At 69.3% G+C, this 912,915-nt stretch carries 858 protein-coding genes, 11 tRNA genes, 3 rRNA genes and 6 pseudogenes (2 of these 878 running past the window's edge); 487 read left to right on the forward strand and 391 right to left on the reverse strand.

All coding sequences use genetic code 11. The annotated features are described in order from the left end of the window. Positions 1-364 carry the 5' portion of a hemerythrin domain-containing protein gene (locus C8D81_RS00860; RefSeq protein WP_094430041.1) on the reverse strand. 185 nt of this gene lie to the left of the window's left edge, so only the first 364 of its 549 coding nucleotides appear in the window; its start codon is at positions 362-364; the stop codon falls past the left edge of the window. Between the two features lie 140 nt (positions 365-504). On the opposite strand from C8D81_RS00860, the gene lepA reads away from it, so the two are divergent. The 3 genes from lepA (at position 505) to C8D81_RS00875 (ending at position 5,370) form a co-directional block, all read left to right on the forward strand. Beyond that, positions 505-2,358: a translation elongation factor 4 gene (lepA, locus tag C8D81_RS00865; RefSeq protein WP_094430040.1), complete on the forward strand. Its 1,854-nt coding sequence runs from the start codon at positions 505-507 to the stop codon at positions 2,356-2,358. A gap of 98 nt (positions 2,359-2,456) precedes the next feature. Next, on the forward strand, positions 2,457-4,775 hold the full coding sequence (locus C8D81_RS00870) for an alkaline phosphatase family protein (protein ID WP_208109064.1): 2,319 nt from the start codon (positions 2,457-2,459) through the stop codon (positions 4,773-4,775). 37 nt (positions 4,776-4,812) lie between these two features. Next, positions 4,813-5,370, forward strand: coding sequence for a nucleosidase (locus C8D81_RS00875; RefSeq protein ID WP_094430038.1), 558 nt, complete (start codon positions 4,813-4,815; stop codon positions 5,368-5,370). Here C8D81_RS00875 and C8D81_RS00880 read toward each other — a convergent pair. Beyond that, positions 5,326-6,306: a CPBP family intramembrane glutamic endopeptidase gene (locus tag C8D81_RS00880; RefSeq protein ID WP_094430037.1), complete on the reverse strand. Its 981-nt coding sequence runs from the start codon at positions 6,304-6,306 to the stop codon at positions 5,326-5,328. The two genes, C8D81_RS00875 and C8D81_RS00880, sit on opposite strands and share 45 nt — an antisense overlap. A 75-nt stretch (positions 6,307-6,381) precedes the next feature. Further along, positions 6,382-7,464: an inositol-3-phosphate synthase gene (locus C8D81_RS00885; RefSeq protein WP_094430036.1), complete on the reverse strand. Its 1,083-nt coding sequence runs from the start codon at positions 7,462-7,464 to the stop codon at positions 6,382-6,384. A 145-nt stretch (positions 7,465-7,609) separates the two neighbouring features. On the opposite strand from C8D81_RS00885, the gene hemW reads away from it, so the two are divergent. Together hemW and C8D81_RS00895 are read left to right on the forward strand one after the other, a co-directional pair. Beyond that, the gene (gene hemW, locus C8D81_RS00890; protein WP_133625379.1) at positions 7,610-8,821 is read left to right on the forward strand and encodes a radical SAM family heme chaperone HemW; all 1,212 of its coding nucleotides are present in this window, start codon (positions 7,610-7,612) and stop codon (positions 8,819-8,821) included. Positions 8,822-8,946: 125 nt separating this feature from the next. After that, a complete protein-coding gene (locus tag C8D81_RS00895; protein WP_094430034.1) occupies positions 8,947-9,807 on the forward strand; it encodes a DUF3097 domain-containing protein in 861 nt (286 codons plus the stop codon). A 134-nt stretch (positions 9,808-9,941) separates the two neighbouring features. Here the strand turns inward: C8D81_RS00895 and C8D81_RS00900 are convergent, their stop codons facing one another. Beyond that, a complete protein-coding gene (locus C8D81_RS00900) occupies positions 9,942-10,148 on the reverse strand; it encodes a hypothetical protein (protein ID WP_133625380.1) in 207 nt (68 codons plus the stop codon). Next, the gene (locus tag C8D81_RS00905; protein WP_166646623.1) at positions 10,148-11,188 is read right to left on the reverse strand and encodes a LacI family DNA-binding transcriptional regulator; all 1,041 of its coding nucleotides are present in this window, start codon (positions 11,186-11,188) and stop codon (positions 10,148-10,150) included. Before C8D81_RS00905 ends, C8D81_RS00900 begins: the two co-directional genes overlap by 1 nt. A gap of 122 nt (positions 11,189-11,310) precedes the next feature. Between C8D81_RS00905 and C8D81_RS00910 the strand changes: the two genes are divergently transcribed. Together C8D81_RS00910 and C8D81_RS00915 are read left to right on the forward strand one after the other, a co-directional pair. Continuing rightward, on the forward strand, positions 11,311-12,096 hold the full coding sequence (locus C8D81_RS00910) for an inositol monophosphatase family protein (protein ID WP_208109065.1): 786 nt from the start codon (positions 11,311-11,313) through the stop codon (positions 12,094-12,096). Further along, complete coding sequence (locus C8D81_RS00915) at positions 12,075-12,701, forward strand: hypothetical protein (RefSeq protein ID WP_094430031.1); 627 nt, start codon at positions 12,075-12,077, stop codon at positions 12,699-12,701. The genes C8D81_RS00910 and C8D81_RS00915 overlap by 22 nt, the downstream gene beginning before the upstream one ends. Position 12,702: 1 nt before the next feature. On the opposite strand, the gene C8D81_RS00920 is transcribed toward C8D81_RS00915, so the two are convergent. Then, the gene (locus C8D81_RS00920; protein ID WP_094430030.1) at positions 12,703-13,539 is read right to left on the reverse strand and encodes an MBL fold metallo-hydrolase; all 837 of its coding nucleotides are present in this window, start codon (positions 13,537-13,539) and stop codon (positions 12,703-12,705) included. Between the two features lie 84 nt (positions 13,540-13,623). On the opposite strand from C8D81_RS00920, the gene hrcA reads away from it, so the two are divergent. The 6 genes from hrcA (at position 13,624) to C8D81_RS00950 (ending at position 21,673) form a co-directional block, all read left to right on the forward strand. After that, on the forward strand, positions 13,624-14,637 hold the full coding sequence (gene hrcA, locus C8D81_RS00925; protein WP_094430058.1) for a heat-inducible transcriptional repressor HrcA: 1,014 nt from the start codon (positions 13,624-13,626) through the stop codon (positions 14,635-14,637). A gap of 15 nt (positions 14,638-14,652) precedes the next feature. Next, on the forward strand, positions 14,653-15,822 hold the full coding sequence (dnaJ, locus tag C8D81_RS00930) for a molecular chaperone DnaJ (RefSeq protein ID WP_094430029.1): 1,170 nt from the start codon (positions 14,653-14,655) through the stop codon (positions 15,820-15,822). Between the two features lies 1 nt (position 15,823). Further along, the gene (locus C8D81_RS00935) at positions 15,824-16,555 is read left to right on the forward strand and encodes a 16S rRNA (uracil(1498)-N(3))-methyltransferase (RefSeq protein ID WP_094430028.1); all 732 of its coding nucleotides are present in this window, start codon (positions 15,824-15,826) and stop codon (positions 16,553-16,555) included. Positions 16,556-16,660: 105 nt separating this feature from the next. Next, positions 16,661-17,893 carry a tRNA guanosine(34) transglycosylase Tgt gene (tgt, locus tag C8D81_RS00940; protein ID WP_229119482.1) on the forward strand — a complete coding sequence of 411 codons (1,233 nt, stop codon included), beginning with the start codon at positions 16,661-16,663 and terminating at the stop codon, positions 17,891-17,893. A gap of 91 nt (positions 17,894-17,984) precedes the next feature. After that, the gene (locus C8D81_RS00945; protein WP_229119481.1) at positions 17,985-19,811 is read left to right on the forward strand and encodes an ABC transporter ATP-binding protein; all 1,827 of its coding nucleotides are present in this window, start codon (positions 17,985-17,987) and stop codon (positions 19,809-19,811) included. Continuing rightward, the gene (locus C8D81_RS00950; RefSeq protein WP_208109066.1) at positions 19,808-21,673 is read left to right on the forward strand and encodes an ABC transporter ATP-binding protein; all 1,866 of its coding nucleotides are present in this window, start codon (positions 19,808-19,810) and stop codon (positions 21,671-21,673) included. Before C8D81_RS00945 ends, C8D81_RS00950 begins: the two co-directional genes overlap by 4 nt. A 136-nt stretch (positions 21,674-21,809) precedes the next feature. On the opposite strand, the gene C8D81_RS00955 is transcribed toward C8D81_RS00950, so the two are convergent. From C8D81_RS00955 to C8D81_RS00970, 4 genes are all read right to left on the reverse strand, one after another. Beyond that, positions 21,810-23,237, reverse strand: coding sequence for an aminomethyltransferase family protein (locus C8D81_RS00955; protein WP_094430027.1), 1,428 nt, complete (start codon positions 23,235-23,237; stop codon positions 21,810-21,812). 20 nt (positions 23,238-23,257) lie between these two features. Beyond that, on the reverse strand, positions 23,258-24,436 hold the full coding sequence (locus C8D81_RS00960) for an amidohydrolase family protein (RefSeq protein ID WP_094430026.1): 1,179 nt from the start codon (positions 24,434-24,436) through the stop codon (positions 23,258-23,260). Continuing rightward, the gene (locus C8D81_RS00965) at positions 24,433-25,506 is read right to left on the reverse strand and encodes a DODA-type extradiol aromatic ring-opening family dioxygenase (RefSeq protein WP_094360344.1); all 1,074 of its coding nucleotides are present in this window, start codon (positions 25,504-25,506) and stop codon (positions 24,433-24,435) included. Before C8D81_RS00965 ends, C8D81_RS00960 begins: the two co-directional genes overlap by 4 nt. A 102-nt stretch (positions 25,507-25,608) precedes the next feature. Beyond that, positions 25,609-26,379, reverse strand: a complete 771-nt coding sequence (locus tag C8D81_RS00970) for an IclR family transcriptional regulator (RefSeq protein WP_094430025.1) — start codon at positions 26,377-26,379, stop codon at positions 25,609-25,611. 368 nt (positions 26,380-26,747) lie between these two features. On the opposite strand from C8D81_RS00970, the gene C8D81_RS00975 reads away from it, so the two are divergent. Together C8D81_RS00975 and C8D81_RS00980 are read left to right on the forward strand one after the other, a co-directional pair. Then, positions 26,748-28,085 carry an MFS transporter gene (locus tag C8D81_RS00975; protein WP_094430024.1) on the forward strand — a complete coding sequence of 446 codons (1,338 nt, stop codon included), beginning with the start codon at positions 26,748-26,750 and terminating at the stop codon, positions 28,083-28,085. A gap of 226 nt (positions 28,086-28,311) precedes the next feature. After that, entirely contained in the window at positions 28,312-29,316 is a 1,005-nt protein-coding gene (locus tag C8D81_RS00980; protein ID WP_094430023.1) for a nucleoside hydrolase, read from the forward strand. On the opposite strand, the gene C8D81_RS00985 is transcribed toward C8D81_RS00980, so the two are convergent. Next, positions 29,273-29,974 carry a queuosine precursor transporter gene (locus C8D81_RS00985; protein ID WP_229119480.1) on the reverse strand — a complete coding sequence of 234 codons (702 nt, stop codon included), beginning with the start codon at positions 29,972-29,974 and terminating at the stop codon, positions 29,273-29,275. The two genes, C8D81_RS00980 and C8D81_RS00985, sit on opposite strands and share 44 nt — an antisense overlap. Positions 29,975-30,029: 55 nt before the next feature. On the opposite strand from C8D81_RS00985, the gene C8D81_RS00990 reads away from it, so the two are divergent. Next, positions 30,030-30,536, forward strand: a complete 507-nt coding sequence (locus C8D81_RS00990; protein WP_094430021.1) for a DUF5709 domain-containing protein — start codon at positions 30,030-30,032, stop codon at positions 30,534-30,536. A gap of 3 nt (positions 30,537-30,539) precedes the next feature. Here the strand turns inward: C8D81_RS00990 and C8D81_RS00995 are convergent, their stop codons facing one another. Then, entirely contained in the window at positions 30,540-30,893 is a 354-nt protein-coding gene (locus C8D81_RS00995) for a hypothetical protein (RefSeq protein ID WP_094404198.1), read from the reverse strand. A 181-nt stretch (positions 30,894-31,074) separates the two neighbouring features. Between C8D81_RS00995 and C8D81_RS01000 the strand changes: the two genes are divergently transcribed. The 3 genes from C8D81_RS01000 to C8D81_RS01010 are packed head-to-tail and all read left to right on the forward strand — an operon-like array spanning position 31,075 to position 33,844. Continuing rightward, the gene (locus C8D81_RS01000; protein WP_098477485.1) at positions 31,075-32,046 is read left to right on the forward strand and encodes a PhoH family protein; all 972 of its coding nucleotides are present in this window, start codon (positions 31,075-31,077) and stop codon (positions 32,044-32,046) included. After that, positions 32,043-32,504: an rRNA maturation RNase YbeY gene (gene ybeY / locus C8D81_RS01005; RefSeq protein WP_094360356.1), complete on the forward strand. Its 462-nt coding sequence runs from the start codon at positions 32,043-32,045 to the stop codon at positions 32,502-32,504. The genes C8D81_RS01000 and ybeY overlap by 4 nt, the downstream gene beginning before the upstream one ends. Further along, the gene (locus C8D81_RS01010; RefSeq protein WP_094360358.1) at positions 32,501-33,844 is read left to right on the forward strand and encodes a hemolysin family protein; all 1,344 of its coding nucleotides are present in this window, start codon (positions 32,501-32,503) and stop codon (positions 33,842-33,844) included. Before ybeY ends, C8D81_RS01010 begins: the two co-directional genes overlap by 4 nt. A 115-nt stretch (positions 33,845-33,959) precedes the next feature. Here C8D81_RS01010 and C8D81_RS01015 read toward each other — a convergent pair whose 3' ends face one another. Further along, positions 33,960-34,355, reverse strand: coding sequence for an SRPBCC family protein (locus C8D81_RS01015; RefSeq protein ID WP_094407297.1), 396 nt, complete (start codon positions 34,353-34,355; stop codon positions 33,960-33,962). Between the two features lie 124 nt (positions 34,356-34,479). On the opposite strand from C8D81_RS01015, the gene C8D81_RS01020 reads away from it, so the two are divergent. The 8 genes from C8D81_RS01020 (at position 34,480) to argG (ending at position 42,883) form a co-directional block, all read left to right on the forward strand. Beyond that, positions 34,480-35,022, forward strand: a complete 543-nt coding sequence (locus C8D81_RS01020) for a hypothetical protein (RefSeq protein ID WP_133625381.1) — start codon at positions 34,480-34,482, stop codon at positions 35,020-35,022. 4 nt (positions 35,023-35,026) lie between these two features. Next, positions 35,027-35,968 (forward strand): GTPase Era, encoded by a 942-nt coding sequence (gene era / locus C8D81_RS01025; protein ID WP_094360364.1) that lies wholly within the window; start codon positions 35,027-35,029, stop codon positions 35,966-35,968. 167 nt (positions 35,969-36,135) lie between these two features. Next, positions 36,136-37,368: an ABC transporter substrate-binding protein gene (locus C8D81_RS01030; RefSeq protein WP_094360366.1), complete on the forward strand. Its 1,233-nt coding sequence runs from the start codon at positions 36,136-36,138 to the stop codon at positions 37,366-37,368. Between the two features lie 86 nt (positions 37,369-37,454). Continuing rightward, positions 37,455-38,303, forward strand: a complete 849-nt coding sequence (locus tag C8D81_RS01035; RefSeq protein ID WP_229118935.1) for a carbohydrate ABC transporter permease — start codon at positions 37,455-37,457, stop codon at positions 38,301-38,303. Further along, entirely contained in the window at positions 38,296-39,177 is an 882-nt protein-coding gene (locus C8D81_RS01040; protein ID WP_229118181.1) for a carbohydrate ABC transporter permease, read from the forward strand. Before C8D81_RS01035 ends, C8D81_RS01040 begins: the two co-directional genes overlap by 8 nt. Before the next feature lie 9 nt (positions 39,178-39,186). After that, positions 39,187-40,200, forward strand: coding sequence for a LacI family DNA-binding transcriptional regulator (locus tag C8D81_RS01045; RefSeq protein WP_094404195.1), 1,014 nt, complete (start codon positions 39,187-39,189; stop codon positions 40,198-40,200). A 47-nt stretch (positions 40,201-40,247) separates the two neighbouring features. Beyond that, on the forward strand, positions 40,248-41,423 hold the full coding sequence (locus C8D81_RS01050; protein ID WP_133625382.1) for a Gfo/Idh/MocA family protein: 1,176 nt from the start codon (positions 40,248-40,250) through the stop codon (positions 41,421-41,423). 41 nt (positions 41,424-41,464) lie between these two features. Next, positions 41,465-42,883, forward strand: a complete 1,419-nt coding sequence (gene argG / locus C8D81_RS01055; protein ID WP_094404193.1) for an argininosuccinate synthase — start codon at positions 41,465-41,467, stop codon at positions 42,881-42,883. Between the two features lie 179 nt (positions 42,884-43,062). Here argG and C8D81_RS01060 read toward each other — a convergent pair whose 3' ends face one another. From C8D81_RS01060 to C8D81_RS01070, 3 genes are read right to left on the reverse strand one after another with little or no spacing between them, the layout of a single operon-like run. Then, entirely contained in the window at positions 43,063-43,722 is a 660-nt protein-coding gene (locus C8D81_RS01060) for a LutC/YkgG family protein (RefSeq protein ID WP_133625383.1), read from the reverse strand. Next, entirely contained in the window at positions 43,719-45,239 is a 1,521-nt protein-coding gene (locus tag C8D81_RS01065; RefSeq protein ID WP_133625384.1) for a LutB/LldF family L-lactate oxidation iron-sulfur protein, read from the reverse strand. Before C8D81_RS01065 ends, C8D81_RS01060 begins: the two co-directional genes overlap by 4 nt. Then, on the reverse strand, positions 45,236-46,021 hold the full coding sequence (locus C8D81_RS01070) for a (Fe-S)-binding protein (protein ID WP_094404190.1): 786 nt from the start codon (positions 46,019-46,021) through the stop codon (positions 45,236-45,238). The genes C8D81_RS01065 and C8D81_RS01070 overlap by 4 nt, the downstream gene beginning before the upstream one ends. A 106-nt stretch (positions 46,022-46,127) precedes the next feature. Between C8D81_RS01070 and C8D81_RS01075 the strand changes: the two genes are divergently transcribed. From C8D81_RS01075 to C8D81_RS01095, 5 genes are all read left to right on the forward strand, one after another. Further along, positions 46,128-46,862: a FadR/GntR family transcriptional regulator gene (locus tag C8D81_RS01075; protein WP_229118180.1), complete on the forward strand. Its 735-nt coding sequence runs from the start codon at positions 46,128-46,130 to the stop codon at positions 46,860-46,862. Positions 46,863-46,914: 52 nt separating this feature from the next. After that, positions 46,915-47,436, forward strand: coding sequence for a hypothetical protein (locus C8D81_RS01080; RefSeq protein ID WP_133625386.1), 522 nt, complete (start codon positions 46,915-46,917; stop codon positions 47,434-47,436). Between the two features lie 149 nt (positions 47,437-47,585). Further along, on the forward strand, positions 47,586-49,319 hold the full coding sequence (gene leuA / locus C8D81_RS01085; protein WP_133625387.1) for a 2-isopropylmalate synthase: 1,734 nt from the start codon (positions 47,586-47,588) through the stop codon (positions 49,317-49,319). A gap of 266 nt (positions 49,320-49,585) precedes the next feature. Beyond that, positions 49,586-51,112 carry a hypothetical protein gene (locus C8D81_RS01090; RefSeq protein ID WP_133625388.1) on the forward strand — a complete coding sequence of 509 codons (1,527 nt, stop codon included), beginning with the start codon at positions 49,586-49,588 and terminating at the stop codon, positions 51,110-51,112. An 11-nt stretch (positions 51,113-51,123) separates the two neighbouring features. Next, positions 51,124-51,525 carry a nuclear transport factor 2 family protein gene (locus C8D81_RS01095; protein WP_133625389.1) on the forward strand — a complete coding sequence of 134 codons (402 nt, stop codon included), beginning with the start codon at positions 51,124-51,126 and terminating at the stop codon, positions 51,523-51,525. Positions 51,526-51,544: 19 nt separating this feature from the next. Here the strand turns inward: C8D81_RS01095 and C8D81_RS01100 are convergent, their stop codons facing one another. Beyond that, on the reverse strand, positions 51,545-52,345 hold the full coding sequence (locus C8D81_RS01100) for an isoprenyl transferase (protein ID WP_094404185.1): 801 nt from the start codon (positions 52,343-52,345) through the stop codon (positions 51,545-51,547). Positions 52,346-52,408: 63 nt separating this feature from the next. Here C8D81_RS01100 and C8D81_RS01105 point away from each other — a divergent pair, with 63 nt between their 5' ends. Beyond that, positions 52,409-54,862, forward strand: coding sequence for a phosphoketolase family protein (locus C8D81_RS01105; RefSeq protein ID WP_133625390.1), 2,454 nt, complete (start codon positions 52,409-52,411; stop codon positions 54,860-54,862). Positions 54,863-54,885: 23 nt separating this feature from the next. Here the strand turns inward: C8D81_RS01105 and C8D81_RS01110 are convergent, their stop codons facing one another. Next, the gene (locus tag C8D81_RS01110) at positions 54,886-55,833 is read right to left on the reverse strand and encodes a hypothetical protein (RefSeq protein WP_133625391.1); all 948 of its coding nucleotides are present in this window, start codon (positions 55,831-55,833) and stop codon (positions 54,886-54,888) included. 195 nt (positions 55,834-56,028) lie between these two features. Here C8D81_RS01110 and recO point away from each other — a divergent pair, with 195 nt between their 5' ends. Continuing rightward, positions 56,029-56,769, forward strand: a complete 741-nt coding sequence (recO, locus tag C8D81_RS01115) for a DNA repair protein RecO (RefSeq protein WP_094404183.1) — start codon at positions 56,029-56,031, stop codon at positions 56,767-56,769. After that, complete coding sequence (locus C8D81_RS01120) at positions 56,756-58,336, forward strand: M1 family metallopeptidase (protein WP_133625392.1); 1,581 nt, start codon at positions 56,756-56,758, stop codon at positions 58,334-58,336. The genes recO and C8D81_RS01120 overlap by 14 nt, the downstream gene beginning before the upstream one ends. A gap of 7 nt (positions 58,337-58,343) precedes the next feature. Here the strand turns inward: C8D81_RS01120 and nadC are convergent, their stop codons facing one another. Genes nadC through nadA form a run of 3 tightly spaced genes read right to left on the reverse strand, consistent with a single transcriptional unit; the run spans position 58,344 to position 61,910 of the window. After that, on the reverse strand, positions 58,344-59,255 hold the full coding sequence (gene nadC / locus C8D81_RS01125; RefSeq protein ID WP_094407272.1) for a carboxylating nicotinate-nucleotide diphosphorylase: 912 nt from the start codon (positions 59,253-59,255) through the stop codon (positions 58,344-58,346). Next, positions 59,252-60,892, reverse strand: coding sequence for an L-aspartate oxidase (gene nadB, locus C8D81_RS01130; RefSeq protein ID WP_133625393.1), 1,641 nt, complete (start codon positions 60,890-60,892; stop codon positions 59,252-59,254). Before nadB ends, nadC begins: the two co-directional genes overlap by 4 nt. Before the next feature lie 7 nt (positions 60,893-60,899). Next, positions 60,900-61,910 carry a quinolinate synthase NadA gene (gene nadA, locus C8D81_RS01135; protein ID WP_133625394.1) on the reverse strand — a complete coding sequence of 337 codons (1,011 nt, stop codon included), beginning with the start codon at positions 61,908-61,910 and terminating at the stop codon, positions 60,900-60,902. A 79-nt stretch (positions 61,911-61,989) separates the two neighbouring features. On the opposite strand from nadA, the gene C8D81_RS01140 reads away from it, so the two are divergent. Continuing rightward, on the forward strand, positions 61,990-62,694 hold the full coding sequence (locus C8D81_RS01140; RefSeq protein ID WP_229237896.1) for an NUDIX hydrolase: 705 nt from the start codon (positions 61,990-61,992) through the stop codon (positions 62,692-62,694). A 71-nt stretch (positions 62,695-62,765) separates the two neighbouring features. Here C8D81_RS01140 and C8D81_RS01145 read toward each other — a convergent pair whose 3' ends face one another. Genes C8D81_RS01145 through C8D81_RS01160 form a run of 4 tightly spaced genes read right to left on the reverse strand, consistent with a single transcriptional unit; the run spans position 62,766 to position 65,861 of the window. Continuing rightward, positions 62,766-63,254, reverse strand: a complete 489-nt coding sequence (locus tag C8D81_RS01145; RefSeq protein ID WP_229237897.1) for a Fur family transcriptional regulator — start codon at positions 63,252-63,254, stop codon at positions 62,766-62,768. Beyond that, positions 63,251-64,132 carry a metal ABC transporter permease gene (locus C8D81_RS01150; RefSeq protein WP_208109149.1) on the reverse strand — a complete coding sequence of 294 codons (882 nt, stop codon included), beginning with the start codon at positions 64,130-64,132 and terminating at the stop codon, positions 63,251-63,253. Before C8D81_RS01150 ends, C8D81_RS01145 begins: the two co-directional genes overlap by 4 nt. After that, on the reverse strand, positions 64,129-64,905 hold the full coding sequence (locus C8D81_RS01155; RefSeq protein ID WP_133625395.1) for a metal ABC transporter ATP-binding protein: 777 nt from the start codon (positions 64,903-64,905) through the stop codon (positions 64,129-64,131). Before C8D81_RS01155 ends, C8D81_RS01150 begins: the two co-directional genes overlap by 4 nt. After that, on the reverse strand, positions 64,902-65,861 hold the full coding sequence (locus tag C8D81_RS01160) for a metal ABC transporter substrate-binding protein (protein ID WP_133625396.1): 960 nt from the start codon (positions 65,859-65,861) through the stop codon (positions 64,902-64,904). The genes C8D81_RS01155 and C8D81_RS01160 overlap by 4 nt, the downstream gene beginning before the upstream one ends. Before the next feature lie 185 nt (positions 65,862-66,046). Between C8D81_RS01160 and C8D81_RS01165 the strand changes: the two genes are divergently transcribed. The 3 genes from C8D81_RS01165 to C8D81_RS01175 all read left to right on the forward strand — a co-directional run bounded on the left by C8D81_RS01165 (position 66,047) and on the right by C8D81_RS01175 (position 68,568). Further along, positions 66,047-66,343 (forward strand): antibiotic biosynthesis monooxygenase family protein, encoded by a 297-nt coding sequence (locus C8D81_RS01165; protein WP_133625397.1) that lies wholly within the window; start codon positions 66,047-66,049, stop codon positions 66,341-66,343. A 118-nt stretch (positions 66,344-66,461) separates the two neighbouring features. After that, positions 66,462-67,853, forward strand: a complete 1,392-nt coding sequence (locus C8D81_RS01170) for a glycine--tRNA ligase (RefSeq protein ID WP_208109067.1) — start codon at positions 66,462-66,464, stop codon at positions 67,851-67,853. Between the two features lie 121 nt (positions 67,854-67,974). Beyond that, a complete protein-coding gene (locus tag C8D81_RS01175; RefSeq protein WP_133625399.1) occupies positions 67,975-68,568 on the forward strand; it encodes a hypothetical protein in 594 nt (197 codons plus the stop codon). A gap of 67 nt (positions 68,569-68,635) precedes the next feature. On the opposite strand, the gene C8D81_RS01180 is transcribed toward C8D81_RS01175, so the two are convergent. The 4 genes from C8D81_RS01180 to C8D81_RS01195 form a co-directional block, all read right to left on the reverse strand. Continuing rightward, positions 68,636-69,733, reverse strand: a complete 1,098-nt coding sequence (locus C8D81_RS01180) for an ABC transporter ATP-binding protein (RefSeq protein WP_094360413.1) — start codon at positions 69,731-69,733, stop codon at positions 68,636-68,638. Between the two features lie 79 nt (positions 69,734-69,812). Further along, positions 69,813-71,105: an ABC transporter substrate-binding protein gene (locus C8D81_RS01185; protein ID WP_133625400.1), complete on the reverse strand. Its 1,293-nt coding sequence runs from the start codon at positions 71,103-71,105 to the stop codon at positions 69,813-69,815. A gap of 56 nt (positions 71,106-71,161) precedes the next feature. Next, the gene (locus C8D81_RS01190) at positions 71,162-72,040 is read right to left on the reverse strand and encodes a carbohydrate ABC transporter permease (RefSeq protein ID WP_094360417.1); all 879 of its coding nucleotides are present in this window, start codon (positions 72,038-72,040) and stop codon (positions 71,162-71,164) included. A gap of 1 nt (position 72,041) precedes the next feature. After that, the gene (locus C8D81_RS01195) at positions 72,042-72,989 is read right to left on the reverse strand and encodes a carbohydrate ABC transporter permease (RefSeq protein ID WP_229119475.1); all 948 of its coding nucleotides are present in this window, start codon (positions 72,987-72,989) and stop codon (positions 72,042-72,044) included. A gap of 169 nt (positions 72,990-73,158) precedes the next feature. Between C8D81_RS01195 and dusB the strand changes: the two genes are divergently transcribed. The 8 genes from dusB to C8D81_RS01235 all read left to right on the forward strand — a co-directional run bounded on the left by dusB (position 73,159) and on the right by C8D81_RS01235 (position 80,296). Continuing rightward, positions 73,159-74,367 (forward strand): tRNA dihydrouridine synthase DusB, encoded by a 1,209-nt coding sequence (dusB, locus tag C8D81_RS01200; protein WP_094360421.1) that lies wholly within the window; start codon positions 73,159-73,161, stop codon positions 74,365-74,367. 95 nt (positions 74,368-74,462) lie between these two features. Then, positions 74,463-74,783: a 2Fe-2S iron-sulfur cluster-binding protein gene (locus C8D81_RS01205; RefSeq protein ID WP_208109068.1), complete on the forward strand. Its 321-nt coding sequence runs from the start codon at positions 74,463-74,465 to the stop codon at positions 74,781-74,783. Between the two features lie 30 nt (positions 74,784-74,813). Continuing rightward, positions 74,814-75,239 carry a GlcG/HbpS family heme-binding protein gene (locus C8D81_RS01210; protein WP_208109069.1) on the forward strand — a complete coding sequence of 142 codons (426 nt, stop codon included), beginning with the start codon at positions 74,814-74,816 and terminating at the stop codon, positions 75,237-75,239. A 229-nt stretch (positions 75,240-75,468) separates the two neighbouring features. Beyond that, on the forward strand, positions 75,469-76,245 hold the full coding sequence (locus C8D81_RS01215) for an IclR family transcriptional regulator (protein WP_094424681.1): 777 nt from the start codon (positions 75,469-75,471) through the stop codon (positions 76,243-76,245). 76 nt (positions 76,246-76,321) lie between these two features. Continuing rightward, the gene (locus tag C8D81_RS01220) at positions 76,322-77,128 is read left to right on the forward strand and encodes a 2-keto-4-pentenoate hydratase (protein WP_133625401.1); all 807 of its coding nucleotides are present in this window, start codon (positions 76,322-76,324) and stop codon (positions 77,126-77,128) included. Then, positions 77,128-77,382 (forward strand): tautomerase family protein, encoded by a 255-nt coding sequence (locus C8D81_RS01225; protein WP_133625402.1) that lies wholly within the window; start codon positions 77,128-77,130, stop codon positions 77,380-77,382. The genes C8D81_RS01220 and C8D81_RS01225 overlap by 1 nt, the downstream gene beginning before the upstream one ends. Further along, positions 77,379-78,851, forward strand: coding sequence for a 2-hydroxymuconic semialdehyde dehydrogenase (locus C8D81_RS01230; RefSeq protein WP_133625403.1), 1,473 nt, complete (start codon positions 77,379-77,381; stop codon positions 78,849-78,851). The genes C8D81_RS01225 and C8D81_RS01230 overlap by 4 nt, the downstream gene beginning before the upstream one ends. A 95-nt stretch (positions 78,852-78,946) precedes the next feature. After that, complete coding sequence (locus tag C8D81_RS01235) at positions 78,947-80,296, forward strand: phosphatidylserine decarboxylase (protein ID WP_133625404.1); 1,350 nt, start codon at positions 78,947-78,949, stop codon at positions 80,294-80,296. 239 nt (positions 80,297-80,535) lie between these two features. On the opposite strand, the gene C8D81_RS01240 is transcribed toward C8D81_RS01235, so the two are convergent. The 4 genes from C8D81_RS01240 to C8D81_RS01255 form a co-directional block, all read right to left on the reverse strand. After that, the gene (locus C8D81_RS01240; protein ID WP_133625405.1) at positions 80,536-81,855 is read right to left on the reverse strand and encodes a PQQ-binding-like beta-propeller repeat protein; all 1,320 of its coding nucleotides are present in this window, start codon (positions 81,853-81,855) and stop codon (positions 80,536-80,538) included. A 25-nt stretch (positions 81,856-81,880) separates the two neighbouring features. Continuing rightward, positions 81,881-83,239: a hypothetical protein gene (locus C8D81_RS01245; protein WP_133625406.1), complete on the reverse strand. Its 1,359-nt coding sequence runs from the start codon at positions 83,237-83,239 to the stop codon at positions 81,881-81,883. 17 nt (positions 83,240-83,256) lie between these two features. After that, positions 83,257-83,616, reverse strand: a complete 360-nt coding sequence (locus C8D81_RS01250; RefSeq protein WP_166646624.1) for a DUF2809 domain-containing protein — start codon at positions 83,614-83,616, stop codon at positions 83,257-83,259. 234 nt (positions 83,617-83,850) lie between these two features. Further along, positions 83,851-84,663: a CDP-alcohol phosphatidyltransferase family protein gene (locus tag C8D81_RS01255; protein WP_094360437.1), complete on the reverse strand. Its 813-nt coding sequence runs from the start codon at positions 84,661-84,663 to the stop codon at positions 83,851-83,853. A gap of 216 nt (positions 84,664-84,879) precedes the next feature. Here C8D81_RS01255 and C8D81_RS01260 point away from each other — a divergent pair, with 216 nt between their 5' ends. Further along, complete coding sequence (locus C8D81_RS01260; RefSeq protein ID WP_094360439.1) at positions 84,880-86,016, forward strand: HD domain-containing protein; 1,137 nt, start codon at positions 84,880-84,882, stop codon at positions 86,014-86,016. After that, positions 86,009-88,141, forward strand: coding sequence for an alpha-galactosidase (locus C8D81_RS01265; protein ID WP_133625408.1), 2,133 nt, complete (start codon positions 86,009-86,011; stop codon positions 88,139-88,141). The genes C8D81_RS01260 and C8D81_RS01265 overlap by 8 nt, the downstream gene beginning before the upstream one ends. A gap of 17 nt (positions 88,142-88,158) precedes the next feature. Here C8D81_RS01265 and C8D81_RS01270 read toward each other — a convergent pair whose 3' ends face one another. The 3 genes from C8D81_RS01270 to C8D81_RS01280 form a co-directional block, all read right to left on the reverse strand. Next, positions 88,159-88,881: an ABC transporter permease gene (locus C8D81_RS01270; RefSeq protein ID WP_094407395.1), complete on the reverse strand. Its 723-nt coding sequence runs from the start codon at positions 88,879-88,881 to the stop codon at positions 88,159-88,161. Positions 88,882-88,981: 100 nt separating this feature from the next. Further along, the gene (locus C8D81_RS01275) at positions 88,982-90,094 is read right to left on the reverse strand and encodes a peptidoglycan recognition protein family protein (RefSeq protein WP_208109070.1); all 1,113 of its coding nucleotides are present in this window, start codon (positions 90,092-90,094) and stop codon (positions 88,982-88,984) included. Between the two features lie 120 nt (positions 90,095-90,214). Then, positions 90,215-90,916 (reverse strand): peptidoglycan recognition protein family protein, encoded by a 702-nt coding sequence (locus C8D81_RS01280; RefSeq protein ID WP_094407245.1) that lies wholly within the window; start codon positions 90,914-90,916, stop codon positions 90,215-90,217. Positions 90,917-91,174: 258 nt separating this feature from the next. On the opposite strand from C8D81_RS01280, the gene C8D81_RS01285 reads away from it, so the two are divergent. The 7 genes from C8D81_RS01285 to C8D81_RS01315 all read left to right on the forward strand — a co-directional run bounded on the left by C8D81_RS01285 (position 91,175) and on the right by C8D81_RS01315 (position 96,464). Beyond that, positions 91,175-91,675 carry a GNAT family N-acetyltransferase gene (locus C8D81_RS01285; RefSeq protein ID WP_229118174.1) on the forward strand — a complete coding sequence of 167 codons (501 nt, stop codon included), beginning with the start codon at positions 91,175-91,177 and terminating at the stop codon, positions 91,673-91,675. 59 nt (positions 91,676-91,734) lie between these two features. Further along, positions 91,735-93,600, forward strand: coding sequence for a DNA primase (dnaG, locus tag C8D81_RS01290; protein WP_133625409.1), 1,866 nt, complete (start codon positions 91,735-91,737; stop codon positions 93,598-93,600). Between the two features lie 104 nt (positions 93,601-93,704). Beyond that, positions 93,705-94,541, forward strand: coding sequence for a sigma factor-like helix-turn-helix DNA-binding protein (locus C8D81_RS01295; protein WP_133625410.1), 837 nt, complete (start codon positions 93,705-93,707; stop codon positions 94,539-94,541). Between the two features lie 126 nt (positions 94,542-94,667). Further along, complete coding sequence (locus tag C8D81_RS01300; RefSeq protein ID WP_133625411.1) at positions 94,668-95,195, forward strand: hypothetical protein; 528 nt, start codon at positions 94,668-94,670, stop codon at positions 95,193-95,195. A gap of 37 nt (positions 95,196-95,232) precedes the next feature. Next, positions 95,233-95,305: transfer RNA gene (locus tag C8D81_RS01305), tRNA-Asn, on the forward strand. Positions 95,306-95,369: 64 nt separating this feature from the next. After that, positions 95,370-95,711: a non-heme iron oxygenase ferredoxin subunit gene (locus C8D81_RS01310; protein ID WP_094360451.1), complete on the forward strand. Its 342-nt coding sequence runs from the start codon at positions 95,370-95,372 to the stop codon at positions 95,709-95,711. Between the two features lie 84 nt (positions 95,712-95,795). Further along, positions 95,796-96,464, forward strand: coding sequence for a potassium channel family protein (locus tag C8D81_RS01315; protein ID WP_133625412.1), 669 nt, complete (start codon positions 95,796-95,798; stop codon positions 96,462-96,464). Positions 96,465-96,658: 194 nt separating this feature from the next. Here C8D81_RS01315 and C8D81_RS01320 read toward each other — a convergent pair whose 3' ends face one another. The 5 genes from C8D81_RS01320 to C8D81_RS01340 form a co-directional block, all read right to left on the reverse strand. Then, a complete protein-coding gene (locus tag C8D81_RS01320; RefSeq protein WP_094407215.1) occupies positions 96,659-97,447 on the reverse strand; it encodes an IclR family transcriptional regulator in 789 nt (262 codons plus the stop codon). Positions 97,448-97,525: 78 nt separating this feature from the next. Further along, entirely contained in the window at positions 97,526-98,602 is a 1,077-nt protein-coding gene (gene dmpG, locus C8D81_RS01325; RefSeq protein WP_094360457.1) for a 4-hydroxy-2-oxovalerate aldolase, read from the reverse strand. After that, on the reverse strand, positions 98,599-99,570 hold the full coding sequence (locus tag C8D81_RS01330; RefSeq protein WP_267489514.1) for an acetaldehyde dehydrogenase (acetylating): 972 nt from the start codon (positions 99,568-99,570) through the stop codon (positions 98,599-98,601). Before C8D81_RS01330 ends, dmpG begins: the two co-directional genes overlap by 4 nt. Before the next feature lie 27 nt (positions 99,571-99,597). Beyond that, positions 99,598-100,407 carry a 2-keto-4-pentenoate hydratase gene (locus C8D81_RS01335; RefSeq protein ID WP_094360459.1) on the reverse strand — a complete coding sequence of 270 codons (810 nt, stop codon included), beginning with the start codon at positions 100,405-100,407 and terminating at the stop codon, positions 99,598-99,600. 131 nt (positions 100,408-100,538) lie between these two features. Beyond that, positions 100,539-101,957: an alpha,alpha-trehalose-phosphate synthase (UDP-forming) gene (locus C8D81_RS01340; RefSeq protein ID WP_133625413.1), complete on the reverse strand. Its 1,419-nt coding sequence runs from the start codon at positions 101,955-101,957 to the stop codon at positions 100,539-100,541. 94 nt (positions 101,958-102,051) lie between these two features. Here C8D81_RS01340 and otsB point away from each other — a divergent pair, with 94 nt between their 5' ends. The 3 genes from otsB (at position 102,052) to C8D81_RS01355 (ending at position 105,587) form a co-directional block, all read left to right on the forward strand. Continuing rightward, complete coding sequence (gene otsB, locus C8D81_RS01345; RefSeq protein ID WP_094429347.1) at positions 102,052-102,894, forward strand: trehalose-phosphatase; 843 nt, start codon at positions 102,052-102,054, stop codon at positions 102,892-102,894. A 91-nt stretch (positions 102,895-102,985) separates the two neighbouring features. Further along, entirely contained in the window at positions 102,986-104,503 is a 1,518-nt protein-coding gene (locus C8D81_RS01350) for a polysaccharide deacetylase family protein (RefSeq protein WP_166646625.1), read from the forward strand. A 1-nt stretch (position 104,504) separates the two neighbouring features. After that, the gene (locus C8D81_RS01355) at positions 104,505-105,587 is read left to right on the forward strand and encodes a hypothetical protein (protein WP_133625415.1); all 1,083 of its coding nucleotides are present in this window, start codon (positions 104,505-104,507) and stop codon (positions 105,585-105,587) included. Between the two features lie 18 nt (positions 105,588-105,605). On the opposite strand, the gene C8D81_RS01360 is transcribed toward C8D81_RS01355, so the two are convergent. From C8D81_RS01360 to C8D81_RS01380, 5 genes are all read right to left on the reverse strand, one after another. Further along, a tRNA-Ile gene (locus tag C8D81_RS01360) sits at positions 105,606-105,682 on the reverse strand. Between the two features lie 86 nt (positions 105,683-105,768). Beyond that, complete coding sequence (locus C8D81_RS01365) at positions 105,769-107,091, reverse strand: glycosyltransferase family 87 protein (RefSeq protein ID WP_166646626.1); 1,323 nt, start codon at positions 107,089-107,091, stop codon at positions 105,769-105,771. Positions 107,092-107,205: 114 nt separating this feature from the next. Beyond that, complete coding sequence (locus C8D81_RS01370) at positions 107,206-108,612, reverse strand: glycosyltransferase family 87 protein (protein WP_166646627.1); 1,407 nt, start codon at positions 108,610-108,612, stop codon at positions 107,206-107,208. After that, positions 108,603-109,418: an HAD family hydrolase gene (locus C8D81_RS01375; protein WP_094407205.1), complete on the reverse strand. Its 816-nt coding sequence runs from the start codon at positions 109,416-109,418 to the stop codon at positions 108,603-108,605. The genes C8D81_RS01370 and C8D81_RS01375 overlap by 10 nt, the downstream gene beginning before the upstream one ends. Beyond that, complete coding sequence (locus C8D81_RS01380; RefSeq protein WP_094424717.1) at positions 109,415-110,398, reverse strand: hypothetical protein; 984 nt, start codon at positions 110,396-110,398, stop codon at positions 109,415-109,417. The genes C8D81_RS01375 and C8D81_RS01380 overlap by 4 nt, the downstream gene beginning before the upstream one ends. A 192-nt stretch (positions 110,399-110,590) precedes the next feature. Between C8D81_RS01380 and C8D81_RS01385 the strand changes: the two genes are divergently transcribed. The 6 genes from C8D81_RS01385 (at position 110,591) to C8D81_RS01410 (ending at position 116,181) form a co-directional block, all read left to right on the forward strand. Then, complete coding sequence (locus C8D81_RS01385) at positions 110,591-111,697, forward strand: AAA family ATPase (RefSeq protein WP_094424719.1); 1,107 nt, start codon at positions 110,591-110,593, stop codon at positions 111,695-111,697. A gap of 23 nt (positions 111,698-111,720) precedes the next feature. After that, complete coding sequence (locus C8D81_RS01390; protein WP_094360479.1) at positions 111,721-112,761, forward strand: DUF58 domain-containing protein; 1,041 nt, start codon at positions 111,721-111,723, stop codon at positions 112,759-112,761. Next, a complete protein-coding gene (locus tag C8D81_RS01395; protein ID WP_094360481.1) occupies positions 112,758-113,735 on the forward strand; it encodes a VWA domain-containing protein in 978 nt (325 codons plus the stop codon). The genes C8D81_RS01390 and C8D81_RS01395 overlap by 4 nt, the downstream gene beginning before the upstream one ends. Further along, positions 113,735-114,694 (forward strand): VWA domain-containing protein, encoded by a 960-nt coding sequence (locus tag C8D81_RS01400; RefSeq protein WP_229118172.1) that lies wholly within the window; start codon positions 113,735-113,737, stop codon positions 114,692-114,694. The genes C8D81_RS01395 and C8D81_RS01400 overlap by 1 nt, the downstream gene beginning before the upstream one ends. A gap of 69 nt (positions 114,695-114,763) precedes the next feature. Next, positions 114,764-115,483: a YggS family pyridoxal phosphate-dependent enzyme gene (locus tag C8D81_RS01405; protein WP_133625417.1), complete on the forward strand. Its 720-nt coding sequence runs from the start codon at positions 114,764-114,766 to the stop codon at positions 115,481-115,483. A 200-nt stretch (positions 115,484-115,683) separates the two neighbouring features. Then, entirely contained in the window at positions 115,684-116,181 is a 498-nt protein-coding gene (locus C8D81_RS01410; protein ID WP_094360486.1) for a DUF3145 domain-containing protein, read from the forward strand. Between the two features lie 295 nt (positions 116,182-116,476). Here the strand turns inward: C8D81_RS01410 and C8D81_RS01415 are convergent, their stop codons facing one another. The 5 genes from C8D81_RS01415 to C8D81_RS01435 all read right to left on the reverse strand — a co-directional run bounded on the left by C8D81_RS01415 (position 116,477) and on the right by C8D81_RS01435 (position 120,825). After that, positions 116,477-117,199: an aminoglycoside 3'-phosphotransferase gene (locus C8D81_RS01415; protein ID WP_133625418.1), complete on the reverse strand. Its 723-nt coding sequence runs from the start codon at positions 117,197-117,199 to the stop codon at positions 116,477-116,479. A 9-nt stretch (positions 117,200-117,208) separates the two neighbouring features. Further along, on the reverse strand, positions 117,209-118,468 hold the full coding sequence (locus tag C8D81_RS01420; RefSeq protein WP_094404150.1) for a beta-ketoacyl-[acyl-carrier-protein] synthase family protein: 1,260 nt from the start codon (positions 118,466-118,468) through the stop codon (positions 117,209-117,211). A 100-nt stretch (positions 118,469-118,568) separates the two neighbouring features. Next, complete coding sequence (locus C8D81_RS01425; protein ID WP_094360492.1) at positions 118,569-118,814, reverse strand: acyl carrier protein; 246 nt, start codon at positions 118,812-118,814, stop codon at positions 118,569-118,571. 55 nt (positions 118,815-118,869) lie between these two features. Then, entirely contained in the window at positions 118,870-119,880 is a 1,011-nt protein-coding gene (locus tag C8D81_RS01430) for a beta-ketoacyl-ACP synthase III (RefSeq protein WP_094360494.1), read from the reverse strand. Further along, complete coding sequence (locus C8D81_RS01435; RefSeq protein WP_133625419.1) at positions 119,881-120,825, reverse strand: ACP S-malonyltransferase; 945 nt, start codon at positions 120,823-120,825, stop codon at positions 119,881-119,883. Positions 120,826-121,077: 252 nt separating this feature from the next. Here C8D81_RS01435 and C8D81_RS01440 point away from each other — a divergent pair, with 252 nt between their 5' ends. Continuing rightward, a complete protein-coding gene (locus tag C8D81_RS01440) occupies positions 121,078-121,416 on the forward strand; it encodes a DUF6506 family protein (RefSeq protein WP_133625420.1) in 339 nt (112 codons plus the stop codon). Between the two features lie 47 nt (positions 121,417-121,463). After that, complete coding sequence (locus C8D81_RS01445; RefSeq protein ID WP_133625421.1) at positions 121,464-122,030, forward strand: hypothetical protein; 567 nt, start codon at positions 121,464-121,466, stop codon at positions 122,028-122,030. Here the strand turns inward: C8D81_RS01445 and C8D81_RS01450 are convergent. From C8D81_RS01450 to C8D81_RS01480, 7 genes are read right to left on the reverse strand one after another with little or no spacing between them, the layout of a single operon-like run. Then, a complete protein-coding gene (locus tag C8D81_RS01450) occupies positions 122,020-122,541 on the reverse strand; it encodes a hypothetical protein (protein WP_133625422.1) in 522 nt (173 codons plus the stop codon). The two genes, C8D81_RS01445 and C8D81_RS01450, sit on opposite strands and share 11 nt — an antisense overlap. Continuing rightward, positions 122,538-123,116: a hypothetical protein gene (locus C8D81_RS01455; protein WP_133625423.1), complete on the reverse strand. Its 579-nt coding sequence runs from the start codon at positions 123,114-123,116 to the stop codon at positions 122,538-122,540. The genes C8D81_RS01450 and C8D81_RS01455 overlap by 4 nt, the downstream gene beginning before the upstream one ends. Continuing rightward, a complete protein-coding gene (locus C8D81_RS01460) occupies positions 123,113-124,432 on the reverse strand; it encodes a hypothetical protein (protein WP_133625424.1) in 1,320 nt (439 codons plus the stop codon). Before C8D81_RS01460 ends, C8D81_RS01455 begins: the two co-directional genes overlap by 4 nt. Positions 124,433-124,457: 25 nt before the next feature. Continuing rightward, positions 124,458-124,997 carry a hypothetical protein gene (locus C8D81_RS01465; protein ID WP_094404144.1) on the reverse strand — a complete coding sequence of 180 codons (540 nt, stop codon included), beginning with the start codon at positions 124,995-124,997 and terminating at the stop codon, positions 124,458-124,460. Positions 124,998-125,014: 17 nt separating this feature from the next. Next, positions 125,015-125,488 carry a GNAT family N-acetyltransferase gene (locus C8D81_RS01470; protein ID WP_094360506.1) on the reverse strand — a complete coding sequence of 158 codons (474 nt, stop codon included), beginning with the start codon at positions 125,486-125,488 and terminating at the stop codon, positions 125,015-125,017. Then, complete coding sequence (locus C8D81_RS01475; protein WP_094360508.1) at positions 125,485-126,711, reverse strand: PucR family transcriptional regulator; 1,227 nt, start codon at positions 126,709-126,711, stop codon at positions 125,485-125,487. Before C8D81_RS01475 ends, C8D81_RS01470 begins: the two co-directional genes overlap by 4 nt. 10 nt (positions 126,712-126,721) lie before the next feature. Continuing rightward, positions 126,722-127,591, reverse strand: a complete 870-nt coding sequence (locus tag C8D81_RS01480) for a DMT family transporter (protein ID WP_133625425.1) — start codon at positions 127,589-127,591, stop codon at positions 126,722-126,724. Positions 127,592-127,655: 64 nt separating this feature from the next. Between C8D81_RS01480 and C8D81_RS01485 the strand changes: the two genes are divergently transcribed. The 9 genes from C8D81_RS01485 (at position 127,656) to C8D81_RS01525 (ending at position 137,815) form a co-directional block, all read left to right on the forward strand. Further along, a complete protein-coding gene (locus C8D81_RS01485) occupies positions 127,656-128,231 on the forward strand; it encodes a TetR/AcrR family transcriptional regulator (RefSeq protein WP_229118171.1) in 576 nt (191 codons plus the stop codon). Positions 128,232-128,254: 23 nt separating this feature from the next. Beyond that, positions 128,255-129,280, forward strand: coding sequence for a PHP domain-containing protein (locus C8D81_RS01490; RefSeq protein ID WP_133625426.1), 1,026 nt, complete (start codon positions 128,255-128,257; stop codon positions 129,278-129,280). A 400-nt stretch (positions 129,281-129,680) separates the two neighbouring features. Beyond that, on the forward strand, positions 129,681-130,697 hold the full coding sequence (locus C8D81_RS01495) for an amino acid ABC transporter permease (protein ID WP_094360514.1): 1,017 nt from the start codon (positions 129,681-129,683) through the stop codon (positions 130,695-130,697). Continuing rightward, positions 130,694-131,452, forward strand: coding sequence for an amino acid ABC transporter ATP-binding protein (locus C8D81_RS01500; protein ID WP_094360516.1), 759 nt, complete (start codon positions 130,694-130,696; stop codon positions 131,450-131,452). Before C8D81_RS01495 ends, C8D81_RS01500 begins: the two co-directional genes overlap by 4 nt. 47 nt (positions 131,453-131,499) lie before the next feature. After that, complete coding sequence (locus C8D81_RS01505) at positions 131,500-132,522, forward strand: ABC transporter substrate-binding protein (protein ID WP_133625427.1); 1,023 nt, start codon at positions 131,500-131,502, stop codon at positions 132,520-132,522. A gap of 38 nt (positions 132,523-132,560) precedes the next feature. Continuing rightward, complete coding sequence (gene ssuE / locus C8D81_RS01510) at positions 132,561-135,053, forward strand: NADPH-dependent FMN reductase (RefSeq protein ID WP_133625428.1); 2,493 nt, start codon at positions 132,561-132,563, stop codon at positions 135,051-135,053. Further along, positions 135,050-135,238, forward strand: a complete 189-nt coding sequence (locus C8D81_RS01515; protein WP_094360522.1) for a hypothetical protein — start codon at positions 135,050-135,052, stop codon at positions 135,236-135,238. Before ssuE ends, C8D81_RS01515 begins: the two co-directional genes overlap by 4 nt. Next, complete coding sequence (locus C8D81_RS01520) at positions 135,235-136,395, forward strand: LLM class flavin-dependent oxidoreductase (protein ID WP_133625429.1); 1,161 nt, start codon at positions 135,235-135,237, stop codon at positions 136,393-136,395. The genes C8D81_RS01515 and C8D81_RS01520 overlap by 4 nt, the downstream gene beginning before the upstream one ends. Positions 136,396-136,444: 49 nt before the next feature. Next, complete coding sequence (locus tag C8D81_RS01525; protein ID WP_133625430.1) at positions 136,445-137,815, forward strand: NtaA/DmoA family FMN-dependent monooxygenase; 1,371 nt, start codon at positions 136,445-136,447, stop codon at positions 137,813-137,815. A 34-nt stretch (positions 137,816-137,849) separates the two neighbouring features. Here the strand turns inward: C8D81_RS01525 and C8D81_RS01530 are convergent, their stop codons facing one another. After that, positions 137,850-138,218 (reverse strand): hypothetical protein, encoded by a 369-nt coding sequence (locus C8D81_RS01530; RefSeq protein ID WP_133625431.1) that lies wholly within the window; start codon positions 138,216-138,218, stop codon positions 137,850-137,852. 854 nt (positions 138,219-139,072) lie between these two features. Further along, positions 139,073-141,847, reverse strand: a complete 2,775-nt coding sequence (gene aceE, locus C8D81_RS01535; RefSeq protein WP_229118170.1) for a pyruvate dehydrogenase (acetyl-transferring), homodimeric type — start codon at positions 141,845-141,847, stop codon at positions 139,073-139,075. A gap of 269 nt (positions 141,848-142,116) precedes the next feature. Between aceE and C8D81_RS01540 the strand changes: the two genes are divergently transcribed. Continuing rightward, positions 142,117-142,476 carry a DUF3052 domain-containing protein gene (locus C8D81_RS01540; RefSeq protein ID WP_229118197.1) on the forward strand — a complete coding sequence of 120 codons (360 nt, stop codon included), beginning with the start codon at positions 142,117-142,119 and terminating at the stop codon, positions 142,474-142,476. Continuing rightward, on the forward strand, positions 142,473-142,934 hold the full coding sequence (locus tag C8D81_RS01545; protein WP_166646628.1) for a redoxin domain-containing protein: 462 nt from the start codon (positions 142,473-142,475) through the stop codon (positions 142,932-142,934). The genes C8D81_RS01540 and C8D81_RS01545 overlap by 4 nt, the downstream gene beginning before the upstream one ends. A gap of 144 nt (positions 142,935-143,078) precedes the next feature. Here C8D81_RS01545 and C8D81_RS01550 read toward each other — a convergent pair whose 3' ends face one another. The 6 genes from C8D81_RS01550 to C8D81_RS01575 all read right to left on the reverse strand — a co-directional run bounded on the left by C8D81_RS01550 (position 143,079) and on the right by C8D81_RS01575 (position 151,190). Next, the gene (locus C8D81_RS01550) at positions 143,079-144,860 is read right to left on the reverse strand and encodes a class I mannose-6-phosphate isomerase (RefSeq protein WP_133625433.1); all 1,782 of its coding nucleotides are present in this window, start codon (positions 144,858-144,860) and stop codon (positions 143,079-143,081) included. A gap of 36 nt (positions 144,861-144,896) precedes the next feature. Beyond that, positions 144,897-145,829, reverse strand: a complete 933-nt coding sequence (locus tag C8D81_RS01555; protein ID WP_133625434.1) for an ROK family protein — start codon at positions 145,827-145,829, stop codon at positions 144,897-144,899. Next, positions 145,826-147,217, reverse strand: a complete 1,392-nt coding sequence (locus tag C8D81_RS01560; RefSeq protein ID WP_133625435.1) for a sugar porter family MFS transporter — start codon at positions 147,215-147,217, stop codon at positions 145,826-145,828. Before C8D81_RS01560 ends, C8D81_RS01555 begins: the two co-directional genes overlap by 4 nt. Before the next feature lie 104 nt (positions 147,218-147,321). Beyond that, on the reverse strand, positions 147,322-148,317 hold the full coding sequence (locus C8D81_RS01565; RefSeq protein WP_133625436.1) for a LacI family DNA-binding transcriptional regulator: 996 nt from the start codon (positions 148,315-148,317) through the stop codon (positions 147,322-147,324). 31 nt (positions 148,318-148,348) lie between these two features. Beyond that, positions 148,349-149,665 carry a DUF2254 family protein gene (locus tag C8D81_RS01570; protein WP_133625437.1) on the reverse strand — a complete coding sequence of 439 codons (1,317 nt, stop codon included), beginning with the start codon at positions 149,663-149,665 and terminating at the stop codon, positions 148,349-148,351. 127 nt (positions 149,666-149,792) lie between these two features. Beyond that, positions 149,793-151,190 carry an MFS transporter gene (locus C8D81_RS01575; protein WP_133625438.1) on the reverse strand — a complete coding sequence of 466 codons (1,398 nt, stop codon included), beginning with the start codon at positions 151,188-151,190 and terminating at the stop codon, positions 149,793-149,795. A gap of 83 nt (positions 151,191-151,273) precedes the next feature. Here C8D81_RS01575 and C8D81_RS01580 point away from each other — a divergent pair, with 83 nt between their 5' ends. The 3 genes from C8D81_RS01580 to C8D81_RS01590 all read left to right on the forward strand — a co-directional run bounded on the left by C8D81_RS01580 (position 151,274) and on the right by C8D81_RS01590 (position 153,816). Continuing rightward, positions 151,274-151,867, forward strand: coding sequence for a TetR family transcriptional regulator (locus C8D81_RS01580; RefSeq protein ID WP_133625439.1), 594 nt, complete (start codon positions 151,274-151,276; stop codon positions 151,865-151,867). Between the two features lie 33 nt (positions 151,868-151,900). Further along, a complete protein-coding gene (locus tag C8D81_RS01585) occupies positions 151,901-152,284 on the forward strand; it encodes an ester cyclase (protein WP_094424755.1) in 384 nt (127 codons plus the stop codon). Between the two features lie 707 nt (positions 152,285-152,991). Continuing rightward, positions 152,992-153,816 (forward strand): hypothetical protein, encoded by an 825-nt coding sequence (locus C8D81_RS01590; RefSeq protein WP_133625440.1) that lies wholly within the window; start codon positions 152,992-152,994, stop codon positions 153,814-153,816. Between the two features lie 72 nt (positions 153,817-153,888). Here C8D81_RS01590 and C8D81_RS01595 read toward each other — a convergent pair whose 3' ends face one another. After that, positions 153,889-154,359 (reverse strand): MarR family winged helix-turn-helix transcriptional regulator, encoded by a 471-nt coding sequence (locus tag C8D81_RS01595; RefSeq protein WP_094424757.1) that lies wholly within the window; start codon positions 154,357-154,359, stop codon positions 153,889-153,891. A 435-nt stretch (positions 154,360-154,794) separates the two neighbouring features. Next, positions 154,795-154,868, reverse strand: a tRNA-Val gene (locus C8D81_RS01605). A gap of 59 nt (positions 154,869-154,927) precedes the next feature. Here C8D81_RS01605 and C8D81_RS01610 point away from each other — a divergent pair. Beyond that, positions 154,928-156,181: an alpha/beta fold hydrolase gene (locus C8D81_RS01610; RefSeq protein WP_133625441.1), complete on the forward strand. Its 1,254-nt coding sequence runs from the start codon at positions 154,928-154,930 to the stop codon at positions 156,179-156,181. Positions 156,182-156,193: 12 nt separating this feature from the next. On the opposite strand, the gene C8D81_RS01615 is transcribed toward C8D81_RS01610, so the two are convergent. Then, positions 156,194-157,477 carry a glycosyltransferase 87 family protein gene (locus tag C8D81_RS01615; protein WP_229237935.1) on the reverse strand — a complete coding sequence of 428 codons (1,284 nt, stop codon included), beginning with the start codon at positions 157,475-157,477 and terminating at the stop codon, positions 156,194-156,196. A gap of 207 nt (positions 157,478-157,684) precedes the next feature. Here C8D81_RS01615 and C8D81_RS01620 point away from each other — a divergent pair, with 207 nt between their 5' ends. The 13 genes from C8D81_RS01620 to C8D81_RS01680 all read left to right on the forward strand — a co-directional run bounded on the left by C8D81_RS01620 (position 157,685) and on the right by C8D81_RS01680 (position 168,510). Beyond that, a complete protein-coding gene (locus C8D81_RS01620) occupies positions 157,685-157,987 on the forward strand; it encodes an urease subunit gamma (protein WP_094360552.1) in 303 nt (100 codons plus the stop codon). A gap of 4 nt (positions 157,988-157,991) precedes the next feature. Beyond that, on the forward strand, positions 157,992-158,270 hold the full coding sequence (locus C8D81_RS01625; protein ID WP_133625443.1) for an urease subunit beta: 279 nt from the start codon (positions 157,992-157,994) through the stop codon (positions 158,268-158,270). After that, positions 158,267-159,979, forward strand: a complete 1,713-nt coding sequence (ureC, locus tag C8D81_RS01630; RefSeq protein WP_133625444.1) for an urease subunit alpha — start codon at positions 158,267-158,269, stop codon at positions 159,977-159,979. Before C8D81_RS01625 ends, ureC begins: the two co-directional genes overlap by 4 nt. A gap of 13 nt (positions 159,980-159,992) precedes the next feature. Then, positions 159,993-160,454 carry an urease accessory protein UreE gene (locus C8D81_RS01635; RefSeq protein ID WP_094424767.1) on the forward strand — a complete coding sequence of 154 codons (462 nt, stop codon included), beginning with the start codon at positions 159,993-159,995 and terminating at the stop codon, positions 160,452-160,454. Beyond that, positions 160,435-161,121, forward strand: coding sequence for an urease accessory protein UreF (locus C8D81_RS01640; RefSeq protein WP_133625445.1), 687 nt, complete (start codon positions 160,435-160,437; stop codon positions 161,119-161,121). The genes C8D81_RS01635 and C8D81_RS01640 overlap by 20 nt, the downstream gene beginning before the upstream one ends. Positions 161,122-161,146: 25 nt before the next feature. Continuing rightward, positions 161,147-161,800 (forward strand): urease accessory protein UreG, encoded by a 654-nt coding sequence (ureG, locus tag C8D81_RS01645; RefSeq protein ID WP_133625446.1) that lies wholly within the window; start codon positions 161,147-161,149, stop codon positions 161,798-161,800. Then, complete coding sequence (locus C8D81_RS01650) at positions 161,797-162,594, forward strand: urease accessory protein UreD (protein ID WP_166646630.1); 798 nt, start codon at positions 161,797-161,799, stop codon at positions 162,592-162,594. Before ureG ends, C8D81_RS01650 begins: the two co-directional genes overlap by 4 nt. Positions 162,595-162,948: 354 nt before the next feature. Beyond that, positions 162,949-164,211 (forward strand): urea ABC transporter substrate-binding protein, encoded by a 1,263-nt coding sequence (urtA, locus tag C8D81_RS01655; RefSeq protein ID WP_133625448.1) that lies wholly within the window; start codon positions 162,949-162,951, stop codon positions 164,209-164,211. A gap of 35 nt (positions 164,212-164,246) precedes the next feature. Continuing rightward, complete coding sequence (gene urtB / locus C8D81_RS01660) at positions 164,247-165,128, forward strand: urea ABC transporter permease subunit UrtB (protein ID WP_133625449.1); 882 nt, start codon at positions 164,247-164,249, stop codon at positions 165,126-165,128. Further along, positions 165,125-166,282: an urea ABC transporter permease subunit UrtC gene (gene urtC / locus C8D81_RS01665; protein ID WP_133625450.1), complete on the forward strand. Its 1,158-nt coding sequence runs from the start codon at positions 165,125-165,127 to the stop codon at positions 166,280-166,282. Before urtB ends, urtC begins: the two co-directional genes overlap by 4 nt. Next, the gene (gene urtD / locus C8D81_RS01670; RefSeq protein WP_133625451.1) at positions 166,279-167,070 is read left to right on the forward strand and encodes an urea ABC transporter ATP-binding protein UrtD; all 792 of its coding nucleotides are present in this window, start codon (positions 166,279-166,281) and stop codon (positions 167,068-167,070) included. The genes urtC and urtD overlap by 4 nt, the downstream gene beginning before the upstream one ends. Next, the gene (locus C8D81_RS01675) at positions 167,063-167,755 is read left to right on the forward strand and encodes an ATP-binding cassette domain-containing protein (protein ID WP_133625452.1); all 693 of its coding nucleotides are present in this window, start codon (positions 167,063-167,065) and stop codon (positions 167,753-167,755) included. Before urtD ends, C8D81_RS01675 begins: the two co-directional genes overlap by 8 nt. 14 nt (positions 167,756-167,769) lie before the next feature. Next, complete coding sequence (locus C8D81_RS01680; RefSeq protein ID WP_133625453.1) at positions 167,770-168,510, forward strand: glycerophosphodiester phosphodiesterase; 741 nt, start codon at positions 167,770-167,772, stop codon at positions 168,508-168,510. Positions 168,511-168,548: 38 nt separating this feature from the next. On the opposite strand, the gene C8D81_RS01685 is transcribed toward C8D81_RS01680, so the two are convergent. Together C8D81_RS01685 and C8D81_RS01690 are read right to left on the reverse strand one after the other, a co-directional pair. Then, a complete protein-coding gene (locus C8D81_RS01685) occupies positions 168,549-169,007 on the reverse strand; it encodes a GatB/YqeY domain-containing protein (RefSeq protein ID WP_094360576.1) in 459 nt (152 codons plus the stop codon). 54 nt (positions 169,008-169,061) lie between these two features. Beyond that, positions 169,062-170,006: an ROK family protein gene (locus C8D81_RS01690; RefSeq protein WP_229120147.1), complete on the reverse strand. Its 945-nt coding sequence runs from the start codon at positions 170,004-170,006 to the stop codon at positions 169,062-169,064. A gap of 157 nt (positions 170,007-170,163) precedes the next feature. Between C8D81_RS01690 and rpsO the strand changes: the two genes are divergently transcribed. The 3 genes from rpsO (at position 170,164) to C8D81_RS01705 (ending at position 172,664) form a co-directional block, all read left to right on the forward strand. Further along, complete coding sequence (rpsO, locus tag C8D81_RS01695; protein ID WP_133625454.1) at positions 170,164-170,427, forward strand: 30S ribosomal protein S15; 264 nt, start codon at positions 170,164-170,166, stop codon at positions 170,425-170,427. A gap of 153 nt (positions 170,428-170,580) precedes the next feature. Then, positions 170,581-171,579: a LacI family DNA-binding transcriptional regulator gene (locus C8D81_RS01700; protein WP_133625455.1), complete on the forward strand. Its 999-nt coding sequence runs from the start codon at positions 170,581-170,583 to the stop codon at positions 171,577-171,579. Then, positions 171,576-172,664, forward strand: a complete 1,089-nt coding sequence (locus tag C8D81_RS01705) for an alpha/beta hydrolase fold domain-containing protein (protein WP_133625456.1) — start codon at positions 171,576-171,578, stop codon at positions 172,662-172,664. Before C8D81_RS01700 ends, C8D81_RS01705 begins: the two co-directional genes overlap by 4 nt. A gap of 3 nt (positions 172,665-172,667) precedes the next feature. Here the strand turns inward: C8D81_RS01705 and C8D81_RS01710 are convergent, their stop codons facing one another. After that, positions 172,668-173,180, reverse strand: a complete 513-nt coding sequence (locus C8D81_RS01710) for a hypothetical protein (protein ID WP_094360584.1) — start codon at positions 173,178-173,180, stop codon at positions 172,668-172,670. 71 nt (positions 173,181-173,251) lie between these two features. Between C8D81_RS01710 and C8D81_RS01715 the strand changes: the two genes are divergently transcribed. The 11 genes from C8D81_RS01715 to C8D81_RS01760 all read left to right on the forward strand — a co-directional run bounded on the left by C8D81_RS01715 (position 173,252) and on the right by C8D81_RS01760 (position 184,995). Beyond that, positions 173,252-174,310 carry an asparaginase gene (locus tag C8D81_RS01715; protein WP_208109071.1) on the forward strand — a complete coding sequence of 353 codons (1,059 nt, stop codon included), beginning with the start codon at positions 173,252-173,254 and terminating at the stop codon, positions 174,308-174,310. Beyond that, positions 174,307-174,477: a hypothetical protein gene (locus C8D81_RS20790; protein WP_166646632.1), complete on the forward strand. Its 171-nt coding sequence runs from the start codon at positions 174,307-174,309 to the stop codon at positions 174,475-174,477. Before C8D81_RS01715 ends, C8D81_RS20790 begins: the two co-directional genes overlap by 4 nt. A 230-nt stretch (positions 174,478-174,707) precedes the next feature. After that, the gene (locus C8D81_RS01720) at positions 174,708-176,951 is read left to right on the forward strand and encodes a polyribonucleotide nucleotidyltransferase (protein WP_094404113.1); all 2,244 of its coding nucleotides are present in this window, start codon (positions 174,708-174,710) and stop codon (positions 176,949-176,951) included. Positions 176,952-176,953: 2 nt separating this feature from the next. Then, the gene (locus C8D81_RS01725) at positions 176,954-178,291 is read left to right on the forward strand and encodes a M16 family metallopeptidase (protein ID WP_208109072.1); all 1,338 of its coding nucleotides are present in this window, start codon (positions 176,954-176,956) and stop codon (positions 178,289-178,291) included. Positions 178,292-178,369: 78 nt separating this feature from the next. Further along, positions 178,370-179,125 carry a 4-hydroxy-tetrahydrodipicolinate reductase gene (gene dapB, locus C8D81_RS01730; protein ID WP_094360588.1) on the forward strand — a complete coding sequence of 252 codons (756 nt, stop codon included), beginning with the start codon at positions 178,370-178,372 and terminating at the stop codon, positions 179,123-179,125. Further along, on the forward strand, positions 179,122-179,874 hold the full coding sequence (locus C8D81_RS01735; RefSeq protein ID WP_133625457.1) for an LmeA family phospholipid-binding protein: 753 nt from the start codon (positions 179,122-179,124) through the stop codon (positions 179,872-179,874). The genes dapB and C8D81_RS01735 overlap by 4 nt, the downstream gene beginning before the upstream one ends. A gap of 190 nt (positions 179,875-180,064) precedes the next feature. After that, on the forward strand, positions 180,065-180,667 hold the full coding sequence (locus C8D81_RS01740) for a GNAT family N-acetyltransferase (protein ID WP_094360592.1): 603 nt from the start codon (positions 180,065-180,067) through the stop codon (positions 180,665-180,667). Positions 180,668-180,684: 17 nt separating this feature from the next. Beyond that, a complete protein-coding gene (locus C8D81_RS01745) occupies positions 180,685-181,146 on the forward strand; it encodes an acetyltransferase (RefSeq protein WP_094429425.1) in 462 nt (153 codons plus the stop codon). A 5-nt stretch (positions 181,147-181,151) separates the two neighbouring features. Then, entirely contained in the window at positions 181,152-182,837 is a 1,686-nt protein-coding gene (locus C8D81_RS01750; protein ID WP_094360596.1) for a ribonuclease J, read from the forward strand. Positions 182,838-183,049: 212 nt separating this feature from the next. Further along, entirely contained in the window at positions 183,050-184,363 is a 1,314-nt protein-coding gene (locus tag C8D81_RS01755) for a sensor histidine kinase (protein ID WP_094429426.1), read from the forward strand. Next, positions 184,351-184,995: a response regulator gene (locus C8D81_RS01760; protein ID WP_094424791.1), complete on the forward strand. Its 645-nt coding sequence runs from the start codon at positions 184,351-184,353 to the stop codon at positions 184,993-184,995. Before C8D81_RS01755 ends, C8D81_RS01760 begins: the two co-directional genes overlap by 13 nt. Positions 184,996-185,079: 84 nt before the next feature. On the opposite strand, the gene glpK is transcribed toward C8D81_RS01760, so the two are convergent. Next, the gene (glpK, locus tag C8D81_RS01765) at positions 185,080-186,591 is read right to left on the reverse strand and encodes a glycerol kinase GlpK (RefSeq protein ID WP_133625458.1); all 1,512 of its coding nucleotides are present in this window, start codon (positions 186,589-186,591) and stop codon (positions 185,080-185,082) included. 48 nt (positions 186,592-186,639) lie between these two features. Next, on the reverse strand, positions 186,640-187,377 hold the full coding sequence (locus C8D81_RS01770) for an MIP/aquaporin family protein (RefSeq protein WP_133625459.1): 738 nt from the start codon (positions 187,375-187,377) through the stop codon (positions 186,640-186,642). A gap of 227 nt (positions 187,378-187,604) precedes the next feature. On the opposite strand from C8D81_RS01770, the gene rpmB reads away from it, so the two are divergent. Next, positions 187,605-187,790 carry a 50S ribosomal protein L28 gene (rpmB, locus tag C8D81_RS01775; protein ID WP_094360604.1) on the forward strand — a complete coding sequence of 62 codons (186 nt, stop codon included), beginning with the start codon at positions 187,605-187,607 and terminating at the stop codon, positions 187,788-187,790. A gap of 106 nt (positions 187,791-187,896) precedes the next feature. Here the strand turns inward: rpmB and C8D81_RS01780 are convergent, their stop codons facing one another. Continuing rightward, positions 187,897-188,712 (reverse strand): uracil-DNA glycosylase, encoded by an 816-nt coding sequence (locus C8D81_RS01780; RefSeq protein ID WP_208109073.1) that lies wholly within the window; start codon positions 188,710-188,712, stop codon positions 187,897-187,899. Between the two features lie 52 nt (positions 188,713-188,764). Between C8D81_RS01780 and C8D81_RS01785 the strand changes: the two genes are divergently transcribed. Beyond that, positions 188,765-191,074 carry an ATP-dependent DNA helicase RecG gene (locus tag C8D81_RS01785; RefSeq protein ID WP_133625461.1) on the forward strand — a complete coding sequence of 770 codons (2,310 nt, stop codon included), beginning with the start codon at positions 188,765-188,767 and terminating at the stop codon, positions 191,072-191,074. A 339-nt stretch (positions 191,075-191,413) separates the two neighbouring features. Here the strand turns inward: C8D81_RS01785 and C8D81_RS01790 are convergent, their stop codons facing one another. Next, complete coding sequence (locus C8D81_RS01790) at positions 191,414-191,797, reverse strand: cupin domain-containing protein (RefSeq protein ID WP_133625462.1); 384 nt, start codon at positions 191,795-191,797, stop codon at positions 191,414-191,416. Further along, the gene (locus C8D81_RS01795) at positions 191,794-192,249 is read right to left on the reverse strand and encodes a ribose-5-phosphate isomerase (protein ID WP_133625463.1); all 456 of its coding nucleotides are present in this window, start codon (positions 192,247-192,249) and stop codon (positions 191,794-191,796) included. The genes C8D81_RS01790 and C8D81_RS01795 overlap by 4 nt, the downstream gene beginning before the upstream one ends. A 32-nt stretch (positions 192,250-192,281) precedes the next feature. Between C8D81_RS01795 and rsmD the strand changes: the two genes are divergently transcribed. The 4 genes from rsmD (at position 192,282) to C8D81_RS20795 (ending at position 194,960) form a co-directional block, all read left to right on the forward strand. Then, positions 192,282-192,896, forward strand: coding sequence for a 16S rRNA (guanine(966)-N(2))-methyltransferase RsmD (gene rsmD, locus C8D81_RS01800; protein WP_094404103.1), 615 nt, complete (start codon positions 192,282-192,284; stop codon positions 192,894-192,896). Continuing rightward, entirely contained in the window at positions 192,893-193,381 is a 489-nt protein-coding gene (gene coaD, locus C8D81_RS01805; protein ID WP_094360614.1) for a pantetheine-phosphate adenylyltransferase, read from the forward strand. The genes rsmD and coaD overlap by 4 nt, the downstream gene beginning before the upstream one ends. Next, a complete protein-coding gene (locus C8D81_RS01810; RefSeq protein ID WP_094360616.1) occupies positions 193,378-193,872 on the forward strand; it encodes an ATP synthase subunit B family protein in 495 nt (164 codons plus the stop codon). The genes coaD and C8D81_RS01810 overlap by 4 nt, the downstream gene beginning before the upstream one ends. Before the next feature lie 119 nt (positions 193,873-193,991). Next, positions 193,992-194,960, forward strand: a complete 969-nt coding sequence (locus C8D81_RS20795) for a hypothetical protein (RefSeq protein ID WP_094404101.1) — start codon at positions 193,992-193,994, stop codon at positions 194,958-194,960. Here C8D81_RS20795 and C8D81_RS01820 read toward each other — a convergent pair. Together C8D81_RS01820 and C8D81_RS01825 are read right to left on the reverse strand one after the other, a co-directional pair. Beyond that, the gene (locus C8D81_RS01820) at positions 194,945-195,598 is read right to left on the reverse strand and encodes a response regulator transcription factor (protein ID WP_094424801.1); all 654 of its coding nucleotides are present in this window, start codon (positions 195,596-195,598) and stop codon (positions 194,945-194,947) included. The genes C8D81_RS20795 and C8D81_RS01820 overlap by 16 nt on opposite strands. Further along, complete coding sequence (locus C8D81_RS01825; protein WP_094424803.1) at positions 195,595-197,088, reverse strand: sensor histidine kinase; 1,494 nt, start codon at positions 197,086-197,088, stop codon at positions 195,595-195,597. The genes C8D81_RS01820 and C8D81_RS01825 overlap by 4 nt, the downstream gene beginning before the upstream one ends. 120 nt (positions 197,089-197,208) lie before the next feature. On the opposite strand from C8D81_RS01825, the gene C8D81_RS01830 reads away from it, so the two are divergent. From C8D81_RS01830 to C8D81_RS01865, 8 genes are all read left to right on the forward strand, one after another. Then, entirely contained in the window at positions 197,209-197,769 is a 561-nt protein-coding gene (locus C8D81_RS01830) for a YceD family protein (RefSeq protein WP_094404099.1), read from the forward strand. A 72-nt stretch (positions 197,770-197,841) separates the two neighbouring features. Then, entirely contained in the window at positions 197,842-198,033 is a 192-nt protein-coding gene (gene rpmF / locus C8D81_RS01835; protein WP_094359049.1) for a 50S ribosomal protein L32, read from the forward strand. A gap of 96 nt (positions 198,034-198,129) precedes the next feature. Then, the gene (gene rnc / locus C8D81_RS01840) at positions 198,130-198,816 is read left to right on the forward strand and encodes a ribonuclease III (protein WP_229118922.1); all 687 of its coding nucleotides are present in this window, start codon (positions 198,130-198,132) and stop codon (positions 198,814-198,816) included. Between the two features lies 1 nt (position 198,817). Beyond that, positions 198,818-199,711: a bifunctional DNA-formamidopyrimidine glycosylase/DNA-(apurinic or apyrimidinic site) lyase gene (gene mutM, locus C8D81_RS01845; RefSeq protein ID WP_094406692.1), complete on the forward strand. Its 894-nt coding sequence runs from the start codon at positions 198,818-198,820 to the stop codon at positions 199,709-199,711. Beyond that, positions 199,708-200,400, forward strand: a complete 693-nt coding sequence (locus tag C8D81_RS01850) for a GtrA family protein (protein ID WP_094359055.1) — start codon at positions 199,708-199,710, stop codon at positions 200,398-200,400. The genes mutM and C8D81_RS01850 overlap by 4 nt, the downstream gene beginning before the upstream one ends. Positions 200,401-200,403: 3 nt before the next feature. After that, a complete protein-coding gene (gene smc / locus C8D81_RS01855; protein WP_098477105.1) occupies positions 200,404-203,958 on the forward strand; it encodes a chromosome segregation protein SMC in 3,555 nt (1,184 codons plus the stop codon). Between the two features lie 126 nt (positions 203,959-204,084). Further along, the gene (locus C8D81_RS01860; protein WP_094359059.1) at positions 204,085-204,276 is read left to right on the forward strand and encodes a hypothetical protein; all 192 of its coding nucleotides are present in this window, start codon (positions 204,085-204,087) and stop codon (positions 204,274-204,276) included. Beyond that, positions 204,276-204,986, forward strand: a complete 711-nt coding sequence (locus C8D81_RS01865; protein ID WP_094429436.1) for a VOC family protein — start codon at positions 204,276-204,278, stop codon at positions 204,984-204,986. The genes C8D81_RS01860 and C8D81_RS01865 overlap by 1 nt, the downstream gene beginning before the upstream one ends. Before the next feature lie 288 nt (positions 204,987-205,274). Here C8D81_RS01865 and C8D81_RS01870 read toward each other — a convergent pair whose 3' ends face one another. After that, a complete protein-coding gene (locus tag C8D81_RS01870; RefSeq protein ID WP_094424811.1) occupies positions 205,275-205,712 on the reverse strand; it encodes a nitroreductase family deazaflavin-dependent oxidoreductase in 438 nt (145 codons plus the stop codon). A 41-nt stretch (positions 205,713-205,753) separates the two neighbouring features. Further along, the gene (locus tag C8D81_RS01875) at positions 205,754-207,196 is read right to left on the reverse strand and encodes an MFS transporter (RefSeq protein WP_094424813.1); all 1,443 of its coding nucleotides are present in this window, start codon (positions 207,194-207,196) and stop codon (positions 205,754-205,756) included. Positions 207,197-207,375: 179 nt separating this feature from the next. Between C8D81_RS01875 and ftsY the strand changes: the two genes are divergently transcribed. The 7 genes from ftsY (at position 207,376) to C8D81_RS01910 (ending at position 216,124) form a co-directional block, all read left to right on the forward strand. Beyond that, a complete protein-coding gene (gene ftsY / locus C8D81_RS01880; protein WP_094424815.1) occupies positions 207,376-208,572 on the forward strand; it encodes a signal recognition particle-docking protein FtsY in 1,197 nt (398 codons plus the stop codon). A 39-nt stretch (positions 208,573-208,611) separates the two neighbouring features. Next, the gene (locus C8D81_RS01885; protein ID WP_133625464.1) at positions 208,612-209,793 is read left to right on the forward strand and encodes an alpha/beta hydrolase; all 1,182 of its coding nucleotides are present in this window, start codon (positions 208,612-208,614) and stop codon (positions 209,791-209,793) included. A gap of 95 nt (positions 209,794-209,888) precedes the next feature. Next, positions 209,889-211,538 carry a signal recognition particle protein gene (ffh, locus tag C8D81_RS01890; RefSeq protein WP_094429438.1) on the forward strand — a complete coding sequence of 550 codons (1,650 nt, stop codon included), beginning with the start codon at positions 209,889-209,891 and terminating at the stop codon, positions 211,536-211,538. A gap of 7 nt (positions 211,539-211,545) precedes the next feature. Continuing rightward, a complete protein-coding gene (locus C8D81_RS01895; protein WP_094400706.1) occupies positions 211,546-212,208 on the forward strand; it encodes a hypothetical protein in 663 nt (220 codons plus the stop codon). A gap of 48 nt (positions 212,209-212,256) precedes the next feature. After that, on the forward strand, positions 212,257-213,384 hold the full coding sequence (locus C8D81_RS01900; protein ID WP_133625465.1) for an amidohydrolase family protein: 1,128 nt from the start codon (positions 212,257-212,259) through the stop codon (positions 213,382-213,384). A 27-nt stretch (positions 213,385-213,411) separates the two neighbouring features. Further along, positions 213,412-215,451, forward strand: coding sequence for an NAD(+) synthase (locus tag C8D81_RS01905; RefSeq protein WP_094359077.1), 2,040 nt, complete (start codon positions 213,412-213,414; stop codon positions 215,449-215,451). Between the two features lie 4 nt (positions 215,452-215,455). Next, positions 215,456-216,124, forward strand: coding sequence for an RraA family protein (locus tag C8D81_RS01910; protein ID WP_094406679.1), 669 nt, complete (start codon positions 215,456-215,458; stop codon positions 216,122-216,124). Between the two features lie 22 nt (positions 216,125-216,146). On the opposite strand, the gene C8D81_RS01915 is transcribed toward C8D81_RS01910, so the two are convergent. Together C8D81_RS01915 and C8D81_RS01920 are read right to left on the reverse strand one after the other, a co-directional pair. Further along, positions 216,147-216,995 carry a DUF4253 domain-containing protein gene (locus C8D81_RS01915; RefSeq protein ID WP_094400716.1) on the reverse strand — a complete coding sequence of 283 codons (849 nt, stop codon included), beginning with the start codon at positions 216,993-216,995 and terminating at the stop codon, positions 216,147-216,149. Positions 216,996-217,023: 28 nt separating this feature from the next. After that, positions 217,024-217,425, reverse strand: a complete 402-nt coding sequence (locus C8D81_RS01920) for a VOC family protein (RefSeq protein WP_094424825.1) — start codon at positions 217,423-217,425, stop codon at positions 217,024-217,026. 75 nt (positions 217,426-217,500) lie between these two features. Here C8D81_RS01920 and C8D81_RS01925 point away from each other — a divergent pair, with 75 nt between their 5' ends. Beyond that, the gene (locus C8D81_RS01925) at positions 217,501-218,301 is read left to right on the forward strand and encodes a TetR/AcrR family transcriptional regulator (RefSeq protein ID WP_172421665.1); all 801 of its coding nucleotides are present in this window, start codon (positions 217,501-217,503) and stop codon (positions 218,299-218,301) included. 9 nt (positions 218,302-218,310) lie between these two features. Here the strand turns inward: C8D81_RS01925 and C8D81_RS01930 are convergent, their stop codons facing one another. From C8D81_RS01930 to C8D81_RS01940, 3 genes are read right to left on the reverse strand one after another with little or no spacing between them, the layout of a single operon-like run. Beyond that, complete coding sequence (locus C8D81_RS01930; RefSeq protein ID WP_166646633.1) at positions 218,311-218,952, reverse strand: ABC-2 transporter permease; 642 nt, start codon at positions 218,950-218,952, stop codon at positions 218,311-218,313. Between the two features lie 42 nt (positions 218,953-218,994). Then, positions 218,995-219,684 carry an ABC transporter ATP-binding protein gene (locus C8D81_RS01935; protein ID WP_094424831.1) on the reverse strand — a complete coding sequence of 230 codons (690 nt, stop codon included), beginning with the start codon at positions 219,682-219,684 and terminating at the stop codon, positions 218,995-218,997. Next, entirely contained in the window at positions 219,669-220,679 is a 1,011-nt protein-coding gene (locus C8D81_RS01940) for an alpha/beta fold hydrolase (protein WP_094400724.1), read from the reverse strand. The genes C8D81_RS01935 and C8D81_RS01940 overlap by 16 nt, the downstream gene beginning before the upstream one ends. Positions 220,680-220,728: 49 nt before the next feature. Between C8D81_RS01940 and C8D81_RS01945 the strand changes: the two genes are divergently transcribed. The 24 genes from C8D81_RS01945 (at position 220,729) to C8D81_RS02060 (ending at position 244,430) form a co-directional block, all read left to right on the forward strand. Continuing rightward, positions 220,729-221,328: a TetR/AcrR family transcriptional regulator gene (locus C8D81_RS01945; RefSeq protein ID WP_166646634.1), complete on the forward strand. Its 600-nt coding sequence runs from the start codon at positions 220,729-220,731 to the stop codon at positions 221,326-221,328. 206 nt (positions 221,329-221,534) lie between these two features. Continuing rightward, positions 221,535-221,993 (forward strand): 30S ribosomal protein S16, encoded by a 459-nt coding sequence (rpsP, locus tag C8D81_RS01950; protein ID WP_133625466.1) that lies wholly within the window; start codon positions 221,535-221,537, stop codon positions 221,991-221,993. Between the two features lies 1 nt (position 221,994). Then, a complete protein-coding gene (locus C8D81_RS01955; protein ID WP_094359095.1) occupies positions 221,995-222,252 on the forward strand; it encodes an RNA-binding protein in 258 nt (85 codons plus the stop codon). A 388-nt stretch (positions 222,253-222,640) separates the two neighbouring features. Further along, positions 222,641-224,239 (forward strand): ABC transporter substrate-binding protein, encoded by a 1,599-nt coding sequence (locus tag C8D81_RS01960; protein WP_166646635.1) that lies wholly within the window; start codon positions 222,641-222,643, stop codon positions 224,237-224,239. An 84-nt stretch (positions 224,240-224,323) separates the two neighbouring features. Beyond that, positions 224,324-225,280, forward strand: coding sequence for an ABC transporter permease (locus tag C8D81_RS01965; RefSeq protein ID WP_094424837.1), 957 nt, complete (start codon positions 224,324-224,326; stop codon positions 225,278-225,280). A 12-nt stretch (positions 225,281-225,292) separates the two neighbouring features. Further along, positions 225,293-226,225, forward strand: a complete 933-nt coding sequence (locus C8D81_RS01970) for an ABC transporter permease (RefSeq protein WP_094424839.1) — start codon at positions 225,293-225,295, stop codon at positions 226,223-226,225. Beyond that, positions 226,225-227,277, forward strand: a complete 1,053-nt coding sequence (locus C8D81_RS01975) for an ABC transporter ATP-binding protein (protein WP_094406663.1) — start codon at positions 226,225-226,227, stop codon at positions 227,275-227,277. The genes C8D81_RS01970 and C8D81_RS01975 overlap by 1 nt, the downstream gene beginning before the upstream one ends. Continuing rightward, positions 227,274-228,314 (forward strand): ABC transporter ATP-binding protein, encoded by a 1,041-nt coding sequence (locus tag C8D81_RS01980; protein WP_229119383.1) that lies wholly within the window; start codon positions 227,274-227,276, stop codon positions 228,312-228,314. Before C8D81_RS01975 ends, C8D81_RS01980 begins: the two co-directional genes overlap by 4 nt. Positions 228,315-228,445: 131 nt before the next feature. Continuing rightward, positions 228,446-229,000, forward strand: a complete 555-nt coding sequence (rimM, locus tag C8D81_RS01985; RefSeq protein ID WP_094406659.1) for a ribosome maturation factor RimM — start codon at positions 228,446-228,448, stop codon at positions 228,998-229,000. Further along, positions 228,993-229,715 carry a tRNA (guanosine(37)-N1)-methyltransferase TrmD gene (trmD, locus tag C8D81_RS01990; RefSeq protein ID WP_094406657.1) on the forward strand — a complete coding sequence of 241 codons (723 nt, stop codon included), beginning with the start codon at positions 228,993-228,995 and terminating at the stop codon, positions 229,713-229,715. The genes rimM and trmD overlap by 8 nt, the downstream gene beginning before the upstream one ends. A gap of 84 nt (positions 229,716-229,799) precedes the next feature. Beyond that, positions 229,800-231,392: an ABC transporter substrate-binding protein gene (locus C8D81_RS01995; RefSeq protein ID WP_094406655.1), complete on the forward strand. Its 1,593-nt coding sequence runs from the start codon at positions 229,800-229,802 to the stop codon at positions 231,390-231,392. A gap of 150 nt (positions 231,393-231,542) precedes the next feature. Beyond that, on the forward strand, positions 231,543-233,078 hold the full coding sequence (locus C8D81_RS02000; protein WP_133625467.1) for a polysaccharide deacetylase family protein: 1,536 nt from the start codon (positions 231,543-231,545) through the stop codon (positions 233,076-233,078). Positions 233,079-233,190: 112 nt separating this feature from the next. Next, entirely contained in the window at positions 233,191-233,892 is a 702-nt protein-coding gene (locus tag C8D81_RS02005) for a succinate dehydrogenase cytochrome b subunit (RefSeq protein WP_229237898.1), read from the forward strand. 68 nt (positions 233,893-233,960) lie between these two features. Continuing rightward, positions 233,961-235,985: a fumarate reductase/succinate dehydrogenase flavoprotein subunit gene (locus tag C8D81_RS02010; protein ID WP_094425578.1), complete on the forward strand. Its 2,025-nt coding sequence runs from the start codon at positions 233,961-233,963 to the stop codon at positions 235,983-235,985. After that, positions 235,982-236,737, forward strand: a complete 756-nt coding sequence (locus C8D81_RS02015; RefSeq protein ID WP_094424847.1) for a succinate dehydrogenase/fumarate reductase iron-sulfur subunit — start codon at positions 235,982-235,984, stop codon at positions 236,735-236,737. The genes C8D81_RS02010 and C8D81_RS02015 overlap by 4 nt, the downstream gene beginning before the upstream one ends. 125 nt (positions 236,738-236,862) lie before the next feature. Further along, on the forward strand, positions 236,863-237,570 hold the full coding sequence (locus tag C8D81_RS02020) for a hypothetical protein (protein ID WP_094429444.1): 708 nt from the start codon (positions 236,863-236,865) through the stop codon (positions 237,568-237,570). Between the two features lie 156 nt (positions 237,571-237,726). Further along, positions 237,727-238,074, forward strand: a complete 348-nt coding sequence (gene rplS, locus C8D81_RS02025) for a 50S ribosomal protein L19 (RefSeq protein WP_094359119.1) — start codon at positions 237,727-237,729, stop codon at positions 238,072-238,074. A gap of 121 nt (positions 238,075-238,195) precedes the next feature. Beyond that, positions 238,196-239,608 (forward strand): signal peptidase I, encoded by a 1,413-nt coding sequence (gene lepB / locus C8D81_RS21750; protein ID WP_267489518.1) that lies wholly within the window; start codon positions 238,196-238,198, stop codon positions 239,606-239,608. Further along, complete coding sequence (locus tag C8D81_RS02035) at positions 239,609-240,295, forward strand: ribonuclease HII (RefSeq protein ID WP_094356253.1); 687 nt, start codon at positions 239,609-239,611, stop codon at positions 240,293-240,295. Then, positions 240,292-240,600, forward strand: coding sequence for a DUF2469 domain-containing protein (locus C8D81_RS02040; protein ID WP_094356252.1), 309 nt, complete (start codon positions 240,292-240,294; stop codon positions 240,598-240,600). The genes C8D81_RS02035 and C8D81_RS02040 overlap by 4 nt, the downstream gene beginning before the upstream one ends. Before the next feature lie 118 nt (positions 240,601-240,718). Beyond that, positions 240,719-241,090: a YraN family protein gene (locus C8D81_RS02045; protein WP_094356251.1), complete on the forward strand. Its 372-nt coding sequence runs from the start codon at positions 240,719-240,721 to the stop codon at positions 241,088-241,090. Next, positions 241,090-242,619 (forward strand): YifB family Mg chelatase-like AAA ATPase, encoded by a 1,530-nt coding sequence (locus tag C8D81_RS02050; RefSeq protein WP_094424851.1) that lies wholly within the window; start codon positions 241,090-241,092, stop codon positions 242,617-242,619. Before C8D81_RS02045 ends, C8D81_RS02050 begins: the two co-directional genes overlap by 1 nt. After that, positions 242,619-243,785: a DNA-processing protein DprA gene (locus C8D81_RS02055; protein WP_094424853.1), complete on the forward strand. Its 1,167-nt coding sequence runs from the start codon at positions 242,619-242,621 to the stop codon at positions 243,783-243,785. The genes C8D81_RS02050 and C8D81_RS02055 overlap by 1 nt, the downstream gene beginning before the upstream one ends. A gap of 27 nt (positions 243,786-243,812) precedes the next feature. Further along, complete coding sequence (locus C8D81_RS02060) at positions 243,813-244,430, forward strand: hypothetical protein (RefSeq protein WP_094406643.1); 618 nt, start codon at positions 243,813-243,815, stop codon at positions 244,428-244,430. A gap of 7 nt (positions 244,431-244,437) precedes the next feature. On the opposite strand, the gene C8D81_RS02065 is transcribed toward C8D81_RS02060, so the two are convergent. From C8D81_RS02065 to C8D81_RS02090, 6 genes are all read right to left on the reverse strand, one after another. Continuing rightward, on the reverse strand, positions 244,438-244,713 hold the full coding sequence (locus tag C8D81_RS02065) for a GNAT family N-acetyltransferase (RefSeq protein ID WP_094356239.1): 276 nt from the start codon (positions 244,711-244,713) through the stop codon (positions 244,438-244,440). Positions 244,714-244,818: 105 nt separating this feature from the next. Beyond that, positions 244,819-246,648, reverse strand: coding sequence for an N-acetylmuramoyl-L-alanine amidase (locus C8D81_RS02070; RefSeq protein ID WP_133625468.1), 1,830 nt, complete (start codon positions 246,646-246,648; stop codon positions 244,819-244,821). A 461-nt stretch (positions 246,649-247,109) separates the two neighbouring features. Next, positions 247,110-248,393 carry an MFS transporter gene (locus tag C8D81_RS02075; RefSeq protein WP_094356237.1) on the reverse strand — a complete coding sequence of 428 codons (1,284 nt, stop codon included), beginning with the start codon at positions 248,391-248,393 and terminating at the stop codon, positions 247,110-247,112. Next, positions 248,390-248,794 (reverse strand): MarR family winged helix-turn-helix transcriptional regulator, encoded by a 405-nt coding sequence (locus C8D81_RS02080; RefSeq protein WP_166646636.1) that lies wholly within the window; start codon positions 248,792-248,794, stop codon positions 248,390-248,392. The genes C8D81_RS02075 and C8D81_RS02080 overlap by 4 nt, the downstream gene beginning before the upstream one ends. Before the next feature lie 192 nt (positions 248,795-248,986). After that, entirely contained in the window at positions 248,987-251,263 is a 2,277-nt protein-coding gene (locus C8D81_RS02085) for a glycoside hydrolase family 3 C-terminal domain-containing protein (RefSeq protein WP_094356235.1), read from the reverse strand. A 70-nt stretch (positions 251,264-251,333) separates the two neighbouring features. Continuing rightward, positions 251,334-251,729 carry a RidA family protein gene (locus C8D81_RS02090; RefSeq protein WP_094356234.1) on the reverse strand — a complete coding sequence of 132 codons (396 nt, stop codon included), beginning with the start codon at positions 251,727-251,729 and terminating at the stop codon, positions 251,334-251,336. Between the two features lie 94 nt (positions 251,730-251,823). On the opposite strand from C8D81_RS02090, the gene C8D81_RS02095 reads away from it, so the two are divergent. Further along, positions 251,824-252,783, forward strand: coding sequence for a helix-turn-helix transcriptional regulator (locus C8D81_RS02095; RefSeq protein ID WP_094356233.1), 960 nt, complete (start codon positions 251,824-251,826; stop codon positions 252,781-252,783). Positions 252,784-252,824: 41 nt separating this feature from the next. On the opposite strand, the gene C8D81_RS02100 is transcribed toward C8D81_RS02095, so the two are convergent. Next, the gene (locus C8D81_RS02100) at positions 252,825-253,994 is read right to left on the reverse strand and encodes a DUF418 domain-containing protein (protein WP_094356232.1); all 1,170 of its coding nucleotides are present in this window, start codon (positions 253,992-253,994) and stop codon (positions 252,825-252,827) included. 60 nt (positions 253,995-254,054) lie between these two features. Here C8D81_RS02100 and fumC point away from each other — a divergent pair, with 60 nt between their 5' ends. Then, complete coding sequence (gene fumC / locus C8D81_RS02105; RefSeq protein WP_094356231.1) at positions 254,055-255,458, forward strand: class II fumarate hydratase; 1,404 nt, start codon at positions 254,055-254,057, stop codon at positions 255,456-255,458. Between the two features lie 182 nt (positions 255,459-255,640). Here the strand turns inward: fumC and C8D81_RS02110 are convergent. Continuing rightward, a tRNA-Leu gene (locus C8D81_RS02110) sits at positions 255,641-255,729 on the reverse strand. Between the two features lie 93 nt (positions 255,730-255,822). Between C8D81_RS02110 and C8D81_RS02115 the strand changes: the two genes are divergently transcribed. Genes C8D81_RS02115 through C8D81_RS02125 form a run of 3 tightly spaced genes read left to right on the forward strand, consistent with a single transcriptional unit; the run spans position 255,823 to position 258,384 of the window. Beyond that, positions 255,823-256,833: a zinc-binding dehydrogenase gene (locus C8D81_RS02115; RefSeq protein ID WP_094424861.1), complete on the forward strand. Its 1,011-nt coding sequence runs from the start codon at positions 255,823-255,825 to the stop codon at positions 256,831-256,833. Between the two features lie 17 nt (positions 256,834-256,850). Beyond that, positions 256,851-258,170 (forward strand): M20/M25/M40 family metallo-hydrolase, encoded by a 1,320-nt coding sequence (locus C8D81_RS02120; protein WP_094424863.1) that lies wholly within the window; start codon positions 256,851-256,853, stop codon positions 258,168-258,170. 13 nt (positions 258,171-258,183) lie between these two features. After that, a complete protein-coding gene (locus C8D81_RS02125) occupies positions 258,184-258,384 on the forward strand; it encodes a DUF5703 family protein (RefSeq protein ID WP_094356228.1) in 201 nt (66 codons plus the stop codon). Here the strand turns inward: C8D81_RS02125 and C8D81_RS02130 are convergent. From C8D81_RS02130 to C8D81_RS02140, 3 genes are read right to left on the reverse strand one after another with little or no spacing between them, the layout of a single operon-like run. After that, complete coding sequence (locus C8D81_RS02130; protein WP_133625469.1) at positions 258,359-259,405, reverse strand: HoxN/HupN/NixA family nickel/cobalt transporter; 1,047 nt, start codon at positions 259,403-259,405, stop codon at positions 258,359-258,361. The two genes, C8D81_RS02125 and C8D81_RS02130, sit on opposite strands and share 26 nt — an antisense overlap. Then, on the reverse strand, positions 259,402-260,373 hold the full coding sequence (locus tag C8D81_RS02135) for an aldo/keto reductase (protein WP_094356226.1): 972 nt from the start codon (positions 260,371-260,373) through the stop codon (positions 259,402-259,404). Before C8D81_RS02135 ends, C8D81_RS02130 begins: the two co-directional genes overlap by 4 nt. 30 nt (positions 260,374-260,403) lie before the next feature. Further along, the gene (locus C8D81_RS02140) at positions 260,404-261,234 is read right to left on the reverse strand and encodes an undecaprenyl-diphosphate phosphatase (RefSeq protein ID WP_133625470.1); all 831 of its coding nucleotides are present in this window, start codon (positions 261,232-261,234) and stop codon (positions 260,404-260,406) included. 166 nt (positions 261,235-261,400) lie between these two features. Between C8D81_RS02140 and C8D81_RS02145 the strand changes: the two genes are divergently transcribed. The 11 genes from C8D81_RS02145 to C8D81_RS02195 all read left to right on the forward strand — a co-directional run bounded on the left by C8D81_RS02145 (position 261,401) and on the right by C8D81_RS02195 (position 269,857). Continuing rightward, positions 261,401-261,946: a flavin reductase family protein gene (locus C8D81_RS02145; RefSeq protein ID WP_133625471.1), complete on the forward strand. Its 546-nt coding sequence runs from the start codon at positions 261,401-261,403 to the stop codon at positions 261,944-261,946. Then, positions 261,943-262,668 (forward strand): histidine phosphatase family protein, encoded by a 726-nt coding sequence (locus tag C8D81_RS02150; protein WP_094400779.1) that lies wholly within the window; start codon positions 261,943-261,945, stop codon positions 262,666-262,668. Before C8D81_RS02145 ends, C8D81_RS02150 begins: the two co-directional genes overlap by 4 nt. A 9-nt stretch (positions 262,669-262,677) precedes the next feature. Beyond that, positions 262,678-263,271: a DUF3090 domain-containing protein gene (locus C8D81_RS02155; RefSeq protein WP_094356222.1), complete on the forward strand. Its 594-nt coding sequence runs from the start codon at positions 262,678-262,680 to the stop codon at positions 263,269-263,271. Further along, a complete protein-coding gene (locus C8D81_RS02160) occupies positions 263,246-264,040 on the forward strand; it encodes an SCO1664 family protein (protein ID WP_094400781.1) in 795 nt (264 codons plus the stop codon). Before C8D81_RS02155 ends, C8D81_RS02160 begins: the two co-directional genes overlap by 26 nt. Before the next feature lie 108 nt (positions 264,041-264,148). Beyond that, the gene (gene mshC, locus C8D81_RS02165) at positions 264,149-265,423 is read left to right on the forward strand and encodes a cysteine--1-D-myo-inosityl 2-amino-2-deoxy-alpha-D-glucopyranoside ligase (protein WP_094458751.1); all 1,275 of its coding nucleotides are present in this window, start codon (positions 264,149-264,151) and stop codon (positions 265,421-265,423) included. Continuing rightward, positions 265,420-266,634: an AI-2E family transporter gene (locus tag C8D81_RS02170; protein ID WP_133625472.1), complete on the forward strand. Its 1,215-nt coding sequence runs from the start codon at positions 265,420-265,422 to the stop codon at positions 266,632-266,634. The genes mshC and C8D81_RS02170 overlap by 4 nt, the downstream gene beginning before the upstream one ends. Next, positions 266,631-266,906 carry a phosphoribosyl-ATP diphosphatase gene (locus C8D81_RS02175; RefSeq protein ID WP_094356218.1) on the forward strand — a complete coding sequence of 92 codons (276 nt, stop codon included), beginning with the start codon at positions 266,631-266,633 and terminating at the stop codon, positions 266,904-266,906. The genes C8D81_RS02170 and C8D81_RS02175 overlap by 4 nt, the downstream gene beginning before the upstream one ends. Before the next feature lie 23 nt (positions 266,907-266,929). Next, a complete protein-coding gene (hisG, locus tag C8D81_RS02180; protein WP_267489519.1) occupies positions 266,930-267,805 on the forward strand; it encodes an ATP phosphoribosyltransferase in 876 nt (291 codons plus the stop codon). Then, the gene (locus tag C8D81_RS02185; RefSeq protein ID WP_133625473.1) at positions 267,802-268,296 is read left to right on the forward strand and encodes a PH domain-containing protein; all 495 of its coding nucleotides are present in this window, start codon (positions 267,802-267,804) and stop codon (positions 268,294-268,296) included. Before hisG ends, C8D81_RS02185 begins: the two co-directional genes overlap by 4 nt. 35 nt (positions 268,297-268,331) lie before the next feature. Then, the gene (locus tag C8D81_RS02190; RefSeq protein WP_133625474.1) at positions 268,332-268,796 is read left to right on the forward strand and encodes a DUF2871 domain-containing protein; all 465 of its coding nucleotides are present in this window, start codon (positions 268,332-268,334) and stop codon (positions 268,794-268,796) included. A 149-nt stretch (positions 268,797-268,945) separates the two neighbouring features. Next, the gene (locus C8D81_RS02195; RefSeq protein WP_094458748.1) at positions 268,946-269,857 is read left to right on the forward strand and encodes a type IV toxin-antitoxin system AbiEi family antitoxin domain-containing protein; all 912 of its coding nucleotides are present in this window, start codon (positions 268,946-268,948) and stop codon (positions 269,855-269,857) included. Between the two features lie 85 nt (positions 269,858-269,942). On the opposite strand, the gene C8D81_RS02200 is transcribed toward C8D81_RS02195, so the two are convergent. Beyond that, positions 269,943-270,503, reverse strand: a complete 561-nt coding sequence (locus tag C8D81_RS02200) for a hypothetical protein (protein ID WP_094424886.1) — start codon at positions 270,501-270,503, stop codon at positions 269,943-269,945. 185 nt (positions 270,504-270,688) lie between these two features. Between C8D81_RS02200 and C8D81_RS02205 the strand changes: the two genes are divergently transcribed. The 6 genes from C8D81_RS02205 to C8D81_RS02230 all read left to right on the forward strand — a co-directional run bounded on the left by C8D81_RS02205 (position 270,689) and on the right by C8D81_RS02230 (position 275,040). Then, positions 270,689-271,951 (forward strand): MFS transporter, encoded by a 1,263-nt coding sequence (locus C8D81_RS02205; RefSeq protein ID WP_094356213.1) that lies wholly within the window; start codon positions 270,689-270,691, stop codon positions 271,949-271,951. Positions 271,952-271,962: 11 nt separating this feature from the next. Further along, on the forward strand, positions 271,963-272,487 hold the full coding sequence (locus C8D81_RS02210; protein WP_229237899.1) for an SseB family protein: 525 nt from the start codon (positions 271,963-271,965) through the stop codon (positions 272,485-272,487). A 212-nt stretch (positions 272,488-272,699) separates the two neighbouring features. Beyond that, positions 272,700-273,434, forward strand: coding sequence for a translation initiation factor IF-3 (gene infC, locus C8D81_RS02215; RefSeq protein ID WP_094356268.1), 735 nt, complete (start codon positions 272,700-272,702; stop codon positions 273,432-273,434). 94 nt (positions 273,435-273,528) lie between these two features. Further along, positions 273,529-273,723 (forward strand): 50S ribosomal protein L35, encoded by a 195-nt coding sequence (rpmI, locus tag C8D81_RS02220; RefSeq protein WP_094356211.1) that lies wholly within the window; start codon positions 273,529-273,531, stop codon positions 273,721-273,723. Positions 273,724-273,824: 101 nt separating this feature from the next. Then, positions 273,825-274,196 carry a 50S ribosomal protein L20 gene (gene rplT / locus C8D81_RS02225; RefSeq protein WP_094356210.1) on the forward strand — a complete coding sequence of 124 codons (372 nt, stop codon included), beginning with the start codon at positions 273,825-273,827 and terminating at the stop codon, positions 274,194-274,196. Positions 274,197-274,233: 37 nt separating this feature from the next. Continuing rightward, complete coding sequence (locus C8D81_RS02230) at positions 274,234-275,040, forward strand: TrmH family RNA methyltransferase (RefSeq protein ID WP_094429706.1); 807 nt, start codon at positions 274,234-274,236, stop codon at positions 275,038-275,040. An 11-nt stretch (positions 275,041-275,051) separates the two neighbouring features. On the opposite strand, the gene C8D81_RS02235 is transcribed toward C8D81_RS02230, so the two are convergent. Continuing rightward, complete coding sequence (locus tag C8D81_RS02235) at positions 275,052-276,116, reverse strand: mechanosensitive ion channel family protein (RefSeq protein WP_094406611.1); 1,065 nt, start codon at positions 276,114-276,116, stop codon at positions 275,052-275,054. Between the two features lie 125 nt (positions 276,117-276,241). Here C8D81_RS02235 and C8D81_RS02240 point away from each other — a divergent pair, with 125 nt between their 5' ends. The 3 genes from C8D81_RS02240 (at position 276,242) to pheT (ending at position 281,343) form a co-directional block, all read left to right on the forward strand. Next, a complete protein-coding gene (locus C8D81_RS02240; RefSeq protein ID WP_094424890.1) occupies positions 276,242-277,624 on the forward strand; it encodes a protealysin inhibitor emfourin in 1,383 nt (460 codons plus the stop codon). A gap of 100 nt (positions 277,625-277,724) precedes the next feature. Further along, a complete protein-coding gene (gene pheS, locus C8D81_RS02245; protein WP_133625475.1) occupies positions 277,725-278,801 on the forward strand; it encodes a phenylalanine--tRNA ligase subunit alpha in 1,077 nt (358 codons plus the stop codon). Positions 278,802-278,847: 46 nt separating this feature from the next. Beyond that, a complete protein-coding gene (gene pheT / locus C8D81_RS02250) occupies positions 278,848-281,343 on the forward strand; it encodes a phenylalanine--tRNA ligase subunit beta (protein WP_133625476.1) in 2,496 nt (831 codons plus the stop codon). Positions 281,344-281,361: 18 nt separating this feature from the next. Here the strand turns inward: pheT and C8D81_RS02255 are convergent, their stop codons facing one another. Continuing rightward, a complete protein-coding gene (locus C8D81_RS02255) occupies positions 281,362-281,928 on the reverse strand; it encodes a Pr6Pr family membrane protein (RefSeq protein WP_166646638.1) in 567 nt (188 codons plus the stop codon). Next, on the reverse strand, positions 281,835-282,563 hold the full coding sequence (locus C8D81_RS02260; protein WP_133625478.1) for a hypothetical protein: 729 nt from the start codon (positions 282,561-282,563) through the stop codon (positions 281,835-281,837). The genes C8D81_RS02255 and C8D81_RS02260 overlap by 94 nt, the downstream gene beginning before the upstream one ends. A gap of 80 nt (positions 282,564-282,643) precedes the next feature. On the opposite strand from C8D81_RS02260, the gene argC reads away from it, so the two are divergent. The 29 genes and pseudogenes from argC (at position 282,644) to C8D81_RS02395 (ending at position 313,476) form a co-directional block, all read left to right on the forward strand. Continuing rightward, positions 282,644-283,678: an N-acetyl-gamma-glutamyl-phosphate reductase gene (argC, locus tag C8D81_RS02265; RefSeq protein WP_133625479.1), complete on the forward strand. Its 1,035-nt coding sequence runs from the start codon at positions 282,644-282,646 to the stop codon at positions 283,676-283,678. Beyond that, positions 283,675-284,829, forward strand: a complete 1,155-nt coding sequence (gene argJ, locus C8D81_RS02270) for a bifunctional glutamate N-acetyltransferase/amino-acid acetyltransferase ArgJ (RefSeq protein ID WP_166646639.1) — start codon at positions 283,675-283,677, stop codon at positions 284,827-284,829. The genes argC and argJ overlap by 4 nt, the downstream gene beginning before the upstream one ends. Continuing rightward, positions 284,826-285,788, forward strand: a complete 963-nt coding sequence (gene argB / locus C8D81_RS02275) for an acetylglutamate kinase (protein ID WP_094356204.1) — start codon at positions 284,826-284,828, stop codon at positions 285,786-285,788. The genes argJ and argB overlap by 4 nt, the downstream gene beginning before the upstream one ends. After that, positions 285,785-287,017, forward strand: coding sequence for an acetylornithine transaminase (locus tag C8D81_RS02280; protein ID WP_133625480.1), 1,233 nt, complete (start codon positions 285,785-285,787; stop codon positions 287,015-287,017). Before argB ends, C8D81_RS02280 begins: the two co-directional genes overlap by 4 nt. Beyond that, a complete protein-coding gene (argF, locus tag C8D81_RS02285) occupies positions 287,014-287,976 on the forward strand; it encodes an ornithine carbamoyltransferase (protein WP_094356202.1) in 963 nt (320 codons plus the stop codon). The genes C8D81_RS02280 and argF overlap by 4 nt, the downstream gene beginning before the upstream one ends. Then, positions 287,973-288,482, forward strand: coding sequence for an arginine repressor (locus C8D81_RS02290; protein ID WP_094406599.1), 510 nt, complete (start codon positions 287,973-287,975; stop codon positions 288,480-288,482). The genes argF and C8D81_RS02290 overlap by 4 nt, the downstream gene beginning before the upstream one ends. A 10-nt stretch (positions 288,483-288,492) precedes the next feature. Further along, positions 288,493-290,067 carry an argininosuccinate lyase gene (gene argH, locus C8D81_RS02295; protein WP_133625481.1) on the forward strand — a complete coding sequence of 525 codons (1,575 nt, stop codon included), beginning with the start codon at positions 288,493-288,495 and terminating at the stop codon, positions 290,065-290,067. A gap of 28 nt (positions 290,068-290,095) precedes the next feature. Next, a complete protein-coding gene (gene tyrS, locus C8D81_RS02300) occupies positions 290,096-291,361 on the forward strand; it encodes a tyrosine--tRNA ligase (RefSeq protein WP_094429455.1) in 1,266 nt (421 codons plus the stop codon). Between the two features lie 737 nt (positions 291,362-292,098). Then, positions 292,099-293,613: ribosomal RNA gene (locus C8D81_RS02305) — 16S ribosomal RNA — on the forward strand. 327 nt (positions 293,614-293,940) lie between these two features. Continuing rightward, positions 293,941-297,039, forward strand: a 23S ribosomal RNA gene (locus C8D81_RS02310). 103 nt (positions 297,040-297,142) lie between these two features. Beyond that, a 5S ribosomal RNA gene (gene rrf / locus C8D81_RS02315) occupies positions 297,143-297,259 on the forward strand. The 16S, 23S and 5S rRNA genes sit together here, the layout of an rRNA operon. A gap of 110 nt (positions 297,260-297,369) precedes the next feature. Further along, complete coding sequence (locus tag C8D81_RS21155) at positions 297,370-297,510, forward strand: hypothetical protein (RefSeq protein ID WP_172421667.1); 141 nt, start codon at positions 297,370-297,372, stop codon at positions 297,508-297,510. 78 nt (positions 297,511-297,588) lie between these two features. Further along, a complete protein-coding gene (locus C8D81_RS21160) occupies positions 297,589-298,008 on the forward strand; it encodes a hypothetical protein (protein WP_208109074.1) in 420 nt (139 codons plus the stop codon). After that, entirely contained in the window at positions 298,005-298,727 is a 723-nt protein-coding gene (locus C8D81_RS21165; protein ID WP_094356197.1) for a hypothetical protein, read from the forward strand. The genes C8D81_RS21160 and C8D81_RS21165 overlap by 4 nt, the downstream gene beginning before the upstream one ends. After that, complete coding sequence (locus C8D81_RS02325) at positions 298,724-299,719, forward strand: HAD-IIA family hydrolase (protein WP_094356196.1); 996 nt, start codon at positions 298,724-298,726, stop codon at positions 299,717-299,719. The genes C8D81_RS21165 and C8D81_RS02325 overlap by 4 nt, the downstream gene beginning before the upstream one ends. Before the next feature lie 20 nt (positions 299,720-299,739). Further along, complete coding sequence (locus C8D81_RS02330; protein ID WP_094356195.1) at positions 299,740-299,952, forward strand: hypothetical protein; 213 nt, start codon at positions 299,740-299,742, stop codon at positions 299,950-299,952. A 3-nt stretch (positions 299,953-299,955) separates the two neighbouring features. Beyond that, positions 299,956-300,717, forward strand: coding sequence for a TlyA family RNA methyltransferase (locus C8D81_RS02335; protein ID WP_094356194.1), 762 nt, complete (start codon positions 299,956-299,958; stop codon positions 300,715-300,717). Continuing rightward, positions 300,698-301,660, forward strand: a complete 963-nt coding sequence (locus tag C8D81_RS02340) for an NAD kinase (RefSeq protein ID WP_094356193.1) — start codon at positions 300,698-300,700, stop codon at positions 301,658-301,660. The genes C8D81_RS02335 and C8D81_RS02340 overlap by 20 nt, the downstream gene beginning before the upstream one ends. Next, positions 301,657-303,405, forward strand: a complete 1,749-nt coding sequence (gene recN, locus C8D81_RS02345; protein WP_094356192.1) for a DNA repair protein RecN — start codon at positions 301,657-301,659, stop codon at positions 303,403-303,405. The genes C8D81_RS02340 and recN overlap by 4 nt, the downstream gene beginning before the upstream one ends. Before the next feature lie 11 nt (positions 303,406-303,416). Next, the gene (locus C8D81_RS02350; RefSeq protein WP_094356191.1) at positions 303,417-305,174 is read left to right on the forward strand and encodes a CTP synthase; all 1,758 of its coding nucleotides are present in this window, start codon (positions 303,417-303,419) and stop codon (positions 305,172-305,174) included. Continuing rightward, positions 305,167-305,886: an NUDIX domain-containing protein gene (locus C8D81_RS02355; RefSeq protein ID WP_229119385.1), complete on the forward strand. Its 720-nt coding sequence runs from the start codon at positions 305,167-305,169 to the stop codon at positions 305,884-305,886. Before C8D81_RS02350 ends, C8D81_RS02355 begins: the two co-directional genes overlap by 8 nt. Beyond that, positions 305,867-306,814 (forward strand): site-specific tyrosine recombinase XerD, encoded by a 948-nt coding sequence (gene xerD, locus C8D81_RS02360; protein WP_094356190.1) that lies wholly within the window; start codon positions 305,867-305,869, stop codon positions 306,812-306,814. The genes C8D81_RS02355 and xerD overlap by 20 nt, the downstream gene beginning before the upstream one ends. Before the next feature lie 347 nt (positions 306,815-307,161). Then, a pseudogene (locus C8D81_RS02365) lies at positions 307,162-308,013 on the forward strand (ParA family protein); the annotation flags it as partial. A gap of 2 nt (positions 308,014-308,015) precedes the next feature. Further along, positions 308,016-308,348 (forward strand): hypothetical protein, encoded by a 333-nt coding sequence (locus tag C8D81_RS02370; protein ID WP_407644061.1) that lies wholly within the window; start codon positions 308,016-308,018, stop codon positions 308,346-308,348. After that, positions 308,345-309,238 (forward strand): segregation and condensation protein A, encoded by an 894-nt coding sequence (locus C8D81_RS02375; RefSeq protein WP_172421668.1) that lies wholly within the window; start codon positions 308,345-308,347, stop codon positions 309,236-309,238. Before C8D81_RS02370 ends, C8D81_RS02375 begins: the two co-directional genes overlap by 4 nt. Then, a complete protein-coding gene (gene scpB / locus C8D81_RS02380; RefSeq protein WP_094356187.1) occupies positions 309,231-309,980 on the forward strand; it encodes an SMC-Scp complex subunit ScpB in 750 nt (249 codons plus the stop codon). The genes C8D81_RS02375 and scpB overlap by 8 nt, the downstream gene beginning before the upstream one ends. Continuing rightward, positions 309,977-310,723: a pseudouridine synthase gene (locus C8D81_RS02385; RefSeq protein ID WP_094356186.1), complete on the forward strand. Its 747-nt coding sequence runs from the start codon at positions 309,977-309,979 to the stop codon at positions 310,721-310,723. The genes scpB and C8D81_RS02385 overlap by 4 nt, the downstream gene beginning before the upstream one ends. 124 nt (positions 310,724-310,847) lie before the next feature. Beyond that, the gene (gene pafA / locus C8D81_RS02390) at positions 310,848-312,290 is read left to right on the forward strand and encodes a Pup--protein ligase (protein ID WP_094356185.1); all 1,443 of its coding nucleotides are present in this window, start codon (positions 310,848-310,850) and stop codon (positions 312,288-312,290) included. Positions 312,291-312,408: 118 nt separating this feature from the next. Further along, on the forward strand, positions 312,409-313,476 hold the full coding sequence (locus tag C8D81_RS02395) for an FKBP-type peptidyl-prolyl cis-trans isomerase (RefSeq protein WP_094356184.1): 1,068 nt from the start codon (positions 312,409-312,411) through the stop codon (positions 313,474-313,476). Between the two features lie 38 nt (positions 313,477-313,514). On the opposite strand, the gene gluQRS is transcribed toward C8D81_RS02395, so the two are convergent. Then, positions 313,515-314,447: a tRNA glutamyl-Q(34) synthetase GluQRS gene (gluQRS, locus tag C8D81_RS02400; protein ID WP_094356262.1), complete on the reverse strand. Its 933-nt coding sequence runs from the start codon at positions 314,445-314,447 to the stop codon at positions 313,515-313,517. Between the two features lie 86 nt (positions 314,448-314,533). On the opposite strand from gluQRS, the gene C8D81_RS02405 reads away from it, so the two are divergent. Together C8D81_RS02405 and C8D81_RS02410 are read left to right on the forward strand one after the other, a co-directional pair. Beyond that, entirely contained in the window at positions 314,534-315,514 is a 981-nt protein-coding gene (locus C8D81_RS02405; protein WP_094356183.1) for a helix-turn-helix transcriptional regulator, read from the forward strand. Then, positions 315,511-316,503, forward strand: a complete 993-nt coding sequence (locus tag C8D81_RS02410) for a helix-turn-helix transcriptional regulator (protein WP_094356182.1) — start codon at positions 315,511-315,513, stop codon at positions 316,501-316,503. The genes C8D81_RS02405 and C8D81_RS02410 overlap by 4 nt, the downstream gene beginning before the upstream one ends. 229 nt (positions 316,504-316,732) lie before the next feature. On the opposite strand, the gene C8D81_RS02415 is transcribed toward C8D81_RS02410, so the two are convergent. Continuing rightward, on the reverse strand, positions 316,733-317,470 hold the full coding sequence (locus C8D81_RS02415) for a sulfite exporter TauE/SafE family protein (protein ID WP_094356181.1): 738 nt from the start codon (positions 317,468-317,470) through the stop codon (positions 316,733-316,735). A gap of 181 nt (positions 317,471-317,651) precedes the next feature. Between C8D81_RS02415 and tatA the strand changes: the two genes are divergently transcribed. From tatA to C8D81_RS02450, 7 genes are all read left to right on the forward strand, one after another. After that, complete coding sequence (tatA, locus tag C8D81_RS21895; RefSeq protein WP_407644062.1) at positions 317,652-317,969, forward strand: twin-arginine translocase TatA/TatE family subunit; 318 nt, start codon at positions 317,652-317,654, stop codon at positions 317,967-317,969. A 3-nt stretch (positions 317,970-317,972) separates the two neighbouring features. Then, a complete protein-coding gene (gene tatC, locus C8D81_RS02425; RefSeq protein ID WP_094356179.1) occupies positions 317,973-318,833 on the forward strand; it encodes a twin-arginine translocase subunit TatC in 861 nt (286 codons plus the stop codon). A 43-nt stretch (positions 318,834-318,876) separates the two neighbouring features. Beyond that, entirely contained in the window at positions 318,877-319,839 is a 963-nt protein-coding gene (locus tag C8D81_RS02430) for a diacylglycerol/lipid kinase family protein (protein WP_094356178.1), read from the forward strand. A gap of 22 nt (positions 319,840-319,861) precedes the next feature. After that, positions 319,862-320,416: a DUF1707 SHOCT-like domain-containing protein gene (locus tag C8D81_RS02435; RefSeq protein WP_094425586.1), complete on the forward strand. Its 555-nt coding sequence runs from the start codon at positions 319,862-319,864 to the stop codon at positions 320,414-320,416. Beyond that, complete coding sequence (locus C8D81_RS02440; RefSeq protein WP_166646640.1) at positions 320,413-321,624, forward strand: MFS transporter; 1,212 nt, start codon at positions 320,413-320,415, stop codon at positions 321,622-321,624. Before C8D81_RS02435 ends, C8D81_RS02440 begins: the two co-directional genes overlap by 4 nt. Positions 321,625-321,730: 106 nt before the next feature. Then, complete coding sequence (locus C8D81_RS02445) at positions 321,731-324,571, forward strand: DEAD/DEAH box helicase (RefSeq protein ID WP_208109152.1); 2,841 nt, start codon at positions 321,731-321,733, stop codon at positions 324,569-324,571. A gap of 141 nt (positions 324,572-324,712) precedes the next feature. Continuing rightward, complete coding sequence (locus tag C8D81_RS02450; protein ID WP_094356174.1) at positions 324,713-326,044, forward strand: MFS transporter; 1,332 nt, start codon at positions 324,713-324,715, stop codon at positions 326,042-326,044. 149 nt (positions 326,045-326,193) lie between these two features. Here the strand turns inward: C8D81_RS02450 and C8D81_RS02455 are convergent, their stop codons facing one another. The 3 genes from C8D81_RS02455 to C8D81_RS02465 all read right to left on the reverse strand — a co-directional run bounded on the left by C8D81_RS02455 (position 326,194) and on the right by C8D81_RS02465 (position 330,987). Beyond that, complete coding sequence (locus C8D81_RS02455) at positions 326,194-327,807, reverse strand: ATP-binding cassette domain-containing protein (RefSeq protein ID WP_133625485.1); 1,614 nt, start codon at positions 327,805-327,807, stop codon at positions 326,194-326,196. Between the two features lie 304 nt (positions 327,808-328,111). Continuing rightward, positions 328,112-329,491: a metallopeptidase TldD-related protein gene (locus C8D81_RS02460; protein WP_094356172.1), complete on the reverse strand. Its 1,380-nt coding sequence runs from the start codon at positions 329,489-329,491 to the stop codon at positions 328,112-328,114. Beyond that, entirely contained in the window at positions 329,488-330,987 is a 1,500-nt protein-coding gene (locus C8D81_RS02465; RefSeq protein WP_094400421.1) for a TldD/PmbA family protein, read from the reverse strand. Before C8D81_RS02465 ends, C8D81_RS02460 begins: the two co-directional genes overlap by 4 nt. 32 nt (positions 330,988-331,019) lie before the next feature. On the opposite strand from C8D81_RS02465, the gene hisF reads away from it, so the two are divergent. The 7 genes from hisF (at position 331,020) to ilvC (ending at position 339,892) form a co-directional block, all read left to right on the forward strand. Then, positions 331,020-331,796, forward strand: a complete 777-nt coding sequence (gene hisF, locus C8D81_RS02470; RefSeq protein ID WP_094406537.1) for an imidazole glycerol phosphate synthase subunit HisF — start codon at positions 331,020-331,022, stop codon at positions 331,794-331,796. Positions 331,797-331,827: 31 nt separating this feature from the next. Next, positions 331,828-332,757 carry a 2-hydroxyacid dehydrogenase gene (locus C8D81_RS02475; RefSeq protein WP_094356170.1) on the forward strand — a complete coding sequence of 310 codons (930 nt, stop codon included), beginning with the start codon at positions 331,828-331,830 and terminating at the stop codon, positions 332,755-332,757. Continuing rightward, positions 332,754-334,046: a glycosyltransferase 87 family protein gene (locus C8D81_RS02480; RefSeq protein WP_166646641.1), complete on the forward strand. Its 1,293-nt coding sequence runs from the start codon at positions 332,754-332,756 to the stop codon at positions 334,044-334,046. The genes C8D81_RS02475 and C8D81_RS02480 overlap by 4 nt, the downstream gene beginning before the upstream one ends. A gap of 84 nt (positions 334,047-334,130) precedes the next feature. Beyond that, positions 334,131-335,969: a dihydroxy-acid dehydratase gene (gene ilvD / locus C8D81_RS02485; protein ID WP_094356168.1), complete on the forward strand. Its 1,839-nt coding sequence runs from the start codon at positions 334,131-334,133 to the stop codon at positions 335,967-335,969. A 553-nt stretch (positions 335,970-336,522) separates the two neighbouring features. Then, complete coding sequence (locus C8D81_RS02490; RefSeq protein ID WP_229119426.1) at positions 336,523-338,241, forward strand: acetolactate synthase large subunit; 1,719 nt, start codon at positions 336,523-336,525, stop codon at positions 338,239-338,241. Continuing rightward, the gene (ilvN, locus tag C8D81_RS02495; protein WP_094356166.1) at positions 338,238-338,777 is read left to right on the forward strand and encodes an acetolactate synthase small subunit; all 540 of its coding nucleotides are present in this window, start codon (positions 338,238-338,240) and stop codon (positions 338,775-338,777) included. The genes C8D81_RS02490 and ilvN overlap by 4 nt, the downstream gene beginning before the upstream one ends. A gap of 83 nt (positions 338,778-338,860) precedes the next feature. Next, on the forward strand, positions 338,861-339,892 hold the full coding sequence (ilvC, locus tag C8D81_RS02500) for a ketol-acid reductoisomerase (protein ID WP_094356165.1): 1,032 nt from the start codon (positions 338,861-338,863) through the stop codon (positions 339,890-339,892). A 77-nt stretch (positions 339,893-339,969) separates the two neighbouring features. Here ilvC and C8D81_RS02505 read toward each other — a convergent pair whose 3' ends face one another. Genes C8D81_RS02505 through C8D81_RS02515 form a run of 3 tightly spaced genes read right to left on the reverse strand, consistent with a single transcriptional unit; the run spans position 339,970 to position 342,252 of the window. Further along, positions 339,970-340,539, reverse strand: coding sequence for a hypothetical protein (locus tag C8D81_RS02505; RefSeq protein ID WP_094356164.1), 570 nt, complete (start codon positions 340,537-340,539; stop codon positions 339,970-339,972). Positions 340,540-340,589: 50 nt separating this feature from the next. Next, the gene (locus tag C8D81_RS02510; protein ID WP_094356163.1) at positions 340,590-341,180 is read right to left on the reverse strand and encodes an O-methyltransferase; all 591 of its coding nucleotides are present in this window, start codon (positions 341,178-341,180) and stop codon (positions 340,590-340,592) included. Positions 341,181-341,187: 7 nt separating this feature from the next. Next, positions 341,188-342,252 (reverse strand): 3-isopropylmalate dehydrogenase, encoded by a 1,065-nt coding sequence (locus C8D81_RS02515; RefSeq protein WP_172421670.1) that lies wholly within the window; start codon positions 342,250-342,252, stop codon positions 341,188-341,190. Between the two features lie 102 nt (positions 342,253-342,354). Between C8D81_RS02515 and C8D81_RS02520 the strand changes: the two genes are divergently transcribed. Beyond that, a complete protein-coding gene (locus tag C8D81_RS02520; RefSeq protein WP_094356161.1) occupies positions 342,355-343,458 on the forward strand; it encodes a branched-chain amino acid aminotransferase in 1,104 nt (367 codons plus the stop codon). A 181-nt stretch (positions 343,459-343,639) separates the two neighbouring features. After that, complete coding sequence (gene cimA, locus C8D81_RS02525) at positions 343,640-345,214, forward strand: citramalate synthase (protein ID WP_094356160.1); 1,575 nt, start codon at positions 343,640-343,642, stop codon at positions 345,212-345,214. Here cimA and C8D81_RS02530 read toward each other — a convergent pair whose 3' ends face one another. After that, positions 345,215-346,504 (reverse strand): thymidine phosphorylase, encoded by a 1,290-nt coding sequence (locus C8D81_RS02530; protein ID WP_133625486.1) that lies wholly within the window; start codon positions 346,502-346,504, stop codon positions 345,215-345,217. A gap of 53 nt (positions 346,505-346,557) precedes the next feature. Here C8D81_RS02530 and C8D81_RS02535 point away from each other — a divergent pair, with 53 nt between their 5' ends. The 7 genes from C8D81_RS02535 (at position 346,558) to C8D81_RS02565 (ending at position 351,953) form a co-directional block, all read left to right on the forward strand. After that, the gene (locus tag C8D81_RS02535; RefSeq protein ID WP_133625487.1) at positions 346,558-347,403 is read left to right on the forward strand and encodes a fumarylacetoacetate hydrolase family protein; all 846 of its coding nucleotides are present in this window, start codon (positions 346,558-346,560) and stop codon (positions 347,401-347,403) included. Beyond that, positions 347,400-348,908: a glutamate--tRNA ligase gene (gene gltX / locus C8D81_RS02540; protein ID WP_208109077.1), complete on the forward strand. Its 1,509-nt coding sequence runs from the start codon at positions 347,400-347,402 to the stop codon at positions 348,906-348,908. The genes C8D81_RS02535 and gltX overlap by 4 nt, the downstream gene beginning before the upstream one ends. 4 nt (positions 348,909-348,912) lie before the next feature. Then, positions 348,913-349,869 carry a CPBP family intramembrane glutamic endopeptidase gene (locus C8D81_RS02545; RefSeq protein ID WP_094400435.1) on the forward strand — a complete coding sequence of 319 codons (957 nt, stop codon included), beginning with the start codon at positions 348,913-348,915 and terminating at the stop codon, positions 349,867-349,869. Between the two features lie 107 nt (positions 349,870-349,976). Beyond that, positions 349,977-350,048 (forward strand) — tRNA-Gln (locus tag C8D81_RS02550). Positions 350,049-350,100: 52 nt separating this feature from the next. Continuing rightward, a tRNA-Glu gene (locus C8D81_RS02555) sits at positions 350,101-350,173 on the forward strand. A gap of 127 nt (positions 350,174-350,300) precedes the next feature. Then, positions 350,301-350,825 carry a DUF4232 domain-containing protein gene (locus tag C8D81_RS02560; RefSeq protein WP_133625488.1) on the forward strand — a complete coding sequence of 175 codons (525 nt, stop codon included), beginning with the start codon at positions 350,301-350,303 and terminating at the stop codon, positions 350,823-350,825. 39 nt (positions 350,826-350,864) lie between these two features. Next, on the forward strand, positions 350,865-351,953 hold the full coding sequence (locus tag C8D81_RS02565) for a diaminopropionate ammonia-lyase (protein WP_133625489.1): 1,089 nt from the start codon (positions 350,865-350,867) through the stop codon (positions 351,951-351,953). On the opposite strand, the gene C8D81_RS02570 is transcribed toward C8D81_RS02565, so the two are convergent. From C8D81_RS02570 to C8D81_RS02590, 5 genes are all read right to left on the reverse strand, one after another. Next, a complete protein-coding gene (locus C8D81_RS02570; RefSeq protein WP_229237900.1) occupies positions 351,947-352,309 on the reverse strand; it encodes a DUF309 domain-containing protein in 363 nt (120 codons plus the stop codon). The genes C8D81_RS02565 and C8D81_RS02570 overlap by 7 nt on opposite strands. Positions 352,310-352,445: 136 nt before the next feature. Beyond that, positions 352,446-354,134, reverse strand: coding sequence for a glutamine--tRNA ligase/YqeY domain fusion protein (locus C8D81_RS02575; RefSeq protein WP_133625490.1), 1,689 nt, complete (start codon positions 354,132-354,134; stop codon positions 352,446-352,448). A gap of 5 nt (positions 354,135-354,139) precedes the next feature. Further along, positions 354,140-354,412 carry a VOC family protein gene (locus C8D81_RS02580; RefSeq protein WP_229119883.1) on the reverse strand — a complete coding sequence of 91 codons (273 nt, stop codon included), beginning with the start codon at positions 354,410-354,412 and terminating at the stop codon, positions 354,140-354,142. Between the two features lie 4 nt (positions 354,413-354,416). Further along, complete coding sequence (mptB, locus tag C8D81_RS02585; RefSeq protein ID WP_094356152.1) at positions 354,417-355,865, reverse strand: polyprenol phosphomannose-dependent alpha 1,6 mannosyltransferase MptB; 1,449 nt, start codon at positions 355,863-355,865, stop codon at positions 354,417-354,419. A gap of 59 nt (positions 355,866-355,924) precedes the next feature. Next, positions 355,925-356,650: an IclR family transcriptional regulator gene (locus C8D81_RS02590; protein ID WP_094356151.1), complete on the reverse strand. Its 726-nt coding sequence runs from the start codon at positions 356,648-356,650 to the stop codon at positions 355,925-355,927. 114 nt (positions 356,651-356,764) lie between these two features. Here C8D81_RS02590 and leuC point away from each other — a divergent pair, with 114 nt between their 5' ends. From leuC to C8D81_RS02605, 3 genes are all read left to right on the forward strand, one after another. Continuing rightward, positions 356,765-358,222, forward strand: coding sequence for a 3-isopropylmalate dehydratase large subunit (leuC, locus tag C8D81_RS02595; RefSeq protein ID WP_094356150.1), 1,458 nt, complete (start codon positions 356,765-356,767; stop codon positions 358,220-358,222). Beyond that, entirely contained in the window at positions 358,222-358,827 is a 606-nt protein-coding gene (gene leuD, locus C8D81_RS02600; RefSeq protein ID WP_094356149.1) for a 3-isopropylmalate dehydratase small subunit, read from the forward strand. Before leuC ends, leuD begins: the two co-directional genes overlap by 1 nt. Before the next feature lie 268 nt (positions 358,828-359,095). Next, positions 359,096-359,905 carry an HU family DNA-binding protein gene (locus tag C8D81_RS02605; protein WP_094356148.1) on the forward strand — a complete coding sequence of 270 codons (810 nt, stop codon included), beginning with the start codon at positions 359,096-359,098 and terminating at the stop codon, positions 359,903-359,905. A gap of 82 nt (positions 359,906-359,987) precedes the next feature. Here C8D81_RS02605 and cofC read toward each other — a convergent pair whose 3' ends face one another. After that, entirely contained in the window at positions 359,988-360,800 is an 813-nt protein-coding gene (gene cofC, locus C8D81_RS02610) for a 2-phospho-L-lactate guanylyltransferase (RefSeq protein ID WP_094356147.1), read from the reverse strand. A 111-nt stretch (positions 360,801-360,911) separates the two neighbouring features. Here cofC and C8D81_RS02615 point away from each other — a divergent pair, with 111 nt between their 5' ends. Genes C8D81_RS02615 through C8D81_RS02625 form a run of 3 tightly spaced genes read left to right on the forward strand, consistent with a single transcriptional unit; the run spans position 360,912 to position 363,836 of the window. Next, on the forward strand, positions 360,912-361,700 hold the full coding sequence (locus tag C8D81_RS02615) for a lysophospholipid acyltransferase family protein (RefSeq protein WP_094356146.1): 789 nt from the start codon (positions 360,912-360,914) through the stop codon (positions 361,698-361,700). Next, positions 361,697-362,686: an NAD(P)H-dependent glycerol-3-phosphate dehydrogenase gene (locus C8D81_RS02620; protein WP_094356145.1), complete on the forward strand. Its 990-nt coding sequence runs from the start codon at positions 361,697-361,699 to the stop codon at positions 362,684-362,686. The genes C8D81_RS02615 and C8D81_RS02620 overlap by 4 nt, the downstream gene beginning before the upstream one ends. A 10-nt stretch (positions 362,687-362,696) precedes the next feature. Beyond that, the gene (locus tag C8D81_RS02625) at positions 362,697-363,836 is read left to right on the forward strand and encodes a D-alanine--D-alanine ligase family protein (RefSeq protein ID WP_229119387.1); all 1,140 of its coding nucleotides are present in this window, start codon (positions 362,697-362,699) and stop codon (positions 363,834-363,836) included. A gap of 170 nt (positions 363,837-364,006) precedes the next feature. Here the strand turns inward: C8D81_RS02625 and C8D81_RS02630 are convergent, their stop codons facing one another. Then, the gene (locus C8D81_RS02630) at positions 364,007-364,474 is read right to left on the reverse strand and encodes a DUF3515 family protein (RefSeq protein ID WP_229119388.1); all 468 of its coding nucleotides are present in this window, start codon (positions 364,472-364,474) and stop codon (positions 364,007-364,009) included. A 1-nt stretch (position 364,475) separates the two neighbouring features. Next, entirely contained in the window at positions 364,476-364,712 is a 237-nt protein-coding gene (locus C8D81_RS02635; RefSeq protein ID WP_094356144.1) for an Lrp/AsnC family transcriptional regulator, read from the reverse strand. 140 nt (positions 364,713-364,852) lie between these two features. Here C8D81_RS02635 and C8D81_RS02640 point away from each other — a divergent pair, with 140 nt between their 5' ends. Continuing rightward, the gene (locus C8D81_RS02640) at positions 364,853-365,827 is read left to right on the forward strand and encodes a thiamine-phosphate kinase (protein ID WP_094356143.1); all 975 of its coding nucleotides are present in this window, start codon (positions 364,853-364,855) and stop codon (positions 365,825-365,827) included. A gap of 90 nt (positions 365,828-365,917) precedes the next feature. Continuing rightward, on the forward strand, positions 365,918-368,632 hold the full coding sequence (locus tag C8D81_RS02650) for an FtsK/SpoIIIE family DNA translocase (RefSeq protein WP_172421671.1): 2,715 nt from the start codon (positions 365,918-365,920) through the stop codon (positions 368,630-368,632). A 35-nt stretch (positions 368,633-368,667) separates the two neighbouring features. Here the strand turns inward: C8D81_RS02650 and C8D81_RS02655 are convergent, their stop codons facing one another. After that, positions 368,668-369,648: a helix-turn-helix transcriptional regulator gene (locus C8D81_RS02655; protein ID WP_133625492.1), complete on the reverse strand. Its 981-nt coding sequence runs from the start codon at positions 369,646-369,648 to the stop codon at positions 368,668-368,670. Positions 369,649-369,664: 16 nt separating this feature from the next. Then, the gene (locus C8D81_RS21170) at positions 369,665-370,711 is read right to left on the reverse strand and encodes a hypothetical protein (protein WP_208109078.1); all 1,047 of its coding nucleotides are present in this window, start codon (positions 370,709-370,711) and stop codon (positions 369,665-369,667) included. A 101-nt stretch (positions 370,712-370,812) separates the two neighbouring features. On the opposite strand from C8D81_RS21170, the gene C8D81_RS02665 reads away from it, so the two are divergent. The 5 genes from C8D81_RS02665 to C8D81_RS02685 all read left to right on the forward strand — a co-directional run bounded on the left by C8D81_RS02665 (position 370,813) and on the right by C8D81_RS02685 (position 374,418). Beyond that, complete coding sequence (locus C8D81_RS02665; protein WP_133625493.1) at positions 370,813-371,424, forward strand: TIGR03086 family metal-binding protein; 612 nt, start codon at positions 370,813-370,815, stop codon at positions 371,422-371,424. Positions 371,425-371,487: 63 nt separating this feature from the next. After that, positions 371,488-372,918: a 30S ribosomal protein S12 methylthiotransferase RimO gene (gene rimO / locus C8D81_RS02670; protein ID WP_133625494.1), complete on the forward strand. Its 1,431-nt coding sequence runs from the start codon at positions 371,488-371,490 to the stop codon at positions 372,916-372,918. Beyond that, positions 372,915-373,532: a CDP-diacylglycerol--glycerol-3-phosphate 3-phosphatidyltransferase gene (pgsA, locus tag C8D81_RS02675; RefSeq protein WP_094356139.1), complete on the forward strand. Its 618-nt coding sequence runs from the start codon at positions 372,915-372,917 to the stop codon at positions 373,530-373,532. Before rimO ends, pgsA (C8D81_RS02675) begins: the two co-directional genes overlap by 4 nt. Beyond that, positions 373,522-374,037, forward strand: coding sequence for a CinA family protein (locus C8D81_RS02680; RefSeq protein WP_094356138.1), 516 nt, complete (start codon positions 373,522-373,524; stop codon positions 374,035-374,037). Before pgsA (C8D81_RS02675) ends, C8D81_RS02680 begins: the two co-directional genes overlap by 11 nt. A gap of 84 nt (positions 374,038-374,121) precedes the next feature. Next, a complete protein-coding gene (locus C8D81_RS02685; RefSeq protein WP_179251222.1) occupies positions 374,122-374,418 on the forward strand; it encodes a helix-turn-helix domain-containing protein in 297 nt (98 codons plus the stop codon). Positions 374,419-374,424: 6 nt separating this feature from the next. Here C8D81_RS02685 and C8D81_RS02690 read toward each other — a convergent pair whose 3' ends face one another. Next, positions 374,425-378,912, reverse strand: coding sequence for an ATP-dependent helicase (locus C8D81_RS02690; RefSeq protein ID WP_094356137.1), 4,488 nt, complete (start codon positions 378,910-378,912; stop codon positions 374,425-374,427). Positions 378,913-378,977: 65 nt separating this feature from the next. Here C8D81_RS02690 and C8D81_RS02695 point away from each other — a divergent pair, with 65 nt between their 5' ends. The 4 genes from C8D81_RS02695 (at position 378,978) to C8D81_RS02710 (ending at position 382,508) form a co-directional block, all read left to right on the forward strand. Continuing rightward, a complete protein-coding gene (locus C8D81_RS02695) occupies positions 378,978-379,172 on the forward strand; it encodes a DUF3046 domain-containing protein (protein WP_094356136.1) in 195 nt (64 codons plus the stop codon). A gap of 205 nt (positions 379,173-379,377) precedes the next feature. Then, positions 379,378-380,424 carry a recombinase RecA gene (recA, locus tag C8D81_RS02700; protein WP_094356135.1) on the forward strand — a complete coding sequence of 349 codons (1,047 nt, stop codon included), beginning with the start codon at positions 379,378-379,380 and terminating at the stop codon, positions 380,422-380,424. Positions 380,425-380,486: 62 nt separating this feature from the next. After that, positions 380,487-380,951 (forward strand): regulatory protein RecX, encoded by a 465-nt coding sequence (locus tag C8D81_RS02705; protein WP_094406496.1) that lies wholly within the window; start codon positions 380,487-380,489, stop codon positions 380,949-380,951. 420 nt (positions 380,952-381,371) lie between these two features. Then, positions 381,372-382,508, forward strand: coding sequence for a type IV toxin-antitoxin system AbiEi family antitoxin domain-containing protein (locus C8D81_RS02710; protein WP_133625495.1), 1,137 nt, complete (start codon positions 381,372-381,374; stop codon positions 382,506-382,508). A 224-nt stretch (positions 382,509-382,732) separates the two neighbouring features. On the opposite strand, the gene C8D81_RS02715 is transcribed toward C8D81_RS02710, so the two are convergent. From C8D81_RS02715 to C8D81_RS02730, 4 genes are all read right to left on the reverse strand, one after another. After that, positions 382,733-383,539, reverse strand: a complete 807-nt coding sequence (locus C8D81_RS02715) for an amino acid ABC transporter permease (protein WP_208109079.1) — start codon at positions 383,537-383,539, stop codon at positions 382,733-382,735. A gap of 68 nt (positions 383,540-383,607) precedes the next feature. After that, positions 383,608-384,291, reverse strand: coding sequence for an amino acid ABC transporter permease (locus tag C8D81_RS02720; RefSeq protein ID WP_094356132.1), 684 nt, complete (start codon positions 384,289-384,291; stop codon positions 383,608-383,610). A gap of 88 nt (positions 384,292-384,379) precedes the next feature. Further along, positions 384,380-385,234, reverse strand: coding sequence for a glutamate ABC transporter substrate-binding protein (locus C8D81_RS02725; RefSeq protein WP_094356131.1), 855 nt, complete (start codon positions 385,232-385,234; stop codon positions 384,380-384,382). Positions 385,235-385,273: 39 nt separating this feature from the next. Then, positions 385,274-385,993, reverse strand: coding sequence for an amino acid ABC transporter ATP-binding protein (locus C8D81_RS02730; protein WP_094356256.1), 720 nt, complete (start codon positions 385,991-385,993; stop codon positions 385,274-385,276). 336 nt (positions 385,994-386,329) lie between these two features. Between C8D81_RS02730 and miaB the strand changes: the two genes are divergently transcribed. Then, positions 386,330-387,823 (forward strand): tRNA (N6-isopentenyl adenosine(37)-C2)-methylthiotransferase MiaB, encoded by a 1,494-nt coding sequence (gene miaB, locus C8D81_RS02735; RefSeq protein WP_094429463.1) that lies wholly within the window; start codon positions 386,330-386,332, stop codon positions 387,821-387,823. 12 nt (positions 387,824-387,835) lie between these two features. Here miaB and C8D81_RS02740 read toward each other — a convergent pair whose 3' ends face one another. From C8D81_RS02740 to C8D81_RS02760, 5 genes are all read right to left on the reverse strand, one after another. Next, the gene (locus tag C8D81_RS02740) at positions 387,836-388,183 is read right to left on the reverse strand and encodes an antitoxin (RefSeq protein ID WP_166646642.1); all 348 of its coding nucleotides are present in this window, start codon (positions 388,181-388,183) and stop codon (positions 387,836-387,838) included. Positions 388,184-388,332: 149 nt separating this feature from the next. Then, complete coding sequence (locus C8D81_RS20800) at positions 388,333-389,634, reverse strand: Ig-like domain-containing protein (RefSeq protein WP_166646643.1); 1,302 nt, start codon at positions 389,632-389,634, stop codon at positions 388,333-388,335. Between the two features lie 344 nt (positions 389,635-389,978). Further along, positions 389,979-390,392, reverse strand: coding sequence for an antitoxin (locus tag C8D81_RS21435; RefSeq protein WP_133625497.1), 414 nt, complete (start codon positions 390,390-390,392; stop codon positions 389,979-389,981). Positions 390,393-390,538: 146 nt separating this feature from the next. Beyond that, positions 390,539-391,192 (reverse strand): hypothetical protein, encoded by a 654-nt coding sequence (locus tag C8D81_RS02755; RefSeq protein WP_133625498.1) that lies wholly within the window; start codon positions 391,190-391,192, stop codon positions 390,539-390,541. After that, positions 391,189-392,205: an NAD-dependent epimerase/dehydratase family protein gene (locus C8D81_RS02760; RefSeq protein ID WP_133625499.1), complete on the reverse strand. Its 1,017-nt coding sequence runs from the start codon at positions 392,203-392,205 to the stop codon at positions 391,189-391,191. The genes C8D81_RS02755 and C8D81_RS02760 overlap by 4 nt, the downstream gene beginning before the upstream one ends. Positions 392,206-392,261: 56 nt before the next feature. Between C8D81_RS02760 and C8D81_RS21440 the strand changes: the two genes are divergently transcribed. The 7 genes from C8D81_RS21440 to C8D81_RS21830 all read left to right on the forward strand — a co-directional run bounded on the left by C8D81_RS21440 (position 392,262) and on the right by C8D81_RS21830 (position 400,033). Next, the gene (locus C8D81_RS21440) at positions 392,262-392,873 is read left to right on the forward strand and encodes a TetR/AcrR family transcriptional regulator (RefSeq protein WP_229237901.1); all 612 of its coding nucleotides are present in this window, start codon (positions 392,262-392,264) and stop codon (positions 392,871-392,873) included. Between the two features lie 29 nt (positions 392,874-392,902). After that, entirely contained in the window at positions 392,903-393,892 is a 990-nt protein-coding gene (gene miaA, locus C8D81_RS02770; RefSeq protein ID WP_229119881.1) for a tRNA (adenosine(37)-N6)-dimethylallyltransferase MiaA, read from the forward strand. Between the two features lie 2 nt (positions 393,893-393,894). Then, positions 393,895-394,716 (forward strand): diaminopimelate epimerase, encoded by an 822-nt coding sequence (gene dapF / locus C8D81_RS02775; protein ID WP_133625501.1) that lies wholly within the window; start codon positions 393,895-393,897, stop codon positions 394,714-394,716. A gap of 76 nt (positions 394,717-394,792) precedes the next feature. Then, a complete protein-coding gene (hflX, locus tag C8D81_RS02780) occupies positions 394,793-396,271 on the forward strand; it encodes a GTPase HflX (RefSeq protein ID WP_094399816.1) in 1,479 nt (492 codons plus the stop codon). A gap of 46 nt (positions 396,272-396,317) precedes the next feature. Beyond that, a complete protein-coding gene (locus C8D81_RS02785) occupies positions 396,318-397,097 on the forward strand; it encodes a ZIP family metal transporter (RefSeq protein ID WP_094356121.1) in 780 nt (259 codons plus the stop codon). 63 nt (positions 397,098-397,160) lie between these two features. Next, positions 397,161-397,649, forward strand: a complete 489-nt coding sequence (locus C8D81_RS02790) for a hypothetical protein (protein ID WP_133625502.1) — start codon at positions 397,161-397,163, stop codon at positions 397,647-397,649. A 344-nt stretch (positions 397,650-397,993) separates the two neighbouring features. Continuing rightward, a complete protein-coding gene (locus C8D81_RS21830; RefSeq protein WP_133625840.1) occupies positions 397,994-400,033 on the forward strand; it encodes an ATP-dependent DNA helicase in 2,040 nt (679 codons plus the stop codon). Between the two features lie 78 nt (positions 400,034-400,111). On the opposite strand, the gene lexA is transcribed toward C8D81_RS21830, so the two are convergent. Continuing rightward, a complete protein-coding gene (lexA, locus tag C8D81_RS02800) occupies positions 400,112-400,927 on the reverse strand; it encodes a transcriptional repressor LexA (protein WP_166646644.1) in 816 nt (271 codons plus the stop codon). Between the two features lie 225 nt (positions 400,928-401,152). Here lexA and C8D81_RS02805 point away from each other — a divergent pair, with 225 nt between their 5' ends. The 4 genes from C8D81_RS02805 (at position 401,153) to C8D81_RS02820 (ending at position 405,659) form a co-directional block, all read left to right on the forward strand. Further along, positions 401,153-401,581, forward strand: a complete 429-nt coding sequence (locus C8D81_RS02805) for a hypothetical protein (RefSeq protein WP_094399820.1) — start codon at positions 401,153-401,155, stop codon at positions 401,579-401,581. 35 nt (positions 401,582-401,616) lie between these two features. Beyond that, positions 401,617-402,045, forward strand: coding sequence for a DUF2752 domain-containing protein (locus C8D81_RS02810; RefSeq protein ID WP_094358027.1), 429 nt, complete (start codon positions 401,617-401,619; stop codon positions 402,043-402,045). Between the two features lie 188 nt (positions 402,046-402,233). Further along, positions 402,234-402,701 (forward strand): transcriptional regulator NrdR, encoded by a 468-nt coding sequence (nrdR, locus tag C8D81_RS02815; protein WP_094358743.1) that lies wholly within the window; start codon positions 402,234-402,236, stop codon positions 402,699-402,701. A gap of 84 nt (positions 402,702-402,785) precedes the next feature. After that, complete coding sequence (locus C8D81_RS02820; RefSeq protein WP_094399822.1) at positions 402,786-405,659, forward strand: vitamin B12-dependent ribonucleotide reductase; 2,874 nt, start codon at positions 402,786-402,788, stop codon at positions 405,657-405,659. A 200-nt stretch (positions 405,660-405,859) separates the two neighbouring features. Here C8D81_RS02820 and C8D81_RS02825 read toward each other — a convergent pair whose 3' ends face one another. Beyond that, a complete protein-coding gene (locus C8D81_RS02825) occupies positions 405,860-406,696 on the reverse strand; it encodes an alpha/beta fold hydrolase (protein ID WP_133625503.1) in 837 nt (278 codons plus the stop codon). Between the two features lie 22 nt (positions 406,697-406,718). Then, the gene (locus tag C8D81_RS21180) at positions 406,719-408,056 is read right to left on the reverse strand and encodes a hypothetical protein (protein WP_094399826.1); all 1,338 of its coding nucleotides are present in this window, start codon (positions 408,054-408,056) and stop codon (positions 406,719-406,721) included. Between the two features lie 95 nt (positions 408,057-408,151). Between C8D81_RS21180 and C8D81_RS02835 the strand changes: the two genes are divergently transcribed. The 4 genes from C8D81_RS02835 to C8D81_RS02850 all read left to right on the forward strand — a co-directional run bounded on the left by C8D81_RS02835 (position 408,152) and on the right by C8D81_RS02850 (position 411,496). Continuing rightward, on the forward strand, positions 408,152-409,093 hold the full coding sequence (locus C8D81_RS02835) for a hydroxymethylglutaryl-CoA lyase (protein WP_094399828.1): 942 nt from the start codon (positions 408,152-408,154) through the stop codon (positions 409,091-409,093). Positions 409,094-409,173: 80 nt separating this feature from the next. Next, complete coding sequence (locus C8D81_RS02840) at positions 409,174-410,127, forward strand: T3SS (YopN, CesT) and YbjN peptide-binding chaperone 1 (RefSeq protein WP_133625504.1); 954 nt, start codon at positions 409,174-409,176, stop codon at positions 410,125-410,127. Beyond that, positions 410,124-410,549 carry a pyridoxamine 5'-phosphate oxidase family protein gene (locus tag C8D81_RS02845; protein WP_094399830.1) on the forward strand — a complete coding sequence of 142 codons (426 nt, stop codon included), beginning with the start codon at positions 410,124-410,126 and terminating at the stop codon, positions 410,547-410,549. The genes C8D81_RS02840 and C8D81_RS02845 overlap by 4 nt, the downstream gene beginning before the upstream one ends. 53 nt (positions 410,550-410,602) lie before the next feature. After that, positions 410,603-411,496, forward strand: coding sequence for a universal stress protein (locus tag C8D81_RS02850; protein WP_094399832.1), 894 nt, complete (start codon positions 410,603-410,605; stop codon positions 411,494-411,496). A gap of 18 nt (positions 411,497-411,514) precedes the next feature. On the opposite strand, the gene C8D81_RS02855 is transcribed toward C8D81_RS02850, so the two are convergent. Both C8D81_RS02855 and C8D81_RS02860 read right to left on the reverse strand, forming a co-directional pair. Beyond that, the gene (locus C8D81_RS02855) at positions 411,515-413,083 is read right to left on the reverse strand and encodes an N-acyl-D-amino-acid deacylase family protein (RefSeq protein WP_133625505.1); all 1,569 of its coding nucleotides are present in this window, start codon (positions 413,081-413,083) and stop codon (positions 411,515-411,517) included. A 9-nt stretch (positions 413,084-413,092) separates the two neighbouring features. Beyond that, positions 413,093-414,520 carry a Na+/H+ antiporter NhaC family protein gene (locus tag C8D81_RS02860; RefSeq protein ID WP_133625506.1) on the reverse strand — a complete coding sequence of 476 codons (1,428 nt, stop codon included), beginning with the start codon at positions 414,518-414,520 and terminating at the stop codon, positions 413,093-413,095. 9 nt (positions 414,521-414,529) lie between these two features. Here C8D81_RS02860 and hrpA point away from each other — a divergent pair, with 9 nt between their 5' ends. Then, a complete protein-coding gene (gene hrpA, locus C8D81_RS02865; protein WP_133625507.1) occupies positions 414,530-418,429 on the forward strand; it encodes an ATP-dependent RNA helicase HrpA in 3,900 nt (1,299 codons plus the stop codon). Here hrpA and C8D81_RS02870 read toward each other — a convergent pair. Further along, positions 418,426-419,220, reverse strand: a complete 795-nt coding sequence (locus C8D81_RS02870) for an alpha/beta fold hydrolase (protein WP_133625508.1) — start codon at positions 419,218-419,220, stop codon at positions 418,426-418,428. The two genes, hrpA and C8D81_RS02870, sit on opposite strands and share 4 nt — an antisense overlap. Positions 419,221-419,290: 70 nt before the next feature. On the opposite strand from C8D81_RS02870, the gene C8D81_RS02875 reads away from it, so the two are divergent. From C8D81_RS02875 to C8D81_RS21755, 9 genes and pseudogenes are all read left to right on the forward strand, one after another. Then, positions 419,291-419,665 (forward strand): MerR family transcriptional regulator, encoded by a 375-nt coding sequence (locus C8D81_RS02875; protein WP_229237903.1) that lies wholly within the window; start codon positions 419,291-419,293, stop codon positions 419,663-419,665. A 92-nt stretch (positions 419,666-419,757) separates the two neighbouring features. Then, entirely contained in the window at positions 419,758-421,053 is a 1,296-nt protein-coding gene (locus tag C8D81_RS02880; protein WP_166646645.1) for an ABC transporter substrate-binding protein, read from the forward strand. Further along, positions 421,050-422,051, forward strand: a complete 1,002-nt coding sequence (locus C8D81_RS02885; protein ID WP_094358053.1) for a carbohydrate ABC transporter permease — start codon at positions 421,050-421,052, stop codon at positions 422,049-422,051. Before C8D81_RS02880 ends, C8D81_RS02885 begins: the two co-directional genes overlap by 4 nt. Before the next feature lie 83 nt (positions 422,052-422,134). Next, entirely contained in the window at positions 422,135-422,977 is an 843-nt protein-coding gene (locus tag C8D81_RS02890) for a carbohydrate ABC transporter permease (RefSeq protein ID WP_133625510.1), read from the forward strand. After that, entirely contained in the window at positions 422,964-423,899 is a 936-nt protein-coding gene (locus C8D81_RS02895) for a dihydrodipicolinate synthase family protein (protein WP_166646646.1), read from the forward strand. Before C8D81_RS02890 ends, C8D81_RS02895 begins: the two co-directional genes overlap by 14 nt. Next, positions 423,896-425,062, forward strand: coding sequence for an enolase C-terminal domain-like protein (locus C8D81_RS02900; protein ID WP_133625512.1), 1,167 nt, complete (start codon positions 423,896-423,898; stop codon positions 425,060-425,062). The genes C8D81_RS02895 and C8D81_RS02900 overlap by 4 nt, the downstream gene beginning before the upstream one ends. Beyond that, positions 425,059-425,808, forward strand: a complete 750-nt coding sequence (locus tag C8D81_RS02905; protein WP_166646647.1) for an SDR family NAD(P)-dependent oxidoreductase — start codon at positions 425,059-425,061, stop codon at positions 425,806-425,808. The genes C8D81_RS02900 and C8D81_RS02905 overlap by 4 nt, the downstream gene beginning before the upstream one ends. Before the next feature lie 32 nt (positions 425,809-425,840). After that, a pseudogene (locus C8D81_RS21900) lies at positions 425,841-426,164 on the forward strand (SMP-30/gluconolactonase/LRE family protein); the annotation flags it as partial. A 23-nt stretch (positions 426,165-426,187) separates the two neighbouring features. Next, positions 426,188-426,520, forward strand: a complete 333-nt coding sequence (locus tag C8D81_RS21755; protein ID WP_133625514.1) for an SMP-30/gluconolactonase/LRE family protein — start codon at positions 426,188-426,190, stop codon at positions 426,518-426,520. Between the two features lie 97 nt (positions 426,521-426,617). Here the strand turns inward: C8D81_RS21755 and C8D81_RS02920 are convergent, their stop codons facing one another. From C8D81_RS02920 to C8D81_RS02940, 5 genes are all read right to left on the reverse strand, one after another. After that, on the reverse strand, positions 426,618-427,469 hold the full coding sequence (locus tag C8D81_RS02920) for a CPBP family intramembrane glutamic endopeptidase (RefSeq protein ID WP_133625515.1): 852 nt from the start codon (positions 427,467-427,469) through the stop codon (positions 426,618-426,620). Next, on the reverse strand, positions 427,466-428,002 hold the full coding sequence (locus C8D81_RS02925; protein ID WP_094399862.1) for a PadR family transcriptional regulator: 537 nt from the start codon (positions 428,000-428,002) through the stop codon (positions 427,466-427,468). Before C8D81_RS02925 ends, C8D81_RS02920 begins: the two co-directional genes overlap by 4 nt. Positions 428,003-428,072: 70 nt before the next feature. After that, complete coding sequence (locus tag C8D81_RS02930; RefSeq protein ID WP_133625516.1) at positions 428,073-429,266, reverse strand: ROK family transcriptional regulator; 1,194 nt, start codon at positions 429,264-429,266, stop codon at positions 428,073-428,075. Between the two features lie 111 nt (positions 429,267-429,377). Continuing rightward, complete coding sequence (locus C8D81_RS02935) at positions 429,378-430,898, reverse strand: right-handed parallel beta-helix repeat-containing protein (protein WP_133625517.1); 1,521 nt, start codon at positions 430,896-430,898, stop codon at positions 429,378-429,380. A 197-nt stretch (positions 430,899-431,095) separates the two neighbouring features. Beyond that, positions 431,096-431,818 carry a VOC family protein gene (locus C8D81_RS02940; protein WP_133625518.1) on the reverse strand — a complete coding sequence of 241 codons (723 nt, stop codon included), beginning with the start codon at positions 431,816-431,818 and terminating at the stop codon, positions 431,096-431,098. Positions 431,819-431,903: 85 nt separating this feature from the next. Here C8D81_RS02940 and C8D81_RS02945 point away from each other — a divergent pair, with 85 nt between their 5' ends. Further along, positions 431,904-432,737 (forward strand): VOC family protein, encoded by an 834-nt coding sequence (locus tag C8D81_RS02945; RefSeq protein WP_133625519.1) that lies wholly within the window; start codon positions 431,904-431,906, stop codon positions 432,735-432,737. Here the strand turns inward: C8D81_RS02945 and C8D81_RS02950 are convergent. Beyond that, positions 432,706-433,686 carry a LysR family transcriptional regulator gene (locus tag C8D81_RS02950; RefSeq protein ID WP_166646648.1) on the reverse strand — a complete coding sequence of 327 codons (981 nt, stop codon included), beginning with the start codon at positions 433,684-433,686 and terminating at the stop codon, positions 432,706-432,708. The genes C8D81_RS02945 and C8D81_RS02950 overlap by 32 nt on opposite strands. Before the next feature lie 315 nt (positions 433,687-434,001). Here C8D81_RS02950 and C8D81_RS02955 point away from each other — a divergent pair, with 315 nt between their 5' ends. Beyond that, positions 434,002-434,244 (forward strand): hypothetical protein, encoded by a 243-nt coding sequence (locus C8D81_RS02955; RefSeq protein ID WP_133625521.1) that lies wholly within the window; start codon positions 434,002-434,004, stop codon positions 434,242-434,244. 42 nt (positions 434,245-434,286) lie between these two features. On the opposite strand, the gene C8D81_RS02960 is transcribed toward C8D81_RS02955, so the two are convergent. Beyond that, a complete protein-coding gene (locus tag C8D81_RS02960; protein WP_094458683.1) occupies positions 434,287-434,613 on the reverse strand; it encodes a hypothetical protein in 327 nt (108 codons plus the stop codon). A gap of 197 nt (positions 434,614-434,810) precedes the next feature. On the opposite strand from C8D81_RS02960, the gene C8D81_RS02965 reads away from it, so the two are divergent. The 5 genes from C8D81_RS02965 (at position 434,811) to C8D81_RS02985 (ending at position 440,915) form a co-directional block, all read left to right on the forward strand. After that, the gene (locus C8D81_RS02965) at positions 434,811-436,040 is read left to right on the forward strand and encodes an IS1096 element passenger TnpR family protein (RefSeq protein ID WP_133625522.1); all 1,230 of its coding nucleotides are present in this window, start codon (positions 434,811-434,813) and stop codon (positions 436,038-436,040) included. 140 nt (positions 436,041-436,180) lie between these two features. Beyond that, positions 436,181-437,083: a proteasome assembly chaperone family protein gene (locus tag C8D81_RS02970; protein WP_094399870.1), complete on the forward strand. Its 903-nt coding sequence runs from the start codon at positions 436,181-436,183 to the stop codon at positions 437,081-437,083. A gap of 24 nt (positions 437,084-437,107) precedes the next feature. Next, positions 437,108-437,998, forward strand: coding sequence for an acyl-CoA thioesterase (locus C8D81_RS02975; RefSeq protein ID WP_094399872.1), 891 nt, complete (start codon positions 437,108-437,110; stop codon positions 437,996-437,998). After that, positions 437,995-438,513, forward strand: coding sequence for a DinB family protein (locus tag C8D81_RS02980; protein WP_133625523.1), 519 nt, complete (start codon positions 437,995-437,997; stop codon positions 438,511-438,513). The genes C8D81_RS02975 and C8D81_RS02980 overlap by 4 nt, the downstream gene beginning before the upstream one ends. Positions 438,514-438,614: 101 nt before the next feature. Next, positions 438,615-440,915: a LamG-like jellyroll fold domain-containing protein gene (locus tag C8D81_RS02985; protein ID WP_133625524.1), complete on the forward strand. Its 2,301-nt coding sequence runs from the start codon at positions 438,615-438,617 to the stop codon at positions 440,913-440,915. Between the two features lie 248 nt (positions 440,916-441,163). Here C8D81_RS02985 and C8D81_RS02990 read toward each other — a convergent pair whose 3' ends face one another. The 5 genes from C8D81_RS02990 to C8D81_RS03010 form a co-directional block, all read right to left on the reverse strand. Beyond that, complete coding sequence (locus C8D81_RS02990; protein ID WP_094358093.1) at positions 441,164-442,141, reverse strand: sigma-70 family RNA polymerase sigma factor; 978 nt, start codon at positions 442,139-442,141, stop codon at positions 441,164-441,166. Positions 442,142-442,345: 204 nt separating this feature from the next. Beyond that, the gene (locus C8D81_RS02995) at positions 442,346-444,448 is read right to left on the reverse strand and encodes a S9 family peptidase (RefSeq protein WP_094429504.1); all 2,103 of its coding nucleotides are present in this window, start codon (positions 444,446-444,448) and stop codon (positions 442,346-442,348) included. 57 nt (positions 444,449-444,505) lie between these two features. Further along, a complete protein-coding gene (locus C8D81_RS03000) occupies positions 444,506-447,268 on the reverse strand; it encodes a hypothetical protein (protein WP_133625525.1) in 2,763 nt (920 codons plus the stop codon). Further along, positions 447,265-447,864 (reverse strand): hypothetical protein, encoded by a 600-nt coding sequence (locus C8D81_RS03005; protein ID WP_094429506.1) that lies wholly within the window; start codon positions 447,862-447,864, stop codon positions 447,265-447,267. The genes C8D81_RS03000 and C8D81_RS03005 overlap by 4 nt, the downstream gene beginning before the upstream one ends. A gap of 326 nt (positions 447,865-448,190) precedes the next feature. After that, a complete protein-coding gene (locus C8D81_RS03010; RefSeq protein ID WP_208109080.1) occupies positions 448,191-448,964 on the reverse strand; it encodes a thioesterase family protein in 774 nt (257 codons plus the stop codon). A 61-nt stretch (positions 448,965-449,025) separates the two neighbouring features. Here C8D81_RS03010 and C8D81_RS03015 point away from each other — a divergent pair, with 61 nt between their 5' ends. The 6 genes from C8D81_RS03015 (at position 449,026) to C8D81_RS03040 (ending at position 456,517) form a co-directional block, all read left to right on the forward strand. Then, positions 449,026-450,483: a glutamate-cysteine ligase family protein gene (locus tag C8D81_RS03015; protein ID WP_094399886.1), complete on the forward strand. Its 1,458-nt coding sequence runs from the start codon at positions 449,026-449,028 to the stop codon at positions 450,481-450,483. Positions 450,484-450,485: 2 nt separating this feature from the next. Further along, positions 450,486-450,860, forward strand: coding sequence for a universal stress protein (locus tag C8D81_RS03020; RefSeq protein WP_094358105.1), 375 nt, complete (start codon positions 450,486-450,488; stop codon positions 450,858-450,860). Positions 450,861-450,992: 132 nt separating this feature from the next. Further along, on the forward strand, positions 450,993-452,429 hold the full coding sequence (locus tag C8D81_RS03025) for an RNA polymerase sigma factor (protein ID WP_324252372.1): 1,437 nt from the start codon (positions 450,993-450,995) through the stop codon (positions 452,427-452,429). Between the two features lie 94 nt (positions 452,430-452,523). Beyond that, positions 452,524-454,371 carry a DUF2207 domain-containing protein gene (locus C8D81_RS03030; RefSeq protein ID WP_094399890.1) on the forward strand — a complete coding sequence of 616 codons (1,848 nt, stop codon included), beginning with the start codon at positions 452,524-452,526 and terminating at the stop codon, positions 454,369-454,371. A 35-nt stretch (positions 454,372-454,406) separates the two neighbouring features. After that, the gene (locus C8D81_RS03035; protein ID WP_133625527.1) at positions 454,407-455,447 is read left to right on the forward strand and encodes a DUF4185 domain-containing protein; all 1,041 of its coding nucleotides are present in this window, start codon (positions 454,407-454,409) and stop codon (positions 455,445-455,447) included. Between the two features lie 71 nt (positions 455,448-455,518). Further along, a complete protein-coding gene (locus C8D81_RS03040) occupies positions 455,519-456,517 on the forward strand; it encodes an LLM class flavin-dependent oxidoreductase (protein WP_133625528.1) in 999 nt (332 codons plus the stop codon). An 83-nt stretch (positions 456,518-456,600) separates the two neighbouring features. On the opposite strand, the gene C8D81_RS03045 is transcribed toward C8D81_RS03040, so the two are convergent. Further along, the gene (locus C8D81_RS03045; protein ID WP_094358115.1) at positions 456,601-456,795 is read right to left on the reverse strand and encodes a DUF7455 domain-containing protein; all 195 of its coding nucleotides are present in this window, start codon (positions 456,793-456,795) and stop codon (positions 456,601-456,603) included. 200 nt (positions 456,796-456,995) lie between these two features. Then, positions 456,996-457,877 (reverse strand): helix-turn-helix domain-containing protein, encoded by an 882-nt coding sequence (locus tag C8D81_RS03050; RefSeq protein WP_094458672.1) that lies wholly within the window; start codon positions 457,875-457,877, stop codon positions 456,996-456,998. 147 nt (positions 457,878-458,024) lie between these two features. Between C8D81_RS03050 and C8D81_RS03055 the strand changes: the two genes are divergently transcribed. Further along, positions 458,025-459,206, forward strand: a complete 1,182-nt coding sequence (locus C8D81_RS03055; RefSeq protein ID WP_094358119.1) for an MFS transporter — start codon at positions 458,025-458,027, stop codon at positions 459,204-459,206. Positions 459,207-459,263: 57 nt separating this feature from the next. After that, positions 459,264-461,363 (forward strand): DNA gyrase/topoisomerase IV subunit B, encoded by a 2,100-nt coding sequence (locus C8D81_RS03060; protein ID WP_094358121.1) that lies wholly within the window; start codon positions 459,264-459,266, stop codon positions 461,361-461,363. Positions 461,364-461,544: 181 nt separating this feature from the next. Here C8D81_RS03060 and C8D81_RS03065 read toward each other — a convergent pair whose 3' ends face one another. Both C8D81_RS03065 and C8D81_RS03070 read right to left on the reverse strand, forming a co-directional pair. Next, positions 461,545-462,864 (reverse strand): LssY C-terminal domain-containing protein, encoded by a 1,320-nt coding sequence (locus tag C8D81_RS03065; RefSeq protein WP_133625529.1) that lies wholly within the window; start codon positions 462,862-462,864, stop codon positions 461,545-461,547. A 50-nt stretch (positions 462,865-462,914) separates the two neighbouring features. Next, entirely contained in the window at positions 462,915-463,331 is a 417-nt protein-coding gene (locus C8D81_RS03070) for a VOC family protein (protein ID WP_133625530.1), read from the reverse strand. Positions 463,332-463,463: 132 nt separating this feature from the next. Here C8D81_RS03070 and C8D81_RS03075 point away from each other — a divergent pair, with 132 nt between their 5' ends. Beyond that, positions 463,464-464,759 carry an MFS transporter gene (locus tag C8D81_RS03075; protein ID WP_133625531.1) on the forward strand — a complete coding sequence of 432 codons (1,296 nt, stop codon included), beginning with the start codon at positions 463,464-463,466 and terminating at the stop codon, positions 464,757-464,759. Here C8D81_RS03075 and C8D81_RS03080 read toward each other — a convergent pair. The 6 genes from C8D81_RS03080 to C8D81_RS03105 form a co-directional block, all read right to left on the reverse strand. Next, a complete protein-coding gene (locus tag C8D81_RS03080) occupies positions 464,734-465,312 on the reverse strand; it encodes a PadR family transcriptional regulator (RefSeq protein ID WP_094358128.1) in 579 nt (192 codons plus the stop codon). The genes C8D81_RS03075 and C8D81_RS03080 overlap by 26 nt on opposite strands. Before the next feature lie 28 nt (positions 465,313-465,340). Then, positions 465,341-466,672 carry an MFS transporter gene (locus tag C8D81_RS03085; RefSeq protein WP_208109081.1) on the reverse strand — a complete coding sequence of 444 codons (1,332 nt, stop codon included), beginning with the start codon at positions 466,670-466,672 and terminating at the stop codon, positions 465,341-465,343. Further along, the gene (locus tag C8D81_RS03090; protein WP_094358130.1) at positions 466,669-467,547 is read right to left on the reverse strand and encodes a VOC family protein; all 879 of its coding nucleotides are present in this window, start codon (positions 467,545-467,547) and stop codon (positions 466,669-466,671) included. Before C8D81_RS03090 ends, C8D81_RS03085 begins: the two co-directional genes overlap by 4 nt. Next, complete coding sequence (locus tag C8D81_RS03095; protein ID WP_133625532.1) at positions 467,544-468,212, reverse strand: class II aldolase/adducin family protein; 669 nt, start codon at positions 468,210-468,212, stop codon at positions 467,544-467,546. Before C8D81_RS03095 ends, C8D81_RS03090 begins: the two co-directional genes overlap by 4 nt. Before the next feature lie 150 nt (positions 468,213-468,362). Further along, entirely contained in the window at positions 468,363-468,863 is a 501-nt protein-coding gene (locus C8D81_RS03100) for a beta-class carbonic anhydrase (RefSeq protein ID WP_094399904.1), read from the reverse strand. A 40-nt stretch (positions 468,864-468,903) separates the two neighbouring features. Next, the gene (locus C8D81_RS03105) at positions 468,904-469,410 is read right to left on the reverse strand and encodes a hypothetical protein (protein ID WP_094399906.1); all 507 of its coding nucleotides are present in this window, start codon (positions 469,408-469,410) and stop codon (positions 468,904-468,906) included. An 88-nt stretch (positions 469,411-469,498) separates the two neighbouring features. Here C8D81_RS03105 and C8D81_RS03110 point away from each other — a divergent pair, with 88 nt between their 5' ends. After that, positions 469,499-470,095, forward strand: a complete 597-nt coding sequence (locus C8D81_RS03110; RefSeq protein WP_133625533.1) for a hypothetical protein — start codon at positions 469,499-469,501, stop codon at positions 470,093-470,095. Then, entirely contained in the window at positions 470,079-470,693 is a 615-nt protein-coding gene (locus C8D81_RS03115; RefSeq protein WP_094406427.1) for an OmpA family protein, read from the forward strand. The genes C8D81_RS03110 and C8D81_RS03115 overlap by 17 nt, the downstream gene beginning before the upstream one ends. 93 nt (positions 470,694-470,786) lie before the next feature. On the opposite strand, the gene C8D81_RS03120 is transcribed toward C8D81_RS03115, so the two are convergent. The 4 genes from C8D81_RS03120 to C8D81_RS03135 form a co-directional block, all read right to left on the reverse strand. Next, entirely contained in the window at positions 470,787-471,008 is a 222-nt protein-coding gene (locus C8D81_RS03120) for a hypothetical protein (protein ID WP_094399911.1), read from the reverse strand. A 124-nt stretch (positions 471,009-471,132) separates the two neighbouring features. Continuing rightward, the gene (locus C8D81_RS03125; RefSeq protein WP_094399913.1) at positions 471,133-473,559 is read right to left on the reverse strand and encodes a DNA gyrase/topoisomerase IV subunit A; all 2,427 of its coding nucleotides are present in this window, start codon (positions 473,557-473,559) and stop codon (positions 471,133-471,135) included. A 104-nt stretch (positions 473,560-473,663) separates the two neighbouring features. Beyond that, positions 473,664-474,056, reverse strand: a complete 393-nt coding sequence (locus C8D81_RS03130; RefSeq protein ID WP_094399915.1) for a nitroreductase/quinone reductase family protein — start codon at positions 474,054-474,056, stop codon at positions 473,664-473,666. A gap of 17 nt (positions 474,057-474,073) precedes the next feature. Beyond that, the gene (locus C8D81_RS03135; protein ID WP_094399917.1) at positions 474,074-475,168 is read right to left on the reverse strand and encodes an FAD-dependent monooxygenase; all 1,095 of its coding nucleotides are present in this window, start codon (positions 475,166-475,168) and stop codon (positions 474,074-474,076) included. A 41-nt stretch (positions 475,169-475,209) separates the two neighbouring features. Between C8D81_RS03135 and C8D81_RS03140 the strand changes: the two genes are divergently transcribed. Beyond that, positions 475,210-475,806 (forward strand): TetR/AcrR family transcriptional regulator, encoded by a 597-nt coding sequence (locus tag C8D81_RS03140; protein WP_166646649.1) that lies wholly within the window; start codon positions 475,210-475,212, stop codon positions 475,804-475,806. 83 nt (positions 475,807-475,889) lie between these two features. Here the strand turns inward: C8D81_RS03140 and C8D81_RS03145 are convergent, their stop codons facing one another. Then, positions 475,890-476,948 carry a YeiH family protein gene (locus C8D81_RS03145; RefSeq protein ID WP_133625534.1) on the reverse strand — a complete coding sequence of 353 codons (1,059 nt, stop codon included), beginning with the start codon at positions 476,946-476,948 and terminating at the stop codon, positions 475,890-475,892. Positions 476,949-477,019: 71 nt separating this feature from the next. Between C8D81_RS03145 and C8D81_RS03150 the strand changes: the two genes are divergently transcribed. After that, a complete protein-coding gene (locus C8D81_RS03150; RefSeq protein ID WP_133625535.1) occupies positions 477,020-477,949 on the forward strand; it encodes a LysR family transcriptional regulator in 930 nt (309 codons plus the stop codon). Here the strand turns inward: C8D81_RS03150 and C8D81_RS03155 are convergent. Next, a complete protein-coding gene (locus tag C8D81_RS03155; protein ID WP_166646650.1) occupies positions 477,932-479,080 on the reverse strand; it encodes a PucR family transcriptional regulator in 1,149 nt (382 codons plus the stop codon). The two genes, C8D81_RS03150 and C8D81_RS03155, sit on opposite strands and share 18 nt — an antisense overlap. 136 nt (positions 479,081-479,216) lie before the next feature. Here C8D81_RS03155 and C8D81_RS03160 point away from each other — a divergent pair, with 136 nt between their 5' ends. Then, the gene (locus C8D81_RS03160) at positions 479,217-480,416 is read left to right on the forward strand and encodes an FAD-dependent monooxygenase (protein WP_166646651.1); all 1,200 of its coding nucleotides are present in this window, start codon (positions 479,217-479,219) and stop codon (positions 480,414-480,416) included. Positions 480,417-480,521: 105 nt separating this feature from the next. Here C8D81_RS03160 and C8D81_RS03165 read toward each other — a convergent pair whose 3' ends face one another. Then, positions 480,522-481,613 carry an App1 family protein gene (locus C8D81_RS03165; RefSeq protein ID WP_133625537.1) on the reverse strand — a complete coding sequence of 364 codons (1,092 nt, stop codon included), beginning with the start codon at positions 481,611-481,613 and terminating at the stop codon, positions 480,522-480,524. A gap of 89 nt (positions 481,614-481,702) precedes the next feature. On the opposite strand from C8D81_RS03165, the gene C8D81_RS03170 reads away from it, so the two are divergent. The 7 genes from C8D81_RS03170 to C8D81_RS03195 all read left to right on the forward strand — a co-directional run bounded on the left by C8D81_RS03170 (position 481,703) and on the right by C8D81_RS03195 (position 489,596). After that, a complete protein-coding gene (locus C8D81_RS03170) occupies positions 481,703-484,366 on the forward strand; it encodes a GNAT family N-acetyltransferase (protein WP_133625538.1) in 2,664 nt (887 codons plus the stop codon). A 30-nt stretch (positions 484,367-484,396) separates the two neighbouring features. After that, entirely contained in the window at positions 484,397-485,365 is a 969-nt protein-coding gene (locus tag C8D81_RS21455; protein ID WP_229237904.1) for an acetyl-CoA carboxylase carboxyltransferase subunit beta, read from the forward strand. Continuing rightward, positions 485,362-485,898 carry a carboxyl transferase domain-containing protein gene (locus C8D81_RS21460; protein ID WP_229237905.1) on the forward strand — a complete coding sequence of 179 codons (537 nt, stop codon included), beginning with the start codon at positions 485,362-485,364 and terminating at the stop codon, positions 485,896-485,898. Before C8D81_RS21455 ends, C8D81_RS21460 begins: the two co-directional genes overlap by 4 nt. Before the next feature lie 29 nt (positions 485,899-485,927). Continuing rightward, positions 485,928-486,542 (forward strand): DUF5998 family protein, encoded by a 615-nt coding sequence (locus tag C8D81_RS03180; RefSeq protein ID WP_208109082.1) that lies wholly within the window; start codon positions 485,928-485,930, stop codon positions 486,540-486,542. A gap of 2 nt (positions 486,543-486,544) precedes the next feature. Further along, positions 486,545-487,663, forward strand: a complete 1,119-nt coding sequence (locus tag C8D81_RS03185; protein WP_229237906.1) for an alkaline phosphatase family protein — start codon at positions 486,545-486,547, stop codon at positions 487,661-487,663. Between the two features lie 362 nt (positions 487,664-488,025). Continuing rightward, the gene (locus C8D81_RS03190; protein ID WP_094358162.1) at positions 488,026-488,730 is read left to right on the forward strand and encodes a thymidine kinase; all 705 of its coding nucleotides are present in this window, start codon (positions 488,026-488,028) and stop codon (positions 488,728-488,730) included. 32 nt (positions 488,731-488,762) lie between these two features. Further along, entirely contained in the window at positions 488,763-489,596 is an 834-nt protein-coding gene (locus tag C8D81_RS03195; RefSeq protein ID WP_208109083.1) for a sulfurtransferase, read from the forward strand. A gap of 40 nt (positions 489,597-489,636) precedes the next feature. Here C8D81_RS03195 and sepH read toward each other — a convergent pair whose 3' ends face one another. After that, positions 489,637-491,100, reverse strand: coding sequence for a septation protein SepH (gene sepH, locus C8D81_RS03200; RefSeq protein WP_133625539.1), 1,464 nt, complete (start codon positions 491,098-491,100; stop codon positions 489,637-489,639). A 136-nt stretch (positions 491,101-491,236) separates the two neighbouring features. On the opposite strand from sepH, the gene hemH reads away from it, so the two are divergent. Further along, the gene (hemH, locus tag C8D81_RS03205; RefSeq protein WP_133625540.1) at positions 491,237-492,421 is read left to right on the forward strand and encodes a ferrochelatase; all 1,185 of its coding nucleotides are present in this window, start codon (positions 491,237-491,239) and stop codon (positions 492,419-492,421) included. On the opposite strand, the gene C8D81_RS03210 is transcribed toward hemH, so the two are convergent. Then, positions 492,403-493,500 carry a glycerate kinase gene (locus C8D81_RS03210; protein ID WP_229237907.1) on the reverse strand — a complete coding sequence of 366 codons (1,098 nt, stop codon included), beginning with the start codon at positions 493,498-493,500 and terminating at the stop codon, positions 492,403-492,405. The genes hemH and C8D81_RS03210 overlap by 19 nt on opposite strands. Positions 493,501-493,715: 215 nt before the next feature. On the opposite strand from C8D81_RS03210, the gene C8D81_RS03215 reads away from it, so the two are divergent. Beyond that, a complete protein-coding gene (locus C8D81_RS03215; RefSeq protein ID WP_094358168.1) occupies positions 493,716-494,015 on the forward strand; it encodes a DUF4193 domain-containing protein in 300 nt (99 codons plus the stop codon). A 70-nt stretch (positions 494,016-494,085) separates the two neighbouring features. Here C8D81_RS03215 and C8D81_RS03220 read toward each other — a convergent pair whose 3' ends face one another. After that, positions 494,086-494,370, reverse strand: coding sequence for a DUF4235 domain-containing protein (locus C8D81_RS03220; RefSeq protein ID WP_166646652.1), 285 nt, complete (start codon positions 494,368-494,370; stop codon positions 494,086-494,088). Between the two features lie 144 nt (positions 494,371-494,514). Between C8D81_RS03220 and C8D81_RS03225 the strand changes: the two genes are divergently transcribed. The 4 genes from C8D81_RS03225 to C8D81_RS03240 all read left to right on the forward strand — a co-directional run bounded on the left by C8D81_RS03225 (position 494,515) and on the right by C8D81_RS03240 (position 496,921). Continuing rightward, a complete protein-coding gene (locus tag C8D81_RS03225) occupies positions 494,515-495,045 on the forward strand; it encodes a DUF3093 domain-containing protein (RefSeq protein WP_094406208.1) in 531 nt (176 codons plus the stop codon). A 10-nt stretch (positions 495,046-495,055) separates the two neighbouring features. Then, the gene (gene dut / locus C8D81_RS03230; RefSeq protein ID WP_172421684.1) at positions 495,056-495,499 is read left to right on the forward strand and encodes a dUTP diphosphatase; all 444 of its coding nucleotides are present in this window, start codon (positions 495,056-495,058) and stop codon (positions 495,497-495,499) included. An 89-nt stretch (positions 495,500-495,588) separates the two neighbouring features. Continuing rightward, positions 495,589-496,446 (forward strand): DUF3710 domain-containing protein, encoded by an 858-nt coding sequence (locus C8D81_RS03235; RefSeq protein ID WP_166646653.1) that lies wholly within the window; start codon positions 495,589-495,591, stop codon positions 496,444-496,446. A 67-nt stretch (positions 496,447-496,513) separates the two neighbouring features. After that, positions 496,514-496,921 carry an OB-fold nucleic acid binding domain-containing protein gene (locus C8D81_RS03240; RefSeq protein ID WP_229118041.1) on the forward strand — a complete coding sequence of 136 codons (408 nt, stop codon included), beginning with the start codon at positions 496,514-496,516 and terminating at the stop codon, positions 496,919-496,921. Here the strand turns inward: C8D81_RS03240 and C8D81_RS03245 are convergent. Together C8D81_RS03245 and C8D81_RS03250 are read right to left on the reverse strand one after the other, a co-directional pair. Further along, positions 496,891-497,613, reverse strand: a complete 723-nt coding sequence (locus C8D81_RS03245) for a potassium channel family protein (RefSeq protein WP_094358174.1) — start codon at positions 497,611-497,613, stop codon at positions 496,891-496,893. The two genes, C8D81_RS03240 and C8D81_RS03245, sit on opposite strands and share 31 nt — an antisense overlap. Before the next feature lie 21 nt (positions 497,614-497,634). Next, positions 497,635-498,312 (reverse strand): potassium channel family protein, encoded by a 678-nt coding sequence (locus tag C8D81_RS03250; RefSeq protein ID WP_407644067.1) that lies wholly within the window; start codon positions 498,310-498,312, stop codon positions 497,635-497,637. 121 nt (positions 498,313-498,433) lie between these two features. Here C8D81_RS03250 and C8D81_RS03255 point away from each other — a divergent pair, with 121 nt between their 5' ends. Both C8D81_RS03255 and C8D81_RS03260 read left to right on the forward strand, forming a co-directional pair. After that, positions 498,434-500,473 carry an APC family permease gene (locus tag C8D81_RS03255; protein WP_094399940.1) on the forward strand — a complete coding sequence of 680 codons (2,040 nt, stop codon included), beginning with the start codon at positions 498,434-498,436 and terminating at the stop codon, positions 500,471-500,473. Beyond that, on the forward strand, positions 500,466-501,656 hold the full coding sequence (locus C8D81_RS03260; protein ID WP_133625542.1) for a class I SAM-dependent RNA methyltransferase: 1,191 nt from the start codon (positions 500,466-500,468) through the stop codon (positions 501,654-501,656). The genes C8D81_RS03255 and C8D81_RS03260 overlap by 8 nt, the downstream gene beginning before the upstream one ends. Before the next feature lie 29 nt (positions 501,657-501,685). On the opposite strand, the gene C8D81_RS03265 is transcribed toward C8D81_RS03260, so the two are convergent. Genes C8D81_RS03265 through C8D81_RS03275 form a run of 3 tightly spaced genes read right to left on the reverse strand, consistent with a single transcriptional unit; the run spans position 501,686 to position 506,215 of the window. After that, positions 501,686-502,705, reverse strand: coding sequence for a D-2-hydroxyacid dehydrogenase (locus C8D81_RS03265; protein WP_094406211.1), 1,020 nt, complete (start codon positions 502,703-502,705; stop codon positions 501,686-501,688). Continuing rightward, entirely contained in the window at positions 502,702-503,919 is a 1,218-nt protein-coding gene (locus C8D81_RS03270) for a mandelate racemase/muconate lactonizing enzyme family protein (RefSeq protein WP_133625543.1), read from the reverse strand. The genes C8D81_RS03265 and C8D81_RS03270 overlap by 4 nt, the downstream gene beginning before the upstream one ends. Positions 503,920-503,926: 7 nt before the next feature. After that, positions 503,927-506,215: an exo-alpha-sialidase gene (locus C8D81_RS03275; protein ID WP_133625544.1), complete on the reverse strand. Its 2,289-nt coding sequence runs from the start codon at positions 506,213-506,215 to the stop codon at positions 503,927-503,929. Between the two features lie 272 nt (positions 506,216-506,487). Here C8D81_RS03275 and C8D81_RS03280 point away from each other — a divergent pair, with 272 nt between their 5' ends. Further along, the gene (locus tag C8D81_RS03280; protein ID WP_094358186.1) at positions 506,488-509,388 is read left to right on the forward strand and encodes an aconitate hydratase; all 2,901 of its coding nucleotides are present in this window, start codon (positions 506,488-506,490) and stop codon (positions 509,386-509,388) included. Between the two features lie 286 nt (positions 509,389-509,674). Then, positions 509,675-512,191, forward strand: a complete 2,517-nt coding sequence (locus tag C8D81_RS03285; RefSeq protein WP_208109084.1) for an ATP-dependent Clp protease ATP-binding subunit — start codon at positions 509,675-509,677, stop codon at positions 512,189-512,191. A gap of 112 nt (positions 512,192-512,303) precedes the next feature. Here C8D81_RS03285 and C8D81_RS03290 read toward each other — a convergent pair whose 3' ends face one another. Continuing rightward, positions 512,304-512,741, reverse strand: a complete 438-nt coding sequence (locus C8D81_RS03290) for an HIT family protein (RefSeq protein ID WP_094406217.1) — start codon at positions 512,739-512,741, stop codon at positions 512,304-512,306. Positions 512,742-512,825: 84 nt separating this feature from the next. On the opposite strand from C8D81_RS03290, the gene C8D81_RS03295 reads away from it, so the two are divergent. Beyond that, positions 512,826-513,200, forward strand: coding sequence for a hypothetical protein (locus C8D81_RS03295; protein ID WP_094358192.1), 375 nt, complete (start codon positions 512,826-512,828; stop codon positions 513,198-513,200). On the opposite strand, the gene C8D81_RS03300 is transcribed toward C8D81_RS03295, so the two are convergent. After that, on the reverse strand, positions 513,184-513,546 hold the full coding sequence (locus C8D81_RS03300; RefSeq protein ID WP_094399955.1) for a GatB/YqeY domain-containing protein: 363 nt from the start codon (positions 513,544-513,546) through the stop codon (positions 513,184-513,186). The genes C8D81_RS03295 and C8D81_RS03300 overlap by 17 nt on opposite strands. Before the next feature lie 178 nt (positions 513,547-513,724). Here C8D81_RS03300 and dxs point away from each other — a divergent pair, with 178 nt between their 5' ends. Beyond that, a complete protein-coding gene (dxs, locus tag C8D81_RS03305; RefSeq protein ID WP_133625545.1) occupies positions 513,725-515,638 on the forward strand; it encodes a 1-deoxy-D-xylulose-5-phosphate synthase in 1,914 nt (637 codons plus the stop codon). A gap of 131 nt (positions 515,639-515,769) precedes the next feature. Here dxs and C8D81_RS03310 read toward each other — a convergent pair whose 3' ends face one another. From C8D81_RS03310 to C8D81_RS03325, 4 genes are all read right to left on the reverse strand, one after another. After that, the gene (locus C8D81_RS03310; RefSeq protein WP_324614812.1) at positions 515,770-517,911 is read right to left on the reverse strand and encodes a 3-hydroxyacyl-CoA dehydrogenase NAD-binding domain-containing protein; all 2,142 of its coding nucleotides are present in this window, start codon (positions 517,909-517,911) and stop codon (positions 515,770-515,772) included. After that, a complete protein-coding gene (locus tag C8D81_RS03315; RefSeq protein WP_176455600.1) occupies positions 517,908-519,107 on the reverse strand; it encodes a thiolase family protein in 1,200 nt (399 codons plus the stop codon). Before C8D81_RS03315 ends, C8D81_RS03310 begins: the two co-directional genes overlap by 4 nt. A 217-nt stretch (positions 519,108-519,324) precedes the next feature. After that, positions 519,325-520,620 (reverse strand): HRDC domain-containing protein, encoded by a 1,296-nt coding sequence (locus C8D81_RS03320; RefSeq protein ID WP_229237908.1) that lies wholly within the window; start codon positions 520,618-520,620, stop codon positions 519,325-519,327. A 9-nt stretch (positions 520,621-520,629) separates the two neighbouring features. Next, positions 520,630-521,238 carry a DUF3000 domain-containing protein gene (locus C8D81_RS03325; RefSeq protein ID WP_094358198.1) on the reverse strand — a complete coding sequence of 203 codons (609 nt, stop codon included), beginning with the start codon at positions 521,236-521,238 and terminating at the stop codon, positions 520,630-520,632. A gap of 114 nt (positions 521,239-521,352) precedes the next feature. Between C8D81_RS03325 and hemE the strand changes: the two genes are divergently transcribed. The 4 genes from hemE (at position 521,353) to C8D81_RS03345 (ending at position 524,987) form a co-directional block, all read left to right on the forward strand. After that, complete coding sequence (gene hemE, locus C8D81_RS03330) at positions 521,353-522,459, forward strand: uroporphyrinogen decarboxylase (protein WP_133625546.1); 1,107 nt, start codon at positions 521,353-521,355, stop codon at positions 522,457-522,459. A gap of 26 nt (positions 522,460-522,485) precedes the next feature. Beyond that, on the forward strand, positions 522,486-523,184 hold the full coding sequence (hemQ, locus tag C8D81_RS03335) for a hydrogen peroxide-dependent heme synthase (protein ID WP_133625849.1): 699 nt from the start codon (positions 522,486-522,488) through the stop codon (positions 523,182-523,184). A 38-nt stretch (positions 523,185-523,222) separates the two neighbouring features. After that, entirely contained in the window at positions 523,223-524,167 is a 945-nt protein-coding gene (locus C8D81_RS03340; protein WP_094425078.1) for an NADP-dependent oxidoreductase, read from the forward strand. 355 nt (positions 524,168-524,522) lie between these two features. Further along, complete coding sequence (locus tag C8D81_RS03345) at positions 524,523-524,987, forward strand: DUF1203 domain-containing protein (RefSeq protein ID WP_094429524.1); 465 nt, start codon at positions 524,523-524,525, stop codon at positions 524,985-524,987. A gap of 4 nt (positions 524,988-524,991) precedes the next feature. On the opposite strand, the gene msrB is transcribed toward C8D81_RS03345, so the two are convergent. Next, positions 524,992-525,414 carry a peptide-methionine (R)-S-oxide reductase MsrB gene (gene msrB / locus C8D81_RS03350; protein WP_094399964.1) on the reverse strand — a complete coding sequence of 141 codons (423 nt, stop codon included), beginning with the start codon at positions 525,412-525,414 and terminating at the stop codon, positions 524,992-524,994. A 62-nt stretch (positions 525,415-525,476) separates the two neighbouring features. Between msrB and C8D81_RS03355 the strand changes: the two genes are divergently transcribed. Further along, entirely contained in the window at positions 525,477-526,559 is a 1,083-nt protein-coding gene (locus C8D81_RS03355) for a DNA polymerase domain-containing protein (protein ID WP_094425082.1), read from the forward strand. A gap of 262 nt (positions 526,560-526,821) precedes the next feature. Here C8D81_RS03355 and C8D81_RS03360 read toward each other — a convergent pair whose 3' ends face one another. Next, on the reverse strand, positions 526,822-528,930 hold the full coding sequence (locus C8D81_RS03360) for a heavy metal translocating P-type ATPase (protein ID WP_094429525.1): 2,109 nt from the start codon (positions 528,928-528,930) through the stop codon (positions 526,822-526,824). A 92-nt stretch (positions 528,931-529,022) separates the two neighbouring features. Between C8D81_RS03360 and C8D81_RS03365 the strand changes: the two genes are divergently transcribed. Then, positions 529,023-529,886: a polyphosphate kinase 2 family protein gene (locus tag C8D81_RS03365; RefSeq protein WP_133625548.1), complete on the forward strand. Its 864-nt coding sequence runs from the start codon at positions 529,023-529,025 to the stop codon at positions 529,884-529,886. A 175-nt stretch (positions 529,887-530,061) separates the two neighbouring features. Here the strand turns inward: C8D81_RS03365 and C8D81_RS03370 are convergent, their stop codons facing one another. From C8D81_RS03370 to C8D81_RS03390, 5 genes are all read right to left on the reverse strand, one after another. Then, positions 530,062-530,865 carry a sirohydrochlorin chelatase gene (locus C8D81_RS03370; protein ID WP_094399970.1) on the reverse strand — a complete coding sequence of 268 codons (804 nt, stop codon included), beginning with the start codon at positions 530,863-530,865 and terminating at the stop codon, positions 530,062-530,064. Positions 530,866-531,134: 269 nt separating this feature from the next. After that, positions 531,135-532,088 (reverse strand): YihY/virulence factor BrkB family protein, encoded by a 954-nt coding sequence (locus C8D81_RS03375; RefSeq protein WP_133625550.1) that lies wholly within the window; start codon positions 532,086-532,088, stop codon positions 531,135-531,137. A gap of 146 nt (positions 532,089-532,234) precedes the next feature. Continuing rightward, on the reverse strand, positions 532,235-532,663 hold the full coding sequence (locus C8D81_RS03380; RefSeq protein ID WP_094358220.1) for a CBS domain-containing protein: 429 nt from the start codon (positions 532,661-532,663) through the stop codon (positions 532,235-532,237). Between the two features lie 54 nt (positions 532,664-532,717). Further along, positions 532,718-533,680 carry a nucleoside hydrolase gene (locus tag C8D81_RS03385; RefSeq protein WP_166646655.1) on the reverse strand — a complete coding sequence of 321 codons (963 nt, stop codon included), beginning with the start codon at positions 533,678-533,680 and terminating at the stop codon, positions 532,718-532,720. 58 nt (positions 533,681-533,738) lie between these two features. Continuing rightward, positions 533,739-534,383, reverse strand: coding sequence for a YbhB/YbcL family Raf kinase inhibitor-like protein (locus C8D81_RS03390; RefSeq protein WP_208109085.1), 645 nt, complete (start codon positions 534,381-534,383; stop codon positions 533,739-533,741). A gap of 91 nt (positions 534,384-534,474) precedes the next feature. Here C8D81_RS03390 and C8D81_RS03395 point away from each other — a divergent pair, with 91 nt between their 5' ends. The 4 genes from C8D81_RS03395 (at position 534,475) to C8D81_RS03410 (ending at position 537,282) form a co-directional block, all read left to right on the forward strand. Continuing rightward, positions 534,475-536,832, forward strand: coding sequence for an ATP-binding cassette domain-containing protein (locus tag C8D81_RS03395; protein ID WP_094429528.1), 2,358 nt, complete (start codon positions 534,475-534,477; stop codon positions 536,830-536,832). 175 nt (positions 536,833-537,007) lie between these two features. Next, a tRNA-Gly gene (locus C8D81_RS03400) sits at positions 537,008-537,080 on the forward strand. Between the two features lie 54 nt (positions 537,081-537,134). Beyond that, positions 537,135-537,205: transfer RNA gene (locus tag C8D81_RS03405), tRNA-Cys, on the forward strand. 1 nt (position 537,206) lies between these two features. Further along, positions 537,207-537,282: transfer RNA gene (locus C8D81_RS03410), tRNA-Val, on the forward strand. Positions 537,283-538,293: 1,011 nt separating this feature from the next. On the opposite strand, the gene C8D81_RS03415 is transcribed toward C8D81_RS03410, so the two are convergent. Both C8D81_RS03415 and C8D81_RS21905 read right to left on the reverse strand, forming a co-directional pair. Continuing rightward, complete coding sequence (locus C8D81_RS03415) at positions 538,294-538,644, reverse strand: hypothetical protein (protein ID WP_133625552.1); 351 nt, start codon at positions 538,642-538,644, stop codon at positions 538,294-538,296. Beyond that, a pseudogene (locus C8D81_RS21905) lies at positions 538,527-539,000 on the reverse strand (LGFP repeat-containing protein); the annotation flags it as partial. The pseudogene C8D81_RS21905 and the gene C8D81_RS03415, both read right to left, overlap by 118 nt. A gap of 156 nt (positions 539,001-539,156) precedes the next feature. Here C8D81_RS21905 and C8D81_RS03425 point away from each other — a divergent pair. Then, entirely contained in the window at positions 539,157-539,993 is an 837-nt protein-coding gene (locus tag C8D81_RS03425) for an LLM class flavin-dependent oxidoreductase (protein ID WP_094429530.1), read from the forward strand. 74 nt (positions 539,994-540,067) lie between these two features. Here the strand turns inward: C8D81_RS03425 and C8D81_RS03430 are convergent, their stop codons facing one another. After that, positions 540,068-540,625 (reverse strand): hypothetical protein, encoded by a 558-nt coding sequence (locus C8D81_RS03430; RefSeq protein ID WP_094429531.1) that lies wholly within the window; start codon positions 540,623-540,625, stop codon positions 540,068-540,070. Between the two features lie 220 nt (positions 540,626-540,845). Between C8D81_RS03430 and C8D81_RS03435 the strand changes: the two genes are divergently transcribed. From C8D81_RS03435 to C8D81_RS21465, 6 genes are all read left to right on the forward strand, one after another. Next, positions 540,846-541,742 carry an oxygenase MpaB family protein gene (locus C8D81_RS03435; RefSeq protein ID WP_094429532.1) on the forward strand — a complete coding sequence of 299 codons (897 nt, stop codon included), beginning with the start codon at positions 540,846-540,848 and terminating at the stop codon, positions 541,740-541,742. Positions 541,743-541,746: 4 nt separating this feature from the next. Next, the gene (locus tag C8D81_RS03440; RefSeq protein WP_094406238.1) at positions 541,747-542,607 is read left to right on the forward strand and encodes an aminotransferase class IV; all 861 of its coding nucleotides are present in this window, start codon (positions 541,747-541,749) and stop codon (positions 542,605-542,607) included. Between the two features lie 76 nt (positions 542,608-542,683). After that, positions 542,684-542,759, forward strand: a tRNA-Val gene (locus C8D81_RS03445). A 136-nt stretch (positions 542,760-542,895) separates the two neighbouring features. Then, on the forward strand, positions 542,896-543,948 hold the full coding sequence (locus C8D81_RS03450) for a LacI family DNA-binding transcriptional regulator (RefSeq protein ID WP_166646656.1): 1,053 nt from the start codon (positions 542,896-542,898) through the stop codon (positions 543,946-543,948). Between the two features lie 31 nt (positions 543,949-543,979). Continuing rightward, positions 543,980-544,387: an RpiB/LacA/LacB family sugar-phosphate isomerase gene (locus C8D81_RS03455; RefSeq protein WP_229119395.1), complete on the forward strand. Its 408-nt coding sequence runs from the start codon at positions 543,980-543,982 to the stop codon at positions 544,385-544,387. 31 nt (positions 544,388-544,418) lie between these two features. After that, positions 544,419-545,942 carry an MFS transporter gene (locus tag C8D81_RS21465; RefSeq protein WP_229119396.1) on the forward strand — a complete coding sequence of 508 codons (1,524 nt, stop codon included), beginning with the start codon at positions 544,419-544,421 and terminating at the stop codon, positions 545,940-545,942. Here C8D81_RS21465 and C8D81_RS21835 read toward each other — a convergent pair. Further along, positions 545,890-546,348: pseudogene (locus tag C8D81_RS21835) on the reverse strand (helix-turn-helix domain-containing protein); the annotation flags it as partial. The gene C8D81_RS21465 and the pseudogene C8D81_RS21835 overlap by 53 nt on opposite strands. Positions 546,349-546,397: 49 nt before the next feature. On the opposite strand from C8D81_RS21835, the gene C8D81_RS03470 reads away from it, so the two are divergent. Further along, positions 546,398-547,558, forward strand: a complete 1,161-nt coding sequence (locus C8D81_RS03470) for a pyridoxal phosphate-dependent aminotransferase (protein ID WP_094429536.1) — start codon at positions 546,398-546,400, stop codon at positions 547,556-547,558. Here C8D81_RS03470 and C8D81_RS03475 read toward each other — a convergent pair whose 3' ends face one another. Then, positions 547,559-548,176 (reverse strand): hypothetical protein, encoded by a 618-nt coding sequence (locus C8D81_RS03475; RefSeq protein ID WP_133625553.1) that lies wholly within the window; start codon positions 548,174-548,176, stop codon positions 547,559-547,561. It abuts the gene before it with no gap. Between the two features lie 255 nt (positions 548,177-548,431). Here C8D81_RS03475 and C8D81_RS03480 point away from each other — a divergent pair, with 255 nt between their 5' ends. The 14 genes from C8D81_RS03480 to C8D81_RS03540 all read left to right on the forward strand — a co-directional run bounded on the left by C8D81_RS03480 (position 548,432) and on the right by C8D81_RS03540 (position 559,353). After that, positions 548,432-548,863 (forward strand): GtrA family protein, encoded by a 432-nt coding sequence (locus tag C8D81_RS03480; RefSeq protein WP_133625554.1) that lies wholly within the window; start codon positions 548,432-548,434, stop codon positions 548,861-548,863. Between the two features lie 62 nt (positions 548,864-548,925). Continuing rightward, positions 548,926-550,902, forward strand: a complete 1,977-nt coding sequence (gene thrS, locus C8D81_RS03485) for a threonine--tRNA ligase (protein ID WP_133625555.1) — start codon at positions 548,926-548,928, stop codon at positions 550,900-550,902. Positions 550,903-550,915: 13 nt separating this feature from the next. Beyond that, positions 550,916-551,488, forward strand: a complete 573-nt coding sequence (locus C8D81_RS03490) for an HIT family protein (protein ID WP_133625556.1) — start codon at positions 550,916-550,918, stop codon at positions 551,486-551,488. 10 nt (positions 551,489-551,498) lie between these two features. Continuing rightward, complete coding sequence (gene pgsA, locus C8D81_RS03495) at positions 551,499-552,149, forward strand: phosphatidylinositol phosphate synthase (RefSeq protein ID WP_133625557.1); 651 nt, start codon at positions 551,499-551,501, stop codon at positions 552,147-552,149. After that, positions 552,146-553,030, forward strand: a complete 885-nt coding sequence (locus C8D81_RS20805; RefSeq protein WP_166646657.1) for a phosphatidylinositol mannoside acyltransferase — start codon at positions 552,146-552,148, stop codon at positions 553,028-553,030. The genes pgsA (C8D81_RS03495) and C8D81_RS20805 overlap by 4 nt, the downstream gene beginning before the upstream one ends. Next, complete coding sequence (locus C8D81_RS03500; RefSeq protein WP_133625558.1) at positions 553,030-554,103, forward strand: glycosyltransferase family 4 protein; 1,074 nt, start codon at positions 553,030-553,032, stop codon at positions 554,101-554,103. Before C8D81_RS20805 ends, C8D81_RS03500 begins: the two co-directional genes overlap by 1 nt. A gap of 9 nt (positions 554,104-554,112) precedes the next feature. Next, positions 554,113-554,937, forward strand: a complete 825-nt coding sequence (locus C8D81_RS03505; protein ID WP_133625559.1) for a DUF881 domain-containing protein — start codon at positions 554,113-554,115, stop codon at positions 554,935-554,937. Then, a complete protein-coding gene (locus tag C8D81_RS03510; RefSeq protein WP_133625560.1) occupies positions 554,934-555,266 on the forward strand; it encodes a small basic family protein in 333 nt (110 codons plus the stop codon). The genes C8D81_RS03505 and C8D81_RS03510 overlap by 4 nt, the downstream gene beginning before the upstream one ends. Then, complete coding sequence (locus C8D81_RS03515; RefSeq protein WP_229237909.1) at positions 555,259-556,020, forward strand: DUF881 domain-containing protein; 762 nt, start codon at positions 555,259-555,261, stop codon at positions 556,018-556,020. The genes C8D81_RS03510 and C8D81_RS03515 overlap by 8 nt, the downstream gene beginning before the upstream one ends. Before the next feature lie 27 nt (positions 556,021-556,047). Beyond that, a complete protein-coding gene (gene gcvH, locus C8D81_RS03520; protein WP_133625562.1) occupies positions 556,048-556,434 on the forward strand; it encodes a glycine cleavage system protein GcvH in 387 nt (128 codons plus the stop codon). Between the two features lie 95 nt (positions 556,435-556,529). After that, on the forward strand, positions 556,530-557,063 hold the full coding sequence (locus C8D81_RS03525; RefSeq protein ID WP_133625563.1) for an FHA domain-containing protein: 534 nt from the start codon (positions 556,530-556,532) through the stop codon (positions 557,061-557,063). Further along, positions 557,063-557,785, forward strand: coding sequence for a transcriptional regulator FtsR (gene ftsR / locus C8D81_RS03530; protein ID WP_133625564.1), 723 nt, complete (start codon positions 557,063-557,065; stop codon positions 557,783-557,785). The genes C8D81_RS03525 and ftsR overlap by 1 nt, the downstream gene beginning before the upstream one ends. A 167-nt stretch (positions 557,786-557,952) precedes the next feature. After that, positions 557,953-558,438, forward strand: a complete 486-nt coding sequence (locus C8D81_RS03535) for a bifunctional nuclease family protein (protein ID WP_133625565.1) — start codon at positions 557,953-557,955, stop codon at positions 558,436-558,438. A 315-nt stretch (positions 558,439-558,753) separates the two neighbouring features. After that, positions 558,754-559,353: a MerR family transcriptional regulator gene (locus C8D81_RS03540; protein WP_133625566.1), complete on the forward strand. Its 600-nt coding sequence runs from the start codon at positions 558,754-558,756 to the stop codon at positions 559,351-559,353. A 3-nt stretch (positions 559,354-559,356) separates the two neighbouring features. On the opposite strand, the gene C8D81_RS03545 is transcribed toward C8D81_RS03540, so the two are convergent. The 3 genes from C8D81_RS03545 to C8D81_RS03555 are packed head-to-tail and all read right to left on the reverse strand — an operon-like array spanning position 559,357 to position 562,485. Continuing rightward, a complete protein-coding gene (locus tag C8D81_RS03545; protein WP_094429546.1) occupies positions 559,357-560,301 on the reverse strand; it encodes a carbohydrate ABC transporter permease in 945 nt (314 codons plus the stop codon). Continuing rightward, positions 560,298-561,200, reverse strand: a complete 903-nt coding sequence (locus C8D81_RS03550; RefSeq protein WP_166646658.1) for a carbohydrate ABC transporter permease — start codon at positions 561,198-561,200, stop codon at positions 560,298-560,300. Before C8D81_RS03550 ends, C8D81_RS03545 begins: the two co-directional genes overlap by 4 nt. After that, complete coding sequence (locus tag C8D81_RS03555; protein ID WP_094429548.1) at positions 561,193-562,485, reverse strand: extracellular solute-binding protein; 1,293 nt, start codon at positions 562,483-562,485, stop codon at positions 561,193-561,195. The genes C8D81_RS03550 and C8D81_RS03555 overlap by 8 nt, the downstream gene beginning before the upstream one ends. A gap of 195 nt (positions 562,486-562,680) precedes the next feature. Here C8D81_RS03555 and gcvP point away from each other — a divergent pair, with 195 nt between their 5' ends. Then, positions 562,681-565,548 (forward strand): aminomethyl-transferring glycine dehydrogenase, encoded by a 2,868-nt coding sequence (gcvP, locus tag C8D81_RS03560; protein WP_094429549.1) that lies wholly within the window; start codon positions 562,681-562,683, stop codon positions 565,546-565,548. A gap of 10 nt (positions 565,549-565,558) precedes the next feature. Here the strand turns inward: gcvP and C8D81_RS03565 are convergent, their stop codons facing one another. From C8D81_RS03565 to C8D81_RS03615, 11 genes are all read right to left on the reverse strand, one after another. After that, positions 565,559-567,019, reverse strand: a complete 1,461-nt coding sequence (locus C8D81_RS03565) for a M60 family metallopeptidase (RefSeq protein WP_094429550.1) — start codon at positions 567,017-567,019, stop codon at positions 565,559-565,561. Positions 567,020-567,232: 213 nt separating this feature from the next. Next, the gene (locus tag C8D81_RS03570; RefSeq protein ID WP_133625567.1) at positions 567,233-568,435 is read right to left on the reverse strand and encodes an endonuclease; all 1,203 of its coding nucleotides are present in this window, start codon (positions 568,433-568,435) and stop codon (positions 567,233-567,235) included. Between the two features lie 63 nt (positions 568,436-568,498). Next, positions 568,499-569,485: an alpha/beta hydrolase gene (locus tag C8D81_RS03575; protein ID WP_094429551.1), complete on the reverse strand. Its 987-nt coding sequence runs from the start codon at positions 569,483-569,485 to the stop codon at positions 568,499-568,501. Further along, positions 569,482-570,054, reverse strand: coding sequence for a TetR/AcrR family transcriptional regulator (locus tag C8D81_RS03580; protein WP_094429552.1), 573 nt, complete (start codon positions 570,052-570,054; stop codon positions 569,482-569,484). The genes C8D81_RS03575 and C8D81_RS03580 overlap by 4 nt, the downstream gene beginning before the upstream one ends. Before the next feature lie 59 nt (positions 570,055-570,113). Then, a complete protein-coding gene (locus tag C8D81_RS03585) occupies positions 570,114-570,497 on the reverse strand; it encodes a VOC family protein (RefSeq protein WP_094358322.1) in 384 nt (127 codons plus the stop codon). 65 nt (positions 570,498-570,562) lie between these two features. Next, entirely contained in the window at positions 570,563-572,212 is a 1,650-nt protein-coding gene (locus C8D81_RS03590; protein WP_133625568.1) for a dipeptide ABC transporter ATP-binding protein, read from the reverse strand. Continuing rightward, a complete protein-coding gene (locus C8D81_RS03595; protein WP_094429554.1) occupies positions 572,209-573,144 on the reverse strand; it encodes an ABC transporter permease in 936 nt (311 codons plus the stop codon). The genes C8D81_RS03590 and C8D81_RS03595 overlap by 4 nt, the downstream gene beginning before the upstream one ends. A 1-nt stretch (position 573,145) precedes the next feature. Continuing rightward, positions 573,146-574,099 (reverse strand): ABC transporter permease, encoded by a 954-nt coding sequence (locus tag C8D81_RS03600; protein ID WP_094358328.1) that lies wholly within the window; start codon positions 574,097-574,099, stop codon positions 573,146-573,148. Continuing rightward, positions 574,096-575,694, reverse strand: coding sequence for an ABC transporter substrate-binding protein (locus C8D81_RS03605; RefSeq protein ID WP_133625569.1), 1,599 nt, complete (start codon positions 575,692-575,694; stop codon positions 574,096-574,098). Before C8D81_RS03605 ends, C8D81_RS03600 begins: the two co-directional genes overlap by 4 nt. Before the next feature lie 29 nt (positions 575,695-575,723). Further along, entirely contained in the window at positions 575,724-576,671 is a 948-nt protein-coding gene (locus C8D81_RS03610; RefSeq protein WP_094429556.1) for a TauD/TfdA dioxygenase family protein, read from the reverse strand. A 482-nt stretch (positions 576,672-577,153) separates the two neighbouring features. After that, positions 577,154-578,182: an ABC transporter substrate-binding protein gene (locus C8D81_RS03615; protein ID WP_208109087.1), complete on the reverse strand. Its 1,029-nt coding sequence runs from the start codon at positions 578,180-578,182 to the stop codon at positions 577,154-577,156. Between the two features lie 78 nt (positions 578,183-578,260). On the opposite strand from C8D81_RS03615, the gene C8D81_RS03620 reads away from it, so the two are divergent. The 3 genes from C8D81_RS03620 to C8D81_RS03630 are packed head-to-tail and all read left to right on the forward strand — an operon-like array spanning position 578,261 to position 581,180. Then, positions 578,261-579,328 carry an iron chelate uptake ABC transporter family permease subunit gene (locus C8D81_RS03620; RefSeq protein WP_229119398.1) on the forward strand — a complete coding sequence of 356 codons (1,068 nt, stop codon included), beginning with the start codon at positions 578,261-578,263 and terminating at the stop codon, positions 579,326-579,328. Beyond that, positions 579,325-580,380: a FecCD family ABC transporter permease gene (locus tag C8D81_RS03625; RefSeq protein ID WP_229237910.1), complete on the forward strand. Its 1,056-nt coding sequence runs from the start codon at positions 579,325-579,327 to the stop codon at positions 580,378-580,380. Before C8D81_RS03620 ends, C8D81_RS03625 begins: the two co-directional genes overlap by 4 nt. Further along, positions 580,377-581,180, forward strand: coding sequence for an ABC transporter ATP-binding protein (locus tag C8D81_RS03630; RefSeq protein ID WP_094358336.1), 804 nt, complete (start codon positions 580,377-580,379; stop codon positions 581,178-581,180). The genes C8D81_RS03625 and C8D81_RS03630 overlap by 4 nt, the downstream gene beginning before the upstream one ends. A 7-nt stretch (positions 581,181-581,187) precedes the next feature. On the opposite strand, the gene C8D81_RS03635 is transcribed toward C8D81_RS03630, so the two are convergent. Then, the gene (locus tag C8D81_RS03635; RefSeq protein ID WP_094358338.1) at positions 581,188-581,481 is read right to left on the reverse strand and encodes a putative quinol monooxygenase; all 294 of its coding nucleotides are present in this window, start codon (positions 581,479-581,481) and stop codon (positions 581,188-581,190) included. A gap of 127 nt (positions 581,482-581,608) precedes the next feature. Between C8D81_RS03635 and C8D81_RS03640 the strand changes: the two genes are divergently transcribed. Next, complete coding sequence (locus tag C8D81_RS03640; RefSeq protein WP_094358340.1) at positions 581,609-582,934, forward strand: YhjD/YihY/BrkB family envelope integrity protein; 1,326 nt, start codon at positions 581,609-581,611, stop codon at positions 582,932-582,934. A gap of 18 nt (positions 582,935-582,952) precedes the next feature. Here the strand turns inward: C8D81_RS03640 and C8D81_RS03645 are convergent, their stop codons facing one another. Both C8D81_RS03645 and C8D81_RS03650 read right to left on the reverse strand, forming a co-directional pair. Next, a complete protein-coding gene (locus C8D81_RS03645; protein ID WP_094429558.1) occupies positions 582,953-583,462 on the reverse strand; it encodes a DUF3592 domain-containing protein in 510 nt (169 codons plus the stop codon). A 20-nt stretch (positions 583,463-583,482) separates the two neighbouring features. Next, positions 583,483-584,700, reverse strand: coding sequence for a pyrophosphate--fructose-6-phosphate 1-phosphotransferase (locus C8D81_RS03650; protein WP_094358344.1), 1,218 nt, complete (start codon positions 584,698-584,700; stop codon positions 583,483-583,485). Between the two features lie 129 nt (positions 584,701-584,829). Here C8D81_RS03650 and C8D81_RS03655 point away from each other — a divergent pair, with 129 nt between their 5' ends. Further along, a complete protein-coding gene (locus C8D81_RS03655; RefSeq protein ID WP_208109088.1) occupies positions 584,830-585,243 on the forward strand; it encodes a pilus assembly protein TadG-related protein in 414 nt (137 codons plus the stop codon). A gap of 15 nt (positions 585,244-585,258) precedes the next feature. Here the strand turns inward: C8D81_RS03655 and C8D81_RS03660 are convergent, their stop codons facing one another. Beyond that, on the reverse strand, positions 585,259-586,392 hold the full coding sequence (locus C8D81_RS03660; protein WP_229119399.1) for a MalY/PatB family protein: 1,134 nt from the start codon (positions 586,390-586,392) through the stop codon (positions 585,259-585,261). 57 nt (positions 586,393-586,449) lie between these two features. Here C8D81_RS03660 and C8D81_RS03665 point away from each other — a divergent pair, with 57 nt between their 5' ends. After that, the gene (locus C8D81_RS03665) at positions 586,450-587,073 is read left to right on the forward strand and encodes an L-threonylcarbamoyladenylate synthase (RefSeq protein WP_094358348.1); all 624 of its coding nucleotides are present in this window, start codon (positions 586,450-586,452) and stop codon (positions 587,071-587,073) included. A gap of 440 nt (positions 587,074-587,513) precedes the next feature. Here the strand turns inward: C8D81_RS03665 and C8D81_RS03670 are convergent, their stop codons facing one another. From C8D81_RS03670 to C8D81_RS03710, 9 genes are all read right to left on the reverse strand, one after another. Next, complete coding sequence (locus C8D81_RS03670; protein WP_094429559.1) at positions 587,514-588,293, reverse strand: IclR family transcriptional regulator; 780 nt, start codon at positions 588,291-588,293, stop codon at positions 587,514-587,516. 44 nt (positions 588,294-588,337) lie between these two features. Next, positions 588,338-589,258 carry a beta/alpha barrel domain-containing protein gene (locus tag C8D81_RS03675; protein ID WP_094358352.1) on the reverse strand — a complete coding sequence of 307 codons (921 nt, stop codon included), beginning with the start codon at positions 589,256-589,258 and terminating at the stop codon, positions 588,338-588,340. Beyond that, entirely contained in the window at positions 589,258-590,544 is a 1,287-nt protein-coding gene (locus tag C8D81_RS03680; protein ID WP_094406262.1) for a CaiB/BaiF CoA transferase family protein, read from the reverse strand. The genes C8D81_RS03675 and C8D81_RS03680 overlap by 1 nt, the downstream gene beginning before the upstream one ends. An 8-nt stretch (positions 590,545-590,552) precedes the next feature. After that, positions 590,553-591,608, reverse strand: a complete 1,056-nt coding sequence (locus C8D81_RS03685) for an ABC transporter substrate-binding protein (RefSeq protein ID WP_094358356.1) — start codon at positions 591,606-591,608, stop codon at positions 590,553-590,555. Between the two features lie 72 nt (positions 591,609-591,680). Next, complete coding sequence (locus tag C8D81_RS03690) at positions 591,681-592,544, reverse strand: ABC transporter permease (protein WP_208109089.1); 864 nt, start codon at positions 592,542-592,544, stop codon at positions 591,681-591,683. Next, complete coding sequence (locus C8D81_RS03695; RefSeq protein WP_094401416.1) at positions 592,541-593,362, reverse strand: ABC transporter ATP-binding protein; 822 nt, start codon at positions 593,360-593,362, stop codon at positions 592,541-592,543. Before C8D81_RS03695 ends, C8D81_RS03690 begins: the two co-directional genes overlap by 4 nt. 186 nt (positions 593,363-593,548) lie before the next feature. Continuing rightward, entirely contained in the window at positions 593,549-594,460 is a 912-nt protein-coding gene (locus C8D81_RS03700) for an HpcH/HpaI aldolase/citrate lyase family protein (protein WP_133625570.1), read from the reverse strand. Between the two features lie 101 nt (positions 594,461-594,561). Next, complete coding sequence (locus tag C8D81_RS03705; protein ID WP_094358362.1) at positions 594,562-594,753, reverse strand: YbdD/YjiX family protein; 192 nt, start codon at positions 594,751-594,753, stop codon at positions 594,562-594,564. After that, positions 594,750-597,059, reverse strand: a complete 2,310-nt coding sequence (locus tag C8D81_RS03710; RefSeq protein ID WP_094358364.1) for a carbon starvation CstA family protein — start codon at positions 597,057-597,059, stop codon at positions 594,750-594,752. Before C8D81_RS03710 ends, C8D81_RS03705 begins: the two co-directional genes overlap by 4 nt. 142 nt (positions 597,060-597,201) lie before the next feature. On the opposite strand from C8D81_RS03710, the gene C8D81_RS03715 reads away from it, so the two are divergent. Further along, entirely contained in the window at positions 597,202-597,657 is a 456-nt protein-coding gene (locus tag C8D81_RS03715; protein WP_094429563.1) for a GNAT family N-acetyltransferase, read from the forward strand. A 23-nt stretch (positions 597,658-597,680) separates the two neighbouring features. On the opposite strand, the gene C8D81_RS03720 is transcribed toward C8D81_RS03715, so the two are convergent. From C8D81_RS03720 to C8D81_RS03730, 3 genes are read right to left on the reverse strand one after another with little or no spacing between them, the layout of a single operon-like run. After that, positions 597,681-599,072 (reverse strand): aldehyde dehydrogenase family protein, encoded by a 1,392-nt coding sequence (locus C8D81_RS03720; protein ID WP_094429564.1) that lies wholly within the window; start codon positions 599,070-599,072, stop codon positions 597,681-597,683. 31 nt (positions 599,073-599,103) lie between these two features. Beyond that, positions 599,104-600,873 (reverse strand): signal peptide peptidase SppA, encoded by a 1,770-nt coding sequence (sppA, locus tag C8D81_RS03725; protein ID WP_094401410.1) that lies wholly within the window; start codon positions 600,871-600,873, stop codon positions 599,104-599,106. 25 nt (positions 600,874-600,898) lie between these two features. After that, on the reverse strand, positions 600,899-602,290 hold the full coding sequence (locus C8D81_RS03730) for an FUSC family protein (protein ID WP_094429565.1): 1,392 nt from the start codon (positions 602,288-602,290) through the stop codon (positions 600,899-600,901). 242 nt (positions 602,291-602,532) lie between these two features. Here C8D81_RS03730 and C8D81_RS03735 point away from each other — a divergent pair, with 242 nt between their 5' ends. The 9 genes from C8D81_RS03735 to tpx all read left to right on the forward strand — a co-directional run bounded on the left by C8D81_RS03735 (position 602,533) and on the right by tpx (position 611,525). Further along, positions 602,533-603,324: a hypothetical protein gene (locus tag C8D81_RS03735; RefSeq protein WP_094429566.1), complete on the forward strand. Its 792-nt coding sequence runs from the start codon at positions 602,533-602,535 to the stop codon at positions 603,322-603,324. Between the two features lie 285 nt (positions 603,325-603,609). Next, positions 603,610-605,295, forward strand: coding sequence for a nitrite/sulfite reductase (locus C8D81_RS03740; RefSeq protein ID WP_094429567.1), 1,686 nt, complete (start codon positions 603,610-603,612; stop codon positions 605,293-605,295). After that, positions 605,292-606,041: a phosphoadenylyl-sulfate reductase gene (locus C8D81_RS03745; protein ID WP_094429568.1), complete on the forward strand. Its 750-nt coding sequence runs from the start codon at positions 605,292-605,294 to the stop codon at positions 606,039-606,041. The genes C8D81_RS03740 and C8D81_RS03745 overlap by 4 nt, the downstream gene beginning before the upstream one ends. Then, a complete protein-coding gene (gene cysD / locus C8D81_RS03750; protein WP_094429569.1) occupies positions 606,023-607,018 on the forward strand; it encodes a sulfate adenylyltransferase subunit CysD in 996 nt (331 codons plus the stop codon). The genes C8D81_RS03745 and cysD overlap by 19 nt, the downstream gene beginning before the upstream one ends. Beyond that, positions 607,018-608,334: a sulfate adenylyltransferase subunit 1 gene (locus C8D81_RS03755; RefSeq protein WP_094429570.1), complete on the forward strand. Its 1,317-nt coding sequence runs from the start codon at positions 607,018-607,020 to the stop codon at positions 608,332-608,334. Before cysD ends, C8D81_RS03755 begins: the two co-directional genes overlap by 1 nt. Further along, the gene (cobA, locus tag C8D81_RS03760) at positions 608,334-609,581 is read left to right on the forward strand and encodes a uroporphyrinogen-III C-methyltransferase (protein WP_094429571.1); all 1,248 of its coding nucleotides are present in this window, start codon (positions 608,334-608,336) and stop codon (positions 609,579-609,581) included. The genes C8D81_RS03755 and cobA overlap by 1 nt, the downstream gene beginning before the upstream one ends. Further along, on the forward strand, positions 609,578-610,480 hold the full coding sequence (locus C8D81_RS03765; RefSeq protein WP_094429572.1) for a sulfite exporter TauE/SafE family protein: 903 nt from the start codon (positions 609,578-609,580) through the stop codon (positions 610,478-610,480). The genes cobA and C8D81_RS03765 overlap by 4 nt, the downstream gene beginning before the upstream one ends. A 220-nt stretch (positions 610,481-610,700) precedes the next feature. Beyond that, positions 610,701-610,967 (forward strand): DUF2277 domain-containing protein, encoded by a 267-nt coding sequence (locus tag C8D81_RS03770; RefSeq protein WP_094429573.1) that lies wholly within the window; start codon positions 610,701-610,703, stop codon positions 610,965-610,967. A 60-nt stretch (positions 610,968-611,027) separates the two neighbouring features. Beyond that, positions 611,028-611,525, forward strand: a complete 498-nt coding sequence (tpx, locus tag C8D81_RS03775) for a thiol peroxidase (protein ID WP_094358389.1) — start codon at positions 611,028-611,030, stop codon at positions 611,523-611,525. Positions 611,526-611,535: 10 nt separating this feature from the next. Here tpx and C8D81_RS03780 read toward each other — a convergent pair whose 3' ends face one another. After that, positions 611,536-612,828 (reverse strand): benzoate/H(+) symporter BenE family transporter, encoded by a 1,293-nt coding sequence (locus tag C8D81_RS03780; protein WP_208109090.1) that lies wholly within the window; start codon positions 612,826-612,828, stop codon positions 611,536-611,538. 109 nt (positions 612,829-612,937) lie between these two features. Here C8D81_RS03780 and C8D81_RS03785 point away from each other — a divergent pair, with 109 nt between their 5' ends. Next, positions 612,938-613,660 carry a maleylpyruvate isomerase family mycothiol-dependent enzyme gene (locus C8D81_RS03785; protein WP_094358391.1) on the forward strand — a complete coding sequence of 241 codons (723 nt, stop codon included), beginning with the start codon at positions 612,938-612,940 and terminating at the stop codon, positions 613,658-613,660. 51 nt (positions 613,661-613,711) lie between these two features. Then, the gene (locus C8D81_RS03790; protein WP_133625571.1) at positions 613,712-615,223 is read left to right on the forward strand and encodes an Hsp70 family protein; all 1,512 of its coding nucleotides are present in this window, start codon (positions 613,712-613,714) and stop codon (positions 615,221-615,223) included. 6 nt (positions 615,224-615,229) lie between these two features. Here the strand turns inward: C8D81_RS03790 and C8D81_RS03795 are convergent, their stop codons facing one another. Next, positions 615,230-617,383 carry a transglycosylase domain-containing protein gene (locus tag C8D81_RS03795; protein ID WP_166646660.1) on the reverse strand — a complete coding sequence of 718 codons (2,154 nt, stop codon included), beginning with the start codon at positions 617,381-617,383 and terminating at the stop codon, positions 615,230-615,232. An 88-nt stretch (positions 617,384-617,471) separates the two neighbouring features. Then, a complete protein-coding gene (locus tag C8D81_RS03800) occupies positions 617,472-619,178 on the reverse strand; it encodes a serine hydrolase (protein ID WP_133625573.1) in 1,707 nt (568 codons plus the stop codon). Positions 619,179-619,382: 204 nt separating this feature from the next. Between C8D81_RS03800 and C8D81_RS03805 the strand changes: the two genes are divergently transcribed. From C8D81_RS03805 to C8D81_RS03815, 3 genes are all read left to right on the forward strand, one after another. Next, positions 619,383-619,919 carry a hypothetical protein gene (locus tag C8D81_RS03805; protein WP_133625574.1) on the forward strand — a complete coding sequence of 179 codons (537 nt, stop codon included), beginning with the start codon at positions 619,383-619,385 and terminating at the stop codon, positions 619,917-619,919. A gap of 413 nt (positions 619,920-620,332) precedes the next feature. Further along, a complete protein-coding gene (locus tag C8D81_RS03810; protein WP_094358415.1) occupies positions 620,333-620,800 on the forward strand; it encodes a hypothetical protein in 468 nt (155 codons plus the stop codon). A gap of 306 nt (positions 620,801-621,106) precedes the next feature. Continuing rightward, a complete protein-coding gene (locus C8D81_RS03815) occupies positions 621,107-624,610 on the forward strand; it encodes an indolepyruvate ferredoxin oxidoreductase family protein (protein WP_133625575.1) in 3,504 nt (1,167 codons plus the stop codon). 2 nt (positions 624,611-624,612) lie between these two features. Here the strand turns inward: C8D81_RS03815 and C8D81_RS03820 are convergent, their stop codons facing one another. After that, positions 624,613-625,380: an SDR family NAD(P)-dependent oxidoreductase gene (locus C8D81_RS03820; RefSeq protein ID WP_208109091.1), complete on the reverse strand. Its 768-nt coding sequence runs from the start codon at positions 625,378-625,380 to the stop codon at positions 624,613-624,615. Positions 625,381-625,473: 93 nt separating this feature from the next. Between C8D81_RS03820 and C8D81_RS03825 the strand changes: the two genes are divergently transcribed. Genes C8D81_RS03825 through glpX form a run of 3 tightly spaced genes read left to right on the forward strand, consistent with a single transcriptional unit; the run spans position 625,474 to position 627,916 of the window. Continuing rightward, complete coding sequence (locus tag C8D81_RS03825) at positions 625,474-625,965, forward strand: DUF456 domain-containing protein (RefSeq protein ID WP_094358419.1); 492 nt, start codon at positions 625,474-625,476, stop codon at positions 625,963-625,965. A 6-nt stretch (positions 625,966-625,971) separates the two neighbouring features. Beyond that, positions 625,972-626,877 carry an AEC family transporter gene (locus C8D81_RS03830; protein ID WP_208109092.1) on the forward strand — a complete coding sequence of 302 codons (906 nt, stop codon included), beginning with the start codon at positions 625,972-625,974 and terminating at the stop codon, positions 626,875-626,877. Positions 626,878-626,893: 16 nt separating this feature from the next. Beyond that, positions 626,894-627,916: a class II fructose-bisphosphatase gene (gene glpX, locus C8D81_RS03835; protein ID WP_094401368.1), complete on the forward strand. Its 1,023-nt coding sequence runs from the start codon at positions 626,894-626,896 to the stop codon at positions 627,914-627,916. Between the two features lie 17 nt (positions 627,917-627,933). Here glpX and serB read toward each other — a convergent pair whose 3' ends face one another. Both serB and C8D81_RS03845 read right to left on the reverse strand, forming a co-directional pair. After that, entirely contained in the window at positions 627,934-628,839 is a 906-nt protein-coding gene (gene serB, locus C8D81_RS03840) for a phosphoserine phosphatase SerB (RefSeq protein WP_229237911.1), read from the reverse strand. 20 nt (positions 628,840-628,859) lie between these two features. Next, positions 628,860-629,075, reverse strand: coding sequence for a hypothetical protein (locus tag C8D81_RS03845; RefSeq protein WP_094358797.1), 216 nt, complete (start codon positions 629,073-629,075; stop codon positions 628,860-628,862). An 89-nt stretch (positions 629,076-629,164) separates the two neighbouring features. Here C8D81_RS03845 and C8D81_RS03850 point away from each other — a divergent pair, with 89 nt between their 5' ends. After that, entirely contained in the window at positions 629,165-629,581 is a 417-nt protein-coding gene (locus C8D81_RS03850; RefSeq protein ID WP_094429583.1) for a DUF423 domain-containing protein, read from the forward strand. Between the two features lie 62 nt (positions 629,582-629,643). Beyond that, positions 629,644-630,447 carry a DUF1206 domain-containing protein gene (locus C8D81_RS03855; RefSeq protein WP_166646661.1) on the forward strand — a complete coding sequence of 268 codons (804 nt, stop codon included), beginning with the start codon at positions 629,644-629,646 and terminating at the stop codon, positions 630,445-630,447. 167 nt (positions 630,448-630,614) lie between these two features. Here C8D81_RS03855 and C8D81_RS03860 read toward each other — a convergent pair whose 3' ends face one another. Further along, a complete protein-coding gene (locus C8D81_RS03860) occupies positions 630,615-631,862 on the reverse strand; it encodes an MFS transporter (protein WP_208109093.1) in 1,248 nt (415 codons plus the stop codon). Positions 631,863-632,057: 195 nt separating this feature from the next. Between C8D81_RS03860 and C8D81_RS03865 the strand changes: the two genes are divergently transcribed. The 4 genes from C8D81_RS03865 (at position 632,058) to C8D81_RS03880 (ending at position 634,912) form a co-directional block, all read left to right on the forward strand. Beyond that, the gene (locus C8D81_RS03865) at positions 632,058-632,393 is read left to right on the forward strand and encodes a hypothetical protein (RefSeq protein WP_133625578.1); all 336 of its coding nucleotides are present in this window, start codon (positions 632,058-632,060) and stop codon (positions 632,391-632,393) included. Between the two features lie 453 nt (positions 632,394-632,846). Continuing rightward, a complete protein-coding gene (locus C8D81_RS20810; RefSeq protein WP_166646662.1) occupies positions 632,847-633,047 on the forward strand; it encodes a hypothetical protein in 201 nt (66 codons plus the stop codon). Between the two features lie 60 nt (positions 633,048-633,107). Continuing rightward, positions 633,108-634,118, forward strand: coding sequence for an acetamidase/formamidase family protein (locus C8D81_RS03875; RefSeq protein WP_133625580.1), 1,011 nt, complete (start codon positions 633,108-633,110; stop codon positions 634,116-634,118). 35 nt (positions 634,119-634,153) lie between these two features. After that, positions 634,154-634,912 carry an SDR family NAD(P)-dependent oxidoreductase gene (locus tag C8D81_RS03880; RefSeq protein ID WP_094425203.1) on the forward strand — a complete coding sequence of 253 codons (759 nt, stop codon included), beginning with the start codon at positions 634,154-634,156 and terminating at the stop codon, positions 634,910-634,912. A gap of 67 nt (positions 634,913-634,979) precedes the next feature. Here the strand turns inward: C8D81_RS03880 and C8D81_RS03885 are convergent, their stop codons facing one another. The 3 genes from C8D81_RS03885 to C8D81_RS03895 are packed head-to-tail and all read right to left on the reverse strand — an operon-like array spanning position 634,980 to position 637,348. Continuing rightward, complete coding sequence (locus C8D81_RS03885; RefSeq protein WP_094358435.1) at positions 634,980-636,197, reverse strand: MFS transporter; 1,218 nt, start codon at positions 636,195-636,197, stop codon at positions 634,980-634,982. A 5-nt stretch (positions 636,198-636,202) separates the two neighbouring features. Beyond that, entirely contained in the window at positions 636,203-636,676 is a 474-nt protein-coding gene (locus tag C8D81_RS21185; RefSeq protein ID WP_208109094.1) for a MarR family winged helix-turn-helix transcriptional regulator, read from the reverse strand. A 54-nt stretch (positions 636,677-636,730) separates the two neighbouring features. Then, positions 636,731-637,348: a uridine kinase family protein gene (locus tag C8D81_RS03895; RefSeq protein ID WP_094406288.1), complete on the reverse strand. Its 618-nt coding sequence runs from the start codon at positions 637,346-637,348 to the stop codon at positions 636,731-636,733. 120 nt (positions 637,349-637,468) lie between these two features. Between C8D81_RS03895 and C8D81_RS03900 the strand changes: the two genes are divergently transcribed. From C8D81_RS03900 to C8D81_RS03930, 7 genes are all read left to right on the forward strand, one after another. Next, positions 637,469-638,632, forward strand: a complete 1,164-nt coding sequence (locus tag C8D81_RS03900; RefSeq protein ID WP_094358801.1) for an LLM class flavin-dependent oxidoreductase — start codon at positions 637,469-637,471, stop codon at positions 638,630-638,632. Continuing rightward, complete coding sequence (locus C8D81_RS03905) at positions 638,629-639,267, forward strand: FMN reductase (protein ID WP_094401357.1); 639 nt, start codon at positions 638,629-638,631, stop codon at positions 639,265-639,267. The genes C8D81_RS03900 and C8D81_RS03905 overlap by 4 nt, the downstream gene beginning before the upstream one ends. Before the next feature lie 93 nt (positions 639,268-639,360). Then, on the forward strand, positions 639,361-640,821 hold the full coding sequence (locus C8D81_RS03910) for a xylulokinase (RefSeq protein ID WP_166646663.1): 1,461 nt from the start codon (positions 639,361-639,363) through the stop codon (positions 640,819-640,821). Positions 640,822-640,858: 37 nt separating this feature from the next. After that, a complete protein-coding gene (locus C8D81_RS03915) occupies positions 640,859-641,791 on the forward strand; it encodes a carbon-nitrogen hydrolase family protein (RefSeq protein WP_133625582.1) in 933 nt (310 codons plus the stop codon). A 49-nt stretch (positions 641,792-641,840) separates the two neighbouring features. Further along, positions 641,841-642,389, forward strand: a complete 549-nt coding sequence (locus C8D81_RS03920; protein WP_208109095.1) for a TetR/AcrR family transcriptional regulator — start codon at positions 641,841-641,843, stop codon at positions 642,387-642,389. After that, a complete protein-coding gene (locus C8D81_RS03925; protein ID WP_094358447.1) occupies positions 642,386-642,724 on the forward strand; it encodes a DMT family transporter in 339 nt (112 codons plus the stop codon). The genes C8D81_RS03920 and C8D81_RS03925 overlap by 4 nt, the downstream gene beginning before the upstream one ends. Then, positions 642,721-643,041, forward strand: a complete 321-nt coding sequence (locus C8D81_RS03930; RefSeq protein ID WP_094358449.1) for a DMT family transporter — start codon at positions 642,721-642,723, stop codon at positions 643,039-643,041. The genes C8D81_RS03925 and C8D81_RS03930 overlap by 4 nt, the downstream gene beginning before the upstream one ends. Here C8D81_RS03930 and C8D81_RS03935 read toward each other — a convergent pair. Continuing rightward, a complete protein-coding gene (locus C8D81_RS03935; protein ID WP_133625583.1) occupies positions 643,035-644,219 on the reverse strand; it encodes an MFS transporter in 1,185 nt (394 codons plus the stop codon). The genes C8D81_RS03930 and C8D81_RS03935 overlap by 7 nt on opposite strands. Positions 644,220-644,284: 65 nt before the next feature. On the opposite strand from C8D81_RS03935, the gene C8D81_RS03940 reads away from it, so the two are divergent. After that, positions 644,285-645,037 (forward strand): ArsR/SmtB family transcription factor, encoded by a 753-nt coding sequence (locus C8D81_RS03940; protein ID WP_166646664.1) that lies wholly within the window; start codon positions 644,285-644,287, stop codon positions 645,035-645,037. Between the two features lie 35 nt (positions 645,038-645,072). After that, on the forward strand, positions 645,073-645,423 hold the full coding sequence (locus C8D81_RS03945; RefSeq protein WP_094358455.1) for a DUF2200 domain-containing protein: 351 nt from the start codon (positions 645,073-645,075) through the stop codon (positions 645,421-645,423). Positions 645,424-645,448: 25 nt separating this feature from the next. On the opposite strand, the gene C8D81_RS03950 is transcribed toward C8D81_RS03945, so the two are convergent. Both C8D81_RS03950 and C8D81_RS03955 read right to left on the reverse strand, forming a co-directional pair. Further along, entirely contained in the window at positions 645,449-645,892 is a 444-nt protein-coding gene (locus tag C8D81_RS03950) for a DUF2000 family protein (RefSeq protein ID WP_133625584.1), read from the reverse strand. 48 nt (positions 645,893-645,940) lie between these two features. Continuing rightward, positions 645,941-646,753 carry an AraC family transcriptional regulator gene (locus C8D81_RS03955; protein ID WP_133625585.1) on the reverse strand — a complete coding sequence of 271 codons (813 nt, stop codon included), beginning with the start codon at positions 646,751-646,753 and terminating at the stop codon, positions 645,941-645,943. A 119-nt stretch (positions 646,754-646,872) separates the two neighbouring features. On the opposite strand from C8D81_RS03955, the gene C8D81_RS03960 reads away from it, so the two are divergent. After that, on the forward strand, positions 646,873-647,982 hold the full coding sequence (locus C8D81_RS03960) for a peptidoglycan-binding protein (protein ID WP_133625586.1): 1,110 nt from the start codon (positions 646,873-646,875) through the stop codon (positions 647,980-647,982). Here C8D81_RS03960 and C8D81_RS03965 read toward each other — a convergent pair. Then, positions 647,972-648,760, reverse strand: a complete 789-nt coding sequence (locus tag C8D81_RS03965) for an IclR family transcriptional regulator (protein ID WP_094358461.1) — start codon at positions 648,758-648,760, stop codon at positions 647,972-647,974. The genes C8D81_RS03960 and C8D81_RS03965 overlap by 11 nt on opposite strands. A 67-nt stretch (positions 648,761-648,827) precedes the next feature. Here C8D81_RS03965 and C8D81_RS03970 point away from each other — a divergent pair, with 67 nt between their 5' ends. Beyond that, on the forward strand, positions 648,828-650,081 hold the full coding sequence (locus tag C8D81_RS03970; protein WP_208109096.1) for an FAD-dependent oxidoreductase: 1,254 nt from the start codon (positions 648,828-648,830) through the stop codon (positions 650,079-650,081). 135 nt (positions 650,082-650,216) lie between these two features. Here the strand turns inward: C8D81_RS03970 and C8D81_RS03975 are convergent, their stop codons facing one another. Together C8D81_RS03975 and C8D81_RS03980 are read right to left on the reverse strand one after the other, a co-directional pair. Beyond that, a complete protein-coding gene (locus C8D81_RS03975; protein ID WP_094401342.1) occupies positions 650,217-651,227 on the reverse strand; it encodes a lactonase family protein in 1,011 nt (336 codons plus the stop codon). Then, positions 651,227-651,979: an SDR family NAD(P)-dependent oxidoreductase gene (locus C8D81_RS03980; protein ID WP_133625587.1), complete on the reverse strand. Its 753-nt coding sequence runs from the start codon at positions 651,977-651,979 to the stop codon at positions 651,227-651,229. Before C8D81_RS03980 ends, C8D81_RS03975 begins: the two co-directional genes overlap by 1 nt. A gap of 59 nt (positions 651,980-652,038) precedes the next feature. On the opposite strand from C8D81_RS03980, the gene C8D81_RS03985 reads away from it, so the two are divergent. The 5 genes from C8D81_RS03985 to C8D81_RS04005 are packed head-to-tail and all read left to right on the forward strand — an operon-like array spanning position 652,039 to position 654,861. Continuing rightward, positions 652,039-652,497 carry a GNAT family N-acetyltransferase gene (locus C8D81_RS03985; RefSeq protein ID WP_133625588.1) on the forward strand — a complete coding sequence of 153 codons (459 nt, stop codon included), beginning with the start codon at positions 652,039-652,041 and terminating at the stop codon, positions 652,495-652,497. 39 nt (positions 652,498-652,536) lie between these two features. Then, positions 652,537-653,628, forward strand: a complete 1,092-nt coding sequence (locus C8D81_RS03990; RefSeq protein ID WP_208109097.1) for an iron-containing redox enzyme family protein — start codon at positions 652,537-652,539, stop codon at positions 653,626-653,628. Beyond that, positions 653,625-653,864 (forward strand): CDGSH iron-sulfur domain-containing protein, encoded by a 240-nt coding sequence (locus tag C8D81_RS03995; protein ID WP_094358469.1) that lies wholly within the window; start codon positions 653,625-653,627, stop codon positions 653,862-653,864. The genes C8D81_RS03990 and C8D81_RS03995 overlap by 4 nt, the downstream gene beginning before the upstream one ends. Positions 653,865-653,884: 20 nt before the next feature. After that, positions 653,885-654,304, forward strand: a complete 420-nt coding sequence (locus C8D81_RS04000; RefSeq protein WP_133625589.1) for an SRPBCC family protein — start codon at positions 653,885-653,887, stop codon at positions 654,302-654,304. Further along, positions 654,301-654,861: a TetR family transcriptional regulator gene (locus tag C8D81_RS04005; RefSeq protein WP_133625590.1), complete on the forward strand. Its 561-nt coding sequence runs from the start codon at positions 654,301-654,303 to the stop codon at positions 654,859-654,861. The genes C8D81_RS04000 and C8D81_RS04005 overlap by 4 nt, the downstream gene beginning before the upstream one ends. Positions 654,862-654,932: 71 nt before the next feature. On the opposite strand, the gene C8D81_RS04010 is transcribed toward C8D81_RS04005, so the two are convergent. Further along, positions 654,933-655,367, reverse strand: a complete 435-nt coding sequence (locus C8D81_RS04010) for a MarR family winged helix-turn-helix transcriptional regulator (RefSeq protein WP_094358475.1) — start codon at positions 655,365-655,367, stop codon at positions 654,933-654,935. An 81-nt stretch (positions 655,368-655,448) separates the two neighbouring features. On the opposite strand from C8D81_RS04010, the gene C8D81_RS04015 reads away from it, so the two are divergent. The 4 genes from C8D81_RS04015 (at position 655,449) to C8D81_RS04030 (ending at position 658,940) form a co-directional block, all read left to right on the forward strand. Beyond that, positions 655,449-656,537, forward strand: coding sequence for an alkene reductase (locus C8D81_RS04015; RefSeq protein ID WP_133625591.1), 1,089 nt, complete (start codon positions 655,449-655,451; stop codon positions 656,535-656,537). Beyond that, positions 656,534-657,403, forward strand: a complete 870-nt coding sequence (locus C8D81_RS04020) for a Rossmann-fold NAD(P)-binding domain-containing protein (RefSeq protein WP_133625592.1) — start codon at positions 656,534-656,536, stop codon at positions 657,401-657,403. The genes C8D81_RS04015 and C8D81_RS04020 overlap by 4 nt, the downstream gene beginning before the upstream one ends. Beyond that, on the forward strand, positions 657,400-658,320 hold the full coding sequence (locus tag C8D81_RS04025) for a zinc-binding dehydrogenase (RefSeq protein ID WP_133625593.1): 921 nt from the start codon (positions 657,400-657,402) through the stop codon (positions 658,318-658,320). Before C8D81_RS04020 ends, C8D81_RS04025 begins: the two co-directional genes overlap by 4 nt. Positions 658,321-658,529: 209 nt before the next feature. Continuing rightward, positions 658,530-658,940, forward strand: coding sequence for a DUF3995 domain-containing protein (locus C8D81_RS04030; protein WP_208109099.1), 411 nt, complete (start codon positions 658,530-658,532; stop codon positions 658,938-658,940). A gap of 16 nt (positions 658,941-658,956) precedes the next feature. Here the strand turns inward: C8D81_RS04030 and C8D81_RS04035 are convergent, their stop codons facing one another. Then, on the reverse strand, positions 658,957-659,391 hold the full coding sequence (locus C8D81_RS04035) for a hypothetical protein (protein WP_133625594.1): 435 nt from the start codon (positions 659,389-659,391) through the stop codon (positions 658,957-658,959). Between the two features lie 168 nt (positions 659,392-659,559). Here C8D81_RS04035 and C8D81_RS04040 point away from each other — a divergent pair, with 168 nt between their 5' ends. Continuing rightward, positions 659,560-660,033 carry a hypothetical protein gene (locus C8D81_RS04040; RefSeq protein ID WP_094406306.1) on the forward strand — a complete coding sequence of 158 codons (474 nt, stop codon included), beginning with the start codon at positions 659,560-659,562 and terminating at the stop codon, positions 660,031-660,033. Between the two features lie 139 nt (positions 660,034-660,172). On the opposite strand, the gene C8D81_RS04045 is transcribed toward C8D81_RS04040, so the two are convergent. Further along, the gene (locus tag C8D81_RS04045) at positions 660,173-661,462 is read right to left on the reverse strand and encodes an NADH:flavin oxidoreductase/NADH oxidase family protein (RefSeq protein WP_133625595.1); all 1,290 of its coding nucleotides are present in this window, start codon (positions 661,460-661,462) and stop codon (positions 660,173-660,175) included. Positions 661,463-661,522: 60 nt separating this feature from the next. Between C8D81_RS04045 and C8D81_RS04050 the strand changes: the two genes are divergently transcribed. Continuing rightward, positions 661,523-662,098 carry a TetR/AcrR family transcriptional regulator gene (locus C8D81_RS04050; RefSeq protein WP_133625596.1) on the forward strand — a complete coding sequence of 192 codons (576 nt, stop codon included), beginning with the start codon at positions 661,523-661,525 and terminating at the stop codon, positions 662,096-662,098. A 21-nt stretch (positions 662,099-662,119) separates the two neighbouring features. Here the strand turns inward: C8D81_RS04050 and C8D81_RS04055 are convergent, their stop codons facing one another. Genes C8D81_RS04055 through C8D81_RS04065 form a run of 3 tightly spaced genes read right to left on the reverse strand, consistent with a single transcriptional unit; the run spans position 662,120 to position 665,486 of the window. Further along, complete coding sequence (locus C8D81_RS04055) at positions 662,120-662,947, reverse strand: alpha/beta fold hydrolase (protein ID WP_094458508.1); 828 nt, start codon at positions 662,945-662,947, stop codon at positions 662,120-662,122. Next, on the reverse strand, positions 662,947-663,876 hold the full coding sequence (locus C8D81_RS04060) for a VOC family protein (RefSeq protein ID WP_094458506.1): 930 nt from the start codon (positions 663,874-663,876) through the stop codon (positions 662,947-662,949). Before C8D81_RS04060 ends, C8D81_RS04055 begins: the two co-directional genes overlap by 1 nt. Beyond that, positions 663,873-665,486, reverse strand: a complete 1,614-nt coding sequence (locus C8D81_RS04065) for a bifunctional 3-(3-hydroxy-phenyl)propionate/3-hydroxycinnamic acid hydroxylase (RefSeq protein WP_133625597.1) — start codon at positions 665,484-665,486, stop codon at positions 663,873-663,875. The genes C8D81_RS04060 and C8D81_RS04065 overlap by 4 nt, the downstream gene beginning before the upstream one ends. Before the next feature lie 131 nt (positions 665,487-665,617). On the opposite strand from C8D81_RS04065, the gene C8D81_RS04070 reads away from it, so the two are divergent. Next, on the forward strand, positions 665,618-666,256 hold the full coding sequence (locus C8D81_RS04070) for a TetR/AcrR family transcriptional regulator (RefSeq protein ID WP_208109101.1): 639 nt from the start codon (positions 665,618-665,620) through the stop codon (positions 666,254-666,256). Positions 666,257-666,274: 18 nt separating this feature from the next. On the opposite strand, the gene C8D81_RS04075 is transcribed toward C8D81_RS04070, so the two are convergent. Beyond that, positions 666,275-666,934, reverse strand: coding sequence for a hypothetical protein (locus tag C8D81_RS04075; protein ID WP_133625599.1), 660 nt, complete (start codon positions 666,932-666,934; stop codon positions 666,275-666,277). Between the two features lie 292 nt (positions 666,935-667,226). Here C8D81_RS04075 and C8D81_RS04080 point away from each other — a divergent pair, with 292 nt between their 5' ends. The 8 genes from C8D81_RS04080 to C8D81_RS04115 all read left to right on the forward strand — a co-directional run bounded on the left by C8D81_RS04080 (position 667,227) and on the right by C8D81_RS04115 (position 675,576). Beyond that, positions 667,227-668,699, forward strand: a complete 1,473-nt coding sequence (locus C8D81_RS04080) for an ABC transporter substrate-binding protein/permease (protein WP_166646665.1) — start codon at positions 667,227-667,229, stop codon at positions 668,697-668,699. After that, positions 668,699-669,493 carry an amino acid ABC transporter ATP-binding protein gene (locus tag C8D81_RS04085; RefSeq protein ID WP_456151926.1) on the forward strand — a complete coding sequence of 265 codons (795 nt, stop codon included), beginning with the start codon at positions 668,699-668,701 and terminating at the stop codon, positions 669,491-669,493. Before C8D81_RS04080 ends, C8D81_RS04085 begins: the two co-directional genes overlap by 1 nt. A gap of 39 nt (positions 669,494-669,532) precedes the next feature. Further along, a complete protein-coding gene (locus C8D81_RS04090; RefSeq protein ID WP_133625601.1) occupies positions 669,533-670,117 on the forward strand; it encodes a helix-turn-helix domain-containing protein in 585 nt (194 codons plus the stop codon). A gap of 119 nt (positions 670,118-670,236) precedes the next feature. Next, positions 670,237-671,778, forward strand: a complete 1,542-nt coding sequence (locus C8D81_RS04095; protein WP_133625602.1) for an ABC transporter substrate-binding protein — start codon at positions 670,237-670,239, stop codon at positions 671,776-671,778. 18 nt (positions 671,779-671,796) lie between these two features. After that, complete coding sequence (locus C8D81_RS04100; RefSeq protein WP_094358495.1) at positions 671,797-672,732, forward strand: ABC transporter permease; 936 nt, start codon at positions 671,797-671,799, stop codon at positions 672,730-672,732. Continuing rightward, positions 672,729-673,574 (forward strand): ABC transporter permease, encoded by an 846-nt coding sequence (locus C8D81_RS04105; RefSeq protein ID WP_229237912.1) that lies wholly within the window; start codon positions 672,729-672,731, stop codon positions 673,572-673,574. Before C8D81_RS04100 ends, C8D81_RS04105 begins: the two co-directional genes overlap by 4 nt. After that, a complete protein-coding gene (locus tag C8D81_RS04110) occupies positions 673,571-674,569 on the forward strand; it encodes an ABC transporter ATP-binding protein (protein ID WP_094429616.1) in 999 nt (332 codons plus the stop codon). Before C8D81_RS04105 ends, C8D81_RS04110 begins: the two co-directional genes overlap by 4 nt. Continuing rightward, a complete protein-coding gene (locus C8D81_RS04115) occupies positions 674,566-675,576 on the forward strand; it encodes an ABC transporter ATP-binding protein (protein WP_094425391.1) in 1,011 nt (336 codons plus the stop codon). Before C8D81_RS04110 ends, C8D81_RS04115 begins: the two co-directional genes overlap by 4 nt. Here the strand turns inward: C8D81_RS04115 and C8D81_RS04120 are convergent. Beyond that, on the reverse strand, positions 675,563-677,032 hold the full coding sequence (locus C8D81_RS04120) for an amino acid permease (RefSeq protein WP_094425394.1): 1,470 nt from the start codon (positions 677,030-677,032) through the stop codon (positions 675,563-675,565). The two genes, C8D81_RS04115 and C8D81_RS04120, sit on opposite strands and share 14 nt — an antisense overlap. A gap of 94 nt (positions 677,033-677,126) precedes the next feature. Between C8D81_RS04120 and C8D81_RS04125 the strand changes: the two genes are divergently transcribed. Both C8D81_RS04125 and C8D81_RS04130 read left to right on the forward strand, forming a co-directional pair. Next, positions 677,127-678,335, forward strand: a complete 1,209-nt coding sequence (locus C8D81_RS04125) for a MarP family serine protease (protein WP_166646666.1) — start codon at positions 677,127-677,129, stop codon at positions 678,333-678,335. Positions 678,336-678,471: 136 nt separating this feature from the next. Further along, positions 678,472-679,032 carry a hypothetical protein gene (locus C8D81_RS04130; protein ID WP_094358507.1) on the forward strand — a complete coding sequence of 187 codons (561 nt, stop codon included), beginning with the start codon at positions 678,472-678,474 and terminating at the stop codon, positions 679,030-679,032. 230 nt (positions 679,033-679,262) lie between these two features. Here the strand turns inward: C8D81_RS04130 and C8D81_RS04135 are convergent, their stop codons facing one another. From C8D81_RS04135 to lpdA, 6 genes are all read right to left on the reverse strand, one after another. Beyond that, entirely contained in the window at positions 679,263-680,531 is a 1,269-nt protein-coding gene (locus tag C8D81_RS04135; RefSeq protein ID WP_094429617.1) for a glutaminase, read from the reverse strand. A gap of 15 nt (positions 680,532-680,546) precedes the next feature. Continuing rightward, the gene (locus C8D81_RS04140; RefSeq protein WP_229119408.1) at positions 680,547-680,963 is read right to left on the reverse strand and encodes a (deoxy)nucleoside triphosphate pyrophosphohydrolase; all 417 of its coding nucleotides are present in this window, start codon (positions 680,961-680,963) and stop codon (positions 680,547-680,549) included. Continuing rightward, positions 680,960-681,565 carry an HhH-GPD-type base excision DNA repair protein gene (locus tag C8D81_RS04145; protein WP_094425402.1) on the reverse strand — a complete coding sequence of 202 codons (606 nt, stop codon included), beginning with the start codon at positions 681,563-681,565 and terminating at the stop codon, positions 680,960-680,962. Before C8D81_RS04145 ends, C8D81_RS04140 begins: the two co-directional genes overlap by 4 nt. Before the next feature lie 122 nt (positions 681,566-681,687). Next, complete coding sequence (locus tag C8D81_RS04150) at positions 681,688-683,943, reverse strand: heavy metal translocating P-type ATPase (protein ID WP_133625604.1); 2,256 nt, start codon at positions 683,941-683,943, stop codon at positions 681,688-681,690. Then, entirely contained in the window at positions 683,940-685,985 is a 2,046-nt protein-coding gene (locus tag C8D81_RS04155) for a cytochrome c oxidase assembly protein (RefSeq protein WP_094429619.1), read from the reverse strand. The genes C8D81_RS04150 and C8D81_RS04155 overlap by 4 nt, the downstream gene beginning before the upstream one ends. Before the next feature lie 28 nt (positions 685,986-686,013). Beyond that, positions 686,014-687,411 carry a dihydrolipoyl dehydrogenase gene (gene lpdA, locus C8D81_RS04160; protein WP_094358516.1) on the reverse strand — a complete coding sequence of 466 codons (1,398 nt, stop codon included), beginning with the start codon at positions 687,409-687,411 and terminating at the stop codon, positions 686,014-686,016. Positions 687,412-687,491: 80 nt separating this feature from the next. Between lpdA and C8D81_RS04165 the strand changes: the two genes are divergently transcribed. Further along, positions 687,492-689,039, forward strand: coding sequence for a helix-turn-helix domain-containing protein (locus C8D81_RS04165; RefSeq protein ID WP_094429620.1), 1,548 nt, complete (start codon positions 687,492-687,494; stop codon positions 689,037-689,039). A gap of 173 nt (positions 689,040-689,212) precedes the next feature. Here the strand turns inward: C8D81_RS04165 and pdxY are convergent, their stop codons facing one another. Beyond that, on the reverse strand, positions 689,213-690,067 hold the full coding sequence (pdxY, locus tag C8D81_RS04170; protein ID WP_094358520.1) for a pyridoxal kinase PdxY: 855 nt from the start codon (positions 690,065-690,067) through the stop codon (positions 689,213-689,215). 59 nt (positions 690,068-690,126) lie between these two features. Here pdxY and C8D81_RS04175 point away from each other — a divergent pair, with 59 nt between their 5' ends. Both C8D81_RS04175 and C8D81_RS04180 read left to right on the forward strand, forming a co-directional pair. Next, positions 690,127-690,639 (forward strand): PGPGW domain-containing protein, encoded by a 513-nt coding sequence (locus C8D81_RS04175; protein WP_094358522.1) that lies wholly within the window; start codon positions 690,127-690,129, stop codon positions 690,637-690,639. A 5-nt stretch (positions 690,640-690,644) separates the two neighbouring features. Next, on the forward strand, positions 690,645-691,436 hold the full coding sequence (locus tag C8D81_RS04180; protein WP_094358524.1) for a glycerophosphodiester phosphodiesterase: 792 nt from the start codon (positions 690,645-690,647) through the stop codon (positions 691,434-691,436). A gap of 1 nt (position 691,437) precedes the next feature. Here C8D81_RS04180 and C8D81_RS04185 read toward each other — a convergent pair whose 3' ends face one another. Genes C8D81_RS04185 through C8D81_RS04200 form a run of 5 tightly spaced genes read right to left on the reverse strand, consistent with a single transcriptional unit; the run spans position 691,438 to position 696,213 of the window. Beyond that, positions 691,438-692,154 (reverse strand): alpha/beta fold hydrolase, encoded by a 717-nt coding sequence (locus tag C8D81_RS04185; protein WP_133625606.1) that lies wholly within the window; start codon positions 692,152-692,154, stop codon positions 691,438-691,440. A 38-nt stretch (positions 692,155-692,192) separates the two neighbouring features. Next, positions 692,193-692,807 carry a carboxyl transferase domain-containing protein gene (locus C8D81_RS21470; protein WP_267873113.1) on the reverse strand — a complete coding sequence of 205 codons (615 nt, stop codon included), beginning with the start codon at positions 692,805-692,807 and terminating at the stop codon, positions 692,193-692,195. Between the two features lie 18 nt (positions 692,808-692,825). Next, entirely contained in the window at positions 692,826-693,665 is an 840-nt protein-coding gene (locus C8D81_RS21475) for an acetyl-CoA carboxylase carboxyltransferase subunit beta (RefSeq protein ID WP_229237913.1), read from the reverse strand. Next, the gene (locus C8D81_RS04195; protein WP_324614814.1) at positions 693,662-694,840 is read right to left on the reverse strand and encodes a CaiB/BaiF CoA transferase family protein; all 1,179 of its coding nucleotides are present in this window, start codon (positions 694,838-694,840) and stop codon (positions 693,662-693,664) included. Before C8D81_RS04195 ends, C8D81_RS21475 begins: the two co-directional genes overlap by 4 nt. Continuing rightward, positions 694,837-696,213: an SLC13 family permease gene (locus tag C8D81_RS04200; protein WP_133625607.1), complete on the reverse strand. Its 1,377-nt coding sequence runs from the start codon at positions 696,211-696,213 to the stop codon at positions 694,837-694,839. The genes C8D81_RS04195 and C8D81_RS04200 overlap by 4 nt, the downstream gene beginning before the upstream one ends. A 106-nt stretch (positions 696,214-696,319) precedes the next feature. On the opposite strand from C8D81_RS04200, the gene C8D81_RS04205 reads away from it, so the two are divergent. Then, complete coding sequence (locus C8D81_RS04205) at positions 696,320-697,018, forward strand: FadR/GntR family transcriptional regulator (protein WP_133625608.1); 699 nt, start codon at positions 696,320-696,322, stop codon at positions 697,016-697,018. A gap of 9 nt (positions 697,019-697,027) precedes the next feature. Here C8D81_RS04205 and C8D81_RS04210 read toward each other — a convergent pair whose 3' ends face one another. Beyond that, positions 697,028-697,888 (reverse strand): hypothetical protein, encoded by an 861-nt coding sequence (locus C8D81_RS04210; RefSeq protein WP_133625609.1) that lies wholly within the window; start codon positions 697,886-697,888, stop codon positions 697,028-697,030. A gap of 121 nt (positions 697,889-698,009) precedes the next feature. Between C8D81_RS04210 and C8D81_RS04215 the strand changes: the two genes are divergently transcribed. Next, on the forward strand, positions 698,010-698,342 hold the full coding sequence (locus tag C8D81_RS04215; protein WP_133625610.1) for an RNA polymerase-binding protein RbpA: 333 nt from the start codon (positions 698,010-698,012) through the stop codon (positions 698,340-698,342). 9 nt (positions 698,343-698,351) lie between these two features. Here C8D81_RS04215 and C8D81_RS04220 read toward each other — a convergent pair whose 3' ends face one another. Genes C8D81_RS04220 through C8D81_RS04240 form a run of 5 tightly spaced genes read right to left on the reverse strand, consistent with a single transcriptional unit; the run spans position 698,352 to position 703,565 of the window. Beyond that, positions 698,352-698,963: an FxsA family protein gene (locus C8D81_RS04220; protein WP_094429623.1), complete on the reverse strand. Its 612-nt coding sequence runs from the start codon at positions 698,961-698,963 to the stop codon at positions 698,352-698,354. Then, a complete protein-coding gene (locus tag C8D81_RS04225; RefSeq protein ID WP_094429624.1) occupies positions 698,963-699,790 on the reverse strand; it encodes a polyprenol monophosphomannose synthase in 828 nt (275 codons plus the stop codon). The genes C8D81_RS04220 and C8D81_RS04225 overlap by 1 nt, the downstream gene beginning before the upstream one ends. Before the next feature lie 56 nt (positions 699,791-699,846). Then, positions 699,847-701,508 carry an apolipoprotein N-acyltransferase gene (gene lnt, locus C8D81_RS04230; protein WP_094429625.1) on the reverse strand — a complete coding sequence of 554 codons (1,662 nt, stop codon included), beginning with the start codon at positions 701,506-701,508 and terminating at the stop codon, positions 699,847-699,849. Next, positions 701,505-703,094, reverse strand: coding sequence for an amidohydrolase (locus C8D81_RS04235; protein WP_094429626.1), 1,590 nt, complete (start codon positions 703,092-703,094; stop codon positions 701,505-701,507). Before C8D81_RS04235 ends, lnt begins: the two co-directional genes overlap by 4 nt. A 12-nt stretch (positions 703,095-703,106) precedes the next feature. Beyond that, positions 703,107-703,565 (reverse strand): Lrp/AsnC family transcriptional regulator, encoded by a 459-nt coding sequence (locus C8D81_RS04240; RefSeq protein ID WP_094358540.1) that lies wholly within the window; start codon positions 703,563-703,565, stop codon positions 703,107-703,109. 51 nt (positions 703,566-703,616) lie between these two features. Here C8D81_RS04240 and C8D81_RS04245 point away from each other — a divergent pair, with 51 nt between their 5' ends. Both C8D81_RS04245 and C8D81_RS04250 read left to right on the forward strand, forming a co-directional pair. Further along, positions 703,617-704,597 carry a 5'-3' exonuclease gene (locus tag C8D81_RS04245; RefSeq protein ID WP_229237914.1) on the forward strand — a complete coding sequence of 327 codons (981 nt, stop codon included), beginning with the start codon at positions 703,617-703,619 and terminating at the stop codon, positions 704,595-704,597. 471 nt (positions 704,598-705,068) lie between these two features. After that, on the forward strand, positions 705,069-705,509 hold the full coding sequence (locus C8D81_RS04250) for an HNH endonuclease (RefSeq protein ID WP_094358542.1): 441 nt from the start codon (positions 705,069-705,071) through the stop codon (positions 705,507-705,509). 134 nt (positions 705,510-705,643) lie between these two features. Here C8D81_RS04250 and metW read toward each other — a convergent pair whose 3' ends face one another. The 4 genes from metW to thpR form a co-directional block, all read right to left on the reverse strand. After that, positions 705,644-706,243, reverse strand: a complete 600-nt coding sequence (gene metW, locus C8D81_RS04255; RefSeq protein ID WP_094358544.1) for a methionine biosynthesis protein MetW — start codon at positions 706,241-706,243, stop codon at positions 705,644-705,646. Continuing rightward, positions 706,240-707,388, reverse strand: a complete 1,149-nt coding sequence (gene metX / locus C8D81_RS04260; RefSeq protein WP_094401290.1) for a homoserine O-acetyltransferase MetX — start codon at positions 707,386-707,388, stop codon at positions 706,240-706,242. Before metX ends, metW begins: the two co-directional genes overlap by 4 nt. Beyond that, positions 707,375-708,703 (reverse strand): O-acetylhomoserine aminocarboxypropyltransferase/cysteine synthase family protein, encoded by a 1,329-nt coding sequence (locus C8D81_RS04265; RefSeq protein WP_094401288.1) that lies wholly within the window; start codon positions 708,701-708,703, stop codon positions 707,375-707,377. The genes metX and C8D81_RS04265 overlap by 14 nt, the downstream gene beginning before the upstream one ends. Positions 708,704-708,768: 65 nt before the next feature. Then, entirely contained in the window at positions 708,769-709,359 is a 591-nt protein-coding gene (gene thpR, locus C8D81_RS04270) for an RNA 2',3'-cyclic phosphodiesterase (RefSeq protein ID WP_094401286.1), read from the reverse strand. Positions 709,360-709,392: 33 nt separating this feature from the next. On the opposite strand from thpR, the gene C8D81_RS04275 reads away from it, so the two are divergent. After that, positions 709,393-710,463 (forward strand): ATP-dependent DNA ligase, encoded by a 1,071-nt coding sequence (locus tag C8D81_RS04275; protein ID WP_094401284.1) that lies wholly within the window; start codon positions 709,393-709,395, stop codon positions 710,461-710,463. 122 nt (positions 710,464-710,585) lie between these two features. Here the strand turns inward: C8D81_RS04275 and C8D81_RS04280 are convergent, their stop codons facing one another. After that, a complete protein-coding gene (locus tag C8D81_RS04280) occupies positions 710,586-711,353 on the reverse strand; it encodes an IclR family transcriptional regulator (protein ID WP_094401282.1) in 768 nt (255 codons plus the stop codon). 124 nt (positions 711,354-711,477) lie between these two features. On the opposite strand from C8D81_RS04280, the gene C8D81_RS04285 reads away from it, so the two are divergent. From C8D81_RS04285 to C8D81_RS04295, 3 genes are read left to right on the forward strand one after another with little or no spacing between them, the layout of a single operon-like run. Beyond that, complete coding sequence (locus C8D81_RS04285) at positions 711,478-712,815, forward strand: MFS transporter (protein ID WP_133625611.1); 1,338 nt, start codon at positions 711,478-711,480, stop codon at positions 712,813-712,815. Then, positions 712,812-713,759, forward strand: a complete 948-nt coding sequence (locus tag C8D81_RS04290; RefSeq protein WP_094401278.1) for an NAD(P)-dependent oxidoreductase — start codon at positions 712,812-712,814, stop codon at positions 713,757-713,759. Before C8D81_RS04285 ends, C8D81_RS04290 begins: the two co-directional genes overlap by 4 nt. A gap of 10 nt (positions 713,760-713,769) precedes the next feature. Further along, positions 713,770-714,309 (forward strand): type 1 glutamine amidotransferase domain-containing protein, encoded by a 540-nt coding sequence (locus C8D81_RS04295; RefSeq protein ID WP_094358560.1) that lies wholly within the window; start codon positions 713,770-713,772, stop codon positions 714,307-714,309. 18 nt (positions 714,310-714,327) lie between these two features. Here C8D81_RS04295 and C8D81_RS04300 read toward each other — a convergent pair whose 3' ends face one another. Beyond that, a complete protein-coding gene (locus C8D81_RS04300; protein ID WP_166646667.1) occupies positions 714,328-714,867 on the reverse strand; it encodes a GtrA family protein in 540 nt (179 codons plus the stop codon). A 41-nt stretch (positions 714,868-714,908) separates the two neighbouring features. Further along, entirely contained in the window at positions 714,909-715,094 is a 186-nt protein-coding gene (locus tag C8D81_RS04305; protein WP_094358564.1) for a DUF6767 domain-containing protein, read from the reverse strand. A gap of 203 nt (positions 715,095-715,297) precedes the next feature. On the opposite strand from C8D81_RS04305, the gene C8D81_RS04310 reads away from it, so the two are divergent. The 6 genes from C8D81_RS04310 to soxR all read left to right on the forward strand — a co-directional run bounded on the left by C8D81_RS04310 (position 715,298) and on the right by soxR (position 722,213). After that, positions 715,298-716,728 (forward strand): sugar porter family MFS transporter, encoded by a 1,431-nt coding sequence (locus C8D81_RS04310; protein ID WP_094401276.1) that lies wholly within the window; start codon positions 715,298-715,300, stop codon positions 716,726-716,728. A 180-nt stretch (positions 716,729-716,908) separates the two neighbouring features. After that, on the forward strand, positions 716,909-718,138 hold the full coding sequence (locus tag C8D81_RS04315; RefSeq protein ID WP_144009256.1) for a cytochrome P450: 1,230 nt from the start codon (positions 716,909-716,911) through the stop codon (positions 718,136-718,138). 44 nt (positions 718,139-718,182) lie between these two features. Further along, positions 718,183-719,133: a PDR/VanB family oxidoreductase gene (locus C8D81_RS04320; protein ID WP_094401274.1), complete on the forward strand. Its 951-nt coding sequence runs from the start codon at positions 718,183-718,185 to the stop codon at positions 719,131-719,133. Between the two features lie 41 nt (positions 719,134-719,174). Continuing rightward, positions 719,175-720,158 carry a helix-turn-helix transcriptional regulator gene (locus C8D81_RS04325; RefSeq protein WP_094401272.1) on the forward strand — a complete coding sequence of 328 codons (984 nt, stop codon included), beginning with the start codon at positions 719,175-719,177 and terminating at the stop codon, positions 720,156-720,158. Positions 720,159-720,264: 106 nt separating this feature from the next. Beyond that, positions 720,265-721,755 (forward strand): MFS transporter, encoded by a 1,491-nt coding sequence (locus C8D81_RS04330; RefSeq protein WP_208109102.1) that lies wholly within the window; start codon positions 720,265-720,267, stop codon positions 721,753-721,755. After that, on the forward strand, positions 721,752-722,213 hold the full coding sequence (soxR, locus tag C8D81_RS04335; protein ID WP_229123755.1) for a redox-sensitive transcriptional activator SoxR: 462 nt from the start codon (positions 721,752-721,754) through the stop codon (positions 722,211-722,213). Before C8D81_RS04330 ends, soxR begins: the two co-directional genes overlap by 4 nt. A gap of 93 nt (positions 722,214-722,306) precedes the next feature. On the opposite strand, the gene C8D81_RS04340 is transcribed toward soxR, so the two are convergent. Next, a complete protein-coding gene (locus tag C8D81_RS04340) occupies positions 722,307-723,503 on the reverse strand; it encodes a DUF4041 domain-containing protein (protein WP_208109103.1) in 1,197 nt (398 codons plus the stop codon). Positions 723,504-723,676: 173 nt separating this feature from the next. Beyond that, positions 723,677-724,927: a hypothetical protein gene (locus C8D81_RS04345; RefSeq protein ID WP_208109104.1), complete on the reverse strand. Its 1,251-nt coding sequence runs from the start codon at positions 724,925-724,927 to the stop codon at positions 723,677-723,679. Between the two features lie 204 nt (positions 724,928-725,131). Between C8D81_RS04345 and C8D81_RS20820 the strand changes: the two genes are divergently transcribed. The 3 genes from C8D81_RS20820 (at position 725,132) to C8D81_RS04355 (ending at position 726,418) form a co-directional block, all read left to right on the forward strand. Further along, positions 725,132-725,302 carry a hypothetical protein gene (locus C8D81_RS20820; RefSeq protein ID WP_166646668.1) on the forward strand — a complete coding sequence of 57 codons (171 nt, stop codon included), beginning with the start codon at positions 725,132-725,134 and terminating at the stop codon, positions 725,300-725,302. A 27-nt stretch (positions 725,303-725,329) separates the two neighbouring features. Next, a complete protein-coding gene (locus C8D81_RS04350; protein ID WP_094401264.1) occupies positions 725,330-726,214 on the forward strand; it encodes a CPBP family intramembrane glutamic endopeptidase in 885 nt (294 codons plus the stop codon). A gap of 127 nt (positions 726,215-726,341) precedes the next feature. Continuing rightward, positions 726,342-726,418 (forward strand) — tRNA-Pro (locus C8D81_RS04355). Between the two features lie 15 nt (positions 726,419-726,433). Here C8D81_RS04355 and C8D81_RS04360 read toward each other — a convergent pair. The 3 genes from C8D81_RS04360 to C8D81_RS04370 form a co-directional block, all read right to left on the reverse strand. Next, positions 726,434-726,826: an ArdC family protein gene (locus C8D81_RS04360; RefSeq protein WP_229123754.1), complete on the reverse strand. Its 393-nt coding sequence runs from the start codon at positions 726,824-726,826 to the stop codon at positions 726,434-726,436. A gap of 453 nt (positions 726,827-727,279) precedes the next feature. Next, positions 727,280-729,403, reverse strand: coding sequence for a DEAD/DEAH box helicase (locus tag C8D81_RS04365; RefSeq protein WP_094401262.1), 2,124 nt, complete (start codon positions 729,401-729,403; stop codon positions 727,280-727,282). Continuing rightward, complete coding sequence (locus C8D81_RS04370) at positions 729,394-730,281, reverse strand: HamA C-terminal domain-containing protein (RefSeq protein WP_166646669.1); 888 nt, start codon at positions 730,279-730,281, stop codon at positions 729,394-729,396. The genes C8D81_RS04365 and C8D81_RS04370 overlap by 10 nt, the downstream gene beginning before the upstream one ends. Before the next feature lie 419 nt (positions 730,282-730,700). On the opposite strand from C8D81_RS04370, the gene C8D81_RS04375 reads away from it, so the two are divergent. Further along, entirely contained in the window at positions 730,701-730,844 is a 144-nt protein-coding gene (locus C8D81_RS04375; protein WP_094401258.1) for a DUF2188 domain-containing protein, read from the forward strand. 341 nt (positions 730,845-731,185) lie between these two features. Here the strand turns inward: C8D81_RS04375 and C8D81_RS04380 are convergent, their stop codons facing one another. The 13 genes from C8D81_RS04380 to dop all read right to left on the reverse strand — a co-directional run bounded on the left by C8D81_RS04380 (position 731,186) and on the right by dop (position 741,550). After that, positions 731,186-731,503, reverse strand: coding sequence for a hypothetical protein (locus C8D81_RS04380; protein ID WP_094401256.1), 318 nt, complete (start codon positions 731,501-731,503; stop codon positions 731,186-731,188). Positions 731,504-731,507: 4 nt separating this feature from the next. Beyond that, the gene (locus C8D81_RS04385; RefSeq protein WP_166646670.1) at positions 731,508-732,494 is read right to left on the reverse strand and encodes a DMT family transporter; all 987 of its coding nucleotides are present in this window, start codon (positions 732,492-732,494) and stop codon (positions 731,508-731,510) included. A 7-nt stretch (positions 732,495-732,501) separates the two neighbouring features. Beyond that, positions 732,502-733,833: a ribosome biogenesis GTPase Der gene (der, locus tag C8D81_RS04390; protein ID WP_094358582.1), complete on the reverse strand. Its 1,332-nt coding sequence runs from the start codon at positions 733,831-733,833 to the stop codon at positions 732,502-732,504. A gap of 87 nt (positions 733,834-733,920) precedes the next feature. After that, positions 733,921-734,664 carry a lysophospholipid acyltransferase family protein gene (locus tag C8D81_RS04395; RefSeq protein ID WP_229123753.1) on the reverse strand — a complete coding sequence of 248 codons (744 nt, stop codon included), beginning with the start codon at positions 734,662-734,664 and terminating at the stop codon, positions 733,921-733,923. A 10-nt stretch (positions 734,665-734,674) separates the two neighbouring features. Then, a complete protein-coding gene (gene cmk / locus C8D81_RS04400; protein WP_094401252.1) occupies positions 734,675-735,361 on the reverse strand; it encodes a (d)CMP kinase in 687 nt (228 codons plus the stop codon). Positions 735,362-735,428: 67 nt separating this feature from the next. Beyond that, positions 735,429-736,103: a DedA family protein gene (locus tag C8D81_RS04405; RefSeq protein WP_208109105.1), complete on the reverse strand. Its 675-nt coding sequence runs from the start codon at positions 736,101-736,103 to the stop codon at positions 735,429-735,431. An 87-nt stretch (positions 736,104-736,190) separates the two neighbouring features. After that, positions 736,191-736,742, reverse strand: a complete 552-nt coding sequence (locus C8D81_RS04410; RefSeq protein ID WP_094358586.1) for an SRPBCC domain-containing protein — start codon at positions 736,740-736,742, stop codon at positions 736,191-736,193. Further along, a complete protein-coding gene (locus tag C8D81_RS04415) occupies positions 736,739-737,068 on the reverse strand; it encodes an ArsR/SmtB family transcription factor (protein ID WP_094358588.1) in 330 nt (109 codons plus the stop codon). Before C8D81_RS04415 ends, C8D81_RS04410 begins: the two co-directional genes overlap by 4 nt. A 43-nt stretch (positions 737,069-737,111) precedes the next feature. Then, entirely contained in the window at positions 737,112-738,203 is a 1,092-nt protein-coding gene (locus tag C8D81_RS04420) for a prephenate dehydrogenase (protein WP_094401250.1), read from the reverse strand. Then, entirely contained in the window at positions 738,200-738,889 is a 690-nt protein-coding gene (prcA, locus tag C8D81_RS04425; protein ID WP_094358592.1) for a proteasome subunit alpha, read from the reverse strand. Before prcA ends, C8D81_RS04420 begins: the two co-directional genes overlap by 4 nt. 48 nt (positions 738,890-738,937) lie before the next feature. Beyond that, positions 738,938-739,777 (reverse strand): proteasome subunit beta, encoded by an 840-nt coding sequence (gene prcB / locus C8D81_RS04430; RefSeq protein ID WP_133625612.1) that lies wholly within the window; start codon positions 739,775-739,777, stop codon positions 738,938-738,940. Continuing rightward, positions 739,774-739,968 carry a ubiquitin-like protein Pup gene (locus tag C8D81_RS04435; protein WP_133625613.1) on the reverse strand — a complete coding sequence of 65 codons (195 nt, stop codon included), beginning with the start codon at positions 739,966-739,968 and terminating at the stop codon, positions 739,774-739,776. Before C8D81_RS04435 ends, prcB begins: the two co-directional genes overlap by 4 nt. A gap of 73 nt (positions 739,969-740,041) precedes the next feature. After that, on the reverse strand, positions 740,042-741,550 hold the full coding sequence (gene dop / locus C8D81_RS04440; RefSeq protein WP_133625614.1) for a depupylase/deamidase Dop: 1,509 nt from the start codon (positions 741,548-741,550) through the stop codon (positions 740,042-740,044). A gap of 22 nt (positions 741,551-741,572) precedes the next feature. Between dop and C8D81_RS04445 the strand changes: the two genes are divergently transcribed. Next, on the forward strand, positions 741,573-741,962 hold the full coding sequence (locus tag C8D81_RS04445) for a DUF3054 domain-containing protein (protein ID WP_229120036.1): 390 nt from the start codon (positions 741,573-741,575) through the stop codon (positions 741,960-741,962). A gap of 75 nt (positions 741,963-742,037) precedes the next feature. On the opposite strand, the gene arc is transcribed toward C8D81_RS04445, so the two are convergent. The 4 genes and pseudogenes from arc to C8D81_RS04465 all read right to left on the reverse strand — a co-directional run bounded on the left by arc (position 742,038) and on the right by C8D81_RS04465 (position 747,083). Further along, positions 742,038-743,792, reverse strand: coding sequence for a proteasome ATPase (gene arc / locus C8D81_RS04450; RefSeq protein ID WP_133625615.1), 1,755 nt, complete (start codon positions 743,790-743,792; stop codon positions 742,038-742,040). Between the two features lie 143 nt (positions 743,793-743,935). Then, a pseudogene (locus tag C8D81_RS21480) lies at positions 743,936-744,841 on the reverse strand (tRNA (adenine-N1)-methyltransferase); the annotation flags it as partial. A 59-nt stretch (positions 744,842-744,900) separates the two neighbouring features. Then, complete coding sequence (locus C8D81_RS21485; RefSeq protein WP_094358602.1) at positions 744,901-746,346, reverse strand: ABC transporter substrate-binding protein; 1,446 nt, start codon at positions 746,344-746,346, stop codon at positions 744,901-744,903. Continuing rightward, a complete protein-coding gene (locus C8D81_RS04465; protein WP_094401246.1) occupies positions 746,343-747,083 on the reverse strand; it encodes an HAD family hydrolase in 741 nt (246 codons plus the stop codon). Before C8D81_RS04465 ends, C8D81_RS21485 begins: the two co-directional genes overlap by 4 nt. Before the next feature lie 97 nt (positions 747,084-747,180). Here C8D81_RS04465 and C8D81_RS04470 point away from each other — a divergent pair, with 97 nt between their 5' ends. The 3 genes from C8D81_RS04470 to C8D81_RS04480 all read left to right on the forward strand — a co-directional run bounded on the left by C8D81_RS04470 (position 747,181) and on the right by C8D81_RS04480 (position 752,558). After that, positions 747,181-747,774 carry a hypothetical protein gene (locus C8D81_RS04470; RefSeq protein WP_094401244.1) on the forward strand — a complete coding sequence of 198 codons (594 nt, stop codon included), beginning with the start codon at positions 747,181-747,183 and terminating at the stop codon, positions 747,772-747,774. A gap of 91 nt (positions 747,775-747,865) precedes the next feature. Continuing rightward, positions 747,866-751,669, forward strand: a complete 3,804-nt coding sequence (metH, locus tag C8D81_RS04475; protein ID WP_267489962.1) for a methionine synthase — start codon at positions 747,866-747,868, stop codon at positions 751,667-751,669. Positions 751,670-751,706: 37 nt separating this feature from the next. Next, positions 751,707-752,558 carry a PAC2 family protein gene (locus C8D81_RS04480; RefSeq protein WP_094358833.1) on the forward strand — a complete coding sequence of 284 codons (852 nt, stop codon included), beginning with the start codon at positions 751,707-751,709 and terminating at the stop codon, positions 752,556-752,558. A 172-nt stretch (positions 752,559-752,730) separates the two neighbouring features. On the opposite strand, the gene rpe is transcribed toward C8D81_RS04480, so the two are convergent. Continuing rightward, the gene (gene rpe / locus C8D81_RS04485; protein WP_094358835.1) at positions 752,731-753,393 is read right to left on the reverse strand and encodes a ribulose-phosphate 3-epimerase; all 663 of its coding nucleotides are present in this window, start codon (positions 753,391-753,393) and stop codon (positions 752,731-752,733) included. Positions 753,394-753,495: 102 nt separating this feature from the next. Here rpe and fucP point away from each other — a divergent pair, with 102 nt between their 5' ends. Together fucP and rbsK are read left to right on the forward strand one after the other, a co-directional pair. Beyond that, entirely contained in the window at positions 753,496-754,836 is a 1,341-nt protein-coding gene (fucP, locus tag C8D81_RS04490; RefSeq protein ID WP_094358608.1) for an L-fucose:H+ symporter permease, read from the forward strand. Further along, positions 754,836-755,738: a ribokinase gene (gene rbsK, locus C8D81_RS04495; RefSeq protein WP_094401242.1), complete on the forward strand. Its 903-nt coding sequence runs from the start codon at positions 754,836-754,838 to the stop codon at positions 755,736-755,738. The genes fucP and rbsK overlap by 1 nt, the downstream gene beginning before the upstream one ends. A gap of 106 nt (positions 755,739-755,844) precedes the next feature. On the opposite strand, the gene C8D81_RS04500 is transcribed toward rbsK, so the two are convergent. Then, positions 755,845-756,390: a CGNR zinc finger domain-containing protein gene (locus C8D81_RS04500; RefSeq protein WP_094401240.1), complete on the reverse strand. Its 546-nt coding sequence runs from the start codon at positions 756,388-756,390 to the stop codon at positions 755,845-755,847. Positions 756,391-756,469: 79 nt separating this feature from the next. On the opposite strand from C8D81_RS04500, the gene C8D81_RS04505 reads away from it, so the two are divergent. Continuing rightward, positions 756,470-757,660, forward strand: coding sequence for an epoxide hydrolase family protein (locus C8D81_RS04505; protein WP_133625617.1), 1,191 nt, complete (start codon positions 756,470-756,472; stop codon positions 757,658-757,660). Positions 757,661-757,684: 24 nt separating this feature from the next. Here C8D81_RS04505 and C8D81_RS04510 read toward each other — a convergent pair whose 3' ends face one another. The 5 genes from C8D81_RS04510 to C8D81_RS04530 all read right to left on the reverse strand — a co-directional run bounded on the left by C8D81_RS04510 (position 757,685) and on the right by C8D81_RS04530 (position 762,959). After that, positions 757,685-757,915 (reverse strand): hypothetical protein, encoded by a 231-nt coding sequence (locus C8D81_RS04510; RefSeq protein ID WP_094358616.1) that lies wholly within the window; start codon positions 757,913-757,915, stop codon positions 757,685-757,687. Between the two features lie 10 nt (positions 757,916-757,925). Continuing rightward, a complete protein-coding gene (locus C8D81_RS04515; RefSeq protein ID WP_094401236.1) occupies positions 757,926-759,266 on the reverse strand; it encodes an RsmB/NOP family class I SAM-dependent RNA methyltransferase in 1,341 nt (446 codons plus the stop codon). After that, the gene (fmt, locus tag C8D81_RS04520; RefSeq protein WP_098477138.1) at positions 759,263-760,201 is read right to left on the reverse strand and encodes a methionyl-tRNA formyltransferase; all 939 of its coding nucleotides are present in this window, start codon (positions 760,199-760,201) and stop codon (positions 759,263-759,265) included. Before fmt ends, C8D81_RS04515 begins: the two co-directional genes overlap by 4 nt. A gap of 58 nt (positions 760,202-760,259) precedes the next feature. Beyond that, the gene (gene pyrE / locus C8D81_RS04525; RefSeq protein WP_094401232.1) at positions 760,260-760,790 is read right to left on the reverse strand and encodes an orotate phosphoribosyltransferase; all 531 of its coding nucleotides are present in this window, start codon (positions 760,788-760,790) and stop codon (positions 760,260-760,262) included. A gap of 180 nt (positions 760,791-760,970) precedes the next feature. Continuing rightward, complete coding sequence (locus C8D81_RS04530; protein ID WP_133625618.1) at positions 760,971-762,959, reverse strand: primosomal protein N'; 1,989 nt, start codon at positions 762,957-762,959, stop codon at positions 760,971-760,973. Positions 762,960-763,016: 57 nt separating this feature from the next. On the opposite strand from C8D81_RS04530, the gene C8D81_RS04535 reads away from it, so the two are divergent. Then, complete coding sequence (locus C8D81_RS04535; protein ID WP_166646671.1) at positions 763,017-763,466, forward strand: threonine/serine exporter family protein; 450 nt, start codon at positions 763,017-763,019, stop codon at positions 763,464-763,466. Here C8D81_RS04535 and C8D81_RS04540 read toward each other — a convergent pair. The 4 genes from C8D81_RS04540 to merA all read right to left on the reverse strand — a co-directional run bounded on the left by C8D81_RS04540 (position 763,459) and on the right by merA (position 768,045). After that, a complete protein-coding gene (locus C8D81_RS04540) occupies positions 763,459-764,277 on the reverse strand; it encodes an AAA family ATPase (RefSeq protein WP_065361617.1) in 819 nt (272 codons plus the stop codon). The genes C8D81_RS04535 and C8D81_RS04540 overlap by 8 nt on opposite strands. Continuing rightward, positions 764,274-765,728, reverse strand: a complete 1,455-nt coding sequence (locus C8D81_RS04545) for a Mu transposase C-terminal domain-containing protein (protein ID WP_229123192.1) — start codon at positions 765,726-765,728, stop codon at positions 764,274-764,276. Before C8D81_RS04545 ends, C8D81_RS04540 begins: the two co-directional genes overlap by 4 nt. Continuing rightward, positions 765,688-766,284 carry a recombinase family protein gene (locus C8D81_RS04550; RefSeq protein WP_065361615.1) on the reverse strand — a complete coding sequence of 199 codons (597 nt, stop codon included), beginning with the start codon at positions 766,282-766,284 and terminating at the stop codon, positions 765,688-765,690. The genes C8D81_RS04545 and C8D81_RS04550 overlap by 41 nt, the downstream gene beginning before the upstream one ends. 336 nt (positions 766,285-766,620) lie before the next feature. Then, positions 766,621-768,045 (reverse strand): mercury(II) reductase, encoded by a 1,425-nt coding sequence (merA, locus tag C8D81_RS04560; protein WP_094425453.1) that lies wholly within the window; start codon positions 768,043-768,045, stop codon positions 766,621-766,623. Positions 768,046-768,152: 107 nt separating this feature from the next. On the opposite strand from merA, the gene C8D81_RS04565 reads away from it, so the two are divergent. From C8D81_RS04565 to C8D81_RS04580, 4 genes are all read left to right on the forward strand, one after another. Continuing rightward, positions 768,153-768,542, forward strand: a complete 390-nt coding sequence (locus tag C8D81_RS04565; protein WP_019157843.1) for a heavy metal-responsive transcriptional regulator — start codon at positions 768,153-768,155, stop codon at positions 768,540-768,542. 282 nt (positions 768,543-768,824) lie between these two features. Beyond that, positions 768,825-769,184, forward strand: coding sequence for a Cd(II)/Pb(II)-sensing metalloregulatory transcriptional regulator CmtR (cmtR, locus tag C8D81_RS04570; RefSeq protein ID WP_006590980.1), 360 nt, complete (start codon positions 768,825-768,827; stop codon positions 769,182-769,184). After that, the gene (locus C8D81_RS04575) at positions 769,181-769,783 is read left to right on the forward strand and encodes a cadmium resistance transporter (protein WP_078919667.1); all 603 of its coding nucleotides are present in this window, start codon (positions 769,181-769,183) and stop codon (positions 769,781-769,783) included. The genes cmtR and C8D81_RS04575 overlap by 4 nt, the downstream gene beginning before the upstream one ends. A gap of 83 nt (positions 769,784-769,866) precedes the next feature. Beyond that, positions 769,867-770,832 carry a threonine/serine exporter family protein gene (locus C8D81_RS04580; protein WP_267489521.1) on the forward strand — a complete coding sequence of 322 codons (966 nt, stop codon included), beginning with the start codon at positions 769,867-769,869 and terminating at the stop codon, positions 770,830-770,832. Positions 770,833-770,835: 3 nt separating this feature from the next. Here C8D81_RS04580 and metK read toward each other — a convergent pair whose 3' ends face one another. The 11 genes from metK to carA form a co-directional block, all read right to left on the reverse strand. Next, positions 770,836-772,029, reverse strand: coding sequence for a methionine adenosyltransferase (gene metK, locus C8D81_RS04585; RefSeq protein ID WP_094425457.1), 1,194 nt, complete (start codon positions 772,027-772,029; stop codon positions 770,836-770,838). Positions 772,030-772,065: 36 nt separating this feature from the next. Further along, positions 772,066-773,310, reverse strand: a complete 1,245-nt coding sequence (gene coaBC, locus C8D81_RS04590) for a bifunctional phosphopantothenoylcysteine decarboxylase/phosphopantothenate--cysteine ligase CoaBC (RefSeq protein WP_094425459.1) — start codon at positions 773,308-773,310, stop codon at positions 772,066-772,068. A 58-nt stretch (positions 773,311-773,368) separates the two neighbouring features. Then, positions 773,369-773,680 carry a DNA-directed RNA polymerase subunit omega gene (rpoZ, locus tag C8D81_RS04595; RefSeq protein ID WP_094425461.1) on the reverse strand — a complete coding sequence of 104 codons (312 nt, stop codon included), beginning with the start codon at positions 773,678-773,680 and terminating at the stop codon, positions 773,369-773,371. Between the two features lie 70 nt (positions 773,681-773,750). After that, positions 773,751-774,299 carry a guanylate kinase gene (gene gmk / locus C8D81_RS04600; RefSeq protein ID WP_133625619.1) on the reverse strand — a complete coding sequence of 183 codons (549 nt, stop codon included), beginning with the start codon at positions 774,297-774,299 and terminating at the stop codon, positions 773,751-773,753. 14 nt (positions 774,300-774,313) lie between these two features. Continuing rightward, on the reverse strand, positions 774,314-774,649 hold the full coding sequence (gene mihF / locus C8D81_RS04605) for an integration host factor, actinobacterial type (RefSeq protein ID WP_094358634.1): 336 nt from the start codon (positions 774,647-774,649) through the stop codon (positions 774,314-774,316). Positions 774,650-774,731: 82 nt separating this feature from the next. Then, complete coding sequence (locus C8D81_RS04610) at positions 774,732-775,367, reverse strand: hypothetical protein (protein WP_094425465.1); 636 nt, start codon at positions 775,365-775,367, stop codon at positions 774,732-774,734. Between the two features lie 16 nt (positions 775,368-775,383). Further along, the gene (locus C8D81_RS04615; RefSeq protein ID WP_133625620.1) at positions 775,384-776,034 is read right to left on the reverse strand and encodes a hypothetical protein; all 651 of its coding nucleotides are present in this window, start codon (positions 776,032-776,034) and stop codon (positions 775,384-775,386) included. Between the two features lie 168 nt (positions 776,035-776,202). Beyond that, positions 776,203-777,018: an orotidine-5'-phosphate decarboxylase gene (gene pyrF, locus C8D81_RS04620; RefSeq protein ID WP_094425469.1), complete on the reverse strand. Its 816-nt coding sequence runs from the start codon at positions 777,016-777,018 to the stop codon at positions 776,203-776,205. Beyond that, entirely contained in the window at positions 777,015-778,262 is a 1,248-nt protein-coding gene (locus C8D81_RS04625) for a quinone-dependent dihydroorotate dehydrogenase (RefSeq protein WP_229237915.1), read from the reverse strand. The genes pyrF and C8D81_RS04625 overlap by 4 nt, the downstream gene beginning before the upstream one ends. Continuing rightward, complete coding sequence (carB, locus tag C8D81_RS04630) at positions 778,259-781,672, reverse strand: carbamoyl-phosphate synthase large subunit (RefSeq protein WP_133625621.1); 3,414 nt, start codon at positions 781,670-781,672, stop codon at positions 778,259-778,261. The genes C8D81_RS04625 and carB overlap by 4 nt, the downstream gene beginning before the upstream one ends. A 1-nt stretch (position 781,673) precedes the next feature. Then, positions 781,674-782,828 (reverse strand): glutamine-hydrolyzing carbamoyl-phosphate synthase small subunit, encoded by a 1,155-nt coding sequence (gene carA, locus C8D81_RS04635; protein WP_133625622.1) that lies wholly within the window; start codon positions 782,826-782,828, stop codon positions 781,674-781,676. Between the two features lie 168 nt (positions 782,829-782,996). On the opposite strand from carA, the gene C8D81_RS04640 reads away from it, so the two are divergent. Then, positions 782,997-783,800, forward strand: a complete 804-nt coding sequence (locus C8D81_RS04640; protein ID WP_133625623.1) for an NAD-dependent epimerase/dehydratase family protein — start codon at positions 782,997-782,999, stop codon at positions 783,798-783,800. 137 nt (positions 783,801-783,937) lie between these two features. Here C8D81_RS04640 and ggh read toward each other — a convergent pair whose 3' ends face one another. The 5 genes from ggh to C8D81_RS04665 are packed head-to-tail and all read right to left on the reverse strand — an operon-like array spanning position 783,938 to position 789,591. Beyond that, a complete protein-coding gene (gene ggh, locus C8D81_RS04645; RefSeq protein ID WP_229237916.1) occupies positions 783,938-785,278 on the reverse strand; it encodes a glucosylglycerate hydrolase in 1,341 nt (446 codons plus the stop codon). Further along, positions 785,275-786,417, reverse strand: coding sequence for an ABC transporter ATP-binding protein (locus C8D81_RS04650; protein ID WP_133625624.1), 1,143 nt, complete (start codon positions 786,415-786,417; stop codon positions 785,275-785,277). The genes ggh and C8D81_RS04650 overlap by 4 nt, the downstream gene beginning before the upstream one ends. Before the next feature lie 32 nt (positions 786,418-786,449). After that, positions 786,450-787,340, reverse strand: a complete 891-nt coding sequence (locus tag C8D81_RS04655; RefSeq protein ID WP_133625625.1) for a carbohydrate ABC transporter permease — start codon at positions 787,338-787,340, stop codon at positions 786,450-786,452. Beyond that, positions 787,337-788,245: a carbohydrate ABC transporter permease gene (locus C8D81_RS04660; RefSeq protein ID WP_094358651.1), complete on the reverse strand. Its 909-nt coding sequence runs from the start codon at positions 788,243-788,245 to the stop codon at positions 787,337-787,339. Before C8D81_RS04660 ends, C8D81_RS04655 begins: the two co-directional genes overlap by 4 nt. Continuing rightward, positions 788,245-789,591 carry an ABC transporter substrate-binding protein gene (locus C8D81_RS04665; RefSeq protein ID WP_133625626.1) on the reverse strand — a complete coding sequence of 449 codons (1,347 nt, stop codon included), beginning with the start codon at positions 789,589-789,591 and terminating at the stop codon, positions 788,245-788,247. Before C8D81_RS04665 ends, C8D81_RS04660 begins: the two co-directional genes overlap by 1 nt. Before the next feature lie 172 nt (positions 789,592-789,763). On the opposite strand from C8D81_RS04665, the gene C8D81_RS04670 reads away from it, so the two are divergent. The 4 genes from C8D81_RS04670 (at position 789,764) to C8D81_RS04685 (ending at position 794,385) form a co-directional block, all read left to right on the forward strand. Beyond that, positions 789,764-790,924 carry an ROK family transcriptional regulator gene (locus C8D81_RS04670; protein ID WP_133625627.1) on the forward strand — a complete coding sequence of 387 codons (1,161 nt, stop codon included), beginning with the start codon at positions 789,764-789,766 and terminating at the stop codon, positions 790,922-790,924. Between the two features lie 217 nt (positions 790,925-791,141). Continuing rightward, the gene (locus tag C8D81_RS04675; protein WP_133625628.1) at positions 791,142-792,515 is read left to right on the forward strand and encodes an HNH endonuclease signature motif containing protein; all 1,374 of its coding nucleotides are present in this window, start codon (positions 791,142-791,144) and stop codon (positions 792,513-792,515) included. Positions 792,516-792,749: 234 nt separating this feature from the next. Next, the gene (locus C8D81_RS04680) at positions 792,750-793,763 is read left to right on the forward strand and encodes a GlxA family transcriptional regulator (protein ID WP_133625629.1); all 1,014 of its coding nucleotides are present in this window, start codon (positions 792,750-792,752) and stop codon (positions 793,761-793,763) included. After that, a complete protein-coding gene (locus tag C8D81_RS04685) occupies positions 793,738-794,385 on the forward strand; it encodes a DJ-1/PfpI family protein (RefSeq protein ID WP_133625630.1) in 648 nt (215 codons plus the stop codon). Before C8D81_RS04680 ends, C8D81_RS04685 begins: the two co-directional genes overlap by 26 nt. Positions 794,386-794,436: 51 nt before the next feature. On the opposite strand, the gene C8D81_RS04690 is transcribed toward C8D81_RS04685, so the two are convergent. The 3 genes from C8D81_RS04690 to C8D81_RS04700 are packed head-to-tail and all read right to left on the reverse strand — an operon-like array spanning position 794,437 to position 797,164. Continuing rightward, entirely contained in the window at positions 794,437-795,255 is an 819-nt protein-coding gene (locus tag C8D81_RS04690) for an RCC1 domain-containing protein (protein WP_133625631.1), read from the reverse strand. Next, positions 795,252-796,514, reverse strand: a complete 1,263-nt coding sequence (locus tag C8D81_RS04695; RefSeq protein ID WP_166646672.1) for an MFS transporter — start codon at positions 796,512-796,514, stop codon at positions 795,252-795,254. Before C8D81_RS04695 ends, C8D81_RS04690 begins: the two co-directional genes overlap by 4 nt. Continuing rightward, positions 796,511-797,164, reverse strand: a complete 654-nt coding sequence (locus tag C8D81_RS04700) for a hypothetical protein (protein ID WP_208109108.1) — start codon at positions 797,162-797,164, stop codon at positions 796,511-796,513. The genes C8D81_RS04695 and C8D81_RS04700 overlap by 4 nt, the downstream gene beginning before the upstream one ends. 59 nt (positions 797,165-797,223) lie before the next feature. Between C8D81_RS04700 and C8D81_RS04705 the strand changes: the two genes are divergently transcribed. Continuing rightward, complete coding sequence (locus tag C8D81_RS04705) at positions 797,224-797,994, forward strand: DUF6585 family protein (protein ID WP_133625633.1); 771 nt, start codon at positions 797,224-797,226, stop codon at positions 797,992-797,994. Positions 797,995-798,009: 15 nt separating this feature from the next. Here C8D81_RS04705 and C8D81_RS04710 read toward each other — a convergent pair whose 3' ends face one another. Together C8D81_RS04710 and C8D81_RS04715 are read right to left on the reverse strand one after the other, a co-directional pair. Next, positions 798,010-799,101 carry an ATP-dependent DNA ligase gene (locus C8D81_RS04710; protein ID WP_208109109.1) on the reverse strand — a complete coding sequence of 364 codons (1,092 nt, stop codon included), beginning with the start codon at positions 799,099-799,101 and terminating at the stop codon, positions 798,010-798,012. A gap of 29 nt (positions 799,102-799,130) precedes the next feature. Next, a complete protein-coding gene (locus C8D81_RS04715; protein WP_094425493.1) occupies positions 799,131-800,246 on the reverse strand; it encodes an NAD(P)/FAD-dependent oxidoreductase in 1,116 nt (371 codons plus the stop codon). Here C8D81_RS04715 and C8D81_RS04720 point away from each other — a divergent pair. Continuing rightward, positions 800,200-801,195 carry a sigma-70 family RNA polymerase sigma factor gene (locus C8D81_RS04720; RefSeq protein WP_166646674.1) on the forward strand — a complete coding sequence of 332 codons (996 nt, stop codon included), beginning with the start codon at positions 800,200-800,202 and terminating at the stop codon, positions 801,193-801,195. The two genes, C8D81_RS04715 and C8D81_RS04720, sit on opposite strands and share 47 nt — an antisense overlap. Here C8D81_RS04720 and nusB read toward each other — a convergent pair. Together nusB and efp are read right to left on the reverse strand one after the other, a co-directional pair. After that, positions 801,176-801,685 (reverse strand): transcription antitermination factor NusB, encoded by a 510-nt coding sequence (gene nusB / locus C8D81_RS04725; protein WP_229118078.1) that lies wholly within the window; start codon positions 801,683-801,685, stop codon positions 801,176-801,178. The two genes, C8D81_RS04720 and nusB, sit on opposite strands and share 20 nt — an antisense overlap. Continuing rightward, on the reverse strand, positions 801,672-802,235 hold the full coding sequence (efp, locus tag C8D81_RS04730) for an elongation factor P (RefSeq protein ID WP_094358670.1): 564 nt from the start codon (positions 802,233-802,235) through the stop codon (positions 801,672-801,674). Before efp ends, nusB begins: the two co-directional genes overlap by 14 nt. A gap of 162 nt (positions 802,236-802,397) precedes the next feature. On the opposite strand from efp, the gene C8D81_RS04735 reads away from it, so the two are divergent. The 11 genes from C8D81_RS04735 (at position 802,398) to C8D81_RS04785 (ending at position 812,411) form a co-directional block, all read left to right on the forward strand. Next, positions 802,398-803,561: an aminotransferase class I/II-fold pyridoxal phosphate-dependent enzyme gene (locus tag C8D81_RS04735; protein WP_094429673.1), complete on the forward strand. Its 1,164-nt coding sequence runs from the start codon at positions 802,398-802,400 to the stop codon at positions 803,559-803,561. Then, positions 803,558-804,727, forward strand: coding sequence for a cystathionine gamma-synthase (gene metB, locus C8D81_RS04740; protein WP_133625634.1), 1,170 nt, complete (start codon positions 803,558-803,560; stop codon positions 804,725-804,727). Before C8D81_RS04735 ends, metB begins: the two co-directional genes overlap by 4 nt. Beyond that, positions 804,724-805,410, forward strand: a complete 687-nt coding sequence (locus C8D81_RS04745; RefSeq protein ID WP_094429675.1) for a pentapeptide repeat-containing protein — start codon at positions 804,724-804,726, stop codon at positions 805,408-805,410. The genes metB and C8D81_RS04745 overlap by 4 nt, the downstream gene beginning before the upstream one ends. A gap of 150 nt (positions 805,411-805,560) precedes the next feature. Further along, positions 805,561-806,505 (forward strand): siderophore ABC transporter substrate-binding protein, encoded by a 945-nt coding sequence (locus tag C8D81_RS04750; RefSeq protein ID WP_133625635.1) that lies wholly within the window; start codon positions 805,561-805,563, stop codon positions 806,503-806,505. Continuing rightward, positions 806,502-807,497: an ABC transporter permease gene (locus C8D81_RS04755; RefSeq protein ID WP_229119418.1), complete on the forward strand. Its 996-nt coding sequence runs from the start codon at positions 806,502-806,504 to the stop codon at positions 807,495-807,497. Before C8D81_RS04750 ends, C8D81_RS04755 begins: the two co-directional genes overlap by 4 nt. Then, positions 807,494-808,501 (forward strand): iron chelate uptake ABC transporter family permease subunit, encoded by a 1,008-nt coding sequence (locus C8D81_RS04760; RefSeq protein ID WP_094358680.1) that lies wholly within the window; start codon positions 807,494-807,496, stop codon positions 808,499-808,501. The genes C8D81_RS04755 and C8D81_RS04760 overlap by 4 nt, the downstream gene beginning before the upstream one ends. Then, positions 808,498-809,256: an iron ABC transporter ATP-binding protein gene (locus C8D81_RS04765; protein WP_094358682.1), complete on the forward strand. Its 759-nt coding sequence runs from the start codon at positions 808,498-808,500 to the stop codon at positions 809,254-809,256. The genes C8D81_RS04760 and C8D81_RS04765 overlap by 4 nt, the downstream gene beginning before the upstream one ends. A gap of 108 nt (positions 809,257-809,364) precedes the next feature. After that, on the forward strand, positions 809,365-810,102 hold the full coding sequence (locus tag C8D81_RS04770; protein WP_208109110.1) for a DsbA family protein: 738 nt from the start codon (positions 809,365-809,367) through the stop codon (positions 810,100-810,102). A gap of 69 nt (positions 810,103-810,171) precedes the next feature. Then, entirely contained in the window at positions 810,172-810,903 is a 732-nt protein-coding gene (locus C8D81_RS04775; protein ID WP_094358684.1) for a DsbA family protein, read from the forward strand. Then, a complete protein-coding gene (locus C8D81_RS04780; RefSeq protein WP_208109111.1) occupies positions 810,900-811,610 on the forward strand; it encodes a vitamin K epoxide reductase family protein in 711 nt (236 codons plus the stop codon). The genes C8D81_RS04775 and C8D81_RS04780 overlap by 4 nt, the downstream gene beginning before the upstream one ends. 66 nt (positions 811,611-811,676) lie before the next feature. Beyond that, entirely contained in the window at positions 811,677-812,411 is a 735-nt protein-coding gene (locus tag C8D81_RS04785) for an SDR family NAD(P)-dependent oxidoreductase (protein WP_094429676.1), read from the forward strand. Here C8D81_RS04785 and aroB read toward each other — a convergent pair. From aroB to aroC, 3 genes are read right to left on the reverse strand one after another with little or no spacing between them, the layout of a single operon-like run. Beyond that, positions 812,386-813,471: a 3-dehydroquinate synthase gene (gene aroB / locus C8D81_RS04790; protein WP_094429677.1), complete on the reverse strand. Its 1,086-nt coding sequence runs from the start codon at positions 813,469-813,471 to the stop codon at positions 812,386-812,388. The genes C8D81_RS04785 and aroB overlap by 26 nt on opposite strands. After that, on the reverse strand, positions 813,468-813,974 hold the full coding sequence (locus tag C8D81_RS04795) for a shikimate kinase (RefSeq protein WP_229119419.1): 507 nt from the start codon (positions 813,972-813,974) through the stop codon (positions 813,468-813,470). Before C8D81_RS04795 ends, aroB begins: the two co-directional genes overlap by 4 nt. A gap of 20 nt (positions 813,975-813,994) precedes the next feature. Beyond that, positions 813,995-815,191, reverse strand: a complete 1,197-nt coding sequence (aroC, locus tag C8D81_RS04800) for a chorismate synthase (protein ID WP_094358689.1) — start codon at positions 815,189-815,191, stop codon at positions 813,995-813,997. Positions 815,192-815,331: 140 nt separating this feature from the next. Here aroC and C8D81_RS04805 point away from each other — a divergent pair, with 140 nt between their 5' ends. Continuing rightward, positions 815,332-816,489 carry an MFS transporter gene (locus tag C8D81_RS04805; protein WP_133625636.1) on the forward strand — a complete coding sequence of 386 codons (1,158 nt, stop codon included), beginning with the start codon at positions 815,332-815,334 and terminating at the stop codon, positions 816,487-816,489. On the opposite strand, the gene C8D81_RS04810 is transcribed toward C8D81_RS04805, so the two are convergent. From C8D81_RS04810 to C8D81_RS04830, 5 genes are all read right to left on the reverse strand, one after another. Continuing rightward, on the reverse strand, positions 816,476-817,318 hold the full coding sequence (locus C8D81_RS04810; protein ID WP_094425673.1) for a shikimate dehydrogenase: 843 nt from the start codon (positions 817,316-817,318) through the stop codon (positions 816,476-816,478). The two genes, C8D81_RS04805 and C8D81_RS04810, sit on opposite strands and share 14 nt — an antisense overlap. Further along, on the reverse strand, positions 817,315-818,433 hold the full coding sequence (mltG, locus tag C8D81_RS04815) for an endolytic transglycosylase MltG (protein ID WP_133625637.1): 1,119 nt from the start codon (positions 818,431-818,433) through the stop codon (positions 817,315-817,317). The genes C8D81_RS04810 and mltG overlap by 4 nt, the downstream gene beginning before the upstream one ends. Continuing rightward, positions 818,430-818,906, reverse strand: a complete 477-nt coding sequence (gene ruvX / locus C8D81_RS04820) for a Holliday junction resolvase RuvX (RefSeq protein WP_094401180.1) — start codon at positions 818,904-818,906, stop codon at positions 818,430-818,432. The genes mltG and ruvX overlap by 4 nt, the downstream gene beginning before the upstream one ends. Next, positions 818,903-821,593, reverse strand: a complete 2,691-nt coding sequence (gene alaS / locus C8D81_RS04825) for an alanine--tRNA ligase (protein ID WP_133625638.1) — start codon at positions 821,591-821,593, stop codon at positions 818,903-818,905. The genes ruvX and alaS overlap by 4 nt, the downstream gene beginning before the upstream one ends. Positions 821,594-821,798: 205 nt before the next feature. Continuing rightward, positions 821,799-822,077 carry a hypothetical protein gene (locus C8D81_RS04830; protein WP_094358701.1) on the reverse strand — a complete coding sequence of 93 codons (279 nt, stop codon included), beginning with the start codon at positions 822,075-822,077 and terminating at the stop codon, positions 821,799-821,801. 151 nt (positions 822,078-822,228) lie between these two features. Between C8D81_RS04830 and C8D81_RS21840 the strand changes: the two genes are divergently transcribed. Genes C8D81_RS21840 through C8D81_RS04845 form a run of 3 tightly spaced genes read left to right on the forward strand, consistent with a single transcriptional unit; the run spans position 822,229 to position 823,492 of the window. Further along, entirely contained in the window at positions 822,229-822,552 is a 324-nt protein-coding gene (locus C8D81_RS21840) for a hypothetical protein (protein ID WP_094429736.1), read from the forward strand. Between the two features lie 14 nt (positions 822,553-822,566). After that, positions 822,567-823,181: a M23 family metallopeptidase gene (locus C8D81_RS04840; protein WP_094429682.1), complete on the forward strand. Its 615-nt coding sequence runs from the start codon at positions 822,567-822,569 to the stop codon at positions 823,179-823,181. A 32-nt stretch (positions 823,182-823,213) separates the two neighbouring features. Continuing rightward, complete coding sequence (locus C8D81_RS04845) at positions 823,214-823,492, forward strand: hypothetical protein (RefSeq protein ID WP_094429683.1); 279 nt, start codon at positions 823,214-823,216, stop codon at positions 823,490-823,492. A gap of 24 nt (positions 823,493-823,516) precedes the next feature. On the opposite strand, the gene C8D81_RS04850 is transcribed toward C8D81_RS04845, so the two are convergent. From C8D81_RS04850 to C8D81_RS04880, 7 genes are all read right to left on the reverse strand, one after another. Beyond that, positions 823,517-824,899, reverse strand: a complete 1,383-nt coding sequence (locus tag C8D81_RS04850) for a replication-associated recombination protein A (RefSeq protein ID WP_133625639.1) — start codon at positions 824,897-824,899, stop codon at positions 823,517-823,519. A gap of 118 nt (positions 824,900-825,017) precedes the next feature. Beyond that, complete coding sequence (gene nrdF, locus C8D81_RS04855) at positions 825,018-826,022, reverse strand: class 1b ribonucleoside-diphosphate reductase subunit beta (RefSeq protein WP_094425525.1); 1,005 nt, start codon at positions 826,020-826,022, stop codon at positions 825,018-825,020. A 110-nt stretch (positions 826,023-826,132) separates the two neighbouring features. Then, positions 826,133-828,316 carry a class 1b ribonucleoside-diphosphate reductase subunit alpha gene (gene nrdE / locus C8D81_RS04860; protein WP_094429685.1) on the reverse strand — a complete coding sequence of 728 codons (2,184 nt, stop codon included), beginning with the start codon at positions 828,314-828,316 and terminating at the stop codon, positions 826,133-826,135. Positions 828,317-828,327: 11 nt separating this feature from the next. Then, positions 828,328-828,783: a class Ib ribonucleoside-diphosphate reductase assembly flavoprotein NrdI gene (gene nrdI, locus C8D81_RS04865; RefSeq protein WP_094358715.1), complete on the reverse strand. Its 456-nt coding sequence runs from the start codon at positions 828,781-828,783 to the stop codon at positions 828,328-828,330. Positions 828,784-828,804: 21 nt separating this feature from the next. Continuing rightward, positions 828,805-829,038: a glutaredoxin-like protein NrdH gene (gene nrdH, locus C8D81_RS04870; protein ID WP_094358717.1), complete on the reverse strand. Its 234-nt coding sequence runs from the start codon at positions 829,036-829,038 to the stop codon at positions 828,805-828,807. Positions 829,039-829,585: 547 nt separating this feature from the next. Next, positions 829,586-831,064: a glutamate-cysteine ligase family protein gene (locus C8D81_RS04875; protein WP_094429686.1), complete on the reverse strand. Its 1,479-nt coding sequence runs from the start codon at positions 831,062-831,064 to the stop codon at positions 829,586-829,588. 39 nt (positions 831,065-831,103) lie between these two features. Beyond that, positions 831,104-831,808: a DUF4328 domain-containing protein gene (locus C8D81_RS04880; protein WP_094425527.1), complete on the reverse strand. Its 705-nt coding sequence runs from the start codon at positions 831,806-831,808 to the stop codon at positions 831,104-831,106. 121 nt (positions 831,809-831,929) lie between these two features. On the opposite strand from C8D81_RS04880, the gene C8D81_RS04885 reads away from it, so the two are divergent. Both C8D81_RS04885 and C8D81_RS04890 read left to right on the forward strand, forming a co-directional pair. Continuing rightward, complete coding sequence (locus C8D81_RS04885) at positions 831,930-832,460, forward strand: YbhB/YbcL family Raf kinase inhibitor-like protein (protein WP_094425529.1); 531 nt, start codon at positions 831,930-831,932, stop codon at positions 832,458-832,460. A 115-nt stretch (positions 832,461-832,575) separates the two neighbouring features. Beyond that, positions 832,576-833,730 carry a YdcF family protein gene (locus tag C8D81_RS04890; RefSeq protein ID WP_094425531.1) on the forward strand — a complete coding sequence of 385 codons (1,155 nt, stop codon included), beginning with the start codon at positions 832,576-832,578 and terminating at the stop codon, positions 833,728-833,730. Here C8D81_RS04890 and aspS read toward each other — a convergent pair. From aspS to C8D81_RS04910, 4 genes are all read right to left on the reverse strand, one after another. After that, complete coding sequence (gene aspS / locus C8D81_RS04895; RefSeq protein ID WP_094425533.1) at positions 833,707-835,545, reverse strand: aspartate--tRNA ligase; 1,839 nt, start codon at positions 835,543-835,545, stop codon at positions 833,707-833,709. The two genes, C8D81_RS04890 and aspS, sit on opposite strands and share 24 nt — an antisense overlap. Before the next feature lie 299 nt (positions 835,546-835,844). Further along, entirely contained in the window at positions 835,845-836,423 is a 579-nt protein-coding gene (locus C8D81_RS04900) for a hypothetical protein (RefSeq protein ID WP_133625640.1), read from the reverse strand. Further along, a complete protein-coding gene (hisS, locus tag C8D81_RS04905; protein ID WP_133625641.1) occupies positions 836,420-837,787 on the reverse strand; it encodes a histidine--tRNA ligase in 1,368 nt (455 codons plus the stop codon). Before hisS ends, C8D81_RS04900 begins: the two co-directional genes overlap by 4 nt. Beyond that, positions 837,784-838,509, reverse strand: coding sequence for an MBL fold metallo-hydrolase (locus C8D81_RS04910; protein ID WP_133625642.1), 726 nt, complete (start codon positions 838,507-838,509; stop codon positions 837,784-837,786). Before C8D81_RS04910 ends, hisS begins: the two co-directional genes overlap by 4 nt. A 102-nt stretch (positions 838,510-838,611) precedes the next feature. Between C8D81_RS04910 and C8D81_RS04915 the strand changes: the two genes are divergently transcribed. Together C8D81_RS04915 and C8D81_RS04920 are read left to right on the forward strand one after the other, a co-directional pair. Further along, positions 838,612-839,856, forward strand: coding sequence for a DUF349 domain-containing protein (locus C8D81_RS04915; RefSeq protein ID WP_094358735.1), 1,245 nt, complete (start codon positions 838,612-838,614; stop codon positions 839,854-839,856). A gap of 346 nt (positions 839,857-840,202) precedes the next feature. Next, positions 840,203-840,937: a helix-turn-helix domain-containing protein gene (locus tag C8D81_RS04920; protein WP_133625643.1), complete on the forward strand. Its 735-nt coding sequence runs from the start codon at positions 840,203-840,205 to the stop codon at positions 840,935-840,937. Between the two features lie 22 nt (positions 840,938-840,959). Here the strand turns inward: C8D81_RS04920 and C8D81_RS04925 are convergent, their stop codons facing one another. From C8D81_RS04925 to priA, 16 genes are all read right to left on the reverse strand, one after another. Then, positions 840,960-843,299: a RelA/SpoT family protein gene (locus C8D81_RS04925; RefSeq protein WP_094358739.1), complete on the reverse strand. Its 2,340-nt coding sequence runs from the start codon at positions 843,297-843,299 to the stop codon at positions 840,960-840,962. Positions 843,300-843,362: 63 nt separating this feature from the next. Next, on the reverse strand, positions 843,363-844,496 hold the full coding sequence (locus tag C8D81_RS04930; protein WP_407644063.1) for a potassium channel family protein: 1,134 nt from the start codon (positions 844,494-844,496) through the stop codon (positions 843,363-843,365). A gap of 10 nt (positions 844,497-844,506) precedes the next feature. Beyond that, positions 844,507-845,073: an adenine phosphoribosyltransferase gene (locus tag C8D81_RS04935; protein ID WP_094401579.1), complete on the reverse strand. Its 567-nt coding sequence runs from the start codon at positions 845,071-845,073 to the stop codon at positions 844,507-844,509. A gap of 5 nt (positions 845,074-845,078) precedes the next feature. Beyond that, entirely contained in the window at positions 845,079-846,416 is a 1,338-nt protein-coding gene (secF, locus tag C8D81_RS04940) for a protein translocase subunit SecF (protein ID WP_094405110.1), read from the reverse strand. Further along, the gene (gene secD / locus C8D81_RS04945) at positions 846,416-848,194 is read right to left on the reverse strand and encodes a protein translocase subunit SecD (RefSeq protein WP_094425539.1); all 1,779 of its coding nucleotides are present in this window, start codon (positions 848,192-848,194) and stop codon (positions 846,416-846,418) included. The genes secF and secD overlap by 1 nt, the downstream gene beginning before the upstream one ends. Before the next feature lie 9 nt (positions 848,195-848,203). After that, complete coding sequence (yajC, locus tag C8D81_RS04950; protein WP_094425541.1) at positions 848,204-848,665, reverse strand: preprotein translocase subunit YajC; 462 nt, start codon at positions 848,663-848,665, stop codon at positions 848,204-848,206. 101 nt (positions 848,666-848,766) lie between these two features. Then, the gene (gene ruvB / locus C8D81_RS04955) at positions 848,767-849,825 is read right to left on the reverse strand and encodes a Holliday junction branch migration DNA helicase RuvB (protein ID WP_094405112.1); all 1,059 of its coding nucleotides are present in this window, start codon (positions 849,823-849,825) and stop codon (positions 848,767-848,769) included. Positions 849,826-849,835: 10 nt separating this feature from the next. Then, positions 849,836-850,450: a Holliday junction branch migration protein RuvA gene (gene ruvA, locus C8D81_RS04960; RefSeq protein WP_094405113.1), complete on the reverse strand. Its 615-nt coding sequence runs from the start codon at positions 850,448-850,450 to the stop codon at positions 849,836-849,838. Next, positions 850,447-851,091, reverse strand: a complete 645-nt coding sequence (gene ruvC / locus C8D81_RS04965) for a crossover junction endodeoxyribonuclease RuvC (RefSeq protein WP_133625644.1) — start codon at positions 851,089-851,091, stop codon at positions 850,447-850,449. Before ruvC ends, ruvA begins: the two co-directional genes overlap by 4 nt. 156 nt (positions 851,092-851,247) lie before the next feature. Further along, the gene (locus C8D81_RS04970) at positions 851,248-857,877 is read right to left on the reverse strand and encodes a DUF4011 domain-containing protein (RefSeq protein WP_229237937.1); all 6,630 of its coding nucleotides are present in this window, start codon (positions 857,875-857,877) and stop codon (positions 851,248-851,250) included. A 277-nt stretch (positions 857,878-858,154) separates the two neighbouring features. Next, complete coding sequence (locus C8D81_RS04975; RefSeq protein ID WP_094359330.1) at positions 858,155-858,904, reverse strand: YebC/PmpR family DNA-binding transcriptional regulator; 750 nt, start codon at positions 858,902-858,904, stop codon at positions 858,155-858,157. After that, positions 858,901-859,929: a GNAT family N-acetyltransferase gene (locus tag C8D81_RS04980; protein WP_166646675.1), complete on the reverse strand. Its 1,029-nt coding sequence runs from the start codon at positions 859,927-859,929 to the stop codon at positions 858,901-858,903. The genes C8D81_RS04975 and C8D81_RS04980 overlap by 4 nt, the downstream gene beginning before the upstream one ends. A gap of 124 nt (positions 859,930-860,053) precedes the next feature. Next, a complete protein-coding gene (locus C8D81_RS04985; RefSeq protein WP_166646676.1) occupies positions 860,054-860,890 on the reverse strand; it encodes a lysophospholipid acyltransferase family protein in 837 nt (278 codons plus the stop codon). Next, positions 860,887-862,422: a lactate racemase domain-containing protein gene (locus tag C8D81_RS04990; protein WP_133625647.1), complete on the reverse strand. Its 1,536-nt coding sequence runs from the start codon at positions 862,420-862,422 to the stop codon at positions 860,887-860,889. The genes C8D81_RS04985 and C8D81_RS04990 overlap by 4 nt, the downstream gene beginning before the upstream one ends. Then, positions 862,422-864,812: an HAD-IB family hydrolase gene (locus tag C8D81_RS04995; protein WP_324614817.1), complete on the reverse strand. Its 2,391-nt coding sequence runs from the start codon at positions 864,810-864,812 to the stop codon at positions 862,422-862,424. The genes C8D81_RS04990 and C8D81_RS04995 overlap by 1 nt, the downstream gene beginning before the upstream one ends. Next, positions 864,809-865,606, reverse strand: a complete 798-nt coding sequence (gene priA / locus C8D81_RS05000; RefSeq protein WP_094357039.1) for a bifunctional 1-(5-phosphoribosyl)-5-((5-phosphoribosylamino)methylideneamino)imidazole-4-carboxamide isomerase/phosphoribosylanthranilate isomerase PriA — start codon at positions 865,604-865,606, stop codon at positions 864,809-864,811. The genes C8D81_RS04995 and priA overlap by 4 nt, the downstream gene beginning before the upstream one ends. Positions 865,607-865,694: 88 nt before the next feature. Between priA and C8D81_RS05005 the strand changes: the two genes are divergently transcribed. Continuing rightward, positions 865,695-867,266: a glycoside hydrolase family 10 protein gene (locus C8D81_RS05005; RefSeq protein ID WP_229237917.1), complete on the forward strand. Its 1,572-nt coding sequence runs from the start codon at positions 865,695-865,697 to the stop codon at positions 867,264-867,266. Here C8D81_RS05005 and C8D81_RS05010 read toward each other — a convergent pair. Both C8D81_RS05010 and C8D81_RS05015 read right to left on the reverse strand, forming a co-directional pair. Next, positions 867,256-867,735 (reverse strand): annotated as a pseudogene (locus C8D81_RS05010) (type II toxin-antitoxin system HipA family toxin); the annotation flags it as partial. The gene C8D81_RS05005 and the pseudogene C8D81_RS05010 overlap by 11 nt on opposite strands. A 96-nt stretch (positions 867,736-867,831) precedes the next feature. Continuing rightward, positions 867,832-868,044 carry a type II toxin-antitoxin system Y4mF family antitoxin gene (locus C8D81_RS05015; RefSeq protein WP_094357043.1) on the reverse strand — a complete coding sequence of 71 codons (213 nt, stop codon included), beginning with the start codon at positions 868,042-868,044 and terminating at the stop codon, positions 867,832-867,834. A gap of 186 nt (positions 868,045-868,230) precedes the next feature. On the opposite strand from C8D81_RS05015, the gene C8D81_RS05020 reads away from it, so the two are divergent. After that, a complete protein-coding gene (locus C8D81_RS05020) occupies positions 868,231-868,716 on the forward strand; it encodes a PaaI family thioesterase (protein WP_094428363.1) in 486 nt (161 codons plus the stop codon). 171 nt (positions 868,717-868,887) lie between these two features. Here the strand turns inward: C8D81_RS05020 and C8D81_RS05025 are convergent, their stop codons facing one another. Then, positions 868,888-869,862, reverse strand: a complete 975-nt coding sequence (locus C8D81_RS05025; protein WP_094428364.1) for a hypothetical protein — start codon at positions 869,860-869,862, stop codon at positions 868,888-868,890. Next, positions 869,859-870,746 carry an N-acetylneuraminate synthase family protein gene (locus C8D81_RS05030; RefSeq protein ID WP_094357049.1) on the reverse strand — a complete coding sequence of 296 codons (888 nt, stop codon included), beginning with the start codon at positions 870,744-870,746 and terminating at the stop codon, positions 869,859-869,861. Before C8D81_RS05030 ends, C8D81_RS05025 begins: the two co-directional genes overlap by 4 nt. A 124-nt stretch (positions 870,747-870,870) precedes the next feature. Here C8D81_RS05030 and C8D81_RS05035 point away from each other — a divergent pair, with 124 nt between their 5' ends. Genes C8D81_RS05035 through C8D81_RS05050 form a run of 4 tightly spaced genes read left to right on the forward strand, consistent with a single transcriptional unit; the run spans position 870,871 to position 874,837 of the window. After that, entirely contained in the window at positions 870,871-871,860 is a 990-nt protein-coding gene (locus C8D81_RS05035; protein WP_166646677.1) for a glycosyltransferase family 2 protein, read from the forward strand. Continuing rightward, positions 871,857-872,825 (forward strand): glycosyltransferase family 2 protein, encoded by a 969-nt coding sequence (locus C8D81_RS05040; RefSeq protein WP_094428367.1) that lies wholly within the window; start codon positions 871,857-871,859, stop codon positions 872,823-872,825. Before C8D81_RS05035 ends, C8D81_RS05040 begins: the two co-directional genes overlap by 4 nt. Beyond that, a complete protein-coding gene (locus C8D81_RS05045; protein WP_208109112.1) occupies positions 872,825-874,261 on the forward strand; it encodes a polysialyltransferase family glycosyltransferase in 1,437 nt (478 codons plus the stop codon). The genes C8D81_RS05040 and C8D81_RS05045 overlap by 1 nt, the downstream gene beginning before the upstream one ends. 21 nt (positions 874,262-874,282) lie before the next feature. Next, positions 874,283-874,837, forward strand: coding sequence for a hypothetical protein (locus C8D81_RS05050; RefSeq protein ID WP_094357053.1), 555 nt, complete (start codon positions 874,283-874,285; stop codon positions 874,835-874,837). A gap of 95 nt (positions 874,838-874,932) precedes the next feature. Here C8D81_RS05050 and C8D81_RS05055 read toward each other — a convergent pair whose 3' ends face one another. The 8 genes from C8D81_RS05055 to hisD form a co-directional block, all read right to left on the reverse strand. Further along, a complete protein-coding gene (locus C8D81_RS05055; protein ID WP_094428369.1) occupies positions 874,933-875,415 on the reverse strand; it encodes a type II toxin-antitoxin system RatA family toxin in 483 nt (160 codons plus the stop codon). 4 nt (positions 875,416-875,419) lie between these two features. Further along, entirely contained in the window at positions 875,420-877,234 is a 1,815-nt protein-coding gene (locus C8D81_RS05060; RefSeq protein ID WP_094428371.1) for an outer membrane protein assembly factor BamB family protein, read from the reverse strand. Between the two features lie 4 nt (positions 877,235-877,238). After that, positions 877,239-879,089 carry a chromosomal replication initiator protein DnaA gene (locus C8D81_RS05065; RefSeq protein WP_141212445.1) on the reverse strand — a complete coding sequence of 617 codons (1,851 nt, stop codon included), beginning with the start codon at positions 879,087-879,089 and terminating at the stop codon, positions 877,239-877,241. Positions 879,090-879,139: 50 nt separating this feature from the next. After that, positions 879,140-880,738: a hypothetical protein gene (locus C8D81_RS21760; RefSeq protein WP_133625651.1), complete on the reverse strand. Its 1,599-nt coding sequence runs from the start codon at positions 880,736-880,738 to the stop codon at positions 879,140-879,142. Between the two features lie 85 nt (positions 880,739-880,823). Then, complete coding sequence (hisH, locus tag C8D81_RS05080; protein ID WP_094428379.1) at positions 880,824-881,465, reverse strand: imidazole glycerol phosphate synthase subunit HisH; 642 nt, start codon at positions 881,463-881,465, stop codon at positions 880,824-880,826. Further along, positions 881,462-882,088 carry an imidazoleglycerol-phosphate dehydratase HisB gene (hisB, locus tag C8D81_RS05085; RefSeq protein ID WP_094357064.1) on the reverse strand — a complete coding sequence of 209 codons (627 nt, stop codon included), beginning with the start codon at positions 882,086-882,088 and terminating at the stop codon, positions 881,462-881,464. Before hisB ends, hisH begins: the two co-directional genes overlap by 4 nt. Beyond that, positions 882,088-883,173: a histidinol-phosphate transaminase gene (locus tag C8D81_RS05090; RefSeq protein WP_407644064.1), complete on the reverse strand. Its 1,086-nt coding sequence runs from the start codon at positions 883,171-883,173 to the stop codon at positions 882,088-882,090. The genes hisB and C8D81_RS05090 overlap by 1 nt, the downstream gene beginning before the upstream one ends. A gap of 74 nt (positions 883,174-883,247) precedes the next feature. Next, positions 883,248-884,549 carry a histidinol dehydrogenase gene (hisD, locus tag C8D81_RS05095; protein ID WP_229237939.1) on the reverse strand — a complete coding sequence of 434 codons (1,302 nt, stop codon included), beginning with the start codon at positions 884,547-884,549 and terminating at the stop codon, positions 883,248-883,250. Positions 884,550-884,693: 144 nt separating this feature from the next. Here hisD and C8D81_RS05100 point away from each other — a divergent pair, with 144 nt between their 5' ends. Both C8D81_RS05100 and C8D81_RS05105 read left to right on the forward strand, forming a co-directional pair. Beyond that, positions 884,694-885,548: an alpha/beta fold hydrolase gene (locus C8D81_RS05100; RefSeq protein ID WP_133625653.1), complete on the forward strand. Its 855-nt coding sequence runs from the start codon at positions 884,694-884,696 to the stop codon at positions 885,546-885,548. Positions 885,549-885,708: 160 nt separating this feature from the next. Continuing rightward, positions 885,709-886,170: a hypothetical protein gene (locus C8D81_RS05105; RefSeq protein WP_094431653.1), complete on the forward strand. Its 462-nt coding sequence runs from the start codon at positions 885,709-885,711 to the stop codon at positions 886,168-886,170. 6 nt (positions 886,171-886,176) lie between these two features. Here the strand turns inward: C8D81_RS05105 and C8D81_RS05110 are convergent, their stop codons facing one another. After that, on the reverse strand, positions 886,177-887,235 hold the full coding sequence (locus C8D81_RS05110; protein WP_094431655.1) for an NAD(P)-dependent alcohol dehydrogenase: 1,059 nt from the start codon (positions 887,233-887,235) through the stop codon (positions 886,177-886,179). 109 nt (positions 887,236-887,344) lie between these two features. On the opposite strand from C8D81_RS05110, the gene C8D81_RS05115 reads away from it, so the two are divergent. Further along, on the forward strand, positions 887,345-888,190 hold the full coding sequence (locus tag C8D81_RS05115) for a DUF554 domain-containing protein (protein WP_094431657.1): 846 nt from the start codon (positions 887,345-887,347) through the stop codon (positions 888,188-888,190). Further along, a complete protein-coding gene (gene ybaK, locus C8D81_RS05120; RefSeq protein WP_094431659.1) occupies positions 888,190-888,693 on the forward strand; it encodes a Cys-tRNA(Pro) deacylase in 504 nt (167 codons plus the stop codon). Before C8D81_RS05115 ends, ybaK begins: the two co-directional genes overlap by 1 nt. Before the next feature lie 75 nt (positions 888,694-888,768). Here ybaK and C8D81_RS05125 read toward each other — a convergent pair whose 3' ends face one another. The 7 genes from C8D81_RS05125 to C8D81_RS05155 form a co-directional block, all read right to left on the reverse strand. Beyond that, a complete protein-coding gene (locus tag C8D81_RS05125) occupies positions 888,769-889,380 on the reverse strand; it encodes a GNAT family N-acetyltransferase (RefSeq protein ID WP_133625654.1) in 612 nt (203 codons plus the stop codon). Next, a complete protein-coding gene (locus tag C8D81_RS05130) occupies positions 889,380-890,546 on the reverse strand; it encodes an ArsB/NhaD family transporter (RefSeq protein ID WP_094431663.1) in 1,167 nt (388 codons plus the stop codon). The genes C8D81_RS05125 and C8D81_RS05130 overlap by 1 nt, the downstream gene beginning before the upstream one ends. Continuing rightward, entirely contained in the window at positions 890,543-890,869 is a 327-nt protein-coding gene (locus C8D81_RS05135) for a putative quinol monooxygenase (protein WP_094357078.1), read from the reverse strand. The genes C8D81_RS05130 and C8D81_RS05135 overlap by 4 nt, the downstream gene beginning before the upstream one ends. Before the next feature lie 274 nt (positions 890,870-891,143). Beyond that, positions 891,144-891,788 (reverse strand): hypothetical protein, encoded by a 645-nt coding sequence (locus tag C8D81_RS05140; protein WP_094357080.1) that lies wholly within the window; start codon positions 891,786-891,788, stop codon positions 891,144-891,146. Positions 891,789-891,791: 3 nt separating this feature from the next. Continuing rightward, positions 891,792-895,322 carry a DNA polymerase III subunit alpha gene (gene dnaE / locus C8D81_RS05145; RefSeq protein ID WP_094357082.1) on the reverse strand — a complete coding sequence of 1,177 codons (3,531 nt, stop codon included), beginning with the start codon at positions 895,320-895,322 and terminating at the stop codon, positions 891,792-891,794. A gap of 272 nt (positions 895,323-895,594) precedes the next feature. Then, positions 895,595-896,173 (reverse strand): hypothetical protein, encoded by a 579-nt coding sequence (locus C8D81_RS05150; RefSeq protein ID WP_094431670.1) that lies wholly within the window; start codon positions 896,171-896,173, stop codon positions 895,595-895,597. Continuing rightward, the gene (locus C8D81_RS05155; RefSeq protein WP_229119239.1) at positions 896,170-896,721 is read right to left on the reverse strand and encodes a SigE family RNA polymerase sigma factor; all 552 of its coding nucleotides are present in this window, start codon (positions 896,719-896,721) and stop codon (positions 896,170-896,172) included. The genes C8D81_RS05150 and C8D81_RS05155 overlap by 4 nt, the downstream gene beginning before the upstream one ends. A gap of 91 nt (positions 896,722-896,812) precedes the next feature. On the opposite strand from C8D81_RS05155, the gene C8D81_RS05160 reads away from it, so the two are divergent. The 3 genes from C8D81_RS05160 to C8D81_RS05170 all read left to right on the forward strand — a co-directional run bounded on the left by C8D81_RS05160 (position 896,813) and on the right by C8D81_RS05170 (position 899,589). Further along, positions 896,813-897,280, forward strand: coding sequence for an SRPBCC family protein (locus C8D81_RS05160; protein WP_094357088.1), 468 nt, complete (start codon positions 896,813-896,815; stop codon positions 897,278-897,280). 18 nt (positions 897,281-897,298) lie between these two features. Next, positions 897,299-898,420, forward strand: a complete 1,122-nt coding sequence (locus C8D81_RS05165; protein WP_133625656.1) for a DNA glycosylase AlkZ-like family protein — start codon at positions 897,299-897,301, stop codon at positions 898,418-898,420. Between the two features lie 77 nt (positions 898,421-898,497). Further along, on the forward strand, positions 898,498-899,589 hold the full coding sequence (locus C8D81_RS05170) for a glycerophosphodiester phosphodiesterase family protein (protein WP_133625657.1): 1,092 nt from the start codon (positions 898,498-898,500) through the stop codon (positions 899,587-899,589). Here C8D81_RS05170 and C8D81_RS05175 read toward each other — a convergent pair. The 5 genes from C8D81_RS05175 to C8D81_RS05195 all read right to left on the reverse strand — a co-directional run bounded on the left by C8D81_RS05175 (position 899,510) and on the right by C8D81_RS05195 (position 902,327). Continuing rightward, positions 899,510-899,983 (reverse strand): SgcJ/EcaC family oxidoreductase, encoded by a 474-nt coding sequence (locus C8D81_RS05175; protein ID WP_094357094.1) that lies wholly within the window; start codon positions 899,981-899,983, stop codon positions 899,510-899,512. The two genes, C8D81_RS05170 and C8D81_RS05175, sit on opposite strands and share 80 nt — an antisense overlap. Continuing rightward, positions 899,980-900,594 (reverse strand): PadR family transcriptional regulator, encoded by a 615-nt coding sequence (locus C8D81_RS05180; RefSeq protein ID WP_133625658.1) that lies wholly within the window; start codon positions 900,592-900,594, stop codon positions 899,980-899,982. The genes C8D81_RS05175 and C8D81_RS05180 overlap by 4 nt, the downstream gene beginning before the upstream one ends. Positions 900,595-900,678: 84 nt before the next feature. Continuing rightward, positions 900,679-901,062, reverse strand: coding sequence for a DUF4260 family protein (locus C8D81_RS05185; RefSeq protein ID WP_208109113.1), 384 nt, complete (start codon positions 901,060-901,062; stop codon positions 900,679-900,681). Between the two features lie 8 nt (positions 901,063-901,070). Then, positions 901,071-901,517 (reverse strand): nitroreductase/quinone reductase family protein, encoded by a 447-nt coding sequence (locus C8D81_RS05190; protein WP_094401075.1) that lies wholly within the window; start codon positions 901,515-901,517, stop codon positions 901,071-901,073. 120 nt (positions 901,518-901,637) lie between these two features. Beyond that, positions 901,638-902,327 (reverse strand): alpha/beta fold hydrolase, encoded by a 690-nt coding sequence (locus tag C8D81_RS05195; RefSeq protein ID WP_208109114.1) that lies wholly within the window; start codon positions 902,325-902,327, stop codon positions 901,638-901,640. Positions 902,328-902,383: 56 nt separating this feature from the next. Here C8D81_RS05195 and C8D81_RS05200 point away from each other — a divergent pair, with 56 nt between their 5' ends. Beyond that, on the forward strand, positions 902,384-903,052 hold the full coding sequence (locus C8D81_RS05200) for a TetR/AcrR family transcriptional regulator (RefSeq protein ID WP_094401071.1): 669 nt from the start codon (positions 902,384-902,386) through the stop codon (positions 903,050-903,052). Between the two features lie 96 nt (positions 903,053-903,148). Here C8D81_RS05200 and C8D81_RS05205 read toward each other — a convergent pair whose 3' ends face one another. The 4 genes from C8D81_RS05205 to C8D81_RS05220 form a co-directional block, all read right to left on the reverse strand. After that, on the reverse strand, positions 903,149-903,400 hold the full coding sequence (locus C8D81_RS05205; RefSeq protein ID WP_133625659.1) for a hypothetical protein: 252 nt from the start codon (positions 903,398-903,400) through the stop codon (positions 903,149-903,151). 16 nt (positions 903,401-903,416) lie between these two features. Continuing rightward, positions 903,417-904,883, reverse strand: coding sequence for a glutamate synthase subunit beta (locus C8D81_RS05210; RefSeq protein ID WP_094357126.1), 1,467 nt, complete (start codon positions 904,881-904,883; stop codon positions 903,417-903,419). A 41-nt stretch (positions 904,884-904,924) separates the two neighbouring features. Further along, a complete protein-coding gene (gltB, locus tag C8D81_RS05215; RefSeq protein WP_133625660.1) occupies positions 904,925-909,475 on the reverse strand; it encodes a glutamate synthase large subunit in 4,551 nt (1,516 codons plus the stop codon). A gap of 174 nt (positions 909,476-909,649) precedes the next feature. Next, entirely contained in the window at positions 909,650-910,609 is a 960-nt protein-coding gene (locus C8D81_RS05220) for a CPBP family intramembrane glutamic endopeptidase (protein WP_094357130.1), read from the reverse strand. A gap of 100 nt (positions 910,610-910,709) precedes the next feature. Here C8D81_RS05220 and C8D81_RS05225 point away from each other — a divergent pair, with 100 nt between their 5' ends. Continuing rightward, complete coding sequence (locus tag C8D81_RS05225) at positions 910,710-911,840, forward strand: alpha/beta fold hydrolase (protein ID WP_133625661.1); 1,131 nt, start codon at positions 910,710-910,712, stop codon at positions 911,838-911,840. 625 nt (positions 911,841-912,465) lie between these two features. Here C8D81_RS05225 and trpA read toward each other — a convergent pair. Next, positions 912,466-912,915: the 3' portion of a tryptophan synthase subunit alpha gene (gene trpA / locus C8D81_RS05230; RefSeq protein WP_407644069.1), read on the reverse strand. Its footprint extends 351 nt past the window's final position; 450 of the gene's 801 nt are visible here — the last part of the coding sequence; its start codon lies off the right edge, out of view; it ends in the stop codon at positions 912,466-912,468.

Genomic DNA, 912,915 nt, shown 5'->3' on the forward strand with positions numbered 1-912,915 from the left:
GCTCCTCCTCGGCCATGTGGGTGGAGTTGGCGACATTGGCGTCGCTGACCGCCTGCCACCACGCCTCGGAGCCGACCTGCTCGGCCTCCGCCCGGCGGACCGCGTCGCGGATGTTGTTGTGGTCGCCGATCGCATCCTCGACCTCCTCATCGACCGAGTCGGCGTCGGCCGCGCCCTCACCCTGCTTCAGCAGATGCGGATAGAAGTAGCGCTCCTCGGCCTCGGCATGGGTCTCCAGGAAGATCGCCAGCCGCTGCCACAGCGCGCCCAGCCCGGTGTGGTCGTCGGCGGGGAACTGCTCCAGCTGGGCGAACATGGTGCGCTGCTGGTCGTGCTGCTCGGCGATGATCTGGGTGATGTCCACATCTGCTCCTCTCGTGCGTTCGGTGTGCTGCTCGGAGCGATAGCTTGCCAGTCGCCGAATCGGCACTTCGGCGTACCCCGTGAGAAGATGGTGTGTCCACCGAGGTGGACCAGTCCGACCGATCCCGAACCAGGAAGCACATGGCCCCGACCACACCCGCCGCCGGCCGCACCGATCCGGCGATCATCCGGAACTTCTGCATCATTGCCCACATCGATCACGGCAAGTCGACCCTGGCCGACCGGATGCTGCAGCTGACCGGGCTGGTGGATGACCGGACGATGCGGGCGCAGTACCTGGACCGGATGGACATCGAGCGCGAGCGCGGCATCACGATCAAGTCGCAGGCCGTCCGGATGCCCTATGAGATCGGCGACCAGACCTACGTGCTGAACATGATCGACACCCCCGGCCACGTCGACTTCACCTATGAGGTGTCCCGGTCCCTGGAGGCCTGCGAGGGGGCGATCCTGCTCGTCGACGCCGCCCAGGGCATCGAGGCGCAGACGCTGGCCAACCTCTATCTGGCCCTGGACGCCGATCTCGAGATCATCCCGGTGCTGAACAAGATCGACCTGCCCAGCGCCAATCCGGAGAAGTACGCCGCCGAGCTGGCCGGCATCATCGGCTGTGAGCCGAGCGATGTGCTCAAGGTGAGCGCCAAGACCGGCGAGGGCGTACGCGAACTCATGGACCATCTGGTCGAGCAGGTCCCGCCGCCGGTCGGCGACGCCGACGCGCCGGCGCGGGCGCTGATCTTCGACTCCGTCTACGACACCTACCGCGGCGTGGTCACCTACGTCCGGGTCGTCGACGGCGAACTCAGCCACCGCGAGAAGATCCTGATGATGTCCACCCGGGCCACCCACGAGGTGCTCGAGGTCGGGGTGATCTCGCCGGAGCCGACGAAGGTGGACCGGCTCGGCGTCGGCGAGACCGGTTACCTGATCACCGGGGTGAAGGAGGTCCGGCAGTCCCGCGTCGGCGACACCGTGACCTCGGCGACCAATCCGGCCACCGAGATGCTCTCGGGTTACAAGCACCCGAACCCGATGGTCTACTCGGGGCTGTTCCCGATCGACGCCAACGACTTCACCGAGCTTCGCGAGGCGCTGGACAAGCTGCAGCTGAACGACGCCGCGCTCACCTACGAGCCGGAGACCTCGACCGCGCTCGGCTTCGGTTTCCGGGTCGGCTTCCTCGGCCTGCTGCACATGGAGATCGTCCGGGAGCGGCTGGAGCGCGAGTTCAACCTCGATCTGATCTCCACCGCGCCCAATGTGGTCTACCGGATCGTGATGGAGGACGGCACCGAGCATGTGGTGACCAACCCGAGCGAATACCCGACCGACGGCAAGATCGCCGAGGTGCACGAGCCGGTCACCAAGGCGACGATCCTGGCCCCGGCCGAATACATCGGCACCATCCTCGAACTGTGCCAGCAGAAGCGAGGAGTCCAACTGGGGTTGGACTATCTGTCCGAGGACCGGGTCGAGATCCGCTACCAGCTGCCGCTGGCCGAGATCGTCTTCGACTTCTTCGACGCGCTGAAGTCGCGGACCAAGGGGTACGCCTCCCTCGACTACGACGAGGCCGGCGAGCAGGCCAGCGATCTGGTCAAGGTCGACATCCTGCTGCACGGTGAGCCGGTGGATGCGTTCTCCGCGATCGTGCACAAGGACAAGGCGTACGCCTACGGCGTCGCGATGGCCGCCAAGCTCAAGGAACTCATTCCCAGGCAGCAGTTCGAGGTGCCGATCCAGGCCGCGATCGGCTCCCGGGTGATCGCCCGCGAGACCATCCGCGCGATCCGCAAGGACGTGCTCGCCAAGTGCTACGGCGGTGACATCTCCCGCAAGCGCAAGCTGCTGGAGAAGCAGAAGGAGGGCAAGAAGCGGATGAAGGTGGTGGGCCGCGTCGAGGTCCCGCAGGAGGCCTTCGTCGCCGCGCTCTCCACCGGCGAGGGTGGCAAGGACAAGTCCGAGAAGAAGTAGGTCGCCCAGCGGCGGCAACCCGCACCGGTCGCCGAATGTTCATCTGCTGTTGGGTTTCCATCGATCGGTGATCACCTGGCTCTGACAGGTTTCCCGGCATGAGTCGCCCCATCCCTGCCATGACCACCCTCTCCCGCCGGCACCTGCTCGGTCTCGGCGCCGCCGTCGGTGCCGCCTCGCTGCTGCCCGCCTCCTTCCGCACGGCGATGGCGCTGCCACCGGCACCGGGTGGGCTCAAGGGCGTCGAGCACGTGGTCATCCTGATGCAGGAGAACCGTTCCTTCGACCACTACTACGGCACCCTCCAAGGGGTCTGCGGCTCCGCCGACAAGACCGTCGCACCCACCCGCGACGGCGGCACCGTCTTCGCCCAGCCGACCTCCGGTGGTGGTCACCAGCTGCCCTTCCTGGTCCGCGAGGCCCGCGACGCCGGCGCCAACGACATCGAATACATCGCCTCGCTGCCGCACAGCTGGGCCGACGGTGGCCGCGCCTGGAACAACGGCTGGGAGGACAACTGGATCGCGGCCAAGGGGGCGGCGACGATGGCGGCCTACGACCGGCGCGACCTGCCCTTCCAGTTCGAGCTCGCCGACAACTTCACCATCTGCGACCACTACTTCTGCTCGATCACCGCCGGGACCAGCCCCAACCGGAACCACCTGATCAGCGGGAAGACCGGTTACGAACCGGGTGGCGTACGCCGCGCCGTCGACAACGCCGCCTACGCGGAGACCCATGCCGGCTACGACTGGCCCACCTATCAGCAGGAGCTCCAGCGGGCCGGGGTGTCCTGGCAGATCCTGCAGGAGTGGGACAACTTCACCGACTCCAACGAGGAGTATTTCCAGCCCTACAAGGAATTGACGCGGCGGGTGCTCAGCCGGGTCCCGGGGGTGTGGACGAACATGGAGTCGTTCTACGGTGCGGTGCTGCGGGCCGATGAGAACCGGCGGCGGACGCTGCTGGACCAGCTCGAGGCCGCACTGGCCCAGGTGTCCCCGGCCGACCGGGAGCTGTTCGACCGGGCGCTGCGCCGTCGACCGGCGGGTACGCTGGCGGCCGCCTTCGCCGATCAGGTGGCCCGGGACGCACTGCCGCGGGTCACCCACCTGGTCGCCAACTCCGAGGACTGTGAGCATCCGGCCGGCTCCTCACCGATCGAGGGTTCCCAACTGGTGCACGATCTGCTGCAGGCCTTCGGCGACAATCCCGCGGTCTGGCGCAAGACGGTGTTCATCCTCACCTTCGACGAGTTCGACGGCTACTTCGACCACCTGCTGCATCCGGTCCCGCCTCGCTCGGTGAGCGAGGAGTGGTGGGACGGCTTGCCGACCGGGCTGGGCCCGCGGGTGCCGATGCTGGTCGTCTCGCCCTGGACCGTCGGGGGTCGGGTCAACTCCCAGGTCTTCGACCACACCTCGGTGATCCGGTTGCTGGAGACCTGGACCGGGGTCGCCTGCACCCAGATCTCGGACTGGCGGCGCAGCGTCACCGGGGACCTGGCCGGGGTGCTCGACCTCGGTGGGACGCCGACGCCGAGCCTGCCGGCGCTGACCCGGCCCGGCCCGGTGCCGCCGTTCACCAGCCGCTGGAAGCCGACCCCGCCGCAGCAGCAGCAACTGCCTCGGCAGGAGGCCGGGGTGCGCCCGGCGGATGCCCTGCCCTACCGCCTCGACGCCAGCTACGATCCCGGCTCCGACCGGCTGCAGCTGACCAATACCGGAAAGGCTGCGGCCAACGTCGCGGTGCTGGACCTCAGCGGTGGCGGCGATCCCTTGCACCGCGTGGTTTCCGGGCAGCTCACCCTGCCGCTCGGTCAGACCCGGACGGGCGGGACGACGGCCCGCGCGGGCGCTGTCCGCGAGATCGTGGTGCTGGGCCCGAACCGCTTCCGCCGCGACTTCCGCACCGACGGGACCCTGCTGGTGACCGCCTCCTCCGACCATGGCGCCGGCCTGCTCCGGGTGGAGATCGGCAACACCGGGGATACACCGCTGACGGTCGAACTGACCGATGCCGCGACCGGCCCCGCGACCGGCACCGGTGCGGTGACCCGGATCCAGCTCGGCGCCCGCGCCAGCATCACCCGGACCATCGACACCTGTGCCATGCATGGCTGGTACGACCTGATCGTCCGTGCCGGGGAGAACCGGTTCTGGATCACCGGCCACCTGGAGAACGGTGCCCCCAGCATCACCAGCCCCTTCACCCCCGACGGCCGCCACGACGTGCCGGCCGCTCGCTGCACCCCGACCCCCAGCCCCAGCGCGACACCCAGCCCCAGCCCCGGCCCGACCACCGCGGGCCCGGGCACGCCGACACCCACGGCGGCGCCCACCGGCACCGCTGTGCCACCGGCACCGGCGGTGAAGGAGTCGGTGGGCGGGTTGGCCAACACCGGCCGGCACCGCTGACCGGCGATCGGTGGCGGGGGACCGATAGCCTGCTCGGGTGCGTCCACTCGTTCTCGTCGCCCACCGCTGGGAAGCGGCCCACCTGCCGGCCGATGTCGACCTGGTTATCACCGGGGTCGGGATGACCCCGGCCGCCGTCGCCGCGACCCGGGAGATCCTGCAGCGCTGCCCGGATCCCCAATCCCGACACGAATTGCGGGCGATCAACCTGGGCAGCTGCGGTGCCCTGACCGAAGGGCTGAGCGGGATCTTCGAACCGTCCGCGGTGCTCAACCGGGACATCGACGAAGAGGTGCTGGCCGCCGCCGGTGTCCGGGTGGAGAACCGGATCGAGCTGACCGGCGACGGGCCGGTCCTCGGTACCGGTGATTCCTTCGTCGCCGGTGGGGCGGCGCGGGAGGCGCTGCTCGGACGCTGCGACCTGGTCGACATGGAGGGTTTCGCGATCGCGTACGCCTGCCGCGCGCTCGGCGTACCCCTGCGGATGATCAAGCACGTCTCGGATTCCGCCGATCAGCAGGCGCTGGCATGGAAGGACCTGGTCGACCGGTCAGCCCGCGCGCTCGCCGAGGCGTACGCCCGGATCGCCGACTGAACCGGCCGGTGGTGGCGCGCTGAGCCGCTGGATCCCGAAACGGCGTGCGGCCCAGAACACCACGGCCACGCTGAGGCCCTGGGTGATCAGCGTGACCACCACCAGATCCCAGCTGCCGGTGGTCTGCTGGGTGACGAAGCTGTTGCGCAACCCGCCGAGCACCGCCCCCGAACCCAGTATCAGCGCATTGCTCAGCACATGCATCGCGATGGCAGCTTCGATTCCGCCGGTCCGCCAGGTCATCACCGAGGCCGCCACGGCGAAGATCGCCAAGTCGGCGAGCACCCACGGATCGAGTGACAGGTGCAGCAGCGCGAAGATCGCGGTCGACAGCAGCACCGGTACGCCCCAGGCCAGCCACCGGGCTCGGAACCAGCCGCCCACGTTCTGTGGCAGCCAGCCCCGGAAGAGGTATTCCTCCCCGGCAGTCTGCAGCGGCGTGGTGAGCAGGACCACCAGGATCAGCCAACCCCACTGGGGTTCGGGACGGACACCGGTGTAGTTGATCGCGCGGACAGTGCCGATGGTGAGCAGGAACACCGGCAGCAGGCAGAGCGTGATCCGGAGGAACCATCGCCAGCGGAATCGCCCCGTCACCGAGGACACATAACCGCGGGGGAGGCGTTGGGCCAGCGCGGTCGCGACGATCACCGCCGGGATCGAGATGCTCAGCGAGAGATTGTTCAGCAGCAACCCGAGTGCGCCGTTGGTGAAGACGTCGAACTGGGTCAGCGTGGCGGTCGGTGGCAGGCCACGTGCGATGGTGATGCCCACCGCCAGCAGAATGAGCACAACGGTGAGGATCCCGGCGACCACTGCCAGCAGCAGCAGCGACCAGAACGGCCGCCACCAGGCGTGCAGCGGGCCGCGGGTCAGGCCGGCGTAGTCGGCGGGTTCAGCGGGCAGGGCGATCGGGCGGGGCGGGGTAGTGGTCATGACAACCAGCCCAGCACCATTCGAGGGCCGGCGGTACCCGGTTGTCCACAGCCACCGCCGCGGGTGTTCGCTGCCTCAGCGCTCCAGATCGCCGCGGATGAAGGCCTCGAGTTGTTCGCGGGCCTCGTTGTCCGGGCGCTGCTCCGGCGGGGACTTCATCAGGTACGCCGAGGCGGACAGCAGGGGGCCACCGATGCCGCGGTCCAGGCCGATCTTGGCGGCCCGGATGGCGTCGATGATCACGCCGGCGGAGTTGGGGGAATCCCAGACCTCGAGCTTGTACTCGATGGACATCGGCGCATTGCCGAAACCGTGACCCTCCAGGCGTACGAACGCGAACTTGCGATCCTCCAACCAACCGACGTAATCGGAGGGGCCGATGTGCACGTCGCGTTCCTCGAGCTCGTGCGGGATGTTCGAGGTGACGGCCTGGGTCTTCGAGATCTTCTTGGACTCCAGCCGGTCGCGCTCCAGCATGTTCTTGAAGTCCATGTTGCCGCCGACGTTGAGCTGGTAGGTGCGGTCCACGGTGTAACCGCGTTCCTCCATCAGCCGGGCCATCACGCGGTGGGTGATCGTCGCCCCGACCTGGGACTTGATGTCGTCGCCGACGATCGGAATCCCTGCCTGGGTGAACTTCTCGGCCCACTCGGCGGTGCCGGCGACGAAGACCGGGAGCGCGTTGACGAAGGCGCAACCGGCGTCCAGTGCACACTGGGCATAGAACTCGTCCGCCTTCTGCGAACCGACCGGCAGATAGCTGACCAGCACATCCACCTCGGCGTCCTTGAGCACCTGGACCACATCGACCGGTTCGGCATCGGATTCGGTGATCGTCTCGAGGTAGTAGCGACCCAGGCCGTCGAGGGTCGGACCGCGCTGCACCGTCACCCCGGTGGTCGGCACATCGCAGATCTTGATCGTGTTGTTCTGCGAGGCGTTGATGGCCTCGGCCAGATCGGTGCCGACCTTCTCGGCATCCACGTCGAAGGCGGCGACGAACTGCACATCGCCGACGTGGTAGTCACCGAAGCGCACGTGCATCAGACCCGGCACGGTCTCGGTGTCCGGGGCGTCGGCATAGAACTGCACGCCCTGGACCAGTGACGAGGCACAGTTGCCGACGCCGACGATGGCGACACGAATCGGATTGCCCACGTTGTCTTTCCTCCTCTGGGAGTGTGCAGGAAACGGCACACGGCCGCAGGCCAGCGTAGTTGAAGTTTCCAGCAGCCGAGGACGGGGTGGCTACGCTGGACCGGTTCCGGACATCCGCCGGAGTCAGACCGATCCGAGGAGCGCCATGCCGTCGACCCTGCCCGAGGGCGATCCGGCGCCGGTCGACGGGTCACTGCCCGCCGCTGCGCTGGCCGAGGTGGCCGACCGCGCATTCGGGATATACCTGCACGTGCCGTTCTGCCGGACCCGCTGCGGTTACTGCGACTTCAACACCTACACCGCGGCCGAACTCGGCCCGGGGGCCTCCCGCAGCGACTACGTTGACTCCGCGCTGGCCGAGGTGGAACTCGCGGCCCGGGTGCTCGGCGACCGGGCACCGCGGGTCGACACCGTCTTCGTCGGCGGGGGTACGCCGACCCTGCTGCCACCCGCCGAGCTGGCCCGGTTGCTGACCGGCGTACGGGAGCGGTGGGGCCTGGCCGAGGACGCCGAGGTGACCACCGAGTCCAACCCCGACTCGGTGAGTGCCGCGGATCTGGTGGCGCTGCGGGAGGCGGGCTTCACCCGGATCTCCTTCGGCATGCAGTCGGCCGCCGAGCACGTGCTGCGGGTGCTGGACCGCGAACACACCCCGGGTCGCGCCCAGCAGGCCGTCGCCGAGGCGCGGGCGGCCGGGTTCGAGTCGATCAGCCTGGACCTGATCTATGGCACCCCGGGGGAGAGCGTCGACGACTGGCGCCGGTCGCTGACGGCGGCGCTGGCCGCCGAGGTGGACCACCTGAGCGCATACTCGCTGATCGTCGAGGACGGCACCCGGCTGGCCGGTCGGGTACGCCGCGGCGAACTCGCGATGCCGGACGAGGACGACCTGGCCGACAAATACCTCTTGGCCTCCGAAATGCTGTCCACACAGGGATTCAGTGCCTATGAGGTGAGCAACTGGGCGCGCGGCGAGCAGCACCGCTGCCGGCACAATCTCGGGTACTGGCGCGGTGACACCTGGTGGGGGATCGGGCCCGGGGCGCACAGTCACGTCGGCGGCGTACGGTTCTGGAACGTCAAGCATCCGGTCGCCTATGCCGGCCGGCTGGCGGCGGGGGAGAGCCCGGCGTACGCCCGGGAGAGCCTCGACGCCGACAGCCGCCGGATCGAGCGGGTGCTGCTCGAACTGCGGCTCGCCGAGGGCCTGCCGCTGGCGGTGCTCAGCGACAGCGAACGCGCCCGCGTCGACTCGGTGGTCACCCGCGGCCTGGCCGAGGTGCGCGGTGAGCGCCTGGTCCTCACCCTCGACGGCCGCCTGCTCGCCGACGGCGTCGTCCGCGACCTCATCGACTGACGAAATAGGACTTTGTCAGCAGTTATCGCCGCTCCCAGCGCGAAACACGGGCGGATCGGTCCCAAGAGATCGGCTCTGCGGCGTGGATCCGAGCCGCGGGGCCGTCCCCCGCGTATGGTCGCCGGGTGCCTTCCCACGATCGCTACTCGGCTGATGTCCTGAAACCCGGCTGGCAGAAGGCCGGGAAGAAGCAGTCCCGCGAGCTCGCCGTCGAGCGGGACCTGGTGCTGGAGGACCCGACAACCGGATTCTGCGGCGCCGTGGTGCGCTGGGAGAACGGCGTCGTGGTCCTCGAGGACCGGCGGGGCAAGAAGCGCAGCTTCCCGCTCGGCCCCGGCCTGTGGCTGGAGGGCGAGCCGGTCAACCTGGTCGTCGGGAAGAAGCAGGCCCCGCCGAAGGCGCTCACCCACACCGCCTCCGGCTCCCGCCGCGGTACGCCGACCAGGCAGGCGAAGGTCGCGCTGCCCAGCCGGATCTACGTCGAGGGCCGCCACGACGCCGAACTGGTGGAGAAGATCTGGGGCGATGACCTGCGCCACGTCGGCGTCGTCGTCGAATACCTCGGTGGCATCGACGACCTGCCCGAGATCGTGGCGAAGTTCGCCCCCGAACAGGGCCGCCGGCTCGGCGTACTCGCCGATCACCTGGTGCCCGGCAGCAAGGAGCAGCGGATCGCCGACGAGGTCGCCCGCGGCAGGTACGCCGAGTGGGTCTTCGTCACCGGCCACCGGTTCATCGACATCTGGGCGGCCATCAAACCCGAACGCGTCGGGCTGAAAGCCTGGCCCGACATCCCCCGCGGTACCGACTGGAAGTCCGGCATCCTCGACCACCTCGGCCTGCCGCACCGCAACCAGACCGACATCGCGAAGGCCTGGCAGCTGCTGCTGGGCAAGGTGAACTCGTGGTCCGACCTCGATCCCAAACTGCTCACCGAGGTGGAGAAGCTGATCGACTTCGTGACGCTTGATCACCAGGGCGGCTGAACGCTCATCGAGTAGGAGACCCGGCGGAGCTTGCGGAGCCGGGCTCCGTGTCGAGATGACTCGGCTTCATCTCGACACGCGACCCATTGCTCCGCAAGCTCCGCATGGGTCGCTACTCGATGAGCGGGGGGAGGTCAGTTGGGGCTGGGGATGCAGCGCGGGGCGGGACGCGGCTCCACCCGTACCGCCAGGGTGATGCTGGCCTGGCCGGCGCGACGCAGCGCGGCGGCGAGCATGATCCGCCAGCGGTTCGGTTCCGGCTCGGGTACCACCGGTGCGGTGGGCAGGGCCGAGGTGTTCTGACGCAGCGCCTGCTGCGTACCGGGGGTCGTCCACATCATCATGAGTTCCTCTCGTTCGCGGGGCCGGTGGTACGCCGGACCTTCACTTCGGTGGGCAGGATCACCTGCCGTGGTTGACGTTTCGGGTCGAGCAGCAGCTTGCCGACGAGCTCGCCGCGCTCGGTGATCGGCTGGGCCAGGGTGGTCAGGCCGGCGGGGCCGGCCGCGGGGATGTCGTCGAAGCCGACGATCGACAGCTCTCGTGGCACGTCGACCCCACGCTCGCGGGCGGCATCGAGGACGCCGAGTGCCATTACGTCGCTGACCCCGACGATCGCGGTCGGCCGGTTCCGCTGGTCCAGCACCCAGCCGCCCGCGCGGTAACCGGTGTCGTGGGCGTTCCAACCGGCGTCCACCAAGGTCACCTCGGCGCCGTCCAGGCCGGCGATCAGGCCGTGGATCCGGGCCCAGAAGTGCTCGGAAAGCCGGTCCACCGCGATCACCTCCACCGGGCCGGCGTGGTCGTGGAAGTCCAGCACGATCGCGACCCTGCGGTGCCCCAGTCGAGCCAGCTGCTCACCCATCATCCGTCCGCCGGCGAAGTCATCGAGGCCGATGTGATCGATTGCCGGATCGTCGCAAACCGAAGAGACGAAGGGAATCTCGCGCTGAGTGGCGATCTCCTGCACCTGCTGGGCCTGGCTCCGGGTCAGGCAGACATCGGCCAACCCGTCCACCGGCGTACGCCGCAGCACGTCGACGTCGACCTCACGGTCACCGGCCTTGAGCGGAATCAGCAGCAGCCCGGACCCGACGTCCTCGACGGCACCGCCGAGTCCGGCCAGGAACATGCTTGCGAACGGATCGGAGAAGGCGTGGGAAAGGCTGTGGTTGTAGAGCACTCCGAACGAGCCGGTACGCCCGCTGCGCAGGTTCCGCGCGGTCGGGTTCGGGCCGGGATAGCCGAGCCGCTTCGCGGTCTCGAAGACCCGCTCCCGCAACTCGACGGAGAGCTGGTCGGGCCGGTTGTAGGCGTTGGAGACCGTGGCGGGGGAGACCCCGACCTCGGCGGCCACCGACTTCAACGTCGCCTTCGGCATGACGACCACTCCCTCCCTGAAGACTGCTCTAAATCGATCTAGTAAAACGATACAGATGATCCGGGAGGGCCGCAACCCGAACAGCCACATTCCTCTCGACCCGGATGCGGCAGGCTGGGGGCATGGCGATGACGACCGACGCGATGCTGGACCTGATCAAGGAGACCGCTGAGCAGGTGATCCGGCCCCGCTGGCGCGCGCTCTCCTCCGGCGACATCGCCGAGAAGAACCCGGGCGACTTCGTCACCGTCGCCGACCAGGAGGCCGAGGTGCTGCTCACCGAGGCCCTGCTGAAGGCGTACCCGGAGGCCCTGGTCGTCGGCGAGGAGGCCACCGCCGCCGACCCGGCACTGGTCAACGGGCTCCGCGAGGCCGAGCACGCGTTCGTCGTCGATCCGGTCGACGGCACCCGCAACTTCGTCGAGGGCACCGCCGACTATGCGGTGATGATCGGTGAGGTACGCGCGGGTGAGATCGTCCGCGGCTGGATCTGGCAGCCCGAGCATGACGCGGCGTGGGTGGCCGAGCGCGGCGCCGGTACCTACCGCAACGGCGAGCGGGTGACCCGGCGCGCGCCCGATCCGGAGTTGCTGCACGCCGAGACCTCGATGCGCAGCCTGCGCCGCAGCGCCACCCCGCCGCAGATCGCCGAGCTCGCCTGGACCGCGTTCAGTTGCGGGATCGACTACCCGAAGCTCTGCGCCGGCGGTAACGACGTCCTCGTCTACCGCGCGATCAAGCCCTGGGACCACATCCCCGGCGCCCTTCTCGTCCGCGAACTCGGCGGCGTCGCCCGGCTGATCAACGGCCAGGACTACCAGGGACAGACCGAGGGCGGTCCACTGGTGGTCGGCGTCGACGAGCCCGCCTGGCAGGTCGGCGCCGAATGGGTCGCCGGCGCCCGGTGATCGACCGCTTCACCGGCCGGATCCTCGGCGCCGGCAGTACCAGCGGGCTGCGTCTGGTGATCGGTGACTGGGCATCGTCCCCGCTGGGCTCCTTCACCGATGTGATGGTGGCGACGCCCGAGGACCGGCGGCTGCTGCTCGCACCGACCAACGAGGTGGCCGACTACGTGTCGGATACCTATCGGTTCGACGAGGTGGTCGTCGTACCGGTGGAGTTGTCGGTGGCCGCCGATCGGTGGCGGCTGACGGCCGGCGACCTGGCCTGCCGGTTGCGGCTCGGCGGTCGCACCGCGGCGGGCAGGCTGTTGCACGCCGTGCCCGACGCGATCGAGCGGAGCCGTGGATTTGCCACGATCGCCGACCCGATCGCCCGGCGGATCTTTCCCGGTGTACGCACCAGGGGCAGCGCCGGCGGCGGGCGGCGCGAGTACTACGGCGCGCATGACCAGCATCGGGTGATCGAGTTGGCCGGTAGTTGGCGGGGCCGGCCACTGGGGGAGTTGGCACCGGTCGATCCGGCGCCGCGGTTCGGTTTCAGCTCCACTCCGGTCGAGCCGTGTCTGACCCGGGTGACGACGACGATCGTGCGCGGGGGTGGGGGCTAGGTCAGTGATCGCCGGCCAGCGGGAGGCGGGTGCGTACGCCGTCGGCGGCCAGTTCGGCGTACGCGGTGCGCACCCCGGCCTCGACGCGGGCCCAGTCGAAGGGCCACTCGCCCTCCGCCTCGGCCCGCTCCAGGCGTACGCCCGACCGCACCAACCGCTCCGCCTCGGGCGGCAGGGACGCCAGCGCGGCCAGCTGGCGCACCAGGAAGTCCAGATCGACCACCGCGCCGTGACCGGGCACGATCACCGTGTCCGGACGAACCATGCCGAGCACCATGTTCAGCACCTCCGGCCAACCGCGCGGGGAGGACCGCGGACCGAACCAGGGTGCCGGTTCCTCGACCAGATCGCCGGTGAACAGCACCCCGGCCGACGGCACGTTCACCAGCACATCGCCCTCGGTGTGCGCCGCGCCGAGATGCAGCAGCTCGACGACCACCCCGCCGAGGTCGATCGCCGCGGCCACCGAGAACAACCGCTCCGGCACCCGCAGCTCATCGACCGCCACTCCGAGCGACTCGGCCTCGACCAGGGTCTCGGCATCGGAGACCCGCTCGGCCAGCGACTCGTGCCCATAGGCGGTCACACCCTCGATGCCGGCCAGTCCGAACCAGTGATCCCGATCGGCATGGGTGATCACCACCCCGACCAGCGGCTTGTCGGTCACCTCGGCGACCTTCGCGGCCAGCGCCCGGCCCTGGGCTGGGGTCGAACCGGTGTCCACCAGCACCGCGCCGGTCTCCCCGGCGATCAGGCCGATCGTCACCGCATCGGGCTCGGCGACCAGTCGCCAGACGCCATTCGCCACCGGCTGCCACTCGCCCTCACTGTGGTTCATACGAGCTAGACTGGCACTCGCGCCGGATGAGTGCCAAACTCCGGTGTTCGGCGATCGGGCCAACAGGGACGCAGGAGGTGGATGATGCTCGACGAACGCAAGCTGCAGGTGTTGCGGGCCATCGTCACCGACTACGTGTCCAGCCGTGAACCGGTGGGTTCCAAGGCGCTGGTGGACCGCTACGACCTCGGGGTGTCGCCGGCGACGGTGCGCAACGACATGGCGGCGCTGGAGGACGAGGGCTACATCGCGCAGCCGCACACCAGTGCGGGCCGGATCCCGACCGACAAGGGCTACCGGCTCTTCGTCGACCGACTGGCCGGGCTCAAGCCGCTGTCGGCGGCCGAGCGGCGCGCCATCCAGACCTTCCTCTCCGGGGCGGCCGATGTGGACGAGATCGTCGCCCGCACGGTACGCCTGCTCGCCCAGATCACCCAGCAGGTCGCCATCGTGCAGTACCCGGTGCTGTCGGCGACCACGCTGCGGCATGTCGAGGTGGTCTCGCTGACCCCCGATCGGGTGCTGCTGATCGTGATCAACTCCGCCGGTCGGGTGGAGCAGCGCACCGTCGAGCTGCCCGGACACACCGAGGAGCAGCTGTCGGTGCTCAAGACCCGGCTCAACGAGGCCGTGCTCGGTCGTGCCCAGGCCGAGGCCGCCAACGAACTGAGCCGGTTGAGCAGCGCGGTCGGACCCGAGGACCAGGCGACCACCCAGGTCGCCATCGCCGCGGTGCTGGAGATCCTCGGCTCGGGCACCGCGACCCGGGTAATGGTCGGTGGGGTGCCCAACCTGACCCGGCTGGGCGACTTCAACAGCACCGTGCAGCCGGTGCTGGAGGCGCTCGAGGAACAGGTGGTGCTGTTGAAACTGCTGGATGAGAGTGTCAGCGCCGATGATGTGACCGTACGCATCGGCCGTGAGAACGACTACGCCCCGCTGCAGACCACCTCACTGGTGGCCTCGGCATACGGCAGCCATGACGATGTCTGGGCCTCCATGGGCATCGTCGGTCCGACCCGGATGGACTACCCCTCAACGATGGCGACGGTGCGTGCCGTGGCGCGCTACGTCGGTCGATTCCTCAGCGAAGGATGACAAGAAATTCCAACGATGACTGACTACTACGAGGTCCTCGGCGTCGCCCGCGACGCCTCCACCGACCAGATCAAGAAGGCCTATCGCCGGATGGCGATGCGCTATCACCCCGACGTCACCAGCGAGGACGGCGCGGCGGAGAAGTTCCGGCAGGTGCAGGAGGCCTACGACGTGCTCGCCGACGAGCGCAAGCGCAGCATCTACGACCGCGGTGGCGATCCGTCGGGGCGGGCGAGTGCGGGCTTCGGCGGCGCCGGTGGGTTCGGCGATTTCGGTGGTGCCGGCTTCGACTTCACCAATCTGGTCGATGCGATGTTCGGCCAGCAGGCCTCCCGCGGCCCGCGGTCGCGGGTACGCCGCGGCCAGGACGCGCTGATCCAGCTCGAGCTGGAACTGCACGAGGCGGCCTTCGGCGTCTCGCGGGCGATCTCGATGGAGACCGCCGTGCTCTGCCCGGTCTGCCAGGGCGCCGGCGCGGCCGAGGGCTCCAAGCCCGAACAGTGCCGCACCTGCCACGGCCGCGGCGATGTCACCCAGATCCAGCGATCCTTCCTCGGCGACATCCGGACCAGTCAGCCCTGCCCGACCTGCCGTGGCTACGGCACCGTGATTCCCAACCCCTGCGGCGAATGCGACGGCGAGGGGCGGATCCGCGCACCCCGCGAGATCACCGTGAAGATCCCGGCCGGCGTCGATTCCGGCAACCGGATCCATCTGGCCTCCCAGGGTGAGGTCGGCCCCGGCGGCGGGCCCGCCGGCGACCTCTACGTCGAGCTGATCGTCGCCGACCATCCGCTGTTCAAGCGCAACGGCGACGACCTGGAGATGGTCGCCAAGATCCCGATGACCGCCGCCGCGCTCGGCACCGAGCTGGACATCCAGACCCTGGAGGCCGACCAGCCCGACGCCGATCCGCAGGAGGCGACGGTACGCCTCAAGGTGCCGGCCGGTACCCAGTCCGGGACCCGGCTCACCATCGACGGCCGCGGCATCCCGCAGCTGCGTGGCCGGGGCCGCGGCGACCTGGGTGTCACCCTGCTGGTGCAGACCCCGACCAAGCTGACCGAGCAGCAGCGCGAGCTGTTGCGGAACCTTGCCGAGCTCCGGGAGGAGACCAAGGTCGAGGCCCAGGTGCACAAGCGCGAGAAGGGCCGCTTCGAGCGCTTCTGGGAAGCGCTGCGCTGAGGTGACCCGACCGCTCTTCCTGACCGACCTGGCCGACCCGCTGCCCACCCCGGGCAGCGGCGTACGCCTCGGTGGTGGCGAGGGGCGGCATGCGGCGGTGGTCAAGCGGATCACCGCCGGGGAGGAGATCCTGCTCGCCGACGGGTCCGGTCGCGGGTTGATCGGTGAGGTGACCGCCGCGGACAAGCAGGGTCTCGACGTGACCGTGCGCGAGCTGCTGGCCGTACCGCCGCCCGCGCGCCGGCTCACCGTGGCGCAGGCGTTGGCCAAGGGGGATCGCGGCGAGCTCGCGGTGGAGATGATGACCGAGGTGGGGGTCGCCGAAATCCTTGCCTGGCAGGCGTCCCGCTCGATCGTGAAGTGGACCGGGGAGCGCGGTGCCAAGTCGTTGCGCAAGTGGGCCAGCACCGCGCGCGAGGCCACCAAGCAGAGCCGCCGGCTCCGCGTACCCGCCGTCGCCGGCCCGCTCAGCACCAGACAGCTCACCACCCGCGTGCAGACCGCCGACCTGGCCCTGGTGCTGCACGAGAACGCGACCGAATCCCTTGCCCAGCAGCAGATCCCGGCTGCCGGTGAGATCCTGCTGGTGGTCGGCCCGGAGGGTGGGATCAGTCCCGAGGAGCTCGACGCCCTGACCGCCGCCGGGGCCCGGCCGGTGTCGATCAGCGACGGGGTGCTGCGCACCTCCACCGCCGGTGTGGTGGCCGCCGGGTACCTGGGACTGCCGGGGTGAGTTCATCTCGACACGCGGCTCCGGCTCCGCTCCGCGGAGCCGGAGCCGCTACTCGATGAACGTTGGATGGCCCACCGGATGAGCGCGGGCGACTATCCTCCTGGGGTGCCGTTCTCCTTCGAGGTCCGTGACCGCCTGCCCGATCGGCAGGGGCGTACCGGGATCATCCACACCCCGCACGGTGAGATCCAGACCCCCGCCTTCATCGCCGTCGGCACCCAGGCGACCGTGAAGGCGGTGCTGCCGGAGGCGATGCGTGACCTCGGTGCGCAGGCCGTGCTCGCCAACGCCTACCACCTCTATCTGCAGCCCGGTGCCGACATCGTCGACGAGGCCGGCGGGGTGGGGGCGTTCATGAACTGGCCCGGGCCGACCTTCACCGACTCCGGTGGCTTCCAGGTGATGAGCCTGGGCGTCGGCTTCAAGAAGGTGCTGTCGATGGACTCCAGCCGGGTCAGCGACGACGACGTGATCGCCGAGGGCAAGGAACGGCTCGCGCACGTCGATGACGACGGCGTCACCTTCAAGTCCCACCTGAACGGGGACCGGCACCGGTTCACCCCCGAGATCTCGATGCGGGTCCAGCACCAGCTCGGTGCGGACATCATCTTCGCCTTCGACGAGCTGACCACGCTGATGAACACCCGCGCCTACCAGGAGGAGTCGCTGGAGCGGACCCGGCTCTGGGCCGAGCGCTGCCTGGCCGCGCACCGCGAGCTCACCGCCGAACGGGCCGACAAGCCCTACCAGGCGCTGTTCGGGGTGCTGCAGGGCGCCCAGTACGAGGATCTGCGCCGCAAGGCAGCCCGGGACCTCGGCGCGATGGAGGTCGCCGGGCAGCGGTTCGACGGTTTCGGGATCGGCGGCGCGCTGGAGAAGGAGAATCTCGGCACCATCGTCGACTGGGTCAGCTCCGAACTGCCCGAAGACCGCCCCCGGCATCTGCTCGGCATCTCCGAACCCGACGATTTCTTCGCCGCGATCGCCGCCGGTGCGGACACCTTCGACTGCGTCCAACCCTCCCGGGTCGCGCGCAATGCCGCCCTCTACACCGCCGATGGTCGGTTCAACGTGAACACCGCCGCCAATCGCCGCAACTTCAACCCCATCGACGAATCCTGCGACTGCTACACCTGCGCGCACTACACCCGCGCCTACCTGCACCACCTGTTCAAGGCTCGTGAGATGGTGGCCTCGACGCTGGCCACCATCCACAACGAGCGGTTCACCGTACGCCTGGTCGACGACATCCGCGCCAGCATCGGCACCGGCGAGTTCGACGCCTTCAAGGACGAGTTCCTCGGCCGCTTCTACCGCGGCGCCGGCTCGAAGGCTTGAGTTCAAGCGCACTTGAAGTAGCAGACTGGAAATCCATTCGAGTCCGACCGGTCGACCGGATAACGTGACCGGGAGACCTAGGAGGATTTTCGTGCCGGGCACCGCCGACGCACTCGACCGCGCACCCCTGGTGGCCCCGGCCACCCGCGGATGGGGACGGGCCACCAGCCTGTGGCGACTCCGGGCGTACCTGCGCCCGCGGCTCGGCCGGTTCTGGACGATGGCCGTGCTCGACGGCTACGACATCGTCACCATGCTGGCGATCCCGCTGCTCACCCGCGCGGCGATCGACGGACCACTGGCCGCCGGGGACCGGGCCGGGGTGATCCGCTACGGCGTGCTCGCCCTGGTCATCGGCATCTCGGCCGCCGGAGCCGGGTTCATTCGCCGCTGGCTGTCCAGCGAGGTCACCCTGGCCACCGAGACCAGCGTCCGGCTCGACCTCTATGCCCGGTTGCAACGGCTGCCGATGGCCTTCCACGACCGCTGGCAGTCCGGTCAGCTGCTGTCGCGGATGATGAACGACCTGTCGGTGATGCGCCGGTTCACCAGCTTCGGGCTGTTGATGCTGCTGGCCTCGCTGCTGCAGATCGCGATCACCGTGGTGCTGCTGATCCGGCTCTACTGGCCGCTCGGGGTGGTGGTGCTGCTCGGCGTGGGCCCGGTGATCTGGCTCTGCCTGCGGATGGAACGTGACTACACCAAACTCTCGCGGCGGATCCAGGACCAGACCGGGGATGCCGCCTCGGTGGTCCAGGAGTCGGTGCACGGGCTGCGGACGCTGCGCGCCTTCGGCCGCCAGCGCTGGGCGTACCAGCGCTTCGACTCCGCCGCCAGCACCCTCTATGACACCCAGCTCTCCCGGGTCCGGCTGATCTCGCGCTTCTTCACCCTGCTGGATGTCATCCCCTCGGTGGTGGCGATCATCGTGCTCGGCATCGGGGCGTACGCCGCCGCGAACGGAACGATCACCCTGGGCACCCTGGTCGCCTTCATGACGCTGCTGCTGTCGCTGGTCTGGCCGGTCACCGCGCTCGGCTTCCTGCTCTCGATGACCCAGGACGCGATGACCGCCGCCGACCGGGTCTGCGAGGTGCTCGATTCCCGCTCCGACATCGTCTCCGGGGAGGTACGCCTGCCCCGCGCGGGTGGTGCGTTGTCCTTCGAGAACGCCGGATTCCGCTTCCCGGACAGCGATGTCGACGTGCTGCACGGGTTGAATCTGCGCATCGCACCGGGGGAGACCATCGCCATCGTCGGCGGCACCGGGTCCGGCAAGACCACCCTCACCCAGCTGATCGCCCGGCTCCGCGATGTCACCAGTGGCCGGATCACCCTGGACGGGATCGACCTGCGGGAGCTGGACCTGGACGATCTGCGCGGCCAGGTCGCCACCGCCTTCTCCGATGCGACGCTGTTCTCGATGTCGGCCCGCGAGAATCTCACCCTGGGCCGCGCCGATGCGACCGATGAGGAGATCGCCGAGGCGATCGAGGTCGCCCAGGCGCACTTCGTCCACGACCTGCCCTGGGGGTTGGACACCCGGATCGGGGAGCAGGGGATGAGCCTGTCCGGCGGGCAGCGGCAGCGGCTCGCGCTGGCCCGTGCGGTGCTGGTACGCCCCAGTGTGCTGGTGCTCGATGACACCCTGTCCGCGCTCGACATCCACACCGAGGCGCTCGTCGAAGCCGCCCTGGCCCGGGTGCTCGGCAACTCCACCGCGATCATCGTCGCGCACCGCGCCTCCACCGTGCTGCTGGCCGATCGGGTGGCGATGCTGGTGGACGGCACGATCACCGCGGTCGGCACCCACACCGAGTTGCTCGCCAATGATCCGCGCTACCGGGAGCTGATGTCGGCGGATTTCGACTGTGAGCAGGAGTTCGACGAAATCGAGGACGAGGAGGCGGCCTCGTGAGCGCCGAGATCAGCCGCCCGGCCGCCGATGCCGACCGCGCCGAGGTCGACGAACTGGAGGCCTGGCGCGGCGTCCGCGCCGAGGAGGCCGAGGAGCTCACCGCCCAGGGTGCCGGTTTCCTGAAGCGGCGCAGCCGGCGATTGCTCGGCAGCCTGCTGTACCCCTACCGGCACCTGGCCTGGCTGATCGTCGCCGCCGTGGTGGTGGAGAACGTGGCCCGGCTCGCCGCCCCCGAGCTGGTCCGCCGCGGTATCGACTTCGGCGTCCCGGCACTGAGCGCCGGCAGCGCTGGCCCGCTGCTCACCGTGCTCGCGGTGATGGTGGCCGCGGTGCTCTGCCAGGCCGCCGGCCAGTACGTCTTCCAACGGCTGTCCGGGCGGGTCGCCCAGCAGGTGCTGCTGGAGATCCGGCGGCGGATGTTCCAGCACTTCCAGCGTCTCGATGTGTCCTTCCACGACCGCTACACCTCCGGGCGGGTGATCTCCCGACTGACCAACGATGTGGACGCGATCGCCGACCTCTTCGCCGAGGGGGTCGACACCCTGGTGCGGGCCGCGTTCACCGTGGTCGGGATCGCGGTGATCCTGCTCTGGTTGGATTTCCGGCTGGGGCTGGTCGCCCTGTTCGCGTTGCCGCTGCTGGCCGGACTGCTTGTCTGGTTCTCCATCAACTCCACCCGCGCCTACCGGCGGGTGCGGGAGCTGACCGCGGTCACCATCATGCAGTTCGTCGAGTCGATGACCGGGATCCGGGCCGTGCAGGCGTACCGTCGGGAACGCCGGAACCAGCAGATCTTCACCCTCGCCGCCACCCGGTTGAAGGACGCCAACGTGAAGGCGTTCCGGTTGATGGCGGTGTTCATGCCCGGGACCCGGTTGATCGGCAATGTGGCGATCGGGCTGGTGCTGCTGGTCGGTGGGTTGATGGCACTGCAGGGCGATGTGACCGTCGGCGTGCTGGCTGCGTTCCTGCTCTATCTGCGGATGTTCTTCCAGCCGATGGGGGAGATCAGCCAGTTCTACAACCTCTTCCAGGCGGCCACCTCGGCGCTGGAGAAGATCTCCGGGGTGCTCGAGGAGCGGCCCCAGGTGGCCGAATCCGAGCACCCCACGCCGCTCACCGAGCCGCGGGGGCGGGTGCGGTTCGACGCGGTGCACTTCGGCTATGTCGCCGAGCGGGATGTGCTGCCCGGCCTGGAGCTGGACATCCCCGCCGGTCAGACGGTGGCCCTGGTCGGCACCACCGGGGCCGGCAAGACCACCATCGCGAAACTGATCGCGCGCTTCCACGACCCCGATTCGGGCGCGGTACGCCTGGACGAGATCGACCTGCGGGAGATCAGCGACGACGACCTGCGCCGGGCGGTGGTGCTGCTCACCCAGGAGAACTTCATCTTCGACGGGTCGATCGCCGACAACATCGAGGTCGGCCGGCCCGGGGCGAGCCGGGCGGAGGTGATCGCGGCCGCGCGGGCGGTCGGTGCCGATGCGTTCATCAGCGGGCTGTCCGAGGGGTATGACACCGACACCGGCAAGCAGGGCTCCCGATTGTCGGCCGGGCAACGGCAGCTGGTCGCCTTCGCCCGGGTGTTCCTCGCCGACCCCGCGGTGATCATCCTGGACGAGGCGACCTCCAGCCTGGACATCCCCGCCGAGCGACTGGTGCAGCGGGCCCTGCAGACCGTGCTCGCCGACCGGACCGCGATCATCATCGCGCACCGCCTGTCGACCGTGGAGATCGCCGATCGGGTGCTGGTGCTGGAACACGGCCGGATCATCGAGGACGGGCCACCGGAGCTGCTGCTGGACGCCGACGGCCCGTACGCCCGACTGCATCAGGCGTGGCGGGAATCCCTTGCCTGATTGAGTACGCGCCCGTTCCCACGTTCATCGAGTAGCAACCCCGGTGCCGCGAAGCGGCACCGGGGTTGCGTGTCGAGATGAACCGGTCAGTCGCGTGTCGAGATGATCCGGTCAGTCGCGGGTCGAGCTGAACCGGTCAGCTGCCACCGCCGACGCTGGCCTGCTTCATCACCCCGACACTCTTCGAGTAGGGGACCGTGCCCACCGTGGCGCGGATCTCCCGTTGCCGGTGCCGTTCGATGCGGGGCTTGCGGGAACCACCGTCCGGTTCACCCCAGACCACCACGACCTCGGTGCCGGGTTCGGCCATCACCGCATCGACGAAGCCGAGGGAGAGCAGCTTGTGCTCGTTGGTGCTGAACCCGGCCCAGGTGGAGCGGCCGATCAGGTTGCCCGCGGTGTCGCGCACCTCGTCGTTGTGCGGCATCCCGTAGGAGACCATCGGCAGCTCGAGATAGCGGTAGGGGAGGTCGTCGCCGAACATGGAGCCGAAGACCTCCTCGACGTCGGCATCGTGCCAGGCGAGGGTGACCCGGCGCCGCGGCGGTTGGCCGGCGATCGCCTCGAGTGCTGCACGGCCCACGAAGTCGTGATCGAACTTGACGATCTTGCCGTAGCCGAGGTCGAACGGCGTCACGTAGTAGTCCTCGATGTTGGCGGAGCGGAAGCTCCCGCCCAGCTGGAACTTCGCCTCCCAGCCGTCGTCGGGCAGCCATTCCCGGAAGTCCCGCAGGTCCTCGGCGGTGTAGATCGCCGGCAACGGATAACCGATCCAGCCGCTCTCCAGGTTGGTGGTGAAGTATGCCTTGGTGCCGCCCTGCTTGAGTCCGTAGTCGCTGCCGGCTGCCAGGATCGCCTCCCGGATCCGTTGGTCGTGCTCGAACGGGCCGGACAGCTCGACCCCCTGATGGCCGGCCATCGAGTGCCGCAGCGCGGTCACCTCGATGCCGTCGATCAGCACCTGGGCGGTGTGGAAGAACTTGATCTCCGGCGCCCCGCCCTCGACCAGCCTGTCGAAGATCGCGCCGGCGTTCGGGCCATCCAGCTCGTAGCGGAACCGCCAGCGTCGACCGGTGCTGTTGTCGGAGGTGTTCTCGTCGCGTTCGACGGTGACATCGTGGTCACCGGTCTCGGCCTTGAACTGCACCCAGTTCAGCAGGGTCTTGCCGCTGATCAGCTCATAGCGTTCATCGCCGTGGTCATAGAGCACGCAGTCACCGATCACCTGACCCGCGGAGTTGCAGGCCACCAACTGCTTCGCGATCCCGGGGCGCAGGTTGGTCAGGCTGTTCACCGCCAGCTCGCTGAGCAGTCGGCGCGCGTCGGGACCGGAGACCATCAGCTCCGGCATGTGGTGGGTCTGGTTGAGCAGGACCGCGGTCTCGCCCCAGGCGCGCTGCTCGTCGCGCCAGTTGGTGAACTCCTGCGGGATGGGCACCAGGTCGGGCCGGGTGGAGGCGTGTACGCCCGGGGTGTCGTTGTAGAGGTGCTCGGCGATGTTCGGCACCGCGTCGATGACATCCTGCAGGGAGCGGCCGGCCCGCTGGGCTGGTGTCGTGGTCATGGCGGAATCCCTTCGCTGGTTCAGCTTCCGGCGTGCGCGGGCTGCTTGTCGTCGGTGCTGGTGAGGCCGCGCCAGGCGGTGGGTTCGACCAGGTCACCGGCACGCACGGTGAGCACCGGTTCCAGCCGGTCCACCATCCACTCCTCGCTGTTCTTCGCGCTGTCCCGCAGCGGGGTCGGTCCGGCCTCGGTGAGCACGGTGACGTTCGCCGGGCCACCGACACGCAGGGTGCCGAAGCCCTCGGCGTCCAGGTGCAGCACCTGGGCCGGGCGTGCGGTCACCGCGTCGACGATGTCCGGCAGCGCCATCCCGACCGCGCGCAGCTTCGACATGGTGGTCACCAGGTCATAGACCGGGCCGCGCCAGTTCCGGGCGCTGGTGTCGGAGCTGACGACATCGGGCAGGAAACCCTGGCCGACCGCCTCCTTGGCCACCGCGAAGGAGAAGTTGCTGGCCCCGTGCGCGGAGTCGAAGAGCACGCCCCGTTCCCGGGCCTCGAGCACCGCGTCGAGCACCCGGCCGTCCACCAGGGTGCCGTTGGACTTGCCGGTGTAGCAGTGGGTGACGATGTCCCCGGTGGTGAGCAGTGGCAACAGCTCGGACAGCGATTCGACGGTGTCGCCAATGTGCACCATCAGCGGCAGACCGGCCTGGCCGGCGATCTCCCGGGACTTCACCAGGGCGTCGTGGGCCGACCCGTCGACGACCTCCTCGGAAGCCCGCAGTTTGAACCCACGCACCAGATCCGGGTAATCGGTCGCCGCCTTGAGCGCGGCCGGCAGGTCGAGCGCGGCCGGGTTGTGGCACTCACCGACCTTGATGTCCTGGACCCCGAGGGTGGAGACGTTCAGGAACGCCAGGGTGCGGGTCCGGGCCGGGCGGGCGATGTAGCGCTCGAAGGCCGCGAAGGTCGCCGCACCGGCGGTCCCGGCGTCGGCGGCGGCCACCACGCCGCGGCGCAGATGCGCCTCGTCGACCGGGGCGCCGAGCAGTGAGAAGTCGGAGAACAGGTGTGAGTGCATGTCCACCAGACCCGGCAGCACCAGCTCACCGGAGACATCGCGGACCTCGGCGTCACCAGCGTCCAGGTCGGCACCGATCGCGGCGATCAGGCCGTCGCGGATCAGCACGTCGGCGCGTTCGTCGAGGCCGCTGGCCGGTGCCAGCACCCGGCCACCGCGCAGCAACAGGCCACTCATACCGTCACCTCTTCGTATTCGGCGAAGACCTTGGGGGAGTTGAACAACATCGTCTCGACCATGTCGCTCCAGACCAGGTCGGCGCCCAGCTCGTTCATCGCACCGACCAGCGGATACCAGTTGAGCAGCTCGTGCTCGCCGCTGGCCTCCAGCTCCTCGGTGGTCAGCTCGCGCCAGGTGTCCACGTCGCCGTCGCGCATCGCGGTGAGCATCTTGCGGTCACCGTCCAGATCGGGCCACATGCCATAGGAGAAGTCGCACATGAAGGCGTGTGACCAGCTGCCGGAGGCGATCAACGCCACCCGCAGGTCGGTCCGGCTGAGGAAGCGGGCGATCTCGCGGCCCAGATCCATGCAGCGCCACGGCGGCGGCGAGGGCGGATCCTCCGGTGCCTGGTGGCCGATCGGTGCGCCGCGCCCCCGCCAGCCGATGACGCGGGTGCCGTAACAGTTCATCGTGTTCGAGATGACCGGATAGTCGAAACCCCGCCGGTCGTAGTCGAGGTAGTGGATCGTGTTCATGAAGGCGTGGCTGAAACCCTCGTAGTGATTGGATTCGTAGGCGTAGGCCGTCTCGAAACCGTTCTTCAGCAGGTGCGTGGTGAGCGCCTTGGCCACCTCGCGGTTGCCGCGTACGAAGACCTCCTGATCGCCGGTCTCACCCCAGACGTTCTCGTTGTCGGGCCCGCGGGTCCCGGCGACCTTGTGCGCCCACGGACGCAGCATCTTGTCCTCGTAGGCGAGGATCGACCACGGCGGGATGATCGTCTCGTTGTAGTTCTCGTACTGGTCGTCACCCCAGATGAACACCAGATCGGGGGCGAACTCGTCGATCCGGCGGCGCAGCCGGCGGAAGTGCTCCAGCGACTTCGCACGATGCTCCCTGGCCGCCGCCAGACCCTGATCCTCACCCCACTCCTCGGCCAGCAGCTGCGGCCAACCGCGCGGTGTCCGCAGGGTCTCCGGCAGATTCGGATCCTGCAGCCGGTTGACGAACATGCTGGCCATGTTCTCGTCGGGGCCGAGGAAGAACGGATAGTGGGTCATGCCCAGGCCGAGGATCGTGGCCATGGTGCCTCCTTGTTTCGAGCGTCGTTCAGCAGCACGAGGACGGTCCGGTCCTCGCGTCGTGGTCTTCGTGTCGTGGTTTTCGTGTCTGGGTGGCGGTTCCGGTCAGCTGGCCCCGAGGCTCTTCTGGTAGCTCCGGGCGGTCTCCTCCAGGGCTTGTCGCAACCGGTCCTGGCGGGCGCGGACCCGATCCGCCGGCCCGGTGAACCCGAGCGCAGCCAGCACCGTCGCGTCGGGACCGAGGATCGGCACCGCGATGCCGCCGACACCCGGGCGCCACTCACCGGAGTTGGTGCCGTAACCGCGGGTGGTGATCTGGGCCAGCTGCCGACGCAGCCTGGCCGGGTCGGTGACGGTGTCCTCGGTGTAGGCCCGCAGCTCCTCGCCGAGCACCCGTTCCTGCTCGGCGTGGTCCTGGAAGGCGAGCAGCACCTTGCCGGTGGACACCGCGTGCGCCGCGGCCCGGCTGCCGAGATTGGTCCGCGTGCAGATCGGCTCGGAGCCCTCGGCCTTGTCGATATAGACGGCCTCTCCGTCCTCGTAGACGGCCAGGTGCACCGTCTCCCCGCCGACCCGGGCGAGCCGGCGTACCTGCTCGCGCAGATCCTGGCGGACATCGATCTGCCCGAAGGCCTGGGTCGCCAGCGACCAGATCCGGTAGGTCATCCGATAGCGGTCGCTGTCGGACTCCTTGCGCACCCAGTCGTGGGAGATGAGCGTGCGCACGATCCGGTACGCCGTCTGGCGCGGCAGACCGGTCAGCGCGGCCAGTTCCCGCAGCGTCGCCGGGCCGCCGGCGAGCGCCTCCATCACCTCGACGGCGTTCGACACCGTGGACAGGGTGGGCGCTCCCGCTTCCCTGGTCGTTGTCGTCATTGCTGCCTCCTTTGGCGAGCCGGCCTCGGGCTCCGACGTTGCTGTCGGATCCGGCCATATCCAATGGTGAACTGGTGTCTTCACCAATCAAACATCGAGACGGTGCAGCGGCAAGGCGCTTCTTCACAATGTGTAGTGACGGGTGCCGTAGAACGGGTTGATGTGACCATGAACACGTTGTCGGGAAGCGTTTTCGGGACTGCTCATCACTATTGGATGAGCTCCCTTGTCGGGTGTGCGAGCACCGATCTACGTTTCCCGAAACCTCGACATTATTCGATGGTTCACGTCGGTATCTGTCATCACGGGGCTTCGTTGATCCGGGGCCGGCGTCGACAAGGAAGTCCAATCCGAGCAGGAGTCAGACCATGACGGTCGAAGAAGATCCCCGGGACGTGATCGCACGGTCCCGGATGCGCACACCACAGATCGTGATCATCGTCGTCGCCACCCTGGTGAACATGATCGACGGGTTCGATCTGCTGGTGATGGCGTTCAGCGCCCCCGCGGTCAGCCGCGAATGGGCGGTGCAACCGGCAGCACTCGGGGTGCTGCTCAGTGCCGCGCTCTTCGGGATGGCGGTCGGGGCCACCGCGCTGTCGGGCATCGCGGACCTGATCGGCCGGCGGATGATGATCCTGCTCGGTCTGAGCGTGGTCACCCTCGGCATGGTCGTCTCCGCACTCGCGCCGAGTTACGGGGTGCTCTGGGGTGCCCGGTTCGTCACCGGTCTGGCCGTCGGCGCGGTGACCACCTGTGTCGCGGTCTACGTCACCGAGTACACCCCCAGGCGGTGGCGGGCGGTGGCCATCTCCTGGTTCGCCGCCGGCCAGCCGATCGGCGCGATGCTCGGCGGCCTGATCGCCGCGGCCCTGCTCGGGCCGCTGCACTGGCGCGGACTGTTCTGGGTCGGGGCCGGGCTCACCGCTCTTCTGGTGCCGGTGATCTTCTTCGCACTGCCGGAGTCGTTGGCCTATCTGATCAGCAAACGGCCGATCGGTGCGCTGGAGAAGGTCCGGTCGATCCTGATCCGGCTCGGCCATCCGCCGATCACCACCCTCCCGGAACCGGAGGCCGCCAATGCCGCCGAACCGGAGCGTGGTTCCGGGACGAGGATCGGCGGGATCGCGGTGCTGCTCGGGCTGGCGTTCTTCACCGTCATGCTGGCCTTCTACTTCGCCAGCAGCTGGACACCGCGGTTGGTGTCGGCGGCGGGTTACACCGATGTCGAGGCGGTACGCGCGGGCACGGTCTTCGCGGTCGGTGGCATTCTCGGCACCCTCGGCTTCGGTTGGACCGCGACCCGGATCCGGGCGGGTCTGCTGCTGCCGATCTGTTTCGTGGTGAGCGCGATCGCGTTCGTCGGTTTCGCGCTCGGGCTGGGGTCGATCATGCTCGCCTATGTCGGGGCGTTCGCGATGGGCATCTTCACCGGTGCGGTGATCGCCGGGTTGTTCGCCACCGCCCCCGCAGCCTTCCCGGCGAGGACCCGGGCCACCATCTCCGGCCTGGTGATCGGCGCGGGTCGGGTCGGTTCGGTCTGTTCACCGATCCTCGCCGGGGCCCTGCTCGGCGCCGGCTGGTCGGTCGGGTCGATCTACATCCTGTTCGCCGGACCGCTGGTGGTCGGTGCCGTCGCCTGCGCGATCGCCCTGCGTCGCCCGTCGGAGCATCGCCCGGCCCGGCAACCGGTTGCCACCCCCTGACCCCCACGTTCATCGAGTAGCCCTGTCGGCGGCGCGAAGCGGCGCCGAGCGGTGTCCCCCCTGACGTTCATCGAGTAGCCCTGTCGGCGGCGCGAAGCGGCGCCGACAGGGCGTGTCGAGATGAACCCCGGCGGCGCGTTCATCTCGACACGGTCGCTTCGCGACCTACTCGATGAACGTGGGGTGGGTCGCTGCGCGGTCTGCTCGATGACCGTAGGCTGCCCGGATGCGGCTCCTGGCGGATGTGGACACCGGTATCGACGATGCATTGGCACTGTGCTGGTTGGCAGCCCGCGAGGATGTCGACCTGGTCGGGGTGTCCACCACCTCGGGCAACACCACCGCCCGACAGGCGGCCGAGAATTCCCTTGCCGTGCTCGAGATCTGCGGCGTCGACGGGGTCGAGGTATGCGTCGGCAGGCCCGCCCCTCTGGTCGTGCCGGCGAGCACGACGCCGGAGACCCATGGGGATCACGGCCTGGGCAATGCCACCCTGCCGCCGACCCGGGGATCGCTGTCCAGCAGGGGATTCCTGGACCTCTGGCTGGACGAGCTGCGGGCCCATCCGGGCGAGACCACCCTGCTGGTCACCGGCCCATTGACCAACCTGGCGGCCGCACTGCGTGCCGAACCCGGGCTGCCCGAGCTCCTTGCCCGGGTGGTGATCATGGGCGGCTCGTTCGATCATCCCGGCAACACCACACCGACGGCGGAGTGGAACAGCTGGGTCGATCCGCACGCGGCCGCCGAGGCGTACGCCGCCTGGGAAGGAAAACCGGCCGACCGGCTGCCGATCGTCTGCTCGCTCGGGGTCACCGAACGGATCGTGATCACCCCGGAGCGGCTTGCCGATTTGATCGCCGGAGCCGGCCCCGACCCGCAGCGCCCCCAGGTGCTCGCGTTGCTCGCCGACGCGCTGGAGTTCTATTTCGATTTCCACGCCGAATACGGCTACGGCTGGCTGGCTCAGGTGCACGACCTGTTCGCCGCGATGGTGGCCCTCGACGCGGTGCCCTGGCCCGCGATGACCACCTGGGTGGGGGTGGAGACGACCTCGGAGCTGACCCGCGGCACGACCGTGCGGGATGCCCGCAACCTCTGGCGGCGTACGCCGAATGCACGGGTGGTCGCCGATACCGACCCGGACCGGGTGTGGGAACTCTTCCGGGACGACCTGACCCGCCTGGTCACTCGGCCAGCGCCGCCTGGTAACTCGGCTCGCGGCGCTTGAGCCAGCCGATCACCATCGAGGTCACCGGCATCGCCGCGTACTGCACCAGCACCTTGTAGAGGAACCCGAAGAAGGTGTAGTTGGCCCACTGACCGATCGAGGTGATCCCGATCGCGGTCGCCGCGACGGTGCAGAACACCAGGGTGTCGACGAACTCGCCGACGCCGGTGGAGGACGCCATCCGGGCGATCAGGCCCTTCTCCCGGTTGCGCTTCTTCATCGCCACCATCACCAGGGTGTTCAGGTTCTGCCCGGCCAGGAAACCGAGGATGCCGGCCAGCACCACCTGCCAGACCGGTCCGAGCGCGGTCTCCAGTGCCGATTGCTTGGCCGTCCCGTAGTCATCGGTGAAACCCGGCAGCGCGATGATGATCGCGTAGCAGAGCACCGAGAGCACGTTGGCGCCGAAGCTGACCCAGATCGCCCGCCGCGCGGCCCGCCCGCCATAGACCTCACTGATCACGTCGCCGACGATGTAGGCGAGCGGGAACAGGAAGAAGCCGCCGTCGGTGATGATCGGCCCGAAGACGACGCCCTTGGAGGCGCCGATGCCGGAGAGGATCACCACGACGCTCATCAGCGCCAGTAGCACCGCATAGTTCGGCGAACCGGTGTCGGCGTACGCCGGGGAACGTGCGGGGTCGGTCGAGGCGGTCACGTCGGGCCAGTCTAGGGGTGCCCCGATCCGGCTCCGAAAGTGGCAGCATGAGGCCATGAGTGAGACGGATTCGGAGTTCATCGACGAACAGGTCCCCGACGAATCGGTGCAGCTGGATCAGCTGGATGCCGAGGACAATCTGGTCGACCGCAACGGCGTCGATCCGCTGGATGAGGGCTACATCGCGCCCGATGACTGGTCGGTCGCCGAGGGCTTCGGCAACACCGCGGCCGAGATGCGGCAGGGGGAGACCCTGGAGCAGCGGTGCCGGCAGGAGGAGCCCGAACAGGGTTACGACCCGGACCGGGTGTCGGGGGAGGACGGCTTCGACGACGATCCCACCGAAGACGACTCCGATCCCGAGGTCGGCGATCGGCGGGCCGGCCGGCTGGTGAGCGCGGGCGGTGGCTACCCGGGTGAGGACGCCGAATCCGAGCTGGTCGGTGAGGATGTCGGCATCTCCGGAGCGGCCGCGAGCGCCGAGGAGGCCGCCATGCACATCATGGACGACGGAGCGGCCGAGGACTCCTTCGATCATCCCCACCGCCCCGACCGGGGCTGAGGCTCAGGCCAGCTTGAAGTGCTGGGCGAGCGAGAGCGGGTCCATCGACATCAGCCGATAGTCCAGCAGGATCAGCTCCTCGACCGAGTAGTCACCGGTCCGGACGCGGGTGCTGGCCGCCATCGCCCGCTGCCAGATCAGGATGCTGCGGGCCTCGCAGATCTCCACCGGCATCACCTCGCGGGTGGTCAGGCCCAGGAAGGTCGGCCCCTTCTCCGCGCAGAACCCGCGCAGCACCTGGTCCAGGTGATGACGGGAGACCAGCGGCTGGTACGCGAAGGTGGACAGCAGCGCGTCGGCGGCCAGCCGGTACGGGTCCGCGGCCACCAGTTGCTGAAAGGTCTGGAAGATCGCCATCAGTGCCTCCTGGGCCGCCAGTCTGCCGTACGCGAATGCCGGTGCCGGAGGAGACCGGGATCACTAGACTGGGTGCAGACACCCGAAACTGGAGGACACCATCAGACCGCAACAAGTTGATCGCCCGGGCGTGGCCGGCGAGCAGGGCTCGCGCAAGATCACCATCCCGGCCAGCATCGACATGGTCCACATCCTCGGACCGGCGGATTCCTTCCTGCGCATCCTGGAGCGGGAACTGGACGCCGACATCCACGTCCGCGGCAACGAGATCACCCTCACCGGCGATCCGGACCAACTGGCCCTGGGGGCCGACATCCTGACCGAGATGGTCACCGTGATCCGCACCGGTCAGGGCCTCAGCGCCGACGCCGTCGAGCGGATCGTCGCCATGATGACCGACCACACCGATGAGCGGCCGGCCGAGGTGCTGACGGCGAACATCCTGTCCAGCCGCGGGCGCACCATCCGGCCCAAGACGCTGAACCAGAAGCGGTATGTGGACGCCATCGACGCGCACACCGTCGTCTTCGGCATCGGCCCGGCCGGCACCGGCAAGACCTACCTGGCGATGGCCAAGGCGGTCCAGGCGCTGCAGAACAAGGAGGTCAACCGGATCATCCTGACCCGGCCGGCCGTCGAGGCGGGGGAGCGGCTCGGCTTCCTGCCCGGCACCCTGAGCGACAAGATCGACCCCTATCTGCGCCCGCTCTATGACGCCCTGCACGACATGGTCGACCCCGACTCGATCCCGCGCCTGCTCACCTCGGGCACCATCGAGGTCGCACCGCTGGCGTACATGCGCGGCCGGACGCTGAACGACGCGTTCATCATCCTCGACGAGGCGCAGAACACCTCGATGGAGCAGATGAAGATGTTCCTCACCCGGTTGGGTTTCAACTCCCGGATGGTGGTCACCGGTGACGTCACCCAGGTCGACCTGCCCGGGGGCCAGAAGAGCGGCCTGCGCGAGGTCCGTTCGATCCTCGACGGGGTCGACGACATCGCTTTCTGCCAGCTGACCAATCACGACGTGGTCCGGCACAAGCTGGTCGGCCGGATCGTGGCCGCCTACGACCGGTACGAGTCGGTGGCCGACGCCGCCGGTGGGGGCGGGGCGCGGCACAGCGGCCCGCGGACGGGAGGCCGGCGGTGAGCATCGACCTGAACAACGAGTCCGGTCTGGAGGCCGACGAACAGGGGCTGGTGGCGCTGGCCCGGTTCGCGCTCGACGAGCTCGGCATCCATCCGCAGGCCGAGCTGTCGGTGCTGCTGGTGGATGAGGAGACGATGTCGGCCTATCACGAGAAGTACATGGACGAGCCGGGCCCGACCGACGTGCTGTCCTTCCCGATGGACGAACTCCGCCCGCCGGCCGAGGACGAGGAACCGCCGCTGGGCCTGCTCGGCGACATCGTGCTCTGCCCGGCGGTCACCTCGCGACAGGCCGCCGAGCACGGGCGGTCGGCGGATGAGGAGGCGGAATACCTGCTGGTGCACGGATTGCTGCACCTGCTCGGTTTCGACCACGGGACGCCGGAGGAGAAGCAGGAGATGTTCTCCCTGAAGGATCGGATCCTCTCCGACTGGGCCGGGGCGCGGGATCGAACGTGACCTCCGGTGACTGGCTCCGGCTCGGGATCGCACTGCTGCTGACGATCCTGGCCGGGCTGATGGCCGCCGCCGAGGCCTCCCTCTATTCCTTCTCCAAGGCGCGCGCCGAGCATCTGGTCACCGAGGGCCGATCCGGTGCCAAACGGCTGCTGCTGATCACCGAGGACCCGCCGCCCTATCTGAACACCGCACTGTTCTTCCGGGTGCTGCTCGAGATCGCCGCGATCACCCTGGTCGCGCTGGTGGTCTTCGACAACGTCCAGCGTGACTGGGTACGCCTGCTGACCGTGATCGGTTCGATGGTGCTGGTCTCCTTCATCCTCTGGGGTGTCGCACCGCGTACGCTCGGCCGCCAGCACGCCGACCGGGTCGCCTGTGTCGCCGCCGGGCCGCTGTCGCTGCTCACCACCGTGCTCGGCCCGCTGCCGCAATTGCTGATCCTGCTGGGCAATGCGTTGACCCCGGGGCGTGGCTTCGCCGACGGGCCCTTCGCCACCGAGGCCGAGTTGCGCGAGCTCGTCGACCGCGCGGTCGCCAGCGATCTGATCGAGGCCGGCGAGCACAAGATGATCAACTCTGTCTTCGATCTCGGTGACACCATCGTCAAGGAGGTGATGGTGCCGCGCACCGACATGGTCTTCATCGAGGAGCACAAGACGCTGCGGCAGGCCATGTCGCTGGCGCTGCGGTCGGGCTTCTCGCGGATCCCGGTGGTCGGTGAGGGCGGCCTGGACGATGTCGTCGGCGTGCTCTATCTGAAGGACCTGATGAAGCGGGTCTATGACAATGCCGATGCGCAGACCAGCGAGCGGGTCGGATCGATGATGCGGCGCCCGGTCTGGTGCCCGGACTCGAAGCCGGTGGATGAGCTGCTGCAGGAGATGCAGGCCAGCCGCAGCCATCTGGTGATCGTCGTCGACGAGTTCGGCGGCACCGCGGGGCTGGCGACCATCGAAGACATCCTGGAGGAGATCGTCGGGGAGATCGTCGACGAGTACGACGACTCCGAGCTGCCGCCCTACGTGCAACTGGGCGAGGACCGGTACCGGATCTCGGCACGGCTCCCGGTCGACGAACTGGGTGACCTGTTCGGCCTGGAACTCGACGATGCGGACGTCGATTCCGCCGGCGGCCTGATGGCCAAGGAGCTGAACAAGGTGCCGATCCCCGGATCGATGGTCCGGGTGCACGGTCTGGAACTGGTCGCCGAGCGCGGCGCCGGCCGCCGCAACCGGATCGACACCCTGCTGGTGACCCGGTTGCCCGACCCCGAGGCCGACGACGCCGGTGCCGAAGCAGCGGCCGCGCTGGCCGCCGAATCCGCCGACCGCGCCACCTGACGCTCATCGAGTAGGACGCCCGGCGCAGCCCTTCCATACGCTCATCGAGTAGTCCGCCCGGTGCAGCGGAGCGGAGCCGGGCGTACGTGTCGAGATGAGATGAGCCGAACCGACGTCAGCCCTCGAGAATCACCCGCAATCGCTGGAGATCGGCGCGTACCAGCTCCGCATCCCGTTCGAAATCGCCGTCCGGTACGCCGGGCAGGCGGTAGAGCGTGAACACCACCTCGCTGCCGTCGTCGTTGGCCAGCACGCGCAGCGGATTGTGCACCACGGTGCCCTCGGGCAACCGGACGTCGTGATCGAGGATTCCGGCCTCGATCGGGCCGGTGAACGCCACCTCCACGGTGCCCATCGGCGAATCGGTCACCCAGGTGTCACCCACCTGACGGATGCCGGCGCTGAGCCCGGCCGCCCACTGCGGCAGGTTCTGCGGGTCGCCCGCGAACGCGATCACCTCCGCGGGCGGCCGCGAGATCGAGATCGACAGATGCCGGGCCGGGAACACCATGGGTCCGAGTATGCCGGAGCCACTGCATCTTCACGGTCATCGAGTAGGACACCCGGCGCAGCGCAGCGGAGCCGGGCGTACGTGTCGAGATGAACAGGCCCACTCGGCTGGTAGGTTCCGGCCGGTGAGTTACCCGCTGGATCGGTTGCGCGGTCGGTACCGATCGATGGCGCTGATCGAAACCCTCAACGCGGTGATCCTCCTACCGGGGCTCTTCTGGTTCTTCGGCTGGCCGCTGACGGTGGCCAACCTGAGCGGTGCGATCGCCTGCGCGGTGCTGCTGCTCGCCGGGGCGGCGTACTGGGCCAGCAAGGTTCGCCAACTCACCGAGCGCACCATGTTGCCCCGCGGCCTGGGCTTCTTCGCCGCGTTCCGGCCGATCGGCTGGGTGCTCAGCATCGGCGCCCTGGCCGTGGTTCTGGTGCTCCGCGGGCCGACTGCGGCCGCCTGGCTGCCCGGTCTGGTCACCGCCGTGTTGGCCGTGCTGGAGCAGATCAACTACTTCCACGTCCAGCTGAGCCACGACAACCCCTCCGATCTGCGGCGGTTCTTCCGCACCGGCCTGCGGAGTTCGAAACTGGCGCGGGACCTGACGGCGCGGCGGACCGGTACGCCACCACCGGGGCTCCGCTTCCCGGAGCGGGACGGCCACGAACCCCTACACTGACCGGGTGACGACCACCGAACCGACCCCCGAGGGTTTCCGCTCCGGCTTCGCCTGCTTCGTCGGGCGCCCGAATGCGGGCAAGTCCACCCTGACCAATGCGCTGGTCGGTTCCAAGATCGCGATCACCTCGAGCAAACCGCAGACCACCCGGCACGTGATCCGCGGGATCGTGACCCGCCCGGACGCCCAGCTGGTGCTGATCGACACCCCCGGTCTGCACAAGCCGCGCACCCTGCTGGGGGAGCGGCTGAACACGCTGGTGCACGACACCTGGTCCGAGGTCGATGTGATCGGGGTCTGCCTGCCCGCCGACCAGCGCGTCGGCCCCGGTGACACCCACCTGGTCTCCGAGATCGCCGCCCTGCCGAAGCGCCCCAAGCTGGTCGCGCTGGCCACCAAGTCCGACCTGGTCTCGGGTGACCGGATGCGGCAGCACCTGCTCGCGATCGCCGGCCTGGAAGAGAAACTCGGCATCCGTTGGGAGCACGTGGTCCCGGTGTCGGCGGTCTCCGGCGAGCAGGTCGATGAGGTCGCGGACGTGCTGATCTCGCTGCTGCCGGAGGGCCCGGCGTACTATCCCGATGGCGAGGTCACCGACGAGCCGACCGAGACCCTGGTCGCCGAACTCATCCGCGAATGCGCGCTGGAGGGCGTACGCGATGAGCTGCCGCATTCGATCGTGGTCACCGTCGAGGAGATGGGCCTGCGGGAAGATCGGCCGGAGGACAAGCCGCTGCTCGACATCTATGCCAACCTGATCGTCGAACGCGATTCCCAGAAGGGGATCATGATCGGCCACAAGGGCTCCCGCCTCAAGGAGGTCGGCAGCGAGGCCCGTCAGCAGATCTCCCGGTTGCTGGGTACGCCGGTGCATCTGGATCTGCGGGTCAAGGTGCTCAAGGAGTGGCAGCGCGACCCGAAGTACCTGAACCGCCTCGGTTTCTGACCGTCTCCCACGGCGGTGGCGCCGCCCCGGATGCGGGATTTTGTCCAACCGGAAAGAAAGTTCGGCACACCCCCTTGCGGGGTCTCTGTGGCTGTCCTAGCGTCTCCGCGTAACCGGTCACTTAAACGTTTACACAGCTGGGCAGCGCAGCCCGAGGGAGGCATCTAGTGAAGAACAGGTTGATCGGGGCCGTCGCGGCCGCGACGCTCGCCCTGGCCGCATCGGGTTGCGGCTCCACCGGCAGCGGTGGTGACACCATCACCTATGCGATCTGGGACGAGGCCCAGCGGCCGGCGATGGAGCAGATCGCCGACAAGTTCGAGACCGCCAACCCCGGGACCACGGTGGAGATCCAGCTGACGCCGAATGCGCAGTACTGGACCAAGCTGCAGACGTCGATGAGCGGCGGCAACGGGCCGGACGTGTTCTGGATGAACGGCGCCCAGTTCGGGCTCTACGCCTCGGAGGGACAGCTGGCCCCGCTCGATGACCAGGGCATCGATCAGTCGAAGTATCCCGCCAGCCTCACCGAGCTCTACACCTACGAGGGCAAGCTCTACGGGGCGCCGAAGGACTTCGACACGATCGGCCTCTGGTACAACAAGAAGCTGTTCGCCGAGGCCGGGGTGCCCGAGCCGACCGCTGACTGGACCTGGCAGGACACCCGCGAGGCGGCGAAGAAGCTGACCCGTGGTGACACGAAGGGCTTCGTCGCCCCGGCGTACACCCAGGAGAACATCTACACCGCGATCCCGCAGGCCGGCGGCGAGGTGATCAGCTCCGATCACAAGAAGTCGGGTTATGGCTCCCCGGAGGCGCTGGCCGGCATCGAATACCTGCTCGGCTTCATCGCCGACGGATCCTCGCCCACCGCGCAGCAGATGGCCGACACCGAGCCGGAGACGATGTTCACCTCCGGCCAGGTCGCGATGGGCTACTTCGCCTCCTATGCCGCACTGCCGTTCTCGCAGTCCCAGGTGGGCAACGACATCAACGTGGCCCCGCTGCCGAAGGGGCCGACCGGCAACCAGTCGGTGATCCACGGGTTGGGCAACGTAGCCAACGCCAAGAGCAAGAATCTTCCGATGGCCAAGAAGTTCGCGGCCTTCGCCTCCAGCGCCGAGGCCGCCGAGCTGCAGGCGACCACCGGCACCGTCATCCCCGCCTACACCGGGACCGCCGAGAAATGGGTGCAGTCGATGCCGCAGTACCGGTTGCAGACCTTCGTCGATGCTGTGCCGGGTGCCGTGCCCTACCCGATCTCGACCCGCCGTGCCGAATGGAGCAAGCTGGAGGCGGACACGTTCCTGCAGATCTGGTCCGGCGCGGTACCGGCCGATCAGGGGCTGCGCCAGCTCGCGACCGGCATGCAGGCGAAGCTGGACGCCGAACAGCGATGACGGCGCTCACCCAGGGCGCCTCCCGGACAGCGTCAAGGTCGGCGCGCCGGCGGCGATCCGCTACCCGGCCCTCGGCCTGGTGGGCGGTGCTGTTCGTCGGACCGATGTTCTCCGGACTGGCGGTGTTCTATCTGTGGCCGGCCGTCCGCACCCTCTATCTGTCCTTCAACGAGGCGGGGGTGTTCGGCGGAACGACGTTCGTCGGTCTGGAGAACTACGCGAAGCTGTTCGCCGATCCGGCGCTCGGCCAGGCGATGATCAATACCGGGATCTACACCGCGATCTCGCTGCTCGGGATCCCGCTCGCGCTGGTCATCGCGGCCCTGCTGAACACCAGTGGACTGCGTGGCCGCGGAGTCTATCGGGTGCTCTATTTCCTTCCTGTGGTGACGATGCCGGCGGCCGTGTCGATCGTGTGGCGGATGATCTACAACGGTGACTTCGGTGTCGCCAATCAGCTCCTGGGTGTCTTCGGCATCGAGGGCAGAAGTTGGCTCACCGATCCCGACACCGCCCTGGTGGCCATCTCGATCGTGGGCATCTGGGCGGCCCTGGGCACCAACATCGTGATCTTTCTCGCGGGCCTGCAAGGGGTGCCGCGGGGGATGATGGAGGCCGCCGAGCTCGATGGCGCCGGCCCGGTCCGTCGGTTCTGGCATGTCACCGTGCCGCTGATCTCGCCGAGCGTCTTCTTCGTCTCGGTGATCACCGTGATCAACTCCTTGCAGGTGTTCGACCTGGTGTTCGTGATGATGGGTCTCTACAACCCCGCGATGCCCCGGGTGAAGACCGTCGTCTATCTCTTCTACGAGGCCGGTTTCGTGAGATCGGATCAGGGCGGAGCGGCCGCCATCGCCTTCGTGCTGCTGCTCATCATCCTGCTGTTGACGGTGGTCCAATTCGTGATGCAGCGGAGGTGGGTGCACTATGAGTGACCTCGTGGCCGGTCCCGGACCGATGGCCGAACCCCGGCCGAAGACCAGGGCCGACAGCCGTCGGCGGCAGCCGATCGTGGTGCACCTGGTCCTGCTGCTCGGTGCGGTGGTGATGGTCTTTCCGTTCCTGTGGCAGCTGTCGACGGCCTTCAAGACCTACGCCGACGCGACCGCGGTGCCCATCCGCTGGTTGCCGACCCAGTGGGAACCCGGCAACTTCGTGCAGGCGTTCGAAGTGCTGCCGCTCGGACAGATGTTCCTCAACTCGACCATCCTCACCGTGGGGCGAACCATTGGGCAGGTGGTGCTGTGCACGATGGCCGGTTATGCGTTCGCCCGCATCGCGTTCCCGGGGCGTAACGTCCTGTTCGTGGCGTTCCTGTCGGTGCTGATGGTTCCGAGTCAGCTGTTCCTGCTGCCGCAGTACGAGATCATCCAGTCGCTGGGTTGGGTGAACACGCTGCAGGGGGTGATGGCACCGGGCATCTTCTCCGCCTTCGGCACCTTCCTGATGCGCCAGTTCTTCAAATCCCTACCGGTCGAGTTGGAGGAAGCCGCTCGCCTGGACGGCGCCAACCAGTGGCAGATCTTCGCCCGCGTGATGCTGCCCCTGGCGCGACCCGGCATCGTCGCGCTCACCGTCTTCACCGTGCTCTGGTCCTGGAACGAACTGTTGTGGCCGCTCATCATCACCACCGACGCCTCGCGGATGCCGCTGTCGGTGGGGCTCACCCAGTTGGTCGGTCTGCACATGACCAACTATCCGCTGCTGATGGCCGGTTCGCTGGTAGCCACCATCCCGATGATCATCGTGTTCATCGTGTTGCAGCGTCAGTTCATCGAGGGCATCGCCTTCACCGGCGGCAAGGGCTGAGGTGCGCCGGTGAGCAATGAATCGAACCGGCGACCCACGATCCGAACCGTCGCCGCCGTCGCGGGCGTGTCCACAGCCACCGTTTCCTATGTGCTGCATGGAAAACAGGGGATTCCGGAAGCCACCGCGGCGCGGGTGCTGGCCGCGGTGCGCGAGGTGGGATACCGGCCCAGCCAGGCAGCGCAGGCGATGCGTACCGGCCGCACCCAGGTCGTGCTGATCTCGCTGCAGATGCTCACCGATCCCTGGTCGCTCGCGGTCAGTGAGGCGATCAGTGCGCGCAGTCGGGCCGCCGGGCAGACCCCGTTGATCCTGGCCGATGGCGACTGGGCGGAGGCCATCGGCCGGATGGATCCGGATGTCGCCTACATCGACAGTCCGGAGACGGTCCCCGATCACCGCCGACTGCTCGGCGAGCTCGTGGACCGCGGTCAGCGGCTGCTGGTCTTCTCCGAAGAACTGGAACCCGACGGTTTCGATGTGATCAGGTCCTTGGCGCGGCCGGGTGCCCAACTGGTGCTGTCCCATCTGATCGGACTCACCGACGACGTGGCCTGTCTCACCACTCAGAGACACCTCGATCAGCTCGATTCACCGACCAGCAGGGTGCGGCCGTATGTGGACGCCGTCGCCGCGCGGCTGCTTCGCAAGCGATCGTTGACGATCTTCGACGGTACGCCGACGGGCGCCTTCGAGACCACGGTGCGGTTGCTGCAGGGGCCGAAGCCGCCGCGTGGGTTGTTCTGCATCACCGACTTCGTCGCCCTCGCCGCGATGCAGGCCGCCCAGGTCCTGGGGCTGGTGGTCGGCAAGGACGTCCTGATCACCGGGTTGGGGCACAGCCCCCAGGCCGACCAGTCGACACCGACCCTGACCACCGCCGGACCGGATGATCTGTACGCCAGGCAGGCGGAGATCCTGCTGGCCGCCGCCGATGCCGCCCCGATCCCGCGCGGCGAGGGGATCGTGCACGAGTTCCCCTGGCGCCTGCGGCCCGGGGGATCGACCGGCATGACGCGCTGACGGCGGAACTGTCCACCCACCAGAAGACGACGGAAGAAGAAGTCTCCATGTCCTTGCGAATCGGATTGATCGGATACGGGGCGCGGGCGCGGCTGGCCCGCGAACTGCAGCGCTCGGGAAACGATGCCACGGTGATCGCGGTCTGCGACCCGAGCGAGCGCGGCCAGCAGGCCGCACGGGAGGCGTACCCCGATGCCCTGGTGACCGCCGACCGCGCCGAACTGCTCGCCGCAGAACTCGACGCGGTGATGGTCTTCACCCCCGACGATGCGCACACCGACCCGGTCATCGACGCGCTGGAGGCCGGTGTCGCGGTGTTCACCGAGAAGCCGCTGGCCATCACCATCGCCGACTGCGACCGGATGCTGACCACAGCCCGCCGCACCGGCAGTCGCCTCTACGTGGGGCACAACATGCGGCACATGCCGGTGATCACGTTGCTCAAGCGGTTGATCGACGAGGGTCGGATCGGGACGGTGAAGGCGGTCTGGTGCCGGCACTTCGTCGGCCATGGCGGTGACTTCTACTTCACCGACTGGCACGCCGACCGGCGCCGCACCACCTCGCTGCTGCTGCAGAAGGGCGCGCACGACCTCGATGTGATCCACTGGCTCGCGGGGGCGTACACGCGGTCGGTGGCGGCGATGGGCGACAACGTCGTCTACGGCGAGATCACCGACCGGCGGGATCGGTCGGAGGAGCGGATGCCCGACTGGTTCTCGCTCGACAACTGGCCCCCGCACTCGCTCACCGGGTTGCATCCGACGATCGACGTGGAGGACATCGCCCAGGTCAACCTGCGTCTTGCCAACGGCGTCTTCGCCAGTTACGAGCAGTGTCACTTCACCCCGGACTACTGGCGCAACTACACCGTGATCGGGACCGAGGGGCGGATCGAGAACTTCGGCGACGGTTCGGGGGAGACCGTCGGACTGTGGAATCGGCGGCATCGCGGCTGGGCCGAACCCGACGAGACCTTCGAGATCCCCGACGGTGACGGTGGGCACGGCGGTGCGGATTCCCTGCTGGTGCGAGAATTCCTGCGATTCGTACGCGAGGGCGGGCGTACCGACACCTCGCCGATCGCCGCGCGGGAGGCCGTCGCGGCCGGTGTGCGGGCGACCGAATCACTGCGCGGCGACGGGTCGGCACTGTCGGTGCCGGCACTGCCGGCGGAGCTGATCGACTACTTCGAGCGGGGCCAGCAGGAGGTCGATCAATGATCATTCGACAGATGGAATAACTATGCGTTAAGCTCGGGGGCATGTCCAAAGTTCTGACCTCGTTGCCCGTCGGTGAGCGCGTCGGGATCGCCTTCTCCGGTGGTCTCGACACCTCTGTTGCCGTTGCCTGGATGCGTGAGAAGGGCGCGGTGCCCTGCACCTACACCGCCGACATCGGCCAGTACGACGAACCGGACATCGCCTCGGTCCCGGGCCGCGCCAAGGAGTACGGCGCCGAGATCTCCCGGCTGGTCGACTGCCGCGAGGCACTGGTCGAGGAGGGGCTGGTCGCGCTGATGTGCGGTGCCTTCCACATCCGCACCGCCGGCAAGACCTACTTCAACACCACCCCCTTGGGCCGCGCGGTCACCGGCATGCTGCTGGTGCGGGCGATGAAGGAGGACGGCGTCGACATCTGGGGCGACGGGTCGACCTACAAGGGCAACGACATCGAGCGGTTCTACCGCTACGGCCTGATGGCCAATCCGAACCTGCGGATCTACAAGCCCTGGCTGGACACCGACTTCGTCAACGAGCTCGGCGGCCGCGACGAGATGAGCCAGTGGCTCACCGAACGCGAGCTGCCCTACCGCGATTCCAAGGAGAAGGCCTACTCCACCGACGCCAACATCTGGGGTGCGACGCATGAGGCGAAGCACCTGGAGCGGCTGGACACCGGGTTGGACATCGTCGTGCCGATCATGGGCGTCGCCTCCTGGCGCGATGACGTGCAGATCGACACCGAAGAGGTCACGCTGAGCTTCGAGCAGGGCCGTCCGGTCGCCATCAACGGCCAGGACTTCCGCAACGATCCGGTCGGCCTGGTGATGAAGGCCAACGAGATCGGCGGCCGGCACGGGCTCGGGGTCTCCGACCAGATCGAGAACCGGATCATCGAGGCCAAGTCGCGCGGCATCTATGAGGCGCCGGGGATGGCGCTGCTGCACATCGGTTACGAACGGCTGTTGAACGCGATCCACAACGAGGACACGATCTCCAACTACCACACCGAGGGGCGGCGGCTCGGTCGGTTGATGTATGAGGGTCGCTGGATGGATCCGCAGTCGCTGATGCTGCGCGAGTCGTTGGTGCGCTGGGTCGGCTCGGCGGTGACCGGTGAGGTGACGGTACGCCTGCGGCGCGGCGATGATTACCAGTTCGTCGCCACCTCCGGCCCGGGGCTGAGCTATCACCCCGACAAGCTGTCGATGGAGCGGGTCGGCGACGCGGCGTTCGGCCCGGAGGATCGGATCGGTCAGCTGACGATGCGCAACCTCGACATCGCCGACTCCCGGGCGCGGCTGGAATCCTATGCCCAGATGGGAATCGTCGGTGGCGCGACCGCCGAGCTCGTCGGCGAGCTGGACGCCGGCGGTGCCAAGGCGATCGCCGGCGGCCAGGGCCCCGACGACGACCAGGAGCTGCTCGATCGCGCCGCGATGGAGTCCGGTACCGACTGAACGCTCATCCCACCCACGCTCATCGAGTAGCGAGCCATGCGGAGCGGAGCGGAGCAATGGGTCGCGTGTCGAGATGAGTCTGCTCGTGCTGGTGGTTCTTCTCGACACGGTCGCTGCGCGACCTACTCGAAGAACGCGGGTGGGGTCGCCGCGACCTGCTCGAAGAACGTGGGTGGGGGTCAGCCGGCGAGGATGACCACCAGGGTGCGCGGGCCGTGGACACCTTCGACCCGGTCGAGTTCGATGTCGGAGGTGGCGCTCGGGCCGCTGATCCAGGTCAGCGGCAACCCCTGGCGTACCGAGTCGGCGAGCCGAGCCACCGCCTCCGGGACATCGGAGACCACCTGGTCGACCCGCACCACGCAGACGTGCAGGTCGGGTACCAGGGTCAATGCCCGGCGACCCTGGTCGGGGCGGTGATCGAGCACGACCGTGCCGGTCTCGGCGATCCCGACAGCGGCCGCCGAAACCACGCCGTCGAGCCCGTCCAACTGCCGCGCCGGCAGCGGTCCGGAGTCGGCCGGATCGGTGACGATCTCGATCCCGGCATCCCGGATCTCCTGCAGCCACACCGAATCCAGTGCCTCGGGGGCGGCGATCCGGCTCGCCCCGGCGGCCTGCAGGGCGGCAGCGATCCGCTGACCGATCTCCTGGGCGGGACAGCGCACGACCTCGGCGCGATAGTCCTCGACACGTTCGGTGAACCGGCCGAGCACGTCATCCATCGCGGTCGGTCGGCCGTAGTTCCACGGCACCTCGACATCGCCCACCGGATCGGCATTCTCGACGTCGCCGATGGCCAGCCGGACCCTGGCCAGGATCTGTTCGCGTGCGCTCATGCCTGCCCCTCGCCCTGCTCGTCACTCTCGCGGTTCCGGCGCCACCACTGCCGGAAGGATTCCTTCGGCGGGACCGGGATGTCGCGGGCGTTGCTCCACGCCGAGGCGATCGGCAGCGGTATCGCGCCGATCCGGGCCCGCTTGCCGAACAGGCGGCCGGCCAACCCTGCGGCGGCCTGTCCCTTCTCCAGATTGGTGTGATCGGAGAACAGCCAATCGGCTGCCTTCATCGCGGCGCGCTCGGCCACATCCGGATGGGTCTCGGTGACCCGATTCCGCAACTCCACCAGCAGTTCCGGGATCTCGATCCGCACCGGGCACACCTCGTAACACGCCCCGCACAGCGAACTGGCGTAGGGGAGTGAGGCATCGAGGTCACTGGTCGTACCCCGCAGCTGCGGGGTGAGCACCGCGCCGATCGGCCCGGGATAGACCGACCCGTAGGCATGCCCGCCGACGCGTTCGTAGACGGGGCAGATGTTCAGGCAGGCCGAGCAGCGGATGCAGCGCAGCGCCTGCCGACCGAGCTCGTCGGCGAGCGCATTGGTGCGCCCGTTGTCGATCAGCACCACGTGCACGTCCTGTGGACCGTCCCCGGCACTGCTGCCGGTCCACATCGAGGTGTAGGGGTTCATCCGCTCACCGGTGGAGGAGCGGGGCAGCAACCGCAGGAACACCTCCAGATCCTCGACCGTGGGCACCACCTTCTCGATGCCGACCACCGAGATCAGCGTCTTCGGCAGGGTCAGGCACATCCGGCCGTTGCCCTCAGATTCCACCACCACCAGCGATCCGGTCTCCGCGACCGCGAAGTTGGCGCCCGAGATCGCCACCTCGGCGCGCAGGAACTTCTCCCGGAGATGGATCCGGGCGGCGGCCGCCAGCTCCACCGGTGCATCGCTCAGATCATCCGGTGCGGCGGCACCGTAGCGCCCCATCTCGGTGCGGAAGATCTCGCGCACCTCGGCCCGGTTGCGGTGGATGGCCGGGACCAGGATGTGCGAGGGGTGGTCGTGGCCGAGCTGCACGATCAACTCGGCCAGATCGGTCTCCCAGGCGGCGATCCCGGCCTCCTCGAGCGCCTCGTTCAACCCGATCTCCTGGGTGGCCATCGACTTGACCTTGACCACCTCGTCGGCCCCGGCCGCGCGGGTCAGCTCGATCACGATCCGGTTCGCCTCATCGGCATCGACGGCCCAGTGCACGGTGGCACCGGCCCGGGTCAGCGATTCCTCCAGCTGCTCCAGATACCGGTCCAGGTGCCGCAGCGTGCGGTCCTTGATCGCGGCACCGGCGATCCGCAACTGCTCCCACTCATCGACCTCACCGACCACCCGGGCGCGCTTGTCCCGGATCGTGGTGGTGGCGTGCCGCAGATTCGCACGGAGCTGACTGTTGCCGAGCGCTTTCCGTGCCCCGGTGGGGAATTTCGGCATCCCGAGGAAGGTGTCGGTCGGCGGCGCGGGAGTACGCCGGGCCGGCGGCTGCGGCGTACCGGCGGTGGCGGGGTGACTCATCGATCCTCCTCGGTGCTCGCCAGGATCTCGGCCAGATGGATCGGTCGGACGCCGGTCTGCTGGCGGGACAGCAGCCCGCCCAGATGGGTGAGGCAGGAGTTGTCACCGGCGACCAGATATTCCGCACCGGTGTCGAGGGTGTGGCGCACCTTGTCACCACCCATCGACACCGAGATGTCGGCGTTCTTGACCGCGAAGGTGCCACCGAAACCGCAGCACTCCTCGGCACCGGCCAACGGCAGCAGGGTCAGCCCCCGGACGGCCTGCAGCAACCGCAACGGCCGGTCCCCGACGCGCACCACGCGCAGCGAATGACAGGTCGGGTGGTAGGTGACCCGGTGCGGGAAATAGGCGCCGACATCGGTCACGCCGAGCACGTCGACCAGGAACTCCGACAGTTCCCGGGTCCGCGGCGCCACCTCCTCGACCGCGGCCGACAGGCCCTGGTCACCGGCGCGGCGGGCGAGCATCGCGTGCTGGGTGCGTACCGATCCCGCACAGGACCCCGAGGGCACCACCACATGGTCGTAGTCGGCGAACGAGTCGACGAAGGTGCGTACGCTGCCCATCGCCTCGTCGAAGTAACCGGTGTTGGTGAACGGCTGCCCGCAGCAGGTCTGGGTCATCGGGAAATCGACGCTGCAGCCCAGCCGCTCCAGCAGGGTGACCACCGCCCGGGCGGTCTGCGGATACATCGTGTCGTTGATGCAGGTGGCGAACAGGGCCACCCGGATTCCCTTGCCCGGTGAGGAAATCGTCCCACTCGTTGTCATCTCTGTCATGGCGGCATCCCGGAGTAGTGGCGCACGGATCTGCTTGGTCCGACCAATAGCGTTGAGGCAGACGCTAGACTCCCCGCCATCAGTACGTCAAGCATGGAGGAGTGCCGTGCCGGCCACGGTCAGTGACCCCACCCCCGTACCGGAACGGGGTGGTCGCAAGGCGTATGAGGTGGTGCTTCGCCACATCGAGGATGAGATCATCGCCGGCCGCCTGCAGGTCGGCTCCCTGCTGCCGCCGGAGCGGGAACTGGCCGCCAGCCTGCGCGTCAGCCGGTCCGCCGCGCGGGAGGCGATCCGGGCGCTGGAGGCGCAGGGCGTGCTCAGCTCCGGGGTCGGGGTCGGCCCCGGTGGAGGGACCAGGGTCACCGACCAGCGCTCCCGCGCGCTCGCCCGGTTGCTGCGGCTGCAGGTCGCGCTGGCCCGCTTCCCGATCGATGAGGTGGTGGAGCTCCGGGTGGCGCTGGAACGCTCGGCCGTCGCGCTGGCCGCCCAGCGCGCGACACCGGCGGCCCTCGCCGAGGTCGACCGGTTGCTGGGGCAGATGGGTGACCCCGGCATCGAACTCCCCGATTTCAACGGCCTCGACAACGACTTCCACGTGCAGCTGGCCCGCCTGGGTGGGATGACGCTGATCACCGACCTCACCGCGGCCGTCCGCGAGTCGGTGCGCCAACCGATCCTGGACTCCTCGGCGCGGATGAGCGATTGGGCGGCCTTCCGGGCCGACCTGCAGTATCAGCATCAGGAGATCCGTGATGCGATCGCGGCCGGGCTGGCCGACCGCGCCGCCGATCTGGTCGAGCAGCACATCCGGTACGCCTACGCGGTGCTGCTCGGTTGATTCGCGATCGCTTCCCCGACTTCCTCGGCGATCACTCATACAGTGGGTGCCGATGACCCGGATCGTGCTGCTCAGAGCCCTGTTGCCGGCCTCGCTCGGGCTGGCGATGCTGCAGGCGACCCTTGGCTGGCCGCTGACGAGCCAGACCAGCGGCATCGTGCGGGTGGTCGGCTTCCTGGTCTGGTTCGCCGCCGTGCTGGCCGCCATCCTGCTCTCCCAGCGGGCGCCCGACCCGCGTCGCGCCCGGACCCGGGACTGGGTCCTGGTCGTGGTCGCGCTGGTGCTGCTGCTCGGCGGCGTGTTCACCCTGGGTGCCCTGGGCGCCCCGGAACAGGCCCTGGTCGCCATCGGTGTGGCGCTGCTCGGCGTCCTCGTCTGGCGGCTGGGGGAGTCCTGGATCTCTTCTGCGGCGGCGAATGCGGGCATCCTGGCGCTGGGTTGCGGACTGTCCGGGCTGCTGCTGGCGTTCAGCCCGCTGCGCGGCTGGACCGGTCTGATCGCCGGAGTCGCCGGCGGTGGCGTACTGCTGATCCAGGGGCTGTGGTCCGCTCTCCGGACCAGGGTGTCCCCATGAGGTTCGCCGTGGGCTACAGTGTTCGCGTGGCATGGCGGGTTCTCCTCCTCCGGTGCCGCAGCGAGGCCAGCTGAGGGGCGGCCTCCTCGCTGCGGAGTCTCTGCGCGCCTCCCCGCCGACTCCCATCAGACAGCGAGGACACCAGAACCATGAGCACCCACGGCACCCGTAACCAGCCCAAGCCCGTCCAGCAGCCCAGCCCGATGCCGTTCGGCCGCTACCGCGCCTTCCAGCCCGTCGAGGTAGCCGACCGGACCTGGCCGAACAACAAGATCACCCAGGCGCCGCGCTGGTTGTCGACCGATCTGCGCGACGGCAACCAGGCGCTGATCGACCCGATGACCCCAGCCCGCAAGCGCCGGATGTTCGACATGCTGGTGGCGATGGGTTACAAGGAGATCGAGATCGGTTTCCCCTCGGCCTCGCAGACCGACTTCGACTTCGTCCGGCAGCTGATCGAGTCCGACGCGATCCCCGACGACGTGCACATCTCGGTGCTGACCCAGGCCCGGGAGGATCTGATCGAGCGCACCGTGCAGTCCCTGATCGGCGCCAAGCGCGCCAACGTGCACCTCTACAACGCCACCGCCGAACTGTTCCGCCGGGTGGTCTTCCACATCGACGAGGCCGAGTGCATCGCGCTGGCCCGTCGTGGCACCGAGATGGTGGTGAAGTACGCCGAGGAGCTGCTCGGCGATGTGGAGTTCGGCTACCAGTACTCGCCGGAGATCTTCACCCAGACGCCCACCGATTACGCCGTCGAGGTGTGCAACGCGGTGGCCGATGTCTGGCAGCCCGATGCGGATCGCGAGATCATCTTCAACCTGCCGGCGACGGTGGAGATGTCCACCCCGAACACCTATGCCGACCAGATCGAATACTTCATCCGCAACATCCGCGACCGGGAGAACGCGGTCGTCTCGCTGCACCCGCACAACGACCGCGGGACGGCGGTGGCCGCCACCGAGCTGGCCCTGATGGCCGGTGCGGACCGGGTCGAGGGTTGCCTGTTCGGACACGGTGAGCGGACCGGCAATGTCGACCTGGTCACGCTGGCGATGAACCTGTTCAGCCAGGGCATCGACCCGCAGGTCGACCTGTCCGACATCGACGAGGTACGCCGGACCGTCGAGTACTGCACCAACCTGCCGGTGCACCCGCGGCACCCCTACGCCGGTGATCTGGTCTACACCGCGTTCTCCGGGTCGCACCAGGATGCGATCAAGAAGGGCCTGGAAGCCCTGGAGAAGAAGGCGAAGGACGAGGGCAGGGATCTGCACGAGATCGACTGGGAGGCGCCGTACCTGCCGATCGATCCGCACGATGTCGGCCGCACCTACGAGGCCGTGATCCGGGTGAATTCGCAGTCCGGCAAGGGCGGAATGGCCTACATCATGAAGTCGGAGTACCGGATGGATCTGCCGCGCCGGCTGCAGATCGAGTTCGCGCGGGTGGTGCAGTCGCACACCGACACCGAGGGCGGGGAGGTGCCGGGTGAGGTGATCTGGCAGATCTTCTCCGACGAATACCTGAACAAGCCCGGGCCGCTGAAGCTGGAGCGGGCCCGCTCGGAGAACAACGGCACCACCAGGATCGACGCGACCGTGACCGTACGCGGCGAGGAGAAGCAGGTCGACGGGGAGGGCAATGGCCCGCTCTCCGCCTTCGTCGACGGGATCTCCTCCCTGGGCTTCACGGTGCGGGTGCTGGACTACAGCGAGCACGCGCTCTCGGCCGGCGGTGACGCGAAGGCGGCGGCGTACGTCGAGTGCGAGGTCGGTGAGGGTGACGACGCCCAGGTGGTGTGGGGGGTCGGCATCGACGCCAACATCATCAACGCCTCTCTCGAGGCCGTCTGCGCCGCGGTCAACCGCGCGAGCTGAGCCACGCAACCTCGAGCGGCAGACCCGGTGCAGCGAAGCGGCGCCGGGTCTGCGTGTCGAGAGGTGCCGGGCCGCTGAATCGGACGGCCTCGGCGGGCCCATCATTTGGTGAAATACAATTGGTTGGACTCCCAATAAATACTCGGGCAGTGGCAGATCAGACCTCTGACTTTGAGGTCATTTTCTTGAATTCCATTGGCGCGCTCTGACTGCTGTGCCAGACTCCGAATTGGTACCACCTCACCCCCAATTCAGGAGGCGCCACAATGGAGCGATCCCTTCGTATCCTGTGCATTCCGGCCGTCTGCCTCGCGATCGGTCTCGCTGGTTGCGTCACCCCCGCCCTGCAGAAATCGGGCCTGTCCATCAAGGATGCGGCGGAACCGCTACGCCAGGGTGAAGACGCCACAAAGAAGCTGTTCAAGTATCAGATCGACCAGCAACTGGTCACCCAATCCCCGGACAGTCGGTGCTATTACGTTCGCCCCGACGCGAAGTCGAAAGAGGTTGAAGACCGGATCTCCTGCGGTCCCTATCGGTGGCTCGGGCAACCTCCCGACCAGGCCTGGCTGAGCATGGACCTGACCTTCAAGCAGTCCGGCAAGGAGGTGACCGCCGTCGTCGGGTCCCCACTGGGCGGGTTGGAATCGACCGACACCGCGCTGCTGGTCCGCCCTGACGGGAAGACCCCTGCTGCCGAGGATTCGGTACCCGATCCGCTCGCCCCGGAGAGCACCGCCAAGAACGTCTCGGCGATGGTCGCCCCGGAGGCGCTCGCCCAGGTGAACTTCACCGATCTGCCCAAACCGCACCGGTTGATCACCCCCGCCGCCACGATCGAGGTGAGCGCGATGGCCGATCTCGACCGGATCCCCGGTGAGGTGCTGACCGTCCTCGAACCGCCGAAGTCCGAGGGTGTCGCGCCCGAATACCGGGTCGGCGCCGGGCAGAAGCTGCAGGCCTGGCGGGTCAAGGTGGGCCCGACCACCGGACATGGAGAGCCGGTGGAGGTGCCCAAGGCGTCCTCGGATGCCAGCAGCGCGCTCGGGGTCACGATCGGGGGACGCAAACTCCCGGTCAAACGGGCCCCGGCGTCCTCGGCGAGCCCGTGGCCGACGCCGAGCTCCGGTGCCGGGGTCGACACCTTCACGGTCGCCTGCGGCAGCAGCGAGTCCTACTACGGCTCCAAGACCTTTCCCTGCAAGGAATTCGCGCCGATCGACCAGGTTCTGCTGGTGATGCACGACGCTCAGCAGCAACCATCGCTCACGGCATCGGTGAACGGGTCGGAACAGGCCCTGGACCTGGCCAGCGGCGAGGTGAAGTCGTCGGTGAGCGCGGTGGACTACTCCCGGACGAACTTCACCCAGAGTGGCGGAGCAACACTCGACCCGGGAGCGATCACGGCACCGAAGGACAGTTACCGCAGCGACTGCACCGCGACCGCTGTTCGGGTGCAGAGCGTCTCGCTGTCCGGTTTCGACCCGTACGCGAACTGGGCCCAACCCGGGCGGGCATGGTTGACCGTCGAGTTCGAGAAGAAGCCGCTCGGTTACTCCTGCTCCTCCTACCGGATCGATGCCGGCAACAGTGCCGTCCTGTCGTTGGGCGGTAAGGACCAGGGTGCGAAGACCATCGACAAGGACGGTGCGCGCTACACCTTCGACGTCCCCGAGGACTTCGCGAACGGTCAGTTCGGATGGCGCCCCAGAGGTCGGGCCTCGGGATACCCGAACGACTGGGACTTCGCTGCGCCCAATCGGGCCACCATGGACATCTCCATCCCGAAATGAGGGGCACCACGATGAAGAAGAGCGCGACCTGCGCCCTGCTGGTCCCGCTTGCGGCCCTCACCGGGTGCTTCGGTCCGTCAGGCCCGGACGAGGTCGCCCAGGCGTGGCTCCGGGCGGTCGGCGCCGGAGACGCGCCGCGGGCGTGCCAGCTGAGTGCGGACTGGAAAGGCGTTCCGATCAAGAGGAACACGCCTGCCTACCGGCAGTGCCTGAGCATGATCGATGGCAACTTCACCACCCGCGGGGGTGGGGAGCGGCTGGCCAACCTGAAGCAGGCCGAGGTCACCTCGGCCAGCGTCGAGGGCGACAAGGCCACGGTCTCCACCGAGGACATCACCGGGGTGATCGATCCGGTGATCGACACCGTCACGCTGATCCGGGTCAAGAATGCCTGGTATGTCGCGCTCGACTGACCGGCCCGGCAGGGCCGGTTCAGCTGAGCTGATTGGGCAGCGCGCCACCGTAGCGCCGGTCGCGCCGGGCGTACGTTTCGATTGCCTGCCAGAGATTGCGGCGATCCCAGTCCGGCCAGAGCGTGTCGGAGAAGACCATCTCGGCGTACGCCGACTGCCAGAGCAGGAAGTTGGAGAACCGCTGCTCACCCGACGACCTCACGAACAGGTCCACATCGGGGATCTCGGGTTCGTCGAGGAACTGCCGGAAGCGGTCCTCGGTGATCCGGCTCGGGTCCAGCCGGCCCTGGCGGGCGAGCTCGGCGATCTGGCGGGTGGCGTCCACGATCTCGGCGCGGCCGCCGTAGTTGACGCAGAACTGCAGGGTGAGGGTGCCGTTGTCCTTCGACTGCTCCTCGGCGATCTCCAGCTCCTTGATCACCGAGCCCCACAGCTTGGGTCGGCGACCGGCCCAACGGACCCGGACGCCGAGGTCGTCCAGCTCGTCGCGGCGCCGGTGGATCACGTCGCGGTTGAACCCCATCAGGAACCGGACCTCGTCGGGGGAGCGGCGCCAGTTCTCGGTGGAGAAGGCGTACACCGACAGGTTCTTCACCCCGATCTCGATGGCGCCCTCGATGACGTCGAAGAGCACACCCTCACCGGCCTCGTGGCCCCTGGTGCGCGGCAGATTGCGCGCCTTGGCCCAGCGCCCGTTGCCGTCCATCACGATCGCGACATGCTCGGGAACCAGCTCGGCAGGCAGTTGCGGCGGCCGGGCCCCCGAGGGATGCGGGGTGGGCGTACGCCGCGGCGGACGCGGCACGGACTTGCGATTCACCCGGATGAGCCTAGCCGAGTGGGTATGTAGCGTGGAGACCAAGCACCCGATCCCGGAGCGATGATGAATCACAGCCCGAAGCACGATTGGAAGCGCCGCGACGCGGTCACCGCCGAGCCCGTCAGCGAACAGCAGCTGACCGCCATCGACCGATGGTGGCGGGCCGCCAACTATCTGTCGGTCGGCCAGATCTATCTGCTGGACAACCCGCTGCTGGACCGGGAGCTGGAACCCGCGGATGTCAAACCCCGGTTGCTCGGCCACTGGGGCACCACACCCGGGTTGAACTTCCTCTACGCCCACCTGAACCGGGCGATCATCGAACGGTCGCTGAACGCCTTCTATCTCACCGGACCCGGCCACGGGGGACCCGGGCTGGTGGCCAACACCTGGCTGGAGGGCAGCTACACCGACAACTATCCCGACATCACCCGCGACAGCGCCGGCATGCAGCGCCTGTTCCGGCAATTCTCCTTCCCCGGTGGGATTCCCTCGCACGTCGCACCCGAGACCCCCGGGTCGATCAACGAGGGCGGTGAGCTCGGCTACGCCCTCTCGCACGGATACGGCGCGGTCTTCGACAACCCCGATCTGCTGGCCTTCACCGTGGTCGGCGACGGGGAGGCCGAGACCGGCCCGCTGGCGACATCCTGGCACTCCAACAAGTTCCTCGATCCGGCCACCGACGGGGTCGTGCTGCCGGTGCTGCACCTGAACGGTTACAAGATCGCCAACCCGACCGTGCTGGCCCGGATCCCCGAATCCGAGCTGGTCGAGCTGATGCGGGGTTACGGCTATCGGCCGCATCTGTTCAGCACCGACGGGAAGGATCACGCCGAGGCCCACGCCCGGTTCGCCAGCCTGCTGGACGAGGTGCTCGACGAGATCGCCGACATCAAGGCCAGCGGGTCCACCGACCGACCCGCCTGGCCGATGATCGTGTTCCGCACGCCGAAGGGCTGGACCGGTCCGGAGACGGTGGACGGCAAGGTCACCGAGGGATATTGGCGCTCCCACCAGGTGCCGCTGTCCAGCGCGCGCGACACCCCCGAACATCTGGCCCAGCTGCGGGATTGGATGCAGTCCTATCGCGTCGAGGAGCTCTTCGACACCGACGGCGCACCGACGGCCGAGATCGACTCCCTGGTGCCCCAGGGGGAGCACCGGATGGGGTCGAACCCGCACACCAACGGTGGCCTGCTGCTGCGCGACCTGCGGTTGCCGGACTTCCGGGCGTACGCCGAGGAGACCAGCGACCACGGGGCCGCGATGGCCGAGGGGACGCGGCGGCTGGGGGAGTACCTGGCCGAGCTGATCCGGTTGAACCCGGACAACTTCCGCATCTTCGGCCCCGATGAGACCGCCTCCAACCGGCTGCAGGGGGTCTATCAGGTGACCGCCAAGCAGTGGGATGCCGAACAGTTGCCGATCGACGCCGATGACGGTCATCTGGCGCGCACCGGCCGGGTGATGGAGATGTTGTCGGAGCACCAGTGCCAGGGCTGGCTGGAGGGTTACCTGCTGACCGGCCGGCACGGACTGCTGAACTCCTACGAGGCGTTCGTGCACATCGTCGACTCGATGTTCAACCAGCACGCGAAATGGCTCAAGGTGACCAACCACATCCCGTGGCGGCGGCCGATCGCGTCGTTGAACTACCTGCTCTCCTCGCATGTCTGGCGCCAGGACCACAACGGCTTCTCGCACCAGGATCCCGGTTTCATCGATCATGTGGTGAACAAGAAGTCCGACATCATCCGGGTCTATCTGCCGCCGGACACCAACACCCTGCTGTGCACCTGGGGCCACGTGCTGCGATCCCGGCAGTACGTGAACGTGGTGGTCGCCGGCAAGCAGCCGACCCCGACCTGGCTGAGCATGGACGAGGCGATCAAGCACTGCGTCCGCGGCCTGGGGATCTGGGAGTGGGCGGGGACCGAGGTGCCGGGCACCGACCCGGATGTGGTGCTCGCCTGCGCCGGGGACGTACCGACCCTGGAGGTGCTCGCGGCCGCCGGGATCCTGCGCGAGGAGATCCCCGAGCTGAAGGTGCGGGTGGTCAACGTGGTCGACCTGATGCGGCTGCAGGATGAGAAGGAGCATCCGCATGGGTTGAGCAGCCGGGATTTCGACACCCTGTTCACCCCGGACCGGCCGATCATCTTCGCCTACCACGGTTATCCGTGGCTGATCCACCGGCTGACCTATCGGCGTACCGGGCACTCGAACCTGCACGTCCGCGGATACAAGGAGGAGGGCACCACGACCACGCCCTTCGACATGGTGATGCTCAACGATCTGGATCGCTACCACCTGGTGCTGGACGTGATCGACCGGGTACCCGGGCTGGCGACCCGGTACGCCGGCTTGCGGCAGCGGATGCAGGACGCCCGGCTGGACGCCCGGGCGTACACCCGCGAACACGGCGAGGACATCCCCGAGGTGGCGCAGTGGATGTGGGGCGATGCCGGCGATTCGACCCAGAGCCCCACCGACACCGCCGGCGACAACGAATAGTCACCCCCCGAAGATGTCAGGGGTTATGCACAGTCCCGCGCCTCAGGACGCTGAGATCTCCCCCAGGAGATGAGCGGGGCAAGCCGCCTGACCACCCGTGAGAACCCGGAGCGGGCGTCCTCGGACGAGGCCAGGACCACCGTCCAGCCCTCGCCGCGGAACGCCTCATCGCGCTGGATGTCCACCCCGGCGCGTTCGGGGCAGAAGTGGTGTTCGCCCTCGTACTGGAGCGCGATCTTCCACTGCCGGTAACCGACATCGGCGGTCCAGCCATCGGGTCGGTCCGGGTCCAGGGGCACCTGCAGACCCGGTTCGGGCAGCCCGGCGCGAATGATCGCCAACCGCAGTCTGGTCTCCTGTGGCGAGTCGGAACCGACCCGGATCCAGGGCAGCAGGTCGCGGGCTCGGCGTACACCGGGACGTGAGCCGTTCGCATCGACCACGACCTGCAGTTCGTCGAGCGTGGCCCAGGGCTCGGTACGGTCCTCGAACCGGGCTCGCGGGAGGCGTACCAGTTGATCACCCAGGCAGATCGCCTGGTCTCTGCCGAGAACTCGCAGCAGATCGAACCAGGTCCTGGCCGGGGTCAGGATCGGGAGGCCATCGAAATCGCTCAACTCCGCCTCGGTCAACCGCTGGCAGTGCCCGCGTACGCCCTCGCGTTCCACCGACCAGCGTGTGCTCCGAGCGGTGAGGTGGATCAGCGGGTCGTCGGTCAACCGGCTCGGCACGTGCAGCCCATACAGCGTCGCCGCGGTGGCATGGGAGACCCAGTTCTTCGGTGCGAGGGCGAGCAGCGGGCGCAGTCGCGCGCGCAGGTCGGGTTCCTCGGTGCCGCGATAGCGGATTCCGTAGCCACCATGGGTCAGATCCTTCGCCCAGAGCCGGTTGCGGCGTACGCCGAGCGCGGCCGCTTCCCGGGTGGTGAACGTGGTCGGCAGGGCGGTTGGGAGCTCTTTTCTCATCGTCATGCAGCACTGTGGTGCGGATCGGGCCGGATCGTGCACCGCTGTCCACAGGCCCGGGGCGGTGCACGTGGTCATCCACAGGCAAACTCGTGGGTCCAACCTCATGGTCGGGATACCTTGCGACCATGCATAACCCCTGACATCTTCGTTTGGGCGTGGGGGAGCCGCCGATTCGGGGGTGTGAGGCAGAATCGTTGGGTGCCGACCTATCGAGACACAGCGGTGGTTCTGCGCACCCACAAGTTGGGTGAGGCGGATCGCATCATCACGCTGCTGTCGCGGAGCAACGGCAAGGTGCGCGCGACCGCGCGGGGGGTGCGACGGACCTCGTCCAAGTTCGGGGCCCGGTTGGAGCCGTTCAGCCACGTCGACATCCAGTTCGTGATCGGCCGCAGCCTGGACATCGTCACCCAGGTGGAGTCGCTGCACGCCTTCGGCAGCCCGCTGGCCGCCGACTTCTCCCGCTACACCGCCGGCCAGGTGATGCTGGAGACCGCCGATCGGCTGGTGGTCGAGGAGCGCGAACCGGCCATCCAGCAGTACCAGCTCCTGGTCGGGGCGCTGCGTGCGCTCGGTGAGGGCACCAGTGACGGCGAGCGGCCACCGGTGATGGTGCTCGACTCCTATCTGCTCCGCTCGCTCTCGGTCGCCGGGTACGCCCCCAGCTTCACCGATTGCGCACGCTGCGGCCGCGCCGGGCCGCACCGGGCGTTCTCCCCCTCGGCCGGTGGCGCGGTCTGCGCCGGCTGCCGGCCGCCGGGATCGGCGCACCCCCGGCCGGAGACCATCGGCTATCTGATCGCGCTGCTGACCGGTGACTGGCCGGCCACCCGCGAGGTGCCGCCGGAGGTGGTGCGCGAGGCCAGCGGGTTGATCGCCGCCTTCGCCACCTGGCACCTGGAGCGTGGGCTGAGGTCGCTGGCACATGTGGAACGCTGACCAACCCCCACCCCGCTTCCAGCAGCAGCGCCCCGACTTCCGGCCGCCGACCACCCGCCCCCTGCCGATCTGGTACTGGCTGATCCCCGCGATCGCCGCCCTGATCGCCCTGATCGTGGTCGGTGTGCTCATCGTGCGACCGCTGCTCGGCCCGGTGATCACCGAGGACGGTGGCGACGGGGTCGGCGATCGCTACTTCCCGACCGCGGGAGGTGGCGGCTACGACGCCCGCGACTATCGCATCGAGGTCAGCTGGCTGGAGACCCAGTCCCGGCTCGAGGGCCGCACCACGATGACCGCGGCCGCCACCCGGCCGCTGCAGCGGCTGCGCCTGGATCTGGCACTGCCGGCCAGCGAGGTGCGCCTGAACGGCCAGCCGGTGCGATTCACCCAGCAGGGGCTCGATCTGGCGGTCACCGCGGACCGGGTGCTCGCACCGGGGGAGGAGTTCCGCGTCGAGGTGGTCTATGCGGGAAACCCCGACGATGCCGCGGGGCTGACCACGGCCCGCGCGCTGCGGCTGAACCGGGAGATCCTGTTCGCCGGGCAGCCCTTCGGCGCCGCGCTCTGGTATCCCAGCAACGACCATCCCAGCGATCCGGCCACCATGGAGGTGATCGCCCGCGTACCGAGCGACCTGCAGGCGATCAGCGTCGGCGCCCTGATCAGCCGCGACATCGGCGATGAACCCGACTGGGACACCTGGCACTGGCGCAGCGACCAGCCGATGGCGACCTATCTCAACCTGCTCGCGATCGGCCCCTACACCGTCATCGAGGACAACACCGGTGTACGCCCCCAGCTCTATGCGGTCAGCAAGCAGCTGGCACCGCCCCTGGCCGCCGGCACGGAGGCGGCGCTGCGGCGTACGCCGGAGACGGTCCGCCGACTCGAGGAGGTCTGGGGGCCCTACCCGTTCGGCCAGGTCGGCGGGGTGGCCTCTTCGGTCGATGTGGGTTTCGGGGCGCTGGAGAACCAGACCCGGCCGCTCTATCGCTCGGAGTCCCTGGCGCAGAATCCCAACCGGTTGCTGACCCACGAGTACGCCCACATGTGGTTCGGGAACCAGGTCACGCTGCGGCAGTGGGACGACATCTTCATGAACGAGGGGTACGCCTCCTTCAGCGAATGGATCGTCACCGAGCGGACCGGCGGACGCAGCGCGAACGAGCAGCTGCTCACGCAGTACAACGAGGTCGACGATCGGCTCTGGGGACTGCGGATCGACGACCCCGGGCCGAACCGGATGTTCGCCGCGGTCTATGTCCGCGGACCGATGGCCCTGCAGGCGTTGCGGAACGTGCTCGGTGACGAACAGTTCTTCGCCCTGGTCGGGACTGGGTCGCCCGGCCCGGTACCGGCAGTCTCGAGGAATGGCAGCAGCGCGCCCAGGCCCGTACCAGCGTGGACCTGGCGCCGTTCTGGGCGGCCTGGTTCTCGGGGACCACGAAACCCGCCCGGACCCCGCAGAATGGCTTCCCTGCTTGAGTTTCGGGACTCCGCGGGCGCGGCTGTCATCTCGACACGCTGCCCGTGGGAGAACAGCGCCGGGGCAGCTACTCGATGAACGTGGGTCAGCGCAGGTCGAGGCCGAGGTCGAGCACCGGTGCGGAGTGGGTGAGCGCGCCGACCGCCACGTAGTCGACACCCGTGGCGCCGACCGCCGCGGCATCGGCCAGCTCCAGGCCGCCGCTCGCCTCGGTGCGCACCCCCGCGGGACGGCACAGCGCCACCGCGTCGGCCAGTTCGTCGAACGACATGTTGTCCAACAGCACCAGCTCGGCGCCGGCATCGATCGCCTCGCGCACCTGGGCGAGGGTGTCGCACTCCACCTCGACCGGGATCTGTGCGTCATGGCGCCGGACCGCGGCGAACGCGGCCGCCACCGAACCGGCCGCCGCGACATGGTTGTCCTTGATCAGTGCGGCATCGCCGAGCCCCATCCGGTGGTTCACCCCGCCACCACACCGCACCGCGTACTTCTGCAGCAATCGCAACCCTGGCACGGTTTTCCGGGTATCGCGGACCCGGGTCGGGGTGCCGGCCAGGGCGTCGGCCCAGGCAGCGGTGGCGGTGGCGGTCCCGGACAGCTGGCCCAGCAGATTCAGCAGGCTTCGTTCGGCGGTGAGCAGGCAGCGCAATGGTCCGGTGATGGTCAGCGCGACCCCGCCGGGTCCGATCCGATCACCGTCGGCGGCGACCAGCTCCACCTCCAGATCGACACCCTGCTGGGCGGCCAGGGTGTACGCCACAGCGGCCGCGACCGGCACCCCGGCGAGGCAACCGGCTCGGCGGGCCACCACATCGGCGGTGCCCGTGGCGGTGGTAGACAGGGTCGCCTCCGAGGTGACGTCGGGGCCCCAGGAGAGGTCCTCGGCCAGCGTCCGGCTCGCCACCTCGAGCACGTGCTCCACCGGCAACCCGGCCGTGGTCAGGGCGTCGGTGACGGTGGCGGGCAGGATGGGGGTGAGCGGCAGGGCGGTCATGCGGCGTGCTCCTCGGGTGCGGGGCTCAGCGGGGTGAAGGTGGTGGCCAGTTGGCCGGTGGTGGTCCGGGTCAGCTCGGTGCGACCCAGCCAGTCCGGGCGGGGCTCGGGGTGATCGGCACGGCGGTGGCAACCGCGGGATTCGGTACGCAGCAGGGCAGCGGTGGCGACCGCCTGGCCGACCGTGTGCAGATTGGTCGCGTCCAGGGTGGCGTCGTCCAGCGTGGTCGAGGGCGCCGGTCGAGCCAGTTCGGCGAGCGCACGGCGGAGGCCCGCGGTGCTGCGGCGTACCCCGACGTCGGCATCCATCACCGCACGCAAGCGGCCGACCAGGTCGGCACGGACGGCCGGACCCGTGGCCCGGGCGACGGGTGCACCGGCACCGAGTGCGAACCGGTCACCGACGAGCAGCGCGCCGACACGGTCGCCGGCGACCAGCGCCTCGGTGACCGAGTTCGACGCCAGCCGATTGGCGCCCTGGACCCCGGTGCCGGCCACCTCACCGACCGCGTACAACCCGGGCAGCGAGGTCCGGCCGTCCAGATCGGCGGCGATCCCACCGCACAGATAGTGCGCCCCGGGGCGTACCGGGATCGGCTCGCTGACCGGATCGATCCCGCGGTCCCGGCACATCGCCAGGATCGCCGGAAACTGTTGCTGCCAACGAGTTTCCCCGAAACCGGTGGCATCCAGCAGGCAGTGCTCGGCACCGGTCTCGGCCATCCGGGCCTGCATCGCGGCCGACACCACATCGCGGGGTGCCAGATCACCGAGCGGGTGGATCCCTTCCATCACGGGGTTTCCGGCCAGATCGACCAGGTGTGCCCCCTCCCCGCGGACCGCCTCGGAGATCAGCACGCCGCGACCACCCGGGACGGCGAGCAGCGTTGGGTGGAACTGCACGAACTCCAGGTCCCGCAGCACCGCACCGGCCCGCAGGGCAGCGGCCAGACCGTCACCGGTGGCCCCGGCCGGGTTGGTGGTCAAACCCCACGCCTGGCCGATGCCACCGGTGGCCAGCACCACCGCACCGGCGAGGATCTCACCGGCCCTGCCCTGATCATCCAGCACCCGTACGCCGCAGCAGGCACCGCTGGCGTCGGTGAGCAGGTCGACCAGCCTGGTGCCGGTGCGCACCTGAACGCTGCTGCCGGTTTCGGCCAGGGTCGCCGAGACGGCGGCGGTCAGTGCCCGCTGCACCTCGGCACCGCTGCGATCCCCACCAGCATGGAGAATCCGCCGGGCGTGGTGGCCGCCCTCCAGGTGCAGGTCCTCGGTGCCGGAAGCGTCGGTGTCGAAGCGGGCCCCCAGCGCGATCAACCGCCGGATCGCCTCCGGTGCCTGGTCGACCAGCTCGCTCACCGCCTCCGGGTCGCACAGTCCGGCACCGGCGACGAGGGTGTCCTCGACGTGCAGCTCCATCGAGTCGTCGGCGGACCAGACGGCGGCCAGGCCGCCCTGGGCCCAGGCCGTCGCCGAATCGTCGACAGCGGCACGGGTGATCACCTCGGTCGCCACCCCCGCGCGCGCCAACCGCAGGGTGGCAGCCAGTCCCGCGGCGCCGCTGCCGACGACGACCACCGCGGTGTGCCGCCGCCAAGCGGGTGCGGGAGCCGAGAGTTCGGCCGGGATACGCATCGGCACCTCACTCACCACCCGCGGGCTGACCGATCGCGACCATCCGCTCCACGGCCCGCCGGGCGCGGCTCGCGACGGCCGGATCGACCAGCACCTCATCGGTGCCCTCGCGCAGGCTGCGGAGCAGCTTGGGCGGGGTGATCTGCTGCATGAACGGGCAGGCCGCGCGGGGGTTCACCGGCCGGAAATCCGTGTGCTGATTGACCTTCCGGAGCTGGTGCAGCATGCCGATCTCGGTGGCGACCAGGACGGTTCCGGAGCGGGTGTCGCGGGCGCGATCGAGCATCCCGCCGGTGGACAGGATGTGGGTGCGCTCCGCCGGGAGCTCGCCGCTGCCGGTCAGCCACAGCGCGCTGGTGGTGCACCCGCACTCGGGGTGCACGAAGAGTTCGGCGTCCGGGTTGGCGCGCACCGTCTGTTGCAGGTCGCTCGGGGAGATGTCGGCGTGCACGTGGCATTCGCCGAGCCAGACGTGGATGTTCTCCCGGCCGGTCATCCGGCGGACATGGGCGCCGAGGAACTGGTCGGGGCAGAACAGGATCTCCTGCTCGGCAGGGATCGCGCGGACCACGTCGACCGCATTGGAGGAGGTGCAGCAGATGTCGGTCTCGGCCTTCACCGCGGCGGTGGTGTTCACATAGGAGACCACCGCGGCGCCCGGGTGCTCGGCCTTCCAGGCGCGCAGCTGATCGGCGTCGATGGTGTCGGCGAGCGAGCATCCGGCGGTGGCGTCGGGGATCAGCACCCGCTTGGCGGGGGAGAGGATCTTGGCGGTCTCGGCCATGAAATGCACGCCGGCGAACACGATCGTCGACTGGGGTGCGGAGGCGGCGAGCCGGGAGAGGGCCAGCGAGTCACCGACGTGATGGGCGACGTCCTGGATCATCGGCAGCTGATAGTTGTGCGCCAGGATCACCGTGTCCTGCTCGGCGGCGAGCCGGCGTACCTCCTGCTGCCAGTCGCGGACCTGCTCGGCGTCCCAGCTCTGCCAGTCGGTGTCGACCTCGATGGCGGTCATCGGCGCTCCTTTTTCGATTGGAAGTCGAAAACCAGTTTGCGCCTAACAGTCGAAAAAACGCAAGCGGTAGGGTCGCATCGTGGACACGACGGTGGACAGGTTCCGGCACGAAGCGCTGGCCGTGGTGCTCCAGGTCCGCGGGGTGACCGAGGGGAAGCCGCGGCTTTCGGTGCTGCTGAAGGCGAGATCGCGCAAGCCGTTCACCGGCGCCTGGGGTCTGCCCAGTGGGGCGGTCGCTGCCGACGAATCATTGGGGGAGTCGGTACGCCGGCACCTGGCGCGGTTGGTGGATCTGGGTGAGCTGGCCCATCTGGAGCAGTTGGAGACCCGGGGTGCGGTGGATCGGGACCCCGCCCAGCGCACGATCGCGACGGCGTACCTCGGCCTGGTTCCCTGGACCCGGGAACCGGAACTGCCCGAGCGGGTCGGCTGGTTCGGGGTCGATGAACTGCCCAAGACCGCCTTCGACCACGACCAGGTGATCGCCGACGGGGTACGCCGGCTGCGGGCCAAACTCTCCTACACCAACATCGCCTTCGCGCTGGCGCCGGAGGAATTCACGATGTCCGAACTGCGCTCGATGTACGCCGCAGCGCTGGACCGCGACGTCGCCGTCACCAACCTGCAGCGGATCCTGCTCCGCCGCGGTCAGCTGGCGGCGACCGGTGAGCAGCGCGGCCCGCTGCGCGGCGGCGGACGGCCCGCGGGCCTGTTCCGCTTCACCGGGTCCCGGCTGGAGGTCACCGACCCGTTCGCGACCCTGCGGCCCTCGGACCAGCGGTAGGGGGTCTCATCTCGACACGGCCGCCATTGCTCCGCTTCGCTACGCATCGCTGCCTACTCGATGAGCGTGCCTCAGTCGGTGGTCGCGCAGTTGGAGCAGACGCCGAAGAGTTCGAGCTCGTGTCCGACCTCACGGAATCCGTGTTCGGCGGCCACTCGGGTCGCCCACTTCTCGACCGTCGGGCCGGAGATCTCGACCGCCCGGCCGCACTGGCGGCAGACCAGGTGGTGGTGGTGCTCGCTGGAGCCGCAGCGCCGATAGGCCTGCTCACCGTTGACCCGGATCGCGTCCAGTTCACCGGCATCGGCCATCGCCTGCAGGGTGCGATAGACCGTCGTCAGCCCCACCGACTGGCCGGCGGCCCGCAACAGGTCGTGGGTCTGCTGGGCGGTCCGGAAGTCGTCGACCTCGGCCAGCAGGGCGGCGATCGCGGCCCGCTGCCGGGTGCGGCGCTGCCCGGGCTGGGCCGGGGCGCCCGACTGGTCCTGACCCGGCTGCTCCCGACCCGACTGCTCCCGACCCGACTGCTCCCGACCCGACTGCTCCTGATGCATCGTCATCGCACACGTCCTTCCTGGGCAGGGTTTCCGGCGGCCAGGCCGGTGTCGGTGGCCGCATCGGCCAGGCGTACCCGGCGATTGCGGAGCCGTGACAACGGCCAGCTCAGCACGAACACCGCGATCGCCAGCACCACGATCATCGCACCGGGCGCGGCATCGGCGTAGAACGAACCGGCCGCCCCGCCGACCGCGACCACCACCCCGATCGCCATCGCGGTGAACAGGGCGGGGGCGAACCCGCGGACCAGATTGCTGGCCGCCGCCACCGGCACGACCATCAGGGCGCTGACCAGCAGCAGTCCGACGGTCCGCATCGAGAGGGTGACGGTGACCGCGGCGAGGACCACGATCAGCAGGTTGTATGCCCGGACGGGCAGCCCCTGGGTGTGTGCGAAGTCCTCATCGGCGGTCACGGCGAACAACTGGGGTGCCAGCCCGATGCCACAGATCAGCACCAGCACCGCCAGCACGGCGACGAACCAGAGATCCCCGGCGGTCACGGTGGTCAGCGAGCCGAACAGATACTGCGACAGCGCCCCGGCGCCCTGTCCGGCCACCCCGGCCATCAGCACACCGGAGGCGAGCCCGCCATAGAAGAGGATCGCCAGGCCGACGTCCCCGGATGCGCGGCCGTGCTGGCGCAGCAGCTCGACCACCACGGCGCCGACGACCGCGACGACCACCGCCACCGGGGTGGGTGCGGTGCCGGTCATCACCGCCAGCCCGACCCCGGCGATCGCGACATGGCCGAGGCCGTCGCCGAGCAGGCTGAGCCGGCGCTGCACGATGTAGGTGCCGATCGCGGGCGCCATCAATCCGGTGAGCAGGGCCGCGATCAGTGCCCGCTGCATGAACTCGTACTGCAGCAGCTGGATCATCGTTCCCACTGCCGTTCCACGGCGCCGTCGACCAGCGACAGCTCGGCGTCCTGGTCGGGATCGGCGCAATGTGCGTCGTGCGGGTCGTGACCGGCTGCCCGCGGGCCGCCGTCGTGGACCAGCCGGCCGCCACGCAGCACCCAGGCCCGGTCCATCAATCGGTCCAGTGGGCCGAGGTCGTGCAGCACCACCAGCATCGCCATCCCGTCGTCCTTGAGCCCGGCCAGCACCTCGGTCAGCTCCTCCTGGGTGGCCAGATCCACCCCGGCCATCGGTTCGTCGAGCACCATCAGCTCCGGCTCGGCGGCCAGCGCCCGGGCGATCAGTGCGCGCTGCTGCTGCCCGCCGGACAGTTCACCCAGCTCCACCCCGGCCAGCGGGCCCAGTCCGACCCGGTCGATGCTCTGCTCGACCAGCCGGCGGTCCGCGGCGCGGGCGGGCAGCAGCAGGCGGCGGTGTGCCAGCCGCCCGGAGGCGACCACCTCGCGTACCGTGGCCCCCTGCAGTGAGGGTGCGGAACGCTGCGGCACATAGCCGATCTTCGACCAGTCGCGGAAGCGCTGCTGGGGCGTGCCGAACAGGGTGATCCGGCCGTGGTGCGGCACCAGGCCGAGCACGGCGCGGACCAGGGTCGACTTCCCGGAGCCGTTCGGGCCCATCAGGGCCACCGCCTCACCGGCCCCCAGCCGCGCGGTGACACCGAGCAGCACCTCGGTACCGGCCAGACTGACGCGTACCTCATCCAGACCGAGCACCTCGGCCGTCGTCGTCATCGACACCCGTTCGCCTCCTTGAGCGAGTTGAGGTTCGATCTCATCACCTCGATGTAGTTGTCGCCGCGGGACCTGTCGGTCAGTCCTTCGAGCGGATCGAGCACGTCGGTACGCAACCCCAGATCGCCGGCGACGGCGTTCGCCACAGCGGGGGAGACCAGGGTCTCGTAGAAGATCGTGGTGATGCCGTGCTCGCGGGCGATCTGCTGCACCTCCGCGATCCGGGCCGGGGAGGGCTCCGCCTCCGCGCTCAGCCCCCGGATGCCGATCTGGGTGAGCCGGTAGCGCTCCGCGAGATAACCGAAGGCCGCGTGCGAGGTGATGAAGTCGCGGCGTGCGCACTCGGCGAGGCCGCGCTGGAACTCCTGATCCAGTGCGGTCAGGTCGGCCTCGGCGGCCTTCGCGTGCTGCTCGAAGGTGGCCGCCCGCTCCGGTTTCGCATCGGCGAGTGCCCGGCTGACCGCCTGGCTGACCGTGACCAGGTTGGTGGGATCGAGCCAGGCGTGCGGGTCGAGTTCGTCACCGCCGGTGCCGTGGTCGTGGTCGTGGCCCGGTTCGGACTCGGCGCCGTGGGCCTCCTCCTGCGCGGTCGTCCTCAGGCTGACCACCTGGGCGACATCGACCGTACGCCGCGGCTTCGCCTGCTCGATCGCCTTGTCGACCGCGGGCTGGAACCCCTGCTGATAGATGACCAGGTCGGCGTCGCTGAGCGAGGCGACCTGCCGCGGGGTGAGTTCAAGATCGTGGGGCTCGGCGCCGGGTTGGGTCAGATTGGTGACCACGGCGTCGGTGCCGCCGACCCGCTCGGCGATGTATTGGAACGGATAGAACGCCACCACCACCCGGAGCTGACCGGGCTGGGCCTGCGGGGTGGCGGTGCTCGCGCAGCCGGCGGCGAGCAGGAGCGCGATGCTGGCGGCGATCGCACCGACGGCGCGGAGCATCTTCTGCGGCATGGGGGAAGCCTGTCATAGTGCAGGTGAAAATCAAAATCATTAACGACCGGCCGGGGTTCACGTAACCGGACGTGCAGTAGTCCTCACGGTCCATGATCAAACCCAGTCGGACTGGGTTTCGAACCGAGCCTCCCGGGACTACTGCACGTCCGGTTACGCGCGCCCCACGCGCTAGCGTGGCCCGCATGATGGTGGTGAACCGGTTCCGCGCCGGGCAGGGTTTCGAGGAGCGGGTACGCCCGGCGCTCGAGCTGTTGCGGACCAAGGACGGTTTCGTCGACGCCGAGCTGGGGCAGAACCTCGACGAGCCGGACCTGTGGGTGCTGGTCACCCGCTGGCGCAACGTCGGTTCCTACCGCCGGGCGCTCAGCGGGATGGAGTCGAAGATGGTGATCGTGCCGCTGCTCAGCGAAGCCATCGACGAGCCCTCGGCCTACGACTCACCCGATCAGGTGGGGGAGAATCGTCCGCGCGGCGCGTGACGCGCTCCGGCGTACCGGCGAAGTCGGATAGCCTGTCCGCTGGACCAGAAGCGGGTGCCAGCCGGGTACCCGTGGGCTGTCGGCCCCGGCTGACGGCCAGAGCGAGCAAGGAGTGCACGTGGCGCCCACGACCAGGTTGGACAAGGTCATCAATCTCTGCAAGGACCGCGGATTCGTCTTCCCCAGCGGGGAGATCTACGGAGGTACGCGGTCGGCGTGGGACTACGGACCTTACGGCGTGGAGCTGAAGGAGAACATCAAGCGGCAGTGGTGGCGCTCCATCGTCACCTCCCGCGACGACATCGTCGGCCTCGATTCCTCGGTGATCCTGCCGACCAAGGTCTGGGAGGCCTCCGGCCACGTCAACGCGTTCACCGATCCGCTGGTCGAATCGCTCTACACCCACAAGCGTTACCGCGCCGATCACCTGATCGAGCAGTACGAGGAGGAGCACGGCCACCCGCCGGCCAACGGCCTCGCCGACATCCCGGATCCGGAGAACGGCAAGCCGGGCAAGTGGACCGAGCCGCGCGCCTTCTCCGGGCTGCTGAAGACCTACCTCGGCGTGATCGACGACGAGACCGGTCTGCACTACCTGCGTCCGGAGACCGCGCAGGGCATCTTCGTGAACTTCGCCAACGTGATGACCTCGGCGCGGATGAAGCCGCCGTTCGGCATCGGCCAGGTCGGCAAGTCCTTCCGCAACGAGATCACCCCCGGCAACTTCATCTTCCGCACCCGCGAGTTCGAGCAGATGGAGATGGAGTTCTTCGTCAAACCGGGTACCGACGAACAGTGGCACCAGTACTGGATCGATGCGCGGATGGGTTGGTACACCGGCCTGGGCATCGACCCCGAGAACCTGCGGCTTTTCGAGCACCCGCAGGAAAAGCTGTCGCACTACTCCAAGCGCACCGTCGACATCGAATACCGCTTCGGCTTCCAGGGTTCGGAATGGGGTGAGCTCGAGGGCATCGCCAACCGCACCGACTTCGACCTCACCACGCATGGCCAGAACTCCGGCAAGGAGAAGCAGCTGCAGTACTACGACCAGCAGGCCAATGAGCGCTGGACGCCGTTCGTGATCGAGCCGGCGGCCGGGCTGACCCGCTCGATGATGGCCTTCCTGGTCGATGCGTACGCCGAGGAGGAGGCCCCGAACGCCAAGGGCGGCACCGACACCCGCACGGTGCTCAAGCTGGACCGGCGACTCGCCCCGGTCAAGGTCGCGGTGCTGCCGCTGTCCCGCAACGAGGCGCTCTCACCGAAGGCCAAGGAGCTCTCGGCGACCCTGCGCCAGCACTGGAACGTCGACTTCGACGACGCCCAGGCCATCGGCCGCCGCTACCGCCGCCAGGACGAGATCGGTACGCCGTTCTGCGTGACCGTCGATTTCGACACCCTGGAGGACAATGCGGTCACCGTGCGCGATCGCGACACCATGGGCCAGGAGCGGGTCTCGCTGGACCAGGTCGAGGGCTACCTGGCGCAGCGGCTGATCGGCGCCTGACGCTCATCGAGTAGGCCGCCATGCGCAGCGAAGCGGAGCATTGGCGGCCGTGTCGAGATGAGCCGAGCCCGGCGCGGAGAAGCCACCCGCGGTGACCCTCTGCCGGGTCGATGATGGCGGCATGAAGACGTGGATCGCGCTGGCCGGGGCGCTGCTGGTGACCGGTTGCGGGTTCGGGGGAGCGTCGACCGCGGCGACCCCGGCGGGTGCGCCGTCGGGGTCCGGTACGCCCCAGCCCACGCAAAGCGTCCGCGCGACCTCGGTGCTGGGTGGCTCATCCGGTGGCGGCCGGACGACCACCACGCGCGCCAGTGGTGGCGCGGTGGGCAACAAGCCCGAGGACTTCAAGTCCGGCAACGCCTGGTACTTCAAGTCCCCGAGCGGCAACATCTACTGCGCGATCAACCCGGGTACGCCGACGATGGCGGTCGGCTGCCAGGCGAGTTTCCGGATCCCCTCGCTGCCGAAGTGCAACGACCCCAACTCGCTGGCGCCGGCCGTCTGGGTGCCCGCGGACCCGAATGCCAAGGTGGTCGAGGACTGCGTGAACCAGGGCTTCTTCATCGGGGAGAAGGCGAAGGTGCTGCCCTACGGGAAGGTGCTCACCGCGGCAGGCTATCGCTGCGAATCGCGACCCACCGGCGTACGGTGCGGCCTGGACGGCACCGACCGCGGCTTCACGATCGCCCGGGAGGGCATCGAATCCAGCGGCTGAACGGTGATCGGGTAGGGCGCGTCATCTCGACACGGTCGCTGCGCGACCTACTCGATGAGCGTGGGGCTCAGGCCTTGGCCAGGTTCAGCCCGGAGTCACCGTCGAAGAAGTGCAGCTCGGAATCCACCGGCTTCACGTGCAGCAGGTCGCCGACCTGGGGGCGGTGGTGCTTGTCCAGCCGGACGGTGATCCGGTCCTGCCGGGCGTCGACCGCTGAGCCCTCGGTGGTGGGGGTGGCATAGACGAAGAACTCCGATCCCAGTGCCTCCACCAGATCCACCTGCAGTGCGACGGCCTCCGGGTCCTCACCGCTCACCGGCTTCCAGGACTCCGGCCTTACCCCGACGGTGACCGTGCTCGACTCGGTCCGCCCGGGCAGCGCGAACCGGTGCCTGCCGAGCCAGGCCGCACCCTCGCGTACCTCGACCTGGTCGATCAGGGTGATCGCGGGCGAGCCGATGAACCCGGCCACGAACGTGTTGTCGGGGTGGTTGTAGAGCTCCTCGGGCGAGGCCACCTGCTGCAGCCGGCCGTCGAGCAGCACCGCGACCCGGTCGCCCATCGTCATCGCCTCGGTCTGGTCATGGGTGACATAGACCGTGGTGGTGCCGAGCCGGCGCTGCAGGGCGGCGATCTCGGAGCGGGTGGACACCCGAAGTTTCGCATCCAGGTTGGACAACGGCTCGTCCATGCAGAACACCGCCGGCTGACGGACGATCGCCCGACCCATCGCCACCCGCTGCCGCTGCCCGCCGGACATCTTGCCCGGCTTGCGATCCAGCAGATCCTCCAACTGCAGGATCCGGGCCGCGTCGGCGACCCGCTCGGCGATCTCGGCGCGCGACATCTTGTTGTTCTCCAGCGCGAACGCCATGTTCTGCCGCGCCGTCATGTTCGGATACAGCGCATAGGACTGGAACACCATCGCCACGTCCCGGTCCCTGGGCCGGGTGCCGGTGACGTCCTTGTCGTCGATCAGGATCCGGCCCTCATCGACCGGCTCCAGCCCGGCCAGCATCCGCAGGCTGGTCGTCTTGCCGCAGCCCGAGGGACCGACCAGCACCAGGAACTCACCGTCGCCGATCTCCAGATCGAGCGCGTCGACGGCGGGTCGGGCACCGGCGTCGAAGATGCGAGAGGCCTGTTCATAGCTGACGGTCGCCATTGGGTTTTCCTTCTGTGCTGGGGATCGGCGCCGCCCCCGGGTCAGCCCGGGAGCGGCGCGCGTGCGGGAAGCGTACGCCTCAGAGCTGCGGCTTGATGTCGCGCTCGAAGGCCTTCTGCGAATCGTCGGCGAGCTGCTTGAACACCGTGGCGACGTCCTGACCGCCGGTGGTGATCTTGTCCAACCCCTCACCGATCCGCCGACCGCCACCGGGCACGAACACCCGGGCGTAGTCCTGCGGCGCGGTGTTCTCGGCGAGCTGCTTGATCGCGGTCATCGCCCGCGGCTCGGACTCCAGGTACTGCTTCTCCGACGGATCCTCCAGCGCCGACTTGCGGACCGGCATGTAACCGGTGGCCTGGCTGAACATGGCGGTGTTCTGGGCGTTGGTGATGAAGTCGATGAACTTGACCGCCAGCTTCTTGCGGTCGTCGGAGATGTTTGCCGGTACCGCCAGACCCGCGCCACCGGTCGGGCAACCCGGTTTCGGCCCGGGCAGGAAGGCGGTGCCGAAGTTCACCTGTGCCTGCTTCTTCAACCCACCAAGGGATCCGGTGGACTCCAGCAGGGCGGCGCTCAGGCCGGTGCCGAACTCGTTGACCGGGTCCTTGGTGACCTTGATCTTGTTGGCCTTGACCATCGAGGCGAGGAAGTTGCCGGCCTCCAGCGACCCGGGGGTGGTGAACTTCATGTCCCACTTGTCGGAGTACTTGCCGCCGAAGGTCCAGATCATGCCCTGGAAGTACCAGTCCAGGTAGTTGGTGCCATTGGCCACCGACAGCGGCGCGACATTGGGGTCGGCCTGCTGCAGCTTGGTCGCGAACTGGTCGAACTCCTGCCAGGTGCTCGGCCCCTGGTCGGGCAGGCCGGCCTTCTGCCACATGTCCTTGTTGTAGTAGACGAGGCAGGTCGAGCGGGAGTAGGGCATCGCGTAGTGCTTGCCGTTGTAGAGGTAGTCATCGCGCAGCGTGTCGACGTAGTCGTTGGAGTCCACCCCGACCTGGGTCCACAGCTCATCGAGCGGGGCGAGCGCCTTGTTCAGCGCGAAGTTGAACCAGGTCACGTCGGAGGCCACGATCACATCGGGCAGGTCACCACCGGTGAGCGCGGCGTTGAACTTCTGCGCCAGCTCCTCGTAGTTCGCACCACCGTCGACCAGTTCGACCTTGGTGCCCGGGTTCGCTGCGACGAAGGCGTCGATCAGCTTCTGCTCCAGTTCCTTGGACTTGCCCGGGTGGTTGGACCAGAACTTGATGACACCCTCTTCACCCTGCTGCACCGGCGCGGAACCGGTGCCGGCACAGGATGTGAGAGTGGCGGCCGCGGCTACGCCGCCGGCCAGGGTGAGGAAGTTGCGGCGGTTGATCTGCATGGTTCTCCTAGCTGGCGATTTCTTCTGGGTCGTCTGGATCGGATTCGGCGGCGGGATCAGCCCTTGACCGCACCGGCGGTGAGGCCCTTGATCATCTGTTTCTGCAGGATCACGAAGATGATCAGGATCGGCAGCATGGTGAGCACCGTGCCCGCCATCACCGGCCCCCAGTTGGTCAACCCCTCGTTGTTCTGCAACAGCGTGAGTCCGACCGGGAGCGGGGCCACCTTGTCATTGCTGGCCATCAGGAACGGCCACAGGTATTCGTTCCACTCGTTCACGATGGTGATCAGGGTGAACGCGATCAGCGTCGGCCACGACATCGGCAGCACCACCCGGAACAGCAGCTTCATCGGACCCGCGCCATCCATCCGGGCGGCCTCGATGATCTCCCCGGGCAGCGACAGGAAATGGTTGCGCAGCAGGAAGGTGCCGAAGGCCACCCCGGCCAGCGGCACGATGATGCCCTGGAAGGTGTTGCGCCAGCCGAGCTGGGCGACCATCGCGTAGTTGGAGATCACGGTGATCTGGTTGGGCACCATCAGCGCCGAGATCACCACCACGAACAGCACCGTGCGGCCCGGGAAACGCAGGAAGGACAGGGCGTACGCCGACATCACCCCGAGGGTCACCTTGGCGATCGTCAGGGCCGTGGTGATCAGCACCGAGTTGGCCAGGTAGCGCAGGAACGGCACCTCGGTCATCACCGTGCCGTAGTTCTGCCCGGTCACCGGATTGGGGAACCAGGTCACCGGCTGGGTGTAGATGTCGGGTCGCTCCTTGAGCGAGGTGATCAGGATGAAGTAGATCGGCACCATGATCATCGCGACGGTGAGGATCAGGCCGAGGTAGCCGAGCACCCGACCGAGGCGGCCCCGGTGCATCGCGGCGGTGGGATCTTCGCGGTGGGACACCGCCTGGGTCTGGCTGGCCATGTCAGTCCTGCCTGTCCTGGAGGCGTACCTGGATGAGCGTGATCACCAGCAGGATCACGAACATGATGGTGGCGATCGTTGCGCCGTAACCGGCCCGGCCGTTGACGAAGGTCTCCAGATAGACCTGATAGACCATCGTCGTGGTGCCGGTGCCGAAGGGCCCGCCGCGGGTCATCACGTTGATGATGTCGAAGACCTGCATCGAGTTCAGCAGCACGGTCACCGACAGGAAGAAGGTCGTCGGCCGCAGTTGCGGGAACACCACCCGCCAGAACCGCCGCCAGGCCGAGGTGCCGTCGATCTCGGCCGCCTCATCGAGCTCGGCCCGGCGACCCTGCAGCGCGGCCAGATAGATCACGAACACATAGCCGACGGTCTTCCAGATGTAGGTCGCGGTGACCATGAACAGCGCCCAGCGCGCGTTCTGATAGAAGTCCGGCGGCGTCAGGCCGACCCGGCGCAGCAGATCCTGGATCAGCCCGAACGACGGATCGAAGACGAACTGGAAAGCCACCCCGATCGCGGCGCCGGAGATCACGAACGGTGCGAACACCATCGAGCGCACCACACCGCGGCCGACCAGCTTCTGATCCAGCAGCAGCGCCAACCCGAGCCCGATCGCCATCGAGCCGAGAACGGTCGCCACGGTGAAGATCGCGGTGTTCGACACCACCTGCCAGGTGTCGGCGCGGGTGGCCCACTCCACATAGTTCCCGACACCGAGGAAGGTCGCGGTCGGGGACGAGATGTTCCAGTTGAAGAAGGACAGCCGGATGTTGTCCAGCAGCGGCCGGTAGGTGAACACCGCCAGCAGGGCCAGGTTCGGCAGCAGCAGCAACGCCGCCAGCAGCACCTCGCGGCTGTCGTAGCGGCGCTTGCGGGGCGCCCGCACCGACGCGGCGGCGCCGTTGGTGGTCGGCGCATCCGAGCTCGCGGGGGCTGAAGTCACCCCCGGATCGTGTCGGCCGGCCTCCAACTTCCGGTTTCTGGCCGGTGTCGGGTCGGTAAACGGTTGTTGCACAAGTTCTGTATACCCCAACCAGTGGGTGCTCCATCTAGACTGGTCAGTCGGTTTCGCCATCGCTTTTCCGAATCGTGATCAGCCCAGGAGTACGCCCATGTCCACCGCTTCGGCTCCCGCCGCGCAGCAGCTCGCCCCGCTGCGCTTCGCCACCCCCGGTGGGGAACGGGCCGTGGTCAGTGAGACCCCGGTGGTGCTCGCGCCGATGGCCGGGGTGACCAATGCGGCGTACCGGCAGCTCTGCCGGGAGCAGGCCGAGGCGGGGGGTGCGCCCGGGACCGGGCGCAAGGGGCTCTTCGTCTGCGAGATGATCACCTCCCGCGGCCTGGTCGAGCGGGACCGCAAGTCGCTGCAGATGCTCGCCTTCGATCCGGGCGAGACCCTGCACTCGGTGCAGCTCTACGGGGTGGACGCGCCGACGATGGCCGAGGCCACCCGGATCCTGTGCGGCGAGTTCGGGGTCGGCCACGTCGACCTCAACTTCGGCTGCCCGGTGCCGAAGGTGACCCGCAAGGGCGGCGGTGGCGTACTGCCCTGGAAACGGGACCGGTTGCGCGCCATCCTCGCCGCCACGGTCACCGCGGCCGAACCCTACGGCGTACCGGTCACGATGAAGACCCGCAAGGGCATCGACACCGACCACCTCACCTACCTGGATGCCGGCCGGATCGCCGCCGACACCGGGATCGCCGCGATCGCACTGCACGGACGGACCGTCGCCCAGGCCTATTCCGGTGAGGCCGACTGGGACGCGATCGCCGAACTGGTCGCCGCGGTGGACATCCCGGTGCTCGGCAACGGCGACATCTGGGAGGCCGAGACCGCCCAGGCGATGGTCGCCCACACCGGGGTCGCCGGTGTCGTCGTCGGCCGCGGTTGCCTGGGCCGGCCCTGGCTGTTCCGCGACCTGGCCGACGCCTTCGCCGGCCTGGAGCGGCGCGCCCGGCCCACCCTTGGCGAGGTGGCGGCGACGGTACGCCGGCACGGCGAGCTGCTCGCCGAGTTGATGGGGGAGCAGCGCGGGGTGACCGATCTGCGCAAGCACATCGCCTGGTATTTCAAGGGCTATCCGGTGGGCGGTGAGGTACGCCGAGGGCTCGGCCTGGCGTCCTCGCTGGCCGATCTGGACGAACAGCTCGGCCGGCTCGACCCCGACCAGCCGTTCCCCGAATCCGAACTCGGCAGCCCGCGCGGCCGGCAGGGTACGCCGCGGGACAAGGTCGTGATGCCCGAGGGCTGGCTGGACGACACCAGTGGACTCGACCTGGATCTGGCCTCCGCCGAGGTCGGCGTCTCCGGCGGCTGAGCCCGACACTCATCGCGTGTCGAGATGCACGTCGCGCGTTCCATCGTGAGGAACGGACCGTCGAGGCGTTTCCGCTGCTGCGGCATGCTGGGGCAATGTCGAAGATGACGGTGCAGCCGAACGGCGTCGAGGTCCCGGTGGGGACCGACGACACGATCATGGCCGCGCTGAACAAGAACGGCTACACCTATCTGCTCGGTTGCCGGCGCGGTGGCTGTGGGATCTGCAAGGTCCGGGTCGAGTCCGGCGAGATCGAGCACAACCGCCCGGTCGCGGAGAGCGCGCTGTCCGCCGAGGAGCGGGCCGAGGGGATCTGCCTGGGCTGCCGGGCGGTCCCGCAGAGCGACGTCACGATCAGCCTGTGCCAATCGGCGCTCCGCGTCACCAACCCGTTGCTGCACCCGCGCAGCGCCTGACCACCCCGTTCCGTGAAGCAAGGAGCATCCGTGTCCGAAACGACCCGCAACCAGCCGAACATCACCCGCGCCGGAGCCCGCACCGCGATGGATGCGGCCCTGGCCCGCGCCGAGGAGCTGGGACTGGCGATGAACATCGCGATCGCCGACTCCGCGGGCCGGCTGGTCGCCTTCGAACGGATGGACGGCGCGATGCCGATCAGCGCCGGGATCGCCCAGGACAAGGCGTGGACCGTGATCGCCGGCAACGGACTGCCGACCGCCGACTGGTACGAGACGATCTCCGGTGATCCCGCGCTCAAACAGGGCTTCCCGCACCGGGACCGGCTGGTGATCTTCGGTGGCGGGGTGCCGATCACCGTCGACGGTCAGCTCGTCGGCGCCGTCGGAGTCTCCGGTGGCTCCGCCGAGGAGGACGCCGACGTCGCCTCCGCCGGCGCCGCCGCCGTCAGCTGACGGTCCTCGAACAGGCCGCTTGCGGCCGGGTGCTTCACGGTCCTCGAACAGGCCGCTCGCGGCGGGGTGCTTCACGGTCCTCGAGTAGGCCGCTTGCGGCCGTGTCGAGAGGACCCTGGGCATCGGCTCATCTCGACACGCGACCCATTGCTCCGCTTCGCTCCGCATGGCTCGCTACTCGATGAGCGTGGGGGTGGCTAGCGTGGGGGTGCGTGGGAGAATCGGCGGCATGACGACCAAGCCAGCCGCCGAGTCCGAGGGACTGCGCTCGGTGGCCTCGGCACTGGACCTGTTGGAGTGCTTCGCGGTCGACGGGGAGCTCGGGGTGTCCGATCTGGCGCGCCGGATGGGGGTCGCCAAGTCCACCGCGCACCGGCTGCTGTCCACCCTGCGCAGCCGCGGTTTCGTCGAGCAGAACCCGCAGACCGGCCGCTACCGACTCGGGCTGCACCTGTTCGAACTCGGCCATCTGGCCCAGGTGCGCTCCACCCTGCGGCAGGTGGCGCTGCCGATCTGCCAGGACCTGGTCCGGCGTACCGGGCTGACGGTCAACCTGTCGGTGCCCGACGGAGCCGACGTGGTCTTCGTCGAGCGGATCGACGTGGGTCGCAGCGGGGTGGAGCTGAACGAGTCCGGGCGCCGGCTGCCGGCGCACGTCTCCAGCTCGGGCAAGGCGCTCGCCGCCTGGCACCAGCGCCTGGCCGACGCCCGCACCGAGGCCGGTTTCCCGCCGCGGGCCAGCAACACCGTGCGCACCGCGACCGACTGGGAGCAGGCGCTCGCCGAGGTCCGCCAGCGCGGGTACGCCACCAGCCGCGACGAGTCCTACGACGGGGTCAGCACGATCGCCGTCCCGGTGCTCGACCTGCGCCGCGAGGCGATCGCCGCGGTCTCCTTCTTCGGGCGTACCGACGACCTCGACCGCCGCCAGGCCACCCTGGTCCGCCTGCTCCAGCACGCCGCCGCCCGGATCACCGCCGACCTCACCGCCGCCCGGCGTTCCTGAGCACGGAACGACCCACCCGCAAGCCGTCCTGCGGTCCTAGGGTTGAACTCGCAATACAGCGAATCGAGGAGGATCCATGGCCCAGTGGGACGAGCAGAGCGTCGGCGAGGAATTGTTGGCGTGTGAGGCCGAGCGACGTGACCGGGAACCGTTCACCGACGAATGGCCCGAACTGGACGTGGACACCGGTTATCGGATCCAGGACGCCACCCTGGCCAAGCGGCTGGCCCGCGGGGAGAAGCTGATCGGGGTCAAGCTCGGCCTGACCAGCGAGGCCAAGCAGAAGCGGATGGGGGTGTACGCCCCCTTCGTGGCCTGGCTGACCGATGCGATGGTCCTCGAACCCGGCCAGCCGGTGCCCCAGGACAAGTTGATCCACCCGCGGATCGAGCCGGAGATCGTCTTCACCATGAAAGATCGGCTGTCCGGCCCCGGTGTCACCCGGGACAGCGCGATGGCCGCGGTCGGCAGCATCTCCCGCGGCGCGGAGATCATCGACTCCCGCTACAAGGACTTCCGGTTCAAGGCCGGTGACGTGATCGCCGACAACGCCTCCTCCGGTGCCTTCGTCGTCGGCGCCGACGAGGTCAACCCCGACGACATCGACCTGGTGAACGAGAAGGTCGAGGTCTACACCGACGGCGAACTGGTCTACACCGGTACCGGCGCCGATGTGCAGGGTCATCCGGGTGAGGCGCTGGCGCTGGCCGCCAACGACCTGGCCCGCCGCGGCCTGGCCATCGAGCCGGGCTGGATCGTGCTCACCGGCGGCATCACCGACGCCGTCTTCGCCCCGCCCGGTAGCCGGACCGAGGCGAAGTTCTCCACCCTGGGCGAGATCACCATCGACGGGGGAGAGCCGGCCGAGAAGGCGGCCGGCTGATGCCGATCGTCGAGGTCACCCTGGCCGAGGGGCGTACCCCGGAGAAGCTCCGGAACCTGATCACCGCACTCACCGACGCGGTGGTCGACACCGGGGTCGGCCCCCGGGAATCGGTGCGGGTGATCCTGCGTGAGGTCCCCGCCACCCACTTCGCCGCGGCCGACGAAACCCTCGCCGAACGCGCCGAACGGCGTACCCGCGAAGCCGCGGAATCGCAACCACAGCAGCAGAATCAAGAAGGGTCAGTGAAATGAGCAATCGCAAGGAGATCACCGTTCGGCAGCTGCCGAACTTCATCAACGGCGAATACGTCAGCACCGACGACACCTTCGACGTGCTCTACCCGATCACCGGTGAGGTGACCGCGAAGGCGCACCGCGCCGGGCAGCAGCAGGTCGACGACGCCGTCGCCGCCGCCCGCGCCGCACTCAGCGGACCCTGGGGCAAGCTGTCGGTGTTCGAGCGTTCCGCGATGGTGAAGGCGATCGCCGAGGGTGTCCGCAAGCGCTTCGACGACTTCCTCGAGGCCGAGGTGCTGGACACCGGCAAGCCGTACGCCACCGCCAGCCACGTCGACATCCCGCGCGGCGGCGCCAACTTCGAGGCCTTCGCCGACGTGCTCAAGGAGCACGCCACCGAGGCCTTCCCGATGCCGACCCCCGACGGCCGCGGCGCGCTCAACTACGGCGTGCGCCGCCCGCGCGGAGTGATCGGAGTGATCTCGCCGTGGAACCTGCCGCTGCTGCTGATGACCTTCAAGGTCGGGCCGGCGCTCGCCTGCGGCAACACCGTCGTCGTCAAGCCCTCGGAGGTCACCCCCTCCACCGCCACCCTGCTCGGTGAGGTGATGAACTCCGTCGGCGTGCCCGAGGGTGTCTACAACGTCATCCACGGTTACGGCGACACCGGTGAGATGCTCACCTCCCATCCCGGGGTGGACGGCATCACCTTCACCGGTGAGACCGTCACCGGCACCCACATCCTGAAGGCGGTGGCGCCGACGCTGAAGGCGTCCTCGATGGAGATGGGCGGCAAGAATCCCGGCATCGTCTTCGAGGATGCGGATCTCGACGTCGCGGTCAACGAGCTCGGCCGGGCGTCGTTCCTGAACACCGGCCAGGTCTGCCTGGGCACCGAGCGGATCTATGTGCACGAGTCGGTCTTCGACGAGTTCGCCGAGAAGCTCACCGAGTACGCCAAGAACCTGCGCTACGGCTACCCCGATGAGAAGGAGACCACCTTCGGACCGGTCGTCTCCGACGAGCACCGCGACAAGGTGATCAACTACTACAAGCTGGCCCAGGACGAGGGTGCGGAGGTGCTGCACGGCGGCGGCGCGCCCAGCTTCGGCGACGAGCGCGACGGTGGCTCGTGGGTCGAGCCGACGATCTGGAAGGGCCTGGCGCACGACTCCCGAACGATGACCGAGGAGATCTTCGGCCCCTGCACCGGGTTGATCCCGTTCACCGACGAGGACGAGGTGATCAAGCTCGCCAACGACACCAAGTACGGACTGGCGGCCACCTTCTTCAGCTCCGATGTGTCCCGGGTGCACCGGGTCGCGCCGCAGCTGGAGGCCGGGATCATCTGGGTCAACAGCTGGTTCCTGCGCGATCTGCGGACCGCGTTCGGTGGCATGAAGCAGTCCGGCATCGGCCGCGAGGGCGGTGTGCACGGGCTGGAGTTCTACACCGAGACCTCCAACGTCTGCGTGAAGCTCTGATCCGACGCGGAGTCGCCGCGGGGATCGCCGCGGGGGTCGTGGTTCCGGTCATCCCCTAGGGTTGGCCCGGAACCGCGACCCGACGGAGGCGATCGATGGGGCACACCCGCCTGTTCCTGCAGCACAGCCTGGCCAATTACAAGACGGTCGGGGCGGTCCACCCGACCTCGGCCCGGGCGGCCCGGGCGATGGCCGCCGAGCTGATCCGCCGCGACGGGGCGCCCACGCGGGTGCTGGAGATCGGCCCCGGGGTCGGCCCGATCACCGCACAGATCGTCAAGGCGATGGGGCCCGAGGACACCCTGACCTGTGTCGAGCTGATGCCCGAGTACGCGGAGGTGCTGCGCCGCCGGTTCGCCGACGAGCCCGACTTCCGGCGCGTCGCCGGGCGCAGCGAGGTGATCACCGGTGATGTCCGCGAACTCGCCGAGGACGCCGAGTTCGATGTGGTGATCGCCTCGGTACCGTTCAACACTCTCGGCGAGAAGACCACCCGCGGCATCTTCGAGGTGATCCGGCGGGTGCTGCGGCCCGGCGGCACCTGCACCTACATCGAGTACGCCTGGCTGCGCGGTTTCCGGCAGGCCTTCGACCGGTTCACCGGTCGCGGTGGTGGGCACTCGGACTTCCTCGATGATCTGCTGGACCGGCACCGGTTCCGGACCGACCTGGTGTTCGGCAACATCCCGCCCGCCTGGGCGCACCATCTGCGCTTCACCGACGCCCCCGATGCGGAGGCCGAGGAGGTGGGCCCGGCGCGGGTGCCGACCAGCGTTCCGCTGACCCGCCGGATGCACATCGACCGGGACGGCGTGGGGATCGCCGCCGGTGCGGCGGTGGCCACCGGGCTGGTCGGGTTGGCCGGCCGCGGGACACAGTCACGCCTGGCCCGGGGAGCATGGTTGCTGCCGGCCGGGCTGGGACTGGCCGGGGCGGCGTTCTTCCGGGACCCGGTACGCGAGGTGCCGGCCGACCCGGAGGCGATCGTCTCCTCGGTGGACGGCAAGGTCCTCAGCGTGGAACGGCTGGACTCCGACGAGCATCTCGGCCCGGGTCCGTGGCTGCGGATCGCGACCTTTCTGTCGATCTTCTCGGTGCACATCAACCGCTCCCCGGTCGCCGGGCGGGTGGTCGAGGTGATCGACCGCAACGAGGGCGGGTACGCCGCGGCGATGAAACCGGCCGCCGAACACAATGTCGCCAAGACCGTGGTGCTGCAGACCACCCGCGGCCGGGTCGGGGTCACCCAGCGCACCGGCATGGTGGCCCGCCGGATCGTGGTCCGGCACGGTGCCGGCTCGGTGCTCGCCAAGGGCGAGCGGTACGGGCTGATCCGCTTCGGCTCCCGGACCGATGTCTACCTCCCCGCCGACCGGGCCGAGGCCGTGGTCAGCAAGGGGGCCGTTGTGCATGGTGGCGAGACGATGATCGCCCGCTGGCGCTGACCGACGTTCGTCGAGTAGCGGGCCCGGCGCAGCGAAGCGGAGCGTGTCCGTGCCTGCGGCCGATGCCCGGGAGCAGCCCAGTGAGCAAACGCTCCTTCTTGCGTGGCCACCCAGTCGGTGCAGGCCCTCGCCTCGCTGCTCCCACCGGAATCTGCGGCTCGATTCCCGACCGGCGCCCGGATCGGCGGATTTCTCGATCGAGCCGCAAATTCTGGCTGGTCAGCGGGGACCACAACGGGTCAGGCCGGCCGGTGGCGCCAGATCCGCACGGCGCCGGTGCCGTCGGTGACGACGATGTCATTGTCGATGTAGCGGGGAAACCCGGGTAAGGCATCGGAGCGCTCGGTCCCGGACCGGTCCAGCGCGGTGACCCGAGTCTCGCGCGAACCTGCACCCACCCAGAGATAGCCGTTCGTCACGCCATGGACGAAACGCAGGTCGTCGAGTTGCCCAGGGCCATGCAATGGCTGGGGATCGCTCAGTCGCTGACTCCACATCGCGTAGGTCGACCCTGTCGGGGCGTTGCTGACCCAACTGGCGAAGGGGATACCGTCGAGGTCGGTGCCAAGGCCGACGAACGAGCGCTGGCCCAGTTCTGGGCCGAGTTCGCCGCCGGGCAGTGCGACGGGTCGAGGCTGCAATGGGTTGGTCAGGTTTCGATCTGCCCGGTCAAGCAGTGCGATACCGGCAGTGGCGTCCTGCCACCGTCCGGGTTCGGACAGTCGCCATCGTTCCCGGCCGGTCCGGGCATCGAGGGCCAGCGGCGTCGGAAGGGTTCCGCCGTCGTCGGGAGTGGCTACTCCGAGGGCCAGACCGTCGACCAACTTCTGGGTGAGGACGCCGGGGATCTCCCACAGTTTCTCGCCGGTCGCCGGATCGAAACCCATCGTCACACGGGGCGTGCCATCGGTTGGTCCGTACCCGGTCCCATGGGGCGGGTCGCCGCCGATGTTCACCACGACCACGTCACGGGAAGCGCCGACGATACTCGGGAAGATGTTGTTGCGGCCCTTGGCGCCGACGGAGTCTCTCGGCACCGGTGGCAGCACCGGGGCACTCCAGAGCAGTCGTCGATCCACCGCCGAGAACGCCAGCAATCCCTTGCCCTCGGTCAGCGTGGCCCGGTCGGCGGTGCACCCGGCGTCGCCCGGACACGGATCTTGGTAGTACTGCTCGACCAGCAGACCCCCGCGATCATCCGCCGTGGCCCAGCCGTCCGTGGTGAACAGGCTGACCCGGCCGATCTCGGGCAGGGTGAAGGTTTCGGGCAGATCGCGGCCGTTCCACTGCTCTGCGCCGGTCCGTAGATCGATGACGCTGAAAGCGCCGCCCCCACCGAGGACCAACGTGTTCTCGTTGAGCCTGGTCACCTGGCGGTCCACACTCCGTACCGCCAGGTTGGGATCGACCGGTATCTCCTCGGTGATCAATCGGGGCAGCTCGGGGCCCCGGTAGACCGGTGGACCGGTCGGCGTGGGTGCGGGCTCGGTGCCGCTCCCGGTACACCCCGTGACCACCAGCATCAGGCAGCTCGCGGCGGCGACCAGGGTGCGGAGCATCCGATGAGGTTAATCCGCGCGCGGGTCAGCCCGGCCGATGGCGCCAGATCCGCGGGGGCCCACCTGGGCCCCCGGTCACCAGGAGCTCGTCGTCGACGTAACGGGGGAACCCGGGGAGTGGATCGGAGCGGACGGACCCGGTCCGGTCGATCGCCGTGACCCCGTTCTCCGGAGCGCCGAGAGTCTGCCAGGCGTACCCTCGGGCGACCCCGACCACCGAACCGAGCCCGTCAACGCGCGTCGCCCCCGTCCATGGCTGCGCGTCACGAAATCCCTGACTCCGCACCGCGTATCCACGGCTGCCCGGGACGGACTCGATCCAGATCGCGTACGGGACCCCGTCGCTGCCGCTCCCCAGGCCGACGAAGATCTCGTCCTGCGGCAGTTCCGCCCCGACCTCGCCACCGGGCAGGGAAACCAGCCGGGGTGTGGTCGCCCGGTTGGTCGAGAAGTCTCGCCGGCGCAGCAGCCCCAGACCCGGGGTCACCTCCACCCAGTCACCCGCCTCCGCCGCGGGCAGGCGCCAGCGCTCGGTCCCGGTGCCGAGATCGAGCGCCACGGGCACCGGCGGGTTCGCGCTGTCGGCCGGCGCGGCGATGCCCAGCGCCAGATCATCGACGACCTGCTGGATGAGGACGCCCTGGACCTCCCACAGGCGTCGCCCGGATGCCGGATCGAGCGCGAGCGTCATCGGCGGCGGTCTGCCCGGTAGGTACCGGGTCCCGTCACCGGGGTCGGCGCCGATGTTGACCACGACGGCCTTCGCGGTCGCGGCGACGACCTTGGGGAAGCGCCAGCGGTTCTCCTCGGCCACCGGGGTGTTGCCCGGCACCGATGGCAGCAACGGCGCGCTCCAGAGCAACCGCCGATCCGCGACCGAGAACGTCAGCAAGCCCTTGCCCTCGGTCATCCCGGGTCGGTTGTCGGGGCACGGCTGAGCCTTGTCCGGGCAGGGATTCTGATAGTAGGACGCGACCAGGATGCCCCCGCCGCCATCATCGGCGGCGCGTACCTCGGATGAGGAGGCGCCGACCCGACCGATCCCGGGCACCTCGACCCGTTCCGGCAGATCGGCCGAGCTCCACAACTGCCGCCCGGTACGCAGATCCAGCACGCTGAAGCCCGCGCCACCCTCGGCACCACCACCACGGACGACCACGGTCTCGGTGCCGGTCCTGACCACCGGACCGTACGCCTCCCGCACCCAGACGCGCGGGTCGACCGGCACCTCCTCGGTGACCAACCGAGGCAACTCGGGGCCCTGATACATCGGTGGCCCCGTCGGGGTAGGCGTGGGGGCGGGCCGGGGCTGGTCGACTGTGGCCGTGCAGCCGGTGACCGCGAGCACCAGGCAGGCGGCGACGGCGGTCAGGGTGCGGAACACCCAGTGAGAGTACGCAGTCAGCGGGCCAGTACGAGCGTGGCGAGCAGGCCGCCCGCGACCAGCCACAGCAGGTCCATCGGGTCGAACACCCCGCCGAGCACGAGGCCCGCGCCGGGCACCGTCGCCGCGATCCGCTGTGGCAGCTCGGAGAGCTGCCACAGTTCCACCCCGCAGGCCAGGACGGTCCCGATCAGCCCGGGCAGCAGCGCACCCCGGTGCGCCAGCAGCAGTGCCCAGATGCCGACGGCCGCTGCGGCGTACATCGCCGAACCGACCGCATCGGTACCGGGCAACTCACGAAACGGCTGGACCGCGAACCCGACCACCAGGGCGACGATGAGGACCAGGACTGCCCGCTTGCGGGTCGGCGTACGCACTCGACAATCCCAGCGGACCGCGGGCGGTCCGGGCATCGCCCGTCGGTCCGGGCATGGTGTGCGATGCCCCGACCGAAGTCCGATGCCCCGACCGAGCGGGTCGGCCCGGGGAGGCGCTCATCTCGACACGCTGACCCGGCTCGGCTTCGCTGCGCCGGGTCAGCTACTCGATGAGCGTTGGTGGCTACCCGGCTCGGCTTCGCTGCGCCGGGTCAGCCACTCGATGGGCGTTCGCTACTCGGGGAGGGCGTCGGCGTCGTCGGGGGCGAGCCGGTAGCGCAGGGCGAGCAGCGGGCCGCTGAGCAGGAAGGTGCCGATCACCGCCACGAAGACGGTCGGCATGCTGATGATCGCGCCGATCCCGACCAGGCTGAGCAGCCAGGTGCGGATCCGCAGCATCTGGTTCAGCTTGGGATAGGGCAACGAGGAGACCATGGCGGCGGTGCAAGCGAGGATCAGGATCATCGCCGGTACGAACCCCAGCCGCGGCACCGCCAGACTGCTGCCGATCAGGATCAGCGCGGCGATCGTCGTCGGCAGTCCCTGGAACCAGGTGCTGTTGTAGGGGGTGACGTTGAAGCGGGCCAGCCGGACCGCGGCGGCCAGTGCCATCGCGATGCAGGCCCCGGCGACCAGCCACGCGGGCCCCCGATCGGCCAGCCAGTAATAGGTGACCAGCGGGGTCGCGATCCCGAACGAGGCCATGTCGGCCAGCGAATCCATCTGGGCGCCGAACGGGGTCGACACCCCGAACTTCCGCGCCAGGCTGCCGTCCAGGCCGTCCAGGGCGATGCACCCGAGCAGACAGCCCCGGGCCTCGGTCAGCCCGCCGTTGGCGGCGAACAGGATGGCCGCCAGGCCGAGCAGGATGCTGCCCAGGGTGCAGGCCTGCACCAGGGCGAAGCCGATCATCCGTTTCGCGCTCCGGTCCCCGCAGACCAGTTGCTCCCGGCAGCTCGGCTGCGGGGTGTTGTTCGGGTGCTGCCGGTCCGGACGCAGCGCGAGCCCGCTGAGCCGCTGGTGCGGCCGCATCGGTTGTTGGCTCATCTCCGTCCTCCTCGGGCGCGTTGCTCAGTCACGATAACGGTCCTCAGGGGATTTCACCGGAATTCCCCCGATCATTCGAGCCGGAACCTGCCGCGGTGTGGAACGATTCGGCACCCGGAAACGTTGAGTTCCCGCACCCGTCCCGCCCCGGGAGCACTGCTCGCCCGCGGTGCAGTAGGGTCGGGCACCGATCCTGCGATCGCCTCTAGGAGAACGATGTCCCAGCCGCTGCCGCGGGCTGTGCAATGGGCCGCCACGATGGCCGGCCACCAGGTTTCCGACGACGGTACGCCCAGTGCGCTGGTCCGGGCGCACCGCGATTCGGCCGCCGGCATCGACCTCGGCCGACGCAACGGCCGCGAGGAGCGTGAGGCCCGCGAGGCGGCGTTGTTCAGCCCCGGTGCCACCCTGGCCCAGGGCGCCGGCAACCGCGCCGTCGAGGAGGAACCCGACCCCGAACGCACCTGTTTCGAACGGGACCGGGACCGGATCGTGCACTCCACCGCCTTCCGCCGGCTGGCCGGCAAGACCCAGGTCGTCGTGCACCCCGCCGATCACGAACGCACCCGGCTCACCCACGCCCTCGAGGTCGCCCAGGTGGCCACCTCGATCGCCCGCGGCGTCGGGGTCAACGTGGCGCTCGCCGATGCCATCGCGCTCGGTCACGACTGCGGCCACGGGCCCGGTGGGCACGCCTCCGAGGACGCTTTCGACCACTACATCCCCGAGGGCTACGACCACGGTCCGTGGGGCGCCGACGTCGTGCTCACCCCGCTCAACCTGTGCGCCGAGACCCTCGATGGCATCCGTAACCACTCCTGGTCGCGGCCCGCGCCCGGCACCGTCGAGGGTGAAATCGTGTCCTGGGCGGACCGGATCGCCTACTGCGCCCACGACCTGGAGGACGCGGTGCACGCCGGCATCGTCGCCGAACGCGACATCCCCGCCGAGATCGCCGACATCTGCGGTCGGACCCGGCGCGAACAGCTCGGCACCTTCGTGCATGCGGTGATCGACGGTGTGCTCGAATCCGGCCAGGTCGGCATGGCGCCCGAACCGGCGGCCGCACTGGCCGGGCTGCGCGCCTTCAACTACGAACGCATCTACACCCGGCCGACCTCGCTGGCCCAGGCGAGTGCGGTGGTCCGGTTGCTGTGTGCGCTCACCGAGCACTACGCCGAGCACCCCCGCGATCTGCCCGGACAGCCCGCCGTGGACCCCGGCAGCCCCGAGGCGCTGCGGGCCGCGGTCACCTGGATCGGCGGGATGACCGACCGGTACGCCTTCGACACCGCGGTCCGTGTCCTGGACTGGCCCACCGACCAGCTACCCCAAGGAATCGACCGTGCCTGACCCGGCCAGACCGACGCACCCGATCCACCTGCGGGGCGAGGGCACCAGTGTGATCTTCGAGCTCGACGACGAGCAGGCACCGGCGGTCGTGCACTGGGGCGCCGACCTCGGCGAGCTGAGTGCCGAGGACCTCCTGGAGCTCGCCCGCGGAACCGCCGAGAGCACCCGCACCAACGGGGCCGATGTGCCGATGCGGCTCGGCATCCTGCCCGAGCAGCGCACCGGCTGGGCCGGCCGGGCCGGGGTGCTCGGCTCCCGATCCGGGCGCGACTGGTCCCCGGCCTGGCGGCGCACCGGTGTCGACCAGCAGGAGCGCTCGGTGCGCTTCGACCTGGTCGATGAGGCGGCCCGGTTGACCGCCACCCTCACCGTCGAGCTGCTCACCGGCGGTGCGCTGCGGCTGCGCGCCGAGCTGACCAACACCGGTGCCGAGGACTACCAGCTCGACCGGCTGAGTCTGGCGCTGCCGGTCCCGGAACGGGCCACCGAGATCCTCGATCTGGCCGGCAGCGGCGTACACGAACGCGTCCCGCAACGTCACCGACTGCAACAGGGCCGCTGGGAGCGGGAGTCCTGGCGGGGGCGTACCGGTGCCCAGGCCGCCACCATGGTGCATCTCGGTACGCCCGGCTTCGACTTCGCCGACGGCGAGATCTGGGCGGTGCACACCGGCTGGAGCGGCAACCACAGCCACCATGCCGAACGGACCTGGTCGGGGCAGCAGGCGATCGGCGGCGGGGAGGCGCTGTTCCCCGGCGAGGTACGCCTGGCCGCCGGCGAGTCCTACACCAGCCCCTGGTTGTACGCCAGCCACGGCCGCGGCCTCGACGAGGTCGCCGGCCGGTTGCACACCTGGCTGCGGTCCCGGCCGACCCACCCGACCCGGCCGCGTCCGGTCACCCTCAATGTCTGGGAGGCCGTCTATTTCGACCACTCCCTCGAACGGCTGCTGCCGATCGTTGAGCGGGCCGCCGAGGTCGGTGTGGAACGGTTCGTGCTCGACGACGGCTGGTTCGGCGCCCGCCGCGATCAGCGAGCCGGCCTGGGTGACTGGGTGGTCTCGCCCGAACCCTGGCCGGACGGGCTCGGGCCGCTGATCGATCGGGTGCACCAGCTCGGGATGGAGTTCGGGTTGTGGATCGAACCGGAGATGGTCAACCTCGACTCCGACATCGCCCGCGCCCACCCCGACTGGGTGATGGCCACCGGCGACCGACTGCCGCCGGCGCAGCGCGACCAGCAGGTGCTGAACCTGGGTATCGCCGAGTGCTACGACCATGTCCGCGACCAGTTGGTGGCGCTGCTGGATGAATACGACATCGGTTACTTCAAGTGGGACCACAACCGGGATCTGATCGATGCCGGTACCGCGCCGGACGGCCGGCCCGGGGTGCACGCCCAGACGCTCGCCTGCTATCGGTTGATGCGCGAACTCAAGGAACACCAACCCGGGTTGGAGATCGAGTCCTGCGCCTCCGGCGGTGGCCGCGTCGATCTCGGGGTGATGGACATCTGCGACCGGATCTGGGTCTCGGACAACATCGACCCGCACGAACGGCATCGGCTGCACCGCTGGAGCAACCAACTGCTCGGCTGGGAGCTGCTCGGCAGCCACATCCCCTCACCGCGGAACAAGGTCACCGCCCGGGTCAGCGACCTCGGTTTCCGCGGCGCCACCGCGCTGTTCGGGCATCTGGGCATCGAATGGGATCTGTCCGAGGTGAGCGATGCGGAACGGGCCGAGGTGGCCCAGTGGGTGGCGCTGCACAAACAGGTCCGTGACTGGGTGCACCGCGGCCGGATCCATCGCAGCGACCCCGCGACCGCGCTGCAGCTCGACGGGGTGGTCGCCGAGGATGGCTCACAGGCGCTCTACAGCCTGGCGCAGCTGGACATGCTCGATACCGGCCGGGCCGGCACGGTCCGCCTGCCCGGCCTCGATCCCGACCGTCGCTACCGGCTGCATCGGGTCGCACCGACCGGTCCCCGGCTGGCGAACCGGGGCGCCCCGGCCTGGTGGGGCAGCGAACCGGTGCTGTCCGGCCGGGTCTGGGGCAGTGTCGGTGTCCAGGCGCCCGAGCTGACCCCGGACCAGGCCGATATCTGGCATCTCGTCGCCGAATGATCGGCGCCGCGGACTGATCAGGGCCGCAGCTGGCCCCGCAGATCGGCGGGCAGCAGTTTCGCCGCGGCCACCAGCCGGGCGGCGACGGTGACGGTGATCGTCTGGGCGGCCATGATCCCGACCAGCACCAGGATCTGCGCGGCACCGGCCTGCAACGGGCTGCCGCCGCCGAGCAGCACGCCGATGAACGCACCCGGCAGGGTGACCAGGCCGACGGTGCGGGTCTGGTCGATGTTGGGCACCAGCGCCTCGGTGCGCGCCGGATCGACCAGCTCGGTGAGCACCTGGTGCCGCTCCAACCCGATCGACAGCCCCGCCTCGTACTGCGGCTGCTCGCCGCGCAGCTGCGCGAAGGCGCGGCGCGCGAACAGGGTGTGGCCGGTCATCGTGTTGCCGCCGATGATGCCGGCGATCGGGATCAGCGAGGCGCCGTTCAACGGGGCCGCACCGGTGGCGAAGACCACGACCAGCACCGGCAGCAGACCGCAGCCCATGGCAAGAGCCACCCACCACCAGCGATCGCGTACGCCACAGCGGCTCGCCGAGGTGCCCACCGCGACCGCGAACATCAGCAGCACCAGCGGCGCCGCCAACCACAGGTGTCGGATGGCGACGACGATGATCAGCGAGATCGCGGCGAGCTGCAGCACCGCGCGGACCGCGGCGACCGACAGCTCCCGCGCCAGCCCGAGCCGGGACAGCACCGAGAACAGCATGGCCAGCCCGACGAGCAGCACGATGGCGGCCAGCAACGACCAGCCCAGCTGTCCCTCCACGCGGCAAACTCTAGGCCGGTGGACCGACAACCGGGCCGGTGGGCCGCGGCCGCGGACCGGAACCTCAGCCGGCGAGCAGCGAACGCCAGGTCAGCGGACCGACGATGCCGTCCACTTCCAGCTTCTCCCGGGTCTGGTACGCCTTCACCGCGGCGAGTGTCTTCGGGCCGAAGGAGCCGTCGACCGCGATCCGGGCGCCGGCGGTGTTCAGCGCGAACTGCACCGCCCGGGCCAGATCTCCGGTCGCCCCACGCCGGGCGACCACGGCCAGCTTCGGCCAGGTCTTCGGGCCGATCACCCCGTCGGCGCTGAGCCGCTGGGCGCGCTGGAAGGTGGTCACCGCGGTCTGGGTCGCCGGCCCGAAGGACCCGTCGACCTGCAGACCACCGGCCGCCCGGTGGTGCCGCAGCAGGTGCTGGGCGGTGCGGACCGCGTCACCGGTGCTGCCCCGCTTGAGCACCGGCCAGGAATCGGCGGGCGGGGGCGGGGGAGGCGGTGTGGGCGTGCCGCCACCGCCGAGCACCTTGGCGACCTCGCTGCGGAACCGCGCCAGGTCCTTGTGGAAGGTGTCACCGGGGCAGACCGTCGACGAGCCGATGCTGTCGCGGTGCCCGATGATCTGGGACACCGGGATCTTGTACTGCTGGCACAGCCAGGCGACCAGCTGCACCAGCGCCCGGCGCTGCGCCGCCGGCGGCAGCTGGGCGGTGTAGGTGCCCTCGTTCTCGATGCCGATGCCGGTCCGGTTGCTGCCGGGGGCGTGGATGCCCTCGATGAAGTTCTTCCCGCCGATCGCCGCGGCCAGGCTGCCGTGCCGGGCCTCCATCACCACGCCGCCACGGGAGACGGTGAAGTGCTGACCGGAGTCACCCCAGCCCTTGTCCATGTGCCAGTTCTGGATCTGTCGGGACAACCGGAACGCCTGGGCCTGCGAGGTGTCGCTGACGTTCTGGGTGGCGGTGTGGTGGATGACCACGTAGGTGGGCCGGTAGCCGAGGGTGTTCAGCCGCCGGTCGGGATTGCGGGCACCCCACTGGGCGGTGGTGTAGATCCGGGGGCGGGCGACGGCGGCGTACGCGGCGCCACCGATGCCGAGGGCGGCCACGGTGCCGACGGCGGCCGCGCCACCGATGAGGGCTCGGCGGCTGAGCCGCGGCTGGGTGATCGGGGTGTTCATGGGGCGTCCTCCTAGGTCTGCGATGAACCTAGGGCTCGCCCGGTGCCCGGGGAACCTCGGTGACTGCGGAACTTTCCCTTGCCTGGAAGGGGAAACTTCCGCTTGCTGCGGGTCGCGAAATCAGCTGTTGGCGCGCTGGAAGGCGGTCACCTCGGTGCGCAGCCGGGGCAGGTCGGCATGGAACCGGGCCCCCGGGCAGTCGGTGTTCGAACCCTGGCTGTCCCGGTGGCCGATGATCCGGGAGACCGGGATCCGGTACTGCCCGCAGAGCCAGGCGAGCAGTTGGACCAGGGCCTGCCGCTGGGCCGTGGGCGGGAGCTGGGAGACGTAGTCACCCTCGGTCTCGATGCCGATCCCGGTGCGGTTGCTGCCGGGAGCATGGACGCCCTGCACGAACCGTCGACCGCCCTGGGCCGCGGCCAGGCTGCCGTGCCGGCCCTCCAGCACCACGCCGCCGCGGGAGACGGTGAAGTGCTGGCCCGAATCACCCCAGCCCTGTTGCATGTGCCAGTTCTGGATGGAGCGGGCGAGGGAGTACGCCTGGTTGCGCGAGGTGTCGCGGGTGTTCGCGGTGTCGGTGTGGTGCACCACCAGATAGGTGGGTCGATAGCTCAGCGTCCGCAGGCTCCGGTCGGGGCTGCGGGCACCCCAGTCATCGGTGCCGGCGACCCGGGGAGCGCCGACCAGCGGCTGCGGCGTACCGTCGTCGCGGAACAGCGCATAGCCACCCAGGCCGAGGGCCGCCGCACCGGCGGCCGCGCCACCGCCGAGCAGGGCGCGACGGCTGACCCGTCGCTGCCCGGTGCTCGGGTAGGGGTCCATCGGTCCTCCTGGCCTGCGGCGAGAATCCCTGTGTCAGCAGAGAAAGACTGCCGGCAGGTGAAGGCGGTCCTGATTCGAGGGTAGCGCCGGAACCAAGCCCGGGACGTGGACTCAGGGTCGTTTCAGGGCCCCCACGGTCATCGATTAGGCCGCCATGCGCCTTTCCCCACGGTCATCGAGTAGGCCGCCATGCGGAGCGAAGCGGAGCAATGGCGGCCGTGTCGAGATGACCTCGCCCAGTCGGCGTAGGTTGACACCATGGACACCATGGCGGAGGAGGGTGAAGTCGTCGAGGTAGGGGGACAGCGGTTCCGCTTCGACCGCGCCACCCGGGAGGACGTGCCGGCGATCGTGGCGATGCTGGCCGACGACCCGCTCGGTTCCGGACGGGAGAGCGGGGTGGAGGAGGCCGGTTATCGGGCGGCCTTCGACGCCATCGACGTCGACCCGGCCCACCTGCTGGTCGTCGTCCGGGATCGGGCGGGTGAGCCGGCCGGCACCATGCAGTTGACCCTGTTGCCCGGACTGTCCCGTGGCGGCGCCACCCGGCTGCAGATCGAGGCGGTCCGGATCGCTGCGGCGTACCGCGGCCACGGACTGGGCACCGCGATGATCGAGTGGGCCCACGAGCACGGCCGCCGCAACGGTGCCCGGCTGGTCCAGCTCACCACCGACAACTCGCGCACCGACGCGCACCGGTTCTATGAACGGCTCGGCTACCGGGCCAGCCACGTCGGGATGAAGCGGCCACTGGACTGAGCCGGACCGCACCGGACGGGCGGGCTGCGGGCTTCGAACCGGCGCGTACACTGCACCCCGTGGCGGGCAGGATCTCGGATGAGGACGTGGCGGAGGTACGCAACCGTGCCCGCATCGAGGAGGTCGTGGGGCAGGTCGTCGCACTGCGCAACGCCGGCGGCGGATCGCTGAAGGGCCTGTGTCCGTTCCACGACGAGAAGACCCCCAGCTTCCAGGTCACCCCCAGCAAGGGCTTCTACTACTGCTTCGGCTGCGGTGAGGGCGGCGACGTGCTCAGCTTCCTGATGAAGCACGACAACCTGTCCTTCACCGAGGCCGTGGAGAACCTGGCCGACCGGGTCGGGGTGCAACTGCGCTATCTGGACGGCCCCGGGGCACCGCGCACCGAGCCGGGCCTGCGGACCCGGATCCTGGAGGCGAACGCCGCCGCCGCCGAGTTCTTCTCCGGGCAACTGGCTGGTTCGGACGCGCTCGCCGGCCGGCAATTCCTTGCCCAGCGGGGATTCGATCGTGCCGCCGCCGAGCACTTCGGCATCGGCTGGGCGCCGCGCGGGGGCAAGGAACTGCAGCGTTTCCTGCAGAACAAGGGATTCTCCCGTGCCGACCTGGTCAAGGCCGGTCTCGCCCGGGAGTCCGGGTGGGATTTCTTCCAGGGCCGGTTGCTGTGGCCGATCCGGGACTCCTCCAAACAGGTCGTCGGCTTCGGTGCCCGGCGGATCTTCGACGACGACCGGATGCCCGCCAAATACCTGAACACCCCGGAAACCCCGGTGTACAAGAAATCCCACGTGCTCTACGGCCTCGATCTGGCCCGCAAGCAGATCGGGCAGAAGTCCCAGGCGGTCGTCGTCGAGGGCTACACCGACGTGATGGCCGCGCACCTGGCCGGGGTGGACACCGCGGTCGCCTCCTGCGGCACCGCCTTCGGTGAGGACCATGCGCGCACCCTGCAGCGGCTGATGGGCGGTGACGCCTTCGCCGGCGAGATCATCTTCACCTTCGACGGTGACGCCGCCGGTCAGGCCGCCGCGCTGAAGGTCTTCAGCTTCGACCAGAAGTTCATCTCCCAGACCTATGTGGCGATCGAACCGACCGGGTTGGATCCGTGCGACCTGCGGCTCGACCACGGCGAGGCCGCGGTCCGCGAGCTGGTCGCCCGCCGGGTGCCGCTGTATCGCTTCGTGATGAGCAATGTGTTGTCCCGGTTCGACCTGGACCGCGCCGATGGTCGCCTCGGGGCGCTGCGGGCCGCGGCACCGTTGGTGTCCTCGATCCGTGACACCTCCCTGGTGTCGGGGTATGCGCGGGAGCTGGCCGGGATGATCGGCATGGACGTCGACGAGGTACGCCGCGAGCTCGCCCGGGCGGCCCGTCGCGGCGGTGCCCCGGAGGAGGACGCGGCCCCGCAGCCGCAACCGGCCCGGGAGCGGTCCGGTGGGATGCCGTGGCCGGATCCCCGGGATCGACGCCTGGTGGTGGAACGTGACATCGCCAAGCTGCTGCTGCAGCAACCGGAGCTGTTCGGCGCCGACTGGCAGCAGATCACCAGCGACGACTTCACCCATCCGGCGTACGCCGCGGTGCTGACCGCCTGCCGGTCGGTGGCCGAGGCGGGTCCGCGGGGCGGGGACGACTGGGCGCAACGGGTGCAGGCCGCCAGCGGTGACACCGAGCTCCGCCAGCTGGTGGTCGCGCTCTCGGTGGAGCAGCTGCTGCACACCGCCGACGAGGCCTATGTAGCGGCGTACGTGGCGAAGCTGCGGCTGCTGACGGTGAATCGCCGGATCGCGGACCTGAAGTCGCGGCTGCAGCGCACCAATCCGGTCGAGCAGCAACCGAGCTACAACCAGATGTTCGCCGAGCTGTTGTCCCTGGAGGCCGACCGCAAGACCCTGCAGGTGCGGACCCTGGGGGCCACCGACTGAGGGTGGATGTCAGCGGGCCGGAGGAATCCGTGTCGTCCGGTTGTTGACTCCACAGGAGGGCCGATCGGCCGCTCGATCCGGCCGGTGGCGACCATGGTGTGGGCATGGAGTACTGCACGGTGGAAGCGGCCGAGGTGTTGAGCGCGGCCGAGGAGATCGAGCTCGCGCGGCGGATCGAGGTCGGGCTGTACGCCGACCGGTTGCATCAGGCTGGTGGGCATCCGGCCGCGACGATGGCGCAGCTGGACCGGTTGGTCGCCGAGGGGGAGTCGGCGGCCGAGCGTTTCCTGATGGCCAATGTGCGGCTGGTGTCGATGGTGTCGCGGCCGATGGCCCGGGCCACCGGTGCCTGCGAACCGGACCTGTTCCAGGAGGGGTTCGCGGCGCTGGTGACCGCGCTGTATCGCTTCGACCACCGGCACGGCACCCGGTTCGCGACCTATGCCCTGCCCTGGATCCGTTCGGGGGTGGCCGAGGCGATCGGGCGGCAACAGGTGTCACCGGCGCCGATCGACCGGGTCCGGATCCGGCAGCAGTGGTGGCGGCTCGCCCAGAGCCTGCGCCGGGAACCGCGTGCCGCCGAGGTGGCCGAGCTGCTGGGCGTACCGGCCAATCGGGTGGAGCGGGCGATGCATGCCGAGGCGACGGTGCTGCTGTTCGACGGGGCCAACCACCACGAACCGGCCGACCCGACCGCCCAGCAGCGGCTGAGCCGGGTCGTCGACGCGCCGGCACCGGTGCATGACTGGCTGGCCGCCCTGCCCAAGCTGGAAGCCCGGGTGCTCTGGTTGCGGTTCGGTTTCGCCGGCGAGGTGACCTCGTACGCCGAGACCGCCCGGATCCTGCACCTCGACGCCTCCCGGGTGCGCCGACTGGAGCACCGCGGTCTCGACCGGCTGCGCGAGGTCTGCCACACCGACGACCTGCCCGCCGCCGGCTGAGCGAGACGCACCGCTGGTTGAGCGAGCGCCAGCGAGTCGAAGCCACCGCCGGTGGAGTTGCGTTCGCTGGTTGGCGAGCGCCAGCGAGTCGAAACCACCGCCGGTTGAGGACCCTAGGATGGCGCCATGCCCCTGTTCCGCCGCCAGCAACCGAAGCTCGACAAGACGACCGCCGACGGACTGGCCGAGGCGTACACCGAGCGGTTCGGCCGCCGGATCTCCCGCCCGATCGTGGCGACCGAGAACGACGGGTTGTGGACCGTGCTGCTGCCCGATGCGCTGGCGGTGCAGCGCGGCGATGGCTGGCTTTTCGTCGGTTGGCACGAGATCGACCGCGGCGGCTGGAACTCGCAGAACTCCGAGTTGCGCTGGGAACTCGTCGACGGCCGGCGGGGGAGCGTGCTGCTGGACAACCCGGGTCGGGTGCCCGAGGTCTTCGCCGAGCGGGTCGCGGCCAGCATCGTGGTGCAGCAGCATCTCGACATCGAGGGCACCCGGGAGGGTGCGGTGGTCAGCGCCCGGCGCGACCTGGGGGACCGCTCCGCACCGCTGCTGTGGCGCACCCGACGGGGCCGCGGCACTCCCGATTCGGCCGAGGTGCGGGAGCTGCTGGGGGCCGAGACCAGGCGCCTGCAATCCGATTACGACATTTGAGGCGATCCTGCTAGAGTTTCCAACCGCGCCACGGCGATCCCCCGTAGCTCAATTGGCAGAGCATTCGACTGTTAATCGAAGGGTTACTGGTTCGAGTCCAGTCGGGGGAGCAAGATCGAACAGGCTCCTGACCACAGCGGTCAGGGGCCTTTTTCTTTCGCTAGGCTCACTGCCGTGAGCGAAGCTGTCAGGGTTGCCGATGTCAACGAGCTGGAACCGGGTCAGGCGATGAAGATCGACGCCGAGATCGCCGGTACCGAGGACGACGTCTGCCTGGCCCGCACCGCCGACGGCACCTTCTATGCCGTCGACAACACCTGCAGCCACCAACTCGCCTGGCTCGATGAGGGCTGGGTCGAGGGGGACACCATCGAGTGCCCGGTGCACTCCTCGGAGTTCTGCCTGAAGACCGGTGTACCGCTCACCCTGCCCGCCACCGAACCGGTCGCCACGCACCGGGTCGAGGTACGCGACGAGGGCGTCTGGCTGCTGCCCGACGAGGTCACCGAGGACTGAGCCGCGGCGGCCGCGGAACCGGACCGGTGGCCCGGCTGGCGCGAACGGTGGCGGGTCGGCGGATCTGGTCGGCATCATGCTTCGATGGAACGAAGCGCACGCTGGGACCGCATCACCAGCACACCCCTGCTCATCGCGGCACTCGCCTTCCTCGCGGCGTACGCCATCCCGATCCTGTGGCCCGGTCTCAGCAACCCCGGTTTCGAATGGGTCATCCTGGTCGTCTGGGTGCTGTTCGCGATCGACTATCTGGCCAGGGTGGTGCTCGCCGAGAACCGGCTGCGCTACGTTCGCACCCACCTGATCGACCTGGCCGCGATCGCGCTGCCGATGCTTCGCCCGCTCCGGCTGCTTCGTGTGGTCACCATTCTCTCGATCCTGAATCGTCGCGCCTCGGTCAACCTTCGCGGCCGGGTGGCTGCCTACCTGGTCGGCGCCACGACGCTGCTCGGGTTCTGTGCGGCCCTCGCTGCACTGGATGCCGAGCGGTATGCCCCCGATGCCACCATCACCACCTTTGCGGATGCGGCATGGTGGACACTGACGACCATGACCACGGTCGGTTACGGCGACTGCTATCCGGTCACCGCCACCGGACGCTGGATCGGTGCCGGGCTGATGATCGGTGGCATCGCGATCCTGGGTACGGTGACGGCCACGATCGCGTCATGGTTGGTCGAACACATCAGCGAGGGCAGTGAGGTCGAACGCCTGCGCGCCGAGATCGCTGAGCTCAGACGCAACCGGGAATGAGGCGACGATTGCGGCCTGTGCCTCGACATCGCACCCGATCGGTCCACCTCGCACCCAACCCATGGGCGTGCAACGGGTGCGAAGTGGACCGGACGGGTGCGAAGTCGAGGGCTGGGTTCGGGTGCGTTCATCTCGACACGCGCCGCCGGCTCCGCTGCGCTGCGCCGGCGGCGCTACTCGATGAACGTGGGGGGTCAGGAGGGGAGGCGGCTGCGGCGCAGCATCCGGTGCCGGGCGGCGTACGCCTGGGAGGCCTTCACGCAGACCTCGCGCAGGGCGTCGGCCTGGCTGCGCGGGTCGAAGTGCTGGGTCGGGCCGGAGACCGAGAGCGCGGCCACCGGCGTACCGGTCGCCGACAACACCGGCGCGGCGACGCAGTTGAGCCCCATCCGGATCTCCTCGCGGTCGAAGGCGATCCCGCTCCGCCGGATGTGCGCCAGCTCGTTGCGTACCTGGCCCGGATCGGTCACGGTGTTCGGGGTCCACTGCGGCAGCTCACCGCCCAGCACCTGCTCGATCAGCTCCGGATCGTGGCTGAGCAGCACCTTGCCGACCGCGGTGCAGTAGGCGGGGATGCGCCCACCGATCCGGGAGGGGGAGGGCACCTGGTGCAGGCCGTGCAGCTTGTTCAGATAGACCACATCGGTGCCGTCGAGCATCGCCAGATGCACCGTCTGCCGGGTGCGTTCATAGAGGTGCGCCAGGAACGGGGTGAGGACGTCGCGGACCTCCTCGACCTCGGGCAGCAGCACCGGGGCGGTGAGTTCGGTGAGCAGCGGGCCGAGCCGATAGTTGCTGCCCGCCCGTTCCACCGCGCCATTGCGTTCCAGCATGCCGAGGACCCGGAACGCGGTCGATTTGGACAGATCGGTGCGCCGGGCGAGCTCGCTCACCCCGACCCCGGACTCGGCCTCCTTGCCGAAGGCCCCGAGCAGGGCCAGCGCCTTGTCCACCGCCGTCCGGCTGTCCCTGTTCCCGGTCAATGTCGCCTCACTCCGTCGTCCGCGGCGCCAGTCTAGCCAGTGCGGCGCCGCGGACGTACGGGTGAAATCACCCGTATTTCAGCTCGCGCTGGGCTCCTTGGCCTTGTTCGCCATCGCCACCGCGACGTCGATGATCATGTCCTCCTGGCCGCCGACGTAGCGGCGTCGGCCGACCTCTTCGAGGATCTCGTACGCCGGCACGCCGTAGCGCTCCGCGGCCCGCTCGGCGTGGAACAGGAAGGAGTTGTAGACCCCGGCCTTGCCCTGCACGATCGAGGAGCGTTCCATGATCGGCAACCGCGGGATGATCGGGCGCATCACATCGTCGGAGGCGCTGAGGATCTTCTTCGGGTCGATGCCGGTCTCGATGCCGACCCGGTCGAAGGCGGCGACCAGCACCTCGGTCGGCGAGTTGCCGGCACCGGCACCCATCGCGCACAGCGAGCCGTCGATCTGGTCGGCGCCGGCGCGGACCGCGAGCACCGAGTTGGCGACACCGAAGCTCAGGTTCTGGTGACCGTGGTAGCCGACCTGGGCCTCGTCACCGAGCTCCTGCTTCAGCGCGGTGACCCGATCGGAGACGTCCTCAAGGATCAGCGCACCGGCGGAGTCGACCACATAGACGCACTGGCAGCCGGCGTCCACCATGATCCGACCCTGCTTGGCCAGATCCTCCGGGGTGGTCATGTGCGACAGCATCAGGAACCCGACGGTCTCCAGGCCCATCTTGCGGGCCTCGGTGAAGTGCTGGATCGAGACATCGGCCTCGGTGCAGTGGGTGGCCAGCCGGATGATGTCGATACCGCGCTCGCGGGCCTCCTTCATCTCGTGCACGGTGCCCAGCCCGGGCAGCATCAGCGCCGCGATCTTCGCGTTCTTGACCACGTCCTTGGCCGCGGAGATCAGGTCCATCTCGTTGGTGCCGGAGAAGCCGTAGTTGAACGAGGATCCGGCCAGCCCGTCACCGTGGGTGACCTCGATGACCGGTACGCCGGCCTCGTCGAGGGCGCGGGCGACGTCGGTGACGTTCTCCTTGGTGTACTGGTGCCGGATCGCGTGCGAGCCGTCGCGCAGCGTGGTGTCGGTGATCCGCACCTTGTACTTCGGCTTCTCGGCTCCGGCCGTCTGCTCGGTGGTGCGCTGGTCGTCGCTCATGCCTGGGCCCCTTCCTGGGCGGCGTGCTCGGCCATCCGCTGGACCAGCATGTCGCCGGTCCGCGCGGCGGCGGAGGTGATGATGTCGAGGTTGCCGGCGTACTCCGGCAGGTAGTCGGCGGCGCCGCGGACCTGTACCAGGCAGGTGACCCGGCCCCAGTCGTTCCACTCCGGGCGGGCGTGGTCGAACTGCGGTTCGGCGGTCAGCCCGTAGCCGGGCACGTAGTCCTGGACGGTCTTCACCATCTCCTCGATCGACTCGCGGATCCGGTCCTGCACCTCACCCGGCTCGGCGGCCTCGGCGGGCAGCGAGCAGTAGACGGTGTTGCGCATCATCAGCGGCGGCTCGGCCGGGTTCAGGATGATGATCGCCTTGCCGCGCTCGGCGCCGCCGACGACCTCGAGGGCCTTGGAGGTGGTCTCGGTGAACTCGTCGATGTTGGCCCGGGTGCCGGGGCCGGCCGACTTGGATGCGATCGAGGCCACGATCTCGGCGTACTCCACCGGGACGATCCTGCTCACCGCGGCCACCATCGGGGTGGTCGCCTGGCCGCCGCAGGTGATCATGTTGACGTTGTCGATGTCGGTCAGCGAATCCAGGTTGACCGGCGGGCAGAGGTAGGGGCCGACCGCCGCGGGGGTCAGGTCGATCGCCTTGATCCCAGCCTCCTTGTAGCGCGGCGCATTCGCGGCATGCGCCTTGGCGCTGGTGCACTCGAAGACGAAGTCGGGCAGCTTTTCCTGCTGCAGCAGCCAATCCACGCCCTCGGCGGAGACCTCCAGGCCGAGCCGCTTGGCGCGCGCCAGGCCGTCGGACTTCGGATCGACACCGATCATGTAGGTCGGCTGGATCTGGGTGGAGCGGCGGAACAGCTTGAACATCAGGTCGGAACCGATGTTGCCCGGACCGACGATCGCTGCGGTGTAGGGACGCCCGCTGGCATCGGGCAGTTCGGTGGTTTCGGACACGGTGTGGTCCTTTCGTTCGTCGGTTGGTCAGTCGAAGTTGATGGTGAAGGAGCCGAGCTGGCCGTAGTCGGCGGTGACGCTGTTGCCGGCCTGCACCGCGACCGCGGCGCAGAAGCTGCCGGGCAGGATCACCTGGCCGGCGCTCAGCCCGACGCCGTGCTCACCGAGGGTGTTCGCGAGCCACTGCAGCGGTGCCGCGGGGTGACCCATCACATCGGCCCCGGTGCCGGAGCCCCTGGCCTCACCGTCGACGCTGATCGTGCACTGCACGATCGGCAGGTCGTCCTTGTCGAGCCGCAGCGCTTCCTCCGACCAGGCGATCGCACCGTAGGAGGCGTTGTCGGCGACGGTGTCGACGAGCTTGATGTTCCAGTCGGCGACCCGGGAGTCGATGATCTCGATCGCCATGTGCACGGTGTCGATGGCATCGACCGCATCGGCCAGGGTCACCCCCGGCCCCTGGAGATCCTTGCGCAGCACGAACGCGAACTCGGGTTCGACCTTGGGCTGGATGAAGTTCTTCGAGTCGAAGTGGGCGTTCTCGTGGCCGATGAACCGGTCGTCGTCGAACATGAAGCCGAAGTCGGGGGAGTCCACCCCGAGCGCCTGCTGCATGGCCAGCGAGGTGAGGCCGATCTTGCGGCCGATCAGCCGGCCACCGGCGTCGGCGAGCTGCTTCTCCTGGATCTGCTGGATCGCGTACGCATCCTCGACGGTCATCCCGGGGAGCTGTTCGCGGAGCGGCGGGATCGGCTGCTTGGTCTGGTACGCCTGCAGCAGATCCGCTGCGAGCTGCTGGTACTGCTCGGTGCGCTGCTGCGTCGATTGATCGGTCATCGGGCCTCCTTGCTCCTCGTCTGAAACGATCGTAGGAGCAAGCACGCCACCCGGCGGCGCCCTGTACCGCCCTCCGGAACAGGCGTGTGGTCACTCCTCGCTGGTGCTCGCTCAGCCGACGTACCCGCGGATCACTCCTCGGTGAGATCCTTCATGAAACGGTTGGCCCAATGGTCGATGTCGTGCTCGAAGACCTGCTTGCGCATCGCCTTCATCCGGCGCCGCAGATCGGCCGGTGAGGCCGAGGCCGCCTCGGTCATCGCGCTCTTCAACCCGTTGATGTCATAGGGGTTCACCAGGAACGCCTGCTTCAGCTCCTTGGCCGCGCCGGCGAACTCGCTGAGCACCAGCGCACCCTCCCCATCGCGGCGGCAGGCGACGAACTCCTTGGCGACCAGATTCATCCCGTCCCGCAGCGGGGTCACCACCATGATGTCGGCCGCCGAATAGAGCGCCGCCATCTCGGTCCGCGGATAGGAGGTGTGCAGATAGGTGATCGCCGGCATCCCGATCCGGCCCAGGTTGCCGTTGATCTTGCCGACCAGCCGATCGATCTCGTCGCGCAGCAGCTTGTATTCCTCGACCCGCTCCCGGGACGGGGTGGCGACCTGGACGAACACCACCTCCTCGGGATCGAGCGTCCCCTCCGCGACCAGCTCGCCGAAGGCCCGGATCCGCTGCTTGATCCCCTTGGTGTAGTCGAGCCGGTCCACCCCCAGGAACATGGTGCGCGGCTGACCGAGATCCTCACGGATCTGCTTGGCCCGCGCCTCCACCTCCGGTTCGGCGGCCAGCGCTTCGAAGGCCCTGGCGTCGATCGAGATCGGGTACGCCTTGGCGCGCGCGACCCGGCCGTCGGGCAACCGGATCGCATCGCCCTTGGTCTCCAGCCGCAGCAGGTGGCGTACCAGCCGCAGGAAGTTCTGCGCCCCGCCGGGGAGCTGGAAGCCGATCAGATCTGCGCCGAGCAGCCCGGCGACGAGCTGCCGGCGCCACGGCAGCTGCAGGAACAGTTCGGTGGGCGGGAACGGAATGTGCAGGAAGAAGCCGATCCGCAGGTCCGGGCGCAACTCGCGCAGCATCTGCGGCACCAGCTGCAGCTGGTAGTCCTGCACCCAGACGGTCGCATCCTGGTCGGCGACGGCGGCGGCCCGCTCGGCGAAGCGCCGGTTCACCGCGACATAGGCGTCCCACCACTCGCGGTGGTATTCGGGGAAGGCGACCACGTCGTGGTAGAGCGGCCACAGGGTGCCGTTGGAGAAGCCCTCGTAGTATTCCTGCACCTCGGTCGCGGACAGCTCGACCGGGACCAGGTGCAGGCCGCCGTCGGTGAAGGGTTCCAGGGTCTCATCGGGCGCCCCGTGCCAGCCGACCCAGGCACCGTCGTGGGCCCGCATCACCGGCTCCAGGGCGGTCACCAGGCCGCCGGGGGAGGTGCGCCAGTCCACCGAGCCGTCGTCGTGGACCACCCGATCCACCGGCAACCGGTTCGCCACCACCACGAAGCTCGCGGTATCGGTCTGCTCGGTCTCTTTTCGGTTGCGCGCCATCGGCTGTGTGCCTCCTCGGGTACGGGGGTCATTCTAGATACCCCCGATCCGGGCCCGGCAGACGGGTGCCGGCTCGATCTGGAAGGCTGGCCCCATGCCAGACACCGCACGGATCAACGAACTGGGTGGCACGTCCGAGGGGGCCCGGGCCGTCGCGGCCATGGTCGCCGATCCCTCGCACTGCCTGTTGGCGCTCGACTTCGATGGGGTGCTGGCCCCGATCGTCCCGGACCCGGAGCAGGCGTACGCCCTGCCCGCGGCGATCGCCGCGCTGTCGCGGCTGGGCGGGGTGCTGCCGCTGGCGGTGGTCACCGGCCGTCCGGCGCGCACCGCGGTCCGGCTCGGTGGGTTGGATCGGGTCGAGGGCCTGGAACGGCTGGTGCTGCTCGGCCAGTACGGGGTGGAGCGCTGGGATGCCGAGACCGGGGAGTTCAGCGAACCGCCGGATCCCGAGGAAGTCCGCCAGCTCGCCGCGGAACTGCCGGAAATGCTGTCCGGGTTGGGATTGCCGGATGTGTTCATCGAGGACAAGGGCCGTGCGGTCGCCGTGCACACCCGCCGCGCCGCCGACCCCGCGGCCGCCCTGGCGATGATCGCCGAGCCGCTGACCCGGCGGGCCACCGAGCTCGGCCTCCATCTCGAACCGGGCCGGAACGTGCTCGAGGTGCGCAGCCCGGGTCAGGACAAGGGGATGGCGCTGCGCGCGCTGGTCGCGGAGAAACACGCCCGCGCGGTCGGGTACGCCGGTGACGACCTGGGTGACATCCCGGCGTTCGAGGCCGTGGAATCCCTGCGCAGGGAGGGAATCGCGGGGGTCACCGTCGCCTCCACCTCCGATGAGCAGCAGGCGCTGGCCGAACGCGCCGACGTGGTCCGGCGCGGCCCCGAGGGGGTCGCCGACTGGCTGGCCGGCCTGGCCGAACTGCTGGGCCGCTGACCCGGGCCGCAGGGCGCGGCGGGTGCGAATCGGTGGTGCGCTGGCCCCGGTACGGATAGCCTGCTTGCGACCGAGAACCCCGGGGGAGCCCATGCGCCGACCATCCACCCTCGCCGCCCGCCTGCTGGTGACGCTGGCCCTGATCGCAGGCCTGCTGCTGCCGTTCGCGCCGCGGGCAAGCGCCGCGCCGCCGGTGATCGGTGCCATCGCCCAGAAATGGAACCAGGTCCGCAGCATCGTCGGTGAACCGCTCGAACCGGAGTTCTGCGGTCTGCGCGAGGGAGGCTGCGCGCAGCGATTCCAGCGCGGCATGATCTATTGGTCACCGGCCAGCGGCGCCGCGTTCGTGCGCGGCTCGATCCAGCAGCGCTGGGGGACCTTCGGCTGGGAGACCGGATTCTACGGCTATCCGACCACCGATGAGTTCTGCGGGTTGCGCGACGGTGGCTGCGGGCAGCACTACCAGCGCGGCTCGATCTACTGGTCGCCGGCGACTGGGGCGTACGACGTGCGCGGTGCGATCCGCGACATCTGGAGCTTCCACGGTTGGGAAGGCGGGATGTCGGGCTATCCGACCAGCGGCGAGTTCTGCGGGTTGCGCGACGGCGGCTGCGGGCAGCGCTACCAGAACGGCGCCATCTACTACTCCCCGGCCGCGGGCACCCATCGGATCTTCGGCGCCATCTGGCAGGGCTATTCGGCGATCGGCTGGGAGACCTCATCGCTGGGGTACGCCACCGAGGACGAGTTCTGCGGGTTGCGCGACGGCGGCTGCGCGCAGCGCTTCACCGGCGGCTCGATCTACTGGTCGCCGGCCTCCGGGGCGTACGCCGTGAAGGGCGCGATCGCCGGCTTCTGGGCCGAGAACGGCTGGGAGAACGGACGCTTCGGATACCCACGCAGCAACGAATCCTGCCGCACCGACAACGGTGTCCGGATCTGCGACCAGGACTTCACCGGCGGCCGGATCACCTGGCGCAGCGACCGCGGGTTCATCACCGGTGTCGACTGCCGGGTGCAGAAATGCATCGCGCTCACCTTCGACGACGGACCCAGCCCCTACACCGACCGGCTGCTGGACACGCTGTCCCGGGAGGGTGTGAAGGCGACCTTCTTCACCGTCGGCTACAACGTCAGCGCCCGGCCAGCGACGATGCGCCGGATGCGTGACCTGGGCATGGAGATCGGCAGCCACACCGTGAACCATCCGGATCTGCGGACGAAATCCGAGAGTGAGATTCGCTACGAGATCGGTGACAACCAGCGCCGCATCGAGTCGGTCACCGGGGTCCGGCCCGGATATCTGCGGCCGCCCTACGGTGCCCACAATCCAACCGTGGAACGGATTGCGGCCGAGAACCGGATGGCGATCGTCAACTGGAGCTACGACACCTGGGACTGGCGCGATCGTGATCCGAACCTGATCGCGAACCGGGTGATCAACGAGGCCGGACCGAACTCGGTGGTGCTGATGCACGACCTGCACTCGACCACCGTCGATGCCGCACCGGCGATGGTGCGCGGCCTGAAGGAGCGTGGCTACACCCTGGTCACCGTCAGCGAACTGCTCGGGCCCGCGCAGCCGGGGCAGGTGCACTACCCGAGGTGACATGGACCGCGTTCGGGCACCGATTCCCGCGATCATCGCGGCGCTGGTGCTCGCCGGCTGCGGTGCCGGTGGCGGTGGAGACGGCCAGGGCTGGGACCGGATCCGGTTGGAGTTCGAACCCGATTCGGTGACCGCGGCGCCCGCCGGCGCCCTGCTGATCGGCGGGCACACCGGCACCGGCGAGGACACGAAACCGGCCTATGCGGTGCGGATCGAGGGCCGGGTGTCGCCGCGGACGGTGGTGCCGTCCACGCCCTATGGACAGCTGGCGTCGCTGGTCGCGGTCGGGGCGGCCGACCGGGCGTACGCGCTGGGTGTCGCACGCGGCGGTGCGCATGGCAATCCGCGCTGGACCGTCTGGGTCGCCAACGGGCGAGGGGATCCGCTGATCGAGCACGAGCAGGTGTTCTGGGTCTTCGGTGGGCACGAGTCGGGCACCATGGTCGCCCAGGTCGCCACCCCCCGCGGGCCGGTGGTGGTCGGCAGCTGGGCCGGGGCGGTCGGGATGGATGTGGCGCTGTGGCTGGGCGACCCGGACGGCGCCCGGTACGCGCGCCGGGAGTCGGCCGGTACCGAGTTGGCCTCGACCTCGACCCGGCAGTACGAGGCGCACGGTGCCACCGCCGCGGGGGACCTCACGGTGATCGCCGGCGAGCAGTTGGCGTTGGATCGTGAGTTGCTGCGCCAGCCGGTGGTCTGGTTGTGGGAGGGCGCGGACCGGCCGGTACGCCGGGTCGAGCTGCCCGCCCCCGAGGGCCGGGCCGACTCGGCGGCCTGCGGTGCCGGACGCTGCTGGGTCGCCGGCGTGGCCGAGGGCCGGGCCGCGCTGTGGCAGGTCTGGCCCGGGCCGGTGCAGCGGGTCGAGCTGGCCGAGCTGCCGGTGGACCGGGAGGCGACGGCATACGTGCTGGTCCGGGGGAGCGAGCCGATGGTGCTGACCACCGCCGGCGGCCGGGCCCGCCGGGTCGGGGTGAGCGGTGACGGGCCACCCGGCCGGGTGATCGGTGCCGCCGGTGCCGCCGACGGGGAACAGTTCGTGATCGTCACCGGGGATTCCGGACGGGAGCTGTGGCGGGTGGGGTGAGTCCGCCTGCGGTGTCGGTGGTGCGCCGAGTGGGGCTTGAACCCACGACCCAGGGATTATGAGTCCCTTGCTCTGACCGGCTGAGCTATCGGCGCCTGCGGCGGTCATCCTAGCCCGCGTGGCTTCGACTCGCTGGCGCTCGCTCAGCCGACGCGGGCGCTCGCCAGACGGCGGTGGGCGGTCACTTCTCGTCGTGGTGGGGTTCGGCGGAATCGCGTACCGGGCTGCCGACAGCGGTCGCACCACCGGAACCGGCCCCGGCACCGACCGCGACGGCCGCGGGTGCGCCGATCTCGCGTTCGCGCAGGGTGAGCGGCAGCCAGGGCAGGCCGTTGCGGCGGCGTACCCAGATCGCCATCCCGATGGCCAGCAGGAAGAAGCCGATGCCGAAGATCATCGAACCGGCGTCGATCAGCTTCTGGCCGAGGGTGTACTTGAACTCGTCCTCGCCGTCCTTGAACTGCATGAACGGGGCGTACATCACCCAGATCGCATAACCCAGGCCGTAGAAGCGCAGGAACTCCGGCAGCCCCTTGTCCACCAGCAGCACGATCGTCAGGGGCAGCACCCAGACGAAATGGTGGCTCCAGGAGATCGGGGAGGCGAGCAGCGCGGTGTAACCGGTGATGCAGACCGCCAGCCCGGCGTACCCGTTGCGATGCCAGAGCACCGCCGCGGCCACCCCGATCACGCAGACCAGCGCCGCCAGCACCAGGCCGCCGAACGGGATCTTGTCCGGGTTCACCTCGGTGAAGCGGACGTAGTTCCCGATGATCGACTGGTTCGTGTAGTACTTCATCCCGGTGTTCAGCCCGGAGTCGCCGTTGATCAGCCGGCCCCAGAAGACCATCGACTGGCCCGGCAGCACGACGAACCCGATCACGGTCGCGGCGACGAAGGACAGGAACGTCACGATCGCCGCGCGGACCTTGCCGGAGAGGAACAGATAGACCGCGAAGATCGCCGGGGTGAGCTTGATCGCGGTGGCGATCCCGGTCAGCCAGCCCTCGGGCAGGAAGCGGCGGCGCAGCACCCGAGGCCCGGGCATCAGGTCGTAGACGACCAGCGCCATCAGCAGGATGTTCACCTGTCCGAAGCCGAGGGTGACCCGCAGCGGCGACATCAGCCACATCGACGCGGTCGCCACCAGCGACAGCTGCCAGCCGGAGAACCGCAGCCGATAGCAGATCGCCATCACCATGAGCACGTTCAGGATCAGCCAGACGATCTGGCCGCCGGCCTTGTCCAGCAGCGCGAACGGTACGCCGAGCAGGGCCGCGAACGGCGGATAGATGAACGGCAGCCAGTCACCGGAGATGCTGTAGAAGTCCTGACCGGCGAGCACCCGGCCGGCGGTCCGCACGTAGACGTCCCAGTCGATCATGTTCGGCCGCCACGGGGTGAACGAACCGTCCGCGATCTCGGTCGCGCCGGCGTAGAGCCCGGCGAACAGCGGGGGGAGCGCGTAGATGATCCACAGCGCCGCCTGCTTGACCGTCTTCATGCAGTGCCCTTCATGCGGCGCCCCTCGCAGGGCACCGGTCGTCGTCCATCGTCCATCACTGGTACGCCGAGTCCTGGCCCAGCCAGCCCTCATCCGTGCCGCACAGCGGCAGCATCACGACAATATCCGTTTCGGCCGCGATCGTCGGCCTCGCCACGGGCCTTGGCCGATATCGCGTCGCGCGCCGTCACCGGCGGTCACCGGGACCCGCGTGGATCCGCTCGGCTCCTCCTCGACCGCCTCCGTGGCCGGTGCTGCGTCCGGGGTCGGTTCGGTGTCCTCGTCGGGGTCGTCGTCCCCGGGGCGCTGCCGCTGCGGCGTACGCCCGCCCGGTACGAACAGCAGCGCCACCGCCAGCAGTGCGGCCGCGACATCGGGTCCGGCGGCGAACCACTTCTGGGCGATCGAGTATTCGAAGATCTCCCGACGCGCCCACGGCGCCCCGCCGAGCAGCTGCTGCGGATTGATCAGGCACCACAGCACCACCACCAGGGTCAGCACCCGCTGCCACTGCGGCAGCGGCCGGCGTACCCGGCCGGTGGCGCGCCAGGCGGCGTACCCGAGCGGCAGCACCCAGGTCAGGTGGTGGCTCCAGGCGATCGGGTTGGCCAGGCTGGACGCCAGCCCGAGCACCCCCAGGGCGAGCACCGGACGCCCGGTCCGGTGGCAGCGCCAGGCGGCCGCCAGCGCCAGCAGCACCAGTGCGCCGGCCAGCAGCAGCCCGATCCGGCCGCCCTGCTCGACGCCGAGGAAGCGCTGGGTCGCCGAGGTCACCGAGATGTTGCCGATCCAGCCGAACGCGTCCGGGTTGGCACCGGAGTCACCACCAGCGAGCCGCGCCCAGTAGCCCAGTGCCGGCCGCGGGGCGACCGCGATGCCGAGCAGCACGGTGCCGAGGAAGGTGCCGGCGGCGACCAGGCCGTCGCGACGGCGCCCGATCAGGAAGAGATGGACGATGAACACCCCGGGGGTGAGTTTCAACCCGGCGGCCAACCCGATCAGGACACCACCGGGCAGGATCCGTCGCCGCCCACCGGTCGGGCCGAGCAGATCGAGGACCACCATCGCCATCAGCAGGATGCCGAGCTGACCCAGCCGCAGCGTCGCCATGAACGGATCGGTGAGCAGCAGCACCGCCGCCGCGGCCACGCTCGCCGACCAGCCCGGCATCCCGAGCCGGCGCAGCACCGCCAGGGTGAGCACCCCGTTCAGTGCGGTCCAGACGAACTGCGCGACGCTCCACGGCAGCAGGGTGAGCGGGATCGCCAGGAGGGCGGCGATCGGTGGATAGAGATAGGGGAAGGTGACGACGTGGGTGTAGAAGTCGACCCCGGCGAGCAGGTCGTTCGCGGCGAACAGATAGACCTGCAGATCCTGGGTCCAGGGTCGCCACGGCCACAGCGACGGCGGGGCCACTCCGGGCGGTGCGGGCGGCGCCAGGTTGACCGCGGAGTAGCAGGCCCCGAGCACCGGGAGCACGGCGAGCGCGAGCCAGCGCAGCAGGCGTCGGGTTACAGCCACGTGCGGATAGTACGCCCGACGGCGGACTCCGCGTTGCTTCCGATGACCGTGGCGCCGAGGTCGCGCAGGGATTCGTGCCCATTCGCCATCACATGGGGCTGACCGGCCCATTCGAGCATCGCGCGATCGTTCGGCATGTCACCGAAGGCGGCGACGTCGGCGGCCTCGATACCGAGCGAGGCGGCGTACTCGGCCAGCGTGTGTGCCTTGGTGACCCCGGGCGCGCTCACCTCGATCAACCCGGGCAGCTCGGCGAAACTGCTCCAGGTCAGTGTCACGCTCTCACCGACCACGGTGGCGGCGCGCGCCGCCAGTGCCTCGGAGCCCAGGTTCGGGTGCTGGACCAGCAGCTTCACCGGCGGCTGATCGAGCAGCTGTTCGATCGGGCCGATGAAGAACCGGGGGTCCTCGGCCAGTTCGGAGGCCGGCTGCCAGCCGATCCGGTAACCGGGCTCGCTGCCGAACTGCAGCCCGCGCTCCACCCCGAAACTCGCCTCGGGCAGTTCGGCGCGCAGGTCGGCGATCACCCGGCAGGCGACGTCCACCTCGATGGCATGGGTACGCAGGGCCCGGTTGTCACCGAGATCCCACAGCAGGGCACCATTGCTGGCCACCACGATCGGATGCCCCACCGGCAGGTCGGCGATCACCTGCAACCAGCGCGGCGGCCGGCCGGTGGCGAAGACCACCAGCAAGCCGGCCTCGAGCGCGTCCGCCACCGCCGCGGCGTTCTCCGCGCTCACCGTGCCGTCGGGGGAGAGGAAGGTGCCGTCGAGGTCGGTGGCCACCAGGCGCGGCCGGCTCACAGCCGCGACGGGGGAGTCGGGGTGCCGCCCGGGCTGGCGGTACCGGTGGTCGTCGGGCCCTCCGGGCCCGGGGTGGCGCTGCCGCTCTGGGTCGGCGACTGGCTCGGGGACTGGGAGCCGTTGCCCGGCGCATCGGTCGGCGAGGGCGTCGGGGTCGCGCTCCCCGGCGGCGGGGTCGGCGGCGGCGAGCCGGGGGAGCCGGTACCGGACTGGGGGCTCTGCGGCTGGCCGGTGCCGGACTGGCCGGTCTGCGACTGCGGGGACTGCGGGGCGGAATCGTGGAACAGCCAGATCGCGATCAGCACCGCGATCGTCGCCAGCACCATCATCAGCGCCCAGGACGCCAGGATGCTCAGGAAGCCGGCCCGGGTGAACCGGCCCGGCCAGGGCAGCGGCCAGACCCGGTTGTGGCCGGGGGCGAACCGGTCCACCCACGGCAGCCGGTAGTCCGGTCCGCTGGGGCGGCCCATCGGGGCCAGATCGATCAGATCCACCTCGGCCAGGATGCCGCGCGCGACCTCGGAGATCCGGCGGTCGTTGGCCGGCTCACCGGTGAGCGCCAGCGCGGCCCAGGGGGCGATCGGATGACTGTCGTCGGGGTCGACCGGGTCGTCGTCCTCGGAGCGGAAGCGCCGGCCCAGCCGACCCTCGTCCTGCTCGTGGCCGCCGCGGGCCAGCACGTCATCGATGTGCAGCGCGTTGACCATCCCGGAGAACCGGTCCCGGGCGTTCTTGTCCCCGGCCGCGCCGGCGTGCAGCTGGATCAGCACCGCCGCCTGGTCGGCATCGGTCACCGTGCCCCGGGTCAGGTGCTGGACACCGTCCCCGTGCGCCAACCAGGCCGTGCCCGAGGGCCGCCAGTGCAGCCGCCCGTCCAGCCAGAAGTCGCCGACCTTGGCCGGATCCTCCGGCAGCACCGGAGTGACCTCCAGCCCGGACCAGCCGGCTCCGGGCTGGGACTCGTGGTCGGTGTTCGGCATCCATCCTGCTTCGGCTCGGGATCGATTCGCGACACCCTGGCCGCGACGGTCTCGGCACCGGGGGCCGGCACCGCCCCCATTGTGCCAGTGCCCTGGTGCGGTACCGGATTTCACTGGGTGTGCCGGGGGTGTGGGTACGCTGGGGCGAGCCCGCGAGAGCGACGCCAATCCGGTGAGTACAGGAGAGATTGAGTGACCAGTCCGACCAGCCAGCCCTCGGCCAGTGGTCAGCCCGCCAACAATCAGCCCGCCGGCCAGCAGTCGGTGAACACCCAGGACGCCGCACGGCTGCTCGGCGACGCGATCCGGCAGGTGCAGCGGATCATCGTCGGGCAGGAACACATGGTCGAGCAGCTGATGGTCGGCCTGCTGGCCAAGGGCCACGTGCTCCTCGAGGGCGTACCCGGGGTGGCCAAGACCCTGGCGGTGCGCTCCTTCGCCACGGTCGTCGGCGGCGACTTCGCCCGCATCCAGTTCACCCCCGACCTGGTGCCCTCCGACATCGTCGGTACCCGGATCTACCTGGCCACCCAGGAGAAGTTCGAGGTCGAGCTGGGCCCGGTGTTCGTGAACTTCGTGCTCGCCGACGAGATCAACCGGGCGCCGGCCAAGGTGCAGTCGGCGATGCTGGAGCTGATGGCGGAGAAGCAGGTCTCGATCGCCGGCCACACCTATGACGCGCCCAAGCCGTTCATCGTGATCGCCACCCAGAACCCGGTCGAGTCCGAGGGTGTCTATCCGCTGCCCGAGGCGCAGCGCGACCGCTTCCTGCTCAAGGTCGACGTGCCCTATCCGCGTGGCAACGAGGAGTTCGAGATCCTGCGGCGGATGAGCGTCAGCCCGCCCGAGGCGCGCCCGGTGCTCGACCCGAGCCTGGTGCTGCGACTGCAGCAGCAGGCCTCCGAGGTGTTCGTGCACAACCTGGTCGCCGAATACATCGTCCGGCTGGTGCTGGCGACCCGGTCGCCGGCCGAGTTCAACATGCCCGATCTGACCTCGGTGATCCAGATCGGCTGCTCCCCGCGTGCCACCCTCGGCCTGGTCGCCGCCTCCCGGGCGCTGGCGCTGATCCACGGCCGTGACTACGTGCTGCCGACCGATGTGCAGGCCGTCGCGAAGGATGTGATGTCGCACCGGCTGGTGCTCGGCTTCGATGCCGTCGCCGACAACATCCAGCCGACCCAGGTGATCGACCGGATCCTGGCGATGGTCCCGCCGCCCACCCCGGTGTGGAACCAGCAGGGCGGCCAGCCGAACCGCGACCAGCAACAGCAGCAGCCCGACTTCAACCAGCACTGAGCGGGACGGACCGAGGGAACGACGTGAGCCAGCACCCGATCGATTTCACCGCCCCGGCCGCCGCGGCCTCGGTGCTCGGTGAGCCGACCCGGGCCACCCTCCCGCTGAACAAGCTGGCCCCGGAGGCGGCGCTGCGGCGCCTCGAGCTGGCGATCGTACGCCGCCTCGAGGGTTTCCTGCACGGGGACCATCTGGGCCTGCTGCCCGGGCCCGGCTCGGACACCAACGATGCCCGCGAATACGTGCCCGGCCAGGACGATGTGCGCAAGATGGACTGGGCGGTGACCGCCCGGACCACGGTGCCGCACGTCCGGGACACGATGGCCGACCGCGAGCTCGAGGTGTGGGCACTGCTGGATGTCACCCCGTCGATGAACTGGGGCACCGCCGGCATCACCAAACGCGACCTGGGCATCGCCGCGGTCGCCACCATCGGTTTCCTGAGCCAGAAGATGGGTGACCGCTTCGGCGGGATGATCATGAAGCCCGACGGGATCCGCCGGCTGCCCGCCAACTCCGGGCGTACCGCCCTCTATGGCCTGCTCGGCAAGATGCTCGAGGAACCGATCGTTCCCGACCACGCGACCGGCCCCTACGACCTGCCCGAGGGCATCGAGCAGCTGGCCCGCACCCAGCGGCGCCGCGGGTTGCGGGTGGTCGTCTCGGACTTCCTCACCCCCGGTGATCACGAACTCGATCCCAACGTCGAACCGCCCTGGGAGCGGGCGCTGCGCCGGCTCGCGGTCCGCAACCAGGTGCTCTGCGTGGAGGTCGTCGACCGGTTCGAGCTGCAGTTCCCCAATGTCGGCGAGATCCTGATCCGCGATCCGGAGACCGATTTTGAGCGGTATGTGAATACTGGAGATGCCGCCGCCCGACAGCGGATGGACGCCGCCAGCGCCGCACAGCGTGAACGGATCCGGATCGCACTGCGTCGGGCCGGGGTGGGCCACATCCAGTTGCGTACCGACCGGGACTGGGTCGCCGATATCGCCCGCTTCGTGCTGGCCTATCGGCGGGTCGCCAGCATGTTGCACGCACCACCGCAGGGGGTGAGCCGATGATTCCACTGGACGGGTGGCTGCCCAACTTCTCGGCGCCCGGGCGGTTGATCTGGCTGATCGCGATCCCACTGCTGGTGGCCGCGTATTTGTGGGCCTCGCGCCGCAAGAACCGGCGCGGGATGCGCTTCACCAACACCTCGATGCTCGGCGCGGTGGTGCCCAAGCAGTCCCAGTGGCGCCGGCATCTGGCGGTCGCGTTCTCGCTGCTGTCCCTGGTCAGCCTGACCGGCGCCTGGGCCAAACCGGTCGCCCAGGTCGACGTGCCCCGGGAGCGGGCCACCATCGTGGTGGTGCTGGACGTGTCCCAGTCGATGGCTGCCAACGACATCAAACCCGACCGGTTGACCGTCGCCAAGAACGGTGCCAAGGATTTCGTGCAATCGCTGCCGGAGAAGTACAACGTGGCGCTGGTCGCGATGTCGGGCAACCCGTCGCTGGTGATCCCACCGACCCTCGATCGGGCCGCGATGATCCGCGGCATCGACTCGCTCCAGCTGCGCGACTCGACCGCGATCGGGGAGTCGATCGTCGTCGGGCTGCGGGCGCTGGACATGGCACCCAAGGACAAGGCCGACGGTGACAAGCCGCCGCCCGGTGCGATCGTGATGCTCTCCGACGGCACCAACACCCTCGGCCGGCCGGCCGAGCAGGGCGCCCAGGAGGCGATCCAGGCCAAGGTCAAGGTCTACACGATCGGCTACGGCACCGAGAATGGTTATGTGGACCTGGACGGCAAGCGGGAAGCGGTGCCGGTGAACCAGGCCCAGATGGAACGGGTCGCGCAGATGACCGGCGGCTCCTACTTCCGGGCGGCCACCCCCGACCAGCTCAAGAAGGTGTACGAGAACATCGGATCCTCGGTCGGTGTGGAGAAGGCCGAACGCGAGACGACCGCCGCCTGGGCGGGCTGGGGTCTCGGTTTCGCCGCCCTCGCCGCGCTGGCCGCGATCTCCCTGGCTGCGAGGTGGCCATGATGCTGATTCCGCTCGACCTGCCGAACTTCGCCCACGCCGGGCGGCTCTGGGCACTGCTCGCGATCCCGGCCCTGGCGGGTCTCTATCTGCTGCTGCTCTGGTATCGGCGCGACACCGGCCGGCGGACGCTGCTGATCAACCCGGATCGGAAGTGGGTACGCCACCTGGCGGTGGTGCTGGCGATCCTCAGCCTCGGCATGCTGACCGTCGCCTGGGCGACACCGCGGCAGACGGTCGATGTGCCCCGGGAGCGGGCCACGGTGGTGGTCACCCTGGACGTGTCGCTGTCGATGGAGGCCGCCGATGTGCCGCCGAACCGGCTGGCGGCCGCCAAGACCACCGCGAAGGAGTTCGTGAACTCACTGCCGCCGGCGTTCAATGTCGCGGTCGTCGAGTTCGCCGGGAACGCCTCGATCGTCGTCCCGCCGACCACCGACCGCGGCGTGGTGAACGCCGGTATCGACAATCTGCAGCTGCGGGAGTCGACCGCGATCGGTGAAGGCATCTACACCGCCCTGGATGCGCTGCTGATGGTGCCGCCGGATCCGCGGGATGCCGACGGCCAGGTCCCGGCGACGATGGTGGTGCTCTCCGACGGTGAGTCCCAGCGTGGCCGCAGCGCCTTCGCCGCCGCCACCGAGGCCAAGAAGCGCGGCGTACCGGTGAACACCATCGCCTTCGGCACCGAGAGCGGCTACATCGTCGACAAGCGCACCGGGCGTCGGGAACCCGTCTCGGTGAACAAGGAGCAGCTCGCCGAGATCGCCGCCACCGGCGGCGGCAAGGGCTACTACGCGCCGACGGTGGAGAAGCTGCGCGAGGTGTACGCCGACATCCGCCGTTCCGCCGGCACCGAGAAGGCCTATCAGGAGGTCACCTCCCGCTACGTCGGCGGTGGCCTGGTGCTCGGCCTGCTCGCCGCCGTCGGCATCGTCTCCCTCGGGGCCCGCTGGCCGTAGCCCGCCCACGCTCATCGAGTAGGTCGCGCAGCGACCGTGTCGAGATGTGCACCCCGCTAGGTTGGCCCCATGACCTCCGACATCGCCGCCAACCTCGCCACCATCCACCAACGGATCGACCGGGCCGCGGCGGCCGCCGGACGCAGCAGCGAGGAGATCCGGTTGCTGCCGGTGTCCAAGACCAAACCGCCGGAAGCCGTGCTGGAGGCGTACGCCGCGGGGGAGCCGATCTTCGGCGAGAACAAGGTCCAGGAGGCCCAGGCCAAGGCGGAGGCGCTCGCCGACACCGACATCCGGTGGGCGGTGATCGGGCACCTGCAGACCAACAAGGCGAAGTATCTGGCGCGGTTCGCACACGAGTTCCATGCCCTCGATTCGCTCAAGGTGGCGACCGAGCTGGAGAAGCGGCTGCAGAACGAGGGCCGGGGGCTGGACGTGTTCATCCAGGTGAACTCGTCGGGGGAGCCGCAGAAGTTCGGGCTGCCGCCCGAGGAGGTCGCCGACTTCGCGCGGGAGTTGCGGGCCTTCGATGCGCTGAACGTGCGCGGGCTGATGACGCTGGCGGTGTTCGCCGAGGACCCGGAGGTGGTCCGGCCCTGTTTCGAGCGGATGCAGCAGCTGCGGCAGCGGCTCCGCGACGACGACCGGGCCGCCGGCAGCTATGACGAGCTGTCGATGGGGATGAGCGGGGACTTCGAGCTGGCGATCGCCCACGGGGCCACCACGGTACGCGTCGGGCAGGCGATCTTCGGGGACCGGTTGGATCCGAACGACTACTGGCCGGGGTGACACCTCGACTCGCTCCGCTCGCTCGGTGGGTGTGGAGCGTGATCGCTCGCTCGGTGGGCGTGGAGCGTGATCGCTCGCTCGGTGGGCGTCGTCAACCCGCCGCGCTGGTGCAGAAGTGACTTGTGATGCACAATGGGCGCATCGTTCGTCCACGTTTTGAGGATGTCGGGGAAGGCAACCCTCAAGCCTTGGGAGGAACGATGAGCACGACCCGTGGAGTTCTTTTTGTCCACTCCTCGCCGTCAGCGCTGTGCCCGCACATCGAATGGGCCGCCGGCGGCGTACTCGGCATGCCCACCTCCCTCGACTGGACCGGGCAGCCCGCCGAGCGCTCGGCGTACCGCGCCGAATACTCCTGGCAGGGGCCCTCCGGCACGGCTGCGCGGCTGGCGAGCGCGCTCAAGGGCTGGCAGAAGCTCCGCTTCGAGGTGACCGAGGACCCCAGCCCCGGAGTCGAGGGTTCTCGGTACGCCTACACGCCGACTCTGGGCGTCTTCCACGCCACCACCGGCATCCACGGCGACATCATGATCCCCGAGGACCGACTGAAGGCCGCCGTCGTCACCGAGGCGCTCGGCGGGAAGTCGCTGCACGACGCCGTCGACGAACTCCTCGGCCGCCCCTGGGACGACGAACTCGAACCCTTCCGGTACGCCGGCGAGGGCGCCCCCGTGCGCTGGTTGCACAAGGTCGTCTGAGGCCGCCGCCGATTCCGCCGCACCGACCAGATCCTCCGACCCCGCGCGGGTGTCTGCCGAGATCCGGGTGGCCGCTTCCTTGTTGCGACCCCCCTCAAACCGATGCACGTTTGATCCCAAGCTGGCATCAAGGAAATCGCTGATGCACGGGAGGGATCAAAGAAATGTCTGATGCTCACCACGCATCAAACCGATCTTTGATGCTGTCTGGGCATCAAGAAAATCTTTGATGCTGTCCGGGTATCAAGGCCGTATCGGTTGGCGGCACCATCCCAAGGGCCATATTCCGGACAGGTCAGCCGAGCTCCCAGGCGCGGCGGTGGAAGGCGCGGCGTACCGGGTCGTCGGGAATGCCATAGCTGGCGAGGAAGCGCGGCCACCAGCCGGGGCCGAAGTTGTGCTCCAGGCTCCAGTGCGCCGCGCCGAGATCGGACCAGTGGTCCCCGACGCCGAGTTCGCCCAGGTCGACCAGCCCGACGAGACCGCCCGCGTCGTCGACGATGGTGTTCGGCGCACACGGGTCGCCGTGGCAGACGACCAGCCGATCGACCGGTGGCGGCGCACCGAGCTCGGCCAGCGCGGCAGGGGAGAGCCGGGTGAGCGGCTCCCGGCGCCACGGGCAGGCGGTCACCGGTGCCGTCTCGTGCAGGCGCCGCAGACCGATACCGAGGGCGTCGATGACCGGTCCGGGATCGGTGGAGAAGAGCGGATCGATGGTGTTGCGGCCGGCCAGCGCGCGGGTGTGCAGCCAGCCGTGACCGTCGGTGAGACCGGCGCCCAGCACCTCCGGTACCGCGATGAACTCCCGCGCCCAGCCCAGCTTCGCCGCTTCCAGCTCGGGATCGAACTCCGGATGCGGCGGCCCGACCTTGACGAACTCGGCGTCGCGTTCACCGGCACCGATCCGCCAGGTCGTCCCGCCGATCTCGTTCGCCCAGACCGCGCGGGGGAGCGGTCGCCCACCGGCGATCCGGGCGACCACTGCGGGCACCGCGGGATCGACGGCAGGGACGCTCACCGGCTCGGTTCAGTCCTCGGTGACGTTGGCGTTGGTGAAGGCGATGGCGACGTTCGGGCCGCCGAAACCGAAGGAGTTGTTCAACGCGGCCAGCTCGCCGGCGGGCAGCTCCCGGGCGGTGTTGGCGGCGATGTCGATGCCCAGGTCCGGTTCCGGATTGGCCAGGTTGATCGTCGGCGGCACCTGCCGGTTCTTCAATGCCAGCACGGTTGCCAGCGACTCGAGCGCACCGGCGGCGCCGAGCAGGTGGCCGGTCATCGACTTGGTGCCGGTGACGATCGCCCTGTTGTCCTCACCGAGCGCCTGCCGGATCGATCCGGCCTCGGTGATGTCACCCTGCGGGGTGGAGGTCGCGTGCGCGTTGACGTGGGCGATGTCGGCGGCGGCGAGGTCGGCGTCCGCCATCGCCCGCTTCATCGCCGAGGCCTGTCCCTGACCGGTCGGGTCGGGCTGCACGATGTCGTGTGAATCGGCCGACATCCCTGCCCCGGCGAGGGTTCCGTAGATCTTCGCGCCGCGGGCCCGGGCGTGCTCGAGGGTCTCCAGCACCAGCGCCACCGCACCCTCGCCGAGCACGAAACCGTCACGATCCACATCCCAGGGGCGGGAGGCACCCTCGGGGTCGTCGTTGCGCCGGGACAGCGCCTGCATCTGACCGAACGCGGCGATCGGCAGCGGGTGGATGACACCCTCGGTGCCACCGACCACACACACGTCGGCGCGGCCGGAGCGGATGATCTGCAGGCCCTGGGCGATGGCCTCGTTGGAGGAGGCGCAGGCCGAGACCGGGGTGTGCACACCGGCCCGCGCGCCGATCCGCAGCCCCACCTGGGAGGCCGGCGCATTCGCCATCAGCATGGGAATCGTGAACGGCGAGACGCGGCGGACGCCGCGCTCCTTCATCACATCCCAGTTCTCCAGGATCGAATGCAGGCCGCCGATCCCGGTACCCACCGACACAGCCAGCCGGTCGCGGTCCAGGTCGTTCTCCTCGCCCAGCTTGAAGCCGGCATCGGCCCACGCCTCGAGTCCGGCCACCACCGCCAGCTGGCTGGCCCGGTCCATCCGGCGGGCCTCGACCCGCGGCACCACCTCGGTGGGTTCGGTGGCGACCCTGGCGGCGAACCGGGTCGGCAATTGCTCGGCCCACTCCTCGGTGATGGCGTGCACGCCGGTACGCCCGGAGACCAGGCCCTCCCAGGTGCTGGCGACATCGCCACCGAGCGGGGTGGTGGCGCCCAGACCGGTGATCACAACGGTGCGGCTCATATCGACTCTCGTTCGGTTCGGTTCGGCTCGGATGGGGTGCTGGCGGGGAGTGCGGAACCGGCGGGATCCCTGTCGATACAGGGAACCCGCCGGTCTCGACTCAGGACTGGGCGCGCTCGATGTAGGCGACGGCGTCGCCCACGGTCTTCAGGTTCTTGGCCTCCTCGTCGGGGATCGAGACCCCGAACTTGTCCTCGGCGGCGTAGATGATCTCGCTCATCGCCAGCGAGTCGGCGTCCAAGTCGTCGATGAAGGACTTGTCCATCTGCACGTCCTCGACCGGCACATTGACGACCTCGTGCACGATCTCGGCGAGCTGGCTGCGGATCTCTTCGGTGGTGGCCATCTGCTTTTTCTCCTTTTTCTTTCCTGGTTGGAAAATCTTGGTGGGTGGTTCTCGGTCAGGGCAGCACGATGACCTGGCCGGCGTACACCAGCCCGGCGCCGAAGCCGACGATCAGCGCGATCTGGCCGCTGTGGCCCTGGCCCTCGGCGTACAGGGTCTCGATCGCCAGCGGGATGGAGGCCGCCGACGTGTTCCCCTGCTGCTTGATGTCGCGGGCGACGGTCACGTGCTCGGGCAGCTTCAGGGTGCGGATCATCGCGTCGGTGATCCGGTTGTTCGCCTGGTGCGGGATGAACACCTCGAGGTCGTCCACGCTGATGCCCGCACGGTGCAGCATGTCGAGCGTCTTGCGGGCGACGGTGGTCGACGCCCACTTGAACACCGGCCGGCCGTCCATGTGCAGCTTCGGCATCCCCTCACCCTCGTAGTCGGGGATCATCGGGGTGTGGATCACCTCGGCGGCCTCGCCCTCGGAGCCCCAGACGACCGGGCCGATGCCGGGGGTGTCGCTGGGCCCGACGATCGCCGCGCCGGCGCCGTCGGCGAACAGGAACGCGGTGCCCCGATCGGTCAGGTCGGTGATCTCGCTGAGCTTCTCCACCCCGACCACCAGCACGTTGGTGGAGGCCCCACTGCGGACCAGCGCATCGGCCTGGGCGATGCCGTAGCAGAAGCCGGCGCAGGCCGCGGAGACGTCGTACGCCGCAGCGGTCCCGGCGCCCAGTTCCTGAGCCAGTTGCGGGGCCAGGCCGGGGGTGGTCTGGTGGTGCGAGACGGTCGCGACGATGACGGTGTCCACCTGGTCCGGGGTGAGGCCGGCACGTTCCATCGCCTGCTCACCGGCCCGCTTGGACATCAGCATCACGGTCTCGTCGGCATTCGCCCAGCGACGCTCGGTGATGCCGGTGCGCTGCTCGATCCACTCGGGGGTGGACTCGATCATCGTGCACATCTCCTCGTTGCTGACCACCCGCGAGGGGCGGTAGCTGCCGAAGCCGAGGATCCGGGAGTAGGGGGAGCCGGCGGGCGCCTGGATCTGCCGGCGGCCGGTGCTTGTCTCGGTCATCTACGAATTCTCCGTCCCCGCGCCGTGCCGGCGTACGAAATCCTGCGCCTCGGTGAGCTGGTCGGGGCTGTTCAGTGTGAACAGTTCGACGCCCTTGAGATTGCGCTTGGCGATGCCGGTCAGCGTACCGGCCGGTGTCAGCTCCAGCAGCCCGGTGACACCCAGCTCGAGCATCGTCTCCATGCAGAGGTCCCAGCGCACCGGATTGGCCACCTGGCCGACGATCCGCTGCAGCACCTCGGCACCGTCGGTGACGACCTGGCCGTCGGCATTGGACAGCAGCCGGATCCGCGGATCCTCGGTGGTCACCGCCGCGGCCAGCTGCTCGAGGTGGGCGACGGCCGGCGCCATGTGCCTGGTGTGGAAGGCACCGGCGACACTGAGCGGTACCAGTCGACAGCGGCGCGGGGCGTCGTCGGCGAGGGCGGCCAGCTGCTCGGTGGTCCCGGCGGCGACGATCTGCCCGCTGCCGTTGTTGTTGGCGGCGGTCAGGCCATGCTTCTCGATCGCGGCGAGCACCTCGTCGCGATCCCCGCCGACCATCGCGGTCATCGAGGTCGGGGCCACCGCGGATGCCTCGGCCATCGCCTTGCCGCGTTCGCGGACCAGCACCATCGCCTGCTCGGGGGACAGCACGCCGGCGAAGGCGGCGGCGGTCAGCTCGCCGACCGAGTGGCCGGCGCTCACCCCGGTCAGCCGGTCGGCCTCGTCCGGTTCGTCGAAGAGGGCGGCCGAGGTCAGCAGTCCGGCCGCGACCAGCAGCGGCTGCGCGATCGCGGTGTCGCGGATCGTGTCGGCGTCGGCCGTGGTGCCGTAGTGCACCAGATCCAGGTCGGCGACCGCCGAGAGCCAGCGCAGCCGGCTGGCGGATTTCGGATCTGCGACCCACGGTTCCAGGAAACCGGGAGTCTGGGCACCCTGACCGGGCGCGACGATTGCAAGCACGGTCCAACTCTGTCGGTTCCCGGCCCGGCGCGCGTGCACCGACGCCACGAAAAGGGCAAAACGATTTTGTCGGATTCCCACAATCGGGGTCCGGGTTCGGGGTGGGGTGTGCGCTGGGACATGCAGTAACCGGAATCGACCGGTTGGTAATCCCAGTCCCACTGGGTTTGATCATGGATTTCTCGGACTACTGCATGTCCCAGCGCGGCGACCATTGACTTCAACCGCACGTGAGGTTGCAGCATCCAACCCATGACCACTGATGTGACCGACCAGCGTGCCCCGCTCACCTGGGCCGCCATCCTCGAGCATCCCGGCGCCGACCCGGTTCGGGACCGCCACGAACTGAGCGCGCCCGGCATCCGCGCGCTGATCGTGCCGGTTCCCTCCGGTGCCCTCGCCGCCGAGGTCGCCCGGGACCTGGCCGATGAGGGGGTACGCCTGATCGAACTCTGCGGCGGCATCACCACCGCCGACGTCGCCGCCGTCCAGGAGGCCGTCGGGGACCGGGTCGCGGTTGGCCACGTGCTGTTCTCCGTCGAGGCCCTGGCCGGCGCCGCTGCGTACGCTCGCAGCGCCCAGGAGAACTGACCTGACGGTGCCAGCGGGGCGGACCCGCGCCGTTCTACACTGCCGCGGTGGCCAAGCATCGGATCGTGCAGACCTGGCTCGGGGCCGTGCTCGCGGCAGCGGCCGTGGCGCTGGTCGGGGTGAGCGTGCTGCCGGCGGCGTTCGCGGCCCGGACCGACCGGGTCAGCACCGCGGCGCCCGGTGAACTCATCGACGCCGGGGCCTACCAGCTGCGGGTCGACCGGTTGCGGAGCTTCCGCGACGCCGAGGGGGTCGCCAGGCTGGTGGCCGAGGTCCGGGTCACCAACCGGCACAAGGAATCGGTATCCCTGGAGCTGGTCCCGATCACCCTCGACCTCGGGGATCGGCCACCGATGGAGATGGAAGCCCAACTCGGCGACGGCGTGGGATCGAGCTCTGATGTGCAGGTGCGCAAACTATCCCCGGGACTGGTGGACCGGACGGCCGTGGTCGTTCCCACCGACGACGATCTCGCTCGGAATCCGCTGCCGCCGGAGGTGACCGTGGTGGTGGCGCGTACCGCCAGGGGGGACCGCTCGGTGACCGGGATCGTGCCGACCTGGCAACCGGACGGCCGCACCGTCCGGGTGCGGCTCCCGGTCCTCACCGGGTGACCAGCCAAACCTTTCCGTCCGCAGCGATCCGTGCGCCGCGGATCCCGTCGGCATATCCCTCCTGCACCCGGAACAGAGTGGTGTAGGTCCCGGTCTCCCCGCGATTCAGCGTGCAGCCGTAGAAGCCGTTGAAGGTGGCTTCCGGGTCCAGCGAGCGGAGGCGGGTGTCGCGCCAGGTGAGCAGGTCGGTCGAGCCGACCAGCTTGATGTCCGCACAGTAGTCGTTGGCGTTGAGGGTGGTGGTGAGGGTGACCGCGACCAGCGTCTCACCGGGGCGGGCGCGGGCCGGCTCCACCGGGAATCCGGGGGCGGCATCGGGCGGATACAACTCGGTACCGATGTCGATGCGTTCCATCCGATAGGTGTCCGCGCCCACCTGCGCCACCTTGCCCACCGACTGCCAGGGCCGCTGGTCGTTGCGCGGATCGCGTTCGCCGGCCCGCCACCACAACCCGGTGAGCACCAGGGCGGTGAGCAGCAGCAGCGCGAGGGTCCGGAAGAGCCCACTCATCGGAGCACCTCCTCGGGCCGGTCGTCCTCGAGATGCACCACCGCGTCCGCGGGCGGATTGCCCACGGCCGAGAGGTCGATCCGGATCCTGGCCCGCCACTCCAGACCCCGCACCTGATCGAAGCTGCCGCCCTGGTTGAGGATCACCTCGGCGCCCGACCCGAGCCGGTCCAGGTCGCGGCGGCTGATCTCATAGACCGCGACGCCATATCCCCGGTACCCGGGTTCGGAACCGCCGAGCGGGTTGTTGATCGAGGTATAGGAACGGCCCAGGAACTCCAGCGTCGCGCCCTCCACCGCGCAGTAACGAGTCAGCGAGTCCACCGCGAAGCCGACCGATACCAGCAGCCCGTCGGCGCGATAGGGCTGCTGGCCGTCCGCCTGATCCTCCGGGCTCTCGTACGCCTGCCGCGCGGCCCTGACCTCACTCACCCGGACCCGGCACCCGTCGAAGGTGTACGCCTCCGAGGCCGGGCCGCGGACCCCGACCAGCAGCTCACCCGGTTTCGGGATGGCGGTCGCGATCGCCCCGGCCAGCAGCAGCACGGTCAGCGCGCCACGCAGGAGGCGGCTCATCGGTTCACCGCCAGGGGCTCTGGCTCCCCGGGCTCCGCCGCGGCGGCCTCCGGCGCGCTCCGGCGGCGGGGCCACGCCAGGCAGACCTGGAAGGCAACGGTGAGCAGCGCCAGCCGCAGCGCCTCCAGCGGCAGCATCAGCACATCGCTGGTCGCCTGGGCCGCGAAGGCGTACACCGCGGGCCGCTCACCGATCAACCAGACGTAGACCCAGGTCCCGATGAAGTCGGTCAGCAACCGCAGCACCCCGTAGCAGACCAGGAAACCGGCCAGGAAGAGCAGCCCCGGGCGTACCACCAGCCGCAGCGCCTGGAAGGTCGGCACGTAGCGGTCGTCGATATCGCCGAGGAAGGCCTCCTGGAACTCCAGCCAACCGCGCCGGACCGTCCCGGACTCCCGCAGCCGCCGCAACCGGCGCCGCTCGACGGCCGGGGCGTCGCTGCGACGCCGCCACAATTCGGCCACCGACAACCCGCCGGTGCCGAACACCAGCGCCGCGACGGCCAGCCAGAGCAACGGCTCGAACACCGCGGTGCCGAGCGTCGGCCAGGCCGTCTCGGACCAGAACCGCCAGAGCCGGGCGAAGAAGTCCGGATGACCGAAGGCCTTGGCGAGCTCGCGCAGGAAGCCTTCGATCCAGGCCGAGAACTGACGCCCGGCCAGCCAGTTGCGGACCAGTTCCAACACCCGGCCACCGACCAGGATCAAGGTGAGCAGGAAGAACGCTTCGAAGAAGGCGCCGACCAGGCCGAGCAGGGTGCGTCCCGAGCGTTCACCCAGCAGCTCCAGCGAGCGCCGCAGCAGGTAGGCGCCGACGATCACGATCACCGCGATCCCGAGTCGGCTGCCGTTCGCGGTCGGGTCGAGCAGGTCGGAGACATGATCGGTCAGGGTGGGGTTCGCCAGCCAGATGTCGACCAGTTCCAGTTCGGCCGCCCGCTGCCGGACCTTGTCGAAGGCCGCGTAGATCCCCAGCAGCGGCAGCAGGGTGACCGCGACCAGATCGGTGAGCCGATTCGGTGCAGCGGCCGGGGCGCTCTCGGCGGCGGGCTCCGCCGATGGTCGTCCGGTTCGGGCGAGCCATTCCCGGCCGAGGATGTGCAGCACCGCCACGGTGGCGACCACGGTCGCGACCAGACCGAGGCTGAACACCACCAGGGCCAGCCAGGAGTTGTACCGGATCAACATCGCCGCACCCCAGAGCGCGACCTCGGCCAGCAGCCACGCGGCCAGCAACCAGCTCAATGTGGCGGGGAGGGTGCGCCACCAGATCTGCGCGGTGGTGGCCGCGAGCCGGGCCGGATGGGCAGCATGCACCGGCTCATCGTAGAAGCCGGAAGGGCTACCCGAGCGGCCCGCCGACGTGCCCTTCGGGGAGGGTTCGCTCACCGGCCCAGGGTCGCTCGTGGGTGACCACGATCCACAATCCGGCGATCAGGCAACCGGCCATCGCTGCCTGCCACAGGTACCAACCGGGCTGGCGCACGAACAGGTCGCCGACGGTCTCCTCGGGAACGTACAGCTCGATGCCCACCCGGGCGAGGATCAGCAGCGCCAGGGCGATACCGGCGACCGCGAGACCGGGCCAGATGGGTGAGGGACGCCGGGCGGCCAGATACAGCAGGACCAGGATCGCCACCGTACCGAGCGGCAGGGCGACCGCGGTCAGCATGCCGGCGGCTGCCCGGTCGTCGAAGATCTCGGTCGCCAGCCAGAAGCCGTACGCCTGATCTGGCAGTCGGCGCGGGGGCAGCGACGGTTGCCACTTCGCCACCCATGGCATCGTCAGCGACAGCACCGCGATCCAACCGAGGACGAGCCCGGTGATCCGGGGTAGCTGGGCCCGCGACAGCGTCGCCGGGCCCGGGGCGTCGGTGCTCATGGGCTGGTGCTCCCTTCTCAGCGGCGGATCATCTCCAGCTGGATCCGGCCCGGAATCCCGCGCATCGGCTCGGTCCGGCCGGTGGGTTCGAAGCCGTGCCGGGCGTACAGCTTGCGTGCCGCGATGCTCTCGGTCTCCACCCACAGCCGCAGGGTGTCCGAGCCGCGGCCGGCGGCCATCGCGACGGCGGCCTCGACGAGCAGGTCGGCGACCCCGCTGCCGCGGTGGGCGGGGATGACCCACATCCAGACCATCAGTTGGTTCCCGTCCTCATCGGGGCGTACGCCGACCGTGCCGACCGGCTCGCCGTCATCGGCCGCCCAGAGGCTGTGCCCGGAGCCCGCGCGGGCCTGCCAGTAGCTCTCGGTATAGCTCCGCTCCTCATCGAAGGAGGACCCGAAGGCCCGCGGGGCGTCGCTGAGGGTGGCCAGCCGCAGCGCACGCATCAGCTCCCAGTCCTCGGCGGTGAAACGATGGATGGTGATCGTCACCGGTTGTCTCCAGAGGTCGACTGCGGGCCGACGAGCCGGCCCAGGGTGAGTGCCATCCGCAGCACATAGGCATCCCGCGGATCGCTGGGATTGAAACCGGTCACCTCGGCGATCCGGCGCAACCGGTAACGCACCGTGTTGGCATGGACGAACAACCCGCGCGCGGCGCCCTCGATCGAGGTGCCGGCGTCCAGGAAGGCGACCAGGGTCTCCAGCAGGCCTCCTCCGGCCTCGGCGAGCGGGCCGAAGACGTCGTACGCCAGGGCGCGCCGGGCGTGCCCGTCACCGGCCAGGGCACGTTCGGGCAACAGGTCGGCCGAGCTGACCGGGCGGGGTGCCTCGGGCCAGGCGACCGCGGCGCGCAGCCCCGACAGCGCCGAGCGGGCCGAGGAGGAGGCGTCGACCAGGTGGTCCACCGCCGGTCCGAGCACCACCGGGCCCGGCCCGAAGAAATCCAGCAGCTGCCCGACCAGCGCCAACCCGCTGTCGGTCTCGCCGAGCGCGTCCCCGCCGAGCACCAGCACCAGCCGGTCACCCTGGGTCGCGGAGAGCACGTCGACGTGCTGGCGACCGGCCGTCCGGCGCAGCAGCTCACCGAGCCGGGGGTCGTCACCGTTGGGCGAGGCGCCGACCGCGACCGCGACGGCGCTGGTCGCGGTCCAACCCATCGTCGAGGCCCGGGAGAGCACCGACTCGTCGGTCTCGCCGCGGACCACCGCATCCACCACCAGGGCCTCCAGTCGGGCATCCCAGGCGCCGCGGGTCTCGGCCGCGCGGGCGTACACCTCGGCGGCGGCGAAGGCGATTTCCCTGCTGTAGTTGATGATCGCGACCTGGGCGACCGGGCGATCACCGCGTGGCAGCAGCTCCTGCAGCTTGGTCTCCACCACCTCGATGGTGGTGCGGACCAGCTCGACGGTCTGGTGCAGGCTGATGTGTCGGGCCAGGGCGCGCGGTGCGGTGGAGAACACCTCCAGCCCCGAGGAGGCCGCCTCCGGGTCGGCGAACCAGGTGATGAAGCCGTCGATCCCGGCGCGGGCCACCACGCCGACCCAGGAGCGGTGTTCGGCGTCCAGGTTGGTGAACCACTCGTGCCGCTGCTCCATCTCCGCGGTCGCTGCGGTGGCCATGGTGGCGGCGATCCCGGAGAGCCGCTTGGTGATCGCGGCCCGCTGGCGCGCGGACAGCTGGGGCGAGCGGGCGCCGCGGGACTCCGGGGTCATGGGGGAGAGACTAGTGGCCCACGCCCGCGCGGTCCGGTTGTCGACGCCGACCGAGCAACACGAGTGTGACGGCCGCCGTGCCGAGCAGCAGACCGACGAGCTCGTTGCCACCGGGTGGCCGGCCGAACAGCGCCCAGGCCCACAGGGTCGTCACCGGCGGGGTGAGATACAGCAGGCTGCTGGTCCGTGCCGCGCCCAGCCGCCGCAGACAGACCAGGAAGGTGGCGTACCCGCCGATCCCGGACAGCAGCACCAGCCAGCCGATCGCCGCGAGCAGGTCGACGGTGACCGGCACCAGCAACCGGCCGCTGACGGCCGCGTACCCGGTGAAGACCGCGGCCGCGACGACCACCTGGATCGTCAACGCGGTGAGCACATCGGTGCCGGCCGGCCAGCGCCGCTCCGCCACGGCGGCCGCGGAGAGGGCCAGCAGGCTCAGCACCGGCAGCAGTACGCCCGGGCCGGCCGTGGTGCCGAGTCCGACGGTCACCGCGACCGCGACGAGTCCCAGGAGCAGGCCCAGCAGTACGCCGCCACCGGGCCGTTCCCGCCAGCAGACCCAGCCGATCAGGGTGACCAGCATCGGTTGGGTGGCGCAGACCAGGGCGACCGTGCCGGGTGCCACCCCGACCGCGCTGGCGCCGAAGACCCCACCGAGGAAGACGACATGCGCCAGCAGTCCGATCGCCATCTGTCGACCGATGACCGGTGCCGGGAGCTGTGGGCGACGGGGCAGGGTGATCAGCAGCAGGACCACCGCGGTGGCCAGGTAGCGCCATGCCAGCACCGCGGTCGGATCGCTGGCGCTGGCCAGTTCGGCGCCGACGAACCCGGAGCTCCAGAACACCACGAAGCCGCTCGCCCAGAGGATTCGAGTCATGGCATCGAGGTAAACACACAGGTCTGTATACTCGCAGTGCACGGTGCGGCCCGAGGGGGAGGCGATGGAGCAACTGGACGAGCTGGTGCCGATCGAGATGCCGGTCACCACACCGGTCGGGGAGCGACTGCTGGACACCGCCAGCGAGCTCTTCTACGACCGGGGCATCACCGCCGTCGGCGTCGACCTGATCTCCGAGCAGGCCCGGGCGACCAAGCGGACGCTCTATCAACGCTTCGGCTCCAAGGATGGGTTGGTGGCGGCCTACCTGACCCGTCGCGCGCACCGCTGGCAGGTCGGCCTGCTGGCGGCGGTGCGGGCCGCCGACCCGCAGGATCCGGCCGAGGCCCTGCGGGTGGTCTTCGACTACAGCCGATCCTGGGCCGCACACAACGAGCGCGGTTGCGCCTTCGTCAACGCCTGGGCCGACGTCGGCCCCAGTGACGCGGGGGCGGTGCGGATCATCCGCGAGGAGAAGCAGTGGATGGGCCTGCTCTGGTCGGCGCTGCTCGGCGACGCGATGCTGGCCGGGCAGGTGCAGCTGCTGCACGAAGGCGCCCAGGTGGCGGCCTCGGTGCTCGCCGACGAGGCGGCCTTCGACCGGGCGTACGCCGCGGCGCTGCGGCTGCTTCCCCAGTGATCCGGCTGGCATAGGCTGGCCGGGTGGATCCGGTGAATGCGCTGCGTGAGATCGCCTACCTGCTGGAGCGGGACCGGGCCGACACCCATCGCGTCAAGGCCTATCGCCGCGCCGCCGACCTGATCGCCGAGCTGGACGCGGCCGAACGCGAGCAGCACCGCAGCGCCGACGACTGGCGCGGGCTGCCCGGGATCGGCCCGAAGACCGCGACCGTGGTGTCCCAGGCGGTCGCCGGCCGGGTGCCGGACTATCTCGCCCAGCTGCGCGAGCAGCAGCAACCGCTGGTCAGCGGGGGAGATGCGATCCGGGCGGCCCTCAAGGGCGACCTGCACTGCCACTCCACCTGGTCCGACGGCGGGTCGCCGGTCGAGGAGATGATGCTGGTCGCGCAGTCCTTCGGCTATCGCTATCAGGCGATCACCGATCACTCGCCGCGGCTCAAGGTGGCCCGCGGTCTGTCCGCCGAACGGCTGCGCGAACAGCTCGAGCTGGTCGATGACCTGAACGAGGCTTTCCAGGCTCAGGATGCGGATTTCCGTGTCCTGAAAGGGATCGAGGTCGACATCCTCGACGACGGTGCGCTGGACCAGGAGCCCGCCCTGCTGCGTGAGCTCGACGTGGTCGTCGCGTCGGTGCACTCCAAGCTGGCGATGGATTCCGAATCGATGACGCATCGGATGGTCGGTGCGATCGCCAACCCCGCGACCAACATCCTCGGGCACTGCACCGGTCGCCTGGTGATGGGGGCGCGGGGGACCCGGCCACAGTCGGTCTTCGACCCGGAGGTGGTGTTCGCCGCCTGCGTGCAGTTCGGGGTCGCGGTCGAGATCAACTCCCGGCCCGAGCGCTGCGATCCACCCGATGACCTGTTGGCGCTGGCGGTGGAGATGGGCTGCTTCTTCTCGATCGACACCGACGCGCATGCTCCCGGTCAGCTGGACTGGGTCGCCTACGGCTGCGAGCGGGCCGAGCGGCACGGCCTCACCCCCGATCGGATCATCAACACCTTCGAACTGGAGCGCCTGCAGGAGTTCTGCCGGCGCCGCTGAGCGGTGTGACGCCCCTCACGCCCATTGGCTGAAATTATCGAGGCATTGTGATTGACAATGCCTAGTGGGTGGGCTTCAGTTGAGGTACGCCCGGGTTCGAACCGGGACCAGACGAACCGATCGAGAGGACGTCACATGTGCGGTTCCGCGCGTGAGACCGTTTCCTGTGCTCCGGTGGCGCCGTCCCTGGTGACGCGTGCCCACATCGATCTGCTCCTCGTCTGCAGCGCCTTCTGTATGCGCTGATCACCCCCTGCGTGGCCGTCGACGACGGCACCCCATAGGACCCGGTCGCCGGATCTCCCACCAGCACGGAGTTTCCGGGCGTCCGGTGACGTCCTCACCCATCGAACCGCACCGTCTCGCATCCGCGGACGAGTGCGCCCAGCCAGGAGCAACCGTGTCCATCTCCACTCGTTCCCGCCCGGTCGACGAGACCCCCGAGGCCCCGCGGGCGGCCGGGGAGCAACCCTCGGTGTCGGCCGCCCTCGATCCCGCCGCGCTGCGGATCGTGCCTCGCCGCCGCCCGCTGACCTGGGTCGCCACCGTCGTGGTGGCCCTGCTGCTGGTCGGGCTGGTGCGCGCCCTGGTGACCAACCCGGCCTGGGAGTGGGGCACCTTCGCCGACTACTTCTTGTCGGTATCGATCCTCAAGGCGTTGCTGACCACGCTCCAGCTGACCGCCCTGGGCACCGTGATCGGTTTCGCGCTCGGGGTGGTGCTCGCGGCGATGCGATTGTCGGAAAGCCTGCTGCTGCAGGCGGTCGCGTACACCTTCGTCTGGGCCTTCCGCTCGATCCCGCTGATGGTGCAGCTGATCTTCTGGTTCAACTTCGGCTATCTCTATCGCCAGCTCAGCGTCGGCATCCCCTTCGGTCCGGAACTGTTCAGCATCGACACCAATGCGCTGCTGAGCGCGATGGCCGCGGCCGTGCTCGGCCTCGCGCTGCACCAGGCGGCCTATGCCGCGGAGATCGTGCGGGCCGGGATCCTGTCGGTCGACGCCGGCCAGGTCGAGGCGGCAGAGGCGCTGGGAATCCCACGGTGGCGTCGATTCCGGCGGATCGTGATGCCGCAGGCGATGCGCTCCATCCTGCCCAATGCGGTCAACGAGGTGATCAGCCTGTTCAAGGGCACCTCGATCGTCTCGGTGATGGCGATCCCCGAGCTCTTCTATCAGGTGCAGGTGATCTACGGCCGCAACTCCCGGGTGATCCCGCTGCTGATGGTCGCGACCGTCTGGTACATCATCTTGACCACGCTGCTCTCGATCGCCCAGTACTTCATCGAGCGGCACTTCGGCCGGGGCAGCGAACGCACCCCGCGCGCCACCCCCGTGCAGCGGCTGCGCGCCGCACTCGGACAGCAGGTGCAGCGCGGCCGGGTCACCCGGGTGACCGGGGGTGCTGACCGATGAGTGCGGTGGAGCTGCGCCAGGTACGCAAGAGTTTCGGCACCCTGGAGGTGCTGCGCGAGGTCGACCTGAGTGTGCCCGAGGGCTCGGTGACCGCGATCATCGGGCCGTCCGGTTCGGGCAAGTCGACCCTGCTGCGGATCATCAACCACCTGGAGAAGGTCGACCAGGGGCTGGTCACCGTCGGTGGCCGACTGGTCGGCTATCGCCAGCGCGGCGACCGGCTGCACGAGCTGTCGGAGGCGGAGATCCTGCGCCAGCGCAGCCGGATCGGGTTCGTCTTCCAGAACTTCAACCTGTTCGGCCATCTGACCGTGCTGGAGAACATCATCGAGGCACCGGTCTCCGCCCAGCGGCGGCCGCGTCGGGAGGTGATCGGTGAGGCCCGCGAACTGCTGAGTCGGGTCGGTCTGGCCGACAAGGCCGACGTCTATCCGCGTCAGCTCTCCGGCGGTCAGCAGCAACGGGTCGCGATCGCCCGCGCCCTGGCGCTGCGGCCCGGCCTGATCCTGTTCGACGAACCCACCTCCGCCCTGGACCCGGAACTGGTCGGTGAGGTGCTCGAGGTGATCCGCGAACTCGCGCACGGAGGCACGACGATGCTGATCGTCACCCACGAGATCGCCTTCGCCCGTGAGGTCGCCGACACCGTCGTGTTCATGGACGGCGGCCACATCGTCGAATCCGGGCCGCCGGAGCAGGTGCTGACCAACCCGACCCATGCCCGCACGCGGTCCTTCCTGGCCCGTACCCAGTGACACCGCCTTCCCAGAATCCTTCCCAGAAACGAATCCAGGAGCATCCCATGCCCACCTTCCACACCGTCCGCCGCCGGCTGACCGCGCTCACCGCGGCTGCTCTGGTCGTCAGCCTGGCGGCCTGCGCCGACCCGTCCGAGGAGCCGCGGCAGGCCGCGGACGGCCCGGTCGCCGGCTCCCAGGTGCAGGTGATCAAATACGACACCAGCCCGGATCAGCCGCGGGTGAAGGGAAACTTCGATCCCGCGCTGGCGGCCCAGCTGCCCGAGTCGGTACGCCGCAGCGGCGTGCTGCGGGTGGCGGCCAACGGCGCCGGGAACGCACCGCTGGTGTTCGTCGCCTCCGACAACCGCACCCCGATCGGGGTGGAGGTCGACATCGCCAACCTGGTCAGCGATGTCGTCGGTCTGCGCGTGGAGATCGTCAACACCAGTTGGGAGAACCTGTTCGTCGGCCTGGACGCCCAGCGCAGCGACGTCGGGATCTCCAACGTCGGGGTCTCCGAGGAACGCAAGGACAAATACGACCTCGCCACCTACCGGCTCGGACTGCACGCCTTCGAGACCGCCCAGGGAACCGGCTGGAAGGTGAACGGCCCCGCCGACATCTCCGGCAAGCGGATCGGCGTCGGATCGGGAACCCTGCAGGAACAGGTGCTGCTCAACTGGAACAAGCAGAACACCGATGCGGGCCGCCCGGCCGCCGAGGTGCTCTATTTCCAGAACGCCACCGATTCCTACCTGGCCATCCGATCCGGCCGGTTGGACGCCTACCTGGGCCCCAACCCCAGTGCCACCTACCACGTGGCCACCAGCGGACAGACCGAGATCGCCGGCACCGTCTCCTCGAGCTATCCCATCGAAGGCAAGGTCGGGATCATCTCCCGCAAGGGCAGCGGGCTCGCCGACCCGCTCTCCGCGGCCGTCAACCGGGCGATCGCCGACGGCACCTACCAGCAGGTGCTCGCCAAGTGGGGCCTGGAGTCCGAGGCGGTGCCCCGCTCCGAGGTGAACCCGCCAGGTCTGCCCCGGCCCAACAAGAAGCCCAGCGCCCAACCCACCGCCCGCTGATCGCGTCAGAATCCCATCGCCGGAAGGAGATCCAGAGCATGGCCCGGATCGTCACCATCTCCAGCAGCCCCTCGGTCGCCTCGAGTACCGACATCCTGCTCGCCCACGTCCAGGCGATCATCGAGGCAGCGGGACACACGGTCGTCCCCGTCGTGGTGCGGGACCTGCCCGCCAGGCCGCTGGTGCTCGCCGAAGCCGGTGATCCGGAGATCGCCGCCGCGGTGGCCGCGATCGCCGACGCCGATGCCGTCGTGGTCACCTCACCGGTCTACAAGGCCGCCTACAGCGGGCTGCTGAAAGCCTTTCTCGACCTGCTGCCGCAGACCGCGCTGGTCGGCAAGCAGGTGCTGCCGCTGGTCACCGGTGGCTCCCCGGCCCACGTGCTGGTCGTCGACTATGCGCTGCGACCGGTGCTGGAGTCGTTGGGTGCCGATCACATCTCCTCCGGCCGGTTCGTGCTGGCGCGGGCGATCGTGAAGGCCGAGCAGGAGCAGCGCGGCCACCTCGAGGAGGGCGCCGCCGCCGAGGTGGACGCGGTGACCGGTGCCTTCCTGGACCGGTTGCACGCCCAGCTCGCCTGGCGCTCCCGCGGCGAACGCGCCGGTGGTGAGGCGGTGCCGCAGCCGGAGGTCGCGCCGCGACGCACCCCCTCGGTGGTCTTCGTCGGCGGCGGGCCGCGGACCCTTGGTGTGCTGGAACGCATGGGCGCCAGCCTCGGCGACGATGCGCAGCTGCAGGTGCACATCGTCGATCCGCACCGCCCCGGTACCGGACGGATCTGGCGCGGCGATCAGTCCCGACTGCTGTGGATGAACTCGCATGCCGCCGACATCACGGTGTTCACCGATGAGTCGGTCGACTGCGCGGGCCCGGTACGATCCGGACCCTCGCTGGGGGAGTGGATCACCGGTGCGGGGCGCCCGGTTCTGGTCGACCAGGGCTGGCTGGCCCCCGACGACGAACCCGACCCGCAGGCATTCCTGCCGCGCGCGGTGCTCGGTGAATATCTGGGCTGGGCGTGGGACCGGATCCGTGGACAGCTCCCGCCGGGGGTCGAGGTGATCCTGCACGCCGACCGGGCCGTCGACGTGATCGACCAGGCGGGCCGTCAGGTGGTGGTGCTGGCGGGCGGTGAACGGCTGCTGGCCGACGCCACCGTGCTCGCCCAGGGGCACCTGGACCAGCTCCTCACCGACGACCAGCGTGAGCTGGTGGACAAGGCGCGCCAGCAGGACCTGACCTACATCCCGCCCGGGTACACCGCCGATCTCGACCTGAGCGCCCTGCAGCCCGGCGAACCGGTGATCGTGCGCGGGATGGGGCTGGCGTTCATCGATCTCGCGGTGCTGCTCGCCGGTGGCCGCGGTGGCAGCTTCATCGAGGAGAACGGTGAGTTGACCTATCGGCCCTCAGGGCTGGAACCGATCCTGTACGCCGGTTCGCGCCGGGGCGTGCCCTACCACGCCAAGCTGGGGTACGCGATCGCCGACGGGCCGGCACCGCTGCGCCACCTCAGCCTCGATCGGCTGGGTGAGAGTGGCCAGCTCGACTTCGACAGCCAGGTGTGGCCGCTGATCGAGACCGAACTCGCCGATGCCCACTACCGGCGGTTGTTCACCGCCCACCCCGAACGCACCCGCGGTGGGTGGGCCGACCTGGAGCAGGCCCTGAAATCCCACCGGGCAACCGATTCCCGGGTCACCGCGCTGGTGGACGAGCTCGTTCCCGACCCCCGGGACCGCTTCGATCTGGCCGCCATCGACCGGCCCCTCACCACCGACCGGGTCCCGGCAGCGGGGGCCGAGTCGGCGGTGGTGGCGCACATCACCGACGATCTGGCTCGGCGCCGGGACCGGGCGTACTCTCCCGACCGCGCGGTCTTCGACGCCTTCGTCAGCATCCACGGTTTCCTCTCCGGGCTGCTGGCGGAGGGGCGGTTGGCGGTCGGGGATCGGATCACCCGTGTCGAGGACGGCTGGCGGGGGCTGTTCTCGTTCGTGTGCAGCGGCCCGCCGCCGCGGCGGCTCGCCGAACTGCTGGCCCTGCACCGCGCGGGCGTCGTGCACTTCCTGGGGCCGGAGCTGAGCGTCGAACTCGCCGGCGATCACTTCGTGGCCCGCTCACAGGGCCACGAGACCGGGGTGCGGACCCGCGCCCTGGTGGACGCCTTCCTCGCCAGGGTCGACATCAACGAGACCGCGGACCCGGCGATCCGCTCGCTGCTGGCACGAGGCCAACTGGCCACCGAACGGATCCCAGGACCGGATGGTGGCCGGCTGCCCGGGGGGCTGTTGCGCACCGACCGGGAGGCCCGGGCGCTGCGCCGCGACGGGAGCGTGCACCCGAACCGCTACCTGGTCGGGCCGTCGGTCTCCGGCAGTGCCGGTGCCGGTGGGTTGGCGCGACCGGGTTTCAACGCACCGGCATTCCGGCAGAACGATCGGCTGGCCCGCACCCTGCTCGGCGGGCTCGGCCTGGGCACCGTACCCGACCGGCGCACCACCTCGATCACCCCGGAGGCCGCCGCATGAACCGGGTGAGCCGGATGACCCGGATCGAGAACTGGCTCCGCAGCGCCGCCGTCGTCTCCGGGGCGGAGGGTGCCTGGCACTGCCTGGCCCCGGTCGAGCAGGCGGTCGAGCTGGCCGCCGAGTGCCGCCCCGGCCACCGCGGCAAAAGCCGAATTTCGCCACCAGTGAAGGAGAATCGCCGATGAGCACCATCGGAACACCGGGCACCGCGCCGCTGCAGATCGCCGTTGCGCTCGACGGCGCCGGGTGGCATCCCGCCGCCTGGCGGCTGCCGCAGGCACGACCCGCGGATCTGTTCGGGGCACGGTACTGGACCGACCTGGTCACCGAGGCCGAACGCGGCGGTGTCGACCTGGTGACCTTCGAGGATGCGTTGCGGCTGCAGTCCCACGACCGATTCACACCCGACCGGCGCACCGACGAGGTGCGCGGTCGGCTGGACGCGGTGCTGGTCGCCACCCGGGTGGCACCGGTCACCGATCGGATCGGGCTGCTGCCCACCGTCGTCACCTCGCTGACCGAGCCCTTCCATGCGGCCAAGGCGATCGCGACCCTCGACCACATCTCGCACGGCCGCGCCGGGGTCCGGGTGCAGGTCGGCGGGCGGCGCGACGAGCTGGGCCATCTGGGTCGGGACCGGCCGACCAGCATCGAGGAACTGTTCGCCGAGGCGGGCGACTACGTCGAGGTGCTGCGCCGGTTGTGGGACAGCTGGGAGGACGACGCCGAGATCCGCGACGTGGCCACCGGTCGGTTCATCGACCGGAACAAGCTGCACCACATCGATTTCTCCGGCGCGACGTTCTCGGTGAAGGGCCCGTCGATCACCCCCAGGCCGCCGCAGGGACAGCCACTGGTCGGCGCGCTCGGGCATGTCCCGGTGGCGTACCGATTGATCGCCCAGGCGGCCGATCTGGCGTTCGTCACCCCGCAGGACGCGGTGGCCGCTGCCGCCATCGTCGACGAGCTCGAGGCGGAGCAACCGGTCCGCGCGCCCACGGTGTTCGCCGATCTGCTGGTGCTGCTCGAGGACACCCCGCAGACGGCCCGGGCGGCGCTCGATGAACTGGACTCGGCGAACGGCGAACCGTTGACCAGCGACGCGCTGATCGTCGCCGACACCCCGGCCGCGGTGGCCGACCTGATCGAGGACTGGCGGGCCGGCGGCATCGACGGGGTACGCCTCCGGCCGGCCCGGTTGCCGCGGGACCTGGATCGGATCACCAGCGAGCTGCTGCCGCTGCTGCGCCGGCGGGGTCTGCATCGAGGAATCGAGGAACCCGTCACCCTGCGCGAACGGCTCGGGCTGGTCCGGCCGGCGAACCGGTACGCCCTGACCTGACCGATCAGCGAATCCCCACCAGCACAGCGAAAGACGTGAGAGGACCATCATGACCACGGCAAAGCAACTGCACCTCGGTGCGCACTTCCCGGGGGTGAACAACACCACCGTGTGGAGCGATCCGGCGTCGGGCAGCCACATCGACTTCGACTCCTTCGTCCGCTTCGCCCGCGACGCCGAGCGGGGCCTGTTCGACTTCCTGTTCCTGGCCGAGGGACTGCGGCTGCGGGAGCAGGGCGGCGAGATCTACGACCTGGACGTGGTGGGCCGGCCGGACACCTTCCCGATCCTGACCGCGCTCGCCGCGGTCACCGAACGGCTCGGCCTGGTCGGGACCATCAACGCCACCTACAACGAGCCCTACGAGGTCGCCCGCCAATTCGCGAGCCTCGACCACCTCTCCGAGGGCCGGGCGGGGTGGAACGTGGTGACCAGCTCCGATGCGTTCACCGGCGAGAATTTCCGTCGGGGTGGATATCTGGAGCATTCGCTGCGTTATGAGCGGGCCCGCTCCTGCGTCGAGGCGACCCGGGTGCTGCAGGACTCCTGGGTCGACGGGGACGTCGTCGCCGACCGGGACACCGGCCGTTTCCTGGCCACCGAGCGGGCCGGGGAGTTCAGCTACACCGACCAGTTCTTCGACATCGCCGGCCGCTTCAATGTGCCGCGCAGCCCGCAGGGTCACCCGGTCCAGTTCCAGGCGGGTGACTCGGACCAGGGCCGGGAGTTCGCCGCCCAGACCGCGGAGGCGATCTTCACCCGGCACAGCACCCTGGCCGACGGGCAGGCGTTCTATGCCGATCTGAAGGGTCGCCTGCCCCGCTACGGCAGGAATCGCGACGAGCTGCTGGTGCTGCCGGGGGTGACCTTCGTGCTGGGCGACACCGACGAGCAGGCCCGGGAGCTGGCACACCAGGTCCGCCTGGCGCAGGTCAGCGGACGGACCGCGATCGCCTTCCTCGAACAGGTCTGGAACACCGATCTGTCGGCCTATGATCCCGACGGCCCACTGCCGGACATCGACCCGCTCCCGGGGGACCTGATCAGCAAGGGCCGAGCCAGCGTACGCCGATTCCGCGATCCGCTCGCCACCGCCGCCGAGTGGCGGGAGATCGCACAGGCGAAGGGATTGTCGATCCGTGAGCTGATCATCGAGGTCACCGAACGGCAATCCTTCGTCGGCTCCCCGGAAACCGTTGCCCGGGAGATGAACGAGTTCGTCCAGGCCGACGCCTGCGACGGGTTCATCCTGATCCCGCACCTCAGCCCCGACGGCCTGGCCCCGTTCGTCGACCAGGTGATCCCGCTGCTGCAGGAGTGGGGCGTCTTCCGCACCGATTACGAGCACGACACGCTGCGCGGGAACCTCGGACTCCCGGCACCGCGAACCGGCCACGAGCACGCCGCGCTGACCGGCTGAGGCCGGCTGGTTGAGACCGGTCGAGGTCCTCGGATCAGTCGGTGGTGATGTCGGCGGGGGTCGGCCACTGCCGGTCCGCGCCCGGCGTCCACTCGACCTGCATCGAGGACAGCAGGCCGTCGATGACTTTGACCACCACCTCACCGCGCCGGTCGCTGCCGACCCAGTAGCGGCCGATCAGCGGCCCGTCGGACAGCGCCACCGGCGGCGCATCGTGCACCACCAGCGGGACCAGCCACTCGTCGTCGGAGGGCAACCGCCGGATGCCCATCAGCTGGCTGTTCAACCCGATCGTCGCCGACGGTTCGTTGCCGTCGAAGGTGCGCTCGGTCTCCAGCGCCACGATCGCCGCCAGCAGGCTCTCCTGGGCGGGGGAGAGGGGAATGGATTGCTCGGCTGTCATCGCGCCAGCGTATCCCCGGAGCGGGCGTTCCTCTCGGTGCTCCTGGGTCATGCCCCGGGTCCATTGCACGGCATCGGGTTCGTGAAGCTGCGCGGTGTGTACGACTGGTGATCCGGACAGGTCTCCCGACCCGGGGCACGGAGGTGCCCGATTCACCGGTTGAGTTCGCCGGGTGATCGGGACGGCCTCGCGGCCGCGTTCCCCGGTGCGGTGCAATCCAAGGGCAGGAGTGGGGATCGCTGAGGGCCTGCGGAATTTGCGGCTCGATCGCGGAATCGGTCGATCTGGGCACCGATCGAGAATCGAGCCGCAGATTCCGGTGGGCCGGGCCCCGGCGCGGCCCCCCGGGGTGGGCTCGGTTCATCTCGACACGCCGCCCATTGCTCCGCTTCGCTGCGCATGGCCGGCTACTCGATGAACGTGCGGGGTGGATTCATCTCGACACGCCGCCCATTGCTCCGCTTCGCTGCGCATGGCCGGCTACTCGATGAACGTGCGGAGTGGATTCATCTCGACACGCCGCCCATTGCTCCGCTTCGCTGCGCATGGCCGGCTACTCGATGAACGTGCGGAGTGGATTCATCTCGACACGCCGCCCATTGCTCCGCTTCGCTGCGCATGGCCGGCTACTCGATGAACGTGCGGAGTGGATTCATCTCGACACGCCGCCCATTGCTCCGCTTCGCTGCGCATGGCCGGCTACTCGATGAACGTGCGGGGTGGGTTCATCTCGACACGCCGCCCATTGCTCCGCTTCGGTGCGCATGGCCGGCTACTCGATGAACGTGGGAAGGGAACAGCCCCGGGTCCGCCTACGCGGAGCCAGGGCTGCTCTTCGTCAGACGACCGGCGGGTCAGGCGCCGGCGCCCTCCTGCTCGACATTGGCGACGGCGGTGGGGTCGTCCACCTTGTAGCGGCGGAAGGCCTCGGCCGGGGCGTCCTTGCGGTATTCACCCTTGCGGGCCAGGGCGTCCAGGGTGGCCACCACGATCGACTCGGCATCCACCCGGAAGTAGCGGCGGGCGGCCGCGCGGGTGTCCGCGAAGCCGAAGCCGTCGGTGCCCAGGGAGCGCCACTCGTGCTTCACGTAGGGCCGGATCTGGTCCTGGACCGCTCGCTGGAAGTCGCTGACCGCCACCACGGGCCCGTCGGCGTCGGCCAGCTTGCTGGTCACCCACGGCGTCTTGTTCGGCTCATCGGGGTGCAGGAAGTTGTCGTCCTCCACCGCCATCGCCTCGCGGGCCAGCTCGTTCCAGCTGGTCACCGACCAGACGGCGGCGTCCACCGACCACTCGTCGCGCAGCATCTGCTGGGCCTTGAGCGCCCACGGCACACCGACGCCGGAGGCCAGGATCTGTGCCTTGGCCATGTTCGGATCGCCCTTGGCCGGGGAGAACAGATACATGCCCTTGAGCAGCCCCTCGACGTCCAGGTCCTTCGGCGGGCCGGGCTGGTCGGTCGGCTCGTTGTAGACGGTGAGGTAGTACATGATGTCCTCGCCGTTCGGATGCTGCTCATCCGAGCCGTAGCCATACATCCGGCGCAGGCCGTCCTTGACGATGTGCGCCACCTCGAAGGTGAACGCCGGGTCGTAGTGGACCACCGCCGGGTTCGAGGCGGCCAGCAGCGGCGAGTGCCCGTCGGCGTGCTGCAGGCCCTCACCGGTCAGCGTGGTCCGACCGGCGGTGGCGCCGATCAGGAAGCCACGGGTGAGCTGGTCGGCGGCCGCCCAGATGAAGTCACCGACGCGCTGGAAGCCGAACATCGAATAGAACAGGAAGACCGGGATCATCGGCTCGCCGTGGGTGGCGTACGAGGTGCCCGCGGCGGTGAAGGAGCTCAACCCGCCGGCCTCGGAGATGCCCTCGTGCAGCATCTGGCCGTCGGTCGCCTCCTTCCAGGACAGCAGCAGCTTGCGGTCCACCGACTCGTAGGTCTGCCCGCCGGGGTTGTAGATCTTGGCGGTCGGGAACATCGAGTCCATGCCGAAGGTGCGGTACTCATCGGGGGCGATGGGCACGAAGCGGGCACCGATCGACTTGTCCTTGATCAGATCGCGGAGCAGGCGTACGAACGCCTGGGTGGTGGCGACCTTGGGGACCTTCTGACCCTCACCGGGGCTCTGCATCAGCGGCGCGTACGCCTTGTCACCGGGCAGTTCCAGCTTGCGCGGCTTGACCCGGCGGACCGGGGCGAAGCCGCCGAGCTTCATCCGCCGATCGACCATGTACTTGATCACCTCGGAGTCCTCGCCCGGGTGGTAGTAGGGCGGGTTGTAGGCGTCCTCGAGGTCCTTGTCGGCGATCGGGATGTGGATCCGGTCGCGGAAGGCCTTGAGGTCGGCCGAGGTCAGCTTCTTCATCTGGTGGGTGGCGTTACGCGCCTCCAGGGCGTCGATCGTCCAGCCCTTGACCGTCTGCGCCAGGATCACCGTCGGCTGCCCGTGGTGGTTCACCGCCTGGTTGAAGGCGGCGTACACCTTGCGGTAGTCGTGGCCACCGCGGGACAGCATCTCCAGATCCCGGTCGGTCATGCCGGAGACCATCTTCTGCAGCCGCGGATCGTCGAAGAAGTGGCTGCGGATGTACGCGCCGTCCTCGGCGGTGTAGGTCTGGAACTGCCCGTCGGGGGTGGTGTTCATCTTGTTCACCAGGGCACCGTCGGTGTCCTTGGCGAGCAGCGGATCCCAGTCCCGGCCCCACAGCACCTTGACGACGTTCCAACCGGCGCCGCGGAAGAACGACTCCAGTTCCTGGACGATCTTGCCGTTGCCGCGCACCGGGCCGTCCAGCTGCTGCAGGTTGCAGTTGATCACGAAGGTCAGGTTGTCCAGGCCCTCGCGGGCCGCGACGCCGATCGCACCGAGCGACTCGGGCTCGCCCATCTCGCCGTCACCGAGGAAGGCCCAGACATGCTGCTGGGAGGTGTCCTTGATGCCGCGGTTCTGCAGGTAGCGGTTGAAGCGGGCCAGGTAGATCGCGTTCATCGGGCCGATGCCCATGGACACGGTCGGGAACTCCCAGAAGTCCGGCATCGACCGCGGGTGCGGATAGGAGGACAGGCCACGGCCGGGGCCGCGGGAGTGCTCCTGCCGGAAGCCGTCGAGCTGGTCGGCGTTCAGCCGGCCGAGCAGATAGCTGCGGGCGTAGATGCCGGGTGCGGCGTGGCCCTGGACGAAGATGTGGTCGCCGCCACCGGGGTGGTCCTTGCCGCGGAAGAAGTGGTTGTAGCCGACCTCGTAGAGGGAGGCCGCCGAGGCGTAGCTGGCGATGTGACCGCCGACCTCGAGGCCCTTGCGGTTGGCCTTGGAGACCATCACCGCCGCGTTCCAGCGGATGGCGCGGCGGATCTCCCGCTCCAGGTCCTCATCGCCGGGGAACCAGGGCTCGTCCTCGGGGGCGATCGTGTTGATGTAGTCACTGCTGCGCAGCGACGGCAGGCCGACCTGTCGTTGGCGTGCGCGGTCCAGCATCTTCAGCATCAGGAAGCGGGCGCGGTTCTGGCCGTCGGCGTCCAGCATCCCGTCGAAGGAGTCGAGCCATTCCTGGGTCTCCTCCGGATCGATGTCGGGAAGCTGGAAGGCCGTGCCCTCAGCAGTGATAGCGGGACGTTCTCCTGGCCTGGCCAATGCAGATCTCCTTCTGAGCTTGCTCGTCAGGCCCATTTTGCACCCCTTCGCCACACCTCACCAGCCGAGGGGTTGCGATGGGACGTGCGTCACCAGGCGCCACCGGTCTGTTCGCGGGGTACCGCCCACGCGCGGGTCATGGCACGATTCTGCACAAGGCAGAGTTCGACCTCAGCGAATGTCCGGATCAGAACAGGAGTCAGTGGGTGGCGAGTACGGCCGGGGGCAAGGCAGCAGCCGTTGCCGAGCAGTTGGGACTGTCCAAGGGGATGGTCGTCCAGGAGCTCGGCTGGGATGACGATGTGGACGACGACCTGCGCATCGCCGTCGAGGATGCTTTGGACGCCGAGATGGTCGAGGAAGCCATGGAGGCCTGTGATGCGGTGCTGCTGTGGTGGCGGGAGGACGACGGCGACCTGGCCGACGGGCTGGTCGATGCGCTCACCGATCTGGCCGACACCGGCTGGATCTGGCTGTTGACGCCGAAGGTCGGCCGGGACGGGCACGTCGATCCCGCCGAGGTCGCCGAGGCCGCGACCACCGCCGGCCTGCAGCACACCAGCACCGCCCCGATCTCGGAGGACTGGGTGGCCAGCAAGCTGGTGCGCCCCAAGGGCTCGCGCCGGTGACCGTCCCGATCGCGGACGGGGACCGGGTCGGGATCGTCGAGGCCACCAACCAGTTCGGCCAGCAGGTACGCCTGGGTGCGGGCGAGTGGGCGCTGCTGTTCTTCTATCCGTACGCCTTCACCGGCATCTGCACCGGTGAGCTCGGCCAGCTGGAGACCGACCGGGAGGCGTACGCCGCCGCGGGCTGTCGGATCGCGGGGGTGTCCTGCGATTCGATGTTCTCCCAGCGGGTCTTCGCCGAGACCGAGGGGCTGAGTTTCGACCTGCTCGCCGATCACTGGCCGCACGGCGCCCTGGCGCAGCGGTTCGGGGTCTTCGACGCGGAGCGGGGGTGCGCGGTACGCGGGTCGTTCCTGCTCGACCCCGACGGGGTGCTGCGCTGGAGCGTGGTGAACCCGATCGGCGAGGGCCGCGACCTGGCCGCCCACCTCGCCGCGGTGCGCGAGCTCGCCGCCTGACGCTCATCGAGTAGCAACCCCGACGCAGCGAATCGGAGCCGGGGTTGCGTGTCGAGATGAGTCAAGTCAGCTCGCGTCATCTCGACACGGCAGGCATTGCTCCGCTTCGCTGCGCATGCCTGCCTACTCGATGAGCGGGCGGGATCAGTCCACCTGCGTACCGCGCACGTACGCCTTCAGCGTGCCGTACTCGGCCGCCTGGCCGGCGGGCACGATCCGGTACGCCCCCACGGCGGCCGGTACCACGAAGGTCTCGGCGTAATGCACCTCGTAGGGCTCGAACGCACCCGTCGGCGACTCCACCCGGACCACGTCACCCTCGACCAGGTTGAGCACGTTGACCGTACCCCGGGTGTCGTGCTCGACCGGGCCGGTGAACCAGTGCCGGCGGGTCTCGATGAACTCCAGCTCGTGCAGCCCGGTCCGTTCCTCGCGCCAGCCCTCGCCCTTGTCGACCGGCTGGACCTGATCCACCAGGTTGGCCGTGGTCCACGCGGTGTCGCGGTCGAACTGGATGTTCTTCGACCCGTGCTCCAGGTGGATCGGGCGGGGCTTGCCGTCCAGGCCGAGGCGGCCCCAGTCCCACAGTTTGAACGTGAAGATGTAAGGCGTCGCCGAGATCTCCAGCACCATCGATCCCGAACCCGAGGCGTGCACCGTACCCGCCGGGATCAGGAAGTGGTCGTGCTTCTCGGCCGGGAACACGTTGACATACGCCTCCGCGTCGAACAGCTCCTCACCCCCCTGCGCCCGGGCCAGCGCCGCCAGCATCGCCTCCGGTTCGACGCCCTCCTTCAGCCCCAGATAGACCTTGGCGTCGTCGTCGGCGTCGAGCAGGTAGTAGCTCTCGTCCTGGGTGTAGTGCATGCCGAAGGTGCGCTGGATGTAGTCGGTCAGCGGGTGCACCTGCAGGGACAGATTGCCGCCCTCGATGGTGTCCAGGAAGTCGAAGCGGATCGGGAATTCCGCGCCGAAGCGGGCGAAGGTGAGCGGGCCGAGCAGTTCCCGCGGGTGGCTCAGCACCAGATCCATCGACGGGATCTCCACGATGGTGCCGTCGACGTCCAGCAGCAGGCTGTTCTCCTCCGGTACGCAGTCGAAGCACCAGGCGTACTTCTTGCCGTCGATGTGCTCCAGGCCGACCGTCTGCTCCATCCACACCCCGCCCCACGGGCCGGGGTCGAAGAACGGCACCAGCCGGAACGGCTGACCGGCGGCGGCGGCGAGACCGGCGCGGACCGCGGCGCCGCTGACCAGCTTCGGCTCGTGCGTGGTGTCCAGCAGGAAGTCGATCCGTTCGAACAGCGGCCGCTTGTGGTTGTCCGCGACGCGCCACTCGATGAAGAAGCCGCGCTTGTACTTGCGCAGGATGTCCTCGTCGGGGTTGTGGGTACGCCAGTTGCTGGCGCCGGCGCGGTAGCGCTGCTGGATCTCCCAGCGGGGCAGATCGGCGAGCACGAGGGCATCGGCGTGCACCTCGGCCAGCGTCGCACCCCAGCCGACCAGGGCGATGTCCTGCTCGGCGTCGCGGACGTCCGCGGCCAGGCTGCTCAGTTCACCGGGCCGGTAGAACTCGCACAGCTGGTGGTGGCTGAGGATGCCGAAAACCCTGTCGTCGGTGAGGTTCTGGGCGATCAGTGCGTTCAGCTCGGCCTCGCTGAGCGCGGCGCGTTCCTCCACGTCGATGACCCGCGCGGACGGGTTGGCGTCCTTGAGGCCGGCGATGATGGCGGCGTTGTCGACACCGGGATAGGTGTCGACGACGACCAGGGCCGGCCGGTCACCGGCGGCGTCGTGGGCGTACCGCCAGATCTCGGGGTAGACATCGGCGCCGTGGGTGGTGGCCCGCTGCTGCTCGTCGAGAGTGTCGAGCGGGACGCGTACGGTGGGGGTCCGGTCATAGTTGCCGGGGGCATCGATCTTCATCTGTGCTGTCCTCTGATTTCCTGTGTGGGTGGGGTTTCAGTCGGCCGCGTGCTCGGCGAGATAGGCCATGCCGAGGGTCGCTGAGGCGTACACGTCGGCGGCCACCTCGATCCGCGGGCGGCCCCAGATCGCCCAGATCCGCTCGTCGACCTCTTTGCGGATGGTGTCGATCATCAGGTCGGCGGCATTCATCAACCCGCCGCTGAGCACCACGACCTCGGGGTCGAGGACGTGCACCAGGTTGACGATCCCCACCCCCCAGATGCGGGCGCATTGCTCGGTGATCTGCAGGGCCAGCGGGTCCCCGGCGTACGCCTGGCTGGAGACGTCGGAGAAGGTCGCCTTGTCCAGCGCGCCGAGGGGCGAGGCCTCGATACCGGGCCATTCGCGGACCACTGCCGGCATCGACCAGCCGCTGGCCTCGGCCTCCAGGCAGCCACGGGCACCGCAGGTGCAGATCCGGCCCAGGAACGGGTTGATCTGCTGGTGTCCGCCGAGGATGGCGCCGTGCTCGTGCGGACCGTGCAGCGCCTTGCCGTCGACCAGGGCGGCGACGCCGATACCGGTGCCGAAGGTGAGCACCAGGACATCCTTCTCGCCCCGCCCGGCGCCGTAACCGACCTCGCCCCACAGGGCCGCCCGGGCGTCGTTCTCCACTGCGGCGGGCATCCCGAAGGTGTCGCTCATCCAGGTGCGTAGATCCATGCCCAGCATGTAACTGACCTTGTCGTGGGCCGAGACCATGGCGCCGGTGCTCTGGTCGATGATGCCCGGCAGGCTCATCCCGGCCGAGGTCGGGCGCTGGTCGGGGTCCACCCGATCCATCAGCCCGTTGCAGAACTCGGTCAGCCGCTCGAGATCACCGGGTTCGGAGGTGTGCGGCAACCGGTCCTGGGTGAGGATCCGCCCGCCGTCCACGATCGCGACCTTGAAGCTGGTACCGCCGACGTCGATCGAGAGCGCGCTCACTTGCCGACCTCCTCGGTCTGGCCGGACTCCTCGGCATGGGCGATGGTCCGCTCGCTGAGGTCCTCCAGGGTGCGGCCCTTGGTCTCCGGGACGAAGAAGTAGGCGACGAAGAAGAAGACGACGCCGAAGAAGCCGTAGATGAAGTAGGGCAGCGCACCGTGCATGACATCGACGTTGAAGCGGGCCTGGTTGATCATCGGGAAGGTCTGCGCGACCGCGACGTTGGCGAGCCAGAGCACCATGGTGGCGAAGGCGACGATCTTCGCCCGGGCCAGCGAGGGCGGCAGTTCGGCGATCACCAGCCAGGCAAGGGAACCCAGCGTTGCGGCGAACAGGACGATGTAACCGACGATGAAGATCATCACCCAGGTGCCCGTGCTCTGGGTGAGGTTGGCGATGCCGACCACCGAGATCATCGCTGCCACCCCGAGGGTGCCGATGATCAGCAGCGGGCGACGACCCCAGCGGTCCACCACGAGCATGCCGAGCACGGTCGCGCCGACGTTGACCGAGCCGATCAGCACCTGCTGCAGGAACGGGTCCGCGATGTTCATCTGGGCCATCATCTCGGTGCCGTAGTAGATGATCACGTTGATGCCGACAAGCTGTTGCAGGGCGGCGATCGCGGAGGCCAGCAGGACGATCGGCAGCAGAGCCTTGGTGAAGATCTTGACCGCATGGGCGCGTTCCTCGCGGGCCAGGTCCTCCTTGATCTGCGGGACCCGGGTCGGGTCCTCGACGCCTTCCAGGCGGGTCAACAGGGCGGCGGCCTTCTCCTCCCGGCCGCGGGCGACCAGCCAGCGCGGGCTCTCCGGGAGGAACAGGATCAGGACCAGGAAGTGGATGGCCGGGACGCCCTCGGAGGCGAGCATGATCCGCCAGGCGGTGCTCACCTGCCACGCCGGGTCACCGGCGTTGGCGACGAGGTTGTTGACGATGTAGACCAGCAGGATGCCGACGGTGATGGCGAGCTGGTAGACGCTGGTCAATCGCCCGCGGATGGCGGCGGGGGAGATCTCGGTGATGTAGGCCGGCACGATCGCCGACAGGCCGATACCGAGACCGCCGACGACGCGGAGCAGCCAGAAGGAGGTGAAGTCCCAGGCCAGGGCGCAGCCGATGGCGCTGGCGGTGTAGAGGATCGCGGCCAGGAAGAGTGTGGTTCGCCGGCCGAGTTTGTCGCTGATCCAGCCGGAGACCGCCGCGCCGATGACGCAGCCGATCAGTGCGCTGGAGACCGCGAAACCGGTCTGGACCGCGTCGAGAGCGAAATAGTCACCCAGGAAGCCGATGGCTCCCGCGATGACGGCGGTGTCGTAGCCGAAGAGCAGACCCGCGAGCGAGGCGATCACCGAGATCGCGATGGGATAGGCGGAGCGTTTGGGCATTTCGTTGTCCTAGGTGCTGGGGAGGTCGTCTTCGACCTCATGATGGTAACGTTATCATTTGGGTCATCGGGGGCGCAACGGGCAGTTCTGTGACGGTGCTCTCGTTACCTGTCGGTCGCAACCGCGGCGCCGTGCCGGTGCAGGGAGACCGGCAGGACCAGCTGGGTGGGGGAGCCGGACGGGGAGTCCAGATTCTCCAGCAGCAGCGTCGCCGCGTCCGCGCCCATCGCCACCGGGTCATAGCTGACCAGGGTGGTCGGGATGCGCAGCAGCCCGGCCAGGTCGAGGTCGTCGAAGCCGGTGATCAGCGGTGGCTCGGCCACGTCGGCGTACGCCTGCAGGGCACCGATGGTGGTCTGGTTGTTGACGCAGAACAGGGCGTCCGGGGCCAGGTTCGCGCGCAGGCTCTCGGCCGCGGTGCGGGCATCGGAGACGGTGCGGCAGCCCAGACGGACCAGGCGTTCGGTGAAGTCGATGCCCGCCTCGGCGAGCGCGGCACGGTAGCCGGCCAATCGGTCGACGGTGGTGGCGATCCGGTCCTCGTTGCCGATGAACCCGATCCGGGTCGCCCCGCGCGCGATCAGGTCGGCGGTGGCGATCCGGGCTCCCTCTTCATCGTCAACGGTGACCTGACTGATGGTGTCGGTCGCGGCACGGCGGCCGGCCAGCACGGTCGGAATGCCCGCAAAGCGATCCTCGGCAGGGACCTCGGCGAGCGCCGGTACCGCGATGATGCCCTCCACCCGCCAGGAGCGCATGTCGGCGATCAGTGCCGCCTCGCGCGCGGCATCGTCCTGGGAGTGGCCGAGCAGCATCCGTCGCCCGTTGGCGGTGAGCACCTGGTCGATGCCCTGGGCGAGCTTGGAGTGGAACGGGTTCTCGATGTTGGCGACGATCACCCCGACCAGCCCCGACTGCTGGCTGCGCATCGCCGCGGCCAGCGCATTGTGCCGGTAGCCAAGGGAATTCGCGGCCGTGATCACCTTCTCCCGGGTGCTGGGGGAGACCAGTTCTGGCCGCGCGAACGCCCGGGAGGCGGTCATCACCGCGACGCCTGCCGCGGCGGCCACGTCCTTCAGGGTTGGGGCGCGCTCGCTCACCCGATGAGGATAACCGGGTGCGGGCGATCACTCAGGCATCCGGCGCGCCGATGCCCTGCACGTCGGCGGCCCCGGAAAGGGAGCGGTCCAAGGGATCCGACCACTGGCTGGTCGCGCGGTCGAGGGCCTCGAGACGAACCCGCAGCGGCGGGTGCTGATCCGGCGGGCAGATCGACAACAGGGTCTGGAAGAGGGCCCGGAGCCGACGTTCGATCTGCATCGAGGTGGTGCCGAACTGGCGGATCTCATCGGTCGCCGCCGACACCCAGACCTCCCAGGGCCGCCACCAACCCCGGGACAGACTGGCGTCGTCGGCGGTCTCACCGGCCAGGGTCTTGCCCTGTTCGCGGACCAGCGGGGCGACCCGGGCCAGGATGTCCTCGATCGCGTCCAGGCACTGCACCGCCCGGGTGGGATCGTTGATCGCCGGGGAGAGTGCCTTGAGCGCGATGTCGACGATGGCCCGGATCGTGCCGTAGAGGCCGTTCGCGGGGGAGTAGGTGTCGCCGAACGCGACCGCGTTCTCGAGATCGGCCGCCCGATCCCGATCCAGGGGTGCGCTGGTGCGGAACAGTGTTCCGCCGAAGACCACCGCGGAACCGAGGCCGGGTACGAGTTCGAGCTGGATGCCCCACTCGTTCTCCAGGTCATAGACCCGGCGGGCATTGATCGCCTGCACCGTGTCCCCGTGCCTGACCGGGGTGGTCCGGGTGACCGGGTGCGGCAACGGCTCGGGCGGGATCCGCAGCGGCGGTTGGTCCTGGTGGAAGGCGATCAGATCGGTCGCCAGACCCCGCTGGCCCGCGGCGACCAACCGGTGCAGCAGCATCGCCGGATTGAGGTGCTGGCAGACCCGAGCGATCAGCGCGAGCAGCATCACCGCGCACAGCACGCTGAGGAGGACCGCCAGCGCGGTCGCGGCCACCGGCTGGTAGCCGTCCTCACCGGCCGCCACGCTCACCGCGATCAGTAACACGTAGGCGAACGTGCCGAGGAAGGTCCCGATGCTCCAGCGCACCACGTTGTCCTGCTGCAGCAGCGGCACGATCCGCACCGACATGTTGGACAGCCCGATGCTCATCGCGGTGGCGAGCGCGCTGAACGCCAACCCGGTCAGCGTCATGGTCGCGCCGGCGACGATGCCGAGGATCCCCGCGATCGCCCCGGAATCGATGCCCGGATAGGGCTGGAGGACCCGGGCCAACAACCGGTCGACGATCGGCAGAGCCAACCCGAGAGCCAGGCCCGCCAGCAGCAGGATCAGCGGGACCCCCCACATGGTGCGGATCCGCAACCGACCGACCAGCCGTTGCCATTCCTTGCGATGTTCCTCGGATTCGGTCGCCATCGTGCACCGTCGCTCTCGCCACTGGGTCCTCGGAGTTGTCACCCTAACGGCCACCGCGCAGCGAGCGTGGTGTCCCCGCTCATCGAGTAGCTCGCGCAGCGAGCGTGTCGAGATGAGCCTGCGATGCTCAGGCCGACTCGGAGCACCCGTCGACCACCGGCCGAGTGGGTACCGAGCGGGTGGCCACCGCCAGGTTGAGCGCCGCCAGCCCGGCCAGCAGATAGGTGGCGGCGACGATGGCGACGGCGAGGTGCAGGCCGGCGTACCAATCGGTGCTGGCCTGCAGCACCAGACCGATGATGGCGATCCCGATCAGTACGCCGACCTGCCGATTGGTGTTGAGGACCGCGCCGGCGTAGTTGGCGTAACGATCCTCCGCAGCGGCGACCGTGGCGGCGGTCATCGCGGCGGTGACCAGACCGGCCCCGCTGTTCGCGACGCCGAGGGCGAGGGCCAGATACCAGTAGGGGGTCGCGGGACCGACCCCGATCAGCAGCAGCGTCGCCGCGCCGGCCAGCAGCAGGCAGGCGGTCATGATGACCGGATTGCTGACCCGGTGATGGATGCGGGTGTAGAGCACGTTGCCGAGCGGGAAGCAGATCGTCATCGGCAACAACTGCAGACCCGCCTCCAGCGGACCGGCCTGCCGGGCGTTCTGGAAGAACAGTCCCATCAGGTAGAGGCCTCCGTAAAGTGCTGCGCTGTAAAGGAATCCGATCAGGTTCGGGGTGGCGAATGCCCGGTTGCGGAACAACCGCCACGGCATCACCGGATGGGCGGTCCGCCGCTGCTGGAGGGCGAGCACGACCGTGCCAAGAACCAGGACGCCGATGGCACCGAGGATGAGCGGGGTCCCGAAGCCGCTGCTGTGTCCCTGGATGAGGACGAAGGCCGCGGCGCAGACCACCACGAGCAGGGTGAGATGCCCGCTGGGGGAGATGCGTTCGCGGCTGCCCGGATCCTGCGGGATGCAGGTCAGGGTCAGGGCGATGCCGGCGACGACGACCGGGATGTTGATCAGGAAGATGCTGCGCCAACCGAAGGTGCTCACCAGCACTCCACCGAGGGTCGGGCCGATCGCCGCCGACATCGCCACCATCGCCGACCACAGGCCGAGCATCCGGGCGCGCTGGCCGGGGTTGGTGAACTGGGTGACCAGCAGAGACAGTGAGCTGGGCATGAACATCGCCGCCCCGGCGCCCTGGACCGCGCGTGCCGCGATCAGTATCAGCTGGGCCGGTGCGAGCGCACAGACCAGTGAGGCCCCGAGGAAGACGACCATGCCGATGAGATAGAGCCGCCGGCTGCCGTACGCCGTCGCCAGGCTCCCGCCGAGCAGCAGCAGGGACGCGAAGGCCAGCACGTAGACATCCACGACCCAGGTCAGCGCGGACAGGGAACTGCCGAAGTCGACCCCGATCGAGACGGCCGCCACGTTCACGACGGTGGAATCGATCGAGGCCATCACGAACCCCGAGGCCAGAGCGGCGAGGACGAGGGCCGGATGACGCGGTGTGTTGCTCACGACAACTCCTAAACGGACGGATATGTTCCGTTTGAACGGTACGCCAACCGGACGGAGATCGTCCACTTGCTACGATGGACCGCATGACCGAGTCCTCGCATGCGCTGACGCTGCTGCTCGGGGACACGCCACCCCGCGCGGATGCCGAGCGCAATGTGGAAGCCCTGCTGACCGCCACCCGGGAGTTCGTGCTCGCCGGGGAACTGAACCCGTCGGCGGCCCAGCTCGCTGCCGCCGCCGGGGTCGGTGTGGGCACGCTCTATCGGCGGGCACTCGGCAAGGAGGCGCTGCTGGCCGCCGCGGTGATCGACCTGCTCGACGAGGTCAGTGCCCGAGCGAGCCGGGAGGCCACCGGTGCATCCTGGCCGGCATTCGAGGAGTTCGCGATCGAATACCTGCGGATCCGGGAAGTCACCTGTTCGCTCACCCATTCCCTGGATGGCGAGTTCGACGGCGGGGTGGCCGGGGCGAAGCGGCGCGCCCGGGCGGCTTTCGAGACCCTGACCGCGCGGTTGCATGCGGCCGGGCTGCTGGCCGAAGAGGTGGACGCCGCCGAGCTGATGGTGCTGCTCGCCTCCATCGACATCACCGATGACACCCTCGGGCTCAGCCCGAACCGGAAGCGGCGGGAGCGGGTGGCGCGGCGGATGCTCGCCAGCCTGCGGGCCGCCGGCTGATCAGACCGGTTCTGCGGTCGCGATACTGGAGAGATGCCGGATCGAACCGAACTGCTGGGGTGGTACCGCCGCTATCTCGATGCCTGCAATCGCAGAGTCTGGGACGAGCTCGGTGGCCTGGTCGCGGACTCGGTGCTGGTGAACGGGGTCCCGCGCACCCGCGCCGAATACATCGAGGACCTCACACGGTTGGTCGCGGTCTTCCCCGACTACGTCTGGGAACTGCGCCGCAGCGTGATCGAGGGGGAGTGGCTGGCGGTGCACCTGCGCAGCACCGGTACTCGGGTGGGTGAGTTCATGGGCGTACCGGGGGACGGGTCCCGCGTGGAGACCGACGAGTTCGACATGTACCGGATCGTCGACGGCCGGATCGTCGAGGTGAAAGGGACCGCCGACAACGCACGGCTCTGCCGCTGAGCGCTGTGTTGGGCTTCCGTTGAGAGTTCGAGAACCCCTGGGCGTCTATCGGCCGGGCCGCATTGCCCTACGGCTGCCGGACAGCTTGTCTGTCCGTCGTTCCGATCCGAAGGCGCGGTCTCGATGAGCGCCACATCGCAGAAGCCGGTGGATTAAGCTCCCGCGCTTGATCTCGCAGATGTGGGGTTGCGGTTCGGGGGGTTAGCTAGGAGACGGTCGGGCGCGCGCTCGTTGCTGTAGGGGATCGCTCGACGGCCGAGCGGGCGTAGGTCTCAGGCCACTGCCTGGCGGGTTTCGTCGCGGAGGGGCGATGATCAGGACTCGCTCGACCTGCGCTCCCGCCTGCAGTGGCCAGACAGAATCTGGAGACCAGGCTGTTTGGCCAGTGCTCTCGGTCAGGGACGCGAGCGGCCAAATATATGTGGGTCAAACAGGGAATTTTTACGTAAGTTGAGTCAGCAAATTGTTCAAGGAAGTTCACGCAAGCTGAAGTTGATGTCGCGCAGTGAGCCCACGTTCAGGGAGGGAAACATGGCGGGAGATTGTCTAGTATTTTGACGGGATAGCTTCGGCGAACCACGCAAACCGTAGTCAACGCAGTCAATCTCGTCAGGAGTATACGCCAGACATGTGAGATCATGGGAGGTATGGGTCACAGTTACACGCTTGAGGCGTCCCCTTTCAGGGCCGGAGGAGTCGATCTGGTCGTGACCGGTGTGTGGTCCGATCAAGCTCGTCGCGCCATTGAAGAGGGGCAGGCTGATGGGCTCATATTGAACTATGCGCGAGGCTTCCGTGGCGAGTCCATCGAATTCATCAAGCGGCTGCCAGTACGAAGCCTAGATATTCTGGCTCGTTGGTTGGATGACGTCGAACCAATCTATGCGCTTTCGCCTACGCTAAACGCTCTGGCAATCGAGGTAGCGCCGCATACTGGGGTTGAGCTGGAGCGGCTTCCTGGGTTACGCTCACTCTCGGCGAATTGGCCACAAGTTCACGGGTCCATCCATTTCGCGACGCGGCTGGAATCGTTCTCAACGTATCGGTACGGGGAAGCGGACCTGTCTATTCTGGAGAACCTCGCCCAGCTGAACTATCTCGGATTGAAAAATTCACCGCGCCTAGAGTCTTTGCAGGGTATGGCTTCGCTGCAATGGTTAACGACGCTAAGAGTTTCATTGGCGCCAAGGTTGGCCGACATATCAGACGTCGGTCATATCGCCACAACCCTGCAAGAGCTCGACTTCCTGGCTTGCAAGAAGGTCAATAACATCGCGCCCGTGAAAGACTGTCGATCGCTAAGATTTTTCAGCTTGAGCGAGGGTGGAGAAATCTCATCTGTAGGCCCGATAGCGAATCTTGACCTAATCGAACGTCTTTACTTGTATGATTCTACTCGAGTTATGGACGGAGACTTGGGGCCGATTGCCTCTCTGCCGCGGCTTCGTGATTTCCGAATGATGAATCGGCGCAACTACAAGCCGACGGTGAAGGAGATTGAGAGCGCAATCGCTCGCCGCTCCAACACGTGAACCCGCAAGCAGGCCGGTGTGATCGACTTGGCTGGCGAGTCGCGTTCGAGAACGAAATCGACTCTTCGCATCTCACGCACCGGCCTGTGGCGGAAGAGTGGCGCCGGGCTGTGCCTGTGGTTCGAGCGCCTGTGCGATGTCGTTCACCGAGTTGAGGAACACTTGCGCTTGCTCGGGCGACCAGCGCCCGAAGATTCTGAGTAGTTCGTCAATGCTGTCGGCGTAGAGGGCATCGAAGCGCTCTATGCTGGTCGGGTGGATGCGGATGGAACGGCGATCGTTGATGTCCGGGCGGCGTTCGGTCCAGCCTGCGCGTTCCAGCCGGGTGAGCACTCCGGTCATGGTCGCGAGGTGGGTGCTGGTGCGCCGAGCGAGCACGGTCGGGGTTTTGCGGTCCCTCCCGATGCAGCACCTCCAGCACTTGAGCTCGCCTTCCTTCAGGTGCACAGATTCGGCTACTGCGCGATCTCGCGCGGCCAAGTTGGTGCGGAGCCACCTGAGCGCGAGCAGCAGCGGCTCAATCGGATGTGTCGTGTCGTTCACGCTCGCAGTCTCCTGGCGATGAGCGGGAGCGGTTCGATCCCGACATCGTGCAGTTGCTTACGGACGACGCTGTAGAACCACCGGGTGACCGACGGAGCGGGTGCGCGCTGTAGGCGGGCAGCGATGATGAGCCAGCCGACGATGACTCAGAGCACGACCGTGAGTAGACGATTGCCGAACTCGAGGGCGCCATGCAGCCCCATCTCACGGGTCGGGGCCAGGGTGTTGCTGGTGCAGTAAGACCAGGTCTCGCATCCGAGACCTGAGCCGGCGACACGTACGTCGCTCCCGTTGCGACGATGAGGATGCTGGCGGCGAGTGCGACGAGCTTGATGCCGATTTTCATGTAGTTCAGTTCGTGATCGAGACCCCACGGTGCCGCGAGCGCAAGGCCGGAAGCGAGTGCGATCGTCATTCCGAACATTCAACTTTACGTGGTCGCAGAGGGACTCGAACCCCCGACACCCTGCTTGTAAGGCAGGTGCTCTAACCAACTGAGCTATGCGACCTCGACGGTGCATGGTAGCCGAGCAGGCGGGTCCGGCACCACTTCGTTAGGGTCGGAGGCGTGACTGACAGCTACCGTTTCGGCGCCCTGACCCTGACCGACCACACCCTCACCGTTCCGTTGGACTGGGACGCGCCCGAGGACGGCCGCACGATCGAGGTGTTCGCGCGGGTGATCAACCGGGAGGGCGGCGAGGAGCTGCCCTATCTGGTCTATCTGCAGGGTGGTCCGGGCTTCGAGGCGCCGCGGCCGGGGGACGCGCCGGCAGAACCGGCCTGGCTGCCGGTGGCACTGGAGCACTATCGCGTGGTGATGCTCGATGAGCGGGGTACCGGGCGGTCCACCGCCGTCGGTGACCGGCTGCTCGAGGGCCGCACCGCCGACGAGATCGCTGACTACCTCACCCACTTCCGGGCCGACTCGATCGTCCGGGACTGCGAAGCGATCCGCGAGCACCTCGGCGTACCGCGCTGGAACGTGCTCGGCCAGTCCTTCGGCGGCTTCAGCACGCTGACCTACCTGAGCAGGTACGCCGACTCGATCGACCAGGCGTACATCACCGGTGGGCTCTCGGCGGTCGGTCGGCACTGCGACGAGGTGTACGCCTCCTGTTACGACCGGATGCGGGAGCTGTCGCAGGCCTACTATCGCCGCTTTCCCAACGACCGCGAGAAAATCCGGGCCATCGCCGAACAGGCCGCGGCCGGTGAGATCGTGCTGCCGACCGGTGAAGTCCTCTCGGTGAGTCGGTTGCGCAGCCTCGGCATGCAGCTCGGCGGTGACCACGGCTGGAAGACCCTGCACTGGCTGCTGGAACAGGACCCGACCAGCAACGCGTTCCGCCACGACATCGCTGCCACGCTGCCGTTCTCGCCGCGGAACCCGATCTATTACGTGATGCACGAATCGTCCTACGCCGACGGCGTCGTCACCGACTGGTCGGCGATGCGCACCATGCCCGAGGACTTCGTGAGCGACCCGAGCCTGCTCACCGGTGAGCATGTCAGCAGCGAATGGTTGGACACCGTGCCGGCCTACCGCCCCTGGGCCGAGGTCACCCAGAAACTGGCCGCCCACCAGTGGCCGAAGCTCTACGATGCCGACGCGCTGGCCGCCAGCAACGGCCGGGGCGCCGCCTCGGTCTACCTGCGCGACGCGTTCGTGCCCTTCGACTTCTCCATGCAGACCGCCGAACTGCTGCCCGGTGTGCAGGTGTGGGTGACCAGCGAGCACGAGCACAGCGGCCTGCGGACCAGCAACGGTGCGGTGCTGGACCACCTCATCGGGCTGGCGAAGGGCGCCCGCGTCCGCTGAGGTACGCCCGGGTCAGGCGGCGGGTTCCTTGCGGGCCGGGGTCGGCTGAACTGGGGTCGGCCGATCCAGCGGGCCCAGCGCCACGGTCGGCTCGTCACCGTCGGTCACTTGGCCAACAGGTTCGCGAACCGGTACCGGTGGAGTGGCTGGTGCGGTCTCGTCATCGGCGCCGGCCAACCACAAGGTGACCGACGCCCAGGCGATCACCAGCAGGGTCGCGGCCAGGGCCATGATTCCTGGGCTGGCCGCGAACCACAGATCCCGGGTCGAATAACGATCCTCCGGGACCCCGCCCAACCGCAGTTGCGGCTCGATGGCCAACCAGGCCAGACAGATCAGCATCCCCGAGCGCAGCAACGGTGGCTGGGTCCGCTGCAGCAGCACCACGACACCGGGCAGCACCCAGACCAGATGATGCAACCAGGTGATCGGGTTGGCGAATGCGGAGGTCAGCCCGAGCACCGTCAGCCCGATCAGGGGTTGACCGGCCCGGTGGGCCAGCCAGGCGGCGAGCAGGCCGAGCCCCAGCAGCACCGCACCGAGGGCCAACCCGGGCAGCCGGCCGGCGTCCACCCCGATCGCGCGCTGCACGCTCGAGGAGATCGAGTGATTGCCCAGCAACCCTTCCGCCACCGGGTCGGCGCCGGAGTCACCACCGGCCAGCCGAACCCAGTAGCCGAGGGCCACCGAGGGAGTGATCAGCAACCCCACCAGTACCGTCATCGCGAAGGTGCACCCGGCATTGATCGCCGCCCGCCGCTCGCGAGTGAGCAACAGATAGATGACGAAGGCGGCCGGGGTCAGCTTGATACCGACCGCGATCCCGATCAGCACACCGCGGGGCAGCAGGCGTTCGCCGTTCGCAGGTTCCACCAGATCGAACACCACCAGGAAAAGCAGCAGCACCCCGACCTGGCCGAGCTGCAGGGTGGTCTGCACCGGAGGTAGCCAGAGGACGGTCATCGCCGAGACCAGACCCAGCAGCCAGCGAGGTTGCAATCCCAACCGGTGCAGGACGGCGACCACCAGCCAGGAGTTGATCACCGCCCAGATCACGGTGGCCGTCGGCCACGCGAACAAGCGCAGCGGCACGAACGCCAGGGCGGCGAACGGTGGATAGATGTAGGGAAAGACATCCGGGACGGGGGCGTAGATGTTCCCACTGCTCAACAACACCCCGGCGGCCGCGTAGTAGACCCGCAGATCCGAGGCAGAGGACACCCACGAACTCGCCGGATCCTGACTGGCCGCGGGGCCGCTGGCGAACCAGCCGGCGAGCCCCGTCAACGCCAGCACTGGCAACAATTTCCATCCTCGGGCCAGGATCGGCCCAATTCCCCCCATGCCAAAGGAAACTAACCCGCGAATAAGTGAACCGACGGCAACCGGCCCGGCGGGTCGCGCTGTGATCTGGGTGCAACATTGCCGACCCGCGGCTGAAACAGAGCGCTGCAAGGCTTCCTGCCACACCGGGTGAGCCCACCCGGAGGCAGGAGGCGCAGGATGCTGCTCACCCCACGGGAGCAGGAAAAGCTGATGATCGTGGTGGCCGGCGACCTCGCCCGGCGGCGCCGCGATCGCGGCCTGCTGCTCAACCACCCGGAGGCGATCGCCTACCTGAGCGCCGAACTGCTCGAGGGCGCCCGCGACGGTCGGTCGGTGACCGAGCTGATGTCCTGGGGTGCCACCCTGCTCACCCGCGATGACGTGATGGCCGGCGTACCCGAGATGATCCACTCGGTGCAGATCGAGGCCACCTTCCCCGACGGCACGAAGCTGGTCACCGTGCACGACCCGATCCGGTGACGCGATGATCCCAGGAGAACTGATCCTCGGCGACGGTGAGATCGAGATCAACCCCAATCGGGAGACCGCCGAGCTCTGGGTGACCAACACCGGCGATCGGCCGATCCAGGTCGGCTCGCACTACCACTTCGCCGACGTCAACCGGGCCCTTGAGCTGGATCGTCAAGCGGCGCAGGGATTCCGGCTGGACATCCCCGCCGGCACCGCGGCCCGCTTCGAACCCGGTGACGCCCGCAGCGTACGGCTGGTCGCGCTCGCCGGCACCCGGGGAGCGCAGCGATGAGCCGCCGGTTGAGCCGCGCCGAGCACGCGGCGCTCTACGGGCCGACCACCGGAGACTCGGTGCGCCTGGCCGACACCGATCTGTTCGCCCGGGTCGAACACGATCTCACCGCGCCGGGGGAAGAGGTCGTCTTCGGCGGTGGCAAGGTGATCCGTGAAGGCATGGGCATGAACGGTCGGCTCACCCGGGCCGACGGCGTACCCGACACCGTCATCACCAACGCCCTGATCCTCGACCACACAGGGATCTACAAGGCCGACGTAGCCCTGCGCGACGGTCGCATCGACGCGATCGGTCGGGCCGGCAATCCCGACATCACCGACGGTGTGGACATCGTCATCGGTGCCGCCACCGAGATCATCGCCGGGGAGAACCGGATCCTCACCGCCGGCGGTGTCGACGCACACATCCACTTCATCTCCACCGATCAGGTGTTCACCGCGCTCGCCTCCGGGGTGACCACGATGATCGGCGGCGGGACCGGCCCGGCCGAGGGCAGCAATGCCACCACCGTCACACCCGGACCCTGGCACCTGTCCCGGATGCTGCAGGCCGTCGACGACCTGCCGATGAACATCGGTTTCCTCGGCAAGGGACACGCCGATCGGGTCGAACCGTTGGCCGAGCAGCTGCGCGCCGGCGCGATGGGGCTGAAGATCCACGAGGACTGGGGTGCCACGCATACCAGCATCGACACCGCGCTCCGGGCGGCCGACGCATTCGACGTGCAGGTGGCGATCCACACCGACACCCTGAACGAGAACGGCTTCGTCGAGGACACCATCGCCGCGATCGCCGGCCGGGTGATCCACACCTACCACACCGAGGGCGCCGGTGGCGGGCACGCGCCCGACATCATCCGGCTCGCCGGACTCCAGCACGTGCTGCCCTCCTCGACCAATCCGACCCTGCCCTACACCGTCAACACCATCGAGGAACATCTCGACATGCTGATGGTCTGCCACCACCTCAACCCCGACATTCCCGAGGATGTGGCCTTCGCCGACTCCCGGATCCGCCCGGAGACCATCGCCGCCGAGGACGTGCTGCACGACCTGGGCATCTTCTCGATGGTTTCCTCCGACTCCCAAGCGATGGGCCGGGTCGGCGAGGTGGTGTTGCGCACCTGGCAGGTCGCCGACCAGATGAAGAAGGCACGTGGCCCGCTGGCGGGCGATGAGGCGTACGCCGACAACGAGCGGATTCGCCGCTATGTCGCGAAATACACCATCAACCCGGCCATCACGATGGGCATCGCCGACCAGGTCGGATCGGTCGAGGTCGGCAAGCTCGCCGACCTGGTGTTGTGGGAACCGGCCTTCTTCGGTGTGAAACCGCACCTGGTGCTCAAGGGCGGTCAGATCGCCGCCGCGGTGATGGGCGACCCGAACGCGTCCATTCCCACCCCGCAGCCGCAGACGATCCGGCCCCAGTTCGGCGCGCTCGGGCAGGCGGTGCACGAGGGGTCCCTGCGGTTCGTCTCCCGAGCGGCGTTCGAGGATGGGGTCGGGGAGCGGCTCGGCCTGCGGATGCCGGTGGTGCCGGTGGGGAACACCCGCACCCTGACCAAGTCCGACCTGGTGCACAACGGCAACACGGGCCGGATCGAGGTCGACCCGCAGACCTACCAGGTGCGCGTCGATGGCGAACTGGTCACCTGCGAACCCGCCGAGCAGTTGGCGATGACGCAGCGCTATTTCTTGTTCTGAGAAAGGAATCCCCATGCTGGTTGAGGAGATCACCGCCACCCTGGCCGAGCTGGAGCTGGCCGACCGGCACCTGGAACGTGTCCGGTTGCCCGCGACCGACCGCACCCGGGCGGTGCAACGGGTCGTCACCGACCATGGCACGGTGGTCGGGTTGCGGCTGCCGCGCGGGACGGTGCTGAGCGACGGGGACGTGCTGCACGCCGACGACACACGGGTGATCGTGATCAGCTCCGAGGCCTCCCCGGTGATCGTCATCCGTCCCCGCACGATGCTGGACATGGGGCAGGTCGCCCACACCCTGGGCAATCGCCATCTGCCGGCCCAGTTCGAGACGCGCGGCCCCGAGGGAGTCGCCGAGATGATCGTGCCCGACGATCACACCGTCGTGCAGCACCTGGCCGCCCACGGCATCCCGCACGAGCGCACCGAACGGGTCCTCACCGTCCCTTTCCGCCATGCCGAGCACACCCACTGAGGGCTGGTGGCTGCCGCTGCAGCAACTCGCCGACTCCGCGGCACCGACCGGTGCGTTCAGCCACTCCTTCGGCCTGGAGACCGCGATCGTCGACGGGCGGGTGGCCGGTGCCGACGCCACGCTGGACTGGGTACGCCGGGAACTCCTGCCCGGCCTGGCCCGCACCGACGCGCTGGCGATCCGGCTGCTGGCCGCCGACCCGGAACAGCTGGCCTGGTTGGATCGGCGGCTGCACGCGGCTATCGCGCCGGAGGCGGTACGCCGGGCCACCATGACCATCGGCCGCCGGGTGCTGCGGATCGCGAACGACTGCTTCGCCGGACCGCACTCCCGGGCATACACCGTCGGTGTCGAGGTCGGGGAACTGACCGGGCACCCGGCACTCGCCCTCGCCTGCTGCGGGCTCGATCTCGGCGCACCGTGGGAGCAGGTCGCCCGGTTCTCGTTGCTGGGCACGGTCTCCAGCCTGGTGCAGAACGCCGTCCGCGCCGTCCCGCTTGGCCAGGACGCCGGGCAGCGGGTGCTCGCCGGACTGCACCGGCCACTGGAGGAGGCGATCGAGTACGCCGCGGCCGCGGACCCCGACGAGCTCGGTGCCCTGGTGCCGTTGCTCGAGCTCGACCAGATACGGCACCGCCGGCTGCACAGCCGGATGTTCATGTCCTGACCCATCACCACCGCGAGGAGCATCCATGACCAGCACGCAGACCAGGACCAGCGACTCCACCGACCGACGCGGGCCGGTGCGGATCGGTGTCGGCGGACCGGTCGGGGCCGGCAAGACCCAGCTCGTCGAACGGGTGACCCGCGCGCTGGCGGGGAAGTTCTCGATGGCGGCGGTGACCAACGACATCTACACCGTCGAGGACGCCCGAATCCTGGCCCGCAACGGAATCCTGCCGACCGACCGGATCATCGGGGTGGAGACCGGCGGCTGCCCGCACACCGCGATCCGCGAGGACACCTCGATGAACGAGGACGCCATCGCCGAACTCACCCAGCGGCACCCGGACCTGGACATGATCTTCGTCGAATCCGGCGGTGACAATCTCTCCGCCACCTTCAGCCCGGAACTGGTCGACGCCTCGATCTATGTCATCGACGTCGCCCAGGGGGAGAAGATCCCGCGCAAGGCCGGCCAGGGGATGATCCGCTCCGATCTGTTCGTGATCAACAAGATCGACCTGGCTCCGCACGTCGGTGCCGACCTGGCCGTGATGACCGAGGACTCCAGGCGGTTCCGCGGGGAACGGCCGTTCTGCCTCACCAATCTGCGCACCGATGAGGGGCTGGATGCGGTGCTCGACTGGATCCGCAACGACGTGCTGCTGGTCGACCTCCGGTGAGCACCGGCACCCTGTGGCTCCGGCTCGGGGGAGGGGAGCGGTCGGTCACCGAGAACCTTGCGCACTCCGGGGCGTTGCGGCTGCTGCGGCCGCACCGCGGGCCCGGGGCGCGCTGGCCGACCTGGACCGTGGTCAATCCCGGTGGCGGTTATCTGGCTGGTGATGACTACCGGATCCGCGTCGAGGTCGGTGCGGGCAGCGGGGCGGCCCTGGTCGGCCAGTCGGCCACCAAGATCTATCGCAGCGATACGGAGGCGACCACCACCCAGCACACCGAGGTGCGGCTGGCCGAGAACTCCTTCCTGGATTGGCGTGCCGAGCCGGTGATCGCCTATGCCGGGGCGCGGTACCGACAGCACACCCGCGTCGAACACCACCGGGACGCGACGCTGCTGCTCGCCGAGATCGTCACCCCGGGGTGGGCCGCCGACGGCGGTGAGTTCGGATGGCGACAACTGCAGCTGTGCACCGAGGTATGGCGAGCCGATCGGTTGCTGACGCTGGACAACCTGGTGCTCGACCCGCTGCCGTTCGGTGACCTGATGCTGCCGGGTACGCACCTGGGCAGCCTGCTGGTCCTCGACCGGCGGATCGACGGCGAGCTGGTCGATTCGCTGCCGCTGCCCGCGGACGGTACGCCGGTGGCGGGGGCGTCGCTGGTGGAGGGGCCCGGACTGGTGGTACGCGTGCTGGCCGACTCGACCGAGGCCGCCCGAAGCGTGCTGGACACTGTCGCCGACGACCTCCGGCAGCGTTGGGGCTTCGGGCCCCGCGGATACCGCGGCCAATGGTGATCCCTCCGTTCCTCGAGTAGGTCGCGCAGCGACCCCCACACGTTCCTCGAGTAGGTCGCTCTGCGACCCCCACACGTTCCTCGAGTAGGTCGCGCAGCGACCGTGTCGAGAGGAGCTCCTGGGTTACTCGGTTCATCTCGACACGCAGCCCATTGCTTCGCTTCGCTGCGCATGGGCTGTTATTCGATGAACGTGGGGGCAGTGAGAGGTGACCGTAACGGGGGCGTCACCTGACGGGCTTTCCTTTCACACCGGTGAAACCCGGCGGACAACCCGCGAAACACAGCAGCCATAGCTTCGTAGTCGCCGCGCAGGGACCGCGGCATTCGCCCGGTACGAAGGGAAACAACAGCTATGACGACCAGCAAGCGTCGCGGCCTCGGGCTGCTCACCGTCGCCTCCATCGCGGTGACGCTCACCATGACGGCCTGCGGGGGAGCCAAGGTGAACCAGGCCGGTGCCGCCCCGCAGGCCGCCGCGAAGTCCTGCGTGGACACCAGCGGCAGCGAGATCAAGGTCGGCTTCCTGAACTCGCTGTCCGGCACGATGGCGATCTCGGAGAAGACGGTCAACGACTCGCTGAACCTGGCCGCCGAGGAGATCAACGCCGCCGGCGGCGTACTCGGCAAGAAGCTCCAGGTGGTCACCGAGGACGGCGCCTCGGAGCCGACGAAGTTCGCGGAGAAGGCACAGAAGCTGATCACCGCCGACTGCACCGCCGCCGTCTTCGGTGGTTGGACCTCGGCCTCCCGCAAGGCGATGCTGCCGGTCTTCGAACGCAACAATTCGCTGCTGTTCTACCCCGTGCAGTACGAGGGTTTGGAGGCGTCGAAGAACATCTTCTACACCGGCGCGACCACCAACCAGCAGATCATCCCGGCCCTGGACTACCTGCGGGAGCAGGGCAAGAAGTCGATCTATCTGGTCGGCTCCGACTACGTCTTCCCGCGGACCGCCAACAAGATCATCAAGGCCTACGCCAAGCAGTACGGCATGGAGATCAAGGGCGAGGAGTACGCCCCGCTCGGGCACACCGACTTCTCCACCATCGTCGGCAAGGTGCGCAGCGCCGATGCGGACGCGGTCTTCAACACGCTGAACGGTGACTCCAACGTCGCCTTCTTCAAGGAGTACCGCAACGCCGGCCTCACCGCCGAGGCGATGCCGGTGATGTCGGTGTCGATCGCCGAGGAGGAGGTCGGCGGCATCGGCGTCGACAATCTACGCGGGCAGCTCACCGCCTGGGACTACTACCAGACCGTCCAGTCACCGGAGAACGAGAAGTTCGTTGCCGCGTTCAAGAAGAAGTACGGTGCGAACCGGGTCACCTCGGACCCGATGGAGGCGGCGTACACCTCCCTCCATCTGTGGAAGGGGATGGTCGAGAAGGCCGGCTCCTTCGACGTGCCGGCCGTACAGGCCGCGGCCGGGGGAGTGACCTTCGACGCCCCGGAAGGCAAGGTCACCGTCAACGGTGAGAACCACCACATCACCAAGACCGCGCGGATCGGCCGGATCAACGACCAGGGCCTGATCGACACCGTCTGGGACTCCAAGCAGCCGATCGACCCGGATCCGTTCCTGAAGACCTATCCGTGGGGTGCGAGCCTCAGCTGATCGCGCGACGGAATCCAATCCAGGAAGGAGATGCGATGGACATCATCGTCTCCCAGCTCTTCGCCGGGGTGAGCATCGGGTCGGTGCTGCTGCTCGCCGCGCTCGGTCTGTCCCTCACCTTCGGGCAGATGGGGGTGATCAACATGGCGCACGGTGAGTTCATGATGGCCGGTGCCTACACCGCCTTCGTGGTGCAGTGGTTCCTGCCACCCGGCATCTCGTTGCCCGTCGCGCTGCTGCTGGGCTTCGGCGTCGGCGGCCTGCTCGGGCTGCTGCTCGAGGTCACCCTGATCCGGCGGATGCACCAGCGCCCCCTGGACACCCTGCTGGTCACCTTCGGGGTCTCGCTGGTGCTGCAGCAGGTGGCCCGCGACATCTTCGGCGCCCCGAACGTCGACGTCGCGGCACCGGGGTGGCTGGCCGGTCCGTTGATGATCGGCCCCTACGCCTTCCCGAAGGCGCGGTTGTTCATCATCGTGTTGGCGATCGCCTGTGTGGTGGCACTGATGCTGGTGCTGTCCCGGACCTCCTTCGGTCGGCGGATCCGGGCGGTCACCCAGAACCGTGACCTGGCAGAGGTTTCCGGGCTCTCGGCGGTGCGTACCGATCAGCTCACCTTCTTCATCGGCTCCGGCATCGCCGGGGTCGCCGGGGTGGCGCTCACCCTGCTCGGGTCGATCGGCCCCACCCTGGGCCAGAACTACATCGTTGATGCGTTCCTGGTGGTCGTCGTCGGGGGCCTGGGCCGGCTCAAGGGCGCGGTCGCCGCGGCCCTCGGGCTCGGCATCATCCAAGCCTTCGTCGAGCTCAGCCTCGGCGCCTCGTTGGCCGAGGTCGCCGTGTTGCTGCTGATCGTCGCCTTCCTGCAGTTCCGCCCGCAGGGCCTGGTGCAGGTCCGGACAAGGAGCCTGGCATGAGCTGGCAACGTTTCTGGAGCCATCCGTACGCCCGGCTCGCGGCCGGCCTGGTGGTCGCCGCGCTGCTGCTGTTCGTCGTTGCCCCGTTGGCATTGAGCGACTTCCGGCTGGTGCTGCTGGCCCGCTACCTGTGCGTGGCGATGGTCGCGGTCGGGATCGGGCTGGCCTGGGGGCAGGGCGGCATGCTGGTGATGGGCCAGGGGGTCTTCTTCGGCCTCGGCGGCTACCTGATGGCGATGCACCTCAAGCTCGCCGATGCCGGCCCGGGCGGGGTGCCGGACTTCATGCTGCTCTACGGCACCGGTGAACTGCCGCTCTGGTGGGAGCCGTTCCGCTCACCGGTGCTCACCCTGGCAGCGATCATCGTGCTACCGGCGCTGCTCGCCGCGGTGATCGGTTATCTGGTGTTCCGCCGCGCCGTGCGCGGGGCATACTTCGCGATCCTCTCCCAGGCGCTCGCCGCGGCCTTCGCGATCCTGCTGATCGGGCAGCAGCAGACCACCGGCGGCACCAACGGGTTGAACGGATTCGTCGGCTTCTTCGGCTTCGACCTCAACGATCCGGTGAACAAGCGGATGCTCTACCAGATCTGCGCGGTGGTGCTGCTGGTGATGGTCGTCATCGTCTGGCAGCTGCGCCGCTCCCGCTTCGGCGAGTTGCTGGTCGCGGTCCGGGACCAGGAGAACCGGGTCCGCTTCCTCGGTTACAACCCGGCGCTGGTGAAGACGGTCGCGTTCGTCATCGCGGCGGTGTTCGCCGCGATCGGCGGGGCGCTGTTCGTACCGGTCGTCGGCATCATCTCGCCCTCCGACGTCGGGGTGGTGCCCTCGATCCTGTTCCTGGCCGGGGTGGCGATCGGCGGCCGCGCGACCCTGCTCGGGCCGGTGCTCGGTTCGATCGGGGTCTCCTGGGCCGGGACCGCGCTGTCGGAGAGCCTGCCGGGTGCGTGGACCTATCTCCAGGGCGCGCTTTTCATTCTGGTGCTGGGATTCCTGCCCGGTGGGCTGGCCCAGCTGCTGGGTTCGGTACGCCGGCTCATCGGCCGCCGCGCCCAACCGGCCGCGGACCCGCCCGCGACCGGGTCCGCGGTCGGCGTACCCGAACGAGCCGAGCGAGGCGAACCGGAACGGACCGAGGAAAGGATCAAGGCATGAGCGAACTGGCGAAGGTCATCGCACCGGTCGATGTCCGACACGACTATCTGGAGGTCCGCGAGCTGACGGTCAGCTTCGGTGGTTTCGTCGCCGTCGACTCGGTGGACCTGACCGTCACCCAGGGTGACCTGCGGTTCCTGATCGGACCCAACGGGGCCGGCAAGACCACGCTCGTCGACGCACTGACCGGATTGGTACCCGCCACCGGATCGGCCCGCTTCGGAGGGGTCGACCTGATCGGCCGCCCGGCCCATCGGATCGCCCGCTCGGGGATCGGGCGAACCTTCCAGACGGCCAGCGTGATCGCCGAGCTGAGCGTGCTGCAGAACCTCGACCTGGCCGCCGGCGCCGGCCGCGGTCCGCTGACCATGCTGCGGGCCCGGCGAGGCGTTCCGGAGCGGATCGAACAGACGCTGGAGGCGATCGGGCTCGGTGCACACCGGGACCGGCCCGCCGGTGTGCTCGCGCATGGGCAGAAGCAGTGGTTGGAGATCGGAATGCTGCTGGTGCAGGATTCCCGGCTGCTGCTGCTCGACGAACCCGTCGCCGGGATGACGGCCGAGGAACGCCAGCAGACCGGTGAACTGCTGCAACGGATCGGCGACCTGCGCACCGTCATCGTCGTCGAGCACGACATGGAATTCCTGCGCAGCTTCGCCGATTCGGTCACCGTGCTGCACCGCGGCCGGGTGCTGGCCGAGGGCAGTGTCGCCGAGGTGCAGGCCGATCCCCAGGTGATCGAGGTCTATCTCGGCCATCCCGCAGCAGAAGGAGCAGCAGATGCTTGAACTCGACGACGTCTCGGTCGGCTACGACCGCACCACCGTCGTGCACGGGGTCAGCCTGCGCACCGCGACCGACGGCATCACCACGGTCCTCGGCCACAACGGTGCCGGCAAGACCACCCTGCTGCGCGCCGTGCTCGGGCTGCTCAAACCGACCAGGGGCCGGATCCTGCTGGACGGCGAGGACATCACCGCGCTGCCCACCCATCAGCGGGTACGCCGCGGCCTCGGCTTCGTGCCCCAGGGCCAGCAGTCCTTCGGGGACCTCAGCGCCGAGGAGAACCTGCGCGTGGTCGCCGACTCGGTGACCGGCGGACGGAAGCGGATCGCGGAGGTGCTGGAACTCTTCCCGGCACTGGCCGAACTGCGGAACCGGCCGGCCGGCCTGCTGTCCGGCGGCCAGCGGCAGCAGTTGGCGATCGCCCGGGCGCTGCTGCGCCGGCCGCGGGTGCTGCTGCTCGACGAACCCACCGAGGGCATCCAGCCCTCGGTGGTCGCCGAGATCGAACGCACCGTGCTGCGGCTGGTCACCGAGCAGCAGGTGGCGGTGCTGCTGGTGGAGCAGCAGGTCGGCTTCGGGCTCGATCACGCCGCGCGGTACGCGGTGCTGGAATCCGGGCGGATCACCCGACAGGGCCGGGGCGGTGCGGGTGCCCGGGACGAGGTGCGCGGGGCGCTGATGCTCTGAGTTAGGTTGGGCCCATGACCGACGTATGGGCCCATCGCGGCGCCTCGGCGTACGCCCCGGAGAACACCCTGGAAGCCTTCCGGCTCGCCGCGGAGCAGGGTGCCGACGGGATCGAGCTCGATGTCCATCTCAGTGCCGACGGGGAGCTGGTGGTGATCCACGACGAAACCGTCGACCGGACCAGTGACGGCTCCGGCGCGGTGTCGGCGATGTCGCTGGAATCGCTGCGTGGGTTGGATTTCAGCAATGGCAAGGAAGGCTACGCCGAGGTCCGGATCCCGACGCTCGCCGAGGTCTTCGAGCTGGTCCGGCCCACTCGGATGGTGGTCAACGTCGAGCTGAAGACCAACCTGAACTTCCAGCCCGGGATCGAACCCAAGCTCGCGGAGCTGGTGGCCGCCTCGGGGATGGGGGAGCGGGTGCTGATCTCCTCGTTCAACCACCTGACGCTGAAGACGCTGCAGCAGATCGCCCCGCAGCTGCCGGTGGCGCTGCTGTTCGACGAGATCATGTATCTGCCCTGGGAGTACGCCCGCGACTTCGGCGCGGTCGCGATCCATCCGGCGTACAGCTATCTGCAGGTCAACGGCGCGGTCGAGTTGGCGCACGCGGCCGGGGTACGAATCAATCCGTGGACGATCGACGACCCGGCGCATCTGCGCTGGGCGCTCGGGCTCGGGGTCGACGCGGTGATCACCAACACCCCCGATGTGGCGCTGCGGCTGTGCTCCGAACTCGTCGGGGAGACCTCATAGTCCTCGGGGGTTGCAAGGGTGCATAACCCCTGACATGTTCAGGACTGGAGGCGGGATTTCACCAATCCGGCGATCTTGCCGCCATCGGCGCGGCCGGCGGCCCTGGCGTTGACGGCCTTGATGATCTGGCCCATCTGCTTCATCGACACCTCGGGGCCGGCGGCGGCGACCTCCGCATCGACCAGGGCGGCGAGCTCGTCGTCGGTCAGCGGGGCGGGCAGATAGACCTGCAGGATCTCGGCCTCGGCGAGCTCGACATCGGCCAGGTCCTGCCGGCCGCCCTTGGTGTATTCGGCGGCGGAATCACGGCGCTGCCGGACCTGCTTGGTGACGATCTTCAACTCCGCGTCGGCATCCAGCTCATGGGCCTCATCACCGGCGACCTCCTCGGTCTGGATCGCCGTCAGCACCGCACGCAGCACCTTGGTGGTGTCCTTGTCGCGGGCCTTCATCGCGGTCGTCATGTCGGCGCGCAGCCGGTCCTTGAGCTCTGCCATGGTCCTCTCCTGATTCACGAACCCTTCCATGCTCCCACGGCGGGGAAGTGAGTTTCAGCCGCGCAGCGGGCCGAGGCCGCGCAGGGCGAGGCCGACGGCGGCGGCACCGAGCAGGCCGGCGTTCTCCAGCTCGGCGCGGCGCAGATCGATCTCGGGCACGAACAGGGTGCCGGTGAAGTCGGCCAGGTGGGCCCGCAGCGGATCGAAGATCACCTCACCGGCCTTGGACACCCCGCCACCGATGACGAAGACCCGGACATCGAGTTCCGCCGACAGGGCAGCGATTCCGGCCGCCAACGCCCGCATCCCGCGATCGATCGCCGCCTCGGCCGCCTCATCGCCCTCGGCCGCATCCATCGCCAGCTTGCGGGCGTCATCGCCACCGGTCCAGCCGAGCTGGCGGGCATAGGCGACCATCGCCGGCCCCCGGGCGTACATCTCCACGCAGCCGCGCGAACCGCAGTCGCACTGGGCGCCGAGGAAGTTCACCGAGGTGTGCCCGACGTGCACCGCGTTACCGGTGTCACCGCGGAACAACCGGCCGTCCAGCACCGCACCGCCACCGACCCCGGTGGAGACGATCATGCCGACCATCGAGTCGACGTCCCGGGCCGCACCCAGCCAGTGCTCCCCGAGCGCGATGCAGTGCCCGTCACCGGCCAGCCCGACCCGCACCGGCCGGTCGAGCAGGTCGGTGACCACCTGGCGTACCCGATCGGCGACCGGGAAATCGCGCCAGCCGGGAATGTTGATCGGGGAGATGGTGCCCTTCGGTTCGTTGATCGGCCCGGCCGACCCGATCCCGACCAGCACCTCATCGGTGGCACCCCAGCCGTCGACCAGTTCGCCGAGCCCGTCGGCGATCTGGGCGAAGAGCTCCTCCGCGGCGCCACCGGGCACCGTCGGGCGGAGCACTTCACGGCGGATGTCACCGCTCTCGTCGATGATGGCCAGGGCGATCTTCGTGCCGCCGATGTCCAGGGCCAGGGTCTCCACCATCGCCTCCATGCAGGTGTTGCAGGTTCCACGTTTTGGGCCATCCTGCCACCCGCTGATACTCTTGCGCGGTTGCCGTCACGACGGCCGCGGATCACCAAGAGCCCCAGCACCACCGACGCCGGGGCGCCGCGCAACGGGAAACCGGAAGGAGAGCGTCATGGACGCCGACACCAAGCAGAAGATCATCGAAGAATACGCGACGAAGCCCGGCGACACCGGCTCTCCGGATGTGCAGATCGCGCTGCTCACCAAGCGCATCTCGCACCTCACCGAGCACCTCAAGGAGCACAAGGGCGACCACCACTCCCGTCGTGGCCTGATGTTGATGGTCGGCCAGCGCCGCCGGCTGCTGAACTACGTCGCCAAGCAGGACGTCGAGCACTACCGTGCGATGATCAAGCGCCTCGGCCTGCGTCGCTGACGCTCCACCTGCGCGGTACGCCGCTGAGGAGCCGGTCCCCATGGGGCCGGCTCTTTTCGTTGCGCGGGCGTGCAAACCGGTTTGCGCAAACCCTTGGTACCGGGCCCCTCGGGTGCCTACCCTCACCGCATCCCCAACGAGGTGGAGGTGCAGATGGCCGTCACGATCAGCGATGTGGCCGCCCAGGCCGGGGTGTCGAAGACGACGGTCTCGCACACCCTGAACCGGCCGCACCGGGTTTCGGCCAAGACCCGGGCGAAGGTGCTGGCGGTGGTGGACGCGCTCGGCTACTACCCGCACGAGCTGGCCGAACGCCGGCAGCGGGCGAGTACGCCACGGATCGCGGTCGTCGCCCCGTTCACCAGCTATTCGTCCTTCCACGAGCGGCTGGACGGTCTGCTCAACCGGGCCCGGCACGGCGACGGCGCCTGTGAGGTGGTGCTCGTCGACCACGGTTCCGCCGCCCGCAGCGCCGACCCGCAGCTGTCGGTGCTGCCGCTGCAGGGCCGGGTGGACGGCATCGTGGTGATGGGGCTGCCGGTCGACGACGCCTGGGTGGAACGGGTGCAGCAGCACCGGCTGCCGGCGGTGCTGGTGGACAGTCGGCACCCGGAACTGGACACGATCACCATGAACGACGAACTGGGCGGGAAACTGGCCGCCCAGCACCTGCTCGCCCGCGGGCTGACGGAGTTCGTCTATGTCAGCGAGGGGCAGGTCTCGAGCTATCCGTCGGCGGCGCAGCGGCGGATGCTGGGCTTCCAGCAGGCGCTGGCCGAGGCCGGGATGGGTCGCCAGCAGTTCCGGCACCTGAAGGTGCCCGACGGGCTGGCGGCCGCGGAGGAACGCGGGCTCGCACTGGCCCGCCGCGGCCGCGACGGCCTCGGCATCTTCGCCCACCACGACCGGGTCGCGGTGGGCCTGCTGAACGGGTTGCGGGCCGGCCGGGTCAAGGTGCCCGGTGATCATCACCTGGTCGGCTTCGACGGCCGGGAGCTGGCCCGGGCGGCCAAGCTGACCACCATCCGGCAGCCGCTCGCCGAATCCGGCACGCTCGGGATGGAGCTGCTGCTGCGCCGGATCGCCGACCCGGACCTCCCGGTGACCCACACCATGATGAACGTCGAGCTGATCGAAGGAGAGACCACATGAACCCGCTCACCGGGCTGGTCGACCGCGTGCAGGAGGTGTTGCGGGCACGGGACCTGCTGGAACCCAGCCCGGTCCCGGTACGCCCGGCGCCCGGCCAGGGCGTACCCGAGTGGCTCGCGGCGGTGGCCGAGATCCGCGAGGAGCACAACGAACGGGCCCTCGTCGCGATCGACGCGGCCGAGGAGTTCGGCGGGGAATTCTTCGGCGGGCCACCGCGACCTGCGGGCCCCGGGGCGGGACGGGTCCGCCGGCGCAGCGTGCGGGTACCGGTGGACGACCGGTGGCCGCCCCGCGGGGAGGTCGAGCTCGCCCCCGGCGTACCCGCCGCCGCGCTGACCCCGGTGCCGTCGCTCGCCCCGGCCGTCAACACCTTCCGGATGGTGGTGCACGAACCGGTCGACGGCCCATCGGCGGGTGCGGTGGTGGTGCTGCACGGCGGCGGATTCTGGATGGGTGGGGGGTCCTTGCTCGATGCCGTCGGTGACGAGTTCGCCGCCTTCCTGGTCGACCGGGCCGGGCTCACCGTCGTCACCCCGGACTACCGGTTGGCCCCCGAACATCCCTTCCCCCGTTCGACATCCGACGCCCTGGCCGCCGTGCGCTGGCTCGCCGAGCAGGGTTTCGGGCACGACCGGATCGTGCTGCAGGGCACCTCCTCGGGTGGCAACTGCGCCGCCGCCGCCGCCATCCTGGCGCGAACCATCCCGGGGTTCGCGCCGCTGGCCGGACTGATCCTCTCGATGCCCGCACTGGACCTGCCGGAGTCCATCCGGATCTCCGACGACCCCGGGTCGCGCCGCGATCTGCTGACCGCCTGGGCCGGGCCGAATCCGTTGCACCACCCGGTGCTCTCACCCGCGCTGGCCCCGGCCCTGGCCGGATTGCCGCCGAGCCTGGTGCAGCTCGCCACCGATGACGAGATCGCCCGCGGGGGAGCGGAGTTCGCGGCGGCGGTCCGCTCGGGTGGTGGCCGGGCAGAGGTGGAGTCCCATCCGGGTACGCACACGGTCGCGGCACCCGGGGTGCAGACGGCGCGCTGGGAGTCGTGTGCGGTGTTCGCGCGGCGGGTCTGCGCAGCGGCGTAGGGCTCAGCTGCTCTGGATGCCCGTCACCACCCAGCCGTCCTTCAGCCCGGGCAGATACTTCACGGTGAGCACCGTCGGGCGACCGGTGCGGCTCTGATCGACCAGCTGACCCCACCAGTTGTTGTTGGTCCGCAACACCCCGAGCAGGTCGAGATTGTCGGTCTTCGTGGTGCCGTCGGCGTACCGGATCGTCACGTCGTAGTAGAGCGAGGCATTCCGGCGGGTCGCGTAACTGCCGGTGTTCGCGCCGACGGTGACGGTGGCGTCCTGGCCGTACGCCGCCACGGTGCGGCCGCGCAGGTTGTCGGTGAACTTCAGCTTGTCGGTGAGAAAGAGCCCCACCGAGGCCAGGAACGGGATCAGCAGGACCAGCGGGATGAACCGCAGCCGGCGTACCGCTGCTGGTCGTTTCCGGTTCGACAACACGCCCCACAGGGCGAGCAGTGCCAGCCCCAATCCGAACCCCAGAAGGAAATTCGCCTGGAACCAGGCGATGACGTAGGCGAGTACGACCATGGCGAGAACGGTATCCAGACCCGGGTTCATCGCGGTTTGTGTCAGGATGCCGGGGCGAGCAGAGGAGTGATGTGACCAGCCAGCAGGACCCCACCCAGCAGGACCCCGCCCAGCCCGGGAACGAGGCGCCGGTGATCGCCTTCGGCGCGCTCGGCGGCACCATCTCGATGGTCTCCGGGGACGAATCCGGGATCCGGCCGAGCCTCGGCGCGGACGATCTGGTGACCTCGGTGAGTGCGGCGGCCGGGGTGCGGATCCGGACCGCGACGCTGCAGCGGGTCGGCTCCTCCTCGCTGACCGCCCGGCAGCTCGTCGAGACCCTCGCCTGGGCCGAGCAGGAGGTCGACGCCGGTGCCGCCGGGGTGGTGATCTCGCAGGGCACCGACACCCTCGAGGAGACCGCCTATCTGTGGGACCTGCTCTGGCAGCGCAGCGAGCCGCTGATCGTCACCGCCGCGATGCGCGGGCCGGAACAGCCCGGTGCCGACGGGCCCGCCAATGTGCTCGCCGCGTTCACCGTCGCCGCCTCACCCGGTGCCCGGGACCGCGGCGTACTGACGGTGCTCGATGACCAGATCCATGCCGCCCGCTGGGTCCGCAAATCCCACACCGTGCGTACCGGTGCCTTCGCCAGCCCCGGTGCCGCTGCGCTCGGCCTGCTCGTCGAGGGTGAGGTCGCCTGGACCGCGACCACCCCGCGGGATCCGGCGGTGCCCGCCCCGGACCGCGCCGCGCTCGCTGCCGCCGACTGGCCCTGGGTGCCGCTGCTGGAATTCCACCTCGGCGACGACGGCCGACTCGCCCGGGCCGCCGTGGACGCCGGCGCCGCCGCCCTGGTGGTGGCCGGCAGCGGTGGTGGGCACGTCAGCATCCCCGCCTCCGACGTGTACGCCGAGCTGGCCCGGCGGGTGCCGGTCGTCCTCGCCGGCCGGACCGCCGCCGGGCCGGTGCTGCAGCGCACCTACGGCTACCAGGGCGCGGAGATCGACCTGATCGCGCGCGGCCTGCTGCCGGCCGGCTGGCTCGCCCCGCTCAAGGCTCGCACCCTCACCCAGCTGCTGCTCGCCGCCGGGGCCGATCGCGACCAGCTCGCCGCCGAGCTGGCCCGCCGGGGGAGGCTGCCGCGATGACCCAGGAGCCCGAGCAGCGCCCCACGCCCGAGCCCGAGTCCGAGCCCGAGGAGGAGTTCAAGCTCATCGATTTCGGCCGGATCCTGCGCTACATGGGCCTGGCGCTGCTGGCCATGGCGGTCCTCGGCGGACTGATCGTCGCCGTGGCGTACCTGCTCGTCAAATAGGGGAGCGCGGGTCGATCCGCTAGCCTGAGTGGTACAACCGAACAAGTATTGATCACACCAGATCGCCCGCCCGGCCGTTTCCGGGAGTCCTCGGTCCTCGGTAGTGGTCCTCGGGAGCCGCCCAGCCCATCGCTGCGCGTGAGTGACCCGCGGACCTCGATCGAAGACCGGCCTCCATCACAACGGGTCGGCTGTGTGCGGCTGCGATCGCCCACACGAAAGGAATCCCTGTGGAGGGACCTGACCTCAAGTTCACCGAGGCCATCATCGACAACGGCAAGCACGGCAAGCACGTCGTGCGCTTCGAGTCGGGACTGCTGGCCCGTCAGGCGGCCGGCTCGGCCGCCGTCTACCTGGACGGCGACACCATGCTGCTGTCCGCCACCACCGCGCAGAAGACCCCGCGCGATGCCATCGACTTCTTCCCCCTCACCGTGGACGTGGAGGAGCGGATGTACGCCGCCGGCCGCATCCCCGGCTCCTTCTTCCGCCGCGAGGGCCGCCCGTCCGAGGGTGCGATCCTGGCCTGCCGGCTGATCGACCGCCCGCTGCGCCCGTCCTTCGTCAAGGGCCTGCGCAACGAGGTCCAGGTCGTCGTCACCGTGATGGCGCTGAACCCGGACGTGCTCTACGACGTGGTGGCCATCAACGCCGCCTCGATGTCCACCCAGCTCGCCGGGCTGCCCTTCTCGGGCCCGATCGGCGGTGTCCGGATCGCGCTGATCGACGACCAGTGGGTCGCCTTCCCGACCGTCGAGCAGCTCGAGGACGCCACCTTCGACATGGTCGTCGCCGGCCGGGTGCTGCCCGATGGCGATGTCGCGATCATGATGGTCGAGGCTGAGTCCACCGAGCAGACCTGGAACCTGGTCTCCGCCGGCAAGACCGCCCCGACCGAGGACGTGGTCGGCAAGGGCCTGGAGGCCGCCAAGCCGTTCATCAAGACCCTCTGCGACGCGCAGGCCGAGCTGGCCGCCCAGTTCCCCAAGGACACCGCGGACTTCCCGGTCTTCTCCGACTACGCCGACGACGTGTACGCCGCGGTCGAGGCCGAGGCCGCCGACCGGGTCAAGCAGGCCATGCAGATCCCCGGCAAGGAGGAGCGCAACGAGGCCACCCACGCGATCCGCCAGGAGGTCACCGAGAAGCTCGCCGACCGCTTCGAGGGTCGGGAGAAGGAGATCTCGGGCGCGCTCAAGGCGCTGACCAAGAAGATCGTGCGGCACCGCACGCTCACCGAGAACATCCGGATCGACGGCCGCGGGCTGGCCGACATCCGCACCCTGTCCGCCGAGGTCGGCGTCCTGCCGCGGGTGCACGGTTCGGCACTGTTCCAGCGCGGCGAGACCCAGATCCTGGGTGTCACCACGCTGAACATGCTGGGCCTGGAGCAGAAGCTGGACACCCTCTCCCCGGAGACCAGCAAGCGCTACATGCACCACTACAACTTCCCGCCCTACTCCACCGGTGAGACCGGCCGCGTCGGTTCGCCGAAGCGCCGCGAGATCGGCCACGGTGCGCTCGCCGAGCGCGCCCTGGTGCCGGTGCTGCCGGACCGCGAGGAGTTCCCCTACGCCATCCGCCAGGTCTCCGAGGCGCTCGGCTCGAACGGCTCCACCTCGATGGGCTCGGTCTGCGCGTCCACGCTGTCGCTGCTGAACGCCGGTGTGCCGCTCAAGGCGCCGGTCGCCGGCATCGCGATGGGCCTGATGAGCGAGGAGATCGACGGCACCACCAAGTATGTGGCGCTGACCGACATCCTCGGTGACGAGGACGCCCTCGGTGACATGGACTTCAAGGTCGCCGGCACCAAGGACTTCGTGACCGCGCTGCAGCTCGACACCAAGCTCGACGGCATCCCCGCCGAGGAGCTGTCGAAGGCGCTGCTGCAGGCCCGCGAGGCCCGGCACACGATCCTCGAGGTGATGAACGAGGCCATCGATCGCCCCGACGAGATGAGCATCTACGCCCCGCGGATCATCACCGTGAAGATCCCGGTCGACAAGATCGGCGAGGTCATCGGCCCCAAGGGCAAGATGATCAACCAGATCCAGGACGACACCGGCGCCGAGATCACCATCAACGACGACGGCACCATCTACATCGGTGCGGTCGACGGCACCTCCGCCGAGGCCGCCCGGTCGACGATCAACGCGATCGCCAACCCGACGATGCCGGAGAAGGGCGAGCGCTACCTCGGCACCGTGGTCAAGCTGACCAACTTCGGTGCCTTCGTCTCGCTGCTGCCCGGCAAGGACGGCCTGCTGCACATCTCCAAGCTGCGCGCGCTCGCCGGCGGCAAGCGCGTCGAGTCGGTCGAGGACGTGCTCTCGGTCGGCCAGAAGCTGCAGGTGGAGATCTCCGAGATCGACGACCGCGGCAAGCTGTCGCTGATCCCGGTCGTCGAGGAGTCCGACGAGGAGTCCGGCGACCAGGGCAGCGACGACCAGGTCGAGGCCGGGTCCGAGGCCTGAGTTTGGCCAGTAGCAACCGCGCAGCCGCCCGGCAGCACTACCTCGGTGGGAACTCCCGCCGCAGTGTGCTGCCGGGCGGCCTGCGTGTGGTCACCGAGGACATGCCCGGGACGGGCAGCTTCAGCATCGGCTGCTTCGTCGGTACCGGCTCCCGCTTCGAGGCACCGCACCTGCACGGGGTCTCCCACTTCCTCGAACACGTGCTGTTCAAGGGCACCCGGCGCCGCGGTGCGGAGGAGATCTCGGCCGCCATCGAACAGGTCGGCGGTGACCTGAACGCGTACACGGCCAAGGAGCACACCTGCTTCTATGCCAAGACCCTCGCCGACGACGCCCCGATCGCGGTCGACGTGCTCACCGACATGCTGTCCGCCTCACTGCTCCGCGAGGCCGACATCGACGCCGAGCGGGCGGTGATCCTGGACGAGATCGCGATGCACCACGACGACCCGGCCGACGCCGCCGGCGAACTCGTCTCCAGCCGGCTGTTCGCCGGCACCCCGCTGGAACGCAGCGTGATCGGCTCCGACGCCTCGATCTCCGCCCTCAGCCGGGACCAGATCAACAGCTTCTGGCGGCGGCACTACCGCGCGCCCAGGATCGTCGTGGCCGCCGCCGGCCGGGTCGATCACGACCGGCTGGTCGACCAGCTCGCCGAGTTCGACGAACGGCTGGCCGGCAACGGCGACCAGCCCCGGCAGCGGCCCGCCCGCCCCAAGATCGACCCGGGCAGCGTGCTGGTCCGCAGCCGGCCGCTGGAACACGCCCTGGCCGTGCTCGGCTTCCCCAGCCCCGGTGTGTTCACCGACGGACCGGGCAGCGCGGTCGACCAGCGCCGCTACCCGCTCAACCTGCTCTCGGTGGTGCTCGGCGGCGGGATGAGCTCCCGGCTGTTCGTCGAGGTGCGCGAGCGCCGCGGGCTGGCGTACGCGATCGACGCGGGGGAGTCGGCGTACGCCGATGCCGGCAGCTTCACCATCGAATGGGGCAGCGTGCCCGAGCGGGTCGCCGACGTCACCGCGGTGGTCCGCGGCAGCCTCGCCGAACTGCTCGAGAACGGCATCGGCGAGGCCGAACTGGCCCGCGCCCGCGGCCAGCTGCTCGGCCAGACCCTGCTCGCCTTCGAGGGGCCGACCGCCCGGATGAACCGGCTCGGCACCGCCGAACTCTCCGGGGACGCCCGCCGGATGAGCGAGATCCTGGAGCACTACGAACAGGTCACCCCCGACGAACTCGCCACGGTCGCCGAGGAGTTGCTGACCGTGCCACCGGTGCTGTCGGTGGTCGGCGGCCGGGTGAACCGGAACCGGCTCACCGGACTCGTCGAACGGTGGCTCTGACCCGCGCCGCCCGAGGCGCCCGCACCTCCTAGAGTGGGGGCGTACCCCTGCGATGAGACCCGAGAAGTGGAGTGAGCAATGGATATCGCTGTCTTTGGAGCCAACGGCCGGATGGGCGCGGAGGTGTGCCGGGCCGTTGGTCGTGCCGAGGGACTCGATCTGGTCACCGGGCTCGACTACGGCGACTCCAAGGAGGACGCCGGCCAGGCCCAGGTGATCGTCGACTTCACCCACCCCGAATCGGTGATGGACAACCTCAAGTGGGCCATCGAGAACGGCATCCACGCCGTGGTCGGCACCACCGGTTTCACCGAGGACCGGATCGCCCAGGTCCGGGAATGGCTGGCCGACAAGCCCGAGGTCGGGGTCGTGATCGCCGCCAACTTCTCCATCGGCGCGATCCTGATGATGGACTTCTCCAAGCGCGCCGCCCGGTTCTTCGACTCGGTGGAGATCGTCGAACTGCACCACCCGACCAAGGCCGACGCCCCCTCCGGCACCGCGACCAGCACCGCCCGGCAGATCGCCGCCGCCCGGCAGGCGGCCGGCCTCGGTCCGGTCCCCGATGCCACCGAGCAGGAGGTGCCCGGTGCCCGCGGCGCCGACATCGACGGGATCCGGGTGCATTCGGTCCGGGTGAAGGGCCTGATCGCCCACCAGGAGGTGCTCTTCGGCACCGAGGGGGAGACCCTCACCATCCGGCACGACTCGCTGGACCGGGCGAGCTTCATGCCCGGGGTCATCGAAGCGGTCCGCGCGGTCCCGAACCGGCCCGGACTGACCATCGGCATCGAGGGCATCCTCGGCCTCGAGGACCCGACCCCGAACGCGTGAGTCAGCAGGTACCGCAGTCCCAGCAGACCAGGGCGCAGCGGCGGCCCCGCCGCCGCGGCCTCGGCTGCCTGATCGCCTTCCTGGTCGTCTTCGCGCTGCTCCTCGGTGTGCTGGTGGCCGCCGACCGGATCGGCCGGCGGTACGCCAACGACCAGGTCGCCCAGCAGGTGCAGACCCAGCTCGGGCTGGCCCAGCAACCCGCCGTCGACATCACCGGCTTCCCCTTCCTCACCCAGGTGGCCGCCAACCGCTTCGACCGGGTGGTGGTGGATGCGGCCGACGTCTCCACCGGTGGTTCGAAACCGATGACCGTGCAGCGGCTGCGGCTGGATCTGGGGCAGGTCGTCACCGGTGACAACTTCAGCCGGGCCACCGCCGGCACTCTCACCGGCAGTGCCGAGATCGCCTGGCCGGAGGTGCAGCGCGCCGCCGGCGTACCGGTGACCCCGCTGCCCGACGGGCGGGTCGAGCTCAAGGTGTCCCCGCGGGTGCTCGGGCAGCAGGCCACCGTGCTGCTGCGCGGCCGGCCGGCGCTCGATGTGGCCGCGCAGTCGCTGCGGGTCACCGATGTGCAGGCCGAGGTGGCCGGGTACCAGCTGCCGGATTCGGTGGTCAGCCGGGTCGTCGAGGAGTCGGTGCCGGCGGTGCCGCTGCAGCTGCCGCTCGGGGTGCGGGCCGGCGGCCTGCAGGTGGATGCCCAGCAGCTCACCCTGGACCTGTCCGGGCAGAACATCGTGCTGGCCAGCTGACACCTTCGTACCGGGGTCATCCCTACTTTCTTACCACTTGGTATTAGAAATTTCTGATACCCCCATCTGTCCCCGATTCGTATGACAGACTTTCTCTCGCAGCCCGTGATTGCCAGATCCCCCGAGCCGGCAGTCACGGGCTGTTCCACGTCCGCGTCCCGCCCCCTTGCGCCCTCGATAGGCTGATCCGGTGAGTGAACCGCGTCCCGATTCCGTCCGCCTGGCCCTTCCCCGGGAGGCCCCCGAACTGGCCGCCCTGCAGCGCCGGGTCTGGGCCGCCGAGCTGGGGGAGCGGGCCGATGCCGTGCTGGGCCAGCTCGACCTGGACACCATGACCGAGGCCTGGCAGCTCTCCATCACCCGCCCGCCGCTGGCCAGCTACCGGGTGCTGGTGGCGGTCGCCGCCAATGACGGGCAGGAGCCGGATCGGGTGGTCGGGATGGCGACCACGATGCCCAGCGACGACCCGGACGCCACCCAGGGTGTCGACGGGTTGGTCGGGGAGTTCCTGATCGATCCGCTGGCCCGCGGCCGCGGCCACGGTTCGCGGCTGTTGAACGCCTGCGTGGACACCCTGCGCGCCGACGGGTTCGGGCTGGCCACCTGGTGGGTGAACTCCACCGATGACGACCTGCGCGGTTTCCTGACCGGGGCCGGCTGGGCGGCCGACGGCTCACACCGAGAGATCGGCACCGAGGACGAGAGCGTACGGATCAAACAGGTCCGCCTGCACTCCGACATCTCCGGTGGTCCGGCGGACGCCGCGGAAACCGGGTCGCCGGCCGCCGACTGAGGTGGCAGGCTGCCGCCATGACTCTCCTGCACCTGCGCCCCGGCCGCGGCGCGGTCGACCAGCCGGACCTGGTGCGGATCTGGCGTCGGGCCGTCGACGCCACGCACGACTTCCTGGCCCCCGCGGACCGCGATGAGATCCAGGCGAAGCTGGCCACCGACTACCTGCCGGCGGTGACCCTGACGGTCGCCGAACGCGCGGGGGCGCCGGTGGGGTTCTCCGGGGTGGCCGGGGACGGACTCGAGATGCTGTTCGTCGACCCGGACAGCCGCGGCAGCGGGGTCGGTACCGCGCTGCTGGAGCAGGCGATCACCGAGCAGGGAGTCCGGCGGGTCGAGGTCAACGAACAGAACCCGGCGGCGACCGGCTTCTATCTGCATCGAGGATTCGAGATCGTCGGACGCAGCGACACCGATGCCGACGGCCGGGCGTATCCACTGCTGCGACTGCGCCTGCGCGGCTCCGGTCCGCTAGCCTGAAACCCATGTCTGCTGCCGGTCTGCGAATCCCCCCGAAGCTCAAGCCCGACACCCTGCGGGTGATCCCGCTGGGCGGTCTCGGCGACGTCGGGCGGAACATGGCCAGCCTGGAGATCAACGGCAAGATCCTGCTGATCGACTGCGGCGTACTGTTCCCCGACGAGGCACACCCCGGTGTCGACCTGATCCTGCCCGGCATCGAGGCGATCCGGGACCGGATCGACGACGTGGTCGGCCTGGTGCTCACCCACGGCCACGAGGACCACATCGGCGCGGTGCCCTATCTGCTGCGGTTGCGCAACGACATCCCGGTGTTCGGCTCCCGACTCACCCTGGCGCTGCTGCGGGAGAAGCTGAAGGAGCACCGGATCCGCAACACCGACCTGCGCGAGGTCGAAGAGGGTTCGATCGTCACCGTGCCGGAGTTCGAGCTGGAGTTCCTCGCGGTCAACCACTCCATCCCGGACGCGCTGGCGGTCTTCCTGCGGACCGCCGCCGGGACGGTGCTGCACACCGGTGACTTCAAGATGGACCAGCTGCCGCTGGACGGCCGGCTCACCGATCTGCGGGCCTTCGCCCGGCTCGGCGAGGAGGGCGTCGACCTGTTCATGGTCGACTCCACCAATGCCGAGGTACCGGGTTTCACCACCCCGGAGAAGGACATCCAGCCGGCCCTGCAGCGGGTCTTCGCGACCAGCAGGCAGCGGCTGATCGTGGCCTGCTTCGCCTCCCACGTGCACCGGGTGCAGCAGGTGCTCGACGAGGCGGTACGCCACGGTCGCAAGGTCGTCTACGTCGGCCGCTCGATGGTGCGCAACATGTCCATCGCCCGCGACCTGGGCTATCTCAAGGTGCCCGGCAACACGCTGATCGAACTCAAGGACCTGGAGAAGTACAAGCCGGAGGACGTGGTGATCATCTCCACCGGCTCCCAGGGCGAACCGCTCTCGGCGCTGTCACGGATCGCGAACCGCGAGCACCCGGTGATCGAACTCAAGCCCGGCGACACCGTGCTGCTGGCGTCCTCGCTGATCCCCGGCAACGAGAACTCGGTCTACCGGGTGATCAACGGGCTGACCAAGCTCGGTGCCCGGGTGGTGCACAAGGGCAATGCGATGGTGCACGTCTCCGGGCACGCCTCGGCCGGTGAGTTGCTCTACTGCTACAACATCGTCAAGCCCAGGAACGTGATGCCGGTGCACGGCGAGGTACGCCACCTGGTCGCCAACGCCGAACTGGCGCAGGCCACCGGCGTACGCCGCGACCACACGGTGATCGTCGAGGACGGCGACGTGGTCGACCTGCACGACGGCAAGGTGTCGGTGGTCGGCCGGATCGACGCGAGCTACGTCTTCGTCGACGGCTCCAGCGTCGGCGACATCTCCGAGACCGAGCTCACCGACCGCAAGATCCTCGGCGAGGAAGGCTTCATCTCGGTGCTGGCGGTGGTCAACGTGCACACCAACCAGATCGTCTCCGGACCCGAGATCAACGCCCGCGGCTTCGTCGGCGACGACGCGGTCTTCGACGGCATCCGCGGGGAGATCTCCGAGGCGCTGGTGCAGGCCATGCAGGAGGGCGTCGATGACTCGCACCGGTTGCAGCAGGTGATCCGTCGCAAGGTCGGCCGCTGGGTGAACAAGACCCACCGCCGCCGCCCGATGATCATCCCCATCGTCGTCGCGACGTGACGCTCATCGAGTAGGCCGCCATGCGTAGCGCAGCGGAGCAATGGCGGCCGTGTCGAGATGAACCCCCGATCTCTTGCGGGAGATCCCACGGTGCGCGTGCCTGGGACGGTGCATAACCCCTGACATGTTCGGAGCGGGTGTCGGGGAAACCCGACACCGAGACACCAGCCTGCGGGATACTGCGCGGTGTGACCGACGAGCAGGCTGGAGCCATGAGCACACGCCCCGCCTCCAGCCCCGTCGAGGACCAGCCCACCGAATCGCCGAAACCCCTGCCGGTACGCCATTTCCGCGGCGTGGCCGCCGGGTCGGCGTACCTGCTGCTGAGCTTCCCGATCGCGCTGATCGCGTTCGTCCTGGTCGTCAGCATCGCCCTCCTCGGCGTCGGCATGTCGATCGTCTGGGCCGGGCTGCCGATCCTGGTGCTGACCGTCCTGATCGCCCGCGTCTTCGCGGCAACCGAGCGCCGGATGATCGCCTCGGTGGACGGCCGGCAGGCCCCCGAACCGGCGTACCTGGCGCCTGGGGGTGGCATGGTCGGGCGGTTGCTGACCCCGCTCCGGGATCCGCAGTCCTGGCTCGATGTGACCTGGGTGCTCGTCCGGTTCCTGTTGTCGATCATCACCTTCTCGGTCGCGCTGACCTGGCTGGTCGGCGCCGCCGCGATCGTCCTCGGCCCGCTGTCGGCGCTGGTCCTGGACGCGGTGCTGCCGCCCGGGGACTACAATCCGGCGCTGCGCGCGCTCGGTCTGGCCGACTCGATCTGGGCCGACGCCGCCCTGCAGGGTCTGGTCGGGCTGATCTTCCTGCTCACCCTGCCCTGGGTGATCCGCGGGCTGGCCACCGCCCAGGTCGCCCTCGCGCGCGGACTGCTCAGCTCCCGCGCCGAGCACCAGCGCGAGGTCGGTGAGCTGCGCAGCTCCCGGGCGGCGGTGCGGCAGGCCGAGACCGATCAGCTGCGCCGGTTGGAGCGCGACATTCACGACGGGCCGCAGCAGCGGCTGGTCCGCCTGAACATGGATCTGGCCCGGGCCCGCCGGATGGCCGCCACCGACCCCGAGAACGCCCAGATCGTGCTCGCCGGCGCGATGGAGCAGACCCAGGAGGCGCTCGGCGAGCTGCGGATGCTGAGCCGCGGGATCGCGCCGCCGGTGCTCGTCGACCGTGGCCTGGCCGCCGCCCTCGGGGAAGCCACCACCCGATCCCTGGTGCCGGTCCAGGTCGAGATCGACGTGCCCCGGTTGCCCGCCCACGTCGAGACCGCGGCGTACTTCGTCGTCAGCGAGGCGCTGGCCAACCTGAACAAGCATTCTGGAGCCAGCCAGGCCCGGGTGCTCGCTGGTGTCGAGGACGACTGGCTGTTCGTGACCGTGATCGACGATGGGGTCGGCGGTGCCGATCCGGCCAAGGGTCACGGCCTGGCCGGGCTCGCCGAACGGCTCCGCGGGGTCGACGGGCGGCTGGAGGTGGATTCGCCGGTCGGTGGTCCGAGCATGGTGCAGGCTGTCATCCCGTGCGCATCCTGATCGCCGACGACTCGGTCCTGCTCCGCGAAGGGCTCGGGCTGATCCTCGGCGACGCCGGTCACCAGGTGGTGGCCGGCGTCGACAACGGCGAGAGCCTGTACGCCGAGGCGCTGGCGCTGCGGCCGGACCTGATCATCACCGACATCCGGATGCCGCCCTCGCACACCGACGAGGGGCTGCGGGCGGCCGTCCGGATCCGCGCCGACTGGCCGGGCGCGCCGATCCTGCTGCTCAGCCAGTACGTGGTGCTCTCCTACGCCCAGGACCTGCTCGCCGCAGGGGAGGGCGCGATCGGCTATCTGCTCAAGGACCGGGTCTCCGACATCGACGGATTCCTGGATGCGGTGCAACGGGTCGCCGGGGGCGGTTTCGCGATCGATCCCGAGGTGGTGCAGCAGGTGTTCGCGCAGCGGCGTACCAATGATCCGATCGACGAGCTCACCCCGCGCGAACGGGAGGTGCTCGAGCTGATGGCCCAGGGGCACTCGAACGCCGGGATCGCCGCCGACCTGGTGATCACCGAGGGTGCGGTGGAGAAGCACACCCAGCGGCTGTTCGCCAAGCTCGGGCTGACCAGCGAGGACGGCCGGCACCGCCGGGTCAGCGCGGTACTGATGCTGCTGAACGGATAATTGTGTCTCGCCGGCCGAGCTCATCTCGACACGCACGAGCGTGGGTGGGACGCTGCGCACGGCGTGCTGCTCGATGAGCGGGGATCAGTCCTCGTCCTCGACCCAGTTCAGGGTGCGCTCGACGGCCTTGGTCCACTTGCCCATCAGGCGCTTGCGCTCCTTCTCATCCATCGTGGATTCCCAGCGCTTGTCCTCGGCCCACTGCTTGGTCAGCTCGGCCTCGTCGTCCCAGAAGCCGACCGCGAGCCCCGCGGCGTACGCCGCGCCGAGCGCGGTCGTCTCGGTGACCTTGGGCCGGATCACCGGCACATCGAGCAGATCGGCCTGGAACTGCATCAAGGTGTCGTTGGCGACCATCCCGCCGTCGACCTTCAGTTCGCTCAGGTCGACCCCGGAGTCGGCGTTCATCGCATCGACGACCTCCTTGCTCTGGAAGGCGACCGCCTCCAACGCCGCCCGGGCGATGTGGCCCCGGTTCGCGAACCGGGTCAGCCCGACGACCGCGCCGCGGGCATCGCTGCGCCAGTGCGGGGCGAACAGCCCGGAGAAGGCCGGTACGACGTAGACGTCGCCGTTGTCGTCGACCGACTTGGCCAGCTCCTCGACCTCGGGTGCGTTCTTGATCAGCTTCAGGTTGTCGCGCAGCCACTGCACCAGCGAACCGGTGACCGCGATCGAGCCCTCCAGGGCGTAGACCGGCTTGTTCTCGCCGATCTGGTAGCAGACCGTGGTGACCAGCCCGTTCTTGGACAGCACCTTCTCGGTGCCGGTGTTGAGCAGCAGGAAATTCCCTGTGCCATAAGTGTTTTTCGCCATCCCGGGTTCGAAGCAGACCTGGCCGAAGGTGGCCGCCTGCTGGTCGCCGAGGATCCCGGCGATCTCCACCCCGGCCAGCACGCCACGCTCGCGGACCGTGCCGTAGACCTCGGAGGAGGAGACGATCTCGGGCAGCATCGACTTCGGCAATCCCATCGCGGCAACGATCTCCTCGTCCCAGTCGAGGGTGTCCAGGTCCATCATCAGGGTGCGCGAGGCGTTGGTGACATCGGTGGCGTGCCGGCCGCCGTTGGCCCCGCCGGTCATGTTCCACAGCACCCAGGTGTCCATCGTGCCGAACAGCAGGTCACCGGCCTCGGCCTTCTCCCGGGCGCCCTCGACGTTGTCCAGGATCCAGCGTGCCTTCGGCCCGGCGAAATAGGTCGCCAGCGGCAGCCCGGTGGTCTCCTTGAACCGATCCGCTCCCTGGTCGCCGGCGAGCTCGGTGCAGATCTTGTCGGTCCGCGTGTCCTGCCAGACGATCGCGTTGTAGACCGGCTTGCCGGTGTTCTTGTCCCAGACCAGGGTGGTCTCGCGCTGGTTGGTGATCCCCACCGCGGCGATGTCGGAGGCCTTCAGGTCGAGCTGGGCCAGCACCTCGGCGCACACCTTGCGGGTGTTGTCCCAGATCTCCTGCGGATCGTGCTCCACCCACCCGGCCTTCGGGAAGATCTGTTCGTGCTCCATCTGGGAGACGCCGACGATGGTGCCGTCGTGGTCGAAGACGATGCACCGGGTGCTGGTCGTGCCCTGGTCGATGGATGCGATGTAGTTGGTCATGTCCGGATCCTCTCTGATGCCGTGCCGGGTCGGGGTTGTTGGACGCGTTCAGCCGCCGTACCAGTGGAACAGTAGGCCACCGAGCACGCCGCCGATGATCGGGCCGACCACGGGAATCCAGGCATAACCCCAGTTGCTGGAGTCCCTGTGCGGGATCGGCAGCAGGGCGTGCGCGAGCCGCGGCCCCAGGTCGCGGGCCGGGTTGATGGCGTACCCGGTCGGTCCGCCGAGGCTGGCGCCGATGCCGACCACCAGCAGGGCCACCGGGATGGCCTCCAGCATGGTTCCCCGGCCGCCGTCCCAGGCGCCGAAGCTGAGCGCGCCGAAGACCAGCACGAAGGTGCCGATGATCTCGGTGATCAGATTCCACGGCACGCTGGCGACCTGGGGTGCGGTGGCGAAGATCAGGCTGGGCGCGTCCCCGCGGGTGTCGAACTGTTTCTTGTACGCCGCCCAGGTCAGGATCGCGCCACCGAAGGCGCCGACCAGCTGAGCGATCAGGTAGACCCCGATCGTGGGCGCGGTGACCGGGACGCCGGGGGCGAACTCGGTCGCACCGGAGGCCCAGACACCGAGGGTGACCGCCGGGTTCAGGTGACCGCCGGTGCGTGCGGCGGCGTACACCCCGGCCATCACGCCGAGGCCCCAGCCGAAGTTGACCATCAGGTTGCCGCCGCGATAGCCGTAGCTCTTCGGGAAGGCATTGTTGGCGACCACGCCCGCGCCGAGGACGATCAGGATCGCGGTGCCGATCAGTTCACTGGTGAAGATGCTCCACAGGCTCATCGATGGGTGCCTCTCAATCCGGGGGTGAGGTGTGAGGGCTGTCTCGGATGTGTGACTGTATCAGTGATCCAGAGTGTTGGATCGATGATCCATTCATACCCGGGTGGGCCGATCCGAACCCCGGTCCCGAGGATTTGGATGGGGGAGTGGGCGTCGGCTATGCTCTACCGGTTGCCGATCGCGTGATCGGACCCCAATCAATGAAGTTCTGACGAGGAGACACTCCAGTGGCTGCCGTATGTGACGTGTGCGCCAAGGGCCCGGGCTTCGGCCACAACGTGCCCTGGTCGAAGAAGAAGACCAAGCGTCGCTGGAACCCGAACATCCAGCGCGTCAAGGCCGTGATCGGTGGCACGTCCAAGCGTGTGAACGTGTGCACCTCCTGCCTGAAGGCCGGCAAGGTCGCTCGCTGACCCGGCCTGCGCCTGAGGACCTGTCCCATCCGGGGCAGGTCCTTTTTGCGTGTCCCGGGGTGGCTTCGACTCGCTCGTTCCTCGCTCGCCCAGCCGACGTGGGACGTCACAGGCGGTTCAGCACCTCATCGAGCATCGCCTCGGTGAGCTTGCCGGTGAAGGTGTTCTGCTGGCTGACGTGGTAGCTGCCGACCAGGCGTACCGGCTTGTCGCCGGGAGCCAGCAGCGTCGCCTCGGCGCCGTGCCCGAACCGCGGTTTCGGGCGGGGTACGCCCCAGTCGAGTCGGCGGGCGGCGGCCATGGTGGCGTCCCAGGCCAGTGAGCCGAGCGCCATGATCGAACGCAGCCGCGTTGCCGAGAGCTGCAGTTCCCGGTCCAGCCAGGGCGCGCAGGCAGCCCGCTCGGCGGTGGTCGGTTTGTTCTGCGGCGGGGCGCAGTGCACCGAGGCGGTGATCCGGATCCCGGTCAGCGCCAGCCCGTCGCCGGCGTGGGTGGCCGTGGGCTGGTTGGCGAACCCGGCCCGGTGCAGGGCGGCGTACAACCAGTCCCCGGAGCGATCCCCGGTGAACATCCGCCCGGTCCGGTTGGCGCCGTGCGCGGCTGGCGCCAGACCGACGATCAGGACCGGCGCCTCGGGATCGCCGAACGCCGCCGCCGGTCGTCCCCAGTAGGGCTGATCGCGATAGGCGGCGCGGCGTTCGGACGCCACCTGCTCCCGCCAGGCGACCAACCGCGGGCAGGCCCGGCACACCGTGACCCGGGCCTCCAGCTCGGTGACATCACCCGCGGCGGCCGCCAGCTCGACCACCTCGGCAGGATCGTGCGCCACCGGCGTACCGGCCGTCGCCGGATCACCCGGCCACCCGCTGCCCGGCGGTACCGGGGAGGCGAACTGATGGCCGGTGATCGGGTGCGGGTCCATGGTCGGCAGCGTAGGGCCAGACCCGTCGGGGCAGGTCGCTAGGGTGTGGCCCATGTGGCAGACCCCGGCGTACCGCGTCCAGGCCACCCGGCTGGAGACCGTGCTGGGGGACAAGACCGCCAAGGCGTTCGAGCAGCTCAAGGTGCGCACGGTCGGCGACGCGCTGCGGCACGTGCCCCGGCGCTATCTGCGCGGCGCCGAGTCGACCAGCCTGCGCGATCTCAAGGTGGGCGAGGATGCCGCGTTCATCTCCCGGGTGATCAAGAGCGAGACCAAGGGCAACCAGCGCTCGCTGCGGCTGGAGGTGATCGTCGGCGACGGCACCGGGACCCTGCGGCTCACCTTCTTCGGCCGCAGGCACCTGATCGACTTCTGGCAGCGCACCCTGCCCGAGGGTGCGCGCGGGCTGTTCGCCGGCAAGATCGGGGTCTTCAACGGCCAGCTGCAGCTCACCCACCCCGATTTCGTCACCCTCGACGAGGCCGGCCACATCACCGGCGGAGCGCAGCGCAACCAGCAGATGGGTGAGCTGGCCTCCCGGGTCGGCGGGCTGATCGGCATCTATCCAGCGACCGCGAAGCTGCCCACCTGGACCATCGCCCAGTGCATCGACCTGGTCCGCGAGCAGACCGGTGAGCTGCCCGAGCCGCTGCCCGCCACGGTCCGCGAGGCGGTGGATCTGGTCGCCCTGGCCCGCGCCGACCGCGCCATCGACTTCGAACCGGCCGCCGACGAGCGGTTGCCCGAGTTGGCGGCCGCGGTGCAGTACGTGCACCGCCCCGACGACCTGGCACAGGCCTGGCTGGGCCGGCAGCGGTTCCTGTTCGACGAGGCGTTCGCGGTGCAGGCGGCGATGGCCTACCGGCGCGCCGCCGCTCGGTCCCAGCCCGGTACGCCCCGGCCGCGGCAGCGCGACGGGCTGCTCGCCGCCTTCGACGCCACCCTGCCCTTCGAGCTGACCGCGGGCCAGCAGCAGGTCAGCGAGGAGATCTTCACCGGCCTGGAGCAGACCCATCCGATGCAGCGGCTGCTGCAGGGTGAGGTCGGTTCCGGCAAGACCCTGGTCGCGCTACGGGCGATGCTCACCGTCGTCGACAACGGCGGCCAGGCGGTGCTGCTGGCACCGACCGAGGTGCTGGCCCAGCAGCACCACCAGACGATCAGCCGGATGCTCGGCCCGCTCGCCGAGGGGGAGGGCGGCCTCTTCGACGCCGGTGTGCTCGGCGACGGCCCGCGGACGAAGGTGGTGCTGCTGTCGGGGTCGATGACCGCCGCGCAGAAGAAGAAGGCCCTGCTGCAGATCGCCTCCGGGGAGGCCGGGATCGTGGTCGGCACCCATGCGCTGCTCGCCGACCGGGTGCAGTACGCCGACCTGGGCCTGGTGGTCGTCGACGAGCAGCACCGCTTCGGCGTCGAGCAGCGAGCCGCGCTGAACGACCGCGCCGAGGCCCGCCCGCACGTGCTGGTGATGACCGCCACCCCGATCCCGCGGACCGTCGCGATCACCGTCTTCGGCGACCTCGAGGTGTCCACGCTGACCGAGATCCCGGCCGGTCGCAGTGAGGTCAGCACCCAGGTGGTCCCGGAGAACGTGCGCCCCGAATGGGTCGAGCGGGCCTGGCAGCGGATCACCGAGGAGGTCGCCGCCGGCCGGCAGGCGTTCGTGGTCTGCCCGCAGATCTCGGCGGGGGAGAAGAACAGCGAACTGGTACCGCAGGATCCCTCGTTGGAGGGCAAGGACGCGCCCGCACCGCGCAACGTCACCGACCTGTACGCCGAACTGACCGGCCCCGGCGGACCGCTCGAGTCGCTGCGGGTGGCCGCCCTGCACGGCAAGCTGTCGGCCGACGAGAAGGACCGGGTGATGGCCGCCTTCGCCGCCGGTGAGCTGGACGTGCTGGTCTCCACCACCGTCGTCGAGGTCGGGGTCGATGTGCCGAACGCCTCGGTGATGGTGATCTGCGACGCGGACCGCTTCGGCATCTCCCAGCTGCACCAGCTCCGCGGCCGGATCGGCCGTGGCGAGCACCCCGGGCTCTGCCTGCTGCTGACGCGTACCCCCGGCGACTCACCGGCCGCCGAACGGCTCCGCGCCGTCGCCGGCACCCGCGATGGGTTCCAGCTCGCCGAGGTCGATCTGGCCCAGCGCCGCGAGGGCGACGTGCTCGGCGCCAGCCAGGCCGGTGCCCGCTCCTCGCTGAAACTGCTGCGGGTGCTCGATCACGTGCAACTGCTGGAACAGGCCCGCGCGATCGCCGAGGACTGCGTCGCCCGCGACCCGGAGCTGACCGATCCCGGGGTCGCCGACGCCGTCGCCCAGGTGGAGGAACAGGCCGCCGCCGAGTGGCTGGAGCGCACCTAGGACCGGGGCCTCTCAGATCCTCGAGCAGGTCGCGCAGCGACGGTGGTACCAACGATCCTCGAGTAGGTCGCGCAGCGACCGTGGTTCCTACGATCCTCGAGTAGGTCGCGCAGCGACCGTGTCGAGAGGTCGTGCCGGATCCAACCGGCGACCCGCCCGGGACCGGCTGCTGTTGCGCTCCGTGGCGCAAATGCATCCCCCGACGCGCGCCACCTGGCTGCAGTCGCGCCCCAATGCGCAACTGCAGGTCCTCGGCGGCGTGTCTCTCATCTCGACACGTCGGCCATTGCTCCGCTTCGCTCCGCATGGCCGACTACTCGATGAGCGTTGCGGCCGGCGTCAGAGGCCGGTGGTCGAGGTGATGTGGTCGGGGATTTCGCCGGCGTAGTCGCCGGTGCTCAGCGTCCCGGTCGGCTCCATCAGCAGCACGCTCGCACCGTCGGCGGTACGCGGGCAGTGCTCCATGCCCCGCGGAACGACGAACACGTCGTGCCGGCCGAGGCGTACCGATCGCTCGGCGCCGTCCTCACGCAACTGGATCTCCAGCGAGCCGTCCAGCACCAGGAACAGCTCATCCGTGTCGGGGTGGGAGTGCCAGACGTAGTCGCCCCGGAGCCTGGCCACCTTCACATCGACGTCGTTGAACCGCGACAGCACCCGCGGGCTCCACAGCTCGTCGAAGGAGCCGAGCAGCCGGTCGATGTTGGCGATCTCGTCCGTCACTTGCGGTGCTCCTGTTCGTACGCCGTCATCTCGCCGATCCGGCGGATGTGCCGCTCTCCTTGGGAAAACGGCGTCCCGAGGAAGGTCTGCACGATCTCCCAGTGCTGCTCGGGATCCTGCATCCGGGCGCCGAGGGAGAGCACGTTCGCGTCGTTGTGCTGCCGGGCCAGGCTCGCGGTCGTCGTGTCATAGGCCAGCGCCGCGCGGATGCCGCGCACCTTGTTGGCCGCCATCTGCTCACCGTTGCCGGAACCGCCGATCACGATGCCCAGCGACCCCGGGTCGGCCGCGACGGCCTCGGCACCGGGGATGATCCAGCGGGGATAGTCATCCTCGGGATCGAGGGTGTGGGCGCCGTGGTCGATCACCTGGTGACCGGCCTCGTGCAGCCGATCGGCGAGCAGATTCTTCAGTTCCAGACCGGCATGGTCGGTGGCGAGGTGGACGCGCATGCCCTCATCGTCGCACGCGCGATAATGGCCGGGTGAGTCGGATCATCACCGGAACCGCCCGCGGCCGCAAGCTGGCCACCCCCGATCATCAGCGCACCCGGCCCACCTCCGACCGGGTCCGCGAGGCACTGTTCTCGGCGCTGGTGTCCTGGGCCGACGGGCAGGACGAACCACCCGATCGGGCACTGCGCGGGTTCAGCCTGCTCGACCTGTACGCCGGCACGGGCGCGGTCGGGCTGGAGGCGGCCAGCCGCGGCGCCGACCCGGTCCTGCTCGTCGAGTCCGACCGGAAGACCGCCGACCTGGCCCGCCGCAACGCCACCGACACCGAACTCGAGGTGGGCGTACGCACCGCCAAGGTGGAGCAACTGGCGGTGACCCCGGCCCCGCAGGGGTTCGACATCGTCTGGCTCGACCCGCCCTATGACCTGCCCGCCGAGCGGCTGGACCGGGTGCTCGCCGATCTGGTCGGCCACGGCTGGCTGGCCACCCACGGCCTGCTGGTGGTCGAGCGCGGCAGCCGCGGCGCGGCACCGCAGTGGCCGCCCGGCGTCGGCGACGGCTGGCAGCGACGCTACGGTGAGACCACCCTGCACTTCGCCGAGGAACTGACCGCGGCGGCGACCGAGGAGGTGACGCCAGGGTGAAGGCCATCTGCCCCGGCTCGTTCGACCCGTGCACCCACGGGCACCTGGACATCATTCGACGGACCGCGCACCTGTTCGACGAGGTGGTCGTCGGCGTCGGCACCAATACCGCCAAGAACAGCCTCTTCAGCCCCGAGGAGCGGGTGGAGATCCTCGATGAGGCGCTCGAGGGACTGCCGGGGGTGCAGGTGATGACGATGTCCGGTCTGCTCGTCGATTTCGCCCGCGAGCACGGTATCGGCGCGATCGTGAAGGGCCTGCGGTTCGCCTCCGACTTCGACTACGAGCTGCAGATGGCCCAGATGAACACCCGGCTCAGCGGGATCGAGACCATCCTGCTGCCGACCGCGGCCCAGTGGTCCTTCGTGTCCTCGACCCTGGTCCGCGAGATCGCGCTGATGGGCGGCGACGTGTCCGAGTTCGTACCGCCCGCGGCGGCCGCCCGGATCAGGGCCCGCGCCGCCGATCGAGGGGAGAGCCGATGAGCGCGGATCAGTTGACCGAGTCGCTGGCCGCGCTGCGGCAGGCGGTCAGCCAGGCCAAGGGCGTACCGATGTCGGCGTCCTGTGTGGTGAACCGCGCCGAGATGCTGGAGCTCCTCGACCGGATCCAGGCCGCGCTGCCAACCGAACTGGAGCGGGCCAACCGGGTGCTCGCCGACTCCGAGGGGCACCGCGATCAGGGGCGTACCGATGCCGAACAGATCGTCGCCGACGCCCGGCAGCGCGCCGAGCAGCTCGCCACCGAGCACGAGATCACCCGGCAGGCCCGGGAGCAGGCCGAGCGGTTGCGCAACGAGGCCGAGGAGGAGTGCCGGGCGCTGCGGCGGGAGACCGACATCTTCATCGACTCCCGGATGGCGTCCTTCGAATCGGTGCTGCACAAGACCTCCAGCCAGGTGGCGGTGGCCCGGCAGCGACTGGCGGAGCGCTCCGGCCTCGACGCCGAGACCGCCGAACCTCTGCCGCCCGCCTGAGGTCCCGGTGCTGGTCAGCTGACCAGATTTTCTGGCCGGTGGCTGTTGGGATTTAGTTGAAAGCGGTAATGTAGTCGACTGATTACAGAGTTCTCACCCACGAGCCGAGGGATTCACCGATGCCTGCCTCCCGCGCCACCACCACCGTGGTGGGTGTCGCCGTCGCCATGACGGTGACCATGGGTGCGATCAACTACGGGCTCTTCCCGGGTTCGCAGGAGCTCGGCGGGATGCTGTTCGGCCGGCAGCTGCCGCACTCGGTGGCCGACGGCCCGGTACCGGGCGGTGCGGGTCCCGGTGGGCCGACCGCGCCCGGTGAGCTGCCCCCGGGGGAGCCGACGGGTACGCCCGAGGCGCCGTCCCCGTCCGCGCAGCCCAGCGACCGCGCGCTGGCCACCCCGCGGCCGGCCGAGGGTGTTCCGGGGGCCACCGTGGGAACCGTTGTTCCCCAGCGGCGCGCCGGCGCAGCCCCGGACGCGCGCAGCGGTGCCACCGCCGGTGCCCCCGCGGCCGGTGCCCCTGCCCCCGGTGCGGCTCCGGCGCGGCCGGGTTCCGTCCCGCAGGCCGGGACCGGGACGCGGACCGGGGGAGGGCAGCAGCCCGTGGCGCCCAGCTCGGCCCGGCAACCCGCCCCGACCCAGGCACCCACCACGACCGGCTCGACCGGTGCGGCCCCGACCGCCGCCGCACCGACGGCCGGTTCCACCGGTTCGGGTGGCGGCCGTATCGAGCGCGGTCAACCCGCCCAGGGCCTCCGCCCACCCACCAGCTCGACCATCGAGCAGGAGACGATCACCCCGCTCCCGGAGGACGAGCAGGGCGATGATTCCGACGGTGGCAGGAAGGGCGACACCGAACGGGGTTCCGGCAGCGGTGAGCCGACCACGAAGCCGCGCCCGAGCACCGGTGCACTGAAACCCGGCCCGAGTCACATCGACGCCCGGGAGAAGCCGAAGAGGACCCGCGTCGGGACGAGCTCGGCCATGCCGACTCCGGCACCGACGGCACAGGCGACCCCGGACCAGCAGGACCAGCAGGACCAGCAGGACCAGCAGGGCCAGGACCAGGACGGTCAGGCCAACCGGTAACCGCGGCCCCGCACGGTCTGGAAATACTGCGCGCCGATCTTGCGGCGCAGGTAGCGCACATAGACCTCGAGCACGTTCGAGCCCGGGTCGGAGTCCAGCCCCCACACCATCGACAGCAGCTGCTCACGGGTCAGTACCTCACCCGGATGCCGCAGGAAGGCCTCGGCCAGCGCGAACTCGCGGGCGGTGAGCTCGACCTCGTGCTCCCCGGCGCGGGCCCTGCGGGTGCGCACATCCAGGCTCAGGTCGCCGTGGCTGAGGACCAGCGGTTCGGTGTCGGCGGGGCGCAGCCGCAGCCGGACGCGGGCGACCAGTTCGTCGACGCTGAACGGCTTGGCCATGTAGTCATCGGCCCCCGACTCCAGCCCCGCGACGGTGTCGGTGACCGAGGTGCGGGCGGTGAGGATGATCACCGGCACCCGCGAGCCCGACTCGCGCAACCGGCGTACCACCTCGAAACCGTCGATGTCGGGCAGCCCGACGTCCAGCACCATCAGGTCGACCTCGCCCGCCGACACCCGCTCGATGGCCGCCTGCCCGGCACCGACCGTCTCGGTCTGGTGGCCGGCGGCGCCCAGGCCCCGGGCGATGAACGAGGCGATCTCGGCCTCGTCCTCGACGATCAGGATGCTGCTCATCGTTCGTCCTCGTTCTCGTTGGAGAGTTCTGCGTCGAAGGGGCGTGCTGTGGTCGCGGGTGGGCGTCTCGGCAGGATGAGACTAATGGTCGTACCTACCGAGTGGGGGGATTCGATCGTCAGCGTGCCCCGGTGTCCCGCCGCGATCTCGGAGACGATCGCCAGTCCGAGCCCCGACCCCTCGGCCTGCGCACGCCCGCGGACGAACCGCTCCCGGACCCTGGCGGCCAGTTCGGGCGCGATCCCCGACCCCTGGTCGCGCACCCAGAACCGGACCTCGGTGCCCTCGGCGCGCGAACCGATCGCGATCATCGATCCGGGTTCGGAGAACTTGACCGCATTGCGGGCCAGTTCCAGCAACGCCTGGGAGACCCGCTGCGGATCCAGCTGGGCACGGACATCGGCGACCTCGGCGAGCTGCCACTGGCGATCGCCCAGCGACCGCGCCTTCTCCAGCACCTCATCGGTCAGCGTCCCGACATCGACCGACTGCAACCGGATGAAGTCCGGCCGCTCGGCCTTGGCCAGGGTCAGCAGATCCTCGACCAGCCGGGCCATCCGGTCCACCTCGGAGATGCCGCGGGCGCGGACCGCGCGGACATCGTCCGGGTCGCCGGGGTCCATCACCTCCAGGTGGCCGCGCAGGATCGTCAGCGGCGTACGCAGCTCGTGGCCGACGTCGTCGTAGAGGTCGCGCTGCGCCGCGAAGGTGTGCGACAACCGGTCCAGCATGGCGTTGACGGTGCGGGTGAGCTGGGCCAGGTCGTCGTTGCCGCGGACCGGGATCCGGCGGGAGAGGTCGGTCTCGGTGATCTCCCGGGTGGTCCGCCGCAGCAGCGAGATCGGTTCCAGCAGCTGCCCGATCAGCAGCCAGGAGGCGAACCAGATCAGCAGCAGCGAGGCCGCGCCGACCAGGAAGTAGTTGCGGAAGTTGCGGTTCAGGGAGGCGTACTCGGCGCGCGAATCGATGGTGACGACCAGCAGCCCGATCTGGCTGTCCCCGGTCATCCGCACCGGTGCGACCAGATAGCGCAGCTGCGGGGAGGTGGTCGGTACGGTGCCGAACCAGCTCGCCAGGCTCACCCGGTCGGTGGGCTGGCCGAGCACGGCGGCCAGGAAGGCGGGGTCGGTGTAGGTCCTGCCGGTCGGATCGGGTGCGGACCAGGTGATCATGCCGTTGATCAACCCGAGCCGGCTCTCGTGATCCTGGGTCGGGGTCTCCAGCACCGCCGCCTGCAGCAGCTCCGCGGTGGTGGTCAGCGGCTCCCCGGTCCGCAGATCCCGGGCCCGCTCGGTGAGCGCGGTGGTGTCGGAGAGCCGGCGGCGCAACAGGTCGTCGATGTCGCGGTCGATCCGCTGCCGCTCCAGGGCGTACGCCACCACACCGGCCAGGCTCATCGCCAGCAGCGAGAGCACCGCGACGGCGAGCAGCACCCGGGCGCGGACGGTCAGACCGATCCGCGTTCCGGCGGCGGAATCGGGCTGCGGCACCCGCACAGCCTAAGCCCAGCGGGCCGGCGGGGCCCGCGTTTGCATGGGTCTCCGGCTGGCAGGTAGTCTGGGACGTCGGTTATGGCGACGCCATGCCGTCGTGCGCGCGAGGGGGTTGGCATGAGCTCAGCAACACGCCCGCTGGACCGGAGGGATCCTCTGGTCATCGATACCCACGATCTGGGTCGTCGAGCGGGTGCGATGAGGGAGCTGCGGACCAGCACCGAGGCGCCCGAGGGCATCGGCAGCGACGTAATCGGAGTACCCACCGGATCGCCGATCCGGCTCGATCTGAAACTCGAGTCGGTCGTCGAGGGGGTGCTGGTCACCGGGACCGCCGAGGTCGAGGTGGCCGGGCAGTGTGGACGCTGCCTGGAGCCGATGGAGCAGCAGCTCGAGATCGACATCCAGGAGCTCTATCTCTACCCGGACGCCGAGCCCGACGACACCGAGGCCAGCAGGATGGAGGGCGAGCTGCTCGACCTCGAACCCCTGGTCCGCGACGAGGTGGTGCTGGAACTGCCGTTCATGCCGCTGTGTCGGCCGGACTGCGCGGGACTGTGCCCCGATTGTGGGGCCAATCTCAACGCCGATCCGGAGCACACCCATGAGTCGGCCGTCGACCCGCGCTGGGGTGAACTGGCCGGGTGGCGCGCCGATGGCGAGCCCGGCAGGAGCTGAACCGCAAGACCACCCCGCACCCGCGGGAAAAGAGCCGGAACGCCCGGCGTACGACCGACACAGGAGAGAATCGTGGCCGTCCCCAAGCGGAAGATGTCCCGCAGCAACACTCGGCACCGCCGCGCCCAGTGGAAGACCCAGGCCCCGACCCTGGTCACCTGCGCCAACCCGGCCTGCCGGCAGAAGCACCTGCCGCACACCGTCTGCCCGTCCTGCGGCCAGTACGGTCCGCGCGCGGCGCGGCGACAGGTCCTCGAGTCCTGATCCCGCCGCCGGGGCGACGCCCCGGTCGGCCGTCGAGCGGCGGCCGCTGACGCGATGGCGGGTATCGAGCAACTCTGCACCGAGCTGGGGGTCCCGATGGACCCCCAGCTCTTCGTGCTTGCCCTGACCCATCGCTCGTACGCCTATGAGAACGGTGGCCTGCCGACCAACGAACGGTTGGAGTTCCTCGGCGACTCGGTGCTCGGGCTGATCGTCACCGAACACCTCTATCGGGTGCATCCCGAGCTGAGCGAGGGTGAGCTGGCGAAACTGCGCGCCGCGGTGGTGAACGCCCGCGCGCTGGCCCAGGTGGCCCGCTCGCTGGGCATCGGCCCGCAGATCCGGTTGGGCCGCGGTGAGATCACCACCGGTGGCGCCGACAAGTCCTCGATCCTGGCCGACACCATGGAGGCGCTGATCGGCGCGGTCTATCTGGCCCACGGCATGGACGGCGCCCGGCTGCTGGTGCACCGGCTCTTCGACCCGCTGATGGAGCGGGCCGCCCAGCTCGGTGCCGGGTTGGACTGGAAGACCTCGCTGCAGGAGCTCACCTCGACGCTGGGGCTGGGCGCGCCGCGATATGAGATCACCGAATCCGGGCCCGACCACGACAAGCGCTTCGAGGCGGTCGTGGTGCTCGGCGAACTGCGCTTCGGCCACGGCCGCGGCCGGAACAAGAAGCAGGCCGAGCAGGAGGCCGCCGGCAGCGCCTTCGCCGAACTGCGGGAACGCCAGCAGCCGACAGCCGAGCCCGGTACGCCCGAGGCCGGCGAGGTCGGCTGAGGTGCCGGAGCTGCCCGAGGTCGAGGTGGTCCGTGCCGGGCTCACCCCATTGATCGCCGGCCGCCGGTTGAGCGCGGTCCAGGTGCTGCATCCCCGCCCGGTACGCCGGCATCCGGCCGGCCCCGAGGACTTCGCCACCACCCTGGTCGGGCGCACCTTCGACACCCCGCGACGGCGCGGCAAATACCTCTGGCTGCCGTTCACCGACGGCGACGCGCTGCTGGTGCATCTCGGGATGAGCGGCCAGTTCCGGACCGCAGAACCGGGTCTGCCCGATGCCCGCAACACCCGGATCCGCTTCTCCTTCGACGATTCCGGGCACGAGTTGCGCTTCGTCGACCAGCGGATGTTCGGTGGCGTCTCGCTGTCGCTCGACGGGGCCGAACTGCCCGCCGAGATCGCCCACATCGCCCGCGACCCGTTCGATGCGGCGTATGACGTCGCCGAGACCGCCCGCCGGTTGCGCCGCCGCCGTGGCGGGGTGAAGCGGGCGCTGCTCGACCAGACGCTGGTCTCGGGGATCGGCAACATCTACGCCGACGAGGCGCTCTGGGCCGCGCGGATGCACTACGACCGACCCGGCGAGCGGCTCAGCCAGGCCGCCGCCGTCGGCGTACTCGATGCCGCGCGGGCGGTGATGGCCGAGGCGCTGGCCGTCGGCGGCACCAGCTTCGATGCGCTCTATGTCAACGTCAACGGCGAATCCGGCTACTTCGACCGGGCGCTGCACGCCTACGGTCAAGAAGGTCTGCCGTGCGAGCGCTGCGGTACGCCGATCGTGCGGGAGGCGTTCATGAACCGCTCGGCGTTCCGCTGCCCACGATGCCAACGCGCGCCACGCGCGGCCGCTGGTTCGGTGAACGGCGGGCGCGCCGTTAGGGTGGTCCAATCGTGAAGAGAGCCGCCCACTACGTCTTCGTGCGTCACCGCCACAACTGGCTGCAGTTCCTGCGTTTCGGACTGGTCGGTGGCTCCGGCGTACTCGTGAACCAGATCGTGGTGATCATCCTCAACAAGCTGCTCGGGGGTGATTACCGCGACGTGGCGTTCCCGCTGCCGTTCTCGGATTTCAACATCCGTTGGTATGTGGTGATCACCACGATCGCGTTCCTGGTCGCCAACGTCTGGAACTTCCAGCTCAACCGCACCTGGACCTTCAAATCCGGCAAGCATGCCGGCTGGTGGCGGGAGTTCTTCCCCTTCCTGGCGGTCGGCTCGGTGGCCTACCTGGTCGGTCAGGTGATCATTCAGCTGCTGCTCTGGCACGGCTCACCGGTCGAGCTGGCGAAACTGTTCCCGGTCCTGGACGACAGCTCCGGGCTGCGCAAACCGCTCTACTGGGCCAACCTGATCCAGATCACGCTGACCATGCCGATCAACTTCGTGGTGAACAAGCTCTGGACCTTCCGCGCGGTCCGCGGCAAGCGGCTGCATCCCGAGCAGGAGCTGCCGATGGTGGCCGCGGTCGTCGCCCCCGAGGTGGTCGACGAGGAGGGCAACCCGATCCCCGAGGGTACGGTGCACGAGGACACCATCCACGACGACTCGGTTCGCGACGGTTCTGGGGACACGGAACGGGGCTGAACCGTGTACCTGAAGAGCCTCACCCTGCGCGGCTTCAAGTCCTTCGCCTCCGCCACCACCCTGAACTTCGAGCCCGGTATCACCTGTGTCGTCGGGCCCAACGGCTCCGGCAAGTCCAATGTCGTCGACGCGCTGGCCTGGGTGATGGGTGCCCAGGCCGCCAAGTCGCTGCGCGGCGGCAAGATGGAGGACGTCATCTTCGCCGGCACCTCCGGGCGCGCCCCGCTGGGCCGGGCCGAGGTGGCCCTGACCATCGACAACACCGACGGCGCGCTGCCGATCGAATACACCGAGGTGACGATCTCGCGGACCATGTTCCGCAACGGCGGCTCGGAATATGCGATCAACGGCAACGCCGCCCGGCTGCTCGATGTCCAGGAGCTGCTCAGCGACTCCGGTATCGGCCGGGAGATGCACGTCATCGTCGGCCAGGGCCAGCTCGACTCGATCCTGCAGGCCACCCCGGAGGGCCGCCGCGGGTTCATCGAGGAGGCCGCCGGCGTCCTCAAGCACCGCAAGCGCAAGGAGAAGGCGCTGCGGAAGCTGGAGTCCACCGAGGGCAACCTGAACCGGCTCAACGACCTGATCGCCGAGATCCGCCGACAGCTCAAACCGCTGGGCCGGCAGGCGGAGGTGGCGCGCCGGGCCGTGGTGATCCAGGCCGAGGTCCGCGACGCCCGCGCCCGGCTGCTCGCCGACGATCTGGTGCAGGCCACCCTGGCGCTGGAATCCGAGCTGGCCGATGAGCAGGCGCTGCGCGATCGGCGAACCAGCGTCGAGAACGCGCTGGCCGCCGCCCGGGACGCCGAGGCCGAGGCCGAGGAGCAGTTGCGGGAGGGTACGCCACGGCTGACCGCCGCGCAGGAGACCTGGTACGCCCTGTCCGGGCTGCGCGAGCGGGTCGCCTCGACCATCTCGATCGCCGCCGAACGGGTCCGCAACGCCGACAACCAACCCACCGAGGACCGCCCGGGTCGCGACCCGGAGCAGCTCGAAGCCGAGGCCAAGGAGGTCGGCCGGCAGGAGGAGCAGCTGCGCGCCGAGGTGGCCACCGCCGACGCCGCGCTCGCCGAGGCGACCCAGCGGCGTACCGATGCCGAACAGTCCCATGCCATCGAGGAGAAGCGGCTCGCCGCCCAGCTCCGCGCGATCGCCGACCGCCGCGAGGGCCTGGCCCGGCTCACCGGCCAGGTCAACTCCGCCCGCTCCCGCGCCGAGGCCGTGGTCGAGGAGATCGGCCGGCTCACCGCCGCCCGGGAACAGGCACTGGAACGCGCCCAGCGGGCCCGCGCCGAGTTCACCAGCCTGGAGACCAGGGTCGCCGGCCTGGACGCCGGCGAGGTCGACCTCGACTCCGAGCACGAACAGGCCGCCGACGAACTCGAGGTGGTCGAGACCGAACTGCGCGAGCTGCAGCGCCAGGAACAGTCCGCCAACCAGGAACGCGCCGCCGCGGCTGCCCGGTTGGAGGCGCTGAAGCTCGGCCTGGAACGCAAGGACGCCTCCGCCGCCCTGCTCGCCGCCACCGACCGGGTCGGCGGCCTGCTGGGTTCGGTCGCGGCCCTGGTGCAGGTGGAACAGGGCTACGAGGCCGCGGTCTCGGCGGCCTTCGGCTCCGCCGCCGACGCGGTCGCGGTGACCGGTCCGGATGCCGCGGTCGGCGCCTTCGACCATCTCAAGGCCGAGGACCTCGGCCGGGCCGGGCTGCTGCTGCGAGGGGCGGTCACCGACGGCGAGACCTGGCCGCGGCTGCCGGACTGGGCCCGGTACGCCGCCGACGTGGTCGGCTGCGACGACGAGCTGCGGCCCTCGGTGCTGCGGGTGCTGCGCAAGGTCGCGGTGGTCGACGACCTCCCGGCCGCCCGCCGGCTGATCGGCGACCTGCCCGATGTCACCGCGGTCACCCGCGACGGGGACATCCTCTCGGCCTGGTTCGCCGCTGGCGGCTCGGGGTCGAAGCAGTCGCTGATCGAGGCCCAGGCCGCGGTCGATGAGGCCGAGAAGCGACTGGTGGCCGCCGACCACCAGGTGGAGCGGCTGCGGTTCGCGCTCGGCGAGGTGCGCAACCGGCACGAGGAGGCGCAGGGCCGCCTCGACGTGGCGCTGGGCAAGCTGCACGAATCCGATGCGGTGATGGCCGCCCTGGCCGAGGACCTCGGCAAGTGGCAGAACCTCGCCAAGCAGGCCGGTGACGAGGCCGGCCGGCTCGCCGACTCGGCGCAGAAGGCCGAGGCCCAGCAGGCCGCGGACGCCGAGAAGCTGGCCGAGCTGGAGCAGCGGCTGGAGCTGGCCTCGGCCGAGGAGATCGACGAGGACGCCGATACCGGCGAGCGGGACCGGTTGGCCGAGCAGGCACGCGGTGCCCGACAGGCCGAGATGGACGCCCGGCTGGCCCTGCGCACCACCGAGGAACGGGTCCGCGGGCTGGCCGGTCGCGCCGACTCGCTGCGCCGCGCCGCCGAGAACGAACGCCGCGCCCGGGCCCGGGCCGAGGCCCGCCGGATCCAACTGCAGCGCGAGGGCGAGAACGCCCGCGCGGTGCGGACCGCCGCCGAGTGGCTGCTGAAGCGCGTCGAGGCGTCCCGCGAGATCGCGGCCGCCGAACGCGCCGCGGCCGAGCAGGTCCGCGCCGCCGCCGACCGGGAACTCGCGGAGGCCCGGCGACGCTCCCGGGAGCTGGCCGCCGAACTGCAGCAGCTCGTGGACACCGTGCACCGCGACGAGCTGGCCCGCGCCCAGCAGCGGATGCGGGTCGAATCGCTGACCGAGAAGGCGATGGAGGAGCTCGGGCTGGAGGCGGAGACGCTGATGGCCGAGTTCGGGCCGGAGAACGCGATCCCGGTGCTCACCCGCGCCGACGGGTCCGCGCTGACCGAGGAGGACGAGCAGCCCGAGCCGGTACCGTTCGTGCGCGCCGAGCAGGAGAAGCGGCTGCGCAAGGCGGAGAAGAACCTGCAGGTGCTCGGCCGGGTGAACCCGCTCGCGCTCGAGGAGTTCGACGCGATGACCGAGCGGCACCAGTTCCTCTCCGAACAACTGGAGGATCTGCGGCGTACCCGCAAGGACCTGACCGACATCATCGCCGAGGTCGACAACCGGGTGCAGGAGGTCTTCGCGCAGGCGTACGCCGATGTCGAGACCGCGTTCGAGCAGGTCTTCGCCAAGCTCTTCCCCGGCGGCGAGGGCAAGCTCGTGCTCACCGAACCGGGGGAGTGGCTGACCACCGGCGTCGACGTCGAGGCCCGCCCGCCCGGCAAGAAGGTGAAGCGACTGTCGCTGCTGTCGGGTGGCGAGCGCTCACTGGTCGCGGTCGCCTTCCTGGTCGCGCTGTTCATCGCCCGGCCGAGCCCGTTCTACATCCTCGACGAGGTCGAGGCGGCCCTGGACGACACCAACCTGGGCCGGCTGCTGGAGATCTACGAGCAGTTGCGGGAGAACTCCCAGCTGCTGGTGATCACCCACCAGAAGCGGACCATGGAGATCGCCGACGCGCTCTACGGGGTGACGATGCGCGGCGACGGGGTGTCCACGGTAATCAGCCAGCGGATCCGGGACTGAACCCTCGACTCCTTGATGAGATCGTGATCCGGACAACTGGAATCACACGAGTCACAGGTGTAACACTGGTCCCGCCGGAGTGGTCGACCGGCGCCTTCCCCAGTTGGACCTTGAGAAAGGTGTGCCGTGAGCAGCATCGTCCTCTTCACCCTCCTCGCCCTCGTCATCGCCGCCTTCGTCTGCGGCGCCGTGGCGATGGGCATGGCCGGGCACGGCCGCAGCCAGCACCCGAAGGTCGCGCACGGCTTCGCCCGCGCCGCCCAGGCGCTGAACGGCGACGGCGAGCCGCCGAGCGGACTGGTCAAGCTCTTCCGCTGATGCACCTGGAGAACCTGGTCGTCGACGCCCGGGATCCCCGTGGGCTGGGCGGCTTCTGGGCCGCGGCGCTCGGTGCCGAACCGATCACCGAAGGGCCCGACATCTTCGAGGCCCGGTTGCGGTATTCCGACGACCAGTTTCTCGATCTGTGCTTCCCGTTGGTCGATGAGCCGGCGGTCGGTACGCCGCGGCTGCATCCCGATCTGGCCGGTGGGGTACGCCAGGGCGAGGTCGTCGAGCGGCTGCTCGGGCAGGGCGCCGCGCGGTTGGATATCGGTCAGGGTGACGTGCCGTGGGTGGTGCTCGCCGACCCCGAGGGGAATCCGTTCTGCGTGATGGAGGAGCGGGCCGAGTACGCCGACCGCGGGCCACTGGCGGCGCTGCCGTTGGACTCGGCCGATCCGGCGCGGGACCTGGAGTTCTGGGCGATGCTCACCGGCTGGGAACAGCTGGTCGGCGGCTCGGTGCCGGCGACGCTGACGCACCCGTCCGGGCTGGGCCCGCTGCTGGAGCTGTGCCCCCAGGTCGAGCCGAAGGTACGCAAGAACCGGATGCACCTCGACCTGCGCTACGTCACCGGCGACGATCGGGACGACTGGGCGCGCCGCATCGAGGCCGCCGGCGGCAGCCGCTACGACCCCGGCTGGGGCGAACTGCCCTGGGAGCTGTGGCGCGACCCCTCCGGCAACGAGTTCTGCCTGCACGGCTGACCGCGCACCGGCCCCGGGCCACTTTCCACGATTCTCCTGGCCCACTGCTCCCGACTGATACAGGTTTGATGCTCGAGAGGCATCAAGGATTTCCTTGATGCCCGGTGAGCATCAGAGATCGTCCTGATGCCCAGGAAGCATCAAAGATTTCCTTGATGTCGGCTGGGCATCAAACATTTCTTTGATGCTTCTCGGGCATCAAACCCGTATTGGTCGACAGCTACCCGGTATGGGGAGCGCGATGGTCGGACGCAATGGGGGTGCGCCACGTGTGGGCCGGGGCCCGGTTCAGTAGGTGATCGGTTCGAGGATCAGGACCGGGATCTGGCGGTCGGTCTTCGTCTGGTACTCGGCGTAGGGCGGGTAGGCCGCGACGCAGCGTTCCCACCATTCCTCGCGCTCGCTGCCGCTGAGTTCGCGTGCCCTCACCGCGAAGGTCTCGGTGCCGTCCATCAGGTCGAGAACCGGGTTCTTCTTCACGTTGGCATACCACTTGGGGTTCTCCGGGGCGCCGCCCTTCGACGCCACTGCGGCATACGAGCCGTCGTGCTCGACGCGCATCAGCGGCACCTTGCGGACCTTGCCGGAGACACCCAGCATCGTCAGCATCACCACATCGCGATCCATCACCTGGGCGGCGCGGGTGTCGCCAGCGGCCTCGATCGCCTCAACCTGCTTGCGGACCCACTCGGTGGGGCTGGGGACATATTCACCCTTGATCGTCATGGCCCCGAGCCTAGCCCGGGACCATGACGATCACCGGTTGTTCAATCGGTGGTCGGGCGGAGCTGGCCGGGCCGCGTACCACCGCCACCGAGCCCACCCCCGCCGCCACCGGGGCGACGGCCGGCGGGTCGGGACAGCACCCCCGGTACGCCACGGCCGCGCAGCGAGGCGCCCTTGGTCTCGATCACGAAGTGCAGGGCCACCATCGCGACCGCGCAGGCGGCCATCATGTAGAACGCCGGGATCAGCGGGTTTCCGGTGGCGCCGATCAGCGCCTCGTTGATGGCCGGAGCCGTGCCGCCGAAGGCGGCTGTGGCGACGTTGTAGGAGATCGCCATCCCGGCGTACCGGACATGCGAGGGGAACATCGCCGGGAAGGTGGCCGAGATCGTACCGAGCTGCAGCACATAGATCGCGCCCAGCACGGTGAAGCCGATGACGGCCAGCACCATGCCCTTGCCCATCAGCCAGAACATCGGTACCGAGAGCACGAACAACCCGATCAGCGAGATCCACCAGCACGGTTTCCGGCCGATCCGGTCCGACAGGGCACCGGCCATCGGCAGCAGGATCATCATCACCACCTGGCCGATCAGCACCATGATCTCGGCATTGCCCTTGGACATCCCGACGGTGTTCGGCAGGTAGGTGGGCATGTAGGTGAGCAGCAGGTAGTTCGCCACGTTCAGCGCGATGACCAGGCCGAAGAGCTGCAGGATCGGCTTCCAGTGCTCCTTCAGCAGATTCTTCAGTGCGCCGGTGGCCTCGTCCTCGGACTCACCGGATTCGGACAGCTCCTGGAAGACCGGGGTGTCCTCCATCTTCATCCGCAGATACAGCCCGATGCCGCCGAGCGGCCCGGCGACCAGGAACGGGATCCGCCAGCCCCAGTCCTGCATCGCGGCGTCACCGAGGAAGAACCGCAGCACCGCCACGATGATCAGGCCCGCGGTCAGCCCGGCCAAGGTGCCGAACTCGAGGAAGCTGCCCCAGAATCCGCGCTTCTTGTCCGGCGCGTACTCGGCCATGAAGGTCGCCGCGCCGCCGTACTCACCGCCGGTGGAGAACCCCTGCACCACCCGGAGCAGGATCAGCAGGATCGGTGCCCAGATACCGATCTGGTCGAAGGTCGGCAGCAACCCCATCAGGAAGGTGGCGCTGCACATCAGCAGGATCGTGGTGGCCAGCACCTTCGATCGGCCCAGCCGGTCGCCGAGCGGGCCCCAGACCAGACCGCCGAGCGGGCGCAGCACGAAGGAGACCGCCAGGCCCAACAGGGCGCCGAGGGCCTCATGCTCACCGGGGAAGAAGTTCGCCCCGATCTCGGTGGCGAGGTAGGCGTACACACCGTAGTCGAACCATTCGGTGGCGTTGCCCATCGCCGAGGCGGTGACTGCCCGTTTGAGCAGTTTTGGACTTGCTTCTTTTGGTGCGTCGTCGATCAGCGGGACGCTGGGGGACACCCCAGCAGAGTTGGACTCCATCGTCGCTCCTTCGCGTGATCCGTCGGATCACTCGATCTCTGTACTCGCTCTGTACTCGGCCGCGTCGCTCGATTGTACTTTTGTAGACAATCGGACACGTTACATGAGTTCCTTGGGGTCTGACCACCCCTACCCGCAGTACCCCTCGGGTGCAACCGGTACGCGCCGAACCTCCTAGGATGGCGGCCGTGGACCCACTGATTCTCAGCATCATCATCGGCGCGGTCGTGCTCCTCGCCGCCGGGATCGGCATCGGGGTCGCGGTCGGTCGGCGACGTGCCCTGGAGCGGCAGCACCGGGCCGAGCTGGAGGCCGAGCAGCGGGGCGGTGCCGGTGCTGCCGGCGGCGGCGGTGATGACGACCGGGAGGGCGGCGGGGTCGCCACGCTCGACCCGGACCTCGACCCCGGTGCCGGTACCGCGGCAGGCGCGGGCCCCGACCTGCTGGACCGTCCCGAGGCACCGAGAACCCGCCTGCAGCGGCTCCGGGCCCGCCTGGCCGGGCAGAACAACGCCCTGTCCCGCGGCCTGCTGAACCTGCTCTCCGGCGGCACCATCGACGAGGAGACCTGGGAGGACTTCGAGGCCACCCTGATCTCCTCCGACCTCGGGGTGGGCCCGACCACCGAGCTGGTCGACCGGTTGCGTACCCGGTTCAAGGTTGAGGGCGTCACCGACGGTGCCGAGGCCCGCCGGATCCTGCGCGAGGAACTGCTCGCCCTGGTCGACCCGAATCTCGACCGGACCCTGCACGACCAGCGGGTCGGTGACGATCCCGGCGTGGTGATGGTGGTCGGGGTGAACGGCACCGGCAAGACGACCACGGTCGGCAAGCTGGCTCGGGTGATGGTGGCCGAGGACCGCGACGTGCTGCTCGGCGCCGCCGACACCTTCCGCGCCGCCGCGGCCGACCAGCTGGAGACCTGGGGTGCCCGGGTGGGTGTGCCGACGGTCCGCGGGGCCGAGGGAGCCGACCCGGCTTCGGTGGCATACGAGGCGGTGACCGCCGGGGTCGACCTGGAGGTCGACTGCGTGCTCATCGACACCGCCGGCCGATTGCACACCAAGACCGGCCTGATGGACGAGCTCGGCAAGGTCAAGCGGGTGATCGAGAAGAAGGCACCGGTCACCGAGGTGCTGCTGGTCATCGACGCCACCACCGGCCAGAACGGGCTGATCCAGGCGCGGATCTTCCGGGAGGTCGTCGATGTCACCGGCATCGTGCTGACCAAACTCGACGGCTCCGCCAAGGGCGGCATCATCGTCCAGGTGCAGCGCGAACTCGGCGTACCGGTGAAACTCGTCGGACTCGGCGAGGGCCCCGACGACCTGGCCCCCTTCGACGCCGAGGAGTTCGTGGACGCCATCCTGGGCTGAACAGGCTCACCGCGGGGTGAAACAGGTCATACTTTGCCCGTGGGGTTGCGAAGTGGCGGACTGGCGGTGCTGCTGGTCGCGCTGACGGTGCTGATACCGCTGCTGGTCCTGGTACGCCTCGACCGCAGCGGTGCCGGGGGCCGGCGCTGGGCCGTGCACCGCTGGCGGCTGCGCGGCCGCGAACGACCCCGCAACCTCGGCTGGCTCGGGGTGCGCTGGGTGGCCATCCTGCTCGCGCAGACCCTGGCCGTGTTCGCGGTGCTGGTGCTCGCCAACCGGGAGATGCGCTTCTACATGACCTGGGGCGATCTGCTCGGCACCCGGGAGGCCAGCAACGACCTGCAACCGCGGCAGGTCGGCCCGCCGTTGGCCCCGGATCCGGCCCGTCCCGAACCGCCGCCGACCAGCACCCGGCCCACCCCCTCGGGGGCGACCCTGGTGCGGATGCTGGTCCGCGGGCAGGCGTCCGGGGTGAACAGCGAGATCCTCATGTGGCTGCCACCGGCCTATTTCAGCGCCGGCCCGGACGCCGAGTTCCCGGTGCTGTTCATGATGTCGGGGTCTCCCGGTACGCCGGAGGGTGTCTACAACCAGTTCGAGTTCGACAAGGTGGCCAGCGAGTCGATCGCCAGCGGTGACACGAAACCTTTCATCGCGGTCTTCCCGACCGTGATGACCCATCCGCCGCGCGACACCGAATGCCTCGACATCCCCGGCGGCCCGAAGTCGGAGACCTGGCTGGTCACCGACGTCCCGGCGGCGGTGAACGCCGCGGTCCGAGCCAGCGGTGATCGGCGGCAGTGGAATCTGGCCGGCTATTCCACCGGCGGCCTGTGCGCCACCAACCTGCTGCTGCGCTACCGCGACCAGTTCGGGGCGGCCGCCTCGATCGGCGGCTACTACCATCCGTGGGTGCAGCCCAGCGAGGGTGATCTCTTCGGCGGCTCGGAGGAATTCCGCCGGTCGGTGACACCGCTGTGGCAGTTCCAGAACGCCACCCCGCAGCCGACGAAACTGCTGATCGTCACCTCCGCCCGCGACAAGATGTCCTGGGACGGCAACACCTACGGCGACGGCGACTCCAAGGCGATGATCGAGGCGGCCCGACGGTGGCCCGGTACCGCCAAGATCGTGCTGGGCACCGGCGGCCACGGATTCAAGACCTACGTCCCGGCATTTCCGCAGGCACTCGCCTGGCTGGGCCGCACCAACGGCCTGTGACGGCCTCCATCTTGTAAAGTTGGTCCGCAGCGCACGCACCCGTACGCCCTCGACCGCTCGATCCCGCCCAGAACCCATTTGACCGAGGAACCGCCTTGTTCGACACACTGTCCGATCGCCTCTCCGCCACCTTCAAGAATCTGCGGGGCAAGGGGAAGCTGAGCGACGCCGACATCGACGCCACCGCGCGCGAGATCCGGATCGCGCTGCTCGAGGCCGACGTGAACCTGGCGGTGGTCAAGGAGTTCATCGCCGCGGTGAAGGAGCGCGCCAAGGGCGAGGAGGTCTCCCAAGCGCTGAACCCGAGCCAGCAGATCATCAAGATCGTCAACGAGGAACTGGTCAACATCCTCGGTGGCGACACCCGGAACGTGCGCTTCGCCAAGAAGCCGCCGACTGTGATCATGCTCGCCGGCCTGCAGGGTGCCGGTAAGACGACGCTGGCCGGCAAGCTGGCGTACTGGCTGAAGTCCGAGGGTCACTCGCCGTTGCTCGTCGCGGCCGACCTGCAGCGACCCAATGCGGTCACCCAGCTGCAGGTGGTCGGCCAGCGCGCCGGCGTACACGTCTTCGCCCCGCACCCCGGGGCCTCCTCCGCGGCCGAGGCCGCCAACCCCGGTGGCGTCGGCGACCCGGTCGCGGTGGCCCGGGACGCGCTGGTCGAGGCCGACCGCAAGCTCTACGACGTGGTGATCGTCGACACCGCCGGCCGGCTCGGCGTCGATGAGGTGCTGATGCAGCAGGCGGCCGACATCAAGGCCGCGGTGAATCCCGATGAGGTGCTGTTCGTCGTCGACGCGATGATCGGCCAGGACGCGGTGAACACCGCCCAGGCCTTCGCCGACGGTGTCGGCTACGACGGTGTGGTGCTGACCAAGCTCGACGGTGACGCCCGCGGCGGTGCGGCGCTGTCGATCGCGCGGGTGATCGGCAAGCCGATCATGTTCGCCTCCTCCGGCGAGCAGATGAAGGACTTCGACGTCTTCCACCCCGAGCGGATGGCCTCGCGGATCCTCGGCATGGGCGACATGCTGACCCTGATCGAACAGGCCGAGAAGACCTTCGATGAGGAGCAGTCGCGCAAGGCCGCGGAGAAGATCTCGTCCAAGGGCGGTTCCCAGTTCGGCCTGGGCGACTTCCTGGAGCAGATGAAGGCGGTACGCCGGATGGGGCCGCTGTCGAAGATCTTCGGCATGCTGCCCGGGATGGGCGAGATGAAGGATCAGATCGCCAACATCGACGAGCGGGAGGTCGACCGGCTGGAGGCGATCATCCTGTCGATGACCCCGGCCGAACGCGACGACCCGAAGATCCTGAACGGCTCCCGGCGGGCCCGGATCGCCAAGGGCTCGGGCACCGAGGTGTCGGAGGTCAACCAGCTCGTCGAGCGGTTCTTCGAGGCCCGCAAGATGATGTCGGCGCTGGCCAACGGGCAGATGCCGTCGGGAATGCCCGGCATGCCGGGGATGCCCGGTGCCGGCGGCGGCAAGAAGAAGCAGCAGCAGACGAAGAAGGGCAAGAACCGCAAGGGCGTCTCCGGCAACCCGGCCAAGCGCAATGCGCCGGTCATGCCCGAGCCGCCGCAGCCGGCGGCCGATCCGGCGGCCGCCTTCGGCGGGCACGGTTTCGACATGGGACAGTTCAAGGGCAACGGGGCGGGCTCCGGCAGCGAGTTCGAACTGCCGCCGGAGCTGCAGAAGATGTTCAACAACGACAAGAACGACAAGAACGACAAGAAGGACTGATGACCCCGTGAGATCGATCCTGCTGATCATCGTCATCCTGGTGGTGGTGCTGCTCTTCCTGGGTGTGGCGGTGCTGCTGCTGGTGAACCGCATCGGGCGGGCCCGGTTCCGCAAGGAGGTCGCGGCCGACGGGCACAGCTACACCGCCGACGACCCGGCGATGCTGGAGCGGTTCCAGGCGCCGCCCTTCGGCCTCGGCGGGGAGAAGCGCGCCTACGACGTGGTCCGCGGGCAGCGCGACGGCCGGCCCTTCAGCTACTGGACCCAGGACTGGTGGGCCTCCCGGGCCCTGCCGCAGTCCGGCCGGGACCGCAGTCTCGGTGACAAGCACGCCATCGCGGTGGCGGCGGTCGATCTCGACGGGCAGCGCCCGGTGCTGGACATCGTCACCCACCGGATGGGTGACGACGAGTTCGTACCGATCGGCCAGCAGCTGCCGGATCATCCCGGCCTGCCCGGGGTGTCGATCTTCGGCGACGACCCGGCGTACGCCGCCCAGGTGCTCACCGACGACCTGGTCGCCCGGATCGCCGCCCAGCCCGTGGAGGACCGGATCAATCTGCGGGTCGCCGAGGGGGCCGCGATCGCCTGGAGCGACCCGGCGAACAAGGGTTCCGCCGAGTGGCGTGACATCGTCGACGCCGCCCAGGTGCTGGCCACCCGCGCCTGAGCCGAGCCCCGCGCTCGCGGGCGGGTCGGCCCGGGGCAGACTGAGCCCATGGGACACGACCACAGCCACGCCCAGCCGCATCGCCGCATCGATCCGAACGCGCCCGCGCCGCGGCTGCACCTGGACGGGGTGCTGCTGCCCGAGGGGGAGCGCCGTGAGCTGTGGGTGGTCGATGGGCTGATCCGTTTCGAACCGGTCGCCGATGCGGTGACGATCTGTGCCGGCGGTCACATCCTGCCCGGTCTGGTGGACGCGCACTGCCACATCGGCCTCGATGAGGCGGGCGCGGTCGATGACGCCACCAGCGAGGAGCAGGCGTACACCGACCGGGACGCGGGCACCCTGCTGATCCGCGACGCCGGGTCACCGGCCGACACCCGCTGGATCGACGACCGGGAGGATCTGCCGCGGCTGGTCCGGGCCGGCCGCCACATCGCCCGGCCCCGGCGCTACATCCGCAACTATGCCGCCGAGGTCGAGCCCGACGACCTGGTCGCCGAGGTGGAGCGGCAGGCCGCCCGCGGCGACGGCTGGGTGAAGCTGGTCGGCGACTGGATCGACCGGGAGACCGGTGACCTCGGCCCGCTCTGGCCGGCCGAGGCGGTGGCCGCCGCGATCGCCCGCGCCCATCAGCTCGGCGCCAAGGTGACCGCGCACCAGTTCGGGGAGGCGGGGCTCGCCGAGCTGATCGCCGCCGGCATCGACGGCATCGAGCACGGAACCGGGCTGACCGACCAGACCATCACGATGATGGCCGCCCGCCAGGTCTCCCTGGTGCCGACGCTGGTCAACCTGGAGACCTTCCCCGACATCGCCGCCCGCGGGGAGGGCAAGTTCCCGGGTTATGCGGCACACATGCGGGACCTGTACGCCCGCCGCTTCGAGACCATCGGTGCCTGCATCGACGCCGGGGTGCCGGTGTTCGCCGGTACCGATGCCGGCGGGGTGATCCCGCACGGCCTGATCGGCCGCGAGATCGAGCTGCTGGGGCGGGTCGGCAGCGCCGAGCACGCCCTCGGCGCCGCGAGCTGGCGGGCCCGCGACTGGCTCGGTTTCGCCGGCATCGCCGACGGCGCCCCCGCCGACCTGGTCGTCATCGACGGCGACCCCCGCGAGGATCTGTCTCTGGTGCGTACGCCGATCCGCGTCGTGCTGCGGGGCCGCGTCGTGCTCTGATCCGCGCATCATGGCAATCTTGCGACCATGAACTTCTGGTCAGCCGTCGAGCACGGTTTCGCCCGCGTGGCGGCCTGCACCCTGGGCGTACAGATCGCCGATCCGCACGCCAACGCCACCGCCACCATCGAGGTGCTGCGCGAGTGCCACCAGGAGAGCGTGTCGCTGGCGGTGTTCCCCGAACTCGGGCTGACCGGGTACGCGATCGACGACCTGCTGCTGCAGGACCCGTTGCTGGATGCCACCCTGGCGGCGATCGACGAGGTGGTCGCGGCGAGCGCCGAACTCGACCCGGTGGCGGTCGTCGGCGCGCCGCTGCGCCGGGGGACGCGGGTGTTCAACTGCGCGGTGGTGATCCACCGCGGCCGGATCCTCGGGGTGGTGCCCAAGGCGTACCTGCCGAACTACCGGGAGTTCTATGAGCGCAGGCATTTCGCGCCCGGTGACGATCAGTGGGGGCAGTCGATCCGACTCGGTGGGCAGAGCGTGCCGTTCGGTCCGGACCTGATCTTCGATGCGGTCGATCTGCCCGGATTCGCTGTGCACGTTGAGGTCTGCGAGGACCTGTGGGTACCGGTGTCGCCGAGCGCCGAGGCCGCGCTGGCCGGTGCCTCGATCCTGGTGAACATCTCCGGCAGCCCGATCACCGTCACCAAGGCCGACGCCCGGCACCTGCTCTGCCGGGCCGCCTCGGCGAGTTGTCTGGCGGCCTACGTGTACGCGGCGGCGGGGATGGGGGAGTCCACCACCGATCTGTCCTGGGACGGGCAGACGATGATCTATGAGAACGGCCTGCTGCTCGCCGAGACCGACCGCTTCGGGATGGAGTCGCTGCGCTCGGTCGCCGATGTCGATCTGGATCTGCTGCGCCAGGAGCGGATGCGGCAGGGCACCTTCGACGACAACCGGCGTACCCATGCCGATCGGCTGAATCGCTTCCGACACGTGGAATTCGAGCTCGGCCCCGACCGCGGTGACATCGGCCTGCGGCGCGAGATCGCCCGCTATCCCTTCGTCCCCGCCGATCCCAGCCGGCTCGCCCAGGACTGCTATGAGGCGTACGCCATCCAGGTCTCGGGGCTGGAGCAGCGGCTGCGCGCGATCGGTCAGCCCAAGGTGGTGATCGGCGTGTCCGGCGGTCTCGACTCCACCCATGCGCTGATCGTCGCCGCTCGCGCGATGGATCGGATGGGGCGCCCGCGCAGCGACATCCTCGCCTTCACGATGCCCGGATTCGCGACCACCGAGCACACCCGCAACAACGCCACCAAACTCTGCGAAGCCCTCGGGGTGAGCTTCGAGACGATCGACATCACCCCGGCGGCGAAGCAGCTGCTGCTCGACATGGGGCATCCCGCCGGCCGCGGCGAGGAGGTCTATGACGTCACCTTCGAGAACGTGCAGGCCGGGCTGCGCACCGATTATCTGTTCCGGTTGGCGAATCAGCGCGGTGGCATCGTGCTCGGCACCGGTGATCTGTCGGAGCTGGCGCTGGGCTGGTGCACCTATGGCGTCGGCGACCAGATGTCGCACTACGCGGTCAACGCCGGCGTACCGAAGACGCTGATCCAGCACCTGATCCGCTGGGTGATCTCCGAGGGCCTCTTCGAAGACGAGGTGGCGACGATCCTGCGTTCGATCCTCGACACCGAGATCACCCCCGAGCTGGTACCGACCCGAGAAGGGGAGCAGCCGCAGGCCACCGAGGCGACGATCGGCCCGTACGCGCTGCAGGACTTCAACCTCTTCCACGTGCTGCGCTTCGGGATGCGGCCGGACAAGATCGCCTTCCTCGCCTGGCACGGTTGGCACGACCCGCAGCAGGGGCAGTGGCCGGCGAACATCGAGCACGACGAGCGCTCCGGTTACGACCTGGCCACCATCCGCAGGTGGCTCGAGGTCTTCGGGAAACGCTTCTTCGCCAACCAGTTCAAGCGATCCGCGCTGCCCAACGGCCCCAAGGTGCTCTCCGGCGGCGCCCTCTCCCCGCGCGGGGACTGGCGGATGCCCTCCGACGCCAGCCCGGCTGCCTGGCTGAAGAACCTGGAGCAGGTACCGAAGGAGTGAGGCCATGACCGAACCACGCGATGTCCGACCCGAGCTGATCGCCGAAGCGCGCCGCACCCTCTATTCCCCGGTGATCGGCGACGTGCTGGATCAGCTGGGGCGCCTGCATCAGTTCCTGCCCCCGGACATTCGTGGACTGACCGCGGAACATCGGCTGCTCGGTCGGGCGATGCCGGTGATCGTCGGGGACGTGTTCGGTGCCAACGACCGGCCCTTCGGCAAGTTGACCCAGGCCCTCGACCAGCTGGAACCGGGGGAGGTCTATGTGGCCGCGACCGGGGTGTCCTCGGCGGCGGCCTGGGGTGAGATCCTCACGGCGGCTGCGCGGACCCGCGGGGCCGTGGGTGCGGTGATCGACGGGTATCACCGGGACACGCCTGCGGTGCTGGAGCAGAACTGGCCGGTGTTCTCGCGCGGCTCGTACGCGCTCGACTCCCGACCACGATCCGCCGTCGTCGACTATCGGGTACCGATCGAGGTGGGCGGTGTCGCCGTGCGGCCGGGTGACCTGATCTTCGGGGATGTGGACGGTGTCGTCGTGATTCCGCAGGAGATCGAGTCCGAGGTGCTCGAGCGAGCCCTGCAGAAGGCCAGTGCGGAGAACACCGTGCGAAGCGAGATCGAGGCGGGTGCCAGCGCCACCGAGGTTCTTGCTCGGCACGGGATTCTCTGATCACACGGCATTCCAGCCGGGGTCAGTCCCACCAGTGGGCCCAGTGGTGGGACCTCACCACCGGTACCCAACCCCACAGTCCGTTGGGTTCGACCGAGTCCGGGGCCAATACGCCGTGTTCCGCTGCCACCGCGAGCGCCTCGGCGTCGTCGCTGGGAGGGGTGCCGACCTCCAGCGCCCAGTCGGACGGGCCGATGATCATCAACCGTGCCTCCCAGCGCTGCTCCCAGATTCGCAACACCTCCGCGAGCTCGTCGGCCTCGATGCCGAGATTGACCGGGCCGAGATAGTCCATCCACAACGGGATGAGCCACCGACGGGGGTCGGGGAAGATCGCCACGTAACCGGAGGAAGGCGCCAACTCGGTCGATTGCGTCAACGGATCACCGGGGCGGCCCACGTCCAGGGCGACGGGGACTTTCTCGCGCAGGCGGTCGAAGATGTCGTCCGTGTCCGTATCCATGGACGCGAGCCGATCGATGCGGGCGTGGTGATCCACGAGGTCCCGATCGACCGTGAGGATGCCGAAGTAGTCCTCCGCCAGATCGTCAGCGTCGGCCACGATCACCGCACTGATACCGTCGAGCGAGGACAACTGCCGCCACACCCCCTCTGCTTCACCGGGTGCGACAGGGGTCACCCAGATCGTGCCGAGCCCGGGTACGTCCGCCAGCGGGAACACTGCGCGCTCGCCGAGCAACTGGGTGACTTCAGCGGCCAGGGGCACCGGCGCGGTCGAGGTCGCCGATTCCGGCGGTCCCGGGCGGGTGGATTCCGCAGGCTCGGTTGGAGCAACCGATCGACGCGTTTCGCTGGATTCTTCGGTGGTGGAGTGTTTCGCGCGGCCGGTCAGTCGATCCCAGAGTCCCATGATCAGACCCTATGGGCACTGATCCGACTCAACCCGCGTATCGGGGGTCGGTCGGCTCGACCCATTGGACGAGCTGGAAGATGACGCCGTTCGGATCGGCCATCTGGAAGTAGCGCTCGCCCCACGGCTCGGTCTCGATGGGGGTGACCACGTCAACGCCCTCGGCCCGCAGGCGCGTGTATTCGGTGTCGATGTCATCGACGGTGAACACCACCAGCAGTCCGTCCGCCGTGCCCGCCACCGATGCGGGCTTGAACGTCGAGAGCCCGGTGCGAAGGAAGATGAGGTTGATGCCCGCGTCCGGGTGGGCCAGCGAAGTGAACCCGTCCGCGGCCATGGCCGCAGTGAATCCGAGGTGTTCGATCGCCCACGTGGCCGATGCCTCGACATCGGGCACATTGAGGGAGATGGCGGTGCTGGTGATCTGCATGGCGCTCCTTCGGTGACCTGGCGTTGTACGTCGTACAGTGTACGGGGTATGGAGAAGCGTGGCAGACTCGTTCCCGTGACCAGGGAGAGGACCGGAGTCGGTGAGCCGAGCCGTACCCTGGCGCTGCTGTGGGGTGAGGAATCCGCCGAGCCACGCCGCAAGGGGCCGAGCCGGTCGGTGACCGTGGCCCAGATCGTGCAGGCCGCCCTGGCCATTGCCGATGAAGAGGGGCTCGGCGGTGTCACCATGCGCAGCGTCGCGGAACGGGTCGGAGTCTCGACGATGTCGGTCTACACCTACGTGCCCGGCAAGGTCGAGCTGCTCGACCTGATGGTGGACGCCCGGTATCTGCAGATGTCGCGCAAGCCGTGGCGCAGCAGGTCGTGGCGCCGCCGCGTCACCGCCGTTGCCGAGGCCAATCGCACGTTGCTCACCGATCATCCCTGGCTCACCGAAGTCGCAGCGCTGAGCCGCCCGCCGCTCGGCCCGGGGCTGCTGGCGAAGTATGAGCACGAGCTCGCGGCCTTTGACGGCACCGGGCTCGATGACGTCACCGTCGACGCGGCGCTGACGTTCGTGCTCGGCTTCGTGCAGTCGCTGGTGCGATCGACCCACGACGCCGTGCGGGCCGCCACCGATGGCGCGGTCAGCGATGCCGACTGGTGGGCCGCGAACGAGCCGGTGCTGGCGCGCGCCTTCGACCCCGCCACCTATCCCCGCGCGGTACGCATCGGTGCCGTGGCCGGCGCGGCGCAGGGCAGTGCGTGGGATCCCGAGGCCGCCTGGGCATTCGGGCTCGCGCGTACCCTCGACGGCCTCGCCGCACTCATCGATGGCCCCGGCGGTCGCGAATCGCGCGGTGTGGACAGCCGGTGAATCGGACGGTCAGAGATCGACCCGCTCGAAGCGGGTGGCGGCGATCCGGTAGGTGAGCCAGTTGCCGAGGGTGAAGACGAGTACGCCGAGCAGCAGGACTCCGAGCTGCGGGGGAAGGGCCGCCCGATCGGTGGCGGCGAGCACGGGTGCCAGCGAGGGCAGGTTGGCGGCGGCTTCGGCAACACCGAGGTAGACCATGGTCGCCAATCCCGCGCAGAGGAAGGGCAGGCCCAGGGCGTACCCGGTGCGGAAGTGCATGGTGAAGAAGATCGCGTTGAACAGGGTGTACATGATCAGCGCCGATCCGAAGAGCGCCGGGTTGGCCTCGAAACCCACCGGTGCCCCGGGGTCGAGCCAGCGGCGCAGCATCGCGAACGGTACCGCCACCAGCAGTTGCAGCACTTCCACCAGGCAGCAGAACAGCACCCGACCGCGCACCAGGTCGCGCTTGCAAATCGGCAGCAGCATCGAGAAGGAGACATCGTTGGACTCCCGGAAATGCAACTGGGTCTGGAAAATCGCCAGACAGACCCACATCAGCGCCACGTGCAGGGGATAGGTGGGGACCAGCAGCAGGGCATCCATCGCCAGGAAGATCGCGAACAGCGGCCGGTTCGCCAACCGCAGGTCCTTGCCGACCAGGACCGACATCTCTCTCATTCCCGCTCCAGATTGATCATGATCGATTCGAGGTCAGCGGCCCCGCCACCGGCTGGGCGATGGTCGGCCAGGAAGTCGGCCAGGCCGGGTGCTGGCCAGCACCCGGCCCTGCTTGATGTAGGTGATCGTGTCGGCCGACCGCTGCAGATCCGACAGGATCTGGGTGGAGAACAGGATGCTGGTCCGCCCATCGGCGACCAACCCGCGGAACAGCCGTAGCAGCTCGTCCCGGGACACCGGGTCCAGCCCCGAGGTCGGTTCATCGAGCACCAGCAGCTCGGCGCCGTGGGAGAGGGCGAGCGTCAGGGCGTACTTCACCCGCATTCCCTGGGACAGTTGGCCGAGCTGTTTGGTCGCGACGAGTTGGAAGCGCTCCAGATGGGCACGGTAGGCATGCTCGTCCCAGCCGGCGAAGAACGGTCGGTATGCGTCGGTGACCTGGCGGATGGTCTTCTTCAGATAGAAATTCACCTCACCGAAGGTGAACGAGATCCGCTCCTTGATCTCGAACTCGTGTTCCCGCATCCTCATCTCGAAGAACTCCACCTCACCCGCATCGGGATGCACGAAGCCGAGCATCGACTTCAGCGTGGTCGTCTTGCCGGCCCCGTTCCGCCCGACGAAACCCATGATCGTGCCGGGGGCCATCTCGAAGGAGACCTCGCGCAGTGCGAAGGAGGGATAGGCCTTGCTCAGCCCGCGGACACTCAGGACTGCTGCCATGGTCGCTCCATCTCGGCGCGCCGGGCGAGCTCGCGGAGCAGGTCCACGAACCGTTTCGGATCCGCGCCGTGGAAGTCGTGTCCGGTGTCGGCCTTCACGAATTCCACGCGGTCGATCGACGAACGGGCCCGCGCGGCTTCCGCATCACCCATCGCGGCCATCAGGATGCCGTCGGCGTCGTGGCGGACTCTGGTGTGCACCAGCGTGGCCGGTACGCCGATCGCACGCAGGCTGGCCTCGAGGTCGAACCCGGAATCCCAACTCGTGGTGAAGAAGGCCTCGCCGAAGCGCGGGTCGTAGGCGGGGATCGCCCGGGTGACCTCGTCGAGCTGGGGGAGGAACCAGAGCCGGATCGGGCGGTCGGGATTCCTACGGTGATAGGAAAGGCCGGCCCTGATCAGCCGCGGGGCGGCCTTCCCGAAGAAGTGCCACATCCGCTGATGGCGCCAGTGGTACGCCACCCAGTCCTGCTCCGCGCTGGTCAGGAAGCCGTGGCAGGTGGTCGCCAGGTCGACGAAGTTCCAGGTGGTCGCCGCCCGCGGCAGCGTGGTGGTGAACAGTGGCGGATCCTCCAGCAGGACCGCATCCACCCAACCCGGTGCGTTGCCGGCCAACCAGGCCGCCAGCAGGCCGCCGGAGGAGTGACCGCTGGCCACGGCCGGCCGGCCGATCACCGTCTCGATGAACTGCGCCAGCAGCTGCCCGTGCGCGTGCGCCGAATAGCGCCCGGGATCACGGGCGGACCGGCCGTGCCCGAGACAGTCCACCGCGAACACCTGGAAGTCCCGCGCCAGCTCGGGCAGCACCGCGGCATAGGACCGCCAGTCGGTGGACTGGCCGTGGATCAGCAGCAGCGGTGGCCGCCCATTGGCCGGGCCCGCGGCATAGTGGATCGACGCACCGTCGATCGCCACGTCGTGTTCGGCGTACCCGGCCGCCCGGACCGCGGCCATCCGCCGCCGGAACCGGTGGGGTGGGTTATCGTGCGAGTGCATGACAACACGGTAGCACTATTTCGTGCGATCGCATGAGAAAGGGGGCGGGGTGCCCAAGGTGGTGGATCACGACGCGCGTCGGCGGGAGATCGCCGACGCGGTGCTGCGGCTGGTGGTGCGCGAGGGCGTCGAGGCCGTCAGTCTGCGCAAGGTCGCCGCCGCGTCCGGGATGGCGATGGGCACCACCCAGCACTACTTCACCGACCGCGAGGAGATGCTGACCTTCGCCCTGGCGACGATGAACGAGCGCCGCAGCGCCCGGGTGCAGGCAGCCGTTGCTGCGCTGGGGGAGCGTCCCGATGAACGCCGACTGCTGCGCACGATCATCACCGAGGTGCTGCCGCTCACCGAGGAATCCCGATTCGAGGCGGCCGTCGGGGCGGCGTACTACATCCGCGCCCTCGGCGACCCCGAGACCCGGGCCCTGCTCTCCGCCGGCCCACGCCAGGTGATCGACCTGCTGCGGGGCCTGCTGACCGGTGCCGCCGCCCGCGGCCGGTTGGCCGCCGGGGTCGACCCGGCGCAGGAGGCCCGGTTCATCTGGGCCCTGCTCGAACCGGCGCCGGTGATGGGTGGCTACTGGGATGCCGAGGAGGCCGTCGCGCTGGCGGACTACCAGCTGGACCGGATCTTCACCGCGGCTGACTGAGCCTGGCGCAGATTTCGCCGGTACCGGGCCCCTGTGGCAGAATGAGTCCGCTTCTGTGCCCGGTCGCGCCCTCTCATCGCGCCGGGTGTGGATCCGAACCCGAGCCCGGGTACGCCTGCCCCACAGGTCCGCCCGTGCTCACCCGCCCGCCCCGGAACGACCTGAGAATCCAGGACCGGGGCAGTCAACTAGGAGAACCACCCAACGTGGCTGTCAAGATTCGTCTGAAGCGCCTCGGCGCGATCCGCTCCCCGCACTACCGCATCGTCGTCATGGACTCGCGCGCCAAGCGCGACGGCCGGGCGATCGAGGAGATCGGGAAGTACCACCCCAAGAACGACCCCTCGGTGATCGAGGTCGATTCCGAGCGCGCCCAGTACTGGCTCGGCGTCGGCGCCCAGCCGACCGAGGCCGTCGTCGCGCTGTTCAAGCGCACCGGTGACTGGCAGAAGTTCAGCGGCGACAAGAGCCCCTCGGGCGTCGACCCGCAGAAGGAGAAGGCCGACAAGACCGAGCTGTTCAACGCCGCGCTGGCCGACAACGACGACTCCGCCAAGGTGTCGGCGTTCAGCAGCAAGCAGCAGGCCGAGGCCAAGGCGGAGGCCAAGTCCGACGATGGCGAGGCGGAGTCCACCGACACCGCCGACGAGTCCACCGAGGCCTGAGATGCTGGCCGACGCACTGGAGCACCTGGTCCGCGGCATCGTCGGCAACCCCGACGACGTCCGGGTCAGCGACAAGGACCTGCGCCGCGGGCGGATGCTCGAGGTGCGGGTGCACCCCAGCGACATCGGCAAGGTGATCGGCCGGCAGGGCCGGACCGCCGGTGCCCTGCGTACCGTCGTCGCCGCGCTGGCCGGCCGCGAACAGGTCCGGGTCGACTTCGTCGACGTCGACCGGCGCGGCCGTGGCGGCCGCCGCTGACGCGGTACCGCACCCACTGCACCCAGAACCGCCCCGCTGCTTCGGCAGTGGGGCGGTTTTCTGTCTGTGGGGTGGGGGTTCATCTCGACACGCGCCCCCGGCTCCGCTTCGCTGCGCCGGGGGCGCTACTCGATGAACGGTGCGGGCGTGTGACGGGTGACATCGGACACCAACATGGAATAGGGTTTCACAACTGCTGGGGACGGCGGTGGGTGGGCCGGGGTGGTGCGGGCACGGCAACGGTCTCAGGCGCATTACAGGTCGGCGGGAAAGGTTGACAGGCCCTGGGGGCTGACCCAGAGTGATTGCAGTTCTTGGACCTCGCGTCCGGGGAAGTGAAACGGCGTTCTGCCAGAACAAGGAGGATCTCGTGGGCGTTTCGAGGAAAGTGGCAGTCGCAGCAGCGCTGACCGCTGCGCTGCTGGCCCTGCCGGGCTGCGCGCCGGCCGGCCAGTCGGGGGGCGCCGGTGGCCAGGGCGGCCAGGGCGGCGAGGCGAACAAGAACTTCAGCTTCTACCTCTACCAGAAGGCCACCGGGATCAACCCCTACGACGCCGGTGGCGGTGCCGACCAGACCCTGGTGCACCTGGTCTTCCAGCCGCTGCTCACCTGGGCCAACGGCAAGTACGAGGGCCGGCTCGCCGAGTCCTGGGACTTCGCCCAGGACGGCAAGACGTTCACCTTCAACCTGAAGAAGGACGGCAAGTGGAGTGACGGCAAGCCGATCACCGCACCCGACCTGAAGTGGGCGCTGGAGAGCCACCTGGACAAGAAGACCGGTTCCTACATCAACGGCTACCTCGGCTCGGTCAAGGGCGCCCAGGAGTTCCGCAACGGTCAGGCGCAGGAGGTCACCGGCATCACCGCGCCCGATGACACCACGCTGAAGATCGAGCTGAACACCCCGAACGTCGGCTTCCCGGCGCTGCTCACCGAGGCGGCGCTCGCGCCCAAGCACGTCTACGAGTCGATCCCGCGGGACCAGTGGAAGGGCAACCAGGCCTTCCGCGAGCCCAAGGTCGGCAGCGGCCCGTTCCTGTTCAGCCGGTGGATCTCCGACGATCAGACCGAGTTCACCGCCAACCCGGGTTACGTCCCCAAGCCGAAGATGGACAAGGTCTACGCCAAGTACCTGACCGGGGACGTGGCGGCCGCGCAGCTCGGCACCGGTGAGATCGACGCCGCCGAGATCCCGGCCGCCGATGTGAAGTCGATGAAGTCCGACCCGAACATCACCGTGGTGCAGAAGCCGGGCAACCGGGCGATGACCCTGCACACCGTGGTCACCCCGACCAGCAAGCTGAAGGATCAGAAGGTCCGGCAGGCGATCATGTACGCCATCGACCGGCAGGGCATCGTCGACTCGGTGATCGGTGGCGAGGGCAAGGCCCTCGATGCCTACCTGTTCGCCCCCGACTGGGTGGTCCCGCCGAACAAGAATCCCTACAACCGGGACGTGAACAAGGCCAAGCAGCTGCTCCAGGAGGCCAACTGGGATCCGAACACCGAGGTGAACCTGCAGATCGTGCCCGGGCAGGCGGACCGCGACGCGGTGATGCGGATCGTGGTCGGCAATCTGACCGAGGCCGGTATCAAGGCCAAGATCACCCCGGTGACGGCGGCCGACAGCGGCAAGCTCGTCACCGACGGCACCTTCGATGTCCTGATCAGCCCGCTGACCATGGCCGTCCCCGAACCGTCCCTGCTGGCCACCCGCGTCACCTGCGCACAGCGGTCCCCGAACGGGGCCAACATCGCCCGCTACTGCAACCCGGAGCTGGACGCGCTGATGGCCGAGGGGCAGTCGACCGACGACCAGGCCAAGCGGCAGCAGGCGTACCAGAAGGCGTACATGATCCTGAACACCGACGTGATGAACTTCCCGCTCTATTCCCCGACGCTGAACTGGGGCACCGGGAAGTCGGTCAACGGTTTCGACCCATCGGCGAACCCGATCACCGCCACCGCCGCACAGTGGGGCAAGTGACCGCCTGACCCGATAACCATGATCGGCCGGCTCTGAACGGGGCCGGCCGATCACGGCCGAAACCGACCGCGGAGAAGGAGACGGATGCTCCGGTTCGTCCTGAAGCGCCTCGCCGTCAGTGTGGTGACGCTGTTCCTGATCAGCATCCTGCTGTTCCTGCTGATCCGGAACGCCCCCGGCGACCCGATCGAGATGTACTACGACCCGATCACCTTCACCGGCCCCGACCGGGAGGAGATGATCGCGATGGCCCGGGCCCGGCTCGGCCTGGACCAGCCGCTGGTGGTGCAGTATTTCGTCTGGCTCGGTGACGCGCTCACCGGCAACCTCGGCCGCTCGTTGGCCGACGGCCGGGCCGTGGCCACGGTGCTCGGGGAGCGGCTGCAGAACTCACTGGCACTGATCATCCCGGCACTGCTCCTGCAGGTGGTGATCGGCCTGCTCAGCGGTGTCTGGTCGGCGCTGCGCCGCAACAAGCCGGTCGACTACGTGATCTCCTTCGCCTCCCTGCTCTGGCTCTGCGTCCCGCCCTTCTTCGCCGGCCTGATCGCGATCTACGTCTTCGGCCTCAAGCTGCGCTGGCTGCCCACCTCGGGGATGAACGCCCCCGATCCGACGGTCTTCGAGGGCCTGCGGCACCTGATCCTGCCGGCGCTGCTGCTCGGCATGCAGGGCGCGGCGGTCTATCAGCGCTACACCCGCTCCTCGATGCTGGACGTGCTCGGCCAGGACTTCATCACCACCGCCCGCTCCAAGGGCCTCAGCAACCTGCGGATCACCTGGCGGCACGCGGTGCACAACGCGCTCATCCCGATCATCGCGGTGATCGCGGTGAACGTCCCGACGATGTTCGGCGGCGCGGTGATCATCGAGCAGATCTTCGCCTGGCCGGGCCTCGGGCGACTCGCGGTGGACTCCATCACCGGCCGCGACTATCCGATGCTGATGGGCTTCGTGATGTTCATCGCGATCCTGGTCGTGATCGCGAACCTGGTCGCCGACCTGCTCTATGCCGTCATCGATCCCCGGATCCGGGTCTAGGAGGCCGAACCGATGAGTGAACCGATCACCGGTGCGTCCGGCATCAACGACCCGACACCCGCGGTCGCCGGCGCGAGTGGCGATGCCGACGGCAGCGAACTCACCCCGCGCCAGCTCGCCTGGCGCCGCTTCCGCAGCCACAAGATGGCGATGGTCGGCGCGGTCGTGCTGATCCTGTTCCTGCTGGCCGCCTTCCTCGGCCCGCTGCTCTATCGCGTCGACCCGTACGCCGTGGACACCGCCTCCTATCGGTTGCCGCCGGCCCCCGGGCACCCGCTGGGCACCGACTCGGCGGGCCGCGATGTGCTCGCCCGGCTGCTCTCCGGCGGCCGGATCTCGCTGACCATCGGGTTGGCCGCCTCCTTCATCGCGACCGTGCTCGGCATCATCCTGGGCATCGTCGGCGGCTACTTCCGCGGCTGGATCGATGCGCTGCTGAGCCGGATCGCCGAGGTCTTCCAGAGCTTCCCGCTGATGATCGTGATCATCGTCATCGTGGCCTTCTTCGGCTCCGGGGTGCTGCGGATGATCCTGATGCTCGGCCTGCTGCTGTGGACCCAGTCCTTCCGGGTCACCCGCAGCGTCACCCTGCAGCTGCGGGAACAGGACTCGGTGCAGGCCGTCGAGGGGCTCGGCGGCACTCCCTTCCACATATTGCTCAAACACATGGTGCCGGCGGTGCTGCCGCACGCCTCGGTCACCTTCACCCTGCTCACCGCCCAGGTGATCGGCACCGAGGCCGCGCTGTCCTTCCTCGGCCTCGGCGTACCACCACCCACCCCGAGCTGGGGTTCGATGATCTCCGAGGCGCAGAGCCTGCGGATCCTGCAGTCGATGCCGTGGATGTGGCTGCCGCCGGGGTTGGCGATCGCGCTGACCGTGCTCGCGGTGAACTTCGTCGGCGACGGCCTGCGGGACGCCTTCGACCCGAAGCAGGTGCGCTGATGAGCGCGGCAGCCAACTCCGACGCCCTGCTGCGGCTGGAGAACATCACCACCGAGTTCAGCACCCTCAACGGCCTGGTCCGCGGCGTCAACGGCGCCAGCTATCAGGTACGCCCGGGGGAGACCCTCGGCGTGGTCGGCGAATCCGGCTCCGGCAAATCGGTCACCGTCATGTCGGCGCTCGGGTTGCTGCCGGAATCGGCGAAGGTCGTCGCCGGGCACGCCTGGTTCGACGGTGCCGACCTGCTGACGATGTCGCAGCGCCGGCGGGCCGAGGTGCGCGGCGGGGAGATCGGGATGATCTTCCAGGACCCGATGACCGCCCTCAACCCGGTGATGACGATCGGCGCCCAGATCGATGAGACGCTGCGCCGGCACTCACCGGATCTGCGGACGAAGGCCCAGCGTCGGGACCGGATCATCGAGCTGCTCACCGAGGTCGGCATCCCCGCCCCCAGACAGCGCATCGACCAGTACCCGCACCAGTTCTCCGGCGGCATGCGGCAGCGCGCGATGATCGCGATCGCGATCGCCAACCGGCCTAAGCTGGTGATCGCCGACGAACCGACCACCGCGCTCGACGTCACCGTGCAGGCGCAGATCCTGGAACTGCTGCAGAAGCTGCAGGACGACTACGGTGCGGCGCTGGTGATGATCACCCACGACCTCGGGGTGATCGCCGAGGTCGCCAGATATGTGGTGGTGATGTACGCCGGCCGGGTCGTCGAGGAGGCACCGGTCGACGACATCTTCCACGCCCCCCGCCACCCCTACACCGTCGGGCTGCTGGAATCCCTGCCGCGGGTCGACGACCGCCGCGAGCAGCTGCACGCGATCGCCGGCCAGCCGCCGGACCCGCGGTTCCTGCCCGAGGGGTGCGCGTTCCAGCTGCGCTGCCGACTGAGCAACGGGCGCACCGAATGCCAGACCCAGCCGCCGCTGGCCGAGGTCGGGCCGGCCCACCGCTCGGCCTGCCACTTCCACGCCGAGCTGGACGGATTGGACCCCAGCCTGATCACCCCGACCGGGACAGCACGGGAGGACGCGTCGTGAGCACCAGTGTGGCCGAACAGACCCCCACCGAGGGCGCGGGCGGGCGTACCGACGACCTGCTGCTCAGGGTCGATCATCTGGTCAAGCATTTCCAGGTCGGCGGCGGATTCATGAAGAAGCCGACAACGGTGTACGCGGTCAACGACATCTCCTTCGACCTGCGCCGCGGCGAGACCCTGGCGCTGGTGGGGGAGTCCGGCTGCGGCAAGACCACCGTCGGCAAGACGCTGATGGGCTTCTATCAGCCCACCTCCGGCTCGGTCCGCTTCGACGGCCGCGAGATCGGCGGCCTGTCGCGGCGCGAGCTGCGCAGCGTACGCCGGGACATGCAGTTCGTCTTCCAGGACCCGTACGCCTCGCTGCCGGCCCGCTCCACGGTGCAGGACATCCTCACCGAACCGCTGGAGATCCACGGCATCGGCGACCGTTCCGCGCGGATCCGCCGGGCCCGGGAACTCCTGGAGCTGGTCGGGCTGCGTTCGGCACTGGCATCGCGCTATCCGCACGAGTTCTCCGGCGGTCAGCGGCAGCGGATCGGGATCGCCCGCGCGCTCGCCCTGGAACCGAAGATGCTGGTGCTCGACGAACCGGTCTCCGCGCTCGACGTGTCGGTGCAGGCGCAGGTGGTGAACCTGCTGGAGCGGCTGCAGCAGGAGCTGGACCTGGGGTATGTCTTCATCGCCCATGACCTCGGCGTGGTCCGTCACATCTCCGACCGGATCGCGGTGATGTATCTCGGCTCGATCGTCGAATACGGCGCGGCGGGCGACATCTTCACCGACCCGCAGCACCCCTACACCCAGGCGCTGCTCTCGGCGGTCCCGATCCCCGACCCCCGCCGCAAGGGGATGGCGCGCCGCCGGCTGCTGGTCGGCGACCTGCCCTCGCCGACCACCGAGCCCGCCGGCTGCCCGTTCCGGGGACGCTGCTGGCGCGCCCAGGACATCTGCGCCACCGACAAGCCGCCGCTGGAACTCTCGGAATCCGGTGCCGAGGTCGCCTGCCACTTCCCGGGGCCGGAGCGGCCCGCCGCCTGAGGCGTGGCCCTCGGGCGTACCCCCCGACCCGCGATCCATCGAATCCAGGGTGCATCCCCCTCACCCTGCAGGATGCGCGGGGTGTACGCAGGATTCGATGGATCGCAGCAGGGGGTGGGAGGATGACCCCCATGCCGCAGGCATCGACCAACCCACCCAGCGAGGAACCGACCGTCGAGGTACGCGTCGGCCGGATCGGCCGCGCCCACGGGATCCGCGGCGAACTGACCGTGGAACCGCTCACCGACGAACCCGACCGCCGCTTCGCCACCGACACCCGGTTGCGGGAGGAGGGCGCCCGGCGCGAGTTCACCGTGACCGGCTCGCGCTGGCACTCCGGCCGGCTGCTGATCCGGCTCGCCGAGGCCGCCGACCGCAACGCCGCCGAGGCACTGCGTGGGGTGCTGCTGGTCGCCGACGTGCCGACCGATCAACCGCCGGCCGCCGACGACGAGTTCTGGGACCGCGACCTGGTCGGCCTGCAGGTACGCCGCCACGACGGCACCCCCGCCGGCCGGATCACCCGGGTCCAGCACGGCCCGCAGGACCTGCTGGAGATCCGCACCGACACCGGCGCGACCCGGCTGGTGCCCTTCGTCGAACCACTCGTCGTCGAGATCGACCCGGCCGCCGGGTTCTGCCGGCTGGCCGATGTCGACGGCCTGCTGGAGGACCTCGATGAGTGAGCCGAGCGCGGACCCCGGGCTCCGCCTCGATCTGGTCTCGATCTTTCCCGACTATTTCGCGCCGCTGCAGCTCTCCCTGGTGGGGAAGGCGATCCAGGCCGGCATCGTCTCGGTCGGCGTACACGATCTGCGGCAGTGGACCACCGACCGGCACCGCACCGTCGACGACACCCCCTACGGCGGTGGCGCCGGGATGGTGATGAAACCCGAGCCCTGGGGTGCGGCCCTGGACGCGCTGGCGACCGCGGGCAGCACCCTGGTCGTGCCCAGCCCGTCGGGGGAGCGGTTCAGCCAGCCGGCGGCGTACGAGCTCGCCGACGCCGGCCACCTGATCTTCGCCTGCGGACGCTACGAGGGCATCGACGCCCGGGTGATGGCGTACGCCCGGGAACGGATGCCGGTGCGGGAGCTGAGCCTGGGCGACTACGTGCTGAACGGCGGCGAGGTCGCCAGCCTGGTGATGATCGAGGCCATCGTCCGGCTGCTGCCCGGGGTGATCGGCAACCCCGAGTCGCTGACCGAGGAATCGCACAGCGCCGGCCACGACCGGCTGCTCGAATACCCCGTCTACACCAAGCCGCCGAGCTGGCGCGGTCTCGCGGTGCCCGAGGTGCTGTTCTCCGGCCACCACGCGCAGATCGCGGACTGGCGCCGCCAGCAGGCGGTTGAACTCACCCGGCGCCGCCGACCGGATCTGCTGGCCGATGGCCCCTAGGATGGCAGCGGCCCGGATCGGGGACACCGGCCAGCACCGGGGAGACCGAACCCGGGCAGACACAGGGAAGGAAGCCCAGAACCGATGCGGGAACCCATGCGCGGCCGGTTGATGCTCGCGGCGGTCGTCGCGCTCCTGCTGACCGTGGTCGGCTGCGCCCCGGTCTCTCCGGAGGTGGCGGCCCGGGCCCGCGCCCCCAAGCAGGGACCGGTCGGGCAGATGGCCTTCCAGTTGCCGGAGCGGGCCACCTCGTTCAACCCCTTCGCCGGTGCCGACACCGCCGAGGGAATGCTCGCCGCGGCCCAGTTCCAGCCGCTGCTGAGCAACATCGACGGCAAGATGATGCCGCGGATGGCCGACCGCTGGCAGGTCACCGACGACGGCTCCGGACTGGTGGTGACGCTGCGCCGGGACTGGTGGAGCGATGAGATCCGGATGTCGGCCAATGACCTGATCTGGACCATCGAGCAGCACCTGAAACCGGAGAACCGGTCGCCGCTGGCCCCGGCCCTGATGCAGCTGGCCGGCGCCGCCGATTTCGCCGCCGGGCGCAGCGAGCGGATCTCCGGCCTGGTCGCCCAGACCAACCGGGACGTGGTCTTCACGCTGACGGCGCCGAACCCGCAGTTCATCGACAACCTCACCCAGCTGGTGGTGCTGCCCGAGCACGTCTACCGCGGCAAGGATGTGAGCGACCCGGCGACCTTCGCCGAACCGAAGGTGGGTTCGGGGGCGTACCTGTTCGACCGCTGGGAGAGTGACGGCCGGGTGGTGCTGCTGCCCAACCCGCGGGTCCAGCCCTACACCCGGATGAACCAGGTGATCGGCGTCCCGGTCACCCCCGACAAGGCCACCGAGAAGCTGCGCGACGGCACCCTGCAGCTCGCCACCGCGCTGCCCGCCCCCGAGGTGGGCCGGCCGGTCGAGGGATTCCGCAACCAGCAGGCGCCCGGCAACCGGGTGCTGGCGCTCACCGGCCTGCACGGCCGGCTCGCCGACCCGCGGGTCCGGCAGGGCATGATGTACGCCCTGGACCGCGCCCAGCTGATCGAGCGCTACGCCGGCGGGAACGCCCGGGTGGTCGACTCGCTGATGTTCGCCCCCGACTGGGCGACCACCGGCGGCGACCGGTACCGGCCCGACCAGAACCGGGCCCGCGACCTGCTCCGCGCCGGCGGCTGGAAGACCGACGCGCCCTTGCGGATCATGGTGCTCTCCGCCGACCCCGATCCGGCGATCTGGGAGGCGATGGCCGACCAGCTCAGCGCCGTCGGGGTGCGCGCCAGCGTCGAGGTGCGCTCGCCGAGCCGGCGCGCGGCGGTGCTCGCCGATCCCAATGTGGACGCGGTCGTGCAGGCGTACCCGATGCCGGTCCCCGACCCGTCGATGATCACGCCCTGGGTCTCCTGCGCCACCGCCGGCGACCCGCTCGGCCCCAACCCGGGCGGATACTGCAACCCGAAGGTCGACCAGCTGCTGACCAAGGGGGCCGCCGAGATCGACCCGGTCGCCCGCGCCGAGAACTACCACCAGGTGGCTCGGTTGCTGACCGAGGAGGTACCGGCCCTGCCGCTGTGGGTTCCCGACGCCGGGCTGCTGGTCAGCACCCAGTACTCGGGGGTCAATCCGCTGCTGATGCCGGCCACCTCGATGATCGACTTCTGGGGAGTCGGCTGAGCCGAACCGACCGGGCGCGGAGCGGTTTCCGGGTCGTCACCGGGCGCCTCCGCGTGTCGGCCGAATCCGGGCGCCCGGCGCACCTAGCATGACGGCAGCGTGGGGAGTTGGTTCCACGCGGTTGGGCCAGGAGTCGGGGGATTGCGGATCGTGCGGAGGCGGCGCCACTGGTTGATCGGAGCACTCGTTCCGATCCTGATCGTGCTGACCCTGGTCACCGCCGGCTGCATCGGCGGAGACGGGGTACGCCCCCGCGGTTCCGGTGCGCAGCCGCCCAGCGTGGCCACCAGCGACCTGCCCGGGCGTTACAGCAAGGCCGACGGGGCCCTGGTCGTCCAGATGTCCACCGACACCTTCAGCGATCCCGCCCGCGGCATCCGCGCCGAGGTGCCCACCTTCGGCACCGCGCGGCAACTGACGCTCGCCGCCGGCGTGCTCCGCGACCGGGCGCTGCGGGAGGCGGCCTGGGCCGGATCCACCGACACCAGGGTCAACTGGCAGCTGCTCGCCGCCGGACAGGGCATCCTCGGCGTACTCGTCACCGCCCAGCACACCGCCGCCGACGGACCCGCCGGGGTATCCTCGGCGATCTGGTACGACGCCCGCAGCGGCCGGGTGGCGTCCTCCCCGGTGCTGATCGAGGCCAACCAGTGGGGCGCGTTCAAGAACCAGGTCGCCCAGGTCGCCGGCGCGGTGGACCCGATTCGGCTCTCCCGCGCCCTGGACGACGCCCCCGCCCCACAGGGCGCCGGGCCGGCGCTCGGCTTCGCGGCCAACGGTGACCTGGTCGCCACCTTCCCGCCCGGCGGCGCCGCCGATGGCCAGCTGGTGCTGCAGGTACCGGGCCGGGCCGTGCAGCCGCTGCTCTCCGAGGTCGGGCAGCGGGCGCTGGCCGCCTCCACCAACCCCGGCGCCTTCGACGGCACCGCCCGCCCCGACGCCCAGTCCGCGCCCGGGGCCGCAGCGGCCGCCGGCGGCGACCAGCAACAGCCCGCCGGCAACCAGGTGCCCCGCCCCACCACCACGGTCGGGGTGGACTGCAGCCGGGCGACCTGTGTCGCGCTGACCTTCGACGACGGCCCCGGCGCCGGCACCCAGAAGATCCTCGACGACCTGGCCGCCGCCCGTGCCCCGGCCACCTTCTTCCAGCTCGGCGGCATGCTGCAGGCCTCTCCCGAGCTCGGCCTGCGGGTCGCCGCGGCCGGCAACGAGATCGGCTCGCACACCTGGTCGCACCAGACGATGACCTCGATGTCCACCAGCAAGCTGGGGCAGCAGGAGATCGGGCGGACCGCCGACGAGATGGCCCGGGTCTACGGGCGCCGGCCGCTGCTGATGCGCCCGCCGAGCGGGGTGCACACCAAGGCCACCGACAAGGTGATCGGGGCGGCGGGGCAGTCGCTGGTGCTGTGGAACATCGACACCCGGGACTGGCAGACCCGCGACACCGCGAAGACCGTCGCCGAGGCGGTCAAGGGCGCCGACGAGGCCGGTTCGATCGTGCTGATGCACGACATCCACCCGAGCACCGCCGCGGCCACCGCGCAGATCATCGAGCAGCTGCGGGCCCGCGGGGTGACGCTGGTGACCGTCGGTGAGCTGGCGCTGAACACCGCCGGATTCGAGGCCGGTCAGGCATACTGCTACGTCCCGCAGACCGGTCAGCCCACCTCGGGTTGCAAGTGAGCGACACGCCCGGGACGTGACGTCTGTCTCGGTGGGCGCGTGCGCTTGGACGAGCCTCTGTCAACAGGAATATGGTGCTGTTGTGGCGACAACGACGACTCCGACTCTGACCGTGAAACAGCGGGCCGCCCGCTCCACGGTGATTCGTAAATACTGGATGGCGGCCAGTGGCCTGGTGATGATCGGTTACCTGGTCCTGCACATGTACGGCAACCTCAAGATGTTCGCCGGCAAGGTGACCGGCACCGACGTCTACGCGTTCGACGAGTACGCCGAACACCTGCGCACGATCGGCGAGCCGATGCTCCCGTACGCGGGCCTGCTCTGGGTCGTGCGGATCGTGCTGCTGGCAGCGATCCTGGTTCACATGTGGGCGGCGTTCACGCTCTGGGCCCGGGACCGCAAGGCCACCGGTGGCGCCAAGCGGTACGCCAACCAGCGCGCCATCCAGCGCTCGTACGCCTCCTACACGATGCGCTGGGGCGGGGTGCTGATCCTGCTCTTCGTGATCTACCACATCCTGAACTTCACCGTCGTGGTGATCGACACCGCGCCGGGCGCCACCTCGCCGTTCGTGCGGGTCTACAACAGCTTCCAGAACCCGGCCGTGCTGATCAGCTACGCCGTCGCGATGATCGCGGTCGGGCTGCACGTGCGGCACGGTTTCTGGAGCGCCTTCGCCACCCTGGGTGCGAACACCAGCCCGAAGACGCGCGCCTTCTGGAACACCGTCGCGGTGCTGCTCGCCCTGATTCTTGTGGTCGGATTCCTCTCCGGCCCCGTTGCCATCGCCCTCGATTGGATCAAGCTGTGACAGATGAGAACGTGATCGACGAGCCCGAGACCAGCGAGCAGACGCAGGTCGAGGCCACCTCGGAGCTGATGAACGACGCCGCCGACGACTCCTCGCGCAGCGTGCCGGCCGGCCCGGGTGCCAGCCTCGACGGTGACGACCTGTTCCGGCAGGGTGTCGACATCGCCGACACCCGCGCCCCGCTCGACGTGCCCATCTCCCAGATGTGGGAGCAGCGCAAGTTCGAGGCCAAACTGGTCAACCCCGCCAACCGACGCAAGATCTCGGTGATCATCGTCGGCACCGGCCTGGCCGGTGCCGCGGCGGGCGCCACCCTCGGCGAGGCCGGTTACCAGGTCAAGTCGTTCTGCTACCAGGACAGCCCGCGCCGCGCCCACTCGATCGCCGCCCAGGGCGGCATCAACGCGGCCAAGAACTACCGCAACGACGGCGACTCGGTGCACCGGTTGTTCTACGACACCGTCAAGGGCGGCGACTACCGCTCCCGGGAGACCAACGTCTACCGGCTGGCCGAGGTGTCCGCGAACATCATCGACCAGTGCGTCGCCCAGGGCGTACCGTTCGCCCGCGAATACGGCGGCCTGCTGGACAACCGCTCCTTCGGCGGTGTCCAGGTCTCGCGCACCTTCTATGCCCGCGGCCAGACCGGCCAGCAGCTGCTGCTGGGTGCGTACCAGGCCCTGGAGCGGCAGATCAACGCCAAGACCGTCACCATGTACACCCGCCACGAGATGCTCGAGCTGATCGTCATCGACGGCGTGGCCCGCGGCATCGTGACCCGCGACATGGTCACCGGCCGGATCGAGGCGCACACCGCCGACGCCGTGGTGCTGGCCACCGGCGGCTACGGCAACGTGTTCTTCCTGTCCACCAACGCGATGGGCTGCAATGTGACCGCCACCTGGCGGGCGCACCGCAAGGGCGCGTACTTCGCGAACCCGTGCTACACCCAGATCCACCCGACCTGCATCCCGCAGTCCGGCGACACCCAGTCCAAGCTGACGCTGATGTCGGAGTCGCTGCGCAACGACGGCCGGATCTGGGTGCCGAAGAGCGGCGAGGACGCCGACAAGGATCCGCGGGAGATCCCCGAGTCCGACCGCGACTACTACCTGGAGCGGATCTACCCCTCCTTCGGCAACCTGGTGCCCCGCGACATCGCCTCCCGGCAGGCCAAGAACGTCTGCGACGAGGGTCGCGGTGTCGGCCCGGAGCTCGCCGGGCAGGGCCGGCGCGGGGTCTACCTCGACTTCGCCGACGCGATCGCCCGACTGGGCCGCAAGGCGGTCGAGGCCAAGTACGGCAACCTCTTCGACATGTACCAGCAGATCACCGGGGAGAACCCCTACGAGGTGCCGATGCGCATCTACCCGGCGGTGCACTACACGATGGGTGGGCTGTGGGTCGACTACGACCTGATGTCCAACCTGCCCGGGCTGTTCGTCACCGGTGAGGCCAACTTCGCCGACCAGGGCGCCAACCGCCTCGGTGCCTCGGCGCTGATGCAGGGGCTCGCCGACGGTTACTTCGTGCTGCCGAACACCCTCGCCAACTACCTGGCCGACGCCGGGCACCGGGCGGTCGGGGCGGACAGTCCCGAGGTCGCCGAAGCGGTCCAGGCCGTGCAGCAGCGGGTGGACAAGCTGATGTCGATCAAGGGTTCCCGCACCGTCGACTCCTTCCACAAGGAACTCGGCCACATCATGTGGGAGTACTGCGGCATGGAGCGCAACGAGGAGGGCCTGCGCAAGGCGATCGGCCTGATCCGGGAACTGCGCGAGGAGTTCTGGCGCGACGTCAACGTCGTCGGCGACGCCGATGAGATCAACCAGACCCTGGAGCGGGCCGGTCGGGTCGCCGACTTCCTGGAGCTGGGCGAGCTGATGTGCCTGGACGCCCTGCACCGCCGCGAATCCTGCGGTGGGCACTTCCGCTCCGAGTCGCAGACCGAGGACGGCGAGGCGCTGCGCCACGACGACCAGTTCCTCTATGTGGGTGCCTGGGAGTTCGGCGGCGAGGGCCAGCAGCCGGTGCTGCACAAGGAACCGCTGGAATACAAGTTCATCGAGCTGAAGCAACGGAGTTACAAGTGAAGGTCACTCTGCAGATCTGGCGCCAGAAGAACACCGAGTCGAAGGGCCGGATGGTGCCCTACGAGGTCGACGGCGTCTCCGATCACATGTCGTTCCTGGAGATGCTCGACCTGCTCAACGAGCAGCTCACCGTCGCCGGCGAGGAACCGGTCGCCTTCGACTCCGACTGCCGCGAGGGCATCTGCGGCATGTGCGGTGTGGTGATCAACGGTGTGGCGCACGGCCGCGGCCAGACCACGTACCAGACCACCACCTGTCAGCTGCACATGCGGGAGTTCTCCGACGGCGACACGATCACCGTCGAGCCGTGGAAGGCCGAGCCGTTCCCGGTGCTGAAGGACCTGGTCGTCGACCGGTCCTCCTTCGACCGGATCATCCAGGCCGGCGGTTACATCTCCGCCCCCACCGGTACCGCGCCGGACGCGCACGCCGTCCCGGTGAACAAGGTGGACGCCGACCACGCCTTCGACAACGCCACCTGCATCGGCTGCGGCGCCTGCGTCGCGGCCTGCCCGAACGGCTCGGCGATGCTGTTCACCTCCGCCAAGGTGACCCAGCTCGGGCTGCTGCCGCAGGGCCAGCCGGAGCGCTGGACCCGGGTGCTGGGGATGGTCGCCGAGCACGACGCCGAGGGCTTCGGCAACTGCACCAACATCGGCGAGTGCACCGCGGTCTGCCCCAAGGGCATCCCGCTGGAGAGCATCTCCCAGCTGAACCGGGACCTGTTCAAGGCGGTCACCACCCGGCACTGAGGCGTACGCCCGATGCCATCCATCGAACCCGACGTCCACCCATCGCGCCCTGGAGCAGGCGCGGGGTGGAGGTTGGGTTCGATGGATCGCGCCGGTGGGTACGCCGGGGCGGTAGCCTCGTCGCCATGCGCATCCCCGCCCTGTTGATCGTGCCCTGCCTGCTGGCCGTCGCCGCCTGCAGCAGCGGCCCCGGTGCCGGCGGGCAGCCGTCACAGCCGATCGCTCCGACCGATGCGGGCGGGATCTCCCAGGCGCCCACCGCCCCGGGCACGCCCGGGGCGGTGCAGACCCCGGTGTCCGGCAACGCCAGCCCGGCACCGACGACCCGGCCGCCGGCCGGCGCGGTGACCGCCGCGGCGCTGCCCACCGGAGCCGATCTGGGCGGCTGGAGCGAGGGCCGGACCGATACCGGTGGCGGCACCGAACAGCTCAGCGTCTGCCAGCAGAACCGCTGGGAATCCACCGGCGCGACCGGCATCGTACGCCGCAGCTACAGCAGGGGCGCCGATTCGGCGGCCGCGGTGGCGATGAGCTTCGACACGCCCGAACTGGCCGACCAGGCGTACCAGTCGACCCAGCGCTGGTTCGCCGACTGCACCGCCACCTTGCAGGCCCGCGGTGGGCAGGCCAGGCAGCAGAACCGGGCCCGGCCGGTGCCGGTGCCGGGTGGGAAGGCCGAGCTCACCGAATGGGGCTGGGCCGGCAACGAGCACGAGGCGCAGGCACTGATCCAGATCGGCAACCGGGTCGAGGTGCTGGCGATGCGCGCCCCGCAGCCCTTCGACCCGCTGGAGCGGGCCGTCCCGACGGCCGCCGAGAAGCTGCCCGGCTGACCCCCTGCCCCGATTGGGCAGGCGTACGCCCGGTGTGGCAGACTGTGTCGCTGTTGCCCGCATCGCGGCTCCTGCCACAGGGGGATCGACCGCGACGGGAGACATCCAAGACATACCCACGCGACGGGTGACCTGTGGCACCGGCAAGGACACATCATGAACAAGCTGATCTCCGAGGTCAACCAGGGCGCCCTGCGCGAGCACCCGGCCTTCCGCGCCGGCGACACCATCAAGGTGCACGTCCGCGTCGTCGAGGGCAACCGCTCCCGGATCCAGGTCTTCACCGGCGTCGTGATCGCCAAGAACGGCGGCGGCATCGCCGAGACCTTCACCGTCCGCAAGGTCAGCTTCGGCGTCGGCGTGGAGCGGACCTTCCCGCTGCACAGCCCGATCATCGACAAGATCGAGGTCGACCGCCGCGGTGATGTGCGCCGGGCCAAGCTCTACTACCTGCGTGGGCTCTCCGGCAAGGCCGCCAAGATCAAGGAAAAGCGCGAGAACTGATCGCATCCGCGGGCTGGCCGCGCGGGCGGGTACCGTTGCCTCGGTGCCGCCCCACGCGGCCGGCCGGCCGATCCCGAGCTGATCGGTTCGGCCGCCATTGCGCCGGAGAGGAAGTCAGCCGTTGAGCCAGTGGTCCGATGGTTCCGGCTGGGCGGGAGATGATCCCGATCGGACCGCGCTGCGTCCGAGCAGCCCACGGCGGGCGGCCGCCGATTCCCCGTACGCCCCCGCGATGCGCGGCGGCGGTGGATTCGACACCGACGACACCCAACCGCCGCCCTGGCCCGAACAGGCCAGTCCCCGGCGGGCGCTGACCGGCGGATCCGCCGACCTCGCCGATGCGACCCGGGAGAGCCCGCGGCCCTTCGAGCCCGCGGAGATCGACCGAACCACCCGTCGCGACCAGACCCAGCCACGCGGCACCGACGGCTTCGCCCCGGGCGGTCCGGCCGGCCCGCAGGCCCCCGATCCGTGGCAGCGGCCGATCCCGAACCCGCCGACCGGTGCCCCCACCTCCCCGCCGGTGCACGGTGCCCCGGCCGCGCCGGTGGGCGGCCCGCCGCCCGCACCGGCGCCCGCTGGGGCGTACGCTCCGAGGCGGCTGGACCCGGCACCCGCGCCGCGTCCGATCGGCCAGCCCGCACCCCGGCACTCCGCCGACGAACCCGACGACAGCACCCTGCCCAGCCGCACCGACACGGTGGCGGACCGGACGGCCGGCGCGAAGTCCGACAAGAAGGCCGACAAGAAGGCCGGGAAGCGGGCGAAGGCGGAGGAGAAGGACCAACGCCCGACCAGTGCCAAGGTGCTCGGCATGGTCCGCGAGATCGGTGTCATCGTCGTCGGTGCGCTGATCATCACCACCTTGTTGCGCAGCTTCGTCTTCCAGCCCTTCGAGGTGCCCTCGGGGTCGATGGAGAACACCCTGCAGATCAACGACAAGATCATCGCCCAGCGGGTGCTCGACTTCCGCCGCGGCGACATCGTGGTCTTCTCCGATTCCAACAAGTGGCTCGACGACGGCAGCGGAAAACCCGCCCCCGGACCGGTCCGCAAGGCGCTGGAGTTCGTCGGGCTGCTGCCAGACTCGGCCGATGAGCACCTGGTGAAGCGCGTGATCGGCATGCCGGGGGACCGGGTGAAGTGCTGCGACAAGCTCGGCCGGGTCAGCGTGAACGGCTATCCGCTCGATGAGGAGAGCTACCTGTACGCCGACTCCGGTGGCCGCAACAAGCCCGCCGAGAAGCCCTTCGAGGTGGTCGTACCGGCCGACCGGATCTTCGTGATGGGCGACCACCGCGCCAACTCCGGCGACTCCCGCTGCCACCTGCAGGACGTCACCGCCGCCGGTGGCAAGGCGGGCAGTTCGGCGTTCATCCCGATCTCCGACGTGGTCGGCTCGGTCGCCCTGATCGCCAGTCCGTTCTCCCGGTTCCAACGCCTGGAGACACCGCAGATCTATGCCGGCATCCCGCCACCGCAACAGGTGCCACCCCCGGAGCCGGTGATCGTGCAGGTCTCGGAGGGCTGCTGAATGCCGCGCTTCGTGGTGCGCCGCGATGCCGGTCTCTACGGCTATGAGCGGGCGCTGGGCCGGGCCGGGCTGGCGCCGGTGGCGGGTGCCGACGAGGCCGGCCGGGGCGCCTGCGCCGGGCCGTTGGTGGCGGCCGCGGTGATCCTCGGTGAGGGCCGCTCCCGGCAGATCACCGGGTTGCGGGACTCCAAGCTGATGACCCCGCTGGCCCGCGACCGGGCGTACGAGGAGATCCGCCGCAAGGCGCTGGCCTGGGCCGTGGTCGAGGTGTCCCCGGGCGAGTGCGATCGGCTCGGGATGCATGTGGCGAACATCTCCGCGCTGCGCCGGGCGCTCAGCCGATTGGCGGTGCCGCCCGGGTTCGTGCTCACCGACGGATTCCCGGTCGACGGGCTCGGCGGACCGGGGCTGGCGGTCTGGAAGGGGGACCGGGTCGCGGCCTGCGTGGCGGCGGCCTCGGTGCTGGCGAAGGTGACCCGGGACCGGATCATGACCGCCATGGATCAGGTGCATCCGGGATACGAGTTCGCGGTGCACAAGGGCTACTGCACGCCGCTGCACCAGCAGCATCTGGACGCCCTCGGGCCCTGTCCGGAACACCGGATGATCTTCGACAATGTGGCTCGGACGGTGGGGGTGGCTCGCACGGCACCCGGTGCCGGCGGCGCTAGAGTGGCCTCACCATGAGCGCCGATGACCTTGAGCAGTACGAATCAGAGCTGGAACTGCAGCTGTACAAGGAGTACAAATCCGTCGTCGGGATCTTCACCTATGCGGTGGAGACCGAGCGCCGGTTCTATCTCTGCAATGCGGTCGATCTGAAGGTGCGCACCGAGGGCGGCGACGTCTACTACGAGGTCTCGATGGGCGACGCCTGGGTCTGGGACATGTACCGCCCGGCCCGCTTCGTGAAGAGCGCCAAGGTGCTCACCTTCCGCGACGTCTCCATCGAGGAGATCGTGCACAACGACCTCGAGGTCCCCGAGCGCTGACCCCCGCGGCGAGCGACGAGTCGAAGGGTTGTCCACAGCTCGTACCCGCCCGAAGATCCATCCACAGACCCGGCCTCGGCGCTGCACGATATCGGCGGGTCCGCACCATCGTGCGGACATGACAGGCATCAAGCAACGACTCGGCTCGCGCGGGGAGGGCCTGGCCGTGGAGCACCTCACGGCCGCCGGACTGGTGATCCTCGACCGCAACTGGCGCTGCCGCCACGGTGAACTCGACATCGTCGCACTGGACGGCCAGGGCGCCGACGCGACACTGGTGTTCTGCGAGGTCAAGCTGCGCACCGGGACCGGTTTCGGTACGCCCCTGGAGGCGATCACCGCGTCCAAGGTGCGCCGGTTGCGGGTGCTCGCCGGGGCCTGGCTGAGCGCCCACCCGGCCCATGCGGTCCGGATCCGGCTCGATGCGATCGGCATCCTGGATCGGCCCGGTCAGCGCCCGGAGATCACCCATCTGCGAGGGATCGGCTGATGGGGTTGGCACGGGCCTGCTCGGTCGCCCTGCTGGGGATGGACGGCGAGCTGGTCGAGATCCAGGCGCACACCGGTGCGGGTCTGCCGCGGACGGTGCTGGTCGGCCTGCCCGACACCTCCCTCTACGAATCGCGCGACCGGTGCAAGGCCGCGGTCGCCAGCGCCGGCTTCCGCTGGCCGGATTCGCTGCTGACCATCAACCTCACCCCGGCCACGCTGCCCAAGGCCGGCAGCCACTACGACCTCGGCATCACCGCCAGCGTGCTCGCGGCCGCCGAGGTGGTGCCGGCCGATGCGCTGGAGGGGGTGGTGCTGATGGGCGAGCTCGGCCTGGACGGACGGGTACGCCCGGTCCGCGGCGTGCTGCCCGCGCTGCTGGCGGCCCGGGCCCGACAGATCCGACGGGCCATCGTGCCCAGTCAACAGCTCGGCGAGGCCCGCCTGGTCGCCGACATGACCTGTCGCGGGGTGGCCTCGGTGGGGGAGCTGGTCGACCTGCTGCACGGCAACCCGGTGCCCCAGCCCGACCCCGCCGAGGAGCCCGTCGACGACCCGGCCGCGCCGGGGAAGGACCTCTCCGACGTGATCGGCCAACCCGAGGCGCGGTGGGCGCTGGAGGTCGCGGCCGCGGGCCGGCACCACATCTATCTGCACGGGCCGCCGGGGGTGGGCAAGACCATGCTCGCCGAACGATTGCCGGGTCTGCTGCCCGAGCTGAGCGTCGTCGAGGCGCTCGAGGTCGCCGCGGTGCGCAGCCTGGCGGGTGCCGAGCTGCCCGCCGAGCTCAGCCTGCGCGCGCCGTACGCCGACCCGCACCATTCCGCGTCCGAGGGCAGCCTGATCGGCGGCGGTGGCCGGATGCCGAAGCCGGGAGCGATCTCGCTGGCCCATCGCGGCGTGCTCTTCCTCGACGAGGCACCCGAGTTCGGCAAGAAACTCGACTCCCTGCGCACCCCGCTGGAGTCGGGGTCGGTGCTGATCGCGCGCACCCAGCACCACATCCGGTTCCCGGCGATGTTCCAGCTCGTGCTGGCCGCCAATCCCTGCCCCTGCGGGCAGGCCGACACCCCCGGTGGCAACTGCCACTGCCCGCCCCAGGTGGTCCGCCGCTACCGGGAGCGGATCTCCGGCCCGATCATGGATCGGGTCGACATCCACCAGCAGCTGATGCCGGTCCGGCGCTCCCTGGTCAGCGACGGACCGGGGGAGAGCTCGGCGACGGTGCTGCAACGGGTCATCGAGGCCCGGGATCGGCAGCAGCGGCGGCTGTTGGGCACCGGCTGGCGGACCAACGGTGAGGTGCCCGGCCCCTATCTGCGCACCCGGCTCCCGGTCCCGCCCGGCCACGAGGACCTCGACGTGGCGGTGCTGCGCGGCCGCCTCTCCTCGCGTGGGGTCGACAAGTGCCTGCGGCTGGCCTGGACGCTGGCCGACCTGGCCGGGCTCGACGTGCCCACCCGCACCGAGGTCCGGCGCGCGCTCGCGCTGCGCCGCGGGGAGATCCTGCCGACCGCGGAGGTGGCCTGATGACCGAGACCGTCACCCCGACACCGGGGACCGTCACCGATGTCGAACGCTGGGCCCGGATGGGCCTGGCCTGTGCCAGCGAACCCGCCGATCGTGCGCTGACCCGACTGGTCACCGACGAGGGGGCGGTCGCGGTCTGGCAGTCGCTGTCCGGGGCCCGCCGGGACACCGTGTGGGGCCGCCGCGCGGTCGGCGTACGGCTGACCAGGGTGCAGCGGGCCACCGACCAGTGCGGTGCCCGATTCATCGTTCCCGGTGACCCGGAGTGGGCGGACCAGCTGGGCGATCTGGCCGAGGCCGAGTTGACCATCTCCGAGAAGACGATGGGCGGTGCCCCGCTGGGGTTGTGGCTGCTCGGCCCCGGACACCTGAAGCTCTGGGCCGCCGATTCGGTCGCGGTGGTCGGGTCGCGGGCCGCCACCAGTTACGGTGAGACCGTCGCCGCCGACCTGTGCGCCGAACTCGCCGGCCGTGGCCGCACCGTCGTCTCCGGTGGGGCCTACGGCATCGACGCGTACGCCCATCGCGGTGCGATGGCCGGCGGCGGGCAGACCATCTGCGTGCTCGCCAACGGGGTCGACGTCGGCTATCCGCGCGGCAACAACCGGCTCTTCGACGCACTGCGCAGCGAGCAGCTGATCTGCTCCGAGCTGCCCCCGGGTGATCATCCGACCCGGACCCGGTTCCTGGGCCGCAACCGGGTGATCGCGGCCCTGGCCGCCGGCACCGTGATGGTCGAGGCGGGGATGCGCTCGGGTGCCCGGAACACCCTCAGCTGGGGTGAGGAGCTGAGCCGGCGGCTGATGGCGGTGCCCGGTCCGATCACCTCGGCGCTCTCGGCCAATCCGCACAAGGTGATCCGAGACCGCACGGCCGAACTGGTCACGACCGCCGCCGAGGTCTGCGAACTGGTGGCACCGATGGGCCAGGATCTGCTGCCGCTGCAGCGCGGCCGCTCCCGGGTGCTGGATGGTCTCGATGAGGTGCAGCGGTCGGTGTTCGAGGCGGTCCCGGGCCGTGGTGGATTGAGCGCGGGGGAGCTGTCGGCGCGCTGTGGGCTGGATCTGATGAGCGTGCTCGACGCCCTGACCGAGCTCGAGGACACCGGTCTGGTTCGGCGTACCGACCGCGGTGGCTGGAAACTCGAACCGGGCTCGGTCGGGTGAGGCGCATGGGTAGGCCACACTGGGGCCATGGCCCTCTATGCGCGTCCGTCGTGGAAGCTGGCCCGGCAGGTGTCGGCGGACCTCTTCGTCGTGGCGTGGACGATCGCCTGGTGCGTGGTGTCCTGGTTCGTGCACCGCACGATCTCGGCGGTCGCCCAACCGGCCCGCGACACCGCGGCGGCGGCGATCAAGGCCCGCGACGGCTTCCTCTCCGCCGGCAACAGCGCCGCCGGGGTACCGCTCGCCGGCGCGGAACTGCGCAAACCCTTCGACACCGCGGCGGCCTCGCTCAACGACGTGATCACCGCCGCCAACCAGCAGGTGACCACCATCGAACAGGTGGCGAGCGTGGTCGCGATCGTCGTCGTGGTGATGCCGGTCTCGGTGCTGCTGGCCTTCTGGCTGCCGGCCCGCTGGCGGTTCCACCGGACCTCCAGCGCCGCCAAGCGGTTCATCGACAGCGACGCCGATGTCGACCTGTTCGCGCTGCGGGCGATGGCCAATCAGCCGATGGCCGAACTCGGCCGGATCTCCGACGACCCGGTCGGCGACTGGCGGGCCGGCGATCCCGAGGTGATCCGGGCGCTGGCCGATCTCGAACTGCGCCGCAGCGGGCTGTCGCTACCGCCGCCGCGGTCCGGGTAGTACGCGCTCAGGCCAGCAGGTCGGCGTACTCCGGATGCCGATCGACCCAACTGCGGGTGTAGGGGCAGCTGGGGATCAGCTTCCAGCCGCGCTCGCGCACGTCGTCCAGTGCGTAGCGGGTGAGCTGACCCGCGATGCCCTGTCCCTGGGTCTCCGGGTTGACCTCGGTGTGGGTGAAGTCGGCGACCCCGTCGGTCAGGGTGTAGCCGATCAATCCCACCGGCTGCCCGTCGAACGAGACCAGATACTGATGGGTCTCGGGGTCGTGGTCGAACTCCAGCATTCGCCCTCCTTGGGCTGGTCGGACCGAGTTGCTCGGTCGGTCGATCGTGCCGCATCGGGCCCGCCGACCGCAATCGGCCGGCGGGCCCGATGGGGCCGTCACCGGTCAGCCGACCCAGGCACCCCGATCCCGGTTCCACAGGATCCGTCCGCCGGTGAACTGCTGCTGGCAGTTGTTCGCATCCGAGCAGATCTCATCGGTGGTGGGGTAGCCGAGCGAACTCGCCCCGCCGCCCAGGGAGAAGTACTTCTCCCGGATCGTGCCGCGGACGAACTTCGCCCCGGTCGGCGCGGAGTACATCAGGCTGCCACCGGTGAAGTCCTGCCGGCAGCCGCCGTTGGCGCAGCGCTCGTCGGTGGTCGGGTAGCCCAGGAAGCTGCGCGGGCCGTTCATCTGCAGATAACGCGCCTGCACCACGCCGCGGGTCCAGTGGCTCGCGGTGGGGAAGGAGTACCAGATCGTGCCGCCGACGAACTCCTGCCGGCAGCCGGTGCTGTCGCACTGTTCACCGGTCCGCGGGGCACCGAGGAATCCGGTACGCCCGCCCGCGGCGCGGTAGCTGTCCAGGATCGACCCCCGCACCACCTGCGCACCGGTCTGCGGGCTCCACACGATGCTGCCGCCGGTGAAGTCCTGGTGGCAGCTGTTGTTGCTGCACACCTCGTCGGTGGTCGGGTAGCCCAGGAAGCCCTGTTCGTACCCCACGCTGGCGTACTTCTCCCGGATCGCGCCGCGGTTGAAATGCGCACCGGTGTTCGCCGACCAGAGGATCACCCCGCCGCTGGTGAACCCGTTGAAGCAGCCGGTTCGGCCGTCGCAGATCTCATCGGAGTTCGGGAAGCCGAGAAAGGAGTTCGCGGTGCCCAGCGAGCGGTACTTGTCCCGGATCGTGCCCTTGGTGAAGCTGGTCCGCACGCCGGCGGCGGAGAAGATGTCGTAGTTCTCGAACTCGGTCACCCGGCCGGTGGCGACCGGCGCCTCCCCGACCCGGGGTTCACCGGCGGGCCCGCGGGCCCCGCCGAGCTGTTCCCAGCGCGTCTTGATCGGGGTCTCGAAGGAGCCCATGGCGTCGGCGACCCGCTGCCGGAAGGTGGGTAGGTAGGCGTACAGCGCATTCCCCGGACAGTCGGTGCTGTAGACGTCGCGGTGGCCGTTGATCACCTCGGAGGTGATCCCGTTGATGGTGATCCGGGCCCACGGGTTGCGGTAGTAGGCCGCGAGCCGCCAGGCGATCAGCCGGACCGTGGCATCGAGCTGCACCTCGGTCGGCATCGTAGAGGTGTAGCTGCCCATCAGCGAGACACCCATGGTGTCGGTGTTCCAGTTGTACGCGTGGGCGCCCTTGACCGGCTGGGTGATGCCGCCGCGGCGGCCCTCGAAGATCTGGCCGTACTTGTCGACCAGGAAGTTGTAGCCGACATCGCACCAGCCGTTGCTCTGCACGTGGTAGGCGTAGATGCCGCGGACGATGCCGGGTGACTGTTCCTTGGTGTAGTTGTTGTTGCCCTCGGTGTGGTGCACCGTCGCGGCCCGGACGGTGCGGTTGTAGGAGCTGTCGCAGGAACCGGGGAGCGACTCGTCGGCGCCCCAGCCGGCCCGGGTGATGATGCCGGGCGGCATCGGGGCCTGGGCACGGGGGCTGGCCGGCTGGACGGTTTCGGGATTCGCGTCGCTGGCGAGCAGCTTCGGATCGATCAGCGCGACCTTCAGATCCTGCGGCTGGGCGGCACCCTCGTCGACCAGTGCCCGGACCTCGACACCGGCGGAGTCGCCGACGAAGGTGGGCGCGGTGCCGGGGCGGGCCGTGGGGTCGTCACTCTGGGTGTCCGGATCGGCGGCCAGTTCGCGCCAGTCGCTCCAGGCCCCGTTCTGCAGCAGCCGCACCTCGATCCGCGGCGCGGTCCTGGTGCCCGGTGCCCAGGTGACCCCGAGCATGGTGAACGGTTCGGTCTCCCGGGCGGGCAGGGCGGCGGCCTGCCGGCCGGGTCGGCCACCGGATTCGATACGCGGGGCGTTGGCGCGCTCGAGCGCGGGGACCGGCAGCTGGGTCAGCGCGGTCCTGCCCGATCGGCCGCTGGCCGGCGTACCGGACCTTCGGGGGCTGGGCGTGGCGGTCGGCTTGCCCGGGGTCGGTGTGGCCGAGGCCGCGGGGGTGGCGGTCTTCGTCGGGGTGGGGGTCTTGGTGGGGGCGGCGTACGCCGGTGTCAGGCCGGCGAGCAGGATCAGCCCCGAGAGCCCGGCAAGGGGGCGAGTCGGCGGGAGAGCATGGGGTGGAACCCTTCGGGTGGAGGAAGAAACTCTGGCCGCGCGTCAGTATGGCCGCCGGAACCGCAATTCGTCACCTGTTGACTTGAGGTTGAGGCTGAGCCTCCCGCCCGCGTCCCGTCCGTGCACCGTCAGGCGAATTCCTCGCCGGTGTCCTCGGTGATCCGGCCGCGGCGCAGCACCACGAAGGGCCGGTGGTGCAGGTCGAGCCGGACCCGGACGTTCTCGGTGCGCGCCAGGTAGATCGCGATCGCGATCCAGGTGATCGCCATCGCGATGCCGCCGATGCCGAGCGTCCAGCGGGCGCCCAGATGCTGGCCGACCCAGCCCAGTGCCGGTGCGCCGATCGGTGTGGTGCCCATGAACACCAGCATGTAGAGCGCCATCACCCGGCCCCGGTAGCGCGGGTCGGCGGTCAGCTGGAGCAGCGAGTTGCAGGTGATCATCACCGTGATCCCGGCCAGCCCGGAGGGGATCAGCAGCAGCACGAAGATCCAGAAGTTGGGTGCGATCGCGCTCAGCAGGGTGCTCACCACGAAGATCGCCAGCGCCCCCATCAGCAGCCGCAACCGCGGCCGGGCCCGGCGGGCGGCGAGCAGCGCCGCGGTCAGCGAGCCGATCGCCATCACCGACCCGAGCATGCCGTATTCGGCGGCACCCCGGCCGAAGACCATCGTGGACATCATCACGTTGGTCAGCTGGTAGTTCATCCCGAACAGCCCGACCACCGCCGCGACCACCATGATCAGCAGCAGATACGGTCGCTGCCGGACATAGCGCAGCCCCTCGCGTACACCGCCGCGCCCCTTCGCCCGGGGCGCGGGGGAGAGTTGGTCGGTGCGCAGCGTGGCCAGCGCCAGGATCACCGCGATGAAGGTGCCGGCGTTGATCCAGAACACCGGACCGGTGCCGAAGGCGGCGATCAGCAGCCCGGCCAACCCGGGGCCGACGAGTCGCGCCGCGTTGAACGAGGCCGAGTTCAGCCCGATCGCGTTGGACAGTTGCTCGGTCGGTACCAGCTCGGAGACGAAGGACTGCCGGGCCGGGTTGTCGATCGCGGCCGCGGTGCCGTCGATCATCGCGCAGACATAGACGTGCCAGAGCTGGACGTGCCCGCTGAGCACCAGCGCACCCAGCAGCACCGCGTTCAGCGCCATCGTGGTCTGGGTGCAGATCATCAGCAGCCGCTTGGGGAAGCGGTCCGCGAGCGCCCCGCCGAGGGTGCTGAACAGCAGGATCGGCAGGAACTGCAGCCCGGTCACCACCCCGAGCGCCTGGGCGTCGTGATCGGTGAGCACCACCAGCACCAGCCAGGCCTGCGCGGTACGCGCCATCCAGGTGCCGGCATTGGAGGTCAGGATGCCGAAGAAGTACTGCCGGTAGTTGGGGACGCCGAGGGAGGAGAAGACGGTCACCGGCCACCTCCGGCCGACTGCGTGGTCGCGGCGGGCCGTTCGGTCATCCGGGTCAGGATCGCGGTGGCGGCGGTGAGCACCTCGAGCTCCTCGGCGGTGCAGTCCTCGAGCTGCCGGTTCATCCAGCTGGTACGCCGGCGCCGCGACTCGGCGATCGCCTCGCGTCCGGCGGGGGTCATGGTCAGCACCCGCTGCCGGCCGTCGGTGGGATGCTCGCTGCGCCGGAGGAAGCCGAGCGACTCGAGTTCCTTGACCGTCCGCGACATCGAGGCGTTGCTGACCTGCTCACGGGCCGCCAGCCAGGTCGCCGTCCGCGGTTCGACCTCCAGCGGTGCCAGCGCGGCGAACAGGTGCGGGGCGAGGCCGCCGGACTCCTGCCGCGCCCGCCGGGCGATCCGCATGCACGCCACTCGCAGTTCATGGGCCAGTCGTGGTCGCTGTGGCACCGTTCCCTCGTCAATCGCACCCGGAATGATAGTTAGCGTAACTAACCATATCACCCGGGTGCTGCGATCCATCGAACCCTGGGTGCATCTCCCCAGTGCTGCAGGGGGAGTGGGATGCAGCGAGGATTCGATGGATCGCGGGTGGGGTCAGGAGGTCGCGCCCTCGTGGGTGCTGGCGATGAGCTGCTCGAGCTCGGCCAGGTCGAGCCCGTTCCGGCTGAACACCGCGACCGAGCGCAGCGGGGAGCCCAGCAGCATCGCCGCGGCCGCCTCCTCGTCGGGGACGATCGCCGACAGCTCACCCAGATCGGCCATCAGCGGGGTGAGCAGCTCCTGCATCCGCTCGCCGGCGACCGGATGGTCCAGCGCCTCACCGATGGTGGAGTTCCGGGTCAGCGGCAGCACCACCTCGTCACCGGCGACGGCCACCGTCACCGCACCGCGCAGGTCGCGGCTGGATGCGCCGACCTCGAGCAGGTAGTCACCGCCCTCGACGACCCAGCGATCGGCGAGCACGTGCCAGTACGCCAGGTCCGCGCGCCGGATCGTCAGCCTCACCTCCTGCGACTCACCGGCTCCCAGCGGCACCGAGGCGTACGCCTTCAGCTCCCGCGGCGGGCGCTGCACCGCCGAACCCGGCAGCGAGCTGTAGACCTGCACCACCTCGCGGCCGGCGACCGGGCCGGTATTGCGCACGCTCACCCGCACCGCGAGATCGCCCTCGGCGGTCACCTCCGCGGTCGGTGTGCCGTGCTCGAAGGTGGTGTAGGACAGTCCGTGCCCGAAGGGGTAGGCGACCTCGAGGCCCTTGGCGTCATACCAGCGGTAACCGACGAACAGCCCCTCGCCGTAGCGGACATGGGAGAAGTCACCGCCGAAGTCCAGGTACGCCGGGGTGTCGGCGAGCCGCACCGGGATGGTCTCGGTGAGCTTGGCCGAGGGGTTCACCCGGCCGAAGAGCACATCCGCGGTCGCGCCACCGCCGGCCTGGCCGAGCAACCAGCCCTCCAGGATCGCCGGTACCCGGTCGGCGAACGGCAGCGCGACCACACCGCCGTTGGACAGCACCACCACCACGTTGGGATTCACCGCCAGCACCGCATCGAGCAGCTCCAGCTGGTCGGCCGGCAGATCGATGTCGGTGCGGTCGTAACCCTCCGACTCCAACCGGGCGGGCAGTCCGAGGAAGAGCACGACGGTCTCCGCCTGTTCGGCGGCGGCCACCGCCTCCTCCCGCAGCGCGGTCCGCCGGCCGGTGTCGGCCTCCCCGGCCAGGTCGAAACCGGGTGCATATCCCACCTCGCCGGTGGCCAGGGCGCGGATCTCCGCCAGCGCCTTGTCCAACCGGGTCGGGTTGATCAGCGAGGAGCCCGCGCCCTGGTAGCGCGGCTGCTCGGCGAAGGCGCCGATCACCGCGAGCTTCGCGTCGGTGGCCAGTGGCAGCAACCCGCCCTCGTTGCGCAGCAGCACGATCGAGCGGCCGGCGGCCTCGCGGGCCAGCGCGTGATGGGCGTCGACATCGAGCGGCCCGGTCGCCGCGCCGGCACCGGCCCGGGCGCGGCGGATCAGTTCCAACACCCGGTCGGCGGCCAGATCGAGGGCTCGCTCGTCCAACGAACCGTCCCGCACGGCGGCGACGAGCTGGGCATCGGTACGCCCGCCACTGGCCGGCATCTCCAGATCCAGCCCGGCCGGCAGTCCCACCACGCGGTCGTTGACCGCGCCCCAGTCGGAGACGACCAGCCCGGTGAAACCCCATTCGTCGCGCAGCACCTCGGTGAGCAGCCACGGGTCCTCCGAGGCGTACACGCCGTTGATCCTGTTGTAGGAGCACATCACCGTCCACGGCTGCGCGTCGGTGACCACCCGCTGGAAGCCCCGCAGATAGATCTCGCGCAGCGGGCGCGGGTCGACATCGGAGCTGGAGCGCAGCCGGTCGGTCTCCTGGTTGTTGGCCGCGAAGTGCTTGAGCGAGGTGCCGACACCCTGGGACTGGATGCCCCTGACCAGCGCGGTCCCGTAACCCCCGGAGACGATCGGGTCCTCCGAGGCGTACTCGAAATTGCGTCCGCACAGCGGGGAGCGCTTGATGTTGATGCCGGGACCGAGCAGCACCGCGACGTCCTCGATCGAGGTCTCCACCCCCAGGGCCCGGCCGACCCGTTCGATCAGCTCGTCGTCCCAGGACGAGCCGAGCCCGACCGCCGGCGGGAAGCAGGTGGCGGGCACGCTCTGCCCGAGCCCGAGGTGGTCCCCGCGGCCGGCCTGCTTGCGCAGTCCGTGCGGCCCGTCGGTGACCATGATCGACGGTACGCCGAGGCGTTCGATGCCCTTCAGGTGCCAGAAGTCGAGGCCGCTGGTCAGCGACGCCTTTTCTTCCAGGGTGAGATCTGCGGCGGTCACGGGGTGCTGCTCGGTGGTCATCGTCATCCTCGGCGTCGGTGCATGGACGCCCACCAGTCAAGCAGCACCCCGTGCCGCCGGGGCACCGGCATCAGGCGACGGCGGTGCCCTCCAGCTCGACGAGCTGCCCGGGGATCGCCAACCGGGTCACCTCGAGCATGGTGGTCGCCGGTGCCACCCCGGCGGCACCGAGCCGGGCGGCGAGCACACCGTAGTGCGGGAACAGCCCGTCGACATCGGTGGTGTAGACGTTCAACCGCACCAGGTTCGCCAGGGACATGCCGGCCTCGGCCAGCACGGCCTCCAGATTGTCGGTCGCCAACCCCAGCTGGGCGGCCGGATCTCCTTCGTGCATGGGTTTTCCGTCACTGCTCATGGCGGTCTGCCCGGAGCAGTGCAGGGTGCGGGTCGGTCCGGTGACCAGCTCGCCCTGGTTGAAACCCAGCTCGAGGGACCAGCTCACCGGGTTGATCGCGGTACGTTCCATGGGAAATCTCCATTCGTGGTTCGCAGTAGTGCTGGACCCGAGCCTGACCGCGAATCACGCCACCTGTTGTCGTGATTGCTGAGAGGAAGTCCGGATGCGCGCCGATCGGTTGGTCTCCCTGGTGCTGCTGCTGCGCCAGCGCGGGCAGCTCTCGGCCGCCACCCTGGCCGACGAGCTGGAGGTCTCCACCCGCACCGTGCTGCGCGACATCGAGGCGCTCTCGGCCGCGGGTGTGCCGGTGTACGCCGAACGCGGCCGCTACGGCGGGTTCGCGCTGCTGCCGGACTTCCGCACCGACCTGACCGGGTTGACCCACGACGAGGCGCTCGCGCTGCTGGTCGCCGGTTCGCGCCGCGGTGTCCAGTCCCTGGGGCTCGGCTCCGCACTGGCCGCGGCGATGCTCAAGGTCGTCGACGCCCTGCCCGAGGCGCAGCGGGGCGCCGCGGTCGCCGTCGCCGAGCGGTTGCTGATCGACCCGGAACACGATCTGCTGGCCCGCCGCCAGGCGGTGGAGGAGGTCGACGAGCGCATCCTCGCGGCGGTGCGCCGGGCGGTGCTGGCCGGGCTCCGCCTGCAGATCCGGTACGCCGCAGCGGCGGACCGGGCGCCCGGTTGGCGCACCGTCGATCCGATCGGCCTGGTCACGGTCCGGGGACAGGGCTATCTGCTGGCCACCCGCGACGGGGCCGATCGCACCTACCGGCTGGCCCGCATCGACGACGCCCGCGCCCTCGACGAACCGGCCCGGCGCCCCGAACGGGTCGACCTGGAACGTGCCTGGGCCGAACGCAGCGAACGGTTCCGCACCGGTGGGGAGCAGCTGGTGGTCCGGCTGCGGCTCGATCCCGGGTGCCGCGACCAGCTCGCGGCCACCGCGTCGTCGGTCACCGAGTGCGGCGAGGCGGAGCTGGCGGCGAGTTTCTCCGACTTCCGGCACGCCGAATGGGCGCTCTGGCAGCTCGGCGCCGCGGCCGAGATCCTTGCCCCGACCGAGATCCGGGCGCGGCTGGGGGAGCGGGCCGCCGCGCTGGCCGCCCGATACGGCGCGGGCTGAACCGGGCAACCACGCCGCCGCCAGCAATGATCATGGAATGGTCATTCCTGGGCCGCGCGTCGCTCCACCATCCGCAGCACCAACGAGGCGAACGCCCGGGAGGCCCACTCCAGCGGCCCCTTGCCGAGCCGACCGGGTACCCAGCGATGCCAGGCCCACAGCCCCGCGGTCAGCAGGATCACCTGGGCCAGCCAGTGCAGCAGTGGGCTGCCGGGCAGCAACCCCGCGCGGACGCCCCAGCGGCCGGCCCGGACCAGCAGCACGTGCACGAAATAACCGGTGAACGTCATCGATCCGGCGATCGCCGCCACCCGCACCGCCGGACTGGCCGCACCGAGCCACCGGCAGACCGCCGCGATCCCGGCGGTGAGCACCAGCACCACCCCGGTGGAGAACAACAGGCTGGGCACCGACGGCAGATAGGGCCCGATCACCAGCAACCACTGCCAGGTCTGGGTGAGGGTGGGGAACTCGCCGTCCGAGACCCCGGGCAGCGTGTAGGGATCGGGCCGGCCGAACAGGCTCACCAACACCGCGGTGACCAGCAGCGCGGCACCGGCCAGCAGCACCCCGCCGACCGCCAACCGGCGCAGATCCGCGGGGTCGTCGAAGCGCAGCCGCCGCCCGAGCCAGACCCCGAGCACCGCGATCGCGAGCCAGGGCAGCACCGGATAGTAGGGGTGGAACAGCAGATACGGCCAGGTGCCCGGGTGCAGCACCGCCGACCAGCCGCCGGTGGCGCTGGCGGTGTCGAACCAGCCGGGCCTGTTGCGCATCAACCACCAGCCGACGGCGGTGCTGCCGAATCCGATCGCCAGCGCCACCGGCGGCAGCCAGCGATCCGGCAGCAGCGAGATCGGGGCGACCAGGGCGGTGATCAGGGCCAGCCGCACCAGCACCACCGCGACCGCACCGGCCTGCAGGTCCTCCAGGGTCCACCCGGCCGCGGCCAGCACCACCGCGCGCAGCACCGCCGCGGCGACGGCCCGGCCCCGACCGGGCCGACCGGGACCGGGAATGGCATAGGAGGAGCCGACCCCGATCAGCCAGACGAACGCGATCGCGTGCAGATCCCACAGCGCGCCGACGACCGGGCCGACGGCCCAGACATGGTTGGCCATGATGCCCAGCAACGCCAGATAGCGGGTCACGTCGATCGCCGGCACCCGGCCGTCGACCCGCCCCGCAACCTGCCGGCCGCCGTTGGTCATGGCCGCATCATGCCGCACGGCCGCGGCGGCGCGCTGAACTGCTGGGCGTAGTTTTGACCCATGAGCGAAAAGACCCGCACCGAACGCGACTCCATCGGCGAGATCGAGGTCCCCGCCGACCACTACTGGGGCGCGCAGACCGAACGCAGCAAGGAAAACTTCGACATCGGCGTACCCGCATTCGTCTGGGGACGGCCCATCATCCGTTCCCTCGGCATCCTGAAGAAGAGCGCCGCGAAGGCGAACGCCGAGCTGGGCGAGCTGGACGGTGAGCTGGCGACGTGGATCGAGCGGGCGGCCGATGAGGTGATCGCGGGGGAGCGGGACGAGGAGTTCCCGCTGGTGGTGTTCCAGACCGGTTCGGGCACCCAGTCCAACATGAACGCCAACGAGGTGATCGCCAACCTGGCCAGCGAGCTCGCCGGCGGCCGGCGCGGTGAGAAGTCGCCGGTGCACCCCAACGATCATGTGAACCGCGGCCAGTCCAGCAACGACACCTTCCCGACCGCGATGCACATCGCGGTGGTGCTGGAACTCAACGAGCGGCTCTATCCGGCGGTCCAGCGGCTGCGGGACGTGCTCGCCGCGAAGGCCGAGGAGTTCACCGACGTGGTCAAGGTCGGGCGGACCCACCTGCAGGACGCCACCCCGATCACCCTGGGCCAGGAGATCTCCGGCTGGGTGGCCCAGTTGGATGCGGCGCTGGAGGCGGTACGCCGCAGCGAGGACGGGGTGCGGGAGCTGGCGATCGGCGGCACCGCGGTCGGTACCGGGCTGAACGCGCATCCCGACTTCGGGGCGAAGGCCGCGGCCGAGATCTCCGCCGAGACCGGTTTCGAGTTCCGGCAGGCGGCCAATCTGTTCGCCGCGCTCTCCGCGCACGACGGGCTGGTCGGGGTGAGTGCCGCGTTGCGGACCCTCGGCGGGGCGGCGATGAAGGTCGCCAACGACGTCCGCTGGCTGGCGTCCGGGCCGCGCAACGGGATCGGTGAGCTGATCATCCCGGCCAACGAGCCGGGTTCCTCGATCATGCCGGGCAAGGTCAATCCGACCCAGGCCGAGGCGTTGACGATGGTCTCCACCCGGGTCTTCGGCAATGACGCCACGGTCGCCTTCGCCGGCAGCCAGGGCAACTTCGAGCTGAACGTCTACAAGCCGGTGATGGTGCACGCGGTGCTGGAGAGCATCCGGTTGCTGGCCGACGGTTGCCGCTCGTTCACCGAGCACTGCGCGGTCGGCATCGAACCCAATCACGAGCGGATCCAGCAGAACCTGGACTCCAACCTGATGCTGGTCACCGCCCTGAACCCGCACATCGGCTACGACCGGGCCGCCAAGATCGCCAAGCGCGCCCACGCCGAGGGCAGCACCCTGCGCGAGGCCGCGCTGGCCGAGGGGCTCAGCGGTGAGGACTTCGACCGCTGGGTGGTACCGGCGCAGATGACCACCAACCAGCGCTCCTGACCGACGGCCGGCGTACCCCCCTCGCGCGATCCCGCGATCCATCGAACCGTCCGTGCATACCCCTAACCCTCCAGGGGGAGCGGGATGCACCGAGGATTCGATGGATGGCGGAGGGGCGTCGCGGGAGCACCCCAAAGAACGAGAAAGCCCCGCCCGACCAGTGGTCGAGCGGGGCTCATCGATGGTGTCCGAGAGAGGACTTGAACCTCCACGCCCTATAACGGGCACTAGCACCTCAAGCTAGCGCGTCTACCTATTCCGCCACCCGGACAGGGTGTCCGCCGACTCGTCGGCACAGCGCAGAAACTATAGCAATCTTTGGACCGTGCGTCGAAGCGATAGCCGCACGCGGCAGACTGGGGGGATGAGCGATGCGATGATGCCGACCTTCTCCCTGCAGGTGCCGATGCGGTTCGCCCCGGACGAGGTCCCGCGTCCCACCCCGGACGATGTGGGTGAGGGTGAGGTGCTGCTGAAGATGGTGACCGGCGGCATCTGCGGCAGCGACATCCCCTACTTCCGCGGCAACATCGGCACCGTGGTGGTCGGCGGCCGCGACTTCGGCAAGCCCAATCCCGGTTACGTCTCCACCCCCGGTACGCCGATGCACGAGGTGCTCGGCGAGGTCGTCGCGAGCCGGCACCCGCAGCACCGGCAGGGCGATCTGGTGGTCGGCTGGTCGCTCAACTTCCAGGGGCTGCGGCCCTACCTGATCACCGAGGGTGACGAGGTGTTCGGCTACGACCGGCGCTGGAGCCCGGATGTGGCGATCAACCTGCAACCGCTGGCCTGCGTCCTGTACGCCGTCGAGCGGCTCGGCGATCTCCGCGGCAAGCGCGTCGCGGTGCTCGGCCAGGGACCGATCGGGCTGATGTTCGCCCGGTTGATCTCCGAGGCCGGTGCGGCCCACGTGACCGGTGTCGACCCGATCGACCACTCCCAGGCCGCCGCGGCCTTCGGGGTCGATGAGTTCCTGCAGCTGAACAGCCACTACTGGGCCACCCGGATCGACGACGCGGACCGCCCCGATCTGATCGTCGAGGCGGTGGGCCACAACTCCTACACCCTCAACGACGCGATCACCGCCGTCCGCAGCGGCGGCCTGGTCTTCGGCTTCGGCGTACCCGATGATCCCGCCCAGTCGCTGAACTACTTCGACTTCCAGCACAAGGATCTGACCCTGGTCTCCGGGCTGACCCGGGAGCACCAGCGGATGCTGAAGGCCGCCGATGACTACCTGGCGGCCGACCCGGAGCTGGCGACCAATCTGACCACCGACAAGTTCTCCATCGACGATCTCGAGCAGGTGCAGACCGCCTATGATCGCGCCAATGTCCCGCAGACCGGACGGCTCAAGGTCGTCCTGAGCCGCTGAGGAGCACACCACCACCGATGAACAACCAGAACCGGGCCCCCGAGGCCGAGGTCGTGCAGCTGTGCCACGAACTGATCCGCATCGACACCACCAACGACGGCACCGGCTCCGGACCGGGGGAGCGGGCGGCGGCCGAATACGTCGCCGGCAAGCTCGACGAGGTCGGCATCGGTTGTGAGTTCTACGAATCCGAGCCCGGGCGGACCACCCTGGTCGCGCACTGGGAGCCCGAGGGCTGCGATCCCAGCCTGCCACCGCTGCTGGTGCACGGGCACACCGACGTGGTCCCGGCCAATGCCGCCGACTGGCAGGTCGACCCGCTCTCCGGGGAGCTCCGCGACGGTTGCATCTGGGGCCGTGGTGCGGTGGACATGAAGGACTTCGACGCGATGGTGCTCAGCGTGGTCCGCGACCGGGTCCGCACCGGCCGGCCGACCCGGCGGCCACTGCGGCTGGTGTTCACCGCCGATGAGGAGGCGGGCGGGTCGCTCGGCGCGCTCTGGCTCGCCGACAGGCATCCCGACACCGTCGCCGACTGTTCCGAGGCGATCGGTGAGGTCGGTGGTTTCTCGCTGACGATCCGCGACGACCTGCGGCTCTATCTGGTGCAGACCGCGGAGAAGGGGCTCTCCTGGCTGCGGCTGATCGCCGACGGGGTCGCCGGCCACGGGTCGATGCGCAACGACCAGAACGCGGTCACCGAGCTGGCCGCCGCGGTCTCCCGGATCGGCGCCCACCGCTGGCCGCACCGGATCACCCCGGCCCAGCAGGGTTTCCTGGACGCCGTCTCGGAGGCGCTGGAGATCCGGATCGACACCGACAACGTGGAGGAAACCCTGTCCCGGTTGGGATCCATCTCCCGGATGGTGGGTGCCACGATGGGCAACACCACCAACCCGACGATGCTGGAGGCCGGTTACAAGGTCAACGTGATCCCCGGGCAGGCGACCGCCGGCGTCGATGGCCGGGTGGTGCCCGGTGCGGAGGAGGAGTTCCTGGCGACGATGAAGGAACTGCTCGGCGACAAGGTCCGGATGGAATATGTGATCCACGAGCCGGCGATCGAGACCGAGTTCGCCGGCGATCTGGTCACCGCGATGCAGAAATCCTTGCAGAGCGAGGATTCCGGCGCCCGGGCGGTGCCCTATCTGATGAGCGGCGGCACCGATGCCAAGGCCTGGACGAAGCTCGGCGTACGCTGTTTCGGGTTCGCGCCGCTGAAGCTGCCGCCGGAGCTGGACTTCGTCGGCATGTTTCACGGGGTCGACGAGCGGGTACCCACCGAGTCGCTCGAGTTCGGCGCCAAGGTGCTGGACCACTTCCTGGAAATCGCATGAGCCTGGAGATCGCATGAGTCTGCGTACCCCGGTCGAATACGAGGAGCAGAAGGTACGCCTGCCCGCGGATCTGTCCCGCAACGCGGTGCGCCGGTTGCTCACCGACCGCGCCGAATACGGCGGCTGGGAGCTGGTCCGGCTGCGCCGTTACCGCGACGGCACCCGCGATGTCTGGGTGCGCCGCAAGATCATCCGGGTGCGTCCGACGATCTGAAGCCCCGGCGCAGCGCCCAGCTCGCCGCCACCACCGCGAACACCGCCAGCAACCCCACACCCCACCACTGGGTGTCCACCTCGGCCAGCGCCGTGACCACCCCGCCGGCCCACCCGTGTTCGGCCGCGATCCCCGCCAGGGTGAGGATCGCGACGGCCAGTGCCGCGCCGATCGAGATCGCCGTGACGACCAGGTTGAGCCGGGCCCGGGAGCGATCGGCGACCGCGGCGGTGTAGAGCCGCAGCATCAGCAACTGGTTCACCGAATCGCCCAGGGTCATCCCCGCGGCGAACAGCAACGGCAGCGCGAGCAGCGTCAGCGGTGGGGCCCCGGCCACCCCGGCGGCCGCGGTGAGCATCAGGATCGACAGCGTCGAGGCGGTGTCGAAACCCAGCCCGAAGAGCACCCCGAACCAGTAGATGTGCCCCGCATGCCGGACCCGCGCCAGCGGCGCCCGCAGCACCCGGCCCATCAAACCCAGCGGCCGCGGACCGGCGGCACCGGAGGTCCGGTGGTCCCGCCAGGCGGCGATCAGCGTCGGCAGATTGGCGGCGGCCACCAGCAGCAGGTAACCCGCCGACACCAGACCGCCGATCAACCCGAGCCGCCCGGCGAGCGCGCTGCCCGGATCGGCGGCCTCCCGGATCCAGCCAACCCCTGCCACCACGGCGATCCCGGCGATCACCACGACCGTGGAGTGGCCACCGGAGAAGGCCAGCCCGACCGCCGCCGGGCGGTGCCCCTCGGCCAGGAACTTGCGGGTGGAGTTGTCGATCATCGCCAGATGGTCGGCGTCCAGGCTGTGCAACCAGCCACGGGTGTAGGCGAACCCGGCCATGCCGAGCGTCAGCACCCCGGCCGGGGTGGTGGCCAGTCCGACACCGAGCAGCGCCAGTCCGAGCAGATGCAGCAGCGCCACCACCGACAGGGCGGCGGCGGCCCGCAGCCGCAGGGGCGCCGACCGGCGGCCGCGGCGGGTCAGCAGCGACCGCCAACCCACCGCCGGCGCCCCGGCGCTCATTCCGGATTCCGGTCGCGGCCCTGGGCCGGTCCACCGGAGACGTCGTCCAGGGCGCCGGTGATCTCGGCGGGCAGGCGTACCTCGACGGTGGTCAGGCACTCCTGCAGCTGCCGCGGGGTCCGCGCACCGAGCAGCGGTGCGGTGACCCCCGGCGCATCCCGCACCCAGGCCAGGGCGACCTGGGTCGGGCTCAGCTCGAGGCCCTCGGCGGCCCGGGCGACAGCCTCGACCACCGCCCGGGATCGCTTGTCCAGATAGGGTTCGGTGAACCAGGCGAAGTGCGAGGCGGCCCGGGAATCCTTCGGGATGCCGTGCCGGTACTTGCCGGAGAGCACCCCGCGGCCCAACGGCGACCAGGGGAACAGCCCCATCCCCGCCGAGCGCACCGCGGGTGCGATCTCGACCTCCGCACGCCGGGCCAGCAGCGAATACTCGACCTGGTTGGACACGATCGGCGTCCGGCCCGGCACGGCCCGCTGCCAGGTCGCGGCGGTGGCGGTCTGCCAGCCGATGAAGTTCGACACCCCGACATAGCGGACCCGGCCCGAGGAGACCGCGAAATCCAGTGCCGCCAGGGTTTCCTCGATCGGCGCGGTGCCCCAGGCGTGCACCTGCCACAGGTCCAGATGGTCGGTACCGAGCCGGCGCAGCGAGCCGTCGAGGTCGGCCAGCAGGGCCCGGGCGGAGGTGTCCACCGTCCGCTGTCCGTTGCGCAGCACGAATCCCGCCTTGGTGGCCAGCACCAGCCGCTCCCGGCGTACCCGGTCCCGCAGCAACCGGCCCAGCATCCGTTCCGCCTCACCGGCGCCGTACGCCGCCGCGGTGTCGATCAGCGTGCCGCCGGCCTCGACGAAGGAGTCGAGCAGCTCCGCCGCCTGCTCGGGTGAGGTGTCCCGGCCCCAGGTCATCGTGCCCAGACCGAACTCCGAAACCTCCAGCCCGGACCGGCCCACCGTGCGCGTCTGCATAGCAGTGACCCTAACGAAGTCGCCCGCGCGTCACCCCTGCGCCATCGGCTGGAGCACCCCGGCGAGCAGCAACCCGGCGACCACGGCGGCCAGCACCAGCCGGTAGATCACGAAGATGGTGAAGTTGTGCTTGCTGACGTAACGCAGCAGCCAGTGGATCACCGCCAGGCCGATCACGAACGCCAGGATGGTGGCGACGATGATCGGGCCCCAGGGTGCGGCGGGTTCGGCGAAGACGTCCTTGAGCTTGAACAACCCGGACAGGTAGACCGCCGGAATGGCCAGCAGGAAGGAATAGCGGGCGGCGGCCTCGCGGGTGTAGCCCATGAACAGGCCGCCGGCGATGGTGCCACCGGAGCGGGAGACACCGGGGATCAACGCCATCGCCTGGAAGAGGCCGTAGAGGATGCCGTCGCGCCAGGTCAGCTGGTCCAGGGTCTTCTCGTTGCGGGCGACCCGGTCGGCGATCGCGATCACGATCGCGAACCCGGCCAGCATCGCCACGGTGATCCACAGGTTCCGCAGGTTCGAGTCGATCGCGTTCTCGAACAGCACACCGAGGATGCCGATCGGGATCGACCCGATGATGATCAGCCAACCCATACGGGCGTCGGGATCCGACCGCGGCACCCGCCCGATCAGCGACAGCGCCCAGTGCTTGATGATGCGGCCGATGTCGCGGGCGAAATAGATCACCACCGCGGTCTCGGTGCCCAGCTGGGTGATGGCGGTGAACGCCGCCCCCGGATCGATGCCGCCGAGCAGCTGTCCCACGATCGATTGGTGCGCGCTGGAGGAGATCGGCAGGAACTCGGTCAGTCCCTGCACGATGCCCAGCACGATCGCGTCCAACCAGTCCATATTCGTCTGCTCCTCGATCCGGGTGTGGGCCGTCGGACACACTAGGGCCCCGTGACCACCCGGTGACCGCCATTCGGGGTTGTGGCGCGCCGAATCCGGCCCGTGGTCGCAGCAGGATCGGACCCTGGGCGGAGCGTCCTTCGCGGCGGCGGGTCAGGATGGGGCCATGACGATCCACGATGAGCACCCCTTCGCCACCCCGGAACCGGACCGTGATCCGCTACGCCGGCTGCGCGGCCGGCTGGCCGCCCCGGTGACGGTCTGGACCACCGGCTCGGGCACCGATCGGGAGGGCTGGACGGTGTCCTCGATGCTGATCGCCGATGGGGCGGCACCCGGCGCGAGCGGACGCCCGGCCGAGGTGCTCGGCCTGCTGGACGAAGAATCCGAACTCGTCGACGCCCTGCGGCGTACCGGGACGGTGTCGGTGAACCTGCTGCCGGCGAGGCAGGAGCCGCTCGCGGAGGCGTTCGCCCGGACCATGCCGGCACCGGGCGGGCCGTTCCGAATGGGGGAGTGGCGGGACACCGAGTGGGGGCCGCGGCTCGCGGGGGTGCCGTGGCTCGGTGCCCGGGTGATCGGCGAGCCGACGTACGCCGGCTGGGCGCTGCTGGTGCGCGCGGCGATCGAGCAGCTCGACGTGGCCGGTGCGGAACCGGCGATCCATCTGCGCGGGCAGTACCTCGACCCGTCGGTATTGTCGAAACCATGACCACGCTCTTCCTGGTCCGCCACGGCCGCTCGACCGCGAACACCGCCGGTGTGCTCGCCGGCCGCGCCGAGGGGGTCGAACTCGACGACATCGGACGCGAGCAGGCCCGCGCGACCGCCGCCCGGCTCGCCGGCGTACCGCTGGCCGCCGCCGTCAGCTCGCCGATCACCCGCTGCGTGCAGACCGCAGAGCTGCTGCTCGCCGGCCGCGAACCGGCCCCGGAGCTGATCCCGCAGCTCGAACCGGGGCTGACCGAGTGCGACTACGGCGAGTGGACCGGGCACAAGCTCTCCGAGCTCGCCGGCAACGAGCTGTGGAAGACCGTGCAGCGGCACCCGTCGGCGGCCGTCTTCCCCGGCGGGGAGGCACTCACCCAGATGTACGCCCGGGCGGTCGAGTCGGTGCGCGGCTGGGACCGCCGGATCGCCACCGAGCACGGCGAGAAGGCCGCCTGGCTGGCGGTCTCGCACGGGGATGTGATCAAGTCGATCCTCGCCGATGCGCTCGGGCTGCACCTGGATTCCTTCCAGCGGATCATGGTCGACCCCGCCTCGGTGTCGGTGATCCGCTACACCGCCAGCCGGCCCTATGTGGTGACGATGAACTCGACCGCCGGCGAGCTGGCACCCCTGGTGCCCGCCGAGGACGACGACAACAACACCGATGCCGCCGTCGGGGGTGGTCTCGGCGCTCGGGCGAGCACCCCCGAGACCGGTGAGTAGGCTTGTCGCATGGCCATCGTCGAGCATCGCTACGAGTCCCCCGACCGGTTCGTCGCCGGCACCGTGGGCGAACCGGGTGACCGCGCATTCTTCCTGCAGGCCCGCGAAGGGAACCGGCTGACCAGCGTCTCCTGCGAGAAGCAGCAGGTGTCGGTGCTGGCCGAGCATCTGGACCGGGTGCTCGGCGAGATCGGCCGGCTCTCCGGTGGCATGGTGCCGGTCCCGCCGCAGCGCGAGGTCGCCCACGACAACGAGCCGCTGGACGCGCCGATCACCGAGGAGTTCCGGGTCGGCACCATGACCATCGCCTGGGATCCCTCCGACCAGCGGATCGTCATCGAGATGTTCTCGGTCACCGACGGTGAGGAGGAGATCGAGCTCGACGACGAGACCTCCGCCGAACAGGCCGCGCAGGCCGAGGCCGAGCGCGCCGGTGAGGTGCTGGTGGTGCGGATCCGCCCGACCGTCGCCCGCGACTTCGTCGCCCGCAGCCAGGCACTGGTGGCCGCCGGCCGGCCCGCCTGCCCGTTCTGCCTGCAGCCGATCGATCCCGAGGGACACATCTGCCCGCGTGCCAATGGCTACCGTCGACCGCTCTTCTGAGGCCGGGTTCGCCGACCGGCTCGCCGGCGCCGAGCTGACCGTCACCGGCCGGCTGGTGCAGGCCTCCAACGCGACCTTCCTCTGCGAGCTGACCCCTGCCGGTGGCGAGGCCGAACTGTGCGTCTACAAGCCGGTACGCGGGGAGCGGCCGTTGTGGGACTTCCCCGACGGCACCCTCGCCCAACGTGAGCTGGCGGCGTACAAGATCTCGGCCGCGGCCGGATTCGACCTGGTCCCCGAGACCGTGGTGATCGAGGGACCGCTCGGTGCGGGCTCCCTGCAGTGCTGGATCGAACAACCCGACCAGCTCGCCGATCTGGTCGACCTGGTGCCCGAGGACGAGGTGCCCGAGGGCTGGTTCGAGGTGGTCGAGGGCGTCGACCCGCACGACCGGCCGGTGGTCGTGGTGCACGCCGATGACCCGGCGCTGCGGCGGATGGCGCTGTTCGATGCGATCATCAACAACGCCGACCGCAAGGGTGCGCACGTCCTGCGTACCCCCGGTGAGGTCTGGGGTGTGGACCACGGCGTCAGCTTCAACACCGAACCCAAGCTGCGGACCGTGCTCTGGGGCTGGGCGGGGGAGGAGCTGACCGCTGCCGAACGGGAGCTGGTGACCGCCGCGCTGGACGCCTCCGGGGAACTGGAGGGACTGCTCACCGACGACGAGGTCGCCGCCTTCGAGCTGCGCTGCGAGGAACTGCTGTCCGAGGGCCACTTCCCGCTGCCGCACGGCGGCTGGCCGTCGATCCCGTGGCCGCCGGTCTGAGGGGGACCCTCTCCCGACTCGTCGCTGCGCACCTCGTTCGGGGGGAACGGGGAGCCCGGACTCTGAGCGAATAGGTGACAGTCGCCACCCCTCGCTAGGCTCGTGCCCATGCGTGCGTGGACCGTCCCGGAGCTTCCCACCCTGCCCCCGGCGGCGGATGGACTCCCACCGATCAGCCTTCATGACACCGCCTCCGGTGAGGTACGCCCGGTCGGGCCGGAGACCGGCACCGCCCGGCTCTACGTCTGCGGGATCACCCCCTACGACGCGACGCACATGGGTCATGCCAACACCTACGTCGCCTTCGACCTGCTGAACCGCGCCTGGCGGGACCGCGGGCTCGCGGTGCGTTACGTGCAGAACGTCACCGATGTCGACGACCCGCTGCTGGAACGCGCCCGCGCCACCGGCGTCGACTGGCGCGACCTGGCCGAGCAGCAGACCGAACTGTTCCGCACCGACATGACCGCGCTCAACGTGCTCCCGCCGGCCGACTACATCGGTGCGGTCGAGTCGATCGACCTGGTCACCGAACTGCTGCAGCGATTCACCGACGAGCAGGTCTACCAGGCCAGCGAGGGGCCCGCCGACTGGTATTTCGCGGTGCACTCCGACCCGGAGTTCGGGCAGATCTCCCACCTCGACGAACGCCAGGCGCTGGCCACCTTCGCCGAACGCGGTGGCGACCCGGAGCGGGCGGGCAAACGGCACCCGCTGGACTGTCTGGTCTGGCAGCAGGCCCGTCCCGAGGAGCCGAGCTGGCCCAGCCCCTTCGGCGAGGGCCGGCCGGGCTGGCACATCGAGTGCGCCGCGATCGCCGAACGCTACCTGGGCACCGAATTCGACGTCCAGGGCGGCGGTTCCGATCTGGCCTTCCCGCACCACGAGATGAGCGCCGCCGAGGCCTTCGTCGCCACCGGCAAACGATTCGCCCGGGCCTACGTCCATGCCGGGATGGTCGGCCTGGACGGGGAGAAGATGTCGAAGTCGAAGGGCAACCTGGTGCTGGTCTCGCGGCTGCGGGCCGCCGGTGTCGACCCGATGGCGATCCGGCTGGTGCTGCTCGGCAACCACTACCGCAGCGACTGGTCCTGGACCGACGGCCAGCTGGCCGAGGCGACCGCGCGGCTGGCGACCTGGCGGCAGGCGGTCGCGCTGGAGGCGGCCCTGCCGGCCACCGAGGTGCTCGCCGAGGTGCGCCGGGCGCTCGCCGACGATCTGGACGCCCCCGCCGCCCTGCGCGCCATCGACGACTGGGCGGCCGCGTCGATCGACGCCGACGGTGACGACACCGAGGCGCCCGGTCAGGTCGCCGAGCTCGCGGATGCCCTGCTCGGCGTACGCCTGCGCCGCGAACCGGTCGCCCAGCCGGAGTCCCGATGAGCGCCACCACCGCCGGGCGGCGCACCGGCCTGCCGCGGATCCTGATCATCCTGCTCGGCCTGGCCGCCGCGCTGGTGCTGCTGAACCAGCTCGAGGGATTCCGCTCCTTCGCCGCCCCGGTCTTCCTGGCGCTGAACCTGGTGCTCGCGGTCTCCCCGCTGCAGCAGCTGCTGGTCCGGGTGCACGTGCCGCGCTGGCTGGCCGCCGTGCTCGCCGGGATCGTGGTGCTGGTGATCCTGTGCGCGTTCTTCTACGCCATCGGCTGGTCGCTGACGCTGCTGGTCACCGAGCTGCCGAACTACCGCGACCAGTTCCTCGATCTCTACCAGGAGATCATCTCGCTGCTGGCGCAGTTCGGGGTCTCGGAACAACAGCTCGCCGAGCAGGCCAAGGCGATCGACCCGCAGCAGGCCGTCGGCGTGCTCACCGGGTTGCTGAGCAATCTGCAGGGTGCCTTCTCGCTGCTGCTGATCGCGGTCACCTCGGTGTTCTTCCTGATGATGGACTCGGTCGGTTTCGGCGACCGGCTCAAGCGCGCCGGGGCCTACCACCCGCAGCTGACCGACGCCCTGGTCTCCTTCGGCAACGGCGTTCGGCAGTACTGGATCGTCACCACCATCTTCGGCCTGATCGTCGCGGTCATCGACTGGTTCGCGCTGGTCGTGCTCGGGGTGCCGCTGGCGCTGGTCTGGGCCGTGCTGTCCTTCCTGACCAACTACATCCCCAACATCGGATTCGTGATCGGCCTGGTCCCGCCGGCGCTGATCGCGCTGCTGGCCAAGGGGCCGACCACCGCGCTGATCGTGGTCGCGATCTACTGCGTCGCCAACTTCGTGGTGCAGTCGATCATCCAGCCCAAGTTCACCGGTGACGCGGTGGGACTGACCCCGAGCGTGGTCTTCATCTCGCTGCTCGTCTGGGCGGCGGTGCTCGGCCCGATGGGTGCGCTGCTGGCGCTGCCGGCGACCCTGCTGGTCAAGGCGATCCTGGTGGACGCCGATCCGGGCGCCCGCTGGGTGAACGCGCTGATCGCGGCCAACCCGGCCACCGCCGACGCCGACACCGCCGAGGATTCCCACCGCGGCGAGGACGCCGACCCCGAGGCGGCCGAGGAGCAGACCACCGCCGACCCGCGCCCGCCGGCGGAGTCCACGTCGGCTGAGCGGCGAGCGAGGAACGAGCGAGACGAAGCCACCGAGGAGCCATCATGACCGAGCCCGCGAAGACCTTCGAGGGACTGTTCGCCGAACTGACCCGGATCGCCAGGGAGCGCCCCGAGGGGTCCTCCACGGTGCGCCGGTTGGACGGCGGGGTGCACGAGATCGGCAAGAAGGTCGTCGAGGAGGCGGCCGAGGTCTGGATGGCCGCCGAGTACCAGTCGCGGACCGAGGCGGCCGAGGAGATCAGCCAGCTGCTCTACCACCTGCAGGTGATGATGATCGCACTCGACCTCGACCTCGAGGATGTGTACGCCCACCTGTGAGCACTCCGACTACGCTGGCCGCCGTGAGTTCTGAGAACGGCGCCGACCGTCCGACCCTGAAGATCGCCGTCCCCAACAAGGGTGCGCTGTCCGAGGCGGCCACCCAGATGCTGCGCGAGGCCGGTTACCGGCAGCGTTCGGACAGCAAGGAGCTGGTGCTCACCGACGCCGCCAACCACGTCGAGTTCTACTATCTGCGTCCCCGCGACATCGCGGTCTACGTGGGGGAGGGCACCCTCGATGTCGGTATCACCGGCCGCGACATGCTGCTCGATTCCGGTGCCCGGGCCGATGAGGTGCTGTCACTGAACTTCGGCGGCACCCGATTCCGGTTCGCCGGCCCGGTCGGTCAGGGCCTCACCGTCCCCGGGCTCGCCGGCCGCCGCGTCGCCACCTCCTATCCGGGTCTGGTGGGGGCGTACCTCACCCAGCAGGGGATCGAGGCCCGGTTGATCAAGCTCGACGGGGCGGTGGAGAGTGCCATCCGGCTCGGTGTGGCCGACGCGATCGCCGATGTGGTGGAGACCGGGCGGACCCTGCGGCAGGCCGGGATGGAGGTGTTCGGCGAGCCGATCATGGTCAGCGAGGCGATCCTGATCAAGCGCGCCGAGCTGCCCGAGCCGGCCGGCCTGGACCTGCTGGTACGCCGCCTCAGCGGCGTACTGGTGGCGCGCAATTACGTGATGATGGACTACGACTGCCCCTCCGCGCTGGTCGAGCAGGCGAGCGCGGTGACCCCCGGGCTCGAGGCCCCGACGGTGTCGCCGCTGGCCAAGGACGGTTGGATGGCGGTCCGTGCGATGGTGCCGCGGGGGCAGGCCCAGCAAGTGATGGACGATCTGTGGGAGCTCGGCGCCCGCGCGATCCTGGTCACCGACATCGCCGCCTGCCGACTGTGAGCGCGCGCGACATGACCGGGAAGCAGCAGACCACCGGGCCGCGGGAGGTGTTCCGACCGCAGGCCCTGATGTATTGGGCGGTCAGCCTGTCGGCGCTGATCGTGATCGGCCTGGTCGCCGCCGGATTCGGGCTGTCGCCGACGATGCGGGTGCGGTTCACCCTGTTCCAGCTGTCGACGCTGTTCGTGATCGCCGGCGGCGGAATCTTCATCATGATGTCGCTGGCGTTGAGCCGGGTGGTGGCCGATGCGGACGGGCTGACCGTCCGCAACTCGGTGCACACCCGCAGGCTGCGCTGGGACGAGATCCGCGACGTGCGCTGGGGCCCGGGTGCCTCCTGGGCGCAGCTGATCCTCGACGACGACCCGACCCATCCCAGCCGGTGGCCGATGCTCGCCCTGCAGACCGTCGATCGGCGGCGTACCGACCGGGCCGTGCGGCGGCTGCGCGAGATGCTGCGTGAGCACCGGGGAGATCAACCGAACGGTTGATGGATCGCGCCGTGGCGCGGCGTTGACTGGTCGGCATGAAGAAGTTGTACGCCTCAGCCGCCCTCTACACCGTGCTCGGCCTCGCCGCCGGCCTCTACTACCGCGAACTCACCCGCAGCCGCGCCTTCACCGGTGACTCCCAGCTCGGCCTGGCGCACACCCACTTCCTCACCCTGGGCACGCTGGTGCTGCTGCTGGTCCTGGTGCTGGAGCAGGTCTTCCGACTCTCGGGCAGCCGCGCCTTCGGCTGGTTCCTCGGGTTGTGGAACGCCGGGGTGCTGATCACCGGTGGGATGATGCTGGTCCGCGGCACCTTCACCGTGCTCGGCGAACCGCTGACCAGCAAGGCCTTCGCGGGCATCGCCGGACTGGGCCACATGCTGCTCACCGCCGGTTTCGTGCTGCTGTTCGTCGCGCTCTGGCGCCGGCTGCCCGACCGGTCCCTCCAACCGGCCGATCGCGGTGCGGCGATGGCCGCGAGCGTCACCGGTCGGCGCTGATCGCGGTTCTCGCATCGGAGTTCGGTTCTCGCATCGCATACCGTGCGAGAACCGAAGTGCCGTGCGAGAACCGAAATCATTCATCGAACCCTGTGGATAACCCGGGGATCTCGGCGGCACGGGTCACCGGATTTCGCTTGGCTGGCAGCATGATCGAAACCACCGAGCAGCTCCTCGCCCGCGGATGGTCGTACGCCGAGATCCGGCAGCGGGTCCGCGACGGTGCACTGCATCGGTTGGCGCGCGGTAGCTACTCCGATCAGAACCCGGCCCGATTGAACGCCGATGAACGGCATCTGCAGCTGGTGACCGGTCTCTACGCCGGGCTGACCGAGGGCTCGGTGCTCAGTCATGCCAGTGCGGGTGTCCTGCACGGTCTCTGGCTCCCGGTCGAGCAACTCACCCGCGTACATGTCGCTCGGCCCGGCGCCCGGGACTCGCAGGGGCGACGGGTCCACATCCATCCGCTGCCCGAATGCGCGGTGGTGGACCCGGTGCAGCGACTCGGGAGTGAACCCGCCCGGATGACCGACCTGTGCACCACCACCCTGGCACTGGTGTCGACCCTGGAACTGCCGGCCGCGGTGGCTGTCGCCGACTCGGCGCTTCGGCAGGGCCTCGATCGGCAGGCCGCGCTGGACGTTGTCAGCGGATGGAAACCGCGACCGGGTCGCCGCCGAGCCCGCCTCGCCCTGGAGTTCGCGAACGAGCGGAGTGAGAGTGCGGGGGAGTCACGGTCACGATGGTTGATGCATGAGCTGGGTCTGCCCGCCCCGGTGCTGCAGCAGGAGTTCGCGAACGAGAACGGCGAGTGGATCGCGCGGGCCGATTTCTGGTGGCCGGAGCAGGGCGTGATCGGTGAGTTCGACGGCAAGGTCAAATATGGACGGCTGCTGAAACCGGGCCAGCGGATCGAAGACATCATCGAGGCCGAGCGAGAACGGGAGCGCGCACTGCAGAACCTCGGCCACTGGGTGACCCGCTGGACGTGGCGGACCCTCGATGCCCCGAGCGAGTTCGCCAAGCAGCTCCGGCGGGCGCTCGCGCGAGGTCGACGCTGACCTGGTTCTCGCATCGGACTTCGGTTCTCGCATCGCATACCGTGCGAGAACCGAAGTGCCATGCGAGAACCGCGGGGATCGTGCCCTACTCGATCCCGCGGTTCTTCAGGATGGCCTCGATCTCGTCCATCTCCGGGTCGGACTCGGCGGCCTGCTTCTTGCCACCTCGGGCGGGTGTGCCGGACTGCTTGCCCGCCACCGTGCTGCCGGTCGCACCAGCGGCACCGGTCGCACCGGCCGCACCGCTCGCACCACCGGCCGCCGCACCCCGCGTACCCCGCCCGACCGCCGGCCGGCCGCCCGGCTGCTCAGCACCGCGGGCCTTCTCCACCGCACGCCGGGTGCGGTTGCGGGAGGCGATCATGCCACCGACGATCCAGAGCACCACGGCCAGCGCGATCAGCCCGAAACCGGTCCAGATGGTGGTGTTGAACACCACCGACCCGGCCCAGCGGATCACCGCGACGACCGCATCCCAGATCATCCGCAGCAAGCCGGTGAGATAGAGCCCGACCGGGAGCGCGGCGAAACCGAGGGCCTGCACCGCGCGACCGCGCCGATCGCGGACCCAGAGCAGGACCGCCAGGATCAGACCGAGGACGCCGATCGCGATGCAGAGCGGGAGCAGTGCGGTGTCGGGATTCATGTCGCCATTCTCCCACGCGACCCCGCATCCGGGCCGATGCCGCGGCCCGGGTCGACCCCGGAGAAGAACCCGAGACGAATTTTCCCGGCGATCGGGGAATAGCCCCACCCGGGTGCTGGTTGCAGCAGTCGTCCCGGCTGGCGAGGAAGGCAGTCCTGCCCGCACGCTCCCCGAAGGACCCCTTCATGACCACACCCACCATCAACCGCGCCGCCCTGCGCCGCCGGCTCACCCCGCCGGCGCCCGGCACCGACCCGACGACCCTGTCCCGGCGCCGGGTGCGGGCCGCCGAGCTGGCGCTGATCATCGGCGGCGTCGCCATCGGCACCGCCGAGTTCGTCAGCATGGGCCTGCTGCCGCAGATCGCCGCCGGTGTCGGGGTCGACATCCCGACCGCCGGACACGTGATCTCGGCGTACGCGATCGGCGTGGTCGTCGGCGCCCCGCTGTTCGCGATCTTCGGCGCACGCCACCCCCGGCACCGGATGCTCCAGCTGCTGATGGGCATCTTCATCGTCGGCAATCTCGCCGCGGCGATCGCCTCCGGCTACGGGCTGCTGGTCGGCTCCCGGCTGCTGGCCGGCCTGCCGCACGGCGCCTTCTTCGGCCTGGCCGCGCTGGTCGCGGTCGACCTGGCCCCACCGGGCCGCGCCGGCCGCGCCGTCGGTCGGGTGATGCTCGGCATCCCGCTCGCCAACATCGTCGGCGTCCCGGTCGCCACCTGGCTCGGCCAGGCGCTGGGCTGGCGCAGCGCCTATCTGCTGGTCGCGCTGGTCGGGCTGATCTCGCTGGCGATGGTCGCCTGCTTCGTCCCGCGCAGCCACTCCGATCGCAGCCGCACGGTCCGCCGCGAGCTCGGCGACTTCGCCAACTGGCAGGTCGCGCTGACCCTGCTCACCGGCGCCGCCGGCTTCGGCGGCATGTTCGCGATGTACTCCTACATCGCACCGACCGTCACCGAGCTGACCCGGCTGCCCGAATCCCTGGTACCGGTCTTCCTGCTCGTCTTCGGCGTCGGCATGTTCGTCGGCACCAGCCTCGGCGGCCGGCTCACCGACTGGTCGATCGGCCGGACCATCGTGATCGGCCTGGCCGCGGCCGGGGTGCTGCTGGTCGCGTTCACCCAGCTCGCTGCATATCCGATCCCGGCCCTGCTGACCGTCTTCGGGATCAGTGTCTCCACCTCGCTGTTCGTGGTCGGGCTGCAGCTGCGGTTGATGAACGCCGCCGGCGACGCCCGCACCCTCGGCGCGGCCAGCAACCACGCCGCCCTCAACCTGGCCAACGCGCTCGGCGCCTGGCTCGGTGGTGTGGTGATCAGCGCCGGTTGGGGGTGGACCGGTCCGAGCTGGGTCGGCGCCGGGCTGTCGGTGCTCGGCCTGGCCGTCTTCCTGGTCGCGCTGCTGGTGCAGCGCCGCGGGCTGCGTACCGGCCATTCCGCTCGCTAGGCTGAACCGCGATGACTGCCGACGACCAGACCAGCGGAACCGGGCGCGACCTGGGCGGCTACTCCGAGCGCTACGCCAGCGACGACGGCGCCGCCGACCAGGGCGTACGCCATGCCATGGGGGTCGCCGAGGAGACCGGGGACGGCACCGACTACCTGACCGCCGTCGTCGCGCTCTGCGGCGCCCGGCTGCTGGTGCCGCTGCTGGCCACCGGTGACGAGACGATGAGCCCGGACCCCGGCCGACAGGCGGAGATGGCGGCGGTGCTGCTGCGCCACCCCGAGCGCGGGACCGCGATGCTCGCCTTCAGCGGCATCGACGCGCTGCAGCGCTGGAACGCGAAGGCCCGGCCGGTGCCGGCCACCCTCGACGTGGTCGCCCAGACCGCCCAGCAGTCCGGGGCGGGCACCCTGCTGATCGACTTCGCGGGGCCGCATCCGCTGGTCATCGACGGGGAGGTGCTGGCCAATCTGGCCCAGAGCCGGCGATTGGTACGCCTGCCCGACGGCTTCGGCTGGGCCGCCACCGGCTCCTAGAGGCGGGATTTCGCCTCCGGGGCGGTGTCGACTATCATGGATCGCGATTGATCCGCCCTCGGGTGGATCCGCTTCAAGTGGGGACCTGGTCTCCCACCCGCACGACTTCCGGTCGTCGGGTCCGAACGCACCGCCTACGCCTCCCGGCGTACGCCTCCGACGTTCCTTCCAGGCCTCCGCTGCGCGGGGGCCTTTCTGTGTTCCGGTGCACGATGCGGATCGGTCACCGAGAGCGGCAGGACAACCCAGGAGGACACATCAGCACCGAACCGCGCATCAATGAGCGTATCCGCGTTCCCGAGGTCCGCCTCGTCGGCCCCGCCGGCGAGCAGGTGGGCATCGTCAGGATCGAGGACGCCATGCGGCTGGCCCGGGAGGCTGACCTCGACCTGGTCGAGGTGGCCCCGATGGCCCGCCCGCCCGTGGCCAAGCTCATGGACTACGGCAAGTTCAAGTACGAGGCCGCGCAGAAGGACCGCAGCAGCCGTCGTAACCAGACCAATGCCGTGATCAAGGAGATGAAGCTCCGACCCAAGATCGACGGGCACGACTACGAGACCAAGAAGGGTCACGTCGTGCGCTTCCTGAAGGCCGGGGACAAGGTGAAGATCACCATCATGTTCCGTGGCCGCGAGCAGTCGCGCCCCGAGCTCGGCTTCAACCTGCTCAAGCGGCTGGCCGACGACGTCGAGGAGTTCGGCTTCATCGAGTCCGCGCCCAAGCAGGACGGCCGCAACATGCTGATGGTGCTCGGCCCGACGAAGAAGAAGACCGAGGCCCGCGCCGACGTGCAGGCCGAGAAGGACGCCCGCGCCGCCGCTCGCACCGACGAGCAGGAGGCCGAGGACGCGTACCTGGCCGAGCGCCGCCGGCAGGCGGAGCAGCAGGAGAAGAAAAAGAAGAAGAAGGGTCCGGCCGACAACATGGACCCCGACGTCGACCTCTGATCCACTCGCGATCGGAGTTCACCCGACGGCCAGGCAGCCGACCGGGACATCACGACCGCACGGTGGGATCGCCGTGCGCAGAAGGAGCGGCACAATGCCGAAGATGAAGACGCACTCCGGTGCCAAGAAGCGCTTCAAGATCACCGGATCGGGCAAGGTCATGCACCGCAAGGCCGGCAAGATGCACCTGAACGAGCACAAGCCCAGCACCCGCACCCGCCGCCTCGACGGCGATGCCGTGCTCGTCAAGGGCGACGCCAAGAAGGCCAAGAAGCTGCTCGGCAAGTGAGCATCACCGCTGGCTGAGCGAGCGCAGCGAGTCGAAGCCAGACCTACCCACCGAACCACCCGGCCGAGAGATCCCCGGCCGCAGAACAAGGAGTTATACCCATGGCACGCGTCAAGCGTTCTGTGAATGCGCAGAAGAAGCGCCGCGAAGTTCTCGAGCAGGCCTCGGGCTACCGCGGTCAGCGCTCCCGCCTCTACCGCAAGGCGAAGGAGCAGATCCTCCACTCGAACGTGTACGCCTACCGCGACCGCCGTCAGCGCAAGGGCGACTTCCGCAAGTTGTGGATCCAGCGCATCAACGCCGCCGCCCGCGCCGAGGGCATGACCTACAACCGCTTCATCAACGGCCTGAAGAACGCCGGCGTCGAGGTGGACCGCAAGATCCTGGCCGAGCTGGCCGTCTCGGATTCGACCGCGTTCGCCGCACTGGTCGCCGTCGCCAAGGCCAACCAGGGCGAGTCGACCGCCGCCTGATCTCCGCGTGAGCACAGGAGAATCATCGACCGAGCCGATCGGTGACCGACCCGGATCATCACGATCCGTTGGTCGGCTCCGGTCGGCTCGACGGTTGTTGCAGCGCAAGCAACGCCTGGCCACCGGGCTGTTCCTGGCCGAGGGGCCGCAGGCGGTCCGGGAGGCGCTGAGCGAACCCGGCCGGGTCCGCGAACTCTTCCACGTCGCCGACAACGACCGGATCGAACCGCTGCTCGCCACCGCCCGCAGCGCCGGCGTCCGGGCGTACCAGGTCACCGCCGCCGAACTGGCTCGGATCACCGAAACCCAGCACCCACAGGGAATCGTCGCGGTCTGCGAGGCCCGCGAGGGCTCCCTGGACGAGCTGTCCGCGGACGCGAAGCTGGTCGTGGTCTGCGCCCAGGTTCGCGACCCCGGCAACGCCGGTACCGTGATCCGCTGCGCCGACGCCTTCGGTGCCGATGCGGTGGTGCTCACCGCCGACTCGGTCGAGGTGACCAATCCCAAGGTGGTCCGGGCCTCGGTCGGCTCGGTCTTCCACCTGCCGGTGATCACCGGTGCGCACCTGGCCAACACCCTGGATTTCTTCCGGGACAAGGGATTCCAGGTGCTCGCCGCCGATGGCGGCGGTGCCGACAGCCTGGACGAGCTGGCCGCCCGCGGCGAGCTGGATCGACCGACGGTGTGGCTGATGGGCAATGAGGCCTGGGGTCTGCCGCCCGAACACGCCGTCCTCGCCGACCGGCAGGTGTCCGTCCCGATCTTCGGCCGCGCCGAGAGCCTCAATCTCGCCACCGCCGCCGCCGTCTGCCTCTACGCCACCGCGACCGCCCAGCGTTCCTGACGCCAGGAACCTCAGGGCAGGTTGGGTTTCTCGTCGGGCTGGGTACGTTCGTCGTCCGAGGACGGCTCGCCACCGGCCGGCGTACCCGCCGGTGCCGTCTCGGGCTCCTGCCGACGCCGCCGCCGGCGCAGCAACGAGTCCTGTTTGGTGGCGCGGGTGAGGGAGTGCTCCTCCACGTTCACCACGTCGTAGGGGCGGGTCTCCACCAGCAGGCCGGGGGAGCGGATCCCGGCCTCGCGCAGCACCGTCATCGCCCGCGCCCGGATCTCCCGCTCGACGCTCCACTGCTCGTTGCCCGGTGACTTCGCCATCACGGTGAAGTTCATCACCCGGTCGTTGAAGTTGCTCAACCCCAGCACGGTCGGTGTCTCCAGCAGCTGCTCGCGCCACTCGGGTTCGGCATCCAGGCTGGCCACCACCTCCTCCAGGATCCGGACCACCTTGAACGGATCCTCGGTGATCCCGACCGGGATCTGCACATAGCTGCTCGACCAGCCCTGGGTCTGGTTGCCGACCTTGGTCACCTCGCCGTTGCGGATGTACCAGATCTCACCGCTGGCATCCTGCAACTGGGTGACCCGGAAACCGACCTTCAGCACCGTGCCCTGGACACCGTTGATGGTGACGTAGTCGCCGACACCGAACTGGTCCTCGAAGATCAGGAAGACACCCGAGATCAGGTCCTTCACCAGGCTCTGGGCGCCGAAACCCAGTGCCAGGCCACCGATACCCGCCGAGGCGATCGCCGGGCCGACCGACAGGCCCAGGGTGCTCAGCACCATCAGCGCCACCACGATCACCAGCACCAGATCGAAGACCGAGGCCAGCACCGACCCGAGGGTCTCGGTACGCTGCCGGGCCCGGTCCTGGTTGCCCTGCTGGGCCTTGGCCAGCACGGCGACGGCCCGATCGGCCAACCCGGCCCCGGCCAGCTTCCGACGACTCGCGGCCGCGGTCTGGATCGCCTTGTTGATCGCCTTGTGCACGACCCAGCGCAGGATCAGTGCACAGACGATCGTGACCAGGATGTAGAGCGTCTTCTCGGTCAGGATGGCCTGCCAGTTCTCAGGGATCACGGCGGGAGTCACCTCTCGGTCTCGGCTTCGGCCGCCATGATGTCAGGCCCGGGCAACCCGGTCGCGACCGTGACCTGCGCACCGCGACGCTGGCACCTGTCAGTGGCGGGGGTCACACTGGAGGTATGACAGCGAATCGAGTGCACACCCTCCTGCCGCCCTATCTGCTCGAGAATCTCGCCCAGCGGGCCGACGGGCCCACCGCCGAGCGGGCCCGCGCCACCCTGGCCATCGACGCCGGATTCCGCGGTGCCCGGGCCCGGGCCGGCGCCCGGCCGACGGCCACCACCCGCCGCTCCGCGACCACCCCCAAGGGGCCCGAGCGCACCATCTCCGACGCCCAGAACACCGAGACCCTGCCGGGGGAGACCGTGCGCACCGAGGGGGCGCCCGCCACCGGTGACGCCGCCGTCGACGAGGCGTACGACGGGTTCGGCGTCACCTGGCGGTTGTACGCCGAGGCGTACGCCCGGGACTCGCTGGACGGCAACGGGCTGCCCCTGCTCGGCACCGTGCACTACGGCCAGGACTACGACAACGCCTTCTGGGACGGCACCCAGATGGTGTTCGGCGACGGTGACGGGGAGCTGTTCAACCGGTTCACCGTGAGCCTCGATGTGATCGGCCACGAGCTCACCCACGGCGTCATCGAGCACACCGCCAACCTGACCTACCAGGGCCAGTCCGGTGCGCTGAACGAGTCGATCGCCGATGTCTTCGGCATCCAGGTCAAGCAGTTCCTGGCCGGGCAGACCGCCGAACAGTCGGACTGGTTGATCGGCGCCGGGTTGTTCACCGCCAAGGTGAAGGGCCGGGCGCTGCGCTCGATGCGCGAACCGGGCACCGCCTACGACGACCCGACGCTGGGCAAGGACCCGCAGGTGGGCGACTTCGCCGACTACGTCGAGACCACCGAGGACAACGGCGGCGTGCACATCAACTCCGGCATCCCGAACCGGGCCTTCTGCCTCACCGCGTTGGCCCTCGGCGGCCGGTCCTGGGAGGCCGCCGGTCAGGTCTGGTACGCGGTGCTCACCGGCGGGAAGGTTCCCACGGACTGCGATTTCGCGACCTTCGCCGCCCTCACCATCGCCGAGGCCGAGGCCCGCGACGTCCGCACCGCGGCCGCGGTCACCGACGCCTGGCAGCAGGTCGGCGTCACCCCGGCGGCCACCCCGGCACCGGCCCCCGGCACCCCCAAGCGGCCGACCCCCAGCCCGACGGTCGACCCGCGGACCCGGATCGAGGTCAGCCGCAGCGGCGGCATCACCGGCCGGCAGCAGCGCCGCGAGGTGCGCCTGGACGACCTGCCGGGCTCCGACGGCGAACGCTGGCAGCAGCTGCTCGCCGGCGACCAGCTGCAGCAGCTGGCCGACCGGCCGGCCACCGGTGCCGACCGCTTCGTCTACGGGTTGCGCTGCCCGGATGCCGATGTGGATCTGAGCATTCCCGAGCCCGACCTGCCCGATCAGGTGCAGCAGTTGTTCCGGCGCACCCTGGAGGGCTGAGGGCTCGCGGTCCGAACGCGTTCGCGCGGGCGGTGCGGACTTCCTAGACTGACCCCCGGCAGGGAGAAGGACTGCCGCACCGCCGAGCCGAGGGGAGCCCATGTCCGGGCCGAACACCAACTTCGATCCAGTCCAGGTGACACCGCTGAACGCCGACCAGGTCGACGGCTTTGTCACCGAGGCCCTCGCCGCCTTCGACGCTGCGACCAGCAGCACGGAGTTGAAGCAGGCCCGGATCGAACACACCGGCGAGCGGTCCCCACTGGCCCTGGCCAACCGCGAGATCGGTGCGCTGCCGCCGCAGGCCCGCAAGGATGCCGGCAAGCGCGTCGGCCAGGCCCGCGGCCGGGTCAACCAGGCGCTCAAGGCCCGTGAGCAGGAGGTGAGCGCCGCCGAACTCGAGCAGCGGTTGGCCGCCGAGACCGTCGACGTCAGCCTGCCGGTCGAGCTCACCCCGCGCGGTGCGATCCACCCAATCACCGGGATGATGGACATCGTCTCCGACGTCTTCCTCGACATGGGCTGGGAGATCGCCGAGGGCCCGGAGGCCGAGTCGGAGTGGCTCAATTTCGACGCGCTGAACTTCCCGCCCGACCATCCCGCGCGCTACCTCCAGGACACGCTGTTCCTCGACCCGCCGCAGAACCACCTGGTGATGCGCACCCACACCTCACCGGTGCAGGTCCGCGCCCTGCTGGAACGGGAGCTGCCGGTCTACATCGCCTGCCCGGGCAAGGTCTACCGGGCCGACGAGTTCGACGCCACCCATCTGCCGGTCTTCCACCAGGTGGAGGGTCTGGTGGTGGACAAGGGCATCTCGATGGCCGATCTGAAGGGCACCCTGGACCACCTCGCGAAGGCGCTCTTCGGACCGGAGGTGGAGACCCGGTTCCGGCCGCACTTCTTCCCGTTCACCGAACCGAGCGCCGAGGTCGACATCAAGTTCAACCTGGCCGGTGCCGGGGACGCCGACGGTTGGATCGAGTGGGGTGGCTGCGGCGTGGTGAACCCGCGGGTGCTGATCGCCTGCGGCATCGACCCCGAGGTCTATTCCGGTTTCGCGTTCGGCATGGGCATCGATCGGGCGGTGATGTTCCGCAACGGCGCCACCGACCTGCGCGACATGGTCGAGGGCGACGTGCGGTTCTCCCGGTCGCTGATCGGCGAGGCCCGATGACGCCCCGTCGCCACCACCCGCTCCACCAGATCAAAGGAATCGTTCGATGAAGGCCCTGCTGTCCTGGCTGCGTGAGTACGCCGAAATCCCTGCCGACATTGACATCGCGACCATCTCCGAGGCGTTCGTGCGCGCCGGCATCGAGGTCGAGGATGTCGAGGCCGGCACCGAGGTGACCGGCCCGGTCGTGGTCGGTGAGGTGTTGGAGCGCACCCCCGAACCGCAGAAGAACGGCAAGACGATCAACTGGTGCCTGGTCGACGTCGGCGAACTCAACCCCAGCGACGAATCCGGTGCGCCGCTGCGCGGCCGCGGCATCGTCTGCGGTGCGCACAACTTCGAGGTCGGCGACAAGGTCGTGGTGGCGCTGCCCGGTTCGGTGCTCGCCGGCGGCTTCGAGATCTCGGCGCGCAAGACCTACGGCCATCTCTCCGACGGGATGATCTGCTCGGCCACCGAGCTCGGCCTGCCCGAGGACGGCACCGACGGAATCATCGTGCTGGAAGGGGATCCGGCGATCGGCGAGCCGGCGATGCCGCTGCTCGGTGCCGACGAGGTGATCTTCACCCTCGAGGTGACCCCGGACATGCCGCACTGCCTGTCGATCCGCGGGCTGGCCCGCGAACTCGCCCAGGGGCTCGGCGTCGACTTCTCCGATCCGGTGACCGAGGACCACGATCCGGTCGACGGGACGGTCGGGGTCGTTCTCGACGACCCGCGCAGCAGCCGGTTCGTCGCGGTCCAGGTGACCGGTTTCGACCCGACCCGGCCCAGCCCGGCCTGGCTGCGCCGCCGCGTCGCCGCCGGTGGCATGCGCTCCATCTCGCTGGCGGTGGACATCACCAACCTGGTGATGTTGGAGATCGGCCAGCCGTTGCACGGCTACGACGGCGACAAGCTGTCCGGGCCGATCACGGTCCGCGCGGCCCGGCCGGGGGAGCGCCTGACCACCCTCGACGACCAGCAGCGGACGCTGGCCGAGACCGATCTGGTGATCGCCGACGACTCCGGTGCCATCGGCCTGGCCGGGGTGATGGGTGGTGCGGCCACCGAGCTGTCCGACAGCACCAGCACCGTGGTCATCGAATCGGCGCACTTCGACCCGGCCTCCATCTCGCGGACCGCGCGCAGCCACCGGCTGCCGTCGGAGGCGTCCCGCCGCTACGAACGCGGTGTCGACCCGGGGGCGGCGTACGCGGCCGCGATGCGCGCCGCCCGGCTGCTCGAGGGCCTCGGCGGCGGCACCATCGACGAGGCGGTGACCGTCGTCGGTGAGGTGCCGCAGCTGCCGTCGACCACGCTGCCCGTCGGCCTGCCGGACGCGATCCTCGGCATGCCGGTCGGCGCCGATCGGGTGGTCGAGTCACTCACCGGTGCCGGCATCGAGGTGCAGCAGAACGGTGACACGCTGACCGTCACCCCGCCCAGCTGGCGGCCCGACCTGCGCGACCCCTACGACTACGTCGAGGAAGTCGGCCAGAAGGTCGGCCTGGACAAGATCGTCGGGACGCTGCCGCCGGCCCCCGGTGGCCGGGGCGCCACCGCGAGCCAGCGCGGCCGCCGCGCCGTGGCCCGGGAGCTCGCCGCGCTGGGCCTGGTGGAACTGCTGACCTTCCCGTTCGCCGCCGAGGCCGAGTTGGACCGGCTCGGCATACCGGCCGACGACCAGCGCCGCCGGTTGGTCCGGTTGGCCAACCCGCTCGCCGAGACCTCGCCGTATCTGCGCAGCACCATGCTGCCGGGTCTGCTGGCCGCGGCCGCCCGCAACGTCAGCCGCGGGCAGGACGACCTGGCCCTGTTCGAGGTGGGCGCGGTCTTCCGGCAGCGTCCGGGTGCCGGCCCGGCGCCGATGCCGCCGGTGGACCGGCGACCCAGCGACGCCGAACTGGCCGCGATCGAGGCCGCCCTGCCGGAACAGCCCCGCCAGCTGGGGGTGCTGCTGGCCGGGAACTGGCTGCCGCAGGCCTGGGACCATCCGGCGCAACCGGCCGGCTGGCAGCAGGCGATGGGCATCGTCGACGCGGTCGGCCGCACCCTGGGCGTACGCCTGGAGCGCCGGCAGGCGCAGCAGCCGCCGTTCCATCCCGGCCGCTGCGCCGAGGTGCTGCTCGACGGAACCGTGATCGGGTACGCCGGCGAGCTGCACCCGAGCGTGGTCGCCGAATTCGCACTGCCGCACGGCGCCGCCGCGGTCGAACTGGACCTGGACGCGGTGCTGGCCGCGCAGCCCGGACCGGGGCGGATCGCACCGCTGTCGGGTTATCCGGTGGCCAAGGAGGATGTCGCGGTCGTCGTCGACGACCAGGTGCCGGCCGCCGAGGTGCAGCGGGCACTGACCGCCGGCGCGGGGAATCTGCTCGAGTCGATCCGGCTGTTCGACATCTACACCGGTGACCAGGTCCCGGCCGGCAAGAAGTCGCTCGCCTACGCGCTGCGGTTCCGGGCCCCGGGCCGCACCCTCACCGACGCCGAGGCCGCGACCGCCCGGGACGCCGCGGTCGCCGCGGCCGCCCAGGCCTGCGGGGCCGTGCTGCGCTCCTGAGCGGCCCTCGGTCGATGCTCACCCGTCGGCCGGCCGGCTCCGTCGACCGCGGATCGCCAACCCGATCCGTTCGGCGGAGCCGACCAGCACGAACACCAGCAGGGTGAGCACCGCAGTCGCGATCGTCGAGGCGATGCTGGAGCGCTCCGGATTGAGGAACGCGTAGGGGATCGGCGTACCCCACAGGGCACGGGCGATCAGCAGGAAGGCACCGTAACCGAGCGGGAACACCAGAGTGAGCGCGGTCTGTCGCCAGCTCAGCGGGGTCATCGGGGTGCGCCGGTACCAGATCGCCAGCAGGGTGACGACCGGTGCGACCAGATGCATCGACACGTTCGCCCAGACCTGTGACTCGTCGTGGCCGAACCCGTTGTCGGGGAACACCAGCAGCCAGAATCCCAACGAGGACACGATGATCCCGGCCACACCGGCCCGCGCCAGCACCGTACCGCCCCGCCAGCGGAACGGCCGGGTGAGCGCGGTGAGCGTGATCAGCGCCGCGCTGTAGACGCTGAAGTAGAGCCAGGCCGGGGTCGGATCGGTGGGCTGGTTGGCCTGCAGCCAGATCCCGGCCAGACCCGCCATCGGCACCAGATGTTGATCTTGTAGCGCGGGGTGAAATAGCTCATCGCGCTGTCGGCGAAGATCGACCAGAGCACCAGGCTGAGCAGGATCGGCAGCACCACCGTCCAGGTCCGGTTCGGATAGTCCGGGTTCAGCCGCGCCGCCTCCGAGCCGAGGAACCAGGTGCAGGCGACCCCGATCGCGTACAGCCCGAAGAACGGCAGCCCGGCGGCGACGTAGCGGGAGATCCAGCGGTCACCGCGCTGGGTGATGATCGCGTAGGGGTTGACGATGGGGCTGCGCGCCGGGGTGCCGAGCAGTCCGCGGGCGTAGGGGGCACCGAGCCCGGCGATCTCGACCAGTTCGGCCTCCACGATGGCCGCGGACCGGGCCCGCCTTGCCATCGCCGCCATCTGCACCATCTGGAAGAACATCAGCAGCACCACCGGCAGCGGCAGGTACGCCAGCACCTCGCGGCCATAGCCCTGGTAGACCGCGAACAGCGACACCGGCAGATAGGCGGCGATGATCCCGATCAGCGCCATCGAGGTCTGCCCGGCGTTCTGGATGCCGGTGTCCTCGGCCGACAGCAGCGCGGCGAGCGCCTCGGTCCGTTCGCGCTCGGGTTCGGCCTCCGCCGCCGGCTGCTCGGTCATGACGGCAGCCTAGGGGTGCGTGGGACGGCGCGCGGTGAAATAGATGGCGTAGGTATTCCGAGTGTGGCATAGTTATGCGCATGGTTGTGAGAGTTGCGGTGGCCGGATGCACCGGGTACGCGGGCGGCGAGGTGCTGCGCCTGCTGCTGGAGCACCCGGGTGTGGAGATCGGCGCGTTGACGGCGGGGTCCAGCGCGGGTGGCCGACTGGGTGAGCACCAGCCGCACCTGTGGTCGCTCGCCGACCGCGAGATCCAGCCCACCGACGCCGGCACGCTGGCCGGCCACGATGTCGTCTTCCTGGCGCTGCCGCACGGCACCTCCGGCCCGATCGCCGAGCAGCTCGGCGACGACACCCTGGTGATCGACTGCGGTGCGGACTTCCGGCTCACCGACCCGGCGGCCTGGCAGCAGTTCTACGGCAGCGAGTACGCCGGCAGCTGGCCCTACGGCCTGCCGGAGCTGCCCGGCCAGCGGCAGACCCTGGCGCGCACCACCCGGGTCGCGGTCCCCGGCTGCTACCCGACCTCGGTCACCCTGGCCCTGATGCCCGCGGTGACCGCCGGGCTCATCGACGGCCACGATGTCGTGGTGGTCGCCGCCTCCGGGCCCTCGGGTGCCGGCAAGTCGCTGAAACCCCATCTGCTCGGTGCCGAACTGATGGGCTCGGCCAGCGCCTACGGAGTGGGCGGGGTGCATCGGCACACCCCCGAGATCCTGCAGAACCTCGCGCTGCTCGGTGCCAGCGAACCGACGCTGTCCTTCACCCCGGTGCTGGTGCCGATGAGCCGGGGCATCCTGGCCACCTGCACCGCGCCCTTGGCGAACCCGGGGATCGGCATCGAACAGGTCCGCACCGCCTACGCCGAGGCGTACGCGGGTGAGGAGTTCGTGCACCTGCTGCCCGAGGGGCAGTGGCCGCAGACCCAGGCGGTGCTCGGCAGCAACTGCGTCCAGGTGCAGGTCGCCGTGGACGCCGCCGCCGGCCGCCTGGTCGCGGTCGCCGCGATCGACAACCTCACCAAGGGCACCGCCGGCGGCGCCGTGCAGTGCATGAACCTGGCCCTCGGTCTCGACGAGACCACCGGCCTGCCGCGGATCGGAGTCGCCCCGTGAGCAGCGGAATCACCACCCCGCAAGGATTTGCCGCCGCCGGGGTGACCGCCGGGCTGAAGGCCTCCGGCACATCGGATCTGGCGCTGGTGCAGAACCTCGGGCCCACCTATGCCGCCGCCGCGGTCTTCACCAGCAACCGGGTCCAGGCCGCCCCGGTGCGCTGGTCCCGGCAGGTCGCCGACGGCACCCTGCGCGCGGTGGTGCTCAACTCCGGTGGAGCGAACGCCTGCACCGGCGAGCCGGGCATGGCCGATGCCGCCCGGATGGCCGAACTCACCGCTGCCGCGCTCGACTGCCCGGTCGACGAGGTCGCGGTCTGCTCGACCGGCCTGATCGGGGAGCGGTTGCCGATGCCGCTGCTCGAGGCCGGCATCCCGGCGGCCGCCGCGGCACTCTCCACCGACGGCGGGACCGCCGCGGCGACCGCCATCATGACCACCGACACCGTCGCCAAGCAGGCCAGCCACAGCGGCCCCGGCTGGAGCATCGGTGGCATGGCCAAGGGTGCCGGCATGCTCGCCCCCGGACTGGCGACCATGCTGGTGGTGCTCACCACCGATGCGGTGATCGACGCCGATGCCTTGCAGGGCAGTCTTTCCGCGGCCTGCCGGCGCACCTTCGACCGGATCGACTCCGATGGCTGCATGTCCACCAACGACAGCGTGCTGCTGCTCTCCTCCGGCGCCTCCGGGATCACCGTCGACGCTGCGGAGTTCACCGAGGCGCTGACCGCCGTCTGCCACGATCTCGGTCAGCAACTGCTCACCGATGCCGAGGGTGCCGCCCACGACATCGCCGTCGAGGTGGTCGGCGCGGAGTCCGAGACCGATGCGCTGGAGGTGGCCCGTTCGATCACCGCCAGCAACCTGTTCAAGTGCGCGATCTTCGGCAGCGATCCCAACTGGGGCAGGGCATTGGCCGCCCTGGGCACCACCGATGCCGCCTTCGATCCCGACCGGGTCGACGTCAGCTTCAACGGGGTGATGGTCTGCCGCGCCGGAGGGATCGGCGAGGACCGCGGGCTGGTCGATCTGGCACCCCGCGCGGTGCACGTGCTCGTGGACCTGCACGCCGGCAGCGAAACCGCCACCGTCTGGACCAACGACCTCACCTATGACTACGTCAAGGAGAACGCGGAGTACCCCACATGAGCGAACCCGGCAGCGAACCCACCACACGGGGCGATCTGGGCCCCAGCGAGAAGGCCGCCGTCCTCACCGAGGCCCTGCCCTGGCTGGACTCCTACGCCGGCACCACGATCGTCATCAAATACGGCGGCAACGCGATGATCGATGAGGACCTCAAGCGGGCCTTCGCCGAGGACATCGTCTATCTGCGCCGCAGCGGGGTGCAGCCGGTCGTCGTGCACGGTGGCGGCCCGCAGATCTCGGCGATGCTGAAACGACTGGACATCAGCTCCGAGTTCCGGGGCGGCCTGCGGGTGACCACCCCGGAGGCGATGGATGTCGTCCGCATGGTGCTGATGGGGCAGGTCAATCGGGAGCTCGTGGGGTTGATCAACACCCATGGGCCGCTCGCGGTCGGATTGTCCGGTGAGGACGCCGGCCTGTTCACCGCCGCCCGCAAGGGATTGCTGCTCGACGGGGAGGACGTCGACCTCGGTCTGGTCGGCGAGGTCGCCCACGTCCGGCCCGAGGCGGTGCACGACCTGATGGAGGCCGGCCGGATCCCGGTGGTGGCCACCGTCGCACCCGATGAGGACGGCACCGTGCACAACGTCAACGCCGATACCGCCGCGGCCGCGCTGGCCGTCGCGCTCGGCGCCGAGAAGCTCGTCGTGCTCACCGACGTCGCCGGGCTCTACCGCAACTGGCCCGAGGATCCCGAGGTGATCACCGGGATCACCGCCTCCGAACTGCGGGCCATGCTGCCCAGCCTGGAATCGGGGATGGTGCCCAAGATGGAGGCCTGCCTGGCCGCCGTGGACGGGGGACTGAGCCGGGCCACCGTGCTGGACGGCCGCGTACCGCACGCCCTGCTGCTGGAGATCTTCACCAACGCCGGTGTCGGCACCCAGGTGGTCGCCGACCCGATCGGTGACATCCCCGCCACGCCGCAATTCGTACCGCAGAAAGGAAACCGGCCATGAGCGAGCTCGCCGAACAGTTGCCGCACGGTTCGGGCAGCGAGCTGGTCGATCGCTACCAGCACGCGGTGATGAACACCTTCGGGCCACCCAAGCGGGTCTTCGTCCGTGGTGAGGGTGCCCATGTCTGGGACAGCGACGGCAACCGCTACCTCGACCTGCTGGCCGGCATCGCGGTCAACGGTCTGGGCCACGCCCACCCGGCGGTGCTGGCGGCGATCACCGCCCAGCTCGCCACCCTCGGCCACGTCTCGAACTTCTTCGCCACCCCGGCGCAGATCGCGCTTGCCGAACGGCTGGTCGCGATGGTCGGCGGCACCGGGGGCGATGGGAAGGTGTTCTTCGCCAACTCCGGTACCGAGGCCAACGAGGCCGCGTTCAAACTCACCCGGCGGACCGGCCGGACGAAGCTGATCGCGATGGAGGGTGCCTTCCACGGCCGCTCGATGGGCGCCCTGGCGCTCACCCACAACGCGAAGTATCGCGAACCGTTCGAACCGCTGCCCGGCGAGGTCACCTGGGTGCCCTACGGCGATGCCGACGCGCTCGCCGAGGCCGTCGACGACACCGTCGCCGCGGTGGTGATCGAACCGATCCAGGGCGAGAACGGCATCATCGTGCCCCCGGACGGCTATCTGACCGCGGCCCGCGAGATCACCCGCGAGCACGGCGCGCTGCTCTGGTTCGACGAGGTGCAGACCGGGGTCGGGCGCACCGGGCGCTGGCTGGCCAGCCAGCACGAGGGGGTGGTCGCCGATGTCGTCACCCTGGCCAAGGGGCTCGGCAACGGCTTCCCGATCGGTGCCTGCGTCGCGACCGGCACGGCGGCCGACCTGCTGCAACCCGGCATGCACGGCACCACCTTCGGCGGCAACCCGGTCGCCGCGATCGCCGGATTGGCCGTGCTGCAGGTGATCGAGCGCGACGGCCTGCTCGACCACGCCACCGCACTCGGCGAGCGGCTCGAACAGCGGGTGGCCGCGCTCGAGCATCCGCTGATCGACCACGTCCGCGGCCGTGGCCTGCTGCGCGGCATCGTGCTCACCAAGGACATCGCACCGGCCGCCTACGACGCGGCGCTGCAGGCCGGGTTCGTGATCAACGCGCCGCGGCCGCACGTGATCCGCCTGGTCCCGCCGCTCAACCTCAGCACCGAACAGCTCGACTCATTCATCGACGCCCTGCCCGCCATCCTCGAGCAGGCCCGCGGAACCAGCAAGGAGAACGCATGACCCCCCGGCACTTCCTCGCCGATGACGACCTCACCCCCGACGAGCAGGCGCAGGTGCTGTCACTGGCCGCCGAATTGAAGGCCGCACCGTTCGACCACCGGCCGCTGGCGGGCCCGCGGTCGGTCGCGGTGCTCACCGACAAACCGACCCTGCGTACCCAGGTGTCCTTCAACGCCGGAATCGCCGAACTCGGCGGCAATCCGATGTTCGTCGACGGCCGGTTGGCCGGGGTCGGGATCCGCGAGACCATCCCGGATGTGACCCGGGTGTTGTCCCGCCAGGTGGCGGCGATCGTCTGGCGCACCGGCGCCCAGCAGCGGATCGTCGAGATGGCCGAGTATGCCTCGGTGCCGGTGATCAACGCACTCACCGATGACTACCACCCCTGCCAGATCCTCGCCGATCTGCAGACGCTCACCGAGCGGAAGGCCGCCCAGAACGGCGGATCCCTTGCCGGGCTGCGATTCGCCTACGTCGGCGATGGGGCCAACAACATGGCCCAGTCCTATCTGCTCGGCGGCGCGGTGGCCGGCCTGCGGGTCCGCATCGGCGCACCGGCGGCGTACCACCCGAGCCCGGAGGTGGTGGCCCGCGCCGAGGCGATCGCCGCCCGGACCGGTGGGGAGATCCTGATCACCGACCAGGTCAGCGAGGCGGTCGCCGACGCCGACGCGGTCGCCACCGATACCTGGGTGTCGATGGGTCAGGAGGGCGAGGATTCCGAACGCCTGCAGGCTTTCGGGCCGTACGCCGTCACCGACGAACTGCTCGGCCATGCCGACGCGGAGGCGATCGTGCTGCACTGCCTGCCCGCCTACCGCGGCAAGGAGATCACCGCCGAGGTGCTCGAGGGGCCGCGATCGGTGGTCTGGGACGAGGCCGAGAACCGCCGGCACGCCCAGAAGGCGATCCTCAGCTTCCTGCTCGAGAAGTCCGGCTCGGACGACCCCCAGCGATGAACGCCGTCGTCAGCAAGGCGGCCCGGCAGGGCGCGATCGTCGATCTGATCAGCGCCGGGCTGGTCCGCTCGCAGACCGAGCTGGGTGACCTGCTCACCGAGCGCGGCATCACCGTCAGCCAGGGCACGCTGTCGAAGGACCTGCTGGAGCTGGGCGCGACCCGGATCCGCACCGGGGAAGGCCAGTTGGTCTATGCGGTGCCGGGGGAGGGCGGTGACCGCAGCGCCGTCGCCGGGGAGTCCCGCTCCGCGGACCAGAAGCTTGCCCGGCTGGCCAACGAGCTGCTGGTCTCCGCCGACGCCTCGGCCAACCTGGCCGTGCTGCGCACCCCGCCGGGTGCGGCGCAGTATTTCGCCTCCGCCATCGACAAGGCTGCCTGGGACACGATCCTCGGCACCATCGCCGGTGACGACACCGTCCTGGTGATCACCCGCGACCCCACCGGTGGGCCCGCCGTCGCCGAGCGGATGCTCCAGCTCGGCACCCACACCCGCACCGACCGATAGATTGGCCCGCATGCCTGAGCAGACCAGCGACCCCCACAACAGCAGCGATTCGAAACAGAACAGGGATTCAGGCCAGACCAGCGATTCAGGACGCAACGGCGATTCAGGCGAGGGGCGGCTCTGGGGCGGCCGGTTCACCGGTGGACCGAGCGAGGCGATGTTCGCGCTCAGCAAGTCGACCCAGTTCGACTGGCGACTGGCCCGCCACGACCTCCTGGGCTCGCTCGCCCATGCCAAGGCGCTGCACGCCGCGGGCCTGCTCACCGACGACGAGTACGCCGGCCTGCGCGACGGGCTGTCGGGGATGCTCCGCGATGTGACCGAACCGGGCCGCGCCGATGCCAGTCCGATCGGTCCCGCACCGAGCGACGAGGACGTGCACGGGGCCCTGGAGCGGATCCTGATCGAGCGGATCGGCCCGGAGCTGGGTGGCCGGTTGCGCGCCGGCCGGTCCCGCAACGACCAGATCGCCACCCTGGTGCGCCTCTATCTGCGCGAGGAACTGCGTCAGCTCGCCGGGGCGGTGGCCCAGGTGGTGCAGGCCCTGCTGCAGCAGGCCGCCCGGCACCTGGCCCTGCCGGTGGCCGGGGAGCAACCGCTGGACCGGCCCACGGTGATGCCGGGGCGCACCCACCTGCAGTCCGCGCAGCCGGTGCTGCTCTCCCACGCCCTGCTCGCCCACGCCTGGCCGCTGCTGCGCGATGTCGAGCGGATGCGGGATCTGGACGCTCGGCTCGCGGTCAGCCCCTACGGTTCGGCCGCACTGGCCGGCACCTCGCTCGGCCTCGACCCGGAACTGGTCGCCACCGAGCTCGGCTTCGACACCAGCGTGGAGAATTCCATCGACGGCACCGCGGCCCGCGACCTGGTCGCCGAGGCGGCCTATGTGCTCGCCCAGGTGGGGGTCGACCTGTCCCGGATCGCCGAGGAGGTGATCCTCTGGTCCACCGTCGAGTTCGGCTTCGCCACCCTCAGCGATCAGTGGTCCACCGGCTCCAGCATCATGCCGCAGAAGAAGAATCCCGATGTGGCCGAGCTGGCCCGCGGCAAGTCCGGGCGCTTCATCGGCAACCTGACCGGGCTGATGACCACGCTGAAGGGTCTGCCGCTGGCCTACAACCGGGACCTGCAGGAGGACAAGGAACCGGTCTTCGACACCATCGATCAGCTGCAGGTGCTGCTGCCGGCGATGGCCGGGATGCTCGCCACCCTGGAGTTCCATCCCGAGCGGATGGAGTCCCTCGCCCCCCGCGGGTTCTCGCTGGCCACCGATGTCGCCGACTGGCTGGTGCGCCAACGCGTCCCGTTCGCCAGTGCGCACGAGATCGCCGGCGCCACCGTGCGCTACTGCGAGCAGCAGGGCACCGAACTGTCGGAGCTCACCACCGAGGACCTGCCGCGGATCGCGCCGGAGCTCGGCCCCGGGGTGCTCGAGGTGCTCACCGTCCGCGGTTCGGTGGACAGCCGCGCCGGGAAGGGCGGCACCGCGGTGGCCCGGGTCACCGAACAGCTCGAGCAGGCCGAGGCGGCGCTGCGGCGGGCAGGGGAGTGGAGCGACTCCCCGCTGCGGAATCCGCAGCCCTGAGGCGTACCGGATCGCTAAGGTTGTCGCCGTGAACGCTGTCCTTGATGAACTGCTCTGGCGTGGCCTGGTGGCCGACTCGACCGATCGGGAGGCGCTCTCGGCGCACCTGGATGCGGGGCCGGTCACCAGCTATGTGGGCTTCGATCCCACCGCGCCGAGCCTGCACATCGGGCACCTGGTCCAGCTGATGGTGGTTCGCCACCTCTACGCCGGTGGACACCGTCCCCTGCTGCTGGTCGGTGGTTCCACCGGGCTGATCGGTGATCCGAAGCAGACCGGGGAACGGGTGATGAACGGTCGCGAGGTGGTGGCCGGCTGGGTGGAACGGCTGCGCGAGCAGATGAGCCGCTTCGTCGAGCTCAGCGGCCCGAACCCGGTGCGGTTCGTGAACAACTACGACTGGACCGCCGAGCTGTCCACCCTCGACTTCCTGCGGGAGGTGGGCAAGCACTTCTCGATCAACCGGATGCTGGACCGCGACGTGGTCGCCCGGCGGTTGGATTCGGGGATCTCCTACACCGAGTTCAGCTACGTGCTGCTCCAGTCGTTGGACTACCACGAGCTCTTCAAGCGTTACGGCTGCACCCTGCAGAGCGGTGCCCAGGACCAGTGGGGGAACATCACCGCCGGGATCGACTACATCCGGCGCACCGAACGCGCCACCGTGCACGGGCTGGTCACCCCGCTGCTCACCAAGGCCGACGGCTCGAAATACGGGAAGACCGAGAGCGGCACGGTCTGGTTGGATCCGCAGCTGACCAGCCCGTACGCCTTCCACCAGTTCTTCCTGAATGCCGAGGACGCCAAGGTGGCGGAATACCTGAAGGTGTTCAGCCCGCGCAGTCGGGAGGAGATCGACGATCTCGCCCGGCAGGTGAGCGAGGCACCGCAGCTGCGGGCCGCCCAGCGGGCGCTGGCCGACGACATCACCGATCTGGTGCACGGGGAGAGCGAGCGCCGGGCCGCGGTGGCGGCGGCGGCCGCGCTCTTCGGACGCAGTGAGTTGAGCGAGTTGCCGGTGTCCACGCTGTCCCAGGTGGCCGGTGAGGTCGGTGGCGGCAAGGTCGAGGCCGGTGCGGAGCTGCCGCTGGTGGTGGATGCCCTGGTGACGGGTTCGGTGACCGACTCCAAGGGAGCCGCCCGGCGTGCGATCACCGAGGGCGGGGCGTACCTGAACAACCAGAAGGTGACCGATGTGGAGCAGCGGGTGACCGACGCCGATCTGCTGCACGGTCGCTACCTGGTGGTACGCCGGGGGAAGAAGACCGTCGGCATGGTCGAAGTGGTCCGTTGACGCTCGTGTGGGGCCCCGGGAACGGGGTCCGACCGGGTGTGACCGAGGACACCCCGTCTCGATTTGACCCACCGCCCGCACATCCGTAATGTTCTCTGAGCCCCGAGGGTGCAAGGGACGCAGGAGAGCGGCGAAAGCCAGCCTCACGGCCCGGCCCAGGTGGGCACTCCACTGGTGCACAGGACGACCGGACGGATGTGTGTTCAAGAAGAACCCATCACCCGGCGGCTGAGTGCTGGCTGGATCCGGAACTGACCGGTCGGTTTGACGCCGACCAGCCGGCCCGGTAAGGTTGATCGAGTTGCTCCGAGCTCCGGTTCAGAGCGGCAAGTCACCCCGAATCCCCGGTTTGACAAGGGGAAACGCGGTAACTAAGATTGATCGAGTCGCTCGGGAAGCCGAGGCGGAAGAGCGACTTAGATGTGGCCAAGGTCACACCGATCGCCCCGGAAGCGGAGTTGACACCGCGGAAGGAAGCGAGTAAAGTAAGACAGGTTGCCCCAAACGAGGCCGAGAGGCCTCGGGCGGTGTGCGAACGAAACTTGAGAACTCAACAGCGTGCTTAAAAGTCAATGCCAAAGATGCACAGAAACCCCGTGCTCTGGCGACTGATCGGATCACCGATCCGTCAACGGAGGATGGATTTCTTTGAGTTGATTATTGATAGATCCAGCAATGGATCCTGTCAGGAATCAGACTCGTTGATTTTGAGGCGGACTTCGGTCTGCCGAATTTTTTCAACGGAGAGTTTGATCCTGGCTCAGGACGAACGCTGGCGGCGTGCTTAACACATGCAAGTCGAACGGTAAGGCTCTTCGGAGTACACGAGTGGCGAACGGGTGAGTAACACGTGAGCAACCTACCCTTGACACTGGAATAAGCGCTCGAAAGGGCGTCTAATACCGGATATTACTTCTTCAGACATCTGATGAAGTGGAAAGCTCCGGCGGTCAAGGATGGGCTCGCGGCCTATCAGCTAGTTGGTGAGGTAACGGCTCACCAAGGCTTCGACGGGTAGCCGGCCTGAGAGGGCGACCGGCCACACTGGGACTGAGATACGGCCCAGACTCCTACGGGAGGCAGCAGTGGGGAATATTGCACAATGGGCGCAAGCCTGATGCAGCAACGCCGCGTGCGGGATGACGGCCTTCGGGTTGTAAACCGCTTTCAGCACCGACGAAGCGAAAGTGACGGTAGGTGCAGAAGAAGGACCGGCCAACTACGTGCCAGCAGCCGCGGTGATACGTAGGGTCCGAGCGTTGTCCGGAATTATTGGGCGTAAAGAGCTCGTAGGCGGTTTGTCGCGTCGGAAGTGAAAACTCAGGGCTTAACTCTGAGCCTGCTTCCGATACGGGCAGACTAGAGGAAGTTAGGGGAGAACGGAATTCCTGGTGGAGCGGTGGAATGCGCAGATATCAGGAGGAACACCGGTGGCGAAGGCGGTTCTCTGGGACTTTCCTGACGCTGAGGAGCGAAAGCGTGGGGAGCAAACAGGCTTAGATACCCTGGTAGTCCACGCCGTAAACGGTGGGCACTAGGTGTGGGTCACATTCCACGTGATCCGTGCCGTAGCTAACGCATTAAGTGCCCCGCCTGGGGAGTACGGCCGCAAGGCTAAAACTCAAAGGAATTGACGGGGGCCCGCACAAGCGGCGGAGCATGCGGATTAATTCGATGCAACGCGAAGAACCTTACCTGGGTTTGACATATACCGGAAACATCTGGAGACAGGTGCCCCGCAAGGTCGGTATACAGGTGGTGCATGGCTGTCGTCAGCTCGTGTCGTGAGATGTTGGGTTAAGTCCCGCAACGAGCGCAACCCTCGTCCTATGTTGCCAGCGGATAATGCCGGGGACTCATAGGAGACTGCCGGGGTCAACTCGGAGGAAGGTGGGGATGAGGTCAAGTCATCATGCCCCTTATGTCCAGGGCTTCACGCATGCTACAATGGCTGGTACAAAGGGCTGCGAAACCGCAAGGTTTAGCGAATCCCAAAAAGCCAGTCTCAGTTCGGATTGGGGTCTGCAACTCGACCCCATGAAGTCGGAGTCGCTAGTAATCGCAGATCAGCAACGCTGCGGTGAATACGTTCCCGGGCCTTGTACACACCGCCCGTCAAGTCATGAAAGTCGGCAACACCCGAAGCCGGTGGCCCAACCTTTTGGAGGGAGCCGTCGAAGGTGGGGCTGGTAATTAGGACTAAGTCGTAACAAGGTAGCCGTACCGGAAGGTGCGGCTGGATCACCTCCTTTCTAAGGAGCCCATGGCACTCACTCATAGCAGTGATTGTCCAGCGTCCGGTTCCGAGACAAACGTTCTCGGTCGGACAGGCTACGGAATGTGGAACATTGACCATTAAGCCGACCGGCGAAGCCGGCTCAAGTACAACCAGCGATCACATCAACGGAGTGGAACCAGCCAGGTGGAGCGGCCGGCCCGAGCACGCTGTTGGGTCCTGAAGGGTCGTTCGCGTAAGCGACAACTCTTCTGCGGACCACCGATCAGCACCCAAGGGTGTTGGTCCTGGTACCGCCCGTATCTTGAGAACTTCACAGTGGACGCGAGCATCTTTGTAGTAACAACAAGCTACTAAGGGCAATCGGTGGATGCCTAGGCACCAAGAGCCGATGAAGGACGTTGTAACCTGCGATAAGCCCCGGGGAGCTGGTAAACGAGCTTCGATCCGGGGATCTCCGAATAGGGAAACCTCGAAAGAAACCGGAGTAATGTCCGGCGACCCCTGCCTGAACACATAGGGCAGTGGGAGGGAACGTGGGGAAGTGAAACATCTCAGTACCCACAGGAACAGAAAACAACCGTGATTCCGTAAGTAGTGGCGAGCGAACGCGGAAGAGGCCAAACCGCATCTGTGTGATAGCTGACAGGCGTTGCAGTTGCGGTGTAGTGGGGCCGCTCCGACCAGGCTGTTGACTGGTCAAAGAGTCAAAAATGATCACCGAAGACGAAGCACTTTGGGATAGTGCGGCACAGAAGGTAACACCCCTGTAGTCGTAACGTGATCACTCTTGAGCGTCACCCCAAGTAACACGGAACCCCTGAAATTCCGTGTGAATCCAGCGGGACCACCCGCTAAGCCTAAATACTCCTTGGTGACCGATAGCGGACAAGTACCGTGAGGGAAAGGTGAAAAGTACCCCGGGAGGGGAGTGAAATAGTACCTGAAACCGATTGCCTACAATCCGTCGGAGCCCGTAAGGGTGACGGCGTGCCTTTTGAAGAATGAGCCTGCGAGTTAGTGGTACGTCGCGAGGTTAACCCGTGTGGGGAAGCCGTAGCGAAAGCGAGTCCGAACAGGGCGAGTGAGTGGCGTGCTCTAGACCCGAAGCGGAGTGATCTATCCATGGCCAGGTTGAAGCGACGGTAAGACGTCGTGGAGGACCGAACCCACCTAGGTTGAAAACTGGGGGGATGAGCTGTGGATAGGGGTGAAAGGCCAATCAAACTCCGTAATAGCTGGTTCTCCCCGAAATGCATATAGGTGCAGCGTCGCATGTTTCTTGCCGGAGGTAGAGCACTGGATAGTCTAGGGGGCCCATAAGCTTACCGAAATTAACCAAACTCCGAATGCCGGCAAGTGAGAGTGCGGCAGTGAGACAGTGGGGGATAAGCTTCATTGTCGAGAGGGAAACAGCCCAGATCACCAACTAAGGCCCCTAAGCGATAGCTAAGTGGAAAAGGATGTGGAGTTGCGCAGACAACCAGGAGGTTGGCTTGGAAGCAGCCACCCTTGAAAGAGTGCGTAATAGCTCACTGGTCAAGTGATTCCGCGCCGACAATTTAGCGGGGCTCAAGCTATCCGCCGAAGTTGTGGCATTCACACAATAACCTGATTTCGATCCAGGTGTGTGGATGGGTAGGGGAGCGTCGTGTGCGCGACGAAGCGGCGGGGTGACCCAGCCGTGGAGAGCACACGAGTGAGAATGCAGGCATGAGTAGCGAATGACGGGTGAGAAACCCGTCCGCCGAATAACCAAGGGTTCCAGGGTCAAGCTAATCTGCCCTGGGTAAGTCGGGACCTAAGGCGAGGCCGACAGGCGTAGTCGATGGACAACGGGTTGATATTCCCGTACCGGCGTACAAACGCCCCTGCCGAATCAGGTAATGCTAAGCATGGAAGGTCGTGGACGTCTTCGGACTGAAGCGACTGACTCTGTGACCCAAACTTGTACTAGGCAAGCTGCGGAGGGACGCAGGAAGGTAGCTCATCCCGGGCGATGGTAGTCCCGGGCTAAGTGTGTAGGGCGAGACGTAGGCAAATCCGCGTCTCATGCGCCTGAGACATGACGGCTGGGTGGGATACGTCCCATCGAGTGAGTGATCCTATGCTGCCTAGAAAATCTTCGTGAGCGAGTTTGTAAGCCGCCCGTACCCCAAACCGACTCAGGTGGTTAGGTAGAGAATACCAAGGCGATCGAGATAATCGTGGTGAAGGAACTCGGCAAAATACCCCCGTAACTTCGGAATAAGGGGGGCCTGACACGTGACGAGACTTGCTCTTCGAGCGTTGAGGGCCGCAGAGACCAGGGGAAAGCGACTGTTTACTAAAAACACAGGTCCGTGCCAAGTCGCAAGACGATGTATACGGACTGACTCCTGCCCGGTGCTGGAAGGTTAAGGGGAAGTGTTAGCTTCGGCGAAGCACTGAACTTAAGCCCCAGTAAACGGCGGTGGTAACTATAACCATCCTAAGGTAGCGAAATTCCTTGTCGGGTAAGTTCCGACCTGCACGAATGGAGTAACGACTTTCCTACTGTCTCCACCACGAACTCGGCGAAATTGCACTACGAGTAAAGATGCTCGTTACGCGCAGCAGGACGGAAAGACCCCGGGACCTTTACTATAGTTTGGTATTGGTGATTGGTGCAGCTTGTGTAGGATAGGTGGGAGACTTTGAAGCATTCACGCCAGTGAGTGTGGAGTCAACGTTGAAATACCACTCTGGTTGCTCTGGTTATCTAACCTCGATCCGTTATCCGGATCAGGGACAGTGCCTGATGGGTAGTTTGACTGGGGCGGTCGCCTCCCAAAAGGTAACGGAGGCGCCCAAAGGTTCCCTCAGCCTGGTTGGCAATCAGGTTTTGAGTGTAAGTGCACAAGGGAGCTTGACTGTGAGAGAGACATCTCAAGCAGGGACGAAAGTCGGGACTAGTGATCTGACGGTGGCATGTGGAAGCGCCGTCACTCAACGGATAAAAGGTACCCCGGGGATAACAGGCTGATCTTGCCCGAGCGTCCATAGCGACGGCATGGTTTGGCACCTCGATGTCGGCTCGTCGCATCCTGGGGCTGGAGTCGGTCCCAAGGGTTGGGCTGTTCGCCCATTAAAGCGGCACGCGAGCTGGGTTTAGAACGTCGTGAGACAGTTCGGTCCCTATCCGCTGCGCGCGTAGGAGTCTTGAGAAGAGCTGTCCTTAGTACGAGAGGACCGGGACGGACTAACCTCTGGTGTGCCAGTTGTTCTGCCAAGAGCACGGCTGGTTGGCTACGTTGGGAAGTGATAACCGCTGAAAGCATCTAAGCGGGAAGCACGCTTCAAGATGAGGGCTCCCACTCTTTGTGAGTTAAGGACCCCGGAAGACCACCGGGTGATAGGTCGGATGTGGAAGTGCAGCAATGCACGGAGCTGACCGATACTAATAGTCCGAGGGCTTGTTCCTACAAAGGTGCTACGCGTCCACTGTGAGGTTCCCGAGATACGGTCGGGAAACCGCCGCCACAACTAGCTTGTGGCCTGGTCGGTCCGACACATCTCAATAGAGTTTCGGTGGCCATGGCGAGGGGGAAACACCCGGTCCCATTCCGAACCCGGAAGTTAAGCCCCTCAGCGCCGAAGGTACTGCACACGGGAGTGTGTGGGAGACTAGGACGTCGCCGGACAACACAACACCTCTGGGTGGCTCATTCGTGAGCCACCCAGAGGTGTTTTTGCGTCTCCGGACGCTTTGCACACAGCCGGGCGCTCCGGCAGGATTGGCAGGTGGCAGAAAATGAACGCCGTGGATCCGGCGGCAGCAGCGACCGGCCCCGAGGCCGCGGAGGGCGGCCCGGTGGGCCGCAGGATCGGCGGTCCGGTGGTGGTCGACCTGGCCGCGACGGTGATCGCCGGCCCGCCGGCCGCGGTCGCATAGACCGCCGGGAGGACGGCTCGGACGGACGCCGGGGTTCTGGTCGCCCGAGCGGGGAGCGTCGCCAGGACGATCGGCGTCGTGATGATCGTGGCCGGGACGATCGGCGTCGAGATGACCGCGGGCGGGATGATCGCCGTCGAGATGACCGCGGCCGGGATGATCGCCGTCGAGATGACCGCCGTCGAGATGACCGCGGGCGGGATGATCGCCGTCGAGATGACCGCGGCCGGGATGACCGGCGTCGAGATGATCGTGGCCGGGACGATCGGCGTCAAGACGACCGGCGTCGGGATGACCGGGGTGACCGACGGCAGGGTGGCCGGCCGCAGGGCGACCGGGACTTCCGACGCGGTGCTGATCGCCCGGACCGATTCCGCGAGGGCTCGCGCCCCGAAGCTGCCGAGAACGATCGGATCACCCGCGGTCTGGTCCGTACCCCGGAGAACGAACCCGACCTCCCCGAGGATCTCGATCTGCGTCAGCTCCCGCGCGGGGTGAAGGCCGAGCTGCGGGGTCTGCCGGCCGATCTCGCCGACAGGGTCGGTCCGCGACTGCTCGCCGCCGGGCTGCTGGTCGATGAGGACCCGGAACTGGCGTACGCCCATGCGAAGGTCGCTCGCCGGCTGGCCTCCAGGTTGCCGGTGGTACGCGCCGCGGTCGCCGAGACCGCCTACGCCGCCGAGGATTACGCCGCGGCCCTCAGCGAATATCGGGCGCTGCGCCGGATGAGCGGGGACGATGAATACCTCGCGGTGCTGGCCGACTGCGAACGTGCCCTCGGCCGCCCCGAGGAGGCGCTGAAGCTCGCCCGCCAGGGCGCGGAGGCCGACCTGGATCCCGGGACCCGGATCGAGTTGCGGATCGTCGAAGCCGGGGCCCGCGCCGATCTCGGTCAGGACGCCGAGGCGCGGCGGCTGCTGCAGAGTGAGATCGCCGCCTCCCGGGGACGGCGGGTTCCCGCCGACAGTGCGGCGCGGTTGCGCTACGCCTATGCCGACCGGTTGCTCGAAGCCGGGGACCGGGAGGCCGCGCACACCTGGTTCGCCGCCGCGGCGAAGCTCGACACCGACGGGGTCACCGACGCCGACGAGCGCGTCGCCCGGCTCGAGGGCCTGGTCATCGACTTCGACGACGCCGAGGAGGCTGACCCCGAGCCCGGGACCGGCGAAACCGGGACCGGTGATGCGGAGGATCGGCCCACGGAGACCGAGGAGTGAGCGCACTCGTCGACGGCCACGATGCGGCGCTGTTCGACCTCGACGGAGTCGTCTATCTGGGCCCGCAGCCGATCCCCGGTGCGGCGGAGGGGATCGCCGCGCTGCGCGAGCGAGGGGTGCAGATCGGCTACGTCACCAACAACGCCGCCCGCACCCCGGCCGCGGTGGCGGCCCACCTGCGCGAACTCGGCGTACCGGCCGAGACCGGTGACGTGGTCACCTCCTCCCAGGCGGGTGCCCGGATGCTCGCCGATCGCCTTCCCGCCGGTTCCCCGGTGCTGGTGGTCGGCACCGACGCGCTGCGCGATGAGGTGCTGGCGGTCGGCATGACACCGGTCACCAGCACCGCCGACCGGCCCGCCGCGGTGATCCAGGGTTATCACCCCGAGTTGCCCTGGCAGCTCATCGACGAGGCCGGCTTCGCCATCCAGGCGGGTGCGCTGTGGGTGGCCACCAATACCGACAGCAATCGGCCCACCGACCGTGGTCTGGTCGCCGGAGCGGGCGCCCAGATCGGTGCGCTCCGGCAGGCCGTCGCCGTCGACCCGGAGGTCGCCGGCAAACCGCACCCGCCGCTGCTCACCGAGACGGTACGCCGACTGGGCGCCACCGACCCGATCTTCGTCGGGGACCGGCTGGACACCGACATCGACGGCGCGGCCGCGGTCGGCATGACCAGCCTGCTGGTGTTCACCGGCGCCCACGGCAAGACCGATGTGGTCGCCGCGACCACCCGCCCCGATCACCTCGGCCTCGGCGTCGGTGCCCTGCTCGAACCGGCCGCCCGGCTCGAGACCGGCGAGGGATACGCCCGCTGCGGCGCGCACACCGCCCGGCGCACCGGTGACACGCTGGAACTGGAGGGGCCGCTGCAGAGCCCGCAGCAGCAGCTGGACGCACTGCGCGCGCTGCTGGGCGTACTGCCGCCGGGCAGCGATCCCACCGAACCCGCGGTGGCCCGGGCCCTGGCACGACTGGACCGGCTGCCATGACCGGAGGAGACGGAGGCGAGATGTCCGACGACGAAACGACGCGGCCCGACCCCACGGTGCCGCCCGCGCCGCGGACCGGGCACGACCAGGTGGACGGGGTGCTGGCCGAGCTGGACGGCCTCGCCGACCAGCCGGTCGCCGAACACCACGACCGGCTGGCCCGCGCCCACGAGGCCCTGCACGGCGTACTCTCCGACGAATCCAGCGATTCCGGGGCGCAGGGAAGCGCCTGAGGCGTGCGCCTGGATGCCGAACTCGTCCGCCGCGGGCTGGCCCGCTCCCGCGGCCACGCCGCCGAACTGATCCGCGACGGCCGGGTCAGTCTGGCCGGTGAGGTGGTACGCCGCCCCGCGGCGATCGTGCCCCACGGCATCGACCCCGTCATCGAGCACGGGGCCGGCGACCATTACGTCTCCCGGGCCGCCGAGAAACTGCTCGGCGCCCTGAACGACACCGGTGCCCGGGTCCCGCCGCGGGTGCTGGACGCCGGATCCTCCACCGGCGGGTTCAGCCAGGTGCTGCTCGAGCGCGGCGCGGAACGGGTCTATGCGATCGACGTCGGCACCGATCAGCTGCATCCGATGCTGCGCGCCGACCCACGGATCAGCGTCCACGAACAGACCAACCTGCGCGACCTCACCCTCGACCACGTCGACGGCGAACCGGTCGACCTGGTGGTCGCCGATGTCTCCTTCATCTCGCTGAAACTGCTGCTCGCCCCGCTGTTCTCGGTGCTCGCACCGGCCGGGGAGGCGCTGCTGATGGTGAAACCCCAGTTCGAGGTCGGTCGGGAACGGCTCGGCAAGGGCGGGGTGGTCCGCGACGAGGCGTTGCGCGAGCAGACCGTCGCCGCGGTGGAGTCCGAACTGGCGGCGTACCGGCGGCGCAGCCGGGGCCGGTTCCGCAGCCGGCTGCCCGGACCCTCGGGCAATGTGGAGTACTTCGTATGGGTGTCCGGAACCGTCGGGGCCACGCCCTATGCTGAGGGCCGTGACTGAGCCCGCAGCCGACCAGCCGACCCGCAGCGTCGCCGTGCTCACCCACATCCACCGCCGGGAGGCGATCGAGGCCGCGGCACGCTGCATCGCCGGGCTGACCGCCCGCGGCATCGTCAGCCGGGTGCCGGCCGAGGACCTGGCCCAGCTCGGTGAACTGCTCGCCGGTTGTGCGGTGCAGGAACTCGACCAGTCCGCCTTCGAGACCGACTGCGAACTGGCCGTCGTCTTCGGCGGCGACGGCACCATCCTGCGCGCGGCCGAATGGGCCGTGCCCCGCGATGTGCCGCTGCTCGGGGTCAACCTCGGCCACGTCGGCTTCCTCGCCGAGGCCGAATCGCACGAGCTCGACCAGGTCGTCACCGCGGTGGTGACGCGCTCCTATTCGGTCGAGGAGCGGATGACCGTGCAGGTCACCGTCCGTGACCGGCCACGCAGCGAGAACGGGCAGACCGTGTGGAGCTCGTTCGCGGTCAACGAGGTGTCGTTGGAGAAGGGCTCGCGGGAGCGGATGCTCGAGGTGCTGGTCGCGGTCGACGACCGGCCGCTGCACCGCTGGGGCTGCGACGGGGTGCTGGTCGCGACCCCGACCGGCTCCACGGCGTACGCCTTCTCCGCCGGCGGCCCGGTCATCTGGCCCGGCGTGGAGGCCCTGTTGGTGGTGCCGCTGCAGGCACACGCCCTGTTCGCCCGCCCGATGGTCCTCGGCCCGACCTCCGACATCACCATCCAGCCGCTGGTCAGCTACGACAACCGCGGGGTGGTCTGGTGCGACGGCCGCCGCTCGGTCGACATCGTCGGCGGGATGGAGGTCGAGGTGCTGCGCAGCGAACACCGGCTGCGGCTCGCCCGGCTCTCGATGGCACCGTTCACCGATCGACTGGTGCGCAAGTTCGACCTGCGCGTCGAGGGCTGGCGCGGTGCCGCGGAAGCCCGGACGCCGTGATCGGCGAGCTGCGGATCGCCGACCTGGGCGTGATCGACGACGCCGTCATCGAACTGGCCCCCGGGCTCAGCGTGGTGACCGGCGAGACCGGTGCCGGCAAGACGATGGTGGTCACCGGGCTCGGGCTGCTGCTCGGCCAGCGCGCCGACTCCGGTGCGATCCGCCGCGGCGCCCGCAGCGCCCGCGTCGAGGGCGTCTTCTCCCGGCTGCCCCAGGGCCTGGCCGACCAGGTCAGCGAGGCCGGCGGGGAGCTCGACGACGGCGAACTGCTGCTGGCCCGCCAGCTCGGCGGCAGTCGCTCCCGCGGATTCGTCGGCGGTGCGGGCGTACCGGTGGCGCAGCAGCAGGAGATCGCCGAACAACTCGTCACCATCCACGGCCAGTCCGAACAGGTACGCCTGGCGGCGCCGGCGCGGCAGCGGGAGATCCTGGATCGGGCGGCCGGGCCGAAGCTGGCGAAGGCGCTGGCCTCGTACCGGGCCGACCACGCCGCCCGCGAAGCGGCCGCCGCCGAACTGGCCGATCTGCGCGACCACGCCCGCGAACGCGCCCGTGAGGCCGACCTGCTGCAGTTCGGCCTGGACGAGATCGAGAAGGTCGATCCGCAACCGGGGGAGGACACCGCGCTGGCCGCCGAGGCGGAGCGACTGCAGGCGGTCGACGATCTGCGGCTGGCCGCGCACACCGCCGTGGTGGCGCTGGCCGGCGATGAGGACTCCATCGACCAGGGGTCCGCGCTGACCGCGGCCGCGACCGCCCGCAAGGCGCTCGAGGGGGCCGCCGCCCAGGACCCCGAACTCGCCGGCCTCGCCGACCGGTCCGGGGAGGTGATGGTGCTCGCCGCCGAGCTCGCCCAGGATCTCTCCGGCTATCTCGCCGGGTTGGAGGCCGACCCGAACCGGCTGGAATGGATCGCCGAACGGCGGGCCGCGCTGCAGGGGCTGACCCGCAAATACGGCGAGACCGTCGATGAGGTGCTCGCCTGGTCCGCCGACGCCGCCGGCCGGCTCGGCGGACTCGCCGCCAGCGACGACCGGATCGAGGCGCTCGCCGCCGAGGTGGCCGCCCTCGACGAGCGGCTCGCGACCCGGGCCGCGGAGTTGACCGCGCTCCGCACGAAGGCGGCCGAACGGCTCTCCGCGGCGGTGTTGACCGAGCTGGCCGCGCTGGCGATGCCGCACGCCCGGTTGGAGTTCGCGATCACCCCGTTGGACCGGCTCGGTCCGCACGGCGCGGACCAGGTGGTGCTGCAGTTCACCGCGAACCCCGGTTCGGATCCCCGGCCGCTGGCCCGGGTCGCCTCCGGTGGTGAGCTGTCCCGGGTCCGGCTGGCCCTGGAGGTGGTGCTGGCCGATGCGGCCGAGCGCACCACGCTGGTCTTCGACGAGGTGGACGCCGGCGTCGGCGGCCGGGTCGCTGTGGAGATCGGCCGCCGGCTGGCCCGGCTGGCCGAGCACCATCAGGTGCTGGTGGTCACCCACCTGGCCCAGGTCGCCGCCTTCGCCGACCGGCATCTGGTGGTGCAGAAATCCTCCGACGGCCAGGTCACCACCTCCGGCGTACGCCAGCTCGACGGCGCCGAACGGGAGGCCGAACTGGCCCGGATGATGGCCGGCATCGACACCAGCGACAGCTCGCTCGCGCACGCCCGCGAACTGCTCACCGAGGCCGGTCAGGCCCGGCCGGTGAAGAAGAAGCGGAGCCGGAGCGCGCGCGATGCGGACGAAATCGGCGATCCGAGATAGGCTGGAACCCCGTGGGAGCCGCCAAGAAAACCAAGCACGTATTCGTCACCGGAGGCGTCGCCTCCTCGCTCGGCAAGGGCCTCACGGCCTCCAGTCTGGGCAGCCTGCTGATCGCCCGCGGGCTGCGGGTGACCATGCAGAAGCTGGATCCCTATCTGAACGTCGATCCGGGCACGATGAACCCCTTCCAGCACGGCGAGGTGTTCGTCACCGAGGACGGCGCGGAGACCGATCTTGACATCGGCCACTACGAGCGCTTCCTGGACGTCAACCTCACCGGCGGCGCCAACGTCACCACCGGCAAGGTCTACTCCCAGGTGATCGCCAAGGAGCGGCGCGGTGACTATCTCGGTGACACCGTGCAGGTGATCCCGCACATCACCGGTGAGATCAAGGACGAGATGCTCGCCATGGAGGGTCCCGACATCGACGTGGTGATCCACGAGATCGGTGGCACCGTCGGCGACATCGAATCGCTGCCGTTCCTGGAGGCCGCCCGGCAGGCGCGCCGCGAGGTCGGCCGGGAGAACGCGTTCTTCCTGCACGTCTCCCTGGTGCCCTACATCGGCCCCTCCAAGGAGCTGAAGACCAAGCCCACCCAGCACTCGGTGGCCCAGCTGCGCCAGGTCGGCCTGCAGCCCGATGCGATCGTCTGCCGCGCCGACCGGGATCTGCCCGAATCGGTGAAGCGCAAGATCGCGCTGATGTGCGATGTCGAGGAGGAGGCCGTCGTCACCGCCTTCGACGCCCCCTCCATCTACGACATCCCCAAGGTGATCCACGCCGAGGGCCTGGACGCCTACGTGGTCCGCAAGCTCGATCTGCCCTTCCGCGATGTCGACTGGACCCGTTGGAACGACCTGCTGGACCGGGTGCACAACCCCACCGACGAGGTCACCATCGCGCTGGTCGGCAAATACATCGACCTGCCCGACGCCTACCTCTCGGTGGTCGAGGCGCTGCGCGCCGGCGGTTTCCACCACAAGGCCAAGGTCAACGTCCGCTGGGTCGCCTCCGACGAGTGCGCCACCCCCGAGGGCGCTCGTGCCAACCTCAGCGACGTGGACGGTGTGCTGATCCCCGGCGGCTTCGGAATCCGTGGCGTGGAAGGAAAACTCGGCGCCCTCCGGTACGCCCGGGAGAACCGGACCCCCACCCTGGGACTGTGCCTCGGCCTGCAGTGCATGGTGATCGAGTACGCCCAGAACGTCGCCGGGATGCCGGACGCCGCCTCCACCGAGTTCGACCCGCAGACCGAGCACCCGGTGATCGCCACGATGGCCGAACAGATCGACATCGTCTCCGGCGAGGGCGACCTGGGCGGCACCATGCGGCTCGGCTCCTACCCGGCCGACCTGGCCCGCGGCTCGATCACCGCCGGCCTCTACGGGGTGCACCGGGTGGAGGAACGGCACCGGCACCGTTACGAGGTCAACAACGCCTACCGCGAGCAGCTGGAACAGGCCGGGTTGCGGATCAGCGGCACCTCTCCCGATTCCACCCTGGTGGAGTTCGTCGAACTGCCCGCCGAGACGCATCCCTTCTACGTCTCCACCCAGGCGCACCCCGAGCTGAAGTCGCGGCCCACCAAGGCCCACCCGCTGTTCGCCGGCCTGGTCCGGGCCGCGATCCGCAACCAGCGCAGCACCCGGTTGTGGGACGAGCCGGAGCACCCGGCCACCGAGCCCGGGACCGAGGAGAGCGACGGCGCGGAGCAGACCGCCGACCAGCAGCAGACCGAGCAGGTGGGAGCCGGCAGCGGTGAGTGAGGACTGGATCCAGCGGTTCCCGCTGCGGCGCGGCGCCGAGGTCGCCGATGTCGGTGAGCACTGGCCGGTCCGCGAGCGCCGGCTGCTCGGCAAGGGGCGCCTGTTCGACTACGTCGGCGATGTCGTGGAGACCCCGTCGGGGGAGACGATGACCCGCGACTGGCTCGACCATGTCGGTGCGGTCGGTGTGATCGCGGTCGACGACGAGTTCAACGTGATCGTGATCGGGCAGTACCGCCACCCCCTCGGTCAGCGGCTCGTCGAGCCGCCCGCCGGACTGCTGGACGTGCACGCCGAGGCGTACCAGCTGGCGGCGGCCCGCGAGCTCGCCGAGGAGGCCGGTCTGGCCGCCAGCGACTGGCGGGTCCTGGTCGACATCACCACCACCCCCGGCGGGGTGAGCGAGACCCTGCGGATGTATCTGGCCACCGGGCTGAGCGCCGCGCCGGCACCGGAGGGGTTCACCCTGCAGGGCGAGGAGGCCCACCTCGACCACTACCGGGTGCCGCTGGCCGACCTCGTCGACGGCATCCTCGCCGGCCGGCTGCAGAGCCCGTCGCTGGTCTCGGGGTGCCTGGCGCTGTGGGCCGCCCGCGACCGCCTCGACGCCCTGCGGCCCGCCGACGCGCCCTGGCCGGCCCGTGACCAGGTCGCCGAACTCCGCGCGGCCGCACCGATCGAGCGCGCCCCCGATGGCGAACACCGCGGTTGAGCGGCTGATCCACGGCTACCTGGACCATCTGGTCGTGGAACGCGGCATGTCCACCCACACGGTGGCCAGCTATCGCCGCGACCTGTTCCGGTACGCCGATTTTCTCACCGAGCGGGGGATCGGTGACCCCGGCCAGGTCACCGCGGCCGACATCACCGCCCATGCCGCCGAGCTGAGCACCGGTGCCCCGGATCGGGCCGCGCTGGCCCCGGCGAGTGTGGCCCGCGCGGTGGTCGCGATCCGCAGCCTGCACCGGTTCGCCGCCGAGGAGGGGATCACCGCCGACAACCCCGCCGCCCAGGTGCAGCCACCGCGCGCCGGCGCCCGGTTACCGAAAGCGCTCAGCCTCAGCCAGGTCGAGGCGCTGCTGGCCGCCCCGGACACCGAGACCCCGACCGGGTTGCGGGATCGGGCGCTGCTGGAACTGCTCTACGGCACCGGTGCCCGGATCTCCGAGGTCGTCGGACTCGACGTCGACGATGTTTCCCGGCTCCTCGGCCCCGACGCCGACGAGGATCTGGGGCTGCGGCTGATCGGCAAGGGCAACAAGGAACGGATCGTCCCGCTCGGCGGGTACGCCCGGCAGGCACTGGACGCCTGGCTGGTCCGCGGCCGCCCCGAGTTCGCGCGCCGCGGCAAGGGGAGCGGGCCCGCGCTGCTGCTGAACGCCCGTGGCAACCGGTTGTCCCGGCAGAGTGCCTGGGCGGTGCTGCAGGCGGCCGCGGCGGCGGCGAAGCTCGAGGTCGAGGTGTCCCCGCACACCCTGCGGCACTCCTATGCCACCCACCTGCTCGACGGCGGCGCCGATGTCCGGGTGGTGCAGGAGCTGCTCGGCCACGCCTCGGTGACCACCACCCAGATCTACACCCTGGTCACCGTCGACCATCTCCGGGAGACGTACCTGACGGCGCACCCACGCGCGTACTAGGCTCGATCAGAACAGCAGTCGCACCACAGTCACGACCAGCAGGAGGAAACCGGGTGTCTTCGCTCGACCAGGATCGGCACGACCCACGGCGGGACGAGCCCGGCTTCGGCGTACGCCCGCAGCCCGTCGACGAACCGGAGACCCTCTTCGACGGAGGCGAGTCGCCCAGCGCGCCGGCCGTCGTCGCCGCCGAGGCCGCCGAGTTCGAACCGGCCGAGACCACCACCGAGATGGCCGAGGAGCAGCGGGAACGCAGCTGGCCCGAGCGGGCGGCGGACGAGCCGACCCCGCCGCGCGTCGAGGACGAGGACTCCGCGGACGAGCAGTCCGAGGACCGCGACACCGGCGCCGAGGAACCACTCGGCCCGACCGGTCGGCCGTTCCCGCAGCTGCCCGAACCCGCCCCGCCGGCCGCCGGGCCGAAGCACGCGCAGATCATCGCCATGTGCAACCAGAAGGGTGGCGTCGGCAAGACCACCACCACGATCAACCTCGGTGCCGCGCTCGCCGAGACCGGCCGCCGGGTGCTGCTGGTCGACTTCGACCCGCAGGGCTCGCTGTCGGTGGGGCTGGGGGTCAACCCGCACACCCTGGAGACCAGCGTCTACAACCTGCTGATGGACCGCGGCACCGACATCGACGAGGTGATCGACGAGACCGTCGTGGAGGGCATGGACATCCTGCCCTCCAACATCGACCTGTCCGCCGCCGAGCTGCAACTGGTCAGCGAGGTCGCCCGGGAACAGATCCTGGCGCGGGTGCTGGACCGGGTCCGGGACCGCTACGACGTGATCCTGATCGACTGCGCGCCGAGCCTCGGGCTGCTCACGATCAACGCGCTCACCGCCAGCGATGGGGTTATCATGCCGCTTGAGTGCGAGTTCTTCGCATTGCGGGGGATCGCGCTGCTCACCGATACTATTTCCAAGGTTCAGGAACGCCTGAATCCCCGACTCCAGGTCACCGGAATCCTCGGGACCATGTACGACGCCCGGACCCTGCACAGCCGCGAGGTGCTGGAACGGGTCGTACAGGCCTTCGGTGACACCGTCTTCCACACGGTGATCCGCAGGACCGTGAAGTTCCCCGAGACCACCGTGGCGGGAGAACCGATCACCACCTACGCATCCTCCTCACCGGGGGCGGAAGCGTACCGAACACTCGCGCGTGAGGTGCTGACGCGATGCCACGCAAAGTAGCAATGCCCGGATCTGCCGAGATCCTCAAGGGGAACGAGCCGGCCGACGGTGAGATGTCGGGCGACTCGCCCGACACGACCCCCCGGCGTACGCCGAAGTCCCGCACCCCGGCCCAACGGGGGAGCGGCCGGGTCCGCCATGAGGACAAGATCACCGTCTATGTGAGCCGCGAGGAACTCGTCCGGCTGGAGCAGGCCCGATTGACGCTGCGGGCCGAGCACGGTCTGGCGGTGGATCGTGGGCGGCTCGTCCGGGAGGCGGTGGCGGCCGCACTGGACGACCTGGCCGAGAGCGGGCCGGATTCGGAGCTGTTGAGCCGGCTCACCGAATCGTGACCGGACCCGCCCCGGGATCGGTCGACGAGAGCACGCCCCCCGCGCCCGAGCGGCCGCAGGACGGATTCACCCTGCGCCTGGACAACTTCGAGGGCCCCTTCGATCTGCTGCTGCAGCTGATCGCCAAGCACAAGCTGGACATCACCGAGGTCGCATTGTCCCGGGTGACCGATGAGTTCATCGCGCACATCAAGGCCGGCGGCGAGGTCTGGGATCTGGAACAGACCAGCCAGTTCGTGCTGGTCGCGGCGACCCTGCTGGACCTGAAGGCGGCCCGGCTGATCCCCAGCGGCGAGGTCGACGACCCCGAGGACCTGGCGCTGCTGGAGGCGCGGGACCTGCTGTTCGCACGCCTGCTGCAGTACCGGGCGTTCAAGGAGGTCTCCGGCTGGCTGGCCGAGGTGCTGGCCGGCGAATCGCTGCGGCATCCGCGTCCCGGCGGGTTGGAGGACCGGTACGCCGGCCTGCTGCCCGAGGTGCAGCTGACCATCACCCCCGAACAGCTGGCCGCGCTGGCCGGGCGGGCGATGGCACCCAAGCAGGCCGTCGAGGTCTCGCTGACCCACCTGCACGCGCCGACGGTCAGCGTCGTCGAGCAGGCCCAGGTGGTCGTCGACCGGCTGCGCCGCTCGCGTACCCTCACCTTCCGCGCGCTCACCGGGGATTCACCCGACCGCGTCACCACCGTGTGCCGGTTCCTGGCGCTGCTGGAGCTGTTCCGCGAACGCGCGGTCTCCTTCGAGCAGCTCACCCCGCTCGGCGAGCTGACGATCCGCTGGACCGGTAGCGATTCCGGCGATCTGGACATCTCCGCCGAGTTCGACGAACCGCCGGGGGAGCAGACCGATCAGCCGGCAGATTCCGAAGCACAGAAGGAGAACGATGACTGACGCCCCCGAGACCGTCACCGAGCAGGACGCGGCGGCCACGGAGACGGACCCCGCAGAGACCGCGCCGGAGGAGACCGCACCGGAGAACCTGAGCGGGGCGATCGAGGCGCTGCTGTTGATGGCCGAGGAGCCGATGGCGGCCGCCACCCTGGCCGAGGCGACCCGCGCGCCGGTGGACCGGGTGATCGAGGTGCTGTCCGAACTGGCCGCGTTCTACGACAGCAGCGGACGCGGGTTCGAGCTGCGGCACGTCGGCGGTGGCTGGCGCTACTACACCCGGGCCGAGCATGCCGAGCTGATCAACCGCTGGGTGCTGGACGGCCAGCAGGCCAAGCTCTCCCAGGCCGCCCTGGAGACCCTGGCGGTGGTGGCCTACCTGCAGCCGATCTCGCGGACCCGCGTCGCCGCGGTACGCGGGGTGAGCGTGGACGGGGTGATGCGTACCCTCACCGCCCGCGGCCTGATCGAGGAGGCCGGCCACGATGAGGAGACCGGTGCGCTGCTGTTCCGCACCAGCGACCTGTTCACCGAGAAACTCGGCCTCACCTCGCTCAACGAGCTGCCCGCGCTCGCGCCCTACCTGCCGGAGGCCGCCGAGCTGGAGGCCGAGCTGAGCACCCTGGTCGAACAGCCCACCGTGCCCGCCGCCAGCACCGAAACCGCGCCGGATACCGAAACCGACCCGGATACCGAAACCACCCCAGATACCGAAACCACCCCCGAGACCGAGGAGACGCCGTGAGCGAGAAGGACGAGGACGGCGTACGCCTGCAGAAGGTGCTCGCCCAGGCCGGGGTCGCCTCCCGACGGGCCGCCGAACAGCTGATCGCCGACGGCCGGGTCGAGGTGAACGGCAAGCTGGTGATCGAACAGGGCGTCCGCGTCGATCCGGAACGCGACACCATCCGCGTCGACGGGTCCCGCATCCCCTCGGCGCGCCGGCAGGTCTATCTGGCGCTGAACAAGCCGCGCGGGGTGATCTCCACCATGGAAGACCCCGAGGGCCGGCCCGATCTCACCGAGTACCTGCCCCGCGGGGTTCCGCGACTGTTCCACGTCGGGCGACTGGACGGTGAGACCACCGGGTTGCTGCTGATGACCAACGACGGGGAACTGGCCCAGCGGCTGTCCCACCCCTCCTACGAGATCGCCAAGACCTACCTGGCCGAGGTCGAAGGTGTGATGGACAACCACGCCCTGAAGCGCCTCGAGAAGGGCGTCACCCTCGAGGACGGCAAGGTCAGAGCCGACAAGATCAAGCTGGTCTCCCGCAGCCCGCACACCGAACGCACCCTGCTCGAGGTCACCCTGCACTCGGGTGCGAATCGGGTGGTACGCCGGATGCTGGACTCGGTCGGGCATCCGGTGCGCAAGCTGTCCCGGATCGCCTTCGGCCCGGTACGCCTGGGGCGGCTCCCGCTGGGGGAGACCCGCGAGCTCACCCGCGAGGAACTCGGCAAACTCCTCGACGCCGCGCAGATGTAACACCCCTTCCGCGATCCAGCGAACCTTGAGTGCATCCCGCGGGCCCTGCAGGGAGAGGGAAATGTACGCGGGATTCGATGGATCGCGGACGGGCCGCGGGGCACCTCCTGCGTAGACTCGCGGGATGGAGCAACCCTTCCTCACCCGGCGGATCTACGGTCTGGAGACCGAATACGGCGTGTCCTGTTCCACGCCGGGGCAGCGCCGGCCCAGTCCCGAGGAAGTCGCGCGTACCCTGTTCCGCTCGGTCGTCGCCTGGGGCCGCTCCAGCAATGTCTTCCTGCGCAACGGGGCTCGGCTCTACCTCGATGTCGGCTCGCATCCGGAGTACGCCACCGCCGAGTGCGATGCGCTGGCGGATCTGATCGCCCAGGACCGGGCGGGGGAGACCCTGGTCGACGACCTCGGCGTACAGGCCACCGAACGGATGCGGGCCGAGGACGCGCCCGAGGCGCAGGTCTATCTGTTCAAGAACAACACCGACTCGCACGGCAACTCCTACGGCTGCCACGAGAACTACCTGATCGCCCGGAACCGCGACTTCGCCCCGCTGGCCCGGGTGCTGATCCCGTTCCTGGTGTCGCGGCAGCTGATCTGCGGGGCCGGGAAACTGCTGCCCGGCGGCAGCTATGTGCTCTCCCAGCGGGCCGCGCACATGTGGGACGAGGTGTCCTCGGCCACCACCCGGATGCGGCCGATGATCAACACCCGCGACGAGCCGCACGCCGACCCCTCCAGGTTTCGCCGGCTGCACGTCATCGTCGGCGACTCCAATCCGTCGGAGACCACCACGCTGCTCAAGGTCGGCGCCACCGAACTGGTGCTGCGGCTGGTCGAATCCGGCGCCGCACTGCGCGACTTCAGCGTGGAGAACCCGACCCGGGCGGTCCGCGAGCTGTCCCGCGACCTCTACGGGCGGACCCCGGTGCCGCTGGCGAACGGTCGCACCATCACCGGACTCGAGTTGCAGCGGGCCTACCTCGACGCGGTCACCGACCAGGTCGAACGCACCGGTGACCCGGGCCCGGCGTTGACCCGCGTCCTGGAGCTGTGGCGCCGGGTGCTGACCGCGCTGGAGGCCCGCGACACCGACGACCTGGCTCGCGATGTGGATTGGGTGATCAAGCAACGACTGTTGCAGCGGTATGCCGACCGGCACGGACTGTCCTGGGACGACCCGCGGATCGCCCAGCTCGACCTGGCGTACCACGATCTGCGGCCGGGCCGCGGCCTGCACCAGATCCTGCGGGAACGCGGCCAGGTGAGCACCGTCGTCGACCCGGACACCGTCCGCCGCGCCCGGAGCGTCGCCCCGCAGACCACCCGGGCCCGGTTGCGCGGCGAGTTCGTCACCGCCGCCCAGGAGGCCGGCGCCGACTACACCGTCGACTGGACCACCTTCAAGGTCAACGAGCCGCCGGCCCGGAGCTGGCAGACACCCAGCCCGGTCACCGGGGCGCCGCTCTATTCACCGGTGCTGTGCACCGACCCGTTCGCGGCCGCCGACGACCGGGTGGAGTCGCTGCTCAGCGCGCTCCGCCCGCCCGCCGAATCGCCGGCGAGCTGATCGGCGCCGCGTCGGACTTCGGTCCGGGCCGGATTCTGGCTCCGATCGGGTACCGTTGGCCGCCGGGTGCCGCCGTGCGCCCAGCCGTTGCAGAGAACGACCGAAAGCCCGAGGAACTGTGATCCGTCGTCCGCGTGGACTCACCCCCGCCAAGCTGTTCGCCGCCCCCGCGCTCGCCGCGCTGCTGGTGCTGTCGGCCTGCTCCGGAAACCAGCCCGCCGATCCGGCCAGCGCGAGCCCGTCCGCGGCACCGAGCGCAGAGGCCACGCCGACCCCGGCGACCGAGCCGACGCCGACCCCGAGCGCCAGCCCGACCCCGGATCCGGTGAAGACCACCCCGGCCACGAACCTGGACGCGATCAAGGTCGAGGGTGAGCCGAACAAGGAACCGAAGGTCACCTTCCCGGCGCCGTGGGGCATCGCGGAGACGACGACCAAGGTGCTCACCCCGGGCAACGGGCCGAAGCTCAACGACAACAGCACCGTCGAGGTCAACTACTACGGCGTGAACGGCCGGACCGGGCAGAAGTTCGACGACTCGTTCTCCCGCGGCCAGACCGCCACCTTCCCGCTCGGCCAGGTGGTGCCAGGCTTCAAGAAGGGCCTCAGCGGCCAGCAGGTCGGCAGCCGCGTCCTGATCGCGATGCCCGGCAAGGACGGTTACGACCAGGCCGGCGGCAGCCAGCAGGCCGGGATCGAGGTCGGTGACACGCTGATCTTCGTCGTCGACATCGTCGCCACCCCGCTGGAGGCCGCCCAGGGTGAGCCGGTGCCGCCGAAGGAGGGCCTGCCGACCGTCGAGATGGTCGACAACAAGCCGAAGGTGACCATCCCCGCCGGCGCCCAGCCGCCCGCGCAACTGGTCACCCAGCCGCTGATCAAGGGCACCGGCAAGCCGGTCCAGCCCAGTGACACCATCACCGCTCGCTACCAGGCCGTCACCTGGGACGACGGGAAGGTCGTCGAGGACACCTACGGCAAGGACCCCGAGCAGGGGCCGCTGACCAGCCTGGTACCAGCCTGGCAGGAGGGTCTGGCCGGGCAGCCCGTCGGCAGCCGGGTGCTGATCGTCTCCCCGCCGGACAAGGCGTACCCGGCCGATCCCTCGGCCGCCACCCCGAACCCGTCCGCCGGCAAGACCGTCGTCTACGTCGTCGACATCCTCTTCGCCACCGCCGGTCAGTAGGGGGCGCGCACCCCTCGTCGACACGCTCGCTGCGCGAGCTACTCGGGGAACGTGGGGTTCAACCCGGTGAAGACCACCGGATCCAGTGGCGTGCTGGCCGGGTCGAAGCGGTCCCGCAGCAGGGCCAGGTCGACTCGGTCACCCGGTGCGGCCAACCCCAGCGAACGACCGATCCAGGCGAGCACCTCGGCGGTGTCATGGCCCTCGGCCGCCAGCTCGGCGAGCCCGACCGCGCCATCGCGCTTGGCCAGGCGTACGCCGCGGGCATTGACCACCAGCGGGACGTGCGCATAGTCCGGCACCGCACCGCCGAGGCGTTCGGCCAGCCAGGCCTGCCGGGGCGCGGAGGAGAGCAGGTCGTCGGCGCGCACCACCTGGTCCACGCCCATCGCCAGATCATCGACCACGACCGCGAGGTTGTAGGCCCATACGCCGTCGGCCCGGCGCAGCACGAAGTCGTCGACGACCCCGGAAACCTCACCGTGCAAGAGATCGCGGACGCTCATCCGCACCCCGTCGGCGCGTACCCGCAGCGCCGCCGGGCGCTCTCGGCGTCGCGCGGCGCGTTCGGGTTCGGTCAGCTCCCGGCAGGTGCCCGGATAGGGCCGGTACCCGTCCGCGTGCGGGGCGCTGGCCGCCTCGGCGATCTCCCGGCGGGTGCAGAAGCACTCGTAGACGGCCCCGCCGAGCCGGTCGGCCGCGTTGGCGTACGCGGTCAGCCGCTCGCTCTGCCGCACCACCGGGCCGTCGAACCGCAGCCCGAGCGCGGCCAGATCGGCCAGTTGCTGTTCGGTCACCCCGCCGGCGGCGCGGACCCGATCGGTGTCCAGATCCTCGACCCGCAACCGCAACGCGCGCCCGGAGGCGTGCGCGAACAGATCGGCCAGCACCGCGGTCCGCAGATTGCCGACGTGCAGCTGGGAGGTCGGACTGGGTGCATAGCGGCCCGCCCCGGACGCTGCCTCAGGCACCGCGCTCACCTCCCGGATTCGTCGCTCCACCGCTGGTAATCTCCACGATGGCGCAGGCCGGCAGTGGAGAGGGGGAACGGTCCAGCATGGCACCTCGCAAGACCGAACGCATCCTCAACCTGACCATCTGCCTGCTCGCCGCGCCCCGATTTCTCAGCAGGGAACGGATCCGCCGCACCGTCGAGGGTTACAGCGGGCTCACCGACGGCGCCTTCGAGCGTACCTTCGAACGCGACAAGGACGAGCTGCGCCGACTCGGGGTACCGGTCGAGGTGGGCAGCAACTCCGCCTTCGAGGACGAGGTCGGCTACCGCATCTCGCGCACCGACTTCGAGCTGCCGCCGGTCGAGTTCACCGCCGAGGAGGCCGCCGTGGTCTCGGTCGCCGGGCAGGTCTGGCAGCAGGCCAACCTGGCCGAGTCGACCCAACTGGCGCTGGCCAAGCTGCGCGCCGCCGGGCTCGCCACCGATACCGGCCGGCTGGCCGCGCTGGCGCCCACGGTGACCGCGCGGGAGGCCGCCTTCGAACCGCTCTACCAGGCCGTCGTGGACACCACCCGGGTCAGTTTCGGCTATCGCCGCGGCGGCGCCGGTGAGGTCGTCGAGCGGACCGTCGAACCCTGGGGAATCGTTTCCCACAAGGGAAACTGGTATCTGATCGGGCACGATCTGGATCGGGACGCGACCCGGATGTTCAAGTTGGCCCGGATCACCGACACCCCGCGCCTGGTCTCGGCCGCCGGGGCGTACACCGTGCCCGAGGTGGACCTGCGCGAGCTGGCCGGCACCCTGGAGCCGGCGCCGGCGACCCACCGGGCGGTGCTCGCGATCCGCGCCGAGCAGGCCCCCGGGCTGCGTCGCGGCGCCGAGCCGGCCGAGGTGGACGCCGCCCTGGCCGGCCGGCTGCCGACCGGTTTCGACGTGCTGGCGGTCGGGTACGCCGCTGCGGACGATTTCGCGGCCCAGCTTGCCGGGTACGGTGCCGATGTGCTGGTCCTCGAACCGGCCGAGCTGCGGGACCGGGTCCGCGGGCTGCTGGCCGCGGTCGCCGACGGGGGAGCGTCATGAGCAGCGGCACCGCGCTGGAACAGCTGACCCGCCTGCTGTCGCTGGTGCCCTATCTGCAGCGGCACCAGGGGGCCAGGCTCGACGATGTGGCGGCGGCGTACCGGGTCACGCCCGAACAGCTGCGCGCCGACCTGGGCGTGCTCTACATGTGCGGACTGCCGGGATTGCTGCCCGGGGACCTGATCGAGATCGACATGGAGGCCGTCGACGGGCGCGGTGTGATCTATCTGAGCAACGCCGACTACCTGTCGCAGCCGCTGCGGCTGGCCGCCGATGAGGTGCTGCCGCTGCTGCTCGGGCTGCAGACGCTGCGCGAGGTGGCGACCACCGAGGTGGCCGGCACCATCGATGCAGCGCTGGGCAAACTGCAGGGCCTGGCGGGGGAGTCGGCCGCGGCCGCCGACCGGGTCAGCGTCCGGGTGCAGACCGCGGCCGAGGAGATCCGGCAGGCGATCAGCGACGCGCTCGCCGAGGGCCGCCGGCTGCGGCTCGGGCACGATTCGACCAGCCGCGGTCGCAACCTGAGCCGGGTGGTCGACCCGGCCCGGCTCCGGGTGGACAACGGCTACGCCTATCTGGACGCCTGGAGCGAGGCGCCCGCGGGGGAGCCGGGGGCCGAGCCCGGGTGGCGCAGTTTCCGGCTCGACCGGGTGACCTCGGCCGAACTGCTCGACGACCCGGTGCGTGAGCATCCCGGGGAGCCGGACGGCAACGACTGGCTCGCCCGCCTCGGCGCGGCGCCCGAGGTCACGCTCGCGCTGAGCCCGGCCGCCGCCTGGGTCGCGGAGTACCACCCGGTGGAATCGGCGACCCAGACCGACGACGGGGGTGTCGAGGTACGCCTGAAGGTCGCCGACCCGACTTGGTTGCGTGGGCTGCTGCTGCGCCTCGGCCCGGACGCCCGGGTGCTCGCCCCCGCCGAGGCCGCCGACGGCGCCCGCGCCGCCGCCCGCGAGGCCCTGGACCGGTACGCCGACCTCTTCGACTGACGTCCACGCTCCTCGATTAACCCGGCATGCGCAGCGAAGCGGAGCAATGCCGGGTGTGCCGAGAGGTGTGGGGATTCCCGGTTCTCGCATCAAACTTCGGTTCTCGCACGGCACACCATGCGAGAACCGAAGTCCGGTGCGAGAACCGGCGGGCAGTGGAGTGTGGCGCTCATCTCGACACGCTGGCCCGGCTCCGCTTCGCTCCGCCGGGCCAGCTACTCGATGAGCGTCAGTTCAGCGCGAGCCAGACGGCGAGGCCGAGGCCGCAGAGGGCGACGCCGACCCGCAGCACCCGCTCCGGGAAGAGCTGCTGCACCAGCGGCCCGAGGTTCCCACCGAGCAGGCAGCCCAGCCCGAGGGCCAGCGCGGCCAGCCAGTTCACCGGGGCGACCAGGGCGAAGGTGATCGCCGCGACCAGGTTCGAGACGCCGAGCAGCAGCGACTTCCACACCATCGCCCGATGGAAGGGCATCGTGGTCAGGATCGCGGTCACGGCGAGATAGATCGTGCCCGCCCCGGCGCCGAAATAGCCGCCGTAGACCGAGATCGCCAGCATCGTGACCAGGTACACCACCGGGCGCGGCCGGTCGCCGCTGAGCCGGCGCAGCCACGGCTGGGCCAGCAGGGCCAGCGAGGCCGCCACGATCAGCAACGGCACCACCCGCTCGAAGGTGCCCTCCCCGGCGTACAACAACAGCAGTGCACCGCCCAGCCCGCCGATCGCCACCACGACCACCTGCGCAACCAATTGGCGCCACTGACCGGAGACCTGCCGTCCCGCCCGGGCGGTGGAACCGATCCCGACGCCGACCAGGCCCAGGGTGTTGCTGACATTCGCGGTCAGCGGCGACAGCCCGGCCGCCAGCAGGGCGGGGTAGCTGACCAGCGACGCCAGGCCGGTGAGATAGCCGACCAGGCCCGCACCGACCCCCGCCAGCAGCAGCCAGCAGAAGGTGGCGATCGTCATCACCCGCCGACCCTAGGCCGCCGCGCATCCGGCGGCTCGCGGTGGTCGTGGGTTGGGACGCCACACCGGCGTGTCTAGGATTGGCGTGTGGTCCCCAGGCGGGGCACGATGGGGATGCCCCGCAACGGGGCATCCGACGATGCGGGGTCGCAAAGGATCCCGCCGAACGCAAGGATGTGCGATGACTCCCATGGCCCTGTTCGGGCTCGGCGTTCCCGAGCTGCTGATCATCCTCGCGGTGGTGCTGCTGCTCTTCGGCGGCACCCGGCTGGCCGGTATCGGGCGCAGCAGCGGCCGTGCGATCCGCGAGTTCAAGGAAGAGACCAAGGGTCTCAGCGAGGACGAGAAGGCCGGCAAGGGCGGTGCGACCGCCGCGGGCGCCAGCACGCCGAAGGCGGGCCCGACCGAGCCCCGCGGGCTCGACAAGCCGGCCACCGGCCAGCGGGACGAGGTGGTCGACGCCGAGGTCGTGGACCGCAACCCGGATGACCTGCGCTGATCGGTGGCGATCAACGTGGCCGGCCGGCGGCTGAGTCTGGCCTGGCTGAAACCACCTCCCGTCCCGCCGGACGGGAACATGACGCTGTTCGAGCACCTGCGCGAGTTGCGCTACCGGTTCGTGGTGGCCGCGGTCTGGATCGTGCTCGGGATCGCGATCTGCGCGTTCTTCTACCAGACGCTCTATGAGTTCCTGCTGCAGCCGTACAACCTGGCAGCCATCGATCTGAAGGCGACCCGCCCGGACGCCAACACCGAGGTGGTGAACATCGGCGTCGCTGCTCCGATGACGCTGGCGATGAAGATCGTCGGGATCGCGGGCCTGGTGCTCACCGCGCCGTTCTGGCTCTATCAGCTCTGGGCGTTCATCGCCCCGGGTCTGCTGGCCAAGGAGAAGAAGTGGGCGGTCATCTTCGTCGGCGCCGCCACCCCGCTCTTCCTGTCCGGGGTCGCCATCGGCTACTGGGTGATGCCGAAGGGCATCTCGGTGATGCTCAGCTTCACCCCGCAGAGCGTGCCGGTCACCAACATGCTCGACATCCAGTATTTCCTCACCTTCCTGATCCGGCTGATGCTCGTCTTCGGCATCGCGTTCCTGCTGCCGGTGGTGCTGGTGGTGCTCAACCTGGCCGGCATCCTCAGCGGTGCACAGCTCGGCAAGGCGCGGCAGTACGCCATCTTCGGCTGCTTCGTCTTCGGTGCGGTCGCCACCCCCTCCACCGACCCGTTCTCGATGCTGGCCCTGGCGCTACCGATGGCCGTGCTCTACCTCATCGCCGAACTCATCTGTCGGGCCAACGACCGGGCGCGACGCCGGCGCGGTGATGTGGCCCCCAGCGACGCGGCTCCGCGCGACGCGGCCTGACAGCGGTTCCCACCCACCGACACCGACCAATAGGCTCACCGACATGCCCGCTCTGACGCGCTACGACGGCTCCACGCTGACCCTGGTGGTCAACCCGACCGCCGGCCGGGGGCGGGCCGCCAAACTGTTGCCCGCGGTCTGCCGTGAACTGCTCCAGGGTCTGCCCGGGGCCACCCTCCGCGTACACCAGACCGCCGACTTCGCCGAGGCCCGGCAGCGCACCATCGCCGCCGCCGAGCAGGCGCGGCCGGCGCACGACGGCGTACCCGCGGATGCGCTGCTGGTGATGGGTGGCGACGGCATGATGACCCTGGGGGTGAACGCCTGCGCCGGGACCGAGGTGCCGCTCGGGCTGATCCCGGCCGGCACCGGCAACGACATGTGCCGCGGCCTCGGCATCCGGGTGTTCAACCCGATCCAGGCGGCGCACTGGGTGATCGGCGGCCAGACCCGGCGCGTGGACACGCTCCGGGTGGAGGGGGATCTCGTCGGTGGCGCCGAGGTGCGCCACGTCGGCACGGTCGTCGCCACCGGTTACGACTCCCGGGTCAACCGGCGCGCCAACGGGATGCGGCTGCCGATCGGCAATCTCCGTTACGCCGCCTCCGCCCTGGCCGAGCTGGCCACCTTCGAACCGCTCACCTACCGGTTGCGGATCGACGGCCGGGAACGCACCCAGCCGGCGATGTTGATCGCGGTCGGTAACGGCGCCTACTTCGGTGGCGGGATGAAGATCTGCCCGTCCGCCGATGTCACCGACGGCCTGCTCGATGTCACCGTGATCCACCCGGTCAGCCGGGCCACCCTGCTGCGGTTGCTGCCGGCGATGTTCTCCGGCAGCTTCGTCCGCGATCCCGCGGTGGAACGCTTCACCGCCCGCGAGGTCACCGTCGACGGCGACGGGCTGTTCGGGATGGGTGACGGCGAGGAGCTCGGTCCCACCCCGCTGCGGATCAGCGTCGAACCCAGCTCGCTGACCGTGTTCGGAACACCGCCCGCGAAGTGAGCCGGCGTGAAACACTGCCCGGGTGAGCGAACCGACCAACCTGCCTGATCGCAACGATCGGCCCGGGGCGGCCTGGGACCGGTTCCGGCAGGACCCGCGCCGGGACGCGGCGCTGCGCGCCTCGGACAGCGACCGGGACGTGGCGCGGGAGGTGCTCGCCGAGGCGTACGCCGACGGGCAGCTGGACCACGACGAATACCTGCAGCGACTGGAGGTGGCCGGTGCCGCCACCCGGCACGGTGAGCTGGTTCCGCTGGTCGGCGATCTGACCGTGTCGCCCTCCGGATCCGAGACCACCCCGCGTCCCGCGGCGAGCGCACCGGCACCGGGCACCGAGCGCCGGCGGCGCCGCGGTCTGGACCATGCCGTCACCGCCACCATGGCGAGCTGGTTGTTCGTCGCGATCGTCACCAACCTGGTCTGGTTCCTCACCTCGGTCGGCGACGGCGAGGCCGACTACTACTGGCCGATGTGGCCGATGCTCGGTGTCGGCATCGGTGTGATCGGCACGATCATCTCCCGCGGCGCGATCCGGAACAGTCAGGACCCCGACGATCCCCGCGAGCTGGATCGGTGAGCAGACGTGACCCGCTGATCCGCAGCCGCACCGCCGGGTGGGTGCTGTTCGGCCTGCTGGCGGTGGCGCTGCTGCTGCGGGCCCCGATCACCGGGGTGCCGCCGGTGCTGCGCCAACTCAGCGAGACCCTGCAGCTCAGCCCCGCGCAGGCCGGGCTGGTGTCCACCCTGCCGCTGCTCTGCTTCGGCGTCTTCGCCTTCCTCACCCCGGTGCTGGCGGCCCGCTTCGGCCTGGAATCGACGCTCTGGGCAGCCGGGGCCCTGATCGTGATCGGCATCGTGGTGCGCTGGTGGATCACCGTGCCGACCTTCTTCGGCGGCACCCTGATCATCGGGCTCGGGATCGCCATCGGCAATGTCGTCGTACCGGCCCTGGCACGGCCCTGGTTCGCCCACCGGTTGCCGCTGGTGATGGGGCTCTACTCGGTGATGCTGCAATTGGGCGGCGCCGCCGGGCCGTTCACCACCTCGACCCTGGTCGGCGCGGGCGTGGACTGGTCGGTGGCGATCGGGGTGTGGTTGTGGCCCGGGCTGATCGCGCTGCTGCTGTGGACCTTCGTCAGCCTGCGGGTCCGCCGCGACCCGGCGGCCGGTGAGCACCGCGCGGCGGTCCCGACCGGTCTGCTGCCGCTGCTGCGCCGACCGCTGGTCTGGCTGATCACTTTCGTGATGGGCACCCAGTCCCTGGTCTTCTACACCATGCTCACCTGGCTGCCGAGCATCTTCCAACGAGCCGGGCTGAGCGAGCACGCCGCCGGACTGCTGCTCTCGGCGTACTCCCTGCTCGGCCTGCCCGGAGCGCTGCTGGCCGGCTGGTTCGTCGGCCACCGGCACGCGGTCCGCAATCTGATCGCGATCTGCACCGTCTATCTGTGCGCCCTGCTCCTGCTCGCCGCCGGAACCCTGCCGACGGTGCTGCTCGGCGCCGTCGTCGGCGGGATCAGCCAGGGCGTCCTGCTGCCGATCGCGCTCACCTTCATCGCCCACCAACCGCGCCCGGCGGACGTGCCCGGGGCGTCGGCGATCGCCCAGGGCGGTGGCTATCTGTACGCCGCAGCGGGCCCGGTGCTGCTCGGCTGGCTCTATTCGGCGACCGGCGGATTCACCGCTGGACTGTTCGTGCTGGTGGGGTTGATGGTGCTGTTCGCGGTGGCCGGTGTGTTCGTGTCGCGGGCCCAGCAACCGGGCACGCCGATCACCCGCCGGTAGCGTGGGAGGCACCATGACTGAACCCCTGAACCCCGCCGACCGGTCGGACCCCGCAGCCAGCCTGCATCCGAGCGACCCCGACGCCGAGCTCTCCCCGAGCCAGCGGATGGCCCGTTTCCGTGAACAGCAGCGCAATCCGCAGCTGACCGAGTTCGCCGCCGTCTACGGTTTCGAGTTCGACGACTTCCAGCGGGCGGCCTGCCGGGCCATCGAGGGCGGCTCCGGTGTGCTGGTCGCCGCGCCGACCGGTGCCGGCAAGACGATCGCCGGCGAATTCGCGGTGTTCATGGCCGTGCAGACCGGTCGCAAGGCCTTCTACACCACGCCGATCAAGGCGTTGTCGAACCAGAAATATGCCGATCTGGTTCGCCGCTATGGAGCGGACCAGGTCGGGCTGCTCACCGGTGACTCCTCGATCAACTCCGAGGCACCGATCGTGGTGATGACCACCGAGGTGCTGCGCAACATGATCTACGCGCAGTCCTCGACGCTGGACAACCTCGGTTACGTGGTGATGGACGAGGTGCACTACCTGGCCGACCGGTTCCGCGGCGCGGTCTGGGAGGAGGTGATCATCGGGCTGGCCGAATCGGTGCTGCTGGTCGCGCTGTCGGCGACGGTGTCGAATGCCGAGGAGTTCGGCGACTGGCTGCGCGAGGTCCGGGGCGCGATCGAGGTCGTCGTCTCCGAACGCCGCCCGGTGCCGCTCTACCAGCAGGTGCTGGTCGGCCGCCGGCTCTACGACCTGTTCGAGGACGAGGCACCGACCGCGATCGTCGGCGAGGCCAGCGCCGCCGGGGGCCGGCACGAGGTCAATCCGGCACTGGTCCGGATCGCCAAGGACGAATCCCGCACGGTGCGCGACGACTCCCGCCGTCCGCGTGGCCGGTCCGGGCGTGGCAAGCGCGGTCACGGGCACGGCTCCGGCGGTTACGGCGGGGCCGCGCATCGCGATCACCGGGAGCGTTCCCGCTACCGCCCGCCGAGCCGGGCGCAGATGGTGGAGACCCTGGAGCGGGCGCGGCTGCTGCCGGCGATCGTGTTCATCTTCTCCCGGGCCGGCTGCGATGCGGCGGTGGGTCAGGTCGTCGGGGCGGGGGTACGCCTGACCAGCGCCGAGGAGCGCGAGGAGATCCTGGCGATCGCCGGCCGGCACACCGCCGGGTTGAGCAGCAGCGACCTGAACGCGTTGGGGTACGCCGATTTCCTCGACGCCCTGCTCGCCGGGGTGGCGGCGCACCACGCGGGCATGCTGCCGGCGTTCAAGGAATGTGTGGAGGAGTGCTTCGTCCGCAACCTGATCAAGGTCGTCTTCGCCACCGAGACGCTGGCGCTGGGCATCAACATGCCGGCGCGGTCGGTGGTGCTGGAGAAGCTGGTCAAGTTCAACGGCGAGGCGCACGTCGACATCACCCCGGGTGAGTACACCCAGTTGACCGGCCGGGCGGGTCGGCGGGGGATCGACGTCGAGGGGCATGCGGTGGTGCTGTGGCAGGCCGGCATGGAACCGCGGCAGGTCGCCGGACTGGCGTCGAAACGCACCTATCCGTTGCGCTCGTCGTTCGCCCCGACCTACAACATGGCGGTCAATCTGGTCGGGGCGGTCGGTCAGGATCGCGCCAGAACCCTGCTGGAGCAGAGTTTCGCGCAGTACCAGTCAGACCGTTCGGTGGTCGGGCTGGCCCGGCAGCAGCAGCGCAACAATGATGCGATCGCCGGTTTCCTGGCGCACGCCGAGTGCGACCGCGGCGACTTCACCGAATACGCCCGGATCCGTGAAGAGATCTCCCAGCTGGAGGCCGACGCGGCCCGCGACCGCAAGGCCGACAAGCGCGCCGAGGCCTTCGAATCCCTGCTGCAGTTGAAAGCCGGCGACATCGTGCACGTGCCCAGCGGCCGGTTGCAGGGCTGGGCGGTGATCATCGACCCGGGTGTCCGCTCGCACCGTGAGGAACCGCATCCGCTGGTGATGGGGGAGGACCGGCAGACCAAACGCCTCACCCTGAACGATTTCCCGACCCCGGTGCAGGCCGTCGGGCGGATGCGGATCCCGAAGAAGTTCCACGTCAAGGAGCCGCACTCCAGGCGCTCGCTGCACGCCGCGTTCATGTCCCGGCTGAACGAGATCGACCGGTCCCCGAGCCGCTGGCGGCCCGGTGCGGTGGACGCCGAGGTGGCCGCCCGGATCACCGAACTGCGCAACGAGTTGCGCCACCATCCCTGCCACGACTGCCCGGAACGCGAGCAGCATGCCCGCTGGGCGGAGAAGGCGATGCGGTTGGAGCGCGAGAACGCGCAGATCGAGTCCCGGATGCAGCGCCGGACCAACACCATCGCCACCGAGTTCGACCGGATCTGCCAGGTGCTGCAATCGCTGCACTATCTGGAGGGGGAGCCGCTGCGGGTGAGCGCCGACGGCCGGATGCTGGCCCGGATCTACAACGAGCTGGATCTGGTCGCGGCCGAGGCGTTGCGGCGCGGGGTCTTCGACGGCCTGTCCGCACCCCAGCTGGCGGCGGTGCTGTCCACGCTGGTGTTCGAGGCCCGGCGCACCGATCACCGGGCCCGCCCACCGCGGATGCCCGATGCCGAGACCGACGCGCGGATGACCGCACTGCGCCAGGTGCATCGGGAGATCTCCTTGCTGGAGCGGGATTTCCGGGTGGAGCGCGGTCCGGATCTGGAGATCGGTTTCGCCCAGCCGGTGTTCGCCTGGGCGGCCGGCCGACCGCTGGCGACCGTGCTGGCCGAGTCCGGGATGACCGCGGGCGACTTCGTCCGCTGGGTACGCCAGGTCATCGACTTCACCGATCAGATCGGCGATGCGGCGAACCGGGAGGCGGCCGAGGACGAGAGCCGGGCGGCGCTGCGGCGTACCTGCCGGGAGGCGACCCGAGCGATGCGGCGCGGTGTCGTCGCCTTCGTCGCCGACGACACCGAACCCTGATCAGCGGGTGGGTCAGCGCCGCACACCGACCGGCGGGTGGGGCGTCTCGCACTGTGACATGGCGTCCGGATGACCCCATCCCCGGCGGGGTGTTTCGTGCTTGACTGAGGCGAATCTGTCCAGCGACGGAAGGTTCTTGCCATGGCGGACGTGCGGAACACCGGCGGCAGGCTGGAGGCCGGGGCCACCCGGCAGCTCGACGAATCCGAGGCCCGGAAGGTCACCTGGGGTGCGCTGGTCGGCACCGCGATGGAGTGGTACGACTTCTTCCTGTTCAACACCGCCGCGGCGCTGGTGTTCAACAAGCAGTACTTCACCGGCGGCCCGGCGGCGGCGACCATGGCCTCCTTCGCCACCCTCGGGGTCGGCTTCGCGGCCCGGCCGATCGGTGGGCTGATCTTCGGCTGGCTGGGGGATCGGATCGGCCGGCGTTCGGTGCTGCTGACCACGATCGTCGGGATCGGCATCTTCACCGGTGTGATCGGCCTGCTGCCGAACTTCGCCAGCATCGGCGTCTGGGCCCCGATCGCGCTGGTCATCCTGCGGGTGCTGCAGGGGCTGTTCGTCGGCGGCGAGTGGTCCGGGGCGATGACGATCGCGGTGGAGAACGCGCCGCTGGCCAAACGGGCCAGGTATGCGGCGATGCCGCAGATCGGATCACCGATCGGCACCATCCTGTCCTCGGGTGGCTTCTTCCTGGTGTCCTATCTGCTCGGCCCGCAGACCTTCGACGCCTGGGGTTGGCGGATTCCCTTCCTGGCGGCGATTCCGCTGCTGCTGGTCGCCCTGTGGATCCGGGCCAAGCTGGAGGAGTCACCGGTCTTCCGGGAACTCGAGGAGACCGGTGGGTTGGAGAAGTCGCCCCTGCTCGCGGTGCTGCGGCAGTCCTGGCTGCAGATCCTGATCGGCTCCGCGGTCGCCTTCCTCGGGGTCGGTGGCTTCTATCTGGTGACCACCTTCGTCGTCTCCTACGGCACCAACACCCTCGGCATGTCGAAGAACCTGCTGCTGCTCGGCACGATCATCGCCGCGGCGGTGGAGATCGGTGTGCTGGTCTCCGGTGGCCGACTGGGGGAGCGCTTCGGGGCCAGCAAGGTGGTGATCTGGGGCGCGGTCGCCTCGATCGTGCTGGCCGTGCCGTCCTTCCTCATGGTGGTGTCGAAACAGCCGGTCCTGGTGGTGCTCGGGATGACCATCGCGGTCGCAGCACTGTCCTATCCGTACGCCGCCAGCGGGACGGTGATGACGGGTCTGTTCCCGGCCGCCACCCGCTACTCCGGTGCCGCCATGTCGCAGAACCTGGCCGGTGTGGTCTCCGGCTTCGTCCCCTTCATGGCCACCGCCTGGGTCGCCGCCGCCGACCGGCACTGGTGGCCGGCCGCGGTGCTGCTCGCGGCGATCTCGCTGATCACCCTGATCGGCGGTGTGGTCGCCCCGCGCAACAGCGTCGACCTCCCCGGCTTCAAACACTGACCTCGACCCACGGTCCTCGAGTAGCCCGGCATGCGCAGCGGAGCGGAGCAATGCCGAGCGTGTCGAGAGGACCTGCGCGGCGCAGCTCATCTCGACACGGTCGCTTCGCGACCTACTCGATGAGCGTGGGGGACTGGTCGCTTCGCGACCTACTCGATGAGCGTGGGTCGGGGGTCGTACTCGGTCAGGGCGCCGGCGGCATCGAGCCCGATGAAGCGGTCGATCCCCAGCCGGGACAGGAAATGCGTGTCGTGGCTGACCACCAGCAACCCACCGCGATAGGACTCCAGCGCAGCCACCAGTTGGTCGACGGTGTCCAGATCGAGGTTGTTCGTGGGCTCGTCGAGGATCAGCAGCTGCGCGGGTGGCTCGGCGAGCAGCAACGCCGCCAACGCCACCCGGAACCGTTCCCCACCGGACAGTGAGCCCACCGGTCGTTCCACCACCGCACCGCGCAGCAGAAACCGCGCGAGCCGGCCACGGACGTCCTGCACGCTCACCCCGGGGAGCCGATCGCGCAGATTCCGCACCGCACTGGAGTCGTCATCGAGTCCGTCCAGTCGCTGCGGCAGATAACCGATCCGGGCCAGGGGAGTGCCATGGGCGGGCAGCCGGCGCGGTCGGTCGGGATGGACCAGGGTCTCCACCAGGCAGGTCTTGCCGACACCGTTCGGGCCGGTCAATGCGATCCGTTCCGGTCCCTGGATGACGATCCGCGAATCCGTGCCGGTGAGCTCGGCGAGCCGACGGCTCTGCGGCACGCCGGGATCGGGCAGGTCGACCGCCACCCGCTCGTCGGTGCGGACCCGTGCCTCGCTGTCGCTGAGCGCCTCGGTGGCGGAGGCGACCCGGTCGTCGAGCTGACCGCGCAGCTTGCCGGCGGAGACCTGCGCCTGGAACTTCCGGGTGTTCATCACGATCTTCGGCATCCGCTTGTTGGCATGGTCCTTGTCCGCGGCACGGCTGCGCCGAGCCAGCTTCGTCTCCGCCTCGACCCGTTCCCGCTTCTCCTTGCGCAGTTGCTGTTCGGCGTCGCGGACCGCACGCTTCGCCGCCTGCTGCTGCCCCGCCAGCTGGCGCTGCCAGTCGCCGAATCCGCCACCGGTGAGGGTGAGCCGGCCGGCGTACACCTCGGCGATGCAGTCCATCTCCTCCAGCAGCAGCGGGTCGTGGCTGGCGACCACCAGGGTGCCGCGCCAACCGCGGATCAAGGCGTACAGGTGTTCCCGGGCGGTGCCGTCGAGGTTGTTCGTCGGTTCGTCGAGCAGCGCGATCGGCACCCCCCGAAGCTGCACGCCGGCGATCGCGGCGAGCATCGTCTCACCACCGGAGAGGGTGCCGATCCGCCGGTCGAGCCCGACCGCGCCGAGCCCGATCGTGCCCAGCGTCTGCGCGCAGCGCGCCTCGAGATCCCAGTCGTCACCCAGGATCTCGTAATCGGCGATCTCGGTGCTGCCGTCACTGATCCGTCGCCAGGCCCGCAGTTTCTCCGCGACCCCGAGCAGGTCCGCCAGGCTGCGGTCGGTGTCCAGGGTCAATCGCTGCGGCAGGTACGCCACCTCGCCACCGACCTGGCAGCTGCCGCTGCTCGGGGCGAGTTCACCCGCGATCACGCGCAACAGGGTGGACTTGCCGGATCCATTGCGGCCGACCAGGCCGGTACGCCCGGCGCCGAAGGTGGCGTCCAGGTGGGAGAGTGCGGTGCTGCCGTCCGGCCAGTCGAAGCCGAGATCGGCGAGGGTGATGGGTGCGTGGGATGACATGGTGGCTCCTCGGAATCGGTGTGGGTACGCCGATCCGGAGCCGGGCTCATCGGGGAGCCGTTCGCTCGACGGGTCAGCGCGTGGGCGACACCGGGAGGTACACCAGTCGATCCTCTCGCAGGGAATGCAACGTCATCCATGATGCATCCACACCGTCACCGCGGCAAACGGGTTCTGCACCGCTCATCGAGCAGGTCGCGCAGCGACCGTGTCGAGATGGGCACAACCCGGGCGGCTCATCTCGACACGCACGCCATTGCTCCGCTTCGTTGCGCATGGCGTGCTGCTCGATGAGCGTGGGGGATCAGTGCGCCTGGGAGACGGTGGACATGTTGAAGTCCGGGACGCGGACCGGTGGCATCACGGTGAGGGTCAGCCAGTCGTTCCACTCGCGCGGGAGCGTCTGCTCGCTGCGGCCGGCCTCGGAAATCCTGCCCAGCAAGGAGATCGGGGATTCGTTGAAGCGGAAGTTGTTCACCGCACCGACCACCTCGCCGTCCTCGATCAGATAGACCCCGTCGCGGGTCAGCCCGGTGAGCAGGAGGGTCTCGGGGTCGACCTCGCGGATGTACCACAGGCAGGTGAGCAGCAGCCCGCGGCGGGTGTCGGCGATCATCTCGTCCAGTCCCTGGTCACCGCCGCCGGTGAGCAACAGGTTCCAGGTGGCCGGCCGCGCCGACAGTCCCTGGTCGGCGGCGACCCGACGATCCCGGACCAGATCGGTGAGCACGCCGTCGGCGACCCATTCGGCGCGTTCGACCGGCGCACCGTTGTCGAAGACCGACTGCTCACCGCCGGCGGAGGCGTGCGCGATCACGAACGGTGCCCGTTCCAACCCGGGCGCGGCCGGATCGCTGGCCAGGGTCAGCGGCAGCTCGCTGAGCCGCTGACCGATCCGGGTCCGGCCCACCGCGGCCGGGTCGGCGAAGGCATTGCGCCCCTCGGCGGCATCGCGCGCCGACATCGACCAGTAGGCATAGATCAGCAGATCGGCGATCGCCGAGGGTGGCAGCAAGGTCTCGTACCGGCCCGCGGGCAGATCGATCCGGCGCGCGGACCAACCCAGGCGACGCCTGGCCTCGGCGTACAACCCCGGCACCGAGACGTCGGTGAAGTCGAGGGTCGCCACCCCGACCCAGGCCGATCCGATCAGGTCCGGCAGTTTGGCGTTCAGCTCGACCCGGCCCATCGGCTGCACGTGCCGGCGCCGGGTGCCGGTGCTGGCGGCCAACCAGGTCGTCGTCAGCCGGTGCTCGGCGAACCCGAACAGCAGCTGCCCCTCGGCCACGGCCAGTTGGAACGCATCCCCCAGTTCGGCCGCGAATCCTGCCAGCACGGAGAAATCAGCCGCATCGGCAGGTTCGGCGAAGTCGGTGTCCCGGCCGCCGTCCAGCAACGGCATCGCATCAGGGGCCGCCACGGCGTCCACCAGCGCGGCCTCCGCCCGCCCGACCAGGGCGATCAGCTCCGCGGCATCGGCCAACGGGCCCGAGACCGCGGCCGTCCGCGGACCGTCGAAGGCGATCACGGTCGCGGATCGATCGTGGGTGTCCCCGTTGCTGGTGACGGCGTTGTTCGCCCAGCGCAGGTTGGCCTCCCGGGATTCGTCGACGATGATCGTGCAGTCCGGGCTCCGTGCAGCCCCCAGCGCCGCCTCGATCCAGTCGGCCACCCGCTCGCTCACAGCGCACCTCCCTCGGCATTGGTGTTGAGCACATTCACCTCGCGGAACAGGCACGCCGGCGCACCGTGCGACACCGAGGCGATCTGACCCGGTTGTCCCTTGCCGCAGTTCATCGCCCCGGCCAGCAGATAGGTCTGCGGCCCACCCACCGCCGCCAGCGAACCCCAGAAATCGGTCGTGGTCGCCTGGTAGGCCACATCGCGCAGCTGCCCGACGAGTCGGCCGTTCTCGATCGCGAAGAAGCGCTGTCCGGTGAACTGGAAGTTGTAGCGCTGCATGTCGATCGACCAGGAATTGTCTCCCTGGACAAGGATTCCGCGCTCCACCCGGGAGATCAGCCCGGCCACGTCCGGGCCCTGCGGGTCGGGCCGGATCGAGACGTTCGGCATCCGCTGCAGGGGAATGTGGGATGGCGCATCGGCGAACGCGCAGCCGTTCGAGCGGCCGAGTCCCCGTTCGGCGGCCATCTGCCGGTTCAGCTGGTAACCGACCAGCACCCCGTCGCGGATGATCTCGAACTCCTGCGCGCCCACCCCCTCGTCATCCCAGCCGACGCTGGCGAGCCCGTGCTCGGTGACCCGGTCCCCGGTGACCTGCAGCAGCGGCGAACCGTACTGCAGCGACCCCAGCCCGTCGACGGTCGCGAACGAGGTGCCGGCGTACGCCGCCTCATAACCGAGTGCCCGGTCCAGTTCGGTGCCGTGCGCGATCGACTCGTGCACGGTCAGCCAGAGATTGGTCGGCTCGATCACCAGGTCGTAGCGGCCCGGTTCGACACTCGGTGCCGCCGCGTGCTCGGCGAGCAGTCCTGGGAGTTCGGCCACCTCGGCATCGAAATCCCAACCCTCCCCGGTCAGGTACTCCCAGCCACGACCCACCGGGGGCGCCAGCGTCCGCATGGTGGCGAAGCCGTGCTCACCGACCGTCACCGCCGTCAGTGCCGGCGCGATCCGGACCCGCTGCTGGGTGGTCTCGGTGCCGGCGGAATCGGCATAGAACTTGTTCTCCCGCACCGCGTCGACGGCGGCCTGCACATGGTCGACCCCGGACCCGGCGAGCAATGCGGCGGACAGCTCGATCAACCGGGCGTCGCGTTCGGGGGCCGGCACGCTCAGCGGATCGATCCGGTACGCCGACACCCAGCTGCCGCGGTGCACCGGTTCGGGCGCGAGCTCCACCGGCCGGGAACCGGCGGCCGCCGAGATGCGGGCCACCTCGACCGCCTGTTCGGCGATCCGCGCCGCGGCCTGCGGGGTCAGCGTGATCCCGGCGGCGAATCCCCACACGCCCTGCCAGAGCAGGCGTACCCCCAGACCCAGCACCTCGCTGTCGCTGGCCGATTCCAGGGCCGCATCCCGGTAGGTGCGGTGGTCGCTGCGGGTCCGTTCGATGCGCACCTCGACGTGCCCGGCACCGAGCGCCGCGGCGCGGTCCAGGGCGGCATCGGCGAGAGCCCGCAGCGGCAGGGCGGTGAAGGTGGGGTCCAGCTCCGGCATGTGCCCACCCTAGGCCGGTAGGGTCGGTGCCCATGAGCCTGGCTGTCCGCATCATCGCCTGCCTCGACGTCCACGACGGGCGGGTCGTCAAGGGCGTCAACTTCACCAACCTCCGCGACGCCGGCGATCCGGTGGAGCTCGGACTGGCCTATGACGCCGCCGGTGTGGACGAGCTGACCTTCCTCGACATCTCCGCCTCCCACGAGGGCCGGGCCACCACCCGGGAGGTGGTCTCGCAGACCGCCGAGACCGTGTTCATCCCGCTCACCGTCGGCGGTGGGGTGGGGTCGGTCGCCGACGTGGACGACCTGCTGCGGCACGGTGCCGACAAGGTCGGGGTGAACACCGCCGCGATCCGCCGCCCCGAACTGATCCGCGAGATCACCACCCGGTTCGGCAACCAGGTGCTGGTGCTCTCCCTGGACGCCCGGCGCGAGGCCGGCCAGCCCTCCGGATTCGGTGTCACCACCCACGGTGGTCGCACCTCCGCGGGTCTGGACGCGCTGGAATGGGCACGCCAGGCGGTCGATCTGGGGGCGGGGGAGATCCTGCTCAACTCGATGGACGCCGACGGCACCAATGCCGGCTTCGACCTGGAACTGATCGAGGCGGTCCGCCGGGTGGTCGAGGTGCCGGTGATCGCCTCCGGTGGTGCCGGCACCGCGGAGCACTTCGTCGACGCCGCCCGGGCGGGGGCCGATGCGGTGCTCGCCGCCAGCGTCTTCCACTTCGGTACCGTCTCGGTGGCCGAGGTGAAACAGAAGATGGCGGCCGCGGGCTTCGAGGTCCGCGCCGAGACCGACGCCTGAGGACCACCCGACCCACACACCGGAGGTGACGATGACCGGCAAGCTCGCCTGGCTCCCGTTCCGCAGCCGCGCGGAGGCCGAGGAGAAGCTCGGTGGTCTCCCCGAGGGCGTCGAGATGGCGCCGTTCGTCGACCCCGGTGAGCCCTGGCCCGACTCGATCGCCGAGGTCGGGTTCCTGGTCGTGCCCTACCTGAGCGGGAACGCGGCGCTGCAGCGTACCGAGGAGATGACCGGCCTGGAGGTCGTCCAGCTGAACATGGCCGGGTTCGACGGGGTGCCCGAGCTGATCCCCGACGGCGTCGCGCTCTGCAATGCCGCCGGGGTGCACGACACCGCGACCGCCGAGCTGGCCATCGGGCTCGCGCTGGCCCAGGGCCGGCGGCTCGACCAGTACGCCCGGAACATGCCGTCGGGCAGCTGGGATCGCGGGCCGATGGGGCAGTCGCTGGCCGATCAGCGGGCCCTGATCCTGGGATACGGGGGAATCGGCAAGGCGATCGAGCGGCGGCTGGAACCGATGGAACCGGCCGCCATCACCCGCGTCGCCTCCCGGGCCCGCGATGGGGTGCACGGCATCGACGAGCTCGACGAGCTGCTGCCGCAGGCCGATGTGGTCTTCGTGATCGTGCCGCTCAATGACTCCACCCGTGGGCTGCTGGACGCCCGCCGGTTGGCGCTGCTGCCCGACAATGCGCTGGTGGTCAACGTCGCCCGGGGCCCGATCGTCGACACCGACGCGCTGCTCGCCGAGACCTCGGCCGGCCGGTTGCGCGCGGCGCTGGATGTCACCGACCCCGAACCGCTGCCCGCCGAGCATCCGCTGTGGCGCAGTCCCGGTGTGCTCATCTCCCCGCACACCGGTGGTCCCGCGACCGCGTTCTGGCCGCGGGCCAATGCGCTGATCGCGCGGCAGCTGCGGCACTGGGCGGCCGACGAACCCCTGGAGAACCGAGTCCGTTGAGCCCGCCGACTCGCCTCACCGACGCCGAGCGGGCCGAGGCCGCGCTGGACCGGCCCCACCGGGCGGTCCGCTGGCTGATCGAATTCCTGCCGGCGTTCGTGGTCGCGCTGATCCTGCTGCCGTGGATCATCGCGACCGGCACGGCGAGCCCGTGGCGCCCCGCCACCATCGACCTCGACGTCTATGTGGCCGCGGTCCGCGATCTGCTGGCCGGCAAGGACATCTACGCCACCCGCACCCCCGGTTGGGACCTGCCCTACATCTATCCGCCGATCGCCGCGATCCTGCTGGTGCCGTTCGCGCTGCTGCCGATGCTGGCGCTGCAGCTGGTCTGGACCGCGCTCACCGTGCTCGCCCAGCGGCTGATCCTGGCCCGGGCGCGGGTGCCGCGCGGGCTGACCCTCGGTCTGGTCAACGTGGTGCTGGTGGTGGCGTTCGAACCGTTCCGGACCACCATCGGCTACGGCCAGGTGAACACGCTGCTGATGGCGCTGGTCGTCGGCGACCTGCTGCCGCGCGCGGTCGGCGAGCGCCGTTGGCTGCCGCGCGGTGTGGCGACCGGGCTGGCCGCGGCGATCAAACTCACCCCGCTGCTCTTCCTGGTCTTCGCCTTCCTCACCGGGCGGCGCAGGGTCGCCATCATCGGGCTGCTCGCCACGGCCTTCTTCACCGGCATCGGTTATCTGCTGCAACCCGCCGCCACGGTCCGGTTCGCCGAGAAGGTGCTGCGCGGTGACACCTACGGAAACCCTGTCTATGTGGGAAACCAGTCGCTGAACGCCGTCTTCGCGCGCACCCTGGGAACCGACCCGTCCACCGTCCGGCTGGGCCTGGTGGTGAGCATGCTGGCCGCTCTGATCGGGTTGCTGGCGGCCGTCGGACTGTGGCGGATCGAGGAACGGGTGCTGGCGGTCGGGGTGGTCGGCCTCGCCACCTGTCTCGCCTCGCCGCTGTCGTGGACCCATCACCACGTCTGGGCGCTGCTGGTCGGCCTCGGGGCGCTGCAGGCCGCCCGGCAGTACCGGGATCGGGTGGCGGGCACCCGCGGGCGGGGGCGCCGCCCGGGACTGCCGAGCTGGTTGACGATCCCGTGCCTGGTGTACGCCGGCTGGGTGGCGCTCTGCCCGGTGCTGGCCTTCCTGCCCTACGGCTACGACGTCGAGCGCCGCTACACCCCGCTGCAGGCATTGGCCGGCAATTTCCTGCCGCTGTGGGGGACCGCGCTGTCGATGGCGCTGCTGGCGTACGTGATCCGGGTGCGGCCGCGGGCGGGCAGCGCTGGACGCTGACGGCTCGGATGCTGGGCGCTCATTGGGTACGCCGACCGGTGCGGGTTACGCTCGGGAGAGTCGTCCGTCCGCGAAGGAGCCGTCATGCCCGCACTGCGTTCCCGCACCACCACCCATGGCCGCAACATGGCCGGGGCGCGCTCGCTCTGGCGGGCCACCGGCATGGTGGATGAGGACTTCGGCAAACCGATCGTGGCGATCGCCAACTCCTTCACCCAGTTCGTACCCGGCCACGTGCACCTGAAGGACATGGGCCAGCTGGTCGCCGGCGCGGTCGCCGAGGCCGGCGGGGTCGCCAAGGAGTTCAACACCATCGCGGTCGACGACGGCATCGCGATGGGCCACGGCGGCATGCTCTATTCGCTGCCCAGCCGTGAACTGATCGCCGACGCGGTCGAATACATGGTGAACGCGCACTGCGCCGACGCCCTGGTCTGCATCTCCAACTGCGACAAGATCACCCCCGGGATGCTGATGGCCGCACTCCGGCTGAACATCCCGGTGGTCTTCGTCTCCGGCGGTCCGATGGAGGCCGGCAAGGCGGTCATCGCCGATGGGGTGGCGTTCCCCAGCACCGATCTGATCTCGGCGATGTCGGCCTCGGCCGACGACTCGATCGGCGAGGCGGGGATGAGCGAGATCGAGCGGTCCGCCTGCCCGACCTGCGGTTCCTGTTCGGGCATGTTCACCGCCAACTCGATGAACTGCCTGACCGAGGCGCTCGGTCTCTCGCTGCCCGGCAACGGCACCACTCTGGCCACCCACGCCGATCGCCGGGAGCTGTTCCTGGAGGCCGGTCGCCGGGTCGTCGATCTGGCCCGCCGCTGGTACGAGAAGGACGACGAGGGCGCGCTGCCGCGCAACATCGCGAACAAGGCGGCCTTCCGCAACGCGATGTGCCTGGACATCGCCATGGGTGGTTCCACCAACACCGTCCTGCACACCCTGGCCGCGGCGATCGAGGGGGAGATCGACTTCACCCTGGCCGACATCGAGGACCTGTCCCGGCAGGTCCCGTGCCTCAGCAAGGTGGCTCCGAACTCGCCGAAGTACCACATCGAGGACGTCCACCGCGCCGGCGGAATCCCTGCCATCCTTGGCGAACTGCGACGCGCCGGGGTGCTGGACGAATCGGTGCACACCATCCACTCCGACGACCTGGGTTCCTGGCTGGACGCCTGGGACGTGCGCGGCGGCAAGGCGACCCCCGAGGCCGTCGACCTGTTCCATGCCGCGCCCGGTGGGGTCCGCACCACCGAGGCGTTCTCGACCCAGAACCGTTGGGACTCCCTCGACCTCGATCAGGCCGAGGGCTGCATCCGGGACTTCGAGCACGCCTACACCGCCGACGGCGGATTGGCCATCCTGTATGGAAATCTCGCCACCGAGGGCGCGGTGATCAAGTCGGCCGGCATCGATGAGGAGCTGTTCAACTTCGTCGGCCCCGCGGTGGTGATGGAATCCCAGGAGGAGGCCGTCGAGAAGATCCTGAACAAGACCGTCAAGGCGGGCGATGTGGTGGTGATCCGCTACGAGGGCCCCAAGGGTGGACCGGGGATGCAGGAGATGCTCTATCCGACCTCCTTCCTCAAGGGGCGCGGCCTGGGCAAGAAGTGCGCGCTGATCACCGACGGCCGTTTCTCCGGCGGCACCTCGGGCCTGTCGATCGGACACATCTCGCCCGAAGCCGCCGGCGGTGGGGTGATCGGGCTCGTCCGCGACGGGGACGAGATCGAGATCGACGTGCACAACCGCAAGCTGCACCTCAACGTCGACGACGCCGAGCTGGAGCGGCGCCGGCTGGCTCAGGGCGATCTGCCCTGGCGGCCGGCGAACCGGCAGCGCGAGGTCTCCAAGGCGCTGCGCGCGTACGCCTCGATGGTGCGCCCGGCCTCGTACGGGGCCGTGCGGCACGTGGACTGAGCCGAACGAGGAGTCAACGACCGAGTCGGAGCCACCCGCGAGAGCGAGGGTGGCTTCGACTCGCTGCGCTCGCTCAGCCGACGTGGAAGGTGCTGGCGCTCGCTCAGCCGGCGTGGAAGGGGTGCTGGCGCTCGCGCAGCCGACGCCCGGATTTCCTAGGGCGCCAAAGAATCTCACCGCCTGAGAAGATGCGTCCATTCGTTGACACAACTGGAACGATGCGACATTGTGAAGACGTGCAGCAGTACCGGATTCTCGTAATCACCTAGCGTGTCGGCCGGGGAAGACCCCCCACCACCGACACGCTCCCTCGTGCGCCTCCCGGCGGCGGGGGTTTTTTGTTGCCGGAGATCCCGGCGGCAGGAAGCGACGAGAAGCCACCAACTGTTGACCTCGATACCGCGCGGTGCGGATCGAACGTCACGATGTGTGGAGGAGACAGATGAGGGTCACTGACGAGGCGGCACCCAAGCCGCCCCGGCCGGAAGCTCAACCGCGGCCGGCTGCCCCCAGCCAGCGCGAGAACGGGGCGGAGCCGAATGCGCCGCTCCGGATGACCGGATCGCAGGCGCTGGTCCGTTCGCTCGAGTTGATGGGGGTGGAGGTCGTCTTCGGTATCCCCGGCGGCGCGATCCTGCCGGCCTACGACCCGCTCTTCGATTCTTCGGTACGCCACATCCTCGTCCGGCACGAACAGGGCGCGGGCCATGCGGCCGAGGGGTACGCCGTGGCCACCGGCAAGGTCGGTGTGTGCATGGCGACCTCCGGCCCGGGCGCGACCAACCTGGTCACGCCGATCGCCGATGCGCACATGGACTCGGTGCCCATCGTCGCGATCACCGGTCAGGTCGGCAGCCGGTCGATCGGCACCGATGCCTTCCAGGAGGCCGACATCCGCGGCATCACGATGCCGATCACCAAGCACAACTTCCTGATCACCCGGCCCGAGGACATCGCCGAGGCGATCGCCTCCGCATTCCACATCGCCGGCACCGGCCGCCCGGGCCCGGTGCTGGTCGACATCACCAAGGATGCGCTGCAGGCCGAGTTCGACTTCGTCTGGCCGCGGACCGTTGAGCTGCCCGGTTACCGGCCCACCACCAAACCGCACAACAAGCAGGTCAAGGAGGCGGCCCGGCTGCTCGCCGAGGCGCAGCGCCCGGTGCTCTACGTCGGTGGCGGTGTGGTGAAGGCCCAGGCGGCCGAGGAACTGCGTGCCCTGGCCGAGGCCGCCGGGATCCCGGTGGTCACCACCTTGATGGCGCGCGGTGTCTTCCCCGACAGCCACGAACTGCACATGGGGATGCCCGGCATGCACGGCTCGGTGTCGGCGGTCGGCGCCCTGCAGCGGGCCGACCTGCTGCTGGCGATCGGCACCCGCTTCGACGACCGGGTGACCGGTGACCTGGATTCCTTTGCTCCGTTGGCAAAGGTCGTGCACGCCGACATCGATCCGGCCGAGATCTCCAAGAACCGGGTCGCCGATGTGCCGATCGTCGGTGACTGCAAGGAGGTGCTGCGGCTGCTCGGCGATCTGGTCGGGGACGGCACCCAGTTCGACTTCAGCGCCTGGCGGGCGTACCTGGACGGGGTCAAGGCGAAGTACCCGACCGGATACGACGAGCCGGTCGACGGCAGCCTCTCGCCGCAGTACGTGATCCAGCGCATCGGTCAACTGACCGGCCCGGACGCCTACTGGGCGGCCGGCGTCGGACAGCACCAGATGTGGTCGGCGCACTTCCTGCCCTTCGAGAAGCCCGGTCGCTGGCTGAACTCCGGTGGCCTGGGCACGATGGGCTACTGCGTCCCGGCGGCGATGGGCGCCAAGGTCGGCCAGCCCGACTCGGTGGTCTGGGGGATCGACGGCGACGGCTGCTTCCAGATGACCAACCAGGAGCTGGTGACCTGTGCCCTGGAAGGGATTCCGGTCAAGATCGCGGTGATCAACAACGAGTCGCTGGGCATGGTGCGACAGTGGCAGACGCTGTTCTATGAGGGCCGCTATTCCAACACCGACCTGAAATCCTGGCGGGTGCCGGACTTCCGCAAGCTGGCGGAGGCGATGGGCTGTGTCGGGCTGCGCGCCGAATCGAAGGACCAGGTCGACGAGGTGATCAACCAGGCGCTGGCCATCAACGACCGCCCGGTGGTCGTCGAGTTCGTCGTGCACAAGGACGCCATGGTGTGGCCGATGGTCGCCGCCGGCACCAGCAACGACGCCATCAAGATCGCGCGCGACATGGCGCCGGAGTGGGACGAGGAGGTCCTGTGAGCACCGCACCCCGAACCCTGTCGGTGCTGGTGCTCAACCAGCCCGGTGTGCTGACCCGGATCGCCGCCCTGTTCTCCCGCCGCGGCTACAACATCGAGTCGCTCGCGGTGGGCCCGACCGAGCATGCCGACCTCTCCCGGATCACCTTGGTGGCCAATGTCGACGACACCTCCCTGGAGCAGCTCACCAAGCAGCTGAACAAACTCGTCGAGGTGCTCAAGATCGTCGAGCTGGAGGACAAGTCGGTGCGCCGGGAGCTGCTGCTGGTGAAGGTCCGGGCGACGCCCGAGACCCGCAGCCAGGTGCTGGAGATCGTCCAGCTCTTCCGCTGCAAGACCGTCGACGTGGCGAACGACTCGATCACCATCGAGGCGACCGGCGGTTCGGACAAGGTGGACGCCCTGCTGCGGATGCTGGAGTCCTATGGCATCAAGGAATTGGTGCAGTCCGGTGTCGTCGCGCTGAGCCGCGGCAGCCGCTCGCTCAGCGACCGCACCAGCCGGGGCGAGCGGTCCCGGCCGATCCGCATCGTCTGATGCGCTGAGACCGGGCACCCGGTGTCGACCGACCTACTACTGTCAGACCTGAATACGAAATCCAGCAAGGAGAACCAACGATCGTGGCCACCGAACTTTTCTACGACGACGCCGCCGACCTGTCGCTGCTCCAGGACCGCCACGTGGCGATCCTCGGCTTCGGCTCCCAGGGACACGCGCACGCGCTGTCCCTGCGGGACTCCGGAGTCGATGTCCGGGTCGGACTGAACGAGGGCTCGAAGAGCCGGGAGAAGGCCGAGGCCCAGGGCCTGCGCGTGGTCACCCCGGCCGAGGCCGTCGAGGAGGCCGACCTGATCATGATGCTGGTCCCCGACCAGCACGCGGCCAAGCTCTACAAGGAAGCGGTCGAGCCCAATCTGGTCGACGGTGACGCGCTGTTCTTCGCCCACGGCTTCAACATCCGCTACGGCTTCATCAAGCCCCCGGCCGGTGTCGATGTGGCCATGGTCGCGCCGAAGGGCCCGGGCCACCTGGTGCGCCGCGAATACAGCGAGGGCCGGGGCGTACCGGTGCTCGTCGCGGTGGAGCAGGACGCCACCGGCAAGGCCTGGGATCTGGCCCTGGCGTACGCCAAGGCGATCGGCGGGCTCCGCGCCGGCGGCATCAAGACCACCTTCACCGAGGAGACCGAGACCGATCTCTTCGGTGAGCAGGCGGTGCTCTGTGGCGGCGCGTCGGCGCTCATCCAGGCCGGTTTCGAGACCCTGACCGAGGCCGGCTACAAGCCGGAGGTCGCCTACTTCGAGTGCCTGCACGAGCTCAAGCTGATCGTCGACCTGATGTATGAGGGCGGCATCGCCAAGCAGCGCTGGTCGATCTCCGACACCGCCGAGTTCGGTGACTACGTGTCCGGCCCGCGGATCATCGACGACCACGTCAAGGAGAGCATGAAGGCGGTGCTCGCCGATGTGCAGAACGGGTCCTTCGCGAACCGCTTCATGGCCGACCAGGAGGCCGGCGCGCCGGAGTTCAAGAAGTTCCGGGCCGAGGCCGAGCAGCACCCGATCGAGAAGACCGGCAAGGAGCTGCGCGAGTTGATGGCCTGGGTCAAGTCCCACGACGACGACTACGTCGAGGGCACCGCCGCCCGCTGACCGGGCGGCACCGAGAAGGTCACCAGAACCACGAAACCCCTGCCTCGGCAGGGGTTTCGTGGTTCTGCGCTGTCGGGTCAGCGGCTGCGGATGTCCATGTGCACCAGGGTCGATCCGTCGGCCTGGGTGGCGCTGGAGATCTGCCACAACCGGTCCGGCGGCAGGCCACCCTCCATCCGGGTGAACTCGTTGCTCATCACGCACAGGGCGGTCAGATCGGGCACGGTGGCCAGCGGGCTCGGCTGGTTCTGCCGGCACTCGCCGAACTTCTGCTGCAGGGCCTCGTAACTGGCCTTGGCGCTCTCCTTGGGGAACACCAGCCGCGCGGTCAGTTGGAAGTCATGGGTCTGGCGCCAGGTGCCGAGCAGCACCTTGGTGTCGGCGGCCAGCGGCACGTCCGCCCGATAGGAGATGTCCTCCAGTGTCATCGGGTTGCAGCTGTGGCCGAAGAAGTCGTTGCGGCACTGGGATCCGCGCTCATTGGTGAAGCTGAACATCGGTACGCCCCAGCGGCCCGCATTGGCCGCGATCACCAGCCAGGCGATCAGCAGCACCAGCACCATCACACAGACGCCGATCAGGATCCGCAACCGGCGGCTGCGTCGGGTCCGGACCACCTCATCGAGGTGCGGGTGCGTGGTTGTCATGGCCACATGATGCCGGATGGCTGTGCCAGATCAAGTCGGACCCGGCCGGATCAGCCGACCGGGGAACTCACCGGGGCACTGCGGCGTACCGCCACCAGCACCGCGGTGTCGGGTGCCACCATCGTCTCCACGCTGGCCAGCCGCGGGTCGCTGAGCCAGTCCTGGCGCCGGGTGTTCACCCCGCTGCGATCGCAGGGCGGCCAGCTCGCGCAGGGCACCAGATCGTCGATGACGATGATGCCGCCCTCGGTCACCAGATCGATCAACTGCTCCCGCTCGGCCCGCTTCGCGGCCCCGGCGTCCAGGAACAGCAGCGAGAACGGCGCCAGCGACTCCAGCTTGGTCCAGTCGGCCTCGAAGACCTCGATGTCGTCGGTGGCGAAGACCCGTTGCGCGCACTCGGCGAGCTGCGGATCGGTCTCCGCGGTGACCACCCTCGTACCGGCCGGTGCGCCGCTGCGCAACCAGGCCGCGCCGACACCGCAACCGGTCCCGCACTCGGCGATGGTGCCCTGGCGGGTGGCCGCCAGCGCCGCGAGCAACCGTCCGGTCTCGGTCCGGGTCGACTCGACGAACCCCTGCGACAGCGAGGCGCGCAGCGCGCGGGTGACCAGCTCCGGCACCTCCGGCGGCATGCTCATCGTCGGCTCAGAACCGGGCGGCGATCGCGTCGCCGACCTGGCTGGTCGGGCGGTGGCCGGAGCGCTCGGCGATGTCCTCGGTGACCGCCTTCTCGATCCGGCGGGCATCCTCGGTCCGCCCCAGGTGATCCAGCAGCAGTGCGGTGGACAGGATCGCCGCGGTCGGATCGGCCTTCTGCTGACCGGCGATGTCGGGGGCCGAACCGTGCACCGGTTCGAACATCGACGGGTACGCCCCGGAGGGGTTGATGTTGCCGCTCGCCGCCAGCCCGATGCCACCGGTGACCGCACCGGCCAGGTCGGTGATGATGTCACCGAAGAGGTTGTCGGTGACCAGCACGTCGAAGCGTGCCGGATCGGTGGCCATGAAGATGGTGGCCGCGTCGATGTGCAGATAGTCGGTGGTCACCTGGGGATATTCGGCGGCGACCTCCTCGAACAGCCGGCGCCACAACCCGCCGGCGTTGACCAGCACGTTGTGCTTGTGCACCAGGGTGACCTTGTTGCGGCGCCGGGTGGCCCGCTCGAACGCGTCCCGGATCACCCGCTCCACCCCGTAGGCGGTGTTCACGCTGACCTCGGTGGCGATCTCCTGCGGCGTACCGGCGCGGACCACGCCGCCGTTGCCGGCGTACAGGCCCTCGGTGCCCTCCCGGACCACCACGAAGTCGACCTCCCGGCCGGCGATCACCTCGTCGGCGAGCGGGACCGGGATGCCCGGATAGATCTTCGACGGGCGCAGATTCACGTAATGGTCGAAGAGAAAACGCAGCTTCAGCAGCAGGCCGCGTTCCAGCAGCCCGGACGGGATCCGGGTGTCCCCGGGTGCCGCGCCGACCGCGCCGAGCAGGATCGCGTCCGCGCTCTTCAGCTCCTCGATCACCGAGTCGGGGAGGACCTCACCGGTACGCAACCAGCGATCGGCACCGAGGTCGTAGTCGACGGTGGTGAACGCATCGGGTCCGACCGCGGCACCGAGGACCTTCAGTCCCTCGGTGACCACCTCGGGTCCGATTCCGTCACCGCCGATCACCGCGATGGTTGGCTTGCTGGGGTTCTGATTAGTCGACACGGCCGACACCCTAACCAGCCCCGTGCTGCGGGCGGTGGCGTCTCAGATCCGTGCCGGTGGACCCGATGCTTTGGCCACCTAGCAACTGATAGATTCGCGTCCATGAGCCTGATGTTCGACGTCCGCCCGAACCCCAATCCGCTCCCGGCCGAGAAGCGCGCCGCGATCCTCGAGAACCCCGGTTTCGGCAGCCGCTTCACCGACCACATGGCGGTGGCGACGTGGACCCGCAACGACGGCTGGCACGATTCGGCGATCGTGCCCTACGGCCCGCTCACCCTCGATCCGGCGGCGGCGGTGCTGCACTACGCCCAGGAGATCTTCGAGGGCCTGAAGGCGTACCGGCATGCCGACGGGTCGATCTGGCTCTTCCGGCCGGAGCAGAACGCCGAGCGGATGCAGCGCTCGGCCCGCCGGCTCGGGCTGCCGGAGCTGCCGACCGAGGACTTCATCGGCAGCATCGAGGCGTTGGTCCGCGCGGATCGGGACTGGGTGCCGGATCCCGAGGGTGGTGAGTCCAGCCTCTATCTGCGGCCGTTCATGTTCGCCTCCGAGGCGTTCCTGGGCGTCCGTGCCGCCGAGCATGTGACCTATGCCTGCATCGCCAGCCCGGCGGGGGCATACTTCTCCTCCGGTGTGGCACCGGTGGCGATCTGGATCACCACCAAGTACTCCCGCGCCGGCGCCGGGGGCACCGGTGCGGCCAAGTGCGGCGGCAATTACGCGTCCTCGCTGGTCGCCCAGCAGGAGGCCGCCGAGCACGGCTGTGCGCAGGTGCTCTTCGCCGATGCCGGGGGCCATGAGTTCGTCGAGGAACTCGGCGGGATGAACGTCTATTTCGTCAACGCCCAGGGCGAGCTGGTCACCCCCGAGCTGAGCGGGTCGATCCTCGAGGGTGTCACCCGCGACTCGATCCTGGCACTGGCCAAGGACCAGGGCCTGACTCCGGTGGAACGGCAGGTGAAGCTGAGCGAGCTGCTCGAGGGCATCCGCTCCGGGGACATCCGCGAGGTCTTCGCCTGCGGCACCGCCGCGGTGATCACCCCGATCTCGGAGTTCAAGGACGAGCAGGGTGAGGTCTACCGGGTGCAGAACGACAGCCCCGACGGCGTCGGTGAGCACACCGCCGCGCTGCGCAAGGAGCTGCTCGACATCCAGTACGGCCGCGCCGAGGACCGTTACGGCTGGATGTACAAGGTCGCCTGATCTGCGCTCCTCGCTCAACCAAGGGGGGCGCTGCGCTCCTCGCTCAACCAACGTGGGGGCGATGTGCGTCGGCGTTCTCACCGGCTGAGACCTTTTGGCGTACGCCGATGCGGTTGCCAGACTCGAGGGCGTGACGCACGCCCAGCACACGCCGTTGTCTGCACCCGGTACCGGTTTCGCGATGACCGATCATCCCGGTCCGGAGCACTTCCACGTCTATGACACGACCCTGCGCGACGGCGCGCAGCAGGAGGGCCTGCGGCTCTCGATCGCCGACAAGCTGCGGATCGCGGCCAATCTCGACGAGCTCGGGGTGACCTTCATCGAGGGCGGCTGGCCGGGTGCCAACCCGAAGGACACCAACTTCTTCGAAGCGATGCGGCGCGGTGAGCTGAGGCTCAAGAACTCCACCCTGACCGCATTCGGCTTCACCCGCCGAGTGGGCCGCAGGGCGGCCGATGATCCGATGATCGCGGCGGTCCGCGACAGCGGCGCGAGCGTCGCCTGCCTGGTGGCGAAGAGCCACGACCAGCACGTGGAACGCGCCCTGCGGGCCAGCCTGCAGGAGAATCTGGCGATGGTGGCCGACTCGGTCGAGCACCTGGTCGCCGAGGGCCAGCGGGTGTTCCTGGATGCCGAGCACTTCTTCGACGGCTACCGTGCCAACCGCGAATACGCCCTCGAGGTCGTCCGCACCGCCGCCGAGGCCGGGGCCGAGGTGGTGGTGCTCTGCGACACCAACGGCGGCATGCTGCCGAGCTGGATGCACGACATCGTCGGCGACACCGCCGAGATCGGCGTCGACCTGGGCATCCACTGCCACAACGATTCCGGCTGCGCGGTGGCGAACACCCTGGCCGCGGTCGAGGGTGGCGCGATGCATGTCCAGGGCACCATCAACGGTTACGGCGAACGGACCGGCAACGCCGACCTGCTGCAGGTGGTGGCCAATCTCGAGCTGAAGTTCGGCTGGTCGGTGCTCGCCGACGGTGCGCTCGCCGAGGCCACCCGGATCTCGCACGCGATCGCCGCGATCACGAACGTGCCCGGTTCCCCGCGCCAGCCCTATGTCGGGTCCTCGGCGTTCGCGCACAAGGCCGGGCTGCACGCCTCGGCGATCCGGGTCGACCCGAATCTCTACCAGCACATCGATCCCGCGGTGGTCGGCAACGACATGCGCACCCTGGTCTCGGACATGGCCGGGCGTGCGAACATCCAGCTCAAGGGCGAGGAGCTCGGTTTCGACATCTCCGACCGGGAGCTGGCCGCCAGGATCACCGACACGGTGAAGGAGCGCGAATCCCGGGGTTACTCCTACGAGGCCGCCGATGCCAGTTTCGAACTGCTGCTCCGCAACGAGCTGGGTGAGCTCGCGGAACCGTTCACCGTGCATGCCTGGCAGGTGCACACCGACTACGGTGACGGCCGGACCCGCACCGGGGCGAGCGTGCGGCTGTCGGCCAAGGGTGCGGAGCAGGAATACCGTGGCGAGGGCAACGGTCCGGTGAACGCGCTCGACGAGGCACTGCGGAGGGCCCTGCTGCCGGCGTACCCCCAGGTGGCGGACTACCAGCTCACCGACTACCGGGTGCGGATCCTCGACCAGGGGCACGGCACCGATGCCTCGGTCCGGGTGCTGATCGACACCGACGACGGGGAGCGGTCCTGGACCACCGTCGGGGTGGGGGAGAACGTCGTCGAGGCCTCCTGGGAGGCGCTCAGCGACGCCTATCTCTATGGCCTGATCGCGCGTTGATCAGCGGCTGATCCGCTCCAGCACCACCGGGCCCGGCGCCACCGGTTCGTCCCCGATCGTGTACGCCCCGGTGAGCTGCTCGGTCGCCGAGGCGATCCGTTCCGGGGTGTCGGTGTGCAGGGTGAACAGCGGTTCGCCGCGGCGCACCCGATCACCGGGCCGGGCATGCCACTCCACCCCGGCCGCGGGCTGCACCGCATCCTCCTTGCGTGCCCGGCCGGCGCCGAGCCGCCAGGCCGCCAGGCCGACCGGGAGCGCGTCCAGCGACTGCAGCACCCCGTCGGCCGGCGCGGTCAGCTGCTCGGTGTGCCGCGCGGTCGGCAGCGGGGCGTCCGGATCGCCACCCTGGGCGGCGATCATCGCCCGCCAGCTGTCCATCGCCCGCCCGGAACGCAGCACCGCCGCCGGGTCGATGTCACCCTTCCCGGCCGCAGCGAGCATCTCGGTGGCCAGCGCCAGCGTCAGCTCGACCACATCGGCCGGTCCGCCACCGGCCAGCACCTCGACCGCCTCGGCGACCTCCACCGCGTTCCCCGCGGTACGCCCCAGTGGCGTCGTCATGTCGGTGAGCAGGGCGGTCGTCGTCAGCCCCGCCGATTCCCCGAGCCGGACCATGGTGCGGGCCAGCTCACGGGCACTGTCGAGATCCTTCATGAAGGCCCCGGAGCCGACCTTCACATCCAGCACCAGCGATCCGGTGCCCTCGGCGATCTTCTTGCTCATGATCGAGGAGGCGATCAGCGGGATCGAGTCGACGGTCGCGGTGACATCGCGCAACGCATAGAGCTTCTTGTCCGCCGGCGCCAGCCCGGCCGTCGGTGCGCAGATCACCGCACCGACCTCGGCCAGGATCTGCATCAGTTCGGCGTCGGTCAGCTCCGCCCGCCAGCCGGGGATGGCCTCGAGCTTGTCCAGGGTGCCGCCGGTGTGGCCCAGCCCGCGGCCCGACAACTGCGGCACGATCACCCCGCAACTGGCCACCAGGGGCGCCAGCGGCAGGGTGATCTTGTCCCCGACGCCGCCGGTGGAGTGCTTGTCGGCGGTCGGCCGGCCCAGCGAGCCGAAGTCCAGGCGCACCCCACTGTCGATCATCGCCGTCGTCCAGCGATCCAGCTCCCGTTCGCTCAACCCGCGGAAGAAGATCGCCATCGTCAGCGCCGACATCTGCTCCTCGGCGACCCGGCCGTCGGTGTAGGCCGCGATCAGCCAATCGAGCTGGTCATCGGTCAGCTCGCTGCCGTCCCGCTTGCTCCGGATCAGGTCGACGACGGCGAAGGGCTCGGTGCTCATGGGGCTCAGTCTGCCAATCCGGTGGCATCGCCGGTGCACGCTAGGCTGAGGCAATGCGTGTCGCACGGTTTTCAGTCGGGGGAGACCCCCGTTACGGCATCGTCGAGCTGGCCGAGGACAACGGTCCCCACCCGGACACCATCGGCGTCATCAGTGGGGACCCGCTGGCGATGGCGGTGCAGTTCACCGGTGAGCGGGTGCCGCTGGCCGAGGCCCGATTGCTGGCCCCGGTCATCCCGCGGTCCAAGGTGGTCGCGGTGGGCCGCAACTATGCCGCCCATGCCGCCGAGCTCGGCAACGAGGTGCCGGAGACCCCGCTGACCTTCTTCAAGCCGAACACCGCGGTGATCGGGCCGAACGAGCCGATCATCTATCCCTCGTTCTCCGAACAGGTCAGCTTCGAGGGTGAGCTGGCGGTGGTGATCGGGCGGATCTGCAAGGAGGTGCCGGCCAGCCGCGCCCAGGAGGTGATCTTCGGTTACACGATCGCCAACGACGTCACCGCCCGCGACAAGCAGGGCCCGGACAAGCAGTGGGCGCGCGCCAAGGGTTTCGACACCTCCTGCCCGTTGGGGCCGTGGATCACCAGCCACTACACGATCGAGGAGGCCGGTGATCTGATGATCACCACCACCCTGGACGGTGAGCAGAAGCAGCACGGCTCGACCTCGCTGATGATCCGCCCGATCGCGGAGCTGATCGAATACATCACCTCCTACACCACCCTGCTGCCGGGTGATGTGATCCTCACCGGCACCCCGGAGGGTGTCGGCCTGATGACCCCCGGCCAGCAGGTCAGCATCAGCATCACCGGCATGGGAACCCTGACCAACAAGGTGATCGCGGCCGATGCCGGCACCGATGACGAGAACGCCCAGCAGAACCAGGAGCAGCAGTGAGTGTCGACAACCCCGGCGCCGATTTCGACGTCCTCGGCGGGATCGAGCCCAGCCAGGTGCGGGTCCGGTTCCCACCCTCGCCCACCGGCAACCTGCACGTCGGCAATGTGCGCAGTGCCCTGTTCAACTGGGCCTTCGCGCGGCACTACGGCGGCACCTTCGTGCTCCGCATCGAGGACACCGATGCCGCCCGCAGCACCGAGGAGTCGCTGCGTGGGGTGCTGGATTCGCTGCGCTGGTTGGGAATCGACTGGGACGAGGGACCCGAGGTCGGTGGCCCGTACGCCCCCTACCTGCAGTCCGAGCGGCGCGACAAGTACGCCGAGGTGGTGCAGCGGCTGATCGAGGGTGGGTACGCCTACCGCGACCACTACACCCGCGAGGAGATCGAGGCACTGGGGGAGCAGGCGATCCACCGGGATCCGGCCAACCCGTGCCCGACGCTGTCCGCCGAGGAGATCGAGATCCGGGACCGGGCGGGGGAATACGTGATCCGGATGCACGTCCCCGATCACGACATCAGCTTCGACGACCTGGTCCGCGGCCGGGTCACCTTCACCGCCGACAACGTGCCGGACTATGTCATCGTGCGCACCGGTGGCGACCCGCTCTACACCCTGGTCAACCCGGTCGACGACGCGCTGATGGGCATCACCCATGTGCTGCGCGGTGAGGATCTGCTGAGCTCCACCCCGCGCCAGCTGGTGATGTACGCCGCCCTCGCCGAGCTCGGCGTGGGCTCTGGGCGTACCCCCATCTTCGGGCACCTGCCGATCGTGATGGGGGAGGGCAACCGCCGCCTTTCCAAGCGGGACAAGGGATCCGGGCTGGCCGAATACCAGGAGCTCGGTTATCTGCCGGAGGGCCTGCTGAACTATCTGGCGCTGCTCGGCTGGGCGATCGCCGAGGACCGGGACGTGTTCACGAAGGCCGAGATGGCCGAGGCCTTCGACATCCGTCGGGTGTCGGGGAATCCGGCGCGGTTCGATCCGCGGAAGTGTCTGGCGATCAACGCCGCCCACATCCGGATGCTCGACGACGACACGCTGGCCGCCGCGATCGTGCCGTTCCTGGTCCGGGCCGGGTTGGTCACCGACCCGCCGCAGCCGGAGCAGTGGGAGCTGGTGCGCGGGGCGACCCCGCTGATCAAGGAGCGGTTGAACACCCTCTCGGAGGCGGTGGACAAGCTGCGCTTCCTGTTCACCGCCGACGATGCGGTCGAGATCGAGGAGAAGGCCACCCTGAAACCCGAGGAGGCGTCGGTGCTGGATGCCGCGATCACCGCGGTGGAAGGGCTTCCGGAGTTCACCGATGCGCAGGTGGAGCAGGCGCTGCGGGGTTCCCTGGTCGAGGGGCTCGGGCTGAAACCCAAGCTCGCGTTCGGCCCGGTGCGGACCGCGATCACCGGATCCAAGGTCTCGCCGCCGCTGTTCGAGTCGATGGCGCTGCTGGGTCGGGAATCGTCCCTGACCCGGTTGCGGCGGGCCCGGGCGACGGTGGCCTGACCCGGTGTCGAGCACGGTGCGGGCCGACCAGCCGCCGTTCCCGACCCCGCCGCCGGGGGTTGCCTATCCGCAGCTGCTGCGGACCCCGGCCGCGACCTGGTGGCGCGCGGTGGCGGGCATCCTGCTGGCCCTGTGGGCCTGGCTGCTGCTGGGTGCGCTGGTCAGTCAGGTGGTGCTCGCCGCGGCCTGGCGACTCGGGCACAGCCAGTTGCCCCGGGAGGAGTTCTTCGCCGCCGCGCGGCGCTACGAATACTGGGAGGGGATGCTCGCCTCCCACCTGTCGATCATCACGATGATCCCGATCGTGTTCACCGTGCTGCGATTCGTGCACGGGGTCCCGGCCCGCCGGATCTGGTCGGTGGCCGATCGGATCCGCTGGCGCTATCTGGCCGCCTGTTTCGGGATCGCGGTGGTCGTCTTCGCGGGTTACGTCGCGACCATGCCGCTGCAGGGGATGCCGCTGCGGTGGCAGCCGCAGCCGGGTCTGCTGCCGTTCGTGCTGCTGATCTTCCTGCTGACACCGTTCCAGTCGATGTCGGAGGAGATGATGTTCCGCGGCTATCTCAGCCAGGCCGTCGGCAGCATGTTCCGCAATCCCTGGCCCGGGGTGATCGGCTCCTCGCTGCTGTTCGCCTTCTTCCACGGCTCGCAGAACCCGCAGCTGTTCATCAGCCGGTTCGCCTTCGGGATGGTCGTCGGCTGGCTGGTGGTCCGCACCGGCGGGCTGGAGGCCGCGATCGGGGCCCATGTCACCAACAACGTCTTCTCGTTCCTGCTGGCCGGTCTCACCGGCAGCATCGCCGGGGTGCGCCAGGTCACCGAGGTGGGCTGGCTGAAGTCCTTCTCCGATGTGATCACCTTCGCCGTCATCGCGGTGCTGGCGGCGCTGCTGGCGAAGTGGATGAAGGTGCCGGATCGCACACCGGGCGATGCGGAGGAGACCCGCGTCACCACGGCGTAACCGGTTTGGTGCGGGGGCCGCCGATACGGTAAAGTTTCTCGTCGTTGCCGGAGCGCGAGCCGAGGCGGCACCAGCACTGATCAGGTCACCGACCAGATGGTCAGTATTGGGGTATGGTGTAATTGGCAGCACGACTGATTCTGGTTCAGTTAGTCTAGGTTCGAGTCCTGGTACCCCAGCGCAGGAGCGATTCGCCCCGGCCCTCCGGTCGTGGTAATCTCATCCGGCCGCGGCCCCGTTGTGTAGCGGCCTAGCACGCCGCCCTCTCAAGGCGGTAGCGCGGGTTCGAATCCCGTCGGGGCTACAACTGCCCGGATTCCTTTCACGCAGAGGAATCCGGGCTTTTTCATCTCCGGTGCCACCCAACTTTTCTGTCGGCTCGCCACTCTCCACCGGTGTCAGCGAAGAACACTCGATGAGGAGAGAAGATCATGGTGCGACCCATTGCGCTGCTGTCCGCAGCCGCTGCCGGACTGGCCCTGGCCAGTTCGATCGTCACCGCCGCACCGGCCGGCGCCACCGAGCCCTACGTCCCGCCCTGCACCTCCGACACGGTCAACGTCCAGGCGGTCTACAACGACGGCGGGATGAACAAGGCGAACTACCGGATCCAGGTGGGCAACCCCGAGAACGCACCGCGGTCCTGCTCGATGGTCGGCTTCCCCGGGGTCGACCATGCAGGGCCGGGTGCGGAGACCATCGGGGCGCCGGCCGAGCGGAAGGCCTGGCAGCCCGTGCAGCGGCTCATCCTGGCACCCGGGGAGACCGCGTACGCCGAGTTGACGATCACCAACACCGGCCCGTTCGATCCGGAATCCTGCCAGGCCGTCGAGAGCCGCGGGTTGCAGGTCTGGCTGCCGAACACCTACGACTACACCCTCGTCGACCTGCCGCACCGCGCCTGCGCCAACCCGGAGCTCACCCTGATGAGCGTGGGACCGATGCAGCACGCCTGATCCGCCGCGCGCCCGGCTGGATGGGGGCAGACTGACACCATGCGCCAGCTCGCCCTGCAGGACCCCGGACAGCTCAACCCGCCCGCCACCGACGCGGCCGCGTTCCACCGCAGCATCCCCGGTCATGCGGCCACGCCGCTGGTCGAACTGCCCGGGCTGGCGGCGCAGCTGGGCATCGGCCGGTTGCTGGTCAAGGACGAATCGGACCGGCTCGGGCTGCCGTCGTTCAAGATCCTCGGAGCATCCTGGGCCGCCGCGCGGGCGGTCGGGGAGCACCGCGGCCGGGCGATCGGCAGCTGGCCCGAGCTGCTCGCGGCGTCCGCCGACCAGCGGCTCACCCTGGTCACCACCAGCGACGGCAACCACGGCTGGGCACTGGCCAAGGTGGCGCACGATCTCGGCGTACGGTGCCGGGTGCACCTGCCCGACGGGGTCGGATCGCTGGCCAGGCAGGGAATCCGGGCCCTCGGTGCCGAGCTGGTCGAGGCCGGTGGTGACTATGACGAGGTGGTCGCACGCACCGCGGCCGGCCTCGATCCGGCTGCCGGGGAGCTGCTCGTCCAGGACACCAGCTGGGCCGGTTACGCCACCATCCCGCGGGCGATCGTCGACGGCTATCGCACCCTGGCGGCGGAGGCCGACGAGCAGGCCGCCGCTTTCGGCACCCGGCCGGAGCTGGTGCTGGTGCCGATGGGGGTCGGTTGTCTGGGCCAGGCGATGGTCGAGCACTTCCGGTCACCGGGCAGTGATGCGCAGGTCGTCGCGGTCGAACCCGCGGTGGCCGCCTGCATCACCGCCTCGCTCGCCGCCGGTGCGCGGGTCACCGTCGACACCGGGCGGGCCACCACGATGGCCGGGCTGCGCTGCGGTACGCCGAGTGCGGACGCCTGGCCGGTGCTGGCGGCCGGGTTGTCGGCCGGGGTCGCGATCACCGATGCCGAGTCCGCCACCGCGGCCGCCGAACTCGCCGTTGCCGGCATCGCACTCGGGCCCTGCGGGGCCGCGCCGTTGGCCGGATTGCGTGCCCTGCTGGCGGATCCGGGCGCCCGGGACCGGCTCGGCCTCGGCCCGGAGTCGGTGGTGCTGCTGATCGGCACCGAGGGGGTCGCCGCGAACGCCGGTCAGTGACCCGGCCGCAGCACCTCGGCCAGCTGTCCGAAGGTGGCCGGCGTGCCGAGGTCGGCCGGCGACAGCTCGGCGACCGAGCCGTCGACGGCGGTCAGGTCCAGTCCGTGCGGGTGGCGATCCGGGTACGCGGCCAGCGCGGCCAGGCTGCGCTGCCGCAGCCGATCGGCGCCGGTGGGGTTGCCGCGGGCGGCATGGGTGAGCGCCACCATCAACTGGGCCAGCGGTTTCCAGAGCTCGCGTTCGCTGTCCGGGCGGGACTTCCAGGCATCCTCGAAGACCTCGTGGGCGTGGAAGGGCCGACCCGCGAGGAGCTGCTCGGAGGCCTCGGACAGGCTTTCCCGCGGGCTCCGGATCACCCCTTCGCCGAGCCGCGGAACGCCCTCGGCGCCATGAGGCAGCGGCCGGCCCAGCCCGTCGCGCGGGCGGGCGTTGCGGGCGCGACCCTGCTCGTCGCGGTCCCGAGCTCCCGACGCCCCGCTGATGATCCGATCCCTACTTGCCGGCGCGCTTCTGGATGTTGGCCCATTCGTCCCGCAGCCCGACCGTGCGATGGAACAGCATCGGCTCCCGCGGATCGTGGGCGAAGTAACCGAGTCGCTCGAACTGCACCACCGCACCGGGCTCGGTGTCGGCGAGCGCCGGCTCGACCTGGGCATCGCGCAGCAGTTCGACCGAATCCGGATTCAGGTCGTCCATCGGGTCACCGGTCTCCTCGCCCGGTGCCTCGGCGGTGAACAACCGGTCATAGAGCGCGACCGTCGCCGGCACCGCATGCGCGGCGGAGACCCAGTGCATCGTCGACTTCACCTTGCGCCCGTCGGGAGCGTTCCCGCCGCGGGACTCGGGATCGTGGGTGGCGTGCACCGCGACCACCGCACCGTCGGCGTCCTTCTCCACCGAGGTGGCGGTGACCAGGAAGGCGCCGCGGAGGCGTACCTCCCGGCCGGGGGAGAGCCGGAAGAACTTCGGCGGCGGCACCTCGGCGAAGTCGTCGCGCTCGATCCACAGCTCGCCGGTGAACGGGACCTGGCGGGTGCCGTCGGCGGGGTTCTCCGGATTGTTGGTGAGCTCGAACCATTCCACGACAGGGTTTCCGGCCTCATCGACCGGCCAGTCGTCGAGGATCAGCTTGATCGGCCGGGTCACCGCCATCCGGCGCTGCGCGGTGGCGTTCAGCTGGCGGCGGACGAAGGACTCCAGCAGTTCGATGCTCTGCCGGGAGTTGGTCTTGGTGACGCCGATGTAGTTGCAGAACTCGACGATGGCCGAGGCCGGGTAGCCGCGACGGCGCAGCCCGCGCAGGGTCGGCATCCGTGGATCGTCCCAGCCGTCGACCAGGCCCTCTTCGATGAGCTGACGCAGTCGGCGCTTGGAGGTGATGGTGTGGGTGAGCTCCAGTCGGGCGAACTCGATCTGGCGTGGCTGGTCCCCGGGCAGCGGGAGCTGATCGAGGTACCAGTCATAGAGCGGCCGGTTGTCCTGGAATTCCAAGGTGCACAGCGAATGGGTGACACCCTCGATGGCATCGCTCTGACCGTGCGCCCAGTCATAGGTCGGATAGATGCACCATTCATCACCGGTGCGGTGGTGGTGCCGGCGCCGGATCCGATACATCACCGGATCACGCAGCTGCATGTTCTCGGCGTCCATGTCGATCTTCGCGCGCAGCACCCGGGACCCGTCGTCGAACTCACCGGCCCGCATCCGGCGCAGCAGATCGAGATTCTCCTCGACCGGACGGTCCCGGTAGGGGCTGGCGATGCCCGGTTTCCCGTAACCACCGCGCTGTTCGGAGATGGTGTCGGTGTCCTGATCGTCGACGTAGGCCTTGCCCTGGCGCACCAGTTCCTCGGCCCACTGATAGATCTGCTCGAAGTAGTCCGAGGCATGCCGGACCGAGGCCGGGGTGAAACCGAGCCAGGCGAGGTCTTCCAGGATCGCCTCGCCGTACGCCGCTTCCTCGGTGTCGGGATTGGTGTCGTCGAGCCGGACATTGCAGACGCCGTCGAAATCCAGTGCGACACCGAAATCGATCGAGATCGCCTTCGCGTGGCCGATGTGCAGGAACCCGTTCGGCTCGGGCGGGAACCGGGTCTGCACGCGCCCGGAATAGGTGCCCTGCTCGTTGTCGGAGCGAACGAGTCCGTGGATGAAGTCGTCGGTCGGCCCGGGCTGCGTCATGGGCGTCAACGTAGCACGCAATCCATGGTGCCGAGCCCCGCCGGACGGCCGTCAGCGGGCGGCGGGGTCAGTCCTTGTGGGCGACGATGTTGAGCACGTTGCCGTCGGGGTCGCGGACGAAGAATCGGCGTACACCCGCCGGTCTCGGGGGAGGTCAATCGGGCGACCCAGCCGAGATTGAACTCCTCGACGGTCAGGCCGAGGTAGTCGGCATAGAAACGTCGGGCTGCTGCCAGGTCGGCCACGGGCAGATCGGCGATGATCGAGTGCACGCGCATGGCATCAAGCCTGCTGCGGTTGTTCGACCCTGTCCAGACCTGCCGTGCGGGTCCTGCGGTCCCAGTACGCCCAGGCGAGGGCCGGGATCGCGGCCAGCGGGACCGAGATCGGCGGCGACAGATACTCCTGCAGGATGCCGGACAGCAGGAGCAGCAGCACCACGGCCAGACAGACCCGGACCACCCGTGCCGAGGGTCGGGCGAAGGGGATCACCGGTCCGCCCCACAGCACGTACCAGGGTTGCACCGCCGGCCCGAGCAATCCGAACACCAGCAGGGATCCGGCGGTGAAGGCGATCGGGCGGTGGGGGCCGAAACGGCGCAGCACCCAGATGAACGCGGCGAGCATCAGCAGCGCGCTTACCACGGTCAGGGTGCGGTCGACGATCCCGAAGCGGACCCCCCAGCGCAGCGCCAGCTGGGCGAACCAGCTCAACGGCGAGTGGTTGATCACCAGGCTGGGCGAACCCGCGTACCGACCCAGCCAGCCGAACATCAACCGGTCGGGCAGGGAGAGCAGGACCAGCACCGCACCGCCGACGGCGCCGCCGACCAGCAACCCCCCGATGGCCCGTCCCCAACGCACCGGCAGGGCGGGGGTGCGGGCGGAATGGTCGCCGAACAGGGCGAACCAGACCACCCCGGGGCCGGCCAGGATCGCGGGTTGCTTCACCGCGGCGGCGACCCCGATCATCGCGGCCCCCCAGAACAGGCCGCCGCGCAGCCGGGCCACCCATAGCGCGATCAGGATGAACCCAAGCATCAGCGCATCGTTGTGCATGCCGCCGATCAGTTGCACCTGCAGCAAGGGATTCAGCCCGATCGCCCAGAGGGCGCCGGTGCCGCTGACCCCGACCAACCGGGCCAGCGGGACGGCGGCGATCAGCATCAGCGCGACCCCGGCCAGCGCGATCAGCCGCATCGCGACGACCGACCAGTAGGGGTCGTCACCGGTGATCCAGACCAGGAAACCCTGCAGCTGCAGCGACAGCGGGGGATAGACCGCAGTGGTCTCCAGCCAGGCGGGGTAGACCCCTTCGGTGAACGGGCTCGGGAAGCCCATCGCCACCTGGTAGGGATTTCTTCCCTGGTTGAGCAACCAGCCCTGAGCGGCGTACGCGTAGGGGTCCGCGGTCATCACCGGCGGTACCGGCCAGAACGGCAGGCTCCAGAGCAGGGCGATCAACCGCCAGGGCCGCCGATGGCTGGCCTCCTCGCCGTGCCTCGGGCGCAGCGCCAGCCAGGAAGCGAAGAGCAGTACCGATCCGAGCACCGCCAGCACCCGGCTGAGGTAGCGCCCGAAGGCGTGCCGCAGCCAGGGCAGGTTCCGCTCGACGAGCCCCTCGGCGCCCTCGGGCAGATAACCGACCGCGAAGGGGAGGACGGCCACCAGGGCCGACCCGAGCATCCCCACCGCCACCCAGACAGGGGTGGGCAGGCGGCGGCTCGGCATGCCGCAATCCTAGGGGGATCGGCGCGTTCGGCGCGTACGCCGAAGCCGGCCGGGTCGGGTCAACCTTCCTGGCCGGAGTCGCGCAGCACCTCGGTCAGCCGATCGGCCGCCGCGATCACGGCCCGGGCGTGCAACCGGCCGGGCTGGCGCGAGAGTCGCTCGATCGGCCCGGAGACGCTGAGCGCGGCGATCACCTTGCCGGAGGGGGAACGCACCGGCGCCGACACCGAGGCCACCCCGGCCTCCCGCTCGCCGACCGACTGGGCCCAGCCGCGGCGGCGTACCGCTGCCAGGGCGACCGCCGAATAGCGCGAACCGCGCAGGCCGCGCTGCATCCGTTCCGGTTCCTCCCAGGCGAGCAGCACCTGGGCGGCCGAACCGGCCGACATCGTCAGCTGCGACCCGACCGGCACGGTGTCGCGCAGACCCGACATCCGTTCGGCGGCGGCGACGCAGATCCGGACATCACCCTGGCGGCGGAACAGCTGCGCGGATTCCCCGGTGATGTCGCGCAGCCGGGCCAGCACCGGTCCGGCGGTCGCCAACAGGCGGTCCTCACCGGCGGCCATCGCCAGCTCCGCGAGCCGCGGGCCGAGGACGAAGCGGCCCTGCAGGTCACGACCGACCAGGCGGTGGTGTTCCAGCGCCACCGCGAGTCGGTGTGCGGTCGGGCGGGCCAGCCCGGTGGCGCTCACCAGACCGGCCAGGGTGGTCGGTCCGGTTTCCAGGGCGCTGAGCACCAGGGCTGCCTTGTCAAGAACGCCGACTCCGCTAGAGTTGTCCATAACTTGATATTGCCGTCTCGAATCCTGGAACGCAAGTCTGTGGCCGGGGCTGCTGGCAACGATGGCGGAGACGCACCGAGGTGCGGCGATATCGACTCGGACCTGGATGGAGTCATGGCTGATAACGAAGAGATCCCCTCGACCACGAACGAGCGTGCCGACGGGCCGCTGACACTCAGCGAGAAGCTGTGGCGCGACCATCTCGTGCACAGCGCACCGGGTGAACCGGACCTGCTCTACATCGATCTGCATCTGGTGCACGAGGTGACCAGTGCGCAGGCCTTCGACGGGCTCCGGTTGGCGGGGCGGTCGGTGCGCCGCCCCGATCTCACCATCGCCACCGAGGATCACAACACCCCGACCCTGGACATCGACAAGCCGATCGCCGACCCGGTCTCCCGGCTGCAGGTCGACACGCTGCGCAAGAACGCCGAGGAGTTCGGCCTGCTGCTGCACAGCCTCGGCGATCCCGATCAGGGCATCGTGCACATCATCGGCCCGCAGCTCGGTCTCACCCAGCCCGGGATGACGGTGGTCTGCGGGGACTCGCACACCGCCACCCACGGCGCGTTCGGTTCGATCGCCTTCGGCATCGGCACCTCCGAGGTCGAGCACGTGCTGGCCACCCAGACGCTCCCGCAGGCACGGCCGCGGACGATGGCGGTCAATGTGGACGGCGACCTGCCCGAGGGGGTCACCCCCAAGGATCTGGTCCTGGCGCTGATCGCCCAGGTCGGTACCGGTGGTGGTCAGGGCCACATCGTCGAATACCGCGGCAAGGCCATCGAGGACATGTCGATGGAGGGCCGGATGACGCTGTGCAACATGAGCATCGAGTGGGGAGCGAAGGCCGGCATGGTCGCCCCCGACGAGAAGACCTTCGAATACCTGAAGGGGCGTCCGTACGCCCCCGAGGGTGCCGACTGGGATGCCGCGGTCGAATATTGGAAGACATTGCGGACCGATGAGGGGGCCACCTTCGACGAGCAGGTGGACATCGACGCCAGCGCGCTGACCCCCTTCGTCACCTGGGGGACCAACCCGGGGCAGGGCATCGAGCTGGGCGGTTCGGTGCCCTCACCGGAGGACTACGACGACCCGGCGGACCAGCAGGCCGTCGGTCGGGCGCTGGAATACATGGGTCTGGTCGGCGGTACGCCGATGCGCGAGATCGCCGTGGACACGGTGTTCCTGGGTTCCTGCACCAACGGCCGGATCGAGGATCTGCGGCTCGCCGCCCAGGTGATCAAGGACCATCAGGTGGCCGACGGGGTGCGGATGCTGGTGGTGCCCGGCTCGGCCCGGGTCCGCCTGCAGGCCGAGCAGGAGGGGCTGGACCAGGTCTTCCTGGCCGCCGGTGCGGAGTGGCGGGCGGCCGGGTGCTCGATGTGCCTGGGCATGAACCCGGACCAGCTCAGCCCGGGGGAGCGCAGCGCCTCCACCTCGAACCGCAATTTCGAAGGACGGCAGGGGAAGGGCGGACGGACCCACCTGGTCTCACCGGCCGTCGCCGCCGCCACCGCGGTCCGCGGCACCCTCTCCGCCCCCAGCGATCTCGAAGGAGCCAAGTGATGGAGAAGTTCACCACCCACACCGGGACCGCGCTGCCGCTGCGGCGCAGCAACGTGGACACCGACCAGATCATCCCGGCGGTCTATCTGAAGCGGGTGACCAAGTCCGGCTTCGAGGACGGGCTGTTCGCCGCCTGGCGCACCGATCCGGAGTTCGTCCTGAACAGGCCCGAGCATGCCGAGGTGAGCATCCTGGTGGCCGGCCCCGATTTCGGCACCGGCTCGTCGCGGGAGCATGCCGTCTGGGCCTTGCAGGACTACGGATTCCGGGTGGTCATCGGTTCCCGCTTCGGTGACATCTTCCGGAACAACGCCGGGAAGGCCGGGTTGCTGATCGCGCTGGTCAAACAGTCCACCGTCGAGGAGCTCTGGGAGGCGATCGAGCTCGATCCCAGCCTGGCCGTCACCGTCGACCTCGAGGCCCGCAGCATCACCGCGGGACAGAAAGTCTGGGAATTCGAGATCGATGACTACACCCGGTGGCGACTGATGGAGGGTCTCGACGACATCGGCCTCACCCTGCGGCAGGCCGACGCCATCGACGACTACGAGTCCCGGCGGCTCCCGTTCAAGCCGAAAACCATCCCTGCAAGGGTTTCCAGCTGATTCCACCTGTCGCCCCGGATGCTCCTCGCCGAGCATCCGGGGCGCTTTTTCATGGGGTGGCCCGGACCCCGGGGCACCGGGTCACGGGCCGTCGGCGTACCCGGAAATCGTTGCGACACGGCAGATCCGAGTACTTGACATGTTTGTGATTGCTCTCATCTTTCCCTAGCGTGGTGCCTGCAGCCACCGGTTGGCTGCGGCCAAGACCTCGACAGGGCTTGGGCACACAGGCGTCCCGAACGATCGGGACAGTTCGGAGAGAGTGACTGTGAACAAGGCTGAGTTGATCGAAGCGCTGTCGGTGAATTTCGATGGCAACAAGGCAGAGGCAGGCCGAGTCCTGAACCTGGTCGTCGACACGATCATGGTCGAGACCGCCCGCAACGGGAAGGTGTCGATCACCGGATTCGGCGTCTTCGAGAAGCGGCACAAGGCTGCCCGGATGGTTCGCAACCCCCGCACCGGTGAGCGCAAGCGGGCCAAGGCGACCAACGTCCCGGCGTTCCGCGCCGGCACCAAGCTCAAGGACTACATGTCCGGCAAGGAGAAGCTGCCGCGGGCCACCAAGGCGACCGCCGCCAAGAAGTCCGCGGCCGCCGCCACCAGCACCGCGACCAAGAGCGCTGCGAAGAAGGCGACCGCGACCAAGTCCGCCGCCAAGAGCACCGCCAAGAAGGCCAGCACCACCAAGGCCGCACCGGCCGCCAAGAAGAGCACCGCCAAGAAGTCCACCACCAAGGCGACTCCGGCGAAGAAGGCGACCACCCGCGCGACCCCGGCGGCCAAGAAGAGCACCGCCAAGAAGACGGCCACCAAGGCCGCCACCACCAGGGCCACTCCCGCGAAGAAGAGCACCGCGAAGAAGTCGACCGCGCGTCCGGCGGCCAAGAGCACCGCCAAGAAGTCGACCACCCGCGCGACCCCGGCGGCCAAGAAGAGCACCGCCAAGAAGGCGCCGGCCAGCAAGGCGACCGCGAAGAAGAGCACCGCCAAGAAGGCCACCCCGGCAAAGAAGGCGCCCGCGAAGAAGAGCACCGCCAAGAAGGCCAGCACCCGGCGTACCGCCAAGAAGGCCTGACCGCAGCACCTCACTCGATGGGGCCCGGAGCACTCGCTCCGGGCCCCATCGGTGTCTCGGGGAAAGCCGGAAGAGGCCGTGCTCAGGGCCAGAGCTGGCGGATCGTGCCGTCGCCGGCACGGGCCAGCTGGACCCGCTGCCCGGGATGCGGCCGGGGGAAATCGGGGGGCACCGCGGCGGCGCCGGCGGTGACCGCGGTGCCGTCGTCGAGCAGCAACCGCACCCCGTCACCGGTCACCTGGGCGACCACACCGGTCTGCTGCCGCACCGGGCGACCATCCTCGAGCAGGGCCGCCAGTTCCGGCGCCAGGCCCACCCCGGCGGCGGCCTCCGCCAGCTCCCCGACGGTGTCCACGTCGCGGCGCAGACCGGCCGGCGCGGCCAGCTCGGTTGCACCGGACTCCCGGTGGCGGGCCGCCGAATCCTTGCCGAACAACGGATCCAGGGCCATCCCGCGGGCGGCCAACAGGGTCGTCCCGGTGCCCTCGGCATCGGGGACGAACCAGCGTCCCACCGGTGCGGCGCATTCCGCCAGGACGGTCCGCAGCTCGGTGTCGGTGATCGCCGGCAGGTCGGCCATCGACGCCACCACCAACTGCCCGGTCGGCGCATTCACCGCGCCCGCTCGGAAAGCCGCGTTCAACCCCTCACCGGGGTCGGGGAGCACCAGCGGATGCAATCCGTTGCTGGCCAGAAAACGCGCCGACCCGGGGGATGCGGAGACCACCACGACCTCCGCGCCGGTCGCCGACCAGGTGCGGACGGTGTGCAGCAGCATCTGCTGGGCGATCCGCGCGCGCAGCGCCGGCGGCACCTCGACCAGCCGTGACTTGGCGGACGCCAGATCCTTGAACGGCAGCACCACCCGCGGGGCAGCGGTCGAATCACCAGCCATGGGGGCGATGCTGCCATACCGCGAGGAATCCCTGCCGCGGGTGTGGTCACCTCGCTACAGTGGCTGCGTCGGTCCGGTGGCCGGCACCCCCGACCAGCGGAGGATCCATCCATGGCCGACGTCAGCCCGTCCCGCGGCATCGCCGCTCGCCCGCTGCGTGCAGTGATCGACGAACCCGCCGAGCCCGTGCTGCGGCGTACCGTCTGGGCGGTCGCCGGGATCCTGCGCCGGATCACCCATCAGGACTGGCGGAACATGGAGAAGGTCCCGCGGACCGGTGGGTTGGTGATCGTGATCAACCACATCTCCAACTTCGACCCGGTGGCCTACGGCCACTACCTGACCTGGGCCGGGCGTTGGCCCCGGTTCCTCGCCAAGGATGCGATCTTCCGCGTTCCGTTGCTCGGTTGGGTCGCCTCGCATGCCGACCAGATCCGGGTACGCCGGCACGGGCCGCGGGCCAACGAGGCCGTCGCCGCCGCGGTGCAGGCCATCAACGACGGCAAGGCCGTCAGCGTCTATCCCGAGGGCACCATCACCGCCGACCCCGACACCTGGCCGATGACCGGGCGTACCGGGGCCGCACGGATCGCCCTCGCCACCGGCTGCCCGGTCATCCCGATCGCCCAGTGGGGGGCCCAGGAGGTGCTGCCGGGCAAGAAGCTGACCTGGCCGAGAATCCTGCCGCGCAAGACGATGCGGGTGATCGCCGGTGATCCGGTCCCGCTGGATGACCTGCGTGGCCTGCCATTGCGGGCACCGGTGCTCGAGGAGGCCACCGACCGGATCCTCGATGCGCTCACCGCACTGCTCGCCGAGCTGCGCGAGGAGACGCCACCGCCGGGCCGGTGGGATCTGAAACTGGGTCGCCGGGTGCCGATCAAGGAGTGGAACCGATGAGCCGGGTCGCGGTGATGGGAGCCGGTGCCTGGGGGACCGCCTTCGCCATGATCATGGCCGATGCCGGCAATCCGGTCACGCTCTGGGCGCGCCGGGCGGCGGTCGCCGAGGGGATCAACAGCGTGCGGCGCAATCCCGACTATCTCAGCGATGTGCCGCTGCCGGCCGGGCTGACCGCGGTCACCGACCCGCAGCAGGCACTCACCGATGCCGAGCTGGTGGTCCTGGCGATCCCGGCCCAGCAGCTGCGTGCCAACCTGCTGGATTGGCGACTGCCGAACGACTCGTTGCTGATCAGCCTGGCCAAGGGAGTGGAGAACGAGACCCTGCTGACGATGAGCCAGGTGGTCACCGACATCGGTGTCGACGCCGAACGGGTGCTGGCGGTCAGCGGTCCCAACCTGGCCGGGGAGATCGGGCAGCGACAGCCCGCGGCCGCCGTCGTCGCGGCACGCAGCACCGGGACCGCGGACCGCGTCGCCGCCGCCTGCCGGACCGGCTACTTCCGGCCCTACACCAGCGTCGACGTGGTCGGGTGTGAGATCGGCGGAGCGACCAAGAACGCGATCGCGCTCGCCGTCGGCATGGGGCAGGGGCTCGGCATGGGGGCGAATTCGCTGGCCTCGTTGATCACCCGCGGGCTCGCCGAGACCAGCCGCCTCGGCGAGGCACTCGGTGCCGACCCGCACACCTTCGCCGGCCTGGCCGGGATGGGCGACCTGGTCGCCACCTGCATGTCCCCCCTGTCGCGGAACCGCACCTTCGGTGAACTGCTGGGCCGCGGCCATGACGTGGCGCAGGCCAGGGCACTGTCCCGAGGGGTCACCGAGGGCGTCCGTTCGGCCGCCTCGATCCAGGCGCTGGCCGAACGGCACGACGTCGACATGCCCATCGTCGGCCACGTCGTCGACGTGCTGGCGGGCCGGCAGACGCCACGCGACGCGATCGGCACCATGATGGCGCGACAGACCCGACCCGAACGGTAGGGTCGCCCACGTGAGTGAGCCGATCCAGAGCACCGAGCCCGACCAGCGGCCCACCGTCGCCCTCGTCTTCGGCGGTGATTCCAGTGAGCATCAGGTTTCCTGTCTCACCGCGGGCAGCGTTGCGCGCGCCATCGACCCCCAGCGGTACCGGGTCGTCGGCATCGGCATCACCCGGTCCGGTCGCTGGGTCCGGGTGCCGCTGGAGCAGATCCAGCAGTTGCAGATCGTCGACCGCCAGATGCCCAGCCTGACCGAGGATCACCCGGACGCCGAACTGGTACGCACCCCCGAGGGCGTCCAGCTGCTGACCCGCGACGGGGGAACGCTGACCGACCCCGAACGGGTCGATGTCGCCTTCGCCCTGCTGCACGGACCCCACGGTGAGGACGGCACGATCCAGGGATTGTTCGAGCTGCTGGGGTTGCGGTATGTCGGCTCCGGGGTCGCCGCGTCGGCGATCGGCATGGACAAGCATCTGATGAAGCTGGCGTTCGCGGCCAGCGGCATCCCGATCGGGCCGTTCGTGGTGATCCAGCCGCACGAGTGGGAGAAGGACCCGGCCGCCAGCCTGGATGCCGTGGCAGCGTTGGATTTCCCGGTCTTCGTCAAACCCGCCCGCGGTGGCTCCTCGGTCGGGATCACCAAGGTGGACGACAAGGAGGCGGTCGCCGCGGCGATCGAGGAGGCCCGGCGCTGGGACCCGAAGGTCCTGGTGGAGCAGGGATTCGTGGACTGCCGCGAGGTCGAGTGCGGGGTGCTCGGCGGGCGCACGGGTGATCCCGGGCGGGCCAGCTCGGTGGCCGAGATCCGGATGCACAACGAGAGCGGCTTCTACGACTTCGAGGCGAAGTATCTGCCCGAGGACCAGGTCAGTCTCGATGTGCCGGCGAGGATCGATCCGGAGACCACCGAGGCGCTCCGCGCGCTCGCCGTGCGGACCTTCGACACCCTCGGCTGCGAGGGACTGGCGCGGGTCGACTTCTTCGTCGCCCGGATGGGCCGGATCTATGTCAACGAGATCAACACGATGCCCGGATTCACCGCCACCTCGATGTTTCCGCTGGTCTGGCAGCACGCCGGTCTGGAGTACCCGCAGCTGATCGATGAGCTGCTGCAGCTCGCGCTGAACCGCCCGCTCGGGCTGCGCTGAGCCCCCCGTTCATCGAAAAGGTCGCGCAGCGACCGTGTCGAGATGAACCCCCGGTGCAGCTCAGCTCATCTCGACACGCGATCCATTGCTCCGCTTCGCTGCGCATGCTCGCTACTCGATGAGCGTGGGCAGGGGCCGGCTCATCTCGCTACTCGATGAGCGTACGAAGGCTAGAGACAGGGTTTCTGGGAGGGGTTGCCGGTGGCGACGGCGGCGGCCAGGTCGACCAGGGCGTCGGCCTCGGGGGCGTACTTGTTCGGGACGCCGACCTGGATGGTCGCGGTCCGGCCGATGGTGGTGAACAGCCAACCGCCCTGGCCCTGTTCGGCGTACCAGCCGACGCCGTTCACCTCGAAGCAGCGGGTGTCGCGCTGCATCGCCTCGGGCTCGGCGATCCCGCAGACCACGGTGATCGGCGGTTCACCCCAGGCACCGCTCAACGAACCGCTGGTACCCCGCCGCTGTTTGCCGAGCACCTTGTCCGGGAGCGCGGTGATGACCTGGTCGCAGGCGGTCCGCACGTCGGCCGCGACGGGTGGATCGGTGACCTGGACGGTGCTGCCGCAGCCGGCGAGTGCGCCGACCGCGACCAGTGTGGTGAGCGCGAGCGGGAGTGGGGGAGTGCGGCGGGGGCGCACCTCAGATGTTGACGACCGGGCAGGTCACGGTGCGGGTGATCCCGGCGACGACCTGGACCTTGGCGACCACCAGGTTCCCGAGCTCGTCGACATTCGGCGCCTCGGCGCGCACGATCACGTCGTAGGGGCCGGTGACATCCTCGGCGAGCGTGACCCCGGGAATGGTCCGGATCTCCGCGGCCACTTCCGCGGCCTTGCCGACATTGGTCTGCACCAGGATGTACGCCTGGACTGTCATCTCCTGCTCCTAGCCGTCCTCGGGGACCCGGTCCGGGTGGTGCCGGGTACGCCGCTGCTCACGGTACCGTGTCGCGCAAGGTCCGCACCACTGCCGTCGGCGGCGGACCCATCGCCCACCCGACCGCCGCTGGAGGCCCGATGACCGCACCCGAGCAGCCCGCCGGAACCCTTTCCGAGGTTGGAGAATTCGCGCTGATCGACCAGCTCACCGCCGACCTGGAGACCTCCGACGCGGTCCGCCTCGGACCCGGTGACGATGCCGCGGTGATCACCCCCGACGGTGATCTGGCCGTCTCCACCGACACCATGGTCGCCGGGGTGCACTTCAAGACCGACTGGTCCCTGCCGCACGAGGTCGGCCAGCGTGCGGTGGCCGGCGCCCTCGCCGACCTGGAGGCGATGGGTGCCCGCCCGGTCGCGCTGGTGGTCGCCTTCACCGCTCCCGGGGACCTGGCCGCCAACTGGGCCAAACAGTGCGTCCAGGGGATGCGGCTGGAGGCGGCCCGCGGCCGGTGCGTGCTGGTCGGCGGCGATGTCACCTCCGGGCGCGACGTCACCATCACCGTCACCGTGCTCGGCGACCTGCAGGGCCGCCCGCCGGTGACCCGCGCCGGCGCCCGGCCCGGGCAGCTGCTGGCGCTGCGGGGCCGGGTCGGCTGGTCCGCCGCCGGGCTGGCGGTGCTGCGCCGCGGATTCCGCTCACCCCGGGCGGTGGTGGATGCCTACAAGGTGCCCGAGGTGCCCTACGGCCAGGGCGTCGTCGCCGCCGACGCGGGTGCCAGCGCGATGATCGACGTCTCCGACGGGCTGCTGGCCGACCTGGGGCACATCGCCCGCGCCTCCGGCGTACGGCTGACCGTGGACCGTGCCGATCTCGAGGTGCCCGAGGCCATCCAGGCCGTCGCGGCCGCCACCGGCGCCGATCCGTGGACCTTCCTGCTCACCGGGGGAGAGGACCATGCACTGGCCGCCGCCTTCGACGAGGGCGCCGTCCCCGAGGGCTGGCGGGTGATCGGCCGGGTCGAGGCGGTTGCCGACGGCGACGAGCCCGGCGTGCTCGTCGACGGTACGCCGTGGGACGGCGAGGCCGGCTGGGATCACTACCGGCGCTGAGCGCCGCGGGGCGCATCTCGGCTTGGTAACGGGCCCGGTGGCGGCGTGTGGGGGAGGCCCATCGGGAGCCGATTCGCTAACCTGTGGGACATGGCGAGCCGCGCGTCTTCCCCGGCGCGGACCCGAAGCTCGACTGCGAACTCGCAGTCGGGCTCCCGTCCGCGTTCGTCCGGAACGAAGAAGAATCAGACCACCCGCCCCCAGACCCGGGGCGGCAGTTCCGCTACCCGTAAGAAGGCGCCCGCGAAGCGCCCCACCGGCAAGCGTCCCCCGCAGCGGCGCGGTCCCGCGCCGCGGCCGTCGCTGCTGGAGCTGATCGGCCGCGGCCTGGCCGCCGCCTGGAACGGCCTCGCGCACGGCACCGGCAGTGCCGCCCGCTCGATCGGCAACGGTGCCCGCGACGTCGACCCGGCACTGCGCCGCGACGGGGCCGGGCTGTTCCTGCTCGGTGTCGCGATCGTGCTGGCCGCCGCGTTCTGGTGGTCCATCCCGGCGCCGGTCGGCCCGGCCATCGTCACCGGGGTGTCCACCCTGGTCGGCACCCTCGGCTTCGCCGCGCCGCTGCTCGTCGGCTGGATGGCCTGGCGCACCCTGCGGCACCCGGATCGCAACGGCCCGGCCGGCCGCCAGGTGGTGGGCTGGCTCGCCCTCGCCCTCGGCCTGCTCGGGTTGATCAACATCGCCAACGGCCTGCCGCGGCCCGAGAGCCCCGAACGGCTGCGCGCCGCCGGCGGCATGCTCGGCTTCATCTCCTCCAGCATGCTGGCCGACCTGCTCACCGTCTATGTGGCCGTCCCGCTGCTGGTGCTGCTGATGCTGTTCGGTGCCCTGGTGGTGATCGGCATCCCGCTGCACGAACTCGGCGAGCGGGCCTCCGCGCTCATCCCGCAGCGCCGCGAACGCTATGAGGACGAGGACCTCGAATACGGCGTCGATGAGGCCTACGACACCCCGCTGGTGAAGGACAAGCCACGCAAGGGTGCCGCCGTCGACCCGGTCGACGAGGATGCGGACGCCGCGCCGCCGGCAAAGCCGGCCGCGAAGCAGAGCGCGAAGAAGCGGCGCAGCTTCGTCGACGAGCAGCCGCTCGCCGGTGACGACGAGGTGTTCGATGTGGACGCCCTCGACCCCGCCGACGACGCGACCGCTGGCGACGTACCGGACAAGAAATCGAAGGGTACGCCGAACCCGTCGGCCGAGGCGGCCGAGCAGGGTGGCGACAAGAAGGTCACCGCCGGGCTGCCGCCCGAGACGGCCGGTGCGGTCGAGGCGCCTTCGGTGGAGGCCCCGAACCACTCGCCGATCCCGCAGCGGGTCGAGCAGCTGCAGCTCTCCGGCGATGTGCAGTATGTGCTGCCGGACGCCGAGTCGCTGAAGCCCGGTTCGGTGCCGAAGTCGCGGACCCAGGCATCCGACAACGTGGTCCGCGCGCTGTCGGAGGTGCTGGAGCAGTTCAACGTGGACGCCCAGGTCACCGGTTACACCCGCGGGCCGACCGTGACCCGTTACGAGGTCGAGCTCGGCCCGGCGGTGAAGGTCGAACGGGTCACCGCGCTGAGCAAGAACATCTCCTATGCGGTCGCCTCCCAGGACGTCCGGATCCTCTCGCCGATCCCCGGCAAGTCCGCGATCGGCATCGAGATCCCGAACACCGACAAGGAGGTCGTCTCCCTCGGCGACGTGCTGCGCTCCAACCGCGCCCGCAACGACCACCACCCGATGACCGTCGGGCTGGGCAAGGACGTCGAGGGCGGTTACGTGATCGCCAACATGGCGAAGATGCCGCACCTGCTGGTCGCCGGCGCCACCGGCTCGGGCAAGTCGTCGTTCATCAACTCGCTGATCACCTCGGTGATGATGCGCGCCACGCCCGATGAGGTGCGGATGCTGCTGGTCGACCCGAAGCGGGTGGAGCTGAACGCCTACGAGGGCATCCCGCACCTGGTCACCCCGATCATCACCAACCCGAAGAAGGCGGCCGAGGCGCTGCAGTGGGTGGTGAAGGAGATGGACCTGCGCTACGACGACCTGGCGGCCTTCGGTTTCCGGCACGTCGATGACTTCAACAAGGCGGTACGCGCGGGTCAGGTGCAACCACCGGAGGGGTCGGAGCGGGTGCTCTCGCCCTACCCGTACCTGCTGGTCGTGGTGGACGAGCTCGCCGACCTGATGATGGTCGCCCCGCGCGACGTCGAGGACTCGATCGTGCGGATCACCCAGCTCGCCCGCGCCGCCGGCATCCACCTGGTGCTCGCCACCCAGCGGCCCTCCACCGATGTGGTCACCGGCCTGATCAAGGCCAATGTGCCGTCCCGGCTGGCGTTCGCGACCTCCTCGATGACCGACTCCCGGGTGATCCTCGATCAGCCGGGTGCGGAGAAGCTGGTCGGCCAGGGTGACGGGCTGTTCCTGCCGATGGGTGCCGGCAAGCCCATCCGCGTGCAGGGCTCCTGGGTCACCGAGGCCGAGATCCGGCAGGTCGTCAAGCACGTCACCGAGCAGCTGCAGCCGACCTACCGCGAGGACGTCACCGCCCCGGCCGCCTCCACCAAGGTGGCCGAGGACATCGGCGACGACATGGACCTGGTGCTCGAGGCGGTGCAGCTGGTGGTGAACCTGCAGCTCGGCTCGACCTCGATGCTGCAGCGCAAGCTGCGGGTCGGTTTCGCCAAGGCCGGCCGGTTGATGGACATCCTGGAGACCCGCGGGATCGTCGGTCCCTCCGAGGGCTCCAAGCCGCGCGAGGTGCTGGTCAAGCCCGACGATCTCGATGAGGTGCTGACCAACCTGCAGGCCTCGGGCTGAGTCTGCCCGCGCCTCTCGGCACGGCCGCGGGCGGCCTACTCGAGGTGCGGTGGGTCGGTGTGGATGGTGCGGGCCTGGTCGGCGATCTCGACCATCAGGGCGCGCAGTTCGGGTGGGTCGAGGACTTCGAGCAAGTCGCCGAAGCCGAGCAGGACGCCGACCGCGCCGCGCAGCGAGGTGACCTCGGCGCTGACCCGCTCGTGTTCGGGGCCGTCCGGGCGGCGGGTAGGTTCGCCGGCCAGGGCCAGGCCGAGCTGGCGGATGACCAGGTCCGCCTGACCGCGCAGCACCCGCAGTTCGATCGGGTACGCCTCCCGCTCCCGCCAGGCGGCGCGGAGCTGCTGCCAGACCGCTGCCAGATCGAGCCCCGGTGGGCGGTGCGCGCGGGCCGAGAGCACCTCGAGTCGCTGGATCCGATCCAGCCGATAGGTGCGTGGCGAGCCGCGATGGGCGGCGATCAGATACCAGGTGCCGGCGGCCTGGACGAGGCCCCAGGGGTCGATGGTCCGGGTCCGGACCTGCTGGGCACCCCGGGAGTGGTAGCCGATCCGCAGTCGGCGGTCCTGCTCCACCGCGGCCAGGGTGACCGGCAGGTGTACCGGGCCGCCGGGGCGTACCCGGCCCCAGCCCTCGGGGTCGAACAGCACCCGGTCGAGGGTGTGGCCGACCGAGCGGACGTGCTCCTCCGGCAACCCGCTGGACAGCTTTCGTAACGCCCGTTGGAAATCCCGGTCCACCCCGAGGCTGGTGCTGAGCTGCCCGCCGACCGCCAGGAACAGGGCCCGGGACTCCTCGGCGGTGAGCGTCTCGGCCGCCGGTCGATAGCCGGGCAGCAGCGCATAGCCACCGCGACGGCCGCGCTCGGCATAGACCGGTACGCCGGCGGCGGACAGTGCGTCGATGTCGCGGACCACGGTCCGCGGGGTCACCTCCAGCCGGCGGGCCAGCTCGCTGGCACTCAGTCGCTGGTGCTGGCGCAGGAGCGCCACCAGCTGCAGCAGACGATCGGCGCGCATGAGGACGGCACCTGGCTCACGGTGCGGAGATCATCAGGGTGAGCTGGCGCAGCCGGTCGCTGCCATCGAACTCCAGATGCAGATACCGACCCTCGACCAGATAGCGCAGGAAGGTCGGCCCACTGCGTTCGGGTCGCCCACCCAGCAGGGTCTGCACCGTCGACCGGTCGGCGGCGGTGCGCAGGCCGTGGATCAACGCATCCGGGCGGGGATGGTCCTCCAGCCGGATGAAGACCGTCTGCAGCACTCCCGCACCGAATCGCAGTTCCAGCCCGGAGCGCCGCAATCGCGCCGCGCTGCGATGGGCACCCCGGGGTCCCCAGTCCGCACCCGGATCGGCCACCAGCGCGACCAGCTGCCGCAGCCGTTCGTCGCCATCGGGTGCGCCGAGCGCCGCCAGCAACGTGGTGATCTCACCCTCGACGGAGACCGGACCGGCCGCCGCAGCTGCCGTGGCCGGGGGCCCGATCGGCTCCGGCACACCCGGCGCACCGGTGGCCTCCGCGGTGCGCGCCTCGACCCAGGCGGTGAACGCATCGGATTCGTCGACGTCGTTCCACTCGTCGGGGACGGTCACCTCGAAGGTTTCCTCCACCCAGGCACGGAAATCACTCACCGCCGCGATGGACTCCTCGTCCTCGGGGGGCCCGGCGAGCTCGTAGGAGACCAGCTCCAGGTAGCCGATGGCGATCAGCCGCAGGAAGTCGATCGCGGACTCGGCCAGGATCAGCGCCTCCCCGTCGGAGCCGAGTTCCACCACCCGCAAACCGTCGGACTCATCGAGCCAGAGCGCCGCCATCGACCCGTCGCCGGCGGCCTGCGCGATCGGCAGCAGCCGGTCCTGGCCCGGCGTACCGGGCTCGAACCAGCCCTCCAGGGTCTCGGTGTCGCTGAACACGATGCCCAGCTGCCGGTCACCCGGATAGGGGGTGAGGAAGTAGCCGTGTTCGGTGCGCTCGCCGAAGCCCTGGCCCTCCATCCACTGCCAGGCCCGTTCGAGCTCGTCGGGGATCCTCATCCCGACGGGGAGCCGGGGCTGCAGCAACTGGGAGAACGTCGACATGGGCCGAAATCTAGCCGTCGGATGGCCGGAAAACCATGACATCAGGTGTCTGATATCGGCCCCCAGGATGGGGGACAACCGCACCGACGAAGGGAAACCCGATGAACCTCCCCGATCTCCGACCGCAGCTCACGACCGCCCAGACCCGGATCTGCGAGCTGGTCGCGGCGACCGATCCGGAGCAGCTCGACCTGCCCACCCCGTGCAGCGAGTTCACCGTCACCGGGCTGGTCGAGCACCTGTTCGGCGTCCAGCTGCGGATCATCTCCTACGCCACCACTCGCCGGGTGGGCGACAGCCCGGCCGGCGTGCCGCTGACCAGCACCGACCCGGCCGCGATCGCCGACCAGCTCCGCGACCTCGCCGCACAGGGGCAGCGCGTCTGGGCCGACTGGTCCGCCGCGGACCTGCAGACCCAGACCGTCACCGGCCCGTTCGGCACCGTACCGGGCGGGGTGGCGCTGGCGATCATGACCAGCGAGAACGTCGTGCACGGCTGGGACCTGGCCGTCGCCACCGACCAACCCAGCGAGGGCGACCCGCAGACCGCCACCCTGCTGCTGGCGATGATGCAGCGGGCGCTGCCCGCCGAACCGCGCGGCGGGGCGGAGATCCCGTTCGCCGCCCCGGTCACCCCGGCCGCCGATGCCGGCCCGACCGAACGGCTGGCGGCCTGGACCGGGCGTGTCCGGCCGATGCCGCTGACCGGTTGAGGCCGGATCGAGACCTGCGCGGGGTTCGGCGCGGCGGCGCTGGCCGGATACGCTGGTGGGGACATGACTGAGACCACTCCCGTTCATCTGGTCAGCCTCGGCTGCGCCCGCAACGACGTCGACTCCGAGGAGCTCGCGGCACGTCTGGAGGCCGGCGGTTTCCGGCTCGTCGACGAGGCCGAGAACGCCGAGGCGGTGCTGGTGAACACCTGTGGCTTCATCGAGGCCGCCAAGCTCGACTCGATCAACACGCTGATGGCGGCCGCCGATCTCAAGGAGCAGGGCTCCGCGCGGGCGGTGGTCGCCGTCGGCTGCATGGCCGAGCGCTACGGCACCGAGCTCGCCGAGGAACTGCCCGAGGCGGACGCGGTGCTCGGCTTCGACTCCTATACCGACATCGACGAGCGGCTGCGCGCCATCCTCGACGGGGCCCGTCCCGCCGCGCACGTGCCGCGCGATCGGCGTACGCTGCTGCCGCTCAGCCCGGTGGACCGGCAGGCCGCCGCCCAGCAGCAGGCCGCCCCACCGAAGGAATCGCCGGAGGTCACCGGCTCGATCGCCAACACCGGTGCCCGGGTGCTGCGCCGCCGGCTCGGTTCCGGTCCGATGGCGCCGCTCAAGCTCGCCTCCGGCTGCGACCGACGCTGCGCCTTCTGCGCCATCCCCGCCTCCCGCGGGGCCTACCTCTCCCGCCGGCCCGATGAGATCGTCGCCGAGGCCCGCTGGTTGGTCGACCACGGGGTCCGCGAGGTGTTCCTGGTCAGCGAGAACTCCTCCTCCTACGGCAAGGATCTCGGCGATCTGCGCAGCCTGGAGAAACTGCTCGGCGAGCTGTCCGCGGTCGAGGGGTTGGACTGGATCCGGGTCTCCTATCTGCAACCGGCCGAGACCCGACCCGACCTGGTCAAGGCGATCTGCAGCACCGACAAGGTGGTGCCCTATTTCGACCTCTCCTTCCAGCACGCCAGCAATCCGGTGCTGCGCCGGATGCGGCGCTTCGGCGACCCGGACTCCTTCCTCGGGCTGATCGACCAGGTCCGCGGCCTCGCCCCGACCGCCGGGATCCGCTCCAACGTGATCCTCGGTTTCCCGGGTGAGACCGAGCAGGATGTGCAGGTGCTCAGCGACTTCCTCAGCGCCGCCCGACTCGATGCGATCGGTGTCTTCGGCTATTCCGATGAGGAGGGCACCGAGGCCGCCGGGATGGGCGACAAGGTCGACCCCGACGAGGTCGAGGCCCGTCGCGCGGCCGTCGCCGACCTGGCCGCCGAGCTGGTCGACCAGCGGGCCGAGGAGCGGATCGGCGAATCGGTCCGGGTGCTGGTCGAGGAGATCGACGAGGAAGGCCGGTTGCTCGGCCGGGCCGCGCACCAGGGGCCCGAGGTGGACGGTTGCAGCGAACTGGTCGGCTCCAGCGCGGCGGTCGGAACCTTCGTCTCCGGTACCGTCGTGGCCAGCGAGGGAGTCGACCTGATCGTGGAGGTGACCCGATGAACGCCCAGCCGACCCCGGCCGATGCGACCAGGTCCCAGATCAACGGCCCCAACGTGCTGACCGCGATCCGGTTGCTGGCCGTCCCGGTCTTCGCGGTGCTGCTGCTCAGCTATCCGCACGACCCGACCTGGCGGCAGATCACCACCGCCGTCTTCGTGGTCGCCATCCTGACCGACTTCGTGGACGGCTGGTGGGCCCGCCGCTACAACCTGGTCACCGACTTCGGCAAGATCGCCGACCCGATCGCCGACAAGGCGCTCACCGGGATGGCCTTCATCGGGCTGAGCATCCTCGGGGAACTGCCCTGGTGGGTGACGATCCTGGTGCTGGTCCGCGAGTGGGGCATCACCGTGATGCGCTTCGTGCTGCTGCGCCGCGGAGTGGTGCTGGCGGCCAACAAGGGCGGCAAGTTCAAGACCACCGTGCAGGCGATCGCGCTGGTTCTCTATCTGCTGCCCCTGCCCGGGTACCAGTGGGGCCAGCCGATCTCGACCGAGGTGATCCCCGAGATCGTCTCCTGGATCCTGATGGCGGTCGCGGTGATCGTCACCGTGTTCACCGGGATCGACTACGTGCGCGAGCAGCTCACCGGTCCGCGACGCGATGACGAATGAGCCCGCTCCCGGTCCGGTGGGCCTGCCCGAGTTGGTACGCCTGGCCGAGCCGGTGATCGCGGCCGCGGTGCGCTCCGGGCGTAGCGTCGCCACCGCCGAATCGCTGACCGGTGGGCTGCTCGGGGCTGCGTTGACCGGGGTCTCCGGGGCGTCGGCGGTCTATCGCGGCGGACTGATCCCCTATGCCACCGACCTGAAGGCCAGCCTGGGCGGGGTGGATGCGGAGGAGCTGGCGCGTCACGGCGCCGTCTCCGCGCAGACCGCCCGGGGGATGGCCGCCGGGGCCGCGGCACGCTGCGGCGCCGACATCGGGATCGCGCTGACCGGGGTCGCCGGCCCGGACCCGCAGGAGGGGCATCCGGCCGGCACCGTGTTCTGCGGCTGGTACGCCGCAGCGGGCGCCGAGCACCGGGAGCTGCGGTTGGCCGGGGATCGGGCCGAGATCAGGTACGCCGCAGCGGCCGCCGCCCTCGGCGTACTCACCGAGCTGCTCGATTCGGAATAATCCTGCGCACACAACGGTTCTGCTGAGGGCGGACCAGCGTGCCGGGTCTGTGCACCGCTACCCCCATTGGGTAGAGTCGGATCCATGGCCGAGGAGGAAGGCAAGCCGATGCTCTTGCGTGAGTTGCTCGGTGAGACCCTGCGCGAGGAGCGGGTCCATCAGGGACGCACGCTGCGTGAGGTCTCCGGCATGGCCCGGGTCAGCCTCGGTTATCTCTCCGAGGTCGAGCGCGGCCAGAAGGAGGCCTCCAGCGAGCTGCTGGCAGCCATCTGCACCTCGCTCGATCTGCCGCTGTCGTCGCTGTTGTCCACGGTGAGCGACAAGCTGGTCATCTCGGAGCGGCCGATTCGCCCGGTGGCCGAGGTGCGCGCCGCGGCCTGAGGCCGCTCACCCACGCAGCCGCAGCCCCTGCGGTGTCATCGTGAAGCCCGCCTGTTCCAACGCGGCGCGCAGCGGATGATCGAAGATGTGGCCGCCGTCGGCCTTCTCGATGGTGAGCCCCGGCATCCGGCGCGCCCGGATCACCTCCGCCAACGCCGTCGCGGCGGCGCCCAGGTCCGCGGCCGGATCATCGCCGGGAAAGGTGAGCACCGTGCGTACCCCGCGTTCCAGATGCAGCACCAGCCGCCCCTCCACCAGCACCACCACCGCACCGGCCTTCCGGCTGGGCCGATGCCCGTCGCGTTCGGGCCAGGGCAGCGCCGCACCGTAAGGATTGGCGGGGTCGCTGGCGGCCAACACCACCGCACCGACCGGACCCTGACCGCGGAGTCGGTCGACGGTCGCCGAGGTGGCGAACTGGGCCGCGCCCAACCCATCGATGAAATAGCCGCGCAGGCACTGGCCGGTCTCCTCCAGCCGGGACAGCGCGCGATAGCTCGGCCCGAAGGAGGCTCCGGGCTGCTCGGCGAGGACACTGCCGCGGGTCAGCACGCCGTAGCGGTCCAACTGCAGCACCAGCCGCTCGGTCGCCGCCCGCTCGGCCGCCTCGGGTGAGAGCGGGGGCGCCGCCCAGCGGCCCACCGTGGTCGGCGCGGTCGGCGGGCGCAGCTGCCGGCGGGCGGCGCGCAACGTCCCCGAGCGGGACCGGACCCGCGGCGTACGCTTCGATTTCAGCGCCCCGCCGGTGGCCAGTGCCCGCACCGGGGCAAAGGTGTCCGCACGGGCCCGGCCGGCCCAGACCAGCTCCCACAGCGCCCGCTCCTGGTCACCGCGGGACAGCTCCGGGTCGAGCAGATCGTCGAAGAACCAGCCGCCGCCGCGCTCCAGCCGGGTCAGCATCCCGGCCGCGGCGGGGGTGAGGTCATCGCCCGGTGCGATGGGCGGTGCGATCGCCAGGTCGGCCGGCCAGAACCGCACCCAGCCGTCGTTGCCACCGATCGCACCGTCCCCGGTCCAGCTGAACTCCCCGGCAGCCAGCAACTCATCGAGCATCGCCGGCTGGTAGTCCCGGACTCTGGCCGGCAGCACCATCGTCTCCAGCATCGACGCCGGGATCACCGCACCCGCGAGCTGGTCGAGGGTCTGGGCGACCGCATCGATGCCGTGGGCGTCCCCGCCGACCCCCTGCCAGGCCGGCAGGAAACGGCCGTAGCTGGCCTGGTCGACCGGTTCCACCGCGGCCCGCAGCGCCGCCAGGGTGCGCCGCCGGATCAACCCGAGCACCCGGTGATGGCACCACTGCCGCAGGTGTTCGGCACCCGGGCTCGGGTCGAAGCTGCCCTGCACCAGGGTGCCGCGGCTGGTCAGCTCGCGCAGTTCGGCGGCGACCACCGACACCCCCAGGCCGAGCCGGTCGGCGACCTCGCGTTCGGTGAACGGACCGTGGCTGCGGGCGAAGCGCAGCACCAGATCCCGCAGCGGGTCCCCCTCGGCGACGGTGACGCCGAATCCGGGCGGGGCTGGTACGCCGAGGGCGTCGGCGAGGCGGGGGAGATCCTCGACCACCGCCAACCGCTCGGCGCCGGCGACCCGCACCGGCACCACCCGCCGCTGGTCGATGAGCGCGGTGATCGCCGGTTCGGCGACGCCCTCGGCGCTGCGCTGGGCGACCTCGGCGGCCGACAGTGGGCCGATGGTGCGGATCAGGTCGAAGACCGACTCGGTGCCGGTGGCCTGCCGGCCGGCTGCCAGCCACTGCAGCTCGGCGGCGACCTCGGCGATCACCTCCGGGTCGAGCACTTGGCGCAGCGCATCGTTGCCCAACAACTCGGCCAACAGCCCGCTGTCCAGCGACAGCGCTGCCGCGCGTCGCTCGGCCAGCGGGCTGTCGCCCTCGTAGACGAACTGGCCCACATAGCCGAACAGCAACGACCGCGCCATCGGCGAGGCACGCGGGGTCTCCACCTCCACCACCCGCAGCTGCCGGGCGGCGATCTGGCGTTGCAGGGTGAGCAGCCCGGGCAGGTCGAAGACGTCGTGCAGGCATTCGCGCACCGTCTCCAGCACGATCGGGAAATCGGGATGCCCGGCCGCCACCTCGAGCAGCTGTGCTGCCCGCATTCGCTGCTGCCACAGGGGAGTGCGGGCCCTGGGGTCGCGGCGCGGCAGCAGCAGCGCCCGCGCGGCGCACTCCCGGAAGCGGGCGGCGAACAGCGCCGACCCGGTGACCTCGGCGGTGACGATCTGCTCCAGGTCCTCGGGGTCGACCACGACCAGATCGGCACCCGGCGGGGCGCCGTCGGAGTCGGGTACCCGGATCACGATGCCGTCGTTGGTGGCGGTGGCGTGCACCTCGACACCGAGCCGCTCCCGGGCCTGCCGGCCGATCGCCAGCGCCCAGGGCGCGAGCACGGGTGTACCGAGGCCGGCGTGAAGGCAGAGCTGCCAGTCCCCGAGCTCGTCGCGGAATCGTTCCAGCACCACGGTGCTGTCGGTCGGCAGGACCCCGGTGGCCTGTCGCTGCTCGTCGAGATAGGCCATCAGGTTGTCGCGGGCGCGGCGATCCAGGCCGATGCCGTTGAGCCGCTCGGTGGCCGGTTCGTCCGCACCGCCGAGGGCGCGGACCAGCTCGCCCTGGGCCAGCCCCAGCTCCAACGGCCGGCCGGGGGAATCGCCCTTCCAGAAGGGCAATCGGCCGGGTTGGCCGCCGGCGGGGGAGACCTGCACCTGGTCGTGGGTGATCGCCTCGATCCGCCAGGCCGTGGTGCCGAGGGTGAACACGTCACCGACCCGGGACTCGTAGACCATCTCCTCATCGAGCTCGCCGACCCGCCGGCCGGCGCCGCCGCGCTCGTCGCCGCCGACCAGGAAGACGCCGAACATGCCGCGGTCGGGGATGGTGCCCCCGGAGGTCACCGCGAGCCGTTGCGCACCGGGGCGGCCGGTGAGCAGATCCCGCTCCCGGTCCCAGGTCAACCGGGGCCGCAGCTCGGCGAACTCCTCGCTCGGATAGCGGCCGGCGAGCATGTCCAGCACCCCGGTGAAGGCGCTGCGCGGCAACCGGGTGAAGCCGGCGCTGCGGCGTACCAGATCGAACAGCTCATCGACCGCGATCTCTTCCCCGGCACAGATCGCGACGATCTGCTGGGCCAGCACGTCGAGCGGATTGTGCAGCTCGGCGACCTCCTCGATCAGCCCGGCGCGCATCCGTTCCACCACCGAGGCGGTCTCGATCAGATCGCCGCGATGGGCGGGCAGGAAGAGCCCGCGGGAGATCGCGTCGACCTGGTGGCCGGCGCGGCCGACGCGCTGCAGGCCGCTCGCCACCGAGGGCGGGGATTCGACCTGGACGACCGCGTCGACCGCGCCCATGTCGATGCCCAGTTCGAGCGAGGAGGTCGCCACCACACAACGCAACCGCCCTGACTTCAGCTCGTCCTCGACGATGGCCCGCTGGTCCTTCGACACCGAGCCGTGGTGGGCACGGGCGATCACCGGGGCGTCTTCGTCGGAGCCGTCGATTCCCTTGCTGACACCGGATTGCGCGAGCACGGCGGCCGGTGATTCGACATCACGGGGCACGTCGGCGCCGAGGCGTTCGGCGTACGCCTCGTTGAGCTGGGCGGTGAGCCGCTCCGCGATCCGGCGGGAGTTGGTGAACACGATCGTGGAGCGGTGGGCCAGCACCTCATCGAGGATCTGGTCGGTCAGGTGCGGCCACATCGAGCGGCGCTCGGCGGTCTCGCTGCCGGCCCCGGGATCGGCCATGTCCTCGACCGGCACGACGACCTGCAGATCCCAGCGCTTCTCGTTGGCTGGCAGCACCAACCGGACCGGGGCGCTGGCGGTCAGGAACTCCGCGACCCGCTCCGGCGGACGCACCGTCGCCGACAACCCGATCCGCTGGAAGGGGTGGTCGGTGAGCCGGGCCAGTCGCTCCAGCGACAGGGCCAGATGGGCACCGCGTTTGCTGCCGGCGAGCACGTGCACCTCGTCGAGGATGACCGTGCGGACCCCGCGCAGCGTCTCCCGGGCCGCGGAGGTGAGCATCAGGAACAGCGATTCGGGGGTGGTGATCAAGATGTCCGGCGGTGTCGCCTGCAGCCGGCGCCGGTCGGTGGCCGAGGTGTCGCCGGAGCGTACGCCGACCCGCACCTCGGGAACGTCGAGGCCGAGCCGCTCACCGGCGCGGGTGATGCCGCGCAGCGGGGCACGGAGGTTGCGCTCCACATCGACCGCGAGCGCCTTCAGCGGGGAGACGTAGAGCACCCGCGGGCCGTCGCCCGGCTCGGGGGGATCGGTGACCAGGTCGTCGAGCGCGGCCAGGAAGGCGGCCAGGGTCTTGCCGGAGCCGGTGGGCGCGACGACCAGCGCGTGCTCACCGCCGGTGATCGCCTGCCACGCCTCGGCCTGGGCCGGGGTCGGAGCGGCGAACGAATCGGTGAACCACGCCCGGGTCGCCGGCCCGAAGCCGGCCAGCGGATCGTCGGCCATGCGGGCATTCTGCCAAGGGGGACCGACAGTCACGCCAATCGTGGGATGCCACCTACACTTGCCGGGTGCGGGAGACCGAGTTGTGGGCGCGAATGGGGCAGCATCTGGGCCCGGCGTACGCCCAGGTGTGGGCCGACCAGACGACCCTGGCCGAGCTCGGGGGGCGGACCGTGCGGGAGGCGCTGGCCGCCGGGGTGCCCTGCAAGACGATCTGGCGGGCGGTCTGGTCCGCCCTGGAACTGCCGCCCGTCGACCGCTGAACCGGGTGATCCGGTGATTCCCGAGGTAATTGGCGTGTCGGCTTCGTTCGAACAGATGTTCGGGTAAGTTATCCACCGAGCTGAACGACCCGAAGCACTGTCCACAGGTCCGGGGTCACGGCCGACCGATTGTCGGTGGTGGTCCCTAACGTGTGGATGACGACTCACCCGATCCGGACCTGGTCCGGCCCAGAAAGGAAACACCATGGCTGTGGCAGATCGCGAGAAGGCGCTTCAGGCGGCACTGGCCCAGATCGACAAGCAGCACGGCAAGGGCTCGGTGATGCGACTGGGCGAGCAGACCGCCGCGCCCATCGACGCCATCCCGACCGGCTCGATCGCCCTGGACATCGCGCTCGGCATCGGCGGGATCCCGCGGGGCCGAGTGGTCGAGATCTATGGCCCGGAGTCCAGCGGTAAGACCACGGTGGCGCTGCACGCCATCGCCAACGCCCAGACCGCCGGTGGCATCTGCGCGTTCATCGACGCCGAGCACGCCCTCGACCCGGAATACGCGAAGAAGCTCGGTGTCGACACCGACTCGCTGCTGGTCTCCCAGCCCGACAACGGTGAGCAGGCGCTGGAGATCGCCGACATGCTGGTCCGCTCCGGTGCGCTCGATCTGATCGTCATCGACTCGGTGGCCGCGCTGACCCCGCGCGCCGAGATCGAGGGCGAGATGGGTGACTCGCACGTCGGCCTGCAGGCCCGGCTGATGAGCCAGGCGCTGCGGAAGATGACCGGTGCGCTGAGCGGCGCCGGCACCACCGCGATCTTCATCAACCAGCTGCGCGAGAAGATCGGCGTGATGTTCGGCTCGCCCGAGACCACCACCGGCGGTCGGGCGCTGAAGTTCTACTCCTCGGTGCGCCTGGACGTGCGCCGGATCGAGACCCTCAAGGACGGCCAGGACATGGTCGGCAACCGCACCCGGGTCAAGGTCGTGAAGAACAAGGTCGCCCCGCCGTTCAAGCAGGCCGAGTTCGACATTCTCTACGGTCAGGGCATTTCCCGCGAGGGCAGCCTGATCGACATGGGTGTCGACCAGGGCATCATCCGCAAGGCGGGTGCCTGGTTCACCTATGACTCCGACCAGCTCGGTCAGGGCAAGGAGAACGCCCGCAACTACCTGAAGAACAACCCCGAGGTCGCGCGCGACATCGAGCAGAAGATCAAGGACAAGATGGGTCTGGGCGCCAAGGACGAGGTGCCGGACGGTGTCGATCCGGTCACCGGTGAGGTGGCCTTCTGAGCCGCCGACGCGGGCGGGGGGAGGCCCCGCCCGATGACGGGCCGGACGCCGACCCGGAGGAGGTGGCCCGCCAGATCGTGCTGCGGCAGCTGACCATGCAGGCCCGCAGCCGGCACGAATTGGCGGAGATCCTGCGCAAGAAGGGGATTCCGGGCGAGGCGGCGACGGCCGTGCTCGACCGGATGACCGAGGTCGGACTGGTCGACGATGCCCGGTTCGCCGAGGCCTGGGTGGATTCCCGGCAGCAGCGCCGGCATCTGTCCCGGGCCGGGGTACGCCAGGAGCTGCAGCGTAAGGGCCTGGACCGCGACCTGGTCAACGAGACCGTCGCCGAGATCAGCAGCGATGACGAGTACGCCGCAGCGCACGCGCTGGCGGAGAAGAAGCTGCGCTCGGTGCGGAACCTCGAGCCGGTGGTGCAACGCCGCCGGATCGCCGGCGCCCTGGCCCGCCGCGGCTTCGGCCCCGGCATCGCCAACCAGGTGCTCACCGACGTGTTGGACACCGACCCCGCCGAGTTCGACTGATCGCTGGCCGTGGCGCGAGCTCGCGATCGGCTTGCGATCCATCGAACCCTCGGTGCATCCGTCGCGTGCTGGAGCACTCCACCGATGAATCGACGGTTCGATGGATCGCGACGTGGGCGCGATGAACCCTGAGCATGGGCCAGTCTGGCCATCTGTTGCACCCTGAGACGGGCCAGTCGGCCATCAGTGAACCGTGAGTTTGGGCCAGCGTGGCCATTCATGAACCTTGAGACGGGCCAGTCGGCCATTCATGAACCTTGAGACGGGCCAGTAGGCCAAGCAGCGAGCCACATCTCGGGCTCCTCGTGCGATCCATCGAATCCTGGGCCCATCCGTCGCGTGCTGGAGCACTCCACCGATGAACCGACGGTTCGATGGATCGCGCGGTGGGCGCCATCACCTGCGAATGGAGCTGGATCCATGGAACTACCACGCATATTCGCCACCGCGGAGTTGGCCGCGCTCGGGGTCGGCGCCAACACGATCCGCACCCTGGTCCGCGGCGGCCGCCTGATCCGGCTGCGGCGGGGAGGGTACGCCTGGCCTGCGGACTGCGGGCCGGACGACGTCCTCCGGTCGGCGGACCCGATTCCGGAGCCGACCTGCCGGGCGAGTGATGACCCGGCGAGCGATCCTGGGTGGGCACGGCAGCCCGAGCCGCTACCGGAGGAGGGGACGCGTGCCGCCCCCTCCCTCGATATGGATGCACCCCTGCCGGTCGACCCGGAGGCCGTGGTCGCGTCGCCAGGTGAAGCGCTCGGGCCAGGCCGTTACGCACCGGGGGAAGCGGAATTGCAGCACCTGAAGGAGATCGTGGCCACGGCCCGTGAGATTGACGAGGGCACGCTGTTCTGCCAGGTCAGCGCCGGTGTTCTGCACGGATTGCCGCTGCCACCCGGTTCGCTCGGCCTGGTACACCTGCTGCGCCCCGGCAGCGGTTCCGGGCATCGCACCCGGAGGGCGTTCCATCATCGTGCCCGTATCACTGCGAGGGACCGCACCACGATCGCGGGCCTGCTGTCCACCGGACTGGCGCGCACCGCGGTCGATCTTGCCCGGACCCTGTCGTTCCGCGACGGTCTGGCGGTCGTCGACGCGGTGCTCGCCCGGGGCGTACGCAAAGAAGAATTGTTCAGTCGACTCACCCGGCACCCGGGCAACCTGCGAGCGCGGGCCCTGATCGAACTCGGCAATCGCCGCTCCGAGTCACCGGGTGAGTCCCGGTGCCGGGCCACGATGGCGCTGGCCGGCATCCCGGAACCCGTGTGCCAGTTCAAGATCGTGCTGCGGAGCGGGCGTGTCGTATGGGCCGACTATGGCTGGCCGGACCTCGGGCTGGTCGGCGAGTTCGACGGGCTCACGAAATACGGCCGGCTGCTGAAGCCGGGGGAGACCGCGACCCGTGCGATCGGCAGGGAACGGCGTCGGGAGACCGAGATCCGCGATACCGGGGTGTGGGTCACCCGTTGGATCACCAACGACTGTTATGACCTCGATCAGTTCCGCCGTGGCTTCAACGACGCGGCGCGCGCCGCAACGTCGTTCCGCGCGGCCTGACCGCTACCTACTGCGATCCATCGAGTCTTCGGTGCATTCCGCGAGCCCTGGAGGGGTAGGGGAGTGCACGCAGGATTCGATGGATCGCGAGCTGGGTTGGGATCGCGAGCTGGGTTGGGATCGCGAGCTGGGTTGGGATCGCGAGCTGGGTTGGGATCGCGAGCTGGGTTGGGATCGCGAGCTGGGTATGGATCGCGAGCTGGGTATGGATCGCGAGACTGGGGTCAGACGGCGGTGGGCAGGCCCGCCTGCTCGGTGATCTGCTGCACCGACCGGCCGCCGCGCTTGGCCATCCGGCGCTGTACGAACGAGGCCAGGGTGGTCAACCCGAAGTTGATGATGATGTACATGACCGCTCCGAGGGTCAGCGCAGCGATCGTGTTGCCGTTGTTGGAGGCCAAGATGTACAACGAACGCAGCAAATCGGGGTAGAGGACGATTGAGCCGAGTGCGGTGTCCTTCAGCACCACCACCAGCTGACTGACCAAGGAGGGCAGCATCGCCGTGATGGCCTGCGGCAACAGGATCGATGTCCGGGTCTGGCTGTTGGTGAGGCCGACAGCCAAGCCCGCCTCACGCTGCCCCTTGGGTAGGGAGTGCATGCCGGACCGGATCAGCTCGGCGATCACCGAGGCGTTGTAGAGGGTCAGGCCGGTGACCACGGCGACCAGCGAGACCAACGGACCCCCGAGAGGTACCCCGGCGGGGATCAGGACATAAATCACCAGGCTGTAGGTGAAGAACATCATCACCAGCACCGGCACGGCCCGGAAGAATTCGACGATAACGGTGCACAACCCGCGCAGCGGAGTGAACTCCGACAACCGGCCGAGACCCAGCAGCGTGCCGAGCAGGGCCGCCAGCACGATCGAGATCACCGCCGCCTGAAGGGTGTTGATCAGACCGGGAATGATCGCCGAGGTCCAAGTGGCAGGTTGGCCGAAGACTGCCCACTTCTCCGGAGCGTACTGTTCTCGCAGCCCCCAGACGATGGCGAACCCGATCAGGACGATAGCGGCGGTGGCGATCACCCCGACGATCAGATTGCGGCGCTTGGTCTTGGGCCCGGGCGCGTCGAAGAGGACGCTTGCTGTATCGCTCATCGCTGCACCGTCAGCTTTCGGGAGAGATTGGTGAACAGTACGCCGACCGGCAGGGTGAGGATCACGAATCCGAGGGCGACGATGCCGAAGATGGCGAACATGTAGTCAGGGTTGAACTCGATCATGTTCCGCATCATCAGCGCGGCTTCGGTGACACCGACGGCCGCGACCACGGTGGTGTTCTTGGTCAGCGCGATCAGCGTATTTCCCAGCGGGGCGATGGCGCCGCGGAAGGCCTGCGGCAGCACCACCTGGCCGAGTGTTTGGCCGAAACTGAGCCCGATGGCTCGCGCGGCCTCAGCCTGACCGATCGGCACGGTGTTGATGCCCGAGCGGATCGCCTCGGCGACGAAGCTGGCGTGGTACACCGACAGTGCCACCACACACCAGGCGGCGTTCTGGGCGATCACACTGGCAGACTCTGGCAGGAGACGCACTCCCATGAGTGCCAAGAATCCGAATCCGCAGAAGACGACGATCAGCGTCAGTGGGGTGTTTCGGACCAAGGTGACATAGGCCGTTCCGAAGAAGCGCAGGGCGCCGACCGGGCTGACGCGTAGGATGGCCACGACCGTGCCGATGAGCAGCGCCCCTACCGCCGAGCAAACGGTGAGAATCAGCGTCATCCCGAACGCCGCGAGCACGTTGTACTCGGAGAACAGCTCGGCAAAACCGGACATCGGGTTTCCTTCCTCGGGGTGGATCGAACCAGGTCACGCCACTGTTGAAGGCCCCGGCACTGGCGGCCGGGGCCTTCGACGAGCGGTCTCAGGCGCCGCAGTTACCGGCCGGGGTCGGCGGGTTCAGCTTCGTGTTCGGCTTGAAACCGGCCGGGCCCAGGTTGTCGTCCAGGGCCTTCTGCCAGGAGCCGTCGTCGATCATCTTCTTGATCGCGGCGTTGATCTTGGTGCACATCTCGGTGTCACCCTTCTTGATACCGACGCCATACTTCTCTTCCGAGAACGGGTTCCCTACGACCTTCAGTTTGCCCTTGTACTGATCCTGGGCGGCGTAGCCGGCGAGGATTGTGTCGTCGGTGCTAACAACGTCCATCGCACCCGACATGACGGCCTCAACGCACTTGGAGTAGGTGTCGTAGTCCTGGAGTTGGGCGCCCTGGGCGTACTGGTCCTTGATCTTCTTCGCCGAGGTGGAGCCGGCCACCGAACAGACCTTCTTGCCGTTCAGCGACTGCGGGCCGGTGATGTCGGTGTTGTCGGCACGGACCAGCAGGTCCTGGCCGGCGATGTAGTAGGGACCGGCGAAGTCGACCTTCTTCTTCCGCTCGTCGGTGATCGAGTAGGTCGCCAGGATCATGTCCACCTGACCGCCCTGGATGGCGGTCTCGCGGGTGGCCGAGGGGGTCTCCACCCACTGGATCTTCGCCGGGTCGTAGCCCAGTTCCTTGGCGACGTACTTGGCCACGTCGACGTCGAAGCCCTTGTAGGTGTCGCCGACCTTCTGGCCGAGACCCGGCTGGTCGAACTTGATGCCGACCTTGACCGAACCGCCCTCTCCACCCTGGGCGCCCGGCTGGGCGCTGGTGCCGGACTCGCCGGCGACACAGCCGGTGAGCGCCAGGGCGAGCACGGAGCCCGCTACCGCGAGAGTCGTGATTTTCATGGGAATGCCTTTCTGGATGCGGATCCTGGTGTTCAGGCGTCAGTGGCTGAGGATCTTGCCGAGGAAGTCCTTGGCGCGATCGCTCTGCGGATTGGTGAAGAACTGATCGGGGGTGTTCTGCTCGACGATCTGACCGTCGGCCATGAACACCACGCGGTTGGCGGCCTTGCGTGCGAAGCCCATCTCGTGGGTGACCACGACCATGGTCATGCCCTGGCGTGCCAGGTCGACCATCACGTCGAGCACCTCGTTGACCATCTCCGGGTCGAGTGCGGAGGTCGGTTCGTCGAAGAGGATCATCTTCGGCTTCATCGCCAGCGCGCGGGCGATGGCCACCCGCTGCTGCTGGCCGCCGGAGAGCTGGGCCGGGTATTTGTCGGCCTGGTTGGCGACACCGACCCGCTCCAGCAGGGACATCGCCTCCTCTTTGGCCTTGCCGGCCGACAGCTTGCGGACCTTGGTCGGGCCGAGGGTGACGTTCTGCAGGATCGTCTTGTGGGCGAAGAGGTTGAACGACTGGAACACCATCCCGACCTCGGCGCGCAGTTTCGCCAACCCCGGCCCCTCGGTCGGCAGCGTCTGACCGTCGATGATGATCGTGCCGTCGTCGATCGTCTCCAGCCGGTTGATGGTGCGGCACAGCGTCGACTTGCCCGAACCGGACGGGCCGATCACCACCACGACCTCACCGCGGCCGATGTCCAGGTTGATATCGCGCAACACGTGCAGCGGACCGAAGTGCTTGTTCACCGCCTGCATCTGCACCAGCGCATCGCCCGTCGGAGCGAGCTGGGACTGGGCGAGCTGCTGGTCGGTCGGTTGAACCGGGGTCTCCGCCTGTTCGGAACGCTCGACCTCACCGGGCTCGACGTTGCTCAAAGGTCCTCCTCCTTGCGGACGGGCGCGATCACGTGCTGACGCACCTTGGCAGGAACAGTAGACGACCGGCAAGCGGGCCGTGTGGGGCGAGGACGCCGACTGTCCGAATTGGTACATGTCCGTAATCGAATCGCGATCTGGCCATCCCGGTGGCCCGTCGCCGATGGCCCGCGGAGGTAGAGTTGGTCCGCCCTGTCACCGAGTGGATCGAAGGACATGTCGAGCACCGCAGAAGCCACGCGCACCTATCAGGTGCGGACCTACGGCTGCCAGATGAACGTGCACGATTCCGAGCGGATCTCGGGATTGCTGGAGCAGGCCGGGTACGCCCGGGCGGCCGAGGGTGGCGATGCGGATGTGGTCGTCTTCAACACCTGCGCGGTCCGCGAGAACGCCGACAACCGGCTCTACGGCAACCTCGGGCATCTGGCCGAGGTGAAGCGGCACAAGCCCGACCTGCAGATCGCGGTCGGTGGCTGCATGGCCCAGAAGGACCGGGACACGGTCGTCGAACGGGCGCCATGGGTGGACGTGGTCTTCGGCACCCACAACGTCGGCGCCCTGCCGGTGCTGCTGGAGCGGGCCCGGATCGAGCAGGCCGCCCAGGTCGAGATCAAGGAATCCCTGGAGACCTTCCCCTCCAACCTGCCGACCCGCCGCGATCAGGCGTACGCCGCCTGGGTGTCGATCTCGGTCGGTTGCAACAACACCTGCACCTTCTGCATCGTGCCCTCGCTGCGCGGCAAGGAGACCGACCGCCGCCCCGGTGACATCCTGCGCGAGATCGAGACCCTGGTCGCCGACGGGGTGCAGGAGATCACCCTGCTCGGCCAGAATGTGAACTCCTACGGCGTCGAGTTCGGCGACCGGCAGGCGTTCGGCAAGCTGCTCCGCGCCTGCGGCGAGATCGACGGCCTCGAGCGGGTCCGGTTCACCTCACCGCATCCGGCCGCGTTCACCGACGACGTGATCGCCGCGATGGCCGAGACGCCGAACGTGATGCCGCAGCTGCACATGCCGCTGCAGTCCGGGTCGGACCGGGTGCTGCGCGCGATGCGCCGCTCCTACCGTTCCGAGCGGTTCCTCGGGATCCTCGACCGGGTCCGCGAGGCGATGCCGGAGGCGGCGATCACCACCGACATCATCGTCGGCTTCCCCGGGGAGACCGAGGAGGATTTCGAGCAGACGCTGGAGGTGGTACGCCGGGCGCGGTTCTCGGCGGCGTTCACCTTCCAGTATTCGATCCGCCCCGGTACGCCGGCCGCGACGATGCCCGACCAGATCGACAAGGCCGTCGTCACCGAGCGCTACCAGCGGCTGGTGCCGCTGGTCGATGAGATCGCCTGGGCGGAGAACAAGAAGCTCGTCGGACAGCCGGTCGAGGTGATGTTCGCCGACCACGAGGGCCGCAAGGACGACCGGACCCGGCGGATGTCGGGCCGCGCCCGGGACAACCGGCTGGTGCACGTCGCGGTCCCGGAGGATCCGGCGCTGCGGCCGCGGCCGGGCGATGTCGCCACCGCGGTGATCGACCACGCCGCACCGCACCACCTGACCAGCGATTCCGGGATCACCGGGCTGCGCCGAACCCGTGGGGGAGACGCCTGGCAGGCGCGCACCGCACAGCCCACCGCCGCCGGGGTGTCCCTCGGGATGCCCGGGATCGGTGTGCCGACGGTGCGGCCCGCGCCGCAGACCGGTTGCCGCTGAGGCGCACCGGGGTCAGTCGCGGGGAGCCTCGCGGCGCGGGGCCGGCGGCTCATCCATGCCGGGCGTCCCGCTCGTGCCGCCGGGGGCCTGGCGGCCCGGGGTGCCGTTGGTGCCGGGGAACTGACCGCCCGCCGTGCCGTTGGTCCCGGGGAACTGACCGCCAGGGGTGCCGTTGGTGCCGGGGGCCTGACGGCCCCGGTCGCCATAGGTCTTGCGGGCCATGTCACGGCCCCGGTTGATCTGGTTGCGGTACTTGCCGCCGGTCCGGCGATCGACGGCGTCACCGACCTTGTTGACGACCCGGTCGACCTTGTCGGGGTTGCGTCGGATGAACTGCATGATCTTGTCGAGGATGCGCATTCGAACCTCCTGCTGGGACCGCGGGTCCGCGTCGTCGTGGATATCCATGTCTACCAAGTCGGGCAAACATATCCCTCGGCACCCCCTGTTCCGGACACGGCAACGCCGCCACCGGTGACCGGTGGCGGCGCATGCCTGCGGGGTGGGTGTCAGAACCCCCTGGCGCCGGTATTGGCCAGACCGCCGACGCGCTCCTTCCCGTTGTCACTCGGGGTGGGCGTCGTCGGTGCCGTGGTGACCGGTCCCGGTGTGGGCATCGGGCTCACGGTGGGGCTCGGGCTCACCGTCGGGGTCGGGCACACGGTCGGGCCCGGCGTCGGGGGCCCGGTCGGCGTCGGCGTACCTGTCGGTGTCGGCGTACCTGTCGGGGTCGGAGTGCCCGTCGGGGTCGGAGTGCCGGTCGGCGTGGGGGTACCGCTCGGCGTCGGCGTAGCCGTGGGGGTCGGCTTCGGCGTACACGTCGGGGTCGGGGTCACGGTGGGCGTCGGCGACGGGGTGGGCGTCGGGGTCGGGCTCACGGTCGGGGACGCGGTCGGGGTCGGCGTCGGCTTCGGGGTGTCCCCATCACCGTCACCGCCGGCCCTGGCGATCTTCACCGTCTGCTTGGACTCCTTGCCGGCGATCACCGCGGAGTTGTCGAAGGTGTCGCCGACCTTGGTGTCCTCGGGGGTCAGCATCTTGTACTGCATCACGAAGGTCGAGTTCGGCTCGGGATCCTTCAAGAAGGTCAGGGTGAACGCCTTGCCGGTGTCGGTGAAGGTGTAGTCGACTCCCTCGACCAGCGGCTTCGCCTGCGACAGATCCGGATTGCCACCGCGCACCGGCCATGCCGAATCCGGGACCCACCCGATCCAGAACGGGCGCTCCAGGGTGAGCCGGTCGTCGTAGTCGTCGACGATCGTCGAGCCCTTCTTCAGGGTGTCGGAGGGGGCGACGATCCGGTAGGTCAGCTTGCCGCCCTCGAGATCCTCCCAACCCGATTTCGCGGATTCGGTGGGCCGCGGAAGGTCACTGCCGATCACACCGCCGCCACCGGGCAGCGTGATTTCGATCTCATTTCCGTCGGAAATCCAGGTGACCTTGTCACCGTCATAGGCCTGGTTCGCCTGCCCCTCGAAAAACAGGGTGCCCTGCACGTTGTCATGCGTGGCGACGTAATCACCGAGCGTGCAATCGATCTGGTTCGTGGTCGCGGTGCAGGTGCCGACGACGTTCCCGTCGGGATCGCGCATGTCGAAGGTGCTGGTGTACGCCTTGATGTCGGGTCCACCCTCGGGGATGGTCAGGCTGAACGTGTCACCCGGTTGCGCGGTGTCCGGGACCGCCCAGGTGGCATCCACGCGGAGCCGGTTGTACTGCCGCAGCGGGCCGTCGGCGCCATCGGAGCGGGTGATGGTGACACCGGTGATCGCATTCGGGATGACTGCCGCATTGGCGGTGGGTGGAGCCATCAGCAAGACGCCGGCGAGCACACCGAGTGCCGCCAGCAGAGAAAGGATGCCGCGCAATGGAGTGCGCGCAGAGATCGACATTGTTGCTGTTCCCCCGGGGGTAGACGGTCGGACTGCCGTGTCGAAACTACGGCATTCCGTCGATCCAAGCAAATCTGCCCACCATTATGCAAATGCAGACATAGATTCCGTGCAAACCCATTTTCTGCACCTGCAGAATCTCTTTGCAGAAGTAATTTCACTGTCAGAAGAAGAATGCGGATCGACCCTGGTGGATTGTGCACTGCGCACAAAAAGACCGGGCCACGGCTGGTGCCGTGGCCCGGTCGGTGGATCCGGGTGGATCAGAACTGGCGCTGCTCGCCCTCACCCTGCGGGGCGTCGGGGCCCTGGTCCTGCTGCGGGGCGTCGAAGCCCGGCTGCTGATCCTGCTGCTGCGGGGCATCGAAGCCGCCCTGCTGCTCGGGCTGACCGGGAGCGTCGAAGCCACCCTGCTGCTGTTCGGGCTGACCGGGCTGACCGGGCTGGCCGGGCTGACCGGGCGCACCGGCCTGGTCCTCGGGGGCGGCGCCCGGAGCGGCCTCACCCTGCTGGCCGCCGCCGTACTGGCCGCGGGCGAAATCCTGGCCCTTGTCGACCTGCGACGCGTACTTCCCGCCGGTCTTCTGATCGAGCATGTCGCCGGCCTTGTCGACCGCCGAATCAGCCTTGTCGGGGTTGTTGGAAGCGAAGTCCTTGGCCTTGTCGAAGATTCCCATGGATCCTCCTTGGGTTTGGGATCGGGGTGTCAACCCCCTTGGTGGGCGCCGCCGCAACGACGCCGAGACCTTTCTACCAATGCTCAGCCGCCGCACGAAAGGGGGAGGCCGCCCCCAGTTCTGTGGGTTTGCGCGCCGACGCCGGTTCAACCCTCGAGCAGGGTCGCCACCGCCACGGTGCCGGGATCCAGACGCAACTCCACCGGGCCATCGAGCCAGATCGTCCGGCCATCTCGCAGTGGGTCGGCACCCGGCATCGACACCTCGCCCCGGATCGCCGTCAGCACCGCGTGTCCCGGCACTCGTACCCGGCCCGGAGAGTCGAACCGATAGGTCGCCGAGCGCTCGGACGCGCACTCCAGGCGGACCCCGCGCTGGTCCCGGAGCCGGGGTGCCGGCCCGGTACCGCGCAGTTCGACCCCCAGCATCCGGATCGGCTCCCGGTTCGCTGCCGAGACCCGCACCCGATGGATCACCGGATGGTCGCGGTGGGGTTGCCACAGCACCGTCCCCGCGGGCATCCGGAGCCACCCGCTCAGCAACCGGCCCGCCAACCAGCCGACGGTCCGCAGCGCACCGGTCGAGGCGCCGGGCCGGGTGGGGGAGGAGGTGGCGTACAGGTTGTCGCTGCGGAACCGCCCACCGCGCACGATCAGATAGACCGTGTCCTGGTGATGCAGGTGATCCAGGGTCACCTGGCCGGGTGTCAGATCCACCTGATAGACCCGGCACCACCGGTTGGCGAAGAGTTCACCGTGGGCCGGTTCCGCGGCGACCGGCAGCCAGTCCGTCCCGGTCATCGGGCCGCGGCCGGGGCCGGCAGCAGGTCGATCTCGCGCAGCCAGTCGATCGTCTGGGCGAGCATCTCCTCGACCGAGGTACGCCCCAGCCCGAGCGTGCGCCGCGCGAGCGCGTCGTCGACGACCAGATTGCCGGTCGCCCGGCGGTACTTGGCCAGGCTCAGCTCCGGCTCGGTGCGGGTCAGCGCGGCCTTCGCTGCCGATGCCGCGAACAGCGCCGCGAGCCGCGGGCGGGGGGTGGCCGCGGCGGGGACGGGCTCGCCGAGCAGGGTGGCGATCGTCTGCACGACCTCCAGGAAGGACGCCTCGGGGCCACCCAGAATGACATTCGTCCCGGTCAGCGGCGCATCGACGGCGGCCAGGTGGGCACTGACCACGTCCTGCACCGCGATCCAGGTGGCGTGCCCGGGTGGGACCACCCGCAGTGAGTCGGTGGCGATCGGCAGGATCAGTTGGCGGGCCCAGTTCGACGCGTCCCCCGGGCCGAGGATGTTGACCGGGTTCAGGGTGATCGTCGACAGTGCCCCCGTCCGGGACGCGCGGTGCACCAGGTGTTCGGCGGCGCGTTTGGAGCGGCCGTAATTGTCGCCCTTCGACTGCACGTTCGAGGCGCTGTCCTCCCGGAGCCGGACGCCCGGCTGCCAGCCGTAGCTGCTGATCGAGGAGGTGTAGACCAACCGCCGCGCGCCGGCCCGGGTGGCGGATTCCAGCAGCGTCGCGGTGCCGCCGACGTTGTCGCGCCACTGGGCCGCCCGCTGTCTGGCCCAGGTGGTGGTGTTCCCGGCCAGGTGGAAGATCACCGGGCGGTCGAGCCCGGTGAGGGCGGTGTCGATGGAGGCCTGATCGAGCAGGTCGCCCATCGTGACGCGTACGCCGGCGGGCAGCAGGTCCACCCGATCGCTGGCCCGGCAGAAGGCGGTCACGGACCAGCCCTCGTCGCGCAGTCGGGTGACCAGGTGCCGGCCCAGGAAGCCGGCGGCCCCGGTGACGAAGGCGGTGCGTGGTCCAGTCATCAACAATCGTTCCTCTCGATACCGACGGTATTCAATACTTCCGGTATCGTACGCGGGTGACCGCTCGACGCAAACCAGCAGCCAGCAGACCGACCAGGGAGCAGACCCGCGAGCAGGTGCTCACCGCCGCCGCCGAGGTCTTCTCCACCAGCGGCTTCACCGGCGCCACCCTGGACCAGATCGCCGCGGCCGGTGGCCTCACCAAGGGGGCGATCTATTCCAGCTTCGGCGGCAAGGAGGACCTGTTCTTCGAGGTCCTCCGGGCCCGGACCCGGGAACGGCTGCTGGCCGCCCGGGAGATCCGCGACACCTCGGCACCCTTCTCCGGCACCGAGGTGGGCCGGTTGCTGGAGCGCTTCACCGTCGACGATCCGACCTGGCACCTGGCACTGATCCAGTTCTGGGCCACGGTGACCAACGCCCCGGACCCCGCGCGGCACGCCGAACTGCGGCGGATGCGGGGCGAACTGCGGGGCGACATCGAAGCCCTACTGGTCGAGGGGGGAGTCCCCGCCGAGCGGGCGCGATGGCTGGCGGTCGCCATCCTCGCGCTCTCCAACGGGTTGGCCATCGAGCGCGCGATCGACCCGGAGGCGACCGAAGGGGTGTTCGGCACCGGGCTCGATGCCTGGACCAGCGACCCGGCCCCGCCGGGTTCACCCGAGTGACCACGAAGGTCTGCGGCAGACTGGAGGGCGTGTCCACTCCCGCACCGCGCACCCTGGTCCTGGTCGGCGCGACCGCCAGCGGCAAGTCGGCGCTCGCGGTGGCGTACGCCCTGTCCAGCGCCGCGCAGGGCCGGCCGGCCGAGGTCGTCAACGCCGACTCGATGCTGGTCTATCGGGGGATGGACATCGGCACCGCCAAACCCACGATGGCCGAACGCGGCGGCGTACCCCACCATCTGATCGACATCGCCGAGATCACCGAGACCGCCTCGGTCGCGGAGTTCCAGACCCTCGCCCGGGCCGCGATCGCGGACTGCCACGCCCGCGGCGTGCTGCCCATCGTCACCGGTGGCTCGGCCCTCTACACCCGCGCGATCACCGACGAGTTCAGCTTCCCCGGCACCGATCCGCAGCGCCGGGCGTACTGGGAAGCCGAACTCGACCGGCTCGGCGCCCCCGCCCTGCACGCCCTGCTCGCCGAGCGCGCGCCGCAGGCCGCCGCGGACATCCTGCCCGGCAACGGGCGCCGGATCGTGCGCGCGTTGGAGGTGATCGACCTGACCGGTGAGTTCACCAGCCAGCTGCCGAGCTGGCGCTACGCCCTGCCCGGGACCGTGCTGCAGGTCGGGCTCGAACTGGATCGGGCCACCATGGACGAGCGGATCGCGCAACGGGTCGAGCGGATGTGGGCCGACGGCTTCGTCGAGGAGGTACGCCGCCTCGAGGCCCGCGGCCTGCGGCAGGGCCGGACCGCCTCCCGCGCGCTCGGCTACCGGCAGGTGCTGGCGTACCTGGCGGGGGAGAGCAGCGAGGACGAGGCCCGGCGGGCCACCATCACCGGTACCCGTCGCTTCGCCCGCAAACAGCTCTCCTGGTATCGCCGCGACGAGCGGATCCGCTGGCTGCCCGCCGGCGCCCCGGACCTGGTCGAACGACTGGCCGGAATGCTCGCCGAGCCACCGGTGTTGCCTGTCCCGGAACGGGATTGGACACCGTCTGGAGGGGGTGAAAGCCTGTGAGCATGCGGAGCTGGAGCATCGCCAAGGGCCACGGGACGGAGAACGATTTCGTCATCATGGTGGACCGGCACGGCATGCTCGATCCCAGCGATGACGACGTCCGCTTCCTCTGCGACCGGCGCAGCGGCATCGGCGGCGACGGCCTGTTGCGGGCGATCAAGGCCCAGCACATCCCCGAATGGGACGGCGACCCGGACATCTGGTTCATGGACTACCGCAACGCCGACGGTTCGATCGCCGAGATGTGCGGCAACGGGGTGCGGGTGTTCGCCCGCTACCTGAACGAGGAGGGCCTGGCCAACGAGCCGGTGATCCCGATCGGGACCCGCGCCGGCCTGCGCACCGCGTATCTGGACCGCGAACTGGTGCGGGTCGACATGGGCGCCGTCGCGGTCGACCAGACGCCGACCACGATCCGGCTCGGGGAGCGCGAGTTCACCGCGATGCCGGCCGATGTGGGCAACCCGCATGCTGTGGTCGAGGTCGACGACGTACGCTCCCTCGACCTCTCCCGCGCCCCGCAGTTCGATCCGGAGCGTTTCCCCGACGGGGTGAACGTCGAGTTCGTGCAGCGCGTCGGTGACCGCGAGGTGGCGATGCGGGTCCACGAGCGCGGGGTCGGTGAGACCCGCTCCTGCGGCACCGGAACGGTGGCCACGGCGGCCGCCGCCAGCCAGTGGTACGGCGGTGACGAATGGCAGGTCGACGTGCTCGGCGGCCAGGTGCAGGTGGAGCTCGGTGAGGTGGCCTGGCTGACCGGTCCTGCGGTCATCGTGTTCCGCGGTGAGGTGCTGCTGCCCGACCGCGAGACCGTCGACGCCTGAATCCGGGCGGGGCCGGAGGCGTACCCGGAACAAACCACTCGCCCCGGTTGGCCGGCCGTGGGAAACTGGTGGGACGATGACAGTACGCCGCCAGGAATACTTCGACGACTCCGAGGATCCGATCACCGTCGACGACCAGACCGTCGACCCGATCGAGGAGGAGCTCGACTTCGACGGGGACCAGCTCGAGCTGGCCGAACGCAACTCGTTGCGCCGCGTGGTCGGGATGTCCACCGAGCTGTCCGACATCACCGAGGTCGAGTACCGCAAACTGCTGCTCGAGCGGGTGGTGCTGGTCAGCGTCTGGACCACCGGCTCCCAGGTCGACGCCGACAACTCGCTCGCCGAGCTGAAACAGCTCGCCGAGACCGCCGGCTCCCAGGTCCTCGAAGGACTGGTGCAGCGACGCCGCAAGCCCGACCCGGCGACCTACATCGGCTCGGGCAAGGTCGACGAGCTGCGGGAGGTGGTCGTCGCCACCGGCGCCGACACCGTGATCTGCGACGGCGAACTCGCCCCCGCCCAGTTGCGCAACCTGGAGGACCGGGTCAAGGTCAAGGTCGTCGACCGGACCGCGCTGATCCTCGACATCTTCGCCCAGCACGCGAAGTCGGTGGAGGGCAAGGCGCAGGTCGAACTGGCCCAGCTCAACTATCTGAAGCAGCGGCTCCGCGGCTGGGGCGGCAACCTGTCCCGGCAGGCGGGTGGCCGCGCCGCGGCCGGTGCCGGTATCGGTGGCCGTGGCCCCGGTGAGACCAAGCTGGAGACCGACCGGCGCCGGATCCATCACCGGATCTCGCAACTGCGCACCAGGCTCCGCGAGATGGACTCCACCCGTGAGGCCAAGCGCGCCGAACGGCAGCGGCACCGGGTCCCGTCGATCGCGATCGTCGGCTACACCAACGCCGGCAAATCCTCCCTGCTGAACCGGCTCACCGGAGCCGGGGTGCTGGTCGAGAACGCGCTCTTCGCGACCCTGGACCCGACCACCCGGCGCTCCCAGACCCCCGACGGCCGCGTCTACACGCTCACCGACACCGTCGGCTTCGTCCGCCATCTGCCCCACGACCTGGTCGAAGCATTCGCTTCCACGCTGGAGGAATCGGTCGCCGCGGACCTGCTGGTCCATGTGGTCGACGGCTCCGATCCGGACCCGCTCGGCCAGATCGCCGCGGTCCGGACGGTGCTCAACGACATCGGCGCCGGGGACCGGGCCGAGCAACTGGTGATCAACAAGGCCGATCTGGCCTCGCCGGAGAATCTGCAGCTGCTGCGTACCCATGCCCCCGACGCGATCGTGGTGTCCGCGCGGACCGGTGCCGGCATCGACCGGCTCAAGGAGGTCATCGACTCCCGGTTGCCGCGGCCCGAGGTCGAGGTCCGCGCGCTGGTTCCCTATGAGCGTGGGGATCTGCTGGATCAGGTGCACCGCAGCGGTGAGTTCCTGACCACCGAGCACACCGCCACCGGCACCCGGATCGTGGCCCGGGTGCATCCCGAGCTGGCCGCGGAGTTCGAGCCGTACGCCGACGTGGAGAACGACGCGACCCGCTGAGCGGACCACCTGCCGCGGCTGCGGTGGCAGGGCTTAGATTGGCCCGGTGCAGAGCACCTTGTTGGTCCAGGCCGCCCGGCTGACGATCTTCCCGGTCCTGGCGACCATCGTCGGCACACTCGTCGCTGTCTGGCGCCCACCCGGCACCCGGACCGTGGCCGCCATCCAACATTTCGCGGCCGGGGTGGTGATCGCCGCGCTGGCCGGTGAGGTGCTCCCGGACCTGAAGGAGCGGGAGGATCACAAACTGGTCTGGACCGCGGTCGGGTTCGCGCTCGGTGTCGCGGTGATGCTCGTCCTGGGTGCCTGGGAACGGCGCCGCTCGGCCGCCGAGAAGGCGCGGGCGGCCAGTGCGACCGGTGCGGCCGGCACGGCCGAGGGTCCGCGCAGCCTGCCGATGGGCATGCTCATCGCGATCGGCATCGACCTGGTCATCGACGGCATGCTGGTCGGGCTGGGCGTCACGCTGGGCTCGGCGACCGGCCTGATCATCACGATCGCGCTGACCATCGAGGTGCTCTTCCTCGGGGTGTCGGCCGCGCTCGAGCTGCTCGGCGAGGGCTTCGGGCGCCGCACCGTGATCTGGGTCGGCGTGGTGCTGGCCCTGCTGGTCGGCGTCGGTGCCCTCGGCGGCGTACTGCTGCTGGGTGGCGCACCGGCCACCGTGCAGGTCGCCTTCCTCGCCTTCGGCGCCGCGGCATTGCTCTTCCTGGCCATCGAGGAGCTGATCGTCGAGGCCCACGAGGTCGAGGAGAAGGCCTGGATGTCGGCGATGCTGTTCGCCGGATTCTTCATCATCTGGCTGCTCGAGGCGCTCGTCGACTGATCACAGACCGTGGTCGTACGCCGCAGCGCGGCCAGTGGCCCGTCGGCGGGCGATCCTTGTCCGGTGAAGCGACGACTGCCCTGGTGGGGCTGGACGCTGGTCGGCTGCGGTGGCCTGGCGCTGGTGCTGGTGCTCGGCGTGGCCGCGGTGATCGGCTGGCAGTTCATCCCGCACCGCACCGACTACGGCGAGCGGTGCACCACCACGCTCGGGATGAAGTGCGAGCGCGTCCACCCGGAGGTGATCGCACGGCTGACGCAGATGCGGCTGCCGGCCGGCACGACGGTGCACGAGTCGCAGTACGAATCCTTCCAGGACTGGCGCGTGCGGGCACGGTTCAGTGTTCCGGCGGATCGGGTCGCCGAATGGGAGCAGTCGCTGGCGGCGTACCCACCGGCCGGTACCACCGACTGCACCGAGCTGACCGGCGAGGGCACCGACCGCCGCTGTGCCAGCGCGAACGACCCGCAGCAACCACCGATCCGCACCTACACCCGGGTCACCCGCCCCGACAGTTCGGTGCTCATCGAGGTCGAGGCCTTCACCACCTGATCGCGGCCGAGCTCCGGCGCTGATCAGGTCAACGCTTCATGGTGCGTTCGTTCCGGGCCAGAGCGGATACCGCTTCGGCGTCGAGCAGGATCGAGTGTGGCCGCGCGATCACGATGACAAGCGGGTCATCAGTGCCGCGACCTCGTCCTCATCAACGGGACCGTCTGGAATCGCCTGTGCACAACCCCGCCCGGCGCCTCGAATCGGTGGCCTCCGGCGACTAGATTGCTTCGGTGACCTCGCACGCCGCTCGCCCCGCAGCAACCTCCCGGCCGGACCCGCAGCAGGTGCTGGATGCCGCCGTCGAGGCGCTCGGCGGGAGCCCGCGGGAGGGCCAGCAGCAGATGGCCGAGGCGGTCGCCGAGGCCTTCGAGACCGGGCAGCACCTGCTCGTCCAGGCCGGTACCGGCACCGGCAAGTCCCTCGGTTATCTCGCCCCGGCGCTGACCCGACTGGCCCGCGGCCGGGAGCGGATCGTGATCGCGACCGCGACCCTGGCGCTGCAGGCCCAGCTCGCCAACAGCGACATCCCACGCGCCCTGGACGCCTGCGAGCAGGCGATCGGCAAGCGGCCCCGCGCCGCGATCCTCAAGGGACGCAGCAATTACGCCTGTCTGCTGCGGATCCGCGACCAGGCCGTCGAGGACCAGGACACCCTGCTCGGCTCCAGCGAGGTCGTCGAGGCGCTGCGGGCCAGCGCGCCGAGCACCGACTCGGTGGTCGGTGCCGAGGTGGTCGCACTGCGCGAGTGGGCCGAGCAGCAGGCCAGCGACGGTGGCCTGGCTGACCGTGACGACGCGCCTACCCACACCACCAGGGCCTGGGCGCAGGTGTCGGTACCGGTCCGTGAATGCGTCGGCGCGCAGCGCTGCCCCTACGGCACCGAGTGTTTCGTGGAGAAGTCCCGGGAGCAGGCCCGCTCGGCCGATCTGGTGGTGACCAACCATGCGTTGCTGGCGATCGACGCGATGCATGGCGGCACGGCGCTGCCCGAGCACGACCACGTGATCATCGACGAGGCCCACGAGCTGGTCTCCCGGGTGACCGGTGCCGCCTCCGCCGAGCTCAGCCCGCAGCAGATCGAACGCGTCGGCCGCCGCGCCCTCGGTTGGCTGGATGACGAACTGGGACTGGAATTCCTGGAATCGGCCGATGTGCTCCGCGAGGGGCTGGAGGCGGCGCCGCTGGAGCAGGTGCCGGGCACCGACGCCCCGGTGGTGCGCGCCTTCGAAGCGGTCCGCGACGTCACCCGCCGGGTGGTCAGCGCGTTGACCGGCAAGGACGCCGACAACGAGCAGCGGCAGGCCGCCGCAGCGGTCAAGGAGGTCTTCGACGTCGCCGAGCGGATGGCCGCGCTGGCCGACCACGACGTCGTCTATGTGGCCGACCGGGAACGCTTCGGCCGCGAGGCCCGGGTCTCCCCGCTGAGCGTGGCCGCGCTGATGCGTGAGCGGGTGCTCGGCCAGGTGACCACGGTGCTCACCTCGGCGACCCTCAAGCTCGGTGGCGAGTTCGAACAGGTCGCCGGCAGCGTCGGCCTGCGGCGCGACGAGCGCCGGGACCGCCCGGAGGCCGCGCCGAAACTCACCGGGCCGGACGAGGTGGACGCGGTCGAGCAGGCCGACGACCCCGAGGAGCTGGAGAGTGACACCGTCGCCGATTTCGGTGACGGATCGGAGGCCGGCGGCGGGCGGCGCAAGGCCGGTCCGATGACCTGGCGCGGTATCGACGTCGGGTCCCCGTTCTCCTATGCCAGGCAGGGGATTCTCCATGTGGGCAAGGATCTGCCGAAACCCGGTCGGGACGGGATCGCACCCCAGGTGCTGACCGAGGTCGCCGAACTGGTCTGGGCCGCGGGTGGGCGTACGCTCGGTCTGTTCGCCTCCCAACGCGCCGCCGAGGCCGCTGCGGCGTACGTCCGCAAACAGCTGCCCAAGCACACGATCCTGTGCCAGGGGGATGCGCAGCTCTCCGAGCTGACCCGCCGTTTCGCCGACGAACCGGAGACCAGCCTGTTCGGCACCGTCTCGCTGTGGCAGGGGATCGACGTGCCCGGTGACACCTGCCGGTTGGTGATCATCGACAAGATCCCGTTCCCGCGGCCCGACGACCCGCTGATGCAGGCACGGCAGCGGGCGGTCGCCGAGGCCGGGGGCAATGGGTTCATGACGGTGGCGGCGGGGCATGCGGCGCTGCTGCTCGCCCAGGGCGCCGGCCGGTTGATCCGCCGGCAGAGCGATCGGGGGGTGGTCGCGGTGCTCGATCCGCGCCTGGTCACCGCGCGGTACGGGTCGTATCTGCGCGCCGGGATGCCGCCGATGTGGATGACCACCGACCGTGAGGTGGCCGTGCAGGCGCTGCGCCGGTTGGCCGAGGACGACTGAGCGGGCGCCGGGGAACGCAGCGCGGCCGGCCCGGGAGGCTGACATCCCGGACCGGCCGCTGCGGCGTATCTGCGTGGTTCAGACGCGGCGCAGCACCGCCACCACCTTGCCGAGGATGGTCGCGTCGCTGCCGTCGATCGGGTCGTACGCCTCGTTGTGCGGCAGCAGCCACACCTTGCCCCTGGTCTTGGAGAACGTCTTCACGGTGGCCTCGTTGTCCAGCATGGCGGCCACGATGTCCCCGTTGACCGCGGTCGGCTGCTGACGCACCACGACCCAGTCGCCGTTGCAGATCGCGGCGTCGATCATCGAGTCACCGCTCACCTCGAGCAGGAACAGGGTGCCTTCACCGACGAGCTGTTTGGGCAGCGGGAAGACGTCCTCGACGCGTTCCTCGGCGAGAATCGGGCCGCCGGCGGCGATCCGGCCGACCACCGGCACCCGGACGGCGTCGGGGTAGCTGTCCCGGATCCCGGTCTCGTCGTAACCCGGGTCCATCGGCTGCATGTCGGCGGGCAGCAGCACCTCCAGGGCACGCGGCCGGTTCGGATCCCGGCGCAGGAAGCCCTTGGCCTCCAGGGTGCGCATCTGATGGGCCACCGAGGACGGGCTCGCCAGCCCGACCGACTCACCGACCTCGCGGATGCTGGGCGGGTAGCCTCGGTGGTCGACCGCGTGCTTGATCACCTCGAGCACCCGGCGCTGCCGCGGGGTCAGCCCGTGCGCATCGGCCGGGCCGTCCGGCAGCGGGGTCACGGTGCCGCTGGTGCGATCCATCTCGGCGGCGACGTCCTCATTGCGCGGCCGGCCGCGGCGGCGCGGAGCGGATGCGGCGCTGGGCGTGGCGGAGTCGGTGGTGGACTTGGTGGTCTTCGGGTCTTTGCTGTCAGCCATGGCATCAGGGTAGGACGAATCGAACATCGAATCAAACAACTGTTCGAGCGTGTCGCGCCGGCCTGGAAGCGCGTCGGACGGACTGTCAGTGGCCTCTGTTTGAGTGATCTCTGCAAGATCACGATTCGAACACGAGTCCACGATTCGGGTTTGTGTGCGAATCGGTTCCGAGGTAACAATGGTCCGTGTCGAACACCTGTTCGACCACTTCCCGAGGAGGCAACCATGGCCCAGCAGGTCAGCAGCACGATCGCCCGCCCGGCCCCGCGCCACTCCGTCACCCCCGGCGGCCGGCGGCCGAGCACCCGGCGCCCCGAGGGGCAGCGCCCCGCGCGCGGTCCGCGGGTGCAGCGTGCCGATCGCGATCGCGGTTTCGAGACCCGCGGCGTGTCCGCCGGATGCCGGGTGCAGCGCCCGGTCGTCCAGCCCGCCGCCCGGCGCAGTCCCGTGCGCCCCGCCGGTGGTGAGATCCGGCTGACCGACCGGGGGATCGCCGTGGTGCTCGCCCTCGGTGCCCTGCTCGGGCTGGCCGCGATGCTGTGCATCGGGGTGACCGCCGCCCGCGTCACCGCCGAGCCGCCGGCCCCGCAGGCCGCTGTCGCACTGACCCAGGCCCCGCCCGCGGCCGCCACCGGTGGCGCCCCGCTCCGCTGAGGTCGGCATGGACCGCGACCGGCGACAATGGGGGCATGCATCCCGTCGCACCGACCGCAGGGCACACCCGCGGCACCGCGGTGCGGCGCTTCGGCTGGCTCACCCTGCTCGGGGCCAGCTGCGCACTCGCCGGCGGGGTCTACGCGCTGACCGGCCGGGGGATACCGTGTCCGGTGCTGCTCGCCACCGGTTGGCAGTGCCCGCTCTGCGGTGCCTCCCGGATGGGCGCGGCCCTGCTCCGGGGCGATCCCGCCGCGGCCTGGGTGGCCAATCCCTTCGTCCTGGTGCTGGGTGGGCTGTTGCTGGCTGTCTGGGCCTGGTCCGGTGTCCGCCTGCTGGCCCGTCGGTCGGCCGGTTTGCCGACCTCGCTGGGTCGTTGGCTGGAGCGCGGGGCGCCGCTGCGGGCGCTGCTGCTGATCCTGCTGCCGGCGCTGGTCTGGATGCTGGCCCGCAACCTGATCTGAGGGCCGCGAAACGCCGGTTCGCGACGTCTTGCTCCGCTGCCGGATGCGACGTAGGATTCCCATATCTAGTAGTTACAGGCTTGTGGTTCATCCACAGGTTGTGGTTCTTTTCCACAGGATGTCCACACCGGCACCCACAGGGTCATCCCCAGCAGGGGCCGGTCGGCGAGCGAGCGGAGGTGGGTCGGGTGCACTGCCCCTACTGCAAGCACACCGACTCCCGGGTGCTCGATTCGCGGGCCGCCGATGACGGTGCGAGCATTCGCCGCCGGCGGCAGTGCCCGGCCTGTGAGCGCCGGTTCACCACCATCGAGCAGATGCAGATCGTGGTGGTCAAGCGCTCGGGGGTGATCGAGCCGTTCAGCCGCGACAAGGTGATCAAGGGGGTCCGGAAGGCATGCAAGGGCCGGCCGGTGACCGACGAGCAGCTGGCCCGGCTCGGCCAGGCGGTCGAGGAGGCGCTGCGCGCGTCCGGGCAGCCGGAGGTGCCGGCCGATGAGGTCGGCGTGGCGATCCTCGGCCCGCTCCGCGCGCTGGACCAGGTGGCGTACCTGCGCTTCGCCTCGGTCTACAACCAGTACGCCTCGGTGGACGACTTCGAGGCCGAGATCGCGCGGTTGCGCACCGAACGCGCGCTCACCGATCAGACCCAGTGAGGTCTGCCGGCCCGGGCCCGGGCCCGGGCCACCACACCATTCAGCATCTTCAGCAGTGACCATGCCGATCCCGAGAGGTTCACGATGACCGAGACCACCCGATCCTCATCCCGGAGCAGCGAGTCCGCACCCCGTGGGCTGACCATCGAGCGGGTGCACACCACCGAGGGCGTGCACCCCTACGACCAGGTGACCTGGGAGCGTCGGGACATCGTCCAGACCAACTGGAAGACCGGGGAGAGCGTCTTCGAGCAGCGCGGGGTCGAGTTCCCCGACTTCTGGTCGATGAACGCCTCGACGATCGTCACCACCAAGTACTTCCGCGGCGCGCTCGGCACCGAGGCCCGCGAGCAGGGGCTCAAGCAGCTCATCGACCGGGTGGTGCGGACCTACCGCGCCGCGGGTGAGGAACACGGATACTTCGCCACCGAGCAGGACGCGGAGATCTTCGAACACGAGCTGATCTGGATGCTGCTGCACCAGGTGTTCAGCTTCAACTCCCCGGTCTGGTTCAACGTCGGCACGAAGTCCCCGCAGCAGGTCTCGGCCTGCTTCATCCTCTCGGTCGACGACTCGATGGACTCGATCCTGAACTGGTACAAGGAGGAGGGGTTCATCTTCAAGGGCGGTTCGGGCGCCGGGCTGAACCTCTCCCGGATCCGGTCGTCGAAGGAGCTGCTGTCCTCCGGGGGCACCGCCTCGGGGCCGGTCTCGTTCATGCGCGGCGCGGACGCCTCGGCCGGCACCATCAAGTCCGGCGGTGCCACCCGCCGCGCGGCGAAGATGGTGGTGCTCGACGTCGACCACCCCGACATCGAGGAGTTCGTCGAGACCAAGGCGCGCGAGGAGGACAAGATCCGCGCGCTGCGCGATGCCGGCTTCGACATGGACCTGGGCGGCAAGGACATCACCTCCGTGCAGTACCAGAACGCCAACAACTCGGTGCGGGTCTCCGATGAGTTCATGACCGCCGTCGAGGACGGGGCCGAGTTCGCGCTGCGTTCGCGGACCGACGGCTCGGTCGTCGAGACCGTCGATGCCCGCGAGCTGTTCGACAAGATGGCCAAGGCCGCCTGGGAATGCGCCGATCCCGGCATCCAGTACGACGACACCATCAACGACTGGCACACCAACCCCGAGACCGGCCGGATCACCGCGTCCAACCCCTGCTCGGAATACATGTCGCTGGACAACTCCTCCTGCAACCTGGCCAGCCTCAACCTGCTCAAGTTCCTCTCCGCCGACGACACCTTCGACGCGGAGAAGTTCGCCAAGTCGGTCGAGCTGATCATCACCGCGATGGACATCTCGATCTGCTTCGCCGACTTCCCGACCGAATCGATCGGCGAGACCACCCGCAACTACCGTCAGCTCGGCATCGGGTACGCCAACCTGGGTGCGTTGCTGATGGCGACCGGTCACGGTTACGACTCCGAGGGCGGGCGGGCCTTCGCGGCCGCGATCACCTCGCTGATGACCGGCACCTCCTACCGCCGCTCCGCCGAACTGGCCGCGGTCGTCGGCCCCTACCAGGGCTATGCCCGCAACGCCGACGCGCACCAGCGGGTGATGCGCAAGCACCAGGCCGCCAACGATTCGCTGCGCACCCTGTCCGCGATCGACGGTGACGTGCACCGGCTCGCCACCCGCGAATGGGACCAGGTGGTGAAGCTGGGCGCCGACAACGGTTTCCGCAACGCCCAGGCCTCGGTGCTCGCGCCGACCGGCACCATCGGTTTCATGATGGACTGCGACACCACCGGGGTGGAGCCGGACTTCTCGCTGGTCAAGTTCAAGAAGCTGGTCGGCGGCGGGTCGATGCAGATCGTCAACCAGACCATTCCGCGGGCGCTGCGTCGGCTCGGGTACGCCGACGAGACCGCCGAGGCGATCGTCGAATATATCGCCGAGCACGGTCATGTGATCGACGCCCCGGGCCTGAAGACCGAGCACTACGAGGTCTTCGACTGCGCGATGGGGCAGCGGGCGATCCGCCCGATGGGCCACGTGCGGATGATGGCCGCGGTGCAGCCGTTCCTGTCCGGTGCGATCTCCAAGACCGTCAACCTGCCCGAGACCGCCACCGTGGAGGAGATCGGCGAGGTCTACCGGCAGGGCTGGAAGCTCGGCCTCAAGGCACTCGCGGTCTACCGCGACAACTGCAAGGTCGGTCAGCCGCTCTCCGACGGCAAGAAGAAGCCCGAGGAGAAGAAGTCCGAGGCGCCGGCGCCGGTGGTGGAGTACAAGCCGCGCCGCAAGCGGCTGCCGAAGAAGCGCCCGTCCTCGACCACCTCGTTCTCGGTCGGTGGCGCCGAGGGTTACCTGACCTCCGGTTCCTACCCCGACGACGGCCTGGGCGAGGTCTTCCTCAAGCTCGGCAAGCAGGGCTCCACGCTGGCCGGGGTGATGGACGCCTTCTCGATCGCGATCTCCATCGCGCTGCAGTACGGCGTCCCGCTGGAGACCTATGTGCAGAAGTTCACCAACATGAAGTTCGAGCCGGCCGGGATGACCGACGACCCGGACATCCGGATGGCGCAGTCGATCATCGACTACGTCTTCCGCCGGTTGGCGCTGGACTACCTGAGCTTCGACGAGCGCGCCGAGCTGGGCATCTACACCGCCCGGGAGCGGGCCCGCTACGTCGAGACGGGTTCCTACCTGGAGGAGCAGTCCGAGTCCGGTGCGGGTGAGTCGGAGCCGGCCGTCGAGGACGAGGGCACGGTCGAGGCGGCCGCGCCGGTGAAGACCCAGAGCCCGAAGGCGGCGGTCGATCCGACCACCTCGGCCTCGGTCCGCCCGGCCCCGCGGGAGGCGCACACCTCGGCGGAGCTGCTGGAATCGATCACCGGCAACACGGTCGACGCGCCGCTCTGCTTCACCTGCGGCACGAAGATGCGCCCCTCGGGTTCGTGCTACGTGTGCGAGGGCTGCGGTTCCACCAGCGGCTGCAGCTGAGTCGTGGGTCGGGCCACGCTCATCGAGTAGCGCGGCATGCGCAGCGCAGCGGAGCAGTGCCGCGCGTGTCGAGATGAGCGGTACCGGTGCATCGGGCTGCCCCACCGGGCACCCGGAACCGCCACCGGGCACCCAGGAGTGCGTGACCGCATCGGGTGCCCGGTGTCACTCCCGGGTGCCCGGTGCGCAGTCCTGGCCGGTCAGCCCGAGGCGGTGAGGAATCGGTGCAGCAGCTCGCGTACCGGGCCCGGCCGTTCGATCCACGGCAGATGCCCGGCCCCCGGCAGCAGCACCCACTCGGCGTCCTGGACGTGACCGGCCAGTGCGTGGGCGCATGACCAGGGCCGCGGATCGGCCGCGCCGTGGAGGAACAGGGCGGGGCAGGTGACCTGGCGCGCGGCCCCGATCATGCCCGTGTCACCGAGCGCATCGAGCTCGGACATCAGCGCGCGGTAGGCCCCGAAGTTGATCGGGCCATCATGATCCGCCATCCTCGCGGCCTCGCGTGCCCCGACTTCCGGATCCGCGTAGTCGGTGAACCAGCTCAGGATCCGGAATTCCCTTTCCTGATGCGGATCCCGGCGGGGGAGTGCGTCCAGCTCGCGAAGCCTCGCCGTCTGTGCGGCCGATCGGAGACGCGCCAGTTCGGTGCGCAACGGCGTACGCCAATCACCGATACCCACCCCGCTGAGGTGGATCATCCCGGCCGCCCGCTGCGGATACCGCGCCGCGTACAACAGGGCCAGCGCCGCGCCGTAGGAGTGTCCCAGCACGGTCCACCGTTCGATCCCCAGCCCGGCTCGCAACTCGTCGAGGTCGGCCAGTGCCCGATCCAGAGTCTGCTCCTCCGATGCGTCGGAGGCGCCACAGCCACGCTGGTCGTAGCGGTGCACCGGCCGGCCTTCGATCATCTCGCCGAGCGGCCCCAGGTAGTCCCAGAGTCCCGGTCCGCCGTGGATCAGCACCACCGGCGTTCCGGGTGCCGAGGAGTCCGCGCTGCGCACCGCGATCCGGACGCCATCGGACAGCCGAAGCACGACAGTTCCGGGCGAGTGCGGGTCAGCTGAAGACGACGGCCGGTTTGCCGTCGGCGAGCTTGACGGTCACATAGGCGGTCCGGGTGCGGGTCTCGGGGATGATGTTGCCGCGGCGGCCGCTGACGGTCGCCGAGGCCTGCAGCTCGGAGGCGACCGGAACGGAGGTCGTCGCGGTCATCGTCGAGTCGCTGAAGCGCCAGTTCACCCCCGCCATCGGGTCGTTCTTCAGATTCCACCGGATCGTGCTGTTGTCCAGCTGCACGTTCGACTCGACCCGGCCACCGATGAACGGGCAGTCCGGCGGGTTCAGCTCCCGCTTGCCCATGCAGGCGTCGATCGCGGCCCGGGTCGCGGCGGAGGCCTGTTTCGTACCCTCCTCGCTCAGCACCGCATCGGCCTCCCAGGAGACCCCCGGGTTGGCGGGGTCGGTGAACGCGAATTCGGTGCTGGTGAAGGAGATCAGCGGGTTGGTCGAGGTGACCGAGTAGCTGCCGGGGAACATCTCATAACTGCCCGGCGGCACCTTCGCCCCGTTGACCAACCGCTCCGGGCCGTCCAGCCCCAGATCGATCTTCGCCGTCGGCTTGTCCAGCTTCCAGTCCGCACCGACCCGGCTGACCGCGAACTCGACGGTCTGCTCCTTGTCGCCGACGGTGACGGTCGCCGGCACCTTGCCGGTGTCCCACTCGCCCTGGGAGTTCTCGGTGACCCGTGCCGGTTCGAGCTTGCCCACCTTCAACGCGGCGCGCTTGTTGGCCTCGATCAGCACATCCCGGGTGAGCAGCTGCGCGTTCTCGGTCGGCTTCTCCTTGGCGTACCCGAGTGCCTTCTCCGCATCCGAGTCAGCGAGCGCCTGCAGGAAGGTCTGCACCGCCCCGGTCGCCGCCTCGGACTGCTTCTTCTCCTCGTTGCGCCGGTTCTCCTCGGCGACCCTGGCCGCCTCGGCGGCGCGCGCCTGCTCCTGCTTGGTCTGGTAGTCGTTCCACAGCACCACACCGCCGATGATCAGGATCAGCGCGAGCACCGCCGCCCCGGCGCCGATCAGGATCTTCTTCCGCTTCGGATCGGTCGGCTGTTTCGGCTGCTTCGGCGGCTGCTGCGGATTCATCTGTTCCGGCGGCTGCTGCGGCCCCCGCCAGCCGCCACCGGCGCCACCGGTGAGGGGCTGGCTGGGCTGCCCGAACGTGCCATCCGGTCGCCACTGCGGGTTCGCGCCCTGCTGCGGACCGGGACCGTACGCCCCGGGCGGGCCCTGCGGTCCGGGTCCCTGAGGACCTCCCCACGGCCCCTGATTCGGCCCATGGGGTCCCTGCGGGCCCTGTGGTCCCGGACCGCCGGCGGGCGGGTTCGGCTGGCTCATGGACTTCCTTTCGCCTGGAACTTCGCTCCAGTGTCCCAAGGAAGCAAGGCCAACGCACGCCGAACCGCGCCGGGATCGCTGCCTATGCTTGGCCCATGCAGCCGTTTCCCGAGGTACGCCGGCCCGCGATCGACCTGCCCGAGCAGGTGACGGTCTTCGAGGTGGGGGCGCGCGACGGGCTCCAGGCCGAGAAGCAGACCGTGCCGACCGAGGTGAAGGTCGAACTGGTCACCCGGTTGATCGAGGCGGGCCTGACCCACGTGGAGGCGACCAGTTTCGTCTCGCCCAAGTGGGTACCGCAGCTGGCCGACGCCGCCGAGGTGATGGCCGCCATTCCGCGCCCCGAAGGCGTCCGCCTGCCCGTGCTGGTACCGAACCAGCGCGGCCTGGAGCGGGCCCTGGCCGCCGGTGCCCGGGACATCGCGGTCTTCGTCTCGGCGACCGAGAGCTTCGCGAAGGCCAACCTGAACAACACCGTCGAGGGCGCCCTGGCGCTGGCCGAGCCGGTGGTCACCGAGGCCCGCGCGACGGGCGTACGGGTCCGCGGTTATGTCTCGATGTGCTGGGGCGACCCGTGGGAGGGCCCGGTACCGGCCGAGCAGGTGGCCGGGGTGACCGGCCGGCTGCTCGAGTTCGGCTGCGACCGGGTCAGCCTGGGCGACACCATCGGCGTCGCGACCGCTGGCGGCGTACGCGACCTGCTCGCCACCCATGCCGACGCCGGTATCGGGGTGGACCGGCTGGCGCTGCACTTCCACGACACCTACGGGCAGGCGCTGGCCAATGTGTACGCCGGACTGGAGTGCCAGGTCAGCGAGTTCGACTCCTCCGCCGGCGGCCTCGGCGGCTGCCCCTACGCCCGGTCCGCGACCGGCAACCTGGCCACCGAGGATCTGCTCTGGCTGCTGCACGGCCTCGGGATCGAGACCGGTGTCGACCTGCAGTCGCTGGTCGGGACCAGCACCTGGCTGGCCGGCCGGCTGGGGCGGCCCAGTCCCTCCCGGGTGGTCAACGCACTGGCCGGTGCGCAGCAGTGACCGGGGCACCCGTTCCGCCTGCCGGGGCCACCTTGGACACCATCGGGCCCCGGCGCTAGGTTCGTCACAGGCCGCTGCCCGTGGCCGCATCCAGTGCGGAGGAATCTGACGACGTGCCCGACTACGACGACTTCGATCTCGACCGGAGCACGGCCGAGGCGTGGCACAACTTCGGCGAGCGACTCGCCGAGGTGGTGTCGGTGATGGACGACACCTCCGACCTGACGATCGGGTCGGTCGCCAGCGACTCCGAGACGGTGCCGTTCGTGCGTTTCCACTCGCTGACTCGTGACGTGGTCCGCGCCGAGGCGGCCAGCAACAGCGTGCTCGGGGAGCACTACCAGCTGATCCCCGAGCAGCTCGAGCAGATGGAACGACTCGGCTGGCAGGCGCCGACCAGCGAGGGGGAGCGGCCGACCGGGAACTTCTGGGTCGAGGTGCCGCAGGAGGACTCCGACCGGCTCGCCCAGCTCGCCGTCGGCGCGCTGCGCGATGTCTACGGCATCCAGCACCCGGTGTTCCTGGCGCCGGACCAGCTCGCCGAGATCCTGCAGCCCCGGCCCGAACCGCTGGAGGGCTATTCGGAGTTCGACCCCGAGGACGTGGTGGCGACGATCCCGGTCAGCCACGAACACCTCGACGACATGATCGAGGTCGAGCTGGCCGAGATGTTCGGCCACCAGCCGCTGCGCGACGCCGAGGGCGACTTCGCGATCCGGGTCGGCTCGACCATGCTGTTCCTGCGCACCTCCGCCGATCACCGCGAGATCATCGTCTTCGCCGCCGTCGTGCACGACGTCGAGGGACGCTCCCGGGCGATAGAGATCCTCAGCGACCTGAACACCGAGGTCCGGCTGGTGAAGTTCCAGCTGATCCGGGATCGGGTGTTCGTGAGCACCTCGGTGTTCGCCCACCCGTTCGTCCCGGCCCACCTGCACCAGGCGGTCCGGATCATGAGCGAGGTCGCCGACGGCATCGACAACGAGCTCGCGGTCCGACTCCGCGGGCGCACCACGTTCGAGGAGGGCGCATGAGCGCGGGCGAAGGACACAGCGAGGGCGGAGCGGGCCGCTTCTCCGCGCTGGCCGAGGACGAGTGCCGCGACCTGCTGCGCACCCACACCATCGGGCGGATCGGTTTCGCCGCCAGTGAGGGACCGACGATCCTGCCGGTCAGCTACGCGCTGCACGCCAACCGGATCGTCTTCCGCACCGCCGCCGGCGGGATCCTGGCCGAGCTCGAACAGGGCCGACCGGTCGCCTTCGAGGTCGACGACTTCGACACCCAGACCCAGACCGGCTGGAGTGTCCTGGTCCGCGGCACCACCGACGCGCCGGTCGATCTGCGCGAGCTCACCGGCCCACTGCCGATTCCGTGGGCCAACGGCATCCGCGATCAGGTGATCTGCCTCTCGATCGACTCGATGAGCGGCCGGATCGTGGCCCGCGAGGACTAGAATCGCAACCAGCGAATACATTGCCGCCGGTGAGGCGGACCCGGAGGTGCGAGATGACCGATGAACTGGCCAAGGGACGCGTCGTCGTCGGGGTGGACGGCTCCGAGGACGGCAATCGGGCCGTCGAATACGGCGTCCGCGCGGCACTGAGCAAGGGCGCCGATCTGCTGCTGGCGCACGCGGTCGACGATGCGGTGCTCGCCGGCGCCTGGGGAGTCGTCTACGATCCCGGCCTGCTGCAGGACGCCGGTCATGAAGCGGCCGAGGGGGCCCGCCGGCACGCGGTCGAGATGGGCATGCCGGAGGACCGGGTGCAGGCCGACATCTTCATGGGCAATCCGGCCGCGGTGCTGACCCGACTGTCGGAGGACGCACCGCTGGTGGTCGTCGGCCGCCGCGCGATGTCGGGCCTGGAGCGGCTCTTCGTCGGCTCCACCTCCGTCGGGGTCGCCGCCTCCGCGAGCTGCCCGGTGATCATGGTCTCCGCGGCCTCCCACAAGCCGAAGACCGGCGACCTGGGCGTGATCGGCGTCGGCCTGGACGGCACCGAGCGCTGCTCCGACGCCCTCCGCTTCGCCTTCGTCGAGGCATCCCACCGCGGGGCGCGGCTGCAGGTGATCCACGCCTTCGAACTGCCCACCGGATTCTTCGCCGACCGGCAGGATGTGGACGCCCGTCGGGAATCCGCGCTGCAGAACGCCCAGCAGGGGATCGGCCAGCTGGTCGAACCGCTGCGCGCGGAGTTCCCCGATGTCGTCGCCGAGATCGAGATCGTCAACGCCCACCCGGTCAACGAACTCACCCGCCGCTCCGGTGATCTCGACCTGCTGATCCTCGGCGTGCACGGTTTCGCCTTCCCCGGTCTCTCGCCCGGTGCCACCATCCGCGCGATCATGGCGCACGGCCTCTGCCCGCTGGGCCTGGTCCGCAACAAGAAGAAGCAGTAGCAGCAGCCCGGCCGCCGATCAGCGGTTCAGCACGATTCCCTGCCCACGCAGGGATTCCGGCTGCTCACCCAGTGCCGGCCGACCGGCCAGCCAGACCTGACCGACACCGTCGGCGAGCTGCCACGGGTCGTCGAAGGTGGAACGGTCGGTGATCCGTGCCGGATCGAGGAGCACCAGATCGGCGACCGCACCCACGGCCACCACACCGCGATCGGTGAGCCCGAGCCGGGACGCCGGCAGACCGGTCATCCGGCGTACCGCCTCGGCCAGAGGCAGCAATCCCTGCTCCCGCACGAAATGTCCGAGCACCCGGGCGAAGGTGCCGAAGCTGCGCGGGTGCGGCCGCCCGTCACCGGCGGCGGAGAGCACCCAGCCGTCGGAGGCGACCGAGACCCACGGGTGCCGCAGCGCCGACTCGAGATCGGCTGCCGCCATCGCGTGGTTCACGATCGCCACCGTGCCCCGGTGCTCGCGCAGCACGTCGAGGGCCACGGCGCCCGGGTCCCGCCCGGTGCGCTCGGCGATCTCGACCAGCGAGCGGCCGAGCTGGTCGCTGTACGCCCCGGCGGGCAGGTTGGCGAGCACGATCCCGCCCGGATCGATCTCGCCGTCGAACCGCTCCGCCAGCGCCTGCTCGATCCGGGCCGACTCGTGCTCGTCGGCGAGCCGCTCCAGCAGTGCCCGTACCCCGCCGGCCAGGGCCCAATCGGGCAGTCGGGAGGTCAGCGTGGTCGAGGAAGCCGTGTAGGGGTAGACATCCGCGGCGACGTCGATGCCCTCGGCGCGCGCGGCGTCGATCCGTTCCAGGATGCCGGCGACCTTGCCGTGGTTGCGCGGCCCCATCGCCTTGATGTGGGAGATCTCCAGGCGTACGCCGCTGCGGCGGGCGGTCTCGATGGCCTCATCGACCGCGTCCAGCACCCGGTCGGTCTCGTTGCGCAGGTGGGTGGAATACAGCAGCCCGTGCTCGGCGGCGACCGCGGCGAGTGCCTGCACCTCGGCGGCGTCGGCATAGCTGCCCGGTGCATAGATCAACCCTGTCGAGAAACCGACCGCACCCTGGTCCGCGGCCGCAGCCAGCAGGTCACCCATCCGTGCCAGCTCGGTGGCGGTGGCCGGCCGGTCGGCGTATCCCAGCACGGCGATCCGCAACGCGCCGTGGCCGACCTGCAACCCCAGGTTGACCGTCGGCCGGCGGGCCGTCATCGCCTCGGCGTACCCGGCCAGATCCCGCCACTGCCAGCTCAACTCCGGCCGCAGGAACGCCGAGGAGTCGCGCAGCGCGACCAGGTCGGTCACCGGGAACGGTGAGGTGCCGCAGTTGCCGGTGATCAGGGTGGTCACGCCCTGTGCCAGCTGGGTGATCGCCGCAGGTTCTTCCTCGATGGAGAAATCGGCGTGCGAGTGCAGATCGATGAACCCCGGTGCCAGGACCTGGCCGGTGCCGTCGACGCGCTGCCCGCCGCGCAGCGAGCCCGGCTCGCCGATGGTCTCGATCCGCCCGTCACCGATCCCGACGGCCGCGCGCCGCGGCGGTGCACCCGTGCCGTCGAGCAGGTCCACCTCGTCGATCACCAGTTCCAGCATTCCTGTCTCCTAACGGGTCTGGACGAACATGATCACGCCATACATCAGGCAGGCCGGCACCAGCAGCAGCCAGCCGGTGATCAGCATGTTCTTCAGGTTCTCCGAGCGCGCGAGCCCCATCACCCCGACCATGTTGCCGTTCGGGAAGGGGCCGTAGGTGTCGGTCTTGGAGGCGAACAGCAGCACCACGATCCAGGTCGAGACCGGGACCCCGATCGCCTCGGCGAGCGGCCCGAACACCTTGTCCAGCAGGACGACCTGGGCGGCCGTGGCACCCGGTACGCCGACCCAACCGAGCAGGGCGACGATCACCGCGAACACGAACGCCGAGGAGGAGGCCAGGCTGGTCTGATATTGCGCCAGCACCATCTCGAAGGGCGCGAGTCGGTCGATCAGCAGGAACAGTCCCGCCAGCAGCCAGAACAGGATGAAGATCGGCACCAGCTTGGCCGCGCCGCGATAGATGAGCACGGCGATCTCGGTGACCGGCAGCCGGCCCGCCAGACCGGTGGCGATGCCGATCGCCGGCAGCGCGATCAACGGGAAAGAGGTCCCCGCACCCTGCCAGGTCGCATAGACCACGCTGGCCAGCAGCACCACCGCGAAGGCGGCCGTGGCCGCGCGGGCCCGGGGCGGGGTCTCGGCATCGGCACCGGTGAGCTCCGCGGCATCGTAGCGTTCTGCGGGGATCGCTTCGGTGCGGCGCTGGATGAACCGGACCACGAACGGTCCGAGCACCAGCGACAGCAGCGCCAGCGGTCCCGCACCGTGCAGCAGATAGCTCAGATATCCCGCGCCGGCGGCCTGCATGATCGCCACATTCGACCCGGCGAAGGGCGCCAGGGCCAGTCCGGCGCACCCGCCGATGAACATCATCGCGGCGGTCGCGGAGCGGGTGAAGCCGAGCCGGGCGGCGATCGGCAGCAGGATCGGCGCCGAGATCGCCAGCGCCCCGGCCAGGGTGCCCAGGCAGGCGACGAGCACCAGGGAGGCGAGCATGATGCCGAGGATCACCGCCGTCGGGTTGCGTCGGCCGACGAGACGCATCACCCCGTGCACGATGGTGCTGGCGACACCGGTGACCCGCAGCACCTCACCGACACCGGCGCCGAGCATGATGATCAGTCCGATCATCGTGATCGAGTCGGCGACGGCCTTGCCCATCAACTCCCCGAAGGCGAGCGGAGTGGGTTGCAGGACGAGTACGCCGGACAGCACCGCGACCAGGGTGGCGACGTTGATGTCCATGCCCAGCAGGGCCAGCGCCGCGTACAGGACGATCGGCAGCAACCCCCACAGGGTCGGTCCGTCCACGAGGAAGCCGGCCACCAGGCTGGCCAGCAGGCCGAGCAGAGCGAGGATGTTCACCAGCCGTTGCCGCCCGGTGCTCAACCGCACCGCATAGACGTTCTCTTTCGAGGTGGATCCGTCAGACATCGCACTTCCTTGTGGCCGGCAGTCCGGTCGCACCCGGACCGCGGAAGCGCCAGCCTTGCACATCGGCATCCCGACACCCGGGATCTCACCGCGGTCGGGGTTGCCGAGGCTGGCTATCGTGGGCGGGTGCAGATCACCTTCGACGAGGCGCTGCCGATCACTGAGCGGGTCGACGACATCGCCGCCGCCATTCGCGACAACCAGGTCGTCGTGGTCGCGGGTGAGACCGGTTCGGGCAAGACGACCCAGCTGCCGAAGATCGCACTGCAGCAGGGGTTGACGCGGATCGCGCACACCCAGCCGCGGCGGATCGCGGCGCGCTCGGTCGCCGAACGGGTCGCCGAGGAGCTGCACGTCGAGCTCGGTCAGGAGGTCGGCTACCAGGTCCGGTTCACCCGCAGGGCGCGCACGGATTCCCCACTGGTGCTGATGACCGACGGTGTGCTGCTCGCCGAGATCGCCCACGACCGGGATCTGCGCCGCCACGACTGCATCATCATCGACGAGGCCCACGAGCGCAGCCTGAACATCGACTTCCTGCTCGGTTATCTCAAACAGTTGCTGCCCCGGCGCCCGGAGCTGAAGGTGATCATCACCTCGGCGACCATCGACACCGCCCGCTTCGCGGCCCATTTCGACGATGCGCCGATCATCGAGGTGTCCGGTCGCACCTACCCGGTGGAGATCCGGAACCGGCCGCTGCAGCCCGAACCCGAGGACCTCGAGGCGCCGCTGCCGGAACCGCGGGACCAGGTGGATGCGATCTGCGAGGCCGTCACCGAGCTGAGCACCGAGGGGCTGGGGGACATCCTCATCTTCCTCAGCGGTGAACGCGAGATCCGCGACACCGCGGACGCCCTGGCTGCGATGAAGCTGCCGAACACCGAGATCGTGCCGTTGTACGCCCGGTTGTCGGCGGCCGAACAGCACAAGGTGTTCACCCCGCACACCGGACGACGGATCGTGCTGGCCACCAACGTCGCCGAGACCTCGCTCACCGTGCCCGGAATCCGTTACGTGATTGACCCCGGGACGGCCCGCATCTCCCGCTGGTCGGCCCGCACCAAGGTGCAGAGGTTGCCGATCGAACCGATCTCGCAGGCCTCGGCGAATCAGCGGGCCGGCCGGTGCGGCCGCGTCGCTCCGGGCATCTGCATCCGGCTCTATTCGTCGGAGGACTATCTGGCCCGCCCGGAGTTCACCGAACCGGAGATCCTGCGTACCAACCTGGCCTCGGTGATCCTGCAGATGGCGCAGGCCGAACTCGGTGACATCGCCGACTTCGGTTTCGTCGAACCTCCCGAGGCCGGTCAGATCACCGACGGGGTACGGTTGCTGGTCGAGCTGGGCGCCCTCACCGATGCGAAGAAATCGCGTCAGCACAAGGAGAACGGGCCCCGGTTGACGCGCATCGGGCACCAGCTCGCCCGCATCCCGGTGGACCCGCGGATGGCCCGGATGCTGGTCGAGGCCGCCCGTCGCGACTGCCTGTCCGAGGTGCTGGTGATCGTCGCCGGGTTGACCATCAACGATCCGCGGGAACGACCCGCCGAGCACCAGCAGGCCGCCGACGAGCTGCACCGCCGATTCTGGTCCGCACCCGTTGCCGACGGTGCGGACCGAATCCTCGACGGCTCGGACTTCATCGCCTGGCTGCGGTTGTGGGACCACCTCGCCGAACGCCGCGAGGCCTTGTCCGGCAACGCATTCCGGCGGATGTGCCGCGATGAGTTCCTGCACTACCTGCGGATCCGGGAGTGGCAGGATCTGGTCAGCCAGCTCCGGCAGGTGTGCCGGGAGCTCAAACTGGAACGCAATGCCACCCCGGCGGAACCCGAGGCGATCCACACCGCCATCCTGAGCGGCCTGCTCTCCCAGATCGGACTCGCCGACCTGAAGGCGGAGAAGAAGAGCCAACCGCGGCAGGGCAGACGGCGCCGCCCGGGACCGCGCGAATACCTGGGTACCCGGGGTTCGAAGTTCGCGATCAATCCGGGATCCTCGGTGGCCCGCAGCCAACCGGAACTGGTGATGGCCGGTGAGCTGGTCGAGACGACCCGGTTGTGGGCCCGCACGGTCGCCGGGATCGATGCTGCCATGGTGGAACAGGTCGGCGCGCATCTGTTGACCAGACAGTATTCCGAGCCGCACTGGTCGGCCCGGCAGGCCCGGGTCGTGGCCAACGAACGGGTGTCCCTGCTCGGCGTACCGATCATCGCCAACCGCACCGTCGGCTACGCCCATGTCGACCCCACCGCCGCCCGGGAGATCTTCATCCGCTCCGCCCTGGTCGAGGGTGACTGGCGGACCCGGCACCACTTCGTGGCCCGCAACGCCCGCACCCGGGCCGAGGCGGAGGAACTGGAGGAGCGCACCCGGCGCCGGGACCTGCTCGTCGATGACCAGGCCATCTTCGACTTCTATGATGCGCGGCTGCCCGCCGACATCGTCTCCGGCGCGCACTTCGACACCTGGTGGCGGAAGAAGCGCCACCAGGATGACGGATTCCTCGACCTCGGTCTCGTCGATCTGGTGGCGGGGGAGCGGCCTGACCTGACCGGCTTCCCCGACCGGTGGCCGGTGGCCGGATTCGAGCTGCCGGTGGACTACGTCTTCTCACCCGGAGCGGCGAACGACGGTGTCCAGGTGAGCATCGACCTGGCCCAGCTCAACCAGGTGCCGGCCGAACCGTTCGGCTGGCAGGTCCCCGGGCTGCGGGCCGAGCTGGCGACGGCCCTGATCCGCGGCCTGCCCAAGCGGCTGCGGACCCGGTTCGTCCCGGCTCCCGACTTCGCCCGGCGGGCACTCGACGAGATCGGGCCCGAGGCCCGGGATGCCGAACCGTTCCCGGTCGCATTGGGTGCCGCGCTGCGCCGGCTGACCGGTGAGCTCGTGCCCGCCGACGCCTGGGCCCCCGGGACGGTCGATGACCACCTGCGGGTCACCTTCGTGATCCGGGACGGGGATCGGGAGCTGGGCCGCGGCAAGGATCTGGCCGACCTGCAGCGCCGGTTCGCACCGAGACTGACCGCGACCCTGACCAGGGCGGTGGCCCGACCGGGGATGCGTGGTGCCACCGACTGGAGCTTCGGGGAGCTGAGCGATGAGCAGCGCGTCGGCGGCGGGGTCGGTTATCCGGGACTGGTCGATGCCGGCGATGCGGTCGATCTGGTGCTGCACGAGAGCCGGGCGGCGCGCGATGCCAGCCATCCCGCCGGGTTGCGCCGGCTGGTGCAGTTGAACACCCCGGACCCGACCAAGTGGGTGATCGCGCACCTGTCGAACACCGACAAGCTGGCGCTGGGCAACAGCCCCTATCCGAGCGTGCCCGCGCTGCTGGCCGATGCCCGGCTGGCCGCGGTTGGTCGGTTGATCGAGGCGGCCGGCGGGGTCCGCAGCACCCGCGATGCGGCGGCCTTCACGCGGCTCTGTGACACGGTCCGCGCCGAGCTGGCCGACACCATGCGCACGGTCGTCGGTGAAGCCGCAGAAGTGCTGCGGCGCACCCAGGCGGCGCGACTGGCCATCGCCACCGTCGGCGATGCGGAGGTCGCCGCCGATGCAGGCGAACAGTTGGACGGCCTTGTGCACAAGGGATTTCTCTCCGGTACGCCCCGGCCGTGGGTGGATCGGCTGGGTCGCTACGTTGCCGCGATCGGCGTACGCCTGGCCAACCGGGAGCGCAATCCGCGCCGCGACGACGAGCTGCTCGGCACCATCTGGCCGCTGGAGGCCGAATACGCCGAACTCCTCGCCGAGCAGCCCGACGGGCCGCTGCCCGCAGCGCTCACCGAGCTGGGCTGGAAGCTCGAGGAGCTGCGCGTCGGGCTCTTCGCCCAGCAGCTCGGCACCGCTGAACCCGTGTCCGTGCAGCGCATCCGCAAGGCACTCGACGCGGCCCGTCGTTAGTCCTGGGTGAGGAAACCGCGCACGATCCGGACGAACTCCTCGGGCCGCTCGACGTTGCTCAGATGCACCACCGGCAGTTCGACGAGGCGGGCGTCCCGGACGGTGGCCGCGATGAGTTCCCCGTGGGCCGGCAGGCAGACCTGGTCGTCGGCCCCGGTGAGCACCAGGGTCGGGCTGGTGATCAGCGCGCCGGTGCGCCGCAGGTCGGCGTCACGGACGGCGGCCAGGCACCCGGCCAGGCCATGCCGGTCGAGGCTCATCAGGTCACGGCGGAACGGTGCGACGATCGACTCATCGGTGAGCAGGGAGTCGGGAAACCAGTTGTGCAGAAAGGATTCCGCGATGGCCGAGAGATCGTCGGCCGTCAGCACATCGGCGATCCGGGCGTCCCATCGGGGGGCGGGTCCGAGGTAGGGGGAGGTGTTGGCGAGGATCAACCGATCCACCCGCTCGGGGGCATGGATACCCAGCCACTGACCGATGAAGCCACCGAGGGAGAGCCCGCAGAAATGCACCCGGTCGATCCCCAGGGCGTCCAGCAGTTCGACCACATCGGCACCGAGACGGTCCAGTGAGTAGGCGCCGGCAGGGGCCGACGAGCCCCCGTGCCCGCGGGTGTCATGGCGCAGCACCCGGAAGTCCTTGGCCAGCTCGGGGGTGACACCGTCCCACATGGCCAGACTGGTGCCGATCGAGTTGGACAGCACCAGGGTTGGTGCCCCGGCCGGCCCGTCGAGGCGGTAGCTGATCCGGGTGCCGTCACCGGTGGTGAAACTGGATTGGTCGTCCATGAGGTGTTCCTTTCGTCGAGTGCGGACGAGCCACCGTAGAATGTGACATCAATGTCAGAATCAAGGGCGGATGCGGATGCGGATCGGGGAGCTGGCCCGGCGGGCCGGGGTGAGTGTGCGATCGCTGCGCTACTACGAGCAGCAGGGCCTGCTGGTCTCCGAGCGGACCGCGGGTGGGCATCGGGAGTACGCGGAGGCCGCGATCGATCGGGTGGTGCTGATCCAGCAGCTCTTCGCGGCCGGCCTGCACAGCCGCAAGATCGCCGAGATCCTGCCGTGCATGCGCGCACCGGAGGGGGACGCCAATGAGCGCGCGACCCGCAGGCTGGCCCAGGAGCTGATCGCCGAACGGGATCGCATCGACGAGACGATCGGCGACCTGGCCCGTTCCCGGGCGCTGCTCGACGACATCATTCGGACGGCGTCGACCGCCGGTGATCGGTGACCACCGACCTGACCGAACAGTGAGCCCCTCTTGCAGGACCTCGAACCTTCGGCTACTTTCTTTCTGCCGGAAAGTAAACCATGGAGGTTTTGATGAGGCGTCAACGACGACTGATGTTCGGGGTGGCTGCGGCGGTTGCGATGGGACTCGCGGTCTCCGGTTGTGGCACCAAGGTGCGCGGGGACAGTGGCGGGGCCGATCAGACGCTCACCGTCTGGTCCTCCTGGGCGGAGGGGACCTCGCAGCAGAAGGTCTATGCCCAGGCGTTCACCGACTTCACCGCCCGGACCGGGATCAAGGTCGATGTCCGCTTCCTCGGCAGCGACGTCTGGTCGACGCTCAAGACCGCGGTCCCCGCCGGTCAGGGTCCCGACGTGCTGCCCGCCGACGCCTCCCGGATCGGCGACTACGACTTCCTCGAGGACGTCACCCCGGTGCTGGACGCCAAGACCCCCGAGGGTGCGACGGTCCGTGAGGGGCTGAACGCCAACCTGCTCACGATCTCCTCCGGCGCCGACGGCGTACCCCGCATGGTTCCCGACAGCATGCTGTCCTACGGAATCTGGTACAACCGGGCGACCAACCCGGACCTGGCGAGCAATCCGCCGCAGACCTGGCAGAACTTCCTCGACACCGCGCAACGGTCCAAGGCCAGCGGCACTCCCGCGATCTCGCTGGACGGCATCCAGGCCCGGCAGTCCTCGCGCTGGTTCTCCTGGCCGCTGCTGCGGCTGGCCGGCCCCGGCGCCTTCCGCGACCTCGGTGCCGACCGGACCGGTGCCGCCTGGGACCGGCCGGAAACCCTGCAGGCGGCGAAGATGACCCGCCAGCTCGTCGATCAGGGGCTCTTCCAGCCCGGGTTCGAAGGGTCCAAGTCACCGGCCGCGCAGAACGCCTGGGCCGACAACAAGATGAGCTTCCTGCTGCAGGGCAGCTGGGTGCCCGATGAGACCGGAACGCTCCAGGCGCCCGGCTTCCAGGCCAGCTACTTCCCCTTCCCCGACGTCGAGAACGGCCAGGGCAACTCGATGGTCCAGCTCGGTGCGCTCGGCTGGTCGATCAGCAAGCGGGCCAAGAATCCCGAAGGTGCCCAGCAACTGCTGACCTACCTGCAGGGCGCCGAGACCCAGGGCCGGCTCGCCAGCCAGGCCAACAGCATCCCCGCACAGTCGAAGGTCCCGGCACCCGAGGGGCTGGCCGGGTTCCGCAGCGAGGCCGAACAGGCCCAGCAGGTGACGATCACCGACGACAACGCACCGGCGGTGGGGCAGTGGTGGGACAAGGTGATGACCCCCTCGATCACCGACCTGCTGAACAAGAAGGTGACCCCCGAGGAGTTCGTCGCCCGCGGCAAGGAACAGACCGTCCAGTACTGGAAGAACCAGTGACCACCACCAGCAACGACACCGTCGCCACCGGCGCCGAGCAGGAGGCCGCACGACTGCTCCGCGGCCCCCGGGCAGGCCGCCGTCGACCGGCCCGCGACGATCACCGGCCCGCGGCCCGGCGGACCACCGCGCCACCGTTCTGGCCCTTCGTCGCACCCGCGCTGGTGGTCTACCTGGTGCTCTACGTCGGCCCCGCGCTGTTCGGCCTCGGCGCCAGCTTCACCCGCTGGCAGGGACTCGGATCGCCGATGAGCTTCGACGGGCTCGGGAACTACGTGCGGATGCTCCGCGACCCGGGTGTGGGCCGGGCACTGCTGAACACCGGGGTGCTGATGGTGGTCGGGTTGCTCGGTGTGCTGGCGGTCAGCATGGTCGCCCTGCTGGTGCTGCAGCGGATGCGCGGCCGCCGCTTCGTCCGGGTGGTGATCTTCATTCCCTACCTGATCTCACCGATCGCGATCGGGGTGGCCTTCGGCTTCCTGCTGGACCCGGAGGGGCTGCTCAACTCGCTGCTCAGCCTGGTCCGACTGGAGGGGCTGCGGCAGTCCTGGCTCGGCCCGGATCTGGTCTTCCAGTGCGTGATCCTGGCCGTCATCTGGTCGCTGTCGGGGCTGGCCATCGTGCTGCTGATGGCAGCGGTCGACAACATCCCGCATTCCCTCTACGAGAACGCAGATCTGGCCGGCGCGACCGCCCTGCAGCGGCTGACCCACATCACCGTCCCGCTGTCCCGGGGCATCCTCGGCGTGGTGGTCACCCTCTGCATGATCCAGCTGATGAAGGTGTTCGACCTCGTCTACACCCTCACCGGCGCGACCGGCGTACCGCCCTATGCCGCCCGCACCTTCGCGGTCGAGCAGTACGTCACCCTGGCACCGGTCGAGGGCCGCCCCGACTTCGGCTACGGCGCCGCGATGGGTGTCGCCTTCGTGATCCTGGTGACCGTGCTGGTGGTGGCGATGCGCCGGATCATGCGCTCCGAGACGATCGAGTACTGAGATGGCCGAGATGACGATGACACGACAGGCCCCCCCAGCAGCGGCAACGGACCCGCTGGACCCCGGGCCGGATCTTCGGTGACGTGGCGCTGCCGACCGCCGCCCGGATCGTGCTGTGGGTGTGGGCCGCCTTCAACGTGGCCCTGCTGATCTGGGTGATGATCACCGCACTCAAACCCGACCGCGAGGTGTTCGACTTCCTCGCGCTGCCCAGCCGGCTCGCCTGGTCGAACCTGGCCACCGCCTGGACCTCGGCCGGTTTCGGCACCGCCTTCTGGAACACCGTCGTCTACGCGGTGCTCACCGCGGGCCTGTCGGTCGCCCTGGGCGCCCCCGCGGCGTACGCCATCGCCCGCTCCGGCCATCGGTTGAGCGGCTGGATGCTGGTGCTCTTCTCGGCCGGGATGACGATCCCGCACCAGATCGTGCTGGTGCCCTATGTGGTGATGAACGCCTCGGTCGACACGTTGATGGTCGACTGGGTCACCGGCTGGTGGGATCCGCGGATCTTCGTGCTGCTGGTCTCGATCGCCTGGCAGATCCCGTTCAGTGTGCTGGTGCTGGAGGGCTTCTTCCGCACCCTGCCCGGTGAGCTCGAGGAGGCCGCCTCCATCGACGGTGCGGACCGTTGGCAGATCTTCCGCAAGGTGATGCTCCCGCTCGCCTCACCCGGTCTGCGCAGCGTCTTCGTGCTGAACCTGATCACCGCCTGGAACGAGACCCTGCTGATCCTGGTGCTGATCACCGACCCGGCCAAACGCACCCTCGGGCCGGCCCTGCTGACGACCTTCGGCGCACTGCAGAACCAGAGCAACTGGGGTGTGCTCTTCGCCGGGGTCGCCATCGTCACTTTCCCAATCCTCGTGGTCTTCGCATGGGCCGCGGGACGAATCCTCGAAGGAGTCACAGCCGGTGTCGACAAGTAACGATCCGCGCGGTCTCGTACCGGTCATCCAGACGCCGTTCCAGGCCGACGGAACGATCGATCTGCCCAGCTTCGACCGCCTGGTCGACCACACCCTGTCCGCGTGCGTCGGGGGAGTGTTCTTCCCCGGTATCGCCTCGGAGTTCTACCAGCTGGACGACGCCGAGCGCGGCGAGCTGACCCGACGGCTGCTGCGGCGTACCAACGAACTCCCCGAGGTGCCGGCGATCGTCAGCATCACCGACCAGTCGGCGATCGTGGGGGTACGCCGGGCCAGGGAGGCGCTGGAAGCCGGTGCCGACATGATCAACATCATGGCCCCGCGGTTCTGGCGGCTGCCGGCCGAGGCGGTCGATGAGTACTTCCAGACGATGCTGGCCGAACTCGCTCCGGCACCGATGATGATCCAGTACGCCAGCGATGTCAGTTCGGTGGGGCTCACCCCGAACGGGTTGCGCGGTTGGGCCGAGCAGTATCCCAACCTGAGCTGCGTCAAGGTCGAGGTCGACCGGCCCGGGCCCTTCATCGCCGACCTGGTGGAGGGTACGCCGGCGCTCGGCGCCTTCGTCGGCCGTTCGGGTCTGCACCTGATCGACGCGCTGGAGCACGGCACCACCGGCGTGCAGCCGGTGACCGGGTTCATCGAGGTCTTCGGTGACATCCTCACCGCCTGGGATGCGGGCCGCACCGAGGACGCCCGCCGGATCTTCGAACGGTTGCTGCCCTATCTGGTGATCGGGGAATCCGAACCAGGGTTGATGATCGCGGTGGCCAAGACCATCACCGCACGCCGCGGGATCATCGACACCGACGTCTGCCGCGCCCCGTCGGTGCGGCTCGCGCCCGACATGCTGCGCCTGGTCGACTCGTTGCTGGACGCCTTCCCCGCACTGCTCTGCGAGACCGCCGGGGTGAGCGCATGAGTGCCGCGATCGAGACCCTCGACCTGTTCCGGGTCGACGTCACCTGGCGGACCAGTTGGGCGCTGGTGCGGGTCCAGCTCGACGACGGCACGGTCGGCTGGGGTGAATCCTCCGATGCCCACATCGCCCGGATCGCGGTCGATCGATTCTCCGAACTCGCCGCCGACTATCGCGGGCTCGGCTTCGAGCAGGCGCACTCCCGGCTCGACGCCGCGATCGCCGAGGCCGCAGCGGCACTCGGGGACTCGGCGGCGTGGCCGGCCGAACCGACCCTGCTCGGCGGGATCGAACAGGCCTTCTGCGATCTGGCCGCCCAGCAGGCGGGGCAGAGCCTGGCCAGCTATCTGGGCGGGCCGGACTCCTCCTATGCGATCCCGTTGTACGCCAACATCAACCGCGGCCTGCGGGAGCGGACGCCCACCGAGTTCGCCCGGTTGGCCCGGTCGGCTGTGGACAACGGCTTCACCGCGATCAAGTGCGCACCGTTCGACTTCCTGGTCGGCGACCGCCGGGTCGAGACCGGTCTGCGGCTGATCGAGGCGGTGCGGGCCGAGGTCGGTGAGAACGTCGATCTGATGATGGACGCCCACCACAACCTCTCTCTGGCCGAGCTGACCGCCTACCGCCAGGACATCCTGGATCTGAACCTGCGCTGGATCGAGGACGTCGCCCGGGTGGAGAATCCGGTGGAGGTGCAACAGGTCAAGGAGGTGCTGGACGTGCCCCAGGCAGGCGGTGAGGCCGCGACCCGGCCCGATCAGGTGGTGGCCGCCATCGAGTCCGGTGCGCTCGATGTGTTCATGCCCGATGTGAAGCACGCCGGCGGTGACCGGGTCGCGGTGGCGCTCGGTGCGATCGCCGCGGAGGCGGGGTTGGAGGTCTCGATCCACAATCCCACCGGCCCGGTCGGTACCGCGCACTCGGCTGCCGCGTCGGCGGCGATGCCCACCGCGCGGATCCTGGAGTTCGCCTTCGGTGAGGTGGATTGGCGAGCCGACCTGCTCACCGATCCGGGACTCGAGTCGGGTGCCTATGCCCGCGCCACCACCCGGCCGGGTCTCGGCGTCGGCGTCTCGATGTCGACCCTCACCCACCATCTCGGCGAGCCGGTGCCGGTCGGTTCCGCACATCCGGGGTCGCAGCTGTGGGCGAGCGGGCAGTGACCCGCAGCGTTGTCGTCACCGGAGCCGCGCACGGTATCGGCGCCGCGGTGGCCCGGCGGTTGTCCGGTGCCGGCGCCCGGGTGCATGCGGTCGACGCCGCCGGTGATCCGGAGATCCCTGCCGTGGTGGCGGATCCGGCGGCGGGCGGGGTGTCGGTGGTCACCGGGGATGTCACCGATCCGGCCCTGCCGGCGGCCGTGATCGGGCGCGCCGGTGCGGACGGTGACCTGGATGGGTTGGTGATCTCCGCGGCGCTGCAGAGCGGGGACACGCTCACCGATTTCGATCCGCAGCACTGGCAGCGGGTGCTCGAGGTGAACGCCGTCGCTGCCGCGGCCTGGGCGGCGGAGTTCGCCCGTTCCTGTACGCCGCCCGCCGCGATCGTGCTGGTCTCCTCGATCCACGCCGGGGTGGCCGGGACCGGGGGAGCGGCGTATGCCGCCTCCAAGGCGGCGCTCACTTCACTGGGCCGCCAGCTGGCCGTCGAGCTCGGTCCGCTCGGCATCCGGGCCAACGTCGTCGAGCCCGGATTCGTCGCCGTGCAACGGAATCGGCACCGCTGGGAGCCCACCGAGGCGTACGCCGAGCGACGCCGCGACAACCCGCTGGGCCGGGTCGCCGAGGCCGACGACGTGGCCGCGGTGGTCGAGTTCCTGCTCTCCGACGGCGCCCGGCATGTCAACGGCGTGGCGCTCCGCGTCGACGGCGGGCAGAGCGCCGGTATCGGTCCCTTCGGTCAGGAGTGAACCCGATGAGTGGAACCGAGGCGGACCCGCTGATGGCCCGCGTCCTCGATCCGGCACACCGCTTCACCGGTGAGGGTGCTTGTTGGGATCCGATGACCGATTCTCTTGTCTGGGTGGACATCTGGGCCGGCCAGGTGCTGCGGACCGGGCTCGAGGGGGAGACCGAACTGGTCTGGGCGACGATGCCACCGGTCGGGTTCGCCTGCCCGACAGCGGATGGTCTGCTCGTCGGCGCCGGTCTCGATCTCTGGTTGCTGCCACCGAGCGGGATCGCCGCGCACGTGTGCCGGGTGGCTGGTGCGCCGGATGGCTCGCGGATCAACGACGGGGCGATCGACGCCCACGGCCGGGTCTGGTTCGGCACCGTCACCCCGCAGGGATGGATTCGATCCTCTTCCGGTACGCCGATGGCCGGCTCGAGCCGGTGCTCCAGGGCCTGTCGGTGGCCAACGGGATCGACTGGTCACCCTCGGGGGATCGGATCTATCTCGCCGACACCGGAACCGGCATCATCCATGCGGCGGCCTACGACCCGGGCAGTGGTGCGACCGGTCCCTTCGAGACCTGGGCGCAGCGCGATCCGGGCGCGCCCGACGGTCTGTGCGTCACCCCCGACGGAGCCGTCTGGGTCGCCGAGATCTTCACCGGGCGGGTCGTCGAACTGGTCGACGGCCGGCCGCGGCGGGAGCTGCTCGTCCCGTGCCCGCGGTGACCAGCGTGGCCCACGGTGCCGGCCGGCTCTTCGTCACCACCGGCACCAAGGACCTCACCGACGAGCAGTTGCGGGAGCATCCGGACGCCGGATCTCTCTATGTCATGGAGGAACTAGCTTCCGTGACTCGCTGACCGAGACGCCCCCGAGTTGCAAGGACGGTGAGCAGTGCGAGTCCGGCAAGGCCCAGCGCGGCGGGCCAGTTGCTGGCGACCTCCGCCCCCTTCAGCGCCCCAACGGTGAACAGTGCCCAATTGATGCCATTGTGACCGATGATCGGCAGTAGAACCGATCCGCCTGATCCGTTGGCCAGCCAGGACATGACCACCGACATGCTGAGCACAAGCAGGAGGTAGGCAACATACTGACCCGGATCGGCACGCGCGGTGTCCCAGTCATCGGTGAGGAAGAGCGGAGCGTGCCAGAAGCAGTGGAGCAGCCCAAGCACAAGGGCTGCTGTGACGGGGTGCAGCCGTCGTTGCAGCCTTGGTAGTGCAAAACCGCGCCAAGCCGGTTCCTCCTGAATCGGGCCACCGAGGAGATAGATCACATAGGTGCTCGCCACCAGGCCGAGGACCGCGGGATCGTCAGTCCCGCCAGGCAGCCTGACACCCGGGGCCATCAGGTATCCGATTCCTGTGGCCAGTGGAATGAACACCAGGGCCACCACGTACCAGAGTGGGCGCACACGCCACTGAACCAGACGGCGTAGCAAGCGGCGGGTGCCGTCACGTCCCTCGGTGGCTCGTGTCATCACGAGGGCGGCTGCGAACGGGCCGAGGAAGAGACCCAGTTGGTTGATTCCGGCGACGGCCGAGAAGGGCAGCTCATAGGGCAGCAGGCCGATCCCGTTCAGAGAGAGCCACCACGGGGCCCAGGAAACCCAGGAGCCGAGGTAGGCCAGGACGAAGAACGCCGGGAGTGGCCGGCTTGCCAGGACCGAGCTCATGCGCCGTCTTCTAGATCATCGAGGACCGACCGCCAGAAGGCCAGGTCGGCGCGCACCGTCAATCGTCCCCAGGACAGCACCCGTCGATGGCTCGGTTGGTCGCCACCGAGACCGGGTTGTTCGAGGAACTGCAGCGTCTCGGTGAGTTCGCGCACGCGTTGACGTGCCAGTGGGGTGGCGAGCCGCGGAGCGGCATCGGTGAAGAACAGCCGGAGCATCGCCGGGTCATGGTATTGAGCCGGTTCGGGTGGTCGACCCAGCCAGTCGATCAGCGCATCCCGTCCCGCGCCGGTGATCGCATAGGTGCGCCGGCGGCGACCGGAATCCTCCTGGTCGGCTGTGACGAGACCAGCGCGTTCCAATCGCTGCGGTTCCGCATAGAGCTGGGACTTGGCCACCTGCCAGAAGTAGGACACCGATAGCTCGACGTTGCGCCACAACTCGTAGGAGGTCTGCGGGCCGGTGGTTTCCAGTAGCCCGAGCACGACGACCGAAACGGGCCGAATCAGACCGTCTGAATCAGACTGTTTCATGGGTGCAACATAGCAGGGCCGATGCGAGGTTGCCTATCTGCGGTTCACCGAGCCCGGTTGCTGGCTGGCTCTAGAAACCCTCGGCCTCGGCCAGGGTGGGTTCGGCGGCCAGGGGGTCGGCGTAGTAGGACAGCATCACCGGTGCGGCGGCGGCCAGCACCAGTGGATGCTCCCCCAGTCGGGAACCGACGATCCGGCGCTCCCGCACACCGACACCGGTCGCCGGCCGGGCGGCGTGTTCGCGGATCTGGGGCAGCAGGGCATCCCCGGAACCGGTGATACCGCCGGCCAGCACCAGCAGTTCCGGATTGAACACATCCAGCAGGTATCCGGCCAGTCGGCCCACCATCCGAGTCCGGTCGCGCACCAACCGACGGGCCGTCCGGTTCCCCTCGTCGGCGAGCGCGAGCAGTGCAGCCCCAGAGTCGACCTTGAGCCCAGCCGCCTGCGCCTCGGCCACCAGGTGGGTCTCCGACAGTTCCACCTGGGTGCAACCGCTGCGGCCACAAGGGCAGGGCGCGGCCCGGGGGCCGAAGCGGACCGGTAGATGCGCCACAGTGCCGGCGGACGATGTGGGGCCGAGCAGCAGTTCACCGTCGATCACGATCGCGGCATCGGTCACATTGCCGATGTGCAACTCGACCAGGCTGTCCGCCTCCCGGGCTGCGCCGAAGGTGGATTCGGCCAGCGCCAGGCCACGGACGTGCGAGTCGACGACGAGCCCCTCGGGCGCAGCCGCCATCAGGGCCCGCGCCAGATCGACTCGCTGCCAGGGCAGATGGGGATGGTCCAGCACGACCCCCTGATCGACGGTCCCACCGATTCCGATGCCGGTGCCGATGATGCGGGTATCCGGGCCCACGGCGGCCCGGAGCCGGCGCAGCTGATCACGCACCTGCCGCAGCACCGCGGGGGCCGCCAGGTCGGCGTACGCCACCTCCCGGGCGGCACTGACCCGGCCGGACAGGTCGACCAGCCCGGCGGTGATCCGACTGGCACCCAGATGGACACCGATCGCCACCCGTTGGCTGCTGCGCAACGCGAGTGGGGTGAGTGGCCGGCCACGTCCCGAGGAGGGTGCCTGGCCGTCGAGCAGTTCGACCAGGCCGGCCCCGATCAACCGGCTGCTCAGCCGTGACACCGCACCGGCACTCAACCCGAGCCGGTTCGCCAGTTGGGATCGGGCCGAGGGGCCATTGCGCAGGGCGACCAGCATGGCCGACACGTTCTCCCGGCTCAGATCGGAGGCGACCCGCGGGCTCATCGACACCTCCCTATCGCGTCACGGACATACCCATGGGCCTGGTGCCCACTGATCGTCTGTGAACCTATCCCAGAACCAGGTCGGCGGGCCCGGTGGACCCGCCGACCGCACTCAGAGTCCGGGTCCTTCGTAGGCGCCCAGGTTGGGCCGCTCGGTGGCGCTGACCGGGTTGCCGAAGTAGTCCCGTCCACCATTGCCGCTGATCACCTTGCCGGCATCCAGAGCGGGGCTTCCGGTGCGCAGCTTGATGCCTGGTGGGGTGCTGGTCCCCGGGTCGACGAAGCGCGGATCGGCGACGATCGAGTTCGTTGAACCGCTTGGCGGCGTGACGTTCTGGAACAGGTTGGTGTCGAAGGTCGCGGCCGGCGCACCGGAGGCGCGATAGACCGTGTCCACGGTGCCGTTCCGATTGGTGATCACGTTGTTGCGGAAGGCGATCGGGGTGGATGCGCCCTCATCGGTGAGGAAGCGGATGTTCTGGCTGAACGGGCTGGCGGTCCGGTCGATGATCACCGTGTTGTTGTAGACCGCGGAGTTGGTGAACGACCCTTGGCAGAACCGGATCGTCCGGTTGTAGTCCTGGATCGACACGTTGTAACGGAAATTGGCGTTCGAACCGCTGCCGCAGTACATCCATGCGCCACCATCGTTGCGGTAGCTGTAGTTGTATTGCACGGTCACGTTGTGGCTGTCGTTGTCGATGTCGTAGGCATTGGCGTCAATGCCGTAGTTGCCCCCGGCATTGCCGTAGGAGACCGAGTTGCCCTGGATGAGTGCGTTGTCGGCGCTGGTGGTCCAGAAGGCCGCCGAACCGGTGTAGGGGGAGTTGCCCCAGTCGGTGACCACGTTGTTCAGCATCTGTGCGCCGTCGGTCATGAATGGGGTGACCGCGCCGGCACCGAGCCGGGTGAAGGAGTTGTTGGCGACCACCACACCGGTGGACGCGGCGTAATTGGCCAGGCACTGGGTGGTGGTGTTCCACCACTGTCCGGGGCGGCGGCAGTTCGAGTTCCACGTCTCCACGCCCATCCCGCCGATGTCGGTGAAGGTGTTGTTGCGCACCTGCACGTCGGCGAACCGGGTGAGCCCGTCGGCCTTGTTGTTGCGGATGATCACGCCACCGGTGGCGTTCTCCAGCACGTACCGCTTGCCGTTGTAGTTGTTCGCCCAGACGCCGTCGACGTTGCGGATCGTCAGGTTCTCGAAGACGAAGTGGTTGGCGACCGTGCCGCTGAAACCGTTGTCCAGGAAGACGAAGATGCCCTTCTGGCCACCGGGATTCGTTGTGGGGTTGGTGATCGTGAGATCGCGCAGTTCCCAGCCCTGCACGTTCTTGAGCAGCACGGCGCTGTCCAGGCCGGATCCGGAGATGACCGGTGCTTCCCCGGTGCCGTAGGCGCCGACCTTGATCGGTGCGGTCGCTGTGCCGGAGCCGCGGGGCGCGAAGGTGGCCGGTTGGCCCGAAGTGCCGTTGCAGGTGCTGCCGCGGGCGAACAGCAGCGTGTCTCCGGGGGCGAAGGTGCGCGCATTGACCTGGCTGATGTTGGTCCAGGGGTTCGTGGCGCTGCCGTTACCGGTGCTGCCACCGGTGCAGTTGACGTAGTAGGTCGTGCCGGCCGCATGGGCCGCCATGTCGTGGCGAGGAGCGGGACCGCCCCACCTGCCAGGACCATCGTCACGGCCAAGGCCGTGTTGCGGATTCGAGAACTCTGCATGGGGGATGCCGTCCTTCACCTCGTCGTGATGATTATCTTGCCGGATGCAAGATAATCAGACCGAGGTCGGCATGCGCAATGGTCGAACCGAAGTTCGGAAGGATTTCTGGGCGATCAGCGTGGGGTGAGGACGCAGAACTCGTTACCGTCCGGGTCCGCCAGCACCACCCAGGGAACCGCGCCCTGACCGATGTCGACGCGTCGGGCACCGAGGGAGAGCAACCGTTCGACCTCGGTGAGCTGATCACCGTCGACCGGGGGAGCGAGATCGAGATGAAGCCGGTTCTTGCCGAGCTTCTCGGCGACCGGTGGGCCACCCCAGGTCAGCTTGCTGCCGCCGGCCGGTGCCTGGATCGCGGTCTCGGAGTCCTGGTCCCAGACCAGCGGCCAGTCGAGCGCCGCACTCCAGAAGTATCCGACCGCCTGCGTACCGTCGCCCGACAGCGCACCGATCGCGTCGGTATCGGCGAGAAACTTGTTCCCGGCCTCGATCACGCAGAACTCGTTGCCCTCGGGATCGGCCAGCACCACATGCGTGACCTCCGGCCCCTGACCGATGTCCAGGTGCCGGCCGCCGAGATCGAGCGCGCGTTCCACGGTTTGCTGCTGATCGGCGGGGCTGGATGAGGTGAGGTCGACATGCATCCGGTTCGCACCCCGCTTCGGTTCGGCGGAGGGCGCGAACTCGATCCGGAACTGCACCGGGCGTACTGGTGGTAGCACGAAGATGCCATCCTCATCGGGCAGCACCCGGCGATCGAGGACACCCGCCCAGAAGCCGGCGAGCGCCTCGGGGTCGTGGGCGTCGATGGTGAGCGCCGCCAGGTCAAGGCCCATGGCTGGACGGTAGGCCGCGAACCCGAACCCCGCAACGGATTTCCTGCGGACAGGAACAGTCCGCATCGGGGTCGACGATGGAGCCATGACGACGACACCGCACACCTATCCGGCCGGCGTACCGGCCTGGATCGACACCGAACAACCCGACATCGACGCCGCCCTGGCGTTCTACGGCGGGCTCTTCGACTGGGAGTTCGAGGAACGACCGACCGGGAGTGACGACCGCTACCTGATCGCGCGGCTGGCCGGCCAGGACGTCGCCGGCATCGGCAGCGCACCGGCCGGTGCCGAGGCGCGCTGGCACGTCTACATCGCCACCGACGACGCGTCGGTCACCCTGGCGGCGGCGACCGCGGCCGGTGCAATGACCGGTCAGGAACCGGTGCAGCTCGGGCCGGCGGGGACCTGGGCGGAGTTCGTCGATCCGCAGGGTGCCACGATCCGGCTCTGGCAGGCCGGGAAGCGTCTCGGCGCCCAGGTGGTGAACGTTCCGGGTGCTTGGAACTTCAACGACCTGCGTACCGACGACCAGCAGCAGGCGATCGACTGGTACGCCCCGATCTTCGGCTGGCAGGCGATGCCGGGCGAGGATCCGGCGGCCATGCTGCGCCGACCCGGTTACGGCGAGCACCTGCGCGCCACCACCTATCCCGACATCTATGAGGTGCAGAAGTACGCCCCGGAGGGCTTCGCCGACGCGATCGGTTGGGTCGGTCCGCGCAAGGGCGACGAACCGACCCGCTGGGCGACCACCTTCACCGTCGCCGACCGGGACGCCAGCGTGGCCCGCGCCCTCGAGCTCGGGGCAACCGTCCTCGACAGCCACGACACCGAGTGGACCCGCGTCGCCGACCTGCGCGATCCGCAGGGCGCGTACCTGACCTTCAGCCAGTTCGCGCCGACCGGGGACTGGTGAGCGACTCGAGCACCCGCAGGTCCGTGTCCGGAAGCCACGCGTCGTCCAGCTCGGGCTCGGCGATGGCCCGTCGGGCGCGGCCGATCACCGCCTCGGCGAGCCGCCGTTGCACGCGATCCCCGCTGGTCGCCGGCCAGCCCGCCAGCCAGCAGAACACCGGGACCGGACGGCTGATCGCCACCGTGCGCAGGCCCGGTGGCGGTGCTGCCATGCCCGCGCCGTAGAGGCTGATCCGGTCGTCGCTCGCCGCCAATCGGTCGAAGAACCGCGGCAGGCCCATCGTCGACCCGACCGGGTCGAGGAGCAGCCCGCACCGCTCCGCCAGGTCCTCGACCAGGCCCCGCCACTCGCGTGGGGCACCGGTCATCGGGAACCACAACCGAAGGCCCCGCAGCGCCTCGAAGTCGACCTCGTCGTCACCGGCGAGCGGATGACCGTCCCCGACCAGCAGCACGATCGGTTCCAGCACCGGACCGGCCAGCGCGATCGGCGCCGGCGCACCCTCGGTGAACGAGGAGGCGCGGCCGAACGCCAGGTCGGCGTACCCGGAGCGGAGCACCTCGCGAGCCGTGCGGGTGTCGCCACGGGTGACCAGCGAGATCGACAACCTGCTGCGCGACGCGTGGTCGGCCGCCGCGCCGGCGATCGACAGTTGCTGATCGAGGACATCGATCCGCAGCTCGCGCTGCTCGGGTCGCGCCCGGGTGACCAACCGGTCCACATCGGCGACCAGTTCGGCCGCCTGCGGCAGCAGTTCGATACCGACCCGGGTCGGGCGCAGCCGGCGCCCGTCCCGCTCGAACAGCACGGTCCCGAGTTGTTGCTCCAGGCGTGCCAGCCGCTTGGAGACCGCCTGCTGGGAGATCTGCAGTCGCTGCGCGGCCCGGCCGGTGTGCTGCTCCTCGGCCAGTACGCACCAGGTGCGCAGCAGCGCGGTGTCCAGGTCCATGCCGACCACCGTCAGCCAACAACCAACAGTTGTCAATCGTTGCCGGATCATTGTTGGACCGGCTCCGGACCACCGGCCGAGGCTGGGTCACATGGCGACCACAACCACCACTCGCAGCCGTCGGACCATCTATCTGCTCACCGCGATCGCGGTCGTCTTCTCCCTCGGACACCATCTCGACCACGTGATCCGCGGCAACCATGTCGGCTGGCCGCTCACCGACCAGGTCACCGTCTTCACCATCAGCCTCGGCATCTACCCGATCCTGCTCGCGGCGGTGCTGCTCTACCGCGCCGGCCGCATCGGCGCCGGCGTGTGGGCGTTGCTGTCCGGCAACGGGCCCTGTTCGTCGCGGGCGTCCACTTCGGCCCGCTCGCGGTGGAGTCCCCGCGCGACATCCTTGATCCGTACCCCACCCTGCTGGGCTGGTTCTGGTTCGGCTGGCTGATCGTCTTCGTCGGGGTGCTGGTGGTGACCTGCGTGGTCGAGACCCGGCTCTGGCTGCGGCAGCGAGCGGGCCGCGCCCGGTCGGTGTCCACCGGGGCGACCGGGCGCTGAGGTGTTCCTCGGGCACTACGCGGTCGCGGTCGCGGCCAAGGCCTACCAGCCGCGTTTGTCACTGGGCGGATTGTTCGTCGCGGCCCAGGTTGCCGATGTCGGTGCGTCGGTGCTGGTGCTGTTCGGTGCCGAATCGATGGCCGACCAGCGGATCAGCCACGGTGTGCTCGCAATGCTGGTGACCGCGATCGGCGCCTGGTGGCTGGCCCGGGGCCGACCGGAGGCGTGCAGCCGCACCGGTGCCCGTGCCCCGGTGCTGATCGCGCTGGTGGTGGCCTCCCACTGGTGGCTGGACTGGCTCGGTCGCGCCGTCGACCTGGCCCCGGCCACCCGGTTCGGTGCGGAGGTGGCGCTGTTGCTGGCCGCCACGGGGGCGTACCTGTGGTCGCATCGAGCGATCCGGAACCGCTGGTTGCTCGCTGGCCTGGGAGCCGCGCTGATCGGATTCCAGGCGCTGGTCAGCTTCGGCAGTCCACCCGCAGGGGTCCAGGCGTACGCCGCATCGAGCCTGGCGGTGTACCAGGTCTTCGCCCTGTTCGCCGCGTTGGTCTGCGAAGCTGGATCGCATGGCGAGCCGATGGACGACGATCAAGGTCGAGCTGCTGGGCGGTCGGGGCGAAACCCTCGATCCACCTCCGGGACGGGTGCTGATGCTGCCGCCGCGGTTGACCTTCGACCAGCTCGGCGAGGCCATCGACCTGGCGCTCGGCCGCTGGGACCTGGCGCATCTCCGGCTGTTCCAGCTCGCCGACGGCACGATCGTCACCGATGACGAATCCGCTGCCGAGCTCAAGGCGTCCCCGCGCGGTGCGGGCATCGGCCAGACACTGTCGCTGGAGAGTTCGATCGCGCGCCGGATCCACAAGGGTGAGGAGTTCGGCTACGTCTTCGATCTGGGTGACGACTGGACCCATCGCTGCACCGTCCTCGGCACGCGCGATCCGTTCGACGAGGTCGGTCACCTGCCGACCGAACCGGTGGCGATCTGGGGGTGGGGCAGCCTGCCGGATCAGTACGGCCGGGTCACCAGCGACCTGGACGACGAGCCGGGCGCGCCGTCGAGGATCACCGACCCACCTGGCACCTCGCTCGCGGAGCCGACGGTGCCGATCGATCTGCGCGAGGTGCGCCCGGCGATCGCGCAGGCGGATGTGCCGGCGCTGATCGCGGCGACCACCGGCGTACGCCTGGACCATGCCCTCCAGCAGCTCGGCTCGGGGCTGCTCACCATGTGGCCGAAGGTGACCGGGCGGCAGCGCGAACCGTTCGAGGAGCTGGCGTTCGCGATCCACAACCGCCTGCAGAATCGCCAGCAGCTCGGGGATCGGGAGCTCGCCGCCGAACTGCTGGCCGCCCTGCGCGGCGCCGATCCCACCGAGGGGGTGATGGTCTCCCTCGATGAGCTGAACAATGCGCTGTCAGACGACTCACAGTACGAGTCCGCCGCCTTCCTCAACGTGCAGACCGGGGAGGCGGTCCACCCCGCGCTGACCGATCCAGGCATGATCGGCGAGGATGACGCCGTCGATGTCGAGAGCGGGGAGTGGGTGCAGATCGACCTGGAGCGAGCGCAGAGCGACTGGCAGGCGATGGCCGACTTCGTGGGAACCGTCGCCGACGACCCCATCAGGCGCCGACTGCAGGATGCGATCGAGGGCAAGGGGGCCTTCTCGCGATTCCGGAGGAGCCTGCCCGAGGAGCTGTTTCCCGATTGGCAGACCTTCCACACCGATCGACGCTGGGGCCGGTTGCGCGCCGAACTCGCGTACCTGGACAAGAATCTGCACGGACGTTGAGGTCCTCGTCTCGACCGGATTCATCTCGACACGCCCGGCGCTGCCTCGCTTCGCTGCGGCACCGCCGGGCTACTCGATGAGCGTGCGGCACTCGGGCGACTCGATGAGCGGGGCTGGGGTGGCCCGATAGAGTCGCACCCATGCTCGATCCCCGGCTGCTCTACCAATTCGACCCCGCGCTGTGGGAGAGCATGCGCGGCACCCGGCCGGTGCTGCTGCACCTGCTGGACGGCTACATCGACGCCGGTCAGGTGGGCCGGACCCTGGTCGAGCAGCTGATGGCCACCTGCGAGTCCGAGGTGCTGGTCGAGTTCGACGTGGACCAGCTGCACGACTACCGCAGCCGCCGACCGCTGATGGTCTTCGACACCAACCGTTGGACCTCCGCCGAGACCTTCCAACTCGCGCTCTACAAGATGACCGCGCCCAACGGGAAGGTCTTCGTGCTGCTCGCCGGACCCGAACCGGACACCCAGTGGATGCGGGCGCTGGCGGCGGTCACCGGGCTCGCCCAACGCCTGGACGTCCGGCTGGCGGTCACCGCACACGGCATCCCGATGGGCGTCCCGCACACCCGGCCCAGCCTGATCACCGCGTACGCCAGCAGCGAGCGGTTGATCGATGAGGACAACCCGGTCTGGGTCGGCCGGGTGGAACTGCCGGGCAGCTTCGGCGCGATGCTGCAGCTCCGCCTCGGCGAGCTCGGCACCGATGCCCTCGGGCTCGCGGTGAATGTGCCGCACTATCTTGCCCAGGCACCGTTCCCGCAGGCCACGATCGCTGCGCTGGAACGGATCAACGCCGCCACCGGGCTCGATCTCCCGCTGGACGGCCTGGCCGAGCGGCGGGCCACCAACCTGGCCGAGATCAACACCGAGATGCAGGCCTCCGACGAGGTGCAGGAGGTCGTCGGCCAGCTCGAGCAGCAGTACGACGAGGCCCGCCAGCGCACCGATCGGCGGGTGCCCTCGGCCGACGAGATCGGTGCCGAACTGGAGCGATTCCTCGCCGAGCGGGACCGCAAGGACAAAGACGATGAGTGACCGGAACGACGACGAAGGACGCTGATGCCCAGTACCGCACAGGAGTTGTTGGAGCTGCTGGAGTTGGAGGAGATCGAATCCGGTCTCTACCGCGGCCAGAACCCGGTCACCAAGCGGCAGCGGGCATTCGGCGGGCAGGTGCTCGCCCAGGCCCTGGTGGCCGCGTACCGGACCGTGCCGGATGAGCTGACCGTGCACTCCCTGCACGCGTACTTCCTCCGCCCCGGACGCACCGACCGGCCGATGATCTATGACGTCGAGGTGATGCGCGACGGGCGGTCGTTCGCCACCCGGCGGGTCGTCGCCCGGCAGGACAACCAGATGATCTTCGCGGTCACCGCCTCCTTCCAGGTCGCCGAGCCCGGGTTGGAGCACCAGGACGCCTTCCCCGATGTGCCGCCGCCGGAGGACTGCCCGCGGATGAGCGAGGTGCTCGCGGCCCAGACCGGTCAGTCGGCGAGCTTCTGGGAGAGCGAGTGGGGCGCGCTGGACTTCCGTTGGATCGGCTCGGCCACCCCCGAGGGGCCGATCCCGGGCAGCGTGGTGGCGCTCGACGCGGGTGACCACTCCTCGGTGGCGCGGGCCTGGGTGCGGGTCGAGGACCGGCTGCCCGACGACCCGCGGCTGCACCAGGCCGCGCTGGCGTACGCCTCCGACCTCACCCTGCTGGCGGTCAGCACGGTGCCGCACGGCCGGCCCCTGGACAGCGTGCAGGCCGCCTCGCTGGATCACGCGATGTGGTTCCACCGACCGGTCGCCGCGGACCGCTGGTGGCTCTATGACCAGGCGTCCCCGTCGGCCACCAACGCGCGCGGCTTCGCCACCGGCCGGATCTTCGCCGAGGGCCAGCTGGGTGCCTCGGTCGCCCAGGAGGGCCTGATCCGGGTGATCGACAAGCAGATCGACAAGCAGTGAGGCAGCCGCCGTTCCCCGAGCCGCGGGGCAACAAGCCACCGGCCGAGCTGTTCGCCGACTACCTGGACTTCTACCGCGCCACGATCGAGTGGAAGCTGCGCTCGCTCGATGAGGCGGCGCTGCGGACCTCGCGGCTGCCCTCGGGGTGGACGCCGATCGAGCTGCTCGGTCACCTGGTGGCGATGGAGCGGCGCTGGTTCGTCTGGGGATTCGCCGGGGAACAGGTCGCCGAGCCCTGGGGTGACAACCGGGGTGGGGAGAAGCACGCGCCGTGGCAGGTGCCGGAGTCGGTCACGCTGGACGACCTGCTGGGGCCGTTGCATGCCGGCGGCCGGCGTACCCGGGAACTGATCGCGGCCTCCTCGCTGGACGACCTCGCCCCGCCCGGGCCGCGGTTCTCCGGGGAACCCGCCTCGCTGGGGTGGATCTGCTTCCACGTGCTGCAGGAGTACGCCCGGCACGCCGGTCACCTCGATATCGCGGTCGAACTTGCCGGCGGCGAACTGGGGGAGTGAACCCACCCCCCGACCAGGTGTGCGGGCCGTTCATCTGCCGGACACCCGGATGACACCAGGGCACGCTGAACCGGTCGAGGGCGCTCCCTAGTGTCCCGCCCGTGACCCGAGCAACGCCCGCCACCATTCCCAGTCCCCGCAGCAGGCTCACCCGCACTCTCGCCGGAGCCGCGATCCTCGGCGTACTCGCCGCCCTCCTGGCCGTGCAGCCCACCTCCGCGCGCGCCGCCGAGCCCGACCCCGAGCCTGCCGCGCGCTTCTCCATCGGCATCCTGCCCGACACCCAGTTCTACTCCCGGTACGCGACCGAGGAGACCGGCAATCCGTTCGCCGCCCGTTACGGCTCCGAGCCTTTCGATGTGCAGACCCGCTGGTGGGCCGAGAACGCCGAGCGCCTCGGCACCCAGATCGTCGTCGGTCTCGGTGACATCGTCGATCGGGGCACGGTGCGCGCCGAATGGGAGGTCGCCGACGCCGCGCTGGCGAACCTGGACCGCGCCGGCGTCGCCTACACCGCACCCGCCGGCAACCATGATGTCGGCAGCAACTTCGCCGAATACCGCGAGTTCATCCCTCCCGCCCGGACCGCTGCGAACGCCGACAGCGCACAGCGCGATCCGTCCGGCCTGCACGAATACCAGCAGTTCGAGGTCAACGGCCAGCGGTACGCCGTCCTCGCACTGTCCTGGAACGCCAACGACGCGGCGCTGACCTGGGCCGACCAGCAGCTGAAGGCCAACCCCGGCGTACCAACGATCGTGACCTCCCACCAGCTCCAGAACCTCGACGGCGACGGCGGCACGGAGGACACCGAGTTCGGCGACCGGGTCTGGGACCGGGTGATCAACAACAACGACCAGGTGTTCCTGACGCTCAACGGTCACCACCACGGCGTCGGGCGCTCGGTGCGGACCAATGCCCAGGGCAACCCGGTGCTGCAGGTCGTGATGGACTACCAGATGGACTACATGGGCGGAAACGGTGAGATGGGCCTGCTCGAGTTCGATCTCGACAACAACACCATCACCCAGACCGCGTTCTCGCCGTGGGTGACGCAGAAGCCGGTCGAGACACTGACCCCCTATGACCGGCCGTTGCTGGACCGCGAGGCCGAGACCTACACCGTGCCGTTCAACTTCGCCGAACGGTTCGCCGGGCTGCAGAAGCCGGAGGCGCGCGACTCGGCCAGCCTGGCGGTGCGCGCCGAGTTCGCCGACTTCACCCCGCCCGCAGCGGTGACCCCGACCCCGGCACGCAACTCCGAGGACTACCCGAAGGTCGACGGTACGCTCGCGCACTGGCGGGCGCCCGAAGACGCCGAGGGGGTCGTCGAGCCCGGTACGCAGTTGCCGGACCTGACGGGTGCGAACCCGATGCGGCGAGCCCCGCTGAACACCGAGGGGGTCACCGGGGCGAGTGCGGACCAGGTGCGGTTCAGTACGCAGCGTCCACCGGGTTCGGCTGCAGGCAGCATCTGCTTCACCGGGGCCGGTGACGATGCCGCGAACTGGTTCGCGACGGCGGCCGATGCGCCGGTGAACGGTGCGGAGTTCGCCAACGGCTACACCTTCGAGACCTTCGTCAAGATCGATCCGTCGTGGACCGTCGAGGACAACGCCTGGATGGCGTGGCTGTCTCGGGACGGGGTACGCGGGAAGATCGACGGTTATGCCGGTGGCGACGCCGAGGAACCCCCGATGAGCTGGGCGTTCTCGACGCTGCAGGAGACGCAGTTCACCTCGGCCGGTGCGAACGGTGGCGGGGACACCTCGTGGTCCAGCGAGATGCCGCTCGGGCAGTGGATGCATCTGGCCGCCGTCAACGATCCGGCGACCCGGACCACGACGACCTATGTCAACGGGATCCCGATGCTGCGCACCGCGGTCGGTGTCAGCGGCGTCGCGACCGCAGACCTGCCGTGGGTGCTCGGTGCCGGCTCCTGGAACGGTGAGCGCGGGTACGGATTCGTCGGCTGTGTCGGCGAGACCCGACTGGTCGACCGCCCGCTCGGGCAGGATCAGTGGTTGACCGCACGCGTCGCCGATCCCGGCCCGGAGCCGAGTGTGAGCCCGACCCCGTCGAGCAGCCCGACGCCGACGGTGAATCCGACGCCGACGGGGAGCCCGACGCCGACGGGGAGCCCGACTCCGGGCGTGAGTCCGACGCCGGTGGGTGATCTCACCCCGACTGCAGACCCGGTGCCGTCGGGATCACCCGAACCGAGCCCGTCGGCGACCACCACCCCGGTACCGAGCGCCGCCGCAGCGGGCGGGAATGACGGCACCTCGGGTCCGCGTTCACCGCTCGCCGACACCGGTGGCCCGACCCTCGCGCTGCTCATCGGTGCGTTGGCCGCGCTGGCGACAGGCGGGGTGATGCTGCACCGCGGCCTCCGCCGCTGACCCGGGGCCCCGCGCTCGCTCAACCAGCGTGATGGGGCGATCACGAACCCATTGCATCCACCGCGAACCCACGCCACGCCGGATGCAATGGGTTCGCGGTGGAGCCAATGGGTTCGCGATCGTTCCGTGCGCGGCCCGGTCCACGGTGGCTTCGACTCGCTGGCGCTCGCTCAGCCAGCGTGGGCACAAAAAAGCACCCACCGCGGCTCGGGGATTCCACGGTGGGTGCTGTTCTTGGGAGGGGTGGGTCAGGCAGCCAGCTCCTGGTTGGAGCGCAGCTTGGCCAGGGCGTGCCGCTCGATCTGGCGGACCCGCTCGGCGGTGATGCCCCAGACCCGGCCGATGTCGGCCAGCTTGGCCTGGCGGCCGTCGAGCAGGCCGTAGCGGCGGCGTACCACGTCGGCGGAGCGCTCGTCGAGGTCGGCGAGCATGGCCTCGAGCCGGTCGCGCTCCTGGGCGTCGATCACCATCTCGTCGGGGCCGGGCATCGGCTCGCGGGCGATCAGATCACCCAGCGAGGTGTCACCGTCCTCCTCGACCGGGGCGTCGAGGGAGATGTGGTCGCGGCCGTAGCGCAGCAGGTCGACGACCTTCTCCGGCTCCAGCTCCATCTCGGCGGCGATCTCCTCCAGCTCCGGCTCGCGGCCCAGCCGGCGCTCCAGGGTGCGGCGCACCGCGCCGACCTGGTTGACCTGCTCGGCGACGTGCACCGGCAGCCGGACGATACGGCCCTGCTGGGCGATACCGCGGCTGATCGACTGGCGGACCCACCAGGTGGCGTAGGTGGAGAACTTGAAGCCCTTGGTGTAGTCGAACTTCTCGACCGCGCGGATCAGACCGGTGTTGCCCTCCTGGACCAGATCCAGCAGCGGCATCTGGGCCCGGCCGTACTTGCGCGCGACCGAGACGACAAGCCGCAGGTTGGCCTGGGTGAACCGCTCCTGGGCGGCGTGGCCGAGGGCGGCCAGCTGCTCCAACTCCTCCCGGCTGGCGCGCTTGGCGCTCTTGCCGTTCTGCCGCGCGGCGGCGGTGCGCTCGGTCTGGCTGATCTCGCCGGACAGGATCTGTTCGGCGTACAGCCCGGCCTCGATCGTCCGCGCCAGCTCGACCTCATCCGCCGCGGTCAGCAGCGGCGTCTTGGCGATCCCGTCGAGGTACAGACCGACCGCATCCTTACCCTCGATGCCGTCGTTGGTACGGGCTCGGGGCGTGGTGCTTGTTGCCATGGGCGCTAATCCTTCGCGTCGATTCGGACACTGCAAGCAAGTCATTGCCTTGCGTTCATCAGACACAACGTCCAGATGCCCCAAAAGGATTCCGCCACAACCCTGAACGATCCCTGATCGCGGTCCCTGAAGGACCACGGGGCTAGCTGGAGCCCGCGGCATCAGACCATGGTCGTACGCGTCGGTGGTACGCCGGTGATGGGCTCAGCGGGTCCCTACACGATCGATTATCCACGCGTACTCAAATGCGGCCTCCCGCCAGGCCTTGTAGCGCCCGGTGACACCGCCGTGGCCGGCCACCATCTCGGTCCGCATCAGGATCTCGGCCGGGTCGTTGGTCGCATTCGCCCGCAGCGCCGCGATCCACTTCGCCGGCTCGGTGTAGTAGACGCGGGTGTCGTTGAAACCGGTGGTCGCCAGGATCGCCGGGTACCTGGTGGCGCGCACGTTCTCATAGGGGGAGTAGGTGCGCATGTAGGCGTACACCTCGGGGTCGTGCAGCGGGTCGCCCCACTCCTCCCATTCGGTCACCGTCAGCGGCAGTTCGGGGTCCAGGATGGTGGTCAGGGCGTCGACGAACGGCACCGCGGCGTGCACCGCGGCGAAGTCGGTCGGTGCCAGATTCGCGATCGCGCCGATCAGCAGGCCACCCGCCGAGCCGCCCTGGGCGGCGAGCCGGTCGGCGGAGGTGTAGCCGTCGCTGACCAGTTGTCGGGCGCAGGACACGAAATCGGTGAAGGTGTTCTTCTTGGACAGGGTTTTCCCGTTGTCGTACCAGCTGCGACCGAGCTCTCCGCCACCGCGGACGTGCGCGATGGCGTAGACGAACCCCTTGTCCAGCAGGGAAAGCCGGAACATCGAGAACGACGGATCGATGCAGATCTCGTAGGCCCCATAGCCGTAGAGCAGTGCCGGGGCGGTGCCGTCCACCGGGGTGTCGGCGCGCCGGACCACCGACATCGGCACCTTCGTGCCGTCCTCGGCGGTGGCCCAGATCCGTTCCTGGACGTAGTTCTCGGGCCGATATGGGCCATGGTCCGGGTGATCGAGCACAGGGGTGGTGCGCAGGGTCTGCACCTCACCGGTGTCCATCGCCACCTCGAGCACCGAACGCGGGGTGAGCAACGAGGTGTAGCCGAGCCGCAACCGGTCGGAGTCGTAGTCCTCGGCGCCGGTGGTGCCGACGGTGTAGAGGTTCTCGGCGAACCGGACCGGATAGCTCTGCCCGCCGTCGCGGGGGTGCACCTCGACCCCGGTCAGCCCGTCGCGACGCAGCTCGATCGCCAGGAATCGGGCGTACGCCTCCACATCGGTGTAGCGCACCCCCTCACTCGGCGGCAGGAACTCGCGCCACTCGGCGGGGCTGTCGACACGTGCCCGGGCGACCTCGAAATCGGGGGAGTTCTCGTTGTGCAGCACGAAAAGCTCGTCCCCGGCAACGGTGATGGAGTACTCGACGCCTTCGCGGCGCTCGCGGACCAGCACCGGATCCGCCTCGGGCGCGGCGGCATCCAACAGCCACGCCTCGGTGGTCAGCTTGGAACCCAGCAGCAGGATCACCCGGTCCCGCTCGGCGGACTCGTCGGCACCCAGCCAGAAGCGCTCGTCGGGTTCCTCGAGCACCAGGGTGTCCCCGGTGACCGGAGCGCCGACCCGGTGCCGCCAGACCTGGTGGGGCCGCCAGGACTCGTCGACGCGGGTGTAGACGAGGTGGTCATCGCCGAGCCAGGCGACCCCGCCGCCGACGTCGGGGATCGGTTCGCCGACGGGCTCCCCGGAGCCGAGGTCGCGGACCTGCAGCAGATATCGCTCGTCACCGGCGTTGTCGACCGAGTATGCGAGCCGACGACCGTCGGGGGAGACCGCGAAGGCACCGAGGGAGAAGAACTCCTGCCCCTCGGCCTCGGTGTTGCCGTCCAGCAGCAGCTCCTCACCCGGGATCGGCTGCTCCGGGTCCGGTCGCTCGTCGCGCGAGGTGGCCGGGGCCCGGTGGAAGGCCGGGTAGTCGAGCCCCTCGGTGGTGCGGGTGTAGTACCACCACGTCGAACCGTCGGTGTGGCTGTGGAAGGTGGGCACACTCAGGTCGGTCTCCTGGGTGCGTGCCTTCACATCGGTGAACAGCTCCTCGACCAGCGGTTCCAGATGGGCGGTGGTCTGCTCGGTCCAGGCGTTCTCCGCCTCCAGGTACGCCCGGACCGCGGGATCCTCCTTGTGCCGCAGCCAGGCGTATTCGTCGACGAAGGTGTCGCCGTGGTGGGTCCTGGGTTCTGCTCGCCGGTCCGCGGTGGGTGGGTGTGCCTCTGCCATGCCCGCGAGGCTATCGCCCAACGCTCCGCGAGCAGCAGCCCAGGCGGAACCGGGGTGTCAGGACAACCTCCGCTTCGCGAGCACCGTGGCCACGCCCGCACCGACCAGCAGCAGGGCACCCAGCAGACCGCGGCCCAGGCTGGCCCCGTCGGCACCGTCGGCGCCCCGGATCTCCAGCGAGTAGGCGGTCAGGCCGATCGCTCCCTGGGGGGCACCGACCGGCATCGCCTCGGCATCGGCACGCTGGGCGCCGGCCTGCAGGGCGGCGTACTTGACCCCGTAGTCCACGGCGGTCTTCTTGCCGGCGTCGAGGATCTTGCTGGATCCCTGCTCGTGCAGCTGATTCGCACCGTCGGGGATGGCCGGCGCCTTCTCCGCCGCCTGCTTGGTGCCGTCGGCCACCTTGCCGGCTCCCTCGTCGATCTGGCCCATGCCGCGGTCCAGGTCCCCGCTTCCGGTCACCAACCGGCCGGTGCCGTCGACGAGTCGGCCGGTGCCGTCGGCCAGCTGACCGGTGCCGTCGCTGAGCTGCCCGGTGCCCTCGGTGAGCCGGCCGGTGCCGTCGACCAGCTTGCCGGTGCCGTCGCTCAGCCTGCCGCTGCCGTCGACGAGCTGCCCGGTGCCGTCGCGCAACCGGCCGGTGCCGTCGGCCAACTGACCCGCGCCGTCGTCGAGCTTCCCGGCACCGTCGGCGAGCTGGGCGCCACCGCCCTGCAGCTTGCGCATGCCACCGCGCAGCGTGGCCGGGTTCTCCCGGGCAGCATCCGCGGCGATCTGGTCGGGATGGCCGATGCCCTGCTGGACCTGGCTGACGACACCGTTGACGAGCTGCTGCACGCCGTTGTCGACCAGCCCCAGACCCTGTTGCAGGCCAGGCTTCGCTGCACCGGAGGAGTCGACCTTCGGGCACTCCTTCCCGCTGGAGCGGGTCGCGGTGTTGTCCAGACCACACAGCAGTTCGTCGATCCCCGGCACCGCACGGTTGGTGATCCGGCCGCCGATGTAGCTGAGCGCCTGCTGGAGGGTCGCGGTGTTCGGATCGGGTTTCGGGCCGTCGATGTAGCTCGAATCCCTGGGGTCGCCGAGGTTGTCCGGATCGGCCAGCTGGTCGCGACCCCTGGCCAGTTCGGCGGCCAGATTGGTCATGATCTGCTTCTTCACCGGGTTGGATTCGGGCAGCCCGGAGATCAGACCGGCCGCCTTGAGCTGGGCGGCGTTCTCCTCGCCGTAGCAGTAGTCGTCGAAGTCGGTGCCGCCGTTGTTCAGCTGGTTGATCACCTGCACCGCGCAGTTGATCTTCTGGTACGCCCCGGACTCCTCCTTGGTGGCGCCCTGGCGGTAGATCTTCTTGTCCAGCAGCAACAATCCGTTGCCGCCGTCATTGAGCTGCTTCTGCAGTGCGGTCAGGCCGCCGAGCAACTTCTTCGGGTCGTCCTGGCTGCCGATGCCGTCCTTGAGCTTCTGGATGCCCGCATAGAGCTCCTTCAGCCCGGGGTTGTTCGGCAGCTCGCCGACCTTGCCGTACATCTGGACCAGGCCGGCGTCGATCTTGTCCAGTCCGTCGCGGATCTGGGTCACACCGCCGACGAGCTGACCGGTGCCGTCCTTCAACCGGCTCGCCCCGTCATCGAGCTGGGTCGCACCGTTGTTCAGCGCGCCCGCGCCGGTGTTGAGCTGCTTGGCGCCGGTGTTCAACTGGTTGGCGCCGTTGTCGAGTTCCCTGGCGCCGTTGTCGAGCTGCTTGGCGCCGTTGTCGAGCTTGCCGGCGCCCTGGTCGATCTGGTTGGCGCCGTTGTCCAGTTCGCCCGCACCGTTGGCGAGCTGGCGGGTGCCGTCCTTCGCCTTCGCGGTGCCGTCCTTGAGTTGCTGCGAACCGTCGCGGAGCTGCAGCAGACCGGCGACCAGGGTGTTCGCCCCGTCGCGCAGCTTGATCAGGTTCTCATCGATCTTCGCCGCACCGTTGGCGAGCTCGCGGCCGCTCTCGGCGCCGCCGGCATAACTCGCCGCGCCGCCCTTGAAGGAGGGGCTCTGCAGCGGGTTGACCGGCAGCCCGGACAGGGACGCCGGCGGGATCACACCCTCGGAAATCCTTGCCCGGTAGCCGAATTCGGCGGTGGGGGCGCCGATCGGCCCGAACAGGGTCATGGTGTAGGACAGCTTGGTGCCACCGCGGCCGTCACCGGCCATGTTCGCCTCGCCCGAGCGGACGTCGGTAAAGCCGGGCGGCAGGGTGGTCTGCAGCTGGCCAACGAAGGGGATCACCACGCGTTCGGTGCGGGTCGCCTTCCCGCCGGCGCCGTCGTCGACGGTGAAGGTCTGCTCCCGGCCGGTGATGTTCTCCACCCGGTAGCGGACCTCCAGCTCACCGCTGCGGCCGACGACCTGGTTGGCCGTCACCGGCTTGCCGTCGAGGAAGTAGCTGGCGCGCACGCTCAGCGGCAGCTTTCCCTTGTCCCAGTTGGAAACCGTGCGCAGCCGTTTCTGGCCGTCGACCTGTTCGCTCTCCGCCAGCCGGCCATCGCGGACCGGCAGATCGGTGAAACCGTCCAGGTTGCGCAGGCCCTCGGTGGCGACCGGGTTGGCGAGATCGATGCGGCCGCGGCCCTCCATCGCCACCTGCTCATAGATCCGCGCCTCGGTGACCGTGCCGTCGGGGTTCAGATAGGCCTGCACGGTCTCGGTGTTGGTGACACTGACCGGCCCCTCGGCGAGGGCACTGGTCGCGCCGAACGGGCCACAACCCAGGGCCAGGGCGGTCGCCGCGGCGGCGGTGGCGGCGAACCGCCGACGGATTCGGGTGCGGGGGGTGCGGGGGTTCATGCCTTGTCTCCCAACAGGTCGTCCATGGATTCGGTCGGCTCGGTGTCGCGGCTGCGCAACCGGTCGCGGAGCGCGCGGATCGGCGTACGCCCGGTCTCGGCCTCGCGGGACCGGTCGGGCAGCACGACGTGCGCCAGGCTGGTGAGCAGGACCCCGACCGCGGCGGCCACGCCGATGGTGGTGGCGGCGCGCGGCGACTCGGTCAGGAAGAGGGCCGGGGCATTGCGATAGGTGGCCTCGTAGGCCGCGATCAGCGCCGCGCCGCCGAGCAGCATCGACCAGAGCGGCAACCGGTTGCGGCTGAGACCGGCCACCAGCGCGCAGATCAGCAGCACCGCGGCGGCGGCGACCGCCCGGCCGGCGGTGGTGTCCGGAAGCACGGCCGCGCGGAGCGCGAAACCGGCCCAGGCGACCAGGAAGCCGAGCACGGCGCCGGCCAACCGGCCGACTCCCTGTTCGGGGTGGACCAGGCCGAGTACGCCGCCCAGGGCGGCGCCCAACAGGGCCGCGTGCTCGAGATCGGAACCTTGTCCGAGGGTCAGAACGAGCGCTGCGGCGACCGCCAGCAGCACGCCGGTGACAAGTGGTTTCAGCATCCCTACTCCGTTGTGGGGGTGGTACATGGGGTGGCCCGTCATCGGGGTTACGGCACAGTAACGATACTGGCGAGTAATTTGGTAGGGGTGAGCCCGGATCCGCGTGTCACGGGGTTGGTTCTCCGGTTGCGGAAACCGCCGGACGGGCCCGGTGGAGCTGAGCGCCGACGGCTGAGCCCCGCTTGCCTAAAGTGTCCGGATTCTGGACGCCCCCGCGATCCATCGAACCTTCAGTGCATATCCCCAGTGCTCCAGGGGGAGTGCAATGCACCCAGGATTCGATGGATCGCGAGGGTGGCGGGAGCAGGGAGTTGGGGGAGCCGGGGTCAGCCCAGCGGGCGGACGGTGAGGATCTGCTCGGCGCGGCCGACCGGGCCCTCGACGTCGTGCAGGATCGATGAGGTCAATCCCACACCGGTCGGGCCGAAGCTGACGCTGGTGTCGAAGCCGACCCAGTCACCGACCGGGGTCCGGTAGAGATGCACCGTCAGGTCGGTGTTCGGGAACATCCACACCCTCGGGTCCTGCCGGGTCGCCACGCCGTTCGCGGTGTCCACCAGGCGCAGGAAGTGCGCGACCGAGGTGGTCGGGGACCCCGCCACCAGCGCCTTGTCCGAGCGCACCCACGTCCGGCCGCGTCCGGGCCTGGTCAGCGGATCGCGACGCAGCTGCAGCGAGGCGATGTAGCCACCCGGCCACGCCTGCGTACCGTCCCAGTCCGGAAAATCATCCGGGCCCGGCATCGGCTCGTCCTCGGTGCCGGCGACCGCGCTGGTGTCACCGCGCAGCAGCCGCCACGCGTTCGCCCGGACCACCACCCGGCCGTCGATCTCGGCGGTCGCCTGCACCAGCTCGATGGTCCGCCCCGGGCGTACCACCTCGACCCGCACGGTCGTCGGCGCGAGCCTGATCTGGCCGAGGATCTCGTAGTTGATCCGGGCCAGCTGCAGCTCCGGGCGGGGCTCGTGGTTCTCGATCGCGTGCGCGAGCAACCCGCCGACCGGTGACATGTGCTGCTCGACCTGGGCCCAGGCGCCCTGCACGTGCTCGGTCGGTTCGAACTCGTTCGCGGCCAGCTGCCGGTAGTACGCATCGCTCACGGCGGTCACTCTAAAGGCCCCCCGACGTGCAATGTCGACAGTCTCCGGACAGGATGGGGTCATGGGTGAGGACATCTCCCGCACCGACTACAGCGACGCCGACTTCAAGGCGTACGCCGACCGCGTCGCGGGGCAACGCGAGGAACTCGAGCGACTGCTCGTGGAATGGCCGTTCGATCTCGCGCACCCGCGTGCCGGGATGGAGGTCGAACTCAATCTCGTCGATGCCGAGCAACGGCCCGCGCTGGTGGCCAAGGAGGTGCTCGGCGCGATCAACGACCCGCAGTTCGTCCATGAGCTCGGCAAGTTCAACATCGAGCTCAATCTGCCGCCGCGGGCGCTCGGCCCGACCGGATTGAGCGCCTTCTACGAGATGCTGCGCAGCACCCTCAACGACGCCGATCAGCGCGCCGGTGGGCTCGGCGCCCGGCTCGCGGTGATCGGCATGCTGCCCACGCTGACCGAGGACGATCTGGGCCCGGACTCGCTGGTGGAGAATCCCCGCTACACCATGCTGGACAGCGAATTGCGGCGCCGCCGCGGTGGCCCGGTCCGGATCCAGCTGCCCGGTACCGAGCTGGCCGACGGCATCGACTTCGCGACCATCGCACCGGAGGCGGCCTGCACCTCGCACCAGATCCACCTGCAGGTCGCTCCCGAACAGTTCGCGGCCTACTGGAACGCCTCCCAGGCGATCGCCGGGGTGCAGCTGGCGATGGGGGCGAACTCGCCCTTCTTCGCCGGCCGGCTCGGGTACGCCGAGAGCCGGATCGCGGTCTTCGACCAGGCCACCGACGACCGCTCCGCCCAGGAACAGGCCGAGGGCGCCCGTCCGCGGGTCTGGTTCGGTGACCACTGGATCGGCTCCCCGCTCGAACTGTTCGACGAGAACACCGACTGGCGGCCCCTGCTGCCCGATCTGGAGGAGGAGCAGGCCGGCGACGGACCGCCGCCGCTGCGTGCGCTCTGCCTGCTCAACGGCACCATCTACCGCTGGAACCGGGCCGTCTACGACGTCGCCGGGGGAGCACCGCACCTGCGGATCGAGAACCGGGTGCTGCCCGCCGGGCCGACCTCGCTCGACATGGTCGCGAACCTCGCCCTGTACGCCGGGTTGACCCGGGCGCTGGCCGATCAGGAGCATCCGGCCTGGTCCGAGGAGGGGTACGCGATCGCCCGCGACAACTTCACCGCCGGCCAGATCCACGGGATGGCCGCCGAGCTCAGCTGGCCCGGGATCGGTACGGTCGCCGCGGCCACCCTGGTCCGCGAGCAGCTGCTCCCGTTGGCGGCCGCCGGGCTGCAGTCCTACGGGGTGGAGGCAGCCGAGGTGTCGCGCTATCTCGGGGTGATCGAGAACCGTGCTGCCGCCGGAGTGAACGGGGCCACATGGCAGACTGCCGCGGTAGCCGCCCGGGAACGGGCCGGAGAGGACCGCTCCAGGGCACTGCGCGGCATGGTCGAGGACTATCTGACGCTGCAGCGCAGTGGATTGCCGGTCCATGAGTGGGAGAGGTAGCGATGACGATCGTGGTGGGATTCTCCGCGCGGCCCGAGGGAGAGGCCGCGCTGGCCCACGCCGCCGCCGAGGCGCAACTGCGGGGGTCGCGCGTCCTGGTGGTGCCGAACACCGACGCCGACGACCCGGCCGCGGTGCTCGCCCTGCTGGACGGGGTGGCGTACGAGGTGGTGGCCCCGAGTGAGACCGGGCTGCTGGCCGAACGGCTGATCGAGGTGGCCGAGGCCGAGAACGCCGAGGCGATCGTGATCGGACTGCGCCGCCGCTCACCGACGGGCAAGCTGCTGCTCGGGCTGAACGCCCAGCGCATCCTGCTGGACGCCAGCTGTCCGGTCCATGCGGTGAAGGCGCCGGAAGAGCCCCGGGAAAGGGATTAGGGCCATTTGGCATACCGTGCCAGAATGTCCGAGGAGTGCAAGCATTGACACCGGCGTGGTTTGTTGCGCCCTGAATCGAGCGCACGCGTTCGAGACCGAACCGACCGACGATACAAGGCAAGAGGTATTTGGGTGACGCCCTCAGCAGAACGAGTCCCTTCCCAGGTGGTTGCGGCACAGGCCGCTCGAGCCAGTGAGGTCAAGGCGGACAGCGACTCGGGCGCGACGAAATCGTCCACCCGGGGACAGGCCGCCAAGAAGGCCCCCGCCCGTAAGACCGCCGCCCGGAAGGCGCCCTCGGCTGATGCCAAGAAGGGTTCGGTCAAGGCCGTGCCCGAGGCGGACAACAAGAAGGCGGCCAAGAAGGCCCCGGCCCGCAAGAGCGCCGGCAAGGCCGGCAAGCCGGGCAAGGGCGAGCCGACCACCGAGGAGGTCGTGACCCAGCTCGCCGGTGGCGAGGTGGAGGCCAAGCTGGACGGCTCGGATCTGGTGCTCACCGTCGGCAAGAAGCGCACCCTCGACGATGTCGACGAGTCCGACTTCAAGCCGGAGGAGACGGCCAAGGAGGAGAAGGAGCTCACCGAGGAGCAGCAGGGCTTCTCGCTCTCCGACGCCGACGACGCCGACGAACCCGAGCAGCAGGTGATGGCCGCCGGCGCCACCGCCGACCCGGTCAAGGACTACCTGAAGCAGATCGGCAAGGTCGCCCTGCTGAACGCCGAGCAGGAGGTCGAGCTCGCCAAGCGGATCGAGGCCGGCCTGTTCGCCGACGAGCGGATCGCCGACGACGCGGTCAAGATCAAGGTCGCCGAGCAGGACGACTACGAGTGGATCGCCGAGGACGGCCGCCGCGCCAAGAACCACCTCCTCGAGGCCAACCTGCGACTGGTCGTCTCGCTGGCCAAGCGCTACACCGGCCGCGGCATGCTCTTCCTCGACCTGATCCAGGAGGGCAACCTGGGTCTGATCCGGGCGGTGGAGAAGTTCGACTACACCAAGGGCTACAAGTTCTCGACGTATGCGACCTGGTGGATCAAGCAGGCGATCACCCGCGCGATGGCCGACCAGGCCCGCACCATCCGCATCCCGGTGCACATGGTCGAGGTGATCAACAAGCTGGCCCGGGTGCAGCGCCAGATGCTGCAGGATCTCGGCCGCGAACCCACCCCGGAGGAGCTCGCCAAGGAGCTCGACATGACCCCGGAGAAGGTCGTCGAGGTGCAGAAGTACGGCCGCGAGCCGATCTCGCTGCACACCCCGCTGGGCGAGGACGGCGACTCCGAGTTCGGTGACCTGATCGAGGACTCCGAGGCCGTGGTGCCCGCCGATGCGGTCAGCTTCACGCTGCTGCAGGAGCAGCTGCACGACGTGTTGGACACGCTGTCCGAGCGCGAGGCCGGGGTGGTGTCGATGCGCTTCGGGCTCACCGACGGCCAGCCCAAGACCCTCGATGAGATCGGCAAGGTCTATGGCGTGACCCGCGAGCGGATCCGCCAGATAGAGTCCAAGACGATGTCGAAGCTGCGGCACCCCTCCCGCTCCCAGGTGCTGCGCGACTACCTCGACTGAGTTCCGGCGTTCGACGCCGACGCACCGAGACCCTCACCCAGGTGGGGGTCTCGGTGCTTTTTCGTCTGCCCCGATCTTTCATTAGAGTCGTGTCATGTTCTCTCGGACGTCTGATTCCCCCGCCCGGAGACTGACGGTGGGCGTACGCCTGGCCGCGGTGCTGATCCTCGCCCTCGGGCTGCTGCTGCCGGCGGCCCCCGCACACGCGGAGGACACCCCGGAATCCTGGGCGATCACCGACTACCGGGTCGATGCCACCCTGCAGCGCGACGGCGAGGTGCGGGTCCGGCTCGATCTGGCCTTCGACTTCGCCGACGAGCCCGGGCGCGGCCCGTTCCTCACCTTCCCGCTGCGGCAACGGGTGGCCGACAACCCCGATCTGTGGCGGCAACTGAGCGTGACGGTCGACGGGGTGAGCAGCCCGACCGGGGCCAACACCAATCTGGCTCGCGAATCCGACAGCGACGGCCTGACGCTCAAGGTGGGGGAGAAGAACACCAGATTCACCGGGGTGCAGCGCTATGTGGTCGACTACACGCTGCGCGGGGTGACCACCCCGAACAACCCCGTCAGCGGCCTGGACGAACTCAACTGGAACCTCGTCGGACCGGCCTGGCAGGTGCCGATCCGCAATGTCCGGGCGAGCGTCACCGGGCCGGTGGACACCGAACGGGTCGCCTGCTTCACCGGGAAGGACTTCACCCGGCCCTGCACGGCGGAATCGGCCGACGGTGTGGCCTCCTTCGCGGCCTCCGACCTGGCCACCGAGACCGGCGTACAGATCGTGGCCGGTTATCCGGCCGGCACCCTGGCCGGTGCCGAGCCGCGGTTCAGCAAGCGGATGCACCCGGGCAACATGTTTCCGCTGACCGCGGCCACCGGCACGGTCACCGCGCTGCTGTCGGCGGTCGCGCTCGGGCTGGTGGCGCTGCGGGTACGCCGCTCCGGTGACCGGGCCTATGCCGGGCTGACCCCGGGACTGCGCCCGGCCGCGGGTGCGGAGGGTGCGCCGACGGTGCGCCGCGCCCGCACCCCGGTGGCGGTGCGCTTCACCCCACCCGAGGGCGTACGCCCCGCCGAAGCCGGGACCCTGATCGACCACACCGTGGACAGTCGTGACATCACCGCGACCGTCATCGACCTCGCCGTCCGCGGCCATCTGGTCATCACCCAGGTGGGGAAGAAGGACTGGCGCCTGGACCGTGTCGAGTCCGCCGACCCGCTGAGGGATTACGAGGCCGGCATCCTGGAAGGCCTCTTCCAGGACGGTCCGGAGGTGACCACCAAGCAACTGCGGGACAAGGCGTACGCCGAGGTGCTGAACGACGGCCGCTCCGATCTGCAGGCACTGGTCGCCAGCAACGGCTGGTACCCGCGCTCGCCCGCCAGCACCAAGGCCCGGATCGGTGTCGGGGCGGTCGCGCTGATCGTGGCCGGTGCCGCCGGCGGTGCATTCATCGCCGGCCTCTGGGGCTGGGGACTGCTCGGTCTACCGCTGGTGCTCGCCGGGTTGGCGCTGCTGGCCACGATGGACCGGCAGGTCGGGCGGACCGCCGAAGGGTCCGCGGTGCTGGCCCAGGTGCAGGGTTTCGAGCAGTTCCTGCGGACCGCGGATGCCGACAAGCTGCGCTGGGAGGAGGGGGAGGACATCTTCTCCCGATACCTGCCGTGGGCGATCGTCTTCGGCGTCGCCGAACGCTGGACGAGGATCTTCGCCGAACTGGCCGAACAGGGCCGCTACGACGGCGGGGCCGCCGGCTGGTACGTGGGCAGCACCCCGGGCTTCCAGGCCGCGACCCTGGGCGCATTCGCTGCCACTGATGGATTCTCCGCCGCCATGTCCAGTTCGTTGAGCGCCTCGGTCTCGGCCGCGAGCTCGAGTTCGGGGTCGGGCTTCTCCGGTGGCGGTGGTGCCGGTGGAGGTGGCGGCGGCGGGTGGTGAGCCGCGCCGCCGGGGGCGTCGCTAGTCTGCGGGCCATGGTTCGCGTCGTCGATACGCAGTTGCTGCACAAGATCACCGGGGTCGACTCGATCAACGCCACCGGGGAACGGTTCGGGATCCACGGCACCGACCTGGGCATCATCTGGGATGCCGGGCCGGACGCTGACGGCGCCGACCGGGTGTTCGTGATGTTCGGCGACACCTACGGTCCGGACTGGGGTGGCCGGGGCGCCGGCCCGTCGAAGGCCCAGTGGCGGACCAACACGCTGATGTCCTCGACCAGCCGCGACCTCGACGCGGGCCTGCTGCTGGACAGCACGCTGGTCCGCCCCAGCCGGCCCGGCGGCGCCACCCAGGTGATCCGTCGCAACCGGCTGAACGTGCCGACGAAACCGTTCCCCGAGCACACCCTGATCCCGAACAGCGGCATCACCATCGACGGTGTGCACTACGTGCACTGGATGTCGATCCTGATCTGGCTGCCCGGCGGTCGCTGGCGGACCTTCCAGTCCGGGATCGCGGTCTCCACCGACGATGCCCGCAGCTGGAGCAAACCGATCACCGGGCGGTGGCCGAATCTGCTGGGCCGCAACCGATTCCAGATCGGTGCCTTCACCACCGACCCGACCGACCCGGAGTGGGTCTACCTGTTCGGCACCACCAACGGCCGCTGGGGCCCGGCCCATCTGGCACGTACGCCGCGGGACCAGGTCGCGCACGTCGGTTCGTACCGCTACTTCGACGGCACCGATTGGGTACGCCGCAGCGGCCGCGCCGCACCCGTACTGGGTGGCAATGTGGGGGAGCTCTCGGTCGCCTACCATCCGGGGCTCGGCTGCTGGCTGGCGGTGCATCTGGACGAGGCGCAGGCGGCGATCCTGGTGCGCACCGCGCCCACGATCACCGGGCCCTGGGACGACGGCGTACCGCTGACCACCGGTGCCGAGCATCCAGGTCTCTACGGCGGATTCCTGCACCCCTGGGCGCTGGACGGGGATTCGATCTACTGGCTGATGTCGCAGTGGGACCCCTACAACGTCTACCTGATGCGCAGCCGGCTCACGAACGCCGGCTGAGCGAGCGAGGCGCGAGCGAGTCGAAGCCGCGCGCGTGGAATAGCGCGGGCCGCGCGGAGGTTGCCTCCGATATGGCAATCCCCCTCTCCGTACTCGACCTCGCCCATGTCTGGCAGGGCGCCAGCTCCGCGGACGCGCTGCGGCGTACCGTCGATCTGGCCCGCCGCGCCGACGCCGCCGGTTACCGCCGGTTCTGGGTCGCCGAACACCACAACATGGCGTCGGTGGCCTCGACCAGCCCGCCGGTGCTGATCGGCGCCATCGCGGATGCCACCGAGCGGATCCGGGTCGGTTCGGGTGGGGTGATGCTGCCCAACCACGCCCCCTATGTGGTCGCCGAGCAGTTCGCGATGCTTGAGGCGCTGCATCCCGAGCGGATCGATGTCGGCATCGGCCGCGCGCCCGGTACCGACCAGGTGACCGCCCGCGCGCTGCGCCGCGATGCCGAGGGGCTGGGGGTGGACGAGTTCCCGCGGCACCTGCTCGAGCTGATGTCGTGGCTCGGGGACAACCGGCTCACCGAACCGCTCTCCGCGCATCTGGCGGCCACCCCCGCCGCGACGAGCTCCCCCGAGGTGTGGTTGCTCGGTTCATCGGGGTACGCCGCCCAGCTGGCCGGGATGCTGGGGCTGCCCTACGCCTATGCGCACCACTTCGGGCAGCTGGACCCGGTCGAGGTGCTGGACGCCTACCGGTCCCGGTTCGAACCCTCGCCGGTGCTCAGCGAGCCCTATCCGATGCTGTGCACCTCGGCGATCACCGCGGACACCGCCGAGGAAGCCGAGTTCGAGGCCGGCCCGGCGAAGGTGATGGCGCTCGGCATGCGCGCCAACAAGCGCGAGCCGCTGGTGCCGCCCGAGCAGGCCGCCGAACGGGGATTCAGCGAGCTGGAGGAGGCGATGTTGTCCCAGCTGCCGGCGACCAAGTTCGTCGGTGCCGCCGATGAGGTGGTGGAGCGGCTGCAGAAACTGGTCGCCGCCAGCGGTGCGGTGGAGCTGATGATCGCCGCCGCGACCTATGGCGCCGAGACCAAGGCCCGTACCCTGGAGCAGATCGCCGACCGCTGGTAAAGCCACCCCTGGCTGAGTGTCAGGTCCCGCAACGCAAGAACCCCGCACGCCTGAGGCGTACGGGGTTCTCGTCGTTGGAAGTCTCAGCTGAGCTTTTCGGACTCGTCGTGGATGTTGAGCGCCACCTGGCGAAGCTTGTCGCCGTGCTGCTTGCTGTGGTGGTTGCAGAACAGGAGTTCGCCACCGCCGGAAAGCGTGACGCGGACGTAGGCCTGGGCGCCGCAGCGGTCGCAACGATCGGCCGCATTGAGACTGTTGTCGATCACAGTGGTGGTCACGGGGGCCTCTCTTTCATGTCCGTGGTCGGGCACTCGGTACAACACCTGGACGGAGCTGTTTTGTTCCGCGGTTCCCGGCCGACTTCTCGGACCGGTTTCCCCGGAGGCCCCGCTCCCGCCGGGGCCTGATTCGAGACTACCCGCCCACTCGGTCAGATCCAGGACGATTCCCACCCAGTGGGCGCGTCGACTTCCGTTTGTTACCTGGGCTCGCCGCCCGATTCGGCACGTTCGGTACGCGCGGCGTGGGCGAGCAGGTCGAGGCCGGCCTGGCTCGGCGATCCGGGTTCGGCCGAGAGCAGCAACAACCGCTGGCCCGGGTGGGTCGAGAGTTCGAAGGATTCGAAGCGCAGGTCGAGATCGCCGAACTCGGGGTGCCGGAACTGCTTCATCCCGCCGGTGCAGCGACGCACCATCCGTCGCGCCCAGCGCGTCGCGAACTCCTGGCTGCTGGTGGACAGTTCGCCGACCAACTCGACCAGGGCGCGATCATCGGGGTATTCGCCCGCGGAATAGCGAAGCGCCGAGACCGTGTAGGCCGCCTGTTGCTCCCAGTCGCGATAGAGATCGCGGCCGTGCGGATCGGTGAATAGCAACCGCACCATGTTGGGCCGATCGCGCACCTGGTCCGGTGCTTCGAAGGGTAGGTGGGCGGCGAACAGCCGATGCCCTTCGGGATTCCAGGTGAGCACGTCCTGGAAGCGCCCGAGCACCAGTGCCGGAGTCGAGACCATCCCCGAGATCAACGACGCCACATGCTTCGGCACCCGCTCGGTCGGGGTCGCGGTCCGCGGTCGTCGCGGTGGGCGGGCCAGCAGCTTCAGGTGTCGTCGCTCGTCGGCGTCCAGACGAAGTGCACCGGCAAGGGCATCCAGCACTGGCTCCGAGGCGGTGCGCGCCACACCCTGCTCGAGCCGGGTGTAGTAGGCGACCGACACCCCGGCCAGGTGGGCGAGCTCCTCGCGCCGCAGCCCGTCGACTCGTCGCTGGCCGTAGCTGGCGATGCCCAACTCGGCCGGGGTCAACCCCGCGCGGCGTGAGCGCAGGAACTCGGCGAGTTCGCCACGATTCTCCGCATCCATGGCGTCAAGTATGCGTCCCGGGAGCCGAGCGAGCCTGACCCAATCGTTGGTAGGAGCACCCTGCCCAGGCAGTTCTGGTGCTGGCGGACTGCATGCGGGCGCCGTTCGATGAGTGGTGTCAATCTCCAATCCGGAAGGAAATTCTGCATGTCGACACCCACAGTCGAACTCACCGTGACCCGGCGCCGGCTCGCGGTCGGCAGTCTGGCCGGGGGCGCGTTCGGGATCGGGTTGACCGAGTTCGCCCCGGCCGGCCTGTTGCCCGCGATCGGTGCGCGGTTCGGTGTCACCGACGGCACCTCGGGAATGGTTGTCGGGGCGTACGCGGTCGCCGTGGCGATCGGTGCGATCGTGATGTCGCTGCTCGCCGCCCGGTTGGATCGAGCCATCGCACTGCGGCTGCTGGTCGCGCTGTTCATCCTCGGCAACCTGCTCAGCGCGCTGGCGCCCACCTTTGGATCGTTGTTGCTGGGCAGGGTGATCGCGGCGCTGTGCCACGGTGCCTACATGGGAATCGCGGTTGCGGTGGCCGCCGATCTGATGCCGCGGGGGAAGGCTCAGGCGGCCGCCGCGACGGTGTTCTCGGGCATCACGCTGGCCATCGTGCTCGGTCTGCCGGTCGGTACCTTTCTCGGCCAGCAACTCGGTTGGCGGATCACCTTCGGCATCATGACCGGACTGGGGGTGCTGGTGCTGATCGCGCTCACCGCGTGGGTGCCGCGCGAGAGTGGGCGGCGACCGAGCAATCTGCGCGCCGAGACCCATTGGCTGGGCACTGCTCAGGTGTGGGCCACGCTTGCGGTCAGCGTGCTCGGATTCGGTGGTGTCTTCGGGGCCTTCTCCTACCTGGCGTACACGCTCACCGACGTGACCGGGTTGGCCCCATGGGCGGTCACGCTGGTCCTGTTCGGTTTCGGGCTCGGCACCGCGATCGGCAACCTGATCGGCGGCGGGTCGTGGGCGCGTCGACTCGGTGATCGCTTCCTGGTCGGGGTGCAGCTCGGGAGCGCCGCAATCATGATCGCGCTCGGACTCAGCGCGCAGCTGCCGCTCTGCGCGGTGCTCGGGGTGCTGCTGCTCGGGGCGGTCGGGTTCTCGCTGACACCGGGCACCCAGGCCCGGGTGCTGGGCTACGCCGGTGGTGCGGCCCTGGCCTCCAGCGCCAATATCGCGGCCCTGAACCTCGGCAACTGGTTCGGCGCCTCGCTGTCGGGAATGGCCATCGATGCCGGCTACGGCGCGACCGCTCCGTTGTTCGTCGGTGCAGCGCTGAGCATGGTCGGTGCGGTGGTCGCGGCACTCGCGGCGCGGCGGGCCGGGCGCCGGTGAGCGCACCGCTCGGCGCGCGTCCCGGGCGTACGCCCACCCGGCGGGTAACCTGCCGGGGTGTCCGAAACCGCAGCTACTCGTACCGCCAAGAAAGCGGCCGCATCCGGTCATGACTACGAGGCCCGGCACCTGCTGGTGCTCGAGGGCCTGGAGGCCGTCCGCAAGCGGCCCGCGATGTACATCGGCTCCACCGACACCAAGGGGCTGATGCACTGCCTGTGGGAGATCATCGACAACTCCGTCGATGAGGCGCTGAGCGGCTTCGGGACCGAGATCGAGGTGGTGCTGGGTGCCGACGGCAGCATCCATGTCACCGACCATGCGCGCGGTATCCCGGTCGACATCGAACCGCGGACCGGGCTGTCGGGTGTCGAGGTCGTCTACACCAAGCTGCACGCCGGCGGGAAGTTCGGCGCCGGTTCCTACAACGCCACCGGCGGCCTGCACGGTGTCGGCGCCTCGGTGGTGAACGCGCTCTCGTCCCGGCTCGACGTCGAGGTGGACCGCAACTCCGCGACCTGGGGGATGTCCTTCAAACACGGTGTTCCCGGCACCTTCGACGGGGACGGTCCGAATGCCCCGTTCACCCCCGGCGGCGGCCTGCAGAAGCTGCGGAAGGCCAAGCGCGGGGTCACCGGGACCCGGGTCCGCTACTGGCCGGATCGCCAGATCTTCCTCAAGGACGCGAAACTCTCCCTCGAGCAGCTCTCCGGCCGCGCCCGGCAGACCAGCTTCCTGGTGCCCGGATTGACCATCGCGGTCCGCGACGAACGCAACCCCGACGAGGTGGTCGAGGAGGTGCACCGCCACGACGGCGGCATCTCCGAGTTCTGCGAGTATCTGGCGCCGGATCCGTCGGTGACCGAGGTGATCCGGTTGCAGGGCAGCGATGAGTTCACCGAGACCGTGCCGATGCTCGACGACAACGGTTCGCTCACCCCGACCGATGTGGACCGTGACCTCGAGGTGGACATCGCGCTGCGCTGGGGGACCGGGTACGAGACCACCACCCGCTCCTTCGTGAACATCATCGCCACGCCCAAGGGCGGCACCCACGTCACCGGTTACGAACGGGCGCTGACCAAGGCGATCAGCAAGGCGCTGGAGGGCAAACGGCTGCTCAAGTCGGGTGAGGAGATCACCAAGGACGACGCGCTGGAGGGCCTCACCTCGGTGGTGACGGTACGCCTGGCCGAGCCGCAGTTCGAGGGCCAGACCAAGGAGGTGCTCGGTACGCCGGCGGTGTCCCGACTGGTCACCAAGGTGGTCGAACGCGAGCTCGGCGAGTTCCTCGGCTCCAACAAGGCCGCGGTGAAGCAGCAGGCCCGCACCGTGCTGGAGAAGGTCGTCGCGGCCTCCCGGACCCGCGTCCAGGCCCGCGCCCACAAGGAGGCCCAGCGGCGCAAGAACGCGCTGGAATCCTCAACCCTGCCGGCAAAACTGAAGGACTGCCGGTCCAACGACGTGGACCGCTGCGAGCTGTTCATCGTCGAGGGTGACTCCGCGCTCGGCACCGCACAGCGGGCCCGCAACTCCGAATACCAGGCACTGCTGCCGATCCGCGGCAAGATCCTCAACGTGCAGAAGGCCTCGGTCGGTGACATGTTGAAGAACGTCGAGTGCTCCTCGATCATCCAGGTGGTCGGCGGGGGATCGGGACGCACCTTCGATCTGGACTCGGTGCGCTACGGCAAGATCATCTTCATGGCCGACGCCGACTCCGACGGGGCGCACATCCGCACCCTGCTGGCGACGCTGTTCTTCAAATACATGCGGCCGCTGCTCGACGCCGGGCGGGTGTTCACCGCGGTCCCGCCGCTGCACCGCTTCGAGATCACCAACCCCCGCAAGGGGATGGACAAGTACATCTACACCTACTCGGATGCGGAATACCAGCGCAAGGCCGCCGAGCTGGCGAAGAAGAACATCGCGTTCAAAGAACCCCAACGCTACAAGGGTCTGGGCGAGATGGACGCCGACCAGCTCAAGGAGACCACGATGTCGCCGCAGCACCGGATGCTGCGCCGGATGACCGTCGACGATGCCGCGATCGCCGAGGCCACCTTCGAGATGCTGATGGGCAACGATGTCGCCCCGCGCAAGGAGTTCATCGTCGAGGGCGCCTACACCATCGACGCCGAACAGATCGACGCGTAATTCTGTCGGCTCGCGCGCGGCGCGCGTTGATCCCCGCTCTTCGGCCCAGTCGTCGAAATCCCCGCGGGTGCTCGGCTGCCGGTTTGGTCGGGTGACGCGGGGGATTTCTCCTTGATGGGCCTGCATCGCGGGGGCGCGCCGCTGGACTCTCGCCTCCGGTTCTGCGGTGGCCGCGGTGCGCTCAGGGGAGTTCGACCTCGGGTCCGGTGCGGTCGCGGGTGACCCACGCGCGCACCGGGTCGGCGGTGATCGCCAGCAGCACCAGCACCGACACGCTGGCACCGAGCAGGGCGCTCGCCGAGAGGTCGGTCACCGCACCCCACAGGGCCTGCACGGCATCACCGGCGCAGACCAGCATCAGCAGGATCCGAGCCCACGGCCAGCGCGCCAGCGTACCCAGCCAGAGCAGCGTGGCCAGTACCGCGCCGATCGCGCTGCCCAGCAACTCCACCGAGTCATCGGGCGACAGTCCGGTCGCGGTCGGGCCGCCGGCGATCGCGATCCCGATACCGGCGAGGAGCAGCGCGAGGATCTGCAGCGCCAGCAGAAATCCGATCACCAGCAACTGGATCGGCGGCAGGGCGTGCTCGTGCTTCTGTGGCACCGCAGGCAGTGCGGGGGAGTCGCTGCGGGCGGCCACTCCGCTGACATCGAGGATCGGCAGGTGACCATCGGTGTGCACCTGGTCACCGCCACCGTTGCGGTGGTGGTAGGCGGTGGAGAAATCGTCGATCATCCGCACCGGGATCTGCGGGTCGGCGAAGCGGACGGTGTCGATGATGTAGTCGCGTTCGATGTCGATATCGGCATCGATCTTGTGGGTGATCTGGCCGGTGAACGCCGACAGCCCCACCGAGCGGTCGTAGGTGCCGGCGGCCAGCCAGTCGACCCGCTGCCCACCCGGCAGCACCCAGCCCTGGGGCGTACGCCAGAACCGCACGTGATGCCGCTGGGCGGGATTGCCGTCCACCTCCTGCTGATAGGCGAACGCATGCCGTCGGCCGAACAGATGCAAACCCGATACCGGTGCGGCGGGATAGGAGCGGCCGGTGATCGAGGAGATGATCATCCCCCAGGCCGAGCGGGCGGTGATCTCATCGGCCTTCGTCCAGCCGGCGGCCTGCATCGCGGCGTGGATGTCGGCCTCGGTGCCGTCGACGGCGAGATTGATCGGATCGCCGAGCACCCCGTCCCCGGTCCGGGTCCGACCGATGAAGTAGTCCGGGACGTAGAGGGTGGTGAACAGCTGATGCAACCGGGGCAGCGCCAGATAGGCCACCAACCCCCAGAAGACCAGCAGATAGAGCACCGTGACCCAGGACCAGTTGAACCCCCGCAGCAGCACCACCGCCGCCAGCCAGAGCGTCAGCCCCAGTGCGACCACCGCGACGATCACATCGATCAGGGTGTACAGCGAGATCCGCCGGGTGCTGTTCAACTTCACCGGGGGATGGCTGTAGCGCGGCGGCTCCAGCGGCACCGGGTACCGCTCCTGGGTCATTCACTCATCCTGACAGACCCCTCATCGGTCAGCCAGCATGGTGAGGCAGATCAGGTGCCGGGGGTGTCGAGGTTGAACGCCCAGGTGAGCCCGAACCGGTCGGTGAACTGGCCATAGACCGAACCCCAGGGCTGTTCGGCCAGCGGCACGTGCACCTCGGCGCCGTCCGCGGAGAGCTGCTCGAACCAGCCGCGGGTCTGTGCGGTGTCGTCGGCGAAGATGCACACCTCGAAGCCCTGCATCGGGGTTTTCGTGCCCATGCAGTCATCGGAGCCGTAGAGGGTGAAGTCGTCGGTCTTCAGCTGGGCGTGCACGACCAGCTCCTCCGCTCCGGGCGGGGTGCCGCCGGGCATGTCCGTGCCCCGCAGGATCACCGGTTCGGCGCCGAACACCTTGCCGTAGGCGGCGAACGCCTCCGCGGCGCAGTTGGTGGGGTAGTGGACATAGGGGGCGAGGTAGGTCTGCATGGTCGGGTCCCTTCGTGCGGCTGACTGCTGGGGTTGACGCTAGTCGGTGCCCGCGGCGGCCCGCTTCTCCGATCTTGCGCCGCGTCAATGGAAAGTCCGGCGTTACCGGAGGGTGCCCGCTAGCCTGTCGCCGTGAGTACCATCACCTCGGCACCGGCGCACGGCGATCGGCGTACCGTCATCTCCTGGTGTCTGTGGGATTTCGGGTCGAACGCGTTCAACACCGTGATGCTGTCCTTCGTATTCTCGGTCTATGTGACCTCGGCGGTGGCGGAGAGTCCCGAACGTGGCCAGCAGGTGTTCGCGAACTGGCAGACGGTGGCCGGCATCGTGGTGGCACTGGCGGCGCCGGTGGTCGGTGCCTGGGGGGATCGGGTACGCAACCGCAAGGCCGTCCTCGGCGTGCTCACCCTGATCGTGGTCGCCTGCGTCGCGGCCTGCTGGTTCGTCCGGCCCGAGGATCAGTACCTGTTCGTCGGCGCGGGACTGATCGCCGGGGCCCAGATCGCCCAGGGGATGGCCGAGATCTTCTACAACGCCATGCTCAGCCAGATCTCCACCCCCACCACGATCGGGCGGATCTCGGGACTGGCCTGGGGGCTCGGCTACTTCGGCGGGGTGATCTGTCTGGTGGTCGCCGCGGTCGGCTTCGTGCAGAACGCCTTCGGATTGCCGACCGCCGACTCGATCAACATCCGCGGGATCGCGCTGTTCTGCGCCGCGTGGTTGCTGTTGATGTCGATCCCGGTGATGTTCTTCGGCCCGCCGGCGCTGCCGCGGCAACGCAGCAACCGGTTCAGCCCGCTGCGGGCGTACGCCGAGGTGGTGCGGATCCTGCGCGGTCGGCCGAAGCTGGCGCATTTCCTGCTGGCCTCGGCCATCTATCGCGATGGGTTGACCGCGGTGTTCACCTTCGCCGGGGTGATCGCGGCCACCTCCTACGGCTTCGCCCCCACCGAGGTCCTCTATTTCGGGCTGGCCGCCAACATCGTCGCGGCGGTCGGCACCTGGGTCTTCGGCAGCCTCGACGATCGGCTGGGTCCGCGGTCGGTGATCGTCGGCACCCTGATCGCCATGGTCATCACCGGGCTGATCATCGTGCTCTTCCCGGCAAAGCTGGTCTTCTGGATCGGTGGCATGGTGATCTCCTCGATGGTCGGTGCGGTGCAGTCCGCCTCGCGCACCCTGCTGGTGCGGATCCTGGAACCCGGTGAGGAGAACGAGATCTTCGGGTTGTACGCCACCGTCGGGCGGGCGGTCAGCTTCCTGGCACCCGCCCTGGTGGCGTTGTTCACCGCGATGTTCGGGGTCCGGCTGGGGTTGCTCGGGATCATCGTCACGCTGCTGCTGGGGCTGGCGGTTTTCTGGCCGTTGCGGATCACCGGGGTGACCCACGACCGGGTCAGCTCGTCTCCGCCAGCACCCTGATCAACGCCTCCGCCTGCTCGGCACGGGTCGTCGCGATCGCTGCCTGAGCGGAGAAAACCTGCGCCTTCACCCGGGTGATCCGGTCGTGTTCGGCGGCCGGCCGGTGGGTCAACCGTTCCCGGATCAGCGGGGTGATCCCGGCCGCCAGCTCGGTGGCGTGCGATGTGGCGCGCAGGGCCGCCTCGCGCTGCCCGTCGGCGTAGGCCCGCAGCACGCCCCGGGCACGCTCCGGGTCGACCTCATCGAGGAACACCGCCTGCAACCAGAACGGGTCCTTCTCCGCCGAGGACGGGTGCGCGGTCCCCACCCAGTCGAGGAATTCCGCGCGGCCGGCGTCGGTGATCGCATAGGTCACCCGACGCTGGTGCTGACCGCGGGTGCCCTCGCTGCCCGAGACCAGGCCCTCGTCGACCAGTTTTCCCAACAGGGGATAGATCTGCGAGTGCCGGGCGGACCACAACCAGCCCATCCCGGAGTCGAAGAACTGACTCAGGTCGTAGCCGGTCATCTCCCGGGCGGCGAGGACGCCGAGGATCGCGTGCCGAAGGCTCATGCCCCAATCGTAGGGGTCTGCCTGTGCCTCAGCGGTGCTGCTCCGATGAGGGTTCGCTGATCGCACTGGGGGTGGGGGACTTCGGCACCAGGGCGGCGGCGATCGCACCGAGCACGGCCACCACCGCGAACAGATAGAAGTTCCACCCGGCGCCGAGCGAGGAGGCCAGCACCAACCCGCCGAGCAGCGGCCCGCAGATCGCACCGAGCCGGCCGGTGCCCAGCGACCAGCTGATGCCGGTGGTGCGCAGCGCGGCAGGGTAGTAGCGGGTGACGAAGGGGTTGATCAGCGTCTGGGTGCCGATGGCACCGTAGCCGCCGATCGCGACCAGCAGGTAGAGCACGATCACGTTCGGGTTGAAGCTGAGGATCACCGCGCTGATCGCGGCCAGCGCGAAGGAGACGGCGATCACCGGCTTGGAGCCGATCCGGTCGGCGATGGTGGCACCGACCACGAGTCCGAGAATCGAACCCAGGTTGAAGACCAGCAGGAAGGACAGTGCGGAGCCCAGCGGGTAGCCCTGTTTGCGCATGATCTCCGGCAGCCAGGTGTTCAGCCCGTAGACCAGCAGCAGCGCACAGAAGGTGGAGACCCAGAACAGCACGGTCGGCAGCGCCAGCCCGCCGCTGAAGAGCCGGCTGAGGCGGACCTTGCCGGGGCCTTCGTCGTGGGTGGTCGGCTCGACCAGGCCGAGCCGGTCGGCGAGCCGGTACGCCTGGTCGCGGCGTCCCTTCGCCATCAGGAACTCGATGGACTCCGGCAGCCACTTCAGTGCCGGCAGGCAGACGATCAGCAGCGGCAGCGCGCCGATCCAGTACATCGCGCGCCAACCGAAGGCGGGCATCACCAGGATGCCGAGCAGGGCGGCCAGGATGCCGCCGACAGCGAAACCGGGCTGCATCATCCCGTAGATGAAGTTGCTGCGTTCGCGGGGTGCGTACTCGACGACCACCGCGGCCGCGGTCGGCATGCAGGCCCCGAGTCCCAACCCACACAGGAAACGGGCGACGGCGAAGAGGGTGACGCTCGGGGCGATCGCGCAGACGATCATCCACAGCGAGAACCAGGCGACGGAGGCGATCAGCACCTTCCGCCGCCCGACCCGGTCGGCGAGGGAGCCGATCACCAGGGCGCCGATCATCATGCCGATCAGGGAATAGGAGCCGATCGCGCCGGCCTGCGCGGGGCCGATGCCCCATTCGGCCATCAGCTTGGGAATCGTGGTGCCGTAGACGACCAGGTCATAACCGTCGAAGGTGATCGAGAGCCCGCAGATCAGCACCAGGCCGATCAACCGGTTGCCGGTGAGTCCCTCGGTCCGCGTACCCGTCGCTGCCTGCGTCGTGTTCGCCGCGGTCACTTGTTGCGCTCCGACCAGGGCGTACCGGCCTTGGGCAGCAGTCCCTTCCACATGTCGATGAAGTCGATCTCGCTGGGCTCGAAGTCGCGCGGCACCCAGGGCTGGTCCTCGGGAATCTCGCGGACACCGAAGGAGTACTCCCAGGTGACGTCCTCGGGGCCCTTGAAATAGAGGAAGACCGCGGTGGACTGGGGGTGGCGGCCCGGGCCGGCGATGATCTTGATGCCGTGGTGCTCGAGGAAGCGCCAGTTGCGCATCAGGTCGTCAATGCTGGCGACCTGGAAGTTGACGTGCCCGAGACCGGTCTGGTCGGCGAAGACGGCCAGCTTGTGGTGCACCGGGTCGAACCGCATCAGCACGGCGTTCGCGCCGATCCGGTCGGAGACCTTCAAGTTGAAGTGTTTGGTCCAGAACTTCTCGGCCTCCTTCACATCGGGGGCCTCCAGGCCGAGATGGCCGAACTCGGTGATGCCGACCGGGCGGGTGAAGGCGACCGGTCGGGACTCGGTGTGGGTCTGGCCGGAGACCAGTTCGACGACATTGCCGGCCGGGTCGGAGAAGGAGATGAACGCCAGCACGTGCCGCTCCGCGCACTCGTCGGCAGTTCCTTCGTGCACGTCGATTCCGGCGGCCCGCAGCTCCTCGGCAGCCGCGGCCAGTGCTGCCTCGTCGGCGAGGCTGAAGGCGCTGGCGAGCGCCCGCGGTTCACCGGGGACGAACTGGACGCAGTGCCGCCGGTTGTCGGCGCGGAAGGTGGCGACCTGGTCGGTGTGCTCCACCAGTTCGAGTCCCACGATCTCGGTGGCGAAGGCGACCTGGGTGTCGAGGTCGCGGGTGCCGATCCGCACGTAGGCCAGATCCTGCAGGTTGATCATCGGTTGTTCTCCTCGTCGGTGTGGTCCAGATGGGCCCAGATACGGCCCAGCAGTTCGGTCTCGGTGGCCCGCCAGGCGGCCTGCTCGGTTTCGCTGAGTGGGGTGGGATTCCCGGCGGCAGCGGCGGTGGCGTTCATCCGGGCGGAGGCCTCCAGCACCCACATCCGAGCGACGGCCCGGCCGGGGTCGGCGGCCACGGTGAGCGCACCGTTGCCTTTCAGGATCAGGGCGGGATCGTCACCGAGGGCCCTGGCCAGGCGTACGCCGCGATCGCTGTCACGGACCAGTTCGGCCTCGGTGAAGACCGGCACCGGTACGCCGCAGAAGGTGCCCTGGCCATGCAGGGGCTGGATCGCCACTCCGGCGGAGGCGAGCGCGGTCGCCGCCTCGGGCTGGGCTCGGCAGATCGCGGCCACATCGGGACGGGCGCGATAGATGGCCAGGTGCAGCCAGGCCTCCTTGGGAATGCCGGGCGGCAGTTCGTCGGCGTCCAGCGGGATGCTGCGACACAGGTCGGAGCGGGCCTGGCTGAGCGGCAGTGGTGGGGTGATCACCAGCTCCTTGCCGGCGCGCATCGAGACGTGACCGAACGCGGTCGCCAGGTTGTTGCGGGCGACGGCATGGGCGGCGCGGCAGAGCGTCTTGGTGGATCCTCGTCGAACCATGAGCCGAGTCCACCACGCCTATCCAAACATGTCAACTATGACATAGTTGGGTCCAGGTATGGCCGGCCCGGTCGGGGGCCGGGCCGGCCGTGCTCGTTGTGCTGGGTGTGTTGGTTGTGCTGGGTGTGTTGGTTGTGCTGGTCCGTCGGCTCAGAGCACCTGGGTCAGTCGCCCGGTGTCCACGTCGTAGAGGAATCCGCCGATCTCGACCCGGTTGTCCTGGAGCAGCGGATGGGTGCGCAGTCGGCGTACGTCGTAGCTGAGGCCGGCGCGCTGGTCCGGGCTGGAGCCCAGCACCATGCCGTGGATGTCCACTCCGGTCGCCTCGAGCACCTTGTCCGCGATGGCCGCATCGTCACCGGAGGCCATCGCGCACCGGGTGTGCGGGACGACCATGATCCGCTGCACGTTCAGCAGGTGGACCCCGAGGATGCAGCCCACCAGCGCGTCCGGGGTGATCCGGCCACCGGGGGTACGCATGATCTTGGCATCACCCAGCCCGAGACCGAGCAGCTGCAACGGCTCGATCCGGGAATCCATGCAGGTGATGATTGCCACGCCCGCCCGGGCGATGCCGTCGAACCCGCCCTCGGTGAAGTTGGCTGCGTATTCGGCGTTTGCGGCAAGAAGATCGTCGAAGCCTTGACTCATGGGTGCAGCCTAGGGCTCGCGAGCGTTGTGATTGGACTGGTCACGCGATCTGGGCACCGGCGGAGGCCAGGATCTGGCGCCAGGGGTCGATCGCCTCCTTGGCTGCGGCACCGTCGGCGGCCATCTTGGCGCTGGCCTCGGCGCCGAAGCGGAACACCGACCCGCGGGCGACCTGGAGCAGGGTGACGTAGTTCTGATCGGCGGGATTCTCCCCGTGTCGGTTGGCGATCTCACCGGCGGTGCGTTGCAGATAGTCGACCATCACCGGCGGGAACTCCGGGGACAGCGAGGTCCCGATCCCGCTGATGGCGTACTTCTCGCCGTTCACGGTGAGGTGCAGGATGTTGGTGATCGAGAACTTCGCCTGCACGCTCGTCGCCGGGACGGCGAAGATGATCCCGTCGGCCACCCCGAGGCGCAAGGTGTTCGAGTCGAACAGCTCCAGGATCACCGGGACCGTCTTGCGGCCGTTCCACTTGCTCTGCTGCCAGTAGAGACCCGCCGCGGTGAGCGGGATGCCGATCTGGTCGGGCGGAACCATCGTCATGGGGGTGACGATACCGCCGGGTGCCCACGCTCATCGTCGGTCGGCTCTCGGGGCTCTTATAGTTGTGTCCCTACTCGGGGAGGTGGCCATGAGGACCGCAACGGCTGTGATTGCGTCGACCCTGCTGCTGAGTGGGTGCGGCATGGTGGGTGGGAGCCAGCAACAACCCGCACCGACAGTCAGCGAGCCGGCGGGCGCTCCATCAGCGGGGGCGTCGTCGGCGGGCGGTGGCCAGCCGGTGGCAACGCCCAGCGTGTCGGGCACCATTCCGCCGCTGGGCGATCCGATCGGCAGTCGGAACATCAAGGTCGGCGGGAACAGCTACGATCTCGATCTGTACCCGTTGCGACGCGGTGAGGGCGTGGTCACCCTGAACGCCCGGGTGCGCTACACCTCGGTGACGGGCTCGCCGTCGAAGGAGCTGCTCAGCGCGAGTGGCGCTTTCAACGAGGTGACCGGGGAGACCAACGGCTTCACCCTGATCGACGCGGCGAACAAGAAGCTCTACCGTCCGGCCAAGGGCCAGAGCGACAGATCCCTGTGCGCTCCGCAGATGCCGTCGTCGGCGAAGACCGGTGACGAACTGTATGTGAGTTGTGTTTTCGGCGCACCGCCACCTGGGGTGACGACGGTGGCGGTGGGCGCGTCGAGGTTCGGGAGCTTCGACAATGTCCCGCTCGGGTGAGCGCCGGGGCCCACACCGGGTCGTCGCCATCGGATTGGCCGGCCTGGCCGGTCTCGGGCTTGCGGTGAACGGCGGGGGCCTCGGGGCAGCGGCACCCAGTGCCACGCCGTCGGTGAAGTCGGTCTGGGCACCGACCCCGATGCCGGCGCCGGTGCAGAAACCGGTGGAGGACATCCAGGGCGGCGAGCCGATCGACATCCTGGCGGTAACCGAGGACACCGAGGGCACCGCGCAGGTTGCCGAGGGCCCACGGACCACCGACGTCACGTTGAACAGCAATGTGTTGTTCGCCAAGGACAGCGACGTGATCCGGCCCGAGGCGAAGGCACGGTTGAATGAGGTGACCGCTCAGCTCAAGCAGCAGGGCCCCGGGCGGCTGGCGATCGTCGGCTACACCGACGATCTGGGTTCCAGCGAGCACGGCCTGGACCTCTCGCGGCGCCGGGCGGCGGCGGTGCGGGCCATCGTCGAGCCCGGCCTGCCGGGGGTGACGATCACCACCGAGGGCCGGGGGGAGGCGGATCCGGTGGTTCCCAACACCAGCGAGGAGAACCGGGCCAAGAACCGACGGGTGGAGCTGCACTACACCAAGAGCTGAACCAGGTTGCGGCGCCAAGGTCCCACAGTGTCCTGGAAAGGTGGCCAAGGGGCTCATCCGCGGTGGAATAGGCCGCCAACTGAGATGAACCCGTCAGCCGACCGATCGACCGGAGCGACTTCGGTAGAACCAGAACCCGAGCAGCAGCACCACGTTGATCGGTGGCAGCACGATGCTGATGACCAGCGCGATGATGAGCCCCGGCGTGCGCAGGATCCCCTTGCCACGCATCAGAACGGTGATGATCAGGGAAATCACGATGGCCGCGAAAATGCCGATCTCGATCGAGCCGACGCCGAAGGCGAGAGGTGTCATGACCCCCCTTGGGTCGTTTGGCAATCCGTCCAGCTGGTTCCAACTTCCACGCTAGTTGGTTGCCAGTTGATGTCAAGACTCTCATCTTCCAGCGACCGGAGCGGATCTGGGACCCCCGGGCGCGTCAGGCCGAGGCGATCGCCGCGATCGACTGGGCGGCCGGCGTACCGGACCCGTCGCGGCGCGGATCGATCTCCGGCAGCTCGATCGCGGCGCCCGAACCGGCGCTGGCGATCGCCGGGGCCGCACCGGCCCAGGCGAGCTGCAGCCGGTCCTCGCCCTTCAGGAACCGGTGGCAGCGCATCCCGCCCGTGGCGCGGCCCTTGCTCGGGTACGCGTCCAGCGGGGTCACCTTCACCGAACCGGAATCGGTTCCCGGCAAGGAATCCCCGGACCCGGCGACCGTCACCACGACCGACCCGTCGGCCGGGGCAGCGCCGAAGAACACCGCCTCGGCGCCGGCGCCGAGCTTGATCCCGGCCATCCCGCCGGCGGTGCGACCCTGCGGGCGTACCTTGTCGGCACCGAAATGCAGCAGTTGCGCATCGGAGGTGATGAACACCAGCTGCGCGGTCTCATCGGTGAGTTCGACGGCTCCGACCAGCTGATCCTTCGGCGCCAGGGCGATCACCTCCCACTCGTCGCGGCCGAGCACCTCGGGACGGACGCGCTTCACCACGCCCTGGGCGGTGCCCAGTGCCAGCCCGGGGGATTCCGGGTCGAGGGTGGTCAGGCAGAGCACCCGCTCGTTCCGCTGCAGGGCAACGAGTTCCTTGAGCCGCGAACCACCGGACAGGTTCGGTGCGTTCGCGGTCCGCGGCACGGTCGGCAGGTCGATCGCGTTCAACCGGATCAACCGGCCCGCGGTGGTGATCACCCCGAAGTCGGCCCGCGCGGTGGCCCTGATGCGGGAGCTGATCACATCGTGCTTGGAGCGGGATTCCCTGTCCGGCAAGGGATCCTCGCCGTCCAGCCGGGCGATCAGGCCGGTCGCCGACAACAGCAGCCAGCAGGGGTCGTCGGCGACCTCGAGCGGTCCGGCGCTGGTCACCTGACCAGAGGAGGCGAGCAGCACGGTCCGCCGCGGCGTACCGAATTTCTTGGCGACCTCGGCCAGTTCGTCGTTGACCACCTGCCGCAGCCGGTCGTCGTTGTCGATGATCTCGGTGAGCTCGGCGATCCGCTTCTTGAGCTCCTCGCGTTCGGACTCCAGCTCGATCCGGGAGTACTTGGTCAGCCGGCGCAGCTGCATGTCCAGGATGTAATTCGCCTGGGTCTCGGTGAGTTCGAAGACCTCGATCAACCGGGAGCGGGCGGCCCCGGCATCGTCGGCGGCGCGGATGATCGCGATCACGTCGTCGATGTCCAGGATCGCGATCAGCAGGCCCTCGACCAGGTGCAGCCGGTCCAACGCGCGGTCGCGGTTGTAGGTGGTGCGGCGCAGCACGACCTGCAGTCGGTGCTCCAGATAGACGGTGAGCATGTCGTGCAGGGTCAGCGTGCGCGGCTGCCCCTCGACCAGTGCGACCGAGTTGATCGAATAGGAGTCCTCGAGCTTGGTCTGCCGGAAAAGCTGCTCCAGCAGGGCTTCGGGGTTGATGCCGTTCTTGACCTCGATCACCAACCGGGTGCCGGAATCCAGGTCGGACAGATCCTTGACGTCGGCGATGCCCTGCAGCTTCTTGTTCTGCACAAGGGTTTTGATCTGTTCGATGATCTTCTCGGGCCCGATCGTGTAGGGCAGCTCGCTGACCACGATGCCCTTGCGCCGGCCGAACTGCTCGATCCGGGTGGTGGCGCGGATCTTGAACGAACCCTTGCCGGTGGCGTACGCGTCCGCGATGCCGTCCAGGCCGACGATCTTGCCGCCGGTCGGCAGGTCCGGGCCGGGGATGAACCGCATCAGCGTGTCCAGCTGGGCGTTCGGATGCTTGAGCAGGTGACGCAGCGCCTGCACCACCTCGACCAGATTGTGCGGCGGGATGTTGGTGGCCATGCCGACCGCGATCCCGGTGGTGCCGTTGACCAGCAGATTCGGGAAGGCGGCCGGCAGGACGACCGGTTCGGATTCCTTGCCGTCGTAGTTGGGCCGGAAGTCGACGGTGTCCTGGTCGAGTTCGGCGGTCATCGCCTCCGCGGGCGAGTCCATCCGGCACTCGGTGTAACGCATCGCGGCGGGGCCGGCATCGGGGGAGCCGAAGTTGCCGTGCCCGTCGATCAGTGGCAAGCGCATGGTCCACGGCTGGGCGAGGCGAACCAGGGCATCGTAGATCGCGCTGTCACCGTGCGGGTGGTACTGACCCATCACCTGGCCGACCACGCGGGCGCACTTCACGAACGCCCGGTCCGGTCGCAGATTCATCTCATCCATCGCGAACAGGATTCGCCGCTGCACCGGCTTGAGGCCGTCGCGGGCATCGGGCAGCGCGCGGGCGTAGATGACCGAGTAGGCGTACTCGAGGAAGGACGTCTGCATCTCCGAGGAGACGTCGATGTCGATGATCTTCTCGCTCACCTCGTCATCGATCACTTCGGTCTTCTTGCGCGCCATGCCTCGTCTCTCCGGTCGGGGCCCGTTCAGCCGGGCAGCGCCCATTGTCCCACCGCGGACCAGCGGCGCCCCGCTGCGGCCCGGCGTGTCGGGGTTTCCGGGGTTCAACCCTCGCGGAGCAACCGGTAGTCGCGCTTGCGGAGCAGGCGCAGCAGCAGCCGGGCCGGGGCGGGGAAGGCCCGCAGGCCCTCGTCGGCGCTCATCGGTTCGATGGCGACGATCCGGTGCTCGCGACCTCGCACCAGCACGGTGCATTCACCGGCCGCGACGATGTTGCGGTACCAGTCGACCCTGTCACCCCAGGTGAGTTCGGCGACGAAACCACCGGGGACCGGTGCCAGGATCAGCGGGGTCTCGAACCGTCGCCCGGATCGGCGGCCGACGTGGCGGACCAGCGAGAACGGGCCGCGGCCGGCGTACGCCATCCGGAGGGTGAGCGGGTTGAGGCGCTTGCCGACCAGGGCGAGTGCGCGCTGTCGGACGGACTTCGTGGACATGGTTGACCTCCGCTTGTTCATGAGACACCGCTGGCCAGGGCGGCCGCTCGGCGTTGCACCAGGCTGCTGCACCCGGCCACCCGGAGCGCACCCGGCAGGGCTCGGCGTACCCAGGACCGCCGGTTGGTCGCCAACCCGAACAGGACACCGGTGCCGCGGACCACCCGGCGAGCGGCGGCGCGTCGCCTGGTACGCCACAGGGCGACCGCCTCTGGCCCGTCGACCAGTGCCTGGGCGAGCTCGATGCCATCCCGGATGCCGAGGTTCATGCCCTGGCCGCCGACGGGGGAGTGCACGTGAGCCGCATCCCCGATCAGGTTCAGCGGGCCGTCGCCGAAGGAGGCCGCCAGCCGGTGCTGGGCGGTGAAGGTCGACACCCAGGCCACCTCGGTGATCCGGGGCCGGGTCGGGGTGCGTTCGTCGAGCAGCTGCTGGAGCCGGGCTCGATCCGGTTCCCGATCCGCCGGCACGTCGGCGATCACCCTGGTCAGCCGATCGGGCAGCGCACCCAGCACGATCATTCCGGCCTCCTCCAACCGCACCGTCAGACCGGTCGGTGGCTCATCCAGCCGGACGTCGGCGACCACGAAGTGCTGCGGATCGCTGGTACCGGGGAAGCCGATACCGGCCGCCCGGCGCAGCACGCTGCCGATCCCGTCGGCCGCCACCACCTGCGGTGCCGCACACACCGAACCGTCGGCCAGGCGTACCCCCTCCTCGGCCAGCCCGGCCACCGTCACCCCGGTCCGCAACTCGACGCCCAGTTCGCTGGATCGCCGCCACAGCAGGGATTCGGTGACCTCCTGGGAAACCAGCAGAGCATAGGGGAAGCGGCTGTCGATGTGCTGGAAATCCACGCGCAGCAGGGTCCGGTCACCGTGCTCCATGGTCAGCGACCGGGCCGGTTCACCGGCGGCGATCAGCGGCTCGGCGACGTCGATGGCATCGAGCTGCTCCAGGGTGCGGGCGTGCACCACCAGCGCGCGGGAGTGCCGACGGGGCTCGGTGCGCCGCTCCAGCACCTGGACCCGCAGGCCGAGTCGGGCGGCGGCCGCCGCGGTGGCCAGACCGGCGGGTCCGGCACCGACGATGAGGAGATCGGGAGTGTTCATGGGTCAACGATCCACCGGTGCAACCGCTATATTCAACGATGATGAATAAATCGCGGGGCCGCCCCCGGGGCGGTGGCAACAGTGCGGAGGCGATCCGGGCCGCCGCGCATCGGTTGTTCCTGGATCGCGGTTATCGCGGCACCACCCTGCGCGCGGTCGCCACCGAGGCCGGGGTGGATGTGGCGGCGATCGGCTACCACTTCGGTTCCAAGGCGGGCCTGTTCGCGGCCGCGATGGCGCTGCGGATCAGTCCCTCCGGGATCATCCGCGGGGTGCTCGCCGCCGAACCGCGGCAGCTCGGGCCTGCCCTGGTCGCGGCCGCGGTGGACGCCTGGGAGGACCCACGGGCGCAGGCCGGTATCGCGGCGATGATCGGTGCGGCGGTCAGCCAGCCGGAGGTGGCCGCTGCGGTCGCGGCGTATCTGGAGCAGGAGCTGATCACCCCGCTCGTTGAATATCTGCGCGCTCACGGTGCCGGCGAGTCGGCCCGCTCCCGCGCCGTCGGACTGGTCACCCTGGCCGCCGGTGCGCTGGTGACCCGCTATCTGATCGAGGTGCCCTCGGTGGCCGCCCTGGATCGTGATCAACTGGTCCGCGCGCTGGCGGTACCGGCGCGGGCCGTGCTCGATGGGCGGTGAGGGGCTCCCACTGATCCCTGGGTGCCAATGTGCCCGTCCGGGCGGCGACAACCGGCCATAGTGGCTGACAAAGTCGTATCGGGTCAGGCGGGGGAGACGAGCAGGACGCCGCCGAGGGCGATACCGGCGACGGTGATCGTGGAGAGGACGCCGAGCAGCAGGGGGCGCGGGCCGACCCGGACGAGCGCCTTCAGGCGTACGCCCAGGCCGAGTGCGAACATCGCGGCCGCCAGCAGTGCGGTCTGTGCCCAGCTGGCCGCGGTCAGCACCGGTGCCGGTACCAGGCCGGTCGAGGCGAGCAGCATCATCGCGATGAAGCCGAGCACGAACAACGGGACCAGCGGCGGCCGCTTGCCAGCACCGCCGGCATGGCTGAGGCCGGGGTGTCGGCGGACCAGCAGGGCCATCGCGGCCATCACCGGCGCGAGCATCAGCACCCGGGCCAACTTCACCAGCACCGCCTGATCGACCGCACCCGGGCCGAGGGCACCCGCGGCGGCGACCACCTGGGCGACCTCGTGGATCGACCCGCCGGCCCAGAGTGCGGCGCGCGGGTCGCCGAGCTGGAGTGCCGAGGCGCCCAGCGGCACCAGGACGATCATCAACGAACCGAAGAGCACCACGAGTCCGACCGCGGTGGCGACCTCCTCCTCGTCGGTCTCCATCACCCCGTCCACCGCGGCGACCGCCGCGGCACCGCAGATCGAGAACCCACAGGCGATCAGCAGGGTCTGGGTCAGCGGCAGCCGCAGCAATCGCCCGATCCCCACGGTGGCGAGGATTCCGAGGCCGACGATGGCCACCACGACCAGAATCATCCCGGGGCCGAGGCCCGCCACCTGGCCGAGCGAGAGCTGCAGGCCGAGCAGCACGATGCCGATCCGCAACAGCTTCTTCGCCGCCACCTGGATTCCCGGCTGCCAGCCGGTGGGCACGGTGATCACGTTGGTGAGCACCGCACCCAGCGCGATCGCGACCAGCAGCGGGCTGACCACGGGCCAGATCCGGTTGACCAGCACCGCCACCACGGTCGCCGCCGCGCACACCGCGAGCCCCGGCAGATACCGGGCGACCCCGCGGCCGGAACCGGGCACCGGGGCTGTCGGCTGGGTGCGGAGGTCGCGGTCGGCATGCGTGGTCATGCTGCTCAGCCAATCGCCATCACCGTCGGTCCGGTAGCCGTCGAATCGGCACCAGCCCATATCATCGTGATATGACCAAGCCGTCCCTGCCCGACCTCGCCGCGGTCGAACTGCTGATCGCGGTGGTCGACCAGGGCAGCCTCGGCGCCGGCGCCAGAGCGGTCGGCATGGCCCAACCGAACGCCAGCCGGATCCTTCGCCGGCTGGAGGCGCGGGCCGGCGTACCCCTGCTGGAAAGGCGCCCCCGCGGCTCGCGGGCCACCCCGGCCGGTCTGGAACTGGCCGCCGAGGGCCGGTTGCTGCTGGCCCGCGTCGACGACTTCAGTCGAACCCTGGCCGGGCTGGTGGATGCCGAGAGCCTCACCGTCGCCGCCAGCCAGACCATCGCCGAGTCATTGGCGGGCGGCTGGCTGGCCGAGCTCTATGCCGACCACCCGGCGATCGAGGTGGGTCTGCAGGTCTGCAACTCCGACCAGGTGACCGCCCGGGTGCTGCGTGGCCAGGTGCGCCTCGGTTTCATCGAATCCGGCCGGGTCGACGACCGACTGCAGTCCAGCATCGTCGCCGCCGATCGGCTGGTCGTGCTGGTCGCCCCCGAACACCCGTGGGCGCAGCGGCAACGCCCCCTGGAGGCCGACGAACTCGCCGCCACCTCGCTCGCGGTCCGCGAATCCGGGTCGGGCACCCGGGAGGTGCTGGAACGCCAGCTCGCCGGGCGGACCGTCGCCCGGCCGGCGATCGAGCTGACCAGCAATGCCGCCCTGCTGGGTGCGGTGGCCGCGGATCTGGCCCCGGCCGTGCTCAGCGAGCTCGCCGCCGCCGCGCCGCTGGCCGCGGGCACCGTGGTCAGCGTGCCGGTCCGTGGGCTGGACCTGACCAGGCGGCTGCACGCCATCTGGGCGACCCGGTTGCAGGGGATCGCGCACGATCTGGTGCGGATCGCTGCGGCGACCGGTACCCCCCATCCGAGACGACGGGCGGACTCACCCGGCGCGCGCTGACAACCCGGCCAACCGGGCCAGCCGCAGACCGGTGTCGAGCTCCCGGCGTACCGCACCGTCGGCGAGGTCGACCTGCAGCACCGAACGCAGCCGGTCCAGCCGGTAGTAGAACGTCGAGCGGTGGATGCTCAGCCGACGGGCCGTGGCGCGGGCATTGCCACCACGGTCCAGATAGGTCTGCAGGGTCTCCACCAGCACCTCATCCGGGCCGGTGTCCCAGAGCCGGCGTACCGGTGTCGGCAGGTCACCCACTCCGAGCGTCTCCAACGGCAGCATCGCCAGCACGCCGTCGATCCCGGCCGCATCCCAGGTCAGCACCGTCGGGTGCCGATCCGCGCCCAGGTACGCCGCCCGCCAGGCCGCGCGGGCGCGGGCGAAGGAGTGCGGCAGGTCCTCCAGGGCGGGCACCAGGGGACCGATCCCGGCGCGCAGTCCCGGCCCGAGCAGGCGGGCCAGCCGCTCCACCACGACGGGACGGGGGAAGACCAGCACACCCACACCCTCGTGCGCCCCGCCGACCACCGACGCGGTCGACGACCGGGTCACGAAATCGAGGATCAGCGACACCCCGTGGGTGTTCTCCGCACCGTTCAGGGTCGCCGGATCCTGACCCACGGCGACCGCCGCATACTGCGTGGCGGCGCCGAGCAGACCCTCCTCGATCAACGACCGCGCCGCCCGGGTGCGGTGCCGGGCATTCGAACCGAGCAGGTGACCGACCAGCTCCGCGGCACGGGTCCGCCGACTCTCCTGCCGGAAATCGCGCACCAGCAGCTGCCTGCCGAGCTCGGCGGTCGCGGCCCGCAGGCGGTCTCGAACCGCCGGCACCGGGTCGGTGTCGGCGGGTGCCACCATCAGGTATCCCATCGGGCGATCGACATCGGCGACCGACAGGAAGAGCGCCGAGCCGAGCTGGGGAAGCGGGACCGTGGCGTACCCGTCGGACGGGATCGCCGGGCGCGGCCAGGAATCGCTGTGGGCGAGGACGTGGCCCAACCGGATCCGATCCGCCTCGGTCTCGTGGATCGAATAGCCGACCACGCGCAGTGCGGTGTCCAGCAGCACCAACCGGTGGCCGGACTCCTCCGCGAGATCCTGCAACAGGTCGTCGAGGCTGACATCTCTCGGCACGGCGACCTCCACGCGACGTTCCGACACAGTGTCGGAATGCCCGCCCTCATCTTCCCACAATTCGCCGACGCGGGACAGGCGGGCGGCGTCTAGCGTTCTGGATGACCACAACGGTGTGCGGGAAGGCAGGATCATCATGGCGCGCAGGATCGCGATCATCGGCGGCGGAATCGGTGGGTTGACGCTCGGCATCGACCTCAGGCAGCGCGGTTTCGAGGTCGACATCTACGAATCGACCAGCGAACTGCGAGAGGTCGGTGCGGCCGTCGGCCTGTCGGCCAACTCGCTGCGCTACTACCAGGGCCGGATCGGCATCGGTGACAAGCTGGCCGAGACCTGGGCCGACATCGGCGAACTGATCTTCCGGCACGGCGAGGACGGTTCCGAGATCGCCCGGATCGGACCCGAGGTGCAGTATCAGCAGCGCTACGGATCGCCGTGGGTCGGCATCCACCGCGCCGAGCTGCAGGCCGCACTCGCCGGGGCGTACGGGAACGAGGGGCTGCACCTGAGCCGGCGGCTGACCGGGATCCGCGAGACCGACACCGAGGCGGTGCTCGACTTCGCCGACGGCAGCACCGAGACCGCCGACCTGGTGATCGGGGCCGACGGGGTCCGCTCCACCACCCGCCGGTTGATGCTCGGCTACGACGATGCGCTGTTCTCCGGCTGCAGCGGTACGCGGGGGATCGTCGCGCCGGAGCTGTTGAGCGAACTGCCCGATCCCGCGGCGATCCAGTTCTGGATCGGCCCGCAGGGACATCTGCTGCACTATCCGATCGGCGGCGGGGCGCACAACTTCCTGCTGGTACGCCGCGACGGCGGCCCCTGGGCGCACCAGCAGTGGGTGACGCCGATCCCCGACGGCAGCCATGTCGCCGACTTCGCGGGCTGGCATCCGGCGGTGCAGCAGATGATCACCGCCGTCCCGGTCACCGAGCGCTGGGCGCTGTTCCACCGGCCGCCGCTCTCGCGCTGGAGCCGGGGCCGGGTGACCCTGATCGGGGACGCCGCCCACGCGATGGTGCCGCACCACGGCCAGGGCGCCAACCAGTCGATCGAGGACGCGATCGTGCTCTCGGACCAGCTGGTCGCCAATGCTGACTGGGATGCCGCGCGGGCCGAGTACGAACGGCTGCGGCGCGGGCGTACCCGGCGGGTGCAGGTCGCCTCGATCACCACCGCCGATGTGCTGCACCTGCCGCCGGGCCCGCGGGCCGACGAACGGGATGCCCGGCTCGGTGCGGCGGAGGCCTTCGATCGGCACCTGGCCTGGATCCACAGCTACCAGGCCGAGCAGGAGCCGGCCGAGACCGCGGGTGGCACCTGGCTCTGAGGCGTACACCCACCCGGCGATCCATCGATCCTTACGTGCACCCGTGGCGTGCTCGAGCGCTCGACGGGTGCACGGTCAGTTCGATGGATGGCGAGGGGCCGGCACTCAGCGGGGGTTGGCGTTCGCGCGGGCGGCGCGGGTGTCGAGCTGGCCCTCGATGGCCTGCTGCAGCAGGGGTTGCAGCTCGTAACCGTCCTCGGCGCGGACCTCCGGCACCTCGGCGTCGGCGTCATCGAGCTCGTCGGCAGAGATCGGGGCCAGGGTGCCGTGCGCCAGCACCTGCTCACCGGGGGTGAGCTGGCGGATGCCGACCACGTTCACCCGGTCGGGGTGGGCTTCGGCGAACTCGCCGTAGATCGACGGGTCGTGCTGGCCGTCGTCGCCGATCAGGATCCACTGGATCTTCGGGAAGTCGATCGCCAGGTCCCGTAACGCGATCCGCTTGTGCTCCTGCCCGGAGCGGAACCAGCCACTGTTCGTCGGGCCCCAGTCGGTGAGCAGCAGCGGGCCGATCGGGAACCGGTGGTGCTTGAGGAACCGGATCAGCGTCGGCGCGGTGTTCCAGGCCCCGGTGGACACGTAGATGATCGGCGCCTGCGGATGCTCGGCCATCAGCGAGCGGTACAGCTCGCTCATCCCGGCCACCGCCTGCCGCGCGGACTCGTGCACCACAAAGGTGTTCCAGGCCGCCAGCAGCGGCCTCGGCAGCGAGGTCGAGATCACCGTGTCGTCGATGTCGCTGACCAGACCCCAGGTCTGCTCCGGGTCGACGACCATGATCGGTGCTTCCACCGGCTCCGAATCGCCACACTGCAGGCGGATCTCATGCCAGCCGGGCTGCAGGCCGCGGACCGGCAACCGGGAATCCACATAGCCGTTGCGGTCGGTGGCGACCTGGTAGGTGTGGCCGTCGATGGTCGCATTCACCCGGTGGTTGACCGCCGGGGCGGTGAAGAAGTTCCGCCAGCCGCGCCGCTGCAACAGGGTGTCGGCCAGGTCGGGGATGATCCGGTGCTCGTCGTCGCTGCCGTCCATCGGCGGGGTGAAGACCACCCGGGCCAGCACCCGGATGAACTTCGATGATCCATAACCGGTGTAGGCGATCACGCGTTCGTTCCAACCACGCGAGCGCACCACGTCACCCAGCTTGGTGTTCAGCCGGTCCTCGAGCCGAGCAGCGAAAAAGGGGCGTGCCATGCGGGAGACCCTATCGAGCGGGGTCACCGCCCCCGCCACCACCCGCCACCACCCGCCGTCACCCGACACCCGCTCAGTAGGCTGGGGTCGTGAACGCACGCGAGGAAGCCGGCACCGACGAGTCCGGTACCGGCTACCCGGCGGAGTGGGAGGCCGACGTGCTGCTGTCCGACGGCAGCACCGCGCACCTGCGCCCGATCCGTGCCGAGGACGAGCAGTTGCTCGTCGACTTCTATGCCCGGGTCTCGCCCGAGTCGAAATATCTGCGCTTCTTCGCCCCCTACCCGGTGCTCTCGGCCAAGGACGTGGTCCGCTTCACCCACGTCGACTACCGCGACCGGGTCGCGCTGATCCTCACCGTCGGGGAGCGGATGGTGGCGGTCGGGCGCTACGACCGGTTGAACGCCTCCGATGCCGAGGTCGCCTTCCTGGTCGAGGATTCGGTGCAGGGCAAGGGGGTCGGCCAGCTGCTGCTGGAACACTTGGCCGAGGCCGCCCGCGAGCGCGGCCTGTCCCGGTTCGTGGCCGAGGTGCTGCCGCAGAACCGGCGGATGGTGCAGGTCTTCGCCGACGCCGGTTACACCGTCTCGCGGGAGTTCGAGGACGGGATGATCCTGGTCGAGTTCCCGATCTCACCGACCGAGCAGTCCCGGGAGGTGATGCTGCGCCGCGAGCACCGCGCCGAGGCCACCTCGGTACGCCGGCTGCTGCAGCCGCGGTCGATCGCGGTCGTCGGTCCGGCCCTGCTCGCCCAGCGCGGGGTGGAGACGCTGATCGCCGGCGGTTTCACCGGTGAGGTCTGTGTCCTGGTCACCGACGGCGGTGAGGTCTCCGGCGTACCCGTCGTCGGGGACTGGGGCGACCTGCCCGCCGACCTCGACATCGTCGCCACCCTGCTGCCGCCCGACCAGGTCGGTCGCGCCATCGTCGCCGCCGCGGGCAAGGCGTTCGGGCTCTATCTGATCCATGCCGGCGAATTCGGCGGATCGCAGAACGAATCGCTGGTCACCCTGGCCCGCGCCCACGGCCTGCGCGCCCTCGGCCCGGACGCGCTCGGGGTGATCAACACCGACCCCGCCTTCTCGCTGAACGCCAGCCCCGCGCCGATGCCGCGGGCCGGTGTGGTGAGCATGTTCTGCCAGTCCTCGGCGGTCGGGGTGATCCTGCTGTCCCGGGTGATCGACCAGCACATCGGGATCCTGTCGTTCATCTCCTCCGGCATGTACGCCGATGTGACCAGCAACGACGTGATGCACTACTGGATCGACGACGAGGCGACCAAGGTCTGTGTGCTGTCGCTGGACCGGATCGGCAACCCGCGCAAGTTCACCCGGATCGTGCGCCGGCTGGCGATGACGAAACCGGTGGTGCTCTTCTCCCCGGGCCGCTCGGAGCGGGCCCGCAACCAGGGCGCCGCCTCCAGCCTGCACGATGCGCCGGAGAATGCGATCGATGCGATGTTCCGGCAGTCCGGGGTGATCGTCACCAACCGGCGCGATGCGATGTTCGACATCGCCCAGATCCTTGCCAGGCAACCACTTCCGGCCGGTGAACGGTTGCGGGTGGTGACCAACTCGCGGGCGATGGGCGGCCACATCCAGCGGATGGGGGAGCGCAGCGGGTTGATCTGCGAACCGGTGCTGCTGGCCGGTGACTCGCGCCCGAAGACGTACGCCGAGGTGGCGCGGGTCGCGCTGCGCCAGCCCGAGGTGGACAGTGTGATGGTGGCCCTGGTCGACCCCTTCGACACGGTCGCCACCAAGACGCACGCCGCGCTGCTGGAGGTCGCCGCCGAGGCGACCAAGCCGCTGATCGGCGTCTTCGCCGACTTCGTCGAGCTGGAACCGCAGGGTGAATCGCGCGACGAGATGGGCCGGTTGCCGACCTTCAGCAGCTACGCCGACGCGCTGCAGGCATTGTCCGCGGTGACCGCGTACGCCCGCTGGCGCCAGGGCGAGCACGGCGAACTGATCGACCACCCCTCGGACCGGCGGGCCGCGAAGGAGTTGCTCGCCGAGGTGCTCGCCGACAGCCCCGCGGGCCGGGAGCTGACCGGGGAGGAGAGCGCGCGACTGCTGGCGGCGTACGGGATCGAGCTGGTGCCCCGCACCCCGGTCCGCAGTCTCGGCGAGGCGATCGAGGTCGCCGAACGGCTTGGCTGGAATGTGGTGCTGAAGGCGACCGCCGACGGTGTCCGCGGCGGACCGGACCTCGGCACCAGCGTCTTCCGGCACCTGGACAGCGCCGAGGAGATGACCGAGGCCTGGCGCGACCTGGGACAGCTGGTCACCGATCTGGGGCTCGGCGAGGCCGACGCGGAACCCCAGCTGGCGGCGGCGCCGGTGGTGCAGCAGATGATGCCGCCCGGCGTACCGCTGCAGATCGGCTCGGCCGAGGACGCCTCCTTCGGGCCGATCATCTCGCTGGGGGTGGCCGGGATCGCGTCCGGACTGCTCGGCGACCTGTCCTACCGGGTACCACCGCTGTCCACCACCGATGCGGCGGCGATGGTCCGCGACCTCGGCGCGGCCGAGATCCTCTTCGGTGGCGGGGGTACGCCACCGGCCGACGTCGCCGCGGTCGAGGAGCTGCTGCAACGGGTCGCGCAGCTCGCCGACGACCTGCCGCAGGTGGCGGCCCTGCACCTGGCACCCTGCATCGCCGCCCAGACCGGCGTCGCGGTCCTCGGGGCCCGGATCACCATCGCACCCACCGCCGAGGAGCGTGACGAACTGAGCCGGAGCCTGGGATGACACGGGTTCTGGGATGACACGGGGTCTGGGATGACACGGGGCCGACCGGGGGCCCGCGAGCTGATCGCGGCGGCCGTCGATGCCGACAGCTGGACCAGCTGGGACGAGCCCATTCCCGCGCGCGCCCATGGCACCGATCCGGACTATCTGGCGGCCCTGGAGCGGGCCCGGGCGAAGGCCGGCACTGACGAGGCCGTGCTCACCGGACGGGCCAGGATCCAGGGGCTGCCGGTGGCACTGGTGGTCAGCGAGTTCGCCTTCCTCGGCGGCTCGGTGGGCCGGGCGACCGGGCAACGGATCACCGCCGCGGTGCGCCGCGCCACCGCCGAAGGACTGCCGCTGATCGCGGCCACCGCGTCCGGTGGCACCCGGATGCAGGAGGGCACCCCGGCCTTCGTCACCATGATCGACATCTCCCGGGCGGTGGTCGCACACAAGGCGGCCGGGCTGCCCTATCTGGTCTACCTGCGCCACCCCACCACCGGCGGCGTGTTCGCCTCCTGGGGATCGCTGGGCCACATCGCGGTCGCCGAACCCGGTGCGCTGATCGGATTCCTCGGGCCGGTGGTCTACGAGGCCCTCAACGGCCGACCGTTTCCCCCGGGCGTACAGGTCGCGGAAAACCTGCGGGCGAAGGGAATCATCGATGCGGTGGCGCCGGTCGAGGCGCTGCCGACGCTCGCCGCCCGGGCCCTCACCCTGCTCACCCCCGCCGAGGACCGGACATCCGAGCGACCACCGTGGGCGGCCGCCGGGTCCGGACCCCGCCCATCGGGTGTGTCCCGGGCACACACCCATCGGCCCGGCACGTTCGTCCCCGACCCCGATCAGGACGCTTGGCGGGACATCGAGCTGACCCGGCGCCCCGACCGACCCGGCGTACGCGACCTGCTGCGCGTCGTCGCCGACGAGGTGATCCCGCTGACCGGACCCAGGAGGGGGAGGCGGGTGACGCGCTGTTCACCGCCCTGGCCGCCATCGATGGCCGTTCCTGCGTGATCGTCGGGCAGGACCGCCGCACCCAGCTCGCCGACGTCCCGCTCGGGCCGGCCGCCCTGCGCAGCGCGCGCCGCGGAATGCGGATGGCCGATGAGCTGGGCCTGCCGCTGGTCTGTGTCATCGACACCCCCGGTGCCGACCTGTCCGCCGATGCCGAGGAGGGGGCGCTGGCCTCGGAGATCGCCCGCTGCCTGGCGGATCTGGTCGCGCTGCGCGTACCCACCGTCTCGGTCATCCTGGGGGAGGGCTGTGGCGGTGGTGCACTGGCCCTGCTGCCGGCCAGACGGGTGATCGTCGCCGAACACGGTTGGCTCTCCCCGCTGCCGCCCGAGGGGGCCAGCGCGATCCTGTTCGGCGACACCAGCCACGCCCCGCAGCTGGCGCGGCAGCGGCGGATCCGTTCGGTGGACCTGCTCGCCGGCGGTACCGCCCACGTGATCGTCCCCGAGCGCCCGGCCGCCCACCTGGATCCGGAGGGGTTCTGTCGCGCGGTCGGCGCCGAGATCGGCCGGCAGATCGGCGTTCAGACCTGAGCCGTCGCGGTTCATGTGAGAATGGCCGAATGGACTTCATGCACGCCAGTGGGGACACGCGGCAGGCGCTGCGCGCGGACCTCGCCTCCTGCGGATACTTTCCCGAACTCGTCGAGGACACCGTCCTGCTGGCGGTCGGGGCGGAGGAGGTCATCGACTTCGTCGTGCACCACGAGCCGACCTTCAACCACGACGAGGTGCGCCGCCACCTCACCGTGCTGGTGCTGACCCCGACCCGGCTCGTCGTCGGGCACACCGACGAACAACCCGCCGACACCCCCGGTGGGGCACCCGCGGCGGCCACCTCCGCGGAATCGATCGGCCTGGCCGCGGTGCACACGGTCGCACTGACCCGGGTGATCACCCAGCCGGAGAAGTACCACCAGGGCGACCCGGCCTACGAGGCCTGGCTCTCGGTGGCCTGGGGCGCCATGCATCGGGTCGAACTGGAGCCCGCCGGCTGCGCCGACCCGACCTGCGAGGCCGACCACGGCTACACCGGCACGATGGTTCCCGACGATCTGGTGGTCCGGATGAGCGTGGCGGCCGACGGTGCCGAGCGGGTCGGCGGGCTGGTCGGCTTCGCCACCACGCTGCAGCAGGCCACCGGCCGCGGTTCGGTCTCCACCCGGATCGGCGGCTGAGGATGGGGGTTGCGCCGCAGCCGATGCTGCGGCCGGCATACGGGCGCGCCTCGTTGTCGGACCTGCTGCCCTCGGTCGGGGCCCAACTCGGCGTCCCCGGTGCGGAGAACGTGCTGCAGTTGCCGGCCTCGGAACGCTGGGTGGTGCTGCTGGTCGACGGCCTGGGGGACCTGCTGCTCGCCGATGCCGCCGCCGAGGCCCCCTATCTGGCCGGTCTCCGCGGCCGGACGCTCACCTGCGGCGTACCCTCCACCACGGTCACCTCGCTGAGCAGCCTCGGTACCGGCCTGCCACCCGGCCAGCACGGCATGGCCGGCTACATGTGCCGGGTGCCCGAGACCAATGAGATCCTCAACGCGCTGATCTGGAACTCGGCGGTCAAACCGCGGGACTTCCAGTCCGAGCCGACCGTCTTCGAACGCGCCCGGGCCGCCGGGATCCGCACCTCGAGCGTCTCCCCGGCCCGCTTCGAGGGCTCCGGGCTGACCTCCGCCGCACTCCGCGGGCCAGACTTCCGCGGGATCGACGAGGCCGATGAGGACCAGCGGATCCGCGAGATCGTGGCCGCGGCGACCGCCGGCGATCGAACGTTGGTGTACGCCTACGAGCGCGAACTGGACCACACCGGCCACGGCCGGGGCGTGGCCTCGCCGCAGTGGCGGGAGCACCTGCGCCGGATCGATGCGTTCTGCGCCCGGCTGCGCAGCGAACTGCCCAGCGATGTCCGGCTCGTGCTCACCGGCGACCACGGCATGATCGACGTGCCGGGCCGGAACTTCCTGATCGTGGAGGAGGAACCGTCGCTGCTCGCCGGGGTCACCGGGCTGGCCGGGGAGGGCCGGCTGCGGCAGCTCTACACCGACGAGCCGCGGCCCCTCGCAGATCGCTGGGCCGACCGGCTCGGCGACCATGCCTGGGTCCGGACCCGCGACGAGGCGATCGACGAGGGCTGGTTCGGTCCGGTCTCGGACCGGGTACGCCGCCGCTTCGGCGATGTGCTGATCGCGATGCGCACCGACTGGGCCGTGATGACCAGGACCCTGCCCCGCGAACTCGACCTGGTCGGCATGCACGGCAGCCTCACCCCGGTCGAGATGACCGTCCCCCTCCTCGTCGACTGACCCACACCCGTGCCCCACACGCTCTTCGAGTAGGTCGCGCAGCGACCGTGTCGAGAAGAGCAACTCGATGCTCCTCGGTACGCGTCCGGTCCCTGGACCACTCATGGCCGCCAGAATCTGCGGCTCGATCGAGGAATCGGCCGATCTGGGGACCGATCGGGAATCGAGCCGCAGATTCCGGCGGGCCGGTGCGCTGCACTGAGGGCTCATCTCGACACGCCGACCATTGCTCCGCTCCGCTGCGCATGGTCGGCTACTCGATGAGCGGGGTGGGTGGCTGCGCATGGTCGGCTACTCGATGAGCGGGTGGGTGGCTGTTCGATGGGCGTGCGTGTCCGGGAATCCCACTAGGATGGCCCCTCGTGGCTGACCTCGTCTTCTTCACCGGTCCGATGGATTGTGGCAAGTCCACGCTGGCGCTCCAGTTGGACCACACGCAGCGGGTCGGGGGCCGTGCGGGGCTGCTCTGCACCAGCCAGGATCGCTCCGGTGCCGCGCAGATCTCCTCCCGGCTCGGGCTCGTCGAACCGGCGGTCGAGGTCTCGGCCGAGCTGGACTTCTGGACCCATGTGGTGCATGCGCTGACCGGCGGGGCGCGGATCGACTATCTGATCTGCGATGAGGCCCAGTTCTACACCGCCGTCCAGATCGACCAGCTCGCCCGGATCGTCGACGAGCTGAGCATCGACGTGTACGCCTTCGGCATCCTCAGCGACTTCCGCACCCAGCTGTTCCCCGGATCGAAACGGCTGGTCGAGCTCGCCGACCGGATCGAGACGCCGCAGGTGCAGCCGCTGTGCTGGTGCGGCCAGCAGGCCACCCACAACGCCCGCACGGTCGATGGCCGGATGGTGACCGAGGGCAGCCAGGTCGTCGTCGGGGACACCACCAGCGAGATCGCCGCAGCGGGGGAGCCGGCCCCCGAGGTCGGCTACGAGGTGCTCTGCCGCCGACACCATCGCCGCCGGATGACCCGCGCCGTCGCGCAGGCCACGTTGAGCCCCGAGCCGCTGCCGTTCGGCTCGGACGAGGCGGATGAGTTCGAAGCGGAGCAGTCGGCGTTCTAGGCTGACAGCCCCAGCCGACCGCGGAGGTGCCCGTGTCCCCGAACGTCTTGATCCAGCCCGACGAACTCGCCACGCTGCTGGCCACCGAGCAGCCGCCGGTCGTGCTCGACGCGCGCTATCCGGGCCCGGCCGCGACCGGCAACGGGCTGCCCGCCTTCCGCGAGGGACACATCCCCGGTTCCCAGTGGATCGACGTGAACACCGAGCTGTCCGGTCCCACCCGCCCCGACGGTGCGGGCGGACGGCACCCGCTGCCGGATCCGGCCGCGCTGCAGCAGACCCTGCGCCGACTCGGCGTACGCCAGGACTCGCGGGTCGTCGTGCTGGACGGCGGCAACGCGATGGCCGCGGGCCGCTTGTGGTGGCTGTTGACCGATGCCGGGGTGTCCGGCGTACGCGTTCTCGATGGCGGATTCGCTGCCTGGCAAGGAAATGGGGGAGTCGTGGCGACCGGCGATCCGGACCCGGTCCGCGAGGGCGATGTGGAACTGCGGCCCGGTCAGCTGCCGGTCGTCGACGCCGACCAGGTGGCGGCCGCGACCGGGCAGGTCTGGGACGTGCGGGCCGCCGAACGCTACCGCGGTGAGTCCGAACCGATCGACCCGGTCGCCGGCCACATCCCCGGTGCGGGCAACCTGCCCTCGACCGAGGCACAGCAGCCCGACGGCCGGTTCCGGGACCCGGCCGAGCTGGCCGAGTTCTATGCCGAGGTACGCCCCGGCGACATCGTCTACTGCGGGTCCGGGATCACCGCCGCACAGACCCTGCTGGCGCTGACCGCCGCCGGCAGGGCCGACGGCGTCGCGCTCTATCCGGGATCCTGGAGCGACTGGATCGCCGGCGACCGTGAGGTCGCCACCGGCTAGTCCAGGGCGGTCGAGACCTGCCCAGGGTGACGAAGCGAGGTCACTCCTTGGTGTTGGGCGGGGGGCCGCCGAACATGATCTCGTCCCAGGACGGCACCGAGGCCCGACGCTTGCGGCTCTTGCGCTGCTTGGCCGCCGGTTTCTGCTCCGGCTCCTTCGAATCCTGTTCCTTGGACTCCTGCCGCTGGTCGGCAGCCGAGTCGGCCGGCTCCGGTTCCGGCGTCTCGGTCCTCCCTGCCGGGGCAGGCTTTCCGGCCGATTCCTGCTCGTCGAGGTGATCCACCAGGGACGGCTGCTCGGGTTCGACGACGGGCCGGGCCTTCGTTGCGCCACGCTGGTTCCGGGCCGGCCGCCTGATCGGCTGTGCCGGTTCGGCGTCCTCATCCTCGGTGGCGTCGTCCTCGGTCGCATCGTCCTCGCCGCGGTCCACCACGGTCGGTCCCGGTTCGGTCGCCTCGGGCCGGCCGGCATCGGGATCCGTCGCGGCGGCGGGCCGCGGGATCCGGACATTGGTCGGCTCGTCCTCGTCCTGCTCGTCGTCCAGCTCGACCTCGGTGACCTCGACCACCTCGACCTCGGTCACCTCGACGATCTCCTCCTCGCGCGGCGCATCCCCGCCCGGGGCCGCACCCTGGCGCGGCGCCTCGTCGAGCACCGGTTCGGACAGCCCGGCATAGATGTTGATCGAGTCCTCGGCCATCCCGCCGAGCATGTCGTAGAGCACGTCCAGCTCGGAGCGGCCATCGGGGACCACGCCATAGCTGTCGATCTCGGCCTCGACCTCACTGGCGATCTCCTGCGGGGTGGCCGCGCTCGTCGGCAGCGACTCCTCGTCAGCCAAGCCCTCGTGCGACTCGTCCTCGTTCGAGCCGTCCTCGTTCGAACCGGGCTCGCCGGCCCCGCTCCTGCGGCTGTCCGTGGCGCGGTCGGCGATCGGCTGGGTCACCTCGTCCGAGCCCTCGGGCTCGTCCTCGACCTCGTCGACATCCCCCTCATCGACATCACCCGCGTCGACGTCCTCGACCTCCTCGGGCGAGGACACCGCGCGGACCAGGGCCAGCTCGTCGCTGTCCTCCTGCTCCTGGGTCGCCTCCCCGATCAGCCACCGGGCATCATCGTTCAGCGCCACCGAGAAACGGCCCGCCTGGTCATAGCGGAACAGGCCCTCGCGCTCACTGCCCTTCGCCTGGTAGCGGGCGCGTACCGTCCAGCGCCGATCCTCCTCGCGCCAGGCGTCCCAGTCCACCCCATCGGGATCGACACCGGCACTGGTCAGTCGCTGCTCGACCACCGGCCGCAGATTGCGATGGGTCGAGGTCTCGCCGCGTCGGCGTACGGTCGCCGCCAGCGCCGTCCGGGCGATGTGGTCACGTTCGGCGATCACCGGGGCGGCGTACGCCTCGATCCGCTCGGCCGGGACGCCGGCCTCGCGGGCGACCTCCTCGAGAGATTGCCCGGAACGGATCCGGGCCTGGATCTCCCGAGGTCTCAGTGCGCTGTCCATGTCCTCGCTCTCCAGAGGTCCCACCGGTAGTCGGACGTGGTACGGCACCACGTCCCCCTGACGTTACAGGTATCGCGCAATGAGTGTTCCCGACACGCTGTCCCCGACGCTGGGCCTCTGAGGCAGACTTCTCGGTATGAGCGATTCGGACCTCGGGCCGTACCAGGCCGTCGTAGTGGTGAGCTTCGGTGGGCCCGAGGCCCCCGAGGAGGTGCGCCCGTTCCTGCGGCGGGTCGTCGGCGGGCGCCCGATCCCCGAGGCCCGGCTCACCGAGGTGGCCCAGCATTACTTCGCCCGGGGCGGAGTCAGCCCGATCAACGCCGAGACCAGGGCCCTGGTCGCCGCGCTGGAGGCGGAGCTGCGCCGGCGGGGGATCGAGGTGCCGGTGGTCTGGGGTGCCCGCAACACCGCCCCGTTCCTGGCCGACACCCTCACCGAGCTGAGCCGTTCCGGCATCCGCCGGGCGGTCGCGCTGACCACCAGCGCCTACCCCTCCTACTCGTCCTGCCGGCAGTACCGGGAGAACCTGTGGGACGCCCGCGAGCAGGCGATCGAGGCGACCGGCGGCGAGCTCGAACTCGACCGGATCCGGCAGTACGCCCACCATCCCGGTTTCGTCACCGCGAACCTGACCGCCACCCGGGAGGCGCTGGCGGACCTGGAGCGGAGCACCGAGGGGGAGGACATCCCGCATCTGGTCTTCGTCACCCACTCGATCCCGGTCCCGATGGCCGAGTCCGCCGGCCCGGAACCGCGCTCGGCGGAAGGGTCCTATGTGGATTGGCATCGCACGGTGGCCGAGGAGATCGTGCACCAGCTCGCCACCGAGCGCGGACTGGCGGACACGCCCGCCTGGGAGTTGGCGTACTGCTCGCGCAGCGGCCGACCGCAGGATCCGTGGCTGGAACCCGATGTCAACGATCTGCTGGAACATCTGGCCGGGCAGGGAGTACGCCGGGTGGTGCTGGTGCCGATCGGGTTCACCAGTGACCACATGGAGGTCGTCCAGGATCTCGACACCGAGGCGGTGCGGACCGCCGGCCGGCTCGGGATCAGCATCCGCCGCGCCGCGACCGCACGCACCGATGCCGCCTTCGTCGGCGGACTGGTGGATCTGCTGGAGGAACGGGCCCGGGTGGCCCGCGGTGACCAGGTGCTGCCCGAGGTGATCGACCACGGCAGCCCGGGCCGCTACGAGTGCCCCGCGAGCTGCTGTGTGAACCTGCGCGAACCCGGTCGCCCGGCCCTCTGCGAGGCCCCCGGGGAACCGGATCACAGCGGCGAGGCCCGCCGCCGCTCGGGTCAGGTCTGGCGGAGCTGACCAGCGGCCCGCGCGCCGGCCTCGGTCAACCAGCGGGCCGGGTCGGCGAAGGAGGCCGCCGGGGAGCCGGCCAGGTCGGCGAGCGCGAAGGTGTCCACACCCGGTACCTCGGTGGCCACCGCCCCGGCGACGACGACCTTCATCGGTGCCCCGGGCAGCGACAGCGCATGCCCGACGACCTTGCCGGACAGGGAGGTCTGGTCGAACTTCCCCTCACCGGTGATCAGCACGTCGGCGCCGGCGACGGCCTCGGTCAGCCCGCTGGCCGAGGCGATATAGGGGGCGCCGGGTTCGATCCGGCCACCGAGCACCGCGGCCAGGGCGTACCCGGCCCCACCCGCGGCACCCATCCCGGGCCGGTCGGAGTCGATCCCGACCACCTCGGCCAATCGCCGCAATCCCTGTTCCAGAACGGAGATGTCGTCGGCGTCGGCACCCTTCTGCGGGCCGAACACCGCGGCCGCACCCTGCGCACCGAGCAGCGGGGACTCGACATCGGTGAGCACCACGACCTCATCGGGCCGCCGCATCGCCGAGGTGTCCAACCGGGCCAGGTTCCGCAGCGCCGCCCCGCCCGGGGGCAGATCGTTGCCGTCGGCGTCCAGCAACCGGGCGCCGAGACCGGTCAGGATGCCGGCCCCGCCGTCGGTGGAGGCCGAGCCGCCCAGCCCGACCAGGATCCGCTGCGCCCCGTCGGCGAGCGCCGCCGCCATCACCTGGCCCAGGCCGATGCAGTTGGCGCCCAGCGGATCGGGGCGGCGCATCAGCGGCAGACCGGACATCTGGGCCAGCTCGAGCACCGCGTCCTGGTTGCCCAGCCGCAGCCAGCGACCCGGCGTACCGCGGCCGTCCGGTCCGGTGACGGTGCCCGCGTCCCGGTACGCCGACCGCTCGTCCCCGGCTGCCAGGGCCGCCATCGTGCCCTCACCGCCGTCGGCCTGGGGGAGCAGCAGCAGGTCGTCGTCAGGGCGCGCCCGGTGCCAACCGGCGGCCAGCGCCTCGGCGGCGGGCAGCGCGTCCAGGCTGCCCTTCAACGAATCCGGGGCGATCACGACGGTCACGGCGGAGCTGGTCGACACGGGCGTCCTTCCTGAGCTGTGACCAACACCCTTCCATGAATTTCTCCGTCGGGGTTTCACGTGTCCCGGCTTGTGGTATTCATACGCGCAGGCCACAATCAACACCCCCCGGGACACGCCGCACGGCACCGGGCTGAGGTTCGGGGAATATCACCGGTCTCGGCTTCGTTGAGCGGCCGAATATGCCGAGGCCTAGTTAGTTGGAGAAGGGAACGATGGCGACAGACTACGACGCACCGCGCAAGTCCGATGAGGAGATGAGCGAAGACTCGATCGAGGAGCTCAAGACCCGTCGCAATGACAAGAATTCGGGCAAGGTCGACGAGGACGAGGTGGAGGCCGCGGAGGCCTTCGAGCTGCCCGGTGCCGACCTGTCGCATGAAGAACTGACCGTGCGCGTGCTGCCCCGGCAGCAGGACGAGTTCACCTGTGCCAGCTGTTTCCTGGTACGCCATCGCAGCCAGATCGCGGAGGAGCGCAACGGGAACTACTACTGCATGGATTGCGCCGGCTGAGCGAACCGACGACCACATGCAACAGGGGCCCCGGAAGATCCGGGGCCCCTGTTGTCGTCGCTGGCGATGCTCAGATCTTGAAGCTCATCTTCTTGCCGGGCAGGGCATCGTCACCGAGCGCGGCACGCATCCGGCGCAGCGTGGACCGGTTGGTGAGCAGCTGCACGACCCCGATGCCGACCGCGCTGGCGATCGACCAGGTGACGGCCAGGTGGAGCGGGGTGTCGGGGTCACCGGGCTCCGGCGGCTCCTCCCCGGTGACGATCTCCCAGCTCTTGCTGACGAGCTTCTGGGCAGCGATGGTCGACACCGTGCCGATCACCGCGGTGTAGATCTTCCACAGTCTGGACTGCATCCGGATCTCCTTCAAGGTCTGGGTGTGCTCGCGGGCACGTGCTCCGCTCCAGCCCATAGTAGGGCGAACGCCTCGGCTAGGTTTGACTGGTCACGGGCGGGCCCCGGATCCAGCCCGGCCGCCGTCTGATCGCAAGGAGTGTCGATGTCGCAGGGCCAGTCGGAAGCGCCGGACCAGCCGGAGACCCGCAGCGGGCCGGAGCAGCAGCGGGCGGACCGGCAGTCGTACGCCGAACGGCTCACCGCGCCGCTGTCCTGGTGGTTGATCGCCGGTTTCTTCCTGGCCACCTTCTGGCTGGCGATGGGTTTCTATCTCGGTTGGTTGCAGGGTCTGGCGGGGACCGCGGTGCTCGGTGGACTGGCCGCCTGGGTGCTGATCGACTACGGATCGGTGCGGGTGGCCGCGGGGCCGGACGGGCTGCGTGCCGGCCGGGCGCGGATCGAGTGGCAGTGGGTGTCCGGGGTGACCGCCCTCGATGCGGCCGCGACCCGGGACCGGCAACGGGTGAAGGCCGACGCCCGGGCGTACCTGCTGCTGCGCTCCTATCTGAAACGCGCCGTCGAGGTGACCATCGACGACCCGGCCGACCCGCATCCCTACTGGCTGGTGTCCTGCCGGCGTCCCGACGAACTCGCCCGGGTGGCCCAGGGCTATCTGGGAAAGCGGCGGCAGTAGGCTGCCCGGCGTGACTGACACGCTGACCGTTCCGCTGCAGCAACTGGATCCCGAGCTGCCGGTGCCCCGCTACGCCCACCACGACGACGCCGGCGCCGACCTGCTCGCCGCCGAGGACGTCGAACTGGCCCCGGGGGAGCGCCGCCTGGTGCCGACCGGGGTGGCGATCGCGCTGCCCGAGGGGTACGCCGGATTCGTGCATCCGCGGTCCGGGCTGGCCGCCCGGCACGGCCTCACGATCGTGAACGCACCGGGCACCGTCGATGCCGGTTATCGCGGTGAGATCAAGGTCTGCCTGCTGAACACCGACCCGCACGAACCGATCCGGTTGAACCGTGGTGACCGGATCGCCCAGCTGGTCGTCCAACCGGTGATCCGCGCCGAGTTCCAGCTCGTCGACACGCTCTCCGAGTCGGTGCGCGGCGCCGGCGGTCACGGGTCCACCGGCCGCTGAATCGCGGTTCCGGTTCTCCATGGGCCGGGGTTGGTGCCAAGATGGACGGCGGTGCCCCAGGGCGTACGCCGAACCGAAAACGAAGCGGAGTGGACGACACGATGATCTTTGGCCGGAAGAAGAAGCAGGCCGAGAAGGACGCCGACGAGAGCGTCGAGACCACCACGGTCGACGAGACCTCGGTCGACGACACCAGTGCCGATGCTGCCGACACCGAGACCGGCGCCGCCGATCCGGATGCGGACCTGGACACCGCCGAGGACGACGACGAACTGGATTCCGGTGAGGACGACGACGAGGACGATGACACCGACGCCGAGGACGCCGAGGACGAGTGGGCGGCCCTCGACCTGAGCAAGGACTGGCGCGAGGACGGGCCCTTCGACATCAACGAGGTCGACCTGGAGGCCGACGACATCGAACGGCTGGACTTCGGCGCGCTGGTGATCACCCCGATCCCGGAGTGCGAGCTGCGGCTCCAGGTCGCCGAGGAGACCCAGCAGATCGTCTCCGCGCTGATCGTCAAGGACGAGTCCGCACTCGAACTCTCCGCCTTCGCCGCACCGCGCAGCCCGGGCATGTGGGCCGAGATCCGCGAGCAGATCGTCGAGCAGACCGAGGCCGCCGGCGGCACCGCCGACAGCGTCGAGGGCCCGTTCGGCACCGAGCTGGTGCGCAACGTCCCGGTGCAGACCCCCGACGGGCAGGTGGCCTTCCAGCCGTCCCGCACCTGGGTCGCGCAGGGGCCGCGCTGGCTGCTGCGCGGGGTGCTCTTCGGGCAGGCCGCGCTCAGCGACCAGAGCGACGACGAACTGGTCGGGCCGTTCCTCGACGCGTTCAGCGATGTGGTGGTACGCCGTGGCGACGCCCCGATGCCGGTCGGTGACGTGCTCGCCCTCACCCTGCCGCCGGAACTCCAGCAGGCGGAGCCCGAATCCGCGCAGTGACGCGGCGTACGCTGGGAAGAAGTCGGATGTCGAACTCGTTCTACCGAACTGAAGTGGGGGACCGACGATGAGCGGGAGCACCGGAAGCACGAAGAGCACCGAGTCGCGCCGTGGCCTGGGTGGCATGCTGCGCCGGATCGTCCGCTCCAACGAGGAGTTGGAGTCGGAGGACCTGCGCCGGCAGTCCGAGGAGGCCGGCGCGGCGCTCTGCGGCAGCTGCAACGATCGGCAGAAGGTGCGCCTGCGCGGCACCGTCAGCTCGGTCACCATCAATCCGCAGGACGATTCGCGGCGGCTCGAGGTCGACTTCCGGGACGGTACCGGCCAGGTCACCCTGGTCTGGATGGGTCGGCGCAGTATCCCCGGCATCCAGGCCGGCACCACGATGCTGGTCGAGGGCCGCCTCTCGCGGCACGGCGGCCAGGCGGTCGTCTACAACCCGCGTTACGAGTTGCTGAACGTCCCCGGCATCTGAGGCATCTGCCCCGACACCACCCGACCGGAGGTGCCGCGCGGGGAGAGCACGTCGGCGAGCTCCTGCTCGTGATCGGGGCTGGTGACGAAGAGCAGCTCGTCCCCGGCCTCCAGGGAGCCGTCGGGGTCGGGGGCGCTGGCCCGGCCGTCCCGGATCACCGCGACCAGCACGGTCTCCCCGGGCAGTCCGAGCTCGCCGATCCGCATGCCGACGCAGGTGCTCTGCTCGGGCAGGGTGAACTCGACCACGTTGGTGTCGCCGTTGCGGAAGGTGAACAACCGCACCAGGTCGCCGACGGCCACCGCCTCCTCGACCAGGGCGGACATCAGGCGCGGGGTGGACACCGACACGTCCACCCCCCACACCTCGTCGAACATCCACTCGTTGTAGGGATGGTTCACCCGGGCCACCGTGCGCGGCACCCCGAATTCGGTCTTGGCCAGCAGGGAATGCACCAGATTGACCTTGTCGTCACCGGTCGCGGCGATGGCCACGTCACAGCTGTCCAGACCGGCCTCCTCGAGTGAGGAGAGCTCGCAGGCGTCGGCGAGCAGCCACTCGGCGTCCGGCACCGACTCGGTCTTGATGGCCGCGGGCTGCCTGTCGATCAGCAGCACCTGGTGGCCGTGTTCGATCAGCTCCCGGGCGATGGAGCGGCCCACATGGCCGGCCCCGGCGATTGCGACGCGCATGAAACTCCTCCTGGTCCCGGATCAGTTCTTGGCCGGCGGCTGGCCGAGCACGGTCTCGACGTCACCGACGCGGTCGGCCTCGCAGGCCACGTACGCCAGGTCGCCGTCCTGGAAGATGGTGTCGGACTTCGGCACCATGCCGGTACCGAGCCGGAGCAGGAACGGGATCGGGAACCGTGCGGCCTCCTGCATGGTGCCCACCGTCCGTCCCACCCAGCCCGGATCGACATGCACCTCGACCAGGCGTACCGAACCCGACTGGTCCCGCCACACCGGCTCCGAGCCCTCCGGCAGCAGCCGGCGCAGCACCTTGTCCGAGGCCCAGCGCACGGTCGCCACGGTGGGGATCCCGAGCCGCTCATAGACCTCCGCGCGACCCGGGTCGTAGATCCGGGCCACCACGTTGTCCACGTCGAAGGTCTCGCGCACCACCCGGGCGGCGAGGATGTTGGAGTTGTCACCGCTGGAGACCGCGGCGAAACCGTCGGCCTCCTCGATGCCCGCGCGGCGCAGCACGTCCCGGTCGAAGCCGACACCCTTGACGGTGCGCCCGGAGAATCCCGGCCCGAGACGGCGGAACGCCTCGGCATTGCTGTCGATGATCGCGACCGAGTGGCCCCGTTTCTCCAGGCTGCGGGCCAACCGGGAACCGACCCGGCCGCAACCCATGATGACGATGTGCACGCGCTCTCCTTCCAGTGCCGAGAAAGTATCGCACCACGCCGCCGGCGCGCTGTCCCGGGCAGGGTCACCGAACCGATCCCGCCCGCGCCGCGACCGAGTGGCATCGTTCCCCCGGATCAGGCATAGAGTGCCGCCTGTGAAACTGTCCGACAGCATCAAACGACTGCTGCTGGGGCGCAAGCTGGCATCGGCCCAGCTGGGGGAGACCCTGCTGCCGAAGCGGATCGCGCTGCCCGTCTTCGCCTCCGATGCGCTGTCCTCGGTGGCGTACGCCCCGGACGAGATCCTGCTCACCCTCTCGCTGGCCGGCATGGTCGGATTCGTCTACTCCTGGTGGATCGCCCTGGGTGTCGCGGTGGTGATGCTGGTGGTCGTCGCCTCCTACCGGCAGAACGTGCACGCCTATCCCTCCGGTGGTGGTGACTACGAGGTGGCGACGGTCAACCTCGGCCCGAACGCCGGCCTGACGGTGGCCTCGGCGCTGCTGGTGGACTACGTGCTGACCGTCGCGGTCTCGGTGTCCTCGGGTGTGCAGAACGCGCGCGCCGCGATCCCGTTCATCGCCGGCCACGAGGGGCTCATCGCCGCGGTCATCATCGTCGTGCTGATGGCGATCAACCTGCGCGGGGTCCGCGAATCCGGGTCGGTCTTCGCCATCCCCACCTACTGCTTCATGGCCGGGGTGATCCTGATGACCCTCTACGGCCTGTTCCGGATCCTGGTGCTCGGGGAGGACCTGCGCTCACCGACCGCGCAGTACGAGGTGGTCGGCGCCGAGCAGTACACCCCGCTGGTCGGGATCGCGCTGGTGGTGCTGCTGGCGCGTACCTTCTCCTCCGGCGCCGCCGCGCTGACCGGTGTCGAGGCGATCTCGAACGGCGTACCGGCGTTCAAGCAGCCGAAGAGCAAGAACGCCGCCACCACCCTCGCCCTGCTGGGCGGGATCGCGGTGTCGATGCTGATCGGGATCATCACCCTCGCCAACCTCACCCAGGTCCGGTTGATCGACTCCCCGGAATCGCACTTCACGCTGAACGGGCAGCCGGTGGACGTCTCCCCGGACACCGTGATGGGCCAGCTGGCCGCCACCGTCTTCGACAACTTCCGACCCGGGTTCTACTTCCTGATCGCGGCCACCATGATCATCCTGTTCCTGGCCGCGAACACCGCCTTCAACGGATTCCCCGTGCTCGGCTCGATCCTGGCCCGGGACGGATTCCTGCCGCGCCAGCTGCACACCCGCGGCGACCGGTTGGCGTACAGCAACGGCATCATCCTGCTGGCCGCCGCCGCGGCGGGTCTGGTGCTGGCGTTCAACGCCGATGTGACGAGCCTGATCCAGTTGTATGTGGTCGGGGTCTTCGTCTCGTTCACCGTCTCCCAGACCGGCATGATGCGGCACTGGACCCGGCACCTGAAGACCGAGCGGGATCCGGCGGTACGCAAGCAGATGAAGCGATCCCGGGTGATCAACGCGATCGGGCTGAGCTGCACCGGCACGGTGCTGGTGATCGTGCTGGTGTCCAAGTTCATCTACGGCGCCTGGATGGCGATCCTGGCGATGGCGGTCGTCTTCGTGCTGATGAAGCTGATCAACCGGCACTACAAGCTGGTGGCCCGCGAGATCGCCTGGAGCCCGGGCGATGAGCGGGTGCTGCCGAGCCGGGTGCATGCGGTGGTGATGGTGTCGAAGGTGAACAAGCCGACCCTGCGCGCGCTGATGTTCGCGAAGGCGTCCCGGCCCTCCACGCTGGAGGCGATCACCGTCGACGTGGACGATGCCGAGACCGAGGGGCTGATCGGGGCCTGGGACCGGGCCGATCTGCACATCCCGCTGAAGGTGATCGCCTCGCCCTACCGCGAGGTGATCGGCCCGGTGGTCAAGTACGTCAGCGAGTTGCGCAAGAAGAGCCCCCGCGATGTCGTCGCGGTCTATGTGCCCGAATACGTCGTCGGGCACTGGTGGGAGGGTGCCCTGCACAACCAGACGGCGCTGCTGCTGCGGGCCCGGCTGCACTTCACTCCGGGTGTGATGGTCACCTCGGTGCCCTACCTGCTGAAGTCCTCCGAGGCCGCCCGCGAGCGGCTGGCCCGGGAGGACCCGATGGCCTTCCGGATGGTCGGCACCACCGACGCCACCGACGGACACCGCGACGAACAGCGATCCGATGGCTGAACCCCCCACGTCGGCTGAGCGGGCGAGGAAGGAGCGAGTCGAAGTCACGCCCCCAGAAGCCACCGCCCCCGAGGTCACCGTCGGCCCGATCGCGCACGGCGGGCACTGCATCGCCCGGCACGAGGGCCGGGTGATCTTCGTCCGCCATGCGTTGCCCGGGGAACGCGTCCGGTTGCGGATCACCGACACCAGCCAGGACCGGTTCTGGCGAGCCGATGCGATCGAGGTGCTGGAGGCCGCGCCGGACCGGGTACGCCCGGACTGCCCGGTCTCCGGTCCCGGTGGCTGCGGTGGCTGCGATTTCCAGCACGTCAGCGATTCCGGCGAACTGGAACTGAAGCGCAGTGTGGTCGCCGAGCAGCTCGCCCGGCTGGCCGGCATCGACTGGACCGGTGCGGTGGAAGCGGTGCCGCCGGTGCGGAACTGGCGGCACCGGATGCGCTATCTGGCCGACGCCGGCGGTGAACCGGCGCTGCGCGCCCACCGCTCGCACGAGCTGATCCGGATCCCCGTCGACGGCTGCCCGATCGCCAGCGTGGACCCGCGCGCCCTGGGCGTACCGGAGGTGGCGGAGCAGACCTCGCTGACCGTCGTCGACGCGGCCGAGGAGCAGCTGCTGCTCGTCGGTGATGCCGACGAGTCGGTCGTCGAGGAGGCCGCCGGGCGACGATTCGAGGTGCAGGGACAGGGATTCTGGCAGGTCCACCCGGCCGCCGTGGACACCCTGGTGACCGCCGTGCTCGAGGGCCTGCGGCCCGCCGCGGGGGAACGGGCGTTCGATCTCTACTGCGGAGTCGGCGTGTTCGCCGGCGCGCTCGCCGATGCCGGGGTGACCGTCTGGGGTGTGGAGTCCGACAAGCCCGCCATCTCCCACGCCCGGCGCAATGTGCGGGAGGCGAAGTTCAGCTCCGGCCGGGTGGACCGGGTGCTGCCCAAGCTCCCGCGGCGTACCGATCTGGTCGTCCTCGATCCGCCGCGCGCCGGCGCGGGCCGCAAGGTGCTGGAACAGGTCACCGCCCGCGAACCGCGCGCGATCGCCTATGTGGCCTGCGATCCCGCCGCCCTGGCCCGCGACCTGGCGTACGCCGCAGAGCTCGGTTACACCCCCGACTCGATCCGCGCCTTCAACCTCTTTCCCCGCACCCACCACATCGAGGCCGTCGCCATCCTCACCCCGAACTGAGTTCCTGGCGCACCGTCTGCACTGACCGGTCAGCCGGCTAGGTCGGCGGGGGTGATGCGGTTCAGCAGTGGACGTCCGGCGAGCAGGCGTTCGGTGTTGCGGGCCAGCAGATCCCACAGCCGGGGCAGGAAGAAGGTGCTGTCGGAGGAGCCGGAGACGTGTGAGGTGATGATCACCCTCGGCAGCTCCCAGGTCGGGTCATCGGCGGCCATCGGGCTGCGGTAGTGCACGTCCAGGGCGGCCCCGGCCAACCGCCCCTCGGCCAGCGCGGATCGCAGCGCCTGCTCATCGACCACGCTGGCCCGGGCCGGGTTCAGCAGGTACGCGGTCGGTGGCAGGGCGCGGAACGCCGCGTCGTCGATCAGCCCGTCGGTGGTCGGTGTGGCCGGGACGGTGACCACCAGGAAGTCCAGTCCGGACAGGAAATCCGGCAGTCGGTCCAGGCCGAAGGACCGATCCGGGATCGGCACCTCCTCCGGACCGCGGTCGAGGGGGTCATAACGATCGGGCCGAAAACCGGGCGCGGATCGGGACGCGACCCACACCTCGAGCCCGAGCGCCCGGACGGTGCGGGCGACCTGCTGGCCGATGTTGCCGAAGCCGAGGATGCCGACCCGCAGCCCGCGCAGTTCGGCCTGGTGCACCGGGGAGCGGTCCCAGCGGTGTGCCTGCTGGTCGGCGAAGGTGCCCGGCAGGTCGCGGCGCAGGGCCAGCATCATCATCGCGCACCACTCGGCGATCGGGATGTCGTTGACACCGCTGGCGTTGGTCACCGCGACCGTGTCGGGTACGCCGGCGCCGATCGCCTGCCGGAACCCGGCCGACGCCAGCTGGATCCACCGCAACCGGGGGAGTTCGGTGAGATTGCTGGGCACCGAGTCTCCGCAGAATCCGGTCACGGTGTCGGCCAGCTCGGCGGGCACGGTCAGCGCACCCGGTTCGAGCAGCGCGATTCGGGTGTGCTGGGCGATGCCGCGCAACCGCTCCAGGCCGGCGGGGTCCTGGGGCAGGGCGATCACCAGCTGGTCATCGGTGCTCTCCGGACTCATGTGCGCAACACCTTCCCGGGCATGCTGACGAACTCCTCGTGCCCCTTGCGATAGGGAAAGTCTGCCAGCAGTCGATCATCGACGCGGACCCCGAACCCGGGTGCCGTCGGCGGCAGCAGCTGCCCGTTCTCGATCACGAGTTGATCACCCCACAGGCGGGTGTGCAGCGGACCGGCATCGGGCAGCAGTTCGACGATCAGGGTGTTCGCACAGGCGAAGGCGCAGTGCACGTTCTGCATCACTCCCGCGCCACCGCACCAGTTGTGCGAGGCGATCCGGGTGCCACGGGCGGCCGCATTCGCCGCCACCGTGAGGAGTTCGCTCGGGCTGAGCCAGGCGGCGTCCGGTTGCGCCACCCCGAACGCGTCCCGGTTCAGCCAGAGCGCGAACTCGGCCGCGCTGCTCAACTGCTCCCCGCCGGCGATCGGGATGCTGGTACGCCGCCGCAGCTCGGCGTACGCGTCCGGGTCGGTGTAGGGGAGCGGTTCCTCCACCAGGATCGGGTCGAACTCCTCGATCGCGCGCAGCACCCGGGTGGTCAACTCCAGATCCCACACCTCGCTGCGTCCACCGCCCATGTGGCCATCCAGCAGCAGTCCGAACTCCGGACCCAACCGGTCCCGCAGCAACCGCAGCTTCTCGACCTCCCACTCCGGTGCCGCATCCCGACCGCCGGGAACGGGCAGGTCCCGGCGGGTCTGCTGATCCATGCCACCGGTGGCCACCTTGAGCGCGGTGAAACCCGACTCGGCGTACCGTTCCGCCTTCTGCAGCAGGAACTCCGCCGGCCACGGGCTCGGACCACCGGTGGCGTACGCCGGTAGCCGTTGGTGCTGCAGTCCGCCCAGCAGTTGATAGGCGGGCACCCCCTCGGCCTTGCCGCGCAGATCCCACAGGGCCGCCTCGACGGCACCGATGGCGGCGCCCACCACCCCGACCCGGGCGGCGTATCCCAGGCAGAGTCGCATCCGCTCCCCGAGCGTCACCGGGTCGGTGCCGTCGCCCTCGGTGAGGATCGGCCGGATCAGCTCGACCACCGGATCGACCAGCTCCGGCGCGAAATAGCCGCAGTAGGTCTCCCCGATCCCGGTCAGCCCGCTGTCGCTGGTCACCCGGACCAGGGCGACGGTGCGGGTCTGTTTGGCGAAGGTGATCCAGGGATCGTTGCTGGACGGGCCGGTGAGCAGGATCGTCTCGACCGCGGTGATGCGCACCGGCTGGTCAACTCCCGGGTCTGATGACGACGTCGTCGATCAGATAGAAGCCGCCGTACTGCGCTGGGTCGCCGGTGCCGAGGTCCAGCGAACTCATCGTGGTGGCGGCACCGGCGCGTGCCGCGGTGGTGAAGGTCTGCGTGCCGATCGTGACCGTCGCCCGGTCGGCGGTCAGATCCATCGACAGCGGCAGATAGGTCCTCGTCGGCAGCGCCTCGGCGAGCTTGCCGACCTCCACCCAGGCGGACCCGTTCCAGGCCTGCAGGCTCGCCGGCTTCCCCTGCACCAGCCGGAACATCCAGGCATCGGCCCGGGCGCCGTCGACACCGGTACCGCGAACGCCGAAGGTGAACATGGCGCGGTAGTCGGAGCCGCCGAACTGCATGCTGGTCTGCACCCGCGGGCTCGGTGCGAACGGCCGGCTGATCCGGGCGTTGTCGTCGGTCCACTTGTCGAACAGCCGCAGCGCGGTCCGGCTGTGCGAACCGCCGAACTCGGCGTACGCCGGGTCGTTCGGCACATCGGTCACCCAGGTCTTGTTCGCATCGGTCCAGCCGCGTGGGATCGCGAACGGCAATTCGTTCTCGAAGGTGTCGGCGTCGGCGGTGTAGAGCTCCAGTTCGGTCAACACGGTCTCCACCCCGGGCGCGCCGGTCACCTTCACATAGCGGGCCTCCTGCGGTGCCGGCAGGTCGGTGTAGCGCAGCGCGCGGTCACTGCGGTTCACCGCGTCCAGTACCGGTGCGGACCACTGCTGGCCGTCGATCGAGAACTGCACCGTCGCCGACTGCGGTTCCCCGTGGCCGAGCATCAACCCGATCCGGTTGATCGGATAGCTGCGGTCAAGGGCCAGCACGAGCTCGCCGCCGCGATTGTCCAGCTTCGCGACCGCGTCCCGGTCGCTGAGCCCGTCGAAGGCGCCCTCGGGGCGTACCGTCGGGAACTTCTTGTCCGGCTTGGTGAACCGGCCCGAGACGGTGGCGGTCTTGTCCAGCAGCCGGGAGAGGACATCGATCCGGCCGGTACCGCCCGGGGTCACGGCGCCGACATAGGTGGCGCTCACGCCGAACTGCTCGTTGTAGGCACCGCAGCCCCAGACGTGGCACTGGTCGTAGAACAGCACCGACCGGTTCGCGCCGACCGACTCCATGGTGTTGTTGCCGCTGGTCCCGTCGTAGCGGCCGTTGTTGCCGGTCGAGGGGTAGTTGGCGAACACGGTGTCCTGGATCTGCCAGCTGCGGCCGGTGCCGTCGAAGCTGGCCAGCATCCGCACGTCGGGCCGGCCGGTGGTGAGCAGCAGGGTGCCGTTGGGCTGGAGCAGCAGGTCGGGGTAGATGCCGCGGACGACCACCCCGTCCGGGCCGATCAGCTCCTGCACCTCCGACCAGCTGCGGCCCTGGTCGTCGGAATAGGAGTAGACGAGTTTGGTCACCGGGCTGTCGGTGGTCCGGATCACCGCCAGCAACCGGCCGTCGCTGGTCCAGGACCAACCGACCTCGTTGGTGCCGACCGCGTTGGTCGCGGGGATCACCGACCGCAGGCTCCAGCTGCGGCCACCGTCGCTCGACTGCAGGATCGCCGAGCGCTGTTTGTTGGTGCCCTTGAAGACCGTGTAGATCGGCACCATCAGGGTGCCGTCGGGCAGTTCCATCACCCGGCGGTGCACCCGCAGCCCCTCCGACATCGGGCCGAGCTGGTACTCCGGCGGCATCGTCACCGGTGCATCGGTGAGCTCCCACTTCTGGCCGTCCTTGGATGTCCGCACTTTCAGGTTGGTGAAGCTGCGGGCGGCATCACCCCACTGCGGGATGAAGTCGATGGCGAGATAGCTGCCGTCGCGCAACCGGATCTCGTTGAGGGCGGTGACCGGGTAGTTGCGCTCGGTGGTCAGGAAGCTCTTGCCCGAGTCCGCGGAGTTGGAGGAGTTGATGGTGCTTTTGGCGCTGCCGACATCGGGCTGGGCCTGGGTGCTCAAGGTCACCTGCTTCTCGGTCCGCCCGTCCGGGCCGACGATCGGGAAGCTCGCCGAGGCGGGCACCGCGGCCGGGTTGCCGGGCCCCCAGTTGAAGGCGTTCCAGTGCGATCCGGTGCCGTACGCCGGCTGGTCGACCGCGGCACCCGCGCCGGTGGGCATCCGGTCGCCGACCAGGGGCAGTGAGCCACCCTGGGCCGCCGACGGGGAACTCCCCGGCGCATTCGGCGTACCGCCGGCGACAGCGGAGACCACCAGTGCGGAGGCCAGGGCGCCGGCACCGGCAGCGAGCAGCCGGATGGATGTTTCAGATCGGTGTGCCATGTCGTGAACCCCTTTGTTCGGTAGGCCCGGCCGCGGACCTGGGTACGGGGTGGGCACAGGTATGAAATGGCGTTCCAGATTGTTTCGACGCTAGGGGAGTCGATGGGTGCCGTCAAGAGGTGGGACCCCGCGGGCGGATGCGAATGTGGTGCGGCGGACAATGAGGGTGTCGCGGTATGCAACCCGGCGGAGCATGGTATCTTGACGTCAAGAGACTTCGTGGGCTCGACGGGCACACGGCACGCAGAACCAAACAGCACGGGAGCTGATCAATGAGTGTGAACAGTTTTGGAGCGAAGGCCGACCTGGAGGTCGCCGGCAAGAACTACGAGATCTTCAAGCTCGACACGGTGCCGGGCTCGGAGAGCCTGCCCTACAGCCTGAAGGTGCTGCTGGAGTGCCTGCTGCGGACCGAGGACGGTGCGAACATCACCGCCGACGACATCCGCGCCCTCGGCGACTGGGATCCGAACGCCCGGCCGGACAAGGAGATCCAGTTCACCCCCGCGCGGGTGATCATGCAGGACTTCACCGGTGTGCCCTGCATCGTCGACCTGGCCACCATGCGGGAGGCGATCGCCGACCTCGGTGGCGACCCCGCGAAGGTGAACCCGCTGTCGCCGGCGGAGATGGTGATCGACCACTCGGTGATCGTGGACTTCTTCGGCACCCCCGACTCCTTCCGCCGCAACGTCGACGTGGAGTACGAGCGCAACCGGGAGCGGTACCAGTTCCTGCGCTGGGGCCAGACCGCCTTCGACGACTTCAAGGTCGTCCCGCCCGGCACCGGCATCGTGCACCAGGTCAACATCGAGAACCTGGCCCGCGTGGTGTTCCCGCGTGAGGTCACCAACGCCGACGGCCAGACCGTGCTGCAGGCGTACCCCGACACCTGTGTCGGCACCGACTCGCACACCACCATGGTCAACGGCCTGGGCGTGGTCGGCTGGGGTGTCGGTGGCATCGAGGCCGAGGCCGCGATGCTCGGCCAGCCGGTGTCGATGCTGATCCCGCGGGTCGTCGGCTTCAAGCTGTCCGGTGCGCTGCGCGACGGCGTCACCGCCACCGACCTGGTGCTGACCATCACCGAGATGCTGCGCCAGCACAAGGTGGTCGGCAAGTTCGTCGAGTTCTACGGCCCCGGCGTCTCCGAGGTGCCGCTGGCCAACCGCGCCACCATCGGCAACATGAGCCCGGAGTACGGCTCCACGATCGCGGTCTTCCCGATCGACTCGCTGACCACCGACTACCTGCGGCTCACCGGCCGCTCCGAGGAGCAGATCCAGCTCGTCGAGGCGTACGCCAAGGCGCAGGGTCTGTGGCACGACGACGAGCGCGAGCCGCGCTACTCCGAGCACCTGGAGCTCGATCTGTCCACCGTGCAGCCCTCGATCGCCGGCCCGAAGCGGCCGCAGGATCGCGTACTGCTCGCCAATGCCAAGAAGCAGTTCCGCTCCGATGTGAAGGACTACGCGTCCGAGTCCAAGCTGGACCCCACCGACGAGGCGGCCGCCGAGTCCTTCCCGGCCTCCGATTCGCCGGCGGCCCCGGACCCGGCACTCGACGAGCCGGTCGGTACGCCGCAGGTGAGCCTGCTGGACAAGGCGAAGGGGCTGGTCTCCGAGGTCGCCGAGAAGGTCAGCGAGACCGTCTCCGATGTCGCCCAGCAGGTGCACCCGACCCGACCCAGCAAGCCGGTGGGGGTCACCCTGTCGACCGGTGAGAACTTCGAACTCGACCATGGTTCGGTCACGGTCGCCGCGATCACCTCCTGCACCAACACCTCGAACCCGAGTGTGATGATCGCCGCCGGCCTGGTGGCGAAGAAGGCGGTCGAGAAGGGCCTGACCCGCAAGCCGTGGGTGAAGACCTCGCTCGCCCCGGGCTCCAAGGTGGTCACCGACTACTACGAGAAGGCGGGCCTGCAGACCTACCTGGACAAGATCGGGTTCGACCTGGTCGGTTACGGCTGCACCACCTGCATCGGCAACTCCGGGCCGCTGATCCCGGAGGTCTCCCAGGCGATCAACGACAACGACCTGGCCGTCACCGCGGTGCTGTCCGGCAACCGCAACTTCGAGGGCCGGATCTCGCCCGATGTGAAGATGAACTACCTCGCCAGCCCGCCGCTGGTCGTGGTGTACGCGCTGGCCGGCACGATGGACATCGACCTCGACTCCGAGCCGCTGGGCCAGGACGAACAGGGCAACGATGTGTACATGAAGGACATCTGGCCGACCACCGCCGAGATCGAGGGACTGGTCAACACCTCGATCAACGCCGACATGTTCGCCAGCCGGTACGCCGACGTGTTCGCCGGCGACGACCAGTGGCGCGAGCTGCCCACCCCGGAGGGCAAGACCTTCGAGTGGGACGACGAGTCGACCTACGTGCGCAAGCCGCCGTACTTCGACGACATGCCGGCCAACCCGGAGCCCGTCGGTGACATCACCGGCGCCCGGGTGCTGCTCAAGCTCGGCGACTCGGTGACCACCGACCACATCTCGCCGGCCGGCGCGATCAAGGCCGACACCCCCGCCGGTCAGTACCTGATGAGCAAGGGGGTGGATCGCAAGAACTTCAACTCCTACGGCTCGCGGCGTGGCAACCACGAGGTGATGATGCGGGGCACCTTCGCCAACATTCGGCTCCGCAACCAGATCGCCGAGGGCACCGAGGGTGGCTACACCCGCGACTTCACCCAGGCCGACGGCCCGGTGACCTTCGTCTACGACGCCTCGGTCAACTACCAGAAGCAGGGCACCCCGCTGGTCGTGCTCGGCGGCAAGGAGTACGGCTCCGGGTCCTCGCGCGACTGGGCCGCCAAGGGCTCGGCGCTGCTCGGCATCAAGGCCGTCATCACCGAGAGCTTCGAGCGGATCCACCGCTCGAACCTGATCGGCATGGGCGTCCTGCCGCTGCAGTTCCCCGAGGGCGATTCGGCCGAGTCGCTCGGTCTCACCGGTGAAGAGACCTTCGACATCACCGGCATCGCCGAGCTGAACGAGGGGCGTACGCCGGAAACGATGCACGTCAAGGCCACCGCCCCCGACGGCAAGGTGACCGAGTTCGACGCGGTCGTCCGCATCGACACCCCGGGGGAGCGCGAATACTACCTCAACGGCGGCATCCTGCAGTACGTGCTGCGCCACATGGCCCAGCGCGCCGCCTGACACACGCTCCTCGAGCAGCTCGCGCAGCGAGCGTGTCGAGAGGGAGCCCCATCGGGGCCCGGGAGATCACCCTCCCGGGCCCCGATCGCATTCCCGGACCCCTTCCCTGAGCGCGATCGGCTCAACCCACGGCCCCCGGACCGGTTGTGTGTTGGGGCTTGTCAGCGCGGACCCGGGTGCGCAACGGTGTGGGGACGGCGTACCCCCGCCGCAACAAATCGACACCGACAGGAAGTGCGTGCAGATGTCTCAGTGGCCCCTTGGTTCTGGATCCCCTTTCGATGACATGTTCAACCGCTTCTTCGGGCAGGCGTCGGGGCAGCAGCCCCCGGTGCAACGGGTCGACGTGAACCGGTTGCTCACCGACGACGCCCGCCGGATGCTCTCCGATGCCGTGGACGCGGCCGAGGAGCGCAACAACCCCGAGGTCACCCCGGAGCACCTGCTCTATGCGGCCGCCTCGGAGGATCCCGCCCGCGGGATGCTCACCACGCTCGGTCTCGACCCGGATTCGGTGGCCGCGCAGATGGCCGACCTGCTCGAACAGCTGCCGACCGGTGCTGACGAACCGCGGCTCGGCCCGCGCCTGCGCGCCGCGATCCGGGTCGCCCAGCAGCAGGCCGCCGAGTCCGGGACCGGCTACATCGGCCCGGTGCAGCTGCTCGTCGGGATCGCGGCCAACCGCGAGAACCCCGGCTCGAAACTGCTCACCCAGGCCATCCAGGATCCCGGCCGTGGGCAGTCCGGCCAGCCGGGTCAGGGCGGCCAGTCCGACAGCGACACCCCGACCCTGGACGAGTTCGGCCGCGACATGACCGCCGACGCCCGCGCCGGCAAACTCGACCCCGTCGTCGGCCGCGATCAGGAGATCGAGGAGACCGTCGAGGTGCTCTCGCGGCGCCGCAAGAACAACCCGGTGCTGATCGGCGATCCCGGTGTCGGCAAGACCGCGATCGTCGAGGGCATCGCCCAACGCATCGTCAACAACGACGTCGCCAGCTCGCTGGCCAACCGGAAGGTGATCGCGCTCGACCTGGGCGCCCTGGTCGCCGGCTCGAAGTATCGCGGTGAGTTCGAGGAACGGCTCAAGAAGGTGCTCGACGAGGTCAAGGAGCACTCCGACGAGATCATCCTGTTCATCGACGAGCTGCACACCGTGATCGGCGCCGGGTCCGGCGGCGAGGGCGCGATGGATGCGGCCAACCTGCTCAAGCCGGCGCTGGCCCGCGGCGAGCTGCACACCATCGGCGCCACCACCATCGACGAATACCGCAAGTACATCGAGAAGGACGCCGCCCTGGAGCGCCGCTTCCAGCCGGTGATGGTCTCCGAACCGAGCGTCGACGACACCATCGAGATCCTGCGCGGGCTCGCCGATGTCTACGAGACCCACCACGACGTGGTCTATGACGACGAGGCCCTGGTCGCGGCCGCCGAGCTGTCCGACCGCTACATCACCGACCGGTTCCTGCCGGACAAGGCCATCGACCTGGTCGACCAGGCCGGTGCCCGCGCCCGGCTCAAGCACAAGACCCCCGATGCCGACACCAAGGCGATGGAGGAGGAGATCGGCCGGCTGAAGCGGGAGATGGACGCCTCGGTCGCCAACGAGGACTACGCGCAGGCCGAGCAGCTGAAGAAGGAGCGCGAGCTGGCCGAGCAGAAGCTCGACCAGGTCAAGGCCGAGGAGACCCCGCACGTGGGCGTCTTCGACATCGCCGAGGTGGTCTCCCGGCGTACCGGCATCCCGGTGTCCGATCTCACTGCCGAGGAGCGCACCCGGCTGCTCGCGCTGGAGAACCTGCTGCATGAGCGGGTCATCGGGCAGGGTGAGGCGGTCACCGCGGTCGCCGAGGCGGTACGCCGCGGGCGGGCCGGCCTGTCGGATCCGAACCGGCCGCTGGGTTCGTTCCTGTTCCTCGGCCCGACCGGTGTCGGCAAGACCGAGCTGGCCAAGGCGCTCGCCGCGGCCGTCTTCGGCGACGAGGGCCGGATGATCCGCCTCGACATGAGCGAGTTCCAGGAGAAGCACACCGTCTCCCGGCTCGTCGGCGCGCCCCCCGGGTACGTCGGTTACGACGAGGGTGGTCAGCTCACCGAGCGGGTACGCCGCCAGCCCTACTCGGTGGTCCTGTTCGACGAGGTCGAGAAGGCCCACCCCGACGTGTTCAACACGCTGCTGCAGCTGCTGGACGACGGCCGGCTCACCGACTCCCAGGGGCGTACCGTCGACTTCACCCACACGATCGTGATCATGACCAGCAACCTCGGCTCGCAGCTGATCCTGAAGACCGATGACCTCAGCTCGGTCGAGCCGGAGATCCAGGAGCTGCTGCGCAGCCACTTCCGGCCGGAGTTCCTCAACCGGATCGACCAGACCGTGATCTTCCACCGGCTCACCCAGGACGAGCTGCGCGAGATCGTCGATCTGATCCTGCGCAGCACCGAGCGGTTGCTGCGGGCCCAGGACGTCGGCATCGAGGTCACCGACGAGGCCAAGGACTGGATGGTCAAGGAGGGCTTCGAGCCCGAGTTCGGTGCCCGGCCGTTGCGTCGTACCGTGCAGCAGGAGCTGGACAACCGGCTCTCCACGATGCTGCTCGGCGGCTCCCTCGGTGCCGGCGACCTGGTCACCGTCGGCGTCGCGGACGACGACCTCGACTTCTCCGTGAGCGCCGAGAAGTCAGGCGAGGACAAGGATTCCGACGACTCGGATTCCGCGAAGGCACCGGCCAAGAAGGCCGCGAAGAAGGCGCCGGCCAAGAAGACCGCCGCCAAGAAGGACGATGACAAGAAGGACTGACGTTCATCGAGTAGGCGGCCATGCGCAGCGAAGCGGAGCAATGGCCGCCGTGTCGAGATGAACCGGACCTCTCGACACGTGATCCCGGCTCCGCTTCGCGGTGCCGGGATCGCTACTCGAGGACCGTGAGCGCTTCGCGGATCAACTTCGCGTACGCCTGGGCCTCGCCCTCGGCGTACTTCACCCGCGGCCAGAAGAAACCGCGCAACCCGTCGCCCTTGGTCCTGGGCACGACGTGCACGTGCAGATGCGGGATCGACTGCGAGACGACGTTGTTGATCGCCACGAAGGTGCCCTGGCAGCCGAGCGCCTCCGGGAGCGCCGCTGCGACCCGCTGCACGGCGCCGAAGAGCACCGGGATCCGCTCGGCGGGCAGGTCGGTGAGCTGATCGACATGGGGGAGCGGGCAGACCAGGACATGGCCCTTGAACACCGGGCGGTGGTCGAGGAAGGCCACGATGTCGTCGGTCCGCAGTACCGTCTCGGCCGGTAGCTCACCGGCGGCGATCTGGCAGATCACATCGGTCGCGGGCTGCTGGGCGGGAGTCATGGACCTCATCCTGCCAGCGCCCTTGCGCAGTGTCGGACCGTCGATCTATGATCGAACATACGTACTAATCAGTGGAGGTGTTCGATGCAGACCTCGATCCATGTCCCGCCGGGCTGGCCCGATTCGGTGCGTCCACCGGGTGCTCCCGACTGGGAGGCGACCGCCGTGGCATACCTGCTGGACCGGTGCCCGGCCGACTATCGCGGTTATCCGGTGCTGCGTCGCCATCCGGTGGTGTTGGCCCGGTTCGCCGCGCAGTTCGTGGAGAGCCAGTTGCGGGCCAGCCAGGCCGGGCTGGCCGGGGTGCGCACGAGTCTGGGTGACCGGGTTTCGCCACAGGTGCTCGAGTCCGCGGCCGAGGCCTGGCAGGAGCAGACGGCTCAGCTGGTTCGGGTGCGCCGGGCCGTCGCCCTGGTGGAGGAGGCGCTGCGCGGCAAGATCTTCATCGCCCGGTTGTGAACCGGTCGAGGGCTCCACGGATCACCGCCACCTCGGCGCGCACCGGATCGGCCGCCGCACCGTGCCCCGCGCGCTCCAACTCACCGATCGAGTCGGCGCGTTCGGCCAACTCGGCCTCGACCACCGCACGCACGTCGGCATCGGTGAGTTCGCGTCGGGCCGCCTCGGCGGCGCCGACTCCGATCGCTGAGGCCTCAACCGCACCGGCCCGGGGTGCGGCGACGCCGTCGGACTCGGCGTTGTCGATCGCGCCGAGCACCGAGCGCAGCACCCGCACGGTGTCGCGATCGCGGTCGCGCATCGCCTGCCGGAGTTCGGCGCGCAGGTGGTCGCGGAGGTCGCTCATGGGCGCAGGCTAGCGATCGGCGACCCCGGACGCAGCTGGATTTCCCGCGCGGCGGCGGATCGGCGACCGACGCCCGAGTGTTTTCCCGCGGGGTCATCGTCCGGGACGACCCGGACGCCGGGCGTTTCGGACCCGGGGGTGACACGAGCTGCGGCTACCGAGCCGTAAACTGGTCGCTATGCCTCTTCTGGATCGGATCAAGGACCCGCGTGACCTCCGCGACCTGTCGCGGGCCGAGCTGGATCAGTTGGCCGGGGAGATCCGCGCCTTCCTGGTCAGCAACGTGAGCCGCACCGGTGGGCACCTCGGACCCAACCTGGGCGTGGTCGAGCTGACCATCGCCCTGCACCGGGTCTTCGACTCCCCGCACGACCCCTTCGTCTTCGACACCGGTCACCAGAGCTATGTGCACAAGATCCTGACCGGCCGCCAGGACGACTTCCCGACGCTGCGCCAGCTCGGCGGGTTGTCCGGTTATCCGTGTCGTGCCGAATCCGAACACGACTGGGTGGAGAGCTCGCACGCCTCCTCCTCGCTCTCCTGGGCCGAGGGGATGGCCAAGGGCTTCCGGTTGCAGGAGAGCAGCCGGCGGGTGATCGCGGTGATCGGTGACGGTGCGCTGACCGGTGGGATGGCCTGGGAGGCGGTCAACAACATCGCGGTCCAGCGGGACCTGCCGCTGATCATGATCGCCAACGACAACGGCCGCTCCTACACCCCGACCGTGGGCGGGCTGGCCTCGCACCTCACCGCGCTGCGCACCGACAAGCGTTACGAGCAGGGCCTGGACTTCCTGAAGCGCTCGATCAGCGGCACGCCGCTGGTGGGCCGGGCGGCGTACGAGTGGCTGCACGGGGTCAAGATCGGCCTCAAGGATGTGCTCGCCCCGCAGGGCCTGTTCGCCGATCTCGGGATGAAGTATGTCGGGCCGATCGACGGCCACGATCTGGGCGCCCTGGAGCGCGCGCTGCAGCAGGCCAAGGGCTTCGGCGGGCCGGTGATCGTGCACGTGATCACCGAGAAGGGCCGCGGTTTCAAGGCGGCCGAGGAGAACGAGGAGGACCGCTTCCACTCGATCGGCCAGATCGACGAGATCACCGGTGAACCGCTCTCGTCGAGCTCGAAGGAGAGCTGGACCGATGTGTTCTCCACCGAGCTGGTCGACATTGGCCGGGAGCGTCCCGATGTGGTCGCGGTGACCGCGGCGATGCTCTATCCGACCGGGTTGCACCGTTTCGCGGCGGCGTTCCCCGATCGCACCTTCGACGTCGGGATCGCCGAGCAGCACGCACTCACCTCGGCCGCGGGGCTGTCGGCGACCGGGCTGCACCCGGTGATCGGGCTCTATTCGACCTTCCTGAACCGCGCCTTCGACCAGCTGCTGATGGATGTCGCGCTGCACTCCGAGAGCGTGACGCTGGTGCTGGACCGTGCGGGGATCACCGGCACCGACGGCCCCAGCCACAACGGGATGTGGGACTCATCGATCCTGTCCATGGTCCCCGGCCTCTGGCTGACCGCACCCCGCGACGGCACCCGGCTGCGGGAGGCGCTGCGCCGGGCGGTCGAGATCGAGGGCGCACCGAGTGTGATCCGCTACTCCAAGGACAAGATGCCCGCCGACATCGAGGCGGTCCGCCACCTCGACGGTGTGGACGTGCTCTCCGAGTCCGAGCGGCCCGAGGTGCTGGTGGTCGCCCACGGCCAGTTCGCCGGGATGGGCATGGAGGTCGGGGAGCGGCTCAGCCAGCAGGGGATCGGGGTCACCGTCGTCGACCCGCTCTGGGCGCTGCCGGTGAACCCGGCGCTGATCGAGCTGGCGCGGGCGCACCAGTTGGTGATCACCCTGGAGGACTCCGGCCTGGTCGGCGGACTGGGCTCCCGGCTCTCCCAGGAGCTGCGCGCCAACGACGTCTGGGTGCCGCTGCGCGAGTTCGCCATCCGGCAGGAGTTCCTGGACCCGGGCTCCCGCTCCGAGGTGCTCGAGGACCTCGGGCTCACCTCCCAGCAGGTCGCCCGGTACGCGGTGGAGTTCGTCGCCCGCGCCACCGATCAGCCGGTCGCCGGCACCAGTGAGCGCTCCGAGCACTGACCCGGGCTGCGGGGCCACGCCCCTGAACCGGAACGATCCATCGAACCCTGGGTCCATCCATCGCGTGCTGGAGCACGCGATGGATGGACGGTGGGTTCGATGGATCGCTTCGGGCTTCCGAGATCCGCGGATCAGGCTGGCAGGCTGGCCACTCCCGGCGGCAGGAATCGCTTGCCACGCACGGCTTCCGAGGCACCGCGACGGTCCAGGTAGGGGGTGATGCCCCCGTCGTGGAACGGCCAGCCGGCACCCAGGATCAGGCACAGGTCGATGTCCATCGGCGCAGCGACGACCTGCTCGTCGAGCATCAGCCCGATCTCGGTCGCCAGGGCCTTCTCGCACCGATCCAGCACCTGTTCCGGCGTGCTCGGGGCATCACCCTGCACCAGGGCGGCCCGACCCGCGTCGGTGACGAACGGGCGGCCCTTCTCGTCCCGGTCATAGACCCCGGGCAGCTTCTGCTCGACGATCTGCTGCAGCGACTTCGAGACCGGGAACCGCTCGTCGCCGAAGGCGTCGTTGAGGGTCTCGTTGACGTGCAGCGCGACGGCCGGGCCGACCAGTTGCAACAGCGTGAACGGGGTCATCGGCAGACCCATCGGCGCCAGCGCGGTATCGGCCACCTCGATCGGGGTGCCCTCGTCCACACAGGCGAAGACCTCGCTCATCAGCCGCAGCAGGATCCGGTTGGCGACGAACGCCGGGGCATCCTTCACCAGCACCGCGTTCTTCCGCAATCCCTTCGCCACAACGAAAGCCGTGGCCAAGGTGGCCTCGTCGGTCTGCTCGCCGCGGATGATCTCCAGCAGTGGCAGCACCGCGACCGGGTTGAAGAAGTGGAAGCCCACCACCCGCTCCGGATGCTGCAGCCCCGAGGCCATCTCGCTCACCGACAGCGAGGAGGTGTTGGTGGCCAGGATGCAGTCGGGACGGACGTGCTGTTCGAGCGCGCCGAACACCTGCTGCTTGACCCCCATCTCCTCGAAGACGGCCTCGATCACGAAGTCGCAGTCGGCGAAGTCGGCCTGATCGGTGGTGCCGGTGACCAGCGCCTTCAGCCCGTTCGCCTTGTCGGGGGAGATCCGCTTCTTGGCGAGCAGCTTGTCGATCTCGGCGTGGACGTAGCCGACGCCCTTGTCCACCCGGGCCTGATCGAGGTCGCTCATCACCACCGGTACACCGAGCCGGCGGCCGAACAGCAGCGCGAGCTGGGAGGCCATCAGCCCGGCACCGACGATGCCGACCTTGGTGACCTTGCGGGCCAGCTCCTTGTCCGGGGCACCGGCCGGCCGCTTGGCGCGCTTGTTGACCAGGTCGAAGGCATAGAGGGAGGCCCGGTGCTCATCGGTCATCACCAGATCGGCGAGCCCCTGGTCCTCCAGCAGGTACGCCTCCTCGCGGGTCGCGGTGCGCGCGGCGGCCAGGCAGTCCAGCGCCCGGTAGGGCGCGGGCGCCGCACCGGAGACCTTGCTGTCGGCGTACTTCTTGCCGGCCTTGATGGCCGCCGCCCAGGTCTCCTCGGAGCGATCGATCTCGGGGCGGTCGAGGGTCACCTCGCCCTTGACCACGCCGGCCATCCAGTCGATCGAACGGGCCAGATAGTCGGCACCGTCGAACATCGCGTCGGCGAGCCCGATCTGGAAGGCCTGCTGACCGCCGAGCATCTTGTTCTGGTTCATCGAGTTCTCGATGACCAGCTTCACCGCGGTGTCGATTCCGACCAGATTCGGCGCCAGCCAGGTACCACCCCAGCCGGGCAGGATGCCGAGAAACACTTCCGGGAAAGCGATTCCGGCCGCCGTGCTGTTCACCGTCCGGTACTGGCAGCTGAGCACGATCTCCAGTCCGCCGCCGAGCGCCAGCCCGTTGATGAAGGCGAAGGTGGGGATCTTCGAGTTGGCCAGCTTGTGGAAGGTGCCGTGACCGATCCGGGCCACATCGAGGGCCTGCTCGTGCTCGGTGATCTTGCTGATCAGCGACAGGTCGGCGCCGGCGGCGGTGATGAAGGGCTTGCCGGTGATGGCGATCGCGACGATGTCGTCACGGGCCTGCACCTCATCCAGCACCCGGCTCAGCTCGCGCAGGGTGCCCGGGCCGAGGGTGGAGGGCCGGGTGTGATCGAGTCCGTTGTCCAGGGTGATCAGCACCGCCTTGCCGGCGCCGCGCGGCAGCTCGATGTCGCGGGCCAGCGAGTGGGTGATCACCTCGCCCTCGGTCACCTTCGCGGTGCGTTCCAGGATCGCGTCGAAGTCGTCGTACATGGTGTCGGTCACTTCACATTCCCTTCCCAGGCGGGGTTCTCCCAGATCACGGTGCCGCCCATGCCCAGGCCGATGCACATCGTGGTGATGCCGTACCGCACCTGCGGACGGTCCCGGAACTGGCGGGCCAGCTGGATCATCAGGCGTACGCCGGAGGAGGCCAGCGGGTGACCGATGGCGATCGCACCGCCGTAGGGGTTGACCCGCTCATCGGTCTGCTCGATGCCGAAGTGGTCCAGGAAGGCGAGCACCTGGACCGCGAACGCCTCGTTGATCTCGAAGGCGCCGATGTCGTCGATGCTCAACCCGGCGCGTTCCAGCGCCTTCTCGGTGGCCGGGACCGGGCCGACGCCCATCACGGCGGGATCGACACCGGCGAAGGCGAATCCGACCATCTTCATCGCCACCGGCAGGCCGAGCTCCTCGGCGGTGTCGGCGGAGGCGAGCAGGCAGGCGGTGGCGCCGTCGTTGAGGCCTGCGGCATTGCCCGGGGTGACGTGGCCGTGCGGGCGGAACGGGGTCTTCAGCTCCGCCAGCGCCTCCATGGTGGTGCCCGGACGCGGCGGCTCGTCGGCGGTGGCCAGGCCCCAGCCGAGCTCGGTGGAGCGGACCCCCACCGGGACGAGCGCCTCGGGAATGATCCCGTCGGCGTACGCCTGGGCGACGCGCTGCTGGCTCTGCACGGCGTACTCGTCACACCGTTCCTTGGTGATCGCGGGGAACCGGTCGTGCAGGTTCTCGGCGGTCTTTCCCATCACCAGCGCGGATTCATCGACGATCTTCTCGGCGATGAAGCGCGGGTTCGGATCGGCGCCCTCACCCATCGGGTGGTGGCCCATGTGCTCGACACCGCCGGCGATCACCACGTCGTAGGCACCGACGCCGATCCCGGAACCGGTGGTGGTGACGGCGGTCATCGCACCGGCGCACATCCGGTCGATGGCGAAACCGGGCACCGAACGCGGCAGTCCGGACAGCAGCGCGGCGCTGCGTCCGATGGTCAGGCCCTGGTCACCGGTCTGGGTGGTGGCCGCGATGGCCACCTCATCGATGCGCTCGGGCGGAAGTTCGGGGTGGCGCCGCAGCAGTTCGCGGATGCAGTGCACCACCAGGTCGTCGGCCCGGGTCTCGGCATAGAGCGAGCCGGCCTTCCCGAAGGGGGTTCGTACGCCGTCGACGAAGACGACGTCGCGGATCTCACGTGACATGGCCGCCACGTTACCCGCTAGTAACTAAGTTGGCGAGCCCCCTCACGAAGATGTCAGGGGTTATGCACGCTGCGATGGAGAAACACTGTGTGATCGGCCGCAAGAGTTCGGGAGGGCGGCGTGGACGTGGCTTCGACTCGGTCGTTCCTCCCTCGCTCAGCCGACGTGGGGGAGGACTCGCTCGCTCAGCCAGCGGGGGAGAACGCGCGAGCCGACATCAAAGAGCGGCGGTGAGCGGCGCGACGACGAGTTCGCGCTGCCAGGGTCGGGCGCCGAGATCGGCGAGGAAGGCATCCACCGTCGGCTCGTCGGCCGGGGTGGGCGGTTGCCAGGCGAGCCGGCGCCAGTACTCGGGGGTGCAGATGTTCTCCGCCGGCACGTCGTACTTCTCCGACAGCTCGGTCATCACCGCTCGCATCCGCTGGTGCCGGGCGAAGGCCTCCGGATCACGGCCCTCCCAGGAGCGCGGCGGGGGCGGTGCATCCGAGGCGAGGTGCACCGGCGGCAGCTGCGCCTTGGGCAGCGCCTGCGCCCGCTCCAGGGCCGCCAGCCAGTTGGTCTCGTACCGCTTCGCCGACCGGCGCTGGAAACCGGCCACCGCGTGCAGATCCCGGCGGCCGGGATGGGGCCGGGCGGCCAACTCGGCGAGTGCCTTGTCCGGCACGATCCGCCCCGGTGCCTTGTCCAACCGGCGGGCGATCTCGTCGCGGGCCGACCAGAGCTCGCGCAGGGCGGCCAACCCGGCGGCCGTGCGGACGGCGTGGATGCCGGAGGTGCGCCGCCAGGGATCGGTACGCCGCAGCGGCGGCAGCGCGGCGCGCTGCGCCAGGTGTGCGAACTCCTGCGCCGCCCAGTCGGCCTTCCCCGCGGCGGCCAGTTCCTCGGCCTGCCGGTCGCGCAGCTCGATCAGCAGCTCGACGTCCAGGGCCGCATAGGTCAGCCAGTCGGCGGGCAGCGGCCGGGTGGACCAGTCGGCGGCCGAGTGCTCCTTGAGCAGCTTCAGCCCGAAGTAGTGCTCGATCAGCGCACCCAGCCCGACCCTCGGGAAGCCGAGCAACCGGCCGGCCAGCTCGGTGTCGAACAACCGGGTCGGGATCAACCCGAGCTCGGCCAGGCAGGGGGTGTCCTGGGTCGCGGCGTGAATGATCCACTCGGCGTCCTGGATGGGCGCGGCCAGGTCGCGCAGGTCGGCGAGCGCGATGCCGTCGGGGGAGAGCGCGAGCGGGTCCAGCAGCAGGGTGCCGGCCCCGGCCCGCCGGAACTGCAGCAGATAGGCCCGGGCGCTGTAGCGATAACCGTGGGCCCGTTCGGCGTCCACCGCGATCGGCCCGGTGGCGCTGGCCAGGGCGTCGATGGTGGCCTCGAGGGCGGCCGCATCGGCGACCACTGGTGGCACCGGGTCGGCGGGAGCGGCGAGCACCGGCAGCTCGGGAGCCTCCGGGACCGTTGGCGCCTCGGTCACCTCAGCAGCCGGCTGATCCGGGCTGGCTGGGGACACTGACTGGCGCTGCACGGTCGCAGACTACCGGCTGCGGCGGGCGGCGCCACCGCGCCGAGACGGCATCATCACCACACCGCTGGGCACCGGTGGCAGCCCGGCGACGGTGCACAGCAGATCGGACCAGGCCGCCAGTTGGGCCTCGATCCCCGAGCCGTCGGCGGCCAGGATCGGCGTCCACGAGGCGCGGATCTCCAGTTCGGCCTTGCCCGGGTCGTCGGACATCGCACCGAAGGTCTCGCTGTTCACCGAGGTCACGGTGCCGCTCGGCGCGGCGTGGTCGGCGCCGTGCCCGGCCAACGCATCGGTCAGCCAGGACCAGCCGACGCTCGGCAGCAGCGGATCGGTGACCATCTCGGTCTCGATCTCGGCGCGGACGTAGCTCACCAGGCGGAAATCACCCTGCCAGGAGTCGTTGCCCGCCGGATCGTGCAACAGCACCAACCGCCCGTTGCCGAGCTCGTCCTCATCGATCACCACATCGGCGGTCAGCGCCACCGAGAAGGGCGCGATGCGTTGCGGCGCGGGGATCTCCTCGACCTGGATCTCGGCGCGCCATGGGTATCCGCTGATCCCCGCGACGGCCGCACGGAACGGCTCGGGAAGCGGAAGTTGGTTCTTGCTGGCGGCCACCCCCCGAGCCTAGGCAATCCGGCCGCCGAGGAGGCGTACCGACGCGCCGATGTCAAACCGGGATCCCCCGAGACGGTGACGCATGGTCAGTGCGGGGCGTGGGAGGATGGTGGGGTGATCGAACAACCCGCCTCCTCGTCCTCGGATCTGGTCAACGCCGCTCGCGGAGTGCAGGGGGATCACCTGCCGGTCTGGTTCATGCGGCAGGCCGGGCGTTCGCTCCCCGAATACCGGGAGGTACGCGCGGGCAGCACCATGCTCGAGGCCTGTTTCGACCCGGAGCTGGTCCGCGAGATCACCCTCCAGCCGGTACGCCGGCACGACGTCGATGCGGCGGTGTTCTATTCCGACATCATGGTCCCGCTGAAGGCGGCCGGCGTCGACCTGGACATCGTGCCCGGTACCGGGCCGCAGATCGCCGACCCGATCCGGACCCGCGACCAGGTCGCGGCGCTGCCGGCGCTCGATCCGGCCGCGCTGGAGCCGATCCGGCAGGGTGCGGAGCTGGTGGTCGCCGGGCTGGGCGGCCCGGATGCGGCCAAGGCGCTGATCGGTTTCGCCGGTGCGCCGTTCACGCTGGCGAGCTATCTGGTCGAGGGCGGGCCGAGCAAGGACTATGCGAAGACCAAGTCGCTGATGGTCGGGGAACCGGAGCTGTGGCACGAGCTGTGCGCCAAGCTCGCGCAGATCTCGGCGGTCTTCCTGCAGGTGCAGGTCGAGGCCGGTGCCCGGGTGGTGCAGCTCTTCGATTCCTGGGCGGGTGCGCTGTCGGCCAGCGACTACCGCGAATACGTGCTGCCGCATTCGGCGGCGGTGCTCGCCGAGGTCGGCCGGCTCGGCGTACCGCGGATCCACTTCGGGGTGGGCACCGGGGAGCTGCTGCCGCTGATCGGTGAGGCCGGTGCCGAGGTGGTCGGCATCGACTGGCGGATCCCGCTCGATGAGGCCAGCCGGCGGCTCGGTGGCCGATACGCCGTCCAGGGCAATCTCGATCCCGCGCTGCTCGGCGCGCCGTGGCCGGTGCTGGCCGATCGGGTACGCCGGGTGGTGCGCGAGGGCGCGGCGGCACCCGGCCACATCTTCAATCTTGGCCACGGCGTACCGCCGACGGCCGATCCCACGGTGCTCACCCGGATCACCGAACTGGTGCACACCGAGGGACCCCAGCTGCGCGCCGAGGTGCGCGCCGACCAGCAGCAGATGCAGGAGGTAAGCCAGTGACACTCAAGGCCCGCGACATCAACCAGATGCAGCGCTACACGATGTGGTCGGTGTTCCGCCGCAACCCCGAGGCTGCTGCCTCCGGTCCCGGGACCGAGGCGGAAACCCTTGCTCAGCAAGCGATTGCGGCGGTCGAGGCGGCCACCGAGGGTGAGGATCTGGTGATCCGTGGCTGGTACGACGTGGCCGGCCTGCGGGCGGATGCGGATCTGATGGTGTGGTGGCACGCGCCGGACTACGAGACCCTGCAACAGGCGTACCACGCCTTCCGCGCCAGCGAACTCGGCCGCACCCTGGAACCGGTCTGGTCGCAGCTGGCCGTGCACCGCCCGGCGGAGTTCAACAAGTCGCACGTGCCGGCGTTCATGGCCGACGAGCGGGTACGTGACCACCTGGTGGTGTACCCGTTCGTGCGTTCCTACGAGTGGTATCTGCTGCCCGATGAGGAGCGGCGTGCGCTGCTGGTCGAGCACGGCACCCTCGGGCGCGGCTATCCCGATGTGCGCGCGAACACGATGCCGGCGTTCGCGCTCGGGGACTACGAGTGGATCCTGGCCTTCGAGGCCGACGAGATGGGCCGGATCGTGGACCTGATGCGTGACCTGCGCGCCTCGGAGACCAGGCGGCACGTCCGGGTGGAGATCCCCTTCTATTCCGGCCGCCGGCGCGAGCTGGTGGACCTGGTCCGGGCCTGGCAGGGATCGGTCCTTTCCAAGCAGGCTTAGATTCTTCGGCAGATTCGAGCAGGCGAGAGGAGCAGGTGATGAGGCAGGCGCGCATCGATCGGTTCGGCGGTCCCGAGGAGCTCTATCTGACCACCGAGGCCGAGATCCCCGAGCCGGGGCCCGGTGAGGTGCAGGTGAAGGTCCGGGCCGCCGGGACCAATCCACTGGACTACAAGATCCGCGACGGCTCCTCGGGATTGGCGAAGAAGCTCACCGAGGCCGATTTCCCGCTCGTGCTGGGCCGCGAGTGCAGCGGCACCGTGACCGCCGTCGGTGACGGGGTCGAGGGATTCGGGGTCGGCGACCAGGTCTTCGGGATGCCGCCGCTCAGCCACCCCGGCCGTTGCTACGCCGAATACGTCACGCTGCCGGCGGATGCGATGGTGCCCGTCCCCGAGGGGGCCGATCCGGTGGTGCTCGGCGGGACCGCGCTGGTCGCGCTGACCGCGTGGATCGCCACGCACGAGCTGGGCAAGGTGCAGGCTGGGGAGACGGTGCTGGTGCACGGCGGTACCGGCGGGGTGGGCCAGCTCGTCGTCCAGCTCGCCAAGCAGGCCGGTGCCGAGGTGTGGGCGACGGCGTCGACCCGCAACCAGGACCGGCTCGCCGAACTCGGTGCCCATCCGATCGACTACACCAAACAGGATTTCCGCGAGGTGGCGCCGAAGGCCGACCTGATCGTGGACGGGGTCTATTTCGACACCTATCTGCCGAGCCTGGACCACCTCACCGACAAGGGACGGATCGTCTCCCTGCCGACGCTGACCGACAAGACGCCCGCCGAGGAGCGCGGCATCCCGGTGTTCGTGCCGATGGCGCGGCCACTGCCGGCCGAGTTGGCGCAGATGGCGGCCGACATCGCCGCCGGGAAGCTGTCGGTGGAGGTGTCGGAGGTGCTGCCGCTGGAGCGGGTCGCCGAGGCGCACGAGCAGCTGCAGTCCGGGCACACCCGCGGCAAGATCGTGCTCGACCTCGACGCCTGAGCCCACGTACCTCGAGTAGCAATCCGGGTAAGGCGAAGCCGAACCCGGATTGTGTGTCGAGAGGTACTCACGCTCATCGAGTAGCCCGGCATGCGTAGCGAAGCGGAGCAATGCCGGGCGTGCCGAGATGAGACCTTCACGCTGGCTGAGCGAGCGAGGTACGAGCGATCGATCTTGCACCCGTTCGGTCGACCTTGCACCCAGTTCACGCCCAAGGACCGGGTGCACATTGGACAGATTGGGTGCAAGATCGCCGCTGACCCGTGGCGAACCGTCCAGATCGCCCGGCCACTCGACCACCGAGCAGGGCGTGCTTGTGAGCTCACGCATCCGACGCCGGCCGCGACTGCGGGACATGGAGTTCACGATCAAGCCCATCGAGGCGTCGGAGTTGACCAGCATTCGCAGCACCGGTGTCGGCGCCGGCGGCGTACCCAACGAGAACGTCACCCTGTCCGCCGGGCAGCAACTGCGCTGCTGCCTGCGCCGCAGCGAGGAAGGTGAGCGATTGTTGCTGATCTCGTACGCTCCGCTGTCGGCCGAGCGGCCGTGGCGGGAGGCCGGGCCGGTCTTCGTGCATGCGGAGGAATGCCCCGAGCCGTTCGAGGAGGGGTTCCCGGAGTGGCTCGATGACGGCCCCCGCGTGCTGCGGGCGTACGACACCGACGGCTCGATGCTCTATCACTACAACCGGATCGTCCCGGCCGGGGCCGGCGTACGCGCTGCCCTGGCGGAGCAGTTCGCCGCGCCCGAGGTCGCGGAGGTCCATCTGCGCAACGAACTCGCCCAGTGCTACATCGCGAAGGCGGTACGCGGGTGAGCCCTCAGCTCTCGGCGGGCTCCAGATCGAGCGCGATCGAGTTGATGCAGTAACGCTGATCGGTCGGCGTACCGTAACCCTCGCCCTCGAAGACGTGGCCGAGGTGGGAGTCGCAGGTCGCGCAGCGCACCTCGGTACGCGGGTAGCCGAGCAGGTGGTCGGTGTTGTAGATGACCCGATCCTCGGCCAGCGGGGCATAGAAGGACGGCCAGCCGCAATGGCTGTCGAACTTGGTCTCGCTGCGGAACAGCTCGGTGCCGCAGGCCTTGCAGCGGTAGACACCGACGGTCTTGGTGTCAGTGTATTCGCCGACGTGCGGGGGCTCGGTCGCCGCCTGGCGCAGCACCTTGTACTCGAGGTCGTTGAGCTGGGCACGCCACTCCGCCTCGGTCTTGAGCACGCGTACCTCATTGGCCTTTTCGCTCATGAATCCTCCTCGTCGGCAACGCTCCCAAGTCTAATCCGAGCGCCAAGGGCTAGGTTGGCCCCATGGCCAAGACACCAGCGGCGCAGGTCACGGCGGGGGAGCGTGAGGTCCGTGTGTCCAGCCCGGACCGCATCATCTACGAGGCGACCGAGCGGACACCGGAGATCACCAAACTCCAGGTTTGTGAGTATTTCGCCGCGGTCGGTGAGGTGATGCTGGCCAGTATCGGCGACCGGCCGACAGCGATGGAACGCTGGCCCGACGGTTGGCGGGAGGGGATGCGGTTGGCCACCGGGCCGACCGACCGGGAGGGTGACGGTTTCTACCAGAAGCGGCTGCCCAAGGGCGCCCCGGACTACATCGAGACCGTTCCGATCACCTTCCCCAGTGGGCGTACCGCCGAGGAGCTGTGTCCGAGCGAGCCGGCGTCGCTGGTCTGGGCCGCACAGATGGGCACCCTGACCTTCCACCCCTGGCCGGTACGCCGACCCGATGTCGACCATCCCGACGAGCTGCGCCTCGACCTCGACCCGCAGCCGGGTACCGGTTTCGCCGACGCCCAGCGGATCGCGAACCTCACCAGGGAACTGCTGGAGGAGCTGGGGATGCGCGGATATCCCAAGACCAGCGGCAATCGCGGCATTCACATCTACGTCCGGATCGAGCCGCGCTGGGGTTTCGACGAGGTACGCCATGCCGCAATCGCGCTCGGTCGCGAGTTGGAGCGCCGTGACGACGGCGTCACCACCGCCTGGTGGAAGGAACAGCGCGGGGAGCGGATCTTCCTGGACTACAACCAGAATCTCCGCGACCGCACCATCGCCAGCGCCTGGTCGTTGCGGGCCCGCCCGGGCGCTCCGGTCAGTACGCCGATGAGCTGGGAACGGCTCGCCGAAATCACCGATCCCCGCGAATTCAACCTGACAACGATTCCTGACTATCTGGGCGACGGCGACCCGTGGGCCGGGATGGACGATCAGGAGTTCTCGATCGAACCGCTGCTGCAGCTCTGGGAGGAGCTGCCCGGTGGTGAACTGAACTGGCCGCCCGACTACCCCAAGCAGCCCGGTGAACCGCCGCGGGTGCAGCCCAGCAAGAAGGTCGCCGCGCACTGGGACGAGGCCGGGAACCGGGTGGAGAAGTAGGGCCGACGGGTGGGGGCCAGGTACCCGCGGATTGAACGGTTCACGTAACCGGACGTGCAGTGGTCCAGGAATGCCGTCTCGAAGCCCAGTCAGAAGGGCTTTGATCATGGACCGCGGGGAGTACTGCACGTCCGGCTACGCGCATATCTCGACACGTTCATCTCGACACGCTGCCCCGGCCCCGCTGCGCTTCGCCGGGGCAGCTACTCGATGAGCGTGGTCGGTCCAACGCTCCGCCGGGGCAGCTACTCGATGAGCGTCGTCACCGTCCGATCGGCGCCAGCTTGTTCGGGTCGAGGTCGAGCTTGCGCAGCAACTGGGCGTTCAGTGCGACCACCACGGTGGAGGCCGACATCAGCAGCGCGCCGATCGACATCGGCATCACGAAACCGATCGGTGCCAGGACACCGGCGGCCAGCGGGACGGCGATCAGGTTGTAGCCCGCACCCCAAGCCAGGTTCTGCATCGACTTGCGATAGCTCGCGCGGGACAGCTCGATCACCGACAGCACCGACCGGGGATCGTCGGAGGCCAGGATGATCCCGGCCGAGGCGATCGCGACATCGGTACCGGCGCCGATGGCGATGCCGACGTCCGCCGTGGCCAGGGCCGGGGCATCGTTCACCCCGTCGCCGACGAAGGCGACCTTGCGGCCCTCGGACTGCAGCTCGGCGACATGGGTGGACTTGTCCTCCGGGCGTACCCCGGCGAAGAAGCGTTCGATGCCGAGCTCGCCGGCCACCGTCGCCGCGACCGCCTGAGCATCACCGGTGATCATCACCACCTCGATGCCACGATCCCGCAGGGCTTTCACCGCTGCCCGCGACTCGGGCCGGATCTCATCGGCCAACCGCAGCGCGCCGGCGACCCGACCGTCGACGACGACGTGCAGCACGATCGCGCCCTCGTCATTCCAGGGCTCGGCGGCCGCCAGCGGGCTCGCGCCCTCCTCGGCAAGCATCGCCGGGCCACCGACCCGGACCCGCTTCCCGTCCACGGTCGCGGTGACACCGACCGCGGGTGAGGAGGAGAAGTCACCCGGTTTGGGCAGCTCCAGCGAGCGTTCGCCGGCGGCCCGGACGATCGCTCGGGCCAGCGGGTGCTCGGAGTCCGTCTCGGCCGCTGCGGCGTACCGGAGCAACTCCTCGGCACCGATGCCGGCATCGGCCGGTTCGATCCCGGTCACCACCGGCTCACCGCGGGTCAGCGTGCCGGTCTTGTCGAACAGCACGGTGTCCACGGTCCGCATCGATTCCATCTCGACGCGGTCCTTGACCAGTACGCCGGCCCTGGCGGCGCGCTCGGTGGCGATCGAGATCACCAGCGGGATGGCCAACCCGAGGGCGTGCGGGCAGGCGATCACCAGCACCGTGATGGTGCGGACGACGGCCTCGCTGGGCATGCCGAGCAGGGACCAGACGATCGCGGTGACCACCGCCGCGCCGACGGCGAACCAGAACAACCAACCGGCCGCGGTGTCGGCCAGCCGCTGCGCGCGGGAACCGGAGGCCTGGGCGTCGGTGACCAGCTTCTGGATGCCGGCCAGGGTGGTGTCGTCACCGGTGGCGGACACCTCGACCCGGAGCCCGGAGTCGGTGGCGACGGTGCCGGCCACCACCGGGTCGTCGACAGTGCGCCGCACCGTGCGGGATTCGCCGGTGATCATCGACTCGTCCATGGCCGCGGTGCCGTCGACCACCCGGCCGTCGGCGGGGACGCGCCCGCCGGGGCGTACCAGGACGATGTCACCGACGCGGAGCTCGGCCGGATCGACCTGCACCACCTCGTCACCCTCGACGCGCTCCGCCCGGTCGGGCAGCAGCGCGGCCAGCGAATCCAGCGCGGAGGTGGTCTGGGCCAGCGACCGCATCTCGATCCAGTGCCCCAGCAGCATGATCACCACCAGCAGCGCCAACTCCCACCAGAAATCCAGATGGTGCGGCAGTACGCCGAGGGTGGCCAGCCAGGACGAGACGAAGGCAACGGTCAGGGCCAGCGTGACCAGCAGCATCATGCCGGGCTTGCGGGCCCTGATCTCCGACCAGGCACCGGTCAGGAACGGGCGCCCGAACCAGAGATAGAGAATCGTGCCCAGAATGGGGGAGACCCAGCCGAGCAGTGGGAGCTGCGGCAACCGGTAGCCGATCAGGTCGGCGAACATCGGCGACAGGAAAACGGTCGGGATCGCCAGGATCAGCGAGCCCCAGAAGAGCCGCCGGAACATCGCCACGTGATCACCATGACCACCGTGACCGCCATGACCGCCGTGACCACCCTGGCTGGCTGACTGCTGATGGCCCTGGTGGTCGCCGTGTTCATCGTGTGCGGCGTGGTCGGTCTGCTGCATGTCGTGCTGCTGATGAGTGTTCATCTCGCCCCCTTCGCCACCGACTATACCCCCAAGGGGTATAAGTCGGCGAGGCGTTCCGAGAACTTCCTGCCGACCCCGGCAGACTGTCGCCCATGTCGCAGAAGAAGACCGCAGCAACGATCGCCGACCAGCTCAGGGTGCGCCCCGGATCCACCGTCACCGTCGACGACTTCGATCCCCGCGCCACGCCCGGCTATCCGGGTGCGGGCAAGAAGGACGCGCCGGAGCTGGTCCAGGGGATGGCCGACGAACTCTCCGACCTGCAGGAGCGGTTGTACGCCAACGGCCGCGACAACCCGGAGGCGCAGCGGGTGCTGCTGATCCTGCAGGGGCTGGACACTTCCGGCAAAGGCGGAGTGATCCGGCACAGCGCCGGCATGGTGGATCCGCAGGGCATCCAGCTGCACGCCTTCAAGGCGCCGACCGAGGAGGAGCGCAAGCACGACTACCTCTGGCGGATCCGGCGCGAGCTGCCGACCGCGGGCATGATCGGCATCTTCGACCGCTCGCAGTACGAGGACGTGCTGATCGCCCGCGTGGACGACCTGGTCCCGGAATCGGTGTGGAGCAAGCGATTCGACGAGATCAACGCCTTCGAGGCCGAGGTCGCCGCGCAGGGCACCACGATCATCAAGTGCTTCCTCAACGTCTCCCACGACAAGCAGAAGGAACGCCTGCTGGAACGCCTGGACAACCCCGAGAAGTACTGGAAGTACAACCCCGGTGACGTCGACACCCGCAGCAAGTGGTCGGCCTACATGGCGGCGTACGCCGACGTGCTGACCCGCTGCTCGACCGAGGTCGCACCCTGGTACGTGATCCCGGCGGATCGCAAGTGGTACCGGAACTGGGCGGTCACCACGCTGTTGCTGGAGCACCTGCGGCAACTGGACCCGCAGTGGCCGCCGGCCGACTTCGATGTCGCCGAACAGCGCCGGCGGATCGAGGAGAGCTGATCAGCGCACGTAGTGGGCCGGCGGGGCCGGATGGGCCGGGCAGGGGCCCAAGCGCACGGACATGCAGTAGTCGGAATCGACCGCCTGGTAACCCCAGTCAGAGGGGGTTTGATCATGGACGGTCGGGACCACTGCATGTCCCAGCGCACCGAGCGCGGGCCGAGGGCCGTGCGGGTCAGCCGGCGACGACGCTGAGGTGCCGGTCGGTACCGGTCTCGGGCTGCTCGCGCTCCAGGCCGACATCGACCATGCCCATCGCGGCGACGGCGTATCGACCCCAGGCGATCTCGAGCAGTTCCTGCTGAGCACCCAGCGGCTCGGAGACCGCGACCGCACCGGCGCGGAGAGCCTGATCGGCCTGGGTCTGCCAGGCCTCGTCGGGGGCCAGGAAGAGCGAGCCGACCGCGATGTGCCGACGGCCCTGGGCGCGCAGCGAGGCGATCGCGGCGGCCGTACCGGGGCCGGTGCCGTTGGCGTTCGCGGTGATCACCGGCAGCTTGTGGTGCATCGACCACTGCCGGGCCCGCCGGGCCAGCAGCGACTGGCTGCGCTGATCGGCGGCACCCTCCGCCGCGAGCACCAGGCCATCCAGTTCGGCGATGTGGGCACTGGCCAGGGCGGCCCGCAGCTTGCGGTCCACCAGGCCCAGCAGGGAGGCCTCGGGGCCCACCGGTCGGGCGATCGAGAAGCGCAGACGGGGGTGGGAGGCGCGCACCTTGTCGACCATCGTCTCCACCCGCTCGTCCGGCACGAAGGTGGCCGAGAGGTTGGTCGAGATGAAAACGACCTCCTCGGTCCGCGTCCGGGCGATCCGGGAGATCACCTGCGGTCCGGACGGGGGACAGTGGTCGAGAAAGGCGGTGTGGACAGAAATCTCCGGCTTCATCTCCTGCATCCGCACACGCATCTCATGCGCCACCTCGGCGACCAGGGGGCTGGTGCTGCCGTGGGCCAACAGGACGAGGGCTGGAGCTGCCATCTCAGTGCCTTCCAGAGATCGGGGGAGCAGGTCCCCGGGCGGCGCCCGGGCGTACCCACCCCTGAGCGGGTTCGGCGGCGATGCCGGGGACCGAGGGGCTCTTCGTTGCCGTGGTGTGGACAACGAACCCATCCGCGCGGGATTGCCGTGCCGATGGAACCTTGTCTCGGTATCCGGGCCCCACTAAATCGCCTATAGGGGTATGCCCACAACCTATTTCTCAAATAATGAGATCGAAATCCAGGATATGGACAAGATGTGCCGAGTGGTCAGATCGACGGCCCCTCGGGGTCGTCATCCCGCTCCAGCACGTGATCGGCCTGCTCCGCGGTGATGCCCGCGAATCGCGGGGTGACCTTGGCGATCGCGGCGTTCAGCGCGCCACCGACGAGCACCGCGAAGGCCACCAGGTAGAGCCAGGCCAGCAGCGCGATGGGCGCGGCCAGCGGCCCGAAGATGGTGGCGCTGCCGGAGATCACCAGGATCACCCAGCGCAGTGCGGAGGACCCGATCACCCAGATCAGCACCGCGACCACCGCGCCCGGGAGGTGGGCCCGCCAGCGGTTGCGTACCGGGGTCGCCAGATAGAGCAGTGAACCGAGCACCAGGACCGACGCCAGCAGCACCACCGGCCAGTAAGCCATGCCGAGCCAGCCCACCACGTCCGGCAGCACCCGATCGACCAGTCCGGGTCCGGCCACCACCAGCGGCAGGGTGATCGCGCCACCGATGAGGAACGCCACGTAGACCCCGAAGGACAGGATGCGGGTCCGGACGATGCCGCGCTGACCGGCCAGCCCGTACATGATCGTGATCGTGTCGACGAAGACCGCCATTGCCCGGGAGCCGGACCACAGGGCGACCAGGAAGCCCAGTGAGACGATTTCGAAGCGCGGTTGGCCCAGCACGTCATCCAGCGTGGGGGCGATGATCTGCTGCACCGCGTCGGGAGTGATGAACCGGGATGCGTAGTGCAGGATCTGCGCCCGGAATCCTTCCACGGTGGTCACCGGGACCCGGGCCGCGATCACACCCACCGCGCCGGCCAGGCCGAAGATCAGCGGCGGCAAGGAGAGGATGGCGAAGAAGGCCACCTCGGCGGCCAATCCGGTGACCCGATAACGCAGGCACGCGGTCGCCGTGTGCCAGACGATCCGGCCGAGGGCGCGGAGACGTCCGGCAGCACCTCGGGTGCCGCGGGACTTGGCGATCGGGTCGGGCATGTGCAGAACGATCCCTGTCAGCATGGGGGAAGGACTCTCGACTCGGGACTAACTGCCCACATGGTGACAGTCGGCCATGCCGGGGGCCGGTTTCCCACGCCGACCGTTTCCGATCGGTTACCGGAGGGCGGCGTTCTGCGTGGGATTCACTGCTGGACGTACGCCTCCAGCTGGTCGCGTTCGTCGGTGAGCTGGTTGATCCGGTGCTTGACGACGTCACCGATGCTGACGATCGCGGTCAGTCGATCCTCGACGAGGACCGGGACGTGGCGGATCCGGCGCTCGGTCATCTGTTCGGCCAGGTCGGCGATGTCGTCGTCCGGGCCGCAGGTGTGCACCTCGACGGTCATGATCTGCCCGATCGGCTGGTCGAGCACGTCGGCACCGGTGTCGGCGAGCCGGCGGACCACGTCGCGCTCACTGACGATGCCGTTGACCGAGGTGCCGTCGGAGGAGACGACGACGGCTCCGATGCGATGGTCGCGCAGCAGTTCGACCAGGGTGCGGACCGTCTCGTCGGGGGTGATGGTGACGACATCACCACCCTTGCGTTGCAGAACGTCGTTGACTCTCATGACCCCACGTTAGTGGCCTGGGTCACACCTGGCCAGAGCGCCGCGCGAACTGGCTCATCCCAGTGCGGCGATGCTGTCCGCGACCCAACCGATCACCGCCGGCGCGTCACCCGCGCGGACGTGGGTGACCACTGCCCGGCCGTCGAGCTCGGGGCGATCCCGCGGGTCCAAAAAGGTCGCACCCCGGCCCGCGCCGTGCTCGTGGTCCACCTGTACCCGGACCTGACGGGTGGAGAACAGCTCGGGGCGGACCAGGGCAGCGACCGCCACGGCGTCGTGCAGTGCCATACCGGTGCGCCCCCGCGCCCGTTGCTCGGCCAGATAGGACCGGGAGATCCGCGCGGCCAGGTCACCGGTCTGCGAGGAGGCCGCCAGCTCGGCGAGCCACGAGCCGTCGAAGGTGATGCTCTGGGTGAGATCCAGACCGACCATGGTGACCGGCACCGCATCGGAGAAGACCCGTTCGGCGGCCTCGGGATCGCAACTGAGGTTGAATTCCGCGGCGGCGGTGGTGTTGCCCCGGCCGTCGCCACCGCCCATCATCACGATCCGTTCGATCCGTTCGCGCAGGTCCGGCCGAGCGGCCAGTGTGATGGCCACGTTGGTCAGCGGGCCGAGCGCGATGATCGTGACCGGGCGGTCGGTGGACTCCAACACCCGGGCATGCACGGTGCTGGCCGGTACCGGTGCCGGCAACCGGTCGGGGAGGGGCAGCAGGTCGGCCGCGCCACCGAGACCGTCGGTGCCGTGGATGTCGTGGATGGGGTCCGCACCGGGCTCCACGAGCGGACGCTCCGCGCCCCGGCCGAGCAGGGTGTCGGCGCTGCGCTCACCGAGCCGGGTCAGCGCGCGGAGGGCGTTCTCCCGGGTCATCGAACCAGGCACGTTGCCGTAGCTGGTCGTCACCGCGCGGACCTCGAGGCGGTCACAGCCGTACGCCGCCCAGAGGGCGAGCAGATCGTCGACTCCGGGGTCGGTGTCGATGATCACCGGAGTGCGGGTGGGGTCGTCGGTCACGTGTCCTCCTGGTGAACAAGGGAATCCGCGAACTCCACCGCGACCGGCCAACGGTCGGTCAGCGCCGCAGATCTCGCGGGTCGATGCCACCCCGGCGCCTGCGGGACTGCGGGCGCTCCTCGGGGCCGCTCTCGGCCCAGCCCTCCAGGAAGCCGCTGGCGAGCACGTGACCCGCCACCCGCGGCAGCACCTCGGCCAGCCCGCTGAGGGTGCCCGGCAGCACCACGTCGAGGGCATAGAGGTGGAAGCCATAGCGGTGCACACCGTGGTTCGGGATCGGGCGCGGGCCCTGGTAACCGCGGCGGTTCAGTGTGCCGGGCAGCAGGCGTACCTGGGCCGAATCCGCACCCAGCGCACCCTGCGGCAGATGGGTCAGCGCCGGGTCGAGCAAGGCCAGGGCATGCACGATCGGCTTCTTCAGCGGAGCATCGATGTCCTCAATGATCAGCAGCAACTGCTCGGTCCCCTCGGGTGCGCCGTGCCAGGCGAGGGCGGGGGAGAGGTTCTCACCCTGCGGCGCCGCGCGATGCGGCGCGGGAATCGTGCCCTGATGCGAAAAATCCGGGCTGACAAGGGAGATCTCGGCGGGTGCCTGCAGCTCGGGAGCCTGTCGCACGCTGTGGCGTACGCCCGCCCGCCGGTTGCGCAGGGCACGGCCGAGCACGGGCATCAACTGCTCTTTGAGCTTCGGTGCGATCGCCATCGGGCCAGTTTACCGAGCAGGCTGCGGTCACACTCACCGGTGACGCCGCGTCAGGCCATTAGTCTGACCGCAGATCGAGGAGAGGAAGACGATGGGCCACCCCGCCGACAGCCACGAACTGATCCGCGTCCAGGGGGCGCGGGAGAACAACCTGAAAGACATCAGCGTCGACATCCCCAAGCGGCGCCTGACCGTCTTCACCGGGGTGTCCGGATCCGGCAAGAGCTCGCTGGTCTTCGGAACCATCGCCGCCGAATCGCAGCGGATGATCAACGAGACCTACAGCGCGTTCGTGCAGGGGTTCATGCCCAACGTCTCCCGACCCGAGGTGGACCGCCTGGAAGGGTTGACCACCGCGATCATCGTCGACCAGGAGCGGATCGGCGCCAACCCGCGCTCCACCGTCGGCACGGTCACCGACGCGAACGCGATGCTGCGGATCCTGTTCAGCCGGCTCGGCAAGCCCTACATCGGTTCCTCGCAGGCGTTCTCCTTCAACGTCGCCTCGGTCAGCGGGGCCGGCGCGGTGACCGTCGAGAAGCACGGGGAGAAGGTCAAGGAACGCCGTGAGTTCAGCATCACCGGCGGCATGTGCCCGCGCTGTGAGGGGCTGGGCAGGGTGTCCGACTTCGACCTGACCGCGCTCTACGACGAGGAGAAGTCGCTGAACGAGGGCGCGCTTACCATCCCCGGCTATTCGATGGAGGGCTGGTACGGCCGGATCTATCGCGGTGCCGGATTCTTCGACCCGGACAAGCCGATCAAGAAGTTCACCAAGCGGGAGCGCAACGACCTGCTCTACAAGGAGCCCACCAAGATCAAGGTGGAGGGCGTCAACATCACCTACGAGGGATTGATCCCGAAGATCCAGAAATCCATGCTCAGCAAGGATCGCGATGCGATGCAGCCGCACATCCGGGCCTTCGTCGACCGGGCGATCACCTTCGGTGTCTGCCCCGACTGCGACGGCACGCGGCTCAATGAGTCGGCGCGATCCTCCAAGATCAAGGGAATCAGCATCGCCGACGCCTGCCAGCTGCAGCTGACCGATCTGGCCGAATGGCTGCGCGGGGTCTCCGACGCGCAGGTGGCTCCGCTGATCAAGGGCCTGCAGCACACCCTCGACTCGTTCATCGAGATCGGGCTGGGCTATCTGAGTCTGGACCGGGCCTCCGGCACGCTGTCGGGTGGTGAGGCGCAGCGGACCAAGATGATCCGCCATCTCGGATCGTCGCTGACCGACGTCACCTATGTCTTCGACGAGCCGTCCATCGGACTGCATCCGCACGACATCGAACGGATGAACAAGCTGCTGGAACAGCTGCGGGACAAGGGAAACACGGTGCTGGTGGTCGAACACAAGCCGGAGATGATCGAGATCGGCGACCACGTCGTCGACCTCGGACCGCGGGCCGGCACCGCCGGCGGCGAGGTGGTCTTCGAGGGTACGGTCGCGGGCCTGCGGAAGAGCGACACCCTGACCGGGCGGCACCTGGACGACCGGGCGAAGCTGAAAAACGAGGTGCGTACGCCGACCGGTGCGCTCGAGATCCGCGGTGCCGATGAGCACAATCTGCAGAACGTCGACGTGGACATCCCGCTCGGGGCGCTGGTCGTGGTGACCGGGGTGGCCGGCTCGGGCAAGAGCTCGCTGATCAACGGGTCGGTGAGCAGTCGCGACGATGTGATCACCGTGGACCAGACCGGGATCAAGGGCTCGCGGCGCAGCAATCCGGCGACCTACACCGGGCTGCTCGACCCGATCCGCAAGGCGTTCGCCAAGGCCAACGGGGTCAAGCCCGCCCTGTTCAGCGCCAACTCCGAGGGCGCCTGCCCGAACTGCAACGGTGCTGGCGTGATCTACATGGACCTGGCGATGATGACCGGGGTGGTCAGCGTCTGCGAGGTCTGTGAGGGCAAGCGGTTCGCGCCGGCGGTGCTGGAGTACCAGCTCGGCGGCAAGGACATCAGCGAGGTGCTCGCCATGCCGGTGGCGGACGCGCAGGCGTTCTTCGCCGAGGGGGACGCGAAGACCCCTGGGGCGTACAAGATCCTCAGCCATCTGGTGGATGTCGGGCTGGGATATCTGACCATCGGCCAGCCGTTGACGACGCTGTCCGGTGGCGAGCGGCAGCGGCTGAAGCTGGCGACGCACATGGGGGACAAGGGCGGTATCTATGTGCTGGACGAGCCGACCACCGGTCTGCACCTGGCCGATGTGGAGCAGTTGCTCGGGCTGCTGGATCGCCTCGTCGATTCGGGGAAGTCGGTGATCGTGATCGAGCACCACCAGGCCGTGATGGCGCATGCCGACTGGATCATCGACCTGGGCCCGGGTGCGGGTCACGACGGCGGTCGGGTGGTCTTCGAAGGTACGCCGCAGCAGCTCGTCTCGGCGAAGCGGAAGACGCTCACCGGTCAGCACCTGGCGGCGTACCTGGGAACCTGAGCCACGCACCTCGAGTAGGCCGCTTGCGGCCGCCAGCCACGCACCTCGAGTAGGCCGCTCGCGGCCGTGTCGAGAGGTACCCCCGGACCACACGAATGTCGTTTTGCGTGGGGTGGGGAAGTCGGCTATGATTTTCCTCGCGCTTGAAACGGGTGAGAATCCGGAGCAAGGGCGTGCGGACGTGGCTCAGCTGGTAGAGCATCACCTTGCCAAGGTGAGGGTCGCGGGTTCGAATCCCGTCGTCCGCTCGGAGCGTGGGGTCTCCACCCCTTCGAACGTGCGGGGGTGCATCCCCACACCAGGGTGGGTTGGCCGAGAGGCGAGGCAACGGACTGCAAATCCGTGTACACGGGTTCAAATCCCGTACCCACCTCGGGCGGTTGGCGCAGTTGGTAGCGCGCTTCCCTGACACGGAAGAGGTCATCAGTTCAAATCTGGTACCGCCCACCAGCACTACCCATAGTTAGACTGGGTTCACCGTTACCTCTCGTATGGCAGCCGAGGCGCTGCTCACAATCTGCTACACAACGCGATCAGAGCGTGGCGGATCGGACGTCCGGAACAGGGATTCATCCCGTCCGCGCCAAGACGCAGCACCGGACGAAGTTCGCGCAGGTGAACTTTCTCGGTGGTGCGGCTCGTCGCGTGCCCAACCAGGTGCGGGATCTCCTCGACCGCAACCCTTAACCTCGGAAAGAAGCGACACGAACGAGTGACGAAGCTCCTTCGGTGTCCACCCAGAACCGGTCATGCCGTCGACCTGATCAACCACCGACCGGAAGGATCGGCGGACATTGGCGGAGCCTGACCCGATAACCCGGATCAGGCTCCTCGCACGGTTCGGCGACCATTGCGATAAACCAGCCCCCGCGCCATCGCCGTCGCAAATGTGGCGCAGCAACGACAAGATCCGTTGCATGCTGGACCCAGCCGAGCTCGCCGAGCGCTTCTGCAATCACCGTTGTCCACCGTGCTTGGAGCCCGACCCGGTAGCCCCGAATCCAGCGACGCCATCGCCGCATCACCCGCTGTTGCCAAACGGCCGGCCACGTGCCCAGATTCGACCTGACGGAGGACCTTGCGGACCTTCGCCTGCGCGTGTGCCCTAATCGGCATCGGCCAACCCGCTCGCGCGAGTGCCACCCACTTGCGCTCTGATTAAGGCTAAACCCCAAGTTGCGGCCAGGGTTAGATCAGATTCAACAATTCTATGGGCTCCCGAATTAGTCCCATGATTTCGGCGGATGCTGGTATATACGAAGGAATGGGTCTGGTGTCTGGTGAAGCTGCCATTGCGCAGCTGGACGATTGAATGCCCAACGTAGGACCTCGTCCTTATCTCCGCTAAGAGAGTCCCAGAAGGGGCCGTTTTGCCATGAGGCATGCCACAGTTCGTCACCATCATGCTTCGCAACGTGGACTGTCCCAGTCCCTGCAGCTGGGGCCCCTGGGCCACCGGTTCTATCCATACGGCGTCCACCCATGCTCGCTCGCACCCCATGGTAGTTCATCCTCGTTTCCAAACCACCAGTTGTCTCCTTGGGGACGTGTCTTTATGGACTTAACAGTCCACCACCAGAAGCCCTGAATGTTCGGGTCGGGATCCTCGTCCATCCGGAAGCGCACGACGTGTTCACCGGGCTTCTCTGGCACGTACACCTGCTGCCATCCCGTCCCGTCGAGGGCCGAGGCGCCTAGCGGATCGAACAGTTCGAGCACACCCGCATCCCGTTCGGCAGCCGCCCAATACGAGTCAGAGTCGAAATCCTCGACGAGGATGGTGACCTCGCCGGAGTCTTCGGGCAGCTGCACGCGGGCCCAGGCCACCGAGTCGTCACCGGGTTCGTTGCTGGCAAGCGCTGCCTACTCGACGAACCACGGCTTTCTCGGCAACTCGGCGAGGTTCGCGGCTCCTGTGGGATGCTCACGACGAAACAGGAGTTGGTGGTAGTCGTAGGAGACCTGAACGGGCATGTCATCCTCTCGTTCCGGTGACCGAGTCCCAAATGATCGGACCCCACGGGAAGTTCTGTGCACGACTCGTTGGATGTCGGGTAGCCGAATCGTCCCGTTTTCCGGTGATTGTGGAGTGTAGTAGTCCAAGATGCGGCCCGCACCGGCCAGCTACCCACACCCGGCGACCAATAGATCATTCCACCCCGGAAGCGCTGGGCGCAGAGACATGTCGCGCCACAGCCGCTTGTCCACGGCCACGCCGTGGGAGACGCTGATCAGCATGTCGAGTGCTGCCCGATCCCTCGTCCTTGTCGATCCACCGGGGAAATCCGCCTTGATGGACCGGCGCGCGCTTGAGAGGGTGAGTCATGCGCACCCCTGACCTGCCCAGTCTCGCCCTCGTCGCCCCACCGGATCTCCCGCCCGAGCAGATCATCCGCGTCGCGCAGACCGCCGAGTCCGGCGGCATCGACGAACTGTGGTTCTGGGAGGACTGCTTCGCCAGCAGCGGCCTCGGACCGGCAGCGGCCGCCCTGGCCGTGACCGACAGGATCAAGGTCGGCATCGGGCTGCTGCCGGTACCGCTGCGCGCACCGACCCTCACCGCGATGGAGATCGCCACCCTGGCGCGGATGTTCCCCGGCCGGTTCCGCCCGGGTCTCGGGCACGGCGTACGCGACTGGATGAAGCAGGCGGGGGTCGCGGTCGGGTCACCGCTGACCCTGCTCCGGGAACACACGGCCACCATCAGCGCGCTGCTCGCCGGGGAGACGGTGACGTACGCCGGGCGCTACGTCGCGCTGGACGAGGTGAGGTTGCGCTGGCCACCGGAGGCATTCCCCGACCTGCTGATCGGCGGCCGTGGTCCCAAGACCCTCGCGCTGGCTGGGGAGCTCAGCGCGGGCGCGATCCTCGACGATGTCGCGCCCGCCGGCGTACCGGATCTGGATCGGATGCGGGACGCGGTCGAAACCGTTCGGGCCGCCCGGGCCGAGGCCGGCCGCCAAGGAGACCCCGAGATCGTCGCCATCCTGCCCGTTCCCGGCGGGACCAGCACCGACGAGCTGCGGGATCGCCTTGCTGCATTGGGAGCTGCGGGCGCCACCACGGTGACCGCGGTCGCGGAGTTCGTCGACGGTCCGCCGGCCGGTGACGATCGGGTGTTCGCGCTCGCCGAGCAGCTCGCGGCGATCTCCAGGACCTGACGCCCTTACAGAAAAGTGCCGGGTCGCCCCGAAGGGCGACCCGGCACCGGACCCAGAGTGTCAGGAGTGCTCGATCAGAGACCGAGGCCCAACGCCGAGAGCAGACGGTTCAGCAGAGCGCTGATCCCGTTGAGCGGGCCGCCGCCGTCGAGCAGACCGGCGATGGCGCAGACCAGGTTGCCGAGCAGATTGCCGGCACCCGGTACGGCGGTGATGTCGAGGCTCACCGGAGCCAGATCGACCACCAGGCCGAGCAGGTTCAGGTTCAGCGGACCGAGATCCAGGTTCAGCACCTGGCACCCCTGCGTGGCGGCCATGCTGGTCACCGGAGCGCTGAAGTTCTGAGTGACCTGCTGGGTGCTGCCGTCGGGGTTGGTCACCGTACCGGTGAGCGAACCGGTCAACTGGACGACACCGTTGACGACCTGCGAGGTGAGGCCGGACAGCGAGCCGGCGAAGCTGCCACCGTTGTTGGTGGTACCGCTCACCGGCAGCGTGGTGGTGGCGGCGGAGTTGCCCTTGCCGGGCGGCGGGGCGGCCTCGGCGGCGGTGATGGTTGCCGGGAAGATACCCACGACACCAATGACTGCGCCGGCGGCGATCAGGGACGTGAGCTTGAGGGGCTTCTTCATCTCATTCTCCTTCAGGCGTGGCCCGCTCCGGCTGTTCCGAGGCAGGCAGAAATCGACTTCCTACCCAAGTGTCAGGGACCTTCTCGGGCAGTTGGAAGACCCAATAAAACAGGGCCGGAAATGGCAGATTTCTAAGCCAGGACGAAATTGCGGGCGATAGACCCCTCAAATTTCAGGGCAGACGAGTTCCGCGTATCGAGTCCGCGCGTAGCATCGAGAGATGACCAATCCGCTGCAGCGAGGACTGGGGCAGTTGCTGCGTTCGAAGGTCGCCGGGACCGACGCCACCACCCGGGCCGCCGAGATCTGGGGTACGCCGGGGGAGCGCTGGTTCGCGCCGACGGACCCGATCTGGCGGGTGCACGATGACGCCTCGATGTATTGCGGTGGGATCGCGGCGCTGCTGCTGCAGTCCCTGCATCCACTGGCGATGGCGGGTGTCGCGGGGCACAGCGGCTATCGCTCGGATCCGTGGGGTCGACTGCAACGCACCAGCGACTACATCGCGGCCACCACCTTCGGCACGGTCGAGACGGCCGAACGGTCCATCGAGACGGTACGCCGGGTGCATCAGCGGGTGCGTGGTCGCGACGAGCGCGGCCGCGCGTACCGGGCCGACGACCCCGATCTGTTGCGCTGGGTCGCGATCGCCGAGGCGTACGCCTTCCTGCGCAGCCATGATCGCTATGGCCGCCAGCCGCTGGGCCCGGCCGAGCGGGACCGATATGTCGCGCAGGCCGGCACCCTGGCGGATCGTCTCGGCGCGGACCCGATGCCGACCGACTGGGCCGGACTGCTGGACGCGCTGCACGACTACCGGCCCGAGCTCGAGGTCACCGACGCGGCCCGGGACGCGGCCGAGTTCCTGCTCACCGAACCGCCGCTGCCCGGGATCGCCCGCCCCGGATATGCGCTGATCGCCGCCGGCGGGGCGGCGGTGCTGCCGGTCTGGGCCCGCCGGCAGCTCCGGCTCAGCGCAACGACCGGCTGGGGGCGCGCCGCGGGGCGGGTGGCGACCGGGACGGTCCGCTGGGGGCTCGCGGGCCTCCGCGACGAGCCGGACCGCGACCGCTTGCGCCGGGACCGTCCCGAGGAGGGCGCTGCGGTGGCAGACTGAAGCCATGGCTGAGCAGACTGATGATCTCCGCGTCTGGGTCGACGGCGAGCTGTACGCCGAAGCGGATGCCGCGACGGTGTCCGCGACCGATCACGGGCTCGTGGTGGGTGACGGTGTCTTCGAGGCGTTCAAGGCGATCGACGGCAAGGCGTTCACCCCGAGTCGGCACCTGGCGCGGTTGCAGCGCTCCGCCAAGGCGATGGGACTCCCGGCACCCGACCTGGCGTACGTGACCGAAGGCATGGACGCGGTCCTGGAGGGCTTCGACCACCCGCTCGGGCTGTTCCGGATCACCTACACCGGCGGTCGCGGCCCGCTCGGCTCCGGGGCGGCGTACGGTCCGCCGACCCTGGTGGTCGCGGTCCGCCCGGCTCCCGAACTGCCGCCCACGACGAGCATCGTCACCACCCCCTGGACGCGGAACGTCGAGGGCGCGCTGGCTGGGGTGAAGTCGACCTCCTACGGCGAGAACGTCCTCGGCCTGGCGTACGCCGCAGAGCACGAGGCGACCGAGGGCATCTTCGTCAACAGCGACGGAAATCTGTGTGAGGGCACGGGAAGCAACATCTTCTGCGTGTTCGAAGACGAGGTCATCACCCCGCCGCTGAGCGCCGCACCGCTGGCCGGCATCACCCGCGCACTGACCATCGAATGGGGCCTGGAGGCCGGGCTCGCGATGGTGGAACGGGACCTCGATCTGACCACCGCCAAGAGTGCCGACGAGGTCTTCCTCACCTCCTCCTCCCGCGACGTGCAGGGCGTCTCGCGGTGGGATCAGACCGAGTGGGAGGCGCCGGGCCGATACACCCGGCAGCTGCAGGAGCTGTTCCGGACCAGGATGGCGCAGAACCTCGACCCGCAGTAGCCGGTCGCCCTGAGGCGGCACCCGCGGTTCGGATGCGACAAAGCCGCGGGGTCTCGGCTATAGTCGTTCCTCGCACGGGCGGTTGGCGCAGTTGGTAGCGCGTTTCGTTCACACCGAAGAGGTCGCTGGTTCGAGTCCAGTACCGCCCACCAGTTCAGACCGGCTGCTGATCGAGAATCCCGATCAGCAGCCGGTCTTGTTGTTTGTTCGTGAATGTCCGCCATGTCGCCTCTTGCCAGGCCGGGTGAGATAGGTCACACTATTGGAAACGTTTCCAATGGAGGTGACGTGGCGACCATCAAGGAAGTGGCAGCCCGCGCGGGTGTCGGTCTGGGGACCGCATCCCGCGTGCTGAACGACCGTGGTGGCACCTCCAGTCAGGCTCGTCGCCGCGTGCTGGACGCCGCCGAAGAGCTTGGCTACGTCGCTCACGGTCCGGCCCGAGCATTGCGTTCGACCCGGACGCGAGTGCTGGGACTTGTGGTTTCGGATGTCAGCAACCCCTTCTTCGCCGAACTCGCACACGCCGCGGCAACCGCTGCCCAGGAGCACGGCTATGCGCTCCTGCTCGCCAACTCTGATGAAGACCCCGCCAATGAACGGGCGCACCTCAAAACCTTCGCGACGCAGCGAATCGACGGGCTGATGATCACCCCGACCGGGCGCGATGCCGGGCCATTCGCTTCGCTGGTGGCCGAGAGATTTCCGCTGGTCTTCCTGGACAGAGAGATTCCTGGGCTGGACGTGCCGTCCATCACGGTGGACAACGCAACTGGCATACAGCAGGCCGTGAACTGGCTGGCCCAGCGCGGACGACGATCGATTGCCTACGTCGGCGGTCCGGTGAGTGTGACCACCGGCACCGAACGACTGGCCGCCTTCCGGCAGAGCATGACCGCAGCGGGCCTCGAGGTCGACGAGACGCTGCTGGCGGAGGGCGACTTCCGAGTCCATAGTGGCGTCGCGGCAGCACACCGGATCCTCACCCAGGGTGCCCCCGACGCCTTCTTGTCGGCCGACGGCCTGATGACCCTCGGCATCCTGCAGGCCCTGCAGCAATCCCAGCCACGGGCCGGTGGATTGGATCTCGTCTCCTTCGACGACTCACCGTGGTTCGAGTTCACGACCCCGCCGATCTCGGCAATCGTCAACGACGCCACGGCGATCGGCCGATCGGGGGTGACGGCTCTGATCGCGCTGCTGGGCGGCGGGACGGCGGACTCGATCCGCGTACCCGCCCGCTTTCGCGCACGAGTGGGACCCGAAGCTTCCCAACCCGCGGAGGGATTTGAACCGGTGCACGAGAAAGGGGCGAACGATGCGAGTGGCGATCGGAGCTGATCACGCAGGTTTTCCGGCCAAGGCGGCGGTGATGCGGGCCGTCTCCGAACTGGGACACGAGGTGCTGGACTGTGGCACCTCCGACACGACCCCCGTCGACTTCCCCGACATCACCATGGCCACCTGCCAGCCGGTCCTCGATGGGCAGGCCGATCGGGCGATCCTGGTCTGCGGTACGGGGGCGGGCGCCATCATGGCCGCGAACAAGATCCCCGGAATCCGTTGTGGGCTGGCGAATGAGCCGTACTCCGCCCATCAGGCGGTCGAACACGACGACGCGAACGCGATCGCGCTCGGAGCGTGGCTCGCACCCCGGGCGTTCATCCCGGAGATCGTCGCCAACTTCCTCAACGCCACCTTCGACGACGACGAGGACACCCGCCGCCGAGTGACGAAACTCAACGCATTCGACGATCTGCTTCCCAACCGGGGGGATTGACCCGAAAACCGGACCGATCAAAGGAGATCCGATGTCCACCGCACCTGAACATCACGCACGATCTGCACCGCTGGGATCCAAGGACCGCGTCAAGACAGCGGTCGCCGCCGCGTTCGGCACCAGTATCGAGAACTACGACTTCATCTCCTACGGAACGGCGGCCGCGCTGTACTTCGGCGCGGTCTTCTTCCCCAAAGGCGATCCGTTCGTCGGCACACTGCTGGCATTCGCCACGCTGGCGGTGGGTTTCGTCATGCGCCCGGTCGGTGGTGCCCTCGGTGGATACCTCGGCGACAGATTCGGACGGAAACCGGTCCTCGTCGGCGCCATGCTGGTCATGGGTTTCGCGACCTTCCTCATCGGATTGTTACCCACGTACGCCACGGCGGGCGTGGTGGCGCCGCTTCTGCTGGTGACCGTTCGGATCATCCAGGGATTGGCGTTCGGTGCCGAATGGGGTGGTGCGGTGACGATGGCGTACGAGCACGCACCGTGGAACCGGCGCGGCATGTTCGCCGCCATTCCGCAGTCGGGGAACCCGGTCGGCATCGCACTGGCCAGCGCGATGTTCCTGGTCTCGTCCAACCTCGAGGGTGACCTGAAGTGGCGAGTGCCGTTCCTGGTGAGCGCGATACTGGTGATCGTGGGCCTGATCGTGCGCAGTCGGCTGTCGGAGTCTCCGGAGTTCACCGAGGCGGTCGCCCAGGGCCGGACCGAACGGAACCCGCTGCTGGCAACCCTCCGTAAGGACTGGCGCAGCATCCTCAAGGTCATCGGGTTGCGGGTGGTGGAATCGTTCGCCTACTACTCGACGGCCACCTACCTGCTCTCGTATGTATCCAAGAACAATCCGGAGGCGCGCCCGCTCGCGCTCGGGGCCATCACCGCCGCCAGCATCCTGGCGATCTTCGTCACGTTCATCGCCGGTACCTTGACCGACCGGGTGGGCCGGCGGCCCCTCTATATCGCCGGGTGCATTGCGGCCGTGCTCTTCGCGTTCCCGATGTATCTGCTGGTCAACACCGGTCTGCCCGTGCTCATCGCCGCGGTGTTCATCATCGGTATCGGCGTCATCCACGCCACCCTGACCGGGGTCCAGGGATCCCTGCTCACCGAACAGTTCAAGACCGCCACGCGGACCTCGGGAGCGTCGCTCGGGTATCAGCTGGCGGCCACCATCGGAGGGTTCGCTCCCTTCCTGGCTGCCGCCCTGGTGGGTGTGATGGGTTGGCCCGGAGCGGCCCTGCTCTACCTGGCGGCCGCGCTCATCGGCCTGACGGCCATCGTGGTCACCAGGGAGACCTACGGTGCGGACGAGCGGCGGCGTGTCCAGGAGGCCGTGACCGCGGCCCGGGGGGGAGGAGTCCCTCGCGCGCTGACGCCCTGGCTGCGCGAGGGCGTGAGTCTCAGGTGGGGTAACGCATCACGAGGACCGTGCTGCTGTGGTCGGCAATCCCCTTGTAGTGGTGGGGTTGATCACCGGCGAAGGTGTGACTCTGTCCGGTCCCGAGGTGGGCCGGGTCGCCGGTCGCGCCCACCCGTACCTCTCCGCTGATCACCGTCACGGTTTCGAGCACGCCCTGAGTGTGCGCTTTGGAATCCCGCCGCCCCGCGCTGATCGTCATCCGATAGACCTCGACCACTTGGCCAGGATCGGTCCACCGCCCAATCAGCTCGGCCTGCACGCTCTGCCCCTGCGCCCGTTGACCGCCAGTTGTCTCGCCGTCGGTCACCAGCAGTTCGCTCAGTGGGACCGACAGGGTGGTCGCGATCGCGAACAGTGTGTCAAGGGTCGGATTGCGCCGCCCGCGCTCCAACTCCGAGAGGGTGCCCTTGCCGAGCCGGGTAGCCGCCGCCAGTGCGGACAGTGAGACCCCGTGTCGGGTCCGCAACTGCTTCACCCGGTTCCCGATGGCCATCGAGAGGCCCGGAAAACCGTCGGGGTCTTGACGTCTAGGCATGGCAACAGCTTATCGTTCTGTAAACAGAACGACTACGGAAGAGGGAGCCATGCCAGTCACGCGTCTGCAGCACATCCCGGGAATCGGCGTCGACGAGATGGGGGACCGTGCGGATCGAGAACGCGACGCTTCCTTGCTCAGGTTGGAGAATCTCGACACCGACCTGCGGCCGCCGGCCGTCGCTCTCGAGCGTACCCGTGTCGCTGTCGACGAGGACTCGGCGAACAGCTACCTCCCCTTCCAGGGATCCGTCGCACTGCGGGAAGCCGCCGCCGCACACGTCAGCAGGTGCGCAGGCCACGAGTACGACCCGTACCGGGAGTCACTCATCACCGCCGGCGGACTCAACGGGATCCTGAACACCCTGCTCGCGGTCGTCGAACCCGGGGACGAGGTGGTGCTCGTCGATCCGATCTATGCCGGCTTGGTCAACCGCATCCGGATCGCCGGCGGCGTACCGCGGTTCGTGCCGCTCGTCGCGGGGTCATCCGGGTGGACGGTCGACCCCGAGGAGCTCGCTGCCGCGATCACCGACCGTACCGCGGCGGTGCTGATGATGTCGCCGGCGATGCCGACCGGATCGGTGCTGGGCCGCGCACACTGGGAGGCCTTGGCCGGTGCACTCGAGGGGCACCGCGCCTGGTTGATCGACGACGCCGCGATGGAACGGATCCGCTTCGATGACGGGGAACGCCTCCATCCTGCTCGGGTGGCCGGACTGACCGAGCGGACCATCACCGTCGGCGCGGCGTCCAAGGAGCTCCGGATGATCGGTTGGCGCGTCGGCTGGGTCGTCGGCCCCGCCGAGATCATCGCGGACATCAATCTGGTCGGCCTCAGCAATGTCGTCTGCCAGGTCGGGCTCGCCCAGGAAGCGGTCGCCGCGGCACTCAGGGCCCCTGACGCCGACGAGGATGTGCGACGTGCGGTCGACACCTGGCGCGCCCGGAGAGACCTGATCGTGCAGCAACTCACTGACTATCCGGTGATTCCGCCGGACGGCGGCTGGTCGGTGCTCATCGACACCGCGCAACTCGGCATGGCGCCGGGAGAGGCGGCGGAGCTGCTGTTCGCTCGCGGGCGGATCGCGGCAACACCTATGGACGGCTGGGGACCGTCGGGGGAGAAGTATCTGCGGCTGGTGTACGCGAACGAGCCGGTCGAGCGACTGCACGATCTGCGCACCCGGTTCGCGGCCGCCTGGGGCTGATCAACTCCAGGTGATCCGATCTCCGAAGTCGGCGGGTGCGTAGGTCAGCCCGTTCCACTGCAGATCCGGATTCTCGTGCTTCACCGGCAACCAGCCCTCCTGGCACTCGCCGAGAGCCAACCGGGTCTCACGGAACTCCGGTACCCAGCCGGCATCGCGGGGGAGACTGCTGATCGGCACCGTCTTCGCCTGACCACCGCCCTCGCCGTCGCGGACGCGTACCGACCACGGATTGTTGCTGACCCGGGTTCGCCCGTCACTGCCGGCCTCCGGGTGTGGGGCGGCGTAGCAGACCCGGACCTTCCAGCCGATCGAGATCTGGTCCTTGCCGAACTCCTGGCGCAGTGCGGTGACATCGAAGTAGCGCAACCGCGCGGTCTGTCCATAGCTGAGACGCAGCGTCTGCGGACCGGCCGGTCGAACTTGCTCGGTGGTGGGTGCCGCGGTGGGTGGGGGAGTCGTGGTTGGCGCACCGGTCGGTGTCGGTGATGACTCGGGCGACCGGCTCGGCGGGGAGGTGCTGATCGGTGTGCCTGCCGGGGCCGGCAGGTTGACGTTCACCGTCGGGGCGCATGCGCAGAGCAGCAACGACCCGATCCCCAATGCAGCCCAGCGCATGGATCGATCATGGCAGGCGGGACCGCTGGGCGAGAAGTCACACGTGGGCTGTCAATCGCGGGGCGCCCCTTGGTTTCGACTCGCTCGTACCTCGCTCGCTCAACCGGCGGGGGGACTCGCTCGTACTTCGCTCGCTCAACCGGCGGGGGGACGCGCTCAACCGGCGGGTTCCCTCGGGGCGTGTGATCCGGGCCTCATAGGGAACGCACAGCGAGCACCCACGAGTTTCACCGACGGTGACGCGAGAGTCCTGTCATGACCACGCGCGCCGCAACCCACGCCCTCCCGCTCAGCCAGGCCGAGCTGGGGGCCGCGCTGCGGTTCGTGGCCGTCGGCACCAGCGGTACCGCACTGCAGGTCGCGCTGTTCGCGCTGGCCCAGCTGGTCCTCTCCACCACGGCCGCCAACCTCTCCGCGTTCGCGGTCTCCACGGTGATCACCAACCTGGTGCACCGCCGCGTCACCTACGGGGTACGCCGGGCCCGCGGCGCCGGCCTGGACTCGGTCGTCGCCTTCGGTACCACCTTGATCGGGTTGGCGCTGAGCACCGTGCTCACCAACTGCGTCGAGGGCTTCGGCACCGCCTGGCAGCTGCCGATGATCGTCGTCGGTACCGCGATCGGCGGCGCACTGCGCTACCTGCTGATGAAGTGGTGGTTGGCCCGGCGGGCGTATATGGCGGCGTGAGCCCGGCGCTGCTGGCAGAATGGACGCCGCGCCCCGCACCCGGTGGGGGCAGGAAGGGAAACGTGTCCATCACCATCGACCTCGTCGGCTCCGAGAACCAGCGACAGGTGGATACGGGCACTACCGGGCTTGACCTGTTCGGCGAGGATCGCAGCATCGTCGCGATGCGGGTCAACGGCACCACCCGCGACCTGGCCCACCCGCTCACCGAGGGCGACGCCGTCGAGCCGGTCACGATCGACTCCGACGAGGGCCTGTCGATCCTGCGCCACTCCGCCGCCCACGTCGCCGCCCAGGCCGTGCAGGACCTGCGCGCCGAGGCCAAGCTGGGCATCGGTCCGCCGATCACCGACGGCTTCTACTACGACTTCCTGCTCGAGGAGCCGATCACCCCCGAGCACCTCAAGGCCGTGCAGAAGAAGATGGTCTCGATCATCGGCGAGAAGCAGCGCTTCGTCCGCCGCGCGGTCAGCGACGAGGAGGCCGTCGCCGAACTCGCCGACGAGCCGTTCAAGCTCGAACTCGTCCAGCTCAAGGGCAACGCGTCGGAGGACGACGGGTCCGCGGTCGAGGTCGGCGCCGGCGAGTTGACGATCTATGACAACGTACGCCGCAACGGCGACCGCGCCTGGGGAGACCTGTGCCGGGGCCCGCACGTCCCGCACACCGGGTACATCAACAAGGCGGCCTTCGCGCTCACCCGCACCTCCGCGGCGTACTGGCGGGGTGACCAGAACAACCCGCAGCTGCAGCGCCTCTACGGCACCGCCTGGGCGACCAAGGAGGACCTGCAGGCCTACCAGCACCGGCTCGAGGAGGCCGCCCGGCGCGACCACCGCAAGCTCGGCGTCGAGCTGGACCTCTACTCCTTCCCCGAGAACATCGGCCCTGGCCTGCCGGTCTTCCACCCCAACGGCGGTGTGATCAAGCGCGAGATGGAGGACTACGTCCGCCGGCGGCACCTGGAGGAGGGCTTCAGCTACGTCGGTACGCCGCACATCGCCAAGGAGGACCTCTTCTACACCTCCGGGCACCTGCCCTACTTCGCCGACGGCATGTTCCCGCCGATCGACGACGACGGTCAGCTCTACCGGCTGAAGGCGATGAACTGCCCGATGCACAACGAGATCTTCCGCTCCCGCGGCCGCTCCTATCGTGAGCTGCCGCTGCGGTTCTTCGAGTTCGGCACCGTCTATCGCAACGAGAAGTCCGGCGTGCTGCAGGGACTGACCCGGGTCCGCTCGATCACCCAGGACGATTCGCACTCCTATGTCACGCCCGAGCAGGCGCCGGCGGAGATCAAGCACCTGTTAAACTTCGTCCTCGGCCTGCTCCGCGACTTCGGCCTGGACGACTTCTATCTGGAGCTGTCCACCCGCGACGATGCCAAGAAGGACAAGTTCATCGGCTCCGACGAGGAGTGGAGCACTGCGACCGAGGTGCTCCAGCTGGCCGCCGAGGAGACCGGCCTGGAGCTGGTCGCCGACCCGGGTGGCGCTGCCTACTACGGGCCCAAGATCTCCGTACAGGCACGGGATGCGATCGGTCGGACCTGGCAGATGTCGACCATCCAGTACGACTTCAACATGGCCAAGCGGTTCGGCCTGGAATACACCGCCGCCGATGGCTCCCGGCAGACCCCGGTGATGATCCACTCGGCGAAGTTCGGCTCGATCGAGCGGTTCATCGGCGTGCTGGTCGAGCACTACGCCGGCGCCTTCCCGGTCTGGCTGTCACCGGTGCAGGTCGTCGCGATCCCGGTCGCCGCCGAGTTCGACGAATATCTGTTCGAGGTCGCCGATCAGCTCCGGCGGGCCGGCGTACGCGTCGAGGTGGACACCTCCGACGACCGCTTCGGCAAGAAGATCCGCACCGCCAGCAAGCAGAAGGTGCCCTATGTGCTGATCGCCGGCGGCGAGGACCGCGACGCCGGGGCGGTGTCCTTCCGCTACCGCGACGGCAGCCAGAAGAACGGCGTACCGATCGCCGACGCGATCACCGAGATCACCACCGCGATCGCCGACCGCGCCCAGGTCTGAGGCCGGAATCCCCATGACGGAAGGGAATGAGCCGGTCCAGATCGAGGGGCCGGAGGGTTTCGCCGGGGTCCCGGACTCGTTCGAGCGGCTCTGGACCCCGCACCGGATGGTCTACATCGGTGGGGAGAACAAGCCACGCGACTCCTCCGAACCGGAGTGCCCCTTCTGCCGCGCGCCCCATCAGGACGACGCCGAGTCCCTGATGGTACGCCGCGGCGGTGCGGCCTATGTGGTGATGAACCTGTATCCCTACTCACCCGGGCATCTGCTGGTATGCCCCTACCGGCACGTCGCCGACTACACCGACCTGACCCCCGAGGAGGCCGTCGAGATCGCGGTGCTGACCCGGCAGGCGATGCGGGTGATCCGCGCGGTCTCGAAACCGGCCGGTTTCAACCTGGGCATCAATCAGGGCCAGGTCGCCGGCGCCGGGATCGCCGCCCACCTGCACCAGCACATCGTGCCCCGCTGGGTCGGGGACATGAACTTCCTGCCGATCATCGGGCACACCAAGGCGGTGCCGCAGCTGCTCGAGGACACCCGGCAGCTGCTGGTCGCGGCCTGGGACGACAACGCGGGCGACTAGGGGAATCACTGTGCTGGAACGGTTTCGCGGTGTGCAGGCGGTGGTGATGAAGCCACTCGCCAGGGCGCTGCTGCGGGCCGGTATCGGACCGAACACGGTGACCTGGTTCGGCACCGTCTCGGTGGCCGTGGTGGCCCTGGTCTGCTTCCCGCTGGGCTGGCTCTGGCAGGGCGCGGTGCTGGTCGCGGTGTTCTCCTGCACCGACATGATCGACGGCCACATGGCCCGCGAGGTCGGCCAGCCGTCGCGCTGGGGCAGCTTCCTGGACTCCACCCTCGACCGGTTCGCCGACGCCGCCCTGTTCGGCGGGATCGCGGTGTATCTGCTGCTCTCGCACGCCTGGTGGGGCTGGCTGGCCGCCGCACTGCTCGGGCTGGTCACCGCGCAGGCGACCTCCTATGTGAAGGCCCGCGCCGAGGCCGTCGACTGCCACGCCGACGCTGGTCCGCTGACCCGCGCGGACCGGGTCGCGCTGCTGGTACTCGGCACCCTGCTCGCCGGCCTGGAGGTGCCGCACGCGCTGGAGGTCATGCTGGTGGTGCTGGCCGCCGGCGGCCTGCTCACCGTGATCCGCCGGATGCGCGAGGTGCACCGGCAACTGGCCGGGCCGAGGCCGTCGGTCCGCCGCGGCTGGCGGCAGCGGTCCCGGGCGCGCCTGTGAGCACCCGCTGGACGCGGTTCCGGGATGCGCTGAACCGGCAGATCTTCCTGCGTGGACAGGCGATCGCGCCGCATCTGTCCGCGCGCGCCATCGACCGCGCCGCCGCCGCTGCGGCGTACCCGGCGGAGCAGCTCGACTGGTCCCACCTGCAGACCTACCGGGAGAACCTGACCCGTACCCTCGGCGCGCCGCCGAGCCGGGCCGTGGTGCGCGCCGGCGTCGCGTCCTGGCTCCGCAACTTCATCGAGGTGCTCGCGCTGCAACGCTGGAGCACCGAGCGGATCGTGGGCAGCGTCACCGTGCTGGGGGAGGAGCGGCTGCGCGAGGCCCATGCCGGACCCGGGGCGGTGGTGGCGCTCGCGCATCTGGCCAACTGGGATCTCGCCGGCGCCTGGGCCTGCTCCACCGGCCTGCCGGTGAGCACCGTCGCGGAGAACCTTGGCGAGCGGGAGTTCGAGGCCTACAAGAAGATCCGGGCCCATCTGGGGATGGAGGTGCTCGCCCACGACGACACCGGCGCCCTGCGCTGGCTGACCCGGGCGGTCGGCGAGGGCCGGGTGGTATGCCTGCTGTCCGAACGCGACTTCACCCGCGGCGGGATCGAGGTCGACTGGGCCGGCAATACCGTGCGGATGCCCGCCGGCCCGGCGCTGATCGCCCGCACCAGCGGCGCCGCACTCTTCGGCGCGGTCACCCACTACGTGCCCGGCGGCATCGTCCTCGAACTCACCGAGGTCGAACACCGGCCCGGCCGCGAGGGCCTGGCCGCGATGACCCAGGACCTCGCCGACCAATTCGTCGCCGGCATCCGCCGATATCCGCAGGACTGGCACATGATGCAGCCGTTCTTCGACCTGCCGGCGACCGGACGTACCCGCTGATGCGGATCGGCCTGGTCTGCCCCTACTCCCTGGACCGGCCGGGCGGGGTCCAACAGCAGGTGCTCGGCCTGGCCGCCTGGCTGCACCGCCGCGGGCACCGGGTCTCGGTGCTCGCCCCCGGCCGGCCGGCACCCGAACCGTGGGTGGAGTCGACCGGCCGCGCCGTGCCGGTGCCGTGGAACGGATCGGTGGCCCGCATCGCCGCCGGACCGCTCACGGCGGCGCGGGTACGCCGCTGGCTCGCCGCCGTGCGTCCCGACGTGCTGCACCTGCACGAACCCTTCACCCCCTCGGCAGCCGGTTGGGCGCTGATGCTCGCCGCCGGTACGCCGGTGGTCGCGACCTGCCACGCCGCGGTCGACCCGACGTCCCGGCAGGCCGCGATCGCGCGTACGGCCGGCGCGCTCACTCCGGGACTGCCCCGCCGGATCGGCATCGCCACCGCCCCCTCGACCACCGCCGCGGCGACGGCCCGCGCCCACTGGGGCCTGGTACCCCGGATCGTGCCGAACGCGATCGACGTCGGCGCGTACGCCGGGGACCGGGAACCGGGGGAGCGGACCCGGCTCACCTTCCTCGGCCGCCTCGACGAGCCGCGCAAGGGCCTGCCGGTCCTGCTGGCCGCCCTGCCGGAGCTGCGCCGCCGGATCGGTGACTTCGAGCTGCAGCTGATCGGCCCCGGTAGCGTGCCCGACGCCCCCGAGGTCCGCCCCTTCGGCCGCGTCGACGAGGCCACCAAGGCCGCGCTGCTGCGGCGTACCGATGTGCTGGTCGCGCCCAACACCGGCGGGGAGAGTTTCGGCATCGTGCTCGCGGAGGCACTCGCCGCCGGCGCCGGGGTGGCCGCCTCCGACCTGCCGGGATTCGGTGAGGTGCTCGGCCCGGTCGGCCGGAGGTTCCCGGCGGGGGACCCCGCGGCCCTGGCCGCCGCGGTCGCCGCCGAACTGGCAGCCCCCGATCCAGCGGGCCGCCGCGCCCGCGCGAGCAGGTTCGACTGGGCCCAGATCGGACCGCAGGTGCTGCAGGCGTACGCCGACGCCGCGATTCGCCCCGAGCCACCCCCCTCCGGTTAGGGTTGCCCGGTGAGTCCACGCCTGCACCTGACGCCGTCCGCGCGCCCGGACGCCAGCATGGACCTGCTGAACGAGATCCTGCGGCAACCGGTCGACCCGGACTACGCGATCGTCGCCGAACGCGAACAACCGACGCGCCGCGGCCTGCACCTCCAACTTGCCGCGATCGCTGTGGTGATCGGCACCCTGTTCAGCCTGGCCGCGGTGCAGACCTTCCGCTCCCGCCCGGCGGCGAGCGCCGAACGCGCCCAACTGATCGACCGGATCAAGGCCGAGGACCAGCGCCAGGAGGAGCTGCGCACCCAACTCTCCACCCTGCGTACCGAGAACGACCAGCTGCGCCGTACCGCGCTGGCCGGCGACGGCCAGGCCCGGCAGCTGCAGACCCAGGTCGACGAGCTGGCCCCGATCACCGGCGATCAGGCCGTCAAGGGCCCCGGCGTCACGGTGATCGTCGACGACGCGCCGGTCACCCGCGAGGACCGGCTGAACCGGGTCCTGGACCGGGACCTGCAGCAGCTCGCCAACGGCCTCTGGTCCGCCGGCGCCGAGGCGGTCGCCATCAACGGCCACCGGCTGACCGCGCGGACCGCGATCCGCTCCGCCGGCGACGCGATCACCGTCGACTACCGCTCACTGACCCGGCCCTACAAGATCGAGGCGATCGGCGACCCCCGGCAGCTGCCGGCCCGCTTCGCCGAGAGCCAGGGCGGGCGGCTGTGGACCGGCCTGCAGCAGAACTACCAGATCCGCTTCGAGGTCGCCCAGACCAAGGAACTGCAACTGGCCGCCGACCCCGGCTTCGGAATCCGCGAGGCAAGGAGGATACCGTGATCCCCATCATCGGACTGGCCGTCGGCATCGGGCTCGGGATCTTCCTGCAGCCCACCCTGCCGCCGGTCCTGCAGCCCTATCTGCCGATCGCCATCGTCGCCGCCATGGACGCCATGTTCGGCGGCCTGCGGGCCTATCTGGAGGGCAACTTCACCGACAAGGTGTTCGCGGTCTCCTTCGTCTCCAATGTGCTGATCGCCGCGCTGATCGTCTTCGTCGGCGACCAGATCGGCGTCGGATCCCAGCTCTCCACCGCGGTGGTGGTGGTGCTCGGCATCCGGATCTTCACCAATGCCGCCGCGATCCGGAGGGCGTTGTTCCGTGCCTGAGCAGCCCGAGGACCAGACCACCGAGACCCCCGAGGTGTCCGGGTGGGCGCGGTTGCGGCGCGGTTTCCTGCACCCGGGCCGCAGCCAGTTCCTGATCGCCGTCGTCTGCTGCGTCGTCGCGATGGCGGTGGTGATGCAGATCCGCGCGCAACGCACCGACGACACCTACGCCACCGCCCGCCGCGCCGACCTGGTGCAGCTGGTCGACGGCCTGAGCCAGGAGTCCCGCCGATTGGAGACCGAGGTCAACGACCTGGAACGCTCCCGCCGCGAACTGACCTCCGGCGCCGACTCCCAGCGGGTCGCCCGTGACGAGGCCCGGCAGCGGCTGGACGCGCTCCAGGTGCTGGCCGGTACCGCCCCGGCCGAGGGCCCCGGCGTACGGATCACGATCAGCGACCCGAAACAGAAGGTGAGCGTCGGCGTACTGCTGAATGCGGTGGAGGAGATGCGCGATGCCGGCGCGGAGGTGATCGAGGTCAACGACAGCATCCGGCTGGTGGGATCGAGCTCGATCACCGGCAATCCGGGGGCCCTGAAGATCGATGGTCAACCGGTCACCATGCCGATGACCATGAAGGTGATCGGAGAGCCCAATGCGCTCGACGAGGCGACCCGGTTCCGGGGTGGGCTGACCTCGGAGATCACCTCCGCCCAGGTCGGCGGGCAGATCACCGTCGAGCGGCAGGATCGGCTGCAGGTGCGCTCCTTGCACGTGCCACAACCGCACCAGTACGCTCAGCCCGCACGCTGAACCCGACCGACCCCCCGAAGGAGAGTCATGGCAGAGTTTCCCGAGGACCTGAAGTACAGCACCGAGCACGAGTGGGTCCGCCCGGGGAACGGCTCGACCGTGCGGGTCGGGGTCTCGGAGTACGCCACCGAGCAGCTCGGCGACATCGTCTACGTCCAGTTGCCCGATGTCGGCCAGGAGGTCTCGGCCGACGATTCGGTCGGCGAACTGGAGTCCACCAAGAGCGTTTCGGACGTGATGTCGCCGGTCAACGGGGTCGTCACCCAGGTGAACGAGGCCGTGGTCGACGCCCCCGAAACCATCAACTCCGATCCCTATGGTGACGGCTGGCTGTTCGAGGTCGAGGTACCCGGCGAGGAGGCGTACGCCGAGCTGATGGACGCGGACGCGTACGCCGAGCACGTGGGGGAGTGATCGCGGGCGGGGCTTCCGCCGCCGCTCACCGACTACCCCCTAGACTTGCTCAACCAGGGTGGGAAATCCACCCCCGGAACCCGGAGGCGACCCGAATGCCTTATTGCACCAAGTGCGGACACAACAATCCCGAGGGCAGCAATTACTGCAGCCAGTGCGGGGAGCCGCAGGTGCGCACCGAGCATATTCGGGTCGAGCTCGATCAGACCGCCGCCGGCAGCGACACCACCAAGGTGATCCCCTCGGTGGGGGAGGAGAACCCCGCCGCCGGTGAGCTGTCCGCCGAGGACGAGGCCGCGGTCGGTTCGCTGCCCGAGGGCCACGCGCTGCTGATCGTGAATCGCGGACCGTCCGCGGGAGCCCGGTTCCTGCTCGATTCCGACGAGGCGACCGCGGGGCGGCACCCGGATTCGGACATCTTCCTCGACGACATCACCGTCTCCCGGCACCACGTCCGCTTCACCCGGACCGACGAGGGCACCACTGTCGCCGACGTCGGCAGCCTTAACGGCACCTATGTGAACCGCACCCTGATCGACGGCGAGGTGCTGCTGAAGCCGGGCGATGAGGTCCAGATCGGCAAGTTCCGCATGGTCTACTTCGCGAAGCCGGCGCGCGCATCGGACTGATGGCCCCGGGAATGCGCAGTATCGGGCAGGTCCTGACCATCCTCAAGACCGAGTTCCCGGACATCTCCATCTCGAAGATCAGGTTCCTGGAGAGCGAGGGCCTGGTCTCCCCGGAGCGCGCCCCATCCGGTTACCGACGGTACGCCGACACCGACGTCGAGCGGCTGCGCTACATCCTGTCGGTGCAGAAGAACCACTACCTGCCGCTGAAGGTGATCCGCGAGCACCTGGACATGATGGATCGCGGGATGGCGCCGCCCCGGCTGGAGTCGCCGCGACCCACCGTCGCCACGGAGCAGGGGAACGACGGTACCCCCGGTGCGGCGGCCCCGGCGGTGCAGCCGCCCCGGCCGCCGGCGGGTCAACCGCCCCGGCCCCTGCGGATGTCCCGGCGGGAACTGTTGGAGGCCAGCGGGCTGACCGAGCCCGCGCTGGTCGAGCTGGAGAAGGAACACATCATCACGCCCCGGCGCGGTACCACCTTCTACAACCGCGACGCCGTGACGATCGCGATCGCCGCCCGCCGGCTCGCCGAGTTCGGCATCGACGCCCGGCACCTGCGCCAGGTGAAGAGCTTCGCCGGGCGCGAGTACGGGCTGATCGAGCAGGCCGTCGCCCCCTTCCAGCGCCGGGCCGGGGCGAACCGTAACGTCGCCCGGGACGCCACCCAGCTGATGATCCACGTGCACGCCGCGATGATGCGGATCGCCGCCGACCGCTGAACCGGGGGAGGCCCGAGGCCGGGGTCACGCGAATGATCATGAAATATTCGTACTTATATTCGGATAGTGCAGCCGAGGGTCCGAATTTTCCATGGTCATTTCTCGCCCCCGGGTCCGGAGTCGGTCGGGGGCGGGCGCTCCGTCGACACGACGAGTAGTCTTGAACCATGCGGGAACTCGATCTCATGGGCGTACGGGTGGAGATGCCCTCAAACATCCCGATGGTGCTGCTGCGAGAGGTCGGCGGGCACCGCTACCTGCCGATCTGGATCGGTGCCAACGAGGCGTCCTCGATCGCCGGGGCGCAGGAGGGCCTGGTGCCGCCGCGGCCGCTGACCCACGATCTGATGCTCGATGTGCTGAACGCGCTCGGCCACCGGCTCACCGAGGTGCACATCACCGAACTGGAGGAGGGCATCTTCCGGGCGAACCTGATCATCGACGGTGTCGAGATCTCGTCCCGGCCCTCGGATGCGATCGCGCTGGCGGTCCGCAACGGCGCCGAGATCCTCTGTGCCGAGGACGTCCTGGACGCCGCCGGCATCGACGTCCCCGAGGAGGAGGACGACGACGAGGTGGAGAAGTTCCGCGAGTTCCTCGACCACGTCAACCCCGACGACTTCGTCACCGGCGACGAGCCGCCGGAGAACTGAGCCACCGGCGATGACCGGGCACCGGGCGGACGGCAAACCTAAAGTGGCACTCGACCCGTGCCGCGAGCCGGCCCGGGGCACCACCGGGGCCCGGCGTACCGCACCGAAAGCCCTAGTCAGCGCGAGATTGCCGAGAAGGTCTCGGGCAGGCAACGGTTTCACCCGGGCCCGCGACACCGGTGCGGTGTCGTTGACCGGCGCTGCGCCGGGGCCTAGCGTGCTGGTTAATCCCAACCGGGTAATACCTCCGATGGAGTTTGCACCCGGCCGATTGAGCGGCCAGCCCCTGGCCGACTTCCCCCTGAGTGAGGAACAGTGAACAGCAGCCGCGAGGTGCAGCCGGAGAAGCAGCCGCAGGTCGAACAAGACCTGCTCTTCGACGGTGACTTCTCGCCGGTCCCCGAGGACGTGGGCTTCCGCGGACCGGTCGCCGGCAACGCGGCCGGGATCACCTACCGGCAGCTGGACTACTGGGCGCGTACCGGCCTGGTCACCCCCACCATCCGCGACGCCACCGGCTCGGGCAACCCCCGGCTCTACTCCTTCCGCGACATCCTGATCCTCAAGGTGATCAAGCGGCTGATCGACGCCGGCATCTCGCTGCAGCAGATCCGCAAGGCGATCGAGCACCTGCGCGCCCGCGGCATCAACGACCTCACCGAGGTCACCCTGATGAGCGACGGTGTCTCGGTCTTCGAATGCACCACCGACAACGAGGTCATCGACCTGCTGCGCGGCGGCCAGGGCATGTTCGGCATCGCGCTCGGCTCGGTCTGGAAGGACCTCGAGGGCAGCCTGCTCGAGCTGCCCGCCGAGCGCAGCGAGGCAGCCGCCGCCGTGGACGAGGAGCCCGGGCAGCCGGCCCTGCTCGACGACGAGCTCTCCCGCCGGCGCCGCGCCCGCGACGCCGGCTGAGTCTCAGCCCTTCACCGACCCGGCGGCCATCCCCTGCACGATCAGCCGCTGGAAGATCAGCACCAGGATCAGCGGCGGCAGCACCGCGAGTACGCCGGCGGCGGACATCAGCGTGAACGAGGTGTTCAGATCGGTGGCGAAGTTCGCCGCCACCACCGGCATCGTCTTCGCCGCCCGGGTCGAGGTCATGAACAGCGCGAACATGAACTCACTCCACGCGGTCATGAACGAGAACACCGCGGCCGCCACCAGACCCGGTGCCGAGACCGGCAGCAACACGTGCCAGACGGTCTGCAACCAGTTCGCCCGATCGACCCGGGCCGCCTCCTCGAGTTCCCGCGGTACGGTCCGGAAGAAGTCCTTGAGCACCCACACCGTCACCGGAAGCGTGAACGTCAGATAGGACAGGATCAGCGCCCCGTAGGTGTTCAGCAGCCCGGCCTGTTTCATCATCAGATAGAAGGGGATGATGATCGCCACACTGGGCACCATCCGGGTCATCAGATAGCCGATCAGCAGCGCCTTGGAACCGCGGAACTCCAGCCGCGCGAAGGCGTACCCGGCCGGCACCGAGATCACCAGATTGAGCAGCGCCGTCGCCAGCGCCACGATCATCGAATTCCTCAGTGCGAAAGGGGTTTCCTCGACCGCGCGGCCACCGACCAGGCTCTGGTTGCCCTGCGGGTCGATGAAGCTCAGGTAGTTGCTCAGCGTCGGATTCTGCGGAATCCAGTGCGGCGGCACGGCGATCGCCTCCGCCTCGGTCATGAAGCTCATCGCCACGATCCAGTAGAACGGCAGGATGAACCAGGCCGCGAACAGCAACGCCAGCACCCACAGCAGGATCCGCTGGCCCAGACCGCGCCGCCGGCGCCGCGGAGTCGGGGCACCCGACCGGGGTCCCGCGGGTGGCGTGCCGGTGGACGGGGTGGAGGTGGCGGTGCTCATGACTCGAAGTTCCCCCGTCGATAGAGGATGCCGACATAGATCACCGAGATGACCAGGGTGAAGATGGTGATCATCCAGGAGTACGCGCTGCCCATCCCGAAATCGGTGTAGAAGAGCGCGGTGCGCACGTTCAGCACCGCGATCACCTCGGTGGCGTTGCCCGGTCCGCCACCGGTCAGCACATAGATCGTGTCGAAGGCCCGGAAGGAGTTCATCGTCTCCAGGATCAGCACGATCAGCAGCGGATGCAGCAGCCACGGCAGGGTGATGTTGGTGAACCGGCTGACCACCCCGGCACCATCCACCGCGGCCGAGTCGTGCAGCTCCTTCGGAATCGTGGAAAGCCCAGCCAGCAACAGAATCGTGGCGAACGGCATCGTGTTCCAGACCTGCGCCAGCGCGGTGAACCAGAACGCGCTGACCGGGGAGGAGAGCCACGCCTGATAGGTGTCGATGATGCCGAGCTGGGTGAGCAGGCCGTTCAGGGCGCCGGTCTTGGCGTCGAAGATGGTTCGCCACATCAGCCCGTTGACCACCCCGGGCATCGCCCACGGCAGCAGCGCCAGCGAACGCAGCACCCCGCGCCCGGGGAAGCTCTGGTGCAGCACGATCGCCAGCGTCAAGGCCAGCACCACCGTGGCCGCCACGACCACCACCACGAACGCCCCGGTCACCGCCAGCGAGTGCAGGAACGCCGGGTCCTGCCACAGCGAGACATAGTTCTCCAGCCCGATGAAGCGGATCGCCCGCGGCCGCCGGACGTTGTAGCGGTGCAGGCTGACCCAGAACGAATAACCGATCGGGTACGCCACCAGCAGCGCCAGGATGACGATCATCGGCAGGTTCAGCAGCCAGGCCCGGCGGGTGCTCGACCGGGTGGCGGTGACGACCTCAGGCATAGCGCTGCACCAGGGTCTGCGCGGTCTCATCGAGCTGGCGGCAGGCGTCGGCGGGGGACACCTGGCCGATCAACACCTCCTGGGTGCGCCGCTGCAGCGCCGCCTCGAACTCGGCGTACCAGGGCACCGCGGTGATGCTGCGCGGCCGGGCCGCATCGGCCAGCTCGGCGTACACCACCGGATCGATCCACTTGGCCAGGTCGGCCTGGATCTGCGGGTCACCCGCCAGTTCCCGGAACGGATAGCCCAGCCCCTGCTGGTCGAACCAGAACTTCGCGGTGTAGGGATAGTTCTCATCGCCGAAGCCGCCGAGATAGTTCAGCAGCGTCATCGCCTGGTCGCGGAGCTCGGTATCGGCCTTGATCACATACATCCGGGTGCTGCCCGCGGTGCCCCGGGTGTCCGGATTCAGCCCCGGGATCAGCGCCGCGGCCAGATTGCCGGCCTCCTTGGACTTCTTCGGATCGTTGTACTTCCGCAGCGAATAGCGGGCGCCGAACATGAACGCGTACTGGCCGGCCATCATCGCGTTGTCCAACGGGATCGCACCGGTCTGCACGGCGGCCGGGTCGACGACCTGATTGCGCGAGGCCTGCTGCAGCCACTCCAGGATCCCCGGCAGCGGGGAGGACGGTGCGGCCACCGCCGGGGCCAGCTCCGGGGTGAAGATGTCGGCCTCGTTGGCGTACACCAGCGACCACCACCAGCTCCACGCGGTGTCCTGCAGCTGGGCGCTGATCCCCACCGGCGAACGCATCCCGGTCCGGTCCCGGATGGTCAGGCACTGCGCCTCCAGCTCCTCGAGGCTGCGCGGGGGCGCCTTGATCCCGGCCTGGTCGAGCATCCGGCGGTTGTAGGTCAGGCAGGTGCTGTCGGTGTAGTAGGGCACCCCCCAGCGCCTGCCGGCATAGCTCATCGCCTGGGCGTTGACCGGATAGATCGCCTCGTAGATCCGGTCGACCCCCGGCAGTCCGTCGATCGGCTGCAACCATTCGGCCTCGACGGCGCTGGCCAAGTAGTCGTCGTACATGTACATGGCGTCCGGGCCGGAGCCACCCATGAACTCCGCGGTGATCTTCTGGATGAACTGGGCGCTGGTGATCGGGGTGTACTCGACCCTGATCTGCGGATTCCGCTGCATGAACCGGGCCAGATTCTGCTCCACCAACTGTGGTTCGAAATCCCAGCCCTCGAAGCGCAGGGCGCCGCTGTCGCTCGCGGTGCACCCCGACAGCGTCGCCGCGGCCGTGCCCCCGGCCAGGGCGAGGAAGGTGCGTCGTCGCATCGGGGTCTCCCTCTCTCGGGGGCCCTGAATCTAGAGCCGTTGTCGACAAGCCGTCAACGGTTCTGAGATGGGTGCGGCACCGTGCGCCCCCTGGCGGGGTGCCCGCATCGCGAGACGGCACTAGGATCGCGGATGGAGCAGGACGAGGGCGCTCGAGAGGCGGGCGCACCGGGAAGCCTGCGAGGAGTACGCCTGATGTCCGACCCCCAGCCCGCCGGATTCGCCGCCCGCCACATCGGCCCGGACGCCGCCGAGACCGCCCGGATGCTGGAGTCGCTCGGCCTCGGGTCGCTCGATGAGTTGATCGAACGCGCCGTCCCGGCCGCCATCCGCTCCGCGGAGCTGCCCGAGCTGCCGGAGCCGGTCAGCGAGCAGGCCGTCGAGGACGCGCTGGCCGGGCTGGCCGCGTTGAACAATCCGCTCACCGCGATGATCGGCCTCGGCTACCACGGCACGATCACCCCCGCGGTGATCCGCCGCAACGTGTTGGAGGATCCGGCCTGGTACACCGCGTACACCCCCTATCAGCCGGAGATCTCCCAGGGTCGGCTGGAGGCGCTGCTGAACTTCCAGACCGTGGTCTCCGACCTCACCGGGCTGACCGTGGCCGGCGCCTCGCTGCTGGATGAGGGCACCGCCGTCGCCGAGGCGGTGATGATGGCCCGCCGCGCCACCCGCAAGGGCGATGTGGTGCTGCTCGATGCCGACACGCTGCCGCAGACCGTCGAGGTGGTCCGTACCCGGGCCCGCGCGATGGGCTTCGAGGTCGTGGTGGCCGAGGGTGACCTGGTCACCGCACTGCAGACCCATGAGGCGTTCGCGGTCGTCGTGCAGACCCCCGGTGCCTCCGGGCGGCTCGCCCCGGTGGCCGAGCTCGCGGCGATCGCGGACAAGGCGCACGAGAACAATGCACTGGTGATCGCCGCGGTCGACCTGCTCGCCCAGACGATCACCGAGGCGCCGGCGAGCTGGGGTGCCGATATCGCTGTCGGCTCCTCCCAGCGCTTCGGCGTGCCGCTGTTCTACGGCGGGCCGCATGCCGGCTTCATCGCCGTCGGCACCCAGCTGCAGCGCAACCTGCCGGGCCGGCTGGTCGGGGTCTCCAAGGACGCCGACGGCACGGCGGCGTACCGGCTCGCCCTGCAGACCCGCGAGCAGCACATCCGCCGCGAGAAGGCGACCTCCAACATCTGCACCGCGCAGGTGCTGCTCGCCGTCGTCGCCGGCATGTACGCCTGCTACCACGGCCCCGCGGGGCTCACCCGGATCGCCGAGCAGGTGTCCCGCAACGCCCGCCGGATCGCCGCCGCGGCCACCGCGACCGGTGCCGAGCTGGTGCACGACACCTTCTTCGACACCGTGCAGCTCCGCGTCCCCGGCCGGGCCGCGGAGATCGTCGACACCGCGCGCGAGGGCGGCGTGCACCTGCGACTGGTGGACGCCGACACCGTCGGTATCGCGGTCGGTGAGGACGCCACCGAGGCCGACCTGGCCGCCGTCGCCGAGGCCCTCGGCGGCACGTTGTCCGACAGCGAACAGGGGGACCTGGCCGGTCGCTCGCGCGAGCAGGACTTCCTCACCCACCCGGTGTTCAACACCTACCATTCGGAGACCGAGATGCTGCGCTACCTGCGCGCGCTCTCGGACCGCGACTTCGCGCTGGACCGCGGGATGATCCCGCTGGGTTCCTGCACGATGAAGCTGAACGCGACCGCCGAGCTGGAGCCGATCTCCTACGACGGCTTCGCCAACCTGCACCCCTTCGCACCGGTCGACGATGCCGCCGGCTATCTCGAGCTGATCGGCTCCCTGCAGGACTGGCTGGCCGCGATCACCGGGTACGCCAGGGTCTCCATCCAGCCCAACGCCGGTTCCCAGGGCGAGTTCGCCGGGTTGATGGCCATCCGCGCCTACCATCGCGCCAACGGCGACGACCAGCGCATCGTCTGCCTGATCCCGTCCTCGGCGCACGGCACCAACGCGGCCTCGGCGGCGATGGCCGGGATGAAGGTGGCCGTGGTCAAGTCCGATGAACACGGGTCGGTCGATCTGGAGGACCTGCGGGTCAAGATCGATCAGCACCGCGACCAGCTCGCCGCGATCATGATCACCTATCCCTCCACCCACGGTGTCTACGAGCGGACCGTCACCGAGTTGTGCGAGCTGGTGCACGAGGCCGGCGGTCAGGTCTACATCGACGGTGCCAACCTGAACGCCCTGTGCGGGGTCGCCCAGCCCGGACAGTTCGGTGGCGATGTCTCGCATCTCAACCTGCACAAGACTTTCTGCATCCCGCACGGCGGCGGTGGGCCCGGTGTCGGACCCGTCGCGGTGGCCGAGCATCTGGTACCGCATCTGCCCAGTCACCCGCTGCTGCCCGAGGCGGGCCCGGACACCGGGGTGGGCCCGATCTCGGCCAGTCCGTTCGGCTCGGCCGGCATCCTGCCGATCTCCTGGGCCTACATCGCGATGATGGGGGCGGCGGGGTTGCGACAGGCGACCCAGCACGCGGTGCTGGCCGCGAACTATGTCGCGCATCGACTGACCGAGCACTATCCGGTGCTGTACGCCGGTGACGGCGGCCTGGTCGCCCACGAGTGCATCCTGGATCTGCGACCGCTCACCAAACGGACCGGGATCACCGTCGACGATGTCGCCAAGCGGCTGATCGACTACGGCTTCCACGCCCCGACGATGAGCTTCCCGGTGGCCGGCACCCTGATGGTCGAGCCGACCGAATCGGAGAGCCTGGATGAGCTGGATCGCTTCTGTGACGCGATGATCGCGATCCGCCGCGAGATCGACCAGGTCGCCGCGGGGGAGTGGCCGGCCGATGACAACCCGCTGGCGAACGCGCCGCACCCGCTGCTCCGGGTGACCGCCGACGAGTGGACCCATCCCTACTCGCGGACGATCGCCGGTTACCCGGCGGGTCGGCATGCCGGCCCGATCGAGGCTATCGGCCACGACAAGTACTGGCCGGCGGTCTCCCGGATCGACGGTGCCTACGGCGACCGGAACCTGATCTGCTCCTGCCCGCCGCCGGAGGCCTTCGAGGACTGATCCCGCTGCGTCAGCGAAGACCGTTCGCGGTGCGCAGTTGCGGTGACGCGAGGATCCGGCTGGTCAGCCGGGCGCCCTGCTCATCGCGGATCGTGCTCGGGTCCACCGACGGTTGCGGAAGACCCAGGGCGGTCACCCGGTTCCGGGTGTCGGCCGTCATCGGCATCCCCCACCGGTCGAAGAACTGCAGCAGGTTCGCACCGGCGGCCTTCGAATAGTAGAAGACGAGCTGACCGAGTCGGTACGCCTCGTCGTCGTAGGCACCGGGATCGGGCCGCTCATCCCGGATCAGCTTGTGCACCTTCGGCTGGAAGTCGTCCCCGAAGGCCAGGCGCAACTGCTCGAACATGACGACCTTCTCGAAGGCGGTGAAGGTGGTGAAGAAGTCCACCCCCGGCGATCCGATCTTCGGGAAGGCCCGCTCCCATTCGCTCTGCCCGTCGGCCTGCGGTGAATGCAGCCGCGGCAGCTGCCCGTACTTGACGGCGAAGGCCGCATTCACTGCCAGGGCGTAGATGTTCACCGTGACCTCGGTCAGCGACGACGGCTTGTAGACCGTCTGCTGATGCTGGTGCCCGAGCTCGTGGTAGAGGCCCCAGCCGCGCATCCGCACCCCCTCGACGGTGAGCAACCGGTCCTGGATCGGGGTGGGGAAGGACATGTGACCGTGGGTGGCGTACGCCCCGACACCGGCGATGCCACCGGGGAAGGTGATGAAGTGATACTTGTGCGCCAACCGGGCGTGGGTGGGCGTCGTGCCGTCCATGCCGGCCACGGCATCCTCGATGCCGATGATCTCCTCGTAGAGGCTCATCAGTTCGTTGTGGTCCTCACCGCGGTACTGCGTCATCGACTCGCGGTGCACGGTGAGCATGGCGTGGGCACTCACCAGTTCGACGAACGGCGTCGGGCGAGAGTCGAGCTGGCGCTGGAACTCCAGCTCATTGGTTTCGCCGTAGACGAAGTACGGCATGGGTTGGGCGGTCTCGCCCAGGGTGGCGCGCAGGTAGCCCTGCGACCCGATCACCTTCCAGTAGAGGACCCCGCCGATCGGGTCGGTGATCTTCTGTGATCCGGTACGCAGGGGGTAGCTGCGCGGCGCGCGCTTGCTCGGATCCGGATGGGTGTCCGGGGCGCCGACGACCAGTTCACAGCGTTCGGCGGTGGCGGCGGCCACGGTCACCCGGAGTTCGGTGTTCGGTGGCAGGTAGTAACCGGTGGAGCGCAGATCGCTCGCCGTCAGCACCTGGAAGGTTCGATCCTGCTCGGTGGGCCGGGCCGCGATGCAGGCGGTGGTCAGCTGGGTGCGTTGCTGGGTGACCGCGGCCGCCGGTCGGGTGCCGGCGAGCGCGCCGCCGAGACCCAGGGCGCCGGCGGCCCCGAGGGCCGCCGCGCCGCCCAGCAGGGTGCGACGGCTCAGACCCGCACGGTCGGATGGATGGGGTTCGTTGCAGAGGTTCGACGTCGACATTGAGTCTTCCACTCCTCGTCATTGGGGGTGGACTGAATGTAAACGCATACTGTGTTGATCGGCAAGAGCTCTGCGGAAAATCTCAACAACAATTGCGATATCGGGCGGACTACCCCCAGTGGGTCACTCCTCGCTCATCGATCAAGAGTAAGCGATTACTACCGTTCGGGCGGTGAGCGGGTTCGGCGGTGCGCCCGCTGAGTTGCGGGTGGGTCAACCCCAGATCGCGCGGGCGAACTGCGGGTTGTCGATGAACGGGTTCCGATTGCCCTGCCACTTGGTGAAGATGACCTCGTTGCGGCGACGTTCGGTCTCGGAGACCGGGTCCTGGTCGTTCCACTGCAGCAGCACCGACAACTTGCCCATCTCGGGTGCGGTCCCGGTGCCGACGCGATCGACGGCCTCCAGATCGGGCCTGCCGTCCCCGCCCTCGTAGCGCACGTCCATGTAGAGGATCATCCGGGCCACATCGCCCTTCACCTCATCACGCGGTTCGAACGAGTCCGCATCGGTGCGGTTCGCCGGTGCCTCGGTGAGCGGGTCGCCACCCAGGTCGAAATCCTTGTTGCTGCGGGTGGAGTTCACCGTCACGTCGGTGGCGCGCAGATGGTGCAGATCGGTACCCGGTCCGTTGGCCGTGCCGAAGTCACCGTGCGACTTGGCCCAGACGTGCTCGCGGTTCCAGTCATCGACATCACCGCCGCGCTCGGACTTCGCCTGGGACCGTCCGGTGTAGAGCAGGATGACGTTGTTCGGATTGGCCGGATCCTCATCGGTGTCGGCGATTCCGTCCCACACCTGGTCATAGGACAGCACCGTCTGGCGGCTGATGATCTGGTTCAGCTTCTGCTTCAGCGGCTCGCCGGTCAGGCCGGCCGTGCCGGCGTAATAGCCGGTCGGATCCGGCCCCGGGGTGGCGGTGCTGGTGGGGGTGGGCTTCGGCGTCGGGGAGCTGGTCGGGGTGGCCGTGGGCGAACCGGTGGGTGTCGGCGTACCGGATCCGGTGGCGAACGCGGTCGGTGATTTCAGTCCCGGATGGGAGAAGTACGCCTGCAGGGTGCCGGTGACCCTGATCCGGGTGCCGAGGAGTTCGGGATTGGACTTCAGTCCCCACTGGGCGCGGTAGGCGGCGGTGACCTGGACGAACAGCATCTTCGATGGGTTGGTCTCGGTCGCGGAGTCGGCCAGTGCCAGGGAGTAGTTGTCACCGGCGGTCCGGGTGATCGTGTCGCTGCCGGTCGGCTGGCCGACCACGTAACCGGTGACCTGGGCCGTGCCGGTGTTGTCGGCCATCGCGCCGGCGACGTCGACGGTCCGGGTGGCCGCCCGTGCCGGCAGGGTGCCGATCGCGACGGTCAGGGTCAGGAGTGCGGTGAGCAGAATCGTCGTACGGGCGAGGAAATTCCTGCTGTGCATGATGTGAGCCTCGGGGTGGGGGGATGGGCCACCGCCGAGGCTAGCCAGCCGCCGCGTGCTCCGTCAGCGCCGCCCGGGCCGGAAGGTTCCGCTGACGAACTCGTGGGCCACGTCCTGCAACTGCCGCAGCCCGGGCTGCTCCAGCGGATAGTGTCCGGCACCATCCAGCAGCACGGTGTGCACCGGCACCTGGGTGATCGCCGACAGCACCGGTTCGCTCAGCTCCAGCGGCGACCAGCGATCCGCCGCCGGCTGGGTGAGCAGCACCGGGCAGCGGTCGAAGTCGGCCGGTTCGAGGGCCGGCTGGTAGGTGAGATAGCTGTTCAGGAAACGCAAGGACACCTTGTTGGCCGCGGAGGTCTCATCGGCCATGAAGACCTGCATGGGGCCCGGGTCGTTGGCCAGGGCGCTCATCTTCGCCGCCCAACTCATTGGGATCCGGCGCGTGCCCAACGGGCTCGCCGCGATCGGGGCGAGCAGACCGGCGGTCGCACCGACCAACGGTGTGCGCGCGGTCTCCCGGCGTACCCGGGGGTCGCGCTGGTCGAGGAAGGTCATCCCGATGATCCCGCCCAGGGTGCCGCGCTCGAACCGCGCGGCGACCTGGTAGGTGAGCATGCCGCCGGCGGAGAGGCCGTAGAGGAAGATGGGCCGGTCATCGCGGTCCAGCTCGGCGGTGACGAAGTCGACCATCAACTCGACCCAGTCGGCATAGCTGATCGGGTCCCGGGGATCGACGGGGGTCAGGCCGTATCCGAGATTGTCGATCGCGACCGTCTCGATCCCGCGCTCGGCCAGCGGCCGGCCGAGGATCAGCGACAGCTGCCGGCCGTTGGTGCCGACTCCGTGGTGCAGGATCACCTTCACCGGCGAGTCCGGGCGGGCATAACGCTCCAGGTGCACCTGGTGGCCCTGCCACTGCCAGAACTCCTCGGTGGGCGCGGTCTGTTCGTCGATCCGGTACTCGGCCGGCAGGAACTGCTGCAGTTCCTGCCAGGCTCGCTGGTCGCGGTAGTAGCGGTTGGGGCCGGGTTCGGTCACGGTCGTCATGGTCGAGCTCCTTGGTCGATCGGGTCGGCGCGTTCTCCGATCACCAGTCGCACCGCCGACGCCAACCGCGCATGGGTGGTCGCCGGGTCGGCCAGGTCGGATTCCAGGCCGCGGGCGTAGGTGAGCAGAACGTCGACAAGGCCGGGGATGTCGGGATTCCCCGTGGGGGTGAGGATTCCGGTGAGCAGGTCGCCGAGGCCGCCGACGAACTCCTGGACGGCATCGGCCTGGCGCACCGAGGTACCGGCAAGGAACTCCTCGGCGTGCCGGGGGCTGTCGGCCTTGAGCCGCAGGGCCAGATCGATCTTGGTGCCGAGTACGCCGCAGACCCGGTCCGCGATGCCGGTCTCGGCACTCGCCGCCGTCCGGGCCAGGGCCAGCTGATGTTCGAGGATTCGCTGTATCAACAGGGTTTCGGCCTGTTCCTTGCCGCCGACATGCCGATAGATCGTCGGTCGGGACAGGCCCGCCTCCTGGGCGATCTCGGTGACCGAGGTGGCGGCGAAGCCATGGGTGCAGAAGCAGCGGTACGCCGCCCTCAGCACCTCCTCGATGTTCGCCTCGCGCATGGATACACAGTAACGAAAAGTGTCAAAGTGTAAAAATCACCGCGAACCCGGCCCGGCGGTCACAGTTCGGTGCCGAGCACCCAGAGGTGTCCGAACGGATCGCGTACCCGGCCTTCGCGGCGGCCGTAGGGGCGGTCCTCGATCGGGATCACGATCTCGGCCCCACCGGTCACCATCCGCGCGGCGGTGGCGTCCGGATCGGGCACGGTGAGCAGGATCAGCACCGGGGACCCGCCGGTCGAACCCGGATCCTGCCAGCCCCACTCGGCGACGCTCTGCCCGAGCGCGAAACCGCCGCCCTCGAGCTCCAGCTCGGCGTGCACCACCACACCCCGGTCGTCGGCCATCCGGAACGTGAGGTCGGCGTCGAATGCCTTGGTGTAGAAGGTGATCGCCGCGTCGGGGTCGTCGAGCAGCAGCTTGGGTGTCAGTCGCAGATCCATGCTCCGAGCCTGCCGGACCCGGGGCGTCCGGTCTTGAAGGTTTGGGCACTCCCGGATCGATCGAGTCAGGCGGTACGCCGCAGCCGCGAGCGCTGGGCGATCGGGTCGGGCAGCGGCACCGCATCGAGCAGTGCGCGGGTGTAGGGCTGCTCGGGACGCGTCAGCACCCGGCGAGCCGGGCCGTGTTCCACGACCGAACCGCCGCGGAGCACCAGCACCTCGTCGCTGACCTCACCGACGACCGCCAGGTCGTGGCTGATGAACAGGCAGGCGAAGCCCATTTCCTGCTGCAGCCGTTGGAAAAGGGCGAGCACCGAGGCCTGCACGGTCGCATCGAGAGCGCTGGTCGGTTCGTCGGCGATGAGCAGTTCCGGGCCCAGGGCCAACGCGCGGGCCAGGGCGACCCGCTGCCGTTGACCACCGGACAACTCGTGCGGCCGCCGGGCCGCGAAGGCCGCGGGCAGGCTCACCTGCTCCAGCAGTTCCGCGACCCGTTTCCGGGCCGCCCGCGGCGGCAGAGCCCGATGCACCTGGATCGGTTCGGCGATGCTGTCACCGACGCTGAGCAGCGGATCCAGGGTGCTCGCCGGATCCTGATGCACCACACCGATGCGGCGCAACAGGCCCCGCCTGGTCGCCCCGGTCGTGCGGGCGAGGTCGGTCCCGGTCACCAGCACCTGACCGGCCGCCACCGGGATCGCTCCCAGCGCCGCCCGAGCCAGGGTGGTCTTGCCCGATCCGGACTCGCCGACCACGCCCAGCACCCGACCCCGGGGCACGGTGAGGCTCACCCCGGACACCGCGCGGACCGGCGTATGCCCCCAGCGGCCGGTGTGGTCGATGCTCACCTCCCGGTACGCCAGGATCGGGGTCTCGGTGTCGGTCGGCTCGGTCACGGATTCGGCCGGCCCCTGGTCGACCGGCAGCCGCGGTACCGCCGACAGCAGGGAGCGGGTGTAACCGTGCTCGGGTGACTCGAACAGCGGGACCACCGCACCGGTCTCGACCAGCTGCCCGGACCGCAGCACCAGCACCCGATCGGCCAGCTCGGCGACGACCCCCATGTTGTGGGTGATCAGCAGCACCCCGGTGTCCAGTCGATCCCGCAACTCTGCCAACAGGGCAAGGATTTCCGCCTGCACGGTGACATCGAGCGCGGTGGTCGGCTCGTCGGCGATCAGCACCGCGGGGTCACCGGCCAGGGCCAGGGCGATCACCACCCGCTGCTTCTGGCCACCGGAGAGCTGGTGCGGATATGCCGCGGCCAGTCGTGCGGGTTCGGGCAGGCCGACGGTCTCCAGCAGCTCGCTCGCCCGGTGTGACGCGGCCCGGCGACCCACCGGTCGATGGGCGCGGATCGCCTCGGTGAGTTGCCACCCGATGGTGCGGACCGGGTTGAGCGCGGTCTGTGGCTCCTGGAAGATCATCGCGACCCGTCGCCCCCGCACGGCCCGCCAGTCGACCCCGGACCCGGCCAGCAGCTCCATCGCGGGTTCGTCATCGGCGGCGAGCTCGATCGAACCGGTGGCGCGGGCGCTGCTCGGCAGCAGTCCCAGGATCGCCTGCCCGGTGATGGTCTTGCCCGATCCGGATTCACCGACCATCGCCAGCACCTCGCCGCGGGCGAGGCCGAAGCTCACCCCGTCGACGGCAGCGGTATCGCTGTCACCGAAGCGGATCCGCAGATCGCGGACCCGCAGCACCTCCGCGCTCACCGGGTGATCCGTCCGGTGCCGACGAGCGCCTGGGCGAGCAGCTGGAGGGCGAGCACGAGCACCACGACGACGGCGAGCGGGCCGACGGCGTACGCCGGATTGAAGCTGACGTAGTTGATGCCGTCGGCGATCAGACTGCCGAGCGAGGGCTGCGGCGGGCGTACCCCGATCCCCAGGAAACTCATCGCACTCTCCACGAAGACGGCCAACGACAACGAGATCGCCAACTGCACCCCGAGCGGCTGGGACGCGTTCGGCAACACATGGCGACGCAGCACCCAACCGGAGCCCGCGCCGATCGACCGCGATGCGTCCACATAGGCCAGCGCGGAGACCCGGAGGATCGAGGCCCGCAGCAGACGAGCGAAGATCGGGGTCTCCACCACCGCGATCACCACGATCACCGTCCAGGTGCCGGGGCCGATCACCGCGGTGAGACCGATCGCGAAGATCAGCGTCGGGAATGCCAGCAACACATCGAAGAATCGCTGCAGGGCGATGTCCACCGCACCGACCAGGGTGCCCGCCAGGGCGAGCAGGGTGCCGAGGACCGCCCCGATCGGGACCGCGACGAAGACGATCAGCAGATCGGTGCGCAACCCGTGGAGGGTGCGGGAGAAGACATCCCGGTTCACCTGGTCGGTGCCGAGCAGATGGGCCGGGTTCGGGCCGAGCAGGTTGGCGCGCGGGAGCTGCTGGGTGGGTGAGTAGGGGGCCAGCACCGGTGCCAGCAGCGCCACCGCGATCAACGAGGTCAGCAGCACCAGGCCGAGCAGCCCGCGGCCGGACAGCCACGCGGTTCGCCAGCGGTGCGCCGCGGTCACCGGGCGGGTCACCTCGGCTCCCGCGTCGGCCGCAGGGGTCAGCTCGGGTCGGCCGGTGGTGACGGCGAGATCGACCGGTTCGTCGCGGGTGGTGGTGTCGATGGTCATTTCAGGCTCCGATCCGGATCCGCGGATCCAGGTAGGCGTGCAACAGGTCGGTGGCCAGCTGGATGACCACGAAGAGTGCCACCGAGAGCAGCAGCAGGACCTGCACGACGGGGTAGTCGCGTCGGTCGATCGCCTGGGCGGCGAGCTGGCCCAGACCGGGCCAACTGAAGATCGCCTCCACCAGCACGGCGCCACCCAGCAGGGCGCCGGCCTGCAGGCCGAGGGCGGTGAGATAGGTGGGCAGGGCGGCCGGCAGGGCATGGGCGAGCAGGATCCGGCGTTCCGGAACGCCGGCGGCCCGTGCGGTCATCACATGGGGCGCGGAAAGCTCGCTGCGCAAGGATTCGGCGAGGAAGCGGGCCAGGCTCGCCGAGCTGGGCAGGGCCAGGCAGACCGCCGGCAGCAGCAGGTATTGGGCTGCGATGTCGGGTTCGGCGAGAAAGCCGTTCGGCGGTACGCCACCCGAGGGCAGGATCGGCAGCCAGACCCCGAAGACCAGCACCAGCAGTACGCCGGTGACGAAGGTCGGCAGGGCGACCGCCAGGGTGTTGCTGGCGGTGAGGAGGGCCTCCAGGAAGCGCGACCGGGAGCCGACCCAGAGCAGTGCGGTGGCCAGGCTGAGCAGCACCGCGAGCAGGATCGCCGCACCGGAGAGCACCAGGGTGTTCGCCAACCCGCTGAGCACCAGCTCGCTGATCGAACCACCAATCAGATACGAGCGGCCCAGATCGAAGCGGAGCAGATTGCCCACCCAGACCAGGTACTGCTCGGGGACCGACAGATCCAGACCGAGACTGTGCCGGATGGCGGCGACGGCCTCGGGGGTGGCGTCCGGACCGGCGAGGGTGGTGGCCGGATCGCCGGGTACCAGCCGCAGGATGCCGAAGATCAGCATCGAGGCCAGCACCAGGACCAGCAGCGCGGACGGCAGCCGCCGCAGCAGGTATCGGGTCATGGTCGGTCTCCTGTCAACCAGGCATCGGTGAGCAGCACCTCGGACCGCTTCGTCCACCCGGTCCCCTGGAGCCGGGTGGAGCGGGCCCACTGGGGCAGCGCGATCGCGATCTCGGACAGGAACAGTGAGTCGAGCAGGTTGTCCGAGACCTTCGCGTACGCCTGCCGCGCCTGCGGTGAGTCACCGTCGGGGATCGACCAGGCGGCGTCCGCGGCGGCGATGTAGCGCTCCGAGGTGAACTGCGATGCGTTCTTGTGTGCATTGAACGGATAGGCGCTGACCGTCAGCGTGGACGGGGTGTACTGCGCCCAGGAGTGGATGGCCAGCCACAGCCCGGGGAACTTCGCCCCGATCAGCTGTTTGGCGAACTGGGAGTTGTCGATGGGCTGCAGTTCCACCGCGATGCCGACCTCGGCCAGATCGGCCTGGATGATCGCCGCGGTGGGATCGAGCAGCGGCTGCGGACTGGTGTAGGTGAACGGGATCGTCGGCAGCGTACCGACCTGCGCCACCAACTCCTTGGCCCTGGCGAGATCTCGTGTGTAGGTGGAATTCCGGGCCGCGTCGAAGGCGGGGGAATAGCGCGGCCAGGGCAGGTTGATCGGGTATCCGACCCCGCGCAGCACCTCCGCCACGATCCGGTCGCGATCCAGGGCGTACGCGATGGCCTGGCGCACCCGCGGATCGTCCAGGGGTTTCGCCCGGACGTTGGAACCGACGTAGAGCTGCTTCTCCGCACCGGTCAACTGCAGATCGGCGAACCCGGACCGGCTGGTGACGGTGGCGGTGTCCAGATAGCTGAGCCCCTCGGCGAAATCGATCTGACCCGAGCGCAGGGCCGACAGCAACGCCTTCGCATCGGGAATCACCGTCACCTCGACGGCATCGGCATAGGGCCGGCCGGGCACCCAGTAGTCGGGGTTGCGTTCGAAACTGAGCCGGGAGTTGGGCGTCCAACCCGTCACCCGGAACGGGCCGGTGCCGATGAACCGGCTGCCGTTGCGCAGGTCGCCGAGAGTCTCGGAGTCGACGATCGGGACGGTGTCCAGCAGATCGAAGATGTTGCCCAACGGGTGGGCGAAACCGAGCACGATCCGATACGGGTCGGTGGTGTCGAAGCTGGTCACCGCCGCCGCGGTGCTCTTCAGCTGCGCGGTCCACAGCGGGTCGGCGTAGGTCCGGATCGAGAACTCCACATCCTTCGCGGTGAACGGCCGACCGGAGTGGAAGCGGACGTCGTCGCGGAGGTCGAGGGTGAGGCTGCGGCCGTCGTCGGCGAGCTGCCAGGACGTCGCCAGCCACGGGGTCGGGGTGATCGAGTCGGCGCGGTAGCGGATCAGGGTGTCGAAGGCGAGCCCGATCAGGACGGTGATGCCCTCGGTGGTGTTGGTGAAGAAGTTGCCGGGGATCAGGTCGGTGGTGATCCCGGCGTTGATGGTGCCGCCGCGGACCGGTCGACCGGCCTCACCGGTCGGCCCTGCGGCGCGGCTGACTGCCGAGCGGCAGCCGGCCGCGCCGAGCACGGCGAGTGCGGCACCGCCGCCGGCCGCGGTCTGCAGCAATCGGCGTCGGCTCAGTGGCGGGTTCGCGGTCATCGGCCGTTCTTTCCTTGTGGGGTTGGGAATCAGTCGACGGGGTCGACGGGGGAGAAGGCGGAGGCGTCGCCCTGGCGGGGTGTGGACCGGACGCCGTCGATGCTCACCGGGACGTCGCCGGCGACCGTGATCCGGTGCAGCACCCGGTGCTGGTCGCCATAGTCGGCGACCCCGTAGTGCTGGGTGGCGCGGTTGTCCCAGACGGCGATGTCGCCATCGGACCAGTTCCAGCGGACGGTGTTCTCCAGCCGGGTGATGTGGTGTTGCAGCAGATCGAAGATCGCCTTGGAGTCGTTCGAGCTGAGCCCGACGATCCGCTTGATGAAGTGGCCGGCCAGCAGGGCCCGCTCACCGGTCTCGGGGTGGACGCGGACCAGCGGGTGCTCGGTCTCGAAGACCTGGGAGCGGAACTCCTCGCGATACGCCTGCTCGCGCACGTCGACGCCACCGATGCGGCGTTCGTCGCGGTCGGCCACGTAGTCGTAGAGGTTGGTGTGCACCGCCCAGAGCCGGTCGGCCAGTGCCCGCAGGGCCGGGTGCAGCCGCTGGTAGGCGGTGACGGTGTTGGCCCAGACGGTGGTGCCGCCCCACTGGGGCAGTTGCACCGCGCGCAGGATGCTGATCGCGGGGATGCGGTCCACGAAGGTGACATCGGTGTGCCAGCTGTTCGCCTTGCCGTGTTCGGAGTTGATCTGCAGCACCGAGTGCTCGCGGCCGCGGACGGTCGGATGGGGTGAGGTCGGAGTACCGAGCCGCTCGGCGAACTCGTACTGCTCGGCGTCGGTGACGTGCTGCTGGCCGGGGAAGAAGATCACCTTGTGCTCCAGCAGGGCCCGGCGGATCGTGTCGACGGCGTCGGGGGAGAGGTCGTCGCCGATCCGGACCCCGTGGATCCGGGCGCCGATGGAGTCGGTCACCTTCTCGACGGTGATCTCGGTCGTTTCGGTGCGGGTGTTGTTGTTCTCGATGATGGTCATCTGCTGTTTCCTTCGAATTCGATTTGATTTCGGGCAGGGTGGAACCGGCTTCTGGGGTGGAAAGCGCGATCGGGTACGCGAAATTGCCCGGTCGGGGCGAAATGCGCGTCACGAACCGGTCACCGGTGATATCTGATGATGGACCCGCGCCGACTCAGGTGCGGACGGTGCGGCCGGGCGGTCGAACGGGCGCCGGCCCGGGCGGGAAATGGTCGCGGGTCAGCGACCGCACATACACATGCACCAACAACGAGGCATGGCGAGCTGGATCAGCCAGCGGGCGGGATGCGTCGCGTTGAACATGGCCGAAACTCTAAACAGGTCGGCGCGAGTGGTGCAAAAGGCTGTCCATTACGTGAGACAATGGAGCCATTGGTCCACGCAATGGTGCAGATTCCATCCATCGAACCAAAAGGCCACCCATCGATTGCCGCAGCAATCAATGGGTGGCCGGAAGGATCGATGGATCGCGAATCGGGCGATCAGCTGGCGCCGACGAACCCCTGCAGGTCGGCGAGGATCGCCTGCGCACCGGTCGGGCCGAGCCCGAGGAACCAGGTGTCGTCGCTGACGCGATGGGCCCGGCCCTGCTGCACCGCGGGCAGCGCCTTCCAGCCGGCGCCCTCGATGGTTGCGGTCTCACCGGTGGCACCCGGATCGCCGTAGCTGCTCCAGAAGACCAGATCGGCATCGGCCTGGCTGATGTTCTCCGGGGAGATCTCGACCGCGAGCTCGTCGACGTTCTGGTTCTCCGGGCGCTGGAAACCGGCATCGGCCAGGATCACGCCGATGAGCGACTTGTTGGCGTACAGACGCAACTTGCCGGGCATGAACCGCACCAGCGAGACCTTGGGCGGATTCGCACCCACCTTGGTCTTCAGGGCCGCGGCCGCATCGTCATAGGACTTCATCACCGCATCGCCCCTGGTCTCCTCGCCGAGCGCATCCGCGGCGAGCCGGAAGTTCTCCTTCCAGGTGTAACCGGGGCGCACGCTGAAGACGGTGGGCGCGATCTGGGAAAGCTGCGGATAGAGCTTGTCGTGGCGCAGCTTGCTGCTCAGGATCAGATCGGGCTTGAGTGCCGCGATCGCCTCCAGGTTGAGGTTGTTCATCTCCCCGACCCGTCGGGCATCGATCACCTGCGGCGCGAGATAGCTCGGCACCGGGTTGGCCCCCTCGTTGGTGGACAGGCCGACCGGGATCACGCCGAGGCTGACCGCGGCGTCCAGCTCACCGGTGTCCAGCACCACGACCCGCTGCGGCTTCTGCTTGATCTCGGTGGTGCCGTTCGCGTGCTTGATCGTCCGCGGGAAGACCCCCGGTGCCGCGTCCGAACCCATGGCCGCGGTCTGCTGTTCGGCACTGCCGAAGCCCTTGCCGCCAGTCGCCACCTCGGTATTGCCCGCCCCACCGGAGGGCCGGGCCTCGCCGGCGGCGCAACCGGTCAGCCAGAGCATCAGCACGGCGAGCAGGACGGGTACGCTGCGGCGCGTCACAGATCGAAGAGACATGAAGGGAAGGCTAGCCTAACTGCTAGCCTTGTCCAGTTGCCGCCGCATCGCGCCGGCCCGCCATCGCCGAGGAGGAGCGTGCCGAGCACCACAGCCGAGCCGTTGCCGACCGAGCATCGGCGCGCGGATCGCCCGGCAACGCTGCGGCCACACCATCGCCGCAATGGCCTGCTCGCGCTGGCCCTGCTGATCCTGCTGCTGGCCTCGCTGCTCGCCAGCCTGGCCGTCGGCGCCCGGCCCATCCCCATCCCCGTGGTCCTCGATGCCCTGACCGCACCCGATCCCACGCTGCCGGACCACGCCGTGATCTGGGACGGTCGGCTGCCCCGCACGCTCACCGGACTGCTCGCTGGCGCCGGTCTCGGGGTGGCCGGTGCGCTGATGCAGGCCGTCACCCGCAATCCGCTGGCCGATCCGGGACTGCTCGGCGTGAACGCCGGTGCCGCCTTCGCGATCGTGCTCGGCGTCGGTTTCCTGGGCAGCACGACGACACTGGTCACCATCTGGTTCGCGCTGGTCGGCGCGATCCTGGCGGCTGTCGGCGTCTATCTGGTCGGGGGCGGGGGACGCGGTGCGGCCGATCCGGCCCGGCTCACCCTGGCCGGGGTGGCGCTGGGTGCGGTGCTGCTCGGCCTGGGCCAGGGACTCGCCCTGCTCCGGCCCCGTGCCTATGACCAGCTGCGCGCCTGGCAGCTCGGCACCCTGGATGTGCGGTCGATGGAACCGGTGCTGGTCGCCGCCCCGTTCATCGTCGTCGGCCTGCTGCTGGCCCTCGGGCTGACCCGCGGGCTGAACGCGATCGCCCTCGGTGACGACCTGGCCCGCGCGGTCGGCGCGCGGCTGGGGCGTACCCGGGTGCTCGCGGTGCTGGCCGTCACCCTGCTCGCCGGCGCCTCGACCGCGGTCGCCGGTGCGATCGCCTTCGTCGGGCTGATCGTGCCGCACGCGGTACGCCGGGTCGCCGGCCCGGACCAGCGCTGGGTGGTCGGGCTCAGCGTGCTGGCCTCACCCACCCTGCTGCTGGTCGCCGATGTGATCGGCCGCCGACTCACCTCCGGCGAGGTACCCGTCGGAGTCGTCACCGCCTTCATCGGTGGCCCGGTGCTGGTCGCCGTGGCCCGAGCCCGACGGGTGCGCACACTGTGACCCGCAACGACACCCTGGTTCCCCGCGATTCCCTGCCCACGTTGTGTTTCGGGCAGGTCAGCGTACGCCTCCGCCCGCGGCAGCTGATCGTCTCCGCGCTGGTGCTGGCTGCCGCGCTGGTGCTCGGTGTGCTCGCGCTCGGCACCGGGGAACTGCCGATCCCGGTGCCGGAGGTGTTGCGCGCCCTGGTCGGTCAGGGTGACGGACTGTCCGGGATCGTGGTCACCCAGTGGCGGTTGCCCAGGGTGGTCGCGGCGCTGGTGTTCGGGGCCGCGCTCGGTGTCTCCGGGGCGATCTTCCAGTCCCTCACCCGCAACCCGTTGGGCAGCCCGGACGTGATCGGCTTCTCCACCGGCGCCTACACCGGAGCGCTGGTGGTGCTGCTGGTGCTCGGCGGTGACCAGTTCGGCGCCACCCTGGGCGCCCTGATCGGCGGACTCGCCACCGCACTGGTGGTGCAACTGCTGGCGGCACGGCACGGATCGGCTGGCCTGCGGCTGGTGATCGTCGGCATCGGCATCTCGGCGATGCTCAGCGCGGTGAACCACTGGTTGCTGCTGTCGGCCGAACTGGAGGCGGCGATGGCGGCCGCCATGTTCGGCGCCGGCACCCTGAACGGGTTGCGCTGGGCCCAGGTCGCGCCGGCGGTGCTGATCACCGGCGCGCTGCTGCTGGTGGCGGTGTTCGCCGGCCGCTCACTGCACCTGCTGGAACTCGGTGACGACACCGCCGCAGCCCTCGGCGCCCGCCCCGATCGGTGGCGGTTGTGGCTGGTGGTGCTCGGCGTCGCTCTGGTGGCTGCGGTCACCGCGGTCGCCGGGCCGGTCGCCTTCGTCGCGCTGGTCGCGCCCCAGCTGGCGCGCCGGCTGACCGGTACGCCGGGGGCCGATCTGCTCGGCGCGGCCGCGCTCGGTGCGCTGCTGCTCACCGGTGCCGACCTGTTCGCACTGCGGGCCTTCGCGCCCACCCAGGTCCCGGTCGGCGTGGTGACCGGCTGCCTGGGCGGGGCGTACCTGATCTGGCTGTTGACACGGGAGGCGAGACGCCGATGACGAACCGACTGCTGACCAGCACCGTCGACCTGGGTTATGACGGGCGGCCGATCTCCCACGGCCTCACCGTCGAGGTGCCCGACAACGCGTTCACCGCGATCATCGGTCCCAATGCCTGCGGCAAATCGACGCTGCTGCGGGCCCTGTCCCGGCTGCTGCGGCCGACGGCGGGGGAGGTGGTGCTGGACGGCCGGGACATCCACACCCTGCCGGCCAAGGAGGTTGCCCGCCGGCTGGCGCTGCTGCCACAGACCTCGATCGCACCCGACGGGATCACCGTCGCCGATCTGGTCGGCCGGGGCCGCTATCCGCACCAGTCGTTCCTCAAACAGTGGTCGGAGGCCGACGAGGCCGCGGTCGCCGCCGCATTGGCGGCGACCGGGATCGAGGAGCTCGCGAATCGCTTGCTGGACGAGCTTTCCGGCGGCCAGCGGCAGCGGGTCTGGATCGCGATGACACTGGCCCAGGACACCGAACTGCTGCTGCTCGACGAGCCGACCACCTATCTCGACATCGCCCACCAGATCGAGCTGCTGGAACTGTTCCGGACGCTGAACCGCGAGCACGGGCGTACCCTCGTCGCCGTCCTGCACGATCTCAACCAGGCCTTCCGCTATGCCGATCACGTGATCGCGATGCGCGACGGGGCCGTGGTCGCCGAGGGCGCACCCAGTGAGATCGTCGACGCCGAGCTGGTCCGCCGGGTGTTCGGCTTGGCCTCGCGGGTGGTGCCGGACCCGGTCACCGGTACGCCGCTGGTGGTACCCGAACTCGGCCGCCCCAGCGAGGTGGCGAGGTGACCGGTGCTCAGACGGGGTCGAGCTGGCCGGCGGAGACCTCCCGGTGCGCCAGCAGCGGAATGATCTGGCCGACGGCGATCTCGTTGAAGTGCTCGGTCTCCCGATGCGTCGCCAGATCCTCGGCGGTGCGGTAGGTCTCGACGATCACGAAGCGTGCGGTGTCCTCGAGGTCCCGGTTCACCGTGTACGCCTGGCAGCCCGCCTCGGTGCGGGAGGCGGCGGCGAGCCGGGGCAGCAGCTCCGCGACCTGATCCGCGGTGTCGGGCCGGGCCCGGTACTGGGCGATCACCTGGTAGCTCATCGGACTCCGTCCTGATCGTGGGGGACCAGTCTGACACCGTGGGCACGCCGATCGAGGCGGGGGTGCAGTTCCCGCGGAGCGGGTCGGCGATACATTCGCACCGACAGCACAGCGCGAGGTGGAGTGGATGAAGAAACTCATGAAGCACCCGACCGTGGCACATCTGCTGCGGGCCAACACCCGGTTCGGCAACCGGCTCGGCAACCAGTTCGGCGGCGCGATCACCTACTTCTCGGTGCTCGCGATGGTGCCGATCCTGATGTTCGCGTTCGCCATCGCCGGGATGACGCTGACCACCCTGCGCCCGGATCTGCTGACCAGCCTCCAGGACAGCATCAGCGCCCAGCTGCAGGGCGCCCCCGGGGACACCAAGGACAAACTGCTCGCGGTCATCGACAACGCGCTGCAGAACTGGCCGGCGATCGGCATCATCGGCATCCTGTCCGCCGCGTACGCCGGCGGCGGATGGATCGGCAACCTCAAGTCCGCGGTCCGCGCCCAGTGGCGACCCGACTTCGAGATGGCCGAGAACAAGGGCAACTTCATCGTGGAAACCCTGAAGAACATGGGAATCCTGATCATGCTGCTGGTCGCGGTGCTGCTCACCTTCGGCATCGCCTCGGCGGCCACCTCGCTGACCGGCACCCTGATCTCGCTGGTCGGATTGCAGGACGTCCCCGGGATCACGCTGATCACCCGATTGCTGTCGATCGTGGTGTCGATCCTGGCCGGCTGGCTGCTGTTCCTGTTCCTCTACCGGGTGCTGCCCGAGCACCGGCCGGTGATCAAGGCGGTGCTGATCGGTTCGCTGATCGGCGCGGTCGCGCTGGTCCTGCTGCAGTATCTGGCCGGCATCCTCACCAGCTCGTTCCTGAAGAACCCGGCCGCCGCCCTCTTCGGGCCGGTGATCGTGCTGATGCTGTTCTTCAACCTGTTCGCCCGGCTGATCCTCTTCGTCGCCGCCTGGATCGCCACCTGGAACCAGCCGGCGATCGCCCGCAAATGGACCCCGGCCGACGAGCCGCTGCTCGACCAGGCCGATGTCGAGACCGTACCCGGGCACTGGGAGGCGGCCGAGGAGGACCGCCAGGATCAGCAGATCGAGGCGGCGGATGCCAAGCTGCACCGCACCGAGACGATCAACCGGGTCAAGGACACCCTGCCCGGGCTGGAGGCCGACCCCGACGCCGAGCGGGAGGCGACCGCCGAGGCGGTCCAGGTGCGCCTGGACGTCACCGGCCAGCGGCAGCTCGATCACGCCGGCGCCGACCCCGCCCGGTACGCCCATGTCGACGCCCAGCACCTGTTCACCGAGGAGCAGGCGCCGGTGCTGGCCTCCGACGCGGACCGCCGGGCGCAGGCGAGCATGCGCAAGGGCTACACGGCCGGGCTGCTCACCGGCTCCGGCATCGGGGCGCTGATCACCGCCCTGCTCGGCCGGCGCCGCCGCTGAGGCGTACCGGTCGTCCAGTCAGCGCCGCAGACCCGTGCCCGCACGGAACGGCCACCGCCAGTCACCGGCCAGGAAGCCGAACAACCAGGCACACCCGCCGAAGACGACGACCAGACCGGCGGTGAACAGGGCCCAGAACCGCCAGGTCGGCACCCAGCCGTCCCCCTCGCGCGACGAGGCGCTGACCACCTGCGGGTCATCGGCGTCATAACGGATCGGGACGCTGTCCCCGACATCGTGCTCGAGGTAACCGGTGGTGGTCGTCGGGTCGCGGACCTGATGGGACCTGCCACGGTCGTCGGTGAATTCCAGCACGGCCTGGTAACGCAGCTGATAGCGGTCGTAGCTCGGCGCCCCGCGGCCGCCGTAGCCGACCTTGGTGCTGGTCACCTCGATGACCGTGGCGTCCGCCTCCCGCCAGTCCGCCTTCGCATCGGACCAGGCGAGCCAGCCACCCACCACCGCGGTGCCGACCAGCAGCAGGATCATCAGTCCGGTGAGGGCCCGGAACCCCCATTTCCAGAGCATCCCCGAGTCCTGTCGGTCTGTCAGCCCTTGACCGGTTGCGGTTGCTGCTGGCCGATCTCGCGCAGCATCTCCTGGTACCAGTCGGTGTCCAGATCGAACGGCTTGCCACCGGCGATCCGGTCGAACTCGATCACCCGCAGCTCGTCCCCGCGTTCGGTGTCCTCACCGGTGACCCCGGACTCGCCGCGCAGCGCGCTGTCCACGGCCAGATCGGTGCAGCGCTGGATCAGCGCCAGATCGGCCTGGTTGGCGGCGGCGGACCGGGAGAAGTAACCGGACTTCTGCACCAGCACCTTCTCCGCACCGAGCCGCTCGGCGAATTCCTTGCCGAAGTAGGCACCCGGGTTGATCTTGTCCAGCTTGACGTGCCCGAAGGGATCCCGCGGCACCTCCTGACCGCTGGCCTCCAGTTGGGCGACGATCGAGTCCACTCCGGCGCCCTCGGACAGGAACACCGTCACGTTGCCGACGGTGTCCATCACGCCCCGCAGCCGCTCGGCCTCGGCGTCCAGATCGAGGCGGGCCTCGGGCACATAGACCCCGTGCACATCCCAGGCCTCCCGGGAGAGACCGATCTCCGGCACCCACTGGCGCGTCGCCAGCCACTTCCGGTACGCCCGGGCGGTGGCGGCGGTGAGCCAACCGCAGTTGCGGCCCATCACCTCGTGCACGATCAGCATCCGGGAGCTGGAGTTGTGTTCGGCGACGACGTTCTCGGCGAACAGCGCGCCCTGATCGGCCGCGGTCCAGGCACCCAGCGACTGCTTGATCGGCACCACGTCGTTGTCGATCGTCTTCGGCAGGCCGACCACGATCAGCGGATGGTTCTGCTCGGCCAGGTACGCCGCCAGATCGGCGGCGGTGGTGTTGGTGTCGTCGCCGCCGATGGTGTGCAGCACATCCACCCCGTCGGCGGTCAGCCGTTCGGCGGCCACCTGCAGCGGGTTGTCACCGGGCTGCACCAGGCCGCGCTTCACCAGATCCTCGGCATTGGTCAGCTTCACCCGGGAGTTGCCGATCGGGGAGCCGCCGAAGTCGCGCAGCACACCCGCGTTGCGGCGTACCTCGTCGGTGACGGTGAAGTAGTCACCGCTGAGCAGGCCCTGATATCCGTGCTTGTAGGCGATGATCTCGGTATCGGGGGACAGAGCGGTGTAGCGCTCGATCAGCCCGCCGATGGCGGCGGACAGGCAGGGGGCGAACCCGCCGGCGGTGAGCAGGGCGACCTTGTTGACCATGGGGGAGACCTCCGATTGGTGACGTGCTGGACCAGCCTATTTGGCAAGGCCCGCCCGAGGGAAAGTGACCTGTGGAAAAGCGGGAGGCGGCTCTGGTGGCGGGGGTGGTGGGTGCGCGATGCTGGTCGGGTGCGATGGGTACGCGGCCTGCGGCGGCCGGACGAGCGGGGGATGTCCACCTCGGTGCTCGTGCTGTTCTGGGTGCTCGCGCTGCTGATCCTCGCCGGCCTGGTCGTCGACGGCGGACAGCAGGTCACCGCCGCCCGCCGTGCCGAGGCGGTGGCCGCGGGTGCGGCGCGGGCAGCGACCGATGCCGGGGCGCCCAGCCGGGTCGCCGGGCGCAGCGACCCCGGTGCCGCCCTGAGCGCCGCCAACCGCTATCTGGCCGCCTCCGGCCCGGTGACCGGATCGGCGAGCCTGGACGCGGGCACGGTGCGGGTCACCACCAGCCATCGGGCACCGACGATCTTCCTGTCCCTGCTCGGGATCCGGGAGGTACGCGCCAGCGCGAGCGCTCGCGCCGACCTGCTCGAAGCCGACTGACCTCTTCCCGCTGGTTCAGCCGCGTACCTTCGCCATCCGCCGGACGCCCTCGGTGATGATCTCCGGTGAGGTGGCCAGGTTCATCCGGACGTGCCCGGCGCCCCCGGTGCCGAAGGCCACACCGTCGTTCAGGGCGACGCCGGCGGCCAGGAATTCCTTGTGGGGATCGGAAAGATCGAGTTCGCGGCAGTCGAGCCAGGCGAGATAGGTGCCGGGCTGGGCGACGAACCGGACCCCCGGCAGCTGATCGGCGAGCAGCTCACCGAGCAGCCGCTTGTTGGCCTCGATCTCGGTCAGCAGCTGCTGCAGCCAGTCCCGGCCGTGCCGCAGGCCGGCGACGTGCGAGACGATGCCCAGATGGCTGGCGGAGTGGGTGACCTGATCGGGCATGGTGCGCAGCCGGTCGGCCACCGCCGCCCCGCCGATCGCCAGCCCCGCCTTCAGCCCGGCCAGATTCCACGACTTCGAGGCCGAGGTGACGATGATCGCCTCGTCGCTGCCGGGCAGCGCCAGGATCGGGGTGTGCCGGGCCGGCGTGGCGACCAGGGGTGCGTGGATCTCGTCGGAGACGATCCGCACGCCGTGCCGGTTGGCCAGCTCCAGGACCGCGGTGAGCTCCTCGGGGGTGTGCACGGTGCCGTGCGGATTGTGCGGGTTGCAGAGCAGGTACGCCTCCGGCCGCGGCCCGTCGCTGCGGGTGAACGCGGCCTCCAGGGTCGCGAGATCGATCCGGCCGTCCTCGGTCAGCGGAGCCTCGATCACCTCGCGCTGGGCCCAGCCGAGGTACTTGTAGAACTGCGGGTAGACCGGGGGATTGATCACCACCGGCGCACCCCGGGTGCCGAGCAGATCGAGCACCTGCACGATGCCCTGCATCACATCGGGCACGATGATCGCCTGCCGGGCCGGATCGAACCGCCAGCCCCAGACATCGGCCGCGAACTCGGCGTACGCCTGCTCGTAGTCGGTGCCGATCGGGTAACCGGTGTCGCCCTCATCGATCGCGGTATGCAGCACCTCGGCGACCGCGGGGGCGGGCCGGCAGTCCATCTCGGCGACCCACATCGGCAGCACGTCGGTGGGGTAGGCGCGCCACTTCATGCTGGTGCGCCGACGCAACTGGTCCAGACCGATGTCGAAGATGCTCACGAAGCGACTCTAGTAGGGGGTTGCCCGCCCCGGAGGCGGCATGTCTAGACTCCGGACATGGCAAGGTATTTCGACGTCCACCCCGACAATCCCCAGCCGCGCGCGCTCGGCCAGGTGGTGCAGATCCTCACCGACGGCGGCCTGGTCGCCTATCCCACCGACTCCGGTTTCGCACTCGGCTGTCGATTGGGCAACAAGGACGGACTGGACCGGATCCGACGTATCCGCCAGCTCGACGACAAACACCATTTCACCCTTGTCTGCAAGGACTTCGCGCAACTGGGCCAGTTCGTCCAGATGGACAATGACGTGTTCCGCGCGGTCAAGGCCGCGACACCGGGGCAGTACACCTTCATCCTGGAGGCCACCAAAGAGGTGCCCAAGCAGATGCTGCACCCGAAGAAGAAGACCGTCGGCGTGCGGATCCCCGACCACCGCACCACGCTGGCGCTGCTGGACGCGCTCGGTGAGCCGCTGATGTCCTCCACGCTGATCCTGCCCGGGCGCACCGAGCCGATGACCGAGGGCTGGGAGATCAACGAGGAGCTCGGCAACCAGGTCGATGCGGTGCTCGATTCCGGTGATGTCGGCACCGATCCGACCACCGTGGTGAACTTCGTCGGCGACGAGGTGACCGTCGACCGTGCCGGTGCCGGGGACCCCAGTCCGTTCCAGGAGTGAAGCTCCCGCTCCGGCTCATCGGGTAGCTCGTACGGCCCCGGCTGCAGTCGCGCCCCGATGCGCAACTGCAGCCGCCGGCCGCGAGGCAGCATCGAGATCCGCGGCCCGGGGCCGGGCCGCCTGACCGCCTGCCTTCGGAATCTGCGGCTCGATTCGCGATCGGCGACCAGAACGGCCGATTCCTCGATCGAGCCGCAAATTCCGCATGGCCCAACCGAAACGACCGTCCTCCCTGAACTGCCGTTCCCACTCTCCGGCTCAATTCTCATACCGCGGGCCGCATACAAGCCGCAGAGTGAGAGTTGGGTCGCGCAGTCGGCCCGTGCCCCGATCAGGTCCGGCCACCAAGCAGCCCGCGCCCGGGGAGACGACAACAGGAGCATCCAGATCGACCGGCGCGATCGATCCGACCGCGCGAATCGGCAGCAGTGGCCGCCGAGCTACTCGATGAGCGTGGGTGACACCGGGGCTCGCCGGCCGCCGATCATCCGGGTGATGCGTTCGGCGGCGGTGCGCACGGGGTCCACCCAGTCGTCGGGGGAGAGCCGGAAGGCCGGACCCATCACCGTGACCGCGCCGACCAGATCGCGATGCGCGTCGAAGACCGGTGCGCTCAGCCCGGTGGCACCGCTCTCCCGCTCACCGCTGCTGACGGCGTACCCGAGCTCCCGGGTCTCGGCGAGCAGCCCGCGCAGGGTGTCGCCGTCGGTGATCGTGCGGTCGGTCAGCGAGTCCAGGCCGCCGGACAGCACCCGGTCCGCCAACCGCTCGTCGAAGGCCATCATCACCCGCCCGGCCGAGCCGGCGTGCAGCGGCAGCACCTGCCCCACCCGCATCGGCCGACGCAGGTCGTGCCGGGTCTCCGCGACCGCGGTGCAGACCCGCAGATCGGCCGAGGGCTGATAGAAGCAGGCCGTCTCACCGGTCAGATCGCGCAGCTCCTCCAGCACCGGCCGGACCACTTCCAACAGGTCGATCCCACCCGACGCCCCGGCGGCCCAGTAGGCCAACCGCGCCCCGATCCGGTATCCGGTGCCGGCCCGATCCAGGAACCCCTCCTCGACCAGGCTGGCGACCAGCCGCTGCAGGGTGGAGGCGGGCAGCCCGGTACGCCGCCGGAGCTCGGTCAGGCCGAGCTCCGGTCGGTCCAGCGAGAAGCTGTCCAGAATTCGGCTGATCTTGGTCAGCACCAGCAGTTGCCCGCCGCGTTCCTCGCTCATCGGTGCCGCCTCCTGGGGGTTCCGGTTTCTCGGGATGGCCCGGGTCAGGACGCGGCGGCGAAGGTCCAGTCGAACGCCGTGGCCCGGGACCGGGATCCCTGACCGGCGCGGGAACGGCTGACCTCACCAAGGGTGCCGAGCACCTGCTCACCCAGCTCCACCAGGGACCGGAACGACTCCGGCCGGACCCCCTCGGGACGGATCGCGAAGGCCAGATCCTCGGTGGCGGTGTTGCCGGAGGCGCCGGGGGCGAACGGGCAGCCGCCCAACCCACCGAGGGCCCCGTCGACGGTCTGGGCACCGGCCTCGATCGCGGCGAGCGCATTGGCCACGCCCATCCCCCAGGTGTCATGGCCGTGGAAGGTGACCGGCCGGGTGCCGGCCTCGGCGACCACCCGGCCGGTGAGGCTGGCCACCTCACCGGGGCTGGCCTGGCCGAGCGTGTCGGCGATGACCACATCGCTGCAACCCTGACCGCGTGCGTCGGCGACCAACGCCAGGACGCGTTCCGGCGCGACGGGCCCGGTGAACGGGCAGGTGAACGAGGTCGCCAGGCACAGCTGCACCGCAACGTCATGTTCGGCGGCGATCTCCAGCGCCTCGGGAAGGGCCGCCATCGAGGTCTCGGTGTCGCGGCCGATGTTGGCGCGGTTGTGCTCATCGGTGACGCTGAGGCAGTACTGCACCCCGCGCACCCCGGCCTCGGCGGCCCGGCGGACCTGTTTCGGTGTCGCCACCCAGATCCAGCAGTGTGCCAACTCCTCGGGGGTCAGCGCGGCGACCACATCCATCGATGGCGCCATCGACGGAACCAGGTCGGGGCGGGCCATCGACCCGATCTCGAGACTGTCGAAGCCGAGCTCCAGCAGGGCCCGGACCAGGCGTACCCGGTCCTCGGTGGGCAGCTGCCCGTCGCTGAGCTGCAACCCGTCGCGCAGCGTGACATCCCTGATCTTCGCGGTCATCAGGCCGCCTCCTGTCCACTCGCCAGTTGACCGGCCAGTGCCGCGGCCTGGTCGGGACCCAGCCCGAGCAGCTCCTGCAGCACCGGCACCGTGTCGGCACCGAGTTCGGGGCCGAGATTGCGGATCGGCAGGGACCGCCCGCCGATCACCGGTGTGATGCCGGGGAACGCCACCTTCCCCAGGTCCTGCTCGCCGTCGCTGACCGGCAGGTACTGCACCATGTCCCGGCTGGCGTACTGCTCGTCGGCGACGATGTCGCGGGCCCGGTAGATCGGCCCGGCGGGCACCCCGACCTCGCTGAGCGCGGTCAGGGCCTCGGCTGCGGTCCGCTCACCGGTCCAGGCCGCGATCGCCGCGTCCAGTTCGTCGGCGCGGACCACCCGCCCCTCGTTGTCGGCCAGGGCCGGGTCCTCGGCCAGCTCCGGTCGCCCGATCACCCGCATCAACCGACCGAAGATGGAATCCCCGTTGCCGGCGATCACCACGCTCGCACCGTCGCGGCACAGGTAGGCACTGGTCGGTGCGACCCCCTCGATCCGCGGGCCCATCCGGACCCGTTCGGTGCCGTAGGCGCTGTATTCGGGGATCGTCGCCTCCATCGCGGAGAAGATCGCCTCGTGCAGGGCCACGTCGATCGTGCGTTCGTTCGCCGGGACCGGGGTCTGCTCGCCTCGGCCGAGGCCCAGGGTGGCGCGCTGGTAGAGGGCCATCACGGTGCCGAAGGCGGCGTACATGCCGGCCATCGTGTCGCCCAGGCTCACCCCGACCCGCACCGGTGGCCGATCCGGATAGCCGACCAGATCCCGCAACCCGCCGAAGGCCTCCGCCACCGACCCGAATCCGGGCCGTTTGGACAATGGACCGGTCTGGCCATATGCCGAGACACGGGTGAGGATGAGTCCCGGATTGGCCTCCTGCAGCACCTCCGGGCCGAGACCCCAGGCCTCCAGGGTGCCCGGCCGGAAGTTCTCCACCACCGCATCGACCCGGGCCACCAACCCGAGCACGGTGCGCCGGCCGAGCTCGGAGCGCAGATCGATGACGACCGACTTCTTGTTCCGGTTGATCGTGCGGTGCAGCAACGAGGTGCGGCCAGACAGCAACCGCCAGCGCCGGATCTCGTCCCCGCCGCCGGGGCGTTCCACCTTGATCACCTCGGCGCCGAAGTCGGCGAGCAACCGGCCCGCGGTCGGGGCCGCGATGTAGTTGCCCAGCTCCAGGACCCGGACGCCACGCAGCGGGGCGATGACCGGCCCCGGTGACGGGGTGTTCGACGCGTCGGTCATGGGTCCGCTCAGCTCACGTACTCGTTGGTGTAGGTCTTGGACAGGTCGATCTTCTTGTCACCCACCTCGGGATTGGCGACGCGCTGGGTGTCGAGCACGGCATTGACGCCGGCCTCGGAGAACTTGCCGTCCTTGCTCATCGTGAGCTTCAGTTCGTCGATCACCCGCGCGTACTGGGCACGGTCGCCGCCGGCGTACGCCTCGGGCATCTGGGCGGCGATCTCCTCACCGGAGTGGGTCTGCACCCACTGCAGGGTCCTCGCGATCGCGGTGGCCAGTTTCTTGGCCTTCTCCGGGTTCTTCTCCAGCCACTCGGTCTTGGCGTAGAGGCAGGAGGACGGCCAGGTGTCGGAACCGTAGAGCGCCTTGACCTGGTCGCGGGTACGCAGATCGCCGAGCATCGGCAGTGGCGTACCGACCCGCTTGTTCAGCACCGTGATGTCGGGCTCCAGCATCACCGCGGCATCGACCTGGCTGTTCTCCACCGCGGCGACGGCCGAGGAGCCGGCGCCGATGGCGGAGACCGAGGCGGCATCCTTGCCGAGCCCTTCCTTGTTCAACAGGTATTTCACGTACATGTCGGTCGACGACCCGGGCGAGGTCACGCCGATGTTCTTGCCCTTGAGGTCGGCCACCGACTTGATCGTGTCGCGGTTCTTCGGTGCGACCAGCAGGGCGACCCCGGAGGACTCGCCCATGTCGACGAAGGCCTGGATGGACTGGTTCTTGGCCTGCATCTGGATGGTGTGCTCGTAGTAGCCGCTGGTCACCTGGGTGGAGCCGCCGATCATCGCGGTGAGCGCCTTGGAACCGCCCTGGAGGTCCTGCAGTTCGACATCCAGACCCTCCTCCTTGTAGTAGCCGAGCTGGGCAGCGAGGGTGGTCGGCATGTAGGTGAGCAGGGTCTGTCCGCCGACGCCGATGATGATCTTGTCACCGGAACCGCCCTGACCGGCCGGGGCGCCGTTCTGCCCGGGTGGTGCGGACGCCGGCGCCCCGCAGGCCGCCAGGCCGATGGTCAGCGCCAGCAGTGCCGCGGCTGGGAGGAGTCGTTTGCGAGTCATGGGATTTCCCTTTCTCCGTTGAAAGATCTGCGGGTCTGGCGGTGGGTCTGTGGTGTGCCCGGGTACGCCGGATCAGAGCTGCTGGGCCTGCGGACGCCAGCGCAGCAGGTAGCGCTCGACCCGGTTCACCAGCAGGTCGATGAACAGCACGACGATCATCAGGATGAACATCCCGGCGAAGACGCCCTTGGTGTCGAAGACGCCCTGGGCCTGGGCGATGGCGTACCCCACACCCGCCGAGGCGCCCAGATACTCACCGACGACCGCACCGGTGATGGCGAAGCCGACGCTGATGTGCAGGGACGAGAAGATCCAGGTCAGTGCGGAGGGGATGAACACGTGCCGCAGCAGGTGGCTCTCCTTGGCACCGAGCATCCTGGCGTTGTCGATCAGCACCCGATCGACCGAACGGACGCCCTCGAGGGTGTTGAAGAAGACGATGAAGAACACCAGGGTGACACCGAAGGCGACCTTCGACCAGATCCCCAGCCCGAACCAGAGCAGGAAGATCGGTGCCAGCACCACCCGGGGAAGCGCGTTGAACATCTGCAGGAAGGGATCGAGCAGGCGCTCCAGGAACCGCACCCGGGCCAGCAGGAAGCCGAGCAGCAGACCGAGCACGACGCCGATCACGAACGCCAGCAGGGATTCCTGCATGGTCACCCACAGGTGCGGGAAGATGTAGCCGCTGGAGATCCAGGTCCACATGGTGAGGAAGATGTCGCTGGGCAGGGGGAAGAAGAACTCATCGATCACCCCGGCCCGACCCAGGAGCTCCCAGATCGCCAGCACCACCGCGGCGAGCAGCAGTTGCAGCAACCGCATCACCGGTTGCGGGGTCTCCCGGGGCCGGCGTGGCTGTCGGCCGGTGGCCTGGGATTCCGGCGTGTCGGTGGCGCGCTGCGACCGACGGGTCTCGGTGTTCTCGGCGGTCATGATGCCTCCTGGGCCTTGCTGGCATAGGTTTTCTCGACCTCGAGCTTGAGCCGGGACCAGATCTCGCGGTGGATCTCGACGAAGCGCGGATCGTCGCGGATGTCGAGCAGGTCGCGCGGCCGGGGGAGGTCGATCTGGTAACTGGCCACGATCTGCGAACCGGGGCCGGCGCCCAGGATCACCACCTCGTCGGAGAGCGCGATCGCCTCGTCCAGGTCGTGGGTGATGAACACGACCGCCTTGCCGGAGTCGGACCACAGCTGCAGCAGCTCGTTCTCCATGATCTGGCGGGTCTGCACGTCGAGCGCGGAGAACGGCTCGTCCATCAACAGGATGTCGGGGTCGACGATCCACGCCTGGGCGACCGCGGTGCGTTTGCGCATGCCGCCGGAGAGCTGGTGCGGGTAGCGGTTCCCGAAGTCCTTCAGGCCGACCCGGGTCAGCCACTCGCGGGCCCGCGCGCTCGCCTCGGGTTTCGGCGTACCGGCCATCGTCAGCCCCAGCGCGACGTTGTCGACGACGCTCTTCCAGGGCAGCAGGGCGTCCTGCTGGAACATGTACGCCGCCCGGCGGTTCACCCCGGCCACCGGGCTGCCGAAGGATTCGACCGTGCCCTGGCTGGGGGCGAGCAGGCCGGCGGCCATGTTCAGAATCGTCGACTTGCCGGAACCGGTCGGTCCGACGATCGAGACGAATCGGCCCGGCGGCACCTGCAGGGTGATGTCGCGGACGGCATCGTAGGTGCCGCCGTCGGGAGTGGTGAAGCTGCGTGTGCAGCCGTGCAGCTCGATCGCGTACGCCTCGGAGTTCGTCGTCATTGACCCGTCCACCTCGCCCCACAATGTGGGTTGGAAACCGATATGTGGGAATCCTAGGTGGTCAAACCAGCTGTGAACACACGTTGTACACATTCTGAGATGGACTTTGTCAGGGGTTATGCACAGTCCCTGGCGCGCGGACTGTGCATAACCCCTGACATCTTCGGCTGGGGGCAGCCGGCGGACTCAGCAGTGGTAGGTGTCGGTGGGCGGGGGGAAGTGCATGTCGTAACCCGCCGGGGGCTGCAGTCCGTACGCCTGGGCGAGGCCGATGATCTTGCGGGCCCGCGCGAGCCGCGGCAGATCCGAACCGTTGCGGATCTCACCACCGTCGGCGTCGAACTCGGTGAGGAAGTCCAGCGCCCAGCTCATGTCCTCCACCGAGGGGGAGAGGATCTCGTTCACCGTGGCGCACTGCTCGGGCATCAGGCAGATCTTGCCGGTCATCCCGAATTGGGTGGTGACCCCGGCCGAATCCGCCAGCTTCACCCCGAGCGCCCCGACCGCCGGCCCGTCGATCGGACCGGGCAACCCGGCCGCGCGGGCCGCGATGGTGAACTGCGACCGGGCGTACGCGAGCGCCATCGGATCGTCGGAAAAGCCTGTGTCACGACGGAAATCGCCGAGACCGAAGGCGAGTCGGAAGGTGTGCCCGGAGGTCGCGATCTGGCCCAGGTGCTGGACACCGCGGGCGGTCTCCACCAGCGCGACGATCGGCCGGTCGCCGAACAGTTCGGCGGTCCGGGTGACGTGCTCGGGGGAGTCGACCATCGCCAGCATCACACCCTGCACACCGTCGCGGCGGGACAGCTCCCGCAGGTCGTTCTCCCACCATTCGGTGCCGAAACCGTTGACCCGCACCCAGGCCCGGCCACCGCCGTCGAAGAAGTCGAGCACCTGGGTGCGGGCGCTGAGCTTGTCCTTGGGGGCCACCGCATCCTCGATGTCGAGCAGCACCACATCGGCGGCGCTGCCGACGGCCGGTGCGAACCGGTCCGGCTGGCTGGCATTCACCAGCAGCCAGCTGCGCGCCAGCTCCGGGCCGATCGCGGGGGTGGGGGTCTCGGTATCGCTCGGGTTGGTCCGGGTGCCGGTCATCGGTGTCTCCGTGGATCGTCGTGCCTGGTCGGTTGGTCGGGTCTGGAAATGGTGAGGGGCCCGGGCAGGTGCCCGGGCCCCTCGCGATCTGCGGCTGGTCGTCAGCAGCAACGAGTCTTGGGATTGCGTTCCGCGTCCTCGTGCTTCTGCCGCCAGAAATCACGCTCGGTGGGGATCGGGGCATCGGGGTGATGGAGCTGCTGATGGCGTACGTACTTCTCGTACGCGTTGTCACCCATCACGCTGTGCACGTACCACCGTACGGAGCGTGCGATGTCCACCATGGTGGTCATCCGTGCCCCCTTCCGTCCGGTGCGGGCTCCAGACCCGCCTCCTTCCACTCAGCGTAGACCTCTTTCTCCAGCTTCGTCGGGACGAAGCTCTTCGGAGCAAAGATCTTGCTGGGCACCGCTTCCGACTCATCGGTCGGCAATCCGCCGTTGCGCAGCGCCTTCACCGACACCATCAGGGCGACGATCACCACGATCGCGACCAGCAACGCATAGATGATCGACAGGGTGCCCTGCACGAAGGTGTTGCGGATCACCGCCTCCAGCTGTTCCTGACTGGTCGCGGTCTGGTAGCGACAGGGCTGGCCGGCCACGCATCGTTCCAGGGCCGCGCGGGCCTGGGTGTGCTGGGTCCAGTAGCCGATCTGCGGGTTGCTGGAGAAGATCTTCTGCCAGGACGCCACCATCGTCACCAGGGTGTCCCAGAACAGTGGGATGCCGGGAATCCAGGCCCACTTGAACAGCCCCTTCTTCATCACGATCGCGAACACCACGGCCAGCGCGATCGCCGCCAGCAGCTGGTTGGCGATGCCGAACAGCGGGAACAGCATCCGGATGCCGCCGAGCGGGTCGGTGACACCCATGTAGAGCAGCGAACCCCAGGCGAGCACGACGATCGCGGTGCACAGCCAGGCACCCGGCCGCCACGAGGTGTCCTTGAACTTCCGCATCCCGGGGATGTTGCCCAGGGTGTCGGAGAGCATGAACCGGGCCACCCGGGTGCCGGCGTCGATCGTGGTGAGGATGAACAGCGCCTCGAACATCACCGCGAAGTGGTACCAGAACGCCTTGATGTGCCCGATCACCGGGATCTGGTTGAGCACCTCGGCCATCCCGAAGGCGAGCGTCGGCGCACCACCGGTCCGGGAGATGATCGTCTTCTCACCGACGTCCTGGGCCGCCTGGGTGAAGTACGCCGGATCGATCGGCGGCAGCGGTTGGCCACCCGGTGCGAGCAGACCCAGTCCGTTCGTGTACGCCGCAGCCGACTCCGGCGTACCCCCGGTCAGGCCGGCCGAGGCATTCATCGCGAAGTAGACGTGCTGGTCGATGACCGACGCCGCCACGATCGCCATCACCGCGACGAAGGACTCGGTGAGCATGCCGCCGTAACCGATCAGCCGCGCCTGCGATTCCTTCTCCAGCAGCTTCGGCGTGGTACCCGAGGAGATCAGCGCGTGGAATCCTGACAGTGCGCCGCAGGCGATGGTGATGAACAGGAACGGGAACAGCGAACCGGCGAAGGACGGGCCGTTGCTGTTGAACGCGAACTGGCTCACCGCCGGCTGCTGGATCACCGGCGCGACGATCAGGATCGCCACCGCCAGCAGGATGATCGTGCCGACCTTCATGAACGTGGACAGGTAGTCCCGGGGAGCCAGCAGCAACCAGACCGGCAGCACCGCGGCGGCGAAACCATAGACGGCGAGCCAGATCGCCAGACTGGTGCCGGACAGGGTGAAGATCGGCGCCCACGTCGCCGAATCGTTGACGAACGACCCCGCGGCGATGGCGGCCACCAGCAGCACCACACCGATCAGCGAGACCTCGGAAACCTTGCCCGGTCTGAGGTAGCGCAGATAGACACCCATGAACAGCGCGATCGGAATGGTCAGCGAGATCGAGAACACCGCCCACGGGCTCTCCGCCATGGCACCGATCATCACCACACCGAGCACCGCGATCAGGATGATCATGATGGTCAGCACGCCGATGATGGCGGCCCAGCCGCCGACCGGACCGAGCTCGTCGCGGGCCATCTGGCCGAGCGACCGCCCCTTCCGCCGGGTGGACAGCGCCAGCACCATGTAGTCCTGCACACCACCGGCGAGCACGACACCGACGATGATCCAGATGGTGCCGGGCAGATAACCCATCTGCGCGGCGAGCACCGGGCCGACCAGCGGTCCGGCGCCGGAGATCGCCGCGAAGTGGTGCCCGAACAGCACCCGCCGGTCGGTCGGCATGAAGTCCTTGCCGTTGCTGAACTCCTCCGCCGGGGTGGCGCGGCGATCATCGGGCTTGATGATCTTGTTCTCGATCAGCCTGGCGTAGAAGCGCAGCGCGAGCAGATAGCTGCCGACCGCGGCCAGCACGAACCACAGCGCGTTCACCCGCTCGCCGCGGACGATCGCGATCATCGTCCAACCGATCGCGCAGAGCACGCCGATGATCACGAAGGTCACCTTGTTGATCGGTGAGGAGCCCTTCGCTTCGATCACTCCGACCGGAGGCAGATCCGGGTCGGTACGCAGCTTGTGCGGCCCGTCTCCCTGGGCCACTGCGTCATCGTTGACACTGGTACTCATCTGAGGTCCCTTTCAGGTCACAAACTCCCGTCAAGGTATTACCCCGCGGCGCTGGGGTGGAACAGGTATCGGGTTCGGCGCGGTAACGATTTGGCGACCACCGCTGGTTAGGATCGCCGCAATCACCGAGACAGGAGCCCCGATGCCACCGAGTGCCCGATTGCGGGTCGCGGTACCGACCGACCTGGCGTTCGCCGAGGCGTACGCGGTGCTGCGGTTGCGGGAGGCGGTCTTCGTGGTCGAACAGGACTGCCCCTATCCGGAGCTGGACGGCCGCGATCTGGAGCCGGACTGCCGCTGGCTCTGGTACACCGACGACGATGGCGCGGTGCTGGCGAGTCTGCGGGTGCTCACCGAGGACGACGGGGTACGCCGGATCGGGCGGGTGGTGACCGCGCCGGCCGCCCGCGGACGCGGGTTGGCGGCGGAGCTGATGCGCGAATGTCTGCACCTGATCGGCGATCGGGCCGAGGTGGTGCTGAACGCCCAGGTGCAGCTCGTCGGCTGGTACGAACGATTCGGTTTCCGCGGCGACGGTGCGGAGTTCCTCGAGGACGGCATCCCGCACCGCCCGATGCGCCGCCCGGTAAGCGGATGAATTCTGTCAGCGGATGAGTTCGGTCAACGGGTGAGCCGGGTCAGCTTCATCAGGGCGCGGCGCCACCCGGTCACCGGGGGATAGACCAGCTCCAGGGTGTCGGGGCGCGTCGGTTTGCTGAGCACCGAGCGCTGGTGCGAGAAGGTGTCGATCGAGGCCCGGCCGTGATAGTTGCCCATCCCGGAATCACCGATCCCGCCGAACGGCAGGCCCGGCACCGCCAGATGCAGCATGGCCGCATCCAGCACCAGCGCACCCGAGTGGCTGCGCCGCTGGAACGCCTCCCGGGTGTCGGGGTCACCGGAGAAGAGATACAGCGCCAGTGGATGCGGCCGGGCGGCGATGAAGTCCAGCGCCGCCTCGGCATCGGGCACCTCGAGCACCGGCAGCACGGGCCCGAAGATCTCCTCGGTCATCACCGGCGCGTCGCTGTCCACATCGACCAGCACGGTGGGTGCCAGATAGCGTGCGTCGGCATCGCTGGCACCGCCGATGACCACCCGGCCATCGCCGAGGAATGCCTCCACCCGTTGGAAATGCCGGTCATCGACGAGCCGGCCGTAGTCGGTGGAGCGGCGGGGATCGGTGCCGTAGAAGGATTCGATGGCGGCCGCCAACTCGCGCACCAACTCCTCCCGCGCACCCGGGGTGACCAGCACATGGTCGGGGCTGACGCAGGTCTGGCCGGCGTTGGTGAACTTCGCCCAGGCGATCCGGCGGGCGGCCACCCGCAGATCGGTGTGCTCGTCGACGAAGGCCGGGGACTTCCCGCCGAGCTCGAGGGTGACCGGGGTGAGCTGCTCCGCGGCGGCCCGCAGCACCACCTTGCCGACCTCGGCCGATCCGGTGAACAGGATGTGGTCGAAGCGCTCCCGCAGCAGTTCGGTGGCCTCGGCCACCCCGCCGGTGCGGACCGCGACGAGCTCCGGATCGAGATGACCGGGTACCAGCTCGGCGACCAGCGCCGCGGTCCGCGGCGCCAGCTCGCTCGGTTTGAGCAGCACCGCATTGCCCGCGGCCAGCGCACCGATCGCGGGGGAGAACAGCAGCAGCAGGGGATAGTTCCAGGGGCTGAGCACCAGCACCACGCCCTTGGGCTGGGGGTGCACCTCGGCACTGGCCGGTTGCGCGTTCAGCGGTACGCCGACCCGGCGCGGCACCAACCAGCCCGCCAGATTGGCCAGCACGTGGTCGATCTCATTGACCAGCAGCTGCAGCTCGAAGGCGCGGACCTCGGTCGCCGGCTTGCCGACATCGGCGCGCACCGCTTCGGTGAACGCATCGGCCTGCTCGGTGAGCAGCCGCCGCAACCCGGTCAGCTGCGCCTGGCGCCAGTCCAGCTCCAGGCTGCGGCCGGTGGCGAAACCGCGCCGCAGCCCGGCGACCAGCTCAGCGGCCGACCCGGCGTCCCCCATGGATCCAGCGTCCCACCGGGGGTGGGCCGCTTCAACCGATCCGTACCTGCCAGGGCAGGGCGAGCACACCGGCCGGCTGCGGCAACCCGGCGAGCCGGGCCAGGGCGGCGAGCCGGGCCTCCGGGCCACCGGTGAGCAGGCCGCCGGGGAACAGCGGCTCGGACTGGGCGCCGATGCCGAAGGATTCGCTGGACTCCGGGGGCCGCACCTGATCCAGCCACGGCAGCACCGGCACCCCACGCAGGGTGAGGTCGTCGCGCTCGTGACCGGAGCGCCGGGCGGCCTCGTCGAGGGCGGTGCCCATCCCACCGAGGGTGTCCACCAGGCCCCGCTGCTGGGCGGCCGAACCGGTCCAGACCCGACCGCGGGCCAGCGGTTCGAGCTGCTCCAGCGGCATCCCGCGGTCGGCGGCCGCCTTGCTGGTGAAGTCGGCGTACACCTCATCCAGCCAGGCGTCGAGCTTCTCCCACTGCCGCTCGCTGAACGGCTCGGCGCCGCCCATCATGCCGGCGTTGGCACCGGCGATGATCTGCTCGCGGATCACCCCGATCTTGTCGAACAGGCCCTGGGTGACGAACTTGCCGGCGAGGACGCCGATCGAACCGGTCAGGGTGGTCGGGTTGGCGACGATGGTGTCGCAGCCCATCGCGGCGAAGTAGCCACCCGAGGCGGCGACCTGGCCCATCGAGGCGACCACCGGCTTGCCCGATTCGCGGAGCCGCTGCACCTCCCGGCGGATCAGGTCGGAGGCGACGTAGGAGCCACCGGGGGAGTCGATGCGCAGCACCACGGCCTTCACCGAGTCGTCGCGGCCGGCCTCGCGGAGGTGGGCGCTGACGGTGTCGGAACCGGCCCGGTTCGCACCGGGCTGGCTGATCCCGGACACGATCGCGCCGTGCAGGGTGACCACGCCGATCGAGGGCTTGTTCTTGTTCAGCAGCTGCTCGAAGTTCTGCAGCGGCCCGCCCGCGTGCCGGGCGTAGCGGTTGGCGTACTGCAGGGCCAGCTCTGGCTCGTCCTGATTGACTCCGTCGACGCTGCGGTTGGCCGCCGGCTTCTGCTTGCCGTAGCGGCGGCGCAGCTCGGCGTACACCTGATCCCGGTAGCCGATCCGGTCGACGAGCTTGGCCTGCTGGGCGTCGTGCGCGGTGAGCGGGGAGTTGTCGACCGCCAGCCGGACGGCTTCCGGGTCCAGGTTGCGGCGTTCGGCGACGATCCGCACGGTGTCGTCGAGGATCGAGTCGGCGATGCCCTGCATCATCTCCCGGTTGGCCTCGGTGACCTCGGTGGCGGCGAACTGGTCGGCCGCGGTCTTGAACTCCTTGCGCTGGCCGAACTCGGGATCGATGCCGAGCTTCTCCAGGCCGCCGCGGAGCAGCAGGATGTCCAGCTGCACGCCGTGCAGGCCGACCGCTCCGGAGGGCTGCACCCAGATCTCCTTGGCCGCGGTCGCCAGCCGGTAGCCGAGCATGCCGTTGCCGAACTCGCCGAAGGTCTCGCTCCACGCGATGGTCGGCTTGCTCCGGCCGAACTCGACGATCAGCTCGGCGAGCTCGTCGAGCTGATCGCTGGTCAGGGTGCTGGCGCCGATGTGCACCACCAGGCCGGCGACATCGGAGTCCTTCGCGCCGCGCCGCAGGCCGTCACGGATCTCCCGCATCGTCGCGGCCTGCCGGGTGCGCAGGGCCTGCAGCGGGTTGTCGGCGGGGGTACTGACCACCCCGCGTGGCAGGTCCAGCTCCAGCAGCAGCGGCTGTCCGGGGAGCTTCGGGCGAAGGGTCTTCAGCAGGTCGGAGAGCATGTACCGAGCCTACGTGGGTGGGTGGTCACGCGGGCTGGTCGGCGCCGTTTTCAGGGTCGGGATGGGGGACTCGTCGGGGTCGGGTACGCACCCGGCCGGTGCGCAGCGCGGCCAGCGTGTCCCGGTTCAGCAGGGTGTCCCCGCCGATGATCCGGCCCGCCTGCTCGGCCTGCCACTGGGCGCGGTCGGCGGCCCGCGCGACCGGGTCGAGCAGCTCCAGCATCGCCTCGATGCTGTGCAGCACGGTGCCGCGGAGCAGCCAGCCGTCGGCGTCGTCGTGCGGGTCGACCAGCATCAGCTCGGTCAACCGGGCGCGGGTCTCGCGCAGCGTTTCGATGGTGTACGCCAACGAGTCGTGCACCTGCTCGGCCTGGCCGTTGGCCTCGGCGTGCACCAGGTCACCGAAGGCGTCCAGGCAGTCGGCCACATCGTTCAGCACCACCGCGAAGGCCTCGCGGAGGTCGTCGTCGAGGTAACCGCTGCGGTCGCGGGGACCGCCCGGTGCCTCGCGCTCCATCACCCAGAACAGGGTGCGCAGTGCCACCTGGCTGCGTTCCAGGATGTCCAGTCCGGAGCGCAGCACCGGGGAGAGGTCGGCGGTGCCGATGGCCCGCGGATTGAAGCGCCGGGCGTCGGTCAGGTCACCGACCTGCTGGGAGGCCCGGCCGAGCTGTTCACCGACCTGCAGCGACTGGTCCAGCCAGCCGGTCACCTCGCTGCGGCGCAGCGGATGATCGGCGATCGCCTCCCCGGCGCGGCGCAACAGCGTCGCCTGCACCGCCGCCACCCGGCGTACCGCATGCGCGGCGACCCGGGTCGGTACCGGCGGCGGCAGCAGCACCGCGAACGCGATCCCGATGCCGGCACCGACCAGGGTCGTCACCACCCGGGTCTCGACGGCGATCTGCTGCCCCGCGGTGGCCAGGATCAGCATCGCGCTGATCGGCGCCTCGAGCGCCTGCGGACCCAGCCGGAAGACCCGGCCCAGGATCAGCGCGCTGCCGATCGCGAGCGCCAGGCTCCACCAGGTGAGCCCGACCCAGGTGGTCACCGCCAGGGCCACTCCGACCCCGGTGAGCACCGCGCCGATCCGGACCGCGCCCATCTGCAGGGTGGTGTAGGTGGAGGCCTGCAGCACCAGCAGGGCGGTCAGCGACCCGGTCAGGTCGATCGGCCCGGTGGTCACGACCAGGGTGATCAGATAGGAGAGCACGGCCCCGGTGGTCAACCGGAGCAGGTGCACCGCGGTCGGATAGATCCGCAGCGGGGCCTCCCGCAGGGTCTTCGGATGCCCGGGCCAGGCCCAGTCGAGGTAGCGGACCCCCAGGCCGCGGAGTCGAGCGGTCAGCGGCCGGCGGCTGCGGTCGCGGCGGCGGAGGCGTGCCGGGACGGCATGCATCAGCGTGCTGTGGGTCATCGGTGCTGCTCTTTCGGGACGTCGTTGCTGGCCCACGTCACTGTCGAGCGCTTCAGAACCGTCCACGGTGCCACCGAAACCGGGCCGGATCAACGCCCGCGCGCGTGGGCGCGCAGAAACAGACGGCGGTGGTACGCCCGAGCGGATGCGATGCGACCACGGACCGAGGCGTTCGGGGGTGCAGGCCCGGTTGTCGGGCGGGTCGGCACCACCGCGAGCCGGGCCTCGGGCATGCTGGGGGCATGAGCCAGCGGCCCGCCGACGACGATCCCCATCCGGCCCGGGCGCTCCCCGACGTCGAGGAGCGATCCGAGACCGCCGAGCCGGTACGCCCGCATCGGGCGCTGCCGCCCGAGGATCCGGCGTCCGCGGCCTCCCCGGACACCGCCGTGCTCCAGCCCACCGAGGCGGCTGCCGCTGCCGGGCCCGGGTCACCGGTCTCACCGCAGACGACGGTGATGGGGGCCACGGCCGCCCGCGCCGCCTCGCCCGCCTCCCCGAGCACCACCGTGCTGCCGGCCGCCGCGGCGCCCCGCCCCGGGGACGGTGACGATCCCGTCGAGCTGTCGGCCTGGCAGCAGCCCTGGGTGCGAAAGCTGGCCAATGCCCGTCGGGTGCTGCCGATCATCGCGTTGATCGTCGGCGTGCTGGCGGCCGTCGGCTGTGTGCTGCTGGTGCTGCGCGGCGGGTTGGAGCAGGTCTGGGGGCTGCCGGTGCTGGTCGTCGGCGCCGGCCTGGCCGGTGGCTGCCTGGCCGGTGGCGTACTCGGCCTGGTGGCGTACCAACGGCTGCGCACGGTGCTGCAGGCCGGCCCGTGGCGCCCGGCGGCCATCGAACTCGGCCGCGGCAACCGCGCCTCGCTGCTCGCGGACGACCCCGGGGCCGAGCCCCGCTCCCTGGAACTCGACGTGCGCGCCACCCGGCTGGGGGACCGCGGTGCCCGGGTACCGGTGCAGTGGCTCGCCCAGGACGACCGGATCGTGCTCGCCACCACCGACCAGTCCCGCCTGATCCGCACCTGGCCCGGCCGCTGACCCTCGCCCGCCGCACCCGGTCCATCATCCGGAACGGATTTCGGGTATCGCCAATGGAGCCATTAAGGTCTCCTATATGACATTGAGGGATGTGCCGTTCGTGGTACGCCGCCACGTTGACCTGCTTCTCGTGGCCAGCAACCTGATGTGTTCGTGACCGGGCGCCGGAACTCCTGACGCCTGCCGGCCGGCGGCCTGCGCCGGCCCGTGCCGCTCGTTCGGCACCGCACCCCCTCCCGCCCGCGCCATTCGGCGTACCTGCACGCACACCGTGATTGGAACGAGATGACTTCGACCACCAACGCTGCCCGCCCCTCGCGCGCCGCCAGCAAGCCCCAGGGCCAATGGGCCGTCGACGGGAAGGCGCCGCTGAACCACAACGAGGAGTTCAAGGCCGCGGACAACGGGCTGAACGTGCGCCAGCGGATCATCGACGACTATTCGGTGAACGGCTTCGACTCGATCCCCAGCGACGACCTGCACGGCCGGTTCCGCTGGTGGGGGCTCTACACCCAGCGCAAGCAGGGCATCGACGGCGGCCGGACCTCCAAGCTGGAGGCCGACGAGCTGTCCGACAAGTACTTCATGATGCGGGTCCGCCTCGACGGCGGCGCGATCACCACCGACCAGCTGCGGGTGCTGGCCGGCATCTCCCGGGAGTTCGCCCGCGACACCGGCGACATCTCCGATCGCCAGAATCTCCAGTACCACTGGATTCGCGTCGAGGACGTGCCCGAGATCTGGCGGCGGCTCGATGAGGCCGGGATGGACACCGTCGAGGCCTGCGGTGACACCCCGCGGGTGATCCTCGGCAGCCCGGTCGCCGGGATCGCGGCCGACGAGATCATCGACCCGACCCCGGTGATCCAGGAGATCAGGTCCCGCTACCTGAACCAGCCCGAATACTCGAACCTGCCGCGCAAGTTCAAGAGCGCGGTCACCGGCCACCCGAGCCTGGACGTAGTGCACGAGATCAACGACATCTCCCTGGTCGGTGTCGAACACCCCGAGTTCGGGGCCGGTTACGACCTCTGGGTGGGTGGCGGTCTCTCCACCGTGCCGCGGCTGGCGGAGCGGGTCGGGGTGTTCGTCCGCCCGGAGGAGGCCGCCGAGGTGTGGGCCGGTGTGGTGAGCATCTTCCGCGACTACGGCTATCGCCGCCAGCGGACCCGCGCCCGGCTCAAGTTCCTGATCGGTGACTGGGGTGTGGCGAAGTTCCGCGAGGTGCTGGAAACCGAATACCTGCAGCGAAAGCTGCCCGATGGGCCGGCACCGGCGCCGGCGCGTGCCGGCGCCGACCACCTGGGTGTCAACGAGCAGCGCGACGGCCGGGTCTGGGTAGGCGTGGCACCGACGGTGGGCCGGGCCTCCGGCACCCTGCTCGACAAGGTCGCCGACCTGGCCGAGCAGGCGGGTTCGGGGCGGATCCGCTTCACCCCGCACCAGAAGATCCTGATCCTCGACGTCGAACCGGACAAGGCCGAGACGCTGGTCGACCAGCTCGCCGAGATCGGCCTGTACGCCCGCCCGAGCGTCTTCCGGCGCGGCACGATGGCCTGCACCGGCATCGAATACTGCAAGCTCGCCTTCGTCGAGACCAAGGGACTGGCCGCCGACGTGATCGACGAGCTGGAGCGCCGACTGGCCGACCTGGAGCTGACCGAACCGCTGTCGATCAACATCAACGGCTGCCAGAACTCCTGCGCCCGCATCCAGGTCGCCGACATCGGGCTCAAGGGCCAGCTGATCGCCGGTGAGGAGTTCGGCTTCCAGGTGCACCTCGGTGGTGGCCTGGTCACCGCAGACCGGGAAGCCGGGGAGCTGGGGCGTACCGTCCGGGGACTCAAGGTCACCGCCGCTGACCTCACCGACTACATCGAGCGGGTGGTGCGCCGCTGGCACACCGACCGCGCCGACGGTGAGACCTTCGCCGCCTGGGCGCACCGGGCTGATGAGGAGGCAGTGGCATGAGTGTCGACCTGATGAACGGCCCCGGTGGCGAATCCCAGCAGAGCAGGGATCCCGAGGAGGCCGCCGAACTGCAGAGGCTGGCCGAACAGGGCGCCGCCGACCTCGCCGACGCCAGTGCCGAGGAGGTGCTGGCCTGGGCCGGGGAGAACTTCGGCCGGTCACTGGCGGTGGCCTGCTCGATGGCCGGCGACACGGTGCTCGCGCACCTGGCCTCGACCGTCGTCCCCGGGGTCGACGTGCTGTTCCTGGACACCGGCTACCACTTCGACGAGACCTACGCGACCCGCGATGAACTTGCGGCGGCGCTGCCGATCACCCTGGTCGATGTCACCCCGAAGCTGACCGTGGCCGAGCAGGACGCCCAGTTCGGCGCGAAGCTGCACGACCGCGATCCCGGGCTGTGCTGCGGCATGCGCAAGGTCGAACCGCTCAATGCGGCGCTCGCCGGGTACCACGCCTGGGTCACCGGCGTCCGCCGCGAGGACAACGCGCTGCGCGCCAACACCCAGCACGTCGAATGGGACGCACGCCACCAGATGGTCAAGCTGAATCCCCTTGCCGGATGGAGCTTCGACCAGCTGTTCGACTACGCCGAGGCCAATGTGGTGCCGATCAACCCCCTGCTGGCCGACGGCTACCCGTCGATCGGCTGCGCCCCCTGCACCCGCCGCGTCGCCCCCGGCGAGGACCCCCGAGCCGGCCGCTGGGCCGGACTCACCAAGACAGAATGTGGGATTCACCTGTGAGCACTGAGATCGCGACCGACACCCAGCCCGTGCAGACCGGCACCAGCGCGCCGGCCGACACCAGCGCGCCGGCCGACACCGGCCGCCGGCTGGACCAGCTCTCGGCACTGGAGAGCGAGGCCATCCACATCTTCCGCGAGGTCACCGCGGAGACCGAGCGGCCGGTGCTGCTCTTCTCCGGCGGCAAGGACTCGGTGGTGATGCTGCACCTGGCCAGCAAGGCCTTCTGGCCCGCACCGATCCCGTTCCCGGTGCTGCACGTCGACACCGGGCACAACTTCGCCGAGGTGCTCGACTTCCGCGACGAGACCGTACGCCGCCTCGGCGTCCGGCTCGAGGTCGCCTCGGTGCAGGAGTGGATCGACGACGGCCGGCTGACCGAGCGCCCCGACGGCACCCGCAACCCGCTGCAGACCCAGCCGCTGCTGGAGGCGATCGAGAAGGGCCGCTACGACGCCGTCTACGGCGGCGGCCGCCGCGACGAGGAGAAGGCCCGCGCCAAGGAGCGGATCGTCAGCCTGCGCGACGACTTCGGCCAGTGGGACCCGCGGAACCAGCGGCCCGAGCTGTGGAATCTCTACAACACCAGGCATCGCGCCGGTGAGCACGTGCGGGTCTTCCCGCTGTCCAACTGGACCGAACTCGATGTCTGGCGCTACATCGAGCGGGAGCAGATCGAGCTGCCCACCCTCTACTACGCCCACCAGCGTGAGGTCTTCTCCCGCGACGGGATGCTGCTCGCGGTCGGTGAGTTCAGCCAGCCGCGCGAGGACGAGACGGTGACCACCGAGACGGTCCGCTACCGCACCGTCGGCGACATGTCCTGCACCGGGGCGGTCCGTTCCGACGCCGCCAATGTCGCCGCGGTGGTCGCCGAGGTGGCCGCCACCCGGGTCACCGAACGGGGCGCGACCCGCGCCGACGACCGGCTCACCGAGGCCGCGATGGAAGACCGCAAGAAGGAAGGCTACTTCTGATGAGCACGACCACCCAGGAGACGCCGACGCTGCTGCGGCTCGCCACCGCCGGCTCGGTCGATGACGGCAAGTCCACGCTGGTGGGCCGACTGCTGCACGACTCCAAGTCGATCCTCGCCGACCAGCTCGACGCCGTCGAGCGGGTCAGCCGGTCCCGCGGCCTGGCAGGCCCGGACCTGGCACTGCTCACCGACGGCCTGCGGGCCGAACGGGAGCAGGGCATCACCATCGACGTGGCCTACCGCTATTTCGCCACCGCGCGGCGCTCCTTCGTGCTGGCGGACTGCCCGGGCCATGTGCAGTACACCCGCAACACCGTCACCGGTTCCTCGACCGCGGATGCGATCGTGCTGCTGGTCGATGTCCGGCACGGGGTGCTCGAGCAGACCCGGCGGCACCTGGCCGTCGCGGGCCTGCTGCGGGTGCCGCAGGTGATCGTCGCGGTGAACAAGATCGACCTGGTCGGCTTCGATTCCGCGGCCTTCGACCAGGTGGACGCCCAGATCCGTGAGCTCGCCGAGGACCTCGGAATCCCTGCGCTGACCGTGATCCCGGTCTCCGCACTGCTCGGGGACAATGTCGTCGACCACTCGGCGAACACCCCCTGGTATCACGGCCCGGCGCTGCTGGAACTGCTCGAGGAGCTGCCCACCGCCGACCACCCGGAGACCGAGGCGTTCCGCTTCCCGGTGCAGTATGTGCTGCGTCCGCAGGCGGCGGCGCTGTCACCGGAGTTCGTCGAATACCGCGGGTACGCCGGGCAGGTCGCATCCGGTGTGGTGCGGGTCGGCGACGAGGTGGTGGCCCTGCCGTCCGGACGCGGTGTCCGGGTCGAGGGGATCGACACCGCCGACGGCAGCCGCTCCGAAGCGTTCGCGGGGGAGTCGGTCACGCTGCGGCTCTCCGACGACATCGACCTGGCCCGCGGCGATCTGATCGCGGCCGCCGAGGACGCCCCGGTACCGGCCAAGGAGCTCGACGCTTTCGTGTGCTGGTTGAACGAGCGGCCGCTGCGGGCGGGGGCGAAGGTGCTCCTCAAGCACACCACCCGGACCGTCCGCGCCCAGGTCCGCGAGATCGACGGGCGCCTGGATCTGGACACGCTGACCAGCGAACCGGGGGAGTCGCTGGAGCTGAACGACATCGGCCGGGTGAAGATCCGGCTCGCCGGTGAGATCGCCGCCGAGCCCTATGCCCGGTCCCGGCGTACCGGCTCCTTCCTGCTGGTGGACGCCGACAGCGGGCAGACGCTGGCCGCCGGCATGGTCACCGGGGCGCGCGCCGAGCAGCGCAGCGACGCCGACTGGGTGATCTGATGTTCCCGCTCTCGCTGGAGCTGCGCGGCCGCCGGGTGCTGGTGGTCGGTGGCGGGCGGATCGCTGCCCGCCGGGTCCGGGATCTGCTCGCCGCGGGTGCGCGCGTCGACCTCGTCGCCCCCGAACTGTGCCCCGAACTCGCTGAGCTGGGGGAGCGGATCGGCTGGCAGGCAAGGGAATTCCGCGACAACGACCTGGATGGTGCGTGGCTGGTGCATGTCGCCACCGGTGACCAGGTCGTCGATGCCCGGGTGGCCCGGCTCGCCGAGGAGCACCGGATCTTCTGTGTCGCCGCCGGCGCGCATCGGACCGGCACGGCCAGTGTGCCGGCCCATACCAGCGTCGAGCTGCCCGATACCCGCGTCCAGCTCGCCGTCAGCTCGGCCGACCCACGCCGTTCGGTCGCGATCCGCAACCGGATCGCCGGCCAGCTCGCCAGCGATCCCGGCGATCTCCGCCCGCAGCGCGAGCACCCGGGTTGGGTGGCGCTGGTCGGCGGTGGACCCGGTGACGACGGCCTGCTGACCCGGCGCGGGGTGCAGCTGCTAGCCACCGCCGATGTCGTCGTCGTCGACCGGCTCGCCCCGCACGGTGTGCTGGCCGATCTGCCCGACGAGGTCGAGGTGATCGACGTCGGCAAGACCCCGGGTCATCATCCGGTGCCACAGCACGAGATCAATGCGCTGCTGGTCGAGCATGCCCAACAGGGCAAGGGCGTGGTCCGGCTGAAGGGCGGTGATCCGTTCGTGCTCGGCCGCGGCGAGGAGGAGCGTGCCGCCTGCCAGGCGGCCGGCGTACGCGTCGAGGTGGTGCCCGGAATCTCTTCCGCCATTGCCGTTCCGGCCGCTGCTGGGATCCCGGTCACCAGCCGCGGGGTCTCGCGGGGCTTCACCGTGGTCACCGGTCACGAGGAGTTGGCCGAGGTGCCGAGCCGCAGCGATCACACCGTCGTCGTGCTGATGGGCGTCAAGGGCCTGGCGCGGACCGCTCGGACGCTGATCGCCGGTGGCCGCGCCGCCGACTGCCCGGTCGCGATCGTCGAACGGGGGTGTACGCCGCAGCAGCGCGTCACCGTCGCCCCGTTGGACCGGATCGCCGAATCCGCCAGCGCGCGCGGGGTCACCTCCCCGGCGGTGGTGGTGATCGGCGAGGTGGTCCGGCTCGGACCCGACTGGTCCGAGGCGTACCCCGATGGCCGGGGTGCCGACATCCCCGCAATCCTCACCCCGCAAGGAGAAACCGCATGAAGAAGCTGATCGTCGTCGGCCTGGTCGGGCTCGGCGCCCAGCTCATCGACGGTGCCCTCGGGATGGGTTACGGCGTCACCTCGACCACCCTGCTGCTGATCGCCGGGCTCTCGCCGGCGGCCGCGTCGGCGTCGGTGCATCTGGCCGAGATGGGCACCAACATCGCCTCGGGTGTGTCCCACCACAAGCTCGGCAACACCGACTGGAAGCTGGTGCTGCGCCTCGGCGTACCCGGCGCCGTCGGCGCCTTCGCGGGCGCCACCTTCTTGTCCAAGCTCTCCACCGAGGGTGCGGAACCGGTGATGGCGATCATCCTGGGTCTGCTCGGCCTCTACATCCTGGTCCGCTTCGCGCTGCGGCCGCCGGCCCAGTCCCGGGCCCGGGTGTCGCCGCACCGGGGCCGCTTCCTGGCCCCGCTGGGTGTCGTCGGAGGTTTCGTGGACGCGACCGGTGGCGGCGGCTGGGGACCGGTCACCACCACCTCGCTGCTCAGCGCCGGCAAGACCGCGCCGCGCACCGTCGTCGGCTCGGTGGACACCTCGGAGTTCCTGGTCTCGGCCTCGGCCAGTCTCGGTTTCCTGATCGGACTGGGCACCGCAGGCATCAACCTGGGCTTCGTCGCCGCCCTGCTCATCGGCGGCCTGATCGCCGCACCGATCGCCGCCATGCTGGTCAGCAAGCTGCCGGCGCGGGTGCTCGGCACCGCCGTCGGCGGGCTGATCCTGCTGACCAACCTGCGTACCCTGCTGAAGGCCTTCGACATCGAGGGCGCCACCAGCACCGTGGCCCTGATCGCGGTCGCCGTCCTCTGGGTCGTGGCCGTGGTGGTCGCCATCGGCAAGCACCGCAGGAATCCCCAGCCGGCGAGCGAGCCCGAGAGCGAACTGGCCAGCCGCTGAGCCGGGTCGGGTTGCTCGGGGAGTCGCTCCGCCTCTGCGGTCGAACGCTGGGACATGCAGTAGGTGCCGAGTTCCATGATCAAACCCGCTCTGACTGGGGTTGCCAACCGGTCAATTCTGACTACTGCATGTCCCAGCGTTCGGGCCGAGCCGGCGATCTCGCAGCCCTTGACCAATCGGTGCCGTGCGCTTGACTGGGGGCGTACCGATCGGAGGAACCATGTGTCGCAACATCCGCACCCTGCACAACTTCGCCCCGCCCGCCACCGATGACGAGGTGCAGGCGGCCGCGCTGCAGTACGTCCGCAAGATCAGCGGGTCCACCAAGCCGTCCCAGGCCAACCAGGACGCCTTCGACCGGGCCGTCGCCGAGGTCACCGAAGCCACCCAACGGCTGCTCGACACCCTCGTCACCACCGCCCCGCCGAAGGACCGGGAGGTCGAGGCGGCCAAGGCCAGGGAGCGCAACCGGGTCCGCTTCGGCTGACGCCCCGATCAGCAGACGGCCCCGCGCGTCGGGTTGCCGGAAGCGTGCTAGACATGGGCCATGGCGACTACTGCTTTCAAGGGAAATCCCGTCAACACCGTGGGTGACCTGCCGGCCCAGGGCCAGGCGGCACCCGACTTCACCGTCACCGGCCAGGACCTCTCGGAGGTCAAGCTGAGCGACTTCACCGGCTCCCGGCTGGTGCTCAACATCTTCCCGAGCGTCGATACCCCGACCTGCGCACAGAGCGTGCGGAAGTTCAACGAACTCGCTGCCGGGTTCGACAACACCAAGGTGCTCTGCGTCTCGGCGGATCTGCCGTTCGCGCTGGGCCGGTTCTGCGGCGCCGAGGGCATCGAGAACGTGGTCACCGGATCGGTCTTCCGGTCCAGCTTCGGCTCCGACTACGGCGTGACGATGACCGACGGCCCGCTGCAGGGTCTGCTCGCGCGCTCGGTCGTCGTGCTCGACGAGCAGGGCAACGTCACCTACAGCGAACTGGTGCCCGAGATCGGCCAGGAGCCCGACTACGACTCCGCCTCCGCCGCGCTGAGCTGAGCGGCGCCACTCACCGAACGGGTCGGCCGCCGGTGCCTTCGGGCCCGGTGGCGCCCGTTCGCTGTGTCCGGCGCCGGTGGTCGTGCGGGCGCAGCAGGGCGTACGCCGCCACCCCGGCCAGCAGCCCCCAGAACGCGGACACCACTCCGAACGGCTGGATCCCCGACAGCGTCACCGCCAGGGTGATCAGCGCCGCCTCGATCACCGACCGGTGGTGCGGACCCTCATGCATCGAGTCGAACAGCGAGTTCTGCAGCGGTGCGAGCAGGGCGACGCCCGCCAGCGCGGTGATCATGCCCGCCGGGATCGCCGAGAACAGCGAGACGATGAAGGTCGCCAGGAAACCACCGATGATGTAGAAAACCCCGCACGACATCCCGGCCACATAGCGCCGGTCGTGATCGGGATGGGATTCCCGGCTGGTCGCGATCGCCGCCGTCACCGCCGCCAGATTCAGCGCATGGCAGGCGAACGGTGCGAAGATCGCCGAGGCCACCCCGCAGCTGCCGAGCAGCAGCCGGTCGTTCGCCTCGTAACCGGAGGTGTGCATCACGATCAGCCCGGGCGCGTTCTGCCCGGCCGCGGTGACGATCAGCAACGGGATGCCGAGCCCGAGGACCGCATCCAGCGAGAACGCCGGAGTGATCCAGACCGGGGTGGTCAGCGCGAACCGGACCTCGAGCGCCTGCGTCGACCCACTGGCCACCGCGAGGACTGCCCCGATCGCCATCGCCACGAACACCGCGTACCGCGGCAGGAATCGACGGCCCAGCAGGTAACCGAGCAGCAGCCCACCGGCGACCAACGGCGCCGCGATCACCGCGTTCGCCACCTTGATCGCGAACGGGAACAGGACGCCGGCGAGCACCGCTGCGGTGATCGGCCGCGGGATCGCGGCGATCAGTCGGCCGAACAATCCGGTGACGCCGAGCAGCGCGGAGAGTACGCCGACGACCAGATAGGCGCCGATCACCTCACCCAACCGGTTCTGTGCGACGTAACCGGGCAGGACGGCGATCAACAGGGCGGCGCCCGGGATCGACCAGGCGACCATGACCGGTTGCCGGGTCGCCCAGGAGAGCGCCAGGCAGCACAATCCGGACCCGACCGAGATCGCCCACACCCAGGAGGCGGTCAGCTGCGCCGACAATCCGGCCGCCCGGGCGGCCTCCAGCACCACCAGCAACGGCCCGGCGTACGAGACGACCACCGCGACGAAACCGGCGATCACCGCCGACCAGCTGGCGTCCCGGAGCACGTTCGGGCGCTGGTGGGAGCCGTGCGCGGCGGTCGTCGATGGCACCTGTGGATGCTAGCGGTGAAACCGGGTACGTGGCCGGGGGCCTTGGTCAGCACTGGGAATAGCCCTTGGTCCGCTGGTGGGAACCGTCACCCGGGGGCAGACTGGCGCCATGGAACCCATCGGCGCATTCAAGCGACAGGCACTGCTGCCCGGCGACCTCAATCGGCTCGACCGGGAGACCGGGATGCTGCTCGCCACCGTCGACAGCCTCGCCGAGGACGAACTCCGCGGACCGTCGCTGTGCGAGGGCTGGAGCCGCGCCCAGGTGATCGGCCATCTGATCGGCAATGCCGACGCGATGGCCAACCTGGCGCACTGGGCGCGGACCGGTGAGGAGACGCCGATGTACGCCTCCAAGGAGGCCCGCAACGCCGCGATCGACGAGCGTGCCGCCCTGCCACGGCAGCAGCTCAAGGAGGAACTGCACGCCGCCAGCGACCGGCTCCGGGCCGCGCTGGATGAACTCTCCGGTGGTGTCGACACCGAGGTGCTGCAGGCGACTTTCGGCCCGCTCAATGCCTGGGCGGTACCGGCGCTGCGGATCACCGAGGTGATCCTGCACCACCATGACCTGGACACCCTGTGGACGCTGGAGGAGGCCGACATGGACGCCCAGGAGGACGGCCTGCTGCTCTGCGTCGGGATGAGCAGTGGCAAGGACTGGGGGAGCGGGGTACGCCTGATCACCGACGAGGGTGAGGACCTGGTGCTCGGTGCGGGGGAGACGACGCTGCGTGGTGGCCGGGATGCGCTGCTCGCCTGGCTGGCCCGCGGGCAGACCGATGGGGTACGCGGTGAGCCGCCCGCCCGACCCGATCCGGCGCTCGGTTGAGCCTGTCGGTCAACCCCCCGCTCGGGATGATTCGGTTGTTAGGCTCGAGCCATGCACCTGGGCGTTGACTTCGGGACCACGCGCACGATCGTCGCCTACGTCGATCGCGGGAACTATCCCGTGGTCAGCTTCACCGACCAGTGGGGTGACCCGCAGGACCATTTTCCTTCCGTGGTGGCGATCCAGGACGGCCGCCTGATGCACGGTTTCGATGCGCTGGCGGCCGCCGAGCAGGGTGCGCCGGTGCTGCGCTCGTTCAAGCGTGCGCTCGCCGCGGTCGAGGTCGGGCCGCAGACCACGATCGAACTGGACGGCGCACCGATCCCGCTGCTGGAGCTGCTGGTCAGCCATCTGAAGGCGCTGCGGGAGGCCATCACCGAGGCGTCGTCGGTGAGCGCCGAACCGCTGGAGAGCTGCGCCATCGCGGTACCGGCGCATGCCCACTCCGCGCAGCGATTCCTCACCCTGGAAGCGTTTCGGCGGGCCGGCTTCACCGTGCACGGGATGCTCAACGAACCCTCGGCGGCCGGTTTCGAATACACCCATCGGCAGGCCCGCACGGTGACATCGAGGCGTCGCCGGGTGATCGTCTATGACCTCGGCGGTGGCACCTTCGACGCCTCCCTGGTCCGGGTCGACGGGACGGCGCACGAGGTGCTCGACTCGCTGGGGTTGAACAATCTCGGCGGCGACGACTTCGATCGGATCCTGGTCGACCAGGCGCTGGCCACCGCGGGAGCCGATGTCGCCGCCCTGACCGCCCGCGAGCTGGACACCCTGCTGGCCGACTGCCGGGAGGCGAAGGAGCGGCTGTCCCCGCAGTCCCGGCGGATCGCGCTGGACGTCCCGGACGGCTCGGGTGGGACCGCGGAGGTGACGCTCAAGGTCGCCGACTTCTATGCGGCCGCGGCCCCGCTGGTGCAGACCAGCATCGAGGCGATGGCGCCGCTGGTCGGTGGCCTGGACGGCGCCGACGAACTCGCCGATGTGGCCGGGATCTATCTGGTCGGCGGCGGGTCCGGGCTGCCGATGGTGCCCCGGTTGCTGCGGGAACGCTTCGGCCGCCGGGTACACCGTTCACCGTATCCGGCGGCATCGACCGCGATCGGGCTGGCGATCTCGGTCGACGAGCAGTCCGGTTTCTCCCTCACCGACCGGTTGAGTCGCGGCTTCGGGGTGTTCCGGGAGGGCAGCGCGGGCCAACGGCTGCAGTTCGACCCGATCCTGGACCGCGCCGCCGCCCTGCCGGAGGGCAGCGAACTGATCGTCACCCGGCGCTACCGGGCCGCGCACAACCTGGGTGTCTTCCGCTTCGTCGAGTACGCCGCCCTGGACGAGGCGGGTGAGCCCCGCGGGGATCTGGTGCCGTTCGGGCAGGTCGCCTTCCCCTTCGATCCCGACCTGCAGCGCGCCGAGACCCTCGACCCGGGTGCGGTCTGGCGCCGGGAACCGGGGCCGGAGGTCGAGGAGCGCTACGTGATCGACCGCAATGGCATCGTCACGGTGCACATCACCGATCTGGACACCGGGTACCGGCGCACCGAGGCACTCAGCGCGGGTTGATGTCGGTCAGCCACCCTGTCGCTGATTGCCGCCGCTACCGCCACGGGTGAGGTCGGCCGGTGGGGTGGCGAACCGGGTCGCCGGTTCGCCGCGCAGGTAGGCGCGCATCGCTGGGGCGTACACGTTCCGGCCGACGTCACCGCCGCCGGAACCCTCCATCCAGAACCCCGAGGCCGGCAGGCGGATCCCCTTCAGCGAGGGGGTGCTGCGGCTGTACCGGCTGGATTCCCAGTAGGAGTTGGTCTTGTCGATGGCGATCATCGCGGCCCCAGCGACCTCGGGGGTGTAACCGGCGAACCAGACGGCCTGGTTGTCGTCGGTGGTGCCGGTCTTGCCGGCCTGCGGGTAACCACCCGGAATCCGTGCCGGGCTGCCGGTTCCGTTCATCACCTCGCCGAGCAGCGCGTTCATCGCATCAGCCACCTGCGGTTCCATCACCTGCTTGCAGTTGGCGCTGGGCACGGGGATGTCCTTGCCGTTCTTGTCGGTGATCGACTTCATGATGATCGGTTCGCAGTGCTTGCCGCGCGCGGCGAAGGTGGCGTACGCCTCGGCCACCGACAGCGGTGTCACCTCGGCCGAACCCAGCACGAACGAGGGCTTGTCGGCGAACTGCTCGACCACATCACCCGAGGAGCCGAGTTCGATCCCGGTGTCGCGGGCCATCGTCGTCGCCGCACAGCCACCGACATCGCGGATCAGCTGGACGTAGTAGGTGTTCACCGACCAGGAGGTCGCCTCGACCAGGTTCATGGTGCCGTTCCGGCTGGTGGAGTTGCTCACCCGCCAGTCACCGGGAAGTCGGAAATCCCCTTCACAGCTTGAGAAAGTCTGGCCACCGAAGTCCATCGTGTTCGGCGCGTTGTACGTGGTCCCGAAGCCCCGCCCCTGTTGGAGTGCGGCTGCCGCGGCGAACACCTTGAAGGTGGATCCGGCCTGGTACCCCTCGGCACCGCCCATGGGGTCGTCGCTGTTCGGGCCGCCGACGGCATAGTTGTAGTAGGTCTCACCGGCCGCCGCGTCACTGCCCATCACCAGTCGGGACTGGGCCATCGCCAGGATCAGCCCGGTTCCGGGCTGGATCATGCTCATGGTCGAGATGACCGGATCGCGCGGGTCGATGTTGTCCGAGATCGCCTTCTCGGCGGCATCCTGGGTCGTGGGATCGATCTCGGTCTGGATCGTCAACCCGCCACGGTTCAGGGTGTCCAGACGTTCGGAGGGGGTGTTGCCCAGCGCCGGCATCTTCTCCAGCGAACGCTTCACATAGTCACACAGGAACGGATAGCGGGTCCCGACACACCCGTTGGGATAGTTCTGCACCTTCGACGGGTCGAACTGGACCTTCTTGGCCTCATCGGCGTCGGCCTGGGTGACGATGTTCAGCTCCGCCATCCGGTTCAGCACCACGTTGCGGCGCTCGGTCGCGATGGTCGGGTTGTTCACCGGGTCGGTCGCGGCCGGGTTCTGCACCAGCCCGGCCAGCATCGCCGCCTGGTCGAGGGTGAGATCCTTCGCGGTGGTGTTGAAGTAGTGCCGGGCAGCCGATTCGACGCCATAGGCACCGTCGCCGTAGTAGGCGATGTTCAGATAGCGCTCCAGGATCTGATCCTTGGTGAGCCGCTTCTCCAGCGCGACCGCATAGCGAAGTTCCTGGATCTTGCGGGACACCGTCGGTGCCTGGGCAGCCGCGATCCCGGCCTCGTCACCGGCCTGCTTCGCGATCCCGATCTGGACCTGCTTCACATACTGCTGGGTGAGGGTGGAACCACCCTGGGTGTTGTCGGAGGAGGTGTTGGTCACCAGCGCGCGCAGCGTGCCGCGGAGGTCCATGGCGCCGTGTTCATAGAACCGGTTGTCCTCGATCGCGATCTGCGCCTGCTGCATCAGCGGGCTGATCTCGGAGAGAGGTTTGTAGATCCGGTTCTCTTCCCAGAAGGTGGCCAACACCTCGCCGTTGGCCATCAGGACCTTCGACTGCTGCGGTTGCGGTGGCGTCTCCAACTCGGCCGGCAGGGTGTTCATGCCGGTCGCGGCCGCCCTGCTCGCCGCGCCTGCCATTCCGGCGAACGGGACCACCAGGCCTGCCACCAGCAACCCTGCGAACACACTCACCATGACGAAGGCCAGCATCCGATTGGTGAACATCAGCGCACGCATGCGGCGAGCGTAGTCGGCGGATGGAAATCCAAACCAGGAATGTGATCCGCGCCATGCAGTGCCGAATACGATCGATCGACGAATGCGATCAGTCGTCGGAATCTCTGCGGCGCAAGGCATTCACAGCCAATCGGGCGGTCTCACCGATCGCCCAGTCCCACCGGTGGTGCGGTGTCTCCTGCTGCAACCGGGTGAACACCGCGACGGCAAAGCGGCGACCGTCGGGATAGGAGACCACGCCGATCTCGTGCCGGTGATCACCGGCGGTACCGGTCTTGCCCGCCACCTCCAGGTCGGCCGCCGGGAAGCCGCTGGCCAGCCGATGCGCCCACACCTGGCGCCGCATCAGATCGCGGATGGCGGCGCAGGCAGCGGGCGAGGCGGCCTGGTCGGACCAGATCAGCTCCAGCATCCGGGTGGCGCCGGCGGCAGTCGCGCGACAGGCGTACGGGCCGTCCAACGACCCGCCGAAGGTGAGCCGGTCGTAGAGGTCCCTGGTCGCCTCGCCCAGGCGTACCTGATCGGGCGGCAGCACCTGGCGCAGCAGGTGCTGCACGCGGTCGGCACCGAGGGTGTCCCAGATCGCGTCCGCCGCGGCGTTGTCGCTGATCGTCAGCGCGAGGTAGAGGGCGTCGCGCAGCGACAGGCGGACCGGATCGGCCATCGCCGAGATGCCGGTGGTGCCGCTGGTCCGGCCGTCGGGTCGCAGGGTCAGCGCCTGGTCCAGGCCGAGCAGGCCGGCGTCGGCGGCCCGGTGCAGGGCGATCCCGAGCGGTACCTTCGCCACCGAGGCCATCGGCCAGGCATCGTCGGCGTCGACCGCCAGCATCGCACCGCTGCGCAGATCGCGAGCGTGCAGCCCACCGACGACGCCCACCGCCCGCCAGACATCGCGGATCTGGGCGACGGTGGCGGCCGGTTGGCTGGGCCGGGGTGTGCTGCGTGGTGCCACATCGCCCTCCAGGGTGGCCGCCAGCGCCGCGACGGCACGGCTCGGTTCACCGGGCCCGGTACCGGCACGCCAGACCAGGTTGAGCCGACGCCGCAGGTCGAGGCCGACCAGCGGGATCCAGTGCAGGCCGCCGTCCAGGGCGTGCCGGGGATCGGTGAGGCAGGGTTCACCGGCGAGCGCGCGGGCCAGCGCGGCGGTCGGTGGGGTGTCCCAGACACAGCCACCGGGGTCGTAACCGTGCCGGTCCAGTTCGGCAGTGAGCACCTCCCGGAGCCCGGCATCCTCGTCCAGGATCAGCAACCGGTGTTCGCTCAGGTCGCTGGGATGCAACGCCGGCATCCCGGCCAGCGGATGCCGCGGTGGCAGAGCGATGCCGAGCGGCAGGCTCAGATCACCGGCCGCGGGGGTGGGCAACAGGGCGGCCGCGATCCGGCCGGCACGCAGGGCGGCGCCCCGTTCGGCTGCCGGAATCGGTTGCAGGACACAGTTTCGCGGCGTCAGCGCCTGGTCGAGCGCGGTCGCCATGGCGTGCAAGCGGGCCGGGGTGAGGGTGGCCGGTACGCCGACCGGGATCGCATCGGCGTCGACATCGACCAACCCGTTGGCCAGACCGTCGGCGGAATCGACGACGGCCGCGGCGCGCTCGGCGACCCGGTGCCCGGCGTCGGTGAGCCGGATGCCCCGGCCGGCCTTCTCGACCAGCGGTACGCCGAGATGGGCTTCCAGGGCCTTGACCCGCTGGCTCAGCGCCGGCTGCGCCAGGTCGAGTTCCTCGGCGGCCCGGCCGATGTGCTCGGTCCGGGCCACCGCCACGAAATAGCGGAGATGCTTGAGCAGGTCCACGGCGTCAGTGTGGCACGGGGTCTGGGTGGTGATTCATCGCGTTCTGATCTGGTTTGTGGGTCGGAAGCAGATGGATCGCGCGGGGCGACCCTGTGGATAAGGGGGTACCGCGGGGTGACGGACCTTGGCAGGATGTGATTCGACCCACACCCTCGGGGGGCTCTTGTGATTGCTCGTTCCACGCGCACGGCGCTCGCTGCGCTGGTGTTGTTGCCACTGGCTGCGGCCTGTACGCCGGACCGTCCACCGACCGGTACGAGTGTGCCGCCGCCGGTCACCAGCGTCGCACCGGACCCGCCCACGCCGAGTGCCTCACCGACGCCCAGTCAGGAGGAGCTGTCCGCACAGGCGGAGAAGGCATATCGGACGGCCTTCGATGAAATGGAACGAATGGCTGTTGCCGGTGGCGCGGATGACGTGAGCGATGTGATCAAGGGGGTGGCTGCGGAACGCTTCTTGGTGAAGTACCGAACCGGCCTTCAGGACCAAAAGAAGCGTGGTTACACGGTAGAGGGGCGCGGTACGACCCGAGTCAAAGCGACTCCTGGTTTGGTGAGTCTGGACTATGACCCCCAGCTCACCCTTCGTATCTGCGAAGACCGAACCAAAACCACGTGGACAGAGGGCGGTGTCACGGAGAAGGGCACTCGAACAGTGGGATACGTGTACGGCCGGGTTATTGACTCTCGCGTCAAGGTCGTCGACATTGTCAGCGAAGTAGTTGACTCATGCGACTTCTGATCGCAGCCGTCCTCGCGATCGTGTTGATCGGCGCAACCCAAGTATCGCAGACGCACGCCGGCCCCCCTCCACCGCCGTGCCCCACCACCGACCCGCGATGCAGTTCGATGAATCTCGGTCGAGGAAATACGAACATTCAGACTGATCAAAGCGGCATCGTAGGTCTGTCCGAACTGGTCAAAAAGGTCATAGGCGGACCTGCTCCCGGCATCGGAAGGAAGAACGGCCAGCCGTCCAATGGCAATCCCGTCATCGATCGGCCGTTGAGCCCGCGGGATCAGGCGCGGGTGGCTGCTGGGATACCACCGGTGGAGAGCTGCGGTGGGTTGATCGGTGGGCCGCCGGTCGATTGTGGGGGACCGGCGCCGGCGCCCGTACCGGTAGCGGGGCCGCCACCGCCCCCGGATCCGCGTGTGGTCGCGCAGCAGGTGCTGGCCCGGCTGGAGATTCCGGCGCCCACGGCGTACACCGGTCCCGACCACACCAGGAACGAGTGGCAGATGATGGTCGTCGGCTACCCGGTCTGGCTGTGGACCACCGGACCCGACTCGTACACGACCACGGTCACCGAGCAGGGGCTGACGATGACCCTCACGGCCCGCCGGACAACCACAGAGTTCCGCCTCGGCGACGGCACGACCAAGTTCTGCGGGCGGACCACCCCCTACAACAACGCCGTCCAACCAGGTGCCCGATCGCCGAGCTGCGACCACGTCTACCAGAAGCCGTCCAAGCCCGGCAGCTACCAGATCAGCGCCACCACGCACTGGCAGGTCACATGGTCCGCGCTCGGGCAGACCGGCACGCTGCCGTTCCAGCGCACGGGCCCGACGACCGAGTTGCCTGTCGGGGAACTCGTCTCGGTGCGCGTCCGCGACTGACGCACGGCGGTGCGCTGGGACATGCAGTAGTGCTGAAGATCCATGATCAAACCCAGTGGGACTGGGTTTGCAATCGTCAAGAACCGGACTACTGCATGTCCTAGCGCAGGGGCTCATCTCGACACGCGCGGCATTGCTCCCCTTCGCTCCACATGCCGCGCTACTCGATGAGCGTGGTGGCTTCGACTCGCTGCGCTCGCTCAACCAACCTGGTAGCGGTACTAGGCGAGGTACCTGAGTACCGCTTCCAGTGGTCAGGAGTTATGCTCGTCGGCGAACCGTTGGCCACTCAAGGAGGAGCACCCGATGACTCAGACCCCGCAGCGTCCCCGCCTGGAGGATCGTTACGAGGCGACGAGTGGACGGGTGCAGCTGACCGGCATCCACGCCCTGACCAGGCTGCCCATCGAGCAGCATCGCCGCGATCTGGCGGCCGGCCTGGATGTCGCCACCCTGATCACCGGTTACGAGGGCTCGCCACTGGCCGGTTACGACCTCGAACTGCTGCGCAACAAGAAGCTCCTCGACCCCAATCAGATCGTCGTCCAGCCGGCGCTCAACGAGGAGTCCGCGGCGACCGCGCTGCAGGGCAGCCAGCTGGTCAACAACTTCGAGGGTGCGAAACACGACGGAGTGGTCGGGCTCTGGTACGGCAAGGCCCCCGGCCTGGACCGGGCCGCCGACGCCATCCGGCACGGCGCGCTGATGGGCGCCCACCGCTACGGCGGCGCGGTGCTGTTCGTCGGTGATGACCCGGCCGCCAAATCCTCGACCCTGCCGTGCTCCTCGGAGTTCGCGATGGCGGACTTCAACATCCCCTTCCTCGACCCCGCCGACTCCCAGGACGTCATCGACCTCGGCCTGCACGCCATCGAACTCTCCCGGATCACCGGACTGTGGACCGGGGTCAAGATCGCCACCGCCGTCGCCGACGGTTCCTCCCCGGTCGACCTGGACCGGGACCGGCCCGCGCCGATCGAACCGCAGGGCGGGCGTACCCACCAGCCCACGTCCCGCCTGCTGCAGCCCCATCTCACCCCGCTGGAACAGGAGCAGTACGGCCGGAAAACCAGGCTGGCAAAGGAATATGCCCGTCTCAACGGGTTGAACCGGATCATCGGCGCCGCCCCCGGTGACCGGATCGGCATCGTTGCCTCCGGGCGTACCTTCCTCGAACTCACCGAAGCACTCCGCCGCCTCGGCATCGACGCCGACGACCTCACCGAGACCCCGATCCGGCTGCTGCGGATGGGCATGGTGTTCCCGGTCGAGGAATCGGTGATCGGCGAGTTCGCCGACGGCCTGGACGAGATCCTGGTGGTGGAGGAGAAGCGGTCCTTCCTGGAGGCTGCCATCAAGGACATCCTGTACGCCACAGCGGTGCGCCCGCGGGTGACCGGCAAGCAGGACCCGGCCGGCAGGCAGCTCGTGCAGGCCTGGGGCGAACTCGACTCCGACGCCATCCTCGCCCCGCTGCGTCGCCGGCTCACCGACACCGGTGCCCTTGCTGAACAGCCCGACCCCGCCGAGGTCAGCGCCGCGGCGCGGGCCGCCGCGGTGGAGTCGACCCCGGCGACCAGCCCCGGTGCGGTCCGCACCACCAGCACCCGGATCGACCTGCCGCTGGTGCAGCGCGCGCCCTACTTCTGTTCGGGTTGCCCGCACAACAGCTCCACCCGGCCGATCGAGGGCAGCCTCACCGGTGCCGGCATCGGCTGCCATGCACTGGTGCTGATGATGGATCCGCGTCAGGTCGGCGAGGTGACCGGGCTGGCGCAGATGGGCGGTGAGGGGCTGCAGTGGGTCGGCATGGCGCCGTTCACCGACCGCGACCACTATGTGCAGAACCTCGGCGACGGCACCTTCGACCACTCCGGTTCGCTGGCCATCCGCGGGGCGGTCGCCTCCGGTGCCAACATCACCTACAAGCTGCTCTACAACTCCGCGGTCGCCATGACCGGCGGCCAGCGCGCCGTCGGCGGGATGGGCGTACCCCAGATCGTCGACGTGCTGCGCGCCGAGGGTGTCGCGAAGATCATCGTCACCACCGAGGACCGTTCCCGCTACCGCGATATCCGGCTGCCCGCCGACGTGCCGGTCTGGGACCGCAGCCGGCTCGACGAGGCCCAGCGGGTGCTCGCCGACACCCCCGGGGTGACCGTGCTGGTGCACGACCAGCAGTGCGCCACCGAGAAGCGCCGCGGCCGCAAGCGCGGCACCATCCCCAGCAGCAACACCCGGGTCTTCATCAACGAGCGGATCTGCGAGGGCTGCGGCGACTGCGGGGTGAAGTCCAACTGTCTCTCGGTGCACCCGGTGGACACCGAGTTCGGGCGCAAGACCCGCATCCACCAGTCCTCCTGCAACCTCGATCTTTCCTGTCTGGACGGGGATTGCCCGGCTTTCATGACCGTCACCGTGCCGGACGGCAGCAAGCCGCAGGGCAGCAGTTCCTCCGGCCCGCTGGACGCCGATGCCTTCACCGATCCGCAGCCGCTGGTGGGTGCCGACGAGTTCGCCGTCCGGCTGATGGGCATCGGCGGTACCGGCATCGTCACCGTCTCCCAGCTGCTCGCCAACGCGGGCCTGATCGCCGGCTGGCAGGTGCGCTCGCTCGATCAGACGGGGCTCGCCCAGAAGGGCGGTGCGGTGGTATCCGATGTCCGCTTCGCCCGCCGCGGTACGCCGACCAGCAGCAAGATCGGCCAGGGGGAGTGTGACCTCTACCTGGGTTGTGACCATCTGGTCTCCGCCGATCCGCGGAACCTCACCGTCACCGACACCGAGCGCACCATCGCGGTGCTGAACACCTCGCGGATTCCCACCGGACAGATGGTTTCCGATGTCGCGGCCGACAACCCGAGCGCCGAGGCGGTGCTCGCCCCGGTCGTCGACGCCACCCGTGCCGAGCACGCGGTGCAACTCGACGCCCGGGACCTGTCCACCCGGTTGTTCGGCAACGATCAGTACGCCAACGTGCTGATGCTCGGCGCCGCCTACCAGCAGGGCGCGATCCCGCTGCCGGCGGAGGCGATCGAGGAGGCGATCCGCCTCAACGGGGTCGCGGTCGAGGCCAACCTGCAGGCGTTCCGCCGTGGCCGCCAGGCCGTCGCCGAACCGCAGGCGCCCGCCCTGCACGCCGCCGAACGCCGCACCGGCCCGCGGACCCTCGACGAGACGATCGCCCTGCGGGTCGATGAGCTGACCGCCTACGCCGACCAGGCGTACGCCGGCCGCTTCGCCGACCGGGTCGCCCGTGCCCGAGCCGCGGAATCCGAACTGGGCAACGGATCCACGGCGTTCACCGAAGCCGTCGCCCGGCACCTCTACAAGCTGATGGCCTACAAGGACGAGTACGAGGTGGCCCGGCTCGCGCTGCTCCCCGAACTCGATGCCGACCTGGAGCGCACCTTCGGCCCCGGGGCGCAGGCCAGCTGGAAACTGCACCCGCCGATGCTGCGGGCGCTCGGCATGGACGGCAAGATCACCCTCGGCCCGAAGTTCGCGCCGGCGTTGAAGGCGCTGCGATCGATGAAGCGGCTGCGGGGCACGAAGCTGGACGTCTTCGGCATCGGTGAGGTCCGTCGGGTGGAGCGCGAGCTGATCACCGAGTACGAGCAGGTCATCGACGCGTTGATCGATCAGCTGACCACCGAGAACCTCGACCTCGCGGTCCAGATCGCCGAGCTGCCCGATGTGGTCCGCGGCTACGAGGAGATCAAGCTGGACAACGTCCGCCGCTACCGGGAGCGGCTCGCCGAGCTGCGGCTCGAGTTCGAGCGGGTGGGGCGGCGCACGAACCGGGTCTGAACTCAGCGCGGCATCCGCCGCCAGACCCGCCTCGGCACGAACGGTGCCACCGAGAACATCGCCCGCAGCTGCCAGGGGATCCACAGCTCGACCTCGCGGCCGCTGTCGATCGAGCGCACCACCGCGTCGGCGACCTGGGCCGGGGTGGAGGAGAACGGTGCCGGGTCCATCCCGGTGGTCATCCGCCCGATCACGAAACCGGGCCGGGCGATGATCAGGCGTACGCCACTGCCGTGCAGCGCGTCCGCCAACCCGGAGGCGAAACCGTCCAGCCCGGCCTTGGCCGAACCGTAGACATAGTTCGCCCGGCGCACCCGCACCCCGGCCACCGAGGAGAACGCCACCATCGTGCCCCGGCGCCGCGGCCGCATCCGTTCGGCGAGCACCGTCAGCAGGGAGGCCTGGGCGACGAAGTCGGTGTGCAGGATCGCCACCGCCGCATTGTTGTCGCGTTCGGCCTGTTCCTGGTCACCGAGTACGCCGAAGGCCAGCACCGCGATGTCGATCGGGCCAGCCAGTGCCTCGACCTCATCGATCAGTTGCTGGTGACCGGCGGTGTCGTCGGCGTCGAACTCGACGGTCTCGACCCGCACCGCCCCGGCCGCCAGACATCGGTCCCGAGCCCCGCTCAGATCCCCGGGGCGGGCCAGCAGCACCACGGTGCGGCCGGGGGAGAGCCGCTCGGCGATCGCCAGACCGATCTCGCTGCGGCCGCCGAAGACGGCCACCACCTCACCCGCACCACTGCTCGCGTCATTCCTGTCAGCCACGGTCCCATCGTGCCAGCAGTGCGACCGGGTCACGCCGAACCCCACTAGGATCGCCCGAGAGCCCCGATCCCGGCCCGTGCAGGAGGTGCGTCCGTGAGTCCCGACGTCATTGCTTCGATCGTGACCGGAATCCTTTGCCTGATAGGCATCATCGGCATCATCGTGCCCGTGCTGCCCGGCAGCATCACGGTGATCGCCGGTCTGCTGGTCTGGGCGATCGTCATCGGCGGGCAGGTCGGTTGGACCGTGTTCGGGATCGGCACCGCCTTCTGCGTGGCCGGGATGCTGGCCACCTACTTCATCACCGGCCGGGTGCTGCGCCGGGAGAAGATCCCCAACCGCTCGATCGTGATCGGGCTGATCTGCGGGATCATCGGCATGTTCGTGATCCCGGTTGTCGGGTTGCTGATCGGCTTCGTGGCGGGTCTGTTCGCCAGCGAGTACGCCCGGTTGAAGAGTGCGCGGACCGCCTGGGGGGCGTCCTGGCAGGCGATCAAGGCGACCGGCGCCGGGTTGCTGGTCGAGTTCGGGTGCGCGGCGGCCGCGATCGCGACCTGGGCCGCTGGCCTGATCATGCATTTCTGAGGCCGGATGGGCATCCTGCTGGCCCTGGCCAATGTGATCGTCCCGGTGCTGGTGGTGGCCGGTGCGGGGTTCGCGCTCGGTCGCTTCTTCGAGCTGGATGCCGGCACGATCAGCAAGATCAGCCTGCATGGCCTGGTACCGGCGATGGTGCTGGACTCGCTGCTCACCACCGAGGTCTCCGGTGCGGTCGGCGTACGCCTGATGCTCGCCTATCTGGTCGCCGCCGTCGTCGGCGCACTGCTCGCCGCGGTCCTGATCGGCCGGGTCCCGCCCGCCACCCGACGCGCGGTGATCGTCAGCGTGGCCATCTCCAACTCCGGGAACATGGGCCTGCCGATCGCGCTGTTCGCCCTGGGCCAAGCAGGTTTCGACCAGAGCGTGCTGCTGTTCCTGGTGTCGATGATCCTCGGTTTCATCGTCGGGCCGCTGCTGTTCGGCTCCGCCGGCGGGGCCCGGTCGGCAATGCTCGGCCTGCTCAAGCTGCCGGTGATCTGGGCCGTCGTCGTCGGGCTGGGGATGCGCCTGCTCGGCCTCCAGTTCCCGACCGGTGTGATGCGCGGGGTGGAGATGCTCGCCACCGCGACCCTGCCGATGGTGCTGCTCGCCCTCGGCATCCAGCTCGGCGCCAGCAAACGGGTCCGCCTGACCCGCGCGGTCGTCGTCGGATCGGTCGTGCGGGTCCTGGTGATGCCGGTGATCTCGCTGGGCGTCGGACTCCTGTTCGGGATGTCCGGCGTACCGCTGCAGGCCCTGGTGCTGTCCGGTGCGATGCCCACCGCGGTGAACGCCTTCCTGCTCGCACTGGAATACAAGGGCGATGTCCGCACGGTCGCCGACACCGTGACCGTGACCACCGTGCTCAGCTTCCCGGTGGCAGCGCTGGTGGCCGCGGCACTGCCGTACCTGGTTTGATCGATAGGGTGGCGTCATGTCGGACGAGATGACCTACTTGTTGCCCAACCACAACCTCGGCCTCGATCTGATGCGCGCCACCGAAGCCGCGGCCCTGGCCGCCGCCCCCTGGGCCGGTCGCGGGCAGAAGGAGTCCGGCGATCAGGCGGCCGTCGACGCGATGCGGGCGGTGCTCAACGCGGTCCGGATGTCCGGCACCATCGTCATCGGCGAAGGCGAGAAGGACGAGGCGCCGATGCTCGCCAACGGGGAGAAGGTCGGTACCGGTGAGGGCCCGGCGGTGGACATCGCGGTCGACCCGGTCGACGGCACCCGGTTGCTGGCCTGGGGCATGCGGAACTCGATCGCGGTGCTGGCCGCCGCCGACGCCGGCAGCATGTACAACCCGACGATGTGTTTCTACATGGACAAACTGGTCGTCGGCCCCGAGGCCGCCGACCAGATCGATCTGGATGCGCCGATCGCGGACAACATCGCCAAGGTCGCCCGGGCCAAGGGCAAGTCGGTGGGGGACACCGTGGTCGCGGTGTTGAACCGGCCGCGGCACGAGCAACTGGTCGCCGACATCCACGCCGCCGGCGCCCGGACCCTGATGTTCACCGATGGCGATGTCGCGGCCTCGGTGGCGGCCGCCTCCGACGAGCTGCAGGACGTCGACATCATGGCCGGTATCGGTGGCTCGCCGGAGGGTGTGGTCAGCGCCTGCGCGATGAAGGCGATGGGCGGGCGGATCCTGGCCCGGTTGCAGCCGACCAGCGACGAGGAACGCCAGCGCACCATCGACGCCGGCCTCGACGTCGACAAGGTGCTGGACACCAACGACCTGGTCTCCAGCGACAACACGCTCTTCGTCGCCACCGGGATCACCGAGGGTGATCTGGTCAACGGCGTCCGGCACTCCGACCGCGGCGCCCGTACCCACTCGGTGGTGATGCGCTCCACCTCGGGCACGATCCGCTACATCGAGGCCTACCACCATCTCGACAAGGTGGAGGCGTACGCCAAGGCGCACGGCAACCAGGTCGGCGACCGGCTCTGAGCGGTACGCCGCAGCGGTCAGAGCGGCAGGCCGAGGATCGGCGCCAGCACATCCAACCGTTCGGTCAGGCTCGCATCGGCGGCCGCCCGGACCGCGGGCTTTGCGTTGAACGCGACGCCCAGCCGGGCGAGCGCCAGCATGTCCAGATCGTTGGCGCCGTCACCGACGGCGACCGTCCGCTCCAGCGGGATCCCGGCGGTCTCGGCGTACGCCCGCAGCCGGCGTGCCTTCTCCGCCCGGTCGACCACCGCCCCGGCCACTCGGCCGGTCAGCCGGCCGTCGGCGACCTCGAGCCGATTCGCGTGGGTGTAGGTGATGCCGAGGTCGGCGGCCAGCGGTTCGACGATCTCGGCGAAGCCGCCGGAGACCACCCCGACCGGGCATTCGGCGGCGGTCAGGGTGCGGATCAGCTCCGGTACGCCGGGGGTGGGGCGGACCGCGGTGCGCACCTCGGCGAACACCGAGGTCGGCAGCCCTTCGAGCACCGCGACCCGCTGGTGCAGGCTCTGGGCGAAGTCGAGCTCGCCGCGCATCGCCCGTTCGGTGACCGCCGCGACCTCGGCCTCGCGGCCGACGTGGGCGGCGAGCAACTCGATCACCTCGGCGGTGATCAGGGTGGAGTCGACATCCATCACCACCAGCAGCGGCGCGTCGACGCTCAGGTCGGCGGGACGGACGACGACCCGCCGACCGGCCGGCTCGGCCAACCGACGGAGCCTCCTGCCGAGTTCGCGCCAGTCCGCCCCGGCGACCTCCACCTGGTGCAGGCCGATCGCTCGCGCCCCCTCGATGGCGGGGAGAGCGCCGAGATCGCTCACCTCGGCAACCCGACCGCCCAGCTCCGCCGCGCTGCGGCGTACCGCTTCGAGGTCGGGATCGGTGCCGGTGGGGGAGATCAGGACGGCGATCGCGGGCTCAGTCACGCGCCACAGGCTAGCGATCCTCAGTTCTTGCGGTTGAGGTTCTCGTCCTCGGGCGCATCGCCCTGGGGCGGACGCAACATCTCGCGCGCGACATTGTGATAGCCGAAGTTGTCCAGCACCCGGGCCGCGGTCTCCGGCGGCAGGCCGTAGGCCTCGGCGAGCATGCGGACATTCTCGGCATAGAAGGCGTGCAGCTTCGACACGCCCTTGAGGAACTCGATCTCGGGAGCTGCCATGGTCGCCTCTCGTGGGGGTCGGTCCATTGTGACAAACGACGCCCCGTTGACAGTCGTGGGTCGCCGCGGATGACAACTAGGCTGCCATCATGTCCCAGACCAGCGATGCCCCCACTCGTCAGGGCAGTGGCCATGATCGAGGTCCTGCCGTCGCCGCGGTACGAGCCGGTGCGATCCTGGCGGCGATCGGTGTCGGTCTGGGTGCCTTCGGTGCGCACGGGTTGTCCGACCGCCTCGCACCGGACCTGTTGGCGGTCTTCGAGACCGGGGTGCGCTACCAGATGTACGCCGCCCTGGCGATGCTCGCGCTGGGTGCGATCGGGCAGCGACGAGCCCCGATGCTGCTGCTCGCCGGGGCGGTGGTCTTCGGTGGATCGCTCTACGTGCTGGCGCTGAGCGGGGTGCGATGGCTGGGTGCGATCACCCCGATCGGCGGGGTGCTGATGATCATCGGGTTGATCCTCGCCGCGGTCGATGCCGGGCGGGGCCGTTTCGGCTCTCGCTGAGTCGACTTCCGTGGCAGGATGCTCCCACGGGAGGTGCCATGGGACAGTCAGCGCAGGAACACATGCATCGCGCAGGGGCCGCGGTGCAGGAGAATCGCGGCTATCAGCTGCTGGTGACCGTTGGTCTGATCTGTTACGGATTCATCCACATCGTGATGGGCTGGATCTGCGCGCAGGTCGCACTGGGCAGCGGTGGCGGGGACACCTCCACCAAGGGTGCGCTGTCGCAGCTGGTATCCAAGCCGTTCGGCAATGTGCTGATGATCATCGTCGGCGTCGGGCTGTTCGCGCTGGTGGTCTGGCAGCTGATCGAGGCGATCGTCGGTTACGGCTGGCTGGACACCAAACAGCGCGTCATCAAGAAGCTCGGTTCGGGCGCGCGTGCGCTGGTGTACGCCGGTCTGGGTGTCACCGCACTCCGGTTGGCGCTCGGCGGTCAGTCGCAGGATTCCAATGCTGGTGCGAAAAGCGCGACCGGCACCCTGATGGCCGCCCCCGGTGGTCAGCTGCTGGTCGGGCTGCTGGGCGCGGTGGTGATCGGGGTCGGCGTCTCCCAGATCGTCAAAGGTGTCCGCCGCAAGTTCGTCAAGGAGGATCTCGACGGTTCGGTACCGCAGTGGGCGACGCGGCTGGGCAGCATCGGCTGGTGCATCAAGGGTCTGTCGATGGCCCTGGTGGGGGTGCTGTTCGGTTGGGCCGCGTTCACCTTCGACCCGCAGCAGGCCGCCGGCGTCGACGGTGCGCTGAAGAAGCTCGGTGAACAGCCCTTCGGGATGTTCCTGCTGCTGTTCATGGGGCTGGGTTTCGTGGCCTTCGGCGTCTACTGCTTCGTCTGGTCGCGGAACGCCCGGCACAGCAAGGACTGACCCCGCACCCCAGGCGCAGCCCACGGGACCACCGTCGGTCACGAGAACACCCCGCGGACGCACGCTCTCGCCTGCTCGATCACCAGCCGTACACCCCGCGCAGCGTCACGAACTCGAAGCAGTCACCCTCCAGGGGGATCGACATGGGAGCATCGAGATGAGCAGCCTCAGATCGGTACCGAGCCCTCACCGACCCCGTCCAAGGAGGCGCCGCGGCGTTCCGGGACCAGGAAGATCGTGACGATCAGGTCGAGGACGTAGATCAGCGCCAGCAGGCCGATCGCGAAACCGAAGGACCAGGCGCCGGCGACCAGGCCGATCAGCCAGGGTGCGAACCCGCCGACACCGCGACCGACGTTGAACAGCACGTTCTGCGCGGTGCCGCGGGCGTGGGTGGGGAAGAGCTCGGCGGTCAGCGCGCCATAACCGCCCATCATCCCGTTGACGAAGGCGCCCATGATCGCACCGCCGATCAGCAGCGCCATCGGGGAGGACAGTTGGGAGTAGGCGACCACGGTGATCGCCGCGCCGAGCTGATAGATGATGAACATCGGGCGTCGTCCCACTCGGTCGGCGAGGAAGCCGAAGACCAGGATGCCGATGATCATCCCGATCACGGTGACCGCGGTCCACAGCGCCGACTTGGTGACCGAGAAACCGTGCTGTTTGGACAGGAAGCTCGGCAGCCAGACCATCAGGCCGTAGTAGCCGAAGTTCTGCACCGAGGTGAGCACCACGATGGCGATCGAGTATCTGGTGCGTTCGGGTGAGTTGAACAGTTCGCGCAGCGGGTTGCTGCTGCGCTTCATCTGGGTGTACATCTCCGGTTCGTCGACGTGCCGGCGGGTGAAGAAGGCAAGCACCGCTGGGATCGCGCCGATCAGGAAGAGCCCGCGCCAGCCGATCGCCGGATTGCTCAGTGCCCAGGCGGAGACGGCGGCGGCGAGCAGTACGCCGACCTGCCAGCCGACGGCGACGAAGGACGCCGCCCGGGCCCGCCATTTGGCGGGCCAGGCCTCGGTGGCCAGCGTCATGCCGACCCCGTATTCGGCCCCCAGACCGATACCGGAGAGGAAGCGGAAGAGCACCAGCAGACCGTGGTTCGGTGCCAGTCCGGTGGCCGCGGTGAAGATCGCGAACACCAGGATCGAGATGGTCAGCACCTTGACCCGGCCGATCCGGTCCGAGGCGATCCCGCCGATGAACCCGCCCAGCACCGCACCGATCAGGGTGACGGTGGCGAGCATCCCGGACTGGCCGGTGTTCAACCCGAAGGTCGCGGCGATCGCGGCGAGCGAGAAGCTCAGGATCAACAGATCGAAGCCGTCCATCGCGTACCCCACCGAAGACGCCATCAGCGCCTTGGCGGCGTACCGGCTGGGGCGGGTCGCTGATCGGGTGCTGGTGTCGGTCACGGGGCTCCTCGCGTTGCCGGGCAAAATCGCTCCAGCATACGCCGATCTGGGCACCGTGTGCCCATCGCAGTATGGTGACAAGACGTACGCGATCGCCAGCGCCCAGCCCGTGTTGGCCATGACGAGCCCGGAGTGCTTGGTGCACCCGGATCGCCCCGCAGGCCCCCAGCGATTCGCACCCGAGAGCCGAAGATCATGAACGACTGGCTGGTTCCCTACCTGGCTGACCTGATCAAGTCACCAGCGGTGGGCGGTGTCGCAGCGGTGATCGCCGCCGCGATTGCCTGGTTCGCAACGAAGAAGGATCGTCGACACCGGGAATCGGTGGACAAGCAGGATCGGGAGGATCAGCGCAACGACTGGTGGTGGCAGCGGGCCCAATGGGCCCTCAGTCAGACGCGTTCCGACGATCCTCGACAACGCGAACTCGGTTACCTCGCGATCGCGACGCTGGCCGGTTCGGAGTGGGTCTCCAAAGATGATCCGATGCTCGAGACGATTCGGGCCGCCCTGCCCCCGGAAGTTCAGTAGGAGGCCATGATGGCTTTGACCGAGGCAGAGTTGGTCGCCGCCGCCAGGGCGCGGATCGCCCTGGACATGCGGCAGGGCCGGAAACCCCCACAGCATCTGGTCGAACTCGTCCACCGGCCGCGCGGAGCGGATGTCCATCAGGAACAGCGATACTCCGCACCCGCAACCGGTGGACCGCCGAGTCCGCCACCGGCGAATGCAGGATCGGCGTTCGGGGCACCCGCGGCGGTGCCACCGGCGACACCCGGTCAGCTGCGCCCGGAACGGACCGCTCCGCCCATGATGGAGCCCTCACCCTATGGGGCCGGTCAGGCCCCGCCGCCACCTCCGCCCCTACCCTCGGAGCTTGGCGAGCGGAGTGGCGCGTCGGAGCACGCGAGGGCCAATGCGCAGCTCGACGGACTGATCGCGGCGTCTCTCGCGCTGCCCAAGGACGCGCGAAAGGCGTACTTGGTGAACGGCGCCCGAGAACTCGCTCCGATCTTCCCGACGCTGGCATCGCGGGACAACTGGCTGTATGAGCGAGACACACCGGCAAAGATCCTCCTGCTGGCTTTACTGTTCGAGGAGGAAGCGCGGCTCGCCTACACAGCCGCCTCGGAGAGTGACGATCCAACCGTTCGCGATCTGGCGCACGAGTTCCACGTCGGCTGAGTTCCGGGGTTGAGGCACCCATCTCGAATGCCTGCGGCGTACCGCGGGTAACGTCGGCCCATGGAACTGATCGAGTTCACCCCCGACCGCAATGAGTACGCCTACACCTTCGGCGGTGTGGCTCCGATCCGGCGGATCAAGCCGGGTACGGCGCTGCGGCTGTGGTCCGACGACGCGTTCGGCGGCGCACTCACCTCCACCGACGACGTATCGGCCGAGAAGGTCGACCTGCGGTTCGTGAATCCCCAGACCGGTCCCTTCCACGTCGAGGGCGCCGAGCCGGGGGACACGCTGGTCCTGCATCTGGTCGACCTGCAACCGGCCCGGGACTGGGGTGCCTCGGCGGTGATGCCGTTCTTCGGCGGGATGACCAGCACCGACCGCACCGTCACCCTGCAGCCGCCGCTGCCGGACACCACCTGGATCTATCACCTCGAGCGGGAGCGCGGCACCGTCGTCTTCCAGGCCCGCAACAGCGACCACACCGTGGAGCTGCCGACCAATCCGATGCTCGGCACCGTCGGTGTCGCGCCGGCCGCCGGTGAGGTGCGCACATCCTTGGTGCCGGACCGCTTCGGCGGCAACATGGACACCCCGGAGATGCGGGCCGGGTCGACGGTCTATCTCGGAGTGAACGTCGAGGGCGCGCTGTTCTCGATCGGTGACGGGCACTATCGCCAGGGTGAGGCGGAGGCCTGCGGCACCGCGGTCGAGGGGGCGATGACCTCCACCCTGATCGTCGAGCTGATCAAGGGCCACGCCCCGGGCTGGCCGCGGATCGAGCACGACGACGCGATCATGACGATCGGCTCCAGCCGGCCGCTGGAAGACTCCTGGCGGATCGCCAATGCCGACCTGATCGGTTGGGTGGGGAAGCTGACCGGAATGGACGCCCTCGACACCTATCAGCTGATCACCCAGATCGCCGACGTGCCGATCGCCAACGTCGTGGACGCCAACTACAGCGTGGCGGTCAAGGTGGCCAAGGACCATCTGCCGCGCGCGAGCAAGCCCTTCGACGGCATCCACGACCATCTCCGTGACCTCGCCCGCGGGCTCGCGGGCGCCTGAAATCCCTGCAGCAGCACACATTCAAGGAGGAATGCATGGAACTCGGACTCGACGGTGCCAATGTGCTGGTCACCGGTGGCTCCCGCGGTATCGGCCGCGCGATCGTCGCCGGCTTTCTGGCGGAGGGTGCCAAGGTCGCCTTCTGCTCCCGCGACGCCGAGGTCGCCGCCCGGGTCGCCGGTGAGTTGGGTGCCGGCGAGCGGGTCCGCGGCAGCGGGGTCGATGTCGGCGACGCCGCGGCACTCACTGCCTGGGTCGATGACTCGGCCGAGCAGTTCGGCGGGATCGATTGTGTGGTGGCCAATGTCAGCGCGTTGGCCATCCCGGACACCGAGGAGAACTGGGAGGCCAGTTGGCGGGTGGATGTGATGCACACGGTACGCCTGGTCAGGGCGGCCATGCCGCACCTCGAGCGCAGTGACAATCCGTCGATCGTCGGGGTCTCCAGCGTCTCGGGTCGAGAGTCCGATTTCGCCTCCGGCCCCTACGGCACAGCCAAGACCGCGCTCATCGGCTATCTGCACGGGCTCGCGTTCTCCCTTGCCGAGAAGGGAATCCGCGCGAACGCCGTCTCACCGGGCAACACCTATTTCCCCGACGGGGTGTGGTCCGGCATCGAGGACCAGGACCCGGATCTCTATCGCTCCGCGCTGGAGCTCAATCCGAGCGGGCGGATGGGTACGCCGGAGGAGATCGCGGCTCCGGTGGTGTTCCTGGCCAGCCGGGCGGCGAGCCGGATCTCGGGGACCAACCTGGTCGCCGATGGGGCATTGACCCGCGGGATCCAGCTCTGAGCAGCTGAGCGTTGCCGCGGACTTGGTTTCGACTCGCTGGCGCTCGCTCAACCGACGTCCTGTTGGCTCAGGCGTCGCCGGTGGTGACCGCCTCCGCCTCGATCTCGCCATGTTCGGCGGGGGCGCCGTGCTCGGGTTCGGCATCGATGCTGGCCAGCAGGCGGCGCTGGGAGGCGAGCAGCAGCAGCCCGGCCACCACCGCGGCGGCGCCGACCAGGAAGGGCAGCTGCACGCTGACCTTCTCACCCAGGGTGCCGGCCAGGAACGGCGCGATCGCACCACCGGAGAACCGCACGAAGCTGTACGCCGCAGAGGCCACCGGTCGCTCCACCGGCGCGGCCTTCATCACGGTCTCGGTGATCAGGGTGTTGTTGATGCCGAGGAAGCCACCGGCCACGACCACTCCGGTCGCCAGCACCCACTTGTGCGAGGTGAAGATGCCCATCAGCAGCAGGATCACCGCGAACCCGGTGAGCGCCAGCAGAATCCCTGCGGTGGTACCGATCCGGCGCTGCAGCCACGGTGCGACGACTACCGAGGTGAAGGCGAGCAGGATGCCCCAGCCGAAGAAGATCAACCCCACCTGCAGGGCGGGCAGATCGAGCGGGAACGGGGTGAAGGCCAGCAGGGTGAAGAAGCCGAAGTTGTAGAGCAGCGCGGTGAGCGCGACGGTCAGCAGCGCCGGATGCTTCAGCGCCCGCAGCGGGGCGCCGATCGAGGACGGCTTGCCGGTCACCGGGGTCGCGGGCAGGAAGGCGGCGACCCCGATCAGGGCGATCGCCATCAGGGCGGACACCCCGAAGAACGGGAAGCGCCAGGAGAAGGAACCGAGCAATCCGCCGAGCAGCGGCCCGGCGGCGATCCCGACCCCGAGTGCGGCCTCATAGAGGATGATCGCCTGGCCGACCGAACCCTTGGCGGCCTGGGTGATGGTGGCCAACGCGGTTGCGATGAACAGCGCGTTACCGAGGCCCCACAGGCCGCGGAAGCCGACGATCGCCGTCACCGAATCCATGCTGCCGGCGAGCCCGGCGCCCACGATGATGATCACCAGGCCCGTCATCAGGGTGCGCTTGGCGCCGAACCGGCTGGAGACCCATCCGGTGATCAGCATCGCCACCCCCATCACCACCATGTAGCTGGTGAACAGCAGCGACACCTGGCTGGCGCTCGCGCCGAGCTCATCGGCGATCGGCTTGAGGATCGGATCCACCAGCCCGATGCCCATGAATGCGATCACACAGGCAAAGGCCACCGTCCACACGGTCCGGGGTTGACGCCACATCGTTCTCAGGATTCCCTTCTGTCGTTGGATTCGTCGGTCGTGGGTTGCTCCTCGTTGGAGAGCTCACCCATCAGTTCCTCCAGCAGCGCCACCGCATCGGCGAGTCGGCGCCGCCGCTCCTCGGGCCACTCGGCGAGCGCCGGTGCCAGGGCCTCGGCGCGCCGGGCCCGGATGTCGTCCAGTTCGCGTCGGCCGGCGTCGGTCAGGCGTACCACCTGGGCGCGGGCGTCCGCGGGGTCGGGGGACCGCTGGGTCCAGCCGGCCCGCTCGGTCCGGTTGAGCTGGCTGGTCATCGTCGGCTGCGAACTGTGGTCGGCGGCGGCCAGTACGCCGACCCGCGCCGGCTCCATGTCCTGGACCAGCGCGAGCAGCCGCATCTGGGCCGGTGGCACGACGAAATCGGTGTGATGGCTGGCGTACCGATTGAGCCGGCCGACCAGGCGCAGCAGACGGTAACCGAGATCGGTGGGGGAACTCACGCGCCCATCATGGCACAGATTACATAGAAAAGCTATATAAAGACGGCCGAGGAGTCACGCCCGGGTCAGCAGCGCGCGGATCTCGGCGTACGCCCGATCGCCCGAGACCGGGCGGCACCCGGCCGCTACCGCGTGCGCGACGATGGCTCGCTGTTCGCGCATGAGCGCCAGGCCGCGGCGCAGCAGCACCAGCGGTGGCTTGCGCGCCTCGCGCAGGTCGCGCAGCAGTCGTCGGGTGAAGGTGACCAGTGGATGCTGGGTGAGGCAGTACGCCTCGACCAGGACGCCGGCGCGCCGACAGGGTTCGACGATCTCGGCGGCGAAGATGCCCTCGGCCAGCAGGAAGCGGTGCCCACCGAGGCGTACCGGATGGGAACCCACCCGCGAACTCGACGACAGGTCGTAGGCCGGAGCCTCCAACTCCCCGGTGTGGCACAGCTCGACCAGCCCGGCGAGTGCGGCCGCACCGTCCCAGGAACCCGGGTCGTCCCAATCGACCAGGCCGGCATTGGCGCCGACCGCGATCCGCGGCAGACCCGGATCGGCACCCTCGCGGTAGTAGTCGTCCAACCGCAGCACCGGCAGGCCCAGCCGCTCGGCCAGGCGGGATTTCCCGGAGCCGGAGGGGCCGGCGATCACGATCACGCGGGCACGGGGAGGGGTCTCGGGCATCCGGTGATCATAGGGCCGTGACGGCATGGAATACTCATCGCGGAACTGTTGTTGAACGGTCAACTAATCAGCGAAGGGAGATCGCCAACCATGACCAACGAGACCCGTACCCAGCCGCAGATGCAGTTCGGTGTCTTCACGGTGGGCGACGTGACCACCGATCCCACGACCGGTCGCACGCCGAGTGAGCACGAGCGCATCAAGAACACCGTGGAGATCGCCCGCAAGGCCGAGGAGATCGGACTGGACGTCTTCGCCACCGGTGAGCACCACAACCCGCCGTTCGCCGCACCGGGCAACCCGCCGGTGCTGCTGGCAGCCATCGCCGCGCAGACCAAGCGGCTGATCCTGTCGACCGCGACCACGCTGATCACCACCAACGACCCGGTACGCCTGGCCGAGGACTACTCCTACCTGCAGCACCTCGCCGACGGCCGCGTCGACCTGATGCTGGGCCGCGGGAACACCGGGCCGGTCTACCCCTGGTTCGGGCGCGACATCCGCGACGGCATCGAGCTGGCGGTGGAGAACTACGCGCTGCTGCACCGGCTCTGGCGTGAGGAGGGCATCAACTGGGAGGGCAAGCACCGCACCCCGCTGAACAGCTTCACCTCCGTGCCGCGCCCGCTGGACGGCGTCCCGCCGTTCGTCTGGCACGGTTCGATCCGCAGCCCGGAGATCGCGGAACAGGCCGCCTACTACGGTGACGGCTTCTTCCACAACCACATCTTCTGGCCGGCCTCGCACACCAAGCGGATGGTCTCGCTCTACCGTCGGCGCTACGCCCACTACGGGCACGGCACCGAGGAGCAGGCGATCGTCGGTCTGGGTGGCCAGATCTTCATGGCGGAGAAGAGCCAGGACGCGATCAACGCCTTCCGTCCCTACTTCGACAACGCCCCCGTCTACGGCGGCGGGCCGAGCCTGGAGGACTTCATGCGGGAGACGCCGCTGACCGTCGGCAGCCCCCAGCAGGTGATCGAGCGCACCCTGTCGTTCCGCGACTACGTGGGCGACTACCAGCGCCAGCTCTTCCTGCTGGACCATGCGGGCCTGCCGCTGAAGACGGTGCTCGAGCAGCTCGACCTGCTGGGCGAGATCCTGCCCACGCTGCGTGCCGAGTTCGCCAAGGACCGCCCCGCGACCGTGCCGGATGCCCCGAACCACGACGATCTGGTGATCGCCGCCCGGGCCGCCGGACTGGAGGAGATGACCAACAACACCCCCGCGACCGATCACTGGACCGGTACCCGGGCCGAGGAAGGGAACAGGAGCCACGCATGACCACGCTGAACACCCCGAAGCTGATCACCATCGTGAGCGCCGGACTGCGCTCGCCCTCGTCGAGCCGGCTGCTCGCCGATGAGATCGCCACGGCCGTCACTCGGCTGAGCGGGGAGCGGGTCGAGGTGCGCCACGTCGAGGTGCGGGACCACGCCCACGCCATCGCCGACGCCCTGCTCACCGGCTTCCCGACCGGGCAGCTCGAGGCCGACCTGGAGTCGGTCCGCGAGGCCGACGCGCTGGTGATGGTCAGCCCGACCTTCCAGGCCTCGGTGGCGGGACTGTTCAAGTCCTTCATCGACCTGGTCGAGCCGGACTCGCTGCGCGGCACCCCGGTGCTGCTGGCCGCCACCGGTGGCTCGGAACGGCACTCGCTGGTGATCGATCAGGTGCTGCGCCCGATCTTCGCCTACCTGGGCGCGGTGACGATCCCGACCGGTGTGTACGCCGCCACCGGCGACTTCGGTGGCGAGTACGCGAGCACCCTGTCCGCCCGCATCGAGCGGGCGGCGGGGGAGCTGGTCACCCTGGCCGGGTTGAGCGGGGACTCCTCGCGGTCGGTACGCCGGGCACCGGTGGACGACTTCGACGAGGTCACCCCGTTCGAGAACCTGTTGGCCGGCGTGCAGCGCTGACCGAGCCCACGCACCCCGAGTAGCCAGCCCGGAGCCGCGCCAGCGGCTCCGGGCTGGCGTGTCGAGGGGTGAATGTCTTTGTACGCTCAGCCCGTGACGATCCTCGGAATCGACCTGGGCACGACCGCGGTGAAGGTGGCGGTCTTCGGCACCGATGGCAGCATCCTCGGTACCGGGGAGGCGGCCTACCCGACGCTGCGCCGGGGACCCGGCTGGTCGGAGCAGCGGCCCGAGGCCTGGTGGTCGGCGGTGACGGCGGCGATCCGTGCCAGCGGCGCCGACGAACGGGTCGAGGCCGTCGGACTGACCGGGCAGATGCAGGATCTGATCTGTCTCGATGCGCACGGGGAGGCCGTGCGGCCGGCGATCCTCTACAACGACGTCCGGGCCGGTACCGAGGCGGCCGAGCTCGATCGACGATTGCCGGACTGGCCTTCCTGGACAGGGAATGAGCAGGATGCCACCAGCATCCCGGGGAAACTGTGCTGGCTCCGCCACCATGAACCCGAGGCGCTGGAGCACACCGGACAGGTCCTCCTCGGTGCGCCGGCCGCAGTGCTGCACCGGGCGGGCGGCGACCCCGTGGTCGACCTGACCACCGCGTCCACGACCGGCCTGCTCGACGTGCAGGCCCGCGGCTGGTCCGAGCCCCTGCTCGCTGCGGTGGGGCTCGCGTCGGCGGCCCTGCCGCGGTTGATCGATGGCCCCGCCGTCAGCGGCTCGCTGAGCGACACGGCGGCCCGCGAGCTCGGGTTGCGGGCCGGCATCCCCCTGGTGCACGCACTCGGGGACGCCGGCGCCGCGACCCACGGGATCGTCGGCCTCGCGCCCGGGTCGGCGTACCTCTATCTCGGCACCTCCGGTTGGATCGCCGAGGTCCGCCCGGAGGATCCCGCGTGGATGCCGGGCCCGGTGCACAGTCTGGTGCTGCCGGGCTGGACCGATCGGTTGCTGATCGGCGCGGTGCTGTCGGCCGGGGGTGCGGCGGACTGGGCGCGCCGGGTGCACCTGGGGGATCCTTCCTTCGAGGCCGCCGATCGGGTGGCGGGGGAGCGGTTGGCGCAGATCGATCCCGCCGCCCTGCCGTTGTGTCTGCCGAGCCTGCAGGGGGCGCGCACGCCGATCCGGGACAGCGCGGTGCGCGGCACGCTGATCGGGATGACCCCCGACACCACCGCCGAGGATCTCTATCTGGCCGTCCTGCTCGGGGTGGCGATCGATCTGCGGCTCGCCGCCGAGCGGATCGGTTCGGTGCCAGACACCCTGCCGGTGATCGGCGGCGCGGCCCGCTCACCGGTGTGGCGCCAGTTGCTCGCGGATGCCTTCGGCGCCGAGATCCTCACCAGCACAGCAGATCCCGCGCTCGCCGGGGTACGTTCGGCGGCCAGCTGGGCCGCCACCGCGACCGGTGGTGCGCTGGAACTGCCCGCCATGTTCGAGACCGATGCCGGGTGCCGCACCCTCCCGCGCAACCCGATCCCGCACGCACGCCTGCACCGGCAACTCGAGCTCTACCGATTGCTGGGCCCCACTTTCGCCGACCTTGCTCACTGACCGATGCTGGGATCAACCGAGCAGAGGAGTCAGGTCAATGAGCAAGGTCGCCGTCGTCCAGGCAAGCAGCGTTCCCTTCGACACCCCGGCCACCGTCGCAAAGGCGATCCGGTTGATCCGCGAGTGCGCCGATCAGGGAGCCGAGCTGGCGGTCTTCCCGGAGGCCTTCATCGGCGGATATCCCAAGGGCGCGGACTTCGGCGCGGTCGTCGGCAGTCGTACGCCGCAGGGCCGGAAGGCGTACCGCCGCTATGTGGAGGCCGCGGTCACGCTGGATGATCCCTTGATGGCCGAGCTCGGTGAGGCGGTCCGGGAGGCCGGGATCACGGTCGTCACCGGGGTGATCGAGCGGCTCGGCAACACCCTCTACTGCACGGCGGTCACCTTCGCTGCGGACGGGTCGATCGCAGGACACCACCGCAAGCTGATGCCGACCGGGAGCGAACGGTTGGTCTGGGGCTTCGGGGACGGGTCGACCATCGGAATCGTGGACACCCCGGTCGGCCGGCTCGGCAGTGTCATCTGCTGGGAGAACTACATGCCGATGCTGCGTCAGGCGATGTACGCCCAGGGCACCGAGATCTACTGCGCACCGACCGCTGACGACCGCCCGACCTGGATCTCGAGCATGATCCACATCGCACTCGAGGGGCGGGTGCACGTGCTCACCGCCTGCCAGGCGATCCGTTGGGACGAGTTCCCCGACGACTATGAGCGCGAGCAGCGCGACCGCGACACCTGGGCGATGCGTGGTGGTTCCGCCATCATCGCCCCCAGTGGTGAGGTGTTGGCGGGCCCGGTCTTCGACGAGGAGACGATTCTCTGTGCTGACATCGATCCGGGCGCCAAGACCGATGGACATCTCGACTTCGACCCGGCCGGTCACTATGCCCGCCCGGATGTGTTCCGACTTCAGGTCGACACCGGGGCGAAGAACGCGGTGACCCTCGATCCCGGCACGGGCCACTGACCCGCAGGGGACGTTGTTACTTACCCGACTGGTAGGTATAGTAAGGGTCATGACCGAGACCCGCCCCGCACACCGCCCGTCCAGCAGGGATGCCATGCTGGATGCCGCTGCGGCATACCTGGGGGAGCACGGCGCGATCTCCCTGGAGACGGCCGCACGAGCCGCCGGGGTGACCAAGGCCGGCCTGATGTACCACTTCGGCACCAAGGCCGAACTGCTGACCGCGGTGCTGGATCGGATCCTCGACCAGCAGCTGGCAGACCTGCGGCGGCGGGTCGATGATCCCGATTCGATCACCGACCGGCTCGCCGCCTACGTGGACTGGGCCTGCGGCACCGAGTTCGGCACCTGCGATCTGGTGATGTTCACCGATCCCCGGTTGCGTGAGGAGATGACCGAGCGCTGGGTCGAACGGCTCGAACCCTGGCTGGCCGTCCCGGACCGGCTGCCGGCCGCCGAGCGACACCGGTTGCTGTCGGCCCGATTGCTGGCCGACGGCGTCTGGTTCGCCGGCGCCAGCGGCACCCTGCCCCTCACCGCCGCGCAACTGCGGGGCGTACGCCGGGTCGCGCGTGAGCTGCTGGGAGTTGAGCGATGAAGGCCTGGTACTGGTTGCTCGCCGCGGTGACCAGCGAGGTCACCGCCACCCTCTCCCTCAAGGCCGCACTCGGCCATCCCGGTTGGTATGGCGCCGTGGTCGTGGGCTATCTGCTGTCCTTCTTCTTCCTCTCCCGGGCGCTGGTGGCCGGCATGGCCATCGGGGTGGCCTACGGCATCTGGGGTGCGCTCGGGGTGGCTTCCACCGCCATCGCTTCGGCGCTGCTGTTCGACGAGGCGCTCACCCCGTTGATGGGCTTCGGAATCGCCCTGGTGATCAGCGGTGTCCTGGTGGTCGAGGTCGGCGCCGCCCGCGCCGTGAAGGAGGCGAGATGAGCTGGGTGCTCCTCATCGGAGCGATCCTCAGCGAGGTCACCGGCACCTTGTCGCTGCGCGTCGCCTCCGGCGGGCGCCATCGTTGGTACGTTGCCGTGGCGGCGGGCTATCTGATGGCCTTCACCTTCTTGTCGCTGGCCCTGCACGGCGGAATCCCGCTCGGGGTCGCCTACGGGATCTGGGCCGCAACAGGGGTCGCGCTGACCGCGCTGCTCGCCAAGCCCCTCTTCGGAGAACCCCTGACCCCGGTGATGGGGCTCGGCATCGGCCTGATCATCGTCGGCGTGCTCGCCGTCGAGCTCGGAGCGGTTCACTGACCTTCCCGCTGGAATCCAACCAGCACGAGAATCGCGCCGAGACTCCACCAGCCGCCGGCAAGCAGTCCGCTGCGCTGCAGCAGTGCCGATCCACTCCAGGACGCGGAGAGTACGCCGCCGAGGGCCACCCCGACGCTGGTCCCGGCCTGCCGCAGTGCGTTGTTCCACCCGGCCGCCAGCCCCGGCCGGGTCGGCCACGCCGCCATGGACTCACCCACGATCGCCGAGGTCATCAACCCGAGACCGAAGCCGATACCCAGCAGGGCCGGGAGGGTCGAGATCACACCTGACCCGATCCGACCCAGACAGACGTAGCCGATCGCACCGAGCCCGAATCCCAGGGCCGCGGTCACCCGACGCCCGATCCGGGTGACGAGCACCCCCGATACCGGCCCGAGCAGGGCGAAGGGGATGGTCGCGATCAGCAGCACCAGGCCGGCGGTTCCGGCGTTGAGCCGAAGATCGCGCTGCAGGTGGACGGTGAGCACCTGCAGGCTGCCGTTCGCCCCGCTGGTCATGATGGCCGCCGTGACGACCGAAGCGATCAGGCAGCGCAGTCGCGATGGTCGCGCACCCGAACCGGGCTCCGGGTGGTGATCCCGGACGAGCGCCGCCGTACCGACCAGTGCGGTGAGCACCAGCGGCACGTTGATCCAGAACACCGCCCGCCAGGAGAGCGCCTGGACCAACAGACCGCCGACAGCCGGTCCGAGCGCGGTTGCCACCGCACTGACGGCCGACCAGATGCCGAGCGCGCGGGCACGTGCCGCGGGGTCCGGCCAGGCAGCGGTCAGCGCCGCCAACCCGGCCGGCAGCATCAGCGCCGCCGCAGCACCCTGCACCGCCCGGGCGATCAGCACCGAGGCCCAGTCCCAGCCGAGACCCCCGAGAGCCGAGGCCGCCAGGAACCCCGCCAGGCCGACCAGCAGGGTGCGCCGCGGGCCGACACGGTCGACCAGCGCTCCGGCGGGCAGGAGTCCGACGGCAAGCGGCACCGTGTAGGCGTCGACGAGCTGTGGCCAGGCGGTCGTCGGTACGCCGAATCGGGTGCCCAGAGTCGGCATCGCGACGTTCATCGCGAGGACATCGAGGAGCACCAGGAACATCGGGATGCACAGCACCGTGAGCAGGTACCGGTTGCGGGTCGGGGCCGGGGTGGTGCGGGGGAGGAAGGACATGCCTCGAGCCTGCCGCCGGGATGTTTCGCCCGACACCGAAGTGTTCCTGGCGCAGACTGGATGCCATGGATACCGAACCGGATGTCTCAGGGGTCGCGGCGCACTTCGCCGATCGCTCGCGGGCGCGGATCCTGCAGGCGTTGATCGATGGTCGATCGCTGCCCGCGGGGCGATTGGCGGAAGCGGCCGGGGTGTCACCGTCCACGATCAGCGGTCACCTGGCCCGGTTGCGGGACGCCGGGTTGATCGCGGTGACCGAGCACGGCCGCAGCCGCTGGTACCGGATCGTCGACGACCGGGTGGTGATCGTCCTGGAGGCCCTGCTCACCCTCGCCCCGCGCAGCGCCCCCACCGGCCTGACGGGTCACAACCGGTTGCAACGGCTCCGGGTGGCCAGAACCTGTTACGACCACATCGCCGGCGCCCTCGGCACCGATCTGCTCGCCGGGCTCGTGGAGGGCGAGGTGCTGCGGCGTACCGACGGCAACGTCGACGGGTCACCCGGTGCGGGCGATCGGGTCAGCGCACAGAGCGCCAACACTCCCTATGAGTTGGGGCCGGACGCCGGTGCGTGCCTCGCTGAACTGGGCATCGATCCGGTTCGGTTGCGTGCCGAGCGCCGTCCGGTGCTCCGGATCTGCGTCGACTGGACCGAGCAGCGGCACCATCTCGGTGGCGGTCTCGGCCGTGCCCTGCTGGATTCCTTCCTGGACAGGGATTGGGTACGCCGCAGGGCCGGCCGGCGGGACCTTGAGGTGCGCGAACCCGAGCGGATCGGTGCCTGGCTGGGGCGTACCGCCGTCGTGGAACAGGCATGATGGGGGTGGCAAACCCTTCGGCAAGGAGCAGCAGCATGGCCCGGCACCGGATCTTCGGCACCAGTTTCGCGAGCATCTATCCGCTCTATCAGCAGAAGGTGGAGCGCAAGGGCCGCAGCGCTGCAGAGCTCGACCAGGTGATCGCATGGTTGACCGGATATGACCAGCCGGGCCTGCGCGACGCCATCTCCCGCGAGATCGACCTGGAGACCTTCTTCGCCGAGGCACCGCGGCTCAATCCGAACCGCTCGTTGATCACCGGTTCGATCTGTGGCTACCAGGTCCAGGAGATCGAGGACCCATTGATGCAGCAGATCCGCCAACTGGACAAGCTCGTCGACGAGCTCGCCAAGGGCCGACCGCTGGCGAAGATCCAGCGCGGTTGACCGAGCGACGAGCGGGTCGAAGCCCTCACGGATGCAACCGGCTGCCCTTGACGATCTTGTCGACCGCGTTCTTCGGCCCGTGCAGTGCGATCCCGACCAGGTCGAGGTCGTCACCGGCAACCTCGGCGACGACGGCTCGGTTGGCGGAATCGAAACCGGTGGCGAACATCTCGCGGGTGTAGACGGCCAGCGGCACCTCGCGGTGCAGGGCACGCTGGCGCGCTGCCTGCAGGGTGTCGGTGCCGGCCTGGAAGACCAGGACCGGCATGCCGAGCAATGGCAGATAGTTCGCCTCGTCCGCGTCGGCGTACGCCTGCCCGATCAGCTGCGGATTGGCGGCGGCGATCCCGGCGGCGAGGAAGGCGGTGACATTGAGCTCCTGCCAGGCCTGCAGGCCTTCGCTGAGAACGACGGCGATCTTGGTGTCGAACGGGGGAGTGAGTGCCTGGTCGGCGACGGCGTCAGTCATGTCCCCAGCGTGGCGCGGCGAGGCAGGCGCGTTCTTGGACGGAATTGATCACCGGCCGGCGGATCGCTGATAGCGGCGGGGCGTGGTGCCCAGGAAGCGGCTGAAGTGCCGAGTGAGATGGGACTGGTCGAAGAATCCCGCCCGGGTGGCGACCTCGGCGGCCGGAACCTGGTCGAGCAGCAGTGCGCGGGCCAGATCCAGGCGCCGCCCGATGAGATACCGGTGTGGCGAGATCCCGTACGCCGCGGTGAACGTGCGGATGAGATGCGGAACGCTCACCCCGAGTGCGCCGGCCGGCTCCGCCAGGCCTGCGTTCGACAGCGGATCCGCGTCGAGACGTTCCCGGACCAGAGCGGCCAGCCGCGGGGCCGGAGTCGCGGTGGCGTGGCCGTGCTCCGGGCGGCCGGCGAGGTGCCAGCCGAGCCGCTCGATGACCAGTGCCAGGCGCTCGGCCGCCTCCAGGTCATCATGCCCACCCAGGGCCCGGTGGATCCGGCCCACCTGATCCCGCAGGGCCGGATCCTCGATCAGCGGGGCATCGACCAGCCGGCCGATCCGGGCCGGGTCGAGTTGGTCCTCCTCCAGATAGAGCACTCGTTTGGCGAAGCCCCGATCGGTGAGCGCGTGGCCATCATGCGGGACGTGCGGTGGCAACACGGTGACCCCGGAACGCGGCGGCGCCAGCGCGTGCCGGCGGTCGACGTCGTAACCGATCGCACCGGCATCAACGATCAGCACCGTCCAGGTCGAGTGGGTGTGCGCGGGATAGGAGTGCGCCCGCCAGCGGGCATGCAGCACCTCGGCCACGCCCGCGATCTGCGGGCGGAAAGCCAGCACCGCATCCGTCGGCCCGCCACTCACGACTCCCACTCTCCCATGGCCGTCGACGGCGTAAGTATCCTTCCGCTCCGGATTGCTGGCGAGCTGGACCCCGGACGGGAATCGTGTGACCCACGACCACCCGTGACCAAGGAGTTCTGATGACCAGCCACACCGTTTCCCGCCGCGTGGTCGCTCTGGCCGCGGCGGCCGTCCTGTCCACCGGGATCGGCGGCGTCGCCATCCTCGACCAGGCGAACGCCACCTCGACCTCCGTCAGCCAGGCCCGCGCGTACCCCGTGCTGCAGTTCGGTGCCACCGGCCGTCCGGTGGTGCTGCTGCAGCGATTGCTCTCCTACAACGGAATCAAGACCGATCCCGACGGCTCCTTCGGTCCCGCGACCCTGGCCGGGGTGAAGGAGTACCAGCGGCGGCAGAAGATCGCTGTCGACGGTTCGGTCGGCCCCGAGACCTGGGCGAAGCTGCTGCCCGAACTGCGCTATGGGCAGCGGGGCGGCACCGTCTCGGTCGTCCAGCTGACGCTGCGCGACAGCGGTGCTCAGCTCGCGGTGGACGGTTCCTTCGGTCCGGACACCCGGGTGAAGCTGAAGGCCTTCCAGCAGGCCAATCGGTTGCCCGCCAGCGGCAAGGTGGACGCGGCCACCTGGCGCGCTCTGATGAACGCCCGGGCCGCACAGGCGGCTCCGGCACCGGTACGCGCACCTGCGCCGAAGGCCTCGCAGGCCGCCGGTCAGCGCGAGATCGTGCTGGTGAACCAGCTCGAGACCGGACCGAACAGCAAGAACAACTGCGGTCCGACGAGTGCGGTGATGGCGCTGATCGCCGACGGCAAGCAGCCGGCCGGGTACCAGCGGAATCCCTCCGACGCGACCAAGCGGTCGATGGTGGTGACCATGCAGCAGCGGATGGGGATCAGGACCGGCAACGGCGTGAGTGTCGAGGGGATGCGCCGCGGGCTCAGCGCCTCGGGGGCATCGACCACCCAGACCAACACCGAACAGGCGTTGGCCGCCGTCCGTTCGGGGCGCCCGGTGCTGCTCAACGGTCACACCCGCAATCTGGAGTGGATGAACTCCACCCGGGGCGTCGGGCACTGGATCGTCGTCGTCGAACACAAGGGTGGCGACAACTACGTGGCCCTGGATCCGTGGGGTGGCAAGCGCTTCGACACCACCGGTGCGGCGATGAAGAAGTTCACCAACACCTATGTGGACAAGGATCGCTCGCAGAACGCACTGGTCATCCGCTGACCTGATCGGTGTCACCCAGGTGCTCGACCACCGCGTCGGCGGCCGTCCGCAGGGCGGCGACGAAACGGGGCAGATCCTTCTTGTCGTAGCGGATCCTGGGCATCGAGACAGACAGCGCTGCGGCGTACGCCTGATCCTCGATCGGCAGGCGTACGCCGACAGCGACCACGCCACGTTCGGAGCGTCCGTCGTTCACCGCGAAACCGTTGCGACGCAGGGTCGGCAGCTCCCGCCGGAGCTTCCGCAGATCGGGTGACTCGGCTGCCTGCTCGCCGGACTGCTCCTGCGCATAGAGCCGGTCGAGCTCGGTGCCGGAGAGTTCGGCGAGCAGCAGCAACCCGCCGGAGGTGCGGTGGGCCGGGAAGACCATGCCCTCGCGGGTGCTGACCCGCAGCGACTGGTCGGTCTCGACCCCAGCCACGAAGCGGACGGTGGTGCCGGTGCGCACGATCAGGTTGGCCGATTCGCCGAGCACATCGACCAGCCAGCGCAACCGGGGGAGTGCGGCGGCCCGCAGCCTCGACACCGCCGACTGGGAATGCGCCGCGAGCTCGAGCACCGGGCCGACGCGATAGCTGCGATCCTCCTGCTGCACGGCGTAGTCGCGGTAGACCAGGGTCTGCAGCAGCCGGTGCGCGGTCGATCGCGCGACACCGACGCGTTCGGCCAGTTCCGCGACGGTCAGCGGCCCCTCCAGCTGCAGCATGGTGGCGATTCGCAGGGCATGGTCGACGCTCGCGACGGCGTACGCCGGAGGACGCTTCTCCGCTCTGTCCATGGTGACCTCATGTTCTGCACAACAGAATCTCACGTTCCGCTCTGCGGATTGGGTTCAGTCTAACGGTATGGACGATGGAGTTGACCAGACACCCGACGTGATCGTCGTCGGCGGTGGCATCGGCGGGCTGGGCGCGGCGTACGCCCTGAGCCGCGCGGGCCTGCGGGTTCGAGTGCTGGAACGCGGTGCGAGCTTCGGTGAGGTCGGCGCGGGTATCCAGCTCGCCCCGAACTGCACCCGGATCCTCAATGACTATGGACTTCTGGACGAGGCCCGATCGCTCGGGGTGGTGCCGGATGCGATGGTGATGCGGGATGCGCTGGACGGTGACGAGCTGACCCGGCTCGACCTCCGCGACCTGGAACGCCGTTACGGCTTTCCCTATCTGGTCATCCATCGCAGCGACCTGCACGCGATGCTGCTGCGCGCCTGCGAACGCAGCGGGGTCGAGCTGGTCACCTCCGCGCGGGTGGTCGGTTACGACTCGGCGGGGGAGCGGGCGACGGTGACGCTCGCCGACGGCACCGCGCAGCAGGCGCCGGCGGTGATCGCCGCCGACGGGTTGCACTCGGTGGCCCGCCGGCTGCTGGTGGACGATCAACCGGTCAGTTCGGCCTACGTCTCCTATCGCGGCACGGTCCCGACCAGTGAACCGCGCGGGGCCGCGGTCGACCTGTCCGAAGTGGTCGTGCACGTCGGGCCACGCTGTCATTTCGTGCACTACGGACTGCGGGGCGGCGAACTGCTCAACCAGGTGGCGGTCTTCGAATCGCCCAAGGCGCTGGCGGGGGAGGAGGAATGGGGTACGCCGGACGAACTCGACACCGCCTTCTCCCACACCAGTGAGTTCATCCAGGAGGGGCTGCCCTACATGTGGCGGGACCGCTGGTGGCGGATGTATGACCGGGACCCGATCATGACCTGGGTGCACGGAGACATCGCCCTGCTCGGGGATGCGGCACATCCGCCGCTGCAGTACATCGCCCAGGGCGCGATCATGGCGATCGAGGATGGCTGGGTGCTCGGTGAGCACGTCCAGCGCAATCGGCGGAGTGACGGGTCGGTCGACTGGCCGACGACCCTGGCGGCGTACCAGGCCGTCCGTGCCGAGCACTGCCGACGGGTGGTCAGCACCTCCCGGGAATGGGGCCAGCTATGGCACCTCGATGGCCAGGAACGTGAACTGCGCAACGAGATCCTGCGCGCCCGCGACACCTACGACTATTCGATGACCGACTGGCTCTACGGCCCCACCGCACTCTTCCCCGACGACGAACCCCCGATGTTCGAGAAGATCCCGATCACCAACCACGTCGGCTGAGCGCCTCCAAGCCACTGTTCATCGAGTGGCCCGGCATGCGGACCCCCGCCCACTGTTCATCGAGTAGCCGGGCATGCGGAGCGCAGCGGAGCAATGCCCGGCGTGTCGAGATGAACCGCGCGATGCAGATCCGCTTCAGTCAACCATCCGCACACATGCCGGGCTGGATACCTCGAAGGTCTCCACAAGCCGCCAGCCGTCTCCGCGGGGCTCGAAGACCGTCACCGAATCGGAGTTCTGGTTGGCGACCCAGAGCCGCCCGTCGGACCAGGTCAGATCGCGAGGCCACCTTCCTCCGGTGGGCCGCTCGTCCACCAGCCGCAGCGTGTTCTGATCGCGATCGAGGCGGAAGGTGGCGATGGTGTCGGCACCGCGATTGGCCACCACGACGCGGTCATCGGCCCACGCGATTCCCGACGGATATACGGCTTCCCCGGTATCGATCGCCGTCGACGGGACCAGAGCCGCGCCCTCCCAGCCATCGCCATCGCGGCGGGCCAGCCAGAGCTCGGCGGACAGTTCGCAGGCCAGGACGAGGGCGTCCCCGTCGATGATCAGGTGACGGGGTCCGACACCGGGAGGGGTCACGATCTCGCGCACCCGGCCGATCCGGCCGTCGTCGTCGAGACTCAGCCGGTGGATGCGGTCGGCGCCGAGATCGGCGATCAGCCAGTCGTCTCCGTCCCGGATCGCCATGTGGGCATGGGAACCGTCCTGCCGCTGCGGATCCGGGCCCTGCCCGGTGAACCGGTGGAAGTCGGTGACCTGACCCAGCGATCCGTCCTCGGCGACCGAGCAGATCGCCACCGACCCGTCGGTGTAGTGCGCGACGACGAGGAGATCGCGTTCGGCATCGAAGGCCAGGTGGCAGCCGGCGTTCCCGCCGGTGTCGAGGGCGTTGAGCAACTGCAGCGTGCCGTCGTCTCGGATCTGGTACGCCGTCAGCGCGCTGGATTCGCGTTCGGAGACGGCGTACAGCACCGGAAGCCTGGGATGAGCGATCAGGAAACTGGGATCGACCGCGGGGGTGGGGTCCAGGGCGGTGCCATCACCGGTACGCAATGGCTGGATGCCGAGGCCGTGCCCGTCGGCGGTCGAGGTGTAGCAGCCGATGTAGGCGACTTCCGGGGTGCGTGCGTCCGTCATCAGCCGCGCCCGAGCAGGTTGCCGCCATTCACCTGCAGGATCTGTCCGGTCGTCCAACCGGCATCGGGCGAAGCGAGGTATGCCACGGCCTCGGCGACCTCATCCGGCGTACCGGGCCGACCCATCGGAATGGACTTCAGCCGGTTGTCCGCCAGGTCGGGATCGGCGGCCAATCGTTCGGTCCAGAACTCGGTGTCGGGGACGAATCCGGGAGCCACCGCGTTGGCGGTGATTCCTTCTGCAGCGAGCGAATTGGCCAGATCGAAGACCCAGGCGTTCATCGCGGCCTTGGCCGCTCCGTAGGAGCCGGAACCACGCAGCGCGGCGATCGAACTCATGGCGACGATCCGGCCACCGGGCCGGGTGAAGCGGGGGAGCAGCGCCTCGGTGAGCAGCACCGCCGACAGCACGTTGCCCTCGAAGTCGGCGCGCCAGCCATTCGCGACGGTGGTGAGATCACCCTTGGCGCCACGGCCATAGTTCCCGCCCGCATTGGCGACCAGGACGTCGATCGCCGGTCCACCGGACAGTTCGTCGGCCAGCTGCTGGACCGCCGCCGGATCGGTCAGATCGCAGCTGCGGGTGGAGACCTTGGCCAGCTCGTCGACCGCGCGCAGCTCCTCGGCCGCCTGCTCCAGCACCTCGGTGCGCCGGCCGATCAGGAGCAGGTCGGGTTCCTCGGCCAGCATGCGATGGGCGACGGCGCGGCCGATACCGGTGCCACCGCCCGTGATCAGGATGCGTCGCGTCATGCGCCCAATCTAACGAGGCCGTAACCCGGCCGGTACACGGCCTCGCTAGCGTCCGGGTCGTGCTGACCATCACCCGAGCCGACTTCGGCGATCCGGCCCTGCAGAGCTTCCTGCAGGCGCACCTGGACGACCTCGAACCGACCGCACCGGTGGAGAGCCGACATGCCCTCGAGCTGGGGGAACTGCAGCGGGACGGTATCCGGCTCTGGGTGGCGTTGCGCGCCGGCGTACTCGTCGGAACGGGCGCCCTCGCCGCGCTCGAGCCCGGGCATGAGGAGCTGAAGAGCATGCGTACCGATCCCGCACACCGCGGTGCCGGTATCGCCTCGGCGTTGCTCCGGGTCCTGCTCGCCGATGCCCGGGACCGGGGGATCGAACGCATCTCGCTGGAGACCGGCAGCATGGCGTTCTTCGCGCCGGCGCGTCGGTTGTACGCCCGGCACGGCTTCATCGAGTGTCGCCCGTTCGGCAGCTACGTCGAGGACCCGAACAGCACCTACCTGACGCTGAGCTGGTAGGTCGTTTCGAGGCCCTCGACGCTGGGTATATTTGTCGACATGAGCGTCCTTACTCCCGGATTGCCAGGTCCGCGGGGTGCCTCCTCGCAGCATCTGTTCGATGTGCTGCGCAGAGATGCCCGCGATGTCGATACCAACGAGCTCGATGAGTTGGTGGCCGCCGCATCCGCACCCGCGCCAGCGATCGTGGACGACGAAGATCGACTGATCATGTTGTGGGTCCTGCAGGAGTTGGGATACCACGGTTTCCAGGATGTCGATGATCGCTGGGAGGTCGACCACCGGGCCGTCTGGTTGCGGGTGACGCTGGAGGACGCTCTCGAATCGGCGCTGCGTCCGATCATCGATCCGGTTGTCGAGCGCACCCTGACCGAGGCCCGAACCGATCTCGCCGAAACCCTGTTCTCCCTGCCGGAGCGCGAGTTCGCCGACACGCCGTCGCTGGCGGCGTACGCGCGTCGGAAGATGTCGATCGAGCAGTGGCGCGAGATGCTGGTCCTGAAGTCGGCCTACCAGCTCAAGGAGGGGGACCCGCACACCTTTGCGGTGCCGCGGTTGTCCGCCGAGGCGAAGCTGGCGATGGTGGAGATCCAGTTCGATGAGTATGGCAGCGGTCGGTTGGCCGACCTGCATTCGGAGCTGTTCGCCCGCGCCATGGTCACGGTCGGCCTCCGCGACGACTTCGGGGCGTACGCCGACTGCTGGCCGGCACCGGTGCTGGCGGCCAATGTCGCGCTCAACTGGTGGTCCTCGCGGCGCGAATGGGCCGGGGCAGTGGCGGGCCACCTGGCCATGATCGAGACGACGAGTTCATTGCCTTGCCGGAAGTATGTGGCCGGCGCCCAGCGACTCGGTCTTCCCGAGGATGGGTGGCGCTACTTCGATGAGCACGTCGAGGCCGATGCCGCCCACGAGCAGATCGCCATCCGCCAGATGTGCCCGGCGGCCGCCGAGGCGGATGGACCCGGCAAGGTGATCTTCGGCTTCGTCGCGGGGCTGTATCTGGACGGGCGGATCGCCGAGTACGCCTTGCAGCGTTGGGAATCCGGGGAGAGTGCCCTGCGGCACCCGCTGTCCGAGAGCGCTGACGACCCGACAGGTGACCCTGAACTGGAGCCGGCGTACCGATGAAGCAGCGCCGTAGCGAATCCGCGGAGCTGCCGGTGGAGGCGTATCCCGCCGAGGCCGTTCGCGTCACCGAGTGCCCAGGCGGTCCGGCCCTGATCCGCGGAGCCTCCCACGTGGTCGACGCCGACGGCGAGACCCATCCGGTCCGACGAGCCGTGGTGGCCGTCTGTCGCTGCGGCTATTCGGGTCGCTTGCCCTGGTGCGACGGGATTCACAAGGTTGCTGGCGGGGGAGCCTGAGCATCTGTATCATCTGATACATGATTGCGGTCTCGCAGCAAACCAGCGCATCAGTCGATGAGGTCTGGGCAGTGCTCAGCGATCTGGAACGCTGGGGCGATCTGCTGCCGACGTTCAGTTCCGTACAGCAGGTCGACGGCCCGAGCCCTGCTGGGGTGGGATCACGGTACGAGGTGAGGCAACCGGGTCTCCCGACCGCTGTCTACGAGGTCTCATCCTGGGAGCCGGGGCGCGGTTTCACCTGGGCAGCACGGACGAGGGGAGTGGCCACCACGGCGACCCACGAACTCACGTCTTCACCCACGGGGTGCACCCTCACTCAATCCATCACCTGGACCGGGCCGCTCGCCCGGGCCATCCGGCTGCTGCTGGCCGCGAAGGTTCGACGGATGGTGGCGGCTGAGACCGCGTCGCTGCTGCGGTCGGCGGAACGGGCATGACAGGGGAGAGCCCTCGGGATCTGCTGCTGCACAAGGCGGTTCAGCACTTCGCCACCCACGGCGTCCGTGATACCAGTCTGCGTACGCTGGCCTCGAACATCGGCACCAGCCAACGGATGCTCAGCTATCACTTCGGGTCACGGGAGGGCCTGCTGGCCGCGGTGATCGAACGGATCGCCGCAGCGAACGCGGACGCGCTGGCGCAACTCTTCGCCGACCATCAGGACCCCTTCGACGCGGGCGCCGAGAACTGGCGGCGTACCGCCGATCAGGCCCAGCTGGTCGGTCCGCTCTACTTCGAGCTGTCGGCGCATGCGATGTACGGCAAGGTGTACGCCGAGAGCCTGCGTGCCGCGGTGCTCGACCAGGCGCAGGAACGGTTCGCCGAGGCGTACGCCCAACGCACCGACGAGACGACCGCGCGCACGCTGGCGCGACTCACGCTCGCTGTGGGTCAGGGATTGCTCTTCGACATGTTGCTGGACGGCGATCGTGCCGCATCGGATCGGGCGGTGGAGGAGTTCACCGCCATGATCCGGCAGCGGCTCGCCGGTTGACGACGGTGCGGGCACTCGGCGCCGGTGAAGGAGGTCTCGTCCGACGTTCGGCCTGCGGGGCCGAGGCAGCGTCAAGACGTGGGCTGGCCAAGGGCCTTGCGGAGAAGCTCGGCCAGCTGGTTTTGCTCGCCGTCGCTGAGGTTGGACGTCGCCGTTCGGGCAAACTCGAAGCTCTTCTCGAAGGCCGCGTTGAGGTTGTCGCCCGCCGTTGTTCGATTGACTTGGCGTGATCGTCGGTCGTTCGGGTTGGCGTGCCGCTCAGCCAGGCCTCTGGCCTCAAGCCGAGTAACGACCTGTGTGATGTTGGAGGCGTCGCAGCCAAGCTCGTCGGCCAACTCTCCCATTCCTCGCGGCTTGGCGATCCTGCCCAGCACACAGGCATGGGCGACGCTCATGCCGTGCTGTGCTGCCGCGATCTCGTAGGCGCGGTCGTAGGCATCGACGAAGTCAAACATCGCACGTTCGGCCTCAGTCGCCGGAGAGACGGGACCGGAAGGAGCAGCCATGCCCGCACCCTATCACTTGATTCGCTCAAACAAGTGTGTGATGATGCTTGAGCCAATCAAGCATCCTTAGGAGAGTACGTCGTGCCGAACCTTTTCGAGCCTCTAGCGGTTGGGAAGCTCCAACTGCCGAACCGTCTGCTGATGGCCCCGATGACGCGGAGCCGCGCATCTGTCGATGGGGTCGTCAGCGCGCTGACTGCCGAGTATTACCGGCAACGCGCCAGTGCGGGTCTGATCATCAGCGAGAGCATCCAACCCAGCGTGATCGGCCAGGGCTACATCCTCACCCCTGGCCTACACGCCGGTGACCATGTGGAGGCGTGGCGGGATGTCACCGACGCTGTCCATGAGGCCGGCGGGCGCATCTTCGCCCAGCTCACTCACACCGGGCGGATTGGCCATCCCAGCCTGTACCCGAACGGGGAGCTGCCGGTGGCCCCGTCGCCGGTGGCTTCGGGCGAGCAGCTGTTCAGCCTTGAGGGGATGCTCGACCATCCAGTACCGCGCGAGATGACGACGGATGACATCCGAACCACCGTCACCGACTTCGCCACTGCGGCACGCAACGCTATCGACGCCGGCTTCGATGGCGTGGAGCTCCACGGTGCCAACGGCTACCTGATCCACCAGTTCCTCGCCGACAACACCAATCTGCGCACCGACTCCTACGGCGGCGCAGCGGACAACAGAATCCGATTCGCCATCGAGGTCGTCACAGCGGTTGCCGACGTCATCGGAGCCGACCGCACCGGTGTTCGACTCTCCCCGGGCAGCCCGTTCAACAACATCGAAGAGCCCGACCCGGCACCGGTTTATCTTCGGCTGCTGGAGTCGCTCGCCGATCAGAACCTGGCCTATGTGCACCTGGTCGAGGTCGGCAACCGGGAACTGACAAGGCAACTGCGCGCTGCCTGGCCCGGCATTCTCATCCTGAATCCCCACCCCGCGCCAGAGGCCTTCCCAGCATCTCCCGCCGCTGCCACCGAAGCCGTCGAGACCGGAGTCGCAGACGCCGTCTCACTGGCGACCATGTGGCTTGCGAACCCGGACCTTGACGCCCGCATCAAGGCCGGTGGGCCGTACAACACCCCCCACCCCGACACGTTCTACGGCGGCGATCACCGCGGATACACGGATTACCCGACCATTGAGGGCGGCCGGGCGGCATGAGCCGATCCGTCTTTGTCACTGGCGCACGGGGCAAGACCGGCCGCGAAGTCATCGCCCAACTTGGCCAGCGCGCCGAAATGGTCCGTGGCGGGTCCTCGCTGGACCCAACGGCCGTGGCTGACGTCGTCAGGTTCAGCTGGGATGATCCGTCTACCTGGGGTAGGGCAGTAGAGGGGATGGACGCGATCTATCTCATGCGCCCGGATGTCCCGGACGCTCCAGACCTCATCACTCACCTCGTCGCGCTCGCTCCGGGGTCACACATCGTCCTGCTGTCTGAGCAGGGCGCACACACCCTCGCCGACGATGAGTGGGTTCGACAGGTGGAACTCGCGGTCACCAGCGGCGCGGGCAGCTGGACGATTCTGCGACCGTCCTGGTTTCAACAGGTGTTGATAGATCCCCGCTACTTCCTGACCACCATCGTTGAGGAACGGATGATCAGCCTCCCCACAGGTGGTGCGCCGATTGCCTGGATCGACACCCGCGACATCGCCGCCGTCGCCGTGCAGGCACTCGTCGAGCCGGACCTGCACCACGGCAAGGCCTACACGTTGACCGGACCGGAAGGAGTCACGCTCGCCTCACTGGCAGAGGACATTTCGTCGGCCATCGGAGACCACGTCAGGTCGTTCGACCCGCCCTTGGAGGACGCACTGAGCGGCGCTGACCGGTGGACGCGCGAGGTCGTCGGAGGAATGTTCGGTCGGGTCCGCGAGGGCATCTTCGCCGAGGTCACCACCACCGTCGAGGAGGTCACCGGCCAACTCCCTCGAGGGATCGGGAGGTTCATCGCCGAGAACCAGGCGTCATGGGCAGGGCAGGCGACTGCGCCATCGGACACTCAGATGGGACGGACACGGTGAAGGCGCTCGTTCATCACCGGGGGAGTCGGCACCTGCTGCGTCTGGATTCCGTGCCCGAGCCCACACCGTCTCCATCACAGGCCCTGGTTCAGGTTGCCGCCTTCTCGTTCAACTTCGGCGAGGTCGCCTTTCGCACTCCGGATCTTCCCGACGGCACTGTTCCTGGGTGGGACGCCAGCGGGGTGGTGATCACTCCGGCAGCGGACGGTTCCGGGCCGGTGGCGGGTTCGCGGGTCATCACGTTCGGGTGGGCCGGGGCCTGGGCCGAGTTGCGTGCGGTCGACACCGACCAGCTGGCTCTCGTTCCCGATGACGTCGACCTGGCAGCCATCGCCGCGTTGCCCGTCGCCGGAGTCACCGCGCTCCAGGCGGTCCGGCGACTCGGTTCCGTCCTCGGACGGCGTGTGCTGGTCACCGGTGCATCCGGCGGCGTCGGCCGGTACGCAGTCCAGCTGGCGAGTCTTTCCGGCGCTGAGGTTGTCGCATCGGTCGGTTCCCCCGGTCGCGGCGAGGGCCTGGAAACACTCGGCGCAAGGGAGGTCATCATCGGCCCGTCCAACCTCGCTGAACGCGTTGATGGCGTGATCGACAACGTTGGTGGACAGCAGTTGGCCGACGCCTACAGCCGACTGGTGCCCGGCGGCGCAGTCGTCGCGGTGGGTATGGCCTCCAAGGAGCCGACCACGATCGATTTCGAGGCGGCGCGGATCCGTCACGACCGCGGGCGGATCGAGACCTTCAACCTGACCGTCCCGCTCGGGCCCGACCTCGAACGGCTGGTAGGCCTCACCGCTCGGGGCCGACTCATGACCCCGATTGGCTGGCGCGGAGGTTGGCGCCGGTACGACGAGGCCATCCAGTCGCTGACACAGCGCCAGGTGCGGGGCAAGGCCGTACTCGATGTTCGAGGGGAGTGACCAGATCTAGTCGCGACTCTTCGAGATGACATAATGTCGCTTATCGGACCAAGGCCTGACCCTGGGCTGGGGTCGGTTCAGGGCTGCCTCCGGGCGGTTCCCGGTGACCTGCTGCCCGCCGGCGATGAGACCTTTCTTGTGTGACCGCTTCACCCCCACGCTCATCGATCCGTTCTGCGAGTCCGTTCGTCGTTGCCGCCATCGCCGGCGTGATCCATGGCCTGTTCAGCGTCTACTGGGGCCTCGGTGGTGACTGGCTGCTGGAGACGATCGGCGCGCGCCTCGTCAACGCCTTCGAGGGTCGGCGGTGGCTGCTGCTGATCGTCGCCGCCGTGAAGCTCGGTTTCGCCGTGGTGCCGCTCGCCTGGACCCTGCGCGGATGGCCGCGCCACTGGATCTGGCGTATCGGGTGCGAGCTCGGTGCGCTCAGCCTCATCGTCTGGGGCGGTGCGAATACCGTGGTCGGCCACCTGGTGCTCGCCGGAGTGATCCGACCCGACGACGGTTACGACCGGGCGGCCATGATCGGCCATGGCTGGCTGTGGGATCCACTGTTCGTGCTCTGGGGCGTCGCCCTGCTCGTGGGCCTCATCCGCCTGCGGCGCCCTCGTTCGATCTGACATAACGTGCGCCACCTCATGCGGAGGCATCACCTGTCTCGGCCAGCCGCTGCTGCCACCGATCTGCGACCTCGCTGAACGACAGCTCCGGGTCCTCGATGGACTCGTCGTTGAAGTCGGCCTCCAGCCGCTCGGCCTGAGCATCGAAGCTGACGATGATCCGTGTCGGCACTTCACCCGACGCAGCGAGAAGGCTGCGTACCTCCTCCGTCTCGTCGAAGAAGGTACGCCAGAGTGCCTGCAGCTTGGACACATCCAGCTCGGTGCCGAGGTGCTGATCAAGGTCTTCGGCGCCGGTGACGATGCCGTCAACCCGATAGATCGGCGTGGCCACGACGACGCCGTCCTGCATCGACAGGTACAGCCAGATCCACTCAACGGAAGGATCCCCGTCGGCGAACTCCCGGGCTTCCCGCACCATGGTGGCGAGGTGGTTCTCGAGCGCCTGCAACCGTCTCTTCTGATCCATGGGTCTCCCGATCATCCGGATGGGGATCTTCAGCCTATGCGGCATAAGGGCAACGCGTCGCTCTGACATAACGTGCAGGACCCGTTTGAGCCATCGGTCGTCGGGTAATCGTTCTGTGACTGAAGATTCGCGATCTCTGGGAGTACACACATGAGCGAGCTGCTGCAGACCTACCTGCAGGATCATCACGCCGGCGCAACGTCCGGCGTGGCCCTGTTCCAGCGGGTGGCCAAGAGTCACGGCGTACCCGAGATCGCTGCCGCAGTGCAGCGGCTGAGCACAGAGGTCGAATCCGACAAGAACAGCCTGGAAGCGCTCATGGTGGACGTTGGTGTCCGCCCCTCGATGGTCAAGGACGGGACCGCACGGGTCGCCGAGATGGCCGGTCAGCTCAAGACCAATCAGCGGCTCCGCGAACGGTCACCACTTTCCGACCTGCTTGAGCTCGAAGCGCTGACCGCTGCCGTGTTCGCCAAGCGGCTCGGTTGGGCGACCCTGCTGGAACTGAACGACCCGCGTCTCCCCCGCGCCACGCTCGAGAATCTGCTCGCGCGGGCCGATGCCCAGGGACGCGAGCTGGAGCAGCTGCATCGCCGCTGCGCGACCGTGCTGCACCAGTCCTGAGGGTTGGGGGCGGGTGGCTTCGACTCGCTCGTTCCTCGCTCGCTCAGCCGGCGTGAGGTGGAGCCGTTCGTCGCTCGCTCAGCCGACGTGGCGTCATCTCGACACGGTGACCGTCGGCGAACCCACCCGCTCCCTGAGCTCAGCCGACGTGAGGGCGGTCGGCCAGCCACTTCCGGTAGCGGCGCAGAGCGCGCTGTTGAAGCAGGGCTTCCTTCACCAGCGCGATTCGCGGGCTCATTCCCGGGCGGGTACGCCGCCCGGCACCGAGCCGACGCAACTGCTGGCGTACCCGCGCCATACTCGCCGCCGAGGCGATCGCCTTGTCCGTGAAGCGCACCGCGGCCAGCACGACCTTGGCATCGGGGTCCCGGCGCCAGGTGTTCGGCAGATCGGGGTCGACACCGAGGGCGCTGCCCATCCCGACCAGGTCGACGCCGCTTGCGAGCACCTCTTCAGCGACGCGAAGCCGGACGATTCCCCCGGTCACCATCAGCGGGACCGGACTGCTGGTGGCCAATTCTTCAGCCAGGCTCAGAAAGTATGCCTCGCGGGTGCTGCTCCGGGCATCTCGGGTCTGACCGGTCATTGCCGGTGCCTCATAGCTGCCGCCGGACAGTTCCACGACGTCGACCCCAAGGGGGGCGAGCATCCCGATGACCGCCGCAGCATCAGCGGCATCGAATCCGCCGCGCTGGAAATCGGCGGAGTTCAGCTTGACCGCGACCGCGAAACCGGGGCTCACCACAGCCCGGACGGTGCGTACGATCTCCACCAACAGTCGAGCACGGTTCTGCAGGCTGCCGCCCCAGTGATCGGTACGCCGGTTCGCCAATGGTGACAGGAATTGCGAGAGCAGATAACCGTGGGCGGCGTGGATCTCGACACCGTCGAAACCTGCTTCCTCAGCACGCTGCGCCGTGACCCGGAAACGCTCGATGATCTCGGCGATCTGCGCCTCGGTCATCTCGGTCGGTTCGGCGAACCGCTTGCTGTTCCGGCCGAGGTCCACCCGGATCGCCGATGGCGCCCAGGCGACCCCCGGCATATCCGCGAGCACCTGGCGGCCCGGGTGGTTGATCTGCATCCAGATCTTCGCGCCACCGCTGCGGCCGGCACTCGCCCACTCGCGGAACGGCTCGAGCGGCGCCGCGGCGTCGAGCACGACACCACCGGGTCCGGTGAGTGCCGCCGCGTGCACCATCACGTTCCCGGTGATGAGCAGCCCCGCTCCCCCGCTGCTCCAACGCCGATAGAGCCGGAACAGGTGCTCGTCTGGCAGTTGTCCTGGACCGGCCATGTTCTCCTCCATGGCGGCCTTGACGAGGCGGTTCGGCAGCACCGAGCCATTCGGCAGGACGAAGGGCTCAAATACCGCCGAGACCGGCCCGGAGGCGGCAGAGTGGGTTGATGCGGACGCGATGGATGGCATCGGTGCTCCTGCTAGGATATGTTTACGTTGCTCACATGAGCATAGAAGGAGATGTTAGCGGTGTCAACACCGGCGAAGAGTGCGTACCACCACGGCGACCTGCGCGCCGCGCTGCTGACGACGGCGATGCGAATGCTGGAGGCCGGCGAGCCGTTCTCGTTGCGCGCAGTCGCCCGCGAGGCCGGCGTCTCCCCCACCGCGCCCTACCGGCACTTCACCGACCGGGACGCCCTCGAGTCCGCGTTGGCCGCCGTGGGGTTACGGGATCTGTTGGCCGAACTGACCGAAGGTCGCGAGCCACCGTCCAGTCCCACAGAGCTGAGCGAGTTCGCGATCGCCTATGTGCGTTTCGCAATGCGGCGCCCGGCCCTCTTCCGACTGATGTTCGGCAATGCCTGTGACGAGGGCAACGCGGAGCGCGTCGAGGCAGCCGGGCGCATCCACCAGGTGCTCCAGGCGGCCATGGCCCAGGTGTTCCCGGATGCCGATGCCGACTCGCTGGCCTCCGCGGGCTGGGCACTCGCGCACGGCCTGGCGTACCTCCATCTGGACGGCAAGCTGCCGGCCGACTCCCAGGAGATGATCGACGACCGGGTACGCGCCGCCTTCGCCGCCATCCTGGACGTCCGCGGCTGACCTCCGACGAGGGTCAACCTCTCAGTGGTTCAGCACGAAGTCCGTGACCAGGCGGTTGAACTCCTCGGCCCGTTCCAGTTGTGCCCAATGCCCACACCGGTTGAACAGCACGGCTCGCGAGTCTGGAATGTTCGCTGCCAGGAAGAGCGTCGACTCGAAGGACACCACCCGGTCGTCGCGGCCATGGATCAGCAGTGCCGGCACGCCGATCTCGCCGACCCGGTTCAGGTCCAGCCAGATCGGAATCGGCGCGTTCGGTACGGCCGCGGCGATGTTCGCCAGGTGCTCCGGATGCGCCAGCGCGGAATCCGAACGTTCCCTGGAGAGTTCGGGTGTCGCGAACCGGTCCTTGTCGAACACCATGATCTCGACCAGCCGGCGCATGCCTTCGGGCGAGGCGTCGGAATAGGTCTGGAACATGACCTTCAGGCCCTCGGTCGGGCCACCACCCGCACCGAACAGGAACGGTTTCATCTGGATGGGCGGACCCATGGTGACCAGGTGTGAGACCCGCTCGGGCCGCTCCACCGCCATCCGTAACGAGGTGTGCCCGCCCATCGAATTGCCGACGAATGCGGCCCTCTCGATGCCGAGCGCATCCAGCAATTGGGTGGCCGCCTCGACGTGATCGAGAGTGCCGAAGTCAGCCTCGGACGACCCACCCCAACCGGGCATGTCCGGTGCGATGACCCGGAAATTCGCCGCCAGAGGGTCGATGTTGGGCGCGTAGTTGCTCCACCCGGTTGCACCGGGGCCTCCCCCGTGCAGCAACAGGACCGGGTGGCCCGCACCCGCTTCCTGATAGCTGATTCGCCAGTCCGGAGTGTCGATGACTCTCATCTCGGCCATCACCGATCACCGCCCGCCGGGATACCGTCGCCGACCAGCTCGTGCAGCACCTCGGGCGGGTGATGACCCCACCAGTGCAACTGATCCAGCGTACGAACCTCCCAGGTCTCGTCGTCGAGCAACAGGCCGCCCCAGCCGTACTCGACCGAGAAGCCCGACGGTGTGATCACATAGAAGCTGAACATGTGGTCGTTCGGATGCATCCCCAGGGTCATCTCGAAGGGCTGCTTGGCGCGCAGGCAGCGGTCATAGGCCATCCCGACATCGCGGATGTCGCTGACCTCCATCATGAAGTGGTGGGTCCGCTTCGGGTGCGGCATGTCACCGAAGGCGATCGAATGGTGCCGGGGATTGCAATGCAGGAAGGCGAGATCGACCACCATGCCTGGAGCCAGTTCCTCGACGATCAGGTCGCTCATCCGGAATCCGAGCAGGTCCTGGTAGAACGCGAGATAGGTCTCACGCGGTACGCCCTTGGACAGCAGCACCTGATGCCCGGCGCCGCCTTCACCGGTCACGAACTCCCCGACAAGCACCTCACTGTGGAACGGCGTGGCAGCATCAGCCAAGCCGGTGACCAGTTCCAACTCGTTGCCGATCGGGTCGGTGACCCGGACGAGGCGTTCCACCTTGCGTGCGGCCACCAATGCCGGATCGCCCTCGGTGACCTGGACGCCCGCTGCGCGCAGTCGGTCGATCAACGAATCCAACGCCGCCGAGGATTCCACCAGGTATCCAGATCTGACCAGATCATCGGCCGGGCCGCTGGTCAGGATCCAGCGGTGCGCCTTCTGATCGGTTCGCAGGGTCAAGGCATCGGCGGATCGCTCGCCGAGCTGCATGCCCAGCAGGGACACGGCGAACCGTTCCCAGGCGTCCAGGTCGCTCACCTCGTAGACCACGTAAGCGAGTTCGGTGACTGTACTCATCGGTTTCCTTCCTCTGCGGCCATGCCGCTGTGTATCGACTCTTCGGTGGGTTCGTCAGACTTCGGAACGGCGAGGCCGCTGGTGTCGGCGGCCGCGACGAACTTGTCCGGACGGATCGCGATCACCCGGACCCCGTACCGGTCGAACCAAGGCAGCAGGCCGTCCTCGAGGTCAACCAGGTCGGTGCTTGAGCGGGTGTACGCCGCCCGCGGACGGATGGCGGCATAGGACGCCCCGAGCGCGTCCCAGTCAGCCTTCTCGGCGGGTGTCAGTGCCATCTCCGGATCAAAGTCATTTCCGAGCAGGACGAATCCCTTCGGCAACAGGGCATCCAGCCGATCGATCCGGCCGATGGCACTGGCAACCAGGGGTTGCGGGAGATACCGACCGACGATCGACGCGTCACCCACCTCGCCCCGCAGCCAGCCGGCCGCGAGTGTCGGCGGGGCGTTCAGCGGTGGTTCCCACGGGGTCACCAGGTTCTCCGGCACCGTATTCATAGCCGCAATCTCGGCCTCGCTCGCTTCCTGCTTGATCACCCTCCCCAGGGCGACCGCGATTCCGGTGTAGAACTCCGCGGAGGGGCGCCGCTCGGCCTCGTAGGTGTCGAGCCAGTCCTCGGACAGCTCACCCCGGACGATGCCGGCGAGTTTCCAGCCGAGGTCGTACGCGTCCCGCATACCGGTCTGCATGCCGGCGCCCGCCCACGGGGGCATCAGATGCGCAGCGTCGCCCGCGAGGAAGACCCGGCCTCGACGGAAGCTGTCGGCCATTCGCACGTGGTGCCGGTAGAAGGCGTACTGATGGATCGAGACATCGGCCGCCGTGACACCGAGGGCCGCCAGCAGGGGCCACACCTCGGCATCACTGGGAAAGTCCTGCTCGGACTCCCCCGGCTTGAGCGGGATCTCCCAGCGGTGGTTGCCGGCCGAGAGCGCGATGTCCACCACCGGTCGCTCGCTGTCGGTCCAGAAGGTGAGGAAGTCCCGGTCCGGCCACCAGCGTTTCACCCGGCAATCGATGACGATCCACAGTGTGTCATTCGTGTCACCAGTCATCGGGATGTCGATCAGCTTGCGTACCGCCGAAGAACCACCGTCGGCACCGATCGCATACCTGGCACGGGTCATCGTCTGCTCACCGGTCACCTGATCGCGTGCGGTGATGGTGACACCGTCGGCGTCCTGGTCGACGGCCACCACCTCGGCACCGAAGTGCACCTGCAGTCCGTCGAGTTCCTCGGCGCAGGCACGCAGCTCGGCCTCCAGCACCGGCTGATAGATGTTGTAGAAGCGTGGTCTGCTGCCGCGCGTCCCCAGCGTGCTCGGCGGATGCTCGACCCGCATCACCTCCTGTCCGGCATACGTCACCCAGCGCAGGGCACGTTGCGGGTCGATCACCCGGTCAACACGATCGTCCACGCCGAGGTCCTGAAGGATCCGCATGGTCCAGTCATTGATGGTCACGGCTCTGGCGCGGGCGTAGATGTCCTTGTCCCGTTCGAACGCGGCCACTCGCGCTCCCCTGCCCGCCAGGGTCAGGGCGGCAGTCAGACCGGTCGGCCCATATCCCACCACCGCGACATCGGCGTCGTAGTGCTGCTCAGTCATCCTGGACTCCACATGTTTTGGACCGATCGTTCGGTTCATTAGTGGCAACCGTCACATCTCCACCCGAGACGCGTCAAGGATCTGGGTGAGGATTCCGGTGTGCAGAAAGCTGGCCGCCTATGCTGCACGGCGTGGACAATGCGTACGCCGGGAACCGCCGGGGGCGGCAGTCCCGCGAAGAGATCCTCGACGTCGCCTCGCGGGTGATGGCTGAACGCGGCTACTCGGCGACCACCATGTCGGTGCTCAGCGCCGAGACCGGGCTGCCGAAGAGCGCGATCTATCACCACTTCCATTCCAAGGGCGGACTGCTGTCCGCGGTGATGGAGCGGGGGGCGTACGAATTCTTCCAACACATGAGGCAATCCCAGGCCGACCCGCCGGACGACCTCTCCCCCGCCGAGCTGATCGGCTGGTTCCTTCAGCGCACCGGAGAGGTCTTCCTCGCCAAGCCGGATTTCCTGCGCCTGCACCTGATCCTGCTGATGAGCACCGAATCGGTGAGCGATGTCGCGGTCGGCGACATCCTGCAGCGGGTGCGCCAGGACGGGCGCCAGCACATGCGTTGGATGATCGCCCAATCCTGGGCGAGCCTCGGGCCGGAGGTGGCCGATCGGGTTGGTCGGTCTCTGGACTACTTCGGCATCGCCGGCTTCGACGGCGCCTTCGTCGCCTGGCAGGCGGATCCCGAGCGGTCGATGAGCGCACAGATGGCGCTGCTCGCCGAGGCGATGGTCGCGATCGCCGATCGGGTCATCGCTGAGGGCTGATCCCGAAGCGTGGTGGCCTCAGGCGTCGCAGGTCTTGACCAGGGTCATCTGCTGGAATCGCTGCCAGGTCTGACCGCCGTCGAGGCTGACCTCGCCGTATTCGTGCCAGGCGCGCCAATTGTCGGTGAAGTCGGTGACGTAACGCACCGCGACCCCGGGTCCGGCCGGGAACTGCCAGGACCAACCGGTCGGGGTCACCACCAGGTCGGTGACCAGTTGATTGCCTTCGTTGTACGCCGTCCAGCTGATGCCGCCGCCGGCCATCGGTTCCGCGATCGCATACGCCGAGAAGACCGTCACCGACGGATCGGTGGGCGAGGTGCCGGTGCCCTTCACCTCGAGCCGGGTGCCGCCCGGCAGGAACCGGATCTCCTCGGTCTGGACGTAGTAGGAGCGCCCCTGCTGACCGTCGTTCCAGCCGTATCCGACCCACTCCCCTGCCATGTAGTCCAGGGTGCGCATCGCGGGCGCCGCGGGCGCCGAGGTCAGATCGTCGCACTGCGGCAGATTCCGGTTGGCGAGCCCCTGGCCGCGCAGCGCGGCGTTGGTCTTCTGCTCGACCTTCGCGTAGTGCGAGCCACGTGGCGGCGTGCTGTCGGCGGCGTACGCCACACCACTGCCGGTGACGAGAGTGGCCGCGAGCGCGGCCACGGTGATTCCGATCGAGCGGATGAACATCTGGTCTCCCCGGATAGTCGTGCCGTGGTCAGCACGCTAGCGACGCCGAAGGTGAGTCGGCCCGCATCGTGGCATGACATTTGTCATCGGTTCGTGGGGTTCATCTCGACACGGCAGCCATTGCTCCGCTTCGCTCCGCATGGCTGCCTACTCGATGAACGTGGGAAGGCTCCGCTTCGCTCCGCCGGGGCAGCTACTCGATGAACGTAGACTTTGCTAGGTTCGACGCCTTGTCACCCAGTGCAAGGAGTTGACCTCCATGTCAGCACGGCTACGAGCCGTCGCTTCCGCCTTGTTGGTCCTGGTCATCGGGCTGATCTCCGGATGCGCGAGCCCCGGCAACACCGAATCCGACAAGCCGAAACTCATCCGCGAGGGCGAGTTGGTGGTGGCGATGAGCGGCGAATACCGCCCCTTCAGCTACGTCGACAACGGCCAGCTCACCGGTTTCGATCTGGACATCGCGCAGGCTCTGGCCGATCAGATGGGCCTCAAGCTGGTTCCCGAGACCGCCGGATTCTCCACCCTCGTTCAGGGAACGGCGAGCGGTCGCTACGACATGCTGGTCGCCTCCACCTCGGCGACCCCGGAACGGGCGCAGATCGTCGACTTCGCCGATGGTTACTACTCCTCCGGTGCCCAGCTGTTCGTCAAACGGGGCCAGGCCTGCACCTCGGTGCAGGACGTCCGGGGTCAGGAGCTCGGTGTCGCCTCCGGCACCTCCTACGAGAAATACCTGAAGGACAACCAGATCACCGATCGGGTGAAGACCTACGAGTCCGACATCACCGCCCTGCAGGATGCCGCGACCGGCCGGTTGCAGGGTGCGGTCACCGACCAGCTCGTCGGGCAGAACCAGATCAAGGAGGCCGGCCTCGACCTCGTACCCTGCGGTGACCGGCTCTACAACGAGACCCAGGCTCCGGCGATCGCCAAGGGCAACCCGCTGCGCGGTGAGGTGAACAAGGCCCTCGCCGAGATCATCCGCAACGGCAAGTACGCCGAGATCTCCACCAAATACTTCGGCCAGGACATCTCCGGCCAGATCGACAACGCGCCCGTGCGCGAGGTGATGGACACGGCCCCGACCGAGCAGGGCGGGCCCAGCTTCGGCGAGCTGTTCGTCAAATACATCCCGGTCTTCGTCAAGGCCGCCGGGCTGACCCTGGCGATCACGGCGGTGGCGCTGGCGATGGCACTGGTCGCCGGTGCGGTGATCGCCGCGATGAACATGAGCTCGATCGCCCCGCTGCGCTGGCTGGCCGCCGCCTGGATCGGATTGATCCGAGGTACGCCGCTGATCGCGCAGCTGTTCGTGCTCTATTTCGGTCTCACCCAGCTGGTGTTGCTGTCCGGTTTCTGGGCCGGGGCCATCGCGCTCGCGGTGCACAACTCCGCCTACATCGCCGAGATCATCCGCTCCGGTTTCGGTTCGGTGCCCAAGGGGCTCGTCGAGGCCTCCCGCTCACTGGGCATGTCCCGGGTGCAGACCCTCCGCAAGGTGCAGATCCCCCTGGCCACCCGGGCGATCCTGCCGGTGCTCGGCAGCCAGTTCATCATTGCGGTGAAGGATTCCTCGCTGGTCGCCTTCATCGGCATGGGTGAGCTGTTCCGCACCGCGCAGAACATGGCGGCGGCCGAATACTCACCGCTCAATGCCTACCTGACCGTCTCGGTCTACTACCTGATCATCGTGCTGGTGCTCACCGGCGGTGTGCATCTGCTGGAACGCCGAATGAACGCCGACCGGAAGGCGGTGCACTGATGCCCGAGGAGATCGAGATGTCCGAGGAAGCGGTGACGAACCCCGGTCCCGAGCAGACCGGCAACATCGTCGAGATGCGTCAGGTCACCAAGAAATTCGGCGAGACCGTCGTCTTCTCCGACGTGGATCTGGATGTCGCCGCTGGTGAGGTCGTGGTGCTCGTCGGGCCCTCCGGGGCCGGCAAGTCCACTCTGCTGCGCTGTGTCAACGGCCTCGAGCGGATCACCAGCGGCACCATCGAGGTCGCCGGCGAAGAGCTGCGCTACCAGGAAAAGACGCTGAACCACCTGCGCTCCCGGGTCGGGATGGTGTTCCAGCAGTTCAACCTGTTCCCGCACATGAACGTGCTGCACAACATCACCGTCGCCCAGCGCGAGGTGCTGGGGCGCAGCCAGGACGAAGCGGTCGCCACCGCCCGCCGGATGCTCGACCACGTCGGGATGAGCCACAAGGAGGATGCCTACCCGGCCAGCCTTTCCGGCGGCCAGGCCCAACGTGTCGCGATCGCCCGCGCGCTGGCGATGGATCCGGCGATGATGCTCTTCGATGAACCGACCTCCGCGCTCGACCCCGAGCTGGTCAACGAGGTGCTGTCGGTGATGCGCGATCTCGCCGATGAGGGGATGACGATGATGTGCGTCACCCACGAGATGCGGTTCGCCCGCCGGGTCGCCGACCGGATCGTGCTGATCGCCGACCAGGGCATCGCCGAGGAGGGTGCGCCGGATGCCTTCCTGGACGACCCGAAGTCCGAACGGGGCAAGGAGTTCCTCGCCTCCCTCAGCGAGGGCTGAACGGCTCCGCAGCGTACGCCGGCGGCTATGATCCGCGCTATGTCGAGTGCCGAGGCAACCGATCCCGACGAGTCGATGGCCGTCAGCGCGACGCTCAAGCTGGCGCGCACCCGACTCGGGCTCTCGGTCGCCGCCCTGGCCGAGAAGTCCGGGGTGAGCATGGGCCAGATCTCCCAGCTCGAACGCGGCCGGGCCAATCCGTCGCTGCGTACGCTGACCAAGCTCGCCCGGGCGGTCGGCGTACCGCTCACCCAACTGCTCTGCGGTGCGCGCCCCACCAAGGTCACCTTCGTCGCCGCCGGCGCCGGGATCGACCTGCCCCACCACGAGAACTCCCCCGGTTATCGCCGCGAGCTGCTGACACCGTCCTGGCTCACCGACCTGCAGGTGATCCGCACCGAGCTGCCCTCGGGTTACAGCAACGAGGGGTTGGCCTACCGGCATCTCGGGTATGAATCGGTCACGGTGCTGTCCGGTCGGCTGCGCGTCGTCGTCGGATCGGATGCGTTCGTCCTGCAGACCGGTGACACCGTGAGTTACGAGTGTTCGGAGCCGCACTGGTGGGTCAACGAGAACCGGGGCACCACGGTGGTGCTCGGGTCGGTCATCCCGGTGTCGTCCTGACCGGCGTCTCATTCCTGACGGCCCGCCGCTTCCCCTCCCACCACACGGGCCATAGTGTGCTTAAAGTGAATGACTGAGCAATATATTGAAGCCAGGAGCGCAGCAAAGGGTGGTTTGCCATGGCTGATCTGTCTCGTCGAGTATTCCTCGCCTCCTCGGTCGGTGTGATCGCCGGCATCGCCGCCGGATGTTCCACCGGGGAGAGCGTCCAGGTGCCCGGTGGCGGTGCCGGTGGGCAGGGCCCGCAGGGTGCGCTGATCGCCGCGATCAGCGGCGAACCGGACAAACTGGATCCCAACTCGACCACCTCCTACAACTCCTTCCAGGTGTTGGAGAACGTCTTCGACACCCTGGTGGAACCGGACGAGAACCTCGTCATGAAGGGCGCGCTGGCCGAGCGCTGGGAGAACAGTCCCGATCAGCTATCCTGGACCTTCTTCCTGCGCGACGGTGTCCAGTGGCACGACGGCAGCCCGTTCACCGCCAAGGATGTGGTCTACACCTACCAGCGGCTGCTGGGGCAGAAACTGTCCAACTCCTGGCGCTTGTCGGCGGTCACCGATGTGTCGGCCCCCGACGAGCGGACCGTGGTCATCAAGGTCAAATCCCCCTCCCCCAACCTGCTGGCCAATCTCGGCAGCTTCAAGGGACTGGCGATCGTCCAGCAGGCCAACGTCGAATCCGGTGCCATCAACACCAAACCGATCGGCACCGGCCCGTTCAAGCTGGACAGCTACACCCAGGGTGACACCATCCAGCTCAGCGCCAACGAGAACTACTACGGCGGCGCGCCGAAGGTGCCCGGGGTCACCTTCCGCTTCATCAGCGAGCCCTCCACCGCGCTCGCCGCGCTGAAGTCGGGTGAGATCCAGTGGACCGATGTGGTGCCGCCGCAGCAGGTCGACGCGCTCGCCGCCGACCGGAGTGTCGTCCTCGGCCAGGCAGGTTCCAACGACTACTGGTATCTGGCGGCCAACGAGGCCAAGGCTCCCTGGCGGGATGTGAAGGTACGCCAGGCGCTCGCCTTCGCGATCGACCGGGCCGCGATCACCCAGGCCGCCAAGTACGGCAAGGCGACGGTCAACCAGCTCGCGATCCCGAAGTCCAGCGAGTTCTTCGTCGAGTACGCCCCCTACACCACCGATGTCGCGAAGGCGAAGGCCCTGATGGCCGAGGCCGGCGTACCGAATGCCACCATGCAATTCCTTGCCACCAGTGAATATCCGGAGACCGTGACGATCGGCCAGCTGCTCGCCGACCAGCTCAAGCAGATCGGTGTCACCGTCGAGATCAAGACCGTCGACTTCTCCACCTTCCTCGACGAGCAGGGCAAGGGGAACTTCGATCTGCTGATGATGGGCTGGCTCGGCAACATCGATCCCGACGACTTCTACTACGGCCAGCACCACACCGACGGTGCGAACAACTACCAGAAGTATTCGAATCCGGCGGTGGACGCCCTGCTCGAACAGGGCCGCACCGAGATCGACAAGGCCAAGCGGAAGGACATCTACGCCCAGGCAGCGAAGACGATCGCCGACGAGGGCAGCTACATCTACCTCTACAACCCCGAAGTGATCCAGGCGTCCTCGCCGCGCCTGCAGGGTTACACCGTGCGCGGCGATCGCGCGATCCGGTTCCGGACCGCGTCGCTGAGCTGACCGCGAAGGCGCGCTGCGGTGTTCATCCTCAAACGGTTGCTGCATGCACTCCTGGTGCTGCTGGGAGTGAGCGTGGTGGTGTTCGCGCTGATCCACCTGGTACCGGGTGATCCGGTCCGGCTCGCCCTCGGCACGCGTTTCGACCAGGCCAGTTACGATGCGCTGCGACGCGCCTCCGGATTGGACCAACCCCTGCTGCAGCAGTACTTCTCCTACATCGGCAAGGCCGCCACCGGCAATCTCGGGGTCAGTTTCCGCTCGGGCCAACCGGTCACCGTGCTGCTGCTCGGCCGGCTCGGCGCGACCGCCTCGTTGGCGATCACCGCGATCATCATCGCCCTGCTGATCGCCTTCCCGCTCGGTACGCTGGCGGCCCTGCACCGCGGCAAGCCGATCGACATGATCAGCCGTTTCTTCAGCCAGGTAGGGGTTTCGGTGCCCGACTTCTGGCTGGGCATCCTGCTCATCCTGGTGTTCAGCAGCACCCTCGGCTGGTTCTCCTCCAGCGGTTACGTGCCCATCACCCAGGATCCGGTCGCCTGGGCACGCAGCGTGCTGCTGCCGGCCATCACCGTCGGCACCGGCTCGGGCGCCATCCTGACCCGATACGTCAGATCCTCGGTGCTGGAGACGCTGGGCGCCGACCACGTCCGCACCGCCCGTTCGGAGGGGCTGCGCGAACGCACCGTGCTGTTCGGCCACATCCTGCGCAACGCCCTGGTGCCGGTGATCACCGTCGGCGGCACCCAGCTCGCCACCCTGCTCGGCGGGGTCGTGGTCGTCGAGGTGGTGTTCGCCTGGCCCGGTCTCGGGCGGCTGGTCTATGACTCGGTCGCGGCCCGCGACTATCCGGTGATCCAGGGTGCGGTGCTGCTCATCGCCACCTTGTTCCTGGTGATCAGCTTCCTCGTCGACGTTCTCTACTGGCGGGTCGATCGGAGGATCGCCCTGTGAGCGGGGGGGTGCGTCGGATGCTGCGCAATCCGGTCGTGGTGGGCTGCCTGATCGTGTTGCTGGCACTGGTGATCGGGGCCCTGTTCGGCGGCTACCTGACCCCCTACGGTGCCAACGAGACCGACATCCCCGCCGCCCTGCAGGGACCGAGCGCGGCGCACTGGTTCGGCACCGACGAACTCGGTCGGGACGTGTTCACCCGGGTGATCGTCTCCTGCGGCGCCACCCTCAAGGTGAGCGTGCTGTCGGTCGCGATCTCGGTGCTGCTCGGCGTCCCGCTCGGACTCTTCGCCGGTTATCTCCGCGGGGCGGTGGACAGCACCATCATGCGGCTGGTCGATGTGATGTTCGCCTTCCCGGTGATGCTGCTCGCCATCGCGATCGTGGCCGTCCTCGGCCCCGGATTGAACACCGCGATCATCGCCATCGGCGTCGTCTACACCCCGATCTTCGCCCGCGTCACCCGCGGCAGTGTGCTGCAGATCCGCGAGGAGCCGTTCATCCGGGCCCAGCAGGCGCTCGGGGCCGGCAGCCTGCGGATCCTGTGGCGGCACGTGCTGCCGAACGTGAGCGCCCCGATCATCGTGCAGACCTCGCTGTCGTTCGCGTTCGCGATCCTGTCCGAGGCGGCGCTGTCCTTCCTGGGCCTCGGCGTACAGCCACCGGCGCCGTCCTGGGGCCGGATGCTCTTCGACGCCAAGGGATTCTTCAACATCGCGCCCTGGCTGGCGATCTTCCCCGGCCTGGCGATCTTCGTCACCGTGCTGGCATTCAACCTGCTCGGCGATTCACTGCGGGACGCGCTGGACCCGCGATTCGTGAGCGCGAAGGAGGCCGCATGACTCCGTTGTTCGCCCTCGATGATCTGACCGTGCGCATCGGTCCGGCGCAGATCGTCTCCGGGGTCAGCTGGTCGGTCGAACCCGGGCAGACCCTCGGCATCGTCGGCGAGTCCGGATCGGGCAAGTCGATGTCGGTGCTGGCGGCCACCGGCCTGGTCCCCCGCCCGCCGGCGGTCATCGGCGGCCGCGCCCTGCTCGGTGCCGGTGAGCAGCAACTCGACCTGCTGTCGATGAGCGCGCGCCAGCTGCAGCAGGTCCGCGGCCGTCGGATCGGTTTCGTCTTCCAGGACCCGGCCAGCTCGCTGAACCCGCTGTTGACGGTGGAGAAGCTGCTCTCCGAACCGATGCGCGCCCACCTCGACCTGGACCGGACCGCGCTGCGCCGGCGGGCCCTGGAGCTGCTCGAACTGGTCGGCATCCCCGACCCCGAGCGACGGCTGAAAGCGTACCCACATGAGCTTTCCGGCGGGATGCGGCAACGGGTGATGATCGCGATCGCGCTGAGCTGCGACCCGGAGGTGCTGATCGCCGACGAGCCGACGACCGCCCTCGATGTCACCATCCAGGCGCAGATCATCAGCGTCGTCAGGGATCTGCAGGAACGCCTGGGCACCGCGGTGGTCTGGATCAGCCACGACCTCGGCGTGATCGGCGGGATCGCCGACAACGTGGTGGTCTGCTATGGCGGTCAGGTCGTCGAAGAGGCGCCCATGGATGTGCTCTATCGACGCCACCGGCATCCCTACACCCGTGGTCTGTTCGCCGCCCGGCCGACGCTGGGTGAGTTCGACCAGCCGCTGTCCACCATTCCCGGATCACCGCCGGATCCCAGGAACCTGCCGCCCGGCTGCATCTTCTGGGACCGCTGCGAGGTGCGCACCGATCCGAGCTGTGAGACCGAGCGCCCCGCACTGGTCGAGGTCGCCCCGGACCACCGGGTACGGACCCGCTGCGTCCTCCCCGACCTCGGGCCGATGAGCGGAGGTGCCGGATGAGCGAGGATCGGAAAACCCTGCTGGAGGTACGGAATCTGCAGATCCAGTTCCCGGTCCGCCTCGGCGACCTGTCGGTACGCCAGGCGCTGCGCGGTCGGCGGGAGCGACCGGTGGTGCACGCGGTGGAGGATGTCAGCTTCACCATCGCAGCGGGTGAGACCCTCGGGCTGGTCGGCGAATCCGGTTCGGGCAAGTCGACCATCGGCAACGCGCTGATGCGGCTCGTGGAGGCCACCTCGGGAGAGATCACCCTCGACGGGATCGACGTCCGCGCCGCCAGCGGCGCCGAGCTGCGCCGGGTCCGGCGTACCGTCGCGATGGTCTTCCAGGACCCGCTGACCTCCCTCGACCCGCGCCGCACCATCCGGCGGGCCCTGCTCGATCCGCTGGAGATCCACGGCCTGCATCCGGGTGACCGCGATGCGCGGGTGCGGGAGCTGATGGGCCTGGTCGGCCTGCCCGAGGGGCTGCTGGACCGTTACCCGCACCAGCTCTCCGGCGGCCAGCGGCAGCGGGTCTGCATCGGTCGTGCACTGGCCGTGGAACCGAAGCTGATCATCCTGGACGAGGCCACCGCCTCGCTCGATGTCAGTGTGCAGGCACAGATCCTCAACCTGCTGAAACGGTTGCAGGCCGAGCTCGGACTCTCCTACCTGTTCATCGCCCACGATCTCGCCGCGGTGGAATACATGAGCCACGAGGTGCTCGTCCTCTATCTGGGCCGTGCCATGGAGCGGGCCACCCGTGGTGAGCTCTACGCCGACCCTGCGCATCCCTATTCGTCGGCGCTGCTGTCGGCGATCCCGGAGGTCGATCCGGAGGCCGAACGCAACCGCGCGCGCACGGTGCTGGTCGGTGATGTGCCGTCGCCGGTGAACCCGCCGAGTGGCTGCGTGTTCCGCACCCGCTGCCCGATCGCGATCGACGACTGTGCGGCCGCGATCCCTGACCCGGTGGAGCTTTCGGCCACCCACCGGGCCGCGTGCATCCGGATCAGCCGACGCTGACGCGCTCGGCCTGGCGGTGCTCCTCGGCCACCTGGCGGCGGAACTCCGCGCGCTGGGCGCGATGATCGGGCGTACGCCGAACCACCAGATAACCGACGGTGACCAGCACGAACCAGACCGGGGTCGCCAACAGACCGGCCAGCGTGTCCGGGTCACCGGTGAACGCCCAGATCAGGAAGCCGAAGAAGGCGAACACCACCCACGGCATCACCGTGCCCAGCGGCATCCGGAACCGGCTTGCGGCATGGTCCTGCGGGCGCCGGCGGCGATACACCAGATAGCTGGCCAGGATCATCGTCCACACGAACATGAAGCAGAGCGAGGAAACCGTGGTCACCACCGAGAATCCGGCCGACTCCCCCAGCCCGGAGGCGAGCAGCACCACCGAGGACAGCAGCACCACGGCGGTGAGGAACAGCGCGTTGCGGGGCACGTGCCGGCTGGACAGTCGCGCGAACATCCGCGGCGCGTCGTTCTGGGTGGCCAGCCCATAGACCATCCGCGAGGTCGAATAGATGCCGGAGTTGGCCGAGGACATCGCCGAGGTGAGAACGACCAGGTTGACCACGGCCGCGGCGGCCGGTAGCCCCGCGGCATCGAAGACCTGGATGAACGGTGAGTTGTCGGCGTCGTAGGTGGTCCACGGCATCACCGACATCAGCACCACCAGCGAACCGATGTAGAACAGCAGGATCCGGATCGGGATCGAACGCACCGCACGCGGCAGGTTGGTGTCCGGGTCCTTGGTCTCGGCCGCCGTCGTGCCGACCAGTTCGATCCCGACGAAGGCGAAGGTGGCGATCTGGAAGGCCGCGACGAAGCCCAGGAACCCCTTGGCGAAGAAGCCGCCGGCGTCCCACAGGTGGGTGAAGCTGGCGGTGCCCTGCGCGGAGGTGAAACCGGAGAGGATCAGCACCACACCGACCACGATGAGCGCCAGGATCGCGACGATCTTGACCATCGCGAACCAGAACTCGGTCTCCCCGAATGCCCGCACCGTCGGCAGATTCAGCCCGATCAGCGCGGCGATCACCAGCAGCGCGATCACCGGGGTCGACCAGGGCGGCAGGTTCGGCAGCAGATGGGTGACATAGACCGATGCGATCACGATCACATCGGCGACCGCGGTCACCACCCAGCAGAACCAGTAGGTCCATCCGGTGAAGAACGCGGCCCAGGGGCCGAGCAGGTCGCCGGTGAAGTCGGCGAAGTTCCGGTACTCCTTGCGGGACAACAGGATCTCCCCCATCGCCCGCATCACGAAGTACAACATGAAGCCGATGATCAGATAGACCAGCAGCACCGACGGGCCGGCGACCGAGATCGTCTTGCCCGAGCCCATGAACAGGCCGGTGCCGATGGCACCACCGATCGCGATCAGCTGGATGTGCCGGTTGCCGAGGGCGCGTTCGAGCTTCGGCGATTCGGGGTGCTCGGGGATGGCGGGAGATTTCATCAGGTGGCACCTTAGTGAGAAGTTCCCACAGAGAGCGGGAAATTCCGCCCGCGTGTACGCGTCCGGCTTTGGCGGCAGCGGCATGATGGATGCCGTGACCGCCGCCATGCTCGTCGACCTGACCCTGGTCCTGTTGCTGGTCATCCAGGTGCTGATCGGATGGCAGCGGGGACTGGTCAGCACGGTGTTCGGGGTGATCGGTTATCTGGGCGGCGCGGTGCTGGCCCTGTGGGGGCTGTCCTCGCTGCTGGCGCTCACCTCGATCGGGCCGGACTCGACGGCCCGGGCGATCATCATGCTGGTGGGTGTGCTCGGCCTGGCCTCTGCCCTGCACGGTCTGACCGCCCAGCTCGGTACCCGGCTGATGGCCAGGCGCCGCGCCGACGGCGGCGGCCAACTGGATTCGGCCGGCGGGGCCGTGGTGAACGTGCTGGTCACCGCCATTGTGATCGGACTCGTCGGGATGGCGCTGCTCCCGGTCGTACCGGACGCCTGGCGGCGTACCCTCAACGATTCCCGGGTGGTCACCGCGACGACCGATCGGATGCCGCCCGAGGTCGTCACCGCCACCTCCGAACTCACCCGCGCCCTCTATGACGCCGGTTTCCCGCCGGTCTTCGGCAACCCGCTGGACGAACCGCGGATGGAGGCGGCCGCTCCCGATGACGGCGCGGTCACCACGCCCGGCATCCAGCGTGCGGCGGCCAGCGTGGTGAAGATCCGGGCCTCGATACCGGGCTGCAATCGGGTCGCCGAGGGCTCCGGCTGGGTGGCGCAGCCGCGCCGGGTGGTCACCAATGCCCACGTGATCGCCGGTGCCGACCGGATCACCCTGCAGGTCGGCGGCACCGGGGCCCGGTTGCCGGCCACCGTGATCCAGTTCGACCCGAATCGCGACCTGGCGGTGCTCGACGTCCCCAGCCTGCGGGCGCCGGCACTGCAGACCGCACCGGCGCTGGAGAACGGCACGTCGACGGTGGTGGCCGGGTTCCCGCTGGACGGCCCCTATGACCTGGAGCCGGCGCGGATCCGGGGCACGGTGCACGCCACCGGGCGCGACATCTATGGTTCGTCGATGGTCACCCGGGAGATCTATTCGATCTATGCCGACGTGAACCCGGGCAACTCCGGCGGCCCACTGCTCACCGAGGACGGCCGCGTCGCCGGGACCGTCTTCGCCCGCTCCACGGTCACCCCGCAGACCGGTTTCGTGCTCACCAACGACACCGCGGAGGCCGCGCTGACCGCCGCCAGCAGCACCAACCGGACGCCGGTCGGAACCGGCAGCTGCGCCACCGACTGAGCCCAGGGGTCGCGTACCCGCCGATGTGAGATTGCCGACATCGGGCTCGTCCACCCCTTCGAGAACTACATTGTGTAGTACTACGTGTCATAATAGACATGTCGGAGCAACCACAACAGAATCGAAGGAACCGCTCATGCGACGCAGCGCACTCGACAAGCTCATCTCCGCCGTCGGCCTCTCCCTGGCCGCGATCCTGGTGGTCGCCGGTGGGTTGCTGACCTGGGCGTCCAGCTTCGTCAATGCCCAGGTGCACGACCAGCTCGCGGCACAGCGGATCACGATGCCCTCGGGCGCCTCCCTGGAAGCGCTGCCGCCGGCCGACCGCGAGATCCTCGCCCCCTATGCGGGACAGGAGATGACCAACGGCACCCAGGCCAAGGCCTTCGCGGACAACTACATCCTCGTGCACATGAACAAGTCCTCGGGCGATCGCACCTACGAGGAGGTGTCCGGTGAATACCAGAAGCTGCCGGACAAGACGACCGACGAGGCCAAGGCGATGGGTGAACTGCGGCAGAGCCTGTTCATGGGCAACACCCTGCGGGGCATGCTGCTCAACGCGTACGCCTTCGGAACCATGGGCATGATCGCCGGAATCGCTGCAGTGGCAGCATTCGCGGGCGCCGTGCTGATGCTCTTCCTGTCCCTGCTCGGCTTCCGGCACGCCTCGCGTGCCGGTTCGGCAACGGTCTGACACGCACCTGACGGACCGTTGTTCGCCCCCTGACCTCCGCAAAGGTCAGGGGGCGCTCTAATTCTGTCGGCTCGCGCGCGGCGCCAGACGCTCGCCTCCCGCATTGTCGGCTCGCGCGCGGCGCCGAGCCGCGCGCCCCACCGAACTCTTGGGGACTATCTCACCGTGTCGGGCTCCGCGACGGTGCATAACCCCTGACAAAATCGGGGCCGGGCTGGTCAACCGAGTGGTCAGCCGGGCAGGGATTCCACGACGCGCACCGGCTCACCGCCGGTGTCCGGGTCGGGCAGCATCTGTTCCGGATCGACCAGCGTCAGGGGGTGGCCATCGAGGCCGAGGCGGCGCATCCCCTCGAGGACCATCCGGCGGCCCACGTTGTCGATCGAGGCCACCCGGGAGACGTCCAGGATCACCTCCTGGCCGCCGGGCGACAGCTCGACCAGCTGGCGCAGCACCTGCTCCGCGCCGGCGAAGTTCACCGCCCCCTGCACCACCACCAGCCGGGCATCCGGCCCGTCGAGCCCGGGTACCAGCTCGACCTGATCGCGCAGCACCGACAGCGCATTGGGCGGCGTACCCATCAGATGCATGCCCATGTCTTCGGAGAGCCGCTCGAAGAGTTGTACGCCGCGGGTGCTGTTGCCGAAGGAATCCAGACGGGGTGAGAAGGTGCCCAGCCCGCACTGCCCCGGCAGGGCACCGATGATGCCGCCGGCGACACCACTCTTGGCAGGGATGCCGACATGGGAGACCCAGTCACCGGCCGCGTCGTACATGCCACAGGTGAACATCACGCTCATCACCTGCCGGGCCGCCCGCGGCGAGACGACCTGGACGCCGGTCACCGGATTCGTACCGCCATTGGCCAGCGTCGCCGCCATCACCGAGAGGTCCCGCACGCTCACCAGCAGCGAGCACTGCCGGGTGTACTCGCGGACCAGGATGCCCGGGTCCTCGGAGATCTTGTCGCGGGCCCGGACCAGATAGGCCAGCGCGGTGTTGCGGTACCCGGTGGCGACCTCGGACTCGAAGACCGCGTCATCGACCTCCAGCTCCCGACCGGCGAACGCCGACATCCCGCTGCGCGCGCGTTCGAAGCGGGCCGCCACATCCAGTCCGGGTGCGCCGACCAGCGAGTGCGTGGTGATCGCGCCGATGTTGATCATCGGGTTCCGCGGGCGGCCGGTGTCGGGTTCCAGGGAGATCTCGTTGAACGCATCACCGGTGGGCTCGTCGCCGACCACCTCGAGCACCGCCTCCAGGCCGCGGTCCTCGATCGCCAGGGCGTACGCGAAGGGCTTGGAGATCGACTGGATCGAGAACTGCACCTCATCGTCACCGGCGGAATAGGTCACCCCGTCGAGGGTGGTGATGGCGACACCGAGCTGGTTCGGATCGGCCTGGGCCAACTCGGGGATGTAGTCGGCCAACTCCCCTCCGTCATTGCTGTTGCAGTCGTTCAGGATCTCGGCGAGGTAGTCAGGCACGGGGGTCTGCATGGCGGCAAGGCTAGCTCAGGGCCAGGGCCGCTCGGCGAGCAACGCGGCCACCGCCACATCGGCCGGTACCCAGGCCGGGTCGGTGAGTTCCGCCCGCCGCAACCAGCGGACCGCGTCATGGGCGTCACCGGGATGCGGCTCGTCCCCGCTGGCCACCCAGAAGACCCGCATCCGCAGCGTCTCCGAGATCGGCCAGGATCCCTGTGCGGATTCGATTTCCGCTCCGACCGTGACCCCGATGCCGAGCTCCTCGGCGAGTTCGCGGGCCAGCGCCGCGACCGGGGTCTCCCCCGCCTCCACCTTGCCCCCGGGGAACTCCCAGAATCCGGCCAGTGCGGCGGGTCGGGTACGCCGGGTGGCGAGGATCCGGTCGTCGCGCACGAGCACGCCGGCGACCACCAGCCGCACACCCGGCGGCAGGGGTGGGGTCACGCCTGGGCGGCCTTGTCGGCGGCCGCCTTCTTGGCCGCCGCCTTGACCTGCTTCTTGGTCTCGCGGACCTTCTGCAGGGAGCTGTTGTCGGTGATGTCGGCGACCGAACGGAAACCGTCCTTGCCGTAGTCGCCGGCGGCCCGCTGCCAGCCACTCGGCGTGATACCCCACTGCTTTCCCAACAGGGCAAGGAAGATCTTCGCCTTCTGATCACCGAAACCGGGCAACGCCTTGAGCCGTTTGAGCACCTCGGCACCGTCGTCGACACCGGCCCAGATGTTCTCCGCGTCACCGTCGTAGTCATCGACCAGCGCCCGGCAGACCTGCTGCACCCGCTTGCCCATCGACCCGGGGAAGCGGTGGATCGCCGGCTTCTCGGAGCAGAGGGCGACGAACTCCTCGGTGTCCATCGCCGCGATCTTCGCCACGTCGAGGGTGCCGCCCATCCGCTGCGCGATCACCGCCGGCCCGCTGAACGCCTTCTCCATCGGCACCTGCTGATCCAGGGTCATGCCGAGCAGCAGCGCGTTGGCATCGGTGCTCAGCAGGCGATCCGAGGCGGCATCACCGGTGAGCCAGAGGTCGTGGTCCTTCTCCGTCATGGGGTCATCCTGCCAGAGCGGAAAATGACCATGGAATATTCGTACTTATATTTGAATAGTTCGACTGAAGGGCCGGATATTCCATGATCATTCCTCGGACTCATCCCGCACGTGCCGCCGGCTCAGCCGAGGGAGCGGCTGCGCAACCGCAGGCTGTTCGCCACCACGAAGAGCGACGACAGCGACATCGCCAGGCCGGCGATCAGCGGGTTCAGCAGACCGGCGGCGGCCAGCGGGATGGCCGCACAGTTGTAGCCGAAGGCCCAGATCAGGTTGCCGCGGATGGTCCGCAGGGTGGCCCGGGACAGATTGATCGCATCGGGCACCACGTTGAGGTTCTCCCGGACCAGGATCACATCGGCCGACTTCATCGCGATATCGGTGCCCGAGACCATCGCCAGGCCGAGGTTCGCGGTGGCCAGTGCGGCGGCGTCGTTGATGCCGTCGCCCACCATGGCGACCTGGTGGCCGGCGGCCTGCAGCTCGGCGACCGCCTCGGCCTTGCGGGCCGGCAGCACCCCGGCCACGAAATCGTCCATGCCGACCTGGGCCGCGACGGCCGCGGCCGCCTGTTCGTGGTCACCGGTGAGCAGCACGGTCCGCAGACCGCGCGCCTGCAGCCGGCGAACCGCCTCGGCCGCGGACGGGCGTACCCGGTCGGTCAGCACGTGCACGCCGACGACCGCGCCGTCGACGGCGACCAGCACCGGGGTCGCGCCCCGGTCCCGGGCGGCCCGGACGATCTCCGCGGCCACCTGGGGGACCTCGGCCACCCGGTAGTCGGCCAGCATCGCCTCGTTGCCGACCACCACCCGCTGCCCGTCGACCACCCCGGTGGCGCCCTGCCCGGTCGGGGTCTCCACCTGGCTCACCACCGGCAGCTCCCCCACCGTCGGATCACCGGCGATCGCCCGGGCCAGCGGATGGTCCGACTGGCCCTCGACCGCGGCCGCGAGCAGGCGTACCCGAGCCTCCGGGAGCTCCCCCACCGCGTGCACCGACTCCAGGGTCAGCGCACCCTCGGTGATCGTGCCGGTCTTGTCGAAGACGACCGTGTCCACCGCACCGCTGGCCTCCAGCGCCTCCTGGGTCTTGATCAGGATGCCGAGCTGGCCACCGCGGCCGACCCCGACCATCAGCGCGGTCGGCGTCGCCAGACCCAGCGCACACGGGCAGGCGATGATCAGCACCGAGAGCGCTGCACTGACCGAGGACCGCACCCCATGGCCGGTACCGAACCAGCCGATCAGGGTGATCGCGGCGATCAGCAGCACCGCCGGGACGAACCAGCCGACGACCCGGTCGACCAGCTGCTGCACCTTCGCCTTGCGCAGCTGGGCCTGTTCGGCGAGCGCCGCCATCTGGGCCAGCTGGGTGTGTGCACCGACCCGGGTCGCGCGCACCACCAGCGGCGCGGTCACGTTGACCGTGCCACCCAGGACGGCCGCCTCCGGCCCGACCTCGACCGGTACCGGTTCACCGGTCATCATCGAGGTGTCGACCGCCGAGCTGCCCTCGAGAACGGTGCCGTCGGCGGCGAACCGTTCCCCGGAGCGGGTCCGGAACCGATCCCCGGCGCGCAGGGTGGCGACCGGTACGAGTTCCTCGGTGCCGTCGTCGGCGAGCCGGCGCACCTGCTTCGGCGCCAACTGGTTCAGCGCGCCGAGCACCCCCTGGGCGCTGCGCCGGGCGCGTGCCTCGAAGTAGCGGCCGGCGAGCAGGAAGGTGGTGACCGCGGCGGCCACCTCGAAATAGATCGCATCGGCACCGGCGGGGGTGATCCCGTAACCGAGCCAGTAACCCTCGGTGTCCGGGGTCCGCCAGATGATCGAGATCAACGACCAGCTGAACGCCGACAGCACCCCGAGCGAGACCAGGGTGTCCATGCTGAACGAGCGGTTGCGCAGATTGCGCCAGGTGGCGACATGGAAGGGCCAGGCGCTCCAGAACACCACCGGGACCGCCAGCGCCACGCACAGCCACTCCCACATCGGGAAGCGCAGGCTCGGCACCAGGGCGAGCACGATCGCCAGGTTCGCCAGCGGGATCGTCAGCACCGCCGCCACGGCCAGCCGCAGCCGCAGCGTACGGACCCGTTGCTCGGAGATCCGGCCCAGCTCGGAGTCGTCGCCGGTGGCCTCCATCGCGGTGTAGCCGGCCTTCTTCACCACCGCGATCGCGTCCTCGGCGGAGGCGCCCTCGACCAGCGCGCGTTCGGAGGCGTAGTTGACCGTGGCGTGCACGCCTTCGAGCTTGTTCAGCTTCTTCTCGATCCGGGTCGCGCAGGCGGCACAGGTCATCCCGCCAACCAGCAGCTCGACCCGGTCGGTCTGCTGCTCGGGCAGCGTGCCATCCAGCGTCGATCCGGGCGTGCTCATCGGTCCGCCCGATCGGAGAGCTTCTTCAGCATTTCGTTGTACGCCTCATAGGAATCGTCGAGTCCGGTGTCCATCGCCCGGTCCTTGCGCTTCGCCTCGCGGGAGTCCTGCAGGAACCACTGCACGAGCAGCGCGACCACCACGACCAGCATCGGCAGCTCACCCAGGGCCCAGGTGAACTGGCCGCCCAGCTTCTGGTCCTCCAGCAGATCGGTCATCCACGGCAGGGCCAGGGATCGATAGTAGTTCTCGGCGATGATCCCGTCGGTCGACAGCAGCGCCACCGCGAAGAACGCGTGGAACGGCATCACCGCGAACAGCATGCCCAGTTTCGCCAGGTGCGGCAGTTCGCGCGGCATCCGGTCCACCCCGGCGACCATGCCGAAGAAGATCAGGCCGCTGAGCATGAAGTGCACCGTCATCAGCTGGTGGCCCCAGTGGTACCGCATCAGATAGCCGAACAGGTCGGAGAAGTAGACCACGTAGAACGAGCCGACGAAGAGCAGCCCGACCAGCACCGGATTCAGCAGGTATTCCAACGGTTTCCAGCCGATCATGCCGGTGACCAGCTCCCGCACGCCGGCGGGGGTGTTGTCCCGGCTGCTCGGCAGCACGCGGAGCAGCATGGTGATCGGCCCACCGAGCACGATCAGCGCCGGGGCCAGCATGTTCACCGTCATGTGCACCAGCATGTGCTTGGAGAAGGTGCCACCGGAGAACGACCACATGCCCGAGCTGACCGCCCACAGCATGACCAGCCAGCCGGCCACCCAGGCACCGACCCGCACGATCGGCCAGGCGATGCCCCGGCGCCGCAGGATCGCGTAACCGACCAGATAGATCACGATCGCCAGCACCGACACGGTGGTGAGCAGCATGTTGGGCCGCCCGGGCAGCACCAGCGCGGCCAGTGTGGGCGGATTCGGCAGGTCGTAGCCGAGATAGTTGATCGCCGTGGATTCCTGTGTGATCAGGAATCGCGGCGGTGCCATGTGCGCGGTGGCGACCTGGCAGCCGACCGCCAGGATCGCGATCGCCAGATCCACCCCGACGGCCAGCCGGTTGCGCGGCCGACGCAACAGCAGGCTCGCCAGCAGGCGTACGCCGACCAGCAGCCACAGGGCCAGCGCCATCACCTTCAGCATCCCGTAGAAGGTGGCCAGCGGTGCGGTGCCGGCGAGCTCGTACCAGGTGACGACCGCCCATCCGGCCAGCACGAACGGCAGCGCCCAGCCGGCGAACCGCCGCTGGCGGCGTAGCAGCATCGGCTCGTCGGCCGCCGCCGCGGGCGCGGCCAGCAGCGCGCCCGAGGCGGCGATCACCACGGTCTGGGCCAGGGTGGCGATGATCGCGGCGTCCGAGCCGAAGTCGTGGTCGGCACCCACCGACACGTTGCCGGTGAGCACCGGGGCGAGCTGCCAGACCGCACCGACGATCAGCAGCGTCAGCGTGGCACCGATGGTGCGGACCCGGCGGGCGCAGAGCAGCGTGATCAGCGCGATCGCCGCCGGTACCAGCCAGGCCGCGGCGGGCTGGGTGGCGGACAGGAAGGGCCCCAGCGCGCGGACCGCGACCAGCAGCGAGACCCCGTTGTTCTCCCCCGCGGTGAGCGGCACCATCAGCAGGCTGGCCGCGAACCAGACCGCCGCGGTCCGACCGGCGAGCCGGGCGAGGCCCCGACCGGTCTCCGACAACCGGTGCTGCCGGCGTCGGCTCGGGGTGAACGCGACCGCCGCCAGCAGCAGGCCGAAGGTGATCAGCATCGCCAGCTGGCTGATCAGATCGAGCAGCCCGGCGAGCTGATTGGTCACCGGATCGGCGAACTCCCGGCCGCGCAGCGGCGGCAGCAACCCCTGCAGCACCACCCCACCGGCGACTACCAGCACCGCCAGGCCTGCGGTGAACCAGACCGGGAACCAGCCGGTCCCGGTCTGCAGCACCTCCCGGTGTTCGCTGGGTGCGGCTGATCCCGCGGCGTCCGGTGGGGCGTCGCTCTGACCGGTCTGGTCGGTCTCGGCGGTGTCGGTGGGGTCGGTGTCCATCAGCACGTCGGGCTCCAGGGGGTTCGGATCAGAGGTTGATCATGTGCCCGGCGATACCCTCGACGGCTTCCTTGAGGGTCTCGGTCAGCGTCGGGTGCGCGTGGATGCTGCGGGCGACCTCGTCGGCGGTGAGGTCCCACATCTGGGCCAGCACCAGCTCGGGCAGCAGCTCGGTGACGTCGGGGCCGATCATCGAGGCGCCGAGGATCTCGTTGTACTTGCCGTCGGCGACCACCTTGACGAAACCGGCGGTCTCGCCGAGCCCGTTGGCCTTGCCGTTCGCGGAGAACGGGAACTTGGCGACCTTGACGTCGTAGCCCTTCTCCCGGGCCTGCTCCTCGGTGTAGCCGAAGGAGGCGACCTGCGGCTGGCAGTAGGTCGCGCGCGGGATCATGTCGTAGTTGATCGGCATGGTCTCGGCCCCGGCGATCGCCTCGGCGGCCACCACACCCTGCGCCTCGGCGGTGTGGGCCAGCATCAGCTTGGCGGTGACGTCGCCGATCGCGTAGATGCCGTCGACATTGGTCTTCATGAACTCGTCGATGTCGATCGCACCGCGCTCGGTCAGGCGTACCCCGGTGTTCTCCAGACCGTAGCCCTCGGTGCGCGCCGCGAAGCCGATGGCCGACAGCATCTTGTCGGCCTTCAGGACCTGCTGGTCGCCACCCTGGGCCGGCGCCACGGTGACCTCGACGCCGTCGCCGTTGTCGACCACCGACTCCACCTTGGTCGAGGTCATCAGCTTCACCCCGAGCTTCTTGTACGCCTTGGCGAGCTCCTTGCTGATCTCGGGATCCTCGGTCGGGACGATCCGGTCCAGGAACTCCACCACGGTGACGTCGACGCCGTAATTCGCAAGCACGTAGGCGAATTCGATGCCGATCGCACCGGAGCCGGCGATCACGATCGAGGACGGCACCTCGTCGGCGAGGATCAGCTCCTCATAGGTCATCACGTTCTTGCTGACCTCGACCCCGGGCAGCATCCGGGTCACCGAACCGGTGGCGATGATGCAGTTGTCGAAGGTGACCTGGCCCTCGTCCTTGCCCCCGGTGATGTTGAGCGTCTTCGCGTCGACGAAGTCACCCCAGCCGTCGATCTCGGTGATCTTGTTCTTCTTCATCAGGTAGTGCACGCCCTTGACCATCTTGTCGGCCACCTGACGGGAGCGGGTGTAGGCGGTGGGGTAGTCCATGGTGACGTCGCCATGGATGCCGAAGGTCTTGGCCTCCTTGGTCACGATGTGCGCGATCTCGGCGTTGCGCAGCAGCGACTTGGTGGGGATGCAGCCGACGTTGAGACAGACGCCACCCCAGTACTTCTTCTCCACCACGGCGACCTTCAGACCCAGCTGGGCGGCACGGATGGCGGCAACGTAGCCGCCCGGGCCGGCGCCCAGGACAACGACATCAAAGTGTGAGCTCATGGGCCCAACTCTAGGGTTCAGTACCGAACTGCGCCCACTCGCGCCGACACGCGGGCAACCCGAGTTGCAATATCTCTTATATGAGTTACGGTATTCCGGTGACTGAGACCTCACTCGACCGCATCGGCACGATCATCCGGGACGCCCGCAAGCACCGCGGGTTCACCCAGCAACAGCTGGCCGACCACATCGGCACCAGCCAGAGCGCGATCCATCGTATCGAATCCGGAAACCAGAACCTCAGTGTGGACATGATCAACCGGATCGCCGCCGCACTCAACTCCGAGCTGATCTCGGTGGGCGCGACCGGGACCGAGCATCTGCGGGTCAACGGCCCGACGACACTGTCCGGTTCCATCGAGGTGCGCTCCTCCAAGAACGCCGCCGTGGCGCTGCTCTGCGCGTCACTGCTGGTACCGGGCAAGACCGTGCTGCGCGGCATCGCCCGGATCGAGGAGGTGAACCGCCTGCTCGAGGTGCTCACCAGCATCGGCGTCGAGGCGATCTGGTCCGAGGACCGCCGCGACCTCACCCTGACCCGGCCCGCCGAGCTGCGGCTGGACCAGATGGATGTCGAGGCCGCCCGGCGTACCCGCTCGATCATCATGTTCCTCGGCCCGCTGATGCACTACTACCCCACCTTCCAGTTGCCGTACGCCGGTGGCTGCGACCTGGGTTCGCGGACCGTCGAGCCGCACCTGCAGCTGCTCCGCCACTTCGGCCTCGAGGTGACCGCGACCGAGGGCTACTACCAGGCGACCAGCGACAAGCGGGCACCCGAGCGGGCGATCGTGCTGATCGAACGCGGTGACACCGTCACCGAGAACGCGCTGATGGCCGCCGCCCTCACCCCCGGTACCACCGTGCTGCGCAATGCCAGCTCCAACTACATGGTCCAGGACCTCTGCTACTTCCTGGAGGAGCTGGGTGTGCAGGTGGAGGGCCTCGGCTCGACCACTCTGAAGGTGACCGGCATCGACCCGAACGAGGTGCCCGACTCGGTCACCTACGCCCCCTCGGAGGATCCGATCGAGGCGATGAGCCTGCTCACCGCGGCCATCGTCACCGAGTCGGAGCTGACCATCACCCGGGTGCCGATCGAGTTCCTGGAGATCGAGTTGGCGATCCTGGAGGAGATGGGCCTGCGCTTCGACATGTCCGAGGAGTACACCTCGGGCAACGGCCGGACCCGGCTGGTCGACCTGACGGTGCACCCCTCGCAGCTGACCGCACCGATCGACAAGATCCACCCGATGCCGTTCCCGGGCCTGAACATCGACAATCTGCCGTTCTTCGGGGTGATCGCCGCGGCCGCGGAGGGCCAGACCCTGATCAACGACTGGGTCTATGAGAACCGCTCGGTGCACATGCTGCCGCTGAACCAGCTCGGTGCGAACATCCAGCTGCTCGACCCGCACCGGCTGAGCGTCAACGGCCCGACCCGCTGGCGGTCCCACGAGATCGTCTGCCCGCAGGCGCTGCGTCCCGGTGTCTGCATCCTGCTGGCGATGCTGGCCGCCCGCGGCACCTCGACGCTGCGCAACGTCTACATGATCAACCGCGGGTACGAGGACCTGGCCACCCGGCTGAACAAGATCGGCGCCGACATCCAGGTCTTCTGGGATTGATTCTTGTCGGCTCGCGCGCAGCGCGCCATGACCCCGCTCTTCGGCCCAGTCGTCGAAATCCCCGCGGCGCGTCTCTCGGTGGTCGAGTGGCGTGACGCGGGGATTTCTCCTTTGTGGGCCTGCATCGCGGGGACGCGCTGCTTGACGCTCGCCTCCCGGCGTGAGCGCGGGGCTCAGCGGACCTGGCGGACCTCGAAGGTCTCGGAGGGGTCGGCGATCTCGTCCTGGGCGTCGACCAGGCGGAGTTCGTCGTGGCCGAGTTCGGCGGTCCGCCGCAGCACCCCGAAGACGATGGCGGCGGTACGCCCCAGCGCCTGCGGCGTACCGACTCCGTCCAGCAGCGCGGTCAGGAACATCGCGGTGGTCAGATCCCCCGAACCGGTGAAGTTGCGTTCCAGCAGGGGCGTGGTGACCAGCCAGGCCCCGTCGTCGTCGACGGCGAGCATGTCGAGGGTGCCGGGCTGCTGGCCGGCGTGGGTCACCGAGGTGACCAGCACCGTCTTCGGGCCACGGGCGCGCAGCGCGTCCACCGCCGCCAGCACCTCCTCCAGGGAGCCGGATTCGGTGCCGGTGAGGAAATTCAGCTCGAAATGGTTCGGGGTCATCACATCGGCCTGGGGCACCACCTGGTCGCGGAAGAACTCCGGGATCCCCGGCCGGGCATAGAAGCCGCGGCCGATGTCACCCATCACCGGATCGCAGCAGTAGAGCGCCTGCGGGTTGCGGTCGCGGACCAGCCGGACCGCGTCCAGGATCACCGCGCCGACCGCTTCACCGCCCTGGTAACCGGACAGCACCGCATCCACCTGGCCGAGCACCCCGCGCTCGTCGATCCCCATCACCACATCGGCGATGTCTTCGGCGGCCAGCAGCGGCCCGCGCCAGGCACCGTAGCCGGTGTGGTTGGAGAAGGTCACCGTGTGCACCGGCCAGACGTCGACACCGCGCCGCTGCATCGGGAAGACGGCGGCGGAGTTGCCGGCATGGCCGTAGGAGACCGAGGACTGGATCGAGAGAATGGTGGTCACCGGAGGAATCCTGCCATGCCCCGACCCGCGCCTGTTGGAGCCACCAATAGGGTTGGGCCATGCGCACCGATCGGGGCCCGCACGGGGAGGATGATGCCGACGCGATCAGCGACCCCGGGGCGGAGCCGGCGACCGGTGCCCATCGGCACCACGACCGGCATCCGCACCTGATCGATGCCGATGAGGATCGCTGGAAGTGGCGGGCGAAGATCCGCCGCGACCCGCGCAAGCTGTTCTTCTACCGGATCGGGGTCGCCGTCCTCGGTGTGCTGCTGATGATCGCCGCCATCATCACCGGCCCGCTTCCCGGACCGGGCGGGATCCCGCTTTTCCTTGCCGGGTTGGCGGTCTGGGCCAGCGAGTTCGAGTGGGCGCAGGACCTGATGTACTGGTTCAAGGCCCGCTTCGACGACTTCCGCAAGTGGCCGCGGCGGCGCAAGGCGGTGTTCTGGTGCATCGTCGCGATCTGTGCGCTGACCGGCCTCTACAGCTCGATGCTGATCTTCGGCGCCCCGGGGTGGCTGCCCGATTCGGTCCTGGCCGTGCTGCGCCAGCTCCCGGGCGTACGCTGACCGCCATGGCCCCACGCGCCGCCGATTACCGCTATTTCGACGCCCCCTTCATCCCGCTGGCCCACCGTGGCGGCTCGCTGCTGCCGGAGAACGTCGGCCGGGAGAACACCGTCTTCGCCTTCGCGCAGGCCGTCGCGCTCGGCTACCGGTGGCTGGAGACCGATGTGCACGTCACCGCTGACGGCGTACTCGTCGCCTTCCACGACGACCGGCTGGACCGGGTCTGCGACGGCGACGCCACCGGACTGATCGCCGACCTGCCCTGGTCGGAACTGCAGCAGATCCGGGTCGGTGGTGAACCGATCCCGACACTGGCCGAGCTGCTCGACACCTTCGACGAACAGTTCTTCAACATCGACATCAAGGCCCCCGGTGCGGTCGAACCGCTGGCCGGTGTGCTCGCCGCCCTGCACGCCCAGGACCGGGTCTGCGTCGGCTCCTTCTCGCGCGAGCGGCTGTCCGCCTTCCGCCGGTTGATGGGCACCCAGGTCGCCACCTCGGTGAACCCGCCCGGGGTCGCCTGGTCGGCATTCCTGCCGGTCCTCCCCCGTTACCTGCACGACGACGGTGTCGCCTTCCAGGTGCCGGTCCGGTGGCCGATCGCCGGTCGTGAGGTGCCGATCGTCAGCCGCGGGCTGATCGCCCGCGCGCACGCGGCCGGTCAGCAGGTGCACGTCTGGACGATCGACGACCCGGCCGAGATGGAGCGGTTGATCGATCTCGGGGTGGACGGCCTGGTGACCGACCGCCCGGACCTGCTCAAGGAGGTCTGCCGGGCCCGCGGCCTGTGGACCTGACTCAGGCCTTCAGGAAGGCTTCGGCCAGTTCCTCGGGCCGGGTGAACAGTGCCTCGTGGGTACCCGGTACCTCGACCGCGGACACGCCGAGCCGCTCGGGGAAGCGCTCCCAGCCGTACTCCCCCGGCGGCAGGGCGATGTCGTCGGCCCCGAGCAGATAGGCCGCATCGATGCCGAGCTCGGCCGGTACGACGGGTTCGACCGGGGTGGTGAAATACTGCATCGGCTGCGGGACGAGCAGCTCGTGGATGACCTGCTGCACCGGCTCGTCGGCGTCCTGCATGAACGCCGCCTGCCAGACCTCGAACGGCAGCATCACCGAGTTGTTGCCCGAGGCCGCCGACAGGCCCTCGAACAGTTCCCGATAGTGCGGCGGCACCTCATCCAGCAGCGGGCGGCCGGCCGCGGGGACGAATGCGCTCCAGTAGACGAGCTTGCTCAGCCGCTGCGAGATCCGCGGCGCGGCACCGGTGATCACATACCCGCCCCAGCTGTGCCCGACGAGGGTGACCTCGCGCAGATCCTCGCCCTCGATCATGCCGACGACATGGTCGACCACATCGCCCAACTCGTAGTTCCGTGGCTCGTCGCCGTCGCGCAGGCCGGGCAGCGTCGGCGTGAACACCCGGTGACCGGCCTCCCGCAGGTGTTCGGCGACCGGGTGCCAGGCCCAGCCACCGTGCCAGGCACCGGTGATGAGAACGAAGGTTCTGGGCATTGCGCTCTCCTTTGATCGCAGTCGGCTCCTGAAGGACACTACCCCGCGATTTCTTGCCGTGACAGCGTTTCCGGGGCCCGGCCGACGCTCTGCTCACCGAGCGCGGCACCGATCTCGGCCACCACGGCGGCGGCCAGCTCGGCCGCTGTGTCGTCCGCGCGCTCGGGTACCAGCCGCTGCACGAAGCCGTCGGCGAGCAGATCGACCGCCCGGATCCGTTGCCGATCAGCCAGTTCCGCCGCGTGTTCCAGGTCGCCGAACACGATCAGGCTCGCCCCCTCGGGCGGCAGCGGAGCGAGCCAGGCCTGCTCGGCGGCGATCACGGTGCGCGCCGGGAAGAGCGCCAACGCACCGCCGCCGCAGCCCTGACCGAGCAGGACCGACACCGTCGGCACCCGCAGGCTGGCCAGGGTGGCGATGCAGCGGGCGATCTCGGGTGCGATCGCGCCCTCCTCGGCCCGCGCGGACAGTTCGGCACCGGGGGTGTCGATGACCGTCACCAGCGGCAGCCCGAGCTCCTCGGCGAGCCGCATGCCGCGCCGCGCCTCGCGCAGCGCACCGGGACCGAGTTCGTGACCGGGGGTCTGCCGGCTGCGGTCCTGCCCGACCAGGACACAGGGTCGATCGGCCAGCCGGGTCAGCGCGACGACCAGCGTCGAGTCGCGCTCCCCCTAGCCGGTACCGCGCAATTGCAGCGTGTCGGACGCACCATGGGCCAGCAGGTCCCGGACGCCGATCCGATCAGGACGCCGGGTCTGCTCGACCGTCTGCCAGGCGGTACGCCGACCGGCGGCGGGCCGCGGTGCCGTTCGCCGCATCCCGGCGCCATCGCCGGGTGGGTCGACCAGCACCCGGAGGGCTCGCTCCACCAGCGCCGGCAGCTCCTCGGCCGCGGCGACCCCGTCGATCACCCCGACAGCGGCCAGATTCTCGGCGGTCTGGACGCCGGGGCGGAACGGGCGGCCGTGCAGTCCCTGATAGACCTTCGGTCCGAGGAAGGCGACCAGCGCACCCGGTTCGGCCACGGTGAGGTGCCCGAGCGAGCCCCAGGAGGCGTACACCCCGCCGGTCGTGGGGTGGCGCAGGTGCACCAGGTAGGGTAGGCCGACCGCCTTGTGATCCATCAGCGCGCGGCTGATCCCCACCATCTGCAGGAAAGCCGGCGTACCCTCCTGCATCCGGGTGCCACCGGAGGCGGTTGAGGCGAGGATCGGGAGCCCCGCGGCAGTCGCCCGGTGGACCGCGCTGGTGATCCGGTCGGCCGCGGCCCGGCCGATGGAGCCGCCGAGGAAGCCGAACTCGCTGACGATCACGGCGACGGCCCGGCCCCGGATCCGGCCACGGCCGGTGAGCACCGACTCGTCGGTGCCGGCCCGCGTCGCCGCCGCCTCGAGTTCGGCGCGATAACCGGGCTCGTGACCACTCAGCTCTATCGGCCGGTCCCACGACTCCAGGCTGCCTGCATCGAGGACCAGGTCCAGCAGTTCACGCGCACTCCAGCGGTGGGTCACGACGCTGCCCTCCCGAGCCAGTCGCGAATCGACCTGGCGTGCTGATCGAGCGTCGGCGGCGCCCGGTGGCCGGTCGGGGTCACCTCGGCGCCGTCGGCGTCGAAGAACCGCAGCGGCGGGCCGGGCAGCCGGACCGTGCCCAGACTCGGATGATCCACCTCGACGACGAGCCCCTGGCTGGCGACCTGATCCCAGGCGTACACCTCATCCAGGCTGCGCACCTTGCCCGCGGGTACGCCGATCTCGGCGAGCCGGTCGGCGAGCGGCTCGGCGTCCCAGTCGGCGAAGGCCGATTCGACCGTCTTGATCGTCAGCTCGCGCCCGAGCACGCGTTCGGAGTTGCTGGCCAGCCCCGGAGTCGACGGGTCGATCCCGAAGGCCGCGCAGAACCGCCGCCACAACCCCTCGCTGCCCAGCGCGATCTGGACCGCCCCATCCCGGCACCGGAACAGCCCGTAGGGCGCGATCGAGGGATGCTGATTGCCCTGCGCGCGGCCGACCTCGCCGGCCACCGTCCAGCGCGTGCCCTGGAACGCGTGTACGCCGATGACCGAGGCGAGCAGCGAGGTGCGGACCACCGTCCCCCGACCGGTCCGCTCCCGTTCGTGCAGGGCGGCGAGCACGCCGTAGGCGCCGTTCATCCCGGACAACAGATCGGCGATCGGTACACCGACCCGTTGCGGGTCCACCGGCCCGGAACCGGTCAGTGACATCAGCCCGGCCTCACCCTGCGCGATCTGGTCGTAACCGGCACGTCCGCCCTCGGGGCCGTCGTGGCCGAAACCGGTGATCGAGAGCACCACCAGCCGCGGATTGCGCCGCTGGAGGGTGTCGATGCCGAGACCGAGTCGATCCAGCACCCCGGTGCGGAAGTTCTCCACCAGCACATCGGCCCGATCGATCAGGTCGCGCAGCAGGTCGCAGTCACCGGCGTCCTTCAGGTCCAGGACGATCGACTGCTTGTTGCGGTTGGCGGAGAGGAAATAGGTGGACTCGCGCCGTCCGGGGTCGCCGACGAAGGGCGGCCCCCAGCCGCGGGTGTCGTCCCCCCGGCCGGGTGCCTCGACCTTGATCACCCGGGCGCCGAGGTCGCCGAGCATCTGGGTGGCGTGCGGGCCGGCCAGGGCCCGGGACAGGTCGATCACCAGCAGGTCCTGCAGCGGCCCGGTCATCATGCGATCACCCCCGGCAGGACGAGTGCGGCCCAGACCAGCAGCGGTCCGAGAAGAGTGATGACGGTCGCATAGGTGAGGATCTGGCGGTAGAACGTTCGTTCGTCGACGGTGTCCGGCCGGTTGGCGAGGATGAGTGCCCCGTTGGTGGAGAACGGGCTGACGTCGACGATCGTCGAACTGATCGCCAGGGCGGCGACGAACAGCCCCGGGGAGAGCCCACCCTGCACCACGAGCGGGATCGCGATCGGGATGATCACCGGCAGCAGCGCGGTCGAGGATGCGAATGCCGAGACGATCCCGCCGACGTAGCAGAGGATCAGTGCCCCGATCGCGACCGCGCCCAGACCGGCGGCCCAGTTGCCGATGAACTCCGGCGAGCCGGCGGTGGTCAGCACCGTGGCATAGGTGCTCACGCCAGCGACCAGCAGCACCGTCGGCCAGGCGATCTGCTTGACCGTGTCCTTGTAGGAACCCGGGTTCAGGATGGACAGCAGCACGGCCGCGGTGATCGCGGTGAACCCGATGTTCTTGTCGAAGCCCAGCGCGACCACCGCCACCGCGGCGAACGCGAGCAGGGTCAGCACGTGCTCGCGGGTGGTGCCGGGGTGATCCTCGTCCGCGGGTACGCCGACGGTCGGGCCGGCGCCGGTGCCGGAGTGCCGATCGGCCCGCCCGCTGCGATCTCGGACGGCCGAGGCGGTGCCGCTCGCGGCGGCGGCGGCGCCGCCGCCGGTCAGCACCAGCTCGCCGGTGCGGTCGATCCGGAGGGTGACCAGCCGGCGTCCGCCGAGCAGGACGAACAGCACCACCGCCAGCGCGGCGTTGATGGCCAGGCTGGCGAAGAAGATCAGCAGAGGAGCATCGGCGAATCCGGCGCGCCGCATCACCGAGTTGGTCACGGTGCCGAAGATGGAGATCGGTGAGAATCCGCCGGCCTGGGCGCCGTGCACCACGAACATGCCCATCATCAGCGGGTTGATCCGATAGCGGGCCGCGAAGCCCAACGCGATCGGGCCGACGATCGCGCAGGCGGCGGGGCTGGCCGCCCCGATCGCGGTCATCAGCGCCGTCACCCCGAACATCACCCACGGGATCAGCGCCACCCGGCCGCCGACCGAGGCGACCGCTCTGCGCACGATCAGGTCGACCGTGCCGTTCTGTCTGGCGATCGCGAACAGATAGGTGACCCCGATCAGGGTCAGCACCAGGTCGGCGCTGATCCCGTTGAGGATCTCCTTCTCGGACAGGTTCATCGAGAACATGCCCACCAGCCAGGCGGCCGCGTACGCGAGCGCACCCATATTGATCGGCAGCACCGTGCCGATCACGAACAATGCGATCAGCGCGATGATCGCCACCCATTCCGGACCCATGCATCGACCTCCCTGTCGGCTGCGCGAACCTGATCGACGAGTTCGACCCATTGGCTCAGTGGCCCAGCCAATAGGACAATGGCCCAGGATTCAATAGGCTGGGCCCGTGGCCGACTCATTTCCCGCGCCCGTCTCCCGCGCGCGGCTCTACGAACAGGTGTCCGAGCAGATCTCCGGCTGGATCACCGAACACGGCCTCCAGCCCGGTGACCGACTGCCGCCCGAACGGGAGCTCGCCCAGCGCCTGGGGGTCAGCCGGACGACGCTGAGCCAGGCCCTGGTCGCCCTGGAGGTCGTCGGAGCGGTGGCGGTCCGGCACGGTGACGGGACGGTGATCACCGGGCACCCGCACGGTGATCGGATCGCCGAGGCGATCCGGGATCATGCCGACCGGTTGCCGGAGATCATCGAGACCCGCGACGCGCTGGAGACCAAGATCGCCGCGCTGGCCGCCGAACGGCGCACCGAGGCCGATCTGGCACGGATCGAACAGGCGCTGCAGGAGATGGCCGCCGACATCGACGCCGGCGGCCGCGGGGTCGATGGCGACGAACGCTTCCATGGCGCGGTCACCGCCGCGGCACACTCACTGCTGCTTGCCCGGCTGATGGCTGAGATCGGTGACCTGATCCGGGAGACCCGGTTGCAGTCGCTCGGTCAACCCGGCCGCCCCCAGGCCTCGCTCGCGGGCCACCGGGCGATCCTGGACGCGATCCGCGCCGGCGATCCGCAGGCCGCGGCGCGCGCGATGCACACCCACGTGCAACTCGTCAGCGACGTGGCCCTGCTGCGCGACGGCTCCTGAGCCCAACACTCAGGCGAGCGGGAGTCCCGATTCGGCGCGGGTGACCCGGTCGTGGGTGGTCAGCAGCAACCATTCGGCCTCGGTCGCCGGGCCGGGCCCGCGACGCTCCTCCAGCCGGCAGGTGGCGTACGCCGCAGCGGCCCGGTCGTAGCGGGCGATCCAGTCGCGGTAGCGCCGCTCCCGTTTCGGGTCGCCCGGTGGCCAGCGCACCAGCGCACCCAGCTTCTTCTCGGCGCGCCACGGCTTCGGGGTGAGCCGCGCCCGGTAGGTCTGATGACTGGCGCAGAGCCGGGCGTACACCTCATCGCTGCCCAGCTCGGCCAGCACCGCGGCCGCCACCGGTCCGGCCGGTTCGGCGCCGCTGCCGGTGACCAGCAGCCGGAAACCGGCCGCCGTGCGATACAGGTGTATGCCCCAGTCGGGTCGCCGGGCGACCAGGGCAGCGACCCGGGCCCGGATCGGTTCCTCCGCCGCGGCCACCGCGGCCGGATCAGGACCGCGGCCGAACAGCCCGCGCCAGAAGGTCCAGCCCGTATCCAGCGGCAGATCCAGATCGGCGATCAGCAGCGCATCGGTGTTCAGCACCTCCGCTCCGTAACGGATCCGGGTGACCACGCCGACCAGGGTGCCGTCGCCGGTGGTCAGATCGCCGAGCACCTCCTCGCGCAGCGGGATCCGCGGATAGTACTCGTCCCAACGCCGGCCGAGCCGCCAGGTCTCGGCGAGCCGGGCCACCCGCTCGCCCGCGACCCGGGTCGCATCGGCCAACGAATCGGTCGACCAGCCCCACATCCGGACCAGTTGATCGCGGGCGTCGGGGCCGCGGACGGTGTCCTCGCGGACGGCCCAGAATCGTGGCAACGGTCGCATGGCCGACACCGTAGCGAAGCGGCCCCCACCACCCGGAGAAGTCGTTGTGACCCGCGCTACATTGGGGGAACAGAACGCGTCCCGCAGGCGTTGCACGGGGGCAGACACACTGGAGGTTGCCATGGCAGATCGTTCACTGCGCGGGTCCGGTCTCGGCGCCAAGAGCTTCGAGGACGAGACCAGCATCGAATTCGCCCCCCGGACCGAGATCGGTTTCGATTGTCCACAGGGGCACCACTTCACCCGCACCTTCGCCGAGGAGGCGGAGTTGCCGACCAGCTGGGAATGCCCCCGCTGCGGTCAGGAGAGCGTCCGTTCCGACGGCGTACCGATGACCGTGAAGGAGGAGAAGCCGGGCCGCACCCATTGGGACATGCTGCGCGAGCGGCGGTCCATCCCGGAGCTGGAGGACCTGCTCGCCGAGCGGCTCGACCTGCTCCGCGGCAAGGACTGACCGACCGCGTCAGCGGCGGCGGTGATCGGGGTCGGGATCGTCGTCGATGACCTCACCCTCGATCACCACGCCCTCATCCCCGTAACCCGATGCCCGGCCTCCGGACGGATCCTGCCAGGATCCGTTGCGCGGTCGGGCATCGTCGTCCTCGGGGTACGCCCCCGGTCCCGACCGGAGGAACGGACCCGCCGCGCCCATCCCGGAGAGCGGGTTGGGCGGCTGGTAGTTCCGCAGTTTCGCCCCGACCACCTTACCGAGCAGCCAGCGGGCCGCCGGCCGGGTGAACGGGATGAGGAAGATCAGCCCGACGGCGTCGGTGATGAAGCCCGGGAAGAACAGCATCAGGCCGCCGGACAGCACCAGGGCGGCGTCGGCCAGTTCCCCCTGCGGCATCTGCCCGGAGGCGAGGGCCTTGTTCAACGCCCGCCAGGCCCGCACCCCTTCGCGCTTGGTGAGCCAGGCGCCGGCCACCGAGGACAGCACCATCAGCAGCAGCGTCGGGATCAGCCCGAGCAGCCCGCCGAGCTGCAGGATGACCCACAGTTCGGTCATCGTGACGACCAGGAACAGCACCGCCAGCAGCGGTACCAGCCAGGGTCGGCGACGCGGCGCGGCAGCCATCACGCCCGCTTGCCGGCCTCGGGCTGATCCATCCCCGCCTTGCCGCTGGTCTGGCCGCGGCCGAGCAGCCGGCGGACCTGCCGGCCGCGGTGCTGCAGGCCCATCACGGTGGTCTGCTTCAGCGCCTCGACGAAGACATCCTTGCCCAGCTTGGAGTTGCCGCGTTCCCGTTCCTTGAAGTCGATCGGCACCTCGACGACCTGGTAACCGTTGCGGTAGGCGTGCCAGGTGAGGTCGCGCTGGATGCCGAAGCCCTTGGCGTCGATGTCACCGATGATCGCGCGGAGCAGCTCGGCGCGCATCGCGTTCAACCCGCCGGTGACGTCCTTGACCGGGATGCCGAGCATCAGCCGGGTGTAGAGGCTGCCGCCGCGGGAGAGGAACTCGCGCTGCTTGGGCCAGTTGATCACCGAGCCACCCTTCACCCAGCGCGAGCCCTTGACCATGTCGGCGCCCTGGGCGAGCCGATCGAGCAACCGGTCCAGCTGCTCGGGCTGGTGCGATCCGTCGGCGTCGAACTCGACGAGCACGTCGTAACCCTGCTCCAGGCCCCAGCGGAAGCTGGCCAGATAGGCCGCGGACAGCCCCTCCTTGCCCTTGCGGTGCAGCACGTGCACATGGTCGTCGGCGGCGGCCAGCTCGTCGGCGATCTGCCCGGTGCCGTCCGGAGAGTTGTCGTCGGCGACCAGCAGATGGACCTGGGGCACCGACTTCCGCAGCCGCTCGGTGATCGGGCGGATGTTCTCCGCCTCGTTGTAGGTCGGGATGATCACCAGTACGCGCCCGAGCCCGGGGTAGGTGTCGGCGGCGGTGGGGTCCTGGGTCATGCGTCTCTCTCCGGGTCGATGGGTGCCGCGGGTGCGGCCGTCCGCCCCATTTTGTCCTATTCCGCCAAGGGTAGGTCGCTGCCGCGACCGCGTGCCGCGTTTCCGGCGGTCTCGGTCGCCGGTTCGGTGGTCCGATCCGGGCCCGCGGGCGTCCGCCGCCGGGTGACCAGGCGTACGCCGATCCCCGCCAGCAGCGCGCCGATCGCGCCGAGGTTGATCAGCAGGTCGACCGACCCGCCCCACCGCATCGCCGGGGTGAGTGCCTCGCGGCGGGGAATGGTGTAGCTGTTGGAGGCCGAGGTCAGTTCCTCGGTCTGCTCGATCACCCGGCCGTCCCGGTCGATCAGCCCGGACACCGAGTTGGTGGTCGCGACCACGATCTCGCGGCGCGCCTCCATCGCCCGGACCCGGGTGATCGCGAACTGCTGATAGATCTGCGGGGTACGCCGGTAGGTGGCGTTGTTGGACTGCACCACCAGCACCTCCGAACCGTTGATCGCCTCGCGCACCGTGCGGTCGTAGGCGAGCTCGAAGCAGATCACGTCGCCGACCCGAATGGTGCTGCCGTCGTTCAACCGGCCCTGGATGACACCGGGGTCGGTGCCGGGAATGGACTGGGCGCCGACGAGCTGCAGCAGCGGAATCAGCGGCAGCAGCTCGTTGCGGAACGGGATGTATTCACCGAACGGCACCAGGTTGCGCTTGTTGTAGCGCGCGGTGATCGTCTGGTCGGGGTTCCACCACAGCGCACTGGTCTGCCGCTCGTCTGGACCGGGCCCCTCCATCACCGCGCCGACCAGGATCGGTACGCCGGCGATCTGGCTGGCGGCGGAGACGACCTGCCGGGTCTGGAAGTCGGTGGTCGGATCGATGTCGGTCGAATTCTCCGGCCAGAGCACGAAATCCGGCATCGCTACCGTGCCGGTGCGGGCCCGGGCCATCAGGTTCACCGTCTCGGAGAAGTGGTTGTTGGTGACCGAGCGGGCCCGGCCCATGCCGCCGATCCCGACCCCGTCGACATTGCCCTGCACCATGCCGATGGTGACGCTGCCGGTGCCCGCGGCCGGTTCCACCTGGTAGCTCTTCCCGGCCATCCCGAGGCCGCCGAGCACCGCCAGCACCGCGACGAAGGTGACCAGTCGGCGCACCCGGCGGGCCCGCAGCAGCCACCAGGCGAGCAGGGTGCCGACCAGCGCGGCCAGCACCGACACCCCCGAGACGCCGAGGAATGGCAGCAACCCGGCGAGCGGGGAGTCGACCTGGGCGTACACCAGCCGGATCCAGCCGAAGCCGCCGAACGGGACCCGGCCGTAGATCCACTCGCACAGTCCCCAGCACAACGCCATCCAGACCGGCCAGCCGGGCAGCCGCCGGACCAGCACCAGGGCCATCCCGAGCAGCCCGAAGAACAGCGCCTCGAAGGCGATCAGCGCGGCCGCGATCGCCGGCCCGGCGCCGGGTACCAGCACCCGCAGCCAGTTCAGGCTGACCGCACCGAGCCCGAGCCCGAACAGATAGCCGGCGCCGAAGCCACGCTTGCGGTAGCCGGTGCGGCGGTCCAGGAGCAGCACCAGCGCGGCGACGCCGAGGGTCTGCAGCGGCCACCAGGCGGTGGGCTGGAAGGACAGGCCGGTGACCGCACCGGCGGCCAGCAGCGCCACCGCCCGGAGGCCACGCGGCCAGCGCTTCGGATCCCCGTGTTCGGCCCGGCTACTCATCGGCTCACCTCCGCGAACAGGCCCCGCTCGTCGAAAACCGGTACCCCGTCCACCAGGGTCGCCAGACAGGTCGGCAGCGGGGCGTACGCCGACAGTTCGGGCCAGCCGTCGACCAGCGGTTCGGGCAGTACCCACAGCGCCAGGTCGGCGGCCTGCCCGACCTCGAGCAGGCCACGGTCGGCCTGCCGGACGGCCCGGTGCCCACCGACGGTGGTCGCCGCGAACGCCTCCGCGACCGGCAACCGCTCCCCCGCCACCCAGTGCTGACCGGCGGCCGAGACGACCTCCCAGCCGGAGAACGGGGTGACCGGGGTGTCGGAGCCGAAGGCCAGCGGGACCCCGGCCCGGTGCAGCGAGGCGAACCGGTTCATCGGCTCCCGGTCGACGCCCAGGCGCTGTTCGTAGAGCCCGCCGGGGCCACCCCACCAGGCCTCGAACATCGGCTGCATGCTGGCCACCGCGCCGTTGCGCGCCATCAGCGCGATCGCCCGGTCACTGGTCATCTCGGCGTGCTCCAGCCGCGGCCGCATCGCGCGGATCCGGTCGACGCCGAGCTGGTCGGCGGCCGCCGCGACGGCGTGGGCGGCGGTGGTCACCCCGGTGTCACCGATGCAGTGGAAGCCGGCCTGCAGCCCGGCCGCGGTGCAGTCGACGATGTGCCGGGTCGCGGTTTCGGTGTCCAGATAGAGGAATCCGCTGGAGCCGTGATCGTGGTAGCCGCCGGTGACGCAGGCGGTCCGGGATCCGATCGCGCCGTCCAGGTTGAGGTCGCCGCCGAGGCCGACCAGGCCCTCGGCCCGCGCCCAGTCGAGCAGCTCGGGGGTGGCGAGTTCGCCCCACCAGGCGGGCAGGCGTACGCCCAACCCGGCGGCCACCTGCCGGGTCAGCTCGAGCTCGGCCAGGGTGTTGATGTGCGGGGCGGACATCTCCTGCACCGAACCGATGCCGTTGCGGGCGGCCTGGCCGAGCGCCAGGGCGACCTGTTCGCGGCGCTGGTCGTCGGTGAACATGCCGGCGATCGACTGCGAGGCGAGTGCGAACGCGTCCCGGTTGATCCAGCCGCCGGGGTCGAATCCGTCGGCGTCCGCCAGCCCCGGTACCCGGTCGACCAGCGCGCTGGAGACCAGCGCGGAGTGCATCTCGACCCGGGTCAGGAAGACCGGTGCGCCGGCGGCGGCCCGATCCAGTTCGGCCATCGTCGGCGGCCGGCCTTCGGGCCAATGGGTGTGGTCCCAGCCCTGGCCGTGCACCAGCGCACCGGGCCGGGCGGCGACGGTCTGGGCCAGCGCACCGAGCAGTTCGGCGGCCGATTCCTTGCGGCCAATCTGCAGTCCGGCCAGGCCGCGGCCGGTGAGCAGCACGTGCGCGTGGGCATCGACGAAGGCCGGGGCGAGCAGCAGCCGCTCCCCCGCCTGGTCGCCGAGGTGGCGCACCGGCAGGCCGAGGGAGCCGGCCCGTTCGCTCGGGCCGAGCCAGGCGATCCGGCCACCGATGACCGCGAGTGCGTCGGCGCCGGGGCGCTGCAGCAGCGGTACGCCGGTGAGCACGAAACCGGCGCCGGTCGAGGCGACGCTCTCAACGGTCACGCGGGCTCCCGGTCATGGCTGGCTCTGGTCGACGGCGATGTGCTGTCGGTCGCTGAAGGGTACCGACAGCACCAGCGTGGTGTGCGTCGCGGCGCGGGCGGTGGTCCGGATCCGGGTCAGCAAGCGCTCCAGATCGGTCGGGCTGTCGCACTGCACGACCAGCAGATGGCTGGCATCACCCGCGACGGTGTAGCAGGAGACGATCTCGGGGATCTCGGTGAGCCGCTGCGGGATGTCGTCGGCCTGGCTGGCGTCGTTGGGGCGGACCGCGACGATCGCGGTGATCAGCTGGCCGAGGGCGGCCGGGTCGATCCGGGCGGTGTACCCGGTGATCACGCCCCGCTGTTCGAGGCGGCGTACCCGCTGCTGGGCGGCGGAGGTGGAGAGGCCGGTCTCGCGGCCGATATCGGTGTAGGACATCCGGCCGTCGGCGGCGAGCAGCGCCAGGATTCTGCGGTCGGTGTCCTCCATGGCGTCAATCCTGCCAGCCGAGGGGGAACGGTTTCTGACACGATGGCGGGCATGGTCGAGACCGCGCCCGCCAAGCTGATGCTGCTGGACACCGCAAGCCTCTATTTCCGTGCCTTCTACGGGTTGCCGGACAGCATCCGCACCCCCGACGGGCAGCCGGTGAACGCGGTCCGTGGGTTGCTGGACTTCATCGCCCGGCTGGTCACCGACCACTCCCCGACCCAGCTCGCCGCCGGCTGGGACAACGACTGGCGGCCGCAGTGGCGGGTGGATCTGCTGCCCTCCTACAAGACCCATCGGGTCGCCCCGGAGGTGTCGGCGGAGCAGGGCTCGGTGGTGGGGGCCGGTGGGGTCGGCGCCGAGACCGGGGTCGCCGAGGAGTCCCCCGACGGGCTCTCCCACCAGGTGCCGTGGATCGAGGAGACGCTGACCGCGTTGGGCATCGCGATCGTCGGCGCGGACGGTTACGAGGCCGACGACGTGATCGGTTCGCTGGCCACCCAGAGCCAGGTGCCCTGCGATGTGGTCACCGGTGACCGGGACCTGTTCCAGCTGGTCGACGATGCCGCCGGGGTGCGGATCCTCTACACCGCACGCGGGATGTCGAACCTGCAGGTCGTCGACGGCGCCTGGGTGAAGGCCAAGTACGACATCGACGCCCGCCACTACGCCGATTTCGCGGCGCTGCGCGGCGACACCTCCGATGGGATCCCCGGGGTGAAGGGCATCGGCGAGAAGACCGCCGCCGGGCTGGTGAACCGGTTCGGCGATCTGGATCAGCTGATCGAGGCGGCGCTCGACCCGGAGAGCGGGATGACCGGGACCCAGCGCAAACGCTTCGACGAGGCCGCCGACTATCTGGCGGTGGCCGGTGAGGTGGTCCGGGTACGCCGGGATCTCGACCTGGGCGTACAGCCCGGTGATCTGGAGCTGCCGTCGGCCCCCGCCGACCCGGACGCCTTCGCCGAACTCACGACCCGGTTGGGGCTGGGCTCCAGCGCCGAACGCGTCCTGAAGGCCCTCGCCAGGTAGCACTACACGCTCATCGAGTAGGTCGCCATGCGCAGCGAAGCGGAGCAATGGCGACCGTGTCGAGATGACCCAGCCACCATCGGAATCTGGGAGCGGATGGGCTGGGCCCACGCTGGCCGATCGGCTCGAGGTCTGGATCGATCCCGAAATGTTGCTGACAGTTTTCCGACCCGCAACTATCCTGTTTCCGGGTCAGTACCCGCTTGCGGGGAAACTGGTCCGCGACCGACAAGAACTTCCGGGAAGGAGGAGCACCGAATGATCAGCCTGTGTCCGATGGCCTACGCCGAAGAGCACGATCGGGGTGTGCTCGCTCGCCCCTGCCTGCGCCGCCGCACCATCGACGGGTGTCCGGGTTGATCCCTGAGGTCCATGCCTCGGGGTCAGCATGTGTCCACCGTCCTGCCTGCGCGCAGGGCGGTTTTTGTTTGTCCACAGCTGAATCGATGTGACCGGAGAGGAGGAGAACCAATGAGCGGAGTACTGGTGTTGAACGCGGACAACACCGCGTTGCACACCGTGTCGGTGAAGCACGCGATCGGCATGCTGGTGCGTGAAGTGGCCATCGTCGAGGAGGCGCGTGAGGGTCACGAGATCGGCCCCTACCCCTGGCCGTTGGTGCTCCGCCTGATCCGGTACGTCAAGACCACCTTCCTCTACACCCGCCCGCCGGGATGGACGAAGCGTGGTGTGCTGAAGCGTGACCGGCACGTCTGCGCCTACTGCGGTGGCTACGCCAACACCGTGGACCACCTGGTGCCGCAGTCGCGCGGTGGCCCGAACTCGTGGTTGAACACGGTTGCCGCGTGCAGCCCGTGCAACCTGAACAAGGCCAACCGCACGCCGAAGGAAGCGGGGTTGGAGCTGCGGTACAAGCCGCACGTCCCGACCCGCGTCCAACTGGTCCGCTGACCCCGGGCGTTCATCGAGTAGCAGCGTCCCGGCTTCGCCTGCGAAGCCGGGGCGCGCTGCGTGTCGAGATGAACTGCGCCGCAGGGTTCCTCTCGACACGGGCGCTGCGCGCCCTACTCGAGGAACGTGGAACGTCAGGCGCGGGTGAGCACGTACACGGCCGAACCCGCGAGCAGGTTCGCACCCCGTTGCCAGCGCAACGGTCGACCGTCGTCGGTGAGCGCGATCCGTTGCTCCACGGCGAATCCGGAGGCGGCGAAGAACTCCTCCAGGTCGGTCAGGGTGGTGTAGCGGACGTTCGGGCTGTCGTACCAGGTGTAGGGCAGGTCCCGTGAGATCGGCATCCGGCCGCGGACCACCGACACCCGGTTCCGCCACCAGCCGAAGTTGGGCACCGAGACGATGCAGCGGTGTCCGATCCGCGCCATCTCCGGCAGCACCCGGCCCGGGTGGCGGACCGCCTGGATCGTTCGGGACAGCACCACGGTGTCGTAGGAGTCGTCGGCGAAGTGGTCGAGTTCGGCATCGATGTCGAGTTCGATGACCGGTACGCCGCGGCGGATCGCCTGCAGCACCTGTTCGTCGTCGCTGTCCACCCCGGTCCCGGTGCAGGCCTTCTCGGTCATCAGATGCCGCAGCAACCGACCCTCGCCACAGCCGAGATCGAGCACCCGGGACCCGGGCGGGATCAGCTCGGCGACCAGCGCCAGATCGGCGCGCAACTGATCGCTCATCGCTGCTCCCCGGTCGGCCCGGCCAGCGAGAGGAATGCCCGCAGCGTGTCGTGGTAGGCGGGGATCGGCAGCAGGAACGAGTCGTGCCCCCACGGCGAGGTGATCTCCCGGAAGGTGGTCGGGCACCCGGCCCGCTCCAGGGTGCTCGCGATCCGCCGCGAATGGCTGGTGTCGAACCGCCAGTCCGAATCGAAGGACAGCACGCAGAACCGGGTCCCGGCGGCCGCGACCTTCGTCAGCGACTCCCCCTGGGCGAACGCGTCGAAATAGTCCATCACCCGGGTCAGATAGAGATAGCTGAGCGCGTCGAAGCGGTTCAGGAAGGTCTCGCCCTGGTGGTTGAGATAGCTCTCCACCTCGAAGTCCACGCCGAAACCGTGCCGGGGGGTGGTCGAGTCCTGGAATCGGCGACCGAACTTCTCCGCCATCGCCTCCTCGGACAGATAGGTGATGTGCGCCATCATCCGGGCGATCGACAGCCCCACCTCGGGCAGCGTGCCCTCATCGAGATAGTGACCGGCGCGGAATCCGGGATCGCGCATGATCGCCTCGCGGGCCACCGCGGAGAAGGCGATGTTCTGTGCGCTGAGCCGGCTGGAGGCAGCGATGATCACCGCATTCTCCACCTGCTCAGGAAAAGCGAGCGCCCACTGGAGCACCTGCATCCCGCCGAGCGAGCCGCCGACGGCGGCCGCCAGTCGGGACACCCCGAGGTGGTCGAGCAGCGCCCGGTGCACGGTGACGAAGTCGATCATCTGCAGCAGCGGGAAATCCAGACCGTAGGCCCGGCCGGTCTCCGGGTTGGTCGATGCCGGCCCGGTGCTGCCGCTGCAACCGCCGAGCAGATTCGGCGCAATCACGAAGAACCGGTCGGTGTCCACCGGCCGGCCGGGGCCGATCAGGTTGTCCCACCAGCCCGGTTTCTTCGCCCCGTCGTGGAATCCGGCGGCGTGGGCATCACCGGTGAGCGCATGGCAGATGAACACCGCGTTGCTGGCGTCGTCGTTCAACGTGCCATAGGTCTCGTAGGCGATCTCCACCTCGCCGAGTGTTGCCCCGCTGGCGAGCACCAACGGGTGGGAGGCGTCGAACAGGCGTACCCGGTGGGTGCCGACCTGCCCGACGCCGCAATCAGTTGGTGCCACCGGTTGCCTTCTCCAGCGCCTGGTCCAGATCACCGATCAGATCGTCCACGTGCTCGATCCCGATCGAGAGCCGCACCATGTCCGCCGGTACGCCGGCCGCTTCCAGCTCCTCCTCGGTGAGCTGGGAGTGGGTGGTGGAGGCGTTGTGGATCGCCAGCGACTTCGCATCACCGATGTTCGCCAGATGCGAGAACAGCTGCAGTCCTTCCACGAAACGGGATCCGGCCGCCCGGCCATCCTTCAACCCGAAGGAGATCAACCCCGAATATCCGTGGCCGGTGAACATCCGGTCCGCGACCTCCTTGTAGGCGTTGTCCGGCAGGCCCGGGTAGTTGACCCAGGCGACCGCCGGATGCTGCTGCAGGTGCTGTGCGATCGCCAGCGCGTTCTCGCTGTGCCGCTCCATCCGCACATGCAGGGATTCCAACCCCTGCAGGAAGAGCCACGAGTGCATCGGGGCCAGGGTGGCACCGGTGTTGCGGAGCAGCACGGTCCGGGCCCGGATGATGTACGCCGCCTCGCCGACCGCCTCGGTCCAGACCACACCGTGATAGGCACCGTCCGGGCCGGTCAGCCCGGGGAACCGGTCGGCGTTCGCGGCCCAGTCGAAGCGACCGGAGTCGACGATCACGCCACCCATCGAGGTGCCGTGGCCGCCGATGTACTTGGTGGCGGAGTGCACGGCGACATCGACACCGTGGTCGAACACCCGGCACAGGTGCGGGGTGGCCGAGGTGTTGTCGACGATGAACGGCAGGCCCTGGGCGTGCGCCGCCTCGGACCAGGCGTCCAGGTCGAGCACGTTGACCTTCGGGTTGCCGAGCGTCTCGCCGAACACCAGCCGGGTCTTGTCATCCACCTGTGCGGCCAGGTCCTCGGGGCGATCCGGGTCGACGAAACGGACCTCGATCCCATACTGCGGCAGGGTGTGCGCGAAGAGCGCGAAGGTGCCGCCGTAGAGGGTGGCAACCGCGACGATGTTGTCACCGGCGTAGCAGAGGTTGAGCACCGAATAGGTGACCGCGGCCGCCCCGGAAGCGGTCGCGAGCGCGCCGACGCCGCCCTCGAGTGCGGTGATCCGCTCCTCGAACACCGAGGTCGTCGGGTTCATGATCCGGGTGTAGATGTTGCCCGGCGTCTTCAGTGCGAACAGGTCGGCGGCGTGCTCGGTGTCGTCGAAGACGTAGGAGGTGGTCTGGTAGATCGGCACCGCACGCGCATTGGTGGCGCTGTCCGGTTCCTCCTGCCCGGCATGCACCATCAGCGTCTCGGGACGGTAGTCGGGGGTGGGCTGATCGGCGGGCTGCTCGGACATCTGTTCCTCTCCTTCGCTCGGGCGCGTCACACGCTAGCCAGCACCCCCACCGGTCCCGTTCCATCTCAGGTGGTGAACCCGCTCAGTTCCTGGCTGCCGAGTGGTAGGCGTTGCAGGATCTCGTAGCGGGATCGCCCACCCGGTCCCTGTCGGCGGTGGCTCTGCACCACCACCAGTTCGTCGGCGGTCAGCTCGAAGGAGCCGAAGGAGTCGATCACTCGCAGCCACTTGGTGGCCTCGAACCGGCGCCGTGCTCGCGCCATCGTCAGGTGCGGGGTGAACCGGGAGCCGTCCGGTTCGGCACCCACGGTGCTGGCGGCGGCCCGCCCGGTCCGGCTCAGTGCGGCGAGTTCGTCGGCCCCCTCCGCGACCTGCAGATAGAGCACCCGCACCGAGGTCGGGTCCGGGAAGCAGCCGGCGCCACCGAGGCGTACCCGGAACGGGGTGGTCCGGGCGGCGATCTCACCGAGCCGCTCCAGCAGCGGTTCGATGCTGCGTTCGGGGCAGTCGTCGATGAACAGCGTGGTCAGGTGCCACTGCTCGGGCAGCACCCAGTTCAGCCGGTGGTCGACCTCGCGGCGCGGGCCGACATATTCCTCCAATCGTTCGATCAGCTGCGGCGGCGGAAAGATCGCCGCGAAGATTCGGGTTGTCATGGTTCGATGGTCCCAGTTGAGCAAAGGAGAGTCATGCCCGTTTCCGGTCCGGTCCAGCCCCCGGTCAAGCCGATGCTGGCCAAATCGGTGCCGAGCATCCCCGCGGGACGCTGGTATGAGCCGAAGTGGGACGGTTTCCGCTCGATCGTGTTCGTCGGTGATGACGAGGTGGTGTTGGGCAGCCGGAACGAGAAGCCGCTGACCCGCTACTTCCCGGAGCTGGTCCAGACCTTCACCGAGCAGCTCGGCACCTCCTGTGTGCTGGACGGTGAGATCGTGGTCGCCGACCCGGAGCAGAACCGGTTGGAGTTCGAGGTGCTGCAGCAGCGCATCCATCCCGCGGTCAGCCGGATCACCAAGCTGGCTTCGGAAACCCCGGCGAGCTTCGTCGCCTTCGATCTGCTCGCGCTGGGTGATCGGGATCTGATGGGTGAGCCGTTCCGGGTACGCCGGGAGCTGCTCGTCGAGCTGTTCACCGATCTGCAACCACCGCTGCATCTCACCCCGCTGACCACCGATGAGCAGACCGCCGAGCGCTGGTTCGAACTCTTCGAGGGGGCCGGGCTGGACGGGGTGATCGCCAAGGATCCCGAGCAGGCGTACCAGCCGGACAAGCGGGTGATGAACAAGATCAAGCATGTCCGCACCGCCGACTGCGTGGTCGCGGGATATCGCACCCACAAGAACGATCCGGAGGCGATCGGTTCGCTGCTGCTCGGCCTCTATGACGATGCCGGCAACCTCGCCTCGCTCGGGGTGATCGGCGCATTCCCGGCAGCGCGGCGCAAGGAGTTGTACGCCGAGCTGCAGCCATTGGTCTGTGGTTTCGAGGAGCATCCGTGGGCCTGGGCCGAGCAGCTGGCCGGGAACCGGACCCCGCGGGCCGGTGAGGGGTCGCGGTGGAACAACGGCAAGGATCTGTCGTTCACCCCGCTGCGCCCGGAGCTGGTCGTCGAGGCGAAATATGACTATCTGGAAGGGAATCGCTTCCGGCACACCGCCCAGTTCGTCCGCTGGCGCCCCGACCGCGATCCACGCTCGTGCACCTTCGACCAGCTCGAGCAGCCGGTGCGGTTCGACCTGGCCGAGGTGCTCGGTTCCTGAACCCGAACGGTTGCCGGATCCCGGCCGATCGATCCTGATCTGCATACCGCACGTAGGCAGAACCGAATCGTTGTAGCGGGACCCCTGGCAGGCCAACGAAGGGCGATCCGCGGGCCCGGTGTTCAGCCGGCGCTGGGCACACTCAACCCGGCGGGCAGCAACGGTTCCAGCACCGCCAGGAGTCGCCGGTGCACCGTCGGCATCGCCTCGGCGGTGAGCCGTTCCGCGGGCGCCGTCAGCGAGACCGCCGCGATCGGCGTACGCCCACGCAGCAAGGGAATCGCGAGGCAGGCGACCCCCGGCTCGTTCTCCCGGATCTCGGTGGCGTACCCGGTCCGCCGGGCATCGCAGATCACCCGCCAGATGTGCTCCTCATCCGGGCTGAGCCACCCGGGCAGCACGGCCAGGTAACCGGTCAGCATCGAGCGGTCCACATCGGAGAAACCGAGCATCGCCCGGCCCATCGCCGACACCGCGGCGGGCACCACCCGGCCGACCGCGGACCAGACGCGCATCGCCCCGGCCGGTTCGACCTTGTCCAGATAGACCACCTCGGCGCCCTGCAGTGCCCCCAGGTGCACGATCTCCCCCAGCTCCTCGGCCACCACGGTCAGCGGATCGTGCAGCAACCCGGCCAGATTCTCGGTCGCCAGGAACCGCTCACCCAGGCGAACCGCGGCCGGGCCGAGCCGATAGAGCCCGTCGACCTGGGCGACGAACCCGTGCGTCTTCAACGTGCTCAGCGCCCGGTAGGCGGTGGACTTGTTGATCTCGGCCCGCTCGGCGAGGGCGGCCAGCGAGGCACCGTCGGGTCCGACCGCGGACAGCTCGACCAGCAGCAGCATGGCGCGCGAGATCGCCTCGATCGGTGCGGGAGCGGCGGTGCTCATGGGACCTCCTCGATGTGGACGGGATTGCGCTCAGCCGGGACGCCATGCACAATCATTCCGCTAGGAGAAGCTAGCATTTTGCTCTGCAAAATGCAAGACCAACGATGTTCTGCCAGGAGCGACCATGAGCCAACCCACCGCAGCACCGACGACCGAACCTCGGGTCGATGAGAAGAACGTTCGCCGCGCCGCCTTCGCCGGCCTGATCGGCACGATGCTGGAGCAGTACGACTTCGTCATCTACGGCACCGCCTCGGCGCTGATCTTCAACAAACTCTTCTTCCCCGACGTCTCCCCCGCCGTCGGCGTGATGGCCGCGATGAGCGCCTATGCCGTCGGCTTCCTCGCCCGCCCGCTCGGCGGCCTGTTCTTCGCCCGGTTCGGCGACCGACTGGGCCGCAAATGGGTGATGATCTCCACCCTGTTCCTGATGGGCATCGCCACCTTCGCGATCGGCCTCATCCCGAGTTACTACACCATCGGCGTCCTTGCCCCGGTGCTGCTGGTGATCTGCCGGATCCTGCAGGGCTTCGGCGCCGGTGCCGAGCAGGCCGGCGGTGTCACCCTGCTGGCCGAGACCGCACCGACCAGGCGCAGGGGTTTCTATGCCTCATTGGTTCTCGTCGGCGCGGCACTGGGTTCGGTGCTCGGTGCGCTGGCCTGGGTGTGGGCGCAGTCGTTGCCGACCGACGACCTGCAGTCCTGGGGCTGGCGGGCGGTCTTCTTCACCAGCGCCATCGTCACCATCGCGGCCTACATCCTGCGCCGCAAGCTGAACGAGTCGCCCGTCTTCGCCGAGACCCAGGAGGCCCGGATCGGCCAGCAGGACACCCCGATCGGCGATGTGCTGCGCAACGGCCGGCCCAGCCTGTGGCGGGTCTTCCTGGTCAACATGGGTTCCAACGGCCAGAGCTACATCTATCAGGTGTTCATGGGCTCCTACCTGGTCACCTGGCTCGGCGTACAGACCAGGTTCATCCCGCAACTGCTGCTCTACGGCGCCCTCGGTGCCTGCCTGGCAGCCTTCGGTGCCGGCTGGTTGACCGACCGGATCGGGCGCCGGCCGGTGATCGTCGGGGTGCTGATCTTCCTGTTCTGCTTCCCGATCCCGGCCTTCCTGCTGCTCGGTACCAAGAACACCCTGGCCATCGGGTTCGTCGTCGTGATCGGCTTCATGGTCGCCGGGTACGCCACGGTGGGCTGCCAGGGTGCCTGGTACGCCGAGATGTTCGGTTCGCGCTACCGCTACGCCGGGATCTCGCTGGCCCGTGAATTCTCCTCGGTCTTCGGTGGCGGCATGGCGCCGCTGGTCAGCTCGGCACTGATCACCTGGGCCGCGGGTTCCTGGTGGCCGGTCGCGGCGTACATGATGGTGATGATCGGCCTGTCGTTGTTCGGGGCGATCAAGTCGCCCGAGACCCGCGGGCGTGACCTGCGACTGACCGAGGATGCCGTCCGATGAAGGTATTGCTGCCCGACACCCTGACCCTCGACCCCGAGCTGCCCGCCGGCTGGGAGGCGGTCGGCTACTCCCGGACCGAGCCGATCCCCGACGAGCATCGCGACGCCGAGGCGCTCGTCACCTGGGGAGTGTCGGCCGACCTGCTCGCCGAGCACGCCCGCACACTGCCCCGCTTGCGGCTCGCCCAGTCCCTGGCGGCCGGCCCGGATTCCCTGCTGCGGGCGGGATTCGCCGACGAGGTGGTGCTCACCGGTGGGGCCGGTCTGCACTCGGCCACGGTCAGCGAACACGCGCTCGCACTGCTTCTGGATCTGGTCTGCCGGCTGCCGCAGGCCGCCGCGGCCCAGCGGGAGCATCGCTGGGCCGCCGAGCTCGGTGGGGTGCGTGCACTGCATCCCGAGGGGCCGATCGCCACCCTGCTGCAGGCCAAGGTGCTGATCTGGGGCTTCGGCCAGATCGCCCAGCACCTCACCCCGCTGCTGCAGGCGCTCGGCGCCGAGGTCCGCGGAGTGGCCCGTTCGGCCGGCACCCGCGCCGGGGTCGATGTGGTCGCCGACAGCGAGGTCGAATCGGCGCTGGAATGGGCGGAAGTGCTGATCATGATCCTGCCCGACACCCCGGAGAGCCGGCACGCGCTGAACGCCGATCGGCTCGCCCGCCTCTCCCCCGACGCGTTCCTGATCAACGTCGGCCGCGGCAGCACCGTCGACGAGGCGGCGCTGGCAGAGGCACTGGTCACGGGCCGACTGGCCGGCGCCGCCATCGACGTCACCGAGACCGAACCGCTGCCCGCCGACTCGCCGCTGTGGGAGGTGCCGAAACTGGTGATCACCCCGCACGCAGCGGGTGGCCGCCCGGTCGGTGCGGACGAGCTGATCGCGGCGAACCTGCGGGCACTGAGCGACGGGTCGGCGTACCGGAATCAGATCGAACGGAGCGGGTAAAACTCCCCGCATGCCGACAAACAAGCGAGTTGCATTTCTGGTTGCCCCCGAAGGAATCGAAGAGCAGGAGCTGGTCGACCCGCGCAAGGCCGTGGACGATGCCGGATACCAGAGCGATCTGGTGAGCACCGAGTCCGGCAAGGTGCAGGCGTTCCAGCACCTCGACAAGTCCCAGGAGTACCCGGTGGACCGCACCGTGGCCGAGGTGAGCGTCGACGACTACGACGCACTGGTGCTGCCGGGCGGGGTCGCCAACCCGGACGCGTTGCGGATGGATGAGCAGGCGGTGGGTTTCGTCCGTGATTTCGTACGCTCCGGCAAGCCGGTCGCGGCGATCTGTCACGCCGCCTGGACGCTGGTGGAGGCCGATTCGGTCCGTGGCCGCCGGTTGGCGTCCTGGCCGAGTCTGCAGACCGACATCCGCAATGCCGGTGGCGAGTGGGTGGATGAGGAAGTGGTGGTTGATGAGAACCTCATCTCCAGCCGCAATCCCGATGACATCCCGGCGTTCAACAAGGCACTGCTGGACGCGCTCGACGCCGAGCGCTGACCCGCGCGCCCGGCGGCGTCAGGCGACCCTGGTCGACTGGCGCCGTCGGCGGCCGCGCAGGCTCGACCAGGCGTTCCGGAACCGCTCCGAGGCGTGCTCGGGGAACACCCACAGGTTCATCAACAGATAGATGTAGACGCCCTCGATGCAGGCCGCGACCACCCGCGCGACCTGGTACTGGACGCCCAGATGGTCAAGCAGGGTTGAGAATCCGAGGATCCAGATCACGTAGTTGCTGACCACCACGACCAGCTGCTTGCTCGACTGGCTGGCGACGTGACCATGGCTGCGGAAGTTCAGCCACTTGTTCAGGATGAAGTTCAGGATGCTCGCGCCGAGATAACCCAGAGTGACCGCGAGCGGATAGCTCATGTGCAGCCAGCTCTTGAAGATGCTGAGCAGCACCAGGTCGAAGGCGAAGGTCGTCAGTCCGAGGATGCAGAATCCGAGGCCGGTCGCCGGGATCCAGCGCAGCCCGCGCGGCAGCGACCGGTGCATGCGCGCGGTGAGCCGCGCGAAGGTGTTGGCGGCCGTGGTGCGCCGGGGGCCCGGGGACATGCCTGCCATCATCGCAGGTCGAGCCAACTCGCGCAGGCCGGTCAGTGCGGTTGCCGCCGCCGCTCCTGGGCGGCCTCCCGCCGCAGCCGCGCCCACTCCTCGGCCAGATCCGGATCCTCGCGGACCAGCAGGACCAGGCCGCAGTCCTGCGGGCCGGACGCGCCGGGGAAGCAGAGACTGCACGGATCCGTCGGCCGGATCGGGCATCGCGGTTCGGGATGCTTCATGCCCACATTCTACTACGACGAGTCGTAGCTCAATCCGTGGCGCGCTGCCGATCCCCGGCACCACCTCGATCGGCCATCTGACGGAGAACATGGGGGCCTCGACGATCCAGCTGGCCCCGGAGCAGTTCGCTCGAATCGGGTGCTAGTTTGCGAAGGCGACCGGTAGACCCCACCGGCCGTCGACGTCGACGGGAGGGCACCCCGTGTCAGAACTCGGCAACACCTCTGGCCAGGAACCGGCCACCCCGCCGGCTGCACCGCCCACCAGACACCGACGCAATATCGCGATCTGGTTCTTCGGTGCCCTCGGCGGCATCCTGTGGGGTTATGACACCGGGGTGATCGGCGGCGCGCTGCTGTTCATCGACAAGGACATCATCCCCAACCCGCTGATCGAGGGCATGGTCGTCTCCGGGCTCCTGCTCGGCGCGATGATCGGCGCGATGGGTTCGGGCCGGTTGTCCGATCGGCTGGGCCGCAAGAAGCTGATCGTCGCCGGCGCGGTGGTGTTCATCGTCGGCACCGCGGGGGCGGCGCTGGCGGTCAACTCGGCGCTGCTGATCCTCTTCCGGATGGTGATCGGGCTCGGGGTGGGCATCGTCTCGGTGGTGGTGCCGATGTACCTCTCGGAGCTGGCCCCGAAGAACATCCGCGGCGCGCTGTCCTCGCTGATGCAGCTGATGGTGACCACCGGCATCTTCCTCGCCTACCTGGTCGATCTGGCCTTCCAGGAGGCCGGCCTGTGGCGCTGGATGATCGGCCTCGGCGCGGTGCCGGCGGTGGTGCTGCTGTTCGGCATCCTGACCCAGCCGGAGAGCCCACGCTGGCTGGTGGCTTCGCACACCAGCGAGGAGCACGCCCTGTCCACCCTGATCAAGCTGCGTGGCAACCACACCGAGGCCGAGCGGGAACTCAACGAGATCAAGGCCTCGGTGCAGGCCGAGGAGGACGCACCCGACCCGATGAAGCTGGGTGACCTGCTGACCTCACGGCTGCGGATCCTGCTGGTCATCGGTGTGCTGCTGGTGTTCTTCCAGAACTTCGGCGGGATCAACACGATCATCTACTACGCACCGACCCTGCTGGCCAACATCGGCTTCACCCCGTACCAGTCACTGCTCGCCAATGCCGCGATCGGGTTGCTGAACATGCTGATGACCCTGCCCGCGATCCGACTGATCGACCGGGTCGGCCGCAAACCGCTGCTGATCGGTGGCGCCATCGGGATGTGCTTCGGGATGCTGTTCCTCGGCACGGTGTCGGTGCTCGGCCTGACCTCCGGTCGTGGTGCGCTGTCGATCGCGGTCACCCTGATCGGTATCGGGATCTACATCGCCTCGTTCTCGATCTCCTGGGGCCCGGTGCAGTGGGTGATGCTGCCCGAGCTGTTCCCGCAGCGGATCCGCGCCGGGGCGATGGGCATCACCACCACGCTGAACTGGTTGTTCAACCTCACGGTGGCCCTGATCTTCCCCACCTTCCTGGCCATGTTCGGTGCCGCGCCGAACTTCTATTTCTTCGCGCTGACGACGTTCCTGGCGTTGATGTTCGCCTGGCGGCTGCTGCCGGAGACCAAGGGCAAGAGCCTGGAGGAGATCGAGGCCCAGCTCGTCGGCTCCCGAGTCCAGGGCTGACCGGCCCACGGGCCGGGTCCGCCCCGGCGTACCAGATCCTGCTGCCGAAGTCGTCGCGCATTCCGGATAGCGCCGCGCCAAAGCGGATGGTCCGTCACGGGCGGCCGACATAACGTCTCCTTCACTCGTGGGGACCCCGTCGTTGCCGGGAATCCCCAAGCACCAATGGAGGAGCGACCAATGACGACCGCAACCGACTATGCCGCCCAGCACACGCCGAGCTGGCTGAACGAGCTGAGCGGCCAGGAGCTGGACCAGCAGCTCACCATGGATCCCTATCCGCTGTACGCCCGATTGCGTGCCGAGGCTCCGATCGTCTGGGTCCCGCAGATGCAGGCCTGGTTCGTCACCCGTTACGACGATGTCCGCGCGGTGGCCACCAGCAGTGAGGCCATGCACGGTGCCGCCGATCCGGCGCAGTTCGCCACCTTCGGTGAGGGCAACGTGCTCTCCGCCGAGGGCGATGCGCACACCGAGCAGCGGGCGTTCATCGATCCGCAGCTGCGCAAGCGCAAGGTGCTGAAATACATCGATCCGCTGGTCCGGCCGACCGCCAAGCGGCTGATCGCCGAACTGCGCGACCGTGGTCGGGCCGACATCGTCAAGGAGTACTTCGAACCGGTCAGCGTACGCGCGCTCGGTGATCTGCTCGGCCTGGAGTCGGTGGACTCGGAGACCCTGCAGCGCTGGTTCCACACACTCGGCGACTGCCTGGTCAACAAGGAGGTCGACGCGAACGGCAACCTGGTCAACCAGGAGGTGATCGCCCGTGCCGATGCGGTGAAGGAGGAGATCCGCGGTGTGGTGCTGCCGATCATCGAGCGGGTGACCACCGAACCCGACGACTCCAGCCTGTCGCACTGGGTGCACGACGGGACCGACACCCCGCGCTCGGCGGACGAGCTGTGGCCCACCCTGTACGTGTTCCTGCTCGGCGCGATGCAGGAGCCCGGCCATGGCGCCGGCAACACCCTGCACGGCCTGTTCAGCCGGCCCGACCAGCTCGACCAGGTGCGCGAGGATCGTTCGCTGCTGCCGGCCGCCATCGAGGAGGGCATGCGCTGGATCGCCCCCATCGGTACCTTCGCCCGCGTCTGCGTCGCTCCGCTGACCGTCGCCGGCAAGGACTTCCAGCCGGGTGACATGGTGTTCGGCTCGATGGGCTCGGCCAACCGGGACGACAGCCGCTGGGACGATCCCGACACCTTCGATGTGCACCGCGAGGCGCAGCCGCATCTCGGCTTCTCCGCCGGCGTGCACACCTGTGCCGGCAGCCACTTCGGCAAGGCGGTCGAGGAGGTCGCGCTCGATGAGCTGCTCACCTCCTTCCCCGACCTCGCCCCTGACGGCGACGCCGTCACCCGCGGCTGGTTCTTCCGGGCCGTGCAGTCGCTGCCGGTGCGGTGGTGAGCACCATGACCACCTTCGCCACACCTGTTCGTCTGGAGGAAGTCATGTTCGATGTGGAACCCGCACTGGAGCTGGTCGTGCAGCGGCGTACCGACGTCGCCGACGACACCATCACCCTGACCCTCGCCGCCCCCGACGGCAGCGACCTGCCGGCCTGGGAGCCGGGTGCGCACATCGATCTGGAGCTCGGCTGCGGACAGACCCGGCAGTATTCGCTGTGCGGCGACCCGACTGATCGCAGCAGCTACACCGTCGCGGTGCTGAACGAGCCGGCCAGCCGCGGTGGGTCGCGGTTCATCCATCAGGAGGTGTACGCCGGGACGCCGATCCAGGTCCGCGGGCCGCGCAACCACTTCCGCCTCGAGCCGACCGAGCGGTACACCTTCGTGGCCGGCGGGGTCGGCATCACCCCGATCCTGCCGATGATCGCCGCGGCCGAGGCCCGCGGGGCCGACTGGGAGCTGCACTACGGCGGGCGGACCCGCACCTCGATGGCCTTCGCCGCCGATCTGGTCGCCCGCCACGGGGATCGGGTACGCCTGCAGCCGCAGGACGAGGTGGGGCTGTTGGATCTGGCCGCGGTCCGCGACCGCGGGCGTACCGGCGGGTTGATCTACTGCTGCGGACCCGAACCGCTGCTGGTCGCCCTCGAGGACTCCTGCGCCGGGGTGGCGGGCCAGGTGCGTCTGGAACGGTTCCATGCCAAGGAACAGGAGTTCGGACCGGATTCGCCCTTCGAGGTCGAGCTCGCCGAGAGCGGGATGACCGTCCAGGTCGAACCGGGTGTCTCGATCATGGAGACCCTGCGCGGTGCGGGTGTCAAGGTGCCGTCGTCCTGCGAAGAGGGCACCTGTGGCACCTGCGAGACCGGCGTACTGTCGGGAGAGGTCGACCACCGCGACAGTCTGCTGACGCCTGCCGAGCAGGCCGAGAATGACTGCATGATGATCTGCGTCTCGCGGGCGAAGTGCGCGCGGCTGGTCCTCGAGCTGTAAGTTTCCCGGCTCCGGCTGGCTTCACCGAACGGAGGTCGACGATGACCGCCAGGCTCCCCCTGCAGCGCTTCACGCTGTGCGCGAGCAATGAGTTCGAACCGTTCTCCGAGCTGCTGGGCCGGGTCTACTACCCCACCCGGCTCCGGCAGCCGGTGCGCGGCATCATCACCCCGGACACGGCGATCATCAACGCGGTGCATCGGCGCGACTTCACCATCGGCTATGTGCGTCCGCCGCACGACATGCAGTTCCTGCCGGAGAACGACCGCACCACCTTCCATGTGAACCTGGCCTGGACCGGATCGCTGAGCGCGATCTCCGGGGACAGTGAGGTGCGGGTACGCCCCGGGGTTGCGGTCGTGCACAGTCCTGGGGAACGGCACGCACTGCACCGCTGGCAGCACGGGACCGGTGTCGTCGGTCTCAAGTTCTCCCGCGAGCTGGTGGAGAGCGAGCTGACCGCACTGCTGGGTCATCCGCCGGACGAGCCGCTGCGGTTCGCACCGGAATTCCAGCTCAGCAACGGGCTCGGCGCCACCTGGTTCAACCTGGCCCGCACCCTGCTGAGCGAATTGGATCAGCCGGGGTTGCTGGAGGCACCGGGAATGCTGCAACCATACGTCCGCACCTTGGTGGTCGCGCTGCTGAATGCGCAGCCACACAACTATTCCGAGGAGCTCCGCGAACCCGACGGGCCGCCCCGACCGCGCATTCTGCGGCTCGCCGAGGAGTCCATCGAACTCCGCTTCGCCGAGCCGTTGACGGTCACCGATCTGGCCCGGGATGCGGGGGTGAGCGTACGCCGGCTGCAGGAGACCTTCGCCCAGTTCCACGGCACCTCACCGAAAGCATTCCTCACCGATTTCCGGTTGGACCAGGCGCGGCGCGCGTTGCTCGCCGGACAGGGCACGGTGACCGAGGTCGCCCAGGACTGCGGGTTCACCCATCTGAGCCGGTTCGCGGCCAGCTATCGGGATCGCTTCGGCGAACTTCCCTCGGAGACCCGCGCCCGCGTGGTGCTCTGATCAGCTGGGATCGGACAACACCGGAGGGGTTGACCTCAACCAAGGTTGAGGCGCTGGAGTCGTCACTGCCCGGGGCGCGCGGCCCTGGGCGGGAAGGACGCTCGCCATGGATTCCAGCAGCACCTCGACCGAAGCGCCGCCGATCGGCGCCACCGCCACCCCATCCAGATTGACCCTGCCGGTCGTGCTGGTCGGCGTCGCGCTGGTGGCGATGTCGATCTCGGGCACCGCGATCGCGTTGCCGAGCATCGGCCGGGATCTCGACGCCTCCGGCTCGCCCCTGAATTGGGTCGTCGCCGGTTACAACCTCGCCTTCGCCGCAATGACCCTGGTCGCCGGTGCGACCGCGGACCGGGTGGGCCGGCGCCGCGTCTTCGTCGCCTCGGCGACCATCTTCGCGCTGGGCTTCCTGGCGATCGCGCTCGCCGGGTCGATCGTCATCATCGATATCGCGCGCATCGTCTCCGGGATCGGTGGCGCGGGGGTGATGGCCGCCGGCGGGGCGCTGCTCGCGTCCAGTTACGACGGTGCGGCCAGGAATCGCGCCTTCGCGTTCATGGGGACGATGGCCGGCGTCGGCATCGCGATCGGTCCGACTCTGGTCGGCGCGTTGATCGCCGCCAGCGGCTGGCGGGGCAGCTTCGTGGTGTTCGCGGTCCTCGGCGCGCTGATCGCCCTGGGAGCGGGGCGGCTGGCCGAATCGCGGGCCCGCGATGGGCGTACCGACTGGGTCGGCAGCGTGTTGTTCGTGACCGCCTTGAGTGCGCTCATGTTCGCGCTGTTGGAAGGCCCGGAGATGGGTTGGGGGCATCCAGGGGTGCTGGGCGCCCTCGGTGGCTCGCTGGTGGCGTTCGTCGTGTTCGGTGTCGTCCAGCGGCGGAGCCCGGCACCGGTGCTCGCACCCGAGCTGATCGCGAACCGCAGGTTCATGGGCTGGTGCCTGGCGACGCTGACCACCTCGATCGGATTCCTTGGTGTATTGGTTTTCCTGCCGACCTACCTGCAATCGGTGGCCGGGTACGCCCCGGTCGTCTCGGGGGTGGCGATGCTGCTGCTGACCGCACCGGTGCTGGTCGCACCCATGCTGGCGGTGACCCTGGTCAATCGTGGGGTTTCGGCGCGGATGCTGATCATGATCGCGCTGCTCCTGGTCGTGGTCGGCAACGTCGGTCTGCTGCTGCTGGGTCCGAGGAACACGGTCGCGCTGATCGCGGTTCCGCTGCTGCTGGTCGGGATCGGCATGGGGTCCTCGTTCGGCATCACCGATGGGCAGGCGATGTCGCTGGTTCCGGTACGCCTGGTCGGCACGGCGGCAGGGTTCCTGAACACACTCCGGGGAGCTGCCGAGGCGTTGGTGATCGCGGCGTTCAGCGCCGCCCTGTTGGGATTTCTCACTGCTCGCCTGGGTGAACCGGAGGCCGCGGCCGGTGTCGCCTCGGGTCGTCTCGACCCGGCACCCGGTCTCGCCCGAGGCGTACAGATCGACGCGTTCACCGCATCCTGGCATCTCACCCAGATCGGTGTCGGTGTGGTCTGTCTGGTGCTGTCGGTGGTGGTCGGTGTCCTGCTGTTCGCGAAACCGGGACGCGCCCGGTGAGCCCTCCGGTGCGCCGCGTCGATCCGTCCCAGCCGTTGACGATCGGCGAGGTGATCCGGCGGAGCGGGGTGCCGGCGTCCGCGCTGCATTTCTATGAACGCAAGGGACTGATCCGCAGCACTCGCACCTCGACGAACCAACGCATGTACGAACGGCACATGCTGCGCCGCATCTCGCTGATCCTGGTCGCGAAACGGCTCGGGATCCCGCTCGCCGACGTCGCCGAGGTGTTCCGCGGTCTGCCGGACGACCGTGCACCGAGTCACGCCGACTGGCAGCGGGTGTCCCGGGCGTGGAAGCGCCAGCTCGAGGAACGCCGCCGCCAGCTCGAGGCGCTGGAACATGAACTCACCGGCTGCATCGGGTGCGGCTGCCTGTCGATGAAGGCCTGTCTGCTGTTGAATCCCGACGACGCGCTGGGTGCACGGGGGCCGGGGCCGGTACGGATCCAGGGCTGAGGATCGCGGCCGACGGGGTGGTCGTAGGGCCGTAGTTGGTTTGACGATCAGCGCGGCGGGATCGCGATCGCCTGGTCGACTGATTACACGGGCTCAATTGGTCGAAGTGGATATTGACCGGTTGGGCCACTCCTGTTGAACGCTGGCGGGCCATGCGCTCAGCGACTGCCGATACTCGGTCGCGTCCGCATGCTCGGCGAACTCCAGAATGTTGCCAACCCGCTCCAGGAGCACCTCGCGCACCTCCGCTGGTGTGGCGAAGAAGAACTCTTTGCGGAAGTTGGCGCGATTGAGTGCGCGCGTCGCGAAATGCTTGTGCAGCTCATTCTCCAGTGTGACCGCATCCTCGGAGAAGAACAACGCGTGGATGTCGAAGCGGAACGGGACGGACGCGCCGCTGAGTTCGGAGATTCGTTCGGTCGGCTCCAGCCGCCTTGTCAAACCGATCTTGACAACCCCCGGTCCGAAGGCACCCTCGTTGGAGATCACATAGATGTAACCGGCACGGATGTTCGCCGCGCGGAAGTCGTTCTGCTCGATGGCTTCATCGACTGCGGCAAGCCGATTGAGGAGCTGTTCGTCGGTGCGCCCCTGCGCCCGGAGTGTTTCGAGGGTATTGGTGAGGTGAGCGCGCTCCTTGTCGAGCCGGGCACGCTCAGCTTCCAACTCCTGTTGGACGCGGCGCTCCTCCCGCAACCGGGCTCGCTCTTCGCGCGCCGCTTCGCGCTCCTCCTGTTTCCTCATCAGCCAGTCGGACGTCAACTCGATCTCGGTCAACCTCAACCGGTGAAAGTCATCGTCGATGTGCATCTCCATCAACGAGCCCAGTTTCGCGATCGCCGTTCGCGATGCTTCGAGCCTTCGGACCGCCGTGACGACATTGCCGGCGCGCAGAGACCGTAGCGCGTTGTCTGCCTCCGCGTTGTACGCCCGCAACATCAACCGCCCGAGGTCGTTCGCCAGCTTCCGCCCTTGGGCGAGAGAGTTGTTGAACGTGAACATCTCGGACTTGACGATGGCGCGATCAGCCCTCACCAGTGCGGCGATCTCCGCCTCCAAAGCACGGAGGCGATCCTGATAAGCCGCCGCGTCCTCCAGCGGATGGTGATAGCGGTAGATTCCAACATCCTGCAGCACCCGCGCATCGTCGAGTTCCACAACGGGCCCTTCCACAGCCGCTTCGAGCTGCTTCCGAAGCAGTGCGTTCTCAGCCTCCAAGAAGGTCAACCGCCCGTCACCAGCGGCACGGTCGGTCGAAGGTTCAGCGGACGCACCCGGGTCCTGCGGCACCGAGCTTGCCTCTGGCACGTCAGTGGCAGCCAACGATTGGGCCGGCAGCCACAGCTGCCACCCTGGCGGAGCCTCAGGCCAAGCTGGGTCCGGTGACCAACCCATGGGCGGCTTCCATCCGGGCGGTGGCTGTGGCCAACCGGGCGGCGGGTTGAAGACGAGATCGTTCGCTGTCATCGCGCGCGCCGTACCCCAGCACTACTCACCGGGGTCAGGCCGTATGGGTTCTTGGAGAGTGCCGCACCCAGGTGCTGCAGGGTTGCCGAGGGCACCACCGCTGACAGGTTCAGTTCGGAGAAGGTTTCTCGCCCGGTCGCGACCGCCACCAACGGTACGTACTCGGGCCGGCCGGTCGCTGGGCTGACGGTCTCTGTTCCCAGTTCCAATGAGATGGACCGGATGATGCCCCGGCGGTCAGCCTCGAACACCTCATGCAGGCTACGAATTGCGACGTTGTGCACGATCGCCGCGTAACGGTCCTTGAGATCCTTCTGCGCCAAGGTCGTGGAAGTGATTTCGTCGCTTGCCTTGGTGTACCGGTAGGTCTTAACAGTCGGAATCTGGTCCGGCCCAGGAATCTTCACGTGCAACCGCAGTTCGGCCGTGGCGGGATCGAACTCCGCACTGTGCACGACCGGGAAGGACTCCGGATAGATGGAGTTTGCCAGAACGATTCCGACATATTCCTGGACAGCATCCACCGTGCCATAGCCCAGACCGACGATCAGCTCATCGAGCCCCGCGTTCTGCTCCTGCACCTGACGTTCCCGCGCCTGACATTCCTGCCGATAGCGATCGAGCTCCCGCGCGAGATGTTCCTCTCTGTTCCGCTCAGCGGCTGCATACCGCTGCTGTTGTTCGGCGCGGCGAGCAGGCAGGGTCGCCATGTAGTGCTGCCAGCGCGCATAATCGTCGGCATACTTCGCTTCGGCGGCCGCCTGCGCCTCGGCAAGCTTCTTCTTGCGACCGATGACGCCAGTCGGTTTCGGTACCTCACCGCTCCGCGGCGGCGGATAGTCGAGCAGCGGCAATGGCCGCGGGATCGGTGTCCGAAGCTCCTCACGGTCGAAGGGTGGATGAGTCGCCACCACCCGCAGTGCTTCCAGATCGACGAAATCGTCCACATCGAGGGTGGCGCTGAGGATCCCATCGAGCTCTGCGTACTGGTCTGCCAGTTCGGCATTCATCGCCTCGACTTTGGCCTCCATGGCGGCGACGTGTGCGGCGCGTGCCTCTGCCTCGAGCCGTTTTCGCTCGGATTCCACTGCTCGGTTGTACGCCGCCTGCGCCCGCTCCGCCGCGCGCTGCGTCTGCTCGGCGTGGCGAGCAGCGGCCAGTCGTTCCCGCTCGATCGCGCGCTGGCGTTGGGCCGCCAAACGCTGCTGGTGCTGCATTTCGGCAAAGAATCCGCGTCGACGCCCCACCGGTACCTCCTGTTTCCCAATGTCTGGTCAGATTCTAGGCTGACGCGCGGGTCCGGTGTGGCTGCTTCGCGGAGGTCTGTGAACTCAAATCGGTTTCACTGGACAGCTCGACATCCGAATCTCCGGTATGAATCGCAGGCTTGCGGGAGCCGCATGGGGATGGAGCCGTAAGGTGGCCGAAGGATCACGATCGAGAGGACTCCGATGAACAGCAAGTTCGACAAGATGCGCGAGAACCGCGAGGAGCAGGGCGAGCGCAAGCAGGAGCGGCTGAGCGAGACCATCGACGAGGTCGAGGGGACCCGCGAGGGTTCCCAGGACGAGCGTCGCAAGGAGGGTGATGCTGAACACCATCATGGCGAGGACCAGCGCTGACGCCGATCGGCGCGGCATGATGGCGGGATGACCCCCGCAGCACCGCATCACTCCACGCGACCCTCCCCCGCCGCCGCGACCGCAGCGAGCACGCCTCGACGGATCTTTGGCGTAGCCGAGATCCTGGCCCTCGCTGGCGTGCTGTCGGTGTTCGGGTTCGCGTTCAATCTGATCGGGTTGCTGCCGCTGATCGCTGCGGGCGTCACCGACCCCCAGCCGTGGACGGTCGCGGATTCGGGTGCGCGCCTGGTCGGCTATCTGGTGGGCGTCGGCGCCACCGTCGGCATCATCGCGCTGTATCTGAAGTTCCGGCTCGGCGTGCGCCTCACGTCGCTGGGGTTGATCCGGCCGCCACGCTGGCTCTCGCTGGTCGTCGGCCTGGTCGCGGGCGCGGCGATCAGTGCTGCGGGGATCGGGATCGCCTGGTCCACCGGCCGGGTGGCGCCCGTCGAGCCGGCCGTGCTGCCCGGTGTCGGGCTCCTGCTGCTGATCGGGCTGCTGTATCTGCTGACCTATCTGATGCAGGGTGCCGGCGAGGAGATCGTCGCCCGCGGCCTGTTGCTGCGCGGGCTCTCCTGGTGGATCGGACTGCCGGTCGCCGTCGCCGTGCAGGCGCTGTTCTTCGTCGCGATCCATCTGGGGAACCCGAACCTGACGCCGACGTACGCGGTGTTCGTGCTCGCTTTCGCCGTCTTCGCTGCGTTGCTGGTGCTGGTGCAGGGGCATCTGTGGGGTGTGATCGGTCTGCACGGCGGGTACAACGCGATGTTCTTCGCCGGCGCCCAGCGTGGCCTCGGCCTGCGGGATGTCGGCGATGTGGCCAACCTGAACAGCCCCGACATTTCGACGATTCCGATCTACGTGGTGGGCATCATCGTGCTCGCGGTGGTGCTGTGGCGCCGCCCGGCATGAGCTCTTGGCGCGAGTCCTCGCGTTCCCCGGGCGAGGAACGAAGCGACGGGTCGAAGGGATTGGCTGCCCGCCCCCAAACTCGTGTAAAGTCTCTCTGGCTGTCCGCGGGCGGCACACAACTGAAGAACGGGCTGTAGCGCAGCTTGGTAGCGCACTTGACTGGGGGTCAAGGGGTCGCAGGTTCAAATCCTGTCAGCCCGACCAGAAAGTCGCGGAAACTCAGGGGCTTCCGCGACTTTTTCGTTGGTGAGATTTGATCGGGAGCAGTTCGCCGTCGGTCTGGGAGGCGTCCCACACATACGCTGGGCGTGCGCCAACCATCCGCGAGCGCACCACCTCACCGGCCTTCGGCTTCTCCCGCGGCCCCAGCCGCCGCCACGAGCCCGCATCGGAAGGCGTCTCCGTCGCGAACCGGCCCGTCACGCGCGCCAAGATCATGTACCCGCTCTGGCCCTTCATCACCTGACGACCCAAGCCCTGCGACTGCCGGTACCCGGCGACCAGCGTCGGAATAGGCTCCGGCACCCGGCCCGCCTCGAACGCGGCCTCGTGCTGCACCCAGATCGGCATCGTGTTGTTGAACGAGCGGCTGCGGAACCGGGCAGCGAACACCAGCGCCTGTCGCCAGTCGTCGCCATCGCTGGACCTCCCTTCGCCGGGGGTCGCTCCCGAGGCGGGAGTGACCGTGCGACTGTGAGGTACGCCGGGAAGGCCAGAAACGAGACGATGACCGGCAGGGATCGAGACAAACCCGACGAGTCTCTACCGGACTACCCGACCAGCGCAGGGTTTGGTGAGGCGTGGCGGTGACCCTGCGGTTATCACCGGGATCGCTGCGCGTTTCACCCGGTAGCCTGCGGATGCTCAGTGCGGCTCAACCCTCGATGGCCACTGGGGGCAACACCCACACTACGGCGAAACTGGTTGCGCGGCGAAGTCAGGATGGGTCTCCTGCTCAAGGAGACGCGAGACAGCACGTATGCGACGCGCAGCTGGTCTGCTGGTGCCAGCGAACCCGCCGTCGCTCACCGGCCGCGCCGAAATCGCCCCAGTGTGGTGGGATGGTCAGAGCGTCCGTTGTGTGTCGGCGAGCATCTCTCTTTCGAAGGGGCCGAGTGTCGATGGTGGTGCGTCGATCTCTCGCAACCTGTCGAGCACTTCGTCGAGCCCCGACGCACGTCCCAGATCGAGTTGATGCCGAAGTTTGAGGGTCAGTGATATCGGGAGCCCGTATTCCTCCAGGACGGCAGCGAACGATGGGAGAAACAAGTTCTCCAGCTCGTTGGCGAAGACCGCAGTGCTGCTCGCCGTGAACCTTTCCGGGCCGAGCGTGTCATTTGCAATCTTCTCCAAGGCGGCAAACGCGGTCGGGATCTTGAACTGCGCCCAGTTCCTCAGGAACTCAAGCTCACTCTCCATGGCGTTGTCTGCTGAGGTCCCCCTGGACACGGCCTGCTCGACGAGCGCCTTGAAGTCGCCTTGTTGTGAGCGAAGCATGTTGACTCGTGCGCCGAGCTGTCTCGCGGTCCGCACCGCGTTTCCTGACCCTGTGAGCATGAACAGCAACGGCGCCAGGTCTCTGACTTGCGCGCTGGTCGGATACGTCCCGTTCCACGCGAGTGTTCTCATCCACCGGCGCCGATCAGACGCGATCTGATCTGCAGTCTGTAACTGCCACGAGAGCGGAACGCCCTTGTTCTCTCTGAGCGTCTCGAGGCTGAGCAGCGTTTGCTCCAGGTATGGTCGCAGCTGTTCTTTGCTGCGCGGAGACAATTCCGCTTCCGGCAAGTGGATCAGAATCTCGTCCGCGACGTCGTCTGGTTGGGAGAGGATCGGTGCGTCGACAGTAAGGTCGGCGGCATGTGGCTCAGGGTTGAAGACGACCACCCGCCCCACGAAGTGGCGGAACATGCGTCCCGAGCGCCCTCGAATGTTGCTGAAGGTGAAGTAGTCGTACTTCTTCGTCGCGATCTTGTTGTCGAGCACGACGACGGACTTTGCCGACGTGTTCACGCCTTCGATCAGCGTGCTCGTGACGAGTAGATACGGTAAGCGCCCGTCATTGAAGAGCCGGACGATGTGGTGAGCAAGAGCGCGGGGCAGCTTTCCATGGTGCACACCGATCCCGTGTCTGAGTGCCTTCCCGACGTACCACTCAGGATGATAGGCCTGCCCCACCCAATCGGCGACCTGGCCAAGTACTGGATGAAGGTTGCCCGCCCCGACGCCACGGTCGACGAGCCACTTCGTCACTTCTCGAACACGAGGAGGGGATTTGCAGAACACCAGAGTTCCCGGCCCTGTCTCTGTGCAGACGTCGGCCAACGCATTCGGTAGCTCCGCAGCACCAGCGTGGACTCTATCGACATCAGTCACGACTGTCGTGAAACCCGTGTTCACGAACGACGCGCGAAGTCTCTCGCTTGTTCCGCCAGCGATGCTGGCGATGTTCGGACCGAGGAGGTAGAACTGGGCACCCGTCGAAAGAAGCCGGTGGAACAGGACATTTAGTTGAACGGCACGGTCGTCGCTGTGATGAGGGTCGAGCTTGTAGAACTCATCGATCACAAAGAAATCGAGATCTGGGATACCTCCCAGTTCGAGCAGCCGTTCTTGTGTCATTACATAAAGGTTGCGCTCGCCGCGGCGCTGTGAGCCGTGGGTGATCACCTTGTACTGGTCAGCCAGTTTCGCGAGCCGGCGCCGCGTCTCGTCCATCAGGGCAATCGTGGGCACGACGACTGCGGCATTCCTGTAGCGACCCGCGGCCAGGATCGCATCAACGACCAAGCTTTTTCCGAAGCTTGTCGGCGCGGAAAGGATGACGTTCTCTCCGCTCATCAGACGCTCGTACACTGCGGCCTGTTCTGCGTGAAAGACGACGTCGTCTCCAATAGCAGGGGTTGGTCGGTGCATCTCGAATGCGAGACGGTCGGCTGTGGGCAGCTCGGCGATATCGCGCAGGTAAGGAAAGAGACCATGCTCTCGAACCAAGCCCTGCAGGATCTCGTGCAGCGGAGTTGACAGTTCGTCTCTTCGAGCGAGGAAACGGATGAGCAGCTCGCGTGCCTCGTCGCGGTTGACGAAGGCACCGTGGCTTGCGATGTCGGCCAGCAGTTTGAAGGCGTCATGTTCTTCGAGAGCACCACCGTGGAGCTGCTGTCTCGCTTCGAGGAGGTTCAGCGCCATCGGGTCAGCTCCTCATCGAGCGCGTCGGTCAGAGCCTTCTTGCTCGCCATCGGCAAGAGGAACAGGCGAACGGTCACCGCGAGATTGCTGTCGATCGCATTCCCGAACTTGATCCACGCGCGCCGAACTTCGGCCTCGAGGGCTTCCCGGTACTCGGCGCAAACATGGTCGTGCGCGGCTGTGACCGTGCTCTCATATGCGACAAACACAGGAACGACGATGCGGTCGAAGACCTCGTCCAAGGATGTGTTCGGATGCATGAGCCTTCGCAGTTCGTCACCATGAGGATGGTCGTCGTCGATCTTGTCCGCGATGAGGGCGAACTCAGATCGGAGATAGTCCTGGTCGAGATGCTCGTTGAGGTCGGTGGCAACCGACCGGATCGCCGAGGTCAGACTTTTGTAAAACTTGGCCTCGCCCAACCAGAGCTGGAGCTCATCTCCCTCGTGGACGCAGTGGACGGCGTCGAAGCCCTTGTATGTGTCGTTCGATGCTGTCTTGAACCACACCTTGTTGATCACCGTATCGCTGCCGAAGAACTGGCGACACACGGCATGCAGCAAGACCTCACCGGGAACACCGCGATCGTTGCCGTTGCCGAAGGTGATCTTGACTGCTCGGCGCGCCAGCTCTGTCGCCCGCCCCGGGGTGAGCATGGCGCGCTCGGAACGTCGCAGAGCGAAGTCAAGCACCCAGTCAACAACATGAGTTGCGAGCGCGGAAGCGCGCCAGCTCTTCAGCTCGTAGTCCACGGTCAACGCCATCAGCGAAGGCGAAAGCGAGGGGTCATGCACCGACGCAGACAGGAGAGCCACGGGAAGGTCGTCGTCTTCAGGACCGCAACTGCATGACCGCTGATCCAAGGTCTGTGCAGTCATTGGTGCTCCTCGTCGAAAACAGCCTCCTACAACCGAATATATCCGCAAGGATCGTCCTCGCGAGCGAGACATACCCGCCACGGGTAGTAGCGGTATCGGTGTAGGCAACTTGAGTCCTGCCGCCGCCGCAATGCTCATCGGGATCTGAGGCAGGCAGGGACAGGTCACAGGTTCAGTTCGGCCGCAAGGGCCAGTTCCTCGTTCATGATGGTTGAGCCGTGCTCAACTACGGATGCTCCCGCTCGACCCGGCCGTCGACGTGTCGATCGAACATGTGTTCGAGGCGTGGGGAAGAATGCGAAGCATGACGCGATTGCGCCGCGTTCGGTCCACCAGGCCCTCGTTGACTTCGCCCGATTTGAGAGGAGGTGAGGCATGAGCAAGAACGGTGACTACTCGGTCGTTCCGCGCGGAAACGGGTGGGGGCAGAAGCCTATGCCGCGGCGCGCGACTATTCCGCAGGCCACGGTGGCGGAGAGGTATCGATCCACGGCCGCGATGGACGGATTCGTGACAAGAACACGCTCGCTCCAGCACACGACCCGCGCAACATCAGGGGCTAGACGCCCGCGAGCGCCGAGTCGGTGAAGGGGAAGCCATCGACCCGGCGCTTGTCGCCAATGAACAGAACTCGACCCATCAAATGCTCATTTCAATCACCCGCCACGGTCCGCCATCGACCGGTTTATACTCGTACCAAGCGAACCGCCCGGTTCCATGTCAACACAAGGGAATCCCGCGAGTTCCCGAGATGATCGGCGGAGACCGGATATTTCCCGGGCTCCCCAAGGGGTCGCGGGTTCAAATCCTGTCAGCCTGACAACGAGATGATCGAGAGTGCTGGCTTCTTGCATGGCGGAGACCGTCACTTCTACTTTCCCGCCGTGCCATGGGAATGGCGCGATCAGTCCCCGGCCCGGCTCCAGTGCTCGCCGGAGCCGACGAGGGCTGCGGCGTACTCCGCCAGCTCGCGCTGGGAGGCGAACCGCTCACCGATGGCTGCAATCACGTCCTCGCCGAGGTCGGCGCGCAGGCGGGCGGTCTGCTCGACGGAGAAGGTGGTGAACGACTCGTACTCGAAGCAGCCGAAGAAGTCCTCCACCACCGGGCCCAGGTCGTGGATGCTCAGCACCAGCCGACCGTCCCCGTCCAGATATGCATCCGCATAACGCCGCGAGCCGCGCTCATCCTGCGAGTCCTCGAAAACGTGCCGATCCCCCATGGGATCAGCGTGCCACCTTTCGGCGCCCAAGGAACCACGATTGCGTCACCAGGGCGGCCAGCATCACCAGCAGCGCCCCGACCAGCTGCGGCCACTGCAGCCGCTCCCCCAGCAGCACCACGCCGAGCAGCACCGCCACCACCGGGATCACATAGGTGACCATCGTGCCGATGATCGGCCCCGCCGCACGGATCACGTTGTAGTGCAGCAGCGTCGCGATGCCGGACCCGACGATCCCCAGCACCAGGATCGCCAGCACCCCGACCAGCCGTTCGTGCCCGGTGCCACTCAACTGGTACACCGGCGGCGCGAGTCCCAACCCGGAGAACACGGCGTACAGCACGACCATCTGCGCCGAGGCGAGCAGCAACTGCACCGTCGGCTGCGCCAACCCGCCCAGATCGCGCCCGCCGAGATACCGCCGGTTGTAGACCCAGCCGATCGCGTAGCACGAGGACGCGCCGAGCACCATCGCGAACCCGACCGGATCGGGTCGGCCCACCGCATGCCAGGGCTGCAGGATCACCACCACGCCGATCAGCCCGACGACCACCGCGATCAGCTTCCGCGCGGTGACCCGATCGCTGCGCAGGAACAGCATCGACAGCACCACGGTGAACACCGGCGTCGACGCATTCCCGATCCCGGCGAGCGCCGAGGAGATCCGCTGCTCCGCCAACGCGAACAGGGTCCACGGGATCGTGCACAGGAACAACCCGGTGACCGCCAGATGCAGCCAGGTCGACACCTCCCGCGGCCACCTGGTACGCCGCAGAGCCGCCAGCATCAGCAGCACGGCCGCACCCGACACGATCCGCAACCCGGAGAGCTGCAGCGGGGTCATCACCACCAGGCCGTACTTGATCAGCAGGAAGCTGGATCCCCAGATCAGTGCGAGCAGCCCGAACTGGAGCTGCCAGGGGAGGCTTCGACTCGTACCTCGCTCAGCCGGCGTGTGGTGGCTTCGACTCGCTGGCGCTCGCTCAACCACCGTGGGTTCAGCGATTCTTGCGTTTTGCCCGCGCCCGGACCTCGACGTGCACCGGCGTACCGGTGAAGTCGAACTCTTCGCGCAGCCGGCGGGTGACGAAGCGGATGTAACCGGGTTCGAGGTCGCCGGAGGTGAACAGCACGAAGGTCGGCGGGCAGTTCTGCGCCTGGGTGCCGAACAGGATCCGGGGCTGCTTGCCACCGCGCACCGGGTGCGGGTGGGATGCCACGATCCGGCCCAGGAAGGCATTCAACTTGCCGGTGGAGATCCGGGATTCCCAACCCTCCAAGGCCTTTTCGATGGCTGGGCCGAGCTTCTGCACGTTCCGCCCGGTCTCGGCGGAGACGTTCACCCGATCTGCCCACTCGAAGGCGTAGAGCTCGCGCTCGATCTCGCGCTCCAGGTAGTGCCGCCGCTCCTCGTCGGTGAGGTCCCACTTGTTGTAGGCGATCACCATCGCCCGGCCCGCATCGGCAACGCTGGAAAGGATTCGCAGGTCCTGCTCGGCGATCGGCTCGGAGGCGTCGATCACCACCACGCAGCACTCGGCGCGCTCGATGGCACCGTGGGTGCGCAGCGACGCGTAGTATTCATGCCCCGACGCCTCCTTGACCCGGCGCCGGATCCCGGCGGTGTCGATGAAGTTGTAGACTTCACCGTCCAGCTCGATCAGCTCATCCACCGGATCCACCGTCGTACCGGCCACATTGTCGACCACCACCCGCTGCTGACCGGCGAGCCGGTTCAGCAGGGAACTCTTGCCCACATTGGGTTTCCCGACGAGCGCGACCCGGCGCGGGCCACCGACCGGCTCGAAGTCCTCCTCGGGCGCGGTGGGCAGTGCCTCCAGGATGGCGTCCAGCAGATCGCCGGTACCGCGGCCGTGCATCGCCGACACCGGCCACGGCTGGCCGAGGCCGAGATTCCACATCGCGGCGGCCTCGCCCTCGGTGCGCTGGTCGTCGACCTTGTTGGCCGCCAGCACCACCGGCTTGTTGGAGCGGCGCAGCACCTGCACCACGGCCTCGTCCTCATCGAGGGTGCCGACGGTGGCATCGACCACGAACAGCACCGCGTCGGCGGCGTCGATGGCGAGCTCGGCCTGTTCCGCGATCTGGCCGGCCATCCCCTTCGCATCGGAGGCCCAGCCGCCGGTGTCCACGACGACGAACTCGCGGCCGTTCCAGATCGCGTCATAGGAGACCCGGTCGCGGGTGACGCCGGGGGTGTCCTGGACGACGGCTTCACGGCGGCCGATGATCCGGTTCACCAGGGTCGACTTGCCCACGTTGGGTCGCCCGACCACCGCTACGACCGGCTTGATCGTGCTCTCGGACATCGACACCTCACTCTGCTGGAACGCGCGCCCGCGCTACCGGGCAAGGAAACCGGTCCAGACTATCCGGTCGGTCCAACCGGTGCGGGGTCAGGACACCCCGGGTACGCCGGGCAGCGGCATCCCGGTCGCGGCCTCGCTCGCGCGCAGGTGCTGGACCAGGTGCTGGCGGACCCGTTCGGCGGCCTCGGCGAGCGGCACCCGGCGGCGTGGCCAGAGCACCCGATTCAGCTCCAACGGCGCACCGAAACTGACATGGATCGTGCTCCCCCGCGGCGGCACCTCCTTGACACCCTGTCCGGGCAGCCTGGTCCCGAGCAGCGACACCGGCACGATCGGCGCCCCGGTCACCATCGCCAGATACGCCACCCCGGGCCGGATCCGCGCCAGGTCGCCGAGATCGCGGCCGCCCTCGGGGAAGATCGTCAGCGCCTCGCCGGATTCCAGTACGCCGACGGCGCGGCGCAGTGCCCCGTGGTCGGGGTGGTACTGGTCGATCGGGATCTGACCGGCCGCCTCCAGCAACCGGCCCAGGGTCCCGACGAACAGCTCGTTCTTGGCCAGCGCCGACGCCTGCCGCGGGGTGACCGCGACCAGCAGCGGCCCGTCGATCACCGCGAGATGGTTGGCGGCCAGGATCACCGGGCCGGTGGCCGGCACGTTGGAAAGCCCGTGCCGCTTGATGTTCCAGACCCGGCCGAAGAGGAAGCCGCCCATCGGGCGTACCGCCCGGAGCAGCCCGATCCGTGGTCGAGGAAGATCCGTGAGGTTCGGCAGGACGGGGGCCTCGGGGGCCGATTCGGCGGGGGTCCGGATGTCCAGGCTGTCGCTCACGGGGGTCCTCTCAGCTGGTCGGTGGTTCGGTGAGTCGGCTGATCTCGTCGATCACCTCGGTCAGGCCCAGGTGGGTCGAATCGATCACGGTGACGCCATCGGCGGCCTCGGTGAAGGCGGCCACGGTGGAGTCGTCGCGGTCGCGGCGGACGATCTGGTCGGTGACCTCGGCGGTGTTCGCGGCGCCGGCGAGTTCGGCCTCGCGGCGGGCGATCCGGGCCTGCGGGTCGGCGACGAGCAGCACCCGGACGGTGGCATCGGGGGCGACGACGGTGGTCAGATCGCGGCCCTCGGCGACGACGCCGCCGGTGGCGGCGGCGATCAGTTCGCGCTGCCGGGCGATCAGGATGTCGCGGACCGGCTGGATCGTGGCGACGGTGGAGACGAACTGCGAGATCCGGGGTTCGCGGATGGCGGCGGTGACATCGTGCCCGTTGATGCTGATCCGGAACGCCTTCGGGTCGGTGGAGATGTCCAGTTCGGCGGCCCCGATCAGCTCGGTGATCGCGGCCGGGTCGGTGACCCCCTGCTCGGCGACCAACCAGGCCGCGGCACGATACATCGCCCCGGTGTCCAGATAGGCCAGCCCGAGCCGCTCGGCGACGCCTCGCGCGGTGCTCGACTTGCCCGATCCACTCGGGCCGTCGATCGCCACCACCAGGGGCCGGTCGGTCTCCACGTCGCTCACAGTAATCATCCCTTCCCCGCGCCCCGGGCCGCGCGGCGCACCGGGACGCAACATGTCATGCAGCGTTCACCGGTGGTCACCGGTTGTTCGATGCGGGTACGCCGCGGGTCAGTCTGGCACGGCGCTGTTCGCGGCGCCCCTGGACCGCGCTCACGACCCGGTCGACGATCACCCCAAGGATCAGCGCGACGACCACGGCGATCGCCGCACCGAGCAGTGGGTTGTCGTGCACCCAGCGTCCCGCGAGGGTGCCGATGACCACGGCGTACGCCGACCAGGCCAGCCCGGCGAGGATGGACAGCGGCACGAAGCGACGCAGCGGATAACCGGAGGCACCGGCGGTCATGTTCACCGCGACCCGGCCGACCGGGATGTGCCGACCGACCAGGATCAGCACCGCACCGCGGCGTTCCAGGGCCTGGGCGGCCCAGGCGAAGGTGCGCGTCATCCGCGGTCCGCGCAGCCACCGCGGGCCGCGATCACCACCGGGATGCAGCAATCGGCCGAGCTGATAGGCGATGTTGTCCCCGATCGCCGCCGCGACCGCCGCGACCAGGAAGAGCGCCCACAGCGGTGGCTGGCCGCTGGTCACCGCGATCGCGGCCAGTGCGACCACGATGGATTCCGACGGCACCGGCGGGAAGAACGAGTCGATGATCGTGAGGGCCGCGATCACCACCAGCACCAGCGGGCTGCCGGACATGGCGATGATCTGATCGGTCAGTTGCTGCAACAGCGCGCTGAGGTCCACAACGGCAGTCAAGGCGGCCCCGGTGCCGAAGGCGAGGGTTTGGACCGGCTCGGAGGGTGATCTCCGGGTCGGGGTGGGGGATGCCCCTCAGCCGGCGTGGGTGGGTACGCCGAGCAGGTCGGCGTACCGGGTGTGCAGCTGCTCCCAGCCGTAGTCCAGGGCCAGTGGGCCGACGGCGCGGCCGACCTCCTGGTGGGCCAGGGCCGCGGTGAGACCGCCGAAGCAGACGTGCCAGCCGGCGCCGAAGCTGGGCGCCTCCGCGCGCTCGGCGAACCAGTGCTCGAGCCGCAGCCGGGTACCGTCACCCTCCTCGGTGAGCCGCCACGTGAGCCGGTGCGGGCCCCAGCGGTGCACCAGCAGGGTGGGCGCGGAGACCTCCAGCACCTCGACGTCCACCGGCTCGTCGTCCGGGTTCTCCCGTGAGCTGGCGGGGCCGGTCGAGTCCAGTGCGCGGTCGGGCACGATCGGCGACCAGCGCTCCAACTGGGCCGGATCGGTGAGCATCGCCCACACCCGGTCCACCGGGTGGTCGAGCTGGCGTTCCATGGTCAGCGTGTAGCCGTCGGCGGCCGGGTCGAGGGTCGCGGCGACCGGTTCGCCGTCGATGGCTGCGGTGATGTTCGGGTCCTTGGTGGTCATGATGAGCCTTCCTGTCCGCCCCGTCGGGCGTCGGTGTCGAGGGCGGCCGTCAGGCGATCGAAGCTGCCGCTCCACAGCTCGCGCCAGGGCGCGAGCCAGTCGAGGACGTCGTCGGGACGCCGCCCGGTGAGGTGGTAGATCCGCCGCCGCCCGTCGGTGCGGGAGTCGACCAGGCCGGCCTCCCGGAGCACCTTGAGGTGCTTGGAGATCAGCGGTTGCGACAGGGCACAGAGCTCGACGAGCGCGGCCACGTCGCACTCCCCCTGGCGCAGCCGGTCCATGATCCGGCGGCGGGTCGGGTCGGCGATCAGCGTGAATCCATCCACGCCCAATACATTCCCCCACATTCATATGAATATCAAGGCATGTTCAGCCCTCGTGCAGGTGCCAGCCCCGATCGGACATCGCCGCACTGAAATCGGGCGCCAGCTCCGGGCGTACCGAGACCTGCAACCAGCCGACCTCGCGGACCGGGTCGTGTTCGATCGAGATGTCCTCCACGTTCACCCCGGCCGCGCCGGCGTCGGTGAAGAAGCGGGCCAGCGAGCCGGGGGCGTCGGGGATCTCGATGATCAACCGGGCGTATTCGGTCTGGGCCCGGCCGTGCTTGCCGGGGATCGCCCGGGTCCCGGCGACGCCGGTGGCGAGCAGATCGTCGACCGGCCGCTGCTCGGCCAACCGCTCGGCCAACTCCCCCAGCCGGGTCGACAGCGCGGCCAGTTGATCGGCGACGGCGGGCGCATTGGCGGTGAGGATCTGATCCCACAGTTCCGGGTCACCGGCGGCGATCCGGGTGACATCGCGTACGCCCTGACCCGCGAGTTGCAGGTGGGCCGGCTTGGTCTCGGTCAGCCCGGCGGCCAGCATCGCCGACACCGCATGCGGCAGATGGGAGACCGCGGCGACGGCCAGATCGTGCTCCTCGGCGTCCATCACCACCGGGTTGGCCCCGCTGATGGTCGCCAGCCTGGTCACGGTCTCGATCGCCCCCGGGGTCGCCGTGGCGTGCGGCGCGATCACCCACGTGCGATCGGTGAACAGGTCCGGCCGCGCGGTGACCGGGCCCGCCAGATGCGAACCGGCCATCGGATGCGAACCGACGTAACGCCGCAGCTCCAGCCCGCGGGCCGCCAGATCCCGCAGGACCGAACCCTTCACCGAGCCGACATCGGTGACGACGGCATTGGCGAACTCGTCCAGCGCCGCGGACACCACCGGTGCCAGCACCCGCGGCGGCACGGCCACCACGACCAGGGCGACCGCCTCCGGGTCGATCGGCTCGACGCTGCCGGCACCCCGGCCGGCGGCGACCCGGGCATGGCTCGGCACCTGATCGCGCAGATGCACCTCGACCCCGGCCTCGGTCAGCGCGCACCCCACCGAGGCACCGACCAGCCCGGCCCCGATGATCAGGACCGGGCCGAAATCGCTGCCAGAAAAGGGATCCGGCTCGTCACTCACTGTGCGTCGCCGAGTGCTTCGGCCACCTGCGCCCGGGTGAGCCGGCGGAACTTGCGCGGCTGCGGCCGGGAGCGGTCGAGCACCGCGACCTCGAGCGCGTCCACCCCGAGCCGTTCCCGGTCCTGGCTCAGTCCGCGGACGGCGTTCTGGACACAGGCGGAGAGATCGGCGTCGTCGGAGTACTGCTCCCCGATCAGCTTGGCGATCTCCTCGGCGTGCCCGCCCATCACCGCGTAGTGCTCCTCATCACCGACCGAGCCGTCGTAGGTGAGCCGGTAGATCTGGTCCTCTTCCGGGGTCTGTCCGAGCTCGGCGACGACGATCTCCACCTCATAAGGAAGTTCGGAGTTGGAGGAGAAGATCGTACCGAGCAGCTGGGCGTACGCGTTGGCCAGGCCGCGGCCGGTGACATCGACGCGGTCGTAGGAGTAACCGCGCATGTCGGCGTGCCGGATGCCGGCGATCCGCAGATTCTCGAACTCGTTGTAGCGCCCGACCGCGGCGAACCCGATCCGGTCATAGATCTCGGAGATCTTGTGCAGCGCCTGGGAGCGGTTCTCGGCGACGAAGCAGATCCCGCCGGCATAACGCAGCACCACCGCCGAACGTCCGCGCGCGATGCCCTTGCGGGCGAAATCGGCACGGTCCTTCATCTGTTGTTCGGGTGCCACGTACATCATGCTCATCGCGGGAACTCCTTGTGGGTCAGCAATCGTGGGGGTCTGGGGCCCGGGTCAGAGCAACGGTGCCGAGGGGCCGTCGGGGCGCACCCGCCGGGCGGCGACGATCCGGTCGACGACCTCACCGATCCGGTCCTCGTCGAAGGTGTCGATGCCGTCGGCGGTGGCGACCATGACGACCGGGAAGATCCGGCGCTGCATGTCCGGACCACCGGTCGCGGAGTCGTCGTCGGCGGCATCGTAGAGCGCCTGAACCACCGCGGTGGCGCAGCCGAGGGCGTCCAGATCCGGTTCGTAGAGCTTCTTCAGCGAGCCCTTGGCGAACACCGATCCGGAGCCGACGGAGTGGAACGCGGTCTCCTCGTACCGGCCGCCGGTCGCGTCGTAGGAGAAGATCCGGCCCTGGTTGCGGGTGTGGTCCCAGCCGGCGAACAGCGGCAGCACCGCCAGGCCCTGCATCGCCATGCCGAGGTTGCCGCGGATCATCGCGGCCAGCCGATTCGCCTTGCCGTCAAGGGAGAGCGGGGCGCCCTCGATCTTCTCGTAGTGCTCCAGCTCCACCCGGAACAGCCGGACCATCTCCACCGCCAACCCGGCGGTACCGGCGATGCCGACCATCGAGAACTCATCGGCGGCGAACACCTTCTGGATGTCGCGCTGGGCGATCAGGTTGCCCATCGTGGCGCGCCGGTCGCCGGCCATCACCACGCCCTTGGGGAAGGTCGCGGAGACGATCGTGGTGCCGTGCGGGGCCAGATCCCCGGCGCTGTTCCCGGCCAACCCCTCGTGCCGCCGCCCGGGCAGCAGCTCGGGGGCGGTGTCGGTGAGGAATTCGGTGAACGAGGACGAGCCGGCCCGCAGGTACGCCGGGGGCAGCCCGGCCGCGCCCCTCACTGGCCGCCCTTCTGCACGAACGAGCGCACGAACTCCTCGGCGTTCACCTCGAGCACCCCGTCGATCTCGTCCAGCAGGTCATCGAACTCCTCGTCCGACTCCGACTGCTGGGGACGGGCCTGCGCGGCAGCGCCCGCGTCCGGCTCGCCGTCGTCGTCGGGGCGGCGGCGTTCGTGCTGTGACTGGCTCATTCTGTACCTCCTCGCACTCCTGCGCGGATTTCCAGCCTAGCGCTAGCCAGCTGGCGCCCCGCGCGCCCCACGCTCAATAGCCGAGCGCCGTGACCAGTTGTCCGATGTCGGTACTGGCGTCGAGCTGGGCACCGACATGGTCGCGCGTCCCGCGCAGCGGGTCGAGCATCGGGATCCGCAGCAGGGAACGGCGTTTCGGCACGTCGACGATCAGCGAGTCCCAGGAGGCGGCCACCACCTGGTCGGCGTAGCGGCGCATCACTTCCCCGCGGAAGTAGGCCCGGGTGTCGGTGGGCGGGGTGAGCCGGGCCTGTTCGACCTGTTCGTCGGTGAACATCCGGCGCATCCGGCCCTTGGCGACCAGCGCGTGATAGAGGCTGCGCGCCGGGTCGAGTTCGGCGTACTGCAGGTCGATCAGGGCGAGTTTGGGGGCGTCCCAACCGATCCGGTCCCGGGTCCGGTAGGACTCCAGCAGTTTCAGCTTGGCGACCCAGTCGAGCCGATCCGCCAGCTCCATCGGATCGCGCTCCAGCGCATCGAGGCAGTCCCGCCAGGCGGCGAGCAGTTCGGCGGCCTCCTCGGGGTGTCCGACGAGGTCGGCGCGGGATTCGAGCAGGTCGGCGACCGTGTCGGCGTACGCCCGTTGCAGGCCGAGCGCGGTGATGGTGCCGGCGTCCTCGGCCAGCGGCAGCGGTGCGCTCAGCGTCAGATCGTGGGAGACGGTGTGCATGGCGGCGACCGGGTCCGCGAGCCGCGGCAGGTCGGCGCACAGACCGGCCTCGATGGCGGCCAGCACCAGGGCCGCGGTGCCGACCTTGAGCCAACCGGCGTACTCGCTGCGATTCGCGTCCCCGGTGATGACATGCAACCGGCGGAACTCGCGGGCCCGGGCGTGCGGTTCGTCGCGGGTATTGATCACGGGCCGGTTCAAGGTCGTCTCCAGCCCCACCTCGGCCTCGAAGAAGTCGGCGCGCTGGCTGATCTGGAAACCGGGCTCCTCGCTGTACTGGCCGAGCCCCACCCGGCCGGCACCGGTCAGCGGCTGCCGGGTGACCAGAAAGGCGCTGAACTGCTGCACCACGCGGTGGAACGGCGTCTGCCGCGACATCAGATAGTTCTCGTGGGTGCCGTAGGAGGCGCCCTTGCCGTCGGTGTTGTTCTTCCACAGCCGCAGCGGCTGGCCGAGCCGGGCGGAGGCGTTCTGCGCGGCGAGCCAGACCAGCCGGTCCCCCGCGGTGTCCCAGAGCACCGCATCCCGGGCGCTGGTCACCTCGGGCCCCGAATACTCCGGATGGGCGTGGTCGACGTAGAGCCGGGCCCCGTTGGTGAGCACCAGGTTCGCCATCGTGTCGTCGTCGGTGAGCTGATCGGGGTGGGCGATCCGGCGGTCGACGGTGAAGCCGCGGGCATCGGCCAGCGGATCCTCGGTCTCGTAGTCCCAGCGCTCCGCGGCCCCGGCGAGCTCGCCATAGCTGCGCACCAGCAGGTTCGCCCAGTGCATCGGGTGCAGCCCGGTCGCCGGGCCGTGCCCGCTCACCGCAATGCCGTACTCCGTCTCCAGTCCGAACACCTGTTGCGTCACGGCGCGAGCCTATACTCGCCCCGTGCGTGCCCTGATCAGCCTTCTCGTCGACGTGCTGCTGGTGCTCGGGTTCACGCTCGCGATGCGGGTCTCGCACTCCCAGGCGATCACCCCGCTCGGGCTGATCCAGACCGCCTGGCCGTTCCTGGTCGGGCTGGCGATCGGCTGGCTGGTGTCGCGTTCCTGGCGCACCACCTTGACCCTGTACGCCGCCCTGGCGGTCTGGGCGTGCACGGTGGGGATCGGGCTGGTGATCCGCCGGGTCACGATGGTCGGCGTGCAGCCGTCATTCACCATGGTGGCCGCCTCGGTGCTCGCCGTTTTCCTGCTGGGGTGGCGATTGATCGTGTTCCTGGTGCGCGAGGTGAACCGCCGTCAGGGTCCGATCCCGGGCGCCCGCCCCAGCGCCTGAGTTCCGAGGAACGCTCATCGAGCAGCTCGGCATGCGCAGCGAAGCGGAGCAATGCCGAGCGTGTCGAGATGAGCCTCAGAGGTACTGGCCGGTGTTGGTCGCGGTCTCGATGCTGCGGCTGCTGACCTGCTTGGAGGTGAAGAGCGGGCGGATGTAGACGATCCGCTCCCCCTTCTTGCCCGAGATCTTCGCCCAGTCGTCGGGATTGGTGGTGTTCGGCAGGTCCTCGTTCTCACCGAACTCGTCGTTGCAGGCCTGCAGCAGATGCTCCATCCGCAACCCGCCCGAACCGCCGCCGATCTTCTCCTTGATCGCCGACTTCTTCGCCCGACCGACGATGTTCTGGATCATCGCGCCGGAGGAGAAATCCTTGAAGTAAAGGATTTCCTTGTCCCCGCCGGCATAGGTGACCTCGAGGAACTGGTTGTCGGTGTTCTCGGCGTACATGTGCGCCACGGTGGCATCGATCATCTCCGCGCGGGTCCGTGCGGCATCACCGCCGAAGCGCTTCAGGTCGGCCTCGGCCAGCGGCAACGCCTCGGTGAAGTAGCGGGCGAAGATCTCCCGGGCCGCCTCCGCGTCGGGCCGATCGACCTTGATCTTCACATCCAACCGCCCGGGTCGCAGGATCGCCGGATCGATCATGTCCTCGCGGTTGGAGGCGCCGATGATGATCACGTTCTCCAACGACTCGACACCGTCCAGCTCGCTCAGCAGCTGCGGCACGATGGTGTTCTCGACATCGGAGGAGACACCCGAACCGCGGGTGCGGAAGAGCGAATCCATCTCGTCGAAGAAGACGATCACCGGCCAGCCGTCGCTCGCCTTGGCCCTGGCCCGCTGGAAGATCAACCGGATGTGCCGCTCGGTCTCACCGACGTACTTGTTCAGCAGCTCGGGGCCCTTGACGTTCAGGAAGAAGCTGCGGCCCTCTTCACCGGTCCGCCCGTCGCTGCCGTCCTTGGCCGCCACCTTCTTGGCCAGCGAGTTCGCGACCGCCTTGGCGATCATGGTCTTGCCGCAGCCGGGCGGGCCATAGAGCAGCACCCCCTTGGGCGGGGTCAGCTCGTAGGCCGCGTAGAGATCCTGATGCAGGAACGGCAGCTCGACGGCGTCGGTGATCTGCTCGATCTGGTTGGACAGGCCGCCGATCGCGGCATAGTCGATGTCCGGCACCTCCTCCAGCACCAGCTCCTCGACATCCAGCTTCGGCACCACCTCGAAGGCGAACATCGCGCGCCGGTCCAGCAGCAGCAGATCACCGGCCCGCGGCCGCGCCTCGACCAACGCGCCGGACAGGCGTACCACCTGCTCGTCGTCACCGTGCACGACGACTACCGCGCGCTGACCGTCCGGCAGCAGGTCCTTGAGTACGCCGATGTCACCGGCGGCGGAACCGTCGGCGATGCCGACGACGAGCAGCGACTCGTTGACCAGCAGCTGGGTGCCGGGGACCAGTTCGTCCTCGTCGACCTCCTCCATGGCGATGGCGGTGCGCACCTTGCGGCCCTGGGTGTGGATCTCGGCCAGCCGCAGCTCCGCACCGGGTTCGGGCGGCAACAACCGCTCCAGGGTGCCGAAACCGACCGGCGGTTCGCCGAGCGCATCCATCTGGGCCTTGAGGGCGACCAGCCGGTCCCGGGCCTCGCGCAGCGTCAGCGAGAGCCGTTCGTTCTGGGCGGCCACCTGCCGGCCCTCGGCGCGCGCGTCCGCGAGCCGCCGTTCCAGCGCCGACAACTCGCGGGGGTGCCGGGAAACCCGGTCCCGCAGGTCGGCGATCTCCGTGGTCAGAGCGTCCAGCCGGTCCTGGTCGAAGCGATCCTCGGTCACGAGCCACCTCCTAGACGAACGAGCCTAGCGCGGCGCCCCCGGGGCCCCGGACGGCACGTCCGCTCTCCGAACGCGGAGCGGCATCCCGGATCCGGGTGGCTTCGACTCGCTGCGTTCGCTCGGCCGACGGGTGGGCGCGGCGCTCAGCCGGCGTCCGGGGCGCTGGGGTTCTGCTCGACCCAGGGCGGGCGCGGGCCGGTGTAATCCGGACCGTACGCCCCGGGGGCGGGCCGGCGCTTGCGCAGCGGGCTGGTCACCCCGGGGGCGAGCCGGCGGGCGGTGACCAGGAACCCGGTGTGGCTGGAGGCGCCGTGGGCCGGCCGGATCGCCAACCCCTCGGCATGCCAGCCGCGGACGATGGTCTCGGTGCCCTCCGGTTCGGTGAAACCGGTATGGGTGCGGATCTGATCCATCACCCGGCCCAACTGGGTGGTGGTCGCGACGTAGCAGCAGAGCACCCCACCGGGTACCAGCCGGGTCGCGACCGCGTCCACGCACTCCCAGGGCGCCAGCATGTCCAGGATCACCCGGTCCAGCTCCGGTGCCAGTGCCGGATCGCCGTCCAGCCGCTCCACCAGGTCCCCGACCTCGACCGACCAGCCGGGATGCTCCGCACCCAGCCAGGTGGTGACATTGCGCTGGGCGATCTCGGCGAAGCCGGGGCGCCGTTCGAAGGACCAGAGTCGACCGGTCGGGCCGAGCGCCCGCAGCAGGGTCAGGGTGAGCGCGCCGGAACCGACCCCGGCCTCCAGCACCCGGGCACCGGGGAAGATGTCGGCGCCCATCACGATCTGGGCGGCCTCCTTCGGATACACCACGGCGGCACCGCGCGGCATCGTGACCGTGTAGTCACCGAGCAGCGGCCGCAGCGCAAGGAACTGCATGCCGCCGACCGAACGCACCACGACGCCGTCCGGGCCGCCGATCAGGTCGTCGTGGCTGACCCCGCCCTTGGTGGTGTGGAAGGACTTACCCGGTTCCAGCAGGACCGACTTCTTCTTGCCCTTGGGGTCGGTGAGCAGCACCCACTCCCCCGCCTGCAGCGGGCCGGAACGTACCCCGGAATAGTCGGGTACGCCGGTGGGCTCGGGCTGTCCGGTCGGCTCGCTCACGTGGTCCACCCCCAGACACCGAGCTGGAATCCGGGACCGAGCCAGTTCTTGTACTGCTCGTCTACGGTGATCGCCGGAATCAGATAGATGGTCCGGTCGGTCTGGGTGAGCGGCAGCACGGTCGCATCGGCGGTCGCGGCCTCCTGCATCGCCCGGGAGGCACGGTTCCGCGCCGGCACGTCGGGCGCGGTGCGGTAGGCCTGCAGCAGCTCCTTGTTGCGCTGCTCCTGGCCCGGCAGCGGGTTGTCCCACCAGTCCTGCAGCCAGGCGACCGGGGTGTTGGTGTAGGTGCTGCCGGCATCCAGCAGCAGATCGGCGGCCCCGGGATTCTCCACCACCGAGACCCGCAGTCCGGCCTGCTCGAGCGCCTGCTGCACCTTCGGCAGCAGCGACAGCGCGAGATCGTTGCGGCTGGCGACCGCCAGGCTCACCTGCTGCGCCGGGCCCTCGGGCGCGGCGACCGGGCCGGCGGGGAAAGTATCCACCCCGGAGTCGACGCCGGCGGGCAGCAGCCGACGCAGGGTCCGCAGTTCGGAGGTCGCGGCGACGACCCGCTGCCGCAGCCCGGCATCGGTGCGCTGCGGCGAGGTCGGGTTCCAGACCAGCCGGGAGACGTCGGCACCGGGCAGCACCTTCGGCACATAGGTGGTGCTGGCGGTCTGCGGCGGGGCGCCGACCCGCCAGAGCAGGTCGACGGTGCCGGTGGCGATGGCGCGGTTCATCAGCTCCAGGCTGCTGTAGGTCTTGACGGTGACCTCGTTGAAGTGGCCCCCGTTGGCGCCACCGTAGCGGCCGTTGCGCTGCAGCACCAGCTCATCGAGCGAGCGGGCCTTGGGGATGTAGGGGCCGGATCCGACCGGGATCTGGTTCTGCGCCAGCAGCTCATCCGCCGGGAACGTCCGGGAGTCGACGATCGAGGCCGCCGGCGAGGCCAGGGCGTACCCGATGTTGCTGTCGGGGTATTTGAGCTTGATGTCGACCCGCAGCTCCTCGGGCGTCTCGACGCTGGCGATGCTGTCCAGCATCCGCGCCGAGGATCCGGGGACGCGGTCGGCGAGCCGCATCGCCCGGTCCAGGGAGAACTTCACGTCGGCGCTGGTCAGCGTGCGGCCGCTGGTGAAGCTGCGGTTCCGGCCGACGGCGCAGGAATAGGTGAGCGGGTCGATGTACCAGCATTCGGAGGCCAGGTCGGGTTTCAGCGCGGCACTGCCGATCTGCACGGTCATCAGCCGCTGGAAGACGTTGTAGGCGTACATCTGCGAGCCCTCGTCGACGGCGGCGACCGGGTCGATGTCGGTCACCCGGGCCGTGGTCGCGAAGGTCGGCGGCCGGTCGGTGGGGCCGGTCGGCGCGGCCTTGGTCTCGGTGGCGGTGCACCCGGTGGCCAGCAGTACGCCGCCGGCGGCGAGCAGCGCGCCGAGTCGGCGCCACCAGCTGCTCAACGCTCCCCCCGCGCCCGGGCCAGGTGGCCGGCCAGCTCGGCGGGTCCGACACCGGCCAGCGTGTCCAGCAGCACCCGGCGCGGGGCGGGCGGCACCTGGACGTGGTTGCGGATCACCAGCACCACCGCACCGGCGGCATTGCCCGAATCGGCGCCGGTGTTCGAGTCCTCCAGCACCACGCAGTCCTCCGGGCGTACGCCCAGGCGTGCGCACGCGGTCAGGTAGGGCTCGGGGTGGGGTTTGCCGTGGGTGACGTCGTCCCCGGCGACCACATCGACGAACGGGTTCGCCGGCAGCCGGGTCAGCATCGCCTCCAGCACCTCGCGATAGGAGGCCGAGACCAGCGCGCAGGGCACCCCGGCCGCGGCCAACTGTTGCAGCAGCTCCCCCGCACCGGGACGCAGCTCCAGCATCGGGCCGTCGCGCAGTTCGGCGGCGACCCGGGAGACCAGCGCGGCGACCACACCGTCGATGGTCAGGTCGTCGCGGGCGCTCGCGGCGATCAGGTGCCGGGCGCTCTCCCGCAGATCGTTGCCGACCATCTGGTACGCCTGCTCGTCGCTCCACTGCCCGCCCCACTCGGCGACCAGCTCGTGCTCCATCCGCATCCAGATGGGTTCGGAATCGACCAGGGTGCCGTCGAAGTCCCACAGGACGGCGGCGGGCAGCGGATCGGTCGAGGAGTCGCGGGAACCGGCGGCGGGGGCCTCGGTCGGCGTCGGGGCGTCGTTCGTCATGGCGCCGCCAGTTTTCCAGAGAACCGAGGCCCGGCAAAGCCGGCGCGGGCGCGGGTCGCAACCCGGTCGAGCAGCACGGCCCGGCTAGCGTGGTGTGATGAGTACCCCCACCGGGCCCGGCTGGTGGGTGCGGTGTGCGGCGATCGGTTGCGCACTCGGCGCGCTGAACTCGCTGGTGAATGTCTTCGGCGCCCGATATGGCGGGTACCCGCTGCGGCCGGATGGGGTGCCGGCCCTGCAACTCGTGGGTGCCCTGCTCGGCACGCAATGGGCCTGGGCGCTGCTGGCGTTCTGGATCGGCTGGTTCACCCGCCGCTGGCGAAGCGCCGTCGGTGGAGCACTGCTCGCACTCTGGGTGGCGACGCCGACCTACTACCTGAGCGACTGGCTCGGCGGCCGCACCGATGGCTTCGCCCACGGCTTCCTCGCCGTCTGGATGATCCTCGCCATCCCGGCCGCGCTCGCCTTCGGTTCGGCCGGTCACCTGGGCCGTCGGCCCGACTCCTGGAGTCTGCTTCCGCTGCTGGCGGCGCCGACGGTGGTCGCTCTCGATCGTCGCGGCGGCGGCACGCTCGACATCCAACCCTGGCCTATCGTCCTGCAGAACCTGATCGCGGCCCTGGTCCTGATCCTGGTGCTCGGACTCTGGTTCACCCGGGAGCGGCGACGGCCCGATTCGGACGCGGGCTGAGATGGCTGACCCGCTCACCTAGAATCGCTCCGATCTGCGCAAACTCCTGTGAAGGGAAACCGAAGTGAGCAGCCGCTCCGACCTTGCGCGTGTGACACCCGAGACACGCGACCAGTCCTTGATCCGCCCCGATGCCACCGCCGCCCTGACCGCGGCGATGGCCGAGCAGGTGTTGATGCTGGACGGGTCGATGGGGGTCTTCATCCAGCGGCACAAACTGTCGGAGGAGGAGTTCCGCGGGGATCGGTTCGCCGACTGGGAGTCCGATGTCAAGGGCAACAACGATCTGCTGTCGATCACCCAGCCCGAGGTGATCCGCTCCATCCACGACGAATATCTCGCCGCGGGTGCGGACATCATCGAGACCAACACCTTCAGCGCCCAGCGGATCTCGATGGCCGACTACGGGATGCAGGAGCTGAGCTATGAGCTCAACTACGAATCCGCCCGGTTGGCCCGCGCCGCCTGTGACGCGGTGGCCACCGAGGACCGGCCGCGCTATGTCGCGGGCGCCCTCGGGCCGACGAACCGGACCGCGTCGATCTCCCCCGATGTGAACGACCCCGGTGCCCGCAACGTCAGCTTCGACGAGCTGGTCGGCGCCTATCTCGAACAGGCCGAGGGGCTCGTCGACGGCGGCAGTGACCTGCTGCTGGTCGAGACGATCTTCGACACCCTCAATGCCAAGGCCGCGGTCTTCGCCCTGGAAACCCTCTTCGAGCAGCGCGGCCGGCGCTGGCCGGTGTTCATCTCCGGCACCATCACTGACGCGTCGGGGCGTACCCTCTCGGGTCAGCTGACCGAGGCGTTCTGGAACAGCATCCGGCACGCCCGCCCGTTGGCGGTCGGTTTCAACTGTGCGCTCGGTGCGGCCGACATGCGTCCGTACGCCGCAGAGCTCGCCCGGGTCGCTGACTGCTTCACCTTCTGCTATCCGAATGCGGGCCTGCCGAACGCGTTCGGTGAATACGACCAGACGCCGGAGGAGATGGCCGAGGTGCTCGCCGGGTTCGCCGCCGACGGGTTGGTCAACGTCCTCGGCGGTTGCTGTGGCACCACCCCCGAGCACATCAGCCAGCTCGCCGAACGCGTCGTGGACACCGACCCCCGGGTGCCGCCGACCATCGGCCCGGCACTGCGGCTGTCCGGTCTGGAACCGCTGAACGTCACCGAGGACTCCCTGTTCGTCAACGTCGGCGAGCGCACCAACATCACCGGGTCGGCCCGCTTCCGCCGCCTGATCAAGGAGGGTGACTACGCGACCGCGTTGAACGTCGCCCGCCAGCAGGTGGAGGCCGGTGCGCAGATCATCGACATCAACATGGACGAGGGGATGATCGACGGCATCGCCGCGATGGACCGGTTCTGCAAGCTGATCGCCTCCGAACCCGACATCTGCACCGTGCCGGTGATGATCGACTCCTCGAAGTGGGAGGTCATCGAAGCCGGATTGCGTTGCGTACAAGGAAAATCGATCGTCAACTCGATCTCGATGAAGGAGGGTGTCGACGCCTTCGTCGAACATGCGAAACTGTGCCGCAAATACGGCGCGGCCGTGGTGGTGATGGCCTTCGACGAGGAAGGTCAGGCCGACACGCTGGAACGCCGCGAGGAGATCTGCGGGCGGGCGTACAAGATCCTCACCGACGAACTCGATTTCCCTGCCGAGGACATCATCTTCGACCCGAACATCTTCGCGGTCGCGACCGGGATCGAGGAGCACGCCAACTACGGCCTCGACTACATCGAGGGCACCCGGTGGATCAAGGAGAACCTGCCCGGTGCGCTGGTGTCCGGCGGGGTCTCCAACGTCTCGTTCAGCTTCCGCGGCAACAATCCGGTTCGCGAGGCGATCCACGCGGTCTTCCTCTACCACGCGATCGCCGCCGGGATGGACATGGGCATCGTGAACGCCGGTGCGCTGGCGGTCTACGACGAGGTCGACGAACGGCTCCGGGAGCGGATCGAGGACGTGATCCTGAACCGTCGCCCGGATGCGGCGGAGCGGTTGCTGGAGATCGCCGAGGAATTCAACCGCACCGGTGAGAAGGCCGACGAGACCGCCGCCGAGGAGTGGCGCGGCCAGCCCGCCCGGGAGCGGATCACCCACGCCCTGGTCAAGGGCATCGACGAGTTCATCGTCGACGACACCGAGGAACTGCGGGTCGAGCTGGCCGAGGCCGGGGAGCGGCCGCTGGCGGTCATCGAAGGCCCGCTGATGGACGGCATGGGTGTGGTCGGCGACCTGTTCGGGGCGGGCAAGATGTTCCTCCCCCAGGTTGTGAAATCGGCCCGGGTGATGAAGAAGGCGGTCGCCCACCTGATCCCGTTCATCGAGGCGGAGCGCCGGCCCGGTGATGCCGAACGCACCAACGGCAAGATCGTGATGGCCACCGTCAAGGGCGATGTGCACGACATCGGCAAGAACATCGTCGGGGTGGTGCTGCAGTGCAACAACTACGACGTCATCGACCTCGGGGTGATGGTGCCGGCGCAGAAGATCATCGACACCGCGAAGGCCGAGAACGCCGACATCATCGGATTGTCGGGGCTGATCACGCCGTCATTGGACGAGATGGTCAACCTGGCCGCGGAACTGGAGCGGCAGGAGTTCGACATCCCGTTGCTGATCGGCGGGGCGACCACCTCCAAGGCGCACACCGCGGTCAAGATCACCCCGAAATACCACGCGCCGGTGGTCTGGGTGAAGGACGCCTCCCGTTCGGTTCCGACCGCGGCCGCGCTGCTGTCCGACGAACGTCGCCCGAAGTTCCTGGAAGGCATCGAGGCCGATTACGAGACGATCCGGAAACGCCATGCAGCCAAGGGAAACGAGCGGCCGCTGCTGCGTTACGCGGACGCCGTGGCCGGGCGTACCCCGATCGACTGGAGCGAGCATCGTCCGCCCCGGCCGCGTTTCCTGCTGCAGCAGGCCCGCGATGTCGCCAACGACGGCGCGCTCGATGAGCATCTGGGTCGGATCACCTCGTTCACCCGGACGTTCACCGAGTATCCGCTGGAGATCCTGCGCGATTACATCGACTGGCAGCCGTTCTTCAACGCCTGGGAGCTGAAGGGCCGATTCCCCGACATCCTGAACAATCCGGCGAGCGGGGAGGCCGCCCGCAAGTTGTGGGACGACGCGCAGGCGATGCTGGATCGGCTCATCGAGGAGCGCTGGCTGCACGCCAACGGGGTCGTCGGTTTCTGGCCGGCGAATGCGGTCGGTGACGACATCGAGGTGTACGCCGACGAGTCGCGTCAGCAGGTGCGCACGGTGCTGCACCACCTGCGCCAGCAGGGCCATCACCGCGACGGGGTACCGCATCGTTCGCTGGCCGACTACGTGGCGCCGAAGGAGACCGGGCTGCCCGACTATGTCGGCGGGTTCGCGGTGACCGCGGGTCTCGGGTCGGCCGAGAAGATCGCCGAGTTCAAGGAGGCGCTGGACGACTACAGCGCGATCCTGCTGGAATCGCTGGCCGACCGGCTCGCCGAGGCGTTCGCGGAGCGGATGCATGCGGTGGTCCGGGAGGAGCTGTGGGGGTACGCGCCCGATGAGAAGCTCTCCAACGAGGAGCTGATCGCCGAGAGCTACCGCGGCATCCGGCCGGCGCCGGGTTATCCGGCCTGCCCGGATCACACCGAGAAGCTCACCCTGTTCGATCTGCTCGATGCGACCGGCCAGACCGGGATCGAGCTGACCGATTCGATGGCGATGTGGCCCGGTGCCGCGGTCAGCGGCTGGTACTTCTCCCATCCGGAGTCGCGGTACTTCGTCGTCGGCCGGCTCGGCAAGGATCAGGTGGAGGCGTACGCCGAGCGCAAGGGCTGGACGCTGGCCGAGGCGGAACGCTGGTTGTCGCCCAACCTGGGTTACGAACCGGAGGACTGAGCCATTCGCACTGGCACTCGGCAGTACAGTGGTCGGCATGCCGGCACGTGACCACAACGCCATCTCCAACCTGCGGGAGTTGCAGGATCCCGTTGCCGTGCTCGCATTCAGCGGCTGGAACGATGCCGGCTCGGCGGCCACCGACGCGGTTCTCCACCTGATCGAGGTGTCCGATGCGGATCTGCTGTTCAGCCTGGACGGCGAGGACCACTACGACTTCCAGGTGAACCGGCCGATGGTCTCCCGGGGCGAGGACGGCGACCGGATCAGTTGGCCGCGTACCGATGTGTGGATCGGGCGGATCGGTGAGCGCGATCTGGTGCTGATCACCGGGCCGGAGCCGAACATGCGCTGGCGCTCGTACGCCGCCCAGATCGTCTCCGCGCTGCGGTCGGCGCACCCGTCGCTGGTGGTCGTGCTCGGCTCCCTGCTCGCCGACAACGCGCACACCCGGCCGGTACCGGTGTCGCGGAGCAGCGCCGATCCGCGGGTGCGGGAGCGGCTCGGCCTGTCCCGGTCGACCTATGAGGGGCCGACCGGGATCACCGGTGTCCTCAGCGCCGCCTGCACCGACGCCGGGATGGACGTGGCGAGCCTGTGGGCCGCGGTCCCGCACTACGTCGCCCAGCCGCCGAACCCCAAGGCGACGCTGGCGCTGCTGCACCGGCTGGAGGATCTCGCCGAGGTGACCATCGATCCGGGCGAGCTCCCGGAGCTGGGCCGGGCCTGGGAACGCGGGGTCGCCGAGCTCATCGACGACGACGCCGAGCTGAGCTCCTACGTCGCCTCCCTGGAGGCCGACCAGGACGAGACCGAACTCCCCGAGGCATCCGGCGACGCCATCGCCGCCGAGTTCGAACGCTACCTCCGCCGCCGCAACGACCCGTAGCGTTCATCGAGTCGAAGCCACGTTCATCGAGTAGCAGCCCATGCGGAGCTTGCGGAGCAATGGGCTGCGTGTCGAGATGAACCAGCCCGGCCTGACTTCTCGACACGGTCGCTGCGCGACCTACTCGAAGACCGTAGAGGCTGCGCGACCCACTCGAAGGCCGTGAAGGGCGTCAGTGGCAGGCGGCGACGGCCTTGTCCCGCAGGGCGTTGACCATCGCGTCGGGGTTCTCGGCGGAGAAGACCGCGGACCCGGCGACGAAGGTGTCGGCACCGGCCTCGGCGCACTGCGCGATGGTGGACTCCGAGACTCCCCCGTCGACCTGGATCCAGATGTCGGCGCCGGTGGCCTTGACCGCCTCCCGGGTACGCCGGATCTTCGGCAGCATCGCATCGAGGAACTTCTGCCCGCCGAAACCGGGCTCGACGGTCATGATCAGGATCTGGTCGAACTCGGTGAGCAGATCCAGGTAGGGCTCGATCGGCGTCGCCGGCTTCAACCCCAGCGAGGCCCGCGCGCCCTGGGCACGCAGCTCGCGCGCCAGGCGTACCGGGGCTTTCACCGCCTCGGCATGGAAGGAGACCGAGCGCGCACCCGCCTCCGCGTATCCCGGTGCCCAGCGGTCCGGATCGTCGATCATCAGATGGATGTCGAGCGGCTTCTCGGTGATCTTGAGCAGCGAGTCGACGACCGGCAGACCGATGGTCAGGTTCGGTACGAAGTGGTTGTCCATCACGTCGATGTGCAGCAGGTCGGCGTCGGGAATGCGCTCGATCTCGCGCTGCAGGTTGGCGAAGTCGGCGTTCAGGATGCTCGGCGTGATTCTCACAGGCAGCAAGGCTACTGGTGGCGAGCCCTCCGTTGCCACCGGCGAATGGTGTGATGAACTGTCTCGGCTGACACCGCAATGACGCCAACAGAAAGCCAGGCTCGACCCATGCTGATCAAGAATCCGGCCAAACAGCTCCCGGACGGATATCTGGACAAGATCCCGTTGTTCCAGTTCCTGCTGCTCTCGCTGCTGTTCCCGATGTGGGGCGCGGCGGCTGGGTTGAACGACATCCTGATCACCCAGTTCAAGCACGTCTTCGCGCTCTCCGACGCGGCCAGCGCCTTCGTCCAGTCGGCCTTCTACGGCGGCTACTTCGTGATCGCCATCCCGGCCTCGCGGATCATCCGGCGGACCTCCTACAAGGTCGGCGTGCTGATCGGTCTGGCGGTCTACATCATCGGCTGTGCGCTGTTCTTCCCGGCCAGCACGCTCGCCACCTACGGGATGTTCCTGTTCTGCATCTTCGCGATCGCGATCGGCCTGAGCTTCCTGGAGACCAGCGCCAACACCTACTCCTCGATGCTCGGCCCGAAGCAGTCCTCCACGCTGCGGCTCAACATCTCCCAGACCTTCACCCCGATCGGCAACCTGCTCGGCGTGATCATGGGCAAGTACCTGATCTTCAGCTCCGGTGACTCGATCCAGGCGCAGATGGATGCCGCGCCGGACCCGGCGGCCAAGAAGGCGCTCGGCGAGCAGCTGCTGCAGAACACCCTGCTGCCCTACAAGTACATCCTGGTCGTCCTGATCTGCCTGTTCATCCTGTTCCTGATCACCGAATACCCCAAGGCGCGACCGACCCAGGAGGCCGGCGCCGAGAAGACCCAGGCCGGGCTCGGCGAGACGCTGCGCTACCTGAGCCGGAACAAGCCCTATCTGAGCGGAATCGTCGCCCAGTTCCTCTACGTCGGTCTGCAGACCGCGGTCTGGTCCTTCACCATCCGGCTCGCGCTCACCGTGGACCCGACGTTGAACGAGCGGTCCGCCACGAACTACATGATCGCCGGATTCGCCTGCTTCCTGATCGGCAAGCTGCCGGCGAACTTCCTGATGGCGAAGTTCTCCGCGGCCCGGGTGCTGATCGTCTACTGCATCATCGGTGCGATCCTGCTGTTCGCCGCCTCCTTCGCCCCGTCCTCGATCGCGATCTGGTTCGTGGTCGCCTCGAACCTGCTGATGGGCCCGGGTTGGCCGACGATCTTCGGCAAGACGCTGGACACCATCGAGGACAAGCGTTACCAGGAGACCGGTGGCGCGGTGCTGGTGATGGCGATCGTCGGTGGCGCCATCGTCCCGGTCATCCAGGGCTGGGTGTCCGATCAGCTCGGATCGCTGCAGCGCTCGTTCGTCGTCTCGGCGCTCTGCTTCCTCGGCATCATGGTCTATTTCGTCTTCCAGAACCGCTTGGATCGGGCGAAGGAGGCCCGCGGCGAGGTGCACGCCTGATGGCCACCGTCGCGGTGATCGGGTCGATCATGACCGACCTGATCACCTATCTGGACCGGATGCCCGAACGCGGGGAGACGATCGCCGCACCCTCGTTCGCGATGGGACACGGCGGCAAGGGCGCCAACCAGGCGACCGCGGCGGCCCGGCTGGGTTCGGAGGTGGTGATGGTCGCCAAGGTCGGCACCGATTCCTTCGGCGAGCAGACGCTGGCGAACTTCCGGGCCAACGGCATCGACACGAGTGATGTGACGGTCGCCGAGGGGCCGTCGGGGGTGGCGCCGATCTTCGTCGAACCGGACGGTTCGAATCGCGTCGTCATCGTGCCCGGTGCCAACGAGGCGCTCACTCCCGGTGACGTGCAGGCGGCGCGGTCGCGGATCGCACAGGCGGCGATCATCGTGCTGCAGTTGGAGATCCCGCTGCCGACGGTGTACGCCGCGATCGAGCTGGGCGCCGAACTGGGCGTACCGGTGCTGCTCAATCCGGCACCGGCCAACGCCGAGTTGGACTTCGACCAGGTGGCCCGGTGCGCCTTCTTCGCACCGAACGAGAGCGAGCTGGCACTGCTCACCGGAATGCCCGTGGAGACCCTCCAGGAGATCGAGGCGGCCGCGCAGACCCTGCTCGCCAAGGGGGTACGCGCGGTACTGGTCACCCTCGGTGAGCGCGGCGTGCTGCGCTGCACCGCCGACGGTGTCGAGCACATCGCCGGAATCACCGTGCAGGCAGCGGATTCGACCGGTGCGGGCGATGCCTTCATCGGCGCCTTCGCGCACCGGTACGCCGCCGACGGCGACGTCGGCGGTGCGATCGAGTTCGCCAACCGGTACGCCGCCGATTCGGTGACCAGGCGCGGTACGCAGAGTTCCTTCGCCACCGCGGAGGAGTTCGCCGGCTGAGCCGTGTGCTCATCGAGTAGGCACCCATGCGCAGCGGAGCGGAGCAATGGCTGCCGTGTCGAGATGAGCCGGCGCCACACCGGGCCACCGCTTCGTGCCCGGCCGGTCAGTGGGTCGCCTTGAAACGGGCCTTCTTCTGCTTGTTGCCGCAGGTGTTCATATCGCACCAGCGGCGGGTACGGCTCTGACTGGTGTCGAAGAAGGCGGCGCGGCAGGTCGGTGAGGCGCACAGCGCCATCCGACCGTCCCGCTCGCCGCTGATGATGCTCACCGCGTCGGCGGCCACCACGCTCAGCGCGTCCGCGACGGAGCCCGATGCGAGCCGCCAGTTCCGCTCGCCGGCGTCGGTGAGCACGGGCGCGCCTCGGCCGCGAATGCTGTGCTCGTTGATGATCCGGACGGCGGCCTCGGGGAGGTCGTCCCCGTTGGCGGCCGCCGTCGCGGCGGCATGGATGGCTTCGCGGAGTTCTCGGGCGTGTGTCAGCTCGGTGGCGGTGCAGGAGTCGACGGTCAACCCGTAGACCGCGAACCAGTCGATCAGTCGCCCCGGTGTCGGAATGCGCTCCACCGGATCGCCCTGTCGCTCGCTGAGGGTCCCGGTGAAGCTCGTGGCCAGCACCGTACCGAGGCGGAAGTCGGGGAACTCGGACATGGAACCAGCTTAGCCGGTTGTCGGTTCCCCAGAGCCGTGATAGAACCGTCTTAGCCGGTTCACAATTCAGGGGGATCCGATGACCGCCACGACCGACCATGTGCACACGTTCGAGGCCAAGATCGCCGACGCCGACCTCGACGACCTGCGTACCCGACTCGCGGCGGCGCGCCTCCCCGAACGCGAGACCGTCCCCCGGGCCACCGGCCGGCAGCGCTGGACGCAGGGTGTCCCGCTCACCGACCTGACAGACCTGCTCGACTACTGGCGCTCCGGATACGACTGGCGGCGATTCGAGCAGCGACTCGATGAGATCGGCCAGTTCCGCACCAGGATTGACGATCTGGGGATCCACTTCCTGCACCGCCGGTCACCGCGCACCGATGCCACTCCCCTCGTCCTCACCCACGGCTGGCCGGGCAGCGTCGCCGAGTTCGTCGACGTGATCGATGAGCTGGCCGACCCGACCGACCCCGCTGCGCCGGCGTTCCACGTCGTGGCGCCGTCGCTGCCGGGCTTCGGTTTCAGCGATCGACCGGTAACGGCCGGCTGGGGCACCGAGAAGATCGCGGCCGCCTGGGTCGAGTTGATGGGCCGGCTCGGATATGGACGGTTCCTGGCCCACGGCGGCGACTGGGGCGGCCCGATCACCACGATTCTCGGCGGCCGGTTCCCCGAGCAGGTGCTCGGCATCCACACCACCTTCGCCGAAGGGCCGCCCGGGTTGTCGACCGATGGACTCACCGCCGACGAGCGCCGCTGGGTGGACGAGCACACGGACTTCTGGCGCAACCGTTCGGCGTACGCCAAGCAGCAGTGGTCCCGCCCGCAGACGATCGGCTACTCGCTGGTCGACTCGCCCGTCGGGCTGCTCGCCTGGATCCTGGACAAGTTCGCCGAGTGGTCCGACACCACCGACAGCCCGTTCGAGCGCATCTCCCGGGATCGGTTGCTGGACAACGTCACCCTCTACTGGCTGACCGGGACCGGTGCCTCGGCGGCCCGGATCTACCACGAGAGCCACAACTCGCTGGACCCCGAACTGCGCGTCGACGTGCCAGCGGCGATCACGATGTATCCCGCCGACGCCGGCTCGAAGACCCCGCGCCCGTGGGCCGAACGGCGCTATCGGCAGCTCGTTCGCTGGCGGGAACCCCAGGCAGGTGGGCATTTCGCCTCGCTGGAGGTGCCCGACCACTTCGTCACCGACCTGCGGGAGGGCCTGGCCGCCGTCCTCGCTGCTGCGGGCCGGTCACGCGTCTCGGCATAGCGGCGTCAACCCGATTCCGCCGTATCAGCCGACCGACTCCTCCAAAGCCCGGATCCGCAGCTCGAAGTCGCTCAGAATGCCGACCAGATCACCGACCAGGGTCTCCGCGGTGGTCCCGGGCCCGCCTTCGCCACTGCGGGCGATGTGCCCGGCCCGAACACCCCCGACGAACATCCGCACCGAGGGGGTGGGCTCCCCGAGTCGGTCCATCAGCAGGTCGAGGAAGCGTCGGAATTGCTCGTCGGTGATGTCCATACGGTCGATGCTAGGCGCTGCGGCGCAGCAGCGCGCAGAACATCGCGTCGGTGCCGTCGCGATGCGGCCAGAGCTGGACATCTGGCTCGATCCGCGTGACATCGTCGCGCTCACCGAGCACGGCATCGACGACCTCGGTCGTCTCGCCGTGGTGCGGGGAGCAGGTCACATAGGCGATCACCCCACCGGGCGCGGTCGAGCGGATCGCGTTGTGAAGCAGGGATCGCTGCAGTTCGGTGAGCCCCTCCAGATCGTCGGGGCTGCGGCGCCAGCGGGCCTCGGGGCGACGGCGCAGGGCGCCCAGCCCGGTGCACGGCACGTCGGCCATCACCTTGGCGAAGCTCGCCTCCGGCCAGGCCGGTCGGGTGCCGTCGGCGCAGATCGTCACCGGCTGGTTCTCCCCGGTGTACGCCCGCAGCGCCTGCGCGACCAGTTTCGCGCGGTGCGGTTGCAGCTCGCTGGCCAGCAGCCGCTGCTCGTTCTCGATGGCGAGCCCGGCGAGCAGCGCGGCCTTGCCGCCGGGTCCCGCGCAGCAGTCCAGCCACGGCCCGGCCGGCGCCTCGGCCTCGGCGAGCCGCAGCGCCACCCGCTGCGAGCCGGGATCCTGGACGCCCGCGCGGCCCTCGCGTACCGCGGCCAGGTCACCCGGATTCCCCTTCCAGTACGCCGCAGTCGGCACCTCGGGGTTCGGCTCGGCACCGGCCCCGACGAGTTCGTCGACGGTCGCGAGTCCCGGCCGGATCGCCAGGCTGGTGATCGGCGGTTCGTTGTTGGCCCGCAGCGCCGGCTCGAGCTCGTCGGCCGGCAGCACCGCGGCGTACGCCTCGACGATCCAGCGGGGATGGTGGGTGCGCAGTGCCAGCGCACCGAGCTCGTCGGAATCCTTGCTGAGGAAGGTGATCCAATCATCGAGATCCCGTTCGGCGACCCGGCGGCTGATCGCGTTGACCAGGCCGGTGACCCGCTCCCCCACGGTCGCACGAGCCAGATCGACGCTGGCGGCGACCGCGGCATGGGTCGGTACCCGCATCGACAGCACCTGGTGGGCGCCCAACCGCAGCACGTCGACGACGGCGGGCTGCAGGGTCTTCAGATCGCGTCCGGAGGCGGCGGCGAGGATCAGGTCGTAGCTGCCCATCAGCCGGCAGGTGCCGTTCAGCAGTTCGGTGGCGAAGGCGGCGTCGCGCCCGGTGATCCGGCGTTCGGCGAGCAGGGCCGGGCCGACCAGGTTGGCGTACGCGTCGGATCCGGTGACCTGGCGCAGCGCGTCGTAGGCCGCCCGACGGGCGGGATCGACACGGGGTCTGCGTTTCTGCTGGACGCCGCGGGGTCCGCGCCGGCCACCGCTCATCGCGCCGCTCCCCCGCCCAGGGTCTCGCCGGGGGTCAGGTTGGCGCCGCGGGCCCAGTCGGTGGCCCGCATCGCCTTCTTGCCGAATGCCTGCACCTCAAGGAGTTCCAGCGGGCGGCCGCCGGTGCCGACCTGGACCCACCTCTTCGCCACCGCCAACTGCCCGGGCGGCAGCGGGCTGCCCCCGGCGGGGCGGGCGGTGAGGATCTTGAACCGCTCACCGCGGAAGGTGCTCCAGGCGCCGGGGGCCGGTGTGCAGCCGCGGATCTGGTGGTCGATCAGGGCATCGGATTCGCCCCAGTCGACCTCGGCCTCGGCGACCGTCAGCTTCGGGGCCAGCGTGATCCCCGCGGTCGGCTGCGGTTCGGCGATCGCGGTCCCGGCGGCCAGCTCATCCATCACGCGGACCAGCAACCCGGCACCGTCGACGGCGAGCCGACCCAGCAGGTCACCGGCGGTCTCCTGGTCACCGATCTCGGTACGCAGCGAGGCGAACACATCACCCGCGTCGAGTTCGGGAACCAACCGGAAGACGCAGGCACCGGTCTCGGTGTCGCCGGCCATGATCGCCCGCTGCACCGGGGCGGCACCCCGCCAGCGCGGCAGCAGCGAGAAGTGCAGATTGGCCCACCCCAGGCGCGGGATCTCCAACACCTGTTGGGGAATCAGCGCACCGTAGGCGATCACCGGGCAGCAGTCCGGCGCGATCGCGGTGAGGCGTTCGATGAAGTCCGGATCGCGGGGACGTCCGGGTTTGAGCACCTCGAGGCCGAGTTCGGTGGCGCGCTGGGCGACCGGGCTGGGGGCGAGTCTCTTCCCGCGTCCGGCGGGTGCGTCGGGCCGGGTCACCACGGCCGCCACCTCGTGCTCGGAGGCGACCAGGGCTTCCAGGCTGGGCAGGGCCACCTCGGGGGTACCGGCAACGACGAGACGCATTCCGGTGAGTCTAGTCGGCCGCCGCGACGACCCGGCGGCTTCGACTCGCTGGGCTCGCTCAGCCAGCGGTACGAACGGCGTCCAGATCCGCCTTGGTGAGAACGCTCAGCGTGCGTACGCCGACCTCGGCGAGCCGGTTCCCACCGGGTTCGCTGCGATCGATCGCGCAGACGACGGTATCGACCAGGCCACCGTCGGCACGCAGCGCCTCGGTCGCGTCCCGGACCGCGCCGCCGGTGGTGATCACGTCCTCGATCAGGGTGATCCGTCGGCCGTCGACCTCGGCGCCCTCGGCGAGTCGGCAGGTGCCGTAGGTCTTCGCCTGTTTGCGGACGAACAGCACCGGCAGTCCACTGAGTTGGCCGACGACGGTCGCGATCGGTACGCCGCCGAGCTCCAGACCGCCGAGCAGGTCGGTGCCGTCCGGCAGCAACGGCAGCATCGCCTCCGCCACGCGCCGCAACAGGGCCGGATCGGACTCGAAGCGGTATTTGTCGAAGTAGTTGTCGGTGCGCTGCCCCGAGCGGAGCACGAAATCGCCGTGCACGCGGGCGATCCGGTCGATGTCGGCGGCGAGCTGATTCGTCATGAGGCCAGTGTCCTACACACGCTCATCGAGTAGCGCGCCATGCGCAGCGAAGCGGAGCAATGGCGCGCGTGTCGAGATGAGCCCGCTGCGTGCGGGCCCTGACGGGATCCCCTGCCGGGATCCTCTGCCGGATCCTCTCGACACGGTCGCTGCGCGACCTACTCGAGGATCGTGGGGAGGTCAGCCGATGGCGACGGGGTCGACCTTGACGCGTACCGCACCCGGGGACTTGCGCGCGGAGCGTACGCCCATCGCGGCCCGCACGGCGGCGACCAGGTCGGCACCCGACGCGGGCGGGCAGCGCAGCGTGAGCCGGGCCAGCGGTTCGGTGCCGGGGCGCTCCACCGGGCCGAGCACCTCGGTGTCGGCGGGCAGTTCGGCCAACTCGTGCAGCTCGTGCACCGCCTCCGGCGGGCCGTCGATCTGGATCAGCTTCGCCACCGGCGGCAGATGCGCCTCGGCGCGTTCGGCCAGTTCCCGGCCGGCGAAGCTGGCGGGATCGCTGCGTACCAACGCCTGCAGCGGGGCCGCATCGGTCGGCCCGACCGCGACCACGCTGCCACCGCGCTCCCCGGGCCGGACCAGGGCGACCGCGTTCAGCCAGCGCCGCAGCGCCTCCTCGCCGGCGCGCAGATCGGCCCGGGTGAGCAACAGTTCGGCATCGAGCAGCAGCGCCGCCGCATATCCGTCGTCGGCGACCGGTTCGGCCCCCGGCGTGGCGATCACCAGCGCCGGTTCGTCGGCCACCCGCGGCAGCACCTTCTCCCCCGAGGACTGCACCACCGGCGTACCGGGGAAGGCCCGGCCGAGCTCCTCAGCGGTCCGGGTCGCCCCGACCACGGGTGCCCGCCAGCGCCGGCCGCCGCACTCGGGGCAGTGCCAGTCGACGATCGGCCGGCCGCACCAGTCACAGCCCGCATTCCGGGAACCGGCGCGGATCGGACCGGCACAGTGCGGGCAGCGCACCGGCTCCCGGCAGGTGTCGCAGACCAGCACCACCAGATAACCCGCGCGCGGCACCTGCACCAGCACCGGCCCCTGAGCCAGCCCCGCCCGGATCGTCTCGAAACTCTGGTGCGGCAACCGGACCGCTCGCGCCATCGGGTCGCGCTCCAGCTCCCAGTCGCTGTCGGCGGCCAACCGGACACCCGGAGCGCGGCGGCGCTGGGCGGCCGGGGTGAGCGCCAACGGCAGCAACCACCCCCGTTCGATCAGCTGCTCGATCTCGGCCGAACGCCCATAGCTCGCCGCCAGGAACGCCGCACCCTCCGCCGCGGCCCGCAGGGCGAGCACCTCCCGAGTGTGCGGATAGGGGGCGCGCGGTTCGGCATAGAGATCGTCGCCGTCGTCCCAGATCGCGACCAACCCGAGATCCTGCACCGGGGCGTACGCCGCGGCGCGCGTCCCGATCACCAGCCGGACCTCGCCCCGCAACACCGCCAGGAAGGCCCGGTAGCGGGCTGCGGGCCCGCTGTCGGCGCTCAGCACCACATAACCGGCGCTGCCGACGACCCGGTCGCAGGCGGCGCGAAGTCGCTCCAGGTCACGGGCGTCCGGCACCACGATCAGCGCACCGCGGCCTGACTCGAGCGTCGCCCCGGCGGCGACCGCCAGGCCCTGCGCCCAGTCCCCGGCCGGTGCGGCGGCCGGCGCCAGCTGCCAGCAGGCCCGTGGGCTGTGCCCGGCCCGCAGCGCCGCGATCAGCTCCGACCCGGTCGGATAGGCGTCGAACGGGTGCGCGGTGAGCTGCGGGATGACCGCCTCCCGCTCCGGCGGGGTCGCCCGCTCGGTGGCGGCGTGCCGGGGCGGCACGGCCAGCCGGACCACATCGGCGAAGCTCCCCGCATAGTGGTCGGCGACCTGGCGGACCAGGCCGGCGACGGCCGGGGTGAGCACCTGTTCGGTGGAGACCACCTTCTCGATCGGCGCCAGGTTCCGGGTCTCATCGGACTCGGTGCCGAGCTCCAGCACGAAGCCGTCCCGCAACCGGCCGGCGAACCGGACCCGGACGCGCACGCCGGGGCGTACCTGCTCGGCGAACTCATCACCCACCAGATAGTCGAAGGGCCGATCCAGGTGCGGCAGCGGCATGTCGACCGCCACCCGCGCGACCGGCCGCGGGGCGCGGGTCGGCTCGGCGAGCGGAATCAGCGCTTCGGGATCGGACACACGCTCGATCCTAGGAGCCCGGTCCGACAGTGCCGCATCCGGCGATAACCTGCGCTGGTGACCGAAGTCCCGCAGCCGCCCGAGGATCCGGGGATCGACCTGGTCCGCCGGGCACGGGACCGGCGGTTGCTGGCCTACTTCGGGTTGGCGCTGATCGCCGGCGGGCAACCCGCCCACGAGGCCGAGGAGGACGTCCGTCAGGTCGCGGCCACTCTCGGCCACTCCGACTGCCAGGTCGCGGCGCTGCCGACCTCGATCAGCGTGGCGCTGACCGGTGGGGCGCCGGCGACCGTCGAGGTGCTGCGCAGTTCGCTCACCCTGGACCAGCTCGCCGCGGTCCACGAACTGCGGCAACGCATCCTGGACGGCAGCACCGACCCGGACACCGCGCTGGTCGAATTGACCAGCCTGCGCAGGATTCCCCGCCGCTACGGCCGGTGGGGTGTGACTTCTGCGTTTAAATGGCGGGGTTCTTCCGACGTTCCGTGGCAGGCCGGGGTCAGGTGACGCCGATGACCAGGGTGCTTTGGGCGGCTTCGATGACATCGTTGGTGATGGTGTCGAGTTCGTTTATCTTCAGCACGCGCTGGATCTGGGGGATGAGGCGTTCGAGCAGCCGGAAGTTGCCGCGGGTGACCCGCGCGATGGCGGCGATGGCTTGGGCGTCGGTGAAGTCTTCGGGGTCGAGGGTCTTGCCGAGGGAGCGCCAGTGTCGTTGCAGGACGAACAACAGTTCGTCCTGACCCAGGGGTCGGTATTGATGGGCGAACCCGACCCGGCTGTAGAACTGGGGGTAGTGGCTGAACTGCTTCTCCAGTCCGGGCATGCCGATCAGGATCAGTGCGATGTCGTCTCGGTCGTAGCGGTCGCGCAGCAGTTCCAGGGCGGCGGGGCGGAGCCGTTCGGACTCGTCGACGATGATCAGCTCCACGTAGTTCCTGCTGCGGCGCCATCCCCAGGTCTCGGGCGTGACGTCGCCGTGCGGCGCGAGGTGCTGTTCGATGCAGATGTTGGTGCGGGTGATGGCCTGATTGAGCTCATCCTTCAGGGTCCGCGGGGTGGTCAGCACGCTGGGGGTGTAGAGCACGGTGCGGCTCCGGTTCAGGGCGGCGTAGATCTTGGCGTCGTCGTCGGAGCGCGGCCCCCAGTAGGTCAGCAGATCGAGGGCCTTGTCCCAGTGCGCGTAGCGGCGCGCCGAGAGCGTCTTGCCCACTCCGGCCGACCCGAAGCACAGGCCGATGGTGTGGCCGCGGCGCACGGCGTCGGCGAACTCGGTGAAGCGGCGGTGTTCTTTGGTGACGATGAAGCGCTGGCTCACCTCAGGTCCTCCTTGTAGACCTTCAACTTCCGTTTCGGCGTCTGCGCCGCCGCTGGTTCCTCCGCGGGAGGTGGTGTCTCGGTGGTGTGTGCGGCCACGACAGCGATGCGTTCGTTGATGCCGGCCCGTAGTGCCCGGCGTCTCGCGTTGCGAGCGGCCTGGATCTCTTTGAGGCTGACCTTCTGGTCGTGGTGCTCCTGGTTGACGGCCTTGCAGAGGAACTCGTCGTGGTCGAAGACGCGGATCTCGGTGATGTCGCGAGGGTCGTAACGGATCACGACCGACTGTCCGACGTAGCCGGCCAGGGTCGGGGAGACGTAGCGCAGGCCCTGGAATCGGATGCCATCGCGGCGCACGACGCGGGTCTTGGCCACGGTCAGCAACAGTCCGTCGAGAGCTTCCAGGCTCTCGGGCATGCGGGGCAGCCACCCCTCGGCGATCCACGCGCTGCGCGGGGAGGTGCCGATCTCGCTGTGCGTGCGGTCGTTGTAGGTGGCCACGAACCTTTCGACGGCGGTGTCGAGCTCGGCCAGGGACAGTGTCGGTGTTGGCCAGGGCTGGCCTTCGCCGATGTATCCGGGCAGGTCGGCCAGCAGCTCGGTGTTGACGGTGCCGAAGAACCGCTCGATCTTGCCCCGGCCCTGGGGGCGGGCGACGGTGGAATGGATCAGCCGGATGTGGAGGTCGACGGCGGTGCCGGCGAGCTGGTGGCTGATGAAGTCGCTGCCGTGATCGACGTAGAGCACGTCCGGTAGGCCGCACATCGGCCAGGCCGGGTCGGCCTTGTGCCAGATCGCCTGCCGCAGCGCCAGCGCGGTGTTCATCGCCGACGGTGCGCCCAGGAAGACGGTATAGCCGCAGATCGCTCGGGAGCAGTCATCGAGGATGGTCGTCAACCACGGCCGGGCAGGTTTGCCATCGGTGCCGACTACCAGGATGTCGAGCAACGTGTGATCGGACTGCCACATCGCGTTGGGCCACTCCGCCTGCCGGCGCAGCACCAGCTCGTGCTTGTCGCGGTAGGACGCCGCGCCTTCCAGGGCGAGGGTGACCATGCCCGGGTCCAGGGCGCGCACGATCTCCCACACCACCGAATAGGACGGGACCGGCCACCCGTGGATGCCGCAGATGCCGGTGACCTTGCGATGGATCGTGGCGATAGCCGGCCGCGGCTTGCTCAGCGCCAGACCCTCGATCACGTGGACGAGATCGGTCGGCAAGCGGTGGGTGCCGGCGTCCATTCGCGGGGCCGTCTCCAGGCCCGCGTAGCCGTCGGTCCGGTAGCGGGCGTGCCAGCGCTCCAGGGTCCGCAGCCCGACGCCGGACTCGCGGGCCAGACGCGCGAGCGGAACCTCGTCCTCCACATGGAGCCGGAGAATGCGCCACCGCGCCGCAGCGTCCATCGCGCACCTACTGCACGAGGCTCTCGCGGCCACGCTGCGCGCGCTCAAGGGCACGGTAGACCGTGGAGCGGCCGACGCTGAACAGCTCGGCCAGCTCGCCCACGGTGTGCTCCTTGGCGGCATGCAGGTGGACGAGGTGAGCCTCCTGTCGTGGGGTGAGCTTCGGAGACTTCCCGCGCAGCCGGCCCTTGGCCTTGGCGACCTTCATCCCTTCGCGGGTGCGGGCGCGAATGAGGTCGGCTTCGAACTCGGCGACCATCGCCAGCACGTTAAACAGCAGTTTGCCCATCGGGTCCGTCGGGTCATACACCGATCCGGCGATGCTGAGTTTCACCTCGCGGGCCGCGAGGTCATCGGCAATCTCGTGAGCATCGCGCACCGAACGTGCCAACCGGTCGAGCTTGGTGACCACGAACGTGTCACCGGCCCGGCATGCCGCCAGCGCCTGCCGCAGCCCGGCGCGATCCGCATTGCGGCCGGTCAGTCCGTGATCGACGTATATGCGCATCGCGTCGACACCGAGAGCGCTGAGGCCATCGCGCTGGGCGGTGAGGTCCTGTTCATCGGTGGAGACCCGGGCGTACCCGACCTTCAAAGCGGACATGCTTCTAAGTGTGTCATATAAGGCCCCGTCACCGAACAGTTCACCGGACGGGTCTTACGGGACACCTCGTCAGGCATGCTATAGGACTCCCATGTCGGGAGTGGGTGTGTCCGGTCGAGGTTCCCCATACGGGACCCTCGGAAGTGTGCCGTCGAGGGACCGTCGCGAGGTGATCGATGGTGATCGGGTCACCGGCGGCGCGCAGCCGCAGCAACGGGACCAGCAGGGCGGTCTCCTCGGACCGGACGAGCCGGTCTGCCAGGTCGGTGGTCTGTCAGGTCGGTGGTGAGGATCGTCTCATTGAGTGCGTCCAATTCTATTGGGGTGAGTGCGCGGTCAGGCGCAGCAGGACAGCTTCGAGACGTCGGTGGTGAAGGCCTTGGCGACGATGCGGATGCCTTCGGCCATGGTCAGGTATGGGGCCCACGCGTCGGCGACTTCTGCGATGGTCTTGCCGAGGATGTGGACGCCGGCGGCGGCGAGCTCGCCGGCGTCCTTGGCGACAGCGGTGAGACCGAGGATCTCGCCGGTGTCGGCGTTGGCGACCATCTTGATGAACCCACGCATGTCCCGGTTCACCAGCGCACGGGGCACGTACTCCAGTGGCAGGACGCGGCAGTCGCAGCGGATCCCGGCCGCGATGACCTCCTTCTCGGTCATCCCGACCGCGCCGATGGCGGGACCGGTGAACGTCACCCGAGGCATCCGTGTGTAGTCGACCGAAGTGTTGGCGTCGGTGAAGGCGTTCTCGGCGACGATCGTGCCGTGCCGGGCCGCGACATAGACGAACTCGGGGTGCCCGGTGACATCCCCGCCCGCCCAGACGCGGGGGTTGGCGGTCTGCAACTGGTCGGTGACCACGATCTGTCCGGCCTCGCCGGTCTTCACCCCCACGGCCTCGAGGTTGAGCCCCTCGGTGACCGGGCGGCGTCCGAGCGCGACGAGGATCTCGTCGGCACGGAACTCCTGCTCGCCGCCCGAGACCTCGGCCATGACGACGACCTGCCCGGTGACGGTATCGCGGGCAACGCGGGAGGGAACAGCGCGGCGGACCACCCGGATGCCCTCGTCGGCGAAGACTTCCTGCAATGATCTGGAAACCTCCGGCTCCTCCTTCGACGCCAGCCGAGAACGCACCAGCAGGGTCACCTTCGAGCCGAGCCGGGCGAACATCTGGGCCAGCTCCAGCGCCACGTAGCCACCGCCGAGCACCAGCAGCGAGTCGGGGCGCTCGGACAGTTCCATCGCCGACGTCGAGGTCAGGTACTCGACGCCGTCCAGCCCCTGGATGAGCGGGACCCAGGGACGGGTGCCGGTAGCGATCAGGTAATGGGCGGACTCGATGGTTTCCACGGTGCCTTCAGCGGCGGTGACCTCCAGCACAGGCGCATCCGGGGTGCCGGCGAAGGCCGCCTGGCCCTGGCGGACCGGCCAGCCGTAGGCTTCGGCCACGTCGAAGTACTTCTCACCCCGCATCGCCTCGACCAGGTCCTGCTTGCCACCCACCAGCCCGGGCATGTCGACCGCGCCCGCGGTGGCGGCGATCCCCGGGAACCGGGAGCCCGCGTCCGCGGCCACGTGGCGGGCCTGGGCGGCCGCTATCAGCGCCTTGGACGGCACGCACCCGGTGTTCACGCAGGTGCCGCCGAACGTACCGCGCTCGACCATCACCACCGACTTGCCCAGCGTGGTGGCGCGGATCGCTGCGGCGAACGCCGCGCCACCCGACCCGATCACGGCCAGATCAATCTTCGACTGCATCCCGAACCCTCCCCGGACTGTTGAGAAATCCTCCTGATGCGGCGATACTAAAGCTTCCAGTACAGGGGAAGGTCAAGGGTGAGACCTGTGACACACGAGGGGTGAGGATGCGGATCGGGGAGCTCGCTGAAGCGGCCGGCACGACCACGAAGACTCTGCGGTTCTATGAAGACCAGGGGCTCTTGCCCCCGGCCGAGCGCACGCCCGGCGGCTACCGCGACTACACGACCGAGAGCCTCACCCGGATCGACTTCATCCACCGCGGCCAAGCCGCCGGACTCTCCCTCGCCCAGATCCGGCAGGTCCTCGACATCCGCGACCACGGCCAAGCTCCCTGCGATCACGTACGCGACCTGCTCGACGCACGCCTGACCGACATTGACCTGAAACTCAGACAGCTCCACGACCTGCGCGACACCCTCGCCGGGCTACGCGACCAGGCCGAGCACGTTGAGCCCGACACGTGCAGCTCCGACCAGGTCTGCCGGTACCTGTAGCCAAGCCCGACGCCGCACGGACACGCCATCGAGGGGTGGTGGTCGACCGAGCCCCAGCCGCACAGCTGGAACGTTCCGCCTCGACCTACTGACACGAAAGTGTCAGCGGCGCAGTGGGCATCGGAACTGCGCCCGAGGGACTCACAGCACGTATCGATCCGGGTGGGTCGACAGGGGTGAGGGTCGCCAACCCCGGTAGTCGTATGGGGTTCCCCTTACGGGCATGCGATCTGGGCTGACGCCTGTGACCGAGTATTCAGTGCGCGCTGTATAGTTCAGTGCATGCTGACTATTGCTTCGCGTCTCGACGTGATGAACCGCCTGGGTCGTGCACTGGCCGACCCCACTCGATCCCGGATCATCTTGACCCTGCTCGACCATCCCGCTTACCCGGCGGAACTGGCCCGAGATCTGGACCTGACACGCCCGAACGTGTCCAACCACCTGGCATGCCTGCGCGATTGCGGGATCGTCGTCTCCGAGCCCGAGGGTCGTCGGACACGATATGAGATCGCCGATTCGCACCTGGCGCAGGCGCTGACGGCACTGGTCGATGCCACCCTGGCAGTGGACGAAGACGCCCCGTGCATCGATCCCGCCTGCTCGCTTCCCGGATGCGACGCAGCTGGGGAGGGCGCATGATCCTCACCTCGGTCTTGCAGGCGATGGGCCTGTTCGCAGCGACCAACATCGACGACATCATCGTGCTCTCCCTCTTCTTCGCGCGAGGGGCAGGCCAGCGCGGCACTACCGCCCGCATTCTGGCCGGCCAGTACCTCGGATTCGCCGGCATCCTCGGTGCCGCGGTCCTGGTGACCATCGGCGCCGGAGCATTCCTGCCCTCGGCAGCCATCCCGTACTTCGGTCTCATCCCTCTGGGCCTCGGCCTCTGGGCCGGATGGCAGGCCTGGCGCGGAGACGATGACGACGATGACGACGAGGCCAAGGTTGCCGGCAAGAAGGTCGGCGTGTGGACAGTCGCAGGCGTCACCCTTGCCAACGGCGGCGACAACATCGGCGTCTACACCCCTGTCTTCCTCAGCGTGGAACCTCTCGCAGTAGTCGCCTACTGCATCGTCTTCCTCGCGCTCGTCGCGGTCCTGGTGGCCCTGGCAAAGTTCGTCGCCACCCGCCCCCCGATCGCCGAAGTTCTCGAACGCTGGGAGCACATCCTCTTCCCCATCGTTCTCATCGGCCTCGGCATCGTGATCCTCGTCAGCGGCGGAGCCTTCGGACTCTGACGTAGCGGCAGCGATCCAAACGGCCCCGACCGGGCGCACCCCTCTCGGTTCAGACCGCGACACCTACCTGCAGCCAGTCCTGCGTGATCGCGGCAACAAGACCGCCACGGAGCGCTACAAAAACCCCGCCACCAAGCGAACGAAGCCACAGGTGGGGGATGCCGCTCGGCGGGCTGCTGGTGGCGGCCGGGATCGCGGCGATCATGCAACCCGATGTGACCACGATCGTCTTCGCCGCCGTGGCATCGCAGCTGGTGATCGCGCTGTTGCTGCTGGCCCGCCGGCATCCGCTGATCGCGCCGCTGCTGCCCACGGTGGCGGCGTTCCTGGTGTCGGTACCGGCGTTCTGGCTCGCCGGTCGGATCGTGCTGACCGGTCCGCTGCTGGCGATCCTGCCGCCGCTGGCGGTGCTGCTGCCGGGATCGCTGCTGGTCACCGGGATGTCGGAGCTGGCCGCCGGCGCGATGGTCGCCGGCGCCTCGCGGCTGGCGCACGGTGCGGTGAAGCTGCTGCTGTTCGCGCTCGGCGTGGTCGCCGCGATCCAGCTGGTGCGGCCACCGGAGGCGTTGATCTTCAGCACCGGCGCCGCGTTCCGCTGGCCCCACGCGCTGGCCGGGATCCTTGCGGTCGCGCTCGGCATCCTGTTGCTGGAGTCGGTGTCACCGCGGTTGTGGGGCTGGGTGATCCTGGTGCTGCTGGCGACCTTTCTGGCGCAGGTGCTGGCCGGTACCGGGCGGGGTGTCGGCTCGGCGCTCGGGGGGTTCGCCGGAGCGGTGGTCGCGAGTGCCGGTGCGACGCTGGTCGAGCTGGCCCGGCCGGCCCTGCCGCGGCTGGTGGTGTTCCTGCCGTCGTTCTGGCTGCTGGTACCGGGCACGATCGGTCTGCAGTCGATCACCCGATCGCAGGCGAGTGAGTTCGTCGCCGGCCCCAGCCTGACCCAGGTCGGGCTGCTGGTGCTGGCGATCGCGCTCGGTCTGCTCGTCGGGGCGACCCTGGTACGCCCGGTGCAGCGGGCGGTGGCCCGCCGGCGGGCGCGGGTCAGCCCCTGACGATCAGCCCCGGACGGCCCTGGCCAGCGCGTCGGCCCGGTCGGTACGTTCCCAGGTGAAGTCGTCCAGCTCGCGGCCGAAGTGGCCGTATGCCGCGGTCTGCGCATAGATCGGCCGCTTCAGGTCCAGGGCGTCGACCAGAGCGGCGGGCCGCAGGTCGAAGGTCGCCAGCACCGCGTCGGCGATCTGGTCGACCGGGACCGTCTCGGTGCCGAAGCACTCGAGATAGAAGCCGACCGGATGGGCGCGGCCGATGGCGTACGCCACCTGCACCTCGCAGCGCTTGGCGAGCCCGGCGGCGACGACGTTCTTGGCGACCCAGCGCATCGCGTACGCCGCGGAACGGTCCACCTTCGACGGATCCTTGCCGGAGAAGCAGCCACCGCCGTGGCGGGCCATGCCGCCGTAGGTGTCGACGATGATCTTGCGGCCGGTCAGCCCGGCATCCCCCATCGGGCCGCCGATGACGAACTTGCCGGTCGGGTTCACGAACGCCTTGTAGTCGTCGTGGGCGAGGTCGTAGGCCTCCAGCACCGGCTGGATGACGTGCCGGCGGATGTCCTCGCTGAGCATCTTCTCCGGGTCGACGTCCTCGGCGTGCTGGCAGGAGACGACGACGGTGTCCAGGCGGACCGGGGTGATGCCGTCGTATTCGATGGTGACCTGGGTCTTTCCGTCCGGGCGCAGGTAGGGCATCGTGCCGTCCTTGCGGACCGCGGAGAGCCGCTCGGCGAGCCGGTGCGCCAGATCGATCGGCAGCGGCATCAGCGAATCGGTGTCGTCGCAGGCATATCCGAACATCAGGCCCTGGTCGCCGGCACCCTGCAGGTCGTATGCCTCGGCGGAGGATTCGAGCCGCTTCTCCCAGGCGGTGTCGACACCCTGGGCGATGTCCGGGGACTGCGAACCGAGGGAGACCTGGACGCCGCAGGAGCCACCGTCGAAGGACTTGTGCGAGGAGTCGTAACCGATGTCCAGGATCTTGTTGCGGACCAGGCCGGGGATGTCGGCGTACGCCTCGGTGGTCACCTCACCGGCCACGACGACGAGCCCCGTGGTGACCAGCGTCTCGACCGCGACCCGGGATTGCGGATCCTGGCGCAACAGCTCGTCGAGCACGGTGTCGCTGATCTGGTCCGCGATCTTGTCGGGGTGCCCCTCGGTGACGGACTCCGAGGTGAACAGGCGCTTGGCCACGGCGGTGCTCCTAATGGTGTGAGTGGTTGGCCGACATTAGTTGGCGCGACGCCGCTCGCGCACGGCGTCCAGAATCCGGTGCGCGACCGTCGGCTTGCTGCCGCTGTGCTCGGCGACCAGCTGCGCCCCGCCCCCGGGGGTCGCGCCGAGCAGCAGCACGTGGTTGTCCGCCGCGCCGAAGACCGCGCCGGCGCTGACGTCGTTGAGGACGAGCAGGTCGCAGCCCTTGCGGGCCAGCTTGGCCTGGCCGAGTTCGAGCAGCGCGGTCTGGTCCCCGGCGGTCTCGGCGGCGAACCCGACGATCACCTGGCCGGGGTCGCGGTCCGGCAGGTGCGAGATGTGTTTGAGCACGTCGGGGGTCTGCACCAGGTCGAGGCTGAGCCCGGTGCTGTCGTCGGCCTTCTTGATCTTGCCCTCCGACACCTCGGTCGGGGTGAAGTCGGCGGCCGCGACGGCCATCACGATCACATCGGCGCTCGGCGCGAGCTCGGTCATCGCCTCGTCCAGGTCACCGGTGGAGACGATCCGACGGATGCTGGCGCCACTGGGCAGCGGATGTTCGACATGGGCGGCGACGACGGTCACCTCGGCGCCGCGCAGTGCGGCGGCGCGGGCGATGGAGAGCCCCATCAACCCCGAGGAGGAGTTGCCGAGGAAGCGGACCGGATCGAGGTGCTCCCGGGTACCGCCGGTGGCGACCACCAGGCGTACGCCTTCGAGGTCGCGGTCGGCGGCGGCGGTGACGGTGCCCGGGTCGTCGAGCAGGCTGGCGGCGACGGCGTGGATGTCGATGGCGTCGGGCAGCCGGCCGGGGCCGGTGTCGGCGCCGGTGAGCCGGCCGGATGCCGGATCGAGCACGACCACCCCGCGCTCCCGGAGGGTGGCGACGTTGGCGGCGGTGGCCGGGTGCAGCCACATCTCGGTGTGCATCGCCGGCGCCATCAGCACCGGACAGCGGGCGGTCAGCAGCACATTGGTGAGCAGGTCGTCGGCGCGGCCGGTGGCGGCCCGGGCGAGCAGGTCGGCGGTGGCCGGTGCGACGACGACCAGATCGACCTGCTGGCCGAGGCGGACGTGTGGCACCTGCTCGGCGTCGGTGAAGACGCCGGTGTGCACCGGGTTGCCGGACAGCGCGGCCCAGGTGGTGGCGCCGACGAACTCGAGCGCGTTCGCGGTCGGTACGACGGTGACGTCGTGGCCGCCCTCGGTCAACCGGCGCAGCAGCTCGCAGGCCTTGTACGCCGCGATGCCGCCGGCGACGCCGAGCACGATCCGGCTCATCGACCAGACCTCATCAGCGGGGGCTCAGCGGGGGCTCAGCGGGTGCTCGGTGCGGGAATCAGGCCGGGAAATCCGGATCGCTGAACTCGGGGTCGGCCAGCTCCTCGGTGGCCTTCTCCTCGGGCTCGGCGTTCGGGTCGATCTCGTGGATCTCCAGCACGCCGGCGTTCACCTCGCGCAGCGCGATCGACAGCGGCTTCTCCTGGATGCCGGTGTCGACCAGCGGGCCGACATTCTCCAGCAGGCCCTCGCCGAGCTGGGAGTAGTAGGCGTTGATCTGGCGGGCACGCTTGGCCGAGAACAGGACCAGACGGTACTTGGAGTCGACCTTGGTCAGGAGGTCGTCGATCGGCGGGTTGGTGATGCCCATGTTCGGGTTGCTGCTCAAGATCAGCCTTCTCGGGTAGACGTCGTGAAAGGGAAGCCGCCAGGTCGGCGGGCTACAGACCGAGCAAGCTTACCAGTTCGTCCGTGGCCTGTCCCAGATCGGCGTTCACGATCACGTGGTCGAACTCGGCCTGGGCGGCCAGTTCGCCACGGGCGGTCTGCAACCGGCGCTCCCGCTGGGCCGCGGTCTCGGTGTTCCGGCCGGCGAGCCGATTGACGAGCTCGTCCCAGCTCGGCGGGGCGACGAAGATGAACGCCGCGTCCGGCCAGGTCCTTCTGATCTGCCGGGCGCCCTGCAGCTCGATCTCCAGGACGACGGTGCGGCCCTCGGCGACCGCCCGCTCGACCGGTTCACGCGGCGTACCGTAACGGGCCGAGCCGTGCACCAGCGCCCACTCCAGCAGACCGTCGGCGGCCAGCAGCTCGTCGAACTGCTGCTCGGTCAGGAAGTGGTAGTGCACCCCGTCGATCTCCCCCGGTCGTGGGGCGCGGGTGGTCACCGATACCGACAGCCAGACCTCGGGGTGGCGTTGCAGTACGCCCGCGACGAGGGTTCCCTTACCGACTCCGGCCGGACCGGAGACCACATTCACCTGCGCCATGGCTCAGCGTGGCCTCAGCCCAGGTTTCCGCGGTCGGCACCGGGGAACTCATTGCGGAGCCCGGCGATCTGGTGCGGACCCAGCCCCCGCAGCCGGCGGTTGGTGGCGATGTCGAGACGTTCCATCACCTCGGCGGCCCGCTTCTCCCCCACCCGGGGCAGGGATTTCAGCACGTCGACGACCTTGGTGTGCGCCACCACGTCGTCGCCGCCGGCCAGCTCGATCACCTCGGCCAGGGTGAGTCGGCCCTCCCGCAACTCCGCCTTGATCTCTGCTCGCCGCCGCCTGGCAGCGGTCGCCGCCCGGCGCGCAGCCTGCAGCTGTTCCTCGCTGAGTGGTGGGATGGTCACAAACGCTCCACGGTCGTCCGATCTGGTTCCCGACAACCTACTCAATGCCTCGTCGCTACGCGAACGGCGGGCTCATCGGGTGCTACTCACCCCAGGGCTGCTCATTCCAACGCTGCCACAGCTCGTCATGCCGATCGGGATCGAGCAGGTCGTCCCGCGGCACCCGTGGCGTCGGGAGCAACTCGGTGAGTGCCGGGGCGGAGTGCGCATCCGATGGGCCGTCGGCGTCGACGCGCAATCGGGAGACCAGACCGGTTTCTCCCAACTCCACTTCGATGACCAACGGTCCCCCGCGATCGCGCAGCTCCCGAGCCGTTGCGGTCAGCAACGTCTCCGTGGCGACCGGGTCCATCGGATCGAGGAGCACCCGCCAGATGTTCTCGGTGCGGGTGCACTCGTACGCCCGCGGCAGCCACCACAGCGAGATCAGCGGTGAGTCCCGTTGCACGGTCACTCCCGGGATCTCCTGGACCTGGTCACCGACCCCAAGGTCGATGCGGAGCGTCCCGTCGACGATCGAGCTCTCCAGTGGCCGTTGATCCCAACCGTTCGGCTCGCGCTTCTGAAAGGACCAGAGCACCGCCGCACCCGGCAGGTCGGCGTACCCACGGATGCGGCCGATCGGGTCGCTCCGGGACTCCGGCTGCTGGCGGAACAGGAATGCGCCGTCATGATGCAGCGTCCGCTCGACCTGCGCCCGGAACTCCTCGCAACTCATCGGACCGGGCTGGTCATCAGGAGGGCCAACGCTCTGCGCAGCGGCGCCACACCTCGTCGCGCCCGCTGGCTGCGCGGAGGTCCTGAACCGGCAGCCGCGGTGTGGGAATCAGTTCGATCGAGGTGCGCCAGGGTGTCCACCGGGCGGTGGGCGTCGGGGTCTCCGGTGGCATCAGCGCGTCGATCACCACTTCGGCGAGCCCGCCGCCCTGGTCGAACCTGGCCCGTGCCCGGAGCGGTTCGCCCCGTTGCCGGAGGGGTTCGGCGGTCTCGGGCAGCAGGCTGTCCGCGATCGCGGGATCGGCCGGGTCCAGCGCGAGTTCCCAGCCGAACTCTCGCTGCGCGCAGGCGTCGGCGGCCTGCAGCCACCACAACAGGCCCACGGCGGTGTCGGTGATGGTTCCGGGGAGGGGGTCCATGCCCTCGGTCTCCGGCATTCCGACGCCGAAGCGCAACTCCCCGTCGATCAGCGAGCTGGCCACCGGCGAATCACCGACATCATCCTGCTGTTCCCAGATCACGGCCACGGCTCCGAGGTCGGCATAGCCACGGATCCGGCCGCCGCTCCCCCCGGCGGGATCACCGACGTCGATCCGGATGCGGAACAGTTGCGCGTCCGGCTTGTGCAGCCCGCGGTCCAGCTGACGCCTGAACTCGTCGCAACTCATCGGCATACCGCTTTCATGAGACGGTCCTCATCCTCGGGGTGTCCGACGGTAGCGCACGGGCGCGGACGCTGGGACATGCAGTGGCCCGCAGCGTCCATGATCAAACCCAGTCCGACTGGATTTCCAGACGGTCAGTTCTGGACTACTGCATGTCCCAGCGTCGGGGACTCAGCGGGCCGTCGCACCCAGCCGTACCGCGGCGGCGCGCAGGGCGTCGGGATCGGGGCCGGCGGAGAGCACCTCGCGGCTCGCGGCCGGCAGAACGCGCGGATACGCCGGGCCGAAGAGCGCGGCGAGGGAGTCCACGGTGCCACCCTGGGCGCCGATGCCGGGGACCAGGATCGATCCGGTGAAGCGGCTCAGGTCCAGGCCGAGCTCGGTCAGCGTGCCGCCGATCACCAGGCCGAAGGAGCCCGGATCGGCACCATCGTTGGCGGCCTGGCACTCATCGACCATCAGCTGCGCGACGCTGCGCCCGTCGCTGGTCGCGAGCTGCACCTGACCGCCCTCGGGGTTGGAGGTGCGGCAGAGCACATAGAGGCCCTTGCCGGTGTCCCGTGCCACCTCGATCGCCGGACCCAGCGAACCGAAGCCGAGGAACGGCGAGACGGTCAACGCGTCGGCGGCCAGCGGCGAGGAGTCGTCGAGATACGCCCGGGCGTACCCGGCCATCGTCGAACCGATGTCACCCCGCTTGGCGTCCAGCAGGGACAACGAGCCGGCGGCGCGGATATCGGCGAGAACCCGTTCCAGGACGGCGATTCCGGCCGATCCGAAGGCTTCGAAGAACGCCGACTGCGGTTTGAAGATCGTCACCGTGCCACCGAGCGCCTCGACGGTGCCGCGGGCGAACGACTCCAGCCCGGCGGCATCCTGGGTCAGACCCCAGGCAGCCAGCAGCTGCGCATGCGGGTCGATGCCGACGCAGAGCCGGCCCCGCTGCTCGATCGCGGCCGCCAGGCGTACCCCGAATGTTTCGGTCATCGCTCCCCCAACTGGTTCATCGTGAGCTGGTTGATCCGGCCCACGAGTGCGGGTCCGCCGTAGATGTAGCCGGTGTAGAGCTGCAGCAGTGCCGCACCGGCATCCAGCATCGCGCGGGCATCGTCGGCGGACATGATGCCGCCGACCCCGATGATCGGCAGCTCGGTGCGTTCGGCCAGCCAGCCGACGACCTCGCGGGATCGCTGGGTGAGCGGGGCACCCGACAGACCGCCCGCCTGGTCGGCCAACGCCCGGTCCCTCCCGACCAATCCGTCGCGGGCGAGCGTGGTGTTGGTGGCGATCAACCCGCTGGCACCCTGCTCGGTGCAGACCGCGAGCAGATCCTCCAGGGCGTCGAAGGTCAGATCCGGGGCGACCTTGACGAAGATCGGCACGGGGCCATCCGAACGCCGGTTGAGCGAGCGAGGAACGAGCGAGTCGAAGCCGGGTCCCTTCGACTCGTCGCTGCGCTCCTCGCTCAGGGAACATGTGGGGGCGCTGCGCTCCTCGCTCAGGGAACGTGTGGGGGCGGTGGCTTCGTCTCGCTCGTTCCTCGCTCGCTCAGCCATCGTGTGGGCGGTCAGCGCACCGAGCAGGTCACGGAGGGCCGAGGCGTCCTGGAGGGTACGCAGGCCCGGGGTGTTCGGGGAGGAGACGTTGATCGCGATGTAGTCGGCGTAGGGCGCGAGCAATCCGAAGCTGGTCAGGTAATCGGTGACCGCCTCCGCCAACGGGGTCACCTTGGACTTGCCGAGCGAGATGCCCAACGGGATCCCGGCGACCCGGTTGCCGCGGCGTACGCCGAAACGCTCCAGACTCGCCGCCATCGCGGCCGCCCCGGGGTTGTTGAAGCCCATCCGGTTGATGATCGCGCGCGACTCGACGGCACGGAACAACCGCGGCTTCTCGTTGCCGGGTTGGGCATGCGCGGTCACGGTGCCGAGTTCGACGTGCGAGAAACCGAGCGCCGACCAGGCCGGTACGCCGACAGCGAACTTGTCCAGGCCGGCGGCCAGCCCGACCGGTCCGGGAAAGTCGATCCCCGCCACCCGGACCCCGCGCGTCGGCTTGGGATGCAGGGCGCCGGCAAGCTTGCGCAGCGGGGCGACCTTGGCCAGCGTCGCCACCTGACGCAGCGTGCGTTCGTGCGCGATCTCGGGGTCTCCCCCGCCGGAGGCGAACAGCGCTGGCCGCAACAAACGCCGGAATCCGTTGTCCAGCAGGGGAATCCGGAGATCGGTCACGACCGCGCGGCTCCCTGCGGCTCCCGGTCCGAGGAGCGGTCCGGTTCAGTGTCCCCCGCCGCTGCCTCGGCATCGGCGTTCGCATCGTCGGCGACCGAGCGTTCCGCGGCGACCGCCCAGTCCTGCAGGGACCGCACCTCTATGCCGCCGACGCGCAGCGCCTCGATCCCCTGCACCGCGGCACCGAGCCCCTGCACGGTGGTGATCGAGGGCACGTTGTGCCGGACGGCGGCGGTCCGGATCTCGTATCCGTCGGCGCGCGGTGCCCCGTCCACGGTCACCGCACCGTGCGGGGTGTTGAAGATCAGGTCGACCTTGTCCTCCCCGATCAGCTGGGTGATCGTCGGCTCGCCGTTCGGGCCCGGGCCCTGGGTGTGCTTGCGCACCTCGGTCACCGCGACCCCGTTGCGGCGCAGCACCGAGGCCGTGCCGGCGGTGGCCAGGATGGTGAAGCCCAGATCGGCGAGCCGTTTGATCGGGAAGATCGCGTGCCGCTTGTCCCGGTTGGCCGCGGACACGAACACCGTGCCGCCGTCGGGCAACGGGCCGTTGGCCGCCGCCTGGCTCTTGGCGAAGGCGACACCGAAGTTCTCCGCCAGCCCCATCACCTCACCGGTGGACTTCATCTCCGGGCCGAGGATGGTGTCCACCGAGCTGCCCTCGGGGGTGCGGAACCGGTTGAACGGCATCACCGCTTCCTTGACCGCCAACGGCGCCCCGGGGCGGACCACCGAGCCGTCGCCGTCGGCGCGCAGCACGCCCTCGGCGCGCAGTTCGGCGATCGTGGTGCCGAGCATGATCCGGGCGGCGGCCTTGGCGAGCTGGGTGTTGGTCGCCTTGGAGACGAACGGCACCGTCCGCGAGGCCCGCGGGTTGGCCTCCAGCACATACAGCGTGTCACCGGCCAGGGCGTACTGGATGTTCAGCAGTCCGCGTACGCCGACGCCGCGGGCGATCGCCTCGGTCGAGGTGCGGATCTTGTCCACCACCTCCTCGCCGAGGGTGATCGGCGGGAGCGCACAGGCCGAGTCGCCGGAGTGCACGCCGGCCTCCTCGATGTGTTCCATGATCCCGCCCAGATAGAGATCGGTGCCGTCGTAGAGGGCGTCCACGTCGATCTCGACCGCGTCATCGAGGAAGCGATCCACCAGCACCGGGTGCTCCGGCGAGATCTGGGTGGAGCGGCGGATGTAACCGGCCAGCGACTCCTCGTCGTAGACGATCTCCATGCCGCGTCCGCCCAGCACATAGGAGGGCCGGACCAGCACCGGATAACCGATCTCGGTGGCGATGCGGCGGGCCTCGTCGAAGGTGCTCGCCATCCCGTGCTTGGGTGCGGGCAGCGAGGCCTCGTCGAGGACCCGGCCGAAGGCACCGCGCTCCTCGGCCAGGTGGATGGCCTCCGGGCTGGTGCCGACGATCGGTACGCCGGCGTCCTTGAGTGCCTGGGCCAGGCCGAGCGGGGTCTGCCCGCCGAGCTGGACGATCACCCCGGCGATCGGGCCGGCCTGCCGTTCGGCGTGCACCACCTCGAGCACGTCCTCCAGGGTGAGCGGCTCGAAGTAGAGCCGGTCGGAGGTGTCGTAATCGGTGGAGACGGTCTCGGGGTTGCAGTTGACCATGATGGTCTCGTAACCGGCGGCGGACAGCGCCATCGACGCGTGCACACAGGAATAGTCGAACTCGATGCCCTGCCCGATCCGGTTCGGACCCGAGCCCAGGATCAGCACCGCCGGCTTCTCCCGCGGGACGACCTCCGTCTCTTCGTCGTAGCTGGAGTAGTGGTAGGGCGTCCGGGCGGCGAACTCGGCGGCGCAGGTGTCCACGGTCTTGAAGACCGGGCGCACGCCCAGCGCCCATCGGACGCCGCGGACGACGTCCACCGGCAGGTGCCGCATGGCCGCGAGCTGGGCGTCGGAGAAGCCGTGCCGCTTGGCGTGCCGGAGCAGCTCCGGGGTCAGCTCGTCGGCGGCGATCACCTCGTCGGCGACCTCGTTGATCAGCACCAGCTGGTCGCAGAACCAGGGGTCGATACCGGTGGCCTCGTGCAGCTGCTCGGCGGTGGCGCCGGCGCGCAGCGCCTTGAACAGCAGGATCAGCCGGCCGTCGTGCGGCCGGGATGCCCGCTGCAGCAGGGATTCCACCGATTCGGTGACCGGGGCGGCGAAGTCGAATCGGGCCCGGGGGTCCTCCAGCGAGCGCAGCGCCTTGCCGAGGGCCTCGGTGAAGTTGCGGCCGATCGCCATCGCCTCACCGACCGACTTCATGTGCGTGGTCAAGGTGTCCTCGGCGGAGGGGAACTTCTCGAACGCGAATCGCGGGATCTTCACCACCACGTAGTCCAGCGCGGGTTCGAAGCTGGCCGGGGTCTCCTGGGTGATGTCGTTGCGGATCTCGTCGAGGGTGTAGCCGATCGCCACCTTGGCGGCGATCTTGGCGATCGGGAAACCGGTCGCCTTGGAGGCGAGCGCGCTGGAGCGGGACACCCGCGGGTTCATCTCGATGACGATCATCCGGCCGTCGTCGGGGTTGATCGCGAACTGGATGTTGCAGCCGCCGGTATCCACGCCGACCGCGCGGATGATGCCGATGCCGACATCTCGCATCCGCTGGTATTCACGGTCGGTCAGCGTCATCGCCGGGGCGACGGTGATCGAGTCACCAGTGTGCACACCCATCGGGTCGAAGTTCTCGATGGAGCAGACGATCACCACGTTGTCGCTGGTGTCGCGCATCACCTCGAGCTCGTATTCCTTCCAGCCCAGAATGGATTCCTCGATCAGCACCTCGGTGACCGGGCTGGCGGCCAGGCCGGTGCCGGCGATCCGCCGCAGCTCGTCCTCGTCGTGGGCGAACCCGGAGCCGACCCCGCCCATGGTGAAGCTGGGGCGTACCACGCAGGGATAGCCGAGCTCATCGGCTGCGGCGAGCACCTCGTCCATGGTGTGGCAGATCAGCGAGCGGGCGACCTCGGCGCCACCACCCGGGATGTCCAACGCCTGAACGATCTCCTTGAACTCCTCGCGGTTCTCACCGCGCTGGATCGCCTCCACCGAGGCACCGATCAGCTCGACCCCGTAACGCTCCAGCACCCCGTTGTCGTGCAGGGCCACGGCGGCGTTCAGCGCGGTCTGCCCGCCCAGGGTGGCCAGCAGCGCATCCGGCCGCTCGGTCGCGATCACCTTCTCCACGTAGTCGGGGGTGATCGGCTCGACGTAGGTGGCGTCGGCGAACTCAGGATCGGTCATGATCGTCGCCGGGTTGGAGTTCACCAGGATCACCCGGTAGCCCTCCTCGCGCAGCACCCGACAGGCCTGGGTGCCCGAGTAGTCGAACTCGCAGGCCTGACCGATCACGATCGGCCCGGAGCCGATCACCATGATCGACTTGATGTCGTCCCGCTTGCCCACGTCAGGCCCTTCCCTCGTTCAGCGCTTGGTTGGTGGACAGCACGTCGGTGAACCGGTCGAACAGGTACGCCGCATCGTGCGGGCCGGCGGCGGCCTCGGGGTGGTACTGCACCGAGAACGCCTTCAGGTGGTCGTTGGCATCGCGCAGCTCGAGGCCCTCCACGACGTTGTCGTTGAGCCCGATGTGGCTGACCCGGGCGGCACCCCAACGGGTCTCGGTGTCCCGATCCAGCGGCGCGTCGACCGCGAAGCCGTGGTTGTGGGCGGTGACCTCGACCTTGCCGGTCGAGCGGTCCAGCACCGGCTGGTTGATGCCACGGTGACCGTATTTCAGCTTGTAGGTGCCGAAGCCGAGCGTGCGGCCGAAGACCTGGTTGCCGAAGCAGATCCCGAAGAACGGCATCCCATCGTCCAGCGCCTCGGTGAGCAGGGCGACGGCATCGTCCATCGTCGACGGATCGCCGGGGCCGTTGGAGAAGAACAGCCCGTCCGCGCCGGTCGCGCGCACCTGGGCGTACGTGGCCGTGGCGGGCAGCACGTGCACCTCGATGCCTCGCTCGGCCATCCGGCGCGGGGTCATCGTCTTGATGCCCAGGTCGATGGCGGCCACGGTGAACCGCTTCGTGCCCTCGGCCGGGATCACATAGGCCTCGGGGACGGTCACCTCGCCGACCAGGTTCGCGCCGGCCATCGACGGCTGCTCCTTGACCCGGCGCAGCAGCGCCTGTGGATCGGTCTCGGTGCTGGAGATGCCGACCCGCATCGCGCCGCGCTCGCGCAGATGCCGGGTCAGCGCGCGGGTGTCGACGTCGCTGATGCCGACGATGCCCTGGCTGGCGAGTTCCTCATCGAGGGAGCGGCGGGAGCGCCAGCTCGACGGCATCCGGGCGGCGTCGCGGACCACGTAACCGGCTACCCAGATCTGGCTCGACTCGTCGTCCTCGTCGTTCCAACCGGTGTTGCCGATGTGCGGCGCGGTCTGGATCACCACCTGGCGGCGATAGCTGGGATCGGTGAGCGTCTCCTGGTAACCCGACATCGCGGTCACGAAGACCGCCTCGCCGAAGGTCTCCCCGGCTGCGCCGTAACGGCGCCCGGTGAACGTCCGACCGTCCTCCAGAACGAGGATCGCGGTGGCAGAGTTCTGCTGTGTCATGCGTGTGTGACCGTCCTTTCCTGCCTCACGGGACAGGACTTAAAGGTTGGCTCCAAATCTGCCCCAGCCTAACGTACTCACCTCCCGCGGCCCGCATCCGCGCCGACCGCTGGGCGGCGTACCCGGGTGTGAGTCCGCTCACGCACGGGGCCATCTACGGTGAAACCCATGCGGATCTGGGTGAGTGGTACCAGCGGGAAGCTCGGCGGCGAGGTGGCCCGGCAGTTGCGGGCGGCGGGGCACGAGGTGGTCGAGGCGGATGTCCGCAGCGGTACGCCGGTGAATCTGCTGGATGCCGAGCAGGTGGCGCGGTCGATGCGCGGCTGCCAGGCGATCGTGCACTGCGCCGCGATCCCGAGCCCTGAGGGTCAGCAACCCGAGCATCTGGTGCACAACAACGTGATGTCGACCCTCAATGCGCTGGAGCAGGCCTGGCGGGCCGGGATCCGGACGGCGGTGCTGGCCTCCAGCGGGTCGATCTACGGCACGGCCTGGGCTCCGGAGCCGATCCCGCACGCCTATGTACCGGTCGACGAGGACACCCCGCTGGACTATGTCGACCCCTATGCGCTGAGCAAGGACGTGCTGGAGCGGATGGGTGCGATGTATGCCCGGCGCGGCATGACGGTGACCGCGCTGCGGTTCCAGTGGATCATCACCGCCGAGGAGGTACGCCGATTGCGCGGCGAACCGGTCGGTCCCGACGATGCCCGGAACCTGTGGGGCTATGTGGAACTCGGCGACGCCGCCCGGGCCTGTGTGCTGGCCCTCGACCCGAAACCCGGCCATGGCAGGTACCAGGTGTTGCTGATCACCGCCGCCGACACCCGCGCCGGCCAACCCATCGAGGAACTGCTGGACACCTGGTGCCCCGATGTCCCGCGGCGCCGGGAGCTGCGCGGAAATCAGGCCGCCTTCGACTGCTCCCGCGCCGCCGAGGTCCTCGGCTGGTACCCCACGTGCATCGAGTAGCAATCCCGGCAGAGCGAAGCGGCGCCGGGATTGCGTGTCGAGATGAACCGGTTCCTCTCGACACGGCCGCAAGCGGCCTACTCGAGGAACGTGGCAGGTACGGCCGCAAGCGGCCTACTCGAGGAACGCGCAGGGTGTCAGCTCCACCGTGGGTGGGAGAGCCAGTCGATGGCGGCCATCGCGGACCAGGACTGCTGCGGGCTGCCCAGGGTCTCCCCGGTGCGGGGTTCGTAGTATTCGCCGAAGGTCAGGTCGCGGAGCTGGTCGAGGCCGGCGGCCCGCCAGCGCAGCGCATCCTCGCGGTGCCCGGAGCGCAGCGCGGTCCAGGAGAACAGCCAGTTCATCACCGGCCAGACCGGGCCCCGCCAGTACTCCCGCGGTTTCAGCTCGGGCGAATCGAGGCTGACCGTCGGCGGCAACCAGAACGCCATCTCCGGATGCCCGCACCAGCGTTCCCCGCGCAGCAGCTCGCGCTGCCGGACGGTCCCCGGGTCGTCCCCGCCCATCAGCACCGCGGCGAAACCGCCCATCGTCTCGGTGTCCAGCCAGCGGTTGGCGCGGATGTCGAAGTCGCGGCACAAGCCGGTGTCGGGGTCGATGGTGGCCAGTACGCCGGCTCGGGTGCGTTCGGCGCGGGCGCGTTCCACCTCGGCCACCTCGGGGTGCCCGAGATCGGTGGCGATCCGGGCCAGCGATTCGGCGGCCAGCACCAGGATCGCGGAGAGGAAGACGTCGGTGACGCGGAAGTCGAGCACCTCCTTGACCCGGGTGTCGTCGAAGCGGACGCTCTTCATCTGCTCGATCAGGGTGATGTATCGCTGGTATTCGTCGTCGGTGGGCCGCTCGGCGGCCGCCGCGTGGTTCAGGTCGAGGCGTTCGAACTCGAGGCGCCTGGAGGTGTCCACCGCGGCGTACACCTGATCCCAGCGCGGCGAGTTGTCCATCCCGGATTCCCAACCGTGGTGGATCTCGACGACGTCGTCATAGCCGCGGGCGGTGGACAGCCACTCGTGCCAGCGGGCCAGCTTGGGCAGTGCCTCGGCGGCGAACTCCTCGGCGATCCGCCGGTTCGCCCCGCCGGCTCGCCGGGCCTGATCCAGCACCAGGTCGAGGGCGATGGCGTGCACCGGGGGCTGGCAGATTCCGGAGCTGCGTACGCCCGGCGGCAGCCCGACCGCGTTGGCGGTCCCCCAGTCGTCGAAGTCGGGGAAGTAGCCGGGCTCGTCGGAGAAGATGATGTGCGGCAGCATCCCGGTGGTCCACTGTCCGGCGAGCACGGTGCCCAACTCGGCCAGGGCCCGCGGCACCGACAGCTGCGCCAGGCCGATGGCCACGAAGGCCGCGTCCCAGGACCATTGGTGCGGATAGAGGCTCGGACCGGCCTTGATCATCGAACCCAGGTCGTTGTCGCGCAACACCGCGGACGCGGACTCCAGCAGTTCGGTGTCGCTGGTCAGGCGGGGCGGTGCAGAGCTCACGAGGCCGCTCCCTGGGTGACGGTGCGGGCGCCACCGGTCCCGCTGAGATCCCAGCCCATCCCGGATTCGGGATCGTAGAGCCGGATGGCCTCGGGGGCGAGCGCGAGGGCGACCTGCTCCCCCGCCTGCACGCGCACGGTCGGTTCGGTCTGCACCTTGATGGTCGCGGGCGCCGCGTCTCCGCCGGCACCGCTGGCCACCTCGACGGTGAGCAGGTTGTGCGAGCCGAGGGGTTCGGCAACCAGCACGGTCCCGGCCAGCGCACCCGGTGTGCCGGGTTCGGTGATCCGGATCGCCTCCGCGCGGACGCCGAGCCGGACCGGGCCGCTCAGTCCGCTGCCGGCGGGCAGGTGCAGGCTGTGCTCGCCGATCTGCACCGACTGCCCGTCCCGGGTGACCTGGCCGTCCAGGAAGTTCATCGGCGGCGAACCGATGAAGCCGCCGACGAAGGTGTCGGCCGGGTGGTCGTAGATGTTCAGCGGGGTGTCGAGCTGGACGACCTTGCCCTTGCGCATCACCGCCACCTTGTCACCGAGCGAGAGCGCCTCGGACTGGTCGTGGGTGACGTAGACGGTGGTGGTGCCGAGCTCGTCGACGATCCGCTTCAGCTCGGCCCGGAATTCCAACCGCAGCAGGGCATCCAGGTTCGACAGCGGCTCGTCCATCAGCAGCACATCGGCATCCACCACGATCGCACGCGCCACGGCCACCCGCTGCCGCTGGCCACCGGAGAGCTGGGCGGGGAATCGGTCCAGATAGGGCGTGAGCTGCAACAGATCCGCAGCCCAGGCGACCTTCTTCTCGATCTCATCCTTCGGCATCTTCTGCTGGACAAGGCCGAAGGCGATGTTGTGCCGCACCCGGCGGTGCGGGAACACCGCATAGGACTGGAACACCATCGACAGGTTCCGCTTGTGCACCGGCATGTAGGTGACGTCTCGGCCACCGATCGCGATCGCACCCGCGCTGGGCAGTTCCAGCCCCGCGATCATCCGCAGCAGCGTCGTCTTGCCACAGCCCGAGGGGCCGAGCAGCACCATGAAGTCGCCGTCGGTGATGTGCAACGAGACGTTGTCGGTGGCCCGCTCGGTCGAGCCGGGGTAGACCTTGACCAGGTCCTCGATCTGGATGTCAGCCATCTCATCCTCCGTGTTTCGGGTACGCCTCCGCGTCAGCGGATGGTCGTGCCCCACATGTTGAGCAGGTACTTGCGCATGATCGCGATGAAGATCAGCGCGGGAATGACCAGGAACAGGCCGCCCGCGAAGCGGAACGCCAGCGGCGAATCCGACAGCGAGCTCAGCACCTGGGCCGGCAGCGTGCGCTGGGTGAAGGTCAGGATGGTGGCACCGAGGACCTCGTTCCAGGAACCGACGAAGGTGAAGATCGACGCCGCCGCCATGCCCGGCAGGGCCAGCGGCAGCACCACCTTCAGGAACGCCTTGACCGGGCTGCAGCCGAAGATCCGGGCCGCCTCCTCCGCATCCACCGGCACCGCCAGGAAGACGCTGGAGGTGATCAGGATGGTGGTCGGCAACGACAGCGCCGAGTGCAGCAGGATCACCGCGAGCGGGGTGTCGTAGATGCCGACGGTGAGGAACAGCTGGGCCAGCGGCACCGAGAGCACCACGATCGGCAGTGCCCGGGTGAACAGCAGGAACAACTGGTAGGGATCCTTGCCACGGAAGGCGAAACGGGCGATCGCGTACCCCGCCGGCGCGCCGACCACCGAGGAGAGGATGAGCGTACCGATGCCGACGTAGAGCGAGTTGATCAGCCCGCCGATGATGCCCGAGGAGGCCAGGAAGGTGCTCATCGTCTCGGTCGAGAAGTACTTCGGCCAGAGCGCCTGCGGGAAGGTGTTCAGCCCTTCCCGGGAGCTGAATGCGGCCACCGCGATCAGATAGATGGGCACGAACATGAACAGCGACACCGCGATGCAGGCGACCTGCAGCCAGGCCCGTCGGCGCTTCAGTGCCTGCAGCGGCTTCTTGTCGACCTGGATCCGCCCGGCGCCACCGCCGGCGGCGGGAGTCCGAGCCTCTGACTGGGTCGTGCTCATCGGGTCACCTCCCGGGACTGGTCCCGCAGCGCACGCAGATAGATGACCGCGGTGAGCATCGAGATCGCCATGATCACCAGGGCGTACGCCGAGGCCACATTGGGATTCTGCAGGCTGGCGTACCAGCGATAGGTCTCCCCCACCAGCAGCGGGAAACTCTCCCCGGTGAGGGCCTGGGCGACCGCGAAGGTCTGGAAGGCCAGGATCGTCCGCAGGATCAGCGCCACCTGCAGCGAGGGGCGCAGCAGCGGCAGGGTGACCTGCCGGAGCCGGGTGAAGTAGCCCGCCCCGAAGACCGCGGCCGCCTCGTCATAATCCTTCGGAATCCCTTGCATACCGGAGACGACGATCACCAGCACCAGCGAGGTGGCCCGCCAGATCTCGGCCAGCACGACCGCCAGGAACATCGTCGAAGTGCTCTGGTAGTTCAGCCAGGACACCGTCGGCAGCCCGAGGTTGGTGAGCACCGAGTTCAGGTAGCCACGATCGGCGAAGATCGACAGCCAGACCAGGCCGGCGGCCAGATCGGAGACCGCCAGCGGCACCGCCCAGAGATAGAAGTAGAAGCCGCTGAACTTAGGGCGGGCCTGCAGCAGCAGCGCCATCGTCAGGGCGAAGACGAACTGCAGCGGGATCACCACAACGATCAGCAGCAGCGTGTTGCGCACCGCGGGCCAGAACTTGGCGTCACTGACCATCCGCTGCCAGTGGTCCATGGTGAACCCGTCGGAGCCGGTGAAGGCGGCGACGATGCCCATCACCATGGGATAGGCGAAGAGCAGCAGCATGTAGAGCACCGACGGCAGGATCAACAACCAGGCCGAGGTGCTGCGCGAACGGGGCCGTCCGCCGCGACGCGGTGCTGCTGGTTGCGTCGATCGGCTGACGGTTGCGGTCGACGCCATCAGCCCACCTTGCAGGGCTGACCGTTGCTGCTCGGATCGGGCGCCCAGCAGGGCACCTTGACCTCATCGAGGATCTTCTGGATCACGTTGGCCTGGTTCGCGATCACCTCGGGGATCGGCTTGTTCTGCAGGCAGATCTGGGTGAACGTGTCCTTGAAGGCCTGACCGAGCTCGGCGTCCTTGGCGCCGACACCGACCGGGGGCAGCGCGACGATCGCCTTGGGGTTGTTCTGCTGTGCGGTCACCGCGGCGGATTCGAGCTTGACCGCCGGCGGCAGGTCGGCGGGCGGATCTCCCTTGATGACGGGGAAGAACGCGTTCTCCTTCAGGGTCGCGTTCTGGACATCGGCCTTGAGCAACGACTCGATGGTCTTGTTGGCCTTCGTGCGGTCGCCACCCTTGGGGATGGCCAGGCCGGCCACGATCAGCATGTAGCCGAGACCCTTGGGCCCGGTCGGTGCGGGCACCATCACCCAGTCCTCCGGCTTGGCCTTGGGTGCGCCGACGAGCCGCGCGACGTGGTCCCAGGCGACCAGCACCTCACCGCTGGCCAGCGGGTCCTGCATGTTGTCGTAGTTGGTGGAGGCCGGGTTCATCGCCGCCCAGAGTTCCTTCATGTACGACCATGCCTGCTGGGCATCCGGGCCGGCGAAGGTGGTGATCTGGCCGCCGGTGAAGCTGGGCAGCAGGTAGCCCTGGAAGAAGCGGTGGTAGAGGCCCTTCGGCCCGCAGGGCAGCCCGAACACGCCCTTGCCACCGTTCGCGGCCTGGGCCGCCTTCGCCCACGCCAGGAACTGGTCGTAGGTCAGGTTGTTGACGTCGGCGCCGGCCGGCAGCCACTGCAGCGCCTTCTTGTTCACCGCGACCACATAGGTGGCCTGCATCCAGGGGATGAACTTCTGGGTGGAGCCGTTCAGCTTGCCGAGCTGGATCAGGTCCTCGGGTACGCCGGCGGCGGTCGCGGCGCCGGTCAGGTCGCTGACGTCCTCCAACTGGTCGGCGACCGGAGCGAGGTCGCCGTAGAGCCCCCCCACCAGGTCGAAGGCGACCTTGTTGGCCTGCACCTGGGTCTTGATCTGGGTCAGGAACTCGCTGGTCGACGGGGCGACGTTGTAGCTCACCGGCGGGTCGGTCAGGAACTGTTTGACGATCGCCTCGTAGCGCTGCTTCTCCTCGACCTGGCTGAACTGGGTGCCGTAGAACTGCATCGAACCGGCACCACCGCCACCGCCGGTGGTCGAGGCGCCGGCACAGCCGGCGAGCGCGCCCGCGAACGGGATGGTGGCGGCCGCGCCGAGGCCGAGGCCGAGAACGCGCCGACGGGAAATGCTGGCGGGATTCGACATCTTTGTCTCCTGACGTAGTTGGTGCCCCTTCAACTTCTGTCTTGCGCTGAAACATAAGCAGGTGGAGGATGGATCGTCAATCCCCCGTGGCCTGCGTGTGCACGATCGTTACCCACCGGGGAGACTGTCCAACGACCGAGTTGGCACTCGGTCGGGCCGAGGGAGGTTGCCGGTGGGCGAGCGAGGGATCGAGCCGCGCGGCGCGGCGAGTTGTGGCGCGCTGCTGCAGGAGATCCGCGAGGCCGACGGCATCACTCGCCAGGATCTGCTGCAGGTCACCGGGATGTCGCGGTCCACCCTGTACCAGCGGCTGGACCTGTTGGAGCGGGCCGGATTGATCCACGAGGCCGGCCAGGAGTCCTCGTCGGGCGGCCGGCCGCCGAAGCTGGTGCGGTTCGACGACCGGGATCGGTTGGTGCTCACCCTCGATGTCGGCCAGACCCGGGCGACGGTCTCGGTGTGCCGGTTGGACGGGACCGTGCTCGCCGGCACGGAGGTGACACTCGAGCATCCCGGCCCGGCCGAGTTGCTGGCCCGGTTGTCCTCGGTCGCCGATCCCCTGCTCGCCGAACAGAGTGGGCGGCTGATCGGCGTCGGGCTGGGCATTCCGGCGCCGGTGCAGGCACCGGGGGATGTCCGGTGGCCGACGGTGGCGATGCCCGATGCGGGCTATCCCCTGGTCGATGATCTGGTGCGACGCTTCAAGGTGCCGACCTGTGTCGAGAACGATGCCCGGGTGCTGACCCTCGGCGAGTACGCCGCGGCGGGCGGTCGGGACGGGATCTTCCTCGGCATCAAGTACGCCTCGGGCCTGGGGGCCGGGGTGGTCACGCATGGTCAGATGCTGCGCGGTTCGATCGGCGCGACCGGGGACATCGGACACCTGCGGCTCTCCGACGGCGGGCCGCTGTGCACCTGCGGGAATCACGGCTGCCTGGCGGCGTACACCTCCGGGAATGCCTTGTTGCGCGACCTTTCCGGCCGGGTGGACACGCTGACCGATGCGATCGAGTTGCTCGATGCCGGGGATCCCGAGGTCACCGAGTGGTTCGACACCGCGATCCGCACCTTCGGGCACACGCTGGCCGGGTTGGTGCAGACGCTCAACCCCGACGAGGTCGTCTTCGGTGGCTACCTGGGGCGGCACCCATGGATCAGCGATCGGCTGGCCACCGCGATCCGCGACTTCACGCTGCACCGGGTGAACGAGAACACCGTGCTGCGCCCGGGCTCCCAGGGCGCGCTCGCCGGCACCCTCGGGTTGGTCTGGCTGGTGAACAAGACCGTGTACGCCCCCGAGCGCGTCAACGCGCTGATCGCCGACCTCCCCTGAGGCCGGTACGCCGGTTGAGCGAGCGAGGAATGAGCGAGTCGAAGCCACGTCGTGCCACGTTCATCGAGTAGCCGGTCATGCGTAGCGAAGCGTAGCAATGGCCGGCGTGTCGAGATGAACCGGCCGGCATCGAAAAGTTGTCCACAGATTCGCGATTTCCTTCCACTGCGGCGAATCCGGGCGAAAACTGTCAGACCCCTTCTGTTGAATAGGGGGTATGAACGGCAACGCGGCCACTCTCCTCGAGACCGTCGATACGGTCGACGAGCTGTTGCGCCGCGCACTTGCCGACGGCGATGAGCTGCTCACCGACGAGCAACTGCTTCGGCTCGGTGAAGTCACCGAACGGCTGAGCGCCCGCACCCACGCCCTGACCGTTCGCACCCTGTCGAGCATCGATAGCCGGGATGCCAGCCAGCGGGTCCACGGCATCCGGACCACCACCTGGATGCGGGAACGCCATGGCTACGCCGGCAACCACGCCGCCGGCGTACTCCGCGAAGCCATCGGTACCGTGAACGCACCGGTCGTCTGGCGGGCACTGGCCGACGCCACGATCTCACCACGGCAGGCGACGGTGATCCTCACCGCGCTGAAGCATCTGCCGCCGGATCTGGCACCCAGCAAGGAAACGGCCGCCCAGCGCACCATGGTCGCGCAGGCCCGACAACTTGACCCGAGCGAGCTCGCGGTCGTCGGCAACCGGCTGGTCGAGCTCATCGACCCCGACCACGCCGACACCCTGCTCGAACACCGCCTCGAACACGAGGAACGCAGCGCCCGCCGCAACCGCGAGCTGCATCTCCGCCCCGACGGCATGGGTTCGACGCTCATCAAAGGCCGGGTCCCCGCCGCGGAGGGTGAGAAGTTCGCGGCGTTGCTGGATTCCCTGGTCGACAGGACCACGAGTGATGAGGCACCTCTGTGCGGGTCGTACTGCACCGGCCCCTCCTGCGGGCTGTGCGGCGGCCGGCCGTCGCGCGCGATGCGCCGTGCGGACGCGCTGCTGGAGCTCGCCGAGGCGTACGCGGACGCCAATCGGTCGCCCGCCCGCGGTTCGGACCGGGCCCGGCTCAACGTGACCGTGGATATCCAGACCCTCCGCCGTGGGATCGGCTGCACCGATACCAATGCGGGGCCGATGTCGGCCCAGCACCTCCGCCTGCTCGCCTGCGATGCCGAGATCATCCCGATGGTCCTCAACAGCCATGGCATCCCGTTGGATGTCGGGCAGCTGCATCGATTCTTCGACGGCGAGCTCCGGGCCGCGCTCGTTGCCCGCGACGGCGGCTGCATCTTCCCCGGCTGTGATCAATCCGCCCGCCGCTGCGACGCCCACCACATCAGACCGTTTCGATGTGGCGGCCCGACCAGCCTCGACAACGGTGTGCTGCTCTGCCCGTACCACCACGCCCTCGTCGAGCCTTCCGGAAGCCAACTCCACAACGAGAACCGCTGGGAGGTCCGACTCAACCCCGAGGACCGCCTGCCGGAGTTCTTGCCACCGAAGGCCCTGGACCGGGACCGTCGCCCTCGACGGCATCTGCGTCATCGCCTGCGGCAACACCCGATCGGCGAGGACGACCATTGACGGTTCATCTCGATGCTCCTATGTCGTCTGCCGGTGGGGTGCTTCGGGCGAGACCTGACCGGGGCTCGCACCCGTGGGGTGGCTTGCCTCCGGCGTTTGGTCGACACGCCGGCGATGACCTGCAGTTGCGCAGGGTGGCGCGACTGCAGCCGCGCGCCGCCCAAGCTGCTTGATGGCTGAAAAGGTGGGTTATTCGACGTTGTGGACATGAGTCGGGTGGGCAAGCATGATGGCATGCGAACGAGTGCGGTCCACCTCGTCCTCTTCGAGGGTGTGCAGAGCCTGGATGTCACCGGGCCGCTCGAGGTGTTCGCCGGTGCCAACCAGTGGCAGCGCGCGCAGGGTCGCGAGCCGGCGTACACGCTCACGACCGCGAGTCTTGGCGGAGCGGCGGTGCGCACCTCGAGCGGGCTGCAGATCACACCCGATCGCGACCTGAGCACGCTGGATCCGCCGGACCTGCTGGTCGTCCCCGGAGGTCAGGGCACCCGTCAGCCATCGCGCGCCCTGATCGACTGGCTGGCGAAGCACGGACCGGCGGCGGCCCGGATCGCCTCGGTCTGCACCGGGGCCTTCCTGCTGGCCGAAGCCGGCCTGCTCGCCGGTCGACGCGCGACGACGCATTGGAGCTATTGCGATGTCCTCGCCGAGCGCTTCCCCGACATCCAGGTCGAATCCGACCCGATCTACATCCTGGATGGAGATCTCGCGACCTCGGCCGGGGTGACCTCCGGCATCGACCTCGCGTTGGCGCTCGTGGAGCAGCACCTCGGTCGTGCAGCCGCACTGGACATCGCCCGGCACCTGGTGGTCTTCCTGCGCCGCCCCGGCAGCCAGGCGCAGTTCAGCGTCCAGCTCGCCAACCAGTTCGCCGAACGCGAACCCCTGCGCGAGCTGCAGCACTGGATGACCGAGCACCCGGAGGCCGATCTGTCGATCGACACTCTCGCGGAGCGCGCGAACCTCTCACCGCGGCACTTCACCCGCGCCTTCACCGCCGAGGTCGGCGTCTCCCCGGGCCGCTATGTCGACCAGCTCCGCCTGGAGGCCGCACGCCGCCGCCTCGAGGACTCCGACGACGACGTCGGCACCACCGCTCGCCACTGCGGTTTCGGTACGCCGGAAGCGATGCGGCGCGCATTCCTGCGCAGCCTGGGCGTGGGACCGGCCGAGTACCGGCGCCGATTCCAGACCCGTCAGATCCCAACCACCATGGAGAATCATGCAGATCGCGATCCTGTTGTATGACCGCCTCACCGCACTCGACGCGGTCGGCCCGTACGAGGTCCTGAACCACCTTCCGGGCGCCTCGGTCCGCTTCGTCGCCGAGCGACCCGGACCCATCCGCAACGACACCGGCAGCCTCGGCCTGATCGCCGACGCCACCCTCACCGACGTGCCCCGGCCGGACGTGGTGCTGGTCCCGGGCGGCCCCGGGCAGGCTGACCAGATGGCCGACGGTCCTCTCCACCAGTGGCTGCGGGACGTCGATCAGACGAGCACGTGGACCACATCGGTCTGCACGGGTTCGCTGATCCTGGCCGCTGCCGGGCTGCTGCGGGGCCGGCGCGCCACCTCCTACTGGCTGGCGCTCGACCAGCTCGAGCAGTGGAGCGTGACGCCGGTCAACGACCGGGTGGTGAGCGACGGCAAATACCTCACCGCGGCCGGGGTGTCCTCCGGGATCGACATGGGTCTCACGCTGGCCGGGAAGATCGCCGGTGATCGGGTCGCCGAGTCGATCCAGCTCGGTATCGAGTACGACCCGCAGCCGCCCTATGCGGCCGGCTCGCCGGACAAGGCGCCTTCCGAGGTTGTCGAGGCGCTCCGCTCGCGGAGTCGGTTCATCCTGCAGGGGCCGAACGCCTGACCGGACGCACTCATGGCAGGTGGGCTCATCTCGACACGCTCGCTGCGCGAGCTACTCGATGAGCGTCCAATCGCCGACATCGCACTGGCCGTCGGCGTTGTCACCGGTGGCAAGCGCCGTCCCGTCGGCGCGCAATCCCAACGAGTGCAGGGAACCGGCGGCGATCGCGACGATTCCTTCCCAGTCCCCGACCTCACCCTGACCGCAGTCGTTCGAACCCGCGGCCAGCACCTGGCCGGCGGCCGTCAGCCCGAGGGTGTGATAGCTGCCCGCGGCCACCGCCACGACGTCGCACCAGCCGGCCACATCCCAGGCTCCGGCATTGGTTGCGACCACGGTGCCGTCGCGGCGTACGCCGACCGTGTGCAGATAGCCGGCGGCCACCGCGACCAGCTCGCGCCACTCGCCGACGCGGCACTGGCCGCGCTGATCGCTGCCCACCGCGACCGCCGTCCCATCCGCCCGCAGACCCACCGAATGCCAATCACCGCAGGAAACCTGGACGATCCCACGCCACCCGGAGACCTCGCACGCCCCCTCGGCGCCCCGACCGGCCGCCAGCACCCGGCCATCAGCGAGCACGCCGAGCGTACGCCGCCAGCCCGCAGCCACCGAGGTCACACCGCGCCAACCCGCCACCTCGCACTGCCCGTCACCGTTCCAGCCGGTGGCCAACACCGTCCCGTCCCCGCGCAACCCCACCGTGTGTGAGCGGCCGGTGTTCCGGGCGGTGTGCACGTTGCCGGCGGCGACCCCGATCACCCCGCTCCAGTCGTCGACCCGTAACTCCCCCGCCGCACCGTTGCCGACGGCGACGACCGTGCCGTCGGCACGCCGACCGACCGAGTGCCGCCGGCCGGCTGCGATCACAGTTCGCTCCCGCGGACCCGCGGCAACCGGGTGGCCAGCGCGAGGATCGGCAGCAGGCAGATCAACGAGACCACGCTCAGCCAGGCAAAGCCGAAGCCGGCCATCACCGGCCCGGCGGCCCCCGCACCCAGCGCGGCGAACAGGCTCATGAAGGTGTCGGTGGCACCCTGCGCCTGGGTCCGTACCTCCGGATCGACCGTCCGGGTCAGCAGCGCGGACCCCGACACCATCCCGAACGACCAACCCAACCCCAGCAGGAACAACCCGACCGCGATCAGCGTCATCGACCCGCCGGCCAGGAAGCACAGCGTCAGCGCGACGGCGTTCAACCCCTGCCCGAACAGCAGGCAGCGCACCATCCCGAACCGTTCGGCGAGCCGCCCGACGAGCGGGCTGAACGCGTACATTCCCAACGTGTGCAGTGAAATCGTCAGACCGATCAGGGTCAGCGCGTGCTGCTGATTGGTCAGATGCACCGCCGACATGGTCATCACCACCACCATCACCATGTGGTTCAGCACGGTCGCCCAGAACGCGAACCGGGGCAGCGGGTCGGCCATCACCCGCCCCAGCACCACCCGCAACGGCAGCCCCGGTCCGCGGTCCCCACCGGCGTGCACTCCCCCGGCCCGAACCAGCGGATCGGGCCGCAGCCAGAACCACACCACCAGCGTCGCCGCCAGCATCGCGGCGGCGGTGATCACATAGGGTCCGCCGATCGGCGGCAGCCCGAGCACCCGGCCGAGCGGCTCACCGGGCAGCACCAGATTCGGTCCGAGCACCACCCCGACCGTGGTCGCCCAGACCACCAGCGACAGCGATCGGGTACGCCGATCGGGCGCCTCCAGGTCGGTGGCGGCGAACCGGGCCTGCAGCGCCGCGGCCTGGCCGGCACCGAAGATCGCCAGCCCGAGCACCAGGATCACCAGGCTGCTGCGGGCGATCGCCAGCACCTGCAGCACCGCACCCAGGAAGGACAGCCCATAACCCAGGGTCAGCGCGGGCCGCCGCCCCCGGCGTACCGCCAGCATCGCCAGCGGTACGCCGAAGGCGGCCGTGGAGAGCAGCGCGACGGTCCGCGAGATCCCGGCCAGCGCCTCGGAACTCGTGACCTGGTAGGCGATGATCGAACCGAGCGAGGTGGCCGCCCCGGTACCGAGGCTGCCGAGCACCTGCGAGGTGAGCAGCGTGCGCAGGATCCGCGGCTGCTCCTGTGAGCGCTCCGCGCTTCCCTCGCACCCCTCGCCGGTCTCGCTCACCGCGCCTGCATCACATCCAGTGCGACGCCGATCCCGGCCGCGAGCCGCCAGTCCAACCGGTGGCCGCCGTTGAACGCCGGCAGATCGATCGCGTACATGTCCCGCAGGCTGGTGGCCCGCGACTGGTGCAGCACCGGCTGCCCGTCGGGAGCGGTGAAATCGAAGTGATAGAAGTTCGCGAAGAAGCCGAGATCGATCACCCGGCGAAGGATCGCGAAGAACTGGCTCCGCTCGGTCCCGGTGTACTCATTGCCCCAGGCGTCGGCGGCGGTCCAGGTGCTGCGCATGAAGGAGGCGCCGAACTCCTTGCGGATCCAGCCCAGCGGCTGACCGGAGGCGTCGGCGATGTCCAGGGTCGGTGCCACGTCGAGGATCTGGCGGGCGTTCATGGTGAACACCGGCCGCTGCCTGGTCTCATCGCTGAAGAAGGTGATCTGCTCCTTCATCTTGAAACGCTTCTGCTCGGCCAGTGCCAGCAGCGCGCCCTCCTGACCATTGGCATCCAGCACCCGGACCTCATAGCGATTGATGGTCATCGCGATCCGCTGGCGGATGGCGATCCGGTCCAGCTGGGGGGGCGGCCCGGACTGGGGCTGGCCACCGAAACCGGGGTCGTAGGGGTGATTGCCGGAGGGATGGTTGGAAGACATGCGGCCGAGGCTACCGAGCGGCGGGGCCGATGACCCCATCGACGCGGAGAATGCTCACGATGCAGGAGATCGCCGAAACCCCAGCAGCCCGGGCCGCCGCCGAGCAGGCCGACCTCGGTGCCCACGTCATCGGGTGGGCCTCCGACCCGATCGGGAAGACCGTCACCACCCTGGTCAGCGGCCTGGTGCTGCTGCCACTCGGTCTGGTGGCGGGATATCTGCTCTACAGCAATCTGCGTGGCATGGGCACCGGGTGGGTGATCGTGCTGGCCATCGTGGCGGCGGTGCTCTGCATGGCGGGGTTCTATCGTCTCGTCGGTGGCCTGTGGTCGCTGCCGTTCACCGGCCGCGGGATGCAGCTCTATCGTGACGGGCTGGTCACCGTCCGCGGGGACACCGTCGGCAAGGTCATTCCGTTCGTCGGTGCCCGGTGGCAGGAACGCCACTACCGCAAGGGGACGAAGCAGCTGGTCTCCATCGCCCTGGGTGACGACCGGGACCGCTACACCTTCCCCGGCAACTACGACCGCGGCGTGGTGACCGACCAGGTCGGGACGCTGTGGCTGGATGCCAATCTGCCGTTGATGCAGGAGCTGCTCGCCGACGGTGAGAGCGTGCACTTCGGCACCGTGGCGCTCACCGCGGAGGGCATCCAGCAGGGCAGGAAGCTGGTGCCCTACTCCGAGATCACTGCCCTGCGGTTCATCGGCAACGGCGAGTGGATGGCCCAGCTCTCCGACGGCGGGATCGGCGCCGCCGTCAACTCGACCAGCGGCTTCCGTGCGCTCGCCGCGATCCTGTCGGCCCGGACCGGGCTCAGCTGGACCTGAACCGCCCGTGGGTGCTCACGACTCGTCGGGGGTAGCGTCGGCCAGGATCGCGGCCAGGTCGAAGCGCACCGGCGCTTCGAGCTGGTCGAAGCGGCACTCCACCGGGTCCTTGTCGACCCGCCAGCGCAGGAACTGGGTGTTCGAGCGGAACCGCACCTCATCGTGCAACTGGTCGAAACCGACCTCGGCGACCAGCGGCGGCCAGATCAGATGGGCCTGGTCGCGCGGCCGGCTCCACCGGGTCACATGGTCCGGCACCCGGACCCCGGTGCGGGCAGCCGACCGCGGGCTCCACGGATGCCCTGCGTACGCCGGATCGCCCGGATGCTGCTCCAGGGCGGCGAACATCTCGGCCAGCTCACCGCGGATCGCACCCGGGAAACCGGCACAGACCCCGACCGCATGCAGCTGGTCCTGCTCGTCGAAGAGCCCGAGCAGCAGCGACCCGAGCTGCGGGCGTTCCGGGGTCGACGTGCGGTCCAGCCGGTACCCGGCCACCACCACATCGGCGGTCCGGCGGTGCTTGATCTTCAGCCAGCCGCGCTGCCCGGGGGCGTACCGGCCACCGAGCGGTTTGGCCACCACCCCATCCAGTCCGGCCCCCTCGAAGCGGTCGAACCAGTCGTGTGCCAGTTCCTCGTCGCGGGTCACCGGGGACAACAGCAGCGGCGCCTGCAGTCCGTCGCCGATCTGCTCCAGCAGCTCGCGGCGTACCTCCCAGGGCAGATCGAACAACTGGTGCTCATCGAGTGCCAGCAGATCGAAGATCAGCAACGTGCCGGGCGATTCCCGGGCCAGCGTCGCGGCCCGGCTCACCTCCGCCAGCCGCCCGGCGAGCCGGGTGTAGTCCAACCGGTCGCCGGCGATGATGATGATCTCCCCGTCGACCACGCAGCGCTCCGGCAACTGCTCCGCCGCGGCCGCCACCAGCTCGGGGAAGTGTGCGGTGAGCTCGGTACCGTGCCGGCTCCAGAGGCGTACCTCGCCACCGTCGCGGGCCAGCACACAGCGCCAGCCGTCCCACTTGGGCTCGTACGCCATCCCCGCCGGAATGTGCTCCGCAACCCGGGCCAACATCGGCGTCAGCGGCAGGTCCATCGACAGCATGCCGGTCAGCGTAGACCGTCACCGCAGGCTCAGCCTCCGGTCGCTGACCAGGCCGCGCCGCGGGACGCGATTTCCTTGACCCGGGCGGAGGCCGGCCCGGTGAAGTACACCGGTAGCGGCGAGTCATCGAAGTCGCTGACCTGGGTCAGCCCATGGCCCGGCCCGAGTGCCAGATTGGTTCCCACATAGCGCATCCGGAACAGCTGCACCGGGCGGCCATGGACGATCCGCAAGGCGTTGCCTGCCGCCCGCACACCCATCGGCACCGCCGTCTGACAGGCCATCCGCAACGGCCGCCCTGCGTGATCAACCACCCCTGCCGAATCGCCGGCCACCAGCACCTCGGGATGGCCGGGGACCCGGAGGGCCCGATCGACGATCAGCTGCCCACGCTCGTTCAACTGCCCGCAGTCGCCCAGCAGCTTCGGCGGTACGAACCCCCCTGCCCAGACGGTCAGGGCACTCCGCAGCTCACCGAGGTCGGTCTGGAGCAGGCCCGCTTCGACTCCGCGAACCGTCGTCGCCACCAGCTCGACCCCGAGCCGGGGCAACTCCGCACGCAACCACCTCCGCGCTCGGTGGTGTGCCCAGGCGGCGAGAGTGTCACTCTCCAGCACCCGGACCCGATGTCCCACTGCGCTGAGCTCGGTCGCGAGTTCGAGTCCGGTCAGCCCCGCCCCGATCACGGTCACCGGATCGCCGACGACGGTGCTGGCGACGGCGGTCCGCAGGCGCAGGGCTTCCTGGTGGGTCGCCACCGAATGGAGCGGACCGGAGACCCCGAAGCCGGGTTGCCGGGCCGCGCTTCCCGGGGCCAGGATCAGCGAGTCATAGGACACCGTGCCGCCGCCAGCGAGCAGAACCCGGCGATCCGCCGGATCGACCCGTTCCACCCGGCCCACGATCAGGCGGACCCGGGCGCTCAGCTCCGCCAACCGACGCGTCGGGAGGATCTTCCCGCTCGCCAACTGATGCATCCGCACTCGCTCGCTGAACTCGGCACGTTCATTGATCAGGGTCACTCTGCTTCGCTGGCGGCCAAGCCGGGCGATCCAATGTGCCGCAGTCGCCCCTGCGTAACCACCGCCGACGATGACGATGTGTTTCACCATTTCCTCCAGTCTCGTGCGCCTTCGCGCCGTCATCGATCAGGAGTCGTCCCGGGGCGAAAGTGTGACATCGCCGCGCCACCCGGCCGAACCGGGGACAGGCAGAATGGCCGGCATGGATCCGACCTTTGCCCAGCATCATGGTCTGTTGCTCGCGATCGCCCGGCGAATCACGGGCAGTGCCGTGGATGCCGAGGATGTGGTCCAGGGCGCGTGGTTGAGTTGGACCGCTGTGGATCACCGCGCCATCGAGAACCCCAGGGCGTATCTGGTTCGGATCGTGACCAACGGCGCGTTACGCCTCCGCAAGCAGACCGAGCTGCGTAGCGAACGGGAGAAGCGGATCCAGCTGTGGGATCCGATCGTGCAGGACGCCCGGCTCTCGCCCGAGGATCACGCGGTCGCCCGCGACGACCTGTCGTTCGCGCTGATGAAGGTCGTGGAAACCCTCTCTCCATTGGAACGAGTCGTGTTCGTGCTGCACGAGGGGTTCGGCTATCCGCTGAGCGAGATCGCCACGATCCTCGATCGCGAGCCCGCCGCCGTCCGGCAACTGGCCAGCCGGGCACGGAACCATGTCCGGGCCGGCCAGCCGCGGTACCAGACGACCGAGGTCGACCGGCGGGCGCTGGTCGAGCGGTTCGTGGACGGCGTGGCGGGCGGCGACCTCGACCGCCTGTTCGACCTGCTTGCCCCCGAGGTCTCGGTGTGGACCGATGGCGGCGGCCTTGCCGGTGTCGCACCCGCCGGTCTGCACGGCCGGCGGCGCGTGCTCCGCCTGCTGGAGGGTCTGCGCCGAGCCGGACGGATGCCAGCATTCACCCACCGCCGCTCGGTGCTGCTCGATGGCGCGGCGGGTGTTGAGCTCCGCTTCGACGACCAGCAACTGTGGCTCACCGTGGATGTCGACGAATCAGCCTCGACGATCACCCAGGTATGGGTGGTGATCCGGCGTGTGAGAACGCTCAGCCGGTCGGCTCGGTGAGCGTGCCCAGCAGACCGTTGACGAAGCTCGCCGAGTCGTCGGTGGACAGCTCCTCGGCCAGCGCGACCGCCTCGGCGACCGCGATCTTGTCGGCCAGGTCGGTGTGCAGCACCTCGAAGAGCGCGATCCGGGCCAGGTTGCGGTCGATGCGCGGCATCCGCTGCAGCGTCCAGCCCGGGCGCAGTGCACCGGTGATCGCGGTGTCGATCTCGTCGCGGTGGTCGACCACGCCGTGCACCAGTTCACTGGTGTAGACCCGCACCGGCGGGGTGTTCTCCTCGCTGCGCCGCTCGGTGAGCAGCTCCAGCGGGTCGATACCGCGCAACTCGGCCTCGAAGAGGATGTCCAGGGCGCGCTTGCGGGCCTTGGTGCGCGTGGACGGCTGGCGGGCCGGCCCCTGGTTCGGGGCCGGTCCGATCAGCTCGAGTTCGAGACCGTCGTGCTCGATCCGTCCGTTCTTGCCGGCCACGGCCCGATCAGTTCCCGACACGGCCGAGATAGTCACCGGTACGGGTGTCGACCTTGACCTTCTCGCCCTGGGTGAGGAACAGCGGCACCTGGATCGTCTTGCCGGTCTCCAGGGTGGCCGGCTTGGTGCCACCGGTGGACCGGTCGCCCTGCAGGCCCGGTTCGGTGTAGGTGATCACCAGCTCGACCGAGGCCGGCAGATCGATGAACAGCGGGTTGCCCTCGTGGGTGGCGACGGTCGCGGTCTGCTCCTCGAGCAGGTAGTTCTTGGCGTCGCCGACGACATCATCGGGCAGGCTCAGCTGGTCGTAGGTGGTGGTGTCCATGAACACGAACCCGGCGCCGTCGTGGTAGAGGTACTGCATCTCGCGGCGATCCACGGTGGCGGTGTCGACCTTGGAGTCGGAGTTGAAGGTCTTGTCCACCGTCTTGCCGGTCAGCACGTTCTTGATCTTGGTGCGCACCACGGCATTGCCCTTGCCCGGCTTGTGATGCTGGAACCAGAGCACCTGCCACAGCTGCCCGTCCAGATTGAGCACCATGCCGTTCTTGATGTCGTTGGTGGATGCCACGCGCCTGCCTTTCGTCTGTACCGCGATTTACGACTGGGCGTGCGAGACGCCGACCGACGAGACAGTCTAGCGGCTATCGTCCGGCACGCCGCTATCGTCGGACCAATCCATCCGGTGGCGCCGGCATGGCCGAAGAACCCGACCCACGATTCGAGGAGAGCCATGGAAAACCCACTCGTCCCCCGGCTGCGCGGTTTCGGTGAGACGATCTTCGCGCCGATGACCGCGCTCGCCGTGGAGCACGATGCGATCAACCTGGGTCAGGGCTTTCCCGATATCGACGGACCACGGGAGGTCCTCGACGCCGCGGCCGAGGCGATGGCCGCCGGGCACAACCAGTACGCCCCCGGGGTCGGCATCCCGGCGCTCCGCGAGGCGGTCGCCCAGCACCAGCGCGAGTTCTATGACATCGAGCTGGACCCGAAGGCCGAGGTGATCATCTCCGCCGGTGCGACCGAGGGGATGACCGCCGCGATCCTGGCGTTCTGCGACGTGGGCGATGAGGTGATCGCCCTGGAGCCCAGTTACGACTGCTACTCCGGCGCGGTGGCGATGGCGGGCGGGGTGTTCAAGCAGGTCCGACTGCACGAACCCAGCTACTCGCTCGATCTGGACGAGCTGCGGGCCGCCATCACCTCGCGTACCCGGATCCTGGTCGTGAACTCCCCGCACAACCCGACCGGCCACGTGCTGAGCGCCGACGAGCTCGCCGGGATCGCCGCCCTGGCACAGGAATTCGACCTGCTGGTGCTCGCCGACGAGGTCTATGAGCACCTCACCTTCGACCGCCCGCACATCCCGATCGCCACCCTGCCGGGCATGGCCGAGCGCACCGTGACGATCTCCTCGGCCGGCAAGACCTTCGCGGTCACCGGCTGGAAGATCGGTTGGCTGAGCGGGCCCGCGAGGCTGCTCAAGGACGTGCTGATCACCAAGCAGAACATGACCTTCACCAACGGCACGCCGCTGCAGTTCGGTGTGGCCGCCGGCCTCCGGCTGCCGAGGGACTGGTTCGAGGGGCAGCGGGTGCGCTACCAGCAGGCCCGCGATCAGCTGATCTCCGGGCTGGAGGCGGCCGGCATGCAGGTGCACCCCAGCGAGGGCACCTTCTTCGTGATCGCCGACATCTCCGGTCACGGTTATCGCGACGGAATCGACTTCTGTGAACGGATTCCGGGTGAGATCGGGGTCGGCGCGATCCCCTCGCAAGTCTTCTACACCGATCCGGAGAGTGCCAAGAACTACGTGCGCTTCTGCTACGCCAAGCGGGCCGATGTGCTCACCGAGGCCGCCCGCCGGCTCGCCACCCTGGGGGAACGCCGATGACCGAGATCTCCCGGCTCACCCGGGCCATCCGCACCGGGTTGGAGTGGGACACCTCCGTCGGTGCGGTCGTCCCACCGATCCATGTCAGCACCAACTACCGCTTCGAGACCCCGGACCGGCGCGGTGGTTACGACTACTCCCGGTCGGGCAACCCGACCCGGGACCTGCTCGGCACCGCGCTCGGGATCCTCGAGGGCGGTCAGCCCGCGGTGATCACCGGGACCGGGATGGGTGCGGTCACCACCGCGGTGCTGGCCTGCACCGAACCCGAGGACACCGTCGCCATCCCGCACGACTGCTACGGCGGCACCTGGCGGCTGTTCGCCCGGCTCGCCGAGCGTCAGCACCTGGAACTGGTCGTGCTGAACTTCACCGACACCGCGGCCGCGGCGGCCCGGTTGCGCGAACTGCGGCCCACCCTGGTCTGGCTGGAGACCCCGTCGAACCCGCTGCTGCGGATCACCGACATCGCCACGCTGACCGAGGCCGCCCACGCGGCGGGTGCGCTGGTCGCCGCGGACAACACCTTCTGCTCCCCCGTGCGGCAGCAACCGCTGGATCTCGGCGCGGACCTGGTCATCCACTCCACCACTAAATACGTCAACGGGCACTCCGATGTCGTCGGTGGCGCCGTGGTGGCCCGGGAGCCCGAGCTGGCCGAGACCATCGGTTACTGGGCGAACACCCTCGGCACCACCGGCGGGGCGCTGGATGCCTGGCTCACCCTGCGCGGGCTGCGGACGCTGCCGCTGCGGATGCGTCAGCACGAGCAGAACGCCGCCGCGGTGGTCGAGACCCTGATCGGCCACGAGGCGGTCGGCGCGGTGCACTATCCCGGTCTGCCCGAGCATCCCGGCCACGAGCTGGCGGCCCGGCAGCAGCAGGGCTTCGGCGGCATGCTCAGCTTCGAGCTGTCCGGAATCCCTGCGGTGGAAGCATTCCTGGACGGTCTGGCCTGTTTCAGTCTGGCCGAGTCGCTGGGTGGTACCGAGTCGTTGGTCTGCCATCCCGGCCTGATGACGCATGCGGCGATGCCCCCCGAGGTGCAGCGGGAGGCCGGCATCACCCCCGGCCTGCTGCGCCTCTCGGTCGGTATCGAGGAGACCGACGATCTGGTCGCCGACGTCCGTGCCGGATTGGCCCGCGCCGCCGCGGTGGACGCATGAACCGCGCCCGCGGCCGGGCCCCGGGCCCCGGGCGTCCGCGGACCCCAGCCGCACCACGACCGGCCGAGACCACGCCGCGCCGGCTGGTCGCCGACGAGCTCCAGTCGGACGGCTATCTGAACGACCTGCAGGTCGATGGGGCCGCCCTGGATGAGGCCGACACCGAGAACACCGACATCGGTGGCTGCACCTTCACCGGTGGCAGCCTGGCCGATTCCCGCTGGCATCGGTCCCGCTGGGTCGACTCCACCTTCACCGGGGTGGATCTGGCGAACACCGAGCTGGTTCGCGGGTCGATGGAGCGGGTCGTCTTCAGCGACTGCCGGATGATCGGCGTACGCCTGGCTGCGGCCACGCTGACCGACATCGAGTTCGTCGGCTGCACCCTGCGGATGGCGAATCTGCGGCAGGCGGTGCTGCGCCGGGTCCGCCTGGTCGACTGCGTGCTGGTCGGCACCGAGCTGTCCGAGGCGCGCTGCACCGATGTCGAGTTCCTCCGCTGCGATCTGAGCGAGACCCAGTGGGGCAATCCCGGTCCGCGGGAACGGCTGCGGTTGGCCGGCTGCGAACTGCAGCGGATCAGCGGTCTCAGCCAGCTGCGCGGCGCCGAGGTGACCGACAGCGACCCGGTCGTGCTCGCGCACGTGCTCGCCGCCGATCTGGGGATCTGGCTGTCGGACTGATCTGGCTGCCGGACTGATCTGGCTGCCGGACTGGCCGTCACGCTTCCACCCTGCGGAACGGATTGGCATCCGCTCACATTCTCGGGTTAGGGTCGCCTTACCTAATTTATTTAGGCAGAACTAAGCCCCCGCACGACCCGAGGAGTTCCCTTGACCCGACTGATGTCCCTGCTCGCCCTGATCGGGGTGCTCCTGCTGAGCGCCTGCGGGCAGTCCACCGGCGGCAGCGCCGCCGGCGGCGCTGAGACCCAGACCATCACCCACGCCCAGGGCAGCACCGAACTCAAGGGATCACCGCAGCGGATCGCCGTGCTCGACTTCGGCGCCCTGGACACCATCAAGGCACTCGGCTTCGCCGACCGGGTCGTCGGCCTGCCCAAGCAGGCGCTGCCGGGCTTCCTCGGCGAGTTCCGCGACGAGAAGTACACCGACCTGGGCACCCTGCAGGAGCCGAACCTGGAGGCCCTCAACCAGGCCAAGCCGGACCTGGTCGTGATCGGTTTCCGCTCGGCGAAGAAGTATCCCGAGCTGACCAAGTTCTGGCCCACCATCGACGTCACCTACCCCCAGGAGCTCGACTTCGTCGAGGGCAACGCCAAGGCCGCCGGCATCATCGGCCAGGCCCTCGGCGCCACCGACGCGGTGAACACCCGGATCGAGGCGCTGCGGCAGCGCGCCGACGCGCTCAAGCCGGCCGCCGCCCAGGCGGGCCGGGGCCTGATCGTGATGACCTCGGCCGGCAAGGTCACCCTGCAGGGGCCGGCCTCCCGCTTCGGCATCATCCACAGCCGACTCGGCGTACCGCAGGCGGTCGACGGCATCGAGAACATCTCGCACGGCCAGCCGGTCAGCTTCGAGCAGCTCGCCCAGGCCAACCCCGACGTGCTCTTCGTCGTCGACCGGGATGCCGCGATCGGCAAGGAGGGCCAGAACGCGATGCAGGTGCTGGACAACGAACTGGTCCGCGGCACCAACGCCTGGCGCAACCAGAAGGTGATCCAGCTCGACGGCGGCCGCTGGTACATCGCCATGCACGGCCTGGCCAACGCCGAGGCGCAGCTGGCCGAACTGGAGCAGGGACTGCGCACCTCGTGACCCTGCTCGACCTGACCAGCCCGACGGCGTCCGCCGAGGCGGCCCCGGCAACCAGCCGGGGCCGCCTGGTCGGCGTACTCGCCGCTGCCCTGCTGCTCACCGCCGGGCTCGCGGTGCTGTCGCTGTTCGTCGGCGCCGCCGAGCTGAGCGGGCAGATCCTGGTCGTCTCGCGGATCCCGCGCACCGCCGCGGTGCTGCTCGCCGGTGCGGCGATGGCGATGTCGGGCCTGCTGATGCAGCTGCTGGTCCGCAACCGGTTCGTCGAACCGGCCACCGTCGGCACCACCGAGGCCGCCGGCGCCGGCCTGCTGATCGCCACCGTGCTCACCCCGTCGATGCCGGTCGCCGGGAAGATGGTGATCGCCGTCGGTACCGCACTGCTCGGCACCGCCCTCTTCCTGCAGGTGCTCAAGCGCATCCCGCCGGCCGAGGGCACCGTGCTGGTACCGCTGGTCGGGATCATGCTGTCGGGGGTGATCTCGGCCGCGACCACCTTCGTCGCCTACCGGCTTGATCTGCTGCAGACGTTGACGACCTGGCTCACCGGTGACTTCTCCGGGGTGCTGCGCGGCCGCTTCGAACTGCTCTGGCTGGCCGGCGCCGCGCTGGTGGTGACCTGGTTCTACGCCGACCGCTTCACCGCGGCCGGCCTTGGCCGCGACCACGCCACCAACCTGGGCCTGAACCACCGGGCGGTGGTCCGGCTCGGGCTGGTGCTGGTCTCGGTCTGCTCCGCGGTCTGCGTGGTCGTCGTCGGCGCCCTGCCCTTCCTCGGGCTGGTGGTGCCGAACGTGGTCTCGCTGCTGCTCGGGGACAACCTGCGCCGCTCGCTGCCGGTCGTCGCGCTGGCCGGTGCCAGCCTGGTGCTGGCCTGCGATCTGCTGGCCCGCACCCTGAACCACCCCTACGAGATCCCGGTCGGGGTGATCGTCGGGATCGTCGGCGCCGCCGGTTTCCTGGCCCTGCTGCTGCACCGCAAGGGGCCTCGATGACCGCGCTGCGCACCTCCGCGTCGACCGGATCGAGCGTACGCCGCGGCCCGCGGCCGGGTGTCCGGATCGCGAGCGTGGCCGGGCTCACCGTCGCGGCCGCTGCGGCGTACCTGACGATCGGCACCTCGGGCAATGTGGCCTTCGCGATGGCCTACCGCGGTCCGCAGCTGGCCGCGATGGTGCTGGTCGGCTGGGCGATCGCGCTGTCCACCGTGCTGTTCCACACCATCACCACCAACCGGATCCTGACCCCGGCGATCATGGGTTTCGACGCGCTCTATGCCCTGTTGCAGACCTCGCTGGTGTTCTTCCTCGGGGTGCTGGGTTCGCTGCAGCTGCCACCGGTGGGCCAGTTCCTGGTCACCACGGTGCTGATGGCCGGGCTCGGCATCAGCCTGTTCGGCTGGATCTTCGGGCGGCTGCGTCGCTCCATCCATGTCACCGTGCTGGTCGGGCTGGTGCTGGGGACCCTGCTGCGCTCGGCGACCTCGTTGCTGCAGCGGGTGATGGATCCGAATGCCTACCTGGTGCTGCAGTCGCGGCTCTTCGCCTCCTTCAGCGGGGTCGACCCGCGGTTGCTCGCACTGACCGCGGTCGTGGTCGCGGTCTGCACGGTGCTGGCCTGGCGGCGGCGGGCCGAACTCGATGTGATCGCCCTCGGCCCGGACCTGGCCAGCTCGCTCGGTGTCGACCATCGCCGCGCCACGATGCGGCTGCTGGTGCTGGTCGCGGTCCTGGTGTCGGTCTCCACGGCGCTGGTCGGGCCGATCCTCTTCTTCGGTCTGCTGGTGGCCAATCTGGCGTACCAGCTGGCCGGTACGCACCGGCACGCGGTGACGCTGCCACTGGCCGGGTTGCTGGCGGTGCTCACCCTGGTCGGTGGGCAGACCCTGCTGCAGCAGGTCTTCGGGCTGGGCACCGTGCTCAGCGTGGTGGTCGAGTTCATCGGCGGGCTGGTGTTCCTGGCGATGTTGATCGGCGCGGGACGAAGGAAGTACGCATGATCCAGCTGGAATCGGTGACCAAGAGCTACGGCACCTCGGTGGTCGTGGACGGGGTCACCCTGACCCTCGCCCCCGGCGGCATCACCTCGCTGATCGGCCCGAACGGCGCCGGGAAGTCGACCCTGCTCGGCATCATGGCCCGGCTGCTGTCCGCCGACCACGGTTCGGCGCGGGTCGCCGATCTGGATGTGGCGCAGTGCGACTCGCGGGAACTGGCCCGGATCCTGGCCGTGCTCAAGCAGGACAATCATCTGACGGTACGCCTGCGGGTGGGTGAGCTGGTCGCCTTCGGTCGCTATCCGCACAGCCAGGGTCGGTTGACCGGGCACGACCGGCAGGTCGTGGAGGCCGCGCTCGCCTATCTGGACCTGACCGGGCTGCGCGATCGCTACCTGGACGAGCTGTCCGGCGGTCAGCGGCAGCGGGCGTTCGTGGCGATGGTGCTGGCCCAGGACACCGACTATCTGCTGCTCGACGAACCGCTGAACAATCTCGACCTGTCGCATTCCCGGGCGATGATGGCGCAGCTGCGCCGGGCCGCCGACGAGCTGGGCAAGACCATCGTGGTGGTGGTGCACGACATCAACTTCGCCTCCTGCTGGTCCGACCGGATCGTCGCCCTGCGCGACGGCCGGGTGCTGGCCGAGGGCCCGCCGGCGGAGATCGTCACCGACGAGGTGCTCAGCGAGGTCTTCGGTACGCCGCTGCGGGTGCACCAGATCGACGGTCAGCGGCTCGCCTGGCAGTGGACCTGACCGCAGGCACCACGACTGGTTCCAGAGAGCAGAATCTCCCGCGCCGACCGGCTGGGACGGGAACCGCGGCGGTGGGGTCGGAGTTGTTCGGCTGAGAGGAGTCCCCACATGTCGAAGAAGTCCCAGCCGCCGCTTCCCCGGAACGCTCGGCGCCGCGCCATCCTGCTCGAGGCCCGCCAGAGACAGCGCGCCGCCGTGCGCCGCAACATCATCATCTCGGCCTCGGTGATGGTGGTCAGCGCCCTGGTCATCGGCGTCGTCGTGCTGCTCGGCAACACCGCCCGCGAGCGGCGACTGGCCGCCGGGCCGCCGGCCGAACTGGTCCGCGCCGACAGCGTCTTCCTGAACCGGGTGCCGGACGCCGAGGTGACCGTCGTCGAGTTCCTGGACTTCGAGTGCCCGGCCTGTGCCGCCCTCTACCCGACGATGGAGCAGACCCGGGCCAGCTACGGCGACCGGGTCAACTTCGTGATGCGCTACTTCCCGCTGGATGGGCATTTCAACGCGATGCCCGCGGCCCGGGCCGTCGAGGCGGCCGGCCGCCAGGGCCAGTGGGAGGGCATGTACAAGCTGATGTTCGAGAACCAGAACCGGTGGGCCGGCCAGCAGGTGCCGATGGATGAGGTGTTCCGCGGCTTCGCCCGCGAGCTCGGCCTGGACATGATGAGCTGGGAGGCGGCGTACAACAATCCGGCGACCCGGGAGCGGGTGGCCGCCGATCAGGCCGACGGGGAGAAGCTCGGGGTGAGCGCCACCCCGACGGTGTTCGTCAACGGTGAGCAGCTCCAGCTGCGCAGTCACAGCGACCTTCCGGAGGCGATCGAGGAGGCCCTCGGCGAGCAGTGAGAACCGGCCGCCGAAGTCGGGAACCCGGGCGCTCTCCCAGGAGTTGACCTTCAGGAGAGGAGAACCCCCATGCCCAACAAGCCCCCGTTGCCCCGCAACGCCCGACGGCGTGCGGCCGCGATCGAGGCCGAGCGGAAGCGCAAGGCCGCCATCCGCCGCAATGTCATCATCTCGGGATCGGTGCTGGCGCTCGCCGCGATCGTGATCGGGATCGTCGTCGCCGTCGGCAACACGGTCAAGGACCGCCAGGCCGAGGCCGCGGGTCCGGCGCAGCTGGTCCGCGACAACAGCGTCTATCTGAACCGCCCGGCGGACGCCAAGGTCACCGTCGTGGAGTTCCTGGACTTCGAGTGCGAGGCCTGCGGTGCGCTCTATCCGACCATGGAGAAGGCCCGCGAGACCTACGGCGACCGGGTGAACTTCGTGGTCCGCTACTTCCCCATCGAGAGCCACTTCAACGCGATGCGGTCCGCCCGGGCGGTCGAGGCGGCCGGCCAGCAGGGCAAGTGGGAGCCGATGTATCAGAAGATGTATGAGACCCAGACCCAGTGGGCCGAGCAGCGGGTGCCCCAGGACGAGGTGTTCCGCGGCTTCGCCCAGGAGCTCGGTCTCGACATGGCCGCCTGGGATGCGGCGTACAAGGATCCGGCCACCGAGGCGCGGATCAAGGCCGACCAGGCCGACGGCACCGCGCTCGGGGTGCAGGGCACACCGACCGTGTTCGTCAACGGTCAGCAGCTCCAGCTGCGCTCCAGTGCGGATCTGACCGGGGCCATCGACAAGGCGCTGGCCGGCGGATGAGCACGATTCCTGACCGGGCGGCCGCCCCGACCGGGGATCCGGAGGGCGGCCGGCCCGAGGCTGGGGAGGACCGGTTCGACGAGCAGGACCAGCTCGACGAACTGGACCAGTTCGATGAGCCCGAGCAGCCGGCCGGTCTGAGCCGGCGCACCGGCGGGATCATCATGGCCGCCCTCGCCGGGGTCGCCTGGGTGGCCGCGCTGGTGCTGATGCTGGAGAAGATCCAGGTGCTGCGGGACCCGAACTACGAGCCGAGCTGCAGCATCAACCCGGTGCTGTCCTGCGGTTCGATCATGAACTCCGCCCAGGCGGAGGCGTTCGGCCTGCCGAATCCGCTGATCGGGATCGCCGGGTTCGCGGCGGTGATCGCCCTCGGTGTGGTGCTCGCCGCCGGTGTCGCGCTGCCCCGCTGGATCTGGTGGGGTCTGCAGGCCGGGGTCACCTTCGGCCTCGGATTCATCTGCTGGCTGGCCTTCCAGTCGCTCTACCGGATCGGCGCCCTGTGCCCCTACTGCATGGTCGTCTGGGCGATGATGATCCCGCTGTTCTGGTTCGTCACCAGCGACAACCTGGTGAAGGGCCGGATCCCGGTGGGTGCCGGGGTACGCCGGGTGATCGGTGCGGTGGGTGCGCTCCCGATCGTGCTCGGCTATGTGGTCATCGGGCTGCTGATCCTGGTCCGCTTCTGGGACTTCTGGATCTCCTGAGTCCGCCCGCCGGCCGAGCGGGCGCCAGCGGGTCGAAGCCCTCGGCCGGCCGCTAGAGTCCCCGCCATGGATCAGGTCACGATCGTCACCGGCGGCTCCCGCGGCATCGGTGCCGGCATCAGCCGCGAGCTGGGCCGCCGCGGGCATGCCGTCGCGGTCTGCTATCGCAGCGCCACCGAGGAGGCGGAGCGGGTGGTCGCCGAGATCACCGCGGCCGGTGGGCGGGCGTACGCCCAGCAGTGCGATGTCACCGACAGCGCGGCGATCACCCACCTGTTCGCCGGCACCGCCGAACGCCTGGGTCCGGTGACCGGGCTGGTCAACAATGCCGGCGCGACGCTGACCAGTGCCGACCTGGCCGATACCGACGAGGAATCGATCCGGGCGGTGCTGGAGCTGAACCTGACCGCCGCGATCCTGTGCGCCCGCCGCGCGGTGCAGGTGCTGAGCACCGCGCGCGGCGGCCCGGGCGGCAGCATCGTCAACATCTCCTCCGCCGCGGCGACCATCGGTTCGGCGCACGAATACGTGCACTACGCGGCCGCCAAGGCCGGGGTGGACGCGCTCACCATCGGCCTGGCGATCGAGGTCGCCGGCGAGGGCATCCGGGTGAACGCGGTGGCTCCGGGCACGGTACGCACCGATATCCACGTCCCGGGCCGGATCGAGCGGGTCGGCCCGAACGTGCCGCTCGGCCGGGTCGGCGAACCGGAGGAGATCGCGCCCGCGGTGGCCTACCTGATGTCGCCGGAGGCCTCCTACACCACCGGCAGCATCATCCGCGTCGCGGGTGGCCGCTGACCTCGGCGTACGCCGCAGCCAGCGCCTCCTCATCGGGACCGGCGACGATCTCGGCGGAGGCCAACCCATTGAGCAGCACGAACCGCAGCTGCGCACCGCGGGTCTTCTTGTCCAGGCTCATCGCCTCCCGCAGCTCCGGCCAGGCATCCGGATCGTAGGCGGTCGGCAACCCGAGCAGCTCCAGCACCGCACGGTGCCGCTCGGCGGTCGCGGCGTCCAGCAGCCCGAGCCGGCGGGCGAGGGCCGCGGCGTACATCATGCCGACGCTGATCGCCTCCCCGTGCCTCCAGCGGTACTGCTCGCGGCGCTCGATGGCGTGCCCGAGGGTGTGGCCGTAGTTCAGCAGCTCCCGGCCCACCGACGCACCGACCGAGGTCGCCTCGCGCAGGTCGCCGGAGACCACCTCCGCCTTCACCCGGATGCCGCGGGTGATCAGTCCGGCCAATCGGTCGCTGGTGGGGTCGAGCGCCTCGGCCGGCGCTTCCTCAACCAGGGTGAGGATTGCGGGATCGGCGATGAAACCGCACTTGACCACCTCGGCCAGCCCGGCACGCAGATCGGCCGCCGGCAGGCTGGTCAACAGGGACAGGTCGCAGAGCACCCCGGCGGGTTCGTGGAAGGCGCCGACCAGATTCTTGCCGGCGGCCAGATTGATCCCAGTCTTGCCGCCGACCGCGGCGTCGACCATGCCGAGCACGGTGGTCGGCACGGTCACCAGGCGTACCCCGCGCAGCCAGCTCGCCGCGACGAACCCAGCCAGGTCGGTGGTCGCTCCCCCGCCGAATCCGACCACCGCGTCGCTGCGGGTGAACCCCGCCGCCGCGAGCCGGTCCCAGCAGTCGGCGAGCACCTCGGCGGTCTTCGCCTGCTCCGCATCCGGCAGCTCGATCGACAACACCTCGGCGTCGATGGTCTCGGCCAACCGGGCCGCCTGCGCACGCAGCGCCGGGGCGTACAGCACCGCCACCCGCTGACTGCCGGCAACCAGTTCCCCGAGCCCGTCGAGCACCCCGTACCCGATCTGCACGGCATAGGGACGCTCGGCCGCTACCTCGATCACCGAGCCAGCTCCGCGCGGATCAGACCGACGACCTCATCGGGCTGCCGGTCATCGGTGCTGACGGTGATCGTCGCCGCGCCGCGATAGAGCGGGGTACGTTCGGCCAGCAACTTGATCAGCGTGCCGCGGACGTTGCCGAGCAGCAGCGGCCGCGAGGAGTTCAATCCGATCCGGCTCACCGCGGTGCTCACCGAGGTCTCCAGCCAGACCACATGATGCCCGACCAGCGCGGCCCGGATCCGCTCGTTGTGGATCGCACCCCCACCGAGCGCGACCACCCCGGGCCGGTTCAACGCGTCGATGGTGTGCGCCGCCTCCAGCTCCCGGAACGCCGCCTCACCGCGGGTCACGAAGATGTCGGGGATCGAGGTGTTCTCGCTGCTCTCGATCAGCGCGTCGATATCGGTGAAGGGCTCGTCGAGGGCGGCGGCGAGCGCCACCCCCACGGTCGACTTGCCCGACCCGGGCGCACCGATCATCACGATGTTCTTTCCCGCGCTCACCGAGCCATTCCTTTCCGCGCTCACCGAGCGACCCCCAGTCCCCGCGCCTCGACATCGGCCAGGTACGCCTCGGCGTTCCGCTTCGTCTCCCCCACCGAGTCGCCACCGAACTTCTCCAGGCAGGCATCGGCGAGCACCAGCGCGACCATCGCCTCGGCGACCACACCGGCCGCCGGGACGGCGATCACGTCGGAACGCTGGTGGTGCGCGACGGCCTCCTCGCCGGTGCTGGTGTCGACGGTGCGCAGCGCCCGCGGCACGGTCGCGATCGGCTTCATCGCGGCGCGGACCCGGAGCAGTTCACCGGTGCTCATCCCGCCCTCGGTCCCGCCGGCGCGATGGCCGGCCCGGGCGATCCCATCGGCACCCGGCACGATCTCGTCGTGCGCGGCCGAACCCCGGCTGCGGGCCAACTCGAACCCGTCGCCGACCTCGACCCCCTTGATCGCCTGGATGCCCATCAGCGCGCCGGCGAGCCGGGCGTCGAGGCGCCGGTCCCCCATCGTGTGCGAGCCGAGCCCCGGCGGGGCACCGTGCACCAGCACCTCGACGACACCGCCGAGGGTGTCGCCGTCCTTGTGCGCCTGATCGATCTCGGCGACCATCGCGGCCTCGGTCTCCGGGTCGGCGCAGCGCACCGGCGACGCGTCGATCCGTTCCAGGTCGGCGAATGCGGGCAGCAGCCCCGCCGGTGCCCGGACCGTACCGATCTCGACCACATGGGAGAAGACGGTGATCCCGTATGCCTGCTCGAGGAAATTCTGCGCCACCCGGCCGAGCGCCACCCGGGCGGCGGTCTCGCGGGCGGAGGCCCGTTCCAGGATCGGCCGCGCCTCGTCCCAGTCGTACTTCTGCATGCCGACCAGGTCGGCGTGCCCGGGCCGCGGCCGGGTCAGCGGCTTGTTGCGGGCCTGCTCGGCGAGCACCGCCGCATCGACCGGATCGGCCGCCATCACGGTCTCCCACTTGGGCCACTCGGTGTTGGCGACCTGGATCGCGATCGGGGAACCAAGGGTCTCGCCATGGCGTACGCCACCGAGAATCGTCACCTGATCGGCCTCGAATTTCATCCGGGCCCCGCGGCCGTAACCGAGCCGGCGCCGGGCCAGCGCCGCCGCGATCTCGGCGGAGGTGATCCGGACGTGGGCCGGCATTCCCTCGATCGTCGCGACCAGGGCGGGGCCGTGGGACTCCCCGGCGGTCAGCCAACGCAACATGCAAGCACTCCTCGTGTTCGATCTCGACATGCCAGTCTCCCAGATTCCGGCGCTGCCCCGCGTCCGGTGCGGATCGTGAGAGTGTCAGTGCCGGGTGGAACCGGCGGAACCGGTGCAACCGATGAGGGGAGGCGGTGCCGATGGTGGACGGGGCTGCCGGATCGCGGCCACGGATCTGGCCGATCTATCTCGGCGGCTTCCTGGGACCCTTCGGCGCACCGGTGGTGACCACGATGCTGCCCGAGCTCGGCGCCTCCTTCGGTGTCGACATCACCGCGGCGGCCGCCTCGCTGACCGCCTATCTGGTCCCGTTCGCCGCCCTGATGCTGATCTCCGGCACGCTGGCCGAGCAATGGGGTCGGCGGCGTACCGTGCGGATCGGCTATCTGGTCTTCGCGCTGGCCTCGATCGGCTGCGCGCTGGCCCCGTCGTTCGGGGTGTTCATGGCGGCCCGGGTGCTGCAGGGCGCCGCCAACGCGTTCACCACCCCGGTGCTGGTGGCCGCGATCACCGAGCTGGTGCCGGCGCACCGGCTGGGTCGCTCGCTCGGCATCTTCGGGTCGATGCAGGCGACCGGGCAGGCGATGGCCCCGCTCGCCGGCGGGCTCGCCGCGGCGGTCGACTGGCGGCTCGGTTTCGCCGCGATCACCCTCGTCTCGATCGGACTGGCCCTCGCCCCGCCACCGGATGCGGCCACCCCGAACACCGCCCACGGCTGGGCCCAGTGGCGGGCGCTCGGCAACCGGCAGCTGGCGACCGCCTGCGTCACCGCGGCGCTGTCCTATCTGACGATGATGGGGGTGGTGATCCTGGCCGCACTGCACGCCGATCTGCGGTTCGGGCTGGGTCCGACCGAGCGCGGTCTGGCGGTCGCGGTGCTCGGGGTGGCGGGGCTGGCCTCCGGGGCGGCCACGGGTTCGCTGCTGGACCGGTATCAGGCCCTGGTCGTCGGTGCGGTGCTGAATGTGGTGATGGGGCTGGGTGCGATGGCGGCCGGGCTGTCACCCTGGCTGGCGGGGCTGATCGTGGCGATCGCGGTGGCCGGCGCGGCCGCCACCGGGACCCGGACCATCTCCCAGCAACTGGCGGTGACCTCGGTACCGGGCAACCGGTCCGGGGCGACCTCGGTGATGCTGGCCTGCCAGTTCACCGGCGCCGCCCTGGCGCCGCTGATCTGGGTGCCGCTCTATCTGGGTTGGCACGGGATGGCGCTGGTGTACGCCGGGTTGCCGGCGATCGGCGCGGCCCTGGTGCTGCTGCTGGCCTGGCGGCTGCGCTGGGTGGTCAATCCCCGCTGAGCCCGGCCCGAGCAGCACTCCGGGCGACCTCGAAATCGATCGGCCGGCCGGTGAACCAGCGCACCTGATCGACGGCCTGCCCGGCGAGCAGATCGAGGCCGTTGAGGACCGGCCGGCCGGCGCGTTCGGCGGCGGCGGCCAGCGGGGTCGGCCACGGATCGTAGACGCTGTCGAAGACCACCTCGGCAGCTGCGGCCAGCGCCTCGGCGGCACCGACCACCCCGTCGGCGGGGACGGTGGAGATCACCAGTGCAGCGGGGGTCGGCTCGGTTCCGGGTGGGCAGACCGTCGCGGCCAGGCCGAGCGATTCGGCGAGCTCGACCACCCCGCGGGCCCGCTCGGCGCTGCGGACCACGAACTGCACCTCGCGCGTACCCAGGCCCGCCAGCGCGGCGACCGCGGAGCGGGCGGTGGCGCCGTTGCCGATGATCACCGCGGTGGGCACCTGGCCGATGCCGTGGGCGGCGAGCGCGATCCGGAAACCGGCCACATCGGTGTTGCGGGCCGCGATCACACCCTCGTCGAAGATCAGCGTGTTCGCGACCCCGGTGAGGGCGACCGGTTCATCGCCGACACCGAGCCGGGCGGCGTCCTCCTTGTGCGGCATGGTGACGCTCAGCCCGCGCCAGCTGGCATCCAGCCCGGTCACGAACGCGGGCAGCCCGCCGGGCGCGATGTCGTGGCGCTGGTAGTCCCAGTCCAGCCCGAGCCGGGCGTACGCCGCCCGGTGGATCGCCGGGGACAGCGAGTGCCGCACCGGATGACCGACGACGGCGCACTGTCTCCTCGAGCCGGCCGAGCCGGGGGGCCGGGCCGGCCCCGCACTCAGCACTTGCCGGGGTTCGCCTGGCACCAGTCCTGGAACTTCTTCACATTCGCCTGGTGGCCGTTGAAGTCGTCGGCGAACAGGGTCTCACCGGTGTCCAGGTTGACCGCGACGAAGAACTTCCAGTTGCCCGGTACCGGGTTGGCGGCTGCCTCCAGGGCCTGCTTGCCGGGGGCACCGATCGGGCCGGCCGGCAGGCCGGGCACCACATAGGTGTTGTAGGGCGAGGGGTTGGCGCGTTCCTCGTCGCTGGTCGTCGCACCGGCGCCGCGGGGCTTGTTGTTGGCGTACTCGACGGTGGTGTCGAGCTGCAGCTTCATCCCCGAGTCGAGCCGGTTGTAGAGCACCCGGGCGACCTTCGCGCGGTCCTCGGGGCGGCGCACCTCGGCCTCGATGATGGAGGCGACGATGACCACATCGCGCGGGCTGCGGTTGAGCTGCTTGGCCTTGCTCTCCAGCTGGATCTCACCGGCCTTGCGGTTGAAGTTCGCGGTCATCTGCTTGAGCGCGGCGTTCGGATCGTTGCCGGACATCTCATAGGTGTCGGGGAACAGGAAGCCCTCGGGGTTGCCGTTGGCCCACGAGCTCAGCCCGTACTGGTCGGGCTTGGCCAGGGCCTCGCGGTACTTCTCCTCGGGGATGTCGGTCTGCCGGGACAGTTCGCTCACCTGCTCACCGATCCGCAGACCCTCGCGGATCAGGAACTTCTTGCCGCCCTTGACGCCGGCGTCCAGCATCGCCTGGATGGCGTCGCGGGCCCGCATGTGGGTCTTCAGCGCGTAGCTGCCGGCCTGCAGCTGCTGGATGTTGGGGAACTCGACCTTGGCCTTGTCGAAGGCGTCGGTGGAGGCGATCACCTCGTTGTCCTTGAGGATCGAGCCGATCTCGTCGACCGTGGACCCCTGCGGGATCTCGATCGACACATCGGCATTGCCCGGTCCCGGATAGTCCTCGACGGCGAAGGCGCTGGTCACCGCCCCGGAGACCTTGTTGTAGGCGAACAGTCCCCCGCCGACCAGGACGGCCAGGGAGAGGAGCACGGCGAACGCGCTCTTGGCGTGCCGGGCCACCTCGCTCCAGTTCCGGCGCTGGTGCTCCGGATCCATCAGACTGCTCAAGCCTCGTCTCCTCGTTCGCTCGTCTCGGCCAGCAATTCACCGGGCGGGCGGCCGGTCCGCCGTTCCGCCTCCAGCGCCTGCTCGAGGATCGTCACCGCGGCGACCTGGTCGATCACTGCCCGCTGCTGCTTGGCCTTCCGCCCCCGCTGCGACAGCGTACGCGCGGCGGTGACGGTGGTCAGCCGTTCGTCGAGCAAGCGTACCTGAACGCCCGAAAGCCGCCCGGCGAGCGCGAGCGCGTGTTGGCGGATCTTCGCCGCGGCCGGACCCTCGCCCCCGGACAGCGACCGGGGCAGTCCGACGACCACCTCGAAGGGCTCGTACTCGGCGACCAGCGCGGCGATCCGGTCCAGGCTCTGCTTGTTCCCGGGCACGGTTTCGACCGGGTACGCCAACGTGCCGGCCGCATCACAGGCCGCCACCCCGATCCGGGCGTCCCCCCAGTCGAGCGCCAGCCGTACGCCGGTTCTCACCGGGTGGCGACCCGGCCCACGGCGTGCTCGATCGACTCCAGGGCCTGCGGGATGCGGCTCGCATCGGAGCCGCCGCCCTGGGCCAGGTCGTCCTTGCCGCCACCCTTGCCACCGAGTTCGGCGGTACCGAGGCGGACCAGCTCACCGGCCTTGAGCCCGCGCTCCCGGCCGGCCGCGGTGGTCGCGACGACCAGGGCCGGCTTGTCCGGCGTACCGCCGGCGAGCGCGACCAGACCGGCACGGTCGCCGAGCCGTCCGCGTACCTCGACCGCCAGGTTGCGCAGGTCGCCGCCGCTGACACCCTCGACGTGCTTGCCGACGAAGGCCAACCCGTAGACGTCCTTGGCGGCGTCGGCCAGACCCTTCGCATTGCCCATCACCTCGGCGGAGCGGTACGCCTGGATCTGGCGTTCGGCGTCCTTGAGCTGGGCCAGCAGCTTCTCCACCCGATCGTTGAGCTGATCCGGCTGGACCTTGAGCATCGAGGTCAGGTTGCTGACCAGGGCCCGCTCGGCGGCCAGGTGCTGGAAGGCGTCGGTGGAGACCAGCGCCTCGACCCGGCGTACCCCCGAACCCACCGAGGACTCCCCGAGCAGGCTGAGCAGGCCGATCTGCGAGGAGTGCTGCACGTGGGTGCCGCCACAGAGCTCGCGCGACCAGGCGCCGCCCATCTCGACCATCCGTACCATCTCGGGATACTTCTCGCCGAACATCGCCATCGCGCCGAGCGCCTTGGCCTCGGCCAGCGGCAGCTCGGTCTGGGTGACGCCGAGGTCGTCGCGGATCGCCTCGTTGCTGCGGCCCTCGATGTGCTCGCGCTGGGCCTGGGTCAGCCCGGAGCTGGCGTTGAAGTCGAAGCGCAGGTAGCCCGGCTTGTTGTAGGAGCCGGCCTGCACCGCGGTCGGGCCGAGGGTCTCGCGCAGCACCGCGTGCACGATGTGGGTCGCCGAATGCGCCTGGCAGGCACCCATCCGGTGGAAGGCGTCGACGCTCGCCAGGGCCTGGTCACCGGTGCGCACCTCACCGCCGGCGACCTTGACCTTGTGCACCACCAGGCCCTGGATCGGGCGCTGCACGTCGAGCACGTCGAGCCGGGTCTGGCCGAGGTCGATGGTGCCGCGGTCGGCGTCCTGGCCACCGGACTCGGCATAGAACGGGGTGTCGGCGAGCACCAGTTCGACGGTGTCGCCGGGCTTGGCCTCGTTGACGAGCTCGCCGTCGGAGACCATGCCGAGCACCTTCGACTCCAGCGCCAGCTCGTGGTAGCCGTGGAAGCGGGTCTCACCCAGATGGCGCAGCGACTTGTACGCCTCGGAGCTGGTCGTGCCGCCCTTCTTGGCGCGCGCATCGGCCTTGGCCCGGTCGCGCTGCTCCTGCATCAAGGTGGCGAAGCTGTCGCGGTCCACCTGCAGGCCCTGCTCCTCGGCCATCTCCAGGGTCAGGTCGATCGGGAAGCCGTAGGTGTCGTGCAGCTGGAAGGCCCGGTCACCGGAGAGCGTCTGCTGTCCCTGGTTGCGGGTGTCAGCGACGGCCAGGTCGAAGATCCGGGTGCCGTCGGCGAGGGTCCGGCGGAAGGCCTCCTCCTCGGCGTACGCGACGGTGGAGACGCGCTCCCAGTTGTCGATGATCTCGGGATAGGAGTCGCTCATCAGGTCCCGGCTGACCGGCAGCAGCTGCGGCAGTACCGGCTCGGTGACCCCGAGCAGCCGCATCGAGCGGACGCTGCGGCGCAGCAGCCGGCGCAGCACATAACCGCGGGCCTCGTTGCCGGGGGTGACGCCGTCGGTCATCAGCATCAGCCCGGAGCGGACGTGGTCGGCGACCACCCGCAGGCGCACGTCGTCCTCGGCGTCGCGGCCGTAGCGCTTGCCGGACAGTTCGGAGGCGCGCTCGATGACCGGGTAGACCTCGTCGATCTCGTAGAGGTTGTCGACGCCCTGCAGCAGGTAGGCGACGCGCTCCAGGCCCATCCCGGTGTCGATGTTCTTGGCCGGCAGGTCACCGGCGACGGTGAAGTCGTCCTTGGCGCGGACCGCGGACAGCTCCTGCTGCATGAACACCAGGTTCCAGATCTCCAGGAACCGGTCCTCATCGGCCTCCGGGCCGCCGTCGGGCCCGTATTCGGCGCCGCGGTCGATGTAGATCTCCGAGCACGGGCCGCCCGGGCCGGGTACGCCCATGTTCCAGTAGTTGTCCTTGAGGTTGCGCGGCTGGATCCGGTGCTCGGGTACGCCGACCTTCTTCCACAGCTTGACGGCCTTGGTGTCGCCGTCGGGGAAGTCGGGGTGGAACCCGGGGCCGAGCACGGTCACCCAGACCTTGTCCGGGTCGAAGCCGAGTCCGCCGTTGTGCTGTTCGCTGGTGACGAGTTCCCAGGCGTAGGAGATCGCATCGGCCTTGAAGTAGTCGCCGAAGGAGAAGTTGCCGTTCATCTGGAAGAAGGTGCCGTGCCGGGTGGTCTTGCCGACCTCCTCGATGTCGAGGGTGCGGACACACTTCTGCACGCTGGTGGCGCGATCCCAGGGCGCCTCCTCCTGCCCGGTGAAGTAGGGCTTGAAGGGCACCATGCCGGCATTCACGAACAGCAACGTGGGGTCGTTGTGCAGCAGCGGAGCCGACGGCACGACCTCGTGCCCGCGCTTGGCGAAGAAGTCGAGGAAGCGGCGCCGGATGTCGGCAGTCTTCATGGGTTGCCCTGTTCTCGTGCTGGATGTGGGACGCAACCACCCAGTCTAGCGGGGCACACCATCTATGTTCATCGAGTAGCCCCGGGGTGCCGCAGCGCAGCAAGGCACCCCGACGCCCCACGTTCATCGAGTAGCCGTGCGCTGCCGAAGCGAAGCAAGGCAGGGCACGGCGTGTCGAGATGAACCCACCCGAACCGCCCGAGCCTCAGGGCCGGGTCGACGGGTGATCCGTTGGCGTGTACTCGGCCTTGCGCAGTTCCTCGCGCCGCTCGTCGGCGCCCTCCTTGACCGCACCGGCGACATCGCCGACCTTGGTGCTCACCCTGACCGTGGTGTCGACGAGTTCGCGGCCGAGCTGCTTGGCCACCGCCTTGGGCGCCTGGTTGGCGTACTCCTTGGCCTTCTCCTTGCCGCGCGCCACGAACCACGCACCGGTGACGAAGCCGAAGAGGAACCAGGAGAATCGACGCAGGAACCGGAACATGGCAGCCAGCCTAACGAGCCGCCGCGGGGCGATCGGACCGGGCCTTGCTAATGATCATGGAATATTCGTACTTATATTTGAATACTTCAGATGAAGGGCCGAATTTTCCATGGTCATTTTCGTCGGCCGGGTCATCCGTATCGTGGAGCACGTGCTGATCTGGATCAACGGTGCCTTCGGCGCCGGGAAGACCCACACCGCCTTCGAACTGCACCGCCGACTCCCCGATGCCCACGTCGCCGATCCAGAACTGATCGGCTTCGCGCTGCGCCGCGCCCTGCCACCCGAGTGCCAACCCGATTTCCAGGACCTGCCGCAGTGGCGTGCAGGGGTCGTCGAGACCGACAACCGCAGCACCGATGAGGTGGTGGAGTGGATCGCCGCCGATGCCGGGTTGCACCTCTCCCGCCCCTGTCTCTCGCCGATCGCCTACCAGTTCCGCCGGCTCGCCGTCGGCGTACGCCATATCCGCTGACCTGGAGGCGCCCGATGTCCACCGCGCTCGACCTGGCGTACCCCTTCGAAGGCCGCTGGCTGGTGCAGAACAGCCCAGCGAACCGGGTACCGAGTCATGGCACCACCCGCTTCGCGACGGCGTATGCGATCGACTTCGTCCCAGTCGACGAGCACGGTCGCACGGCCCGGTTCGGGCTGAGCTCACTGCTGCGCCCGGAGTCGCCCGACCACTTTCCCGGTTTTGGCCGACCGATCCTGGCACCGATCGCCGGGACCGTCGTCGCCACCCATGGCAGCGAACCCGACCACCCGGCGCACCGCGGTCTCCCGTCGGTGGGGTACGCCCTGAGCCAGGGTCGGCGCGCGGCCGCGGGCTGGCTCGCGCTGGCCGGGAATCACGTGTTCATCCAGACCGACCGCGGGCCGGTGATCGCGCTCTGCCACCTGCAGCGCGACAGCATCTCGGTCGCCGTCGGTGATCTGGTGACCGCCGGCGAGCCGGCCGGGCGTTGCGGGAACTCCGGCAACAGCACCGAACCGCATCTGCACCTGCAGGCGATCTCGACCGCGGAGATCGCACGCGCCCAGGCGGTATCGATCACGATCGGTGGTGGACTCCCCCGCAACGGCGAGTTCGTGCGGGCCTGAGGACTGAACCCTCCCGTGACTACCGTCTCATCATGGGACTCTTTGAAGACAAGCAGAACGCCACGGTCGACGGTCGCCCGGTACGAGTGGTTGGCAAGACCGGCCCGGTGCACTCGAACTGGACCCTGTTCGAGGCCGACGAGGTGCTCGATGAGAAGAAGGCCGACAGCTCGCCGATCACGCTGACCGGCACCCTGTCCACCGGGACCCCGGTATCGGCCGAGGTGGCCCAGGGAACGTTCGGTCCGACGACCGTGCGGATCTCCGCCAACGGCGAGACCGTCGCCGAGTTCGACGGGTTCGTCGCCTGACCGATCGCAGCGAACCGATCCGGGTCAGTCGCCGGAATCCTTGCCCAGCAGCTCGTTGATGATCTCCAGCCGCTGCCGCATGGTGGCTTCGTGGCCGTGGTCGGTGGGCTCGTAGTAGCGGGCGTCGACCAATTCGTCGGGCAGGTACTGCTGCTTGGCGACCCCGCGGTCGTGGTCGTGGGCGTACTGGTAACCCTTGCCGTGGCCGAGGCCCTTCGCGCCGGCGTAGTGCGCATCGCGCAGATGCATCGGTACCAGCCCGATCCGGCCGGCCTCGACATCGGCGGTGGCCTTGTTGAGACCCATGTACGCCGCATTCGACTTCGGCGCCATGGCGCAGGCGACCACCGCATGGGCGAGGTTGATCCGGGCCTCCGGCATCCCGATCAACTGGACCGCCTGGGCGGCGGCGATGCAGGTCTGCAGCACGCTGGAATCGGCCATCCCGATGTCCTCGCTGGCGAGGATCACCAGCCGGCGGGCGATGAACCGCGGGTCCTCCCCCGCCGCGATCATCCGCGCCAAGTAGTGCAGCGAGGCGTCCACATCCGAACCCCGCATGGATTTGATGAAGGCCGAGATGACGTCGTAGTGCTGGTCGCCGTCCTTGTCGTAGCGGACCGCGGCCTTGTCCACCGCGCGCTCGACGCTGTCCAGGTCGATCTCGGTGCCGCCCGCGGCCTCGGCGCCGGCGGCGGCCTCCTCGAGGAAGGTGAGCACCCGGCGGGCGTCGCCGCCGGCCATCCGGATCACCGCGTCCCGGGCGTCCTGGGTGAGGGTGTACGCCTCCCCCGCGCTGGTGCGCAGGCCGCGCTCGTCATCCAGTGCGCGGTCGATGAGGGTGTTGATGTCGTCTTCGGTGAGCGGTTTCAGGGTGAGCAGCAGCGACCGGGACAGCAGCGGAGAGATCACCGAGAAGCTCGGATTCTCCGTGGTGGCAGCGATCAGGGTGACGATCCGGTTCTCCACCGCCGGCAGCAGCACATCCTGCTGGGCCTTGGAGAAGCGGTGCACCTCGTCGACGAAGAGCACCGTGCGCTGCCCGCGGGCCAGGTCGCGGCGCGCGGTGTCGAGGACCTGGCGGACGTCCTTGACTCCGGCGGTGACCGCGGAGATCTCGACGAATTTGGCGTCGTTGGAACGCGACACCACCGAGGCGATGGTGGTCTTGCCGACCCCGGGAGGCCCCCACAGGAAAACGCTCATCGCGGCCTGCCCACCGGCCAACCGCCGCAGCGGGGATCCCTTGCCCAGCAGGTGTTGCTGGCCGACGATCTCATCAACGGTCCGCGGCCGCAGCCGCACCGCCAGCGGCGCCCCGGCATGGTCGGTCCCGCTCAGGCTGCCGCCCGTCGTCCCGCTCGCCGCCTTGGGCTCGCTGACGTTCCCGAAGAGATCCTCTGTCACCCGACGAGCCTACCGCCAGGCACCGACAGCAGACGCCCCCACGCTCCTCGGATCGAGGTCATCTCGACACGCTGCCTCGACTCCGCTTCGCTACGCCGAGCCAGCTACTCGATGAACGTCAGAAGTCCCAGTCCTCGTCCTCGGTGTTCACGGCCTTGCCGATCACGTAGGAGGAGCCGGAGCCGGAGAAGAAGTCGTGGTTCTCATCGGCGTTCGGGGACAGCGCGGAGAGGATCGCCGGGTTGACGTTGGTCTCGTCGGCCGGGAAGAGCGCCTCGTATCCCAGGTTCATCAGCGCCTTGTTCGCGTTGTAGCGCAGGAACTTCTTCACGTCCTCGCTCAACCCGACCTCGTCGTAGAGCGCCTCGGTGTAGTCGGTCTCGTTGTCATACAGCTCGAACAGCAGCTCGAAGGTGTAGTCCTTCAGTTCCTGCTGCCGCTCCGGGCTCGCCTGCTGCAGACCGCGCTGGTACTTGTAGCCGATGTAGTAGCCGTGCACGGCCTCGTCGCGGATGATCAGCCGGATCACATCGGCGGTGTTGGTCAGCTTGGCGTGCGAGGACCAGTACATCGGCAGGTAGAAACCGGAGTAGAACAGGAACGACTCGAGCAGCGTCGAGGCGACCTTCCGCTTCAACGGATCGTCGCCACGGTAGTAATCCATGACGATCCGGGCCTTGCGCTGCAGGTGCTCGTTCTCCTCCGACCAGCGGAACGCCTCGTCGATCTGCTTGGTCGAGCAGAGGGTGGAGAAGATCGAGCTGTAGCTCTTCGCGTGCACCGATTCCATGAACGCGATGTTGGTCAGCACCGCCTCCTCGTGCGGGGTGACCGCATCCGGGATCAGGCTGACCGCGCCGACCGTGCCCTGGATGGTGTCCAGCAGGGTGAGGCCGGTGAAGACGCGCATGGTGAGCTGCTGCTCGTGCTCGGTCAGGGTGTGCCAGGACGGGATGTCGTTGGACACCGGAACCTTCTCCGGGATCCAGAAGTTGCCGACCAACCGGTCCCAGACCTCGGCGTCCTTCTCGTCGGGTACCCGGTTCCAGTTGATCGCCGACACCCGGCTGACCAGCTTGATCGGCGCCTCGTCCGCGGGGCTGTGCGTTTCGGTGGTGGTCATCGCGCTCTCACTTCACAACTTGGTTCGTTCGTTTCGCAGGGGTGGCTTCGACTCGCTCGTTCCTCGCTCGCTCAGCCATCGTGGGTAGGGCTCGCTCAGCCATCGTGGGGTCAGAGCATGCAGGAGACGCAGCCCTCGACCTCGGTGCCCTCCAGGGCCATCTGCCGCAAGCGGATGTAGTAAAGGGTCTTGATGCCCTTCTTCCAGGCGTAGATCTGCGCCCGGTTCACATCGCGGGTGGTGGCGGTGTCCTTGAAGAACAGGGTCAGGCTCAGGCCCTGGTCCACGTGCTGGGTCGCCGCGGCGTACGTGTCGATGATCTTCTCGTAACCGATCTCGTACGCGTCCTGGAAATACTCCAGGTTGTCGTTGTCCATGTAGGGCGCCGGGTAGTAGACCCGGCCGATCTTGCCCTCCTTGCGGATCTCGACCTTGGACACGATCGGGTGGATCGAGCTGGTCGAGTGGTTGATGTAGCTGATCGACCCGGTCGGCGGCACGGCCTGCAGGTTCTGGTTGTAGATGCCGTGCTCCTGCACCCGCTGCTTCAGTTCCCGCCAGTCGTCCTGGGTGGGGATGTGTACGCCGGCATCGGCGAACAGCTGGCGGACCCGGTCGGTGGTCGGCGCCCACTCCTTCTCGGTGTAGGTGTCGAAGAACTCACCGCTGGCGTACTTGGAGTTCTCGAAGCCGACGAAGGTACGCCCCCGCTCCTGGGCGAGCTTGTTGGAGGCGGCGATGCAGTGGAACAGCACCGTGTAGAAGTAGATGTTGGTGAAGTCCACACCTTCTTCGGAGCCGTAGTGGATCCGCTCCCGGGCCAGGTAACCGTGCAGGTTCATCTGGCCCAGGCCGATCGCGTGCGACTCGTCGTTGCCCTTCTCGATCGAGGGCACCGACACCATCGAGGTCTGGTCCGACACCGCGGTCAACCCGCGGATCGCGATCTCGACGGTACGCCCCAGATCGGGCGAATCCATCGCCTTGGCGATGTTCAGCGAACCCAGGTTGCAGGAGATGTCCTTGCCCAGATGGGAATAGCTGAGATCGGGGTTGAACTCCGAGGGGGTGGAGACCTGCAGGATCTCCGAGCACAGGTTCGAGTGGGTGATCTTGCCGGCGATCGGGTTCGCCCGGTTCACCGTGTCCTCGAACATGATGTAGGGGTAACCGGACTCGAACTGCAGCTCGGCCAGGGTCTGGAAGAACTCGCGCGCCTTGATCTTGGACTTGCGGATCCGGCCGTCCTCGACCATCTCGTGGTACTTCTCGGTGACGTTGACGTCGGCGAAGGGTACGCCGTAGACCCGCTCCACGTCGTAGGGCGAGAAGAGATACATGTCGTCGTTGCGCTTGGCCAGCTCGAAGGTGATGTCGGGGATCACCACACCCAGTGACAGGGTCTTGATCCGGATCTTCTCATCGGCGTTCTCCCGCTTGGTGTCCAGGAAGCGGTAGATGTCGGGGTGGTGGGCGTGCAGGTAGACCGCACCGGCACCCTGGCGCGCGCCGAGCTGATTGGCGTAGCTGAAGGAATCCTCGAGCAGCTTCATGATCGGGATGACGCCCGAGCTTTGGTTCTCGATCTTCTTGATCGGGGCGCCGTGCTCGCGGATGTTGCTCATCAGCAGCGCCACGCCGCCGCCGCGCTTGGACAGCTGCAGGGCGGAGTTGATCGAGCGGCCGATCGACTCCATGTTGTCCTCGATGCGCAGCAGGAAGCAGGACACCGGCTCGCCGCGCTGCTTCTTGCCGGCGTTCAGGAAGGTCGGGGTGGCCGGCTGGAAGCGGCCCCCGACGATCTCGTCGACCAGCTGCACCGCGAGCTCGGTGTCACCGTCGGCAAGGGCCAGCGAAACCATGCAGACGCGGTCCTCGAATCGTTCCAGGTAACGCTTTCCGTCGAACGTCTTCAGCGTGTAGGAGGTGTAGTACTTGAACGCGCCGAGGAAGGTCGGGAAGCGGAACTTCTTCGCGTACGCGTGGTCGAAGAGGTCCTTGACGAAGGCCCGCGAATACTTGTCCAGCACCTCGGGCTCGTAGTAGTTGTTCTCGACCAGGTAGTCCAGCTTCTCATCCAGGTTGTGGAAGAAGACGGTGTTCTGGTTGACGTGCTGGAGGAAGTACTGGTGGGCCGCCTCGCGGTCCTTGTCGAACTGGATGTGTCCCTCGGCGTCGTAGAGGTTCAGCATCGCGTTCAGCGAGTGGTAGTCGAGCTGGCTGGACATCGACTCGTCGGCGCCGGGGGCGCGGTGGGTGCTCTGTCCCTGGACTGCGGTTGCCGTGGGCGACATGGTCTCTCCTGCTAGCCGGCGAGATCCGCCGGATCGACTGTGTTGTTCCAGAATTCGGCCAGTCCGCTGCGTACGCGGGCGACCTCCCAGGGCGTACCCATCAGCTCGAAGCGGAACAGGTAGGGCACCTGGCATTTGGCGGCGATGACGTCGCCGGCCCGGCCGTATTCCGGGCCGAAGTTGGTGTTGCCGGCGGCGATCACACCGCGGATCAGACTGCGGTTGTCGGGATCGTTGAGGAAGCGGATCACCTGTTTGGGCACGTAACCCGCCGGGCGGCCCTCCATCGCTTCCCGCCCGCCGCCGTAGGTCGGGCAGATCAGCACGTAGGGGCGATGCACCCGGAGCCGGTCGAGGCGGTCATGGACCGGGATCCGGGAGGCCGCCAGGCCCAGCTTCTCGATGAACCGGTGGGTGTTCCCCGAGGCGCTGGAGAAATAGACGATGTGCGGCTCACCGGGCAGCATGCGGCGGTCCCGGTACGCCGGTCAGGCGGCGCTGGTGACGAGCTGCTTGATCCGGTCCGGGCGGAAGCCGGACCAGTGATCGTTGTCGGTGACCACGACCGGGGCCTGCAGGTGCCCGAGAGCCATCACGTAGTCGCGCGCGACCTCATCGGTGCTGATGTCGATGACGTCGTACTCGACGCCTTCCTTGTCCAGTGCGCGGTAGGTCGCCTTGCACTGCACGCAGGACGGCTTGGTGTAGACGGTGACGCTCATGCGGGCGGGTCCTCTCCGGTGCGGGTTCCTGGGGCTGACCACCAGATCTAGTGGCTAGAGAAGACACTACACACAACCAGTGGGTGGTTACAAGCGTGTAGTTCAACCTTTGTGATTCTTCTGGGCAGCCCCTCCCGGGGCCGTCCAGCGGCCCACAAAGACCCCCATCGAGCAACCTCGGGCGTGTCGCGAAATCCCCACGCTGGAGCCTCCCCACGGTCATCGAGTAGGAGACTCGGCGGAGCTTGCGGAGCCGGGGTCTCCGTGTCGAGATGACCCGGCCTCGACGGTTCCGCTGCATCTCGACACGCCGACCATTGCTCCGCTTCGCTACGCATGGTCGGCTACTCGATGAGCGGGGATGCCAGCGCGCTGCGCGCGAGCCGACCTCAACGGGAGGCGAGCGTCCAGCAGCGCGCCCCCGCGATGCAGGCCCACCAAGGAGAAATCCCGCGTCGCATACCCACCCGAACGCCAACTCTCCGCGCGGGATTTCGACGACTGGGCCGAAGAGCGGGGATGCCAGCGCGCTGCGCGCGAGCCGACATCAAAACGCCCAGGTGTGCACCGGTTCGTTGGTGTGCATGTGCTCGATGTAGCGGCGGGTCATCTCGGCCAGGGCCTGCTCGCGGTCCATCCCCTGCTCCTCGAGGGCGGCGACGGTCCGGGTCTGCCAGACCGCGCCGTTGACACCGGTCTTGCAGCGCGCCTCGATGACCCCCAGATAGCGGTCGATCACCGCCTGCGAGACGCCCCAGTCCTGCAGCCCCTGGTGGGCCAGCGGCAACAGGTGCCGCAGCACCAGCTCATCGACGCCGAGTTCACCGTAGGAGGGCCAGTAGACCTCGGCCTCCAGCCCCTCCCGGGCGCAGGCCAGGAAGTTGTCCTCGGCGGCGGCGAAGCTGAGCCGCGACCAGACCGGTCGATCGGAGTTCACCAGTGAATGCACCGCGCCGTAGTAGAACGCCGCATTGGCCATGGTGTCCATGATCGTCGGGCCGGCGGGCAGCACCCGGTTCTCGACCCGTAGATGCGGCTGGTCGCCGACCACCGCATAGATCGGCCGGTTCCAGCGGTAGATGGTGCCGTTGTGCAGATTCAGTTCCGACAGCTGCGGCGTACCACCGGCCTCCAGCACCTGGAGCGGATCCTCGCCGTCGACCTCGGCGAGCAGCGCGGGGAACCAGCGGACGTTCTCCTCGAACAGGTCGAAGATCGAGGTCACCCAGCGTTCGCCGAAGAAGACGCGCGGGCGTACGCCCTGGTTGGTGAACTCGATCGGGCGGGTGTCGGTGGCCTGCCGGAACAGTTCGATCCGGGTCTCGGCCCAGAGCCGTTTCCCTTCGAAGAAAGGCGAATTCGCCGCCAGCGCGACCTGCGGTGCGCTGATCGCCTGGGCGGCGTTCCAGTGCGAGGCGAAGTCTGCCGGGGAGACCTGCAGGTGCAGCTGCACCGAGGTGCAGGCCGATTCCGGGGCGATCGAGTCGGCGGTGGCGAGCAGCTGCTCCCCCGCCGGGCCCTCGATGTCGAGCTGGATGTCCTCACCGCGGGCGGAGAAGATCGAGTCGTTCAGTGCGGTGTAGCGGATGTTCTCGCTGATCCAGTCCGGCCCGTAGTCGCTGATCTTCAACGTGGGCAGGATCCCGACCATCACGATCCGCGAGCCGACCCCGGCGGCCCGACGGTCGGCCTCGTTCAGCGAGTCCCGCAGCGCCGTCTCCAGCTCCATCGCCGAATCCCCCGGCAGCGGCCGCGGATCGACGTTCAGCTCGATGTTGAAGCGGGCGAGTTCGGTCTGGTAGTCCGGGTCGGCGATCTCGGCCAGCACCTCGGCGTTGTGGAAGTTGGGACGGGCGTCGTCGTCGACGAGATTGAGCTCGATCTCCAGCCCGGTCAGCGGTCGCTCCGCCTCGAAGTGCCGGTCGACCAGCATCTGTTCGAAGGCGTCCAGGCCGCGCTTCACCTTCCGCCGGAACTGCTGTCGCTGCTCGCGGCTGTACTGGGTCTGATCGACGTCCTTGCCCATCCTGCCTCCGTCGTCGGCACCGGCTCCGGTCCCGACAGCCTAACCAGCCGAAGGCCAGCCGGTGGCTGCGGGCGGGGGTGCCCCGATGACCTGGTCCTGATCGCGGGTGATCCGGTCCAGGATCTGCAACCAGGCGTGCAGGGCGACCCCGAGGCAGGCGCTGGTGATGATCGTGAACAGCACGGCCCGCCCGGCCATGCTCGGGTCGGCGACGTCCTGTCGGGAGGTGAGGATCCCGACGATCGTGCCCGCCACCCAGAAGCCCCACCAGCGATTCACCAGGCGGCGGGCCGGGGTCGCCGGCGCCGGGTCGGCCCAGACGTCCAGCACCACCCGGCGCGGCCACCACCAGGAGACGATCGGCACGATCCAGGACCACCAGACCCATGCCGAGGAGAGGCGCTGCGGCTGGAACGGCGGCAGCAGTTCCGCGTTCCGGCGGGCCTGCGCCAACCAGCGACACCCCCCGACCAGCGCCAGCACGGTCCCGACGAGCACCAGCACAAGGACCGGGATCGCCCAGATGTCCAGCAGAGTCAGGGTTTCCAGGTCGGCCTGCATGGTCGACTGCCAGTAGGCAACGGTCCACCCGGTGTCCAGCAGTTGCCCCGCCATCATCGTCCACGCACCGGCGCGGGCGAGGCCGATCAGGGGGCGCAGCGGCCGCAACGTCGCCTGCGCATAGGGGTTCTGCTGCGGGGCCCCATAGCCACCGGGGTGCGGCTGGTTGGTGTAGCTGGCCATCGGCTCTCCCTCGTTCAGCTCGGAGTCTGGGGCAGCCGGCGTACCCCGACAAGCGAAGAAGCCGAACCGTTACCCTCGGTCTAGACGCAAGGTCGAGATCCGCCAATGGAAGGTGTTTGCGATGAGCCAGAACGATCCCTTCGCCGGACTGCCCGAGGTACCGCGCTTCGAGCTGACCAGCACCGACGTCACCGAGGGTGAGCAACTGCCGGCCGCCCAGCTCTCCGGGGCGTTCGGTGTCGAGGGCGGCCTCGATCGCTCGCCCCAGCTGTCCTGGTCGGGTTTCCCGGAGGAGACGAAAAGCTTCCTGCTCACCTGCTACGACCCCGATGCCCCGACGATGTCGGGGTTCTGGCACTGGGCGGTCTACAACCTGCCGGCCGACACCACCTCGGTCCCGACCGGCGCCGGTTCCGGCGAAGGGCTGCCGTCGAGTGCGGTGACCCTGCCGAACGATGCCTCGATGGAGGGCTTCCTCGGCGCCGCTCCCCCGCCCGGGCACGGCAGCCACCGCTACTACTTCGTGGTGCAGGCACTCGATGTGGACACCGTCGACGGCGTCGAGCCCGGTGACACCCCCGCCAAGCTCAACTTCATGGCGCTGGAGCATGTGATCGGCCGCGCCTGGCTGGTACCGGTCTTCGGTCGCTGAGCCTCCGGTCGCAGGGCGCCTCCACCCCGGGTCGGAGGCGCCGGCGACCCGGACCCGGGCGGGGTCAGCGGACCCCCCGATGGTGTGATCGCCCGCGCCCCACGATCATGGAACTGTGATCGCCCTGTTCGTCATCCTCCCGGTGGCCGTCGTCGTCGCGCTGACGGTCTCCGCCATCCGCCGCGACCCGCGCTGGCTCGGCAATGCCTACCTGCTCGGCCTGTGCGTGCTGCTGGTGCTGCCGCTGCTCGCCCTGATGATCCCGGTGGCCGGTGCTCTGCTGGCCGGGATCGTGTTGATGGTGCTGTTCCTCGCCCCACTGGGTGCGCTGGTGCTGGTGGCGTTCCTGATCGCCAACGGGCTCACCATGCTGCGCCGCGAACGGCGGTCACTGGCCAACCTGCTGTCGCTGCTGGCCGGGATCGGGATCGCGGTCGCGATGGTGCTCAGCCTGCAGATCCTGCTGCGGCCCGAATCGGTGCTGACCCCGTTCGCGCTCGCCGCGGTGCTCGGTTTCGGCTATCTCGGTGGCGAATTCGCGTTCTATCTCGGCTATTCCTGGGTGTACGCCCGGATCGCGCGCCGGGTGCCGGCCGACTACGTGGTCGTGCTGGGCGCCGGGCTGCGCGATGGGCGTACCGTCGGCCCGCTGCTCGCCGGCCGGGTCGATGAGGGCATCGCCCGCTATCGGGAGCTGCGCGCCCGCCGCCGGGACACCAGACTGGTGATGTCGGGCGGCAAGGGCGACGACGAGCACGTCCCGGAGGCCCAGGCGATGGCCGAATACGCCATCGGACAAGGGGTTCCGGCCGATCACGTGCTGCGTGAGGACCAGTCCCGCAACACCTTCGAGAACCTCACCTTCACCCGGCAACTGATCCTCGGTGAACGGGTCGGCGAGCTGGCCGGCAGCTCCGCCGCGGCCGTCACCCGCGCCGGCGATCCGGTCGATGCGGACACCGGCTCGGCGACGCCGGCCACGGCCGTGCTGCCCGCACCGCCGCGGCCGCCGCTGCCCTGGTTCGCGCCGCCGCTGCGGGCGACGATGCTGATCGTGACCAGCGACTTCCACGCCATGCGCGCCGCGATGTACGCCCGCCGGCTCGGCCTGCCCGCCCAGGCGGTGGGTTGCCGGACGGCGCGCTACTACTGGCCGAGCGCGGTGCTGCGGGAGTTCGTCGCAGTGGTCAACGAGCGGCGGATCAAGCACCTGGTGCTGCTGTTGCTGATCGCCGTCCCGTTGCCGCTACTGGTCGCCGTCCTGCGCTGAGGACTTCGCCGCGTCCTTGTCCGCGTCCTTCTTCTCGGCATCCTTCTTCTCCGGCTTGGCATCCACCCCGGCCTCCTTGCGCTGCTGCGCGGTGATCGGGGCCGGTGCCTGGGTCAGCGGGTCGTATCCGCCGCCGGACTTCGGGAACGCGATGGTGTCGCGGATCGAGTCGGTGTCGGCGAGCAGGGACACGATCCGGTCCCAGCCGAAGGCGATCCCGCCGTGCGGCGGGGCGCCGTAGGCGAAGGCGTCGAGCAGGAAGCCGAACTTCTCCTGGGCCTCCTCCTCGCTCAGCCCCATCACCTTGAACACCCGCTCCTGGATGTCGCGGCGATGGATACGGATCGATCCGCCGCCGATCTCGTTGCCGTTGCAGACCAGGTCATAGGCGTACGCCAAGGCGTTGCCGGGGTCGGTGTCGAAGCTGTCCATCCACTCCGGCTTGGGCGAGGTGAACGCATGGTGCACCGCGGTCCAGGCACCGGATCCGACCGCGACGTCACCGGCGGCGACCGCATCGGAGGCCGGTTCGAACAGCGGCGCGTCGACCACCCAGAGGAAGCTCCAGGCGTCCTCGTCGATCATCCCGGTGCGCTTGGCGATCTCCAGCCGGGCGGCGCCGAGCAACTCCTGGGAGGACTTGCGCTTGCCGGCACCGAAGAAGATGCAGTCACCGGGGTTCGCACCGACCCGTTCGGCCAGGCCCGCGCGCTCGGCCTCGGAGATGTTCTTGGCGACCGGGCCGCCGAGCGTACCGTCCTCGGCCACCGTCACATAGGCCAGACCCTTGGCGCCGCGCTGGCGGGCCCACTCCTGCCAGGCGTCGAAGGTACGCCGCGGCTGGGAGGCGCCACCGGGCATCACCACCGCGCCGACATAGTCGGCCTGGAAGACCCGGAACGGGGTGTCGGCGAAGAAGTCGGTGACCTCGACGATCTTGTTGCCGAAGCGCAGATCGGGCTTGTCCGAGCCGTAGTCGTTCATCGCCTCGGCATAGGTGATCCGCGGGAACGGCGGGGTCAGCTCGACACCACGCAACCGCCAGATCTCGGTGACCAGTGCCTCACCGAGTTCGATGATGTCGTCCTGGTCGACGAAGCTCATCTCGATGTCGAGCTGGGTGAACTCGGGCTGCCGGTCGGCGCGGAAGTCCTCGTCGCGGTAGCAGCGGGCGATCTGGTAGTAGCGCTCCATGCCACCGACCATCAGCAGCTGCTTGAACAGCTGCGGGGACTGCGGCAGGGCGTACCAGGATCCGGGCGAGAGCCGCGCCGGGACCAGGAAGTCGCGTGCCCCCTCGGGGGTGGAGCGGGTCAGCGTCGGGGTCTCGATCTCGATGAAATCCCTGTCCCCAAGGACTTTCCGGGCGGCGGCGTTGACCTTGGAGCGCAACCGGATGACATCGCCGGAGGCCTTGCGGCGCAGGTCCAGGTAGCGGTACTTGAGCCGGGCCTCCTCACCGACGGTGATCCGCTCGTCCAGCTGGAACGGCAGCGGCGCGGAGGGGTTCAGCACCTCCAGCTCGCGGATCACGATCTCGACCTCACCGGTCGGCAGGTTCGGGTTCACGTTCTCGGGGCTGCGCGCCTCGACGACGCCGACCACCTTGACGCAGAACTCGTTGCGGAGATCGTGGATGCCGGCCGATTCGAGGTATTCGTCGCGGACGACGACCTGGCAGACGCCCGAAGCGTCGCGGAGGTCGATGAAGGCGACGCCGCCGTGATCGCGGCGTTTGGCGACCCATCCGGCGAGGGTGACGGTCTCACCGATGTCGGAGGCGCGGAGGGTACCGGCAAGATGGTTACGAATCACGTGACGATATTCCTTTCTGGTGGATCCCGCATCGACGGTGCGGGCCCGAACAACGCCCTCCAGCCTAGTTCAGGGTGTACGCCCGCGCGAACCGTTTGCGCTCAGCCGGTTGAGCGAGCGAGGAACAAGCGCCCCCCACGCCGGTTGAGCGAGCGAGGAACGAGCGAGTCGAAACCAAGGGGTCCCTTCGACTCGTCGCTGCGCTCCTCGCTCAGGCAACGTGGAGGGTGTCGCTGCGCTCCTCGCTCAGGGAACGTGGAGGGTGTCCCTGCGCTCCTCGCTCAGGGAACGTGGGGAGCTCAGTTGGGGTTGCGCTTGTCGGGTTCCTCGTCCCAGTCCATCTCGATGAAGGCCTCATCGATCGGGTCGTCGTCGGGGTCGATGTGGGCGTGCAGCAGATCCCGCAGCTCGTCATCGAAGGCGGTCTCGGTGAGCGGCAGCACGATCGTCATCGCCGGCTGCCGCGGGATCCGGGAGATCACCATGAAATCGGTGTCGTTCTCCTGCCAGCGGGTGAAGCGCGGCCAGGCGTAGGAGACCGGCGGGCCCTGCTCCCCCGCGACGGCCAGCCCGCGGTCGTCCAGCACCACCTTGCGCCGCTGCACCCTGCTGGTCGCTGCCCGGGCCCGGACGAGCGCGATGGCGTACACCACCACGCAGAGCAGCATCACCACCAGCGCGATCACACTCGGACGGACCGAGAACAGCAGCTGGACCGCGACCAGGAACAGGCAGGCGCAGAAGATCAGCCCGCAGACCACGCCGGTCAGCGGGTTGACCTGGTGCCGCATCCGGGCGGCGAACTCGCGGCGCGGGTCGGTCTGGTAGCGCAGCACCAGCGATCCGTCGGCGGTGATCTCACCGGTCGCGGTGCTCATGCGGTGCCCACCCGCGGGTGCAGGTCGGCGGCCGGTGGCTGCCAGCTGTCGGCATCGGCGTCCACCTGTTCACCGGAGCGGATGTCCTTCACCTGCTCGGATTGCGGGCTGTCGGCGCCGTCACCGGTCTGGCCGCCGAACCAGACGAAGGGGATGCCGCGACGGTCGGCGTACTTGATCTGCTTGCCGAAGCGGTCCGCCTTCGGCGCCACCTCGGTGGGGATGCCGCGGGCGCGCAGCTTCCCTGCGGTGGCGATCGCGGCGGCGCGGGTGTCCTCGGAGTCGACGGCGACCAGCACGCAGGTGGGTACGCTGCGGGTCGCGGTCAGTTCACCGCGGTTCAGCAGCGGGGCCAGGATTCTGGTGACGCCGAAGGAGAATCCGACGCCGGGATAGGTGACCTTGCCGTCGCTGGCCAGCGAGTCGTAACGCCCACCGGAGGCCACCGAGCCCATCTTCTCGTGGCCGACCAGTTCGGTCTCGTAGACGGTGCCGGTGTAGTAGTCCAGGCCGCGGGCGATCTTCAGATCGGCGACCAGTCGGCCCGGTACCGCCGCACCGGCGACCCGGACCAACTCCGCCAACTCCCCCAGACCCTCATCCAGCAAGGGATTCTCGACGCCGAGGGCGCGCACCTGGTCGACGAAGGAGCTGTCTCCGGTGCAGATGCCGGCGATCGCCACGCACTTCGCGGCCACCTCGTCGCTGAGGCCGAGTTCACCGGTGAGCAGGTCGGCGACGGCCGGACCCCCGATCTTGTCGAACTTGTCGACCCGCTGCAGCGCACCGGCGGTGTCGTCGATGCCGAGTCCCTCGTAGAAACCCTGCAGCAGTTTGCGGTTGTTGACGTGCATCACCACCGGCGGCAGGCCGAGTTCGGTGTGCAGTCGCTCAAAGGCCTCGAGCGCGACGAGCGGGATCTCCACGTCGTGGTGCGCGGCCAGGTTCTCGGCCCCGACGATGTCGATGTCGGCCTGCAGGAACTCGCGGTAGCGGCCCTCCTGCGGCCGTTCACCGCGCCACACCTTCTGCATCTGATAGCGGCGGAACGGAAAACTGAGGTGGCCACCGTGTTCGAGGACATAGCGCGCGAACGGCACGGTGAGGTCGAAGTGCAGGCCGAGCTGGTCACCGGCCGGGACGGGGGCGTCGTCGTCGGCGTGCAACCGGCGCACGGTGAAGATCTCCTTGGTGATCTCACCCTTGCGGGCCAGTACGTCCATCGGCTCGACGGCCCGGGTCTCGATCGAACCGAAACCGTGCAGTTCGAAAGTCTCCCGCAGCACGTCGAGCACCTGCTGCTCGACGATCCGCCCAGCGGGCAGGAACTCGGGATAGCCGGAGATCGGCTTGGGTCGGCTCACGCTGTCTCCTCGGGCGTTCCGGCGTCCGCGGCCAGCATCGCCGGCTGCAGATAGGGGTTGGCGGCCCGTTCGCGGGCCATGGTGGTCTGCGCGCCGTGCCCGGGCAGCACGGCGGCGGTGTCGCTGAGCGGCAGGACGCGGGTCCGCAGGGTGTCCAGCATCGTCGGATGGGATCCACCGGGCAGGTCCGTCCGGCCGATGGAGCCGGCGAACAGCACATCACCGGAGAACACGATCCGGTCGACCTGCGGTCCGGCCTCGGCGTACGGGGTCGTCAGCAGCGTGGAGCCCGGGGTGTGCCCGGGCGCATGGGTGAGGGTGAGCGGCAGACCGGCGAGCTCCAGCACGGTGCCGTCGACCAGGTCGTGCACGCGCTGGGGCGCGGTCAGCGCGTCGGTACCCATCAGCTGACGCAGCATCTCGGCCGCACCGGGGATGCCGATCCGGTCGAAGCGCTGGGCGAGCATGTCGCGGTCGGCGGGATGGATGTATGCCGGGACATCCCATGCGGCGCACAGTTCGGCCACCGAGGCGACGTGGTCGATGTGGCCGTGGGTGGCGATCACCGCGACCGGGCTCAGTCGCTGCGCGGCGACGACCTCCAGCGCGCGCTCGGCCGCACCCATGCCGGGGTCGATGACGATGCACTCTCCCCCCTCCTCGGCAGCCACGACATAGCAGTTCGTCTGGAACGGCCCGGCCGGGAAGGATGCGATCAACACGAGGGGTGAGTCTAGTGGTCGGCCGGCACCGGGGCCGAGAGGAATGTGCCGCGGGGCGCGTACCCGTGTCGGGGTGGGGTGTGATGAGGCAAACTATGGCGCATGAGTGAAGCAGCAGGTCCCGCCTCCTTCGGCCGGGTCGATGATGACGGCACCGTCTATGTCCGCACCTCCGACGGGGAGCGGGCCGTGGGGCAGGTGCCCGACGTCTCCGGCGACGAGGCACTGGCGTTCTATGTACGCCGGTTCCAGAGTCTCGAGGTGGAGGTCGACCTACTGGCCTCCCGGGTGCGGGCGGGCACGATGTCGCCCGACGACGCCCGCAAGGCGGTCGCCACGCTGCACGAATCGATTCCGCAGGCCAACGCGGTCGGCGACCTCGCCGCCCTGGACGCCAAGCTGGAGGGGTTGACCGGGCTGATCGGTGAGCAGGCCGCCGCCCGCAAGGTCGAGAAGGCCCAGCAGAACGAGCAGACGAAGGCCACCAAGGAGAAGATGGTCGCCGAGGCCGAGAAGCTCGCCGCCGGCAACGACTGGCGCGGCGGGGTGAACCGGTTCCGCGCGCTGCTCGATGAGTGGAAGGCGCTCCCCCGCATCGACCGGCGGACCGATGACGAGCTGTGGCACCGCTTCTCCAGCGCGCGCACCCAGTACACCCGGCGCCGCAAGCAGCAGTTCGCCCAGCAGGCCAGCAAGCGCGAGGAGGCGCGGGCGGTCAAGGAACAGATCATCGCCGAGGCCGAGCCGCTGGCCTCCTCCACCGAGTGGGGCCCGACCGCGGGCGCGTTCCGGGAGCTGATGCAGCGCTGGAAGGCCGCCGGTTCCGCGCCCCGGGATGTCGATGAGCAGCTGTGGCAGCGGTTCCGCGGCATCCAGGACCAGTTCTTCGCCGCCCGCAGTGCCGCGATGAGCGAGCAGGACGCCGAGTTCCGCGGCAACCAGGAGGCGAAGGAGGCGCTGCTGGTGGAGGCGGAGCAGACCGTCGTCCCGGTCAAGGACCTGGCCGCGTCGAAGGCGGCGTACCGGGATTTCCTGGAGAAGTACGCCGAGATCGGCAAGGTCCCGCGCGATGCCATCCGCCCTCTCGACAACCGGGTCCGGGCGCTCGAGTCGGCGATCCGCGAGGCCGAGGACGAGCAGTGGCGGCGGACCAACCCCGAGGCCCGCCAGCGCGCCAGCGACACCGCGATCAAGCTGCAGGCCCAGATCGACCAGCTCGAGGACAAGGCCGCCAAGGCCGAGACCCGCGGCGACGCCCGCAAGGCCAAGGAACACCGCGACGCCGCCGAGACCTACCGCACCTGGCTCGAACAGGCCGAGAAGGCGGTCGAAGACTTCAGCGGCTGACCGTCCCCGCACGCCGCGCCCCGGCGCGCTGCCTTGCTCCGGCACATCCTGTCCAGACCCACCCTCAAACCGGTGCGGGTTTGATGCCCAGGAGGTATCAAACATTTCTCTGATGCCGCGAAAGCATCAAAGATTTTCTTGATGCCATGGAGGCATCACGGCGCCGCTTGATGCCGACAGCGGATCAAACATTTCCTTGATGCCCGAGTGGGATCAAGCGAATCTTTGATACCTCCTGGGCATCAAAGGTGCATTGGTTTTATCCACAGGCCAGGAGGGGCAGCGGGAGTCTGTGGACAACCGGGAGCGGGGTGCACGATCCGCGGGAAAAGAACCATGGTGGGGCATGACCGACAACGATGCCGCGGACAACGCGGCCGACGAACCGATCGGGGGCGTGCCGGCCGAGGAGGGTGCAGTGGGCGGTGAGCCGCCCGCGCAGGCAGCTCCACGGCCGTTGCGGGCCGAGCGCTATCACGCCGTGGTCGCTTCTTTCGACCTCGGCGGGCACCTGCGCCGGTTGCGACGGACGTTCGATCTGAGTCAGCGCGACCTGGCGGCCCATCTCAACGTCCCCCAGTCGGTGGTCGCCAGATGGGAGACCGGTGAGCGCAGCATGTCGATCGAGCAATGGGACGCCGTGTGCGAGCTGGCGGGTTGGCGGATCGTCATCGAGGATGCCAACGGTGCGACCGTGCGGCCGATGGCGGGAGCCGACCTGGCACGAGACGCGGCCCGACGGTTGTTCCCCGCGCACCTCGACGTCGATGTCCATGACCCGGACGCGATGCCGTGGCGGCCCGATCTCACGCTGCCGGTGGCGGGGGCCGCGCGGCGCGAGCGCCGGGATGCGAATCGCGCGGCGGACGGGATCGTGTTGCCGCATCCGAGCGCGGAGGAACTGGAGATGCGCGTGTGGCTTCGGCAGGCCGCAGCCAAAGAGCGACGGTCCCGTCGATCCGCGGAATTGCAGCAGCTGATCCGCACCGAGCCTTCGGAACCATGTCTCTGCGCGGTCGAGTGCGAGGAGGCCCGGATGTGTGCGCCGGAATGTCCGTGCCAGTGTGTGCCGGCGGCCTGACCGCCCAGCCGGCGGAATCGCCCTACTGCTTGACCCGGAACACGTCGAAGACGCCGGGCACCCGGCGGACCGCCTGGACCAGCGCGTCGAGATGGGTCGGGTCCGGCGTCTCGAAGGTGAGCCGCGCCTTGAAGACCCGGCTGCGGGTGGTGTTCACGGTCGCGGAGATGATGTTCACGTGGTGGTCCGACACCGTGCGGGTCACCTCGGAGAGCATCCCCTGCCGGTCCAGACCCTCGACCTGGATCGCGACCAGGAACGAGCTCTCCGCCGTCGGCGCCCAGGACACATCGACCAGCCGCTCGGGGCTGGCCAGCAGCGCCGCGGCATTCGTGCAGTCCCGGCGGTGCACCGACACCCCGTTGCCGCGGGTGATGAAGCCCAGGATGTCGTCACCCGGCACCGGCGTACAGCACTTGGCCAGCTTGACCCACATGTCGGTGTCACCGGCGACCGCGACACCGGGCCCGCTGACGGTCGAGACGGTACGCCGCCGCCGGCCGGCCAGCGGCTGGTCCTCCGCCGCCTCGTCGGCCGCGGACTCCTGGCCGCCCTCGATCGAGATCAGCCGGTGCACCACCGCCTGGGCGGACACATGCCCCTCACCGATCGCGGCATAGAGCCCGGACACGTCGGCGAGCTTGAAATGGTCGGCCACCGCAGTGAGGTGCTCGACGGTGAGGAAGCGCTGCATCGGCAACCCGGCCTTGCGCAGCTGTTTGGCGAGCGCCTCGCGGCCCTGTTCGATCGACTCCTCCCGGCGCTCCCGGGTGAAGTAGTGCTTGATCTTGTTGCGCGCCTTCTGGCTCTTCACGAACGACAGCCAGTCGCGGCTCGGGCCCGCACCCTCGGCCTTGGAGGTCATCACATCGACCACGTCGCCGTTGTTCAGCTCCGATTCCAGCGGCACCAGGCGGCCGTTGACCCGAGCGCCGATACAGCGCTGCCCCACCTCGGTGTGGATGGCGTAGGCGAAGTCGACCGGCGTCGCACCGGTCGGCAGGGTGATCACATCCCCCTTGGGGGTGTAGACGTAGACCTCACCGGAGTTGATCTCGTAGCGCAGCGACTCGAGGAACTCCTCGGGATCGGTGGTCTCCTTCTGCCAGTCGTTGAGCGAGCGGACCCAGTTCAGGTCGGTGTCGTCACCGGCCCCACCGGCGCGGGCGGTCTCCTTGTACTTCCAGTGCGCGGCGACACCGTATTCGGCGCGGCGGTGCATCTCGTTGGTGCGGATCTGCAGCTCCACCGGCTTGCCGTCCGGGCCCAGCACCGTGGTGTGCAGCGACTGGTACATGTTGAACTTCGGGATCGCGATGTAGTCCTTGAACCGCCCGGGCAGCGGATTCCAGCGCACATGCATCACGCCGAGGGCGGCATAGCAGTCCTTGTCGGTGTCGACCAGGATCCGCAGCCCGACCAGGTCGTAGATGTCGGAGAAGTCGCGGCCGCGGACCACCATCTTCTGATAGATCGAGTAGTAGTGCTTCGGTCGGCCGGTGACCGTGGCGCGGATCCGGGCCGCCTTCAGGTCGGCGTTCACCTGCTCGGTCACCTTGCGCAGGAAGGCCTCACGCTGCGGTGCCCGCTCGGCGACCAGCTGGACGATCTCGTCATAGATCTTGGGCTGCAGGATCGAGAACGACAGGTCCTCCAGCTCCCACTTCACCGCGTTCATGCCGAGCCGGTGCGCCAGCGGGGCGAAGATGTCGAGGGTGTCGCGGGCGATCCGGGTCTGCTTGTCCGGGCGCAGGAAGTGCAGCGTACGCATGTTGTGCAGCCGGTCGGCGAGTTTGATGACAACGACCCGGATATCCTTGGCCATCGCGATCACCATCTTGCGGATGGTCTCGGCCTGCGCGGAGTCGCCGTAGGCGATCTTGTCGAGCTTGGTGACCCCGTCCACCATCACCGCGACCTCGGTGCCGAAGTCGGCGGTGAGCTGCTCGATGGTGTAGGAGGTGTCCTCGACGGTATCGTGCAGCAGCGCCGCGCAGAGCGTCGCCTCGGTCATCCCCAGCTCGGCCAGGATGGTGGCCACCGCCAGCGGATGGGTGATGTAGGGATCGCCACTCTTGCGCAGCTGGCCGCGGTGATAGTGCTCGGCCGTCCGGTACGCCCGCTCGACGACCGCGGTGTCGGCCTTGGGGTGGTTGGCCCGGATCACCTTGAACAGCGGATCCAGCACCGCGCTCTGCGGCTGCCGGGCGCCGAGGCGGGCGAGCCGGTGCCGCATCGACATCCGCGGCTGCTCGGGCCCGCTGCCGAGCCGGTTCGGCGGCGGTGCGGGAGTGGCTCCGGCCGATTCGGAGGCAGGCGCGGGCGCGGGCGTTGCCGGGCTGAGCCTCGGTGCCTCGCTCATCTGCGCCTCCTCAATGACTGACCACCCAGTTTAGACGGGATCGGTCGTCACCGGTCCGGTGCCTCAGTCATCGTCGAGGGCACCGCCCCGGTCATAACGCTCCCGACGCTGCGGCCGCTCCCGTTCCCGGGGCGGATTGGTCTTCGCATCCGCACCGCAGCGGCGTACCACCACCAGCTCGTCACCGGCCTGCAACTGCTCCACTGTGCTGTCGTAGAACCGGCGCATGCTCTTGTTCCGGACCACCGCGATCACCCGCTCGTGGGTGATGTCCCCCGGCTTCAGCCCGACCTCGTCGGAGTCGACCTGCCGCTCGGCGACCTCCAGGCCCTCACCGCTGCTCAGCAGATCGTCGATCGCGGTGCCGATGTTCGGGCTGACCGCGGACAGGCCGAGCAGCCGACCGACCGCATCGGAGGAGGTGACCACCGAGTCGGCGCCGGACTGGCGCAGCAGGGACACGTTCTCGTGCTCGCGGACCGCGACCACCACATGGGCGCTCGGATTGAGCTGGCGCACCGTCAACGTCACCAGGATCGCGGAGTCGTCGCGGTCCAGGGTGATGATGATCTCGCGGGCCTTGGTGATCTCCGCCCGACGCAGGATCTCGCGGCGGGTGGCGTCACCCTCGATCGCGGCCACCCCGTCCAGGTTGGCGTCGGCGATCGCCGAGGCCCGGTCGTCGATGACGACCAGCTTGGACAGATCCCGCTCGTAACGCGCCAGGGTCGTGACCGCACTGCGGCCCTTGGTGCCGTAGCCGATGATCACGATGTGGTTGCGCATCCGTTTCCTCCAGTGGTTGTCGATCATCGCGCGCCGGCCCTCGGTGGCGAGCACCTCGAGGGTGGTACCGACCAGCAGCACCAGGAAGATGATGCGCAGCGGGGTGATCACCAGGGCGTTGATCAGTCGCGCATGCGGTGCCACGGGGGTGATGTCGCCGTAACCGGTGGTGGTCACGGTGACCGTCGCGTAGTAGAGCGCGTCGAGCAGGCTGATGCCGTCCTCGTTCACGTTGTCGGCGTACGCGTTGCGGTCGATGTAGACGATCAGGGTGATCAGCACCAGCAGGCCGACGCCGATCAGTGAGCGGACCAGCAGTTCACGGCTGGCCGAGGTGCCCCGATTCGGCATCGAGACGAAGATGGCCCGGCGTTCCCGGCGGCCCGCGGGATCGGGGATCAGGCTGGTCACGGCAGGAACCTCACGCGGCGTCCACGGGCGGGGTCGCGATGACCGCGGAGACGGCGTCGATACCGGCCTCGGCGAGCCGCTGCCGGCCCTCGAGGAAGGACAGCTCCAGCAGCACCGAGACGTGCACGAGCTCGGCGCCGAGCCGGTTCACCAGGGCCGCGGTGGCCGCGATCGTGCCGCCGGTGGCGAGCACATCGTCGATCACCAGCACCCGCGCGCCGGGCAGGATCGCGTCGGCGTGCACGGCGAGGGTCTCCGAGCCGTATTCCAGCGCGAAGGTCTCCTGGACCGTCGGCCCGGGCAGCTTGCCGGGCTTGCGGACCGGTACGAAACCGGCGCCGAGCGCGAGCGCCACCGGGGCGCCGAAGATGAAGCCGCGAGCCTCCATTCCCACAACGATATCGATACCGTCCGGGGAGATCGCGACCAGTTCATCCACCGAGGCGGCGAAGGCCGTCGCATCGGCGAGCAGCGGCGTGATGTCCTTGAACACCACCCCCGGTTTGGGGAAGTCGGGTACGTCGCGGATCCGCTCGGCGATCAGCTGCCGCTGGGTTCGCGTCTCGGCACCGGCCACGGGGTTCACTTCTTCCGCTGGCTGCGACTCGTGTTGCGCGGCTGCGGTCGGCGGGCCGACCCGGACTCGCCGACCTCGCGGGTCCGCCCCCGGTCCCCATCACCCGAGCCGGAACCGGACCCCGAACCGGACCGCGACGCACCGCTGGTGCGTACCGTGGTGATCCGGGTCCGCGACAACGGCCCGGCCAGCTCACCCTCGGACCGCGAACCGTCCTCGTCGCCGTCGTAGGTGTCCCACTCGTCGTCGCGGGAACCCCGCAGATCGGCCGGCGAGTCCGGGTCCTGCATCGCGTTGACCTCGGCCTCGGCCGCGGCCAGCTCGCTGTTGCTGGGCTCGCGGTCCTTGCCGCGGCGCCGACCCTCGCGGCGGGCGATCCGCTCGCGGTGCTCCTTCATCCCGGACTCGCGCTCCTTCATCCCCACCAGCAGCGGGGTGGCGATGAAGATCGAGGAGTACGCACCGGCGAGCATGCCGACGAACAGCGCCAGACCGAGGTCCTTCAGCGGGCCGGTGCCGAGGATGAACGCGCCGGCGACCAGCAGCGCCGCGATCGGCAGCACCGCGATCACGGTGGTGTTGATCGAGCGCACCAGCACCTGGTTGACCGCGTCGTTGGCGGCCACCGAGTAGGTCCGCTTCGTCTTGCGCAGATCCTTGACGTTCTCCCGCACCTTGTCGAAGACGACCACGGTGTCATAGAGCGAATAGCCGAGGATGGTGAGCAGACCGATCAGGGTGGCCGGGGTGAACGTGAAGCCCACCAGGGCATAGATGCCGACGGTCACCAGCAGGTCGTGGATCAACGCCACGATCGCGGCGATGGACATCTTCAGGTCCCGGAAATAGATCCAGATCATGATCATCACCAGGGCCAGGAAGACCGCCAGCGCGATCAGGCCCTGCTGGGTGATCTGTTTGCCCCAGGACGCACCGATCAGGCTGTACGCCACCTGGTCGGGATTGATGTTGAGCTCACTCGCGATCGCCTCGCGGACCTGCGGCACCTCGGTCTGCGCATCCAGGGTGCGGGTCTGCACCCGGACCGTGTTGTCGCCGATGGTGGTGACGCTCAGGCTGTCCATCTCGGGCAGGTTGGTGTTGCGGACCGCGGTCCGGACCTCATCGACCGTGGTCGAGGTGACCCGGGTCGGCGCCTGGAAGTCGGCGCCGCCGGAGAACTCGATGCCCAGGTTCAGCCCGCGGACCAGCAGGGCGAGCAGCGCGATCCCGATCAGCACCGCCGAGACCGTGTACCAGCGCTTGCGGGTGCCGACGAAGTCGTAGGACACCTGGCCGGTGTAGAGCCGGTGGGCCAGCCCGTTCTTCTTCTTGGTCGCCATCAGGACTCCTTACCGGCGGTCGCGGTGGCGGTGGCGGTGCTGGTCCGGCGACGACCGGTACGCCCACCCACCGAGCGTACGCCCAGGTGCTCGGCGTCCAGCCCGGACCAGCGCTTGCCCTGGCCGAAGAACTTGGTCCGCACCAGCAGGGTCATCATCGGCTTGGTGAACCAGAACACCACCGCGATGTCGATCAGGGTGGTCAGGCCGAGGGTGAACGCGAAGCCCTTGATGCCGCCGATGGCGAGGATGAACAGCACCAGCGCCGAGAGCAGCGAGACCGCGTCGGCGATCAGGATGGTGGAGCGGGACTTCTGCCAGCCGGTCTCCACCGCCGAGCGCAGCGATCTGCCCTCGCGTACCTCGTCTCGTATTCGTTCGAAGAAGATGATGAACGAGTCCGCGGTCACGCCGATCGCCACGATCGCGCCGGCGATACCGGGCAGGTTCAGCGCGAAGCCGACCGAGGCGCCGAGCAGCACCATCATCGCGTAGGTGAACGCGGCGGCGATGGCCAGCGAGGCGACCACGACGATGAACAGGCCGCGGTAGTAGAGGATCGCGTACCCGACGACCAGCGCCAGGCCGATGATGCCGGCGATGATGCCGGCGCGCAGCTGCTCGCCACCGAGGGTGGCGGAGACGTTGCTGACCTCGGAGACCTCGAAGGCCAGCGGCAGCGCACCGAACTTCAACACATTGGCCAGCTCGGTGGCGGTCTGCTGGGTGAACGAACCGGAGATCTGCGCCTGGCCACCGGGGATGGCCTGGTCGACGCTCGGCGCGGAGATGGTCTTGCCGTCCAGCACGATCGCGAACTGGTTCTCCGGCGGCTGCTTCGCCGCCAGCGCACCGGTCGCATCGTTGAACACCGCGCCGCCGGCCTGGTTGAACGTGAGGTTGACGACCCACTGGATCTGGTTCTGCGGTACGCCGGCCTGGGCGTCGGTGACGTCGCTGCCGGGGATCAGCGTCGGGCCGAGGAGGAATTTCTGGGTGCCGGTGCGGTCACAGGTGATCAGCGGCTGGTCGGAGACATCGATCACCCGATCGGAGCACTTGAAGTTCTGGTACTCCATCATCTCGGCCTGCGTCGGCTGCCACTGCATCGCCTTGTCGGGCGGGGTGCCCTGGCCCGGCGCGGTCGGCTTGGGCTTCGGCGGGGCGGTCGGCAGCTGCGGAGCGGGCCGGTTCTGGCCGGCCGGTGTGGTGGCCGCCGGGGCCGGCGGGGCGGCCTCGGTCGGCTGACCCCCCTCGGTCGGCTGACCCGCCTCGGTCGGCTGACCGGCCTGGGTGGGCTGTCCGGCCTCGGCCGAGGGGGCGGTACCGGGGCTGGCCTCGGCGCCTGGAGTGGCCTCCGGCGCCGGCGTCCCGGCGGGCTCGGGCGGTGCCTCGGGGGCGACCTGCTCGGTGGCGTACACGGCGCGGAAGCTGAGCACCGCGGTCTGGCCGACCAGGCGTACCAGCTCGTCCTGCTGCACGTTCGGCACCGTGACCACGATCTGCCGGTCACCGGAGGTGGTCACCTCGGTCTCACCGACGCCGAGGGAGTCGACGCGCTGCTGGATGATCGTGCGGGCCTGTTCCAGGCTTTCGGTGCTCGGCGCGCCGCCGCCGGTGGTGTTGCTCGCGGTGAGCGTGATCGTGGTGCCGCCGCGCAGGTCCAGACCCAGCTTGGGGGTCCAGGCCTTGCTGAACGCCATGATCCCGACCAGCGCCACCAGGGCGGCCATCAACAGGATCAGGGTGCGCACCGGATGTCCGTGCCGTGCTGCCACAGTGTTGCCTTATGCCTTGGTGTTGGAATCGGGGCCGTCGGAATCAGGCTTGTCGTCGGGGCCGAGGTCGCGCTCGTCGGCACCGCTCTGATCGGACTTCGGCCGGTAGGGCTTGAAGTCGGTGGGTTCGGAGTCCGTGGGATCCGGGTCGGTGCTGGTCGCGCCGCCGACGGCGGGCGTGCTGCCCTCCTCGGCATACGGCGAATCGGGGGTGACGACCTGCATGATGACCTGCTTGAGCACGGTCACCTGCACCCCGGGGGCGAGTTCGACCACGGCCTGCTTGTCGCCGACGCTGACCACGGTGGCGTAGAGACCGGAGGACAGCATCACTCGGGTGCCGGCCTGCATCTGCTTCTGCATCTTCTGCTGTTCCTGCTGCCGGCGGCGCTGCGGCCGGATCATGAGGAAGTAGAAGACAGCCACCATGGCGACCACGAGGATCCCGGTGGTAAGGGTGTTCCCTTGCATTGCTCCCTGCGTTCACGCGTGGATGTCCCGGTGCGGGCTGACTGCGGGAGTCTACCCACGAAAAGGTGAAAATCCCGATTCGGCGCACGCGGGGTGTCGGCTCAGCTGAACAACTCGCCCTGGCCGGCCGGCGGGGCGAGTCCGAGGTGCTGCCAGGCGGCGCGGGTGGCGACCCGGCCGCGTTGGGTACGCATCAGCAGGCCCTGTCGGACCAGGAAGGGTTCGGCCACCTCCTCGACGGTCTCGGCCTCCTCCCCCACCGAGATCGCCAGCGTGGACAGTCCGACCGGGCCGCCGTCGAAGCGCTTGCAGATCGCCTCCAGCACACCGCGGTCCAGCCGGTCCAGGCCGAGTTCGTCGACCTCGTAGAGCTCCAGCGCCTCGCGCGCCGCGGTCAGATCGACCTGGCCGTCGCCGCGCACCTGGGCGTAGTCGCGGACCCGGCGCAGCAGCCGGTTCGCGATCCGCGGGGTGCCGCGGGAGCGGCCGGCGATCTCGGCGGCGGCGTCGGCGGACAGGCGTACGCCGAGCATCTGGGCGGAGCGGCGCAGGATCTTCTCCAGCGCGTCGGCCCGGTAGTAGTCGAGCTGGGCGGTGAAGCCGAACCGGTCCCGCAGCGGGCCGGGCAGCAGGCCGGCGCGGGTGGTGGCGCCGACCAGGGTGAACCGCGGGATCTCCAGCGGGATCGCGGTCGCACCGGGGCCCTTGCCGACCACCACGTCGACGCGGAAGTCCTCCATCGCCAGATAGAGCATCTCCTCCGCCGGCCGGGACATCCGGTGGATCTCGTCGAGGAAGAAGACCTCCCCCTCGACCAGTCCGGACAGGATCGCGGCCAGGTCGCCGGCGTGCTGGATGGCCGGGCCGGAGGAGACCCGGATCGGGGCGCCGAGTTCGGCGGCGATGATCATCGCCAGGGTGGTCTTACCGAGCCCGGGCGGGCCGGAGAGCAGCACGTGGTCGGGCACCGCCTCGCGCTGCCGGGCCGCGGCGAGGACCAGGCCGAGCTGGTCGGCGACCCGGGGCTGCCCGCCGAATTCGGCCAGGCTGCCGGGCCGCAGCGCGGTCTCGGCGGCCTGCTCGTCGGCGTACGCGTGCGGGTCGAGCGGGCTGTGGTCGGCGGGGCTGGGGTCGGCCGGATCGTGGTCGGGCTGGGTCACGGGGCGCAGCCTACTTGCGGGCCAGCGTCTGCAGCGCGGCCCGCATCAGGACCGCGACCGAGGTCTCGGATTCGGCGAGCGGTGCGACCCGGTCGCAGGCGGCCTCGGCGTCCTTGGCCGACCAGCCGAGGCCCTGCAGGCCCTGGGAGACCTGCTCCCGCCAGGCCGCGACCGGCGCCTCGGGCTGACTGTCGGTGGCGGCCGGCAGGTCGGTGACCGCACCGAGGGCGTTCACCTTGTCCTTGAGTTCGAGGACCATCTTCTGTGCGCCCTTGGTGCCGATGCCCGGTACCCGGGTGAGGGTCTTGTGGTCGCCGCTCGCGATCGCGGTGCGGAACTCATCGGGGCTGAGCACCGACATCATCGCCTGCGCGATCTTGGGACCGATGCCGGAGGCGGACTGGGCGAGCTCGAAGCAGTCCCGTTCGTCGGTGCCGGCGAAGGCGTAGAGGGTGAGCGAGTCTTCGCGGACGACCAGCGAGGTGTGCAGTTCGGTCGGCTGATCGAGGCGTACGCCGGAGGCGGTGGCCGGGGTGCAGAGCGCCTTGACCCCGAAGCCGCCGAGGTCGACCACCACCCAGGTCGCGCCGATCGCGGTCACGGTGCCCCGGAGGTGGGCGATCATGCGTTCTTCCTCTCGGTCGGTCGTGCCGCGCGTTCGCTCGCGCGGCGGGTGGCCTCGGCCAGGACGGCCTTCTGCCGGGCAGCCAGTGCGGCGGCCCGGTCGGCGAGTTCGTCGGTGTCGGCGCGGGCCCGCTGGTCGCGCCGGACGGCTTCGGTGAGCCGGTTCTGGGTGCCGCCGCGCCAGACCTGGCAGATCGCCAGTGCGACCGCGTCGGCGGCGTCGGCGGGTTTCGGTGGCTCGGCGAGTCGCAGTACGCGGGCGACCATGGCGCCGATCTGCTGCTTCTCGGCGCGGCCGGATCCGGTGATCGCGGCCTTCACCTCGCTCGGGGTGTGCTGGGCGACCGGGATCCCGCTGCGGGCGCCGATCAGCATCGCGACCCCGGCGGCCTGGGCGGTGCCGATCACTGTGTTCAGGTTGTGCTGGGCGAACACCCGCTCCACCGCGACCACATCGGGCAGCCAGGCGGCGACCAGCTCGGCGAGCTGCTGTTCGATGGTGACCAGCCGGGATGCGGTGTCCAGCGTGGCTTCGGTACGGATCACGCCGACGTGCAGCAGGGCCGGCGGCCGTCCCGGCGTACCCTCGACGACCCCGACGCCGCAGCGCGTCAGACCGGGGTCGATCCCGAGGACCCGCATGCACCCTCCTCCACTGCTCGAACAGACGTTCGACAGCCTAGTGGGCGGATCCGGGTACGCCGACGAGCGACACGGCCCTCGGTCAGGACGCTCATCGAGTGGGCCGCCCTGCGCAGCGAAGCGGAGCAAGGGCGGCCGTGTCGAGATGAGACCCAGTCACGTGCCCGGCTCGAGCAAGCCGTTGCCGGCGCTCTGGATCCTTCCCTCGGCCAGGGCCCACCGCAGCACCGCGGTCAACCGGGCCCGGATCTGCGGACCCATCCGCGCATATCCGAAGGTGGCCATCGTTTCCCGAAGCACGGTGTCCTGGTTCATCGGCCCCTGCGTTCGCAGGATGTCGGTCATGGCATTGGCGATCTCGACATGGTTGAGCTCGTCGATCGGGATCGTGCTGGTTCGCGGCCGATATCCGCGATAGCTCTCATCGCTGAGGCCAGCCGGCCAGAAGAACCTGCCGAACTCCGGATGCCACTGCGGATCGGTCGTCGCACAGCGCAGGATCTCGCCGACCCGGTTCAATCGGATCCGGCCATGGCCGAACCGGCCGGCGACGATCTTCGCCGCCCGGACCGCCTCCACCGGGCCCTCGGTCTCGATCACCTCGGTCAGCTGGGCGGCGACCAGTGCGCGCTGCTCCGCGTCGCGAAGATCGTCCAAGATCGACGGCTCCCCCACCACACCGGTGTCGGCGGCCACGAACGGATGGGCTCGCGTGCGATCCACCGTCGTCGGTCCCGCCGGTTGCTCGGTGACCGCCTGCCCGCGGATGGGTGCCAACGGGTCGATCTCATCGATGCGCGGGACGAGGGCGAGGTCGTCGGTATCGGCCGGAGCCCGCGCCGCGGTCGGTTCCGCGGCCAGCGGCTCGGGCACCTGCTCCCCGGGCGGGGTGGCCGCGACCGGCTGCGGTCGCAACGATTCCGCCCGTTCCGCAACCATCGTGAGCACGGCGGCGGGGTCCTGGATCCAGGCCGGCAGCAGCACCTGCACGGTGTCCCGCCAGCCCATCACTCCCTGCAGGATCTCCCCCGGGAGCGATTCACGGTCGGCGGTGATCGCGCGCCCGGCCCACTCGCGAGTGTCCAGCACCAGCGCCAACCATCCGTGCTCCGCGCTCGCGCGCACTGCGAGGTCGACCCGGAATCGGGACGTACCGACATCGGAGATCACCTCGAGCCCGCGGCTGCGGAGCGCGGTGGCGAGTTCCTCGCGGTAGAGATCCTCGGCATCGAACTGCTGGGTGCCGCCCAGGGCCGCGTGCGCGGTGCCCTCGGCGTAGGCGAGATATTCCTTGAGATGCTGCAGGCCCTCGGCCCGGGTCTTGGCGAGGTCGATGTCGGTTGATCGGATCGAGGTGTAGAGGATCACCGTCGACCGGGCGCGGGTGATGGCGACATTGAATCGGCGCTCGCCACCGACGTTGTTGAGTGGGCCGAAGTTGTGACTGAGTACGCCTGTTTCGGGGTTGCGGGAGAAGGCGATCGAGAACAGGATCGCGTCACGCTCGTCACCCTGGACATTCTCCAGGTTCTTCACGAACAGTGGTTCCTGCTCCCGCTCGAGTGCCTGTCGGATGAGCGGATCCTCCGATTGCTCCAGCAGATCCAGGATCAGATCCCGTTGCTGGGTGTTGAAGGTGACCACCCCGATCGAGACCTCCGGCTGGTTCGCCAGTCGGCTGCCGATGTCGGCGACGATCCGGTCCGCCTCGGCGCGATTGGTGCGGGTGGCGCCGCGGTCGAAGACGCCGCCGACGAACTCGGCACGGATCCCCAGCTCCGGGCGATGCTCCGGCGGACCGGGGAACACCTGGAGCTGGCCGTTGTAGTACTTCATGTTGGAGAAGCTGATCAACTGCTCGTGCTGGGAGCGGTAGTGCCAGCTCAGCCACTTCTGCTCCAACCCGGATCCGACGGCCTCGGAGAGGATCGATTCCTGGTCCGGGCTCATCGCTTCGAGCTGACCAGCACTCTCCCCCGCCACCGCGGTGCCGATGGTGGCCGGGGGATCCTCGTCGGCATCGGTCGTGCTCTGCCGAAACATGTTGGTCGGCGGCATCTGCTTCGAGTCGCCGACGATGATGGCCGCGTCGGCGCGGCCGAGCGCGCCGACCGAGTCGGCCACCCGTACCTGGGAGGCCTCGTCGAAGATGACGGTGTCGAAACGGATCCCGTCGGCGGGCAGGAAGCGGGCCACCGAGGCCGGGCTCATCAACACCACCGGGGTGAGACCGAGAATCTCGCCGCCGTGCGCCTCGAACAACCTCCGGATCGACCCACCCCGCTTGCGATCGATCTCCTTGCGCAGGCCGACGCTCACCGCCCCGGCATTGCGGCGCTGCAGCAGCCGAGCAGGCAGCTCACTCCAGGTCTGCCGCTTCAGCTCCTTCGCCACCCGCACATAGTCACCGACCTGGCTGGCTCGGGTGGCGGAATCGAAGACGTCCAGATCTTCTGCTCGCAACTGGTCGGCGAGACGACGGCGCTCGACGGCGAGCTCGATCGCATCCGTCAGCGCCGCTGTCGGGCGCCCCCGTCGAATCTGGTCGGCGACCGGGGCCAGGCCGTATTCGTCGAGGGTCTGGAGCGCATCACCGAATTCCAACCGGCGTCGGAAGTCGGCCACCGCCTGGTCGCTGGCGGAGGCGGAGCGCCAATGCTGCGCACACTGGCTGATCCGCTGCAGCAGACGCTGGCCCGCCAACCAGGCAGTCAGCGAGCGCTCGGTGCTGTTCGCGACCTGGCGCAACCGCGACCAGGCCTCGTTGAACGCCCGCAGGCTCGCCCCCGGTCGGCCCGCCTCCGCGCCGTCCGGGTCCCGCTGGACGAGGGCATCCAGTCGTGGCGCGACATCCGGGAGCCGCGCCACGAGATGCCTGGTCAGGTCCGCGTGCTGCTCGTAGTCGCGCTCGGTGGTCAACATGGCCCCAAGGATCTGGAGCGCCTCGTTGCCGCGCAGGTCCTTGCCCGCCAGCTGCGGGATGCCCGCCGAGAGCCGCCTCCCCAGTTCCTGATGCTCCTGCCGGTACATCCGCAGCGATGCCAGGAAGCGCAGCGGATCCGCTCGAACGGCCGCCTCGTGCGCCGGCTCGGCGTACGAAGCGATCTTGCCGAGCGCCAGCTTGGTCAACCGTCCGCGCTGCATGATCCCGCTGCGCTGCGCGGCCTCGTATTCGGCCTGCAGCGACTCACAGTCGGCGAGGGCCGCGGCCCGGGTGAACGGAACCTGTGCGGGATCCCAACGCTGCCGGAATGACTGCAGGTCGGCGACCCGACGAGCAAGGTCAGCGGCGGGCAGCCGAGGCTGACCGAGTTGCCCCGGGAGCACGGCGCGACGACTGGGCAGATCCGCCAGCCAGGCCTCCAGAACGGTCGCCTGATCGGGATCGAGGCCACCCACCGTGGTGGCCAGTTCCGGGGGCAGCGCGTCGGCCGCATCGGCCAGTGCCCGCGCCGCCGCCAGGATCGGGGCGGCGCGGTCGCCGTCCGGCCCGGCTGCGGGTGGGCCGATCAGGTCCCATTCCGGTGGCAGCGTCTGTCCCCTGCTGCGCAGGGCCGCGTCGGACACGGCGCCGACGATGGCATGCAGGCGGGCGGGGTCGAGCTCCAGCAGTGCCGCGGTGACGGGGATCTCGGCCGCTTGCCAGCCCTCGGCATCCGGCAGTCGGCGCTGCAGCAGCAGACACCGCTGGTACCGCTCCCAGATGGATTGCCCCGGCTCGCCCCGATGCAGCAGCCCCGGGTAGGCGGCCAGGTGTTCGATTGATCGCCGCAGGCGGGTCCGGTTCTCCTCGAAGACCACCTCGTTGCCCTTGCGTACCTCATCGATGGCCGAGCGGAGCTGCTGGCGCACCTGCGCAGCCGACTGGTCCTTGCCGTGCACGTTCAGCACCAGCGGTTCCAACCCGATCCGCTTCAACCGGTCGTGCACGACCGTCAGCGCCGCCTGCTTCTCGGCGACGAACAGGACCGTACGCCCGGCGGCGAGCCCGTCGGCGATCATGTTGGTGATGGTCTGTGATTTGCCGGTCCCCGGTGGTCCTTCCAGCACGAATGTGCGCCCCTGGGACGCGGCGACGACCGCTTCCAACTGGCTCCCGTCCGCGGGCACCGGCAGGTAGGCGTCCGCCTCGTCGGTGGGCAGCACCGGGCGATCCTGCACCGGATCGGAGAAGAGTTCGCCCCCGCTGTGGATCAGGTGGTTGACCACGTTCGAGGAGGTGAAGCGTTCCCAGTTCTCGCTCAGGTCGCGCCACATGTCCAGGGTGGCGAACTGCAGGATCGCCAGGTGACTGCGGGCATCGACCGCGAAATCGAGACGGTTCTCGACGAAGCTCTCGCGCAACTCCCGGAACACCCGCGGCAGGTCGATGCCCGCATCGTCGGTGGGCGGCTGTTCGAGCTGCGGCAGCGAGAGGTTGAACTCCTGACGCAGCTTCTCGATGAGACAGTGATTCGGCTGGATCTCTGCGTTCGGCTCGAGTCGGATCTCATAGGGCCGGGTCCTGCTGCCGGTCAGCTCCACGGGCAGCAGGAACAACGGACTGCGCGCGACCTGATCGCGCCCGGCCCGCCAGGTCAACAGCCCCAGGCTGACGAAGAGCGCGGTTGCGCCGGTCTCCTCCTTCAGCGCCTTCGCGTCGCGGCGCAGCTGGACCAGTTTGCGCTCCGAACTGCCGCGCACGCTGCGGACGAAGGTGCGCCCCTCTTCACGGAACAGCCGGGACAAGGTGGCGGAGTCGAACTGGGCTGCGGAGACCAGACCGCGCTCGCGATCGAGCGCGTCCACCTGGTGATCGGGCGTCAGCCGCACCGCGGCGTTCTGCGCGAGACGGTCTTCGAGTTCGCCGAGGTCCTCCCCGGGCACCAGCAATTCCAGACCCCGGGAGTCGGCCAGCTTGAGCAACGGGTTGCGCAGCGACAGATCGAGCAGGTCCGAACGCCACCGCTGGACCCGGAGCGGGAATCCGCTGGCAGTCAGGTCCTTGGTGCCACCCGAGGAATGGGAACCGTCGGTGAGCGGGGTCCGGATCGAGGGCCGGGACTGTTCGACGACGACGATCGTGCGTACGCCCTCACGGTCCACCAGGGTCGGAAGCGGCCGGACCCGGCGATGTGCGGCGCTGATGTTGATCAACCGGGTGGCGCCGGGATGATTCGCGATCGTCTGGCTGGCCCGGGTCACGGCCTCCACGAAGCCGAGCTGCGAGCCGGCCGTGGCCGCGGTCGTCTCGATCGGCACGAAGATGCCGCTGCCCACCAGGTTGCTCACCTCCTCGGTCCCGGCCAGGACCATCTCGGTGCCCAGGTCGCGACGGGTGTAGGCGACCATGGCGTGCCCGGGCACGAAGACGATGAACGGCTGGAGACCAGCCTCCTCGAGCGTCGCGGCGAACAGCACCGCCGTGTCGATGCAGGTGCCCATCAGCGATCGCACCACCACATCGGCGGTGCGGACCTTCTGCCCGTCGTGCTCGAAGTTCGCTGGTGGTTCGGCGTAGCGGATGCCCAGTTCGTGGATCGCGTCATAGATGGCGCGGGCGGTTTCATCCACCCGCTCGGGGGTGTCCTGATATCCCACCAGGGAGGGGTTGCCGGTGCGGCGCCCCAACAGATCCGATGCGGTCGACAGGATCCGGGTCACCGCCTCCGCCCGCGGGCGGACGAACGCGGCGATCAACTCGGGGACCGCCCGCGCGGCCCACTGGTCGTGCGCCAGGATGCGGATCGGGATCGACTCCCGGACGGTCTCACCGCGATGGGTGAAGGAGAACTCGATCGAGTCCGCTCTCGCCTCGTCGACCTCGATGAAGTGATCCACCGGCAACTGCCAACTGAGCTCCGCGGGACTCGCCCACCAGCTCGACCGGCCCGGCAAGGGGCCGGCGAGCGACCATTCGGCGTCGGTTCGATCCGGCAGACTGCCCAGATGGGCCCGCAGGTCGCGCACCTCCAGGTCGCTGTCCTCGCCGGCGACCCGCGCCACCGCGACACCCGCCAGGGGACTGACCCGGTTGTGTACGAGTGCGAAGTTCAGGTCCTGGCGGAAGAAGACGATGACCCTGATGTCACCGTGGGTGATGTAGCGGTAATCGAGGCCGAGGAAGCTGCCGGGGATCTGCTGGCCGAATCGGGTGACGAGCTCGATCAGCAGCGCATTGTCGTCCTGTTGCGGGACGGCCCCCTCGACCGTATCCGCGCGGACCTCCTCCTCGTCGGCGGGTGGTGCCGCCGGCACGGACGCCGGTTGTGCAGGGGCCGGTTGTGCAGGAGCCGGCTGCGGTGGCGCGGGCTGGACCGGCGGCGCATCGGTCGAGGGTTCGGGGGCCGGCGCCTCGGCCGCGGTCGGTTGCTCGTTCAGCAATTCCCGCATCAGGTCGACATGCAGCTGCTCGAGCCGCGCACCGACCGCCTCGTCGGCGTCGACGCTGAGGGCGTACTCGTGCGCGATGCCGAGCAACCGCACCGCCTCCGCCAGCCCGAGTCGATCGGGTTCGTGCGCCGCCTTGTTCAACCCCTGGAGCAGTTCTTTGGCCCAGGCGGTCTGCTGGGGTCGGGTCGGGTATCGGAAGGTCTTCCAGTATCGGGCCTGGACCTGCAGCAGGACCCGGGGATCGCGCATGCTGCGCCGCACCGGGGGGCGTCCGCTGACCCGATCCGATTCGGCGAACACCGCCAGCCAGGAGTCGATCTCACCGCCACGGGGTGCGTTGGCCGTGGTCAGCGGGGCCAGTGCCTCGGCGACGAGTGCGGCGGCGCGGTTGATCCGCTCGGCGGGGGTGAGCACGGCCAAGGTGCTGGTCCTTCGAACAGGAGCGAAGACTCCTCAGGCCCCGCTCGATCCAATCTCGAGTTCACCCTATCGGCAGCGACCGACATCCGTCGCGACGATCTCGGTCACCTCGGGCACGGGGATCGCGGGGTTTCGACTCGCTCGTACCTCGCTCGCTCAACCGCCGTACAAGAGATCCGGCCACACTCATCTCGACACGGGCGCGGGGCGCCCTACTCGATGAGCGGGGTTCGATGCGGGCGCGGGGCGCCCTACTCGATGAGCGTTGAGATCAGGACTCGTCGGCGGGGGGCTCGTAGTTGGCGTACACGTTCTGCACGTCGTCGGAGTCGTCGAGGGCGTCGATGATCCGCTCGATCTTCTCGGCGGTCTCGGCGTCCACCGGGTTGTCGTAGTCGGGGACCATCTGGACCTCGGCCGACTCGTAGTCCAGCCCGGCGGCCTGGACGGCCTTGCGGACCTCGACGACATCGTTCGGCTCCGAAGTCAGCGTGAAACCCGGGCCCTGGTCGGCGACGTCCTCGACACCGGCCTCCAGGGTGGCCTCGAGCAGCGCGTCCTCGGTGACGACCTTGCCGTCCTGGTCCTTGGCGACCTCGACGACACCCTTGCGCTGGTAGAGCCGCGAGACCGACCCGGCATCGGCCATCGAGCCGCCGTTGCGGGTCACCGCGACCCGGACGTCGGAGGCGGACCGGTTCCGGTTGTCGGTCAGGCACTCGATCAGCAGGCCGACGCCACCGGGGGCCATCGCCTCGTACCACAGCGTCTCGTACTGCGCGCCGCCCGCCTCGGCACCGGAACCGCGCTTGACGGCGCGGTCGATGTTGTCGTTGGGGACCGAGGACTTCTTCGCCTTCTGGATCGCGTCATAGAGCGTCGGGTTGCCGGCGGGGTCACCGCCACCGAGCCGCGCCGCGACCTCGATGTTCTTGATCAGCTTGGCGAAGAGCTTGCCGCGCTTGGCGTCGATGACGGCCTTCTTGTGCTTGGTGGTCGCCCACTTGGAATGACCGCTCATCGGCCCGATCCTTTCTGCCTGCTGTCCCTCATGTCATCGCGCTCGAAGTCCTCGGGCGCGATGCACTCGTACTGGATGATGGTGTCGGTGGCCTCGTACCCGATCGAACGGTACAGCTCCACCCCGCCGCCGTTGTGCGAGTCCACGCCCAGCCCGCCGCCGTCCAGGCCGGCGGTGCGGAACGAGTCCAGCGAGCGCGCCAGCAGGATACGGGCCAGGCCGAGTCCCCGCCAGCCGGGGCGTACGCCGAGGTGATCGGTCCAGCCCTCGAGGTCGTCCTCACCGTAGCTGGCGTTCAGCGCGTAGCCGACCACCTGGTCGTCGTCATCGAGCGCCACCCAGGACCACTCGGGCCGGGACTGGCTGCGGGCCAGCGACTCCGCCCAGGCGATCTCGTCGATCGGCTCGGACCCCCACACCGAGCCGAAGGCCTCGTTGTGGCAGACCCGGGTGGACTCGGCGTACTCGGCCGCGAACGGCATCACCCGCACCCCGCGCAGGCCCAGGGTGAGGGCCCGGTCGAGCCGGTCCCCCATCTCGGCGAACGAACAGTGCATGTCGATGAACCAGCGCACCTCACGCATCCCGGAGTGCAGATAGAGCCCGCGTTTGCCGGAGAGCTTCTCATCGACCTGCGCGATCATCGTCAGCGGCCGGTTCGGATGCTCCAGCTGCCACCAGTCCCAGGCGGCCTCGCGCTGCCAGGCGAACATCTTGCGGCCGATCTTCTGGTGCCGGTACGCCGGATGCACCTCGCCGATCAACCGGACCCGATCCCCGGGGTAGTCGATGAAGTTGTGCCAGGCCAGCGCCACGATCGAATCCTGGTCGCGGCCGACGAAGATCGTCTCCTTCACCGCCGCACCGGCGCGGGTGAAGGCATCCTCCAGGTCCTCGACCGACCAGCGTTCGGCCGGCTCGTCGAAGTAGTAGATCGCGGTCAGCAATCCGTGGATCGACTCGATGTCGTCGAAGGTTGCGGGGGTCCAGGTCAGCGGAGTCAGGTCGTCCAGTGGATGCGCCATCATCCCCCTCCGCCGTCTCCCATGCGCTCGTGATGCCCTTGTGGGCACAAGGAGACACTCTATCGTCATCGAGGGGTTACCCAGCGGGACGATCGTCCAACCTCGACCCCCCGGTCACGGGCCTTCACCGCCAGATGCGGGGCGCATCCTTCATGCCGCCGCGGCGGGCGGGCGCGGTCTGTGCCCAGGTCTGCCGCCAGCCGTGCGGCTGTTCGGCCGGTACCGGGTCGCTGCGCCGCTGCACCTGCCACCAGGTCTCGGCATCCTCGGTGAGCAGCGCCTGCACCGCGGCGCGCTGTTCGGCGGCCCCGGTCAGCCCGGCACCGGTGAGCGGGTCACCGAGGCGTACGCCGACCCGGGCGCGGCCGTCGACACCGCGCCGTTCCCGACCGCCGGCGCTGAGCGCCCCGCGGATCCCGACGGGCACCACCTGGGCGCCGCTGCGGGTCGCCAGCCGGACCGCGTCGTCACCGAACTCCCCGAGCCCGCCGTCGGCGCTCGGCGGGCCCTCGGGGAAGACCAGCACGGTGCCGCCGTCCCGCAGCCGCTGCGCGAGCCGGTCGAACCGACCCGCCGGGATCGGGGCCGCGACCACGCTGGTCCGCACCCGGCGGGCCCACGGCAGCCGGGCCAGCACCAACCGGGCGGCGGCCGCGGTGGGATGGTTCGCGACCAGCAGCACGCCACCGCCGGGCAGCTGCGCGGGATCGCCGCCCTCGGCGCGCAACCCGCGCGGGTTGGTCAGGCTGCCGACCGCCTGCACCACCGCGGCCGGGGTGGGCAGCGGTGCGCGCGGGGCCCGGGGCGCCGGCGCGGGTGCCGGCTCGCCGGGCCCGTCCCACCCGCGTACCCCGGACACCTTGCGCAGGTCGGCGCGCAACCGGGGCCACAGCCGCGGCCGGCGGGCACCGCCACGCGCCCAGCGGGCGAGCTGGCGCGGCTGCGGGTCGGGGCTGCTCACGAGAGCTCCGCCAGCATCGACGGCGGGGTGTGCAGGTGGGTGATCGCCGGGTTCCGGCCGACGGTGGCCGAGGCGATCTCCAGCGCGTCGGCCAGCGTGGACGCGGCCCGGAAACCCATCCGCTCGGCCGAGGAGCGGTCGGCGCCGACCCAGATGATGTCGCCGCAGTGCTCGACCGCGGCCCGGGTGTCGTACCACAGCTGCAGCGGATGCACGCCGTGGAAGGCGTTCTGGGTGCGGTAGAGGTTGGCGTACCACTCATCCCCGAGGAACTTCGGCTCGAACTCGCTGCGGATCCGCCCGGTGTCGGCGGTGGCCGGCAGCACGTCGGCGAAGAAGTCCGCGGACGCGGTGTGGAAGCGGGAGTTGAACGCCTGGGTGAGCGGGTGGAACAGGATCATCGCGCCACCCTCGCGGACCGCCGGCTTGCCGGTGTAGGCGTTGAAGGTCCGGCCCAGGGTGTCCCAGGCGGCGATCAGCGGGTTCATCACCGCGCCGATGTTGTGCTCGGTGACCGGGGCCGGGCCGGCGAGCAGCACGTCGGCGGGCTCGCCGAGGCGTACCCCCTGCTGGCGGGTGACCAGTTCGGCGCTGGCGGCACCGACGGCGGTGACGTCGCCGGCGGCCACCTGCAGCACCCCGTAGGGCGCCGGGTTGGTGTCGAAATACATCCGCCGGACCCGGTGCGGGGCGATCGCCTGGAACTGCCGGAAGCCGAGGAAGGCGACCCGGTCACGGACCTTCCACTCCCACTCCCGACGGCTCAGGAATCCCAACTGGGGTGGGAAGAGCTGCTGATCGAGGACGACCTCGATCTGGAACACCTCGAGTTCGTCGGCGAGCACGCCGGCGACCTCGGCGCGCACCGCGGGGTCACCGCCGAGCCCGGTCTGCGCCCACGCGGTCGCGGTACCGGTCAGCCCGGTCGCGAGCTGGTCCCAGCCGGTGCGCTGCGGCTGGTCGACGAGGACCACGTTGACGACCAGGTCGGCCTCGGCGACCGCCTTGTTGAGCAGTACGCCCGGTGCCACCTCGACCAGGTCGGGCGCCTCGGCGTCGTGGGCGGTGAGCCGCTGCTGGACCGCGAAGGAGCGGTGCACCCGCTCCCCGACCAGGCCGCGCAGCTCATCGGAGGTCTGCTTGCGGCGCAGCCCGTTGGCGGCGACCAGCCGGACGTCGTCGACCCCGGCCGCGGCGGCCAGTTCCAGCACCTGCTCCAGCACCCGCCCGCGCAGGTCGGGGGCGGCGGCCGAGGGCGCGGGCCGGGACCCGTCGGTGAAGGTGATCGCCAGCTTCATCCCGGGCTTCAACCGGGTCGCGAGCGGGGCGGCCGGCTCCGAGCCGGCCCCGAGCGGCGCGGACAGCGCCTGGTCGATCGCCTCGCCGACATGCGGTACGCCGGGCAGCGACTCCGCGGGATAGGCGACCCGGGTGCCCACCGGCAGCCGTTCCAGCCGGCAGCCCGCCCCCTCACCGATCAGCAGCGGCGGCGTACGGTCGTCCACCTCGAGGACGAAACCGGGACGAGACATCACTTCTCCTTCTGCGACGGGATCGACCAGCGCGGCGTCTGCGACATCGCCGCCCACTCCACGATCGACCACGAGTTCTGGTTGGCCGCACGCATCAGCCCCACATCGGGGTTCACCGCGACCGGGTGCCCGACCACGCTCAGCATCGGCAGGTCGACGTGCGAGTCGGCGTACGCGTAGGACTGGGCGAGGTCGATACCGTTCAACCGGGCCCAGTGCCGCAGCCAGGCGGACCGGGATTCGCCGACCATCGGCGGGCCGGTGAGGAAGCCGGTGCAGCGGCCCTCGGTGTCGGTGGCCAGCTCGGCGGCGACGATCACGTCGAACAGCGGCCGCAGCGGCCGGGTCAGCGGCCGGATCGCACCGGTCATCAGCACCGTGGTGTGCCCGGCCTCGCGGTGCTCGCGGATCCGGCGGATCGCATCGGGTGAGAGCCGTTCCAGGATCTGTTCGCTGATCCGCTCGTCGACAGCCTCGTTCAGCGCCGCCAGGTCGGCGCCGGCGTAGCGGCGGTAGACCGCGCGCAGGAAGGTGCCGCGGTCGCGGCGCTCGGCGCGCAGCAGATCGGGCAGGGCGCCGATCATCGAGGCGACCTCGGACACCTTGCCGGCCAGCGACAGCTCCGGCAGCTTCGCCCACAGGTAGGTCTCGATCACGTTGCCCGACATCACGGTGCCGTCCAGGTCGAAGACCGCGACCACGCTGGCCGGGTCGGCGGTGGAGCGGGAGACGTCCTTGAAGGTCGAGCTGCGGGACTGCTGGCCGCGGCGGCGGCGTACCGCATCCATCCGGCGGACCGGCGCGGTCACCGAGGGGCAGTGCACCTCCTCGATGTAGTGGGTCCAGTCGATCACCCCGGTGTCGAAGGCCCAGCGGTCCACGTCGTCGGCGTGCAGGGAGCGGTGCAGGGCGAGGGTGTGGTCGTCGACGAAGTGCAGCTCGGTCCGCAGGTATTCGCCGTAGATCGTCAGATAGCGGCGCAGGAAGTCCAGCCGGCCGCGGGTCTTGTCCAGCGACTTGGCGATCGAGCGGGTACGCCCGGAGCGCGGCGCGAAGCTGAGCAGCCGGTCCGCCCAGCGGGAGGCGACCTCGGAGCTGGACAGCACCCGTTCGATCTGGGTGGCGCCCGGCCAGTTCCAGATCGGCAGCTCGGTCGGCCCGCGATCGCCGCGGTCGAAGGGATGCTCGGTGAAGTAGTTGCGGACGTGGCCGTAGACGTCGCGGAAGGTGAGCGGATTCCGGGCACCGGAGTTGACGTGGTAGAACTCCGGTTCGCCGACCGCGGGTTCGGTCGCGGCGACCGCCAGGATGCAGTTCACGACGTGGTCGCAGGGCACGATGTCGATCACCGAGTCGGGGCTGGCCGGGAACTCCGGCAGGTTGCCCTTGCCGTAGGCGAGGATGATCGGCTCGGCCATCTTGAAGCCCTCGATCCACCCCGGATAGGGGTGCACCAGCGAGGATTCGACAATCGCCGGGCGGACGATCGAGACCCGCATGTCGTGGCCCAGGTCGGCCACGATCCGCTCCCCCATCGCCTTGGCGAAGGTGTAGACATCGGTCCAGCCCAACGAGCGGGCACGCTCGGTACCGGCCTGGACGAGCTGCTCGTGCACCCAGTTCTTGCGGCGCTTCTCGGTATCGGCGGCGGTGGTCAGGTAACCGGCCTTGCGGTGCTGGGCCTCGGCCTCCTCCCGCAGCGCGGTCAGCCGCTCCGGGGAGCGGGACTCGATCTCGATCCGCTCGGCCAGCTTGAGCGCCCACTCGGTCTCGGTGGCGTAGTCGGCGTCGTGCTCGTGGGCGGCCTCCGGGATCGCGCCGCGGCGCCGACCGGCGGTGTAGGCGGTGCTCACGTGCAGATAGTGGGGCGTACGCACGAGATCGCCGTTCTCGTCCGACATCGCCTCCCGCAGCTTGCCGAGCAGCGCCTTGGTGCCGAGCACGTTGGTCTTGAACGCCGAGTCGATGGGCGGGTCGAAGGAGACGTCACCGGCGCAGTGGATCAGCACATCGAGATCGCGCGGCAGATCGGGGACGTTCGGCAGGTCGCCCTCGATCACCTCGATCCGGTCGGCGATCAGCTGCTCGGCGCCGCCGGCGGCGTCCCGGAGGTCTTTGAAGATCTTCTTCTTGACCAGCTGGACCACCCGGTCGTACGCCGAGGCGGAACCCTTGCGGCGGACCAGTACGCCGACGGTCGTGTCCGGCAGATCGGTGAGGATCTTCCAGAGCAGCTGCTCGCCGATGAAACCGGTGACCCCGGTCATCACGATCTTCTGCCCGGCCAGCAGTTCGGCCATCGGGCCGTCCAGCAGCGGGCCGTCGTGGAGTTCGCCCGACAGGGCCGCGGACCGGCCCTGGTTCGCGGGAGCCGGTACCGCGGTACTCACTGCTGCTCCGTGGGACTGGCGTCGGAGTCGGCCTGGTCGGGAGCCTCGTCCGGATCGAGCTCGCCGTGGGCGACCTCGAGGGCGTCGGCCAGGCTGAAGTTGCCGACGTAGAGGGCGGTTCCGATGATGGCGCCCTCGATGCCGATCGGCACCAGGCCGCGGAGCCGGCGCAGGTCCTCCAGGCTGGAGATGCCGCCGGAGGCGACCACGGGGGCGCTGGTGCGGGCGCAGATCGCGCCGAGCAGTTCGTAGTTGGGGCCGGTCAGCATGCCGTCGCTGGCCACATCGGTGACCACGTAGCGGGCGCAGCCGGCGGCCTCGAGCCGGGCCAGGGTCTCGAAGACGTCGCCACCCTCGGAGGTCCAGCCGCGGGCGGCGAGCTTGTCACCCTTGACGTCCAGACCGACGGCGATCTTGTCACCGTGGCGGTCGATCACCTCGGTGACCCAGTCGGGGGATTCCAGGGCGGCGGTACCGATGTTGACCCGCGCGCAGCCGGTCGCCAGAGCCCGCTCCAGGGAGGCGTCGTCGCGGATGCCGCCGGAGAGTTCGACCTTGAGATCCATGGCGCTGGTGACCTCGGCGATCACCGCGGCGTTCGAGCCGCGACCGAAGGCGGCGTCCAGGTCGACCAGGTGGATCCACTCGGCCCCGGCCTCCTGCCAACGGCGGGCTGCGGCGAGCGGGTCCCCGAACACCTTCTCGGTGCCGTCGACCCCCTGTACGAGCTGGACGGCCTGGCCGTCCTTGACGTCCACGGCGGGCAACAGGGTCAGTGAATCCACGCCCGGCATGGTAGCCGAGTTTCGCCATCAGCCGGCACCGGCGAGGACCCCGGCCGGGTAACGTTGGCCCCCACCCCTCGTCGAAGGAGACCCGGACGTGAGCCACCCAGTGATGAACCGCCGAACCGTCCTCGCCCTGGCCGGCGGCGCCGCGGTGGCCGGCAGCGCCTTCTGGGCCGGGGTGACCACCTCGACTCCGGCGTACGCCGCGGGCACCGATCCGGACCGGCCGAAGCGGCAGTTCCGGGCGATGTGGCTGTCCTCGGTGGTGAACATCGACTGGCCGAGCCGGACCGGGTTGACCGCCCAGCAGCAGCGCGACGAGTTCGTGGCCTGGCTCGATCTGGCCGTCGAGCTGAATCTCAACGCGATCATCTGCCAGGTGCGCCCGACCGCCGACGCGTTCTGGCCGTCCCGGTACGAACCGTGGTCGCAGTACCTCACCGGCAGCCAGGGCGGCGATCCCGGGTATGACCCGATGGCGTTCCAGCTCGCCGAGGCCCGCAAGCGAAATCTCGAGTACCACGCCTGGTTCAACCCCTACCGCGTCTCGATGCAGACCGATCCGGCGAAGCTGGTCCCGACCCACCCGGTGAGGGTCAATCCCGACTGGGCCTTCGGCTACGGCGGCAAGCTCTACTACAACCCCGGCATCCCCGAGGTACGCCGGTTCGTCGAGGACGCGATGCTGGACGCGGTCGGTCGCTACGACCTCGACGGGGTGCACTTCGACGACTACTTCTATCCCTACCCCTCCGGTACCACTCCCTACCCGGACGCCGACACCTACGCCCGGTACGGCGGCGGTTTCGCCCGGATCGAGGACTGGCGCCGGGACAACATCAATCGCCTGGTGCAGGAGATGCACGAACGGATCCACGCCCAGAAGCCCTGGGTGAAGTTCGGCATCAGTCCGTTCGGCATCTGGCGCAACGCCTCGGCCGACCCGCTCGGCTCGGACACCAGCGGCACCCAGTCCTATGACGCGATCTCCGCCGACTCCCGGAAATGGGTCAAACAGGGCTGGGTCGACTACATCAACCCGCAGATCTACTGGCAGATCGGCCTCCCGGTCGCCGACTACGCGAAGCTCATGCCCTGGTGGGCCGACGTGGTGGCCGGCACCGACGTCGCCCTCCACATCGGGCAGGCGACCTACAAGGTGACCTCCGGCGCGTTCACCGACCCGGACGAGCTCGCGAACCACCTGGCGCTCAACCAGGCCCATCCCGAGGTCGAGGGCGATGTCTGGTTCAGCGCCAAGGATGTGCGGCTCGACGCCAGGGGTGCGACCTCCCGGATGGTGGAGAAGTACTACAGCCGGCCCGCGATCATTCCGGTGATCACCCATCTCGGCGGCCGGGCGCCCGCCGCGCCGGTGGCGATGAACGCCCGGCGGCAGGGCCAGCAGGTCCAACTGCGCTGGAACTTCCGGGGCCCGGCCGGTCCCACCTCGTACGCGATCTGGCGGCTGCCCGGCCGGGTCACCCCGACCGCGGACCAGCTCGCCGATGCGACCCATCTGGTGGACACCGTGCGGGCCCAGACCGATCAGCGGGTCCAGACCTGGGTCGACGCCGACGCCCCGTCGGGACCGGTGACCTATGTGGTGACCGCCTACGACCGGCTGTGGAACGAGAGCGCCCCGAGCCGCCCGCTCACCGCCTGAGCAGGCCCCCCGATACCCCCTCCAGGTCGCGGCGCCGCCCGTCGAGGGGCAGCGCCATGGTGAGGTCCCCGTAGGGCATCGTCGAGGGGATGTCGTAGACCGGCGCGACCCGCCACTCCCCGGTCGGCTGCTGCAACACCGAAAGGTTCTTGGCGTGCAGGTCACCGTTCCCGGTGAGCCAGGCGAACGCGAACTGGGTCAGCGCAGCTCGGGCGGCGACCGGGCGGGCGGCGCACACCTCGGCCGCGGCCAGGGTGACCTCCTCGCTGCCGACCGCGTACTTGTCGGCCGGGTAGAGATCCAACAGTTGGCAGGCGTCCTCGACGGCGAGTGAGACCACGTCTTCACCCTGCCTGATGCGGTCGAAGCGTTCCACGACGAGACCTGCGCGACCATGCTTGTCATGGATCAGTTCGGTCCGGCTGACCGGGATCCGTAGCCGGCGGGCCAGGCCCAGGAAGTAGTTCTCGTTGACCGTGACGGGTCGCTGGTCAGCGTGGCAGCGGGCACGCCGCCCTTCCGGACCACCGCCCGGTCGACCGCGCGGGGATCCCGGTCGGCGAGCTCAGTGTTCGCCATCGCGCACCCGCACCTCGACGGTCAGCCCCAGCGTCGTCGCTACCTGCAGCACCTTGTCCAGGCGTACGGTCGGTTTCCCGGCCTCCAGGCTGCGCAGGAAACGTTCGGAAACGCCCGCGAGCTCGGCTGCCTCGGCCTGGTTCAGCCCCAGTTCCCTGCGGCGCTCCCGGAAGGAGTTGGCTACGTCAGTGGCTTCCATTCGTCTCCGATCGGCATGATCGTGCCGTTTCGCAGCATGCTGTCCGACTTGGCAGCGCCTGGCAAGCGAAATCGGCGCGATCGTGCCGATTAGCCCAACATCTCCGCCACCGGTGCATCCCCAACCCGAGAGATCGGCATGATCATGCCTGTCCCGGGTGCGCGGAGCCGCCCCTACGATCTGTCCATGAGCACTGTCGCCATCCAGGACCACTACCCCGCCGATGCCGCCGCCTGTTACGGCTGCGGCCGCAACAACCCCGCCGGGCTGCAGTTGAAGACCCGCTGGGCCGATGACGGGTCGGGCGAGACCGAGACGGTGTTCACCCCGCGCCCGGAGCACACCGCGATGCCGGGTTACGTCTACGGCGGCCTGGTGGCCTCGGTGCTCGACTGCTCCGGCACCGGCTCGGCGTCACTGGCGGCGACCCGGGAGCAGGGCATCGAACTGGTCGGCGAGACCGGTTCGGAGGCGGTCCGATTCGTCACCGGCACCCTCGAGGTCCGCTACCAGCGCCCCACCCCGCTGGGCCTGCCGCTGGTGGTCCGCGGCCGGGTCGCCGAGATCAAGGGCCGCAAGGTCACCGTCGACCTGACCATGACCGCCGAGGGCGAGACCGTCGCCACCGGCAGGGTGATCGCCCTCGAGGTCCCGGACTCGATGCGGTCCTGAGCCCCTCTGAGTGCGCGAGGCACGAGGGACCCGGGGCTCAAGGTCCAGAATGTGCCACGCGTGCGCGGGCGCCGGAGTTGGATCCCAGTGTTCATGCGGGTCTGCGCGCAACGCCCGAGAACGCGTGACACATTCTGGACCTTGTGGCTTCGACGTGGCGCCGCTGCGCCGTCAGATCCCGGCGATGAAGCCGCGGGCCACCTGGTCGGCCTCGGCACTGAACCAGTCCTCGGCGACCGCCAGCGGCCGCACGCCCACCCCGGTATCGGCGAGCACGATCGGCAGGGTGTGCAGCACCGTGGAGGGAAAGGACCACAGCTCCCGAGCGACCGGGCCGCGCCGGGCGTACACCTCGACCGGGAGATCGGGGCGGACGATCTCGACCCCCATCGCGGCGATGGCGGCGAGCTTGGCGGCGGATTCCTTGCGGTGCGGGAGGTAGCGGCGCAGGCCGTGCGCGCTGACCAGCCGGCGCACCCCGGCCAGGTAGGCGGGCTCGGCGATCGTGCCGGTCTCGGCGAGGGAGGAGCCGAGCAGGTCGATCCCGTCGAGCACCTCGGGCGGACCGAACCGCTCGCGGGTCCAGGCGTAGCTGTTGCGGACCGCGGGGATGCGGGTCCGGATCGGCATCGCGGTGAACAGTTCGACGGCTTCCGAGCCGCGGCCCAGCAACTGGTGGGCCCGGCCGCCGACCAGACGCGCCAGGTGCGAGCGACCCTCCAGATGCCAACGCTGCAGGGGCTCCGCGCTCACCCACTGCTGCTCGTAGTGCAGGGTCGCGGTGCCGTCGTCGACGACCACGATCCGCGGCTCGCCACGGGTGAACCGGGTGGAGTTCAACAGCAGGTGCGCGATCCCCGAATACGGATCACCGAGCACCAGGGTGTCGGCGTCGCGGACCAACCCGGCCAGCGCGGCAAGCGCCCGGGCCCGCTGCGTGGCACTCCCCCGGACCTCCGACCAGGCGACCGAGAACCCGTCGGCGCGCGCCAGCTCGGCGAGCCGGTGCAGTTGCAACCGGGTGGTCGGATCCGTCGGCCCGGCGATCACCAGCCGCGCGGTCTCCCGCACCCCGGCGGCGTACGCCCATTCGAGCGCATTCAGCAACTGGGCCGGTGACTCCACCAGCCCGAGGATGCGGCTCACTGCACCCGGCGGAGCTTCTTCATCGGGCCGAGCTCGGAGTCGTAGACCTTCTTCACCCCGTCGCCGAGGGCGGTCTCGACGACCCGGATGTCGCGGACCAGCCGCTCCAGGCCCTGCGGTTCGACCGAGGCGGCCTGGTCGGAGCCCCACATGGTGCGGTCCAGGGTGATGTGCCGCTCGACGAACGCCGCGCCCAGGGTGACCGCGGCGACGGTGGTCTGCAGCCCGGTCTCGTGGCCGGAGTAGCCGATCGGCACCTGGTACTGCTCCTGCAGCGTGTTGATCACCCGCAGGTTCAGCTCCTCCGTCTTGGCGGGGTAGGTGGAGGTGGCGTGGCAGATGATCAGGTTGTCGGTGCCGAGCACCTCGACCGCGTGCGCGATCTGCTCGGGGGTGGACATCCCGGTGGAGAGGATCACCGTGCGCCCGGTCTCGCGCAGCTTGGTGAGCAGTTCGTCATCGGTGAGCGAGGCGGAGGCGACCTTGTACGCCGGCACGTCGAACTCCTCCAGGAAGTCGATCGCCTCGGTGTCCCACGGGGAGGCGAACCAGGCGATGCCCTTCTCCTTGCAGTAGGCGTCGATCCGGGCGTAGTCGTCCTTGTCGAACTCCACCCGATGCCGGTAGTCGATGTAGGTCATCCGGCCCCACGGGGTGTCCCGCTCGATGTCCCACTGGTCGCGCGGGGTGCAGATCTCCGGGGTGCGCTTCTGGAACTTGACCGCATCGCAGCCGGCGGCGACCGCGGCGTCGATCAGCTTCAGCGCGTTCTCGACATCGCCGTTGTGGTTGATGCCGATCTCGCCGGTGACGTAGGCGGGGTGCCCGGCGCCGACCGGCCGGTCGCCGATGGTCCGAACGGGTCCTGCACTGCTGCTGGCCATGGTGAATCCTCTGCTCTGCTCGCCGGGGTTCTGCAGTGGGCAACGCTACACGCCCGGGGTGAGTGTCCCGAGCGGGCGAGTCGGCGAGCCGCGCGCTGACGGATCGTGTGCAAGAGTGGCCCCCATGCCCTCGCCGGATCGGAGCCTCACGGTCGTCGTGACCGCCCATCGGTTGGGGGCGATGGTCGAGGACTGCGTACGCAGCCTGCGGACCTCGGTCGACGACCGGATCCGGTTCCTGCTCGTCGACGACGGCTCCGGCGACGACACCCCCGAGCGGCTCGCCGCCGCGGCCCGGCGTACGCCGAACACCGAGCTGCTCGCCCTGCCGCGGAACGTCGGCGTGGCCGCCGCCCGGATGACGGCCCTGGAACGCCTGGAGACCGACTGGGTCACCTTCCTCGACGGCGACGACTGGGTGGCCCGCAACTACTTCCCGCGACTGTTCGACGAGGTGCTCGCCGCCGGTGTCGACTGGGTGCGGGTGGACCATGTCGCCAGCCGCGGCAAGCAGCGGATCCTGACCCGGATCCCCGACATCAACCGGGCCGGCCGGATCGGCGTACCGCGCGAGTCGATCCTCTCGGCGCGGACGAGTTCGGTGGACTTCGCGCACTCCTGGTCGGGGGTCTATCACCGGGGCCTGGTCGACGACGGCACCCTCTATTTCCCGACCGAACTGCGCACCGCCGAGGACCGTCCGACCATCTGGTCGCTGCACCTGCGGGTACCGGAGTTCACCGTCGCCCGCACCGTCGGCCTGCACTATCGGCTCGGGTTGAGCACCTCGCTCACCCAGACCGGTGACGACCGGCAGCTCGACATCACCGAGTCGATGCGGCAGGTGCAGCAGCTGGTGCTCGCCGACCGCGACGCGGAGAAGTTCCTGCCGAAGGTGTGGAAGACCTGGGCCGGGCTGTTCGCCTGGCACTGGGAGCACCGCGCCCGACTCACCCCGCGACTGCGGCTGCGGTTCGCCCGGGAGGCCGGTGCGCTGCTCGACACCGCCGATCAGCCCGAGCTGCAGCGGGTGGTCCGGGCGATGCCGGAATCCAAGCGGCAGGCGATCGAGGGCCTGCGGCGGACCGCATCCCTCGTGGGGGGACGCGGATGAGCGCCGGACTGACGGTGATCATGCCGTTCCACAACCTTGAAGCGATGGTGCCGACCACGCTCGCGGCGCTGCGCCGGGCCGGCGACGAGCGGGTCAGCTATCTGTTCATCGACGACGCCTCCACCGATCACACCGCCGACGCGCTGGCCGCCGGGCTGCACCGGGTCCCGGGTGCCCGGTTGCATCGCATCGAGCAGAATCTCGGCCTGTCGGGGGTACGCAATCTCGGCATGGAGCTGGCGGAGACCGATCATCTGACCTTCCTCGACGGTGACGATTTCGTGTCCGGTGGCTATTTCTCGGCGCTGCTGGATGCGATCACCGCCCTCGGCGTACCGATGCTGCGCACCGACCACATCGTCGTCGAAGGCCGGCGGCGCACCGTGCGCCGGATCCCGACCGGGTTCCGACAGGGGCGGATCGGCAGCCCGCGGGAGGCGATCCTGCCGGTCGACCAGCCGACCGCGATCGATCACCCGTACGCCTGGGCCGGCATCTATCACCGATCCCTTGCCGAGCAGGGATTGCTGCGTTTCGACGATCTGCGGACCGCCGAGGACCGGCCCTGGATCTGGCGGTTGCAGCTGGGTGTCGAGGCCTTCTCGGTACCGGACGTGGTCGGGTTGCACTATCGCCGCGATCTGCCCGGATCGCTGTCCCGGGTGGCGACCTCGACCCAGCTCGACTTCGTCCGCTCGATGCAATTGGTGGTGGAGACCGTGCAGGCCGACCCGGAGGCCGAGCGATTCCTGCCGAAGGCATTGCGCCGCTGGTGCGAGCTGACCCTGCACCATCTGGCGAACCTGGACCGGTTCACCCCCGAGGTGCGCCGCACCTTCACCACCCTGCTCGGCAGCGCGCTCGCCGCGGCCCCCGCCGAACCGATGGCCGAGACCCTGGCCGCGATGACCCCCGACCGCCGCGGCCGGATCACCCGGCTGATGGCCCACGCAGGAGGCAATTGATGGACACCTCACCGCACCTCTCGACACGGCCGCAAGCGGCCTACTCGAGGAGCGGGCAGACAGAGCCGACGGCCTACTCGAGGAGCGGAAGAACGCAGATCTTCGAGGCGTCGACGCTCTACGGGCTGGCCACGCTGAACGCGGCGATCAGTGCCGGGCTGTTCGATGCGGACAGCAACGGCCGCCGGATCCTGGTCACCAGCAACAATGCCGCCACCCCCGAGGCGGTCGCCGAGCTGACCGAGTCCCCCTCCTTCGCCCGGCTGGCCGAGCCGTTCACCGAGGTGGTCTCCTACAACGCGGCCATCGAGCCGCTGCACCCCAGCGCCTGGACCCCGACCGAGGCCGAGATGCCTTTGTGGGAAAGGTATTTCCGCGGCCTCTGGGCACTCGGTGACGAGCCGGTGCAGCTGGTCGTGGAGTCGATCCAGGTCTCCCCCGCCCAGGCGCTGTGCTGGTGCTTCCCGCAGGCCTCCATCGACGTCTACGCCGACGGCCTGATGAGCTATGGCCCGACCCGCAACAAGATCCTCTCGGAGATCGGTTCCCGGATCGAACGGCTGCTGCACCTGGACCTGGTACCCGGGCTCACCCCGCTGCTGCTCGATGAGTTCCCGATCCGCCGTGAGGTGATCGACACCGCCGCGTTCACCGCGGTGCTCGCCGAACTGGCCGCGGGCGCCCCGCTGCCGGCGACCACCGAACCCTATGCGCTGCTGCTCGGGCAGTACCTGACCCCGCTCGGTCTGATCAGCGCCACCGAGGAGGAACGGCTGCACACCGAGATGCTGGAATCCGCAGTGGCCAAGGGATTCTCCTCGATCGTGTTCAAGCCGCATCCGACCGCACCGGCCGAACTCGCCGGGCCGATGCTGGCCCGGGCCGCCGAACTCGGCGTCACCGTCGAGGTGTTCACCGAACCGGTGCTCGCCGAGATCGTCTACCGGCGCAGCCCCGTCGAGCTGGTCGTCGGCTGCTTCTCCACCGCGCTGGTCACCGCCAGCAGCTTCTTCGACCTGCCGGCCCTGCGGGTCGGTACCGCGGCCCTGCTGCAGCGGCTCAAGCCCTATCAGAACAGCAATCGGATCCCGCTGGTGATCATCGACTCGCTGCTGCCCACCGCGACCGAGCCGCCGCGGTTGGACATCGGCCAGCTGACCGGGCTGGTCGAGGCGGTCGGTTTCGTGATGCAGCCCGAGGTGCTCTCCCACCGGCGGGCCGCCGTCGTCGACTGGCTGGAGCGGTACGGCGCGGCGGAGGCCCGCTTCTTCCCCGCGGTACGCCTCGGTGAGCTCGATCTGCCGGGCGGGCGGAAGACGCTGAAGACCCGGGCCGCGCCCACCCTGCGGCGGGCCGCGCGGCGGGCGTACGCCCTGGAACGCCGGCTGGAGGCGCGCTTCATGGGGCCGATCCGGGGCGTACCCGGCGGCGGCTGAGGCCACCGGTAGAGTGCCGCCATGACTCACGGCCGGATCACCTTTGCCGACAGCCCCTGGCCCGGCGGGCATGCCCTGGATCGGATCGAGCTGACCGTCCGCGGCGATGACGAGGGCGCGCTGCGGCTGCATCTGCACGCCGAGACCCAGGACTACGACGCCGAGAATCCCGGGGTGCAACCGGTTGCCGGGGACGGAGCCACGCCCTGGCAGCAGCCGGAGGTCTGGCAGCGCTACACCTCGGCGATCCTCTCCTCCACCAAGTGGGACAACGCCGGGGTGAAACTGCCGGTGGCCGCCGACAAGTTCCGCGAGACGATGCTGGACCAGCTGGAGCTGACCGCCGACCCGACCTCGAAGGTCTCCCTCGACGAGGCCGCCGAGGAGCTCGCCTTCGGCTGCTACGTGCTCGGTCAGGACCTCAGCGGGGATCACCGGATCCGGTTCACCCGGGTCGGCTCCTACACCTACGACCTCACCTGGACCGGTCAGATCGCCGCCACCTTCATCGGCGAGCAGGACTTCTCCGCCGGCCACCGCTTCGAGCTGGTCGCCGAGGGCGTACGCCTCAGCTGAGCGTCCCACCCACGTTCATCGAGTAGCCGACCATGCGCAGCGAAGCGGAGCAATGGTCGGCGTGTCGAGATGAACCCGCCGGGGGACGTGGGTGATCAGCCCGGCCCCTCGGTCGCCGCGGCGACGATCTCCGGATCGGCGCAGGCCCGGGCGAAGGCGTCGATGCGGCGCCGGATGTCGCTGCCCAGCAACCGGATCCCGATCGGTTCGGCGATCGGGCGCAGCCAGTCCGGCCGGACGGTGAAGGTGTATTTCCACACCGCCCGCGTGCGGCCGTCCTCGGTCGGGGTGAACCGCCAGCCGCCGCCGAAGGTGCGGAAGAACCAGGGCCCGCGGCGCATCGTCATCCCCACGTTCCGCGGTGGTTGATAGGACACGTATTCGCTGATCATCGACAGCCCGTGCCGGGAGATGGTCAGGGTCCGGACGCCCTTGCCGGCGGTCTGCGCGCCGCCCAGGAACCGTTGTCGGCGGATGAACGGATCCCAGCGCAGCCGGGTCTCCCCGGTGGTCTGGGAGACGGCGAAGGCGATCTCGGGGCTGACGTCGACGACCACGTCCGCTTCGACCTGGGGCATCGGGTCAGGGTAGCGGCTTGAGCGGCAGGATGGTGCCGCTGGCCCGGCTGACGAGGGCGAGCTGGTCACCGCTGGTGATCAGTTGGGCCTCATCCAGCGGGTAGAGCTGGGTCCACAGCGGCCGGCCGTCGGCGACGGCGTACGCACTGACCGCGGTCTCTCCCGATCGCGAGGCGGCGATGTAATAGGTGTCGCCGAGGGTCACCGCGGAGCCGTCGCGACCCACGGCCTGGGTGGAGCGGACCGCGCCGTCGGCGCGCGCGGCCACGGTGATCCCCGGATATCCCTTGAGCAGCAGCTGGTCCCCGGCGATCCCGATCGGGTAACCGGGCACCGCCTCCTGCCAGATCGGTTTCCCGGTGCGCAGGTCCAGCAACCGGGCATCGGCGGCCACATAGTCGGTGTAGGAGTTCGGGGCGCTCAGCTGGAAGATCTGTCCGTCGAAGACGGTCAGCGGCTTCTTGCTCGTCCACAGCTCGCGTCCGGTGGCGTCCAGCAGCTGATACCTGCGGTCGCGCCAGCGTTCCTCGCTGTCGGTGCCCTCTGGTTCGCTCACCCGCAGCACGTGCCCGCCGTCGACCGGCAGATAGCCGACGACGCCCTCGCCGCAGTCCTGAGGTGGCTGATACCAGGCCGGCGGTCGCCCGGTCGCCGGGTCGATGGCCACATCGAACAGATCCGGCATCGGGCCCGGTCCGAAACCGCTGGAGGTCGGCGTGTCCGAGGTGATCCAGAGCAGCCCGGATTCGGTGCGGGTCGCGATGTTCAGGCTGTTCTGCACCGCGATCTCGGTGGTCCACCGCGTCTGGGTGCTGGCCGGATCCGGGTACGCCGCCACCTCGTACAGCTGGCAGCCACCGGGCCACCCATAGTCCTTGCGGGTGGCCACGATGAGCTGCGCACCGGACAGCGCGGCGTAGGTGTCGTCGTCGGAACCGCGTTCGGTGCCCGACGGGGTGACCGGAGCGGTGCGGGTCACGGTGCCGGTGTCGAGCTCGAGCAGCGACCAGCCACGGGTCTCCGGGCCCTGGACCAGCCGGCCGGGTTCGATCAGATAGCGCTCGTTCAGGCTGGTCGCGCCGCCGTTGTAGCCGCTGACGCCGACACCGGGCACCACCGCGGCATTCCAGCGCAACTCCTCGCTGCGCAGGTCGGCCATCCCGATCTGCCAGGCATTGCTCCGGGACGCGGGCCCGGCCAGCAATCGGCCGGTGCCGTCGGCGGTGTAGACGGTGCGGGAGCCACCGGTCACCACCGTCATCGAGCGTCCGGGCCGCAGCGCCTGTTCGGTCGCCTGCGGTGTGGGGGTGGGTGGTCGTTCGAAGCGTCCACCGCGGGAGGACGAGCTGCCGTCGACGCCGATGAGGGCCAGCCCCGCAACCACCGCGATCGCGGCCAGAACCAGCCATCCGGCGACGATCCGTGCCCGCCTGAACCCGCGCGCCATCCCGCGGAACTGCTCGGCGTCGGCCTGCTTGACCCGGTTGAACCTGTTCCGCCGCTGCTTCGCGCGCCGCTCTCGCTCCCACGTCTTCCGGTTCGCGCGGAGGCGGGCATCCCGCTCCCGTTCCTCCTGGGCGCCCTGATAGCGGGCGAGCCGGGCCTCGCGGTCGGCTTCGGCCTCGGCCCGGTGTACCTTCTCCTCGGCCTCCTTGGCACGGGCCTCGGCCTCACGGGCGCGCTGTTCGGCCTTCTGCAGCAGGACTTCCGGCGGATCGGGATCCTGCGGCCCCGCCTCGCTGCTCTCGGCGCCCGAGCGGGGATAGGTCTGCCACTGCGGTGTCGGGGTGTCCTCCCCGGCATCGTCGTCGGTCGCCACCGGGTCAGCCCTCGGCGAGCGCGCCCAGTCGGACCCGGGTCGAGTCCACCGGGTCCATCACGATCGCGTACCGCGCCGCGGACATCCCCCACGGGACGACGGCCTTGGCGTCCATCTCCAGCGGCTGCAACTCACCATTCCAGAACATCTTGTTGCCGTCGCGGGTGCCGTAGAGGTTCTTGGCGTCGGCCAGCGTGGAGGACCAGCGGTCGACGACCTCGGTCCTGCCGTCCGACAGCCGGGCCAGCAGCGGGCCCGCGGAGGCGAACTCCCGGTTCGGCGAGACGATCAGCCGCAGCCCCGACTTGACCACGTCGGTGGCGAGGGTCCCGGAGGCGAGCAGCTTGCCGCTGTCGGCATCGAAGAGGGCGACGGTACGCCGGGCCGGGTCGGCGGTGTCACCCCAGGCGGCGATCACCCCGCGGGCGGACCAGGCCACCTGCATGTCGCCGACGGTGCCATCGGGCGTACGCTCCGGGCGGACCTCGCGCGGCGCGGTACCCTGGTTGGGCGAGTTGATCGTCCACCCGCCGCGCGGCGGTGAGGAGAGCAGGTTGCCGTCCGGGGTGGCGGCGAGCGCGACGTGATCGGGCGGCAGGGTGACCGGGGCCAGCGCGCCGGCCGCGTTCACCACCCAGAACTCGCTGCCGGTGGAGACCAGCAGGCCGCCGCCGTCGGAGTGCAGCAGCGCCTTGGGCGCCAGGGTGATGGTGCGCGGCTCCTCACCCGGGTTGTCCAGCCGCCAGAGCAGCAGATTGGTGCCGTCGACGATGCCGCTGACCGGTACGCCCTGGGTGACGGCCAGGAACGGCTTGGCGTCCTTGGTCACGCTGTTGGTGGTGCTGGTCAGCACGGCCTGGCCGGTATCGGCGTTCAGCACGCGCAGGACGCCGGCACCGTCGATGTAGGCGACCCGGTTGTCGAGCACCGCGACCGACCCGGTGACCGGGATCTCGGTGGACCAGACGAACCGCTGCGACCAGCCGGGCGGGGCGGGACGGCTGAGTTCCTTGGCGGCGGCACTGCTGGCCGTCGACTGGCTGGCGCGCTGGAACTGGCTGATCCCGAAGAGCAGCACCCCGGCCAGCGCGACCGCGCCGATCACCAGTGCGGCGATGGCCCGGTTGGTGTTCCGCTTGCCCTTGTTGTTGGGGACCGCCTTGGCCCCGGCCGGCGGGCCGCCCGGCGTACCGGGTTGTGGCGGATAGGTCGCCGAGGGCTGGTTCAGCGGCATCGGCGCGGAGGCCTGCGACATCGGGTGGGGCGCGGAGGCCTGCGACATCGGGTGGCTGGCCGAGACCGGGGTGGTGCCGGGCTGGTACGCCGACGCCGGGTGGTAGGCGGAGGCGGGCGGCTGCATCGGATCCGGGCCGGGCAGCACGGGGCTGGGCGGCGGCGGGCCCGGCTGCTGCTGGTAACCCTGCTCCGGGTGACCGGGCTCGGGATAACCCTGCTCCGGGTAGCCCTGGTTCTCATATCCCGGCCCGATCACGTAGCGCTGCGGCGGCTCGGGTTCGGGGAAGGAGAGGTGGGTGTGGTCCTCGGCCGGCGCCGGACCCGGATGGAAGGGCTCACCGGGTCCCGGCTGGTACGCCTCCCCGGGCGGCGGGTACTGGGCGTAGGGCTGCTGTGGTGGCACCGGGGGTTGCGGGAATCCCTGCTGCTGCGGGAATTCGGGCTGCGGGCTCCCTGGCTGGGGCTGCTCCCCCGCCGGCCCGACGGGCGGCTCCTCGGACGGGCGCTCTGCGGGCTGCGCACCGGGCGCCCACATCAGGTCCTCGGGACGATGCGGGCGATACCAGTGCTCACGCCCGTTCCCCGTCCCGCCCCGGGGCTGATCCTCGGGGCGGGTCATCGCGATGTCCGTTCGATCACGCAGTCACCGCCGGTCTGGCGATGGCGTCCTCAACGGGTACGCCGGGAGACTGCGCGGGTACGACGCGGTGAGGTCACCGCCAGCGGGCGCTGCTGGGAGACGGCGGCCGAGCCACCGTCACCGGTATCGCTGCTGGAGGTGTCCGCCGTCGGGGTGGTGGCCGGTTTCGGGGCCGCCGTGGTGGTGGCCTTGGTCGTCGGCGTCGCCTTCGGGGTGGCCGACTTGCTGGGCGCCTTGCTCGCGCTCGGCGTGTTCGTCGCCAGGGTGACCTTCTTCTTGGCGGGCGAGGTCGGCGTCGAGCTGGCCTTCGGCGTGCTGCTCGCCTTCGGGGCGTTGCTCGCCTTCGGGGCCGCGGTCTTGGACGCCGAGGTAGTCGGCGTCGCGGTGGCCTTGGGCACGTTCGGCGCCGGCGTGGTCGACTCCGGGGCCGTCGGTGTCGCGGAGGGCGTATCGGTCGGGGTCGCGGTCGGGCTCTCGCTCGGCGCCGGGCTCTCGGTCGGCGTGGGGCTCTCCGTGGGCGTGGGCGTCGGGCTCGGGGTCTGGGACGGCGCCGGCTCGAAGCCCTCAGACGGCTCTACGCCGAACGGCGCTTCTGCAGTCAGCGTGCCCTCGCTCGGATAGGTCTGCGCCTCCGGCGGGTAGCCGAACTGCTGCGGGCTGAGGTTCAGTTCGAAACGCCAGTCCGAGAATCGCTGGATCGTCCTGTCCGGCATCGTGACAATCACCTCACCATTACCGCGGACAGTCACATTCAAGGTGAGCGTCTGCTCAGCCCCGCCATCCTTCGCCGTGATCGTGTAACTGAGGACATAGTCACCCGGCCAGGTAGGCGAGTCGGCAGTCAGTTTGAGCATCCGTCCGGCGTCGTCAAAGTCGGCGTTCGCATTCCGGAACTCAAGCGTCCGCCCCGGGGTGGTCGGCGTCGGGCTCGTGGTCGGCGGGGTAGGCGACGTGGTGGGCGGTTCCGGCGACGTGGTCGGGGGTTCCGGCGACGTGGTCGGGGGTTCCGGCGAGGTGGTCGGGGGTTCCGGCGAGGTGGTGGGCGGTTCCGGCGAGGTGGTCGGCGGAACCGGCGACGTCGTGGGGTCGGTCGGGTCGGTCGTGACCGGCGGGTCGGTCGGCACGGTACCCGGACCGGTCGGCTGGGTGGTCGGCTGCGAGCCATCGCCACCATCGGCGACCGGGGCCGTGGTCGGCTCCGGGGACGGGACCTCGAGGGTCGGCGGGCCGCTCGGCGACGGGGACACCTGGCCACCCTCGCCCACCTCGGTGGTGGGGGCCGGGGTGGCGCCCGGGTCACGGCCGATGCCGGTACCGGTGTTCTCGGAGGTGTCCCGGCCGACACCCGACTCGGAGCCCTCCTCCTCACCGGGCTGGTTGCCCGGGGGCGGCGGCTGGGTCGGGTCGGTGTTCGGGGTGGAGCCCGGCTGCTGGCTGCCGCCCTGCGACGACGGACCGGAGGATCCCGGGGGCGCGATCGTCTGCTGGGCGGTGGGGTTGGTCTCCTCAGACTTCTTGTCGCCGGTGAAAGCGATCACTCCGGCGATCAGCATCACCAGGGCGACGACCGCGGACAGGGTCCAGCCGATCAACCCCTTGCGCGATGCCGCGGTTCCCTGTGTGGACACGTTGTCATACCCCTTCAGCTGCCAGAGATTCCAGACCGCACCCTAATGCATCGGGGGTCGAACGTGAGAATCTCATCACGTCTGTTCAGCTACCGTTCAATTCCATAATCCAGTTCGTCAGCAGGCAACCCCCTGACTGCCCTGACTTTTCAGGGTGGAACTGGGTACCCGACAACGCGCCCTGCTCCACCGCGGCGACGAACCGCCCCTGCTCCAGCTCGCACCAGGTCACCCCATCGAGACCCTCGTCCCGGCGTACCCCATAGGAATGCACGAAATAGAACCAGTCGTCGGCGACCCCCCGGAACAACCGCGTATCGGCCGGTGGTTGCACGGTGTTCCAGCCCATGTGCGGCAGCCGGTGGGCGTCCAGCTTCTCGACCACCCCGGGCAGTACGCCGACCCCGGCGGTCCGCTCGCCGTGCTCGATGCCCTCTGAGAACAGGATCTGGTAACCGACGCAGATGCCCAGCACCGGCCGGCCGGCGGCGACCCGTTCGCGGATCACCCGGTCCCCCTGCACCGACCGCAGCCCGGCCATGCAGGCGGCGAACGCGCCCACTCCGGGGACGACGAGCCCGTCGGCGGCCAGCGCCGCCTCCGGATCGGCGGTCAGCTCGACCCGCGCCCCGGTCCGCGCCAGCGCCCGGTAGGCCGACCTGAGATTCCCCGAGCCGTAGTCGAGCAGCGCGACGCTCGGCGTACCGGTGGTCTCGGCAGCCGTCACAGGGCGCCCTTGGTGCTCGGTACCCCGCTGACCCGCGGATCGGGTTCGACCGCGGCGCGCAGCGCCCGGGCGAGCGCCTTGAACTGGGCCTCCACGATGTGGTGCGGGTCGCGGCCCCGGATCAGCTCCAGGTGGATGCACAGCCCGGCGTTGTGCGCCAGCGTCTCCACCACGTGCTGGGTCATCGAACCGGCATAGGGCGTCCCGGGCCGGCCATCGGGAGTCGGTCCCCCGCCGATCAGCGCGTACGCCTGGGCGTCCGGTTCGCCGACGACGACCGCGTACGGCCGGCCGGCGACGTCGACGACGCAGCTGGCCAGCGCCTCATCGAGCGGCACCTGGGCGTCGCCGTAGCGGCGGATCCCCTTCTTGTCCCCCAGCGCCTCGCGCAGCGCCTGGCCGAGCACGATCGCGGTGTCCTCGATGACGTGGTGCCCGTCGATCCAGACATCGCCGGTGGCCTCGACCTCCAGGTCGATCAGCGAGTGCTTGCTCAGCGCGGTGAGCATGTGGTCATAGAAGCCGACTCCGGTGCTGATCACCGACAGCCCGCTGCCGTCCAGGTCGAGGGTGACCTTGATCCGCGACTCGGAGGTCTCCCGTTCGACGGTCGCCTTGCGCATCAGCGCACTCCCTTCTTGAGCTGCCCGGTGAGCGACTCCTTGAATGCATCGATCTCCTCCGGCGTACCGATCGAGACCCGCAGCATCCCCGCGGGCCCGGTCTCCCGGATCAGTACGCCGTCATCGAGCAGACCCTGCCAGACCGCGTGCCGGTCGGCGAAGCGGCCGAAGAGCACGAAGTTGGCGTCGCTGGGCGCCACCTCCAGCCCCTGCCCGGTGAGCCAGTCGACCAGCTCGTCCCGGCCGGCCCGCAGCGCGGCGACATGCGCCATCATCTCCGCGGCATTGTCCAGCGCCACCGAGGCGACCGCCTGGGTGACCGCGGAGAGGTGGTAGGGCAGCCGGACGATCCGGCAGGCATCGACCACCGCCGGCGCCGCAGCCAGATAGCCGAGCCGGCCACCGGCGAACGCGAACGCCTTGCTCATCGTGCGGGAGACGACCAGCCGCGGATGCTCGGGCAGCAGTTCCAGCGCGGTCGGCGTACCGGGGCGGACGAACTCCTGGTAGGCCTCGTCGACCACCACCATGCCCGGCGCGACGGCGAGCACCGCCTCGATCGTCGCCAACGGGGTCGCGGTCCCGGTCGGATTGTTCGGGGTGGTGATCACCACGACATCCGGCCGGTGCTGCTCGACCGCGGCGACCGCGCGCTCCGGGTCCAGGGTGAAGTCGTCGGCGCGCGGTGCGGTCAGATAGTCGGTGAAGGTGTTGCGGGCGTACTCGGGATACATCGAATAGGTCGGGGTGAACGACAGCATCGTCCGCCCCGGTCCGCCGAAGGCCTGCAGCAGGTGGGTCATCACCTCGTTCGACCCGTTCGCGGCCCAGATCTGGTCGCGGGTCAGGTCGTGACCCAGGTACGCGGCCAGCCGCTCGCGCAGCGCGGTCGCCTCCCGGTCCGGATAGCGGTTCATCCCCGAGGCCGCCTCCGCCGCCGCGGTCGCGATCTGATCGAGTACGCGATCGCTGGGCGGGTAGGGGTTCTCGTTCACGTTGAGCAGCACCGGCACGTCGAGCTGCGGGGCACCGTAGGGCTGCTCCCCCTCCAGCCCCGGTCGCAGCGGGAGATCCGCCAGTTCCACGTTCCCCGAGTAGGCCGCCTGCGGCCCCTTTCCACGTTCCCTGAGCGAGGCCGCTTGCGGCCGAGTCGAAGGGTTCACGAGAGCTCCTCGAAACGCACGGTCACTGCGGCGCCGTGGGCCGGCAGTTCCTCGGCCTCGGCGAAGGTCTCGACGTCCCGGCGTACCTCGGCCAGCGCATCGCGGTCGTACTCGATCAGGTGCACCGCGCGCAGGAACGACTTCACGTTCAGCCCGCTGCTGTGCGCGGCGGCGCCGGCGGTCGGCAGCACGTGGGTGGAGCCGGCGACGTAGTCCCCCAGCGACACCGGCGAGTAGCCGCCGATGAAGATCGCGCCGGCGTTGGTCACCCGCTGGGCGACCTCGAAGGCGTTGCGGGTGTGGATCTCCAGGTGCTCGGCGGCGTACGCGTCGACCACGGCCAGGCCCTGGTCGAGGTCGTCGACGAGCACGATCCCGGACTGTTCGCCGGCCAGCGCGGTGCGGATCCGTTCGATGTGGCGGGTACGCCGGATCTGCGGCTCGAGCTCGGCCTGGACGGCATCGGCCAGCTCGGTGGAGTCGGTGACCAGCACCGAACCCGCCAGCGGGTCGTGCTCGGCCTGGGAGATCAGGTCGGCGGCGACATGGGTCGGATCGGCGGTGTCGTCGGCCAGGATCGCGATCTCGGTCGGGCCGGCCTCGGAGTCGATGCCGATCCGGCCCTTGAGCAGCCGCTTGGCGGCGACCACGTAGATGTTGCCGGGTCCGGTGACGAGGTCGACCTTCTCGATCAGCCCGGGCACCCCGTGGGCGAACATCGCCACCGCCTGGGCGCCGCCCACGGCGTACACCTCGTCGATGCCGAGGATCGAGCAGAGCGCGAGGATGTTGGGGTGCGGTTCGCCGTCGAACTCGGCCTGCGGCGGTGAGGTGACCGCGATCGAGCCGACACCGGCGACCTGGGCGGGGACGACGTTCATGATCACGCTGGAGGCCAGCGGCGCGAGGCCGCCGGGGACGTAGAGCCCGACGCGGTTCACCGGGATCATCTTCTGGATGATCCGGGCGCCGTCGGCGACCTGGACGGTGACCTGCTGCTCGCCGAGTTCGGCCTCGCTGACCCGGCGGCGGCGTTCGATGGCGACCTCGAAGGCCCTGCGGACCTCGGGGTCGAGCGCCTTCTCCGCCTCGGCGAGCCGGTCGGCCGGGACCCGGAAGCTGGCCGGGACGACGCGGTCGAAGCGCTCGGAGAGTTCGCGCAGCGCCTGCTCGCCGCGGGCGGCGACGTCCTCGACCACCGGGCGGACCGCCGCCATCGCCTGCTCCACGTCGAACGCGGCCCGAGGCACGATGTGGGTGAGATCCTCGGTCCGGGCGTGGCCGCGCAGGTCGATCACCCGGAGTCGGGTGTCGTCGGGGGTCGCGGCATCGGGAGTTCTGCGGGACTCGGAGGATTCAGACACGACCGCGATTCTACGGAGTCTGGTCGGTGTCCCCGACCACTTTCTGCGCGCTGAGAAGCCGATCCCTAGGATCGGGCCATGGAGTCGATCGTGGTCACCACGGCCGGCCCGGTCGAGGTGTCCCTGCGTCCGGGCGAATTGTCGCCCGTGCTGGTCCTCAGCGGCGGGCACTGCACCGCCCGGACCCCGCTCGGCCAGGAGCTCTACACCGAACTCGGGCATGCCGTGGTCACGGTCTCCCGACCCGGGTACGGCCGGACCTCGGTCGGTCCGCTGACCGCGACCGAGTTCGGGCCGCTGCTGGTCGAGGTCTGCGACCGGCTCGGGCTGGGGCCGCTGGCGGCGGTCGTCGGGGTGTCCTTCGGCGGGCCGACCGCGGTCCAGGCGACGCTGGCGCTCGGCGAGCGGGCCCGGTCGCTGATCCTGCACAGCGCGGCCCCCTCGGCGCGGCCCTATCCCGACGCCCCGGCCCAGCGGGCGGCGGCACCGGTGGTGTTCGGGCCGAGCACGCAGGCGGTGACCTGGGCGACGGTACGCCGGAGCGTGCGCACCGATGCGGGGTTGCGGCGCCATCTGGGTCGGTTGAGCCGGTTGCCGGCGGTGCGCTGGTGGCCGGATCTGACCGAGGCCGACAAGGACGCGGCGCGGGCCACCTTCGCGGGGATGGATTCGGGGTCGGGGTTCCTGCTCGACCTGCGGCAGGGTTCACCGGCACTGCGGGCGTACCGGAGTGCCGCGCTGGCCCGGGTCGGCGTACCGACGCTGGTCACCGGCAGCCCGCACGACGGTGGTGTGGACTGGCGGCATGCCGAATCGCTGGCCGAACTGATCCCGGGTGCGGAACTGGTGAACACCGAGGCAGCGACGCACTTCTACTGGATCGGCCCCACCCGCGGCCGGGTCTCCGGCGCGATCTCCCGCTTCCTCGGCTGAGCCGTCCCTCCGGCCCCTCCGGCCCCGGGCTGCGGTCGGGTTGGACAGCGAGTTCTCAGCACTCTCACAGCCGTACTGGCCGGTCGCCGACTAGACTCCAAGTCCTACCGAGGGTCAGTACCTACCCGAACATGCGCTGGCCCGGACGGGGGAAAGATCGATGTCGCTGCACCTGGCCATGAACGGCTCAACGCTCGGCGTACCAGACACCTGGAGCGGAGCCGATCGACCGGATTTCGATGCCGCCACCTTCGCTGCGCTGGAGCGCGGACCCCTCCCCGACCTCAACGATCTGGTGGTGACGATCAGCCTGGCGCAGCTGCTGCGCGCGGAATACATGGCACCCGATGCCGAACTCGGCCGGGCGCTGCCGGTCGATCAGGTGGCGGCCGCCCACCGGGCCCTGGCGGCCTCGGCGGCCCGGCACGGTCTGACCCTGGACCTGCCGTGGCACGACCTGCCGACCTTCGAGGCGTACCGGCTGGCCCACGGCCACCAGGGCTGGACGGGTCGTCGCGCCCTGGTGGCCGAGTTCTTCGGGCCGCTGATGGATCAGCTGCAGACGTTGGAGAACGAGCGCTTCATCAACGCCCTGCGCCGCGCCGCCTCCAACGCTGGTTGAGCGAGTTCAGTTCTTGACCGCATCCTCGAGGGTCGCGGTGTCGATGACGAAGCGGTAGCGGACGTCGGAGCCGACGACGCGATCCCAGGCCTCGTTGATCTTGTCGGCCGAGATCACCTCGACCTCGGCACCGATGCCCTGCTCGGCGCAGAAGTCGAGCATCTCCTGGGTCTCGGCGATGCCGCCGATCAGCGAACCGGCGAACGAACGCCGGCCCATGATCAACGAGAACGCCTGCACCGGCATCGGCTCCGGCGGGGCGCCGACGTTGACCATCGTGCCGTCGACCGCGAGCAGGTTCAGGTACGCCCGCATGTCGAGCTGGGCGCTGACGGTGTTGATGATCAGGTCGAACTTCCCGGCCAGCTCCTCGAAGGTGGCCGGGTCCTCGGTGGCGCGGTAGTCGTCGGCACCGAGCCGCAGCCCGTCCTCCTGCTTCTTCAGCGACTGGGACAACACGGTCACCTCGGCACCCATCGCGTGCGCGAGCTGGACGGCCATGTGGCCGAGCCCGCCGAGGCCGATGACGGCGACCTTCTTGCCGGGGCCGGCACCCCAGTGCTTGAGCGGCGAGTAGGTGGTGATGCCCGCGCAGAGCAGCGGCGCGGCCTTGTCGGAGTCGATGGCGTCGGGGATCTTCAGCACGAAGTCCTCGGTGACCACGACATGGGTGGAGTAACCGCCCTGGGTCATCGTGCCGTCGACGTCGGTGGCGCCGTAGGTGCCGATGTTGCCCTTCTCGCAGAACTGCTCCTCACCGGCCTTGCAGTACTGGCATTCGCCGCAGGAGTTGACCATGCAGCCGACACCGACCCGGTCGCCGGCGGCGTGCGTGGTGACCTCGGAGCCGACCTCGGTGACGGTGCCGACGATCTCGTGACCGGTGACCAGCGGGTACTGGGCGGGGCCCCATTCGCTGCGGGCGGTGTGGATGTCGGAGTGGCAGATGCCGGCGTGGGTGATGTGGATCAGCACATCCTTGGGTCCCACCTCGCGACGTTCGATGGTGATCGGGACGAGCGGGTCGGTGGCGGAGGTGGCGGCGTACGCGGGAACGTTCTGCATGGCTCTCCCTCATGCCCTACCGGGCGGTTGGTTCTCAGCTGGACGGTGCCAGTCTTCCGCATCGGTCAACGGGCCGGACCCCGGGTGGGTCCGTGGAACAATCGCGGCCATGTTGTTGAGCGGAGGGTTCATCGGCATCGGCACCGTCACCAACGTGGCCACCGTCATCCTGGGTTCGCTGATCGGGATGGGCCTGGGACACCGGCTCCCGCGCCGTACCCGCGGCACCGTGACCGATGTTCTCGGTCTGGTCACGCTGCTGATCGGGGCCCTGTCGGCGATGGATGTCACCGACCGGGTGCTCGCCGATCGCGTGGGTTCGTCGGCACCGGTGCTGATCGTGCTCGGTGCGCTGCTGATCGGCGGGATCATCGGTTCGCTGATCGATCTGGAGCGGCGGTTGGAGGATCTCGGTGACTGGCTGCGACGTCGGCTCATCTCCGGTCGGCGCGAGCGAGGTACGAGCGGGTCCCCCTCACGTCGGCTGAGCGAGCGAGGTACGAGCGAGTCGAAGCCCGATACCGGTGCCGCACACCTGTCGGCGAAGGAGCGGTTCATCGAGGGCTTCGTGACGGCCTCGCTGGTGTTCTGCATCGGCCCGTTGACGATCCTGGGTGCGCTCTCCGATGGTCTCGGCCGCGGCGCGGATCAGTTGCTGCTGAAGTCGGTGCTGGACGGTTTCGCCGCGATCGCCTTCGCCGCTTCGCTCGGGGTCGGTGTACTCGCCTCCGCGCTGATGGTCGGATTGGTGCAGGGCGCGCTCACCCTGGTCGGGCTGGCGATCGGCGACTTCCTGCCGGAGGCACATCTGGTGGCGCTGACCGCGACCGGTGGGTTGCTGCTCGTCGGGCTCGGTATCCGGTTGTTGAATCTCCGCCAGCTGCCGGTGGGCAATCTGCTGCCGGCGTTGCTGGTGGCTCCGTTGCTGGTGCAGCTGGTCGCGGTGCTGCGCTGATGGCCAGACGGTCCTCGGGTACACCGGCGACGCTCGCCCTGGACCGGGCGAAGATCGCCTACCGCACCCATCCGTACGCCCACGACGATGCGGTCGGTGGGCACGGGCACGGCAGCTACGGTGCCGAGGCGGCACAGGCGCTCGGGGTGGATCCGGCGCGGATGTTCAAGACCCTGCTGACCGAGCTGCCCGGCGGTGAGCTGGTGACCGCGGTGGTGCCGGTGGCCGGGCAGCTCGACCTGAAGGCACTCGCGGCGGCCGTCGGGGCGAAGAAGGCCGCGATGGCCGACCCGGCGGTGGCCGAGCGGACGACCGGCATGGTTGTCGGCGGCATCTCCCCGATCGGCCAACGGCAGCGGCACCGTAGCGTGGTGGACACCTCCGCGGCCGACTTCGAGACCATCTTCTGCTCCGCCGGCAAGCGCGGCCTGCAGCTCGAACTGGCCCCGGCCGACCTGCTCCGGGTCACCGGCGGTGAGTACGCCCACATCGTCCGCCGCTGATCCGATTCCTCCGCCAGCACCCGCCTCCAGCGATACGGATCTGCATACGCCAGTAGGCAGAACCGCATCGATTCATCACGATGGTTCAGCCCCGGGCGCGAGGAACAACCGGGTGAGTCGACCCAGGGGCCGGGCACCCACCTGGGCGGCGACCCGGTGCGATGGAAGATTCTCCTCGAACGCGCTGTAGAACAGCACCCGCTCGTCGGTGAACAACGACGCCCAGGTCCGCACCGCGAACCCTGCGAGACGCAGTCCACGATGCGCCGCTTCGGTCTGCACGCCGACCTCGGCCGCCCGTTCGGTGAGGCGGGCCGCGTGCGCCAGCGACACCACTTGTTCTCCCTGCAGCACCACGGCCCATGGCCCCAGCCCGCCAGACACCAGTTGCTCCCAATCGGCCTCGGCCCATCCCGATGGTCGAGCGAGGGTTCCACTCTGAGCATCGGTCACCAGCCGGTATCCCTCAGGTGGGCGCCCGGGTTCTCCGGGGCCGAGGAGCCAACCGCGCGCCATCGTCACATGGACCGCGTCATCGCTCCCCAGGGCAGCAGCACCCGGCATCGTCGCGCTGCGCCCGTCGTAGGTGCTGAGCAGTACCTCGACGGTCGGTGCCGCGAGCCGGCCCCGCGATTCGGTGCCCCAGATCGTCTCGGCCTCCAGTCGAAGCATGTCAAGGGCGTTCATCAGGCACCTACCAGCAGCGCACCGACGAGGACAGCCACAGGCACCAGCAACAGTCCCTCGACGGCGAACCGGCGTACCCCGACGTGCACCCCGAGCCGGCGGATCGACTGCCACCACAACAGGTTGGCCAGCGAGCCCCAGAGCAGGATGGTCGGGCCGACGTTCACCCCGACCAGCAGGGCGAGCAACTGCTGCGGCGTACCGGCCCAGCCCTCCAGCGCCAGGAACGCGGGCAGGTTGTTGACCGCATTCGCCGCCAGGGCGGCGATTCCGGCGACGAGCAGGTTGCCCGTGACACCGGCATCGGGTGTCGGCAGCCAACCGGCCAACCGGTCGGAGAAGCCGGCGACCAGCCAGAACAGCCCGAGCACCCCGGCGGCCACCTCGAACGGGAACAGCGCCAGCATCGGGCGTACCCGGGCTTCTGGATGGCGTCGCAGCGCGGCGGTCGACCAGAGCACGGCCAGTCCCCCGGCGGCGACGGCCCAGGCCGGTACGCCGAGGACCAGCAGCGGGCCGAGGGCGAGCGCGACCACGGCCGAGGCGACCAGCAGCACCCGGTCGGCGACGGGTTCGACCGGCGGCGGTGCGTACGCCCCGGCGACCCGGCGGCCCCAGCGCAGGCCGAGCACCAACAGGGTCACCGCCAGGACGCCGAGCTGCGGCAACCAGCTCTGCGCGAGGTACGCCGAACCGAGCCGCTGGTGGGCCATCAGGTTGGTCAGGTTCGACACCGGCAGCAGCAGGGAGGCGGAGTTCGCCAGCCAGATCGCGGCGAAGGCATAGGGCAGCGGGTCGAGCCGCAGTCGCCGCGCCAGCACCACCCCGATCGGCGCGAGCAGCACCGCGGTGGTGTCCAGGCTGAGGAAGACGGTGGTCAGCGTGGCGAGCCCGGTGAACAGCCAGAACAGGGCGCCACCGGAGCCGCGGGCCAACCGGGCCAGCGCGTCGGCGGCGACCCGGAACAGCCCGGCGACCTGGCACAGATCGGCGACCGGTTTGACCAGGATCAGGAACAGCAGCACCGGCCAGCCGAGATCCCAGGCGTGGGCCGCCTCGGGCGTCGGGACGAGCCCGGTGAGCACCGCGAGGGCGCCGGCGGCCAGCAGCAACCAGCCCCAGGGCGGCCGCCGCAACCACGGCAACCGCCACCGGGACTCGGTCAACGGGGCTGGATCTCCCCCATCGGCCCGAAGCCGTCGACCTCCTCGGCGTCGACGTAGATGATCTGCGGCTGCGCCGAGACGATGTCGGGCATCACGCTCATGAACTTCTCCACATGCGGCTGCGCCATGTGCTCCTTGCCGGCGGCATCATCGCGGAACCCCTCGATGCAGATGAAGGTCTGCGGTTCGAGCACACTGCGGGAGAACTCGAAGAAGATGTTGCCGGGTTCCGCGGTGACGGCCTTGGCGTAGTCGGCGGAGATCTCCTCCCACTCGCTCATCTTGTCCTCACGGATGGGGAACTTCACGGTGATCTGGATCATGCGGTCAGGATAGAGGGCGCAGATATCGCCCCGCTCGCGACGCCGCGAGCCGCCCCGGTTCGATTTGCTCCTCAGCACCCCCTGCCAACCAATAGGTCCTTGATGCCCGTATGGCATCAAGGAAATCGCTGATCCACCCACGGCATCAAAGAAATCTTTGATCCCCTGGGGGCATCAAGAAATTCTTTGATCCCTCCTGGGCATCAAACCCGTATCGGTTGGAGAGCAGTTGGGCAGAGTCAACCGGCGCGGGCGGACAGCACGCGCCACGGGCTCAGGTGTCGGCCGGTTCCTCGGGGTCGTGGCTGAGGGCGGCGAAGAGCATGATGGGCAGGCAGGCGGCGAAGGGCCAGACGAGCAGGGCGGCCTGGGCGCGCAGGGTCAGCTCGATGGGTAACACCTCACCGGGCCGGGCAGCGGCCAGCCGCGGCTCCAGCGGCCCGGGGCCGAGCAGCCAGCCGAGCTGCCAGCAGGTCAGCGCCATCACCGTCGCGGAGGCGATCGCCAGGAACACCATCGGCCAGCCGAGGCCGGCGAACCATTTCCAGACCACGAGTCCGCAGATCAGTCCACAGATCAACCCGAGCACCACGAACCAGGCGTCGGCGGCGATGAACTGCGACAGACCCCGCTCGCTGGTCACCGCGCTGCCATCGTCGTTGACCTGATAGGTGGGCAGGTCCACTCCGAATCGCCACACCACCCCGGCCAGCGCACCGAGCAGCACCGACCCGAGCCCGAGCACGCTGAGCCACAGGTTGAGCGGGCGGCGTACCGGGCGTGGCTGACCGCGCTCCGGCAGGCGGGTGGCGTCGGTGATCACCGGAATGGTGCCGGTGGTCACCGAGTCGCCCACGTGCTGGATGCTCGGCTGGGACGGGTCGGTGTTCACCACCGACTCGGGGCTGCGCTCAGACATCGATCACACGTTCAGACATGATGGGCCCAATAATGCCTTGAGATCCGCCATCAGCGGCGGCGACGGTGTCACCCGCAGCCCCTCATCGACCCGCCAGATGCTGGTCCGGCTCTGGGTCAGCAACCGCAGATGGACCTCGGTCACCCCCGGATGGTTGCGCAGCACCTGCCGCAGTTCCTCCACCACCGGCGGGGTGCAGCGGGTCGAGGGCAGCGAGATCACCACCGGTTTCGCGGGGCCGGTGTCCACATCGGGCACGGTCAGCTCGGTGGCCATCAGATTCACCGAGTCGTCGCGGGAGCGTACGTTGCCCTTCACCCGGACCACGGTGTCGGTGGCGAGCACGGTGGACACCAGCGAATAGACCTTCGGGAAGAGCAGCACCTCGACCGAGGCCTCCAGGTCCTCCACGGTCAGGATCGCCATCGAATCGCCGGACTTGGTGGTCTTGCGGACGATCTGGGTGATCATCCCGCAGATCGCGGTGGTGGTGTCCCTGGGCCCGTCCTCGGCGACCAGCCGGCCGATCGAGATCTCCCGCTCCGATTCCAGGATGTGCTCCAACCCCTGCAACGGGTGGTCGGAGACGTAGAGCCCGAGCATCTCGCGTTCGAAGGCGAGCTTGGTCCGCTTGTCCCAGTCGGGCAGGTCCGGTACCGGGGTGAGCATGCTGATCGCGGAGGCGGACTCGTCCCCGAAGCCGGCGAACAGGTCGTCCTGGCCGTTGGCCTGGTTGCGCTTGACGTCGATGACCTGGTCGATGTTCTCCTCGAAGATCTCCATCAGCGCGCGTCGCGGATGGCCCATCGAGTCGAACGCACCGGCCTTGATCAGCGACTCGACCAGCCGCTTGTTGCAGGCTGGCAGCGGCGCCTTGTCCAGGAAGTCGTTGAAGTCTGTCGACTTGCCGGTCTGCTCGCGCTCCGCCGACATCAGCGAGACCACGTTGGCGCCGACATTGCGGACCGCGGACAGCCCGAAGCGGATGTCGGTGCCGACCGGGGTGAAGTTCATCTCCGAGGAGTTCACATCCGGCGGCAGGACCTTGATGCCCATGTGGCGGCACTCCGCCAGATAGAGCCCCATCTTGTCCTTGTCGTCCTTCACCGAGGTCAGCAGCGCGGCCATGTATTCGGTGGGATAGTTGGCCTTCAGGTAGGCCGTCCAGTAGGAGACCAGACCGTACGCCGCGGTGTGCGCCTTGTTGAAGGCGTAGTCGGAGAACGGCAGCAACACGTCCCACAGCGCCTTCACCGCCGCCTTCGAGAAACCGTTGGCGAGCATGCCGGCCTCGAAGTTCACGAACTCGGCGTCCAACACCTCGCGCTTCTTCTTGCCCATCGCCCGGCGCAGCAGGTCGGCGTTGCCCAGGGTGTAGCCGGCGAGGTGCTGGGCGATCGCCATCACCTGCTCCTGATAGATGATCAGGCCGTAGGTGGTGTCCAGGATCTCCGAGAGCGCTTCCTCCAGCTCCGGATGGATCGGGGTGATCTCCTGCTTGCCGTTCTTGCGCAGCGCGAAGTTGGTGTGCGCGTTGGCGCCCATCGGGCCGGGGCGGTAGAGCGCGAGCGCCGCGGAGATGTCCTCGAAGTTGTCCGGCTGCATCAACCGCAGCAGCGAGCGCATCCCGCCGCCGTCGAGCTGGAACACACCCAGGGTGTCGCCGCGGCCGAGCAGCTCGTAGGTGCGCCGGTCGGTCATGTCCTTGCTGAGCGCCTCGAGATCCAGGTCGAAGTCGCGGTTCAGCTTCACATTGGTGACCGCGTCATCGAGGATCGTCAGGTTCCGCAGGCCCAGGAAGTCCATCTTGACCAGCCCGAGCGTCTCGCAGGTCGGGTAGTCGAACTGGGTGATGATCGCGCCGTCGGACTCCCGCTTCATCACCGGGATCACCGACTGCAACGGCTCGGAGGACATGATCACGCCGGCGGCGTGCACACCCCACTGCCGCTTCAGCCCCTCGATGCCGATACCGGTGTCGACGACGGTCTTGACCTCGGGATCGGAGTCGTAGAGCTCGCGGAACTCGCCGCCCTCGGTGTACCGCTTGTGCTGCGGGTCGAACAGGTCCTTCAGCGGCACGTCCTTGCCCATCACCGCCGGCGGCATCGCCTTGGTGATCTTCTCCCCCATCGAGAACGGCATGCCGAGCAGCCGCGCGGAGTCCTTGACCGCCTGCTTGGCCTTGATGGTGCCGTAGGTGACGATCATCGCGACCTTGTCCGAGCCGTATTTCTCGGTGACGTAGCGGATCACCTCGGGCCGGCGGCGATCGTCGAAGTCGACGTCGAAGTCGGGCATCGACTTGCGCTCGGGGTTCAGGAAGCGCTCGAAGATCAGCCCGTGCGGGATCGGGTCCAGGTCGGTGATCTTCATCGCGTACGCACACATCGAGCCCGCACCCGAACCACGCCCGGGACCGACCCGGATGCCGTTCTCCTTGGCCCACTTGATGAAGTCCGACACCACCAGGAAGTAGCCGGCGTACCCCTTGCCGATGATCACTTCCTGCTCGTACCGCGCCTGCTTGACCGCATAGTCGGGCACCGCGCCGTCGAACCGCTCCTGCAGGCCGCGCTCGACCTCCTTGACGAACCAGGACTCCTCGTTCTCCCCCGGCGGGCAGTCGAACCGCGGCATGAACCGGCCCTCACCCTCGGTGAAGGACACATTGCACCGCTCGGCGATCGCCAGCGTGGTGTCGCAGGCCTCGGGCAGCTCGCTGAACAGCTGCCGCATCTCCTCGGCGGTCTTCACGTAGTAGCCGTCGCCGTTGAACTTGAATCGGTTCGGGCTGTCCTTGGTCGACCCGGCGGAGACGCAGAGCAGGTTGTCGTGGGCGTCGGCGTCGTGCTTGTGCACGTAGTGCAGGTCGTTGGTCGCGACCAGCGGCAGGTTCAGATCCTTGGCGAGCCGCAGCAGCCCCGACCGCACACTGCGCTCGATGTCCAGGCCGTGATCCATCAGCTCGACGAAATAGTTGTCCGCGCCGAAGATGTCGCGGAAATCGGCCGCCGACTTCACCGCCTCGTCATATTGCCCCAGCCGCAGATGGGTCTGCACCTCACCCGAGGGGCAACCGGTGGTCGCCATCAGTCCCGGCGCATAGGTCTCCAGCAGCTCCCGGTCCGCCCGCGGCTTGTAGAAGAACCCCTCGATCGAGGACAGCGAGGAGAGCCGGAACAGATTGTGCATCCCGGTGTTGTTCTCCGCCCACATGGTCATGTGGGTGTACGCCCCCGAGGCCGCGACATCGTCACCGGTCCCGTCACCGAACCGCACCCGCTTGCGTTCCGAGCGGTGCGTCTTGGGGGTGAGGTACGCCTCCAGCCCGATGATCGGCTTGACCCCGGTGCCCTGCGCCTTCTTGTAGAACTCATAGGCACCGAACAGGTTGCCGTGATCGGTCATCGCGATCGCCGGCATGCCCATCTCGGCCGCGGTGGAGAACATGTCACCGACCCGCGCGGCGCCGTCGAGCATCGAGTATTCCGAGTGGCAGTGCAGGTGCACGAAGGAGTTCTGGTCAGCCATGTCTGGGCGTTCAACCTCCACTGAAAATCGCCTGCGGATGCCGCCTCGCCGGGTGCCGACGGGGAGACCAGAAAGACTACCTCGCTCCGCCGACACTCCCCGCCCGGCTCGCCACGTTCATCGAGTCCTGCCCTCGTTCATCGAGTAGCCGCCCATGCGCAGCGCTGCCCCTCGTTCATCGAGTAGCCGCCCATGCGCAGCGAAGCGGAGCAATGGGCGGCGTGTCGAGATGAACCCACCCCCAGTTCCTCGAACACCCCCCATCGCCGACCTCACCAGGTCGCGAGCACCCGCCCGTCGGCGGCCACCGCCTGGATCGGCTGCCGGCCGGCCAGCGGTTGCAGCCCGATCAACCGCGGGTCGTCCCCCTGGGCGGCCAGCACCCGCGGGGCGGGACCACCGGGGCGTACCAGCTCGATCCGCTCCGTACCGGCCGGCGCCAGCACCGCCAGCGTCGGCGTACCGGACAACTCGATCTCGGCCCGATCCTGGTCCAGCGGCTGACAGGCCGGGATGGCGCCGACGAGGCACCACCGCCCGTCGGCGATCGTGGCCGCCGGCCGATCGGCCCGTTGCGGAGCCGCCGCGCCGCTGGCCGCGGGCACGGGGGCGGGCGCCGCCTCGGGGGCGGAGGAACTGACCCCGGAGGTGGTCGTGCGGAGCACCGGCGGCAGCAGGACACCGGCCAGCGCGACCACGGCGAGCGCACCGGTCGCCCCGGCGATCCGGGCCCGGTTCCGGGTCTGCCGGGCCCGGGCACCGGCGATGATCCGGTCGGCGTCCAGCGGCTCCGGCTCGCCTTCGTTGAGTCGGTGCAGGGCGCCGCGCAGTTGCTCTTCCTCGCTTCTCATCCCGCCTCCTGCAGTCCCTGGATGTCCGGTGCCTCGCGCAACTTGCCGAGGGCGCGGGCACATGCGCTCTTCACCGTGCCGACCTTGATGCCGAGCGCGGCCGCGGTGTCGGCCTCGCTGAGGTCCTCCAGGAAGCGGAGCACCACCACTGCGCGTTCCCGGGCGGTCAATCCGGCCAGCGCGGCCCGCACCGACTCCCGGTCCGCGACCGAGGCGGCCCGATCCGGCCGGTCATCGCCGTCCAGACGGTGCGCGGCCGCCGCGTCCAGCGGTGCCCCGCCCGGGTCGAAGTCGGTGCTCTGCTCCCGCCACGGCCGGCGCCGCAACCGGTCCCGGTAGTGGTTGACCAGGATCCGCCGGACATAGCTCGTCGGGTCATCGGTGGCCCGGACCCGGTGCCACTTCAGGTACGCCTTCTCCAGCGCCCCCTGGGTGAGGTCCTCGGCCAACGAGGGATCACCGCACAGCCCGCGCGCGAACGCGAGCAGCCGCGGCGAACGCTCTCTGACGAACTCCGCGAACTCGGCATCCCTGTCGGCCCGGGCCACGCACCTCCCCCTCGCTGTCGTTGTCACCTTCCCACACGGCACCGGCCACCCCGCGGGTTCCGCGGCGCGCGGAGAATGTTTGACTGCATCCATGAGCGATGACGCGAAGCAACTGTCCGTGCAGCGCACCATCAATGCGCCCGCCAAGGAGATCTACGAGCTGCTCACCAATCCCGAGCGGCACCCCGACATCGACGCCAGCGGGATGGTCCGCTCGGTCGAGCAGGGCGACCGGTTGGAGCAGGTCGGCCAGCAGTTCCGGATGAACATGTTCTTCGACCGGATGGGCGGTGACTACCAGATGAGCAATCACGTCACCGGTCTGCAGCCCAACCGGCTCGTCGCCTGGCAGCCCTCGCGGCCCGGGGACGAACCGGCCGGCTGGGAATGGATGTATGAGTTGGAGTCCGACGGTTCGGACAGCACCGAGGTCACGCTGACCTACGACTGGAGCAAGGTCACCGACAAGAAGGTGCTGGAGCGGGTCAAGTTCCCGGTCTTCACCGAACAGCAGCTCGAGGATTCCCTGGCCCAGTTGGCGAGCGCGGTCGGCGGCTGAGCGAAACGGGGCTGAGCCATGCGGGGGCTCGACGGCCGCCGCGTGTTGGGGTGGCGGCTGGCCCGGCAGGGGCTGGGCGAGCGGCTCGACGCCACGGCCGCGGAGGTCGTCGAGTCGGTGATCGCGCTGCGCGGTTGGCCGGCCGCGCAGGCCGAGCTCGCGGTCGCCGTGCGGCAGGCACGGCCGGAACCCGCGGCGGTGACCCGGGCGCTCGATGCCGGTGAGCTGATCCGCGGGTACGCGTTCCGTGGTGGGTCGTACGTCTTCACCCACCGGGCCGCCGCCGATCTGCTGGCGCTGCACACCACGACCCGCAGCTGGGAGGGCGATCGGTTCCAGCGGCAGGCCGACTTCTCCTTGCCTGATTGGGAACCGTTCCGCCAGGCGATCCGAGAGGCGCTGGCGGACGGGCCGCGGACCCGGGCGGAGATCGCCGCCTTCCTGGCCGGGCACTCCCCCGCGATGGCTCGGCTGTCGAAGGCAGCCGGTGGCGCGGCTTCGGACGCGCTCTACAAACCGCTGCACTGGCTGGGTGACATCAGCTTCGGCCCGGACCGCGGCCAGCAGGCGACGTTCCAACTGCTGGTCGGGGCCGATCCACGCTGGCCCGGACTGCCCGAGCTGGACGAGGCCGGCCCGCGGGCGATCGAGGGCTACCTGGCGGCGTACGCCCCGGCGACCCGGGACAACCTGCACTACCGGCTCACCGACGGCCTCGGCGTACCGAAGCGGATGGTCACCGGTTGGCTCGACGGACTGGTCACCGGTGGCGCGGTCTGCGAGGTGCTCGTCGACGGGTTGACGGCGTACGCCCGGACCGCGGATCTGGACGCACTCACCTCCGCCGAACCGGTCGACTCGGTACGCCTGCTGCCGGGTTTCGATCCGTGGGTGATGGGCCCCGGTACCACGGACCAGCGGATCATCTCGTCCGATCGCCGGCCGGTGGCGACCAGGGGTGCGAACCTGATTCTGAATGCCGGTGTGGTTTCCGGCAGTTGGCGGGTACGCCGAGGCGTCCTCGAGGCGACCTGGTTCACCGAGGCCGGCCCGGTTCCCGGGCCGGAGCTGGCCGACGAGCGGGAACGCCTGGCCGGGATCCGGGGCGAGGAACTGGAGCTCGTCGTCGAAACCGGTTGAGGGCTTCCCGCAACCGCCCTCCACCCGTCACCCGGGATTCACCCTGCGGTCGCCCGAGCTGCTTAGCGTCCGGAAACATGACCACCACCCCCGCCGCGGCCCGCGTCCTGCTCGCCGGCCTCGCCGCGCTCACCCTGACCGTGTCCGCCACCGCGACCGCCTCCGCCGCGCCGGCACCCGAACCGAAGCGGCAGGTGCTGCCGCAGAAGACGCAGTTCGACCTGCAGGCCCACCGCGGCGGGATCGGCATGACCACCGAGGAACAGCCGGCCGGTTTCGCCAAGGCCCTCGAGCTCGGTGTCACCACCCTCGAACTGGACACCCAGGTGACCCGCGACGGCAAGGTCGTCGTCACCCACGACCGGCAGGTGAGCGGCACCAAGTGCGCCGACACCGCACCGGCGACACCGGGCGATCCGCAATTTCCCTATGTGGGCAAGTACATCAAAGATCTCAGCCTGGCCCAGATCAAGACGATGAACTGCGGTTTCCAGCAACTCCCAGGCTTCCCCGAGCAGGAGGTCGTGTGGGGCGCGAAGATGGCCGAACTCGCCGACGTGTTCGCCGTCGTCCGCTCGCACAACGCCAAACAGGTGAAGATGAACATCGAGACCAAGGTCGAGGCCGGCGCCCCCGAACAGACCGCCCCGCGGGAGGTCTTCGTCCGCACCGTGCGCGACGAGATCGCCCGCTCCGGGTTGGCGAAGCAGGTCACCATCCAGTCCTTCGACTGGGGCTCACTGAAGCTGATGCACCAGCTCGAACCGTCCTGGCCGCTGGTCGCGCTCACCAACTACGACTTCCTCCAGGTCGGCAAGCCCGGCGCGTCCCCCTGGCTCGGCGGGATCGACGTGGACGACTTCGGCGGCAGCTTCGTCCGGGCGGCGGCATCCATCGAGGGGGTGACCACGCTGTCGCCGAACTACGGTTTCCCGCAGAACGGCAAGATCGGCGACCCGGGCTTTCGGATCTATGCGGATCGCGCGATGGTCGCCGAGGCCCACGCACTCGGCCTGAAGGTGGTGCCGTGGACCGTCGATGACCTACCCACGGTGAGTGCGCTGATCGACAACGGGGTGGACGGTGTCATCACCGACTATCCGAACCGGGTCCGGGGGTTGATGGCCGAGCGTGGGATGCGGCTGCCGAAGGCGTACCCGGCGCGCTGAGTCGGGTGTTCTGGAAGGCGGCGATCCGCCAGCCCTGCTCGACGCGGGTGAGGACCAGGGTCTGGATCGAGTCCCGGTCGTCGGCGACCGGTTGATCGGCGAGCTGGACGGCGCCGGTGCTGACGATCACCGCGAGGTCGTCGGTACGGGTCGGGACCGATTCGATGGCGTCATCGCCGGTGACCATCGTCGAACCGCGGAGTGGGCCGGTGAACAGGAAGCGGTGCACCTGTTCGATCTGCTCGCGGCCGGCGAGCAGCCGGCCGTCGAAGGTGACATAGCTGGCGGTCGGGGTGAACAGGTCGGCGTACGCCCGGGCGTCGCCGGCGTTCCAGGCGCGGCCCAGTTCGCTCAATACGTGCCGCAGGGTCTCGTCGGTGGGTGTGGTGGTCATCGCGAATCCTTCTCCGGTTGGGAATCTGGCGTCAGGCGGGTGATGTCGTCGGACCAGTCGAGGCGGCCGGATTCGAGATCGGCGAGCACGCCCCGCACCCAGTCACGTTGCGATCGGGCGGTGGCGAGTTCGAACCGGGCCTCGACCAGCAGCACCGCCGGCAGGGTCGTCGGCGCGTCGGCCAGGTCGGCCTCGGTGGTCTCGATGTGTTCGGTCAGCGCCTCGGCCCGGGCGCGGAGTGCGGCGGTGGCCCGCCGGGTCGGCAGGCAGGCCAGGAAGGACAGCGCGGCGACGAAGAGGGTGGCGTCGGGGTCGGGTTGGGCCAGCAGCAATTCGAGGCGCAGCTGCAGTTCGGCGCTCCCCCGCTCGGTGAGGGCGTACACGGTCCGCTCCGGCTTGCCGCTGACCCGCACGGTCTCCACCGGGGTGATGCTGCCCGAGCGCTGCAGCTTGTCCACCGCGTGGTACATGCTGCGCGGCAGGCCGGTGACGAAGTCCTTGCGGGTCTCGACCATCATCCGCTGCATCTCGTAGGTGTGCTTCGGCCCGCCGAGCAGCAGCCCGAGCACCGCCAGGCTCACCAGATCGCGGTCCGCCCTCCCGATGCCCATGCGCTGCCCCCTCGCTCTCCGATGAGAGCCTATAGTGCACATTGCGCTAATGCAATACGCACTATGGGGCGATGGAGATCGGACTCAGGCCACCGGCGCGCGACCCCGCACCCACCCCTCCGCATCGCGCAGCCCATATCCGGCGGCCCGGTCGATGGCGATATGGGTGAGCCACGCCAGCCCGAACACGAACCAGGGCACGAACACCGCGTGCGCGATCGGCAGCAGCGACACCACCACCAGGAACAGGATCGGGAGCCAGGCACGATGTGCCAGGTTGTACGCCGGTACGGCCTTGGGCGCCAGCCGGCCCCGGCCAGTCTCGCGGGGATCGGCTCCGAGCCCAGCCAGGAAGGCCAGGTCCGGCCCGAGCACACCGAACGCCAGCGCCAGCCAGGTCCACCCGCCGTATTTGACCGCCTCGAAGACCGCGAACGCCAGCACCGCGACTCCAACGGTCCCCCACATTCGGATCATCACGCGGCCCGCTCGGTGATTCGGAACACCGGGTGCGCCGGGATGACCGCAGCCAGCTCGGCATCGGTCGAGTCTGCCGTGACCCCCTCGGGGAAGAACCGTCCGACCTCCCAGGCCCACTTCCGCAGGTAGTGGCGCATCGGTGGCACCGCCTCGGCACCGTGCACCTCCGCGATCTCGTACGCCGTCCGCCGCCGCCCTCGACGCAGCGCCACCTCCCGGTGGTGGCGCGCATTGCGCACCCACTGGGTCTGACCGCGGGGCGCGATCAGATAGGTCACCCCGCCGACGGTCATCGGGTTGACCGGTGTACTGAATTCCTTGCCACTCCTGCGTCCGCGGACGATCAGCTCCTGGGCACCGAAAGCACTGATGCCCAGCCGGGACAACCCCTTGATGACCGCATTGAAGAAGCGAGTCGCGAAATCGAGCTCACTGGTGGCCACGGTTACTCCTCACCGGATTAGAGAGCACCGCTCTCGTTTTGATGAGTCGACTGAACCACGCGGCCGTCCGAGAATCAAGAGCATTGCTCTCGAATCTCGCGAATGCCCTGCCGCACGGATTCAGCGGCGGGTGAGCACCTCACCGATCAACCGGCCGAGCGAGGCGGGATCCTCCGCGTGCGCGAGATGCCCCTGATGGTGCAGCAGGACCGTGCGGGCCGACGGCAACCGCTCGGCAACCCGATCGAACGCGGAACCGTAGGGCTCCCCGCCCTGGTTGAGCTCACCGAGAATCAGTTCGGCATGGACTCCCGACCAGTCGCCGGGGCGGAACTCGTTCAGCGCCGTCAGCTCATCGGCGAGCGGCTCGGCCAGCCGGGCGAGCACCGGCCACGCAGGGCTCGCGCGCAGCTCGGCCACCCGCTTCGGCGGGAACAGTGACACGTCGAGGTTGACGATCTCCACCCGCCGGTCGTTGTCGGCGGCACGCAACGCGGGCAGCGCGTCCGCACCGAAGGGTGCGAGCACGGGCTCGTAACCCACCACCCTCGTCACCCGGGGATCACCCGCTGCGGCCTCGAGCGCGATCGTCGCGCCGCAACTCCAGCCCACCAGGGACACCGGTCTGCCCAGTTCGTCGAGCCAGGCGCGCAGATCGGCGACCTCGACCGCCACCGCGTACCCCTTCCCCAGCGGCCCGCTCGGCGCCCGCCCACGCCGGTTGACGATCAGCACCGGCCGCCCGCCCTCGATCGCATCGACGACCGGCCCGAACGACTCGGCATCGGCCATCACCCCGGGGATCACCACGACCGGCGGCCCCTCACCCGCGCGCCACAGCCCATGCAGGCGTACTCCGTCACGCGGTGAGCACCCGAGGACGCCCCCGCGGCTTCGACCGCGATGCCGCACTGCTGGCCGCGACCCGGCTCTTCTGGGCGCGTGGTTACGACGGCACCTCACTGGCCGACCTCACCGCGGCGATGGGGATCTCACCGTCGAGTTTCTATGCCGCGTTCACCGACAAGCGCACCCTGTTCGCCGAGGCGGTCCAGCACTACATGCAGCGCTACACCGCGATCTACATCGAGGCGGTGCGCAGCGCGACCGCACGCGAGGCCGCCGAGAAGATCCTCCGCGACTCGGTGGATGAGTTCACCGACACCGAACGGCCAATGAGCTGCCTGGTGGTCAGCGCCGCGATCCAGGGTGGTCGCGACACCATCGATGTCCGCCAGACGCTGGAGGAGCATCAGCATGCGCTCGCCGCGATCCTCACCGAGCGGATCGAACAGGACCAGACGGCTGGCCGGCTCGACCCCGGCCTGGACGCCGCGGTGCTCACCGACTGGGTGCGTACCCTGTGGGAGGGCTTGTCCAACCAGTCGAACGCGAGCGTTCCGCGTACCCGGCTGCACCAGATCATCGACCTCGCGATGACCGCCTGGCCAGCCGCCGGGGCGCCCGTTCGCTCCCCGGCCAGCCCGATCGGCAGCGGTTCCTCCTCCCGGGACCGATCAGCGCCCCAGACGTAGACGGCGACCAGATATCGACCGGCGACCCGCACGGCCGCGTCACTGGCACCCCAAACACCGCAGGGGCCGGATCGGGCCGAGCGACCCTCGGCCAGCTCAAGCGGGCGCGCCGCCGAAGACGCCGACGAGCATCAGCACCCCGCCCATCACGCAGACCACCCCGAGCACCAGCAACGGGATCCGCAGTGAGCGGTGCACCATCCCCAGCAGCATCACCAGCAACCCGATCGCGAGCAGCTGGTTGACGAAGAAGGCCGCAATGGCCACCAGCACCCAGAGCACCACCCCGGCCAGCCGAAGATAGGACTTCGGCCGGCCGCGTACCGACGATTCAGTGGGCCGACTCATGCCGCGAGCGTACGCCTCAGACGACCAGTGGGCGTTCGTGGGGCATGATCGGCTTGGGCAGCTTGGTGTCCCCGGTCAGGTACCAGTCCACCCCGGCGGCGCAGGAGCGGCCCTCGGCGATCGCCCAGACGATCAGCGACTGGCCACGGCCGGCGTCACCGGCGACGAAGACGCCCGGCTTGGAGGTCTCGTAGTGCTCGCTGCGGGCGATGTTGCCGCGCGCGTCGAGCTCCAGCCCGAACTCCTCGACCAGGCCACCGCGCTCCGGGCCGGTGAAGCCCATCGCCAACAGCACCAGCTGCGCGGGGATCTCGCGTTCGCTGCTCTCGATCGGGTTGAACTTCCCGTCCACCTGCTCGACCTCGGTCAACCGCAGCGCGGCCACATTGCCCGACCCGTCGTCGACGAATTCGGTGGTGTTGACCGCGAAGATCCGCTCGCCGCCCTCCTCGTGTGCCGAGGACACCCGATAGATCATCGGGTAGGTCGGCCAGGGCTGGTTCTCCGGACGGTCCTCGCCCGGCTGCGGCATGATCTCCAGCTGGGTGATCGAGCGGGCCTGCTGCCGGATCGAGGTGCCCAGGCAGTCGGCACCGGTGTCGCCGCCGCCGATGATCACCACGTCCTTGCCGGTGGCGAGGATCTGGTTCTCGACCTCCTCACCGAGCGCGGCGCGGTTGGCCTGCGGCAGGAAGTCCATCGCCTGATGGATTCCGCCGAGTTCGCGGCCGGGGATCGGCAGATCCCGCGCCACGGTCGACCCGATCGCCAGCACCACCGCGTCATAGCGCTTCAGCAGCTCATCACCGGTGATGTCGGTGCCGACGTCGACACCGGAGCGGAAGATGGTGCCCTCGTTGCGCATCTGCCGCAGCCGTCGGTCGAGCACCTCCTTCTCCATCTTGAACTCGGGGATGCCGTAACGCAGCAGGCCACCCGGTGCGTCGGCGCGCTCGTAGACCGCGACGGTGTGCCCCTCGCGGGTCAGCTGCTGGGCGGCGGCCAGCCCGGCCGGGCCGGAACCGATCACCGCAACCGTCTTGTTGGTATGCCATTCCGGCAACTGGGCCTTCACGTTGCGGTTGTCCCAGCCGCGGTCGGCGATCGCCACCTCGACGTTCTTGATCGTCACCGGCGGGGAGTTGATGCCCACCACGCAGGCGGTCTCGCACGGCGCCGGGCAGAGCCGCCCGGTGAACTCGGGGAAGTTGTTGGTGGCATGCAATCGGTCCAGCGCATCGGTCCAGTCGTTGCGGTAGACCAGATCGTTCCACTCCGGGATCAGGTTGCCCAGCGGGCAGCCCTGGTGGCAGAACGGGATACCGCAGTCCATGCAGCGGCTGGCCTGCTCGGTGATGATCGGCAGCAGCGCCTTGCCCGGTCCACCGGGATAGACCTCCTGCCAGTCGTTCACCCGCTCGGCGATCGGGCGGCGTTCGGCCAGTTCTCTGTCGTGCTTGAGGAATCCGCGGGGGTCAGCCATGGTACGCCTCCATCTCGTCTCGGCGTGGGGTGGTGGTGGGATCAGACACCGACGGCCTCCATCATCCGGCGGTCGGCCGCCTCCTCGTCGAGGCCGTCGGCCTTGGCCTGGTTGCGCGCCGCCATCACCTTGGCGTACTCGCGCGGCAGCACCTTGGTGAAGCTGCCCGCGATGTCACCGGACAACAGCTCGGCGGCGCTCTGCGATCCGGTCTGCTCGTGGTGGCGCTGCAGCAGTTCGGTGATCACCGCGACGTCCTCGGCGTCCGGGGCGAAGGTGTCGACCATCTCCCGGTTCAGATTCTCCTCGCGCAACTGGTGCACGTAGGCGACCCCGCCGGACATGCCGGCGGCGAAGTTCCGCCCGGTACCACCCAGGATCAGCACCCGACCGCCGGTCATGTACTCACACCCGTGGTCGCCGACACCCTCGACGACCGCGGTGGCACCGGAGTTGCGGACGCAGAACCGCTCCCCCACCTGGCCGCGCAGCAGCAGCTCACCGGAGGTCGCGCCATAGCCGATCACGTTGCCGGCGATGATCTGCTCGTGCGGCTCGAAACCGGCGTCGGCCGGCGGGCGGACGACGATCCGGCCCCCGCACAATCCCTTGCCCACATAGTCATTCGAGTCACCGATCAACCGCAGGGTCACCCCGCGCGGCAGGAAGGCGCCGAAGGACTGGCCACCCGAACCGATCAGGGTGAGGTCGATGGTGTCGTCGTTGAAGCCCTTGCCGTCGGTGGCCCTGGTCACCTCGTGACCGAGGATGGTGCCGACGGTGCGGTGGATGTTGCGCACCTCGACCTCGGCGGTCACCTGCTCACCGTTCTCCAGCGCCGGCTGGGCCAGCGGGATCAGCACCTGCCGGTCCAGCGACTCGTCCAGGCCGTGGTCCTGGCCGGTCACCGACAGCAGCGGCGAGGAATCGGCGAAGTGTCCGGTCGGCTTGTGCAGGATCGGCGCCAGGTCCAGCCCGTGCGCCTTCCAGTACGCCTCCGCGGTCCGGGTCTCCAGCGCGTCGGTCCGCCCGATCGCCTCATCCAGGCTCCGGAATCCCAACTGGGCAAGGTATTCGCGGACCTCTTCGGCGATGTAGCGGAAGAAGTTGACGACGAACTCCGGCTTGCCGGAGAACCGCTTGCGCAGCTCCGGGTTCTGGGTGGCGACACCGACCGGGCAGGTGTCCAGGTGGCAGACGCGCATCATCACACACCCGGAGACGACCAGCGGCGCGGTCGCGAAGCCGTATTCCTCGGCACCCAGCAGGGCGCCGATGATCACATCGCGGCCGGTCTTCAACTGACCATCGACCTGGACCACGATCCGGTCCCGCAGCCCGTTGCCGATCAGCGTCTGCTGGGCCTCGGCCAGGCCGAGCTCCCAGGGCCCGCCGGCGTGCTTCAGCGAGGTCAGCGGGGCCGCGCCGGTGCCGCCGTCGTGGCCCGAGATCAGCACCACATCGGCCTTCGCCTTGGACACCCCGGCCGCGACCGTGCCGACACCGACCTCGGCGACCAGCTTGACGTGGATCCGCGCCGCGGGGTTGGCGCACTTCAGGTCGTGGATCAGCTGCTTGAGATCCTCGATCGAATAGATGTCGTGGTGCGGCGGCGGGGAGATCAGGCCAACCCCGGGCGTACTGTGCCGGGTCTTGGCCACCCACGGATAGACCTTGTTGCCCGGCAGCTGGCCGCCCTCACCGGGCTTGGCACCCTGGGCCATCTTGATCTGGATGTCGTCGGCATTGCTCAGATAGTCCGAGGTCACCCCGAACCGGCCGGAGGCGACCTGCTTGATCGCCGAGCGGCGCTCGGGATCGTAGAGCCGGTCGGCGTCCTCACCGCCCTCACCCGTGTTGGACTTGCCACCCAGGATGTTCATCGCGATCGCCAGGGTCTCGTGCGCCTCCCGGCTGATCGAGCCGTAGGACATCGCACCGGTGGAGAACCGCTTGACGATGTCCTCGACCGGCTCCACCTCCTCCAGCGGGACCGGTTCGCGGTCGGACTTGAACTCCAGCAGCCCGCGCAGCGTCATCAGCTGCTTCGACTGGTCGTCCACGCGCCCGGTGTAGGCCTTGAAGATGTCGTAGCGCTCGGCCCGGGTGGAGTGCTGCAGCCGGAACACCGTCTCGGAGTCGAACAGGTGCGGCTCGCCCTCGCGGCGCCACTGGTACTCACCGCCGACCTCGAGCTCGCGGTGCGGCAGCGGGATGCCGTCGCTGGGGTACGCCTTCTGGTGCCGGCGGCGGATCTCCTCGGCGATCTCGTCCAGGCCCAGCCCACCGAGCTTGGAGGTGGTGCCGGTGAAGTACTGGTCGATGACCTCCTGGGACAGGCCCAGGCACTCGAAGATCTGGGCGCCGGTGTAGGAGGCGACGGTGGAGACGCCCATCTTGGACATCACCTTCAGCACGCCCTTGCCGAGCGCCTTCTTCAGGTTGACCACCGCCTCCTCCGGGGAGGTGCGGACATAGACCTCTTCGCGGGCCAGGTCCTCGGCGGATTCGAAGGCCAGGTAGGGATTCACCGCGGAGGCGCCGTAGCCGAGCAGCGTCGCGACGTGGTGCACCTCGCGGACGTCACCGGCCTCGACGATCAGCGCGGCCCGGGTGCGTGCCTTGGTGCGCACCAGGTGGTGGTGCACCGCCGCGGTGAGCAGCAGCGACGGGATCGGGGCGTACTCGGCGTTGGAGTGCCGGTCGGACAGGATCACCGTCCGGGCACCCTCGGTGATGGCGCGGCTGACCTCGGCGCAGACCCGGTCCAGGGCGTGCCGCAGACCCATCCCGCCGTCCTCGACCCGATAGAGGCCACGGACCACGTGCGGGCGGAAGCCGGGCATGTCACCGAGCCGGTTCAGCGCGACGATCTTGGCCAGCTGGTCGTTGTCCAGCACCGGGAACGGGATGACGATCTGCCGACAGGACGCCGGGCCGGGTTCGAGCAGGTTCTGCTCCTGGCCGATGGTGCCGGCCAGCGAGGTGACCAGCTCCTCGCGGATCGCGTCCAGCGGCGGGTTCGTCACCTGCGCGAACAGCTGGGCGAAGTAGTCGAACATCAGCCGCGGGCGTTCGCTGAGCGCGGCGATCGGGGTGTCGGTGCCCATCGAACCGATCGGTTCGGCACCGGTGTTGGCCATCGGGGTGAGCAGCAGCCGCAGCTCCTCCTCGGTGTAGCCGAACACCTGCTGACGGCGGGTCACCGAGCTGTGCCCGTGCACGGTGTGATCGCGTTCGGGCAGGTCGTCGAGGCTGATCAGCCCACCGGCCAGCCACTCGCCGTAGGGCTGCTCGGCGGCCAGGGTGTCCTTGATCTCGTCGTTGGGGATGATCCGGTGCTGGTCCAGATCGGCCAGGAACATCTGACCCGGCTGCATCCGGCCCTTGCGGACCACCTGCGCGGCCTCGATCCCGGGCAGCACACCGGCCTCGGAGGCGAGCACCACCAACCCGTCCTCGGTGATCCAGTAGCGGCCGGGGCGCAGGCCGTTGCGGTCCAGCACCGCACCGATCAGGGTGCCGTCGGTGAAGCAGACGCTGGCCGGACCGTCCCACGGCTCCATCAGGCAGGCGTGGAAGCGGTAGAAGTCGCGGCGGGCCGGATCCATCGACGGGTTGTTCTCCCACGCCTCGGGGATCATCATCAGCACCGCGTGCGGCAACGAGCGCCCGCCCAGGTGCAGCAGCTCCAACACCTCGTCGAAGGAGGCGGAGTCGGAGTGCCCGGGCGTACAGATCGGGAACAACCGCTCCAGGCTGCCGCCGATCAACTGGGAGGCGAGCAGCTCCTCCCGGGCCCGCATCCAGTTGCGGTTGCCCTTGACGGTGTTGATCTCACCGTTGTGGGCGATCATCCGGAACGGGTGGGCCAGCTCCCAGCTCGGGAAGGTGTTGGTGGAGAACCGGGAGTGCACCAGCGCCAGCGCCGAGGCCAGCCGCTCGTCGTGCAGCTCGGGGAAGACCTCCTCCAGCTGATCGGTGGTCAGCATGCCCTTGTAGACCAGGGTGCGCGCGGACAGCGAGGGGAAATAGACCCCCACCTCACGTTCGCTGCGGCGCCGCAGGGCGTACGCCAACCGGTCCAGTTCGATGCCCTGCTGGCCGTCGGCACCGGCCACCAGCAGCTGCGTGAAGTGCGGCATCACCGCCACCGAGACCGGGCTCAGGGTGCCGTCCTCGGTGGGCACGTCGCGCCAGCCGAGCACCGTCAGGCCCTCGGCGGCGGCGATCTTCTCGATACCGGCGACCGCGGCGGCGCGCTGGTCGGCCTCCTGGGGCAGGAAGGCCGTGCCCACGGCGTACGCCCCGGCGTCCGGCAGCTCGAAGTCGCAGACCTCGCGCAGGAAGGCGTCCGGGACCTGGATCAGGATGCCGGCGCCGTCACCGGCGGCGGTGTCGGCGCCAGTCGCGCCGCGATGGTCGAGGTTGCGCAGCGCCTCCAGACCCTTCTCCACGATGTCGTGGTCGGCCACGCCGCTCAGCTGGGCGACGAAGGCCACCCCGCAGGCGTCGTGCTCGAAGGCAGGATCGTAGAGCCCCTCGGCGGGGCGGTGGACGGGCCGTCGCGCGATCACGGGTTCGCTCGTCATGTCTCATCTCCTGACTTCTGGTGCGTGCCGCCCGCGCGCGCTGGCTGCGTGGCGGCACGGCCCACCGCACTCGGGGGGCCCCGGGTGCAGCAGTGAAACGGTACTCAGCCCGTCAGCGTTCTCCGAAATCGTGTGCCATGGTGAGACGATCTTGACGAACCGGCGCCCTTCGGGCTAGCTCGACGGCGCCGTCCGGGCGGCCGGGCGGACCCGCTTGGTCCGGGTCCGGCGCCAGTGGTAGTAGTAGCCGACCGCGGCGGCCAGCGCCGAGCAGGCGGCGATCGCGAACATCGGCTGCCAGCGGCCCAGCTCCTCGTCCAGGATCAGGAAGAAACCGATCCCGTAGACCCATCGGAAGGCGACCGCGGCCGCCCAGTGCCCGTGCCGCATCCGCTGGTGGATGACGACCAGGATCAGCGACACCGCGATGGCGGCGACGAAGTGGCTGCCGGTGTAGAGCAGTGCCTGCATCCGGCTGGGGTTGGTGCTCTGCCGCTGCATCAGCGCCAGCCAGAACGGCCACTGCCACAGACCCCAGATCACACCAACCACGATGCCGGTGCCGAGCACGCCCAGCTTGGGCAGCAGCGTCGGCTCCAGGATGGTGCGCCAGCCGAATTCCTCGAGGATGCAGCCGATCAGCAACCCGATCGCGATGAACCCGAAGATGGTGCCCGAGTCGCCCGGCATGGCGAGCGGATAGGGCACCCCGGCCAGGTCGATCGGCTTCATCTGCCAGTGGAAGAAGCCATAGAACTGCACCGCCAGCAGCACGATCGCGAGCGCGGCGGCGGCGGCGAGGATCGAGCGCCGGACCACCTGCACGTTGAAACCGAGGCCGGCGACCCAGCGCAGCGGCAGCCGCAGCCCGCGGCAGACCAGCAGCGCCACCAGCCCGCCGAGGAAGGGGCCGAGGGTGCCGAGATTGAAGACCCAGGTGGCGATCTCGAAGCGGCCCTGCAGCCAGTAGAGCGGGATCGAGATCAGATAGGTGGCGATGACGAAGATCGCGGCGGCCAGCAGCACCCGGCCGCCGGCGGCCGTCCCCCGGGTGGCGGTGGCGCCACCGCTCGATGTCGCACCATCGGAGCCTTGGTGCTGCTCGGGCGCCGGGGTCGACAGGGGCGAATTCACCCGGCCATGCTAGCGGCTGCGGCCGGTGAGAGGCGTATCATGAAGGCGTTGCGGGCCACTTCCCACCGCCTCGGCGGCCGCCCCCAGGAGTTAGTTGTCGATGTCCCCTGCCTCTGGCACCTCGCGTACGCCCACGCGCGGCACTGGCGCGCGCCCGGCCACCCGGTCCACCGGGTCCACCACCCGCAAGCCGGCACCGCGGAAGGCGACCCCGCGCAGGCCCCCGCCGCGGAAGAGTTCGCCGGGCCGGCAGCCGACGCGCCGGACTGCTGCGCGTACCCGCAGCACCGCCGCACCCCGGCGGCACCGCTGGCTGCCGGTGCTGCTGCTGGTGCTCGGGCTGCTGGCCGGTTGGTTGCTGCAGCCGGCGGTGCGGGTCGGGCAGTTCACCTCCGCCGCCGGTCACGACCGGTACGCCGCGGCGTACACCGATGCGCTGCGGGACCTGCCGCCGCCGGCGGCGAGCCTGGATCTGCGGACCGATTTCGGGGTGGTCCGGGTGCACCGGTTCGCGGGGGCGAATCCGCAGCAGCCGGCCCTGGTGCTGCTCGCCGACCGGGCCCGGGCTACCCCGGACTGGGCGCCGCTGGTCGGCCCGCTGGTGCGGCAGCGGACCGTGTACGCGGTGGACACCCTCGGTGATGCCGGGATGAGCCTGCAGTCACGGCCGCTGGAGAGCGATTCGGATGCCGCGAACTGGCTGTACCAGGTGCTGGGCCAGCTGCCCGGCCGGGAGTACGTGCTGGTCGGCGCCGGTACCGGTGGTTGGGCGGCGATGAATCTGGCGGTCCGCCGGCCGGGTCCGGTGGCCGGGCTGATCCTGATCGATCCGGAGCGGGTCTTCGCCGAGCCGCCGCTCAGCGAGGGGCTGCGGCGCTGGGCGAGCGCGGAACCGGACCGACCGGAGGGCTGGCAGCGGGCCTGGTTGGAGCAGCATGCCGGGGCGCCGGTGCGCGGCGCGACCGGCCGGCTGGCGGTCGCCGGGCTGGCCGAGCATCGGGATCGGTCCCGGGTCGGTGACACCATTCCCGAGCGTCAGCTGCGGGAGCTGCAACTCCCGACCCTGGCGCTGCTGGCCGGTGGATCCGGGGTCCAGGACGTCGGTACCGCCGAGACCCGTGCCAGGCTGCTCCCCCGCGCCACGGTACGCACCCTGCCCGGCGCCCCGCACGATCTGCTGCACACCCGCACCCCCGAGGTGCTCTCCGAGATCACCGCCTTCCTGCGCTGACCCTCCCCGTTCATCGAGTGGCCGACCATGCGCAGCGAAGCACCCACCACGTTCATCGAGTAGCCGACCATGCGCAGCGAAGCACCCACCCCGTTCATCGAGCAGCCGACCACGCGCAGCGAAGCACCCACCCCGTTCATCGAGTAGCCGACCATGCGCAGCGAAGCGGAGCAATGGTCGGCGTGTCGAGATGAACCCCAGGACACCAGCGGCACCAAGGATGCTCCTCTCGACACGGTCGCTGCGCGACCTACTCGAGGAGCGTGGGAGCCCAACCCCCACCCCGTTCATCGAGTAGCCGACCATGCGCAGCGAAGCGGAGCAATGGTCGGCGTGTCGAGATGAACCCCCACCGAAATCTGCGGCTCGATTCACGATCGGCGCCCAGATCGACCAGTTCCCCGATCGAGCCGCAAATTCCGCAGGCCATCAGCGCTGGGCTCCTCTCGACACGGTCGCTGCGCGACCTACTCGAGGAGCGTGGAACAACGGTCGCTGCGCGACCTACTCGAGGAGCGTGAGGAAGGCCGCCCGACCTACTCGAGGAGCGTGGGGAAGGTCGCTGCGCGACCTACTCGAGGAGCGTGGAACAACGGTCGCTGCGCGACCTGGTCGAGCGAACGGCTCAGCCGCGTACCCCGGCCCGCAGGTCCGCGAGGACCTCGCGCAGGCCGCTGAGGTCGTCGGGGGTACCGGCGTCCTCGGCGTCGATCAGGGTGCGTACCAGGGCGGAGCCGACGATCACCGCATCGGCGTACTCGGCGGTCTCCCGCGCCTGGGCGCCGTTGGAGACGCCGAGCCCGATGCCGATCGGCACCTCGGGTCGCAGGGCCCGGATCCGGCGTACCAGTTCCGGTGCCGCCGTCGAGGACTCCGATCGGACGCCGGTCACGCCCATCACCGAGGTGGCGTACAACCAGCCCCGGCAGGCGTCGACGGTGCTGGCGATCCGCTCGTCGCTGGAGCTGGGTGCGACCAGGAAGATCCGGTCCAGCTCGTGGGCGTCGGAGGCGGCGAACCACTCCTCGGCCTCGTCCGGGGTGAGATCGGGGGTGATCAGCCCGGACCCGCCGGC

Origin of the sequence: Enemella evansiae, from assembly GCF_004362375.1 — a bacterium.
Taxonomy (GTDB): Bacteria; Actinomycetota; Actinomycetes; order Propionibacteriales; family Propionibacteriaceae; genus Enemella; species Enemella evansiae.

Coding starts and splice junctions, on each gene's coding strand:
- lepA (WP_094430040.1), top strand. CDS start 505: ATGGCCCCGACCACACCCGCCGCCGGCCGCACCGATCCGGCGATCATC.
- C8D81_RS00870 (WP_208109064.1), top strand. CDS start 2,457: ATGAGTCGCCCCATCCCTGCCATGACCACCCTCTCCCGCCGGCACCTG.
- C8D81_RS00880 (WP_094430037.1), bottom strand. CDS start 6,306: ATGACCACTACCCCGCCCCGCCCGATCGCCCTGCCCGCTGAACCCGCC.
- hemW (WP_133625379.1), top strand. CDS start 7,610: ATGCCGTCGACCCTGCCCGAGGGCGATCCGGCGCCGGTCGACGGGTCA.
- C8D81_RS00900 (WP_133625380.1), bottom strand. CDS start 10,148: ATGATGTGGACGACCCCCGGTACGCAGCAGGCGCTGCGTCAGAACACC.
- C8D81_RS00905 (WP_166646623.1), bottom strand. CDS start 11,188: ATGCCGAAGGCGACGTTGAAGTCGGTGGCCGCCGAGGTCGGGGTCTCC.
- C8D81_RS00910 (WP_208109065.1), top strand. CDS start 11,311: ATGGCGATGACGACCGACGCGATGCTGGACCTGATCAAGGAGACCGCT.
- C8D81_RS00915 (WP_094430031.1), top strand. CDS start 12,075: ATGGGTCGCCGGCGCCCGGTGATCGACCGCTTCACCGGCCGGATCCTC.
- C8D81_RS00920 (WP_094430030.1), bottom strand. CDS start 13,539: ATGAACCACAGTGAGGGCGAGTGGCAGCCGGTGGCGAATGGCGTCTGG.
- hrcA (WP_094430058.1), top strand. CDS start 13,624: ATGCTCGACGAACGCAAGCTGCAGGTGTTGCGGGCCATCGTCACCGAC.
- dnaJ (WP_094430029.1), top strand. CDS start 14,653: ATGACTGACTACTACGAGGTCCTCGGCGTCGCCCGCGACGCCTCCACC.
- C8D81_RS00955 (WP_094430027.1), bottom strand. CDS start 23,237: ATGACCACGACACCAGCCCAGCGGGCCGGCCGCTCCCTGCAGGATGTC.
- C8D81_RS00960 (WP_094430026.1), bottom strand. CDS start 24,436: ATGAGTGGCCTGTTGCTGCGCGGTGGCCGGGTGCTGGCACCGGCCAGC.
- C8D81_RS00965 (WP_094360344.1), bottom strand. CDS start 25,506: ATGGCCACGATCCTCGGCCTGGGCATGACCCACTATCCGTTCTTCCTC.
- C8D81_RS00970 (WP_094430025.1), bottom strand. CDS start 26,379: ATGACGACAACGACCAGGGAAGCGGGAGCGCCCACCCTGTCCACGGTG.
- C8D81_RS00975 (WP_094430024.1), top strand. CDS start 26,748: ATGACGGTCGAAGAAGATCCCCGGGACGTGATCGCACGGTCCCGGATG.
- C8D81_RS00980 (WP_094430023.1), top strand. CDS start 28,312: ATGCGGCTCCTGGCGGATGTGGACACCGGTATCGACGATGCATTGGCA.
- C8D81_RS00990 (WP_094430021.1), top strand. CDS start 30,030: ATGAGTGAGACGGATTCGGAGTTCATCGACGAACAGGTCCCCGACGAA.
- C8D81_RS00995 (WP_094404198.1), bottom strand. CDS start 30,893: ATGGCGATCTTCCAGACCTTTCAGCAACTGGTGGCCGCGGACCCGTAC.
- C8D81_RS01000 (WP_098477485.1), top strand. CDS start 31,075: ATGGTCCACATCCTCGGACCGGCGGATTCCTTCCTGCGCATCCTGGAG.
- C8D81_RS01015 (WP_094407297.1), bottom strand. CDS start 34,355: ATGGTGTTCCCGGCCCGGCATCTGTCGATCTCGATCTCGCGGCCGCCC.
- C8D81_RS01040 (WP_229118181.1), top strand. CDS start 38,296: ATGAGTGACCTCGTGGCCGGTCCCGGACCGATGGCCGAACCCCGGCCG.
- C8D81_RS01050 (WP_133625382.1), top strand. CDS start 40,248: ATGTCCTTGCGAATCGGATTGATCGGATACGGGGCGCGGGCGCGGCTG.
- argG (WP_094404193.1), top strand. CDS start 41,465: ATGTCCAAAGTTCTGACCTCGTTGCCCGTCGGTGAGCGCGTCGGGATC.
- C8D81_RS01060 (WP_133625383.1), bottom strand. CDS start 43,722: ATGAGCGCACGCGAACAGATCCTGGCCAGGGTCCGGCTGGCCATCGGC.
- C8D81_RS01065 (WP_133625384.1), bottom strand. CDS start 45,239: ATGAGTCACCCCGCCACCGCCGGTACGCCGCAGCCGCCGGCCCGGCGT.
- C8D81_RS01070 (WP_094404190.1), bottom strand. CDS start 46,021: ATGACAGAGATGACAACGAGTGGGACGATTTCCTCACCGGGCAAGGGA.
- C8D81_RS01080 (WP_133625386.1), top strand. CDS start 46,915: ATGACCCGGATCGTGCTGCTCAGAGCCCTGTTGCCGGCCTCGCTCGGG.
- leuA (WP_133625387.1), top strand. CDS start 47,586: ATGAGCACCCACGGCACCCGTAACCAGCCCAAGCCCGTCCAGCAGCCC.
- C8D81_RS01090 (WP_133625388.1), top strand. CDS start 49,586: ATGGAGCGATCCCTTCGTATCCTGTGCATTCCGGCCGTCTGCCTCGCG.
- C8D81_RS01095 (WP_133625389.1), top strand. CDS start 51,124: ATGAAGAAGAGCGCGACCTGCGCCCTGCTGGTCCCGCTTGCGGCCCTC.
- C8D81_RS01105 (WP_133625390.1), top strand. CDS start 52,409: ATGAATCACAGCCCGAAGCACGATTGGAAGCGCCGCGACGCGGTCACC.
- C8D81_RS01110 (WP_133625391.1), bottom strand. CDS start 55,833: ATGACGATGAGAAAAGAGCTCCCAACCGCCCTGCCGACCACGTTCACC.
- C8D81_RS01120 (WP_133625392.1), top strand. CDS start 56,756: ATGTGGAACGCTGACCAACCCCCACCCCGCTTCCAGCAGCAGCGCCCC.
- nadC (WP_094407272.1), bottom strand. CDS start 59,255: ATGACCGCCCTGCCGCTCACCCCCATCCTGCCCGCCACCGTCACCGAC.
- nadB (WP_133625393.1), bottom strand. CDS start 60,892: ATGCGTATCCCGGCCGAACTCTCGGCTCCCGCACCCGCTTGGCGGCGG.
- nadA (WP_133625394.1), bottom strand. CDS start 61,910: ATGACCGCCATCGAGGTCGACACCGACTGGCAGAGCTGGGACGCCGAG.
- C8D81_RS01145 (WP_229237897.1), bottom strand. CDS start 63,254: ATGACGATGCATCAGGAGCAGTCGGGTCGGGAGCAGTCGGGTCGGGAG.
- C8D81_RS01150 (WP_208109149.1), bottom strand. CDS start 64,132: ATGATCCAGCTGCTGCAGTACGAGTTCATGCAGCGGGCACTGATCGCG.
- C8D81_RS01155 (WP_133625395.1), bottom strand. CDS start 64,905: ATGACGACGACGGCCGAGGTGCTCGGTCTGGATGAGGTACGCGTCAGT.
- C8D81_RS01160 (WP_133625396.1), bottom strand. CDS start 65,861: ATGCCGCAGAAGATGCTCCGCGCCGTCGGTGCGATCGCCGCCAGCATC.
- C8D81_RS01165 (WP_133625397.1), top strand. CDS start 66,047: ATGATGGTGGTGAACCGGTTCCGCGCCGGGCAGGGTTTCGAGGAGCGG.
- C8D81_RS01175 (WP_133625399.1), top strand. CDS start 67,975: ATGAAGACGTGGATCGCGCTGGCCGGGGCGCTGCTGGTGACCGGTTGC.
- C8D81_RS01180 (WP_094360413.1), bottom strand. CDS start 69,733: ATGGCGACCGTCAGCTATGAACAGGCCTCTCGCATCTTCGACGCCGGT.
- C8D81_RS01185 (WP_133625400.1), bottom strand. CDS start 71,105: ATGCAGATCAACCGCCGCAACTTCCTCACCCTGGCCGGCGGCGTAGCC.
- C8D81_RS01190 (WP_094360417.1), bottom strand. CDS start 72,040: ATGGCCAGCCAGACCCAGGCGGTGTCCCACCGCGAAGATCCCACCGCC.
- dusB (WP_094360421.1), top strand. CDS start 73,159: ATGTCCACCGCTTCGGCTCCCGCCGCGCAGCAGCTCGCCCCGCTGCGC.
- C8D81_RS01205 (WP_208109068.1), top strand. CDS start 74,463: ATGTCGAAGATGACGGTGCAGCCGAACGGCGTCGAGGTCCCGGTGGGG.
- C8D81_RS01215 (WP_094424681.1), top strand. CDS start 75,469: ATGACGACCAAGCCAGCCGCCGAGTCCGAGGGACTGCGCTCGGTGGCC.
- C8D81_RS01220 (WP_133625401.1), top strand. CDS start 76,322: ATGGCCCAGTGGGACGAGCAGAGCGTCGGCGAGGAATTGTTGGCGTGT.
- C8D81_RS01225 (WP_133625402.1), top strand. CDS start 77,128: ATGCCGATCGTCGAGGTCACCCTGGCCGAGGGGCGTACCCCGGAGAAG.
- C8D81_RS01230 (WP_133625403.1), top strand. CDS start 77,379: ATGAGCAATCGCAAGGAGATCACCGTTCGGCAGCTGCCGAACTTCATC.
- C8D81_RS01235 (WP_133625404.1), top strand. CDS start 78,947: ATGGGGCACACCCGCCTGTTCCTGCAGCACAGCCTGGCCAATTACAAG.
- C8D81_RS01240 (WP_133625405.1), bottom strand. CDS start 81,855: ATGCTCCGCACCCTGGTCGCCGCCGCGAGCTGCCTGATGCTGGTGGTC.
- C8D81_RS01255 (WP_094360437.1), bottom strand. CDS start 84,663: ATGAGCCAACAACCGATGCGGCCGCACCAGCGGCTCAGCGGGCTCGCG.
- C8D81_RS01260 (WP_094360439.1), top strand. CDS start 84,880: ATGTCCCAGCCGCTGCCGCGGGCTGTGCAATGGGCCGCCACGATGGCC.
- C8D81_RS01275 (WP_208109070.1), bottom strand. CDS start 90,094: ATGAACACCCCGATCACCCAGCCGCGGCTCAGCCGCCGAGCCCTCATC.
- C8D81_RS01280 (WP_094407245.1), bottom strand. CDS start 90,916: ATGGACCCCTACCCGAGCACCGGGCAGCGACGGGTCAGCCGTCGCGCC.
- C8D81_RS01285 (WP_229118174.1), top strand. CDS start 91,175: ATGGACACCATGGCGGAGGAGGGTGAAGTCGTCGAGGTAGGGGGACAG.
- C8D81_RS01295 (WP_133625410.1), top strand. CDS start 93,705: ATGGAGTACTGCACGGTGGAAGCGGCCGAGGTGTTGAGCGCGGCCGAG.
- C8D81_RS01300 (WP_133625411.1), top strand. CDS start 94,668: ATGCCCCTGTTCCGCCGCCAGCAACCGAAGCTCGACAAGACGACCGCC.
- C8D81_RS01315 (WP_133625412.1), top strand. CDS start 95,796: ATGGAACGAAGCGCACGCTGGGACCGCATCACCAGCACACCCCTGCTC.
- dmpG (WP_094360457.1), bottom strand. CDS start 98,602: ATGAGCGACGACCAGCGCACCACCGAGCAGACGGCCGGAGCCGAGAAG.
- C8D81_RS01335 (WP_094360459.1), bottom strand. CDS start 100,407: ATGACCGATCAATCGACGCAGCAGCGCACCGAGCAGTACCAGCAGCTC.
- C8D81_RS01340 (WP_133625413.1), bottom strand. CDS start 101,957: ATGGCGCGCAACCGAAAAGAGACCGAGCAGACCGATACCGCGAGCTTC.
- otsB (WP_094429347.1), top strand. CDS start 102,052: ATGCCAGACACCGCACGGATCAACGAACTGGGTGGCACGTCCGAGGGG.
- C8D81_RS01350 (WP_166646625.1), top strand. CDS start 102,986: ATGCGCCGACCATCCACCCTCGCCGCCCGCCTGCTGGTGACGCTGGCC.
- C8D81_RS01355 (WP_133625415.1), top strand. CDS start 104,505: ATGGACCGCGTTCGGGCACCGATTCCCGCGATCATCGCGGCGCTGGTG.
- C8D81_RS01365 (WP_166646626.1), bottom strand. CDS start 107,091: ATGAAGACGGTCAAGCAGGCGGCGCTGTGGATCATCTACGCGCTCCCC.
- C8D81_RS01380 (WP_094424717.1), bottom strand. CDS start 110,398: ATGCCGAACACCGACCACGAGTCCCAGCCCGGAGCCGGCTGGTCCGGG.
- C8D81_RS01395 (WP_094360481.1), top strand. CDS start 112,758: ATGATTCCACTGGACGGGTGGCTGCCCAACTTCTCGGCGCCCGGGCGG.
- C8D81_RS01400 (WP_229118172.1), top strand. CDS start 113,735: ATGCTGATTCCGCTCGACCTGCCGAACTTCGCCCACGCCGGGCGGCTC.
- C8D81_RS01405 (WP_133625417.1), top strand. CDS start 114,764: ATGACCTCCGACATCGCCGCCAACCTCGCCACCATCCACCAACGGATC.
- C8D81_RS01410 (WP_094360486.1), top strand. CDS start 115,684: ATGAGCACGACCCGTGGAGTTCTTTTTGTCCACTCCTCGCCGTCAGCG.
- C8D81_RS01420 (WP_094404150.1), bottom strand. CDS start 118,468: ATGAGCCGCACCGTTGTGATCACCGGTCTGGGCGCCACCACCCCGCTC.
- C8D81_RS01425 (WP_094360492.1), bottom strand. CDS start 118,814: ATGGCCACCACCGAAGAGATCCGCAGCCAGCTCGCCGAGATCGTGCAC.
- C8D81_RS01430 (WP_094360494.1), bottom strand. CDS start 119,880: ATGACCGAGACAAGCACCGGCCGCCGGCAGATCCAGGCGCCCGCCGGC.
- C8D81_RS01440 (WP_133625420.1), top strand. CDS start 121,078: ATGACCACTGATGTGACCGACCAGCGTGCCCCGCTCACCTGGGCCGCC.
- C8D81_RS01450 (WP_133625422.1), bottom strand. CDS start 122,541: ATGAGTGGGCTCTTCCGGACCCTCGCGCTGCTGCTGCTCACCGCCCTG.
- C8D81_RS01455 (WP_133625423.1), bottom strand. CDS start 123,116: ATGAGCCGCCTCCTGCGTGGCGCGCTGACCGTGCTGCTGCTGGCCGGG.
- C8D81_RS01465 (WP_094404144.1), bottom strand. CDS start 124,997: ATGAGCACCGACGCCCCGGGCCCGGCGACGCTGTCGCGGGCCCAGCTA.
- C8D81_RS01475 (WP_094360508.1), bottom strand. CDS start 126,711: ATGACCCCGGAGTCCCGCGGCGCCCGCTCGCCCCAGCTGTCCGCGCGC.
- C8D81_RS01480 (WP_133625425.1), bottom strand. CDS start 127,591: ATGACTCGAATCCTCTGGGCGAGCGGCTTCGTGGTGTTCTGGAGCTCC.
- C8D81_RS01485 (WP_229118171.1), top strand. CDS start 127,656: ATGGAGCAACTGGACGAGCTGGTGCCGATCGAGATGCCGGTCACCACA.
- C8D81_RS01500 (WP_094360516.1), top strand. CDS start 130,694: ATGAGTGCGGTGGAGCTGCGCCAGGTACGCAAGAGTTTCGGCACCCTG.
- C8D81_RS01505 (WP_133625427.1), top strand. CDS start 131,500: ATGCCCACCTTCCACACCGTCCGCCGCCGGCTGACCGCGCTCACCGCG.
- ssuE (WP_133625428.1), top strand. CDS start 132,561: ATGGCCCGGATCGTCACCATCTCCAGCAGCCCCTCGGTCGCCTCGAGT.
- C8D81_RS01515 (WP_094360522.1), top strand. CDS start 135,050: ATGAACCGGGTGAGCCGGATGACCCGGATCGAGAACTGGCTCCGCAGC.
- C8D81_RS01520 (WP_133625429.1), top strand. CDS start 135,235: ATGAGCACCATCGGAACACCGGGCACCGCGCCGCTGCAGATCGCCGTT.
- C8D81_RS01525 (WP_133625430.1), top strand. CDS start 136,445: ATGACCACGGCAAAGCAACTGCACCTCGGTGCGCACTTCCCGGGGGTG.
- C8D81_RS01530 (WP_133625431.1), bottom strand. CDS start 138,218: ATGACAGCCGAGCAATCCATTCCCCTCTCCCCCGCCCAGGAGAGCCTG.
- C8D81_RS01540 (WP_229118197.1), top strand. CDS start 142,117: ATGGTCGTCCAGGAGCTCGGCTGGGATGACGATGTGGACGACGACCTG.
- C8D81_RS01550 (WP_133625433.1), bottom strand. CDS start 144,860: ATGAAGATCGATGCCCCCGGCAACTATGACCGGACCCCCACCGTACGC.
- C8D81_RS01560 (WP_133625435.1), bottom strand. CDS start 147,217: ATGCCCAAACGCTCCGCCTATCCCATCGCGATCTCGGTGATCGCCTCG.
- C8D81_RS01570 (WP_133625437.1), bottom strand. CDS start 149,665: ATGGCGACCGAATCCGAGGAACATCGCAAGGAATGGCAACGGCTGGTC.
- C8D81_RS01580 (WP_133625439.1), top strand. CDS start 151,274: ATGACCGAGTCCTCGCATGCGCTGACGCTGCTGCTCGGGGACACGCCA.
- C8D81_RS01585 (WP_094424755.1), top strand. CDS start 151,901: ATGCCGGATCGAACCGAACTGCTGGGGTGGTACCGCCGCTATCTCGAT.
- C8D81_RS01620 (WP_094360552.1), top strand. CDS start 157,685: ATGCTGCTCACCCCACGGGAGCAGGAAAAGCTGATGATCGTGGTGGCC.
- C8D81_RS01625 (WP_133625443.1), top strand. CDS start 157,992: ATGATCCCAGGAGAACTGATCCTCGGCGACGGTGAGATCGAGATCAAC.
- ureC (WP_133625444.1), top strand. CDS start 158,267: ATGAGCCGCCGGTTGAGCCGCGCCGAGCACGCGGCGCTCTACGGGCCG.
- C8D81_RS01635 (WP_094424767.1), top strand. CDS start 159,993: ATGCTGGTTGAGGAGATCACCGCCACCCTGGCCGAGCTGGAGCTGGCC.
- C8D81_RS01640 (WP_133625445.1), top strand. CDS start 160,435: ATGCCGAGCACACCCACTGAGGGCTGGTGGCTGCCGCTGCAGCAACTC.
- ureG (WP_133625446.1), top strand. CDS start 161,147: ATGACCAGCACGCAGACCAGGACCAGCGACTCCACCGACCGACGCGGG.
- urtA (WP_133625448.1), top strand. CDS start 162,949: ATGACGACCAGCAAGCGTCGCGGCCTCGGGCTGCTCACCGTCGCCTCC.
- urtB (WP_133625449.1), top strand. CDS start 164,247: ATGGACATCATCGTCTCCCAGCTCTTCGCCGGGGTGAGCATCGGGTCG.
- urtC (WP_133625450.1), top strand. CDS start 165,125: ATGAGCTGGCAACGTTTCTGGAGCCATCCGTACGCCCGGCTCGCGGCC.
- urtD (WP_133625451.1), top strand. CDS start 166,279: ATGAGCGAACTGGCGAAGGTCATCGCACCGGTCGATGTCCGACACGAC.
- C8D81_RS01675 (WP_133625452.1), top strand. CDS start 167,063: ATGCTTGAACTCGACGACGTCTCGGTCGGCTACGACCGCACCACCGTC.
- C8D81_RS01680 (WP_133625453.1), top strand. CDS start 167,770: ATGACCGACGTATGGGCCCATCGCGGCGCCTCGGCGTACGCCCCGGAG.
- C8D81_RS01685 (WP_094360576.1), bottom strand. CDS start 169,007: ATGGCAGAGCTCAAGGACCGGCTGCGCGCCGACATGACGACCGCGATG.
- C8D81_RS01690 (WP_229120147.1), bottom strand. CDS start 170,006: ATGGTGGAGACCCTGGCCCTGGACATCGGCGGCACGAAGATCGCCCTG.
- rpsO (WP_133625454.1), top strand. CDS start 170,164: ATGGACGCCGACACCAAGCAGAAGATCATCGAAGAATACGCGACGAAG.
- C8D81_RS01700 (WP_133625455.1), top strand. CDS start 170,581: ATGGCCGTCACGATCAGCGATGTGGCCGCCCAGGCCGGGGTGTCGAAG.
- C8D81_RS01705 (WP_133625456.1), top strand. CDS start 171,576: ATGAACCCGCTCACCGGGCTGGTCGACCGCGTGCAGGAGGTGTTGCGG.
- C8D81_RS01710 (WP_094360584.1), bottom strand. CDS start 173,180: ATGGTCGTACTCGCCTACGTCATCGCCTGGTTCCAGGCGAATTTCCTT.
- C8D81_RS20790 (WP_166646632.1), top strand. CDS start 174,307: ATGACCCAGGAGCCCGAGCAGCGCCCCACGCCCGAGCCCGAGTCCGAG.
- dapB (WP_094360588.1), top strand. CDS start 178,370: ATGGATATCGCTGTCTTTGGAGCCAACGGCCGGATGGGCGCGGAGGTG.
- C8D81_RS01745 (WP_094429425.1), top strand. CDS start 180,685: ATGACTCTCCTGCACCTGCGCCCCGGCCGCGGCGCGGTCGACCAGCCG.
- C8D81_RS01750 (WP_094360596.1), top strand. CDS start 181,152: ATGTCTGCTGCCGGTCTGCGAATCCCCCCGAAGCTCAAGCCCGACACC.
- C8D81_RS01755 (WP_094429426.1), top strand. CDS start 183,050: ATGAGCACACGCCCCGCCTCCAGCCCCGTCGAGGACCAGCCCACCGAA.
- glpK (WP_133625458.1), bottom strand. CDS start 186,591: ATGACCAACTACATCGCATCCATCGACCAGGGCACGACCAGCACCCGG.
- C8D81_RS01770 (WP_133625459.1), bottom strand. CDS start 187,377: ATGAGCCTGTGGAGCATCTTCACCAGTGAACTGATCGGCACCGCGATC.
- C8D81_RS01780 (WP_208109073.1), bottom strand. CDS start 188,712: ATGGACCCGCACCCGATCACCGGCCATCAGTTCGCCTCCCCGGTACCG.
- C8D81_RS01785 (WP_133625461.1), top strand. CDS start 188,765: ATGTGGCAGACCCCGGCGTACCGCGTCCAGGCCACCCGGCTGGAGACC.
- C8D81_RS01795 (WP_133625463.1), bottom strand. CDS start 192,249: ATGCGCGTCCACCTCGCCACCGACCATGCCGGTCTGGAACTGAAGAAT.
- C8D81_RS01810 (WP_094360616.1), top strand. CDS start 193,378: ATGAGCGCGGATCAGTTGACCGAGTCGCTGGCCGCGCTGCGGCAGGCG.
- C8D81_RS20795 (WP_094404101.1), top strand. CDS start 193,992: ATGCCTGCCTCCCGCGCCACCACCACCGTGGTGGGTGTCGCCGTCGCC.
- C8D81_RS01820 (WP_094424801.1), bottom strand. CDS start 195,598: ATGAGCAGCATCCTGATCGTCGAGGACGAGGCCGAGATCGCCTCGTTC.
- C8D81_RS01830 (WP_094404099.1), top strand. CDS start 197,209: ATGAGCTCAGCAACACGCCCGCTGGACCGGAGGGATCCTCTGGTCATC.
- rnc (WP_229118922.1), top strand. CDS start 198,130: ATGGACCCCCAGCTCTTCGTGCTTGCCCTGACCCATCGCTCGTACGCC.
- C8D81_RS01865 (WP_094429436.1), top strand. CDS start 204,276: ATGCACCTGGAGAACCTGGTCGTCGACGCCCGGGATCCCCGTGGGCTG.
- C8D81_RS01870 (WP_094424811.1), bottom strand. CDS start 205,712: ATGACGATCAAGGGTGAATATGTCCCCAGCCCCACCGAGTGGGTCCGC.
- C8D81_RS01875 (WP_094424813.1), bottom strand. CDS start 207,196: ATGGAGTCCAACTCTGCTGGGGTGTCCCCCAGCGTCCCGCTGATCGAC.
- ftsY (WP_094424815.1), top strand. CDS start 207,376: ATGGCGGCCGTGGACCCACTGATTCTCAGCATCATCATCGGCGCGGTC.
- C8D81_RS01900 (WP_133625465.1), top strand. CDS start 212,257: ATGGGACACGACCACAGCCACGCCCAGCCGCATCGCCGCATCGATCCG.
- C8D81_RS01905 (WP_094359077.1), top strand. CDS start 213,412: ATGAACTTCTGGTCAGCCGTCGAGCACGGTTTCGCCCGCGTGGCGGCC.
- C8D81_RS01910 (WP_094406679.1), top strand. CDS start 215,456: ATGACCGAACCACGCGATGTCCGACCCGAGCTGATCGCCGAAGCGCGC.
- C8D81_RS01915 (WP_094400716.1), bottom strand. CDS start 216,995: ATGGGACTCTGGGATCGACTGACCGGCCGCGCGAAACACTCCACCACC.
- C8D81_RS01920 (WP_094424825.1), bottom strand. CDS start 217,425: ATGCAGATCACCAGCACCGCCATCTCCCTCAATGTGCCCGATGTCGAG.
- C8D81_RS01930 (WP_166646633.1), bottom strand. CDS start 218,952: ATGTCGGTCCTGGTCGGCAAGGACCTGCGGTTGGCGAACCGGCCGCTG.
- C8D81_RS01935 (WP_094424831.1), bottom strand. CDS start 219,684: ATGGCAGCAGTCCTGAGTGTCCGCGGGCTGAGCAAGGCCTATCCCTCC.
- C8D81_RS01940 (WP_094400724.1), bottom strand. CDS start 220,679: ATGCACTCGCACGATAACCCACCCCACCGGTTCCGGCGGCGGATGGCC.
- C8D81_RS01955 (WP_094359095.1), top strand. CDS start 221,995: ATGCTGGCCGACGCACTGGAGCACCTGGTCCGCGGCATCGTCGGCAAC.
- C8D81_RS01965 (WP_094424837.1), top strand. CDS start 224,324: ATGCTCCGGTTCGTCCTGAAGCGCCTCGCCGTCAGTGTGGTGACGCTG.
- C8D81_RS01970 (WP_094424839.1), top strand. CDS start 225,293: ATGAGTGAACCGATCACCGGTGCGTCCGGCATCAACGACCCGACACCC.
- C8D81_RS01975 (WP_094406663.1), top strand. CDS start 226,225: ATGAGCGCGGCAGCCAACTCCGACGCCCTGCTGCGGCTGGAGAACATC.
- rimM (WP_094406659.1), top strand. CDS start 228,446: ATGCCGCAGGCATCGACCAACCCACCCAGCGAGGAACCGACCGTCGAG.
- trmD (WP_094406657.1), top strand. CDS start 228,993: ATGAGTGAGCCGAGCGCGGACCCCGGGCTCCGCCTCGATCTGGTCTCG.
- C8D81_RS01995 (WP_094406655.1), top strand. CDS start 229,800: ATGCGGGAACCCATGCGCGGCCGGTTGATGCTCGCGGCGGTCGTCGCG.
- C8D81_RS02010 (WP_094425578.1), top strand. CDS start 233,961: ATGAACGACGCCGCCGACGACTCCTCGCGCAGCGTGCCGGCCGGCCCG.
- C8D81_RS02020 (WP_094429444.1), top strand. CDS start 236,863: ATGCGCATCCCCGCCCTGTTGATCGTGCCCTGCCTGCTGGCCGTCGCC.
- rplS (WP_094359119.1), top strand. CDS start 237,727: ATGAACAAGCTGATCTCCGAGGTCAACCAGGGCGCCCTGCGCGAGCAC.
- C8D81_RS02035 (WP_094356253.1), top strand. CDS start 239,609: ATGCCGCGCTTCGTGGTGCGCCGCGATGCCGGTCTCTACGGCTATGAG.
- C8D81_RS02040 (WP_094356252.1), top strand. CDS start 240,292: ATGAGCGCCGATGACCTTGAGCAGTACGAATCAGAGCTGGAACTGCAG.
- C8D81_RS02045 (WP_094356251.1), top strand. CDS start 240,719: ATGACAGGCATCAAGCAACGACTCGGCTCGCGCGGGGAGGGCCTGGCC.
- C8D81_RS02050 (WP_094424851.1), top strand. CDS start 241,090: ATGGGGTTGGCACGGGCCTGCTCGGTCGCCCTGCTGGGGATGGACGGC.
- C8D81_RS02055 (WP_094424853.1), top strand. CDS start 242,619: ATGACCGAGACCGTCACCCCGACACCGGGGACCGTCACCGATGTCGAA.
- C8D81_RS02060 (WP_094406643.1), top strand. CDS start 243,813: ATGGCCCTCTATGCGCGTCCGTCGTGGAAGCTGGCCCGGCAGGTGTCG.
- C8D81_RS02065 (WP_094356239.1), bottom strand. CDS start 244,713: ATGCTGGAGTTCGACCACGACCCCGAGACCCATCAGTATCTGGTCTCG.
- C8D81_RS02070 (WP_133625468.1), bottom strand. CDS start 246,648: ATGCTCGGGGTCACCTGGGCACCGGGCACCAGGACCGCGCCGCGGATC.
- C8D81_RS02080 (WP_166646636.1), bottom strand. CDS start 248,794: ATGCGGATCGCCCGGCGGGCGCGGCAGGAGTCCGGCGGCCTCGCCCCG.
- C8D81_RS02085 (WP_094356235.1), bottom strand. CDS start 251,263: ATGACCACCGAGCAGCACCCCGTGACCGCCGCAGATCTCACCCTGGAA.
- C8D81_RS02090 (WP_094356234.1), bottom strand. CDS start 251,729: ATGGAACGTACCGCGATCAACCCGGTGAGCTGGTCCCTCGAGCTGGGT.
- C8D81_RS02095 (WP_094356233.1), top strand. CDS start 251,824: ATGCGCGCCGATCGGTTGGTCTCCCTGGTGCTGCTGCTGCGCCAGCGC.
- C8D81_RS02100 (WP_094356232.1), bottom strand. CDS start 253,994: ATGACCAACGGCGGCCGGCAGGTTGCGGGGCGGGTCGACGGCCGGGTG.
- fumC (WP_094356231.1), top strand. CDS start 254,055: ATGAGCGAAAAGACCCGCACCGAACGCGACTCCATCGGCGAGATCGAG.
- C8D81_RS02115 (WP_094424861.1), top strand. CDS start 255,823: ATGAGCGATGCGATGATGCCGACCTTCTCCCTGCAGGTGCCGATGCGG.
- C8D81_RS02120 (WP_094424863.1), top strand. CDS start 256,851: ATGAACAACCAGAACCGGGCCCCCGAGGCCGAGGTCGTGCAGCTGTGC.
- C8D81_RS02125 (WP_094356228.1), top strand. CDS start 258,184: ATGAGTCTGCGTACCCCGGTCGAATACGAGGAGCAGAAGGTACGCCTG.
- C8D81_RS02130 (WP_133625469.1), bottom strand. CDS start 259,405: ATGAGCGCCGGGGCGCCGGCGGTGGGTTGGCGGTCGCTGCTGACCCGC.
- C8D81_RS02135 (WP_094356226.1), bottom strand. CDS start 260,373: ATGCAGACGCGCACGGTGGGCCGGTCCGGGCTGGAGGTTTCGGAGTTC.
- C8D81_RS02140 (WP_133625470.1), bottom strand. CDS start 261,234: ATGGACTGGTTGGACGCGATCGTGCTGGGCATCGTGCAGGGACTGACC.
- C8D81_RS02145 (WP_133625471.1), top strand. CDS start 261,401: ATGACGATCCACGATGAGCACCCCTTCGCCACCCCGGAACCGGACCGT.
- C8D81_RS02150 (WP_094400779.1), top strand. CDS start 261,943: ATGACCACGCTCTTCCTGGTCCGCCACGGCCGCTCGACCGCGAACACC.
- C8D81_RS02155 (WP_094356222.1), top strand. CDS start 262,678: ATGGCCATCGTCGAGCATCGCTACGAGTCCCCCGACCGGTTCGTCGCC.
- C8D81_RS02160 (WP_094400781.1), top strand. CDS start 263,246: ATGGCTACCGTCGACCGCTCTTCTGAGGCCGGGTTCGCCGACCGGCTC.
- mshC (WP_094458751.1), top strand. CDS start 264,149: ATGCGTGCGTGGACCGTCCCGGAGCTTCCCACCCTGCCCCCGGCGGCG.
- C8D81_RS02170 (WP_133625472.1), top strand. CDS start 265,420: ATGAGCGCCACCACCGCCGGGCGGCGCACCGGCCTGCCGCGGATCCTG.
- C8D81_RS02175 (WP_094356218.1), top strand. CDS start 266,631: ATGACCGAGCCCGCGAAGACCTTCGAGGGACTGTTCGCCGAACTGACC.
- C8D81_RS02190 (WP_133625474.1), top strand. CDS start 268,332: ATGAAGAAGTTGTACGCCTCAGCCGCCCTCTACACCGTGCTCGGCCTC.
- C8D81_RS02195 (WP_094458748.1), top strand. CDS start 268,946: ATGATCGAAACCACCGAGCAGCTCCTCGCCCGCGGATGGTCGTACGCC.
- C8D81_RS02200 (WP_094424886.1), bottom strand. CDS start 270,503: ATGAATCCCGACACCGCACTGCTCCCGCTCTGCATCGCGATCGGCGTC.
- C8D81_RS02205 (WP_094356213.1), top strand. CDS start 270,689: ATGACCACACCCACCATCAACCGCGCCGCCCTGCGCCGCCGGCTCACC.
- C8D81_RS02210 (WP_229237899.1), top strand. CDS start 271,963: ATGACTGCCGACGACCAGACCAGCGGAACCGGGCGCGACCTGGGCGGC.
- infC (WP_094356268.1), top strand. CDS start 272,700: ATGCGGATCGGTCACCGAGAGCGGCAGGACAACCCAGGAGGACACATC.
- rpmI (WP_094356211.1), top strand. CDS start 273,529: ATGCCGAAGATGAAGACGCACTCCGGTGCCAAGAAGCGCTTCAAGATC.
- rplT (WP_094356210.1), top strand. CDS start 273,825: ATGGCACGCGTCAAGCGTTCTGTGAATGCGCAGAAGAAGCGCCGCGAA.
- C8D81_RS02240 (WP_094424890.1), top strand. CDS start 276,242: ATGACAGCGAATCGAGTGCACACCCTCCTGCCGCCCTATCTGCTCGAG.
- pheS (WP_133625475.1), top strand. CDS start 277,725: ATGTCCGGGCCGAACACCAACTTCGATCCAGTCCAGGTGACACCGCTG.
- pheT (WP_133625476.1), top strand. CDS start 278,848: ATGAAGGCCCTGCTGTCCTGGCTGCGTGAGTACGCCGAAATCCCTGCC.
- C8D81_RS02255 (WP_166646638.1), bottom strand. CDS start 281,928: ATGGCGGGTCTGGCCGGGATCTGGCTGCAGGCCAACCAGCCCACCGAT.
- C8D81_RS02260 (WP_133625478.1), bottom strand. CDS start 282,563: ATGACCGAGCAGCCGGCGGCGGAGGCCGAACCCGAGCGCGAACGGACC.
- argC (WP_133625479.1), top strand. CDS start 282,644: ATGGTTGTGAGAGTTGCGGTGGCCGGATGCACCGGGTACGCGGGCGGC.
- argB (WP_094356204.1), top strand. CDS start 284,826: ATGAGCGAACCCGGCAGCGAACCCACCACACGGGGCGATCTGGGCCCC.
- C8D81_RS02280 (WP_133625480.1), top strand. CDS start 285,785: ATGAGCGAGCTCGCCGAACAGTTGCCGCACGGTTCGGGCAGCGAGCTG.
- argF (WP_094356202.1), top strand. CDS start 287,014: ATGACCCCCCGGCACTTCCTCGCCGATGACGACCTCACCCCCGACGAG.
- C8D81_RS02290 (WP_094406599.1), top strand. CDS start 287,973: ATGAACGCCGTCGTCAGCAAGGCGGCCCGGCAGGGCGCGATCGTCGAT.
- argH (WP_133625481.1), top strand. CDS start 288,493: ATGCCTGAGCAGACCAGCGACCCCCACAACAGCAGCGATTCGAAACAG.
- C8D81_RS21155 (WP_172421667.1), top strand. CDS start 297,370: ATGAACGCCGTGGATCCGGCGGCAGCAGCGACCGGCCCCGAGGCCGCG.
- C8D81_RS02330 (WP_094356195.1), top strand. CDS start 299,740: ATGTCCGACGACGAAACGACGCGGCCCGACCCCACGGTGCCGCCCGCG.
- C8D81_RS02340 (WP_094356193.1), top strand. CDS start 300,698: ATGCTGAGGGCCGTGACTGAGCCCGCAGCCGACCAGCCGACCCGCAGC.
- xerD (WP_094356190.1), top strand. CDS start 305,867: ATGGCGAACACCGCGGTTGAGCGGCTGATCCACGGCTACCTGGACCAT.
- C8D81_RS02370 (WP_407644061.1), top strand. CDS start 308,016: ATGCCCGGATCTGCCGAGATCCTCAAGGGGAACGAGCCGGCCGACGGT.
- scpB (WP_094356187.1), top strand. CDS start 309,231: ATGACTGACGCCCCCGAGACCGTCACCGAGCAGGACGCGGCGGCCACG.
- pafA (WP_094356185.1), top strand. CDS start 310,848: ATGGAGCAACCCTTCCTCACCCGGCGGATCTACGGTCTGGAGACCGAA.
- C8D81_RS02405 (WP_094356183.1), top strand. CDS start 314,534: ATGGCACCTCGCAAGACCGAACGCATCCTCAACCTGACCATCTGCCTG.
- C8D81_RS02410 (WP_094356182.1), top strand. CDS start 315,511: ATGAGCAGCGGCACCGCGCTGGAACAGCTGACCCGCCTGCTGTCGCTG.
- C8D81_RS02415 (WP_094356181.1), bottom strand. CDS start 317,470: ATGACGATCGCCACCTTCTGCTGGCTGCTGCTGGCGGGGGTCGGTGCG.
- tatA (WP_407644062.1), top strand. CDS start 317,652: ATGACTCCCATGGCCCTGTTCGGGCTCGGCGTTCCCGAGCTGCTGATC.
- C8D81_RS02430 (WP_094356178.1), top strand. CDS start 318,877: ATGCCCGCTCTGACGCGCTACGACGGCTCCACGCTGACCCTGGTGGTC.
- C8D81_RS02445 (WP_208109152.1), top strand. CDS start 321,731: ATGGCCCGTTTCCGTGAACAGCAGCGCAATCCGCAGCTGACCGAGTTC.
- C8D81_RS02450 (WP_094356174.1), top strand. CDS start 324,713: ATGGCGGACGTGCGGAACACCGGCGGCAGGCTGGAGGCCGGGGCCACC.
- C8D81_RS02455 (WP_133625485.1), bottom strand. CDS start 327,807: ATGTCATCCCACGCACCCATCACCCTCGCCGATCTCGGCTTCGACTGG.
- C8D81_RS02465 (WP_094400421.1), bottom strand. CDS start 330,987: ATGCCGGAGCTGGACCCCACCTTCACCGCCCTGCCGCTGCGGGCTCTC.
- hisF (WP_094406537.1), top strand. CDS start 331,020: ATGAGCCTGGCTGTCCGCATCATCGCCTGCCTCGACGTCCACGACGGG.
- C8D81_RS02475 (WP_094356170.1), top strand. CDS start 331,828: ATGACCGGCAAGCTCGCCTGGCTCCCGTTCCGCAGCCGCGCGGAGGCC.
- ilvD (WP_094356168.1), top strand. CDS start 334,131: ATGCCCGCACTGCGTTCCCGCACCACCACCCATGGCCGCAACATGGCC.
- C8D81_RS02490 (WP_229119426.1), top strand. CDS start 336,523: ATGACCGGATCGCAGGCGCTGGTCCGTTCGCTCGAGTTGATGGGGGTG.
- C8D81_RS02505 (WP_094356164.1), bottom strand. CDS start 340,539: ATGACAACCACGCACCCGCACCTCGATGAGGTGGTCCGGACCCGACGC.
- C8D81_RS02510 (WP_094356163.1), bottom strand. CDS start 341,180: ATGAGCATGCCGCCGGAGGTGCCGGAGCTGGTCACCCGCGCGCTGCGC.
- C8D81_RS02520 (WP_094356161.1), top strand. CDS start 342,355: ATGAGCCTGATGTTCGACGTCCGCCCGAACCCCAATCCGCTCCCGGCC.
- cimA (WP_094356160.1), top strand. CDS start 343,640: ATGACCGATCATCCCGGTCCGGAGCACTTCCACGTCTATGACACGACC.
- C8D81_RS02530 (WP_133625486.1), bottom strand. CDS start 346,504: ATGAGCACCGAGCCCTTCGCCGTCGTCGACCTGATCCGGAGCAAGCGG.
- C8D81_RS02535 (WP_133625487.1), top strand. CDS start 346,558: ATGCGTGTCGCACGGTTTTCAGTCGGGGGAGACCCCCGTTACGGCATC.
- C8D81_RS02560 (WP_133625488.1), top strand. CDS start 350,301: ATGGTGCGACCCATTGCGCTGCTGTCCGCAGCCGCTGCCGGACTGGCC.
- C8D81_RS02565 (WP_133625489.1), top strand. CDS start 350,865: ATGCGCCAGCTCGCCCTGCAGGACCCCGGACAGCTCAACCCGCCCGCC.
- C8D81_RS02575 (WP_133625490.1), bottom strand. CDS start 354,134: ATGACGCAGCCCGGGCCGACCGACGACTTCATCCACGGACTCGTTCGC.
- C8D81_RS02580 (WP_229119883.1), bottom strand. CDS start 354,412: ATGCGCGTGCACTCGATCATCGCCGATCTGCCCGTGGCCGACCTGGCA.
- mptB (WP_094356152.1), bottom strand. CDS start 355,865: ATGCCGAGCCGCCGCCTGCCCACCCCTGTCTGGGTGGCGGTGGGGATG.
- C8D81_RS02590 (WP_094356151.1), bottom strand. CDS start 356,650: ATGGACAACTCTAGCGGAGTCGGCGTTCTTGACAAGGCAGCCCTGGTG.
- leuC (WP_094356150.1), top strand. CDS start 356,765: ATGGCTGATAACGAAGAGATCCCCTCGACCACGAACGAGCGTGCCGAC.
- leuD (WP_094356149.1), top strand. CDS start 358,222: ATGGAGAAGTTCACCACCCACACCGGGACCGCGCTGCCGCTGCGGCGC.
- cofC (WP_094356147.1), bottom strand. CDS start 360,800: ATGGCTGGTGATTCGACCGCTGCCCCGCGGGTGGTGCTGCCGTTCAAG.
- C8D81_RS02615 (WP_094356146.1), top strand. CDS start 360,912: ATGGCCGACGTCAGCCCGTCCCGCGGCATCGCCGCTCGCCCGCTGCGT.
- C8D81_RS02620 (WP_094356145.1), top strand. CDS start 361,697: ATGAGCCGGGTCGCGGTGATGGGAGCCGGTGCCTGGGGGACCGCCTTC.
- C8D81_RS02635 (WP_094356144.1), bottom strand. CDS start 364,712: ATGACAGTCCAGGCGTACATCCTGGTGCAGACCAATGTCGGCAAGGCC.
- C8D81_RS02640 (WP_094356143.1), top strand. CDS start 364,853: ATGACCGCACCCGAGCAGCCCGCCGGAACCCTTTCCGAGGTTGGAGAA.
- C8D81_RS02650 (WP_172421671.1), top strand. CDS start 365,918: ATGGCGAGCCGCGCGTCTTCCCCGGCGCGGACCCGAAGCTCGACTGCG.
- C8D81_RS02655 (WP_133625492.1), bottom strand. CDS start 369,648: ATGCGCGCCGATCGTCTGCTGCAGCTGGTGGCGCTCCTGCGCCAGCAC.
- C8D81_RS21170 (WP_208109078.1), bottom strand. CDS start 370,711: ATGTCGACGTTCTCCCAGTTGCTGCAGCCCCGGCTCCCCGTCGGGATG.
- C8D81_RS02665 (WP_133625493.1), top strand. CDS start 370,813: ATGAACCTCCCCGATCTCCGACCGCAGCTCACGACCGCCCAGACCCGG.
- rimO (WP_133625494.1), top strand. CDS start 371,488: ATGACTGAGACCACTCCCGTTCATCTGGTCAGCCTCGGCTGCGCCCGC.
- pgsA (WP_094356139.1), top strand. CDS start 372,915: ATGAACGCCCAGCCGACCCCGGCCGATGCGACCAGGTCCCAGATCAAC.
- C8D81_RS02680 (WP_094356138.1), top strand. CDS start 373,522: ATGACGAATGAGCCCGCTCCCGGTCCGGTGGGCCTGCCCGAGTTGGTA.
- C8D81_RS02685 (WP_179251222.1), top strand. CDS start 374,122: ATGGCCGAGGAGGAAGGCAAGCCGATGCTCTTGCGTGAGTTGCTCGGT.
- C8D81_RS02690 (WP_094356137.1), bottom strand. CDS start 378,912: ATGGCCGACGATCCGCTGGCCGGCTTCGGGCCGGCGACCCGGGCGTGG.
- recA (WP_094356135.1), top strand. CDS start 379,378: ATGGCTGTGGCAGATCGCGAGAAGGCGCTTCAGGCGGCACTGGCCCAG.
- C8D81_RS02710 (WP_133625495.1), top strand. CDS start 381,372: ATGGAACTACCACGCATATTCGCCACCGCGGAGTTGGCCGCGCTCGGG.
- C8D81_RS02720 (WP_094356132.1), bottom strand. CDS start 384,291: ATGTCCGGTTTTGCCGAGCTGTTCTCCGAGTACAACGTGCTCGCGGCG.
- C8D81_RS02725 (WP_094356131.1), bottom strand. CDS start 385,234: ATGAAAATCACGACTCTCGCGGTAGCGGGCTCCGTGCTCGCCCTGGCG.
- C8D81_RS02730 (WP_094356256.1), bottom strand. CDS start 385,993: ATGCAGGCGGTGAACAAGCACTTCGGTCCGCTGCACGTGTTGCGCGAT.
- miaB (WP_094429463.1), top strand. CDS start 386,330: ATGTCGAGCACCGCAGAAGCCACGCGCACCTATCAGGTGCGGACCTAC.
- C8D81_RS02740 (WP_166646642.1), bottom strand. CDS start 388,183: ATGCGCATCCTCGACAAGATCATGCAGTTCATCCGACGCAACCCCGAC.
- C8D81_RS20800 (WP_166646643.1), bottom strand. CDS start 389,634: ATGGCTCCACCCACCGCCAATGCGGCAGTCATCCCGAATGCGATCACC.
- C8D81_RS21435 (WP_133625497.1), bottom strand. CDS start 390,392: ATGGGAATCTTCGACAAGGCCAAGGACTTCGCTTCCAACAACCCCGAC.
- C8D81_RS02755 (WP_133625498.1), bottom strand. CDS start 391,192: ATGACCGGGACGGACTGGCTGCCGGTCGCCGCGGAACCGGCCCACGGT.
- C8D81_RS02760 (WP_133625499.1), bottom strand. CDS start 392,205: ATGACTGGACCACGCACCGCCTTCGTCACCGGGGCCGCCGGCTTCCTG.
- dapF (WP_133625501.1), top strand. CDS start 393,895: ATGCGGAGCTGGAGCATCGCCAAGGGCCACGGGACGGAGAACGATTTC.
- hflX (WP_094399816.1), top strand. CDS start 394,793: ATGACAGTACGCCGCCAGGAATACTTCGACGACTCCGAGGATCCGATC.
- C8D81_RS21830 (WP_133625840.1), top strand. CDS start 397,994: ATGGCCGAGGCGGTCGCCGAGGCCTTCGAGACCGGGCAGCACCTGCTC.
- lexA (WP_166646644.1), bottom strand. CDS start 400,927: ATGGCTGACAGCAAAGACCCGAAGACCACCAAGTCCACCACCGACTCC.
- C8D81_RS02805 (WP_094399820.1), top strand. CDS start 401,153: ATGGCCCAGCAGGTCAGCAGCACGATCGCCCGCCCGGCCCCGCGCCAC.
- C8D81_RS02810 (WP_094358027.1), top strand. CDS start 401,617: ATGCATCCCGTCGCACCGACCGCAGGGCACACCCGCGGCACCGCGGTG.
- C8D81_RS02820 (WP_094399822.1), top strand. CDS start 402,786: ATGACCGAGACCACCCGATCCTCATCCCGGAGCAGCGAGTCCGCACCC.
- C8D81_RS21180 (WP_094399826.1), bottom strand. CDS start 408,056: ATGAGCCAGCCGAACCCGCCCGCCGGCGGTCCGGGACCACAGGGCCCG.
- C8D81_RS02835 (WP_094399828.1), top strand. CDS start 408,152: ATGCAGCCGTTTCCCGAGGTACGCCGGCCCGCGATCGACCTGCCCGAG.
- C8D81_RS02845 (WP_094399830.1), top strand. CDS start 410,124: ATGAGCGCGGGCGAAGGACACAGCGAGGGCGGAGCGGGCCGCTTCTCC.
- C8D81_RS02850 (WP_094399832.1), top strand. CDS start 410,603: ATGACCGATGAACTGGCCAAGGGACGCGTCGTCGTCGGGGTGGACGGC.
- C8D81_RS02855 (WP_133625505.1), bottom strand. CDS start 413,083: ATGCTGGAACTGGTGATCGACGAGGTGGACCTGCTCGACGGCACGGGT.
- C8D81_RS02860 (WP_133625506.1), bottom strand. CDS start 414,520: ATGTCTGACGGATCCACCTCGAAAGAGAACGTCTATGCGGTGCGGTTG.
- C8D81_RS02870 (WP_133625508.1), bottom strand. CDS start 419,220: ATGGACGACCAATCCAGTTTCACCACCGGTGACGGCACCCGGATCAGC.
- C8D81_RS02875 (WP_229237903.1), top strand. CDS start 419,291: ATGCGGATGCGGATCGGGGAGCTGGCCCGGCGGGCCGGGGTGAGTGTG.
- C8D81_RS02880 (WP_166646645.1), top strand. CDS start 419,758: ATGAGGCGTCAACGACGACTGATGTTCGGGGTGGCTGCGGCGGTTGCG.
- C8D81_RS02900 (WP_133625512.1), top strand. CDS start 423,896: ATGAGTGCCGCGATCGAGACCCTCGACCTGTTCCGGGTCGACGTCACC.
- C8D81_RS21755 (WP_133625514.1), top strand. CDS start 426,188: ATGGATTCGATCCTCTTCCGGTACGCCGATGGCCGGCTCGAGCCGGTG.
- C8D81_RS02920 (WP_133625515.1), bottom strand. CDS start 427,469: ATGAGCTCGGTCCTGGCAAGCCGGCCACTCCCGGCGTTCTTCGTCCTG.
- C8D81_RS02925 (WP_094399862.1), bottom strand. CDS start 428,002: ATGAAACAGTCTGATTCAGACGGTCTGATTCGGCCCGTTTCGGTCGTC.
- C8D81_RS02930 (WP_133625516.1), bottom strand. CDS start 429,266: ATGAGCCCGCGGGTCGCCTCCGATCTGAGCCGGGAGAACGTGTCGGCC.
- C8D81_RS02935 (WP_133625517.1), bottom strand. CDS start 430,898: ATGGCGGCCCATGCGGCCGGCACGACCTACTACGTCAACTGCACCGGT.
- C8D81_RS02940 (WP_133625518.1), bottom strand. CDS start 431,818: ATGGGCCTTGACCTGGCGGCGCTCACCATCGACGCCCACGACCCCGAG.
- C8D81_RS02945 (WP_133625519.1), top strand. CDS start 431,904: ATGACGACGACACCGCACACCTATCCGGCCGGCGTACCGGCCTGGATC.
- C8D81_RS02950 (WP_166646648.1), bottom strand. CDS start 433,686: ATGGACCTGGACACCGCGCTGCTGCGCACCTGGTGCGTACTGGCCGAG.
- C8D81_RS02965 (WP_133625522.1), top strand. CDS start 434,811: ATGGCGAGCCGATGGACGACGATCAAGGTCGAGCTGCTGGGCGGTCGG.
- C8D81_RS02970 (WP_094399870.1), top strand. CDS start 436,181: ATGCTCGATCCCCGGCTGCTCTACCAATTCGACCCCGCGCTGTGGGAG.
- C8D81_RS02975 (WP_094399872.1), top strand. CDS start 437,108: ATGCCCAGTACCGCACAGGAGTTGTTGGAGCTGCTGGAGTTGGAGGAG.
- C8D81_RS02990 (WP_094358093.1), bottom strand. CDS start 442,141: ATGGCAACAAGCACCACGCCCCGAGCCCGTACCAACGACGGCATCGAG.
- C8D81_RS02995 (WP_094429504.1), bottom strand. CDS start 444,448: ATGGCAGAGGCACACCCACCCACCGCGGACCGGCGAGCAGAACCCAGG.
- C8D81_RS03000 (WP_133625525.1), bottom strand. CDS start 447,268: ATGAACCCCCGCACCCCCCGCACCCGAATCCGTCGGCGGTTCGCCGCC.
- C8D81_RS03005 (WP_094429506.1), bottom strand. CDS start 447,864: ATGCTGAAACCACTTGTCACCGGCGTGCTGCTGGCGGTCGCCGCAGCG.
- C8D81_RS03015 (WP_094399886.1), top strand. CDS start 449,026: ATGGGTGAGGACATCTCCCGCACCGACTACAGCGACGCCGACTTCAAG.
- C8D81_RS03020 (WP_094358105.1), top strand. CDS start 450,486: ATGACGATCGTGGTGGGATTCTCCGCGCGGCCCGAGGGAGAGGCCGCG.
- C8D81_RS03030 (WP_094399890.1), top strand. CDS start 452,524: ATGTTCTCTCGGACGTCTGATTCCCCCGCCCGGAGACTGACGGTGGGC.
- C8D81_RS03035 (WP_133625527.1), top strand. CDS start 454,407: ATGGTTCGCGTCGTCGATACGCAGTTGCTGCACAAGATCACCGGGGTC.
- C8D81_RS03040 (WP_133625528.1), top strand. CDS start 455,519: ATGGCAATCCCCCTCTCCGTACTCGACCTCGCCCATGTCTGGCAGGGC.
- C8D81_RS03050 (WP_094458672.1), bottom strand. CDS start 457,877: ATGGATGCGGAGAATCGTGGCGAACTCGCCGAGTTCCTGCGCTCACGC.
- C8D81_RS03055 (WP_094358119.1), top strand. CDS start 458,025: ATGTCGACACCCACAGTCGAACTCACCGTGACCCGGCGCCGGCTCGCG.
- C8D81_RS03065 (WP_133625529.1), bottom strand. CDS start 462,864: ATGACCCAGGAGCGGTACCCGGTGCCGCTGGAGCCGCCGCGCTACAGC.
- C8D81_RS03070 (WP_133625530.1), bottom strand. CDS start 463,331: ATGCAGACCTACCTCGCCCCCTATGTCCACTACCCCACCAACTGCGCC.
- C8D81_RS03080 (WP_094358128.1), bottom strand. CDS start 465,312: ATGAGCCTTCGGCACGCGATCCTCGGCGTCCTCGCCGCCCGGGAGATG.
- C8D81_RS03090 (WP_094358130.1), bottom strand. CDS start 467,547: ATGATCAACCTGCAGGATCTGGCCTACGTGCGGATCGGCACCCGCGAC.
- C8D81_RS03095 (WP_133625532.1), bottom strand. CDS start 468,212: ATGGTTCGACGAGGATCCACCAAGACGCTCTGCCGCGCCGCCCATGCC.
- C8D81_RS03100 (WP_094399904.1), bottom strand. CDS start 468,863: ATGAGTCAAGGCTTCGACGATCTTCTTGCCGCAAACGCCGAATACGCA.
- C8D81_RS03105 (WP_094399906.1), bottom strand. CDS start 469,410: ATGACGATGGTTCCGCCCGACCAGATCGGCATCCCGCTCACCGCGGCG.
- C8D81_RS03110 (WP_133625533.1), top strand. CDS start 469,499: ATGAGGACCGCAACGGCTGTGATTGCGTCGACCCTGCTGCTGAGTGGG.
- C8D81_RS03115 (WP_094406427.1), top strand. CDS start 470,079: ATGTCCCGCTCGGGTGAGCGCCGGGGCCCACACCGGGTCGTCGCCATC.
- C8D81_RS03120 (WP_094399911.1), bottom strand. CDS start 471,008: ATGACACCTCTCGCCTTCGGCGTCGGCTCGATCGAGATCGGCATTTTC.
- C8D81_RS03125 (WP_094399913.1), bottom strand. CDS start 473,559: ATGGCGCGCAAGAAGACCGAAGTGATCGATGACGAGGTGAGCGAGAAG.
- C8D81_RS03130 (WP_094399915.1), bottom strand. CDS start 474,056: ATGTCCACGAAGTCCGTCCGACAGCGCGCACTCGCCCTGGTCGGCAAG.
- C8D81_RS03135 (WP_094399917.1), bottom strand. CDS start 475,168: ATGAACACTCCCGATCTCCTCATCGTCGGTGCCGGACCCGCCGGTCTG.
- C8D81_RS03140 (WP_166646649.1), top strand. CDS start 475,210: ATGAATAAATCGCGGGGCCGCCCCCGGGGCGGTGGCAACAGTGCGGAG.
- C8D81_RS03145 (WP_133625534.1), bottom strand. CDS start 476,948: ATGACCACGCATGCCGACCGCGACCTCCGCACCCAGCCGACAGCCCCG.
- C8D81_RS03150 (WP_133625535.1), top strand. CDS start 477,020: ATGACCAAGCCGTCCCTGCCCGACCTCGCCGCGGTCGAACTGCTGATC.
- C8D81_RS03160 (WP_166646651.1), top strand. CDS start 479,217: ATGGCGCGCAGGATCGCGATCATCGGCGGCGGAATCGGTGGGTTGACG.
- C8D81_RS03165 (WP_133625537.1), bottom strand. CDS start 481,613: ATGGCACGCCCCTTTTTCGCTGCTCGGCTCGAGGACCGGCTGAACACC.
- C8D81_RS21455 (WP_229237904.1), top strand. CDS start 484,397: ATGACACGGGGCCGACCGGGGGCCCGCGAGCTGATCGCGGCGGCCGTC.
- C8D81_RS03180 (WP_208109082.1), top strand. CDS start 485,928: ATGGACTTCATGCACGCCAGTGGGGACACGCGGCAGGCGCTGCGCGCG.
- C8D81_RS03185 (WP_229237906.1), top strand. CDS start 486,545: ATGGGGGTTGCGCCGCAGCCGATGCTGCGGCCGGCATACGGGCGCGCC.
- sepH (WP_133625539.1), bottom strand. CDS start 491,100: ATGGACAGCGCACTGAGACCTCGGGAGATCCAGGCCCGGATCCGTTCC.
- hemH (WP_133625540.1), top strand. CDS start 491,237: ATGAGCGATTCGGACCTCGGGCCGTACCAGGCCGTCGTAGTGGTGAGC.
- C8D81_RS03215 (WP_094358168.1), top strand. CDS start 493,716: ATGGCGACAGACTACGACGCACCGCGCAAGTCCGATGAGGAGATGAGC.
- C8D81_RS03220 (WP_166646652.1), bottom strand. CDS start 494,370: ATGCAGTCCAGACTGTGGAAGATCTACACCGCGGTGATCGGCACGGTG.
- C8D81_RS03225 (WP_094406208.1), top strand. CDS start 494,515: ATGTCGCAGGGCCAGTCGGAAGCGCCGGACCAGCCGGAGACCCGCAGC.
- C8D81_RS03240 (WP_229118041.1), top strand. CDS start 496,514: ATGAGCGGGAGCACCGGAAGCACGAAGAGCACCGAGTCGCGCCGTGGC.
- C8D81_RS03245 (WP_094358174.1), bottom strand. CDS start 497,613: ATGCGCGTCGCAATCGCCGGGGCCGGCCATGTGGGCCGCTCCATCGCC.
- C8D81_RS03260 (WP_133625542.1), top strand. CDS start 500,466: ATGGCTGAACCCCCCACGTCGGCTGAGCGGGCGAGGAAGGAGCGAGTC.
- C8D81_RS03265 (WP_094406211.1), bottom strand. CDS start 502,705: ATGAGTCCGGAGAGCACCGATGACCAGCTGGTGATCGCCCTGCCCCAG.
- C8D81_RS03275 (WP_133625544.1), bottom strand. CDS start 506,215: ATGGCACACCGATCTGAAACATCCATCCGGCTGCTCGCTGCCGGTGCC.
- C8D81_RS03280 (WP_094358186.1), top strand. CDS start 506,488: ATGAGTGTGAACAGTTTTGGAGCGAAGGCCGACCTGGAGGTCGCCGGC.
- C8D81_RS03285 (WP_208109084.1), top strand. CDS start 509,675: ATGTTCAACCGCTTCTTCGGGCAGGCGTCGGGGCAGCAGCCCCCGGTG.
- C8D81_RS03290 (WP_094406217.1), bottom strand. CDS start 512,741: ATGACTCCCGCCCAGCAGCCCGCGACCGATGTGATCTGCCAGATCGCC.
- C8D81_RS03295 (WP_094358192.1), top strand. CDS start 512,826: ATGCAGACCTCGATCCATGTCCCGCCGGGCTGGCCCGATTCGGTGCGT.
- C8D81_RS03300 (WP_094399955.1), bottom strand. CDS start 513,546: ATGAGCGACCTCCGCGACCACCTGCGCGCCGAACTCCGGCAGGCGATG.
- dxs (WP_133625545.1), top strand. CDS start 513,725: ATGCCTCTTCTGGATCGGATCAAGGACCCGCGTGACCTCCGCGACCTG.
- C8D81_RS03315 (WP_176455600.1), bottom strand. CDS start 519,107: ATGTCACGTGAGATCCGCGACGTCGTCTTCGTCGACGGCGTACGAACC.
- hemQ (WP_133625849.1), top strand. CDS start 522,486: ATGCAGCGCTACACGATGTGGTCGGTGTTCCGCCGCAACCCCGAGGCT.
- C8D81_RS03340 (WP_094425078.1), top strand. CDS start 523,223: ATGAGGCAGGCGCGCATCGATCGGTTCGGCGGTCCCGAGGAGCTCTAT.
- C8D81_RS03345 (WP_094429524.1), top strand. CDS start 524,523: ATGGAGTTCACGATCAAGCCCATCGAGGCGTCGGAGTTGACCAGCATT.
- msrB (WP_094399964.1), bottom strand. CDS start 525,414: ATGAGCGAAAAGGCCAATGAGGTACGCGTGCTCAAGACCGAGGCGGAG.
- C8D81_RS03355 (WP_094425082.1), top strand. CDS start 525,477: ATGGCCAAGACACCAGCGGCGCAGGTCACGGCGGGGGAGCGTGAGGTC.
- C8D81_RS03360 (WP_094429525.1), bottom strand. CDS start 528,930: ATGAACACTCATCAGCAGCACGACATGCAGCAGACCGACCACGCCGCA.
- C8D81_RS03365 (WP_133625548.1), top strand. CDS start 529,023: ATGTCGCAGAAGAAGACCGCAGCAACGATCGCCGACCAGCTCAGGGTG.
- C8D81_RS03370 (WP_094399970.1), bottom strand. CDS start 530,865: ATGGCAGCTCCAGCCCTCGTCCTGTTGGCCCACGGCAGCACCAGCCCC.
- C8D81_RS03375 (WP_133625550.1), bottom strand. CDS start 532,088: ATGCCCGACCCGATCGCCAAGTCCCGCGGCACCCGAGGTGCTGCCGGA.
- C8D81_RS03380 (WP_094358220.1), bottom strand. CDS start 532,663: ATGAGAGTCAACGACGTTCTGCAACGCAAGGGTGGTGATGTCGTCACC.
- C8D81_RS03390 (WP_208109085.1), bottom strand. CDS start 534,383: ATGGCGATCGCACCGAAGCTCAAAGAGCAGTTGATGCCCGTGCTCGGC.
- C8D81_RS03395 (WP_094429528.1), top strand. CDS start 534,475: ATGGGCCACCCCGCCGACAGCCACGAACTGATCCGCGTCCAGGGGGCG.
- C8D81_RS03425 (WP_094429530.1), top strand. CDS start 539,157: ATGCGCACCCCTGACCTGCCCAGTCTCGCCCTCGTCGCCCCACCGGAT.
- C8D81_RS03430 (WP_094429531.1), bottom strand. CDS start 540,625: ATGAAGAAGCCCCTCAAGCTCACGTCCCTGATCGCCGCCGGCGCAGTC.
- C8D81_RS03435 (WP_094429532.1), top strand. CDS start 540,846: ATGACCAATCCGCTGCAGCGAGGACTGGGGCAGTTGCTGCGTTCGAAG.
- C8D81_RS03440 (WP_094406238.1), top strand. CDS start 541,747: ATGGCTGAGCAGACTGATGATCTCCGCGTCTGGGTCGACGGCGAGCTG.
- C8D81_RS03455 (WP_229119395.1), top strand. CDS start 543,980: ATGCGGGCCGTCTCCGAACTGGGACACGAGGTGCTGGACTGTGGCACC.
- C8D81_RS21465 (WP_229119396.1), top strand. CDS start 544,419: ATGTCCACCGCACCTGAACATCACGCACGATCTGCACCGCTGGGATCC.
- C8D81_RS03470 (WP_094429536.1), top strand. CDS start 546,398: ATGCCAGTCACGCGTCTGCAGCACATCCCGGGAATCGGCGTCGACGAG.
- C8D81_RS03475 (WP_133625553.1), bottom strand. CDS start 548,176: ATGCGCTGGGCTGCATTGGGGATCGGGTCGTTGCTGCTCTGCGCATGC.
- C8D81_RS03480 (WP_133625554.1), top strand. CDS start 548,432: ATGACCACGCGCGCCGCAACCCACGCCCTCCCGCTCAGCCAGGCCGAG.
- C8D81_RS03490 (WP_133625556.1), top strand. CDS start 550,916: ATGACGGAAGGGAATGAGCCGGTCCAGATCGAGGGGCCGGAGGGTTTC.
- C8D81_RS03500 (WP_133625558.1), top strand. CDS start 553,030: ATGCGGATCGGCCTGGTCTGCCCCTACTCCCTGGACCGGCCGGGCGGG.
- gcvH (WP_133625562.1), top strand. CDS start 556,048: ATGGCAGAGTTTCCCGAGGACCTGAAGTACAGCACCGAGCACGAGTGG.
- C8D81_RS03525 (WP_133625563.1), top strand. CDS start 556,530: ATGCCTTATTGCACCAAGTGCGGACACAACAATCCCGAGGGCAGCAAT.
- ftsR (WP_133625564.1), top strand. CDS start 557,063: ATGGCCCCGGGAATGCGCAGTATCGGGCAGGTCCTGACCATCCTCAAG.
- C8D81_RS03535 (WP_133625565.1), top strand. CDS start 557,953: ATGCGGGAACTCGATCTCATGGGCGTACGGGTGGAGATGCCCTCAAAC.
- C8D81_RS03545 (WP_094429546.1), bottom strand. CDS start 560,301: ATGAGCACCGCCACCTCCACCCCGTCCACCGGCACGCCACCCGCGGGA.
- C8D81_RS03550 (WP_166646658.1), bottom strand. CDS start 561,200: ATGCCTGAGGTCGTCACCGCCACCCGGTCGAGCACCCGCCGGGCCTGG.
- C8D81_RS03555 (WP_094429548.1), bottom strand. CDS start 562,485: ATGCGACGACGCACCTTCCTCGCCCTGGCCGGGGGCACGGCCGCGGCG.
- gcvP (WP_094429549.1), top strand. CDS start 562,681: ATGTCCGACCCCCAGCCCGCCGGATTCGCCGCCCGCCACATCGGCCCG.
- C8D81_RS03565 (WP_094429550.1), bottom strand. CDS start 567,019: ATGTCGACGTCGAACCTCTGCAACGAACCCCATCCATCCGACCGTGCG.
- C8D81_RS03570 (WP_133625567.1), bottom strand. CDS start 568,435: ATGCACAGCAGGAATTTCCTCGCCCGTACGACGATTCTGCTCACCGCA.
- C8D81_RS03575 (WP_094429551.1), bottom strand. CDS start 569,485: ATGACGACCGTGACCGAACCCGGCCCCAACCGCTACTACCGCGACCAG.
- C8D81_RS03580 (WP_094429552.1), bottom strand. CDS start 570,054: ATGCGCGAGGCGAACATCGAGGAGGTGCTGAGGGCGGCGTACCGCTGC.
- C8D81_RS03585 (WP_094358322.1), bottom strand. CDS start 570,497: ATGGATCTGCGACTGACACCCAAGCTGCTGCTCGACGACCCCGACGCG.
- C8D81_RS03595 (WP_094429554.1), bottom strand. CDS start 573,144: ATGACCATCGACACCACCACCCGCGACGAACCGGTCGATCTCGCCGTC.
- C8D81_RS03600 (WP_094358328.1), bottom strand. CDS start 574,099: ATGACCCGATACCTGCTGCGGCGGCTGCCGTCCGCGCTGCTGGTCCTG.
- C8D81_RS03605 (WP_133625569.1), bottom strand. CDS start 575,694: ATGACCGCGAACCCGCCACTGAGCCGACGCCGATTGCTGCAGACCGCG.
- C8D81_RS03610 (WP_094429556.1), bottom strand. CDS start 576,671: ATGACCATCATCGAGAACAACAACACCCGCACCGAAACGACCGAGATC.
- C8D81_RS03615 (WP_208109087.1), bottom strand. CDS start 578,182: ATGTCTCTTCGATCTGTGACGCGCCGCAGCGTACCCGTCCTGCTCGCC.
- C8D81_RS03630 (WP_094358336.1), top strand. CDS start 580,377: ATGACGAACCGACTGCTGACCAGCACCGTCGACCTGGGTTATGACGGG.
- C8D81_RS03635 (WP_094358338.1), bottom strand. CDS start 581,481: ATGAGCTACCAGGTGATCGCCCAGTACCGGGCCCGGCCCGACACCGCG.
- C8D81_RS03640 (WP_094358340.1), top strand. CDS start 581,609: ATGAAGAAACTCATGAAGCACCCGACCGTGGCACATCTGCTGCGGGCC.
- C8D81_RS03645 (WP_094429558.1), bottom strand. CDS start 583,462: ATGCTCTGGAAATGGGGGTTCCGGGCCCTCACCGGACTGATGATCCTG.
- C8D81_RS03650 (WP_094358344.1), bottom strand. CDS start 584,700: ATGGTCAACAAGGTCGCCCTGCTCACCGCCGGCGGGTTCGCCCCCTGC.
- C8D81_RS03665 (WP_094358348.1), top strand. CDS start 586,450: ATGGCAAGGTATTTCGACGTCCACCCCGACAATCCCCAGCCGCGCGCG.
- C8D81_RS03670 (WP_094429559.1), bottom strand. CDS start 588,293: ATGAGCGAGGAACGCGGCGGGCAACTGCTGGTGCTGACCAAGATCAGC.
- C8D81_RS03675 (WP_094358352.1), bottom strand. CDS start 589,258: ATGACCGCGAAGATCAGGGATGTCACGCTGCGCGACGGGTTGCAGCTC.
- C8D81_RS03680 (WP_094406262.1), bottom strand. CDS start 590,544: ATGACCGACGCGTCGAACACCCCGTCACCGGGGCCGGTCATCGCCCCG.
- C8D81_RS03685 (WP_094358356.1), bottom strand. CDS start 591,608: ATGACTCGCAAACGACTCCTCCCAGCCGCGGCACTGCTGGCGCTGACC.
- C8D81_RS03690 (WP_208109089.1), bottom strand. CDS start 592,544: ATGACCGCCGAGAACACCGAGACCCGTCGGTCGCAGCGCGCCACCGAC.
- C8D81_RS03695 (WP_094401416.1), bottom strand. CDS start 593,362: ATGACGACGAACTCCGAGGCGTACGCGATCGAGCTGCACGGCTGCACA.
- C8D81_RS03700 (WP_133625570.1), bottom strand. CDS start 594,460: ATGACCGGCACCCGGACCAACCCGAGCGATACCGAGACCCCCACCCCC.
- C8D81_RS03705 (WP_094358362.1), bottom strand. CDS start 594,753: ATGACCACCATGGTGGACATCGCACGCTCCGTACGGTGGTACGTGCAC.
- C8D81_RS03710 (WP_094358364.1), bottom strand. CDS start 597,059: ATGAGTACCAGTGTCAACGATGACGCAGTGGCCCAGGGAGACGGGCCG.
- C8D81_RS03715 (WP_094429563.1), top strand. CDS start 597,202: ATGCCACCGAGTGCCCGATTGCGGGTCGCGGTACCGACCGACCTGGCG.
- C8D81_RS03720 (WP_094429564.1), bottom strand. CDS start 599,072: ATGGGGGACGCCGGGTCGGCCGCTGAGCTGGTCGCCGGGCTGCGGCGC.
- sppA (WP_094401410.1), bottom strand. CDS start 600,873: ATGCTCTCCGACCTGCTGAAGACCCTTCGCCCGAAGCTCCCCGGACAG.
- C8D81_RS03730 (WP_094429565.1), bottom strand. CDS start 602,290: ATGACCCACAGCACGCTGATGCATGCCGTCCCGGCACGCCTCCGCCGC.
- C8D81_RS03735 (WP_094429566.1), top strand. CDS start 602,533: ATGAGCCAGCGGCCCGCCGACGACGATCCCCATCCGGCCCGGGCGCTC.
- C8D81_RS03740 (WP_094429567.1), top strand. CDS start 603,610: ATGACTTCGACCACCAACGCTGCCCGCCCCTCGCGCGCCGCCAGCAAG.
- C8D81_RS03745 (WP_094429568.1), top strand. CDS start 605,292: ATGAGTGTCGACCTGATGAACGGCCCCGGTGGCGAATCCCAGCAGAGC.
- cysD (WP_094429569.1), top strand. CDS start 606,023: ATGTGGGATTCACCTGTGAGCACTGAGATCGCGACCGACACCCAGCCC.
- C8D81_RS03755 (WP_094429570.1), top strand. CDS start 607,018: ATGAGCACGACCACCCAGGAGACGCCGACGCTGCTGCGGCTCGCCACC.
- cobA (WP_094429571.1), top strand. CDS start 608,334: ATGTTCCCGCTCTCGCTGGAGCTGCGCGGCCGCCGGGTGCTGGTGGTC.
- C8D81_RS03765 (WP_094429572.1), top strand. CDS start 609,578: ATGAAGAAGCTGATCGTCGTCGGCCTGGTCGGGCTCGGCGCCCAGCTC.
- C8D81_RS03770 (WP_094429573.1), top strand. CDS start 610,701: ATGTGTCGCAACATCCGCACCCTGCACAACTTCGCCCCGCCCGCCACC.
- tpx (WP_094358389.1), top strand. CDS start 611,028: ATGGCGACTACTGCTTTCAAGGGAAATCCCGTCAACACCGTGGGTGAC.
- C8D81_RS03785 (WP_094358391.1), top strand. CDS start 612,938: ATGGAACCCATCGGCGCATTCAAGCGACAGGCACTGCTGCCCGGCGAC.
- C8D81_RS03790 (WP_133625571.1), top strand. CDS start 613,712: ATGCACCTGGGCGTTGACTTCGGGACCACGCGCACGATCGTCGCCTAC.
- C8D81_RS03795 (WP_166646660.1), bottom strand. CDS start 617,383: ATGCGTGCGCTGATGTTCACCAATCGGATGCTGGCCTTCGTCATGGTG.
- C8D81_RS03815 (WP_133625575.1), top strand. CDS start 621,107: ATGACTCAGACCCCGCAGCGTCCCCGCCTGGAGGATCGTTACGAGGCG.
- C8D81_RS03830 (WP_208109092.1), top strand. CDS start 625,972: ATGGGCATCCTGCTGGCCCTGGCCAATGTGATCGTCCCGGTGCTGGTG.
- glpX (WP_094401368.1), top strand. CDS start 626,894: ATGTCGGACGAGATGACCTACTTGTTGCCCAACCACAACCTCGGCCTC.
- C8D81_RS03845 (WP_094358797.1), bottom strand. CDS start 629,075: ATGGCAGCTCCCGAGATCGAGTTCCTCAAGGGCGTGTCGAAGCTGCAC.
- C8D81_RS03850 (WP_094429583.1), top strand. CDS start 629,165: ATGTCCCAGACCAGCGATGCCCCCACTCGTCAGGGCAGTGGCCATGAT.
- C8D81_RS03855 (WP_166646661.1), top strand. CDS start 629,644: ATGCATCGCGCAGGGGCCGCGGTGCAGGAGAATCGCGGCTATCAGCTG.
- C8D81_RS03865 (WP_133625578.1), top strand. CDS start 632,058: ATGAACGACTGGCTGGTTCCCTACCTGGCTGACCTGATCAAGTCACCA.
- C8D81_RS03875 (WP_133625580.1), top strand. CDS start 633,108: ATGGAACTGATCGAGTTCACCCCCGACCGCAATGAGTACGCCTACACC.
- C8D81_RS03880 (WP_094425203.1), top strand. CDS start 634,154: ATGGAACTCGGACTCGACGGTGCCAATGTGCTGGTCACCGGTGGCTCC.
- C8D81_RS03885 (WP_094358435.1), bottom strand. CDS start 636,197: ATGTGGCGTCAACCCCGGACCGTGTGGACGGTGGCCTTTGCCTGTGTG.
- C8D81_RS03895 (WP_094406288.1), bottom strand. CDS start 637,348: ATGCCCGAGACCCCTCCCCGTGCCCGCGTGATCGTGATCGCCGGCCCC.
- C8D81_RS03900 (WP_094358801.1), top strand. CDS start 637,469: ATGCAGTTCGGTGTCTTCACGGTGGGCGACGTGACCACCGATCCCACG.
- C8D81_RS03905 (WP_094401357.1), top strand. CDS start 638,629: ATGACCACGCTGAACACCCCGAAGCTGATCACCATCGTGAGCGCCGGA.
- C8D81_RS03915 (WP_133625582.1), top strand. CDS start 640,859: ATGAGCAAGGTCGCCGTCGTCCAGGCAAGCAGCGTTCCCTTCGACACC.
- C8D81_RS03920 (WP_208109095.1), top strand. CDS start 641,841: ATGACCGAGACCCGCCCCGCACACCGCCCGTCCAGCAGGGATGCCATG.
- C8D81_RS03925 (WP_094358447.1), top strand. CDS start 642,386: ATGAAGGCCTGGTACTGGTTGCTCGCCGCGGTGACCAGCGAGGTCACC.
- C8D81_RS03930 (WP_094358449.1), top strand. CDS start 642,721: ATGAGCTGGGTGCTCCTCATCGGAGCGATCCTCAGCGAGGTCACCGGC.
- C8D81_RS03935 (WP_133625583.1), bottom strand. CDS start 644,219: ATGTCCTTCCTCCCCCGCACCACCCCGGCCCCGACCCGCAACCGGTAC.
- C8D81_RS03940 (WP_166646664.1), top strand. CDS start 644,285: ATGGATACCGAACCGGATGTCTCAGGGGTCGCGGCGCACTTCGCCGAT.
- C8D81_RS03945 (WP_094358455.1), top strand. CDS start 645,073: ATGGCCCGGCACCGGATCTTCGGCACCAGTTTCGCGAGCATCTATCCG.
- C8D81_RS03950 (WP_133625584.1), bottom strand. CDS start 645,892: ATGACTGACGCCGTCGCCGACCAGGCACTCACTCCCCCGTTCGACACC.
- C8D81_RS03960 (WP_133625586.1), top strand. CDS start 646,873: ATGACCAGCCACACCGTTTCCCGCCGCGTGGTCGCTCTGGCCGCGGCG.
- C8D81_RS03965 (WP_094358461.1), bottom strand. CDS start 648,760: ATGGACAGAGCGGAGAAGCGTCCTCCGGCGTACGCCGTCGCGAGCGTC.
- C8D81_RS03970 (WP_208109096.1), top strand. CDS start 648,828: ATGGACGATGGAGTTGACCAGACACCCGACGTGATCGTCGTCGGCGGT.
- C8D81_RS03975 (WP_094401342.1), bottom strand. CDS start 651,227: ATGACGGACGCACGCACCCCGGAAGTCGCCTACATCGGCTGCTACACC.
- C8D81_RS03980 (WP_133625587.1), bottom strand. CDS start 651,979: ATGACGCGACGCATCCTGATCACGGGCGGTGGCACCGGTATCGGCCGC.
- C8D81_RS03990 (WP_208109097.1), top strand. CDS start 652,537: ATGAGCGTCCTTACTCCCGGATTGCCAGGTCCGCGGGGTGCCTCCTCG.
- C8D81_RS03995 (WP_094358469.1), top strand. CDS start 653,625: ATGAAGCAGCGCCGTAGCGAATCCGCGGAGCTGCCGGTGGAGGCGTAT.
- C8D81_RS04000 (WP_133625589.1), top strand. CDS start 653,885: ATGATTGCGGTCTCGCAGCAAACCAGCGCATCAGTCGATGAGGTCTGG.
- C8D81_RS04005 (WP_133625590.1), top strand. CDS start 654,301: ATGACAGGGGAGAGCCCTCGGGATCTGCTGCTGCACAAGGCGGTTCAG.
- C8D81_RS04010 (WP_094358475.1), bottom strand. CDS start 655,367: ATGGCTGCTCCTTCCGGTCCCGTCTCTCCGGCGACTGAGGCCGAACGT.
- C8D81_RS04020 (WP_133625592.1), top strand. CDS start 656,534: ATGAGCCGATCCGTCTTTGTCACTGGCGCACGGGGCAAGACCGGCCGC.
- C8D81_RS04040 (WP_094406306.1), top strand. CDS start 659,560: ATGAGCGAGCTGCTGCAGACCTACCTGCAGGATCATCACGCCGGCGCA.
- C8D81_RS04045 (WP_133625595.1), bottom strand. CDS start 661,462: ATGCCATCCATCGCGTCCGCATCAACCCACTCTGCCGCCTCCGGGCCG.
- C8D81_RS04055 (WP_094458508.1), bottom strand. CDS start 662,947: ATGGCCGAGATGAGAGTCATCGACACTCCGGACTGGCGAATCAGCTAT.
- C8D81_RS04060 (WP_094458506.1), bottom strand. CDS start 663,876: ATGAGTACAGTCACCGAACTCGCTTACGTGGTCTACGAGGTGAGCGAC.
- C8D81_RS04065 (WP_133625597.1), bottom strand. CDS start 665,486: ATGACTGAGCAGCACTACGACGCCGATGTCGCGGTGGTGGGATATGGG.
- C8D81_RS04075 (WP_133625599.1), bottom strand. CDS start 666,934: ATGTTCATCCGCTCGATCGGAATCACCGTGGCCGCGCTCGCGGCCACT.
- C8D81_RS04085 (WP_456151926.1), top strand. CDS start 668,699: ATGCCCGAGGAGATCGAGATGTCCGAGGAAGCGGTGACGAACCCCGGT.
- C8D81_RS04090 (WP_133625601.1), top strand. CDS start 669,533: ATGTCGAGTGCCGAGGCAACCGATCCCGACGAGTCGATGGCCGTCAGC.
- C8D81_RS04095 (WP_133625602.1), top strand. CDS start 670,237: ATGGCTGATCTGTCTCGTCGAGTATTCCTCGCCTCCTCGGTCGGTGTG.
- C8D81_RS04110 (WP_094429616.1), top strand. CDS start 673,571: ATGACTCCGTTGTTCGCCCTCGATGATCTGACCGTGCGCATCGGTCCG.
- C8D81_RS04115 (WP_094425391.1), top strand. CDS start 674,566: ATGAGCGAGGATCGGAAAACCCTGCTGGAGGTACGGAATCTGCAGATC.
- C8D81_RS04120 (WP_094425394.1), bottom strand. CDS start 677,032: ATGAAATCTCCCGCCATCCCCGAGCACCCCGAATCGCCGAAGCTCGAA.
- C8D81_RS04130 (WP_094358507.1), top strand. CDS start 678,472: ATGCGACGCAGCGCACTCGACAAGCTCATCTCCGCCGTCGGCCTCTCC.
- C8D81_RS04135 (WP_094429617.1), bottom strand. CDS start 680,531: ATGCAGACCCCCGTGCCTGACTACCTCGCCGAGATCCTGAACGACTGC.
- C8D81_RS04145 (WP_094425402.1), bottom strand. CDS start 681,565: ATGACGGAGAAGGACCACGACCTCTGGCTCACCGGTGATGCCGCCTCG.
- C8D81_RS04150 (WP_133625604.1), bottom strand. CDS start 683,943: ATGAGCACGCCCGGATCGACGCTGGATGGCACGCTGCCCGAGCAGCAG.
- C8D81_RS04155 (WP_094429619.1), bottom strand. CDS start 685,985: ATGGACACCGACCCCACCGACACCGCCGAGACCGACCAGACCGGTCAG.
- lpdA (WP_094358516.1), bottom strand. CDS start 687,411: ATGAGCTCACACTTTGATGTCGTTGTCCTGGGCGCCGGCCCGGGCGGC.
- C8D81_RS04165 (WP_094429620.1), top strand. CDS start 687,492: ATGAGTTACGGTATTCCGGTGACTGAGACCTCACTCGACCGCATCGGC.
- C8D81_RS04175 (WP_094358522.1), top strand. CDS start 690,127: ATGCGCACCGATCGGGGCCCGCACGGGGAGGATGATGCCGACGCGATC.
- C8D81_RS04180 (WP_094358524.1), top strand. CDS start 690,645: ATGGCCCCACGCGCCGCCGATTACCGCTATTTCGACGCCCCCTTCATC.
- C8D81_RS04185 (WP_133625606.1), bottom strand. CDS start 692,154: ATGCCCAGAACCTTCGTTCTCATCACCGGTGCCTGGCACGGTGGCTGG.
- C8D81_RS04195 (WP_324614814.1), bottom strand. CDS start 694,840: ATGATGACCGGGCCGCTGCAGGACCTGCTGGTGATCGACCTGTCCCGG.
- C8D81_RS04200 (WP_133625607.1), bottom strand. CDS start 696,213: ATGGGTCCGGAATGGGTGGCGATCATCGCGCTGATCGCATTGTTCGTG.
- C8D81_RS04210 (WP_133625609.1), bottom strand. CDS start 697,888: ATGCGACCGTTGCCACGATTCTGGGCCGTCCGCGAGGACACCGTCCGC.
- C8D81_RS04215 (WP_133625610.1), top strand. CDS start 698,010: ATGGCAGATCGTTCACTGCGCGGGTCCGGTCTCGGCGCCAAGAGCTTC.
- C8D81_RS04220 (WP_094429623.1), bottom strand. CDS start 698,963: ATGGCTGCCGCGCCGCGTCGCCGACCCTGGCTGGTACCGCTGCTGGCG.
- C8D81_RS04225 (WP_094429624.1), bottom strand. CDS start 699,790: ATGACCCAGGACCCCACCGCCGCCGACACCTACCCCGGGCTCGGGCGC.
- lnt (WP_094429625.1), bottom strand. CDS start 701,508: ATGAGTAGCCGGGCCGAACACGGGGATCCGAAGCGCTGGCCGCGTGGC.
- C8D81_RS04240 (WP_094358540.1), bottom strand. CDS start 703,565: ATGGAGGACACCGACCGCAGAATCCTGGCGCTGCTCGCCGCCGACGGC.
- C8D81_RS04245 (WP_229237914.1), top strand. CDS start 703,617: ATGGTCGAGACCGCGCCCGCCAAGCTGATGCTGCTGGACACCGCAAGC.
- C8D81_RS04250 (WP_094358542.1), top strand. CDS start 705,069: ATGAGCGGAGTACTGGTGTTGAACGCGGACAACACCGCGTTGCACACC.
- metW (WP_094358544.1), bottom strand. CDS start 706,243: ATGAGCGATCAGTTGCGCGCCGATCTGGCGCTGGTCGCCGAGCTGATC.
- C8D81_RS04265 (WP_094401288.1), bottom strand. CDS start 708,703: ATGTCCGAGCAGCCCGCCGATCAGCCCACCCCCGACTACCGTCCCGAG.
- thpR (WP_094401286.1), bottom strand. CDS start 709,359: ATGACAACCCGAATCTTCGCGGCGATCTTTCCGCCGCCGCAGCTGATC.
- C8D81_RS04275 (WP_094401284.1), top strand. CDS start 709,393: ATGCCCGTTTCCGGTCCGGTCCAGCCCCCGGTCAAGCCGATGCTGGCC.
- C8D81_RS04280 (WP_094401282.1), bottom strand. CDS start 711,353: ATGAGCACCGCCGCTCCCGCACCGATCGAGGCGATCTCGCGCGCCATG.
- C8D81_RS04285 (WP_133625611.1), top strand. CDS start 711,478: ATGAGCCAACCCACCGCAGCACCGACGACCGAACCTCGGGTCGATGAG.
- C8D81_RS04290 (WP_094401278.1), top strand. CDS start 712,812: ATGAAGGTATTGCTGCCCGACACCCTGACCCTCGACCCCGAGCTGCCC.
- C8D81_RS04295 (WP_094358560.1), top strand. CDS start 713,770: ATGCCGACAAACAAGCGAGTTGCATTTCTGGTTGCCCCCGAAGGAATC.
- C8D81_RS04300 (WP_166646667.1), bottom strand. CDS start 714,867: ATGTCCCCGGGCCCCCGGCGCACCACGGCCGCCAACACCTTCGCGCGG.
- C8D81_RS04305 (WP_094358564.1), bottom strand. CDS start 715,094: ATGAAGCATCCCGAACCGCGATGCCCGATCCGGCCGACGGATCCGTGC.
- C8D81_RS04315 (WP_144009256.1), top strand. CDS start 716,909: ATGACGACCGCAACCGACTATGCCGCCCAGCACACGCCGAGCTGGCTG.
- C8D81_RS04320 (WP_094401274.1), top strand. CDS start 718,183: ATGTTCGATGTGGAACCCGCACTGGAGCTGGTCGTGCAGCGGCGTACC.
- C8D81_RS04325 (WP_094401272.1), top strand. CDS start 719,175: ATGACCGCCAGGCTCCCCCTGCAGCGCTTCACGCTGTGCGCGAGCAAT.
- C8D81_RS04330 (WP_208109102.1), top strand. CDS start 720,265: ATGGATTCCAGCAGCACCTCGACCGAAGCGCCGCCGATCGGCGCCACC.
- C8D81_RS20820 (WP_166646668.1), top strand. CDS start 725,132: ATGAACAGCAAGTTCGACAAGATGCGCGAGAACCGCGAGGAGCAGGGC.
- C8D81_RS04350 (WP_094401264.1), top strand. CDS start 725,330: ATGACCCCCGCAGCACCGCATCACTCCACGCGACCCTCCCCCGCCGCC.
- C8D81_RS04365 (WP_094401262.1), bottom strand. CDS start 729,403: ATGGCGCTGAACCTCCTCGAAGCGAGACAGCAGCTCCACGGTGGTGCT.
- C8D81_RS04370 (WP_166646669.1), bottom strand. CDS start 730,281: ATGACTGCACAGACCTTGGATCAGCGGTCATGCAGTTGCGGTCCTGAA.
- C8D81_RS04380 (WP_094401256.1), bottom strand. CDS start 731,503: ATGGGGGATCGGCACGTTTTCGAGGACTCGCAGGATGAGCGCGGCTCG.
- der (WP_094358582.1), bottom strand. CDS start 733,833: ATGTCCGAGAGCACGATCAAGCCGGTCGTAGCGGTGGTCGGGCGACCC.
- cmk (WP_094401252.1), bottom strand. CDS start 735,361: ATGATTACTGTGAGCGACGTGGAGACCGACCGGCCCCTGGTGGTGGCG.
- C8D81_RS04410 (WP_094358586.1), bottom strand. CDS start 736,742: ATGACCACCAAGGACCCGAACATCACCGCAGCCATCGACGGCGAACCG.
- prcA (WP_094358592.1), bottom strand. CDS start 738,889: ATGAGCATGATGTACGTGGCACCCGAACAACAGATGAAGGACCGTGCC.
- C8D81_RS04435 (WP_133625613.1), bottom strand. CDS start 739,968: ATGAGCCAGTCACAGCACGAACGCCGCCGCCCCGACGACGACGGCGAG.
- C8D81_RS04465 (WP_094401246.1), bottom strand. CDS start 747,083: ATGACGAACGACGCCCCGACGCCGACCGAGGCCCCCGCCGCCGGTTCC.
- C8D81_RS04470 (WP_094401244.1), top strand. CDS start 747,181: ATGAGTACCCCCACCGGGCCCGGCTGGTGGGTGCGGTGTGCGGCGATC.
- C8D81_RS04480 (WP_094358833.1), top strand. CDS start 751,707: ATGCCGGCACGTGACCACAACGCCATCTCCAACCTGCGGGAGTTGCAG.
- fucP (WP_094358608.1), top strand. CDS start 753,496: ATGCTGATCAAGAATCCGGCCAAACAGCTCCCGGACGGATATCTGGAC.
- rbsK (WP_094401242.1), top strand. CDS start 754,836: ATGGCCACCGTCGCGGTGATCGGGTCGATCATGACCGACCTGATCACC.
- C8D81_RS04500 (WP_094401240.1), bottom strand. CDS start 756,390: ATGTCCGAGTTCCCCGACTTCCGCCTCGGTACGGTGCTGGCCACGAGC.
- C8D81_RS04505 (WP_133625617.1), top strand. CDS start 756,470: ATGACCGCCACGACCGACCATGTGCACACGTTCGAGGCCAAGATCGCC.
- C8D81_RS04510 (WP_094358616.1), bottom strand. CDS start 757,915: ATGGACATCACCGACGAGCAATTCCGACGCTTCCTCGACCTGCTGATG.
- C8D81_RS04515 (WP_094401236.1), bottom strand. CDS start 759,266: ATGAGCGGTGGCCGGCGCGGACCCCGCGGCGTCCAGCAGAAACGCAGA.
- fmt (WP_098477138.1), bottom strand. CDS start 760,201: ATGCGTCTCGTCGTTGCCGGTACCCCCGAGGTGGCCCTGCCCAGCCTG.
- pyrE (WP_094401232.1), bottom strand. CDS start 760,790: ATGACGAATCAGCTCGCCGCCGACATCGACCGGATCGCCCGCGTGCAC.
- C8D81_RS04550 (WP_065361615.1), bottom strand. CDS start 766,284: ATGTCCGCTTTGAAGGTCGGGTACGCCCGGGTCTCCACCGATGAACAG.
- merA (WP_094425453.1), bottom strand. CDS start 768,045: ATGCAGTCGAAGATTGATCTGGCCGTGATCGGGTCGGGTGGCGCGGCG.
- C8D81_RS04565 (WP_019157843.1), top strand. CDS start 768,153: ATGCGGATCGGGGAGCTCGCTGAAGCGGCCGGCACGACCACGAAGACT.
- cmtR (WP_006590980.1), top strand. CDS start 768,825: ATGCTGACTATTGCTTCGCGTCTCGACGTGATGAACCGCCTGGGTCGT.
- C8D81_RS04575 (WP_078919667.1), top strand. CDS start 769,181: ATGATCCTCACCTCGGTCTTGCAGGCGATGGGCCTGTTCGCAGCGACC.
- coaBC (WP_094425459.1), bottom strand. CDS start 773,310: ATGAGCCGGATCGTGCTCGGCGTCGCCGGCGGCATCGCGGCGTACAAG.
- rpoZ (WP_094425461.1), bottom strand. CDS start 773,680: ATGGGCATCACCAACCCGCCGATCGACGACCTCCTGACCAAGGTCGAC.
- gmk (WP_133625619.1), bottom strand. CDS start 774,299: ATGGCGCAGGTGAATGTGGTCTCCGGTCCGGCCGGAGTCGGTAAGGGA.
- C8D81_RS04610 (WP_094425465.1), bottom strand. CDS start 775,367: ATGAGTTGCGAGGAGTTCCGGGCGCAGGTCGAGCGGACGCTGCATCAT.
- C8D81_RS04615 (WP_133625620.1), bottom strand. CDS start 776,034: ATGAGTTGCGACGAGTTCAGGCGTCAGCTGGACCGCGGGCTGCACAAG.
- pyrF (WP_094425469.1), bottom strand. CDS start 777,018: ATGACCGAAACATTCGGGGTACGCCTGGCGGCCGCGATCGAGCAGCGG.
- carA (WP_133625622.1), bottom strand. CDS start 782,828: ATGACACAGCAGAACTCTGCCACCGCGATCCTCGTTCTGGAGGACGGT.
- C8D81_RS04640 (WP_133625623.1), top strand. CDS start 782,997: ATGCGGATCTGGGTGAGTGGTACCAGCGGGAAGCTCGGCGGCGAGGTG.
- C8D81_RS04650 (WP_133625624.1), bottom strand. CDS start 786,417: ATGGCTGACATCCAGATCGAGGACCTGGTCAAGGTCTACCCCGGCTCG.
- C8D81_RS04655 (WP_133625625.1), bottom strand. CDS start 787,340: ATGAGCACGACCCAGTCAGAGGCTCGGACTCCCGCCGCCGGCGGTGGC.
- C8D81_RS04660 (WP_094358651.1), bottom strand. CDS start 788,245: ATGGCGTCGACCGCAACCGTCAGCCGATCGACGCAACCAGCAGCACCG.
- C8D81_RS04665 (WP_133625626.1), bottom strand. CDS start 789,591: ATGTCGAATCCCGCCAGCATTTCCCGTCGGCGCGTTCTCGGCCTCGGC.
- C8D81_RS04675 (WP_133625628.1), top strand. CDS start 791,142: ATGAACGGCAACGCGGCCACTCTCCTCGAGACCGTCGATACGGTCGAC.
- C8D81_RS04680 (WP_133625629.1), top strand. CDS start 792,750: ATGCGAACGAGTGCGGTCCACCTCGTCCTCTTCGAGGGTGTGCAGAGC.
- C8D81_RS04685 (WP_133625630.1), top strand. CDS start 793,738: ATGCAGATCGCGATCCTGTTGTATGACCGCCTCACCGCACTCGACGCG.
- C8D81_RS04700 (WP_208109108.1), bottom strand. CDS start 797,164: ATGTCTTCCAACCATCCCTCCGGCAATCACCCCTACGACCCCGGTTTC.
- C8D81_RS04705 (WP_133625633.1), top strand. CDS start 797,224: ATGCAGGAGATCGCCGAAACCCCAGCAGCCCGGGCCGCCGCCGAGCAG.
- C8D81_RS04710 (WP_208109109.1), bottom strand. CDS start 799,101: ATGCTGTCGATGGACCTGCCGCTGACGCCGATGTTGGCCCGGGTTGCG.
- C8D81_RS04720 (WP_166646674.1), top strand. CDS start 800,200: ATGTGTTTCACCATTTCCTCCAGTCTCGTGCGCCTTCGCGCCGTCATC.
- C8D81_RS04715 (WP_094425493.1), bottom strand. CDS start 800,246: ATGACGGCGCGAAGGCGCACGAGACTGGAGGAAATGGTGAAACACATC.
- C8D81_RS04735 (WP_094429673.1), top strand. CDS start 802,398: ATGGAAAACCCACTCGTCCCCCGGCTGCGCGGTTTCGGTGAGACGATC.
- metB (WP_133625634.1), top strand. CDS start 803,558: ATGACCGAGATCTCCCGGCTCACCCGGGCCATCCGCACCGGGTTGGAG.
- C8D81_RS04745 (WP_094429675.1), top strand. CDS start 804,724: ATGAACCGCGCCCGCGGCCGGGCCCCGGGCCCCGGGCGTCCGCGGACC.
- C8D81_RS04760 (WP_094358680.1), top strand. CDS start 807,494: ATGACCGCGCTGCGCACCTCCGCGTCGACCGGATCGAGCGTACGCCGC.
- C8D81_RS04765 (WP_094358682.1), top strand. CDS start 808,498: ATGATCCAGCTGGAATCGGTGACCAAGAGCTACGGCACCTCGGTGGTC.
- C8D81_RS04770 (WP_208109110.1), top strand. CDS start 809,365: ATGTCGAAGAAGTCCCAGCCGCCGCTTCCCCGGAACGCTCGGCGCCGC.
- C8D81_RS04775 (WP_094358684.1), top strand. CDS start 810,172: ATGCCCAACAAGCCCCCGTTGCCCCGCAACGCCCGACGGCGTGCGGCC.
- C8D81_RS04780 (WP_208109111.1), top strand. CDS start 810,900: ATGAGCACGATTCCTGACCGGGCGGCCGCCCCGACCGGGGATCCGGAG.
- C8D81_RS04785 (WP_094429676.1), top strand. CDS start 811,677: ATGGATCAGGTCACGATCGTCACCGGCGGCTCCCGCGGCATCGGTGCC.
- aroC (WP_094358689.1), bottom strand. CDS start 815,191: ATGTTGCGTTGGCTGACCGCCGGGGAGTCCCACGGCCCCGCCCTGGTC.
- C8D81_RS04805 (WP_133625636.1), top strand. CDS start 815,332: ATGGTGGACGGGGCTGCCGGATCGCGGCCACGGATCTGGCCGATCTAT.
- alaS (WP_133625638.1), bottom strand. CDS start 821,593: ATGAAGACTGCCGACATCCGGCGCCGCTTCCTCGACTTCTTCGCCAAG.
- C8D81_RS04830 (WP_094358701.1), bottom strand. CDS start 822,077: ATGTTCCGGTTCCTGCGTCGATTCTCCTGGTTCCTCTTCGGCTTCGTC.
- C8D81_RS04840 (WP_094429682.1), top strand. CDS start 822,567: ATGTCCACCGCGCTCGACCTGGCGTACCCCTTCGAAGGCCGCTGGCTG.
- C8D81_RS04845 (WP_094429683.1), top strand. CDS start 823,214: ATGGGACTCTTTGAAGACAAGCAGAACGCCACGGTCGACGGTCGCCCG.
- nrdF (WP_094425525.1), bottom strand. CDS start 826,022: ATGACCACCACCGAAACGCACAGCCCCGCGGACGAGGCGCCGATCAAG.
- nrdE (WP_094429685.1), bottom strand. CDS start 828,316: ATGTCGCCCACGGCAACCGCAGTCCAGGGACAGAGCACCCACCGCGCC.
- nrdI (WP_094358715.1), bottom strand. CDS start 828,783: ATGCTGCCCGGTGAGCCGCACATCGTCTATTTCTCCAGCGCCTCGGGG.
- nrdH (WP_094358717.1), bottom strand. CDS start 829,038: ATGAGCGTCACCGTCTACACCAAGCCGTCCTGCGTGCAGTGCAAGGCG.
- C8D81_RS04875 (WP_094429686.1), bottom strand. CDS start 831,064: ATGGGCAAGGACGTCGATCAGACCCAGTACAGCCGCGAGCAGCGACAG.
- C8D81_RS04880 (WP_094425527.1), bottom strand. CDS start 831,808: ATGGCCAGCTACACCAACCAGCCGCACCCCGGTGGCTATGGGGCCCCG.
- C8D81_RS04885 (WP_094425529.1), top strand. CDS start 831,930: ATGAGCCAGAACGATCCCTTCGCCGGACTGCCCGAGGTACCGCGCTTC.
- C8D81_RS04900 (WP_133625640.1), bottom strand. CDS start 836,423: ATGAGCACCGCGACCGGTGAGATCACCGCCGACGGATCGCTGGTGCTG.
- C8D81_RS04915 (WP_094358735.1), top strand. CDS start 838,612: ATGAGTGAAGCAGCAGGTCCCGCCTCCTTCGGCCGGGTCGATGATGAC.
- C8D81_RS04920 (WP_133625643.1), top strand. CDS start 840,203: ATGACCGACAACGATGCCGCGGACAACGCGGCCGACGAACCGATCGGG.
- C8D81_RS04925 (WP_094358739.1), bottom strand. CDS start 843,299: ATGAGCGAGGCACCGAGGCTCAGCCCGGCAACGCCCGCGCCCGCGCCT.
- secF (WP_094405110.1), bottom strand. CDS start 846,416: ATGGCGACCAAGAAGAAGAACGGGCTGGCCCACCGGCTCTACACCGGC.
- yajC (WP_094425541.1), bottom strand. CDS start 848,665: ATGCAAGGGAACACCCTTACCACCGGGATCCTCGTGGTCGCCATGGTG.
- ruvA (WP_094405113.1), bottom strand. CDS start 850,450: ATGATCGCCCACCTCCGGGGCACCGTGACCGCGATCGGCGCGACCTGG.
- ruvC (WP_133625644.1), bottom strand. CDS start 851,091: ATGCGGGTCCTCGGGATCGACCCCGGTCTGACGCGCTGCGGCGTCGGG.
- C8D81_RS04975 (WP_094359330.1), bottom strand. CDS start 858,904: ATGAGCGGTCATTCCAAGTGGGCGACCACCAAGCACAAGAAGGCCGTC.
- C8D81_RS04980 (WP_166646675.1), bottom strand. CDS start 859,929: ATGGCGCATCCACTGGACGACCTGACTCCGCTGACCTGGACCCCCGCA.
- C8D81_RS04990 (WP_133625647.1), bottom strand. CDS start 862,422: ATGTCTCGTCCCGGTTTCGTCCTCGAGGTGGACGACCGTACGCCGCCG.
- priA (WP_094357039.1), bottom strand. CDS start 865,606: ATGCCGGGCGTGGATTCACTGACCCTGTTGCCCGCCGTGGACGTCAAG.
- C8D81_RS05015 (WP_094357043.1), bottom strand. CDS start 868,044: ATGGAAGCCACTGACGTAGCCAACTCCTTCCGGGAGCGCCGCAGGGAA.
- C8D81_RS05020 (WP_094428363.1), top strand. CDS start 868,231: ATGAGCACTGTCGCCATCCAGGACCACTACCCCGCCGATGCCGCCGCC.
- C8D81_RS05030 (WP_094357049.1), bottom strand. CDS start 870,746: ATGGCCAGCAGCAGTGCAGGACCCGTTCGGACCATCGGCGACCGGCCG.
- C8D81_RS05035 (WP_166646677.1), top strand. CDS start 870,871: ATGCCCTCGCCGGATCGGAGCCTCACGGTCGTCGTGACCGCCCATCGG.
- C8D81_RS05040 (WP_094428367.1), top strand. CDS start 871,857: ATGAGCGCCGGACTGACGGTGATCATGCCGTTCCACAACCTTGAAGCG.
- C8D81_RS05045 (WP_208109112.1), top strand. CDS start 872,825: ATGGACACCTCACCGCACCTCTCGACACGGCCGCAAGCGGCCTACTCG.
- C8D81_RS05050 (WP_094357053.1), top strand. CDS start 874,283: ATGACTCACGGCCGGATCACCTTTGCCGACAGCCCCTGGCCCGGCGGG.
- C8D81_RS05055 (WP_094428369.1), bottom strand. CDS start 875,415: ATGCCCCAGGTCGAAGCGGACGTGGTCGTCGACGTCAGCCCCGAGATC.
- C8D81_RS05065 (WP_141212445.1), bottom strand. CDS start 879,089: ATGACCCGCCCCGAGGATCAGCCCCGGGGCGGGACGGGGAACGGGCGT.
- hisB (WP_094357064.1), bottom strand. CDS start 882,088: ATGCGCAAGGCGACCGTCGAACGGGAGACCTCCGAGTCGCGGATCAAG.
- C8D81_RS05100 (WP_133625653.1), top strand. CDS start 884,694: ATGGAGTCGATCGTGGTCACCACGGCCGGCCCGGTCGAGGTGTCCCTG.
- C8D81_RS05105 (WP_094431653.1), top strand. CDS start 885,709: ATGTCGCTGCACCTGGCCATGAACGGCTCAACGCTCGGCGTACCAGAC.
- C8D81_RS05110 (WP_094431655.1), bottom strand. CDS start 887,235: ATGCAGAACGTTCCCGCGTACGCCGCCACCTCCGCCACCGACCCGCTC.
- C8D81_RS05115 (WP_094431657.1), top strand. CDS start 887,345: ATGTTGTTGAGCGGAGGGTTCATCGGCATCGGCACCGTCACCAACGTG.
- ybaK (WP_094431659.1), top strand. CDS start 888,190: ATGGCCAGACGGTCCTCGGGTACACCGGCGACGCTCGCCCTGGACCGG.
- C8D81_RS05125 (WP_133625654.1), bottom strand. CDS start 889,380: ATGAACGCCCTTGACATGCTTCGACTGGAGGCCGAGACGATCTGGGGC.
- C8D81_RS05135 (WP_094357078.1), bottom strand. CDS start 890,869: ATGATCCAGATCACCGTGAAGTTCCCCATCCGTGAGGACAAGATGAGC.
- C8D81_RS05140 (WP_094357080.1), bottom strand. CDS start 891,788: ATGTCTGAGCGCAGCCCCGAGTCGGTGGTGAACACCGACCCGTCCCAG.
- dnaE (WP_094357082.1), bottom strand. CDS start 895,322: ATGGCTGACCAGAACTCCTTCGTGCACCTGCACTGCCACTCGGAATAC.
- C8D81_RS05150 (WP_094431670.1), bottom strand. CDS start 896,173: ATGAGAAGCGAGGAAGAGCAACTGCGCGGCGCCCTGCACCGACTCAAC.
- C8D81_RS05160 (WP_094357088.1), top strand. CDS start 896,813: ATGAGCGATGACGCGAAGCAACTGTCCGTGCAGCGCACCATCAATGCG.
- C8D81_RS05165 (WP_133625656.1), top strand. CDS start 897,299: ATGCGGGGGCTCGACGGCCGCCGCGTGTTGGGGTGGCGGCTGGCCCGG.
- C8D81_RS05170 (WP_133625657.1), top strand. CDS start 898,498: ATGACCACCACCCCCGCCGCGGCCCGCGTCCTGCTCGCCGGCCTCGCC.
- C8D81_RS05175 (WP_094357094.1), bottom strand. CDS start 899,983: ATGACCACCACACCCACCGACGAGACCCTGCGGCACGTATTGAGCGAA.
- C8D81_RS05180 (WP_133625658.1), bottom strand. CDS start 900,594: ATGGGCATCGGGAGGGCGGACCGCGATCTGGTGAGCCTGGCGGTGCTC.
- C8D81_RS05185 (WP_208109113.1), bottom strand. CDS start 901,062: ATGTGGGGGACCGTTGGAGTCGCGGTGCTGGCGTTCGCGGTCTTCGAG.
- C8D81_RS05205 (WP_133625659.1), bottom strand. CDS start 903,400: ATGAGTCGGCCCACTGAATCGTCGGTACGCGGCCGGCCGAAGTCCTAT.
- C8D81_RS05210 (WP_094357126.1), bottom strand. CDS start 904,883: ATGGCTGACCCCCGCGGATTCCTCAAGCACGACAGAGAACTGGCCGAA.
- gltB (WP_133625660.1), bottom strand. CDS start 909,475: ATGACGAGCGAACCCGTGATCGCGCGACGGCCCGTCCACCGCCCCGCC.
- C8D81_RS05225 (WP_133625661.1), top strand. CDS start 910,710: ATGTCCCCTGCCTCTGGCACCTCGCGTACGCCCACGCGCGGCACTGGC.